Origin of the sequence: Xanthomonas hawaiiensis, from assembly GCF_031834635.1 — a bacterium.
Taxonomy (GTDB): Bacteria; Pseudomonadota; Gammaproteobacteria; order Xanthomonadales; family Xanthomonadaceae; genus Xanthomonas_A; species Xanthomonas_A sacchari.
Window position 1 is genome coordinate 3810510 of the sequence record NZ_CP115873.1, and the last position, 922746, is coordinate 4733255.

798 protein-coding genes, 3 tRNA genes, 1 other RNA gene, 3 pseudogenes and 5 riboswitches (2 of these 810 running past the window's edge) are annotated in these 922746 nt (G+C 70.0%); of the genes and pseudogenes, 337 read left to right on the forward strand and 468 right to left on the reverse strand.

The features are described from left to right. Positions 1-559: the 3' portion of a methyltransferase domain-containing protein gene (locus PG878_RS16215; RefSeq protein WP_209030804.1), read on the forward strand. The gene continues 113 nt to the left of window position 1, outside the view; only the last 559 of its 672 coding nucleotides appear in the window; its start codon lies off the left edge, out of view; the stop codon is at positions 557-559. 70 nt (positions 560-629) lie between these two features. After that, complete coding sequence (locus tag PG878_RS16220) at positions 630-968, forward strand: hypothetical protein (RefSeq protein WP_209030801.1); 339 nt, start codon at positions 630-632, stop codon at positions 966-968. A 74-nt stretch (positions 969-1042) separates the two neighbouring features. Here PG878_RS16220 and PG878_RS16225 read toward each other — a convergent pair whose 3' ends face one another. Continuing rightward, positions 1043-1834, reverse strand: coding sequence for a polysaccharide deacetylase family protein (locus tag PG878_RS16225; RefSeq protein WP_209030800.1), 792 nt, complete (start codon positions 1832-1834; stop codon positions 1043-1045). A gap of 43 nt (positions 1835-1877) precedes the next feature. Here PG878_RS16225 and grxD point away from each other — a divergent pair, with 43 nt between their 5' ends. After that, a complete protein-coding gene (gene grxD / locus PG878_RS16230; RefSeq protein ID WP_209030799.1) occupies positions 1878-2804 on the forward strand; it encodes a Grx4 family monothiol glutaredoxin in 927 nt (308 codons plus the stop codon). 338 nt (positions 2805-3142) lie between these two features. On the opposite strand, the gene PG878_RS16235 is transcribed toward grxD, so the two are convergent. After that, complete coding sequence (locus tag PG878_RS16235) at positions 3143-3688, reverse strand: DUF924 family protein (RefSeq protein ID WP_209030798.1); 546 nt, start codon at positions 3686-3688, stop codon at positions 3143-3145. 163 nt (positions 3689-3851) lie between these two features. Between PG878_RS16235 and PG878_RS16240 the strand changes: the two genes are divergently transcribed. The 3 genes from PG878_RS16240 to PG878_RS16250 all read left to right on the forward strand — a co-directional run bounded on the left by PG878_RS16240 (position 3852) and on the right by PG878_RS16250 (position 7464). After that, positions 3852-5252 (forward strand): amidohydrolase, encoded by a 1401-nt coding sequence (locus PG878_RS16240; protein WP_209030797.1) that lies wholly within the window; start codon positions 3852-3854, stop codon positions 5250-5252. Then, a complete protein-coding gene (locus PG878_RS16245; RefSeq protein WP_209030796.1) occupies positions 5249-6538 on the forward strand; it encodes an amidohydrolase family protein in 1290 nt (429 codons plus the stop codon). The genes PG878_RS16240 and PG878_RS16245 overlap by 4 nt, the downstream gene beginning before the upstream one ends. Before the next feature lie 197 nt (positions 6539-6735). After that, a complete protein-coding gene (locus PG878_RS16250; protein ID WP_209030795.1) occupies positions 6736-7464 on the forward strand; it encodes a hypothetical protein in 729 nt (242 codons plus the stop codon). A 34-nt stretch (positions 7465-7498) separates the two neighbouring features. On the opposite strand, the gene PG878_RS16255 is transcribed toward PG878_RS16250, so the two are convergent. Next, positions 7499-8329, reverse strand: a complete 831-nt coding sequence (locus PG878_RS16255) for a GH12 family glycosyl hydrolase domain-containing protein (protein ID WP_209030793.1) — start codon at positions 8327-8329, stop codon at positions 7499-7501. A gap of 314 nt (positions 8330-8643) precedes the next feature. On the opposite strand from PG878_RS16255, the gene PG878_RS16260 reads away from it, so the two are divergent. The 3 genes from PG878_RS16260 to PG878_RS16270 all read left to right on the forward strand — a co-directional run bounded on the left by PG878_RS16260 (position 8644) and on the right by PG878_RS16270 (position 10683). Beyond that, on the forward strand, positions 8644-9273 hold the full coding sequence (locus PG878_RS16260) for a 2-hydroxychromene-2-carboxylate isomerase (protein ID WP_209030791.1): 630 nt from the start codon (positions 8644-8646) through the stop codon (positions 9271-9273). A 47-nt stretch (positions 9274-9320) separates the two neighbouring features. Next, positions 9321-10262 carry a DegV family protein gene (locus PG878_RS16265; RefSeq protein ID WP_209030790.1) on the forward strand — a complete coding sequence of 314 codons (942 nt, stop codon included), beginning with the start codon at positions 9321-9323 and terminating at the stop codon, positions 10260-10262. An 82-nt stretch (positions 10263-10344) separates the two neighbouring features. Further along, complete coding sequence (locus PG878_RS16270) at positions 10345-10683, forward strand: hypothetical protein (protein ID WP_193314198.1); 339 nt, start codon at positions 10345-10347, stop codon at positions 10681-10683. A gap of 60 nt (positions 10684-10743) precedes the next feature. On the opposite strand, the gene PG878_RS16275 is transcribed toward PG878_RS16270, so the two are convergent. Together PG878_RS16275 and PG878_RS16280 are read right to left on the reverse strand one after the other, a co-directional pair. Beyond that, the gene (locus PG878_RS16275) at positions 10744-11655 is read right to left on the reverse strand and encodes a DMT family transporter (RefSeq protein ID WP_209030788.1); all 912 of its coding nucleotides are present in this window, start codon (positions 11653-11655) and stop codon (positions 10744-10746) included. Next, a complete protein-coding gene (locus tag PG878_RS16280) occupies positions 11652-12443 on the reverse strand; it encodes a PhzF family phenazine biosynthesis protein (RefSeq protein ID WP_209030787.1) in 792 nt (263 codons plus the stop codon). The genes PG878_RS16275 and PG878_RS16280 overlap by 4 nt, the downstream gene beginning before the upstream one ends. A 106-nt stretch (positions 12444-12549) precedes the next feature. On the opposite strand from PG878_RS16280, the gene PG878_RS16285 reads away from it, so the two are divergent. Next, positions 12550-13959: an aminotransferase-like domain-containing protein gene (locus PG878_RS16285; RefSeq protein WP_209030786.1), complete on the forward strand. Its 1410-nt coding sequence runs from the start codon at positions 12550-12552 to the stop codon at positions 13957-13959. Between the two features lie 230 nt (positions 13960-14189). On the opposite strand, the gene PG878_RS16290 is transcribed toward PG878_RS16285, so the two are convergent. The 5 genes from PG878_RS16290 to PG878_RS16310 form a co-directional block, all read right to left on the reverse strand. Then, a complete protein-coding gene (locus tag PG878_RS16290) occupies positions 14190-14318 on the reverse strand; it encodes a hypothetical protein (RefSeq protein ID WP_017916620.1) in 129 nt (42 codons plus the stop codon). A gap of 277 nt (positions 14319-14595) precedes the next feature. After that, entirely contained in the window at positions 14596-15426 is an 831-nt protein-coding gene (fghA, locus tag PG878_RS16295; protein WP_209030785.1) for an S-formylglutathione hydrolase, read from the reverse strand. Positions 15427-15517: 91 nt separating this feature from the next. Next, positions 15518-16090, reverse strand: coding sequence for an S-(hydroxymethyl)glutathione synthase (gene gfa / locus PG878_RS16300; RefSeq protein WP_209030784.1), 573 nt, complete (start codon positions 16088-16090; stop codon positions 15518-15520). 70 nt (positions 16091-16160) lie between these two features. Then, positions 16161-17270: an S-(hydroxymethyl)glutathione dehydrogenase/class III alcohol dehydrogenase gene (locus PG878_RS16305; protein WP_209030783.1), complete on the reverse strand. Its 1110-nt coding sequence runs from the start codon at positions 17268-17270 to the stop codon at positions 16161-16163. 40 nt (positions 17271-17310) lie between these two features. After that, entirely contained in the window at positions 17311-17586 is a 276-nt protein-coding gene (locus PG878_RS16310; protein ID WP_209031071.1) for a metal/formaldehyde-sensitive transcriptional repressor, read from the reverse strand. A gap of 314 nt (positions 17587-17900) precedes the next feature. Here PG878_RS16310 and PG878_RS16315 point away from each other — a divergent pair, with 314 nt between their 5' ends. Then, positions 17901-18611 carry a response regulator gene (locus PG878_RS16315; RefSeq protein WP_209030781.1) on the forward strand — a complete coding sequence of 237 codons (711 nt, stop codon included), beginning with the start codon at positions 17901-17903 and terminating at the stop codon, positions 18609-18611. After that, positions 18608-20116: an ATP-binding protein gene (locus tag PG878_RS16320; RefSeq protein WP_209030779.1), complete on the forward strand. Its 1509-nt coding sequence runs from the start codon at positions 18608-18610 to the stop codon at positions 20114-20116. The genes PG878_RS16315 and PG878_RS16320 overlap by 4 nt, the downstream gene beginning before the upstream one ends. A gap of 36 nt (positions 20117-20152) precedes the next feature. Here the strand turns inward: PG878_RS16320 and PG878_RS16325 are convergent, their stop codons facing one another. The 4 genes from PG878_RS16325 to PG878_RS16340 form a co-directional block, all read right to left on the reverse strand. After that, on the reverse strand, positions 20153-20539 hold the full coding sequence (locus PG878_RS16325; protein ID WP_209030778.1) for a YbjQ family protein: 387 nt from the start codon (positions 20537-20539) through the stop codon (positions 20153-20155). A 580-nt stretch (positions 20540-21119) separates the two neighbouring features. Next, positions 21120-21371 (reverse strand): hypothetical protein, encoded by a 252-nt coding sequence (locus PG878_RS16330; protein WP_209030777.1) that lies wholly within the window; start codon positions 21369-21371, stop codon positions 21120-21122. Positions 21372-21427: 56 nt separating this feature from the next. Beyond that, entirely contained in the window at positions 21428-21817 is a 390-nt protein-coding gene (locus PG878_RS16335; RefSeq protein ID WP_209030776.1) for a hypothetical protein, read from the reverse strand. 34 nt (positions 21818-21851) lie between these two features. Further along, entirely contained in the window at positions 21852-23216 is a 1365-nt protein-coding gene (locus PG878_RS16340; protein WP_209030775.1) for a glutamate--cysteine ligase, read from the reverse strand. Positions 23217-23436: 220 nt separating this feature from the next. Between PG878_RS16340 and PG878_RS16345 the strand changes: the two genes are divergently transcribed. The 4 genes from PG878_RS16345 to PG878_RS16360 all read left to right on the forward strand — a co-directional run bounded on the left by PG878_RS16345 (position 23437) and on the right by PG878_RS16360 (position 27068). Then, positions 23437-24132: a VIT1/CCC1 transporter family protein gene (locus PG878_RS16345; RefSeq protein ID WP_209030774.1), complete on the forward strand. Its 696-nt coding sequence runs from the start codon at positions 23437-23439 to the stop codon at positions 24130-24132. Between the two features lie 251 nt (positions 24133-24383). Then, positions 24384-24842: a VOC family protein gene (locus tag PG878_RS16350; protein ID WP_209030773.1), complete on the forward strand. Its 459-nt coding sequence runs from the start codon at positions 24384-24386 to the stop codon at positions 24840-24842. Positions 24843-25138: 296 nt separating this feature from the next. Further along, entirely contained in the window at positions 25139-25969 is an 831-nt protein-coding gene (locus PG878_RS16355; RefSeq protein WP_209030772.1) for a helix-turn-helix domain-containing protein, read from the forward strand. Positions 25970-26075: 106 nt separating this feature from the next. Next, positions 26076-27068 carry an MBL fold metallo-hydrolase gene (locus PG878_RS16360; protein ID WP_209030771.1) on the forward strand — a complete coding sequence of 331 codons (993 nt, stop codon included), beginning with the start codon at positions 26076-26078 and terminating at the stop codon, positions 27066-27068. A gap of 838 nt (positions 27069-27906) precedes the next feature. Here PG878_RS16360 and yihA read toward each other — a convergent pair. After that, positions 27907-28530, reverse strand: a complete 624-nt coding sequence (gene yihA / locus PG878_RS16365; RefSeq protein WP_209030770.1) for a ribosome biogenesis GTP-binding protein YihA/YsxC — start codon at positions 28528-28530, stop codon at positions 27907-27909. 129 nt (positions 28531-28659) lie between these two features. Here yihA and PG878_RS16370 point away from each other — a divergent pair, with 129 nt between their 5' ends. From PG878_RS16370 to PG878_RS16385, 4 genes are all read left to right on the forward strand, one after another. Continuing rightward, positions 28660-29481 carry a c-type cytochrome gene (locus PG878_RS16370; protein WP_209030769.1) on the forward strand — a complete coding sequence of 274 codons (822 nt, stop codon included), beginning with the start codon at positions 28660-28662 and terminating at the stop codon, positions 29479-29481. An 86-nt stretch (positions 29482-29567) separates the two neighbouring features. After that, positions 29568-30209, forward strand: coding sequence for a thiol:disulfide interchange protein DsbA/DsbL (locus PG878_RS16375; RefSeq protein WP_209030768.1), 642 nt, complete (start codon positions 29568-29570; stop codon positions 30207-30209). Between the two features lie 105 nt (positions 30210-30314). Then, the gene (locus PG878_RS16380; RefSeq protein ID WP_209030767.1) at positions 30315-31166 is read left to right on the forward strand and encodes a thiol:disulfide interchange protein DsbA/DsbL; all 852 of its coding nucleotides are present in this window, start codon (positions 30315-30317) and stop codon (positions 31164-31166) included. Between the two features lie 26 nt (positions 31167-31192). Continuing rightward, positions 31193-31960 carry an endonuclease/exonuclease/phosphatase family protein gene (locus PG878_RS16385; protein ID WP_209230491.1) on the forward strand — a complete coding sequence of 256 codons (768 nt, stop codon included), beginning with the start codon at positions 31193-31195 and terminating at the stop codon, positions 31958-31960. Positions 31961-32246: 286 nt separating this feature from the next. Here PG878_RS16385 and PG878_RS16390 read toward each other — a convergent pair whose 3' ends face one another. Continuing rightward, the gene (locus PG878_RS16390) at positions 32247-35135 is read right to left on the reverse strand and encodes a TonB-dependent receptor (protein ID WP_209030766.1); all 2889 of its coding nucleotides are present in this window, start codon (positions 35133-35135) and stop codon (positions 32247-32249) included. Positions 35136-35961: 826 nt separating this feature from the next. Between PG878_RS16390 and PG878_RS16395 the strand changes: the two genes are divergently transcribed. Next, positions 35962-37929: a transglycosylase SLT domain-containing protein gene (locus tag PG878_RS16395; RefSeq protein WP_209030764.1), complete on the forward strand. Its 1968-nt coding sequence runs from the start codon at positions 35962-35964 to the stop codon at positions 37927-37929. Between the two features lie 131 nt (positions 37930-38060). Then, positions 38061-39305 carry a multifunctional CCA addition/repair protein gene (locus PG878_RS16400; RefSeq protein ID WP_209030762.1) on the forward strand — a complete coding sequence of 415 codons (1245 nt, stop codon included), beginning with the start codon at positions 38061-38063 and terminating at the stop codon, positions 39303-39305. Positions 39306-39437: 132 nt separating this feature from the next. Here PG878_RS16400 and PG878_RS16405 read toward each other — a convergent pair whose 3' ends face one another. From PG878_RS16405 to PG878_RS16455, 11 genes are all read right to left on the reverse strand, one after another. After that, on the reverse strand, positions 39438-41372 hold the full coding sequence (locus tag PG878_RS16405) for a hypothetical protein (protein WP_209030760.1): 1935 nt from the start codon (positions 41370-41372) through the stop codon (positions 39438-39440). A 375-nt stretch (positions 41373-41747) separates the two neighbouring features. Next, complete coding sequence (locus PG878_RS16410) at positions 41748-42170, reverse strand: hypothetical protein (protein ID WP_209030758.1); 423 nt, start codon at positions 42168-42170, stop codon at positions 41748-41750. 153 nt (positions 42171-42323) lie between these two features. After that, the gene (nagA, locus tag PG878_RS16415; RefSeq protein ID WP_209030756.1) at positions 42324-43469 is read right to left on the reverse strand and encodes an N-acetylglucosamine-6-phosphate deacetylase; all 1146 of its coding nucleotides are present in this window, start codon (positions 43467-43469) and stop codon (positions 42324-42326) included. Then, complete coding sequence (locus PG878_RS16420; protein ID WP_209030754.1) at positions 43469-44497, reverse strand: SIS domain-containing protein; 1029 nt, start codon at positions 44495-44497, stop codon at positions 43469-43471. The genes nagA and PG878_RS16420 overlap by 1 nt, the downstream gene beginning before the upstream one ends. A gap of 8 nt (positions 44498-44505) precedes the next feature. After that, positions 44506-45573: a LacI family DNA-binding transcriptional regulator gene (locus tag PG878_RS16425; RefSeq protein WP_010343153.1), complete on the reverse strand. Its 1068-nt coding sequence runs from the start codon at positions 45571-45573 to the stop codon at positions 44506-44508. Between the two features lie 38 nt (positions 45574-45611). After that, complete coding sequence (locus PG878_RS16430; RefSeq protein WP_209030753.1) at positions 45612-46877, reverse strand: sugar MFS transporter; 1266 nt, start codon at positions 46875-46877, stop codon at positions 45612-45614. A gap of 37 nt (positions 46878-46914) precedes the next feature. Continuing rightward, positions 46915-47670, reverse strand: coding sequence for a GntR family transcriptional regulator (locus tag PG878_RS16435; RefSeq protein ID WP_010343151.1), 756 nt, complete (start codon positions 47668-47670; stop codon positions 46915-46917). Between the two features lie 71 nt (positions 47671-47741). Next, a complete protein-coding gene (locus tag PG878_RS16440) occupies positions 47742-48893 on the reverse strand; it encodes an acyltransferase family protein (protein WP_209030750.1) in 1152 nt (383 codons plus the stop codon). Further along, positions 48890-51184: an alpha-N-acetylglucosaminidase gene (locus PG878_RS16445; RefSeq protein WP_425611783.1), complete on the reverse strand. Its 2295-nt coding sequence runs from the start codon at positions 51182-51184 to the stop codon at positions 48890-48892. Before PG878_RS16445 ends, PG878_RS16440 begins: the two co-directional genes overlap by 4 nt. A gap of 67 nt (positions 51185-51251) precedes the next feature. Further along, the gene (gene galA / locus PG878_RS16450) at positions 51252-54134 is read right to left on the reverse strand and encodes a beta-galactosidase GalA (protein WP_209030748.1); all 2883 of its coding nucleotides are present in this window, start codon (positions 54132-54134) and stop codon (positions 51252-51254) included. A gap of 86 nt (positions 54135-54220) precedes the next feature. Next, entirely contained in the window at positions 54221-56920 is a 2700-nt protein-coding gene (locus PG878_RS16455; RefSeq protein ID WP_209030747.1) for a TonB-dependent receptor, read from the reverse strand. Between the two features lie 1139 nt (positions 56921-58059). Between PG878_RS16455 and PG878_RS16460 the strand changes: the two genes are divergently transcribed. Continuing rightward, positions 58060-60693, forward strand: coding sequence for a TonB-dependent receptor (locus tag PG878_RS16460; RefSeq protein ID WP_209030746.1), 2634 nt, complete (start codon positions 58060-58062; stop codon positions 60691-60693). Positions 60694-60799: 106 nt separating this feature from the next. Here PG878_RS16460 and PG878_RS16465 read toward each other — a convergent pair whose 3' ends face one another. The 3 genes from PG878_RS16465 to PG878_RS16475 form a co-directional block, all read right to left on the reverse strand. Next, positions 60800-61516 (reverse strand): expansin EXLX1 family cellulose-binding protein, encoded by a 717-nt coding sequence (locus PG878_RS16465; RefSeq protein WP_209030745.1) that lies wholly within the window; start codon positions 61514-61516, stop codon positions 60800-60802. A gap of 154 nt (positions 61517-61670) precedes the next feature. Beyond that, a complete protein-coding gene (locus PG878_RS16470) occupies positions 61671-62072 on the reverse strand; it encodes a VanZ family protein (RefSeq protein ID WP_244672569.1) in 402 nt (133 codons plus the stop codon). Next, positions 62072-63256: a class I SAM-dependent methyltransferase gene (locus PG878_RS16475; RefSeq protein WP_244672568.1), complete on the reverse strand. Its 1185-nt coding sequence runs from the start codon at positions 63254-63256 to the stop codon at positions 62072-62074. The genes PG878_RS16470 and PG878_RS16475 overlap by 1 nt, the downstream gene beginning before the upstream one ends. 54 nt (positions 63257-63310) lie before the next feature. Here PG878_RS16475 and PG878_RS16480 point away from each other — a divergent pair, with 54 nt between their 5' ends. Next, a complete protein-coding gene (locus PG878_RS16480) occupies positions 63311-64045 on the forward strand; it encodes a pteridine reductase (RefSeq protein WP_209030742.1) in 735 nt (244 codons plus the stop codon). A gap of 118 nt (positions 64046-64163) precedes the next feature. Here the strand turns inward: PG878_RS16480 and folK are convergent, their stop codons facing one another. Further along, positions 64164-64688 (reverse strand): 2-amino-4-hydroxy-6-hydroxymethyldihydropteridine diphosphokinase, encoded by a 525-nt coding sequence (folK, locus tag PG878_RS16485; RefSeq protein WP_209030740.1) that lies wholly within the window; start codon positions 64686-64688, stop codon positions 64164-64166. Positions 64689-64783: 95 nt separating this feature from the next. On the opposite strand from folK, the gene PG878_RS16490 reads away from it, so the two are divergent. Further along, positions 64784-65623, forward strand: coding sequence for a proteasome-type protease (locus PG878_RS16490; RefSeq protein ID WP_209030738.1), 840 nt, complete (start codon positions 64784-64786; stop codon positions 65621-65623). A gap of 178 nt (positions 65624-65801) precedes the next feature. Here the strand turns inward: PG878_RS16490 and PG878_RS16495 are convergent, their stop codons facing one another. From PG878_RS16495 to PG878_RS16515, 5 genes are all read right to left on the reverse strand, one after another. Continuing rightward, a complete protein-coding gene (locus tag PG878_RS16495) occupies positions 65802-67316 on the reverse strand; it encodes an ATP-binding response regulator (protein WP_209030736.1) in 1515 nt (504 codons plus the stop codon). A 6-nt stretch (positions 67317-67322) separates the two neighbouring features. After that, positions 67323-67763 carry a response regulator gene (locus PG878_RS16500; protein ID WP_010343137.1) on the reverse strand — a complete coding sequence of 147 codons (441 nt, stop codon included), beginning with the start codon at positions 67761-67763 and terminating at the stop codon, positions 67323-67325. After that, positions 67760-69571 carry a sensor histidine kinase gene (locus tag PG878_RS16505; protein ID WP_209030734.1) on the reverse strand — a complete coding sequence of 604 codons (1812 nt, stop codon included), beginning with the start codon at positions 69569-69571 and terminating at the stop codon, positions 67760-67762. Before PG878_RS16505 ends, PG878_RS16500 begins: the two co-directional genes overlap by 4 nt. 198 nt (positions 69572-69769) lie before the next feature. Further along, positions 69770-70138, reverse strand: a complete 369-nt coding sequence (locus PG878_RS16510) for a hypothetical protein (protein ID WP_209030733.1) — start codon at positions 70136-70138, stop codon at positions 69770-69772. 164 nt (positions 70139-70302) lie between these two features. Beyond that, complete coding sequence (locus PG878_RS16515) at positions 70303-70719, reverse strand: BON domain-containing protein (RefSeq protein ID WP_209030732.1); 417 nt, start codon at positions 70717-70719, stop codon at positions 70303-70305. A gap of 145 nt (positions 70720-70864) precedes the next feature. Between PG878_RS16515 and PG878_RS16520 the strand changes: the two genes are divergently transcribed. Further along, a complete protein-coding gene (locus PG878_RS16520) occupies positions 70865-71905 on the forward strand; it encodes an oxidoreductase (protein ID WP_209030731.1) in 1041 nt (346 codons plus the stop codon). 10 nt (positions 71906-71915) lie between these two features. Here the strand turns inward: PG878_RS16520 and gnd are convergent, their stop codons facing one another. Continuing rightward, positions 71916-72860, reverse strand: coding sequence for a phosphogluconate dehydrogenase (NAD(+)-dependent, decarboxylating) (gnd, locus tag PG878_RS16525; RefSeq protein WP_209030730.1), 945 nt, complete (start codon positions 72858-72860; stop codon positions 71916-71918). Between the two features lie 69 nt (positions 72861-72929). Continuing rightward, positions 72930-74240, reverse strand: coding sequence for a hypothetical protein (locus tag PG878_RS16530; protein WP_209030729.1), 1311 nt, complete (start codon positions 74238-74240; stop codon positions 72930-72932). Positions 74241-74422: 182 nt separating this feature from the next. Between PG878_RS16530 and PG878_RS16535 the strand changes: the two genes are divergently transcribed. Then, positions 74423-75313 (forward strand): TIGR01777 family oxidoreductase, encoded by an 891-nt coding sequence (locus tag PG878_RS16535; protein ID WP_209030728.1) that lies wholly within the window; start codon positions 74423-74425, stop codon positions 75311-75313. Positions 75314-75459: 146 nt separating this feature from the next. On the opposite strand, the gene PG878_RS16540 is transcribed toward PG878_RS16535, so the two are convergent. The 6 genes from PG878_RS16540 to PG878_RS16565 all read right to left on the reverse strand — a co-directional run bounded on the left by PG878_RS16540 (position 75460) and on the right by PG878_RS16565 (position 81505). Next, a complete protein-coding gene (locus PG878_RS16540) occupies positions 75460-75828 on the reverse strand; it encodes a glycine zipper 2TM domain-containing protein (protein ID WP_209030726.1) in 369 nt (122 codons plus the stop codon). Positions 75829-75959: 131 nt separating this feature from the next. Further along, entirely contained in the window at positions 75960-76682 is a 723-nt protein-coding gene (locus tag PG878_RS16545; protein WP_209030724.1) for a DUF2242 domain-containing protein, read from the reverse strand. Positions 76683-76806: 124 nt separating this feature from the next. Next, a complete protein-coding gene (locus PG878_RS16550; protein ID WP_209030722.1) occupies positions 76807-77856 on the reverse strand; it encodes a DNA methyltransferase in 1050 nt (349 codons plus the stop codon). Then, positions 77849-78955, reverse strand: a complete 1107-nt coding sequence (locus PG878_RS16555) for a hypothetical protein (protein WP_209030720.1) — start codon at positions 78953-78955, stop codon at positions 77849-77851. The genes PG878_RS16550 and PG878_RS16555 overlap by 8 nt, the downstream gene beginning before the upstream one ends. A gap of 9 nt (positions 78956-78964) precedes the next feature. Next, complete coding sequence (locus PG878_RS16560) at positions 78965-80389, reverse strand: nicotinate phosphoribosyltransferase (protein ID WP_209030719.1); 1425 nt, start codon at positions 80387-80389, stop codon at positions 78965-78967. 60 nt (positions 80390-80449) lie between these two features. After that, positions 80450-81505 carry a bifunctional nicotinamide-nucleotide adenylyltransferase/Nudix hydroxylase gene (locus PG878_RS16565; RefSeq protein ID WP_010343124.1) on the reverse strand — a complete coding sequence of 352 codons (1056 nt, stop codon included), beginning with the start codon at positions 81503-81505 and terminating at the stop codon, positions 80450-80452. Positions 81506-81790: 285 nt separating this feature from the next. Between PG878_RS16565 and PG878_RS16570 the strand changes: the two genes are divergently transcribed. Beyond that, positions 81791-82789, forward strand: coding sequence for an arabinogalactan endo-1,4-beta-galactosidase (locus tag PG878_RS16570; protein ID WP_209030718.1), 999 nt, complete (start codon positions 81791-81793; stop codon positions 82787-82789). Positions 82790-82836: 47 nt separating this feature from the next. After that, positions 82837-83757 carry an endonuclease/exonuclease/phosphatase family protein gene (locus PG878_RS16575; RefSeq protein ID WP_425611784.1) on the forward strand — a complete coding sequence of 307 codons (921 nt, stop codon included), beginning with the start codon at positions 82837-82839 and terminating at the stop codon, positions 83755-83757. Between the two features lie 424 nt (positions 83758-84181). Here the strand turns inward: PG878_RS16575 and PG878_RS16580 are convergent, their stop codons facing one another. Next, on the reverse strand, positions 84182-85081 hold the full coding sequence (locus tag PG878_RS16580; protein ID WP_209031067.1) for a LysR substrate-binding domain-containing protein: 900 nt from the start codon (positions 85079-85081) through the stop codon (positions 84182-84184). An 85-nt stretch (positions 85082-85166) separates the two neighbouring features. Between PG878_RS16580 and PG878_RS16585 the strand changes: the two genes are divergently transcribed. After that, on the forward strand, positions 85167-85910 hold the full coding sequence (locus tag PG878_RS16585) for a sulfite exporter TauE/SafE family protein (RefSeq protein WP_209031068.1): 744 nt from the start codon (positions 85167-85169) through the stop codon (positions 85908-85910). Positions 85911-86402: 492 nt separating this feature from the next. Here the strand turns inward: PG878_RS16585 and PG878_RS16590 are convergent, their stop codons facing one another. The 4 genes from PG878_RS16590 to PG878_RS16605 all read right to left on the reverse strand — a co-directional run bounded on the left by PG878_RS16590 (position 86403) and on the right by PG878_RS16605 (position 90819). Then, positions 86403-88580 (reverse strand): carboxy terminal-processing peptidase, encoded by a 2178-nt coding sequence (locus PG878_RS16590; protein WP_209030716.1) that lies wholly within the window; start codon positions 88578-88580, stop codon positions 86403-86405. Positions 88581-88812: 232 nt separating this feature from the next. Beyond that, positions 88813-89823 (reverse strand): lipoyl synthase, encoded by a 1011-nt coding sequence (lipA, locus tag PG878_RS16595; RefSeq protein WP_209030715.1) that lies wholly within the window; start codon positions 89821-89823, stop codon positions 88813-88815. 22 nt (positions 89824-89845) lie between these two features. After that, the gene (lipB, locus tag PG878_RS16600) at positions 89846-90553 is read right to left on the reverse strand and encodes a lipoyl(octanoyl) transferase LipB (RefSeq protein WP_209030714.1); all 708 of its coding nucleotides are present in this window, start codon (positions 90551-90553) and stop codon (positions 89846-89848) included. Beyond that, positions 90541-90819 carry a YbeD family protein gene (locus PG878_RS16605; RefSeq protein WP_209030712.1) on the reverse strand — a complete coding sequence of 93 codons (279 nt, stop codon included), beginning with the start codon at positions 90817-90819 and terminating at the stop codon, positions 90541-90543. The genes lipB and PG878_RS16605 overlap by 13 nt, the downstream gene beginning before the upstream one ends. A gap of 365 nt (positions 90820-91184) precedes the next feature. On the opposite strand from PG878_RS16605, the gene PG878_RS16610 reads away from it, so the two are divergent. Continuing rightward, positions 91185-92240, forward strand: coding sequence for a lipid A deacylase LpxR family protein (locus tag PG878_RS16610; protein ID WP_209030710.1), 1056 nt, complete (start codon positions 91185-91187; stop codon positions 92238-92240). 149 nt (positions 92241-92389) lie between these two features. Here the strand turns inward: PG878_RS16610 and PG878_RS16615 are convergent, their stop codons facing one another. The 14 genes from PG878_RS16615 to PG878_RS16680 all read right to left on the reverse strand — a co-directional run bounded on the left by PG878_RS16615 (position 92390) and on the right by PG878_RS16680 (position 110215). Continuing rightward, positions 92390-93601, reverse strand: a complete 1212-nt coding sequence (locus PG878_RS16615; RefSeq protein ID WP_010343114.1) for a D-alanyl-D-alanine carboxypeptidase family protein — start codon at positions 93599-93601, stop codon at positions 92390-92392. 149 nt (positions 93602-93750) lie between these two features. Further along, positions 93751-95238, reverse strand: a complete 1488-nt coding sequence (locus PG878_RS16620; RefSeq protein ID WP_209030709.1) for a septal ring lytic transglycosylase RlpA family protein — start codon at positions 95236-95238, stop codon at positions 93751-93753. Continuing rightward, a complete protein-coding gene (gene mltB / locus PG878_RS16625; RefSeq protein ID WP_209030708.1) occupies positions 95235-96371 on the reverse strand; it encodes a lytic murein transglycosylase B in 1137 nt (378 codons plus the stop codon). The genes PG878_RS16620 and mltB overlap by 4 nt, the downstream gene beginning before the upstream one ends. A 197-nt stretch (positions 96372-96568) precedes the next feature. Continuing rightward, positions 96569-97960 carry an NAD-dependent succinate-semialdehyde dehydrogenase gene (locus PG878_RS16630; protein ID WP_209030707.1) on the reverse strand — a complete coding sequence of 464 codons (1392 nt, stop codon included), beginning with the start codon at positions 97958-97960 and terminating at the stop codon, positions 96569-96571. A 65-nt stretch (positions 97961-98025) separates the two neighbouring features. Then, the gene (locus PG878_RS16635; protein WP_209030706.1) at positions 98026-99432 is read right to left on the reverse strand and encodes an NAD(P)(+) transhydrogenase (Re/Si-specific) subunit beta; all 1407 of its coding nucleotides are present in this window, start codon (positions 99430-99432) and stop codon (positions 98026-98028) included. Between the two features lie 4 nt (positions 99433-99436). Continuing rightward, positions 99437-99751, reverse strand: a complete 315-nt coding sequence (locus PG878_RS16640) for an NAD(P) transhydrogenase subunit alpha part 2 (RefSeq protein ID WP_017909700.1) — start codon at positions 99749-99751, stop codon at positions 99437-99439. A 3-nt stretch (positions 99752-99754) separates the two neighbouring features. Further along, the gene (locus PG878_RS16645) at positions 99755-100894 is read right to left on the reverse strand and encodes an NAD(P) transhydrogenase subunit alpha (RefSeq protein WP_209030705.1); all 1140 of its coding nucleotides are present in this window, start codon (positions 100892-100894) and stop codon (positions 99755-99757) included. A 256-nt stretch (positions 100895-101150) separates the two neighbouring features. After that, positions 101151-102575 (reverse strand): glycoside hydrolase family 28 protein, encoded by a 1425-nt coding sequence (locus PG878_RS16650; protein WP_425611785.1) that lies wholly within the window; start codon positions 102573-102575, stop codon positions 101151-101153. A gap of 2 nt (positions 102576-102577) precedes the next feature. Continuing rightward, positions 102578-103918, reverse strand: coding sequence for a virulence factor family protein (locus tag PG878_RS16655; RefSeq protein ID WP_209030703.1), 1341 nt, complete (start codon positions 103916-103918; stop codon positions 102578-102580). Positions 103919-104241: 323 nt separating this feature from the next. Next, a complete protein-coding gene (gene rodA / locus PG878_RS16660; RefSeq protein ID WP_209030701.1) occupies positions 104242-105348 on the reverse strand; it encodes a rod shape-determining protein RodA in 1107 nt (368 codons plus the stop codon). Continuing rightward, positions 105345-107405, reverse strand: coding sequence for a penicillin-binding protein 2 (mrdA, locus tag PG878_RS16665; protein ID WP_209030700.1), 2061 nt, complete (start codon positions 107403-107405; stop codon positions 105345-105347). Before mrdA ends, rodA begins: the two co-directional genes overlap by 4 nt. Position 107406: 1 nt before the next feature. Continuing rightward, entirely contained in the window at positions 107407-107892 is a 486-nt protein-coding gene (gene mreD / locus PG878_RS16670; RefSeq protein WP_010343694.1) for a rod shape-determining protein MreD, read from the reverse strand. Then, complete coding sequence (gene mreC, locus PG878_RS16675) at positions 107889-108995, reverse strand: rod shape-determining protein MreC (RefSeq protein WP_209030699.1); 1107 nt, start codon at positions 108993-108995, stop codon at positions 107889-107891. Before mreC ends, mreD begins: the two co-directional genes overlap by 4 nt. 173 nt (positions 108996-109168) lie before the next feature. Beyond that, positions 109169-110215, reverse strand: coding sequence for a rod shape-determining protein (locus PG878_RS16680; protein ID WP_010343692.1), 1047 nt, complete (start codon positions 110213-110215; stop codon positions 109169-109171). Positions 110216-110475: 260 nt separating this feature from the next. On the opposite strand from PG878_RS16680, the gene PG878_RS16685 reads away from it, so the two are divergent. Both PG878_RS16685 and PG878_RS16690 read left to right on the forward strand, forming a co-directional pair. Further along, positions 110476-111408: a carbohydrate kinase family protein gene (locus PG878_RS16685; protein WP_010343691.1), complete on the forward strand. Its 933-nt coding sequence runs from the start codon at positions 110476-110478 to the stop codon at positions 111406-111408. A gap of 252 nt (positions 111409-111660) precedes the next feature. Beyond that, complete coding sequence (locus PG878_RS16690) at positions 111661-113643, forward strand: sigma-54-dependent Fis family transcriptional regulator (RefSeq protein WP_209030698.1); 1983 nt, start codon at positions 111661-111663, stop codon at positions 113641-113643. 311 nt (positions 113644-113954) lie between these two features. Here PG878_RS16690 and PG878_RS16695 read toward each other — a convergent pair whose 3' ends face one another. From PG878_RS16695 to ubiE, 12 genes are all read right to left on the reverse strand, one after another. Continuing rightward, positions 113955-116351: a TonB-dependent receptor gene (locus PG878_RS16695; protein ID WP_209030697.1), complete on the reverse strand. Its 2397-nt coding sequence runs from the start codon at positions 116349-116351 to the stop codon at positions 113955-113957. A 16-nt stretch (positions 116352-116367) separates the two neighbouring features. Further along, positions 116368-117477, reverse strand: a complete 1110-nt coding sequence (locus tag PG878_RS16700; protein ID WP_019801042.1) for an S-(hydroxymethyl)glutathione dehydrogenase/class III alcohol dehydrogenase — start codon at positions 117475-117477, stop codon at positions 116368-116370. 53 nt (positions 117478-117530) lie between these two features. Then, positions 117531-118550: a beta-propeller fold lactonase family protein gene (locus tag PG878_RS16705; protein WP_209030696.1), complete on the reverse strand. Its 1020-nt coding sequence runs from the start codon at positions 118548-118550 to the stop codon at positions 117531-117533. Then, complete coding sequence (locus PG878_RS16710) at positions 118547-119122, reverse strand: c-type cytochrome (protein ID WP_209030695.1); 576 nt, start codon at positions 119120-119122, stop codon at positions 118547-118549. The genes PG878_RS16705 and PG878_RS16710 overlap by 4 nt, the downstream gene beginning before the upstream one ends. 77 nt (positions 119123-119199) lie before the next feature. Further along, positions 119200-120906 carry a quinoprotein dehydrogenase-associated putative ABC transporter substrate-binding protein gene (locus PG878_RS16715; protein WP_244672565.1) on the reverse strand — a complete coding sequence of 569 codons (1707 nt, stop codon included), beginning with the start codon at positions 120904-120906 and terminating at the stop codon, positions 119200-119202. Between the two features lie 38 nt (positions 120907-120944). Then, the gene (locus PG878_RS16720) at positions 120945-122957 is read right to left on the reverse strand and encodes a methanol/ethanol family PQQ-dependent dehydrogenase (protein ID WP_209030694.1); all 2013 of its coding nucleotides are present in this window, start codon (positions 122955-122957) and stop codon (positions 120945-120947) included. Positions 122958-123301: 344 nt separating this feature from the next. Continuing rightward, complete coding sequence (locus PG878_RS16725; protein ID WP_209030693.1) at positions 123302-123940, reverse strand: HAD family hydrolase; 639 nt, start codon at positions 123938-123940, stop codon at positions 123302-123304. A 5-nt stretch (positions 123941-123945) separates the two neighbouring features. After that, complete coding sequence (locus PG878_RS16730; RefSeq protein ID WP_017910020.1) at positions 123946-124665, reverse strand: hypothetical protein; 720 nt, start codon at positions 124663-124665, stop codon at positions 123946-123948. Beyond that, entirely contained in the window at positions 124662-125645 is a 984-nt protein-coding gene (locus tag PG878_RS16735; protein WP_209030692.1) for an alpha/beta fold hydrolase, read from the reverse strand. The genes PG878_RS16730 and PG878_RS16735 overlap by 4 nt, the downstream gene beginning before the upstream one ends. 33 nt (positions 125646-125678) lie before the next feature. Beyond that, positions 125679-126029, reverse strand: coding sequence for a cupin domain-containing protein (locus PG878_RS16740; protein WP_209030691.1), 351 nt, complete (start codon positions 126027-126029; stop codon positions 125679-125681). Positions 126030-126442: 413 nt separating this feature from the next. Then, the gene (locus tag PG878_RS16745) at positions 126443-128383 is read right to left on the reverse strand and encodes a M1 family metallopeptidase (RefSeq protein ID WP_209030690.1); all 1941 of its coding nucleotides are present in this window, start codon (positions 128381-128383) and stop codon (positions 126443-126445) included. Between the two features lie 282 nt (positions 128384-128665). Further along, positions 128666-129427 carry a bifunctional demethylmenaquinone methyltransferase/2-methoxy-6-polyprenyl-1,4-benzoquinol methylase UbiE gene (gene ubiE / locus PG878_RS16750; RefSeq protein ID WP_209030689.1) on the reverse strand — a complete coding sequence of 254 codons (762 nt, stop codon included), beginning with the start codon at positions 129425-129427 and terminating at the stop codon, positions 128666-128668. 111 nt (positions 129428-129538) lie between these two features. Here ubiE and PG878_RS16755 point away from each other — a divergent pair, with 111 nt between their 5' ends. From PG878_RS16755 to PG878_RS16765, 3 genes are all read left to right on the forward strand, one after another. Beyond that, the gene (locus PG878_RS16755; RefSeq protein WP_010341927.1) at positions 129539-129994 is read left to right on the forward strand and encodes a nucleoside deaminase; all 456 of its coding nucleotides are present in this window, start codon (positions 129539-129541) and stop codon (positions 129992-129994) included. 183 nt (positions 129995-130177) lie between these two features. Continuing rightward, positions 130178-131377 (forward strand): acetyltransferase domain-containing protein, encoded by a 1200-nt coding sequence (locus PG878_RS16760; RefSeq protein ID WP_209030688.1) that lies wholly within the window; start codon positions 130178-130180, stop codon positions 131375-131377. Between the two features lie 75 nt (positions 131378-131452). After that, positions 131453-132817, forward strand: coding sequence for a DUF2252 domain-containing protein (locus tag PG878_RS16765; protein WP_209030687.1), 1365 nt, complete (start codon positions 131453-131455; stop codon positions 132815-132817). A 182-nt stretch (positions 132818-132999) separates the two neighbouring features. Here PG878_RS16765 and PG878_RS16770 read toward each other — a convergent pair whose 3' ends face one another. Continuing rightward, positions 133000-135318 carry a DUF1631 domain-containing protein gene (locus tag PG878_RS16770; protein WP_209030686.1) on the reverse strand — a complete coding sequence of 773 codons (2319 nt, stop codon included), beginning with the start codon at positions 135316-135318 and terminating at the stop codon, positions 133000-133002. Between the two features lie 214 nt (positions 135319-135532). Further along, positions 135533-137764, reverse strand: coding sequence for a DUF1631 family protein (locus PG878_RS16775; RefSeq protein ID WP_209030685.1), 2232 nt, complete (start codon positions 137762-137764; stop codon positions 135533-135535). Between the two features lie 155 nt (positions 137765-137919). Here PG878_RS16775 and PG878_RS16780 point away from each other — a divergent pair, with 155 nt between their 5' ends. The 5 genes from PG878_RS16780 to PG878_RS16800 all read left to right on the forward strand — a co-directional run bounded on the left by PG878_RS16780 (position 137920) and on the right by PG878_RS16800 (position 142104). Continuing rightward, positions 137920-138495, forward strand: a complete 576-nt coding sequence (locus PG878_RS16780) for a nitroreductase family protein (RefSeq protein WP_209030684.1) — start codon at positions 137920-137922, stop codon at positions 138493-138495. After that, positions 138492-139415: a 5'-3' exonuclease gene (locus tag PG878_RS16785; RefSeq protein WP_209030683.1), complete on the forward strand. Its 924-nt coding sequence runs from the start codon at positions 138492-138494 to the stop codon at positions 139413-139415. The genes PG878_RS16780 and PG878_RS16785 overlap by 4 nt, the downstream gene beginning before the upstream one ends. 144 nt (positions 139416-139559) lie before the next feature. Further along, entirely contained in the window at positions 139560-140111 is a 552-nt protein-coding gene (locus PG878_RS16790) for an NUDIX hydrolase (protein WP_209030682.1), read from the forward strand. Continuing rightward, entirely contained in the window at positions 140104-140901 is a 798-nt protein-coding gene (locus PG878_RS16795) for an N-formylglutamate amidohydrolase (RefSeq protein WP_209030681.1), read from the forward strand. The genes PG878_RS16790 and PG878_RS16795 overlap by 8 nt, the downstream gene beginning before the upstream one ends. Positions 140902-141216: 315 nt before the next feature. Then, positions 141217-142104: a transglutaminase-like domain-containing protein gene (locus tag PG878_RS16800; protein ID WP_209030680.1), complete on the forward strand. Its 888-nt coding sequence runs from the start codon at positions 141217-141219 to the stop codon at positions 142102-142104. Between the two features lie 36 nt (positions 142105-142140). On the opposite strand, the gene pip is transcribed toward PG878_RS16800, so the two are convergent. Beyond that, positions 142141-143082, reverse strand: a complete 942-nt coding sequence (gene pip / locus PG878_RS16805; RefSeq protein ID WP_209030679.1) for a prolyl aminopeptidase — start codon at positions 143080-143082, stop codon at positions 142141-142143. A 191-nt stretch (positions 143083-143273) separates the two neighbouring features. Then, on the reverse strand, positions 143274-144107 hold the full coding sequence (gene prmC, locus PG878_RS16810) for a peptide chain release factor N(5)-glutamine methyltransferase (RefSeq protein WP_209030678.1): 834 nt from the start codon (positions 144105-144107) through the stop codon (positions 143274-143276). A 237-nt stretch (positions 144108-144344) separates the two neighbouring features. Between prmC and ahpC the strand changes: the two genes are divergently transcribed. The 8 genes from ahpC to PG878_RS16850 all read left to right on the forward strand — a co-directional run bounded on the left by ahpC (position 144345) and on the right by PG878_RS16850 (position 152454). Next, positions 144345-144911 (forward strand): alkyl hydroperoxide reductase subunit C, encoded by a 567-nt coding sequence (ahpC, locus tag PG878_RS16815; RefSeq protein WP_010341941.1) that lies wholly within the window; start codon positions 144345-144347, stop codon positions 144909-144911. A 162-nt stretch (positions 144912-145073) separates the two neighbouring features. After that, positions 145074-146666 (forward strand): alkyl hydroperoxide reductase subunit F, encoded by a 1593-nt coding sequence (gene ahpF / locus PG878_RS16820; RefSeq protein WP_209030677.1) that lies wholly within the window; start codon positions 145074-145076, stop codon positions 146664-146666. Between the two features lie 151 nt (positions 146667-146817). Then, on the forward strand, positions 146818-147771 hold the full coding sequence (locus PG878_RS16825) for a LysR substrate-binding domain-containing protein (RefSeq protein WP_209030676.1): 954 nt from the start codon (positions 146818-146820) through the stop codon (positions 147769-147771). A 113-nt stretch (positions 147772-147884) separates the two neighbouring features. Further along, a complete protein-coding gene (rnk, locus tag PG878_RS16830; RefSeq protein WP_209030675.1) occupies positions 147885-148316 on the forward strand; it encodes a nucleoside diphosphate kinase regulator in 432 nt (143 codons plus the stop codon). A 46-nt stretch (positions 148317-148362) separates the two neighbouring features. Further along, entirely contained in the window at positions 148363-149331 is a 969-nt protein-coding gene (gene tal / locus PG878_RS16835; protein ID WP_209030674.1) for a transaldolase, read from the forward strand. Between the two features lie 284 nt (positions 149332-149615). Then, a complete protein-coding gene (locus PG878_RS16840; protein ID WP_209030673.1) occupies positions 149616-150185 on the forward strand; it encodes a type 1 glutamine amidotransferase family protein in 570 nt (189 codons plus the stop codon). A gap of 202 nt (positions 150186-150387) precedes the next feature. Further along, on the forward strand, positions 150388-151602 hold the full coding sequence (locus tag PG878_RS16845) for a hypothetical protein (RefSeq protein ID WP_244672564.1): 1215 nt from the start codon (positions 150388-150390) through the stop codon (positions 151600-151602). A gap of 111 nt (positions 151603-151713) precedes the next feature. After that, positions 151714-152454 carry a hypothetical protein gene (locus PG878_RS16850; protein WP_209030671.1) on the forward strand — a complete coding sequence of 247 codons (741 nt, stop codon included), beginning with the start codon at positions 151714-151716 and terminating at the stop codon, positions 152452-152454. Here PG878_RS16850 and msrA read toward each other — a convergent pair. Then, positions 152400-153050 carry a peptide-methionine (S)-S-oxide reductase MsrA gene (msrA, locus tag PG878_RS16855; RefSeq protein WP_209030670.1) on the reverse strand — a complete coding sequence of 217 codons (651 nt, stop codon included), beginning with the start codon at positions 153048-153050 and terminating at the stop codon, positions 152400-152402. The genes PG878_RS16850 and msrA overlap by 55 nt on opposite strands. Before the next feature lie 151 nt (positions 153051-153201). After that, the gene (locus PG878_RS16860; protein WP_017912582.1) at positions 153202-153429 is read right to left on the reverse strand and encodes a putative signal transducing protein; all 228 of its coding nucleotides are present in this window, start codon (positions 153427-153429) and stop codon (positions 153202-153204) included. 209 nt (positions 153430-153638) lie between these two features. On the opposite strand from PG878_RS16860, the gene PG878_RS16865 reads away from it, so the two are divergent. The 7 genes from PG878_RS16865 to rlmM all read left to right on the forward strand — a co-directional run bounded on the left by PG878_RS16865 (position 153639) and on the right by rlmM (position 160224). Then, entirely contained in the window at positions 153639-155393 is a 1755-nt protein-coding gene (locus PG878_RS16865; protein ID WP_209030669.1) for a glutamine--tRNA ligase/YqeY domain fusion protein, read from the forward strand. Between the two features lie 510 nt (positions 155394-155903). Further along, positions 155904-156680 carry a helix-turn-helix domain-containing protein gene (locus PG878_RS16870; RefSeq protein WP_209030668.1) on the forward strand — a complete coding sequence of 259 codons (777 nt, stop codon included), beginning with the start codon at positions 155904-155906 and terminating at the stop codon, positions 156678-156680. A gap of 39 nt (positions 156681-156719) precedes the next feature. Then, complete coding sequence (locus PG878_RS16875; RefSeq protein ID WP_209030667.1) at positions 156720-157679, forward strand: DMT family transporter; 960 nt, start codon at positions 156720-156722, stop codon at positions 157677-157679. 47 nt (positions 157680-157726) lie between these two features. Then, entirely contained in the window at positions 157727-158110 is a 384-nt protein-coding gene (locus PG878_RS16880; protein ID WP_209030666.1) for an STN domain-containing protein, read from the forward strand. A 59-nt stretch (positions 158111-158169) separates the two neighbouring features. Beyond that, positions 158170-158577: a hypothetical protein gene (locus PG878_RS16885; RefSeq protein ID WP_209030665.1), complete on the forward strand. Its 408-nt coding sequence runs from the start codon at positions 158170-158172 to the stop codon at positions 158575-158577. Next, a complete protein-coding gene (locus PG878_RS16890) occupies positions 158577-159137 on the forward strand; it encodes a nucleoside deaminase (protein ID WP_209030664.1) in 561 nt (186 codons plus the stop codon). Before PG878_RS16885 ends, PG878_RS16890 begins: the two co-directional genes overlap by 1 nt. A gap of 22 nt (positions 159138-159159) precedes the next feature. Beyond that, positions 159160-160224, forward strand: a complete 1065-nt coding sequence (rlmM, locus tag PG878_RS16895; RefSeq protein WP_209030663.1) for a 23S rRNA (cytidine(2498)-2'-O)-methyltransferase RlmM — start codon at positions 159160-159162, stop codon at positions 160222-160224. Between the two features lie 119 nt (positions 160225-160343). On the opposite strand, the gene PG878_RS16900 is transcribed toward rlmM, so the two are convergent. Next, a complete protein-coding gene (locus PG878_RS16900) occupies positions 160344-161459 on the reverse strand; it encodes a Gfo/Idh/MocA family protein (RefSeq protein WP_209030662.1) in 1116 nt (371 codons plus the stop codon). Between the two features lie 125 nt (positions 161460-161584). Between PG878_RS16900 and PG878_RS16905 the strand changes: the two genes are divergently transcribed. The 4 genes from PG878_RS16905 to PG878_RS16920 all read left to right on the forward strand — a co-directional run bounded on the left by PG878_RS16905 (position 161585) and on the right by PG878_RS16920 (position 164238). Further along, complete coding sequence (locus PG878_RS16905) at positions 161585-162484, forward strand: SMP-30/gluconolactonase/LRE family protein (RefSeq protein WP_209030661.1); 900 nt, start codon at positions 161585-161587, stop codon at positions 162482-162484. 90 nt (positions 162485-162574) lie between these two features. Then, positions 162575-163297 carry a hypothetical protein gene (locus tag PG878_RS16910; protein WP_010340013.1) on the forward strand — a complete coding sequence of 241 codons (723 nt, stop codon included), beginning with the start codon at positions 162575-162577 and terminating at the stop codon, positions 163295-163297. A gap of 43 nt (positions 163298-163340) precedes the next feature. Then, entirely contained in the window at positions 163341-163733 is a 393-nt protein-coding gene (locus PG878_RS16915; RefSeq protein ID WP_209030660.1) for an EF-hand domain-containing protein, read from the forward strand. 184 nt (positions 163734-163917) lie between these two features. Continuing rightward, entirely contained in the window at positions 163918-164238 is a 321-nt protein-coding gene (locus PG878_RS16920; RefSeq protein ID WP_010340011.1) for an EF-hand domain-containing protein, read from the forward strand. Positions 164239-164463: 225 nt separating this feature from the next. On the opposite strand, the gene comJ is transcribed toward PG878_RS16920, so the two are convergent. The 3 genes from comJ to ubiH form a co-directional block, all read right to left on the reverse strand. Then, positions 164464-164946, reverse strand: a complete 483-nt coding sequence (comJ, locus tag PG878_RS16925; RefSeq protein ID WP_209030659.1) for a competence protein ComJ — start codon at positions 164944-164946, stop codon at positions 164464-164466. A 220-nt stretch (positions 164947-165166) separates the two neighbouring features. Next, positions 165167-166345, reverse strand: a complete 1179-nt coding sequence (locus PG878_RS16930) for a UbiH/UbiF family hydroxylase (protein WP_209030658.1) — start codon at positions 166343-166345, stop codon at positions 165167-165169. Further along, positions 166342-167556, reverse strand: coding sequence for a 2-octaprenyl-6-methoxyphenyl hydroxylase (gene ubiH / locus PG878_RS16935; protein ID WP_209030657.1), 1215 nt, complete (start codon positions 167554-167556; stop codon positions 166342-166344). Before ubiH ends, PG878_RS16930 begins: the two co-directional genes overlap by 4 nt. Positions 167557-167699: 143 nt before the next feature. On the opposite strand from ubiH, the gene PG878_RS16940 reads away from it, so the two are divergent. The 9 genes from PG878_RS16940 to PG878_RS16980 all read left to right on the forward strand — a co-directional run bounded on the left by PG878_RS16940 (position 167700) and on the right by PG878_RS16980 (position 177123). Next, the gene (locus tag PG878_RS16940; protein WP_209030656.1) at positions 167700-168284 is read left to right on the forward strand and encodes a hypothetical protein; all 585 of its coding nucleotides are present in this window, start codon (positions 167700-167702) and stop codon (positions 168282-168284) included. A gap of 5 nt (positions 168285-168289) precedes the next feature. Then, entirely contained in the window at positions 168290-168844 is a 555-nt protein-coding gene (locus PG878_RS16945) for a cob(I)yrinic acid a,c-diamide adenosyltransferase (RefSeq protein WP_010340006.1), read from the forward strand. 24 nt (positions 168845-168868) lie between these two features. Continuing rightward, on the forward strand, positions 168869-169774 hold the full coding sequence (locus tag PG878_RS16950) for a histone deacetylase family protein (RefSeq protein ID WP_209030655.1): 906 nt from the start codon (positions 168869-168871) through the stop codon (positions 169772-169774). Between the two features lie 110 nt (positions 169775-169884). After that, positions 169885-172236 (forward strand): LPS-assembly protein LptD, encoded by a 2352-nt coding sequence (lptD, locus tag PG878_RS16955; RefSeq protein WP_209030654.1) that lies wholly within the window; start codon positions 169885-169887, stop codon positions 172234-172236. Further along, positions 172233-173594 (forward strand): peptidylprolyl isomerase, encoded by a 1362-nt coding sequence (locus tag PG878_RS16960; protein WP_209030653.1) that lies wholly within the window; start codon positions 172233-172235, stop codon positions 173592-173594. Before lptD ends, PG878_RS16960 begins: the two co-directional genes overlap by 4 nt. A 3-nt stretch (positions 173595-173597) precedes the next feature. After that, the gene (gene pdxA / locus PG878_RS16965; protein WP_209030652.1) at positions 173598-174575 is read left to right on the forward strand and encodes a 4-hydroxythreonine-4-phosphate dehydrogenase PdxA; all 978 of its coding nucleotides are present in this window, start codon (positions 173598-173600) and stop codon (positions 174573-174575) included. Between the two features lie 126 nt (positions 174576-174701). Beyond that, positions 174702-175496, forward strand: a complete 795-nt coding sequence (rsmA, locus tag PG878_RS16970; protein WP_209030651.1) for a 16S rRNA (adenine(1518)-N(6)/adenine(1519)-N(6))-dimethyltransferase RsmA — start codon at positions 174702-174704, stop codon at positions 175494-175496. Positions 175497-175822: 326 nt separating this feature from the next. Continuing rightward, complete coding sequence (apaG, locus tag PG878_RS16975) at positions 175823-176206, forward strand: Co2+/Mg2+ efflux protein ApaG (RefSeq protein WP_043093104.1); 384 nt, start codon at positions 175823-175825, stop codon at positions 176204-176206. Next, positions 176206-177123 (forward strand): symmetrical bis(5'-nucleosyl)-tetraphosphatase, encoded by a 918-nt coding sequence (locus PG878_RS16980; protein WP_209030650.1) that lies wholly within the window; start codon positions 176206-176208, stop codon positions 177121-177123. Before apaG ends, PG878_RS16980 begins: the two co-directional genes overlap by 1 nt. 129 nt (positions 177124-177252) lie before the next feature. Here the strand turns inward: PG878_RS16980 and PG878_RS16985 are convergent, their stop codons facing one another. The 8 genes from PG878_RS16985 to PG878_RS17020 all read right to left on the reverse strand — a co-directional run bounded on the left by PG878_RS16985 (position 177253) and on the right by PG878_RS17020 (position 183360). Further along, entirely contained in the window at positions 177253-177759 is a 507-nt protein-coding gene (locus PG878_RS16985; RefSeq protein WP_209031064.1) for a dihydrofolate reductase, read from the reverse strand. A 92-nt stretch (positions 177760-177851) separates the two neighbouring features. Continuing rightward, a complete protein-coding gene (locus PG878_RS16990; protein WP_209030649.1) occupies positions 177852-178646 on the reverse strand; it encodes a thymidylate synthase in 795 nt (264 codons plus the stop codon). Further along, a complete protein-coding gene (gene lgt / locus PG878_RS16995) occupies positions 178643-179551 on the reverse strand; it encodes a prolipoprotein diacylglyceryl transferase (RefSeq protein WP_209030648.1) in 909 nt (302 codons plus the stop codon). Before lgt ends, PG878_RS16990 begins: the two co-directional genes overlap by 4 nt. A gap of 433 nt (positions 179552-179984) precedes the next feature. After that, complete coding sequence (locus PG878_RS17000) at positions 179985-180476, reverse strand: TPM domain-containing protein (protein ID WP_209030647.1); 492 nt, start codon at positions 180474-180476, stop codon at positions 179985-179987. Beyond that, positions 180476-181363 carry a TPM domain-containing protein gene (locus PG878_RS17005; RefSeq protein ID WP_209031063.1) on the reverse strand — a complete coding sequence of 296 codons (888 nt, stop codon included), beginning with the start codon at positions 181361-181363 and terminating at the stop codon, positions 180476-180478. Before PG878_RS17005 ends, PG878_RS17000 begins: the two co-directional genes overlap by 1 nt. Positions 181364-181483: 120 nt before the next feature. After that, a complete protein-coding gene (locus PG878_RS17010; RefSeq protein WP_019799748.1) occupies positions 181484-182116 on the reverse strand; it encodes a LemA family protein in 633 nt (210 codons plus the stop codon). Between the two features lie 74 nt (positions 182117-182190). Continuing rightward, positions 182191-182940: a TerC family protein gene (locus PG878_RS17015; protein ID WP_010342213.1), complete on the reverse strand. Its 750-nt coding sequence runs from the start codon at positions 182938-182940 to the stop codon at positions 182191-182193. A 39-nt stretch (positions 182941-182979) separates the two neighbouring features. Further along, positions 182980-183360 carry a diacylglycerol kinase gene (locus tag PG878_RS17020; protein WP_209030646.1) on the reverse strand — a complete coding sequence of 127 codons (381 nt, stop codon included), beginning with the start codon at positions 183358-183360 and terminating at the stop codon, positions 182980-182982. Between the two features lie 189 nt (positions 183361-183549). On the opposite strand from PG878_RS17020, the gene PG878_RS17025 reads away from it, so the two are divergent. The 5 genes from PG878_RS17025 (at position 183550) to PG878_RS17045 (ending at position 191056) form a co-directional block, all read left to right on the forward strand. Further along, positions 183550-184266: an SGNH/GDSL hydrolase family protein gene (locus PG878_RS17025; protein WP_209030645.1), complete on the forward strand. Its 717-nt coding sequence runs from the start codon at positions 183550-183552 to the stop codon at positions 184264-184266. A gap of 109 nt (positions 184267-184375) precedes the next feature. Continuing rightward, positions 184376-185059 (forward strand): response regulator transcription factor, encoded by a 684-nt coding sequence (locus PG878_RS17030; RefSeq protein ID WP_010342210.1) that lies wholly within the window; start codon positions 184376-184378, stop codon positions 185057-185059. Beyond that, the gene (locus PG878_RS17035) at positions 185037-186446 is read left to right on the forward strand and encodes a HAMP domain-containing sensor histidine kinase (protein ID WP_209030644.1); all 1410 of its coding nucleotides are present in this window, start codon (positions 185037-185039) and stop codon (positions 186444-186446) included. The genes PG878_RS17030 and PG878_RS17035 overlap by 23 nt, the downstream gene beginning before the upstream one ends. A gap of 235 nt (positions 186447-186681) precedes the next feature. Then, positions 186682-189894 carry an efflux RND transporter permease subunit gene (locus PG878_RS17040; RefSeq protein ID WP_209030643.1) on the forward strand — a complete coding sequence of 1071 codons (3213 nt, stop codon included), beginning with the start codon at positions 186682-186684 and terminating at the stop codon, positions 189892-189894. Then, on the forward strand, positions 189884-191056 hold the full coding sequence (locus PG878_RS17045) for an efflux RND transporter periplasmic adaptor subunit (RefSeq protein ID WP_209030642.1): 1173 nt from the start codon (positions 189884-189886) through the stop codon (positions 191054-191056). The genes PG878_RS17040 and PG878_RS17045 overlap by 11 nt, the downstream gene beginning before the upstream one ends. Before the next feature lie 108 nt (positions 191057-191164). Here PG878_RS17045 and PG878_RS17050 read toward each other — a convergent pair whose 3' ends face one another. The 3 genes from PG878_RS17050 to PG878_RS17060 form a co-directional block, all read right to left on the reverse strand. Further along, positions 191165-192445 (reverse strand): sensor histidine kinase, encoded by a 1281-nt coding sequence (locus PG878_RS17050; RefSeq protein WP_209030641.1) that lies wholly within the window; start codon positions 192443-192445, stop codon positions 191165-191167. A 108-nt stretch (positions 192446-192553) separates the two neighbouring features. After that, complete coding sequence (locus tag PG878_RS17055; RefSeq protein ID WP_003481607.1) at positions 192554-193267, reverse strand: response regulator transcription factor; 714 nt, start codon at positions 193265-193267, stop codon at positions 192554-192556. Between the two features lie 92 nt (positions 193268-193359). Next, on the reverse strand, positions 193360-194034 hold the full coding sequence (locus PG878_RS17060) for an arylesterase (protein WP_425510458.1): 675 nt from the start codon (positions 194032-194034) through the stop codon (positions 193360-193362). 109 nt (positions 194035-194143) lie between these two features. Between PG878_RS17060 and PG878_RS17065 the strand changes: the two genes are divergently transcribed. The 3 genes from PG878_RS17065 (at position 194144) to PG878_RS17075 (ending at position 198303) form a co-directional block, all read left to right on the forward strand. Continuing rightward, positions 194144-194746, forward strand: a complete 603-nt coding sequence (locus PG878_RS17065; protein WP_209030639.1) for an ABC transporter ATP-binding protein — start codon at positions 194144-194146, stop codon at positions 194744-194746. Further along, on the forward strand, positions 194743-197226 hold the full coding sequence (locus tag PG878_RS17070) for an ABC transporter permease (protein WP_209030638.1): 2484 nt from the start codon (positions 194743-194745) through the stop codon (positions 197224-197226). The genes PG878_RS17065 and PG878_RS17070 overlap by 4 nt, the downstream gene beginning before the upstream one ends. Before the next feature lie 177 nt (positions 197227-197403). Continuing rightward, positions 197404-198303, forward strand: coding sequence for a S1 family peptidase (locus tag PG878_RS17075; RefSeq protein ID WP_209030637.1), 900 nt, complete (start codon positions 197404-197406; stop codon positions 198301-198303). Between the two features lie 203 nt (positions 198304-198506). On the opposite strand, the gene PG878_RS17080 is transcribed toward PG878_RS17075, so the two are convergent. The 5 genes from PG878_RS17080 to PG878_RS17100 all read right to left on the reverse strand — a co-directional run bounded on the left by PG878_RS17080 (position 198507) and on the right by PG878_RS17100 (position 203847). Continuing rightward, entirely contained in the window at positions 198507-199445 is a 939-nt protein-coding gene (locus PG878_RS17080; RefSeq protein WP_209030636.1) for a DUF6607 family protein, read from the reverse strand. Between the two features lie 49 nt (positions 199446-199494). Continuing rightward, positions 199495-200049: a Hemin transport protein gene (locus tag PG878_RS17085; protein WP_209030635.1), complete on the reverse strand. Its 555-nt coding sequence runs from the start codon at positions 200047-200049 to the stop codon at positions 199495-199497. A gap of 45 nt (positions 200050-200094) precedes the next feature. Then, positions 200095-202317, reverse strand: coding sequence for a TonB-dependent hemoglobin/transferrin/lactoferrin family receptor (locus tag PG878_RS17090; protein ID WP_209030634.1), 2223 nt, complete (start codon positions 202315-202317; stop codon positions 200095-200097). Positions 202318-202491: 174 nt separating this feature from the next. Then, a complete protein-coding gene (hemP, locus tag PG878_RS17095; RefSeq protein WP_209030633.1) occupies positions 202492-202692 on the reverse strand; it encodes a hemin uptake protein HemP in 201 nt (66 codons plus the stop codon). A gap of 183 nt (positions 202693-202875) precedes the next feature. Further along, positions 202876-203847 (reverse strand): aldo/keto reductase, encoded by a 972-nt coding sequence (locus PG878_RS17100; protein ID WP_209030632.1) that lies wholly within the window; start codon positions 203845-203847, stop codon positions 202876-202878. A gap of 215 nt (positions 203848-204062) precedes the next feature. On the opposite strand from PG878_RS17100, the gene PG878_RS17105 reads away from it, so the two are divergent. The 5 genes from PG878_RS17105 (at position 204063) to PG878_RS17125 (ending at position 208997) form a co-directional block, all read left to right on the forward strand. Beyond that, on the forward strand, positions 204063-205361 hold the full coding sequence (locus tag PG878_RS17105; RefSeq protein WP_209030631.1) for a NupC/NupG family nucleoside CNT transporter: 1299 nt from the start codon (positions 204063-204065) through the stop codon (positions 205359-205361). A gap of 66 nt (positions 205362-205427) precedes the next feature. Then, positions 205428-206381, forward strand: a complete 954-nt coding sequence (locus tag PG878_RS17110) for a ribokinase (RefSeq protein ID WP_209030630.1) — start codon at positions 205428-205430, stop codon at positions 206379-206381. A 95-nt stretch (positions 206382-206476) separates the two neighbouring features. Further along, positions 206477-207082 (forward strand): DUF4893 domain-containing protein, encoded by a 606-nt coding sequence (locus PG878_RS17115; RefSeq protein ID WP_209030629.1) that lies wholly within the window; start codon positions 206477-206479, stop codon positions 207080-207082. Positions 207083-207147: 65 nt separating this feature from the next. Continuing rightward, positions 207148-208146: a tRNA dihydrouridine synthase DusB gene (gene dusB, locus PG878_RS17120; RefSeq protein ID WP_209030628.1), complete on the forward strand. Its 999-nt coding sequence runs from the start codon at positions 207148-207150 to the stop codon at positions 208144-208146. A 23-nt stretch (positions 208147-208169) separates the two neighbouring features. Further along, positions 208170-208997 (forward strand): class I SAM-dependent methyltransferase, encoded by an 828-nt coding sequence (locus PG878_RS17125; protein WP_209030627.1) that lies wholly within the window; start codon positions 208170-208172, stop codon positions 208995-208997. A gap of 7 nt (positions 208998-209004) precedes the next feature. Here the strand turns inward: PG878_RS17125 and PG878_RS17130 are convergent, their stop codons facing one another. From PG878_RS17130 to PG878_RS17140, 3 genes are all read right to left on the reverse strand, one after another. Next, positions 209005-210078 (reverse strand): metal-dependent hydrolase, encoded by a 1074-nt coding sequence (locus PG878_RS17130; RefSeq protein WP_209030626.1) that lies wholly within the window; start codon positions 210076-210078, stop codon positions 209005-209007. 132 nt (positions 210079-210210) lie between these two features. Continuing rightward, positions 210211-210903: a hypothetical protein gene (locus PG878_RS17135; protein ID WP_244672563.1), complete on the reverse strand. Its 693-nt coding sequence runs from the start codon at positions 210901-210903 to the stop codon at positions 210211-210213. A gap of 194 nt (positions 210904-211097) precedes the next feature. Continuing rightward, positions 211098-211772 (reverse strand): hypothetical protein, encoded by a 675-nt coding sequence (locus PG878_RS17140; protein WP_209030625.1) that lies wholly within the window; start codon positions 211770-211772, stop codon positions 211098-211100. A gap of 362 nt (positions 211773-212134) precedes the next feature. On the opposite strand from PG878_RS17140, the gene PG878_RS17145 reads away from it, so the two are divergent. Beyond that, on the forward strand, positions 212135-212521 hold the full coding sequence (locus PG878_RS17145) for a hypothetical protein (RefSeq protein WP_209030624.1): 387 nt from the start codon (positions 212135-212137) through the stop codon (positions 212519-212521). Positions 212522-212587: 66 nt separating this feature from the next. Here the strand turns inward: PG878_RS17145 and PG878_RS17150 are convergent, their stop codons facing one another. The 3 genes from PG878_RS17150 to olsF all read right to left on the reverse strand — a co-directional run bounded on the left by PG878_RS17150 (position 212588) and on the right by olsF (position 217726). Then, complete coding sequence (locus PG878_RS17150) at positions 212588-214558, reverse strand: tetratricopeptide repeat protein (protein ID WP_209030623.1); 1971 nt, start codon at positions 214556-214558, stop codon at positions 212588-212590. Positions 214559-215195: 637 nt separating this feature from the next. Continuing rightward, complete coding sequence (locus tag PG878_RS17155; protein ID WP_209030622.1) at positions 215196-216014, reverse strand: UDP-2,3-diacylglucosamine diphosphatase; 819 nt, start codon at positions 216012-216014, stop codon at positions 215196-215198. Next, positions 216011-217726 carry a bifunctional ornithine lipid synthase OlsF gene (gene olsF / locus PG878_RS17160; RefSeq protein WP_209030621.1) on the reverse strand — a complete coding sequence of 572 codons (1716 nt, stop codon included), beginning with the start codon at positions 217724-217726 and terminating at the stop codon, positions 216011-216013. Before olsF ends, PG878_RS17155 begins: the two co-directional genes overlap by 4 nt. Positions 217727-217933: 207 nt before the next feature. Here olsF and metK point away from each other — a divergent pair, with 207 nt between their 5' ends. After that, positions 217934-219145, forward strand: a complete 1212-nt coding sequence (gene metK / locus PG878_RS17165) for a methionine adenosyltransferase (protein ID WP_010342184.1) — start codon at positions 217934-217936, stop codon at positions 219143-219145. A 289-nt stretch (positions 219146-219434) separates the two neighbouring features. On the opposite strand, the gene PG878_RS17170 is transcribed toward metK, so the two are convergent. The 9 genes from PG878_RS17170 to PG878_RS17210 all read right to left on the reverse strand — a co-directional run bounded on the left by PG878_RS17170 (position 219435) and on the right by PG878_RS17210 (position 235459). Further along, positions 219435-220358: an IS110 family transposase gene (locus PG878_RS17170; RefSeq protein WP_311163327.1), complete on the reverse strand. Its 924-nt coding sequence runs from the start codon at positions 220356-220358 to the stop codon at positions 219435-219437. A 472-nt stretch (positions 220359-220830) separates the two neighbouring features. Beyond that, positions 220831-222048 carry a histidine-type phosphatase gene (locus PG878_RS17175; RefSeq protein ID WP_209032480.1) on the reverse strand — a complete coding sequence of 406 codons (1218 nt, stop codon included), beginning with the start codon at positions 222046-222048 and terminating at the stop codon, positions 220831-220833. A 44-nt stretch (positions 222049-222092) separates the two neighbouring features. Beyond that, a complete protein-coding gene (locus PG878_RS17180) occupies positions 222093-223208 on the reverse strand; it encodes a Ca2+-dependent phosphoinositide-specific phospholipase C (protein WP_209032346.1) in 1116 nt (371 codons plus the stop codon). 47 nt (positions 223209-223255) lie between these two features. Continuing rightward, positions 223256-225970, reverse strand: a complete 2715-nt coding sequence (locus tag PG878_RS17185) for a TonB-dependent receptor (protein ID WP_209032481.1) — start codon at positions 225968-225970, stop codon at positions 223256-223258. A gap of 443 nt (positions 225971-226413) precedes the next feature. Then, positions 226414-228357, reverse strand: a complete 1944-nt coding sequence (locus PG878_RS17190; RefSeq protein ID WP_209032347.1) for a lipase family alpha/beta hydrolase — start codon at positions 228355-228357, stop codon at positions 226414-226416. Then, positions 228354-229334, reverse strand: coding sequence for an Lnb N-terminal periplasmic domain-containing protein (locus PG878_RS17195; RefSeq protein WP_209032482.1), 981 nt, complete (start codon positions 229332-229334; stop codon positions 228354-228356). Before PG878_RS17195 ends, PG878_RS17190 begins: the two co-directional genes overlap by 4 nt. Positions 229335-229393: 59 nt before the next feature. Then, a complete protein-coding gene (locus PG878_RS17200) occupies positions 229394-229969 on the reverse strand; it encodes a TetR/AcrR family transcriptional regulator (protein ID WP_209032348.1) in 576 nt (191 codons plus the stop codon). Between the two features lie 82 nt (positions 229970-230051). Beyond that, complete coding sequence (ppc, locus tag PG878_RS17205) at positions 230052-232766, reverse strand: phosphoenolpyruvate carboxylase (RefSeq protein WP_209032349.1); 2715 nt, start codon at positions 232764-232766, stop codon at positions 230052-230054. Positions 232767-232927: 161 nt separating this feature from the next. Beyond that, complete coding sequence (locus PG878_RS17210; protein ID WP_244672728.1) at positions 232928-235459, reverse strand: S9 family peptidase; 2532 nt, start codon at positions 235457-235459, stop codon at positions 232928-232930. Positions 235460-235592: 133 nt separating this feature from the next. Next, a riboswitch (S-adenosyl-L-homocysteine riboswitch) is annotated at positions 235593-235692 on the forward strand. Positions 235693-235725: 33 nt separating this feature from the next. On the opposite strand from PG878_RS17210, the gene ahcY reads away from it, so the two are divergent. From ahcY to PG878_RS17225, 3 genes are all read left to right on the forward strand, one after another. After that, positions 235726-237171: an adenosylhomocysteinase gene (gene ahcY / locus PG878_RS17215; protein ID WP_209032350.1), complete on the forward strand. Its 1446-nt coding sequence runs from the start codon at positions 235726-235728 to the stop codon at positions 237169-237171. Positions 237172-237427: 256 nt separating this feature from the next. Next, complete coding sequence (locus PG878_RS17220; protein WP_209032351.1) at positions 237428-237661, forward strand: ribbon-helix-helix protein, CopG family; 234 nt, start codon at positions 237428-237430, stop codon at positions 237659-237661. A 1-nt stretch (position 237662) separates the two neighbouring features. Next, positions 237663-237962, forward strand: coding sequence for a type II toxin-antitoxin system RelE/ParE family toxin (locus tag PG878_RS17225; RefSeq protein ID WP_209032352.1), 300 nt, complete (start codon positions 237663-237665; stop codon positions 237960-237962). Positions 237963-237999: 37 nt separating this feature from the next. On the opposite strand, the gene PG878_RS17230 is transcribed toward PG878_RS17225, so the two are convergent. Continuing rightward, complete coding sequence (locus tag PG878_RS17230) at positions 238000-238761, reverse strand: class I SAM-dependent DNA methyltransferase (protein ID WP_209032353.1); 762 nt, start codon at positions 238759-238761, stop codon at positions 238000-238002. A gap of 529 nt (positions 238762-239290) precedes the next feature. Here PG878_RS17230 and PG878_RS17235 point away from each other — a divergent pair. From PG878_RS17235 to PG878_RS17245, 3 genes are read left to right on the forward strand one after another with little or no spacing between them, the layout of a single operon-like run. Further along, complete coding sequence (locus PG878_RS17235) at positions 239291-240685, forward strand: cytochrome P450 (RefSeq protein ID WP_209032354.1); 1395 nt, start codon at positions 239291-239293, stop codon at positions 240683-240685. Continuing rightward, positions 240678-241592, forward strand: coding sequence for a sulfotransferase domain-containing protein (locus PG878_RS17240; protein WP_209032355.1), 915 nt, complete (start codon positions 240678-240680; stop codon positions 241590-241592). Before PG878_RS17235 ends, PG878_RS17240 begins: the two co-directional genes overlap by 8 nt. Further along, positions 241589-242293, forward strand: coding sequence for a sulfotransferase family protein (locus PG878_RS17245; protein WP_209032356.1), 705 nt, complete (start codon positions 241589-241591; stop codon positions 242291-242293). The genes PG878_RS17240 and PG878_RS17245 overlap by 4 nt, the downstream gene beginning before the upstream one ends. A gap of 11 nt (positions 242294-242304) precedes the next feature. On the opposite strand, the gene PG878_RS17250 is transcribed toward PG878_RS17245, so the two are convergent. The 4 genes from PG878_RS17250 to PG878_RS17265 all read right to left on the reverse strand — a co-directional run bounded on the left by PG878_RS17250 (position 242305) and on the right by PG878_RS17265 (position 247766). After that, entirely contained in the window at positions 242305-243078 is a 774-nt protein-coding gene (locus tag PG878_RS17250; protein WP_244663385.1) for a TorF family putative porin, read from the reverse strand. 5 nt (positions 243079-243083) lie between these two features. After that, entirely contained in the window at positions 243084-245624 is a 2541-nt protein-coding gene (locus tag PG878_RS17255) for a methyl-accepting chemotaxis protein (RefSeq protein ID WP_209032358.1), read from the reverse strand. A gap of 504 nt (positions 245625-246128) precedes the next feature. Further along, positions 246129-246686: a DUF3228 family protein gene (locus PG878_RS17260; protein ID WP_209032359.1), complete on the reverse strand. Its 558-nt coding sequence runs from the start codon at positions 246684-246686 to the stop codon at positions 246129-246131. Positions 246687-246845: 159 nt separating this feature from the next. After that, positions 246846-247766, reverse strand: coding sequence for a M14 family metallopeptidase (locus PG878_RS17265; RefSeq protein ID WP_209032360.1), 921 nt, complete (start codon positions 247764-247766; stop codon positions 246846-246848). Between the two features lie 333 nt (positions 247767-248099). Between PG878_RS17265 and PG878_RS17270 the strand changes: the two genes are divergently transcribed. The 3 genes from PG878_RS17270 (at position 248100) to PG878_RS17280 (ending at position 251259) form a co-directional block, all read left to right on the forward strand. Beyond that, a complete protein-coding gene (locus PG878_RS17270; RefSeq protein WP_209032484.1) occupies positions 248100-249470 on the forward strand; it encodes an alpha-amylase family protein in 1371 nt (456 codons plus the stop codon). Between the two features lie 177 nt (positions 249471-249647). Next, a complete protein-coding gene (gene metF, locus PG878_RS17275) occupies positions 249648-250484 on the forward strand; it encodes a methylenetetrahydrofolate reductase [NAD(P)H] (RefSeq protein WP_209032361.1) in 837 nt (278 codons plus the stop codon). Between the two features lie 163 nt (positions 250485-250647). Next, a complete protein-coding gene (locus PG878_RS17280; protein WP_209032362.1) occupies positions 250648-251259 on the forward strand; it encodes a DUF4124 domain-containing protein in 612 nt (203 codons plus the stop codon). 163 nt (positions 251260-251422) lie between these two features. Here PG878_RS17280 and PG878_RS17285 read toward each other — a convergent pair whose 3' ends face one another. The 3 genes from PG878_RS17285 to PG878_RS17295 all read right to left on the reverse strand — a co-directional run bounded on the left by PG878_RS17285 (position 251423) and on the right by PG878_RS17295 (position 253888). Further along, positions 251423-252385 (reverse strand): Nudix family hydrolase, encoded by a 963-nt coding sequence (locus PG878_RS17285; protein ID WP_209032363.1) that lies wholly within the window; start codon positions 252383-252385, stop codon positions 251423-251425. Between the two features lie 289 nt (positions 252386-252674). Further along, positions 252675-253049 carry a VOC family protein gene (locus tag PG878_RS17290; RefSeq protein WP_209032364.1) on the reverse strand — a complete coding sequence of 125 codons (375 nt, stop codon included), beginning with the start codon at positions 253047-253049 and terminating at the stop codon, positions 252675-252677. A gap of 284 nt (positions 253050-253333) precedes the next feature. Next, complete coding sequence (locus PG878_RS17295; protein WP_209032365.1) at positions 253334-253888, reverse strand: TetR/AcrR family transcriptional regulator; 555 nt, start codon at positions 253886-253888, stop codon at positions 253334-253336. On the opposite strand from PG878_RS17295, the gene PG878_RS17300 reads away from it, so the two are divergent. Next, complete coding sequence (locus tag PG878_RS17300) at positions 253857-255179, forward strand: FAD-dependent monooxygenase (protein ID WP_311185982.1); 1323 nt, start codon at positions 253857-253859, stop codon at positions 255177-255179. The two genes, PG878_RS17295 and PG878_RS17300, sit on opposite strands and share 32 nt — an antisense overlap. 124 nt (positions 255180-255303) lie before the next feature. Here PG878_RS17300 and secA read toward each other — a convergent pair whose 3' ends face one another. Next, positions 255304-258045 carry a preprotein translocase subunit SecA gene (gene secA / locus PG878_RS17305; RefSeq protein WP_209032367.1) on the reverse strand — a complete coding sequence of 914 codons (2742 nt, stop codon included), beginning with the start codon at positions 258043-258045 and terminating at the stop codon, positions 255304-255306. A gap of 163 nt (positions 258046-258208) precedes the next feature. Further along, a complete protein-coding gene (locus PG878_RS17310) occupies positions 258209-259156 on the reverse strand; it encodes a M23 family metallopeptidase (protein WP_209032368.1) in 948 nt (315 codons plus the stop codon). Between the two features lie 10 nt (positions 259157-259166). Between PG878_RS17310 and PG878_RS17315 the strand changes: the two genes are divergently transcribed. After that, positions 259167-259643: a DciA family protein gene (locus PG878_RS17315; RefSeq protein WP_010340118.1), complete on the forward strand. Its 477-nt coding sequence runs from the start codon at positions 259167-259169 to the stop codon at positions 259641-259643. Between the two features lie 145 nt (positions 259644-259788). Here PG878_RS17315 and lpxC read toward each other — a convergent pair whose 3' ends face one another. From lpxC to PG878_RS17390, 15 genes are all read right to left on the reverse strand, one after another. After that, entirely contained in the window at positions 259789-260703 is a 915-nt protein-coding gene (gene lpxC / locus PG878_RS17320) for a UDP-3-O-acyl-N-acetylglucosamine deacetylase (protein ID WP_209032369.1), read from the reverse strand. A 252-nt stretch (positions 260704-260955) separates the two neighbouring features. After that, positions 260956-262182, reverse strand: a complete 1227-nt coding sequence (gene ftsZ / locus PG878_RS17325; protein WP_017909650.1) for a cell division protein FtsZ — start codon at positions 262180-262182, stop codon at positions 260956-260958. A gap of 285 nt (positions 262183-262467) precedes the next feature. After that, positions 262468-263703 carry a cell division protein FtsA gene (gene ftsA, locus PG878_RS17330; protein WP_010340121.1) on the reverse strand — a complete coding sequence of 412 codons (1236 nt, stop codon included), beginning with the start codon at positions 263701-263703 and terminating at the stop codon, positions 262468-262470. Further along, on the reverse strand, positions 263700-264554 hold the full coding sequence (locus tag PG878_RS17335) for a cell division protein FtsQ/DivIB (RefSeq protein WP_209032370.1): 855 nt from the start codon (positions 264552-264554) through the stop codon (positions 263700-263702). Before PG878_RS17335 ends, ftsA begins: the two co-directional genes overlap by 4 nt. A gap of 127 nt (positions 264555-264681) precedes the next feature. Continuing rightward, a complete protein-coding gene (locus PG878_RS17340) occupies positions 264682-265623 on the reverse strand; it encodes a D-alanine--D-alanine ligase (RefSeq protein WP_209032371.1) in 942 nt (313 codons plus the stop codon). Then, a complete protein-coding gene (gene murC / locus PG878_RS17345) occupies positions 265620-267056 on the reverse strand; it encodes a UDP-N-acetylmuramate--L-alanine ligase (RefSeq protein WP_010340124.1) in 1437 nt (478 codons plus the stop codon). Before murC ends, PG878_RS17340 begins: the two co-directional genes overlap by 4 nt. After that, positions 267053-268291 (reverse strand): undecaprenyldiphospho-muramoylpentapeptide beta-N-acetylglucosaminyltransferase, encoded by a 1239-nt coding sequence (murG, locus tag PG878_RS17350; RefSeq protein WP_209032372.1) that lies wholly within the window; start codon positions 268289-268291, stop codon positions 267053-267055. The genes murC and murG overlap by 4 nt, the downstream gene beginning before the upstream one ends. Beyond that, entirely contained in the window at positions 268288-269607 is a 1320-nt protein-coding gene (gene ftsW, locus PG878_RS17355) for a putative lipid II flippase FtsW (RefSeq protein ID WP_209032373.1), read from the reverse strand. The genes murG and ftsW overlap by 4 nt, the downstream gene beginning before the upstream one ends. Next, positions 269607-270692, reverse strand: a complete 1086-nt coding sequence (gene mraY, locus PG878_RS17360; RefSeq protein ID WP_010344435.1) for a phospho-N-acetylmuramoyl-pentapeptide-transferase — start codon at positions 270690-270692, stop codon at positions 269607-269609. Before mraY ends, ftsW begins: the two co-directional genes overlap by 1 nt. Then, complete coding sequence (locus PG878_RS17365; protein ID WP_209032374.1) at positions 270682-272175, reverse strand: UDP-N-acetylmuramoyl-tripeptide--D-alanyl-D-alanine ligase; 1494 nt, start codon at positions 272173-272175, stop codon at positions 270682-270684. Before PG878_RS17365 ends, mraY begins: the two co-directional genes overlap by 11 nt. After that, positions 272172-273644, reverse strand: a complete 1473-nt coding sequence (locus PG878_RS17370) for a UDP-N-acetylmuramoyl-L-alanyl-D-glutamate--2,6-diaminopimelate ligase (protein ID WP_244672736.1) — start codon at positions 273642-273644, stop codon at positions 272172-272174. The genes PG878_RS17365 and PG878_RS17370 overlap by 4 nt, the downstream gene beginning before the upstream one ends. Positions 273645-273652: 8 nt before the next feature. Continuing rightward, on the reverse strand, positions 273653-275518 hold the full coding sequence (locus PG878_RS17375) for a peptidoglycan D,D-transpeptidase FtsI family protein (protein WP_209032376.1): 1866 nt from the start codon (positions 275516-275518) through the stop codon (positions 273653-273655). Beyond that, entirely contained in the window at positions 275515-275778 is a 264-nt protein-coding gene (gene ftsL, locus PG878_RS17380) for a cell division protein FtsL (protein ID WP_009576670.1), read from the reverse strand. The genes PG878_RS17375 and ftsL overlap by 4 nt, the downstream gene beginning before the upstream one ends. Further along, positions 275775-276824 (reverse strand): 16S rRNA (cytosine(1402)-N(4))-methyltransferase RsmH, encoded by a 1050-nt coding sequence (gene rsmH / locus PG878_RS17385; RefSeq protein ID WP_209032485.1) that lies wholly within the window; start codon positions 276822-276824, stop codon positions 275775-275777. The genes ftsL and rsmH overlap by 4 nt, the downstream gene beginning before the upstream one ends. A 14-nt stretch (positions 276825-276838) precedes the next feature. Further along, on the reverse strand, positions 276839-277240 hold the full coding sequence (locus PG878_RS17390) for a division/cell wall cluster transcriptional repressor MraZ (protein WP_010344444.1): 402 nt from the start codon (positions 277238-277240) through the stop codon (positions 276839-276841). Positions 277241-277611: 371 nt separating this feature from the next. On the opposite strand from PG878_RS17390, the gene PG878_RS17395 reads away from it, so the two are divergent. Then, on the forward strand, positions 277612-278394 hold the full coding sequence (locus PG878_RS17395; protein WP_209032377.1) for an NRDE family protein: 783 nt from the start codon (positions 277612-277614) through the stop codon (positions 278392-278394). 232 nt (positions 278395-278626) lie between these two features. On the opposite strand, the gene rnpB is transcribed toward PG878_RS17395, so the two are convergent. Then, positions 278627-278992, reverse strand: an RNA gene (rnpB, locus tag PG878_RS17400) — RNase P RNA component class A. Positions 278993-279077: 85 nt separating this feature from the next. Further along, a complete protein-coding gene (gene rsmI / locus PG878_RS17405; RefSeq protein ID WP_209032378.1) occupies positions 279078-279902 on the reverse strand; it encodes a 16S rRNA (cytidine(1402)-2'-O)-methyltransferase in 825 nt (274 codons plus the stop codon). Positions 279903-279982: 80 nt separating this feature from the next. Here rsmI and PG878_RS17410 point away from each other — a divergent pair, with 80 nt between their 5' ends. From PG878_RS17410 to PG878_RS17425, 4 genes are read left to right on the forward strand one after another with little or no spacing between them, the layout of a single operon-like run. Beyond that, positions 279983-281707, forward strand: coding sequence for a penicillin-binding protein activator (locus PG878_RS17410; protein ID WP_209032379.1), 1725 nt, complete (start codon positions 279983-279985; stop codon positions 281705-281707). After that, positions 281697-282065, forward strand: coding sequence for a YraN family protein (locus PG878_RS17415; RefSeq protein WP_209032380.1), 369 nt, complete (start codon positions 281697-281699; stop codon positions 282063-282065). The genes PG878_RS17410 and PG878_RS17415 overlap by 11 nt, the downstream gene beginning before the upstream one ends. Before the next feature lies 1 nt (position 282066). Next, the gene (locus PG878_RS17420; protein ID WP_209032381.1) at positions 282067-282621 is read left to right on the forward strand and encodes a metal-dependent hydrolase; all 555 of its coding nucleotides are present in this window, start codon (positions 282067-282069) and stop codon (positions 282619-282621) included. Then, a complete protein-coding gene (locus tag PG878_RS17425) occupies positions 282618-284003 on the forward strand; it encodes an FAD-binding oxidoreductase (protein ID WP_209032382.1) in 1386 nt (461 codons plus the stop codon). The genes PG878_RS17420 and PG878_RS17425 overlap by 4 nt, the downstream gene beginning before the upstream one ends. 292 nt (positions 284004-284295) lie before the next feature. Here the strand turns inward: PG878_RS17425 and PG878_RS17430 are convergent, their stop codons facing one another. The 14 genes from PG878_RS17430 to PG878_RS17495 form a co-directional block, all read right to left on the reverse strand. Then, positions 284296-284796, reverse strand: a complete 501-nt coding sequence (locus tag PG878_RS17430; protein WP_209032383.1) for an AAA family ATPase — start codon at positions 284794-284796, stop codon at positions 284296-284298. A 150-nt stretch (positions 284797-284946) separates the two neighbouring features. Continuing rightward, entirely contained in the window at positions 284947-285675 is a 729-nt protein-coding gene (locus tag PG878_RS17435; protein WP_160966597.1) for a response regulator, read from the reverse strand. Further along, positions 285665-288343 (reverse strand): sensor histidine kinase, encoded by a 2679-nt coding sequence (locus PG878_RS17440; RefSeq protein ID WP_209032384.1) that lies wholly within the window; start codon positions 288341-288343, stop codon positions 285665-285667. Before PG878_RS17440 ends, PG878_RS17435 begins: the two co-directional genes overlap by 11 nt. Positions 288344-288409: 66 nt before the next feature. Next, positions 288410-289045 (reverse strand): potassium-transporting ATPase subunit KdpC, encoded by a 636-nt coding sequence (kdpC, locus tag PG878_RS17445; RefSeq protein WP_209032385.1) that lies wholly within the window; start codon positions 289043-289045, stop codon positions 288410-288412. A 40-nt stretch (positions 289046-289085) separates the two neighbouring features. Continuing rightward, entirely contained in the window at positions 289086-291155 is a 2070-nt protein-coding gene (gene kdpB, locus PG878_RS17450) for a potassium-transporting ATPase subunit KdpB (protein WP_209032386.1), read from the reverse strand. Positions 291156-291165: 10 nt separating this feature from the next. Beyond that, entirely contained in the window at positions 291166-292890 is a 1725-nt protein-coding gene (gene kdpA, locus PG878_RS17455; protein ID WP_209032387.1) for a potassium-transporting ATPase subunit KdpA, read from the reverse strand. A gap of 16 nt (positions 292891-292906) precedes the next feature. Beyond that, positions 292907-292999, reverse strand: coding sequence for a potassium-transporting ATPase subunit F (locus PG878_RS17460; RefSeq protein ID WP_010341961.1), 93 nt, complete (start codon positions 292997-292999; stop codon positions 292907-292909). 298 nt (positions 293000-293297) lie between these two features. After that, positions 293298-294812, reverse strand: coding sequence for an outer membrane beta-barrel protein (locus tag PG878_RS17465; protein ID WP_209032388.1), 1515 nt, complete (start codon positions 294810-294812; stop codon positions 293298-293300). A gap of 996 nt (positions 294813-295808) precedes the next feature. After that, the gene (locus PG878_RS17470; RefSeq protein WP_244672730.1) at positions 295809-297392 is read right to left on the reverse strand and encodes a CocE/NonD family hydrolase; all 1584 of its coding nucleotides are present in this window, start codon (positions 297390-297392) and stop codon (positions 295809-295811) included. A gap of 221 nt (positions 297393-297613) precedes the next feature. Beyond that, the gene (gene thiL, locus PG878_RS17475) at positions 297614-298588 is read right to left on the reverse strand and encodes a thiamine-phosphate kinase (RefSeq protein ID WP_209032389.1); all 975 of its coding nucleotides are present in this window, start codon (positions 298586-298588) and stop codon (positions 297614-297616) included. A 140-nt stretch (positions 298589-298728) separates the two neighbouring features. Further along, positions 298729-299199 (reverse strand): transcription antitermination factor NusB, encoded by a 471-nt coding sequence (gene nusB / locus PG878_RS17480; protein WP_209032390.1) that lies wholly within the window; start codon positions 299197-299199, stop codon positions 298729-298731. Beyond that, entirely contained in the window at positions 299196-299663 is a 468-nt protein-coding gene (gene ribH / locus PG878_RS17485; protein ID WP_010340901.1) for a 6,7-dimethyl-8-ribityllumazine synthase, read from the reverse strand. Before ribH ends, nusB begins: the two co-directional genes overlap by 4 nt. A gap of 102 nt (positions 299664-299765) precedes the next feature. Then, positions 299766-300899, reverse strand: a complete 1134-nt coding sequence (gene ribB / locus PG878_RS17490; protein WP_209032487.1) for a 3,4-dihydroxy-2-butanone-4-phosphate synthase — start codon at positions 300897-300899, stop codon at positions 299766-299768. Between the two features lie 115 nt (positions 300900-301014). After that, complete coding sequence (locus PG878_RS17495) at positions 301015-301614, reverse strand: riboflavin synthase (RefSeq protein WP_209032391.1); 600 nt, start codon at positions 301612-301614, stop codon at positions 301015-301017. 79 nt (positions 301615-301693) lie between these two features. Next, positions 301694-301857, reverse strand: a riboswitch (FMN riboswitch). A 218-nt stretch (positions 301858-302075) separates the two neighbouring features. On the opposite strand from PG878_RS17495, the gene PG878_RS17500 reads away from it, so the two are divergent. Further along, entirely contained in the window at positions 302076-302702 is a 627-nt protein-coding gene (locus PG878_RS17500; protein ID WP_209032392.1) for a hypothetical protein, read from the forward strand. Positions 302703-302825: 123 nt separating this feature from the next. Here the strand turns inward: PG878_RS17500 and ribD are convergent, their stop codons facing one another. The 6 genes from ribD to PG878_RS17530 all read right to left on the reverse strand — a co-directional run bounded on the left by ribD (position 302826) and on the right by PG878_RS17530 (position 307977). Next, positions 302826-303941, reverse strand: coding sequence for a bifunctional diaminohydroxyphosphoribosylaminopyrimidine deaminase/5-amino-6-(5-phosphoribosylamino)uracil reductase RibD (ribD, locus tag PG878_RS17505; protein ID WP_209032393.1), 1116 nt, complete (start codon positions 303939-303941; stop codon positions 302826-302828). Then, positions 303938-304414, reverse strand: a complete 477-nt coding sequence (locus PG878_RS17510) for a GNAT family N-acetyltransferase (RefSeq protein WP_209032394.1) — start codon at positions 304412-304414, stop codon at positions 303938-303940. Before PG878_RS17510 ends, ribD begins: the two co-directional genes overlap by 4 nt. Positions 304415-304418: 4 nt before the next feature. Beyond that, positions 304419-304949, reverse strand: coding sequence for a transcriptional regulator NrdR (gene nrdR / locus PG878_RS17515; protein ID WP_010340907.1), 531 nt, complete (start codon positions 304947-304949; stop codon positions 304419-304421). A 103-nt stretch (positions 304950-305052) separates the two neighbouring features. Then, the gene (gene glyA, locus PG878_RS17520) at positions 305053-306321 is read right to left on the reverse strand and encodes a serine hydroxymethyltransferase (protein WP_209032395.1); all 1269 of its coding nucleotides are present in this window, start codon (positions 306319-306321) and stop codon (positions 305053-305055) included. A 121-nt stretch (positions 306322-306442) separates the two neighbouring features. Continuing rightward, positions 306443-306943 carry an RcnB family protein gene (locus PG878_RS17525; RefSeq protein ID WP_209032396.1) on the reverse strand — a complete coding sequence of 167 codons (501 nt, stop codon included), beginning with the start codon at positions 306941-306943 and terminating at the stop codon, positions 306443-306445. A 110-nt stretch (positions 306944-307053) separates the two neighbouring features. Further along, the gene (locus PG878_RS17530) at positions 307054-307977 is read right to left on the reverse strand and encodes a helix-turn-helix transcriptional regulator (RefSeq protein ID WP_209032397.1); all 924 of its coding nucleotides are present in this window, start codon (positions 307975-307977) and stop codon (positions 307054-307056) included. 191 nt (positions 307978-308168) lie between these two features. Here PG878_RS17530 and PG878_RS17535 point away from each other — a divergent pair, with 191 nt between their 5' ends. Continuing rightward, positions 308169-309614 (forward strand): MFS transporter, encoded by a 1446-nt coding sequence (locus PG878_RS17535; RefSeq protein WP_209032398.1) that lies wholly within the window; start codon positions 308169-308171, stop codon positions 309612-309614. Between the two features lie 136 nt (positions 309615-309750). Next, the gene (gene ettA / locus PG878_RS17540) at positions 309751-311412 is read left to right on the forward strand and encodes an energy-dependent translational throttle protein EttA (protein WP_209032399.1); all 1662 of its coding nucleotides are present in this window, start codon (positions 309751-309753) and stop codon (positions 311410-311412) included. A gap of 174 nt (positions 311413-311586) precedes the next feature. Here the strand turns inward: ettA and PG878_RS17545 are convergent, their stop codons facing one another. The 13 genes from PG878_RS17545 to PG878_RS17605 all read right to left on the reverse strand — a co-directional run bounded on the left by PG878_RS17545 (position 311587) and on the right by PG878_RS17605 (position 331929). Further along, positions 311587-312102 carry a peptide deformylase gene (locus PG878_RS17545; protein WP_209032400.1) on the reverse strand — a complete coding sequence of 172 codons (516 nt, stop codon included), beginning with the start codon at positions 312100-312102 and terminating at the stop codon, positions 311587-311589. Between the two features lie 231 nt (positions 312103-312333). Further along, entirely contained in the window at positions 312334-316821 is a 4488-nt protein-coding gene (locus PG878_RS17550; protein ID WP_209032401.1) for a cellulose synthase subunit BcsC-related outer membrane protein, read from the reverse strand. Further along, on the reverse strand, positions 316809-317975 hold the full coding sequence (bcsZ, locus tag PG878_RS17555; RefSeq protein WP_209032402.1) for a cellulose synthase complex periplasmic endoglucanase BcsZ: 1167 nt from the start codon (positions 317973-317975) through the stop codon (positions 316809-316811). Before bcsZ ends, PG878_RS17550 begins: the two co-directional genes overlap by 13 nt. Further along, positions 317972-320263 carry a cellulose biosynthesis cyclic di-GMP-binding regulatory protein BcsB gene (bcsB, locus tag PG878_RS17560; protein ID WP_209032403.1) on the reverse strand — a complete coding sequence of 764 codons (2292 nt, stop codon included), beginning with the start codon at positions 320261-320263 and terminating at the stop codon, positions 317972-317974. The genes bcsZ and bcsB overlap by 4 nt, the downstream gene beginning before the upstream one ends. 59 nt (positions 320264-320322) lie before the next feature. Then, positions 320323-322473 carry a UDP-forming cellulose synthase catalytic subunit gene (gene bcsA / locus PG878_RS17565; protein WP_209032404.1) on the reverse strand — a complete coding sequence of 717 codons (2151 nt, stop codon included), beginning with the start codon at positions 322471-322473 and terminating at the stop codon, positions 320323-320325. Between the two features lie 95 nt (positions 322474-322568). Then, entirely contained in the window at positions 322569-322979 is a 411-nt protein-coding gene (locus tag PG878_RS17570) for a hypothetical protein (RefSeq protein ID WP_209032405.1), read from the reverse strand. A 47-nt stretch (positions 322980-323026) separates the two neighbouring features. Continuing rightward, positions 323027-323485: a cellulose biosynthesis protein BcsD gene (bcsD, locus tag PG878_RS17575; RefSeq protein WP_209032406.1), complete on the reverse strand. Its 459-nt coding sequence runs from the start codon at positions 323483-323485 to the stop codon at positions 323027-323029. Between the two features lie 220 nt (positions 323486-323705). Continuing rightward, positions 323706-324890 carry a nicotinate phosphoribosyltransferase gene (pncB, locus tag PG878_RS17580; protein ID WP_209032407.1) on the reverse strand — a complete coding sequence of 395 codons (1185 nt, stop codon included), beginning with the start codon at positions 324888-324890 and terminating at the stop codon, positions 323706-323708. Between the two features lie 737 nt (positions 324891-325627). Further along, positions 325628-326602, reverse strand: coding sequence for a glycoside hydrolase family 113 (locus PG878_RS17585; protein WP_244672731.1), 975 nt, complete (start codon positions 326600-326602; stop codon positions 325628-325630). Next, on the reverse strand, positions 326584-328098 hold the full coding sequence (locus PG878_RS17590; RefSeq protein ID WP_209032408.1) for a hypothetical protein: 1515 nt from the start codon (positions 328096-328098) through the stop codon (positions 326584-326586). The genes PG878_RS17585 and PG878_RS17590 overlap by 19 nt, the downstream gene beginning before the upstream one ends. Beyond that, on the reverse strand, positions 328046-329977 hold the full coding sequence (locus PG878_RS17595) for a glycosyltransferase family 2 protein (protein ID WP_209032409.1): 1932 nt from the start codon (positions 329975-329977) through the stop codon (positions 328046-328048). The genes PG878_RS17590 and PG878_RS17595 overlap by 53 nt, the downstream gene beginning before the upstream one ends. A gap of 2 nt (positions 329978-329979) precedes the next feature. Further along, a complete protein-coding gene (locus tag PG878_RS17600) occupies positions 329980-330930 on the reverse strand; it encodes a hypothetical protein (RefSeq protein WP_209032410.1) in 951 nt (316 codons plus the stop codon). A gap of 153 nt (positions 330931-331083) precedes the next feature. Next, entirely contained in the window at positions 331084-331929 is an 846-nt protein-coding gene (locus PG878_RS17605) for a glycosyltransferase family 2 protein (protein WP_209032411.1), read from the reverse strand. Between the two features lie 433 nt (positions 331930-332362). On the opposite strand from PG878_RS17605, the gene PG878_RS17610 reads away from it, so the two are divergent. From PG878_RS17610 to PG878_RS17625, 4 genes are all read left to right on the forward strand, one after another. Then, a complete protein-coding gene (locus PG878_RS17610) occupies positions 332363-333511 on the forward strand; it encodes a phosphotransferase enzyme family protein (protein ID WP_209032412.1) in 1149 nt (382 codons plus the stop codon). 107 nt (positions 333512-333618) lie between these two features. Further along, on the forward strand, positions 333619-335799 hold the full coding sequence (locus tag PG878_RS17615) for a TonB-dependent siderophore receptor (RefSeq protein ID WP_209032413.1): 2181 nt from the start codon (positions 333619-333621) through the stop codon (positions 335797-335799). 549 nt (positions 335800-336348) lie between these two features. Then, on the forward strand, positions 336349-336921 hold the full coding sequence (pnuC, locus tag PG878_RS17620) for a nicotinamide riboside transporter PnuC (RefSeq protein ID WP_209032414.1): 573 nt from the start codon (positions 336349-336351) through the stop codon (positions 336919-336921). Positions 336922-337073: 152 nt separating this feature from the next. Beyond that, entirely contained in the window at positions 337074-337811 is a 738-nt protein-coding gene (locus PG878_RS17625) for a UTRA domain-containing protein (protein WP_209032415.1), read from the forward strand. Between the two features lie 191 nt (positions 337812-338002). Here PG878_RS17625 and PG878_RS17630 read toward each other — a convergent pair whose 3' ends face one another. From PG878_RS17630 to xerD, 19 genes and pseudogenes are all read right to left on the reverse strand, one after another. Next, positions 338003-338473 (reverse strand): hypothetical protein, encoded by a 471-nt coding sequence (locus PG878_RS17630; protein ID WP_311185983.1) that lies wholly within the window; start codon positions 338471-338473, stop codon positions 338003-338005. Beyond that, positions 338454-339287: a glycosyltransferase gene (locus tag PG878_RS17635; protein ID WP_209032417.1), complete on the reverse strand. Its 834-nt coding sequence runs from the start codon at positions 339285-339287 to the stop codon at positions 338454-338456. The genes PG878_RS17630 and PG878_RS17635 overlap by 20 nt, the downstream gene beginning before the upstream one ends. 4 nt (positions 339288-339291) lie before the next feature. Further along, the gene (gspD, locus tag PG878_RS17640; RefSeq protein ID WP_209032418.1) at positions 339292-341586 is read right to left on the reverse strand and encodes a type II secretion system secretin GspD; all 2295 of its coding nucleotides are present in this window, start codon (positions 341584-341586) and stop codon (positions 339292-339294) included. A gap of 11 nt (positions 341587-341597) precedes the next feature. Beyond that, the gene (xpsN, locus tag PG878_RS17645) at positions 341598-342374 is read right to left on the reverse strand and encodes a type II secretion system protein XpsN (RefSeq protein WP_209032419.1); all 777 of its coding nucleotides are present in this window, start codon (positions 342372-342374) and stop codon (positions 341598-341600) included. 181 nt (positions 342375-342555) lie between these two features. Further along, positions 342556-343194, reverse strand: a pseudogene (gspM, locus tag PG878_RS17650) (type II secretion system protein GspM); the annotation flags it as partial. Further along, positions 343175-344299, reverse strand: coding sequence for a PilN domain-containing protein (locus PG878_RS17655; protein WP_104609552.1), 1125 nt, complete (start codon positions 344297-344299; stop codon positions 343175-343177). The pseudogene gspM and the gene PG878_RS17655, both read right to left, overlap by 20 nt. Then, the gene (locus PG878_RS17660) at positions 344296-345153 is read right to left on the reverse strand and encodes a type II secretion system minor pseudopilin (RefSeq protein WP_209032421.1); all 858 of its coding nucleotides are present in this window, start codon (positions 345151-345153) and stop codon (positions 344296-344298) included. Before PG878_RS17660 ends, PG878_RS17655 begins: the two co-directional genes overlap by 4 nt. Further along, positions 345150-345803, reverse strand: coding sequence for a type II secretion system protein J (locus PG878_RS17665; protein WP_209032422.1), 654 nt, complete (start codon positions 345801-345803; stop codon positions 345150-345152). Before PG878_RS17665 ends, PG878_RS17660 begins: the two co-directional genes overlap by 4 nt. After that, positions 345800-346216, reverse strand: a complete 417-nt coding sequence (xpsI, locus tag PG878_RS17670; protein WP_017913116.1) for a type II secretion system protein XpsI — start codon at positions 346214-346216, stop codon at positions 345800-345802. The genes PG878_RS17665 and xpsI overlap by 4 nt, the downstream gene beginning before the upstream one ends. Then, the gene (gene xpsH, locus PG878_RS17675; RefSeq protein ID WP_244672741.1) at positions 346213-346662 is read right to left on the reverse strand and encodes a type II secretion system protein XpsH; all 450 of its coding nucleotides are present in this window, start codon (positions 346660-346662) and stop codon (positions 346213-346215) included. The genes xpsI and xpsH overlap by 4 nt, the downstream gene beginning before the upstream one ends. Before the next feature lie 78 nt (positions 346663-346740). Next, a complete protein-coding gene (gspG, locus tag PG878_RS17680) occupies positions 346741-347178 on the reverse strand; it encodes a type II secretion system major pseudopilin GspG (RefSeq protein WP_209032424.1) in 438 nt (145 codons plus the stop codon). A 552-nt stretch (positions 347179-347730) separates the two neighbouring features. Beyond that, a complete protein-coding gene (xpsF, locus tag PG878_RS17685; protein WP_209032425.1) occupies positions 347731-348945 on the reverse strand; it encodes a type II secretion system protein XpsF in 1215 nt (404 codons plus the stop codon). Between the two features lie 133 nt (positions 348946-349078). Then, complete coding sequence (gene gspE / locus PG878_RS17690) at positions 349079-350809, reverse strand: type II secretion system ATPase GspE (RefSeq protein ID WP_209032426.1); 1731 nt, start codon at positions 350807-350809, stop codon at positions 349079-349081. 281 nt (positions 350810-351090) lie between these two features. Next, positions 351091-352986: a S8 family peptidase gene (locus PG878_RS17695; protein WP_209032427.1), complete on the reverse strand. Its 1896-nt coding sequence runs from the start codon at positions 352984-352986 to the stop codon at positions 351091-351093. Between the two features lie 157 nt (positions 352987-353143). Continuing rightward, positions 353144-359119 carry an ESPR-type extended signal peptide-containing protein gene (locus PG878_RS17700; RefSeq protein ID WP_425611786.1) on the reverse strand — a complete coding sequence of 1992 codons (5976 nt, stop codon included), beginning with the start codon at positions 359117-359119 and terminating at the stop codon, positions 353144-353146. 150 nt (positions 359120-359269) lie between these two features. Beyond that, positions 359270-361363: pseudogene (locus tag PG878_RS20860) on the reverse strand (ESPR-type extended signal peptide-containing protein); the annotation flags it as partial. A 912-nt stretch (positions 361364-362275) separates the two neighbouring features. After that, positions 362276-366328, reverse strand: a complete 4053-nt coding sequence (gene purL, locus PG878_RS17705) for a phosphoribosylformylglycinamidine synthase (RefSeq protein ID WP_209032429.1) — start codon at positions 366326-366328, stop codon at positions 362276-362278. 307 nt (positions 366329-366635) lie between these two features. After that, the gene (locus PG878_RS17710) at positions 366636-367439 is read right to left on the reverse strand and encodes a DsbC family protein (RefSeq protein ID WP_209032430.1); all 804 of its coding nucleotides are present in this window, start codon (positions 367437-367439) and stop codon (positions 366636-366638) included. A 101-nt stretch (positions 367440-367540) separates the two neighbouring features. Beyond that, positions 367541-368515, reverse strand: coding sequence for a site-specific tyrosine recombinase XerD (xerD, locus tag PG878_RS17715; RefSeq protein ID WP_209032431.1), 975 nt, complete (start codon positions 368513-368515; stop codon positions 367541-367543). Positions 368516-368690: 175 nt separating this feature from the next. On the opposite strand from xerD, the gene PG878_RS17720 reads away from it, so the two are divergent. Further along, positions 368691-369167 carry an RDD family protein gene (locus tag PG878_RS17720; RefSeq protein ID WP_209032432.1) on the forward strand — a complete coding sequence of 159 codons (477 nt, stop codon included), beginning with the start codon at positions 368691-368693 and terminating at the stop codon, positions 369165-369167. 200 nt (positions 369168-369367) lie between these two features. Here the strand turns inward: PG878_RS17720 and PG878_RS17725 are convergent, their stop codons facing one another. The 3 genes from PG878_RS17725 to lptF all read right to left on the reverse strand — a co-directional run bounded on the left by PG878_RS17725 (position 369368) and on the right by lptF (position 372492). Then, entirely contained in the window at positions 369368-370057 is a 690-nt protein-coding gene (locus PG878_RS17725) for a methyltransferase domain-containing protein (RefSeq protein ID WP_209032433.1), read from the reverse strand. A 246-nt stretch (positions 370058-370303) separates the two neighbouring features. Further along, positions 370304-371461, reverse strand: a complete 1158-nt coding sequence (lptG, locus tag PG878_RS17730; RefSeq protein ID WP_209032434.1) for an LPS export ABC transporter permease LptG — start codon at positions 371459-371461, stop codon at positions 370304-370306. Beyond that, positions 371407-372492 (reverse strand): LPS export ABC transporter permease LptF, encoded by a 1086-nt coding sequence (gene lptF / locus PG878_RS17735; RefSeq protein ID WP_209032435.1) that lies wholly within the window; start codon positions 372490-372492, stop codon positions 371407-371409. Before lptF ends, lptG begins: the two co-directional genes overlap by 55 nt. A 107-nt stretch (positions 372493-372599) precedes the next feature. Here lptF and PG878_RS17740 point away from each other — a divergent pair, with 107 nt between their 5' ends. The 3 genes from PG878_RS17740 to PG878_RS17750 all read left to right on the forward strand — a co-directional run bounded on the left by PG878_RS17740 (position 372600) and on the right by PG878_RS17750 (position 377646). Then, entirely contained in the window at positions 372600-374081 is a 1482-nt protein-coding gene (locus PG878_RS17740) for a leucyl aminopeptidase (RefSeq protein ID WP_209032436.1), read from the forward strand. A gap of 111 nt (positions 374082-374192) precedes the next feature. Continuing rightward, positions 374193-374618 carry a DNA polymerase III subunit chi gene (locus PG878_RS17745; RefSeq protein ID WP_026144777.1) on the forward strand — a complete coding sequence of 142 codons (426 nt, stop codon included), beginning with the start codon at positions 374193-374195 and terminating at the stop codon, positions 374616-374618. A 115-nt stretch (positions 374619-374733) separates the two neighbouring features. Continuing rightward, a complete protein-coding gene (locus PG878_RS17750) occupies positions 374734-377646 on the forward strand; it encodes a valine--tRNA ligase (protein WP_209032437.1) in 2913 nt (970 codons plus the stop codon). Positions 377647-377884: 238 nt separating this feature from the next. Here the strand turns inward: PG878_RS17750 and PG878_RS17755 are convergent, their stop codons facing one another. The 4 genes from PG878_RS17755 to pssA all read right to left on the reverse strand — a co-directional run bounded on the left by PG878_RS17755 (position 377885) and on the right by pssA (position 381291). Further along, the gene (locus PG878_RS17755; protein ID WP_209032438.1) at positions 377885-379039 is read right to left on the reverse strand and encodes a pectate lyase family protein; all 1155 of its coding nucleotides are present in this window, start codon (positions 379037-379039) and stop codon (positions 377885-377887) included. 499 nt (positions 379040-379538) lie between these two features. Next, complete coding sequence (rimI, locus tag PG878_RS17760) at positions 379539-380027, reverse strand: ribosomal protein S18-alanine N-acetyltransferase (protein ID WP_209032439.1); 489 nt, start codon at positions 380025-380027, stop codon at positions 379539-379541. Continuing rightward, the gene (locus tag PG878_RS17765; RefSeq protein WP_209032489.1) at positions 380024-380500 is read right to left on the reverse strand and encodes an alanine acetyltransferase; all 477 of its coding nucleotides are present in this window, start codon (positions 380498-380500) and stop codon (positions 380024-380026) included. The genes rimI and PG878_RS17765 overlap by 4 nt, the downstream gene beginning before the upstream one ends. 14 nt (positions 380501-380514) lie before the next feature. Further along, a complete protein-coding gene (gene pssA / locus PG878_RS17770) occupies positions 380515-381291 on the reverse strand; it encodes a CDP-diacylglycerol--serine O-phosphatidyltransferase (RefSeq protein ID WP_017913906.1) in 777 nt (258 codons plus the stop codon). A 77-nt stretch (positions 381292-381368) separates the two neighbouring features. On the opposite strand from pssA, the gene PG878_RS17775 reads away from it, so the two are divergent. The 3 genes from PG878_RS17775 to PG878_RS17785 all read left to right on the forward strand — a co-directional run bounded on the left by PG878_RS17775 (position 381369) and on the right by PG878_RS17785 (position 384269). After that, positions 381369-381761, forward strand: a complete 393-nt coding sequence (locus PG878_RS17775; RefSeq protein WP_209032440.1) for a DUF4124 domain-containing protein — start codon at positions 381369-381371, stop codon at positions 381759-381761. A gap of 99 nt (positions 381762-381860) precedes the next feature. Further along, positions 381861-383555, forward strand: coding sequence for a proline--tRNA ligase (locus PG878_RS17780; RefSeq protein WP_209032441.1), 1695 nt, complete (start codon positions 381861-381863; stop codon positions 383553-383555). Positions 383556-383804: 249 nt separating this feature from the next. Continuing rightward, entirely contained in the window at positions 383805-384269 is a 465-nt protein-coding gene (locus PG878_RS17785) for an H-NS histone family protein (RefSeq protein WP_209032442.1), read from the forward strand. Positions 384270-384329: 60 nt separating this feature from the next. Here PG878_RS17785 and PG878_RS17790 read toward each other — a convergent pair whose 3' ends face one another. Then, the gene (locus PG878_RS17790; protein WP_010340193.1) at positions 384330-385589 is read right to left on the reverse strand and encodes a threonine/serine exporter family protein; all 1260 of its coding nucleotides are present in this window, start codon (positions 385587-385589) and stop codon (positions 384330-384332) included. 100 nt (positions 385590-385689) lie between these two features. On the opposite strand from PG878_RS17790, the gene PG878_RS17795 reads away from it, so the two are divergent. From PG878_RS17795 to PG878_RS17810, 4 genes are all read left to right on the forward strand, one after another. After that, positions 385690-386802, forward strand: coding sequence for an ABC transporter permease (locus PG878_RS17795; RefSeq protein WP_010340194.1), 1113 nt, complete (start codon positions 385690-385692; stop codon positions 386800-386802). An 81-nt stretch (positions 386803-386883) separates the two neighbouring features. Then, positions 386884-387705, forward strand: coding sequence for an ABC transporter ATP-binding protein (locus PG878_RS17800; RefSeq protein ID WP_209032443.1), 822 nt, complete (start codon positions 386884-386886; stop codon positions 387703-387705). 4 nt (positions 387706-387709) lie between these two features. Continuing rightward, complete coding sequence (locus PG878_RS17805; protein WP_209032444.1) at positions 387710-388636, forward strand: MlaD family protein; 927 nt, start codon at positions 387710-387712, stop codon at positions 388634-388636. Continuing rightward, entirely contained in the window at positions 388633-389307 is a 675-nt protein-coding gene (locus tag PG878_RS17810) for an ABC-type transport auxiliary lipoprotein family protein (protein ID WP_209032445.1), read from the forward strand. Before PG878_RS17805 ends, PG878_RS17810 begins: the two co-directional genes overlap by 4 nt. A 238-nt stretch (positions 389308-389545) precedes the next feature. On the opposite strand, the gene PG878_RS17815 is transcribed toward PG878_RS17810, so the two are convergent. Beyond that, entirely contained in the window at positions 389546-390163 is a 618-nt protein-coding gene (locus PG878_RS17815) for an alpha-ketoglutarate-dependent dioxygenase AlkB family protein (protein ID WP_209032446.1), read from the reverse strand. 113 nt (positions 390164-390276) lie between these two features. Between PG878_RS17815 and PG878_RS17820 the strand changes: the two genes are divergently transcribed. Both PG878_RS17820 and PG878_RS17825 read left to right on the forward strand, forming a co-directional pair. Beyond that, on the forward strand, positions 390277-391920 hold the full coding sequence (locus PG878_RS17820; RefSeq protein WP_209032447.1) for an electron transfer flavoprotein-ubiquinone oxidoreductase: 1644 nt from the start codon (positions 390277-390279) through the stop codon (positions 391918-391920). Continuing rightward, entirely contained in the window at positions 391917-393983 is a 2067-nt protein-coding gene (locus PG878_RS17825; protein WP_209032448.1) for a glycoside hydrolase family 99-like domain-containing protein, read from the forward strand. Before PG878_RS17820 ends, PG878_RS17825 begins: the two co-directional genes overlap by 4 nt. An 18-nt stretch (positions 393984-394001) precedes the next feature. Here PG878_RS17825 and PG878_RS17830 read toward each other — a convergent pair whose 3' ends face one another. Continuing rightward, the gene (locus PG878_RS17830; protein ID WP_209032449.1) at positions 394002-394634 is read right to left on the reverse strand and encodes a CoA transferase subunit B; all 633 of its coding nucleotides are present in this window, start codon (positions 394632-394634) and stop codon (positions 394002-394004) included. Between the two features lies 1 nt (position 394635). Next, the gene (locus PG878_RS17835) at positions 394636-395373 is read right to left on the reverse strand and encodes a CoA transferase subunit A (RefSeq protein ID WP_209032450.1); all 738 of its coding nucleotides are present in this window, start codon (positions 395371-395373) and stop codon (positions 394636-394638) included. Between the two features lie 133 nt (positions 395374-395506). Between PG878_RS17835 and PG878_RS17840 the strand changes: the two genes are divergently transcribed. Next, positions 395507-396853, forward strand: a complete 1347-nt coding sequence (locus PG878_RS17840) for a phosphohexomutase domain-containing protein (protein ID WP_209032451.1) — start codon at positions 395507-395509, stop codon at positions 396851-396853. A 43-nt stretch (positions 396854-396896) separates the two neighbouring features. After that, positions 396897-398300: a mannose-1-phosphate guanylyltransferase/mannose-6-phosphate isomerase gene (locus PG878_RS17845; RefSeq protein ID WP_209032452.1), complete on the forward strand. Its 1404-nt coding sequence runs from the start codon at positions 396897-396899 to the stop codon at positions 398298-398300. A gap of 82 nt (positions 398301-398382) precedes the next feature. Here PG878_RS17845 and rfbD read toward each other — a convergent pair whose 3' ends face one another. Genes rfbD through rfbB form a run of 4 tightly spaced genes read right to left on the reverse strand, consistent with a single transcriptional unit; the run spans position 398383 to position 401849 of the window. Then, on the reverse strand, positions 398383-399297 hold the full coding sequence (gene rfbD / locus PG878_RS17850) for a dTDP-4-dehydrorhamnose reductase (protein ID WP_209032453.1): 915 nt from the start codon (positions 399295-399297) through the stop codon (positions 398383-398385). Next, complete coding sequence (rfbC, locus tag PG878_RS17855) at positions 399294-399851, reverse strand: dTDP-4-dehydrorhamnose 3,5-epimerase (protein ID WP_019797144.1); 558 nt, start codon at positions 399849-399851, stop codon at positions 399294-399296. Before rfbC ends, rfbD begins: the two co-directional genes overlap by 4 nt. Then, entirely contained in the window at positions 399848-400735 is an 888-nt protein-coding gene (gene rfbA, locus PG878_RS17860; RefSeq protein ID WP_209032454.1) for a glucose-1-phosphate thymidylyltransferase RfbA, read from the reverse strand. The genes rfbC and rfbA overlap by 4 nt, the downstream gene beginning before the upstream one ends. A 58-nt stretch (positions 400736-400793) precedes the next feature. Then, positions 400794-401849 (reverse strand): dTDP-glucose 4,6-dehydratase, encoded by a 1056-nt coding sequence (gene rfbB, locus PG878_RS17865; RefSeq protein WP_209032455.1) that lies wholly within the window; start codon positions 401847-401849, stop codon positions 400794-400796. Positions 401850-402075: 226 nt separating this feature from the next. On the opposite strand from rfbB, the gene PG878_RS17870 reads away from it, so the two are divergent. From PG878_RS17870 to PG878_RS17915, 10 genes are all read left to right on the forward strand, one after another. Then, complete coding sequence (locus tag PG878_RS17870) at positions 402076-402822, forward strand: electron transfer flavoprotein subunit beta/FixA family protein (protein WP_010340209.1); 747 nt, start codon at positions 402076-402078, stop codon at positions 402820-402822. Then, on the forward strand, positions 402822-403763 hold the full coding sequence (locus tag PG878_RS17875) for an electron transfer flavoprotein subunit alpha/FixB family protein (protein ID WP_209032456.1): 942 nt from the start codon (positions 402822-402824) through the stop codon (positions 403761-403763). The genes PG878_RS17870 and PG878_RS17875 overlap by 1 nt, the downstream gene beginning before the upstream one ends. 20 nt (positions 403764-403783) lie before the next feature. Further along, positions 403784-404761 (forward strand): lysylphosphatidylglycerol synthase transmembrane domain-containing protein, encoded by a 978-nt coding sequence (locus PG878_RS17880; protein ID WP_209032457.1) that lies wholly within the window; start codon positions 403784-403786, stop codon positions 404759-404761. Between the two features lie 106 nt (positions 404762-404867). Then, positions 404868-406256, forward strand: coding sequence for a UbiA family prenyltransferase (locus PG878_RS17885; protein ID WP_209032490.1), 1389 nt, complete (start codon positions 404868-404870; stop codon positions 406254-406256). Then, positions 406256-407563: an FAD-binding oxidoreductase gene (locus PG878_RS17890; RefSeq protein ID WP_209032458.1), complete on the forward strand. Its 1308-nt coding sequence runs from the start codon at positions 406256-406258 to the stop codon at positions 407561-407563. The genes PG878_RS17885 and PG878_RS17890 overlap by 1 nt, the downstream gene beginning before the upstream one ends. A gap of 2 nt (positions 407564-407565) precedes the next feature. Continuing rightward, the gene (locus tag PG878_RS17895) at positions 407566-408294 is read left to right on the forward strand and encodes an SDR family oxidoreductase (RefSeq protein ID WP_209032459.1); all 729 of its coding nucleotides are present in this window, start codon (positions 407566-407568) and stop codon (positions 408292-408294) included. Position 408295: 1 nt separating this feature from the next. Then, positions 408296-409240: an NAD-dependent epimerase/dehydratase family protein gene (locus tag PG878_RS17900; protein WP_209032460.1), complete on the forward strand. Its 945-nt coding sequence runs from the start codon at positions 408296-408298 to the stop codon at positions 409238-409240. 22 nt (positions 409241-409262) lie between these two features. Next, on the forward strand, positions 409263-410558 hold the full coding sequence (locus PG878_RS17905) for an NAD(P)/FAD-dependent oxidoreductase (RefSeq protein WP_209032461.1): 1296 nt from the start codon (positions 409263-409265) through the stop codon (positions 410556-410558). Beyond that, the gene (locus tag PG878_RS17910; RefSeq protein WP_209032462.1) at positions 410555-410947 is read left to right on the forward strand and encodes a GtrA family protein; all 393 of its coding nucleotides are present in this window, start codon (positions 410555-410557) and stop codon (positions 410945-410947) included. The genes PG878_RS17905 and PG878_RS17910 overlap by 4 nt, the downstream gene beginning before the upstream one ends. A 78-nt stretch (positions 410948-411025) precedes the next feature. Further along, positions 411026-412501 (forward strand): hypothetical protein, encoded by a 1476-nt coding sequence (locus tag PG878_RS17915; RefSeq protein ID WP_209032463.1) that lies wholly within the window; start codon positions 411026-411028, stop codon positions 412499-412501. Positions 412502-412769: 268 nt separating this feature from the next. Here PG878_RS17915 and PG878_RS17920 read toward each other — a convergent pair whose 3' ends face one another. The 13 genes from PG878_RS17920 to PG878_RS17980 form a co-directional block, all read right to left on the reverse strand. After that, positions 412770-413297, reverse strand: a complete 528-nt coding sequence (locus PG878_RS17920) for a hypothetical protein (RefSeq protein ID WP_209032464.1) — start codon at positions 413295-413297, stop codon at positions 412770-412772. A gap of 23 nt (positions 413298-413320) precedes the next feature. Then, complete coding sequence (locus tag PG878_RS17925) at positions 413321-414922, reverse strand: hypothetical protein (RefSeq protein ID WP_209032465.1); 1602 nt, start codon at positions 414920-414922, stop codon at positions 413321-413323. Positions 414923-414999: 77 nt separating this feature from the next. Then, positions 415000-415974, reverse strand: a complete 975-nt coding sequence (locus PG878_RS17930; RefSeq protein WP_209032466.1) for a CgeB family protein — start codon at positions 415972-415974, stop codon at positions 415000-415002. Next, complete coding sequence (locus tag PG878_RS17935; RefSeq protein ID WP_209032467.1) at positions 415971-418481, reverse strand: glycosyltransferase family protein; 2511 nt, start codon at positions 418479-418481, stop codon at positions 415971-415973. The genes PG878_RS17930 and PG878_RS17935 overlap by 4 nt, the downstream gene beginning before the upstream one ends. A 56-nt stretch (positions 418482-418537) precedes the next feature. Then, a complete protein-coding gene (locus PG878_RS17940) occupies positions 418538-419638 on the reverse strand; it encodes a class I SAM-dependent methyltransferase (RefSeq protein ID WP_311163325.1) in 1101 nt (366 codons plus the stop codon). 61 nt (positions 419639-419699) lie between these two features. After that, the gene (locus PG878_RS17945) at positions 419700-420260 is read right to left on the reverse strand and encodes a CatB-related O-acetyltransferase (protein WP_209032468.1); all 561 of its coding nucleotides are present in this window, start codon (positions 420258-420260) and stop codon (positions 419700-419702) included. After that, the gene (locus PG878_RS17950) at positions 420257-421594 is read right to left on the reverse strand and encodes an ABC transporter ATP-binding protein (protein ID WP_209032469.1); all 1338 of its coding nucleotides are present in this window, start codon (positions 421592-421594) and stop codon (positions 420257-420259) included. The genes PG878_RS17945 and PG878_RS17950 overlap by 4 nt, the downstream gene beginning before the upstream one ends. A 39-nt stretch (positions 421595-421633) precedes the next feature. After that, entirely contained in the window at positions 421634-422452 is an 819-nt protein-coding gene (locus PG878_RS17955) for an ABC transporter permease (RefSeq protein WP_209032470.1), read from the reverse strand. A 24-nt stretch (positions 422453-422476) separates the two neighbouring features. Beyond that, the gene (locus tag PG878_RS17960) at positions 422477-423676 is read right to left on the reverse strand and encodes a cystathionine gamma-synthase (RefSeq protein WP_209032471.1); all 1200 of its coding nucleotides are present in this window, start codon (positions 423674-423676) and stop codon (positions 422477-422479) included. An 82-nt stretch (positions 423677-423758) separates the two neighbouring features. Further along, a complete protein-coding gene (locus tag PG878_RS17965) occupies positions 423759-425129 on the reverse strand; it encodes a pyridoxal-phosphate dependent enzyme (protein ID WP_209032472.1) in 1371 nt (456 codons plus the stop codon). Between the two features lie 192 nt (positions 425130-425321). Continuing rightward, the gene (locus tag PG878_RS17970; RefSeq protein ID WP_010340228.1) at positions 425322-425540 is read right to left on the reverse strand and encodes an HP1242/YdcH family protein; all 219 of its coding nucleotides are present in this window, start codon (positions 425538-425540) and stop codon (positions 425322-425324) included. A 342-nt stretch (positions 425541-425882) separates the two neighbouring features. Next, a complete protein-coding gene (locus PG878_RS17975; RefSeq protein ID WP_209032492.1) occupies positions 425883-426755 on the reverse strand; it encodes an OmpA family protein in 873 nt (290 codons plus the stop codon). 17 nt (positions 426756-426772) lie between these two features. Further along, positions 426773-427165 (reverse strand): DUF4398 domain-containing protein, encoded by a 393-nt coding sequence (locus PG878_RS17980; protein ID WP_010340230.1) that lies wholly within the window; start codon positions 427163-427165, stop codon positions 426773-426775. A 99-nt stretch (positions 427166-427264) separates the two neighbouring features. On the opposite strand from PG878_RS17980, the gene PG878_RS17985 reads away from it, so the two are divergent. After that, positions 427265-428404, forward strand: coding sequence for a PilT/PilU family type 4a pilus ATPase (locus PG878_RS17985; RefSeq protein ID WP_209032473.1), 1140 nt, complete (start codon positions 427265-427267; stop codon positions 428402-428404). A gap of 623 nt (positions 428405-429027) precedes the next feature. Here the strand turns inward: PG878_RS17985 and maiA are convergent. Next, positions 429028-429684, reverse strand: a complete 657-nt coding sequence (gene maiA, locus PG878_RS17990; protein WP_209032474.1) for a maleylacetoacetate isomerase — start codon at positions 429682-429684, stop codon at positions 429028-429030. A gap of 89 nt (positions 429685-429773) precedes the next feature. Continuing rightward, entirely contained in the window at positions 429774-430763 is a 990-nt protein-coding gene (locus PG878_RS17995) for a fumarylacetoacetate hydrolase family protein (protein ID WP_209032475.1), read from the reverse strand. A 345-nt stretch (positions 430764-431108) separates the two neighbouring features. On the opposite strand from PG878_RS17995, the gene PG878_RS18000 reads away from it, so the two are divergent. The 3 genes from PG878_RS18000 (at position 431109) to PG878_RS18010 (ending at position 433670) form a co-directional block, all read left to right on the forward strand. After that, positions 431109-432479, forward strand: a complete 1371-nt coding sequence (locus PG878_RS18000; RefSeq protein WP_209032476.1) for a DEAD/DEAH box helicase — start codon at positions 431109-431111, stop codon at positions 432477-432479. Positions 432480-432657: 178 nt separating this feature from the next. Next, positions 432658-433017, forward strand: coding sequence for a 6-carboxytetrahydropterin synthase QueD (gene queD / locus PG878_RS18005; protein WP_017916250.1), 360 nt, complete (start codon positions 432658-432660; stop codon positions 433015-433017). 275 nt (positions 433018-433292) lie between these two features. After that, positions 433293-433670 carry a phasin family protein gene (locus PG878_RS18010; protein ID WP_010343827.1) on the forward strand — a complete coding sequence of 126 codons (378 nt, stop codon included), beginning with the start codon at positions 433293-433295 and terminating at the stop codon, positions 433668-433670. A gap of 268 nt (positions 433671-433938) precedes the next feature. Here the strand turns inward: PG878_RS18010 and bioD are convergent, their stop codons facing one another. Further along, complete coding sequence (gene bioD, locus PG878_RS18015) at positions 433939-434628, reverse strand: dethiobiotin synthase (protein ID WP_209032477.1); 690 nt, start codon at positions 434626-434628, stop codon at positions 433939-433941. 116 nt (positions 434629-434744) lie between these two features. Between bioD and PG878_RS18020 the strand changes: the two genes are divergently transcribed. The 4 genes from PG878_RS18020 (at position 434745) to PG878_RS18035 (ending at position 439361) form a co-directional block, all read left to right on the forward strand. Next, positions 434745-435227 (forward strand): GAF domain-containing protein, encoded by a 483-nt coding sequence (locus PG878_RS18020; RefSeq protein WP_184448454.1) that lies wholly within the window; start codon positions 434745-434747, stop codon positions 435225-435227. Beyond that, the gene (locus PG878_RS18025) at positions 435224-435652 is read left to right on the forward strand and encodes a TfoX/Sxy family protein (protein ID WP_209032478.1); all 429 of its coding nucleotides are present in this window, start codon (positions 435224-435226) and stop codon (positions 435650-435652) included. Before PG878_RS18020 ends, PG878_RS18025 begins: the two co-directional genes overlap by 4 nt. 227 nt (positions 435653-435879) lie before the next feature. Further along, positions 435880-436096, forward strand: a riboswitch (cobalamin riboswitch). A 114-nt stretch (positions 436097-436210) separates the two neighbouring features. Further along, the gene (gene btuB / locus PG878_RS18030) at positions 436211-438091 is read left to right on the forward strand and encodes a TonB-dependent vitamin B12 receptor (RefSeq protein ID WP_209032479.1); all 1881 of its coding nucleotides are present in this window, start codon (positions 436211-436213) and stop codon (positions 438089-438091) included. A 346-nt stretch (positions 438092-438437) separates the two neighbouring features. Then, positions 438438-439361, forward strand: coding sequence for an IS110 family transposase (locus PG878_RS18035; RefSeq protein WP_311185984.1), 924 nt, complete (start codon positions 438438-438440; stop codon positions 439359-439361). Positions 439362-439727: 366 nt separating this feature from the next. Here PG878_RS18035 and gph read toward each other — a convergent pair whose 3' ends face one another. Both gph and dinB read right to left on the reverse strand, forming a co-directional pair. Continuing rightward, entirely contained in the window at positions 439728-440381 is a 654-nt protein-coding gene (gph, locus tag PG878_RS18040; RefSeq protein WP_209032521.1) for a phosphoglycolate phosphatase, read from the reverse strand. 436 nt (positions 440382-440817) lie between these two features. Next, entirely contained in the window at positions 440818-441879 is a 1062-nt protein-coding gene (gene dinB, locus PG878_RS18045; RefSeq protein ID WP_209032520.1) for a DNA polymerase IV, read from the reverse strand. A gap of 209 nt (positions 441880-442088) precedes the next feature. On the opposite strand from dinB, the gene fabA reads away from it, so the two are divergent. Together fabA and fabB are read left to right on the forward strand one after the other, a co-directional pair. Further along, positions 442089-442604: a 3-hydroxyacyl-[acyl-carrier-protein] dehydratase FabA gene (fabA, locus tag PG878_RS18050; RefSeq protein WP_209032519.1), complete on the forward strand. Its 516-nt coding sequence runs from the start codon at positions 442089-442091 to the stop codon at positions 442602-442604. Beyond that, positions 442604-443812: a beta-ketoacyl-ACP synthase I gene (fabB, locus tag PG878_RS18055; protein ID WP_209032518.1), complete on the forward strand. Its 1209-nt coding sequence runs from the start codon at positions 442604-442606 to the stop codon at positions 443810-443812. The genes fabA and fabB overlap by 1 nt, the downstream gene beginning before the upstream one ends. A gap of 46 nt (positions 443813-443858) precedes the next feature. Here fabB and PG878_RS18060 read toward each other — a convergent pair whose 3' ends face one another. The 6 genes from PG878_RS18060 to PG878_RS18085 form a co-directional block, all read right to left on the reverse strand. Then, positions 443859-444689 (reverse strand): hypothetical protein, encoded by an 831-nt coding sequence (locus PG878_RS18060; protein ID WP_244672744.1) that lies wholly within the window; start codon positions 444687-444689, stop codon positions 443859-443861. A 326-nt stretch (positions 444690-445015) separates the two neighbouring features. Beyond that, positions 445016-447040, reverse strand: a complete 2025-nt coding sequence (locus PG878_RS18065) for a M3 family metallopeptidase (protein WP_209032517.1) — start codon at positions 447038-447040, stop codon at positions 445016-445018. A gap of 61 nt (positions 447041-447101) precedes the next feature. Next, positions 447102-448205, reverse strand: a complete 1104-nt coding sequence (locus PG878_RS18070) for a PLP-dependent cysteine synthase family protein (protein ID WP_010343816.1) — start codon at positions 448203-448205, stop codon at positions 447102-447104. Positions 448206-448325: 120 nt separating this feature from the next. Next, the gene (locus PG878_RS18075) at positions 448326-448538 is read right to left on the reverse strand and encodes a heavy-metal-associated domain-containing protein (protein WP_209032516.1); all 213 of its coding nucleotides are present in this window, start codon (positions 448536-448538) and stop codon (positions 448326-448328) included. 34 nt (positions 448539-448572) lie between these two features. Continuing rightward, a complete protein-coding gene (locus PG878_RS18080) occupies positions 448573-451011 on the reverse strand; it encodes a heavy metal translocating P-type ATPase (RefSeq protein WP_209032515.1) in 2439 nt (812 codons plus the stop codon). Then, positions 451008-451448 carry a heavy metal-responsive transcriptional regulator gene (locus PG878_RS18085; protein ID WP_209032514.1) on the reverse strand — a complete coding sequence of 147 codons (441 nt, stop codon included), beginning with the start codon at positions 451446-451448 and terminating at the stop codon, positions 451008-451010. The genes PG878_RS18080 and PG878_RS18085 overlap by 4 nt, the downstream gene beginning before the upstream one ends. Before the next feature lie 120 nt (positions 451449-451568). Between PG878_RS18085 and PG878_RS18090 the strand changes: the two genes are divergently transcribed. From PG878_RS18090 to PG878_RS18100, 3 genes are all read left to right on the forward strand, one after another. Continuing rightward, positions 451569-451976 carry a CopL family metal-binding regulatory protein gene (locus PG878_RS18090; protein WP_209032513.1) on the forward strand — a complete coding sequence of 136 codons (408 nt, stop codon included), beginning with the start codon at positions 451569-451571 and terminating at the stop codon, positions 451974-451976. A gap of 119 nt (positions 451977-452095) precedes the next feature. Then, a complete protein-coding gene (locus tag PG878_RS18095; RefSeq protein ID WP_209032512.1) occupies positions 452096-453904 on the forward strand; it encodes a copper resistance system multicopper oxidase in 1809 nt (602 codons plus the stop codon). Beyond that, a complete protein-coding gene (locus tag PG878_RS18100) occupies positions 453901-455091 on the forward strand; it encodes a copper resistance protein B (protein WP_209032511.1) in 1191 nt (396 codons plus the stop codon). Before PG878_RS18095 ends, PG878_RS18100 begins: the two co-directional genes overlap by 4 nt. Positions 455092-455358: 267 nt before the next feature. Here PG878_RS18100 and PG878_RS18105 read toward each other — a convergent pair whose 3' ends face one another. Together PG878_RS18105 and PG878_RS18110 are read right to left on the reverse strand one after the other, a co-directional pair. Continuing rightward, the gene (locus PG878_RS18105; protein WP_209032510.1) at positions 455359-455832 is read right to left on the reverse strand and encodes a hypothetical protein; all 474 of its coding nucleotides are present in this window, start codon (positions 455830-455832) and stop codon (positions 455359-455361) included. A 172-nt stretch (positions 455833-456004) separates the two neighbouring features. After that, entirely contained in the window at positions 456005-456721 is a 717-nt protein-coding gene (locus PG878_RS18110; RefSeq protein WP_209032509.1) for a TetR/AcrR family transcriptional regulator, read from the reverse strand. Here PG878_RS18110 and PG878_RS18115 point away from each other — a divergent pair. Next, entirely contained in the window at positions 456720-457958 is a 1239-nt protein-coding gene (locus PG878_RS18115; protein WP_311185985.1) for an FAD-dependent oxidoreductase, read from the forward strand. The two genes, PG878_RS18110 and PG878_RS18115, sit on opposite strands and share 2 nt — an antisense overlap. 109 nt (positions 457959-458067) lie before the next feature. On the opposite strand, the gene glmS is transcribed toward PG878_RS18115, so the two are convergent. After that, positions 458068-459900: a glutamine--fructose-6-phosphate transaminase (isomerizing) gene (gene glmS, locus PG878_RS18120; RefSeq protein ID WP_209032524.1), complete on the reverse strand. Its 1833-nt coding sequence runs from the start codon at positions 459898-459900 to the stop codon at positions 458068-458070. Between the two features lie 273 nt (positions 459901-460173). Here glmS and PG878_RS18125 point away from each other — a divergent pair, with 273 nt between their 5' ends. The 14 genes from PG878_RS18125 (at position 460174) to PG878_RS18190 (ending at position 478008) form a co-directional block, all read left to right on the forward strand. Next, complete coding sequence (locus tag PG878_RS18125) at positions 460174-461442, forward strand: efflux RND transporter periplasmic adaptor subunit (protein ID WP_209032507.1); 1269 nt, start codon at positions 460174-460176, stop codon at positions 461440-461442. Between the two features lie 127 nt (positions 461443-461569). Continuing rightward, entirely contained in the window at positions 461570-462283 is a 714-nt protein-coding gene (locus tag PG878_RS18130; protein ID WP_209032506.1) for an ABC transporter ATP-binding protein, read from the forward strand. Positions 462284-462311: 28 nt separating this feature from the next. Next, entirely contained in the window at positions 462312-463634 is a 1323-nt protein-coding gene (locus PG878_RS18135) for an ABC transporter permease (protein ID WP_209032505.1), read from the forward strand. Positions 463635-463649: 15 nt separating this feature from the next. Next, positions 463650-464864: an ABC transporter permease gene (locus PG878_RS18140; protein WP_209032504.1), complete on the forward strand. Its 1215-nt coding sequence runs from the start codon at positions 463650-463652 to the stop codon at positions 464862-464864. 12 nt (positions 464865-464876) lie between these two features. Further along, on the forward strand, positions 464877-466187 hold the full coding sequence (locus tag PG878_RS18145; RefSeq protein WP_209032503.1) for an ABC transporter permease: 1311 nt from the start codon (positions 464877-464879) through the stop codon (positions 466185-466187). Beyond that, on the forward strand, positions 466184-467425 hold the full coding sequence (locus tag PG878_RS18150) for an ABC transporter permease (protein ID WP_209032502.1): 1242 nt from the start codon (positions 466184-466186) through the stop codon (positions 467423-467425). The genes PG878_RS18145 and PG878_RS18150 overlap by 4 nt, the downstream gene beginning before the upstream one ends. A 13-nt stretch (positions 467426-467438) precedes the next feature. Then, positions 467439-468734, forward strand: coding sequence for an ABC transporter permease (locus tag PG878_RS18155; RefSeq protein WP_209032501.1), 1296 nt, complete (start codon positions 467439-467441; stop codon positions 468732-468734). Between the two features lie 46 nt (positions 468735-468780). Then, entirely contained in the window at positions 468781-470007 is a 1227-nt protein-coding gene (locus PG878_RS18160; RefSeq protein ID WP_209032500.1) for an ABC transporter permease, read from the forward strand. A gap of 49 nt (positions 470008-470056) precedes the next feature. Beyond that, positions 470057-471358 carry an ABC transporter permease gene (locus tag PG878_RS18165; RefSeq protein ID WP_209032499.1) on the forward strand — a complete coding sequence of 434 codons (1302 nt, stop codon included), beginning with the start codon at positions 470057-470059 and terminating at the stop codon, positions 471356-471358. A 37-nt stretch (positions 471359-471395) separates the two neighbouring features. Beyond that, entirely contained in the window at positions 471396-472616 is a 1221-nt protein-coding gene (locus tag PG878_RS18170) for an ABC transporter permease (RefSeq protein WP_209032498.1), read from the forward strand. A 36-nt stretch (positions 472617-472652) separates the two neighbouring features. Then, positions 472653-473984, forward strand: coding sequence for an ABC transporter permease (locus PG878_RS18175; RefSeq protein WP_209032497.1), 1332 nt, complete (start codon positions 472653-472655; stop codon positions 473982-473984). Beyond that, positions 473981-475216 carry an FtsX-like permease family protein gene (locus PG878_RS18180; protein ID WP_209032496.1) on the forward strand — a complete coding sequence of 412 codons (1236 nt, stop codon included), beginning with the start codon at positions 473981-473983 and terminating at the stop codon, positions 475214-475216. Before PG878_RS18175 ends, PG878_RS18180 begins: the two co-directional genes overlap by 4 nt. A 102-nt stretch (positions 475217-475318) precedes the next feature. Next, positions 475319-476656, forward strand: coding sequence for a sigma-54-dependent transcriptional regulator (locus PG878_RS18185; protein ID WP_209032495.1), 1338 nt, complete (start codon positions 475319-475321; stop codon positions 476654-476656). Next, positions 476653-478008 carry a sensor histidine kinase gene (locus PG878_RS18190; RefSeq protein WP_010343792.1) on the forward strand — a complete coding sequence of 452 codons (1356 nt, stop codon included), beginning with the start codon at positions 476653-476655 and terminating at the stop codon, positions 478006-478008. Before PG878_RS18185 ends, PG878_RS18190 begins: the two co-directional genes overlap by 4 nt. Positions 478009-478099: 91 nt before the next feature. On the opposite strand, the gene PG878_RS18195 is transcribed toward PG878_RS18190, so the two are convergent. Next, positions 478100-478618, reverse strand: coding sequence for a GNAT family N-acetyltransferase (locus PG878_RS18195; protein WP_209032494.1), 519 nt, complete (start codon positions 478616-478618; stop codon positions 478100-478102). 3 nt (positions 478619-478621) lie between these two features. Continuing rightward, on the reverse strand, positions 478622-479989 hold the full coding sequence (glmU, locus tag PG878_RS18200) for a bifunctional UDP-N-acetylglucosamine diphosphorylase/glucosamine-1-phosphate N-acetyltransferase GlmU (protein WP_209032493.1): 1368 nt from the start codon (positions 479987-479989) through the stop codon (positions 478622-478624). 140 nt (positions 479990-480129) lie between these two features. On the opposite strand from glmU, the gene PG878_RS18205 reads away from it, so the two are divergent. After that, positions 480130-480513: a GtrA family protein gene (locus tag PG878_RS18205; protein WP_209032523.1), complete on the forward strand. Its 384-nt coding sequence runs from the start codon at positions 480130-480132 to the stop codon at positions 480511-480513. A gap of 154 nt (positions 480514-480667) precedes the next feature. Here PG878_RS18205 and PG878_RS18210 read toward each other — a convergent pair whose 3' ends face one another. The 11 genes from PG878_RS18210 to PG878_RS18260 form a co-directional block, all read right to left on the reverse strand. Further along, entirely contained in the window at positions 480668-481591 is a 924-nt protein-coding gene (locus PG878_RS18210; RefSeq protein ID WP_311185976.1) for a transposase, read from the reverse strand. Positions 481592-482036: 445 nt separating this feature from the next. Beyond that, complete coding sequence (locus tag PG878_RS18215; RefSeq protein ID WP_209031604.1) at positions 482037-482615, reverse strand: chorismate mutase; 579 nt, start codon at positions 482613-482615, stop codon at positions 482037-482039. A gap of 380 nt (positions 482616-482995) precedes the next feature. Then, a complete protein-coding gene (locus PG878_RS18220) occupies positions 482996-483418 on the reverse strand; it encodes a F0F1 ATP synthase subunit epsilon (protein WP_017910296.1) in 423 nt (140 codons plus the stop codon). A gap of 174 nt (positions 483419-483592) precedes the next feature. Beyond that, a complete protein-coding gene (gene atpD / locus PG878_RS18225; RefSeq protein WP_209031603.1) occupies positions 483593-485020 on the reverse strand; it encodes a F0F1 ATP synthase subunit beta in 1428 nt (475 codons plus the stop codon). A 122-nt stretch (positions 485021-485142) separates the two neighbouring features. Then, a complete protein-coding gene (gene atpG, locus PG878_RS18230; RefSeq protein WP_209031602.1) occupies positions 485143-486006 on the reverse strand; it encodes a F0F1 ATP synthase subunit gamma in 864 nt (287 codons plus the stop codon). A gap of 116 nt (positions 486007-486122) precedes the next feature. After that, complete coding sequence (gene atpA / locus PG878_RS18235) at positions 486123-487670, reverse strand: F0F1 ATP synthase subunit alpha (RefSeq protein ID WP_209031601.1); 1548 nt, start codon at positions 487668-487670, stop codon at positions 486123-486125. A gap of 147 nt (positions 487671-487817) precedes the next feature. Further along, entirely contained in the window at positions 487818-488345 is a 528-nt protein-coding gene (locus PG878_RS18240) for a F0F1 ATP synthase subunit delta (RefSeq protein WP_010340679.1), read from the reverse strand. Between the two features lies 1 nt (position 488346). Further along, complete coding sequence (locus tag PG878_RS18245) at positions 488347-488817, reverse strand: F0F1 ATP synthase subunit B (RefSeq protein WP_209031600.1); 471 nt, start codon at positions 488815-488817, stop codon at positions 488347-488349. 114 nt (positions 488818-488931) lie between these two features. Continuing rightward, positions 488932-489231 carry a F0F1 ATP synthase subunit C gene (gene atpE / locus PG878_RS18250; RefSeq protein WP_010340497.1) on the reverse strand — a complete coding sequence of 100 codons (300 nt, stop codon included), beginning with the start codon at positions 489229-489231 and terminating at the stop codon, positions 488932-488934. A gap of 77 nt (positions 489232-489308) precedes the next feature. Further along, entirely contained in the window at positions 489309-490103 is a 795-nt protein-coding gene (atpB, locus tag PG878_RS18255) for a F0F1 ATP synthase subunit A (protein WP_209031599.1), read from the reverse strand. A gap of 26 nt (positions 490104-490129) precedes the next feature. Next, positions 490130-490495, reverse strand: a complete 366-nt coding sequence (locus tag PG878_RS18260) for an ATP synthase subunit I (protein ID WP_029561756.1) — start codon at positions 490493-490495, stop codon at positions 490130-490132. 447 nt (positions 490496-490942) lie between these two features. Between PG878_RS18260 and PG878_RS18265 the strand changes: the two genes are divergently transcribed. Continuing rightward, complete coding sequence (locus tag PG878_RS18265) at positions 490943-491755, forward strand: porin family protein (protein WP_209031598.1); 813 nt, start codon at positions 490943-490945, stop codon at positions 491753-491755. Positions 491756-491859: 104 nt separating this feature from the next. Here PG878_RS18265 and PG878_RS18270 read toward each other — a convergent pair whose 3' ends face one another. The 3 genes from PG878_RS18270 to aceF all read right to left on the reverse strand — a co-directional run bounded on the left by PG878_RS18270 (position 491860) and on the right by aceF (position 495897). Further along, positions 491860-492147, reverse strand: a complete 288-nt coding sequence (locus PG878_RS18270) for a hypothetical protein (protein WP_209031597.1) — start codon at positions 492145-492147, stop codon at positions 491860-491862. A gap of 63 nt (positions 492148-492210) precedes the next feature. Next, positions 492211-494010 (reverse strand): dihydrolipoyl dehydrogenase, encoded by a 1800-nt coding sequence (gene lpdA / locus PG878_RS18275; RefSeq protein WP_209031596.1) that lies wholly within the window; start codon positions 494008-494010, stop codon positions 492211-492213. A 132-nt stretch (positions 494011-494142) separates the two neighbouring features. Then, the gene (aceF, locus tag PG878_RS18280) at positions 494143-495897 is read right to left on the reverse strand and encodes a dihydrolipoyllysine-residue acetyltransferase (RefSeq protein ID WP_209031595.1); all 1755 of its coding nucleotides are present in this window, start codon (positions 495895-495897) and stop codon (positions 494143-494145) included. A gap of 220 nt (positions 495898-496117) precedes the next feature. Between aceF and PG878_RS18285 the strand changes: the two genes are divergently transcribed. Next, a complete protein-coding gene (locus PG878_RS18285) occupies positions 496118-496861 on the forward strand; it encodes a hypothetical protein (protein WP_209031594.1) in 744 nt (247 codons plus the stop codon). A gap of 163 nt (positions 496862-497024) precedes the next feature. Here the strand turns inward: PG878_RS18285 and PG878_RS18290 are convergent, their stop codons facing one another. Then, positions 497025-497561: a DNA-deoxyinosine glycosylase gene (locus PG878_RS18290; protein WP_209031593.1), complete on the reverse strand. Its 537-nt coding sequence runs from the start codon at positions 497559-497561 to the stop codon at positions 497025-497027. A 182-nt stretch (positions 497562-497743) separates the two neighbouring features. On the opposite strand from PG878_RS18290, the gene PG878_RS18295 reads away from it, so the two are divergent. Beyond that, positions 497744-498373, forward strand: a complete 630-nt coding sequence (locus tag PG878_RS18295; protein ID WP_010343282.1) for an OmpW/AlkL family protein — start codon at positions 497744-497746, stop codon at positions 498371-498373. A 122-nt stretch (positions 498374-498495) separates the two neighbouring features. Here PG878_RS18295 and PG878_RS18300 read toward each other — a convergent pair whose 3' ends face one another. The 5 genes from PG878_RS18300 to PG878_RS18320 form a co-directional block, all read right to left on the reverse strand. Further along, complete coding sequence (locus PG878_RS18300) at positions 498496-499059, reverse strand: DUF1453 domain-containing protein (protein WP_209031592.1); 564 nt, start codon at positions 499057-499059, stop codon at positions 498496-498498. 13 nt (positions 499060-499072) lie between these two features. Then, positions 499073-499876, reverse strand: a complete 804-nt coding sequence (locus PG878_RS18305) for a MetQ/NlpA family ABC transporter substrate-binding protein (protein WP_209031591.1) — start codon at positions 499874-499876, stop codon at positions 499073-499075. A gap of 177 nt (positions 499877-500053) precedes the next feature. Beyond that, positions 500054-500749, reverse strand: coding sequence for a methionine ABC transporter permease (locus tag PG878_RS18310; protein ID WP_010343279.1), 696 nt, complete (start codon positions 500747-500749; stop codon positions 500054-500056). Beyond that, the gene (locus PG878_RS18315) at positions 500746-501753 is read right to left on the reverse strand and encodes a methionine ABC transporter ATP-binding protein (protein WP_209031590.1); all 1008 of its coding nucleotides are present in this window, start codon (positions 501751-501753) and stop codon (positions 500746-500748) included. Before PG878_RS18315 ends, PG878_RS18310 begins: the two co-directional genes overlap by 4 nt. A 97-nt stretch (positions 501754-501850) precedes the next feature. Beyond that, positions 501851-502747 carry a DMT family transporter gene (locus PG878_RS18320; protein ID WP_209031589.1) on the reverse strand — a complete coding sequence of 299 codons (897 nt, stop codon included), beginning with the start codon at positions 502745-502747 and terminating at the stop codon, positions 501851-501853. Positions 502748-503120: 373 nt separating this feature from the next. Between PG878_RS18320 and PG878_RS18325 the strand changes: the two genes are divergently transcribed. After that, positions 503121-503603, forward strand: a complete 483-nt coding sequence (locus PG878_RS18325) for a YajQ family cyclic di-GMP-binding protein (protein WP_010343276.1) — start codon at positions 503121-503123, stop codon at positions 503601-503603. A gap of 372 nt (positions 503604-503975) precedes the next feature. Here the strand turns inward: PG878_RS18325 and salA are convergent, their stop codons facing one another. From salA to PG878_RS18355, 6 genes are all read right to left on the reverse strand, one after another. Beyond that, positions 503976-505262, reverse strand: a complete 1287-nt coding sequence (gene salA / locus PG878_RS18330; RefSeq protein WP_209031588.1) for a salicylate 1-monooxygenase — start codon at positions 505260-505262, stop codon at positions 503976-503978. Positions 505263-505284: 22 nt separating this feature from the next. Further along, positions 505285-506004: an alpha/beta fold hydrolase gene (locus tag PG878_RS18335; RefSeq protein ID WP_209031587.1), complete on the reverse strand. Its 720-nt coding sequence runs from the start codon at positions 506002-506004 to the stop codon at positions 505285-505287. A 19-nt stretch (positions 506005-506023) separates the two neighbouring features. Next, on the reverse strand, positions 506024-507217 hold the full coding sequence (locus tag PG878_RS18340; protein WP_209031586.1) for an OmpP1/FadL family transporter: 1194 nt from the start codon (positions 507215-507217) through the stop codon (positions 506024-506026). A 161-nt stretch (positions 507218-507378) separates the two neighbouring features. Beyond that, positions 507379-508317 (reverse strand): catechol 1,2-dioxygenase, encoded by a 939-nt coding sequence (gene catA, locus PG878_RS18345; RefSeq protein ID WP_209031585.1) that lies wholly within the window; start codon positions 508315-508317, stop codon positions 507379-507381. A 75-nt stretch (positions 508318-508392) separates the two neighbouring features. Next, positions 508393-508683, reverse strand: coding sequence for a muconolactone Delta-isomerase (gene catC / locus PG878_RS18350; RefSeq protein WP_209031584.1), 291 nt, complete (start codon positions 508681-508683; stop codon positions 508393-508395). 2 nt (positions 508684-508685) lie between these two features. Continuing rightward, entirely contained in the window at positions 508686-509870 is a 1185-nt protein-coding gene (locus PG878_RS18355) for a muconate/chloromuconate family cycloisomerase (RefSeq protein ID WP_209031583.1), read from the reverse strand. A gap of 144 nt (positions 509871-510014) precedes the next feature. Between PG878_RS18355 and PG878_RS18360 the strand changes: the two genes are divergently transcribed. Beyond that, positions 510015-510944, forward strand: coding sequence for a LysR family transcriptional regulator (locus tag PG878_RS18360; protein ID WP_209031582.1), 930 nt, complete (start codon positions 510015-510017; stop codon positions 510942-510944). Positions 510945-510960: 16 nt separating this feature from the next. Continuing rightward, a complete protein-coding gene (locus PG878_RS18365) occupies positions 510961-511524 on the forward strand; it encodes a DUF1415 domain-containing protein (RefSeq protein ID WP_209031581.1) in 564 nt (187 codons plus the stop codon). An 85-nt stretch (positions 511525-511609) separates the two neighbouring features. Here PG878_RS18365 and PG878_RS18370 read toward each other — a convergent pair whose 3' ends face one another. Both PG878_RS18370 and PG878_RS18375 read right to left on the reverse strand, forming a co-directional pair. Next, on the reverse strand, positions 511610-512317 hold the full coding sequence (locus PG878_RS18370; protein ID WP_209031580.1) for a pseudouridine synthase: 708 nt from the start codon (positions 512315-512317) through the stop codon (positions 511610-511612). Beyond that, a complete protein-coding gene (locus tag PG878_RS18375) occupies positions 512314-513384 on the reverse strand; it encodes a class I SAM-dependent methyltransferase (RefSeq protein ID WP_209031579.1) in 1071 nt (356 codons plus the stop codon). Before PG878_RS18375 ends, PG878_RS18370 begins: the two co-directional genes overlap by 4 nt. A gap of 143 nt (positions 513385-513527) precedes the next feature. On the opposite strand from PG878_RS18375, the gene PG878_RS18380 reads away from it, so the two are divergent. Beyond that, positions 513528-513791, forward strand: a complete 264-nt coding sequence (locus PG878_RS18380) for a hypothetical protein (protein WP_209031578.1) — start codon at positions 513528-513530, stop codon at positions 513789-513791. Between the two features lie 316 nt (positions 513792-514107). Here PG878_RS18380 and PG878_RS18385 read toward each other — a convergent pair whose 3' ends face one another. The 5 genes from PG878_RS18385 to PG878_RS18405 form a co-directional block, all read right to left on the reverse strand. Beyond that, the gene (locus tag PG878_RS18385; protein ID WP_209031577.1) at positions 514108-515442 is read right to left on the reverse strand and encodes a PQQ-dependent sugar dehydrogenase; all 1335 of its coding nucleotides are present in this window, start codon (positions 515440-515442) and stop codon (positions 514108-514110) included. A gap of 74 nt (positions 515443-515516) precedes the next feature. Continuing rightward, positions 515517-515837 (reverse strand): DUF3247 family protein, encoded by a 321-nt coding sequence (locus PG878_RS18390; protein ID WP_209031576.1) that lies wholly within the window; start codon positions 515835-515837, stop codon positions 515517-515519. Positions 515838-515978: 141 nt separating this feature from the next. Beyond that, positions 515979-517979, reverse strand: coding sequence for a PAS domain-containing hybrid sensor histidine kinase/response regulator (locus tag PG878_RS18395; protein ID WP_209031575.1), 2001 nt, complete (start codon positions 517977-517979; stop codon positions 515979-515981). 163 nt (positions 517980-518142) lie between these two features. Then, on the reverse strand, positions 518143-518388 hold the full coding sequence (locus PG878_RS18400; RefSeq protein WP_209031617.1) for a hypothetical protein: 246 nt from the start codon (positions 518386-518388) through the stop codon (positions 518143-518145). A gap of 19 nt (positions 518389-518407) precedes the next feature. Next, positions 518408-518878, reverse strand: coding sequence for a hypothetical protein (locus PG878_RS18405; protein WP_209031574.1), 471 nt, complete (start codon positions 518876-518878; stop codon positions 518408-518410). A 192-nt stretch (positions 518879-519070) separates the two neighbouring features. Between PG878_RS18405 and PG878_RS18410 the strand changes: the two genes are divergently transcribed. Next, entirely contained in the window at positions 519071-519640 is a 570-nt protein-coding gene (locus PG878_RS18410) for a DUF3016 domain-containing protein (protein WP_209031573.1), read from the forward strand. Between the two features lie 47 nt (positions 519641-519687). Here the strand turns inward: PG878_RS18410 and alr are convergent, their stop codons facing one another. Beyond that, a complete protein-coding gene (gene alr, locus PG878_RS18415; RefSeq protein WP_209031572.1) occupies positions 519688-520761 on the reverse strand; it encodes an alanine racemase in 1074 nt (357 codons plus the stop codon). Further along, a complete protein-coding gene (locus PG878_RS18420) occupies positions 520740-522047 on the reverse strand; it encodes a D-amino acid dehydrogenase (protein WP_209031571.1) in 1308 nt (435 codons plus the stop codon). The genes alr and PG878_RS18420 overlap by 22 nt, the downstream gene beginning before the upstream one ends. A 136-nt stretch (positions 522048-522183) precedes the next feature. Here PG878_RS18420 and PG878_RS18425 point away from each other — a divergent pair, with 136 nt between their 5' ends. After that, the gene (locus tag PG878_RS18425) at positions 522184-522663 is read left to right on the forward strand and encodes an Lrp/AsnC ligand binding domain-containing protein (RefSeq protein ID WP_209031570.1); all 480 of its coding nucleotides are present in this window, start codon (positions 522184-522186) and stop codon (positions 522661-522663) included. 24 nt (positions 522664-522687) lie between these two features. Here the strand turns inward: PG878_RS18425 and PG878_RS18430 are convergent, their stop codons facing one another. Together PG878_RS18430 and PG878_RS18435 are read right to left on the reverse strand one after the other, a co-directional pair. Further along, a complete protein-coding gene (locus PG878_RS18430; protein WP_209031569.1) occupies positions 522688-523068 on the reverse strand; it encodes a baeRF12 domain-containing protein in 381 nt (126 codons plus the stop codon). 123 nt (positions 523069-523191) lie between these two features. Then, a complete protein-coding gene (locus tag PG878_RS18435; RefSeq protein ID WP_209031568.1) occupies positions 523192-523632 on the reverse strand; it encodes a hypothetical protein in 441 nt (146 codons plus the stop codon). 138 nt (positions 523633-523770) lie between these two features. On the opposite strand from PG878_RS18435, the gene msrB reads away from it, so the two are divergent. The 6 genes from msrB (at position 523771) to PG878_RS18465 (ending at position 527775) form a co-directional block, all read left to right on the forward strand. Beyond that, positions 523771-524235: a peptide-methionine (R)-S-oxide reductase MsrB gene (gene msrB / locus PG878_RS18440; RefSeq protein WP_209031567.1), complete on the forward strand. Its 465-nt coding sequence runs from the start codon at positions 523771-523773 to the stop codon at positions 524233-524235. A 51-nt stretch (positions 524236-524286) separates the two neighbouring features. Beyond that, positions 524287-524679: a hypothetical protein gene (locus PG878_RS18445; protein ID WP_209031566.1), complete on the forward strand. Its 393-nt coding sequence runs from the start codon at positions 524287-524289 to the stop codon at positions 524677-524679. 113 nt (positions 524680-524792) lie between these two features. After that, the gene (gene motA, locus PG878_RS18450; RefSeq protein ID WP_209031565.1) at positions 524793-525647 is read left to right on the forward strand and encodes a flagellar motor stator protein MotA; all 855 of its coding nucleotides are present in this window, start codon (positions 524793-524795) and stop codon (positions 525645-525647) included. Positions 525648-525654: 7 nt separating this feature from the next. Beyond that, positions 525655-526848 (forward strand): flagellar motor protein MotB, encoded by a 1194-nt coding sequence (gene motB / locus PG878_RS18455; protein WP_209031564.1) that lies wholly within the window; start codon positions 525655-525657, stop codon positions 526846-526848. A gap of 109 nt (positions 526849-526957) precedes the next feature. Next, positions 526958-527482 carry a hypothetical protein gene (locus tag PG878_RS18460; protein WP_209031563.1) on the forward strand — a complete coding sequence of 175 codons (525 nt, stop codon included), beginning with the start codon at positions 526958-526960 and terminating at the stop codon, positions 527480-527482. A gap of 8 nt (positions 527483-527490) precedes the next feature. Beyond that, positions 527491-527775 carry a DUF4031 domain-containing protein gene (locus PG878_RS18465; protein WP_010340278.1) on the forward strand — a complete coding sequence of 95 codons (285 nt, stop codon included), beginning with the start codon at positions 527491-527493 and terminating at the stop codon, positions 527773-527775. Between the two features lie 117 nt (positions 527776-527892). Here the strand turns inward: PG878_RS18465 and PG878_RS18470 are convergent, their stop codons facing one another. After that, positions 527893-528432: a DUF6630 family protein gene (locus tag PG878_RS18470; RefSeq protein WP_209031562.1), complete on the reverse strand. Its 540-nt coding sequence runs from the start codon at positions 528430-528432 to the stop codon at positions 527893-527895. 146 nt (positions 528433-528578) lie between these two features. On the opposite strand from PG878_RS18470, the gene PG878_RS18475 reads away from it, so the two are divergent. Then, the gene (locus tag PG878_RS18475; RefSeq protein ID WP_010343635.1) at positions 528579-528821 is read left to right on the forward strand and encodes a DUF3297 family protein; all 243 of its coding nucleotides are present in this window, start codon (positions 528579-528581) and stop codon (positions 528819-528821) included. A 78-nt stretch (positions 528822-528899) separates the two neighbouring features. On the opposite strand, the gene PG878_RS18480 is transcribed toward PG878_RS18475, so the two are convergent. From PG878_RS18480 to PG878_RS18490, 3 genes are all read right to left on the reverse strand, one after another. Next, complete coding sequence (locus tag PG878_RS18480) at positions 528900-529661, reverse strand: ABC transporter permease (protein WP_209031561.1); 762 nt, start codon at positions 529659-529661, stop codon at positions 528900-528902. Next, positions 529658-530605, reverse strand: coding sequence for an ABC transporter ATP-binding protein (locus tag PG878_RS18485; protein WP_209031560.1), 948 nt, complete (start codon positions 530603-530605; stop codon positions 529658-529660). The genes PG878_RS18480 and PG878_RS18485 overlap by 4 nt, the downstream gene beginning before the upstream one ends. A gap of 161 nt (positions 530606-530766) precedes the next feature. Next, positions 530767-531753 carry a DMT family transporter gene (locus tag PG878_RS18490; protein WP_311185986.1) on the reverse strand — a complete coding sequence of 329 codons (987 nt, stop codon included), beginning with the start codon at positions 531751-531753 and terminating at the stop codon, positions 530767-530769. A gap of 54 nt (positions 531754-531807) precedes the next feature. Between PG878_RS18490 and PG878_RS18495 the strand changes: the two genes are divergently transcribed. Further along, on the forward strand, positions 531808-532287 hold the full coding sequence (locus tag PG878_RS18495) for an Lrp/AsnC family transcriptional regulator (protein WP_209031558.1): 480 nt from the start codon (positions 531808-531810) through the stop codon (positions 532285-532287). A gap of 188 nt (positions 532288-532475) precedes the next feature. Here PG878_RS18495 and PG878_RS18500 read toward each other — a convergent pair whose 3' ends face one another. Together PG878_RS18500 and PG878_RS18505 are read right to left on the reverse strand one after the other, a co-directional pair. Continuing rightward, positions 532476-534113 carry a Na+/H+ antiporter gene (locus tag PG878_RS18500; protein ID WP_209031557.1) on the reverse strand — a complete coding sequence of 546 codons (1638 nt, stop codon included), beginning with the start codon at positions 534111-534113 and terminating at the stop codon, positions 532476-532478. A 291-nt stretch (positions 534114-534404) separates the two neighbouring features. Continuing rightward, on the reverse strand, positions 534405-534872 hold the full coding sequence (locus PG878_RS18505; protein ID WP_209031556.1) for a hypothetical protein: 468 nt from the start codon (positions 534870-534872) through the stop codon (positions 534405-534407). A 261-nt stretch (positions 534873-535133) separates the two neighbouring features. Here PG878_RS18505 and PG878_RS18510 point away from each other — a divergent pair, with 261 nt between their 5' ends. Then, on the forward strand, positions 535134-535802 hold the full coding sequence (locus PG878_RS18510) for a class I SAM-dependent methyltransferase (RefSeq protein ID WP_209031555.1): 669 nt from the start codon (positions 535134-535136) through the stop codon (positions 535800-535802). 300 nt (positions 535803-536102) lie between these two features. Further along, complete coding sequence (locus tag PG878_RS18515; RefSeq protein WP_209031554.1) at positions 536103-536693, forward strand: fasciclin domain-containing protein; 591 nt, start codon at positions 536103-536105, stop codon at positions 536691-536693. Positions 536694-536813: 120 nt separating this feature from the next. Here the strand turns inward: PG878_RS18515 and PG878_RS18520 are convergent, their stop codons facing one another. The 4 genes from PG878_RS18520 to PG878_RS18535 all read right to left on the reverse strand — a co-directional run bounded on the left by PG878_RS18520 (position 536814) and on the right by PG878_RS18535 (position 540872). Beyond that, the gene (locus tag PG878_RS18520) at positions 536814-538256 is read right to left on the reverse strand and encodes a UdgX family uracil-DNA binding protein (protein WP_209031553.1); all 1443 of its coding nucleotides are present in this window, start codon (positions 538254-538256) and stop codon (positions 536814-536816) included. 56 nt (positions 538257-538312) lie between these two features. Further along, positions 538313-539557 (reverse strand): putative DNA modification/repair radical SAM protein, encoded by a 1245-nt coding sequence (locus PG878_RS18525; RefSeq protein WP_209031552.1) that lies wholly within the window; start codon positions 539555-539557, stop codon positions 538313-538315. A 74-nt stretch (positions 539558-539631) separates the two neighbouring features. After that, on the reverse strand, positions 539632-540438 hold the full coding sequence (locus PG878_RS18530; protein WP_209031551.1) for a DODA-type extradiol aromatic ring-opening family dioxygenase: 807 nt from the start codon (positions 540436-540438) through the stop codon (positions 539632-539634). Between the two features lie 32 nt (positions 540439-540470). Then, positions 540471-540872 carry a DoxX family protein gene (locus PG878_RS18535; RefSeq protein ID WP_209031550.1) on the reverse strand — a complete coding sequence of 134 codons (402 nt, stop codon included), beginning with the start codon at positions 540870-540872 and terminating at the stop codon, positions 540471-540473. Between the two features lie 98 nt (positions 540873-540970). On the opposite strand from PG878_RS18535, the gene PG878_RS18540 reads away from it, so the two are divergent. Continuing rightward, positions 540971-541876: a LysR family transcriptional regulator gene (locus tag PG878_RS18540; RefSeq protein WP_209031549.1), complete on the forward strand. Its 906-nt coding sequence runs from the start codon at positions 540971-540973 to the stop codon at positions 541874-541876. A 107-nt stretch (positions 541877-541983) separates the two neighbouring features. Continuing rightward, positions 541984-542553, forward strand: a complete 570-nt coding sequence (locus tag PG878_RS18545; protein WP_209031548.1) for a flavodoxin family protein — start codon at positions 541984-541986, stop codon at positions 542551-542553. A 197-nt stretch (positions 542554-542750) separates the two neighbouring features. Here PG878_RS18545 and PG878_RS18550 read toward each other — a convergent pair whose 3' ends face one another. After that, entirely contained in the window at positions 542751-543662 is a 912-nt protein-coding gene (locus tag PG878_RS18550; protein ID WP_209031547.1) for a LysR family transcriptional regulator, read from the reverse strand. 147 nt (positions 543663-543809) lie between these two features. Between PG878_RS18550 and PG878_RS18555 the strand changes: the two genes are divergently transcribed. From PG878_RS18555 to PG878_RS18605, 11 genes are all read left to right on the forward strand, one after another. Next, on the forward strand, positions 543810-544664 hold the full coding sequence (locus tag PG878_RS18555) for an aldo/keto reductase (protein ID WP_209031546.1): 855 nt from the start codon (positions 543810-543812) through the stop codon (positions 544662-544664). A gap of 134 nt (positions 544665-544798) precedes the next feature. Beyond that, a complete protein-coding gene (locus PG878_RS18560) occupies positions 544799-545794 on the forward strand; it encodes an aldo/keto reductase (RefSeq protein WP_209031545.1) in 996 nt (331 codons plus the stop codon). 64 nt (positions 545795-545858) lie between these two features. Next, positions 545859-546560, forward strand: a complete 702-nt coding sequence (locus tag PG878_RS18565) for a glycosyltransferase (protein ID WP_209031544.1) — start codon at positions 545859-545861, stop codon at positions 546558-546560. Between the two features lie 59 nt (positions 546561-546619). Beyond that, positions 546620-547066: a GNAT family N-acetyltransferase gene (locus PG878_RS18570; protein ID WP_209031543.1), complete on the forward strand. Its 447-nt coding sequence runs from the start codon at positions 546620-546622 to the stop codon at positions 547064-547066. A gap of 109 nt (positions 547067-547175) precedes the next feature. After that, positions 547176-548192, forward strand: coding sequence for a 3-oxoacyl-[acyl-carrier-protein] synthase III C-terminal domain-containing protein (locus PG878_RS18575; RefSeq protein WP_209031542.1), 1017 nt, complete (start codon positions 547176-547178; stop codon positions 548190-548192). 1 nt (position 548193) lies between these two features. After that, entirely contained in the window at positions 548194-549171 is a 978-nt protein-coding gene (locus tag PG878_RS18580) for an NAD-dependent epimerase/dehydratase family protein (RefSeq protein WP_209031541.1), read from the forward strand. Beyond that, positions 549168-550016, forward strand: coding sequence for an MBL fold metallo-hydrolase (locus PG878_RS18585; protein ID WP_209031540.1), 849 nt, complete (start codon positions 549168-549170; stop codon positions 550014-550016). The genes PG878_RS18580 and PG878_RS18585 overlap by 4 nt, the downstream gene beginning before the upstream one ends. After that, a complete protein-coding gene (locus PG878_RS18590) occupies positions 550009-551190 on the forward strand; it encodes an ATP-grasp domain-containing protein (protein ID WP_209031539.1) in 1182 nt (393 codons plus the stop codon). Before PG878_RS18585 ends, PG878_RS18590 begins: the two co-directional genes overlap by 8 nt. Then, complete coding sequence (locus PG878_RS18595; RefSeq protein WP_209031538.1) at positions 551187-552302, forward strand: hypothetical protein; 1116 nt, start codon at positions 551187-551189, stop codon at positions 552300-552302. Before PG878_RS18590 ends, PG878_RS18595 begins: the two co-directional genes overlap by 4 nt. Positions 552303-552443: 141 nt before the next feature. Beyond that, entirely contained in the window at positions 552444-553631 is a 1188-nt protein-coding gene (locus PG878_RS18600; protein WP_209031537.1) for a GGDEF domain-containing protein, read from the forward strand. Between the two features lie 43 nt (positions 553632-553674). Then, entirely contained in the window at positions 553675-554688 is a 1014-nt protein-coding gene (locus PG878_RS18605) for a Rieske 2Fe-2S domain-containing protein (protein WP_209031536.1), read from the forward strand. On the opposite strand, the gene PG878_RS18610 is transcribed toward PG878_RS18605, so the two are convergent. Further along, entirely contained in the window at positions 554678-557575 is a 2898-nt protein-coding gene (locus tag PG878_RS18610) for a bifunctional diguanylate cyclase/phosphodiesterase (protein ID WP_209031535.1), read from the reverse strand. The two genes, PG878_RS18605 and PG878_RS18610, sit on opposite strands and share 11 nt — an antisense overlap. A 176-nt stretch (positions 557576-557751) precedes the next feature. Next, on the reverse strand, positions 557752-558681 hold the full coding sequence (locus PG878_RS18615; protein ID WP_209031534.1) for an oxygenase MpaB family protein: 930 nt from the start codon (positions 558679-558681) through the stop codon (positions 557752-557754). A 174-nt stretch (positions 558682-558855) separates the two neighbouring features. On the opposite strand from PG878_RS18615, the gene PG878_RS18620 reads away from it, so the two are divergent. Both PG878_RS18620 and PG878_RS18625 read left to right on the forward strand, forming a co-directional pair. Continuing rightward, positions 558856-559473 carry a hypothetical protein gene (locus PG878_RS18620; protein WP_010343666.1) on the forward strand — a complete coding sequence of 206 codons (618 nt, stop codon included), beginning with the start codon at positions 558856-558858 and terminating at the stop codon, positions 559471-559473. Between the two features lie 263 nt (positions 559474-559736). Continuing rightward, positions 559737-561854 (forward strand): TonB-dependent siderophore receptor, encoded by a 2118-nt coding sequence (locus PG878_RS18625; RefSeq protein ID WP_209031533.1) that lies wholly within the window; start codon positions 559737-559739, stop codon positions 561852-561854. A 539-nt stretch (positions 561855-562393) separates the two neighbouring features. On the opposite strand, the gene PG878_RS18630 is transcribed toward PG878_RS18625, so the two are convergent. From PG878_RS18630 to PG878_RS18655, 6 genes are all read right to left on the reverse strand, one after another. After that, positions 562394-562789, reverse strand: coding sequence for a hypothetical protein (locus tag PG878_RS18630; RefSeq protein WP_209031532.1), 396 nt, complete (start codon positions 562787-562789; stop codon positions 562394-562396). A gap of 42 nt (positions 562790-562831) precedes the next feature. Continuing rightward, complete coding sequence (locus PG878_RS18635; RefSeq protein ID WP_209031531.1) at positions 562832-563599, reverse strand: LytR/AlgR family response regulator transcription factor; 768 nt, start codon at positions 563597-563599, stop codon at positions 562832-562834. After that, a complete protein-coding gene (locus PG878_RS18640) occupies positions 563592-564896 on the reverse strand; it encodes a sensor histidine kinase (protein ID WP_209031530.1) in 1305 nt (434 codons plus the stop codon). Before PG878_RS18640 ends, PG878_RS18635 begins: the two co-directional genes overlap by 8 nt. A gap of 169 nt (positions 564897-565065) precedes the next feature. Next, on the reverse strand, positions 565066-565284 hold the full coding sequence (locus PG878_RS18645; RefSeq protein WP_019802179.1) for a hypothetical protein: 219 nt from the start codon (positions 565282-565284) through the stop codon (positions 565066-565068). After that, entirely contained in the window at positions 565265-565714 is a 450-nt protein-coding gene (locus PG878_RS18650; RefSeq protein WP_160959607.1) for a type II 3-dehydroquinate dehydratase, read from the reverse strand. The genes PG878_RS18645 and PG878_RS18650 overlap by 20 nt, the downstream gene beginning before the upstream one ends. Positions 565715-565724: 10 nt before the next feature. Next, the gene (locus tag PG878_RS18655; protein WP_209031529.1) at positions 565725-566147 is read right to left on the reverse strand and encodes a hypothetical protein; all 423 of its coding nucleotides are present in this window, start codon (positions 566145-566147) and stop codon (positions 565725-565727) included. 273 nt (positions 566148-566420) lie between these two features. On the opposite strand from PG878_RS18655, the gene PG878_RS18660 reads away from it, so the two are divergent. Continuing rightward, complete coding sequence (locus tag PG878_RS18660) at positions 566421-568013, forward strand: APC family permease (protein ID WP_209031528.1); 1593 nt, start codon at positions 566421-566423, stop codon at positions 568011-568013. Between the two features lie 13 nt (positions 568014-568026). On the opposite strand, the gene PG878_RS18665 is transcribed toward PG878_RS18660, so the two are convergent. Both PG878_RS18665 and PG878_RS18670 read right to left on the reverse strand, forming a co-directional pair. Continuing rightward, positions 568027-568554: a hypothetical protein gene (locus tag PG878_RS18665; RefSeq protein WP_311185987.1), complete on the reverse strand. Its 528-nt coding sequence runs from the start codon at positions 568552-568554 to the stop codon at positions 568027-568029. Next, positions 568551-570227 (reverse strand): M28 family metallopeptidase, encoded by a 1677-nt coding sequence (locus PG878_RS18670; protein WP_209031526.1) that lies wholly within the window; start codon positions 570225-570227, stop codon positions 568551-568553. The genes PG878_RS18665 and PG878_RS18670 overlap by 4 nt, the downstream gene beginning before the upstream one ends. Before the next feature lie 310 nt (positions 570228-570537). On the opposite strand from PG878_RS18670, the gene PG878_RS18675 reads away from it, so the two are divergent. The 7 genes from PG878_RS18675 to PG878_RS18705 all read left to right on the forward strand — a co-directional run bounded on the left by PG878_RS18675 (position 570538) and on the right by PG878_RS18705 (position 582522). Further along, positions 570538-571989, forward strand: a complete 1452-nt coding sequence (locus tag PG878_RS18675) for a cellulase family glycosylhydrolase (protein ID WP_209031525.1) — start codon at positions 570538-570540, stop codon at positions 571987-571989. Positions 571990-572257: 268 nt separating this feature from the next. Next, positions 572258-573718 carry a glycoside hydrolase family 5 protein gene (locus PG878_RS18680; protein ID WP_209031524.1) on the forward strand — a complete coding sequence of 487 codons (1461 nt, stop codon included), beginning with the start codon at positions 572258-572260 and terminating at the stop codon, positions 573716-573718. Between the two features lie 164 nt (positions 573719-573882). Beyond that, on the forward strand, positions 573883-576774 hold the full coding sequence (locus tag PG878_RS18685; RefSeq protein WP_209031523.1) for a M16 family metallopeptidase: 2892 nt from the start codon (positions 573883-573885) through the stop codon (positions 576772-576774). 276 nt (positions 576775-577050) lie between these two features. Then, entirely contained in the window at positions 577051-577830 is a 780-nt protein-coding gene (locus PG878_RS18690; RefSeq protein ID WP_209031522.1) for a DUF72 domain-containing protein, read from the forward strand. 129 nt (positions 577831-577959) lie between these two features. Continuing rightward, entirely contained in the window at positions 577960-578877 is a 918-nt protein-coding gene (locus PG878_RS18695) for a GAF domain-containing protein (RefSeq protein WP_209031521.1), read from the forward strand. Positions 578878-579218: 341 nt separating this feature from the next. Then, complete coding sequence (gene treA, locus PG878_RS18700) at positions 579219-580910, forward strand: alpha,alpha-trehalase TreA (protein ID WP_209031520.1); 1692 nt, start codon at positions 579219-579221, stop codon at positions 580908-580910. Positions 580911-581010: 100 nt separating this feature from the next. After that, the gene (locus tag PG878_RS18705) at positions 581011-582522 is read left to right on the forward strand and encodes a hypothetical protein (protein ID WP_209031519.1); all 1512 of its coding nucleotides are present in this window, start codon (positions 581011-581013) and stop codon (positions 582520-582522) included. Positions 582523-582529: 7 nt separating this feature from the next. Here the strand turns inward: PG878_RS18705 and PG878_RS18710 are convergent, their stop codons facing one another. Beyond that, positions 582530-583303 (reverse strand): lytic transglycosylase domain-containing protein, encoded by a 774-nt coding sequence (locus tag PG878_RS18710; RefSeq protein ID WP_209031518.1) that lies wholly within the window; start codon positions 583301-583303, stop codon positions 582530-582532. Positions 583304-583741: 438 nt separating this feature from the next. Continuing rightward, positions 583742-584668, reverse strand: coding sequence for a hypothetical protein (locus PG878_RS18715; RefSeq protein WP_244672654.1), 927 nt, complete (start codon positions 584666-584668; stop codon positions 583742-583744). Positions 584669-584997: 329 nt separating this feature from the next. Between PG878_RS18715 and PG878_RS18720 the strand changes: the two genes are divergently transcribed. After that, a complete protein-coding gene (locus tag PG878_RS18720) occupies positions 584998-585789 on the forward strand; it encodes a transporter substrate-binding domain-containing protein (RefSeq protein WP_209031517.1) in 792 nt (263 codons plus the stop codon). Between the two features lie 83 nt (positions 585790-585872). Beyond that, a complete protein-coding gene (locus PG878_RS18725) occupies positions 585873-586346 on the forward strand; it encodes a DUF4410 domain-containing protein (protein WP_209031516.1) in 474 nt (157 codons plus the stop codon). A 283-nt stretch (positions 586347-586629) separates the two neighbouring features. Here PG878_RS18725 and PG878_RS18730 read toward each other — a convergent pair whose 3' ends face one another. Then, the gene (locus PG878_RS18730; protein ID WP_209031515.1) at positions 586630-587529 is read right to left on the reverse strand and encodes an AraC family transcriptional regulator; all 900 of its coding nucleotides are present in this window, start codon (positions 587527-587529) and stop codon (positions 586630-586632) included. A 302-nt stretch (positions 587530-587831) separates the two neighbouring features. On the opposite strand from PG878_RS18730, the gene PG878_RS18735 reads away from it, so the two are divergent. Beyond that, the gene (locus tag PG878_RS18735; protein ID WP_209031514.1) at positions 587832-588191 is read left to right on the forward strand and encodes a hypothetical protein; all 360 of its coding nucleotides are present in this window, start codon (positions 587832-587834) and stop codon (positions 588189-588191) included. A gap of 30 nt (positions 588192-588221) precedes the next feature. On the opposite strand, the gene PG878_RS18740 is transcribed toward PG878_RS18735, so the two are convergent. The 4 genes from PG878_RS18740 to PG878_RS18755 all read right to left on the reverse strand — a co-directional run bounded on the left by PG878_RS18740 (position 588222) and on the right by PG878_RS18755 (position 592147). Beyond that, a complete protein-coding gene (locus PG878_RS18740) occupies positions 588222-589142 on the reverse strand; it encodes a CorA family divalent cation transporter (protein ID WP_209031513.1) in 921 nt (306 codons plus the stop codon). 89 nt (positions 589143-589231) lie between these two features. After that, positions 589232-590602, reverse strand: coding sequence for a D-serine/D-alanine/glycine transporter (gene cycA / locus PG878_RS18745; RefSeq protein ID WP_010340292.1), 1371 nt, complete (start codon positions 590600-590602; stop codon positions 589232-589234). Between the two features lie 138 nt (positions 590603-590740). Continuing rightward, complete coding sequence (locus PG878_RS18750; RefSeq protein ID WP_209031512.1) at positions 590741-591088, reverse strand: hypothetical protein; 348 nt, start codon at positions 591086-591088, stop codon at positions 590741-590743. A gap of 183 nt (positions 591089-591271) precedes the next feature. Further along, entirely contained in the window at positions 591272-592147 is an 876-nt protein-coding gene (locus PG878_RS18755; RefSeq protein WP_010340290.1) for a DMT family transporter, read from the reverse strand. Between the two features lie 291 nt (positions 592148-592438). Between PG878_RS18755 and PG878_RS18760 the strand changes: the two genes are divergently transcribed. The 3 genes from PG878_RS18760 to PG878_RS18770 all read left to right on the forward strand — a co-directional run bounded on the left by PG878_RS18760 (position 592439) and on the right by PG878_RS18770 (position 595431). Further along, positions 592439-593137 carry a hypothetical protein gene (locus PG878_RS18760; protein WP_244663878.1) on the forward strand — a complete coding sequence of 233 codons (699 nt, stop codon included), beginning with the start codon at positions 592439-592441 and terminating at the stop codon, positions 593135-593137. Positions 593138-593158: 21 nt separating this feature from the next. Then, positions 593159-594355, forward strand: a complete 1197-nt coding sequence (locus PG878_RS18765) for a peptidoglycan-binding protein (protein WP_209031511.1) — start codon at positions 593159-593161, stop codon at positions 594353-594355. A gap of 239 nt (positions 594356-594594) precedes the next feature. Continuing rightward, positions 594595-595431 carry a class I SAM-dependent methyltransferase gene (locus PG878_RS18770; protein ID WP_209031510.1) on the forward strand — a complete coding sequence of 279 codons (837 nt, stop codon included), beginning with the start codon at positions 594595-594597 and terminating at the stop codon, positions 595429-595431. 21 nt (positions 595432-595452) lie between these two features. Here PG878_RS18770 and PG878_RS18775 read toward each other — a convergent pair whose 3' ends face one another. Beyond that, positions 595453-596346 (reverse strand): LysR family transcriptional regulator, encoded by an 894-nt coding sequence (locus tag PG878_RS18775; protein WP_209031509.1) that lies wholly within the window; start codon positions 596344-596346, stop codon positions 595453-595455. A gap of 84 nt (positions 596347-596430) precedes the next feature. On the opposite strand from PG878_RS18775, the gene PG878_RS18780 reads away from it, so the two are divergent. Both PG878_RS18780 and PG878_RS18785 read left to right on the forward strand, forming a co-directional pair. Further along, positions 596431-597264: an NAD(P)H-dependent oxidoreductase gene (locus PG878_RS18780; protein WP_209031508.1), complete on the forward strand. Its 834-nt coding sequence runs from the start codon at positions 596431-596433 to the stop codon at positions 597262-597264. A gap of 65 nt (positions 597265-597329) precedes the next feature. Continuing rightward, entirely contained in the window at positions 597330-598421 is a 1092-nt protein-coding gene (locus PG878_RS18785) for a DUF1615 domain-containing protein (RefSeq protein WP_209031507.1), read from the forward strand. Positions 598422-598447: 26 nt separating this feature from the next. Here PG878_RS18785 and PG878_RS18790 read toward each other — a convergent pair whose 3' ends face one another. The 3 genes from PG878_RS18790 to PG878_RS18800 form a co-directional block, all read right to left on the reverse strand. Then, complete coding sequence (locus PG878_RS18790) at positions 598448-598747, reverse strand: hypothetical protein (protein ID WP_209031506.1); 300 nt, start codon at positions 598745-598747, stop codon at positions 598448-598450. A 144-nt stretch (positions 598748-598891) separates the two neighbouring features. Further along, positions 598892-599212, reverse strand: a complete 321-nt coding sequence (locus tag PG878_RS18795; RefSeq protein ID WP_209031614.1) for a DUF3817 domain-containing protein — start codon at positions 599210-599212, stop codon at positions 598892-598894. Positions 599213-599427: 215 nt separating this feature from the next. Next, complete coding sequence (locus PG878_RS18800) at positions 599428-601515, reverse strand: beta-galactosidase (RefSeq protein WP_209031505.1); 2088 nt, start codon at positions 601513-601515, stop codon at positions 599428-599430. Between the two features lie 330 nt (positions 601516-601845). On the opposite strand from PG878_RS18800, the gene PG878_RS18805 reads away from it, so the two are divergent. Then, positions 601846-603066, forward strand: coding sequence for a glycoside hydrolase family 30 beta sandwich domain-containing protein (locus tag PG878_RS18805; protein ID WP_425611787.1), 1221 nt, complete (start codon positions 601846-601848; stop codon positions 603064-603066). Positions 603067-603200: 134 nt separating this feature from the next. Here PG878_RS18805 and PG878_RS18810 read toward each other — a convergent pair whose 3' ends face one another. Together PG878_RS18810 and PG878_RS18815 are read right to left on the reverse strand one after the other, a co-directional pair. Continuing rightward, positions 603201-604025, reverse strand: a complete 825-nt coding sequence (locus PG878_RS18810; RefSeq protein ID WP_209031503.1) for an alpha/beta fold hydrolase — start codon at positions 604023-604025, stop codon at positions 603201-603203. A 644-nt stretch (positions 604026-604669) separates the two neighbouring features. After that, a complete protein-coding gene (locus PG878_RS18815) occupies positions 604670-605302 on the reverse strand; it encodes a DUF2076 family protein (protein WP_209031502.1) in 633 nt (210 codons plus the stop codon). Between the two features lie 208 nt (positions 605303-605510). On the opposite strand from PG878_RS18815, the gene PG878_RS18820 reads away from it, so the two are divergent. Beyond that, entirely contained in the window at positions 605511-606857 is a 1347-nt protein-coding gene (locus tag PG878_RS18820) for an acetamidase/formamidase family protein (RefSeq protein WP_209031501.1), read from the forward strand. Positions 606858-606882: 25 nt separating this feature from the next. Here the strand turns inward: PG878_RS18820 and PG878_RS18825 are convergent, their stop codons facing one another. From PG878_RS18825 to PG878_RS18835, 3 genes are all read right to left on the reverse strand, one after another. Next, positions 606883-607083, reverse strand: a complete 201-nt coding sequence (locus tag PG878_RS18825; RefSeq protein WP_209031500.1) for a hypothetical protein — start codon at positions 607081-607083, stop codon at positions 606883-606885. Between the two features lie 76 nt (positions 607084-607159). Further along, a complete protein-coding gene (locus PG878_RS18830) occupies positions 607160-608128 on the reverse strand; it encodes a polysaccharide deacetylase family protein (protein ID WP_209031499.1) in 969 nt (322 codons plus the stop codon). A gap of 124 nt (positions 608129-608252) precedes the next feature. Continuing rightward, positions 608253-609050 (reverse strand): hypothetical protein, encoded by a 798-nt coding sequence (locus PG878_RS18835; protein ID WP_209031498.1) that lies wholly within the window; start codon positions 609048-609050, stop codon positions 608253-608255. 561 nt (positions 609051-609611) lie between these two features. Here PG878_RS18835 and PG878_RS18840 point away from each other — a divergent pair. After that, a complete protein-coding gene (locus PG878_RS18840) occupies positions 609612-611384 on the forward strand; it encodes a chloride channel protein (RefSeq protein ID WP_209031613.1) in 1773 nt (590 codons plus the stop codon). Positions 611385-611816: 432 nt separating this feature from the next. Here PG878_RS18840 and PG878_RS18845 read toward each other — a convergent pair whose 3' ends face one another. The 4 genes from PG878_RS18845 to PG878_RS18860 all read right to left on the reverse strand — a co-directional run bounded on the left by PG878_RS18845 (position 611817) and on the right by PG878_RS18860 (position 614871). Beyond that, a complete protein-coding gene (locus tag PG878_RS18845; RefSeq protein ID WP_209031497.1) occupies positions 611817-612737 on the reverse strand; it encodes a hypothetical protein in 921 nt (306 codons plus the stop codon). A 149-nt stretch (positions 612738-612886) separates the two neighbouring features. Beyond that, positions 612887-613666 carry an SPFH domain-containing protein gene (locus PG878_RS18850; RefSeq protein WP_048490628.1) on the reverse strand — a complete coding sequence of 260 codons (780 nt, stop codon included), beginning with the start codon at positions 613664-613666 and terminating at the stop codon, positions 612887-612889. A gap of 122 nt (positions 613667-613788) precedes the next feature. Next, positions 613789-614259, reverse strand: coding sequence for a hypothetical protein (locus PG878_RS18855; RefSeq protein WP_311185989.1), 471 nt, complete (start codon positions 614257-614259; stop codon positions 613789-613791). A gap of 114 nt (positions 614260-614373) precedes the next feature. Next, positions 614374-614871, reverse strand: a complete 498-nt coding sequence (locus PG878_RS18860; protein WP_209031496.1) for a hypothetical protein — start codon at positions 614869-614871, stop codon at positions 614374-614376. A 131-nt stretch (positions 614872-615002) separates the two neighbouring features. Between PG878_RS18860 and PG878_RS18865 the strand changes: the two genes are divergently transcribed. Beyond that, positions 615003-615872, forward strand: coding sequence for a hypothetical protein (locus tag PG878_RS18865; RefSeq protein WP_244672646.1), 870 nt, complete (start codon positions 615003-615005; stop codon positions 615870-615872). A 63-nt stretch (positions 615873-615935) separates the two neighbouring features. On the opposite strand, the gene PG878_RS18870 is transcribed toward PG878_RS18865, so the two are convergent. From PG878_RS18870 to PG878_RS18885, 4 genes are all read right to left on the reverse strand, one after another. After that, positions 615936-616931: an XVIPCD domain-containing protein gene (locus PG878_RS18870; RefSeq protein ID WP_244672645.1), complete on the reverse strand. Its 996-nt coding sequence runs from the start codon at positions 616929-616931 to the stop codon at positions 615936-615938. Between the two features lie 12 nt (positions 616932-616943). Next, positions 616944-617585 carry a hypothetical protein gene (locus PG878_RS18875; protein ID WP_311185990.1) on the reverse strand — a complete coding sequence of 214 codons (642 nt, stop codon included), beginning with the start codon at positions 617583-617585 and terminating at the stop codon, positions 616944-616946. Positions 617586-617734: 149 nt separating this feature from the next. Beyond that, on the reverse strand, positions 617735-618388 hold the full coding sequence (locus PG878_RS18880) for a hypothetical protein (protein WP_244672644.1): 654 nt from the start codon (positions 618386-618388) through the stop codon (positions 617735-617737). Between the two features lie 164 nt (positions 618389-618552). Continuing rightward, positions 618553-619152, reverse strand: coding sequence for an XAC0095 family protein (locus PG878_RS18885; RefSeq protein ID WP_209031495.1), 600 nt, complete (start codon positions 619150-619152; stop codon positions 618553-618555). A gap of 384 nt (positions 619153-619536) precedes the next feature. On the opposite strand from PG878_RS18885, the gene PG878_RS18890 reads away from it, so the two are divergent. After that, a complete protein-coding gene (locus PG878_RS18890) occupies positions 619537-620253 on the forward strand; it encodes a hypothetical protein (protein ID WP_244672643.1) in 717 nt (238 codons plus the stop codon). Between the two features lie 7 nt (positions 620254-620260). On the opposite strand, the gene PG878_RS18895 is transcribed toward PG878_RS18890, so the two are convergent. The 8 genes from PG878_RS18895 to aceE all read right to left on the reverse strand — a co-directional run bounded on the left by PG878_RS18895 (position 620261) and on the right by aceE (position 628415). Continuing rightward, on the reverse strand, positions 620261-620770 hold the full coding sequence (locus PG878_RS18895) for a hypothetical protein (protein WP_209031494.1): 510 nt from the start codon (positions 620768-620770) through the stop codon (positions 620261-620263). A 119-nt stretch (positions 620771-620889) separates the two neighbouring features. Continuing rightward, positions 620890-621399, reverse strand: a complete 510-nt coding sequence (locus tag PG878_RS18900) for a hypothetical protein (protein WP_209031493.1) — start codon at positions 621397-621399, stop codon at positions 620890-620892. 471 nt (positions 621400-621870) lie between these two features. Beyond that, complete coding sequence (locus PG878_RS18905) at positions 621871-622365, reverse strand: uracil-DNA glycosylase (protein ID WP_209031492.1); 495 nt, start codon at positions 622363-622365, stop codon at positions 621871-621873. An 82-nt stretch (positions 622366-622447) separates the two neighbouring features. After that, complete coding sequence (locus PG878_RS18910; protein ID WP_209031491.1) at positions 622448-623662, reverse strand: MazG nucleotide pyrophosphohydrolase domain-containing protein; 1215 nt, start codon at positions 623660-623662, stop codon at positions 622448-622450. 53 nt (positions 623663-623715) lie between these two features. Further along, positions 623716-624333 (reverse strand): Nmad2 family putative nucleotide modification protein, encoded by a 618-nt coding sequence (locus PG878_RS18915; protein ID WP_311185991.1) that lies wholly within the window; start codon positions 624331-624333, stop codon positions 623716-623718. Continuing rightward, the gene (locus PG878_RS18920; protein WP_209031490.1) at positions 624324-624791 is read right to left on the reverse strand and encodes a TIR domain-containing protein; all 468 of its coding nucleotides are present in this window, start codon (positions 624789-624791) and stop codon (positions 624324-624326) included. Before PG878_RS18920 ends, PG878_RS18915 begins: the two co-directional genes overlap by 10 nt. Positions 624792-624807: 16 nt before the next feature. Beyond that, positions 624808-625671: a DUF4231 domain-containing protein gene (locus PG878_RS18925; protein ID WP_209031489.1), complete on the reverse strand. Its 864-nt coding sequence runs from the start codon at positions 625669-625671 to the stop codon at positions 624808-624810. A gap of 53 nt (positions 625672-625724) precedes the next feature. After that, complete coding sequence (gene aceE, locus PG878_RS18930; protein ID WP_209031488.1) at positions 625725-628415, reverse strand: pyruvate dehydrogenase (acetyl-transferring), homodimeric type; 2691 nt, start codon at positions 628413-628415, stop codon at positions 625725-625727. Positions 628416-628631: 216 nt separating this feature from the next. On the opposite strand from aceE, the gene PG878_RS18935 reads away from it, so the two are divergent. From PG878_RS18935 to PG878_RS18955, 5 genes are all read left to right on the forward strand, one after another. Continuing rightward, on the forward strand, positions 628632-630608 hold the full coding sequence (locus tag PG878_RS18935) for a SpoIIE family protein phosphatase (RefSeq protein WP_311186053.1): 1977 nt from the start codon (positions 628632-628634) through the stop codon (positions 630606-630608). Beyond that, a complete protein-coding gene (locus PG878_RS18940) occupies positions 630605-631045 on the forward strand; it encodes an ATP-binding protein (protein ID WP_209031486.1) in 441 nt (146 codons plus the stop codon). The genes PG878_RS18935 and PG878_RS18940 overlap by 4 nt, the downstream gene beginning before the upstream one ends. Further along, a complete protein-coding gene (locus tag PG878_RS18945) occupies positions 631042-631428 on the forward strand; it encodes an STAS domain-containing protein (RefSeq protein WP_153752359.1) in 387 nt (128 codons plus the stop codon). The genes PG878_RS18940 and PG878_RS18945 overlap by 4 nt, the downstream gene beginning before the upstream one ends. A gap of 414 nt (positions 631429-631842) precedes the next feature. Continuing rightward, complete coding sequence (locus tag PG878_RS18950; protein WP_244672642.1) at positions 631843-632388, forward strand: PadR family transcriptional regulator; 546 nt, start codon at positions 631843-631845, stop codon at positions 632386-632388. Positions 632389-632475: 87 nt separating this feature from the next. Beyond that, positions 632476-633270, forward strand: coding sequence for a siderophore-interacting protein (locus PG878_RS18955; RefSeq protein ID WP_209031485.1), 795 nt, complete (start codon positions 632476-632478; stop codon positions 633268-633270). Between the two features lie 551 nt (positions 633271-633821). On the opposite strand, the gene PG878_RS18960 is transcribed toward PG878_RS18955, so the two are convergent. Together PG878_RS18960 and PG878_RS18965 are read right to left on the reverse strand one after the other, a co-directional pair. Then, positions 633822-634460 carry a YceI family protein gene (locus tag PG878_RS18960; protein ID WP_209031484.1) on the reverse strand — a complete coding sequence of 213 codons (639 nt, stop codon included), beginning with the start codon at positions 634458-634460 and terminating at the stop codon, positions 633822-633824. Positions 634461-634543: 83 nt separating this feature from the next. Beyond that, entirely contained in the window at positions 634544-635134 is a 591-nt protein-coding gene (locus tag PG878_RS18965) for a malonic semialdehyde reductase (protein ID WP_010343089.1), read from the reverse strand. Between the two features lie 126 nt (positions 635135-635260). Here PG878_RS18965 and PG878_RS18970 point away from each other — a divergent pair, with 126 nt between their 5' ends. After that, positions 635261-636232: a mitochondrial fission ELM1 family protein gene (locus PG878_RS18970; RefSeq protein WP_209031483.1), complete on the forward strand. Its 972-nt coding sequence runs from the start codon at positions 635261-635263 to the stop codon at positions 636230-636232. Positions 636233-636292: 60 nt separating this feature from the next. On the opposite strand, the gene PG878_RS18975 is transcribed toward PG878_RS18970, so the two are convergent. Further along, entirely contained in the window at positions 636293-638167 is a 1875-nt protein-coding gene (locus PG878_RS18975) for a S53 family peptidase (protein ID WP_209031482.1), read from the reverse strand. 924 nt (positions 638168-639091) lie between these two features. Here PG878_RS18975 and PG878_RS18980 point away from each other — a divergent pair. From PG878_RS18980 to PG878_RS18995, 4 genes are all read left to right on the forward strand, one after another. Further along, complete coding sequence (locus PG878_RS18980; protein WP_209031481.1) at positions 639092-641389, forward strand: TonB-dependent receptor; 2298 nt, start codon at positions 639092-639094, stop codon at positions 641387-641389. Between the two features lie 80 nt (positions 641390-641469). Continuing rightward, positions 641470-642543 carry a glycerophosphodiester phosphodiesterase gene (locus PG878_RS18985; protein WP_209031605.1) on the forward strand — a complete coding sequence of 358 codons (1074 nt, stop codon included), beginning with the start codon at positions 641470-641472 and terminating at the stop codon, positions 642541-642543. 403 nt (positions 642544-642946) lie between these two features. After that, entirely contained in the window at positions 642947-643504 is a 558-nt protein-coding gene (locus tag PG878_RS18990) for a queuosine precursor transporter (RefSeq protein WP_010343084.1), read from the forward strand. A 105-nt stretch (positions 643505-643609) separates the two neighbouring features. Further along, complete coding sequence (locus tag PG878_RS18995) at positions 643610-644137, forward strand: hypothetical protein (RefSeq protein WP_244672641.1); 528 nt, start codon at positions 643610-643612, stop codon at positions 644135-644137. A 166-nt stretch (positions 644138-644303) separates the two neighbouring features. Here the strand turns inward: PG878_RS18995 and glnE are convergent, their stop codons facing one another. Further along, positions 644304-647144 (reverse strand): bifunctional [glutamate--ammonia ligase]-adenylyl-L-tyrosine phosphorylase/[glutamate--ammonia-ligase] adenylyltransferase, encoded by a 2841-nt coding sequence (gene glnE, locus PG878_RS19000; RefSeq protein ID WP_209031479.1) that lies wholly within the window; start codon positions 647142-647144, stop codon positions 644304-644306. Positions 647145-647699: 555 nt separating this feature from the next. Here glnE and proP point away from each other — a divergent pair. Further along, positions 647700-649181 (forward strand): glycine betaine/L-proline transporter ProP, encoded by a 1482-nt coding sequence (gene proP / locus PG878_RS19005; protein ID WP_209031478.1) that lies wholly within the window; start codon positions 647700-647702, stop codon positions 649179-649181. Positions 649182-649596: 415 nt separating this feature from the next. On the opposite strand, the gene PG878_RS19010 is transcribed toward proP, so the two are convergent. Continuing rightward, on the reverse strand, positions 649597-651789 hold the full coding sequence (locus PG878_RS19010) for a hypothetical protein (protein WP_425611788.1): 2193 nt from the start codon (positions 651787-651789) through the stop codon (positions 649597-649599). A 371-nt stretch (positions 651790-652160) separates the two neighbouring features. On the opposite strand from PG878_RS19010, the gene scpC reads away from it, so the two are divergent. Both scpC and PG878_RS19020 read left to right on the forward strand, forming a co-directional pair. Continuing rightward, positions 652161-653681: a succinyl-CoA:acetate CoA-transferase ScpC gene (gene scpC / locus PG878_RS19015; RefSeq protein ID WP_209031476.1), complete on the forward strand. Its 1521-nt coding sequence runs from the start codon at positions 652161-652163 to the stop codon at positions 653679-653681. Positions 653682-653710: 29 nt separating this feature from the next. Further along, positions 653711-654874: an AAA family ATPase gene (locus PG878_RS19020; protein ID WP_209031475.1), complete on the forward strand. Its 1164-nt coding sequence runs from the start codon at positions 653711-653713 to the stop codon at positions 654872-654874. Between the two features lie 1016 nt (positions 654875-655890). Here PG878_RS19020 and PG878_RS19025 read toward each other — a convergent pair. The 10 genes and pseudogenes from PG878_RS19025 to PG878_RS19070 all read right to left on the reverse strand — a co-directional run bounded on the left by PG878_RS19025 (position 655891) and on the right by PG878_RS19070 (position 669699). After that, positions 655891-656205 (reverse strand): GIY-YIG nuclease family protein, encoded by a 315-nt coding sequence (locus tag PG878_RS19025; protein ID WP_209030268.1) that lies wholly within the window; start codon positions 656203-656205, stop codon positions 655891-655893. Positions 656206-656298: 93 nt separating this feature from the next. Further along, positions 656299-656409, reverse strand: a pseudogene (locus PG878_RS19030) (LysR substrate-binding domain-containing protein); the annotation flags it as partial. 325 nt (positions 656410-656734) lie between these two features. Further along, a complete protein-coding gene (locus tag PG878_RS19035; RefSeq protein ID WP_010343076.1) occupies positions 656735-657808 on the reverse strand; it encodes a 3-deoxy-7-phosphoheptulonate synthase in 1074 nt (357 codons plus the stop codon). A gap of 335 nt (positions 657809-658143) precedes the next feature. Further along, positions 658144-661053 carry a TonB-dependent receptor plug domain-containing protein gene (locus PG878_RS19040; protein WP_425611789.1) on the reverse strand — a complete coding sequence of 970 codons (2910 nt, stop codon included), beginning with the start codon at positions 661051-661053 and terminating at the stop codon, positions 658144-658146. 293 nt (positions 661054-661346) lie between these two features. Beyond that, the gene (locus PG878_RS19045) at positions 661347-662654 is read right to left on the reverse strand and encodes a ComEC/Rec2 family competence protein (protein ID WP_209030267.1); all 1308 of its coding nucleotides are present in this window, start codon (positions 662652-662654) and stop codon (positions 661347-661349) included. 84 nt (positions 662655-662738) lie between these two features. Beyond that, positions 662739-665555 carry a TonB-dependent receptor gene (locus PG878_RS19050; RefSeq protein ID WP_209030266.1) on the reverse strand — a complete coding sequence of 939 codons (2817 nt, stop codon included), beginning with the start codon at positions 665553-665555 and terminating at the stop codon, positions 662739-662741. 293 nt (positions 665556-665848) lie between these two features. Continuing rightward, positions 665849-666895 (reverse strand): FecR family protein, encoded by a 1047-nt coding sequence (locus PG878_RS19055; protein ID WP_209030265.1) that lies wholly within the window; start codon positions 666893-666895, stop codon positions 665849-665851. Then, positions 666892-667440: an RNA polymerase sigma factor gene (locus PG878_RS19060; RefSeq protein WP_209030264.1), complete on the reverse strand. Its 549-nt coding sequence runs from the start codon at positions 667438-667440 to the stop codon at positions 666892-666894. The genes PG878_RS19055 and PG878_RS19060 overlap by 4 nt, the downstream gene beginning before the upstream one ends. Before the next feature lie 177 nt (positions 667441-667617). Next, the gene (gene groL / locus PG878_RS19065; RefSeq protein ID WP_010340980.1) at positions 667618-669264 is read right to left on the reverse strand and encodes a chaperonin GroEL; all 1647 of its coding nucleotides are present in this window, start codon (positions 669262-669264) and stop codon (positions 667618-667620) included. 147 nt (positions 669265-669411) lie between these two features. After that, positions 669412-669699, reverse strand: a complete 288-nt coding sequence (locus tag PG878_RS19070; protein ID WP_010340979.1) for a co-chaperone GroES — start codon at positions 669697-669699, stop codon at positions 669412-669414. 278 nt (positions 669700-669977) lie between these two features. On the opposite strand from PG878_RS19070, the gene PG878_RS19075 reads away from it, so the two are divergent. The 4 genes from PG878_RS19075 to PG878_RS19090 all read left to right on the forward strand — a co-directional run bounded on the left by PG878_RS19075 (position 669978) and on the right by PG878_RS19090 (position 675110). Next, positions 669978-671756: an endonuclease gene (locus PG878_RS19075; protein WP_209030263.1), complete on the forward strand. Its 1779-nt coding sequence runs from the start codon at positions 669978-669980 to the stop codon at positions 671754-671756. Between the two features lie 117 nt (positions 671757-671873). Then, a complete protein-coding gene (gene cutA / locus PG878_RS19080; RefSeq protein WP_209030262.1) occupies positions 671874-672206 on the forward strand; it encodes a divalent-cation tolerance protein CutA in 333 nt (110 codons plus the stop codon). 4 nt (positions 672207-672210) lie between these two features. Next, positions 672211-674520 carry a protein-disulfide reductase DsbD family protein gene (locus PG878_RS19085; RefSeq protein ID WP_209030261.1) on the forward strand — a complete coding sequence of 770 codons (2310 nt, stop codon included), beginning with the start codon at positions 672211-672213 and terminating at the stop codon, positions 674518-674520. Next, the gene (locus PG878_RS19090; RefSeq protein ID WP_209030260.1) at positions 674517-675110 is read left to right on the forward strand and encodes a TlpA family protein disulfide reductase; all 594 of its coding nucleotides are present in this window, start codon (positions 674517-674519) and stop codon (positions 675108-675110) included. Before PG878_RS19085 ends, PG878_RS19090 begins: the two co-directional genes overlap by 4 nt. 131 nt (positions 675111-675241) lie before the next feature. Here PG878_RS19090 and PG878_RS19095 read toward each other — a convergent pair whose 3' ends face one another. After that, positions 675242-676642, reverse strand: a complete 1401-nt coding sequence (locus tag PG878_RS19095; RefSeq protein WP_209030259.1) for an FAD/NAD(P)-binding protein — start codon at positions 676640-676642, stop codon at positions 675242-675244. A 185-nt stretch (positions 676643-676827) separates the two neighbouring features. Continuing rightward, positions 676828-678786: a glycoside hydrolase family 84 protein gene (locus PG878_RS19100; protein WP_209030258.1), complete on the reverse strand. Its 1959-nt coding sequence runs from the start codon at positions 678784-678786 to the stop codon at positions 676828-676830. A gap of 315 nt (positions 678787-679101) precedes the next feature. On the opposite strand from PG878_RS19100, the gene aroQ reads away from it, so the two are divergent. The 4 genes from aroQ (at position 679102) to accC (ending at position 681938) form a co-directional block, all read left to right on the forward strand. Further along, a complete protein-coding gene (gene aroQ / locus PG878_RS19105) occupies positions 679102-679548 on the forward strand; it encodes a type II 3-dehydroquinate dehydratase (RefSeq protein ID WP_209030257.1) in 447 nt (148 codons plus the stop codon). 93 nt (positions 679549-679641) lie between these two features. Then, entirely contained in the window at positions 679642-680124 is a 483-nt protein-coding gene (gene accB, locus PG878_RS19110) for an acetyl-CoA carboxylase biotin carboxyl carrier protein (protein ID WP_209030256.1), read from the forward strand. Positions 680125-680141: 17 nt separating this feature from the next. Then, positions 680142-680519 (forward strand): four helix bundle protein, encoded by a 378-nt coding sequence (locus PG878_RS19115; RefSeq protein WP_209030255.1) that lies wholly within the window; start codon positions 680142-680144, stop codon positions 680517-680519. Positions 680520-680573: 54 nt separating this feature from the next. Next, positions 680574-681938: an acetyl-CoA carboxylase biotin carboxylase subunit gene (gene accC, locus PG878_RS19120; protein ID WP_010343850.1), complete on the forward strand. Its 1365-nt coding sequence runs from the start codon at positions 680574-680576 to the stop codon at positions 681936-681938. Positions 681939-682145: 207 nt separating this feature from the next. Here accC and PG878_RS19125 read toward each other — a convergent pair whose 3' ends face one another. After that, positions 682146-682991 carry an AraC family transcriptional regulator gene (locus tag PG878_RS19125; RefSeq protein ID WP_311185992.1) on the reverse strand — a complete coding sequence of 282 codons (846 nt, stop codon included), beginning with the start codon at positions 682989-682991 and terminating at the stop codon, positions 682146-682148. Positions 682992-683138: 147 nt separating this feature from the next. Between PG878_RS19125 and PG878_RS19130 the strand changes: the two genes are divergently transcribed. After that, entirely contained in the window at positions 683139-683912 is a 774-nt protein-coding gene (locus tag PG878_RS19130) for an SDR family oxidoreductase (protein ID WP_209030253.1), read from the forward strand. A 76-nt stretch (positions 683913-683988) separates the two neighbouring features. On the opposite strand, the gene PG878_RS19135 is transcribed toward PG878_RS19130, so the two are convergent. After that, entirely contained in the window at positions 683989-684345 is a 357-nt protein-coding gene (locus tag PG878_RS19135; protein ID WP_209030252.1) for a hypothetical protein, read from the reverse strand. After that, entirely contained in the window at positions 684342-685271 is a 930-nt protein-coding gene (locus tag PG878_RS19140; protein ID WP_209030251.1) for a hypothetical protein, read from the reverse strand. Before PG878_RS19140 ends, PG878_RS19135 begins: the two co-directional genes overlap by 4 nt. A 425-nt stretch (positions 685272-685696) precedes the next feature. Here PG878_RS19140 and prmA point away from each other — a divergent pair, with 425 nt between their 5' ends. The 4 genes from prmA to fis all read left to right on the forward strand — a co-directional run bounded on the left by prmA (position 685697) and on the right by fis (position 688660). Beyond that, a complete protein-coding gene (gene prmA / locus PG878_RS19145; RefSeq protein ID WP_209030250.1) occupies positions 685697-686617 on the forward strand; it encodes a 50S ribosomal protein L11 methyltransferase in 921 nt (306 codons plus the stop codon). Positions 686618-686811: 194 nt separating this feature from the next. Beyond that, positions 686812-687189, forward strand: coding sequence for a helix-turn-helix transcriptional regulator (locus tag PG878_RS19150; protein WP_209030249.1), 378 nt, complete (start codon positions 686812-686814; stop codon positions 687187-687189). 608 nt (positions 687190-687797) lie between these two features. Beyond that, positions 687798-688271, forward strand: coding sequence for a DUF3426 domain-containing protein (locus PG878_RS19155; RefSeq protein ID WP_209030248.1), 474 nt, complete (start codon positions 687798-687800; stop codon positions 688269-688271). Between the two features lie 116 nt (positions 688272-688387). Further along, on the forward strand, positions 688388-688660 hold the full coding sequence (fis, locus tag PG878_RS19160; protein ID WP_010343856.1) for a DNA-binding transcriptional regulator Fis: 273 nt from the start codon (positions 688388-688390) through the stop codon (positions 688658-688660). Between the two features lie 462 nt (positions 688661-689122). On the opposite strand, the gene PG878_RS19165 is transcribed toward fis, so the two are convergent. The 8 genes from PG878_RS19165 to PG878_RS19200 all read right to left on the reverse strand — a co-directional run bounded on the left by PG878_RS19165 (position 689123) and on the right by PG878_RS19200 (position 697055). Further along, positions 689123-690097 carry a phosphatidate cytidylyltransferase gene (locus PG878_RS19165; RefSeq protein ID WP_209030247.1) on the reverse strand — a complete coding sequence of 325 codons (975 nt, stop codon included), beginning with the start codon at positions 690095-690097 and terminating at the stop codon, positions 689123-689125. Beyond that, positions 690094-690726 (reverse strand): lysophospholipid acyltransferase family protein, encoded by a 633-nt coding sequence (locus PG878_RS19170; RefSeq protein WP_209030246.1) that lies wholly within the window; start codon positions 690724-690726, stop codon positions 690094-690096. The genes PG878_RS19165 and PG878_RS19170 overlap by 4 nt, the downstream gene beginning before the upstream one ends. Further along, complete coding sequence (locus PG878_RS19175; RefSeq protein WP_209030245.1) at positions 690723-691376, reverse strand: CDP-alcohol phosphatidyltransferase family protein; 654 nt, start codon at positions 691374-691376, stop codon at positions 690723-690725. The genes PG878_RS19170 and PG878_RS19175 overlap by 4 nt, the downstream gene beginning before the upstream one ends. Further along, positions 691376-692845 carry a TIGR04222 domain-containing membrane protein gene (locus PG878_RS19180; protein WP_209030244.1) on the reverse strand — a complete coding sequence of 490 codons (1470 nt, stop codon included), beginning with the start codon at positions 692843-692845 and terminating at the stop codon, positions 691376-691378. The genes PG878_RS19175 and PG878_RS19180 overlap by 1 nt, the downstream gene beginning before the upstream one ends. Continuing rightward, the gene (locus PG878_RS19185) at positions 692842-693291 is read right to left on the reverse strand and encodes a hypothetical protein (RefSeq protein ID WP_209030243.1); all 450 of its coding nucleotides are present in this window, start codon (positions 693289-693291) and stop codon (positions 692842-692844) included. Before PG878_RS19185 ends, PG878_RS19180 begins: the two co-directional genes overlap by 4 nt. After that, on the reverse strand, positions 693288-694625 hold the full coding sequence (locus tag PG878_RS19190) for a phosphatase PAP2/dual specificity phosphatase family protein (RefSeq protein WP_209030242.1): 1338 nt from the start codon (positions 694623-694625) through the stop codon (positions 693288-693290). Before PG878_RS19190 ends, PG878_RS19185 begins: the two co-directional genes overlap by 4 nt. Then, on the reverse strand, positions 694622-696376 hold the full coding sequence (locus tag PG878_RS19195; protein ID WP_209030241.1) for a bifunctional alpha/beta hydrolase/class I SAM-dependent methyltransferase: 1755 nt from the start codon (positions 696374-696376) through the stop codon (positions 694622-694624). Before PG878_RS19195 ends, PG878_RS19190 begins: the two co-directional genes overlap by 4 nt. A gap of 64 nt (positions 696377-696440) precedes the next feature. Beyond that, positions 696441-697055 carry a CDP-alcohol phosphatidyltransferase family protein gene (locus tag PG878_RS19200; RefSeq protein WP_184449601.1) on the reverse strand — a complete coding sequence of 205 codons (615 nt, stop codon included), beginning with the start codon at positions 697053-697055 and terminating at the stop codon, positions 696441-696443. A gap of 328 nt (positions 697056-697383) precedes the next feature. Between PG878_RS19200 and purH the strand changes: the two genes are divergently transcribed. From purH to yccS, 4 genes are all read left to right on the forward strand, one after another. Next, positions 697384-698967 (forward strand): bifunctional phosphoribosylaminoimidazolecarboxamide formyltransferase/IMP cyclohydrolase, encoded by a 1584-nt coding sequence (gene purH / locus PG878_RS19205; RefSeq protein WP_209030240.1) that lies wholly within the window; start codon positions 697384-697386, stop codon positions 698965-698967. Between the two features lie 151 nt (positions 698968-699118). Further along, positions 699119-700408: a phosphoribosylamine--glycine ligase gene (purD, locus tag PG878_RS19210; protein WP_209030239.1), complete on the forward strand. Its 1290-nt coding sequence runs from the start codon at positions 699119-699121 to the stop codon at positions 700406-700408. A 338-nt stretch (positions 700409-700746) separates the two neighbouring features. Further along, positions 700747-701424 (forward strand): uracil-DNA glycosylase family protein, encoded by a 678-nt coding sequence (locus PG878_RS19215; protein WP_209030238.1) that lies wholly within the window; start codon positions 700747-700749, stop codon positions 701422-701424. A gap of 65 nt (positions 701425-701489) precedes the next feature. Further along, on the forward strand, positions 701490-703712 hold the full coding sequence (yccS, locus tag PG878_RS19220) for a YccS family putative transporter (RefSeq protein ID WP_209030237.1): 2223 nt from the start codon (positions 701490-701492) through the stop codon (positions 703710-703712). On the opposite strand, the gene PG878_RS19225 is transcribed toward yccS, so the two are convergent. Beyond that, positions 703657-704868 carry an MFS transporter gene (locus PG878_RS19225; RefSeq protein ID WP_209030236.1) on the reverse strand — a complete coding sequence of 404 codons (1212 nt, stop codon included), beginning with the start codon at positions 704866-704868 and terminating at the stop codon, positions 703657-703659. The two genes, yccS and PG878_RS19225, sit on opposite strands and share 56 nt — an antisense overlap. A 203-nt stretch (positions 704869-705071) precedes the next feature. Here PG878_RS19225 and PG878_RS19230 point away from each other — a divergent pair, with 203 nt between their 5' ends. The 8 genes from PG878_RS19230 to PG878_RS19265 all read left to right on the forward strand — a co-directional run bounded on the left by PG878_RS19230 (position 705072) and on the right by PG878_RS19265 (position 711011). Continuing rightward, complete coding sequence (locus tag PG878_RS19230; RefSeq protein WP_209030235.1) at positions 705072-705998, forward strand: hypothetical protein; 927 nt, start codon at positions 705072-705074, stop codon at positions 705996-705998. A gap of 88 nt (positions 705999-706086) precedes the next feature. Beyond that, a complete protein-coding gene (locus tag PG878_RS19235; protein WP_209030304.1) occupies positions 706087-707031 on the forward strand; it encodes a LysR family transcriptional regulator in 945 nt (314 codons plus the stop codon). A gap of 27 nt (positions 707032-707058) precedes the next feature. Then, on the forward strand, positions 707059-708981 hold the full coding sequence (locus tag PG878_RS19240) for an MFS transporter (protein WP_209030234.1): 1923 nt from the start codon (positions 707059-707061) through the stop codon (positions 708979-708981). Between the two features lie 96 nt (positions 708982-709077). After that, positions 709078-709377, forward strand: coding sequence for a CD225/dispanin family protein (locus tag PG878_RS19245; RefSeq protein WP_040901150.1), 300 nt, complete (start codon positions 709078-709080; stop codon positions 709375-709377). 46 nt (positions 709378-709423) lie between these two features. After that, positions 709424-709705: a CD225/dispanin family protein gene (locus PG878_RS19250; RefSeq protein WP_209030233.1), complete on the forward strand. Its 282-nt coding sequence runs from the start codon at positions 709424-709426 to the stop codon at positions 709703-709705. A gap of 56 nt (positions 709706-709761) precedes the next feature. Then, positions 709762-710184 (forward strand): DUF2752 domain-containing protein, encoded by a 423-nt coding sequence (locus PG878_RS19255; protein ID WP_209030232.1) that lies wholly within the window; start codon positions 709762-709764, stop codon positions 710182-710184. 72 nt (positions 710185-710256) lie between these two features. Further along, entirely contained in the window at positions 710257-710598 is a 342-nt protein-coding gene (locus PG878_RS19260) for a CD225/dispanin family protein (protein ID WP_209030231.1), read from the forward strand. 5 nt (positions 710599-710603) lie between these two features. Next, complete coding sequence (locus tag PG878_RS19265; RefSeq protein ID WP_209030230.1) at positions 710604-711011, forward strand: DUF2752 domain-containing protein; 408 nt, start codon at positions 710604-710606, stop codon at positions 711009-711011. Positions 711012-711173: 162 nt separating this feature from the next. Here PG878_RS19265 and PG878_RS19270 read toward each other — a convergent pair whose 3' ends face one another. Genes PG878_RS19270 through PG878_RS19290 form a run of 5 tightly spaced genes read right to left on the reverse strand, consistent with a single transcriptional unit; the run spans position 711174 to position 714710 of the window. Next, a complete protein-coding gene (locus PG878_RS19270; RefSeq protein WP_209030229.1) occupies positions 711174-712070 on the reverse strand; it encodes a hypothetical protein in 897 nt (298 codons plus the stop codon). A gap of 52 nt (positions 712071-712122) precedes the next feature. Beyond that, positions 712123-713052 carry an NAD(+) diphosphatase gene (nudC, locus tag PG878_RS19275; RefSeq protein WP_209030228.1) on the reverse strand — a complete coding sequence of 310 codons (930 nt, stop codon included), beginning with the start codon at positions 713050-713052 and terminating at the stop codon, positions 712123-712125. Positions 713053-713100: 48 nt separating this feature from the next. After that, complete coding sequence (gene erpA / locus PG878_RS19280; protein ID WP_017908990.1) at positions 713101-713487, reverse strand: iron-sulfur cluster insertion protein ErpA; 387 nt, start codon at positions 713485-713487, stop codon at positions 713101-713103. Positions 713488-713518: 31 nt separating this feature from the next. Further along, on the reverse strand, positions 713519-713968 hold the full coding sequence (locus PG878_RS19285) for a bactofilin family protein (RefSeq protein ID WP_010341431.1): 450 nt from the start codon (positions 713966-713968) through the stop codon (positions 713519-713521). 7 nt (positions 713969-713975) lie between these two features. Next, positions 713976-714710: a DUF6776 family protein gene (locus PG878_RS19290; protein ID WP_209030227.1), complete on the reverse strand. Its 735-nt coding sequence runs from the start codon at positions 714708-714710 to the stop codon at positions 713976-713978. A gap of 191 nt (positions 714711-714901) precedes the next feature. Here PG878_RS19290 and PG878_RS19295 point away from each other — a divergent pair, with 191 nt between their 5' ends. From PG878_RS19295 to PG878_RS19305, 3 genes are read left to right on the forward strand one after another with little or no spacing between them, the layout of a single operon-like run. Further along, positions 714902-715531: a DUF4126 domain-containing protein gene (locus PG878_RS19295; protein ID WP_209030226.1), complete on the forward strand. Its 630-nt coding sequence runs from the start codon at positions 714902-714904 to the stop codon at positions 715529-715531. 41 nt (positions 715532-715572) lie between these two features. Next, the gene (locus PG878_RS19300; protein WP_209030225.1) at positions 715573-717510 is read left to right on the forward strand and encodes an EAL domain-containing protein; all 1938 of its coding nucleotides are present in this window, start codon (positions 715573-715575) and stop codon (positions 717508-717510) included. 2 nt (positions 717511-717512) lie between these two features. Then, positions 717513-720212, forward strand: coding sequence for a hybrid sensor histidine kinase/response regulator (locus PG878_RS19305; RefSeq protein WP_244672503.1), 2700 nt, complete (start codon positions 717513-717515; stop codon positions 720210-720212). A gap of 398 nt (positions 720213-720610) precedes the next feature. Here PG878_RS19305 and bfr read toward each other — a convergent pair whose 3' ends face one another. The 3 genes from bfr to PG878_RS19320 all read right to left on the reverse strand — a co-directional run bounded on the left by bfr (position 720611) and on the right by PG878_RS19320 (position 722086). Continuing rightward, positions 720611-721081 (reverse strand): bacterioferritin, encoded by a 471-nt coding sequence (gene bfr / locus PG878_RS19310; protein ID WP_017910327.1) that lies wholly within the window; start codon positions 721079-721081, stop codon positions 720611-720613. Between the two features lie 103 nt (positions 721082-721184). Further along, positions 721185-721394: a (2Fe-2S)-binding protein gene (locus PG878_RS19315; protein ID WP_209030224.1), complete on the reverse strand. Its 210-nt coding sequence runs from the start codon at positions 721392-721394 to the stop codon at positions 721185-721187. An 80-nt stretch (positions 721395-721474) separates the two neighbouring features. After that, positions 721475-722086, reverse strand: a complete 612-nt coding sequence (locus PG878_RS19320; RefSeq protein ID WP_010341422.1) for an RNA pyrophosphohydrolase — start codon at positions 722084-722086, stop codon at positions 721475-721477. 120 nt (positions 722087-722206) lie between these two features. Between PG878_RS19320 and PG878_RS19325 the strand changes: the two genes are divergently transcribed. Continuing rightward, a tRNA-Met gene (locus PG878_RS19325) sits at positions 722207-722283 on the forward strand. A 41-nt stretch (positions 722284-722324) separates the two neighbouring features. Continuing rightward, positions 722325-722399, forward strand: a tRNA-Gln gene (locus tag PG878_RS19330). A gap of 498 nt (positions 722400-722897) precedes the next feature. Here the strand turns inward: PG878_RS19330 and rpsI are convergent. Then, positions 722898-723290: a 30S ribosomal protein S9 gene (rpsI, locus tag PG878_RS19335; protein ID WP_010341421.1), complete on the reverse strand. Its 393-nt coding sequence runs from the start codon at positions 723288-723290 to the stop codon at positions 722898-722900. Positions 723291-723292: 2 nt separating this feature from the next. Beyond that, positions 723293-723721 (reverse strand): 50S ribosomal protein L13, encoded by a 429-nt coding sequence (gene rplM, locus PG878_RS19340; protein WP_010341420.1) that lies wholly within the window; start codon positions 723719-723721, stop codon positions 723293-723295. A gap of 216 nt (positions 723722-723937) precedes the next feature. Between rplM and coq7 the strand changes: the two genes are divergently transcribed. Beyond that, positions 723938-724582, forward strand: coding sequence for a 2-polyprenyl-3-methyl-6-methoxy-1,4-benzoquinone monooxygenase (coq7, locus tag PG878_RS19345; protein ID WP_148829503.1), 645 nt, complete (start codon positions 723938-723940; stop codon positions 724580-724582). 195 nt (positions 724583-724777) lie between these two features. Further along, positions 724778-725275 carry a hypothetical protein gene (locus tag PG878_RS19350; RefSeq protein WP_244672501.1) on the forward strand — a complete coding sequence of 166 codons (498 nt, stop codon included), beginning with the start codon at positions 724778-724780 and terminating at the stop codon, positions 725273-725275. A 17-nt stretch (positions 725276-725292) separates the two neighbouring features. Here PG878_RS19350 and sugE read toward each other — a convergent pair whose 3' ends face one another. Together sugE and speD are read right to left on the reverse strand one after the other, a co-directional pair. Continuing rightward, positions 725293-725610, reverse strand: coding sequence for a quaternary ammonium compound efflux SMR transporter SugE (gene sugE, locus PG878_RS19355; protein WP_209030223.1), 318 nt, complete (start codon positions 725608-725610; stop codon positions 725293-725295). A gap of 118 nt (positions 725611-725728) precedes the next feature. After that, positions 725729-726523: an adenosylmethionine decarboxylase gene (speD, locus tag PG878_RS19360; protein ID WP_017910332.1), complete on the reverse strand. Its 795-nt coding sequence runs from the start codon at positions 726521-726523 to the stop codon at positions 725729-725731. Positions 726524-726667: 144 nt separating this feature from the next. Here speD and crp point away from each other — a divergent pair, with 144 nt between their 5' ends. The 3 genes from crp to PG878_RS19375 all read left to right on the forward strand — a co-directional run bounded on the left by crp (position 726668) and on the right by PG878_RS19375 (position 729343). Further along, on the forward strand, positions 726668-727357 hold the full coding sequence (gene crp, locus PG878_RS19365) for a cAMP-activated global transcriptional regulator CRP (RefSeq protein WP_010341415.1): 690 nt from the start codon (positions 726668-726670) through the stop codon (positions 727355-727357). A 27-nt stretch (positions 727358-727384) separates the two neighbouring features. Beyond that, the gene (locus PG878_RS19370) at positions 727385-728143 is read left to right on the forward strand and encodes a sulfite exporter TauE/SafE family protein (RefSeq protein ID WP_209030222.1); all 759 of its coding nucleotides are present in this window, start codon (positions 727385-727387) and stop codon (positions 728141-728143) included. 183 nt (positions 728144-728326) lie between these two features. Further along, positions 728327-729343 carry a glycoside hydrolase family 5 protein gene (locus PG878_RS19375; protein WP_244672500.1) on the forward strand — a complete coding sequence of 339 codons (1017 nt, stop codon included), beginning with the start codon at positions 728327-728329 and terminating at the stop codon, positions 729341-729343. A 40-nt stretch (positions 729344-729383) separates the two neighbouring features. On the opposite strand, the gene PG878_RS19380 is transcribed toward PG878_RS19375, so the two are convergent. From PG878_RS19380 to PG878_RS19435, 12 genes are all read right to left on the reverse strand, one after another. Then, positions 729384-730121, reverse strand: coding sequence for a haloacid dehalogenase-like hydrolase (locus PG878_RS19380; RefSeq protein WP_209030221.1), 738 nt, complete (start codon positions 730119-730121; stop codon positions 729384-729386). Continuing rightward, complete coding sequence (gene trpC / locus PG878_RS19385) at positions 730118-730915, reverse strand: indole-3-glycerol phosphate synthase TrpC (protein ID WP_010341411.1); 798 nt, start codon at positions 730913-730915, stop codon at positions 730118-730120. Before trpC ends, PG878_RS19380 begins: the two co-directional genes overlap by 4 nt. A gap of 87 nt (positions 730916-731002) precedes the next feature. After that, positions 731003-732040 (reverse strand): anthranilate phosphoribosyltransferase, encoded by a 1038-nt coding sequence (trpD, locus tag PG878_RS19390; RefSeq protein WP_209030220.1) that lies wholly within the window; start codon positions 732038-732040, stop codon positions 731003-731005. 38 nt (positions 732041-732078) lie between these two features. After that, positions 732079-732717: a flavin reductase family protein gene (locus PG878_RS19395; protein WP_209030219.1), complete on the reverse strand. Its 639-nt coding sequence runs from the start codon at positions 732715-732717 to the stop codon at positions 732079-732081. 50 nt (positions 732718-732767) lie between these two features. Beyond that, complete coding sequence (locus PG878_RS19400) at positions 732768-733346, reverse strand: anthranilate synthase component II (RefSeq protein WP_017910185.1); 579 nt, start codon at positions 733344-733346, stop codon at positions 732768-732770. Positions 733347-733356: 10 nt separating this feature from the next. Continuing rightward, on the reverse strand, positions 733357-734130 hold the full coding sequence (locus PG878_RS19405; protein ID WP_425611790.1) for an SIMPL domain-containing protein: 774 nt from the start codon (positions 734128-734130) through the stop codon (positions 733357-733359). Between the two features lie 27 nt (positions 734131-734157). Continuing rightward, positions 734158-735228 carry a threonine aldolase family protein gene (locus PG878_RS19410; RefSeq protein WP_209030217.1) on the reverse strand — a complete coding sequence of 357 codons (1071 nt, stop codon included), beginning with the start codon at positions 735226-735228 and terminating at the stop codon, positions 734158-734160. Continuing rightward, positions 735225-736700 carry an anthranilate synthase component I gene (gene trpE, locus PG878_RS19415; protein WP_026144605.1) on the reverse strand — a complete coding sequence of 492 codons (1476 nt, stop codon included), beginning with the start codon at positions 736698-736700 and terminating at the stop codon, positions 735225-735227. Before trpE ends, PG878_RS19410 begins: the two co-directional genes overlap by 4 nt. Before the next feature lie 363 nt (positions 736701-737063). Continuing rightward, on the reverse strand, positions 737064-738002 hold the full coding sequence (gene yegS, locus PG878_RS19420; RefSeq protein WP_209030216.1) for a lipid kinase YegS: 939 nt from the start codon (positions 738000-738002) through the stop codon (positions 737064-737066). A gap of 217 nt (positions 738003-738219) precedes the next feature. Then, positions 738220-738702, reverse strand: coding sequence for a GNAT family N-acetyltransferase (locus PG878_RS19425; RefSeq protein WP_209030215.1), 483 nt, complete (start codon positions 738700-738702; stop codon positions 738220-738222). A 1-nt stretch (position 738703) separates the two neighbouring features. After that, complete coding sequence (gene rpe / locus PG878_RS19430; protein WP_209030214.1) at positions 738704-739372, reverse strand: ribulose-phosphate 3-epimerase; 669 nt, start codon at positions 739370-739372, stop codon at positions 738704-738706. A 9-nt stretch (positions 739373-739381) separates the two neighbouring features. Then, positions 739382-739714, reverse strand: a complete 333-nt coding sequence (locus PG878_RS19435) for a J domain-containing protein (RefSeq protein ID WP_010341396.1) — start codon at positions 739712-739714, stop codon at positions 739382-739384. A 142-nt stretch (positions 739715-739856) separates the two neighbouring features. Between PG878_RS19435 and PG878_RS19440 the strand changes: the two genes are divergently transcribed. The 5 genes from PG878_RS19440 (at position 739857) to PG878_RS19460 (ending at position 745071) form a co-directional block, all read left to right on the forward strand. After that, positions 739857-740783, forward strand: a complete 927-nt coding sequence (locus tag PG878_RS19440) for a phosphoribosylaminoimidazolesuccinocarboxamide synthase (protein ID WP_209030213.1) — start codon at positions 739857-739859, stop codon at positions 740781-740783. 307 nt (positions 740784-741090) lie between these two features. Further along, positions 741091-741573, forward strand: a complete 483-nt coding sequence (locus tag PG878_RS19445) for a hypothetical protein (protein WP_209030212.1) — start codon at positions 741091-741093, stop codon at positions 741571-741573. 214 nt (positions 741574-741787) lie between these two features. Beyond that, on the forward strand, positions 741788-742351 hold the full coding sequence (locus tag PG878_RS19450; RefSeq protein WP_244672499.1) for a hypothetical protein: 564 nt from the start codon (positions 741788-741790) through the stop codon (positions 742349-742351). A 107-nt stretch (positions 742352-742458) separates the two neighbouring features. Then, positions 742459-744246: a peptidoglycan-binding protein gene (locus tag PG878_RS19455; RefSeq protein ID WP_209030211.1), complete on the forward strand. Its 1788-nt coding sequence runs from the start codon at positions 742459-742461 to the stop codon at positions 744244-744246. 342 nt (positions 744247-744588) lie between these two features. Then, positions 744589-745071, forward strand: a complete 483-nt coding sequence (locus tag PG878_RS19460; RefSeq protein WP_209030210.1) for an Mpo1 family 2-hydroxy fatty acid dioxygenase — start codon at positions 744589-744591, stop codon at positions 745069-745071. A gap of 94 nt (positions 745072-745165) precedes the next feature. Here the strand turns inward: PG878_RS19460 and PG878_RS19465 are convergent, their stop codons facing one another. Beyond that, positions 745166-746101: an NAD-dependent epimerase/dehydratase family protein gene (locus tag PG878_RS19465; RefSeq protein ID WP_209030209.1), complete on the reverse strand. Its 936-nt coding sequence runs from the start codon at positions 746099-746101 to the stop codon at positions 745166-745168. Positions 746102-746526: 425 nt separating this feature from the next. Here PG878_RS19465 and PG878_RS19470 point away from each other — a divergent pair, with 425 nt between their 5' ends. Genes PG878_RS19470 through PG878_RS19495 form a run of 6 tightly spaced genes read left to right on the forward strand, consistent with a single transcriptional unit; the run spans position 746527 to position 752436 of the window. Beyond that, entirely contained in the window at positions 746527-749358 is a 2832-nt protein-coding gene (locus PG878_RS19470; RefSeq protein ID WP_209030208.1) for a monovalent cation/H+ antiporter subunit A, read from the forward strand. Further along, positions 749358-749723 (forward strand): Na+/H+ antiporter subunit C, encoded by a 366-nt coding sequence (locus tag PG878_RS19475; RefSeq protein ID WP_148829977.1) that lies wholly within the window; start codon positions 749358-749360, stop codon positions 749721-749723. Before PG878_RS19470 ends, PG878_RS19475 begins: the two co-directional genes overlap by 1 nt. Then, positions 749720-751282 (forward strand): monovalent cation/H+ antiporter subunit D, encoded by a 1563-nt coding sequence (locus tag PG878_RS19480; RefSeq protein ID WP_209030207.1) that lies wholly within the window; start codon positions 749720-749722, stop codon positions 751280-751282. Before PG878_RS19475 ends, PG878_RS19480 begins: the two co-directional genes overlap by 4 nt. Position 751283: 1 nt before the next feature. After that, the gene (locus PG878_RS19485) at positions 751284-751787 is read left to right on the forward strand and encodes a Na+/H+ antiporter subunit E (RefSeq protein WP_209030206.1); all 504 of its coding nucleotides are present in this window, start codon (positions 751284-751286) and stop codon (positions 751785-751787) included. Further along, positions 751784-752068: a K+/H+ antiporter subunit F gene (locus tag PG878_RS19490; protein ID WP_010341381.1), complete on the forward strand. Its 285-nt coding sequence runs from the start codon at positions 751784-751786 to the stop codon at positions 752066-752068. Before PG878_RS19485 ends, PG878_RS19490 begins: the two co-directional genes overlap by 4 nt. After that, positions 752065-752436, forward strand: coding sequence for a Na+/H+ antiporter subunit G (locus tag PG878_RS19495; RefSeq protein ID WP_209030205.1), 372 nt, complete (start codon positions 752065-752067; stop codon positions 752434-752436). Before PG878_RS19490 ends, PG878_RS19495 begins: the two co-directional genes overlap by 4 nt. Before the next feature lie 124 nt (positions 752437-752560). Here PG878_RS19495 and PG878_RS19500 read toward each other — a convergent pair whose 3' ends face one another. Then, positions 752561-753511, reverse strand: coding sequence for a sodium:calcium antiporter (locus tag PG878_RS19500; RefSeq protein ID WP_209030204.1), 951 nt, complete (start codon positions 753509-753511; stop codon positions 752561-752563). 202 nt (positions 753512-753713) lie between these two features. Here PG878_RS19500 and PG878_RS19505 point away from each other — a divergent pair, with 202 nt between their 5' ends. The 3 genes from PG878_RS19505 to fhuE all read left to right on the forward strand — a co-directional run bounded on the left by PG878_RS19505 (position 753714) and on the right by fhuE (position 757905). Further along, positions 753714-754811, forward strand: a complete 1098-nt coding sequence (locus PG878_RS19505; protein ID WP_209030203.1) for a catalase family peroxidase — start codon at positions 753714-753716, stop codon at positions 754809-754811. Then, positions 754808-755377, forward strand: a complete 570-nt coding sequence (locus PG878_RS19510; RefSeq protein WP_209030202.1) for a cytochrome b — start codon at positions 754808-754810, stop codon at positions 755375-755377. The genes PG878_RS19505 and PG878_RS19510 overlap by 4 nt, the downstream gene beginning before the upstream one ends. A gap of 362 nt (positions 755378-755739) precedes the next feature. Next, complete coding sequence (fhuE, locus tag PG878_RS19515; protein WP_209030201.1) at positions 755740-757905, forward strand: ferric-rhodotorulic acid/ferric-coprogen receptor FhuE; 2166 nt, start codon at positions 755740-755742, stop codon at positions 757903-757905. Positions 757906-757966: 61 nt separating this feature from the next. Here the strand turns inward: fhuE and PG878_RS19520 are convergent, their stop codons facing one another. The 5 genes from PG878_RS19520 to PG878_RS19540 all read right to left on the reverse strand — a co-directional run bounded on the left by PG878_RS19520 (position 757967) and on the right by PG878_RS19540 (position 763404). Then, a complete protein-coding gene (locus tag PG878_RS19520; RefSeq protein ID WP_209030200.1) occupies positions 757967-759661 on the reverse strand; it encodes a diguanylate cyclase in 1695 nt (564 codons plus the stop codon). A 103-nt stretch (positions 759662-759764) separates the two neighbouring features. Beyond that, entirely contained in the window at positions 759765-760367 is a 603-nt protein-coding gene (locus PG878_RS19525; protein ID WP_209030199.1) for a response regulator transcription factor, read from the reverse strand. Positions 760368-760419: 52 nt separating this feature from the next. Further along, positions 760420-761619: a sensor histidine kinase gene (locus PG878_RS19530; RefSeq protein ID WP_209030198.1), complete on the reverse strand. Its 1200-nt coding sequence runs from the start codon at positions 761617-761619 to the stop codon at positions 760420-760422. 100 nt (positions 761620-761719) lie between these two features. Further along, positions 761720-762505: an ABC transporter permease gene (locus PG878_RS19535; RefSeq protein WP_209030197.1), complete on the reverse strand. Its 786-nt coding sequence runs from the start codon at positions 762503-762505 to the stop codon at positions 761720-761722. Next, complete coding sequence (locus PG878_RS19540; protein WP_209030196.1) at positions 762502-763404, reverse strand: ABC transporter ATP-binding protein; 903 nt, start codon at positions 763402-763404, stop codon at positions 762502-762504. Before PG878_RS19540 ends, PG878_RS19535 begins: the two co-directional genes overlap by 4 nt. Positions 763405-763656: 252 nt before the next feature. Between PG878_RS19540 and PG878_RS19545 the strand changes: the two genes are divergently transcribed. Beyond that, entirely contained in the window at positions 763657-764904 is a 1248-nt protein-coding gene (locus PG878_RS19545; protein WP_209030195.1) for an efflux RND transporter periplasmic adaptor subunit, read from the forward strand. 26 nt (positions 764905-764930) lie between these two features. Here PG878_RS19545 and PG878_RS19550 read toward each other — a convergent pair whose 3' ends face one another. Further along, positions 764931-765095: a hypothetical protein gene (locus tag PG878_RS19550; RefSeq protein WP_209030194.1), complete on the reverse strand. Its 165-nt coding sequence runs from the start codon at positions 765093-765095 to the stop codon at positions 764931-764933. An 891-nt stretch (positions 765096-765986) separates the two neighbouring features. On the opposite strand from PG878_RS19550, the gene PG878_RS19555 reads away from it, so the two are divergent. The 4 genes from PG878_RS19555 (at position 765987) to PG878_RS19570 (ending at position 770515) form a co-directional block, all read left to right on the forward strand. Then, on the forward strand, positions 765987-766676 hold the full coding sequence (locus PG878_RS19555; protein ID WP_017908954.1) for an ABC transporter ATP-binding protein: 690 nt from the start codon (positions 765987-765989) through the stop codon (positions 766674-766676). 13 nt (positions 766677-766689) lie between these two features. After that, positions 766690-767847, forward strand: a complete 1158-nt coding sequence (locus PG878_RS19560) for an ABC transporter permease (protein WP_209030193.1) — start codon at positions 766690-766692, stop codon at positions 767845-767847. Between the two features lie 64 nt (positions 767848-767911). After that, the gene (locus PG878_RS19565) at positions 767912-769222 is read left to right on the forward strand and encodes an ABC transporter permease (RefSeq protein WP_209030192.1); all 1311 of its coding nucleotides are present in this window, start codon (positions 767912-767914) and stop codon (positions 769220-769222) included. 150 nt (positions 769223-769372) lie between these two features. Continuing rightward, positions 769373-770515: an alpha/beta fold hydrolase gene (locus PG878_RS19570; protein WP_209030191.1), complete on the forward strand. Its 1143-nt coding sequence runs from the start codon at positions 769373-769375 to the stop codon at positions 770513-770515. Positions 770516-770587: 72 nt separating this feature from the next. Here PG878_RS19570 and rarD read toward each other — a convergent pair whose 3' ends face one another. Further along, positions 770588-771505 carry an EamA family transporter RarD gene (gene rarD / locus PG878_RS19575; protein ID WP_209030190.1) on the reverse strand — a complete coding sequence of 306 codons (918 nt, stop codon included), beginning with the start codon at positions 771503-771505 and terminating at the stop codon, positions 770588-770590. Next, complete coding sequence (gene yedA, locus PG878_RS19580) at positions 771502-772398, reverse strand: drug/metabolite exporter YedA (protein ID WP_209030189.1); 897 nt, start codon at positions 772396-772398, stop codon at positions 771502-771504. The genes rarD and yedA overlap by 4 nt, the downstream gene beginning before the upstream one ends. 122 nt (positions 772399-772520) lie before the next feature. On the opposite strand from yedA, the gene PG878_RS19585 reads away from it, so the two are divergent. Both PG878_RS19585 and PG878_RS19590 read left to right on the forward strand, forming a co-directional pair. Further along, on the forward strand, positions 772521-772934 hold the full coding sequence (locus tag PG878_RS19585; RefSeq protein WP_209030188.1) for a Rap1a/Tai family immunity protein: 414 nt from the start codon (positions 772521-772523) through the stop codon (positions 772932-772934). 473 nt (positions 772935-773407) lie between these two features. Further along, positions 773408-773995 carry a hypothetical protein gene (locus tag PG878_RS19590; protein ID WP_209030187.1) on the forward strand — a complete coding sequence of 196 codons (588 nt, stop codon included), beginning with the start codon at positions 773408-773410 and terminating at the stop codon, positions 773993-773995. Positions 773996-774315: 320 nt separating this feature from the next. On the opposite strand, the gene PG878_RS20865 is transcribed toward PG878_RS19590, so the two are convergent. The 3 genes from PG878_RS20865 to PG878_RS19605 form a co-directional block, all read right to left on the reverse strand. Then, the gene (locus PG878_RS20865; RefSeq protein ID WP_209030186.1) at positions 774316-774483 is read right to left on the reverse strand and encodes a peptidase; all 168 of its coding nucleotides are present in this window, start codon (positions 774481-774483) and stop codon (positions 774316-774318) included. 108 nt (positions 774484-774591) lie between these two features. Further along, entirely contained in the window at positions 774592-775524 is a 933-nt protein-coding gene (locus PG878_RS19600) for an MBL fold metallo-hydrolase (RefSeq protein WP_209030185.1), read from the reverse strand. Positions 775525-775871: 347 nt separating this feature from the next. Beyond that, a complete protein-coding gene (locus PG878_RS19605; RefSeq protein WP_209030184.1) occupies positions 775872-777164 on the reverse strand; it encodes a tryptophan--tRNA ligase in 1293 nt (430 codons plus the stop codon). Positions 777165-777273: 109 nt separating this feature from the next. Here PG878_RS19605 and PG878_RS19610 point away from each other — a divergent pair, with 109 nt between their 5' ends. Continuing rightward, positions 777274-778194 carry a hypothetical protein gene (locus PG878_RS19610; RefSeq protein ID WP_209030183.1) on the forward strand — a complete coding sequence of 307 codons (921 nt, stop codon included), beginning with the start codon at positions 777274-777276 and terminating at the stop codon, positions 778192-778194. Between the two features lie 71 nt (positions 778195-778265). Here PG878_RS19610 and PG878_RS19615 read toward each other — a convergent pair whose 3' ends face one another. The 4 genes from PG878_RS19615 to rocF form a co-directional block, all read right to left on the reverse strand. After that, positions 778266-778481 (reverse strand): CsbD family protein, encoded by a 216-nt coding sequence (locus PG878_RS19615; RefSeq protein WP_010341025.1) that lies wholly within the window; start codon positions 778479-778481, stop codon positions 778266-778268. 185 nt (positions 778482-778666) lie between these two features. Next, a complete protein-coding gene (locus PG878_RS19620) occupies positions 778667-778801 on the reverse strand; it encodes an entericidin A/B family lipoprotein (RefSeq protein ID WP_010341024.1) in 135 nt (44 codons plus the stop codon). Between the two features lie 53 nt (positions 778802-778854). Next, positions 778855-779007, reverse strand: a complete 153-nt coding sequence (locus tag PG878_RS19625; RefSeq protein WP_010341023.1) for an entericidin A/B family lipoprotein — start codon at positions 779005-779007, stop codon at positions 778855-778857. Between the two features lie 141 nt (positions 779008-779148). After that, positions 779149-780072: an arginase gene (gene rocF, locus PG878_RS19630; RefSeq protein ID WP_209030182.1), complete on the reverse strand. Its 924-nt coding sequence runs from the start codon at positions 780070-780072 to the stop codon at positions 779149-779151. Positions 780073-780253: 181 nt separating this feature from the next. Here rocF and PG878_RS19635 point away from each other — a divergent pair, with 181 nt between their 5' ends. Then, the gene (locus tag PG878_RS19635) at positions 780254-780589 is read left to right on the forward strand and encodes a hypothetical protein (RefSeq protein ID WP_311186054.1); all 336 of its coding nucleotides are present in this window, start codon (positions 780254-780256) and stop codon (positions 780587-780589) included. A 236-nt stretch (positions 780590-780825) separates the two neighbouring features. Here PG878_RS19635 and PG878_RS19640 read toward each other — a convergent pair. From PG878_RS19640 to birA, 4 genes are all read right to left on the reverse strand, one after another. Beyond that, positions 780826-780901, reverse strand: a tRNA-Thr gene (locus tag PG878_RS19640). Positions 780902-781003: 102 nt separating this feature from the next. After that, positions 781004-781852: an SPOR domain-containing protein gene (locus PG878_RS19645; RefSeq protein WP_209030180.1), complete on the reverse strand. Its 849-nt coding sequence runs from the start codon at positions 781850-781852 to the stop codon at positions 781004-781006. 127 nt (positions 781853-781979) lie between these two features. Further along, positions 781980-782717, reverse strand: coding sequence for a type III pantothenate kinase (locus PG878_RS19650; RefSeq protein ID WP_209030179.1), 738 nt, complete (start codon positions 782715-782717; stop codon positions 781980-781982). Next, positions 782714-783691, reverse strand: a complete 978-nt coding sequence (gene birA / locus PG878_RS19655) for a bifunctional biotin--[acetyl-CoA-carboxylase] ligase/biotin operon repressor BirA (RefSeq protein WP_209030178.1) — start codon at positions 783689-783691, stop codon at positions 782714-782716. Before birA ends, PG878_RS19650 begins: the two co-directional genes overlap by 4 nt. 143 nt (positions 783692-783834) lie before the next feature. Here birA and PG878_RS19660 point away from each other — a divergent pair, with 143 nt between their 5' ends. The 3 genes from PG878_RS19660 (at position 783835) to PG878_RS19670 (ending at position 785708) form a co-directional block, all read left to right on the forward strand. After that, a complete protein-coding gene (locus PG878_RS19660; RefSeq protein WP_160958149.1) occupies positions 783835-784113 on the forward strand; it encodes a hypothetical protein in 279 nt (92 codons plus the stop codon). After that, positions 784080-784868 (forward strand): M90 family metallopeptidase, encoded by a 789-nt coding sequence (locus PG878_RS19665; protein WP_209030177.1) that lies wholly within the window; start codon positions 784080-784082, stop codon positions 784866-784868. Before PG878_RS19660 ends, PG878_RS19665 begins: the two co-directional genes overlap by 34 nt. A gap of 138 nt (positions 784869-785006) precedes the next feature. Beyond that, on the forward strand, positions 785007-785708 hold the full coding sequence (locus tag PG878_RS19670; protein ID WP_209030176.1) for a hypothetical protein: 702 nt from the start codon (positions 785007-785009) through the stop codon (positions 785706-785708). A 42-nt stretch (positions 785709-785750) separates the two neighbouring features. Here PG878_RS19670 and PG878_RS19675 read toward each other — a convergent pair whose 3' ends face one another. The 8 genes from PG878_RS19675 to PG878_RS19710 all read right to left on the reverse strand — a co-directional run bounded on the left by PG878_RS19675 (position 785751) and on the right by PG878_RS19710 (position 793717). Then, positions 785751-786941: a DUF1501 domain-containing protein gene (locus PG878_RS19675; protein WP_209030175.1), complete on the reverse strand. Its 1191-nt coding sequence runs from the start codon at positions 786939-786941 to the stop codon at positions 785751-785753. Between the two features lie 29 nt (positions 786942-786970). Beyond that, complete coding sequence (locus tag PG878_RS19680; protein ID WP_244672497.1) at positions 786971-788554, reverse strand: DUF1800 domain-containing protein; 1584 nt, start codon at positions 788552-788554, stop codon at positions 786971-786973. A 212-nt stretch (positions 788555-788766) separates the two neighbouring features. Continuing rightward, the gene (locus tag PG878_RS19685; RefSeq protein ID WP_029561833.1) at positions 788767-790137 is read right to left on the reverse strand and encodes an ATP-binding protein; all 1371 of its coding nucleotides are present in this window, start codon (positions 790135-790137) and stop codon (positions 788767-788769) included. 82 nt (positions 790138-790219) lie between these two features. Further along, complete coding sequence (locus PG878_RS19690; RefSeq protein WP_003469280.1) at positions 790220-790903, reverse strand: response regulator transcription factor; 684 nt, start codon at positions 790901-790903, stop codon at positions 790220-790222. Between the two features lie 72 nt (positions 790904-790975). Continuing rightward, complete coding sequence (locus tag PG878_RS19695; protein ID WP_039726258.1) at positions 790976-791359, reverse strand: hypothetical protein; 384 nt, start codon at positions 791357-791359, stop codon at positions 790976-790978. 411 nt (positions 791360-791770) lie between these two features. After that, positions 791771-792763 (reverse strand): tRNA dihydrouridine(20/20a) synthase DusA, encoded by a 993-nt coding sequence (gene dusA / locus PG878_RS19700; RefSeq protein ID WP_209030174.1) that lies wholly within the window; start codon positions 792761-792763, stop codon positions 791771-791773. Positions 792764-792842: 79 nt separating this feature from the next. After that, positions 792843-793151 carry a hypothetical protein gene (locus tag PG878_RS19705; RefSeq protein WP_209030173.1) on the reverse strand — a complete coding sequence of 103 codons (309 nt, stop codon included), beginning with the start codon at positions 793149-793151 and terminating at the stop codon, positions 792843-792845. A 71-nt stretch (positions 793152-793222) separates the two neighbouring features. Then, positions 793223-793717, reverse strand: a complete 495-nt coding sequence (locus PG878_RS19710) for a hypothetical protein (RefSeq protein WP_209030172.1) — start codon at positions 793715-793717, stop codon at positions 793223-793225. Positions 793718-793901: 184 nt separating this feature from the next. Continuing rightward, positions 793902-794155, forward strand: a riboswitch (cobalamin riboswitch). A 211-nt stretch (positions 794156-794366) separates the two neighbouring features. Between PG878_RS19710 and metE the strand changes: the two genes are divergently transcribed. Both metE and PG878_RS19720 read left to right on the forward strand, forming a co-directional pair. Continuing rightward, on the forward strand, positions 794367-796658 hold the full coding sequence (metE, locus tag PG878_RS19715; RefSeq protein WP_209030171.1) for a 5-methyltetrahydropteroyltriglutamate--homocysteine S-methyltransferase: 2292 nt from the start codon (positions 794367-794369) through the stop codon (positions 796656-796658). Positions 796659-796897: 239 nt separating this feature from the next. After that, entirely contained in the window at positions 796898-798895 is a 1998-nt protein-coding gene (locus tag PG878_RS19720; protein ID WP_209030170.1) for a choice-of-anchor X domain-containing protein, read from the forward strand. 260 nt (positions 798896-799155) lie between these two features. Here PG878_RS19720 and purU read toward each other — a convergent pair whose 3' ends face one another. From purU to PG878_RS19745, 5 genes are all read right to left on the reverse strand, one after another. After that, the gene (gene purU / locus PG878_RS19725; RefSeq protein ID WP_209030169.1) at positions 799156-800007 is read right to left on the reverse strand and encodes a formyltetrahydrofolate deformylase; all 852 of its coding nucleotides are present in this window, start codon (positions 800005-800007) and stop codon (positions 799156-799158) included. Between the two features lie 610 nt (positions 800008-800617). Next, positions 800618-801058 (reverse strand): XVIPCD domain-containing protein, encoded by a 441-nt coding sequence (locus PG878_RS19730; protein WP_010340996.1) that lies wholly within the window; start codon positions 801056-801058, stop codon positions 800618-800620. Positions 801059-801181: 123 nt separating this feature from the next. Beyond that, complete coding sequence (locus PG878_RS19735; protein ID WP_209030168.1) at positions 801182-802060, reverse strand: NAD(P)-dependent oxidoreductase; 879 nt, start codon at positions 802058-802060, stop codon at positions 801182-801184. Between the two features lie 58 nt (positions 802061-802118). Then, positions 802119-803216: an NADH:flavin oxidoreductase/NADH oxidase gene (locus tag PG878_RS19740; RefSeq protein ID WP_209030167.1), complete on the reverse strand. Its 1098-nt coding sequence runs from the start codon at positions 803214-803216 to the stop codon at positions 802119-802121. 87 nt (positions 803217-803303) lie between these two features. Beyond that, positions 803304-804185, reverse strand: coding sequence for an NAD-dependent protein deacetylase (locus tag PG878_RS19745; RefSeq protein ID WP_209030166.1), 882 nt, complete (start codon positions 804183-804185; stop codon positions 803304-803306). A gap of 243 nt (positions 804186-804428) precedes the next feature. On the opposite strand from PG878_RS19745, the gene PG878_RS19750 reads away from it, so the two are divergent. Continuing rightward, complete coding sequence (locus PG878_RS19750) at positions 804429-805169, forward strand: response regulator transcription factor (RefSeq protein WP_209030165.1); 741 nt, start codon at positions 804429-804431, stop codon at positions 805167-805169. Here PG878_RS19750 and PG878_RS19755 read toward each other — a convergent pair. After that, positions 805150-806472: a sensor histidine kinase gene (locus PG878_RS19755; RefSeq protein WP_311185993.1), complete on the reverse strand. Its 1323-nt coding sequence runs from the start codon at positions 806470-806472 to the stop codon at positions 805150-805152. The genes PG878_RS19750 and PG878_RS19755 overlap by 20 nt on opposite strands. A 214-nt stretch (positions 806473-806686) precedes the next feature. Between PG878_RS19755 and PG878_RS19760 the strand changes: the two genes are divergently transcribed. Together PG878_RS19760 and PG878_RS19765 are read left to right on the forward strand one after the other, a co-directional pair. Then, positions 806687-809047, forward strand: coding sequence for a YadA family autotransporter adhesin (locus tag PG878_RS19760; protein ID WP_209030164.1), 2361 nt, complete (start codon positions 806687-806689; stop codon positions 809045-809047). Between the two features lie 65 nt (positions 809048-809112). Continuing rightward, a complete protein-coding gene (locus PG878_RS19765; RefSeq protein WP_209030163.1) occupies positions 809113-811062 on the forward strand; it encodes a S8 family serine peptidase in 1950 nt (649 codons plus the stop codon). A gap of 34 nt (positions 811063-811096) precedes the next feature. Here PG878_RS19765 and PG878_RS19770 read toward each other — a convergent pair whose 3' ends face one another. Further along, positions 811097-811477, reverse strand: a complete 381-nt coding sequence (locus PG878_RS19770) for a VOC family protein (protein ID WP_209030162.1) — start codon at positions 811475-811477, stop codon at positions 811097-811099. 31 nt (positions 811478-811508) lie between these two features. Then, the gene (locus PG878_RS19775; RefSeq protein ID WP_209030161.1) at positions 811509-812762 is read right to left on the reverse strand and encodes an MFS transporter; all 1254 of its coding nucleotides are present in this window, start codon (positions 812760-812762) and stop codon (positions 811509-811511) included. A gap of 100 nt (positions 812763-812862) precedes the next feature. Here PG878_RS19775 and PG878_RS19780 point away from each other — a divergent pair, with 100 nt between their 5' ends. Next, positions 812863-813768 (forward strand): LysR family transcriptional regulator, encoded by a 906-nt coding sequence (locus tag PG878_RS19780; RefSeq protein WP_152236671.1) that lies wholly within the window; start codon positions 812863-812865, stop codon positions 813766-813768. A gap of 766 nt (positions 813769-814534) precedes the next feature. Here PG878_RS19780 and PG878_RS19785 read toward each other — a convergent pair. From PG878_RS19785 to PG878_RS19805, 5 genes are all read right to left on the reverse strand, one after another. Further along, positions 814535-814867: a thioredoxin family protein gene (locus PG878_RS19785; RefSeq protein WP_209030160.1), complete on the reverse strand. Its 333-nt coding sequence runs from the start codon at positions 814865-814867 to the stop codon at positions 814535-814537. 73 nt (positions 814868-814940) lie between these two features. Continuing rightward, entirely contained in the window at positions 814941-815510 is a 570-nt protein-coding gene (locus PG878_RS19790; protein WP_209030159.1) for a flavodoxin, read from the reverse strand. A gap of 93 nt (positions 815511-815603) precedes the next feature. Further along, on the reverse strand, positions 815604-816644 hold the full coding sequence (locus tag PG878_RS19795; RefSeq protein WP_010340146.1) for a ribonucleotide-diphosphate reductase subunit beta: 1041 nt from the start codon (positions 816642-816644) through the stop codon (positions 815604-815606). Between the two features lie 107 nt (positions 816645-816751). Beyond that, a complete protein-coding gene (locus PG878_RS19800) occupies positions 816752-819166 on the reverse strand; it encodes a ribonucleoside-diphosphate reductase subunit alpha (RefSeq protein ID WP_017908331.1) in 2415 nt (804 codons plus the stop codon). 181 nt (positions 819167-819347) lie between these two features. Then, a riboswitch (cobalamin riboswitch) is annotated at positions 819348-819566 on the reverse strand. A 188-nt stretch (positions 819567-819754) separates the two neighbouring features. Beyond that, positions 819755-820282 carry a hypothetical protein gene (locus PG878_RS19805; protein WP_244672495.1) on the reverse strand — a complete coding sequence of 176 codons (528 nt, stop codon included), beginning with the start codon at positions 820280-820282 and terminating at the stop codon, positions 819755-819757. Between the two features lie 173 nt (positions 820283-820455). On the opposite strand from PG878_RS19805, the gene ompR reads away from it, so the two are divergent. The 3 genes from ompR (at position 820456) to PG878_RS19820 (ending at position 823456) form a co-directional block, all read left to right on the forward strand. Then, entirely contained in the window at positions 820456-821190 is a 735-nt protein-coding gene (ompR, locus tag PG878_RS19810) for an osmolarity response regulator transcription factor OmpR (RefSeq protein ID WP_280515115.1), read from the forward strand. Then, entirely contained in the window at positions 821187-822455 is a 1269-nt protein-coding gene (locus PG878_RS19815) for an ATP-binding protein (protein WP_209030158.1), read from the forward strand. Before ompR ends, PG878_RS19815 begins: the two co-directional genes overlap by 4 nt. A gap of 77 nt (positions 822456-822532) precedes the next feature. Further along, complete coding sequence (locus tag PG878_RS19820) at positions 822533-823456, forward strand: alpha/beta hydrolase (protein ID WP_209030157.1); 924 nt, start codon at positions 822533-822535, stop codon at positions 823454-823456. A 34-nt stretch (positions 823457-823490) separates the two neighbouring features. On the opposite strand, the gene PG878_RS19825 is transcribed toward PG878_RS19820, so the two are convergent. From PG878_RS19825 to PG878_RS19835, 3 genes are all read right to left on the reverse strand, one after another. Next, complete coding sequence (locus PG878_RS19825; RefSeq protein WP_209030156.1) at positions 823491-824261, reverse strand: SIR2 family NAD-dependent protein deacylase; 771 nt, start codon at positions 824259-824261, stop codon at positions 823491-823493. Between the two features lie 164 nt (positions 824262-824425). After that, positions 824426-824857 carry an organic hydroperoxide resistance protein gene (locus PG878_RS19830; protein WP_019800967.1) on the reverse strand — a complete coding sequence of 144 codons (432 nt, stop codon included), beginning with the start codon at positions 824855-824857 and terminating at the stop codon, positions 824426-824428. Between the two features lie 73 nt (positions 824858-824930). Further along, positions 824931-825389 carry a MarR family winged helix-turn-helix transcriptional regulator gene (locus PG878_RS19835; RefSeq protein WP_209030155.1) on the reverse strand — a complete coding sequence of 153 codons (459 nt, stop codon included), beginning with the start codon at positions 825387-825389 and terminating at the stop codon, positions 824931-824933. A 136-nt stretch (positions 825390-825525) separates the two neighbouring features. Between PG878_RS19835 and PG878_RS19840 the strand changes: the two genes are divergently transcribed. After that, positions 825526-825924, forward strand: coding sequence for a hypothetical protein (locus PG878_RS19840; RefSeq protein WP_209030154.1), 399 nt, complete (start codon positions 825526-825528; stop codon positions 825922-825924). Between the two features lie 28 nt (positions 825925-825952). Here the strand turns inward: PG878_RS19840 and zapE are convergent, their stop codons facing one another. After that, complete coding sequence (gene zapE, locus PG878_RS19845) at positions 825953-827050, reverse strand: cell division protein ZapE (RefSeq protein ID WP_209030153.1); 1098 nt, start codon at positions 827048-827050, stop codon at positions 825953-825955. After that, a complete protein-coding gene (locus tag PG878_RS19850; RefSeq protein WP_209030152.1) occupies positions 827047-827712 on the reverse strand; it encodes an alpha/beta hydrolase in 666 nt (221 codons plus the stop codon). The genes zapE and PG878_RS19850 overlap by 4 nt, the downstream gene beginning before the upstream one ends. Before the next feature lie 86 nt (positions 827713-827798). Between PG878_RS19850 and PG878_RS19855 the strand changes: the two genes are divergently transcribed. Continuing rightward, complete coding sequence (locus PG878_RS19855; protein ID WP_209030151.1) at positions 827799-828662, forward strand: EamA family transporter; 864 nt, start codon at positions 827799-827801, stop codon at positions 828660-828662. 194 nt (positions 828663-828856) lie between these two features. Here the strand turns inward: PG878_RS19855 and PG878_RS19860 are convergent, their stop codons facing one another. Continuing rightward, positions 828857-830182 carry a GTP-binding protein gene (locus PG878_RS19860; protein ID WP_209030150.1) on the reverse strand — a complete coding sequence of 442 codons (1326 nt, stop codon included), beginning with the start codon at positions 830180-830182 and terminating at the stop codon, positions 828857-828859. A gap of 75 nt (positions 830183-830257) precedes the next feature. Here PG878_RS19860 and PG878_RS19865 point away from each other — a divergent pair, with 75 nt between their 5' ends. Further along, positions 830258-830641, forward strand: coding sequence for a MerC domain-containing protein (locus PG878_RS19865; RefSeq protein WP_209030149.1), 384 nt, complete (start codon positions 830258-830260; stop codon positions 830639-830641). Between the two features lie 1206 nt (positions 830642-831847). Here the strand turns inward: PG878_RS19865 and PG878_RS19870 are convergent. The 3 genes from PG878_RS19870 to PG878_RS19880 form a co-directional block, all read right to left on the reverse strand. Next, positions 831848-833575: an ExeM/NucH family extracellular endonuclease gene (locus PG878_RS19870; protein ID WP_209030148.1), complete on the reverse strand. Its 1728-nt coding sequence runs from the start codon at positions 833573-833575 to the stop codon at positions 831848-831850. 93 nt (positions 833576-833668) lie between these two features. Further along, positions 833669-834187, reverse strand: a complete 519-nt coding sequence (locus PG878_RS19875) for a c-type cytochrome (RefSeq protein WP_209030147.1) — start codon at positions 834185-834187, stop codon at positions 833669-833671. A gap of 153 nt (positions 834188-834340) precedes the next feature. Then, the gene (locus tag PG878_RS19880; RefSeq protein WP_209030146.1) at positions 834341-834949 is read right to left on the reverse strand and encodes a TetR/AcrR family transcriptional regulator; all 609 of its coding nucleotides are present in this window, start codon (positions 834947-834949) and stop codon (positions 834341-834343) included. A gap of 132 nt (positions 834950-835081) precedes the next feature. Between PG878_RS19880 and PG878_RS19885 the strand changes: the two genes are divergently transcribed. The 5 genes from PG878_RS19885 (at position 835082) to PG878_RS19905 (ending at position 841755) form a co-directional block, all read left to right on the forward strand. Further along, a complete protein-coding gene (locus PG878_RS19885; RefSeq protein ID WP_010341368.1) occupies positions 835082-836245 on the forward strand; it encodes an isovaleryl-CoA dehydrogenase in 1164 nt (387 codons plus the stop codon). A gap of 112 nt (positions 836246-836357) precedes the next feature. Continuing rightward, entirely contained in the window at positions 836358-837968 is a 1611-nt protein-coding gene (locus tag PG878_RS19890; RefSeq protein WP_209030145.1) for a carboxyl transferase domain-containing protein, read from the forward strand. 761 nt (positions 837969-838729) lie between these two features. Further along, positions 838730-838906: a hypothetical protein gene (locus tag PG878_RS19895; protein WP_209030144.1), complete on the forward strand. Its 177-nt coding sequence runs from the start codon at positions 838730-838732 to the stop codon at positions 838904-838906. A gap of 22 nt (positions 838907-838928) precedes the next feature. After that, the gene (locus PG878_RS19900) at positions 838929-840938 is read left to right on the forward strand and encodes an acetyl-CoA carboxylase biotin carboxylase subunit (protein WP_209030143.1); all 2010 of its coding nucleotides are present in this window, start codon (positions 838929-838931) and stop codon (positions 840936-840938) included. Positions 840939-841014: 76 nt separating this feature from the next. After that, positions 841015-841755: a DUF6065 family protein gene (locus tag PG878_RS19905; protein WP_209030142.1), complete on the forward strand. Its 741-nt coding sequence runs from the start codon at positions 841015-841017 to the stop codon at positions 841753-841755. A 7-nt stretch (positions 841756-841762) separates the two neighbouring features. Here the strand turns inward: PG878_RS19905 and PG878_RS19910 are convergent, their stop codons facing one another. Continuing rightward, positions 841763-841897, reverse strand: coding sequence for a hypothetical protein (locus tag PG878_RS19910; protein WP_280515114.1), 135 nt, complete (start codon positions 841895-841897; stop codon positions 841763-841765). After that, a complete protein-coding gene (locus PG878_RS19915; protein WP_209030141.1) occupies positions 841864-842421 on the reverse strand; it encodes an excalibur calcium-binding domain-containing protein in 558 nt (185 codons plus the stop codon). The genes PG878_RS19910 and PG878_RS19915 overlap by 34 nt, the downstream gene beginning before the upstream one ends. Positions 842422-843169: 748 nt before the next feature. Between PG878_RS19915 and PG878_RS19920 the strand changes: the two genes are divergently transcribed. Further along, positions 843170-844513 carry a hypothetical protein gene (locus tag PG878_RS19920; RefSeq protein WP_209030140.1) on the forward strand — a complete coding sequence of 448 codons (1344 nt, stop codon included), beginning with the start codon at positions 843170-843172 and terminating at the stop codon, positions 844511-844513. 118 nt (positions 844514-844631) lie between these two features. Here the strand turns inward: PG878_RS19920 and PG878_RS19925 are convergent, their stop codons facing one another. From PG878_RS19925 to PG878_RS19940, 4 genes are all read right to left on the reverse strand, one after another. Continuing rightward, positions 844632-845012, reverse strand: a complete 381-nt coding sequence (locus PG878_RS19925) for a VOC family protein (RefSeq protein ID WP_209030139.1) — start codon at positions 845010-845012, stop codon at positions 844632-844634. 203 nt (positions 845013-845215) lie between these two features. Continuing rightward, positions 845216-845566 carry a hypothetical protein gene (locus tag PG878_RS19930; protein WP_209030138.1) on the reverse strand — a complete coding sequence of 117 codons (351 nt, stop codon included), beginning with the start codon at positions 845564-845566 and terminating at the stop codon, positions 845216-845218. 116 nt (positions 845567-845682) lie between these two features. Further along, positions 845683-846093, reverse strand: a complete 411-nt coding sequence (locus PG878_RS19935; RefSeq protein WP_209030137.1) for a hypothetical protein — start codon at positions 846091-846093, stop codon at positions 845683-845685. Positions 846094-846107: 14 nt separating this feature from the next. Continuing rightward, complete coding sequence (locus tag PG878_RS19940) at positions 846108-848804, reverse strand: bifunctional acetate--CoA ligase family protein/GNAT family N-acetyltransferase (protein ID WP_209030136.1); 2697 nt, start codon at positions 848802-848804, stop codon at positions 846108-846110. A gap of 603 nt (positions 848805-849407) precedes the next feature. Between PG878_RS19940 and PG878_RS19945 the strand changes: the two genes are divergently transcribed. Further along, entirely contained in the window at positions 849408-851237 is a 1830-nt protein-coding gene (locus tag PG878_RS19945) for a monovalent cation:proton antiporter-2 (CPA2) family protein (RefSeq protein ID WP_209030135.1), read from the forward strand. Positions 851238-851701: 464 nt separating this feature from the next. Here PG878_RS19945 and zwf read toward each other — a convergent pair whose 3' ends face one another. Next, positions 851702-853483: a glucose-6-phosphate dehydrogenase gene (zwf, locus tag PG878_RS19950; RefSeq protein ID WP_209030134.1), complete on the reverse strand. Its 1782-nt coding sequence runs from the start codon at positions 853481-853483 to the stop codon at positions 851702-851704. Then, the gene (locus tag PG878_RS19955) at positions 853480-855270 is read right to left on the reverse strand and encodes a glycoside hydrolase family 15 protein (RefSeq protein ID WP_209030133.1); all 1791 of its coding nucleotides are present in this window, start codon (positions 855268-855270) and stop codon (positions 853480-853482) included. The genes zwf and PG878_RS19955 overlap by 4 nt, the downstream gene beginning before the upstream one ends. A 121-nt stretch (positions 855271-855391) precedes the next feature. Between PG878_RS19955 and PG878_RS19960 the strand changes: the two genes are divergently transcribed. After that, entirely contained in the window at positions 855392-856102 is a 711-nt protein-coding gene (locus PG878_RS19960) for a response regulator transcription factor (RefSeq protein WP_010341557.1), read from the forward strand. 54 nt (positions 856103-856156) lie between these two features. Here the strand turns inward: PG878_RS19960 and PG878_RS19965 are convergent, their stop codons facing one another. Further along, the gene (locus tag PG878_RS19965; protein ID WP_209030132.1) at positions 856157-857527 is read right to left on the reverse strand and encodes a sensor histidine kinase; all 1371 of its coding nucleotides are present in this window, start codon (positions 857525-857527) and stop codon (positions 856157-856159) included. A gap of 212 nt (positions 857528-857739) precedes the next feature. Between PG878_RS19965 and PG878_RS19970 the strand changes: the two genes are divergently transcribed. Together PG878_RS19970 and PG878_RS19975 are read left to right on the forward strand one after the other, a co-directional pair. Beyond that, on the forward strand, positions 857740-860088 hold the full coding sequence (locus PG878_RS19970; protein ID WP_209030131.1) for a YadA-like family protein: 2349 nt from the start codon (positions 857740-857742) through the stop codon (positions 860086-860088). Between the two features lie 64 nt (positions 860089-860152). Further along, positions 860153-862042, forward strand: a complete 1890-nt coding sequence (locus tag PG878_RS19975; RefSeq protein ID WP_209030130.1) for a S8 family peptidase — start codon at positions 860153-860155, stop codon at positions 862040-862042. Between the two features lie 296 nt (positions 862043-862338). Here the strand turns inward: PG878_RS19975 and PG878_RS19980 are convergent, their stop codons facing one another. Next, a complete protein-coding gene (locus tag PG878_RS19980; RefSeq protein WP_209030129.1) occupies positions 862339-865656 on the reverse strand; it encodes an ankyrin repeat domain-containing protein in 3318 nt (1105 codons plus the stop codon). Beyond that, a complete protein-coding gene (locus tag PG878_RS19985) occupies positions 865649-865909 on the reverse strand; it encodes a YcgL domain-containing protein (RefSeq protein WP_209030295.1) in 261 nt (86 codons plus the stop codon). Before PG878_RS19985 ends, PG878_RS19980 begins: the two co-directional genes overlap by 8 nt. A gap of 218 nt (positions 865910-866127) precedes the next feature. On the opposite strand from PG878_RS19985, the gene PG878_RS19990 reads away from it, so the two are divergent. The 5 genes from PG878_RS19990 (at position 866128) to PG878_RS20010 (ending at position 872430) form a co-directional block, all read left to right on the forward strand. Beyond that, on the forward strand, positions 866128-867327 hold the full coding sequence (locus PG878_RS19990; protein WP_209030294.1) for a beta-ketoacyl-[acyl-carrier-protein] synthase family protein: 1200 nt from the start codon (positions 866128-866130) through the stop codon (positions 867325-867327). Positions 867328-867335: 8 nt separating this feature from the next. After that, on the forward strand, positions 867336-868112 hold the full coding sequence (locus PG878_RS19995) for a beta-ketoacyl synthase chain length factor (protein ID WP_209030293.1): 777 nt from the start codon (positions 867336-867338) through the stop codon (positions 868110-868112). Beyond that, a complete protein-coding gene (locus PG878_RS20000; protein WP_209030128.1) occupies positions 868109-868930 on the forward strand; it encodes a glycosyltransferase family 2 protein in 822 nt (273 codons plus the stop codon). The genes PG878_RS19995 and PG878_RS20000 overlap by 4 nt, the downstream gene beginning before the upstream one ends. Next, positions 868927-870552, forward strand: coding sequence for an NAD(P)/FAD-dependent oxidoreductase (locus PG878_RS20005; RefSeq protein ID WP_209030127.1), 1626 nt, complete (start codon positions 868927-868929; stop codon positions 870550-870552). The genes PG878_RS20000 and PG878_RS20005 overlap by 4 nt, the downstream gene beginning before the upstream one ends. Before the next feature lie 201 nt (positions 870553-870753). Further along, positions 870754-872430, forward strand: a complete 1677-nt coding sequence (locus PG878_RS20010; RefSeq protein ID WP_209030126.1) for a tannase/feruloyl esterase family alpha/beta hydrolase — start codon at positions 870754-870756, stop codon at positions 872428-872430. A gap of 61 nt (positions 872431-872491) precedes the next feature. On the opposite strand, the gene fabG is transcribed toward PG878_RS20010, so the two are convergent. From fabG to xanC, 9 genes are all read right to left on the reverse strand, one after another. After that, a complete protein-coding gene (fabG, locus tag PG878_RS20015) occupies positions 872492-873229 on the reverse strand; it encodes a 3-oxoacyl-ACP reductase FabG (RefSeq protein ID WP_209030125.1) in 738 nt (245 codons plus the stop codon). Between the two features lie 153 nt (positions 873230-873382). Beyond that, positions 873383-873814, reverse strand: a complete 432-nt coding sequence (locus PG878_RS20020) for a hotdog family protein (RefSeq protein WP_209030292.1) — start codon at positions 873812-873814, stop codon at positions 873383-873385. 4 nt (positions 873815-873818) lie between these two features. Further along, positions 873819-876176 carry an MMPL family transporter gene (locus PG878_RS20025; protein WP_209030124.1) on the reverse strand — a complete coding sequence of 786 codons (2358 nt, stop codon included), beginning with the start codon at positions 876174-876176 and terminating at the stop codon, positions 873819-873821. 94 nt (positions 876177-876270) lie between these two features. After that, positions 876271-876918: a LolA-related protein gene (locus tag PG878_RS20030; RefSeq protein WP_304944645.1), complete on the reverse strand. Its 648-nt coding sequence runs from the start codon at positions 876916-876918 to the stop codon at positions 876271-876273. Next, positions 876842-877816: a lysophospholipid acyltransferase family protein gene (locus PG878_RS20035; protein ID WP_209030123.1), complete on the reverse strand. Its 975-nt coding sequence runs from the start codon at positions 877814-877816 to the stop codon at positions 876842-876844. The genes PG878_RS20030 and PG878_RS20035 overlap by 77 nt, the downstream gene beginning before the upstream one ends. Continuing rightward, positions 877813-878100, reverse strand: coding sequence for an ApeI family dehydratase (locus PG878_RS20040; protein ID WP_017914445.1), 288 nt, complete (start codon positions 878098-878100; stop codon positions 877813-877815). Before PG878_RS20040 ends, PG878_RS20035 begins: the two co-directional genes overlap by 4 nt. A 9-nt stretch (positions 878101-878109) precedes the next feature. Beyond that, positions 878110-878859, reverse strand: a complete 750-nt coding sequence (locus PG878_RS20045; protein WP_209030290.1) for a lysophospholipid acyltransferase family protein — start codon at positions 878857-878859, stop codon at positions 878110-878112. Between the two features lie 56 nt (positions 878860-878915). Continuing rightward, the gene (locus PG878_RS20050) at positions 878916-879647 is read right to left on the reverse strand and encodes a COG4648 family protein (protein WP_209030122.1); all 732 of its coding nucleotides are present in this window, start codon (positions 879645-879647) and stop codon (positions 878916-878918) included. Continuing rightward, positions 879622-879891, reverse strand: coding sequence for a xanthomonadin biosynthesis acyl carrier protein XanC (xanC, locus tag PG878_RS20055; protein ID WP_003470209.1), 270 nt, complete (start codon positions 879889-879891; stop codon positions 879622-879624). Before xanC ends, PG878_RS20050 begins: the two co-directional genes overlap by 26 nt. Positions 879892-880022: 131 nt before the next feature. Between xanC and PG878_RS20060 the strand changes: the two genes are divergently transcribed. From PG878_RS20060 to PG878_RS20070, 3 genes are all read left to right on the forward strand, one after another. Next, complete coding sequence (locus PG878_RS20060) at positions 880023-881381, forward strand: NAD(P)/FAD-dependent oxidoreductase (protein ID WP_209030121.1); 1359 nt, start codon at positions 880023-880025, stop codon at positions 881379-881381. Further along, positions 881378-882394: a chorismate transformation FkbO/Hyg5 family protein gene (locus PG878_RS20065; protein WP_209030120.1), complete on the forward strand. Its 1017-nt coding sequence runs from the start codon at positions 881378-881380 to the stop codon at positions 882392-882394. The genes PG878_RS20060 and PG878_RS20065 overlap by 4 nt, the downstream gene beginning before the upstream one ends. Positions 882395-882592: 198 nt before the next feature. Beyond that, positions 882593-883129 carry a P-loop nucleotide/nucleoside kinase family protein gene (locus PG878_RS20070; protein WP_209030119.1) on the forward strand — a complete coding sequence of 179 codons (537 nt, stop codon included), beginning with the start codon at positions 882593-882595 and terminating at the stop codon, positions 883127-883129. A 120-nt stretch (positions 883130-883249) separates the two neighbouring features. Here the strand turns inward: PG878_RS20070 and PG878_RS20075 are convergent, their stop codons facing one another. The 4 genes from PG878_RS20075 to PG878_RS20090 all read right to left on the reverse strand — a co-directional run bounded on the left by PG878_RS20075 (position 883250) and on the right by PG878_RS20090 (position 887678). After that, positions 883250-884614 carry an AMP-binding protein gene (locus PG878_RS20075; protein WP_209030118.1) on the reverse strand — a complete coding sequence of 455 codons (1365 nt, stop codon included), beginning with the start codon at positions 884612-884614 and terminating at the stop codon, positions 883250-883252. 106 nt (positions 884615-884720) lie between these two features. Beyond that, positions 884721-885737 (reverse strand): cytochrome d ubiquinol oxidase subunit II, encoded by a 1017-nt coding sequence (gene cydB, locus PG878_RS20080; RefSeq protein ID WP_209030117.1) that lies wholly within the window; start codon positions 885735-885737, stop codon positions 884721-884723. Beyond that, the gene (locus tag PG878_RS20085; RefSeq protein WP_209030116.1) at positions 885737-887140 is read right to left on the reverse strand and encodes a cytochrome ubiquinol oxidase subunit I; all 1404 of its coding nucleotides are present in this window, start codon (positions 887138-887140) and stop codon (positions 885737-885739) included. Before PG878_RS20085 ends, cydB begins: the two co-directional genes overlap by 1 nt. Before the next feature lie 178 nt (positions 887141-887318). Continuing rightward, a complete protein-coding gene (locus PG878_RS20090; RefSeq protein WP_209030115.1) occupies positions 887319-887678 on the reverse strand; it encodes a hypothetical protein in 360 nt (119 codons plus the stop codon). Positions 887679-887947: 269 nt separating this feature from the next. Between PG878_RS20090 and PG878_RS20095 the strand changes: the two genes are divergently transcribed. The 4 genes from PG878_RS20095 (at position 887948) to PG878_RS20110 (ending at position 892528) form a co-directional block, all read left to right on the forward strand. After that, positions 887948-890332, forward strand: coding sequence for a S9 family peptidase (locus tag PG878_RS20095; protein ID WP_209030114.1), 2385 nt, complete (start codon positions 887948-887950; stop codon positions 890330-890332). A 403-nt stretch (positions 890333-890735) separates the two neighbouring features. After that, complete coding sequence (locus tag PG878_RS20100; protein ID WP_209030113.1) at positions 890736-891290, forward strand: hypothetical protein; 555 nt, start codon at positions 890736-890738, stop codon at positions 891288-891290. Between the two features lie 75 nt (positions 891291-891365). Continuing rightward, positions 891366-892265 carry an oxygen-dependent coproporphyrinogen oxidase gene (gene hemF / locus PG878_RS20105; protein ID WP_209030112.1) on the forward strand — a complete coding sequence of 300 codons (900 nt, stop codon included), beginning with the start codon at positions 891366-891368 and terminating at the stop codon, positions 892263-892265. Then, entirely contained in the window at positions 892262-892528 is a 267-nt protein-coding gene (locus tag PG878_RS20110; RefSeq protein WP_209030111.1) for a DUF2164 domain-containing protein, read from the forward strand. Before hemF ends, PG878_RS20110 begins: the two co-directional genes overlap by 4 nt. A gap of 519 nt (positions 892529-893047) precedes the next feature. Here the strand turns inward: PG878_RS20110 and polA are convergent. After that, positions 893048-895819, reverse strand: coding sequence for a DNA polymerase I (polA, locus tag PG878_RS20115; protein ID WP_209030110.1), 2772 nt, complete (start codon positions 895817-895819; stop codon positions 893048-893050). Between the two features lie 697 nt (positions 895820-896516). Here polA and PG878_RS20120 point away from each other — a divergent pair. Then, positions 896517-896810, forward strand: a complete 294-nt coding sequence (locus PG878_RS20120) for a DUF2782 domain-containing protein (RefSeq protein ID WP_017910345.1) — start codon at positions 896517-896519, stop codon at positions 896808-896810. 238 nt (positions 896811-897048) lie between these two features. Here the strand turns inward: PG878_RS20120 and PG878_RS20125 are convergent, their stop codons facing one another. Together PG878_RS20125 and PG878_RS20130 are read right to left on the reverse strand one after the other, a co-directional pair. Then, positions 897049-897495: a universal stress protein gene (locus PG878_RS20125; protein ID WP_209030109.1), complete on the reverse strand. Its 447-nt coding sequence runs from the start codon at positions 897493-897495 to the stop codon at positions 897049-897051. Between the two features lie 85 nt (positions 897496-897580). Beyond that, positions 897581-898141 (reverse strand): sugar O-acetyltransferase, encoded by a 561-nt coding sequence (locus PG878_RS20130; protein ID WP_209030108.1) that lies wholly within the window; start codon positions 898139-898141, stop codon positions 897581-897583. A gap of 239 nt (positions 898142-898380) precedes the next feature. On the opposite strand from PG878_RS20130, the gene PG878_RS20135 reads away from it, so the two are divergent. From PG878_RS20135 to PG878_RS20165, 7 genes are all read left to right on the forward strand, one after another. Next, positions 898381-898677: a hypothetical protein gene (locus PG878_RS20135; protein WP_209030107.1), complete on the forward strand. Its 297-nt coding sequence runs from the start codon at positions 898381-898383 to the stop codon at positions 898675-898677. A 480-nt stretch (positions 898678-899157) separates the two neighbouring features. Continuing rightward, entirely contained in the window at positions 899158-901095 is a 1938-nt protein-coding gene (locus tag PG878_RS20140) for a M61 family metallopeptidase (protein WP_209030106.1), read from the forward strand. A 120-nt stretch (positions 901096-901215) separates the two neighbouring features. Further along, the gene (locus tag PG878_RS20145) at positions 901216-901956 is read left to right on the forward strand and encodes an endonuclease/exonuclease/phosphatase family protein (protein WP_209030105.1); all 741 of its coding nucleotides are present in this window, start codon (positions 901216-901218) and stop codon (positions 901954-901956) included. After that, positions 901953-903158 carry a cardiolipin synthase ClsB gene (clsB, locus tag PG878_RS20150; RefSeq protein WP_209030104.1) on the forward strand — a complete coding sequence of 402 codons (1206 nt, stop codon included), beginning with the start codon at positions 901953-901955 and terminating at the stop codon, positions 903156-903158. The genes PG878_RS20145 and clsB overlap by 4 nt, the downstream gene beginning before the upstream one ends. After that, positions 903155-904084: a lysylphosphatidylglycerol synthase domain-containing protein gene (locus PG878_RS20155; RefSeq protein WP_244672493.1), complete on the forward strand. Its 930-nt coding sequence runs from the start codon at positions 903155-903157 to the stop codon at positions 904082-904084. Before clsB ends, PG878_RS20155 begins: the two co-directional genes overlap by 4 nt. A gap of 216 nt (positions 904085-904300) precedes the next feature. Continuing rightward, entirely contained in the window at positions 904301-904795 is a 495-nt protein-coding gene (locus tag PG878_RS20160) for a hypothetical protein (RefSeq protein WP_209030102.1), read from the forward strand. A gap of 3 nt (positions 904796-904798) precedes the next feature. Beyond that, positions 904799-905395, forward strand: coding sequence for a hypothetical protein (locus PG878_RS20165; protein ID WP_209030101.1), 597 nt, complete (start codon positions 904799-904801; stop codon positions 905393-905395). Between the two features lie 36 nt (positions 905396-905431). Here PG878_RS20165 and uvrD read toward each other — a convergent pair whose 3' ends face one another. Together uvrD and PG878_RS20175 are read right to left on the reverse strand one after the other, a co-directional pair. Further along, on the reverse strand, positions 905432-907633 hold the full coding sequence (gene uvrD, locus PG878_RS20170; RefSeq protein WP_209030100.1) for a DNA helicase II: 2202 nt from the start codon (positions 907631-907633) through the stop codon (positions 905432-905434). 70 nt (positions 907634-907703) lie between these two features. Then, positions 907704-908585: a LysR family transcriptional regulator gene (locus PG878_RS20175; RefSeq protein ID WP_209030099.1), complete on the reverse strand. Its 882-nt coding sequence runs from the start codon at positions 908583-908585 to the stop codon at positions 907704-907706. Between the two features lie 115 nt (positions 908586-908700). Between PG878_RS20175 and PG878_RS20180 the strand changes: the two genes are divergently transcribed. Next, positions 908701-910218: an MFS transporter gene (locus tag PG878_RS20180; RefSeq protein WP_209030098.1), complete on the forward strand. Its 1518-nt coding sequence runs from the start codon at positions 908701-908703 to the stop codon at positions 910216-910218. Between the two features lie 309 nt (positions 910219-910527). On the opposite strand, the gene PG878_RS20185 is transcribed toward PG878_RS20180, so the two are convergent. The 4 genes from PG878_RS20185 to rpmB form a co-directional block, all read right to left on the reverse strand. Beyond that, on the reverse strand, positions 910528-911955 hold the full coding sequence (locus tag PG878_RS20185) for an FAD/NAD(P)-binding protein (RefSeq protein WP_209030097.1): 1428 nt from the start codon (positions 911953-911955) through the stop codon (positions 910528-910530). 111 nt (positions 911956-912066) lie between these two features. Next, positions 912067-913485, reverse strand: coding sequence for a cardiolipin synthase (gene cls, locus PG878_RS20190; protein ID WP_209030096.1), 1419 nt, complete (start codon positions 913483-913485; stop codon positions 912067-912069). Positions 913486-913644: 159 nt separating this feature from the next. Further along, positions 913645-913812: a 50S ribosomal protein L33 gene (gene rpmG, locus PG878_RS20195; RefSeq protein ID WP_169411268.1), complete on the reverse strand. Its 168-nt coding sequence runs from the start codon at positions 913810-913812 to the stop codon at positions 913645-913647. A gap of 10 nt (positions 913813-913822) precedes the next feature. Next, positions 913823-914059, reverse strand: a complete 237-nt coding sequence (gene rpmB, locus PG878_RS20200) for a 50S ribosomal protein L28 (RefSeq protein ID WP_010342733.1) — start codon at positions 914057-914059, stop codon at positions 913823-913825. 298 nt (positions 914060-914357) lie between these two features. Between rpmB and PG878_RS20205 the strand changes: the two genes are divergently transcribed. Genes PG878_RS20205 through PG878_RS20220 form a run of 4 tightly spaced genes read left to right on the forward strand, consistent with a single transcriptional unit; the run spans position 914358 to position 920407 of the window. Then, positions 914358-914696: a hypothetical protein gene (locus PG878_RS20205; RefSeq protein ID WP_017908581.1), complete on the forward strand. Its 339-nt coding sequence runs from the start codon at positions 914358-914360 to the stop codon at positions 914694-914696. A 56-nt stretch (positions 914697-914752) separates the two neighbouring features. Beyond that, on the forward strand, positions 914753-916006 hold the full coding sequence (locus PG878_RS20210; protein ID WP_209030095.1) for a TolC family protein: 1254 nt from the start codon (positions 914753-914755) through the stop codon (positions 916004-916006). Further along, positions 916003-917187: an efflux RND transporter periplasmic adaptor subunit gene (locus tag PG878_RS20215; RefSeq protein ID WP_209030094.1), complete on the forward strand. Its 1185-nt coding sequence runs from the start codon at positions 916003-916005 to the stop codon at positions 917185-917187. Before PG878_RS20210 ends, PG878_RS20215 begins: the two co-directional genes overlap by 4 nt. A 10-nt stretch (positions 917188-917197) precedes the next feature. After that, a complete protein-coding gene (locus PG878_RS20220) occupies positions 917198-920407 on the forward strand; it encodes an efflux RND transporter permease subunit (protein ID WP_209030093.1) in 3210 nt (1069 codons plus the stop codon). A gap of 57 nt (positions 920408-920464) precedes the next feature. Here the strand turns inward: PG878_RS20220 and PG878_RS20225 are convergent, their stop codons facing one another. Continuing rightward, the gene (locus tag PG878_RS20225; protein ID WP_425611791.1) at positions 920465-922267 is read right to left on the reverse strand and encodes a DUF885 domain-containing protein; all 1803 of its coding nucleotides are present in this window, start codon (positions 922265-922267) and stop codon (positions 920465-920467) included. Between the two features lie 265 nt (positions 922268-922532). Further along, a protein-coding gene (locus tag PG878_RS20230; protein WP_244672491.1) for an REP-associated tyrosine transposase crosses the window boundary here: on the reverse strand, positions 922533-922746 show its 3' portion. 113 nt of this gene lie beyond the right edge of the window; only the last 214 of its 327 coding nucleotides appear in the window; the start codon falls outside the window, past its right edge — the gene reads right to left on this strand; its stop codon occupies positions 922533-922535.

Consider the following 922746-nt stretch of genomic DNA (forward strand, 5'->3'; position numbering starts at 1 on the left):
TCCCGGCGTGCTCGCCGCCCTGCGCGGCACCGACGCGCCGGTGCTGGACCTGGGCTGCGGGCTGGGCCTGCTCGCGCACGCGCTGCGCGCCGACGGCCAGCGCCAGCGCTACCACGGCGTGGACATCGACGCGGCCAAGATCCGCCGCGCCAGCGCCATCGCCGCGCGCAACGGGCTGCAGGACACGCATTTCGCGGTGGTCGACCTGGGCCAGTCCTGGCCCGAGCACCACGGCAGCGTCGCGATCCTGGACGTGCTGCAGTACCTGGACCGCGACATGCAGTCCAACCTGATCCGCAGCGTGGCGCGCATGCTCACCCCGGGCGCCAAGCTGGTGATCCGCAGCGGCCTGGGCGATGCCAGCGGCCGCGGCCGCACCAGCCGCATCACCGACGTGCTCGCGCACCTGGCCGGCTGGATGCAGGAGTTGCCCAAGGCCTACCCCACCCGCGACAGCCTGCAGGCCCAGCTCGACGCCGCCGGCCTGCGCGCCAGCTTCGCGCCGTTGTACGGCAACACGCCGTTCAACAACTGGCTGATCGTGGCGGAGCCGCGTTGAGGCGGGTGCAAGACAGGCGCTTACGCAGCGGCCGAGTCGGCTGCGCCGACCCGCACCCGGATGGCCGCGCATGACCACACCCGCGCCACGGCCACGCTCCGGCCTGGGCATCGCGTCCCTGGCGACCAGCCTGCTCAGCGCGTTCTTGCTGCTCGCGGCGCTGTTGCTCAACACCTTCTTCGTGATCCCGACATTCGCCGCTGGCCCGCACGCGCCGATGTCGCTGCTGCTCGGCCTGCTGGCCCTGTTCACCGCCATCGCGCAGGTCTGCGCCATCGCGCTGGGCATCGGCAACTGCCTGCAGCCTGGCCGCAGCAAGCAGTACGGCATCCTCGGCCTGTTGTGCGCCCTGCTCACCCTCGGTGCGATGGCGGCGCTGATGGCCTACGGCATGACGCGGCCGGGCTGATTCAGGCGCCGAGCGAACCGATCGGCGCGTGCCGTGCATGACGCCATACCCCGGCCCCACGACGCACATCCGTTTCAGTCCGGCAGCACCGCCTGCAGCCCGCGCGCCTGCAACGCCTGCAACACGCCCTCCACGATCGCCGGGTTGTGCCCATGCGCCGCGCCCTCGTGCAGCAGCACGATGGCGCCGGGGCGCAGGTCGCGGGCGATGCGCGCGACGGTGATCGCGGGATCGCAACGCACGCCATCGAAGCCGCGCGCACTCCAGGCCACCCGGGTGAGGCCATGCCGGCGCAACGGTGCGGCGACGAAGGGATTGGTCATGCCCACCACCGAGCGGTACCAGCGCGGTGCGGTGCCGGCGATCGCGGCCAGGGTCTGCTGCGCCTGGCCGATTTCCCGGGCCATGCGCCGCGGCCCCAGCGCCCAGAACCACGCCTGCGGATGGTGCTGGCTGTGGTTGCCGATGCCGTGGCCGCGGCGCAGGATCTCGCGCACCAGCTGCGGGCGCGCGGCGGCGCGGGCGCCGACCAGGAAGAAGGTGGCCTTGGCCTGGTGGCGGTCGAGCAGGTCCAGGATTGCCGCGGTGTCGTCGGAGGGGCCGTCGTCGATGGTCAGCCACACCCGCGGCGCGTTGCCGGGCAGGCGGTCCAGCACCGGCGCATACAGCCGCGCCCGCGGCAGGAACACCGGCAGCACCAGCGCCGCGTGCGACAGCAGCAGCGCCGGCAGGCCGACCTGCCAGCCATACGCCCACCACAGCGCCGCCACCAGCGCCTGCGAGGCCAGCGCCCAGGGCAGCCAGCGGTACGGGTGGCGCGGGATGCGATGCAGCGTTTCCGGAACTGTCATGCCCCATGATGCCATGCGGCGTAGAATGACCGGTCCGACTCTGCGACGACTGCCTGCCATGTCCCTCGACCCCGCCCTGCGCTCCCGTATCGAAACGCTGCTCAGCTCCAACCGCGTCGTGCTGTTCATGAAAGGCCAGCCGGGCATGCCGCAGTGCGGGTTCTCCGCCAAGGCGGTGGGCGCGCTGAACGAACTCGGCGTCGACTTCGCCCACGTCAACGTGCTGGCCGACCAGGACATCCGCGAGGGCATCAAGGTCTACGGCGACTGGCCGACCATCCCGCAGCTGTACGTGGACGGCGAGCTGATCGGCGGCAGCGACATCATCCTGCAGATGGCCGGCAGCGGCGAACTGAGCGAACTGCTCGGCGTGGCCGCGCCGGACCGCACCCCGCCGTCGATCACCATCACCGATGCCGCCGCCGAGATGCTGCGCGGCGCGCTGGCCGACGCCCCGGGCGCGAGCCTGGCGCTGGCGATCGACGCGCAGTTCCAGCCGAACTTCCAGCTGGCGCCGACCGATCCCAACGCCATCGCCGCCGAATCCAACGGCCTGCGCGTGCAGTTCGACCTGGGCAGCGCGCGCCGCGCCGACGGCATCACCATCGACTGGGTGGACGACATCCGCGGCCGCGGCCTGGCGATCGACAATCCCAATGCGCCCAAGCCGGTGCAGGACCTCAGCCCGCGCGACGCCGACGACCAGGTGCGCGCCGGCAGCCTGCTGCTGGTGGACGTGCGCCCGCCGGAAGAGCGCGCGGTGGCGGCGGTCAACGTGCCGTTCCGCACCCTCGACGGCGAGCAGCGCGCGCAACTGGAAGCGCTGCCGAAGGACACCGCCCTGGCCTTCCTGTGCCACCGCGGCGGCCGCAGCGCGCAGGCGGCCGAGCACTTCCGTTCGCTGGGCTTCACCAACGTGCACAACGTGGTCGGCGGCATCGACGCCTGGACCGACCAGGTCGACGGCAGCGTGCCGAAGTACTGAGTCACGCACCGCGTTGTTTGCGTCCCCTGCGGACGCGCCGAAAGGGCGATCGAACGATCGCCCTTTTTTGTGCCCGCGCGCCGCGATCGCCATAGCGCGCAACCGCGCAACCGCGTAGGAGCGGCTTCAGCCGCGACCGGGCGTTCCCGGCAAGGCCCGGTCGCGGCTGAAGCCGCTCCTACCCTGGGCACAACCGCTTGGCGTCCTGCGCACCTGCCGGCGGCAGCATGAAGTCCCGCAATCTCCTGTGGGAGGGACTTCAGTCCCGACTGCAACGACATCCGATGCGCCAGTGGCGTCGCTGCCATGCAGCAGCGAACGCGCAGGTACCGCCTCCCTCAACCAGCGAACCCACCCGCCTCCAGGAACGCCTGCTCCTCCGCCGTGGTCGTGCGCCCCAGCGCCGCATTGCGGTGCGGGAAGCGGCCGAAGCGCTGGATCACGTCTTCGTGCACCACCGCCCACTGCAGCGACTCGGCATCGCCGAGCGCGCTGAACAGCTCCACCGCCTGGCGCTGCCGCGCCGCGTCCTCGGCATGCGTGTAGGGCAGATAGAAGAACATCCGCAGCTCCGCGTCGGTCTGCTGGTCGAAGCCGGCCGCCAGCGCCTGGTCGGCGTAGCGGCAGGCCAGGCCGTCGGTGGCGAAGGCGTGCGCGCTGCCGCGGAACACGTTGCGCGGCACCTGGTCGAGCAACAGCAGCAGCGCCAGCGCGCCCTCGGCGTCGGCCAGCCAGTCGCCGCGTTCGCCGCGCGCGGCGGCGTGGTGCGCTTCCAGCAGGTGCTGGCGCACATTGGCGTCGAAGGAGTCGTTGGCGGCGAACCAGCGTTCGCGGCCGGCGCTGCGCCAGAAGTCCACGACGGTGCGCGCGGGGGTGTCGGTCATCGCAGTTTCCATGGGCGGCAATCGGCCTGGATAGCAGGTTCCGCGTCGCGATCCGGTGCAGCCCGCCGCGCCGATGCCGCACCCGCACTTGGCAAGCGCGCCGGCTCGGGCTAGCGTGCGGGCACGGCCGCAAGGGCCGCGTCCATCTTCCGGGGAAAATTCGATGCGTCATCTGTTGCTCGCCTGCCTGGGCGTGGCGTTGTGCGGCCCTGCCGCTGCCGCCTCGCGTTTCGTCGACGATCCCTATCCCAGCACCTACCGCGCGCTGCCGTCGGTGCCGGTGCTGATCGAACACGCCACCGTGCTCACCGGCACCGGCGAGCGCCTGGACGATGCCGACGTGCTGCTGCAGGACGGCCGCGTGCAGGCAGTCGGCCGCGCGCTGGCCGCGCCGGCCAACGCCACCCGCATCGACGGCCACGGCAAGTGGGTCACGCCCGGCATCATCGACGTGCACTCGCACCTGGGCGTCTACCCCAGCCCGGGCGTCAGCGCGCACAGCGACGGCAACGAGGCGACCGCGCCGGTGACCCCGAACGTGTGGGCCGAGCATTCGATCTGGCCGCAGGATCCCGGCTTCGGCACCGCGCTGGCCGGCGGCGTCACCGCGCTGCAGGTGCTGCCCGGCTCGGCCAACCTGGTCGGCGGCCGCGGCGTCACCCTCAAGAACGTGCCGGCCACCACCTACCAGGCGATGAAGTTCCCCGGCGCGCCGTGGGGCCTGAAGATGGCCTGCGGCGAGAACCCCAAGCGCGTGTACGGCGAGAAGGGCGGCCCGTCCACGCGCATGGGCAACGTCGCCGGCTACCGCGCCGCCTTCATCGACGCCAGCGAATACCTGCGCAAGAACGCGCCGAAGCAGAAGAGCCCGCCCAAGCGCCACTGGTGGAGCCGCGGCAACGGCGACAACGACAGCAGCGGCGACAGCGGCGGCAAGCGCGACCTGAAGCTGGACACCCTGGCCGGCGCCATCAACGGCGACATCCGCGTGCACATCCACTGCTACCGCGCCGACGAAATGACCACCATGCTCGACCTGGCCAAGGAGTTCGGCTTCAAGATCGCCGCCTTCCACCATGGCGTGGAGGCCTACAAGATCGCCGACCGCCTGGCCCAGGAGAACGTCTGCGGCGCGCTGTGGGCCGACTGGTGGGGCTTCAAGATGGAGGCCTTCGACGGCATCCAGGAGAACATCGCCCTGGTCGATCGTCCCGCCAACGGCTGCGCCATCGTGCACTCGGATTCGGAGGAAGGCATCCAGCGGCTCAACCAGGAAGCGGCCAAGGCGATGGCCGCCGGCCGCCGCGCCGGCATGGACATCCCGCCCGAGCGCGCGATCCGCTGGCTGACCAGCAATCCGGCCAAGGCGCTGGGCATCGACAAGCAGACCGGCTCGCTGGAGCCGGGCAAGATGGCCGACGTGGTGCTGTGGAACGGCAATCCCTTCAGCTCCTACGCCCTGGCCGACAAGGTCTACATCGACGGCGCGCAGGTCTACGACCGTGCCGACCGCCGTCTGCAACCGACGTCCGATTTCATGCTCGGCCAGGAGGCTGCCCGATGAGCCGCGCCCTACCCTCGCCCCACCGCCTGGCGCAGCGCCTGGCCCTGGCCGCCTGCCTGCTGCTGGGGAGCGCGCCCGGGTTCGCCCAGGACGTGCTGATCCGCGGCGCCACCGTGCACACCGCCAGCGCCCGCGGCACCCTCGCCAATGCCGACGTACTGGTCCAGGGCGGGGTGATCCGCGCGGTCGGTCCCGGCCTGAGCGCGCCGGCCGGCGTCGCCGTGGTCGAGGCCAAGGGCCGGCCGCTGACCCCGGCGCTGTTCGGCGGCATCACCGAGATCGGCATCGAGGAGGTCTCCGGCGAGGCCTCCACCGTGGACAGCACCCTCACCCTGCCGCACGACCAGCCGATGCGTCCGGAGTTCGACGTGACCCTGGCCTACAACCCCGCATCGGTGCTGATCCCGGTCGCACGGGTGGAAGGCATCGGCTTCACCGCGCTCGGCGCCAACACCGGCGGCGCCTTCGTCGCCGGCCAGGGCGCGGTGATGCGCCTGGACGGCGGCGCCGATCCGATCGGCCCGCGCGCGCTGTACCTGCACCTGGGCAGCGATGCGCTGGAACTGAGCGGCAAGTCGCGTGCGGCGCAGTGGATGCTGCTCGACCAACTGGTGGCCGAAGCGCGCGGGCGCATGCCCGCCGACTCGCCGCACGCGCTGCTCACGCCGGCCGGACGCGCGGTGCTGGCGCGCTACCTCGCCGGCCAGGGCCGCATCGTGGTCACGGTGAACCGCGCGGCCGACATCCGCCAGTTGCTGCGCTGGGCACAGCGCGAGAAGGTGCGCATCGCCATCGCCGGCGGCGACGAGGCCTGGAAGCTGGCGCCGGAACTGGCGAAGGCGCAGGTACCGGTGTTCGTCAATGCGCTGGACGACCTGCCGGCCAGCTTCGACCAGATCGGCGCCACCCTGGAGAACGCCGCGCGCCTCAACGCGGCCGGCGTGGCGGTGAGCTTCACCCAGGGCGGCGACGGCGCGCACAACGCGCGCAAGCAGCGGCAACTGGCCGGCAACGCGGTCGCGCACGGGCTGCCGTGGGACGCCGCCCTGGCCGGCCTGACCCGGGTCCCGGCCGAGGCCTTCGGTGTGGGCGACCGCCTGGGCAGCATCGCCCCGGGCAAGCTCGCCGACCTGGTGCTGTGGGAAGGCGATCCGCTGGACGTGGCGCACTACGCCGAGCAGGTCTGGCTGGGCGGCCGCGCCATTCCGATGCGCTCGCGGCAGACCGAACTGCGCGACCGCTACATGCAGCAGAACGGCGCGCTGCCGAAGGCGTACACGCACTAGCCTCGCCGAGACGCGAAGACGGCAGCGTGCAGACGCTGCCGTCCCGCCGAGGTGCCGATCTGCGGTTCGGCGTGGACGCGCACGGGCAGCGTGCAATTGCGCGCGCCGTGAGGCGCTGCGGGCAGACACGCCACACGCTCCGGCGAGGACGTCGCGACGCTGCTACGCTGCGCCCCTGGCCCGACGGAGACGCCCCGATGCGCGGTTCGCTGTCCCTCCTGCGCCTGCTGCCGCTGGCGCTGCTGATGGTCGCCAACGGCGCCGGCGCCGCGCCGCCCACGCCCGGCGTCTATCTCGCCGATGGCGGCGACCGCCTCGACGTGGCGCGCGACGCCGACGGCCTGGGCTTCTCGCTCGACGTCACCGGCGCCAACGGCCATACCTGTGCGCTGGACGGCACGCTGCAGGGCGAACTCGGCTTCACCCGCGCGCACGACGACGATCCCGCGTCCCTGTGCCGCACCCGCTTGCACGCCGAGGGCGACGCCATCCGGGTCGAGGCGCTCACCCCCGACACCTGCCACGACTACTGCGGCGCACGCGCCTGGTTCGAAGGCGACTACCGACGCGCCGCCCCGGCCTGCGTGCCCGAGGCGGCGGAGGCCACGCGCGCGCGCTTCCTGCGCCAGTACCAGGCCAAGGACTACGCCAACGCCGACCGCACCCTGGCGGCGCTGCTGGACGGCTGCGGCAAGACCCTGTTCTGGCTGGACGCCGCGCAGGTCCGCACCGATCTGGCGCTGACCCAGTACCACCTGGGCGACCGCGCCGCTTGCCTGCACACGCTGGCACCGGTGCTGGAACGCGCCGGCAGCGATGCCGAGGACGTGCGCAACCGCCTGCCGCCCAGCGATGCCGACGGGTTCCTGCCGATCGCCCGCGCCGCCTGGCACAACGCGGCACTGTGCAAGGCGCCGCCGCGCTGAGCCAGGCGGGCACGACGGCGCCCGTGCGGCGCCGTCAGTTGGCGCCGATGTTGGCCTGGATCCAGGCCCAGCCGTTGCCGCGCACCACCTCGAAGCCGGCCTCGACCACGTGCAGGTACATCGCGTTGCTGAAGCGTCCGTCCTGCGCGCGGTGCGTGTGCAGCCAGCTCAGGAACGGCTTGATGTCGATGTTGAGATTGCCGTTGCTCGGCAGGGTCGGCTGGCCGGCGGTGTTGTGCGGAATGAAGGTGTAGACGTAGTAGCCGGCGGCGCTGTTCATGCCTTCCCACAGATCGAAGGTATAGCCGCCGGCGCTGATGACGTTGCTGGCGGTGAGCCTGCCGATCGGATAGGAGTTGTGGCCGCCCCAGATCATCACTTCGGCCTGCGGAATCGCGCTGGAGGACACCGTGCTGTCCCAGCGGAAGAACAGGTCGTAGGCGAAATCGCCGGCCAGGTTGCTGCCGCCGGACGAGTACGCGAAGGTGGCCGGCAAGGACCGCAGCGCCGAGACCTGCCGCGGGAAGGTGCGGTCGGCGGTGGGATTGAAGCCGTAGTGCGAGCCGCGCAGGATCGCCGGATAGCCGTACAGGCTGGCGTTGGGGAAATTGAAGGTCACGGTCATGCTCGGCGTGCTGCCGCTGTGGAACGTGCCCTGGATGACGTTGTTGGGATCGTTGAAGTTGTTCACCCAGGCGTACTGGTTGCCGTACACCTGGTAGGGACCGGCCAGCGCCAGCGGCGTAACGGCGAACAGGGCGGCGGCGAACAGCGCGCGCAGAGCGCGGGTCCGGCCGCGCGGCGACCCGACGGCGGTGGCGGGAAGCCGCGGCGAAGCGGCGGAAACGGGAGCGGAAGCGTGCATGGCGGTCTCTCCTGAGCGTGCAGGGGCAGCGAAGCTGCTGCCGCGGCGGACGCTAGCAAGGCGCGCGCGCCGCGAGCTATGACAAGACCCGCGCGCGCCATGCGCCAGCGCAATAGCGCTACCGCGATCCAGGCCGCGGCCGCGCGGTGCTTCACAGATATCGCGAGCCGGCGAGATTTTCGCCAAGGCATCGTCTACGCAGCGCGGTCGACGCCACACCCAAGCCGCCCCCACATCCCGCACTGCACCATGCGCAGCGAGTCGCAGTGGGCACGACGCCGCGATAAGCTGATGGGTCATTGCGGAGAAGCACGATGACATTGCGCTGGTACTTCGATTTCATCTCGCCGTTTTCCTATCTGCACTGGCAGCAGGTGAAAACGCTTCCGGAGTTCGACCGGATCCAGCCGGTGCCGATCGTGTTCGGCGCGGTGCTGGCGCACCTGCAGGCGCGCGGGCCGGCCGAGGTGCCGCACAAGCGCGAGTTCACCTACCGCTTCGTGCAATGGCAGGCGCAGCAGCAGGGCGTGCCGCTGCGTTTCCCGCCGGCGCATCCGTTCAACCCGCTGACCGCGCTGCGCCTGTGCGTCGCCGCCGGCACCACGGCGCAGGCCATCGATGCGCTCTTCGACTGGCTGTGGCGCGATGGTCACGCCGGCGACGACGCCGCGGCGCTGGCGCCGGTCGGCCAGGCGCTGGGCATCGCCGACGTGGCCGCGGCCACCGCCGATGCGCAGGTCAAGGCGCAGCTGCGCGCCAACACCGAGCAGGCGCTGGCGGCCGGCGTGTTCGGCGTGCCGACCCTGCAGATCGACGACACCCTGCTGTGGGGCAACGACGCGCACGCGCTGATGCGGGCGGTGCTGGCCGATCCGCAGCTGCTGCAACGCGGCGAGATGGCACGCCTGGCGACGCTGCCGGCCGCCGTGCAGCGGGGCGCCTGAGTGGCCGCCATGTTCATCGACATTTCCCCGTACTGGAGCTTCAGCGGATGCGTATCGGCATCGTCGTAGATTCCGCCTGCGATCTGCCGCAGGACTACATCGCGCAACACGACCTGGTGGTCCTGCCGATCAGCGTGCGCCTCGGCGGCACCGTGCTGGCCGATCGCCGCGACGAAGCGGCGACGCTGGAATTCCTGCACGCGCAGGTCAGCGCGCACGGCGCCGAGGCCGAGACCGTGCCGTACAGCGTGGCGCAGATCCGCGAGCTGTTCCTGGGCCGGCTGGTCATCGACTACGACCACGTGTTCTGCCTGACCATCGCCAAGACCCGCAGCCCGATCCACGACCACGCGCAGCAGGCCGGTTTCGCCATCCTCAACGACTACAAGCCGATCCGCCAGGCCGCCGGTCACGCCTCGCCGTTCGCGCTGCGGGTGATCGACACCCAGAACCTGTTCGCCGCGCAGGCGGTGATCGCCGTCGAGGCGGTGCGCTTGCGCGCCGACGGCGCCGGCGTGCAGGCCATCCGCGAGCGGCTGGAGACGCTGGCCGAGCACACCCAGGGCTACATGATCGCGCGCGACCTGTACTACCTGCGCAGCCGCGCGCGCAGCAAGGGCGACCGCAGCGTCGGCCTGCTCAGCGCCGCGCTCGGCTCGGCCCTGGACATCAAGCCGGTGCTGCACTGCCACCGCGGCGAGACCGCGCCGGTGGCCAAGCTCAAGGGCTTCGACCACGCCGTGCAGACCCTGTTCGGCCTGGCCGCCAAGCGCGTGGCCGCCGGCCTGATGACGCCCACGCTGTGCCTGAGCTATGGCGGCGAACTGGCGGAACTGCGCGCCCTGCCCGGCTACGCGGCGCTGCGCCAGGCCTGCGACGGCCACGGCGTGGCGCTGCAGGAAAGCGTGATGAGCCTGACCGGCATGGTCAACGTCGGCAAGGGTGCGCTGGTGCTGGGCTTCGCCGGCGACGCGCTGCGCTTTGGCTGATCCGTCCGCGGGCCGCGTCGACGGCGGCGCGGCGCCGGCTCTGCTAGGCTCCGCCGCTTCGTACCGCCCACAAGAGATGCCCATGGCCGTGACCTACTCGATCAGCCTGCCCGATCCCGCCCGTGCCCGCGGCAGCCAGCCGTCGCTGAGCTTCACCGCGCACGGCGCCGACGCCTTCGCCGAACAACTGCAGGCCGCGCTGAGCGACCCGGCCTGGTTCGAGCGCTGGCGCGCGCTGCAGCCGGAGCCGGACGAGGTCGATCCGGCCCTGGGCGTGACCGATCCGGCGGCACGGGTGACCGGCCGCCAGGACGATCTGCGCATCGACCTGTCCGCCACCACCAGCATCCCCGGCGACATCCTCAAGCAGCGCCTGCGCCTGCTCGCCGGCAGCGGCTGGGAACTGCGCGACGTGCGCTGAACCGCGCGCCCAGGCCACCGCACTGCGGTGGCCGACGCGCCCAAGCGGAGCCGTGCCACGCTACGACACGGCCACCGCGCGGCGCGGCCAGGACCAGCGCAGATTGACCGCCAGCGTGCCCAGCACGATCAGCGCCAGGCCCAGCCACTGCACCGGCACCAGCCGGTGGCCGTACAGCAGGTAGTCCAGCAGCAGCGTCACCAGCGGGTAGACGAAGGCGACCACCGCGATCGCCGCCACGTGCAGGTGCCGGTAGGCGCTGTAGAACAGCACGTACACCACGCCGCTGTGGATCACGCCCAGGCCGACCAGCCACAACCAGTGCCGCCCGGGATGCAGCGCGGCGCTGCTGGAGAAGCCGGCCAGCATCGCCGCACCGACCCAGCACTGCACCGTCACCACCGCCAGCGGCCGCTCGCGGCTGATCCGCCGCGACATCAGCAACGAGGCGCCGCACAGCAACGCACCCAGCAGCGTCAACGCGATCCCGCCCAGGTAGCCGCGGTCGGCGCTGGACCACAGCCGCAGCGGATCGGCCGAACAGGCCACGCCGACGAAGGCCAGCAGCGTCCAGCCCAGGTCGGCACGGCGGCTGCGCTCGCCCTGCAGCAACGCCGCCAGGATCAGCATGACGAACGGGAACACGTGGTAGACCATGGTCGCCACGCCGATCGACGAGCGCGCCATGCCGGCGAACAGCGCCACCCAGTTGAGCACCAGCAGCACGCCGCTGAGCGCGGCATCGCGCAGCAGCGCGCGCTCGCGCCACAGACCGCGCAACTGCCCGCCGAGCAGGCCGCACACGGTCAGGAACAGCGCGCCGAACAGGCAGCGGTAGAACACCGCGGTCACCGGATCCTGGCCGCTCTCGTGCACGAACACGCCGACCGAGCCGATCAGCACCTCGGCCAGCAGCAGTTGCCACAGCGCGCGTCGTGACGCGCCCGCGGGCGCCGCGTGCACCGCGCTCACAGCGCGATCGTCCCGTGCAGGTACTGCACCGCTGCGCCGCGCACCTGCACGTGGTCCGGCAACACCCGGCACTCCAGTTCGCCGCCGCGCGCCGAGGCCTGCCACGCGCGCAACGCCTGCTTGCCCAGGCGCTGCGCCCACAGCGGCGCCAGCGCGGCATGGATCGAGCCGGTCACCGGATCCTCGGCACCGCCGTTGGCCGGCCAGAAGTAGCGCGAGACGAAATCGTGCTCTCGCCCGGGCGCGGTGACCGCGACATCGCGCGGCGCCAGCGCCAGCATCCGCGCCAGGTCCGGCACCACCGCCCGCACCTGGGCTTCGTCCGCGTACACGGCGATGTAGGCCTGGTCGTTGCGGTATGCCGCCTGCGGCGCGATCGACAGCGTCTGCGCGAGTTCCTGCGGCACCGTCGCCAACGCCGTCGGCGCCTGGTTCGGGAAACGCAGGACGAAGCGCCCATCGGCCTCGCGGTCCACCCCCAGTTCGCCGACCGCCGCGGCGCGGAACCGCAACGGCAGCGGCGCCAGGCCCTGGGTGGCGACGACGAAGGCGCTGGCCAGGGTGGCATGGCCGCAGAACCCCACTTCGCGCAGCGGCGAGAACCAGCGGATCGCGAACGCGCCATCGGCCTCGGGCACGAAGAACGCGGTCTCCGACAGATTGTTCTCGCTGGCGATGGCCTGCATCAGCGCGTCCGGCAACCACGCCTGCAGCGGCACCACCGCGGCCGGGTTGCCGCGGAACCGCACGGTGGTGAACGCATCGACGATGAACAGCGGCAGCTGCAAGCGCGGCCTCGGGAGTGGGGAAGGACGCGGCCAGTGTGCGCCGGGGTGGGCGACCAGCACAGAGTCAGATACGCTGCAAATCGACCGATACAGATGAGGCCGCCGCATGCGCCTGTACGAAGCCCTCGCCAGCCAGCTGCGCGACCAGATCGCGCAGGGCACGCTGCGTGCCGGCGAGCGCCTGCCGTCGATCCGGCAACTGGCCGCCGGCCACGGCATCAGCGCCGCCACCGCGGTACAGGCCTGCCTGCAACTGGAACGCGAAGGCCGGGTGCAGGCACGGCCGCGCTCGGGCTACTTCGTCCGAGCCGCAGCGACGCCGCTGCCGGCCGCTGCCGGCCCATCGCGGCGGCGCGCGCCGGGCGCGGTGGCCAATCCGGCGCTGCAAGGCGTGCTGGACATGCTCGCGCGCTCGGACCTGGTGCCGCTGCACACCGCCACGCCGGCGGCGGCGCTGCTGCCCGGCGCGCAGCTGGCCAGCGCGCTGGCGCGGCAGTTGCGCCGCCAGCGCAGCGCCGCGCTCGACTACGCCCCGCCGCAGGGCCATGCCGCGCTGCGCCGGCAGATCGCGCAGCGCTACGCGCACTGCGCCACCGCCGTGGCCGCCGACGAGGTGGTGGTGACCGCCGGCGCGATGGAGGCGATCAGCCTGGCGCTGCGCACCCTCACCGCGCCGGGCGACGTGGTGCTGGTCGAGACCCCGACCTACCACGGCATCCTGCAGGCGGTGGCGGCGCTGCGGTTGAAGGTGCTGGAAGTGCCGAACCGGCCCGGCCAGGGCATCGACGCCGCGCGCCTGGACGCGCTGCTGCAGCGCACGCCGGCGCGCGCCGCGGTACTGGTGCCGAACTTCAACAATCCGCTGGGCAGCCTCACCCCCGACGCGGCCAAGCGCGCCCTGCTGGACAGCTGCGCGCGCCACGGCACGGTGGTGATCGAGGACGACATCTACGGCGAACTCGACTGGTCGGGGCAGCGCCCACGGCCGCTGCGCCGTTTCGACACGCACGGCAACGTGATCACCTGCGGCGCCTTCTCCAAGGTGCTGGCGCCCGGCCTGCGCGTGGGCTGGCTGCTCGGCGGCGCCTGGACCGACGCGCTGGTCCGCGCCAAGTATTTCTCCACCATCGGCGGCGCCAGCCTGCCGCAACTGGCCCTGGCCGATTACCTGCAGCGGCACGACCTGGAGCGCCACCTGCGCAGGCTACGCCGCACCCTGGCCGACAACGGTCAGCGCCTGCGCGAGGCGGTGCTGCGGCACTGGCCAGCCGGCACCCGCATCGGCGACCCGGCCGGCGGCCTGTCGCTGTGGCTGCAACTGGCCGACGCCGGCAGCGGCCAGGCCCTGTTCGAGGCCGCCCTCGCCGCCGGCATCGGCACCTCGCCCGGCCACCTGTTCTCCAGTCGCGGCGACTACGCCGACCACCTGCGGCTGAGCTGCGGCCAGCCGTGGAGCGAGACGCTGGAACACGCCATGCGGCGGCTGGGCAGGCTGGCGGCGCGGCTGCCGCGCTGAACGCGACGCCCGGCGCCACGGCGCCGTCCCGATGCGAAACGCGCGCTGCCAGCGTTTGCCTGACAGTCCACCGCACCATGTGCTGTCCCACCTGCGCCGCGGGGCGATGCAGTGGGCTCGACGTGAGCGCTTGCCGATCCAGGCGATCGCCGCCGCGCTACGGCACGCCTGCGTCGGCGCGTCCCGCGCAAGGGCGTCGATGCGATCGCCGGCAGCCGGACGCAGCTGCGCTATCGCGTTGCCGCGCCGATCGCCAACGCCACGCAGGCACCGAACACGGTGCAGGCCAGCATCGCCACCGCGCTGAGCGGGCTGCGCCAGCGCTGCCAGGGGAGCAGCAAGGTGCGACGGCAGGACATAGCGCGGCTCCGATCCAGGGACGTGGGGATGGCGAACATTGCGGAATCTAGCCAGCGCCCGTCTCAGCAGGCGCGAACGCGATCGCACAACCGCACGCTGGGTGCCGCCGCCCCCACGTTTGTTTACGAGACCGGCCACACCGCCGCCCTGATGGTCACGGCGCTGTCATGTGCACGACCGGTGCGGCAGCATGCGCAGGAAACGCAGCGCCCCGGCCACGCTGTGCGGCGCCCTGCCCGGCGGTCCGCGTCGCACGCGGCCGCCGGCGGAGCGCGCTCAGCCCTGCAGGGCGCGCGCGTGGAAGGCGATGTGCTCGCCGATGAAGCTGCCGATGAAGTAGTAGCTATGGTCGTAGCCGGGCTGCACGCGCAGGGTCAGCGGGTAGCCGGCGGCGTCGGCGGCGGCCTGCAACAGCTGCGGGCGCAACTGCTTGTCCAGGAACTCGTCGCCGCCGCCCTGGTCGACCAGCAGCGGCAGGCGCTCGCTGGCGCTGCCGATCAGCACGCTGGCGTCGTACGCCTGCCATTGCGCGCGGTCCTCGCCCAGGTAGGCGGTGAAGGCCTTCTCGCCCCACGGCACCTGCGTGGGCGCCACGATCGGCGAGAACGCCGACACGCTGCGGTAGCGGCCGGGATTCTTCAGCGCGATCACCAGGGCGCCGTGGCCGCCCATGGAATGCCCGCTGATCGCGCGCCGGCCGTTGTGCGGGAACTGCGCCTCGATCAGCGCCGGCAGTTCCTGCACCACGTAGTCGTACATGCGGTAGTGCGCGGCCCAAGGCGCCTGGGTGGCGTTGACGTAGAAGCCGGCGCCCTTGCCCAGGTCGTAGCCCTCGGCATCGGCGACGTTCTCGCCGCGCGGGCTGGTGTCGGGCGCGACCAGGATCACGCCATGCTCGGCCGCATAGCGCTGCGCGCCGGCCTTGGTGATGAAGTTCTGCTCGGTGCAGGTGAGGCCGCTGAGCCAGTACAGCACCGGCAGCGTGGCGTGCTCGGCCTGCGGCGGCAGGTACACGGCGACCTGCATGCTGCAGCCGAGCACGGCCGAATCGTGGCGATAGACGTCCTGCCAGCCGCCGCAGCAGGCGTGGTGTTCGATGCGTTCCATGGGCAGTTCCGGGAAGAGGGCCTGCGACCGCGAGCGGCCGCAGGCGGAGATGCCGCGACGCGTCGACCGGCGACGCGCGCGGCAGCGGACTTCAGTGCAGCACGCCGTTCTTGCGCGCGACGTGGGTGGAGATCGCGTCCATCAGCGGCGGCGACAGGCAGTCGTACGGTTCCAGCTTCAGTTCGCGCAGGCGGTTGCGCACCCCGTCCATCGCCTCCGGACGCGTGCCGCTCTCGATGATCGAGGACACGAACGCGGCGAAGCCCGGCGCCGACCAGCCCTGCTGCGGCGACAGTTCCGTGTGCACGAAATCCAGGCCGTAGAACGGATGCTCGGTGTTCTCGATGCGGCCGTACATGTGCACGCCGCAACCGGTGCAGGCGTGACGACGTATGGTCGCGCTCTCGTCCACCACCTTGAGCTTCTCCTCGTGCGCGACGACCTTGACCTTGTCGCGCGCCACCACCGCCACCACCGAGAAGGTCGCGCCCTTCGGCTTCCAGCACTTGGTACAGCCGCACGCATGGTTGTGCGCCGTCTGCGCCCCCACTTCCACCACCACCTTGTCGCTGGCGCAGTGGCATTCCAGGGTGCCGCCCTGGAAATGCTCCGCGCCGGCACGCACGCCGGCGTCCACCGACGGATGAATCGTCACAGTACTCATCTTGCCCCCTCCCGGGTTCGTTGCGTCGCTGCAATGCGCGGAAACGGCCGCGCGCCGGACTGACCTGCGGTCAGAAGTGGATGACGGTGCGGATCGACTTGCCTTCGTGCATCAGGTGGAAGGCCTCGTTGATCTCGTCCAGCGGCAGGGTGTGGGTGATGAACGGATCGAGGTCGATCTCGCCATGCATCGCCTGCTCCACCATGCCTGGCAACTGGGTGCGGCCCTTGACCCCGCCGAACGCGCTGCCGCGCCAGACCCGGCCGGTGACCAGCTGGAACGGGCGCGTGCTGATTTCCTGGCCGGCGCCGGCCACACCGATGATGACGCTCTCGCCCCAGCCCTTGTGGCAGCACTCCAGCGCCGAACGCATCACGTGCACGTTGCCGATGCATTCGAAACTGAAGTCCACGCCGCCGTCGGTCAGCTCGACGATGACCTCCTGGATCGGCTTGCTGTAATCCTTAGGGTTGATGCAGTCGGTGGCGCCCATGCTGCGCGCCAGCTCGAACTTGCCCGGATTGGTGTCGATGGCCAGGATGCGCCCGGCCTTGGCCTGCACCGCGCCCTGGATCACCGCCAGGCCGATGCCGCCCAGGCCGAACACCGCCACGGTGTCGCCTTCCTTCACCTTGGCCGTGTTGTGCACCGCACCGATGCCGGTGGTGACGCCGCAGCCGAGCAGGCACACCTTCTCCAGCGGCGCCTCGGGATTGACCACCGCCAGCGAGATCTCCGGCACCACCGTGTACTCGCTGAAGGTGCTGCAGCCCATGTAGTGGTAGATCGGCTGGCCGTTGTAGGAGAAACGAGTGGTGCCGTCGGGCATCAGGCCCTTGCCCTGGGTGGCGCGCACCGCCTGGCACAGGTTGGTCTTGCCGGACAGGCAGAACTTGCACTTGCGGCACTCGGCCGTGTACAGCGGGATCACGTGGTCGCCGACCTTGACGCTGGTCACACCCTCGCCCACCGCTTCGACGATGCCGCCGCCCTCGTGGCCGAGCACCGCCGGGAAGATGCCTTCCGGGTCGTCGCCGGACAGCGTGAACGCGTCGGTATGGCAGACGCCGGTGTGGGTAATGCGCACCAGCACCTCGCCCTGGCGCGGCGGTTCGACATCGATCTCCACGATCTGCAGCGGCTGGCCGGCTTCGAAGGCAACGGCGGCTCGGGATTTCATGCGCTTTCTCCTGGCTGAGGAAATGGGTGTGGGGTGCGGATCACTTGAGATAGGAGCGGACCAGCATGCCCATCTCGCGCACGCGCGCGGCGCGCTGCGCGTCGGAGCTGGCGGGCTGGCCGAATTCTTCGCGGACGTGGGCTTCCATCACTTCCGACATCAGGCCGTTGACCGCACCGCGGATGGCGGCGATCTGCTGCAGCACGGCAGCACAGTCCGCCCCCTCCTCCAGCGCGCGTTCCAGCGCCTCGGTCTGGCCGCGCAGGCGGCGGATGCGGGCGAGGACGCGCTTCTTCTCGTGCGGGGTGTGCGGCATGCGGTAGAGCCCAAGAACTATACTGGGGGATAGTATTCCGGCGGCCGGCAAAAGAAAACGGCCGCGTACGCCGCAGCCCCGGCCTGACCTGTGACGGACACCCCGCCGGCGCAGGTGCCGGCGCATGGCAATGCATGTCGGCACAGGACACGCGGCGGCCATGATCCCGCTGCCGGCGCTGCCTATGATGGCCATGCGTTCACGCGCGGGCCCCGGGTGCGGTGGCCTCGTCCCTGAGCGCCCCCAGTTCCAGGCAGCCGCGGCCACGTCTAGACTGGGCGACTCCCGTGTGGCGGCCCTTCAAGATCGTGGACATGAAATCCTTCATTCTGGTCGTCGACGACGATCCGGATCTGCGCCGACTCATCAGCGAGTTCCTGAGCGACCACGGCTACCAGGTGGACACCGCCGAGACCGTGGCGGACATGCGCCTGCGGATGGCCGAGCGCCAGCCGGACCTGGTGATCCTGGACGTGATGATGCCCGGCGAGGACGGCCTCAGCGCCGCCCGCCAGCTCGCCAGCGAGCGCGGCGCGCCGGCGGTGATCATGCTCAGCGCGCTGGGCAGCGACACCGACCGCATCATCGGCCTGGAGGTCGGCGCCGACGACTACCTGGCCAAGCCGTGCAATCCGCGCGAGCTGCTGGCGCGGGTGCGCGCCCTGCTGCGGCGCAGCCAGGCCACGACGCTGCCGCCGGAAGCGCGCGGCAACGTCTACGAGTTCGCCGGCTGGCGGCTGGACGTGATCCGCCGCGACCTGCGCGACCCCACCGGTATCTTCATCAACCTCTCCGACGGCGAGTTCGCGCTGCTGCGCACCTTTGTCGAGCATCCGCAGCGCGTGCTCAGCCGCGACCAGTTGCTCGACTACGCGCGCGGCCGCGACACCGAGGTCTACGACCGCGCCATCGACAGCCAGATCAGCCGCCTGCGCCGCAAGATCAACGAACGCGTGCAGACCGAACTGATCCGCACCGTGCGCAACGAAGGCTACATGCTGTTGCCGAGCGTCGCCCGCCTGTGAGTGCGTCCACGCGCGCCCGCCGCGGCGTGCCGATCTTCGCCCGTGCCTTCCTGCTGCTGGTGGTGGCGCTGCTCACCGCGCAGCTGATCGGCATCGCCCTGGTGCTGCGCACGCCGGTCTACGAGATGCCGGTGCATCCGCCGGAGGTGATCGCCCTGCTCAGCACGCGCATGCCGGCCGGCACCCAGACCCTGAAGGTGCAGGACACAGCGCATGCGCCGCTGCCGGCGCGCGACCAGGTGCGCGACCGCAATGCCGAACGGGTGATGGCGCACTGGCTGGACGTGGCGCCGGACCAGGTGCGTTTCTACCGCAACAGCGACGGCCGCCTGGAGCGCCTGCGCCTGCGCCTGGGCGAACACCCGCCGCCGCCGCCGCATGCCGTCGCCGCCGACGACGATGCGTCCTCGCATGGGGCGATGCCGCCGCCGCACGGGCAAGAACCGCCGCCGATGGAGCCACCGCCCGGCGCGGGCGAGCCACCGCGCGATGGCGCCTTCGGCGGCACCATGCACGCATCGGGCTGGCGCGAGCGCGGCTTCGCCCCGGCGGTGCCCCTGCTGGATGGGTTCACTGCCGCACTGCGCCAGCCCGACGGGCGCTGGCGCAGCGTGATGTCGCCGCCGCGGCGGTTCTCCAACGAATTCAAGACCCAGGTGGTCATGCTGTTCCTGGCCGGCATGCTGGCGATGCTGCCGCTGGCCTGGTGGTTCTCGCGGGCGCTGTCGGCGCCGATTCGGCGCTTCGCCGAGGCGGCCGACCAGCTCGGCCGCAATCCCGACGCGCAACCGCTGCGGCGCAGCGGCCCCAGCGAGATCGTGCAGGCGGCCGATTCGTTCAACGCCATGCAGGCGCGCCTGAACCGGCTGATCAACGAGCGCACGCACATGGTCGCGGCGATCGCCCACGACCTGCGCACGCCGCTGGCGCGGCTGGCGTTCCGCCTGGAGACCCTGCAGCCGCCGCTGCGCGAGAAGACCATGGCCGACATCGACGAGATGAAGGCGATGATCTCCGCGGCGCTGGACTTCATCCACAACGACAGCCGCCGCGGCAAGCGCTCGCCGCTGGATTTCCGCCTGCTGGTGGAAAGCGTGGTCGACGACGCCAGCGACACCGGCGCCGACGTGGTCCTGCTGCTCGGCGACGCCATCACCCTCGACGGCGATCCGCTGTCGCTGCGGCGCATGGTGATGAACCTGGTGGAGAACGCGCTGAAGTACGGCAAGCGCGCACGCCTGCAACTGCGCCACGAGGCCGGCGAATGCGTGCTGTGGATCGACGACGACGGCCCCGGCATCGATCCGGCGCAGCGCGAAAAGCTGTTCCTGCCGTTCTTCCGCGGCGAGAACTCGCGCAACCGCGATACCGGCGGCATCGGCCTGGGCCTGTCGGTGGCGCACAGCATCGTGCTGGCGCACGGCGGCCAGATCGCCCTGGACAATCGCGACGAGGGCGGCCTGCGGGTCAGCGTGCGCCTGCCCTGCCACGCGGTCGGCGGCTGAGCCGACCCCGCGGCCGACCGCCGCACGCCGACCGGCTCAGTGCGGGTTCGGCTCGACGATCACGGCCGTGCCGTAGCACAGCACCTCGGTCAGGCCGGCCATCAGCTCGGTGGCGTCGTAGCGCACCGCGACGATGGCATTGCCGCCCATCTGCCGCGCGTGCTGCAGCATGTCCCGGTAGGTCTCCAGGCGCGCCTGCTCGCACAGCTGGGTGTAGATGGTGATATTGCCGCCGAAGATGGTCTGCAGCCCGCCCAGGAAATTGCCGACGATGGAGCGCGAGCGCACGGTGATGCCGCGCACGATGCCCAGATTGCGCACGATGCGGTAGCCGGGAAGCTCCAGCGCGGTGGTCACCATCGCATCGTTCAGCGGCGAGGCCGCCGTCGCACGCGGCGGCGAGGAATTGTACGGATCGGTCATCGATGTCCCCTGGGTGGCGCTGGTCCGTGGCACCGCGGACCGCGGCCCCGGCGCGCATGCGCCGAGGCCGGCAGTGTTAGCACCGCAGGAAGAACCACGCAATCGCCAGGGCCAGGCCGCCGATCCAAAGCACCACCTACCGAATTTGCGCCCTGCGTATGCGCCAGAGCAATAGGAGCCGTTTGCCCGAACGAACTGATAGCACGAAGGTGGCAAACATCCCGCATGCGATAAACATCGTCGCTCCCGACGCCGTGCCGCGCGCGAGCAAGATGCCGCAATAGACGAACAGAGAAACAAAGCCAAAGAAGCCGGCAGCATTCTTGTAGAAGTGCCAGACAGTGATCGTGACTGCTTCCTGGGGACGATGCACTCGCTCTGCATTTTCCCCGGTTGTTCTGGCAGAGTCATGCTCCATCGTGCCCCCTGGGACATTAGCCTCATCGCGATACCCAGTATCCGCGATGGAAGAGCACATTGGAACGGATCCACAGTCCAGCTACGCTGACGACGGCGCGCTGAGCCCTTGAGCATGATCAGAGACGTAAAGCGCCGAACTACGGGTCGCTTGGCGGCGCCGCTATGGTGGCAGCAAGCACCCGGCCGCGATCCAGTCCAGCGCCGACGCCGCAAGCGGCACGCATTCTTCCTCGGCCAGCGCACCCAGATCGCACAGGAACACCGGATACGCCGGCGCTACCAGCGCGACCAGCACGCCTTGGCCGCCGCTGTCGTCGCCGATCAGCACATGGCCCGGCAAGTAGCGCGCGATCTCGAAGGTGGCATTGCGTTCGGCCAGGTCGGCGGCGGCGTACAGCAGCAATCCATCCATTCGCGGCTGCCCCGCCTGAGACGCAACTAGCGCGCCGATGGGCTGCGGCAAGACATCTAGCGCGAGCGGAACAGCCGTCGCCACCACGACGCCGTCTGCACCGTTTCGGCGCCCGCGTGGCGCTGCGCCAGGGTCTCGGCATGACGCGCCAGCAACAGCGGCCGTGCGGTCGCCCGCCAGAACACCAGGCTGACGTACCCCGAGGACATGCCGCCATGGCTGAGGCGCGGCACGAACACCGACTCGACAGAGGCGTCGTCCAGCGCCGTGCCGACCAGGCGCGCGAAGCTCTCCGCGAGCAGCGCCTCGCACTGCGCCGCCGTCGCCGGCAGCGGCACGCCGACCAGGGCTGACGCCATCTCTTCCCACAGATACGGATCGCCACGGCCGCCCCATCTGCTCGGCTCGACCTGGAACAGGCGCGCCATGTCGGCGATCGCGGTCATCGTGCTGCCGGCCTGCGCGCGTGCGGCGCGGCGCTCAGTACGCGAACTCGCGGAACACGTGGTCGATGTCGCCCTGCCAGGCGCCGTGGTACAGCGCCAGCTTGCGCTCGGCCGCGGTCTCGCCGGCGTGCAGGATTTCCACCAGCGGTTCGAGGAAGCGCGATTCGTCCTGGCCGTCGCGGTTCAGGCGCGCGCGCCGACGCAGGCCGGACAGCGCGATCTTCACCGCCTCGGCGGCCAGGTCCTGCACGGTGCCGTTGCGGAACGGCAGCTTCAGCGCCTGCCGCGGCACGCCGTCGCGCAAGGCATGGCGTTCGGCCAGGGTGAAGTCCTTGACCAGGTCCCAGGCGGCATCCAGTGCGGCATCGTCATACAGCAGGCCGACCCAGAACGCCGACAGCGCGCACAGCCGGCCCCACGGGCCGGCGTCGGCGCCGCGCATTTCCAGGTACTTCTTCAGGCGCACTTCCGGGAACGCGGTGGTCATGTGGTCGGACCAGTCACGCAAGGTCGGCAACGCGCCCGGCAAGGCCGGCAGCTTGCCCTGCAGGAAATCGCGGAAGCTCTGTCCGCTGGCGTCCACGTAGGTGCCGTCGCGGTAGGAGAAATACATCGGCACGTCGAGCAGGTAGTCGACGTAGCGCTCGTAGCCGAAGCCATCCTCGAACACGAAGTCGAGCATGCCGGTGCGGTCGACGTCGGTATCGGTCCAGATGTGCGAGCGATAGCTGAGGTAGCCGTTGGGCTTGCCTTCGGCGAACGGCGAGTCGGCGAACAGCGCGGTAGCGATCGGCTGCAGCGCCAGCGACACGCGGAACTTGCGCACCATGTCCGCTTCGCTGGCGTAGTCCAGATTGACCTGCACCGTGCAGGTGCGGGTCATCATGTCCAGGCCGAGCGCACCGACCTTGGGCATGTAGCGTTTCATGATCTGGTAGCGGCCCTTGGGCATCCACGGCATCTCGTCGCGGCGCCACTTCGGCTGGAAGCCCATGCCGAGAAAACCCAGGCCCAGTTCGTCGGCGACCTGCTTGACCTCGTTGAGGTGGCTGCCCACTTCCACGCAGGTGTCGTGGATGGTCGGCAGCGGCGCACCGGACAGTTCCAGCTGGCCGGCCGGCTCCAGCGTCACCGAGGCGCCGTCGCGCAGCAGGGCGATGGTGTGCCCGGCTTCGCGCACCGGCTCCCAGCCGAAGCGGGTCAGGCCCAGCAGCAGCGCCTCGATGCCGCGCTCGCCGTCGAAGGTCGGCGGCCGCAGGTCGTCCAGGCGGAAGCCGAACTTCTCGTGCTCGGTGCCGATGCGCCACTGCGCTTCGGGCTTCTCTCCGGAGGCGAGCACCTGCACCAGTTCGGCGCGGTCGGTGATCGGCGTCTCGGCAACGTGGCTGGGGCTCGACAAGGGCAGGACTCGCACGGCGGGTGAGGCGATGTGGGGACCGGGCCCGGCCATCGCAAGGCCCGCACTATAGCCTGCCGGGGGTGAGGCCCATATCGCTACCGGCGGCACTGCAGCATTCCATAGCCGCGCCGCCGCGGCGTCGAGAGTGAGACGCAGCAAGCGCCCGCGGCGCCGGCTTCGGTAGGCTGCGGACTCTCTCACCGCCCTCGGCAGGCAACGCATGCGCCCGACCCACTCCGAACGCCACCGCACCGATCGCGCCGGCTGGCTGCGCGCGGCCGTGCTCGGCGCCAACGACGGCATCCTCTCCGTGGCCGGCCTGGTGGTCGGCGTCGCCAGCAGCGGCGCGTCGGCGGCCACGGTGCTGACCACCGGCATCGCCGGCCTGGTCGCCGGCGCGATGTCGATGGCCGCCGGCGAATACGTGTCGGTGCAATCGCAGGCCGACACCGAGCGCGCCGACCTGGCGCTGGAGCGCCGCGAGCTGCACGAGGATCCGCAGAGCGAACTGGAGGAACTGACCGCGATCTACCGCCAGCGCGGACTCGACCCCGCCCTCGCCCGCCAGGTCGCCGAGCAGTTGACCGCGCACGACGCGCTGGGCGCGCACGCGCGCGACGAACTCGGCATCACCGACAGCCTGCGCGCGCGCCCGCTGCAGGCGGCCGCCGCATCGGCCGCGGCGTTCTGCACAGGCGCGGCGCTGCCGATCGTGGCCGCCTGGCTGGCGCCGGACGGCCGGCAACTGTGGGTGACCGGCGCGGCCACCCTGGTCGGCCTGTCGCTGACCGGCGCGCTGGCCGCGCGCGCCGGCGGCGCCTCGGGCCTGCGCGGCGCGGTGCGCGTGGTGTTCTGGGGTGCGGCGGCGATGCTCGCCAGCGGCGCGATCGGCCATGTGTTCGGCGTGCATGTCTGAGCCGGCGCGGCGCACGCCACGGCCGCATCACCGGCATGGCCGACACCCGTTCTCCAGGAGGCTCGCGATCGGCAGGCTGGCCGCCTGACTGACGGCGCCAGGAATAGCGCCGTGCCACCCCGACATTGCCGGTGCCTGCGCCTCGAAACCCCGAGGTGGTAGCGACAGGAGCGTTCTGTCCAGCGAGACGCCACACGTGGAACACAAGGCCACAGCGCGTCTATCCTTCGAACAAAACGGGAAGCAGAGGGATGAATATCAAGACGGATACCGTCATCGTCGACCACGCCGGATTCTCCGTTTCCTCATTGGAGGAGGCGATCAGGTTCTGGACCGAGGCGATGGGATTCGAACTCGTTCGCACGGGCGAAATGGGCGGCGATTTCCTGCAGCAGGTAACGGGTGTCGAAGATCCGCGTTGCCGCATGGCACTGGTGGTCTCGCCCACAGGGTTTCCCATCGAACTTCTCGAATACTCGACAGCCAGCACGTTGGGCAAGGCACCCGAGAGCGCCGGCGCGATCGGCGCGACCCATCTGGCCGTCACCGTGGCGGATATCGACCTGGTTGTCGCCAGGGTCCAGGCGCAGGGATGGAACCTGAAAGGATCTCCCCGGCCTATCGAGGCCGGGCCACGCGCGGGAACCGTCGTTGCCTACGTCAGCGGGCCCGATAGGATCACCATCGAGGTCATGCAACCTCCCGCGTAAGTCTCATCCGGCGTGGTGCAAGCCGCTGCGGCTCTTTCGATCGCCGATGGCGAGCGCGTGTCGTGGGCGGTGAGGCGAGATGCGTTGGCGGTCCGCAGCGCGTCACCGCGTTACGCACGTTGCCCGTGCAGCGGGCCTGGGGCCACGGCGCACGCCTTGTTTCCTGGAGCCTCCGGCCTGCGCTGCGGGCGGCGGTCCACGGCGCGGCGGCACCGCTGGCCAACGGTGCGGTCGGCCGGATCTTGGGTGTGCAGGTCCGAGTCCGCGCGCAACGCGCTGCGGTAGCATCGGCAGCCATGGCCGACACCTCCTCCCCCGACGCCCTGTTGCTGGCGCGCCTTTCCAGTCTGGCCGACTGCACCCAGGCCGAGGGCTACGCCTGCATCAGCGCGCGCCGCGAACACGGCGCGCGCTCGGTGGAGATCCCACGGCCGCAGCTGGCGATCCTGCTGCAGGGTCGCAAGCAGGTGCGCACCGCCACGCAGACGCTGGACTTCGTGCCGGGCGATCTGTTCCTGGTGACCCGGCGCTGCCGCATCGATGTGGTCAACATCCCGGATCCGCACAGCGGCCTGTACCTGAGCGTGCTGGTGCCGCTGTGCGAGGAAGCGCTGAGCGCGGCGCGTGTGCTGTGGAACGAACCGCTGCCCGCCGCCGGCGCGGAACTGGCGCGCCTGCGCGCCGAGGCGTTCGGCAGCACCCTGCTGCAATGGCGGCAGGGGCTGCAGGACGGCCGCTACACCGAGGCGCGGCTGGCGCTGGCGGCGCTGGTGGTCGCCCTGTGCCGGCACGGCCACGGCGGCCTGCTGCTGCCGCCGGCGCCGAGCGTGGCGGCGCAGGTGCGTGAGTTGATCGCGGCACAGCCGCAACGCGCCTGGCGTTCGCGCGACATCGAGGACAGCCTGGGCCTCAGCGGCGCGACCCTGCGCCGGCATCTGGCCGGCGAAGGCACCTCCCTGCGCGACCTGCTCGCCGATGCGCGCCTGGCGCACGCGATGCAGCTGCTGTACACCACGCGCTGGCCGTTGAAGACGGTCGCCGCGCACGCCGGTTACCGTTCGGTACGCAGTTTCAGCCAGCGCTTCCGGCAACGCTACGGCCTGGATCCGGCCAGCATCGGCAATTGACTCGCGGCGGCGTGAGCGCCGCGCGCGGCGGAATGAGCGAATCGCGCAGCGGCGCCGGCGCAGCATGCCCGTACCGCGGCGCCTGCCGCATTGCCAGGAAATCCCCATGTCCGTGTTCCCGTTGCGCGCGCTGTGCGCGCTGGCCCTGACCGCCAGCACGGCGCTGACGCTGCCGTCCTCCGCCCACGCCGCCGCGCCGGCCAGCGCCCAGACGCAGGTGCCCGGCGTCTATCGCCAGGCGATCGGCCGGTTGCGCGTCACCGCCCTGTTCGATGGCACGGTGGCGCTGCCGCGCGCGCAACTTGCGAACATTCCGCCGGAGGCGATCGCGCGGCTGCTCGACCACCGCTACGTCCCGGAGAACGACAAGGGCCTGCAGACCGCGGTCAACGCCTATCTGATTCAGGACGGGACGCACCTGACCCTGGTCGATACCGGCACCGCCACGTGCTTTGGCCCCGGGCTCGGCCAGGTGCTGGCCAACCTGCGCGCGGCCAGCTATGCGCCCGAGCAGGTCGACGACGTGCTGCTCACCCACGCCCATCCCGATCACCTGTGCGGACTGCTCGATGCGCAGGGCCAGCCCGCCTATCCCAAGGCGACGGTGTGGCTGAGCGCCGCCGATGCCGCGTACTGGCTGGACCCGGCCAGCGAGCCCGGTGCACCGCAGATGCTGCGCTTCGCCTTCCCGCTGGCACGTGCGGCGGTGGCGCCGTACCAGGCCGCGCAGCGGCTGCGCCGTTTCCGCCCAGGCGATGCGCTGCCGGGTGGCGCGGTGGCGCTGGATACCCACGGGCACACGCCCGGGCACGTGTCGTACCGGTTCGACGGCGGCGCGGGGCAACAGTTGTTGGTGTGGGGCGACCTGGTGCACTACCACGCGGTGCAGTTCGCGCAACCGCAGGCCTCGTACGAGGCCGACAGCGACCGCGATGCGGCGATCGCCGCGCGCAAGCGCATGCTGGCGCAGGCCGCGGACCACGGCTGGTGGGTGGCCGGCGCGCACCTGCCGTTCCCGGGGCTGGGCCATGTGCGCCGCGCGGGCGAGGCGTTCGCCTGGGTGCCGGCGGAGTTCTCGCCGTTGCCGGCGGCGCCTTGAGACCGGTCTTCTCCCGTTGGGAGAAGGAACGGCCGCTAGCCCCTCTCCTCTCGGGAGAGGGGTTGGGGTGAGGGTACGGCGCCACGCGTCTCGCGGAGTTCGGCCGCACGAGGCTTCGCCCTTACCCTCATCCGCCCCTTCGGGGCACCTTCTCCCGAGGGGAGAAGGAACGGCGCTAGCCCCTCTCCCACCGGGAGAGGGGTTGGGGTGAGGGTCCGGCGCGACGCGTCTCGCGGAGTTCGGGCGCACGAGGCTGCGCCCGTACCCTCATCCGCCCCTGCGGGGCACCTTCTCCCGAGGGGAGAAGGAACAGCGGCTAGCCCCTCTCCCCCCGGGAGAGGGGTTGGGGTGAGGGTCCGGCGCGAAGCGTCTCGCGGAGTCCGGGCGCACGAGGCTTCGCCCGTATCCTCATCCGCCCCTGCGGGGCACCTTCTCCCGATGGGAGAAGGAACGGCGGCTAGCCCCTCTCCCATCGGGAGAGGGGTTCGGGTGAGGGTCCGGCGCGACGCGTCTTGCGGAGTTCGGGCGCACGAGGCTGCACCCGTACCCTCATCCGCCCCTTGGGGGCACCTTCTCCCGAGGGGAGAAGGAACAGCGGCTAGCCCCTCTCCCCCCGGGAGAGGGGTTGGGGTGAGGGTCCGGCGCGAAGCGTCTCTTGGAGTTTGAGCGCAAGAGGGTGCGCCCGTACCCTCATCCGCCCCTGCGGGGCACCTTCTCCCGATGGGAGAAGGAAAAGCGGCTAGCCCCTCTCCCATCGGGAGAGGGGTTGGGGTGAGGGTCCGGCGCGAAGCGTCTCGCGGAGTTCGGGCGCACGAGGCTGCGCCCAGCACCACCCCGCTCACTCCGCGGCAGTCGGCTCCGTCTCCAACCCCAGCCAGCCACCGACGATGGCACGCGCCTCGTCCACGCCCTGGCGGCTCTCGCCGGAGAAGGTCTGCACGCTGACGGTATCGCCGAATGCGCTGGCCAGTTCCTTGCGCACCTGCTGCAGCACCTGCGCCTGCTGGCCGCGGCCGAGCTTGTCGGCCTTGGTCAGCAGCGCATGCGCCGGCAGGCCGCGCTGCACCGCGTAACCGAGCATCTGCCGGTCGTAGTCCTTGAGCGGATGGCGGATGTCCATCACCACCACCAGCCCGCGCAGGGCCTCGCGCGTGCGGAAATAGGTGTCGATGAACTTCTGCCAGTGCGCCTGCAGTTCCTGCGGCACCTTGGCGTAACCGTAGCCGGGCAGGTCCACCAGGTAGCGCTCGGGCTGGACCTGGAAGAACACCAGTTGCTGCGTACGGCCAGGCGTCTTGGACACGCGGGCCAGGGCGTTCTGCCGGGTCAGCGCGTTCAGCGCGCTGGACTTGCCGGCGTTGGAGCGGCCGGCGAACGCCACCTCCCAGCCGCCGTCGTCCGGCAACTGGCGGGCATTGTGGGCGGACAACAGATAGTGGGCACGTTCGAGGATCAGCGACATCCGCCTAGGATCGCACGTCCGCGGCCCCGGGCGGGCTTCGTTGACCGCCGGGCCGCGGCATGCCGATAATCGCGCGAGTGCGGTCGCCGGCCCGGCAGCCGCGGGGTCGGGTCATACGGAGCTTCAGCAATGCGCCACGCTCGCGTTCTTGCCTTTGCCGGTCTAGCGGTTTCCGTCGCCGCCGCGGTCGCGTTCGCGCAGACCGCGGTGGTTCCCATTCCAGACCACGCCCCGGTGCGCACCACGCCGCTGGAGAGCGACGTCGGCAAGGCCGCCTGGGGCGACCCCAAGGCCGGCCAGGCCAAGGCCGCGGCCTGCGCCGCCTGCCACGGCGCGGACGGCAATCCCGCCATCGCCATGTATCCGCGCATCGCCGGCCAGATGGAGCGCTACAGCGCGCGGCAGATGGCGCTGATCGCCCACGGCGAGCGCACCAGCGGCGCGGTCGCGGCGATGGTGCCGTTCGTGCAGCCGTTGAGCACGCAGGACATGCGCGACATCGGCGCCTACTTCGCCACACAGAAGGCCGGCGCCGGCATCGCCGACGACACGGTGATCGCCGACGGCCCCTACGCCGGCATGAAGTTCTACGAAGTCGGCCAGCAGCTGTATCGCGGCGGCGATGCGACCCGCGGCATTCCCGCATGCATGGCCTGCCACGGCCCGGCCGGCGCCGGCAACCCGGGCCCGGCCTACCCGCACCTGGGCGGCCAGCACGCCGACTACGTGGCGCGGCGCCTGCAGGAGTACCAGGCCGGCACCACCCAGGAGCGCGATCCGACGATGTTCAAGATCATGGCGCAGGTGGCCAAGCCGCTGACCGACCAGGAGATCAAGGCGCTGGGCAGCTACCTGCAGGGCCTGCACGACCGCGCCGACGACGCGGCCGCTGCGCAGGCCGCACCGGCCGCGGCAACGCCACAGCAGCCGGCGCCCGCGCAACAATCCTGACCGTGCGCCGCTGCGGCGGCGCCGGCCCGTTTCCCCTTCGCGCCGGTCCCGACGACCGGCGTTCGTTTTTTGCCATTGGAGATCGCATGAATCGTCTGCCCCGCCTGCTGTTGTGCCTGCTCGCCCTGCTGCCGTTGAGCGCCTGCGCGCAACCCAAGTCCGCCACCGCGGTGGAAGGCGAGGACTACACCCTGATCGCCGACCCCAAGCCGTTCGCGCCGCTGGCCGGCAAGATCGAGGTGGTGGAAGTGTTCGGCTACACCTGCCCGCATTGCGCGCATTTCGAGCCGCTGCTGGAGGAATGGGCCGGCAAGCAGGCCAAGGACGTGCGCCTGACCCTGGTGCCGGCGGCGTTCGGCGGCTACTGGGACAGCTTCGCCAGCGCCTTCTATGCCGCGCAGCAACTGGGCGTGCAGAGCCGCAGCCACCGTGCCATGTTCGAGGCCATCCACGACAAGCGCAGCGTGCCGGTGCAGAACGTGGCGCCGGAGGAACTGGCCACGTTCTACGCCGGCTTCGGGGTCAAGCCGCAGGCCTTCATCGCCGCCTACCAGAGCCCGCAGGTGGCCGCGCAGGTGAAGACCGCGCGCGATTTCGCCGTGCGCGCCGACATCGCCGGCACGCCGGCGCTGATCGTCAACGGCAAGTACCTGGTCAAGGGCAAGAACTTCGAGGACATGCTGCGCATCGCCGACGCGCTGATCGCCCGCGAGCGCGCCGGCAAGTAATCGGCGCACGGCGCTTCATCCGCGCCATGGCATCATGACGGGGTGGCCGGACCGCGCTTGCGGCGCGTCCGGCGTTTTTCCCCCATCCTGCTGGAGATGTCGCCGATGAAGACCCGCTTCGCCCTGACCCTGATGGCCCTGCTGCCGATCCTGGTGGCATGCAAGGCCCAGGACGGCACTGCCGACACCGTCGCCCCTGCGTCCGGCACCGCCGCGGCCCCGGCTGCCGCGCCTGCCGCCGGCGACAATGCCGCCGCGCCCGCCGAGACCCCCGCCGCGCCTACAGCCACCACGGCCGATGCCGCCGCGCAGCCCGCCGCCACCGACGGCGACACCGCCGCCGCGGCCAAGCCGGTCGCCGCCAAGACCCCGAACGGTCCGGAGCCGGTCGCCGGCACCGACTATGTCGACATCGCGGGCGGTCAGCCGTTCCAGCCGACCAACGGCAAGATCGAGGTGGCCGAGATCTTCGGCTACGTCTGCCCGGCCTGCGCGCGCTTCCAGCCGCTGATCGGCCCGTGGAAGGCCGGCCTGCCGTCGGACGTGCGCTTCGTCTATGTGCCGGCGATGTTCGGCGGCACCTGGGACGACTACGCCCGCGCGTTCTACGCCGCCGAGGCGCTGGGCGTGCAGGAGAAGACCCACGAGGCGCTGTACAAGGCGATCCACGTCGACGAGACCCTGAAGGGCGAGCGCGGCCGCGACTCGGTGCAGGACATCGCCAACTTCTACGCCAAGTACGGCGTGGACCCGAAGCAGTTCGCCGACACCATGGGCAGCTTCGCGGTCGCCACCAAGACCAACCGCGCCAAGCAGTTCGCCACCCGCAGCGGCATCACCGGCACGCCGTCGCTGATCATCAACGGCAAGTACCTGGTCAAGGGCAAGAGCTACGACGACATGCTGCGCGTGGCCGATCACCTGATCGCGCGCGAGCGTGCGGCGATGGCCAAGTAAGCCGTCCGCCCCCGGGCCGCACCGCCGTGACCGCTCCCGCCACCCGCACCCTGCGCGTGCTGACCGCCAACATCCAGGCCGGTTCCAGCACGCGCCGCTACAGCGACTACGTGACCCGCAGCTGGTCGCATGCGCTGCCGGCCGGGCGCAAGCGCAGCAGCCTGGACGCGATCGCGCAGTTGGCCAGCGACCACGACATCGTCGGCCTGCAGGAGGCCGACCCCGGCAGCCTGCGCTCGGGCTTCACCAACCAGACCCACTACCTGGCCGAGCGCGCCGGCTTCAACTACTGGAGCCACCAGCCGAACCGTCGCGTGGGCGGCGTGGCCTCCAGCGCCAACGGCCTGCTCAGCCGGCTGGAGCCGGTGGAAGTGCAGGACCACGCCCTGCCCGGCCGGCTCGGCGGGCGCGGCGTGTTGCTGGCCAAGTTCGGCAACGGCGCCGAAGGCCTGGCGGTGGCGGTGGCGCATTTGTCGCTGGGCGCCAACTCGCGCGCGGCGCAGTTGGCCTTCATCGCCGAACTGTTGTCCGATCATCCCAACGCGGTGCTGATGGGCGACTTCAACTGCGTCGCCGACCGCCCGGAAATGCAGTTGCTCTACAAACGCACCCGACTGCAACCGCCGGGCTGCGTGGTACCGACCTTCCCGAGCTGGCGCCCGCAGCGCGCCATCGACCACATCCTGGTCAGCGACGGCCTGCGCTGCAACGAACAGCGTGCGGTGCCCGCCGCCTTCTCCGACCACCTCGCCGTGGCCACCGAGATCGAAGTGCCGCAGCACTTGTTGCGCTGAGGCGTAGCGTCACACCGGTATTTCATGTGGGAGGGGCTTCGACCCCGACGCGACGCGCCCGACGTACGCGGCAGACCCTGCGCTCAGCGGCTTCGTGAGCGCCTTCAGAAAATCGCGAACGCTTCAGCAGCGACGCAGTTGCCGGAAAGCGCGTCGCGATTGAAAAGCATCTCAGCCTGTTGCGCGACCATCGAGCCGCATCAAGGTACGTTCTCCGCCCCACTGCATCGGGCAGCGCCCTGCGAGAGCGCACGCGCGCTCCCGCAGGTGCACCTGCGCGCAGCGACTAGAACTTCAGATCCGCCCGCACGTACAGGTAACGTCCGCCGGGAATGCCATAGGTGGAAGCGTCGTAGCCGTTGAGCGAGCACGACAGGCAGATCGGCGGGTCCTTGTCGAAGACGTTGTTGACGCCGCCGCTGAGGGTCAGGCCCTTGAGCCAGTCGAAGCGGTAGCCCACCTGCAGATCGTGGTAGGTGATCGCGTCCAGCGTATTGGTGCCGGCGACCGGGTTGCTGCACACCGAGAACGCGACCGCATCGCCGCACTGCTCGGTCAACTCGGAGATGTGCCGCAGCGTCCACGACGCGTTCCAGCGGCCGCGCGACCAGTCCAGGCTCAGGTTGCTGGTCCACTCCGGAATGGAGCTGTCCACCACTTCCACGCCCGGTCGCTGCGGCTGCACCTGGCCGGCCGCGCCGGTGGCGACGTAGCGGGTGACGAAGGTGTTCTGCCAGCCGATCTTGAAGCGACCGGCGGCGGTCTCCGGCGAATTCCAGAACAGGTCCACGTCCCAGCCGTCGGTCTTGATCGAGCCGAGGTTGGTCAGCCGGTTGTTGAAGCCGTTGATGCCGCCGGTGGAGGCGCGGGTGATGCCGTCGCAGTAGGTGGGCGACAGCGTGTCCACGCACAGGTCGAGCTGGGTCTGCGCGTTGATCGCCTGGATCGCGCCATCGATGTCGTGGCGGTAGAACGTCACCTCCACGTCGAAGCGGTCCGACCACGGCACGTTGCTGGCGAACCATGGGCTCCACACGAAGCCGGCGCTGAAGCTGCGCGCCTTCTCCGGCTCCAGCGCACGGTTGCCGCCGGTGGTCACCGAGATCTGCGAATTGGCCTGCTGGTAGCCGGTCGGCACGCCGAGCGCGGCGCAGTTGCTGGCGCTGCCGCGCGGCGCGGTGCCGCCCAGGCCGATCGAGCACGGGTCGGACAGGGTCAGGTCGGCGCGTGCGGCCGAACCGTACAGTTCGCCGATGCTGGGCGCGCGGAAGCCTTCGGCATAGCTGGCGCGCAGCACGAAGTCCGGCGCCACCTGCCAGCGCAGGCCGTACTTCGGGGTGAACTTGCCGCCGAAGGTGGAGTAGTCGGAGTAGCGCCCGGCCAGGCTCAGGTCGAGTTTGTCGCCCAGCGGCGAGTCGGCGAAGATCGGCACGCTAAGTTCGAGGTAGGCTTCCTTGACGTCGTAGCTGCCCTGCGTCGGCAGCGACGGCACGCCGTTGTAGTGGCCGATCACGGTCAGCGGATCGGGGCGGTAGAAGCCCTCGTACTTGCGGTACTCCACGCCGGTGGCGAAGGACACTGCGCCGGCCGGCAGCCGGAACAGGTCGCTGCTGAGGTTGGCGGTGAACTGGGTCAGCTCGTTCTGGCTGCGGTCGTGCACCACCGGCTGGATCCAGCGCAGCATGTCCGGGGTGATGCTGCCGGCGCCGCCGAAGATGTTCAGCGGCACGCAGCCGGCCACTGCCGCGCACGCCGCCGGATCGCCCAGCGCCAGGTTGATGTTGTAGATGTTGTAGCTGCCGTAGTTGGTCTGCTCGGCCTTGTTCTTGCTGTAGGCGCCGTTGACGTCCCAGAACCAGGTGCGGTCGGCGCCCTCGAAGCTGCCGATGAAGCCGGTGCCGACGTATTGGGTGTCCACGCGCTGCTCGAACACACGCGCGCCGCCTTCCACCGGGCGGCGCCCGATCATGATCAGGTTGCTGGACGAATCCAGCGCGAAGCCGAACGGGTTGTACGGGTTGGCGGCGGAGATGACGATGTTGTCGGCCAGCGGATTGCCGGTGCCGGCGTCGGGGCCGAGGAAGATCGGTTCCGGCGCGGCCTGGTTGGTCGATTCGCGGCGGTTGCCGAGCAGCTTCAGGTACCACTGCACGTCGTCGTTGAAGAAGAAGCGGAACTGGCCGAACACGCCCTTGCGCTCGGACGGGGTCAGCAGCAGGTTGGACGCGGCGAAGTTGTAGCGGTCGGCTGTGGTGAAGCAGTGGTAGTCGTCGCTGCGCGTACAGCCGCCGGTGCCGTCGTAGCGCGGCGTGCCCACGCCGCTGTTGGGCGTCAGGTTCTGCTCGGCGCCGGTGTTGGGATCGACGAAGATGAAGCGCCCGTCCGGCGTGGCCGAGCTGCCGAACGTCAGGCCGGTACCGGGAATCGGATACAGCGACTGCGCGCGGTCGCGCGCGTAGATCGGATCCTGCTTGGTGTAGCTGGCGCCGAGGAACAGGCTGGTGCGCTCGGTGCTGTGGCCCCAGGCCAGGTCCACGCCCTTGCTGGCGCCATCGCCCTTGTCGTATTCGCCGTAGTTCAGCGTGACCTGGGCACCCTCGAAATTGCGCCGGGTGATGATGTTGACCACGCCGGCGATGGCATCGGAACCGTACAGCGAGGAGGCGCCGTCCTCCAGCACCTCGACGCGTTCGACGATGGCCAGCGGAATGGTGTTGAGGTCGGTGGCCGCGCCCACGCCCGAGGCCGAGGACTCGTTGACCCAGCGCATGCCATCGACCAGCACCAGCACCCGCTTGGCGCCCAGATGGCGCAGATCCACCTGCGCCGAGCCGGCGCCGACGCCGCTGCCGTCGGGCGGGAAGCCGAAATTGCCGGAGGAATTGAACTTGGCGTTCAAGGCCGAGCCGGAGGCGGTGAGTTCCTGCAGCACATCGCCGATGGAGGTCAGGCCGGTGCGTTCGATGTCGGCACGGCTCAGGGTCTGCACCGGCACCTGGCCCTCGACTTCGGCGCGGCGGATGCGGGTGCCGGTGACCTGGACGCTGTCCAGGGTGGTGGCCGTGCCGGGCGCGGCCGGGGGCGTCTGTTGCTGGGCGCCGGCGATGGCGGGGACGCCGCCGAGCAGGGCCAGGGATACCGCGAAGACCAAAGGATGGCGGTGCAGGAAATTCATCCGTCTCTCTCTCCAGAAAGGATGTGGGTCGGCCGCTGCGACCCCCTGCACCGCGACGGCGTGGAATTCTTTGTAAACAAATCGTAAACGGCCTGCAAGCGTCCGGCGGGCAAAGCGCGGGCCATCGCGACGACTGGTCGATCTGGTAGACACAGGGGCCGCGAGACGCCGTCAAACGGCGAGGTGCCGAAGCCCCTCTCCCACTGGGAGAGGGGTTGGGGTGAGGGTCCGGCGCGAAGCGTCTCGCAATACCTGGCTGCACTGGCTGTCGTTGTCCACAGCGGCCCGCACCCTCATCCGCCCCTGCGGGGCACCTTCTCCCAATGGGAGAAGGAAAGGCTGCAAGCCCCTCTCCCACCGGGAGAGGGGTTGGGGTGAGGGTACGGCGCGAAGCGTCTCGCAGTACCTGGCTGCACTGGCTGTCGTTTCCCACAGCGGCACCCGCACCCCCATCCGCCCCTGCGGGGCACCTTCTCCCGATGGGAGAAGGGAAAAGCCGAGCCCCTCTCCCCTCGGGAGAGGGGTTGGGGGTGAGGGTACGGCGCGAAGCGCCTCGCAGCGTTCAAGCGCGAAAGGCTACACCTACATCCTCATCCGTCCATGTGGGGTGCACCGGATGTCGGCCCGGCGCGCGGCATCAAGCTTCAACTGCTGCTGGGGTATTTCACCAACACGAGGGCCGCGCGGCCGCTGCGTCCAGCGCACTCGCCGGCCCCACCCGGACGACGCGCCCGCCCATCTTCCCGACCACACCGGCGGAAGCGACGACAGCGCCGCCATCGCCAGTTGAAACGGCGATTCATCGACGTTCGGTATAGTCCCGCGCATGATCCTGCGCACGTCCCTCCTGCTGTTCGCCGCCGCGTTGTGCGGCCCCGTTTCCGCCCTCGCCCAGTCCCTGGATGCGCAACGCCCGGCGATCCGCTCGGCGATCGACGATGCCGAACAGGGCCGGTTCGATCCGGTCCGCGCGGCCGCCTTCAAGCAGCATCCGCTGTACGGGTGGCTGGAGTACGCCAACCTGCGCCGCAACATCGACAAGGTGTCCGATGCGCAGGCGCAGGACTTCCTCAAGCGCTACGCCGGGCAGCCGGTGGCCGAAAGCTTCCGCGCACTGTGGCTGCCGGCGCTGGCGCGGCGCGAGGACTGGCCGGCGCTGCTGGCGAACTGGAAACCCACCGAGAACCTCGGCCTGCGCTGCGCCCAGCTCAACGCGCGCCAGGCCACCGGCCGCGCCGACGCACAGTGGGTGGACGAAGCGCAGGCGCTGTGGCGCAACGCCGGCAAGTCGCTGCCCGACGCCTGCGATCCGGTGTTCGCGGTGCTGCAGGCACGTGGCGGCATGACCGATGCGCTGCGCTGGGCGCGCGTGGAAGCGGCGGCGGACGCACAGCAGCCGGCGGTGATGCGCGCCGCCGCGCGTGGCCTGCCCGCGGCCGACCTGGCGCTGGCCAACGACTACGCGGCGTTCCTGGACGCGGTGCACACGCGTGCGCTGAGCTGGCCCAAGACCGAGCGCAGCCGCAAGGTCGCGGTGGACGGGCTGCAGAAGCTGGCCAAGACCGACCCGGACGCCGCCGAGCGGCAACTGCCGCAATTCGACCAGGCGCTGCAGTTCAGCGAGGCGCAGCGCGGCGCGGTGCTGTACCAGATCGCGCTGTGGACGGTGGCCTCGTACGGGCCGGATTCGGCCCGCCGGCTCAACGCCGTGCCCGAGTCCGCCTACGACGAACGCCTGCACGAGTGGCGCGCGCGCGAGGCGATGGCGCGCGGCGACTGGCCGGCGGCATTGGCCGCGATCCGCAAGATGCCGCCGGCGCAGCGCAACGATTCGCGCTGGCAGTACTTCGAGGCGCGGCTGGCGGAGAAGACCGGCAACGCCAGCGAGGCGCAGCGGCTGTATCGCGCGGCGGCCAGCTCTGCGACCTTCCACGGCTTCCTGGCCGCCGACCGGCTCAAGCAGCCGTATGCGCTGTGCCCGTGGGAACCGAACGACAGCGCACAGGCGCAGGCGGCGGTGGCGCGCGATCCGGCGCTCATCCGCGCACTGGAACTGTTCAAGATCGACCGCGCCGGCTGGGCGGCGGCCGAGTGGAACGATGCGTTGAGCCGCTTCGACGACACCCAGCGGCGCCTGGCGGTGGAAGTGGCCAGCGCCAACGGCTGGTTCGACCGCGCGGTGTTCGGGCTCGGCAAGCGCCCGGAGGAACAGCGCCTGTACACGCTGCGCTTCCCGCTGCACCACGCCGACACCATCCGCCGCGAAGCCGGCAAGAACGCGATCGACCCGGCCTGGGTCGCCGCCGAGATCCGTGCCGAGAGCGTGTTCAATCCGAACGCACGCTCGCCGGCCAATGCGATGGGCCTGATGCAGGTGGTGCCGGCCACCGGCGCCAGCGTCGCCCGCAATCTCGGCCTGGCCGGCTACGGCGGCGCCGCCAGCCTGTACGACCCGGACACCAACATCGCCATCGGCACCGCCTACCTGCGCCAGTTGCTCAACACCTACGGCCTGCCCTACCTGACCATCGCCGCCTACAACGCCGGCCCCGGCCCGGCCGCACGCTGGCAGAGCCAGCGCCCGGGCCACGATGCCGACTTCTGGATCGAAACCGTCAGCTACAAGGAAACCCGCGAGTACGTGGCGCGCATCCTGGCCTTCAGCGTGATCTACGACTGGCGCCTCAACGGCGACGCCCTGCCGGTCACCGAGCGCATGCTTGGCAAGCTGGATGCGCCGCGGAAGAAGTTCGTGTGCGCGGCCGCTGCTGCGGCCGCCGGGAATGGGGAATAGGGAATGGGGAATCGCAACGGCGCACCGCGCTTGACCACGCTGCATGCGGTGTCCGCAGGTCAGGACGACATCGGCACTGGCAGGCCCGCTCTTACCATTCCCGATTCCCGACTCCCCATTCCCAGCCCCCAATGAACATCTACCTCGTCGGCGGCGCCGTCCGCGACGCCTTGCTCGGTCAACCGCCCGGCGACCGCGACTGGGTGGTGGTCGGCGCCACCCCGCAGCAGATGCTGGAGTCGGGCTACAAGCAGGTGGGCCGCGATTTTCCGGTGTTCCTGCATCCGCGCAGCGGCGAGGAATACGCGCTGGCGCGCACCGAGCGCAAGGCCGGACGCGGCTACCACGGTTTCGTGGTGCAGGCCGATCCGTCGGTGACGCTGGAAGAGGATCTGCAGCGGCGCGACTTCACCATCAACGCGATCGCCCGCGACGAGGCCGATGGACGCCTGGTCGATCCCTATGGCGGCGCGCGCGATCTCGAGCAGCGCGTGCTGCGCCATGTCGGCCCGGCCTTCGCCGAGGATCCGCTGCGGGTGCTGCGCGCGGCGCGGTTCATGGCGCGGCTGGCGCCCTTGGGCTTCGTGGTCGCGCCCGAGACCATGGACCTGATGCGCGCGATGGCCGCCGGTGGCGAACTGGAAACGCTGGTGCCCGAACGCGTCTGGCAGGAACTGCGGCGCAGCCTGGCCTCGGCGCAGCCCTCGGCGTTCCTGCGCACGCTGCGCGAGGCCGAGGCGCTGCGCTGGGTGCTGCCGGAGCTGGACGCGCTGTACGGGGTGCCGCAGCGCGCCGAGTACCACCCAGAGATCGACACCGGCCGCCACCAGGAACTGGTCAGCGACATGGCCGCGCAATTGGTGCCGGGCGACGCGCTGATCGGCTTCGCCGCGCTGACCCACGACCTGGGCAAGGCGCTGACGCCGCCGGAGGAATGGCCGCGCCACCTGATGCACGAACAACGCGGCCTGGCGCCGCTGCGCACGCTGTGCGAACGCCTGAAGCTGCCGCAGGAGCACCGGCAACTGGCCGAGATCGCCTGCCGCGAGCATCTGAACGTGCATCGCCTGGCCGAGTTGCGCGACCGCACCGTGCACGAACTGCTGCAGCGCTGCGACGGCTTCCGCAAGCCCGAGCGCATCGCGCAGTTGGCCACGGTGTGCGAGGCCGACAAGCGCGGCCGCCTCGGCAGCGAGGACGCCGATTACCCGCAGGGCCGCGTCCTGCAGCGCCTGCATGCGGCGGCGCTGGCGGTGAACGCCCGCGACCTGGCCGCGCAGGGCCTGAGCGGCCCGCAGATCGGCGAGGCACTGGCCAAGGCGCGGATCGCGGCGATCGCCAAGGCGCGGCGGGAGCTGCAGGCCGACGCGCCCTGATCGCTACCAGGCGACGCTTGCACCGACCCGCGCTCGGAGCGGCGTCCCCTCCCATACGACCGACGCATCGCCGGAACTGCGCGTGGCGATCGCAACGCCGACCTCGATCAACCGCTGCGCGTCAGGCGAGCGCTACGGCACCTGGATCGCCTCTCCGCTGGCCACGACCACCGTGGCGATCTGCGACGCGGCATCGCGGCTGTAAACATCGGCCAGCGTCCCCAACAGCGTGCTGTTTTCCCGCACCTCCAGGGCGTCCCGGTAGCGCGCGTTGGCCACATCGACCAGTTGCAGGCCGAGCTCACTCGTACGCAGCGCTGCTGCGTCCAGCACACCGTCCAGCAACTGCGCGCCCTGCAGGGCGATGCGCGCGGCGCGCGCGTTGGCGGTATCGCCCAGGTCGACGACGCCGGTGAATCCGTCCAGCGTGCCCGCCGCGTCGATCACCTCATCCATCAACTCACCATACACGAGCGACACGCGCTGGGCCGACGCCGACAGCGCGCCTCCGGCGTTCGCGCTGCGCCGCACGTGCAGTTCGGCGCTGGCATCGCGCGCGTCAATCAGGTCCAGCAGTTCGTCGACCAGTTCGCCCTCGACGATGTCCAGCGCCTGGACCCGGGCGTTGCCGGCATCGGCGATGTCCAGGCGCAGGTGCGCACGCGCGAGCGAGCCCTGCAGGTCGACCGCTTCGTCGATCAATTCGCCGCGGGCGATGGTCAGGGCATCGCCGGTGACGTTGCCGCTATCGGCGAACGCGACATCGAGCGTGCCGCCGTCGAAGGACGCGGCATCGATCGCCTCGTCGATCAGCTCCCCCTCCTCGATCCGCGCCGCCACCGCATGCAGATTGCCGGCATCCTCGAAGCGTACGGCCAAGGTTGCGTCCTGCACCGCACCGACGTCGATCGCTTCGTCGATCAATTCTCCGTCCACGATCCGCGCATCGGCGGCGACGGCGTTGCCGCTGCGCAGCAATGTCACCACGACATCGGAGGCGAGCAGATCGGCGGCGTCCAGCGGCTCGTCGACCAGCCCGCCATCGCGAATACGCAGTGCGCCCTCGACGCTGGCGTTACCGGTATCGGCCAGGCGCAGGTCGATCGCCGCGTTCTGCACGTGCCCGGTGTCGACCAGTTCGTCGACCAGCACCGCGTCCTGGATGTCCAGCGCGCGCGCGTCGACGTTGGCGGTATTGGCGAGCGCGATCACGATCTGGCCGCCCAGCCAAGGCCCGGCTTGTAGTACCTCGTCCAGCAACTGGCCGGCGAACAGGCGGACCTCGTCCGCCGCCACGTTGGCCACGTCGTCGGCCTGCACGGCGACACGGCTGCCACGCAGCGGATGCGCGATCAGCGCGCCCTGCAGGCGGCCGCCGCCGATCGTCAGTGTGCCGCGGCCACCGCGGACCCGATCGCTGCCCTCCACGGCGACCTCGAGACAGGCGCCGTCGGCGGTCGCGACCGCTGCATCGCGGGGCGCGATCAGCCGTTCGCTCAGGCTGCCACCGCCCAGGTGCAGATGGCTCTGCGCTGTCTGCAGACTGACGTTGGCCGAATCGCGCAGGCGCAGGTCGATGCGCGCGCCGGCCGCGATGGGACCGTCGACCAGCGTGCCGATCAGCGCGGCCTGTACAGGCCCGGCCGGTGCATGCAGCGTGCCGTCGGCGGCCAGCGTGTCTTCGCCCAGGGTGAGCCGCCCGCCCAGCGCCACGTTGGCGCTGTCCTGCACCAGGATCGCCAGCGTGGCGTCCGCGCCGACGCTGTGGACCAGCATCGGCAACAGCGATGGCTGTGCCAGCCAATGCGCATCCTGCACGGTCTGGTTGGCCTGTCCGCAGATCGCGATGGCCAGGGTCTGCCCTGCCGGCACGTCAAGTGGCTCGGCGAACGCGTAGGGCTGCCAAGGGCCGGCATTGCGGGCGATGAAGCGCCCAACCGCGGTCGGGCCCGTGCAGGCCACCGGCAACGCCGGCCGCCGGCACGCGGCCGGCGCCGCCACCGCCGTCCAGGCCGGCCAAACCGTGGCCCACAGCAGCAGGGCCGCCCCGGCATGGGTGCGGAGCAACTTCGGCCTGTGCAACTGCCACCGTTCGTTCCCCCCGCGCGGTGCAGCGGCGCCACCGCTGCACCGCATGCGGCGGGCCTTGGCGACGCGCGACATGCCCGCAAACCACCCTTCACCGCTGCCGCAGAAACGCGGCACCGTCCACACGATGCGCATGACGATCTCCCCCTGTGGCGATCGCCCGCGATCCTAATGCATGCGGGTGACAACATCGCGTGCGGGGAGACAGAAGACTTTTAATCTTTTGCTCAACGGGCGTGCCCAGCGCGATGGCGCAGCGGTTCGCCACGGCGCTGCCGACGTTTCCGCCCAGGCCAGCTGCGCGTACAAATGCATGCGCCCCGCGCAAGAGGCATACGTCGCGCGAGCGCGCCCTCAACCCTCGGCGACGAAAAACTCAAAGAAGTCGCGCTTGTCCTCGGCGAAGGCACTGACCAGCCTGCCCTCGGGAATGCGCTTGGCGCCGAGGCCACCGACGCAAATGCCGAGGCGGCGAAACAGCGCATAGCGCGGTCCGATCGCATGATCCGGATCGGACGCCATCAGCCGCGCCAGGGCATCCGCAGCGTAGATCTCGATTCCCTCGACCACCGGAGTGACGTGCCGGTTGAGGGTCACGTAGCGCAGCGCCTTGCGTTCGTAGACCAGTTCGCAACCTTCGCGTGTCTCGGTCACGATCTTCTGGATGTTGTCGATCACCGTGGTGAACGGCGCGCCGTGCGCCTTGGCGATCTGGGCCTGGCTGCGACCGAAATGGAATCCGCTCACCGCGGCATAGGGTTGAATCTCGTAGATCACCGAACGTTCCTTGTGAGAAGCGGGGCGGATCCGGGCGCCTACGCACTGCAGGTCGCCGCATCGCCCATGCGCGCGCCAAGCCACAGCAGAACAGACCATGGCCGGCCACACAACGCCCCGTGCAGGGCACCGCCAAGCGGTGCCCGCGGCCGCCTACTCCATCGCACCGGCGATCCAGGTATGCCGGACCTGCAACGCGTCGTCCAGCAGCACCAGGTCGGCCTGGTAGCCGGGCGCGATGTGGCCGTAGCGGTGGTCCAGGCCCACGCACTGCGCCGGGTACAGCGAGGCCATGCGCGCGGCTTCTTCCAGCGGCACGTCCAGCCACTGCACGCTGTTGCGCACCGCGCTGGCCATGTCCAGCGCCGAGCCGGCCAGGGCGCCGGCGGCATTGCGCACCACACCGTCGATGGCGGTGATGGTTTCGCCGTACAGGTCGAACGCGGGGCTGTCGGCGCCGACCATCGGCATCGCATCGGTGACCAGGAACACGGTGCCGCGCGGCTTGGCCGCCAGCGCCACGCGCAGGCTGGCCGGATGCACGTGCACGCCGTCGACGATCACGCCGCACCAGGCGTTGCGATCTTCCAGCGCCGCGCCGACCACGCCGGGATCGCGCCCCTGCAGCGGGGTCATGGCGTTGTACAGATGGGTGAAGCCGCAGATGCCGGCGTCCAGCCCGGCACGGGTCTCCTCGTAGCTGGCGGCGGTGTGACCGGCGAACACGCGTGCGCCGGCCGCGGCCAGGGTGCGGATGCTGGCCGCCGTCACGCGTTCCGGCGCCAGGGTGATCAGGGTGACGCCGTTGTCCAGCGAGGTGGCCAGGGCCAGTTCGTCGGCGTCCGGCACGCGGAACTTGTCGGCGTTGTGGGTGCCCTTGCGCGCCGGCGCCAGGTACGGGCCTTCCAGATGGATGCCGAGCACGCCCGGCACGCCCTCGGCGATCGCCTGGCGCGTGGCGGCGATCGCCGCGCGCATCACCTCCACGTCGTCGCTGATCAGCGTCGGCAGATAGCCGGTGGTGCCGTAGCGGCGATGGCCCTGGCCGATGCGGCGCAGCGCCTCGACGTCGGTGCGGTTGTTGAACAGCACGCCGCCGCCGCCGTTGACCTGCAGGTCGATGAAGCCCGGCAGCAGGCTGCCGCCGCCCAGGTCGTGCTGCACCGGCGCTGCCGCCACGCGCGGGTCGGCGTCGTCGAGCAGGGCGAGGATGCGCCCGCCCTCCAGCAGCACGCTGACGCCGTCGAGGAACCCGTCCTCGCCGAGCACGCGCGCGTTGCGCAGCGCCACCGTGGTCATCAGACGGTCTCCGTCACTTTGTTCAGATGCGGCGGCAGGTCCGGGTTGTAGCCGCGGCGCAGCGCCAGGGCGTTGATCGCGCGGTAGAAGCTCTGGATCGCCAGCAGCGGCGCGCACGCCGGGTGCGGCGCGGCGACCAGCGGCAGGTCGCCGCCGGCGCTGGCCAGCCACACCTGCGCGCCGCGGCCGCGGAACTCCTCGGCCAGGCGCCGGGTGCCCTCGCCGGCTTCGTCCGGCTGGTCGAACGCCAGCACCGGGAAGCCGGGGCCGACCAGGGCCATCGGCCCGTGCTTCACTTCCGCCGAGCTGTAGGCCTCGGCATGCAGGCCGCAGGTCTCCTTGAACTTCAGCGCGGCTTCCTGCGCCGCCGCCAGGCCCAGGCCGCGGTCGAGCACGAACAGGTTGTGCGCCTCGACCAGGCCATCGGTCAGCGAGCGCCAGTCGGCCTGCCAGGCTGCACGCAGCGCCTGCGGCAGTTCCTGCAGTGCGCCCAGCAGCACCGGGTCGTTCTTCCAGTGCGCGCCGAGCTGCAGGATCGCCGCCAGCGAGGCCAGGTAGCTCTTGGTCGCGGCCACGCTCTTCTCCGGGCCGGCGCCGAGCGGGATCACCGTGTCGGCCAGCTGCGCCAGCGGCGAATCCTCGACGTTGACCAGGGCCACCACGCGCGCGCCGGCGTCCTTGGCCGCCTGCGCGTTGCGCAGCAGGTCCGGGCTCTTGCCCGACTGCGAGATCACCAGGTACAGCGCCCCGCGCAACTGCAGCGGCGCTTCGTAGACCGAGCCCACCGACGGCGAGGCCGAGGCGGTGACCACGCCGAGCTGGGTCTCGAACAGGTACTTGGCGTAGGTGGCGGCGTGGTCGGAACTGCCGCGCGCGCAGGTCACCACGAACGGCGGCGGCGCGGCGCGCAACGACGCGGCGAGCGCGCTGACGGTGGCGTGGTTGCGTTCGAACTGCGCGGCGATGACCGCGGCGGCTTCCGCGGCTTCGCGGAACATCAGGGTGTCGGTTTCGGAGGGCAGCGCCATGGGCAGGGTCATGTGGGGTCTGGGGAGGAGGAACGGCGGGAATGCGGCTGCATGGGCGCGGTGGAGCCACGCACCACCAGTTGCGGCACGAAGCCCTGGTTGTGCACCGGCGCCGGATGGTCTTCGTAGGCATCGCTGCGCAGCTGGCTGATCAGCAACCGCGCGGCGTGGCGGGCGATGTCCTCGGTGGCCTGCTTGGCGGTGGTCAGCGGCGGCCACGACTGGCGCGAGAACGGGCTGTCCTCGAAGCCGGCGATGGACAGGTCGTAGGGCACGTTCATGCCCGCCGACTTGGCCGCGGCCAGCACGCCGGCGGCGATCTCGTCGTTGGAGCCGAAGATCGCGGTCGGCGGCTCGCGCAGCGCCAGCAGGCGCCGCGCGCCGCGGAAGCCGTCGTCGAAGGTGTAGTCGCCGGGGATCACCAGGTGCTTGTCCAGGGTGATGCCGTAGTCCTTCAGCGCCGCCTCGTAGCCGGCATAGCGCTCGCCGCTGGAGCGATGCGAGGTGCCGCCCCACAGGAAGCCGATGCGCTGGTGGCCCAGCTGGATCAGGTGTTCGGTGATCTCGTAGGCGGCATCGCGGTCGTCGACGTAGACGCAGGGGCCGTCCTGCGGATCCTCGGTGGCGGCGATGATGCGCACGGTCTTGATCCCGCGCGCGGCCAGCGCCGCGACCAGGTCGGCGCGCTCGGACATCGGCGCGGTCAGCACCAGCCCGGCCAGGCGCGAACGCTGGGTCCACTCGGCCAGTTCCTCGGCGAGCATCGGCGCGGTGGAATCGCAGGGATGGATCTGCAGGCCGAAGCCGGTCTCGCGGCAGGCGGCGAGCACGCCGTTCTGCACGCCGATGATGTGGTACGGGTTGGGGTTGTCGTACACCAGCCCGATCACGAACGGGGTGCCGCTGCGCAGGTTGCGCGCCGACGGATCCGGCTCGTAGTCCAGCTCGGCGATGGCATGCAGCACGCGCGAGCGCGTGGCCTGCATCACCGACGGTTCGTTGTTGATGACCCGCGAGACGGTCTTCAGCGACACCCGCGCCCGTTCGGCGACGTCTTTGATGGTGGGTCTGCGCATTGGAATGAGTTTGCCGGGTTGGAGAAAAGCGCGTCAGCTCACCGCGCGCCCTGGCCGACGCGGTGACCGCGCAGCGCGAAGAACAAGATGTACAGGTAGCAGGCGATCATCAAGCCGGCGAAGACCAGCTGGAAATCGAAGAACTCCTTCAGATGGGCGAACAGCTGCGGCACCGCGGCGCCGCCCACGATGCCCATGATCAACAGCGCCGCGCCCTTCTCGGTGAACTTGCCCAGCCCCTTGATGGCCAGCGGGAAGATGGCCGGCCACATGATGGCGTTGGCGAATCCGAGCGCCGCCACGAACGCCACCGAGACATAGCCGCCGGTCAACATCGCGCACAGCGAAAAGACGATGCCGAGGCACGCCGAAATGGACAGGTACTTCTCCTGGGAGATGTACTTCGGAATCAGCACCAGGCCGACCAGGTAGCCCGCCAGCATGCAGGCCAGGGTGCCGATGGTGAAATACTTCGCGTAGTCCAGCGAGAGGCCGAGGCTGTTGCCGTAGATGCCGATCGCATCGCCCGCCATCACCTCGGCGCCGACGTACACGAAGATGCACAACGCGCCCAGCCACACGTGCGGGAACGCGAAGATGCTGTCGCGGCTGCGCTCGTCGGAGGCCGACGCGTTGGCCTTCTCGGCGCTGATCTCGGGCAGGGGCGAAAACAGGATGGCCACGGACAGCACGGCAAGCACGCCGGCGATCGCCATGTAGGGGCCGTGGATGCGGCCGGCGAATTCCTGCAGCAGCAGTTCCTTCTGCGCCGGCAGCACCTGTTCGATCCGGGTCGAAAAATCCTCCATGCCGTGCAGGACCACCTTCGCCAGTCCATACGTGGCCAGCGCGCCCGCCACCTTGTTGCAGATGCCCATGAGCGCGATGCGGCGCGCGGCGCCGTCGATCGGCCCGAGGATGCTGATGTACGGATTGACCGCGGTCTGCAGCAGGGCCAGGCCGCCGCCGATGATGAAGATGCCGCTCACCGCGCCCACGTAGGAACGGGCGTTGGTGAACTGGCCGAAGATGGCGGCGCCGATCGCCAGGATCAGCAGGCTCAGGGCCAGGCCCTTCTTCATCCCGGTCAGTTTCAGGATGAACGAGGAAGGCAATGCCAGGCAGAAGTAGGAAATGTAGAACGCGCTCGGGATGAGGAACGCGAACGTGTCGCTGACATTGAAGGCGACCTTGGCGAACAGGATCAACGGCCCGTTGATCCAGGTAAAGAAGCCCATGATGAAGAACAACAGGCCGACGATGGCGATGGAGGCGTAGGGACTGGCGGGCCGTGCGGTGGTCATGGGCGGGCGTGCTCCGGGAGGGCGCGGGGATCGGCGATCAGCGTCGCAGTTCGGCGACGAAGTCGTAGTAGTCGTTGTGGCAGTAGGTGTCGGTCAGTTCGATCGCGCTGCCATCGCGGGTGTAGCCGACCCGCACCACGTGCAGGATCGCCTCGCCTTCCTTCATGCCGAGATGGCCGGCCAGCCGCGCCGGCAGGTTGATGGCGCGGAAGTACTGCAGCGCCCGCACCACCGGGGTGCCGCGCTCGTCCAGGTAGCTGTAGAGCGAATCGGCGATGGCGTGCGGATCGGGGACGACGTGTTGCGGCAGCACCGCCTTCTCGTAGGCCATCACCCGGCCGTCGGCGCTGCGCAGGCGGGTCAGCGCCGCGACTACGGTGTCCGGCGACAGGCCCAGGCGCAGGATCTCCTCGCCGTGCGCCGGTCGCGTGCGCCGCTCCAGCCAGCGCGTGCCCGGCTCCAGCCCCTTCATGCGCAGGGTTTCGCTGAAGCTGGCCAGGCCGCTGAGCTGGTGCTGGATGTGCGAGGTGACGAACGTACCGGCGCCCTGCCGGCGCGACACCAGGCCCTGCTCGACCAGCGCGTCCACGGCCTGGCGCAGGGTCACCCGCGACACCTGCAGGTATTCGCACAGCTGCCGTTCGGCCGGCAGCGCCTCGCCCGGCTTCCACTGCCCGCCCTTGATCGCCTCCACCAGCTTGCTGGCCAATTGCAGGTACAGCGGCGTCGGCGCGTCCGGATCCACGGCCAGCGCATGCAGGCGTGGATCGGCCTGCGGCTTGGGCTTGGTCATGGCGCGCTCTCCAGTCCGCATGAATTCGTTATGTCCAATATAGTACCAATTCGCGGTCCGTGCACGCCGGGTCACAGCCGCAGGTACAGCCTCCGCCGATCCATCCACCAGCCCACCAGCCAGCACAGCAACGTATAGGCCAGCGCGCAGGCCAGGCTGCCCCAGGGGCCGGGCAGCAGTCGCTGGAATACCGCCACGCCCAGCCACTGGTACAGATCCATGCCGCTGGCGCCGGCCGGGACCAGCCGCAGGCAGACCACGAACAGCTCGGAGAACAGGTAGATCGCCAGTGGATTGCGCCCGAGCACGGTGAAGAAACCGCTGCCGGCCCGCCAGCCGCGCACTTCGATCGCCCACAGCAGCGCGCCCAGCAGCCACAGGTCCAGGCCCACCGTCAGCAGCACGAACGAGCCGGTCCACAGTTTCTTGGCCAACGGGAACCACGGCTGCCAGGCCAGCGCCAGCAGGACCAGCGCGCCGCCGGCCAGCCATAACCAGCGCACCGTGCGCGCCTGCTTGCCGGCCCGGCGCACGTACAACCCGGTCACGTAGCCGGCAATGACGTTGACCGTGGCCGGCAAGGTGCCGAGCAGGCCCTCCGGATCGAACCCGCCGTCCTTGCGATACAGCTGCGCCGGATCGAGCAGCCACAGGTCCAGGCGCGTGCCGGCATTGCCGAGCTTGCTCAACTCCGCGCCCGGCTGGCCCCACAGGAACAGCGCGCCCCAGTAGCCCAGCAGTAGCGCGACGCACATGCCCAGCAGGCCGCGCGGCGAAAGCCAGCGGCACAGCAGCGCGGCCAGCGCGTAGCACAGCGCGATGCGCTGCAGCACGCCCGGCACCCGGGTCTGATCGATCGCAGTAAAGCTCCAGTGGCCGTCGGCGCCCTGGTGCACGAACGGAAACCAGTACATCAAAAAGCCGAGCAGGAAGATCAGCGCGCTGCGCTTGCCGACCCGGCGCAGGAACGCGCCGAGCGGCTGGCCGCGGTCCAGCGCGAAGCTCATCGCGTTGCCGACCGCGAACAGGAACGACGGGAACACCAGGTCGGCGGCGGTGAAGCCGAACCACGGCGTATGCCGCAACTGCACGAACGCATCGGCGCCGGCACCTGGCGTGTTGACCAGGATCATCAGGAAGATGGTCAGGCCGCGGAACACATCCAGCGACAGGAAACGTTCGCGCGACGGCGCGGCGGGAAGGCGGACGGACGCGGCGCTCATGGCGCATCCACCTGTTGCAGCAGCGTGCGCACCGCCGCGACCGGATCGGCCGGCGCCTGCCGCACGTAGGCGGTGTCGCGCGCCACCCAGTCCCGTTCCCAGGCACGCAGCCGCTGCTGCAGTTGCGCCTCGTCCACGCTGCCGCCGGCGACCGCCGCCTCGCGCAGCATCTGCAGCGCCAGCGTCCAGCGCGGCAGGTAATAGTCCGCGTACATGCCCTGCCAGGCCTTGGACGCATAGTCGCCGAGGTTGCCCTCGCCGCCCCAGACGCTGACCTGCGCCTTGGCGTCGCGCCGGTAGTAGGCCGCGTCCTGCGGGGTCTTCGCATAGCCGGCGGCGGCGTCGAGCCAGCTCGACAAGGTGTCCTGCTGGCCGCCGACCAGGCGGTCGAGTTGCGTCACCGCCTCGCGCACGCGCGCGGTCGCCGCATCGCCGGCTGCGACATCGCCGCGCCGGTAGGCGGCCACCGCCTGCTGCAACTGCACGTCCACGCGGCCGGTGGCGTAGTGGCGGGCGAAATCGACCAGGTCGTAGCGGTACAACGGCGCATCGGCGTACTCCGGCGCCAGCGCCAGCAGTTGTTGCAGCGCGCGGCGCAACCGCGGCGGATCGCCAGGCGCGCCCTCGAACTCGCCGACGTCCAGCGTCGGCCGCTTGAACAGCAGGTAGGCACCGGCGCGGCTGCGCCACCAGCGCGGCGTCCAGTAGCGAGTCGACAGCACCGACGCCTGCAGGTCGTCCCAGGCCGCGCGCAAGGCCGGCGACGTGTGGCCGTAGCGGGCGCGGGTGTAGTCGTCGAGCCAGTCCTGCAACGGCCGCTGCTGCGCGCCCCAGGCCAGCGCATACATGTATTCGTAGACCACCGAGGTGGTGTGCAGCCCTTCCGGGAAGGCGCCGAAGCCGACCAATTGCTGCTTGTCCTTGTCGGCGAGCAGCGTGCGCAGGTCCTCGCGGTAGAACGCCAGGTCGCCGTACACCGGATTGCTGCCGCCGTAGTTGTGCACGTAGCCGTAGATCCACTGCTTGCCGTCGAACGCGTCGGACAGCTTCCAGGTGCCGGGGTAGCGGTCGTTGCCGATATCCAGCACCAGCAACTTGTCGTTGGGCACCTCGCGCAGGAACGCGGCGATCGCCTGCGGCGTCCAGAAGTGGCGGTCGGCGCCGAACAGCCAGCCCTGCATCACCCACACCGCATCCGGGTTGGCCCGATGGATCGAGGCGTACAGCGCACGGCCGTACGCGGCCAGGCGCTTGTCGCGCTGCGCCGGCGGCACCTCGGGCGGCTTGCTCTTGGCGGCGTTGGCGGTGCTGTCGCCGTAGCTGGCCAGGCGCGCGTCGCTGCCGTCGGCGGCGATCGGCGGCAGCATCTCGTTGAACGCATCGGCCAGGTAGTAGGTGCCCTTGCCGTAGGTGCGGTCGTAGAGCTGGATGAAGCGTTGCGCGATCCGCGCGAACAGCGGATCGGCCGGATCCAGCCAATAGGTCTCGTGGAAGCCCTCCCAGGCGCGCATGCGGTAGATGCGCGCCCGCGGGTGCGCCTGCGCGAAGGCCTTCGGCACGTAGCCGGCGAACGCCGGCAGCACCGGCTTCATGCCCAGCGCGCGCATACGCTGCAGGATGCGCAGCTGCAGCGCGTGCTTGTCCTCGATCCACTGCTGCGGCAGCGGCGCGTCGTAGCCTTCGATGTTACCCATGCGTTGCCATGGCGCGAACGCCGGGCCGGAGAAGTACTGCGCCAGGTCCGCATCGGCGACGCCGAACTCGCGCCACAGCGCCTGCCACACGTACTCCTGGCCTTCCATCGCCAGCGGCATGTCGATGCCGTGCAGGGCCATCCAGTCGATCTCGCGCTCCCAGCGCGCCCAGTCCCACCACGGCGTGGTGTAGCCGTAGGTGCAGACGTTGAGATAGGCGCGGTGCGCGAACGGGGTGGCCACACGCGGGCCGTGGGCGTCGGCATAGGACGCAGGCAACGCCACCCGGCTGCCTTCCCAGCTCACCGACGCCGCACCGATCGACTGCAGGTAGCTGTAGGCGCCATGCGCCAGCGCCACGTCGGAGGACCCGGACACACGCAGCGTGCCGGCCTCGGCGGCGATCTGGTACCAATCGTTGCCGCGGCCGCGCGGCTGCCGCTGCAGGCGCAGCTCGGCCGCGCGCGGGCCGAGCGTGCGCAGCAGCACCTCGCGTGCGGTGCCGCCCTGCGTGTCCTGCGCGGGCGACGCGAACGCGCCCGGCGCCAGCAGCGCACAGGCCAACAGCACCAGCACGGCTTGCGCGCGCAGCGACATCGCCCGAACACGGCGCAGTCCGGCATGGCCAAGCGGGAGGATCTGGCGGAAAACATGGTTCATTGGCTCAATACTCCACTGTCGCGACATCGTCGAAGCCGAATGGCACTCCGGCCTTCACCTGCATCACCACCGCCAGCACCCGTTCGCCGGACGCCGGCGACAGCCGCAAGGACACCGGCTTCCCCGCCGCCACACTGGCGACCCGCTGCCGGTCCAGGTACACCTGCACCGCGCCGGTCGCGCGGCCGAGCCGCAAGCGGCCGCCGCGCTGCTGGATCCCGGCCCAGGGCGTGAATGCGGTCCGGTACAGCACGTAGCCGTCGCGCTCGGCGCGCGTCTCCAGGTTGCCCGGCTGGCAGAAACTCCAACTGTTGTTGTCGTTGGCCGCACGCGGCAGCGCCGGATCCGGCGGCGTGGCGAACGGCAGGGTACGCCGCCAGCCGCTCACCACCATCGCCGTGGCGGCCGGCGGCAACGACAACGGCGGCTGCGCCGGCTCCAGTGCGATGCTTGCCTGCGCCGTACGCAGGCCGGGCGCACGCGCCTCGATGCGCAGACTGCGGCGGCCGCTGCCGGCCTCGACGACGGCCTGCGCCAGGCCGTTGAATAACTGCACCTGCGGCACGTTGTCGGGCGCATGCCGGTTCGGGTCGCCGTTGCCGACGCCAAGCAGGCGTCCGCCTTCGACCTGCAGCGCGATCTGCGCATCGGCGAACGGCACATGGCGGCCCTGCGCATCCACCGCCTCCAGGGTGATCGGTTGCGCGTCGCGGCCGTCGCCGCGCATGCGCGCGCGGTCCGGGGTCAGCCGCAGCGCGACCGGCGCGCCGACCGTCTGCACCCGCTGCCGCGCGACCTCACGCCCGTCGCGGTAGGCCACCGCTTCCAGCACGCCGGGCGCATACACGACCTGCCAGGTGTTCATCGCGATCCGGTCCACCGCCTGCCGCCCCTGCGAGCGGCCGTTGAGCCACAGCTCCACCTGCTGCGCGTTGCAGAACGCCATCACCTTGATCGCGGCGCCCTCGCGGCCCGGCCAGTTCCAGTGCGGCAGCAGCTGCAGCACCGGCGCGTCGTCGATCCACTGGGCCTGGCGCAGCCAATAGGCGCCCTTGGGGAAGCCGCACAGGTCCATGATGCCGAAGAACGAGGACACCGACGGCCATTCGAACGGCGTCGGCTCGCCGCGATAGTCGAAGCCGGTCCAGACGAAGCCGCCGGCCAGGTAGGGCCGCTCGTCGATCAGCTTCCAGGACGCGCGATGGGTGTTGCCCCAGGGCGCGGCCACCGAGTCGTCCTCGGCGATGACGTGCGCGTCCATGTCGGTGAACCAGGCGCCGCGGGTCTGGAAGGCGCTGGTGTCCTCGCTGGACAGCAGCGGCGTGTGCGGCATCGCCGCATGCACCCGATCGTAGTTGAACTGGCGGTAGTTGAAGCCGACCACGTCCACCGCATGGGACGCGTTGCGTTCGGTCAGCATGCCGTCGTTCATCGCCGCGGTCACCGGACGGCTGTCGTCGAGTGCGCGCACCAGCGCCACCGCGCGGCGCACCATTTCGTAGCCGGCGACGGTGCCCTGCATCGGCTCCTCGTTGAACACCGACCACAGGAACACGCAGGCGCGGTTGCGGTCGCGGCGCACCAGCCAGCGCAGTTGCGCGGCGTAGTCGGGCGCCGGATTGAACACGCGGTTCTCGGCCATCACCAGCATGCCCAGGCGATCGCACACGTCGAGCAGTTCGCTCGCCACCGCGTGGTGCAGGCGAATCGCGTTGCAGCCCAGCGCCTTGAGCCGGCGGATGCGGAAGTCCAGCAGACTGTCCGGCACCGCCACGCCGACCCCGGCATGGTCCTGGTGCAGGCAGGCGCCCTTGATCTTGAGCGGCCGCTCGTTGAGGAAGAAGCCCTGTTGCGCATCGAAGCGCAGCGTGCGGAAGCCGATCGCGCACTCGCGACGGTCGCGCTCGCGGCCCGCGCTGCGCAGCACCGTCGCGAGCCGGTACAGGTGCGGCGCGGCCACGTCCCAGCGCTGCGGCTGGCGCACCTGCAACACCACCTGTGCCTGCACCTGCGCCAGCGCGCCGGCCTGCAGCGCGGCACTGCCCTGCGCCACCACCGTGCCCTGCGCGTCGTACAGCGTCGCCTCCAGCAGCGCCGCATCCGCTTGCTCGCCGACATTGGCGACGGTGACCGTCACCGGCAGCGTCCAGCGATCGTCGGCCTCCATCCGCGGCACCGCATGCACGCCGTCGCCGACGATATGCAGCGCATCGCGCACCGCCAGCCAGGTGTGCCGGTAGAGTCCGGCGCCTTCGTACCACCACCCGTCCATCGCCTCGGCGTCCACCCGCACCGCAATGGTGTTCAGATCCTGGCCATAGCGGGCGATCGCGGTCATGTCGATGGCGATACCGTCGTAGCCGCTCCAACTGCGCGCCATCAGCAGGCCGTTGACCCACACCGTGGCGCGGCTGGCGATGCCGTCCAGGCGCAGTTCCAGCGCCTTGCCGCGCTGCGCCTCGTCCAGCCGCAGGCTGCGCCGGTACCAGGCGATGCCGCGGCGGCGATAGCCCTGCGCCACGTTTGCGCTTTCCTCGATCGGCTGCTCGATGGCGAAATCGTGCGGCAGCCGCAGTTGCCGCCACTGGCTGTCGTCGAAATCGCCGGCCGCCGCGCCCCAGGCCTTGCCGGCCTTGGCGTTGTCGTAGCTGGCGTCCTGCCCGGTGATCGGCGGAACCGGGATGTCGCCTTCGTGGAACCGCCAGCCCTCGTCCAGGCAGAACAGGCCGGGATCGGGCGCCAGGGTCAGCCCCGGCACGGCCGCCACCGCGGCAGGGCCCGCGCTGGCGAGGCCGGCGGAGGCCGCCGTGCCGGCCCGGCTCCCGCGCGGCAGCGCCAGCAGCAGGCCGGCGCCGGCGCTGCCGGCCAGGAAGGTTCTTCGTTGCATGCGCTTGTCCTCATCGGATCGACCGCCCGGCGCCACCGCGGCGCCGGGCCAGGGGGCGCGCTAGCCCGCAGGCGCCTGCGCCGCCCTCACAGGATGTCCCACTGCATCGACACGTAGAAGCTGCGGCCGGTGACCCCGGTCATCTGCCAGCGGCTGCTGATGTCCTTGTACGCCTCTTCCTTCTTGTTGGTCAGGTTGAGCGCGCCGAGCTGGAAGCTGAGCTTGTCGGTGGCCTGGTAGCCGAGCACCGCATCGACCTGGGTGCGCGCCTTCATGGTGTGGCCTTCGCGGGCGAAGAAGCTGTCGCTGCTGTCCTGCTCGTACTCGCTGCGATGGTTCAGCGACAGGCGCGCGGAGAACATCGCGTTCTCCCAGTAGCCGGTGGCGTTCCAGGTCTTCTCCGACAGGTTGCGGATCTTGAAGTCGGTGTCGCGCTGCGGGATCACCCGGGTGAAGTTGGCGGTCAGGCCGAAGCCGGGGATCGGCAGCCAGGCATCGAACGACTGCGTCCAGCCCAGTTCGTAGCCCTTGATCTTGACCTTGCTCGGATCGTTGCGGGTGGCGGTGATCTCGTAGATGTTGCCGCCGCCGTCCACGCAGTCGCCGGCGCCATTGGTGGACAGCGCCGTGCCGTTGAACGTGGCCGGGCAGACGATGCTGTTGAAGGTGCCGTTCTTGACGTTCTTCCAGAAGCCGGCCAGGGTCAGCCCGCCGCCCTGGCCGTAGTACCACTCCAGGCTGAGGTCGGCCTGGTCGGCGGTCAGCGCCTTCAGGTCGGTCTGGCCCAGCGCCACGTCGTAGGTGGTGGTGCCGCCGGTGTTGCTGCCGGAGGAGATGGTGGTGGCGATGGCGGTGTTGCTGTCCAGGATCGGCCGCACCAGCACCTTGCCGGCGGCCAAGCGCAGCAGCAGGTCCTCGCGCATGTCCAGCACCAGGTTCAGGCTGGGCAGCCAGTTGTGGTAGTCGTACGGGGCGCGCTCGGTACCCACCACCTCGTTGGCGTCCTCGCTGTACTGCGAGGCGGTGGTCAGGTAGGTGTCGGTGGTGCGCTTGGTGCTCTCGTAGCGCACGCCGACGTTGCCGCGCAGGCGCATGCTGCCCACATCGGTGTCGATCTTGGCCAGCGCGTAGGCGGAGAAGATGTCGTTGCGGATGTGGTAGCTGGCCTGCGGTGCGAACAGCACCGGCACGGTGATGCCGGAGGCGGCCAAGGCCCTGGCGTAGGCGTACACGTCCGGCGCCACCCAGTCGCTCTGCGAGGCCAGGTCGCCATCGAGGAAGTTGCTGACGTTGGAACTGGCCGCCGACAGTTCCGGGAACATGCCGTAACCGGAGACCGCACCGGAGTTGATCAGGTACAGGAAGTCGCGGCGCCAGACGTTGCGATCGAAGGTCTCGCGGCGGAACTTGGTGCCGACCTTGACCGCGTCCAGGAAGCCGTTGCCGACGTAGCGCTCGGCATCGAACTGCAGCGACCATTCCTTGTTGCGCAGCGCGTTGATCGCACCGTTGGGGTATTCGTCGCGGACCAGGTTGGCCTTGTTCCAGGCGCTGGCGTCGGTGGCGTCGGCATCGGTGGTCAGCGAGATCGCGCCGGGATTGGACATGTCGAACAGCGTCGCGCTCGGCTTGCGGCCGAGGATCACTGCGCGCTCGTCCTCGTCGGTCTTGCCTTCGGTGTAGTTGGCCACGCCGCTGAAGGTCCACGCGTCGCCCTTCCAGCGCGCGTCCCAGGTCAGCAGTTGCGAGCTCAGGTCGTGGCGCTCGAGCTGGCGGTTGTTCTCCAGCCAGTAGTTGGACGCCGACACCTTGGTCGCGGTCAGGCCTTCGGTCTGCAGCACGGTCAGGTAGTTGCGGTCGAAGGAGTAGACCAACTGGTTCATGTCGTTGTCGGTCTTGTCCTGCGAATACAGCGCGGTCAGGTTCATCTCCAGGCGGTCGTTGGGTTTCCACTGCAGCCCGGCGGTGAACATCTTGCGGTCGGTCTCGCGCTCGATCGAGCGGTAGCGCGGACGGCGCGGGATGTACAGGGTGCCGTCGCCGGTGTCCTGGGTGTACCAGCGGTCGATCCACAGGTAGTCGGCACGGTCGCGGAGCTTCTGGTAGCCGGCGTTGACGAACACGCCCAGTTCGCCGCCGTCGGCCAGATGGAACTGGTCGATGTAGGTCAGCACGCCCTTGGGCGTCGGCGCGCCGCCGGCGAATTCGGAATACTGCTCCTTCGCCGAGAAGATCAGCTTGCGCTCCTTGTAGTCCAGCGGCTTGGTGGTCTCGATGTTGACCGTGCCGGACAGGCCGCCGGCATCCATGTCCGCCGACGGCGACTTGATCACCTCGATCGCCGCGGCCACCTCCGGCTGGATGATGTCGTAGCGGAAGCCGTCTGTGAAATCGGCGCTCTTGATGGTCTGGCCGTTGATCGTGGTGGCCGAGTATTGCGGGCCCAGGCCGCGGATGCTGATGGTCGAACCGCGCCCGTTGATGGTGGAGATCTGCACGCCGGGAATGCGCTGGATCGCCTCGGCGATGTTTTCGGCCGGGAACTTGCCGATGTCCTCCGACGAGATGCCGTCGGTCATGCGCGCATCCTCGCGCTTGTTGTCCAGCGCGGTGATCAGGCTCTTCTGGTAGGAACTGGTGACGGTCACCGTGTCGAGCTGGGAAATCGAATCGGACGCGGGCGCTTCCTGCGCCTGCGCAGCGGCGCTGAACAGGCCGAGCGCGATGGCGCTGGCGAGGACGGACAGGGGACAACAATGCGAACGGGAGCGGGCGACATGTGGCATTGGGCTATCCTGGTTGATGGCGATCGGCACGACGACGTCTGACATCCAGGGCGGCGATCGGCAGGCAGCACGCTCCATCGCGCCCGACGCGACGCGCAGGGCGATGCCGTCCGTGCGGACGGAGTCGATGGAACGTTCTGGCTGTTTCCTGCGCCCTGTGTTGCGGGAGGCGCGTCCCCGTTCCTTCCCCGGAACGGGCGACTGCATGGTGCGGCTTGACGGATCTGGCCCGAATTGGCAAGGACCAATTCCAGGCGCTTCGATTCTTATGGTCTTAGAAAGATTGTGTCAACGTCGCGCCGCACGAAATCGAAGAATGACCCCTGGACTCGCGCGCAGAAACGATTAAATCGCTTATGAATCAATCACCTTTGCAGGAAAAATATTTCTTGCGAAGCATTGTTCACGCATCGTTGTCACGATACCTATGCCGCACCAATTGTGACAACGAGACCAATCTTGTGCATCGCCGCATAAGCGCATTGCATTCTCATTTGCGCAAGCTGGCACGCTGCGCAGGGCGCTCGCACAGGCTATTGATAAATAATGATTTTTATTTCATAAGCGCACCCTTTCCGGGATCCACTGCCGATATCGAGCGGCAAAACCAGAACCAGACAAATTTTCGTGGCGAGACTTGACATCGTTGTCATAGGCTCGTAAGAATCGGCGCACACGGGGGTGTAGCCGCGCATCGCGGCGCGAAAGCGGGGCCAAGGGAGGCATGTGATCGCAATGATCCGTTCGCACGCGTCGCGTGTCGCACGCGGCACTTCGTGGCATGACCGAGGACAGCAGCTGCCGAGCGCGCATGCCGCGCCCAGTCCACTGCGGCTGTCGCTGCGCCGCGCCGCTCTCGCAGCACGGTCCGATGGACCGCAATGGGCGGCCTCGCGGATCGCCGTCTCCGGTGACCGCCTTACCGCCCTGCACGCGCCAAGGCCGGCCACGCAGGCGCGCGCGCACCACACCGGCAGCACCCGCCGTCCCGCGCAACGCGCGACGGCCTCCACGTTCCGCAGCACCCGGCACTCCAGCCCGTTTTCGCAGCACAGGCAGTAAGGCAACAGGCCACTCCGGCGCGCGGCGCACCGTCCGCGCAATCGCGTTGATCCATTGAATGATGAGGGAGAGACATCATGCAATATCGCCGTTCCGTCTTGTCCGCGGCCATCGCCGCCAGCGTCCTCGCCTTCGCCGCGCAGGCGCAGCAGGCCGATTCCGCCGCCACCGACCTGGACGCGGTCCAGGTGGTCGGTATCCGCGCCAGCCTGGAGAAGTCGCTGGACACCAAGCGCAACAACGTCACCGTGTCCGAGGCGATCACCGCCGAGGACATCGGCAAGTTCCCCAGCACCAACGTCGCCGAGGCGTTCGCGCAGATTCCCGGCGTCACCATCGACCGCCGCTTCGGCCAGGGCGAGCGGGTCAGCATCGACGGCACCGATCCCAGCCTCAACCTGTCGTTCCTGGACGGCCACCCGGTGGCGCAGGCGATCTGGCTGTACGGCGAGCAGCCCAATCGCGGCTTCGACTACACCCTGCTGTCGCCGCAGATCCTGGGCCGCGCGGAGATCGTCAAGTCCACCGAGGCACGCCTGACCGAAGGCAGCCTCGGCGGCACCGTGCTGATGCACAGCCGCCAGCCGCTGGACCTGAAGGCCAACGAGATCGCCGGCTCGGTGGGCTACAGCTACAGCCAGCAAGCCAGCGAGGGCAAGCCCAACGCGTCGCTGCTGTACAGCTGGAAGAATCCACAGGAGACCTTCGGCGTCGCCGTATCCGCACAGCACTACGAGGAACGCGTGGACCGCCAGGGGCTGGAGGTGTTCGGCTACGCCAAGGCCAGCACCTTCGCCAACGCCGGCGGCGTGCCCGCCGCTGCCGACGTGCCCAACTCGATCAACGCCGCCTGGTTCCAGCAGGACCGCAAGCGCGACAGCGCCGTGGTGAACCTGCAGCTCAAGCCCAGCGACGCGCTGGAGTTCAACCTCAGCGGCCTGTACATCAAGGAAGACTTCGACAACTACAACCAGTCGATGTACAGCTTCCTGACCTGGAACCCGGGCACCGTCGCCGCAGTCGACGCGCTGGGCGACGTGCGCAACGGCGTGGTCAACAGCGGCCATTCCAGCGCCAACGCCAATGCGGGCGGCGGCACGGTGATCTACGACAACAACGTGCGCCAGTCGCAGGTAACCACCAAGGGCCTGGATCTGCGCGGCGCCTATCGCGGCGAACGCTGGACCCTGCGCGGCCAGCTCGGCCAGAGCAAGTCCGACAACGACGACCTGGCGCAGTACTTCATCGAACCGTTCTACAACGGCGGCTTCCGCTGGGACCTGGACCGCGGCATCCGCTTCGACGATCCCACCGCCGCGCGCAATCCGGCCAACTGGGGTTCGGCCGGCGGCTGGATCGGCAACAACGGCGTGTTCTCCACCCAGAGCAAGGACCGCTACGGCCAGCTCGACCTGGACCTGCAGTTCGACGGCGTGTTCAACCAGTTGCTGGTCGGCGTGCGCCAGGGCAAGCACGACGAGGACTTCGCGCTGAACGTCTACGGCGGCGTCACCCCCGGCACGCTGGCCGACATCGGCACCATCGGCCTGACCGACATCCGCGGGTTCTACCCCGACCACGGCCAGCACGTGCAGGCCGGACGCGGCAACGTGATCGACTGGATCCGCAACAGCCCGGTCGACTACGCCAACCCGGATCCGTCCAGCTACCTCAACAACACCTGGGCGCTGCAGCAGACCAACAACGCCGCCTACGTGCAGCTGAACTTCTCCAACGCCGGCCTGCGCGGCAACCTCGGCCTGCGCTACGTGGATTCCAAGACCGAAGGCAGCGGCTTCGTCTACAGCGGCACGCCGACCCTGCAGGACCTGGACAGCAAGTGGCAGACCCGCACGAAGACCGAACACTTCCTGCTGCCGTCGCTGAACCTGGCCTACGACACCGAGAACGACTGGGTGTTCCGCTTCGGCGCCGGCAAGGTGATCGCCTGGGCGCCGTACAACCAGATGGTCAACAACACCTTCCTCAACGACACCACGCTCACCGGCAGCGGCGGCAATGCCGCGCTGTCGCCGTACGAATCGTGGAACTTCAACCTCTCGGCCGAGTACTACTTCGCACCGCAGGCGGTGGTGGCGTGGTCGGTCTTCTACAAGAAGATCGACAACTACATCGACACCTCGGCCACCATCGAGCGCCAGTACAACGCGATCCGCGACACCTCGCCGCAGACCTGGGCGCAGATGCTCGGCAGCAACGGCTGCACCGCCGACGGCTACTGCGACTACAGCATCCAGCGCCCGCGCAACGCCGGCACCGGCAAGGTCAAGGGCTTCACCCTGGCCTACCAGCAGCCGTTCGGCGACAGCGGCTTCGGCCTGTCGGCCAACTACACCTATGCCAGCGGCGAGAACAACAGCGGCAATCCGCTGCCCTACCAGTCGCGCAACAGCGTCGCCTTCAGCCCGTACTACGAGAAAGGGCCGTGGAACGCGCGGATCAGCCTGAACTGGCGCGACAGCTACCTGGCCGGCGGCTACGTCGCCGGCGCCGCGCCGGCCAGCGTCGACGCCTACACCGACCTGGGCGCGAGCGTGGGCTACGCGATCAATGCGCAGTGGTCGCTGCAGCTGGACGCGCAGAACCTGCTGGACGAGGAATACCTGCAGTACCTGGGCGACAAGGACCACCCGGTCGGGCGCTACCACAACGGCCGCCGCTACATGGCGACGGTGCACTTCAAGTTCTGAGCGCGCCACCGCGCCTGCGCTGCGGCGTCATCTCCGCAACGCAGGCACGCGTGTACCGATCGCACATGCACCGGCGCGCAACCGCCGGCGCATGCGCGAATGCGCCTCAGCGCGGGAACTGCACGTGCCCGTCGGCGAAGTACACGCCCTTGTCGCCCTGGCTGGGCAGTGCGGCGAGGGTGTCGGTGACCACCTGGCCACGGATATCGGTCAGGCGGATCTCCAGCAGTTGCGCGCCCATCTGTTCGCCGACGAAATGGTTGTACGCGGTCTTGGGCAGGCTGACCCAGTCACCGTTCTTCTTGTACTCGAACTTCACCACCGGATAGCGGTGGTTGCGCACCTGGATCGCCGCCCAGTATTGCGAACTGCCTTCCTTGATCCGGTACACGACGTTACCGGCGACCGGCGCGGCCACCACCTGCCAGCGGATCGGGATGCGCCCGGCGCTGGTGTCGCCGATCGCGGCGAAGGCATTGGGCGACAGGTCCAGCCCGCAGTCGGCGCCGTCCGGATACAGGTCGGTGACGTACACGGTGACCGTGCCGCGCGGCCCCTGCACCTGCAGATAGGCGCCGGCCAGCGCCGCCTGGATTCCGCCGAAGTTGAGCTGATTGGGGTTCAGCGCGGTGATCGTCGCAGTGGGGTCGATGGGATCCAGCAGCAGGGCGCCGCCGGAGTAGCCGGAGCTGGTGTAGGTGGCGGTGCCGCTGCAGACATCGTTCCAGGCAGCGTTGGCGGGTGCGGCGGCACTGACGGCCAGGCACAGCGCGGCGAACAGGCCGGCGCCGCGCGCGGCACGGGGGAAGTGACGTGCTTGCATGCATGTTCTCCTGCACAGGCGCGCGGAGTCGCCGCGCGGCGACCGGGCACCTGCCCGGCGCCGGCACTCTAGGACGCGGCGCGCCTGCCGTGCCTTGCGCGCGGCCGGGAAATCCAGCGTTTGGCCGACGGCGTAGACCGCGCCGCCGCCGCGCTCAACGACGGCGCAGGCTGCCGCGCTCCAGCCGCCACAGCAGATCGCGCCACGGCGTGGCCGCGGTGGCCATGCCGGCGGCCACGCCCAAGGCGTCGGCCAGGGCATCCAGCGGATCGGCCGAGCGCGTGGTGGTCCAGGCGCCCTGCGCGAACTCGATGCCCACGCCCAGCGCCAGCAGGCCCAGCGCGGCCCAGGTCCAGGCGCGCGGCCCGGCATACACCTGCACCGCCGCGGCGGCCAGCAGCAGGTAGGCGATGAAGTGCTCGGCCTTGTCGCTGTCGGGCAGGTCCGACAACTGCGGCGGGTGCGGCATCATGCACACGTAGATCAGCACCAGGATGCCCAGCCACCACAGCCCCAGCCACAGCCAGGGCCAACGGAAGTCGCGCACTGCCGCCATCACAGCCGCCAGGCCAGGTCGCCGGACAGGAACGCCGGCGCCAGCGACACGTCGCGCTCGAAGCCCATCACCTGGAAACGCTCGCCCATCTCGCTGGGCAGCGTGAGCTGCTTCACCTGCTGGCGCAGGCGCAGCCGCGCGGCCTCGTCGCTGCGCGCCTCCGCCTCGGCCAGCAGCGCGTCCAGGCCGTTGCCGAGCAGGAAGCTGGCCTGGTTGCAGTAGCCGGCCAGGTCGAAGCCCGCCCCGGTGCCGGCCTCGGCCAGCGCGGTGAAGTCCACCGACGCGGTCAGGTCCTGCAGGCCCGGCCAGCGGTACGGATCGGCATGCGTGCGATGCCGGTAGAACGCGCGCAAGGTGCCGTCGTCGCGCTCGGGCAGATAGAACTCGCGGCGCGGATAGCCGTAGTCCACGAACAGCATCGCGCCGCTGCGCAGGCCGCCGGCCACCGCCTGGATCCAGTACGGCAATTGCGGCAGCAGTTCGGAACGGTAGCCGTCGGCGAACGGCGTCTGCAGATAGCGCTCGAGGTGCCGCACCGCCGCCGCCAGCAGCGGATCGGCCGGCTGTTCGCCGCGGCGAAAGCGTCCCTCACCGTCCAGCATCACGGTCTCCTCGAACACCTCGCCGTCGCGCAGCGCGAAGCGCGGCGTCGGCAAGGCGTCGATCACCTCGTTGGCGAACAGCACGCCATTCCAGTCGTCGTCGAACGGCCGGTCCAGCCATTCCACCAGGTCGAACACCGGCGGGATCAACGTGCGCGCCAGGCGCTCGCGCTGGCGTTCGCGCAGGTCGGCGCTGGGTTCCAGGATCGCATAGCGCTCGGGCAGCGCATCCAGCGCCAGCAGGCGCTTGAGCATGACCTCGGCGAACGCGCCGCTGCCGCCGCCCACTTCCAGCATGCGCGCCTGCGGCCCGAGCTGCTGCAGCACCGGCGCCAGCGCATTGGACACGGTGGCGGCGAACAGCGGCCCCAGCTCCGGCGCAGTGACGAAATCGCCCTCTTCGCCGAACTTGCTGCTGCCGGCGCTGTAGTAGCCCAGGCCGGGCGCGTACAGCGCCAGCTCCATGAAGCGCGAGAAGGGAATGGCCCCGCCGGCGGCGGCGATCTCGGCGCGCACATGCGCGGCCAGGCGCTCGCTGTGGGCCAGTGCGGTGGCATCGGGCGAAGGAAGGTCGGTAGGCATGCGGTGCGCGATTGCGTGGACAATGCACAGCATAGCCGAGCATGGAACCCGCACATGACCCAGACCAAAGTCGCCCTGATCACCGGCAGCGCGCGGCGCATCGGCGCCGGCATCGCCCGGCGCCTGCACGCGGCCGGCTACGCCGTCGCCCTGCATGCGCACACCTCGCAGGCCGAACTGCAGGCGCTGGCGCAGGAACTGGAAACCATGCGTGCCGGCAGCACATTGACCCTGCAGGCCGACCTGCGCGACACCGCGCAGCTACCCGACCTGGTGGCGCAGTGCGTGGCCCGCTTCGGCCGGCTCGATGCGCTGGTCAACAACGCCTCCAACTTCTATCCCACACCGTTGCACGAGGCCACGCCGGCGCAATGGGACGACCTGTTCGCAGTCAACGCACGCGCGCCGCTGTTCCTGGCGCAGGCCGCGGCCGCGCAGCTGCGCCAGCATGGCGGCGCGATCGTCAACATGACCGACGTACACGCGGAAACGCCGCTGCGCGCGCATCCGCTGTACAGCGCGGCCAAGGCCGCCCTGGCGATGCTGACCCGCTCGCTGGCGCTGGAACTGGCGCCGCAGGTGCGCGTCAACGCCATCGCCCCCGGCGCGATCCTGTGGCCCGACGCCGGCAAGGACGCGGCCGCTCAGCAGGCCCTGCTGGCACGCACCCCACTGGCGCGCACCGGCCAGGTCGAGGAAATCGCCGACACCGTGCGCTGGCTGCTCGACGACGCCAGCTTCGTCACCGGGCAGACCGTGCGGGTGGATGGCGGCCGCGGGCTGACTTGAAGGCTGGGAATCGGGAATCGGGAATGGGGAATCGGCAAGCGCGACCTCATTCCAGTCATTGCTGAGAGCCACACCAGACCGCGCCATGACAGCACGACGATCGGCCCGGCACCCTGCTCTACCGATTCCCCACTCCCGCTTCCCCATTCCCGGCTTCATCATCCAACTCGACCACCTCGAACGCCCTGCCATGCTCCGCATGCGCCTGCCATAGCGCGCCCAGGGATTGGCCGCTGACCGGATCGACGAAATCGGCAGCGATGTCGGCCAGCGGCTTGAGCACGAAGGCGTGGCGCAGTTCGGGACGCGGGATGCGCAGGTGGCCGGGGCCTTCGACGATGCGGTCGCCGTAGAACACCACGTCGATGTCCAGGGTGCGGTCGCTGAAACGCGGACCGCTGCGATCGCGGCCATGCGCGTCCTCCAGCGCATGCAGCCAGTCGTCCAGCGGCGCCAGCTCCCAATCGGTCTGCAGCGCCACCGCGTTGTTCAGGAACGCCGGCCCGTCGAAGCCGACCGCCGCGGTGCGATAGGTCGGCGACACCGCGATCGCGCCGAACTGCCGGCGCAGCGCCGCGATCGCCGCGGCCAGGTGGTGATGCGGGCGCAGATTGCTGCCCAGGCTCAGAAGCACGGTGGTCATGCACTATTCGCGCATGCCGCGGCCGCGAGCGTCAACGGCTAGCCAGCCCGCGCCAGCCCGCATAGAATCCAGCTGCACCCGGTTTCGGCATCGCCATGACATATTGCGTCGGCATCGAAGTGGACGAAGGCCTGGTCTTCGCCGCTGACACCCGCACCAACGCCTCGCTGGACGACGTCCGCGTGCACCGCAAGCTGCACGTGTTCGAGTATCCGGGCCAGGCGGTGTTCGCACTGATGTCGGCCGGCAATCTGGCGACCACCCAGCTGACCATGTCGCGCCTGCAGCGCGATGCCGACGATCCCGAGGCGCCGCGCAGCCTGCGCACGTTCCGGCACCTGTTCGAGGTGGCCGAGTACGTCGGCGACGTGCTGGCCTCCAGCCAGATCAAGCTCTCCGAGCAATCCCAGCACAGCGGGGTCAACGTGCAGTCGACGCTGATCCTGGGCGGGCAGATCGCCGGCGAACGGCCCGGGCTGTACATGATCTATCCGCTCGGCAACGCCATCGCCACCTCGCCGGAGACGCCGTATCTGCAGATCGGCGAATCCAAGTACGGCAAGCCGATCCTGGACCGCATCATCCGGTCGGAGATGCAACTGGAAGACGCCGCGCGTACCGCATTGGTGTCGCTGGACTCGACCATCCGTTCCAACCTGTCGGTGGGCATGCCGATCGACCTGGCGCTGATCCGCCGCAACGACCTACGCGTGACCGAGCGCATGCGCCTGGAAGCCGACACCCCGCTGTACGCCGAGATCCACGACACCTGGTCGCGCAAGCTGGAGAACGCCGTGCGCACCCTGCCGCGCTTCCCCTGGGAACCGGCCCTGGCCGCCGACCACGACACCGAAGCCCGCGACGCCCTGCCGCCCCTGCCTCCCCGCCGCTCCCCCGCCCGCCGCGACCCGGAAGACCAGTCGGCGCAGCAGTGAGAGGCCGGGAGTGGGGAATCGGGATTCGGGATTCGCAAAAGCGGGTTTCTGGGTAGCTGACACAACGCGCTTAGAGCGACGCCGCGCTTCGCGCGAGAAGGGGCCACGGCTGTTGCTGTTGCCCTAAGCGAATCCCGAATCCCCAATCCCCAATCCCGACTTCCCGAATCCCAGCGCTTCAGCCGCTTTCAAGCGCATGCGCCACCGCCCGGAACACGCGCTGCATTTCCAGCGGCTTGCGCAGGACGTGCACGGCGATGTCGGCGGGGAAGTGGTCGCGCTCCAGGTTGGTGCCGGTGTCCTCGAGCACGATCGCCGGGCCCTGGTAGCCCAGGTCCTGCAGCGCCAGCAGCAGGTGCACCGCCGAGAGCAGGATGATGTCGCTGTCGACGATCACCAGCTCCGGCAGGCCGTGCTCCTCGACGTCGCGCAGCGCCGCGGCGCCGTCGGAGGCCAGTTGCGGGCGATAGCCCTGGCTGGACAGCGCATTGCCGAGCAGCGACAGGCGCGTGGCCTCGCCGTCGACCAGCAGCACGCGCTGGCCCTTGCCCATCGGCAACGACAGCTCAGGCTCGGTCGATGGCGCCGGCGCGCGCAGCGGGATCAGCATTTCGAAACAGGTGCCCTGGCCCGGCGTGCTGTCCACGCCGATCCGGCCGCCGTAGCTTTCGACGATGCGCTTGCACGAGATCAGGCCCAGGCCGGTGCCGTCCGGCTTGGTGGTGAAGAACGGGCTGAACAGCCGCGCCTGGGTCTCCGCGTCCATGCCGATGCCGCTGTCGCGGACCAGGATGCGCACCTGCTCGCTGCCGTCGGCACCGATCGCCGGGCTGGCCGAGAAACTCAGCTGGCCGCCGTCGGGCATCGCCTGGATCGCGTTGAGGCCGAGGTTGAGCAGGCACTGCTGCAGTTCGGTGTAATTGGCCTCGATCGACAGCGCCGAATCGGCCACCTCCACGTTCAGCGTCACCCGCTCCGGCAGGCTGCTCTTGAGCAGCATCTGCACCGCCTGGAACAGTTCGGCGATGCGCACCCGCTCGCTCGGCGTGCGCGAGCCGCGCACGAACGAGAGCATCGATTCGGCCATTTCGTGACCGCGCCGGCCGCACTCGGCGATGACGTCGGCCAGGTGCCGCAGTTGCGGGTCGTCGCTGCGACCGACGATCAGTTCCGGCACGATCAGCAGCGGCTGCAGGATGTTGCGCAGGTCGTGGCTGAGGCCGGCGGCGAGCAGGGCCAGGCTCTCCAGCCGCTGCGCGCGCATCAGTTCGCGCTCTACCCGCTGCCGCTCGCGTTCGGTGCGGGCCTCGCGGATCGCCCGCGCCACCGCCGACGGCAGGCGGGTCGGGTTGTGCTTGATGATGTAGTCGTTGGCGCCGTCGCGCAGGGCCTCCACCGCGGTCTCCTCGCCGATGGTGCCGGAGACGAAGATGAAGGGCACCGCGTTGCCGTCCTCGCGCACCACCCGCAGCGCCTCGTGCCCGGAGAAACCGGGCATGCTCAGGTCCGACAGCACGATGTCCGGGGCGAACTCGCCCAGCGCCTCGCGCAGGGTCGGCTCGCTTTCCACGCGGCGGAAGGTCGCCTCCAGGCCGGCGTCCAGCAACTGGTCGGACAGCAGCTCGGCATCCTCCGGCGAATCCTCGACCATGAGGATCCGGATCGGGCCAAGCCTGGGGCCGGTGGTGGGCATGCGCGCTTACTCTTTGTCCGGCGCCTGGTTGATCAGCGCCCAGAAGGTGCCCAGGGTCTTCACCGCGGTGAAGAACTGGTCCACGTCCACCGGCTTGACCACATACGCGTTCACGCCCAGGTCCCAGCTGCGGGCCAGGTCGCTTTCCTCGCGCGAGGACGACAGGATCACCACCGGCAAGCGCTTGAGCGATTCCTCGCTGCGCACCAGCTTGAGCACTTCCAGGCCGTCCATGCGCGGCATCTTGATGTCCAGCAGCAGCACCGCCGGCAGGCCTTCCTCGCGGTCGGCATAGGCGCCGCGGCGCAGCAGGTAGTCCATCGCCTCCACGCCGTCCTCGACGTGCACGATGGGATTGGCCAGACGCGCGTCGCGCAATGCATCCACCGCCATTTCGGCGTCGGCGGGGCTGTCTTCGGCAAGCAGGATGGTGCGGATGGCGGTCATGCAATGAACTCGGTAGAGGACGCTTCGGGCGCCGGGGGCAAGACGAAATGGAAGGTGGCGCCCTGGTCGGGGGCGGACTCGGCCCAGATGTGGCCGCCATGGCGGGCCAGCACGCGGCGCACGCTGGCCAGGCCGATGCCGGTGCCGGAATACTCGCTGGCCTTGTGCAGGCGCTGGAACACGCCGAACAGCTTGGCCGCGTAGGTCATGTCGAAGCCTGCGCCATTGTCGCGCACGCTGAAGTGATGGCTGCCGTCCGGCTGCACCTGGTAGCCGACCTCGATCTGCGCGACCTCGCGCTTGGCGCTGTACTTGACCGCATTGCCGAGCAGGTTCAGCCACAGCTGGCGCATCATGTTCTCGTCGGCGACCAGGATCGGCAACGGCGCGATGGTCCATTCGATGCGATGCCCGCTGTCGCCATGGTCGGACTGGTAGTTGGCGTCGAGCACCGAACGCGTCTCCGCCACCAGCGACTGCATGTCCACCGCCTGCAGGCGCAGCGCACTGCGGCCCAGCCGCGAGTACACCAGCAGATCGTCGATCAGCGAGGCCATGCGCCGCGCCGAGGTGCCGATCACCTCCAGGTAGTGCCGGCTCTTCTCGTCGGCGCCATCGCCCAGATGCCGCGCCAGCTTGTCGGCGAAGCCGGCCACGTGGCGCAGCGGCGCGCGCAGATCGTGCGAGACCGAGTAGCTGAACGCCTCCAGTTCGCGGTTGACCTCCGACACCTGCTCGACCTTGCCCTCCAGTTGCCGGTTCAGCTCCTGGATGCGCTGCTGGGCGCTCTTTTGCAGGGTGATGTCGCTGACCGTCATCAAGACCACTTCATCCTCGCTGTCCGGCAGCGGCATGCGCCGCGCATTCAGCAGCATGGTCCTTGGTACGCCGTCCGCGCCGAGTTGTTCGTGCTCGAAATCCCATAATTCGCGTCCGCGCAGCAGCACGTCGGCCAGGCGCTGGGCGATAATCGGATCCTGCCAGACGCCGTCACCGACATCGGTCAGCATCCTCGGCGGATCGGCCAGGTCCATGCCGTACAGTTCGGCAAAGGCGGTGTTGTGCATCAGCATCCGCTGCGCGTTGTCGAGCAGCACGATCGGCTCGCGCACGGTCTGCAACACCGCCGCGGCGCGACCGTTGGCGCGCAACATGTCGCGCTCGGCGTCCAGGCGCCGGCCGATCTGCCGTTGCAGCAGCCAGATCACCAGGCCCAGCAGCAGCAACTGCACGATCAGTGAGGTCCAACTGACCGCGGAGGCCAGCATGCGTCGCTGATCGGCGTCGGCGGTGCGCTCGACCAGCAGGTCGTCCTCGCGCCGCTGCAGTTCGTTGATCAGGCCGCGCACCGGGTTGTCGGCGGTCATGTCCTGGATCAGGGCGCGGATCCGCTCCGGATCGCGGGTCTGCGCGATCCGCTCGGCGATCAGGCCGCGTCGCTCCAGCGTGCTCTGCAGGCGACCGACGCGGATCTGCTGGTCCGGATTGTCGCGGGTCAGCTCGGCCAGGTGCGCAAGGGTCGGCTGCAGCGACTTGCGCGACTGCTCCAGGCGCGCGGTCAGGATCGGCGATTGCACGCCATGCGACATCGCCATCGCCGCCGATTCCATGTCGCGCAGATCCGCCTCCATCCCGTTCAGGGTGGCGGTCACTTCCTGGCTGTGCGCCACCCAGTCGGCCGCGCGCAGGGTGCTGGCATTCATCTGCCGCAGCAGCAGCGAGGGCAGGATGACGATCAGGACGACGGCCAAGGCCAGCAGCGGCAGGCGCCAGCGGTCCCAAGCATCGTGTTTGGCGATGGTCTGCATAGCGGATGCGTAAAAAGAAGGAACGGCTGCGGCCATCGCGGGCGCGCATTGTCGCCCATCTTCCCCGGCAGCAGATGAATTATTCAGCGGAAGCGCGACACCCCGAGCGCGGCATCGGCCATGACTCTATCCCAGCGCGTGCGCACGACGAAACGGCGGCATGTGGCCGCCCGCAGGAGGACTCCGCACCCACCGCGCTCAGGGCCGGCGCGCCGGGGGCGGGACCGAAGCGGCATTGGCGCCGACCAGGGTCCAGGCCGGCATGCCGGCGCGCACCAGCAGGAAATCGGCGTGGCTGTGCAGGCGCCGGCGCTCGGACTGGCTCAGGCCCTGATCCAGTTCCTGCATCAGCACGGAGAACGCCGGCCAGAAGCCGGCGTCGTCATGGAAAGTGGTCAGCAGCATGCTCAACTGCGCCTCGAGCCTGCGCACGGCCGGCAGCAACAGCGACGGCTGGGCGCCACGGCTCGACAGCGCGGCGCCGAGCGCTTCGGCCGCCGCGGCCGCGGGGCTCGCGGCCGGGTGGGCTTGGGTCTCCAACATCGCGCGTGATCCGTTGACGAACATGAAGGAATGATGTCTGAGCCGGTGTCAAAACGACGCGAAATGCGATGTCCGTCTCCTATTTCGAGCTTCCCAAAAAAAACGCACCCCGCGGGGTGCGTCTCAGGCCGGCTGTCGCGGGTGGGGCGCCTCGTCGCATCCCCACCCGCGGCCGCGGATCGCAATGCTTACTTCTTGGCGGCGGCACTGACCTTCAGGTCGGTCGCATCCACCTTCTTGACCCCGTCGATCTTCTTGGCGACCGCCACGGCCTTGTCCTTCTCCGCCTTGGTCGCGACCGCGCCGGAGAGCTTGACCGTGCCATTGACGGTATCGACCTTGATCTCGGTGCCCGACACGTTCTTGGTGGCCAGCAGATCGGCCTTCACCTTGGTGGTGATCCAGGTGTCGGTGACCGGCTCCTTGGAATCGTGGCGAGTGGCGTCATGGGCCGTGGTGTCGTGCTGCATGGTGTCCTGCTGACCCATGGTGCCGTGGTCCTTGGCGCTGGTGGTCTGACCCGCCGCGAACGCCTGGCCGGCGCCGAACGCGAAACCGGCCATCAGGGTGGCGCCGAGCAGGGTGCGTGCATTGATCGTCTTCATCGTGTCTTCCTCCGCTGAATGTGCGCGCAGTCTCCACCACGCCGTCGTACAGGCAGTGTGACCACGGAATCGCCGCAGCGTGAATGCGCACTGCGCGCCAGGGGCCGGGCGATACTGGCTGCCCGTCGCTTCCACCCGCGCCCCCATGTCCGACTTCAATCTCGCCCTGCTCGGCTTCGGCTACGTCGGCCGCACCTTCCACGCGCCGCTGATCGCACACACGCCCGGCCTGCACCTGCACACCGTGGTCTCGCGCCAGGCCGAGGCGGTGAATGCGGCCTGGCCACAAGCGCACGTGGTCGCCGATGCGGCGCAGGCCTTCGCCGATCCGCGGATCGATGCGGTGGTGATCGCCACGCCCAACCAGACCCACGCGCCGTTGGCGCTGGCCGCCCTGGCCCAGGGCAAGCACGTGCTGGTGGACAAGCCGTTCACCCTGGACCTGGCCGAGGCGCAGCAGGTGCTCGAACAGGCGCAGCGCGTCGGCCGCATCGTCAGCGTGTTCCAGAACCGGCGCTGGGACGGCGACTTCCTCGGCGTGCGCGCCTTGCTGGAGGCCGGCACGCTCGGCGAGATCGCCGAGTTCCATTCGCACTTCGACCGCCATCGTCCGCAGGTGGTCGACCGCTGGCGCGAACACGCACTGCCCGGCTCGGGGCTGTGGTTCGACCTGGGGCCGCACCTGCTCGACCAGGCGCTGCAGTTGTTCGGTCCACCGCAGGCGTTGCAGGCCGACCTGGCGCTGCAGCGCCCCGGCGCGCAGACGGTCGATTACGTGCACGCGGTGCTGCGCTATCCGCGGCTGCGGGTGGTGCTGCATGCCGGTTCGCTGGTCGCCGCCAACGGCCTGCGTTTTGCGATCCACGGCACCGGCGGCAGCTACGTCAAACACGGCCTGGATACGCAGGAAGCGCAGTTGCGCGCCGGCATGGTGCCGGGCGCGGCGGACTGGGGCGCCGATCCCCTGCCCGGCCAGTTGCGCCTGGTCGGCGCCGACGGCACGCATGCCGTGCAGACGCTGCCCGCGCATCGCGGCGATTACCGCGAATGCTACGCGGCGTTTCGCGAGGCGCTGGCCGGGCGCGGGCCTGCGCCGGTGGATGCGGCGCAGGCGCTGGCGGTGATGCGTCTGCTGGAGGCGGGCGTGCACAGCGCCGCCTCCGGTTGCAGCGTGACGCTGGCCTGAGCGCCGCGGCTCAGGCCGGACGCGTGCCGCCCGGCGCGGGCGCGGCGCCGCCCTCGTGCTTGATCGCATGGCCGCCGAACTGGTTGCGCATCGCCGCCAGCAGCTTGTCGGCGAACGAATCGTCGTCGCGCGAGCGCAGCCGCTCCAGCAGCGAGAGGGTGATCACCGGCGCCGGCACGTCCAGGTCGATGGCCTCGGCCACGGTCCAGCGGCCTTCGCCGGAATCCTCGACGAACGGCGCGATGCCGGCCAGGGTCGGATTGTCGCCCAGCGCATCGGCGCACAGGTCCAGCAGCCACGAACGCACCACGCTGCCCTGCCGCCAGACCTCGGCCACCTGGTGCAGGTCCAGCGCGAACTCCTGCTTGCGCCCCATCAGCGCAAAGCCTTCGGCGTAGGCCTGCATCATCCCGTACTCGATGCCGTTGTGGACCATCTTGGTGAAGTGGCCGGCGCCGCTGGGGCCGACGTGTCCCCAACCGGCATCGGCCGCCGGCGCCAGGGTCGCGAACACATCGTGCAGGCGCTGCACCGCGGCGGTGTCGCCGCCGATCATCAGGCTGTAGCCCTCGCGCAGTCCCCACACGCCGCCGCTGGTGCCGCAATCGACGTAGGCGATGCCGTGCGCGGCGAGTTCGCCGGCGCGGCGCATCGAATCCTTGTAGTAGGAATTGCCGCCGTCGATCACCACGTCGCCCTCGCCCAGCAGCGGCAGCAGCGCCGCCAGGGTGTCGTCGACGACCTTGCCGGCGGGCACCATCAGCCACACCGCGCGCGGCGCCGGCAGCGCCGCGATCAGCGCGGCCATGCTGTCGACCGCTTCCACCCCGCGCTGCTGCGCCGAACTGCGCGCGGCCTCGCCCAGGTCGAAACCGACCACGCGATGCCCGCCGCGCACCAGCCGCTCGGCCATGTTGGCGCCCATCCGGCCCAAGCCTACAAGTCCCAGTTCCATGCGTCGTTCCCGGTTCGAAAAAAGGAGGATTAGGGTCTCACGAAGCGGCGGCGCCGACGTGACGCGCAGCTAAGGCGGCGGTCCACCGGCGCGCGCCGAGCGCGACGCCTGGGCGCAGTCGCGCAACTGCAGGTCGCGCCAGCGCTGGTACAGCGTGGTGTGCAGGTTGTGCAGGGTCAGCTCGATCGCGAACGGCGTGCGCGGATTGCGGTCCAGCAGCCGCACCACGTGATAACCGATCGGCTTGACGCCCTTGGGATGCACGTAGACCTCAAAGCCCCGATAGAACGGATCGTCGAGCAGGGCGTCGAGTTGCGCGAGCACCGCCTGCTGCGCCGGATCCAGGCGTGCGCGCAGCGCCGGGTCGCGCGCGTACAGCAAGCGCTCGAAGCGCTCTCGCCCCGGACCGCGCAGCGCCTGCGCCAGTTCCCAGATGCGCCGGTTCTGGCCGTCGTAGTAGGCGAAGCCACCATGCGCGCGCAGCGACGCCGCGGCCTCGGCACTGACCGCGGCGACCACGAAGTTCTCCGCCTGGTTGTTGATGTCGTCCAGGTAGCGGCGCTCGAACACGTGCACGATGTAGCCGGGCGCACCGAGGAAGGCCGCACGGCCGCGTTGGGCGGTCCTGGCCGCCTTGCCGTCGGCGAAGAAGTCGCCGGCGTGCGCGCCGAGCAGGATGCTGTCGGTGTCGTGCAGGGTCAGGAAGGTGCCGATCGACAGCTCGTCGGCGCTGAACGCACGATCGAACGCGGCATCGCCATACAGTTCGCGCTGCGTCGCGAGTTGCGCGATCTGCCGGCCGACGCCGCATTCCGAGCGCACGTGGCCGCTGTAGAACGCCTCGATCGCCTGCGTATTGCCGCCGGCCGGACGGTAGCCGCGGCCAAAGCTGCGGAAGCGCTCCCAGCCTTGCGCGTGCGCGCCGCGCAGGCCGAAGCCGATCCAGCCCAGTTGCAGCGCCGAGAAGCGATAACCGGGATTGGCCTGCAGCCGCGCGACCGCGCGCGTGGTGGCCTCGCCCAGTTGCAGGAAGTACCCGCACTGCGTCGCCGGCGTGTCCAGCAAGGCGCGCAGCGCCTGCTGCCGTTGCGCGTCGCTCCAGGCCGCGGGCAAGGCCGCCTGCAGATCGCCGTGCGCCTGCGCCTCGGCCAGCGAACCGCGTTCGCAGGGGGCGCCGGCGGCAATCTGCGGCTGCGCCGCGGTGGTCGTGCCGATGCGCCAGCCGAGCCGCTCCACCAGGGCGGTCAGGCAGGCCGCGCTGGGCTGGTCGGCCGGCGCTGGCGCGGCCGTCGCCGCGGCACTGGTGAGCAGCGCGGCCAGCAGCAGGCCGACCCCGCGGCGCAGACGCGGCGGACACGCGAACCTCGGTGGTCGGATCATGGAGCGGACATCGCGAACAGAGCTTCCGTTGGCCACGTGGCGGCGGCGCCCGCGCAGCGTGCCGCCTCGCCCGTGCAGGCGTCGCGAAACCCATCACCGCCGCATCGGCGGCCCGGCATTCACTCTTCCGCCATGCCCGGCGCACCTACACTGCGGCTCCCTTGGCGCAAGCGATCCCCTGCATGCACGTGCTCGTTACCGGAGGCACCGGATTCATCGGCCGCGCACTGTGCGCTGCCCTGCTCGACGCCGGGCACAAGGTCAGCGTGCTCACCCGCGACCCGGCGCGCGCGGCGCGCCTGTTGCCGGCGGTGCAGGCGCTGGACGACGTGCGGCGCGCCACACCGGCCGACGCGGTGATCAACCTCGCCGGCGAACCGCTGACCGAGGGCCGCTGGAGCGCCACCCGCAAGCGCCGCTTCCGTACCTCGCGCATCGGCACCACCCGCATCCTGATCGACTGGATGAGCGGACTGGACGCCGCGCGGCGTCCGGGTTGCCTGATCTCCGGCTCGGCGATCGGCTACTACGGCGATCGCGGCGACGAGGTCCTGGACGAAACCAGCACGCCCGGCGACGACTTTTCCGCCGAGCTGTGCCGCGACTGGGAAGCGGAGGCGTTGCGCGCGCAGGAGTTGGGCGTGCGCACCAGCCTGGTCCGCACCGGCGTGGTACTGGGCCGCGACGGCGGCGCGCTGGCGCGGATGCTGCTGCCGTTCCGCTTCGGCATGGGCGGACGCATGGGCGATGGCCGCCAGTGGATGAGCTGGATCCACCGCGACGATCAGGTCGGGCTGCTGCTGTGGCTGCTGCAGCACGGCGGCGAAGGCGCCTACGACGCCACCGCGCCGGCGCCGGTGACCAATGCCGCGTTCGCGCAGCAACTCGCCGCCACCCTGCATCGTCCGGCGCTGCTGCCGATGCCGGCGGCGGCGCTGCGCCTGGGCTTCGGCGAGATGGCCGACCTGTTGCTGGGCAGCCAGCGCGTGCTGCCCGCACGCGCTCAGCGTGAGGGCTATGTGTTCCGCTATCCGCAACTGGAGACGGCGCTGCGCGACCTGCTCGCCGATTGAGCTGAGGCGCCGCCGCATCGCGCAACATCGCAGCTAGCACCCAGCACCCAAAAGAAAACGCCCCGGCGGAGGCCTCCGCCGGGGCGTGCTGCATCAGGTCGCCCAGTCGACGTCAGGCGCCGACCGACGGGATGCGATGGCAAAGCTCAGTAGCGCTTGCAGACGGTCTCGACCACGCGATTGCCGTTGGCCTGCTGACGCTGGCCCTGGATGTAGCGGCCGGTCGCGCCGCCGGCGACCGCGCCGCCGACCGTGGCCAGCTTGCGGCCATCGCCCTTGCCGACCTGGTTGCCCAGCAGGCCACCGATCGCCGCGCCCGCCAGAGTGCCGCCGATGCGGTCCGGGTCGGTGCTGTTCTTGCGCACCGCGACCTTCTTGCAGTGCACGCGGGTGCCGTCGCTGAAGCGGCGGCCATTGTCCTCGGGACCGTAATGGCGCTGCGCCTCGGCGAGCGGCGCGGCGGCCGTGGCGATGGCGAGCACGGAGAGACACAAGGCGGATTTGAGAGTGTTCATGCTGATTGCTCCTGGGTGGCGGAGCCGATGCACTAGCACCGCGCTCTCGACGGGCGCCACCTTCTCACCGGATTCGCGAATGGTTCGTGAAGCGAAATCGGCCGCATTCAGCTTGCGTAGCAGCGCCTGAATCAGTCGGCGGCGCCGGGTTCGTTGCTTGCCGGCGCCGCCGTGGCCGGCGCAGGTGCCGGCGGCGTGGGTACCGCGGCGGGCGTCGGTGACGGCTCGGTCGACGCGGCCGCTGCGGGCGCTGCCGGTGTCGGTGTCGGCGCCGGCGCAGCCATCGCCGCAGGCGCCGGCGGATGCGCAGGCGGCTCCGGTGCCGGCTTGCTCTTGGGCAGGTACTCGCTCATCAACTGGAAGAAGCGCTTGTAGAAGTCGCCGTCCTGCACGGTGCTGCTGGCGACCCGCACCATCGAGTCGTCGCTGCTGCCGATCGGCAGCGATACCGAGCCGAGTACGCCGACACCGACGCTGGCCGAGGTCGGGCTCTTCTTCAGCGCATAGCGGTCCTGCAGCGCGCTGACGAACACCCACGACTCGTCCTGTCCATGCGCCACGCACGACACGCGCAGTTCCAGTTGCTCATGCAACTCGTCGCTGGGCTGGAAGTTCTTGGTGCCTTCCACCGCATCGGCGGTGGCCTTGGAGACCACGTAGCCCTGGCTCAGCAGCGCGCGGCGCGCCGATTCGCAGGCCTGCGCCGGCTGCACCGGATAGTTGCGCGAATAGGTGTTGTCGGAGTTGAAGGTCTCTTTCACCAGGCCGTCCTGCTTGCGGGCGAAGCAGCCGCTCAGGCCGATCGCGATCAGCGCGAGCGCGGGAATGGCGAGAACCTTGGGGGTAGCGGACATAGGCCGTTGACCGGAGAGGGGGAACCGCGGCAAAGGATAGCCGCAAGCGCGTCGGCGCGGCCTTGACGCCGCCGCGGCCGCTCATCCCGCGGTTAGCGAGAGGCGCGGCCCCGCCGCCGTCGGCTCAGGCGGCGGCGGGTTCCAGCGCCAGGTCCACGCGCAGCAGGCCGCCGTCGCCGGCGCGGCGTTCGGCGCGCAGGTAATGATGGGCGTCGAGCAGTTGCAGGGTCGGCGGCGCCGCCAGCGGCTCGCCCCACAGGCTCAGCAGGAAGCCACGCGTGCGCAGCCAGTCGAGCAGCCGCAGCAGGCCGTCCAGATCCCGCGGCAGCAGCAGGTCGACGTCGCCGGGCAGGCGCGGTGCCGCCGCCGGATCGGCCAGCCAGCGCGGATAGCTGCCATACAACGCAAAGGCGAAACCGTCGGCGCGCAGTGCCTCCAGCAACTGCGCCGTGCCTGCCAGGTCGATGCGCTGGCGCCGGTGCTGGAAGATCAGGGCGTACTCGTGGCTGCGATCGTTGCGGGTGTCGCCGGGCGCCAGCGGCTGCGCGGTCTCGCGCGGGTAGCACAACACGCGCTCGGGACAGGGCACGAACAGACTGCCCAGGATCCGCGCCAGATCCCAGGCCTGCGGCACCGTGGTCTCGCCGAGTTGGACGTTCTCCACCATCGCGATGCAGAAGCCGTCCTCGCGCAGGACGCGGCGCACGCCATGGAATACCGCGCGCAGGCCATGCAGGTAGCTTGCATAGTCGGCGCTGGCGTAGAGCTGACCAGTCCCTGCCTCAGCCGGCCAGGCGCAGCCGAAGTACGGGACGTTGGTCAGACACAGGTCCACCGGCACGCTCGGCGCGCATTCCGGCAGGCCGCCGTCCAGCACCTCGGCGTGCAGGCCGAGCCGCTGCAGCCGTTCGCGCGCCAGCCGCGCGCGTGCCGCGTCGATCTCCAGGCCGACGCCGTGGCGGCCTTCCAGTTCGGCCGCGAGCAGCGTGCTGCCGAAGCCGCAGAACGGATCCAGCACCCGCGCGCCCGGCGCGCTGAAGTGGCGCACGAACGGCCGCATCTGCCCGACCCAGCCGCAGTCGCGCGCGCCCAGCGGATCGCGCTGGCGCAGGTCCTCCGGCAGCCGATGTTCCGGCGGATCCGGCAACGGCGTCCACCAGCTGCGGCTATCCATGCGGCGCCCGCCACAGCAGATCGCGGTCCGGCTGCCAGCCGGCGCACAGCCGGCCGTCGGCGAAGAACACCAGCTTGTAGATGTCGCCGCTGTCGTGCCGCGTCTGCATCGCGCCATAGTCGGAGGTCTCGAACACCACCTCCATGCCGTCGGCGGTGGCCAGGCGCAGGTTCCAGAAGTAGTAGCCCTCGGTGATCTGCAGCGGCTGCAGCGCGCGCCACCACGGCGCGGCCATGCAGGCGCCGAGCACCTGCTCCACCGCGACCCGCGCCTGCGTCAGGTAGCGCGCGGTGCCGCCGTCGCGGTAGCCGTCGCCGAGCCGCGAGAACTCGCGGAAGATCACAGTGCGCGCCCCGCAGGCGCGCGCCCAGTCCAGGTAGGCGGCGACGCCGTCGGCATCGGCGATGCCGCCGTGCTGCAGGATGCACACCATGCGCACTGGCAGCGCTTCGGCGATGCGCTGCGCGGTGGCGACGAAGACGCCCGCGTCGGCAATCGCTTCGCCGTCGCGGAAACGCATGATCGCGTCGTTGTGTGCCTGCTGCGGGTGGTGCCGCGACAGTTCGATCCACGACAGGCCGAAGCGCTGCAACGCCTGCAGCAACACCTCGCCCTGGCCGCGGGCGAAACCGGCGCCGTTGCTGTACAGCACCCGCTGCTCGACCAGCAGGTCCTCGCGCTCGGCCGCGCCCAGGGTCTGCAGCAGTTCCACGAACCAGTCTTCGTCGTCGGTCATCTCCAGCCCCGACAACGAATGCGACAGCGGCAGCCCGCGCAGTTGCGCCAGCGCCTGGCGCAGTTGCACGAAGTAGTCCGGCGGCGGCCGCAGGCTGGCTGCGGCGGTGCCGCCGGCCTGCGGCCGCAGGGTTTCCGAGCAGAAGCGGCAGCGCGCCGAACACGGCCGCACCGACGCGTAGGGGGTGAAGGTCACCGGCTGCGCGACGCGGTAGTCGCGCGCGCCGATGCGCTGCTGGCGCCAGCGCGAGGCATCCGCGGCGGCCGGCACCCGCCATTCCAGGTGCGGGGTGCTGGCGCGCAGGGCGGCGAACAGCGGCGAGCCGCCACTCAACGGCGGCGGACTCGGCAGGGACGCGTGCATGGCCGCCTCCTAGAGGCGCGCGGCGTTCGCGCGCTCGCGCACCTCGGCGAAGGTCCAGTCGTGCAGCAAGCGACCGTTCTCCCACACGGTGACCATCGCATCGTCGTAACCGGCCGGGCCGGCGACGGTTTCGGCCGAGACCGCGTCAGCCGCCACCGGCTCGGTGCGATAGCTGCCGTACTCGCGGTGCCGCAGCAGACGCATGCGCCCGCGCTTGCTGAGCTTGCCCTTGTCGGTGACCGGGTCCTTGTACACGTCGATCCAGCGGCCGTCGACACGGGCGGCCGAGCACTTCAGCGCGAACTTCTGGGTGTCGCGGTCGAGCCGCTGCAGCAGCGCGCCGCCCATGCCGAAGGCCAGGTTGTCGGTGGCGTAGCCGGCGCTGGTGATGCGCTCCAGGATCGCGCGGATGCTGGTCGGGTTGACCCCGTCGCCCTGGATCACCCGCACGTGGTTGAGCACCTTGTAGCCCTTGCCGTTGACGCTGTGGCCGAAGGCCTCGTCGAGCAGTTCCAGGCACTGGTGCACCACCGCCACCGGATCGCCCGAGTCCGGGCGGATCACCACGGTGGCGCCGGAGGCGATCACCTCCTCGCGCAGCGTGGTGCCCCAGTGCTCGCGGATCGCGTGGAAGATGTCGTAGCTGTCCGACACCACCGCGACCACGCCGCCGGGCTTGCCGAACTGCTTGAGCATGTTGCGGTACGCATCGACCTCGCGCTCGCGGCCCCAACTGGTGATGGTGCTGTGCTCGGCGGCGGGGATCGAATAGCCGGCCATCGGCTCGTGGTAGTGCGCGCGCGCCAGCAACAGCCCGGACACGGTGTCGGTGCCGAGGAAATTGACCAGGTGCGCCGCGCCGCCGATCGCCGCCGATTCCAGGCTGGACACGCCGCGCGCGCCGAAGTCGTGCAGCTTGAACGGCAACTGCCCGTCCGGATCGTCGCTGGTACGCTCCAGGAACTGACGCAGGGTCTGCTTGGCATGCCAGCTCACCGTGACCACGGTCACCGGGTACCAGATGCGCAGCAGCAACGTCTCCAGGTACGACGGCACCCAGTAGGCCTGCGCGTCGGTGGACTCGATGGTCATCAGCGCGTTGTGGGTCGGCACCACGCTGCCCTCGGGCACGGCGCGGATGCGGATCGGCAACTGGCCGCCGAGACGGTCGACGATGTCGCGCCAGCCGGCCTCGTTGAACGGCTCGCCGTGCGCGGCGAACAGGTCGCGCGCCTCGTCGATGTCGGCATGGGTGACCGGGCGGCCCAGCGCCTCCTTCAGGATCGACTGCAGTCCGAAGAACACGGTGCGGTCGTAGACGCCGCCGCGCGATTCCACATAGAAGAATGTGGCATCGGTGCCGGGCGGGTACTGCAGCCAGTGGCTGGCCTTGTAGCTATCGGTGTTGAGCAGCAGGTTGTTCAGGCATTGCATGACGGAAGCTCCTTCGCGTCGGGGAAAGCCGGCGGTCTGTCCGCCGGCCGGGAGGCCGCGTCAGCCGCGGCCCAGGAAGAATTCGAGCAGGTGCAGATGGTCCTCGAACAGTTTCGGGCCCATGCCCAGCACTTCGCTGACCGGCACCCAGCGCGCCTTGTCGGCGTCGTCGCCGCCGCGCACCTCGGGCAGTTCGCCGAACACGAACTCGAAGTGGAAGGCGTGGGTGATGGTGCGCCCGCGCAGGCTGCGCTCGGGATGGTCGAACACGTGGCGGTTCTTCAGCGAGCCCTTGAGCACCGGCACCGGGATCTTCAGCCGGGTCTCCTCGCGCAGCTCGCGCAGGCAGGCGTCGAGGATGCTCTCGTGCTGGCCGACGAAGCCGCCCGGCAGCGCCCACAGGCCCTTGCCCGGCGCCGCGCGGCGGCGCACCAGCAGCACGTGCCCGGAGTGCACCACCACCGCATCGGCGGTGACGAAGGTCGGCGGATACGGCGCCTCCTTCCAGGCGGCGCGGTACTGCTCGATGAACTGGTACTCGGCGAGCAGTTCGGCATACGACGGCGAGTTCTTGCGGAATGCCTCGAGCATGTCGAACACCGGCGCCGGCACGTTGCCGCGCAGCATCAGCAGCGCGCCGTGGAAATCGATGCTGCCGGCCTCGAACAGGTAGCGGCGCAGCTCGGTCGCCGACAGCGTCTCGGTGTGCTGCACGTCGACCAGCGGCCACTGCGGAAACTCGCGCAGGTAATAGCTGCTGGCGTCCTTGTCCATGCCGATCAGGCCGATCCGCGCCTCGGCGCTGCCGCCGTCGCTGCGCACCGCCTCGGCCACCGTGGACTGCACCGCGGCGATCCACTGGCTTTCGTTGTACAGGTGATCGCGCAGCGGACGCAGGATCAACCGCTCGCCGGCGCCTTCCAGCGCGGCCTGGATCATCACGCTGCGCTCGGCAACGGTCCAGGGATTGCGGATGGTGCGGGGGGTCTCGGCCGACCCGATCAGGAAGATGAGTTTCTGTCCACGCGCCAGGGCGTGGCGGGCAACGGCGGCGTGGCCGTTGTGGAAGGGCTCGAAGCGCCCGATGAACACGAGATAGTCGAACTCCATGAGCATCCCTCACGGTTGGGTGGATCGCCGCGGGTCTGTCCCTTGGCGTGGGCGAAATGCTACGCCGATGCCGCATCGCGTCAAGTGACGCACCGCGCAGATTCATCGGCCATCCAGGCAGCGCGCCCGGGGCATTGCGCCAGCGACGCTGCAGTGCAGCGCGCGTCGCCACAGCGATCGCGCTAGCCTCGTGCGCGCCGCGGCCATGGGGACCGCCCGGCACGTCCGCCCACCGCCGTTCGCGGCCGCACGACACCCCTTCTCCCCTCCTCCCATCACCGCGAGAATCGCATGAACCGATCGAGCAAGCGCGTGTCCGCCTGGCTACTGGTGTTGTTGCTCGCCTGCCTGTGTGCGCCGGCCATGGCGCAGACCTTCGCCAAGGGCGCCGATGTCAGTTGGATCGACCAGCAGGAAAGCAGCGGGCGCGTGTTCCGCAACGCCTCCGGCGCCACCACCGATTTCTTCTCGCTGCTCAAGGGCACCGGCGTCAACGCGATCCGGCTGCGCGTGTGGGTCAATCCCCAGGGCGGCTGGAACGACGGCGCCGACACGCTGAACATGGCCAAGCGGGCCAAGGCGCAGGGCATGCGCATCATGATCGACTTCCACTACAGCGACAGCTGGGCCGATCCCGGCAAGCAGACCAAGCCGGCGGCCTGGAGCAACCACGACTTCGCCACCCTGGTGAAGGACGTGTACTCGCACACCAGCGGCATCCTGTCCTATCTCAAGTCCAACGGCATCGACGTGAGCTGGGTACAGGTGGGCAACGAGATCAACAGCGGCATGCTGTGGCCGGACGGCAAGACGCCCAACTTCGGCAACCTCGCGCAACTGATCAACAGCGGCTACAACGCCAGCAAGTCGGTCTATCCCAACGCCAAGGTGATCGTGCACCTGGCCAATGGCTACGACAACGCGACCTTCCGCTGGTTCTTCGACAGTCTCAAGTCGGCCGGCGGCAAGTGGGACGTGGTCGGCATGTCGCACTACCCGTCCCCCAATGCCTGGCAGAGCGCCAACACCCAGATCGCCAGCAACATGCAGGACATGGTGGCGCGCTACGGTTCGGACGTGATCGTCAGCGAGGTCGGCATGGACTGGCAGCAGGCCGCGACCACCCGCGCGATGCTGGCCGATCTGCTCAGCAAGACCCGCGCGCTCGGCAGCCGCGGACTGGGCGTGTTCTATTGGGAACCCGACGCGTATCCGGGCTGGCAGGGCTACACGATGGGCGCGGTCGACAACAACGGCAAACTCACCCAGGCGCTGTCGGCGTTCAACTGATCGCCGCTCGGCAGGCGCGCCACGCGGTGGTCACCGACACCGCCGCCGTGCCACCATCGCGTGCTCCGCTCCTGTCGAGATCCGCCATGTCGCTGTCGCTGTCGTCCGCGCGCAAGCTCGCGCTTCCCTTGCTGCTGGTGCTGGGCGCGTGCATCGCGCAGGCGCAGGCGCGCACGCCCGCACCCCCCGCCGCGCCGGCTCCGCTCAAGGTGATGAGCTTCAATGTGCGCGTGCCGGTCGACACCGACGGCGACAAGCGCTGGGACGTGCGCCGCAGCGCGATGGCCGCGCTGATCCGCGCGCAGCACCCGGACGTGTTCGGCACCCAGGAACTGGTCGAGCGCCAGGCCGACTACCTGGCCGCGCAATTGCCGGAGTACCGCTGGTTCGGCCCGAGTCGCGACGGCAAGGACGACGGCGAACGCATGGGCGTGTTCTACGACAGCCGCAGGCTGAAGCTGGTGGACTCGGGCCACTTCTGGCTGTCGGACACGCCGGAGGTGATGGGCAGCATCAGTTGGGGCCATCCGCTGCCGCGCATGGTCAACTGGGGTCTGTTCGAGCGCATCGGCGATGGCCGCCGCTTCTACCTGTTCGACACCCATCTCCCCTATCGCGACGAGGACGAAGCGGCCCGCGCCAAGGGCGCGGCGCTGATCGTGTCGCGGCTGAAGGCGCTGCCGGCGGACGTGCCGGTGGTGCTGACCGGCGACTTCAACACCGTGCCGGACTCGCCGACCTACCGCACCCTCTCCGCCAGCCTGGCCGATGCGCGCACGCAGGTGGCGCAGCCGCGGGGTCCGGAAGCGACGTTCCACGATTTCACCGGCCACCCGGACCGGCGCATCGACTGGATCCTCTCGCGCGGGCTGAAGGCCACCGACTACGCCACGCTCGATGCGCGGCCGCAGGGCCACTGGCCTTCGGACCACTTCCCGGTGATCGCCACCTTCGCCTGGCCGGAGTGACGCGCGTGGGCCTGCGGCATGGACCGCAGGTCCGCGAACGGGAACGCCCCTCCGTTGTTCGGGTTCAGTCGCGACGAGGCGCCAGCGCAACCCCTGTCGCGGCTGAAGCCGCTCCTACGAGGCAACGACGCAACCGGCCGAGCCACCGCCGCAGCGCGTGATGGGGGCCGGATCTGTCCGCCGGAAAGCTTCCGGCTCCGGCAGCAGTCGGGACTCAAGTCCCTCCCACAGGAAGCAGGTGCGCTGTCAGAGAGCTGCATGTCGTAGGAGCGGCTTCAGCCGCGACATGCATGATCAGGGAACAGCCGCCGCAACTGGCCGCGAACCCGCAATAAGAGCCGCGCCTGCACGTTAACGACGTCCCCGCTGCACCGCTGCGCAAGCACATCGTCAGAAGCGTTCGTCCCGCGCCGGCCTGTGCCGCTCACCCCGCCGGCGTCGCATGCGCACACAGCCAATCCAGGACCTGCTGCACCGGCGGTGACGGCGCCGGTGTCGGTCGCCACACGATCGACAACTGGCGCAGCGCCCACGGCTCCTGCAGCGGCACCGCGACCAGTTGCGCGCGCACGCTGACCCGCTCCAGTGCCGCCTGTGGCAGGATCGCCACGCCGGCGCCGCGCGCCAGCATCCGGCACAGCGGTTCGATGCCGTGCACCTGCGCGCGGAGACGCAATTGGCCACCGGCACGCGCGGCCTGGGTCCGCAGATGCCGCTGCAACGCGCTGTCCTCGGCCAGGCCGAGCAATTGCGCCTGCCACACCTGCGCGAACCGCAGCTGCGACGCCTGCGCCAGCGGGTGCGTGGCCGCGGCCACCAGCACCAGCCGGTCCTGCCGGAACGGGCGGGCCTGCAGGCCGTGCAGATCGGCGTGATCGGCAATCACCGCCAGGTCGGCGCGTTGCTCGCGCAGCGCATCGGCCGCAGCCACGCTGCCCTGCTCGCGAAGCGCCAGATCGATGCGCGGATGCGCCACCAGGAACTCGGCCAGCACCTCCGGCAACCATTCCGACAGCGCCGCGGTATTGGCCAGCAGACGCACGCTCGCCTGGTGGCCGCCGGCGTACTCGCCCAGTTCGCTGCGCATCGCCTCGGCCTGGCGCAGCAACTGCCGCGCGTGGCGCAGCAACGCGGTGCCGGCCGCGGTGAGGCCGACGCCGCGCGGACCGCGCTCGAACAAGGCGACGCCGAGCTGCGTCTCCAGCGCACGGATGCGTGCACTGGCGGCGGCCAGCGACAGCGCCGCGCGATCGGCGCCGGCGGTGATACTGCCGGCTTCGGCCACCGCCAGGAACAGGCGCAGATCGGTGAAATCCAGGTGCATCGGCGCTCCGCCTTCGTCGTTGCCGAAGTCTGCCTGAAGCATTCGCGCATTGTCCGGCCGCCGCGGCACCCCGATGCTCGACGCCATGGACACGCTCGCCCCGCACCTGTTGCCGATCGCCCTGGTCTTCCTGCTGGCAGGCGGCGTCAAGGGCGTGGCCGGCATGGGCCTGCCGACGGTGGCGATGGGCCTGCTCGGGCTGTGGCTGACGCCGACAGAGGCCGCCGCGCTGCTGGCACTGCCGTCGCTGCTGACCAACCTGCAACAGGCCTGGGGCGCGGGCACGGGCGCGCTGTTGCGGCGGCTGTGGCCGTTGCTGGCGTGCATCGCCGCCGGCACCTGGTTCAGCGCCGGCATCCTCGCCGGCACCGACCCGCGGCTGGCGCGCGCCGGCCTGGGCGCGTTGCTGGCGCTGTACGCCGTGCTTGGCCTGAGCCAGTGGCAACTGCGCCTGTCGCCATCTCAGGCGCACTGGGCGGGGCCGCCCGTGGGCCTGGCGACCGGATTGCTGACCGGCGCCACCGGCGTGTTCGTGTTGCCGGTGCTGCCCTACCTGGTGGCGCTGGACCTGCCGCGGGACACGCTGCTGCGCGCGCTCGGCAGCTGCTTCGCCGCGGCGACCCTTGCGCTGGCCGCGGCACTGGTCGCGCACGGCGCCTTCCCCACGCAGGCACTGGGCCCATCGCTGCTGGCGCTGCTGCCCACCGCCATCGGCATGTGGCTGGGCGCACGGCTGCGCCAGCGCATTTCCGCCAGCGCGTTCCGCCGCGTGTTCTTCCTGACCCTGCTGGGACTGGGCCTGCACCAACTGTGGCAGGCGTTGGGCTAAAGATGTGATCCCACCACAACCGCTCAGCCGTAGGAGCGGCTTCAGCCGCGACCGGGCGTCCCCGAGAAGGTCCGGTCGCGGCTGAAGGGCATTTCCAACAACGAAGAAGGCATTTGTGGGAGCGACTTCAGCCGCGACGGGCGTTACCGGGAATGCCCGTCGCGGCTGAAGCCGCTCCTACAATCGCGATGACACACCGTGCCGAGCTGCGGCAACGAGGCATTACGAGAGTGTCCTGAAGCCGCTCCTGGTACGACGACACGCATTAAACGCGCGGCAGACCAAACGCCATGCCCGAGGTTCTCACCAATCACCAAAACTGCAGGCCTGCCCCTCAGTCCGCCCAACCCTCCGCACGCATCGATGCAGCAGGCGATCGACGGGCGCACGGCGATGGCGCACGCCTGCCCTGCAAAGCCCGAACCTGCAATGAAAAACGCGCCATCGCGGGGCGATGGCGCGTTCGTGTTCGCGCGACGGTGGAGCGCAGGCTCAGTCGGCCCAGCGTCCCGGGCCGGTGGACTGCGGCAGCACCTGCACCGACAGCGGACGGTCCTTCTCCAGCAGGTTGACCGCATCGCTCAGGATCGAGGCCGATTCGCGCAGCAGCGGATCCGGGCGCTTGTCGACCAGCTTCTCGCGCGCGGCATCCTTGATGATGTCGCGCTCGTTGCCGGTCAGGCCGTCGTCGCTGCTGTCGTCGGCCAGCGGATCCAGCGGCAGGCCGAGCTGCTTGCGGATCTCCTGGCGCTGCTTGCGCTGCGCATCCTGCTTCTCACGCTCGGCGCGGCGTTCGGCCTCGTTGAGCACCACGTACTTCTTCGCCGCCTCGTCGCGGAACTGGCGCACGTCCTCTTCCCACCACTGGAATTCCTTGTCGTTGGCGATGCGCGTGGTGTGCAGCGCCTCCAGCTTGGGCAGCAGCGGCGCGAAATTGCCGTACTGGGTGTGCGGCACTGCGGCGATGCGGCTCCACGGCAGTGCGTTGTCGTAGGTGCTCTCGCCGAACTCGGTGGCATCGACGCTGGCCGGGAAGGCGATGTCCGGCACCACACCCTTGTGCTGGGTGCTGCTGCCGCTGACGCGGAAGAACTGGGCGATGGTCAGCTTGACCTGGCCGAAGCGGTCGGTCTCGTTGGCCGGCCAGCGATCCAGGTCGACGATGTTCTGCACCGTGCCCTTGCCGAAGCTGGTCTCGCCGATGATCAGGCCGCGACCGTAATCCTGGATGGCGCCGGCAAAGATCTCCGATGCCGAAGCCGAGCCGCGGTTGATCAGCACCGCCAGCGGGCCGTCCCAGGCCACGGCCGGGTTCTGATCGCTGTTGACGGTGACGCGGCCGCCGGATTCGCGCACCTGCACCACCGGGCCCTGCTCGATGAACAGGCCGGTCAGCTCGATCGCTTCGTCCAGCGAACCGCCGCCGTTGTTGCGCAGGTCCAGCACCACGCCGTCGACCTTGTCGGTCTTGAACCCGGCCAGCAGCTTGGCCACGTCGCGGGTCGCCGAGGCATAGTCCTTGGCGTTGCGGCGGCGGCCTTCGAAGTCCTGGTAGAACGCCGGCAGCTTGATCACGCCGATGCGCCGCGCCGGCTCGCCGTCCTTCGCAGGCAGTTCGATGGTCTCGCCCTTGGCGGCCTGCTCGGCCAGGCGCACCTTCTGCCGGGTCAGCAGCACCTGGCGATGCTTGCCGTCCACGCCGGCTTCGGCGGGGATGTACTCCAGGCGCACCTGGGTATCCTTGTCGCCGCGGATCTTGGCGACCACGTCGTCGATGCGCCAGCCGATCACGTCCTCGACCGGACCGCTCTTGCCCTGGCCGACGCCGACGATGCGGTCGCCCGGCTTGAGCGTGCCGTCCAGCGCGGCGGGACCGCCCGGGATCACCTCGCGGATCACCACCAGGTCGTCCTGCTTCTGCAACTGCGCGCCGATGCCTTCCAGCGACAGCGACATCTGCTGGTTGAAGTTCTCGGCGGTGCGCGGGGTGAAGTAGTCGGTGTGCGGATCGACCGTATTCGTGTAGGCGTTCATGAAGAACTGGAACACGTCCTCGCTCTTCAGTTCCTTCACCGAGTCGTCGAGGTTGGCGTAGCGCTTGTCGAGCGTCTTGCGGATGTCCTCCGGCTTCTTGCCGGCGAGTTTGAGCCGCAGCCAGTCGTTCATCACCGACTTGCGCCACAGCGCATCCAGCTCCTGGTCGTCCTTGGCCCACGGCGCGTTCTTGCGGTCGTACTCGAACTTCTCGTCGCCGTCGAAGTTGAAGTCCTGCTTGAGCAGCTTGCGCGCGTAGGCGATGCGCTCGTCCACCCGCTGCCGGTACACGGCGAAGATCTGGAACGCCGGTTCCAGCTGGCCGGAGGAAATGTTGGCGCCGAGGTTGTTCTGGAAGCCGGCGAACTTGTCGATGTCGGCCTGGGTGAAGAACTGCTTGCTGCCGTCCAGGGTCTCCAGATACTTCTTGAAGACCTCCTTGGAGGTCGCCTCGTCGAGGGCGCGCGGCCGGTAGGCGTAGCGGCTGTCGGAGAGCAGGCCGTACACCAGCTTGGCGGTGGTGGCCTGGTCGGCGGTGGCAGCGGCCGGCAGGGCGGGCGCATCGGTACGGGCGAACAGCGCCAGCGGTGCGGTCAGCGCAAACGCCAGCAGGAAGGCGGAAGCTTTGAATTTCATCTGGGGACTCTCGGCACCAGGCCGTCAGGGGGGCAGCACATCGCGTGAGACAACACGACAGTGACGCAAGTTGCAGGCCGTGTCACCTGTTCATGAAGCAGACTAGCGGCGCGCCTGCGCAGAAGTGTGAACGCTGCCGGTGCGAGCCGCGCGGACGGTCGTCCTGCGGCGACGAACGCGCGTCGCCGCCGCGCCAAGGCGCGATCGACGACGCGGTTGAAGAGGACGCGATTCAGGCGGCGACGCCGGCGCCGGCCGCCTGGCGATCGGCGTGGTAGGAGGAACGCACCATCGGGCCGGAGGCGACGTGGCTGAAGCCCAGCGCGTTGCCGTACTCCTCCAGCGCCTTGTATTCGTCCGGCGTCCAGTAGCGCATCACCGGGTGGTGATGCGCGGTCGGCTGCAGGTACTGGCCGATGGTGACCATGTCCACGTCGTGCGCGCGCAGGTCGCGCAGGGTCGCCTGCACCTGCTCCAGGGTCTCGCCCAGGCCGAGCATGATGCCGGACTTGGTGGCGATCGCCGGGTGCTGCGCCTTGAACTTCTTGAGCAGGGTCAGCGACCACTGGTAGTCGGCGCCGGGCCGCACGTTCGGGTACAGGTCCGGCACGGTCTCGATGTTGTGGTTGAACACGTCCGGCGGATTGGTCGCCAGGATCTCCAGCGCGCGGTCCATGCGGCCCTTGCCGCGGAAGTCCGGGGTCAGGATCTCGATGCGGGTGGTCGGCGCGGCGACGCGGATGGCGCCGATGCAGTCGGCGAAATGCTGGGCGCCGCCGTCGCGCAGGTCGTCGCGGTCGACGCTGGTCACCACCACGTACTTCAGGCCCATGTCGGCCACGGTCTGCGCCAGGCTCGCCGGCTCGCCGGCATCCGGCGGCTTGGGCCGGCCGTGCGCGACATCGCAGAACGAGCAGCGCCGGGTGCAGACCTCGCCGAGGATCATGAAGGTGGCGGTGCCGTGGCCGAAGCACTCGTGGATGTTCGGGCAGCTGGCCTCTTCGCAGACGGTGAACAGGCGGTTCTCGCGCAGCTTGGCCTTGAGGTTCTGCACCGCATTGCCGGAGGGAATGCGCACGCGGATCCACGAGGGTTTGCGCAGCACCGGCGCGTCGGCGAACTGCACCGGCGAGCGCGCGATCTTGTCGCCGCCCAACTGCTTGACGCCGGTCTGCAGCGGCGCGGGCGCGCTGTCGCCGGAAAGGACCTGCAAGGGGATGGAGCGTGCGCTGGGCTGGGTCATGGCGTGGTCGGCGGGCAGGCGGTCAGGCCGCGTGCGTGAGCGAGAGGTCGGGCAAGGCGCCGAGCGGCTGCAGGGTCAGCCCGAACTGGCGCGCCAGTTGGGCCAGCAGGACCGGGGTGACCGCCTGCATGCCGGAGGGACCGCCCAAGTCTAGCACCGCGGTCACCTGCAGGCCCTGGTAGCCGCAGGGATTGATCCGGTGGAACGGCTCCAGGTCCATCGCCACGTTGAACGACAGGCCGTGGAAGGTGCAGCCGCGGCGCACGCGGATGCCGAGCGCGGCGACCTTGGCGCCGCCGACGTAGACGCCCGGCGCGCCCTCGCGGCGCTCGCCGAGGATGTTCCATTCGTCGAGGGTGTCGATGATCGCCTGCTCGATCCGGCACACGTAGTCGCGCACGCCAAGGTGCAGCCGACGCAGGTCCAGCAGCGGGTACACCACCAACTGGCCGGGGCCGTGGTAGGTGACCTGGCCGCCGCGATCGACCTGCAGCACCGGGATGTCGCCCGGCGCCAGCACGTGTTCCGGCTTGCCGGCCTGGCCGAGGGTGAATACCGGTTCGTGTTCGACCACCCACAACTCGTCGGGCGTCGCCTCGTCGCGCGCATCGGTGAAGCGCTGCATCGCCCGCCACACCGGCTCGTAGGGCTGGCGGCCGAGCTGGCGGACGCGGCACGGCGGCGGCGTGAGGGCCGACGCCAGTGGCGCGTCCCCGGCTACAGCGTCCACTTCACTTCCGGGTGCTCGCGCAGCGCCTGGTGCGCGGCGTCGTACTGGGCGCGGTCCAGCGCACGGAAGGCGATGCGCACCGACACGTACTTGCCGTTGGACGAATGTTTCCAGCTGATGCGCTCGTCCATCACCTCCACGCCGGCGGCGGCGAGCAGGCGCGGCAGTTCGGACTCCAGGCCGGTGTTGGCCGTGCCCATGGCACTGAGCTCGAACACGCCGGGGAACTGGAAACCGTGATCGGGGTTGTCGGAGGTGATGTCCATGCCCCGCATTATCGGGCCGGCGCCGGGCAAACCCAAGGCCGGGCCGGAGTTGGACGGCCACGGCCCGGGCCTGCCAGCCGCATGGAGCGCAGGTCCGGGCGCGTGCCAGGCAGCGGCGCGGCGCGGCCGCGCAGTCTTGGCATTGCTGCCTGTGGCCTCCCCCGCGCGGGTCATTGCGCATGATCGCCTTCACGCGGCAAGCGGGCGAATGGGACAGACAAACCCAAACGGACGAATTTGTCCGCTACGGCGCTTTTGCCTATCCTTCACCGCACGGGCTGCGTTCATGGTCCGGGATGTCGCCGGCGTCGACTGCTGCAGGCGGACATCGCCGCTCACGCCTTTTCCGACCAGAGACGCCGCCCATGCCGTCGCCCCGCCCGCTCGTTCCGCTGGCCATCGCCCTCGCCTTCGCCTCGGCCCCGGTCGCCGCCACCACGCAATGCCCGCGCGACACCCTGGAAGCGACCGCGCCCACGGTCAACGTCCGCGTCGACAACGACCTGTTCGGTGGCGCCGGCCAGGACCAGGGCTATACTAATGGGTTCGGCCTGATCATCGTCTCGCCGAACCTGCGCGACTACACCGACGACCCCTGCCTGCCGCGGCTGGCGCGGGCGGCGAACCGCGCCCTGACTTGGCTGCAGCCGAACAGCGACTTCACCCAGCGCAACATGACCTTCGCGATCGGCCAGGCGTTGTTCACCCCCACCGACAAGACCCGACGCGACCTGATCGAGGACGACCGTCCCTACGCCGGCCTGTTGCTGATGAACATCGGCTACAACGCGCGCAACGACGAGCGCCTGCGCACCACGCAACTCACCCTGGGCCTGGTCGGCCCCTCGGCGCAGGGCAAGCAGGTGCAGGATGCGGTGCACGACCTGCTGGGCGACGCCAAGTTCCAGGGCTGGGACAACCAGTTGCACGACGAGCCGGTGTTTCGCGTGCTGCACGAACGCCTGCGCCGCTGGTCCAGCGACGGCAGCCGCGACGGCTGGGGCTGGGACGCGATCAGCCACTGGGGCGGCGCGCTCGGCACGCTGGACACCCACGCCAATGCCGGCATGGAACTGCGCCTGGGCTGGAAGCTGCCCGACGATTTCGGCAGTTCGCCGCTGCGCCCCGCCGGCGAGAACGTCGCCCCGCCGGCCGACAGCGTCGGCAGCGGCTGGTCGGCGCACCTGTTCGTGACCACCGATGGACGCTGGGTATTGCGCGACATCACCCTGGACGGCAACACCTTCCGCGACAGCCACAGCGTGAAGAAGCGCCCCTTCGTCGGCGACGCCGGCATCGGCCTGGCGGTGATGCGCGGCAAATGGAAGTTCGCCCTCGCCCGCTACTGGCGCACCCGCGAATTCGACCTGCAGCGGCAGACGCCGGTGTTCGGGAGTTTTACGGTGAGTCGGAAGCTTTGAGGCTGGGAATGGGGAATGGGGAATGGGGAATGGCAAAAGCGGGCCTCGCGCCCATCCGTCAGGTCGCGAGACACCGCTTTACCAATTCCCGATTCCCCATTCTCCATTCCCAAGAAAAAAGCCGGCGTCAGCCGGCTTTTTTCAAACACTCACTCCGATTCCCACCACATCCAGAAGCTGTCCCACAGACGCTTGAAGAAGCCGGCCTCGTCGACCGCCTTGAGCGCCACCAGCGGGGCCTGCGCCACCACCTTGCCGTCCAGGCTCACCTTGACCGTGCCGATCTGCTGGCCCTGCTTGATCGGCGCCTCCAGGGTCTTGGGCACTTCGATCGCCGGCTTCAGTTCGTTGTAGCGGCCACGCGGCACGCTGACCAGCAGCGGCTGCGCCACGCCCAGCAGCACCTGCTTCTCGGTGCCCTTCCACACGCGCTGCTGCGCGACCTGCTTGCCCGGCTCGTACAGGCTGTGGGTCTCGAAGAAGCGGAAGCCCCAGTTCAGCAGCGCCAGGCTGTCCTCGGCGCGTTGCTTCTCGGAGCTGTCGCCCATCACCACCGCGATCAGGCGCTGGTCGCCGCGCTTGGCCGAGCTGAGCAGGCAGTAGCCGGCCTCGGAGGTGTGGCCGGTCTTGATGCCGTCCACGCTGGGGTCGCGCCACAGCAGCAGGTTGCGGTTGGGCTGGGTGATGTCGCCGACGCGGAATTCCTTGATCTTGTTGTAGGCGTAGGTTTCCGGGTAGTCGCGCACCATCGCCCGGCCCAGCAGCGCCAGATCGTAGGCGGTGGTGTAGTGGCCGTCGGCCGACAGGCCGTGGGCGTTGACGAAGTGCGAGCCGGTCATGCCGATCTTCTTCGCGTACTCGTTCATCAGCGACGCGAAGGCTTCCTCGCTGCCGGCGGTGTGTTCGGCCAGCGCGATCGCCGCGTCGTTGCCGGACTGGATCGCCATACCCTTTTCCATGTCTTCCAGGCGCGCGGTCTTGTTGACCGGGAAGCCGCTGTAGCTGCCGTCGGTGCCGGCACCGCCCTCGCGCCAGGCGCGCTCGCTGAGCATGACCTGGTCGTCGCGGGTGATCTTGCCCAGCTTCAGTTCGGCCGCGATCACGTACGAGGTCATCACCTTGGTGATGCTGGCCGGGGCCACGCGTTCGTGTTCGTTCTCACCAGCCAGCACCTGGCCGGTGGCGTAGTCCATCAGCACCCAGGACTTGGACACGGCCGGCTTGGGCGCGGGCGGGATCGCCACGGTGGCCGGAGCGGCGGCAGCGGCGGCCGGCGGCGCGGGAACCGGGCCGGGCGTCTGCGCGGAAACCAGGCCGACGGCGAACGTGGCCACGGCAGCGACGGCGAAGCGGAATTTCATCTAAAACGACTCCTGGCGGGCCCGAAGGCCGATGGAAAACGCGACATTGTAGGCCGAGCCGGCACCATGACAGGCGCGGCACGGACACGCGCGCGAACCGGCGTTAAGCCATCGGCGCGGCGCAGGCCCGCCGTGGCGGGCGTGCGGCCTCAATCCTTGACGATCTGCGGCCGGCCGAAGCCGAGGCCGGCGATGCGCGTGGCCAGTTCCGCGGCGCGGCCATGGTCTTCGGCGGCCACCCGCAACCGCCACAGGGTGCGGCCGCCGGAGACGATGTCGCTGATGCTGGCGCCGACGATGCCGGCCGAGGCCAACTGCGACAGCGCGCGGTTGGCGTTCTCGCGGCTGGCGAAGCTGGCCACCTGCAGCAGGATGCCGAGCGGCCCGCGCGCGCTGTCGGCGTCGGCCCGCGGCTCGGCGGTGGCGACCGCTCTGGCGGGAGCCGCCGGCGTCGGCGTGGTCACCGCGACGCTCTGCGCGGCCGTGACAGGGGCGGCCGTGGAAGTGGCGGCTGCGGTGCCGCGGGATCCGCGCACCGGGCTGTTCGCCGCGGCCACGCTGGGCGCCGGCGTGGTCGGCTTGCCGGTGGCCACGCGCACGCCACGCGACTTCATCCACGCGTCGAACCGGTCCGCATCGCCGACCCGGCCCGGCGCGTCCTGCACGCGATACCGCCAACGCTCGCCTTCCGGCAGCGCCGCGGCGGTGGCGGTCGCCGCGGCGGCGGTAGGCGCGGCCACGGCAGCCACCGGCACGGCACGCGCCGGCACGGTCGTGGCAGCGGCCACGCTGCCGCCGGCCGTTCCGGCCGACGTCGCCGGCAGGGTCTTGACCAGATTGTCCATGTCCGCCGCGCGCCGCACCGCCGCGGGATCGCGCGTGGCGGTCGCGGTGGACGCGCTGGCCAGCAGCGTCGCCGGACGCCGGCCAGGAGTGCGCCGCGCCAGCAGGTCGCCGTTGTCGGCCGGGGTCAGGCCACGCACTTCCACGCGGCCGGTGCCCTTGCCGGTGATGCCGAGCTTGACCGCCGCCGCGTAGCTGAGGTCGATCAGGCGGTCGTCGTGGAACGGGCCGCGGTCGTTGATCCGCACCACCACCGATTCGCCGTTGTCCAGGTTGGTGACCAGGGCGAAGCTGGGCAGCGGCAGGGTCTTGTGCGCGGCGGTGAACGCGTACATGTCGTAGACCTCGCGGTTGGAGGTCAGGCGGCCATGGAACTTGCTGCCGTAGTACGAGGCGGTGCCGCGTTCGACGTAGCTGTGCGGATCGTCGATGACCACGTACTCGCGGCCCAGCACCATGTACGGGGAACGGTTGCCGATCGCCGAGCGCGGCTCGTCGGTGACCAGCGGCTCGGGAATGCAGGCGACGTTGGGCACGTAGTCCGGGGTGGTGTCGCGCACGCCGGGCGCGTACAGGCCGCCGGCGGTGTAGTTGCCGCGCTTGGACGGGTCTTCCTTGGCCGGCGCGTAGGGCGAGGTCGAGGGGCAGCCGGTGGCGACGTGCGCCGGGCCCTTGCCCTCGACCCGGATGCCGGGTCCGGCGCCGCCGGCGGTCTTCTTCGGGGCGCTGCTGCAGGCGGCCAGCGCCAGCACAGCGACGACGGGAGCGATCCGGAGCAGCGCGTTCGGGTTCATGCCGGTGGTAACTCCTTGCCGGCGATGGCCTGGGACAGTTGGTAGACGGCCATCGCGTACATCTTGGAATTGTTGTAGCGGGTGATCGCGTAGTAGTTCTGGAAGCCCAGCCAGTACTGCTTGCCGGCGCTGCCGTCGAGGGTGATCGGGGTGGCGGTGCCGGCTGTCGCCGGCATCGGCGCGGTCGGCGTGTAGCCGCGCGCGGCCAGGTCGGCCAGGGTATAGGTCGGCGTCCAGTCGGTCGGATTGAATTCCTCCGCACCCGGACGCAGCGTCGCCGGCACCGCGACCAGCCCGTCGCGCACCCAGCCGCCCTTCTTGACGAAATAGTTGGCGATCGACGAGAACGCGTCGTCGTAGTCGGTGAAGAGGTTGCGCTTGCCGTCGCCATCGCCGTCGACGGCGAACTGGCGGTAGCTGGACGGCATGAACTGGCCCAGGCCCATCGCGCCGGCGTAGCTGCCGATCAGGGTGGTGATGTCCAGGTTCTCCTCGCGGGCCAGCGCGAACAACTGGCCGAGCTCATCGCGGAAGAACAGCTCGCGGCGCACCTCGCGCTCAAGCTTGGCCGGATCGCCGCTGCGCGGGTAGCGGAACGCCAGCGTGTACAGCGCATCCAGCACGCGGTAGGAGCCGGCGTTCTTGCCGTAGCTGGTTTCCACGCCGATGATCGCCACGATGGTCTCGGCCGGCACGCCGGTGCGCGCCTGCACCCGCTGCAGTTCGTCGCGGTGCGTGGCCAGGAACGCGCGGCCACCGTCGATGCGCGCCTGGCTGATGAACATCGGCCGGTACTCGCTCCACGGCTTGACCCGCTCGGCCGGGCGCGACATCGCCGCGACGATCGCATCCTTGAACTGGGCCTGCGCCAGGGTCGCCTCGATCTGCGCCGGATCCATGCCGTACTTGGCCGCGGTGTCGCGCACGAAGTTGGCGCGGGCGATCTCGAACGGCACCGGGGTCAGGTCCACCGGCGGCGCCTGCACCACTTCCGGCGCGGCCTCGGCCGGCGGTGCCGGGCGTGGCGCCGGCGGCGGCGCGCTGGCCTGCGGCGGCGACGGCGGCGCCTTGGGCTGGGTCGCGCATGCGACCAGGCCAAGCGTGAGCAGGCAAATCAGCGAGCGTCGGATCATGCCGGCAGACTAACAGATTCAAGATGAATTTCTACCAATAACGCCATGAAACAAAAGAACTTTGCCTCAGGTCAAGTGCGCCCGCAGCATGACCTGCCGGCATGCACCGGGTGCGCGCCCTGGTCCCCGACGTGGCCACGGCACAAAAAAGCCGCCGGGGTTGCCCCCGACGGCCTGGCGTACGCATGGCGCCTCACTCAGAACGGCGCGTCGATGTCGATCACGTCGATCAGCTTGTGATTGACGAATTCCTTGATGCCCAACCCGATCAGTTCGCGCCCGTAGCCGGAACGGCGCACGCCGCCGAACGGCAGGTCGGCCTTGACCATGGTCGGGTGGTTGACGAACACCATGCCGGTGGAGATGCGCCTGGCCACCGCGACCCCGCGCGCGTCGTCGCCGGTGAACACCGAGCCGCCCAGGCCGAACGGCGAATCGTTGGCGATGCGTACCGCGTCGTCCTCGTCCCGGGCGCGGAACAGCATCGACACCGGGCCGAAGAATTCCTGGTGGTAGGCCGGGTTGTCCGGGGCGACGTCGGTGAGCAGGGTCGGCTGCACGAACGCGCCATGCACCGGCACCGGCGGCCCGACCTCGGTCGCGGTGGCGCCATGCCTGACCGCCTCGGCGATCTGCCGCTTCAGATCGTCGGCGGCGCCTTGCGACGACAGCGGCGCCAGGGTGGTCGCCGGATCCATCGGATCGCCGGCACGCAGCGCCGCCACGCCGGCGCGGTAACGCTGCAGGAATTCTTCGTACACCTCCTGCATCACGATCATGCGCTTGGACGACACGCAGACCTGGCCGCCGTTCCAGTGGCGGCCGAACACCGCCCACTTCACCGTCTTCTCCAGCGGCGCATCGTCCAGCACCACAAAGGCGTCGGCACCGCCCAGTTCCATGGTCGACTTCTTCAGCGCCTTGGCCGCCTGGGCCGCGACGATGGCACCGGCACCTTCCGACCCGGTGAGCGCCACGCCGTGCACGCGCGGATCGTTGAGGATGGTCTCCACCTGGCCGCGGGTGGCGTAGAGATTGGCGAAGGCCCCGGCCGGTAGCCCGGCTTCGGCCATCAGCGCCTCGAACTTGGCCGCGCACTGCGGCACGTTGGAGGCGTGCTTGAGCAGTACGGTGTTGCCGGCCGACAGTTGCGGGGCGATGATCCGCGCGATCTGGTAGTACGGGAAATTCCACGGCTCGATCGCCAGCAGCACGCCCAGCGGCTCGTGTACCACCATCGCCCTGCCCTCTGCCGGATTGGCCACCGGCAGGTGCTCCGGCGCCAGCAAGCGCTCGGCGTTGACCGCGTAGTACTCGAAGATGTCCGCCGACAGCCGCACCTCGGCGTCGGCCTCGCCGATCAGCTTGCCCATCTCCAGGGTCAGCAGGCAGGCGTACTCGCGGGTGTTGGCGCGCAGCAGCCGCGCCGCGGCATGCATCACCCTGGCGCGCTCGGCGAAGGAGGTCTGCTTCCAGTGCTGGAACGCAGCGTCGGCGGCATCGATCGCGGCCAGCACCTGCGCATCGGTGGCCTCCGGGAAGGTGGCGAGCAGTTCGCCGGTGTAGGGATTGCGGGTCGCATAGGTCATGGTGGTGTCCTCGTGGAAGGTCGGAAAGCGCCGGACGCCTCGCGCCGGCGCGGGAGTCGGTTGGGTCAGGCGGCCAGTTCCTTCACCGCCTGCACCATGCGGTTGAGCACCGCGGCAGCGTCGCCGTAGACCATGTCGCAGTTGTCGCCGTAGAACAGCAGGTTCTCCACGCCGGCGTAGCCCTTGCCCTGGCCGCGCTTGATCACGTAGACCTGATGCGCCTGGTCGGCGTTAAGGATCGGCATGCCGTAGATCGGCGAGGCCTTGTCGGTGCGCGCCGCCGGGTTGACCACGTCGTTGGCGCCGATCACCAGCGCCACGTCGGTGCTGGCGAAACTGTCGTTGATGTCCTCCATGTCGTAGATCAGGTCGTAGGGCACGCCGGCTTCGGCCAGCAGCACGTTCATGTGCCCGGGCATGCGCCCGGCGACCGGATGGATGGCGAACTTCACGTCGACGCCGGCGGCCTGCAGCAGCTTCACCAGTTCGTACAGCCGGCCCTGCGCCTGCGCCACGGCCAGGCCGTAACCCGGCACGATGATCACGCTGGAGGCGTAGCGCATCGACGTCGCCGCATCGCCCGGCTCGACCGCGGTCATGCGGCCCTGCACGTCGCCCTGCGCGACCACCGCGCCGTCGCCGAAATTGCTGAACAGCACGTTGCCCAGCGAGCGGTTCATCGCCTTGGCCATCAGCACGGTCAGCAGGGTGCCGGCGGAGCCGACCACCATGCCGGCGATCATCAGCGCCGGGTTCTGCAGGGCGAAGCCTTCCAGGCCCACCGCCAGGCCGGTGAAGGCGTTGTACAGCGAGATCACCACCGGCATGTCGGCGCCGCCGATCGGCAGCGTCATCAGCACGCCGAAGCCCAGCGCGGCAACGAAGAACGCGGGCGCCGCCCAGGCGCCGCCCGAGCCGGTGACCACCAGCGTGCCTAGCACCAGCGCGGCCAGGAACACCGCCGCATTGAAAGCGCTCTGCCCCTTGAACCGCCACGCGGTGTTGATGCGGCCATCGAGCTTGGCCCAGGCGATCACCGAGCCGGACAGCGAGATCGCGCCGATCAGCGCACCGAGCACGGTCACCGCCAGATGCAGGCCACCCTGCTGCGGCTGCCGCGCGGTCAGCGCGACTCCGGCCACCGCCGCGGCTGCGCCGCCGCCCATGCCGTTGTACAGGGCCACCATCTGCGGCATCGCGGTCACCGCGACACGGCGACCGCTGCGCCAGGCCCAGGCACCGCCCAGCAGCAACGCCAGCAACGCCAGGGCCAGGTTGGTCAGCGCGTGCGGACGCGCCGCGGGCTGCAGGTCGGCGAGATAGCCGAAGGCGGCGGCCACCGCCACCAGCATGCCGATCCCGGCCAGGACGATGCCGCGCAGCGCGGTCACCGGCGAGGACATGCGCTTCAGGCCGAGGATGAACAGCAACGCGGCGGCGAATCCGCTCAGTTCCACCAGGAGCGAGAGCATGGCGCTACTCCTTCGCGGCCGGCGCGGCGCTGGGCTTGAACATCGCCAGCATGCGGTCGGTGACCACGTAGCCGCCGGCGGCATTGCCGGCGCCCAGCAACACGCCGACGAAACCGATCGCCTGGCCGGCGACGGTGTCGGCATTGAACAGCGCGTGCATCGCACCGACCACGACGATGCCGTGGACGAAGTTGGAACCGGACATCAGCGGCGTGTGCAGGATCGACGGCACCTTGCCGATCACTTCGTAGCCGGTGAACGCGGCCAGCATGAACACGTACAACGCGATCAGCCAGCTCATCGACAGATCGAGGGACATGACTCAGGACTCCTTGGTGGGAACGGGCGCGGCGGCCGGCGCCGGTGGGTGGCAGAGGCGGCCGTCATGGGTGAGCGCGGTGCCGGCGACCACCGCATCGTCGAAGTCCGGCACCAGTGCGCCGTCGCGCACCAGCAGATCGAGCAGGCCCAGCAGGTTCTTGGCGTACAGCTCGCTGGCGTGCTGGGCCAGCGCAGAAGGCACGTTGCGCGGAGCGACGAGGGTGACCGGTCCGACGTCCACGGTCTGCCCCGGCACGCTGCCTTCGCAGTTGCCGCCGCTGTCGGCGGCGAGATCCACGATCACCGCGCCGGGCTTCATGCCGGCGATCTGCTCGCGGCCGATCAGGATCGGCGCGGTGCGCCCGGGCACGTTGGCGGTGGTGATGATCAGGTCGGCCTGCTGGATGTGCTGGGTCAGCACCGCCGCGGCCTTGGCCCGCTCCTCGGCGCTGAGTTCGCGCGCATAGCCGCCCTCGCCGCGCGCGTCGATGCCGGTGTCGACGAAGCGCGCGCCGACCGACTGCGCCTGCTCGCGTGTTTCCGGACGCACGTCGTAGCCTTCGGTGATCGCGCCAAGCCGGTGCGCGGTGGCCAGCGCCTGCAGGCCGGCCACGCCCAGGCCCATCACCAGCACGCGCGCGGCACGCAGCGAACCGACCGCGGTGGTCATCATCGGCAGGATGCGCGGCAGATGCACGGCGCCGAGCAGCGGCGCGTAATAGCCGGCCAACGCGGCCTGGCTGGACAGCACGTCCAGCGCTTGCGCACGGCTGATGCGCGGCACGGTCTCCATCGCGAAGGCGGTGATGCGACGTTCGCACAGCAGCTCCAGCAGGCCAGGCACCTTGGCCGGGTACAGCATCGCGATCAGCGTGCTGCCCGGGCGCAGCGCCGCCACCGTGCGCAGCGATGGCGCCTGCACCGCCAGCAGCAGGTCCGCACCGGCCACCACCTCTTCTGCATCCTCGAGCACGGTGGCGCCGGCATAGGCCGCATCCGGCAGCCGCGAACCGCTGCCGGCCCCGGCCTGCAGGCGCAGTTGCGCGCCCAGCTTGGCCAGCTTCGGCAGCACCGCGGGCACCATCGCCACGCGGCGCTCCTCGGCCTGTTCTTCCTTCAACACTGCAACAGTGAACGCCATGATCGCGGCTCGCTTGGAGGACGCGTGCACTGTGCGCGCGGGCCGACGCGTGGGCATTGATCCGGATCAAGCGCGCCGCACCATCACGGGCACGAGAACGCGCACGATGACCACAGCAAGGGGGCGGAACGCTGCGATGTGACAGGACGATTGCAGCGCGTGGCGGCGCACGCCGTCGCCTCCGCAAGACGCAGGCACCGACTGCTTCGCGCCGCACGGGCGCGCGCCGAGTGGCCGTCGGCGTTGCGCGCGCGGGCTACAGCGCCGGAAACACCGGCGCGTTGGTGCAGGCCGGGACCGACCCGGCCAGCGTGGTCGCGTAGGTGGAAGCCGCGCTGCTGTCCTGGCTCAACTGCAGGTTGGAGTGGTCCACGCCGATGCGCGCATTGCTGGCATGCAGCGTGGCGACGTCGGCGGCCACGTGCGCCAGCACCAGGTCCAGCGGGGTCGCGACGCTGTCGCCCTGCACCGTGCTGCCCTTGCCGGCAGGCGTGTCTTGCGCGCGCAGTCCGTCGACCACGATCCCGACGAAGGTCGGCACGCTGCCGCTGCGGCTGCCGCCGTGGTCGTGGCCGTAGCGCGGCGTGATCACCAGCGGCCTGGCCACGCCGAACAGGCAGGTATTGCGGTAGAGCACGTCGCGCACCGGGCCGCCCTTGGCCGGGCCGGTCTTGATGCGCAGGCCGTTGTTGTCGGTGGCGACGATGCCGTCGGCGTCGTGGCCGACCAGGCGGTTGCCGTCCACCAGCACGTTGTCGACGCCGTACATCACCTCGCTGCCGATGGAGATGCCGTGGGTGCCGTAGAAGCGCGAATCGCGCACGGTGATGGCGGCCGAGCGCGCGGCGCTGGTCTTGATCGCGATGCCGTCGTCGCCGGCCATCACGTCGTTGTCGGCCAGGGTCGCGTTGCGCACGCTGTCCAGATCCAGGCCGTCGGTGTTGGGACTGTTGGCCGGCGCCATGACCCGCACACCCCACACGGTGACGCCGTCGCCGCCGTGCACGAACAGGTGGAAGTACGGCGCGTCGACCAGGTTGACGTGGTAGAGCTGCAGATCGGCGACGTCCTGCGCGCGGATCAGGTCGGGGGCGTTCTGGGTCTGGCCGGCGGCCTTGGCGCTGCGCGCGAACTGCCACCAGTTGTCGCTGCCGCCGAGCATCGGCAGGTCGCCGCGGCCGTCGATGCTGCCCTGATGGCCGGCGGCGTCGCGCACGCCCATCACCCCCAGGTTGCGCCCGTGCAGAGTGATCAGCGCGCGGCAGCTGCCACTGCGGTCCGCGGCCTGGCCGCAGGCGCTGCGGCCAGGGACCTGGTAGTCGGCCGGCTGGCGCGAGGCGAACAGGGTCACGCCGCTGTCGATGACCAGCGTGGTGTTGCTGCGGATCGTCAACGGCCCGCTGAGGAAGGCGCTGCCGCTGCCGGCGCGCAGCAGCACCGCGCCGTGCGCGCCGTCGGCGCAGCGGTCGAGCGCGGCCTGGAGGCGTGCGGTGTCCGGCGGGCGGCGCTCCTGCGCGTCGGCGAAGCGGCGTTGCCGCGCCTGCAGGGTCGCATCCAGGGTCATGCACACCGGCGGCAGGCGCGGTTCGACGACACGGCGCGCATCGCCGGTCGCGGCGGCGCTGGCGAACGCCGCGGCGGCGAGCGCGCCGCCGCATACCCGCGCAACGCGCATGCGCAGGCTCATTGCCGGAGCGCGGCGTGCGACGGCGGCAGCGCGGCGGCAGGCGATGCCGCGGCCGCCGCAGGACGCGGCGCACGCAGTTCGGCCACGGGCAGGCGCGCGTCGGCGGACAGGTGCTGCCAGCGGTCGTCGACGATCGTCGCCAGGCCCGCCGGGTGTTGGTCGAAATGATGACCGCCGTGCAACACCACCACCTCCGCACCGCGCGCGCGCAATTGCGGGCAGAGCGTATCGGTTTCCTTGTCGCCGTACACGCACAGCAACTGCGCCGGGGCGATGCGTGCCACTTCCGGCTCTACCGGCAAGGCGTCGTCGGCGTCGCCGAGATTGAACCAGCCGCGCACGCGGATCTGGAAATCGGCCTTGTGCTCCAGGCCCAGCAAGGCCACCAGGCCGACCTGCTCGCGCTGCGCCGGCGGCAGCCGGTTGACCATGAACGGCAGGGTGGTGGCGCCGAAGGAATAGCCGACCAGCAGGATCTTCTGCGGACGCCAGCGCTGCTGGTAGTAGGCGATGACCCGGCTCAGGTCGGCGCTGGCCCGCGCCGGCGGCTTGGCCCGCCAGAAGTAGCGCAGGCTGTCCCAGCCGACCACGGCGATGCCACGGCGCTGCAGGGCCTCGGCCATGCCCTTGTCGATGTCGCGCCAGCCGCCGTCGCCGGACAGCACGATGGCCAGCGGCGCGCCCGGGATGTTCGACGGCAGTTCGGTCAGCGGCAGGTCGTCCAGCGCACCGCCGCGGCTGCGCGCATGCAGGTGCGCGGCGACGCGCGCCGCCAGCGCGGCCTCCACGCCGCCATCGGCCGGCGCCGCCACGGTGTCGACGAAGCCCTGCGCCGCGGTGGCGGCGGCGGTGCCGGCGCAGACCTCGGTGGGTGCCGGCGCCACGCCGATGGCGCCGCCCAGGGTCGCGGTCGGCGCGGCCCCGACGATGCGCTCGGCGAGGGTCGCCGCGGTACCGCTGCCGGCCAGCACCGGCAGGTAGTAGCTGTCGCCATGCAACTGCCGCTGCAGCCGCCGGCTCAACTGCTCGGCGTCGTGCCAGGCCTTGTCGCAGCCGTGGCCACCACGCCGCAGATGCTTGAGATAGCGCTGGCCGTCGACCACCGCGACCAGCGCGCCGCTGGCGGCGATGCGCTGCGCGGCGGCATGCCGCTGCGCCGGGCTGCCGCTGGCGAGCAGGATCACCAGGCCCTGCGGCGTGCCCTGCGGATGCACCAGGGTCGCGCGACCATAGCCGCGCGCATGTAGCGCCCCCGGCGGAAAGTAATAGCGCAGCAGTGCGTAGCCGCTCAGGCCCAGCACCACGCTCGTCAACAGCAACACACGCAGGAATTTCATCGACACGCATCCATCTCGGCCAGCGCCGAGCCTCGGGAACCACAGAGAACGACGAGGAAGCGGCGGACGACGCGGACGGACGGGCGAGGGCCCGGATCGGCGAATGCGCTGCGTGGGGTGCCTCGGCGATGTGGGCGGGGGATGGAGCGCGGGGTCGCACCTGCCTGCCCGGAAGTTCCTGCACACGTATGGGCCGGGGGGAGCGGCGCGCGTCACGTGGCATCGACGCGAATTGTGGCACGCGCGACACGCGCTGCCATCCCACGGCCATCTGCGTGCAAGGGCGCGGTTAAGCCAGCGCGCGGCGCCGCCGTGCGGCTCGCTCAGTAACCGTGTACCGGACGGTGCGCCTTCACCGCCATCACCAGGCCCAGCCCGGCCAGCAGCGACACCGCCGAGGTGCCGCCGTAGCTCATCAGCGGCATCGGCACGCCGACCACCGGCAGCAGCCCGGAGATCATGCCGCCGTTGACCAGCACGTAGACGAAGAACGCCAGGCCGGTGGCGCCGGCCAGCAGCCGCGAGAAGGTGTCGCGCGCCTGCGAGGCGATCCACAGGCAACGCCCGATCACGATCAGGTACAGGGTCATCACCGTGGCCACGCCGATCCAGCCGAACTCCTCGCTGAGCACGGAGAACGCGAAGTCGGTGGTCTGCTCGGGAATGAAGTTCAGGTGCGACTGCGAGCCCATGCCCCAGCCCTTGCCGTGCAGGCCGCCGGAACCGATCGCGATCTTGGACTGGATGATGTTCCAGCCGGCGCCGAGCGCGTCGTTCTCCGGGTTGAGGAACATCATGATGCGGTCCTTCTGGTAGGGCCGCAGCAGCCACAGCCAGGCCACCGGCGCGGCCGCGGCGACGCCGCCGACGGCGATGCCCACCCACCACCACGGCAGGCCGGCCAGCAGCAGCACGAAGCCACCGCTGGCGGCGATCAGCACGCCGGTGCCGAAGTCCGGCTGCAGCATGATCAAGGCGGTGGGAATGCCGATGATCACCGCGCTGACCAGCACCGTGGGGATGCGCGGCGGCAGCGGCATGCGGTGCAGGTACCAGGCCACCATCATCGGCATGCTGATCTTCAGCAGTTCGGCCGGCTGCAGGTAGAACACCTTCAGGTCCAGCCACTGCCGCCCGTACTTGCCGGTGCCCAGCACGAACACCGCCAGCAGCGGCAGCATCGACAGCGCGTAGATCAGCGGGGTCCAGGCGCGCAGGCGCAGCGCCGACACCCGCGACAGGCTCCACATCGCCGCCGCGCCGATGGCGAAGCGCGCGCCCTGCGCCATGACGAGGTGCATGCCGCCGGCGCTCTTGAGCACCGCCAGCCCCATCGCCATCAGCGCGCCCAGCGCCAGGCACATCGGCCAGTCCAGGGTGCGGGTGAAGCGGCCGCCGATGTCGACCAGCCAGCGCAGGAAATCCTTCATCGCTCGTCCGGAATCTCGTCGGGGATCGCCGGCGCTGCGGACGGCAACGGCACCACCGCCGCATCCACCTCGGCCTGGCCGATCAGCACCGGGCGTTCGCCGGCGGCCAGGGCGACCGCATCGGCGGCGGCGCGCGAGCCCGGATCCTCGGCGTAGTACAGGTGGCTGCCGAAGGCGGTGGCGCCGCGCAGGCTGTCCAGCGGCTCGACGCCGGGCGGCAGCCGGCCGAGCAGCCAGGCATCGAAGATCTTGCGGGCGATCGGCGCGGCGGTACTGGCGCCGTAGCCGCCGCCCTCCACCGCGATCGCCAGGGCGATGGTCGGCCGCTCGGCGGGCGCGAAGCCCTCGAACAGCGAGCGGTGACGCAGGTGCATCGGCAGGCTGCGCGGATCGACCGCGGCCAGCCCCTTGCGGCTGACCACCTGCGCGGTGCCGGTCTTGCCGGCCATCTGGTACGGCGCACCGACGGTGATGGCATAGCCGCTGCCGCCCGGACGCATGGTGTCCATCATGCCTTCGCGCACCGCCTGCAGGTTGCTGGGGTTGTCGCTGATCGGCTTGCTCGGCTCCGGCTGCACCGGCGCCCACGGCTGGTCGAAGGCCTGGCGCGTGGCCATCACCAGATGCGGCGTGCGCAGCTGCCCGTCGGCGATGCCGGCGACGCCGCGCACCAGTTGCAGCGGCGTCACCTTCCAGTCGCCCTGGCCGATGGCGATGTTGACCGTGTCGCCCGGGTACCAGGCTTCCTTGCGGCTCTTGGCCTTGTAGGCCGGTGACGGCACGATGCCGCCGGTCTCGCCGACCAGGTCGATGCCGGTGGGCACGCCGAAGCCGTAGCGGGTCATGTACTGGTCGACCTTGGTGATGCCCATGTCGATGGCCAGCTTGTAGTAGTAGGTGTTCACCGACTGCGCGATCGACTTGCGCAGGTCGGTCCAGCCATGGCCGCCGCGGTGCGAGTCGCCCCAGCCGCGGCTGACCCCGGGCAGGTAGAACATGCCGGTGGAGAGGATCTTGTCCTCCGGGCGGCGGGTGCCGCTGTCCAGGCCGGCCAGGCCCATGAACGGCTTGATGGTGGAGCCGGGCGCCACGCCACCCAGCACCAGACGGTTGAACTGCGGCCGCGACGGATCGCTGTTGAGCGCCTGGAAATCGGCGTGGGAGATGCCGTTGACGAACAGGTTGGGGTCGTAGGACGGCAGGCTGACCATGGCCAGGATCTCGCCGGTGCGCGGATCGATGGCGATGGCCGAGCCCTGGTAGTCGCCGAACGCTGCGACCATGGCGCGCTGCAGGTCGGCGTCGATGGACAGGCGCAGGTCGGCGCCGGACTGCGCCGGCACCCGGCCGACGGTGCGGATCGCGCGGCCCTGCACGTTGGTCTCGACCTGCTCGTAGCCGACCTTGCCGCGCAGTTCCTCCTCGTAATAGCGCTCCAGCCCGGACTTGCCGATGTGGGTCAGCGCGGCGTTGCCCTCGCCCAGCGTCTCCAGGTCCTTCTCGTCGATGCGGCCGACGTAGCCGATGATGTGCGCGAACAGATCGCCGTAGGGGTAGTGGCGGGTCAGGTAGGGTTCCAGCTCCACGCCCGGGAAGCGCCAGCGGTCCACCGCGAAGCGCGCCCGCTCCTCCTCGCTGACGCGCAGCTTCAGGGTGATCGGGCGGAAGCTGCGGCTGGCCTTGCGCGCGGCCTGGAAACGCTCGATGTCTTCCGGCGACAGCGCGATGACCTTGCCCAGCTCGGCCAGCAGCGCGTCCATGTCGGCGACCTTGTCCGGGGTCACGTCGAGCCGGAACGCGGGCACGTTCTCGGCCAGCAGGCGGCCGTTGCGGTCGTAGATCATGCCGCGCCCGGGCACCACCGGCCGCGGCTTGATGCGGTTGGCGTCCGAACGCGTGGTGTAGATGTCGTGGTCCAGCACCTGCAGCTTGAAGTACCAGCCGCCCAGGCCCAGCAACGCCACCAGCACGCCAAGGAAGCCCAGCGCCGCGCGTCGCCGGAACTGCTCGGCCTCGGCGTGCGGGTTCTTCTGCGCGCGGCGCGGGTGCAGGGCCATGCTACTTGCTCCGCCGGCCCAGCCGCAGCGCGTCCAGCAGCACGAACAGCGGCGGCCACAGCGCCATGCCCAGCAGCGGCGCCCACCAGTAGTTCCACGGCAGCGTCGGCTCGCCGACGGCCAGGTGCACCGCCGCGGCGACGATGCGGTCGTTGACCAGCAGGCCGCCGATCGCCAGCGCCTGCTGCGACATCGGGAAGAAACGGATGCGCGCGCGGAAGCGCTGCAGGATGAAGCTCAGGATCACCAGGCGCAGCGCCTGCTCGCCCAGCACCCCGCCGTACAGCAGATCGGCCAGCACCCCGACCGCGAAAGCGAAGCCCAGCCCGACCTTGTCCGGGGTCTCGATTACCCAGTACGCCACCACCAGCGCCAGCCAGTACGGCCGCAACGGCTGCACCACCAGCGGCAACGGCATCAACCCCAGCAACAGCGCCACGATCACGCTGACCGGGAGCACCCAGCCTTTGCTGCGCAGGCGGCTCATTGGCCCGTCTCCTTTGGAGCCGGGCGGGAATCGGGAATGGGGAGTCGGGAATCGGTGGTCGCGCGTGCCGGCTTGGTCGGCTGCGGGGTGGCCGCGGTACCGGACGGATGCGCGCTCGGCGACGCCGGGACGGCTGCTCCGGTTGCGGGGGCTGGGTCCGCACCCTGCGCAGGCTTCACTTCACCGCCTTGCGCTGCGCCAACCACGGGCGAGGCGCCTTCCGCAGCCGCAGACGCCGGCTTCGCCAATTCCCGATTCCCGATTCCCCATTCCCTGCTCTTCAGCAACAGCACATCCCTGCCCCGGTCCAGCTTCGCCGCCGGCTTCAGTTCGCCGACCAGGAAGGCGTGGGTGTCGTCCGGGCGCAGGGCGGAGATGGTGCCGACCGGGAAGCCGGCCGGGAAGCGGCCGCCCAGGCCCGAGGTGACGATCTCGTCGCCCACTTCGACGCCGGCGCTGAGCGGGATGTCGCGCAGTTCCAGGCTGCCGCCGCGGCCGTAGACGATCAGGCGCACGCCGTTGCGCGCCACCGTCACCGGCACCGCGTGGTCGGGGTCGGTCAGCAGCAGCACGGTGGAGTGCAGCGGGGTCACCGCTATCACCTGGCCCATCAGGCCGCCGGCGTCGATCACCGCCTGGCCGACGTGCACGCCGTCGCGGCTGCCGGCATCGAGCACCAGCCGCTGCCGGGTCGGGTCCAGGTCGATGTCCAGGATCGGCGCCAGTTGCACGTCCAGGCCGCGGCGCTCGGCCACGCCCAGCAGTTCGCGCAATTGCGCGTTGTCCAGTGCCGCGGTCTGCAGCCGGGTCAGGCGCGCCTTGGCGATCAGCAGTTCGTTGCGCAGCGCGCGGTTTTCCTTGACCAGTTGCGCGTGGCTGGCCGCGTTCTCCTGCACCTGGGTGCCCAGCCGCCCGGGCAGGCCGGCCAGCGCCCAGATCGGCTGCACCAGCACCGTGGCCTGGCTGCGCAGGCGGGCCAGCCAGTCGGCCTGCGCGTCGAGCACGATCAGCACCAGCGCCAGCGCCAGGTAGGCCAGCAGGCGCGGCGTGCTGGCGGATTCGCCGGGGCGGGCGGTGACGGGAGGACCGGCGTAAGGAGGCACGGGCTAAAGCCGGGAATGGGGAATCGGGAGTGGGAAATCGGAAAGCAATGGCGCGCTCCCGGCGCGATCGGGCCGGGGCGCAGGCAGGCGACGGGTGGAGACGGCGCCGGCAGGGCAGAGGCGGAGGGGCCATTCTATTCCCCATTCCCGACTGCCCATTCCCGGCCTCACGCTCACTCCGGCGCGAAGAACTCGTTGCCGTGCATGTCCACCAGCTCCAGCGCACGGCCGCCGCCGCGGGCCACGCAGGTCAGCGGATCGTCGGCGACCTGCACGTGCAGGCCGGTTTCCTCGGAGATCAGCCGGTCCAGGTCGCGCAGCAGCGCGCCGCCGCCGGTCAGCACGATGCCGCGCTCGGCGACGTCGGCGCACAGTTCCGGTGGGGTCTGCTCCAGCGCCAGCTTGACCGCCGAGACGATGCCCGACAGCGGCTCGTGCAGCGCTTCCAGCACTTCGTTGGAGTTGATCTTGATCATCTTCGGCACGCCCTCGGCGAGGTTGCGGCCGGAGATCTCCATCTCCTGCACCACCGCCTGTGGGTAGGCGCAGCCGATCTCCAGCTTGATCCGCTCGGCCGTGGCCTCGCCGATCAGCATGCCGTGGTTGCGGCGCACGTAGTTGGTGATCGACTCGTCGAAGCGGTCGCCGCCGATGCGCACCGACTGCGAATAGACGATGCCGTTCAGCGAAATGACCGCGACCTCGGTGGTGCCGCCGCCGATGTCGATGACCATCGAGCCGCGCGCCTCGGTGACCGGCATGCCGGCGCCGATCGCCGCGGCCATCGGCTCCTCGATCAGGTACACGTCGCGGGCGCCGGCCTCCTCGGCCGACTCCTTGATCGCGCGGCGCTCGACCTGGGTGGAGCCGGCCGGCACGCACACCAGCACGCGGGGGCTAGGGCGCAGGAAGCGCGACTTGTGCACCTTCTTGATGAAGTGCTTCAGCATCGCCTCGGTGTAGGTGAAGTCGGCGATGACGCCGTCCTTCATCGGGCGGATGGTGGTGATATGGCCGGGGGTACGGCCGAGCATCTGCTTGGCCTCGGCGCCGACCGCGGCCACCGAGCGGGTGCCGCCGATCGCGCGGTCCTGGCGCACCGCCACCACCGACGGTTCGTTCAGCACGATGCCCTGGCCACGCACGTAGATGAGGGTGTTGGCCGTGCCCAGATCGATGGACAGGTCGTTGGAGAACATGCCGCGGAGTTTCTTGAACATCGGGGGATTGGGTCCTGGGGCGCGCGCCGTCGCCAGAATGGCGAAAAAATGGGCAGAAAACGAAGTCCGCTAGCCTAGCAATCCGCCTGGGTGCGGGCAAGGAAAATTCTCGCTAAAACCACGCGTTGCGTGGTATCGGCGAGACTGCGATGGATCGTGGTTCTGGCCCTGCCGGGCCGCAGCCGTTACCCTTTGCGCCGCGGCGACCCCGCCCCTCGCCCGCCTGAATGCGGGCTCATTCCTCCGCCAAGGCCTGCCCGATGTCTGCACTGATCTGTGGTTCCCTCGCTTACGACACCATCATGGTGTTCCCGGACCAGTTCAAGAACCACATCCTGCCGGACAAGGTGCACATCCTGAACGTGTCGTTCCTGGTACCGCGGATGCGCCGCGAGTTCGGCGGCTGCGCCGGCAACATCGCCTACAACCTGCACCTGCTGGGCGGCCACCCGATCCCCATGGGCACCGTGGGCCAGGACTTCGGCCCGTACCGCGAGCATTTCCAGGCGCTGGGCATCGACCTGTCGCGGGTCAAGGTGATCGAGGAGCTGTTCACCCCGCAGGCGTTCATCACCACCGACCACGACAACAACCAGATCACCGCCTTCCATCCCGGGGCGATGATGCGCAGCTACGAGAACCACGTGAAGGACGTGCCGGGCGTGACCCTGGGCCTGGTCGGCCCGGACGGGCGCGAGGGCATGATCCAGAACGCCGAGGAGTTCAGCGCCGGCGGCGTGCCGTTCATCTTCGACCCGGGCCAGGCGATGCCGCTGTTCAACGGCCCGGAGCTGCGCCAGTTCATCGAGCAGGCCGACTACGTGGTGGTCAACGACTACGAGTCCAACCTGCTGCAGGAGCGCACCGGCTGGGACGAGAAGGACATCGTCTCGCGCGTGCAGGCCTACATCACCACCCAGGGCCCGAAGGGCGCGCTGGTGCACACCCCCGAGAAGACCTACGACATCCCGCCGGCGCACGAGCGCCGCGTGGTCGACCCCACCGGCTGCGGCGACGCCTTCCGCGCCGGCCTGATCTTCGGCATCCAGCGCGGCTGCGACTGGCTGACCATCGGCCGCATGGGCAACCTGATGGGCGCCCTGAAGGTCGAGCACCCGGGCACCCAGAACCAGCGCTTCGACTTCGACGAATTCAACGACCAGTTCAAGCAGCAGTTCGGTTACGCGCTGTAAAGCCGGAAATGGGGAATCGGGATTGGGGAATCGTAAAAGCGGGAACCTGGCGTCCTGAGACCACGAAGAACCGCGCTTTTGCGCGGTTTTTTTTCGCTGCAAGGGGGGAACAGGATCCGCCCAGCCAAGCCGCTCTTGCCATTCCCCATTCCCGATTCCCCACTCCCGCCTTTGCTGCACTGCGGGTTGAGCACGGCCCCCATTTGTGCGTCACTTGCGCCAGGGGCCCCCTGGGGGGACGAGAGCGCGTCCATGTCCGAGTCGACTGTCGCCAGCCTCGCGCAAGCCAAGGTCGTCGCACCATCCGCCGCCGATGCCGACTGCGCGCCGCTGGCGCGCATGCGCCATTTCCGCCAGATCGAGTCGTTGCCGCCGGTCCTGGCGCGCTCGTGGCGGCGCTGCCTCGACGAGTACGGCCTGGACCCGGACACCCATCCCTCGCCGATGGTCCACGACGACGGCGAACTGCGCGAGCGCCAGCAGCGGCTGGAGGCGCTGCTGCGCATCGCCAAGGTGGAGATGGAAAATCTCTACGAACAGATCGCCGGCGGCAGCTACGCGGTGGTGTTCGCCGACACCGAGGCCACGGTGTTGCACAGCGTGCAGGATCCGGCGCTGCTGCGCGCGTTCCGCGAGACCGGGCTGTTCTGCGGCGCCAGCTGGGCCGAGCGCTATCAGGGCACCAACGGCATCGGCACCTGCGCGATGGAGGGCAGCGCGCTGAGCGTGCACCGCGGCGAGCACTACCTGGAGCGGCACCTGCCGTTGTCGTGCAGCGGCGCGCCGATCCTGGATCCGCAAGGCCGCCTGCTGGCGGTGCTGGATGCTTCCACGCCCGACGCGCGCGATACCAAGCTGGTGCAATGCCATACCGGCGCGCTGGTGCGTATGTCGGCGGCGCAGATCGCCCGCGCGTACTTCCTGGAACAGTACCGGCATGCCTGGATCCTGCGCTTCCACAGCCGTCCGGAGTTCGCCGGGCTGCTGCACGAGGCGTTGATCGCGGTGGGCGGCGACGGCCGCGTACTGGCGGTCAACGAGGCGACGCTGGAACAGCTCGGCAAGCCCGACCGTTCCCCGCTGGTCGGGCGCGATATCGCCCAGGTGATGCAACTGGATTTCGACACGCTGGAGCAGCGCGCGCGCAACGACGCCAGCACGCTGTGGTCGATCCGCTGCGCCTGCCACGGGCGCCGCTTCTTCGCCCTGGCGCAGCCGCCGCGCGCGCGCCCGCCCGCCAGCCGTGCCCGCGCCGGCGGCGCGGATGCCCAGGCCGCGCGCGCCAACGACCATGTCGGCTCCGATCCGCGCATGCTGCACAATCTCGACAATGCGCTGAAGCTGGCCAAGCACCGTGTGTCGATCCTGCTGTGCGGCGCCACCGGCACCGGCAAGGAAGAGTTCGCCAAGGCGGTGCACCGCAGCTCGCCCTGGGCCGACCGGCCGTTCGTGGCGGTGAACTGCGCGGCGATCCCGGAGGCGCTGATCGAGAGCGAACTGTTCGGCTATGCGCGCGGCGCCTTCACCGATGCCGCGCGCGAGGGACGCCACGGCAAGCTGCTGCAGGCCAGCGGCGGCACCCTGTTTCTGGACGAGATCGGCGACATGCCGCTGCCGCTGCAGACGCGCCTGCTGCGCGTGCTGGAGGAACAGAGCGTGACTCCGCTGGGCAGCGACCGCGCGGTGCCGCTGGAACTGCACGTGATCAGCGCCAGCCACCGCGACCTGGCGCAGATGGTCGGCAACGGCGGCTTCCGCGAGGACCTGTACTACCGCCTCAACGGCGTGGTGCTGCACCTGCCGCCGCTGCGCGAGCGCAGCGACAAGGCCGAACTGATCCGCACCCTGCTGCGCGAGGAGAGCGGCGAGCAGCCGGTGCGCATCAGCGAGGACGCCCTGCACAAGCTGCTCAGCTATGCCTGGCCCGGCAACCTGCGGCAGTTGCGCAACGTGCTGCGCACCGCGGCGGTGCTGTGCGCCGACGGCGTCATCCGCATCCCCAACCTGCCGCAGGAAATCGTCGACGCCGACAGCGGCCCGTGCCTGCTCGGCGACGATGCGCACGCCGGCGACGGCGTGCCCGGCCGCGTCGCCCTGGACAGCGCCGAGCGCAGCGTGCTGCAGCAGCAGCTCGAGCGCCACCGCTGGAACGTCAGCCGCACCGCCGATGCGCTGGGCATCAGTCGCAATACCTTGTATCGCAAGCTGCGCAAGCATGGGTTGGCGACGGTTTGAGTTGAGTCGCATCTCGATTTGCGAATGTCGCTGCGCGTCGCCGGTGAAGCCTCGCCTGGCGCGTTGCCAGGCACTGCTGGCGCGAGTGCTTGGGGAGTTTGAGTCGCAACCGCTGCTGCGGCTGGAGGAAGCCCGGCTTCGACGTCGCGGCTGAAGCCGCTCCTACAGGACTCGCAGCGCCGGTGGCGACGCGCGCTTCCGTAGGAGCGGCTTCAGCCGCGACACTCGCCGGAGCCGGCCGGCGTCCGGCCGCATGGACCAGACGCATCATGCGAAGCGCATCAGCGCCACGCAACAGCGCACGACGCCCGCTAGAACCGCCAGCGCAGGCCGATCTGGTACTGCCGCGGGGCGCCGGGGGCGACGAAGCGCGACGGGCCGTCCTCGACCGCGGCGTCCTGCGGCCGCGCCAGGGCACCGCCCGGAAACAGATCCTCGGCGATGGCCGCATACGTCTCGTAGCGGCGGTCGAACACGTTGTTGACCCGCAGGTACAACGACAGGCCCTCGGCGAGTTCCCAGGTGCCGTGCAGGTCGAGCAAGGCGTAGCCGCCGGTGGACAGATCATGGCGGGCCGGTGCCTCGCCTTCTTCGGGATCCTCGACCAGGCCATCCTCGTTGCCGCTGGCCACGCGCCGCGACACCGCGCGCAGGTCCGCGCCGAGCGCCAGTTGCGCCAGCGCCTGCCACTCCACACCCAGCTTCAGCGTGTTGCGCGGCAGGCCGGCGATGCGGGTGCCCGGGCGCAAGGTCACGGTGCGCTCGCCCGAGAGCAGTTCGCCGGTGCTGCGGTAGGTGGCGTCCAGGTAGCTGTAGCCGGCGAACCAGCGCAGCGCGCCGCGGCTGCCGCGGTAGCTGAGATCGGCACCCTGGTAGCGGGTGCGATCGACATTGTCGAAGTAGCCCTGCTGGGAATTGGGTGCGCGCAGGAACAAGATGTCGTCGCGGTTGTCGGCGCGATACAGCGAAGCGTTCAGTGTCTGCGCCGGCGATGGGTTCCAGCGCAGGCCGAGTTCGTAGGTGCGCGAGACGATCTGCTCCAGGCGCGGATCGGCCTGCAGCCCGGTCGGCAACCGGCACGGCTGCTCCGGGTCGGCGCAGCCGAGTTCGATCGCGGTCGGCGCGCGGCTGTTCTGCGAGGCCGAGGCGAACGCGGTGAAGCCGCCGCCCAGGCGCTGGGTGATGCCCAGCGACGGATTGGCCTTGGCGAACACGAAGCGCTCGCGCGGCAGCACGCCGTCGTCGGCGGTGGACAGGGTGTTGGCGACGGCGACGCGGTTCCAGCGCAGCGCACCGCTGACATGCGTGCCCTCGCTCACTTCCCAGGTATCGGCGGCGAACAGGCCCAGGGTGTTGCTGCGGCCGTCGACGCCGGAGAAGAACTCCCGGTCCTCTTCCGGATCGGCGACCACCGAGCGATCGTCCTGCACGAAAGCTTCCTGTTCGTACTGCCGGTAGCGCACCCGACTGCGGTCGTAGGTGGCGCCGATGCTCAACGCGTGCGCGCCGGCCTGGCGGCTGAGGTTCAGCGCCACGCCCTCGGCATGCTGGCGCATCTGCGTGGTGTTGAGCACGCCGCTGTGCAGGGCGTCGGCATCGGCGCGCGAGACCGTGCAGCCGGCATCCAGCGGCGTGCCGTCGGCGGCGTAGCCGTCGGCGCAGTCGTCGACGAATTCCTCGTAGTCGTCGTTGATGTCGCCGTTGACGGTGTCGCGGCGCCCCTGCCGGTAGTAGGCCAGCAGATGCAGCGCGGTGCGCTCGTCGAAGCGGTGATCGAACTGCCCGGTAAGCAGCGTGTTGCGATTGCGGGTCAGGTCCGGCGAGGTGTAGACCGCGGCGCGGTCGGCTTCGTACAGTCCCGGCTCGGTGCCCTCGTCGGTATAGCGGTAGCTCGGCAGCAGGCCGTTGCCGACCAGGCGGCTGCGCCCGTGCAGCAGCGACACGTCCCAGTCGGTGCTGTCGCCCTGCCGGCCGAGCTTGCCGAACACGGTGCCCAGGCGGCCGGCGGAGGCGTCGCGCCAGCCGTTCTCGTCGAAGCCGGTGACCGCGACGAAGGCATGCAGGCCGTCGCGGCCGGCGTAGCCGTAGGACGCATCCAGGCGCTTGCGCGCGCCGCTGCCCACCGACAGGTCGGCGCGCAGGCCCGGCGCGGTCAGCCCGGACTGAGTGGTGAAGGCCAGCGCGCCACCCAGCGTGTTGGGGCCGAACAGCGGGTTGGAGCCAGGCATCAGCGCCACGCTGCGGATCGCCGCCTCCGGCATCATGTCCCAGCTGACGATGTCGGCGAACGGCTCGTTCATGCGCACGCCGTCCAGGTACACCGACACGCCCTGCGAAGCGCCGGGCAGCGCCGAGGCGCGGAAGCCGCGGAAGGTCAGATCGGTCTGGAACGGACTGCCCTGCACCTCGTTGGTGTCCACGCCGTTCATCTCGCGCAGCAGGAAGTCGGTGAGGTTGCCGGCCTGGCTGCGCGCGATGTCGTCGGCATTGGCGGTCTGCACCGTGTACGGCAGCAGGTCGGCATCGATCAGCGTGCCGGGAATCGGCGTGGCGGTGACCTCGACCCGGTCCAGCGCGGTGATCTGCGCATCGTCGGCGTTGACCGTGGTCTGCGCGCGCGCCGGTGCGGCGAGCAGGCCGATGGCGGTGGCGACGGCCAGGGCGAGCGAACTCGCCGACGGGGTGCTGGGTCCTGGGGTATAGGGCATGCCGGTTCCTTGAGGCTCAGTAGAGAACGATCGATTTGATGCCGCGGCCGGCGCGCATCGCCTCGAAACCGCGGTTGATGTGGTCCAGCGGCAGGGTTTCGCTGATCAGTTCGTCGATGCGGATCTCCCCGGCCAGGTAGCGCTCGGCATAGGCCGGCAGTTCGCTGCGGCCCTTGACCCCGCCGAACGCGCTGCCGCGCCAGGCGCGGCCGGTGACCAGTTGCAGCGGCCGCGTGCTGATCTCCTGCGCGCTCGGCGCCACGCCGAGGATGATGCTTTCGCCCCAGCCCTTGTGGCAGCACTCCAGCGCCGCGCGCATCGCGCGCACGTCGCCGACGCAGGCGAAGCTGTGGTCGGCGCCGCCGTCGGTGAGATCGACGATGACCTGCTGCACCGGCGCGCCGAAATCCTTCGGGTCCAGGCAATCGGTGGCGCCCAGCGCGCGCGCCAGCGGGAACTTGTCGCGGTTGATGTCGACCACGATGATGCGTTCGGCGCGCGCCATCACCGCGCCCTGCACCACCGACAGGCCGATGCCGCCCAGCCCGAATACGGCCACGCTTTCGCCCGGACGCACCCGCGCGGTATTGAGTACCGCGCCGATGCCGGTAGTGACCGTGCAGCCGAGCAGGCAGGCCTTGTCCAGCGGCGCGGCCGGATGGATCCGGGCCACCGCGATCTCCGGCAGCACCGTGTACTCGGCGAAGGTGCTGGTGCCCATGTAGTGCAGCAGCGGGCGCCCGTGCAGCGAGAAGCGGCTGCTGCCGTCGGGCATCAGCCCGCGGTCCTGGCTGCTGCGGATCGCCTGGCACAGGTTGGTGCGGTTGGAACGGCAGTACTTGCACACGCCGCATTCGGGCATGTACAGCGGGATCACGTGATCGCCCGGGCGCACGCTGGTGACGCCGACACCGACGTCCTCGACCACGCCGGCGCCTTCCTGGCCCAGGATCACCGGAAACGCCGCCTCGGCATCGATGCCGGACAAGGCGATGTCGTCGCCATGGCAGATGCCGCTGGCGACCATGCGCACCAGCACCTCGCCGGCCTTGGGTGGCTGCAGATCCACTTCCTCGATGGCCAGCGGCTGGTTCGCCGCCCAGGCGACCGCGGCTCGCGTCTTCATTCCGGCTCTCCCCGCCTCCCGTCGCGGCGCCCGAGAGCGCCGCTCGCCTCACCTCACTGCGCCACGACCACACCCCATGGCATCTCGCCCACCGCGATCTGCTTGATCTCCTTCATCGCCGCCGTGTCGATGACGCTGACACTGTTGGAACGGCCATTGGCCACGTACAGCTTCTTGCCGTCCGCACTCAGCGCCGGGTTCCACGGCCGCTGCCCGACCGGGATTTCCGCCAGCACACGGCGCGCGGCCGGATCGATCACGCTGACCGTGCCGGCGCCGTTGGAGGCATACACGCGGCTGCCGTCGCGGGCGATGGCGATGCCGGCGGTGCGCTGCCCGGCCGGGATGCTGGCCACGCGCTTGCGCGCCGCCAGATCGATCACGTCGACCACGTTGGCCGCTTCCTGCGCCACGTACGCCGTCTTGCCGTCCGGCGCGAACGCCATGCCGCGCGGATGGCCGCTGGTGGCGATCACGCCGGTGGACGTACCGGCCTTCAGGTCGATCACGTCCAGGTCGTTGGAGCCTTCGTTGCTGGTCAGCAGCAGCGCGCCGTCCGGGGTGTAGACGCAGTGTTCCGGCGCCTGCCCGCGGGTGGCGATATGCGCGCCGATGGTGAAGCCGGCCGGGTCGATCAGCATCACCTGGTTCTGCCCCTCCACGCACACCGCCAACTGGCGGCCATCCGGCGATGCGGCGACGCCTTCGGCGTTCTCGCCGATGTCCACGCTGCGCAGCACGCGGTCCTGCACGGTATCCAGGTCCAGCAGGCGATGGCCCTGCGCGTCGATGACGTACAGATGCCCGGGCGGACCCGGCACCACCTGTTGCAGGCGCTTGCCGAGCTGGCCCTGCGCCGACAGCGTCCGCACCACCCGGTCGCTGCCGGTGTCGATCACCGAGATGGTGCCGCTGCGCTGGTTCGGGACGTAGGCCAGCGCCGCGGCAGCGGTCGTCGGTGCCGGCGCAGCCTTCGCGGCATCGGCCCCTGCGGCGGGCGCAGGGGCACGCTGGCAGGCCGCGGCGCACAGCGACAGCGCGACGACCGCGGCCAGTCGCAACGCGTTCCTCATTGCGTGGCGCCCGCGGTCTTGTTGATGGAGTGAATGAAGGCCAGCAGCTTCTCGGTGTCGCCCGGCTTGAGCACCGGCCCGAACGGCGGCATCTGCCCGACCACCTTCTCGTGGCCGATGCGGGTCTTGCCGTGCGCGGCCATGCCGGCGGTGCCTTCGGTGATCAGCGCGCGCAAGGTGTCGTCGTCGCTGCCGTAGACCCAGATGTCGTTGGTCAGCGGCGGACACATGCCGCCGCCGCCGGTGCCGCCGTGGCAGGCGGTGCAGCCGGCGGAATTGAAGATCGCCTTGCCTTCGGCGACCAGCTCCGGGGTGACCTTGACCGGCGGCCCCTTCGGAATCGGCGTTACCGCCGCAGCGGGTGCGGGTGCAGGCGCCGCGGCAGCGGGCGCGGCAGGCGCGGCCGGTGCAGGCGCAGGCGCTGCGGCAGGCGCGGGCGCGGCCGCGGGCGCGGCCGCGGGCGCAGGCGGCGTCTCCTGCTTGCCGCAGGCGGCCAGCAACAGAAACGCGGCGAACAGGGACATGGGCAACAGCACGGAGACGGCGCGACGACGGACGGAAGCAGGACGCATGGGAACAGAACCTTTGCGGAGTGCACGATGGGAAGAGCAGGCCGCGCGAGCGGCATGTGCGGGACGGCAGGAAGCGGTCATTGCGTGCGTCGGTGCTGGGCCTCCGTCAACAGGTGGGCGAGTTCGGCATTGCCGCGTTGCTGGGCCAGCGCCGCGGGCGTCTTGCCGTCGCCGTCGCGCGCATCGGCGCTGGCGCCGGCGGCGAGCAGGCGCCGGGCGCTGTCCTCGCGCCCGGCGGCGGCCGCGAGCATCAAGGGAGTGACGCCGGCGCGGTTCGCGCGGTCGGGCTCGGCGCCGCGCTTGAGCAGCAGGTCGAGGATCTTCGGCTCGTTGCGCGCCACCGCGAACATCACCGGGGTGAAGCCGGCCGGATTGGCGTGGCGCACGCTGGCGCCGGCGTCGAGCAGCGCCTGCACCACGTCGGCATCGGCGTAGGAGATGGCCAGGTCCAGCGGCGTCCAGCCGTCGGTGGACACCGCCTCGACCTTGGCACGATGCGCCAACAGTTGCGCGACGCTCTTGCCATCGTTGGACCAGGCCGCCTTCATCAATGGCGTCCAGCCATTGCTGTCGCGGCTTTCGACCTTGGCGCCGGCGGCCAGCAGTTCGCCGACCAACAACGGCGCCTGGTTGCGGATCGCCTGCTGCAGCGGCGGCTCGCCGAGCAGATTGGGTTTGTCGGCGCTGGCGCCATGGCGCAGCAGCCAGGCCACGCGCACGCCGTCGCCGGCATCCAGCGCATGCGCCAGTTCCTCGTTGGGATCGGCACCGCCGGCGATGCGCAGCTGCAATTGCGCCAGCATGTCCGACGAGGCCTGCGCGCTCGGCGTGTCGTCCTGGTCGTCGGGCACCGCATAGGGACCGTGCGAGCGCAGGTCGCCGGCAACGATGCAATCGGCGCAGGCCACCAGCGGCACGTGGTAGTCGCGCAGGATCGCGCCGATCTTGCCGGCGCTGCGCTGCATCGCCGCGTTCAGCGCATCGCGCAGGTCCGCGTTCTTGCGCGACACCGCCCACGCCATCGAATACTCCAGCACTTCGTTGTCGATGACGTTCAGCGGCACCACGCCGAGGCCGCCGCGCGCGGCGTAGTAGCCGGCCACCGGACCCCAGGATTCGGCGGCATCGAGCTTGCCGGCGGCGACCTGCTCGGCGAGCTTGCCAGGGTGTTCCTGCGGCGCGCTGGCCGAGTCGTAGAACAGGTATTGCACCTCGCCCTGCACGCCATGGTCGAACAGCGCCTGCCGCGCCGGCGAACTCTGGAACACGCCGACCTTGAGTCGTTTCAGCGCCGGATCGTCCAGCGATGCCGGACGCAGGTCCAGGCCCTTGCGGGTGACCAGCACATAGGTGGAGCGATACAACGGGCGCGTGGGCAGGCCCATTTCGAAATCGCTGTTCATGTCCATCAGCACGTCGCAACGCCCGGCGTTGATCGTGCTGCGCGCCAGGCCGCGCTGGTAGTAGCTGCGCCACTCGTACTCCAGGCGCCGGCCCATCTCCGCGGCCACCACCTGGGCGATCTTGTTCTGGAAACCCTCGCCTGCGCGATCGGACAACGGCATGTTGCCGGGATCGGCGCAGACCCGCAGCACCGGCGCATCGGCCGGCAGCGTCGTGGCGGGCGCGGCGGAGGCCGGCGCCGCAGCGGCGGGCGGGGCAGCAGAAGCGCGAGCCGTCGCGGACGACGGCTCGCGCGTGCAGCCTGCGGCGACGAGTCCGAGGCTGCACAACAGCAACACGGCGCGCGCGCCCGCAGGCAGGCGCCACGAGACGGGCGCCATGCGGCCCCCGCTCGCACCCTGGACGCGGCGCCGCCGGCTCATCGCACCGTCTTGGCGGCGACTGCCGCGCTGCCGCCGCCCGCAGCCGCGGTGGCGGTCGCGGTGGGGGTGACGGTCTTGCCGGCGCCGTCGATGCGGAAGGTGTGCACCATGCCGCCCAACGGGATCTTGTCGAAGCCGTTGCTGAAGGCCAGGCCCGCGGCACCCAATGCGCCGTACGGATCGCCCGGATCCAGACCGGCGGCGACCGGCAGGCCGATCCAGCCGCCGATGCCCGAGAACACCGCCACGTACTGGTGGCCGTTTGCCTTGTAGGCGATCGGGTTGCCGATGATGCCGGAGGGCAGCTTGGTCTCCCACAGCTTCTTGCCGGTGTCCTTGTCCACGGCGCGGAACCAGCCATCGAGCGTGCCGTAGAACACCAGCCCGCCGTCGGTGACCAGGGTGCCGCTCCACACCGGGAACTTCTCCTTGATCTCCCACTTGGACTTGCCTTCGACCACGTCGAACGCCTTGACGATGCCCAGCGCGCCCGGCTCGTTCGGCTTCATCATCACGTTGGCGAACACGTACGGCAGGCCCATCATGGTGTTGCCGCGCTCCTGCGGGTCCAGCTCCATGTGCCAGTTGTTGGTGCCGCAGAAGAACACCGCCGAGTTGGCCGGATCCACCGAGCACGGCTGCTGGTCCTTGCCGCCCATCGCCGACGGGAACGCCTCGACCTTGCGGCCGCGCTCCAGCGGCGAATGCGCCGCGACCTTGACCGGGCGGCCGGTCTTCATGTCGATGCGCTCGGCCCAGTTGGCCGGCACGAACTTGTTGGCGCGCAGCAGGGTGCCGTCGCGGCGGTCGAGCACGTAGGCGAAGCCGTTGCGGTCGAACTGCACCACCGAAGGCACCTGCTTGCCATCGATGGTCAGGTCCACCAGGATCGGCTCGTTGATGCCGTCGTAGTCCCACTGGTCGAACGGGGTCTTCTGGTAGCCCCACACCGCTTCGCCGGTGTCGATCTTGCGCGCGAACAGGGTCATCGACCACTTGTTGTCGTACTCGCCGCTATCGCATTCCTTCTGCGTGGTCTTGCCGCAGCGGTACGACGGGCTCCACAGGCCGGGATTGCCGGTGCCGTAGTAGACCAGCTTGAGTTTCGGGTCGTAGCTGTACCAGCCCCAGGCCGCGCCACCGCCGCGCTTCCAGCCTTCGTCGGGATAGGTCTTCTGGCCGAGGTCGCCGAGCTGGCCGTGCTGCGGATTGGCCTTGTTGAAGTCCGGGCCGAGGCAGATGTCCTTGTCGGTGCCGGTGGCCTCGCAGGACCAGGCCTGCTTGCCGTCGGCCAGCGCGTACGCGGCGACGCGGCCGCGCACGCCGAACTCGTTGCCGCTGATGCCGGCCACCACCTTGCCGTCGGCGATGATCGGGGCCATGGTGATGGTCTCGCCCTTCTCGGGATAGGCGAGCTTCTGCTTCCACACTTCCTTGCCGGTCTTGGCATCGAGTGCGATCACATCGCCGCTGAGGCTGCCGAACACCAGCTTGCCGTCGGCATAGGACGCGCCGCGGTTGACCGTGTCGCAGCAGGCCACCGCCACCGCGCGCTCGTCCTGCTGCGGGGTGTACTTCCACAGCACCTTGCCGTTGTCTTCCTGCGACAGGTCGATCGCGAACACGTTGTTCGGATAGGCGCTGACCATGTACATGGTGCTGCCGATCACCAGCGGCTGGCCCTCGTGGCCGCGGGTGGCGTCGGTCTTCATCTCCCACGACATCTTCAGGTTCTTGACGTTGTCGCGGTTGATCTCGGACAGCGGGCTGTGCCGGTTCAGGCCGAAGTCGCGACCGATGCCGCCCCAGTTGTCCGGGTTGGCGGCATTGCTGGCGAACTCGCTGTCGGTATCGGCGACCGCGGCCGGCGCGGCGGCCGGCGGCTGCTGCGCGGCGGCCGGTGCGGCCGGCGCCGGTGCCTCTTCCTGCTTCTTGCAACCCGCCAGCGCCAACGCAGTGGCCAGCGCGAGCAACGTACAAGCCTGGGTACGACGTGAATGACTGTGCATCGTTCTACTCCCCTCGTTGAAGAGCCGCGCCACGTCACCTATGTCGGCGGGTGCCACGGAACCTGAAGCGTGGGTGTATGCGAGCAACGTCCATGCCATCGCAGCGCTGCGATGCAACATCCCTTGACGTGCGGATCACGACGCCATGCGCCGCCCTGAAGGCGTTCGCCCAGGTGGCCGAATGTGTCTCGGTAACGTGACACTTTGTGCCACGCGGTTGCATCGCCTGTGGCGCAATGTGAGCACGCGCCTCGGTGGCACACCCTGCGCCATCCAGGCCCGTGCGTCGGTGCGCTGCAAGGTGAAGTGAGGCCGCGGCGGCCATTCGCCGCCGCGACGCGCGGTCAGTGCGGCTGCGGGCCGACGCCGTCCTGCCACCACGCCAGCAGCGCGGCGCAATCGGCGAAATGCAGGTCGGCCAGCCCCGGCCAGGGATTGTCCGGATGCAACAGCACGGTGGTGGCCCCGGCGTGGCGCCCGCACTGCAGGTCGTAGGCGTGATCGCCGACCATCGCCAGCGCCTGCGGCGCCACGCCCCAGTGCTCGGCCAATTGCAGCAGGCCGCCGGGATGCGGCTTGGGCGGGGCCTCGTCGCGACCGAGGATGGCCACCTCCTCGAACAGGTCGTCGACCTCGATCTCCTCCAGGGTCAGCTGCGCCAGCTCGCGCGCGTTGCGGGTCAGCACCGCCAGCCGGCAATCGGCCGCACGCAGGGTGCGCAGCAGGGCAGGCGCGCCGTTGGCCGCGGTGGCCTCCTGGGCGAGCACGCGCTCGTGCTCCAGCAGCCAGGCGTGCTTGCTGGCGCGCTGCGCGTCCGGCAACGCCGCCAGGTGCTGCAGGATGTCGGCCTGCGGCGGGATCTGCAGTTCGCGGCGGATCAGCGCGAAATCGTGCACGGCGCGGGTCAGCGTGCCGTCCATGTCGAACACCCAGTGGCGGACCTGGCGCAGCGCTTCGGCTGGCGGCGGCGTGGCGGCATGCATCGCGCTCAATCCCAGCCCGGCATCTGCGCGCCGTCCAGGCCGCCGGTCTCGAACACCGCGGTGCGGGTGCCGCCGGCCTTCACCGGGAAGGTGATCTGCAGCACCGTGGTCTTGCGCGCCAGTTTCCACAGCGCCTTGTCGTCGCTGATGAACATGGCGATGGCCTCGTCGGTCTTGGGCCGCCAGGCCGCGGCCGCGTGCGGCGGCGCGTCGTCGGCCTTCAGTTCCACCTTGCAGCCGCCGGCGCAGCGGAAATCGCCGGACTGCAGCACCAGGTAGGCGCTGCGCTTCCATTCCGGATGGTCGCGGAACACCAGTTGCACCGGCTTGGGTCCGCTGCCGTCCACATCGACCTTGTCGCGGCTGTACAGCATCGCCGAGCGCTGGACGCCCTTGCCGGCCGGCACCTGCGAGTATTGCCAGGCCGCCTGCATGCGCCGCAGTTCGCGTGCCGCCTCGCCCTTGGCCTTGACCTCGGCATAGCCCGGCTGGATGCGCTCGGCCGCATCCGACCCGGGATACTGCTGCAGCAGCGCCGCGCCATGGATCCGCGCCAGGTCCCAGTTGCCGGACTTCACCGCGGCGTCGTACTGCTTGGCCAGGTCGTCGGCCGCCTGCGCCTTGGCCTGCGCTTCGGCCGCGGCCTGCGCCTTGCGCTCGGCCTCGTGATCGCCGCAAGCGGCCAGGGCGACGGCGCACAGCGCGCCGAGCAGGATGCGTTTCATCGTGGGGTTCCTCGTTGGATCAGGGCGTCGATGGCCTGCGCGACCTCGGCGGGCTTCTCGACGATGGACATGTGGCCGCTGCCGTCCAGCAGCACCTGGATCGCCTGCGGCAGGCGTTGCGCGTACAGCGCCAGCGCACTGGCGTCGATCACCGCGTCCTGCACGCAATTGAGCAGCAGCGCCGGCTGGCGGATGCGCGCGGCCTCCTCGAACGGCAGGAACGCCTCCTCGCCGCGGCCGATGCGCGCCAGCACCTGCTGCTCGAACGCGGCCTCGCGGCGGCGCCAGGCCACCACCGCCGGCACCGCCCAGCGCGGGATGCGCGGCTTGGCGCGCTCGAGCAGGAACACTGTGTCGATGTAGCGCTGCAGCGATGCGGCATCGTGCACCGCGAACGGATTGTGCCCGTCCAGTACCGCCTGGCCGAAGGCGTTGTCGGAAAAACGCACGCCGGCGGCGTTAAAGAGGCCGACCCGGTCGAACACGGCGGGGTGGCGCGCCGCGGCCAGCGCGGCGATGCCGCCGCCCATCGAGTGCCCGAGCAGCACGCATTCGCTGCCCGCACGGCGTGCGCACTGCACCGCGAACGCGGCCACGCGCTCGGCCTGCGCGACGAAACCGTAGTCCTGCCCGGCGATACGCTGGCTCTCGGCCCAGCCGGGCAGATCCGGGATCACCAGGTGATAGCGGGTGCCCAGCGCGCGCGCCAGCGGCAGCCAGTTCTCCTTGCTGCCGGTGAAGCCGTGCACCAGCAGCAGGGTCGGCGCGGCGGGATCGACCGCGGCGCGCACCAGGTAGGTCCAGGCGTGTCCGGCGACCTGCGCCTGGCGCCGCTGCAGCCCGCTGCCGCGGCGCTGGCGCAGGCTCTCCAGGCGGACCAGCAGGAACGGATCGCGCAGCACCAGCACCACGCCGACCAGTGCCGCAACCAGCAGCAGCACGCCGGCCAGCAACAGCCAGGCCATCGTCAGCACCAGCATGGCGGCAGCGGAAGATGGAAACGGATCATGCGCTCACACCACCACGTCGGCTTCGCCGAGATGGATGGCCAGCCACACGGTCGGCTGCTCGGGATCGGTGAAGGTCACCCAATGCGGCGTATCGGCCGGGATGAACAGATGATCGCCCGGTGCCAACGCGACCTCGCGCTCGCCCAGCGCCACCCGCGCGCTGCCGCGCAGCAGCAGCACCCATTCGTCGTGCGCCTGCAGATAGGGCGTGTCCTGCGGCGTGGTCTGCCCATGCGAGACGATGCGCTCGACACGGCAACCGGAGCGCCGCAGCAGTTCGGTAAAGATTTCGCCACCGCGCGCATCGGGCAGCGCGGCCAGCAGGGAACCGGCCATTGGATGTGCGTCGGTCATCTCAGCAGCGCCTCGACGCGCGCAGGTGATTCCGCTCGCATCGGCATCGGCAATGTCCTGCCATGGCGATGGCGCTTGCAGCAGAGACCAGGGAGGCGGTGGCGAACGAGGTCATGCGCGCATGGACCGGGGACCATCGGGACTGCCGAGGATATCGCGAATGCGTGGCAACGGGTCGCCGCTCGCGCGCTGCGGCATGTATGGAATTCGTTAACGCCGCACTGGACAGGCGCGCATCGTGCAGGACGCGCAGGCAACGCCGCGCATGCGCATCTGGCGCAACGTGCGCGCACCGAACTGCTAGCGATCTCCTTCCGCATGGCGCACTCGCCGCACCATGCAGGCCTTGCAAACGCACACGGCGCCGGGATCGCTCCCGGCGCCGTGTGCGCGGTCTTCAGTGCAGGCGCGCGTCAGTGCGCGGCGCTGCCGGCCTTGGCCTTGTCCAGCATCTCCTGCACCGACACCGTGGTGATCGGGTGGTAGCCGGGCTTGGCCTTGGCGAACACCTCTTCGGCGAAGGCCAGCCCGTCCGGGGTCTTCACCAGCTCGGCGTAGATCGGCAGGATCAGCTTGCGGCGGCCGACGCGGGCGATGAACTCGCCGGCGGCCGGGCGCGCGTCCACGTAGCCGCTGCGGATCGCCAGCGGATACCAGCGCATGGCGATCTCGCCGTTGGCGGTGCCGGTGAAGTGGTAGGCGTCGTCGAGCTGCTTGAGCTGCGCCGGGGTCAGCTTCTCGCCCAGGCCGCTGAGGAAGCGCGTCCACTCTTGCGTGCTCCACGCATCGGTCACCTGCTTGCCCGGCAGCGTGCCGCTGCCGCTCCAGGCGATGCGCGCGGTATCGACCATGGCGAAGTTGCGCGAACGCGCCTTCTGCGCGAACGCCGGAATGCCCGGCTCGTCCAGCCACGCATGCAGCTCCTGCGCGGTCACCGCATTGGGCTTCTTCGGCAGCAGGTGGGTCTTCAGGTACTCCACGAACTGGTCGGTGTTGGCGCTCTGGAACGCGTGGTCGTCGAACCAGCCGCGCAGGAACGGATCGAAGGTATCGCGGCCGAAGCGCTGCTCCAGGAACTGCAGGAACCATGCGCCCTTGACGTAGGCGACCTGGCTCAACGCCTCGTCCGGATCGCGCTCGGTCAGCGCCGGCAGCGCCAGCGCCTGGTCGGCCGGGCTCATGCCCTTCAGTTCGGCCAGCAGGTCGGTCTGGTCGATCTCGCGCTCCATCTCCGCCGCTTCGGGGCCGTACAGCGCCTCGGTGATGCGCGCCTGCACGTAGGTGGTGAAGCCTTCGTTGAGCCAGATGTCCTTCCAGCTGGCATTGGTCACCAGGTTGCCGGACCAGCTGTGCGCCAGCTCGTGCGCGATCAGCGACACCAGCGACTTGTCGCCGACGATCACCGTCGGCGTGGCGAAGGTCAGGCGCGGATTCTCCATGCCGCCGAACGGGAACGACGGCGGCAGCACCAGCATGTCGTAGCGGCCCCAGCGGTACGGACCGTACAGCGTCTCGGCGGCCACGATCATCTTCTCGGTGTCCTCGAACTCCTTGGCCGCCTTGTCGACCATCGCCGGCTCGGCCCACACGCCCGAGCGCGCCGAGATCGGCTTGAACACCAGGTCGCCGGCGGCGATCGCCAGCAGGTAGGACGGGATCGGCTGCGGCATCTTGAAGCGGTAATCGCCGTTGCGCACCGCCTTGGGATCGTTGTCGGCGCTCATCAGCACCATCACGTCCGGACGCGAGACCACGTGCGCGCTGTAGGTGAAGCGCACGCTCGGCGTATCCTGCAGCGGCACCCACGACCGCGCGTGGATGGCCTGCGACTGGCTGAACATGAAGGGCAGCTTCTTGCCCTCCGTCATCGACGGCTCCAGCCACTGCAGGCCCGAGGCGGTCGGCGCGGTGTGGTAGGTGATGCTGATGGTCTGCGGCTGCGTCGGCGCCTCGATGGTCAGCTTGCTGCCGTAGATCTTGTCGGCCGGCGCCAGCGCGTACTGCAGCGGCGCCTGCTGGCCCTTGCCGTCGTCGGCCTGCACCTTCTCGATGGTCAGGTCGCGGGTATCCAGCACCAGTTGCTTGGCGCTCTTGTCCTTCCAGTCCAGCGTGTAGGTGGCGGTGCCGCCGATCTGCTTGCTGTCGAAATCCAGCTTCAGATCCAGCGCCAGGTCCTTGATCACGACCTTGGACGGCTCGGCGTAGGAGGTCTCGTCGTGGCTGCGGTCGGCCGGCTTGGCCGCGGCGGGCGCCGGCTTGGCGGCAGGTGCGGCCGCATCGGGCGCAGGCGCTTCACGGGAACACCCGGACGCGACCATCGCGGCCAGGGACAACAACAGGAACGGGGAACGCATGGCAGACAGCACCGGTTCGGGGAAACCCGAAGTTTACCGGAAGGCCGGGATTGGGGATTCGGGAGTGGGGATTGGCACGGCGGTGCGGCGCGCGCTGACGAACCCCGTATCCCGTATCCCGATTCCCGGCTTTCTGTGGCGGATGCGTGCACTGGCACCGCCGGACCCCGCGTCGGGACTGAAGTCCCTCCCACAAGGACAGCCAGCGCCGCGATCGGTCAGCACCCGATCGCCCGCTCTTACGAATCCCGAATCCCGAATCCCGATTCCCGAATCCCGGCTCTAAATCTTATAGCCCGAATGGATCGCCACGATCCCGCCGGTGAGGTTCTTGTAGTGGCTGCGGGCGAAGCCGGCCTCTTCCATCATCCCCTTCAGCGCGTCCTGCGGCGGATGCTTGCGGATGCTCTCGGCCAGGTACTGGTAACTGTCGGCGTCCCTGGCGAACAGCTTGCCCAGGCGCGGCAGCACCTTGAACGAATGGAAGTCGTACAGCGGCTTGAACCAGTCGGCGGTGACTTCGGAGAACTCCAGCACCCGCGCCTGGCCGCCGACCTTGAGCACGCGGTACATCTCGCGCAGCGCCGCGTCCTTGTCGGTGACGTTGCGCAGGCCGAAGGCGATGGTCACCAGGTCGAAGCTCTGGTCCGGGAACGGCAGCGCCTCGGCGTTGCACTGCACGTAGTCCAGGCCCGCGACCAGGCCGCGGTTGGTGAGGCGGTCGCGGCCCACCGAGAGCATGCCGGCGTTGATGTCGCCCAGCACGATCTCGCCGTCGGCGCCGACCCGGTCCTTCAGCAGCGCGGCGATGTCGCCGGTGCCGCCGGCCAGGTCGAGCACGCGGTCGCCCGGCTTGACCTGCGCGGTGGCGACGAAATAGCGCTTCCAGACCCGATGGATGCCCATGCTCATCAGGTCGTTCATCAGGTCGTAGTTGCCGGCGACCGAGGTGAAGACCTCGCCGACCAGCTTCTGCTTGTCCTTGGTGGCGACGTCGCGGAAGCCGAAATGGGTGGTACCGGTCTTGTAGGGGGATTCGCTCATGCCGGGATTATCGCACTGCCGGCCGCCGCGTGCCGGTGAAGCGCCGCCCGGGATGACAGCCGCCGGCCGCCTGCGCCAGACTGCCGGCCACTCCCTTCCCCCGGCCCCGCCATGCTGACCACGCCCGACTACCGCGCCCTGCTCGACACCGCCATCGCCGAAGCCCGCCAGGGCCTGGCCGAGGGCGGCATCCCGATCGGCGCCGCCCTGTACCACCGCGACGGGCGCCTGCTCGGCTGCGGCCACAACCGCCGCGTGCAGGAGGGCGACCCGTCCGTGCACGGCGAGACCGACGCCTTCCGCAAGGCCGGGCGCCAGCGCCGCTACAAGGACACCATCATGGTCACCACCCTGGCGCCGTGCTGGTACTGCAGCGGCCTGGTGCGGCAGTTCAACATCGGCACCGTGGTGGTCGGCGAATCGGTGACCTTCCAGGGCGGGATCGACTGGCTGCGCGAGAGCGGCGTGGAGGTCATCGACCTGCACAGCCAGGAGTGCATCGACCTGCTCGGCGGCTTCATCGCCGCGCATCCGGACGTGTGGAACGAGGACATCGGCGAGGACTGAGCGGCGCGCCGCCGCGCAGGCCCAGGCGCGGCGGCCTGACGACGCGCCCCGGGGACAGGTGCCCGCGTCGGCCAAGGGTTGTGCCATCGCCCCGCGTGACCACCAGGATCGCGACGGCGCACGCGGCCGGCGCCCGATGCACAAGTGTTATATTGTTTCAATATTCGACACCCGCCGTCACGCATGCCGCCCGCCGCTTCCGTTTCCGCTGCGCCCGCATCCTTCGCCCTGCCCGCCGCTGCCACGGCCAACGCACGCCTGGCCTCGATCGATGTGCTGCGCGGCACGGTGATGCTGCTGATGCTGCTCGACCACGTGCGCGAGACCTTCTACCTGCACCACCCGGTGGGCGACCCGATGGCGGTGGAGGACACCGCGCCGGCACTGTTCGTGACGCGCGCCCTGGCCCACCTGTGCGCGCCGGTGTTCGTGTTCCTGACCGGCCTGTCGGCCTGGCTGTCTGCGTCCCGGCAGGCCGACGGGCGCGCGGCGGCCGCCGGTTTCCTGCTCAAGCGCGGCCTGTTCCTGATCGTGCTGGAACTGACCCTGGTCAACCTGGCCTGGAGCGGCGCCTTCCCGCCGCAGGCGCTGTACCTGCAGGTGATCTGGGCGATCGGCCTGAGCATGCTCGCGCTGGCCGCGCTGCTGTGGCTGCCGCGGCCGGCGCTGGCCGTGCTGGGCGCGGCGCTGGTCGCCGGCCATCACCTGCTGGACGCCGTGCAGGTGCAGGGCGACGGCCCGCTCGCGGCGATCTGGGCGGTGCTGCACGACCGGCGCTGGCTGGAGCTGGGCGACCTGCGCCTGCGCACCTCCTATCCGGTGCTGCCGTGGATCGGGGTGATCGCGCTCGGTTACGCCGCCGGCCCCTGGTACGGCGCCGCCACCGACCCGGCGCAACGCCAGCAACGCCTGCTGGCCTGCGGGCTGGGCGCGCTGGCCGGGTTCCACCTGCTGCGCTGGCACAACGGCTACGGCGATGCGCCCTGGCAGGTACAGGACGACCTCGCGCGCACCGCGATGAGCTTCTTCAACGTGACCAAGTACCCGCCATCGCTGCAGTTCCTGCTGCTGACCCTGGGCGTGGGCCTGTTGTTGCTGCGCCTGTACGAACACCCCGCCGTGGCGCGCAGGCTGGCGCCCCTGGCGGCGATCGGTGCGGCGCCGATGTTCTTCTACCTGCTGCACCTGTACGTGCTGAAGCTCGCCTACCTGGCCGCGCTGGCGCTGTGGGGCGCCAACCAGGGCGACCTGTTCGGCGTGGACAGCGTGGCCGCGCTGTGGGCGATCGCCGCGGCGCTGGGGCTGGTCCTGTACTGGCCCACTGCCGCGTTCGCGCGGCTGAAGGCGCGGCGCCGCGACCAGGCCTGGCTGCGCTACCTCTAGGACGCCACGGTTCATCTGCGTGCAATGCCGGCGTGGTCGACTGCCGGCTCCCTCGTCCGCGCCTGGAGACCTGCGATGTCCACCCGCCTGCCGCAGTTGCTGCTGATCGGCCTGACCCTTGCCGCATGCGCCGGTGGCGCGACGGCGGCGAGCAAGCGCGACGCCTGGGTGGTGCAGCAGATCCACGACTACAACCATCCCTACGCCGCACAGCGTGCCGAGCTGGATACCAAGATGGCGACCATGGCCACCAGCGCCTACGCTTTCTACCGCGGCACCGACCACCTCTTCTACCAGGACATGACGACCCTGCCGGGTTCGCTGTGGACCTCGCCGCAGACCGGCTACACCTGGCTCGGCGGCGACACCCACCTCGGCAACTTCGATGCGGCGCGCGACAGCAGCGGCAAGGCGGTGTTCAAGGTCGCCGACTTCGACGAAGGCCACCTCGGCCAGTACGTGTGGGACCTGCGCCGGCTGGCCGCGAGCATGGTCCTGGCCGGCCGCGACAACGGCCTGTCCGACAGCGACATCGGCGACGCCATCGACACCATGGTCGGCGCCTACCTGGACAAGATCGCCGATTTCCGCGGCAGCGACGCCGAGGAGAGCTTCCAGCTGAGCAAGCGCAACACCAGCGGCGCGGTGGCCAAGATCATCGACAGCGCCGACGGCAAGAGCCGCAGCAGCCTGCTGTCCAAGTACACCGTGGTCAACGGCGGCAAGCGCCAGTTCCAGGACCTGGACAACCTGGTCGCGGTGGACGCCGGCACCGCCTCGGCGGTGGCCGCGGCGATGAACGGCTACATCGGCTCGATCGCCGCCTCCAAACGCTATGCCGCCAGCTACTACACCATCAAGGACGTGCGCCAGAAGCTGGGTTCGGGCACCGGCAGCCTCGGCCGCCTGCGCCTGTATGTGCTGATCGAAGGCCCGAGCGCGTCGACCAGCGACGACGTGATCCTGGAATGGAAGCAGGAAGCGGCCAGCGTGGTGGCGGTGGCGGCGCCGTCGCAGATGCCGGCCTCCACCTACGACAACGACGAGGGCGCGCGGGTCGCGCGCACCGCCAAGGCGCAGACCATCGACGCCGACGTGCTGGTCGGCTACGCCAGCGTCAACGGCACCCCGTTCTACGTGCACGAGAAGTCGCCGTTCCAGCAGGACCTGGACCCGACCGCGCTGGACAGCGCCGGCAAGCTCGCCACCGCCGCCACCTACCTGGGCCAGGCCCTGGCCTCGGCGCACGCGCTGGCCGACCAGGACTACGACCCGAACGTGGTGCCCTACAGCATCGACAAGCAGATCGACCAGGCGGTCACCAGCAAGAGCGGCCTGAAATCGGAACTGCGCCAGTTCGCGTTCGACTACGCCGCGCAGGTGCAACTGGATTGGCAGTCGTTCGTGGCCGCGTACAAGGCGGGTACGCCGCTGTATTGAGTGCGCCGAGTGCGTGCAGTCGACCCAGTGTGGCGCGTTGGCGGTCGCATGCGGCTTCCGGTGCGCGTCAGCGACCGCCACTGGCCGCCGCTGACGCGTTGACGCCGCCAACGCCGCGCCGGAGCTGAGAGGAACGCAGGCGTCGCGCCGTCACCGCACAGGCGAAGCGGCGGCAGCGCGCCTCAGTGCAAGGTCGGGCTGTGCGGATCCAGCCGGTCGATGACACCCTGCATGGCGCTGTCGAAGGCGCCGTCGTCCACATGCGCGCGCAGCCGGCCCAACCGCACCATCACCGCCAGTTCTTCCGGCGAGGCCACGCAGAAGCGCACGCCGCGGCGGTTGACGAACAGCAGGCGCGACGAGATCGGGCTCACCCACGACAGCTTGCCGGCCTGCATCTTGCCATCGCGGTCGACGAAATCCAGCCAGGTGCCGATCGGCATCGTGCGGAAGCGGTCGGCGTCGGCGTTGTCGAAATCGTCCATGGTCTGCGGCGGCGCCACCTCCACCGGTTGCGCCTCCTGCACCGGCGGTTGCGGCAGCGCCACCTGCGGCAGTTCCGGCAGCGGCCGCTCCAGTTCCGGACGCAGTTCGGCCACCGCCTGCAGCGTGTCGTGCAGCGCATCGATCGCCGCAGTCGCGGCTTCGGCATGCAGGCCGACGCTGGCGAAGACCCGCTGCAGCGCACCCTGCCAGGCCTGGAGCCAGGGCTTGCCGACGATGTGCCGCTGCGCCTCGGCGGCTTCCTCGAGCAGGCCGTCGGCCAGCGCCAGCGCATCGCGCACGCCGGGGCCACCCTCGCCTTCGCGCAGCATCGCCATGGTCAGGTGGTGCTGCCACGGCTGGCGCAGGAAATCCTGCAGCGCCTGCGGCAACTGCCGGCCCTGCAGGCGCACCTGCAGTTCGGCCTCGGCGCGCTGCCGCGCCAGTTCCAGCTTCTCCTGGCCGCGCTGGGTCTCGGCGGCACGGCGCTCGGCGATCTCGATGCGGCGGCGGTGCTGCACCAGGAAATCGCGGAATTCCTCTTCCAGGGTCAGGAAGATCGCCAGGTTCTCGTTGAACTCGGCCACCAGCCGATCGATGATCTCCTCGACCTTGCCCATCAGCACACGCTCGGCCTGGCTTTCGCCGGTGTTGCCCTCGCAGGCCTCGGCCAGCGAGTTGAGCAGGCGCCGCGCCGGATGGGTCTTCTGCACGAACATGCGCCGGTCCAGCAGCGCGACCTTGACGAACGGCACCACCAGCCGGCCGATCAGTTCGCGCGAGCGGCCTTCCAGGTCGCGCTCGTCGAGCATCACGTCGAACAGCATGCCGACCAGGTCGATCGCATCCTCGTCGACCGGATCCAGCCGCGCATGCGCCGGGTCCACGCCGAACTGGGTGGCATTGGACAGCACCTCGCTCTTGAGCCGCTGCGCCAGCGATTCGCTGTCGTCGCCGATCGCCGCGCGCAGCGTCGCGCTGGGCGTGGCCTGCAGCAGCGACAGCACCGACATCATCTCGCGCTGGCTCAGCGGGCGTTGCTGGCCGACCGCCGCGGTCGCCGCGGAGGTGGCGCTCTCGCGCGCGTTGCGGGTCTGCTGCAGCAGTTCGTGCAGCGCCTCCAGCAACACGCCCTGGCTGCCGCCGGGCAGGCGCGCCTCGGGGTCCTCGTAGCGCTCGCCGGCCTGCTGCAGGCTGCCGCGGCGCTCGGCCCAGCGGTTGACGAAGCGGTTGGCCCAGGCCGGCGCGTAGTGTTCCTCGTCCTCGCCCAGCTCGGCACCGCTGCCGGCATCGGCCGCAGCGCCGGTGTCGCGCGGCGGGCGCGACTCCGGCGGCGGTGGGCGGCGCGGCGGCGGCGTGCGTGGCCGCGAGATCTCCGGCATCACCCCGGCCTGGGCGAGGCTGTCGTCCAGGTCCTGGTAGAGCTTGCCGACCCCGGCGGTGAAGTCGCGCTCGCACAGCTTGATCAGCACCAGCCGCACTTCCGGGGCCAGGTCGCTGGTGGAGAAGGCGGCATGCACGGCCACGCCGATGTGTTCGGGGCCGATCGGGTTGGTGTCCGCATCCAGCTCCAGGCCGCCGGCGATCCAGCCCAGGCGCCGGTCGATGCGGGTCAGCACCGGCTTCCATTCGCGCAGCATCACGCTGGCCAGGTTGCGCACCGCCAGCCGCGATTCCAGTTCGTGTTCGGAGATCAGGCTCAGGCCCTGCCCATAGCCGGCCAGGGCGACTTCGGCCGACAACGGCGCGCCGGCCTCCAGCGCCTCCCAGGCGGTGTGCAGTTGCGCGCGGAAGCGCGCGGCGATCTCGTCGCGGCGACGCCGCAACTCGCGCATCCCGTCCAGGAACAGCAGCTGCGACGCGCCAGCGCTCTCGGCACGGTCGAACAGCACGTCGTCGAAGTGCGCCAGCGCCTCGGCGAAGGCCTGGCCCAGCACCGGCAGCATGCCCTCGCGCGCCTGCGTCAACAGGCGCGGGTCACGCGCCGGGTGTGCGTGCGGGCTGGGGCTGAAACTCATGCGCGACGGCTCCGCGCCATGCACGGCGCCAGATAAAGGAATGGTGGAGGACAAACAGACGCGGCCCCTGTTTCCGCTCCTGCATGGTAGGCAAGGTAGCTGAATATCGACCGTGACGGGCTACGCATTTCTCGCTCCAGAACGTGACCCCGAGCAGAATCGTAGCGGTCGGCAGCGTAACCGCGCGTGCAGCGCGGCCTGAATGCGCAACCGCTCAGGCCGCGACCGCCACCCGTTCCAGGCGGTCGACCACGCCCTGCATGGCGCTGTAGAAGGCATCGTCGTCGCGATGCAGGCGCAGCCGGTCCAGCCGCGCCATCACCGCCAGCGCCTCGGCCGAGGCGACGCACAGCCGCCCGCCGCGGCGGTTGACGAACAGCAGGCGCGCCGAGATCGGGCTCACCCAGGTCAGCTTGCCGGGTTGCACGCGGCCCTCGCGGTCGACGAAGTCCAGCCACGTCCCCAACGGCAGGGTGCGGAAGTAATCGGCGGTGATGTGGTCGAAATCGGTGGCCTGGGCCGGCTCCGGCAGCGCCGGCACAGTCTCGGCGGCGGGCGGCTCGGGCACGTCCACGCCCATCGCGGGCAGCGCGGCCTGCAGCGGCCGCGCGTGCGCCAGGTCGTCCAGCGCCGTGTGCAGGGCCTGCCAGGCGGCTTCGGCCGCCGCGGCGTCCAGGCCGACGCTGGTCCACAGCCGGGTCAGCTCGGCATGCTGCGGCTGCAGCCAGCCCTCCGCCGGTGTCGCGCCGGACTGGGCCTGGCGGCACTGCGCCAGCACCGCATCGCCCAGCGCCAGCGCCGCGGCGAGCGCGTTGCCCTGGCCGTCGTCGCGCAAGGCCGACTGCTGCACGTACTGGCACCAGGACTGGCGCAGGAAGGCCTCGATGGGCAGCGGCAGGGTCAGGTCGTCCCCGGCCTGTTGCAGCAAATCGTGCAGCGCCTGCGCGGCGCGCTGGCGGGCGACCTCGCGGCGCTCCTCCGCCCGCTGCAGTTCGGCCGCGCGGCGCTCGGCGATCTCCACCCGGCGCCGGTACTGCTCGTAGGCGCTGCCGAACTCGGCCTCCAGCGCCAGGAACACCGCCAGGTGCTCGTCGAAATCGCGCACCACCCGCTCCACCGCCGCCTGCGCCTGCGCCAGCAGCGCCTGCTCCGGGCCGGTGCTGCCGGCATTGCCGTCGCAGGCGTCGGCCAGCAGGTTGAGCAGGCGCCGCGCCGGATGCCCGTCGCGCACGAACAGGCGGCCGTCGATCAGCGCCACCTTGGCCATCGGCACCAGCATCTGCCCCAGCAGTTCGCGCTGCGCCGGCTGCAGCACGCATTCCTCGAGCATCACGTCGAACAGCAGGCCAACCAGATCCAGGGTGTCGGCATCGGCCGGGTCCAGGCAGGTGCTGGCCGGGTCCAGGCCGAGTGAGGCGCCGATGCCGGCGATCTGCCGGCGCAGGCCCTGCGCCAACGGGCCGCCGTGTTCGCAGACCGCAGCGAAGCCGGCCAACGGCATGGTCTGCAGCAGCGACAGCACCGACAGCAGCTCGCGCGGCGACAGGCAGCGCCGGCCGTCGCCCGGGCCCGCCTCCGGCTGCGCCTCGTGCAGCAGCGCGCGCAGCGCCGGCGGCAGCACCTCCTGCTCGTTGCGCGCATGCGCGTCCAGCGCGCGCGCGGCACGGCGCTGCGCCGCCGACAGCGGCGCGGCGGTGTCCCAGTTCTCGAAGAAGCGGCTGATCCAGTCCGGCGCCGCCTCGTCCTCGCTCGCGCCCAGCCGCGGGATGGCACGCCGGCGCGGGCGCCCGCTGGGCAGCGCGCGGGCGCGCGCGACCTCGTTCAGGCGCTGCTCCAGTTGCGCATACAGTTCGCCGACGCGCTCCTGCAGCTCCTGCTCGCAGATCTTGACGATCGCCAGTTGCACCTGCGGCGCCAGCACCAGCCCGTGCAGCGCCGCGTACACCGCCGCGCCCACGTGCTCGGGGCCGAACGGGTTGTTGTCGGCATCGATGCGCTGGCCGCCGGCGATGAAGCCGAGGAACCGGTTCAGCCGCATCAGCTCGGGCCGCCAGCGGTGCTGGATCGCGCCGGCCAGGTTGCGCACCGCCAGGCGCACGTCCAGTTCCTGTTCCGAGACCAGGCTGAGGTCGCCGCGCTCGCGCGCCAGGCTGCGCTCCACCGACAGCGGGCGCCCGGCCTCCACTGCCTGCCAGGCCTGGGCCAGGTGCGCGCGGAAACGCGCGGCGATCGGCTCGCGCTGCTGGCGCAACAGCTGGATCGCCTCGAAATAGTCGTTCTGCGCCGGCCCGGCGCGCTCGGCCATGCGGAACAGGGCCTCGGCGAGCACGTCCAGCACCTCGCCGAACGCACCGGCGAGCGGAACCGACACCACATCCCGGACCTGCTCGAGCAGATCCGCGTTGCGGCTGGGCGACAACTCTTCAGCGTATTCAGCAAGGGTCATGGCAGTGTGATACGCAGGCAGCAGTGAGACCGACGTCAATTCGGAAGCTAGCGGCAGATCAGCAACGCAACGTGATTGTCCGTGTAACCGCGGCATCCGCTGCCGCCCGCGAGCGCCCGACTATAATTCCGCGCCCGCCCCACGGAATCGAGACTATGCGCACAATTCATTCGCTGCAAGCGCTGGATGCGCGCCGTTCAGTGCCATCCAGGCAGCTGGGCGAGCCGGGCCCGGACGCGGAGACGCTGCTGGCCATGCTGCAGTCGGCAGTGCGTGTCCCCGATCACGGAAAGCTGGTGCCGTTCCGCTTCCTGCGCATCGCCGGCCCGGCGCGCCAGGCGCTGGGCGACATCCTTGCCGCGCGCACCCTGCAGCGCGATCCCGGTGCGGCGCCGGCGGCGGTGGAAAAGGATCGCGAACGCTTCGCCCATGCCCCGCTGGTGATCGCGGTCATCGCGCGCCTGCAGCGCGGGCACAAGGTGCCGGAGATCGAACAGTGGATGACCGCCGGATCGGTGTGCTTCGCGCTGCTGCAGGCGGCGCAGGCCTACGGCTTCGGCGCGCAGTGGCTGACCGGCTGGATGGCGTATGACGAAACGGTGACCGCGCGACTGGGCCTGGCCGAGCACGAGCATGTCGCCGGCTTCATCCACATCGGCACCGCCCGCCTCGACGTCCCGGAGCGCGAGCGGCCGGATCCGCGCGCGCTGCTCAGCGACTGGACGCCGTGAACGCAGGGCTGCCCGTGTCGCGGCCGCTGTACCTGGTCGACGCCAGCCTGTACGTGTTCCGCGCCTGGCATTCGATTCCCGACGAATTCCAGGACGCGCAGGGCTGGCCGACCAATGCGGTACACGGCTTCGCCCGCTTCCTGCTCGACCTGCTTGAGCGCGAGCGACCGCAGCACATCGTGATCGCCTTCGACGAAGCGCTGGACAGCTGCTTCCGGCATCGTCTGTACACCGCCTACAAGGCCAATCGCGCGCCGGCACCGGACGCGCTGCGCCGCCAGTTCGCGCACTGCAAGGCGCTATGCGCGGCCCTGGGCCTGGGCGTGCTGGCGCATCACGACTACGAGGCCGACGACCTGATCGGCAGCGCCCTGCACAGCGCCCGCGGCAACGGCTTCCACGGCGTGATCGTCTCCGCCGACAAGGACCTGTCGCAGTTGCTGCTGGAGTTCGACGAACAGTGGGACTACGGCCGCGGCCAGCGCTGGGGCGCGGCAGGGGTCAAGGCGCGCCACGGCGTGCATGCGCACCAGATCGCCGACTACCTGGCGCTGACCGGCGATGCGATCGACAACATCCCCGGCGTCACCGGCATCGGCGCCAAGTCGGCGGCGATCCTGCTGGCGCATTTCGGCGACCTGGACACGCTGCTGGCACGCGTCGACGAAGTCGCGTTCCTGCGCCTGCGCGGCGCCGCGCAGATGGCCGTGCGCCTGCGCGAGCAGCGCGAACACGCGCTGCTGTGGCGGCAACTGACCACCATCGCTCTCGACGCGCCGCTGCACACCGCCACCGCGGATTTCACCCGCGGCGCGGCCGATGCCGACATGCTGCACGGCCTGTGCGAGGCGCTGCGCTTCGGGCCGCTGACCCGACGCCGACTGCTGCAGGCAGCCGGCCTGGAGGTTGTGGCCGGCTGAGCGCCGGCCTCGCGTCGCCGCCCGCCCAACGCTGGTCGCAGGCGCGCATCAAAAAAACACAGCGCACGCTCTACACTGCACCGCATCGCCGGACCGCGCCGCGCGCGACCGCGCCTTCTTCCTCCGCCCTCTTGCGAGCTGCCCATGCCCCGCCACGATTCCCCGCCCCGCGTCGTCTACGAAGGCAAGTACCAGCGCATGGTCGTGCGCGGCACCTGGGAGTATTCCGAACGCGTGCACGCCGGCGGCCTGGCCGCGATCATCGTCGCGGTCACGCCGGACGACGAGGTGCTGTTCGTCGAACAGTTCCGCGTGCCGCTGCAGGCGCGCACCATCGAGATGCCGGCCGGGCTGGTCGGCGACATCGATGCCGGCGAATCGATCGAGGTGTCGGCAGTGCGCGAACTGGAGGAGGAGACCGGCTGGACCGCCGACCACGCCGAGGTGCTGCTGATCGGCCCGACCTCCGCTGGCGCCAGCAACGAGAAGATCGCCTTCGTTCGTGCCACGGGCCTGCGCAAGGTCGGCAACGGCGGCGGCGACGCCAGCGAGGACATCACCGTGCATTCGGTGCCGCGCACGCGCGCCGCCGCGTGGCTGGTGCAGAAGATGGGCGAAGGCTACGCACTGGACGCGAAGCTGTGGGCGGGGCTGTGGATGATCGAACACGAGCTCGACGGCACGCCGCGTGGCTGAGGGTCTCAGCCACGCATTGCCGCCGCTGCTGGGCGCGGATGACCCGGCGGTGTTCAGCGTCCATCGCCCACACGGCACCTCGCCGTTCGTACTGCTGGCGGACCACGCCGGCCAGGCGGTGCCGCGCGCGTTGCACGGCCTCGGCCTGGCGCAGGCGGAGCTGGACCGGCACATCGGCTGGGACATCGGCATCGCCGGCACCACCCGCGCGCTGTCGGCGCTGCTCGACGCCTGGGCGATCGAACAGACCTATTCGCGGCTGCTGATCGACTGCAATCGCCCGCTGGCCTCGCCGACGCTGATCCCACCGGTCAGCGACCGCACCGTGGTGCCAGGCAACGCCGCATTGACGGCGGCGCAGCGGCAGCAGCGCATCGACGCCGTGCATGCGCCCTACCACGCGCGTATCGCTGCCGAACTGGACGCACGCCGCGCCGCCGCCCGGCCCACCTTGCTGGTGATGATGCACAGCTTCACCCCGGTGATGGACGGCGTGCCGCGGCCCTGGCATGCCGGCGTGCTCTACCACCGCGACACCCGCTTCGCCCACGCGCTGCTGCAGGCGCTGCGCGCGGAAGACGACCTGCTGGTCGGCGACAACGCGCCGTATGCGGTCAGCGACAGCAGCGACTACGCTGTCCCCGTGCACGGCGAAGGCCGCGGCCTGCCGCATGTGGAGCTGGAGATCCGCCAGGACCTGATCGCCGACGCCGCCGGCCAGCAGGCCTGGGCGCAGCGGCTGGCGCGGATCTTCAGCGCGCTGCAGCCGCAGTTGCTGGCGTTGGGCTGAGTACAAGTCGGCAAGGGGCGCGTGAGCGCTGTGGCTTCTGCCGCGTCCCTCCGTCGAAGACGAGCGACCACCGCACCCACGCAGTCCGCTATCGGCAGCGCCGCCGCAAGGCGCTCCCGGTGCGGCGGTCCTTGGCGTCGCGCCCCGGTCCGCCCCCCACCCGTCGCCAACGCGTCGGTTCGACATGCACTGCCCCCTCCGCCGCTCAGCATGCTGAAGCAGCGACCGCCGGCCTTCACACCAAGCTGAGCGCGGCCTGCGCACGCTGGGGTTGGACCGGTCCGCGCCGGCAGCCCGCCCCGCACCGGACACCCCATGCTCATCCGCCTCGGTTACGAGATCCGCTACAGTTTCGCGCAGGCGACGCCGATGCTGGCGATGCTGGACATCCACGACAGCCGCCGCGACGACATCGTCGCCGCCACCGCCTTGCACAGCGTGCCGGCGGTACCGCTGCACACCTATCGCGACGGCTTCGGCAACCGCTGCACGCGCCTGCAGGCGCCCGCCGGCGCGCTGACCCTGCGTGCCGACGCGGTGGTGCGCGACAGCGGGCTGCCGGACCAATACCGCTACGACGCGGCACAGACCCCGGTGGAGGCGCTGCCCGACGACACCCTGGTGTATCTGCTCGGCAGCCGCTACTGCGAGACCGACCTACTCAGCGGCATGGCCTGGGAGCTGTTCGGCGGCACGCCGCCCGGCTGGGCGCGGGTGCAGGCGATCTGCGATTACGTGCATGCGCGCATCGCCTTCGGCTACGTCCACGCCTGCGCCACCAAGAGCGCGGCGCAGGCGCTGCAGGAAGGGCGCGGGGTGTGCCGCGATTTCGCGCATGCGGCCATCGCCCTGTGCCGCTGCATGAACATTCCGGCCCGCTACTGCACCGGCTATCTCGGCGACATCGGCGTGCCCGCCTCGGACGCGCCGATGGATTTTTCCGGCTGGTTCGAGGCCTTCCTCGACGGGCGCTGGTACACCTTCGATGCACGCCACAACCTGCCGCGCATCGGCCGCGTGCTGATCGCGCGCGGCCGCGACGCCGCCGACTTGGCGATCAGCACCACCTTCGGCGACAACGTGCTGGAATCGTTCGTGGTGTGGACCGAGGAGACCACGCAGGCGCAACTCGACCCACGGCCTGCACCGCCAGGTGCGGCCGCGGCGGCCGACTACGCGCCCGGCAACGTGCTGGCCTGCTGAGCCGCAGACCGGCGCGCCGCGCAGGCGCCCGCGAACTCAGGCGAAGCCGTCGGTGGCACGCACCAGCGCGTCGACGTTCTCGGCCTCGAACGCCGAATGGCCGGACGCCGGCGTGATCTGCAACGTCGCCTTCGGCCAGGCCTTGGCCAGGTCCCAGGCATTGGCCAGCGGGCAGACCACGTCGTAGCGGCCATGCACGATCACCCCGGGGATGTCGGCGATGCGGTGCGCGTCGCGCAGCAACTGGTCCTCGACCTCGAAGAAGCCGCCGTTGACGAAGTAGTGGTTCTCGATGCGCGCGAACGCCAGCGCGAAGTGCGGGTCTTCGTGGCTGTCGACGAAATCGGCATCCACGTGCAGGAAGCTGGTCGCGCCTTCCCACACGCTCCAGGCCTTGGCCGCGGCCAGGCGGGTGGCCTCGTCGTCGCTGGTCAGGCGCCGGTGGAAGGCGGAGATCAGGTCGGCGCGCTCCACCGGCGGGATCGCGGCGATGTAGTGTTCCCACGCATCCGGGAACAGGCGGCTGGCGCCTTCCTGGTAGAACCACTCCAGTTCCCAGCGGCGCAGCATGAAGATGCCGCGCAGCACCAGCTCGGTGACGCGCTGCGGATGCGTCTGCGCGTAGGCCAGCGCCAGGGTCGAACCCCAGCTGCCGCCGAACACCTGCCAGCGATCGATGCCAAGGTGCGTGCGCAACCGCTCGATGTCGGCGACCAGGTCCCAGGTGGTGTTGTCGACCAGGTCGGCGTGCGGCGTGGAACGGCCGGAACCGCGCTGGTCGAACAGTACGATGCGGTACTTGGCCGGGTCGTGGAAGCGGCGCATCTTGGCGTTGCAGCCGCCGCCCGGACCGCCATGCAGCAGCACCACCGGCTTGCCGTGCGGATTGCCGCACTGTTCGTAGGACAGGGTATGCCGTGCGTCCACCGGCAACATGCCGCTGTCGAACGGCTCGATCTCGGGATACAGCGTGCGCATGGCGCCTCCTGCAGGGAAACCCCGATTCTACCCAGCGCGCGGCCTGGACTCGCAGACGAATGCGCCGCGATCCCTTGGCCTCGGGGCAAGTGAACAAGGCCGCCCGGCGCAGCGCGGGAGCGCTTCCCTGCACGGCTCGCATCGCGTGCCCGCCATCGGCAACGGTCGCGCGCGCCCCCAGACCGGATCGCTCAGCTGGTCGGCCACTGCCCCAGCGTGACCCGGTCGCGCGCTTCCAGGTCCTGCTGGGTCGCCACCTCCGCGAAGCCGGCCGCGTCCAGCAGCGCGCGCACCGCCGCGCCCTGGTCCCAGCCGTGTTCCAGCAGCAACCAGCCGCCGGGCAGCAGGTGCGCCGGCGCAGCGGCGACGATCCGGCGCAGATCGTCCAGGCCGTCCGGGCCGGACGCCAGCGCGCTGGCCGGTTCGTAGCGCAGGTCGCCCTGCTGCAGGTGCGGATCGCCATCGGCGATGTACGGCGGGTTGCTGGCGATCAGGTCGAAGCGCTGGCCGGCCAGCGGCGCCAGCCAGGCACCGTGGACGAAGACGACGTTGCCCAGGCCGTGCGCGTGCGCGTTGGCCTGCGCAACCGCCAGTGCTTCTGCACTGAGGTCGGTGGCCGTCACCTGCGCCTGCGGGCGCTCGCTGGCCAGGGCCAGGGCGATGGCGCCGCTGCCGGTGCCGAGGTCGGCGACGCGCCGGCCCGGCGCCGTGTCCAGCCGCTCCAGCGCCAGTTCCACCAACCGCTCGGTGTCCGCGCGCGGGATCAGCGTGGCCGGCCCGACCGCCAGGTCCAGGGTCCAGAAGCCGCGCCGGCCGGTCAGGTAGGCCACCGGCTCGCCCTGCGCACGCCGCGCCAGCAACGCCTGGAACCCGGTGATCACGTCGTCGGGCAACGGCTCGCGGGCGTGCGCGAACAGCCACGCGCGGTCTCGTTGCAGGGCGTGCAGCAGCAGGGCTTCGGCATCGCCGCGCTCGACCTCGGTGCAGGCCGCGCGCAGCAGGGACTCGGGGGTAGGCGCATTCATCGCTGTCACGATGCCGCAGCGAGTCTGGAAAAGCCAACGTGGTAGAACGGATCAACGCCTATGCGCCATGGGCGGCTGGCGCCATCGTGCGGCAGCGCAGCAAAGAGCCAGGCTTGGAAATCGATAGAGGAAACCTATCTATTCAATTCCATCAATCGATTTGAGGGATCTATCGGCGCCCCCTATCATGAGCCTCGTTCCATCCCCCGACCCCTATTGCAACCACGAGGAAACTCCATGTCGTCTTTGATCAACACCCAGGTCCAGCCGTTCAAGGCCAACGCCTACCGCAACGGCGAATTCATCGAAGTCACCGACGCGGACCTGAAGGGCAAGTGGTCGGTGCTGATCTTCATGCCGGCCGCCTTCACCTTCAACTGCCCGACCGAAGTGGAAGACGCCGCCGAGCATTACGCCGAGTTCCAGAAGATCGGCGCCGAGGTCTACATCGTCACCACCGACACCCATTTCTCGCACAAGGTGTGGCACGAGACCTCCCCGGCGGTGGGCAAGGCCCAGTTCCCGCTGGTCGGCGACCCGACCCACCAGCTGACCCGCGCCTTCGGCGTGCACATCGAGGAAGAAGGCCTGGCCCTGCGCGGCACCTTCGTGATCAACCCGGAAGGCGTGATCAAGACCCTCGAAATCCACGACAACGCCATCGCCCGCGACGTCACCGAGACCCTGCGCAAGCTCAAGGCCGCGCAGTTCGTCGCCTCGCATCCGGGCGAGGTGTGCCCGGCCAAGTGGAAGGAAGGCGAGAAGACCCTGAAGCCGTCGCTGGACCTGGTCGGCAAGATCTAAGCCGCCCGCGCTCCCATCTCCGCCTCGCGGCGGGGGTGGGGGTGAACCGCAGCCGGCATCGTCCGCCGGCGCCGGCTGCGGTTCATCCCTCCTCCCCTCTTCGCAGCGCGCTGTCCCGGCAGCGCGCTTCCCCCTCGCTTTGCCCAACGTCAGGAGTCCGCCATGTTGGATGCCGATCTGAAAACCCAGTTGAATGCCTACCTGGAGCGGGTCGTCCGGCCCATCCACATCACCGCATCGGTGGACGATGGCGCCAAGTCGCGCGAGATGCTCGACCTGCTCGAGGATCTGGTGCTGCTGTCGGACAAGATCACCCTGGACGTGCACCGCGACAGCGGCGAGCGCGCGCCCTCGTTCGCGCTGAACAGCCCGGGCCACGACATCCACCTGCGCTTCGCCGGCCTGCCGATGGGCCACGAGTTCACCTCGCTGGTGCTGGCCCTGCTGCAGGTCGGCGGCCACCCGTCCAAGGCCACCGCCGAGCTGATCGAGCAGGTGCGCAACCTGCCCGGCGAGTACCGCTTCGAAACCTATTTCTCGCTGTCGTGCCAGAACTGCCCGGACGTGGTGCAGGCGTTGAACCTGGCCGCGGTGCTGAACCCGAACATCCAGCACGTGGCGATCGACGGCGCGCTGTTCCAGGACGAGGTGGAGGCGCGGCAGATCATGTCGGTGCCCACCGTCTACCTCAACGGCGAAGTCTTCGACCAGGGCCGCATGACCCTGGAGCAGATCGTCGCCAGGCTCGACACCGGCGCGGCCAAGCGCGATGCGGCGGCGATCGCGGCCAAGGCGCCGTTCGACGTGCTGGTGGTCGGCGGCGGCCCCGCCGGCGCGGCGGCGGCGATCTATGCCGCGCGCAAGGGCATCCGCACCGGCGTGGCGGCCGAGCGCTTCGGCGGCCAGGTGCTGGACACCATGGCGATCGAGAACTTCATCTCCGTGCAGGAGACCGAAGGCCCGAAGATGGCCGCGGCGCTGGAGCAGCACGTGCGCCAGTACGACGTGGACATCATGAACCTGCAGCGCGCCGAACAGCTGGTGCCGGCCGGCGCCGACGGCCTGGTCGAGGTCAAGCTGGCCAATGGCGCGTCGCTGAAGAGCCGCACGGTGATCCTGTCCACCGGCGCGCGCTGGCGGCAGATGAACGTGCCCGGCGAAGACCAGTACCGCAACAAGGGCGTGGCCTACTGTCCGCACTGCGACGGCCCGCTGTTCAAGGGCAAGCGCGTGGCGGTGATCGGCGGCGGCAACTCCGGCGTGGAAGCGGCGATCGACCTGGCCGGCATCGTCAGCCACGTCACCCTGGTCGAGTTCGACAGCAAGTTGCGCGCCGACGAAGTGCTGCAGCGCAAGCTGCGCAGCCTGGGCAACGTCGACATCCTGGTCAACGCGCAGAGCACCGAGGTGCTGGGCGACGGCCAGAAGGTCACCGGCCTGGTCTACAAGGACCGCGTCGGCGGCGATGTGCACCGCCTGAGCCTGGAAGGCATCTTCGTGCAGATCGGGCTGCTGCCGAACACCGAGTGGCTGCAGGGCACGGTGGCGCTGTCGCCGCGCGGCGAGATCGTGGTCGACGACCGCGGCCAGACCTCGCTGCCCGGCGTGTTCGCCGCCGGCGATGCGACCACGGTGCCGTACAAGCAGATCATCATCGCCATGGGCGAAGGCTCCAAGGCGGCGCTGAGCGCGTTCGACCACCTGATCCGCCACAGCGCACCGGTCGCCAGCGGCAGCGTCGCCGAAGCCGCCTGATCGGCCATGGTCCCGCGCCGCACTGCCGGCGCGGGACCATGGCGCGCGGCCTGCGTCGCGCACGCCCATCTGTCTCGCCGCCGTCTGCGCCAGACGCTCTATGCTGTGACCCTGCGACACCTCCCGCCGCAGCGTCCCGAGGACCCCGTCGATGAACCTGCGTGATCTGAAATACCTGGTGGCGCTGGCCGATCACAAGCATTTCGGGCGTGCCGCCGCGGCCTGCTTCGTCAGCCAGCCGACGCTGTCCACGCAGATCAAGAAGCTCGAGGACGAACTGGGCGTGCCGCTGGTCGAACGCGCGCCGCGCAAGGTCATGCTGACCCCGGCCGGACGCGAAGCCGCCAGCCGCGCGCGCGGCATCGTCGCCGAGATCGAGCAGATGAAGGAGGCCGCGCGGCGCAGCCAGGATCCGGAAGCCGGCACCGTGCGCCTGGGCATCTTCCCCACGCTGGGCCCGTACCTGCTGCCGCACGTGATCCCGCGCATCCGCGAGCGCTTCCCGCAGCTGGAACTGCTGCTGATCGAAGAGAAGAGCGACGTGCTGCTGACCCGCCTGCGCGAAGGCCGGCTGGACGCGGCGCTGCTGGCGCTGCCGCTGCACGACGAGCAGTTGCACGCCGAATTCCTGTTCGAGGAACCGTTCGTGCTGGCGGTGCCCGAGCAGCATCCGCTGGCGCGGCGTCCGACCCCGCTGACCCTGGAGGAACTGCACGCGCAACGCCTGCTGCTGCTCGAGGACGGGCACTGCCTGCGCGACCAGGCGCTGGACGTGTGCCATCTGTCCGGCGCGCTGGAAAAGGCCGAGTTCCAGGCCACCAGTCTGGAGACGCTGCGGCAGATGGTCGCCGCCAACGTCGGCGTGACCCTGTTGCCGCTGCTAGCGGTGCAGCCGCCGGTGGCCAATCCGCCGAACCTGCGGCTGCTGTCGTTCGCGCCCGACGCCGGGCCGAGCCGGCGCATCGCCATGCTGTGGCGGCGCAGTTCGGCGATGGGCGCGTTCCTGCAGCAACTGGCGCACCTGTTCGGCGCGTTGCCCGAAGACCTGTTCACGCTGCCGGCGCAGGCGCCACTGCCGAGCCAGGCGCCGCGCCAGGTGGCCTGAGCGGGGGCCGACCCGGCCACGGCGTCGCATCGGCGCCGGCTTGCTTGCACAATGGGAACGGGGGCGGCGCGGTGCCGCCCCCGTTCGTTGTGCCATCCAACCGGAGCCTGTCCATGACCTCGCAACACCACAGCGGCCTGCCGCCCTCGTTGATCCTCTCCAGCCGCGATTTCGCGCGCCTGGAAGCCCTGCTCGATTCCCCTGCCTTGCAGCAGCACCCGGCCGCGCTCGCGCTGGGCGCAGAACTCGACCGCGCCACCGTCGTGGCGCCGGACCAACTTCCTCCCGGCATTGTCGCCATGCATTCGCGCGTGGAATGCGAAGACGAACTGCACGGCGAACGCCACCAGCTGACCCTGGTCTATCCGCACGAAGCCGATGCCGCGCATGCGCGCATCTCGGTGCTGGCCCCGGTCGGCAGCGCCCTGCTCGGCCTGGCCGTGGGCCAGTCCATCGACTGGCAGGCGCCCGGCGGACGCCCGCTGCGCCTGCGCGTGACCGCGGTGCAGCGCGCCGACGACGACAACGCGCGCGCAGCGCGTTAACGTGCGCGGCCCTATCCTTGTTCCCACTCGTTTCCGAGAGATACCGATGACCTCTTCCGCCCCCTCCAAGCTCGCCCAATTGCGCGAGTTGTCCGTGGTCGTGGCCGATACCGGCGACTACGACGCGATCAAGCGGCTCAAGCCGGTGGACTGCACCACCAACCCGACCCTGGTGAAGAAGGCGCTGGACCTGCCGGTCTACGCCGACCTGATCGACGAGGCGCTGGCCTGGGCGCGCGGCCAGGATGGCGACCACGCCGCCCTGGTCGACGAGATCGCCGACCGCCTGACCATCGGCGTCGGCGCCAAGCTCAGCGCGCTGGTGCCCGGCCGCGTGTCCACCGAAGTGGACGCCGACCTGGCCCACGACACCGCCGCCACCATCGCCAAGGCGCACAAGTTCATCGCCATGTACGCCGAGCGCGGCATCCCCAAGGACCGCATCCTGATCAAGGTCGCCGCGACCTGGGAAGGCATCGAGGCGGCGCGGCAGCTGCAGAAGGACGGCATCGACTGCAACCTGACCCTGATCTTCAACCGCACCCAGGCACTGGCCTGCGCCGAGGCCGGGGTGTTCCTGATCTCGCCGTTCGTCGGCCGCATCCTCGACTGGTACGTGGCCAAGGGCCAGACCCCGGCGACGATCGACGAGGATCCGGGCGTGCAGTTCGTGCGCGGGGTCTACGACGCGTTCAAGCGCCGCGGCTCGCAGACCGTGGTGATGGGCGCCTCGTTCCGTTCCACCGCGCAGATCGAGGCGCTGGCCGGCTGCGACCGCCTGACCATCTCGCCGGACCTGCTGGAGAAGCTCGACGCCGACCACGGCCCGCTGCCGCGCAAGCTCTCGCCCGGCCAGGCCGATGGCGCCAAGGTGGAGCCGATCGACGCCAAGCGCTTCGCCGCCGACCTGGCCGCCGACCCGATGGCCACCGAGAAGCTGGCCGGCGGCATCGATACCTTCGCCAAGGATTTGCAGACCCTGCGCGACACGATCCGGCACAAGCTGGTCGGCTGAGTGTTGTGCCTGCCCCGCAAGCGCGGTGATGCTGCGCTTGCGGTGCCGGGAATAGGGAAACGGGAATGGGGAATCGGGAAAAGCGAGTCCCCTTTCTCTGCCGTCTCCCGATCGATTTGATGACGCCTGCACGCGGCTGCACCGCGCGCGAAGGCACACACGCCACGAACGCCGAAAACAGGTGCAGTTGCCGCGCACATCACCTGCGTCACTTTCGACACCGCGTTGGCACGGCCGCAACTTTTCCCGGGCTATGCTGCGCGCCCGAGTGCAGAGGCAAGGCAATGGCAACGATCGCAGTGGTGATGGTGGACGGCGTGGCGGATTGGGAGATCGGCACCATCCTGCCGGCGGCACGGGCCTGGTTCGGCGACACGCTGCAGATCGCCAGCATCGACGGCAAGCCCATCACCTCGATCGGCGGACTCGACCTGCACCCCACCCATGCGCTGTCGGATCTGGCGCCCCTGGACGCCGACCTGTGGCTGCTGCCCGGCAGCGACCGCTGGCAGGCCGGCGAGATCCCGGGCCTGAGCGGGTTGTTGCAGCAGCGCCTGGAGGCTGGCCGCGGCGTCGCGGCGATCTGCGGCGCGACCCTGGCGCTGGCCTACGCCGGCCTGCTCGACGCCCGCCCGCACACCAGCAATTCCGAAGCCTTCCTGCGCGAGCACGCCGGCGTCTATGCCGGCAGCGCGCACTATCAGGAACGCCGCGTGGTCAGCGCTGGCGGCCTGATCACCGCGCCCGGCACCAGCCCGGTCAGCTTCGCCGAGGAATGTCTGCGCCTGCTGCATCCCGAACGCGAGGAACAGATCGCGCAGATGCGGCAGATGTTCGCGGCCGAGTTCGTCTAGCGCGACCAGTACCACCTGTCATGCAGACGGCGGCATCGCAGCATGACTACACTTGTCGCCACATCCTGCAGCACGCCATCGGCGGCTGAGCGCGGCGTCGCGGTCGAGCCGTGGCGGGCATGACGTAACGGCGGTTACGCACACCCGCGCGCCGGCAGGGTGCTTCCATGGCTTCGACAGGAGAGAGTGCATGCGCGGATGGATGACGCGTTGTTTGTTCTTGCTGGCGCTTGCCGCCGCCAGCGCCTCCGGCATGGCCGCCACGCCGGCACCGACCCGGGTCGCGATCCTGGGCGTGGAGCACGCCGCACAACTGGTCTCCGAACGCGACCAGCCGGGTGTGCTCGCCGCGTTCCTCGAGCAACTCGCGCCGGACGCGCTGTGTATCGAACGCCTGCCGGAGCAGGCGGCACGCGGCGACTACTACGAATACACCTACGAGGTGCAGGGCGTGATCCTGCCGTACGCCGCGGCGCATCCCGTCGCGCTCTGTCCGATCGACTGGATGCCGCCGGTGGAGGACGCCAGACTCGGCTTTGGCGTGGACCTGGACACGCCGCTGGAACTGCGCCGCGCGCAGGGGTTCCAGGGCTTCCTGGCGTTCCCCGACAAGGCCGCATTGCAGCGCGATTTCTTCGCGGCGGATGTGCCCGAGAACGTGGCCGCGGTGCGGAAGTGGGCGCAAACCCCGGCGCCGCGCGCCGACCAGGACCTGCCACGGCGCCTGTATCTGTACCGCACCTTCCTGCAGGCCCAGCGCATCCGCGCCGCGGCGCTGGCGCACCCGGGCAAGACCGTGCTGGTGGTGGTCGGCTATTTCCACAAACCGGACCTGGAGGCGATCCTCGCGCACGATCCGGCGATCGCGCTGATGCAGCCGTCGACGCTGGGGCGCCCAACCGCGGATGCGGTCGCGCGCGCCACCACCGCGTCGCAGCGTGCGGCGATCCTCGCCTTCAACCTGCTCGGCACCCAGGCCGACACCGGCAACGTCGACTGGGCATGGATGACGCGCGTCCTCGACACGTACGCGACCGAGGCGCCGGCCGCCGAAACGGCGCTGTTGCGGACCCGGCTGGCGCTGCTGAGCGGCCAGCTCGCACCGGCCGAAGCGCGGCGCCGCTACGCACGGCTCGCCGAGGACACCCAAGCCGAGCTGGAATTCGGATGGACCGGCGTGCAGGACCGCACACGTGTGGATTCCTTCTTCGATCCCTTCGGCAACCTGACGGTGCGCCAGCGCGCGACGCTGGAACTGGCGCGGACCGACTACGCGCTCGGCCGCAGCCGCGAGGGCGACGCGGCGATCGAGCGGCTCAGGGCCGAACTGTCGCCGCGCAAGGCCTTGCAACTGTGCGGCTATGCGGCGCGGCTGCGGCCGGCCGCCGGCAAGGGCACCGCGGGAATCACCCAGTAAGCAGATGATGGCGGCCTGACGCACGCCGACGCCGCGCCCATCGAGGATCGGTCTCGCTCTTTGAGAGGGGCCCATGGCTTGATGCAGCCGAGTTCAGTTCGGAGACGCAGCATGTCACTCGCCGAGTTCGCAGGTCGCTACAGCAACATCGCCGGCGTCATCGCCGCCGCCGGCGCGCTTCCCATGTTCTTCCTCAAATGGAGGACCGGCTTTCTCGGTCTCTCCGTCAAACGCACGCAACGCCTTTATGCGCTGTCGCTGGGCGGTGCCTGGCGGCATGCGGATGCGGCCGCCTTGCAGATCGCTGTCGGCAATGCCATTGGCGGCAATCTCGACGGCGACGAAATCAGAATCGCGCTGGAGCGCAGCAATGCAGTCCGGGTACTGACTTACTGCAAGATGGCCAAGGGCATGATTGGGGTGTCGAACGACAAGTCGCGCTTCGTGCCCAAAGGACATTGGACGTCAGCCGGAAGCTATCGAAAAGCCGCCATCGCGCTGTACGTGGCCGCATTCGTCCCCTGGTTGCTTGCACCTGCCGCCTTCAATCTCTTTGAGCCATCCAAACAAATTGCCGGTGGGATTTCGCTGGCGATGTTGCTATTGAGCCCCGTTCTGGCATGGCTCTCCGCGTGTGCGGAAGCTGCTTACCGGCTTACAAGCGACTTCGATCAGAAGTACCCCAGGCTTCAGCAGCTCCCGGCCAGCAAAGGACGGACACGGGCAGCCCGCACGAAGCGTGCAGGCGCGCCGCAGCCGAGCGCCGGTCGGCCGCGGCGCCGCCTCCGCGTCGAGGCTCAGGCCTCCAGCCCGATCGGGCAACTCACCCCGGTCCCGCCCAGCCCGCAGTAGCCACCCGGGTTCTTGGCCAGATATTGCTGGTGCTCGTCCTCGGCGTAGTAGAACGGCGGCGCCGGGAAGCGGATCTCGGTGGTGATGGGGCCGTAGCCGGCGGCGTCCAGGCGCTGCTGGTAGGCATCGCGGCTGGCCAGCGCGGCGTCGTACTGGGCCTGGGTGGTGCAGTAGATCGCCGAACGGTACTGGGTGCCGCTGTCGTTGCCCTGGCGCATGCCCTGGGTCGGGTCGTGGCTTTCCCAGAAGGTCTGCAGCAACTGCTCGAAGCGCACGGCCTGCGGGTCGAACGCCACCAGCACCGCCTCGGTGTGGCCGGTCTGGCCGGAGCACACCTCGCGATAGGTGGCATTGGGCGTCTCGCCGCCGGCGTAGCCGACCGCGGTGCTGAACACGCCCGGCAGCGACCAGAACTTGCGTTCGGCGCCCCAGAAGCAGCCCAGGCCGAACTGCACCTGCTCCAGGCCGGCGAAGGCGTCGCGCAACGGATGGCCGTTGACGAAGTGACGGTTGTGCAGCGGCAGCGGCTGCGCGCGTCCCGGCAGGCTCTCGCCCGGACGCGGCAGGCGCTGCTTGAAGGCACCGATTCCCAACATGGCATGGACTCCTGGCAGCGACGGCGATGTCTTGTGGATGGCGCTGCCTGATAGCCGTTTCAAGGCTGGGATTGGGAATTGGGGATTCGCAACGGCAGCCCCCCCGCTTTTGCCAATCCCCAATCCCGACGCCCCAATCCCAGCCCCCAAACTACATCGCCCGCGTCACCTGCCCGCCCAGGCCCAGCGTCATCAGCACTTCCTGGGCCTTTTCCAGCAGTTCGTCGGCCACGCAGACCTGGACTACGCCGAAGGGCAGTTCGCCGGCGCCGCCGAGCAGGGCCTCGCCGAACACGAAGGCGGTGATGCCGGCGTCCTCCAGCGCATGCTTGGCCAGGTGCGCATCGATCAGGTGCTGCGCGCGGTAGGCGATCTGCATGGTCGGCCGCTCAGTCGCATGCGCCGACGTCGACGGCGTGGGCGCTGCGGGCGCGCTGCGGCCACGTGGGCTGGTGTCGATCGCCGACGACGAGGCAGGACAAGCACATGGCGGGATCTCGCAGCTGGGCCAAGCCGCAGCCTACGCGGCGGGGCGGCCGCCGGCCAGCTCGGCTAAACTGGCTGTCTATTACTTTTGTTGACGCGCGCATGTCCGACACCCCCGCCACCGACGCCTCCACCCCGGCCGAGAAGAAAGACTTCATCCGCCAGATCGTCCGCGAGGACCTGGCCAGCGGCAAGCACACGGCCATCCGCACCCGCTTCCCGCCCGAGCCCAACGGCTACCTGCACATCGGCCACGCCAAGGCGATCTGCCTGGACTTCGGCATCGCCGCCGAGTTCGCCGGGCGCTGCAACCTGCGCTTCGACGACACCAACCCGGCCAAGGAAGACCCCGAATTCGTCGCCGCGATCCAGGACGACGTGCGCTGGCTGGGCTTCGACTGGGCAGAACTGCGCCACGCCTCGGACTATTTCGAGGTGTACTACCTGGCCGCCGAGAAGCTGATCCGCGACGGCCACGCCTTCGTCTGCGACCTCTCCGCCGAGCAGGTGCGCGAGTACCGCGGCACCCTCACCGAGCCGGGTCGCGACTCGCCGTACCGCACCCGCAGCGTCGAGGAGAACCTGGACCTGTTCCGGCGCATGCGCGCCGGCGAGTTCCCGGACGGTGCGCGCACCCTGCGCGCCAAGATCGATATGAGCAGCGGCAACATCAACCTGCGCGACCCGGCGCTGTACCGCATCAAGCATGTCGAGCACCAGAACACCGGCAACGCCTGGCCGATCTACCCGATGTACGACTTCGCGCATTCGCTGGGCGATGCGGTGGAAGGCATCACCCACTCGCTGTGCACGCTGGAGTTCGAGGACCACCGCCCGCTGTACGACTGGTGCGTGGACAAGGTCGACCTGGCCGGCCACCCGGAACTGCTGCAGCCGCTGCTGGACAAGGGCCTGCCGCGCGAGGCGGCCAAGCCGCGGCAGATCGAGTTCTCGCGGCTCAACATCAACTACACGGTGATGAGCAAGCGCAAGCTGACCCAGCTCGTCGCCGAGGGCCTGGTCGACGGCTGGGACGACCCGCGCATGTACACCCTGCAGGGCCTGCGCCGCCGCGGCTACACGCCGGCCGCGCTACGCCTGCTGGTGGACCGCGTCGGCATCAGCAAGCAGAACTCGGTGATCGATTTCTCGGTGCTGGAAGGCTGCCTGCGCGAAGACCTGGACGCGCACGCCGCGCGGCGCATGGCGGTGATCGAACCGCTGAAGCTGGTGCTGAGCAACCTGCCGGACGGCCACAGCGAGACGCTGACCTTCTCCAACCATCCCAAGGACGAGGGCTTCGGCACGCGCGAAGTGCCGTTCTCGCGTGAGCTGTGGATCGAGCGCGAGGACTTCGCCGAAGTCCCGCCCAAGGGCTGGAAGCGGCTGGTGCCGGGCGGCGAAGTGCGCCTGCGCGGGGCCGGCATCGCTCGCGTCGACGAGGTGATCAAGAACGACGCCGGGCAGATCGTGGAACTGCGCGGCTGGCTCGACCCGGAATCGCGTCCGGGCATGGAAGGCGCCAACCGCAAGGTCAAGGGCACCATCCACTGGGTCAGCGCCGCGCACGCGGTGGAGGCGGAGATCCGCCTGTACGACCGTCTGTTCTCGGTGGAGAAGCCCGACGACGAATCCGACGGCAAGACCTACCGCGACCACCTCAATCCCGACTCCAAGCGCAGCGTGCGCGGCTACGTCGAACCCGCCGCCGCCCAGGCCGCGCCGGAGCAGGCGTTCCAGTTCGAGCGCACCGGTTACTTCGTCGCCGACCGCTACGACCACCGCGCCGACGCGCCGGTGTTCAACCGCAGCGTGACCCTGCGCGACACGTGGAGCGGCGGCCAGGGCGGCGCCTGACCCAGGGCGTGCGCCATGCCTCCGGCGGCGACAACGTCCTGGAGGAAGGCGGCGCGCCGGTCGCGGACGGGCGGACGGATGCTCAGACATCTGCCGCGTCGTTGGGCGCGATCGCGTCGGGACTGAAGTCCCTCCCACAGGATGGCTGCCTGCGCGGCCGCTTTTTGCAGGGGTCTGCTTTAGCCCCGCCGTTTTATCGGTAAGGCGCCGCTGCTGAAGCAACGGATACAAAAAGCCTGGATTCGGGATTCGGGATTCGGGATTTTTCCGGGTACTGGGCAGTTGCGATTTGCATTGTGGGAGGGGCTTCAGCCCCGACGGGCTTTACCGGTAAAGCCCGTCGGGGCTGAAGCCCCTCCCACAGTGCAATCGCAGAATCTCCCCAGTCCCGGCTTTTGTAGCCAGAAGCACCACAAATGCCGCGCACTCGCGGAAAATCCCGAATCCCGAATCCCGAATCCCGAATCCCAGCCCTTCCACCGCCACCACCGGCGCGCTAGCGTAACGGGCATGTCCCCCGCCCCGTCCCTGAGCCTGCGCAGCTACGGCCGCGATGGCGCCGCCCATCAGCATGACCACGTGCAGTTGGTGCTGCCGTTGCACGGCTCGATGGAACTGGAGGTGGACGGCCGCGGCGGCTATCTGGACCGCTTCCGCGCCGCGGTGGTCGCGCCGCAGACCCGGCATGCACAGTGCGCGCTGGACGCCAACCGCTTCCTGGTCGTCGATTGCGCCGCCGGTGCCTTCGGCGACGCTGCGCTGGAGCGCCTGCGGCGACAGCCGTTCCTCGACCTGCCACCGCCACTGCAGGATCTGCTCGCCGCCCAGGCGCCGCATCCGCACCTCGCGGTCGCTCATGCCGACGCCGGCGCCGCGGTGCTCGCCTGGCTGCAGGCGGGCACCGCGCCGCGCGGCTGGCAGCGGCTGCAGGCGCTGTGCCGACGCATCGAGGCCGCGCCCGGCCAGGACTGGCCGGTGCGGCGCATGGCGCAGGTGGCGCACCTGAGTCCGAGTCGCCTGCACGCGCTGTTTCGCACTGCGTTCGGACGCACGCCGCAGGACTGGGTGGCGGCACGGCGGCTGGACTGGGTGCGCCGACAGCTGGCGCATGGCACCCGGTCGATCGCCGACCTGGCCCAGGACAGCGGCTATGCCGACCAGAGCGCGCTGACCCGCGCGCTCAAGCGCAGCACCGGGCAGACCCCGGCCGCCTACCGCCGCCGCCATCGTCCGGCGCCAGGACAGGAGTCTGGGACAAGCCGGCCGCCGCCGGCGCCGGCATGCTGAGCCGTCACGGCTGACACGGTCGATACGGAAACGAACCGCATGCGCGAACGTCTATGGGCCGGGGTCGGCAGCGGCATGGTCGCGGGCGCGCTGTGGGGCCTGGTGTTCCTGGCGCCGCAATTGCTCAGCGCCTTTTCGCCGCTGCAGTTGGCCATCTCGCGCTACCTGGCCTATGGCGCCATCGCCGCCGTGGTGCTGCTGCCGCGCTGGCGCGCCGTGACCGCGCCGCTGGGCGCGCCCGAATGGTGGGCGCTGCTGCGCCTGAGCCTGCTCGGCAACATCGTCTACTACGTGCTGCTGGGCAGCGCGGTGCAGTGGGCCGGCGGCGCCGCCACCGCGCTGATCATCGGCCTGCTGCCGGCGGCGGTCACCGTGATCGGTTCGCGCGCGGCCGGCGCGGTGCGCCTGCGCCGGCTCGCCGCGCCCTGCGCGCTGTGCGTGCTCGGCGTGGCGCTGGTCGCGGTGCAGACCCTGACCGTCGCGCGCCCGCACATTCCCGCCAGCCTCGGCCTGCGCGCAGCGGGGCTGGCCTGTGCGGTCGGTGCGCTGGCGTGCTGGACCGCCTACTCGATCAAGAACGCGCGCTGGCTGCGGCGGCGCCCGGACCTGTCCGGCCGCGACTGGTCGCTGCTGACCGGCGTGGTCACCGGCGCACTGGCCCTCGCCCTGGCGCTGCCGGCGTTCGCGCTGGCCGGCACGCCACACGCCGGGCCCGAGTGGATGCGCTTCTGGGGCATGGCGCTGGTGCTGGCGCTGTTCGCCTCGGTGATCGGCAACGCCTGCTGGAACCACGCCAGCCGGCTGCTGCCGCTGACCCTGGTCGGGCAGATGATCGTGTTCGAGACCGTGTTCGCGCTGCTGTACGGCTTCCTGTGGGAACAGCGCTGGCCGACCGCGCTGGAACTGCTGGCGATCGCCTGCCTGCTCGGCGGCGTGCTGTGGTGCACCCTGGTGCACGCGCGGCCGCAGCCCGCTGCGCACGAAGCCAAGCCCGGTTAAGCCGCGCTGCCTAGACTGGCGCAGGTCCTCCCCACGGGAATCGCGCCATGCACACCGTCCTGCGCCGTCGCTGCCCCATCCTCGCCCTGGCCATCGCACTCGCCGGCTGCAGCGGTGCCTCCACTGCACCTTCCGGCGCTGCGCCGGATTCGACCGTCACCGCCAGCACACCGGCGAAGACCGGCAAGTGCGACGCCGTCCCCGACCATGCCTACGACCTGCCAGCCGGGCGGTTCGATGAGATATCGCAGCAACTGGCCCATGCCACCGGCTGCATGGTCGTGTACCGCGATCCCAGCCTCGCGGCGCTGCCGGTCAACGCGGTGAAGGGACAGGTCAGCATCCGCCAGGCACTGCACCAGGCGCTCGACGGCACGGCACTTCGAATCGCACAGGACAGTGCCGACGCGATGACGGTCGTGCGCCGCTGACCCGGCGGCGGTGTGGAGGGTTGCTACCATGGCCGCACTCCACCGCACGGAAGGTCGCCATGTCCCGCCATTTCGCGTCGATGCTGTGTTCCCTGTGCCTGCTCGCCGGCATGCTGCTGTCCAGCGCCTGCGCGCGCAGCGAAACCGCCAAGCCGGCGGTGCCGACACCCGCTCCGGCGGCGTCCGCGCCGGGGCTGCCGATCAAGGTCGACAGCAGTTGCCGCACCGATGCCGACTGCACGGTCAAGAACGTCGGCAACTGCTGCGGCGCGATGCCGGCCTGCGTCAACCGCGACAGCCCCACCGATCCGCAGGGCGTGATGGCGCAGTGCCAGGCCAGCGGGCGCATGAGCGTGTGCGGCTCGCGCGCGATCGCCGGCTGCTCCTGCGTGTCCGGGCAATGCAGCGCGCGCCCCGCGCAAGCCGATACACTGCGCGCCCCCCAGCCTGCCGAACCCGTCCGCTGATGCTCTACGCGCAAGTCCACCTCACCCTGCCCGCCTGGATCCACGACGCGGTCGATCCGCAGGCCGTCTACGCCAGCGATGCCGACAAGGTCGCGCTGGCGGTGGAACTGTCGCGGCTGAACGTGGACGCCGGCAGCGGCGGCCCGTTCGGCGCGGCGGTGTTCGGCCCGGACCACCGCATCATCGCCGTCGGCGTGAACCGCGTGGTGCCGCAGACCACCTCGCTGGCGCATGCCGAGAACATGGCCTACATGCTGGCCCAGCAGCGCCTGCAGACCCCGCGGCTGAACGCGGTGCTGTCGCCGGTGACCCTGGCCACCTCCTCGCAGCCGTGCTGCCAGTGCTATGGCGCGACCATCTGGGCCGGGATCGACCGCCTGCTGATCGGCGCCAGCGCCGAGGACGTGATGGCGCTGACCCCGTTCGACGAAGGCCCGCTGCCGGCGGACTGGATCGGCGAGCTGCAGCGCCGCGGTATCGAGGTGGTGCGCGGCCTGCACCGCGACGCCGCCTGCGCGGTGCTCCGCCGCTATGGCGAACTCGACAGCCCCCGCTACTGACGCCGCCGGCGAAGGCTTGCCCATGTCCTCCGAGAACGGCCCGCTGGTCCATGGCCTGCTGTGCTACTGCCGGCCCGGTTTCGAACCCGAACTGGCGGCCGAGCTCAACGCCCGCGCCGGCGAGGCCGGGCTGGCCGCCTACGCCCGCACCGAGCGCAACAGCGGCTATGCGCTGCTGCTCAGCGACACCGCGGTGCCGGCGCAGGCACTGCCCTGGCGCGGGCTGATCTTCGCCCGGCAGAAGCTGCACCTGCTGGCCGAGCTGCGCGAGCTGCCGGCCAGCGACCGCATCGCCCCGATCCTGCAGGCGCTGGCCGGGCAGCCGCGCTTCCGCGACCTGTGGGTCGAACATCCGGATTCGGACGCCGGCAAGCCGCTGTCGGGCCTGGCGCGCAGTTTCGGCAACGCGCTGCGCCCGGCGCTGCGCAAGGCCGGCCTGCTCAGCGACAAGCCGCAGCCGCGGCTGCCGCGCCTGCACGTGTGCTTCGTGACCGGCACCCACGCCCTGCTCGCGGCGGCCGACAGCGAGGACAGCGCGCCGTGGCCGCTGGGCATCCCGCGCCTGAAGCTACTGCCGGAGGCGCCCTCGCGTTCGGCCCTGAAACTGGAGGAAGCGCTGCTGGCGCTGCTGACCCCGCACGAGCGCGAGACGCTGCTGCGTCCGGGCATGCGCGCGGCCGACCTCGGCGCCGCCCCCGGCGGCTGGACCTGGGTACTGACCCGCCAGCACCTGCACGTGACCAGCGTGGACAACGGCCCGCTGCGCCAGCACGTGCTCGACAGCGGCCTGGTCGACCACCTGCGCGCCGACGGCTTCCACTGGAAACCGCCGCAGCCGCTGGACTGGATGGTCTGCGACATGGTCGAGCAACCGCGCCGCGTCGCCGAGCGCATGGCCACCTGGTTCCGCGAAGGCTGGTGCCGGCACGCGATCTTCAACCTGAAGCTGCCGATGAAGAAGCGCTGGGACGAGACCCGGCTGTGCCTGGACCTGTTCGCCGAACGCGCCGAGCGCCCGCTGCAGCTGCGCGCCAAGCAGCTCTACCACGATCGCGAAGAGATCACGGTGCTGGCGATCCCGGGCTGAGCGGTCGCGCGTCCGCATCCGGCGTTTCGTAGGAGCGGCTTCAGCCGCGACAGGCGTCATCGGGAAAGCCCATCGCGGCTGAAGCCGCTCCTACGAAGAGCGCATCGGCTCCGCCACCGCTACAGCACGATCCGCGCCCCCTCCTCCCGCGCCGAACGCTGGATCGCATCGACGATGCGCATGTCGCGCAAGCCTTCCTCGCCGGGCACGCGCAGCGGCGTGCCCTGCAGGATCGCCAGTGCGTCCTCGTCCATCTGCAGCGCCTGCTGGTGGTGCACCCGCGCGTCGAACAGGCGGCCATCGCTGGCCCGGCCGCGCACGCCGTCGTAGGCCTGGAACGGCGCCAGTTCGTACCAGCCGTTCGCGCACTCGGCGCGCAGCAGGTTCATGGTGCGGCCGAAGCTGGCCGCGCAGCTGGCGGTCACCTCGTGCGGGAACTCCAGGGTGAAGTGCATGTGCTCGTCGACCTCGTCGAACAGCGCCGGCCGATCGGTGGAACGCCGCGCGCTGACCGCCACCGGCTCGGCGCCGGTCGTGTAGCGCGCCGCGTTGAGCGGGTACACGCCCATGTCGTACATCGCGCCGCCGCCGTACTCCGAGCGCAACCGCCATGGCCGCTGCGCCGGGTCGGTGTCGCCATAGCCGGCATAGCCCGCTTCCGCGCGCACGCTGCGCATCGCCCCGAACGGACGTTCGCCGGCCAGGGCGATGAGGCGCCGGGTGTTGGGCTCGTGCTGCATGCGGTAGCCGATGCTCAGCCGCACCTTGTTGCGCGCGCAGGCCGCGATCATCGCCTGCGCCTGCTCGGCGTGCAGCGCCATCGGCTTCTCGCACCACACGTGCTTGCCGGCGGCCGCGGCGCGGATGCTCAGCGGCGCATGCAGATGGGTGGGCGTGACCACGTAGACCACGTCGATGTCCGGGTTGTCGGCGATGCGTTCCAGCTCGTCGTAGCCGTAGACGTTGCGATCCGGGATGCGGTAGCGCGCCTGCCACTGCGGGATCTTCTGCGGCGAGCCGGTGACGATGCCGGCCAGGCGGCAGTGCCTGGTCAGGGCCAGGCCCGGCGCCAGACGGGTGCTGGCGTACTCGCCCAGCCCGACCAGGGCCACGCCCAGCGGCTTGCGGCGCCGTGCCGGCATGGCCGCCCAGGCCGACGCTCCGAGCACGCCGGCGGCAGTGACGGAGAGACCGGCCAGCAACAGGCGGCGGCGATTCGGCGAGGACGGCTCCATGCGCAACTCCGACCGGAAGGATTCTCCACCCTAACCGCTCGTGCGGCATCGGCACTGTGAGCGCCATCGCGCGATGCGCCGGGGCCTCTGGCACACTGCCACCTCCCCCGCCGTCCGGACACCCGATGCGCTGCCGCCCACTGCTTGCCGCCCTCGCCCTGCTGCTGGCTGCCCCGGCCGGGGCACAGGAGACCCTGTTCCACGCCCGCGACCTGGTCGGCGACGGCGTGTTCACCGACAAGATCGAAGGGCCTGCGACCGGCCCCGATGGTGCGCTGTACGTGGTCAACTTCGCCCACGACGGCAGCATCGGCCGGGTCCAGCGCGATGCGAACGGCCACGCGCAGGCCAGCCTGTTCGTGGATCTGCCTGACGGCAGCATCGGCAACGGCATCCGCTTCGATCGCCGCGGGCGCATGCTCGTGGCCGACTACGGCCAGCACCGCATCCTGCGCATCGCCCTGCCGAGCAAGCGCATCGAGGTCTACGCCACGCTGCCGGGCGCGTTCCAGCCCAACGACATCGCGATGGCGCCGGACGGCACCGTGTACGCCAGCGACCCGGACTGGAAGCACAATGGCGGCCAGCTGTGGCGCATCGATCGCGACCGCAGCGCGCACCTGATCGAGACCGGCATGGGCACCACCAACGGCATCGAGGTCAGCCCCGACGGCAAGCGCCTGTACGTCAACGAGAGCGTGCAGCGGCGGATCTGGGTCTACGACCGTGCGGCCGACGGCACCGTCTCGAACAAGCGGCTGTTCGCCAGCTTCGCCGACGCCGGCCTGGACGGCATGCGCTGCGACGTCGACGGCAACCTGTACGTGGCCCGCTACGACGCCGGCAAGGTGATCGTGCTGGCGCCCGACGGCACGCTGCTGCACGAGGTCGCGACCAAGGGCCGCAAGCCCACCAACCTGGCCTTCGGCGGCGCCGACGGGCGCGATGTCGACGTGACCCTGCAGGACCGCGGCGCGATCGAAACCTTCCGCAGCGACCGCCCCGGCCGCGAGCACGGACGCTGAGGGGACGGGTGGGATGCGTATCGCAGCGGCGTCTCAGTCCGCGCAATGGTGGCCTGGCATCCTGGCTGCACTGACTGGAGGGCCGCGCACATGCAGCCGATCGAACTGAACAACCCGGCCGGCTTCGCCGACGAATTCCTGCGCCTGACCCTGTTGCAGGGCTTCCAGTCGCTGACCAAGCGCGACCTGGAACTGCTGATCTTCGTGTTGCTGGAACGCGACGGCGCGATCTCGCGCAGCGATTCCAACAACGCGGTGGCGATGCGCCTGCGGGTGACCCCGGCCAAGGTCAAGGGCCTGCGCCGCGACGGCTATGCGCGCTGGCGTGCGCTGGTGCCCGAGGACAACGAGGCGGCGCTGCAGCGCATCGTCGCCACGGTGCTCACCGAGGACAACCTGCGCGCCGGCGCCAAGCACGTCAGCGAGCGCAGCAAGAAGGACGGCTTCCTGGCGATCCGTATCGAACACCCCGACGACCAGCAGCGCTTCGAACAGGCCATCGTCGACGTCGGCGCCATGCCCGTGTACGAGCGCAACCGCGACGTGATGGCGGTGCGTTTCGACACGCTGCTGAAGATCGCCGAGCGCTGGGGCTATCTGCAGCCGGAGCCGGAGAAGGTGACGCAGGAACTGCAGAAGCTGGCGCCCACCGCCGAAGAGGTCGCCGACCTGTTGAAGAAGGACGTGAGCAAGCTACGCTGGGAGGACGTGCGTCGCGCCCTCAACAGCCTCGGCGCCAAGGCCGTCGCCAGCACCGCCGAGGGCGGGCTGAAGGGCCTGTTGAAGCTCGCGTTTCCGTTCATCCCCGGCTGAGCCGGGACCGCCATCCATCGCCATACCGGAGTCCGTTGTGTCCATGTCCTGCCGTTCCCTCGTCCTGCTTTGCCTGTGCGCCTGCGCCGCGCCGGCCGCGGCGCAGAATCTCAACAGCACCTCCAGCGCCACCACCGAACCGCTGCGCGATGCGCCGGTCAACGTGCGCGCGCAGCCGCTCAGCAACGGCGTGGTCACCCACCAGGTGCAGTTGCCGGCCACGCCGGGCGAAGCGCAGGTGACCGTGCGCAGCATCCAGCCGGATCGCGTCGCCGGCAGCTACCGCATCGACTTCGAGGCGCTGGACACCGACCACGATGGCTACATCAGCCGCAGCGAGGCGCAGGCCAACCCGTCGCTGGCCGACGAGTTCGACGCGCTCGACACCACCCACAGCGGCCGCCTCAGCCGCGCGCAATTGGCTGGCTGGCTGTAGCCGCACCACATGCGTCCGGCGCCGCCGTGGCGGGCGCCGGCGCACCCTCGATCGTGTTGCTGGCGCATTGGAAACGCTTGCTAAACAGCGCCGGCACGCAGATGCGAACGCCCGATTTTTTTAGCGTCGATTAATTCGGCCAGGCATATGTTCTTGACTCCTTCCCAGCAACAGGAGTCGTGCCATGAACCGCATCGTTCCTCGTCTCGTCCCGTTCGCGTTCGCGCTGCTTGCCGCGCCGGCGCTGGCCATGGCGCAGTCGGCGCCGGACGAAGTGACCCTGCACCAGAACGGTCAGATCATCAACGTCACCTCGGTCGAACCGAACTCGATCGTCGGCGACTACCACATCGATTTCGCCAAGCTCGACCGCAACCATGACGGCTACATCAGCCGCGCCGAAGCCAAGGCCGACCCGACGCTGTACGCCGAGTTCGATGCCGTCGACGTGCATCACCACGGCCGCCTGAGCAAGGCCGACCTGGAAGGCTGGATGTCGACGTGACGCGACTTACGCGTCGACCGATCCGCATCCTTCCCACCATACGCGCCGCCTGCGGCTTCCCCGTCGCATGCGGCGCGATTGTTTTCTGACGCGGCAACACCGCAGACACCAAAGACGCCCAGCGCGTCGCGCCATCGCTTCAGCGCAGTGCCGCCGCCGCATCGATCGCCGCGCGCGTCATCCAACACACCGTCCATCTCGCCTCGCCCGCCGCGCCGACGAGCGCTACAGCGTTCCTTCCTGCAGCGGCGCATCCTGCGTTCCGCCCCAGGGATCGTCCAGCAGATAACGCGCCGCCAGCGGTTGCGCTGCCGGCACCAGGGTGAGCCGGTAATACACCTCGTCGTCGCCTTCGCAGACTTCGTAGTACAGCGCGTAGTCGCCAGGCTGCAGCGCAAGTGTCACATCGAAGGCCTCGGCGGCAGACGCCACCTGCACCCGCGCGTCCGGATTCACCCGGAACGGCACCTGCATGCGCCGCTGCGCGCGCGGATCGGGTGCGAACGCCGCGGCCAGCGCCAGGTGCACCTGCGCGCCGAACGCGTCCTCGGGCAACGGGTCGAACACCACATAGTCGCGGTGCAGGATCGCTCCCTGCTCCAGGTTGCGCGGTCCCCAGCGGCAGGCGGCTTCGTCGAACGCGCGGGCGCGCAGTTGCAGCTGGCTGTGGGAAATCAACAGATCCACGGTCTGTGTCGCGTCTTGCATCGTCATCCTCCATGGCAGGGACGCGGCCTGCGTGCTGCGCTTCGCGCCCTACCCTCACCCCAACCCCTCTCCCGAGGGGAGAGGGGTTCAAGCAACCAGCCGAAGCTGGCTCTTCCTTCTCCCTCCGGGAGAAGGTGCCCCGAAGGGGCGGATGAGGGTACGGGCGCCGCTCGGCGCGTGATCGAATCCTGCGGCCGCCGCGTCCGGCCGGGGCGTGCACTCACACGCCGGAAGCGCGCTTCCAGAAACCGTGCATCAACAACGGCAGCTTGCCGGCCAGGCCCAGCAGCGGGCCGCGCAACAGGGTGAGGTGCAGCTCGTCGTTGGAGAACAGCCGGTTGATCGCATCGAAGCCGTAGGCGGCCACGGTGTTGTCGCTGCGGCGACCGCGCGCCCAACGCGCCAACCGCTGCGGCGCCGCCCAATCGACCCGCTGCGCCTGCGCCTGCCGCACCAGCGCCGCCAGCGCGGCGACGTCGCGCAGGCCGAGGTTGACGCCTTGCCCGGCCAGCGGATGCACCACGTGCGCGGCATCGCCCAGCACCAGCAGGCGGCCGCGCTGGTAGGCCTCCACCAGTTGCCGGCGCAGCGGGAAGCCCAGCCGCGGCGACAGCGCGCGCACCGCGCCCAGGCGGGCGCCGAAGGCCTGGGTCAGTTCGGCGCCGAACGCCGCATCGTCCAGCGCCAGCACCCGCGCCGCCTCGGCGTCGGGCAAGGTCCACACGATCGAACTGCGGCCGTCGGCGAACGGCAGGAACGCCAGCGGCCCGCCCGGCAGGAAGCGCTGCCAGGCGGTGTCCTGATGCGGTTGTTCGGTCTGCACGAAGGCGACCACGCCGCGCTGGCCGTAGTCGTGCGCCGGCGCGTCCAGCCCGGCCAGGCCGCGCAGGGTGGAATCGGCGCCGTCGGCGGCGATCGCCAGGCGCGCGTCCAGCCGGCTGCCATCGTCCAGGCGCAGGCGCGCACGCTCGGCCGACGGCTCCAGCGCCTCCACCCGCGCCGGGCAATGCACCTGCACACCGGCCGCCGGCAGCGCCGCCCACAGCTGTTCGACCAGCAGATTGTGTTCGACGATCCAGCCGAGCTGGTCGCGGCCCAGGGTGTCGGCGTCGAAGGCCAGCTCGCCACCGCCGCCGGCATCCCACACGCGCATGCGCCGGTACGCGCTGGCGCGCTGCGCCAGCACCTGCGGCCACACGCCCAGGCCCTGCAGCAGGGCTGCGTTGTCCGGGGCGAAGGCGTACACGCGCAGATCCGGCGTGTCCGCCGACCAGCGCGGCGGTTCGCGACCCTCGACCAGCGCCACCGCCAGGCCTTCGCCGGCCAGGGCCAGCGCACAGGCCGCGCCGACCACGCCGCCGCCCACCACCACCACATCCAGCACGCCACGCCGGCTCATGCGCGCGTCTCCCGGCACAGCTGCGGCACATCGCCGCGGAAGCCCATCGCGCCACCGACCAGGAACGACTGCAACGGCGCGGCCTGCGCCGCCGCCAGCAGGCCCAGGCTGCGCAGCGGGCGCAGCAGCGTGGCCGGATTGGCGGTCAGCCGCGCCAGCCCGCCGGAGAACGCCACCGTACGCTGGCGATCCTGTTCGCGGCGCTGCGCGTACTGCTGCAGCAGCGCCGGCGCGCCGGGGTCGGTGCCGTCGCGCTCGATCAGCTCGGCCAGGGTCAGCGCATCGCGCAAGCCCAGGTTGAAGCCCTGCGCGCCCAGCGGGTGCAGGGTCTGCGCGGCATTGCCCAGCAGCACCGCGCGCGCGTCGGTCAGCCGCTCGGCCAGCACCTGCACGATCGGGTAGGCGCTGCGCTCGCCGCTGCCGAGCAGGCGGCCGACGCGCCAGCCCAGCGCATCCTGCAGGCGCTGCAACCAGGCGCCCTCGTCCAGCGCGGCCACCGCATCGGCGTCCTCGGCGGCGACCGCGTGGATCGCGCCGTAATGGCGATCGCCGCGCGGCAACAAGGCGGTCGGGCCGTCGTCGCGGAAGCGCTCGTAGGCGGTGCCGTCGGGCTGGCGGCTGCCGCGCACCCGCGCCACGAACAAGGTCTGACGGAAATCGTGGCGCGCCGCGGCGATGCCCAGCGCTTCGCGCACCGCGCTGGCGCTGCCGTCAGCACCGACCAGCAGGCGCGCGTGCAGGACCTGCTCGCTGCCGTCACTGGCGATGCGCAGGCGTCGCTCACCTTCCTCGGTGTCGGCCTCCAGCGCCACGAACTGCGCCGGGCGATAGCGGGTCAGCCGCGTGGTCGCCGCCAGGCTGGCCTCCAGCGCCTCGCCGAAGTCGCGCGCCACCACTACCTGGCCGAAGGCCTCGCGCGCGTAGTCGGCGGCTTCCAGCCGCACCCGGCCGAAATCGCCGGCGCGGCTGACGTGGATGCGGCGGATCGGGCCGGTCGGCGCGCGCAGCCGCTGCATCACCCCGAGCGCGCTCAGCGCGTTGACCGTGGCGGCGGCGAAGCTGAGATTGCGCTGGTCGAACACCGGCGGCAACGCGCCCGGCGGCGCGGCCTCGACCAGGCCCACGTCGATCCCCAGCCGGTCCAGGGCGATGGCCAGGCTGGCGCCGACCAGGCCGCCGCCGACGATCACTACGTCATGTCGTTTGCTCATCCGGCCATGATACGACCGGCACCCGTCTGGCCGGTGAGCGCCACCGCCCAGCTTGCGCACCGTGGCGGCAGCGGCGCACGGCGCTCGCGCGCGCCGCGCTTCCAGTAGAATCCGGGGTCTTACGTGCCCCGGTGCCCGCCGCCATGACGCCTTCCGCCCACCGCCTCCCCGCCCTGCTGCTGCTGACCGCGCTGCTGGCCGCGACCCGCATCAACCACTTCGGAGCGATCCCGGACGCGTCGTGGGCGGTGTTCTTCGTCGGCGGCTTCTACCTGCGCAACTGGACCCGCTGGGCGTTCCCGCTGCTGATGGCGCTGGCGGTGCTGGTCGACTACCTGGTCATCCGCAGCCAGGGCCTGGATTTCTGGCAGCACTACTGCGTGTCGCCGGCCTACTGGTGCCTGATCCCGGCCTACTTCGTGCTGTGGGCCGGCGGCGCCTGGCTGGCGCAGCGCTACCGCGGCGCCGACTGGCGCGCCCTGGGCCTGGCCGCTGGCAGCCTGCTGGTGGCGGTGGCGTTGTGCCACCTGCTGGCGCAGGGCAGCTTCTACTGGGTCAGCCGCAGCGTGCCGCACCCGACCCTGGCCGGCTGGTGGCAGAACTACAGCGACTGGCTGCTGCCCTACCTGGGCAGCGCCAGCCTGTACGTGGCGCTGGCCGCGGCGATCCAGGTCGGCGTCGAGCAGCTGGCGCGGCTGGGCCAGCGCGGCCAGCCGGTCGGTCACTGACCGGGATGGGCAACCGCCTCTCCAAGATCTACACCCGCACCGGCGACGACGGCAGCACCGGCCTGGGCGACGGCAACCGGGTCGGCAAGGACTCGGCACGGGTCGCCGCCTACGGCACCGTGGACGAGGCCAACTCGGCGATCGGCGTGGTCCTGGCCTGCCCGCTGGCCGAGGACGTGCGGCAATTGCTGACCGCGATCCAGCACCAGTTGTTCGACCTCGGCGGGGAGCTGTGCATCCCCGGCCACGCCGCGATCCATGCCGCCGACATCGATGCGCTGGAACGGCACCTGGACCGCTACAACGACACCCTGCCGCCGCTGCAGGACTTCATCCTGCCCGCCGGCGGCGAGGCCGCGGCGCGCTGCCACCTGGCCCGCACCATCGTGCGCCGCGCCGAGCGCGAGACGGTGGCGCTGTCGCGGCAGGACGCGGTGCGCCCGGAAGCGGTGCGCTACCTGAACCGCCTGTCCGACCTGCTGTTCGTGCTGGCACGGGTGCTGGCGCGGGCCGACGGCCACGGCGAAGTGCTGTGGCGCCACGACCGGCGCCAGGCCTGAGCGACGCCCGGGCCGCGGCCGCGCATGCTGATCTACACCCATCCTGCCTGCCTGGGCCACGCGCCCGGGCCGGAACACCCGGAACGGCCGCAGCGCCTGGAGGCGGTAACCACCGCGCTGCGCGAGGCCTTTCCTGCGCTGGAATGGCGCGAGGCGCCGCTGGCCAAGCTCGGCGACCTGGCCCGGGTCCATGAGCGCGACCTGATCGATCGCGTCCTGGCCGACCTCGACGGCCCGCAGATGCTCGACGTGGACACGGTACTCGCGCCCGGCTCGCGCGCCGCCGCGCTGCGGGCCGCCGGCGCCGGCGTGGCCGCGGTGGACGCGGTCATGCACGGCGTCAGCGATACCGCGTTCTGCGCAGTCCGCCCGCCCGGCCACCACGCCACCGCCGACACCGCGATGGGTTTCTGTCTGTTCAACAACGTCGCCGTGGCCGCCGCCCACGCCCGCGATGCGCATGGCCTGGAGCGGATCGCCATCGTCGATTTCGACGTGCATCACGGCAACGGCACCCAGGCGATCTTCGAGCGCGAGCCCCGCGTGCAGTACCTCAGCACCCACCAGTCCGGGCTGTTCCCGCACACCGGCGGGGTCCACGACCGCGGCGTCGGCAACCTGCACAACGCGCTGCTGCCGCCGGGCAGCGGCGGCTTCCGCTTCCGCAACACCTGGGTCGACCAGTTGCTGCCGCTGCTGGACGCCTTCAAGCCGCAGCTGCTGCTGATCTCGGCCGGCTTCGACGCGCACATGCGCGATCCGCTGGCCGACCTGATGCTGGACACCGAGGACTTCGCCTGGATCACTGCCGAGCTGCGCGCGGTGGCACAGCGGCATGCGCGCGGCCGGGTGGTGTCCCTGCTGGAAGGCGGCTACGACCTGCAGGCCCTGCGCGAAGGCAGCGTCGCCCACGTCGACGCGCTGCGCTGAGCGTCCCGCCGGCCCGATGAACCCCGTCCCCCGCGCCGGGGACGCCTTCATTGCCCCTATGCACAGGATGGGGCAAGCTAGCGACCGTTTTCGCCCGATACCTGACGCGCGTGCGCCGAACCCTTCGCCTGCTCCCTCTTCCGTTCAGTATCGCCCTGTGCCTGCCGGCAGTGGCGGCTGAAAAGCCGCCGAACTGGGGCCTGTGCCCGACCCCGGACGTGCTGCCCAAGTTCGACGACGCGCAGCAGCCGGATCCCAAGCTCGCGCAGAACCGCGACCAGCAGCCGACCAATATCGAAGGCGACCAGCTGTCGGGCACCACCACCATCCCCAACTACACCGGCAACGTCGCGCTCAAGCGCGGCGACCAGTTCATGGGCACGGACAGCCTGCGGGTGGACACCGAGACCGGCAACTACATCGCCGAGGGCCACGTGCGCTACCAGGATTCGTCGATCCGCATGATCGCCGACCGCGCCGAGGGCAATCAGGACACCGATACCCACAAGATCACCAACATCCGCTACCAGCTGCTGGCCCGCCGCGGCAACGGCAAGGCCGACTCGGTCGACCTGCAGGGCGCGCTGGGGCAGATGCACCGCTCCACCTACACCACCTGCGACCCCTCGCAGCGGGTGTGGGAACTGCATGCGCCGGAAATCGACGTCGACAACGACGAGGGCTTCGGCACCGCACGCAACGCGATCCTGAAGGTCTACAACGTCCCGATCCTGTACGCGCCCTGGTTCAAGTTCCCGATCGACGATCGCCGCAGCAGCGGCTTCCTGTTCCCGGCGATCGGCATGTCCAGCCGCAACGGCTTCGACTACACCCAGCCGTACTACCTGAATCTGGCGCCGAACTACGACGCCACCTTGTATCCGCGTTTCATGGCCCGCCGCGGCCTGATGCTGGGCAGCGAATTCCGCTATCTCTACGATGGCGGCAAGGGCGAACTGCAGGCCGCCTACCTGCCAGACGACAAGCTGCGCGACAAGGATCGCGGCCGCTTCGGTTACCAGGGCTACCACAACATCAATTCGCAGTGGCAGGCGCGCGCCTCGCTGGCCTGGGTCAGCGACGAGCGCTACACGGAGGATTTCTCCAACCGTCTGCTCGGCAATGCGGTGTCCAACATCCAGAGCCAGATCGGCGTCTACGGCACCGGCGACACCTGGACCGCGGGCGTGATGGCCGACCGCTGGCAGCTGACCGACTACACCCTGACCGAGGACGCGCTGCCGTACAACCGTCAGCCGCGCGCCTTCTTCAACTGGGACCAGTCGTTCGGCAACTATTTCGAAGCCGGCCTGTACAGCGAAGCCGTACGTTTTGTGCACGACGACATTCATGAGAAGACCACGGACGGCACTTATGAGCGTACCGGCAATGTCACCGAAAAGCCCGGCGGCAGCCGCCTCGACCTCAAACCCTACATCTCGATGCCACTGGCTGGCGCCGCCTGGTTCCTCAAGCCCACCCTGGCCTGGCGCTATACCGCCTATCAACTCGACAAGGACCTGGCGGCCACGCTCGGCGGCGACACCACGCCCTCGCGCAGCCTGCCGATCGCCACCGTCGATGCCGGCGTGTACTTCGACCGCGACACCAAGATCGGCAACACCAACTATCTGCAGACCCTGGAACCGCGGCTGTTCTACCTGTACACCCCATACCGCGACCAGAACGACCTGCCGATCTTCGATACCCGCGAGTTCACCTTCAGCTGGGGCCAGTTGTTCCGCGATTCGCGCTACACCGGCGCCGACCGCCAGAACGACGCCAACCAGCTGACCATGGCGTTGAGCTCGCGCCTGCTGCGCCAGGACGACGGCAAGGAAAAGCTGTCGGTCAGCCTGGGCCAGATCCTGTATTTCAGCGATTCGCGGGTCAGCCTGCCCAACAGCGACACCACGATCGAGCAGGGCAAGTCGGCCTGGGTGGCCGATGCCAACTACATGATCAACGACCGCTGGAACCTGGGCGCCACCTACCAGTGGGATCCCAAGTACCGGCGCAAGGACCTGGCCAGTTTCCGCGCGCGCTATCTGATGCCGGGCGACGGCATCGTCAACATCGCCTACCGCTATCGCCGCGACCTGCTGGAGCAGGCCGATGTGTCGTTCCTGTACCCAATCAACCCGACCTGGAGCGTGGTGGGCCGGCATTACTACTCGCTGATGGACAAGAAGCCGTTGGAAAGCATCCTCGGCGTGCAGTGGGACAGCTGCTGCCTGGCGGTGCGGGCGCTGGCGCGGCGTTACGTGCGAAACCGCACCGGCGCGCTGGATACCGCGTTCCAGGTCGAGTTCGTGCTCAAGGGCCTGTCGTCCCTGGGCCAGGACACGGACCGCGTTCTGCGCCGTGCTATTCTCGGCTACAACCGCGACGACCTGTACTTGGTCCCGCCCAGCAACACCACGACCGATCCGGACGCTTACGATCCGAACCAGATTCCATGACCAAGACCCTTTCTGTAGTTCTCGCCGCCCTGATGGCGGTCGCCGGCGTGTCCGCTCCGGCCGCCGCGCAACAAACCCAACCGCTGGACCGCATCGCCGCGGTGGTCGACGAGGATGTCGTGCTGCAAAGCGAACTGGATCGTGCCGTGCGCAACGTGAAGGCGCAGTATGCCGGTCGCGAGGCGCAGCTGCCGCCGGATAACGTGCTGCAGCGGCAGGTGCTGGAACGCCTGGTCCTGGTCAAGCTGCAGGTCGCGCGTGCCAACAGCACCGGCATCCGCGTCGGCGACGACGAACTGAACCGCGCCATCGCCAGCATCGCCCAGCAGAACGGCACCGACGTGGACGGCCTGCGCAAGAAGCTGGCCGCCGACGGCATGTCCTACACCGACTTCCGCAACTCGGTGCGCGACGAGATCACCGTGCAGCGCCTGCGCCAGAGCTTCGCGCAGAGCCGCATCAACGTCAGCGAGGCCGAAGTCGACGCAGCGCTGGCGCAGCAGGCCACCACTGGTGCGCAGTACCACCTGGCGCACATCCTGGTCGGCCTGCCGGAAGGCGCCACCGCCGAGCAGATCAAGACCGCCCAGGGCAAGATCGACGGGGTCAAGACCCTGATCGACAAGGGCGAGATCGACTTCAACGCCGCGGCGGTGCGCTACTCCGACAGCCCCAATGCGCTGGAAGGCGGCGACCTGGGCTGGCGCAGCCTGGACGAAATCCCCAATGCGTTCGCGCAGCTGATCCGCGACATGAAGCCGGGCCAGGTGGTCGGCCCGCTGCGCGGCCCCAGCGGCTTCCAGTTGCTGAAGCTGGTCGAGGTGCGCGACGCCTCGGCCAATCCGGAAAAGAAGACCGTCACCGAGTACCACGCCCGCCACATCCTGATCCGGGTCAACGACGCGCAGCCCGATGCGGCCGCCAAGGCCAAGATCGAGACCCTGCGTGCGCGCATCGCCGGCGGCGCCGACTTCCAGGCCGTGGCCAAGGAAGCGTCGGAAGACACCAACAGCCGCAGCCAGGGCGGCGATCTGGGCTGGTTCCCGGCCGACGCGTTCGGCCCGGACTTCGGCCGCCAGGTCGCGAGCCTGCAGGATGGCCAGGTGTCGCAGCCGTTCCGCACCGAGGCCGGCTGGCACATCGTGCAGCGCGTCGCCGAGCGCCAGACCGACGTGACCAGCGACACCCAGCGCGCCCAGGTCCGCGAGACCATCGGCCGCCGCAAGCTGGAAGAGGAATACAACCGCTTCCTGCAGGAAATGCGCGGCGAAGCCTACGTCGACCTGCGTGTGGGCAACACCGACGCCGCCACCGCGCCGGCGGCCACGCCCGCGCCGGCGCCCGCCGCCAAGCCCTGACCCATGCGCCCCTCGCTCGCGCTGGTGCCGGGCGAGCCGGGCGGGATCGGCCCGGAGCTGTGCGTGCGGCTGGCGCAACAGCCGCGCCACGACTACCAGCTCCTGGCCTTCGCCGATCCCGACACCTTGCGCGCCGCCGCGGCGGCGCTGTCGCTGCCGCTGCAGCTGCTCCCCGAATCCAGCCCCGCCCTCGCCCCTGGCGACCTGCGCCTGCGCACGGTCGCCAATGCCGCGCCCAGCCGCTTCGGTGCGACCGAGCCGGCCAATGCCGCGGCGGTCATCGCCGCGCTGACCCAGGCCGCCGACGCCTGCCTGACGGGCGAACTGGCCGGCATGGTCACCGGCCCGGTGCACAAGGCCGCGATCAACGCCGGCGGCATCGCCTACACCGGCACCACCGAACTGCTGGCCCAACACGCCGGCCGCGAGGTGGTGATGATGCTGGCCAACGCCATCGTGCGCGTGGCCCTGGTCACCACCCACCTGCCGCTGCGTGCGGTCGCCGATGCGCTCACCCCGACCCTGCTGGAGCGCAGCCTGCGCATCACCGAGGCCGCCTTGCGCGGCGAGTTCGGCATCGCCGCGCCGACCATCGCCGTGCTGGGGCTGAACCCGCATGCCGGCGAGGACGGCCATCTGGGCCTGGAGGAGATCCAGGTGATGCAGCCGGTGCTGGACGCCTTGCGCGCGCAAGGCATGCGCCTGCTCGGCCCGCTGCCGGCCGATACCGCGTTCCTGCCGCAGAAGCTGGCGAGCGTGGACGCGGTGCTGGCGATGTACCACGACCAGGGCCTGCCGGTGCTCAAGTACAGCGGCTTCGAGCAGGCGGTGAACCTGACCCTGGGCCTGCCCTACCCGCGCGTGGCGGTCGACCACGGCACCGCGCTGGAGTTGGCCGGCCGCGGTGTCGCGGACCCGTCCAGCCTGTTCGCCGCCACCGCGCTGTGCGCGCAACTGGCTGCGCGCCGCGCGCAGTCCTAGCTGCCGGGCCGAGCGCGTTCGGCGCGCTGTCGCGACCAGGTTCCCGGTCATGCCGGTCGCGGCTGAAGCCACGCCTACGTCGCCGCAGGCGCGCGCCACCCCGTGCATGCCGATAAAATGCCTGGCATGACCTCCTCCTCCGGCTTCGGCGCCCCGGCCAAGAAATCCCTCGGCCAGCACTTCCTCAGCGATCGCCACTACATCGACAGCATCGTCCGCGCGGTCGATCCCAAGCCGGGCGATCGCCTGGTGGAGATCGGTCCCGGCCAGGGCGCGATCACCTTCCCGCTGCTGCGCCGGCATGGCCAGCTGACCGTGATCGAATTCGACCGCGACCTGATCGCACCACTGACCGCGGCGGCGGCCGACGTCGGCACCCTGACCATCCTCAACCGCGACGTGCTGTCGGTGGATTTCGCCGCCCTGGCCGAGGGCGCACGCATCCGCCTGGTCGGCAACCTGCCGTACAACATTTCCTCGCCGATCCTGTTCCATGCGCTGGACCACGCCGCGGCGATCGCCGACATGCATTTCATGCTGCAGAAAGAAGTGGTCGACCGCATGGCTGCCGACCCCGGCAGCAAGGTCTATGGCCGGCTCAGCGTGATGCTGCAGGCGTACTGCGAGGTGACCTCGCTGTTCGTGGTGCCGCCGGGCGCGTTCCGGCCGCCACCGAAGGTGGACTCGGCGGTGGTGCGGCTGGTGCCGCGGCCGCCGCAGACGGTGGGCATCGCCGATCCGAAGCGCTTCGCCGATGTGGTCCGCGCCGCGTTCGGGCAGCGTCGCAAGACCTTGCGCAACGCCTTGAACGGCGTCTGCGATGCCGCCCAGTTCGAGGCCGCGGGCGTGCGCCCGGACGCGCGCGCCGAGCAGCTCGAGGTCGCCGACTTCGTGCGCCTGGCCAACGTCGCGCACGCCTGAGCGAATTCCGCATCGCGCGGCATGCGTGATGCGAACGCCCCGCGAGCGTCGCTTTGCACCGTGCACACCGGCGCAGGCAGCGCAGGCCGGCCTGCGCCGCGGCATGGCGACGACGGCGCCGCCGCGACGCCACAGCGCGGCCAGCCACACCACCCGGGCCACCTCTCCAACGGCGGTCCTGCTGACCACTGCCCGCGCAACAGGAAGCCCATCCAGGCGGCGCACCCGCGCCGCAGCCAGGGCCACTGTCACGCGCCAGCGACGTGGCGATGGCAACCGCTGACGCATCTCGCCTCAAACGGCAAAACACGCTCTAAACTGTGGGGATGAACGATGACGCCCCCTATCGGATCGAGGTCGAAGTGTCGCCCCGATTCCTCGACGACCAATCGGCGCCGGAGGACGGACGCTACACGTTCGCCTACACGATCCGCATCCACAACCGCGGCCGCGTCGCCGCGCGCCTGATCGCCCGGCACTGGGAGATCACCGACGGCAACGGCCGCATCGAACGCGTGGACGGCGACGGCGTGGTCGGCGAACAGCCGCGGCTGCGTCCGGGCGAGGATTTCCGCTACACCTCCGGGCTGGTGCTGGAGACCGAGCACGGCACGATGCGCGGCCACTACGACATGGAGGCCGACGACGGCACCCAGTTCATCGCCGCGATCGCCCCGTTCGTGCTGTCCGTGCCACGGACCCTGCACTGATGGCGGTCTGGGCGATCGGCGACCTGCAGGGTTGCTACGACATCACCCAGCAGTTGCTGGAGAAGATCCGCTTCGATCCGGCGGTGGACCGGCTGTGGTTCTGCGGCGACCTGGTCAACCGCGGCGGGCAGTCGCTGGAGACCCTGCGTCTGGTGCACTCGCTGCGCGAGCACAGCGTGGTCGTGCTGGGCAACCACGACCTGTCGCTGCTGGCGATCGGCGAGCGCAGCCCGGACGAGCAGCGCAAGGTCAACCCGGACCTGCAGCGCATCGTGCTGGCCGAGGACCGCGACGAACTGCTGACCTGGCTGCGCATGCAGAAGCTGCTGCACGCCGACCGCCAGCTCGGCTGGATGATGATCCACGCAGGCCTGGCGCCGAAATGGACCACGGCGCTGGCCGAGAAGCACGCACGCGAGGTCGAGCAGCAACTGCACGGCAACGGCTATCGCAAGCTGTTCCGCAACATGTACGGCGACCGCCCCGCCTGGTCGCCGGGCCTGACCGGTTACGACCGTTCGCGCGCGATCATCAACCTGTTCACCCGCGCCCGTTACTGCACCCCGCGCGGACGCATCGCGATCGAGGAAAAGGGCACGCCCGGCACCCAGGCGCAGGGCCTGTACCCATGGTTCGAAGTGCCGGGACGGGTCGAGCGCGACCTGAAGATCGTCTGCGGGCACTGGTCGACGCTGGGCCTGACCATCACCCAGGGCGTGCACGCGATCGACACCGGCGCGGTCTGGGGCGGCAAGCTCACCGCCCTGCGCCTGGACAGCGAGGACCTGCAGGTCGTGCAGGTCCCCGGCCGGCCAGTGCAGGGACCGCCGCCGGCGGCGCGCAGCGGCACCCCACGGCGGCGCAGCGCGCCGAACCGTGGACAGGCGCCGGCTGCCTCTGCGCCCGAGCAGGAGTGAGGTCTCGCGAGACGGTGCATGTCGTAGGAGCGGCTTCAGCCGCGACAGGCGTTCCCGGGAATGCGCGTCGCGGCTGAAGCCGCTCCTACGACAATCCCGGCATGTGCGCCGGCATCCGCCAGCCGCTACTTACACCGCGCCAGATCGGCGCCGGTAGTCCACGAACTCGAAGGCCAACGCGTGCCGCGCATCGACCGGATGCGCCTGCCGCGCCACCACTTCCCACTGCGCCGGATCGAACGCGGGGAAATGCGCATCGGCACCGTCGACCACGGTGTCGACATGGGTCAGGTACAGCGCCTCGGCCAACGGCAGAGCCAGGGCGAAGATGTCGCCGCCGCCGATCACCGCCAGCTCCGTCGCGCCGGACGCACGCGCCGCGTCGATCGCCGCCTGCAGCGACGCCACCGCCTGCATGTCCGCGAACGGCACCTGCCCGGAACGGGTCATCACCAGGTTCAAGCGCCCGGGCAGTGCGCGCCCGAGCGACTGCGCGGTCTTGCGCCCCATCAGCACCGGCTTGCCGAGGGTCAGCGCCTTGAACCGCTTGAGATCGTCCGGCAGGCGCCACGGCAAGTCGTTGTCGCGACCGATCGCATTGGCCCGATCCAGCGCCGCGATGAGGCTCAACTGCAGAGGGTGGCGCGTAAGCGGCGCCGCATCCGTCCCCGTCGCGACGGCGGCGCTCGCCGATTCCCGATTCCACATTCCCGATTCCCAGCTGCTGCTCACACCGCCACCGGCGCCTTGATCGCCGGATGCGGGTCATACCCCTCGATGGCGATGTCGTCGTAGCTGAAGGCGAACAGATCGGTCACCGCCGGATTCAGTCGCAGCCGCGGCAACGGCCGCGGCGTGCGCGCCAGTTGCTCACGCGCCTGCGCGAAGTGATTGGAATACAGATGCGCATCGCCCAGCGTGTGCACGAAATCGCCCACACCCAGCCCGGTGGCCTGCGCCACCATGTGGGTCAGCAGCGCATAGCTGGCGATGTTGAACGGCACGCCGAGGAAGATGTCGCCGCTGCGCTGGTACAGCTGGCAACTGAGCCTGCCGTCGACCACGTAGAACTGGAACAGGCTGTGGCAGGGCATCAGCGCCATCTGCGGCAGTTCGGCCACGTTCCAGGCGCTGATCACCAGCCGCCGCGAATCCGGATTGCGCTTGATCTCGTCCACCAGCCACTGCATCTGGTCGATCTCGCGGCCGTCGGCGCCGGTCCAGCGTCGCCACTGCTTGCCGTACACCGGGCCGAGTTCGCCCTGCGCGTCGGCCCACTCGTCCCAGATGCTGACCTTGTTGTCCTTGAGATAGGCGATGTTGGTCTCGCCCTTCAGGAACCACAGCAGCTCGTGCACGATCGAGCGAAGGTGCAGCTTCTTGGTGGTGACCAGGGGGAAGCCGTCGTTGAGGTCGAAACGCATCTGCCAGCCGAACACGCTGCGCGTGCCGGTGCCGGTGCGGTCGGCTTTCTCCGCGCCGTGCTCCAGCACGTGCTGCAGCAGGTCCAGGTACTGCTTCACTTGGTCACCTCCGGCGGCGGCACCGGCTGCAGCACCGGCGCACTGCGCGAGCGCCACAGCAGGAACACGCCCAGCAGGATCAGCGGAATGCTCAGCTGCTGGCCGCGGGTCAGCCAATGGAACGCCAGGTAGCCGAGCTGCGCATCCGGCACCCGCACGAACTCCACGGCGAAGCGGAACACGCCGTACAGCAGCGCGAACAGGCCGGACACCGCATAGCGCGCGCGCGGTTTCATCGAGAACGTCCACAGCACCACGAACATCACCAGCCCTTCCAGCGCCGCTTCGTAGAGCTGCGAGGGATGGCGGGCATAGCGATCGAGCATGCCGGCAGCGTATTGCTGCTGCAGTTGCGCGGTGCTCATCAGGCTTTCCAGTGCGGGGGCGTTGGCCACCCCGTCCTGCACCGGCGCGTGCGGGAAGATCACGCCCCAGCCGGCGTGGGTCAACTTGCCCCACAACTCGCCGCCGACGAAATTGCCGACGCGACCGAAGCCCAGGCCCAGCGGCACCAGCGGCGCGATGAAGTCGACGGTGTCGAAGAAGTGCAGGCGCGCCTTGCGCGTCCACCACAGACAGGCCGCCAGCACGCCCAGCAGGCCGCCGTGGAAGCTCATGCCGCCGTCCCACACCTTGAAGATCAGCAGCGGATCGGCCAGGAAATCGGACAGCGCGTAGAACAGCATGTAGCCGATGCGCCCGCCCAGCACCACGCCGAGCATCGCGTAGAACAGCAGGTCGGAGAAGCCGTCCTCGTTCACCCCGGGCAGGCGCCCGGCGCGGATGCGGCGGCGGCCCAGCCACCAGGCCGAGATGAAGCCGGCCAAGTACATCAGCCCGTACCAATGCACCTTCACCGGCCCGAGCGAGAAGGCGATGGGGTCGATCTGGTGGAGATAGGTCATGCGCAAGCGTCGGCCGGGGGCAAAGAGTGCCTATTCTGCCACCGACTCCGCTGGTTGCCGCGCCTACGGACGGCGCGGCGGGGTGGCGCTTCATCTGCTGGCAGGCGCACGCGTCTGCCACTGACTCGACCGCCGACGCTGCGCGTGACCGATGTACAGTCGGACGCTATGCGCATTCCCGTAGGAGCGGCTTCAGCCGCGACGGGCTTTACCGGGAACGTCGCGGCTGAAGCCGCTCCTACGGGAGGATGCGTCGACGGCAAGGTCGGTGCACAAATCCCAGCCAAAGCAAATGGCTCGGATCGGCAGCATATGGGCAGCGCATTCTGCGGCTGCCTGCATGCTTACCGACGCTGGGCCTGCTGAAATCCACCACATCGCGCCAACGCCGCGTGTCATCTACCGACAGCACACACCCGAACGACAGGCACGCTCAGTCCAGCACCCGCGGCAGATTCGGCAATTCGTTCTCGCCCTGCTGGCCCGGCTGTGCCGGGAAGTGCGCAGCCAGCAATGCGGACACTGCGCCGACGCCGGCGATCACCGCCTGTTCGGGCTGGCCCGCGCGCATGTCGCGCTCGATCAGCGCGCACACCTGCCGCCACTGCGCCGCGTCCACCCGTCCGCGCAGGCCGCGGTCGGCGACGATTTCGATGTGGTGATCGGCCAGCAGCAGGTAGATCAGCACGCCGTTGTTGGCCTCGGTATCCCAGGTACGCAACTGCGCGAACGCGTGCTCGGCGCGCAGCCGCGGCGCCATGCCGCGCAGCACCTGCGCCGGCGTCAGCCCCGATTCCACCGCGAACATCACCTGCCCGCTGTGCAGCCGCTCGCCCTCGGCGATCGCCGCGCCGATGCGCTCCAGGCTGGCCGCCGGGAACAGCCGCTGTGCCGAGGGCGCGAACAGGTGCCGGAGCAGGCGCATCACCAGCTCCCCGAGGCGCCGCCGCCTCCGGAACTGCCGCCGCCACCGCCCCAGCCGCCGCCACCGAAGCCGCCTCCGCCGCCACCCCAACCACCTCCACCGCCGCCCCAGCCACCGCCGAAGCCGCCGCCCCCCCAGCCACCCCAACCGCCACCCCCAGCCGAGCGGCCAGGCGCGATGCCGACGAACAGGCCCAGCAGCAGGCCGATCGCGCCGGTCAGCGCACCGACGAACAGCGACAGGCTCAGCAGCAGGCCGACGCCGCCGCCGACCACGCCGCTCAGCACACCGCGCACCGGGCGCGACAGCCGCGCGAACAGCACCTGCGCGACCAGCGCCGCGAACAGGCCGGCAAAGAATCCGAATCCCAGGCCGCCGCCGCGCGAGGTGGAAGCGTGCGCACTCACCGGCGCCGGCAACGCCTCGCCGTCGATCAGCTTGACCAGCATCGCGGTCGCTTCGGCAATGCCGCCGCTGTAGTCGCCGGCGCGAAAACGCGGCACCAGGTACTCCTGGATGATGCGGTTGGCCGTGGCGTCGGGAATCGCGCCCTCCAGGCCGTAGCCGGGCTGGATGCGCACGCGCCGGTCGTTCTTGGCCACCACCAGCAGCACGCCGTCGTCCACGCCCTTGCGGCCGAGCTTCCACTGGTCGAATACGCGCTGGGTGTACTGCTCGATGCTCTCCGGGGCGGTGCTGGGCACCACCAGCACCTGCAGCTGGCTGCCCTTGCGTTGCTGCAACTGCACCGCCTGCCGGTCCAGTTCCAGGCGCTGGTTCGGCGTCAGGGTGCCGGTGGTGTCGACGACCGGCGCATCCAGCGGCGGGATCGGCGCCTCGGCCTGCGCCCAGGCCAGCCACGGCAACAGCGCCAGCAGCAGCAACAGCCAGACGCAGACGTGCCGATGGCCGGCCGCAGGGCGGGCGCCGCCGCGCGACGCGGTCGGTGCGGCGGCGCGCTCAGCCGCGGAGGTGAAATGCACGGTCGGGCCGGCCTGCCGCGACGCTTACTGCGCCGGTGCCGGCTGCTGCGGCTGCTGCGGCGCGGACGCCGGCTGGCCGCCGAAGTTCACCGCCGGCGCCTCGGAGATCTGCGCCTCGTTCTCCACCGAGAAGTTGGGCTTCTCCTTGTAGCCGAACATCTTGGCGGTGAGCACCTGCGGGAAGGACAGGATGTAGGTGTTGTAGTCCTGCACCGCCTGGATGTAGCGGCCGCGCGCCACGGTGATGCGGTTTTCGGTGCCTTCCAGTTGCGCCTGCAGGTCGCGGAAGGCCTGGTCGGATTTCAGGTTCGGGTAGTTCTCGCTGACCACCAGCAGCCGCGACAACGCGCTGGACAGCTGGCCCTGCGCCTGCTGGAACTGCTGCAGCGAGGCGGCGTCGTCGGCGTTGACCTGCACCTGGCCGACGCGGGCGCGGGCGTTGGTCACGTCGGTGAGCACCTGCCGCTCCTGGTCGGCATAGCCCTTGACCGTGTTGACCAGGTTCGGCACCAGGTCGGCACGGCGCTTGTACTGGTTCAGCACTTCCGACCAGCCGGCCTTGACCGCCTGATCCTTCTGCTGGATCGCGTTGTAGCCGCAGCCGGACAGCAACACCGCCAGCGCGGCCAGGAACAGGGAGCGGGACAACAGGCGCATGCGAGGACTCCGGCAGATGACTGCGCGCAGCTTGCCACGCCGCCGGTGAAAACGCAGCCGACCTCAGCGGTGGTTCACCACTTCCCCGCGCCGGGCACCTGGTGCGCGGCGGCACGCCGGCGCATCAGCAGGTTCAGCCACTCCACCAGCACCGAGAAGCCCATCGCCGCGTAGATGTAGGGCTTGGGCACGTGCACGTCCAGGCCGTCCAGGATCAGCACCACGCCGATCATCAGGATGAAGGCCAGCGCCAGCATCTTCACCGTCGGGTTGGCGTCGATGAAACGACCCAGCGGGTTGGCCGCCAGCAGCATCACCGCCACCGCCAGCAGCACCGCGGCGATCATCACTGGGATGTGCTGGGCCATGCCGACCGCGGTGATCACCGAGTCCAGCGAGAACACGATGTCGATCACCGCGATCTGCGCGATCACCATCCAGAACACGCCCGAGGCCTTGCTGGTGGTGGGGTCTTCATCCTCGCCGCCGGTGATCAGCTCGCGGATCTCCATGGTGCCCTTCACCAGCAGGAACAGGCCGCCGACGATCAGCACCAGATCGCGGATCGAGATGCCCATGCCGGCGACGCTGAACAACTCGCCCTGCATCCGCGCCAGGAACGCCAGCGACACCAGCAGCGCGATGCGGGTCAGGCACGCCACGGCGATGCCGAACTTGCGCGCGGCCGGGCGCTGCGCTTCCGGCAGCTTGCCCACGGCGATGGAGATGAACACCAGGTTGTCGATGCCCAGCACGATCTCCAACGCACTCAGCGTCAACAGCGTCAGCCAGGTGTTGGGGTCGGCGAGAAACTCGAGGGCCATGGTGTCGGGTCCTTTAACGGAAGAAGAAACGGGCGGCGATCACAGCAGGCGCGGCAGCAGGATCAGGCCCCAGCACAGCACCACGTTGGCCAGCATCACGAACACCGCAGCCGAGCCCATGTCCTTGGCGCGGCCGGCCAGCTCGTGATGCTCGGGACCATAGCGCTCGATCACTGCCTCGATCGCCGAATTCAGCAGTTCCACCGCCAGCACCAGCAGCAGCGAGCCGATCATCAGCACCCGCTGCACCGGCCCCTGCCCCAGCCACAGCGCCAGCGGCGCCAGGATCAGGAACAGGCACACCTCCAGGCGGAACGAGGATTCGTGCAGCCAGGCCGCGCGCAGCCCCTGCCAGGACCAACGCGCCGCCATCAGCATGCGGCGCGGCCCGCGCGGCAGATGCCCGAACTGGTCGGCCACGGCTCAGTCCCGCCCCGGGCAACGGGGACGCGACGACGGCGGCCGGAAGGAATCGGTCATGGGCAAGGGCGCAGCGGGATAGGCCGCAATTTTGCCACAAGCCCCGCGGCGGCGCCGGCATCGCCGCGGATTTGCCTGCATGTCGCGCCTGCGGCACCATCGCCGATCCCCTTGCTTCGAGGAGGCGTCATGCCCCGTTCGCCGCTGCGCGCACCGCTGCTCGCCCTGAGTCTGTTCAGCCTGTCCCTGCTGGGCCTGTCGCCGGCACGGGCGCTCACCCCACCCGCGGCGCCCAGCGTGCCGGACCAGGTCTCCAATGCCGCCTGGGAAGAGGACATGGCGCGCTTCGCCAAGGACGACGCCGCGCATCCGGTGCAACCCGGCGGCGTGCTGTTCGTCGGCAGCTCCTCGATCCGCTTCTGGACCTCGCTGGCCACCGACTTTCCTGGCGTGCCGACGCTCAATCGCGGCTTCGGCGGCTCGGAGATCCGCGACAGCACCTGGTACGCCGACCGCATCGTGGTGCCGTACAAGCCGCGCCTGATCGTGTTCTACGCCGGCGACAACGACCTCAACAGCGGCCGCAGCCCGCAGCAGGTGCGCGACGACTTCGTGGCCTTCGTGACCCGCGTGCGCCGCGACCTGCCCAAGACCCGCATCGTCTACCTGTCGATCAAGCCCAGTCCCTCGCGTGCAGCGCTGATGCCGAAGATGGCCGAGGCCAACGCGCTGATCCGCAAGGCCGCCGCCGGCCTCAAGCAGGTCCAGTTCGTCGACGTGTACACGCCGATGCTGGGCGCCGACGGGCAGCCGCGCGCCGAGCTGTTCGGCCCGGACAAGCTGCACATGAACGCGGCCGGCTACGCGCTGTGGCGTGACACCCTGCGGCCCTACCTGAGCCCCTGACACGACGATGAGCGGCCTTGCGCGCCAGCATGTAGGCCGGGGGCGTGCCGGCGCGGCCCGGACGCGCCGGCAGTCGGGCTTCGCCGTCTCCGGCCTGGAGTAAGCCAGGATGCCCAGGGCCCTGGTCATCGAAGACGACGAAGTAACCGCCCGCGACATCGTCGCGGAACTCGGCGCGCACGGCTTCAGTGCCGACTGGATCGCCGACGGACGCGACGGCCTGCAGCGCGCGCTGGCCGATGGCTACGACATCATCACCCTCGACCGCATGCTGCCGGGCATGGACGGCATCGACGTGGTGTCCGAACTGCGCAAGCACGCGGTGCAGACGCCGGTGCTGATGATCAGCGCACTCTCCGAGGTGGACGAGCGCGTGCGCGGCCTGCGCGCAGGCGGCGACGACTACCTGACCAAGCCGTTCTCGCCCGACGAACTGGTCGCGCGTGCCGAAGTGCTGGTGCGCCGCCACCGCAGCGCGACCGCACCGGAAACCCGCCTGCGCGTGGCGGACCTGGAGCTCGACCTGGTCCGCCACAACGCCTTGCGCAACGGCCAGCCGCTGACCCTGCTGCCGACCGAGTTCCGCCTGCTCGAATTCCTGATGCGCAACGCCGGCCAGGTGGTGACGCGACAGATGATCTTCGAGCATGTCTGGGGCTTCCATTTCGATCCGGGCACCAACGTGATCGACGTCCACATCGGCCGCCTTCGCCGCAAGATCGACGGCAACGGCCAGCCGCCGCTCATCCGCACGATGCGCGGCTCGGGGTATGTCCTTGGTCCCGCTGAGTGACGCCTGGCGGTCGGCCACCTCGCGACTGATCCTGATCTACGGGTCGCTGTTCGCGATCTGGTGCATCGTGCTGCTGGGCATCGTGCAGTGGGAGTCCACCCGCTATCTCTCGCACGTGATCGACCAGATGCTGGTCGCGCGCATCCATTACCTGGAACACACCGACCCCAGGCGCCTGGCCGACACGGTGGGCCAGGCCAACGCCATCGACATCCAGGGCTTCATGTGGGTCGGCCTGTTCGACCCGCAGGGACGCCGCATCGCCGGCAACATCGCCGAGGTGCCCAGGGACCTGGCGGCCGATGGCAGCGTCGGCGTGGTCAGCGCCAGGTTGATCGGCAGCGGGCGCAGCGGCCAGATCCGGGCGCACGGCATCGCCCGGCAACTCCCGGACGGCCGTCGCCTGGTCGTGGCGAAGGCCAGTACCGTCATCGACGGACTGACCGCGATCATCTACCGCGGACTGCTGTGGGGCCTGTCGTTGACCCTGCTGCCCGGCGTGCTCGGCGGCCTGCTCATCGCGCGCGGCCCGGCCCGACGGATCCGCGCCATCCAGCAGGCCATGCAACCCATCCACCGTGGCGATCTCAGCGTGCGCCTGCCGGTGTCCCGGCGCGGCGACGAGGTGGATCTGCTGGCAGCCACGGTGAACAGGACGCTGGGCGAGGTCGAGCGCCTGCTCGGCGAGGTGAAGGGCGTCACCGACAACATCGCCCACGACTTGCGCACCCCGCTGACGCGCATGCGAACGCGCCTGCACCGGCTGCAGCAGCAGTTCGCCAGCCGCCCGGAAGGCGCGCAGCTGGACGAATGCGTGGGCGAGATCGACACCGTGCTGACCCGTTTCCGCGCGCTGCTGCGCGTGTCGGAACTGGAAGACCGCCAGCGCAGCGCCTGCTTCTCGACGATCGACCTCGCCCCGCTGCTGCACGAGGTCCACGCGTTCTACGCACCCTTGGCCGAGGACCGCGGCCAGACCTTCGACCTCGCCATGGCGCCGCTGCCGGCCGTGCACGGCGATCGGCACCTGCTGTTCGAGGCGCTGGCCAACCTGGTCAGCAATGCCATCAAGTTCACGCCCGACGGCGGGACGATCCGCCTGCGCGCAGCCACCGACCAGGACGGCAACGCGCGTCTCGAGATCGCCGACAGCGGGCCCGGCATCGCCCCCGACGAGCGCCAGACGATCTTCCGCCGGTTCTACCGCGTCGACCAGACGCGCGCCAAGCCCGGCTGCGGGCTGGGCTTGGCGATCGTCAGCGCCATCGTGCGCCTGCACGGCTATACGTTGCAGGTGGGCGGCGACGCGCGCGGTGCCGTGTTCTCCCTGCTCTGCCCGCCCGCCGCGGCCGCGCCGTCCGCGGGCTGCACGCCCCGCCCTGCCTGAAACGGGGCACACCCGGTCCGCGGTCGTACGCCTCTCTCCACGTGCCGCCGCGCGCGGCTTGGCAGCGCCGGCCACGCGGCTTGCGGCACACGCCCCGACCTGCGCACAAGTCGTTGAACCATCGAGCGTTTGTGACCCCGGAATGGATGTCTAAATAAATCTTAATGCGGCCAGCAAGCGCCCCGCAGGCAAAATTCGCCGCGACGCAACATTCGCGCACGGAACCACTCCTCCAATGATTGGCCTTGTCCGGATCGCACTGACGCGACCGTATACCTTCGTCGTCCTGGCCCTGCTGATCCTGATCGTGGGTCCGCTCGCCGCATTGCGCACGCCTACCGACATCTTCCCGGATATCAAGATCCCGGTGATCGCCGTGGTCTGGCAGTACAACGGCCTGCCGCCCGACCAGATGGCCGGCCGCGTCAGCTCGCCGTTCGAACGCGTGCTCACCACCACCGTGAACGATGTCGAGCACACCGAGGCCACGTCGATCCAGGGCTTCGGCATCATCAAGATCTTCTTCCAGCCCAACGTCGACATCCGCACCGCCAACGCACAGGTCACCGCCGTCGCACAGACCATACTGCGGCAGTTGCCGCAAGGCACCACGCCGCCGCTGATCCTCAACTACAACGCCTCCACGGTGCCGATCATCCAGTTGGCGCTGTCCGGCAAGGGGCTCACCGAGCAGAACCTGGCCGACCTCGGCCTCAACATCATCCGTCCGCAGCTCACGTCGGTGGCCGGCGCGGCGATCCCGTATCCGTTCGGCGGCAAGACCCGCCAGGTGCAGATCGACATCGATCCGCCGGCGCTGCAGGCGCGCGGCCTCTCGGCGCAGGACCTGGCCAACGCGCTGGCGGCGCAGAACCTCATCACCCCGGTGGGCACGCAGAAGATCGGCAAGTACGAATACACGCTGCAGCTCAACAACGCGCCGCCGGACATCGAGGAACTGGGCAACCTGCCGGTGAAGACGATCGACGGCGCCACGGTGTTCATCCGCGACGTGGCGCATGTCCGCGACGGCGCGCCGCCGCAGACCAACATCGTGCACGTCAACGGCGACCGTTCGGTGCTGATGACGGTGATGAAGAACGGCTCGGCCTCGACGCTGGCGATCATCGCCGGCATCAAGGACCGGGTCGCGGCGATGAAGGATGCGCTGCCGCCGGACCTGCGGATCGTTCCCATCGGCGACCAGTCGCTGTTCGTGAGCGGCGCGATCGAGGGCGTGGCACGCGAAGGCGTGATCGCCGCGGCGCTGACCAGCCTGATGATCCTGCTGTTCCTCGGCAGCTGGCGTTCGACGCTGATCATCGCCATCTCGATCCCGCTGGCGATCCTCGGCTCGATCGCCGCGCTGTCGGCGATCGGCGAGACGCTGAACATCATGACCCTGGGCGGCCTGGCGCTCGCCGTGGGCATCCTGGTGGACGACGCCACGGTGACCATCGAGAACATCAACTGGCACCTGGAGCAGGGCAAGTCGGTGGAGACGGCGATCCTGGACGGTGCCTCGCAGATCGTGACGCCCGCCTTCGTCTCGCTGCTGTGCATCTGCATCGTGTTCGTGCCGATGTTCTTCCTGGAAGGCGTGGCGCGCTTCCTGTTCGTGCCGATGGCCGAAGCGGTGATGTTCGCGATGATCGCGTCCTTCCTCCTGTCGCGCACGCTGGTGCCGACCATGGCCAAGTACCTGTTGCGTCCGCATGCGCCGCATACCGACATGCACGGCGACGGCCATGGCCAGCCGCCGTCGCGCAATCCGCTGGTGCGCTTCCAGCGCGGCTTCGAAAAGCGCTTCGAGCGGCTGCGCGCCGGCTACTACGCGCTGCTCGAGACCGCGCTGCTGCGCCGCAGGATGTTCGTGCCCGGCTTCATGCTGTGCGTGGCGCTGTCGTTCCTGCTGCTGCCGATGCTCGGCCGCAACTTCTTCCCGTCGGTGGACTCGGGCCAGATCCTGATGCACGTGCGCGCGCCGGTCGGCACCCGCGTCGAGGAGACCGCACACCTGTTCGCCGACGTGACCGGCGCCGTGCGCAAGCTCATTCCGCCGCACGATCTGGCCGGCGTCGTCGACAACATCGGCCTGTCGTCCTCGGGCATCAACAACGCCGACAACAACACCGGCACCATCGGCTCGCAGGACGGCGACATCCAGATCGCGCTGAGCGAAGGCCACGCGCCCACCGCCGACTACGTGCGCACGCTGCGCCAGACCTTGCCGCGGCAGTTCCCGTCGGTGGTGTTCTCGTTTCCGCCGGCCGACATCATCAGCCAGATCCTGAACTTCGGCGCGCCGGCGCCGGTGGACCTGCAGATCCGCGGCCCGAACCTCGCCGCCAACTTCGCCTATGCCAACCGCCTGCTGCGCGAGATCCGCCGCGTCCCGGGCGTGGCGGACGCGCGCATCCAGCAGTCGCAGTCCAGCCCCGGCTTCGCGGTGAACGTGGATCGCAGCCTCGCGCAACAGGTGGGCATCACCGAGCGCGACGTCACCAGCAGCCTGGGCGTGAACCTCGCCGGCTCCAGCCAGATCGCGCCGACGTTCTGGCTGAACCCGCAGAACGGCGTGTCGTATCCGATCGTGATGCAGACGCCGCAGTACAGCCTGGACAGCCTGCCCGACCTGCAGAACGTGCCGATCAGCCCCAGCGCGGGCCAGGGCGGCGCGCAGAGCCTGGGCGGACTGGCGACGCTGTCGCGCACCGCGACCAATGCGGTGGTCAGCCAGTACAACATCAATGCGACCGTGGACATCTTCGCCTCCCCGCAGGACCGCGACCTGGGCGCGGTCGCGGCCGACATCCAGAAGATCCTCGATGCCGACCAGAAGTTCCTGCCCAAGGGGTCCAGCACGGTGCTGCTCGGCCAGGTGCAGACGATGAACAAGGCGTTCGCGGGCCTGATCTTCGGCCTGCTCGGCGCGATCGTGCTGATCTACCTGTTGATCGTGGTCAACTTCCAGTCGTGGAGCGATCCGTTCGTGATCGTGACCGCGTTGCCCGCGGCGATCGCCGGCATCGTCTGGATGCTGTTCGCCACGCACACCACCCTGTCGGTCCCCGCGCTCACCGGCGCCATCATGTGCATGGGCGTGGCCACGGCCAACTCGATCCTGGTGGTCAGCTTCTGCCGCGAGCGCCTCGCCGAGCACGGCGACGCGGCGAAGGCGGCGCTGGAAGGCGGCTTCGTGCGCTTCCGCCCGGTGCTGATGACCGCACTGGCAATGATCATCGGCATGGCGCCGATGGCACTGGGCCTGGGCGAAGGCGGCGAGCAGAACGCGCCGCTGGGCCGGGCCGTCATCGGCGGCCTGATCTTCGCCACCGTCAGTACGCTGTTCTTCGTGCCGATCGTCTTCAGCCTCATCCACCGCCGTGGTTCCCAGCCGTCCTCGCCGACGGCGCACGCCTCCGGAGCGTCCCCGCATGTCGCCTGATCTGTCGCCCCCCGTTTCGCCGCGCCGTCTCCGCCTAGCCGGCGTCATCGCCTCGATCGTGGTCCTGGCCATCGTCGTCGCCGGCATCGCCACGCGCGCCGGCGACGCGCACCGGCTGCGCGCATGGACCGACGACCAGGCGGTGCCGACGGTCAACGTCGTGGCTCCGGACACCGAGCAGGGCGCCGGCGTGCTCAACCTCCCCGGCCGCCTGGAAGCGTATGCCCGCGCGCCGATCTTCGCCCGGACCAGCGGCTACCTGAAATGGTGGAAAGCCGACATCGGCACCAAGGTGAAGGCCGGCGACGTGCTCGCCGAGATCGAAACGCCCGACCTGGACCAGCAGTTGCTTCAGGCCAAGGCCGACCTGGCCAACGCCCGGGTCAACGCCACCCTGGCCCAGACCACCGCCAAGCGCTGGCAGACCATGGGCCAGACCGAGGTGGTGTCGAAGCAGGCCGTGGACGAGAAGAACGGCGACTACGACGCCAAGCGTGCCCTTGCCCAGTCCGCACAGGCCAACCTCGAACGCCTCGAAGCGTTGAAGGGCTTCGCCAGACTGGTGGCGCCGTTCGACGGCACCGTCACCGCGCGCGAGACCGATGTCGGCGCGCTGATCAACGCCGGCGGCGGCGGCCAGGAACTGTTCGTCGTCTCGGACACGCACAAGCTGCGCATGTACGTGAACGTGCCGCAGAGCGATGCGCCGTCGGTGCGCGCCGGCAGCAAGGTGACGCTGACGGTGCCGGAATACCCGGGGCAGACCTTCAGCGGCGTCGTCGACAGCGCGTCGGGAGCGGTCAACGCCGCCTCGGGCACCACCCTGGTCCAGGTCGCCGTGGACAATCAGGACGGCCGGCTGATGCCGGGCGGCTACGCCAGCGTGCGTTTCGATCTGCCGGCCGACGCCGCGCTGGTGCGGGTCCCGGCCAGCGCGCTGGTGTTCGACGACAAGGGCCTGCGCGTGGCGGTGGTCGACGCGCACGACACGGTCGCCTTCAAGCCGGTGACCATCGCCCGCGACTTCGGCAAGACCGTGCAGCTCGGCTCGGGCATCGCCGCCGGCGACCGCCTGATCGAAAGCCCGCCGGACGGCCTGACCGACGGCGACAAGGTGCGCATCAGCGCGCCGAAGGCGGACGGCGGGCACACCAAGGCGTGAACACCACCGGCCGGTGTTCTCCTAAAAGAACACCGGCCATTGCGGTGCATTGAGCCGGCACAGGCCAGCGCCAGGGTGCCGGCCTGCGCCGACACGAACCTGCCGGGGTCAAGTCGCCGGGGAGAACCGCACCGTCGCGAGAATGCCGCCGCCCTCGGCGTTTTCCAGGGCCACCTGCCAGCCGAAGCGGTCGCATAGCCGGCGCACGATCGACAGGCCCAGCCCGGTGCCCTGCGGACGCTCCGGTTCGGCGCGGAAGAACGGCTCGAAGGCGTGTCGCAGCGCCTCCTCGGACATGCCGATGCCGGTGTCGCGGATACGGATGCGGTCGGCCTCGACCTCGACCTCCACGCGTCCGGCATCGGTATAGCTGCAGGCGTTGCGCAGCAGGTTGCTGACCACCACGTGCAGCACCCGCGGCGGCGCGTGCAGCGTCGCCGCGGCCAGCACGCGCACGCTCAGCGCGACCGGCTTGGCCGCCAGCAGTTCGCGCGCGTTTTCGGCCTCGTATTCCACCAACTCGGCAACGTCGATGGTCTCGCTCTGCGGCACCACGTCCGCTTCCCGCGCCAGGATCAGGAACGCGTCGATCACCGCTTCCATGTCGCGGCCGGCACGCTGGATCCGCTGCAGGCTGCGATTCAGGCGCGGCGGCAGTTCCTGCTCGGTCATCGCGATGTCGGTGGCGACGCGGATCACCGTCAGCGGGGTGCGCAGTTCATGGCTGGCATCGCGGGTGAAATTGCGTTCGCGGGCGACGTGGTCGGTAACGCGCTGGGCCAGGGCATGCAGCGCGGCGGCCAGCTGCCGTGCCTCGCCCTGCACGTCGGCCGGCAGGTTTTCCGGTGCCAGATCGGCGGCGGCCGGGTGCCGCGGATCCCAGCGCGAGACTCGCCGCGCCAGCCAGTTCATCGGCGACAGCAAGCGTCGCGACACCCGCCAGGTCAGCCAGGCCACCACGATCACCGCGATCAGGGTCAGCAGGGTCGGCACCACGCCGAACCAGAACGCCAGCCGCTGCGCCGGCGCGCGCAGGAACACCAGGTACAGGCGACCGGCCGGGTTCTGGTCGACCAGCACGATCTCGCCGCCGGGGCGGTCCTCGTGCAGGCCGGGCGCCAGCCCCCGCAGGTCGACGGGCACGGCGGCATCGGATTGGCCGGGCGCCACCAGATAGCCGCGCAGGCTATGGGTGTTGGGCGGAAGCTGCTGCGGCTGCTGCGCATGCACGCGCCAGTAATAGCGCGCTTCCTGCTGCAGGATCGAGCCGACCAGCGAGTGCTGCACGATTGCCACCACCAGATAACTGGCAAGCGTGACCACACAGCCCGCAAACACGATGCGGGCGATCAGGGCGAGGCGAAGTTTGCGCGGCAACCCGTGCGGCATACGGCATCCGTGATCGTTGCCGCGATTATAGGAAGGCCGATCGTGATCCTTTCGTGCAAACGGCCCCGTTCACCGGAGCCGCTGCGGATGTCACGGTCGGGCGCAGCCTCAGCTCATCGGCTGGGCGATGTCGGCGATGCGGTAACCGGCGCTCTGCACGGTGTGCAGCAGCGGGCGGTCGAACGGCTTGTCGATGATCTTGCGCAGGTTGTACAGATGGCTGCGCAGGGTGTCCGAATCCGGCAGGCCGTTGCCCCAGATCTCGCGCTCGATTTCCTGGCGGGTGACCACGCGCGGCGATTCGCGCATCAGGATGGTCAGCAGGCGCAGGCCGATCGGCGAGAGCTGCAGCTCGGTGCCGGCGCGGGTGGCACGCATGCTCACCGGGTCCAGCACCAGATCGGCCACCTTCAGCACTTCCGAGCCGACCTGGCGGCGCTCGCGGCGGATCAGCGCGCGCAGGCGCGCTTCCAGTTCCTGGATCGCGAACGGCTTGGTCAGGTAGTCGTCGGCACCGAAGCCCAGGCCGGTGAGCTTGTCGTCGAGCGTGTCGCGCGCGGTCAGCATCAGCACCGGGGTCGACTTGCGCGCGTCGTTGCGCAGGCGGCGGCACACTTCGATGCCGTCCAGACGCGGCAGCATCAGATCCAGCACCACCACGTCGTAGCTGTTCTCCGCCGCCAGGCGGTAGCCGTCCAGGCCATCGCAGGCGTAATCCACTTCGAATCCGCGGCCTTCCAGGTATTCGCCGATCATCTCGGAAATATTGCGGTTGTCTTCCACGACCAGCACGAGCCCGGATGTTTCCTTGGTCTGACGCATAACGCTTCCTCAGTCTTCAGCTTTGTGAAACATGCCGGATGTGCGGTGGTGGCGGCGTGAAGGCCGCTTCATCTGCATGAGCCGGAAAAAAACTACTGCGCGATCAATGGCTTGAGCTGCGGCCACACATTGTCGAGCACCTTCGGCTGGGCCGCGGCGGTGGGGTGCAGACCGTCGCCCTGCATCAGCGCCGGGTTCAGCGCCACGCCGTCCAGCAGGAACGGCAACAGGCCGGTCTGGTACTGCTTCGCCAGGTCCACGTAGACCGCGCGCAGGCGCTGGCGGTAGCCCGGGCCGTAGTTCGGCGGCACGTCGATGCCCAGCAGCAGCACCTTCGCACCCGCGTCACGGCTGAGCACGATCATCTTCTCCAGGTTGCCGCGCAGTTCGGCCGGGCTCAGCCCGCGCAACGCGTCGTTGCCGCCCAGTTCGATCACCACCACCGACGGCCGGTGCTTCTGCAGCAGCGCCGGCAGGCGGGTCAGCGCGCCGGAGGAGGTCTCGCCGCTGATGCTGGCATTGACCACGGCCGGCGGCGTCCGCATCTGTTGCTGCAGGCGCTTGTCCAGCAGGGCCACCCAGCCGGACTGCACCGGGATGTTGTGCGCGGCGCTGAGGCTGTCGCCGAGCACCAGCACCGGACCCGTCGCACCTTTGGCACAGGCGATGACGGGCAGCAGCACCCACCATGCCAGCAGCAGCCAGGCGCGGCGCGTCCAGGCCCGCTTGCTTCTCGTCTCGTCACCACGCATCGGAGATTCCCTCATCGACAGTCAGGCCCCCACGCTTCGCGCCGGCATCGCCATCGACGTGCGCGATGTCGGCAAATCCGTCAGCGGACCGGAGGGTACGGTCCACATTCTCGACAAGGTCGGATTGACCATCGGTGAAGGCGACAGCGTCGCCATCGTCGGTGCCTCCGGCTCCGGCAAGACCACCCTGCTCGGCTTGCTGGCCGGCCTCGACCTGCCCACGCGCGGCGAGATCGTGCTGGCCGGGCAGTCGCTCAATGCGCTGGACGAGGAAGCGCGCGCTGCGCTGCGCGCACGCGAGGTCGGCTTCGTGTTTCAGAGTTTCCACCTGCTGCCGTCGCTGACCGCGGCCGAGAACATCGCGCTGCCGCTGGAACTGGCCGGCCGCGAGGATCCGGCGCGGGTGCGCGAGGTGCTGGAGGCGGTCGGACTGAGCGCACGGGCGCGACACTATCCGCGGCAACTGTCCGGCGGCGAGCAACAGCGCGTGGCCCTGGCGCGCGCGTTCGTGGCGCGGCCGCGCATCCTGTTCGCCGACGAGCCCACCGGCAGCCTCGACCAGGCCACCGGGCAGCAGATCAGCGACCTGCTGTTCGCGCTCAACGCCGGCAGCGACACCACCCTGGTGCTGGTCACCCACGACATGCGCCTGGCGCAGCGCTGCGAGCACCGCTACCGCCTCGACGGCGGCCGCCTGCGCGCCGCCGACACGGCGGATGCCGCATGAACGTGCTGCGCCACGCCGCGCGCGCGCTGCGCCGCGAACTGTTCGCCGGCGACCTGCTGACCGTGTTCGCCGCGCTGGTGCTGGGCGTGGCGGTGATGACCGCGGTCGGCACCCTGGTCGACCGGGTGACCCTGGCGCTGACCGGCAGCGCCGCCGAGGTGATCGGCGGCGATCTCGGCGTCAGCGGGCGTCAGGACATCCCCGCCGCGTTCGCCGAGGAAGCGCAGCGGCGCGGGCTGCGCAGCACGCGCATGGTCAGTTTCCCGAGCGTGCTGTTCCATGGCGACGCCAGCCAGATGGCCAACATCAAGGCGGTGGGCGCCGGTTATCCGCTGCGCGGCGAACTACTGGTGGCGCGCGACACCGTCGGCGCCGGCAGCGAACGCGCCGGGCCGCCGCCACGCGGCGAGGCCTATGCCGATCCGCGCCTGCTTGAGGCGCTGGGCCTGAAGCTCGGCGATGCGCTGGAGTTCAGCGCAGGCACGCTGCGCGTGACCCGGGTGCTGCGCGCCGAGCCGGATGCCTCCGGGGAACTGATGCAGTTGTCGCCGCCGCTGCTGGTCAACCGCGCCGACGTCGATGCCGCCGGCCTGCTCGGCCCCGGCAGCCGCGCCTCCTATCGGCTGATGTTCGCCGGAGCGCCCGGCGAGATCGCCGCCCTGCGCGCATGGCTGGCACCGCGCGCCAAGGCGTTCCGCCTGGTCGGCATCGAGGACACCCAGCGCGGCGTACGCGGCGCCTTCGACCGCGCCGGGCGTTTCCTGGCGCTGGCCGCGTTGCTGGCGGTGCTGCTGGCCGGCGTCGCCACGGCGCTGGCCGCCAATCGCTTCGCGTTGCGCCGCATCGACAATGTGGCCGTGCTGCGCTGCCTCGGCGCGCGCCAGCGCGACATCCTCGGCGCGCTGGCGCTGCAGTTGCTGTTGCTGGCGATCCCCGCCTGCGCGCTCGGCGTGGGCCTGGGCATGCTGGCCCAGGTCGGCCTGGTCGAAGCGCTGGGCAGCCTGATTCCCAACCGCCTGCCGCTGCCGCAGGCCACGCCGGCGCTGGCCGGCGCCGGCATCGGCTTGTTGCTGTTGCTCGGCTTCGGCCTGCCGCCGCTGCTGCGCCTGCGCGACGTGCCGCCGATGCGGGTGCTCAACCGCAGCTTCGCCGCGCTGCCGCCGACCTCGCTGCTGGTCTATGCCGCGGCCCTGGTCGCCACCGTGGTGCTGGCGGTGTACGCCACCGGCGACGGCGTGCTGGCGGCCTGGGTGCTGGGCGGCCTGACCTTGCTGGCGGCGCTGGCCGCGGCGGTCGGCGGCCTGCTGCTGGCGGTATTGCGGCGGCTGCAGGGACGCCTGCGCGGGCCTTGGAAGCTGGGCCTGGCAGCACTGACCCGGCGCCGCGCGCTGAGCGTGGTGCAACTGGTGGGATTGTCGCTGTCGCTGTGCGCCCTGCTGTTGCTCGCGGTGATCGGCCCCGGCCTGCTCGGGCAATGGCGCGACCGGCTGCCGGCGGACACGCCGAACTACTTCCTGATGAACATCCAGCCCGACCAGGCCGAGCAGGTGCTGGGCACCCTGCGCACGCTCGGCGTGGCCGATGCGGCGGTGGAACCGTTCAGCACCGGCAAGCTGGTGGCGATCAACGGCAAGCCGCCACAGCGCCGCGAGCAGGGTCCGGAGGACGATGGCGACGGCAGCGATCGGCCGATCAACTTCTCTTGGCGGCATGAATTCCCTGCCGCCAACCGGCTGCTGTCCGGACGCTTCTGGGCCGCCGACAGCACCGCCGCCGAAGCCTCGGTAGAGGAAGGCTGGGCGCAGCGCTACGGGCTCAAGCTCGGCGACCGCATCACCCTGCTGCTCGGCGACCAGCAGCGCAGCTTCACCGTGACCAGCCTGCGCAAGGCCGACTGGGATTCGTTCCGGGTCAACTTCTTCCTGCTGCTCAACGCCGGCGCGGTGCAGGATGCGCCGTACAACCTGATCTCCGCCTTCCATCTTCCGCACGCCTCGGCGGCGCAACTGAGCGGACTCAGCCGCGCCTATCCGAACGTGTCGCTGCTGGACATCGACGCGATCCTGCAGCGCGTGCGCGAGGTCATCGACCGCGTCGCCCAGGCGGTACAACTGGTGATGGGCTTCAGCCTGCTGGCCGGCGCACTGGTGCTGCTGGCCGCCCTGCAGGCCACTGCCGGCGAGCGTCGTTACGACAGCGCGGTGCTGCGCACGCTGGGCGCGCGGCGCGGGCAACTGCGCGGCGCGGTGCTGGTGGAGTTCGGCGCCCTCGGCCTGCTCGCCGCGATCCTCGCGGTCGGGGCGGCGGCGATCATTGGCGTGGTGGTGGCCAAGCAAGCGTTCGACCTCGCACTGTCGCCGCCGTGGCCGGCGCTACTGCTCGGCGGCCTCGGCGGCGTGGCGCTGAGCCTGCTCGCCGGCTGGTCGGGGACGCGCCGCATCCTGCGCACGCCGCCGGCGCTGGCCTTGCGCGAGCCTTGAGTGGAGCAGTGAGTGGAGCCGGGATGACCAGCCATTCGGCTATGGAAAAACGGAGATTCGGGATTGGGGATTCGGAAGAGCGCCGCAGGCTGCGCGGGCGTGATGCGCGGTGGCCGACGACGAAGCGATGCGTACCGCGCCACGGGTAGAATCGCCATGCATCGAAAGGAGAAACGCATGAAATGGATTGTCGCCTGTTGCCTGCTGGCCGTCTCCACTGCGGCTGGCGCCGTTGTGGTCAGGGCGGACGTGGAGGAAACGCGCTACCGGATGCCGGCGGCGGCGTTCCCGGCGCTGGTCGACCTGCCCAGCGAAGGACACGGCGTGCTGATCGCGCCGCAGTGGGTGGTCACCGCCGCGCACGCGGCACCGATGCAGATGTCGGGCATGGACCAGGATGTGTCAATTGGCGGCGTGGCGTACAGGATCAAGCGGGTCGTTCTCCATCCCGGCTACCGCAAGCCGGCCGATGCGCTGGTGCAGGAGGCATTGACGACGCACGACTTCTCCAGGCTCTATGCGGCGCTCGGCGCCGCCGACGATATCGCGCTGATCGAGCTGGCTGCGCCGGTGCCGGGAGTGGCCCCGGTCGCGCTGTACCGCGGCGACGGAGAAGTCGGGATGACTGCCGAATTGATCGGCAAGGGCACCACCGGCGACGGCAAGACCGGCCAGGATCCCCACGGCGCCCACCGCGGCGTGCTGCGCCACGCCTTCAACACGATCGTCGGCGCCGATCCGCGCTATCTCTCGTATCGCTTCGATGCGCCTCCCTCCGCCCTGCCGCTGGAAGGCATCACCGGCAGCGGCGACAGTGGCGGTCCCTTGCTGATTGGCGAGGGCGACGCGCGGCAACTGATCGGACTGGCGTCGTGGGGCAACTATCCGCCGGACCATCCGTTCTGGGCGACCTGGAGCGCGGATCGTCCATTCGTACAGGGTCTTTACGGCCAGATCGTGCACGCCGTGCGCGTGTCGCGCTATCTGCCGTGGATGACGCAGGTGATGGCCACATCCCTGGATGACACGTCGTCGCCATCGACGACGCCCGCACACGCGCACGACGCGGCACGCTGATACGCCAGTGCGGCGCCGCGCTGGCGTCTGCCTTGCGTCGCTTTCCTCCCGTTAGCGCACACATGCTGCGCCCAAAGCGTGAGCCGCGATCTGCGCACCTGCCCGCGCCGAACACCATCTTCGGCAGCGCGACACACGCAAGAAAAAGGGGAAGGCGCCATCCCGGCCGCCTTCCCCACCCTGGCTGTGTCGCGGCGCCGTCCTCAGCGCGCGGCCGGCACCGGCTCTACCCACTGCGCGAACACCGCATCGAGTTGCGCATCGCTGACCGGCTTGCCCTGTTGCACCGCCTCGGCCTGGCCGAACAGCGGCACGATGATCGCCATGCCGTCGACCTTGGTCTTCAGGTGCACGCCCGGCGGCTTGCCGAGCAGGCCGTCCCAGCGCGCACGCACCCTGGCCCAGTAGCCCTGGGTCGCCTTCCAGTAGGCGTAGGCCGGGGCGAAATCCACGGTCGTCGTCTTGACGTAGTCGTTGAACCCGAACTCGCGGGCGATGGCCTGCTGGCTGCCGTCGGGCTTGCGCAGCACCTTGGTGTTGAACTGCTCGTGGGTCCAGCCGGCCGGGGTCAGCGTGTGCCGGTTGATCACCGCCAGCGCGTTGTAGTCGCTGCGCTTGGTGTACTCGCGGCGCGGCAACGGGCGCCAGCTCAAATCGCTGGTCCAGGTCGGATGGCCATCGGCGTAGTCCCAGCGCCCGGTGCCGCAGTAGCGCGGCGCGTCGCTGACCTCGTACACGCACTGGGTCCAGGCGCCGCGGGTGGCCGCCGCATCGAGCGGGCGCACCTGCCAGGTCTGGTCGGCGCTGAATTCGAAGCGCTGCGGCGCCTCGTAGATCCAGTCCTGGCGCCAGTGCTTGGTCACGTGGCCGCTTTTGGGTTCCACCAGCAGATGCTGCAGCACCACCTTGCGCGGACTGTTCTCGACCACGATCACCACCTCGTCGCCACCGCTGCGCATTGGCGCGGCGCGCGTGTAGCCGGGTTGCAACAGCACGGTCTCGTCGAAGGCGAACGCCACCGTGTACTCGCCCTGCATCGCCAGGATGCTGGCGCGGTCGCGCGCCGGATCGGCGTCCGCGGCGTGGACGGGAAGACTGCCGGCAAGCAGCAGGGCGCAGAACAGGGGCGGGGCTTTCATCATCGAGAGGTGTGTTGTTGTGGATGGGAAACGGGAAAGCGCGACCGGCCACTCACAACCGCAGCAACGGCCACGGCCGCTCGGGATCGGGGCGCGGCGCAGGGCGGCCGGCACGGGCGCAACAGCAGTCGTCGACCAGCACATCGCCCTCGGCCGCCTCCAGGCGCGCGATGCGCCGGGCGATGCTGGCGCCGAGCGGCGACACGCCGGCGACGCTGGCCGCCAGCACGCCATCGGCCGCGTGCAGGCGCAGCGCCCGCGCGTGCCAGCCATCGCCGCGCAGGCGGCCGGCAACGCGCCGCCACAGCCGCTCGGCGACGCCGCCGTCGGCGGCATCCTGCGCCGCGGGCAACGCCGACAGCAGCGTGTCCCAGGCGACGAAATCGCTGTCCGGCAGCAGGTACAGGCGCCAGCAGCACTGTTGCTGGCGGTCGTAGAAGCGCAGGCTCTCCAGCACGCCATCGCTGTCCACGTCCAGGTGCGCGGCCACACTGCAGGCGTGGCGCCAGCCGATCAGTTCGGCGCCGGTGCGGGCGCGGTACAGACACAACACGGTGCCCAGCGCGGCCAGTTGCGCCGGGCGCGGCAGCGGCGCAAACGCGGCCATCCGCTCCTGCTCCGTCCGCGCTGGCGACACCGTGCGCACGCGCCGCTACCAATCCAGCGCCAGGCTGACCGAGACGTTGCGCCCGGCGCCGGTGTAGCGGTCGAGCACCGCGCTGCTGGCCAGGGTCGCGCCCGGCAGCATGTTCCAGTCGATGTAGCGGCGGTCGGCCAGGTTGAACACGCCCACGTCGAGCCGCGCACCTTCGGTGAAGCGCCAGTGCGCGAGCAGGTCCAGCGTCGCGTAGCCGGCCGGCGTGTAGTAGGTCGGCAGTTCCGGCCGGCGCTTCTTCGCCACCGCGGTGGCGACCAGTTGCGTGCCCCAGCTGCTGCGGTCGTAGCCCAGGCCGAGCACACCGCGCAGCGGATCCACCGAATTGAGTGGCGTGCCGTCGGTGCGGTTGTCGCCGCGCGCATAGGCGGCGCTGGCCTGCAGCGACCAGCCGCTCCAGCGCGTATCGAGTGCGCCGAAGTCGATCCCCGCCTTGGCTTCGACGCCGCGGATGGTCACCCGGTCGACGTTGCGCGATTGATACAGCATCAGGCCGTCGGCGTTGAAGCCGACGAAGCGGTAGGACTCGATGAAATCGCGGTAGGCGTTGCGGTAGGCGCTCATGCCGGCGTAGACGGCCGGACCTGCATAGCGCACGCCCAGCTCGGCGCCGCGACTGGTCTCCGGCTTCAGGTCGGGATTGGCGATCGCGGTGTAGCCGATCAGCAGATTGGTGAAGCCGATATTGACGTCGTTGTACGGCGGCGCGCGGAAGCCGTGCGCATAGTTGGCGTACAGCGACCAGGCATCGTCCAGGCGCCAGATCGCGCCGAGCTTGGGCGAGACGTTGCGGTCGCTGATCTTCTTCGCCGCCACGCCGGGATTGTCGGTGGCGAAGATCGCATCGACCTGCGGCGACAGCCGGTAGTAGTCGGCCCGCAACGCCGGAATCAGGCTGAAGCGGCCGTCGGCCAGCGCGATCTCGTCCTGCAGGTAGGCGCCGGCCTTGATCGTCTCGGTGATCGGGAAGTCGCGGACCGGGAAGGTCTCCATGCCCACGGTCTTGCTGATCGCGCCGGTGCGCAGCGTCAGCGTGTGGCCGTCGCGCTTTTCGTGGGTATCGGTGTGCGACAGATCGATGCCGTAGCTGATGTCGTGCACGGCGCTGCCCTGCTCCACCCGCTTGTGCAGATTCGCCTTCAGCCCGTACAGGCGCTGGTCGAAGTCGTGCTCCATGTGCCGCAGCGTGCCGTTGCTGCGGCGTTCGTCGGTGCGCTGCAGGCTCTGGCTGTCCTGGCGGTACAGTTGCCACTGCAGGTCGTCGGCGAGCAGCGTGTCGAGCTGGTCCGCCTCGTGCCCCAGCGAGACGCGGGCGCGGGTCTGATGGTCGCGGCCGCGCTGCGAGAGGATGCTGGCGGTGACGTTGCTCAGCGCGTCGATGCGCGAGTAGTCCTCGTTGCCTTCCACGGTCAGCTTCCAGCGCTGGTTGGCGCTGGGCGCGTAGACCAGCTTGCTGAGCAGGCTGCGGCCGTCGCTGTTGAGCGGATTGGGCGCGGTGCGGGCGGCGCCGATGCTGCGGTTGTCGCCCTGGGTCTCGCTTTCCTGGCCCTGGCGATGGCTGACCGCGGCCATGCCGCTCCAGCGGTCGCCGCCGAACGCGACCAGCGCGCCGGCGAACAACCCCTTCCACTCGCTCTCGTAGCCGAACTTCAGGCCGACGTAGCTGTCCTTGCCCGGCGCCAGGTAGTCGGCCGGATCCTTGGTGACATAGGCGACCACGCCGCCAAGCGCATCCGAGCCGTACAGCGCGCTGGCCGGGCCGCGCACGATCTCCACGCGCTTGAGCGTATCCATGTCGACGAAGTTGCGGTTGGCGTTGAGGTAGCTGCCGAAGCTGAAGCCGTCCGAGACCGGGATGCCGTCGGTCTGGATCAGCACGCGGTTGCCGTCCAGGCCGCGGATGCGGATGCCGCCGATGCCGCTGAAGCGGCCGCTGTTGCCGGTGGCGGACACGCCAGGCGTATAGCGCAGCAGATCCTTCAGGTCGTGGACCAACGTGCGGTCCATCTGTTCGCGATCGATCACGTCGACGCTGCCGGGCACATCGACGATGGCGCGTTGGGTACGGGTGGCGGTGACCTGCAGGCGATCGAAATCGCGGATGGTGGCCGCCGCACTGGCGTCGTCGTCTGCGGCGGAAGCGGGAGCGGCATGCGCGCAGGCGGCCAGGGCCAGCCACAGCGCGCCGGTGAGCGGAGCAGTCGGAGCGGTACGGAACATGGAAAGCATCGGTGGTCGCGCAAGACCCTCGACCGGCACGGCGCGGGGTCCGCGCCTGGCCGAGGGGGAGAGAAGGATCGCGACTGCGAGGCGGCCGCGGCCGGCGCGCAAGGGCGTCGGCCAGGTGGCGGCAGATCGAGCGGGGAGCCGGCCGCGCGCGGCGGCCGGAGGGCATTACTTGGTCAGGATCAGCTTGTCATTGCTGGTATGGCGCAGGCGATAGACGCGGTCGCCGTGCTGGATCAGCACTTCGCGCCGGCCCTTGAGCAGCGCCTGGCTACTGATGGTTTCTTCGGCCGGCACAGCGCGCGGCACGCTACGCTCGCGCAGGCTCAGGGTGTCGGGGTGACGCAACAGCACGGGTTGAGCGGTCATGGTCGAACTCCATCCACGGGGTGCATCGAGATGATAATGATTCTCAATACTTAATCAAGACCCATTCTCGCCCGATTCGATTCGCAGTCCAGATCGAAATGCCGACATCGAAAGATTCCAAAGATCGCGAGGCGCCGCAGCGCTCGCTGCCGCTGCACCGAGGCGGCACGACGCCCGCCGTGCTCAGCGCACCGCGGCGTCGACCCGCTCCCACCACGCCGCGTCGTCGCGCTGGGCCAGCTCCAGCGCAGCCAGGTTTTCCAGCAACTGCGCGACCCGGCTGGCGCCGAGGATCACCGTGGACACGTGCGGGTTGCGCAGGCACCAGGCGATCGCCAGCGCCGCCGGCGCCACGCCTTCGGCCGCGGCCAGCACGGTGAACGCGCGTGCGCGCTCGATGCGGCGCTGCGCCGGCGCCCCGATCACCTCCTGCTGCAGCCAGGCATTGCGCTCCTGGCCCAGCCGCGAGGCCGGATCGATACCGTCGTTGTACTTGCCGGTGAGCAGGCCCGAGGCCAACGGCGACCAGATGGTGGTGCCCAGGCCGAGTTCGGCGTACAGCGGCGCGTACTCCTGCTCGACGCGCTCGCGATGCAGCAGGTTGTATTGCGGCTGCTCCATCGATGGCCCGTGCAGGCCCAGCGCGCGCGCCACCTGCGCCGCCTCGCGGATGCGCTCGGCCGGCCACTCGGAGGTGCCCCAGTACAGCACCTTGCCCTGGCGGATCAGCGCATCCATCGCACGCACGGTTTCTTCCACCGGCGTGTCGGGATCGGGGCGATGGCAGTAGTACAGATCCAGATAGTCCACCCGCAGCCGCTTGAGCGCGGCATGGCAGGCGTCGGTGACGTGCTTGCGCGAGAGCCCGCGCTGGGTGGGGCGCGGCGACTCGACGGCGCCGAAGTAGACCTTGCTGGACACGCAGAAGCCGTCGCGCGGCAGCCGCAGGTCGGCGATCACGTCGCCCATCACCTGCTCGGCGCGGCCGTGCGCATAGACCTCGGCGTTGTCGAAGAAATTGATGCCGTGGTCCCAGGCGGCGGCGATCAGGTTGCGCGCTTCGTCGCGGCCGGTCTGCCCGCCGAAGTTGATCCAGGCGCCGAACGACAGCGCCGACAGTTGCAGCCCGGTGGCACCGAGGCGACGGTATTGCATGGCAACTCCTCCTGCTGAACAAACCCGCGGCACGGCCGGGGCGGCCGCACAGTGTAGCGGCCCTGCCCGACATCGCCCTGCCATAGCAGGGTGCCCCCCGCTCTTGCGAATCCCCAATCCCAAATCCCCAATCCCCCATCTGAACACCGCTCGCCTTGCCGGCCGTCACCCCCTGCACTAGGCTTCCCGTCTTTGGTCGGGGACCGGGGACGCAGATGGTCGAGGGATTGGGAAGGATCGGCTTCGGCCTGTTCGGGTTGGCGGTGTTGATCGGGATCACCTGGCTGTTCTCCAACAACCGCCGCGCGGTGGACTGGAAGCTGGTCGCGACCGGCCTGGTCCTGCAGATCGGCTTCGCCTCGCTGGTGCTGCTGGTCCCGGGCGGGCGCGAAGTGTTCGACTGGCTCGGCCAGGTGTTCGTCAAGGTGCTGAGCTTCGTCAACGAAGGCTCCAGCTTCATCTTCGGCAGCCTGCTCGACACCAAGACCTACGGCTTCATCTTCGCCTTCCAGGTGCTGCCGACCATCATCTTCTTCTCCGCGCTGATGGGCGTGCTGTACCACCTGGGGGTGATGCAGGCGGTGGTGCGGGTGATGGCCTGGGCCATCACCAAGGTGATGCGCGTGTCCGGCGCCGAGACCACCAGCGTCTGCGCGAGCGTGTTCATCGGCCAGACCGAAGCGCCGCTGACGGTGCGCCCGTACATCCCGCGCATGACCGAGTCCGAACTGCTGACGATGATGATCGGCGGCATGGCGCACATCGCCGGCGGCGTGCTGGCCGCCTACGTCGGCATGCTCGGCGGCGGCGACCCGGCGCAGCAGGCGTTCTACGCCAAGCATCTGCTGGCGGCCAGCATCATGGCCGCGCCGGCGACGCTGGTGGTGGCCAAGCTGCTGATCCCGGAAACCGGCACGCCGCTGACCCGCGGCACGGTCAAGATGGAAGTGGAGAAGACCACCAGCAACGTGATCGACGCCGCTGCCGCCGGCGCCGGCGACGGCCTGCGCCTGGCGCTGAACATCGGCGCGATGCTGCTGGCGTTCATCGCGCTGATCGCGCTGGTCAATGCGCCACTGACCTGGCTCGGCGACGTCACCGGCCTGGCCGGCGCCATCGGCCGTCCGACCAACCTGTCCACCATCTTCGGCTACGTGCTGGCGCCGGTGGCCTGGGTGATCGGCACGCCGTGGCCGGATGCGACCACGGTCGGTTCGCTGATCGGCCAGAAGGTGGTCATCAACGAGTTCGTCGCGTATACCGAGCTGTCGCGTATCGTCCAGGGCCAGGTGCCGGGCGTGAGCCTGAGCGCGGAAGGCCGGCTGGTCGCCACCTATGCGCTGTGCGGCTTCGCCAACTTCAGCTCGATCGCGATCCAGATCGGCGGCATCGGCGGCCTGGCCCCGGAGCGCCGCCACGACCTGGCCCGCTTCGGCCTGCGTGCGGTGCTGGGCGGCTCGATCGCCACCTTCATGACCGCGACCATCGCCGGGGTGCTGTCGCACTTCGCCTGATCCGGCCGCAACATCCGCTCCACCGTTTTTCCTTTTTCAGTTCCAGTCGAGAAGCAGTACATGCCTATGAGTTCGGTCATCGTCGTCGGTTCGTTCAATGTCGACCATGTGTGGCGGTGCGAGAATCTGCCCGCACCGGGGGCGACCATCGCCGGCCGCTACAGCACCGGCCCCGGCGGCAAGGGCTTCAACCAGGCGGTGGCGGCGGCGCGTGCCGGCGCGCGCACCAGCTTCGTCTGCGCGCTCGGCGACGATGCCGGCGGCGCGATGGCGCGCGGCCTGGCCGCGCAGGACGGCATCACCCTGGTCGCCGAGGCCAGCAGCGAGCCGACCGGCACCGGCGGCATCTATGTCGACGGCCATGGCCGCAACACCATCGTCATCGGCGCCGGCGCCAACGCGGCGCTGAGCCTGGACTTCGTGCAGGCGCAGCGCCCGCTGCTGGGCTCGGCGCGGGTGCTGCTGGCGCAGCTGGAATCGCCGATCGAGACCATCGAGGGCACCCTGGCGCTGGCCCGCGAGGCCGGCCTGACCACGGTGCTCAACGCCGCCCCGGCCAATGCGCAGACCAGCATCGGCCTGCTCAAGCTGGCCGACGTGCTGACCCCCAACGAGACCGAGTTCGCCGCCCTGCTCGCGCGCCATGTCGGCGTGCGCGTGGACGCCGACGACGTCGCCGCCACCGATGGCGGCAGCCTGCACGCGCTGTGCCGCAAGCTGCTGCCGGGCGGCACCGTGGTGGTGACCCTGGGCGCGGTCGGCGCGTTCATCTCGCACCCCGAGGAACGCCTGCTCGGCGACACCCAGCCCTACTACCGGATCGGCGCCGAGACCGCGCACACGGTGGACACCACCGGTGCCGGCGACGCCTTCAACGGCGCCCTGGTGGCGTCGCTGGCGCAGTCGCCGAACGCCGCGTTCGCCAGCCACGTGCGCTTCGCCAACCACTATGCGGCGCGCTCCACCGAGGCCGAAGGCGCGGCGGCATCGATGCCGCGGCTGACCCCCGAGGCCGGCTGAGCGATCGGCGCGACGGTCCCGGCCGTCGCCGCTGCCTGCCGTCACCCCACCAGCGCCGGCGCTGCGCCGGCCACGCCTCCGACACGGAGTTGCCGATGCCCCGCCGTTCCGTCATCCCGTTCGCCGTGCTGTGTGCGCTGCTGCTCCCGCTGTCGGCCGCCGCGGCACCGCGCTGCGACTGGAACAGCCTGGCCGCCGATGCCGACCGCGCCGCGGTGACCGTCTCCGCCGACCGCCTGCAACAGGTGATCGCGGCGCAGTACGACGATGCCGAGCAGGAAAAGGGCGCGGCGCTGGCGCGGACCCTGCTGCAGCGCGCGCAGACGCCGCAGCAGCCCGGCACGCTGGAAGGCCGCTGGAAGGTGCGCTCGATCCAGGTCGACCCGCACTTCGCCTACGCCTACCCCTACTTCAAGGCCGAGATCCGCCGCGATCCCTGCGGCTACCACCTGAGCAAGACCAGCGGCTCGCAGCGGCGCAGCGGTACGCTGTACCCGTTGTCCGCCGGCAGCCGCGAACTGGCCTTCCTCGGCGCCAGCACGGTCAACGACGAGCCGGAAGCGGTCTATGCGCCCGGTCATGTCTCCGACGGCACGCATGGCAACAGCGTCGGCCGCCTGGTCGCGCTGGGCCCGAACGAACTGCTGCTGATCCTGGACGGCAAGGACAACGGCTTCGAGCTGTACCAACTGACGCGCTGACGGCTGCGCGGGACCGTGCGGCGCCGCCCGGTCCGCCAGCGCATGCGCCCCGCTACACTACGAGCATGCGCATCGGCCCCTACACGATCGAACCGAAGGTGATCCTGGCACCGATGGCCGGGGTCACCGACAAACCGTTCCGGCTGCTGTGCAAGCGGCTGGGCGCCGGCCTGGCGGTGTCGGAGATGACCATTTCCGATCCGCGCTTCTGGCAGACCCGCAAGTCGCTGCAACGCATGGACCATGCCGGCGAGCCGGACCCGGTCAGCGTGCAGATCGCCGGCACCGAACCGCAGCAACTGGCCGAGGCCGCGCGCTACAACGCCGACCACGGCGCGCAACTGATCGACATCAACATGGGCTGCCCGGCGAAGAAAGTGTGCAACGCCTGGGCCGGTTCGGCGTTGATGCGCGACGAGGCGCTGGTGGCGCGCATCCTCAGCGCGGTGGTGAAGGCCTCGCCGGTGCCGGTGACGCTGAAGATCCGCACCGGCTGGGACTGCGACCACCGCAACGGCCCCACCATCGCACGCATCGCCGAGGACTGCGGCATCGCCGCGCTGGCGGTGCACGGGCGTACCCGCGACCAGCACTACAGCGGCCAGGCCGAGTACGCGACCATCGCCCAGATCAAGGCGATGCTGCGCATCCCGGTGATCGCCAACGGCGACATCGATTCGCCGCAGAAAGCGGCGCAGGTGCTGGCTGCGACCGGCGCCGATGCGGTGATGGTGGGGCGCGCGGCGCAGGGCCGGCCGTGGATCTTCGGCGAGATCGCGCACTACCTGGCCAGCGGCGAACTCCTGCCGACGCCGTCGCTGGCGTTCGTGCGCGACACCCTGCTCGGCCACCTGCAGGCCCTGCACGCCTTCTACGGCGAGGCGCAGGGCGTGCGCATCGCCCGCAAGCACCTGGGCTGGTACGCCAAGGACCGGCCCGAGAACGCCGCGTTCCGCGCCGTGGTCAATCGCGCAGAGAGCGCGCAGGCGCAACTCGCACTCACCGCCGAGTACTTCGACGCGCTGATCGCCGGCGTGCCGCCGGCCTTGTTCGCCGCCGCCTGACGTTTTCTCCCTGGAGCACCGCCATGCGCTCGTCTCCCGATACTCCGACCTATCTGCACGGCTATTCCGACACCGAACAGGCGCGCCTGCTGAAACAGGCGCGCTTGCTGGAAGCCACCCTGTTCAACCAGATCGACTACACCGGCGCGCGGCGCCTGCTCGAAGTGGGCAGCGGCGTCGGCGCGCAGACCGAGGTGCTGCTGCGGCGCTTCCCGGAGCTGCACGTCACCGGCATCGACCTGAGCGAGACGCAACTGCAGGCCGCACGCGACAACCTGCAGCGCATGCCCTGGTGCCAGGATCGCTACACCTTGCAGCAGGCCGACGCCGGCGACCTGCCGTTCCAGCCGCGCAGCTTCGATGCGGCGTTCCTGTGCTGGGTGCTGGAACACGTGCCGTCGCCGGCGCGGGTACTCAGCGAAGTGCGGCGGGTGCTGGCGCCGGGGGCGCCGGTGTACGTGACCGAGGTGATGAACGCCTCGTTCCTGCTGCATCCGTACTCGCCGAACGTGTGGCGCTACTGGATGGCGTTCAACGACTTCCAGTACGACCACGGCGGCGACCCGTTCGTCGGCGCCAAGCTCGGCAACCTGCTGCTGGCCGGCGGCTATCGCGACGTCAGCACGCAGATCAAGACCCTGCACCTGGACAACCGCGAACCGGCGCGGCGCAAGACCATGATCGGGTTCTGGGAAGAGTTGCTGCTGTCGGCGGCCGAACGCCTGCTGCAGGCCGGTGCGGTGGACGCGGACACCGTGGCCGGCATGCGCCGGGAAATGGCGCAGGTGCAGAGCGACCCGGACGCGGTGTTCTTCTATTCGTTCGTGCAGGCGCACGCCACGGTGTATTGAGCGGCGCTTACGGCGCCGCGGGCGACGCCTGCGTGCCGACCGGCTCAGGCGAAGCCGGTTCGACCCAGATCCGTTGCCACATCCGCACCAACGCAGCACGAATTTGCCCACGCGCCACCGGCGCCCGGTAGGCGGCCTGCAACTGCCGCGGCGGAATCGCCTCCCAGCCGTCGCCGCGCTGCCGCGCCACCGCGAAATTGAAGTTGTAATCCGGCTCCAGGCCCATGCGCAGGTCGCTGAGCACCAGTTCGCCGCCCTTGACCTGCGCGCGCATGAAGCCACGGTTGAACCAGCTCAGCCGCTGGACCGCCGGCAGCGCGCGCACCTGCGCCAGCGCCTGGGTGTTGGAGGGATACCCCTGGAAGCGCATCGGCCCGCGGTCGGCGACCAGCGAGCGCTCGCCGATCACGTAGCCACTCGGCGTCATCGCCACCACTCGCCACAACAGCGTGTTGAACGGCATCGGTACCGAGAAGCGCGGCGCCTGCGCCAGGCCCATCGCCGCCAGCGCGCGGTCGGCCTCGCGGTCGACCAGGTGCTTGGCCAGCAGCGACCAGCCCAGGTAGGCGCTGCTCAGCAGCAGGCCTGCCAGCAATGCCTGCTGCGCCACCCGCCGCGCACGCGCGAACCAGGCGATGGCGCAGGCCAGCAGCAGCCACAGCGTGTAGGCGGGATCGATGATGAACACGCTCGACCACATCGTCGGCGATGACGGGAGCGGCCACCACAACTGCGTGCCGTAGACGGTGAACGCATCCAGCAGCGGATGGGTGATCAGCGCCAACTGGATCGCCCAGAACCAGCGCCGTGGCGCTTCGGCCACGCGCCCGTGGCCGAAGCGCCGGAACAGCCACCAGATCAGCCAGCCGAGCAGCGGCAGCACGAACAGCGAATGGCTGACACTGCGATGCACCGTCATCAGCGTGACCGGGTCGCGGGTCAGCGGCAGCAGGATCAGCGCATCGAGGTCGGGCACAGTGCCGAGTACGGCACCGGCGAGCAGTGCCGCACGCCGATGTGCGGCCGGCGCGATGGCGGCGGCGATGGCGCCGCCAAGCACGATCTGGGTGAGGGAATCCATCGGCCGATGCTAGCAGCGATGCGGTGCCCAATGCGCAGCGGTGATATGGCCGCATTCTCGGTGTGCCCGGCAAAGAAAGGCGCCCCGTCGGGGACGCCCTTCCTTATTTCATCTGCATTGCCTGAAGCAAGATCAGGGGGAAGAGTCTACGGATGCGTAGAGTGGGAAATATCCTTGTGAAAGGAGGATGCCAAAGGCCAAATACGAGGTGCCGGATGCCATTTCGCTGTCACCAAAGAGAAAGTAGCCCACCGCATCGCTCGCTGCGACGATCGCCCAGCCCGTGTCTGGAGGCGCAGCCTGTCTCGATGTGGTGTCGGCCGCAAATTTGGACCAGTAGCGCGTGGAGTGTCTGACCACGCTCAGCCCACCCAGGACCAGCGCGCCGTTCTTCGACCTGGGATCGAGCCGATCGATCGCCTCCCGCTCCAATTCCTCGAACTGCATCGCTACCGCGCCCATGTCCTTGGCGTTCTGCACGATCTGGTCCATGCGCACGATGAACGAGAATTCGTAGGCGCTCAGTTGCTGGCGCAGTCCAGCCAGGTTCTCGGTCATCGGTCGGGTCGGGTCGATCGCATCCACCATGGGCTTGCGCGTGGCGATGAAGCGCTCCAATGGCATGCCGGGGTTGTAGCCGCACTTCTCGACCAGCGCGGCCAGGGCCTCGCCGGGTGAGGCGTTGGTGTCCATCAGGCAGCCCAGGTACATGTTGTGCTGGATGCCCGCCTGGTCCATCGGGTTCTCGGCCGCCAGCGCAGGGGCGGCGCCGAAGGCACTGCCGACCAGGAGGATGGCGGTCGCGAAAAGGAGCTTTTTGTTCATGAACATTCTCGTGCAATGGATAGAGGGGTGACCAGGTCTTCCGACGTTCCTGCATAGGCCCCGTGCAAGGCGAACGCCGGCGCACCGACACATGGCGCGATGCGACATACGGGAAGGCGCCCATCGAGCGCCCTCCCGTTCGACGTGCCAGCAGGATGGGGTGTCCCCGAAGGCTGGCAGGTAGATGGATCGACTCAGGGCTGCGGATTGGGAGTCGGGGTCGTCGTGCCGAAGATCACGTCGTGGGCCTGGCTGGAGACGGTGGCCGCCGTTCCGACATCGTGATTGGAGAGAAAATAGCCACCCACGTCGCTCACGACGACGGCCAGCCACTTCCAGAACCGACCCTTCGAAGTGACACCGCTCCCCGCCGCCTGCTTGGACCAGTAGCTATTGGAGTGCCTGGCCACACTCAGCCCGCCCAGGATCAGCGCGCCGTTCTCGGACTTGGGATCGAGCCGCGCGATGGCCTCGCGCTCCAGCGCCTCGAACTGGGCCGCCGCGGCATCCATGTCCGCAGCGTTCTCGACGATCTGGTCCATGCGAACGAGGAACGAGTACTCGTAGGCGTTGAACTGCTGGCGCAGTGCGGGCAGGTTTTCCGTCAGGGACCGCGTCGGATCGATCGCATCGACGATCGGCTGCTGCGTGGCGATGTACCGCTCCAGCGGCACGCCGGGGGCATAGCCGCACTTCTTGACCAGCAGGGTCAGCGCGTCCTCGGCCGTGGCGTTCAGGTCCATCAGGCAGCCCAGGTACATGTTGTGCTGGATGCCGGCCTGGTCGATCGGGTTTTCGGCCGCCAGCGCAGGGGCGCCGACGACACTGCCCGCCAGCAGGGCGGTTGCGACAAGGAACTTCTTCTTCATGAGTGTTCTCTCGCTATATGGAAGGATTGGAGATGGCTGGGATGCGTGGATCGCCCCCGGGGGATGGCCACCGCCGCATCGGCAGGCGCTGCGATCCGGCGATTCCAGGCTAGGCAGCACGTCGGCGCGGCACGAGGGCGAAGCCGGGCCGCCCACGGAACGAACCGGGTCGGATTGGCGACGCAGTGCCAGGCGTAGCGACTGCACAGTGGCGCGCCCCGCACCTGGGGCACGGAGGCCATGGCTGAAAAATCAAGGCTTTAGGCGGATTTGTTCCCGATCTATACCCGCGGATGCGCTGGAATCCGCACCACCGCCCTTCGTAGGCTGCTGGTCTCTTCTCTGCGCGTTGCGAGGTTCCGATGCCCACCCACCGTTCCCTCTTCCATGCCGCCCTCGTCGCGGTGCTGCTGACCCTACCCCTGGCCGCCCACGGCCACGACACCCTGCCGCCGGACTGGTGCCTGGAGCAGGAACAGGAACCGGAGGTCGTGGTGAAATTCGATTTCGACGGCGAGCAGTTGCGGCAGACGATGGACAAGTGCGGCGTGGTCGATAGCCACGAGCCGTACACCAATACGCTCAACACCATCGCCGCCTATTGCGAGGTGGTGGCGCCGTCGCGATCGGCCAAGCCCATCGTGCTTGGTCCGACAACCTTCCTGGCACGGGATCACCACAGCGCCTACCGCATGGAGCAAGGATTGAAGGGCGCCTGCGTGGTCTGCCCGGCCAAGCGCGGGCGCTGACGCACCGTGCAGGCGCGGCTGCGTCTCAGGCCGGCCAACAATCGTCGGCACGGGTGCCAGGCACGCTCAGCCGAGCGCGTCCCGGCGGGTGTAGGCCAGCACAGTATCGATCCTGGACTGCAAGGCGGCGCGCGCGTCCGCCGACAGCCCCTCGCAGTGCGCGAGCACGAAATAGGCCGAGCGCAGCACATCCCGCCAGCGCGGATTGCTGGGCAATTTGGAGACCGCCAGGTAGCGCTCCATCGCCCGCGCGCGCAGGCGGCCGTCGTCGATGTTCACGCGCCAGATCCGGCTACGCTCGGCCAACTCCAGCCGGCCGGTCGCCGTGGCGCGCTCCCAGGTGTCGATGACCGCCAGCATCAGGTCGACCAGCGCGCGCCGGAAGGCATCGCGCAACGCAGGCGCGGCGGCCTTCGCTGGCGTGTGCTCGGCCGGCGCGGCGTCCGCCACCGCGCCACTGTCGCGTTCCTGCAGGGCGAGCACGATCAGGCCATCGCCGCCGCGCCAGGGCGCGAAGGTCACGGCGAGCGGCGTGCCATGCCGTGCAACGATCTCCAGGCGCTGCGCGGCGCTGTCCTCCATCCGCTCCAGCGCCGCCTGCAACGCCGGGCGGTCGCCCTCGGCAACGCAGGCGAACACCGGCTGCCCGACCGGTTCGGCGTCGTCCGCACCGCCGAGCAGCAGGCGGCCGGCACGATTGGTGGCCAGCACCTGGCCCTCGGCATCGAGCAGGCACAGTGCGTCCTTACGGCTGTCGAGCAGGGTCTGCAGCAGGCTGCGATCCTCGGCCAGCGCATCGGCCTCGCGCCGATAGCGCGCGAGTTGCTCCTCGTGGCGGACCTGCCGTGCGGCTTGCAGCACACGTTCGCGCTGCCGGCGACGCTGCAGCCACAGCCAGAGACCGAGCGCGGCGGCGACGCCGGACACCAGCGCCAGCCACAGCAGCAACGTGCGTTGGCGCAGTTGGACCTGGCGCAGACGGTTCTCGCTTTGCAAGGCGTCGATGGTGCGCTGCTTTTCGGCGGTGTCGAAACGGATCCGCAGCCAGTCCAACTGGCGATCGTGCTGCGCGCGTACCAGCGCCGCGGCCTCCGCGTTCGCGCGCCGCAGCGTGGCGATGGCCGCCGCCGTATCGCCACTGCTTTCCTGCAGCCGCGCCAATTCCTCCAGCAACGGCACCCGCACCGGATCGCCGCCGGCGGCCGCCGCCAGCGCCGAACGCAAGCGGGCCGCGGCGGCGGCGGCGTTGCCTTCGAGGCGGGCCGTCCGCGCCAGTTGCAACTGCAGCGCGGACGGCAGCGGCAGCGCCCATGCCTCGGCGAGCGCCAACGCACTGGAACTCCAGCGCTGCGCCTGCGCGACGTCGCCGAGCGCCAATGCCGCGCGGATCAGGCCATCGTGCACACGCAGTTCGTACACCCGGCGGCCCTGCGCGCGGTACACGGCAAGCGCCTCCTGCAACCAGGCCAGCGCCTGCGGCGTGTCGCCGCTGTCGAGCGCCAGCTCGGCCATGGTTTCCTGCACGTGCGCGGCCTCGATGGCGTCGCCCTGCGCGCGGTTGGTAGCCAACGCATCGCGGTAGTAGCGCATCGCGGTATCGGACTCGCGCAGTTCGCGATACACGTCGGCGATATTGGTGAGCACGGACGCAGAGACCGCACCACGCGCGCGCTGGATGTCCAGGCTAAGCGTCAGGTTGCGCAGGGCGCCGCGGAAATCGCCGAGCCGGCGCAGCGCCGCACCGACATTGTTCAGATCGCGCGCTTCTCCCATCCGGTCGTGCAGCGACCGGGACAGCGTGGCCGCGCACTCGAAGCGCGCCAGCGCCTGCGGCAGGCGTTCGCGGCGAAAGTCGAGAATGCCGCGGCGGCGGGTGAGTTCGTAGCGCAAGCGGGTATCGCCGGCATCGCCGATGTTGGACGCGGCGCAGTCCAGCGCCTGTTCGGCAGCGTCGAGGCGGCCGCCGTCGAGCTGTTCCTTGGCACGTGCGAACAATGCCTCGACCCGCGCATCGCCCGCCGTGTGCAGAGTCGACACGCCCGCCTGCTGCACGCACAGCAGCGGATCGGGAAGTTGGCGCGGCGCCGCGGGCTCCGCGCAGCCATAGACCGTGTTCTGCGCGATCGAGGCCGCGCTCGTCGCGAGCAGGACGCCAAGGCACGCCAAACGCAGGCATGTCCACGGCCGCGCGCCAGGCGCGGTGACATGCGCCTGGACGCGATCGCCGGAAACGGCGCACCAGGCCCAGCCGCCCCACGTCCCCATGGATCGACGCGACGGGCCGCACAACGCCTTCCCTGGTTTCACGGTCTCCACAACTCCAGAACTGATCGGAATGCGGCGCACGCGCGCCGCCGCGCCATGGATCAGCGCGACGCCAGGGCGCGAACGTGAGTTCCTGCCCGTGCATGCCGCGCCGACGCATCGCAGTAGACCCGATGCCACGGAAGCCGGGCAAGCGCGCGCGGTGGTGATGCGCACCACACACGAGTCATCGTGGAATAGCGGTCACACCGGGTTCTACGCTTCCGTCCAATGCAGGGACGGCGGCGCCAGGCCCGGGGCGATCGCGACCAGGGCAGCGGTACGGCGCGCAGGCGCGGCACCAGTCGAGCGCACCGACCTGCCAGTCACGCGCCAGGCTGTGCAGCGCCGCCTGGCACGATCTCCTGATTCAGGCGGCACGCGGCCAGGCATTCTCCTTCACCAGCCGCAGGCGCGGCGACAGTTCGCGCAGCACCTCGCCGCGGTGCGAGAGTAGGCGCAGCGTGCCGTCGGCCTCCTCGGCGAGTGCGGTGAGGTTTTCCACCCAATCGCCATCGTTGGCGTAGACCAGGCCGTCGCGTTCGAACAGCCCGGCGCGGTGCACGTGGCCGCAAATCACCCCGTCCAGGCCGCGGCGGCGCGCGTCGTCCAGGCCGGCAGTGACGAAGCGCTCGATGTAGCGTTCGGCGGCGCTGCTCTGCCGCTTCAGGTAGTCGGCCAGCGACCAATAGCGCATGCCCAGGCGGCGGCGCACGCGGTTGGTCACCTGGTTGCCGGTGAGGATGCGGTAGTACAGCCAGTCGCCGAACTTTTCCTGCAGGCCACCGAACTGGGTCACGCTGTCGTAGTCGTCGCCGTGCACCACCAGCAGGCGGCGTCCGTCGGCGGTGGCGTGCACCGCGCGGCGGCGCACCTGCATGGCCGGCAGCGCCAGCCCGCAGAAGCGGCGGATCGGCCGGTCGTGGTTGCCCGGCACGTAGATCAGCTCGGTACCGCCACGCGCCAGCGCGTGCAGCGCATCGACCACGCGCTGGTGCGCAGCGCCCCACACCGCGCGGCGCTGGGCCATCCACCAGAAGTCGACGATGTCGCCGACCAGGTACAGCTGGTCGCAGCGCAGGCCGCCGAGGAAATCGGCCATCTCGCGCGCATGGCAATGCGGCGCACCCAGGTGCACATCGGAGACGAACACCGCGCGACGCGGCGCCAGGCTGTTGAGCGGACTCATGCCACCACCTCTGCTTCGTTGCGGGGACGTTCGAGGTAGCGCGCGCGCTTCTTGCCGCGGATGCGCTGCAGATCCAGCTCGATCAGGCCGTCGACGGCGTCGTTGAACGCGGGGTCCACGCCGAAGGCGAGGAAGCGCGCGCCGCCGGGCTCGCACAGATCGGTGTACTGCTTGTAGAGCATCGGCACCGCCGCGCCCAGCGCGTCGAGGTTGCCCTTGAGCACCTTGAAGGCGGTGTCGGCGTCCAGTTCGTCGAACGCCGGCGGCGCTTCCGGATACGGAAACGGCCGCGCCGAGGCGGCTTCGCCGCTGGCGTCGCCGTAGTAGCGCGCGTAGTAGGCCACGATCTGCTCGCGCGCTTCGTACGGCAGCGCGGCGCTGATCGATACCGCACCGAACAGGTAGCGCACCTGCGGATGGTCTTGCAGGTAGGCGCCGATGCCCTGCCACAGGTAATCGATGCTGCGGCTGCCCCAGTAGTCGGGCACCACGAAGCTGCGGCCCAGTTCCATGCCTGCGGCGATGCGCGGCAGCATGGCCTCGCCGTAGCGGAACAGTTCGGCGGTGTAGAAACCGGCCAGGCCGCGTTCGGCCAGCACCGGTGCGCCGCGGGCGACGCGGTAGGCGCCGACCACGCGGGTGGCGGCACCGTCCCACAGCACGATGTGCTCGTACCAGGTGTCGTAGTCGTCCAGGTCCAGGCGCCGGCCGGTGCCCTCGCCCACCGCACGGAAGGTCAGTTCGCGCAGACGGCCGATCTCGCGCAGCAGCGCCGAGCCGGCGCGCAGCCGGCCGACGCGGATCTGCTTGCCGTCCAGGGTATGGCCGAGGCTGCGCAGCCCCGCCACTTCCGTGGCCAGTTGCGCCGGATCCTCGGCGGCGACCAGCGCCTCCTCGCTCGGCGCGGCCTGTCCGCCGCTGCGGCCGAGCGCATACAACTCGCTGCGCAGGCGCCGCATCAGTTCGGCTTCGGGCAGGTCCTGCGGCAGCGCGCGGGCGCGGCCCAGGCTGAGCGCGATGCGGCGCTCGCGGCGGGCGAACATCTCCCGCGCCAGCAGCGCGGTACCGGCCGGCTTGAACAGCGCCGATGCACCGTAGAACAACGCCGAGTTGCGCGCATGGATGCGCACCGGCAATACCGGCGCGGTGGTGCGCAGGGCGAAGCGCAGGAAGCCGCGGCGCCAGCGCCCATCGGCCACGCCGCCCCACCCCAGCCGCGAGACCTCGCCGGCCGGAAACACGATCACACATTGCTCCTGGGCCAGCGCCTGCTCGATCGCCCGCACGCTGGCCGGCGACGGCGCGCCGCCGAGGATGCGCACCGGCAGCAGCAGTTCGCGCAGCCCTTCCAGCGCCCACAGGAAATCGTTGGCGACGATCTTCACGTCGCGTCGCACCTGGCCCACGCAGTCCAGCAGGGCCAGCGCATCCAGCGCACCGGAGGGATGGTTGGCGACGATCAGCAGGCGCCCGCGCGCCGGGATGCATTCGGCGGCGGTCGGTGCGACCACGTAGCGGGCCTGCAGGAAATCCAGTCCGGCCTGGACCAGGGCGAACCCACGCAGGTCGCGGTTGGCCTCCAGGAACGCGTCCAGCGCGTCCAGTCCCGACCATTTCTGCAGACCACGCAGCAATGGCCGGACCAGCCGCGAGCGGCGTCCGGCAAACCAGTGTGGGTAGCGGTCCTGAAGACGGCGTTCGAGTGCGAGCACGGCAAGCCCCCTTGCTGACTGCGCACAGCTTCGGCCGCGGCGGCGACACCGATCTTGCAATCTGGCTACGGCAAGGTGACGGACGCACCGCGGACGCGGCAACCGGTTAACCTTGGGCAACGTCCGCCCGGGTCATCATGCACGCCGCCCGGCGCCCGTGTATCATTCGCCTCCATCTTTTCATCCGAATACAAGGATATAGCCGCGATGTCCAGCTATCTCTTCACCTCCGAGTCGGTCTCCGAAGGCCACCCGGACAAGATCGCCGATCAGATCTCCGATGCGGTGCTCGACGCGATCCTGACCCAGGACAAGCGCGCGCGCGTGGCCTGCGAAACGCTGGTCAAGACCGGCGTGGCGATCGTCGCCGGCGAGATCACCACCAGCGCCTGGATCGATCTGGAAGCGCTGACCCGCAAGGTGATCCTGGACATCGGCTACAACAGCTCCGACGTCGGCTTCGACGGCGAGACCTGCGGCGTGCTCAACCTGATCGGCAAGCAGTCGCCGGACATCAATCAGGGCGTGGACCGCAAGAAGCCGGAAGAACAGGGCGCCGGCGATCAGGGCCTGATGTTCGGCTACGCCACCCGCGAGACCGACAGCTTCATGCCGGCCGCCATCCACCTGTCGCACCGCCTGGTCGAACAGCAGGCCAAGGTGCGCAAGAAGAAGAACTCGCCGCTGGCGTGGCTGCGCCCGGACGCCAAGAGCCAGGTCACCCTGCGCTACGAAGACGGCGTGGCGACCGCGATCGACGCGGTGGTGCTGTCCACCCAGCACGATCCGGACATCAAGCAGAAGCACCTGGTCGAAGCCGTGCGCGAGGAGATCCTCAAGCCGGTGCTGCCGGCCAAGTGGCTGCACAAGGGCACCAAGTTCCACATCAACCCGACCGGCAAGTTCGTGATCGGCGGGCCGGTGGGCGACTGCGGCCTGACCGGGCGCAAGATCATCGTCGACACCTACGGCGGCTGGGCGCGCCACGGCGGCGGCGCGTTCTCCGGCAAGGACCCGTCCAAGGTCGACCGTTCGGCCGCCTACGCTGCGCGCTACGTCGCCAAGAACGTGGTCGCCGCCGGCCTGGCCGACCGCTGCGAAGTGCAGGTCTCCTACGCCATCGGCGTGGCCGAGCCGACCTCGATCTCGGTCACCACCTTCGGCACCGGCAAGATCGCCGACGACAAGATCGAGAAGCTGATCCGCAAGCACTTCGACCTGCGTCCGTTCGGCATCATCCAGATGCTCGACCTGATCCACCCGATGTACCAGCAGACCGCTTCGTACGGCCATTTCGGCCGCACCCCGAAGGCCTTCACCTACACCGACGGCACCGGCGCCCAGCACCAGGCCACCGCGTTCTCGTGGGAGAAGACCGACCGCGCCGAGGCGCTGCGCGCGGACGCCAAGCTGAAGTAAGCCGGCCGGCCCGCGCTTGCGACACAGAACGGGCCGCCTTGCGGCCCGTTCTGCGTTTGGGGGATGGGTGGCGCTGGACCGTCGACGCAGACGCGGTCGCGGATGTGCCGTCGCAGGTGCCACTGCCGCCGCGACTCGGTGTTGCGACGAACGCCTGTCGCGGCTGAAGCCGCTCCTACAGGATCAGCGGCGCATCGCTGTCGCCGCGAGCAAAGGACACGGCATCGCAATGCCGGGCACACGTCATCCGTCCATGCGTCAACACGCTGTCCGTCGTAGGAGTCAACTGTCATGCACCTGCGATGGCAGGAGGAGCGTACTGGGCCTGATCGCGCGCGATGGCGTTGAGCCAGCGCAGGAACTTGTGCATGCAGGCGACGATGGCGACCTTGGCCGGTTTGCCGCCTGCGCGCAGGCGCGCGTAAGTGTTGGCCAAGGGGGATTTGGCGCGGATGCTGGCCCAGGTGGCCATGTACAGCACGCGCCGCACGTCGGCACGTCCGCCTTTGATGCGGCGTTGGCCTTTCCAGCAGCCGCTGTCGTGATTGAACGGGGCCAGCCCGACCAGGGCAGCGAGCTTGCGTGGCGGCAGCGTGCCCAGCTCTGGCAACCGCGCGGCCAGAACCGCGCGCAGGATCGTGCCGAGCCCAGGCACCTTAGGGAGGCTCGAGCAGGTCTTGCCCTGCTGCCCGATCTCCTGCGTCAACGTCTGGATCTGCTGGTTCAGCAGGGCGATCACCTCTCGGCAGTGGCGTTGCACCTCAGGGCGGGTGATGTGCTCCAGGCGCCGCCGATGGGCATCGCGCTGGCCCACCAGGGTGGCACGCAGGTCCAGCAGTTCGCGAAGAGACTGCTGGTGCCCGGGCACCACGGGCGTGGGGGTGGTCGGGATGTGCTGGGCGGCGATGGCCAGCAGGCGCGCGTCCAGGACATCGGTTTTGGCATGCAGGCCCAAGGCCTGGGCTAGCTTGCGCGGACGATCAGCGGCCATCCGCACTGCCGGCAGGTCCGCCTCTCGGAGCACCTGCAGCACGGCATGTTCGTAGCCGCCACTGGCTTCCAGCACGATCCGCTCGCAGCCCAGCTCGGCCAGGCGTTGGGCCAGCGCACGCTGCCCCTGTGGCGTATTGGCTTGGGTCCAGGTCTGCTCGTCCGGCAGGACATGAATGACCAGTTCGGCCTTGGATACATCGATCCCGACATAGCGCCGCATAGACGTTCTCCACAGTAGACTCAGGCACGAGAGCACTCCTGCCGACGCCCATGCTTGTGGAGTTCGAGCTCGCGACTCGGGCAACTGTTCGGGCTGATGAGGCAGGAGATACGGGGTGCGGCGGCGCTGACTCCTACTCGTGCTTGCTGGCACTACGGCTAAACGGCCTGCCGCACTCCGCTCTCACCCACAACGATAGACCCTCATTTGACACAAGCGGCTTCAGCCGCGACGGGCATTGTCGGTAACGCCCGTCGCGGCTGAAGCCGCTCCTACAGGATCAGCGGCGCATCGCTGTCGCCGCGAGCAAAGGACACGGCATCGCAACGCCGGGCACACCTCATCCGTCCATGCGCCAGCACGCTGTCCGCCGTAGAAGCGGCTTCAGCCGCGACGGGCATTCCTGGGATGGCCTGTCGCGGCTGAAGCCGCTCCTACGACGAGCAGACGAGCAGAAGAACTTCGTGCCGGCTCAGCCGCGCCGCTGCAACGCGGCCTGCAGCAGCGACTCGAACTTCTGCAGCGGACACAGCCCGGTCGCGGGGTCGCTGCAATCCGGAATCTGCAGCGTCTGCAACAACGGCGGGTGACGCAGGCTCAGCGGAGCCAGCGTGCGCAACTGGTCCAGCGACTGCGCCTGGTAGCGCACACGCACGTAGCGCTGGCCGTTGCGTGCATCGCGCACCTGCTCCACCACCAGCGCGCCGCCCGGGGGCGCGTCGTCGCGGCCGAAACCGGGCAGATGGAAGTGCAGGTCGAGCAGCCCGCTGAGCGCAGCGATATGGGTGTCGCTGGCGACCAGCACGCTCAGCCGCGGCGCGTCGGTCGCGCCCAGCGTGTCCAGCAGGCGGTGCGCCAGCGGCGCGCCTGCGCGTGCGGCCATGTACTGCGGCCGTGCGTAGATCTCGAACAGCAAGGCATGCAGCCGCGATACCGCGGCGATGCGCGCCGGCGTCGCACGGCCCCAGCCGACCTGGTCCAGCGGCATGCCTTCGGCGTACTGCAGGATGAAGACTTCGGCCGTGCCCGAGGTCAGGTCCAACGGCCCATGCAAGGCCAGGCTGCGCCCGTTCTCGCCTGCGGTCAGCGACGAGGGCATGTGCGCGAAGTCGCAGCGCTCAGCGCAGCCGAGGATCTCCTGCATAGTGCGCAGTTCGTGCGCATACGGCGCCAGCACCGCGCCCGGGCCGCCGGTCTGGCGTTGGATCGACGCCACCGCGGCGGCGGCATCGAACTCCACCGCGCCGGCTTCCACCGGACGGAACAGCGGGTCGTCGCTGCCCTCGGCCTGGTGGCCGGCCCGCAGATGGCAACCGGGCGCCAGCGTGTCGGCGAGCAACTGCGCACTGACGATGGTGCGCTGGTCGGTGTTGGCGTAGAGGCTGACCGTGCCCTCGGCGGGGCAGCCCTGCGCCGGCAGCACGCCATCGCGCAGCAGCCATTGCCGGGTGTAGTCGCCGCTGCGTTCCACCGCGGTGCGGCCGTGCGCGGTGAGCAGGCTCGGCGGCGTGTCCCACACCGGCCAGGGCTGCGGCGCCAACGCGGCGGCCGCCGCTTCGCCCGGCAGCGGTGCACGCACGCCGTGGCGGAACAGCATCCACACCTTTTCCACCTGCAGCGCGGGCGCCGCCTTGGGCGCCGGCCGCGCCTGCGCGCCCAAGGCCGCCACCAGCAGCACGACCCACAGCATCCAACGCATACCTGTTTTCATCATCGTCCCCAACATGGAAAGTCTCACGGTGCGCTCGTGCCGCACGTGGCCGTGACCCGGTCGCAGCGCAGGCCCGTGGCGATACCGAGCCAGTAGCCCAGCCGCTGCGGATCCGGCGCGCCGGCGTAGTAATCGGTGCTGATCCATTGCGCACCGGCCTGCAGCGCCGCCTGTGCGCGGCGGCGGTCATGCGCGCGCGCCTCGAGGCCGTCGACATCGGCGCGGGTGCGCACCACGAAGCCCTGCGTCACCAGCGCGCGAATCCGCGGCGCCTCGGCCAGCGGATCCTCGATCGACAGCACCGCCGCCTCCGGCTGGTCCGGCGCATACCAGCCGAACATCATGCGGCCGCGCAGCGATGGATGATCCTGTCGATACAGCGCCTCGTGCCGCGAATTGCCGTCGAGCACGAACAGCAAGCGGCCGCGCGCCTGTGCCACGCGCGGCCAGGCATGCGCCAGCACCGCATCGCGCAGGCTCGGCGCGTCGCCGCGCACGTCGTCGGGCACGATCAGGCGCGCGCGCCCGACCACCTCGACGATGTCGCGGTCCAGCGCGTCCAGATCGCGAGCGTCGAACGCGGAACGGTGCGGCCACACGCCCGGCACCGGATCGAAATCCACCGCATTGACCAGCACCACCAGCGGCGCATGCCGCGGATGCGCGCGCGACCAGGCGGCGAGGATCGCCAGGCAATCGCGGAAGCGCAGGCAATGGCTGGCGTAGTCCAGGCCAGGCTGGTGCAGGACCTTGGCGCCCGGCGCGCGCATCCTGGCGCGGGTCGCCGCATCGGCACGCGCATATGGCGCGGCGTACAGGCCGCCGTGCGGATCGGCGGCCACGTCGAGTTCGAGTTGCCGCAGCCCCAGCGCGAGCTGGGCCTGCAGCGAAGGATGGCCATAGGCCAGTGCCGGCCATTCGGCGGCGTCGTGCGCCTGCAGGCGCCGCCGCACCTGCGCGATCGGCACCGGCCGATAGCTGTTGTGCGAGCCGAGCAGTTGCACCTGGTCCAGGCGCAGGCCGTCGATCGGCACCGTCGCCGGCGCCTCCGTCGCCCACGCCGTTCCCGGCAGGATCGTCAGCGCCAGCCAGACGAGCGTCGCGGCGATGCCGACAACGCGCCACCCGCCGCGCGGCACAGGGCCGTGCGACGGGTGGCGACGTCCCGCGTGCGCAAGCGCCCGCTTCAGAACGTGTACTTCACGTTCAGCAGCGCGGTGCGGCCGGCATCGACGATGTCGGAGATCGCGGTGCTGTTGTGGCCCACGTGCGCCCAGTAGCTCAGGCGGTTGGTGAGGTTGGCCACCGACAGGTCGGCGCGCAGGTGCTCGTTGAAGGTGTAGCCCACGTGCAGGTCCACGCGCGTGATCGGCTTGACCCACAGGTCGTCCCAGGTCGCGCCGCGGTTGTAGTAGTCGTACACCGAGACGTATTCGCCGGAGTAGTGGTAGGCCAGGTTCACCGACAGCGGGCCCTTCTCGTAGAACAGCTCGGCGTTGGCCATCATGTCCGGCGCGTTCTGGATGCGCTCGTCGTGGAACCCGTCCATGCCCAGGTCGACGCGGGTGGTCTGGCGGGTGACGTTGGCGCCGATGCCGAAGCCGTCCAACGGCGCCGGCATGCCCTGCAGGGTCTGCCGCACCGCGGCTTCGAAGCCCAGCACCTTGCCGTCGCCGCCGTTCTGCGGACGTACGTAGCGCACGTTGCCGGCGCCGGTGCTGCTGCCGGCGTTGGCCGGATCCGAGCCGCTCTCGTAGATGTAGTCGGTCAGGCGCTTGTAGTAGCCGGCCAGCATCGCGTGGCCGCCGTGGCCGTTGTCCCACTCGCCGGACAGGTCGACGTTGAGCGACTTGATCGGCTTCAGGTCCGGATTGCCCTCGGTGATGACCGTGGTGCCGTCGCTGGAGACGTCGTAGTTGGCGCCGCCGCCGAGCTGCACCAGCGCCGGCCGGGTATAGCTGGTCCACACCGAAGCGCGGTACACCGCGCTGCCGTCGCCCGGGCGGTAGTTCAGGAACACGCTCGGCAGCGGCACGTCGTAGCTGGTGTGGTTGCTGCTGAAGAAACCGGGCAGTTCGTTGCCCTTGGCGTCTTCGGGCATGGTCCAGAAGGTGTTGCGGATGCTGGTGTGCTCGAAGCGCACGCCCGGGATCACCTCCAGGTCGCCGCTGCGGAACGTGGCCATCGCATACGCCGAGGTCACCGCTTCGTCGCCCCGCATGGTCGCGCAGTTCTGGTTGTTGATCGCCAGGCTGCCGCAGGTGTCGAAGCTGGCCGCGGTCAGGTGCTGGGCGATCATCGCCTTCAGCCCGCTGTTGCTGAGCTTGACCGTCGGCCACGCGTACTTGCCCGGGTACACCGAGTCGTACTGGCCGACCACCAGGCCGGTGTCGCGCAACAGGGTGCCGTCGGTGAACTTGCTGTTGGTCCAATCGCGCGAGGTGAAGTCGCGCGAGCTGTCGACATACTTCACGCCGAACTGGATGTTGCTCAGCGCGCCCTGGTCGAAGTCGTAGCGCGCATCGAACTTGGCGCCGCCCTTGGTCTGGCCGCTGTAGGACTTGGTCAACTGGCCGTAGCGGCGCGCATACAGGCTGCCGATGTCGCTGGCCTGGGCCTGGATGGCCGGGGTCAGCAACGGCTTGGGAAAGCCCTCGCTGTCGTAGCCGGAGAAGGTGCTGGCGCCGCCGTACGGGAACTGGGTGGAGGCATACTGGTCCACGCGCGCGGAGATTTCCACGTGGTCCGGGCGATCGTTGTCGCCGTAGCTGTAGAACAGGTTCGGCGACAGCGTCCAGTTGCCCAGTTGCTTGTCGGCGCCGAACTGGAAGGTGGCCAGGTCCGCCACTTCCGGGTTGGTCTCGTACCAGTAGCGCACCGCCACGCGGTTGATCTGCGGCTGGTACACGCCGGTGGTACCGATCTGCGCCAGGCTCACGTTGGCCGGCACCAGCTGGGTGTAGCCGGTGTTCTGCTCGGTCTTGGCGTAGGCATAGGTGGCGCGCGCGTACAGCTGCAGGCTCGGATCGACGTGCCAGTCGAAGGACACGTTGCCGCCGTAGCGCGTGGTATCGCCGGCGGAATAGCCGATGTTGGCGCCGGTGGCCATCAGCAGGTCCTGCGGATCGTAGCCGGGCACCGGCTGGCCGCTGGCGGTGGTACGCGAGAAGTACTTGCCCGACCAGTCGCCACGCGAGGCGGCGGCGTTGGCCACTTCGCTGTTCACGTAGTGGCGCTCGTCGTAGTACGCGCTGGTGTAGATGCCGAACTGGTTGTCGGTGCCGAACTTGGCGTGGAATTCGCCGGCCGCGCCCTTGCCCAGGCCGTTGTCGCCGTAGTCGCGCGCACGGCTTTCCATGCGCCCGCTGGCGATGACGCTGCCGCCCATCGCCTCGCTGTAGTCGAAGCCGCTGGGGGTGCGGTAGTCGATGGTGCCGCCGATCGCATCGCCGTCCATCGCCGCGGTGGAGGTCTTGTTCAACACGATGGTCTGCAGGCCCGACGGCGGCAGCAGGCTCAGTTGCACGCTGCGGCTGTAGGGCAGGCCCTGGGCGACGTTGACGCCGTTGATCAGGTTGACGTTGTACTCGGCGTTGAGGCCGCGCACCGAGGCGAACATGCCCTCGCCGCGCGCGGCGCCGTCGACGCCGCCGAAGTACGACTGCCCGGTGTTGACCACGTTGACGCCCGGCAGCAGGCCCAGCGCCTCGGCGATGTTGTGCACGGCGGTGTACTTCAGGTCCTCGGCCGACAGGACGTTGGCGGTGTTGGTCGCGGCCATCTGCATGTCCGCGGCGTTGTAGCGGGTGACGGCGACGGTGATCTTGTCCAGGGTCTTGGCGCTGGCGTCGGACGCGGCGGTCTGCGTCTCCTGCGCATCCTGCGCCTGGGCCAAGGCCATCGGCGCGACACCGAGCAACGCTGCGGCGATCGCCAGTGACAGGCGTTTTTGAAGATGGATCGAGTGCGACATGAAAAATCCGAACGTAGGCGCGGCCAACGGAACGCGCCGCAGGCCGGGCATGGAGGGGAGAGAGGCCGTGATCGTGTTCACGGCGGCGCGCATTGTTCGGGTTGGCGGCTGCAATTTCGTGACAACGATGTCATCGGCGACCATTTACAGACGATTCGACGCAAGTCCTGCGCAATTCGGCACAACCGCAGCGGTGCGTCCACGCTGCGCTGCGGGTGGCACTGCGGAAAAGGCGCCGGGTTAGATGCTTCCGCCCGATGCGCCGGGAGGGGATCGTCGGCGATGCATCGCGCCTCTCCGGGCGTGCGCGGCAACGCGATGCCCCCGGCGCGTTCCACGACGGCGCGTACAACCGCCCATCGCGCGTATCGTCACCGCGTCGCGGTGGCGTCGACCTGCAACTGCGCGTGCAGGATGCGGCGGATCTCCAGGATCGCCTGCGGCGTCTCCTGCACGCTGTGGCCGGAGGTGATCACCAGTTCGGACACCGCATCCGGCAGATGCGCACTGCGGTACGGCACCAGCCCGTCGTCGGAATCGGCCAGCGGCACCGCCGGATCGCGGCGAGCGATAATGGTGTGGTAGCGCACTGTCGGCGCGATCGGCAACTCCGCCGCCGCGCGCACGAACGGGTCGGTGTCGCGCAGGTTGTCGATGCTGTTGGGCACGCGCACCGGGGCGCCATCGGGGCCGTCGATCCCCTGCAGCAGGGTGTTCAGGCGATCGAGCAGGGTCACCGGCAGGCGCACCAGGCGCCCGGCCAGGCGCCCGAGCCGCCCTTCGGCGAAGGCGGTGCCGCGTTGCGGCGCGGCGATGAAGATGGCGCGGTCCACCTCGGGCAACGGTGCGAAACGCAGCAGCGGCTGCAACTGCGCCAGCGCCTGCGGGTCCAGCGGGCGCCGGCCGGCGCGCGCGCCGATCAGGTCGTTCCACAGCGTGTCGCCGGCATCGCTGACCAGCAGGCGCCCGATCACCCCACCCATGCTGTGGCCGATCAGCACCATGTGCTGCGACGCCGGCGCCTGCCCCTGCGGATCGAAATGGCGCAGGGTCTGCTGCAGCAGCGTGGCGATCTGCGCGCGGTTCCAGGCGATCGGCATGTTGGTCGGGTAGTAGACCTGCCAGATCTGGTAGTGGCGGCGCAGTTGCTCGTCGCCCATCAGTTCGTTGGCGACGTTGACCCACGCCTCCGGACTGCTGGCCAGGCCATGCAGCATCAGGATGATGCGCCGGTCCGGATCGTACGGCTGCATCAGGTACAGATGCGGCTGGTCGATGCCATCCTCGCGACCGAGCATCGAGCGCAGCGACTGCCGCGCGAAACCGGCACGGGCCAGCCACAGGCCGTAGGCGGCGGTGAAGTTGGCCGCCAGCGGCAGGCGCTGGCCGTGCACCTCGACCTCGCCGTCGCGGTACGGATCGTAGGGCGCGACCACCACGCTGCGGGTGTCGAGTACCTGCGCCAGGCTGTCGCAGTCGAAGCGCAGCAGCACCGTGGTCGGCGCATACGGCATTTCGCTGAACGCCGGCGCATGCGGGTCCGGCGCGGTCCTGGCGGCGGCGGTGGGGTCGCCGACCTTGGACGGCGCGATCTCCGCGACCAGTTCGGCGCCGAAACCGTCGCGCCGGTAGGTGCTGCGCAGGCCATCGAAGCGCAGCGTCGACGCCGGCAGCATCGCGTCCGGCCGCGCCACCCCGCCGGGCAGGCGGAAGCTGCCCATGTCCGCCCGCACCTGCCAGCCGGCCGTGCGCAGCGCGTCGTCGTCGTGCAGTTCGCCGCTGGCGCTGCCGGCGCGCCAGCGCAGGAACAGTTCGCCCACCGCTTGCTGCACGGCGTAGTTGTAGTAGTCGCGCACCTGGGTCTGCCGATCCTCGAAGGCGCGCGCGCTGGCCGGGCGCTGGGTGTAGAACAGGTAGGCGTAGGCGTAGCGCGCGGCCTCCAGCCAGGCCTGCAGCGTCGCATCGTCCAGCGCCCTCGCCTGCCGCGGCGTGCGCGCATTGGCCGCATGCACCCACAGCTCCGACAGGGTCGCCAGCCGCCGCTCCTGGTCCAGCCCCTGCAGCGCGCGCAGCTGCGTGGCGCAGGCCGGAACGTCCGCCTCGCAGGTCTTGGGATCGAGCGCGAGCACGCGCAAGGTCTCCAGACTGGCATCGCTGAGCGTGCCGGTGCTGAGCACGTCGCCGCGCTGGGTGGCGATGTAGTCGGCGGCGCTGCGCGACTGCACGCTGACCATCGCGCAGCCGCTGCCGAGCAGCGACGCGGCAGCCAGCAGCGCGGCGCCCGTGCACCGCGCAAGACGTGCGCGCAGGGTCATGGCGTGGCCGCGGGATCGTCGCCGGGAATGCCGGCGCGGATGCGCGTGGAGAAGTCGGCGCCGGCGCCGGCCGCGCGGGCGCGTTCGCCGATGCGGCCGCGCGCGCGCAGCGTGGCCAGGCTGTAGCCGGGCACGAAGCCGTGCTGGGCGTAGACGTAGGACGGCAGGTAGCCGGACAGCAGCAGCCGCACGTCGAGCGGCAGCGCCGGATCCAGCTTGCGCGCCAGTTCGAACACGATGGTGGTGCAGTTGCTGGTGGCGGTGTTGTAGAACCGCGGCGTGCGCTGCAGTTGCTGCGCCCGCGCCACATAGCCCAGGAACAGCTGGCGCAGTTGTGCGCGCGAGAGATTGAGCCGGTACAGGTACACGTCCTCGCCGCGCACGTTGCTACGCACCGCCAGGATGTCGCGCTCGTCGGCGGCCACCATCACCTGCTCGAAATTGCGGAAGAAGCCGGCCAGCGCCGAGAACGCCTCGTCGCGTTCCTTGCGGATCTCCAGCGAGAAGACCACGCGGCGGCCGTCGTCGAAACCGAACGAGACCAGGGTGTGGGCGATCGCCGGCCCCATCCAGTACGACAGCGCCAGGTCCGCCGAGGCCAGCCGCTCCAGGTCGTAGTGGCGCGTCTCCCAGCGCGGGGTGTAGTCGTGGTCGCTGCGCCAGGCGAAGTTGCGCACGTTGTGCAGGGTCACCACGTGCCCATCCACCTGCGGCTCCAACAGCTGCGCGACATCGTCGGCCCAGTCGCGGTTCTGCTGCGGCTGCAGCGCCGACCAGCCCACCGCCATGCCCGCACAGCCCAGCGCGAACAGCAGCGGCAGCACGCGGTACTCGCGCGGATGCCGCAGCCCCCATAGGGCAGCGACGCCCAGCGCAGCCCACAGCAGCGCCGAGCCGTAGCGCACCACGGCGCCGGTATGCGGCAGATAGGCCAGGAACAGCGCGCCCCACAGGCTGGCGGCCAGCACCGCCAGCATCGCCACGGCGCGCGCCAGCCGCCACGGCCAGGCACGTCGGCGTGCGGCGCTGGCGGCGCTCACAACGCCGCCGCCGCCGCGGGCGTGGCCAGGGCGTGGCACAGCAGCCGGCAACCGCGCTGCGCCAGCGCCTTGCGTTCGGCCTCGTCGCTGCCGCGCTGGCAGGCGCCGAGCATGTCCATCGCCAGGGCCAGGTCCTCCTCGCCCAGGTCCGCACGGCACAGGCCGGCGGCGATCGCACGCTGCAGGAACGGCAGCAGGATCGCCATCGCCCGCGTATGCGCTGCGTCCATCATCGGATGCTCGCGCGGCATCGACCGCCAATAGTCGGCCAGCGGCGCGGACATCGCGATGTGTTCGGCGACGTCGTACATCAGCACGAACAGCCCGTCCGGCCGCGTGCCGATCTCGCGCGCGCAGCCCTCCAGGCCGTCCAGGCCGCGTTCCAGCAGCGCCGCCATCAGCTCGGTCCGGTCGGCGAAATGACGGTACAGGGTGGCGCGGCCGAGGCCGGCGCGCTCCACCACCAGTTCCAGCGGCGCCAGCACGCCGTGCGCGCAGAACACCTCGTCGGCGGCGTCCAGCAACAGGCGGCGGCGGTGGGCGGTATCGGCTCGCATCTCCATGCGCGGCATTATCGGACAATTTTGTCCGCCTGCAAGCGGGTGGCGACGGGCGGCCGCCGGCAGCGGCCGGCGGCGCCTTGCAGCACCGGCCTCAGCCGGTGTTCTGCACGCCCTGGGCGACGCCGTTGACGCAGGCCACCAGCGCCCGCAGCAGGTCCTCGTCCTCGCCCTCGGTGGCGCGCCAGCGCTGCAGCAGGTCCACCTGCAGCACGCTGATCGGGTCGATGTAGGGATTGCGCAGGCGGATCGACAGCGCCAGGCGCGGGTCGTGCTGCAGCAGCGAGGCCTGCCCGGTCAGCGCCTTCACCCAGCCCTTGGTCAGCGCCAGTTCGTCGCGGATGCGCGGGAAGAAGCGCTCGTGCAGCGGCCCGGACAGGCGCGAGAACATCTCGGCGATGTTGAGGTCGCCCTTGGACAGGACCATGGCGATGTCGTCGAGGAAGGTGCGGAAGAACGGCCAGTCGGCCGCCATCACGCGCAGCGCGTCCTCGTGGCCGGCATCCACCGCTGCCTGCAGGCCGCTGCCCACGCCGTACCAGCCCGGGATCACCGCGCGCGCCTGACTCCAGGCGAACACCCAGGGGATCGCACGCAGGTTGGACAGCGCCGCATCCTGGCCGAGCCGGCGCGACGGCCGCGAGCCCAGGGTCATGCGCTCGATCACGTCGATCGGCGTGGCCAGGCGGAAATAGCGCATGAACTCGGCATCGCCGACGAAGCCGCGGTACGCCTGGCTGCTGTGTTCGGCGACCAGGTCCATTACCGGCCGCCAGCCGTCCTCGCGCGCGTCGGCCGCACGCGGGCGCAGGCTCGACAGCAGCACCGCGCCGGTCATCTGCTCCAGCGAGCGCAGCGCCAGCGCACGGATGCCGTACTTGCGGTGGATCACCTCGCCCTGCTCGGTCACCCGCAGGCGCCCGTCGACGCTGCCGCGCGGCGCCGCCTCCAGCGCGCGCGTGGTCTTGCCGCCGCCACGCACGATCGAGCCGCCGCGGCCGTGGAAGAAGGTCAGGCGGATGCCGAGTTCGGCGGCCGCCTCCAGCAGTTCCACCTGCGCGCGCTGCAGGCCCCAGCGCGAGGCGGCGATGCCGCCGTCCTTGCCGCTGTCGGAATAGCCGAGCATCACCATCTGCACGTCGGCGCGCGCGGCCAGGTGGCGGCGGTAGACCGGATCGGCCAGCAGGTCGCGCAGGGTCGCGGTGCCGCCGCGCAGATCGTCCACGGTCTCGAACAGCGGCACGATGTCCAGCGGCACCGCGCCGTCGGCATCGACCAGGCCGCCGCGGCGCGCCAGCGCCAGCACGGTCAGCACGTCGGCGCGGTCGTGCGCCATCGAGATGATGTAGCTGCCCAGCGCGTCGGCGCCGTGCCGCGCGCGCGCATCGGCGAGCGCGGCGAACACCGCGTCCAGCCGCGCATTGCCGTCGTCGTCGGCCGCCGGCAGCGCCTGTTCGCCGCTGGCGTAGGGACCGAGCAGGCCTGCGCGCTGCTCCACCGACCGTGCATCCCAGTCCTGCGTGTCCAGCGCGGCGGCGACCGCGCGTGCGTGCACGCTGGACTCCTGGCGCACGTCCAGCCGCGCCAGATGGAACCCGAAGCTGCGCACCCGCCACAGCAGGCGCCGCACCGCGAACCAGCCGGCGTGCAGGCCCTTGTTGGCCTGCAGGCTGTCCAGGATCAACTGCAGGTCGCTTTCCAGTTCGGCCGGGGCGGCATAGGCGCCCGGCGCATCGTCCAGGGTCGCCTGCAGGCGCGCGCGCATCAGATCGTTGAGCAGGCGGTAGGGCATGTCGCCGTGGCGCGGCCGCGAGCGCGCGGCGGCCTCCGGCAGCAGCTGCCGGTAGCGCTCCAGTTGCTCCAGCAGCGGCGCGCTGACCGCGACCAGGGTGGTCGACTGGCTGAGCAGGCTGGCCAGCTGCCACAGCTCCTTCAGATAACGCTCCAGCACCGCGCGCCGCTGCGCGTCCAGGGTGGCGGTGATGGTGGCGGCATCGACGTTGGGGTTGCCGTCCATGTCGCCGCCGACCCAGGTGCCGAAGCGCAGCAGCCGCGGCAGGGGCAGCGCCTGCCCGTAGGTCTGCTCGATGGCGTGCTCCAGGGTCTCGTACATCACCGGGATCACCCGGTACAGCACCTGGGTCAGGTAGAAGCCGACGTGTTCGCGCTCGTCCTCCACGGTGGGACGCACCGGCGAGGAATCGGCGGTCTGCCACGAGGCGGTCAGCGCCATACGGAAGCGCGCCGCGTCGGTGGCGCGCTCGCCCGGGGTGCGCAGGCCGTCGAGATTGTCGACCAGGCTGGCCACCATCAACTGTTCCTTCTCCAGCAGCGCGCGCCGCACCGCCTCGGTCGGGTGCGCGGTGAACACCGGTTCGACGTCGATGCGCGGCAGCCAGTCGCGCAGTTCGTCGATGCCGACACCCTGCGCCTTGAGCCGGCGCAGGGCGTCGAGCAGTCCGTCCGGCTGCGGCGTGTCGGCGCTGCTGCGCTGGTAGTCGCGGCGGCGGCGGATGCGGTGCACGCGCTCGGCGATGTTGACCACCTGGAAATAGGTGCTGAAGGCGCGCACCAGCGCTTCGGCATCGCGCGGCGCGCGGCCGGCGAGTTGCTCGCTCAGCGAGGACAGCGGCGCGGCGCGCTCGCGGCGTGCGATCGCGGTGGTGCGGATGCGTTCGATCTCGTCGAGGAACTGCGCCGAGACCTGTTCGGCGAGCAGGTCGCCCACCAGGGCGCCGAGCCGGCGCACATCGTCGCGTAAGGGAAGGTCGGGCGTGGCGAAGGCGATGCTGCTGCGGGACTCGTTCATCGGGAAACGCATGGCTCGGCAGTGGGGGCGCCGCAAGCCTAACCGAAAAGGGCGCGCGCTCCCGTCGGCCGCGGCGACGGTTTCAAAGCGAACCATTTGCGCGGTCTCGCCGTGTGCCGTGCCACGGCCGCTCGCGCGTGCGGCCGTGGCACAGGCGCGGCTCAGTGCGGCGCGGCGCCGGCCTCGGCAGGCGTCGGCGCCGGTCCCAGATAGATGCGCAGCCAGCGCTCGCTCTCGGCCAGCATCTGCAGCACCGATTCGCGCGCACGATAGGCATGCGCCTCGTTGGGCAGCATCACCAGCCGTGCGGTGCCGCCGTTGCCCTTGATCGCCGCGTACATGCGCTCGCTCTGGATCGGGAAGGTACCGGAGTTGTTGTCCTCGGCGCCGTGGATCAGCAGCAGCGGATCCTTGATCCGGTCGGCGTAGTTGAACGGCGACATCGCCTGGTACACCGGCTGCGCCTGCCAGTAGGTGCGTTCCTCGGACTGGAAGCCGAACGGCGTCAGCGAGCGGTTGTAGGCGCCGCTGCGGGCGATGCCGGCCTTGAACAGGCGGGTGTGCGCGAGCAGGTTGGCGGTCATGAAGGCGCCGTAGGAATGTCCGCCGATGGCGATGCGATCGCGATCGGCGACGCCGCGCCGCACCACCTCGTCCACCGCCGCCTGCGCGTCGGCGACCAGTTGCTCGACGTAGGTGTCGTTGGGTTCGCGCGCGCCCTCGCCGACGATCGGCATCGACGGGTCGTTGAGCACCGCATAGCCCAGCGCCAGGAACGCCTGCGGCCCCCAGTAGCCGATCGCGTTGAAGCGGTACGGCGAGTCGGTGACCTGGCTGGCGGCATCGGCGGATTTGAACTCGCCCGGGTAGGCCCACATCAGCATCGGCAGCGGGCCGTCGCGCTTGGCGTCGTAGCCTGGCGGCAGCAGCAGGGTCGCGGTCAGTTCCACGCCATCCTTGCGCCGGTAGCGGATCTGCTCCTTGTGCACGTCGCGCAACTGCGGCGTGGGATGCGGGAAGCGGGTCAGCGCCACCGGCTCCGCGTTCGCACTGTCGAGCCGATAGAAGTTGCGCGGCTCCTGCGGCGTCTCGCGGGTGATCAGCAGGCGCTGGCCGCTGTCGTCGAGCAGGGCCTGCGGCACTGCGTAGTACGGCGCCTGCGACTGGAACAGGCGGGTGCTGTGCCGCGTGTCCAGATCGTAGCGGTCCAGGAATGGCCGATCACCCTGCGGCGAGGCGCCCTCGCCGCGCAGGAACAGGCTGTGGCCGTCGGCGGCGATCAACAGGCGCGGGTTGCCGGCCGCATCGCGCTCCGTCACCGGCGTGCCCGGATCGGCATAGCGGTCTTCCTGCGACCGCTGCACCAGCAACTGCGGCGCCTGCGCGGGATGGTCCGGTGCCACGCGCCATTGTTTGGTCTGCCGCGTCTTCCACCAGAACTCGTCGATCAGCGCCAGGTCGCCCCGACCCCAGAAAATGCCGGCGAAGCGCGACTGCAGGCGCGCCAGCGTCACCGGCGGCGCGGTGAACGGCGCCGCCTGCATCCGCACCGCGTCGCGCACCGCCGCCTCGCGCGCCGGATCGCCGCCGTCCTGCGCCTCGGCCCAGACCAGCGTCGCCGGCGCGTCGCTGCGCCAGTCGATATCGCGCACGCCGGTGCGCACCGCATCGTTGCCGGTCGGCAGACCCTCCACCAGCGGCAGCTGCGCCACCGTGTGCACCGGCTTGCCGGCGCGGTCGAGCACCTCGATGGTGCGCGGGAAGCCGCTGGCCGGCACCAGGTAGGAGAACGGCCGCTGCAGGCGCTGCGCCAGCAGATAGCGGCCGTCCGGCGACGGCGCCAGCGACAGGTACAGGTCCGGGGAGGCGATGCGCTGCTGGCGCCCGTCCACATCGACCAGCGCCGGCTGCGCGCGCAGTTGATCATCGAACTGGCGCGCGTCGGCCTCGTTCTTCAGCAGGTCCTGGTAGGTGCGCAGGGCGGTGGCGCCGCCACCGGCGGTCTGCTGCACCGCCGGCCCGGTCGGCACCGCGTCGGCGAGCGGCGCGGCGCCCTGCTCCGGCGGCTGCAGCAACACCAGCAACTGGCGGCTGTCGGGCATCCACGCATAGCCCTCGCCGGACACCGTGTTGAGCCGCTCGGCGACCCGCCGCGCGCGCAGCGCGGCGATGTCCACCACCCACAGTTCGTTAGCGCCGCTGCGCGCATCGACCCGGTTGAAGGCCAGATGCCGCTGGTCCGGCGCCCAGGCCATGCCGGCGATCGACAGCGGCGACGGCAGGCCCTCGATGCGCAGTTCGCTGCCGTCGGCGATGCGCAGCAGCCACAGCTTGTCGCCGAAGGCGAAGCGGCTCTGCGAGCGGGTGCGCGGATGGATGCGCAACCCGGCCAGCTTGAGTTCCGGCTGCGCGACCTGGGCGATGCCGGGCAGCGCGGGCAACTGCAGCATCGCCGCCAGATCGCGCCGCGGGCTCAGCGACAGCTGCGGCGGCCGCGGCGCATCGACGATGGCCTGCAGCGGCGCCGACGGCAGTTGATAGCCGCTGTCGGCGGCATCGGCGGATGCGGAGGCCGCCGCAGAGGCCTGTGCGGCATCCGCCGCGGCGCTGCCGGCCGCGACCAGGGCCGCGCACAGCAGGCCGCAGACCGGCCTGGCGACACGGCGGCGCCCGCGCACTGTGATCTGGTTCATCTCTCCCCTCTCCTTTCTCTCGATCGAACCGTCGACGGTAGCAGGGCGGGCGCCGCCCGCCCCCCTGTCGATGGTTGGGCGCGGGCGCGTGTTCAAGCGCCGCACGTGGCAGCCGCTATAATCGGTTACCCCTTGCGCCGAGGGGCGCTGCGACCGGATCGAGACCGCATTCCCCGTCTCCAGACCCGGCCAGGCTCGGCGCGAGGCTTGAGCGACAACGGCGCCCGGACTTCGCGAGTTTCTCGCCATTGACCGGAGCTTTATCGATGAACGCTGCACTCAAGAGCTTTTCCACCGAGGGCGACTACAAGGTCGCCGACATCAGCCTGGCCGACTGGGGCCGCAAGGAACTGGATATCGCCGAGCACGAGATGCCGGGCCTGATGTCGATCCGTCGCCAGTACGCCACCGCCAAGCCGCTGGCCGGCGTGCGCGTCACCGGCTCGCTGCACATGACCATCCAGACCGCAGTGCTGATCGAGACGCTGAAGGACATCGGCGCCGACGTGCGCTGGGCCTCGTGCAATATCTTCTCCACCCAGGATCACGCCGCCGCGGCGATCGCCGCCACCGGCACCCCGGTGTTCGCGTGGAAGGGCGAGACCCTGGAGGAATACTGGGACTGCACGCTCGACGCGCTGACCTTCACCCTGCCCGACGGCACCCAGACCGGCCCGGAGCTGGTGGTGGACGACGGCGGCGACGTGACCCTGCTGATCCACAAGGGCTATGAACTGGAGAACGGTTCCAAGTGGGTCGACGAACCGGCCTCCTCGCACGAGGAGCAGGTCATCAAGAACCTGCTCAAGCGCGTGGCGGTGGAGCGCCCGGGCTACTGGACCCGCGTGGTCAAGGACTGGAAGGGCGTCTCCGAAGAGACCACCACCGGCGTGCACCGCCTGTACCAGCTGGCCGAAGCCGGCACCCTGCTGATCCCGGCGATCAACGTCAACGACTCGGTGACCAAGAGCAAGTTCGACAACCTGTACGGCTGCCGCGAGTCGCTGGCCGACGGCCTCAAGCGCGCGATGGACGTGATGCTGGCCGGCAAGGTCGCGGTGGTGTGCGGCTACGGCGACGTCGGCAAGGGCTCGGCGCACAGCCTGCGCGCCTACGGCGCCCGCGTCATCGTCACCGAGATCGACCCGATCTGCGCGCTGCAGGCGGCGATGGAAGGCTTCGAGGTCAACACCGTCGAGGACACCCTCGGCCAGGCCGACATCTACGTCACCACCACCGGCAACAAGGACATCATCCGCATCGAGCACCTGACGCAGATGAAGGACCAGGCCATCGTCTGCAACATCGGCCACTTCGACAACGAGATCCAGGTCGAGGCGCTGTACAAGCTGCCGGGCGTGCAGAAGATCAACATCAAGCCGCAGGTGGACAAGTTCGTGCTGCCCAACGGCAACGCGATCTTCCTGCTGGCTGAAGGCCGCCTGGTCAACCTGGGCTGCGCCACCGGCCACCCCAGCTTCGTGATGTCCAACAGCTTCGCCAACCAGACCCTGGCGCAGATCGACCTGTGGCAGAACAAGGACAGCTACGAGAAGCAGGTGTACCGCCTGCCGAAGAAGCTGGACGAGGAAGTGGCGCGCCTGCACCTGGAGAAGATCGGCGTGAAGCTGACCAAGCTCACCGACGCGCAGGCCGCCTACCTGGGCGTGCCGGTCGACGGCCCGTTCAAGCCGGAGCACTACCGCTACTGAGCCGTTGGCAAGACATCGCCAGGCAGACAGGAACGGGCGCCGCGAGGCGCCCGTTTTTTGTGCGATCGGCACTGCGCGCGTGTGGAGACGGGGGCTGGAAATTCGTACGGAGCGAAACCGCAGGTATCGCCACCTTGCGCAGTCCCTGCTCCAAGCGGCCTTTTCCGGCCAGTTGGCCGACGCGCCTGTCCAGCCAGGCCATCCGTATCACACACCTGCGCTGCATTGATTCCACACCAATCGCCTGGCGCTCCCGATGAGCACCACCACCATCCGCCTGCCGGACGCGCTCAAGGCCCGCGTCGCCAAGGCTGCGGAAGCCGCCGGCACCACGTCGCACAACTTCATCCTGGAAGCCATTGCCGAGAAGGCCGAACTGGCCGAGCGGCGCGTCGACAGCATTCCCTGGGACGAGATGCGTCGCTATCTGATGGAACGCAGTGAGGGCAAGGACACCCCCCCCCCCGCCCCCCGCAGGTTCGCGAAATAGCATGGCGCACGTCGAGTTCCTGCCCTCTGTCAACGAGGACCTACGGCGCATCATCGGCCATCTGGAACAACACGAAGCCGAGCATATCCAAGAGCGTCTGAGCGAGATCGTCAGCGCATCGAACGTGCTGACGGACAATCCGCTGATCGGCCGGCTGACGCGCCATGATGTGCGTGAACTGGTCATTGGCCAAGGCGCTCACGGATATATTGCCCTCTACCGATACGTGGTGGCGCTGGATACCGTCTTTGTCCTGGCGATCCGCGCGCAACGCAAGGCAGGCCATGCACGCGATGCATGACATCATCGCCATCTAGTGCCCAAGACGGCGCTGGTCTTCAGATCCTGCACTCGCCAGCCGGCGCGTATACCGAGATCTGGATGCGGCTGCGCGCGTGGTACGGCGTGCGTGTCCAATCGCTCCAGCGCGCCTCCAGGCGCAGGCCGGCGATCTGCGCCATTAGGTCCAGTTCCGATGGCCACACGTAGCGGCGGCGCTCGCTGAAGATACGCGTGCCGGATTCGCCCAGCACCACCACGCGCTGATCGATGCGCTGCTGCAGCGGATCGGGCTGCGAGCACACCAGCATCACCGCCGCGCCGTCGCCGTCGGTATCCGGCACGTCCAGCACCTGGCTGACCTTGCCGCCACCGTCGAACACCTCTGCGCCCGGCACGGCAGTTTGAATCAACAGGCGTCCGTCGGGCGCCAGGCAGCGCGCCGCATTGACCACGCAGCGCAGTTGCTCGGCCTGGGTCAGCAGGTAACCGAATGCCGCCACCGCGTAGATCAGGCCGAACGGCCCGGACACCGGCATGTCGGCGAAGTCGGCGCAGACCAGATGCAGGCGTTCGCTGCCGGGTTTGGCGCGCAAGGCCTCGAGCATCGCCGGCGCGTTGTCGATGCCGGTGACCGGCACATCGCAGTGCGCGAGCGGCAAGCCGATGCGGCCGGTTCCGATGCCCAACTCCAGCGCCGCGCGGCCCGCGGCCAGTTCGGCCAGCACGCCGACGCACTGCTGCGTAGCAGCGGCAGGCCAGCGATCGTAGACGCGATCGTAGATCGCGGCCAGGCGATCGTACTCGTGGGTCACGGGCATCCGCAGCCACTCGTTGCCGAAGTGGCGCGACGATAGCACGCAGCGATCGCGATGCAATGGCGCACGCACGGCAGCGGCACCGATGACGAACGCGGCAACGCGATCGGGCGTGAGCGAGGCAAGCTGCTTGAGGAAAGATGACAGGGATGTTGCAGTTGGCCGCGCTTCAGTCTTTCCCTTGCGTCGCCATAGTCGAGCGAGGAAGCTTGCTCCGCGCCTGCCACAGGCGGCAGGCGCGACGATCGCAACAGAGTCCCCCGTTCAATCAGGAGTATCGCCATGAAGCGCCTTTTTGATTCGCTGTCGCGTTGGGTCCAGAGCCTCGGTGGCAACAGGCTCGGCTACATCTACACCTACTGACCTTCCCGCCACCGTCGCGTGGCATTCGCGTGCGAGAGGGGGCGATCCGCCCCCCTCTCTTCGGCACTCGGCGCATTGCACGGCCACGCATGGCGTTCGCCATCGGTCCCATGTCCCCTTCCGTATCGCGATGCGCCGCGACGTCATGCTGTTTCCTGCAGGTCCGCGCATGACACAGACGCAACGATGCCCGCCCGGTCCGCGTGGGCATTGGGCGTTCGGCAACCGGCAGGCCTTCGCGCACGATCCCCTCGACTTCCTGCAGCGCTGCGCACGCGAACATGGCGACGTGGTGCGGATCGCCGAGCGCACCTACCTGCTGGCATCGCCGGCAAGCATCGCGACGGTGCTGGGCGACGATGGCAGCCTCTACGCCAAATCCGATCCGGACCCGCGCACGCGGCGTGCCGCATTCCCGGCCTCGGTGATGAACAGCGAAGGCGAGGCCTGGCGACACAAGCGCCAGGCATTGCAGCCCGCATTCCGCGCCGGGCTGGTGCGCGACTACGCCAGGCAGGCGCTCGCCGCCACGCAGGCGTTGCTGCGATCGGGCAGCGACACCGCGCATGCGCAGGATCTGCGCCTGACGATGACCGCGCTCTGTGCGGAACTGGGCGCCGGCTTCCTGCTCGGCGATGCGACGCACGCGCCGTCCCTGCTGCGGATGCTGCCGATGGTCGATGCGATCCTGCAGCAGACACGCACGCCGTCCGCAGCCCCGGCCTGGTGGCCGAGTGCCGGCAGGCGCCGCCTGCGTGCCGCACGCGGCACACTGGATACCGCGCTGACGCAGATCCTGGCAGCGCCGAGTCCGCCAGGCGCGGGCGCCTCGGTGCTGGAGCTGTTGCGGCGCGACGATCCACAGAGCCAGGGCGATTGGTGTCGCGACGAAGCGGCGGCGATGCTGATGTCGGCGCTGGAGCCGATGGCGGCGGGCCTGACCTGGACGCTGTTGCTGCTGGCGCAGCATCCGTCGATCGCACAAGCGGTGGCGGCGGAAGCCGAGGCGTTGCCCGACATCGGCAACGCGTCCGCCACGGCAGGCGACGACACGCTTGTCGAACGCCTGCCGCTGACCCGCGCCTGTGTGAAGGAAGCCATGCGCCTGTATCCGCCGGCATGGATGACCGCGCGCATCGCGCAACGCGACACCACGCTGGACGGCTTCGCGGTGCCGCGCGGCACGCAGTTGATCGTCAGCCAGTGGGTGGTGCAGCGCGATCCACGCCATTTCGCCGTGCCGGACAGCTTCATGCCGACGCGCTGGCTTGACCCGACGCACGCCCCGGCGCGCTACACCTATTTCCCGTTCGGCGGCGGCCCGCGCAGTTGCATCGGCAGCCAACTGGCGCTGGTGCAGATGACATTGGTCGTGGCCGGCCTGTTGCGCGAGCGCACGTTGCACCTGGCGGCGGACGCGCAGCCGCGGCCGTTCCCGGCGCTGGTGCTGCGCCCGCTCGATGTCCGCATCGCGCTGCGGCCACGCACCGCAACCCCTGTCCGTCGGTCGCATGACACGACGCCGCCGCCCCACCCTCCTGCCCCGGACGCCCCGCATGGCTGACCCCACCGCCTTCGCCAAGACCCGGGAATATCCCAACCGCTTCTTCGATTCGGCTGCCTGGAACGAGCTTTCCTTCCGCGACGGCGACATCGTCATCGCCAGCTATGCCAAGGCCGGCACGACGTGGCTGCAGCAGATCGTCGCGCAACTGCTGTTCGAAGGTGCGGCCGACGTCGACGTATCGGCGATCTCGCCGTGGCTGGACGGCGTGTATCCGGACCGCGCGAGCAAGCTCGCGCTGCTGCAGGCGCAGCCCCACCGGCGCTTCATCAAGACCCACCTGCCGGCCGACGCGCTGGTGATCAGCGATCGCGCCAAGTACCTGTACATCGGCCGCGACGGCCGCGACATCGCGCTGAGCCTGTACGACCATCAGTGTGCGGTCAGCCAGGATGCGCAGGCGCGGCTGGATGCCGGCGCGGCCGAACCGGGCAAGCTGCGCGTGGTGCCGCCGCCGAGCCTGCCGGTGGACGCCTACGTGGCGCAGTGGCTGGCCCACGACGGCGCGCCGTTCTGGCCGTTCTGGGAAGGCGTGCGCAGTTGGTGGCAGCAGCGCGCGCAGCCGAACGTGCTGCTGGTGCACTACGCCGATCTGCTGGTGGATCTGCCCGCGCAGGTACGACGCATCGCCGCGTTTCTCGAGATCCCGATACGCGACGCCACCTGGGACACGATCCTGGCGCACTGCCAGTTCGACTACATGCGCCAGCACGCCGCGCGCTACGTGCCGCAAGGCGCCGGGCTGTGGCGCGAAGGCGGCAAGGCCTTCTTCAACCAGGGTCGCAGCGGCCGCTGGCGCACGCTGTTGCCGGCGGCCGTCGCCGCCGACTACGACGCGCGTGCGCAGACGGAGTTGGGCCGCGAAGCCGCACAGTGGCTGGCGCAGGGCGCCGGGGCGACGCCATGAGCCTGCGCGTCATCGGCGCCGGCCTCGGCCGCACCGGCACCCTGTCGCTGAAGCTGGCGCTGGAGCATCTGGGCCTGGGCCGCTGCTATCACGCCATGGAATTGGCCGCGCACCTGCGCCAGGCCTTGCCGCTGTGGGACGCGGCGATCGACGGGCAGGCGGATTGGGACACGCTGTTCGCCGGCTATACCGCCACCGTCGATTATCCGGGCTGCTGCTTCTGGCGCGAACTGGTCGCGTGCTATCCGCAGGCCAAGGTGATCCTGACCGTGCGCGATGCCGATGCCTGGTTCGCGTCGGTGCGCAGCACCATCTTCGCCAATGACGGCAGTGTGCCGGCGTTGTTCGGCCCCGACGGCCAGCGCCTGAGCCAGTTCCTGCGCCGCGGGTTCGCGGCACGCATCGACGATCGCGCCTTCATGACCGACTATTTCCGCCGCTGGAACCAGGAGGTCATCGCCGGGGTGCCGCCGGACCGCCTGCTGGTGCTCGACACTGACACGCAGACGGACTGGGAACCGCTGTGCGCCTTCCTCGGCGTGCCGCTGCCGGCGCAGCCGTATCCGCGCGTGCATGCGCGCGGCGGCAGCGGCACGCAAGCGCGCCCGCTGCCGAGCGACCCGGCGCAACGCGAACAACGCCTGCGTGCCTACCTGGACCGGCTCGCCGTGGAGGCGTTCGCGCCGTCCGCCGACGGCTGATCGCCGTCCACCTACAGCGAAAAATTGTGCTTGATGGTGAACGACCAGGCGCCGTCGATCGGATTGGTGACATGCACCCGGCCATCGCCGTCCGGCACGCCCGTGGTGTAGCGGCGATACACCCCGGCGCTGTTCCAGGCGCGCGAATAGGTCAGCCCGAACTCGGTGCCGCGCCAGGTGCGGCTCACACCGAGACGCGCGTCGGTCCAGCCGTAGTCGGCGAAGTTGCGCACGTGCTGGTGGCCGGCATGCACGCTCGCCTGCCAGTCCGACGCCAGCGGCAGCGTGGCGTCCAGCGCCAGATAGCCGGAGCCGCGCGAGTGCTGGCCCTGGCCGACGCCCAGCGTGGCGCTGTTGTAGCCGAAGTAGTCGCGCGTCCAGGTGCTGGCGTAGGACAGCTCCAGCGTGCGCCAGTGCCCGGCGACGATGGCCTCGCCGTAGTCGTAGCGGGTGCCGCTGGCGCTCATGCGCGCGCCGGGATAGGCGTAGTAGTAGGCGCCGGCGCGCCAGCCCCAGTCGCCGTGGCTGGCCGCGTAGCCGGCGTACAGGTCCCACTCCACGTGCCCGCCTTCGATGAAGTACGGGCTCACCCCGGACGCCCAGGTGCCGGCATACCAGCCGCTGTCCGCGGCCACGTCCAGCCCGCCCTGCAGCACCGGCCGGCCCCAGCTCTGCTCGAAGCCGCGCGAGACGTAGTTGGAGGTCGCGGCCAGGTTGGCGCTGGCGGTGCCGGCCCAGGCCGGTGCGGCGGCGCCCAGCGCCAGCAGCAGCGCGGCGCCGCGCATGCCCCTCACGACACCACCTCCAGCCGCGTCCGGCCCGGTGCGGCCAGGCGACCCGATGCAGGCGCCGCGAGCTTGAACAGCGCCACCGCGCGCTGCAGTTCCCCGGCCTGATCCTCCATCGCCCGCGCCGCCGCCGTGGCCTCCTCGACCAGCGCGGCGTTCTGCTGGGTCACCTCGTCCATCTGTACGATGGTCTTGCCGACCTGTTCGATGCCGGCGCTCTGTTCCTGCGAGGCGGCGGCGATCTCGCTCATGATGTCGGTGACCCGGCGGACGCTGGCCACCACCTCGCGCATGGTGTCGCCGGCGCCGTTGACCAGCGCGGTGCCTTCGTCGATCTTGCCGACCGAGGCGTCGATCAGGCCCTTGATCTCGTGCGCCGCGGTCGCCGAACGCTGCGCCAGCGCGCGCACCTCGCTCGCCACGACCGCGAAGCCACGGCCCTGCTCGCCGGCACGGGCGGCTTCGACCGCGGCATTGAGCGCCAGGATATTGGTCTGGAAGGCGATGCCGTCGATCACGCCGATGATCTCGGCCATCTTCTTCGACGCGCCGGCGATACCGGACATGGTCTCCACCACCTGCTCGACCACCGCGCCGCCGCGCGAGGCCACGTCGGCGGTGTCCTGCGCCAGGCGATTGGCCTGATGCGCATGCGCGGCGTTCTGCTTCACCGTGGAGGTCAACTCCTCCATCGAGGCCGCGGTCTCTTCCAGGTTGGCCGCCTGCTGCTCGGTACGCCGCGACAGGTCGTCGTTGCCGGCGGCGATCTCGCTGGCGGCGGTGTTGATCGCGGTGGTGGCGTGCTGGATGCGGCCGACGATGCCGGTCAACTGCTCCACGGTGGCATTGGCGTCGTCGCGCATCTGCGCGAACACGCCATGGAACTCGCCGTGCATCCGCGCGGTGAGGTCGCCCTGGGCCACCGCGCGCAACAGCGCCGACAACGCCGAGAGGTTGCCTTCGGTCAGCTCCATCAGCCGGTTCAGCCCGACCACCATGCCGCGGAAGTCGTACTGGAAGCGCTCGGCATCGCCGCGCCGGGAGAAATCGCCGGAGGCCGCGGCTTGCGCCAGCTCGGTGATGGCCTGGTTGATCGCCTGCAGGCTGCGCTTGGTGGTGCGCATCGCCTCGGTGATCGCCGCCTTCTCGCCCGGCAGCGCTTCCATGTCCACCTGCATGTTGCCGATCGCGTACTGCGACATCACCTCGACCAGGCGCCGCTGCACGTCCACGTGCGCGGCGACCAGCGCATTGGTGCCGTGGACCATGCGCCCGTACTCGCCGGGGAAGCGCGCGGCGTCCATGCGGTAGCTCATCTCGCCGGCGTCGTGGCGCTGCGCCATCTCCGCCTGCGCCTGCATCACCGCCTGCAACTGCGTCTGCATGCTGCCCATCGCGTCCAGCAACTGGCCCAATTCGTCGTCGCGACGATGCCGGACCTGGCTGTCTAGGCGCCCGGCGGCGACCGCCGAGGACACCCGCACGGCCTCGGCCAGCGGATCCAGCACCTGCCGGCGCAGCAGCAGATACAGCGCGCCGCTCAGCAGCAGCGCCGAGAGCAGGCCGACCGCGGCGATCGTCCACAGCAGCGCGCGCGCCTTGGCCATCACCAGCGCGTAAGGTACCGAGATGCCCAGCGCGAACGCCTGCGGCGCATCGCCGATCTTCAGCGGCACGAACACGTTCAACGCATCCTCGCCGTCGGCGCGGCGATGGTCGAACACCACCTGGCCCTTGGCCACGCGCGCCAGCATGTCTTTGGACCAGGCATCGCTGCGGGTCTTGCCGACCTGCTGCGGATCGCGGCTGGCCATGACCATGCCCAACGGCGACAACAGGCTGGCATGGCCTTCGCCCATCGGCCGCAGCGCGGCGATGCGCTGCTGCAGGGTATCGAGCGTGAAGTCGACGGTGACCACGCCCAGGAAGCGGCCGTTCTCCAGGATCGGCGTGGCCAGCGTGGTCATCAGCGTGTCCTTGCCGGCCACCGGGTAGTAGTACGGCTCGATCACCACCGGCTTGTGCGTGTTGCGCGCCAGCAGGTACCAGTCGCCATCGCCCGGCTTCTCGTAGTCGCGCAGCGCCTCGCGCACCAACTGGCCGTTCTGCCGCGACCACCAGGTCATGTAGCGGCCGGTCGCGTCATGGCCCTCGGCGCCGACGAAGGCCTTGTCGTTGCCGTCGAAGGCATCCGGCTCCCACATGGTGCTGATGCCCAGCCACTGCGGATGCGCGTCGAGCTGGCTGCGCAACACTGCGGTGGCGGTAGCGCGCGACAGACCGGCGGCGTGCTGCACGCGGAAGCTGTTGGCCAATGCCTCGCTGGCGTCGAAGGCCACGCCGATCTCGCGCGACACGCGCTGCGCTTCCAGTTGCGCCAGGTTCTCGATGCTGGTGCGCGAGGTCGACAGCAGCGCATCGCTGCTGCGCCAGTAGATGATCATCGCGGTCAGGCCGAAGCAGGCCAGTGCGAGCAGGCCGGTGCCCAGCATCAGGCGTTTGGCGATGCTGCCGCGACGGCGATGCGGCGACGGAGTGGACATGACGACTTCCTTGGTAGGGGGAGGGAATACGGTCGCGGAGGAATGCGTCGCGCCGCGGCCCGCTGCGGCGCGGCGCGAGCGCGCCGTGTCCGTTGCCGATGCCCTGCTCAAGACGCACTCCCCATCGGGCCGCGACGCGCCGCCGGACCTTGCGTCCTGGCGCTGCTGCATGGCGACCCACCCCTGGCTATCGTCCCGCCATCGGCAAACTTGATGGGCATCCCGCGAGATGCCGATGAACGGACATGGGTTGGCGGTGAAAGCGCGCGGCAGCGCGCAGTTTCCTACCGCATTTGTGCATCAGTGAACAACCGCGTGCACGGATGCAGCAACGCGTGCCGGCGGCGACGGCACGCAGAATGCGGGAAAGACCATGCGCGGATGCGCGACCGGCTCTGGGGCGATCACGCCTCTGCACGGTGACCTGGGACGCATGCATCGCCCAGCGAACAACGCGATGCGTGCCCGGCCAGGCACTGCACGCGGACCGCGTTCGGGCTGCGCTTACGGCCGCCAGTTGGCGTTGTGTTCCCAGAACGCCACGCTGCGCCGGTAGGCGTCGCGATCCAACGGCACGCCGGAGCCGCCCTCCTCCACGCCGAGCGCATTGCGCAGCATGGTGATCGGCGCCATCGGTATCTCCTTTGGCTCGGCGGTATACAGGCAACCGACCACGCCCCAATCCGCCTCGATCGGCGCACCCTCGTGCGCGAGCTGGTCGCGGCTGTAGAGGATCGGCAGCAGGTAGGCGGCCACCGGCGGCTCGACGCCTTCGAACCAGCGCACCAGCACCGGGAGTTCCTCGCGGCTGCGCGCCTCGTAGCCGGAACGCAGCAGGCGCCGGTTGGCGTCGGTGATCGGCACGGTCAGGCAGCGCGTCGAGGTCCAGTTGCGGTGCACGTGCAACTTGCAGAACGGCGCATAGCCGTCGAGCACCTGCAGCGGCGCGTTGGCGTTGAGATGCTGCTCGAACTGCTCCGGCGTGCAGTCCTGGATCGCATTGCGACGTCCGTCGCGCGGGAACAGGCGGGTGCGGGCGAACGGCGTGAGGACGATGGACATGGCATGCATGGCGGACAAGGGCGGACTAGCGTAGCGCGCGGCACCGCCAGTGCCCACCGCGGCCAGCGTGTCCTGGCGTTCGGAAGCCCGACGCAGGAGCGGCTTCAGCCGCGATGTGCGTTACCGGTAAGGCATCGCGGCTGAAGCCGCTCCTACAGACTACGGATGCGCCAACGCGTAGTCGATCGCCGCGCGCACTGCCGCGACCTGCGCGGCATTGCACTGCTCCGGCGTGGCGCTGGCGCTGTCCGGATATACCTCGGTGGTGGTGGTGTAGCGCGCGTCGGTGATGCCCGCGCACAGGCCCAGCCGCTTCACCGGATAGTTGATGACCCCCGGCGCCGCCAGCGGCGTGCCGATCAGTTCGCCGGCGGCGTCGGCCGGCGCGATATGGGTGACCTGTGCCACCGCGGCCAGGACTGCCTGCTGGAAGGCCGGCTGCGGATTCTCGCTGTCGCCGACCAGGTAGAAGCCATCGGGGATGACGCCCGGCGCGTAGTCGACGCCATCGCGCGCGGCCAGCGCCGGACGGAATTCGGATTCGTCGCTGTCGGTGGTCTCGTGCAGATCGATATGCATGCGAATGTGCTCGCGCAACGGCGCGACCAGACGCAGCAGCGCCGCCGACTCCTGCGCCGGACTGTCGGTGCGGAACGAACGGTTGGGATCCAGCGCATCGGCGTTCCAGCGGTGGATGCGTTCGTACGCCCATGGACTCACGCACGGCACCAGCAGCACATTGGCGCGGCCGACGTAGTCCCCGGCATGCTGCTGCGCGAACTGCAGCGCACCGTGCACGCCGCTGGTCTCGTAGCCGTGCACGCCGCCGGTGACCAGCATGCACGGCAGCGCCTCGTTCCAATCGCGGCTGCGCAGCGCCAGCAGCGGATAGCGCTCCTGCGCGTACGCCAGTTCGCCGTACTCGACCAGATCCCACGGCCCGCGCAGGCGCTCGATGGCCGCCACCACCTCGTCCTGATAGCTGCGCCGGCGCGGCTGCCCGGCCAGCCACGCCGCCTTCTCGGCGGCGCCCCAGGGCACGCCGGGGGTTCCGATCGGATAGAAGGCTGCGCTGGTCATGATGCGGCTCCGCGTCGACAGGTGAGGGCGGCGACTGTAGCAAAGCGCAGCGGCCGCGATGCGGCATGCGCCACGAACACCGCGCTCGCGGCGCCTCGTCGCGGAAGCGGATGCCGATCCCGCTTTCGTACGCTGTCGCCATGAATACGTATGTAGCGCGTGCATGTTGCGCCGCGATGCGCGCTTAGCATCCTCCCGCCGCGCGCCAGCCCCGCGGCGAGCTCATGCCCCTGTCCTGCAGGCGCCCCGCCTGCGCCCACGCAACGAGGAGATCGAACGATGCGCGTTCCATCCGCTGCAAATCGACTGCTGCGCCTGCACCGCTGGCGCAGCCTGCTGGTCGGCCTGCTGCTGCTCCTGGCCACCGCCAGCGCCCAGGCCGACGTCATCCTGCATGCGTTCAACTGGCCCTACGCCACCGTCGAAGCGCGTGCCGCGCAGATCGCCGCCGCCGGCTACCGCAAGGTGCTGGTGGCGCCGGCCTACCGCTCGCAGGGCGACGCCTGGTGGGCGCGCTACCAGCCGCAGGACATGCGCCTGATCGACAACCCGCTCGGCGACACCGACGCCTTCGCGAGCATGGTGCAGGCGCTGAAGGCGGTGGGCGTGGAGACCTATGCCGACGTGGTGCTCAACCACATGGCCAACGAAGCGGCCACGCGCTCGGACCTGAACTACCCGGGCAGTGCGGTGCTAAGCCAGTACGCCGCCAATCCGCAGCGCTATGCCTCGCTGCGACTGTTCGGCGACCTCTCGCAGAACTTCCTCAGCGCCAGCGATTTCGGCCCGGCACAGTGCATCACCAACTACAACGACCCCTACCAGGTGCGCACCTACCGCATCTGCGGCGGCGGCAACGATCCCGGCCTGCCGGATCTGGTCGGCAACGACTGGGTGGTGCAGCAGCAGCGCAACTACCTGCTGGCGCTGAAGGCGCTGGGCGTGACCGGCTTCCGCATCGATGCGGCCAAGCACATGACCTTCGACCATCTGAACAAGGTGCTCGATGCGCAGGTGCGCTCCGGGGTGATGGTGTTCGGCGAGGTGATCACCGGCGGCGGCAGCGGCAATTCCGACTACGACCAGTTTCTGGCGCCGTACCTGCAGGCCACCCCGCACGCGGCCTACGACTTCCCGCTGTTCAACTCGGTGCGCAACGCCTTTGCCTACGGCGGCAGCATGGATCTTCTGGTCGATCCGGGCGCCTACGGCCAGGCGCTGCCGGGCGCGCGCGCGGTGACCTTCGCCATCACCCACGACATCCCCAACAACGCCGGCTTCCGCTACGCGATCATGGACCCGGTCGACGAAACCCTGGCCTACGCCTACCTGCTCGGCCGCGACGGCGGCGTGCCGATGGTGTACTCGGACAACAACGAGAGCGGCGACAACCGCTGGGTCAACGCCTACCAGCGCGACGACCTCAAGCGCATGGTCGGCTTCCACAACGCCGCGCAGGGCCGCGACATGCAGGTGCTGGCGCACGGCGACTGCTACCTGCTGTTCCGCCGCGGCGACCTGGGCATCGTCGGCATCAACAAGTGCGGCACCACCGTCACCGCCGCGGTGCCGATGAACGGCAGCGTGCTGCGCTGGAACGTCGACTACACCGATGCGCTGGGCTCGGGCAGCGTGGTGCGCATTTCCAGCGGAAGCTACACCTTCAGCCTGCCGCCGCGGCAGGCGCGGATGTGGAAGCGTTGAGCGTCCGCATCCAGCCGGCGCGCCCAGGCGGGCGCGTCGGCGTCGTACTGACCGGGCCCGCGTGGTCTCACGGCTCCAGCGCGGCGCCGGCCGCCCCATTTCGGCGGCCCGACCTTTTCTTGCACATCCATCCGGATGAAGAGATATACTGACCGCACCGCCCGCTGCGTTGCGCCCATGACCGCCATCAGCTTCGAGTTCTATCCGCCCAAGACCGACGAGCAGCGCGCCCAGCTCGACCGCACCGCCGCGCGGCTGAAGGCCTACGCGCCGGAGTACGTATCCTGTACCTTCGGCGCTGGCGGCTCGACCCTCAGCTACACCTCCGAGACCGTGCGCCACCTCAAGCAGCATCACCGCTTCGAGGCCGCGCCGCACCTGTCCTGCGTGGGCGGCAGCCGCGAGGAGATCCGCGAACTGCTCAAGCTGTACCGTGCCATCGGCTGCCGGCGCCTGGTCGCGCTGCGCGGCGACCTGCCCTCCGGCATGGGCCACCCCGGCGACCTGCGCTACGCCGCCGACCTGATCGCCTTCATCCGCGCCGAGCACGGCGACGCCTTCCACCTGGAAGTGGGCGCCTATCCGGAGACGCACCCGCAGGCCCAGGACGCGCTCAGCGACCTGCGCCACTTCAAGGCCAAGGTCGATGCCGGCGCCGATGCCGCCATCACCCAGTACTTCTATAACGCAGACGCCTATTTCCACTTCGTCGACGCGGTGCGCAAGCTCGGCGTGCAGATCCCGATCGTGCCGGGCATCATGCCGATCTCCAACTTCAGCCAGTTGCGGCGCTTTTCCGAGCAGTGCGGCGCGGAAATCCCGCGCTGGATCGGCAAGCGCATGCAGGCCTACGGCGACGATGCCGAGGCCATCCGCGAGTTCGGCGCCGACGTGGTCGCCGCGCTGTGCCAGCGCCTGATCGACGGCGGCGCGCCGGCGCTGCATTTCTATACGCTCAACCTGGCCAAGCCGACCACCAGCGTGCTGGCACGTCTGCCCTCAGCCGTCGGCTGAGGGTCGCGGCTGCTGTGCAGCCGCTCGGGATTGGGGATTGGGGATTAGGGATTCGCCAAAGCGGGCCGCGCGCCGCTGTTGCCAATCCCCAATCCCGAATCCCCAATCCCTGCTCGTAGGGCATTCGCTCCGCGGTCACGCCGGCTGCGGCTACCCTGCGCCGATGCGTGCCCTTCCGCCGATCCTGCTGCTGGTGTGCCTGTGCGTCTTCGCCACGCCCACGATGGCGCAGCGGGTGAACCGTTGCACCGGCCCCGACGGCACCACCGTGTTCAGCGATCGGCGCTGCGAGGACATCGGCGCGACCGACCGGCTGCCGCCTCCGGCGGCGCCCGGCAATGTCGGCAGCAACGCTCGCGGTCTGGCGCCGCCGCAATGCGTGCGCCGGCTCAGCGTGCTGGTCCAGCAGATCCGCAGCGCCGTGGACGCCCGCGACGTCAATCGGCTATCGGCGCTGTACTGGTGGAACGGCGTTTCCGACGACGGCGCGCAACGCATCTTCGACCGGCTGGAGGCGATCGTGCGCCGCCCCCTGGTCGCGATCGTGCCGGTGTTGCCGGACACCAGCGGGACCACCGATCCCGCAGCCGGCACGTCGTCGACAGCCGCAACCACGACCACGTCGGCAGCGGCGGATGCCGATGGTGCCGAGGCGCCATCGCGCCCGCATCCGACCGGCCTGCGCCTGCAGCAGACCCTCGCCGGCAGCATCACCCCCGCCTCCACCGTGCTGGACCTGCGCCGACAGTACGACTGCTTCTGGATCAGCTTTTGAGGGGCCGGGATTCGGGATTCGGGATTGGGGAATCGCAACAGCGGCGCCCTGCGCGCGCACCGCATCATCTGTAGGAGCGGCTTCAGCCGCGATCAGGCCATCTCGGGGATGCCGGGTCGCGGCTGAAGCCGCTCCTACGATCGGGCATGCGCCCTGGCCCCGCTCACGCCACATCGACCGCCAGCGGCCATAGCCCGCGGATCGCGGCGATGCCCTGGCCGCCGTGGCGGCGCGCTTCGGCCACCTGGCTCGGCAGCAGGCCGCCGATCGGGTAGATCGGCAAGGCGACCTGTTCGCGCAGGCGTTCGAACGCCTCCCAGCCCAGCGGTGCGGCGCCAGGATGACTGGCGGTGGCCGCCAGCGGCCCGACCACCGCGAAATCGCAGCCGATGCGCTGCGCCATCTGCAACTCTTCGAGCGTGTGGCAGGACGCCGCCACGGGCTGCCCGGCCGGCAAGGGACGCGCCTGCCACTGCGGCAACTGCTCCGCACCCAGATGCACGCCCACGCCCAGTTCCTGCGCCAACGCCACGTCGCGGTTCAGCAGCGCGTGTGCGCCATGCGTCGCGCACAGCACCGCCGCAGCCCGCGCCAGCGGCGCCCACTGCTCGGCCGGCAGGCCACGCGCGCGCAACTGCACGCGACGCACGCCGCCATCCAGCGCGCGCTCCAGCGCGGCCAACCACGGGCCGGACTCGGCCGGCTCCGGCGTCACCAGGTAGCAGGCGGGCTGGCGCAGCATCGCCACCACCGGCTGGTCGGCCGGCGGCATCGCGTAGCGGCCCAGCTTGTCGGCGCTCACCCAGGTCAGCGCCTGGCCCTCGCGGCCGCGCGGCGTGCCCTTCCACGCCGACACCTGGCGCACTTCCAGGCGCAGGCGCTTGTCCGGGTAGCGCTGCGGCACTTCCATCAGCCACTCGCCGACGACCGCGTCGATGCCCAGTTCCTCCTGCAGTTCGCGCACCAGCGCCTGCTCCGAGGTCTCGCCGGGCTCGCGCTTGCCGCCAGGGAATTCCCACAGGCCGGCAAGATCGCGGCCCTCGGTGCGGCGGGTCAGCAGGATACGGCCGCGCGCATCGGTGATGACGCCGGCGACGACATGGATGGATCTGAGCGGTTCGGACATGGCGCAAGCTTGCCGTTTCCGGCAGCGCCAGCGCAATCAACCAGGGTCACATTGGCGCCGATCGGCCGTGGAGCGTGGCGACGCCCCTGCAGCCGGGCAGTCCCAGGCGATGGCGTCTTTGGCTGCGCGCCCCTGAAGGCAGATGCCTACCTCACCAACGCCAGAGCGTCATCGCAAGTGACCATGCGCGGGCGCTGCTGCGTCTGCAACGCGGCCCGGCGCGCGCCGCTCAGCGCGCTGCGGCGACGCGCATCGCGGTGATTGCCACACTTCCATCACCGCCACCCGCTCAGGCTCCCAGGCCGTGGCCGATCCGCCACAGCACGCCACCGGGGTCGTGCAGCGTGAAGTCGCGCATGCCCCAGGGACGGTCCTCGGGCTCGCCCAGACGCGCGCCGTAACGGCCGGCCAGATCGGCTGCATGCAGCCGCCGCCACCAGGCATCGGCGTCCTCCACCCACAGATGCAGCACCAGGTTGTGCGCCAGGCCCGCGTGGTAGAAATCCTGCAGCAGGAACGCGCAGCGGTCGCCATGGCGGAAGCAGGTCAGCCCGTCGCCGAGCGGCTCGGGGGCGAATTCCAGGGCCGCATAGAACTGCGACGATTGCGCGAAGTCGCGCGCCGGCACGAAGACCTTCAGTTCCAGGCTGTGCAAGGGATCCATGGCGATTCCTCCGACGCGTTCGAGCGGCCCATGCGCGAGCATGCCACGCCCGGACTACGCACGTGTCGGCACGCACGAACGCAGGCGAAGATCTCGCCCGCGACACGGCGCCTGGCGCGCAACCGATGGGGGATCAGGGGAGGCGCCTCGCGCTGGGCGCTGTGGCGGGATTGGGGATTGGGGATTGGCGACAGGGGCAGTCGGGGACTTTCCGGTTCACTGCCCAGTCCAGGTGCAATGCGTGTTCCCGCAGCGGGCCAGGCTTGGCAAACGCACTCCCGCGCTTACAGCGGCTGGGTCAGATAACGCTGCAGCGTCTCTCCCAACACCCGCACCGCCATTGCCCGGTTCAGGCCTTTGGCCGGAAACGCCAGCACGTAGCGCACCAGGGCGAAGCCCAGCATCTGCGAGGCGATCAAGGTGGCGCGCGTGTCCGCCGCCGCGCCCGGCCCCAGGTAACGCCGCACCGCCGTGCGCAGCTGCTTCTCGAAGATCTCGGCGATGCGCGCCTTCGCATCGGCATGGCTTACCGCCGCGCGCAGCAAGGCCACCAGTTGATGACCCGAGGGCGCGTCTTCCCAGACCGCGAAGAAATGCGCCGCCAGGCGCTCGCCCAGTTCCTCGGCCGCTACGTCGCGCAGGTCGGGCAGGTGCAGGTCGAACTCCACCGCCGCCAGGAACAATTGCTCCTTGCTGCCGTAGTAGCGGATCACCAGCGCGACGTTGGCCTGCGCCTGCGCCGCGATCTGGCGCACCGTGGTGCCGTCGTAGCCATGCAACGCGAACAGCGCGCGTGCCGATTCGAGAATGCGGTCCTTGGTTGCCTGCGAACGGGTCACCGGTGCGTCTCTGCAGGGCACAGGCGCGGCCCTTGTAAACGGGAGTTTACTCCACCCCGGAAACGGCGCAGGATGTAAACACACGCTTACCCAGGAAGATGCGATGAACGCGAACTGCGACACGCGATCGACGGAGGTGCTGATCGTGGGTGCCGGACCCAGCGGACTGGCGCTACGCCTGGCGCTGGACCGGCTCGGGATCGCCTCGCTGCTGGTCGACCGGCATCAGGCTGGACTGAACACCTCGCGCGCGGCGGTGATCCATGCGCGCACCCTGGAGGTGCTGGAACCGCTGGGCGTGGTGCCGCGCCTGCTCGCGGCGGGCGTGCGGACCACCATCTTCCGCGTGCGCGACGGCGACCGGGCGCTGCTGCAGATCGGCTTCGACGACCTGCCCTCGGCGTATCGCTACGCGCTGATGTGCCCGCAGAACGCGACCGAGGCGATCCTCGCCGAGGCGCTGCAGCCGAACGCCGCCACGGTGTGGCGTCCGGCACGCCTGCTGTCGTTTGCGCAGACAGCCGACGGCATCAGCGCCGACCTGGAACTGCCGCAGCAGCGCCGGCGGCAGGTGCGTGCGCACTGGATCGTCGGCTGCGATGGGGCGCACAGCGCGGTGCGGCAGGGCGCCGGGATCGCGTTCGAGGGCGGGGACTACGCCGAAACGTTCTTGCTCGCCGATGTGCGCATGGCCTGGCCGCTGCCGCGCGACGAAGTCAGCCTGTTCTTCTCGCCGCAAGGCCTGATGGTGGTGGCGCCGCTGCCGGAGCACGACGGTGCCGCGGGGGACCGTCACCGGATCGTGGCGACGGTGACGGACGCAATCGGGCCGCCGACGCTGGCGCAGATGCAGGCCTTGCTCGAGGCGCGTGGACCGCGCAGTGGGCGCGCTCGCATCGACATGCTGCTGTGGAGTTCGGACTTCCATCTGCAGCACCGGGTGGCCGCGCAGATGCGCCGGGGGCGGATCCTGCTGTGCGGCGACGCGACGCACGTGCACAGCCCCGCCGGTGGCCAGGGCATGAATACCGGCATCCAGGACGCGGTTTCCCTGGCGACGGCGCTGCAGCAGGCGCTACGCCAGCACGACGCCCAGGCCCTGGACGCCTGGGCGACCCGCCGCCACCGCATCGCCCGCGGCGTGGTGCGCATGACCGACGCGATGACGCGCGCGGCCACCGCCACCGGGCCGGTGGCGCGCAGCGTCCGCAACGGCCTGCTCGGCCTGATCGACCATGCACCCCCGCTCCAGCGCAGGCTCGCCACGCGATTGGCCGAGCTGGGCAACTGAACGTCGAACGGCCGCTGCTCCGCAAGCGTGCGGGAGCAGCGGAACCGGCGTGCCGGGGCCTACCAGGAAAGGACCGGCGCCCGCAGCAGCTGCGCGCGTGCGCAGCGCTGCGGCGGGGCCAGGATCAGCTCAGCTGGCCGTGGCAGTGCTTGTACTTCTTGCCGCTGCCGCAGGGGCACGGATCGTTGCGGCCGACCTTCGGCGCCTCGCGGGTCACCTGCGCCACGGTCGGCGCTCCCGCTTCGCCACGCTGCACCTGCTCGGCTTCCTCGTCGGCGCCGTAGCCGCCGGCATCCTGGTGCTGGAACTGCGCCTGGCGCAGTTGCGCCTCCATCTGCTGGCGCTCCTGCGCCTCCAGCGCCGCCACCTCCTCCTCGCTGCGGATGCGCACCCGCGCCAGCAGGGTCACCACTTCCCGCTTGGCGTGCTCCAGCATCTCCGAGAACAGCTCGAAGGCTTCCTTCTTGTATTCCTGCTTGGGCTGCTTCTGCGCGTAGCCGCGCAGGTGGATGCCCTGGCGCAGGTAGTCCATGCGCGCCAGGTGCTCCTTCCAGCTCTGGTCGAGCACGGTCAGCATCACGTGCTTCTCCAGCGCGCGCATGGTCTCGCTGCCGATCGCCGATTCCTTCTCGCGGAAATGGCGGTCCACTTCCGCGCGCACCTTCTCGACGATGCCGTCCGCGTCCAGTTCCTCCTGCTGCTTGACCAGGTCGCCGATCGACAACGACAGGCCCAGCTCGCTGGCCAGCGTGGCTTCCAGGCCCGGCAGGTCCCACTGGTCGTCCACCGAGTTCGGCGGCACGAAGCGGGAGACGATGTCGTAGATCACGTCGTCGCGGATGCCGTCGACGTTCTCCTTCACCGACTCGGCGTCCAGCAGTTCGTCGCGCTGGGCGTAGATCACCTTGCGCTGGTCGTTGTTGACGTCGTCGAAGTCGAGCAGGTTCTTGCGGATGTCGAAGTTGTGCGCCTCGACCTTGCGCTGCGCCTTCTCGATCTGCCGGCTGACCAGCTTGTCCTCGATGACGTCGTCTTCCTTCATGCCCATCATGCGCATCGCCTTCTGCACCCAGTCCGAGGCGAAGATGCGCATCAGGTTGTCTTCCAGCGACAGGTAGAACCGCGAGGAACCCGGGTCGCCCTGGCGGCCGGAGCGGCCGCGCAGCTGGTTGTCGATACGCCGCGATTCGTGGCGCTCGGTGCCGATGATGTGCAGGCCGCCGGCGGCCTTGACCGCATCGTGGCGCTCCTGCCAGGCCGCCTTCAGGCGCGCGCGCGTGGCCTCGTCCGGCTCCTCGCCCAGCGCATGCAATTCGGCTTCCAGCGAGCCGCCCAGCACGATGTCGGTACCGCGGCCGGCCATGTTGGTGGCGATGGTCACCGCGCCCGGCTGGCCGGCGTTGGCGACGATCTGCGCTTCGCGCTCGTGCTGCTTGGCGTTGAGCACCTCGTGCTTCACGCCGGCCTTGCGCAGGTGCTCGGACAGCATCTCCGAGGTTTCGATCGAGGTCGTGCCGACCAGCACCGGCTGGCCGCGCTTGGCGCAGTCCTCGATGTCGGCCAGCACCGCGTTGAACTTGCCCTGGCGGTTGAGGAACACCTGGTCCGGCCAGTCCTTGCGGATGGTCGGGCGGTTGGTCGGGATCACCACCACTTCCAGGCCGTAGATGCTCTGGAATTCGTAGGCTTCGGTATCGGCCGTACCGGTCATGCCGGACAGCTTCTTGTACATGCGGAACAGGTTCTGGAAGGTGATGCTGGCCAGCGTCTGGTTCTCGCGCTGCACCGGCACGCCTTCCTTCGCTTCCACCGCCTGGTGCAGGCCGTCGGACCAGCGGCGGCCCGGCAGGGTGCGGCCGGTGAATTCGTCGACGATCACCACCTCGCCGTCGCGCACGATGTAGTCCACGTCGCGCTGGTAGATCGCGTGCGCACGCAGCGCCGCGTTGAGGTGGTGGACCACGCTCAGGTTCTGCGCGCCGTACAGGCGGTCTTCCTCGTCGGTGAGGATGCCGGCGGCGCGCAGCAGTTCTTCGGCATGCTCCATGCCCGCCTCGGACAGGTGCACCTGCTTGCCCTTCTCGTCGACCCAGAAGTCGCCCTCGCCCTCTTCCGACTCCTGCTTGATCAGCTGCGGCACGATGCGGTTGACGCGGATGTACAGCTCCGGCGACTCGTCGGCCGGGCCGGAAATGATCAGCGGGGTGCGCGCTTCGTCGATCAGGATCGAGTCGACCTCGTCGACGATGGCGTAGTTGAGCCCGCGCTGGAAACGGTCGGCCTTGGACAGCGCCATGTTGTCGCGCAGGTAGTCGAAGCCGAATTCGTTGTTGGTGCCATAGGTGATGTCGGCGGCGTAGGCGGCGTGCTTGTCGCTGTGCGGCATGCCCGGGTACACCACGCCCACGTTCAGGCCCAGCCAGTTGTACAGCTTGCCCATCTGCGCGGCGTCGCGGCGCGCCAGGTAGTCGTTGACGGTGACCACGTGCACGCCCTTGTCTTCCAGCGCGTTGAGGTACACCGGCAGCGTCGCGACCAAGGTCTTGCCCTCGCCGGTGCGCATTTCCGCGATCTTGCCCAGGTGCAGCACCATGCCGCCGATCAACTGCACGTCGTAGTGGCGCATGCCCAGCACGCGACGGCTGGCCTCGCGGCACACCGCGAACGCTTCCGGCAGCACCTTGTCCAGGGTCTCGCCGCCGGCGATGCGCCCGCGCAGTTCCGGGGTCTTGGCCTGCAGCTGCTCGTCGGAGAGCTGCTCCATCTCCGGCTCCAGCGCATTGATCTTGGCGACGATACGGTGGAGCTGGCGCAGTTGGCGCTCGTTGCGGCTACCGAAAACGCGAGTAAGCAGACTGTTGATCATTGAAGGAACCGGTTGGAAAGGAACGCCCGCGCGGCCCGATCCCCAGGGAATCGACGGGCCGCAAACGAAACAGGGCGCGAGGCGCCCTGTCGATGGCAAAGCACATTGTAGCTTGGGGCGGCGCCCGGCGATTCAAGCGCCGGCACGCCAGCCCCCGCGCCGCTCAGCCGCGGCCGCGGCGGCCCACCGGAATGGCGCCATCGCCGAGGAACTTGGCCGGGTTCACCACCACCCCGTCCTTCCACACCTCGAAGTGCACGTGCGCGCCGGTGGAACGGCCGGTGGAGCCGGCCTTGGCCACTTCCTGGCCGACCCGCACCAGGTCGCCGACCTTCACCGACAGCCGCGAATTGTGCGCATAGCGGGTGACATAGCCATTGCCGTGGTCGACCTCGACCACGTTGCCGTAGCCGCCACGCACGCCGGAGTAGCTGACCACGCCGTCGGCCACCGCCAGCACCGGATCGCCGACATTGGCGTGGAAGTCGATGCCCTTGTGGTTGCCGGTGCCGCGGCCGAACGGATCGGCGCGGCCGCCGAAGGCCGAGGTGATGTAGCTGTTGCGGATCGGCATCCGCGAGGGCACCGCGTTCTGGTCCAGCTGGTGATCGAACAGCAGCGATTCGAGCACCGACAGCTGCTGGCCGGAGGTGGCGAACTGCTGCTGCAGCCCGTCCAGTTCCTTGCCGAGCTGCTGCGCGGGCATGTCGTGGCTGGGTTCGTCGTCGCCGCCACCGACGCCGACCGGCTGGTCGAAGTCGAACTCGCCGTCCTGCAGCTTGCCCATGCGGGTCAGGCGATCGCCGAGCGCGTTGAGCCGGGTCGCCTGCGCCTGCAGCTCGCCCAGCCGCGCCGCCAGGGCGTTGACCTGGGTCTGCGCGTCGCGGCGCACCTGCGCCAGTTCCTGGTCCTGCCGCTCGAGCTTGGCGCGCAGTTGCGCCGAACCACCCCATCCGGCTGCAGCGCTGACGCCGATGCCGAGTACCATGCCGAGGCCGAGCACGGAACCGAGCGCGGCGAGGGGGCGGCGATCGGCGAAATCGCGCAATCGCCACGGCAACGTCTTGACCCCCTTTTCACTGGAACGGATTACGATCTTCTTGAACGTCATATGAGTTTTCATGTCTAAGCGAAAGTCCGGCGAAGGCCATACCGCCACGCCGCAGCCGGCACTGGACGCCGCACTGGCGGACAAGGCGGGCGACCCGTTGCGCCGCGCCCTGTGGCTCGACGCGCTGGACCGGCAGTTACGCCCCCATCTGCCGCCGAACCTGGCCTCCCGCTGCCGGTTGGCCAATGTGAACGGCGAACAGCTCGTTTTTCTCGTTGAGTCTCCGGTCTGGCACGCCCGGGTCAGGCTGGCCGAGGCCGACATCCTTGCTGCGGCCCGATCCCTCGGGCTGAAAGCCACCAAAGTGACCGTCAAGACTGCGACTGCACCCGCGCATTCCCCAATGCAGCAGGCAAGAAGCACGCCAGCTCCGGTTTCTGCGGCCACGCACAAGGGGTTGCGCGAGGCCCTGGCTTCCCTGCAGGACGTCGTCTCCGCGACGCCTGATGCGACCACGGGCTCCGACCGTGGCCGTCGACGTACGTAGACACGCACGCCGCGACCGACGCATCCTAGCGGGCGTCGGGCGTCAGGTCGTTACCGATTCGTTAAATCGGCGTTAAGGGGAGAAGAAGGCACGGCCGATTGCCGATTCCGTGATCTCCACCCGGCCGTCACCGGGTTGAACAGGTTCAGGCGTAAGCCGCCGCCCCGTAGGCCACCGGCGCCTGCTGCGCGGCGGATTCGAAGCTGACCCATTCCCACGCCGCCTGCTCGGCGAGCAGGGCGCGGACCAGCTTGTTGTTCAGCGCGTGACCGGACTTGTAGCCCTCGTAGGCGCCGAGGATGGCACCGCCGGCCAGGTACAGGTCGCCGATCGCATCGAGGATCTTGTGGCGCACGAACTCGTCGGCGTAGCGCAGGCCGTCGTCGTTGAGCACGCGGAACTCGTCGAGCACGATGGCGTTGTCCATCGAACCGCCCAGGCCGAGATTGCGCTCGCGCATGTACTCCAGGTCGCGCATGAAGCCGAAGGTGCGCGCGCGGGAGATTTCCTTGATGTAGGCCATCGTCGAGAACTCGATCTCCTGGCGCGACTGCTTGGCCGGGATCATCGGGTGGTCGAACTCGATGGTGAAACCGAGCTTGTAGCCGCCGTCGTAGGGCACGAAACGGGCGATCTTGTCGCCGTCGCGCACTTCGACCTCGCGCTTGATGCGGATGAAGCGCTTGGCCTTGTTCTGCTCGACGATGCCCGCCGACTGCAGCAGGAACACGAACGGACCGGCCGAGCCGTCCATGATCGGCAGTTCGGCCGAGGACAGTTCGACGATGGCGTTGTCCACGCCGAGGCCGGCCATCGCCGACATCAGGTGCTCCACCGTCTGGATCTTGGCCTGGCCGCGGCTCAGGCCGGTGCACAGCGTGGTCTCGGTGACCAGCTCGGCATCGGCAGGCACGTCCACCGCCGGGTCCAGGTCCACGCGTCGGAACACGATGCCGTGGTCGGCCGGTGCGGGGCGCAGGGTCATGTAGACCTTGTCGCCGCTGTGCAGGCCCACGCCGGTGGCGCGGATCGTGTTCTTGAGGGTGCGTTGCTGGGTCATGGCAGACAGTCTGGGAACGTCTGTTCGCACGGGAACTGAACAGACAACGAGAATATCACGCGTTTAGCTAAATTTTAACAAAGCGGTCACAGCATCCCATGCCTGCAACACTGGCCCGTGCCGGCGTCGCGGTCGCAAAAACCTGCCGGGTCACAGGGACCCGGCAGCAAGGGACACGGCGCGCCGGCCAGGGAGGCGCTCCTGGACGGCGGTGTTGCGGGCCGGCGCGTACGCCGGCCGATGACGCAGACCTCAGTCGGCCTGGCGGCGCAGGAACGCCGGGATGTCCAGGTAGTCGCTCGGCAGGTCGGCCGCGGCCGGCGCCGGTGCGGACGGCGCCGCGCCCATGCCGTCGCCGCTGGGACGGCGCAGGCCCAGGCCCATCGCACCGCCGACTGCCTTGGACACGGCATCGCCGCCGTGCTCGAAGTCGCCGAACTCCGGCTGGCCGGTGGTGGCGTTGCGCACCAGCTTGATCGGCGCACGCTGCTCCGGACGCTGCGACTGGCGCGACACCGCACGGTTCAGGCCGGTGGCGACCACGGTCACGCGCACTTCGTCCTGCATGTCCGGATCCAGCACGGTGCCGACCACCACGGTGGCGTCCTCGGAGGAGAAGCCCTCGATGGTGCGGCCGATCTCGTCGAACTCGGCCATGGTGAAATCCGGGCCGGCGGTGATGTTGACCAGGATGCCGTTGGCGCCGGCGAGGTTGACGTCGTCCAGCAGCGGGTTCTGGATCGCCGCTTCGGCGGCGGCCTGCGCACGGTCATCGCCGCGGGCCGAGCCGGTGCCCATCATCGCCAGGCCCATTTCCGACATCACGGTGCGCACGTCGGCGAAGTCGACGTTGATCAGGCCCGGACGCACGATCAGGTCGGCGATGCCCTGCACCGCGCCCTGCAGCACGTCGTTGGCGGCGCGGAACGCCTGGATCATGGTGGCGTTGCGGCCGAGCACGGTGATCAGCTTTTCATTCGGAATGGTGATCAGCGAGTCGCAGTGCTGGCTCAGTTCCTCGATGCCCTTCAGCGCCACCTGCATGCGGCGGCGGCCTTCGAACGGGAACGGCTTGGTGACCACGGCCACGGTCAGGATGCCCATTTCCTTGGCCAGTTGCGCCACCACCGGCGCGGCGCCGGTGCCGGTGCCGCCGCCCATGCCGGCGGTGATGAACACCATGTCCGCGCCCTGCAGCGCGTCCATGATGCGCTCGCGGTCTTCCAGCGCGGCCTGGCGGCCGACTTCCGGATTCGCGCCCGCGCCCAGGCCCTTGGTGACGTTGGTGCCGAGCTGCAGCTGCAGCTTGGCACCGCAGTTCTTGATCGCCTGCGAGTCGGTGTTGGCGGTGATGAACTCCACGCCGTCCACGCTGCTGCTGACCATGTGCGCGACCGCGTTGCCGCCGCCGCCGCCCACGCCAACGACCTTGATCACTGCATTGGGTGCCATCTTTTCAATCAGTTCGAAATGCGCCATGTCCGTTTCCTCTTTGAGCCGGGATTCGGGATTGGGGATTGGGGATTCGGAATGTTCCGATCCTTGTTCCTGCCTCTCCGTCCGGCGAGTGTTGTTGTTTGGGTGCCGAGATTGGGGATTGGGGATTGGGGATTCGCAAAAGCGACTCTCTAGTCCCGTGCCCTGCTCCGCGGCGGAATCACTGCAAAAAAACCTATCGCCTGCCTACCTACCGCTCTCCACTCTCTCTACCTACCGCTGTTGCTCCCACCAATCCCGAATTTCGAATCCCGAATCCCGGCTCCATCAAAACTCGCCGCGATACCAGTTCTTCAATTTCTTGAACAAGCTGCCGGCGCGGCCGGTCGGCAGCGACGGGCGGCGCGGGTGTTCGATCTGGCTGCCCATCAGCAGCAGGCCCACGCCGGTGGCGTGCACCGGGTTGCCGACGACTTCGCCCAGGCCGGTGACGTGCTGGGGAATGCCCACGCGCACCGGCATCTGCACCATTTCCTCGGCCAGTTCGACCACGCCTTCCATCTTCGAGGCGCCACCGGTCAGCACCATGCCGGCGCGCACCAGTTCCTCGAAGCCGGAGCGGCGCAGTTCCGCCTGCACCATCTCGAAGATCTCCTCGTAGCGGCCCTGCACCGCCTGCGCCAGCGAATGGCGCGGCATGCGCCGCGGCGGACGGTCGCCGACGCTGGGCACCTGGATGCTTTCCTCGGCGGTGGCTAGCTGCGCCAGGGCGCAGGCGTAGCGCACCTTGATCTGCTCGGCTTCCGGGGTCGGCGTGCGCAGCATGTGCGCGATGTCGTTGGTGACGTGGTCGCCGGCGATCGGCAGCGAGGCGGTGTGGCAGATCGCGCCCTGCACGAACACCGCCAGGTCGGTGGTGCCGGCGCCCATGTCCACCAGCACCACGCCCAACTCGCGCTCGTCGGCGGTCAGCACCGCCACCGAGGACGCCAGCGAGGACAGGATCAGGTCGTCCACCTGCAGGCCGCAGCGCTGCACGCACTTGCTGATGTTGGCCGCGGCCGACTGCGCGCACACCACCAGGTGCGCGTGCACCTCCAGGCGCACGCCGGTCATGCCGACCGGGTTGCGGATGCCTTCCTGCGAATCGTCCAGCACGTACTCGCGCGGGATCGCGTGGAGGATGCGCTGGTCGGCCGGGATCGCCACCGCCTTGGCCGCTTCCAGCACGCGGTCCAGGTCGTTCCAGGTCACCTCGCCGTCGCGGATCGGCACGATGCCCGGCGAGTTCTTGCACTGCACGTGGTTGCCAGAGATCGACGCGTACACCGAGCGGATCTCGCATCCGGCCATCAGCTCGGCTTCCTCGATCGCGCGCTGGATCGACTGCACAGTGGATTCGATGTCCACCACCACACCGCGCTTGAGGCCGCGCGATTCGTGCGAACCGATGCCGATCACCTCGATCGGATTGCCGGGCGAGTATTCGCCGACCAGCGCGACGACCTTGGAGGTGCCGATGTCCAGTCCAACGATGAGGGATTTGTCGCCTTTGCGGTTCATGTCTTGGAGCCGGGAATAGAGAATCGGGAATGGGGAATGGAGAAGAGCGGGCTCTCGCGATGCGATGGAGGGTCGGCCAGTGCCGCGTGCCGCACGGGCTGGGCCGGCGCCGCAGGCTTCTTCTCCTTGCCCGGCTCCTTACTCGGCTCTTTGCTCTCGGGTACCCATGCCACGGTGAATCCGTTGGTGTAGCGAAGATCGGCGCGGGCCAGCGGCGGCTGGCCCGGCTGCAGCAGTTGCGGCAGCACCCGGGCGAAACGCTCCAGGCGGGCGCGCGCGTCGTCGCGGCCGACCACCACCTGCACGCCGTTGCCCAGCGCCAGCGACCAGCTGCCGCGCGCGTCCAGGGCCACGCCCTGCACCGGCAGGCCGACCGGCGCGAACAGCGCGCGCGAGGCGTTGTACAGCGCGACCACATCGGCGGCCTTGGCGTCCGGGCCGGCCAGATGCGGCAGCGCCACGTCGCGCAGTTCGTTGGGCAGGGCGAAGATGCGGCCCTGCTCGGACAGCATGCGGTCTTCGCCCCAGCGCGCGAACGGGCGGTGCTCGACGACGCGCACTTCCAGCACGTCCGGCCAACGCTTGCGCACGCGCGCGCTCTCGACCCACGGCAGGCGCTCGATGGCGTCCTGCGCATCCTGCAGGCGCACCGCGAAGAAGCCACGCCGCGCGTACGGCAGCACCACCTGGCGCAACTGCTCGGCGGACACCCGCTTGAAATCGCCGCTCACCTGCAGCCGGCTCAGCGGCCAGCGCTCGGCCCCGACCCAGCCGTTGAGCACGGCCACGATCGGCAGCGCGACCAGGGCCAGCGCCAGCAGCCAGGCGAGGATGCGCAGGGAGGCGTTCATGGGCGCGCTCCGCGCGCGGGATTGGGGATTGGGCATTCGGGATTGGCGCAATGCGCGCAGCAGACCGCGCCAGCAGCGCGCAGCGCCGCTCCTGCGAATCCCCAATCCCGAATCCCCAATCCCCGCTTCACAGCGTCTGCTCCAGGATGCGCCAGCACAGGCCGGCGAAGTCCACGCCCAGTTGCGCGGCGGCCTTGGGCACCAGCGAGTGGCTGGTCATGCCCGGGGCGGTGTTGACCTCGATCAGTTGCAGGCCGCGCACGCGGTCGCGCATCACGTCCACGCGGCCCCAGCCGCTGCAGCCGGCCGCGGCGAAGGCCTGCAGCGCGAGCTGGCGGATCTCGGTCTCGTCCTCGCCGTCCATGCCCGGGCACAGGTACTGGGTGTCCTCGGCGATGTACTTAGCGTGGTAGTCGTACCAGTCGCCGGCGGGGACGATGCGGATCGACGGCAGGGCGACGTCGCCGAGGATGCCGACCGTGTATTCCTCGCCCTGCACCATCTGCTCCATCAGCAGTTCGCCGCGGTAGTCGGCGGCGAAGGCGCGCACCGGCGCCAGGTCGGCCTCGGCCAGCACGCGGAACACGCCGACGCTGGAGCCTTCGCAGGCCGGCTTGACGAACAGCGGGTAGCCCAGCGCGGCGGCGGCCGCCGCCAGGTCGGCCTGAGCGTCGATGCGGGCGAAGCCGGGCGTCGGCAAGCCCGCGGCGATCCACACCTGCTTGGTGCGGATCTTGTCCAGGGTCAGCGCGCTGCCGAGCACGTCGGGGCCGGTGAACGGCACCTGCAGCGCGCGCAGCAGGCCCTGCAGCACGCCGTTCTCGCCGTCGCCGCCGTGCAGGATGTTGAACACGCGATCGACCGCGCCGGCGCGGATGCGCTCGAGCAAAGCAGGAATGCCGTCCACCGGCTGCGCGTCGACGCCGCGGCTGCGCAGCGCCTCCAGCACGTTGGCGCCGGAGTTCAGCGACACCTCGCGTTCGCTGGACGTGCCGCCGAGCAGCACGGCGACGCGGCCGAACGCGGCCGGGTCGGTGACGCGCGGCGGCGGCAGGGTCTGCGCGCTCATGCGTCCGCTCCGCCGGCGAAGCCGTGCTGGGCGATGTGCTGGGCGACGTAGCCGATGTCGCCCGCACCCATCATCAGCAACAGGTCGCCGTCCTGCAGCACGTCGGGCAGCACGCTGTCGAGTTCGCCGACCTGGCCGACCACCACCGGCTCGCTGCGGCCGCGCGCGCGGATCGCGCGCGCCAGCGAGCGCGCGTCTGCGCCCGGGATCGGCGCCTCGCCGGCCGGGTAGACCTCGCTGAGCACCAGCGCGTCCACTTCCGACAGCACCGCGGCGAAGGCGTCGAACTGGTCGCGGGTGCGGCTGTAGCGATGCGGCTGGAACGCGACCACCAGGCGCTTGTCCGGCCAGCCGCCGCGGGCGGCGGCGAACACCGCGGCCAGCTCGCGCGGATGGTGGCCGTAGTCGTCGACCACGCGCACGCGCGCGCCGCCGGCGGTGGTCACTTCGCCCAGGTCGTTGAAGCGGCGGCCGATGCCGGCGAAGCTCTGCAGCGCGCTGGCGATCGCTTCCGGGGCCACGCCGAGCTGCCAGCCGATGGCGGCGGCGGCGAGCGCGTTGAGCACGTTGTGCCGGCCCGGCAGCGCCAGGGTCACCGGGATGCTGCTGCCTTCCGGCAGACGCAGGGTGAAGCGCATGCGCGGACCGTCCTGGACCACGTCCTCGGCGCGCACGTCGGCGTTCTCGCTGAGGCCGTAGCTCATCACATGGCGCGGGGTCTTCGCCGCCAGCGCGGCCACTTCCGGATCGTCGATGCACAGCACCGCCAGGCCGTAAAACGGCAGGCGCTGCAGGAACTCGGCGAACGCGGCCTGGACGCGGGCGAAGTCGTTGCCGTAGTTCTCCAGGTGATCGGCGTCGATGTTGGTGATGACCGAGATCAGCGGGTTCAGGCGCAGGAAGCTGCCGTCGCTCTCGTCGGCCTCGGCCACCAGCCACTGGCCGCCGCCGAGCTTGGCGTTGGCGCCGGCGGCGAGCAGCTGGCCGCCGATCACGAAGGTCGGGTCCAGCCCGCCTTCGCTGAGCACCGCCGCGGCCAGGCTGGTGGTGGTGGTCTTGCCGTGGGTGCCGGCCACCGCGATGCCGCGGCGGAAGCGCATCAGTTCGGCCAGCATCGCCGCGCGCGGCATGATCGGAATGCGCTGGCTGCGCGCCTCCATCAGCTCCGGGTTGTCCTCGCGGATCGCGCTGGACACCACCACGCAGTCGGTGCCGAGCACGTTGGCCGCCGAGTGCCCGCGCATCACCCGCGCACCGAGCTTGACCAGGCGCCGGGTGGCCGCGTTGTCGGCGTTGTCCGAGCCGGACACCTCATAGCCCAGGGTCAACATGACCTCGGCGATACCGCTCATGCCGGTACCGCCGATGCCGACGAAGTGCACGCGCGGGAACGCGCGGACCAGATCGCCGGTGTCGTGGAGGCGGCGGATCACAGGGCACCTCCGGTGGAGGTGCCGGGATTGGGGATTCGGGATTGGGGATTCGTGTCGCTGGCGGCCGGTTGCCGCAGCGCTGCACGTTGTACGGGTGTCTGCATGGTGTCCTGCTTGTGCTCCTGCTTCTTGCCAATCCCCAATCCCGAATCCCGACTCCCGGCTTCTTCGAGCACGATGTCCGCAATCCGCTCGGCCGCATCCGGCTTGGCCAGCTGGCGCGCGGCCTCGGCCATGGTCAGGCGCTGTGCGGGCTGTGCCAGCAGGTCGCGCAGCACACGCTGCAGGTGGCCTGCCAGGGCGTCGTCCTGCTTGAGCAGCACGGCGGCGCCGCGTTCGACCAGGTATTCGGCGTTGCGGGTCTGGTGGTCGTCGACGGCGGCGGCGAACGGCACCAGCACGCTGCCGATGCCGACCGCGCACAGTTCGGCCAGGGTCGAGGCGCCGGCGCGGCACACCACCAGGTCGGCCCAGGCGTAGGCAGCGGCCATGTCGCCGATGAAGGCTTCGACGCTGGCGGCGACGCCGGCATCGGCATAGGCACGCTGGGCTTCCTCGCGCAGCGCTTCGCCGCACTGGTGGCGCACCTCGACGGCCATGCCGAGCGCGGCCAGCGCCTGCGGCAGCGCCTGGTTGAGCACGCGCGCGCCCTGGCTGCCGCCCAGCACCAGCAGCCGCGGCGCGCCGTGGCGCGCGGCCAGGCGTTGCGCCGGCGGCGCCAGCGCGGCGATCTCGGCGCGCACCGGGTTGCCCACCGCTTCCTCGCGCGTGGCGAAGCTGCCGGGGAAGCCGGTCAGCACGCGCCGCGCGACCCGCGCCAGCACCTTGTTGGTCAGGCCCGGCGCGCGGTTCTGTTCGTGCACCAGCAGCGGCAGCTTGAGCAGGCGCGCGGCCAGACCGCCTGGGCCGGCCGCGAAGCCGCCGAAGCTGATCACCGCACGCGGCGCCCGCCGGCGCAGCACGAAGCCGGCGGCGCGCACGGCGCGCATCACCCGCACCGGTGCACCGAACAGGGCCAGCGCGCCCTTGCCGCGCAGCCCGCCGATCTCGATCGTGTCCAGCTCGATGCCGTGCTCGGGCACCAGCCGGGTTTCCATGCGCCCGGCCGCGCCCAGCCAGACCACCGGCACGCCGCGCGCGCGCAGCACCTTGGCCACGGCCAGCGCGGGGAAGATGTGTCCGCCGGTGCCGCCGGCGAGGATCATCACCGGACGCGTGCCCTGCACCGTGCTCATCCCAGCCTCCCGAAGGTGGGTTCGACCCGCGGCTGCATGCGGCTGGTGCCGCGCCCCGGGGCGCCCTGGATCGCCGCGGCGACCGCGCTGGCGCTGGCCTCGCGCGCGGCGTGCAGGTCCTCGGCGTTGTCCACGGTCTGCTTGACCGGCATCGCCGCGTCGCTGCGCACCAGCGCCACCTGGCGCTCGGCGCGGTTGAGTTCGTAGGACACGCGCAGCAGCAGGCCCATCGCCACGCAAGTCATCAGCACACTGGAACCGCCGGCGGAGATCAGCGGCAGGGTCAGGCCCTTGGTCGGCAGGATGCCCAGGTTCACGCCGACCGAGACGAAGCTTTGCAGACTGATCCACAGGCCGATGCCGAAGGCGATGTAGCCGGAGAAGTGGCGCTTCATCTCCACGCAGCGCATGCCCAGCCAGAACGCGCGGCCGACCAGCAGCGCGTACAGCGAGATGATCAGACACACGCCGACGAAGCCCAGCTCCTCGGCGATGACCGAGAAGATGAAGTCGGTATGCGCTTCCGGCAGGTAATTGAGCTTCTGCACCGAGCCGCCCAGGCCGACCCCGAACAGTTCGCCGCGGCCCACCGCCATCAGCGCGTTGGACAGCTGGTAACCGGAGCCGAGCTGATCGGCCCACGGATCCAGGAACGAGGTGATGCGGCGCAGGCGGTACGGCTCGAGGATCGCGATGAAGGCGAACACCGGCAGGCCGATCACGATCGGCATCGACATGCGCGGCAGGTTCACCCCGCCCAGCACCAGCATGCCGGCGGTGATCGCCAGCAGCAGCGTGGAGGAACCGAAGTCCGGCTGCAGCAGCAGCAGGCCGACCAGCGCCACCGCCACGCCCAGCGGCTTGAGCATCGCCGGCCAGGTCGCGTTGACCTCGTCGCGGAAGCGCACCAGGTAGCTGGACAGCCACACGATGTACAGCACCTTCACCGCTTCCACGGTCTGGAAGCGCGAGATGCCCAGGTTGATCCAGCGCCGCGCGCCGTTGACCGTGCTGCCCAGGCCGGGCACGAACACCACCAGCAGCAGGCCGAAGCAGGCCAGCAGCAGCAACTGGTTGTACTGCTCGATGTTCTTCAGCTCGGTGCGCATCGCCCAGAACGCCAGGCCGATGCCGCCGGCCAGGAACAGCAGGTGGCGGCTCAGGTAGTAGAACGGGCTGGTGGTCAGCTCGATCGAGCTGGAGCCGACCATCACCACGCCCAGCGACGCCAGCGCCACCGCGGCGCCGAGCAGCCACGGGTCGTAGCGGCCACCGATGGCCTCCAGGCGGGTCGCTTGGCGGGCAGCGTCGTTCATCAGCGCACCTTCAACGTGGCCAGGCCGACCAGCACCAGCACCACCGAAATGATCCAGAAGCGCACGATCACCCGCGGCTCCGGCCAACCCTTCAGCTCGAAGTGGTGGTGGATCGGCGCCATGCGGAACACGCGCTTGCCGGTGAGCTTGAACGAGGCGACCTGGATCATCACCGACAGGGTCTCGATGACGAACACGCCGCCCATGATCACCAGCACCAGTTCCTGGCGCACGATCACCGCGATGGTGCCCAGCACCGCGCCCAGCGCCAGCGCGCCGATGTCGCCCATGAACACCATCGCCGGGTAGGTGTTGAACCACAGAAAGCCCAGGCCCGCGCCGGCGATCGCGGCGCAGATGATGATCAGCTCGCCGGCGCCGGGAATCGTGGGGATCTTCAGGTAGGCGGAGAACACCGCGTTGCCCGAGGCATAGGCGAACACGCCCAGCGCGCAGGCCACCAGCACGGTCGGCATGATCGCCAGGCCGTCCAGGCCGTCGGTCAGGTTGACCGCGTTGGAGAAGCCGACGATCCAGAAGTAGGCGATGGCCACGAAGCTGATCCCGGCCAGCGGCAGCGCGATCGACTTGAACATCGGGATGTAGAAGGTGATCGCCGCCGGCACGTCGGCGGTGTAGTACAGGAACAGGCCCGCGGCCAGGCCGAAGATCGACTGCAGCAGGTACTTCCAGCGCGACTTCAGCCCGTTCGGGTCGCGGCGCACGATCTTGATCCAGTCGTCGTACCAGCCGATCACGCCGAACGCCAGCATCACCGCCAGCACCAGCCACACGTAGCGGTTGCGCAGATCGCCCCACAACAGCACCGACAGCAGCACGGTGAGCAGGATCAGCGAGCCGCCCATGGTCGGGGTGCCGGCCTTGGAGAAGTGGGTCTGCGGGCCGTCCTGGCGGATCGGCTGGCCGCCCTTGAACTGCGCCAGCTTGCGGATCACCGCCGGGCCCAGCCACAGCGACAGGAACAGCGAGGTCAGCGCCGCGAGGATGCCGCGGAAGGTCAGATAGCCGAACAGCCCGAACATGCTTTCGAGCTGCTGCAGCCAGCGGGCGAGTTCAAGCAGCATGCGGCGCCTCCTGTGCCTGGTGCAGCAGCGCGCGCACCACGGCGTCCATGGCGCTGCCGCGCGAGCCCTTGACAAGGAGCGTGGCCGGGGCCGGCTGGAGCGCGCCAACGGACGGCGCGCCGGTGTTCTCATGCATCTGCTTCGATTCCTGCTCTTGATTCTGCGTGTTCCGCGTCGCGGCCACGGCCGCCAGATCGCGCTGCAGCGCCTCGATCAGCGCCGCATGGCTGTCGAACACCCGGCCGTTCTCGCCGAAGGCCTGCGCGGCGTGGGCGCTGAGCGGGCCGAGCGCGTACAGCCGGGTCAGCCCGGCGTCGCGCGCGCGGCGCCCGCCGCTGGCGTGCAGGGCTGCGGCGTCGGCGCCGAGTTCGCGCATGTCGCCGAGCACCAGCCAGCGCTCGCCGCCGGCCGCGGCCAGCGCATCGATCGCCGCGGCCAGCGAGCCGGGGTTGGCGTTGTAGCTGTCGTCGATCAGCACCGCGCCGTCGGGCAGCGTGTGGGTGATCTGCCGTCCGGGGACCGGCTGCACCTGCGCCAGACCGGCGGCGATGCGCGCCGGCGCCACGCCCAGCCCCAGCGCCAGCGCGGCGGCGGCAAGGGCGTTGAGCAGGTTGTGCCGGCCCGGCAGCGGCAGCGTCGCCTCGACGTCGCCGCGCGGGGTGGTCAGCACGAACTGGGTGCGGTCGGCGGCCATGCGCACCTGCGCGGCACCGACCTCGGCGCCCGGCTGCAGGCCGAAGCGCAATACCTGCGGCCGCGCCTCGCCGGTCGCCAGGCGCTGCTCGAACCAAAGGCCGAAGGCGTCGTCGGCATTGATCACCGCGGTGCCGTCGGCCGGAAGCGCGGTGTAGATCGCGCCCTTGGTCTGCGCCACGCCGAGCAGGCTGCCCAGGCGTTCCAGGTGCGCGGCGGCGATGTTGTTGACCAGCGACACCTGCGGCGGCGCGATGTCGGTGAGATAGGCGATGTCGCCCGGCTTGCCGGCGCCCATCTCGTAGATTGCGTAGTCGGCGTCGTCGGGCGCCTCGATCACCGCCAGCGGGAGGCCGATCTCGTTGTTGCGGTTGCCGGGATTGGCATAGACGCTGCCGCCGTCGATGCGGCAGGCATGCTGCAGGATCGCCAGCAGCAGCGCCTTGACGCTGGTCTTGCCGTTGCTGCCGGTGATCGCGGCCACGCGGGTGGCGCGGCCGCGCTGCATGCCGGCGGCGATGCGCGCCAGCGCCAGTTGGGTGTCGGCGACGACGACCTGCGGCAGTTCGATCTGCGGCTGCACGCGCTCCACCAGCAAGGCGCTGGCGCCGCGCGCAGCGGCGTCGGCGACGAAGGCGTGGCCGTCGAAGCGCTCGCCGCGCAGCGCCACGTACAGGCTGCCGGCGGCCAGGCTGCGGGTGTCGTGGCTGATCGCGTCGATCGCCACGTCGTCGCCGTGCAGCTCGGCGCCGGCCCAGTGCGCGATCATCGACAACGGCAGGCGCTTCATCGGGCCGCCTCCGCCGCATGCGCACGCAGGGCCTGCGCGGCGACCTCGGTGTCGTCGAACGGGTGACGCACGCCGGCGATCTCCTGATAGGGCTCGTGGCCCTTGCCGGCAATCAGCACAATGTCCTCGGCGCCGGCGTCGGCGACCGCCATGGCGATGGCCTGGGCGCGGTCGCGCTGCACCTGCACCGCCTGCATGCCGTCGAAGCCGGCCAGGATGTCGGCGACGATGCGGTCGCCGTCCTCGCCACGCGGGTTGTCGTCGGTGACCACCACGCGCTCGGCCAGGCGCTGCGCGATCGCTGCCATCTGCGGGCGCTTGCCGGTGTCGCGCTCGCCGCCGCAGCCGAACACGCAGGTGATGCGGCCTTGCGCGTGCGCGCGCAGGCTCTGCAGCGCCTGCTCCAGCGCGTCGGGGGTGTGTGCGTAGTCGACCACCACCAGCGGCTGCGCGCCATCGCCGCCAAGCCGGTTCATGCGCCCGCGGATCGGCTGCAGCTGCGCCAGGGTGGCGGCGATGCGCACCGGCGCCATGTCCAGCGCGTGCAGCGCACCAGCCACGGCCAGCAGGTTGTCGACGTTGAAACGGCCCAGCAACGGCGACTGCAGCGGATGCCGCTCCTCGCCGATCGCCAGGGTGAAGCCGATACCGCGCGCGTCCAGGCGCAGCGCCTCGGCGCGCACCTCGGCGCCGTCCTGGCCGCGCGAGCTGACCGCGATGCGGCGCAGCGCCGGATCCAGCGTGCCCAGCAGCTCGCGGCCGAACGCATCGTCCAGGTTGACCACCGCCGACTTCAAGCCCGGTGTGGCGAACAGGCGCGCCTTGGCCGCGCCGTAACTGGCCATGTCGCCGTGGTAGTCGAGATGGTCGCGGGTGAGATTGGTGAACACCGCCACGTCGAAATGCACCGCATCCACGCGGCCCTGGTCGAGCGCGTGCGAACTGACTTCCATCGCCACCGCCTGCGCGCCGGCGTCGCGCAGCTGCGCCAGCAGCGCGTGCAGCGGCAGCACCAGCGGCGTGGTGAAGCCGGTCGGCTGCACCTGCCCGTACAGGCCGGCGCCGAGCGTGCCAACGCTGCCGCTGCGCGTGCCCAGCAGGTGCCAGGCCTGTGCCAGCAGTTGCACGGTGGAGGTCTTGCCGTTGGTACCGGTGACCCCGACCATGGTCATGGTCTGCGAGGGATGGCCATGGAACTGGTCGGCCATCGCGCCCATGCGCGCGCGCAGGCCCGGCACCGCGATCGCGTCGGCCGGCGCCGGCAGCTCGGCCGGGGCCGGCGGTTCGTACAGCACCGCGACGGCGCCGTTGGCGCGCGCCTGCTCGACGAAGCCCAGGCCGTGCGCGCCGAACCCGGCGATCGCCACGAAGGCATCGCCCGGGCGCACCGCACGGCTGTCCATGACCAGCCCGGACACCTGCACGTCGTGCGCCAGCGCCACACCCGGCAGCAGTTGCGACAGCGACATCGCGCGGGTCACTGGCGGGTCTCCTGCAGCGGCGCCGGCAATGCGGCCGGCGGCGGCGCCACGGCGCGCGCGCTGGGCAGCGCGGCATCGACCTCGGCGGCGGCGTCGGGCACGGTGGCCGGATCCGGCTCCACCGGCGCCGGCGGCGGCGCGTGGCCGCTCTTGCCGGCGGCCTGCGCGGCCAGCCACGACTGGATGTCGTCCGGCGGCACGTCCATCAAGCGCAGCGCGCCTTCCATCACGTTGTGGAACACCGGCGCCGAGACCAGGCCGCCGTAGTACTTGGCGCCTTGCGGGTCGTTGATGACGATGACCGTGGCGAAGCGCGGGTTGCTCGCCGGCACCAGGCCCGCGAACAGCGCGTTGTAGTGGCCGCGCTCGTAGCCGCCGGGGCCGGCCTTGCGCGCGGTGCCGGTCTTGCCGGCGACGTGGTAGCCCAGGATCGCCGCGCCCTTGGCGCCGCCCTGGGTGACCACGGTCTCCATCATCGCCACCACTTCCTTGGCGATCGCCGGGTCCAGCACCTGCTTGCTGTCCTCGTGCTGGCCCTTGACGAAGGTCGGGGTGACCAGGCGCCCACCGTTGCCCAGCGCGCAGTAGGCGCGGGCGATCTGCAGCGGCGTCACCGACAGGCCGTAGCCGTAGGACATGGTGGTCTTGGACGAACCGCTCCAGCGCGCCGGCGACGGGAACACACCGGCGGATTCGCCGGGGAAGCCGCTGTGCGGGGAGCTGCCGTAGCCGTAGCTGTGGACCTGATCGTAGAAGGTCTGGTCCGGCAGCTTGGCCGCGATCTTGGCCGCGCCGATGTTGGAGCTGCGGGTGATCACCCCGGTCACGGTCAGCACGCCGTTGTTGCGCGGCACGTCCTTGATGGTGAAGCGGCCCACGGACATGTAGCCGGGGTTGGTGTCGATCAGCGTGTCCTTGGTCACCACCCCGGCCTTGAGCGCGGTGGAGATGGTCAGCGGCTTCATCGTCGAGCCCGGCTCGACCAGGTCGGTGACCGCGCGGTTGCGGCGCACGTCCGGATTGACCCCGTTGACCGCATTGGGGTTGTAGGTCGGCAGGTTGACCATGGCCAGGATCTCGCCGGTGGCCACGTCCATGATCACGATCGAGCCGCCGGCGGCCTTGTTCTCCACCAGCGCGTTGCGCAGTTCCTTGTAGGCCAGGAACTGGATGCGGCGGTCGATGCTCAGGGTCAGGTCCTTGCCCGGCTGCGCCGGCTTGACCAGGTCGATGCTCTCGACGATCGCGCCCTTGCGGTCGCGGATCACCCGCTTGGCGCCCGGCTTGCCGCGCAACCATGCATCGAACGCCAGCTCCAGCCCTTCCTGGCCGCGGTCGTCGATGTTGGTGAAGCCCAGCACGTGCGCCATCGCTTCGCCCTGCGGGTAGAAGCGACGGAATTCGCGCTGCGAGAACACGCCGGGGATGCCCAGCGCGACCACCGCATGCGCCTTGTCCGGATTGATCCGGCGCTTGAGGTACATGAACTCCTTGTCCGCCTTCTGCGACAGCTTGGCGGTGAGTTCGTCGACCGGCAGCTCCAGCGCCTGCGCCAGCTGCGGGATGCGGTCCGGGTTGCGCAGCAGTTCCTGCGGGTTGACCCAGATCGACTCCACCGGCGTGGACACCGCCAGCGGCTCGCCGTTGCGGTCGGTGATCATGCCGCGCGAGGTAGCGATCGGCAGTTCGCGCAGATAGCGCGCCTCGCCCTGGCGCTGGTAGAAATCGCTGTTGATCAGCTGCACGTAGGCCGCGCGGCCGATCAGGGTCACCGAGCACAGGCCCAGCGCCGCGCCGACCAGCACCAGGCGGCCGCGCAGGTTGAAGTTGCTGCGGGTGCGGTTGCGGCCGCTCTTGCTCACGGGCGCACCACCACGATGTCACCGGTCTCGGGGAACTTCATCCCCAGCCGCTCGCGCGCGACCTGGTCGACGCGATTGCTCTCGGCCCAGGTCGCCTGCTCCAGCTGCAGCCGGCCGAACTCGATGTTCAGCTCGTCGCGGTTGTGCTCCAGCCGCGACAGCTCCACGAACAACTGGCGATGGCGATGGCGCATGTACACCACCCCGATCGCCGAGGCGATGGTGCAGGCGAGCAGGACGATCAGCAGCAGCCGGCTCATTGGGCATCTCCGTGCGGAGACGCCGGGATTGGGGATTCGGGATTGGGGATGCGGCGGGCGCTCTTCTCGAATCCCGAATCCCCAATCCCCACTCCCAGCTTCTCCGCCACCCGCAGCACCGCGCTGCGCGCGCGCGGGTTCACCGCCAGTTCGTCGGCGTCGGCCTTGATCGCGCCGCCGTGCAGGCGCAGGGTCGGGACGAAGGTGGTGGCCTCCGGCAGGCGGCGATTGCTCGGCGGGGCCTTGGCATGGCGCTGCATGAACTGCTTGACGATGCGGTCTTCCAGCGAGTGGAAGCTGATCACCGCCAGGCGGCCGCCGGGCTTGAGCCGGGCCAGCGCCGCGTCCAGGCCGGTCTCCAGATCGGCCAGTTCGCGATTGATGTGGATGCGGATCGCCTGGAAGCTGCGGGTGGCCGGGTGGGTCTTGCTGTCGCCGCGCGGCATCACGCTAGCGATCAGTTCGGCCAGCTCGGCGGTGCGGGTCAGCGGCTGCTTCTCGCGGCGGGCGACGATGGCGCGGGCGATGCGCCGGCTCTGCCGCTCTTCGCCGTAGGTCCACAGCACGTCGGCGATCTCGCGCTCGTCGGCGCGCGCCAGCCACTGCGCCGCGCTCTCGCCGGCCTCCGGATCCATGCGCATGTCCAGCGGACCGTCCTTGCCGAAGGAGAAGCCGCGTTCGGCCACGTCCAGCTGCGGCGAGGACACGCCCAGGTCGAACAGCACCCCGTCCAGGGCGACGGCGGCGTCCCACTGGCCCAGCTCGGCGAAGCTGCCGCGATAGATGGACACGCGCGCGTCGGCGCCGAACGCATGTTCGGCTTCGGCGATCGCCTCGGGGTCCTTGTCCATCACCAGCAGCCGGCCTCCCGGGCCGAGTTTGTGCAGCACCCCGCGCGCGTGTCCGCCACGCCCGAACGTGCCATCCAGATAGATTCCGTTTTCGATCACCTGCAGCCCGTCCAGGACCTGCGCGAACAACACCGGCACATGCGCCGCCGATGGTTGCGACACCGGGAGGTGACCGGCCTGCGCCTGTCCGCGCATCCGGACACCCCGACTCACAACTTCAGATCGAGCAATCCATCGCCCAGATCCTCGTCAGACAACGTCTGCTGGATCAGTGCGCGATGAGCCTGCTCGCTCCACAGTTCGAACTTGTCGCCCATGCCCAACAGCACGGCGCGCTTTTCAATGCCCACCGCAGCGCGATGGCTCGGCGGAATGGTGATGCGGGCGTTGGCGTCCAGCTCCAGCGCAGCCGACGAACCCACCAGCTTCTGCTGCAGGACCCGCACCACGCGCTGGGTGTTGGGCTTGGCCATGACGTCGTCACGGACCCGCTCCCACTCCTTCTCCGCATACAGCCACAGGCAGCCGGCCTCGAACGGGTTGTAGGTCAGCACCAGCCGATTGCCGCTCACGCGCGCGACGAGGTCGCGGTACGCGGTGGGAACCGCCATACGCCCCTTGTCGTCCACAGTGATTGCGGTCTCGCCCTGAAACACGACGCCTGCACCTTTCCGAATCCGCCTGGGCGGTCATTGAACCACGAAAAACCACAAAAAACCCGGTTTCCCCTCAAGTGCCCACCTTAGCAGCGCGCAACGGGTTGTCAACAACTTTGCGAGCGGTAAATCGCTAGCGGGATCAATGGTTTGCAACGATCTTTAGAGACTTGTTCAAGGCTTATCCACAAGTTACTGTTTCGTCTCAAATTTTGAGATTGAACGGAAATTCAGGCCTGTGTAGAGGGCGTTAAGGCGATCGTCACCGACCATCGACATGGCGCCTGGGCTCGCCTCGCGTTGCGCAAGCGCGCACACTGCCGGGCATGTGTCTGGTCGTTCTCGCGCACGCTGCGCACCCGCGATGGCGCTTGCTGCTGGTCGGCAACCGCGACGAGTTCCACGCCCGCCCGACCGCGCCGCTGCAGCGCTGGCCGGCCCCGGCGCAGCGCCTGCTGGCCGGGCGCGACCTGCGCTCCGGCGGCACCTGGGTGGGGCTGGACGACGCCGGCCGCTGCGCCGTGGTCACCAACGTGCGCGACCCGCTGGCGTCGATGTCCGGCGCCTCGCGCGGGGCCCTGATCGCCGACTACCTGACTGGCGCACAGCCGGCCGCCGCGTTCGCCGACGCGCTGGCGGCGCGCGCCGACGCCTACCCGCCGTTCAACCTGCTGCTGGCCGATGCGGCCGGCGCCGCCTACGTGGGCAACCACCCGCCCGGCCGCAGCGCCCTGGAACCGGGCGTGCACGGCATGTCCAACGGCGCGCTGGACGCGCCCTGGCCCAAGACCCTGCGCCTGCGCACGGCCGTGACCGCCTGGATCGCGGCCGGCGACGACGACCTGGCGCCGCTGTGGCGGGCACTGGCCGACGAAACCCTGGCCGACCCGGCCGACCTGCCCGACACCGGGGTCGGCCCGGACCTGGAACGGCGGCTGTCGCCAGCCTTCATCCGCGGCCGCGAGTACGGCACCCGCGCCAGCACCCTCGTCGCGGTGGACGCCGCCGGCCACGGCTGGATCCACGAGCGCCGGTTCGGCCCGGACGGGGTGTTTCTGGGGGAGACGCGGCTGGAGAACCGGGATCTAGCGGATACCGGGAGGCAGTGACGCCTGTGCTCAGCCATCGCCCGCCAGCGACGACGGCGTGGCGAACGTGTGCTGGCACGTCGGGTGCGTGCAGTCGGGACTGAAGTCCCTCCCACAATGGGGCAGCAACGGCGGCGAAGGGAACAGAATCGGCATCGGCGATAAGCCAGGCTCCATCGCGCCGCCGTGGTCAGCGCCTGCCATGCGCTCGAGGCAAGCCAGCACGCGCCGAGCGTGCGCAGCAAGACGAAAGTGGCGGAGCCGGCCGATAAGCCGGGTTCTGTCGTGGACAGTCATTCTTCTAGGCGCACCGTCACCGGTACGCTCGAGCAACCTACCCGGACCCGACGCGGGCCGCGCCATGAGGTCCCTATTTGGTCTTGCTCCAGGTGGGGTTTGCCGTGCCGGTCCGTTACCGGACTCGCGGTGCGCTCTTACCGCACCATTTCACCCTTACCGGCCTGCTTGCGCAGACGTAGGCGGTATCTTTCTGTTGCACTAGTCCGTCGGCTCGCGCCGCCCAGGCGTTACCTGGCACCTTGCCCTATGGAGCCCGGACTTTCCTCGGCATCCCGCCGCACCGAAATGCGAGGGATGACGCGACTGTCTGGCCGACTCCGCCGTGCGCATTGTCGCATGCCTGTAGGAATAAATTCCCAGTTGCGCGCAAACGCCCGGTGAAGCCGGAAAACAAACGCACTGCATCAACCGCCGTACAACGCCTTGCGCGACGCACCGGTCAGTTCGGCGGCCAGCTTGGCGGCGGTGGACGGCGGCAGGTGTTCGCTGAGCTTGGCATAGACGCGGCGGCCTTCGGCCAGCTGCGCGTCGGCGTCGTCGCCGGCGCCCTGCACCATCAGCACGAACTCGCCCTTGCGCTGGTTGTCGTCGGCCTCGACCCGGGCGTGCAGGTCGGCCAGGGTGCCGTCGAGCACGGTCTCGAACAGCTTGGTCAGCTCGCGCGCCATCACTGCCGGGCGGGCGTCGCCGAAGGCGGCGCGGCAGTCGGCCAGGGACTCGGCGATGCGGTGCGAGGCTTCGTAGAACACCAGGGTGCGCGGCTCGCCGGCCAGCCGCACCAGGCGCTCGCGGCGCGCCGAGGCCTTGGCCGGCAGGAAGCCCTCGAAGGCGAAGCGGTCGCTGGGCAGGCCGGCCACGCTGAGCGCGGCGATCGCCGCGCAGGCGCCGGGCACCGGGCTGACCCGCACCCCGGCCGCGCGCGCCGCGCGCACCAGGCGGTAGCCGGGGTCGCTGACCAGCGGGGTGCCGGCGTCGCTGACCAGGGCCAGCGACTGGCCCTCCAGCAGGCGCGCGACGATGCGCTGCGACAGTGCCTCCTCGTTGTGTTCGTGCAGCGCCAGCAGCGGCCGCTCGATGCCGAAGTGGGCCAGCAGCTGGCCGCTGCGGCGAGTGTCCTCGGCGCAGATCGCCGCCACCGAGCGCAGCGTCTCCTGGGCGCGCGGCGTCAGGTCGGCGAGGTTGCCGATCGGCGTGGCGACGACATGCAGGGTTCCGGGCTGGGCGCTCATCTACGGCTTTCCATGGTCAAGGGTAGAATCGTAGCGGTTTTCCCCGGCGCGCCCGGCGTGCCCAGCCGAATGGACCAGAAATGAACAAGCGATTCGCAAGGATTTCCGCCCTGTCGCTGCTGGCGCTGCTCGTCGCCGGCTGCGCCACCACCAGCGTGACGCCGAGCGCCTCGCCGGCCCAGTCGGCGGCGCTGGCGCTGCTGGACCAGGGCAAGCCGCGGGACGCGGCGCAGCAGCTCGAGGCGCAGGCCGCCGGCGCCACCGGCAGCGCCCGCAACCAGTTGCTCGGCGACGCCGCCTTCGCCTGGTACGAAGCCGGCGACGCCGCGCGTGCGCGCAGCCTGCTGGCGCAGGTGCAGCCGCGGCAGTTGCCGGGGCTGAGCAAGGTGCGGGTGGCGCTGGTCGAGGCCGAGCTGGCCCTGGCCGACCGTCAGCCGGCCAAGGCGCTGCAGGCGCTGGGCAGCGATCCGCGGGACGTGCCGCAGAACCTGCGTGCGCGCTGGCACCTGGCCCGCGCACAGGCCCTGGAAGGCACCGGCGACGCCACCGCGGCGCTGGACGAGCGCGCCCGCGCCGACAACGGCCTCAGCGGCCAGGCGCGCAGCGACAACCAGCGCGCCATCGTGCGCCAGCTGGCCGCGCTCAACGACGCCACCCTGCAGGCGCGCGCCGCCGCGCTGCCGGCCGGCGACCCGCTGTACAACTTCGTCGGCCGCGCCCTGCTGAGCCGCGGCCTGGCGCTGCCGCGTCCGTTCGACCGCGGCGAGCAGTGGGGCTTCGACACCAGCAAGCGGCCGCCGGCCGAACGCGACGGCTACCGCCCGCCGGCCAAGCTGGCGGTGCTGCTGCCGCTGAGCGGCAGCCTGGCCACCGCGGCCGCACCGGTGCGCGACGGCCTGCTCGCCGGCTACTACGGCGAGACCCGGCGGCGTCCTGCGATCGACTTCATCGACACCACCGGCACCCCGGCCGGGGCGCTGGCCGCCTACCAGAAGGCGGTCGACGGCGGCGCCGATTTCGTGGTCGGCCCGCTCGGCCGCGACGAGGTCACCGCGCTGTTCGGGCGCGACGCGCTGCCGGTGCCGGTGCTGGCGCTGAACCGCGGCACCCACGCCCCGCCGGGCGGCAGCGCCGGCTTCTCGCTGGCGCCGGAAGACGACGGCATCGCCGCCGCCGAATACCTGCTGGCGCACGAGCGCGGCAACACCCTGGTGATCGGCAGCAACGACGACACCGGCCGCCGTGCGGTGGCCGCGTTCCGCGACCGCTTCAGCGAGCGCGGCGGCAAGGTCGCCGGCAGCATCAGCGTGGCCGAGACGCCCGGCGATATCGGCGCGCAACTGCGCAACGCCGGCGCCGCCGACTCGGTGCTGCTGGCGGTCAAGGGCAACACCGCCCGCGCGCTGGCGCCACAACTGGCGCTGGCCGGCTTCGCCGGCAAGACCCGGGTGGCGACCTCGCAACTGGTGCTGGGCACCGGCAAGCCCGAGGACGACCTGGTGCTGGACGGCATCGTCTACCCGAGCGAGCTGTGGAACGTGCGCGGCGTCGGCGGCCTGCCGGCGGCGACCAGCGTGGCCGACATGCTGCCGACCGCACGCGGCCCGGCTGGGCGCCTGTTCGCGTTCGGCTACGACGCCTGGCAGATCACCGCGTACCTGGAAAAGCTGGCGACCGCCAAGGACAGCGGCCTGCGCGGCGCCACCGGCGTGCTGCACCTGGACGGCTTCGGCAACATCGTGCGCACCCCGGCCTGGTCCACCTTCAGCGGCGGGCGTCCGACCCCGCTGCCCGATGGAAACTGAGCGGCGCCGACGCGGCAACGCGGTGGAAGCGGCGGCGCGCGCCGAACTGGAGCGCGCCGGCCTGCGCCTGATCGCCGCCAACGTCGCCTTCCGCGGCGGCGAGCTGGACCTGGTGATGCAGCAGGCGCAGAGCCTGGTGTTCGTCGAAGTGCGCTACCGGCGCCGCACCGCGTTCGGTGGCGGCGCGGCCTCGGTCGATCTGCGCAAGCGCCGCCGCCTGCTGCTGGCGGCGCAATTGTTCCTGGCCGCGCATCCGCAGTACGCCAACTGGCCGTGCCGCTTCGACGTGGTCGAGGCCGACGGCGATCCGCCGCGGCTGACCTGGCTGCGCGATGCGTTCCGCGCCGAGGATTGCTGAGGTGCCCAGCGTCTTCACCCACGCGGCGGTGCCGCTGGCACTGTGGGCCGCCGCCGATCGCGGGCGCATCTCCACCCGCCTGCTCGGCGCCGGCATCGTCGCATCGATGTTGCCCGACGCCGACGTGCTCGGCTTCGCCCTGCACATCCCCTACGCCGACGCCTTCGGCCATCGTGGCGCCAGCCACTCGCTGTTGTTCGCCGCAGTACTGGGCGTGCTCGGTGCGCTGCTACACCGGCCCCTGCGCGCCGGTGCGCTGCAGGCGGCCACGTGGCTGCTCGTCTGTACCGCCTCGCATCCGTTGCTCGATGCGATGACCTCCGGCGGCCTCGGCGTGGCACTGGGGTGGCCGTGGAGCGAACAGCGCTGGTTCGCGCCGTGGCGGCCGATCCGGGTCTCGCCGTTCGCCAACGGCTTCTTCAGCGCCCGCGGCATGGCCACGCTGTGGTCCGAACTACGCTGGGTGTGGCTGCCGCTGGCACTGGCGGTGCTCACCTGGAAACTGCTGCAGCCGCCCTCGCCCTCCGCGTCTTCCTCTTCGCCGCCTTCGCCATGACCACCGCCCTGCCCACCGCGCTCACCGACACCCTGTCCGCCCTGCTCGGCGCCGAAGGCTGGCGCACCGACCCCGACAGCCGCCGCAGCTACGGCGAAGACGATTCGCGGCGCTGGGCGCTGGCCGACGCGGTGGCGCTGCCGCAGACCCGCGAACAGGTGCAGGCGATCGTGCGCGCCTGCCGCGCGCACCGCGTGCCGCTGGTGGCGCGCGGCGCCGGCACCGGCACCGCCGGCGCCGCGGTGCCATTCGGCGGCGGCGTGGTGCTGTCGTTCGCGCGCATGAACCGCATCGTGCAGCTGCGCCCGGCCGACCGCTGTGCGGTGGTGGAACCGGGCGTGCTCAACGGCGATTTGCAGCAGGCCTTGGCGCCGCACGGGCTGTTCTGGCCGCCGGACCCGTCCAGCGCGGAGATCTGCAGCGTCGGCGGCAACCTTTCCACCAATGCCGGCGGGCCGCGCGCGGTGAAGTACGGCGCCACCCGCGACAACGTGCTCGGCCTGGTCGCGGTGACCGGCGCGGGCGAGCTGATCCGCTGCGGCGGCGCCTACACCAAGGATGCCACCGGCTACGACCTGACCCACCTGCTGGTCGGCAGCGAAGGCACCCTGGCGCTGATCGTGGAAGCGACGCTGAAGCTGTCGCCGCGGCCGCTGGCGCAGGCCGGTTTGCGCGCGCTGTACCGCGACGCCGCCGCCGCTGCTGCCGCGGTGTCGCGGCTGATGGCGCAGCCGAGCACGCCGACCATGCTCGAGTTCATGGACCGCAGCGCGATCGCGCTGCTGCGCCGCAACGGCAGCGACGTGCCCGAGGCCGGCGCGATGCTGCTGATCGAGGCCGACGGCGACCACGACACCCTGCCCTACACGCTGCAGGCGTTGGGTGCGGCGGCCGAGGGCGACGGCCTGCTGACGCTGGACGTGGCCGCCGACGGCAGCGCGCGCGACCGCCTGTGGGCCGCGCGCCGCGCGCTGTCGCCGGCGCTGCGCACGATCCGCCCGGGCAAGATCAACGAAGACGTGGTGGTGCCGGTGTCGCGCATCCCCGAGCTGGTGGCCGGCGTGGAAGCGCTGGCCGCCGAGTTCGACCTGCCGATCGTCGCCTTCGGCCATGCCGGCAACGGCAACCTGCACGTCAACATCATGTACGCGCCCGACGACGCCGCCGAAACCGCGCGCGCGCAGGCCGCGCTGCCGCGGCTGTTCGCGCTGGTGCTGGCGCTGGAAGGCACGCTCTCGGGCGAACACGGCATCGGCGTGGCCAAGCGCGATTACATGGACCAGGCCTTCGACGCGGCCACGCTGGACGCGATGCGCGCGATCAAGCGCGCGCTGGATCCGGATGGGATCCTCAATCCGGGGAAGGTGTTGCCGGAGCCTTGATTCGGGAATCGGGAATCGGGAATCGGGAATCGCAACAGCATCTTTCGCGTGCGGATCCATTGCAACGTCGCCATGCTGCCATGCTGCCATGCCGTTGTAGGAGCGGCTTCAGCCGCGACTGTGCGCTACCGGTCAGTCCACGGTCGCGGCTGAAGCCGCTCCTACGACGAACAAGGCGATCGCGGCACACGCGATGGCATTGCGCACAAGATGCGCTATCGCGACCGACGACCAATGCGGTGCGTGGCGGCGATGGGCACCTTGCCGGACGCCGCTCCCCCACATACGGCCTTCATGACACGCATTCGGCAGGCGTGACCACGCGGACGTGATCGGCGCCTTCGGCGAGCGTCGGCGCTTCGAACAGGTTGTGCACCGAGCGGATCGCCTCCTCCGGAACCTGTTCGTCCGCGGCACGCTGCAGGTTCCGCGCGAGCGCGACGGGTAGCGCGACCTTGATCCACGCGATCTCGATCCAGGCGCCAGCCGCTTGCGCGATGGCGACGATCGGCGCCCGGTGCCGGGCACCGGGCAGCGCCGCGTCGAAGTAGACGGTGCATGGCCGCACCGGTTGCTGCGCAATCCACGTGGTCTTGCCCGCGCCCTGCAGGCCGCACACGATGACGACCGTCCAGGGTCCGGCGGGTGCGCACGACGCGGCGAGGATCGCCTTCAGGGCATCGTGGCTTTGCCGCCACGCGGTTCGGTTGCGTTCCGGTGTCCAGACGCGACCATGTTCCGTTTGCAGGAAGCGGTCCGGGTTGACCACGATGGGATGGGAGCACAAGGTCATCTGTTCTTTCGTTGATCGCGTCCCACCGGCTGCCAGGACACGCATTGCCGCCGTAGGAGCGGCTTCAGCCGCGACCGAGCGTCACAGGCAATGCCAAGGTCGCGGCTGAAGCCGCTCCTACGGAAACCAAGGCAAGGCCGCCATGGCCCATCACGCCGACGGGCACTGCACGCCGATGAAGCGCAGCCCCACGCCCGGTTCGGTGGCGATGTAGCGCGGCGCCACGGCGCTGTCGCCGAGTTTCTGCCGCAGCTTGCCGACCAGGATGCGCAGGTAGTGGGTGTCGTCCTGGTGGGTGGGGCCCCACAGTTCGCGCAGCAGTTGCGGCTGCGTCACCACGCGGCCGCTGTGCCGCAGCAGCAGCGCGAGCAGCGCGTATTCCTTGCGGCTGAGCGGCAACGCCTCGCCGTCCAGGCGCACTTCGCGCAGGCCCAGGTGGATGTGCAGGTGGCCGTCGTCGAACACCGGCTCGGCTTCGCCGGCCACCGGCTGCATGCGCAGCAGCACGCGGATGCGCGCCATCAGTTCCTGCACGCCGAACGGCTTGGTCACGTAGTCGTTGGCGCCGGCGTCCAGCGCCTGCACCTTCTCGTCCTCGCCGGCACGCACGGTCAGCATGATCACCGGCACCGACGACCATTGCCGCAGTTCGCGCAGCACGCTGTGCCCGTCCTGGTCGGGCAGGCCGATGTCCAGCACCACCAGTTCGGCGCCGTGCGCGGCCAGTTGCGCCAGGCCCGCCGCGCCGGTGTCGGCCTGCAGCACGCGATAACCCTGCGCGCGCAGGCTGATGTCGAGGAAACGACGGATCTGCGGCTCGTCGTCGATGACCAGCACGCGTGGCGGCGGAATCGGATCGGCGTGGGACTCAGTCGGCATCGGGGCGGGACGGCGGCGCGGCGGGTTCGATGAGCGGCAGGGTAATGCGGATCGTGGTGCCGCGGCCATCGGGACCGGGCAGCGCCTCGACGCTGCCGCCGTGCGCGCCGATCATGCCCTGGCAGATGGTCAGGCCCAGGCCGGTGCCGTGGCGGCCGCGGTCGCCGCGCTCGACGCTGTAGAACATGTCGAAGATGCGCGCGCGCTCGTCCTCGGGAATGCCCGGGCCGCGGTCGCTGATGTCGATGCGCAGGCGGCCCTCGACCATGCCGGCGGCGACGCGGATCGCCGCGTCCGCCGGCGAGAACTTGGCCGCGTTCTCCAGCACGTTGAAGATCGCCTGCTCGACCAGCGCCGGGTGCACCCACAGCGTCGGCAGTTCCGCGGCCAGGGCGATGTCCAGGTGCACCTGCGGCTGGTAACGCTGCAGGCGCCGCGCGGCCGAGCCGATCAGTTCGTCCACGCCGATCCAGTCGCGGTTCAAGGTCAGCCCGGTGTGGCCGAGCCGGGTCATGTCCAGCAGGTTCTGGATGTAGCGGTCCAGGCGCTCGCCTTCCATCTGGATGGTGTCGAGCAGGCTGCGGCGATCGTCCGCGTCCATCGCCTGGCCGTAGCTGGACAGGCTGCTGGCCGCGCCGATCATCGCCGCCAGCGGCGAGCGCAGGTCGTGCGAGACCGAAGACAGCAGGGCCGAGCGCAGCCGCTCGGTCTCGCCGCTGACCCGCGCGCTCTCCAGGTCGGCGACCAGGCGCGTGCGCAGCGCGGCCTGGCCGATGTCCTCGACCATCGCCTCGGCCAGGCGCTGCTGCTCCAGGCCCGGGCGCTGCACGCCGGCGCCGAAGCGCAGGCCGACCACACCGATGGTGCCGCGCTCGTGGCGCACCGGCAGGAACCACCAGCTCGCCCCGGCCAACGTATCGGTGAAGCGGCCGGTGGCCTGGCCGTGGCGCTGCGCCCAGTCGGCGGCGCTGCGGTCCACCGCGGCCATCGACGGCGCGTAGTCGTCGGCCTCGGCGTGCGCGCGCTCCAGCGGCTGCAGGCGCAGCCAGGCCTCGGCGTCGAGGGTGCCGGCAAGCGCGCGCCGCCCGGCCTCCAGCACCTGCCCCAGGTCGGCGGCACTGGTGAGTTCGCGGCCCAGCCGCTGCAGCGCCGTGGTCTGTGCGTTGACCGCGCGCAGCGCCAGCACCTGCATGCGCAGGCGCGAGGCCAGGCGCCCGGCGACCAGGGCCGCGACCAGGAACAGCAGCACCGTGACCACGCCCTGGCGCGCGCCGATCTGGAAGGTGAAGCGCGGTTCGATGAAGAAGAAGTTGTAGCTGAAGAAACTCAGCAGTGCCGCCAGCACCGCCGCGGTCATCCTCGTCTTCGACGCGACCATCACCACCGCGACGATGAACACCATCGACAGGTCGTCGATGCCGACCCAACTTTCGGCGATCCAGGCGACCACCACCGCCAGCGCCGACGCCACCGTGGCGAACACCAGGTCGTCGCGCGACAGCCAATGCCCCGGGCTGCGCCAGCGTCGCCGCGCGCGGGCGCGCGCCTCCGGCGAACTGATGATCACCAGTTCGTAGTGCGCACCGCGTTGCAGCAGTTGCTGGGTCAGGGTGCGGTTGATCATGCGCGCCAGCGGGCGCTCGCGGGTGCGGCCCAGCACCAGGGTGGACACGCCGCTGCGCGCAGCGTGGTCGAGCAAGGTGTCGGCGACGTTGGCGCCGTGCAGCAGCGCGGCCTCGCCGCCGAGCCGGCGCGCCAGCGCGAACGCGCGGTCGATCTCCAGTTGCCAGTCGGCATCCGGCTGCGCCTGGGTCTGCACGGTGACCACGGTCCATGGTGCGCCACGGCGCTCGGCCAGGCGCCGCGCCACCCGCACCAGATAGTCGGACTGGCCACGGCCATCGATCGCCACCATCACCGTGCGCCGCAGGGCGACGCTGGTGCGGCCCTGCGCGGCCTGCACGTCGCGCAGATCGTTGTCGACACGGTCGGCCGCGGTCTGCATCGCCAGTTCGCGCAGCGCGGCCAGGTTCGACGGCGAGAAGAACGCCTGCAGCGCCTGCCCGGCCTGCTCGGGCAGGTAGACCTTGCCCTGCTGCAGGCGCTCGATCAGCTCGCGCGGCGGCAGGTCGACCAGCACGATGTCGCGCAGGCGGTCGAAGATCGCATCGGGCACGGTCTCGCTGACGCGCACGCCGGTGATGCGGTGGACCACGTCGTTGAGGCTTTCCAGGTGCTGGATGTTGACCGTGCTGTAGACGTCGATGCCGGCGTCGAGCAGCTCCTGCACGTCCTGCCAGCGCCGTTCGTGGCGGCTGCCGGGCGCGTTGCGATGGGCCAGTTCGTCCACCAGCACCAGCGGCGGGCGCAGCGCCAGCAACGCATCCAGGTCCATCTCGTCCAGGGTGCGGCCGCGGTACTCCAGCCGCCGCCGCGGCTGCACGGTGAGGCCTTCCAGCAACGCCGCGGTCTCGGCGCGGCCGTGGGTCTCGACCACGCCGACCACCAGCTTGCTGCCCTGCTGCTGCAACTGCCGCGCGCGCGACAGCATCGCGTAGGTCTTGCCCACCCCCGGCGCCGCGCCGAGGAACACGGTCAGGCGCCCGCCGCGCTCGCGCTGCAGTTCGCCGATCAGGGCGTCGGCCTGTTGGGTGCGGGGGTCGGGCATTTGGAGCCGGGAATGGGGAATTGGGAATGGGGAATTGCAGAGCGCAAGCCTACATGGCTGCGCGATTTACCGCTTTTGCTCCTGCTTTTGCCCATTCCCGATTCCCGTTTCCCCATTCCCGGCCGCGTCCAAGGCAAGATTCAGCGCCAGCACATTCACGCGCGGCGCGCCAAGCACGCCGAACTGGCGCGGCTGGGTCTGCGCGGCGACCAGGGCGGCGACGGTCTGCGGCGGCAGGCCGCGCGCGGCGGCGACGCGCGCCACTTGAATGTGCGCCGCGTCCACGCTGATGTCCGGGTCCATGCCGCTGCCGGACTGGGTGACCAGATCGTCCGGCACCTGCGCCGGGTCGATGCCCTCGCGTGCGGCCACCGCCTGGCGGGTCTCGTCCAGGCGCTTGCGCAGGTCGGGGTTGCTGCGCGCCTGGTTGCTGCCGGCGGCCGACATCGGGTCGTACTTGGCGCCGGACGGACGCGGCTGGAAGTAGCCGGTGGCGGCGAACGGCTGCGCCACCAGCACCGAGCCGACCACGCGGCCATCGTGGCTGCGCAGGCTGCCGTTGGCCTGCTCGGGGAACAGCGCGCCGGCCACCACGGTGGCCAGCAACGAGTACAGCGCCGCGGACGCGAGCACCAGCAGCGGCAACACCAGCACCGCGCGCCAGCGCATCGGTTCGCGGGGGGAAACGGAGGACACAGTCATGGAGGCAATTCCGAAAGAGCGTAAAGATCGGCGCTGGGGGTCAGCCCAGCGCCACCAGCAGCAGGTCGATGGCCTTGATCCCGACGAACGGCAGCAGCACGCCGCCCACGCCGTAGATCAGCATGTTCCGGCGCAGCAGCGAGGTCGCCGAGGACGGGGTGAAGCGCACGCCGCGCAGCGCCAGCGGGATCAGCGCCGGGATCACCAGCGCGTTGAAGATCAGCGCCGCCAGCACCGCGTTGGTCGGGCTGGACAGGCGCATCACGTTCAGTGCGGCCATCTGCGGGATCGAGGCGGCGAACAGCGCCGGCAGGATCGCAAAGTACTTGGACACGTCGTTGGCCAGCGAGAAGGTGGTCAGCGCACCGCGGGTGATCAGCTGCTGCTTGCCCACTTCCACCACCGCCAGCAGCTTGGCCGGATCCGAATCCAGGTCGACCATGTTGCCGGCCTCCTTGGCCGCCTGGGTGCCGGAGTTCATCGCCAGGCCGACGTCGGCCTGGGCCAGCGCCGGGGCGTCGTTGGTGCCGTCGCCGACCATCGCCACCAGGCGCCCGCCGGCCTGCTCCTGGCGGATGCGCGCCAACTTGTCCTCGGGCGTGGCCTCGGCGATGTAGTCGTCGACGCCGGCCTCGGCGGCGATGGCCGCGGCGGTCAGCGGGTTGTCGCCGGTGATCATCACCGTCTTGACGCCCATCGCGCGCAGCCGCGCGAACTTCTCGCGCACACCATGCTTGACCACGTCCGACAGCTCGACCACGCCCAGCACGTGCCGGCCCTCGGCCACCACCAGCGGCGTGGCGCCGCTGCGCGCGACCTGCTCGACCCGGCTCTTCAGCTCCGCCGGCACCTGCCCGCCCAGCGCGGTGACGTGGCGGATCAACGCATCGGCGGCGCCCTTGCGGATCGAGCGCGGCGGCTGCATGCCATTGGCCGGCAGATCGACGCCGGACATGCGCGTCTGCGCGGTGAAGGCGACGAACTCGGCGCCTGCCGGATCGGCCGGCGGCAGGCCCTGCTCGCGCGCCAGGCGCACGATCGACTTGCCTTCCGGGGTCGGGTCGGCCAGCGACGACAACATGGCCGCCTCGCGCAGCTGCGCCAGGTCCACGCCGCTGACCGCATGGAACGCGGTGGCCTGGCGATCGCCGTGGGTGATGGTGCCGGTCTTGTCCAGCAGCAGCACGTCGACGTCGCCGGCCACTTCCACCGCCTTGCCGGACTTGGCCAGCACGTTGGCCGACAGCGCGCGGTTCATGCCGGCGATACCGATCGCCGGCAGCAGCCCGCCGATGGTGGTCGGGATCAGGCACACCAGCAGCGCGATCAGCAGCAGCGGGTCCACCTTGACGCCGACGAAGGCGGCGATCGCCGGCAGCGAGGCGACCACGATCAGGAAGGTCAGGGTCATCGCCGCCAGCAGCATGGTCAGCGCGATCTCGTTCGGCGTCTTCTGACGGTTGGCGCCTTCCACCAGCGCGATCATCCGGTCCAGGAAGCTGTGGCCCGGCTCGGCGGTGACCTTCACCAGGATCTCGTCGGACAGCACCTTGGTGCCGCCGATGACGCCGGAGCGGTCGGTGCCGGCCTCGCGCAGCACGGGTGCCGATTCGCCGGTGACCGCGGCCTCGTTGATGGTGGCCAGGCCGTGCACGATCTCGCCGTCGGCCGGGATCAGTTCGCCGGCCGAGACCACCACCAGGTCGCCCGGGCGCAGTTCGGCGGCGGGCACGCTGGTCTCGCCGTCCAGGCGCACGCTGGCGACCCGGCGCGCCACCAGGTCCTTGCGTGCGCGTCGCAGCGAGGCGGCCTGTCCGCGGCCACGCGCCTCGGCCACCGCCTCGGCGAAATTGCCGAACAGCACGGTGACCAGCAGGATCGCGGTCACCGCCCAGCCGAAGCCGGCCGGCCCCTGGCCGGCCACGGTGATCAGGGCCGACAGCAGTGTGCCGGCGAAGACCACGGCCATCACCGGGCTGCCCAGCAGGTGCCTTGGCGACAGCTTCAACACGCTGTCGCGCAGCGCCGCACGCAGCGCGGCGGCGTCGAACAGCCCGGGCCGGCGCGCCGGTGCGGGGACCACGGAAGAAGATTGGTGCGGGGTGCTCATCGTCGTCGTCTCAGTGCGCGGCCAGGGTCAGGTGATCGGCGATCGGTCCCAACACCAGGGCCGGCGTGAATTGCAGAACGGTCAGGATCACGATGACTGCGATCAGGGTCAGCGCGAAGGTCGGGGTTTCCACCTGCAGGCTGCCGCCGGTTTCCGGCGCCACCCGCTTGCGCGCCAGTTGCGCGGCCACGATCAGCGGCACGATCAGCGCCGGATAACGGCCCAGCAGCAGCACGGCCGCACAGCTCAGGTTCCACCACGGAATGCCGTCGCCCAGCCCCTCGAAGCCGGAGCCGTTGTTGGCGAACGCCGAGGTGTACTCGTAGAACACCTGGCTGATGCCGTGGAAACCGGGATTGGAGGTCGCCGACATCGAGGCCGGCAGCGCCAGGGTGACCGCGGTGAAGCCGAGCAGCACCAGCGGCTGCAACAGGATCAGCAGCGCCAGCAGACGCACTTCCGGCGCCTCGATCTTGCGTCCGAACAACTCCGGGGTGCGCCCGGTCATCAAGCCGGCCAGGAACACGCTCAGCAGCAGATACACCAGGAACTGCTGCAGGCCGCAGCCGATGCCGCCCCAGATCGCGTTGATCAGCATGTTGACCATGGCCACGCCGCCGGTCAGCGGCGCCAGCGAATCGTGCATGGCGTTGACCGAGCCGTTGGAGGTCTGCGTGGTCAGCGACGACCAGGCCGCCGAACTGTCCACGCCCAGGCGCACTTCCTTGCCTTCCATCAGTGCGGCGCTGGCGGTGCTGGCCGAATTGCCTTCGGCCCACATCGACAGCGCGGTGGACGCCAGCGACATCACCAGCATGCTGCCGAACACCAGCGCGGTGAACTTGCGGCGCCCGGTGAACGGGCCGACCATGAACGCCACCGCCACCGGGATCAGCACGATGCCCAGCATCTCCAGCAGGTTGGAGAACGGCGTGGGATTCTCCAGCGCCATCGCGCTGTTGGGGCCATACCAGCCGCCGCCGTTGGTGCCGAGCTGCTTGATCGCCACCATCGCCGCGACCGGGCCGAGCGGGATCTTCTGCGTCTGCTGCCCGGCACTGGCGTCCAGCGGCGTGGCGACCGGGCCGGCGGCCAGCGTCGAGGGCACGCCCTGCTGGGTCAGCAGCAGCGTCCACAGCAGGCACAGCGGCAGCAGGAAGCGCAGCGTCGGACGGATCACGTCGGCCCAGTAGTTGCCGAGATCGACGTCCTGCGCCACCTCGCCACCGCTGGCGGCCGCCGTGCGCGCCGCGTCGTGGCCGCGCCCGCCGAACAGACCGCGCAACGTTGCCGCGACCAGCGCCAGGCCCATCATCGGGGTGATGAACTGCAGGCCGACCACGCCCACCGCCTGCGACAGGTACGACAGCTGCGCCTGGCCGGAGTAGTGCTGCTGATCGGTGTTGGTCAGGAACGAGATCATGGTGTGCAAGGCCACGTCCCAGCGCATGTTCGGCACCGCATCGGGATTGAACGGCAGCCAGGCCTGGGTCACGAACAACGCAAACACCAGCACGCCCAGCACCAGGTTGCTGGCCAGGAACGCGCCGGCATAGGCGCGCCAGTGCATGCCGCGCGCCGGGTCGGTGCCGAGCAGGCGGTACAGTGGGCGTTCGATCCAGCCGAACAGCGCGTCGCCGCGCATCGGCGCCCCGCGCATCACCTTGGCCAGGTACAGGCCCAGCGGCCATCCCAGCAACAGCGCGAGCGCATAGACAAGCAATGTATCGATCATGGAAGTGGCACTCGGCTCAGAAATCTTCGGGGCGCAGGATCACGTACAGCAGGTAACCGGCCGCGACGATCACCGCCACGCCGCAAACGAACGAAAGCCAACCGCTCATGGTCTCAACTCCGAAACAAAGGGACGGCCCGCCGTATGGCAGGCCGCAATCGCATGGGAAGGCCGCCGCACGCGACGCACGCGCACGGCGGCAGAAGGGAAGCGCAACACCGCGACGGACACCGGGTCGGACAGGCCTTCTGGCCCAGGCCGGCATTATCGAAGCCGGCGCCATAAACTCTCCGTGGCGAAGCCGCGCGGCGCGCATAAATTCTGCGTAAAACCGTGCGGCGCCGGCGATCGCGCCGCACGTTGCAGGTGCCTCGCCGCTGCCGGCGCCGACAGCGCGCGTGCAGACCTCAGTAATGCAGGATCGCGTCGATCAGCGCCGTCGCCTGGTGATTGCGATGCCCGCCGTCGTAGGCGGGGAAGTCGTAGGCGTGCTCGTAGCGCAGCTCGGGGCGGATCTCCAGATCCTGCGACACCCAGTGGGTCAGGCCGATGGTGTGGCTGGAATAGCGCGTGGCGAAACCGGTGCGCTGGCCGTCGTGGTCGTTCACGAACTCGTTGCGGATCGCCAGCATGTCCGAGGCGCCGAGCTGGATGTTGACGTAGTTGACGATGGCGTCGGCCGTGCTGCGTCCCAGCGGGAAGTCCGGAGCCTCGCCCAGCGCATAACCGGGGCGACCGGTCGGCGCATGCGACTGCGACGGATCGGTGGCCAGCGCCTGGTCGCGCACGTAGAGGTGGTAGGCCTCGGTGAGCATGTGCACCTTCGGCGAGAAGCGGTGGCCCCAGGTCAGCACGAACTCCTGCAGGTTGTTGTAGGTCTGCGCGGCGTTGTTGTACGACTCCACGCACGGATACAGCATGTCGTCGTTGCTCCTGGAGACCCAGCGCAGGCAGGCCTGCGCGCTCAGGCGGCTGGTGGCGTCCCAGATCGCCGAATCGTCGCCGCCGTGCACGCCGAGCTGCAGCGTCCACTGGTCGTTGAGCTTGGTGGTGGTGAGGATGCCCATGTTGGTATAGGCATCGACCGTGTACAGGATCGAATGGGTCAGCAGGTAGTTGTTCGGCGAGAACTGCGCCTCGATGTCCGGCAGCGACAGGTAGCGGCCGACCGTGACCAACATGCCCTGCGCCACCGACGGCAGGTACAGGTCCACGTGCGCGATCATCGGATCGTTGCCGTAGATCTTGCCGTTGAGCGCGCTGTTGGGCTGCGGGTGGTGCAGCAACTGGTCGCTGGTGACGCCCTTCATCGTGGTGTAGTGGTAGTCGTAGCCGTACAGGTCGTCGACGTGGAAGCCCCAGTCGACATGATCGGTCTGCACCGTGTCCGGCACGCGCTGCAGGCGGATCAGCGCCTGGTTGAATTCGCCGCGATTGGGCCGCGTGGAATAGGACAGCGGATAGTTGCTGCGCGAGGACGTGCTGGCATTGAGCGAGGGATTGATCCAGCCGTACAGCTCGATGCGGTTGCGCTGCATCCACTGCCCCACGCGCGTGCAGGCCAGCGCCTTCTCGACCGGGTACTGCGCATTCTCGTTGGGCACGCCGACCGGATAGTCGACCGCGCCGAGTTGCCATTCGGCCGACGGGAACGGCGGCGAGGAGAACGGCGCCGGCAGAGCGCGGCGCGCCGGCGTCGGCGCATCGGGGTCGGCCGGCTGCGCATCTTCGCGATAGGCCGAGGCCAGGCGCGAGAAGAAACCGTTGGAGCAATCGGCGCTGCGCGCCAGCGGCGGCGCAGCGACGTCCTGCGCCGCTGCCGGCATCGCCTCGGAAACCGGCGCCGCCAGGCCAGCGGCAACGGCGGGGCCAGCACACAGCGCGGCCAGGGACAGGAACAGGGGATGGAGCTTCATGGACATCGGGTTCTCGGCTCGCAAGGAGCCGTCCTTCTTTGGGTGATGGGAGGCAACGACGGCGCGACGCATCACGCGCACGCGCTATCGCAGGCGATGCGCTCAATGGCGCATCGCGGCAAGGGCATTGGAATGCGGCGCCGCGGCGGCGGCAGCGGGTCAATCCGCGTGCAGCGAACGCGCGCGGCTGTGTGGGGGCGGATGCTGCAACGCGCGGCGGCAACCATGATCGCGTCGCGACACGCGCGGCGTGCGGCATCGCCTGGCGCGGAAGCCAGATTGCTGCGCCGTCGCCGGATGCGATACGCCGCACCCGGACACGACCGTTGCGGGCAGCGACACGCTCAAGATTGCAGCCATCGATTCCACGCACATGTCCCCGTCGTCAGCGCGGAAAGTATAGGAATCGCCGGATATCTTCGTTGCAAAGCGCGCGCCGGTTCGAATAAAGCCTTCGTAAATTCGTGCGCGTGATGAACCTAGCGTGCGCGATGCTGTGGCTATGCGTGTGTGCCGTACCCTCATCCGCCCCTGCGGGGCACCTTCTCCCGATGGGAGAAGGGAAAGCCAAAGCCCCTCTCCCAGCGGGAGAGGGGTTGGGGTGAGGGTCCGGCGCGCGAAGCGCTGCGCTGATCTAACTGCACGAGGCTTCGCCCGTACCCTCATCCGCCCCTGCGGGGCACCTTCTCCCGAGGGGAGAGGGAAAAGCCGAAGCCCCTCTCCCAGCGGGAGAGGGGTTGGGGTGAGGGTCCGGCGCGCGAAGCGCCACGTCGATCTGGCTATGCGAGGCTCCGCCCGTACCCTCATCCGCCCCTGCGGGGCACCTTCTCCCGCGGGGAGAAGGAAAAGGCCAAAGCCCCTCTCCCACCGGGAGAGGGGTTGGGGTGAGGGTCCGGCGCGCGGAGCGCTGCGCTGATCCAACTGCACGAGGCTTCGCCCGTACCCTCATCCGCCCCTGCGGGGCACCTTCTCCCAGTGGGAGAAGGGAAACGCCGCGTTGCCTCAGTGCAACGGCACACTCAAAAACGACGGCGTCGCCGCCGGCGAGCTGAAGCTCACGGTGCCGCCGAAGCGGCTGGCCGAGGTGTAACGCGGATCGGTGGTGTCCACCACCAGCACCAGGCGACGACCGGCCGGGATCTCGACTGCAGTCGCCTGCAGCGCCAGGTCGAGGGTCACCGGCGTGCCCGGCGTCGCGTTGCGCAGCGTGTACGGCACATGGCTCAGCAATTGCGCCGACCCCGCGCTGTCCATGCTGTAGAGATAGGCGAACAGCGACACGTTGGACTGGCTCGGGGTCACCGTCAGCCGCAACGACGGCGCGCCGGCCAGGCGCTTGTCGCTGGACAGCACCGGCCCGCTCCACACCGCGGCGCCCACCCGGCTGACCAGCGGAATCGAGGTGGTCACCGGCTGGCCGAGACCCTGCAGCAAGCCACTGACCATCACCACGCCGGAATCGGCCAGCGTCGGCACGTCGGTGGCGATGCGGTAGTTCCAGCCGCTGCTGTTGCCGCTGGTCAGCGACCCGGTTGGCAGCAACAGGCCGCTGGGGCCGGTCAGGCCGTAGCGGGTGGCGCCGGCCTGCACGCTGTTCCAGTCGGCATAGCTGAGCCAGGTGCCGGCCAGGGTCGAAAGTTGCACCGGCGCTTCGCGGTCCACGCCGTTGTCGCGGCCCTTCAGATAGCGGTCGAACCAGCGCGTGGCCTCGGTATACACCTGGTTCGGCAGGCCCAGCGCGCCCGGCAGTTCGGCGGTGGCGTGGTCGCCCTGGCTGAACATCAGGTGCTTGGGCACGCTCAACCGGTTGTACAGGTCGATGTACTGGTTCGGCGGGAACAGGCCGTCGTTGAATGCGTTGGCCATCAGCACCGCCGGGCCGTTGCGGTTGAGCGCCTGTACCTCGTTGATCACCCCGCGTTCGGCCGCCTTGGGCAGGAAGCCCTGCACCGCGCCGTCGTAGTCGCCCACCGCCACGTGCGCGGTGATCTGCGCCAGGTCCGGACCGGGCCGGCCGGTGGCGACCCCGGCGGCGACCAGCAGGCCCACGCCCTGCTGGCTGACCGTGCTGTTGGCGTACAGCGAGGCCTGCAGATCGGCCCAGCCGCTGAGCGCGGCCACCGCCTTGATCCGCGGGTCGCGGGCGGCGGCGAGCAGGCTGGTGCCGGCGCCGTAGGAGATGCCCGACACGCCGATCGCCTTGGCGTCGGCCGGGGTGTTGGCCAACGCCCAGTCGATCACCGAACTGACGTCCTCCACCGTCGGTGCCCCGGCGATGTCGATCAGCCCCTGCGAATCCCAGAACCCACGCGAGGTATAGCTCACCACCACGTAGCCGTCGTTGGCCAGTTCACTGGCGCGGCCCACGTATTCGAGGTTCGGCAGCGACCAACTGGCCGGCATCACCACCAGCGGGAACGGCCCCGGCCCCTGCCCCTGCGGCACCAGGACGAGCGCGCCGAGCTTGGTGCCGTCGAAACTGGGAATGCTCTGGTACTGCTTGGTGAAGCCGGCCGCAGCCGCGGCGGCGGAGAACACCAGCAACATCGCGCCAAGGGCGATGCGACGTGACACGGACATGCGCATGGACTGCCTCCCAAGCGGCGCCGGACCGGGATGGCCGGCTGCCGGAACGGTAATGCCAGAACGGTGACAAGCGCTCGACGTGGGGCCGGGCAGGCAGACCGTACCACTGGGTACGGGCGATATTCACGCCGCAGTGCGGCACGGTATGGAAGGACCTTGGCGGGCAGCCCATCCCTGCTGGCGCCGCGGCCCGTGGCCGGCGCGCGCCCAGGCCACGCGGCTCAGCTCAGAAAGTGCTGGTAGCCGCTGCGCGGCGGCTGCCACCGCTGGCCGTCGGCAGCGCGCACCACGATGCCGCGGCCGGCGACGATGCGCCCGATCGGTGTCGCCGCGACCCCCACCGCCTGCAGCGCCTGCACGATCGCCGCGTGCTGCGCCGGCTCGGCAGTGAAGCACAGCTCGTAGTCGTCGCCGCCGCCCAGTTGCCAGGCATGCACCTGCGCAGGGGCCGCGTCGGCCGGGGCCGCGGCCGCCGGCAGCGCGGCCAAGTCCAGCTCGGCACCGACGCCGCTGCGCGCACAGATGTGCTCCAGATCGGCCAGCAGGCCGTCGGACACGTCCACGCAGGCCCGCGCCAGGCCGCGCAGGCGCAAGCCGACCTGCACCCGCGGCGTCGGCCGCAGCAGGCGCTGGCGCAGGCGTTCGTGCAGCGGATCGGCGGCCGGCACGGTCACGTCCAGCCGGCCGGCCTGCCACAGCGCCAGCGCCGCGGCGGCCTCGCCCGGCTGGCCGGTCACCCAGACCTCGTCGCCCACCTGCGCGGCATCGCGACGCAGCGCGGCCGTCGCCGGCACACTGCCGATCGCGGTGACCGACAAGGCCAGCGGCCCGCGCGTGGTATCGCCGCCGGCCAGGCCGATGCCGTGCGCGTCTGCCAGGGCGAAGAAACCCTCGGCGAACGCATCGACCCAGGCCATGTCGACCTGCGGCAGCGACAGCGACAGCGTGCACCAGCGCGGCTGCGCGCCCATCGCCGCCAGGTCGGACAGATTCACCGCCAGGGTCTTCCAGCCGATGTCGGCGGCCGCGGTCTCGGCCGGGAAATGCACCCCGGCATTGAGCGTATCGGTGGTGATCGCCAGCAACTCCCCCGCCGGCGGCAGCAGCAAGGCCGCATCGTCGCCGATGCCCAGCGGCAGGTCGTCACGCGCCCGGCTGCGCGCACGCAGGCGCTCGATCAGATCGAATTCAGCCATTGGAGCCGGGAATGGGGAAACGGGAATGGGGAATGGGGAGAAGCAGGAGCAACAGCCGCACTACCGGTGGCCTTGGAGAGAATGGCTTTTGCTTTTTTGCATTTGCCATTCCCCATTCCCGTTTCCCCATTCCCGGCCCCTCAGCCCCCCGACTCCACCGCGCGCCACTGCAGCGCGGCGCGGTCGAGGACGCCGTTGACGTAGGTGTGGCCGTGTTCGGAGCCGAAGCGCTTGGCGGTCTCGATCGCTTCGTTGATCACCACCCGGTACGGCACGTCCATGCGGTGCAGCAGTTCGTAGGCGGCCAGGCGCAGCACCGCACGCTCGATCGCGTCCACTTCCTCGACCGTGCGGTCCAGGTAGCCGACCAGCGCTTCGTCCAGTTCCGCACGGTGCTTGAGCACGCCTTCGACCAGGTTCTCGAAGTACACCAGGTCGGCGATCTCGTGGGCCTGCTCGTGCGCGAACTGGGCGATCACATGCTGGGCGTTGCCGCCGGAGATCTGCCAGGCGTAGATTGCCTGCAGCGCGCGCCGGCGCGCGCGCGAACGCAGGACCGGATCGACGCCGTCGCGGCGTGGGTGGTGCTTGTGGCCAGCGGGTTTGTTCACGGCAGCAGCTCCAGCAGGTTGACCATCTCCAGCGCGCCCAGCGCCGCTTCCTCGCCCTTGTTGCCGTGGCTGCCGCCGGCCCGCGCCTCGGCGTCCTCGACCTGCTCCACCGCGAGCACGCCGTTGAGCACCGGGATGCGGAAGTCCAGCGAGACGCGCAGCAGGCCCTCGGCGCAGCCGTCGGCGACGTGTTCGTAGTGGCGGGTATCGCCACGGATCACGCAGCCCAGCGCGATGATCGCGGCATGCTTGCCGGCCGCGGCCAGGCGCGCGGCGACCAGCGGCAACTCCCACGCGCCCGGGACGCGGATCACGTCCACCGCGTCCTCGGCGATGCCGTTGCCGGCCAGGCTCTGCCGCGCACCGGCGACCAGCACGTCGGTGATGCGGGCGTTCCAGCGGCTGGCGATGATCGCGAAACGCGCCGACTCGGGGGTGCGGAGGTCGCCTTCGTAATGGGACATGGCGGTGGCAGTTTGAGGGGGTGGGAGAGTTTAGCAGGCAGGGAGGCCGGGACCCGGGCGGGCAAGAACAGTCGCTCGCCCAGCGCCGATCCAGCTCCAGGATCAGGCTTTGCCCAATCCCGAATCCCGAATCCCGAATCCCTGCCCCACCTCCACATGCTCCACCACCTCCAACCCGAACCCCGCCAACCCGATCTGCCGACGCGGCGTGCCGAGCACGCGCAGCTTGCCCAGGCCCAGGTCGGCGAGGATCTGGCTGCCGGCGCCGTTGCGCCGCCACTGGCCCACGTCCTTGCCGTGCGCCGCCTCCGGCTGCGCGCGCAGCCGCGCCAGCAGCGCCTCGCTGTCGCGCGGCGCCGACAGCACCACCATCACCCCGCGCTCGGCGGCGGCGATCGCGCGCAGGGCGTCGCTGGCGGCCACGCCGAAGTCTTCGCGGCGCCAGTGAAGCAGGTCGGCCAGCGGGTTCTCCACCTGCACCCGCACCAGGGTCGGGGTGTCGGCGTCCGGGGTGCCGCGGACCAGGGCGAAGTGCAGGTCGTGGGCGATGCGGTCGCGGTAGGTGACCAGGGTGAAACCGCCGAACTCGGTGTCGATCGGCCGCTCGTCGATGCGCTCGACGGTGTGTTCGGTGGCCAGGCGGTAGGCGATCAGGTCGGCGATCGAGCCCATCTTCAGGCCATGGGTGCGCGCGAACTCTTCCAGTTGCGGACGCCGCGCCATGCTGCCGTCGGGGTTGAGCACCTCCACCAGCACGCCGGCTGGCTCCAGCCCCGCCAGCATCGGCAGGTCGCTGGCGGCCTCGGTGTGGCCGGCGCGGGTCAGCACGCCGCCGGGCTGGGCGATCAACGGGAAGATGTGGCCGGGCTGGCTGAGGTCGTGCGGCTTGGCGTCCGGCTTGACCGCGGTGCGCACGGTGTGGGCGCGGTCGTAGGCGGAGATGCCGGTGGTCACGCCTTCGGCGGCCTCGATGCTGACGGTGAAGTTGGTATGGAACTGCGCGGTGTTGCGCTGGACCATCGGCGCCAGGCCCAGCTGCGCGCAGCGCTCGCGGGTCAGCGACAGGCACACCAGGCCGCGCGCGTGGGTGACCATGAAATTGATATCGGAGGGCTTGACCAGCTCGGCGGCCATGATCAGGTCGCCCTCGTTCTCGCGGTCCTCGTCGTCGACGATGACCACCATGCGGCCGGCGCGGAGTTCTTCCAGCAGCTCGGGGACGGAGGCGAAATTCAGGCTCGGGGTAACGGAAGGCGACATGCGGGAACTCGAGGAAAGACGGAGGATGCCGCGCGCGCCGCAGACAGCGGCGCAGCGTGGCGGATAGGGGGAAGGCCGGACGCGGCCAGGATCAGTCCTGGCGGCCCTGCAACAGGCGTTCGACGTAGCGCGCGACCAGGTCGATCTCCAGGTTCACCGCCGCGCCGATGGCGGTCTGCGCGAACGCGGTGTGCGCCACGGTGTGCGGGATCAGCGCGACCTCGAAACCTTCCGCATCGACCTCGTTGACGGTGAGGCTGACCCCGTCCACGCAGATCGAGCCCTTCTTGGCGATGTAGCGCAGCAGCGTCGCCGGTGCGGCGAAGCGCCAGCGCTGCGCGCGCGCGTCGTCGTGGATCGACAGCACCTGCCCAAGGCCGTCGACATGGCCGCTGACCAGGTGCCCGCCGAGCCGGTCGCTGGGGCGCATCGCCCGCTCCAGGTTCAGGATCGCGCCCTCGGCCAGACTGCCGAGCGTGGTCAGCGCCAGGGTTTCGGTGGAGGCGTCGGCCTGGAACGCCGCCGCGTCGAAGGCGACCACGGTCAGGCACACGCCGTTGACCGCGATGCTCTCGCCCAGGCGCACGTCGGCGAACGGCAGGCTGCCGGTGGCGAAGGTGAAGCGGAGATCGCCGCCCTGCGGCTGGCGTGCGGCGAGGTGGCCGACGCCTTCGATGATTCCGGTGAACATAGCTACGTTTCTCGCAATGGGGTGAGCGAAAAACGCCACAAGGCAAACAGGCACGCGCACAGCCGCAAGGCTGCGCGAAGGCCGTCTTCTTTCATCCGGACTATACCGTCGGCCCCGGCATCGCACCGGATCTGCTGACCTTCCCGATCCGGCGCGGCGCGCCTGCGCCGGGAAGCGCTCGCGGGCTCGTGCGCGAACGCACCTACCGCCGGTGGGGAATCGCACCCCGCCCTGAAGACGTTTGTGGTCGCCGGCGAACCGGCCCGGGCATTCTAGCAGGCGCGGTCAGGCGGACCCGACCCGCACTGTCGACCAGGACAGGACACTGCATCGCGCGGCCTGCCCGCGCCCAAGACAGCAATGTGAAATATTTGTTAAGATGCGCAAGGCGACAGCGACGTCGCCCGTGTCCGCCCCGCAACGGGGCACTGACACTGCCATTCATTCGGAGAGCACCACCCATGCGCAACACCCTGATCCTGGCTGCCCTGTTGGCGGCCGCACCCTTTGCTGCGTCGGCCGAGGGCCTGAGCTACACCTATGTCGAAACCGGCTACTCGCGCCTTGACCCGAAATCGGACGCTCTGGATGGCGCCTATGTGCGCGGCTCCGTCGCCATTGCGCCCCAGGTTTTCGTGTTCGGCGGCTACACCCGCGTTACCGACACCCGGTACTACTCGATCTTTGACGACGGCAGCCACGACCTCACTGAAAAGTACATCGCGAGCGATTCGGAGATCGGCATCGGCTACCACATGGAATTCACCGAAAAGCTGGACTTCGTCGCCGATGCGGCGTTCCAGCGCAGCCAGCTCGAACTCAAGTCGAATTTCCTCGGCGACCGCTCTACGACCAAGGACCATGCCAATATCGGTCAGGTCACTGCAGGCGTTCGCGGCAAGCCCTCGGCACGCACCGAAGCCTGGATCAAGGGCGGCTACTTCGACGGCAACGCGATGAAAGAGGGCAAATTCGTCGGTGTGCTTGGCGGCCAGGTCAACGTCACCCGGACTTGGGGTCTGGTGACCGAGTTCCGGTTCGTCGAGCAGAGCAACCAGGGCTGGCTGGGCGTTCGCGCAAGCTTCTGATCGCAAAACAGCTCCATCAAGAAAGGTCCCGAGCGGGACCTTTCTTTTTTGCGTTCGACTACCGGCAATGCATCGCCGTCGATCGTATGGAACGGTAGGCCGCCGTGGCCGACACCGTCCTTGTCAGGCATCCACGGCCGCCGGCCGCAGCAGCAGGCGCAGGTCCACGCCGAGCTGGCGCACGTCCTGCAGTTGCAGCGGTACGCGCTGCGCCATGGCCTCGATGCCCAGCCCGGCCAGCAGCGGGCGGGCGGTATCGCCCAGCAGCAGCGGCGCCATGTACACCAGCACCTCGTCGACCAGGCCGGCACGCAGCAACGCGCCGCTCAGCGTTGCGCCGGCTTCGACCTGCACCTCGTTGATGCCGCGCTCTGCGAGCAGGCGCAGCGCCGCCTGCAGGTCGCAGCGCCCTTCGTGCAGCGGCACAGTGGCGAACGTGGCGTGATCCAACGTCGGCGGCACGCGGTCCGGCGCATGCAGGTAGAGGGTCGGCGCGCTGCCGTCGCGGACCTTGGCTTGCGCCAGGCTGCGCAGTTGCGCGTCCAGCACCACGCGCAGCGGCGGCATCGCCTCGGTCGCCGCTTCCAGGCGCACGGTCAGCGCCGGATCGTCGGCCAGCACGGTGCCGGCGCCGGTGAGGATGGCGCCGGCGCGGGCGCGCCAATGCTGCACGTCCTGGCGCGCGGCAGGACCGGTGATCCATTTCGATTCGCCGCTGGCCAGGGCGGTGCGTCCGTCCAGGCTGGCACCGAGCTTGATCCGCAGCCACGGCCGGCCGCGCTCGACCCGCGACAGGAAGCCACGGTTGAGCGCGCGCGCCTGCGCTTCCATCAACCCGGATTGCACCGCGATGCCGGCGTCGCGCAGCAGCGCGAAACCGCCGCCGTTGACCTGCGGGAACGGGTCGGCCATCGCCGCCACCACCCGCGCCACCCTGGCCTCGATCAACGCCAGCGCACACGGCGGGGTGCGGCCGTAGTGCGCGCACGGCTCCAGGGTCACGTAGGCGGTGGCGCCGCGGGCGCGTTCGCCAGCGGCGCGCAGCGCGAACACCTCCGCGTGCGGCCCGCCGGCGCGCTGGTGGAAGCCCTCGCCCACCGCCGCGCCGTCGCGCACGATCACGCAGCCGACCATCGGATTGGGCCGCGTGGTGTAGGCGCCGCGCTCGGCCAGGCGCAGGGCCTGCGCCATCCAGCGATGGTCGTCGGCGGAGAAGCCGGGCGACTGCAACTCGCTCATGCGGCAGCGCCGCCGGCGTCGATACGCATCACCACCACGTGCAGCGGCCCCAGCGGCAGGTCGGCGTGGCGCTGCCAGCCCAGGCGCTCGTAGAACGGCACCAGCACCGGCTCGCAGTACAGGTACAGCCACTGCACGCCGAAGCCCGCCGCAGCCTGCACGCAGTGCGCGACCAGGGCGGCGCCGACGCCGGCGCCGCGCGCCTGCGGCCGCACGTACAGCGTGGCCAGCCATGGCGAGAACTGGCGGATGCGCGCATCGTCGTTCTGCAGCAGGCTCACCGAGCCCAGCCAGTCCTCGCCGTCCAGGGCAATCCAACTGGTGGGAATGCGCTTGTCGTCGCGATGGCTGCGCAGGTCGGCCTCGGCCTCCACCACGTTCCATTCCGGCAGCAGCGGACCGAAGGCCTGCAGATGCTCCTGCGCCAACGCCGGGATGTGCTGCGCGGCCTCAGCCAGACAGACGATGCGCATGCGCTCAGCGCTTGCCGGTCTTGTCGCCCGGCTTGGCCGCGCGCACCAGGTCCAGCAGCGGCAACTGCTCGCTGCCCACCGGCAATTCGCGCTCGAGCTTCTCGATCTCCTCGCGGAAATCGGCCACGTCCTGGAAGCTGCGGTACACCGAGGCGAAGCGCACGTAGCCGACGTGGTCGAGCTTGCGCAGCTCGGCCATGACGTACTCGCCGACCCGGATCGAGGGCAGTTCGCGCTCGCCGGACATGCGCAACTGGTGCACCACCGCACGCACCGCCGCCTCGATCTGCTCCTCGGCCACCGGCCGCTTCTGCAGCGCGCGGTCGAAGCTGGTGCGCAGCTTGCGCGCATCGAACGCCTCGCGGCCGCCGTCGCTCTTGATCACCGTCGGCAGCTTGAGTTCGATCGTCTCCAGCGTACTGAAACGCTCACCACAGGCCTCGCACTCGCGACGCCGGCGGATCGTCGCGCCGTCCTCGGACACGCGCGAATCGATCACCCGGGTATCGGTGTGCTGGCAGAAAGGGCAGTGCATTCAGAGCGCCGGGAATGGGGAAACGGGAATGGGGAATGGGAACGTCAACAGCGCAAGCGTAGCGCTTCTGACCATTCCCGATTCTCCATTCTCCATTCCCGCCTCAGCCATACACCGGATACTTGCGGCACTGTGCGGTCACCGCGTCGCGCACGCGGGCCAGCACGGTGTCGTCGGTCGGGGCGTCGAGCACGTCGGCGATCCAGTTGGCCAGGTCGACGCAGTCCTGTTCCTGGTAGCCGCGGGTGGTGATCGCCGGAGTGCCCAGGCGCAGGCCCGAGGTCACGAACGGCGAGCGCGGGTCGTTGGGCACCGAGTTCTTGTTGACGGTGATGTGGGCCTTGCCCAGCGCGGCCTCGGCGTCCTTGCCGGACACGTCGCGGCCGATCATGTCCACCAGCATCAGGTGGTTCTCGGTGCCGCCGGAAACGATCTTGTAGCCGCGCGCGATCAGGGTCTTGGCCATGGCCTGCGCGTTCTTCACCACCTGTTGCTGGTAGCTGGTGAACTCCGGCTCCAGCGCTTCCTTGAACGCCACCGCCTTGGCCGCGATCACGTGCATCAGCGGGCCGCCCTGGATGCCGGGGAAGACGATCGACTGCAGCTTCTTGGACAGGTCCTCGAGCTTGTCGCCGGCGCCTGCGGCACTGGCGAGGATGATGCCGCCACGCGGGCCGCGCAGGGTCTTGTGGGTGGTGGAGGTGACCACGTGCGCGTGCGGCAGCGGGGTCGGATAGACGCCGGCGGCGACCAGGCCGGCCACGTGCGCCATGTCCACGAAGAAGTAGGCACCGACCTTGTCGGCGATGGCGCGGAAGCGCGCCCAGTCGATCACCTGCGAGTACGCGGAGAAGCCCGCCACCACCATCTTCGGCTTGTGCTCTACGGCCAGGCGCTCGACCTCGTCGTAGTCGATCAGGCCCTGGTCGTCGACGCCGTACTGCACGGCATTGAACAGCTTGCCGGAGGCGTTGACCTTGGCGCCGTGGGTCAGGTGGCCACCGTGCGCCAGCGACATGCCGAGGATGGTGTCGCCCGGCTGCAGCAGCGCGAAGTACACCGCCTGGTTGGCCTGCGAGCCGCTGTGCGGCTGCACGTTGGCGTAATCGGCGCCGAACAGTTGCTTGACCCGGTCGATGGCCAGTTGCTCGGCGACGTCGACGAATTCGCAGCCGCCGTAGTAGCGCTTGCCCGGATAGCCTTCGGCGTACTTGTTGGTCAGCTGGCTGCCCTGCGCTTCCATGACCAGCGGGCTGCAGTAGTTCTCGCTGGCGATCAGCTCGACGTGGTCTTCCTGGCGGCCGGCTTCGGCGGCGATGGCGCGGGCCAGGTCGGGATCGTAGGTTTCGATGCGGGCGTCGCGCGGGAACATCGGGTCTCCGGGGGCATGGACAGAAGGCAGACGACTAGTTTAAGCCCCGCGCGCGCCCGAGGGCGAACCAAAACGCGAACGGCCTCCCGAAGGAGGCCGTTCTGCAGTGCTGCGGCGGGGATCAGCGGCCGGTGAGCACCAGGTCGGCGATGATGCCGGTGGCGATGGCCACCAGCAGCAGATTGCCGGTGTCGTCGCGCACCCAGCGGTAGCCGTACGGCGGGCGCCGGACCTGGTAGCGGTCGTAGTCGTAGACCACGTAGTTCGGGCCGTAGTAGCGCTGGCCGCGCGCCCAGCGCGGCGGGCCCGGGCGGTAGTAGACGACGTCCGGCCCGGTGCGATAGCCGTCGCGATAGCCGCGATCGTAGGCGCGACGGGCGTCGCGGCGGTCGCGCTCGCGGTCGCGCCAGTCGCGGTCGCGATCGGCGTCGCGGTAGCCGCGGTCGTACCAGCCATGGTCGCGCGGACCCGGTCCCGGCGGCGGGGGCGGCGGCCCCGGAGGACCCGGCGGGCCCCACCCCGGACCGGGGCCGCCCGGCCCCCAGGCGAAGGCGGGTGGCGCCATGAAACCCAGCGCCAGCGCGGACGAGAGGGCAATTGTGGCAAGGCGTTTCATGTTCATGGCAGCTCCGTCACGTGGTGTGGCGATTGCATTTAGAGCCTTGCCGTCTGAACCGCCTCCTGCTGGAATCGATTACGTATTCAGCTTTGCCGATCGGGCTAAGAAAGCGTTCATCCACCGGTACTTGCGGCCTGCGCGTGCAGGCGCAACAGCGCCGCCTGCGCTGTGTCATCGGCTGGCAAATAGACCACCAGGCGGTTGCCGTTGCGCGGCGCCGACCACCAGTTGACCTGCTGCAGGCGCAGCTCGCCTTCCTGCGGATGGCGGAAGCGCTTGAGCTGGTTCTCCACCCCGCGCACCTCGCGCCGCTGCCGCCACAGCGCATCGAACTCCGCCGAGGCGGCACGGTAGCGCGCCAGCAAGGCCTCCCATTCCGGCTCGCCCAGGTGCTCGGCCATCGCCGCGCGCAACATCGCCACCATGTGCTGCAGCACGTCCTGGCGATCGAGCAGCGCGTCGCGCCAGCGCGGATTGGTGAAGGCCTGATAGACGCAGTTGCGATCGGCATCCGCCAGGTCGGCCAGGGTCACGCCCATCAGCCGCTCGAAGGCCGGGTTGGCGCCGAGGATGTCGAAGCGCGGCGTCTGCAGCATCGCCGGCCACGGGCCGAGCTGATCGAGCAGCATGCGCGCGGTGCCGGTCAAACGTTCGCACGGCGGCGGCGCCAGGGCGGTCGTGCCGCCCACGCCGGCCAGCGCCAGCACGTGCGCGGTCTCCACCTCCGAGCACTGCAGGGCGCGGGCGATGGCGGTCAGCACGCGCGCCGAGGCGCGGACCGGACGCCCCTGCTCCAGCCAGGTGTACCAGGTCACGCCGACATCGGCGAGCAAGGCCACCTCCTCGCGGCGCAGGCCGGGGGTGCGGCGCCTGCCGCCGCGCGGCAGCGCCAGGCGTGCCGGATCCAGACTCTCGCGGCGGGCGCGCAGGAAGGCGCCCAACGCGCGGGCGCGCTCGCTGGCCAGGGCCGGACCCGACGCGGCGGGCGCAGCCACGCGCTCCGGCTTGGAGGTGGAAGGGGCGAGGTCCAGTTGCATCGTTTTCTCCGCATCGTTGGCTGCCGGCACCGGACGCGGCGCACGCCGCGCCGCCGTGTCCGCCCCTGCCTGAGATGGCGCTCGGGACCACCAGGAGGCACCGTCAGTACCAGGATAAATGAATCCTTGTACCAGTTTATCGGCTCCCCATACTGCGCGCCATGACCACGCCCACCTCCCCCGCTTCCGCCATGTCTTCCAGAGTCCCCACCCTGAGCCGCCGCGGCCTCGGCATCCTGCTGATCGGGCAGATGCTGCCGCTGATCGATTTTTCCATCCTCAACGTCGCGCTCGGCTCGATCGCGCACACCCTGCACGCGTCGGCGACCCAGTTGGAGCTGATCGTGGCCGTCTACGGCGTCGCCTTCGCGGTGGGTCTGGCGGCGGGCGGCCGGCTCGGCGACAACCTCGGCCGACGCCGCGTGTTCGGTGCCGGCGTGCTGCTGTTCGGCGTGGCCTCGTTGCTGTGCGGCGTGGCCGGCTCGGTGGGAGCGTTGCTGGCCGGTCGCATGCTGCAGGGACTGGGGGCGGCGCTGGCGGTGCCGCAGATCCTGGCCACCATCCACGTCAGCCTGCACGGCAAGGCGCACGCGCGGGCACTGGCGCTGTACGGCTCGCTGGGCGGCATCGCCTTCGTCATCGGCCAGGTGCTGGGCGGATCGCTGGTCAGCGCCAATATCGCCGGCTCCGGCTGGCGCAGCGTGTTCCTGATCAACCTGCCGTTCTGCCTGCTGGCGCTGGCCTGCCTGCGCGCCGTGCCGGAGACCCGCGCGGCGCGGCGGATGCCGCCCGACCTGGCCGGCGCCGGACTGCTGGGGCTGTTCCTGGCCTGCCTGCTGCTGCCGTTGGCGCTGGGTCCGTCCCTGCACTGGCCGCCGGCGTGCCTGGCGGTGCTGGCCGCGTGCCTGCCGCTGCTGGCGGCGCTGGCCCGGGTCGAACTGTGGCAGGAACGCCGCGGGCGCACGCCGCTGCTGCCGCCGGCCCTGCTGCGGCTGCCCAGCGTGCGCTTCGCGCTGCTGGTGGGCGGGGTGTTCTTCACCTGCTGGAGCGGCTTCATGTTCGTGCTGGCGCTGACGCTGCAGACCGGCGCCGGACTCTCGCCGCTGCAGTCGGGCAATGCCTTCATCGTGCTGGGCGCGGCCTACTTCGCCTCTGCGCTGGTCAGCGCCCGCGTGGCGACGCGCTGCGGCCCGGTGCCGACGCTGCTGCTGGGCTGCCTGGTGCAGATGCTGGGCCTGCTGGCGCTGGGCTGGACGCTGCACGCGGTGTGGCCGCATCCGGGCGCAGGCAACCTGGCGCCGGCGACGGCGTTGATCGGCGCCGGCCAGGCCTGGATCGTGGCCAGCTTCTACCGCATCGGCCTGTCGCAGGTGCCTACCGACCATGCCGGCGCCGGCAGCGCCATGCTCTCCACCATCCTGCAGGCGGCCATGGGCCTGGGACCGGCGGCGCTGGGCGCGATCTACGCCCACGCCCGCGGCGGCGGCAGCCTGGCCGCGATGCAGGCGGCGCTGCACAGCGAGTGGCTGGCGATGCTGCTGCTGGTGATCTGCGCGCTGGTCTACCTGCGCCGGCAGCGCCGTGCCGGCGCATCGTCGACGGCGCCGACCGCGGCGCTGCCGCCGCTCGCCGAGTAGCCCGCGCAGCACCGCCAGCGCGTCTGCTGGCGCAACCGCGGCAACGATTGCCGGCGGCCGTCCGGCTATAATCCGCCATCCCTTTCGACGCCCTCCGGCCGCCGGCCGGCGGGCGCCCTGCGCCTTTGGAGCTGCCATGTCGCAATACATCTACACCATGAACCGGGTCAGTAAGACCGTGCCGCCCAAGCGCCAGATCATCAAGGACATCTCGCTGTCCTTCTTCCCCGGCGCCAAGATCGGCCTGCTCGGCCTCAACGGTGCCGGCAAGTCCACCGTGCTGAAGATCATGGCCGGCGTGGACACCGATTTCGAAGGCGAGGCGCGTCCGCAGCCCGGCACCAAGGTCGGCTACCTGGCGCAGGAGCCGGAACTGGATCCGAACAAGACCGTGCGCGAGTCGGTCGAGGAAGGCGTGGGCGAAGTGCTGCAGGCGCAGGCCGCGCTGGAAGCGGTGTACGCCGCCTATGCCGAGGAAGGCGCCGACTTCGACGCGCTGGCCAAGGAACAGGAGCGCCTGGAGGCGATCCTCGCCGCCGGCGACGCGCACACCCTGGAGAACCAGCTCGACGTGGCCGCCGACGCGCTGCGGCTGCCGCCGTGGGACGCCAAGATCGCCAACCTGTCCGGCGGCGAGAAGCGCCGCGTGGCGCTGTGCCGGCTGCTGCTGCAGAAGCCGGACATGCTGCTGCTCGACGAACCGACCAACCACCTCGACGCCGAGTCGGTGGAGTGGCTGGAGCAGTTCCTGGCGCGCTACACCGGCACCGTGGTGGCGGTCACCCACGATCGCTACTTCCTCGACAACGCCGCCGAGTGGATCCTGGAACTGGACCGCGGCCGCGGCATTCCGTGGAAGGGCAACTACACCGAGTGGCTGATGCAGAAGGACGAGCGCCTGAAGCAGGAAGAGAACCAGGAGAAGGCGCGGCAGAAGGCGATCCAGAAGGAACTGGAGTGGGCCCGGCAGAACGCCAAGGGCGGCCGCTCCAAGGGCAAGGCACGTCTGGCGCGCCTGGACGAACTGCAGTCGGTGGACTACCAGAAGCGCAACGAGACCAACGAAATCTTCATCCCGCCGGGCGAGCGCCTGGGCAACTCGGTAATGGAGTTCAAGAACGTCTCGAAGAAGTTCGGCGACCGCCTGCTGATCGACAACCTGTCGATGATCATCCCGCCGGGCGCCATCGTCGGCATCATCGGCCCCAACGGCGCAGGCAAGTCGACCCTGTTCAAGATGATCACCGGGCAGGAGAAGCCGGATTCGGGCGAGATCGTGGTCGGCCCGACCGTGCAGCTGTCGTACGTGGACCAGAGCCGCGACAAGCTGGAAGGCAACCACAACGTGTTCCAGGAGATTTCCGGCGGCCTGGACATCCTCAACATCAACGGCGTGGAGATCCAGTCGCGCGCCTACATCGGCCGCTTCAACTTCAAGGGCCAGGACCAACAGAAGATGGTCGGTTCGCTGTCTGGCGGCGAGCGCGGCCGCCTGCACATGGCCAAGACCCTGCTGCAGGGCGGCAACGTGCTGCTGCTCGACGAACCGTCCAACGACCTGGACATCGAAACCCTGCGCGCGCTGGAAGACGCGTTGCTGGAGTTCCCCGGCAACACCTTCGTGATCTCGCACGATCGCTGGTTCCTGGACCGCATCGCCACTCACATCATCGCCTTCGAGGGCGACTCGCACGTGGAGTTCTTCCAGGGCAACTACCGCGAGTACGAGGAAGACAAGAAGCGCCGCATGGGCGACGACGCCGGCCCCAAGCGCCTGCGTTTCAAGGCGCTGAAGTAAGCCGCAGCGCGTTTGTGCGACACCCGCCACGGCCCGCCTCGCGCGGGCCGTGCGCGTTTTGCCGCTGTATCCACAGAGGCTCTCGTAGGAGCGGCTTCAGCCGCGACCGGGCGTTCCCGGTGACGCCCGGTCGCGGCTGAAGCCGCTCCTACGAAACGCACGCCGGTGTCGGCGCTACAGTTCGTACGACAGCACGTCCTCGAAACCGAACCTGTCGAAGTCGCGGATGCGCGAGGGATACAGCCGGCCGATCAGGTGGTCGTGCTCGTGCTGCACCACGCGGGCATGGAAGCCCTCGGCCTCGCGCTGCAGCGGGGTGCCGTCCGGCAGCACGCCGCGGTAGCGGATGTGCCGGTAGCGCGGGATCACCGCGCGCAGCCCGGGAATGGACAGGCAGCCTTCCCAGCCGTCCTCCAGTTCGTCGGACAGCGGCTCGATCTCGACGTTGGCCAGGGCGGTGCGCGGCACCGGCGGTGCGTCCGGATAGCGGGCGCTGCGCTCGAAGCCGAACACCATCAACTGCAGGTCCACCGCGATCTGCGGCGCGGCCAGGCCGACGCCGCGCGCGGCATCCATGGTCTCGAACATGTCGGCCACCAGCGCGTGCAGTTGCGCGCTGTCGAAGTCGGTGACCGGCGGCGCCTGGCGCAGCAGACGCGGGTCGCCCATGCGGATGATGTCGCGGATCATGTACGGGCTCCTGTATGGGGATGGCCGCGATTATCCGCCGTGGCGACGGCGCGTGCAGCGATGGCTACGATGTACCGTGCCCCAGCGGCGGTCTGCCACGGTGCGATATCTGCATTCCAGCAAAGCGCCGACGCAACGTCGTAGGAGCGGCTTCAGCCGCGACAGGCGCTCCCATGAAACCTGTCGCGGCTGAAGCCGCTCCTACGACTGAAGCGGCGCGCCTGTCGCGCCCTACTCCGGCACGTACGGCGAGGCCAGCACCTGCGGGCGGCGGCCGAGGCCGGCGCCGAGCCGGTCGAGCACGAAGCGCACGTAGAGGTTGGTGCTGAACTGGGTGTAGTCGCGGGCGTTGTTGAGCAGCAGGCGGCCGCCCAGGAACAGTTGCGGGGCGATCTGCCATTCGGCCGCGCCGGCGATGTTGTAGGACATGCCGGTCTTGCTCTGCCCGGCGTAGACCGGCGCGACGTAGCGGTCGGTCAGCCCCAGCAGCGCGGCCAGCGAGGCGGCGTCGTAGGCGGCCTGCTGCATCTGCGCGCTGGTCGGGAAGTACGGGCTGTCGTCGCTGCGGAAATGCTGCACGCCGACGCTGGCATCCACGCTCCAGTTGACCGTGCGCCCGGCGGTGCGTCCGCTCCAGTGCACCGGGAAGCCCAGGTCCACGTAGTCCTGCGGGCTGAAGTAGCCGCCCTGGCCGTAGGTGTAGCCGCCCAGGTTCTTGTCGTACTGCATCGCGGTCAGGTTGAGGCCGGCGGTCAGCGACTGGTTCTCGGTGTCCAGTGCGTGCACGTACACGCCCAGGTCGACCTGGCGGTGGTCGTTGCTGGCGACGTTGCGGCCGACCAGGCGATCGGCGCTGGCGCTGGCGTAGCCGCCGAGCAGGCCGTTGTCGAGGGTGGCCGACAGGCGCAGGCCGTTGCTGGTCACGCCGCCCCAGCCGAGCCCGGCGCGGCCGTCGTCGACGCCGCCGAAGGACAGCAGGCTGTCGCTGACCGCGCGGCGGAACACCTCGCCCGAATAGGTGAGAGTGTCGCCGGCCTGGCCTCGGTAGCCGACGCCGCCGACGATGCGGCGCTCGGGGAAGCCGACCGGGGTGCTGCCCAGGTCGGCGCTGAAGCCGCCGTTCCTGTAGGTCACCGCCATGCCGACGCCGCGCGCGTCCTGGTCCATGCGGCGCGCGCCGTTGCCGTTGGCGGCCATGGTGTACAGCGCCTGGCTGAAGCCGGCCGGGGTCAGCGCCGCGGCGGTGGGGTTGGCGGCGAGGTTGCGGAAGCGGGCGATGTCGGCGGCGCTGAGGTCGGCGCTGCGCGAGGCATCGCCGAGGATGGCGCTGGCCAGCGTGCCGATCGCGGTGTCGGCGGCGGTGTTGCCAAGCAGGAACGCCGACAGCGGCTCGGCATATAGCGCCTGCAGCGCCGCCGCCTCGCGCTGCGCGTTGGTCAGCGCCGGATCGGTGTCGTTGAACAACTTGTTGTACAGCCCGCTGTCGACCGCGTAGGTGCGCAGCGCGTTGCGGGTGGCGTTGCTGTTGCCCTCGGTGAGCAGCAGTTGGTACAGGTCGCTGCCGACCAGGCTGTCGATCGGTGTGCGGTCGGCGGCCAGGGCATCGTCCATCGCCGCGGCGGGACCGGCACCGAAACGGCTGGCGGTGGCGTAGTCGGTGCCGAGCGTGCCGGCGTCGAGCAGTGTCGGGGTGACGTCGACCTGCAGCTTGCCCTCGCCCACTGCGAACTCGCCATGCAACGGCACTTCCAGGTCGCGCAGCCGGCCCAGGCCGGCCTCGCCGTCGCGGGCGCGGTAGCTGGCGCCGGTGGCGAGGCTGTCGCTGTTCTCGGCCTGCACCTCGCGCAGTTCGTCGAGCACGCTGGAACCGCCGGCGGCAGTGGCAGGCGCGGCCGGCTGGCGCAGGGACGCGCGCGGCGCCGCGGTCAGCACCCCATCATCGGACAGGTCGCGCGGCGCGCTGCGGGCGATTGCGGTGGTGCGCTGGCCCGGCACCGGCAACGCGGCCAATGCCACGCCCACGGCGCTGGCGCTGGCCGGCGGCGGCAGGTCGTCGCCGGCAGCCACGGCCGGCACGGACGCCGGCAGCGCGGACGCCGCGTAGGCCGGTGCCGGCATGCCGCCGCCGAGGCTGTCGGACACCACGGCGGCGCTGCGCGGCATGCGCCCGTTCATGCCGGCGAACGGATTGAGCGGGCGCCCGGCGGCGGCGTAGGACGCCGGGCCGTTGGCGGCCGGCAGGCCGTTGTCGTACTGGCCCGATTCGCGCGCCTGCGCCGCCAGCGCGGCACGGAAGTAGCTCTCGGCCTTGCGGTTCTTGCCGGCGCTGCGGTACACGCGGCCGGCGGCGCCGAGCACCTGCGGCGAATCCGGCGCCTGCGCCAGCGCGCGCTGCAGGTAGTCCTCGGCACTGTGCAGGTCGCGCAGCGCGGCGGCGGTGTTGGCCGCGGCGATCAGCGTGTCCAGGTCGTTGGGCGACTGCTGCAGTTGCTGCTGGTACAGCACCAGCGCCTGGCGCTGGTCGCCGGCGGCGGCGTACAGCCGTGCCAGCGCGGCCACCGCCTGCGGATCCTGGTTCTGCTGCGCGAGCAGCGGCGCCAGCGCGTCGTAGGCGGCTTCGAGGTTGCCGAGTTCGCGCAGGGCATCGACTTGGCGCAGCACGTAGCCGCTGCGCAGCGCCTGGTAGCGGCGTTGCTGCTCGGCGCTCATCTCGCTGTCGCGCAGCTGGCGCAGGGTCGCCGCCAGTTCCGCGTCCTGGTGCGCGCGCAGCAGCACGCCGGCGTACTGCAGGCGCGCCTCGGTGGAGGGGTTCTGCGCGACCAGGCGTTGCGCCAGGGTCAGCGCGCGCTGGTTGCTGCCGATGTCGGCGTAGGCGCCGGCCATCGCCGCCAGCAGCGCCGGCTGTTCCAGCGCGTCGCCCAGTGCGGCCTCGGTGCGGCCGAGCAGCAACTGCGCTTCGCCGCCACGGCCCTGCTGTTGCAGCAGGCGCGCCTGGGCCGCCTGCTGTTCGACCCAGGCGGTGTTGCGCAGCGCGCTCATCTCGGCGGTGCGCGCAGTGGCCGGGATACGCTCCAGGCTGGCGTAGGCGCCGGCCCAGTCGCCGCGCTCCTGCGCCAGCAGCGCGTTGGCGTACAGCGCCTCGGGCATGTCGCCGTGCACCGCGAGCAGGCCGTCCATGACGCTGCGCGCCTGGTCCGGACGCCCGGCCTGCTGGTACAGGCGCGCCAGGTCCAGCCGCACCCAGGGGTCGCCCGGGTTGTCGACCATCGCCTTCTCCAGCTCGCTCTGCGCGGTGACGGTGTCGCCGGCCTCCAGCGCCTGCTGCGCGCGGGCGCGCTGCAGGTTGGCTTTCAGTGCGGACTCGCCGCCGGCCTGCTGGCGCTGCGCCGGGCTGAGCCTGGCGAACAGCGCACTGGCCTCGTTGGCGCGGCCCTGGCGGCTGTACAGGGCGATCAGGCCCTGCAGCGCGCCGGCATCGTCGGCGTGCAGGCGCAGCGCCTCGCGGTAGCTCTTTTCCGCGGCGGCGGCGTCGCTGGCCGACTGCAGGTCGCCCAGCAGCGCGTAGCCGGCGGCTTCCTCGGGCTTGAGCTTGACCGCCTGCTGGGCAAGGCGCAGCGCGGCGTCGGTATCGCCGCGCGCGCGTTCGGCCTGCGCCTGTTGCAGTTGCAGCCAGTAGCGCGCGCTGTCCAGCGCGCTGCGCCACTTGCCGTTGGCGGCCGCGGCCGGACGCAGCAGTTCCTGCGCTTCGCCGAAGCGCTGCTGGCGCAGCCGCACCGAGCCCAGTCCGCCGAGCGCCTCGGCATCACGCGGACGCGCGCGCAGCACCTGCGCGAAGCGCTGCTCGGCCAGCGCCAGGTTGCCGGCGTTGAGCGCCTTGAAGCCTTCGCCCAACTGTTCGCCGGCCGGGTCGCCGCCGCCTTGCGCGCGCCGCTCATGCAGTTGCGCGGCCTTCTTGGCGACCTCGGCATCGTTGGGATTGGCGGCCAGGAACGCCTGGTACAGCGGCGCATCGGCAAGGCCGGCGTTGAGCCACAGCAGGGCCTGGCGCCAGGCGGCGCGGGCCGGGCCGGCGACATCGGTGCGCTTGCTCAGCGCGGCGAGCTGGGCGATGCCCTCGCGCCGCGACGGTTCGCGGTAGGTCTGCACCTGCGCCAGCGCCAGCGCCGCGGCGGTGTTGTCCGGCTGCGCGGCGGCCAGGCGGCGCAGGCCGTCGCGCGCGCCCTCCCAGCCCTGCGGCGTGCCGGCCAGCGCCTGGTAGTACTCCAGCGCCAGCGAGTCCGGCGGGCCCTTGCCGTCGAACAGTGCCTGGTAGGCGCGCACCGCGTCCACGTAGCGGCCGGCGGCGGCGGCGCGGCGCGCGTTGCGCAGGTCGGCGTTGTCGCCGGTGCCGCCGATCGACATGGCCAGGCGCTGGGTCTGCGGCGCCTGTGGGTGCGCCTTCTGCAGTTGCGCCAGGCGCTTGCGCGCGTCTGTCTGGCGACCCTGCGCCAGATCGATCTGGGCCAGGCCGAGCAAGGCGTCGGGCTGGTTCGGATCGACCTGCAGCAACTTGCGCCAGGCATCGGCGGCGAGGTCGTCGCGGCCCTGGTCGTGCCAGTAGTTGCCCTGGCTGACCAGTTGCTGGGTGGCGCCGGCGTTCTGCGCGTGCGCGCTGCCGGCGAGCAGGCACAGGTCGATCATGCCGGCCAGGTACAGGGGTTTGAGGTTCATGCGGAGCATTGGGTTCTCCAGGCGGGCTGCAGCGCGCCGTCTGCGGAAAAGCGGTAGCGGTTGTCGAGCCAGGCGCGTCCGAACAGGATCAGCACGCGGTCGTAGTAGGGAAGCCGGGCCGCGGCGGCGTCGCCGGGCGCGGGAATGCGTTGCGCCTGCGCCTTGAGCAGCGCCGGTTCGCGCAATGCGCTCAGATAAGGCAGCAGGGCCGCGGAAAAGCCGGGCGGCGCCTGGCCGCTGCCGACGCCCTGGCGGGTGTCGATCTTCTCGTCGAGGCGGCCCTGCGCGCGCAGTTGCTGCAGCGGGCCGGACAGATCGTCGAGCAGCGCCTTGCGCAGCGGATCGGCCGCATCGAGCATGCCGGCCCACAGGTACACGCGGATCGCGTCGTAGCTGCCGACCGCGCCCTTGTCCGGATCGACGCCGAACGCGCGGCCGTCCCAGGCGATCCAGTCCGGCGCGAAGCCCACCGGTGCGCTGTCGCGCAGCAGGCGCGCGCTGCGCGTGGCCAGGCCCGCCCACGGCCCTTTCGGATCGACCGCGGCGAAACGCCGCAGCACCTGCAGCGGCAGGTAGCTGGGGTTGAGCGTCCAGCGCTGCGGCTGGACGAAGCCCTTGGCCGCCGGCAACAGCATGCTGCCGAAGCCGGGCAGCTCGGCCAGTTCGGTGCGCCGCACCAGCGCCAGCATCTGCAGGCCGGCCTGGGTGTAGCCGGGCCGCTGCCACAGGCGCCCGGCCTCGAGCAGCACGTAGGCGATCCACAGGTCGGCGTCGCTGGCGCTGTTGCCATCGAGCACGCGCCAGCTGCCGTCGCTGGCGCGGCCCCACAGCCAGGCCGGCAGCTGCTGCTGCGGGCGGCCGCCGCACAGGTTGTGCCGGGTCCAGCCGAGCACGCGCTCGAACAGCACCTGGTCGTTGGCCACCAGCGCGAAGAACAGCGCGTAGGACTGGCCTTCGGAGGTGCTGCGCTGGTCGGCGTGCTGGAAATCGATCACCCGCCCGCTGGCATCGAGGTGCTTGCCGACGAACGCGGTCCACTCGCGCCACGGCGCGCAGGCCGGCGCCGCCGCCAGCGCAGCGCGCGCCGGCGGCAACAGCGTCGCCGCGCCGGCGGCGAACAGGCCGCCGAGCAGGCGCCGGCGTTGGCCACTGTGTGCGCTCACTGCCCTTCCTGCAGCCGCGCCGCCGAATGCCGGCGCAGCACCACGCGCGCGGCCAGCGCCAGCAGCACGCTCAGCACCACCACCGCCAGGCCGAGCAGCAGCGGGTGCTGGGAGAAGTACCAGCGCGCCCAGGTCGGCAGCGGCAGGTGGCCGACGTAGTAGGTCTGGTTGCCGGCGAGGCTGCGTACCTTGCCCTTCTGCAGCAGCACCACGCTGCCCTGGAAGTCCTTCAGCGTGGCCGGCTCCAGCCAGGCGTCGAAGAAGTCCTCGACGCTGGCCGGGTCCTCGGCCAGCAGCGCGACCACGCTGCGCCCGGCCTTCAGCGGCGACTGGAAGCCCATCAGCACCACGTCGCCGGGCGCCGGCTTCACCGCGACCTCGGCGGTGGTCGGCAGATCGGTGCGGCGCGCGTCGAACGAGAGGAACCCCGGCAGCTTGTCCAGCACCCAGTCGCTCATCGAAAAGCGCCGGCCGCTGGCGCCGTCGCCGATCGGCAAGGCCGCGCTCCAGCGCTGGAACAGCGGCTGCGAGCGCAGGCTGCCGAACACCAGCAGGTCGCTGTCGGCGTGCTGGTCGACCTCGGCGGCGTGGATCAGGGTCACCCGCAGCGCCGGGTAGCCGGTGGACGCGCCGAGCCGGCCGAGCAGGGTCAGCAGGTTGGCCATGTCCTGGTCGCCGATCTCGTCCGGCACCACCACGGTGGACTCGGACAGATCGGCCAGGCGCGTGAACGGGAAGCCGGCATTGCCGAACGCGGCCAGGTTCGGCATCGCCATGTAGTGATGGAACGAACGCAGGTCCACGCTGGAGTCGGCATCGATCGCGCCGGACACGTCGGGGAAGGTGTTCTTGCACGCCTGCGCCTGCGGGCGGTCGAAGAAGAAATGGAAGCGCAGCTGGCTGTTGGCCGAGAACGGGCCGGTCGGCAGCAGCAGTTTCTGCTCCACCGGCATCGCGCCCTTGGGCGAGAGTTCGTGCCACCAGCGCAGCGGCAGCGACTCGGCGTAGGCGTGGCCGGTCAGCGGCAGCGTGGTGACGAAGGCATCGTTGATGCTGACGTTGAGCGCGGACTTGTTCTGCGTCTCCGGCACCGTGTAGCGGTAGCGCAGGTTGACCGGGATGCCGTCGCGCTGCCACACGAACAGATCCGGCGGCAGTTGCAGGCCGACCCGGATCAGGTCGGGGTGGTAGCCGCTGACGTTCAGTTGCGAGGTCTGCGCCACCAGGTCGCCGAAGCGCACCGGCTGATCGCTGGAGATCCAGTTCGGCGCGTCGTAGGGCTTGCGCGGCTGCGCCTGCTTGAGTTCGCCGATGCGCGCCACCGGGCCGTTGAACGGCGTGCCCAGGCTCAGCGCGGTGGCGGCCTGCTGCAGGTCGTTGTCGTCGCGGCCCAGCACCAGCAGCAGCTTGCCGGTGGCATCGCGCGGGTTGGCGATCATCGCCAGGGTCGGGCCGGCGATCTCGCTCAGGCCGGCCTGGGTCGCGGCCAGTTCCGCCGGCAGGGTCGCGGCGGTGGCGAACAGCACCGCGTTGCCGGTGGCCGGCACGTCGCCGATGGTCACGCCGAACGCGGCGCCACGGTAGCCGGCCTGCGCGCCGAACCAGGAGGCGACGATGCCGGCGCTGCGCAGCGTGGCCAGGTCCGGGCGCTGCGGGAACACGAACGGCAGTTCCAGCCGGCGCGTGTCGCGCTTGTCGTAGAACGGCACCGGCAGCAGCGCCAGGTCGTTGCGCAGCACCAGCGGGGTGGCGGTCAGCGACAGCCGCGTGGCCGGATCGATGTTGGCCCACAGGCTGGTGTGGTCCGGATCCTCGCAATCGCGGGTGTAGTGGCCGATCAGCTGCAGGTTGAGCCGGTTGTAGTCGCTGATCAGGCGTGGATCGATCGGCACGTCGCTCTGCTGCAGCCTGCCGGCGTTCTCGCGGCTGACCGGCAGGGTCGCCACGGTGACGCCGTTGACGCTGACCTTCAGGTGCGACAGGTCCGGCAGCAGCGCCGGCGAGTAGCTGTAGACCAGGTGCAGGTTCGCCGCCTGCACCACTTCGTCGGTGCGGGTGCTGAAGGCGATGCCGGCGCTGCCCTGGATGCCGCGCAGGGTCATCTCGTAGTCCACGCCGAGCTGCTTGAGCGTGGCCGAGCGCTCGCGCTCGGCCGGCGCCGGCTGCGGCGTGGCGGTCGCAGCAGCGGCGGCGGGCGCCGGCGCGGTGGCGGGAAGGGTCGGCTCCTGGGCCAGGGCGAGGCCGGACAGGACCGTGAGACAGCACGCAGCCAGGGCGGGTAGACGCATCGACGGCAACCGGAAAGAAGGGGAAGAGAGGAAGGAACGCGACAGGACGGAACGGCGACTCACGGCGCAGCCTCCTCGCCGGCGGTGCGGCCGCGCCAGCCGCTGCGCGCGCTGCTGGCGACGTGCTGGCCGAGGCGCTTGAAGCCGCGCATGCTGGCCGCGAACACGCGCCCCAGCGACACCCAGAAGCGGTCACGGTCGTGGCGGCCCCACTGCGACACCCAGATGTCGGCGCGGGCGAAGGTACAGGCCACCAGCCAGCGTTCCTGCTCGATCGACATCGGACGGAACTGGATGCTGATTTCGCCGTCGCGGTCGTGGCGCACCATCGCCGGCAGGCGCTTGGAACTGCCGCGTTGCGGCAGCGCGATCTCCACCGGCATATCCGGCTCCACCGGCACCGGCGCGAGCAGGCGCAACGCCATGCCGCCGGTGGAGAAGTTGACCGTGCGGCAGGCCAGTTCGCGGCCGTCGGCCAGGTGCAGGGTGGCCGGGATGTCCAGCGGCACGCGGTGCGAGCGGCGCACCTGGCGCATCTCGCTGGCGGTGGCGATGGTGGCGCCGAGCAACAGCACGTTGTAGGCGGTCCAGGCCAGGTTGAACCAGATCGTCTGCGCCTCGCCGCCGGCCTGCACGCTGAGCAGGCGCATCACCCCGGCGGCCAGGCCGGCCAGGTTGAGCACCAGCAGGAACAGATACGGTTTGGCGATCTGCCCGTCGAAATAGCTGCGCGGCACCAGGCCGCCCTTGGGGGTGACGTTGAACTTGCCGAGCTTGGGATTGAACAGCGCCACCAGCGTCGGGCGCAGGATGTACCAGGCCAGGGTGGTCTCGTAGACCTCGTTCCACAGCAGGTGGCGGAACTTGCCCTGGGTGCGCAGGTTGGTCAGGTTGGCCTGCAGGATGTGCGGCAGCGCGTAGGCCAGGATCATCAGCGCCGAGGCGTGGATCACGTGCGCGCCGAAGAACAGGAAGGCCAGCGGCGCGGTGAGGTAGACGATGCGCGGCAGCCCGTAGAAGAAGTGCAGCATCGCGTTGGCGTAGCACAGCCGCTGCGACAGGCGCAGGCCCTTGCCCAGCAGCGGGTTGTCCAGCCGCGCGATCTGCGCCATGCCGCGTGCCCAGCGGATGCGCTGGGCGACGTGGCCGGACAGGCTCTCGGTGGCCAGGCCGGCGGCCTGCGGCACCGCGATGTAGGCGCTGCGGTAGCCGCGGCGATGCAGCTTCAGCGCGGTGTGCGCGTCCTCGGTGACGGTCTCCACCGCCACCCCGCCCACTTCCTCCAGCGGCTTGCGCTTGATCACCGTGCACGAGCCGCAGAAGAAGGTGGCGTCCCACTGGTCGTTGCCGTCCTGCAGCAGGCCGTAGAACAGCTCGCCTTCGTTGGGCACCTTGCCGTGGTTGCCGAGGTTGCGCTCGAACGGATCGGCCGAGAAGAAGTAGTGCGGCATCTGCACCACCGCCAGCTTGGCGTCGCGCAGGAACCAGCCCATCGCCACCTGCAGGAACGAGCGCGTGGGGATGTGGTCGCAGTCGAAGATCGCCACGTACTCGCCGCTGGACTTCTTCAGCGCGGCGTTGATGTTGCCGGCCTTGGCGTGGAAGTTGTTGGTGCGGGTGACGTAGTGGATGCCGACCTGCGCGCAGAACGCGCGGAACTCCTCGCGGCGGCCGTCGTCGAGCAGGTAGATGTTGAGCTTGTCGGCCGGCCAGTCCATCACGCTGGCGGCGAGGATGGTCGAGCGCACCACCGACAGCGGTTCGTTGTAGGTGGGAATGAACAGATCGACGCTGGGCCATTGCCGCTGGTCGGCCGGCAGCGGCAGCGGCCGCCGGTTGAGCGGCCACAGCACCTGGAAGTAGCCCAGCGCCAGGATCACGAACGCGTACAGTTCGGCCAGCAGCAGGCCCAGGCCCAGGCTGAGGTCGACCGGGCTGCTCATGCCCACGGTCTGGGTCAGGCGCCACCAGATGTAGCGCGAGGACACCGCCAGCGACAGCGCCATCATCACCAGGATCGCCAGGCGGCTGCCGCTGCGCCGCAGCAGCATGGCCGCGGCGAACACCACCAGCGAGAACAGCAGTTGCTGCGGCACATCCATCGGGATGGCGACGACGAAGACCAGCAACACGGCGCCCAGCAGCCACAGCGACCAGTTGGCCAGGACATGCAGCGGGCGCGCGGCATGCGACGCGGAGGCAGCGCTCATCGGCGATTCCTAACAAGGGGAGGGGGTCGGCGCGCGGTCTTCCCCACCGCGCGGCAACGGCAAACAGGTGCGGCGCCCGCAGGCGCCGCGTGACATCAACGATTCAAGAAACGCTTGAGCGGCCCGCCCGGCGCCGGCACGGTGGCCTCGCGGCCGACCTCGAGCAGGCGCTGGAACAACTGCTGCAACGGCGTGCCGGTCGCGGCGGCCGTGACCTCAGCCGGCGCCGCCGCCGCTGCGGCAGGCGCCATCGGCAACGGCGCGGCAGCTACCGGTGCGGCCGGCCTGGATTCGATCGCGGCGCGTACCACCGACAACACCGGTGCCGGCGCGGCAGGCACCGATGCGGCAGGCGCTGCAGGCGCCGCGGCAGCCGGTTCCGCGGCGCTGAGCCGGTCGGCGGAGAAATCCTGGTAGGCGGTGGCACCGCTGCTGCCGAGCTTGGCGAACAGGCTGGAGACGTCGTCGCCGGTTTCGGCACCCGTCTGCTTGGACTTCTTGGACATGACGCCCCTCATGACGATCTGAAAATAATCGGTCGCTACCGCCGCGCTCAGCCGGCCCTGGCCAGCACGAAGCGGCGCAGGTCTTCGTTCCCTGACGACAACGCACGCACGCCCAGGCCGGACGACATCCCCACCTGCACGCACCATGCCTGATACACCCCTTCCAGGAAGCCGTCGGCGCCGCTCGCCTGCCCGGCCAGGCCGATGTGCAGCGGCGAGCCGGCGTGCAGCAACTCGACGCGGTCGGCGTGCTCCTCGAAGCGCGCATAGCCCCATTCCAGCCGGTCCCAGACGCGATTGGCCGCGTCCTCAAGCTCTTGCAGGGTGCTGCAGGCACCGACCGGGTGCTCGACCGCGAAGCGGCGGCCGATGCGCGCCATCAGCAGGGCCAAGTCCTCGGCGCCCAGTTCCGCAGCGAATTCCTCGGCCAGCGCGCGCAGAAAACCGCGCCACTGCCGCGAACAGGCGTGGGTGCGGTAATGGGTCTGCAACGCGTGAACGCTCATCGAAGAAGTCTCTGGCCAGGGACGGAACGACAACGGCGCAGTGGCTGTAGCGCCTCGGGCCGGCCGTCGGCGGCCGTCACTATTGCGACACAGTTCTCACTTTGCAATGCAGTGTATCTCACTCTTTCTTCACAGCAAAGCCCTCGCAGACGGAAATGCGACCGCTGCCCGCCCGCCGGCGATCGGCGCCCCCCGTGGCACCGCCACGGCCATTCCCGGCTCAGGGCTGCTCCTCGGCCGGCACCTGGAACACCTGCCGCAGGTAGGCCAGATAGGCCGGGTCGTCGCACAGGGTCTTGCCGGGCGAGTCGCTGAGCTTGGCCACCGGCTGGCCGTTGCAGCGGACCATCTTGATCACGATCTGCAACGGCACCAGGCCCAGATCGTTGGTCAGATGCGTGCCGACGCCGAACGCCAGCATGCAGCGGTCGCGGAAATGCGCGTACAGCCGCATCACCTTGTCGATGTCCAGGCCGTCGCTGAACACCAGGATCTTGCTGCGCGGATCCACCCGGTGCCGCTGCAGGTGCGCCAGCACCCGCTCGCCCCACTCGAACGGATCGCCGGAATCGTGGCGCATGCCGTCGAACAACTTGCAGAAGTACAGATCGAAATCGCGCAGGAACGCCTCCAGGCCCACCACGTCCGACAGCGCGATGCCGAGATCGCCGCGGTACTCGCGCGCCCACGACTCCAGCGCCGCCGCCTGCGAATCGCGCAGCCGCGGCCCCAGCGCCTGGAACGCCTGCAGGTACTCGTGCGCCATCGTGCCCAGCGGGGTCAGGCCGTAGCGGCGGGCGAAGTACACGTTGCTGGTGCCGACGAACTGCCTGCCCAGGGTCTGCTGCAGCACCGGCAGCAGCTCGCCGTGCCAGGCGCGCGAATAGCGGCGGCGGGTGCCGTAGTCGGCGATGGCGCAGTTGTCGTAGCCGGGGGTGTCGCGCAGCAGCGCGATCTTGGCCTGCAGGCGGCGCAGGCCTTCGGCATGGTCGGCGCCGCCGGCATTGCGGAACCACACCTCGTTGACGATCGCCAGCAGCGGCACCTCGAACAGGATGTTGTGCAGCCACGGCCCGCGAATGCGCAGCTCGATCTCGCCGGGCACGCTGGTCGAGGCCTGCAACTGCAGATACTTGCGGTCCAGGTGGAACAGCGCCAGGAAATCGACGAAATCCGGCTTGATGAAGCGCATCGCGCGCAGGTAGTCCAGCTCGTCGGCACGGAAGCGCAGCGCACACAGCGCGTCGATCTCCGCCGAGATCTGCGGCAGGTATTGCGCCAGGTCGATGCCGGGGGTGCGGCACTTGAAGCGGTATTCCACCTGCGCGCCGGGATGCTGATGCAGCACCGCCTGCATCATGGTGAACTTGTAGAGGTCGGTGTCCAGCAGCGAGTCGATGATCATCGGCCGATTATGCGCTCAGTGCGTTGCAGGCTCCGTCTTCGTGCTTTTCTGTGGGAGCGTCAGCCGCGACCGGGTGTTTCCGATAAGGTGCTGCCGCGGCTGAAGCCGCACAATTCAGCCATGGTGACAACGAGTGCAAGAGCAAAGCTTTCGCCTTGCGGCGAGTCACTTGATCAGCCTTCGGCTGCTGAGGAGCGCTTCTTTGCTTGTGCAAAGAAAAGTAACCAAAAGAAGCGCTTTACCACAGCCGAAGGCTGGTCAAGCACACCCTGCCTCGCGCCCTCCGCGCTAACGCGCTCCGGGTCCGCGTCCATCCCGGGGATCCGCGGAAGGGGCTTGTCTGCTTCGCAGCCAAGTCCGGGGCAGTCGCCTCACGGCGCCAGCCCGCCCGCCGGGGCGAAGCAGTGCTTCGCCTTTTTCCGGCGAGCCCTGCCCCTGTCGCGGACGGCGCACATCCCTGTGCGCCGCCCTTCGGGTGTTTCCCCGCGATGGCCGCCGCTTCGGAAGGGAACCCGGCAAGTCAAAAGCAAGGGCAACAGCCAAAGCCAAGCGACTGCGACTCCCAAAAGGACTCGCGGTGACCGGTGTCCGGGCGCGATGTGGGAGGGACTCTCGTCCTCTTTTGTGGGATCAGTCACGACGGCTTCCGAGGTCAGATCGTCCGCCTACTCCGTTCGTCGTGGTTGCATGACAGTTGACTCCTGCCAAGGGCGAAGCGCGCCCCTGATCCCTGACTCTCACCGCTTCAGCACCGCCTGCGCCGGCTTGTGCTGCACGGTGAAATCGCTGTCGCGCGCGCCGCCGGCGTCCGGATCGGTGTACCAGCACCACAGCGCGATGCCGGCGATGCGCGGCTGCGCGTCGAGCACGTCGCGCCACTCGCGCAGCACCTGCGCCTGCAACGCAGTGTCGACCTCGGCCGTGCGCTGCTCCGGACTTTCCCAGGGCGCCGCCAGGCTGCCGTGCGCCGAACGCAGGCCCAGCTCGGCCACCCACACCGGGCGGTCGCTGCGCTCGCCCAATGCCTGCACCCGCGCCGCCGCCGCGCGCATCTGCGCGCGCCGTTGCGCCGGCGCGGCGGCCAGCGCCGGATACAGGCTGGTGCCGACGAAATCGAAGCGCTCCCAGTAGCCGAAGCGCTCGGCCTGCTCCAGGCCGTCGGCGACGTAGCCGATCGGTCCGCGATAGACCCGGCGCACCGCCGCCAGCAGCGCTGGCCACTGCGGCGCATCCTGCAACTGACGCAGTTCGGTGCCGACGATCAGCGCGCTGGCGCGTTCCTCGGCGGCGACCTGGGCCAGTTGCAGCAGCGCGCGCCGATAGGCCGCGAACCAGGCATCGCGATCGGCCGGCGCGGCCTCGCCGGCCCAGTGTCCGGGAATCCACAGATGCACCTTCAGTACCGGCTGCAGGCCGGCCGCGCGCATCTGCCGCAATCCGGCGCGGACCAGCGCCGGACTGCTGTCGCTGCCCAGTACCGGCGCCGAGGACTGCGGCGACGCCTGCCAGACGAAGGCGACCAGCAGCGCACGCGAGGCGCCGGCCTCGGCCAGTTGCCGCAGCGACTGCTGCGCCGCCGCGCTGCCCCAGGGCGCCTTCGGCGACACCTTGACGTTGGCGCCCATCCACGGCGGCGCCGGCGCCGCACTGCAGCCGCCGGCGCTCAGCGCCAACAGCAGTGCGGCCAGCAATCTCACGGCGATCGGCGCCATACCCGGTAGATGCCCTGGTGGTAGACCAGACTGTAGCCCGGCAGGCCCTGCTGCCATAGCTGCGGGAAACGCCGGTTGAGGCTGTCCAGCGATCCGGCCTGGCTGGCCGGATCGCTCACCACCACCTGCGCCGGCATCCGCCGCGGATCGACCAGCGCCTGCTTGAAGCGCGGATCGAACGGCAGGATCAGTTGTTTGGCGTCGCCACGGGCGACGATCACCGGATAGCTGGCGCGGTCGTCGAGCAGGGTCGGCAGCCGCGCCTCCGCCAGCCACGTCCCCAGTTGCGCAGCGTCGGCATGGCGCGGCGGTGCCGGCGCCTGCAGCGCGGCGATCCAGTCGCGGGTGGTGGAGGTGGCGGTGCGGGCGATCACCCAGCCGCTGGACACCGCGCCGGCCAGCAACAGCGCCAGGCCGAGCCAGCGCATGTTGCGGCGCAGGTCGCCCAGCACCAGCGCCACCGGCACCAGCAGCAGGGCCAGGAAGTCCAGCGGCTGCGCACTGAAATGCGCCCAGGTGGCCAGCGTGCCGGCACCGAGCACGGTGGCGGTGGCGGCGAGCACGCTGCGCCAGGTGTCGCCGTCGCGGGTGTGGCGCAGCAGCAGCAACAGCGGTGCGCTGACGATGCCTGCCAGCAACAGCCACAGCGGCGGCCACCACGGCCGCGCCGCGGCCTGCTGCAGCCATGGCTGCAGCGCCGCCTGCGCCGAGATGCCGCGGAACGCCGACGTGGCATCGCGCACGAACAGCAGCGGATCGCCGAAGAACATGTAGTTGAGGTACATCCACGCCCCAACCGCGAACAGGAACGGCAGGTAGCACACCAGATAGAAGGCCAGCGGCGCCTGCCGCATCAGCCGCGGCGGCGCGATCAGGAACAGCCATGGCGCCAGCGCCAGCGCCAGGAAGCAGGCGCGTTCGTCGACGAAGAACAGCAGGCACAGGCTCGCCGCCAGGCGCAGGTAGGCGAAGGCTTCCGGGTCGTCGCGGAAATGGCGCAGCGCGCGCGCGGCGACGTAGAACACCAGCAGGCCCAGGCCCTGGTTGTTGCCGGACAGGGTCGGCCACAGGAAGAACGGCTGGATCACCACGCCCGCACTCAGCGCCCAGGCCCAACCGCGGCCCAACCCGGCGGCAATGTCGCGCCACAGCAGGGTCACCAGCGCCGCCCCGGCCAGTACGTCGACCAGGTACGGCAGCAACGGCGTGGACAGGCCCGGCAGGCCGCCGATCAGCACGCCCAGGTACAGCGAGGCCTGCGCGTACAGGAAGCCCAGGTACTCGATGCGGAAGCCGGCCGCGTCGCGCAACAGCAGCAGCTTGGCGTATTGCGCCATCGCGTCGTCGCTCATGTAGCCGTGCGCGAGCAGCCGGTGGCACAGCAGCGCCAGCAGCGCCGCGGTGAACACGAACACCGCGGTGCCGCGCGCGCGCGGCGGCGCGTCAGTCGTCGAGCGCGGCGCGGCGCTCTTCGGCCATGTGCTTGCTGATGCCATGGGTGGTCTTTTCCCAGTAGAACGGGTTGCGGATGAGCTGCCACAGGCCCTTGTAGGCGGCGATGGACTGCAGCAGCCAGTACAGCGGCACGGTCAGCGCGTAGGGCGCCAGGCGGAAGTAGTCGCGCTTGAACGCCGCCACCAGGGTCATGTAGATCAGGAAGCCGTTGCCGAGCAGCAGGTTGAGCAGACTCAGGTACAGCAGCGCCGGCGGGAAGAACGGATCGAAGAACTTCGAGCCCACCGCCAGCCACAGCCCGTAGCTCAGCCACATCAGCGGCGCGGCCAGCGCGGTGAAGAAGGTGCCGCCGACGAACAGCTGGAAGCCCCAGAACCCGCGCACGCCGGTGGAGCGGTACAGCTGCACCGGGTCGCGCATGTGCACCAGCCAGGTCTGCATGTAGCCCTTGAGCCAGCGCGAGCGCTGCCGGATCCAGTTGGGAATGCTGACGTTGGCTTCCTCGAACGTGGTCGAGTTGACCACGCTGACCCGGTAGCCCTGCTGGGTCAGGCGCACGCCCAGGTCGGCGTCCTCGGTGACGTTGTACGGATCCCAGGCGTGGACCTTGCGCAGGATGTCCAGGCGGAAGTGGTTGGAGGTGCCGCCGAGCGGAATCGGGATGCGCAGGGTCTCCAGCGCCGGCAGGTAGAAGTCGAACCACAACGTGTATTCCAGCGTGAACATGCGCGTGAGCCAGTTCTCGTCGGCGTTGTAGTAGTTCAGCCGCGCCTGGATGCAGGCCACGTCGGCCGGCGACTTGCGGAACGCGGCGACCACGCGCTTGAGCTGGTCCGGCTCCGGCTTGTCCTCGGCGTCGTAGATGGTGAGCATCTGCCCGCGGGCGAAGCGCAGCGCGTAGTTGCAGGCCTTGGGCTTGGTCTTGGGCTGCGACGGCGGCACCCGGATGATCTCGAAGAACGCCTCCAGGCCCAGCGCCTTGGCCGCCTCGATGGTCTCGGTGTCGTCGGCCTCCAGCACCAGCTTCACGTCCAGCTTGGAGGTCGGGTAGTCGAGCCGGCGCAGCGCGTTGGCCAGGATCGGCAGCACGTCCGGTTCCTTGTACATCGGCACCAGCACCGTGTAGACCGGCAGGTCTTCGTCGCCGAGCGCGGCCACTTCCTCGTCGCTGACCTTGATGTCGATGCGGCGCCGCGCGCCGCGCCAGGCCAGCACCAGTTTCAGCCCGAAGGTGGCCAGGAACGCCACCGCGATCAGCGTGTTGAGCGCGATCAGGGTGACCAGCGGCCACAGCGCCAGGGCCGCGGCCAGCACCACCGTGAGCGCCACCAGGAACACCGACTGCGCGCGGGTGATCACCTGCCGCGCCGAGTGCTCCGGCGCATGTTCGGCCAGCAGGTTCAGCGCGTCGTGGGTGAGCTGCGCGTCGGCGTGCTGCTGCAGGCTCCAGACGATGTCGAACTTGGAGGTACCGACGAAGCGCACCTGCTCGCCGTAGGTGGCGCGCGCCCAGGCGAAGGTCTCCGGGCCGGGATCAGCCACCGCCAGTACCAGCTGGCCGTCCTCCTCGCGCCACGGCAGCACCAGGCGCTGCGCGTAGTCGGCCAGCCGCTCCGGCTGGAACAGCGCCGGGTCGATCGGCTGCTTGAGCAGATTGACGAAGTGCAGCCCGAAATGCTCCGCCAGCACCGTGTAGAAGCGCAGCGGCGCAACCCCGCGCTGGGCCAGCACCACGTCGCCCAGCCGCGAGCGCCAGCGCGCCTGCAGGGCCAGCGCGTTCTGCAGCTGCGGCGGGTCGATCACCCCCGCGGCGACCAGCGCCTCGCCGATCGGCGCCTGCAGGCCGCCCTCGGTCGGCAGCCGCCCGAGCCGGCCGGGGACGTTCGCCTCGGCGGCGACGCTCTCGTGTTCGCCGGACACGGCTAGAACCGCCACCAGGCGGCGACGAACGGACCGCCCGCGCCGCCGGTGTTGCGCCCGGCCACCGGCTGTTGGTAGCCGAGCTGCAACTGCGTGCCGCCGGGCAGCGTGTAGAGCACCGAGGCCTGCAGCTTGCTGAAATCGAAGTTGTTGCCGCGGATCGGCGTGTTGTCGCCGGGCGCGTAGATGCGGTTCGGCCCCTTGCCGTTGCCCAGGCTCTGGATCACGTTGAACTCGCCGATCAGCATCCAGCGCGGCGCCAGGGCCACGCCGCTGGACACGTCCAGCCGCGCCTCGTCGGAGGCGTCGCCGCCGCGCAGCCGCACCGCCGTACCCAGGTCCACATAGCCGTCGTGCTCGCCCAGGCGGTAGCCGCGGCCGACGCTGTAGCGCAGCTCGGCGCCGTAGTCGCCCTGGCCCAGCGCCGGCCGCTCCCCATCGCGCTGGCGCGCGTAGGCGGGCACCAGCGCCAGCACCTGCAGCGCGCCCTGCCAGGGGCCGTCGCGGCCATCGGGGTCGAGCCGGTAGCGCAGGCCGATTTCCTGGTCCGACCAGCCGCTGCTGTGGCGGTCGCCGTAGCCGCTGTCGTTGCGATAGCCGACCTTGCTGAAATAGAAGTTGCCGACCAGGGTCAGGTCCGAGGTCAGCGCGTATTCGCCGTAGAGGTTGAGCTGGTCCTGGCGGCTGCGCCCGGCATCGGGGAAGTTGCCGGACTGGCCGTGGCTGTTGAACACCGCGCCGCCATCGGTGTGGCTGGCCTTGAGGATCACCAGCCCGTGGCCGGCCTCGTCGACCCAGGCGCTGGCCCAGCAGGGGCCGGCCGCCAGGGCGAGCAGCGCCAGCATCAACCGCGCGCGGCGCGCAGGCGTGGCGCGGCCGGCAGCCGGCATGGACGCAGCGGAGGCGCAAACGCCCACGTGGGCGCGCGGACGCACGCCGTCGAAATCATGCATGGTTGAGTTCCTGGTGGGGGTCCCCCGAACCGGAAAGCAGGCGCGGTCCAGGAGGAAATCGGCGGAACACGTCATTTGTTAAGTGACGCACTTCCCAATATAGCGAATTTATGCTGCCATGCCGCACGCGCGCGCGGCACGCGCCGATTTCGTTCAGCCTGGACGGCGCCAGCACAGACGGGCGAAGGTGACCCAGGCGTGCAGCCAGATCACCATCCACACCGCCGCCCGCACCGGCCAGGCCCGGGTCGGCGCCTCGAACTTGCGGAAGTAGCGCCACAGCCCGCGGTGCTTGTGCCACTCGACGAACCAAGGCCGCTTGCGGCTGGACACGCCGCGCACGTGCAGCACGCGCAGGCGGTTCAGCACCGCCACCGTGGCCCCGGCCTGGCGTACCCGGCGGCACAGGTCCAGGTCCTCGGCATGCAGCCGGTAGCCGGCATCCCAGCCGCCGATGCGCACGAACAGCGCGCGCGGCAGCAGCATCAGCGCGCCGGACAGCGCCGGCACCGGCTGCAGCGGCTGCGCCGGGTCGGCCGCCAGCGCCAGCCGCGAGCCGGCCAGCGGATGCCGCAGCATCGCCGCGAAGTCCGGATCGCGGCGCCGCACTGCGGCGTCGGCGCGACCGTGTTCGTCGACCTGCTCCACGCCCAGCAACGCCTCGCCGAGCGCAGCGGCCTGCGCGCGCAATTGCGCCAGGGTGTCGGGCTCGACCATCAGGTCGGGATTGACGAAGGCCAGCCACGGCGCATCGCTGGCCACCGCGCCCTGGTTGCAGGCGGTGGCGAAGCCGGGGTTGTCGGGGTTGGCGATGAAGCGCACCCGCGCATCGTCCAGCGCATGCCGCTGCACCAGTGCCAGGGTGTCGTCGCGCGAGGCGTTGTCGACCACCCGGATCTGCGCCACTCCGGCCGCCGCGCGCAACCGCTGCAGACAGGCGTCGATGGTGCTGCCGCTCTCGTAGGTCACCACCACCACGGCTATCTGCTGTTCGCTCATCGGCCGATTATCCCGTATGTCTCCCCGCATGCGCCGCCCGCTGCGCGCGCGGCAGGCATAGCGGCGGCGGCGATTGCCGCGCATACTCTGCGCCCCGTGCGCTGCGCGGCCGCCTGCGGCCCTGCGCGCATGGGAGACGGAGCGATCCGTGTCCTCCCTTTCGTCCAGTGCAGATGCCGGCCAGCGTTGTTTCCTGTCCCAGGCTGCCGCCCCACCCCGCACACCGCGCGCGCCGCCCGAGCCCGCGCGCATGCCGAGATGCCGGCGGCGCCCGCTTCTCCGCTCCCGATCGCGCGACCGGGCCCTGCCCCAGGCCTCCCCGCTTCTGGTCTAGACCAACCACTCGCAATGGCAGTGCCGCCGCGCATGCCGCGCCTGCCATGCGGCGGCTGGTCTGGCGCACTGGGTCGCGCCTGCCCAGCGAGGTGCGCGCATGAGCGCCCGCCACCAGATGCACGGCATGGGCACGCAGACCGTCGCCGCCGACTGGCCGCCACTGTCAGACGGCGAGGTGGAAGCGCTGCTGCAGCAGTACGCCTTGCCCGGTCACCTGCACGGACTGCGCTGGCATAGTCCGCGCCCGTTCTCGGCGGCGGCGGAGGTCGAGACCGGCGTCGGCACCCTGTTCGTCAAGCGCCACCACCGCCGCGTGCGCGACCTGCATGCCTTGGGCGAGGAGCACGCCTTCATCGCCCATCTGCGCGCGCAGGGCATGCCGGTGCCGGAGGTGCTGCGCGACCGCGACGGCGCCAGCGCGGTGCGGCGCGGCCATTGGACCTACGAGGTGATGCGCGCCGGCGCGGGCGAAGACCGCTATCGCGAGGCGATGTCGTGGACGCCGTTCGCCGACACCGCCCATGCCGCCGCCGCCGGCCGCGCGCTGGCGGCGCTGCACCGCGGCGCCGCCGGCTACGCCGCGCCACCGCGCAGCACCACCTTGCTGGTCGCCAACCTGCGCCTGTTCGCCCAGCCGCAGCCGCTGCAGGCGTTGCAACAGGACCTGGCGCGGCGCCCGGCGCTGGCCGAGTGGCTGCAACAACGCGACTGGCAGGGCGACCTGCGCGCGCACCTGCTGCCCTGGCACGCGCAGGCCTGGCCGCTGCTGCAGGCGCAGCCGCCGCTGTGGACGCATGGCGACTGGCACGCGTCCAACCTGCTGTGGCACGGCCAAGGCGCCGCCAGCACGGTCAGCGCGGTATTCGATTTCGGTCTTGCCGACCGCACCTTCGCCCTGTTCGACCTGGCGACGGCGATCGAGCGCAACCTGATTCCGTGGCTGCACCTGGACGACGGCGGCAACGCTGTCGCCGACCTCGACCAGCTCGATGCGCTGCTGCACGGCTATGCCACGCTGCTGCCGTTGGACGCGGCGCAACTGCGCCTGCTGGCCGCGCTGCTGCCGCTGGTGCATGCCGATTTCGCGCTCAGCGAGATCGAGTATTTCGCCGGCATCACCGGCTCGGACGCGCACGCCGAGATCGCCTACCGCCGCTACCTGCTCGGCCACGCGGCCTGGTTCGGCGAGGGCGAAGGCCAGCGCCTGCTGCGGCACCTGCAGCGGCGCGCCGCGGTCGCGCCATGAACCGTCGCATCCGCACCGACACGTCCGCCGTCACGCCTGCCGTGCGCACAGCGCGCGGCGCTGCCGCTTCTCTCCTCTTTCGTTTCGCTTGCCCGAGGTCGTTCCGCATGCTTCCCACCCGCCGTTTCCCCGCTCCGCACGCCCTCGCGCTGGCGCTGGCCACCGCCCTGCCGCTGCCGGCCCTGGCCGCCGACGATGCGGCACCGTCCGCCAACACGCAGACCCCGGTCGAACTGGACGCGGTCAACGTGCAGGGCCGGCAATCGCAGCACCGCAGCAGCCTGAGCGGCTATGGCGATGCGCCGCTGCTGGACACGCCGATGGCGATCGACACCATCGACCGCAGCCAGTTGGCCGACCGCCAGGTGCGCGTGCTCAGCGAGGTGCTGCGCGCCGACGCCGCGGTCGGCGACAGCTACGCGCCGATCGGCTACTACGAGAACTTCCTGGTGCGCGGCTATTCGCTGGATGCGGCCAACAGCTACCGCATCAACGGCCTGACCATCGCCGGCGAACAGAACGTGGCGCTGGAGAACAAGGAGCAGGTGCAGGTGCTCAAGGGCCTGTCCGGAGTGCTGTCCGGCATCGCCACCCCGGCCGGCGTGATCGACTACCAGACCAAGCGCCCGCAGCACGTGCGCAGCCTGGTGCTGAGCGGCGACGACGACGGCAGCCGAGGCGCGGCGGTGGACCTGGGCGACTGGTTCGGCAGCGAGCGCCAGTTCGGCCTGCGCGTCAACGCCGCGCACGAGACCTTGCGTAGCTATGTCGATCACGCCGACGGCCACCGCAACTTCCTGTCGCTGGCCGCGGACTGGAACATCGACCCGCAATCGACTCTGCAACTGGACGTGGAGTACCAGGACCGCCAGCAGCGCTCGGTGCCGGGCTATCAACTGCTCGGCGGCACGCAGCTGCCGAGCGGGGTGTCCGTGCATCGCCTGCTCGCCTACCAACCCTGGTCCAGGCCGGTCGGCATCGAGGCGCTGAATGCGCAGGCGCGCTACGAATACCGCTTCAGCGACGCCTGGAACCTGCGCGTGGCCGCATCGCACAGCCGCGCGCTGATCGACGATTACTCCAGCTTCGCCTGGGGCTGCTACGGTGCGGCCAGCTGTGCCGACGACGCGGTACCCAACCACTTCAGCCGCGAAGGCGACTACGACATCTACGACTACCGCAGCCCCGCCGACAGCCGTCGCAACGACGAACTGCAGGCGATCGCCAGCGGCAGCGCCAGCACGGGCGTGCTGCAGCACCAGGTCCAGGTCGGGGTCGATTACCTGCATCGCACCATCGACCGCCACGGTTCGATCAATGAAATGATCGGCAGCGGCAACATCGACGCCGACCCGCCGCTGCTGGCGCCGGCCGACGCCGTGCTCGGCCCCAAGCGCCGGCGCCTGGACAGCGAACAGACCGCGCTGCTGGCCAGCGACCGCATCGGCATCGGCGATGCCTGGCAACTGCTGCTGGGCGCACGCCAGGTGCGCTACGACGAACGCGCCTGGGACCGCGATGGCATGCTGACCCGACGCACGCGCCGCTCGGTGCTGCTGCCGCAGGCGGCACTGCTGTTCAAGCTGCAGCCGTCGCTGTCGCTGTATGCCAGCTTCGCCAAGGGCCTGGCCCCGGGCGGCACCGCGCCGTGGTTCGCCAGCAACGCCGACAGCATCCTCGCGCCGACCAGCGCCTACCAGCGCGAGGCCGGCATGAAGTACGAGCGCGACGGCGTGACCCTGGGCGCGGCACTGTTCGACATGCGCCAGGCGGACCAGTACGCGCAGCCGCAGGCCGACGGCAGTTTCCTGTTCGTGCAGCAGGGCCGCCTGCACAACCGCGGCATCGAACTGTCCGCCGCCGGCACGCTGGGCGCCGGGCTGCACCTGCAGGCCAGCGTCGCCGGCATTCGCGCGCGCGCCGAGGACACCGGCACGCCGGGCGACGAAGGCCATCAGGCACTGAACGTGCCGCGCTTGCGCGCCAGCGCCCAGGCCACCTGGGACGTGCCTGGCGTCAGCGGCCTGGCGCTGCTGGGCGGCGCGCAGTACAGCGGCGCCAAGTACGCCGACCGCAGCGGCCAGGTCGCCGTCGGCGGCTACAGCGTCTACACCCTCGGCGCCCGCTACGCCACGCGCCTGGGCGCGGTACCGACCACGCTGCGGCTGAGCGTGGACAACCTCACCGACAAGCGCTACTGGCGCGATGTCGGCGCCTACGAAGGCGACGATTATCTGTTCCTCGGCGCGCCGCGGACCGCGCGGCTGGCGCTGCAGTTCGATTTTTGAGGAGCTGGGAATGGGGAATCGGGATTGGTTGAGGAGCCGGGAATGGGGAATCGGGATTCGGGAGTGGTAAAAGCCAAAAGCGGAACATGGCGCGCCACCGTGTAGGAGCGGCTTCAGCCGCGACGCGCTATTGCTGACCGGTTGCGGCTGATTCCCACAGTGAGACAAGCGCTGTTCCTTCAACGAACACTGTCTTCTTCGCTCGCAAAGACGCCTGAACCTGTTCTCCGGATCCACCATGACTTCATCCACTCGTGCTCCCTTTCGAACACCAGCCGCGCCGATGACCACTGTGGCAATCAACTGTCATGCAGCCGAAACGCGCGAAGTGGCGTGCGTTCCGATGCCGCAATGCGTCGGGACTGAAGTCCCTCCCACAGTGCACCCGGCAGGCTCGCCGCAAGCCACTGTGGGAGCCGCTTCAGCCGCGACGGGTTTTCCCGGTAACGCCTGTCGCGGCTGAAGCCGCTCCTACGACACGCGCGCAATGCACCGCGCTCGCGCCTCCCCCAATCCCGAATCCCCACTCCCCAATCCCGGCCTCTCCCCATGTCGCCTCTCGAACTGCTCGCCGTGCTGGTCAACGTGTTGGGGGTGTGGCTGACCGCGCGGCGGGTGCGCTGGTGCTGGCCGGTCAACGTGGTGGCGGTGCTGCTGTACGCGTGGCTGTTCTATCAGTGGAAGCTGTATTCGGACATGCTGCTGCAGGGCCTGTACGTGGTGCTGCAGGGCTACGGCTGGTGGCGTTGGAGCAACGGCCTGGGCGACGACGGCAAGGTCCAGGTCGGGCCGCTGCCGTGGGCCGAAGGCGTGCGTTCGCTATTGGCCGGCGCCGCCGGCGCGGCGCTGCTGGGCTGGTGGATGCACCGGCACACCGATGCCGCGCTGCCGTGGCTGGATGCGGCGCTGTCGGCGTTCAGCGTGGTCGCCAGCGTGTGGGCCGCGCGCAAGCGCATCGCCAACTGGGGCCTGTGGATCGTGCTGGACTGCGTCTACGTCGGCGTGTTCGTGTACAAGGGGCTGTACCCCACTGCCGCGCTGTACGCCGGGTTCGTGGTGCTGGCCGTGTACGGCCTGCGCCTGTGGCAGGCGGATCTGCGTCGCGTGCGTGCCATCGCCTGAGTGGCTCACTCCTCCGGTGACGCGAACGCGCAGTGCGAGCGTGTGTACGGTCGGCACGGGAAAGCGGCGTGCACATCGCACGCCCCCATCGTCCGCGTACCTGCCGGCAGCGTAGTCTTGTCAGCCACGCTTCGCCACGCCCAGAACATCGCATGAGCTTCCCCACCGCCACCGCCGCCGGCTTCGCCCAGCGCATCGCCGATGCGCTGCTGGCGCGTATCGCCGCCGGCGAATGGCGCGCCGACCAGCGCCTGCCGGTGGAGCGCGAACTGGCCGCGTTGTTCGGCTGCACCCGCATCACCTTGCGTGAAGCCCTGCAGCAACTCGAATCGGACGGGCACATCTATCGCGAGAACCGCCGCGGCTGGTTCGTCAGCGCGCCGCGGGTGCGTCACGATCCCAACAGCATCGCCGGCTTCATGCAGTACGTGGCCGCACAAGGCGGCGTCCCGCGTACCGAACTGCTCGCCGCGCAGCGCCAGCCGGCTGGCCCGTCCCTCGCCCGGCACCTGCACCTGGACGATCCCGCGACCGAGGTGTTCGTGCTGCGGCGCCGGCGCTGGATCGGGCGCCGCGCGGTGCTGCTGGAGACCAACGCGATCCTGGCCGCGTGGGCGCCGCGCCTGCTCGACCACGACCTGGCCGGCTCGCTGAGCGCGGTGCTGACCCAACGCCTGGGCTTGCGACAGGCGCGCAGCCGGCTGTCGATGTATCCGGCCACGCTCGATGCCGAGCAGGCCGCACTGCTGCAATCCACCGCCGGCACGCCCTGCTTCCGCCTGCAGCGCGTCAGCTATGCCGCCGACGGCCGCGCGGTGGAGTTCGACATCGAATCCTGGCGCCACGACGTGCTGGAAGTGTCGGTGGAGGTCTACGCGCCGCCGGAGTGAGTCCGGCCTTGTTCGCTATTGCGACGTGAGGCGGAGACGCAGCGGACCACACGCGCTCCCACCCAAGCCACCGCGGCGACGCCGGTGGACCTGGTCGCAATGTCGGCCATGACGGCCTGCCGCGCCAGCCGACGGGTCGGCAAGCAACGCTTCGACAACCTTGGAACAGGCGCACCTCGGCAATTCCCGCCTCACCACCAGAACCATAGACGATGGCCTCCCTTGCCGATGGCGTAGTCGCCCTGCCCCTGCGCAATGCCGGCGACGCCTTGCCGCAACGCCGCAAGCCACGCCGAGCCGATCTCAAGTGCAGCCGTCTCTGCGTCTAAGGGGAAAGACCAGTGATCGTCGGTCGTGGACAGCGTGAGGCGCAGCTTCTCCGGCGCCACCCAAGCGGCGAGACCGCGCCGGTTGTTCGGCACGCCAAGTTCGGTCTTGCCCGGTGCAGTGATGAGAATCGCGCGGGAACCGACACCGTCGGCGACCAAGGCGTCAAGCAACGCCAGCAGCGACTGGCATCCAGCCGGATCTGCGTTGAGATGCCAGCCGGGATAGTTGCGCTCGTTCTCGAGATAGCGCCACAGCGAGATGCGGCCGGATTGTGTCCAGCGCTGAGCACGCGGCAGATCGGGCGGCGACAGGCTACGCATCGAACAACGCACGCTGCGGATCCGGTGGCGGCAACGTGTCGTACAGGCGCTGCAACTCCTCGCGGCAGGCGCGCAGCGGATCGTGCATCAGGAAGCCGGCCAGGCGCGCGTGCCAGGCCGGCCAGCGCGTGGCCAGCGCGTCCATGTCGCCATCGGCGGCGCGGCCTTCGCCGCTGCACGCGACATGGGCGGTCTCGCACAGCACGTTGCGCCAGCCGAGTCCGGCCATGCGCAGCGACAGGTCGGTCAGCGCCGCATACCAGGAGCCGTAGCTGCTGGCGTCCAGCCCGCCGGCGCGCTGCCGCGCCACCCCGCGCAGGACCACCGCATGACACACCGCCGACGGCAGTTCCGGATGCAGCGGCGGCAGGGCCGCGCACGCCCGCGCCAGGCGCTCGGGATCCTCGGGTAGCGGATTGATCTCGCCCAGCCGCGGCCACGCACAGGCTTCGCCGGCATTGCTCCACGGCGTGGCGCTGGCGATGGCCGCATCGCGCGCCAGGCAGGCGCTCAACTGCAGCAACCAGCCCGGCCCCGGCTGCGCGTCGGCGGCCAGCACCGCCACATCGGCATCGCCGCAGGCGCGCAGCATCTCGTCCACATGCGCGACCTCGCCGAGCATGCGCGGCCGCCGCGTGTAGTCGGCCTGCAGGCGCGTGCGCGCCAGCCAGGCCTCGATCACCCGGATGCCGCGCGGCCCGGCCTGCGCATCGTCGGCCAGCCACACGCGGGTGCCGGCCGGGGTGTTCGCTTCCAACGCGCCCAGGCAGGCGTCCAGCGCGACGTCGTCGACGCCGACCGCCAGCAGCACGATGGGCAGGCTCACCCGCTTACTTCTTGCCGCGTGCCGGCAGCGGCTCCATGGCCTTGAACTTCGCTCCGTACTCATCGGTGAGATTGCGCGCTTCCTGCGGGTTGCGCACGATCGACGGCGTGATCAGCACGATCACTTCCTGGCGGGTCTTGTCCTGGGTCTTCTGCCCGAACAGCGCGCCGACCACCGGCAGCTTGCTCAGGTACGGCACGCCGTTGCTGCCGTCGGTGGTGCTGTCGCTGATCAGACCGGCCAGCATGATGGTGTCGCCGCTTTGCACCGCCGCCTCGGTCTTGACCCGTCGCGTATTGATCGGCACGTTGCAGGCGGTGCTGGTCCCGGCGTTGGTGCTGCAATTGGTCGGCGCCGCGCCGGGCGAACTGACTTCCTGCACGATGTCCAGGAACACCATGCCGTCCTTGGTCACGCGCGGCCGCACCTTCAGGATCACGCCGGTATCGATGTAGTTCACCGACGAGTAGGTGGTGCCGGTGCCCAGGCCGGTGTCGACGCTGACCGAATTGATCGGGATGCGCGTACCCACATTGAGCGTGGCCTCGGCGTTGTTGCGCACGAACACCGACGGCGTCTGCAGCAGCTTGACGTCGGTGACCTTATCCAGCGCAGTGATCACCGCCGCGGCGTTCTTGCCGAGGAAGGTCCAGCCCAACCCGCTGCTGCCGGTGATGGCACCGGCAATATCGCCCCAGATCTTGCGGCCAGCCGCGCTGGGCAGGTTGGCACCACCGCCGCTGAAGCCGATGTTGTTGGCAGTGGATGACGCATTCACCGCCTGCTCGAAGTACCAGTTGACGCCGTACTGCAAGTCGCCGCTCAGATTGACCTCCGCCACCTGCGCCTCGATATGCACCTGCATCGGCATCACGTCGAGCTTCTCGACCACGTCGCGGATCGAGCGCCAGGCCTGCGGAGTCGAGCGCACCAGCAAGGTGTTGGTTTCTTCCACCGCCGACACGCCGACCTTGTCGCCCTGCACTTCCAGGGTCACGCTGCCGTTGCCGGACGTGCGAGGCGACAGCTGCAGGCTGCCGCTACCGAGGCCGCCGCTGCTGCTGCCGGAAGAGCTGCTGCTGCCGCCCAGGCTGTCGCTACTGCCGCCCAGGCTCCCGCCCAAACTGCTACCACCCAGGCTGCTGCTGTCGCTGCCGTTGAAGCCACCCAGGCCGCCGCCGTTCAACTGGCTCATCTGCGAGCCCGGCATCAGCGAGGCGTTGGAGTCGCCGCGGTTGCCGCCGCCGGCGCCGAATACTTCGGCCAGGCGGTCGGCCAGGTCCTTGGCCTTGATGTACTTGAGTTCGTAGGAGAACAGCCGCGCGCCGCCGCCGGCGCTGTCGATGCGGTCCAGCCACTCCTGGATCTGGTCCAGGTAGCGCGCCTGCGGGGTGATCACCAGCACCGCGTTGGCGTTCTCCAGCGGCATGAAGCGGAACATGCCGGCGCTGGGGGTCTTGCTGTTCTCGCCGAACACCTTCTCCAGGTCGGCCGCGACCTGTTCGGCCTTGCCCGACTGGATCGGGAACACGCCCACCGACATGCCCGACAGCCAGTCGACGTCGAAGATCTGCACGGTGCGCAGGTAGTTCTCCAGTTCGGCGCGGGTGCCGCCCAGGGTGATGACGTTGCGCGAGCCGTCGATGCCGACGATGGCGTTCGGCCGCGCGTATGGCTCCAGCACCTTCTTCATCTCGCTGGCGGAGATGTATTTCAGCGGCACCACCCGTACCTCGAAACCGCGCGCGTTGGCCGGCGAGGCGGTGCTCGGCGCCACCGTGCCGGCCAGGGCCTGGTCGGCGGGGACGATGTTGTAGCGGCCGCCGCTATAGACCATGCGCGCGTTGTTCCAGCCCAGCACCATCTCCAGCAGGTTCAGCGCCTGCGCCGGCGACACCGGCTTGGGCGTGGCCAGGGTCACCGTGCCCTGCACGCCCGGCGCGATCACGTAGTTCTGCCCGAGCATGTCGCCGAGGATGGCCTTGACCACCGCCTGCAGCGATTCGCCCTCGAAGTTGAAGGTGGCGCTGCCGCTGCTGGCGTTGCCCAGCGACGGCGCCGGCGCCGCGGCGGCCGCGGAATTGATCATGGTGCCGCTGCCGCGGCGGATCACCGGGGTGGCGCGCTCGGGCAAGGCATTGGGATCGGCCGGGCCGCCCTCGCCGTCGGTCTGGGTGCTGCCGGCCGCGCCGACCTGGGGGTTGATCGCGGCGCCGCGGCGGACATCCGGCGAAGGCGTGGTGGCACAGCCGGCCACCAGGCCGATGGCGAGGAACAGGGAAAACAGACGCGGCGTCATGCGATCACTCTTCAAGGGTTCTGACCTGAGGGGTTGTTCTGGCGCTGTTGCTGCAATTGCCGGCGCCGCGCTTCGATCCGCTCGCGGATCGCCTGCAACTGCTCCGACGAGGGGGCCGGCGAGGACGGCGGCGGCGCGCTCGGGGTCGGCGCCTGGTTCGGCACCGGGTTGGACGCGGAGGGCGTCTGCGGTCGCGGCGCGTTGGCGTTGGACTGACCATTGGGCGCGGACGCCGGCGGCGGCATCTGCCCCTGCGCAGCGGCGCGCCCGGCCTGGCCGAGCACGGTCGGCGGTTGCCCGCCCTTGCCGTCGAACACCTTCAATTCCAGGGTCTGGGTGCCGCCGGAACCGCTGACCGTGGCCTGCCGCGGCGACAGCGACAGCAGCCGCCAGCCCTGCACGGCGTCGCCGCCTTCCTTGAGGCGCAGCGATTCGCCCTGCTCGGTGGTCAGCGTCGCCATCTTGAAGCGGTCGGTGAGCAGCACGCCGGTCAGGCGCACATTGGGCGCGGCGGCCTGGCCGTTGTCGGCGCTGAGGAAGAACGGATGCGGGCGCCGATCCTCGGCGAACACCGGGCGCGCGGCGATCTCGCCGTACTGCGAGAAATCGCCCAGGCGCTGCGTGGTAGCCGCGGGCAGGCCCGGCAGCCGCTGCAGCATCGACGGGTCGTCGGGCAGCGGCGCCACGCGTTCGCCCAGCCCGCCCAGGCCCAGCGCCCAGACCAGCAGCCCCCACAGCGCCAGCGTGCCCAGCCACACGGTGCGCAGGCCCATCGCTTCAATTCGCATGGCGGCCCTCCACCTGTTGCGGCAGATCTGCCGGTGCGGCATTCGCGGCACCGGGCGCACCCGGCGGATTGGTCGCGCCGGGCGTGCCCGGCGGCGGCGGTGGCGGCATGGACGCCGGCTCGCTCGGCCCGGCACCGGCGGAACCGCCGGCGTTCATCACCGGCGTCGCCGCGGCGGGGGCCGCCGCGGCAGACGGATCGGGACCGGCGGACGCCGCCGGCGGCGCCGGCATCGCGTTCGGGCGCAGGTAGCCGGCCAGTTCGAAGGCCACGTCCAGGCCGTTGCCGCTCTCGCCCGGCGAGAGCTGGTAGCGCTGCGCCATCACGTTGAGGTTGTCGATGAACAATGCCGGGGTGCCGCTCTCCAGCGCATGCAGCACCGCCGCCAGTTCGGGCGTGCCGCAGCGCAGGCGCACCTGCACCGCGACGCGGGTGAAGCGGTCGCTGCGGTTGTCGGCGGCCAGCGGCGAGCGGTTGCTGATGGCGCAACTGCGGTTGCCGGGACTGGCCGTGGCCACCGCGCTTTCCAGGCGCTGCACCAGGCCGGCCGAGGCCAGCTCGGCCGAAGTCTCGCGCAGGAAACCAGGGCGCGTCGCGAGTTCGCGCTGCGCCTGCTGCAGCCGTTGCGCCACCTGCGGCGCCTGCTGCAACTGCATGCGCACGCGCAGTTCGCGCTGCTGCAGTTCCTGGATCTGCGCATCGACCTCGCGCATCGGCACGGTCCACCACGGATGCACCAGCACCAGGTAGCCCAGCGCCAGCGCCGCCAGCAGCAGGCCCAGCGCCAGCCAGCGGTCGCGCTTATCGACCTGCACCGGCATCGGCGGCCTCCTTGCGCTTGGTGCCGGCCAGCTCGGCGGTGAGGGTGAAGCGGTCGCGGTGGCTGCCCGGATCAGCCTGCAGCACGCCGGTCAGCGAGGGCGTGCGCCACAGCGGCGAGCCTTCCAGGCGCCCGACCAGCGACGAGGCTTCGCTGCTGAGGCCGATCAACTGCAACTGGTTGCCCTCGATCGAGAACTTCTCCAGGTAGGTGCCCTCCGGCAGGCGCTTGCTCAGTTCGTTCCAGACCTCGACCGAAGCCGGGCGCTCGGCGCGCAACTGGTCGAAGAACGCGGCGCCTTCGACCAGATCGAGCAGTTGCTGGCGCTGCGCGGCCACGGCGCGTGCGCGCTGCGCGCCGCTGTCCACCTGCGTGCGCAGGTGCTCCAACGCATCGCGGCGGTTGTCCAGCAACTGCCAGCCGGCCGCACACAGCGCCAGCAGCGCGGTGGCGGCGAGGATCGCGTTCCAGCGCCGCATCGGGTCGGCGCGGCGGTGGCGCTGTTCCTGCGGCAGCAGGTTCACTCCCAGCGGCGCGCCATCGCTGCCGGCGACGTCGATGCCGGCCAGGGTCGGGCGCAGCGCACCGGCGCTGGCCTGCAGGTCGTCCAGCACGCGGCGCGGCGCCACCACCAGTTCGGCGTCGAGCTGGGCATCGTCGCGGCGGCCGTCGGCGCGCACGTCGTAGATCACCTGGTCGGCCTGAAACGGGGTCTGCCGGTCGATCTCGAACTTCACCACCTCGCGTAGGTGCTCGGCGGCCGCCGCCGGCAGGCGCAGCCGGCGTTGCAGCGCCGCCTCGGCCGGCAGCAGCCAGACCCGCGGCAACGCCGCCAGGCGCGGCCCCAGCAGCGCCTCCAGTTCGGCGGGCAGCAGCGGCCACGGCAGCGCCAGCGGCGCGCCCAGTTCGGACTCGACCTGCCGCGCCAGCATCAGCTGCTCGCCCTCGCGCCACAGCAGCAGCCGCGCCTGCGACCAGCCCAGCTGCAGTTGCCAGCGCGGCGGCAGCCACGCCATCAGCGAGCGCTGCCACCAGGCCAGCAGCCCGCCCGCACCGGGGGCGATGCGTACGCCAAGTTTGTCCATCGTGTCGCGCCACGCCGTCATCGCACCGTCGTTCCTTCTTCCCAACGCAACACAGTGTAGGCGGAGCCCGGCAGCGCCGACGAGCCTGGTCGTACCACCGCGCGCAACACGCCCTCGCGGCCGTTGCCCAGCCGCGCCCGGCTTTCGATGCTGTAGGTGCCGCCACCGCCCATGCCGACCATGCCGAGCTGGGTCTGGTCGGTGCGTTCGCGCTGCGCCAGCACCTGCTGCGCGTCCAGGCCCAGCGCGGTCAGCACCGGTCCCGGCGCGAAATCCGGCGTCGGCCGCGACACCCCGCCGTACAGGGTCAGGTTGGGCAGCAGCTTGGCGTACAGCTCCGGATCCATCCCCAGCACCAGTTGCAGCTCGGCCAGGCTTTCGAACGGCGCATCCTTGGCGCCGTAGGGCAGACCGGCGGCGGCATAGTCCGGATCCTCGGCGCCGTTGGGCTGGGTCAGGTTGTCCGGATCGCGCCAGTCCACGATCGCCGCGGCGATGCGTTCGGCGCGCTGCGGATCCTCGCCGACCGCGCGCACCAGCGCCGCCAGTAACTGCGCATCGGCCATGTTCAGATCGACCTTGCCGCTCTCGTCGGTGACCCGCAGGTCGACCGTGGCGCCCTCGTATTGCCAGCGGTAGCGCCGCCCGTCGGCGCGCCAGCCCGGCTGGGTGGGGGTGCCGGCGAGCCGGGTCAGCGCGTATTCCAGGCCGGCGCGGGCGCGCTCCTGCGCCTCGGCGCCGTCGCCCAGCACCTTGCCCTGCAGGTTCTCGGTGCGCGCGGTCAGCGCGAAGGCGCCGATCAACGCGGTCAGCAGCGCGATCAGCCACAGCACCAGCACCAGCGCGGCGCCGCGGTGGCGACGTGCCGCGCTCATTGCCGCATCTCCGCGCCACCGGCCTGGCGCAGCGCCACCACCAGCGGCGGCCATGCCACGCCGTCGCCGCTGCGCAGTTCGATCGAGACCAGCAGCGGCAGCGTATCGGTGCGCTCCCAGCGCTCCTGCCAGGGGCCGATGGTGCCGCGCTCCGGATCCAGGCCGCGGTAGCGGAAACGCACCTCGCGCAGGTCGCGCGCCAGCGGCTCGGGCGGACGCGGCGGGGTCTCGACCAGTTGCTTGCCGGCCTGCACCTGCACCAGCGCGATCGCCAGTTGCCGATGGTCGCCCTCGCCGCTGACCCGCAGGTCGTGCAGGTAGGGACCGCCGCGGCCGAGGTACTCGGGCAGATCGGCCACGAACTGCATGCGCTGCGGTTCGCCGACGAAGCGCACCGGCTGCAGGGTGTGCGTGTCGATGTCCAGCGGCAGCGATTGCGCGCCGCTCAGGCGCCGGCGCAGGAAACCCTCGACCGCGCGCATGCGTTCGCTGCGCCCGGCGATCGCCTCACCGCGGCCGCTGATCGCCATCGCCGAACGCAGCGTGGCGAAGGCCAGGGTCAGGCCGCCGACCAGCAGCACCGTGGCCAGCAGCACTTCGATCAGGGTGAAGCCGCGCGCGGTGGCGCGCTGCGGCGCGCGCATGGTCATTGCGGCACCCCGTTGCCTTGCGGAGCGACCAGGCGCAGGGTCTTCCACTGCAGCGCCTGCGCCGGCGTATCGCCCCAACGCACCTGCAGGGTCAGTTGCAGCAAGGTCGGTGCGCCGGGCGTCACCGCGGCGTCGGGCGGCCGCCGCGGGTCGGCGTAGGGCGCCACGTCCAGGGTCCAGCGGTAGCGGCCCTGGTCCAGGGTGCCCTGGCTGCGTCCCGGTTGCAGCGGCTGCTCCACGCCCTGCGCCGCCAGCAGCGACTGTGCGTACAGGGTGGCGCGGCTGAGTTGATCGGCGCGCTGCACCTGGCGCGCAGCGCCGGACAGCGAGCCGAGCAGCAGGGTCAGCGCCAGCGCCAGCAGCGCGAACGCCACGATCACCTCGATCAGCGTGTAGCCGCGCTGGCGGTTCATGAACCCGCCTGCTCCGGCGCACGCCCCACCGTGACTTCGCCGGTCAGCCAGGTCACGTCGATGCGCCAGCGCGCCTGGCGCGCCTGCAGCTCGATGCGCCCACCGCTGGAGGCGCCGTCCTCGAAGAACTGGATCGCGCCCTCGCCGTCGCGGCGCTGCGCCTGGCGCGCGCCGGTGAAGCGGATCGTCAGCGACGGCGGGATCTCGCCGTGGCGGCCATTGGGCGCCTGCCAGCGGTGCGCCTGCGGATCGATCAGGAACCGCTGCGGCTGGCCGCTGGCGATCGCCTGGGTGCGGGTGTAGCGCAGTTGCGAGGCGATCTCCTTGGCCGCTGAGCGCAGGCGCATGCCGTCGATGCCGCCGGTCAGCACCGAGGCCGCCAGCAGCGCGGCGATCGCGATCAGGCCCACCACCAGCAGCATCTCCAGCAGCGACACGCCGCGCATGCGCGCACGCGCGGCCGGCGCGCACGCCGGCGCGCCGAAGCGCAGCGCGCCGGCAGGGGCCCGGATCACGGCGCCGGATCACTCGTACTTGATGTCGGCGTCGTAACTGCTGCCGCCGGGCTGGCCGTCCTTGCCGAGGCTGATCAGGTCGAACGGGCGGCCGTCGCCGGGCACCTTGTACTCGATCGGGTGGCCCCAGGGGTCGTTCAGTTCCGCGGGCTTGGCGTACGGGCCGAGCCAGCCGCTGACGCCGCCCGGCGCGGTGACCAGGTCGTCGAGCTTGGACGGCAGCTTGCCGGTGTCGAGCTGGTAGTTGTCGACCTTGCCGGCCAGGGTCTGGATCTGCGACTTGGCCAGGTTGGCCTTGCCGCGGTCGGCGCCGCCGAGCACGCGGCTGCCGACCAGGGTCAGCACCGCGCCGATCAGCACGATGACGATGATGATTTCCAGCAGGCTCATGCCCGCCTGGCGTGCGGCGGACGGGGAACGGGTCAGGGAGCGGCTTAGAGTGCGCATTGCATCGGATCCTTGCGGTGGAAGACCTATGTAGCCGAACACGGTGACGATGGCAGCCGGGGCCGGCCGGCGGTACAGCGGCGCGTCACGCACGCCGTCACACCTGGCGGCGGAGGATCCGTGCCGCGCGCACGCACGGCCGGCGCGCGCGGCGCCGCTGGCAATGGGACAGGGGCGGCGGCGGAAGGTTCCCGGACGGACACGCGCGGCGTCACAGTCCGCGACGACCGCCTGAGGCTCGGCCGAGGCCGGGCGCGCGGCGCCACATGCGCCATGGCGCAGCGCGCGGACGTACCAGGCAAGGCGGCTGCCGTCCATGGCGTCGCATTGCCGGCGCCGGACAGACCGGCCCGGCCATCCATGGCCGGGCGTTCGGCCATGCGCGAACCGTTGGTTCGCACGCGCATGGCCTCTTTCGATTCGTTCGTCCGCTGCGCGACGCGCCTGCGCGGCCATCCATGGCGCAGCATCACGAGCGCCGGAACCACCGGCCCGGCCATCCCTGGCCGGGCGTTCGGCGCCACATGCGCCATGGCGCATAAGCGTGGCGCCTCACCCAATCGCATTGGTGAGGTCGTAGAGCGGGACGAGGACGGAGATGATCACCAGGCCGACCACCGAGGCCAGGACCAGGGTGATCGCCGGCACCATCGCGGCCAGCAGGCGGTCGATGGCCTGGGCGGTTTCCTGTTCGAAGGTGTCGGCGGTCTTCAGCAGCATGATGTCGAGCGCGCCGGATTCCTCGCCGACCTGGATCATCTGCAACGCCAGGCGCGGGAAGCGCTTGCCCTTGGACAGCGACGCCGACAGCCCGTGGCCGTTCTTGACGTCGTCGGCGGCGGCGCCGACGTCGGCGGTCAGCGCCAGGTTCGACAGCACGTTGCGGGAAATGCCCAGCGCCGCCAGCAGCGGCACGCCGTTGCGCAGCAGGGTGCCCAGCGTGCGCGTCAGGCGCGCGGTCTCCAGCCGCGAAATCAGTACGCCGACGAAGCGCTGGCGCAGCAGCCAGGCATCGAAGCTGGCGCGGAACGCTGGGTCGCGGCGCTTGCGGTCCACCGCCAGGACGGTCACGCCGGGCACCACCAGCAGCACGATCCACCAGTCGCGCACGAACAGGCCCACGCTCAGCACCGCCTGGGTGAACCACGGCAGGGCCACGTCCAGGCTCTCGTACATCTGCGCGAACTGCGGCACCACGTAGCCGAGCAGGAACAGCAGCGCGCAGCCGACCACGCTGACCAGGATCGCCGGATAGATCAGCGCGTTGATCACGCGCCCGCGCAGTTCGCGGCTGCGCTCCAGATACTCGGCCAGGCGCTGCAGGGTGTCGTGCAGGCTGCCGCCGGCCTCGCCGGCGCGCACCATGTTGATGTACAGGCGCGAGAACAACCCATGCTGGCGCTCCAGCGCGGTGGACAGCGGCGCACCGCCGCGCACCGCGTCGCGGATGTCGCCGACGGTGCGCTTGGAGCGCTCGTCCTCGGGCAGTTCGAGCAGGATCGACAGCGCGCGGTCCAGCGGCTGGCCGGCGCCGAGCAGGGTCGCCAGTTGCTGGGTGAACTGCACCAGCGCCGCGCCGTCGAACGGCTTGGGCCGGAACAGCCCGCGCAGCGAGGTGCCGCCGCCCTCGGCCGCCAGCTTGGCCTGCATCGGCATGTGCCCCTGCTCCTGCAGGCGCAGCGCGACGTCCGCCTCGCTGGCGGCTTCCATCTGCCCTTCCAGGACCTCGCCATGCGAGTCCAGGGCCTTGTAGCGGTACAGGGGCATTAGGGCTGGGAGTGGGGAATGGGGAATCGGGAATGGGAACGCGCGTCATGCGCGGTCCATGCGTTCCCGAGCGCGGACCGCCGGCGCAGGGCGCAGCGACAGGCTGCCATCGCCGGAGCGCACGCCGAGCGCATCAGGTTTCCTCCGTCACGCGCAGCACTTCCTCGATCGTGGTCTGGCCGCTGAGCGCCTTGGCCAGGCCGTCCTCGTACATGGTGCGCATGCCGGCCTCGCGCGCCAGTTGCTCGATCTCGCCCATGCCGGCATGGCGCATCACCGCACGCCGCAGCACGTCGTTCATCACCAGGAATTCCATGATGGTGGTGCGGCCGACGTAGCCGGTCGGCGCGATCGCCGAGGGCCGCGGGCGGTACAGGAAGATCTCGCCTTCCGGCTGCAGCCGGCGCAGTTCGAACTTCTCGATCTCCTCCGGCGAGGCCGCATAGCGCTCGGCATGGGTCGGCTCCAGCCGCCGCACCAGGCGCTGGGCGAGGATGCCGTTGATGGTGGAGGTCAGCAGGTAGTCCTCCACGCCCATGTCGAGCAGGCGGGTGATGCCGCCGGCGGCGTTGTTGGTGTGCAGGGTGGACAGCACCAGGTGGCCGGTCAGCGCGGACTGGATGGCGATGCGCGCCGTCTCCAGGTCGCGCATTTCGCCGATCATGATGATGTCCGGGTCCTGGCGCACGATGCTGCGCAGCGCATGCGAGAAATCCAGGCCGATCTGCGGCTTGGCCTGGATCTGGTTGATGCCCTCGATCTGGTATTCGACCGGGTCCTCGACGGTGATGATCTTGACGTCGGCGGTGTTGAGCTGGCTCAGCGCGGTGTACAGCGTGGTGGTCTTGCCCGAGCCGGTGGGGCCGGTGACCAGCAGGATGCCGTGCGGCTGCTCCAGCACCTTGCGGAACTGCGGCAGGAACGCGTCGGTGAAGCCGAGCCGGTGGAAGTCGAACACCACGGTCTCGCGGTCGAGCAGGCGCATCACCACGCTCTCGCCGTGCGCGGTGGGCACGGTGCTCACGCGCAGGTCCAGCTCCTTGCCCTGCACGCGCAGCATGATGCGGCCGTCCTGCGGCAGGCGGCGCTCGGCGATGTTGAGCTTGGCCATGATCTTGACGCGGCTGATCACCGCCGCGGTCAGGTTGGCCGGCGGACTCTCGCCGTCGATCAGCACGCCGTCGACGCGGTAGCGCACCTTCAGCCGGCTCTCGAAGGGTTCGATGTGGATGTCCGAGGCGCGCAGTTCCACCGCGCGCTGGATCACCAGGTTGACCAGGCGGATCACCGGTGCCTCGGAGGCCAGGTCGCGCAGGTGCTCGATGTCGTCGGCGGCCACGCTGTCGCCGTCGGCGGTTTCCACGATCGCGCCCATCGCGCTGCGGCCCTGGCCGAACCAGCGCTCGATCAGGTCGTCGATCTCCGAGCGCAGGCCGACCCGCGGCAGCACCTGCAGGCCGGTGGCCAGGCGCACCGCGTCGGCGGCATAGGCGTCGTGCGGATCGGCCATCCACAGTTCCAGCACGCCGTCGCGTTCGCCCAGTGGACAGACATGGAATTGCTTGAGGAAACGCAGCGACAGCGGTTGCGCCTCGGGCAGGCTCTCCGGCGCGGTGGCCGGCAACTGCTTGGCGTCGAGCAGGGGCAGACCCAGCACTTCGGCGCTGACCTCGGCATGGTCGCGCTCGGAGACCAGGCCCAGGCGTGCCAGCAGCGCCAACAGGCTGCCGCCGGACTCGCGCTGCAGTTGCCGCGCGCGCGCCAGGTCGCCGTCCTTGAGCCGGCCCTTGGCCAGCAACGCCGCGATGATGCGGGTTTCGGGCGTCTCCACGGCGACGGCAGTGTCCTTCACGAGCGCATTCACGCGATCCCTCCCAGATGACCGTGCGACTTTAGCAGTTCGGCATGACCCGACGCCGAATCCGGCGCACTCCCCCGCCGCTGTCTACCGGGCGGCCAGCGGACCGGCACCGGCGGGCCCGACCCGGTCATCGACCTGACATCCTGACAGGACATAGTGGGCAGTTGCGTTGCGCGCTGCAGCGGTCGCGGCACAGGCCGATACGGCGCTGCCCCCAGACGCAGGAAACCCGGCCGCAGCCGGGTTTCCTGGGACACCATGGCGCCTCCCTGCGCCGCGTGCGCTTACTGGCGCGCGACCAGGCTGACGCCGCTGTAGGTGCTCTCGCCGACCAGCTTGATGTAGTAGGTGCCGGCCTGCGGCGCGGTGAAGCGCACCGTCTCGTTGTTGCCCGGACGGGTGGACTTGGCGTCGGCGTTGCCGGTGCCCGGCTCCTTGCCGAAGCTCACGTACATCGACACGTTGCCGCTGCCGCCGTAGGTGAGGAAGCTCAGCACCGCGCCGGCCTTGGCCTCGAAGCTGTACAGCGCCTCGTTGCCGGCGGCGCCGGCCAGGCCCGCCACCGCCACCTTGTTGGTCAGGGCGGTCGCCGTCGGCGCGCACTGCTCGGTGGCCGGATCGCACGGCTCTTCCAGCGCCTTGTCCAGCGCGGCCTTGGCATCGACGATGCCGGTGCCGATCGGGGTGCTGGACGGGATCGACACCGGGAACGGACGCGCGGTCTGCTTGAGCAGGGTCTCCAGCGCGGCCGGGGTCAGCGGCGCCTTGCCCGCGGCGATCAGCGCGCTCTGCACCAGCGCCGCCACCGCGGCCACGTGCGGCGAGGCCATCGAGGTGCCGCCCATGCCCATGTAGGTGTAGTTGCCGGAGGTCGGCGTGGTCGCGCCGGTGTAGCCGTTCTGCCAGACATAGCCGCCCGGGTTGCCGTCGACGCTGCCGCCGCCGCCCGGACCGGACAGGTCCACCTTGGCGCCGTAGTTGGAGTAGTAGGTGATGCCGCCGGTGATGCGGGTGGCACCGACCGCGATCACGTTGTCGCAGCTGGCCGGGCTGAAGTTGGCGGCATTGGCGGTGTTGTTGCCGGCGGCCACCACCACCGTGGTGCCGCGCGAGACCGCGCCGTTGATCGCGTCCTGGGTGACGCTGTCGCAGGCGCCGCCGCCGCCCAGGCTCATGTTGATGACCTCGGCCGGGTTCTGGTTGGCCGGCACGCCGGACACGGTGCCGCCCGAGGCCCAGATGATGGCGTCGGCGATGTCGGAGGTGTAGCCGCCGCACTTGCCGAGCACGCGCACCGGCAACACCGTGGCGTTGGGCGCCACGCCGGCCATGCCGACGCCGTTGTTGGTCGCCTCGGCGACGGTGCCGGCGACGTGGCTGCCGTGCCAGGAACTGTCGTCGGCGACGGAGCCGGCGTAGCACTCGTTGTCGTTCTCGACCCAGTCGCCGTAGTCCAGCGCACCCGGCACGCGGTCGTCGGTCGCACGCCGCGAAACCTCCTTGTCGGAGATGAAGTCATAGCCCTGCAGCAGGTTCACCGCCACGTCCGGGTGGTTCGGCAGGATGCCGGTGTCGAGCACCGCCACCACCACGCCGTCGCCCTTGGACACGTCCCACGCGGCCGGCGCGTTGATGCCGCCGTTGGCGTTGCTGTAGTGCCACTGGTACTGCGCGTACAGCGGATCGTTGGGCACGAACTGCGGCTGCACCTGCGCCTTGGCCCGCAGCACCTCGACCGGGCGCAGCTTGGCGTCGACCTGCGCGTACTTCACCGCCGGGTCGGCGGCGATCTCCGCCACCACCTTGTCCAGGTCGGCCTTGCTCAGCTTGCCGGTCAGGCGGATCAGGTCCGCACCGATGCCCAGGGTGCGCACGTACTCGGCGCGCACGCTGGCCGCGGCCGCGCGCGAGATGCCGTTGCCGCCGCCGAGGCTGGCGCGGCCCACCGCCGACTGCACTGCCGACAGCTTGGCGCTGCGGTCGCTGGCCGCGGCGCTGCCGGCGTTGTAGCGCACCAGGATGCGGTTGGAGGTCACCGCATCGGCCGGCGCGGAGGTGCCAGGTTCCTTGACCGGCAGCGGTGCCGAAGCGCCCGCCGCGATCGCGCTCGAGGCTCCCAGCGACATCGCCAGCATGGCGGCGGCGATGGCATTGATACGAAGGTTTTGCTTGTCGATCACGTTGACGTCCTCTTCAAAGTTTCGTGGATCAGGCGACAGTTGCGGCCGTAAAACTCCCTTTTTCCGAATCCGTTGGCCGGCCCAGCCAAGGTCCTGTGGTCTGCCCCCTCAGGCCATTGCGTGGCGGACGGCGGCAGTTGCCGCCGTCCGCGATGGATCACCAGCCGAAACCGGCACCGATGCCGATCGAGCTGTCGTCGCTGCTGAAGGCACCGCCGATGGTCACCGTGGCGCGGTCGCTGAAGGCGCGCTGGTAGCCCACCGATAGTGCCGACTCGCCGTTCTGGAAGCCGATGCCGGCGCCGACCCGGTTCTGGGTGCGGATGCCGGCGGCGCTGGTGGCCATGTTGAGCATGGCCGCGCTCATCGCGCCCTGGCGGTCGATGCGGCGGTCCTGGTCGCGCAACCGCGCATCGACGTCGCCGCGCAGCACCTCGAAGCTGTCGGCCATGGTGCCGAAGCGTGCATCGGTGTACGACTTGGCGCTGGCCACACCGTTGTCGAGCTGGCTCTTGTTGACCGCATCGGTGGCCTGGGTGCCGGCGGCGACGTTGGCGAGCTGGCGCTCGTTGCCGGCACTGCCGATCGAGACCGTCTGCGCGCGATCGGCCACCGAACCCTGCCCCAGGGCGACCGCGCCCTGCGCCGTGGCGCTGGCGCCCTGGCCGAGGGCGGTGCCCGAGGCCGCGCTGACGCTGGCGCCCTCGCCCATCGCCACCGCGTTGGTCGCCACCGCCGCGATGTGGCTGTTGGCGCCCACCGCGGTGCTGCCGTCGGCATTGACCTTGGCATTGCTGCCGATCGCGGTGTCGTTGGCACCATGCGCGTAGGCGCTGCCGCCGATCGCGGTGCCGGTGACGTCGTTGGCACGCGCGGCGGTCCCCACCGCCGTGGCGCTGGAGGCCACCGCCGCGCTTTCGCCGACCTGGGCGGTGCCGATGCTGCCGGACACCTGCGCGGTCGTGGCCGTCGCCGCGGCCTCCGCCGCGGTCGCCGGTGCGGCCTCGGTGGCCTGTGCGGCCACCGCACTGGCACCGACCATGCGCGCGCTGCGTGCCGCGGTGGCGCTGCCACCGGTGCGCGCATCCAGTTCGCTCACCTTGCCGTCCAGCGCCGCCAGCGCCGCGCCGACGTTGTTGTAGCTGGCGCCCTGGATCACGTAGGTCGGCGCCACGAACAGGCCTTGTGCGCCCAGCCCGGCACCGCCGCCCAGGAACGTGGCCATGTTGCTCAGCGACTGGTACAGCTGGCTGCCGTTGATCGCCTCGGTGCTGCCGGCGGCGACGCTGCCGGCGGTCAGGTTGACGATGCGCCGGGTGGCCGGGCCGCCACGGCCGTTGCCGCTGCCCAGCGACACGGTGTCGGCTTCGTACACCCGCGAGCCGGCACCGAGCGCCACCGCGTTGTCCGCCGAGACGCCGGCATTGGCGCCGAGTGCGACGCCGTTGCTGCCGCTGTTGCGGACGAAGCTGTTGTAGCCCATCGCCACGCCGTTCTCGCCGATCGCATTGGTCTGCAGACCGATCGCGGTGCTGCGCGCACCGGTCGCCGAGCTGCCGGCACCGGTGGCGGTGGCACCGGCACCGGCGGCGACGCTGCCCACGCCCAGCGCGGAACTGCGCAGGCCGCTGGCGGTGGCGCCGGCACCGGCCGCAGTGCTGTCCACGCCGCTGGCGCTGGCCACCGCGGTGCCGGAACTCTGGAAGCGCGCACTGGTATCGCCGGCCGCGGTGGCCACCGCGTCCAGCTGCGCCTTGTTCACCGCGTCGGTGGCGTTGACCGCCGCGCCGACGTTGGTGATGCGACGCGTGGCCGGCGCGGTGACGCCGTTGCCGCCGCCCACCGACACCACGTTGGCTTCGCTGGTGCGCGCGCCCGAACCCAGGGCGACGCTGCCGGCGCCGCTGGCCGAGGCGTTGATGCCCAGCGCGGTGGCGTTGGTGCCGCCGTAGGCGAAGGCGTTCTGGCCGATCGCGGTGCCGCCCTGCGCCGTGGCCCAGGCGAACTGGCCGACCGAGGTGGTCTGCGCCGCGGTGGCCCAGGCCGAGGCGCCGAGCGCGGTCGCATCCTCGCCGGTGGCGCGGGCGCTGTAGCCGAGCGCCGCGGCATAGGCGCCGGAGGCGGTGCTGCCCCAGCCCAGCGCCGAGGCGTAGTTGCCCGCCGCCGCCGCGCCGTAACCGAACGCGCTGGTGCGCGTGCCGCTGGCGGCGCTGAAGGCACCGACCGCGGTGCTGTAGTCGCTGCCGGCCGTGGCCTTGTAGCCGTCGGCAGTGGCCTGCAGGCCGCTGGCGATGGCGCCGGCGCCGCTGGCGCTGCTGAACGTGCCGCTGGCCTGCGCACCCGCGCCCAGCGCGGTGGCGCCGGCGGCGCTGGCGGTGGTGGTGCCGTCGAGCAGCACGTTGCCGGACGCGTCGGTGTAGTACAGCGAGCCGCCGATCGCGGTGCTGGATTCGCCGGTGGCGGTGGCGTTGTAGCCGGACGCGGTGGCGTAGCGGGCGCCGGCCAGCGCGCCGCTGCCGAACGCCGAGGCACCGGTGCCGTAGGCGTTGCTGGCCTCGCCGGCGGCGGTGGCGTAGGTGCCTTCCACGTAGCTGCCGACATCGTCGGCCGGGTCGCTGCCGCCGCTGGCCTTGAACTGCTTGCCGGTGGCATCGGCCGACTGCTTCACCTCGTTCAATTGCGCGACGTTGACCGCGTCGGTGGCCTCGGTACCGGCGGCGACGCTGGTGATCTGCCGCTCCTTGCCGGCACTGCCCACCGAGACGGTGTTGTCGCGCGCCGCCTCGGAGTTCGCACCCAGGGCCACGCTGTTGACGCCGGACGCATAGGCGCCGTAGCCGAACGCACTGGCGCTGTCGGCGCTGGCGTAGCTGAGGCTGCCGAGCGCGCTGCTGAAGTCGGCGGTGGCGCCGGCGCCGGCACCGAACGCCGCGCTGTTGGCGCCCGAGGCCTCGGCCGGGATCAGGCCGAAGAACGAGGTGCCGCCGACCGCCACGCTCTCCTCGCCGGAGGCCACGCTGTATTCGCCCACGGCCACGCTGCCGCTGCCGGAAGCGGTGGAGGACACACCGACCGCGGTGCCGTAGCTGCCCGAGGCGAGCGCGCCGTAGCCCAGCGCCGAGGACAGATAGCCGCTGGCCTCGCTGTAGCCGCCCAGGGCGGTGGCGCCGATGCCCGAGGCAGCGCTGCGGAAGCCGGTGGCCGTGGCCTGGTTGTCCGAGGCCACCGCTTCGTTGCCGGTGGCGGTGGCATAGGTGCCGCTGGCCTGCGCGCCGGCACCACTGGCGGTGGCGCCGATCTCGCTGGCCTGGGCGTTGCTGCCGATGGCGATGCTGTTCTCGCCCGACGCCTGGCTGGCGTTGCCCAGCGCAACCGCGTCGACCCCGCTGGAGACGGCATTGAAGCCGATCGCGGTCGCCCCGGCGGCCACGGCATTGGCGCCGCCGCCGAGTGCCGTGGCGCCGTCGGCGGTGGCGTTGGCCGCCTCGCCGGCGGCCAATGCGTTGTCGCCGTCGACCAATGCGCCGGCATCGCTGTCGGCGCTGCCGCTGGCCTGGAAGTACGTGCTGGTCGCTGCCGCCGCCTGTTTCACCGCATCCAGCTGGGCGACGTTGACCGCGTCGGTGGCCTCGGTGCCTGCAGCGACGTTGGTGATCTGCCGCTCCTGGCCGGCACTGCCCACCGACACGCTGTAGGCGCGGTCGGCCACCGCCCCGGCGCCCAGCGCCACCGCATTGGACGCGGTGGCCTCGCTGCCGGCACCGATGCTGATCGCGCTTTCCGCGTCGGCCACGGTGTTGGTGCCGATGGCGATGGTGTTGACCTGGTTGCCCAGCGCCTGGAAGCCCAGCGCCACGCTGTAGTTGCCGTAGCCGAACGCGCCGCGGCCGACCGCGGTGGCGCTCAGGCCCGGCGCCCAGCTGTTGAAGCCGATCGAGGTGGCGCCGCTGCCGCTGGCCCACGCGCCGGTGCCGAACGCCGAGGCGTTGGCGCCGGTGGCCCAGGCCGAGGTCCCGAACGCCGACGCGCCATCGGCCGTGGCCCAGGCGTAGGCGCCGACCGCACTGGCGTCCTCGCCGCTGGCCCAGGCGTTGTCGCCCTGCGCCAGGCTGTAGTTGCCGGTCGCGCGCGCCTTGTAGCCGCCGGCGGTGCTGTGGTCGCCGGTGGCTTGCGCACCGTAGCCGGTGGCGGTGGCGACGCTGCCGGTGGCCTGCGCGCCCGCGCCCAGCGCGGTGGCGTTCTCGCCGGCATTGGCGCCGACCAGCACCGGCTTGCCGTCGGCATCGACGATCGGCTGGTTGTACTGGTCGTAGGCCTGGCCGCGGCCGCCGATGGCGGTGCCGCCGGTACCGCTGGCGCTGCTGCCGTTGCCCAGCGCCACCGCGTCATCGCCCATCGCCGCCGCGCCGCTGCCGAACGCCGCCGCGCCGCTGCCGTAGGCATTGGCCGCATCGCCGGCGGCCAGTGCGCCGTCGCCGTCGGCATAGGCGCCGACCGTGCCGTCGCCGCCATGCGCGAAGAACTTGGAGGTGCCTTCAGCGGTGGCGCGCACCGCATCGAGCTGCGCAAGATTCACTGCATCGGTGGACTGCGTGCCCGCGGCGACATTGACGATCTGCCGCTCGCTGCCGGCATCGCCGACCGAGACCGTGTTGGCCCGGCGCGCCACCGCGTTGGCGCCCAGCGCCACGCTGTCGGCGGCCAGCGCGGTGCTGTAGAAGCCCACCGCAGTGCTGTTGGCGCCGCTGGCCCAGGACTGCGCGCCCAGCGCGCTGGCGTAGTCGCCCGGCGCGTAGGCGAAGTAGCCCAGCGCGGTGCTCTGCAGGCCCGAGGCCTCGGTCATGCTGCCGTTGGCGGTGGAGTCGTCGCCCGAGGCGATCGCGCCGGCGCCGAACGCGGCTGCGTTGGCGCCGCTGGCCTGGGTCTGTACGAACAGGCCCAGGCCCGGGATCAGGTCGGCCGGACCGCCGACCGCCACGCTGCTGGTGCCGGTGGCCGCACTCTGCGTGCCGACCGCGGTGGCGTAGTCGCCGGTGGCGTTGGCCACCGCGCCGAAGGCCGACGCCTGCGCGCCGCCGGCGTAGGCGCCCACGCCCACCGCCGAGGCGGCGAAACCGCTGGCATCGGCGCTGGCGCCCAGCGCGGTACCGCCGCCCCCGGCGCTGGTGGCGCCGGTGTCCACCGCCACCCCGCTCTTGGTGATCAGCGGATCGCCGTTGGCGTCCACCGCCACCCCGCCGACCGCCACTGCCGCCGGCCCGGTGGCCTGTGCGTTGGTGCCGAAGGCGGCGCTGTTCTGCCCGGCCGCGACCGCGCCGCTGCCCACCGCGGTCGCCCCGCTGTTGAGCGCATCGGCGCCGGCGCCGAGCGCGGTGCTGCCGTTGCCGATGGCATTGGCGGCCTCGCCGGCGGCGAGCGCGTCGTCGCCTTCGACGTAGGCGCCGGCATCGCTGTTGCCGGCGCTGGCCTGCAGGTACTTGCCGGCTTCCTGCAGCTGCGCCACGTTGACCGCGTCGGTGGCTTCGGTGCCCGCGGCGACGCTGGTGATCTGCCGGGTCAGGCCGTTGGCCACGTCGCCGACCGAGACGCTGTTGTCGCGCGCGGCGTAGGAATGCGCGCCGAGCGCGACCGCATTGGTCGGCGCCTGGTCGCGCGCATCGTCCAGCCAGGTGCTGACGCGCGCACCGTAGCCGATCGCGGTGGCGTCGCTGCCGTTGGCCTGGCTGTCGGTGCCGAGCGCGGTGCCGTTGGTATTGAAGGTCGAGGTCACCGCGCGCGCGCCCAGCGCCACGCTGTCGGCGTTCCAGGCGGTGGCCTTGTAACCCAGCGCGATGCCGCTGTCGCCGGACGCCAGCGCATAGCTGCCCAGCGACACGGTGTACGGCGCGAACGAGCCGGCACTGTGGCCGATCGCCACCGAGTCCACGTTGCCCGGCAGGTTCGGGAACACGTTGGCGTTGTAGCCCAGCGCGATCGCGTAATCGCCCTGGCTCTCCGCGCCGGCACCGAGCGCCACGCTGCCGACGCCGGTGGCCGCGGTGATGCCGACGCTGTTGCCGGCACTCGCCGCGGCGGTGCTGACCCCGCCGATCGCCACGCTGTCGGTCCCGCTGGCCAGCGAGTTCATGCCCATCGCCACGGTGCTGGTCGCGGTCGCGCGCGCGCCGATGCCGGTCGCGGTGGCGTAATCGCCCGCCGCACGCGAGCCGTAGCCCACCGCCGTGCCCAGGTCGCCGGCCACCTCGGACAGGCCGCCGACCGCGGTGGCGCCGTCCTTGAAGGTCTGCGCGTGGTAGCCCAGCGCGGTGCTCTGCACGCCGCTGGCCGAGGTCCCGGTGCCGACCGCGGTGCTCAGCGGATCCAGCGCCTGCGCGCCGCCGCCGACTGCGGTGGCGGCCACGCCCAGGGCCTGGGTGGTCTGTTCGCGGCTGCCGACGATGAAGCCGTTCTCGTCGTACTCGTACACCGTCGCGGTGCTGCCGATCGCCGTGGCCGAGGTGCCGACCGCCGTGGCATCGGTGCCGACCGCGCTGGCGTGGTCGCCGCTGGCGACCGCGCCGCTGCCCAGTGCCGCGGCGCCGAGGCCGGCGGCGGTGCTGGTGGAACCGACGGCGGTGGTGTAGTCGCCATCGGCCAGCGCGTCCGCGCCGGCGGCGGTGGCCTGTTGCCCCTGCGCCAGCGCAGTGCCGTCGCCGCTGCCGGCGAACAGCCGCGCGGTGCCGTCGGCCACCTGCTTGACCGCATCGAGCTGGTCCAGGTTCACCGCATCGGTGCCCTCGGTACCGGCGGCGACGTTGGCGATCTGCCGCTCCTTGCCGGCGCTGCCGACCGAGACGGTGTCGGCGCGATCGGCGACCGAGCCCTGGCCGAGCGCGACGCTGCCGCTGGCGCCCGCCTTGGCGCCGTAGCCCAGCGCGGTGGAGTCGTCGGCCTGCGCCCAGGACGCCGCGCCGAACGCGGCGCTGGAGGCGCCGTCGGCCGAACTCAGCCAGCCGACCGAGGTGGAGAAGTCCCCATTGGCCCAGGCGCCGGCACCGAACGCGCTGCCGCCTTCGCCCTGCGCCTCGGTGGTGAACAGGCCGAGCACGCTGCCGCCGACGGCGGTGCTGGACACGCCGCTGGCGAGGCTGGAAAAGCCCACCGCCACGGCGTCGCCGCCGCTGGCGTTGGCGCCGTAGCCGAACGCGGAGGCGAAGTCGCCGCCCGCCTGGCTGAAGCCGCCGGTCGCGGTCGCCGCCAGCCCGGTCGCGGCGGCGGAGAAGCCGGTGGCGGTGCTCTGCGTGCCGTCGGCGCGCGCGGCGGTGCCCAGCGCGGTGGAGAACGCGCCATTGGCCTGCGCGCCGGCGCCGAACGCGCTGGCGCCCTGCGCGGCTGCGCTGGTGGTGCCTTCCAGCAGCACCTCGCCGTTGTCGTCGACGATCGACAGCGCGCCGCCGACCGCGGTCGCCGAGGCGCCGACGGCGGTGGCATTGCTGCCGACCGCAGTGGCGTTGCCACCCAGCGTGGTGGCGCCGCTGCCGAGCGCGCTGGCGCCGTTGCCGATGGCGTTGGCGCCTTCGCCGGCGGCCACCGCATTGGCGCCCTCGACGTAGGCGCCGGCATCGCTGGCGTCGCTGCCGCTGGACTGGAAGTACTTGGCGGTGGTGTCGGCGGTCTGCTTCACCGCGTCCAGCTGCGCCACGTTGACCGCATCGGTGGCCTCGGTGCCGGCGGCCACATTGGTGATCTGGCGTTCGCCGCCGGCCTTGCCGACCGACACGCTGTCGTCGCGATCGGCCACCGCGTCGGCGCCCAGCGCCACGCTGTTGCGGCCCTGCGCGACCGCGCTGTTGCCCAGCGCGGTGCTGTTGAAGCCGCTGGCGCTGGAGAAACCGCCGACCGCGGTGGCGTATTCACCCGTCGCATCCGCGGCCACGCCGACCGCGGCGCTGGCCGCGCCGGAAGCGATGCTCTCGGCGCCGAGCGCGGTCGCGCCATCGCCGCTGGCGGTGCTGTAGTAGCCGAGCGCGCTGGCTTCCACGCCGCTGGCCTCGCTGAGGGTGCCGCTGGCCACGCTGCCGTCGCCGCTGGCGTTGCTGGCCGCGCCGGTCGCGGTGCTCTGCGCGCCGCTGGCGTTGCTCTCGGCACCGACCGCGGTGGCGTAGTCGCCGCTGGCGCTGGCGTTGTCGCCGATCTGCACGGCCTGCGCCTGGGCGCTGCTGGGAAGGGCGCCGGCGCCCAGCGCCAGGGCGATCGCGCCGGCCAGGGCCAGGCCGTGTGCGCGTGCGGCACGGCGATCGCGGACGACAGCGCCGCGCGCATCGCCGCTGGCCAGTTCCGATGCCACCACCCACATCCCCAACGCGTTGTTCCAGACCTTGCGATAAATCCGATTCATCGACGACTGCTCCTCAATTCGGCTGGTTTTTGGTCAAAAAGCCACCCTCGCCCGGCGTTCCGGCCGGCCGACCCCCTGTCGGTTTTTTAGGTGCCGCACGTCCCAACCGGGACGCGAGAGGCTCACGCCTGTCGCTGCTCGGAGCTGTAGATGAACCGAGGTGGAATGCGGAACTGACTGGAGTGTTAACCCGGCCTTTCGAGTACGTCAAGTTTTTGACTGACTACGACACACGTCGTGACACAGACCGCGAATTCAGGCTTATTTCGTTAATTTTTCGATAAATATCAATGAAAACAACCCACTCGCGCCAACTTTTCGGCACGAACCTTGCCAGTCTTGACACACGGCGGTTGGAGCGATTTCGTTTCTCGTCAAGGACTTGACGCAAACGTGTGGTAGGCGCGCCAGGAACTGCACCGTCGAGTAGGCGATCGCGCCGGACGGACGCGAATGACGCCGATTGCGCGAAACAGACGCCAGTGGTCACGCGGCGGCGCGATCCGGCGCGGCGGACGACGCACCCGGATGCGGCCGCGACGGAGCGTCAGATGCAGGCGCACACCACCCGCGTGTTCACCGCGACGGTGGCGCAGGCACACCAGCGCGACCGCCAGGACGGCAGCGGCCCGTGGGACGAAACCCCGCGGCTTTTCGTAGGAGCGGCTTCAGCCGCGACCGCGCACGGTCAGATCGTCCGAAGACGGGATTCGCCCAGGACACCCATCTCGACGCACGGCGAACCGCCGGTCTGGCGGGCCCGGACACGGTCCTGCGTGGGGACTGAAGTCCCTCCCACCTGGGACACGGCGACGCGCGATCCAGCGCGTCAGCACTCGATGGGGCTGGGCAATAGGACGGACGCCGTCGCGCAGGCGCGTCGCCATCGCGGCGAGCGCGCCAGGGGCGGGCTCAGCCCACCCACACCCGCGCGTTGCGGAACATGCGCAGCCACGGCGATTCATCCGGCCACTCGGCCGGATGCCAGCTGAGGTTGAGCGAGCGCAGGGTGCGTTCCGGATGCGGCATCAGGATCGTCACCCGGCCGTCGTCGCTGGTCAGGCCGGTGATGCCGTCGGGCGAGCCGTTCGGGTTCAGCGGGTACTGCGTGGCGACGGTGCCATGGCCGTCGACGAAGCGCAGCGCCACGCGCGCGGCAGCCTGATCGACGGCGCTGTCGAATTCGGCACGGCCTTCGCCGTGCGCCACCGCCACCGGGATCCGCGAGCCGGCCATGCCACGCAGGAAGATCGACGGCGATTCCACCACTTCCAGCAGGCTGGTGCGCGCCTCGAACTGCTCGCTGCGGTTGCGCAGGAAGCGCGGCCAGTGCTCGGCACCGGGAATGATGTCCTTGAGCTGGCTGAGCATCTGGCAGCCGTTGCACACGCCCAGGGCGAAGGTATCCGGGCGTGCGAAGAACGCGGCGAAGGCATCGCGCAGCGCCGCCCGCTCCAGGATCGAGGTGGCCCAGCCGCGGCCGGCACCGAGCACGTCGCCGTAGCTGAAGCCGCCGCAGGCGGCCAGGCCGACGAAGTCGGCCAGGTCCACGCGGCCGGCGATCAGGTCGCTCATGTGCACGTCGAAGGCGCGGAACCCGGCGCGCTCGAATGCATTGGCCATCTCGATCTGGCCGTTGACGCCCTGCTCGCGCAGGATCGCCACCTTCGGCCGCTGGCCGCTGGCGACGAACGGCGCGGCGATGTCCTCGGCCGGGTCGAAGGCCAGTTTCGGCTTCAAGCCGGGCGCGGCGAAATCGCGCGCCAGCGCGTGCTCCTCGGCGGCGCTGTCGGGGTTGTCGCGCAGCGTCTGCATGGCGTGGGTCACCGACCACCAGGCATCGAACAGCTCGTCCCAACGCCATTCGGCCAGGGTCTTGCCGCCCAGCGCCACGCGCACCGCCGCGGCGGTGCTGGGGCGGGCGATGCGCTGCGCGCACTCGGTCAGCGCGTGACGCTCGACCAGGTCGGCGAACGCGGCGCGGTCTTCCCTGGCGACCTGCACCACCGCGCCCAGTTCCTCGTTGAACAGGCTGCGGAACGGATCGTCGCCCCAGGCATCGAGGGTGATGTCCAGGCCCTGCCGCGAGGCAAACGCCATCTCGCACAGCGCGGCGAACGCGCCGCCGTCGCTGCGGTCGTGATAGGCCAGCAGCATGCCGGCCTCGCGCGCATCGCGGATCAGTTCGAAGAAGGCGCGCAGCCGCTGCGGATCGTCCAGGTCCGGCACCGCGCCACCGAACGCCGGCAGCGCGCCGTCGCCATGCACCTGCGCCAGCACCGAACCGCCCAGGCGCTGCTTGCCGCCGCCCAGCCCGATCAGCCACAGCTCACTCTCGGCCTCGCGCGCCAGCAACGGCGTCAACTGCGCCCGCGCATCGGCGACGGGCGCGAAGGCGGAGACGATGAGCGAGACGGGCGAGACGCTTTTGTGCGTTTCGCTGACGCCGGGAGTGGGGAGTGGGGATTCGGGATTCGCAACAGCACCGTCCGTGCCCGTCGACCCGCTTCCACCAATCCCCAATCCCGAATCCCGAATCCCGGCCACACCCCACTGCGCCTGCATCGACAGCGAGTCCTTGCCCACCGGGATGCTCAGGTCCAGCTGCGGGCACAATTCCATGCCCACCGCCTTGACCGCGGCGTACAGGCGCGCGTCCTCGCCGTCGTGGTTGGCCGCGGCCATCCAGTTCGCCGACAGCTTGACCTGGTCCAGCGCCTGCACCGGCGCCGCACACAGGTTGGTGATCGCTTCGCCCACCGCCATCCGCGCCGCCGCGGCAGCATCGAGCACGGCCAGCGGGGTACGCTCGCCGATCGCCATCGCTTCGCCGGCGTGGGTGTCGAAGCCGGCCAGGGTGATCGCGCAATCGGCCAGCGGCAGTTGCCAGGGGCCGATCATCTGCTCGCGCGCGGTCAGGCCGCCGACGCTGCGGTCGCCGATGGTGACCAGGAAGCTCTTCGCCGCCACGGTCGGATGGCCCAGCACGCGCAGCCCGGCCTCGCGCAGGTCCAGCGCCTCGGTGTCCAGTTCCGGCCAGCGCGGCGCCGGCGGCTGCCGGGTATCGCGGTGCATCTTCGGCGGCTTGCCGAAGAGCACGTCCATGGGCAGGTCGATCGGATGCTGGGAATGGGGAGTGGGGAATGGGGAATGGGCAACAGCGGGGTCTGCCTGCTTTTCACCATTCCCGATTCCCGATTCTCCATTCCCACCGCCGAGGACACCGTAACCCACGACGAGCCGTTCCTCGGCGGTCGCCACGCCCACGGCGGCGAACGGACAGCGCTCGCGTTCGCAGATCGCGGCGAATTCGGCCAGGCGCGTCTGCGGCACGCCGAGCACGTAGCGCTCCTGCGATTCGTTGCACCACAGTTGCATCGGCGACAGCGAGGGGTCGTCGCTGGGCACGCGGTCCAGGTCGATGATCCCGCCCACGCTGGAGTCGTGCAGCAGTTCGGGGATGGCGTTGGACAGGCCGCCGGCGCCGACGTCGTGGAACCAGCGGATCGGATTGTCCGCGCCCAGCGCCACGCAACGGTCGATGACCTCCTGCACGCGCCGCTCCATCTCCGGGTTGTCGCGCTGCACGCTGGCGAAATCCAGGTCCTCGGCACTGTCGCCGGAGGCCACCGAGCTGGCCGCGCCGCCACCCAGGCCGATCAGCATCGCCGGGCCGCCGAGCACGATCACCGCATCGCCGGGCTGCAGCGGGATCTTCTCCACCTGCACGCGGTCGATCGCGCCCAGGCCGCCGGCCAGCATGATCGGCTTGTCGTAGGCGCGGGTCAGGTCCTGCGTCTCCGGCAGCTCGAAGCTGCGGAAGTAGCCGAGCAGATTGGGCCGGCCGAATTCGTTGTTGAAGGCGGCGCCGCCGAGCGGGCCGTCCAGCATGATTTCCAGCGCCGGGGCCATGCGCGGGTTGAGCGGACGCGCGCCCTCCCACGGCTGCGGCAGGCCGGGAATGCGCAGGTGCGAGACGCTGAAACCGGTCAGGCCGGCCTTGGGCTTGCCGCCGCGGCCGGTGGCGCCCTCGTCGCGGATCTCGCCGCCGGCGCCGGTGGAGGCGCCCGGGAACGGCGCGATCGCGGTCGGGTGGTTGTGGGTCTCGACCTTGATGCAGAACGCCGACGGCGTCACCGCCTCGCTGCGGTATTCGCCGCTGGCCGGATCCGGGCGATAGCGCGCGGCCGGATGGCCTTCCACCACCGCCGCGTTGTCGCTGTACGCGCTGAGCGTGTGCTGCGGGGTCTGCTGGTGGGTGTGCTTGATCATCCGGAACAGCGAGCGGTCCTGCTCCTTGCCGTCGATGGTCCAGCTGGCGTTGAAGATCTTGTGCCGGCAGTGCTCGGAATTGGCCTGCGCGAACATCATCAGTTCCACGTCGGCCGGATCGCGGCCGAGCTCGCCGAAGCGCTGGCGCAGGTAGTCGATCTCGTCCTGGGCCAGGGCCAGGCCCAGGCGCGCGTTGGCCGCTTCCAGCTGGTCCAGTGGGATGCGCTCGACCTCGCCACGCGCCGGCGCCTGGAACAGCGCCTGCGCCTGCGCGGCGTCGTCCAGCAGCGACTGCGTCATCGGATCGTGCAGCAGCTTGGCCAGCGCGGCCTGGTCGGCCGGCGCCTGCGGCCAGCCGGCCAGGTCCAGGCGCGTGCCGCGCTCGACCCGGCGGATCGCCAGCCCGGCGCCGCGGACCAGTTCGGTGGCCTTGCTCGACCATGGCGAGCGCGTGCCCAGCCGCGGCACCACGTAGCGCGAGCAGGTGCCGGCTTCGGCCGGCGCCGGCGCGTCCTGCGCCTGCAGGATGCGCCGCGCTGCGACCAGGTCGAGCGACGCGGCGTTCTCGCCGTCGATGAAATAGACGTGCCAGGCACCGGCGATGCGCACGCCGGGAACGAGGGACTGCAGGCGGGTTTCGAGCCGAGCGCGACGGAACGGCGAAAGGGCGGAAGCGCCCTCGAGGACGATCATGTCCGGGGAACCGTGTGAGGAAACGGGCTGGCTATTGTAGCGGAGAGCTGGGAATGGGGATTCGGGAATGGGGAATCGGCACAGCCGGCCGCCGAGCGGGGTCGGCGCCAGCGGACGTGCTACCGGTGGTTGGACGCCCGTTGCAACGGCGCTCTGGAGACGAAATGCGGTGCCACACCCGCGATAACGCCGCAACAAAGACCGCGCCGATGCTCCAAGGGGGAGACACCGGCGTTAAACGCCGTGCCGGGGGGGAACGAGCGCAGTCGCGCCCATTCCCGATTCCCGTTTCCCCATTCCCGGCCGCTCAGCGGCTGCCGCCCGCCTTCGTCGCTTCCGCCGCGCGCTTGTCCAGCGCTTCGCGCATCTTGGCCGGGGGCAGGTAGCCGCCGATCTGGGTGCCGTCCGGGGCGAAGATCGCCGGGGTGCCGTTGACGCCCAGGCGCTGGCCCAGGTTGTACTGCATGGTCACCGGATTCTTGCAGTTGGCCGCGCTCGGCACCTTGCCGTTGGCCTTGGCGTCGGTCAGCGCCTTCTTCTTGTCGGCCGCGCACCACACCGCGACCATGTCCTTGTAGTCCTGGCTGCCCAGGCCCATGCGCGGGTACGCCAGGTACTCCACGGCGATGCCCTGCTTGTTGAGCTCGCCGATCTCGCTGTGCAGCTTGCGGCAGTAGCCGCATTCGATGTCGGTGAACACGCTGATGGTGTACTTGGGATTGGCCGGGGCGAACACGATGCGGTCGGCACGCGGCGCCGATTCCAGCAGCTTGCGGCGGTAGTTCAGCAGGCCCTCGCTGGAGGCGAACTGCTTTTCCTGGATGTCGAACGGCTGCGCCTGGAACAGGTAGCGGCCGTCGTCGGAGACGTACAGCACCTGCCCGCCGACCACCACTTCGCGGAAACCGGGGAACGGCGCGGCGCCGATGTAGTCGGGCTTGAAGTTGGGATCGAGCTGCAGCAGCGCCGAGCGCACGCGCTGCTCGCCCGGTGCGCCGCTGACGGCGGGTGCGGCCTTGGACGCCGCGGCGGCGCCGGCCGGCGGCGTGGACTGTGCGCAGGCGGAGAGCGAAACCGCGCCGAGCAGCGCGCAAAGAGCAAAACGGAGCATTGGCGATCCATGAAGGCTACGGATTGGCCCGATTGTCGCACACCCCCCTGCGCGGTCCATGTAGACAGGCTGAGCGGCCGGCACGCCTGCCGCGGCGGCGTTCAGCCGCGCGGATGATGCTTGCGGTGCAGGCTTTGCAGATGTTCGCGCGCGACCAAGGTGTAGATCTGGGTGGTGGACAGCGAACTGTGGCCGAGCAGCATCTGCAGCGCGCGCAGGTCGGCGCCGCGGTTGAGCAGATGCGTGGCGAAACTGTGGCGCAGGCCGTGCGGGCTGATCCGCGCCGGGTCGATTCCGGCCAGCGCCGCGTAGCGCTTCACCAGCACCCAGAACTGCTGGCGGGTCAGCGCACGCCGGGCCGCATCGATGAACAGCGGCACCACGCCATCGCTGGCCGGCACCGCCTGCCCGGCCGCCAGCGCCGGACGGGCGCTGTCCAGGTAGCGCTGCAGCCAGTGCTGCGATTCCTCGCCCAGCGGCACCAGCCTTTCCTTGCTGCCCTTGCCGGTGACCCGCAGCACGCCCTGGCGCAGGTTCACCGCATTGGCCGGCAGGTTCACCAGCTCGCTGACGCGCAGCCCGGCGGCGTACATCAGTTCGAGCATGGCGCGATCGCGCAGCCCGGCCGGCGCCGTCGCGTCCGGCGCTGCCAGCAGCGCGTCGATCTGGCTCTCGGCCAGCGCCTTGGGCAGCGAACGCGGCAGCCGCGGCGGCTCCAGCAGCGCGGTCGGATCGTCGCTGCGCTCGCCGCGGCGCACACGCAGCGCGAAGAACGCGCGCAACGACGACAGCCAGCGCGCATTGCTGCGCGGCGAATAGCCCAGTCCGGTACGCCAGGCCAGGTAGTCGAACAGCGCCTGCCGATCGGCCCCGGCCAGGCCGCCGCCCGCACCGTCGCGCCAGCGCGCGAACCCCTCCAGGTCGCGGCGGTAGCTGTCCAGGCTCTGCCGCGCCAATCCCTGCTCGGCCCAGGCCGCATCCAGGAACTGCTGGATCGCCAGCGCATCGGCCTCGCGCAGCGGCGCGAGCCGTTGCGTCTGCTGGCGGCGTTCGGCGGGGGAATGCAGGGAGGGCATTTTGGGGATTCGGGATTCGGGATTCGGGATTGAATTCGGGAAAGCCTAGCCGCTTTGCCTGGGGGTGCAAGGTCGGCGTGGCCGGGCGATGCGCATCGGGATGACCTGCGCGAGCAGTGCGGCTGCGACGCATCCCGTCCACCGCAAAGCGCGCGACTGGCTCTAAGCTGTGCCGATGAGCGCCTCGCCTCCCGATCCCGCCTCCCGCCCGCGCGCGCTGCTGCTGTGGCGGCTGCTGGCGCTGTTCTACGATGCCTGGCCGGTGCTGGCGCTGTGGTTCGTGGTCTCGGCGCTGTTCACCCTCGGCTACACGCTGGAAGGCCATGCGCCGCGCGAGAACATCGCCCCGTTCAGCGCCCTGCAGTGGCTGCTGTGGCTGTGTTGCTGGGTGGTCGCCGGCCTGTACGCGACGCTGAGCTGGCGCCGCGGCGGCCAGACCCTGGGCATGCGTCCGTGGCGCCTGCGCCTGCACGGTGTCGAGGGCACCACGCCGAGCTGGGGCGCACTGTGGCGTCGCTATCTGGTCGGCAGCGTGTCGTTGCTGCTGGGTGGGCTGGGGTTCTGGTGGGCGCTGGTCGATCGGCAGCGATTGACGTGGCACGACCGCGCCAGCGGTACCCGTCTGAGCCGCCAGCCCAAAGCCAAGCCCTGACCGCAACACATGGGCGCGCGGCGGCGCGCTAACCACTCCTGCCACATCGGGACCACTGCGGCGCGGCATGACCGGGCCAGCGGCACCCGTCTGACCCGTCGACCTAAAGCAACACCCTGACCGCAGCACGTGGGCGCGCGCCATCGCGCGCAAGGTGAGAACACGGCACGTCGCACGCCGCCAACGCGCCGACGCAGCGCCTAGACCTTGGTTTGTCCCGTCACGACGCGCTCGATCACCGCCAGCCTGACCCTGTCCTCGGGCGAGTCGCTGAGGTTCAGGAACCCGTCGACGCCATGCTTGGTGCCATTGCGGAAATCCTGGAAGGTGTCCAGGATCCGAGTCGGGTAGCGCTCGAGGTGCTGCGCATCCTTCAGGAACACGGTCACGCAGTCGTTCCATTGATCCAGGTGCTGGTTGCTGACATAGGACTCGAGCAGCACCGCATCGATCTTGTTCCACTTCGCCCAGGTGACCAGCGCCTGGCCGGCGTCCGGATAGAAACGCCAGCAATCGACCGGATAGCGATGGAAGTCGCCATTGGAGGGCGTATTCAAGTAACACAGCCCGCCCGGCTTCAGCACCCGCAGGATCTCCAGGAACACCACCCAGAACATTTCCGAATGCTCCAGGCAGCTGCTCGACACCACCATGTCGATGGACGCATCGTCGAACGGGAGCGCATACGGCGAATCCAGCACGACATCGACGCCGTCGCCGCTCGCAAAATCCACACCGATGTACTCGAACTGCTCCGGGGTGACCTGGCGCAGGGTGCCGTTGAAATTCCTGGAGCCGATCTCGACGACCTTGACGCTCGATTGGCTTTTGAATGGCTCGGAGTACGCGTCAAAAAAACGCTGGCCATTACGCATTGCAGTGGGATGCATCGAAAACCCTTCCAGTTGGCAAATACAACGATTCCAGCCTCGATCGAGGCGACGGCAGCGCCGCTCGAAAGGCCGCCAATGATGGGGCACAAAGGCAATGCCACCCCTGCAGAACGCGCACGATATTGCCGGATCGGGCAGGCGGGGTAAAGCGCGGCCGATGCGACCACCGAGCGCCGCTGCGCGCCCCGAACGACCGCCGAACCCCGTGCCCGACAGCGCCCGGCGCCGCTCCTACGACATGCGCTAACTGCTGCGTTTGCGGAACAGCAACCAAGACACGGTCAGCATCACCAGCGGCGGCAAGGCGTAGGCGATGCGGTAGTCGAACTTCAGGGCGCCGGCCATGCGTCCGAAGAACAGTTGCAGCAGCCAGAACACCAGGGCGAACAGGATGCCCAGAAACAGGCGCTTGCCCATGCCGCCGCTGCGCAATGCGCCGAACGCGAACGGGATCGCGGCGAAGCACAGCGCCAGCACGTTCAGCGGATAGAACCAGCGGCTCCAGTACTGGTCCTCGTAGTCGCGCGCGTCCAGGCCGTTGCGGCGGCGGTACTCGATGCTGGTGTGCAGGTCGCGCGCCGACAGGTTGCGCGGCTTGGCCAGGCCCGAGGCCAGCGCCTTCGCATCCAGTTGCGATTGCCATGGCAGGCTGTCGAACGTCTCGCGCTGCACCGAGCGTTCGGCGAAGGTGTCGCGATAGGCCTGCTTGAGGGTCCAGCTGCTGTGACGGTGCTCGGCGATGGCGGCGTGGGTCAGCGACGCCAGCCGGCCGCTGTCGTCCAGCGTGTACAGGCGCACGTCGCGCAGTTCCAACCAGGTGCCGCCGTCGTCCTCCAGGTGCTCTTCGCCGGCCTGGGCATTGAGGAAGGTGTTGCCCTCGCGCGCCCACAATCCGGAATAGCGGGCCATGCTCATGTCGCCGTTGTACTTGGCGTTGGCCTTGATCGCGTCGGCCTGGTTCTGCGCCCACGGCGCCAGGGTCTCGCCGTTGATCACCATGACCACGGTCAGCACCGCCATGGTCGAGGCCGCCGCCAGGCTGAGCCGGCGCCGCGACAGGCCCAGCGCGCGCAGCGCGGTCAGCTCGGAGGTGGCGGCGAGCTGGCCCAGGCCCATCAGCACGCCGATCACCGCGCCGGTCGGGAACAGGGTGTAGGCGCGGCGCGGCACTGTATACGCAACGAAGGCGGCGGCATGGCCCAGGCTGTAGCTGCCGGTGCCGATGACCTTGAACTCGTTGGACAGGGCCATGATCACGTCCAGGCCCAGCAGCACCGCCCAGGTCAGCAGCACCGTGCCGAGCACGGCGCGGCCCACGTACACATCGTGCAGGTTCGGACGCAGCCTCATGCCGGCTGCCTCCGCGGCCGCGACAGCCGGCCATCGCGCAGGTACATCCATACCGACAGCGCCAGCAACGGCAGGGTCAACCACCACAGGCCGAGCGCGCGCGGCAGCTTCTCGGTGCTCAGCCACTGGGTGCCGAGGAACATCAGGTTGGTGCCGACCAGGTAGGCCAGGAACGCCAGCATGATCCGGCCATAGCGCTGCTGCCGCGGCGAACTGCGCGACAACGGCAGGGTCAGCAGCGCGAAGGCCAGCGCCAGCAGCGGCGGCGCCAGGCGCGCATGCAACTGCGCATTGGCCTGCGGGCGCGGATCGCCGATCAGTTTGTCGGTGGGCAGCAGTTCCGGATCGTCGTCCTTGCGCGCGGCGTTACGGTCGGGCAGCGCCACGTCGTTGCTGACGAAACGCATCATCCGGTAGTCCAGCCCGTCGCCGGCCAGCGGGCCCTCGACCCGGTAGCCGTCCTCCAGGCGCAGGTAGCGGTCGGCCTTGCCCTCGAAGAACATGGCGCCGCGCTGCGCGGTGACCACGTCGAGGCGGCCGTCCTTCTGGCGCTGCATGAACACCTTGCTGAGCTTGGTGCCGTCCCCGGACAGGGTGCTGATGTAGACGATGCCGCCATCGGACAACGGGGTGAAGCGGCCCGCCTCCAGTCCGGCCATCAGCAGGCTGTGGTTGGCCTCGTCGATCAGCCGGTCGGAGGTGCGGTCGGCCCAGGGGCCCAGCCACAGCGAGCACATGCCGACCAGGGTCACCACCGGGATCACCAACATCAGGATCGGCCGCAGCAGGCGCCGCGGGCCCACGCCGATGGCGGTGATCACCGCCATTTCCGAGTCGCGGTACAGCCGCGCCAGCGCCAGCAGCAGGCCCAGCATCAGCGCCAGCGGCAGGATCAGCGGCAGGTACACCACGAACTGCAGGCCCAGCTGGGAAAACAACAACTTGGCCGGGATGCGGCCATCGGCGATGTTGCCCAGGATGTCCACCAGCACACCACCGACGCTGACCACCAGCAGCACGATCAGGGTGGCCGAGAAGCTCTGGACGAAATCGCGCAGCAGGTATCGATCGAGCTTCGGCATGGGGGTGGGTTGATTTAAACTCTCGGATTCGTTCGCGGCTGCCCCAGCCTATCCGACTGGGGGTAAAGAGTCCGCGATTGTACGGATTTGCCAACGGAATCTGATCAATGGCCCTGGAATTCACCCTGAACCACGACGCCCCGGCCACCGCGGCGTTCGATTGCATCGTCGTCGGCGTGTTCGCCGACAAGCGCCTGTCCCCGGCCGCCCAGGCCCTGGACGCGGCCAGCGGCGGACGCCTGACCGCCCTGGCCGAGCGCGGCGACGTCAGCGGCAAGACCGGCGCCACCGCCCTGCTCCACGACCTGCCGGGCGTGAGCGCGCCGCGGGTGCTGGCCGTGGGCCTGGGCGACGCCGCCAAGTTCGGCGTGCCGCAATACCTGAAGGCGGTCGGCGACGCCGCGCGTGCGCTCAAGAGCGGGCCGGTGGCCAGCGCCCTGCTGACCCTGAGCGAACTGGAGGTCAAGGGCCGCGACCGCGCCTGGGCGATCCGCCAGGCAGTGATCGCCAGCGACCACGCCTGCTACCGCTACACCGCCACCCTCGGCAAGAAGAAGCCCGACGACAGCGGCCTGGCCCGCCTGGCCGTGCACGGCGACGATGCCACCGCGCTGGCCCAGGGCGAGGCGATCGCCGCCGGCGTGAAGTTCGCCCGCGAACTGGGCAACCTGCCGCCGAACCTGTGCACCCCGGCCTACCTGGCCGAGACCGCCGCCGCCTTCGCCCAGGGCGTGGACGGGGCCGAGGCCGAGATCCTCGACGAGACGCAGATGCAGGAACTGGGCATGGGCTCGCTGCTGGCGGTGGCGCGCGGCTCGGCCAACCGCCCGCGGCTGCTGGTGCTGAAGTGGCATGGCGGCGGCGACGCCCAGCCCTACGTGCTGGTCGGCAAGGGCATCACCTTCGATACCGGCGGCGTCAACCTGAAGACCCAGGGCGGCATCGAGGAGATGAAGTACGACATGTGCGGTGGCGCCAACGTCATCGGCACCTTCGTCGCCGCCGCGACCGCGCGCCTGCCGCTGAACCTGGTGGTGGTGGTGCCGGCGGTGGAGAACGCGATCGACGGCAATGCCTACCGCCCGTCGGACGTGATCACCAGCATGTCCGGCAAGACCATCGAGGTCGGCAACACCGACGCCGAGGGCCGCCTGATCCTGTGCGACGCGCTGACCTATGCCGAGCGCTTCAAGCCGGCGGCGCTGATCGACGTGGCCACCCTCACCGGCGCCTGCATGGTCGCCCTCGGCCACCAGACCGCCGGCCTGATGAGCAAGCACGACGACCTGGCCGCCGAACTGCTGGCCGCCGGCGAGCACGTGTTCGACCGCGCCTGGCGCCTGCCGCTGTGGGACGAGTACCAGGGCCTGCTGGATTCCAGCTTCGCCGACGTCTACAACATCGGCGGCCGCTGGGCCGGCGCGATCACCGCCGGCTGCTTCCTGTCGCGCTTCACCGAAGGCCAGCGCTGGGCGCACCTGGACATCGCCGGCGTCGCCAGCGACGAAGGCAAGCGCGGCATGGCCACCGGCCGCCCGGTGGGCCTGCTGTCGCAGTGGTTGCTCGACCGCGTTGCGGCCGGGAATTGAGAAACGGGAATCGGGAATCGTGAAAAGCGCCTTGTCTCACCCAACCTGGGGCGGCGCACGCGCCGCCACCCGCTGTTCCCATTCCCTATTCCCCATTCCCCACTCCCAGCCCTGATGCGCGCCGACTTCTATCTGATCGCCAAGCCGCGGTTCCTCAACGAACCGCTGCGGTTGGTGTGCGAGCTGGCGCGCAAGGCCAACGACGCCAACCTGTGGACGCTGGTGCTGGCGCGCGACATGGCCCAGGCCGAGGAACTGGACGAGCTGCTGTGGGCGTTCGATGCCGACGCCTACATCCCGCACCAGATCGCCGACGCCGATGCCGACGAGGAAGAGGCGCAGGTATTGATCGTCCCGCCCGGCGTCGACGCGCCGCAGCGGCCGCTGGTGATCAACCTGCGCGATGCGCCCTACCTGGGCGCCTGCGACCGCGTGCTGGAAGTGGTGCCGGCCGACCCGTCCGCGCGCGACCCGCTGCGCGAGCGCTGGAAGCAGTACAAGGCCCAGGGCTACGCGGTCAGCAAGCACGATATGTGATGGAGCGGAGAATCGGGAAAGGAGAATCGGGAATCGTTTCTCCAAGCGCCGCATCGAGGCGGCCCCGGCTCTGCGCTCCATCGATTCCCCATTCCCGATTCCCGATTCCCAGCCCATGACCACCCTCGCCTCCAGCTACGATCCCACCTCCTTCGAATCGCGCCTGTACGCGCAATGGGAAGCGTCCGGTTACTTCGTGCCGTCCGGGAAAGGCACGCCGTACACGGTGCTGCTGCCGCCGCCGAACGTGACCGGCACGCTGCACATGGGCCACGCCTTCCAGCAGACGCTGATGGATGCGCTGGTGCGCTACCACCGCATGCGCGGCTTCGACACGCTGTGGCAGGTCGGCAGCGACCACGCGGGCATCGCCACCGAGATGGTGGTGTCGCGCAACCTGACACTCGAAGGCAAGGGCGAGACCCGCGATTCGCTGGGCCGCGACGGCTTCATCGCCAAGGTCTGGGAGTGGAAGCAGCACTCCGGCGACACCATCGAGCGGCAGATGCGCCGGCTCGGCACCTCGGCCGACTGGTCGCGCAGCACCTTCACCATGGACCCGCAGCCGTCGGCGGCGGTGATCGAGGCCTTCGTGCGCTGGCACGAACAGGGGCTGATCTACCGCGGCCAGCGCCTGGTCAACTGGGATCCGGTGCTGAAGACCGCGATCTCCGACCTGGAAGTGGAGAACGTCGAGGAAGACGGCTTCCTGTGGTCGATCGCCTACAAACTGGAAGATGGCGCCAGCTACGAGCACGTCGAGCACGACGCCGACGGCAACGCCACCCTGCGCGAGACCCGCGACTACCTGGTGGTCGCCACCACCCGCCCGGAAACCCTGCTCGGCGATACCGCGGTGATGGTGCATCCGGAGGATGCGCGCTACGCGCACCTGATCGGCAAGACGGTGACCCTGCCGCTGACCGGCCGCCGCGTGCCGGTGATCGGCGACGATTACGTGGACCGCGCGTTCGGCACCGGCGTGGTCAAGGTGACGCCGGCACACGATTTCAACGACTACCAGGTCGGTGTGCGGCATGGGTTGCCGATGATCAACCTGTTCACCCCGACCGCTGCGCTCAACGATAGCGTCCCAGCCAAGTACCGCGGCCTGGACCGTTTCGACGCGCGCAAGGCGGTGCTGGCCGATCTCGAGGAGCAGGGCATCCTGGTCGAGACCAAGCCGCACAAGCTGCAGGTGCCGCGTGGCGACCGCACCGGCCAGGTGATCGAGCCGTACCTCACCGACCAGTGGTTCGTGAAGATGGACGCGCTGGCCAAGCGCGGGCTGGAACTGGTCGAGTCCGGGCAGATCCAGTTCGTGCCGCCGAACTGGATCAACACCTACCGTCACTGGATGGAGAACATCCAGGACTGGTGCATCAGCCGCCAGCTGTGGTGGGGCCATCGCATTCCGGCCTGGTTCGACGACACGGGCAAGTACTACGTCGGCCGCGACGAGGCCGACGCGCGCGCCAGGGCCGGCCTCGGCGCCGACGTCGCCCTGCACCAGGACAGCGACGTGCTGGAAACCTGGTTCTCCTCGCAGCTGTGGCCGTTCGCGACCATGGGCTGGCCGGATCCGCAGGCGATGGCCGAGCGCGGCTTCGACCGCTACCTGCCGTCGAGCGTGCTGGTCACCGGCTTCGACATCATCTTCTTCTGGGTGGCGCGCATGATCATGGCCACCGACAGCTTCACCGGGAAGGTGCCGTTCCGCGACGTCTACATCACTGGCCTGATCCGCGACGCGCAAGGCCAGAAGATGTCCAAGTCCAAGGGCAACGTGCTCGATCCGCTGGACATCATCGATGGCATCGACATCGAGGCCCTGGTCGCCAAGCGCACCACCGGGCTGATGAAGCCGCAGGATGCCCCCAAGATCGAGAAGGCCACGCGCAAGGAATTCCCGAACGGCATCGCCGCCCACGGCGCCGACGCACTGCGCTTCACCATCGCCGCGCTGGCCGGCCACGGCCGCGACATCAAGTTCGACCTGGGCCGCGCCGAGGGCTACAAGAACTTCTGCAACAAGCTGTGGAATGCCAGTCGCTTTGTGCTCATGAACACGCCGGGTGGGGATTCGGGAGTCGGGATTCGGGAGTCGCAACAGCTTGCACCGGTCACCGATGCCGAGAAGTGGATCCTGCTGCGGCTGCAGGCGGTGACCGCCGAGGCGCAGGCGCAGTTCGCCGCATATCGCTTCGACCTGCTCGCGCAGTGCCTATACGAATTCGCCTGGAACGAGTTCTGCGACTGGTTCCTGGAACTGGCCAAGCCGGCGCTGAGCGGCGACGACGCGGCCGCCGCCGACAGCACCCGCCACACCCTGCTGCACGTGCTGGAAACCCTGCTGCGCCTGCTGCATCCGCTGACCCCGTTCCTCACCGAGGAACTGTGGCAGCAGGTGGCGCCGCGCCTGGGCATCGCCGCGCCGACCATCTCGCTGCAGCCGTACCCGGAGGCGGCGGCGATGGACGTGTCCGCCTACGCCGGCGCTGCGGCCGACGTCGAATGGCTGAAGGCGATGGTGTCGGCGCTGCGCCGCGTGCGCAGCGAACTGCAGGTGGCGCCGTCGCGGCAGGTGCCGCTGCTGCTGCAGGGTGGCCAGGCGCAGGACCGTGCGCAGATCGATAACCCCACGGTGGTTTCCGAAAGGTCCGCTCCCTCTTACTGGACGCAAGACCGCGCCCGCGTAGAACGGTTCACGCCGCAGCTGCGCTTCCTGCTCAAGCTCGACGATATCGAGTGGCTGCAGGATGGTGCCACGGCGCCGGCCGCGGCTACCGCGATCGTCGGCGACCTGAAGCTGCTGGTGCCGCTGGAAGGCCTGGTCGACCTGGACGCCGAACGCCTGCGCCTGGACAAGGAGATCGCCCGCGTCGCCGCGGAGAAGGACAAGAGCGAGGCCAAGCTGGGCAAGTTCACCGACAAGGTGCCGCCGGCGGTGATCGAGCAGGAACGCCAGCGCCTGGCCGACTGGAGCGCGCAGCTCGACGGCCTGCGCGCGCAGCGCGCCAAGCTGTAGCGCGACACTGGTTGTAGGAGCGGCTTCAGCCGCGACCTCCGCCCATGACGGGTCGCGGCTGAAGCCGCTCCTACAACACAAGCATCGGCGGCGCGGCGCAGTGCCGCGTCACGGGCATCGGCGGCGATGCGGACGGCCTCGGACCATTCCAACGTCATGTCGGCCTGGTACCGCGGCTGACACCCCATCGCCGCACCACCACGCCGCCTGGCCTTCCAGGCAGCGGCGCAGCGATCCCTCAGAGCTTGCCGGCGCCGGCCTTGGCCTTGACGTCGGCCGCCACCTTGTTCGCCGGCAGCAGCGAATAGGTGTACGGCGGGGTCCAGCCGATGCTGTTGTTCCACGAGCAGGTCAGCGCCTGGCCGTTGAGCAGCGAGCCGAAATCGCGGTAGACGCTGCCGCCGTAGTCGGCCGCGATCTTGTCGCAGCTGCTCACGCCGCTGATGTCGAAGACGTTGTTCTCGGAGAAGATCTTCGATTCCTTGCCGACGCCGTGCGCGTAGGAGAACGGATACACCGCGTTGCTGGTGCTGCCGACGTGGTAGTTGTTGTACAGATGCACCTGGCCGAAGCGCACCCGCGGCGCGCGCGCGGAGATGTTCTCGAACAGGGTGTTGTGGATGGTCACCTTGAGCTTGCCGCTGTCGGTGCTGGAGGCGCTGTCGCTGGACCCGATCAGGTTGTTCTTCTCGTGCGACTTGAACGCCGAGTAGGACACGGTGACGTAGTTGGCGCCCTTCTTGATGTCCAGCGCGCCGTCGTGGTGCTGCTTGGGCCGGCCGTTGGCGGTGCCGTTCTGGTCGTCGGTGCGGCGGCCGTCGGTGAAGGTGACGTGGTCCACCCACACGTTGCTGGCGCCCTCGATGGTCATGCCGTCGTATTCGGAGTTCCAGTTGCCGGCGCTGCCGTCGTCCGGATCCCACACCGGCTGCGGATCCCACGGATTTTCGATGGTGATGTTGCGCACGATCACGTCGTTGGCCTTGACGTAGAAATAGCCCTCGCGGATCTCGGCGTTGCTGCCGACGCCGATGAGGGTGGTCTTGGTCGGGACGTCCAGGCGCGCGCGGCTCTTCATGTCGGCGGTGGTGCTGTAGGGCGTGCCCTCGCTGATGTCGATGATGCCGTTGACCTTGATGATGCGGCCGTTGCTGCCGGCGCTGGCCTTCAGCGCGGCCTTCAGCTGCGCCGCAGTGCTGACGCTGTAGATGTCGGCCGCGGCGGCCTTGGAACCGCCCTTGGTGCCGCCGTTCTGCGTGGCCCAGCCGGTGGTGGCGACCTCCAGGCTGGCGTCGGCATGGGCGGCGCCGGCGAGGCCGGCCAGGCACAGGGCCAGGCCGAACGTGCGCAGCGGCGAGCGCGGCGATGGAGCGATGCGGGACTGCGTGGTCATCCTGGAAACCTCGTGAGCATGCGTGGTTTGGACGCAGGCGCGCGCGCTCCGTCACGGCGGAATGCACGGCGACGCCTGCGCGGTCGCTGTCCCCTCGGACAACTGCGGGTCATGCCTTCGTGGGAGGCAGGCGCCGAAGAGGCGCGCACTGTAGGCAGCGCGCGGCGGCTGTAAAGCGCCGCGGTAGACACCCACGATCCAGCGGCAGGATGTGTGAGATGCGTCGCACAAATCGGCCGCGCGCGACAACGTGCCGCGGCGCCCACGCTGCGGGACAACAACGCTGTCCCACCGACAGGAGGGCGACATTGCAAAGCAGCCTGCAACCGCGCCAGCACCGCGCAAAAGCGCGCATGGCGGACGCGGGACAGACGCGCAGTTCGGCAGCCCGACAGCGGCAGCGACAAGGCAAACGCGGGACGCACGCAGGCGGCGGCGTGCGACAGTCGCGGAATCCGCCACCCAGGTGAAGCGGCGGCGCGCGGCGCGCGAACACGCCTCAGGACATGCCGTCGAAAAACAGCTCGATCGCCATCACCAGTGCGTCCTCGCGGCCGTTCGCGGCCGGGTAGTAGCGCGGGCGCCGGCCGATCTCGTTGAAGCCTTCGCTGTGGTACAGCGCGATCGCATTGGGATTGGACGGGCGCACTTCCAGGAACACCCGGCGCGCGCCGAGATCGACGCCGTACTTGATCAGCGCGCGCAGCAGCAGCCGGCCGTAGCCGCGCGATTGCCGCTCCGGCGCGACGCAGACGTTGAGGATATGCGCCTCGTCGGCGGCGACGCTGATCACCCCGTAGCCGACGATCGCGCCCTCCTCGACCAGCACCCAGCCCGGGTAGCCGGCCTGCAGGCAGTCGCGGAAGATGCCGCGGGTCCAGGGGAACGGATAGGCGCGGCGCTCGATCTCCATCACCGCGTCCAGGTCGGCCTCGCGCAGGGCGCGCAGCGTGGCCGGCGGCGCCGACGCCGAACCGAGCGCGCTCATCGTGGCGCCCGCTTGCGCAGCGCGCGCAGCTGCGGCCACAGCGCGCGCTTGGCCGCGGCATTGCCGCGCAGTTCGTCCAGCGGCCAGGTCGCCATCAGCGCCTGCGTGGCCGGATCGTTGGGATTGAGGCCGGAGGCGCGCAGCAGGGCGATCTGCAGGCGGTCGGGCAGGCGCAGGCCGACCCGGCGCGCCGCTGTCGCAGGCGCCGCACGCGCCGCGTCCGGCTGCACCGCCGGTGCCGGCGGTGCGGGCGCCCGCCGCCGCTCCGGTGCGCCGCCGGCCGGCATGTCGGCGGCATGGCCGCCACGCGGGGGCGCCGATGCCGATGGCGCACGCTGCACCGGCGCCGCCGGCTCGGGCGCCGGCGACGGGACGGGCTCAGGCTCGATCACGGCCGCGGCATCCACGTACACCGTGTGGCCGAGCGCCTGCAGCCAGCCGAGCTGCTCGGCCGACCACAACGGCGCATGCATGGACGCGTGCTCGCTCATGCCGCGTCCGGCACCTTGCGCCAGCGCCGCCACAGCCACAGGCACGGCCCGGACAGCGCGTACAGCACGCCGATCGCCAGTAGCGCCCGCGCCAGATCGATGACCAGCACCGCCAGCACGATCGGCGCCAGCACCAGCATCAGGAACGGCACCCGGTCGGTGCGCGGGCCCTTCTCGCCGCTGCCCTTGAAGCTCCAGAAGCGGATGCGGCTGACCATCAGCAGCGCCGCGGTCACGGTCAGGCCCAACGCCACGTAGCGCAGTTGTTCGCCGTCCCAGCCCAGCGAGCCGTCGGCGAAGGACCACACGAAGGCCATCATCAGCCCGGCGGCGGCCGGGCTGGCCAGGCCCACGAACCAGCGCTTGTCGACCGTGCCGACCTGGGTGTTGAAGCGGGCCAGGCGCAGCGCGGCGCAGGCCGCGTAGAGGAACGCCGCCGACCAGCCGACCCGGCCGAGCATGCTGCCGTCGAACTTCAGCGCCGACAGCGACCAGTGGTACATCACCAGCGCCGGCGCCATGCCGAAGCTGACCAGGTCGGCCAGCGAGTCGTACTGCACGCCGAATTCGCTGCTGGTGCCGGTCAGCCGCGCCACGCGCCCGTCCAGCCCGTCCATCACCGCGGCCACGAACACCGCCACGCTGGCGTGCACGAACTGGCCGTTGGCGGCGGCGATGATGGCGTAGAAACCGGAGAACAGGCCGGCGGTGGTGAACAGGTTCGGCAGCAGGTAGATGGTGCGCGAACGGGGGGGCGGTCGGGATGGGTCCATCCCGCCAGTCTAATCGACTTGCCAGGCCCGTCGGCGGGTGCTGCAATCGGCGCTCCCGCCGCGCCCTGGAGACCGAGATGCGCGCCCTGCCCCGGTTTTGCTGCCTGTCCCTGCTCGCCGTCAGCGGCATGCTCGGCGCCACCACCCTGTACCAATGGAAGGACGCCCAGGGCGTCACCCACTATGCCGAGACCCCGCCGACCGGCGGCAAGTACCAGGTGCGCAAGGTCGACACCCGCGGCGACGCCCCGGCCGAGACGCCCGCGGCGGCCCCGGCCGAGAACGGCCAGTGCCTGACCGCGCGCAAGAACCTGGACATCCTCAACAAGCCCGGCAAGATCACCACCGACAGCGATGGCGACGGCAAGCCGGACGGGGAACTGGACGAATCCCAGCGCGCCGCGCAGAAGGCCCTGGCCGAGGCCGCGATCAAGGCCTACTGCAGCCCGGCGGCCGCACCCGCCAAGTAAGCCGAACCCGCCCCGACACGCGGGGCCGGCCGCGGGCGATGCCCGCAGCGCCGGTAATGACTGGCAAAATGGGCGACCCGCCGTCTGCGAAGCCCCTCGATGCGCCTTTCCCAGTTCCACCTGCACACCACCAAGGAAACCCCGGCCGACGCCGAACTGGTCAGCCACCAGCTGATGCTGCGCGCGGGCATGATCCGCAAGCTCGCCTCCGGCCTGTACACCTGGTCGCCGCTGGGCCTGCGCGTGCTGCGCAAGGTGGAAGCGGTGGTGCGCGAGGAAATGAACCGCGCCGGCGCGGTGGAAGTGCTGTTCCCGACCATCCAGCCGCGCGAACTGTGGGACGCCACCGGGCGCTGGAGCAAGTTCGGCGGGCTGATGCTGCGCATGCAGGACCGCAAGGAACAGGACTACTGCTACAGCCCGACCGCCGAAGAGGCCGCCGCCGATTTCGCGCGGCAGGAGCTGAGCAGCTACAAGCAGCTGCCGGTCAACTTCTACCAGATCCAGACCAAGTTCCGCGACGAGATCCGCCCGCGCTTCGGGGTGATGCGCGCGCGCGAGTTCCTGATGAAGGACGCCTACTCGTTCCACATCAGCGACGAGGATCTGGCGCGCGAATACGAGAACATGAAGGCGGCCTACACCCGCATCTTCACCCGCCTGGGACTGCAGTTCCGCGCGGTGCAGGCCGATTCGGGCGACATCGGCGGCGACGCCTCGCAGGAATTCCACGTGCTGGCCGCCTCCGGCGAGGATTCGCTGGCGTTCTCCACCGGCTCGGACTACGCGGCCAACGTCGAGGCCGCAATCGCCGCGGCCCCGGCCCCGCGCGCGGCAGCGGGCGAGGAACTGCGCAAGGTCGCCACGCCCACCCAGAAGACCTGCGAGGCGGTGGCCGAACTGCTCGGCCTCCCGCTGCAGCGCACGGTCAAGTCGGTGGCGGTGATGGCCGGCGAGACCTTCGTGCTGGCGCTGGTGCGCGGCGACCACACGGTCAACGAGATCAAGCTGGGCAAGGTCGCCGGCCTGGCCGGCTACCGCATGGCCAACGAGGCCGAGATCCTTGCGCATCTGGGCAGCGAGCCGGGCTTCCTCGGCCCGCTGGGTCCGCGCCAGCCGATCCGCGTGGTCGCCGACCGCGACGTGGCGGCGCTGGCCGACTTCGTGGTCGGTGCCAACGAACGCGGCTTCCACCTGGCCGGGGTCAACTGGGGCCGCGACCTGCCGGAACCGGACGCCGTCGCCGACCTGCGCAACGTGGTCGAGGGCGAGCGCGCCCACGACGGCGGCGAGATCCGCCTGGCCCGCGGCATCGAGGTCGGCCATGTGTTCCAGCTCGGCCGCCAGTATGCGCAGGCGCTGGACGCCACCGTGGTGGACGAGAACGGCAAGACGGTGACGCTGGCGATGGGCTGCTACGGCATCGGCATTTCCCGCATCGTCGCCGCGGCGATCGAGCAGAACCACGACGATGCCGGCATCCGCTGGCCGCAGCCGATGGCGCCGTGGACGGTGGCGGTGTGCGTGATCAATCCCAAGCGCGATCCGGCGGTGGACGCCGCCGGCGAGGCGCTGCTGGCCGAGCTGCAGCAGGCCGGGCTGGACGCGGTGCTCGACGACCGCGGCCTGCGCCCCGGCGCGATGTTCGCCGATATCGAACTGATCGGCGTTCCGCACCGGGTGGTGGTCTCGGAGCGGGGATTGGCCGCCGGCACCTTCGAATATCGCGCGCGCAGCGGCGGCGATGCCGAGCACCTGGATCGAAGCGCCTTGCTCGCACGCCTGCAGGCGTGACGAAAGGGCCGGGAGGATATCCCGGCCCTTTTTCTTTACGCCGCCGTCACGCGATATGGGGGAAACCGGAGCGGCATGTTCGCAATTGAATACGCCTGGCATGGATCCATAAGGACATATTCCCACGGCATTGCGACTGGAAATACTCGCAGCGAATAAGCCGGATATTTGTCAATCCGATAAAGCATCATTATGATCCTGCGCTGGCCAGGGAATGGCGGAAGCCACCACCCATTTTCCGGAGTAAAGATGACCATCGATCTCAGTGGCCTGTCGGCCAAGCAGTTGGGCGCCCTCATCAAGACCGCCAAGAAGCAGCAGTCCATCGTCGCCAAGCGCACCCCCATCGCCAAGGTCCGCACCCAGCTGGCGCGCCTGGCCAAGAGCCACGGCTACAGCATCGAGGAAGTCTTCGGCGGCGCTCCCGCCGCGCGCGGCCGCAAGGCCGGCAAGCCGGGTCCGAAGCCGGGCCGCAAACTGGGCAAGGTTCCGCCGAAATACCGCAATCCCGCCAATGCCGCCGACACCTGGACCGGCCGCGGCAAGCAGCCGCGCTGGCTGGCCGACCTGGTCGCCAAGGGCAAGAAGGTCGAGGATTTCCTGATCGCCGGCGGCGCTGCCAAATCCGCTGCTGCCCCGGCCAAGAAAACCGCCAAGAAGGCCACCAAGCGCGTCGCCAAGAAGGCCAGCAAGAGCGCCGCGCCGAAGGCCTGATTCGCCGCGACGACCGTAACGGAAAACGCCGGCGCATGCCGGCGTTTTTCTTTTCAGCATTCAAAGATTCTTGCGCGCCGGGACCAACAGATTGCCGAACAACAGGCCGGCGACCAGCGCCATCACGATATTGGTCACCGTCAATAGCGCCGATTGCCCGCCGATCACGTCCTGCTGCTGGACCATCGTCAACAGCCCGCGCAGGCTGGCGCTGCCGGGCACCAGCATGATGATGCCCGGCAACCGGACCAGCGCGCCCGGCCGCTGCACGATGCGCCCGAACAGATTGCCGGCCGCGGTCAGCACCATCGCCGAGAGGAAGATGCCGACCGGGCTGCCCCAGGCGTCGCCGGCGAAGCGCGCGATCGCGTAGCCGGCCACCGAGGCGGCCATCACGAACGGATAATCGCGGCCGCTGGCCTTGAACAGCAGCGCGAACGCGTAGGCGGCCACCAGCAGCGACGCCCACTCCACCCAACCGTGCTGCGGACGCGACGCCTGCACCATCGGCTCCAGCCCGAGCAGCTGCGCCAGCGTCACTGCGATCACCGCGCCGACGGTCAGCTTGAGGATGGTGGTGACCGCGCCGGCGAAGCGCGCCGTGCCCGAGACCCAGTGCTGGCTGGTCAGTTCGTTGACCGCATTGGTCAGCGCCATCCCCGGCAGCAGCACCACCAGCGAAGCGATGATCACCGTATTGAGATTCAGCGGCGCCACGAAACTGGCCACCAGGGTCGCGACGAAACCGGCCAGCAGCGCGGCCAGCGCATCGTTGGCCTCCTTGGTCGCCGGGCGCTTGTCGGTGAGCTGGGTGAGCACGCCGATCAGCAGGCCAATGGCGCTGGCGGTGGCGATATCCAGCCACGGCAGGCGCCACAGCCCGGCCACGCCGGCCGCGGCCAGGCCGAAGCCGAGCACCTGCATCGCCATCCAGCGCCGTCCCGGCGGCTGGTCCAGCTGGCGCAGCGCGGTGTGGCCCTGGGCCACGCTCATGCGTCCGCTGGCCACGTCGTCGGCGATGCGGTCGGCGACGCTGAGCTTGTGCAGGTCGTTGTCGCCGGGCGCCAGCCGCACCACGCGGGTGATGTCGCTGGACCCGATCGCCTTGGTCGGGTCGCTGAAGCTGAGGATCAGTCCGGTCGGGTTGGACCAGGGCTCGCAGTCCAGGTCCAGTTGCTGCGACAGCGCCACCACCGCCGCCTCGAGACGCTGCGCGGTGGTGCCGTAGGTGTGCAGTCGCCCGGCGATGTCGGAGACGAAGGCGATGCGCTGCGCGTAGGTCGCGTTGGCGGAGGGGCTGACGGTGGGAGCGGCGGGCATGTCGGCTAGTATGGCGCGAACGCCGCGCCCGGCCACCCCGCCGCGGTCACCACATCTGCAACACGGGCGAAACAGGTATGCTCGCGCACCGGACGCCCCCATGATCGAACCGCAACCGCCCAAACTCAGCCAGGACGACCGAGACCCCTCGCGGGTGCGGCTGACCGGCAGTTGGACCCTGGCCACCGCCCTGGCGTCCTCGGAAGTGCTGCGCGGGATGCCGGCCGGCACCACCGGCATCGACGCCAGCGGCATCGGCCAGCTGGATTCGGCCGGCGTGCTGCAGCTGATGCGCTACGCCACCCGCAACGGCATCGCCCACGAGGCGCTGGATTTCCGCCAGGACCACCGCGCCCTGGTCTCGACCATCGAGGACGTGGCCGACGACCGCCCCAAGCGCAAGCGCGACTACGGCTTCGCCGCGGCGCTGGAACGCCTGGGCTACGCGGTGCACCGCAACGGCAAGGAAATCGTCGCCCTGGTCGGCTTCCTCGGCGAAACCCTGGTCAAGCTGCTGCGGCTGCTGCACGCGCCGCGCCGGTTCCGCCTGACCGCCACCGTGCACCACATGGAGCAGGTCGGCCTGGACGCGGTGCCGCTGGTGGCGCTGCTGTCGTATCTGGTCGGCGCGGTGATCGCCTTCCTCGGCTCCACGATCCTGCGCGACTTCGGCGCCGAGATCTACGTGGTGGAACTGGTGAGCATCGCCTTCCTGCGCGAGTTCGCGGTGCTGCTGACCGCGATCGTGCTGGCCGGGCGCACCGCCAGCGCCTTCACCGCGCAGATCGGCGCGATGAAGGCGCGCGAGGAGGTCGACGCGATCCAGACCCTGGGCCTGGACCCGATGGACCTGCTGGTGATCCCGCGGCTGGTGGCGCTGCTGCTGATGCTGCCGCTGCTGACCTTCGTGGCGATGATCGCCGGCCTGGCCGGCGGCGTCACCGTCGGCGCCTTCGACCTGGGCATCCCGCCGCAGATGTATCTGGCGCGCATGCACGACACCATCCAGATCCGGCACATGCTGGTGGGCCTGTCCAAGGCCCCGATCTTCGCCATCGTGATCGGCCTGATCGGCTGCCTGGAGGGACTGCGCGTGGAAGGCACCGCGCAGTCCGTCGGCGAGCGCACCACCTCCAGCGTGGTGCAGACGATCTCGCTGGTGATCATCATCGACGCGATCGCCGCGCTGTGGTTCATGAACATGGGGTGGTGAGTTGAAGCCGGGAATCGGGAATAGAGAATCGGGAATGGGGAACGCCGGCCGCGTCAGCGACGTCGGCCGGGAGCGCATGCCTTGACGATTCCCGATTCCCCACTCCCCATTCCCGACCAGGAACTGGCCATCTCCGTTCGCGGTCTGGTCAACCGCTTCGGCAGCCAGACCGTGCACGAGGATCTGGACCTGGACGTGCGCCGTGGCGAGATTCTCGGCGTGGTCGGCGGCTCGGGCACCGGCAAGTCGGTGCTGATGCGCACCATCCTCGGCCTGCGCGAGCCCGATGCCGGCAAGATCCAGGTGCTCGGCGTGGATACCGATTCCGGACGCCGCGCCGATCGCCTGCACGTGGAGCGCAATACCGGCGTGCTGTTCCAGGACGGCGCACTGTTCTCCTCGCTCACCGTCGGCGAGAACGTGCAGGTGCCGCTGAAGGAGCATTTCGGCGAACTGCCGGACAGTTGGCACTACGAGCTGGCGCTGCTGAAGGTGAAGCTGGCCGGCCTGCCCGCCGACGCGTTGAACAAGCTGCCTTCGCAGTTGTCCGGCGGCATGCGCAAGCGCGCCGGGCTGGCGCGCGCGCTGGCGCTGGATCCACCCCTGTTGTTTCTGGACGAACCCACCGCCGGTCTGGACCCGATCGGCGCGGCCGCCTTCGACCGGCTGATCCGCACCCTGCAGGAAGCGCTGGGGTTGACCGTGTTCCTCATCACCCACGATCTGGACACCTTGTACGCTATCTGCGACCGCGTGGCGGTGCTGGCCGACCGCAAGGTCATCGCCAACGCGCCGCTGGCCGAGATCGAGCACGTGGACCATCCGTGGATCCAAGAGTATTTCCACGGCCCGCGCGCCCGCGCCGCACGCGATGCCAAGACCGCCTGGACCGAGACCCCCTGAGCCCATGGAAACCAAAGCCAATTACGTGCTGATCGGCGCCTTCACCATCGTGGTGGGGATCGCGCTGCTGCTGTTCGGACTCTGGGCCGCCAAGTACTCCTCCGACCGTACCTGGCAGGAATACCGCGTGGTGTTCCGCGAGGCGGTGACCGGCCTGTCGGTCGGCAGCCCGGTGCAGTACAACGGCATCGCGGTGGGCTCGATCACCGAGCTGACCCTGGCGCCGAACGACCCGCGCCAGGTGGTGGCGCGGATCCGGGTCAACTCGACCACGCCGATCAAGAGCGACACCCGCGCCAAGCTGGGCATCACCAGCCTGACCGGCCCGTCGATCATCCAGCTCTCCGGCGGCACCCCGGAAGCGCCATCGCTGACCTCGATCGACAACAGCGATGCGCCGATCATCCAGACCACGCCCTCGGCGCTGCAGAACATCACCGACACCGCCAACCGCATCGTCGAGCGCCTGGACGAGGTGCTCAGCGACCGCAACGTCGCCAGCATCACCGCCACCCTGCACAACTTGGAGACCATCAGCGGCGGCCTGGCCGACCGCGACCAGGGCATGCAGTCGCTGATCGTCAGCGCGCGCGACGCCGCGCGCAACCTGGACACCACGCTCAAGACCACCAACGGCACCATCCAGCGCCTGGACCAGAATCTGGTGCAGCAGTTGCCGCCGATCCTGGACAAGCTGGAGGACACGCTGAGCAAGCTCGACTCGGCCGCCGGCAATGCCGACCAGATTCTTGGCGAGAACCGCTCGGCGATCAACAGCTTCGCCAACGACGGCCTCGGCCAGCTCGGCCCGACGCTGACCGAACTGCGCGGCCTGATCCGCGACCTGCGCCGGGTCAGCGACCGCCTGGACAACAACCCCGCGCGCTACCTGCTCGGCCGCGACGCCCCGAAGGAGTTCAAACCCAAATGAAGCCGATGCGCGCCTTCCTCCTGCTCGCCATGCCGGCCCTGCTGCTGGCCGGCTGTTCGCTGCCCGGCGGCAGCAAGGAGCCGGTGACGATCTACGCGCCGGACGTGCGCGTCGCCGCCGACCCGGCCTGGCCGCAGGTGCGCTGGCAACTGGCGTTGACCAAGCCCAGCGCCGCGCGCGTGGTCGACAGTTCGCGCATCGCGGTGCGGCCGACGCCGGACGAACTGCAGGTGTATGGCGGCGTCAGTTGGGCGCAACCGTCCACCGACATGCTCGAGGACATGCTGCTGCGCGCGTTCGAGGATTCCGGGCGCATTCCGGGCGTGGCCCGGCTCGGCACCGGCATCCGCGCCGACTACAAACTGCTGCTGGACCTGCGCCGCTTCGAATCGGACTACGCCGGGCGCGCGGTGCCGTCAGCCACCATCGAACTCAATGCCAAGCTGCTGTACAGCGCCGACCAGCGCGTGGTCGCCTCGCGCACCTTCCTGGTGACCCAGCCCGCCGCCGGCACCGCCGAATCGCAGGTGGTCGATGCCTTCAGCCAGGCCCTGTCGCAACTCGGCCACGACGTGGTCGGCTGGACCCTGCAGCAGGGCCAGGCCGACGCCGCCACCGCGCTGGCGCCCAGCGTGCCGCCGCCGGCCAGCCCGAAGCCGCCGCGACGCTGATTGACTCCCCTCTCCCACCGGGAGAGGGGTCGGGGGTGAGGGTGCGGCGGCCAGGGAGCCATCTCTCCAGACGCCTCCCTAGCAACCCCTACCCTCATCCGCCCCTTCGGGACACCTTCTCCCAAAGGGAGAAGGGATCACAGCTTCGCTCCCCTCTCCCACCGGGAGAGGGGTCGGGGGTGAGGGTACGGCGGCCGCGGAGCCGTCTTCCCCAGACACGTCACTAGCCATCCGACCCTCATCCGCCCCTTCGGGGCACCTTCTCCCGGGGGGAGAAGGAAGGCGCAATGCGGCGGAACGTCAGGTTGATCCGCTCCCCCACCGGCTTGGCAGTGCGCGGCAGGGCGTGCCGGTACAGGCGCTGGGTGTCGCCCGCCATCAGCAGCAATCCGCCGGAAGTCAGCTCCAGCGCCTGCCGCAGCGCCGGCTGCTGGCGATGGCGCAGCACGAAGCGACGCGTGGCGCCCAGGCTCAGCGAGGCGATCACCGGCGCCGGGCCGAGTTCGCGCTCGTCGTCGCTGTGCCAGCCCATAGCGTCGCGGCCGTCGCGGTAGCGGTTGGCGAGCACGCTGTTGAACGCCACCCCGGTCTCGGCCGCCAGCCGCGCACGCAGCGGCAGCAGCGCCGCCGGCCACGGATGCGGTGCGAAGCGGGTGCCGGAATAGCGGTAGCTGGCGTCGGCGTCGCCGATCCAGCAGCTCAGCCGCGGCGAATCCACCAGCTTGCCGAACAGGCGGATGCGGTGCACTTCCCACGGCACCTCGCGCAGCAACTGCGCGCACAGCGCCGCGGCCGCGGCCGGGTCCAGCCACTCGCGATACCAGCGCAGATCGGCGCCGGGCAGGTCCAGTTCCATCGCGCCACGCTAGCATGCCGGCCGCCACCATACGCCGGCGTGCGGAATTTGCCCCTTCACGCGCAAACCCTGAAAATGCAGGCAGCCAGAACGAGCCAACGGGAGCGGAGCAGATGACGGGAACCGAGGGCGGCGCCAATGCGCCGGAGCCAGTGGAGCGCGACGTCATGGAATACGACGTCGTCACCGTCGGCGCGGGCCCGGCCGGGTTGGCGTTCGCGATCCGGCTCAAGCAGCTCAACCCCGACATCTCGGTCTGCGTGATCGAGAAGGCCAGCACCATCGGCGCGCACATCCTGTCCGGTGCGGTCATCGAACCGGCGCCGCTGGACGCGCTGCTGCCGGGCTGGCGCGACAACCCGCCGCCGATCTGCGTGCCGGCGGCCGAGGACGAGTTCTGGTACCTGAGCAAGGACGGCGGGTACAAGTTCCCGATGGTGCCGCCGGGCATGCGCAACCACGGCAACTTCATCGTCAGCCTCGGCGCGATGTGCGCCTGGCTGGCGCCGCAGGCCGAGGCGCTGGGCGTGGAGATCTACCCCGGCTTCGCCGCCGCCGAGACCCTGCACGCCGAGGACGGCACGGTGCTGGGCGTGCGCATCGGCGACATGGGCGTGGCCAAGGACGGATCGCACAAGCCCGGCTACACCGCCGGCATCGACATCCGCGCCAAGGTCACGGTGCTGGCCGAAGGCGCGCGCGGGCACCTGACCAAGCGCCTGATCGCGCGCTTCGCGCTCGACGCCGGCCACGATCCGCAGGCGTTCTCGATCGGCATCAAGGAGCTGTGGCAATTGCCCGAGGGCCGGGTCAGCCCCGGCAAGATCGTGCACACCCTAGGCTGGCCGGCCGACAGCAAGACCTATGGCGGCAGCTTCCTGTATCACCTGGAGAACAACCAGGTGGCGCTGGGCTACGTCAGCGGCCTGGACTACCACGATCCCGAATACCGCCCGTGGGAGGCCTTCCAGCAGTGGAAGAACCACCCGATGATGAAGGCGCTGCTGGACGGCGGCACCATCCTCTCTGCCGGCGCGCGCGCCATCGCCAGCGGCGGCTGGCAGTCGCTGCCGAAGGTGGAGATGCCCGGCGCGCTGCTGATCGGCGACACCGCCGGCCTGCTCAACGTGCCCAAGATCAAGGGCACCCACCAGGCGATCCGCAGCGGCATGCTGGCCGCCGAACACCTCGCCGCCGGCGCCGCGCTCGACCCGACCGGCTTCGACGCGCGCCTGCGCGGCTCGGAGGTGATGGCCGAGCTGCGCCAGGTGCGCAATATCAAGCCCGGTTTCAAGAAGGGCCTGTGGTTCGGCCTGCTCAACGGCGCCTGGGAGACCCTGGTCAAGGGCGCCTCGCCGTGGACGCTGAAGGTGGGCGCCGACTGGAAGAGCCTGGACCGGCTGGGCGAGCACGAGCAGCCCAAGCGCGACTACGTGCAGCGCGAGCTGGCCCCGCGCGACCGCCTGCAGGGCGTGTACTTCGCCGCCACCGAGCACGACGAGGATCAGCCGGTGCATTTGCACGTGCGCGATCCGCAGATCTGCGTGACCCGCTGCACCGAGGAGTACGGCAACCCCTGCACGCGCTTCTGCCCGGCGGCGGTGTACGAGATCGTCGACGACGCGGCCGGCAAGCGCCTGCAGATCAACGCCGCCAACTGCGTGCACTGCAAGACCTGCGACATCAAGGATCCTTACGCGATCATCGACTGGGTGACGCCGGAAGGCGGCTCCGGGCCGAACTACCAGAACCTGTGAGCGCAGGCCTGCCCGCGCGCCTGAAGACCGCGCTGTTCCTGACCCTGCGTGCCGGCTTTCGCGCCCTGCCGTTATCGCCGGCGCAGCGTGATCGCCTGCGCGCGCGCTTCCTGGAGCGCCATGCGAACTTGGTGCCGCCATCGCCGCGCGGGCGTGTCGGCAGCGGCCTCGGCGAACGCCGACCGCGCGCGCGCACCGACGAGCGCGCGATCGGCCATGTGTCCTCGCAGCAAGCGCCGTTGCCCACGCCGCTGCCGGCCACCGTGGTGGCGTTCTACCTGCCGCAGTTCCATCCGATCCCGGAGAACGATGCCTGGTGGGGCACCGGCTTCACCGAATGGCGCAACGTCACCCGCGCGCTGCCGCAATTCGAAGGGCACGTGCAACCGCGGCTGCCGGCGGACCTGGGCTTCTACGACCTGCGAAACCCGGACAGCATGCGCCAGCAGGTGGCGCTGGCGAAGCAGTACGGCGTCGGCGCGTTCTGCTTCTACTTCTACTGGTTCGGCGGCAAGACCCTGCTGGAGACGCCGCTGCGGCAGTGGCTGGACGATCCCACGCTGGAACTGCCGTTCTGCCTGTGCTGGGCCAACGAGCAATGGTCGCGGCGCTGGGACGGCCGCGGCGACGACGTGCTGATGGCGCAGGCGCACAGCGCGCAGGACGACCTGGACTTCATCGCGCACGTCGCCGACTACCTGCGCGATGCGCGCTGCCTGCGCGTGGACGGCCGGCCGATGCTGCTGGTGTACCGCCCGCACCTGCTGCCGGATCCGCAGGCCACCGCGACGCGTTGGCGCGACTGGTGCCGCGCGCACGGCATCGGCGAACTGCACCTGGCCTACGTGCAGGGCTTCGAGCGGCCGGACCCGCGCGACATCGGTTTCGACGCGGCGGTCGAGTTCCCGCCGAACATGAGCACTCCGCGCTCGCTGGCGGCCGACCAGCACCTGCTCAATCCCGACTACAGCGGCGCCGTGCTGGATTGGCGCGCCCTGGCCGCAGAAATCGCCGCGCGCCCGCTGCCCGACTATCTGCTGTATCCAGGCGTCAACCCGGGCTGGGACAACGAAGCGCGCCGCCCCGGTGCCGGCCGCGTCTATCTGCATGCCTCGCCGCGCGGCTACGAGGACTGGCTGCGCACCACGATCCACACGCGGCTGCAGGGCCGCCGCGCCGAGCAACGCCTGGTCTTCGTCAACGCCTGGAACGAGTGGGCCGAAGGCGCCGTGCTGGAGCCGGATGCGCGGCTGGGTCATGCCTATCTCGACGCCACCCGCCGCGCGCTGGCGCCTCTGCCGGCGCGCGACACGACACCGCACGCGATCATCCACGCGTGGTATCCGGACGTGCTGCCCGAACTGCTGGCGCAACTGGCGGCGAGCAACCTGCCATGGCGCCTGCTGGTCACCACCTCGCCCGACCAGGCCGATGCGGTGCGCGCGCACCTGCGCGCGTGCGCGTTCCCGTTCGAGGTGATGGTGCTGGAAAACCGCGGCCGCGACATCCTGGCATTCCTGCACGCGGCCGAGCGGCTGCTGCGCGAGGGCGTGGACGTGGTGCTGAAACTGCACACCAAGCGCAGCACCCATCTGTCCAACGGCGATGCCTGGCGCAGCGAACTGCTGCAGCGCCTGGCCGGCGCCGACCGCGCCGCGCGCGTGCTGCAGGCCTTCGCCCAGGAGCCTGCGCTCGGCCTGGTCGCACCCGAAGGCCATCTGCTGCCGTTGACCGAGTTCTGGGGCGGCAACCGCGCGGGCGCCGACTATCTGCTGCGCCGCACCGGCCACAGCGACGCGCGTCTGGCGCAGGCGCAGTTCATCTCCGGCAGCATGTTCTGGGCGCGCCTGCAGGCGCTGCGGCCGCTATTGGACAGCGGCCTGTACCCCTCGGAATTCGAGGCCGAGCAAGGGCAGCTCGACGCCACCCTGGCGCATGCGGTGGAACGGCTGGCGGCGCCGCTGGCCGAGCGCGTCGGCTATCGCGTCACCACCGTGGCCGACCTGCTCGGCCAGCCGCCACCGCGATCCGCCGACTACGCCTACGCGCAGCGCAGCGCCTGAGCGGCGCTGTTCCGGCGCTTATCCGCGCCGGAACGGCACGCCGGTCTTGGCCACCAGTTCGGCCTCGTCCACGCCCTCGGCGGTCTCGACCAACACCAGGCCGCTGTCGGTGACGTCGAACACCGCCAGGTCGGTGATGATGCGGTCGACCACGCCGACGCCGGTCAGCGGCAGGTCGCAGGCCGGCAGGATCTTGTGGCTGCCGTCCTTGGCCACGTGTTCCATCAGCACGACCACGCGCTTGACCCCGGCCACCAGGTCCATGGCGCCGCCCATGCCCTTGACCATCTTGCCGGGCACCATCCAGTTGGCCAGGTCGCCCTTCTCGCTGACCTGCATCGCGCCGAGGATGGCCAGATCGATATGACCACCGCGGATCATCGCGAAGGAATCGTGACTGCCGAAGTAGCTGGCGCCGGCGCGGGCGGTGACGGTCTGCTTGCCGGCGTTGATCAGGTCGGCGTCGACCTCGTCCTCCGTCGGGAACGGGCCGATGCCGAGCAGGCCGTTCTCCGACTGCAGCCACACGTCCACGCCCGCGGGGATGTGGTTGGCGACCAGGGTCGGCAGGCCGATGCCCAGGTTCACGTAGGCGCCGTCGGTGAGTTCGCGGGCGGCGCGCTGCGCCATGTCGTCGCGGGTCCAGGCCATGTCAGGCGTCCTTCTGGCGCAGGGTGCGCTGTTCGATGCGTTTTTCGGGATGCGGGTTGTGCACGATGCGGTCGACGTAGATCCCGGGCAGGTGCACCTGGTCCGGATCCAGGCTGCCGGTCTCCACGACCTCCTCGACCTCGGCGATGCAGAGCTTGCCGGCCATCGCGCAGGCCGGGTTGAAGTTGCGCGCGGTCTTGCGGAACACCAGGTTGCCGGCGGCATCGGCCTTCCACGCCTTGACCAGGGCCACGTCGGCGCGCAGCGCGGTCTCCAGCACGTAGTGCTTGCCGTCGAACTCGCGGGTCTCCTTGCCCTCGGCCACCACCGTGCCGTAGCCGGTGGCGGTGAAGAACGCGGGGATGCCCGCGCCGCCGGCGCGCAGGCGTTCGGCCAGGGTGCCCTGCGGGTTGAATTCCAGCTCCAGTTCGCCGGCCAGGTACTGGCGTTCGAACTCCTTGTTCTCGCCGACGTAGGACGAAATCATCTTGCGGATCTGCCGCGTCGCCAGCAGCTGGCCCAGGCCGAAGCCATCGACGCCGGCGTTGTTGGAAATCACCGTGAGGCCGCTGACCCCGCTGTCGCGCAGGGCGGCTATCAAGGCCTCGGGGATGCCGCACAGGCCGAAGCCGCCGACCGCCAGGGTCTGGCCGTCCGCCACCACGTCGGCCAGCGCCGTGGCCGCATCGGGGAAAAGCTTGCCGCGCCGCCCGCCCGCAGGGGTAGAGGTGTCGCCCATTCGCCAGCTCCGCATTGGAATGTAGACAGCTAGTTTAGCCGCTCGGGGACTGCGACCCCCGCCGCACCGCCGCAACGACCGATTAAGCGCCGTAACGTTACACTCCGGTTTCCCCCAACTAGGACCCTCTTCCATGTCGCTTCCCGCATTCAAGGCCTACGACATCCGCGGCCGCGTTCCCGACGAACTGAACGAGGACTTGGCCCGCAGGATCGGCGTGGCGCTGGCGGGGCAATTGGGCAGCGGGCCGGTCGTCGTGGGCCACGACGTCCGCCTGGCCAGCCAGGGGCTGCAGGACGCGCTGTCGGCCGGCCTGCGCGCCAGCGGCCGCGAGGTGATCGACATCGGCCTGTGCGGCACCGAGGAAGTGTATTTCCAGACCGACCACCTGCAGGCCGCCGGCGGCGTGATGGTCACCGCCAGCCACAACCCGATGGACTACAACGGCATGAAGCTGGTGCGCGAGAACGCGCGCCCGATCAGCTCCGACACCGGCCTGTTCGCGATCCGCGACACCGTCGCCGCCGATACCGCGCCAGCCGTCGAGCCGACCGCTGCCGAGCATCACCGCCCGGACAAGAGCGCCTACATCGAACACCTGCTGAGCTATGTCGACCGCGCAACGCTCAAGCCGCTGAAGCTGGTGGTCAACGCCGGCAACGGTGGCGCCGGCGCCATCGTCGACCTGCTCGCGCCGCACCTGCCGTTCGAGTTCGTGCGCGTCTTCCACGAGCCGGACGGGCACTTCCCCAACGGCATTCCCAACCCGCTGCTGCCGGAGAACCGCGCCGCCACCGCCAACGCGGTCAAGCAGCACGGCGCCGACTTCGGCATCGCCTGGGACGGCGACTTCGACCGCTGCTTCTTCTTCGACGCCGACGGCCGCTTCATCGAGGGCTACTACCTGGTGGGCCTGCTGGCGCAGGCGATCCTGGCCAAGCAGCCGGGCGGCAAGGTCGTGCACGACCCGCGCCTGACCTGGAACACGATCGAGCAGGTCGAAGAGGCCGGCGGCATTCCAGTGCTGTGCAAGAGCGGCCACGCCTTCATCAAGGAGAAGATGCGCAGCGAGAACGCCGTGTACGGCGGCGAGATGAGCGCGCACCACTATTTCCGCGAGTTCGCCTACGCCGACTCCGGCATGATCCCGTGGCTGCTGATCGCCGAGCTGGTGTCGCAGTCCGGCCGCTCGCTGGCCGACCTGGTCGAGGCGCGCATGCGCAAGTTCCCGTGCAGCGGCGAGATCAACTTCAAGGTCGCCGACGCCAAGGCGGCGGTGGCACGGGTGATGGAGCATTTCGCCTCGCACTCGCCGACGCTGGACTACACCGACGGCGTCAGCGCCGAATTCGCCGACTGGCGTTTCAACCTGCGCAGCTCCAACACCGAACCGCTGCTGCGCCTGAACGTGGAAACCCGCGGCGATGCGGCGCTGCTGGAGCAGCGCACCCAGGAGATCTCCGAGCTGCTGCGCGGCTGATCCCACCACCCTCCCCTAGACGCACTATGGAGTTCCCCCGCCCATGAGCGACGTCCTTCCCATCATCCTGTCCGGCGGTTCCGGCACGCGGCTGTGGCCGCTGTCGCGCGAGTCGTATCCGAAACAGTTCCTGCCGCTGGTCGGCGAGCAGAGCATGCTGCAGGCCACCTGGCAGCGCGCGGCACCGGTGGCCGCGCACGCGCCGATCGTGGTCGCCAACGAGGAGCACCGCTTCGTGGCGGCCGAGCAGTTGCAGCAGATCGGCGTGAAGCCGCATGCGATCCTGCTCGAACCCAAGGGCCGCAACACCGCGCCGGCGATCGCCGTGGCGGCGCTGGAGGCCTTGCGCGATGGCGCCGATCCGCTGTTGCTGGTCCTGCCCTCCGACCATGTGATCGGCGACGAGGCCGCCTTCCAGGCCGCGGTGCGCGTGGCCGCCGTTGCGGCCGAGCAAGGCAAGCTGGTGACGTTCGGGATCAAGCCGACCGCACCGGAAACCGGCTACGGCTACATCAAGGCCGCCGCCGGCGACGGCGCACACGCGGTCGAGCGCTTCGTCGAAAAGCCCGACCTGGCCACCGCGAAAAGCTACCTGGCCTCCGGCGAGTACTACTGGAACAGCGGCATGTTCCTGTTCCGCGCCTCGCGCTATCTGGAAGAACTGCGCACGTTCCAGCCCGCCATCGCCGACGCCTGCACCACGGCGTGGCAGGCCGCCAAGCGCGATGCCGACTTCACCCGCCTGGACAAGGAGGCCTTCGCCACCAGTCCCTCCGACTCCATCGACTACGCGGTGATGGAGAAGACCGCCGACGCGGTGGTGGTGCCGCTGGACGCGAAGTGGAGCGACGTCGGTTCGTGGTCGGCGCTGCTGGACGTGTCGCCGCAGGACGCCAACGGCAACGCCCACCACGGCGACGTGATCGAGATCGATTGCCGCAACACCTACGCCTACGGCTCGCGCCTGATCGCGATGGTGGGCCTGCAGGACGTGGTGGTGGTGGAAACCGACGACGCGGTACTGGTCGGGCACCGCCAGCGCATCCAGGAAGTGAAGGACATCGTCGCCAGGATCAAGGCCAACGGCCGTTCCGAGGCCACCTGGCACCGCAAGGTGTACCGCCCGTGGGGCGCCTACGATTCGATCGACAACGGCCAGCGGTTCCAGGTCAAGCGCATCACGGTCAAGCCCGGCGCCACGCTGAGCCTGCAGATGCATCACCACCGCGCCGAGCACTGGATCGTGGTCAGCGGCACCGCCGAGGTCACCCGTGGCGACGAGGTGCTGCTGCTCACCGAGAACCAGAGTACCTACATCCCGCTCGGCGTGACCCATCGCCTGAAGAACCCGGGCAAATTGCCGCTGGAGCTGATCGAAGTGCAGTCGGGCAGCTATCTGGGCGAGGACGACATCGTGCGCTTCGAGGACACCTACGGTCGCACCTGAGTTCGGCGCACGCCGCAAACGCAAAGAGCCGGGCATTGCCCGGCTCTTTGTTTTTGACGGCGTGGTCTACCGGGTGCGACGGTCAGGTGGCCGGCGCTGCCGCGGCGAGTTCGCCGATGACCTGACGCAGACCATCGCGCCACTGCGGCAGTTCCAGCGCGAAATCGCGCTGCAGGCGCGACACGTCCAGGCGCGAGTACGCCGGACGCTTGGCCGGGGTCGGATAGTCCGCCGTGGTGATCGGCAGCACCCGTGGCGCGCGCGGCAACAGGCCCGCCGCCACCGCCTCGGCGAAGATCGCCTCGGCGAAGCCGTGCCAGGTGGCCTCGCCGGCCGCGGTCAGATGCCAGGTGCCGGACGGCAACGTCGCGCGCTGCGCCAGCACCCGCGCGGTGACATCGGCGATCAGCGCCGCCGGCGTCGGCGTGCCGACCTGGTCGGCGACCACCTTGAGTTCGTCGCGGTCGGCGCCGACCCGCAACATGGTGCGCAGGAAATTGTGCCCGTGCGCCGCATAGACCCAGGCGGTGCGGAAGATCAGGTGCTGCGCACCCGAGGCGCGGATCGCCTCCTCGCCAGCGAGCTTGGTGGCGCCGTACACGCCCAGCGGCGCGGTCGGCGCGTCCTCCGGGTAGGGCTGGGTGCCCTGGCCATCGAACACATAGTCGGTGGAGTAATGCACCAGCGGCACACCGTGCGCCGCGCACCAGGCGGCGATCGCCGCCGGCGCTTCGGCATTGGCGCGGTGCGCCGCCGCGGCGTCCTGCTCGGCGCGATCGACCGCGGTGTAGGCCGCGGCGTTGACCACCGCCGTCGGCCGCAGCCGGTCCAGCAATTCGACCAACGTCTGCGGCTGGTCGAAATCGGCGCGCTCGCAGGCGCTGCCGTCGGGCAACTGGCCGCTGCGCGTGGTCGCAACCACCGGCCCCTGCCCGGCCAGCGAGCGCAGCAGTTCCTGCCCGACCTGACCGTTGCCGCCGAAGACCAGCACGCTCATGGCTGGTAGACCGGCAGGCGCTCGACCGGGATATCGGCCAGGAACGGCGCAACCGCGTCCTTGCCCGACAGCACCGGCTCGGAGATCGGCCAGTCCACGCCGATCGCGGCATCGTCCCAGCGCACGCCGGCGTCGGCTTCCTTGACGTACACGTCGGTGCACAGATAGCTGAACACCGCACGCTCCGACAGCACGGCAAACCCGTGCGCGAAACCTTCCGGAATCCAGAACTGCTTCTTGTTCTCCGCGCTCAGCACCACCGCGGCCCAGCGGCCGAAGTGCGGCGAGCCGTGGCGGATGTCGACGGCGACGTCGTACACCTCGCCTTCCAGCACGCTGACCAGCTTGCCCTGCGGCCGCGGCCACTGATAGTGCAGGCCGCGCAGCACGCCCTTGGCCGAGGTGGAGACGTTGCTCTGCACGAACTTGGTCGGCAAGCCATGCTCGCCGAAGCGCTCGGCGTTCCAGGTCTCGAAGAAATAGCCACGCGCGTCGCCGAACACCGCCGGCTCGATCACCACGCAGCCAGGCAGATTGGTTTCAATCACTTTCACGGAACGGATCCTCGTACAGCCAGTTCATGCAGGTAGGTGCCATAAGCGTTCTTGCGCAGCGGAGCGGCGAGTTTCTCCAGCTGCGCGGCGTCGATCCATCCCTGCCCGAAGGCGATCTCTTCCGGGCAGCACACCTGCAGGCCCTGGCGCGACTGGATGGTCTCGATGAAATTGGAGGCCTCGTGCAGCGACTGGTGGGTGCCGGTGTCCAGCCACGCGTAGCCGCGGCCCAGCGCCTCCAGGTGCAATTGGCCCGCTTCCAGGTAACGGCGGTTGAGATCGGTGATCTCCAGTTCGCCGCGCGGCGACGGCTTCAGTTCCGCGGCATGGTCGCTGGCCTGACCATCGTAGAAATACAGGCCGGTGACCGCGTAGTTGGAGCGCGGCTTGGCCGGCTTCTCCTCGATGTCGATGACCTTGCCGGAGGCGTCGAACTCGGCCACGCCGTAGCGCTCGGGATCGTTGACCCAATACCCGAACACGGTCGCGCCATGCTGGCGCGCATCGGCGCGGCGCAGGGTCTCGGTCAGACCATGGCCGTGGAAGATGTTGTCGCCCAGCACCAGGCAGCTCGGCTTGCCGGCGACGAAGTCGCGGCCGATCAGGTAGGCCTGGGCCAGCCCGTCCGGGCTCGGCTGCACCGCGTACCGGATGTCCATGCCCCACTGCGCGCCATCGCCCAGCAGCGCCTGGAACAGCGCCTGCTCGTGCGGGGTGTTGATGATCAGCACCTCGCGGATGCCGGCCAGCATCAGCACGCTGAGCGGGTAGTAGATCATCGGCTTGTCGTACACCGGCAGCAGCTGTTTGCTGACGCCCTTGGTGATCGGGTACAGCCGCGTGCCGGAGCCGCCAGCGAGGATGATGCCCTTGCGTTGTGTCATGAGGTCTTTCCTGTGGACGTGCGCACGTGGATGTGCGGACGCATGCGAGGGACGCGGGTTACGCCGCAGTGCCGATCCGTTCCAGCCGATAGCTGCCGTCGAGCACGCCCTGCACCCAGTCCTGGTGGCTCAGGTACCAGTCCACGGTGAGCGCGATGCCCTGTTCGAAGGTGTAGTGCGGTTCCCAGCCCAGCTCGTTCTTCAGCTTGGACGCATCGATGGCGTAGCGGCGGTCGTGGCCGGGCCGGTCGGCGACGTAGGTGATCTGGCTGGCGCGCGGCTTGCCGTCCTCGCGCGGACGCCGCGCGTCCAGCAGCGCGCAGATCGCCTGCACCACCTCGATGTTCTGCTTCTCCGAGTTGCCGCCGACGTTGTAGGTCTCGCCCACCTTGCCCTTGGCCAGCACGGTGCGGATCGCCTCGCAGTGGTCGCCGACGAACAGCCAGTCGCGCACCTGCTTGCCGTCGCCGTACACCGGCAGCGGCTCGCCGGCCAGCGCCTTGGCGATCACCAGCGGAATGAGCTTCTCGGGGAAGTGGTACGGGCCGTAGTTGTTGGAGCAGTTGGTGGTCAGCACCGGCAGGCCGTAGGTGTGGTGGAACGCGCGCACCAGGTGGTCGGAGGCGGCCTTGGACGCCGAGTACGGCGAGTTCGGCGCATACGGGGTGGTCTCGCTGAACTTGCCGGTCTCGCCGAGCGTGCCGTAGACCTCGTCGGTGGACACGTGCAGGAAGCGGAACGCGTCGCGGCGGCCGTCCGGCAGCGCCTTCCAGTGATCGCGCACCGACTCCAGCAGACCGAGCGTGCCGACCACATTGGTCTGGATGAAGGCGCCCGGGCCGTCGATCGAGCGGTCCACATGGCTTTCGGCGGCGAAATTGACCACCGCGTCGGGCTGGTGCTCGGCGAGCAGGCGGCCGACCAGGTCGCGGTCGCCGATGTCCCCGTGCACGAACACGTGATCGGGGTTGCCCTCCAGCGACGCCAGCGTGTTCAGGTTCCCGGCATAGGTGAGTGCGTCCAGGTTGATCACGCGTACGCCGCGCGCCACTGCCTCGAGCACGAAATTGCCGCCGATGAAACCGGCACCGCCGGTCACGAGCCAAGTCGCCACTGTGTATCTCTCCTGATTGGGCGCCGTCGGCGCCTAATGTCCAAACCACACAGGATATACGCTTTATATGAACCGGTCGTGGTCGCTGCGGGCGGCGATCGCGTCCGCCGAACGGGCCCACCATACGCCCTCGCATGGTCCCTCGCGCCCGGTTAGAATCCTCCGCCTGCCCCGTGCCAGCCGCCGCGGCCGGGCCTTCCCGCACTGCTGAAGGATCTCGTACACGATGAAAATCCTCGTCGCCTACAAGCGCGTGGTGGACTACAACGTCCGCATCCAGGTCAAGCCGGACGGCTCCGGCGTGGTCACCGAGGGCGTCAAGCTCTCCGCCAACCCGTTCGACGAAATCGCCCTGGAAGAGGCGCTGCGCCTGCGCGATGCCGGCATCGCCAGCGAGGTGGTGGTCGCCACCATCGCCCCGGCCGACGCCGCCGCGCACCTGCGCAATGGCCTGGCGATGGGCGCCAACCGCGCCATCCACGTGGTCGCCGACGCGGCGATCCAGCCGCTGACCGCCGCGCGCACCCTGCTCAAGCTGGTCGAGCAGGAGCAGCCGGACCTGGTGATCCTCGGCAAGCAGGCGATCGACGACGACGCCAACCAGACCGGGCAGATGCTGGCCACGCTGTGGGGCCGTCCGCAGGCGACCTTCGCCGGCAAGCTGGTGGTGGCCGACGGCAAGGCGACGGTGACCCGCGAGGTCGACGCCGGCCTGGAGACCCTGGAAGTGGACCTGCCGGCGGTGGTCACCACCGACCTGCGTCTGAACGAGCCGCGCTTCATCAAGCTGCCGGACATCATGAAGGCCAAGAGCAAGCCGCTGCAGACGCTGGCCTTCGCCGACCTGGGCGTGGAGGCCAACGACAGCCTCACCACCACCCACTACGCCCCGCCGGCCAAGCGCAGCCGCGGCGTGATGGTCAAGGATGCCGCCGAACTGGTGGCCGCACTCAAGCAGAAGGGGTTGCTGTAATGGCCAAGATCCTTATCGTCGCCGAACATCTCAACGGGCAGCTCAACGCCGCCACCGCCAAGTGCGTCAGCGCCGCGCAGGCGCTGTCGGCCGAGGCCATCGACATCGTGGTGCTGGCGTCCGATCCGGCCGCGGTGGCCGCCCAGGCCGCGCAGATCGCCGGCGTCGCCCGCGTCCTCACCGTCGCCAACCCCGCCAACGCACACGCCATCGCGCAGGTGCTGGGCCCGCAGATCGCTGCCCTGGCGGCGGGCTACACCCACGTGTTCGGCCCCTCCACCACGTTCGGCAAGGACCTGATGCCGGTGGTGGCCGCCCTGCTCGGCGTCAACCAGATCTCCGACCTGATGGCCGTGGACGGCGAGTACGCGTTCAAGCGCCCGATCTACGCCGGCAACGCCATCATCAGCGTGCAGGCGCCGGCCGACCAGATCGTGGTCGCCACCGTGCGCAGCGCCTCCTGGCCGGAAGCGGCACAGGGCGGCAGCGCGGCGGTCGAAGCGGCCAGCGTGGACGCGACGCTGCCGAGCCACACCCGCTTCGTCGGCCTCGCCGCCGGCAAGTCCGACCGCCCCGACCTGCAGAGCGCCAAGCGCGTGGTTTCCGGCGGCCGCGGTGTCGGCTCGGCGGAGAACTTCCAGATCGTCTACCAGCTCGCCGACAAGCTCGGCGCGGCGGTCGGCGCCTCGCGCGCAGCGGTCGATGCCGGCTACGTGCCCAACGAACTGCAGGTGGGCCAGACCGGCAAGATCATCGCGCCGGAGCTGTACGTGGCGGTCGGCATTTCCGGCGCCATCCAGCACCTGACCGGCATCAAGGACGCCGGCACCATCGTCGCGATCAACAAGGACGCGGAATCGCCGATCTTCGAGATCGCCGACATCGGCCTGGTCGGCGACCTGTTCACGGTGCTGCCGGAGCTGGAAAAGGCGCTGGGCTGAGCCGTCAAGGGGACCCGGGGATGATGCCGCACGGCGCCGACGGCGTGCCCGCGCCACGCCACCGTGCGGATCATCTGGCGCTGTTCGTCGTGCTGCTGTGCGGCGGCTACCTGGCCGCCCTGTGGTGGATCGACCGCGGCAACGGCACGTTCGCCCGGCTCGGCGCGATCTGGCCGTTGCTGGCAGTGGCGGTGCTGCCGGTCTCGGCCAGCTACCTGTTCCGCTTCTGGCGCTGGCGCTGGCTGCTGCAACGGCAAGGCCACGCAGTGCCGTTCTGGCTGGGCTGGGCCGCCTACCTGGCCGGTTTCGCCTTGACCGCCACGCCCGGCAAGGCCGGGGAATTGCTGCGCATCCGCTATTTCGCCCGCATGGGCGTGCCGGCGGGGCGGACGCTGGCGGTGTTCGTGTTCGAGCGCGCCTCCGACCTGCTGGTGATCCTGGCGCTGTCGCTGCTGGCCGCACCGGTCTTCCCCACCCTGGGCACGCTCGCCGCGGTAGTGCTGGGCTTCGTCGCCCTGCTGTTCGGCGCCGCCGCCTGGCCGGCGCTGCTGGCCTGGCTGGACGGCCTGGGCCGGCGCCTGCCCGGGCGCTGGCTGCGCAGGACGGCGCAGTTCGCCATCTTCGCCGCCACCGAGCTGCGCGCCTGCCTTGGAACGGCACAGCTGCTGCGCAGCCTGATCGCCGGCGTGGGCGCCTGGGGCCTGACCTCGGCGGTCTTCGTCGGGCTGTGCAGCGGTCTGGGCCTGGACCTGGACCCGCTGGTCGCGTTCGGCATCTACCCGCTGGCGATGCTGATCGGCGCGCTGTCCTTCGTCCCAGGCGGGGTCGGCACCACAGAACTGGCGATCGTGCTGATGCTGGACCGGCTCGGCGTCGCCACCGCCGATGCGATCGCGGTCGCGGTGGCCGCGCGGCTGGTGACGCTCTGGTACGCGGTCGCCGTGGGCGCCCTGGCGATGGGGGCCACCGAATTCCTGCAACGACGCCAGGTCGCCTGAACCGCTGGTTATAATGCGGCCCCGCTATGCATCACCAGGCCGCAGCATGTCTTCCCCCCCCAGCTCCCCCGCCGACCGCCCGGCTGTCTCAGGGCGCGCGCTTTGCGTGGATCTGGACGGCACGCTGCTGAATTCGGACATCCTCTACGAGTCCCTGCTGGCCCTGCTGGCGCGCAATCCGCTGTACGTGTTCCTGCTGCCGCTGTGGCTGCTGCGCGGCAAGGCCGCGCTGAAGCGCGAACTGGCCGCCCGAGTCACGCTCCCGGCCGAGACCCTGCCCTACAACGAGCACGTGCTGGAGCTGCTGCGCACCACGCCGCAGCGCCCGCGCGTGCTGTGCACCGCCTCCGACCAGTTGCTGGTCGCGCCGATCGCCGCGCACCTGGGCCTGTTCGAAGAGGTCATTGCCAGCGATGGCCAGCGCAACCTGTCCGGCCGCAACAAGGCCGACGTCCTGGTGCAGCGGTTCGGCGAAGGCAATTTCGACTATGCCGGCAACGGCCGCGTGGACCTGCACGTGTGGGACAAGGCCGGCGGCGCCTGGGTGGTCAACAACGGCAACGGCTTGCGCGCGGCCGCCGCGCAGCGCACCACCGTGCACGGGCACTGGCCGGCGCCGCCGCGCGCCCGCGCCTGGCTCAAGGCGCTGCGCCTGCACCAGTGGCTGAAGAACCTGCTGGTGTTCGTGCCGCTGCTCACCGCACACCGGTTCCTGGAAGGCGAATCGGTGCTGCAGTCGGTGATCGCCCTGGTGGCGTTCGGACTGTGCGCCTCCGGCGTGTACGTGCTCAACGACCTGCTCGACCTCACGCCCGACCGCCAGCATCCGCGCAAGCGCAAGCGGCCGTTCGCCGCCGGCCGGCTGCCGCTGCTGCAGGGCCTGTTCGCCGCACCCGCGCTGACCGTGGCCGGACTGGCGCTGTCGCTGGCCTGCAACCTGCAGTTCACCCTGGTGTTGCTGACCTACTACGTGATGACGCTGGCGTACTCGCTGCGGCTCAAGCGCATCGTGATGATCGACGTGGTGCTGCTGGCGGCGCTGTACACCGTACGCATCATCGGCGGCGCGGTGGCCATCGAACTGGAACTGTCGTTCTGGCTGCTGGCGTTCTCGATGTTCATCTTCCTCTCGCTGGCACTGCTCAAGCGCTACACCGAACTGCACGCGATGCTCGGCAGCGGCAAGACCAAGGCCAGCGGGCGCGCCTATTCGGTGGAAGACCTGGTGCTGCTGCAGTCGATGGGTGCGGCGGCCGGCTACATCGCGGTCATGGTGATGGCGCTGTACATCAACAGCCCGGCAAGCGTGCAGTTGTATCGACATCCGCAATTGCTGTGGCTGATCTGCCCGGTGCTGCTGTACTGGGTCAGCCGGGTCTGGATCGTGGCGCACCGCGGCGAGATGCACGACGACCCCATCGTGTTCGCCGCCACCGACCGGGTCAGCCAGGTGGTCGTGGTGCTGTGCGGGCTGTTCGCGCTGAGCGCCATCTGATGGCCGATGCCGGGCAGTCCTGGGGACGCTACCCGCACGCGACGCAGAGGCTGCTGCCGATCGCCGACCGGGCCGCCGCCCTGCCGGCCTTCGCCGGCAACGCGCTGCCGCGCGGAAACGGCCGCAGCTACGGCGACAGCTGCCTCAATCCCGACGGCACGTTGCTGTGCGCGCGCGGCCTGGACCGCTTCATCGGCTTCGACCCGGCGTCCGGCCTGCTGCGCTGCGAGGCTGGGGTCACCCTCGCCGAGATCATCGATCTGGTCCTGCCGCAGGGCTGGTTCCTGCCGGTGACCCCAGGCACTCGCTACGTCACCGTCGCCGGCGCCATCGCCAACGACGTGCATGGCAAGAACCATCACCGCACCGGCAATTTCGGCCACCATGTGCGCGCGTTCGAGCTGCTGCGCAGCGACGGCAGCCGCCGCCTGTGCACGCCCGACGCCGATGCCGACGGCTGGTTCGCGGCCACGGTCGGCGGACTGGGCCTGACCGGGTTGATCACCTGGGCGGAGATCCAGTTGCGCCGCGTGCCGGGCCCGGCGCTGGAAACGGAGAACATCCGCTTCGGCTCGCTCGACGAGTTCTTCGCGTTGTCCGCGGCCTCGGCCGACAGCCACGAGTACAGCGTCGCCTGGATCGACTGCCTGGCCAGCGGCCGCGCCCGCGGCCGCGGCCACTTCACCCGCGCCGATCACTGCGCTGGCCTGCCCGAGGAACGCCCGGCCTCGCCCGGCAAGGGCCTGGCGATGCCGTTGACCCCGCCGGTCTCGCTGGTCAACAAGCTGTCGCTGCGGCCGTTCAACGCGCTCTACTACTGGCGCCAGCCCGCGCGCAGCAAGCGCCGCTTGAGTCACCTGCTGCCGTTCTTCTATCCGCTGGACGGCATCCGCCACTGGAACCGCATGTACGGCCCGCGCGGTTTCCTGCAATACCAGTGCGTGCTGCCGCCGGCCACCGCGCGCGACGGCGTGGATGCGCTGCTGGCGGAAATCGCCCGCAGCGGCAGCGGCTCCTTCCTGGCCGTGCTGAAGGAATTCGGCGACCTCCCCGCACGCGGCATGCTGTCCTTCCCACGCCCGGGCACCACGCTGGCGCTGGACTTCCCCAACGACGGCGCCGACGTGCTGCGCCTGCTGGAGCGGCTGGACCGGATTGTCGACGCCGCCGACGGCGCTCTGTACCCTGCCAAGGACGCGCGCATGTCAGCCGCCTCGTTCCAGCGCGCCTATGCCCGCTGGCAGGACTTCAGCCGCTATCTCGATCCCCGCTTTTCTTCCGGCTTCTGGCGCCGGGTCACGGAGTGAACATGCAACGCGTCCTCATCATCGGCGCCACCTCGGCGATCGCCGAGGCCACTGCCCGGCACTACGCCGCGCGTGGCGCGGCCCTCCATCTGCTCGGCCGCCAGGCCGCACGCCTGGACGCGATCGCGTCGGACCTGTCGGCGCGCGGCGGCAAGGCCAGCGTCGGCGTGCTCGACGTCAACGACGGCGCCAGTCATGCCGCGGCCTTCGATACCGCCTGGGCGGCGCTGGGCGGCGTGGACGTGGTGCTGATCGCCCACGGCACCCTGCCCGACCAGGCCGCGTGCGACGCCTCGGTCGAACTGTCGATGCGCGAGTTCGCCACCAACGGCACCTCGACGATCGCGCTGTGCGCCGCACTGGTGCCGCGCCTGCGCGCGGGCGCGACGCTGGCGGTGATCTCGTCGGTGGCCGGCGACCGCGGCCGCGCCAGCAACTACCTGTACGGCAGCGCCAAGGCCGCGGTCAGCGCCTACCTGAGCGGCCTCGGCCAGCGCCTGCGCCCGGAGGGCATCAACGTGCTCACGATCAAGCCGGGCTTCGTCGATACGCCGATGACCGCCGCCTTCAAGAAGGGCGCGCTGTGGGCCAAGCCGGACCAGATCGCCAAGGGCATCCTGCGCGCGGTCGCCGGCCGCCGCGCGGTCACCTACCTGCCTGGGTTCTGGTGGGCGATCATGTTCGTCATCAAGTCCATCCCCGAATTCGTCTTCCGCAGGATCAAGCTCTGACATGACCGACAAACACGCCAAGATCGTCATCACCGGCGCCGCAGGCCTGGTCGGCCAGAACCTGATCGTCGAACTGGAACAGCAGGGCTACACCCAGTTGGTGGCGATCGACAAGCATGCGCACAACCTGCAGATCCTGCGCGAGCTGCATCCGGCGGTGCGCGTGGTGGAGGCGGACCTGGCCGAGCCTGGCGACTGGGCGCGCGAATTCGAGGGCGCGGCGTGCGTGGCCCAGTTGCACGCGCAGATCACCGGCAAGACCACGGACCTGTTCACCCGCAACAACCTGACCGCCACGGCGCACGTGCTCGACGCCTGTCGCGCGGCCAATGTGCCGTACCTGGTGCACATCAGCTCCTCGGTGGTGAACTCGGTGGCCAAGGACGACTACACCAACACCAAGCGTGCGCAGGAAGAGATGGTGGTCGCCAGCGGCCTGCGCCACTGCGTGCTGCGCCCGACCCTGATGTTCGGCTGGTTCGACCCCAAGCACCTGGGCTGGCTGTCGCGCTTCATGGCCAGGACGCCGGTGTTCCCGATCCCGGGCGATGGCCGCTTCATGCGTCAGCCGCTGTACGAGCGCGACTTCTGCCGTTGCATCGCCAAGTGCATCGAGCGCGAACCCGACGGCGATGTCTACGACATCGTCGGCGACACCCGCGTGGACTACGTCGACATCATCAAGACGATCAAGCGGGTCAAGAAGCTGCACACCCTGATCGTGCATATCCCGATCGGCTTCTTCGCCTTCCTGCTGCGCGTGTATTCGCTCTTCAGTTCCAAGCCGCCGTTCACCGCCGACCAGTTGAAGGCGCTGAGCGCCGGCGACGACTTCAAGGGCGTCGATACCGACGCGGTGTTCGGCGTGCGCCAGACCCCGTTCGAAGACGCGATCCGCGAAAGCTATACCGACCCGCGCTACAGCCACATCGTGCTCAAGCGCTGACCCGTCATACGAGACCAGAACCATGAGTACATTCGCGATCGTCGGCAGCGGCCCCATGGGCCTGATGGCTGCCATGGAACTGCTGAAGAAGGGCCACCAGGTCGACGTCTACGAACGCGACGACCGCATCGGCGGCATGTCCGCGGATTTCGACTTCGACGGCCTGCGCATCGAGCGCTACTACCACTTCATCTGCAAGACCGATTTCCCGCTGTTCAAGCTGCTCGAGGACCTGAAGCTGTCCGACCGCCTGCACTGGACCGACACCAAGATGGGGTATTACTACCAGGGCAAGCTGCACAAGTGGGGCACGCCGTTCGCGCTGCTCGGCTTCCCGCACCTGGGGCTGGTCGACAAGATCCGTTACGCCCTGCACGTCATGCACACCAAGGGCATCAGCGACTGGACCGCGCTGGACAAGGAGAACGCGCGCGACTGGATCACCCGCTGGATCGGCCCCAAGGCCTACAAGGTGATGTGGGAGAAGGCGTTCGCGCTGAAGTTCTTCGAATACCAGAACGACCTGTCCGCCTCGTGGATCGGCACCCGCATCAAGCGCGTGGCGCTGTCGCGACGCAATCTGTTCAACGAAAGCATGGGGTATCTGGAAGGCGGCTCGGCCGTGCTGCTGGAACGCATGGCCGCGGAAGTGACGCGCCTGGGCGGACGTATCCTGCTGTCGCAACCGATCGAAGAAGTCGCCTCGGTCGATGGCAAGGTCACCGGCATCCGCACCCACGACGGCCATCATGCCTACGACGGCGTGGTGTCGACAGCCCCGATCCAGTACGTGCCTGGCATGGTGCCCGGCTTGCCCAAGACCTTCGCCGACCAGGTCGCCGCGATCGAGAACATTCCGGTCGCCTGCGTGATCCTGAAGCTGTCCAAGCCGGTCAGCGAGAACTTCTGGATGAACATCAGCGACGAGCGGATCGCCATCCCCGGGCTGATCGAGTACAGCAATCTCAACCCTGGCAAGGGTCCGGGCGAACACATCGTGTATGCGCCCTACTACATGCCCAAGACCCACCCGAAGTGGCAGTGGAGCAACCAGCAGCTGATCGACGAAGTCATCAGCTACTTGCCGATGATCAATCCGGACTTCAAGCCGGAGTGGATCCGCGCGACGCATTGCCATCGCTACGAGTATGCGCAGACCATCTGCCCGCCGGGGTTCCAGGACATGCTGCCGCCGATGAAGACGCCGCTGCAAGGCTTCTACATGGCGGATACGGCGTACTACTACCCGGAAGATCGCTCGATCAACGAAAGCATCGACGTGGGCAGGCGCCTGGCCGAGGTCGCGACGATCGCATGATCAGCAAGCGCTTCTTCTTCTTCCTGTTGTCCGGCGGCATCGCCGCCGCCGCCAACTTCGGCTCGCGCATCCTCTTCAGCCTCTGGTTTCCGTACGCGGCGGCGATCGTCCTGGCCTATCTGGTCGGCATGACCACGGCCTTCATCCTGATGCGCAAGCTGGCGTTCAAGGAAACCTCCAACACCCAGCGTACGCAGATCGCCTGGTTCGTCGTGGTCAACGCCGTCGCGCTGCTGCAGACCCTGGCGATCAGCCTGTTGCTGGCGAAATGGGTGTTCCCCTGGCTCGGCATCCGCTATCTGGACGAAACGGTCGCCCATGCGATCGGCGTCGCCGTGCCCGTGGTCACCAGCTACATCGGCCACAAGTACCTGTCGTTCAAGAACTGATCCGCTTCCCGCCTCGCCGTCCCTGCACGGGGCGAAAGGCATTCGACCACCATGCCCCACCACGCGAGCAATGGCGCCATGCCCCACGCTTCCCAACCGCCCTCATCCGGCCCCATGCAACTCGCCCGAAGACTCCTTCTTCCGTGGTTGGCACTGACGCTCGTTGTAGGGGCGTTCTACCACTGGTCCGGGCTGAACATCCAAACATTCAGGGCAGAATCCGGCCTGTTCATCGCGTGGGCATACAGTGGCGATCTGGCCCACTTTGTCGACGCACACATCTATTCGTCCTACAGCGGGCATTACACGCCGCTGTATTTCGCCGCTGAACTGCTGCAAGCGCGGCTGTTTAGCACCAACGAGCATCTATGGTTCTGGCGGCAGATGCTGCTGCTCGGCCTGCTGGGTACCGCGCTGGCATCGCTCACGCGCACGACGCTGGCGGCATTGGGCAATCGCCGCGGCGTTGCGCAGGTCGCCGGCTATCTGCTTGCCGTGGTGTTCCTGCTGCAGCCGGCGGTCGCGGAAATGGTGACCTGGCCGTTCATGGCCGCGCAGTTCCTCTGCATGACGTGTGCGGCGATAGGGCTGCGCTATCTGATCCGCGCCAGCGCCTTCCAGGACGAGCGCGCCTTGTTCTGGGCGATGGCCTGGAGCTATGCCTCGATGCATTTTCTCGGTGTCGGCTTCGTCGTCAGCATCACCACCCTGATCAACTGCTGCGTGTTGATGTGGAGCCAACGGCTCGCGCCCCGGCACTGGCGCACCATCTGCATCTTCGCCGTGCTGACGGCGCTGCATGGCGTCATGATGACCCGCGGCGTGCCGACGCAGGAACTGGCCATACCACCGTCGACGCTGGTGAAGCGGTTCGGTGCGCTGTACATGGGACTCGTGCATGGTGGACTGCAGTCGCTGTGGGCCAGCGGGCGCTTCCGCTGGCCGGACGTGGACGCGTTTCCGGTCGATGCCGTCTATGGTCTCGCCCTGCTGGCAGCACTGCTCGCCGCCGCGATCGCCATGGCCCAGCGTAGCCGCACGCAATCGCGGCCGTCCCTGATGCTGGCCAGCATCGTGGTCGGCTTCCCCACCCTCGCGCTGGCACTGTTCAGCGCGCTCCCCGTGCTACGGACCAAGGGCAGCCTGGATCCGCACAGCCTGGATGGCTATCTGTTCGGCACGCGCTATCTGATCTTCGCCACGTTCTTCGCCTACCTGCCGATCAGCGCGCTTGTTGGCGCGGTCGCGCGCAAGCTGGGGAAACCGATGCTGGTGCCGCTGCTGATCCTGTCGCTTGGATCGGCGGCCGGCACGGCTGCCTTCATCCGCATTACCATTCCGCAGATCTGGCCTTACTTGCTTACGCCCTCCGATGTGCTGTGGGCCAACGTGGTCAAGGAAGCCGCGACGCAGCAAAAGGCGCAGGGCTATGTGAAGGACCGCCCACTGAGCGAACTCGACCACGAGTTCAATCCGCCGATGCACATGTTCACGCCGTTGATCGAGCGCGACCTCGGCTGCAGCAAGTGCGTCAATATCGAGAGCAAACCCTGACCGGTTGCCGGGCGTGGCTGCCTCGCCCGGCGCACGCGCATCGCAGATGCCGGCACGTGCGACCCACGTGTCGGTGGCGCTGCTCAACACCCATGCGGCACGCGCAGCTTGCAGCGGAAGATAGAGAAAGCAGCGCGCCGCGCCTACCTACGACGGCGATCAAACGGGAATATCGGGCGAGGCGGTCCCTGCGCCTGTCACGTGGTCGCAACGAACCCTGCCACAACCATGCGCACCGCGCGCAGGCGGACGCGCGTTGCGCAGCAAATCAATGCTGATACAGCATCAGATTGAGCACCTTGCTTTCAGGGGCGCCGTTGATCGTCAACGACTCCTTGCCCTGGGCGGGGTACACCCAGACGACCAGCTTGTCGTCGCCGGTCTCGCGCGCCAGTTCGTAGCGCACCACGCCACCGCTTTGCTGCAGCGCGAACTCGGATTCCAACGTGACCGGCAGGTAGTCGTTGTCCTTGGAACCGGCAAGCTCCGCTCTTCCGATCGTGCAGCGCTCGTCCTGACAGAGCTTCAAGGCAATCTTGCCCTGGGCGGCACCACCGCTGTTGCCGATCTGCACCGCCGCCCGCTTGATGTGCAGGGTGGCCGGAGGTGCGAAGGTGCCTGCGAGCACCTGCCGATCGTTCAACGGGATCGCCGTATTGGAGGAGTCGTCCATCGGCACGCGAACGGAAACATCGCCTGCCGCCAGGTACTTTTCGCACTCGCTGGCGGGATACTGACGGCACCCGGCCAGTACCCACAGGACGGAGGCCATGGCCAGCAGGGGACGCATACGCATTTCGCTTCTCCTCGATTTCCGCTTCAGGCCGATGGCAGCAACGCATCGGCCCTGGCCCACAGCAGGCCAAGATTGATCAACAGCTGAAGGACGACGCATGCCAACGCGATCCGCTTGCCCATCCGGTCCTGCATGAACTTCATCGCGAACACGCACAGCACGATGCCGATGGCCTGCAGGCCATGCACCGCAGGAATCGCCGGCGCGCTGAATACGCCCACCAGCAGCGCACTGGGCAACACCACGAAGGCGAACAGTTCCTTGGGCCGGCGACTACCGTACGTCCACGCGCCTGCATACGCCTGGGCGCTGAGCAGCACGCCCATGGCGCCGGTGATCGAGATCAGCATCTCCTGGAAGAGCTGATTGGGCACCAGTGGATAGGTGCCCAGATACAGCGGCAGGAACGTCCGCGCTGCATTGGCGACGCGCACCCAGAGCAAATCGCCCAGGCTCGCCGAGCTCAACAGGTTCTGCGCCACCAGGTCCGACGGAATCTGCAGGTACCACCGCGTCCACAACCACCAGGGCAGCACGCACGCGACCAGGGCCAGCCCATAGGCGATCACGTTGCGCACGCATTGCGGCTTGAATCCATCGCGCAGCAGGATGTACAGCCCGAAGCATCCGGCAAAGACGATCGCGTAGGGGTGGGACCAGTACGCCATGCCTGCCAGCACACCGGCGACGAAGGCGGAGCGTCGCGACAGCAGCGTGTAGGCACCGAGGATGAGGAAGAAGCCGCCCAGGGATTTCGGCCAGGTGAACAGGGTCTGGGCGATGAAGTATGGGCTGCTGACGACCAGCAGCAATCCGGCCAGCACATATGCGCCGCGCAATCCTGCACGCATGAGCAGCAGTGCGGCGCCGAGCAACAGCGTGCTGTTCAACACGATGCCGACCGCCAGGAACTGCCGAAAGGCATCGTCGTCGCCCAGGCTTCCGACGTCGGGCCAATCCTGGCCGACGTACTTGAACCTCGGCAGCGCACGGACCTGCTTGGCCGGTGGATCCAGGACCGCGCGGAACGGCACGTTCACCAGCGACATCAGAATGGGGCGGTTGGACAATTCCTGCCCGGGCATCAATGGCCGCTCGAACGCGAACTGGATGTCCCGCAGCAGGAACTCGCTGGACAGGAACGGCAGGTAGTTGTCCGCCGGGAACGCCCCCATCATCACCTGCACCTTGACGTGCAGATGATGGTTCTTGATCACGTACGGCCCGTCCGGCAACTCGCCGGGAAAGCGGACCGGCATCGACACGATCGCCATGCACGACAACGCCATGCCGATCCATGCGGCGAAACCGAGAACGGTCAGCCGCCAACGCCCGGCGAGCAACTTGCCGAGCACGCCGTGGCGATACCACTGCCAGCAGGAGAGCGCGTACAGCAGCCCGAACCCGATGCAGGCATTGAGCCGGTTGTCGCTGGGAAGCGAGACGACGAAGACGCCGAGCGCACCATGTCCGACCACGCCGACAGCGACCGAGTACGCCAGCAGTTCCAGGCCTTGCAGCCGCCGGCCGGCCTCGGTGAGCGACAGCAATCCCGCCCCCACGCCGAGCAACGACAACGCCACCGCGACGCAAAGCGCCAGGCTTCCCCACAACTCCACTGCCACGTTACCGACTCCTCACGTCAGCGAACCACGTTTCCCGTTGCCGAGGCTCGGCCATCGACCAAGCCTCGGTTTCCCCGTCAACGGCCGGCCTGCCACTCCTGCACATGCTGCAGCATGGTCTGCGCGCGGTGCAGATAGGTATGTTCGCGCAGCGTGCGCTGCTGCGCGGCCGCAGCGATCGCCAGGCAGCGGGTACGATCGCCCACCATGGCCTCTATGCACTCGCGGAACTCGCGCACGGAGTTGTAGAGCAGCACCTCGGTGCCGGGCGCGTAGTAATCGACGATCTCCAGGCTCTCGACGAAGAACAACTGGGTCGTGCCTGCCATCGCCGCCTCGAAGGTGCGCGGACCCGGTGTGGAGGGATCCAGTTTGAAGCGGTCGTTGGCGTAATGGTAGTCGCGCCCCATGTTGAGCGTGATCCATGCGCGCGCGTACCGATCCGAGAGTTCGTTGTTGGGCAGGCGCTGGTTGCGGCAGAACGGCAACTCCGACTCCGGCCAGCCGTCGCCCAGTACCACGGCGGCGTGCTCCTGCAACGGCTTTGCCAGATCGCGCAGCAACTTGATCCGGTTGCCGAAGGCCACACCGCAGAAAAAGATGTTGACGTCCTTCGTCGCCGAGATCGGACGCCAATGCGCCCGTTCGCTCGCTGCCAGCGGCAGGTGGAACGCGCGCGGATGGTCGTAATGCTCGGCGCACCACTTGTCGTTGCTGAAGACAAGATCGGCGACGTCCTTGATCTTGTAGCTGAAATCGAATTCGTAAGGATCGTCGTGCAACCAGAACACCAGCGTCGCGCCGGTCTGCGCGCAGTAGCGCTTGATGCCGCTGTAATCGGCATCGTCGGGCATGCACGAACCGAAGCACACCACCAACTCCGGCTTGGCCGACCATGCCTTGGCCGCGGCGTGCTCGAGCGGCACGTTCACCACCTGCTCGATCCCACGCAACTGCCAGAAGCCTTCGGCCACGTAACTGCGCAACACCACGTTGCGATTCTGATTGTCCGGCGACGCGCCGCAGACCAGGACGCGGGAGGGCGTGTTCATTTCGCGGCTCCAGAGAGGCGGCGCACCACTTCGGAGGCGACCCTGCGCGCGGTGTTCATCGCGCCGTTCTTCCTGAAATACCGATACAGCCGGCGTAGCCGTCCCGGCTCCGGCGTCGGCACCAACTGGGCGACCTCGTTCACCACGACGGTCGCACCGCGCGGCTGGATGGTCCACTCCCGATCCATCAACAACACGCCGATCTCCTTGAGCGTTTGCCCACGCGGTGGCGCCCCGGCGTCACGCGCGCGCCATGGCGGCAACTGTGCCAACAGGCCGCGATAGAGTCCGCTGAGCCACTGCATATGTTCCTGGTGACCGACACCGAGGCCGGCATGCACGTTCGCACGCACGCGCTCGACCTCCGCGCGGTCGGCAATCAGCCTGCGTACCAGCGAGACGATCGCGCCCGATTCTCCCATCGGCAGCTTGAATCCGTTGATGCCATCGACCACGCGCTCGCCCAGAGCGCCCGTGTCCGAGACGATCGGCACCAACCCCGCACTCCACGCCTCGGACAGGCTGATGCAGTAGGTCTCGGGCCAGATGGAGAAATGCATCGACATCGAGAAGCCGGCCAGTATCTGCGGCAGGCTGCCTGGGCGGTAGGCGCCATGCACCCGCAGATTCGGGATCTTCAGTATGTTGAAGATGTCGCTGTACGGCTCGGAAAGTCGACCGATCACCGTGAATTCGACATTGTCCGTCCGCAACTGGTTGAAGGCATGGACCAACTGGTCGCCGCCCTTGTTCTTGGTGAAGTTGCCGACGATGGCGATCCGCAGCGGCGCATCCGGCATTTCCGGCGGGTGTTGCGGCACCTTCGCACGCTCGTCGCCAAGCGGCATGGGCACGCCCATGACCCGCAGCTTCTCGCTTCCCTCCAGCAACGGATACATCGTCCTGAACAGCGCTGCCACACCCTCGGTATTGGCATGGAGCGCGTCCATCGCCAACAACATGCGACCGAAAAAGGCCCTGCGCTTGGCCTGGCTGCCCGCTCCAAGGCCCTGCGCCGCGTTCAAGCACACATCGCAGGTCTCCGCCGGCAGCGCCGGGATGTTGCAGTACACCCCGCGGTAGTCCAGCAGGTTGAAGCGCGAGCAGACGACGTAGTAGTCATGCAGGCTCAACACCGCGGGAATTCCGAGCGCCGACGGAATGAAGCCGAGCGATGGCACATGGCCGATCAGATGCTGGAAATGCACCAGATCGATCCGGAACTTCTCCAGCAACCTGGAGAACACCTGCTCGCGTTCCGGGCAGGACAGCAGCGAGTCGTCGAGCGTCGAAGCGCAATCGAAGCTCTGGACCACCTGCATCGCTTCGTTGTACACCACGTAGCGCATGCCGACCGGCGTCACCGTCCGATCGGGAACGTAGAAGAACAGTTCGAACTCGTCCTTGATCGCCTGGCGCACGGAGTCCTGGTAGACCTCCACGCCGCCGTAGGGCTCCACGCCGAGAATGTTGTGCGACACCATCATGATGCGCCGGCGCGCCTTGGGCGCAGGCTGCAGCGAGGGCGCCGGCGCCACCGTCAACGCCTCCAGTTCCGCGAACAGGGTCTGCACCCGATTGGCGTACAGGTGTTCGGTGCGGGCGCGCTGTTGCGCCGCGCGGGCGATCGCCAGGCGCTCCTGCGGATAGGCAAGATAGTGCTCCAGCTTCTGGATGCACTCCTGCACGCTCGAAAACCCGACGTATTCCTTTCCTTCGGTGAAGAAGTCGTCCACCCGGATGTCGGGGATGGAGGTATCCACCAACTGGAAGCCGCCCGCCAACGCCACTTCGAAGAAGCGCGGCCCCGGCGTCTGCGCAACCGGATCGTTGCCCGAAGAAGAGAACGCACGATGCAGGGTCAACACCGAACGGCTGCGGTTGGAAAACTTGGCGAACTCGGTGTTCGGCGTGCGCCAGTCGTACTCGCTGAGTTCCATGCCCAGCTTGGGCGCGGGGATGTACGGATTGGCGGGCAACGCCAACTTCAGGCGAATGTCGGGAATGGCGGCCTGCAGCTTGGCGAGAAACTCCGAGCGGTTCGGCCAGGCCGTGCCCGCGAAGAACAGGTCGTAGAAATAGTGCCCGTCGTCCGACTCGGGCACCGCGTGGAAATGGAAGCGCTCAGCCGCGGCGAACGGCAGATGCCGCCCCTTGGCACCGTAGCCAGCGACGCTGCCGGCATCGTTCGTGAACACCAGATCGAACAGATCTGAATTCTTCACATTGATGCTGCGCTCGTAAGGATCCTCCGTGACCCAGAGGACGGCGCGGCCGCAGACATCCACCAGGCGCTCGACCACCGAGCGATCCAGCTCCTCGCCATCGAACGCGAGCAGCAGGTTGCACCCATGCCGCTGCGCCTGCGCGATGGCCGAACCGTAGTCGGCCTTGATCAAGCACTCGACACCGCCATGTTGTTCGAGCGCCCTGGCGATGGCCAAGCAGATGTAATGGTTGGGATTACTCCGCTTGGTGTCGAGGAGCAGGACGCGCCATGGCTTCATCAAAAATTCCGGGTAACAGGGTCCGTGCGCGCGGACCGATTACCACAATATTAACATCATCGGGCACCAGTGAACATTCGCTTCATCGCCCGCAACGGCGCCATCAGGCGCCAGCTGAACGAGGCGCGCATCCGCTCCAGCGCCACCTCGTGCTGCTGCTTCTCGGCTTGAATGCGATGTATGTCCGCCTCCTTGGCCGCAAGCATTTCGGTGAGCTGCACCAGCTCTTCCTGCAGGCGCCCCATCAGCACCGGAACTTCCGCCACCTTCGCCGACAGCTCGGCTCCGTGCGCCACTTCGCTGCGATACGCGGCAGCCTGTTCGTCCAGCTTTGACTGCAAGGCGGCGTGCGTTTCGCGCAAGCCTGCGAGCTCGGCGGACAGTTCGCCCTTCGCCACTTCGCTCTCGTTCAACAACCCCACCAGCCTGCCCTGCTCCCGCGCCAGGGTGCCGATATCCAGCTTGGTCGAGATCAGCTGCCCGACATGCTCGAACATGCGATTCACCAGCACCGGCGCCCCGTCCACTTCGGTGAACGCGCATAGCTGGCGCAACGCGTCGGGCTGGTCCTCGCCCACCAGCAGCACGCCCAGGCCATGGGTGTGGGTGAATTCGAACGACGGATAGCGCTGGCGGATCTCCGCCCAGTAGCGCCACACGCCGAAATCGCGTTCCCTGACGTTGATGTCGTGGAACAGCACCACCGCGCGCTTGGACAGCTTGCTCGCCCAGGTCTCGAAATCGTTGCGGACCGCGTCGTAGGTATGCAGCCCGTCGATATGCAGAAGGTCCACGCTGCCGTCTTCGAAATACTCGACGGCCTCCTCGAAGCGCATGCGCATCAAGCGCGAAAAATCGGCGTAGTTGCGTTGGTGGTAGTCCAGCAACGTAAAGAACACTTCGTCGCCGTAGACACCCGCGTGCTCGTCGCCTTCCCACGTGTCGACGGCGTAGCACTTGGCCTGGACCGCGCAGCCCTGAATCGCCTGACAGAACGCCAGGTAGGACGCACCGCGATGCGTTCCCAGCTCAACCAGGATTCCCGGGCGCATTTCCTCGACCAACCATCCTGCGAACGGAATATGCCCCAGCCAGGCACTCTCCGGAGTGCATTGCGGGTGCAGGAACATCGTATTGTTAATTGGAAAATTGATCACGATTGTGCTCCGTACACGACATTCCCGAAGGGAGATGCACACTGCGCGTCATGCGGACGCGCTACTGGAACTGCGCGATGAAGGCACCGACATCGTCCTTGCACAGCAAATGTTGGCAAGCGTGGATCTTTTCGATCGGCCAATCCCACCAGCGGATGGCAAGAAGCGCTTCGATCTGCTCCTCGGAAAAGCGCTTCCTGACGACCTTGGCGGGATTGCCGGCGACGATCGCGTAAGGCGGAACGTCCTTGGCGACCACCGCACCGGCGCCAACGATGGCACCATCGCCGATGCTGACGCCGGACATCACCATCGCACCGTGTCCCAGCCAGACGTCGTTGCCGATGCGGGTCGGCCCCTTGCTGGCCGGAAGACCGTCGCGCTTGGCGAGCGGATCGCCAAAGGCGATCCGCAAGGGGAATGTCGTCACCCAGTCGCTGCGGTGCTCGCCGCCGCCGAAGATGACCACCTCGTCGGCGATCGAGCAGAACGCGCCGATGGCGATGGATTCGTCCTCGGCCCAGACCTTCAGCGCAGGGTTGCCGTAGGTGAAGCGTCCCACGCTGATGCGCGGATCTTCGCTACTGAGCAGCGCGATCCTGCTTTGGAAGGTATCGTTCATTGGGATTCCGCAATCTTCATCTGCACCCGCTCGAACGGAATGCCGACCAATCCGTAGCGCAGCGTGGGGGAAGACACCTTGAGGATCACCGCATCGTGCAGCCAGTGATGCTGCGTGTTGGTCAGGGGGTCGCCCTCGGCGACCGAGACGGTCATGGAGTAGTCCCCGTTCGGCAGCAGTGGCAGGTGGAAGACAAACTCGGCTTCCAGCTGATTGCCCGCGGCGACGTCCAGCGGCGGCTGCACATGGGTGAAGGTATGCTCGCCGAACAAGGATTGCCCCAGGCTGTCCTTGACGAAAAAGCCCAGAATGGGACTCTTCATGTCGCGATGCACCTGGGCGACGATGCGCAGCGCGACATGCTCGCCGCCGAAGAAATAGGGCCGGCCGGGATCGTCGAGGTTGGTGAGCGCCACCGAGGCGATGCTGGCGGCACCCGACTGCCAACCGTCGGAGTGGGCGATGTTGTCGAACAGCTCGAGCTTGATCTCCTCCACCGGCTTGGCCACCGGACGCGGCCCGATGGCCTTGCCCTCGCGCTGATCGAGCGCCTGCAGCTTCACCTCGTCGCCGTAGCTTTCCTGCGCGCAATATTCGATGTAGGCCTGGGTGGTTTCCTGGGCAGAGGCATGCATCCGCATGACACCCTTGTCCAGCCACACCGCCGACTGGCAGAAGCTCAGGACCGAGCCGGTATCGTGACTAACGAACAGCAGCGTGCCGCGTTCGCGGAAGGCACGCAGGAAGCGCATGCACTTCTGCACGAACACCGCGTCGCCGACCGCCAACGCCTCGTCGACCACCATGATGTCGGCGTCCACGTGCGCGATCACCGCGAACGCCAGGCGCACATACATGCCGCTGGAATAGACCTTGACCGGCTGATCGACGAAATCGCCGATGTCGGCAAATGCCAGGATGCGGTCCAGGCGCGCCTCGATTTCCGCATGGGTCAAGCCCAGGATGGACGCGCTCATGAACACGTTCTCGCGCCCGGTGAACTCGGGATTGAAGCCCGCACCCAGTTCCAGCAGCGCGGCCACGCGCCCGTTCACCTGGATCGAGCCCGAGGTCGGCGCCAGCGTGCCGCAGATCATCTGCAACAGGGTCGACTTGCCCGAACCGTTGCGGCCGATGATGCCCACGGTATCGCCGCGACGCACCTCGAAGGACACGTCCTGCAACGCCCAGAACTCCTTGAAGTACTTGCGCGAAGCTAGACCCAGCGAACGCCCGACCCGCGGGAACAGCGCCTGCTTGATGCGATCGTGCGGCTTGTCGTAGACCTGATAGCACTTGGAGGCGCCAGAGACGCGAATCGCCAATTCCGACATGATGGACCTTTGAATCGAAGCGGATGCTTCAGCGAGCGATTAGACGACGTCCGCGAAACCGCGGCGTACCAGTTGGAACCAGTAGTAGCCCACGTACGCGACGACGAGGCTGCCGATGGAGTACTTGAGCAAACCCATCCAGTCCGGCGGCAGCCCCCACATCAGCACGTTCCGGGACTGCTCGATGATGAAGGTCAGCGGATTGAGATAGATCCACTTGCGCATGCCTTCCGGCAGCGAGGTGATCGGATACAGCGCCGGACTCATGAACAGCAGCACCGTCGCCAGCAGGCCGGTGATCTGGCCGATGTCGCGGTAGTACACGCCCAGCGCGGCGAAGAACCAGGTCACCCCCGAGGCGACCATCACCAACGGTGCGATCACCAGCGGGAAGTAGAGCACCGTCAGCGGCAACCGGTGCAGCAGCAGGAACTGCGCGATGAGCAACACCGTCAGGGTGATGACCATATGGAACAGCGACGACGCGACCGCCGACCAGGTCAGGATCTCCAGCGGAAAGACCACCTTCTTGACGTAGCTGGCATTGGCCAGCACCAGCATCGGCGCACGGCTGATGCACTCGGAGAGGAAGCCGTGAACCATGATGCCGGCGAACAGGATGATCGCGAACTCGGCGCGGTTCGTTTCGACAGAACCGCCCCAGCGTGCATTGAACACGTAGGAAAAGACGAAGGTGTAGACGGCCAGCATCAACAGCGGATTGAAGAACGACCAGGCCAGGCCGGCGATGGAACCGCGGTAGCGGCCCAGCACCTCGCGCTTGGCGAGCTGGTAGATCAGCTTGCGGTGCTGCGCGAAGCTGCGCAGCGCCGATGCCGGCGAAAGAGAATTGCTCATCAGGAAGTTGCCTCGTGGAACAGGTCAGGTGTGACGCACGGGCGCAAGCGCCTGCTCGAGGTCATGGCGCAAATCCCCCACATCCTCCACCCCCACGCTCAGCCGCACCAGCGCATCGCTGATGCCGAGCTGCTCGCGGCGCTGCACCGGCACCGAGGCATGGGTCATCACCGCAGGGTGGTTGGCCAGGCTCTCGACGCCGCCGAGGGATTCGGCCAGGGTGAACAGGCGGGTGCGCTCGCAGAAGCGCTTGGCCGCGTCGAAGCCGCCCTTGAGCACGATCGAGACGATGCCGCCGTAGCCGCTCATCTGCCGGCCGGCCAGGGCGTGCTGCGGGTGCGAGGGCAGGCCCGGGTAGATCACCTTCTCCACCGCCGGGTGCGTCTCCAGCCACTGCGCCAGCGCCAGGGCGTTGTCGCAGTGCGCGCGCATGCGCAGCGGCAGGGTCTTCAGGCCGCGCAGGGCCAGGAAGCTGTCGAACGGGCCCTGCACGCCGCCCACCGAGTTCTGCAGGAAGGCCAGTTGCTCGGCCAGCTCGGCGTTGTCGCCAACCACGGCCATGCCGCCGACCATGTCCGAATGGCCGTTGAGGTACTTGGTCGCCGAATGCACCACGATGTCCGCGCCCAGCGCCAGCGGCCGCTGCAGCAGCGGCGAGGCGAAGGTGTTGTCGACCACCACCAGCAGGCCGTGCCTGCGCGCGATCGCGGCGATCGCCGCGATATCGACGATCTTCAGCATCGGATTGGTCGGGGTCTCGATCCAGACCATCTTGGTGGTCGGGCGGATCGCCGCCTCGAACGCGGCCGGGTCGGTCAGGTCGACGAAGCCGAAGTCCAGTGCGGCGGTGCGCTTGCGCACGCGCTCGAACAGGCGGTAGCTGCCGCCGTACAGGTCGTCCATCGCGATCACGTGGCTGCCGCTGTCCAGCAGTTCGATCACCGTGGCAGTGGCCGCCATGCCGGAGGCGAAGGCGAAGCCGCGGCTGCCGCCTTCCAGGGCCGCCACGCAGCGCTCGTAGGCGAAGCGGGTCGGGTTGTGGGTGCGCGAGTACTCGAAGCCCTGGTGCTCGCCCGGGCTGGACTGGGCGTAGGTGGAGGTCGCGTAGATCGGCGGCATCACCGCGCCGGTGGTCGGGTCCGGGTGCTGTCCGCCATGGATGGCCAGGGTCGCCAGCGCCAGCGCGGGGCCGTCGCCATGGGGGTTCGACGTGTTGTCCGTCATGAAGGGTTACCGGAAAAGGGGCGTGATTCTAGCAGCGCGGTCTGAACGGCCCCATGCAGCGGGGCCGTGCCCACCGCAGGGATTACTGCACCCGGCGGCGCAGGTAGTTGAGCAGGTCGATCCGGGTGATCAGGCCGAGGAAGGCGCCCTCGTTCATCACGATGGCGACCTGGCCGCGATCGAACACCGGCAGCAGCGCCTCGATCGGCGATTTGACGTCGAGCCGGTCGAGCTTGCTGACCATGGCCGTGGCCACGGGGTCGCGGAACCGCGCCTCGTCGCCATATACATGCAACAAGACATCGCTTTCGTCGACGATACCGACCAGTTGGTCGCCCTCCATCACCGGCAGCTGCGACACGTCGTACAGCTTCATGCGCTGGTAGGCGGTGGTCAGCAGGTCCTTGGGGCCGACCACCACGGTGTCGCGCTGGCTGTACGGGCGCAGGATCAGGTCGCGCAGGTCGCCGTGCTGCGGGCGCTCCAGGAAACCGTTGTCCAGCATCCAGTAGTCGTTGTACATCTTCGACAGGTACTTGTTGCCGGTGTCGCAGACGAACACCAGCACCCGCTTGGGCTCGGTCTGCGCGCGGCAGTACTTCAGCGCCGCGGCCAGCAGGGTGCCGGTGGAGGAGCCGCCGAGGATGCCCTCCTTGGCCAGCAGCTCGCGCGCGGTGTGGAAGCTCTCGGCATCGCTGATCGAATAGGCCTTCTTGACCCGGGTGAAGTCGGAGATCGCCGGCAGGAAATCCTCGCCGATGCCTTCCACCAACCAGCTGCCGGACTTCTCGCTGACCGTGCCCTGCTCGATGTACTCGGTCAGGATCGACCCGACCGGGTCGGCCAGCACCAGCTCGGTGTGCGGCGAGGCCGCAGCGAAGGCGCGCGACAGGCCGGTCATGGTGCCGGAGCTGCCGCAGCCGAACACGATCGCGTCCAGCCGGCCGTCCATCTGCCGCAGGATCTCCGGGCCGGTGCCGAACTCGTGCGCGGCCGGGTTGTCGGGGTTGCCGAACTGGTTGATGAAGTAGGCCCCCGGGGTCTCGGCGGCGATGCGCGCGGCCAGGTCCTGGTAGTACTCGGGATGGCCCTTGGCCACGTCGGAGCGGGTCAGCACCACCTCGGCGCCCATCGCCTTGAGGTTGAAGATCTTCTCCCGGCTCATCTTGTCCGGGACCACCAGGATCAGCTTGTAGCCCTTCTGCTGGGCGACCAGGGCCAGGCCGATGCCGGTGTTGCCGGCGGTGCCCTCGACCAGCACCGCGCCGGGCGTGAGGTCGCCGCGGCGCTCGGCCGCCTCGATCATCGACAGGCCGATGCGATCCTTGATCGAGCCGCCGGGATTGGCACTCTCCAGCTTCAGGTACAGCTCGCACACCCCGGTGTCGAGCTTGCTGGCCTTGACGATGGGGGTGTCGCCGATCAGATCGAGTACGGAGGAGTGAATGGCCATCGGGTCCGAATGCGTCGCGCCGCGGCAGCGGCTGGACCGGGCATTATCCGCGCTCGGGGAGGGAAAGTCAGAGAATGCGCCCGGCAGGGACGAAAAAAGCCGCGATCGCGGCTTTTGGAGGGTAGATGACGCGGACGGTGGCAAGCCGACGAGGAGGCCAGCCACCGCCCGCGACAAGGGGAAATGATACGGTCAGTGCGGCTTCTGCTCGTAAAGGCGCAGCAGCTTTTCCTTGGCGGCGAGCTTTTCGCGCTTCATCTGCGCCAGGGTGACATCGTCGATCGGCAGCACGCCGAGCTCGGCGTCCATGCACTTCTTGTCCAAGGTCTTGTGGCGCTGGTAGAGCTGCTTGAACTCCGGATCGGACTTGATCAACGCGTCGATTTCGGTCTGCGGTTGCCCTTCGAACATAGGAATAGCCTCCTTCAGCTAGAAACAAGAACGCCCCGGCCGCTGCGGCACGGGGCGTTGCCTGGGAGCGGAAGCGCGCGAGCCGCCGGCTGCACCGCCACAACGCCTGGAACAGCTGGAACCGCGGTTCCTGCGACGTCGGATTGCGGTGCGCGCCACTGCGTCATCGGCTCGGACTCCTCCGTTGGCACCAGGCGGCGGGACTGCCGCCTGGACTACCGACCCTACGCTTCCCTCCCGTCGCGGACAAGAGAAGCAGGCCCGCTTTGCCGCATTCAGTTGCTCGGCGCTCAGGCCCAGGGAAAAACCCCGTTAAACGCCTGGGCGCAGGGCACGACGCACTTAGGGCGCGATCACAACTTCGGCCGACCGGGCCTTGGTCGACGCCCCCTTCTTGCCGACCGCCTGCATCCGGTTGGCGGGCACGCCGCCGCTGACCAGCGCCGCGCGCAAGGCGTCGGCGCGCTTCTGGGCCACGCCGGCGTCGGTGTCGTAGGCCTCGATCCGCACCTTGCCCTTGCTGATCTGCAGGTACTGCGACAGGGCCTTGGCCTGGTTCGTGGCATCGCCCGAGAGCGCCGCCTTGCCGGCGCCGAAGGCCGCGCCGGAGAAGGTGAAGACCTCCCCGCGGGTCTCGAAGCGCGAGGCCGGCAGCTTGGTGCCGGCAACCAGTTCGGCCTCCTCGCGCGCCAGCTTGGCCGCCTTCTGCTGCGCGGCGCTGAGCTTGGCGGTCTGCTGCCCGGCCACGCTGGCCAGGGCCGCATCGGCATCCGCGCGCGCCGCCTGCTCGGCCTCGGCGGCCTGGCGCAGGTTCTCGGCCTCCTCGGCCTGGATCTGCGCCTGCACGCGCAGGCGCTCGGCTTCCTGGCGGGCCCGCGCGGCCTCGCGGCGACTGGCCTCGATCAGCAGGTCGCTGCGGGTCTTCTCCAGTTGGTCGACCTGGCGTCGGGCGATTTCGGCACGGGCCATGGTTTCGGCGATCTCGACCCGGCGCTCGGCCAGGTAACGCGCCTCGTCGCGTTCCTTGCGCTTGGCGTTGGCGAAGTTAGCCACCGCCTGCTGCGCCTGCAGGCGCTCGTAGGCGGCGACATCGGCGTTGAGCGGATCGGCCTGCAGCGCCACCAGGCGCTGGTTGAGCACCGCCAGTTCCGGGTCGTCGGCCGCCATCGCGCCCAGAGGCGCCAGCAGCACCGCCAGCAGGGCCAGGCGGCGCATTCCGTGCAGGGCGCGGCTCATGGACGGCCCTCCCCGGTGCCCAGGGTCTGTTGCAGCTGGGCCACCTCGGCCTGGCGCTGCTTCAGTTGCGCATTGGCCACCGCCTCCTCGCTGCGCGCCCGCGCCAGGTCGGCATCGGCGGCCACGCGCAGCGCCAGCTGCGGCGCGGTCTTGCGCTGGCGGCGGTCGAGTTCGGCCTGCTGCGCCTGCTCCAGGCCCTGGCGGGCGCTGGCCAGCAGGTCCGGCGCGTACTGGTCGGCATCGGCCTGGATCGCCCGCTGCACCGCCTGCTGGGCGGCCAGCAACTCCGGCGAGGCCACCTGGGCGAACGCGGCCGGCGCGGCGAACAACGCCAATGCGCAGGCCATCACATACTGCTGACAACGGAAGTGTGCGAAGCTAGTTTTCATCTAGGGGGGCCGTGGACGGAGACGTCGATCACGGCCATTGTCGGAAGCCTGTGGCGCGCTTGCAACGGGCGATTGCGGATTGTTGGGGAACCATTGCGCATGGATATCGGCTATTTCCTGAAGCTGATGACCGAAAAGAACGCCTCGGACATGTTCCTGACCACAGGCGCACCGGTCTATATCAAGATCGAAGGCAAGCTGTACCCGCTCGGCGCCACCGGCCTGCCGCCGGGCATGGTCAAGAAGATCGCCTATTCGCTGATGGACGAGGGCCAGGTGCCGCAGTTCGAGCGGGAGCTGGAATTGAACATGGCCATCGCCCTGCAGGACGCCGGGCGCTTCCGCGTCAACGTGTTCAAGCAGCGCGGCGAGGTCGGCATGGTGATCCGCGCGATCCGCAGCAAGATCCCCAGCATCGAGGAGCTGCACCTGCCGCAGGTGCTCAAGGACGTGATCATGACCCCGCGCGGGCTGGTCCTGGTGGTCGGCTCGACCGGCTCGGGCAAGTCCACCTCGCTGGCGTCGATGATCGACTACCGCAACAGCACCACCACCGGGCACATCCTCACCATCGAGGATCCGATCGAATACCTGCACAAGCACAAGCTGTCCATCGTCAACCAGCGCGAGGTCGGCCTGGACACCCACGCCTTCCACAACGCGCTGAAGAACGCCATGCGCGAGGCACCGGACGTGATCCTGATCGGCGAGATCCTGGACGCGGAGACCATGGAGGCGGCCATCGCCTTCGCCGAGACAGGACACCTGTGCCTGGCCACCCTGCACTCCAACAACGCCGACCAGACCATCGAGCGCATCCTCAACTTCTTCCCCGAGAGCGCGCACAAGAACGTGCTGATGAACCTGTCGCTGAACCTGCGCGCGGTGATCTCGCAGCGCCTGGTCAAGGACAACAGCGGCCGCCGCCGGCCGGCCTCGGAGGTGCTGCTTAACACGCCGATGATCCGCGACCTGCTGCGTCGCGGCCAGGTCCACGAGATCAAGCAGGCGATGGAGGAGTCGCTGGAGGAAGGCATGGAGACCTTCGACCAGTGCCTGTTCCGCATGGTCAAGCAGGGCCAGATCGAGCAGGAGGAAGCGCTGCGCGCGGCCGATTCGCGCGACGGCCTGGCGCTGAAATTCCGCCTGTCCGAAGGCGGCAGCGGCGAGCACGACCCCTACGCCGACTACGACAGCGGCCCCAGCGCCGCGCCGCGCATCACCCACGGCTTCGTCTGAGGCGCATCGCCGCACGTGATGCGGCGCCTATGTAGGGACACCTGCGTAGAGCGGCTTCAGTCGCGACCGGGCGTTCGCAGACGCCTGGTCGCGCTGGCCCTGCAGCGGCGGCGGCAACAGCGGACCGAGGGTCCAGCGGCGGTCGCCGCGGGGCCGCCCTTGCCAGCGTAAACGCCACTTCCACGCGACTGCGCGTCGGGACCGAAGTCCCTCCCACAGTGCACCCAGCGAGTTCGTTGCAAGCGCTTGTGGGAGCGACTTCGCAGGAGCGGCTTGAGCCGCGACCGGGCGTTCGTAGACGCCTGGTCGCACTGGCCCCGCAGCGGCGGCGGCAACGGCGGACCGGGCCCATCGGCGGTCGCCACGGGGCCGCCCTTGCCAGCGCAAACGCTACTTCCACGCAACTGCGCGTCGGGACTGAAGTCGCTCCCACAGTGCACCCAGCGGGTTCGTTGCAAGCGCTTGTGGGAGCGACTTCAGTCGCGACGCATGAAGGCCGAAACGTCCGGCACTGCAGCCCTTCCCACATCCTCATGCTCACCGATGCGGCGGGGATGGCGGCAGCTTCGCCAATCTGGCACACCGGTCGCGGCTGAAGCCGCTCCTACGACGATATTCCCAGCTTATTGCGCGTCCGGCTGGTGTTCCGGACGCGCCGCGTCGAACGCCGGCAGCGCCAGGCAGGCGCGTTCGATCCGCTCCAGGGTCGGATAGGCCTGCAGGTCCACGCCGAAACGGCGCGCGTTGTACAGCTGCGGGACCAGGCAGCAATCGGCCAGGCCAGGCTGCTCGCCATGGCAGAAACTGCCGGTATCCGGCGACTCGGCCAGCAGTTGCTCCAGCGCATCGAAGCCGACCTGCATCCAGTGCCGCATCCACTCCTCGCGCTCGGGCTGCGGCACGTTCCAGGCGCTCTCGAAGAACTGCGCCACGCGCAGGTTGTTGAGCGGATGGATGTCGCAGGCGATCAGTTGCGCCAGACCGCGCACGCGGGCGCGGTCGATCGGCGCGTCCGGCAGCAGCGGCGGCTCCGGCCAGCGCTCGTCCAGGTACTCCAGGATCGCCAGCGACTGGCGGATCGGCTGGCCATCGTGGCACAGGGTCGGCACCAGTTCCTGCGGGTTGACGCGGGCGTACTCCGGCGAGTGCTGCTGGCCGCCGTCGCGCACCAGGTGCACCGGCAGCGCCTGGTAGGCCAGCCCCTTCAGCTCCAGCCCGATGCGCACGCGGTACGCGGCGCTGGAGCGCCAGTAGGTGTAGAGCTGCAGTGCCTCGTCCATGCCCGCCTCCGTCTGCGCAGTCGACAACGATACCGGTGGACACCTGGGCTGCGGCGCCGCCGGTCGCCCCGGCACCGCCGCCGGCCGGGTCAGGGCAGCGGCGCCTGCTCGATGCGCTGCTCGATCGCGCCGAAGATGCTCACTCCGTCACGGTCCAGCATCTCGATCCGCACCACGTCGCCGAAGGACATGTACGGCGTGCTCGGCTTGCCGTCGCGCAGGGTTTCCACGGTGCGCTGCTCGGCGAAGCAGGAGGCGCCGCGCGTGGTGTCCTGATTGGCGATGGTGCCCGAGCCGATCACCGCGCCCGCCGCCAACGGCCGGGTCTTGGCCGCATGCGCGACCAGCTGCGCGAAATCGAACTGCATGTCCTCGCCGGCTTCTGGCGCGCCGAACCAGGCGCCGTTGATGTGGGTCAGCAGCGGCAGGTGCACCTTGTTGTCCTGCCAGGCCTCGCCCAGTTCGTCGGGGGTGACGAACACCGGCGACAGCGCCGAGCGCGGCTTGGACTGCACGAAGCCGAAGCCCTTGGCCAGCTCCGGCGGAATCAGGTTGCGCAGCGACACGTCGTTGACCAGACCGATCAACTGGATGTGCGCGGCGGCCTGCGCCGGCGTCACCGCCATCGGCACGTCGTCGGTGACCACCACGATCTCGGCCTCCAGGTCGATGCCGTAGTCCTCGCTGACCACCTTGACCGCATCGCGCGGGCCGTAGAAGCCGGCGCTGACCGCCTGGTACATCAGCGGGTCGGTGTAGAAGCTCTCCGGCACCTCGGCGCCGCGCGCGCGGCGCACGCGCTCCACATGCGGCAGGTAGGCGCTGCCGTCGAGGAATTCGTAGGCGCGCGGCAGCGGCGCGGCCAGCGCCGCCATGTCCAGGTCGAACTGGCCGTCGGCGCTGCCGTCGTTGAGCGACTCGGACAGGGCGTTCAGGCGCGGGGCGAGGTTGCTCCAGTCCTCCAGCGCGCGCTGCAGGGTCGGCGCGATGCCGGTGGCGCGCACGGCGCGGGTCAGATCGCGGGACACGACGATCAGGGTGCCGTCGCGACCGCCTTCCTTCAGGGAACCTAGCTTCATGTCCGTCCAGTGCTGGGGGCTGAGCCGGCGATTGTACGGCCAGACGGCGGCTTGGTTTCAACTGAAACGGACCCGCATTTTGTGCAGCGCGCCAATTCAGGTACACTACGCCGGTCTGCATGCGGCCGTCCGTTTCCCTCAGGGACCGCCGGCGAGGCCAGGATCGCAACGATCCGACTCGCCCGCCCCGCCCGACGCCTTTCGTGATGCCGACGAACCCCAGCCTCGCGCTGCGGGTTGATCCACCCTCTCGCAGCGCGGTTCACGGGAACGCTCCGAGCCTCACCTACTTGCGCCTGCGCGCCGGGTCCGTCCCGGCGTCGGCGCGTTATCCGGAGCATTCTCATGTCGTTCGAATCCCTGGGCCTTGCGCCCTTCCTGCTGCGCGCGCTGGCCGAGCAGGGCTACGAAACCCCCACCCCGATCCAGGCGCAGGCCATTCCCGTCGCCCTGGAAGGCCATGACCTGATGGCAGGCGCGCAGACCGGCACCGGCAAGACCGCCGCGTTCGGGCTGCCGCTGCTGCAGCACCTGGGCACCTCGCCGCAGCCGGTGGGCCCCGGCCCGCGCAAGCCGCGCGCGCTGATCCTGACCCCGACCCGCGAACTGGCCACCCAGGTCCACGACAGCCTGCGCGGCTACAGCAAGTACCTGCGCATCCCCAGCACCACCATCTACGGCGGCGTGGGCATGGGCAACCAGCTCGACGCGCTGCGCCGCGGCGTGGACCTGCTGATCGCCTGCCCGGGCCGCCTGCTCGACCACCTCGAGCGCCGCAGCGTGGACCTGTCGGGCATCGAGATCCTGGTGCTGGACGAGGCCGACCGCATGCTCGACATGGGCTTCCTGCCGTCGATCAAGCGCATCCTCGCCAAGCTGCCCAAGCAGAACCGGCAGACCCTGCTGTTCTCGGCCACCTTCGAGGAAGGCATCAAGCAGTTGGCCCGCGAGTTCATGCACGACCCGCAGGAAATCCAGGCCACCCCCAGCAACACCGTGGCCGACACCATCACCCACCGCGTGCACCCGGTGGACGGTGGGCGCAAGCGCGAACTGCTGCTGCACCTGCTGGCCGCCGACTCGCGCAAGCAGACCCTGGTGTTCGCCCGCACCAAGCACGGCGCCGACAAGCTGACCATGTTCCTGGACAAGTCCGGGCTGAAGACCGCGGCGATCCACGGCAACAAAAGCCAGGGCCAGCGCCTGCGCGCGTTGAGCGACTTCAAGGCCGGTCGCATCACCGTGCTGGTGGCCACCGACATCGCCGCGCGCGGCATCGACATCGACCAGTTGCCCAAGGTCATCAACTACGACCTGCCGATGGTCGCCGAGGACTACGTGCACCGCATCGGCCGCACCGGCCGCAACGGTTCGACCGGCGAAGCGATCTCGCTGGTGGCGCAGGACGAGGCCAAGCTGCTGCGCGCGATCGCGCGCATGCTCAAGCGCGAGATGGACATCCGCGACGTGCCCGGTTTCGAGCCGGTCACGCCGATTCGCTGGGGCAACAACAATCCGCCGGACGAGCGTCCGGGCGGCCAGCGTCCGCCGCGCCGCGGCAACCATGCCCGCCGCGGCCACGGCGATGCGCCGGCGCACGCGCATGCGCACGCCGGCAGCAAGAAGCCCGGCGGCAACCATGCCGACGGCGCCCGCCGCCAGGGCCAGGGGCGCCGCCAGGGCAACGGCGGCAATCGCCCGGCCTCGCCGCGCTGAGCCAGCCGCGGCAGCGCGCTCCGCACGCACCCAGGCCGCCCTTCGGGGCGGCCTTTTTTGTCCGCACCCCCCGGACATCGCGCGCCTGTCGCCGGCCCTGCAGCACGCCACTGTCGTTCGTTTCGCGCGCCCCGCATCGCGCCCTGCCGCTCCACCCCCTGACCGTACAATGCCGCCCATGGATATCTTCAAAGTCTTCACCCTCGAAGCCGCGCACCGCCTGCCCAACGTGCCGCCTGGCCACAAGTGCGCGCGCCTGCACGGGCACTCGTTCCGCATCGAGCTGCACGTCAGCGGCGAACCCGGCGCCGAGAGCGGCTGGGTGATGGATTTCGGCGACATCAAGGCGGCGTTCCGCCCGCTCTACGACCAGCTCGACCACCACTACCTCAACGACATCGAGGGCCTGGACAACCCCACCAGCGAACGCCTGGCGGTGTGGATCTGGGACCGGCTCAAGCCGGCGCTGCCGCTGCTGAGCGAAGTGGTGGTGCACGAGACCTGCACCTCTGGCTGCCGGTATCGCGGGCCGGGTTGAAGAAGGCCGGGAATGGGGAATGGGGAGTCGGGAATCGCAAGGGCGGCTCCGCGGCGGCTGAGGGTCTTACGAGGCCGGCCCAGCTGTGGCGCGCGCATTGGCGCTGCCAGAGACGCAGAAACGCCCAGCGAGCGCGAGGGGAATTTACGCCAAGCCATTGATCCAAAAGGCGACTTGAACGAATCCTGAGCGGCTTCAAAGAATTTTGTTGCATCGCAGCAGAATGGGCGTATGTTGCACTGCAACAGCAGTCGGCATTCCAACGGAGTTGCATGATGTCCGCTCAATTCAACGATCAGTTCAGCAGCTACACCCAGCAGTTCGCCGCCGCTGCAGCGCGTGCCAACCGCCTGGCGCTGGAGAGCGCCGAGAGCGTGTTCGGCGTGCAGCTGAAGACCTTCGAGAAGAACGTGTCGGCCACCACCGGCTTCCTCGGCGAACTGACCGAGGCGCGCGATCTGGGCACCGTGCAGGCGCTGTGGCCGAAGGGCCTGCAGATCGCCCGCGACAACTTCGAGCGGCTGGCCACGGCCAACCAGGAAGTGTTCGGCCTGGGCCTGAAGACCTCCGAGGCGATCGGCCAGCTTGCCAAGCATCAGTTCGAGGCGGCGACCGAACAGGCTGCGCCCAAGGCCAAGCCCGCCGCCAAGTAACACCGTATTCGACGTCGCTGCGGTTCGCCGCCCGACGCACCCTCGGTCTGCATGGGTCCCTCCCCCCGTGCAACCCCAGGCCCGGTAGATCCCTCCCTCTACCGGGCCTTTTTTATGGGCGGGATTCGGGATTCGGGAGTGGGGATTTGCCGATTGCGCGCGTTCCGGCGCTCCTGGCTTTCTTCGAAGGAAAAGCTGCCGCACCGATGCTTCATCGGTGAGGCGTCGGGACTGAAGTCCCTCCCACAAAACCCGCCACGGCAGTTGATCAGCCGGGCGGCATCCCAGCCCACGGCTGCAGTTCCGCGGCCAACTGCGCGGCCTGCGGTTGCGGCCGGTACGGCAGCCGTCCCCAGCACGGCATCGGCAGGCGCGCGCGCAGCATCGCCATGTTGTCGTCGATGCGCTCCATCGCCGGGTCGATCTCGTTGCCGATCCAGCCGATGCACTGCAGGCCGTCGGCGGCGATCGCCGCGGCGCTCAGCCGCGCATGGTTGAGGCAGCCCAGGCGCAGGCCGACCACCAGCACCACCGGCAGTCCCAGCGTCCGCGCCAGATCGGCCTGATCCAGCGTCGCCGACAGCGGCGCCGCCCAGCCGCCCACGCCTTCCACCACCACCACGTCGGCCTGTGCGCGCAGGCGCGCGAACGCGGCGGCGATCGGCGCCAGTTCCAGTTCCACGCCGGCATCGGCGGCGGCCAGTTCCGGCGCCAGCGGCAGCGGCAGCGCGTAGGGATTGAGATCGGCGTAGGCCGGACGCGGCGCGCTGGCGTCCTGCAGGGCCAGCGCGTCCTCGTTGCGCCAGCCGTCGGCGTCGCGGCTGCACCCGCTGGCGACCGGCTTCATGCCCACCGCGCGTTGGCCGCGCGCGCGCAAGGCATGCAGCAGCGCGGTGCTGGCGATGGTCTTGCCGATGCCGGTGTCGGTGCCGGTGACGTAGAAGGCGGGAACAGCCATGCGAAACCCTGTCGGTTGGCCGGCGGGACGCGCGGCGGCGCGCAGGATAGCCGGGCGCGCCGCGCGCGTCAGCCGCCGCGGTGCCGACGGACGCAACGCGCTGCTAGACTCGCGCGATGTTCGCCTCGTCCTCGCTCACCGGCAGCAAGCCGGAACAGTACGCCCAGTTGCTCGACCAGGCCCGTGCCCTGGTCGCCGGGGAGCCCGACCGCATCGCCAACGCCGCCAACCTGGCCGCGCTGGTGTATCACGCGCTGCCGCGGCTGAACTGGGTCGGTTTCTACCTCTACGACGGCAAGGAACTGGTGGTCGGCCCGTTCCAGGGCCTGCCCGCCTGCGTGCGCATTCCGCTGCACAAGGGCGTGTGCGGCGCGGCCGCCAGCAGCGGCCAGACCCAGCGCATCGACGACGTGGAGGCGTTCCCCGGGCACATCGCCTGCGATTCCGCCTCGCGCTCGGAACTGGTGGTGCCGCTGCTGCGCGACAGCGCGCTGGTCGGCGTGTTCGACCTGGACAGCCCCGACCTGGCCCGCTTCGACGCCGACGACCAGCGCGGCCTGGAAGCGATCGCCCAGGTCTTCGTCGACAGCCTGCGATGAGCACCGCCAAGCTGCGCAACATCGGCCCCAAGAGCGCGGCCTGGCTGCGCCAGGTCGGCGTGCGCACGCAGCAGGACCTGGAGGCGGCCGGCGCGGTCGGCGCCTTCGTCAAGGTCAAGCGCGCCGGCTTCAAGCCCAGCCTCAACCTGCTGTATTCGCTGGAAGGCGCGCTCAGCGGCTGCCACTGGCAGGAACTGTCCGAGGCGCGGCGCGCGCAGTTGCTGGGCGAGCTGGAGACCGCGACGGCGGCGCTGCCGGCGCAGCGCGGCCTGCCGGTCGCCGGGCCGGTGGCGACCACCCATTTCGACCGCGACGACACGCGCGGCGACGATGACGCCGACGGCGCCTACGCGCCCGACACGCACGACACGCCGATGGGCGACCATCACGGCGGCGACGACGGCCACGGTACCCACGCCGACTAGGGCGTGTCCTCCATCCCTGAGCGTGCCGCGCCGTGATGGCGCGTACCTGGGACAAGGGGAAAACGTCAGTTCACGCCCGAGCGATCACGCGGCCACGGGCGCACTCGATCGCGCCCTTCGGGCTGGCTCTGGCAGGCGCGGCTCTGGCGGCATGCCTGCCAGAGCCAACGCGGCGTACTCGGGAGTCGATGAAACGCCCCAAGCCGCGTAGCCAGCGGCGATCGCGTACAATCGCGCCGCTTCAAGGTGACCCGCCGGCTCCGGCCAGCGGGTTGAAACGGGAAGCCGGTGCGTCTTGCGACAAGGCCGGCGCTGCCCCCGCAACGGTAAGCGATCCGCGCTGACGACCTGCGCCACTGTGCCTCGGCATGGGAAGGCGTCGCAGCCGGGAGGTCCGCCTCCCCGATCGCCAGCCCGGAGACCGGCCTTGCAGTTCACTGGTTGCGATGCGGAGGGCGTCGCGGCGTGCCGCGCCGCGTCCGGCGCCGTCCGCTTGCACCTTCCGTTCGTGACTCCCTCGCCGTCACAGCGCGCAGCCGCGCGCCGGAGTTGCCACCCATGTCGTCCCGCCTGCTTTCGGTCGCGATCGCGTCCGTCCTGTCCCTGCCCGCGCTGGCCCACGCCGCCGACGCCGCCGACGCCGCCACCGACCTCGACCAGGTCCTGGTCACCGCCACCCGCACCCAGATCTCGGTGGAGGACAGCGTGGTCCCGGCGCAGGTCATCGACCGCGCGGAGATCGAGCGCAGCCAGGCCACGTCGCTGGCGCAGCTGCTGCAGGGCCGCGCCGGCATCGGCATCTCCAACCAGGGCGGCCTGGGCAAGCTGACCACGCTGAGCCTGCGCGGCAGCGAATCGGACCACGTGCTGGTGCTGGTGGACGGCGTGCGCATCGGCTCGGCCAGCGCCGGCCTGGCCGCGTTCCAGGACCTGCCGCTGAGCCAGATCGAGCGCATCGAGATCGTGCGCGGCCCGCGTTCGAGCCTGTACGGCTCCGACGCGATCGGCGGCGTCATCCAGATCTTCACCCGCCGCGGCGGCCAGGGCTTCCAGCAGAACCTGAGCCTGGGCGGCGGCAGCCACGGCCTACGCGAGGCCGGCGCCGGCTTCAGCAACCGCGGCGAACGTGGCTGGCTGGCCGTGCAGGGCGGCTACCAGAAGACCGACGGCATCAATGCCTGCAACGGCTCGGCCACGCTGTTCGCCGGCTGCTTCGTCGACCAGCCCGACCGCGACGGCTACCGCAACGTCTCGCTGAGCGCGCGCGGCGGCTACGCGCTGACCGACACGCTGCGCATCGAAGGCCAGGCGCTGAACATCGACAGCCGCAACGAATACGACGGCGATCCGCTGTTCGCCGGCAACGAGGCCGACAACACCCAGCAGGTGTTCGGCGGCAAGCTCGACTGGACCCCGTCCGATCGCCTGCACCTGGCCGCGCAGCTCGGCCGCAACGTCGACGACGCCGACAGCTACTACCGTGCCCCCGGCGCGCGCACCCGCAACTTCGTCAGCACCTTCGACAGCCGCCGCGACACCGCCGCGCTGCAGGGCGACATCACCCTGGCCGAAGGCCACCTGCTCAGCGTCGGCAGCGACTGGCAACGCGAGCACGTCGCCAGCACCACCGCTTTCGACGTCGACAGCCGCGACAACACCGGCGCGTTCGCCGAGTACCAGGGCCGCTTCGGCGCGCAGCAGGTGCAGGCCAGCGTGCGCAGCGACGACAACGAGCAGTTCGGCGAGCACACCACCGGCAGCCTCGGCTGGGGCCTGGCGCTGGCGCATGGCCTCAAGCTCACCGCCAGCGTCGGCACCGGCTTCAAGGCGCCGACCTTCAACGACCTGTACTACCCGTTCGCCGGCAATCCGGAGTTGAAGCCGGAGCGTTCCAAGAGCGGCAACCTGGGCGTGGCGCAGTACGCCGACAGCTGGAACTGGACCTTCAACGCCTACGAGACCCGGGTCAAGGACCTGATCTCCTACGACGCGGTCAGCTTCCTGCCGGTCAACGTGGACGAAGCGCGCATCCGCGGCGCCGAACTGACCGGCTATGCGCTGCTGGCCGGCTGGGAACTGTCGGCACAGTTGAGCCACACCGACCCGCGCAACCGCAGCGACGGCGACAACCGCGACAACTGGCTGGCGCGCCGCGCGCAGAACACCGCGCGCCTGGACGTGGACCGCGGCATCGGCCCGGTCAAGCTCGGCGTCACCGTCTTCGGCAGCGGCCACCGCTTCGACGACGCGGCCAACCGCGTGCGCCTGGCCGGCTACGGCACCGTCGACCTGCGCGCGGAATACGCGTTCACCCCGGACTGGACGCTGCAGGCCAAGGCCAGCAACGTGTTCGATCGCGACTACCAGACGGTGAACTGGTACAACCAGCCGGGCCGCGAATACGCGCTGACCCTGCGCTACGCGCCGGCGGCGCGCTGAGCCGGCGCCCCGCGCTGCGCCGGCGGGCGTGGCGCGGGGCAACAGCGCGGCCACAACACGCGTCTTTTTCGTAGGAGCGGCTTCAGCCGCGACGGGCTTTATCGGTAACGCCCATCGCGGCTGAAGCCGCTTGTGTCAAATGAGGGTCTATCGTTGCAGGTGAGAGCGGAGTGCGGCAGGCCGTTTAGCCGCAGTGCCAGCAAGCACGAGTAGGAGTCAGCGCCGCCGCACCCCGTATCTCCTGCCTCATCAGCCCGAACAGTTGCCCGAGTCGCGAGCTCGAACTCCACAAGCATGGGCGTCGGCAGGAGTGCTCTCGTGCCTGAGTCTACTGCGGAGAACGTCTATGCGACGCTATGTCGGGATCGATGTATCCAAGGCCGAACTGGTCATTCATGTCCTGCCGGACGAGCAGACCTGGACCCAAGCCAATACGCCACAGGGGCAGCGTGCGCTGGCCCAACGCCTGGCCGAGCTGGGCTGCGAGCGGATCGTGCTGGAAGCCAGTGGCGGCTACGAACATGCCGTGCTGCAGGTGCTCCGAGAGGCGGACCTGCCGGCAGTGCGGATGGCCGCTGATCGTCCGCGCAAGCTAGCCCAGGCCTTGGGCCTGCATGCCAAAACCGATGTCCTGGACGCGCGCCTGCTGGCCATCGCCGCCCAGCACATCCCGACCACCCCCACGCCCGTGGTGCCCGGGCACCAGCAGTCTCTTCGCGAACTGCTGGACCTGCGTGCCACCCTGGTGGGCCAGCGCGATGCCCATCGGCGGCGCCTGGAGCACATCACCCGCCCTGAGGTGCAACGCCACTGCCGAGAGGTGATCGCCCTGCTGAACCAGCAGATCCAGACGTTGACGCAGGAGATCGGGCAGCAGGGCAAGACCTGCTCGAGCCTCCCTAAGGTGCCTGGGCTCGGCACGATCCTGCGCGCGGTTCTGGCCGCGCGGTTGCCAGAGCTGGGCACGCTGCCGCCACGCAAGCTCGCTGCCCTGGTCGGGCTGGCCCCGTTCAATCACGACAGCGGCTGCTGGAAAGGCCAACGCCGCATCAAAGGCGGACGTGCCGACGTGCGGCGCGTGCTGTACATGGCCACCTGGGCCAGCATCCGCGCCGAATCCCCCTTGGCCAACACTTACGCGCGCATGCGCGCAGGCGGCAAACCGGCCAAGGTCGCCATCGTCGCCTGCATGCACAAGTTCCTGCGCTGGCTCAACGCCATCGCGCGCGATCAGGCCCCGTACGCTCCTCCTGCCATCGCAGGTGCATGACAGTTGACTCCTACGAAAGGCGGCATGTGCGACCGCGTCGGATGTAGATGCGCGCATTCTCAACGCAGGCGTGCGCGACGCATCGCGCAATTGGTCGCTCGCGATCAGGGCCGCTGGCAGCCGAACGCAAACAGCCGTCCTCGTACTCATGCATGGCGGCACGAACCTGACAGTTCGGCGCCCGCTACGCTCCCGGACCCTCACCCCAACCCCTCTCCCGAGGGGAGAGGGGCTTGCTGCGTCATGGGCTGTAGGAGCGGCTTCAGCCGCGACGGGCGTTCGCGGGAAAGCCTGTCGCGGCTGAAGCGGCGCCTACACCATATCTCCAGATCTTCGCGCTGCACCGAGGCGCTACGCGGCATCGCGTCAACGCAGCTGCAGCAACTCGCGCAGGTCGTCCATCAGCAGCACCACGTCGGCCGTGGCCAGATCCAGGTCGCGCGGATAGCCGTAGCGCACCAGCGCCACCGGCATGCCGGCGGCGTGGCCGGCCTGCAGATCGGTCCCCGAATCGCCGACCATCAGGCAGCGCACCGGCGGCTGCGCGAACTGCTGCGCCAGGTGCAGCAACGGCGCCGGGCTGGGCTTGCGCTCGGGCAGGCTGTCGCCACCCAGCACCGCAGAGAACAGATTGGCCACGCCCAAATGGCGCAGCAGCGGCGGCACCATCGCCGACGGCTTGTTGGTGCACAGCGCCAGGGTCACGCCCTTGGCATGCAATTGCGCCAAGGCCTCGGCTGCGCCGGGATACAAGCGCGGACTGCGCAGCAGGCATTCGGCGTAGTGGCGCATGAAGGTGGGCATCACCGTCTCGAGCGGTGTGGTATCGCCGGCATCCCGCCAGGCGCTCTCGACGAGTTTACGCACGCCTTCGCCGATCCAGCCGAGCACGGTCGCCTCCGGCACGCGCGGCAGGCCGAAGTCGACCAGCGTGCGGTTCAGCGCCTCGGCAATGTCGGCGCCGCTGTCGACCAGGGTGCCGTCCAGGTCGAACACCACCAATGCATACGGGAACGTCATGTCGTGCCAATGCGGGAGAAGAAGTGCGCATTGTAGGTGGCGCAGCGCCGGTATGCGGTCGCGACAAGCACCCACGGTGACGCGCGTGTCCGTCCGGCCCTGGCTTAGCACGCGCGCGAGCGCGTGACGCCACGCGAACATCACCAGTGACGATCCCCCACCCATGTTGCAATTCGAGCGTCCGTAAGAGCGCGACAAGGTCGATCAGCATGACCAGAGGATCGAGCAACTGCGCCAATCCGCGCCGCATGCCCATGTGGGAGGGACTTTAGTCCCGACGCGGTAGGGGATGAGGGCCGCGTTCTCGGTTTGCACGCGTCGCCTTGACTGCTTCAACCGATGCGCCCGTGATGGTGCCGCCTGACCAACGGACGAACACGTCGTTTCAAATCCACACATCAGGCAACACACGGCACGGGTTCCGCGCGCGACCACCTCAACCGAACAAGCGCCCCTGCGCCTGTCCCGGCTCGCGTTCGTGGAAGCCGGACAGGCCCACACCGACCAGGCGATAACGCGTGGACGTCGGCAGGTCCACGCGCTCGCGCAGCGCAAGAGCGATGTCGATCAAGGCCTGCAGCGAATCCGGCGGCTGCTCCGGAGTGAAGCTGCGGGTGAGGATGCGGAACTGCGCGGTCTTCAGCTTCAGCACCACGGTGCGCGCGATGCGCTCGGTGCGGCGGGTTGCGTTCCAGGTCTTCTCGGCCAGCTGCCGGATCGCCGGCTCCAGTGCGTCCAGCGCCAGGTCTTCGGCGAAGGTGTCCTCGGAGGAGATCGACTGCACCGGCTGGTCCGACTCCACCGGGCGTTCGTCGATGCCGCGCGCGCGCTGGTACAGGCGCAGGCCGAAGCTGCCGAAGCGCGCTTCCAGTTCCGCCTCGCTGCGCGCGCGCAGGTCGCCGACGGTGGCGATCCCCAGTTCCGCCAGCTTGGCCTCCATCACCTTGCCCACGCCGGGCACCTTGTTCACCGGCAACGGCGTCAGGAACGCGTCCACGCGATGCGGACGGATCACGAACTGGCCGTCGGGCTTGCGCCAGTCCGAGGCGATCTTGGCCAGGAACTTGTTCGGTGCGATGCCGGCCGAGGCGGTCAGTTCGGTTTCGGCGCGGATCTGCGTGCGGATGGTCTGGGCGATCTCGGTGGCGGTGCGCAGTTCCCCCTTGGGCACGGTGACGTCCAGGTAGGCTTCGTCCAGCGACAGCGGCTCGATCAGGTCGGTGTGGCGTTGGAAAATTTCGCGCACCTGCCGCGACACCGCCTTGTAGCGGGCGAAATCCGGCGGCACGAAGATCGCGTCCGGGCACAGCCGCTCGGCGCGCAGCGCCGGCATCGCCGAGCGCACGCCGAACACGCGTGCCTCGTAGGACGCCGCGCACACCACCGAGCGCATGCCGCGCCAGGCCACCACCACCGGCTTGCCGCGCAGCGCCGGATCGTCACGCTGCTCCACGGACGCGTAGAACGCATCCATGTCGACGTGAATGATCTTGCGCATCGACCCCATACCCTACGCCTGCGAACGGTGTGCGCATGATAAGCCCAGCACTGCGCACGGACTGAGAATGCGCGCCTTGATCCGGCGCAGTGCGCGCGCCACCGCCGCTGCCGACACTACGCGTGCGTACGGATAAAACGTTTGATTGAACGCGCAAGGCTCATGCACTCTTGCGCGCCTCGACTGTCTCGCCTGGGAATCTTCCGCTCATGAGTCGTCTGTCTTCCTATTCGCGCGAGCAATTGCTCGCCAGCGCACGCGGCGAGTTGTTCGGCGCCGACGCCGGGCGCCTGCCCAACGACCCGATGCTGATGTTCGACCGCATCGTCGCCATCGACGAGACCGGCGGCGCGCACGGCAAGGGCGTGATCCGCGCCGAGCTGGATATCCGCCCGGACCTGTGGTTCTTCGGCTGCCATTTCATCGGCGACCCGGTGATGCCCGGCTGCCTGGGCCTGGATGCGATGTGGCAGCTGACCGGCTTCTTCCTGACCTGGCTGGGTGCGCCCGGCCGCGGCCGCGCGCTGGGCGTGGGCGAAGTGAAGTTCACCGGGCAGGTGCTGCCCAGCGCCAGGCAGGTGGTCTACGAGATCGACATCAGCCGGGTGATCAACCGCAAGCTGGTGATGGCGGTGGCCGACGGCCGCATGTCGGTGGACGGGCGCGAGATCTATACCGCCAAGGACATGCGCGTGGGCCTGTTCACGTCGACGGAGGCGTTCTGATGCGGCGCGTCGTCATTACCGGAATGGGCATCACGTCGTGCCTGGGCAACGATCTGGACAGCGTGGCGCGCGCCTTGCGCGAAGGTCAGTCCGGCATCCGCCACAACCCGCAGGCGGTCGACGCTGGCCTGCGCAGCCAGGTCGGCGGCGATGTGCAGCTGGACCTGGACGCGGCGATCGACCGCAAGCTCAAGCGCTTCATGGGCGATGCCTCGGCCTACGCCTACCTGGCGCTGCGCGATGCGCTGGCCGATGCCGGCCTGGACGAGGCGGCGATCAGCGATCCGCGGATCGGCCTGATCGCCGGCTCCGGCGGCGGCTCCAGCCACTGGCAGGTGGAAGCGGCGGACCTGCTGCGCAACCGCGGCGTGCGCAAGGTCGGCCCGTACATGGTGCCGCGCACGATGTGCTCGGCGGTGTCGGCCAGCCTGGCTACCGCGTTCAAGATCAAGGGCGTGAGCTACTCGCTGTCGGCCGCGTGCGCGACCTCGGCGCACTGCATCGGCGCGGCGGCGGACCTGATCCGCCACGGCCAGCAGGACGTGATGTTCGCCGGCGGCGGCGAAGAACTGGACTGGACCATGAGCCTGATGTTCGACGCGATGGGCGCGCTGTCCACCGGCTTCAACGACACGCCGGCAGTGGCGTCGCGGCCCTACGACGCCGCGCGCGACGGCTTCGTCATCGCCGGCGGCGGCGGCATGCTGGTGCTGGAGGACTACGACCACGCGGTGGCGCGCGGTGCGCGCATCCATGCCGAACTGGTCGGCTACGGCGTGACCTCCGACGGCGCCGACATGGTGGCCCCGTCCGGCGAAGGCGCGGTGCGCTGCATGCGCATGGCGCTGCAGGGCGTGGACGCGCCGATCGACTATCTCAACACCCACGGCACCTCGACGCCGCTGGGCGATGTCACCGAGCTGGATGCGGTGCGCGCGGTGTTCGGCGATGCGGTGCCGCCGCTGTCCTCGACCAAGGCGCTGTCCGGGCATTCGCTGGGCGCGGCCAGCGTACACGAGGCGATCTACTGCTTGCTGATGCTGCGCGACGGCTTCATCGCCGGCTCGGCCAACATCGACACGCTGGATCCGCGTGCCGAGGGCTTCCCGATCGTGCGCGAAAGCCGCGACGCGGACTTGCGCACGGTGATGTCCAACAGCTTCGGCTTCGGCGGCACCAACGCCGCGCTGGTGTTTGCCAAGGCCTGAGCCCGGCCAAACGCGCACGCTGCCAGCAGCGGCAGCGTGCCGCGCGTCAACGCTCCAGTTGCCTGACGTCGCGACGCCCGGCGTCGTGGTCCTTGTGCGCTTCAGGCTTGGCCGGTGGCGGTGGCGGCGGTGGCGGTGGAGGCGGTAGAGGAGGCGGTGGCGAAGTCGGCTTCGGCGAATGCCGCTCGACCCATTGGATCGTCGCCGGCGACGGCGGCCAGGACGGCGATGCCGACGGCGCGGACGCAGGCGGCGGCACGGGCATCAGTCCCATCGATTCGCGCTGGCGGCGGTCGTCGTCCTGGCGTTGCAACTCCTTCGCCAGTTCCTTGTTGTAGCGGGGATTGAGCGCGTCCGGCGGCGGGATCTGGTACATCCGCTCGCCGGGCGGCGTCCATTGCGGCGTGGCGCTCACCGCCTCGGACGCGGACGCAGGCGACGGCGGCGTCCGCCATTGCGGCGCCAACTGACGCTGCAACGGGGCCGGAATCTGCGCTGGGCCGGCCGCGGTCGCGGTGCTTTCCAGCGATCGATAGCGCGCGCGTTCGCGCGCCCACGGCTGACCGCGATAGTGCGTGTCCCAGTAACGATCCAGCGCAAAGCCGACCGTGGGCACGCCCAGCGACGCGCCAGGCGCGACGCCCTGCCCCTGCTCATGAAAGTCGATTGCACCCGCCGCAGCCAGCCGCGTTTCTCGCGCCAGCTGACATCGCACCAGGCCCAGTCGCGGGTGCAGCCATGCACCTGCAACGCGTCGTCGGTGGCCGGCGTGGCCACGCGCGGATATTCCGGTGCCGGGCTGGCGCCGATGCGCACCGTGCCGCTGCCGTCCTGCGCCAATGCCGGCGCGGCCATGCTCAACAACAACGGCGTCCACCACCCTGCTCGCTTCATGCGGTCCTCCTTGTGCAGTGCGGCAGTGTCCTGCGCCGCGATTGCGGCGGCGAAGATCGCCGTACCGCTGTGCTTTGTTCTAGCACAGGGGATTGGGGATTGGGGATTGGGGATTGGGGGCGGCAGCGTGCTGTGCGGAGCCGAATCATTGGCAAGCGATTTTCTGTAGGAGCGGCTTCAGCCGCGAGGGGGGGGGGGCCCCCCCCCCCCCCCCGCCCCCCCCCCCGCCCCGCTCCTACAACAAAGCCAGAAACACTGGAAATGTCATGCACTCGCGAAAATCACAAATCCCCTATCCCGAATCCCCGCTTACCCCGCCATGCCGCTGTGCCGCAGCAGCGCCTCCAGCTCCGGCGCACGGCCGCGGAAGGCGGTGAAGTTCTCCAGCGCCGGGCGGCTGCCGCCGCGCGAGAGGATCTCGCGCAGGAAGCGCGCGCCGGTGTTCGCCAACTGGTCCGGCGCTTCCTCGAAGGCGGCATAGGCGTCGGCGCTGAGCACCTCGGCCCACTTGTAGCTGTAGTAGCCGGCCGCATAGCCGCCGGCGAAGATGTGGTTGAACTGGTGCGGGAAGCGATTCCAGGCCGGCGGGCGGTTCACCGCCACGGCGTCGCGCACGCGCTCGAGCAGTTGCAGCACGCTGTCGGACTGCGCATCGAAGCTGTGGTGCAATTGCATGTCGAACAGCGCGAATTCGAGCTGGCGCACGGTGAACATGCCGCTCTGGTAGTTCTTCGCCGCCAGCATCTTGTCGAACAGCGCGCGCGGCAGCGGCTGTCCGCTGTCCACGTGCGCGGTCATCGCCTGCAGGCGCGGCCATTCCCAGCAGAAGTTCTCCATGAACTGGCTGGGCAGTTCCACCGCGTCCCATTCCACGCCGTTGATGCCGGCCACGCCCAGTTCGCCGACCTGGGTCAGCAACTGGTGCAGGCCGTGGCCCATCTCGTGGAACAGGGTGGTGACCTCGTTGTGGGTGAAGGTGGCCGGCTTGCCGTCGCTGCCGCGGCCGAAGTTGCACACCAGGTACACCAGCGGGGTCTGCACGCCGTCGGCGCGTTCGCGACGGTTGCGGCAATCGTCCATCCAGGCGCCGCCGCGCTTGCCTTCGCGTGCGTACAGATCCAGGTAGAACTGACCGACCAGGCGCCCCTGCGCGTCGCTGAGGCGGAAGAAGCGCACGTCCGGATGCCACACCGGCGCGCTGTCGGCCTCCACGCGCAGGCCGTACAGGTCGTGGATCAGGCCGAACAGGCCGTCCAGCACCTTGGGCTCGGTGAAGTAGCGCTTCACCTCCTGCTCGGAGAAGCTGTAGCGCGCCTGCTTCAGCTTTTCGCTGACGTAGGACAGGTCCCAGGCTTCCAGCGTGTCCAGGCCCAGGTGCTCGCGCGCGAACGCCTCCAGTTCGGCGCGGTCGCGCTGCGCGTAGGGCTTGGCGCGTGCGGCCAGGTCGTGCAGGAACTCCAGCACCTGCGTCGGATCCTGCGCCATCTTCGTCGCCAGCGAATACTCGGCGTAGCTGGCGAAACCGAGCAGGGCCGCCAGTTCGCCACGCAGGGCGAGGATGCGGCCGATCGCGGCGCTGTTGTCCAGCGCCGCATCGCCGAACTCCGAGGCGCGGATCGCGTTTGCGCGGTACAGCGTCTCGCGCAGCGCGCGGTCCTCGGCGTACATCTGCACCGGCAGGTAGCACGGCATCTGCAGGGTCAGCTTCCAGCCCGCCTGGCCGTCGCGTTCGGCCGCCGCACGCGCGGCGGCGACGCTGTCCTCGGGCAGGCCGGCCAGGCGCGCCGGGTCGTCGATCAGCAGCGACCACGCGTCGGTGGCGTCGAGCACGTTCTGCGAGAACTTGGCCGACAGCGCCGACAGTTCTTCCTGGATCGCGGCGAAGCGCTGCTTGTCGGCCTCGCCCAGCTCGGCGCCGCCCAGGCGGAAATCGCGCAGCGCGTTGTCCAGCACCTTGCGCTGCGCCGGCGTCAGCGTGGCCGCCTCCGGCGAGTGCGCCAGCGTGCGGTACTGCACGAACAGCGCCAGGTTCTGCCCCAGCGCGCTGGAGAAGCGCGTCACCTTGGGCAGGTTGGCGTTGTAGGCCTCGCGCAGCGCCGGCGTGTTGACCACCGCCTGCAGGTGGCCCACCTGGCCCCAGGCGCGCCACAGGCGCTCGGTGGCATCGTCCAGCGGCGCCACGAAGCTGTCCCAACGCACCGGCGCCACCGTCTCGGCGGCGGCCACGGCGGCTTCGGCCTGCGCCAGCAGCGTGTCGATCGCCGGGCCGATGTGCTCGGGCTGGATCGCATCGAAGCGCGGCAGGCCGGAAAAATCGAGCAGGGGATTGGTCATCGCGGAAGTCTCGGTCACGGAAGGAAGGCCGGCGGCGCCGGTCATGGCAGTGAGATGGCGGTCAGTCCAGCGCGGCACAAGGCAGCGGCGGCAAGCCGGCGCCGGCCACCGCCGCGGCCAGCTGCGCATCGGCCTGCTCCACGTCGATGCCCTGCTCGGCGTACCACTGCGGCCGGTAGTAGCTGTGCACGTAGCGCTCGCCGCTGTCGCACAGGATGGTGACGATGGCGCCGCTGCGGCCCTGCTCGCGCATGCGCGTGGCCGCCTGCAGCACGCCGACGAAGTTGGTGCCGGTGGAACCGCCCACGCGCCGGCCCAGGCGCGCGCTGACGTAGCGCATCGCCGCCAGGCTCAGCGCGTCGGGCACCTTGACCATCGCATCGACGCAGCTGGGGATGAAGCTCGGCTCCACCCGCGGCCGGCCGATGCCTTCGATGCGCGAGCCGCCGGTGCTTTCCAGGCCGGCGTAGTCGCGCCCGGCCAGCGCCTCGCGGTAGCCGTCGAAGAACAGCGACACCTCAGGATCCGCGCACAGGATGCGGGTGGGATGGCGCCGGTAGCGCACGTAGCGGCCGAGCGTGGCCGCGGTGCCGCCGGTGCCGGGGCTGCACACGATCCAGGCCGGGATCGGATGCGGCTCCTCCTGCATCTGCCGGAAGATCGACTCGGCGATGTTGTTGTTGGCGCGCCAGTCGGTGGCGCGTTCGGCGTACAGGAACTGGTCCATGAAGTGACCACCGGTCTCGCGCGCCAGTTGCACCGAATCGGCGTGCAGGTCGCAGGCGCGCCCGACCAGGTGGCAGCGTCCGCCCTGGAACTCGATCGCGGCGATCTTCTCCGGCGAGGTGGTGGCCGGGATCACCGCGATGAACGGCAGCCCCAGCAGGCGTGCGAAGTACGCTTCGGAGACCGCGGTGGAGCCGCTGGAGGCCTCGATCACCGGGCGCCCCTCGCGCAGCCAGCCGTTGGCCAGCGCGTACAGGAACAGCGAGCGTGCCAGGCGGTGCTTGAGGCTGCCGGTGGGATGGCTGGACTCGTCCTTGAAGTACAGGTCGATGCCGGGGAAACCGGGCAGGTCCAGCGGGATCAGGTGGGTATCGGCCGAGCGGTTGAAGTCGGCTTCGATCTTCTGGATGGCGGCGGCCACCCAAGCGCGATGGGTCATGGCGATGCGGGAGCGGAGAAACTGCGCCCACGATACACGCCCGGCCGCGCGCCCGGGCCATGCGCGGCAGCGGCCGCCACGCCGGCATTCACCCGGGGTGGCGCGGCGCCGGGGCGGCGCTCAGCCGGCGACCACGCTGAAGCCGGCGTCGGCGATCGCCTGCTCCAGCGCGGCCACGTCGATGCGCGCGGGGTCGTAGTCGATGCCGACGCGCCCGCCTTCCAGCACCACCGTGCTGGCGGTCACGCCCGGGCAGGCGTCCAGCACCCGCTGCAGCCGCGCGCTGCAGCCGCCGCAGGTCATGCCGTGGACCAGAAGATCGAGATGGTGCATGTCAGGCTCCAGGGTCAAGAAGTCGAATCCGCACTCATTGCGGGCGCCAGCGGTTCAGCAGCAAGGCATTGCCCAGCACCGAGACCGAACTCAGCGCCATCGCCGCGCCGGCGATCACCGGGTTGAGCAAGCCGAACGCGGCCAGCGGGATGCCCAGGCCGTTGAAGACGAAGGCGAAGAACAGGTTCTGGCGGATCTTGCGCACCGTCGCCGCGGACAGGTCGATGGCGGCGGCGACGCCGGCCAGGTCGCCGTGCATCAGCACCACGTCGGCCGCCTCGATGGCGATGTCCGAGCCGCTGCCGATGGCGAAACTGACGTCGGCCGCGGCCAGCGCCGGGGCATCGTTGATGCCGTCGCCGACCATGCCCACGTGCGCGCCCGGCACGGCCTGCAACTGGCGTACATGCGCGGCCTTGTCCTGCGGCAGCACCTCGGCCTGCACCTGCGCGATGCCGAGCCGCGCGGCCACCGCCTGGGCCGCGTGGCGGTTGTCGCCGCTGAGCATGGTCACCGCGATGCCGCGCGCCTGCAGCAACGCCACCGCCTCGGCGGCATCCTCGCGCAGCGGGTCGGCGATGGCGATGTAGCCGGTCACCGCGCCATCCATCGCCACCCCGACCACGCTGTGGCCCTGCGCCTGTGCCGCCTCAGCCTGGCGGCGCAGCGCCGGGTCGGCCGGCGCGGCGACCAGGCCATCGAGCCACGCCAGCGCGCCCAGCGCGACCTCGCGCCCGTCCACGCGGCCGCGCACGCCCTGCCCCGGCAGCGTCTGCACCGCCTCGGCCGACGGCGCCGGCGCGGCCGCGCGCACGCCCAGGTCGGCCGCGCGCTGCACGATGGCGCGCGCCAGCGGATGCGCCGACCCGGTCTCCAGCGCCGCGGCCAGGCGCAACAGCGGCGCGGCCTCGGCCTCGTCGGCGACCAGCACCGCGGTCACCTGCGGCTGGCCCAGGGTCAGCGTGCCGGTCTTGTCGACCACCAGCGCGGTCAGCGCGCGGGCGCGTTCCAGCACCTCGGCGTCGCGGATCAGGATGCCGGCGCGCGCGCCGACGCCGGTGCCGACCATGATCGCGGTCGGCGTGGCCAGGCCCAGCGCGCACGGGCAGGCGATCACCAGCACCGCCACCGCGTGCACCAGGGCGTCGGCGAAGCTGCCGCCCAGCGCCCAGGTCGCGCCCAGGGTGAGCGCGGCGATGGCCAGCACCGCCGGCACGAACACCGCAGCGATGCGATCGACCAGGCGCTGGATCGGCGCGCGCGAGCCTTGCGCGGCATCGACCATGCGCACGATCTGCGCCAGCAGGGTGTCCGCGCCGACGCCGGTGGCGCGCGCGCGCAGCAGGCCGAGCTGGTTGACCGTCGCGGCGTGCAGGCGGCTGCCCGGCGCCTTGGCCACCGGCATGGCCTCGCCGGAGAGCATGGCCTCGTCCACGCTGGAGTGGCCCTCGAGCACCTCGCCGTCCACCGGCACGCGCTCGCCGGCGGCCACCACGAACACGTCGCCGACCGCCAGTTCCGCTGCGTCCACCTCCACGATGGCGCCGTCGCGCTCGACCCGTGCGGTGGTCGGCGCCAGGTCGAGCAGCGCGCGCACCGCCGCCGTGGTGCGGCGCTTGGCGCGGGCTTCGAGCAGGCGCCCGAGCAGCACCAGGGTGATGACGCTGGTGCTGGCCTCGAAGTACACGTGCTGGCCGTGCAGTCCGGCCACGGTGACCACGGCGCTGTACAGATAGGCCATACCGGTGCCCAGCGCGACCAGTACATCCATGTTGGCGCTGCCGTTGCGCAGTGCGCGGTAGCCGGCGCGGTAGAAGCGCGCGCCGATCCAGCACTGCACCGGCGTCGCCAGCAGCAGCTGCAGCCAGCGCGGCAGCGGCTCGGCGTGCGCGCCGCGCAGGGCGTCGCCATCCAGCATGCCGAGCATCTGACCCCAAAACGGCAGGGTCAGCAGCACCGCCGCCGCGAACAGGCCCAGCTCGCGCCGCCAGGCGCGCCGCTCGCTGCGCTCGCGCTCGGCCAGCTGCGCCGGATCCATGGTCTCGACGACGCGTGCGCCGAACCCGGCGCGCGCGATCCGCGCGATCAGGTCCGCGGGCGCGACCGCACCGGGCACGATCTCCACCCGCGCCTTGGCCGAAGCCAGGTTGGCGTGGCCGGCGAGCACACCCGGGGTCTTCGCCAGCACGGCGTCGATCGCCGCCACGCAGGAGGCGCAGTGCAGGCCGCTGAGCTCCAGCGTCACGGTCTGGGTGGGCACGCGGTAGCCGGCCTGCTGGATGCGCTGCAGCAGCGTCGGCAGATCCACCTGCTGCGGGTCGTAGTCGACCTGCACGCGCGCGCCGGCGTAGCTGGCCTGCGCCGCCACGCCGGGCAGGCGCGCGAGCGCCTTCTCCACGCCGGCCGCGCAGGCAGCGCAGGTCATGCCCTGCACCGGCAAGGTCAGCGAGGCGGTGGTCCGGTCCGTGCTCATCGCGGCGGGTCGCCGGCGGCATCGCCGCGGATGTCGCCCAGGATCGGGCAGGCGTCCGGCGCACCGCGGCCGGGGCACTCCTCGACCAGCGTCGCCAGGGTGTCGCGCATCTCGGTCAATTCGGCAATGCGCCGGTCCAGCGCCTGCAGGCGCGCGCTGGCGCGCTGCTTGATGCCCTCCACGCCATGCACGCGGTCGTCCTGCAGCGCCAGCAACTCGCCGATCTCCTCCAGCGAGAAGCCCAACTCCTTGGCGCGGCGGATGAAGCGCACCCGCTGCACCGCCGCGGCGTCGTACTCGCGGTAGCCGGAGGCGCGGCGCGGCGCAGGCGGCAGCAGCCCCTGGCGCTCGTAGTAGCGCACGGTATCGATGGCGACATCGGCCTGGCGGGCGAGCGCGCCGATGGTGAAGCGGGCGGTGGCGGGGTCGGATCGCATGCGCACACCCTACTCCCTGGAGTCGGGTCCAGAGTCAAGCCTTGCCGCATGGCGGTCGCTTGCCGCGCACGCCGGCTTCGGTATCCTCTTGTTCCTTCTGCCGCCACGTCCTGCCTGTCCGTGCCGACCTTCGCTGTCCTGCTGCGCCTGCTGCTGTGCCTGAGCCTGCTGCTCAACGGCACTGCGGCCGCCATGGCGATGCCGGGCATGGCAGCGCACGGCACCGCGACGCACGAAGCGGCTGCCACGGTCGCCAGCGCCGCGCCGGCGCATGCGGCGATGCCCTGCCACGACGCACCGCCACCGCCGCCGGCGGATCGCGGCGAGCACTGTCACGACCATGCCGGCAAGCACGGCGGCTGCGGCGGCATGGCCGGCTGCCAATGCCCGCACGCGCAGCCGCTGCCGGCCCTGCTGGCGATGCCGCTGGCGCTGCCGCGCTTGCCCCGCACCCTGATTGCCGCCGCTCCCCAGGCCGCGCACGGCGCGCCCGGCCTGCCGCGGCTGGAACGCCCTCCCAGCGCCTGAGCGCGCGCGGCCGCCTGTTGGGCGGTCTTCCGGCGGCAGCGCACAGGCGCTGCCGCGTCCGTGCCTACAGCGCCCATCGGCGCTGCGTGGCGCATCGCATCCGCTTACGGACATCGCACATGAACCCATCTTCTTCCGGCCTGCCGGCGCTGCCGTCGCGGCGCCGCTTCGTCACCGGGCTGGCGCTGGGCGCCGCCGCTGGCCTCACCGGGCTGCCGCTGCGCAGCGCCCACGCCAGCGCGCTCGCCCGCAACGGCGCCGCGCCCTACGTGCTGCACGGCACCGACCTGGACCTGAGCATCGGCAGTACGCGGGTCAACTTCACCGGGCGCGAGCGCCCCGCCATCGCCGTCAACGGCAGCGTGCCGGCACCGCTCCTGCGCTGGCGCGAAGGCGACACCGTGACCATCCGCGTGGCCAACCGCCTGCCCGGCCACACCCAGACCTCGGTGCACTGGCACGGCCTGCTGCTGCCGGCCAACATGGATGGCGTGCCGGGCATGAGCTTCGATGGCATCTATCCAGGCGAGACCTACCAGTACCGCTTCGCCCTGCGCCAGTCCGGCACCTACTGGTACCACAGCCATTCGCTGCACCAGGAGCAGGCCGGGCTGTACGGCGCCATCGTGATCGACCCGCGCGAGCCGCCGCCGTACCGCTACGACCGCGAGCACGTGCTGTTGCTGTCGGACTGGACCGATCTGGATCCGGCGGCGCTGTTCCGGCGGCTGAAGCAGATGCCGTCCTACGACAACCTGTACCAACGTACCGTCGGCGATTTCCTGCGCGACGCGCGCGAAGACGGGCTGCGCGCCACCCTCGCCGACCGTGGCATGTGGGGGCGCATGCGCATGACCCCGAGCGACCTGTCCGACGTCAACGGCAACACCTACACCTACCTGCTCAACGGCATGACCCCGGCCGGCAACTGGACCGGACTGTTCCGCCCTGGCGAGAAGGTGCTGCTGCGCTTCATCAACGCCTCCAGCATGAGCTACTTCGACGTGCGCATCCCCGGGCTGAAGATGACCGTGGTCGCCGCCGACGGCCAGTACGTGCATCCGGTGAGCGTGGACGAGTTCCGCATCGCCGCGGCCGAGACCTTTGATGTGCTGGTCGAACCCAGCGGCCAGGACGCCTACACGGTGTTCGCCCAGGACATGGGCCGCACCGGCCACGCGCGCGGCACCCTGGCCGTGCGCGATGGGCTGCAGGCGCCGGTGCCGGCGAACGACCCGCGCCCGCTGCTGCGCATGCAGGACATGGGCCATGCGATGGCCGGGCACGCCGGCATGGAGCACGGCGCCGGCAAGGCCATGCATGGCATGGAGGGCGGCTGCGGGGCGAACATGCACATGGCCGGCATGTCGGCCATGGACCACGCCGCGCACGCGGCTGCACCAGCCCCTGCGCATCCGCGCAGCGAACGCGGCAATCCCCTGGTGGACATGCAGTCCTCCGCTACTGCGCCGCGGCTGGACGACCCTGGCATCGGCCTGCGCGACAATGGCCGCCGCGTGCTGACCTATGCCGACCTGCACAGCCTGTTCGAGGACCCGGACGGACGCGAGCCGGGGCGCGAGATCCAGCTGCACCTGACCGGCAACATGGAGAAGTTCGCCTGGTCGTTCGACGGCATTCCCTTCGCCGGCGCCGAACCGCTGCGGCTCAACTACGGCGAGCGCCTGCGCATCGTGCTGGTCAACGACACGATGATGCAGCACCCGATCCACCTGCACGGCATGTGGAGCGACGTGGAGGATGCCGCCGGCCGCTTCCAGGTGCGCAAGCACACCGTGGACATGCCACCGGGCACGCGCCGCAGCTACCGCGTGCGCGCCGACGCGCTGGGCCGCTGGGCCTACCATTGCCACCTGCTCTACCACATGGACGGCGGCATGATGCGCGAAGTGCGGGTGGACGCATGAGCCGCTTCCGTCTCGCTCCGCTCGCCCAGGCGACAGGCCTGGCGTTGCTGTTGGCGCATGCCGTCGCGCAGGCACAGCATGTCCATGCTGCCGACGCAGCTGCCGCGCGCTGCGCCTGCCCTGCGTCCGCTGCCGCCGTGCCCATGGCCGACGCGGCGGCAGCGCAGCCCGACACGGCAATGCAGGGCGCCATGGACCATGCAGCCATGGGCCATGCCGCGCACGCGCCAATCATGCACGGCGCGTCTGCCACGCAGACCACGGCAGAACACGCCGACGCCATGTCGCACGCGCACATGGATCACGCCACGATCGACCACACGGCCGCGCCGGCATCGCAGGTCGATCACAGCCAGCGCGCGCATCACGCGCACGACGGCACGGATCACGATGGCATGGACCATACGACGCCCATCGCGCCTGCCGCGACCGCGAGCGCGTGTCAGTGTCCAGCGAGTGCCGACACGCCGCTGCCGCGCGAGCCGATCCCGCCGATCACCGCCGCCGACCGTGCGGCGGCGTTCCCGGTGCTGCGCGACCACGGCATGGCGCACGGCGCGGCGCGCACCGGCTACCTGCTGGTCGATCGCCTGGAAGGCTGGGACAACGCACACGGCAGCGGCCAGGCCTGGGAGGCGCGCGGCTGGTACGGCGGCGACATCGACCGGCTGTGGCTGCGCAGCGACGGCGAACGCGAGGGCGGCCGCACCACGGCATCCTCGCTGGAACTGGCCTATGGCCGCGCGATCTCGCCGTGGTGGGACGTGCTGATCGGCGGCAGACAGGCGTTCGCGCCCGGCAGCGCGCGGACCTCGGCCGCATTCGGCGTGCAGGGCATGGCGCCGTACAAGTTCGAAGTCTCGGCGATGCTGTACGTCGGCGCAGGTGGCCATGCCAGCCTGCACCTGGAAGGCGAATACGACGTGCTGCTGACCAATCGCCTGATCCTGCAGCCACGGCTGGAGGCCGAACTGGCCGCGCACGACGATCCGGCGCATCGCACCGGCAGCGGCCTGACCACCGTGGAAGGCGGGTTGCGCCTGCGCTACGAGGTCACGCGCCGGTTCGCGCCGTACGTCGGCGTGGAGCACGTGCGCAGCTTCGGCGACACCGCCGACCTGCGCCGTGGCGACGGCGAAGCGGCACGCGAGACGCGCTGGGTCGCGGGCCTGCGGTTCTGGTTCTGACGGTTCTGGTGTCGAGCTGCGGGCACGCGGCGAACAGCGGCGCAAGGAGGCGCCGCCGTAGCGAAACGCGGCATCGCCGCTAGAGCGGCGCTCGCGATGCGGCGGTTGCATATGCACCCATCTCCACCACCCAGGCACAGCGAGCGACGACGTGCCGTTGTAGGAGCGGCTTCAGCCGCGACCGGCGTTACCGGGAATGCCCGTCGCGGCTGAAGCCGCTCCTACGAGATGCGGCGCTGGGCTATGGCGAAGCGCATCCGCCGCCGCTCACGCGTGCAGCGCCGCCTGCAATGCCTCCACTTCGTGCCGTGGCGGGCGCAGCGCGCCCAGCGTGCGGACCAGTTCCCGGTAGCTGCGCGCGAGTTGCCCGAACAGGCTGGCGTCGCTGTCGCGGGTCTCGGCGACTTCGGCGTAGGCGCCGCGGCCCAGGTCGATGAAGTAGTCCACGCTGACCCGGCGCCGTGCCGCCACGCCGGGGAACAGCCCGGCGATCAACAGGCAGCCGTCGCCGACCTCGCGCAACGCGTCGGCGCGCGCACGCCCGACCTGCTCCTGCGCATGCAGCCAGGCCAGCGCCTGGATGCGCGCCAGCAACTGCGCGTCGCGCTGGTAGCGCAGCAGCACGAACACCAGGTAGTGCTCGCGCGATTCGTCCAGCGGCCGGCCCAGGCGCTGCCCGGCCTCGTGCACCAGCGCCTGCCACAGCTCGGCCGGCGCCCCCTGTCTGAAAGACTCGTACATGCGTCCTCCTGCGTGGTGGGAACCCTCGCAGGAAGCTTATGCATAACCCGGGCCACACTGCTGGCAATGTCCACGCACAAGTGCCAGCGTTCGCGGCGTGGTCGACGCCGCCATGCCGCGCTCGCGCATGTGCGCTGTGTGCCACCACGCGCAGCGCTCGGTGCCGGATCGCTCAGGACCTGCGGCGCTTGCCGACGTCGCCGGCCGAGGGCGCAGCGCCCTGCGCCAGGATGCCGGCGAGGATCAGGTCGATCCCGGCGACGAAATCCAGACGGTCGTCGTGCGTACGCAGCGCGGCGGCCATGCTGCGCACGAACGGATACGCGGCCGGATCGAGCCGTGCCCACATGCCCGCCATCGCGTCCAGTGCCTCGCTGCGGACAAGCCCCTGGGTCAGCGCCAACTGCGTGTTGGCCGCGTTCTGTCCGCTCACGCCGAGCATGTAGTTGAGCAGCGCGGACACCGCCGCCCATTGCGCGGTGTCGGCCACACCGAGCGCGCGCAACGGCTGGCCCAGGCCTTCGATGATGCGCACGATCGGCAACTGTCCCGGCGCCTGCCACAGCGCCGACCCGATCCAGGGATGCGCATCGATCGTGTCGAACATGGCCAGGGCCAGCGCGCGGATGGCGGCCTGCGGCGTGGCGCCGGCCGGTGGCGCCGGCAGGCTGCGCGCGATGACGGCGTCGCAGGCGGCGGTCAGCAGATCGCGCTTGTCGGCGATATGCCCGTAAAGGGCGCCCGGTCCGGTGGCGAGCCGCTCGGACAGCGCGCGGAAGGTCAGGCCGGCTTCGCCGTCGCGATCGAGCAGGGCGATCGCTGCGTCGACGATCTGCTCGCGCGACAAGGCGGCGTCACGGCGTGACGGGCTGGGGCGTGGCTTGGTCATGACCGATCTTGACACGGATGGAACGTCATTCCAAGATGATGGAACGACGTTCCATCATCGCGCGCCGCGTGCTTCGCTGCGCACGCCACTCCCCTCGAGGTCCCGGATGCACACTCCCATCGCGATCATCGGCGCCGGACTGGGCGGTCTCGCGCTCGCCCGCGTGCTGCACCTCCATGGCATCGCCGCAACGCTCTACGAAGCCGAGGCATCGGCCGAGGCGCGCCCGCAGGGTGGCCTGCTCGACATCCACACGTACAACGGGCAACTGGCGCTCAAGGACGCCGGGCTGTACGCGCAGTTCCGCGCGCTGGTGTTGCCCGGCGCGGATGCGAAACGTGTCGTCGACGCGCACGGCACGCTGCTGGTCGAGCGGCCGGATATCGCCGCCGGCAGTCGGCCGGAGGTGGATCGCGGGCAGCTGCGCCGCCTGCTGCTGGACGCGCTTCCCGCTGGCGCGGTGCGCTGGGGCCACAAGCTCGCCGGCGTGTCGCCGCTCGGCGAGGGGCGGCATCGGCTGCGCTTCGGCAATGGCACCACGGTGACCACCGATCTGCTGGTGGGTGCGGACGGCGCCTGGTCGAAGGTACGGCCCTTGCTGTCCGCTGCGGTGCCCGCCTACAGCGGCATCACCTTCGTCGAGACCTGCCTGTTGGACGCCGACACCCGGCATCCGGCCAGCGCGCACCTGGTCGGCGGCGGCACGCTGATGGCGGTCGCACCGGGCAAGGGCGTGCTCGTGCACCGCCATGCCGACGGCATGTTGCAGGCCTATGTGGCGCTGGTCAGGCCGGAGGCATGGTTCGACGGCGTCGACGTCGCCGTGCCGGCGCGCGCGATGGCGCGCATCGCCGCGGAGTTCGCCGGCTGGGCGCCGGCGCTGACCGCGTTGATCACCGCCAGCGACACGGCGCCGGTGCTGCGTCCGATGCACGCCTTGCCGGTCGAGCATCGCTGGGAACGCGTCCCCGGCGTGACCCTGCTCGGCGACGCGGCGCACCTGATGTCGCCGTTCGCCGGCGAAGGCGCCAATCTCGCGCTCTACGATGGCGCCGAGCTGGGCAAGGCCATCGCCGCGCATCCCGGCGCGATCAACGCCGCGCTGGCCATGTACGAAGCCGAGCTGTTCGCGCGCAGCGCGCCGTTCGCCCGCGAATCGCAACGCAACCTCGCCCTGTTCTTCGACGACACCGCGCCGCAGAGCCTGGTCGATTTCTTCAACGGCATCGCCACCTAGCCCGCCGCGACAGCCCGGACGGCGCCACGCCGCTAGGCGTGCGCATCGCACCGCCGTCGCGATGCGCGCACGCCCACCATCGCTGGCGGCCGGACGTAACTCGCCGCGCTTATTCCACCGTCACCGACTTGGCCAGATTGCGCGGCTTGTCCACGTCGGTGCCGCGCGCCAGCGCGGTGTGGTAGGCCAGCAACTGCACCGGCACGGTGTGCAGCACCGGGCTGAGCACGCCGGCGTGGCGCGGCGTGCGGATCACGTGCACGCCCTCGGATGCGTTGAAGTTGCTGTCCTGGTCGGCGAACACGAACAGCTCGCCGCCGCGCGCGCGCACTTCCTGCATGTTGGATTTCACCTTCTCCAGCAGGGTGTCGTTGGGCGCGATCACCACCACCGGCATGTTGGCGTCGACCAGCGCCAGCGGGCCGTGCTTGAGCTCGCCGGCCGGGTAGCCCTCGGCGTGGATGTAGGTGATTTCCTTGAGCTTGAGCGCGCCCTCCAGGGCGATCGGATAGTGCAGGCCGCGGCCCAGGAACAGCGCATTGTGCTTGTCGGCGAAGCGCTCGGCCCACACCGCGATCTGCGGCTCCAGGTTGAGCACGTGCTGCACGCTGCCGGGCAGGTAGCGCAGTTGTTCCAGGTACTCGGCCTCCTGCTCGGCGCTCAGCCGCCCGCGGCGCTTGGCCAGCACGCAGGTGAGCTGGAACAGCGCCGCCAGTTGGGTGGTGAAGGCCTTGGTCGAGGCCACGCCGACCTCGGCGCCGGCGCGGGTGTACAGCACCATCGCGCTGGCGCGCGGGATCGCGCTCTCGGGCACGTTGCAGATCGACAGGGTCTTGGCATGGCCCAGCGCCTTGGCGTACTTGAGCGCCTCCATCGTGTCCAGGGTTTCGCCGGACTGGGAGATGGTGACGATCAACTGCCGCGGGTTGGCACAGGCATCGCGATAGCGGTACTCGCTGGCGATCTCCACGCTGCACGGCAGCCCGGCGATGCCCTCGATCCAGTAGCGCGCGGTCAGGCCGGCGTAGTAGCTGGTGCCGCAGGCCAGGATCTGCACGCCGTCCACGTCGGCCAGCAACGCCTCGGCCTTGCTGCCGAACAGCGCGGTGTCGAAGCCGCCGGCGTCGAACAGCGCCTCCAGCGTGTCGGCCAGCGCACGCGGCTGCTCGTGGATCTCCTTCTGCATGAAGTGGCGATACGGCCCCAGTTCCAGCGAGGCCAGCGACACGTCGGAGACGTGCGGCTCGCGCTGCACCGGCTGGTCCTGCGCGTCGTACACCTGCACGCCGTCGCGGCGCAGTTCAGCGGTATCGCCTTCTTCCAGGAAGATCACCCGGCGCGTGGCCTGGATCACCGCCGAGACGTCGGAAGCGATGAAGTTCTCGCCCTCGCCCAGGCCGATCAGCAGCGGGCAGCCCATGCGCGCGCACACCAGCAGGTCCGGGCGCGACTTGCTGACCGCGGCCACGGCATAGGCGCCGGTCAGTTCCTTCACGGCGGCCTGCAGCGCGCCGAGCAGGTCGCGGCCCTGGTCGATGTAGTGGTGGATCAGGTGGGCGATGACCTCGGTATCGGTCTGCGATTCGAACACGTAGCCGAGTGCGGTCAGGCGCTCGCGCTGCTGCTCGTGGTTCTCGATGATGCCGTTGTGGACCAGGGCCAGGTCGCCGTGGCTGACGTGCGGGTGCGCATTGGCCTCGGTGACGCCGCCGTGGGTGGCCCAGCGGGTGTGGCCGATACCCAGCGGCGCGTGCAGGCCCTCGGCCTGCGCCGCGCTTTCGGTCTCGGCCACGCGGCCGGTACGGCGCACGCGGCGCACCTGGCCGTCGGCGATGGCGGCGATGCCGGCCGAGTCGTAGCCCCGGTATTCCAGGCGTTTCAGGCCTTCGATCAGGACCGGAACCACATCGCGATCCGCGATCGCACCGACGATACCGCACATAGCCACGCCCTTCCCGAAAAGTCCGCCATTCTAGCCAAGTCCGCTGAATGTCTCGCCGCTGTCCGCTGCCGGACACAGGGCGAGTCACCCATTCCCGAGTATGCCGCGTTGGGTCTGGCAGGCTCGGGGGTTGGTGACACGCCCTAGTGTCCGCGAACGTGTCCGCGGACACCCGGACACCTGTCCGTGTCGCGCACACCCATGCAATTCAATGACTTGCAGTTGGCACGCATCGTGCGATGGAGTTCCCATCCTCACCGCTGCGACCGTCCGATGATCCGTGACACCTCCGCCCAGGACCAGGTTCTCGCCCGCCCCCGCTCCGCCGCCTGGCGCCGCTGGCTGTGGCCCGGGGCGATCGCCGCGCTGGTGCTGCTGGGCATCGCCTTCGCCGCGCGCGGCTGGATCGCCGGCAGCCGCTCGTTCGACGCGCAGCGCGTGCGCATCGCCACGGTGACCCGCGGCGACCTGGTCCGCGACATCTCCGCCGACGGCCGCCTGATCGCCGCCAACAGCCCCACCCTGTACGCCATCTCCGGCGGCACGGTGACCCTGAAGGTGGTCGCCGGCGACGTGGTCAAGCAGGGCCAGGAACTGGCCGAGATCGACAGCCCCGAGCTGCGCAGCAAGCTGGCCCAGGAAGAGGCCACCCTGGCCGGCCTGGAGGCGGAGGCCGGCCGCGCCGACCTGGACGCCGGCCTGGCCCGCGCCACCGCCAGCAAGCTGATCGACCAGGCGCAGATCGAGCGGCAGGCCGCCAGCCGCGACCTGGAGCGCTACCAGCGCGGCTACGAAGGCGGCGCGGTGCCGGCGGTGGAGCTGGCAAAGGCCCAGGACACGCTGAAGAAGGCCGACATCGCGATGAACCATGCGCAGAAGGATTCCGGCCTGCAGGCGCAGGGCGCAGCGCTGGACGCGCGCAACAAGCGCCTGCTCGCCGAGCGCCAGCGCGCGGTGGTGGCCGAGGTGCAGCGCCAGGTCGACCTGCTGACCCTGCGCTCGCCGTTCGACGGCCAGGTCGGCCAGGTGCAGGTGTCGCAGCACACCAACGTCGCCGCCAACGCGCCGGTGCTGAGCGTGGTGGACCTGTCCAAGTTCGAACTGGAGATCAAGGTGCCGGAGAGCTTCGCCCGCGACCTGGCGATCGGCATGCCGGCGCAGTTGACCAGCGGTGCCGGCGAACCGTTCGCCGGTGCGATCTCGGCGGTGTCGCCGGAAGTGGTCAACGGCGAGGTCAACGCGCGCATCCGCTTCACCGACAAGCAACCGCCGGGCCTGCGCCAGAGCCAGCGCATGAGCGCGCGGGTGCTGCTGGATACCCGCAAGAACGTGCTCAAGCTCGAGCGCGGTCCGTTCGTCGAACAGTCCGGCGGCCGCTACGCCTACGTCATGGACGGCGACTCGGCGGTGCGTCGCCCGGTCGAACTCGGCGTCACCAGCCTGGGCGAGGTCGAAGTGCGCTCGGGCCTGCAGCCGGGCGACCGGGTGGTCGTCTCCGGCAGCGATCTGTTCGGCGACGCACCGCAGGTCACGGTGCATTGAAGGCCGGGATTGGGGAGTCGGGATTGGGGATTCGCAAGCCCTCCCGTTCTCCTTTCCCGACTGCTGTTGACGAATCCCGACATCCCCAATCCCCAATCCCCGCTCCACCACCACAGGAACTCACGCCATGCTCGAAATGCGCTCCGTCTCCAAGGTCTTCCGCACCGAACAGGTCGAGACGCATGCGTTGCGCTCGCTGGACCTGCATGTCCGCGAGGGCGAGTTCGTCGCCGTCACCGGGCCGTCGGGTTCGGGCAAGACCACCTTCCTCAACATCGCCGGCTTGCTGGAGACCTTCACCAGCGGCCAGTACCTGCTCGACGGCCAGGACGTCAGCAACCTCAACGACGATGCGCGCTCGCGCATGCGCAACCAGAAGATCGGCTTCATCTTCCAGGGCTTCAACCTGATTCCCGACCTCAACCTGTTCGACAACGTCGACGTGCCGCTGCGCTACCGCGGCATGGGCGCGGCCGAGCGCAAGCAGCGCATCGAGGAGGCGCTGAGCCGGGTCGGGCTGGGCTCGCGCATGAAGCACTATCCGTCCGAACTGTCCGGCGGCCAGCAGCAGCGCGCGGCGATCGCACGCGCCCTGGCCGGCAGCCCGCGCCTGCTGCTGGCCGACGAACCGACCGGCAACCTCGACTCGCAGATGGCGCGCGGGGTGATGGAACTGCTGGAGGAGATCAACGCGCAGGGCTCGACCATCGTCATGGTCACCCACGACCCGGAACTGGCCGCACGCGCCCAGCGCAACGTGCACATCGTCGACGGCCAGGCCACCGACCTGCAGCGCGACCCGGTGCTGGTGCACGGCACCGACGCCGCGGCCACGCGCTGACCGGCACGGCGACGGCGCGGAGACCGGCATGCTCGGCTACTACTTCCAGCAAGCGTGGCGCAGCCTGCGCCGCAGCCCGGTGCTCACCGCGCTGATGGTGCTGTCCATCGCCGTGGGCATCGGCGCGGCGATGACCACGCTGACGGTGATGCGGCTGCTGTCCGGCGATCCGTTGCCGGGACGCAGCCAGCAGATCTTCTTCGCGCAACTGGATCCGCGCCCCAGCAACGGCGCCAACCAGAAGCCGTACGACAAGCTCGACTACCCCTCGGCCATGGACCTGTGGAAGCGCGGGCGCGCCGATCGCCAGGCCATGGTCGCCGAGAGCCAGATCAAGGTGCACGCGGCGGACAGCGCCGCCCCGCCCTTCATGACCCAGTTGCTGATGACCCAGGCCGACTTCTTCCCGATGTTCCAGGTGCCGTTCGCCTACGGCAGCGGCTGGCGCGCGCGCGAGGACGAGGACCGGGCGCGGGTGGCGGTGATCTCGGCCGACCTCAACGCCAAGCTGTTCGGCGGACGCAACAGCGTCGGCCGCACGCTGCTGGTGCGCGGCACTGCGGTACGCATCGTCGGCGTGCTGGCGCCGTGGCGGCCGTCGCCGCTGTTCTACACCCTGGCCGGCGGCAGCTTCGCCCATGGCGATACCGCCAGCTTCTATGGGCGGACACAGGACGTGTTCATGCCGCTGTCCAGCAGCCTGGAGGTCAACGACGGCCACATCCAGCCGTGGACCTGCTTCGGCAAGCCCGACACGAACATGGACCTGCGCAGCGCCCCATGCGTGTGGCTGCAATTGTGGGTGCAGCTGGACACGCCGGCGAAGGTCGCCGACTACCGCCGCCTCCTGGCCGACTACGCCGCGCAACAGCACGCCGCCGGGCGCATCGGCCGCGCCGACACTGCGCGCCTGCTGTCCCTGCCGCAATGGCTGGACCACAACCGCGTGGTGCCGGGCGACGTGCGCCTGCAGAGCTGGCTGGCGCTGGCGTTCCTCGGCCTGTGCCTGTTCAACAGCGTCGGCCTGCTGCTGGCCAAGTTCCTGCGCCGCGGCGGCGAGATCGGCGTGCGCCGCGCGCTGGGAGCGTCGCGCCGCGCGATCTTCGCGCAGTGCCTGACCGAGGCCAGCGTGATCGGCCTGGTCGGCGGCGCCGGTGGCTGGCTGCTGACCCTGCTGGGCCTGTGGAGCGTGCGCCAGCAGCCCACCGCCTACGCCGACCTGGCCCACCTGGACCTGACCACGTTCGCCGGCACCTTCGCCCTGGCGATCGCCTGCAGCCTGGCAGCCGGCCTGTTCCCCGCCCTGCGCGCCAGCCGTATCGCGCCAGCCATGCAACTCAAGAGTCTGTAATCGGGGCCCGCGACCATGCAGATCACGCCCATCCTCAGCGCGCTGTCGCGCCATCGCATTGCGGCCACGCTGATCGCGCTGGAAGTGGCGCTGGCCTGTGCGGTGCTGTGCAACGCCTTCTTCCTGATCGGCAACCGCCTGGACCTGGTGCACCTGCGCAGCGGCATCGACGAATCCGCGCTGGGCCTGGTGACGCTGTCCGGCTGCGACGGCTGCAACGATGCCGATGTCAGCGCCCGCGCGCTGGATGCGGTGCGGCGCACGCCCGGCGTGCGCGCGGCCGGCGCCATCAACACCGTTCCGTTCGCGCCGCCGGTGTTCAACAACGGGCTGTGCCTGGACCAGGACTGCACCCAGGTCGGCGGCGTGCCGCACTTCTACATGCTCAGCCCGGGCGCTGTCGCCGCGCTAGACCTGAAACCGGACAGCGGCCGCGCGTTCGCCGACGCGGACTACCAGCCGCTCGTCAACGGCGTCCCGCCCGCGGCCGGCGTGTGGATCACGCGGGCGCTGGCGACGCATCTGTGGCCGGGCCAGGACCCGCTGGGCAAGGAAGTCTGGGCCGGCGGCCATTTCCGCGTGATCGGCACGCTGGAGCACCTGGCGCGCCCCGACCCCGGCCGCAGCGAGGACGGTGTGATCGGCAGCGACTGGTCGGTGGTGATCCCGGTGCGCGAAGCCGCGCAGTCCGGCACCTACGTGCTGCGCGCCGATCCGCACGACCTGCCACGGGTGCTGGCACAGGCGCGCGCGGCAGTGGCGCGGGCGGTGCCCGAGGCGGTGCTGGACAACGACTACAGCCAACCGCTGGACGCGCTGCGCCAGACCTATTTCCAGAGCGACCGCGCGATGACCGGGCTGCTGGTCGCGATCATTGTCGCGATGCTGCTGGTGACCGCGCTGGGCATCGTCGGTCTGGCCAGCTTCTGGGTGCAGCAGCGCACCAAGCAGATCGGCATCCGCCGCGCGCTCGGCGCCACCCGCCGCGACATCCTGCGCTACTTCCAGACCGAGAACCTGCTGCTGGTCGGCGCCGGCGTGGCGCTGGGCATGCTGCTGGCCTATGGCGGCAACGTATTGCTGATGCACGTCTTCGAACTGGAGCGGCTGCCGGCCAGCTACCTGCCGGTCGGCGCGCTGCTGCTGTGCGCGCTGGGCCAATTCGCCGTGCTCGGCCCGGCCCTGCGCGCCGCCGCCGTCCCGCCCGCCACCGCCACCCGCAGCGCCTGACCGGAAGCCCGCATGTTCGCTTACTACCTCCGCCTGGCGCTGCGCAGCTTCGGCCGCAACCGCATCCTCACCGCGCTGATGGTGCTGGCCGTGGCGCTAGGCATCGGCGCGTCGATGACCATGCTGACGGTGCTGCATACGCTCTCCGGCGACCCGCTGCCCGGGCGCAGCGCCACGCTGTTCCATCCGCAACTGGATCCGCGTCCGCGCAACCTGCCCAGCGCCGACCCCGAGCCGCCGGACGAACTGACCTGGCAGGACGCGACCGCGCTGTATCGGGCGCAGGCGGCGCCGGCGCAGACCATGACCAGCGCGAACTGGCTGCCGGTGCGCCAGACCGTGCCCAACAGCCCGCTGCGCATGCTCACCACCCGCGCCGCCACGGCCGACCTGTTCGGCATGTTCGGCATGCGCTTCCTGTACGGCAGCGGCTGGAGCCGGCGCGACGACAGCCAGCGCGCGCCGGTGGTGGTGCTGAGCCGCAAGCTCAACGATGCGCTGTTCGGTGGCGCGGACAGCGTCGGCAAGACCCTGACCATCGCCACCCGCCCGTTCCGGGTGATCGGGGTGATCGACGCCTGGAATGCGCAGCCGCGCTTCTACGATCTCAACTCCGGCGCGTACACGCCGCCGGAGGAGCTGTACATGCCGTTCGAGACCTGGCTGGACCTGCCGCAGGACTACGGCTACGGGCCGATGCAGTGCTGGGGCAAGGACGGCGAGGCCGGCCTGCACGACCCCAAGGCCGCGCAATGCACCTGGGTGCAGTACTGGGTGCGGCTGGACACGCCGGAACAGGTGCAGCGCTACCGCGCGGCGCTGGAGGCCTACAGCGCGCAGCAGCGCCAGCTCGGCCGCTTCGAACGCGAACCCAACACCCGCCTGCGCAGCCTGGTCGACTGGCTGGACTACAAACGGGTGGTGCCGGCCACGGTGCGCATGCAGACCTGGATCGCCTTCGGCGTGCTGCTGGTGTGCCTGCTCAATGCGGTGGGCCTGCTGGTCGCCAAGTTCATGCGCAAGGCCGGCGAGATCGGTGTGCGCCGCGCACTCGGTGCCAGCCGCCGTGCGGTGTTCGCGCAATGCCTGGCCGAATCGGCGCTGATCGGCTGCCTGGGCGGCCTGCTCGGCATCCCGCTGACCTGGATCGGCCTGTGGCTGGTGCGCCAGCAACCGGTGGCATACGCGCAGCAAGCGCATGCCGATCCGACGATCCTGGGCATCGCCCTGGCCGTGGCCACGCTCTCGGCGCTGGCCGCCGGCCTGTGGCCGGCCTGGCGCGCCTCGCGCATCGCCCCCGCCCTGCAGGTGAAATCGCTATGACCGCGCTGCCTCCGCTACGCCCCATCCTGTCCGCACTGGGCAGCCATCGCGCCGCGGTGGTGCTGATGGCGCTGCAGATCGCGCTGACCCTGGCGGTGCTGTGCAACCTGGTGTTCATCATCGCCCGCACCTACCAGCGCGTGCAGACCCCGACCGGGGTGATGGAACAGGACATCGGCCTGATCCAGAGCATCAGCGTGGTCGGCGAGCCGGGCAGCGTCAGCAGCGTCGGCCGCAGCCTGGACCTGCTGCAGTCGGTGCCGGGCGTGGAAGCGGCGGCGTTCGGCACGCCGCCGCTGTGGGGCCCGACGCAGGCGCAGCTGTTCCTGCAGCCGCAGGCCACGCAACCGGTCGCCCGCGCCCGCCTGTTCCTCGGCAGCCAGGGCCTGAACCGCACCCTGGGCATCCGCATCGTCGCCGGCCGCGACCTGCGCGATGCGGAACTGACCGGCGCCTCGGACCTGTTCGGCGCGCCGCCGGAGATCGAGCGGCGCCTGCCGGCGCTGATCACGCCCTCGCTGGCCGCCAAACTGTTCCCCGGCGCGTCGCCGCTGGGGCGCACGCTCTACACCAGCACCTTCAACCAGCCGGTGCGCCTGGACATCGTCGGGGTGATGGCGCCGGTGCGCGGCGAGATCACCGGCCACGACGACGATGCCGATGCGCTGCTGGCCGAGATCCGCATCGGCAGCGAAGGCTGGGGCGGCGGTTACCTGATCCGCAGCAAGCCGGGGCAACTGGCGCAGGCGCTGCCGCGCGCGGCCGCGGCGATGCAGCGCGCCAACCCGACCTACGTGCAGCAGCGCGTGAGCACCATGCAGGAGTTGCGGACCGAGTACTTCAAGAGCGACAGCGCGGTGGCGCGGATGCTGCTGGCGATCATCCTGATCCTGCTCACCGTCACCGCGCTGGGCATCGGCGGGCTGGCCAGCTTCTGGGTGCAGCAGCGCACCCGGCAGATCGGCATCCGCCGTGCGCTCGGCGCCACCCGCGGCGACATCCTGCGCTACTTCCAGGCCGAGAACCTGCTCATCGTCGGCGCCGGCGCGCTGCTCGGTGCGGTGCTCGCCTACGTCATGAACCAATGGCTGATGCAGCGCTTCGAACTGGAGCGGCTGTCTTCGCCGACCGTGCTCACCGGCATCGTCGCGGTGTGGCTGCTCGGCCAGCTCGCCGTCCTCGGCCCGGCCCTGCGCGCCGCCGCCGTCCCGCCCGCCACCGCCACCCGCAGCGCCTGACCCCGGAGCTCCCATGTTCGGCTACTACGTCCGCCTCGCCTTGCGCAGCTTCCGCCGCAACACCGTCCTCACCGCGCTGATGGTGCTGGCCATCGCCCTGGGCATCGGTGCCAGCATGACCACGCTGACCGTGTTCCACGTGCTCTCCGGCGACCCGATTCCGCAGAAGAGCGACCGCCTGTTCTACGTGCAGGTGGATGCGCAGCCCAAGGCCGGTTACCAGCCGGGCGAGGAACCGGATTCGCAGAACACGCGCTTCGATGCCGAGGCGCTGCTGCGCGAGAAGCGCGCCAAGCGCCAGGCGCTGATGACCGGCGGCAGCGTCGCGATCGAACCGACCAAGAGCGGCCTGAAGCCGTTCAAGTCGGAGGTGCGCTTCACGTCGGCGGACTTCTTCCCGATGTTCGACACGCCGTTCCAGTACGGCCACGGCTGGACCGGCACCGAGGACGAGCGCCACGACCGCGTGGTCGTCATCAGCCGGAAGCTCAACGAGAAGCTGTTCGACGGCGCCGACAGCGTCGGCCGGGAACTGCGCGTGGACCAGAACACCTTCCGCATCGTCGGGGTGCTCGACACCTGGGAGCCCAAGCCGCGCTTCTACGACGTCACCAACACCTACGGGTCGGACGAACAGGCCTATCTGCCGTTCTCGGTGGCGATGGACCTGAAGATGGACCGCAACGGCAGCATGAACTGCTTCGGCGACAGCAACGGCGACCAGACCGCGCTCAATGCGCCCTGCACCTGGGTGCAGTACTGGGTGGAACTGGAGAACCCGGCGCAGGCCGCCGACTACACCGCCTACCTGGAGAACTATTCGGCCCAGCAACGCGCCGCTGGCCGCTTCCAGCGCCCCAACAACGTGCGCCTGCGCGACGTCATGCAGTGGCTGGACCACAACGAAGTGGTGCCCGGCGACGTGCGCCTGCAGCTGTGGCTGGCGATGGGCTTCCTGCTGGTGTGCCTGCTCAACACCGTCGGCCTGCTGCTGGCCAAGTTCCTGCGCCGCAGCGGCGAGATCGGCGTGCGCCGCGCGCTCGGCGCCTCGCGCGGGGCGATCTTCGCGCAGTGCCTGGTGGAAGCCGGCGCCATCGGCCTGGCCGGCGGCGTGGCCGGTCTCGGCCTGGCCACGCTCGGCCTGTGGGCCGTGCGCCAGCAGCCGGCCAGCTACGCCAAGCTGGCGCATCTGGATCCCAGCATGCTGGCGCTGACCTTCGCGATGGCGGTGGGCGCCAGCCTGCTCGCCGGCCTGTTGCCGTCGTGGCGCGCGATCCAGGTCGCGCCCGCCCTGCAGCTCAAGTCCTGATCCTGCGCGCACTGCGCCTTCCACGCCCTCTCACAAGGTCATCGCCATGGATATCCGCCCCATCCTGTCCACCCTGCGCCGGCACAAGACCGCCGCCGCGCTGATCGTGCTGGAGATCGCCCTGGCCTGCGCGATCGTGTGCAACGCGCTGTTCCTGATCGGCAACCGCATCGAGACCCTGCACCGGCCCAGCGGCATCGCCGAGTCGGAACTGGTGACGATCTCGCTGGGCGGCATCGGCCAGCAGGTCAACGCCGCCGCACGCACCCGCGAGGACCTGGCCGCGCTGCGCGCGGTGCCCGGCGTGCGCAGCGCCACGGTGCTCAACCAGGTGCCGTTCGTGCACTACTCCTGGAACACCAGCCTGTCGCTGAGCGCGGACCAGGAGCGGCCCACCCTCAATGCCGCGCAGTACATGGCCGAGGAAGGCACCCTGAAGACCCTGGGCCTGAAGCTGGTGGCCGGACGCGATTTCGCCCCCGACGAGTACATGGATCTGGAAGCCGCGCAGACCGACAAGCGGATCCAGGAGAAGGGCACCGCCATCATCCTCAACCGCGCCACCGCGGAGAAGATGTTCCCGGGCCAGAACGCGCTGGGCAAGACCGTGTACACCGGGCCGGTGGGCGCTCGCGTGGTCGGCATCGTCGAGACCCTGGCGCGCCCCACCGCGGCCAGCGGCCTGGCCGAGATCGACTACGCCATGCTGCTGCCGTTTCGCCTGAACTACACCGACGGGCTGTACGTGCTGCGGGTCACCGACCCGGCGCGGCGCCAGGAAGTGCTGAACGCGGCCACCGCGGCGCTGATGAAGGTCGACAGCAGCCGGCTGGTGCTCAAGCAGCAGACCTATAGTGAGATCCGCGACGCCTACTTCCAGGGCGACCGCGCGATGGTCTGGCTGCTCGGCGCGGTCTGCGTCGCGTTGCTGATCGTCACCGCGCTGGGCATCGTCGGCCTGGCCAGCTTCTGGGTGCAGCAGCGCACCAAGCAGATCGGCATCCGCCGTGCGCTCGGCGCCACCCGCGGGCAGATCCTGCGCTACTTCCAGACCGAGAACTTCCTGCTGGCCAGCACCGGCATCGTGCTCGGCATGTTGCTGGCCTACGCCATCAACCAATGGCTGATGGGCAAGTACGAACTGCCGCGGCTGCCGCTGGCCTACCTGCCGATCGGCGCGGTGGCGCTGTGGCTGCTCGGCCAGCTGGCGGTGTTCGCGCCGGCCCGCCGCGCCGCCGACGTGCCGCCGGCCGTGGCCACCCGCAGCACCTGATCCATCCCCTTGGCCGGCTACGGCCGGCCTTTTTTCTTCAGGACGCCCGATGTTCGGCTACTACTGCAAACTGGCGCTGCACAGCTTCGGCCGCAACCGCCTGCTCACCGCGCTGATGGTGCTGGCGATCGCGGTGGGCATCGGTGCGTCGATGACCACGCTGACCGTGTTCCATGTGCTGGCGGCCGATCCCATTCCCGGCAAGAGCGCGCAGCTGTTCAACGTCGAACTCAACGTCGAACCGGACGACCGTTACGATCCGAACGATACCGACCCGGAACAACTGACCCGCCGCGATGCCGAGGCGCTGCTGCGCGACAGGCGCGGCGACCGCCAGGCGATGATGTCCGCCGGCGGCGTGACGGTGGTGCCGGCGCAGCCGCAGCTGACCCCGTTCGGCACCGAGGCGCGCTACACCAGCGCCGACTTCTTTCCGATGTTCGCGGTGCCGATGCGCTACGGCCACGCCTGGAGCGCGGACGACGATGCCCGGCGTGCGCGCGTCGCGGTGATTTCGCGGCGGCTCAATACCCAACTGTTCGGCGACGCCAACAGCGTCGGCCGCCAGCTCCAGCTCGGCGATGCCGTGCTGCGCGTGGTCGGGGTGATCGACACCTGGGACATGAACCCGCGTTTCTACGACCTGACCAACACCGAGTATGGCGACAGCGAAGACGTGTTCGTGCCGTTCTCCACCGCGCGCGACCTGGACCTGGACGTCAGCGGTTCGATGTCCTGCTGGGGCGACCATGCCGGCAACAGGACCAGCGCGAACGCCCCCTGCGCCTGGATCCAGTACTGGGTGGAACTGGACAGCCCCGGCAAGCGCGCCGCCTACCTGGACGCGCTGCTGGCCTATGCGCAGCAGCAGCGCGACGCCGGCCGCTTCCGCCATCCGCCGGACATCCGCCTCAGCGACGTGATGACCTGGCTGGACCGCAACCACGCCGTGCCCTCCGACGTGCGCCTGCAGATGGGGCTGGCGCTGGCGTTCCTGGGCATCTGCCTGCTCAACACCGCCGGGCTGATGCTGGCCAAGTTCCTGCGCCACAGCGGCGAGATCGGCGTGCGCCGCGCGCTCGGCGCCTCGCGGCGGACGATCTTCGCCCAGCACCTGATCGAAGCGGCGGCGATCGGCCTGGCCGGCGGTGCCGGCGGCCTGCTGCTGGCCTGGATCGGCACCTGGCTGGTGCGGCAGCAGCCGGCCGACTACGCCGCGCTGGCGCACCTGGACGGCCGCATGCTGCTGCTCGCCCTGGCGATGAGCCTGGGCAGCGCGCTGCTCGCCGGCCTGCTGCCGGCCTGGCAGGCGATGCGCGTGTCCACCGCCCTGCAGCTCAAGTCGCAATGACGCGCCGCGCGCGCCCTCTCCGCCAGGAACTCCCACCGTGTCCCTCCATCCCATCCTCTCCAGTCTGCGCAAGCACCGCGTCGCCGCCAGCCTGATCGTGCTGGAGATCGCCTTCAGTTGCGCGGTCGTCTGCAACGCGCTGTTCCTGATCGATCAGCGGCTCGAGCGTATGCAGCGGCCCAGCGGCGTCGCCGAGCAGGAACTGGTGCAACTGCGCAGCCGCAGCGTGGTCAGCGACGGCAACAGCGCCGCGCAGACCCGCGCGGACCTGGACGCGCTGCGACGCATTCCGGGTGTGCGCGAGGCCAGCATCATCAACCAGGCGCTGTTCGGCGAGTCGCTCGGCTACAGCGGCGTGTCGCTGCGCCCGGATCAGGAACGCAGCACCCTGCATGCGGTGCAATACTTTGGCGACGCACGGCTGCTCGATACCCTGGGGCTGCATCTGGTCGCAGGGCGCCGCTTCGCGGACGACGAGTTCATCGACGACGCGCAACTGCGCGATCCGGTGGCCAAGCGCATCCCGCCCTCGGTCATCCTCAGCCAGTCGCTGGCGCAACGCCTGTTCCCCGGGCAGAACGCCGTGGGCCGCACCATCTACGTCTACGGCGAACACCGTGTCGTCGGCGTGGTGCAACGCCTGGTGCAACCCCGCGAAGGAGGGAACATCGGCCACTACGAGGACACGATGCTGTTCCCGGTGAACGTTCCCTACGATCGCGGCACCTACCTGCTGCGCGTGCGCGACCCGGCGCAGCGCGAGGCGGTGTTGCGGCAAGCCAAGGCGACGCTGTCGCACCACGGTCCACGGCGGATGGTGAACGGCGGCAAGACCCTGCAGCGCGCCCGCGCGGACTACTACCGCAACGATCTGGCGATGGCCTGGCTGCTGGTCGGCGTCTGCGTCCTGCTGCTGTTGGTCACCGCGCTGGGCATCGTCGGCCTGACCAGTTTCTGGGTGCAGCAGCGCACCAAGCAGATCGGCATCCGCCGTGCGCTCGGCGCCACCTGCACGCAGATCCTGCGGCATTTCCAGCTGGAGAACTTCCTGCTCGCCAGCGCCGGCATCGTCCTCGGCATGCTGCTGGCCTATGCCGCCAACCTGTATCTGATGAGCGCCTACGAGCTGCCGCGGCTGCCGCTGTGGTACCTGCCGGTCGGTGCGCTGGTGCTGTGGCTGCTCGGCCAGCTCGCGGTGCTGCCGCCCGCACGCCGCGCCGCCGCGGTGCCGCCGGCGGTGGCCACGCGCAGTGTCTGAGCGAACGCCGCCACCGTCCAAACGAGGAGAGGCAGGATGCTGAACCATTATCTGCGGCTGTCCTGGCGCAGCCTGCGGCGCACGCCGATCGCCACCGCGCTGATGGTGCTGGCGATCGGCCTGGGCATCGGCGCGAGCATGACCATGCTGACGGTGCTGCACGTGATGTCGCGCGACCCGCTGCCGGACAGGAGCGGTGCGCTCTACACCCCGCATCTGGATCCGTTGCCGCGCAGCTACCCGGACAACCAGGAGTGGGGCGATCCGGCCGACAACCTCACCTGGCCCGACGCCATGGCGCTGCTGCGCGCCGCACCCGCCACGCCGCAGGCGGCGATGGCTGGCGGGCAGGTCTTGCTGTGGCCGCCGCGTGCGGCGCAAGCGCCGCTCGACCTGAGCGGCCGCTACACCAGCGCCGGGTTCTTCGCCCTGTTCGGCATCCCCTTGCAACGCGGCCACGGCTGGAGCGCGGCGGACGACCAGAGCCACGCCCGCGTCATCGTGCTGAGCCGCACCCTGGCCGACACCCTGTTCGGCACGCGCGATCCGATCGGCCAGCGGGTGGCGCTCGGGGAAAAGCGCATCGGCTTCGAGGTGATCGGCGTGACCGGCGATTGGGATCCGCAACCGCTGTTCTACGCCGACCCCGGCAGCAAGGGCGGCTTCGGCCAGCGCGACGACTTCTTCCTGCCGCTGTCGACCGCGATGGAACTGGCACTGGACGTCAACAGCAACATCAGCAGCTGGAACAGCTTCGACGGCGACGACGCGGCGCGACGCAAGGATCCGTCGACCAGCTGGCTGCAGTTCTGGGTGCGCCTGGACACGCCGCAGCAGGTCGCCGCCTACCAGCGCCTGCTCTACGACTATGCCGCGACACAGCACGCCAGCGGCCGCTTCCAGCGGCCGCCGGAGCGCGCGCGGCTGTATGCGTTGATGGACTGGCTGCGCCACCTGCGGATGGTGCCCGACGATGTGCGCCTGCAGACGCTGCTGGCGCTGGGCTTCCTGTGGATCTGCCTGGTCAACGTGATCGCCTTGCTGCTGGCGAAATTCCTGCGCCGCGGCGGCGAGATCGGCGTGCGGCGCGCGCTCGGTGCCCGTCGCGGCCACGTGTTCCTGCAGTTCGGCAGCGAAGCCGCGCTGATCGGGTTGCTCGGTGGCGCAGTGGGCATCGCGATCGCCGAGTTGGGCCTGTGGAGCGTGCGTCAGCGCCCGGACGACTACGCCAGGCTGGCGCGGATGGACCTGCAGATGCTGCTCGCCACCGTGGCGCTCGCGGTGATCGCCGCGCTGCTGGCCGGCCTGCTGCCCGCCTGGCGGGCCAGCCGGATCGACCCGGCCCTGCAGATCAAGGACCTGACATGAATCTGCCGATCCGCCCCATCCTCTCCAGCCTGCAGCATCACCGCCTCACCGCCGCGCTGCTGGCCCTGCAGGTCGCACTGACCTGCGCCTTCGTCGCCAACGCCGTGTTCCTGATCGGTGGGCGCATCGAACGTCTGCGGGTCTCCAGCGGCTTGCCCGAGGAGGAACTGGCGCTGATCTCGGTTCGCGGCGTCCAGAGCGATGGCAATGCGCTGGCCCAGCAACACTCCGACCTGCAGGCGTTGCGCAGCATTCCCGGTGTCACCGCGGCCGCCGCGATCGGCTTCAGCCTGCCGCTGTCCGGCGGCGCCAACGACTATGGCGGTTGCCCCGACCGGCAGACGCTGGACCGCGCGATGGCGCAGCAGTCGATGGACAATACAGGGTGCATCCAGGCCACGTATTACTCCGGCTCGCAAGGTTTCGTGCAGGCCATGGGCACGCACCTGATCGCTGGCCGCGACTTCCGTGCCGACGAGTATTCCACCGCCACGCCAAGCGCCGTGATCGTCACCCGCGCGCTGGCGCGGCAACTGTGGCCAGGACAACCTGCGGTCGGCAAAACGCTGTATGGCGGCGTCCACGGCGCCATCGTCGTCGGCGTCGTCGACGACCTGCTGCGCACGACGCTGCGCGGCGCAGCGGTCGACCATCTGGCCGCGCTGTCGCCGCAGCTGCCCGCGGGCAACCAGGTGCAATACCTGTTGCGCAGCGCGCCGCAGGACCGCGAACGGGTCCTGGCCGCAGCGGCGAGCGCGCTGGCACAGGCAGGGCCGGTGCGGCTGATTCCGCGCGAAGGCCGCCGCAGCTACTCCCAGCTGCGGCAGCGCTATTTCCAGCGCGATGCCACCATGATCGGCTTGCTGCTCGCGGCGACCACGGGCCTGTTGTTCGTGACCGCCCTGGGCATCGGCGGGCTGGCCAGCTTCTGGGTGCAGCAACGCACGCGCCAGATCGGCATCCGCCGCGCCATCGGCGCGACCCGTCGCGACATCCTGCGCCATTTCCAGACCGAAAACCTGCTGATCGTGAGCGTCGGCAGCGCCGTGGGCATGGTGCTGGCATTGCTGCTCAATCAAGCGCTGTTGCAGCGCTACGATCTGCCACGCCTGCCGCTGGGCTACCTGCCGACCGTCGCTGCGGCACTCTTGCTGCTCGGCCAACTCGCGATCCTGGCGCCCGCGCGCCGCGCCGCCGCGGTGCCGCCGGCGGTGGCCACGCGCAGTGTCTGAGCCAGCGATGCGCGGACACACGACAAGCCGGACGCAGGCTGCGATGATGCGGCCTGATCCGTTTTCCTCCACCGGCGCGCCGATCCGCGCCCAAGGTGCACGATGCCCTGCCTGCTGATCATCGACGACAACCCCGCGGTCGCCACCGCGCTGGAAGTGCTGTTCTCCCTGCACGACATCGACACCGTCTACGCCGACAGCCCGCAGGCGGGCCTGCAGCGTCTGGGCGAAGGCGACATCGACCTGGTCCTGCAGGACATGAACTTCACCGCCGACACCACCTCCGGCGAGGAAGGCGTGGCCCTGTTCGAGGCGATCCGCACGCGCCATCCGGACCTGCCGGTGATCCTGCTGACCGCCTGGACCCAGCTCAGCAGCGCGGTGGAACTGGTCAAGGCCGGCGCCGCCGACTACCTGGCCAAGCCCTGGGACGACCGCAAGCTGCTGACCACGGTCAACAACCTGCTGGAACTGTCCGAGACCCGCCGCGAACTGGAACGCCGCCGCGACGGCGAGCGCCGCCATCGCCAGCAGTTGGCGCAGCGCTACGACCTGTGCGGCGCGGTGTTCGCCGATCCCGCCAGCGAGCGCGCCATCGCCCTGGCCTGCCAGGTCGCGCGCTCGGAACTGCCGGTGCTGATCACTGGCCCCAACGGCAGCGGCAAGGAGAAGATCGCGCAGATCATCCAGGCCAACTCCTCGGTGCGGCGCGGCCCGTTCGTGGCGCTGAACTGCGGCGCGATCCCGGCCGAACTGATCGAAGCCGAACTGTTCGGCGCCGAGGCTGGCGCCTACACCGGCGCCAACAAGGTGCGCGAAGGCAAGTTCGAAGCCGCCGACGGCGGCACCCTGTTCCTGGACGAGATCGGCAACCTGTCGCTGGCCGGGCAGATGAAGCTGCTGCGCGTACTGGAGACCGGCCGGTTCGAGCGGCTGGGCTCCAACCGCGAGCGCCAGGTCAAGGTGCGGGTGATCAGCGCCACCAACGCCGACCTCATCGGCATGATCCGCGACGGCAGTTTCCGCGAGGACCTGTACTACCGGCTCAACGCGGTGGAACTGTCGCTGCCGGCGCTGGCCGAGCGCCCCGGCGACATCGTGCCGCTGGCCGAGCACTTCCTGTCCGGCGACAAGCCGCTGTCGGCCGGCGCCTGCCAGGCGCTGCAGCGCCACGCCTGGCCCGGCAACGTGCGCGAACTGCGCAACGTGGTGCAGCGCGCCGAACTGCTGGCCGGCGGCGCGCAGATCGAGGCCGCCGACCTCAACCTGCCCAGGCCCGCCGCGCCGCGCACGGCCACCGCCGCCGAACCCGACCGCGAGCGCATCGTGGCCGAGCTGAGCCGAGCGCACGGCGTCATCGCCCAGGCCGCCGCCGAACTGGGCATGAGCCGACAGGCGCTGTACCGGCGCATGGACCGCTACGGCATCCCCCGCGAATGAAACTGCGCCGCTCCTTCACCGTCATGCTGTTCCTGCGCCTGCTGCCGGTGCTGGCGCTGGCCGCCGCCCTGCCGTGGCTGCTGGCCTACTGGATGGACCGCGGCTGGGAAGTGGTGACGGCCTCGGCGCTGGCCCTGCTGCTGCTGATGTGGTGGACCCTGCGCCGCGCCACCGCGCCGATGCGCTCGCTGTTCCGCGCCCTGGCCGGCACCGTCAGCAGCTACCGCGACGGCGAATACAACTTCGGCGTGCACTGGCGCGGCGACGACGAACTCGGCGAGATGGTCGCCGCGCACGCGCAACTGGGCGAGATCCTGCGCGAGCAACGCCAGGGCCTGGCGCAGCGCGAACTGATGCTCGACACCATGGTGCAGAACACCCCGGTGGCGATGCTGCTCATCGCCAAGGGCGGCGACGGCCTGCGCCGCGTGGTGTTCTCCAACCTGGCCGCGCGCAAGCTGCTGCACAGCGGCTGGAAGCTGGAAGGCCAGCGCCTGGACGACCTGCTGCTGGGCGTGCCGGGGCCGTTGCGCGAGGCGATCTCGCGCGGCGGCGACAGCCTGTTCGCCATCGAGGGCGGCGACGAGGATCCGGACGAGGAGCAGATCTACCATCTGTCGCAGCGCCGCTTCCATCTCAACGGCCGTCCGCACGAACTGCTGCTGATCCGTCTGCTCACCGCCGAACTGCGCCGCCAGGAAGTGCACACCTGGAAGAAGGTGATCCGGGTCATCAGCCACGAACTCAACAACTCGCTGGCGCCGATCGCCTCGTTGGCGCACTCCGGGGCCGAGCTGGTGCGGCGGCAGAAGGTGGAGCGGCTGGAGGAGGTGTTCGGCACCATCGAGGAGCGCGCGCGGCACCTGGAAGGCTTCATCCGCGGCTATGCGCGCTTCGCCAAGCTGCCGCAACCGCAACTGCAGACGGTGCACTGGGCGCAGTTCCTGGCCGGGCTGCAGCAGCACATCCCGTTCGCGCTGGAACTGGAGTCGCCGGACCTACACAGCCGGGTCGATCCGGCGCAACTGCAGCAGGCCCTGCTCAACCTGGTCAAGAACGCCCACGAATCCCTGCCGGAAGGGCAGACGCCGGTCGACGGCGTGCGCGTGCGCGTGTCCACCCGCCCGGACTGGCTGCGCCTGGAAGTGCTGGACCGCGGCAGCGGCATGAACGAGGCGGTGCTGCACAACGCGCTGATGCCGTTCTATTCGACCAAGCGCAACGGCACCGGCCTGGGCCTGGCCCTGACCCGCGAGATCGTCGAGGCCCACGGCGGCCGCCTGTCGCTGCACAACCGCGACGAAGGCGGATTGTGCGTGACGGTGCAGTTGCCGCAGGGGGAGCGCGGCTGATTTTTCTGGAGCCGGGATTGGGGGATTCGGGATTCGATTCCTGACGAAGGCAGCCGCTGCAGTCTGAGAAGCGGGACCAGCCGCGACGCGCTCAGCACATCGGCAACAGACAACGCATCGCCACCCGCAGGTGCATCGGAAAACCGAGCGCGGCCTCCTGTTGCCAGGTCGCGCGCAGTTGCGGCCCCCACTGCGCAGGCGGCAACTCGACGAAGCCTTCGCTGGCGTAGAACGGCGCATTCCACGGCACGTCGCGCAGGGTGGTCAGCAGCATGCACGGGAAGCCGGCAGCCATTGCGGCCGCGCGCGCGTGCCGCAGCAGCGCACGGCCATGGCCTCGGCGCCCGAAACGCGGATCGACATCCATCTGTTGCACGTGGAAGCCCGCGTCCAGGCACCCACCCAGCAGATACCCGGCGCAACGGTCGTCGTCCAGCACGACCCACAGCTGCTCGCGCGCCAGTCCAGCACGCAACGCTTCCGGGTCCAGCGCGTGCGCTGCGAACACGGCCTGCGCCGCATGGCCCTGCAGCAGGGCGCCGGCACGCCGCTCGATCTGCTGCAGCCGCGCCAGCTCCTGCGCGCGCGCCAGACGCATGCGCCGGACCATGCCTCAGTCGCGCTTGTCCGGGCGCTTCCAGCCTTCGATGGTTTCCTGGCGCACCCGCGCCACGCTCAGCTTGCCGGCGGGCGCGCTGCGGGTGATCACCGAGCCGGCGCCGATGGTGGCGCCGTCGCCGATCTCCAGCGGCGCCACCAGCGCGCTGTTGGAACCGACGAACACGCCATCGCCGATCGACGTCTGCGACTTGTTGACCCCGTCGTAGTTGCAGGTGATGACGCCGGCGCCGATGTTGACGCCGCTGCCGATCGTGGCATCGCCCAGGTAGGTCAGATGATTGGCCTTGCTGCCGACGCCGAGCACCGCCTTCTTGGTCTCGACGAAGTTGCCGATGTGCACGCCGTCGGCCAGCACCGTGCCCGGGCGCAGCCGCGCGAACGGGCCGATCTGCACCGCGCCCTCGGTCACGACGCCCTCCAGGTCGCAGTGCGCACGCACCTCGGTACCCGGCCCCAGCACCACGTCCTTCAGCCGCACGAACGGGCCGATGCTGACGCCGTCGCCCAGTTCCACCTCGCCTTCCAGGATCACGTTGGCGTCGATGCACACGTCGTGGCCGGCGCGCACGCGGCCGCGCTGGTCCAGGCGGTTCGGGTCGATCAGTTGCACGCCCTGTTCGCACAGCGCACGCGCCGCGCGCAACTGCCAGGCGCGTTCCAGTTGCGCCAGTTGCCACGGATCGTTGGCGCCCTCGGCCTCGATCGGATCGGCCACCAGCACCATTTCCGCCGGAGTGAACTCGGCGGCGGCGGCGGCGAACACGTCGGTCAGGTAGTACTCGCCCTGCGCATTGTCGTTGCGCAGCTGCGCCAGCCACCGCTTCAGCGCGGTGGACTCGGCGGTGACGATGCCGGTGTTGATGGTGCGGATGCGCCGCTGCTCGTCGTCGGCGTCCTTCTGCTCGACGATCGCCGCGACCTTGCCGGCGGCATCGCGCACGATGCGGCCGTAGCCGGTGGGATCGTCCGGTTCGGCGACCAGCACCGCCACGCGCCCTGGCGCATGCAGCAGGCGGGTCAGGGTGTCGGCACGGATCAGCGGCACGTCCCCGTACAGCACCAGCACCGTGGCCGCGTCGGGCACGGCCGCCATCGCCTGCTGCACCGCATGGCCGGTGCCGAGCTGCTGCGCCTGCTCGGCCCACAGCAGGTCGGGCTGGTCGGCGAAGGCCGCCAGCACCGCCTCGCCGCCGTGGCCATGGACGACGTGGATCGCATCCGGCTGCAGCCGGCGCGCGGTCTCGATCACATGCGCCAGCATCGGCCGGCCGGCGATCGGTTGCAGCACCTTGGGCTTGACCGACTTCATCCGCTTGCCCGCACCGGCGGCGAGGATCACGACGTGCAGGGGCAGGCTCATGGGACGGTTCCGGTGCGGGTGGACGACGAATTCTAGAGGGTGCCGGCCGCGCCTGCCGTCACGGGCGCCGCACGCGCGGCGGGCTGTACATCGGCGCGGCAGGCGCTAGCATGCGCGATCGTCTTCTCCTGCGGATGTTCATGGGTCTCCTGCGCCAGGGCAGCCAGTTCCTGCTGATCGGCCTGCTGCAATTGCTGATCGACTGGAGCGTGTTCGTCGCCGCCACCGCGGCCGGCATGCCCACCGTGCCGGGCAACGTGCTGGGCCGCGTCTGCGGCGCCCTGCTCGGGTTCTGGCTCAACGGCCGCATCACCTTCGCCAATGGCGACGCCGCACGCCTAGGCTGGCGGCGCTTCGGCCGCTTCATGGCCATGTGGCTGGTGCTCACCGCACTCAGCACCTGGCTGGTGGCGCTGTGCGCGCACGGGTTGGGCCTGCGCCTGGCTTGGCTGGCCAAGCCGCTGGTCGAAGGCATGCTGGCGGTGGTGTCGTTCTTCCTGGGCCGGCAGTTGGTGTATCGCTAGCGCTGGAATGCACAGCGGGCATGCGGACGGCATCGCTGCGCGCTGTCGGGGCTGAAGCCCCTCCCACAACAGCCAGCGAATGCCGGGAGCATCCCCGTGGGAGCGACTTCAGGGACCTCGAATAACCACGGAGTCCCATTGTAGGAGTCAACTGTCATGCACCTGCGATGGCAGGAGGAGCGTACGGGGCCTGATCGCGCGCGATGGCGTTGAGCCAGCGCAGGAACTTGTGCATGCAGGCGACGATGGCGACCTTGGCCGGTTTGCCGCCTGCGCGCAGGCGCGCGTAAGTGTTGGCCAAGGGGGATTTGGCGCGGATGCTGGCCCAGGTGGCCATGTACAGCACGCGCCGCACGTCGGCACGTCCGCCTTTGATGCGGCGTTGGCCTTTCCAGCAGCCGCTGTCGTGATTGAACGGGGCCAGCCCGACCAGGGCAGCGAGCTTGCGTGGCGGCAGCGTGCCCAGCTCTGGCAACCGCGCGGCCAGAACCGCGCGCAGGATCGTGCCGAGCCCAGGCACCTTAGGGAGGCTCGAGCAGGTCTTGCCCTGCTGCCCGATCTCCTGCGTCAACGTCTGGATCTGCTGGTTCAGCAGGGCGATCACCTCTCGGCAGTGGCGTTGCACCTCAGGGCGGGTGATGTGCTCCAGGCGCCGCCGATGGGCATCGCGCTGGCCCACCAGGGTGGCACGCAGGTCCAGCAGTTCGCGAAGAGACTGCTGGTGCCCGGGCACCACGGGCGTGGGGGTGGTCGGGATGTGCTGGGCGGCGATGGCCAGCAGGCGCGCGTCCAGGACATCGGTTTTGGCATGCAGGCCCAAGGCCTGGGCTAGCTTGCGCGGACGATCAGCGGCCATCCGCACTGCCGGCAGGTCCGCCTCTCGGAGCACCTGCAGCACGGCATGTTCGTAGCCGCCACTGGCTTCCAGCACGATCCGCTCGCAGCCCAGCTCGGCCAGGCGTTGGGCCAGCGCACGCTGCCCTTGTGGCGTATTGGCTTGGGTCCAGGTCTGCTCGTCCGGCAGGACATGAATGACCAGTTCGGCCTTGGATACATCGATCCCGACATAGCGTCGCATAGACGTTCTCCGCAGTAGACTCAGTCACGAGAGCACTCCTGCCGACGCCCATGCTTGTGGAGTTCGAGCTCGCGACTCGGGCAACTGTTCGGGCTGATAAGGCAGGAGATACGGGGTGCGGCGGCGCTGACTCCTACTCGTGCTTGCTGGCACTACGGCTAAACGGCCTGCCGCACTCCGCTCTCACCTGCAACGATAGACCCTCATTTGACACAAGCGGCTTCAGCCGCGACACGCTATTCCGGGAACGCCCGTCACGGCTGAAGCCGCTCCTACGAGGATAACGACGTGCCCGGCTGCGCCGCGGCAACGCGCGTTACTAGAGAAACCCTTCAGTCGCGACGATCGAAGGCCGAACGACGGGCCCGCATCAGGGGCGCTGATCGCCAGAGCAACTTCGCCTCCCTCCGACACAGGCCATCCGTCGCCGACCCGCTACCAAAACTCAGTGGCAGAAATCGCCCAGGCTGCGCACCAATGCCGTGCGATGCAGTTGGTCCAGCTGCCAGCGCAGCGCATAGGCCTCGGCCGCGCGCGCGGTCGTGGCCGGGCAATCCGGGGCCTGGCGCACCGTGGCGCTGGCCTGCAACGCATCCAGCATCTCGCCCTGCAGCTGGTCCAGGCGCGCACGCAGCGCGGTCAGATCCGGGCGCGGGCTGTCGGGCGCGCGGCCGCGCAGGTGCCAGCGCGACAGCAGTTCGTACTGCACCAGCTTGTTGGATTCGATCTGCATGCCGAAGAAGCGCGCGGCGTCGTCGGCATCCACGCCGTGCGCCGGCGCCTGCTCGCGCACGCTGGCCAGCACCGCGGCCTCGCGCGTGGCGTCCAGCACCGGCTTGCCGCTGTCCCACTTGCTCAGCGCGACCTGGTCGCCGATCGCATTGCGCTCGACGATGCGATCCAGCAGCGGTTCCAGCGGGGTGGCGCTGCGCGCGGGCAAGGCGCAGCCCATCAACATGGCGCCAGCCAGCACGGCGGTCAGGGCGTGCACACAGGGACGAGGAACGGAAGCGGACAGGGGCATCTCGATTCTCCGGTAACCGTCTGCGGGTGGGGGATGGTCCGCAGATCGGGCCGCCATCTTGCCGCAGTCCACCGACCGGACGATGACCGCACGCGCGTCTTGTCGCATGGAGACACCACCGAGTCAGCGACCAGCAAGCCAGCGCCGTGCGCCGTGTCGCATTCGGCGTCGATCGCGGGCTGCGCCGCGGGAATGCGATCTTCGCGGCGATCCAATGCGCTGCGCGTCAGCAGAGTGCGGCAAGCCGGGTCGCAAGGTGATTTCCTACATGCACGCAGAGGCAGCGTATGAAGGAGACCCACCCCTCCCCCAGAAACGACAACGCCGGCAAACGCCGGCGTTGTCGTCGCATGCGGCTGTGAGGCCGCGTGGCGGTGAACTCAGTGCTTGAGGTTCTTGCGCAGGCGCTCCAGCGCCTGCAACTGCGCGGTGACCTCGGCCAGCTTGGCCTGGGCCTCGGCCACGTCCATGCCTTCGCCGCGGTTGGCGAGCAGGCGCTCGGCTTCTTCCTTGGCCTTGCGCACCGATGCCTCGTCGATGTCCTGCGCACGGATCGCGGTGTCGGCCAGGATCGTCACCACCTGCGGCTGCACCTCGAGGATGCCGCCGGAAATGGCGAAATCCAGCTGCTCGCCGCTCGCGGTGGTCACCACCACCTTGCCGGGCTTGAGCCGGGTGATCAACGGCGCGTGCTTGGGCGCGATGCCCAGCTCGCCCAGTTCGCCGGTCGCGACCACCAGGGTGGCGTCGCCGTGGTAGATCTCATGCTCGGCGCTGACGATGTCGCAACGGATGGTGCTCATGGTGCCTCACTGGGTGAGGCGGGAATCGGGAATCGGGAATCGGGAATGGGGAGAAGCAGATTGCCTTCTCTCAACCAGTACGCGATGCATCAGATTCCAGTTGTCCCGCCTTGACGATTCTCGATTTCCGATTCCCCATTCCCGGATGCCGGCCGCCTGCGGCCGGCGTCCAGATCAGGCCTTCTCGGCCATCTTCTTGGCCTTCTCGACCGCTTCCTCGATGCCGCCGACCATGTAGAAGGCCTGCTCGGGCAGGTGGTCGTACTCGCCGTCGACGATGGCCTTGAAGCCGCGGATGGTGTCCTTCAGCGACACGTACTTGCCCGGCGAGCCGGTGAACACTTCGGCCACGTGGAACGGCTGGCTGAAGAAGCGCTCGATCTTGCGCGCGCGCGACACGGCCTGCTTGTCCTCTTCGGACAGTTCGTCCATGCCCAAGATCGCGATGATGTCCTTCAGTTCCTTGTACTTCTGCAAGGTGGACTGCACGCGGCGGGCGGTGTCGTAGTGCTCGTGGCCGATCACGTTCGGGTCCAGCTGGCGGCTGGTCGAGTCGAGCGGATCCACCGCCGGGTAGATACCCAGCGAAGCGATGTTACGCGACAGCACCACGGTGGCGTCGAGGTGGGCGAAGGTGGTCGCCGGCGACGGGTCGGTCAGGTCGTCCGCGGGCACGTACACGGCCTGGATCGAGGTGATCGAGCCGGTCTTGGTCGAGGTGATGCGTTCCTGCAGCACGCCCATTTCCTCGGCCAGGGTCGGCTGGTAGCCCACCGCCGACGGCATGCGGCCCAGCAGCGCCGACACTTCGGTACCGGCCAGGGTGTAGCGGTAGATGTTGTCGACGAAGAACAGCACGTCGCGGCCCTTGCCGTTGGCGTCCTTCTCGTCGCGGAAGTACTCGGCCATGGTCAGGCCGGTCAGCGCCACGCGCAGACGGTTGCCCGGCGGCTCGTTCATCTGGCCGTACACCATCGCCACCTTGGACTTGCTCAGGTCGTCCTGGACGATGACGTTGGCGTCGCTCATCTCGTGATAGAAGTCGTTGCCCTCGCGGGTCCGCTCGCCCACGCCGGCGAACACCGACAGGCCCGAATGCTCGGTCGCGATGTTGTTGATCAGTTCCAGCATGTTGACGGTCTTGCCGACGCCGGCGCCGCCGAACAGGCCGACCTTGCCGCCCTTGGCGAACGGGCACATCAGGTCGATCACCTTGATGCCCGTTTCCAGCAGTTCGGTGCTGGAGGACTGGTCGGCGTAGTCGGGCGCCTCGCGGTGGATTTCCCACTGCACGTCGGACTGGACCGGGCCGCGCTCGTCGATCGGCTCGCCCAGCACGTTCATGATGCGGCCCAGGGTGCCGGTGCCGACCGGCACGGCGATCGCCTTGCCGGTGTTGGTCGCGATCAGGTTGCGCTTGAGGCCGTCGGTGGAGCCGAGCGCGATCGTGCGCACGACGCCGTCGCCCAACTGCTGCTGCACTTCCAGTGTGATGGCGGTACCTTCGACCTTCAGTGCGTCGTAAATCTTCGGCACATCGGCACGCGCGAATTCGACGTCGACGACCGCGCCGATGATCTGAACGATCTTGCCCTGACTCATTTGGATAACTCCACTAATGTCTATGCGAATCTGGTGTCGGGAATGGGGAACGGGGAATCGGGAATGGGAAGATCGAGCGCTGCTGCTTCGACCATTCCCGTTTCTCCATTCCCCATTCCCGGCTACACAGCGGCTGCGCCGCCGACGATTTCGGAAATTTCCTGGGTGATCGCGGCCTGACGCGCCTTGTTGTAGACCAACTGCAAGGTGCTGATCAGCTTGCTGGCGTTGTCGCTGGCCGCCTTCATCGCGACCATGCGCGCCGCATGCTCGGACGCCACGTTCTCCAGCACCGCCTGGTACACCAGCGACTCGATGTAGCGCGTCATCACGTGCTCGAGCACGCTCGCGGCATCGGGTTCGTACAGGTAGTCCCAGTCGTGGTGCGCCACCTGGCTCTCGGCCGCCGGCAGCGGCAGCAACTGGTCGAAGCTGGCCTTCTGCGTCATCGTGTTGACGAAGCGGTTGTAGACCAGATACACGCGGTCCAGCTTGCCTTCGGTGAACGCGTCCAGCATCACCTTGATCACGCCGATCAACTGCTCCAGCTGCGGAAGGTCGCCGAGGTGGCTGACGCTGCCGACCATGTCCACCTTGATCCGGCGGAAGAACACCGAGGCCTTCTGGCCGATAGTGACCACGTCCACGCCGGCGCCCTGGTCCTGCCACTGGCGCACTTCGCCCAGCATCTTGCGGAACAGGTTGTTATTCAGGCCGCCGGCCAGGCCGCGATCGGAGGAGATCACGATGTAGCCGACGCGCTTGACCGCCTCGCGCTGCACCAGGAACGGATGCGTGTAGTCGGTGCTGGCCTGCGCCAGATGCCCGATCACCTGCTTCATCGCCTGCGCGTACGGACGCGAGGTCTTCATCCGATCCTGCGCCTTGCGGATCTTGGAAGCCGAGACCATCTCGAGCGCGCGCGTCACCTTGCGGGTGTTCTGCACGCTCTTGATCTTGGATTTGATTTCGCGTCCGCCTGCCATGCTCTCGCTCGCTTTGCTCGCTTCGTGGGAATGGGGAATGGAGAATCGGGAATGGGCAAGCCCGGATCCCGCTCCTACGATTCCCTATTCTCTATTCCCGATTCCCTGCAACTGATTTACCAGCTACCCGTGGTCTTGAACTCGCCGATGCCCTTCTTGAACGCGGCTTCGATGTCGCCGTTCCAGTCGCCGGTGTCGTTGACCTTGGCCACCAGGTCGCCCTGGGTGTTGGCGAAGTGGGCGTGCAGGCCCTCTTCGAACGCCAGCAGCTTGTTGACCGGCACGTCGTCGAGGTAGCCCTCGTTGACCGCGTAGATCGACAGCGCCTGGTTGGCGATGGACATCGGCAGGTACTGCTTCTGCTTCATCAGCTCGGTGACGCGCTGGCCGCGCTCGAGCTGCTTGCGGGTGGATTCGTCCAGGTCCGAGGCGAACTGCGCGAACGCCGCCAGCTCACGGTACTGCGCCAGCGAGATGCGGATGCCGCCGGAGAGCTTCTTGATGATCTTGGTCTGCGCAGCGCCACCGACGCGCGAGACCGAGATGCCGGCGTTCACCGCCGGGCGGATGCCGGCGTTGAACAGGTCGGTTTCCAGGAAGATCTGGCCGTCGGTGATCGAGATCACGTTGGTCGGCACGAACGCGGACACGTCGCCGGCCTGGGTCTCGATGATCGGCAGCGCGGTCAGCGAACCGGTCTTGCCCTTGACCTCGCCCTTGGTGAACTGCTCCACGTACTCCTCGGACACGCGCGCGGCGCGCTCCAGCAGGCGGCTGTGCAGGTAGAACACGTCGCCCGGGTAGGCTTCGCGGCCCGGCGGGCGCTTCAGCAGCAGCGAGATCTGGCGGTAGGCCACGGCCTGCTTGGACAGATCGTCGTACACGATCAGCGCGTCTTCGCCGCGGTCCATGAAGTACTCGCCCATGGTGCAGCCGGCGTAGGCGCTGATGTACTGCATCGCCGCCGATTCGGAGGCGGTCGCGGCGACCACGATGGTGTGCGCCAGCGCGCCGTTCTCTTCCAGCTTGCGCACGATGTTGGCGACGGTCGAGGCCTTCTGCCCGATCGCCACGTACACGCACTTGATGCCGGTGCTCTTCTGGTTGATCACCGCGTCGATGGCCATCGCGGTCTTGCCGGTCTGGCGGTCGCCGATGATCAGTTCGCGCTGGCCGCGGCCGATCGGGATCATCGCGTCGACCGACTTGTAGCCGGTCTGCACCGGCTGGTCGACCGACTTGCGCCACAGCACGCCCGGCGCCACGCGCTCCACCGGCGCGGTCAGGCTGGCGCCCAGCGGGCCCTTGCCGTCGATCGGCTCGCCCAGCGCGTTGACCACGCGGCCCAGCAGCTCCTTGCCGACCGGCACTTCCAGGATGCGGCCGGTGGTCTTGGCCACGTCGCCTTCGCGCAGGTTCTCGTAGTCGCCGAGCACCACGGCGCCGACCGAGTCGCGCTCCAGGTTCAGCGCCAGGGCGTAGGTGTCGTTCGGCAGTTCGATCATTTCGCCCTGCATCACGTCGGCCAGGCCGAAGATGCGCACGATGCCGTCGGACACGCTGGTGACCGTGCCTTCGTTGCGCGACTCCGCGGCCAGCTTGACCTGCTCGATGCGGTTCTTGATCAGTTCGCTGATTTCGGAGGGGTTGAGCGTGGTTGCCATCTTGGTTTCCTTCGGATCGTCCATCGCGCAGCGGCGGATGGCGACGTGTGGTTAGCTTCTTTGAGAATCGGGAATGGGGAATCGGGAATCGCGGGTGGCGTCGCCGCCGGGCCGGGTTCTCTCCTCTCTATTCGCCATTCCCGTTTCTTAGTGGGCCAGTGCGGATTGCAGACGCGACAGCTTGCCTTTCAACGAACCGTCGATGACCACGTCGCCGGCGTCGATCACCGCGCCGCCGATCAGCGAAGCGTCCACCGCCGTGGTGATCTCGACCTCGCGGCCGAAGCGCTGCTTCAGCGCCACCTTCAGCGAGGCCACCTCGGCATCGCTCAGCGCCGTCGCGGAGGTCACGTTGGCCTGCACCACGCGCTCGGCCTCGGCCCGCAGCTGGTCGTACAGCCCGGCGATCTCCGGCAGCAGCGGCAGCCGCTGGCCTTCGGCCAACAGGCTCAGGAAGCGCTGGTACTGCTCGTCGGCCGCGTCCGGTGCCAGCAGCGACACCGCCTGCTCCCGCTGCAGCAGCGGGTTGTGCAGCAGCGCGGCCACGCGCGGGTCGGCCGCGACCTGGGCGGAGAAAGCCAGCGCCTGCGACCAGGGCGCGAGCTTGCCGGCGTCGCTGGCCGCGGCGAACGCGGCGCGAGCGTAGGGACGCGCCAGTGTGAGGGCCTGGCTCATCTCAGATCTCCGCCGCCAGCGCGTCGAGCAGCGCCTTGTGGGCGTTGGCGTCGATTTCGCGCTTGAGCAGCTTCTCGGCGCCGCTCACCGCCAGCAGCGACACCTGGCGACGCAGGTCTTCGCGCGCGCGGTTGGCCGCGGCGTCGATCTCGGCTTGGGCCAGTTCCTTCTGCCGGTTGGCTTCGACGATCGCCTCGTGCTTGGCCGCCTCGACGATCTGGTTGGCGCGCGCATGCGCCTGATCGATGATCTCGTTGGCCTTGATGCGGGCGTCCTTCAACGCTTCGTTGACCTTTTCCTGCGCCTGCGCCAGATCCTTCTGGCTGCGATCGGCGGCGGCCAGGCCTTCGGCGATCTTCTGTTGGCGCTCTTCGATGGCCTGCATCAGCGGCGGCCAGATCTTGGTCGCGACGATCCAGATCAGACCGGCGAACGCCAGCGCCTGGGCAAAGAGGGTGAGACCGATATTCATGGGGTACGCTCAGCCAATGGTGACGGGGTGGACGCGCCGCCAGCACGGCGACGCGTCCGAACCTTCATCCGTAGCGGCGGCCGCCGGTGGCGACCGCACGCCGGTACGACGGGATCAACCGCCCTGCGGCAGACGCGCGACGAACTCGCCGATCATCGGGTTGGCGAACGCGAACAGCAGGCCGACCGCGACGCTGATGATGAACGCGGCGTCGATCAGGCCGGCGGTGATGAACATGCGGACCTGCAGCACCGGGATCAGTTCCGGCTGGCGCGCGGCCGATTCCAGGAACTTGCCGGCCATGATGGCCAGACCGAGGCCGGCGCCCAGCGCGGCCAGGCCGATCATGATGCCGACGGCGAGGACGGTGGAGCTCTGGACTTGGGCGAGGTTGGTCAGGACGGCGAAGTACATGGTTTTCTCCAGGAACAAAGTTGCTTGAGGATGGTGAATCGAACGAAGGGTTGCTTAGAACGCGTGAAACAGAAACGTCAGTGGCTGTCTTCCGCCAGGCTCAGGTACACGATCGACAGCATCATGAAAATGAACGCCTGCAGCGGAATCACCAGCAGGTGGAACAGCATCCAGCCGAAGCCGAACGCGCCGCCGGCCAGCGCACCGAAGATGCCGGCACCGCCCAGCACCCAGATCAGCAGGAACACGATCTCGCCGCCGAACATGTTGCCGAACAGTCGCATCGCCAGCGACACCGGCTTGCTCAGCCATTCGACGATATTGAGGATCAGGTTGAACGGCAGCATCCACTTGCCGAACGGCGCGGTGAGGAATTCCTTGGTCATCCCGCCCACGCCCTTGGAGCGCAGCGAGAAGAAGATCATCAGGAAGAACACGCTGATCGACATGCCCAGGGTGGCATTGACGTCGGCGGTCGGCACCGGCTTCCACGCGTGCACGCCAAACAGTTCAAGCGGCTTGGCGATGAAATCCGCCGGGATCATCTTGATGAGGTTCATCAACAGGATCCAGAAGAACAGGGTGATCGCGATCGGGGTCACCAGCTTGCTGGTGCCGTGGTAGGTGTCCTTGGCCTGGCGGTCGACGAACTCCAGCAGGATCTCCACGAACGCCTGCCACTTGCCCGGCACGCCGGCGGTGGCCTTGCGCGTGGCCAGCCAGAAGCCGAACACCATCAGCAGGCCCATCAGCAGCGACATCACCAGGGTGTCGACGTGCAATTGCCAGAACCCGCCTTCCTGCACCTGGAAAGTGAGGTTCTTGAGGTGGTGCTGGATGTAGGAGGTAGGGGTTAGTGCCTCGCCCGCCATGAGTCCTGAGCCTTTTCTTGATTCGATCAACGCCTGGCCAGAGCCAGAACCTGGAACATCAGCCCGACGGCGATACCCGCCAACAGGGCCAGAGGAGGCAACCGCCACCAGGCAAAGCCCAGCGCCAGCACCGCGAACACCAACACCCACTTCAGCACCATGGCCACGATCAACCGCGCCAGCGCCGAACCTGCCGCCTGCACGCCGCCATTGAGCGCGGTGCGTGCGGCCAGCCATCCCCCTGCCACGGTCGCCAGCCCGGTTGCGGCGGCGCCCATCGCGTATTTCGGTCCCAGCAGCAGGAACAGCAGGGACAAAACGGCCACCGCCACCAGCGGGTAAATCGCTGCGCGCAGCATCAGCCGCCGACCCGCATCAACGGAGTTCAGCACAGAAAATCCTGCAATTGGTGGTGGATTGAGGACGTCTTCGCGTCCGTCGAGCCGCGAAATTATAGCAATGGGACAATTTCCGAGACAACCGCCAGTGGTCCTGACCGCGTCCGGATGCCCATCCGCCCGTAGACGATAGCACGGCCGCCATCCGCCACCGGCGCCGAATGCGGCGTTGCAGCACGTCTTTGCGGGGGAACTTTCTGTCCGCCGCGCTGTCCGATCGGACAGGGACTGCGCCCATCCTCGTCGGCCCACAGCGCAGCCCCACCGAGCCCCGGTCCTTCCGGGGCTTTTTTCGTGGCGCGTTCTGGGACAGCCGTGGCGGCTCGGGCGACCATACTTTCACGAATGGTGGACGCAAATTTAAGGATAGTGACGGCACGCGCTGGCCCTGCCATCGACGCCTCATCCAAAAAAATCCCAAGACGACGGAGCTTGTCCCCCATGAAACACCTGCTTGCCCTGGCGCTGCCCTGCGCGCTCGCCGCCGCTTACGCCCTGCCCGCCCACGCCGAAGACGGCGACGACCGCTTCACCCTGCGCGTCGGCGCGATGAACGTGGACAACGACAACACCCTGCGCGGCAACGCCGTGATCAACGGCAACGCCATTTCCGGCTCGCAGGACTTCAACTTCGGCGGCAAGGAATGGGAGCCGCGCGTGGACGGCGTGTTCCGCCTCAGCACCCGCCAGCGCCTGATCTTCGACTACTTCAAGTTCGACAAGGATCGCCGCGAGGAACTGGGCGAAGACGTCAGCCTGGGCGGCGTGACCGTGCCGTCGGGCAGCTTCGTCAAGGGCGAACTGAAGTACCAGGTCGCCAGCCTGGTGTACGACTACTCGGTGATCGACAACCCGCAGTTCAGCATGGGCCTGCAGATCGGTGCCGAGTGGGCCAAGGTGCAGTCCAATGCCTACGCCGACCTGGGCCCGGTCTACACCGGCACCTTCCTGGACGAGAGCGAGGACGGCGCCGCGCCGGTGGTCGGCCTGCGCTTCACCGCGCACCCGAGCGAGCACTGGCTGTTCAACATCCAGGGCCAGTACCTCAACACCAAGTGGGGCGACTTCGGCGATTACGACGGCGACCTGAGCCGCGCCAACGCCATCGTCGAGTACCGCTTCACCCGCAACTTCGGCATCTTCGCCGGCTACGACTGGTTCAAGCTGGACGTGGACCGCAAGCGCGACAACGCCAGCGTCGGCCTGAAGCAGGAGTTCAAGGGCCCGGTCGCGGGCGTGACCTTCGCGTTCTGATCGACGTCCAACGCGCGTTGCAAGCGCGCATTACAAGCGAAAGGCCCGCCGTGTGCGGGCCTTTCGTGTTCTTGCAGGCATGAAACACCGTCGACGCGACCGACTCAGGGCGGCTTGGTCGCCCCGGCCACCAGCAGATGCTGGTGCGTCGTGCAGTAGCACTCGTCGTGCCAGCCGTAGTGCGGATCGGTGCAGATCGCATGCTGCACCGCTGCCGGCAGCGACGCCACGTCGCTGCGCAAGTCGCGCTTCAGCGACACGAACACCGAGCCCGGATGCGGCCAGTCGGTCCGATGCGGCGGCTCGGCAATGCGGTTGCCGCTGGCCAGTTCGCGCTGCAGCAGCGCCTGCAGTTCGGGACATAGGGTGCCCTGCCCCACAGCGACCTCCATGCATGGATTCTCACCACGGCCACGACCGCACCGCACGCAGCGGCACGGTCGCGCCGGGTGGCGTCACTTCTTCTTCGGGATGTACAGGTCGGTGATGGTGCCGTCGTAGACCTCGGCGCTCATGCCGACCGACTCGCTCAGGGTCGGATGCGCGTGGATCGTGTGGCCGATGTCCTCCGCCTCCGCGCCCATCTCGATCGCCAGACCGATCTCGGCCAGCAGGTCGCCGGCATGCACGCCGACGATCGCGCCGCCGATGATGCGGTGCGTCTCCTCGTCGAAGATCAGCTTGGTGAAGCCCTCGGTGCGACCGATGCCGATGGCGCGGCCGCTGGCCGCCCACGGGAACTTGGCCACGCCGACCTTCAATCCCTTGGCCTTGGCCTCGGTCTCGGTGACGCCCACCCAGGCGATTTCCGGGTTGGTGTAGGCCACCGACGGGATCACCCGCGCCACCCACTCCTTCTTCTCGCCGGCGGCCACTTCCGCGGCCAGCTTGCCCTCGTGGGTCGCCTTGTGCGCCAGCATCGGGTTACCGACGATGTCGCCGATGGCGAAGATGTGCGGCACGTTGGTGCGCATCTGCCGGTCGACCGGAATGAAGCCGCGCTCGGTGACGTTGATGCCGGCCTTGTCGGCGCCGATCTTCTTGCCGTTGGGCGCGCGGCCCACCGCGACCAGCACGCGGTCGTAGGTGGTGGCGGCCAGCGCCGGGGTCTCGCCCGCGGTGGCGGCCTCGAAGGACACGGTGATGCCCTTCTTGTCGGCCTTGACCTCGGCCGCCTTGGTCTTGAGATGGACCTCCACGCCCTGCTTCTTCAAGCGGTCGGCCAGCGGCTTGACCAGATCCTTGTCGGCGCCCGGCATCAGCTGATCCATGAACTCGACCACGGTGACCTTGCTGCCCAGCGCGCTGTACACGGTGGCCATTTCCAGGCCGATGATGCCGCCACCGACCACCAGCAGGGTCTTGGGAATCTCCTGCAGTTCCAGCGCGTCGGTGGAGTCCATCACCCGCTTGTCGTCCCACGGGAAGTTCGGCAGCTTCACCGCCTGCGAGCCGGCGGCGACGATGCAGTGCTCGAAGCGCAGTAACTGGGTCTTGCCATCGGCGCCGACGATCTCCAGCTCATTCGGCGACACGAACGAGGCCACGCCGGTGACGGTGCGCACCTTGCGCTGCTTGGCCATGCTGGCCAGGCCACCGGTGAGCTTGCCGACTACCTTTTCCTTGTACTCGCGCAGCTTGTCCAGGGTGATCTTGGGCTTGCCGAAGTCCACGCCGAAGTCGCCGGCATGGGCGACCTCGTCGATCACCGCGGCCGCGTGCAGCAGCGCCTTGGAGGGGATGCAGCCGACGTTGAGGCAGACGCCGCCGAGACTGGCGTAGCGCTCGATCAGCACCGTGTCCAGGCCCAGGTCGGCGGCGCGGAACGCGGCGGTGTAGCCGCCGGGGCCGGCGCCGAGCACCACCATCTTGCATTCGATGTCGGCGGGCTTGCCGCTGGACAGCGCCGGCTTCGGCGCCGGCGGCTCGACCGGCGCGCGGTGCGACGGCGCCACCGGCGGCTTGCTGGCCGGCACCTCGACCGCAGCCGTGGCAGGCGCGCCGGCGGCTGCGCCATCGGCGGTCTCCAGCAGCGCGATCACGGCGCCTTCGGACAGGGTGTCGCCGAGCTTGACCTTCAGCTCCTTGATCACGCCGGCGGCCGCGGACGGCACTTCCAGCGTGGCCTTGTCCGACTCCAGCGTCACCAGGCCCTGGTCCTTCTTCACCGTATCGCCGACGGCGACCAGCACCTCGATGACCGGAACGTCGCTGTAGTCGCCGATATCCGGGACCTTGACCTCAATGACCGCCATGCAGCTTCTCCTGTGGCCCATCGCCGCGGCGTTGGGCGTTTGCAGTTCGTCGGCGCGACCGCGCAAACAGGCGGCGCGCGCAGGTGGGGGAAAACCGGCACCGCGACGGACGCGGCGCCGTGACGACAGGGCTTACAGCAGCACGCGGCGCATGTCCGCCAGCACCTGGCTCAGGTAGGTGGTGAAGCGCGCGGCGGCGGCACCGTCGATGACGCGGTGGTCGTAGCTCAGCGACAGCGGCAGCAGCAGCTTCGGCGCGAACTCCTTGCCGTTCCAGACCGGCTGGATCGAGGACTTGGACACGCCCAGGATCGCCACTTCCGGCGCATTGACGATCGGGGTGAAGGCGGTGCCGCCGATGCCGCCGAGCGAGCTGATCGAGAAGCAGCCGCCGCTCATGTCGGCCGGGCCCAGCTTGCCGTCGCGCGCCTTCTTGGCCAGCTCGCCGCTTTCGCGCGCCAGCTCGACCACGCCCTTCTTGTCCACGTCGCGGATCACCGGCACCACCAGCCCGTTCGGGGTGTCGGCGGCGAAGCCGATGTGGAAGTACTTCTTCAGGGTCAGGTTCTCGCCGCTGGCGTCGAGCGAGGCGTTGAACTCGGGGAACTGCTTCAGCGCCGCGGCGCTGGCCTTGAGCAGGAAGGCGAGCATGGTCAGCTTGATGCCGGCCTTCTCGTTCTCCTTGTTCAACGCCACGCGCAGGGCTTCCAGATCGGTGATGTCGGCCTGCTCGAACTGGGTGACGTGCGGGATCATCGCCCAGTTGCGCGCCAGGTTGGCGCCGGAGATCTTCTTGATCCGCGACAGCGGCTTGACCTCGACCTCGCCGAACTTGGCGAAGTCCACCTTCGGCCACGGCAGCAGGTTCAGGCCGTTGCCGCCCGCGGCGGGCGCGGCACCGGCGGCCGCCGGCGCGGCGCCGGACAGCGCCGCCTTGACGTAGCGCTGCACGTCGTCCTTGGTAATGCGGCCGCCCTGTTCCGAGCCGCTGACCTGGAACAGGTCCACGCCCAGCTCGCGGGCGAACACGCGCACCGCCGGGCTGGCGTAGGGCACCTTCTGCGGCAGCACACTGTCGGCGTCGAACGCCACCGGCGGGCTGCTCTGGGTGGCGGACGGCGCGGCGGCCTTGGCCGGCGCCGTCGCCTGGACCTGGGCGATCTCGCGCTGGGCCAGCTTGTCCGGCGCGGACGAGGTCGGCACCGGCTCCACGCCGCCGCCGGTCTCGGCGCTGGGCTGGACCGCGGCTGCGGCCGGCGCGTCGGCATCGCTGCCGGCCACCTCGATCAGCGCCACCACCTTGCCCTCGGACAGGCTGTCGCCGACCTTGACCTTGAGTTCCTTGACCACGCCGGCCACCGACGAGGGCACTTCCATCGTCGCCTTGTCCGACTCCAGGGTGACCAGGCCCTGGTCCTTCTTGACCGTGTCGCCGACCGCGACAAGCACCTCGATCACCGGCACGTCGCTGTAGTCGCCGATATCCGGCACCCGCGCCTCGACCACGCCGGCAGGCGCGGCCGCGGCCGGGGCCGGCTTGACCGCGTTCTGCGCAGGCGCGGCGGCCGGGGCGGCGGCCTGCTGGGCCGGCGCGGGCGTGGCCTTGGCGGCCGCAGGCGCGGCGGGTGCGGCACTGGCGCCGCCCTCGGCCACTTCGATCAGCGCCACCACCTTGCCCTCGGACAGGCTGTCGCCGACCTTGACCTTGATCTCCTTGACCACGCCGGCGAACGGCGACGGCACTTCCATCGTCGCCTTGTCCGATTCCAGGGTGACCAGGCTCTGGTCCTTCTTCACCGTGTCGCCGACGGCCACCAGCACTTCGATTACCGGGACGTCGCTGTAGTCACCGATATCGGGGACAAGTGCTTCCTTGATTTCGGCCATGCGGGGAACTCCGGCAACTGATGAGGGGGAAACCCCTATTGTGGCGGCCCGCAGCCGCAGCGCCAACCTTTGCCGGGCAAAAAAGCCCGATCGCCTGCGCGCGCAGGCGCTGCCGGCCGACAGTACGCCGGCGCATGTTGCGTGCCCGCCTCGCCCGCTGCCGGTGCGCCGCCTTCACGGCGCCGCGGCTAGGCTCGCCGCAGATTTCCGGAGGGCGAGCATGCGGATCCTGGTGCTGTTGATGGCGTTGGCGATGCCGCTGGTCGCCTGGTTCGGGCAACGCGGCGCATTCGGCCCGACCAACGGCGCCATTTCCGACCGCTACCCCACCCTGATCGTCGCCGCCGGCTACGCCTTCGCGATCTGGGGCGTGATCTTCCTGCTCGACCTGGCCTTCGGCCTGTGGCAATTCAGCGGGCGGCGTCGCCGCGGCAGCGCGCTGGCGCAGGTGCGGGGGCCGGCGGCGCTGGGTTTTGCGCTGACCGCGGCATGGATGCCGGTGTTCTCCCAGCAGCACTTCCTGCTGGCGCTGGCGGTGATCTGGACCGCGCTGGGCGCGATGCTGCTGGCCGCGCTGCGGCTGTCGCGCGATCCGTCGGCCGAGTCCGGCCAGACGCTGTGGGCATGGCTGCCGCTGTCGCTGCATGCCGGCTGGCTGTCGCTGGCGGCGTTCCTGAACACCGCGCAGGTGATCGTCGCCTACCGCTGGCTCTCCACCGAGCGGATGCTGCCGTGGAGCATGGTGCTGTTCGCGCTGGCGGCGGCGCTGCTGCTGGGCATGAACCGGGCGATGCGCGGCAACTTCGCCTATGCGGCGGCGGCGCTGTGGGCGCTGGCGGCGGTCTACGTCAAACAGGCCGAGAGCACGCTCGCCGGTGCGCAGACTGCGGCCTGGGTGGCGCTGTTGCTGGCCATCGTGCTGGCGCTGCAGACCCTGTGGCTGCGCCTGCGCGCGCGGCGCTGATCGATCGGGCGCAACGTCGACCTGTTGTCGCCTTATCGCCACGCAGCGCGCTAGCTCCCGCAGGGGCGGCTTCAGCCGCGACAGCGTTCTCGGGACAGCCTCGTCGCGGCTGAAGCCGCTCCTACGCGCAAGTATCGTCCATGGGATTAGAGGCGCCCTTCAATCACCGGGCCGCTGGCGCACGCAGCCACTGCTGCAGCGGCGACCACGCCTGCAGCAGGCGTGGCCAGGCGAAGGCCGCATTGGCCGGACTGCTGGACGGCAGCGACAACAGCACCAGCGGCGGATCGCGCGGCGGCAACCGCGGCTGCACGAAGCGCGCGAACGCCTGCGCCGCTGCCGCGCCGTTGCAGGCGATGACGCGCAGTTGCGGCAACTGCGCGACGCGCTCGGGCAAGGCATTGGGCACCTCGCTGCCGCGCACGATCGCCGCATCCAGGCTGCCGCGGCGCCGGCACTGGCCGATGACATCCCATAGGCCGACGCCGGCTTCGTGCAACGCCTGCACACGCGCTTCGGTGCCGAGTGCCGGATCGAAGCCGCACAGCGTCGCCATCAGCGGCCAGAACCGGTTGCGCGGATGCGCGTAGTAGCGCGCCTGTTGCAACGATGCCGCACCGGGCATGGAGCCGAGCAGCAGCACCCGGCAATCGTCGCGTATCTGCGCGGGCAGGCCGTGCAGCAGCGGCTGCGTCGTCACGTCGCACGCATCTGGATGAACAGCCAAAAGTCTTAAAACCTCGTTATTTCAAGCGCCGAGCGCATGTGGCTGAACGTCGTCTGCATTGGTCCGGCGAGGGTCGGCAACGATTCATCTTCTCATCGATACGGTGTGCGCGCCCACTCCCGTGGCCCCACAAGAAAAAGATGAGGAGATATCCCATGCGGTCCATTCAGATCCTGAGCCTGGCTGTCGTGTCCGCCCTTGCGTTTGCGCCCGCCGCATTCGCACAGGATGCCGATACCGCGTCCGGCAAGCACTTCTCCGTCGTCGGCAGCGCGACCCTGCTCGACCCGCACTCCAAGCCGGCGGCCGGCCTCGACGTCGATGGCGGCCCGGCGCCGACCATCAGCGCCAGCTGGCTGATCGACGACAACTGGGCGGTCGAACTGTGGGGCGCTGCCGACAAGTTCAACCACCGCGTCAAGGCCGACGGCATCGGCAAGGTCGGCACCGTCGAGCAGCAGCCGATCGCGCTGAGCGGCCAGTACCACTTCGGCCAGGCGGACAACGTGTTCCGTCCGTTCGTCGGCGTCGGTTACTACGAGTCCAACTTCAGCAACGAGAAGCTCGCCGGCCTCAACGCCGACCAGCACGTCAGCCTGGACACCGCCAAGGGCGCCATCGGCACCGTCGGCGTGGACATGAACATCAACTCCACCTGGTTCGCCCGTGCCGACGCGCGCTACATGCGCTCGCGTCCGGAGCTGAAGGTGGCCGGCGAAGGCACCGGCGAAGACCTGAAGCTGGATCCGTGGCTGTTCAGCTTCGGCGTCGGCGCGCGCTTCTAAGCGTTCCGTCTCCAGTGCTTGCGCAAACGGGCCCGAAAGGGCCCGTTTGTTTTTGTGCGTGCGCTGGATTGCAGCGCGACCAGCGAAAACAGCATCGCGCGAGTCCCCAAGCGTGCTCGCCTTCAGCGCGGCGAGCGATCGAAACCGCGGTAGCGGTCGAAACGGCGCAGGCGCCGCCGCAGCAACCATGCATAGGCGCAGGCATAACCGAGCAGCAACGCAGCGGCGGCCAGCAGGCTGGCGTGGCTCATCCAGCCCTGGGTCGGCCAGGCTGCGCCATCGACCAGGCTGCGCCAGCCCTGCCACAGCCCGGCGCCGATGCGTACCGCCACCAGCGCGGTCAGGCCAAGCACCAACCACAGGTTCGGCGTGTAGTGCAGGCCGTGCGGCAGCGGTTCGAAGCGGGTGATGCCGATGCCGAGCGCACCCAGCAGCATGCCGCAGCACCAGCCCGCCAGTGCGTACATGGCGGCGTCCGGCCACCAGTGCCCGGCGATCACGGCAAAGACCAGCAGCATCGCGCTGGACAGCAGCGCCGACCACAGCTGCAACGCGACCAGCCAACCGCGCGCCTGACGCCGCGCGGTACCGACGCGAAAGCGCTGCAGCAGCGACAGCGGCAACAGCACCGCGGTCACCGCCAGCGCGATCACGATCGCCAGCGGAATGGCCAGCAACAGCGGCATGCGCGCAGGCCGATCAGAACGCCGGCAGCACCGCGCCCTGGTACTTGCGCTGGATGAAGGCCTTCACTTCTGGGCTGGTCAGCGCCTTGGCCAGCTTCTGCACGCGCGGATCGTTCTTGTTGTCGGAACGCGCGACCAGGAAGTTCACGTACGGCGAGTCCTTGCTCTCGATCGCCAGCGCGTCGCGGGTCGGGTTGAGGCCGGCATCGAGCGCGTAGTTGGTGTTGATCAGCGCCAGGTCGACCTGGTCCAGCACCCTCGGCAGCATCGCCGAATCCAGCTCGCGGAACTTCAGCTGCTTGGGATTGGCGACGATGTCGCGCTGGGTGGACAGCGCGTTGCTCGGATCCTTGAGCTTGATGACCCCGGCCTTGTCCAGCAGGATCAGCGCGCGGCTGTTGTTGCTGGGGTCGTTGGGAATCACCACGTCGGCGCCCTGCGGCAGCGCGTCCAGCGACTTGTAGCGGCGCGAATAGGCGCCGAATGGCTCGATGTGCACGCCGACCACGGTGACCAGGTCGCTCTTGCGGTCGCGGTTGTAGGCCTGCAGATAGGGCTCGGTCTGGAAGTAGTTCACGTCGATCTGCTTCTGCACCACCTGGTCGTTGGGCTGCACGTAGTCGTTGAACACGCGCACGTCCAGGGTCAGCCCCTGTTGCTCCAGCATCGGCTTGACCACCTCCAGGATCTCGGCGTGCGGCACCGCGGTGGCGGCGACGCTGAGGTGGTCGCCGGCGGCGCCCGAATCGGACTTGCCGCAGCCGCCGAGGGCGAGCACGGCGCTGGCGAGCAGGAGGCGGAACGGGAATCGGGTCATGGCAGGTATCCGGGGAAACGGGGGGAGTGGAGGAGCGCGACCCGCGGCCGCGATGCGTGCACGCTAGCAGACGGCCGTGCAGGCGGGGCGATCCATGCGCGTGGGAGCGGCTTCAGCCGCGACCGCTCGCCGGCAGGGGTCGCGGCTGAAGCCGCTCCTGCCGCGGCAGGCAGGACCTCAGCGCCGGCTGTAATGCGCGACCAGACGATCGCCGAGCATCTGCAGCGCCTGCACCAGCAGCAACAGGATCACCACCGTGACCAGGGCGACGTCGGCGTGCGAGCGCTGGTAGCCGTCGCGGTAGGCCAGGTCGCCGAGGCCACCGGAGCCGATCGCGCCGCCCATCGCGGTGAAGCCGATCAGGGCGATGGTGGTCACCGTGGCGCCGGCGATCAGGCCCGGCCGCGCTTCCGGCAGCAGCACCCGCGTCACCAGTTGCCAGGTGGTCGCGCCCATCGCCAGGCTGGCCTCGACCACGCCGCGGTCCACTTCGCGCAGGGCCGTTTCCACCAGCCGCGCGTAGAACGGCGCCGCGCCCACCACCAGCGGCAGGATCGCGCCGCGCACGCCCAGCGAGGTGCCCATCGCCCATAGCGTCAGCGGGATCATCGCGATCATCAGGATGATGAAGGGCACCGAGCGCAGCACGTTGATCACCAGCGCCAGGCCGCCGTACAGCAGCGGCTTCTGGTGGGTCTGGCGCGGGCCGGTGAGGAACAGCAACACGCCCAGCGGCAGGCCGATCAGCAGGGTCAGCGGCAACGAGCCGCCGAGCATCAGCAGCGTGTCGACGGTGGCGCGGCCGATCTCGCTCCACTTGCCGGCATCGAGATTGCGGAAGAAGCCGGTGGCGGCGGTGGCGAACGGACTCATCGGCGCAGTTCCTGCACATGCACGCCGGCCGCGACGAATTCGGCCTGCGCCGCATCCATGTCGCCGCCGACCAGGGCCACGGTCAGTTGGCCGTAGGGGGTGTCCTTGATCCGGTCGATGCGCCCGGACAGGATGTTGTAGTCCACCGCAGTGGCGCGGGCGATGCGCCCGAGCAGCGGCGCGTAGGTGTCGGCGCCGAGGAAGGTTAGCCGCAGGATGCGGCCGTCCACCGCGGCGAGATCGCGGTACAGCTCGCCCTCGTCGACGTGCTCGGCTTCGGAGACGAAGCGCTTGGTGGTCGGATGCTGCGGATGCAGGAACACCTCGGTGACCGGCCCGCTCTCGACCAGGTGCCCGGCATCGAGCACCGCCACGCGATCGCAGACGCGGCGGATCACTTCCATCTCGTGGGTGATCAGCACGATGGTCAGGCCCAGCTCGCGGTTGATCTGCGCCAGCAGCGCCAGCACCGAGGCGGTGGTCTGCGGATCCAGCGCGCTGGTGGCCTCGTCGCACAGCAGGATCCGCGGCCGCGTGGTAAGGGCGCGGGCGATGCCGACGCGCTGCTTCTGCCCGCCCGACAGCTGCGCCGGATACTTGTCGGCGTGCGCGGCCAGCCCGACCCGCTCCAGCAGCTCGGCCACCCGCGCGTCGATCTCCGCGCGCGGCGTGCCGGCCAGCTCCAGCGGGAAGGCGACGTTGCCGGCGACCGTGCGTGAGGACAGCAGGTTGAAGTGCTGGAAGATCATGCCCACGCGCTGGCGCAACGTGCGCAACCCGGCGCGGTCCAGCGCGGTGACGTCTTCGCCGTCGATGGTCAGGCGGCCGCCGCTCGGCTCCTCGAGCCGGTTGATCAGCCGGATCAGGGTCGACTTGCCGGCGCCGGAATGGCCGATGATGCCGAACACCTCGCCGGCCTCGATGCGCAGGTCGAGCGGATGCAGCGCCACGACCGGCTGGCCGGCGACGGAATAGGACTTGTGCAGGCGCTCGAACTGGATCAACGCGCAGGACCGGCAGCGACGGGGGGCGCAAAGCCTAGCAGGCCAGGATGGCGTGCGTTATTCCATTCGATTCTAACGTACGCGCGCATCGCGGGGCTTAAGGGCGTGCCTGCGGCGGCGGATGCGCCACCGCGCGGACCCGCTCGCGATGCAGCAGGTACAGGCCGCTGGCGACGATGATCGCCCCGCCCACCCAGGTCCAGGCATCGGGCAGCTTGCGCCACAGCAGCCAGTCCCACGGAATCACCCACAGCAGGCCGCTGTACTCCAGCGGCGCGACCAGCGAGGCGTCGCCGCGGCGGAACGCCTGGGTCAGCGCCACCTGCCCCAGCGCCCCGGCCAGGCCCATGCCGGCGATCCAGCCGGCGTCGGCGGGGCGCAGCGGGGTCCACTCCGGCAACGCCAGCGCGCCGGCGCCCAGCGCCATGATCAGCAGGAACCACACCACCAGCGACTGCGAGGTGTCGGTGCGCGCCAGCAGGCTGACCAGCACCGAGGCCACCGCATAGGCGATGGCCGCCAGCAGCACCATCAGCCCCGGCAGCGAGACGAACCCGTCCATGCCGGGGCGCAGTACCACCAGCACGCCGACCAGGCCGACGCCGATCGCCGCCCAGCGGCGCGGGCCGACGTATTCGCCGAGCAGCGGCACCGACAGGGCGGCCACCAGCAGCGGTGCGACGAAGTAGATGGTGTAGGCGGTGGACAGCGGCAGGCTGCGCAAGGCCCAGGCGAAGCAGCCGATCATGGCGATGCCGAGCACGCCGCGCAGCAGGTGCAGGCCCCAGCGCACCGGCCAGATCGCGCGCGGCCCGGCGCTGGCCAGCACCCACACCAGCACGAACGGCAGCGAGGCGCCGCCGCGCAGCGCCGCGACCTGCAGCGCCGGATAGTGCGTGCTGAGCTGCTTCATCGACGCATCCATCAGCGAAAAGAACGCGACCGCGGCGATCATCCACGCAGCGGCGGCGGCATTGGAACGGGAGTTGGGCATCGGCGCATTATCGCCGCGATCGGCGATGCGCGTGGTGCCGGGGACATCGCGTCGGGACTGAAGGTCCTCCCACATGGCGCCAGCCCCGGCGGCATCGGCTGACACAGCCTTCTGCGCGAGTGACAAGACACCTCTCATCACCTGTTTTCTCCGCGCATCGCGCTGTCTCGCAGGAGCGGCTTCAGCCGCGACTGGTCTGCCAGGAAAGCCCCGTCGCGGCTGAAGCCGCTCCTACGACGGCGCGCGAGGGCGGCCCGTCTGTCGCATCGGCACAGGACGCCTCTGCGAATCCCCAATCCCCACCCCAACCACACGCGTGCCCCATGCACGACCCGCACGTCTTACGATAGGCATCTTTGCCGAGGACTTGCCCATGCCTTCCTTCGATATCGTGTCCGAAGTCGACAAGCACGAACTGACCAATGCCGTCGACCAGGCCAACCGCGAGCTGTCGACGCGCTTCGACTTCAAGGGCGTGGACGCCAAGTTCGCGCTCGACGACCAGGTCATCACGCAATCGGCGCCGAGCGACTTCCAGGTCAAGCAGATGACCGACATCCTGCGCGCACGCCTGCTGGCGCGGGGCATCGACGTGCGCTGCCTGGAATTCGGCGACCTGGAGACCAACCTGGGCGGCGCGCGGCAGAAGATCACCGTCAAGCAGGGCATCGAACAGAAGCTGGGCAAGAAGATCGTCGCCACGCTCAAGGAGGCCAAGCTGAAGGTGGAAGCGCAGATCAACGGCGACAAGCTGCGGGTCAGCGGCAAGAAGCGCGACGACCTGCAGGACGCGATCGCGCTGCTGAAGAAGAGCGATTTCGAGCTGCCGCTGCAGTTCGACAACTTCCGCGACTGAGGCCGCGGCGCAAACGCTTTGCGCGTCACCGCCATGCCGATGCCAGGGTGCAAGACGACCACCGCTTGACGACGGGTCGTCTTGCACTGGACCACACACTGTTTCCGCCGATGATGTGCGAGTGCAGGCGATTGCGCATTGCATCGCCTTCGACGGCTGCGCGCCACAACCACGTACACGCCATGTCGCGACCTGCGCACGCCACCCGGCCTGTGCAGGCGCGGGCGTCCCGGTCATGGCGACCGCAACGCCTCTTGCCCATTGCAACGCATGCGCAAGCGACGTGCCGCGCATCGCAACCAGACGGCACAACCCCGCCGCGCCACCGTCTCCGCGCCGCGTGCGCCCAACGCCGCCCGCCGCAATCCCGGTCTAGCCACCCGCGATGACGCCCGTGGCCAGCATGCGCCGCGCCTGCGCCACTTCCGCGTCGAGATCGTGCTGCCAGATCCAGTCGAAGCGCTGCGCCAGCGTCTGCGCCAGCCGCGTATCGTCGGCGCCGGCCTGCGGATCGCGCAGCTCGTACAGCTCGCCAGCCTCGCGCGAGGTGCGCTGCACGCGGCAGGCGCGCGGCAGGCGCAGGCGCTCGTAGACCTGCAGCAGGGCCGGCAGATCGCCGCGGGTCAGGCCGGGCGTGGCCAGCAGCTGCGCCAGCAGATAGGCGTCCTCCAGGCCCTGCCCGGCGCCGGCGCCCTGGTGCGGCAGCATCGCGTGCGCGGCATCGCCGATCAGCGCCAGCCGCCCGTGCACGTAACCGGGCAACTCGGTCAGATCGTGCAGCGCCCAATGGGTGGGCGTGTCGATGCACTCCAGCAGCGTGCGTGCCGCCTCGCCCCAGTGCGCGAACGCCTCCAGCATCTCGCGGCGACTGGCCTCGCGTACCCAGGCCTGGCCGGTGCGCCACTGCGGCGCCGGATCGCTGCGGTCGGAGACGAAGGCGACCACGTTGATCAACCGGCCCTGCTTCACCGGGAAGGTGAGGATGTGCGCGTCCAGGCCCAGCAACATCTGCGGCACGTCGACCAGGTGCGCGTCCACACCGCGGGCGGCAAAAGCGGCACGTAGCCGCGCCGCGTCGATCAGGGCGCGGTAGGCGCAGGTGCCGGTGAAGCGCGGCGCCGCCGGTGCGTGGCCCAGCGCGTGCAGCACCTCGCCGCGCAAGGCGGACTTGATGCCGTCGGCGGCGATCAGCACGTCGCCCTCGTACTGGCTGCCGTCGGCGAAACGCACGCGCACCGCGTCAGCGTCCTGCTCCACGGCGACCGCGCGCTTGCCGAACCTGGCCAGCCCGAACGGCAGGCGCGTGGCCAACGCATCGAGGAAGTCGGCCCGATGCACCGACGACTGGCCGACGCCCGGCGCCAGGGTCTGCCCCAGCAGCCGTGCGTCCTCGCCGCGGCGCCATTCGAACCACACGTCCTGCCACGGTGCCGGCGTGCGGTCGGCGAGTTCGGCATAGGGCTCGCCCATGCCCAGGCCGGCCAGCGCGCGCACCGCGTTGGGGCCGAACGAGACGCCGGCGCCGATCTCGCCGAAGGCCGGCGCCGATTCGAACAGTTGCACGTCGAGATGGCGATGGCGGCACAGGCCCAGGGCCAGGCCGACGCCGGCGATGCCGCCACCGACGATGCCGATGCGCAAGGGGGATACGGGATTCATCTGGAGTCTCCGGTAGGGAACGTCAGTCGCGGCCGGCCAGCAGGATCTTCTCGGCCAGCCGCGCGGGCGCGCTGAAACACACTTCGTGGCTGCCCGGCAGGCTGACCAGGCGGTAGCCGCCCAGGCGCGCGCTCAGCCGCGGATGCCAGCCGTATTCGCCCGGCGGCAGGGCCACGTCGTCGGTGGCGTAGAGCCAGCTGCGCGGGATCTGCAGCTCGTGGAAGCGCTTGAGCGGCACCGCATCGAAATGGCTGCGCGCCGGGGTCGGGCTCAACTGCGCGTAGGCCTGTTGCGCCTGCGCCAGATCGACGTCGCCGATGAAGCCATCGCGCCAGATCGGGAACGGCAACATGATGCCGCCGTTGGCATCGACCGCGTTCTTCCACAATCCCTGGTAGTGCGGCGGCAACAGGTCGAACAACGCCTCGCCGTCGCGCAGCACGAAGGCGTTGTGGAACACCAGGCGCTTGCAGCGCTCGGGTTCTTCCTCGGCCAGGCGCTGCACGATGCTGCCGCCCCAGCTGTGGCCGAGCACCACCAGGTCGCGCAGGTCGTGGCGGCGCACGTAGTCCACCACCGAGGCCACGCAGTCGGCGTGCGAGACGCGCTTGTCGGCGCCGGCGCCATGCCCGGCGATGGTCGGCGCATGCACCTGCACCCCGTGCGCGCGCAGATGGGCGGCGACGCCGTCCCAGGCGTGGCCGTCGTGCCAGGAACCGTGCAGCAACAGATAGGTTTGCATGGGATCGTCTCCGTGTGGCTCAGCGGAAGGTCCAGCCGAGGCCGAAATCGAGATACGTCAGGTCGCGGGTGCCGGCCTGCACCCCGCCACTGGCGACCGCGCCGCCCGGCGCGTGGGTGACGCTGCCGGTCAGCGACAGCTGCGGCGACAGCCGCCAGGTCGCGCCCAGCGCGTAGTGCCGGTACTGCGCCAGCGGCGCCAGCACCGCGAGCTGCGCCTGGCTGTCGGGAATGAGCTGGCTGGCGCGCGAGTAGCCAAGCCGCAGCGACCAGGCGTCGTTGAGGCGATAGTCGGCGCCGAGGCGGACGATGCGCTGGCTGCGCCAGCCGAAGCCGGAGCCGTCCGCATCGCCGAGCGGCCCGCCCTGGTCGATGCGATTGCCATAGGCGCGCTCGCCGGACCAGTCGATCCACAGCCAGTCGGCGGCCAGGGTCAGTGCCGCGGTGGGCTGCCAGGCCAGGCCGGCACCGGCCTGCTGCGGCAGATCCAGGCGGCCATCCGGCAGCAGTCCGCGGTAGCGCTGCAGGCGGCCGAAGCGGATGCGACTGGACCAGGTGATGCCGGCGTTCAACCCCGGCGCCAACTGGCCGTACCAGCCCAGCGCCACGCCATAGCCGTACGCAGAGTCGGCACCGGCGGACTGGAAGCCGATCCCCTCCAGGCCGGCGATGTGCAGGCGCTGGTAGGCCAACCGCGGCGAGAGACCCAGGTACTGGTGTTCGCCCACGCGCCAGGCCAGGGTCGGCGCCAGCACTACCTGCTGCAGCTTGGACAGCGTGTCGTGGCTGCCGTAGACCGGGGCGCCATAGTCGAGCGCCACGCCATGGCCGAACACCGACACGCCCAGGCTCAGGTCGTCGTCGAGCTGGCGGTTGTAGCCGGCGGTCGGCACCGGGATCAGCGCATCGTCCTTGTAGCGCGTCGTGCCGACCTGGCTGCGCACCGGGGCCGAGATCAGGGTGAGGTCGGCATCGACGCGGTCGCCGACCGCGCCCATGCCGGCCGGGTTGTTGGCCGACGCCGCCGCATCCAGCGGCAAGGCGATCGAGGTGCCGGCCAGGCCCTGGGTCTGCGCGCCGTAGCCGGGCAAGGCGACGCCGTTGTTGGCGGCGGCAGTGCCGGACAGCGCTGCCATGGCCCACATCACCGTGCTCAACCGTCGCGGGCGCGGCCACTGCGCCGTGTGGCGCGGATACTGCTTGGACTGCTGCATGATCGGGCCCTCCCTCCGAGCCGATGCGTGGATGCGGCCGCCGGCGGCGGCGCGCAGGGGTCCGTACCGCCACCGGAAACAGCGGCGGCAGCGGGTGCCAGGAACGGAAGACGGCGTTGGATGCGCGACGCGGCCGCAACCTGGCCGCGCTGCGCGATTGACTAGGCGGCCACGCGACGGCGCGCCGGATTGGCCTGGTTATCGACGCCGTCGACCAGCGGGGTCAGGTGGAAATCGAAGGCGATTTCGGCGAACGGACCGTCCACGCCGTTGGCGGCGATGCTGGCCGGGTCGCTGTGCTCCACGATCGCCGGCACCAGCCCGTCGCGGGTGGCGTAGGCGAAGTCGTCGTCGACCAGTGGGTCGCCGGCGATGTTGATCTGCGTGGTCAGCTTGCGGTGGCCGTCGGCGCCGATGAAGAAGTGGATGTGCGCCGGCCGCTGGCCATGCCGGCCGAGCGCGAACAGCAGGCGTTCGGTCGGGCTGCCCGGCGGCACGCCGTAGCCCTTGGGCACGATGCTGCGGAAGCGGTACTGGCCGTTGCCGTCGGCGAGGATGGTGCGGCGCATGTTGAACGGCGCCTGCTTGCCGGTGGGATCGAAGTGCGAATAGAAGCCGCGCGTGTCGCAGTGCCAGACCTCGACGCTGGCGCCGGGCAGCGGGCGGCCGTCGGCACCGTAGACGGTGCCGTGCATGACCAGGGTGTGGCCATCTTCGTCGCTGCCGTCGTCGAGCCGGGCGAAGCCGTGCGCCACCGGCGCGCCGGCCACGTACAGCGGTCCTTCGATGGTGCGTGGGGTGGGATTGTCGATGCCCAGTGCCGCGTCGATGGCGTCCAGGCGCAGGTCCAGGAAGTGGTCCAGGCCCAGCCCGGGCGAGATCAGGCCGGCCTGCCCGGCCGCGCCGAGGTCGTTGAGCCACGCGATCGCCGCCCAGTATTCGTCGGGGGTGATCTCCAACTCGTCGATGCTGCGGAACAGATCCGAGAGCACGCGGTGCACGATCTGCTTCACCCGCGGCGCACCGCCCGGCATGTCCAGCCCGCTGACCTGGCGCAGGAACGCCTGCACATCGGGGGTGGCGAAGATCTTGACGCTCATGGTGATGCCCTTCCTTTCTCGTGGTGGCGATGGCGGCCGAGACACGTCCCCTCCCGAGGGGCGTGCGCAGCGGAACTAGCGATCGTCCTCGTACAGCGACGAGGGATGCCGGCACAGCGGGGTGACCGCGATGCGCATGTAGGGGAACAGCGGCAGCGACAGCAGCAGCGCGTGCAGTTCGGCGTTGTCGGCCACGTCGAAGATGCTGACGTTGGCGTACTGCCCGACCACCCGCCAGATGTGCCGCCAACGCCCGTCGTGCTGCAATTCCTGGAAGCGCGCCTTCTCCTCGCGCTTGAGCTGCTCGGCGCGCTCCGGCGGCATGTCGGCGGGAAGATTTACGTCCATGGTCACGTGGAACAGCATGGTCAGTCCTCCGCGGCGGCGCTGATCGCCACCACGCTGCGGCCGCGATCGCGGCGGAAGGCCTGCACCTGCGCCTCGTCCAGCGCGATGCCCAGGCCGGGGCCGGTGGGCAGGTGCAGATGGAAATCGGCGTAGCGCAGCGGCTCGGTCAGCAGGTGCTCGGTGAGCAGCAGCGGCCCGAACAGTTCGGTGCCCCACTGCAGTTGCGGGAAGGTGGCGAACACCTGCGCCGAGGCGATGGTGCCGATCGGCCCTTCCAGCATGGTGCCGCCGTACAGGCCGATGCCGGCCGCCTCGGCGATGGCGGCGACCTTCTGCGCGGCGATCGGCCCGCCGGACGGCTCGATCTTCACCGCGAACACGTCGGCCGCCGGCGCCCGCGCGGCCAGGAACGCGCTCTCCGGCCCGGCCAGGATCTCGTCGGCCATCAACGCCAGCGGGAAGCGCTGCATCAGCCGCTGCATCGCCTCGCGCGAGGCCACCGGCTGCTCGACCAGCTCGCAGCCGGCATCGGCCAGCGCCGGCAGCGCGCGTACCGCCTCGGCCTCGCTCCAGGCCATGTTGACGTCGACCCGTACCGCGCCGCGCGCGCCCAGCGCACGCTTGATCGCGGCCACGTGGGCGATGTCCTCGGCCGGCGACCGCGCGCCGATCTTCAGCTTGAATACCTGGTGGCGGCGCAGGTCCAGCAGTTGCTCGGCCTCGGCGATGTCGCGCGCGGTATCGCCGGAGGCCAGGGTCCAGGCCACCGGCAGGCGCTCGCGCAGGCGCCCGCCCAGCAACTCGCTCAGCGGCAGCCCGACGCGCTTGCCCTGCGCGTCCAGCAGCGCGGTTTCCACCGCACACTTGGCGAAATGATTGCCCTTGACCTGCTTGCCGATGCGCTGCATCAGCGCCTGCACGGCGGTAGCGTCGGCGCCGACCAGCAGCGGCGCCAGGTAGCGGTCGATCGCCAGCTTCATGCCTTCCGGGCTTTCCGCGCCATAGGCCAGGCCGCCGATGGTGGTGCCTTCGCCCACGCCGACCACGCCATCGGAGCAGTGCAGGCGCACCAGCATCAGGGTCTGCCCCTGCATCGTCGCCACCGACAGGCGGTGCGGGCGGATGGTCGGCAGGTCGAGCAGCAAGGTCTCGACGCGCTCGACGGCGGCGGCGGTGCGGCGGGCGGGGGTGGGCAACGGGTCCATGTGGGCCACACTGCGCCGGCGGCGCGGCCACGTCCAAGACTCTGTCGGTCTCGCCCCATACCTTTTTGGTATTTTATCTGCGCGAACCGCTTCATTCCTGCTTTTATTGCGGCGCAACATACTCCGAACGAGCACGAACTCCCGATGGACCTGCGCCAACTCCGCTACTTCGTCGCCGTCGCCCGCGAACGCAACTTCACCCGCGCCGCCGAGCTGCTGCACATCGCGCAGCCGCCGCTGAGCCGGCAGATCCAGCAGTTGGAGGAACAACTGGGCACGCGGCTGATCGTGCGCAGCAGCCGCCCGCTGCGACTGACCGACGCCGGCAAGCTGTTCTACGAGGAAGCGCTGCAGGTGCTGGGCCGGGTCGAGCAGATGCAGGACGCCGCGCGCCGGCTCGGCCGCAGCGAGCAGCGGGTGTTCGCGATCGGCTTCGTCGCCTCCGCGCTCTACGGCGGCCTGCCGACGCTGGTGCGGCGGCTGCGCCAGCAGCGCCCGGATCTGGACATCCGCCTGCTGGAGTTGATGTCGGGCGAGCAGATCGAGGCGCTGAAGACCGGCCGCATCGATCTTGGCGTGGGCCGCATCCGCCACGACGACGATGCGGTCGAGCGCCTGGTGCTGCGCGAGGAACGCCTGGTGGTCGCGCTGCCGATGGACCACCCGCTGGCCGCCTCCGACGCGCCGCTGGCGCCGGACGCGCTGACCGCGCAGCGCCTGATCGTCTACCCCAGCCAGCCGCGGCCGAGCTTCGCCGACCAGGTGCTGTCGCTGCTGCGCGACCGCGGCATCCGTCCGCTGGCGGTGCAGGAAGTACGTGAGCTGCAGACCGCGCTCGGCCTGGTCGCCGCCGAGATGGGCCTGTGCGTCATCCCCGCCTCGGTGCGGGTGCTGCGCCGCGACCTGCACTACCGCCTGCTCGACGACGAACGCGCGACCTCGCCGATCATCCTCAGCCATCGCCGCAACGACAGCTCCGACCTGCTGCCGCTGATCCAGCGGCTGATCCGCGAGATGTACACCGAAACGCCGGCGTGGCTGGACACCGCCTACAATCGCCTCCATCTTCCTTAAGCCACTGCTGCGACCGATGCTCGACGAGACCCCTGGCGACGCGCCCGATTACCTGGGCGAGACCCGCCGCTGGCTGGAACGCGCGGTGATCGGCCTGAACCTGTGCCCGTTCGCCAAGGCCGTGCACGTCAAGCAGCAGATCCGCTACGTGCTCAGCGATGCGAGCACGCCCGAGGCGCTGCTAGAACAATTGGCCGAGGAACTGGTGCTGCTGCGCGACACCCCGGCCGCGCAGATCGACACCACGCTGATCGTGCATCCGGACGTACTGCAGGATTTCCTGGACTACAACGACTTCCTCGACAACGCCGACGCCGCGGTCGAGGCGTTGGACCTGCAGGGCATCCTGCAGGTGGCCAGTTTCCATCCGCAGTACCAGTTCGCCGGCACCGCGCCGGACGACATCGGCAACTACACCAACCGCGCGCCCTACCCCACCCTGCACCTGCTGCGCGAGGACAGCGTGGAACGCGCGGTGGCCGCCTTCCCCGACGCGGACGTGATCGTCGAGCGCAATCTCCAGACCTTGGAGAAACTGGGGCCGGAGGGCTGGAAGCGGGCGGTTGAGGGGCGGGATTAGGCATTCGGGATTGGGGATTGGTAAAAGCGGGATTTGCGGCGGTGCGTGGCGCATCGCGCCTTTGCCAATCCCGAATCCCCAATCCCTACTCCCCGCCCTCGAACAGCCCCGCCACGTCCGCCGTCTCCAGCACCCGCCACTGCCCCGATGGCAGATCGCCCAGGGCGAAGCCGCCGATGCGGCTGCGGTGCAGCGCCGCCACGTGGTTGCCGACGGCGGCGAACATGCGCCGCACCTGGTGGTAGCGGCCTTCGTGCAGGGCCACGCGCACCTGCCGCGGCCCCAGCGTCTCCAGTTCCACGGGCAGCAGCGGCGTGGTCTCGCCATCGAGCAGCAGCGTGCCGCTGGCGAACTGCGCTGCTTCGTCGCCGCGCAGGTCCTCGGCCAGGGTGGCCTCGTAGACCTTGGCCAGGCGCGCCTTCGGCGAGACGATGCGATGCAGCAGCGCGCCGTCGTCGGTCATCAGCAGCAGACCGCTGGTGTCGCGGTCCAGCCGCCCGACCGTGGATAGCAATGGCGAGCGCAGGCGGAAGCGCGGCGGCAGCAGGTCGTAGACGATGCGTCCCGGGTCCTTGGTCGAGCAGGTGTAGCCGACCGGCTTGTGCAGCGCCAGGATCAGCCCGGGCGGCGGATCCAGCGCTTCGCCGTCGACCCGGATCGCCGCGTGCGGCACCTGGTCGTCGGCATACAACACCTCGCCGTCGGCATCGGTGATGCGGCCTTCGCGGAACATCAGCGCCACCTGCTTGCGGCTGCCGTAGCCGAGGTTGGCCAGGTGCTTGACCAGTTTCATCGGCGCGCTCCGGCGCGGCTGCGCACCGCGTGGATCAGCTTGAAGCCGTCGCGGGTGGCGAGCACCTCGGTTTCGCCGAAACTGGCGTCGAGCACCGCCTCGTAGGGCAGATGGCGATTGGCGACCAGGAACAACCGCCCGCCGGGCGCCAGCGCCTGCGCCGCCACGGCGATGAAGCGCCGGCCGATGTCCGGCCGCTCCATCCGTCCCGGCGCATGGAACGGCGGATTGCTGACGATGACGTCGTAGTGTCCGGGCAATCCGGTGGTCACGTCGTGCCAATGGAAGCCCAGCGTGACCGCAGCCGGCGCCTGCGCCAGGTTGGCGCGCGCCAACGCCAGCGCGCGCGCATCGGCCTCGAACAGGTCCAGCGCGGTCAGCTGCGGGCAGCGCGCCAGCAGTTCGGCCGACAGGTAGCCGTAGCCGGCGCCGAGATCGGCGGCACGGCCGCGCAGGTCGGCGGGCAGGTGCTCGGCCAGCAGCGCCGAGGCCGGGTCGATGCGGTCCCAGGCGAACACGCCCGGACGGCTGCGGAAGCGCCCGTCCAGAATCGGCCGCACCGCATCCAGCTTGGCCCAGCGCTGCTGCAGCGCGGCGTCGTGGCCGCCCTGCAGGGGCGCGGTCCAGTACACCCGGCAGTGGTGCTTGGTCAGCTTGCCGCCGAGACCGGCCAGTTGCTGCAGATCGTCCTCGCCGGAGCGCGCGCCCTCGTTGTTGGCCTGGCAGGCCACCACGATGCCGCCCGGTGCGGCCAGCGCCACCGCGCGCGCCAGCAGCGCCCGCGCCTCCTCGCGCTGGCGTGGCGGCAGCACCAGCACCAGCGCGTAGCCGCCGGCATCGGCGTCGCCGTCCTGCTCGGCACGCACGGTCCAGCCGCCCTGCTGCAGCGCGCTGGCGAACGGACGGTAGTCCTGCTCGCAGACCAGTTGCGCCGGTTGCGCGTGCTGGCGCAGCGCCCAGCCGTCGCGGGCGCGCAGGAACAGCACCTTGCCGGCAGGCCAGCGCAGCAGGCCTTGGGCGAAGGGCAGGAACAGGGTCTCGAGGGGAGCGTCTTGCGCGGCCGGCATCGGGCGTGGTCGTCGGAACAGGGACGCGCATTCTACCGGCAGCGCGCGGCGAGCCCGGTTTTGCGCGAATCCAACACATCATTGATGTTTCGGCAACATCGCCGCGCCTAGGCTGCAAGGCACCCAACGACCGGAGAGGCAGCATGCGCGCAGTGTTCATCGGCGGCGTCGTCGACAACAGCGAAGTGGATCTGGATGGCAGCCAGCCGCCGTTGCACTACCCGGAGAACACCGGCACCGGGCGCCCGCGCTACCGCCTGCACCAGCGTGGCGCACGCGACGACGGCAGCGTGGTCTATGCGGTCTATGCCGCGCCGGAACTGGGCGACACCGAAGTGCAGCGCGTGTTCGACGAACGCGGCTACGCCCGCCGTTTTGGCGTGGAGCCGGCGCCGGTGGAGCACTGACGCCGGGCGATTGGCGTAGTCCATTCGAACGTGATGCGTATGAGCTGATGCGTATGAGCGGCTTCAGCCGCGATGGGCGTTCCCGATGATGCCTGTCGCGGCTGAAGCCGCTCCTACGGGTGCACCTCGCCTCATCGTCTCACCGTGCAACGTACGCCACGCGATTCGCGATCACCCGCGCCATGCGCCGCATCGCGTCTGCCATGGCATGCAGGGCTGGCTGCACCGCGACCGGGCCTCATCATGAGGTCTTCCGCGTCGCGGCTGAAACCGCTCCTACGCGCGTGGGGCGGCAGACGCGCCCGCCGTTCGCCGCTTACTTGCCCGGCTTCGGGGTCACCCGCCAGACGATGTTGCCGACGTCGTCGGCGACCAGCAGCGCACCGGGCTTGTCCACCGCCACGCCGACCGGGCGGCCCTGGGCGCGGCCTTCGGCGTCGAGGAAGCTGGTCAGCACGTCCAGCGGCTTGCCGCTGGGCTTGCCGTTGACGAAGGGCACGTAGATCACCTTGTAGCCGGACGGCGGATTGCGGTTCCAGGAACCGTGCTGGCCGATGAAGGCGCCGCCGCGGTAGGTCGGCGGCAGCAGCGCGCCCTCGTAGAAGGCCAGGCCGAGCGAGGCGGTGTGCGGGCCCAGCGCATAGTCGGGCTTGATCGCGCTGGCCACCATCTCCGCGTTCTGCGGCTGCACCCGCTCGTCCACATGCTGCCCGTAGTAGCTGTAGGGCCAGCCGTAGAAGCCGCCCTCGCGTACCGAGGTCAGGTAGTCGGGCACCAGGTCGCTGCCGATCTCGTCGCGTTCGTTGACCACGGTCCACAGCGTGTCGGTGCCGGGCTGCCAGGCCAGGCCCACCGGATTGCGCAGGCCGCTGGCGAACACGCGGGTGGCGCCGCTGGCCGCATCCACTTCCAGGATCGCGGCGCGGTTGAGCTCCTGGTCCATGCCGTTCTCGGCGACGTTGCTGTTGGAGCCGACGCCCACATACAGCTTCTTGCCGTCGCGACTGGCCAGCAGGCTCTTGGTCCAGTGGTGATTGATGCCGCCAGGCAGGTTGGCGACGAAGCTGGGCGCGGCGGTGATCTGGGTGTCGCCGTCCTTGTACGGGAAGCTGACCAGGGCATCGGCATTGGCCACATACAGGCGGTCGCCGACCAGGGCCATGCCGAACGGCGAATACAGGCCCTTGAGGAACTGCGTGCGTACCTCGGCGACGCCATCGCCGTCGGCATCGCGCAGCAGGGTGATGCGGTTGGCGCTGGGCACGGAGGCGCCGGCCTTGGACATCATCGCGCCCTGGATCTTGTCGCGCAGGCCGCTGCTCTCCTTTTCCGGGGCGGGCGGCTCGGCGGTCTCGGCGACCAGCACGTCGCCATTGGGCAGCACATACAGCCAGCGCGGATGGTCCAGATCACGGGCGAACGCCTGCACCGCCAGGTCCGCGGCCGGCATCGGCGCGGCGCCATCGGCCCAGCGTTTGACCTCGGCGACCTTGACCGTGGGGATCATGCGCTTGACCGGATCGGGCAACACCGGATCCGGTCCCATGCCCTCTTCGATGGCGTGCCTGGCGGTGTCGCCGCACGCGGCGAGCAGGGCGGCACTGAGCGCACACAACACCCAACGGGCACGAATCGGCGAAGACATGGCCATGCGTCTTGGATATCCGGGAACACGGGGGAACGCCGATGATGCACAGCCCCGCCGCGCGAAAAGTGAAAGATGCGTCAAGAGGCGGCGTCGCGCGGATCGACATCCCAGGGCCGTGCCGGAAGCTGGCGCACGCTGCGGATCTGGTCCAGCCACAGATAGCGGTGTCGGGCCGGGTCGTCGAGATCGTCGATGCGCACCAGTGCATTGCTGCCTTCGTTGCCCTCGGCGTCGCGGAACTGCTGGATGCTGGGGCGCACCGACACGGTGCCGAAGCACACGCTGCCATCGTGCAATTCGATGCGCACATGCGCCTGGCCCGGCAGCTGCAGGATCAACGCTTCCAGCGCCTGGATCTGCGCCTGGTCGGTATGGATACGCTCGGCAAACTGGGTCATCGGCGGACTCCGTGTGGGGACCGCTGCAGCCTAGCGCCGCCTGCGTGAGCCGGTGGGCAAGAGCGCCGCGACACCCTCGGTTACCGAACATGCCGCGTCGGATCGTGCGGGCGCGGCATGCCCGTCGAGCGACGACGCTCCCTAGCGCTGCCGCGCGAAGCGCACCGCGGACACCAGCTGCGCCACGCTGTACGGCTTGGCCAGGTGTTCCTGGAAGCCGGCCTGCAACGCGCGCTGGCGATCGTCGGCGCGCGCCAGCGCGGTCACCGCCACCGCCGGCAGGTCGTCCGCGCCCAGGCCCATGTTCTCGCGCACGGTGCGGATCAGGCCGTAGCCGTCCATGCCCGGCATGCCGATGTCGGTGACCATCACGTCGATCGCCGCATGGCCGCCGCCGTCGAGCACCTCCAGCGCCTCGCTGGCCGAGCCCACCGCGACCACCTCGGCACCCTGCTCCTCGAGCAGGCGCCGCAGGTAGTCGAGCATGTCCGGCTGGTCCTCCACCGCCAGCAGGCGCATGCCCTTGAGCGAATACGCCTCGACCACCTGCTCGGCCATCGCGAAGGCGCGCACCTCGCGCAGCGGGCGCGAACCCGGCGCGTCGCGGTGCAGCGGCAGGCGCACGGTGAACACCGAGCCGCAGCCGCGGCCCTCGCTGGCCGCGCTGATCTGGCCGCCGTGCATCTCCACCAACTGCTGCACGATCGCCAGGCCCAGGCCAAGGCCGCCGTGCAGGCGCGTGGTGGTGCTGTCGGCCTGGCGGAAGCGGCCGAACAGATGCGGCAGGAATTCCGGCGGGATGCCGTCGCCGGAATCGCGCACCGCCACGCTGACATGCTCGCCATCGTCCTCGAGCGCGATCGCCAGGGCGATGCGCCCGTGCGCGGGGGTGAACTTGACCGCATTGGAGAGCAGGTTCCAGAACACCTGCTGCAGGCGCGTGGCGTCGCCCAGCACCATGCACGGCTGCGACGGCGCCTGCAGGGTCAGCGTCTGGTCCTTGCCTTCGGCCACCGGCTCCTGCGCGCGCATCGCCTCGCGCACCTGCTCGGCCAGGTCCAGCGCCTCCACTTCCAGCTGCACCTTGCCCAGCAGCATGCTGCTGAGATCGAGCATGTCGGAAATCAGCCGCTGCTGCGCGCGCGCGCTGCTGGCGATCACCGACAGGCCCTTGCTGCTCGGATCGCCCGGCGGCAGCCGCTGCAGCAGCAGGTCGCTCCAGCCGAGGATGGTGGTCAGCGGCGTGCGCAGTTCGTGCGACAGCGTCGCCAGGAACTCGTCCTTCAGCCGCGCCATGCTCTCGGCGGCGTTGCGCGCGCTGCGCTCGGATTCCAGCAACTGCTCGCGCGCCAGTTCGATGTCGCGGCGTTCGGTAACGTCCGGGCTGCTGCCGGCCAGGCCGATGAACTGGCCCTCGGCGGCATACCGCGGCACTGCGGTCATTTCCAGCCAGCGCCACTCGCCGTCGTGGCGGCGCGCACGCACCAGCGCGCGCAGGTTGCGCTGGTCGTGCAGCGCGTTGCGCAGTTCGTAGGCGAACACGCCCACGTCCTCCGGATGCAGCACATCGCCCCAGCCTGGTCGTGCATCGTCGCTCTGCGGGTCGATCCCGAAGAATTCGGCGTAGGCGGTGTTGGTGAAGCGCAGTTCGCCTTGGGCGTCCAGTACCCACACCGGCATCGGCAGGCCCTCGGCCAGCGCACTGAAGCGCGCCTCGCTCTCGGCCAGATCGCGCTCCACCCGCTTGCGTTCGGTGATGTCGAGGAAATGGATGGCGACCTGGCGCAGCTCCGGCGCACCGACGCGGAACGCATCCACGGTCCACCAACGCCCAAGTGCCGCGGCAAAATTCTCGAACTTGACCGAGCGGCCGCTCAGCGCCACTTCGGCGTAACGCTGGAACCAGTGCTCCTCCAGCGTCGGCAACACGTCGCGGACGCGTCGCCCGACCACGTCGCGCAAGCCGGTCTCGCGTTCGAAGGCCGGGTTGACCTGCAGGAACACATAGTCGATTGCACGCTCCCCCTCGAACAACACCTGGATCACGCAGAAGCCGGAATCGCTCTTGTCGAAGATCTCGCGGTACTGCAGGTCCGTCGCCTGCGCGAGCGAAGATGACGTGGAGTCTGGACTGGCATGCATGACGGAGTAGCTCTGGAAGCGGCCTACGGCAACGGATGAAGACGGTGCCCGGCATCCGCGGCGCAGCAACGACGCGCTAGGAACGGCGAGGCGAAAGGCCCATCTTGTTAAGCCGCTCCGCCGCCGTCAAGCCGCGGCATCGACGGCGGTTGCCCGGACAGGGTCACCAGAAGAACGCGATCACCAGCACGATGCCCAGCAACGACAGGCCGATGCCCGCCAGCACCATCCACTGGGTCAGGCGCGCATTGCGCAATGCCTGCTCTTCCAGCCAGCGCTCGGCCTCTTCGCGCCACGGCGGCGGCGACGCCTCCAGCAATTGCTGCACGCGTGCCGGCCCCAGCTGCCGGCATTGTCGGCGGAAGTCTTCTGGGACGACGGATCGCTCGGGGGCGCTGACGACGGACATGCCAAGGTTCCTGAATTGCTCAGCCGAGCGTGAAGCGCGGTGCGTCGCTGGCCAATTCGTGCTCCACCGCCATCCGCGACAGGCGCGTGTAGTTGGCGCGCGGGCCGGCGCCGCGGCCGACGATCAGGCCCAGGTATTCCAGGCCGGTCCACACCCGCGCCTTCCACTCCACCCCGTCCTCGGCCAGCACCAGGGTCAGCGTGTAACGGAAGCTCTGCCCCTGCGGGCTGCGGTAGTGGTAGCTGGGCGGGAACTGCACGGCCACGTCCTGCGCCTCGCCGAGCGAAACCAGGTAGCGCCGCAGCAGATGCCGGACGTCGTCGCCCGGATTCAGCCGCAACTGCCGCGCCGCCTCGTCCAGGTTGGCCTGGTGCTCGACGAACGCGGCCGCACCGCTGGCCGGGCTGTGCCCATGCCGCTTGGCCCAGTCGATGAACTGCAGGCGCACATCGCTGCCGGTGTGGGCCTGGTGGAACAGCGGCGTCTTCATGCGATCCCCGTCGTGCTCGAGTGGCTGCCATGCTCCCGGGCGCGCCGTGAAGCAGGCGGCGAGGCGATGTGAGCCGTCCGTCATGTCCGGGCGGATGAATCCGCGGTCAACGGTCGCCGCCGCGCGGCTCGCCGCGATTGCGGGCGCGCCGGCGCAGGCACACACTGCGCGTACGCCTCCTGGAGATCCGCCATGAAGATCCGCCATGCCTGGACGGCGCTGGCTGTTGCCTGCCTGTGGGCGGGCGGCGCCTCCGCCGAGATCCGCAACGTCACCGACCCGCAGGCCCCGCGCAGCCTGGCCAGCGATGGCCCGGTGCAGGTGAGCTGGGCCGACCCGGCCACCTTCAGCGAACTGCGGCAGAGCCGCAACCGCTGGGAAGCCGAACGCGGCGACTGGGTGCAGGACCTGGCCACCTACCTGCAGAAGCAGGCCGCCAAGCAACTGCAGCCCGGGCAGCGCCTGGACATCAAGCTGACCGACATCAAGCGCGCCGGCGACTTCGAGCCGTGGCACGGCCCCAACTGGAACGACGTACGGGTGATGCGCGACCTGTACCCGCCGCGGATCAGCCTCGACTTCACCCTGTACGGCGCCGACGGCCAGGTGCTGGCGCAGGGCCAGCCGAAGCTGATGGACCCGAGCTACCTGTACAACAGCTCGGTCGGCCTGAGTACCGACCCGCTGCGCTACGAAAAGCGCATGCTCGACGACTGGCTGCGCCGGCAGTTGCGCAAGGACAGCACGGTCGCCGAGCGCTGAGGCACCGCGCGCGGCGCCGGCATCGCGCCGGCGCCGTCAGCCATGGCTCATGCGTCGAGATAGACGCGTGGTGCGCGCTTGAGGCCGCACAGCAGCCGGTAGGCGCTGGAGCTGCAGCGCCCGGCCAGCGCATCGATGCGCGGCCGCTCGCCCCACAACCGCACCTCGCTGCCGAGGCCGGCCTGCGGGTGGTCGGTCAGGTCCACGGTCAGCATGTCCATCGACACGCGCCCGATCAGTGCGCCGGGCGCGCCGTCGATCAGCACCGGCGTGCCGTTGGGCGCGAACTGCGGATAACCGTCGGCATAGCCGATCGCCACCACCCCGACCCGGGTCGGGCGCGCCGCGACGAAGCGCGCGCCGTAGCCGACCGGCTCGCCCGGCGCGATATCGCGCACCGAGATGATCCTGGACTGCAGGGTCATCACCGGGCGCAGTTCGCCGGGGAGCGTGGCCGCCGCGGCGAACGGGTCGGCGCCGTACAGCATCAGTCCCGGCCGTCCCCAGTCGTTGCGCAACTCCGGCCAGCCGAGCAGCGCCGGCGAGTTGCACAGGCTGGTCTCGCCGGCCAGGCCCGCGGTGGCCTGGCGGAACACTTCCACCTGCTCGCGGGTGCGCGCGCTGTCCAGCTCGTCGGCACGGGCGAAGTGGCTCATCAGCACCAGCCGCTCGACCTGCGGCAGCGCGCTCAGCCGCGCGTGCGCGGCGCGGAACTCGTCCGGCGCCAGGCCAAGCCGGTGCATGCCGCTGTCCAGCTTCAGCCACAGGCACAGCGGCTGCGGCGCGGCGAAGGCGGCGATCGCCTCCACCTGCCAGGGCGAGGCCACCGCGCACCACAGCCGGTGTTCGGCGACCAGCGGCAGTTCGTCGGCGTCGAAGATGCCCTCCAGCAACAGGATCGGCGCGGCGATGCCGGCCTGGCGCAGTTCCAGCGCCTCCTCGATGCAGGCCACCGCGAAGCCGTCGGCCTCGCCGTCCAGCGCGCGCGCGCAGGCCACCGCGCCGTGCCCGTAGGCATCGGCCTTGACCACCGCCAGCGCCTTGCCGCCGCTCAGTTGCCGGGCCAGGCGGTAGTTGTGGCGCAGCGCGCCGAGATCGATCACTGCACGGGCTGGGCGCACGCGACGGCCTCGGTAACGGACGCGGCGGAACCGCGGGAATAACGGAAGATGTCCAGGCCCTCGCCGCTGATCTGCGGCTGCCGCGAGACCATCAGGTCGGCCAGGTAGCGACCGGAGCCACAGGCCATGGTCCAGCCCAGCGTGCCGTGGCCGGTGTTGAGGAAGAGGTTGCGGTAGCCGGTGGCGCCGACCACCGGCGTGCCGTCCGGGGTGGCCGGGCGCAGCCCGGTCCAGAACTCGGCCGCGGCCAGGTCGCCGCCGCGCGGGTACAGATCGTTGACCACCTTTTCCAGGGTGGCACGGCGCCGTGCCGGCCGCGACAGGTCGAAGCCGGCCAGTTCGGCCATGCCGCCGACGCGGATACGTTCGTCGAAGCGGGTGATCGCCACCTTGTAGCTCTCGTCGAGGATGGTGGAGGTGGGCGCCAGCGCCGCGTCGCGGATCGGCAGGGTCAGCGAGTAACCCTTCAGCGGGTACACCGGCAAGCGGATGCCCAGCGGCGCCAGCAGGCCGGGCGAGTAGCTGCCCAGCGCGACCACGTAGCGGTCGGCGCGCTCCACCCGGCCGCCGATGCGCACGCCGTCGATGCGCTCGCCATCGGCCTGCAGCGCCTCGATGGTCTCGCCCTGGCGGAACTGCACGCCGGCCGCGGCGGCCATCGCCGCCAGGCGCTGGGTGAACAGGCGGCAGTCGCCGGTCTGGTCGTTGGGCAGGCGCAGCGCGCCCACCAGGCTGGCCGGCGCGCTGGCCAGGGCCGGCTCGACCCGGGCGATGCCGGCGCGGTCCAGCAGTTCGTAGGGCACGCCGTACTCACGCAGCACCTCGATGTCCTTGGCCGCGCCGTCCAGTTGCTGCTGGGTCCGGAACAACTGGGTGGTGCCGAGCTGGCGGCCTTCGTAGGCGATGCCGGTTTCCGCGCGCAGCTGATCCAGGCAGTCGCGGCTGTACTCGGACAGGCGCACCATGCGCGCCTTGTTGATCGCATAGCGCTCGGCAGTGCAGTTGCGCAGCATCTGCGCCAACCACAGGTACTGCTGCAGATCGGCGGTGGGGGTGATCGCCAGCGGCGCATGGCGCTGGAACAGCCACTTCAGCGCCTTCAGCGGCACCCCCGGCGCGGCCCATGGCGATGCGTAGCCGGGCGAGACCTGCCCGGCATTGGCGTAGCTGGTCTCCAGCCCGGCCGCCGGCTGGCGGTCGACCACCGTCACCTCGCAGCCGCTGCGGGCCAGATACCACGCCGTGGTGGTGCCGATCACACCGCTGCCGAGAACCAGAACCCGCATGCGTCTACTCCGCTTGGATCAATTCCCTGGCTGGATGGCACCAGGGCAGAAGTTCGGTGCAGTATAGGCAGCCCAACCCAGGATTTTCCCCTGACTTCTGCCATCCCGGCAGGCCAAACCCCTGAGACCCGCCCGCATGGCCGCACGCCCCCGCGAACTGGACAAGATCGACCGCAGGATCCTGCGCATCCTGCAGCAGGAAGGGCGCATTTCCTTCACCGAACTGGGCGAGCGGGTCGGCCTGTCGACCACGCCTTGCACCGAGCGGGTGCGCCGGCTGGAACGCGACGGCGCCATCACCGGCTACTACGCGCGGCTGGACCCGCACTACCTCAAGGCCAGCCTGCTGGTGTTCGTGGAGATCAGCCTGGCCTACAAGTCCGGCGACATCTTCGAGGAGTTCCGCCGGGCGGCGCTGAAGCTGCCCAATGTGCTCGAGTGCCACCTGGTTTCGGGCGACTTCGATTATCTGCTCAAGGCCCGCATCAGCGAGATGGCGTCCTACCGCAAGCTGCTGGGCAGCACGCTGCTGACCCTGCCGCACGTGCGCGAATCCAAGAGCTACATCGTGATGGAAGAAGTGAAGGAAACGCTCAGCCTGCCGATCGCCGACTGAGCGTTCCGCGCGGATGCGTGCCGGTCAGGAGACCAGCAGCTTCTCCAGGTCGTCGCGCGAGGAATTGGCGTGGTTCTTGGCCAGTTCGGCCACCACCCGCTTCTGGACCTCCTTGTGCAGCAGCGGCCGCAACTGCCCCAGCGTGTGCGGATCGGCGACCAGCATCAGGTGCTCGACCTGCCCGCGCAGCGCGTCCTGGTACAGCCGCTCGGCGATCTGACGCACGAACCCGGCCTCATCCATGGTCATCGGCCGGTCGCCGTCCTCCACGCCCTCGATGGGCGTCGGGTTCAGCACTTCGGTCTGCTCCAGCAGCGCGGTCTCGCCGGCCAGGTTGACCCGGAACAGGCGCGCAGTGGTGCGGTCGGCGACGACGATCACGGTGTTGTCGGGAAGCTTGCTCATCGGTTCTCCTGCGAAAACATGGCGCCGCGGCAGTCGCGGCCGGTCCGTCAGTCTAGGAACCGATTTGTGAGGATGGCGGCCACGCGGCGTTCGCCGCGCGTTGGTCGCGAGCGCGCAGGCCCCTCAGTCCTGGATGCGCACCCCGTCGCCGCTGGGCACGGTGGTGTAGTAACGGCCGGTGCGGGTATCCAGCGCACGATTCGGGCCGACCTGCATTGCGCCGGGGATCAGTTGGCCGCGGCGGTCGTAGAGGCGCACCGGGCGGCGCGCGGACGGGTCGGCCGCTGCCGCCGGTGCGGCTGGCGTGGCCGGGCGCTCGCGCGTGGCCTGTCCCGGCCGATCGTCCAGGTGCGCGGGAACCGGCGTCGCCTTGGGAGCGGAGGCCGATGCCGGCGGACGCTCGTCGAGGCGGCTGGCCACCGAGGGCGCCGGCGGCGGTGCGGACCGCAGGGTGTTGGCGTCGCGATCGCTGGCCGGTGTCCCGGGGACTGGCTGAAGATGCTGCGCGGCGGCAAGCGCCGGCACGAACAGGGCGATGGCAACGCAGGGCAGCAAGCGGTTCACGGTGGCTCCATCGATGGGCCGGGACGAGGATTCCACGCTAGCGCATCGATCCGGCCGCGTCGACGCCATCCGCCGCGCTTGATCCGCCCCGTATAGCCCTCATGTTGTTTCCCCCCCTCTTCCGCCACGGGCCACGCCATGAGCCGATTCGACCTCACGCCTCCCACCGCTGCCGAGCGCGAGCGCCTGATCGGCGGACTGAACGTGGAGGAACGCCGGGTGCTGCTGCAGCACGGCACCGAGGCGCCGTTCTGCGGCGTGTTCCTGGACAACAAGCTGGAGGGCGTCTACACCTGCCGGCTGTGCGGGCTGCCGCTGTTCCGCTCCAGCGCCAAGTTCGATTCCGGCACCGGCTGGCCGAGCTTCTTCGCGCCCTACCACCCGGACCACGTGCGCGAGATACGCGACACCAGCCACGGCATGATCCGCACCGAGATCGTCTGCGCCCGCTGCGACAGCCATCTCGGCCATGTGTTCCCGGACGGCCCGCCGCCGAGCGGCGAGCGCCACTGCCTGAATTCGGTCTCGCTGCAGTTCACCGAACAGGGCCAGGCGCTGCCCAACCCGCTGCACCGCGGCGGCGGCGAGACCGAACCGGCCTGATTCCCGGCGCAGCCGCGCCGCCACAGGGAGACCACCGGTATGCGTCGCTCGTTGCTTCCCCTCTTGCTGCTGCCGCTCGCGCTGGGCGCCTGCCAGCGCAGCCCCACCCCGCCGCCGGCGCAGGCCGCGCCGGTCGCCACCGCGTCGTCGTCGCCTGCCAGCGCACCCGGCCTGCAGGCCGATGCCCTGCCCATGCAGTGGCGCTGCGGCGAGGAACTGGTGCAGGCGGCCGCCGATCCGGCGCGCGAGCGCCTGGCGCTGCAGGTGCGCGGTACCCGCCTGGACATGCAGCGTACCGATGCCGGCGCCGCCACCGGCGCGCGCTACACCGATGCGCTGGGCAATGTCTTTCTGCAGGCGCAGCCGGACCAGGCCACGCTGACCCTGGCGGGCCTGGGCGAGACGCTCAAATGCGTCCGGCATGACAGCGGCATGACCGGCTGAGCAGGCCGGCCGCCGCGGGGCCGCCAAAAACCCGGCACGGTTCACACCTTCAGAACGGCGGCGCCGGGCCGACATCTAGAGCGTCCCCGTTCCGGCCCGCAGGCTGCTCCGCCATGCTCATCATCGTTGGCTTCGTCGTCGTCCTCCTCAGCGTGGTCGGCGGCTATCTGCTCTCTAACGGAAAACTCGGTGCGCTGTGGCAGCCGTACGAGCTGATGATCATCGGCGGCGCGGCGCTGGGCGCGTTCCTGGTCAGCACCCCGGGCAAGATCGTCAAGGCCACCATCGCCGGCGTGCTGGGCGTGTTCAAGGGTCCGCAGTACAAGGCCGACGACTACCGCAGCACCCTGACCCTGATCTACGAACTGCTGAACAAGGCGCGCCGCGACGGCTTCATGGCCCTGGAAGACCACGTCGAGCGCCCGGCCGACAGCGCCATCTTCGGCAATTACCCGAAGGTGCTGGCCGACCACCACCTGCTCGACTTCATCACCGACTGCCTGCGCCTGATGATCGGCAGCAACATCGAGCCGCACGAACTGGAACCGCTGCTGGAGCTGGAGCTGGAGAAGCACCACCACGAGGCGATGGCGCCGGCGCATGCGCTGAGCAAGGTGTCCGACGGCCTGCCCGGTTTCGGCATCGTCGCCGCGGTGCTGGGCATCGTCATCACCATGGGCGCGATCGGCGGCCCGATCGAGGAGATCGGCCACCACGTCGGCGCGGCGCTGGTCGGCACCTTCCTCGGCATCCTGCTGGCCTACGGTTTCGTCGCGCCGCTGTCGGCGGCGATGGAAGCGCGCGCCGAGCAGGACAGCCGCATCTTCGAATCGGTGAAGACCGCGCTGCTGGCCTGCCTGCGCGGCTACAACCCGAAGATCGCCCTCGAATTCGCGCGCAAGACCCTGCCGACCGACGTGCGGCCGAGCTTCGCCGACTTCGAAACCCACCTGAAGACGATCAAGTAACGCGGTCATGGCCGAGACCAAGCCCACCGTCGTCATCCGCCGGGTCAAGAAGGTCCAGGGCGGCGGCCACCACGGCGGCGCGTGGAAGGTGGCCTATGCCGACTTCGTGACCGCGATGATGGCGTTCTTTCTGGTGCTGTGGCTGGTCGCGGCCACCACCAAGGAACAGCGCGCGGCGATCGCCGAATACTTCCGCAATCCCAGCCCGCTGGCCGGCAAGAGTCCGGCGCCCAGCCCCGGCATGGCCGGCCCCGGCGGCGCCAGCACCTCGATGATCAAGCTCGGCGGCGCCGGCGAGATGCAGCGCGGCAACAACAAGGATCCGTTCGGCAGCAAGAGCCTGAAGGGCGACGACAGCAAGACCACCCAGCGCGAGAAGGAAAAGGAGCGCCTGGAAACCCTGATGCAGGAACTGAAGGAAGCCATCGACAAGAGCCAGGCGCTGGAACCGTTCAAGGACCAGTTGCTGCTGGACCTGACCCCGGACGGTCTGCGCATCCAGATCGTGGACAAGGAGAACCGGCCGATGTTCGACCTCGGCAGCGCGGTGCTCAAGCCCTATACCCGCGGCATCCTCCACGAGCTGTCCGGCTTCATCAATCAGGTCCCCAACCACATCAGTATCACCGGCCACACCGACGTCACCCAGTACAGCGGCAAGAACGGCTACAGCAACTGGGAACTGAGCGCGGACCGCGCCAACGCCGCGCGCCGCGAACTGGTCGCCGGCGGCATGGGCGAGGACAAGGTCTCGCGCGTGGTCGGGCTGTCCTCCTCGGTGCTGTTCGACAAGCAGGTGCCGAACAATCCGATCAACCGCCGCATCAGCATCGTGGTGATGACCAAGGATGCCGAGGACGCCGCCACCGCCGATGGCGACCACAGCGTCGCCCTGGGCACGGTGCAGCCCGATGCCGACACCAAGGTGCCGGACCTGAGCGCTGCGGCGACGGAGGCAGCCGCGGCACCGGCCGGCGCCAAGGGCGCGCCCGCGACGGCGCCTGCCGCCACGACGGGCGCCGCCCCGGCGGCACCGACCGCGACGCCGACCAATGCCTCGGTGCAGATCGCCGAGCCGCGCACCACCTCGCCGGAGGCGGCGGCCGCCGCCGCGCGCGATGCCTTGCGCAGCATCAACGGCGGGGCACCGGTGACGGCCGCCGCCGGCAGCGGCGGGACCGAGGCGGCCAGCGCACGCTGAGCGTGGCGGCGGCGGACGCGGCCGCCCCGGCGGTCGCGCCGTGCTGGCGCGGCGGGACCGCACACGGCGCGGCGCTTACAATGGCCGCCACTTCGCCAACGAGACCGCCGTGTCCAAGCAATCCAAAGCCAAGCGCGACAAGCGCAAGAAGCAGCAGTCGCCGCGTCCCTTCGCCCGTCTGGGTCGCGAGCAGCCCATCGCCAACCACGCCGTGCTGCAGAACGAGAGCGGCCGCGTGCTGGCCGCGATCGGCCTGCAGGGTCGCCAGTGGTTGCTGTCGGTCGGTGGCCAGACCATGGGCAATGCCGACAATCCGGTGCCGATGCTGGCGATGCTCAAACACCTGGCCAACCTGCAGGAGCAGGAAGGCAACACCATCACCCTCGACTACTCCGCGCAGCTGCAGCAGATGATCGACGCGCTGGCGGCCGAGGCCGGCCAGACCCCGACCGAGTACCTGGACGCGCTGGTCGCCGAGTTCGCCGCGGGCGATGGTGCGGGGGAGGATGCAGCGGACGGCGAAACCGAAGCGGACGACGCGCCGGAGACGCGCGACGCCGCTGCGGCCGAGGCCGACGGCAGCGCCACCGCGGAACCCGCGGCCGATGCCGACGGCACGCACAAGCCGGCCTGACCTGGCGCGTGGCGGTCTACATCGACGATGCGGTGCATCCCTGGCGCGGCCAGCGCTGGGGCCACCTGCTCGCCGACACGCTGGACGAACTGCACGCCATGGCGGCGCGGCTGGGCATCCCCCGCCGCGCCTTCCAGAACAAGCTCAGCGGCGCGCACTACGACGTGCCCGCCGCGCTGCGCGATGAGGCGATCCGCCTGGGCGCGGTACCGGTCTCGCGGCACAGCGATCGCGAACTGCTGAAAGCGCTGATCCGCAATGCACGTGCGCAGGCGCGGGGCGAGGCGCAGTGAGCGATGCCACCGCGCCTTTCGTAGGAGCGGCGTCAGCCGCGACGGGCTTTCCCGGGGATGCCTGTCGCGGCTGAAGCCGCTCCTACAGCATGCTTGGGGGCGCGGACTGACGTCTGCCTAGAACGGATCGCTGCCCGGGCGCAGGTCGATGCCCAGGATCGCGGCCAGGCGCTGCATGTCCTGGTCGTCGCGGCTGAGCGCCATCCAGCCGGCGCGGATCTCGCTGCCGGCGTCCCAGCACCAGATGCTGTAGCCGTGCTCGCGCAGGCGGTCGTAGGCCACCGCCAGCAGCGAGGCGCTGTCGTGATCGTCGAGGAAATCGGCATCGTCGATATCGCCGCCCCAGTCGATGCGCAGGTTCCAGCGCGCAGCCAGTTCGTCGATCGCACCGATCAGCGCCTCGCGGTCGTGGCCGTCGACGTAGAAGCCCGCGCGCCAGTCGATCGCGTCCTTCAGCGTCCACAGCCAGTCCGCGTCCTCGCGCTCGGCCTCGCCGGCGGCCTCGCGGTAGGCGTCGAACTGGCGCAGCGCGCTTTCCTCGTCGCCGGGATTGATCAGCAGCAGCAGGTTCCAGATCAGGCCCTGCTGGGTGTCCGGATCGTCGTCGTCGTCGAACAGGTCGTCGGGATCGTCGTAGTCGGCGCTGTTGTCGGGCATGGCGGCGCATCGGGCATCTCGGGGGAGCGCCAGTGTGCCGCGCCCGGCGCGGCGACGGAAGCGCGGAACTCGGCAACGGCGCCGCGGACGTTTATCCTTCGCAGCCCGGAAGACGGCGCTGTCCGCCGTCACGCGAAGCCATCACGATGTCCGACACGCCCCCCGACCGCCTGGCGGTCAGCCCGCAGAGCCCGTTCCACGATGCCGAGACGCTGTCGCGCGGCGTCGGCATCCGCTTCAACGGCGTGGAGCGCGACAACGTCGAGGAGTACTCGATCAGCGAAGGCTGGATCCGCGTGCAGGTCGGCAAGGCGCGCGACCGCCGCGGCAACCCGATGACCATGAAGGTCAAGGGCACCGTCGAAGCGTTCTGGCTCGACGCCAAATAAACGCGAGCGCCGGCAGGCACAGCGCCCGCCGGCGCGTTGCGACGCGCGACCGCACGCCGCGCGACCCTCGGGCATCGCTCAGGGCTTGAGCCGGTAGCCGCTGCGGAAGATCGCCCAGACCACGCCCAGGCACAGCGCCAGGAACGCCAGGGTCATGCCCAGGCTGACCGCGATGTGCACGTCGGCCTTGCCGTAGAACGCCCAGCGGAAGCCGCTGATCAGATACACCACCGGGTTGAACAGGCTGATCTTCTGCCACAGCGGCGGCAGCATGTTGATCGAGTAGAAACTGCCGCCGAGGAAGGTCAGCGGCGTGATCACCATCAGCGGGATCACCTGCAGCTTCTCGAAGCCGTCGGCCCACACGCCGATGATGAAGCCGAACAGGCTGAAGGTCAGCGCGGTCAGCACCAGGAAGCCGAACATCCACAGCGGATGCGCGATCTCGTACGGCACGAAGCTGCGCGCGGTGAGCAGGATCAGCAGGCCCAGCAGCACCGACTTGCTCGCCGCTGCGCCGACATAGCCGATCACCACCTCCCACCACGCCACCGGCGCCGACAGCACCTCGTAGATGGTGCCGGCCCAGCGCGGCATGTAGATGCCGAAGGAGGCGTTGGAGATGCTCTCGCTGAGCAGCGACAGCATCACCAGCCCGGGGATGATGTAGGCGCCGTAGCGGATGCCGTCGATGTCGCCCATGCGCGAGCCGATCGCCGCGCCGAACACCACGAAGTACAGCGAGGTCGACAGCACCGGCGAGGCGATGGATTGGGTCAGCGTGCGGAAGGTGCGCGCCATCTCGAAGCGGTAGATCGCGGCGATCGCGTGCAGGTTCATGCGCGCACCTCCGCCGCGGCGGGCGTCGGCCGCACCAGGTTGACGAAGATCTCCTCCAGCGAACTCTCGCTGGACTGCAGGTCCTTGATCTCCACGCCTTGCGCCTCCAGTTGCCGCAGCAGCGCGCCGATGCCGGTCTGCTCGGCCTGCGCGTCGTAGGTGTAGGTCAGCGTCGCGCCGTCGGCGGACAGCTCCAGCGGCTGCGTCGACAGCGCCGCCGGCACCACCGTCAACGGCACCTGCAGGGTCAGCGCCAGCTGCTTCTTGCCGAGCTTGCGCATCAGCGTGCGCTTGTCCTCCACCAGCAGCAATTCGCCGCGGGCGACCACGCCGACGCGGTCGGCCATGTCCTCGGCCTCCTCGATGTAGTGCGTGGTCAGGATGATGGTGGTGCCCTGCTCGCGCAGGCGCCGCACCATCTGCCACATGTCGTGGCGCAACTCCACGTCCACGCCGGCGGTGGGTTCGTCCAGGAACAGGATGGACGGCTCGTGCGCCAGCGCCTTGGCGATCAGCACGCGCCGCTTCATGCCGCCGGACAGGGTGGAGATGCGGCTGTCGCGCTTGTCCCACAGCGACAGGTCGCGCAGCACCCGCTCCAGGTGCGCATCGTCGCGCGGCTTGCCGAACAGGCCGCGGCTGAAGCGCACCGTCGCCCACACCGTCTCGAACGCGTCGGTGGCCAGTTCCTGCGGCACCAGGCCGATCCTGCTGCGTGCGGCGCGGTAGTCGCGCACGATGTCGTGGCCATCGGCCAGCACCCGGCCGCTGCTAGGGGTGACCAGGCCACAAATGATGCTGATCAGCGTGGTCTTGCCGGCGCCGTTGGGGCCGAGCAGGGCGAAGATCTCGCCGCGGCGGATCTCCAGGTCGATGCCCTTGAGCGCCTGGAAGCCCCCGGCGTAGGTCTTGGTGAGTTGTTGCACGGAAATGATCGGCGACACGGGAACTCCCTGGGCGCGCGGCGGCGGCGGAAACGGCTCCCAGGGTAGAAGCCCGATCGTGATGGATAAATCCCGATCCGGCGGAAGCACTCTCCCGGATGCGGGACAGTGCGCCAACGAGGGGTCCGCACCCGCCGGGCGACGCCGTCGTGGCGCCGTGGCTAGCGCTCGCCGGTCTTGAGCCGGCTGGCAGGCGCCCGCGCCGCGCGCGGCCACGGCAGCACGCGCCAGCCGAAATTGACCCCGGCCGCCGCCAGCAGGATCAGCATCGCCCCGAGCACCTGCGTCCACGCCAGCGATTGCCCGAAGGCGATGCGATCGACCGCGATCGCCACCACCGGGTAGATGAACGACAGCGCGCCGATCATCGCCGTGGGCAGTTTCTGGATGGCGCCGTACAGCAGCACGTACATCACCCCGGTGTTGACCACGCCGAGCACGACCAGATCCAGCCACTGGCCGGGGCGGGCAGGCAAGGCATCGAAATGCACGAACGGCGCCAGCAACACGATGCCGATACCCAGCTGCAGCAGCGCCAGCAGGTGCGGCGGCGTGCCTTTCAGGTGCTTGGTGACGAGCGACGACACCGCGTACAGAAACGCCGCGCCGAGCGCCAGGGCGACGCCCTGCAGGTACGCCCCCGGCACTGCGAGCACCGCAGGGGCGATGCGCACCACACCGACCAGGCCGACGAAGGCCACCGCCAGCCACGCCACGGTCGAGGCGCTGATGCGCTCGCGGAACACGAGCGCGCCAAGCCCGACCAGCATGAACGGCTGCGTGTTGTAGACGGCGGTGGCCATCGAGATCGACGCGCGCCCGTAGGCGGCGAACAGCAGCAGCCAGTTGCCCACGATCGCGACCCCGCCAAGCAACACCAGCGCCAGCATCCGCGGCGAAAACGCCTTGCGCCGCAACAGGCCCAGTGCCGCGCAGAAGAGCAGCAACGTGGCCGCGCCGAACAGGCAGCGGAAGAACACCACGTTGAACGGCGACTGCCCCGAGGACACCACCAGCCAACCGATCGTGCCGGACATGAGCATGGCCACGACCATCTCGGCCGCACCACGGCGAATCTCGTTGGAGGCCATCCCGGCTCCCTTCAATGCTGCGAATGGCAGCCATTGTAGAAACCGCAATCGCTTCAAAACATGCCTATACTTAGGCTCTATAGAGATCTTTCCTTCGAAATTAAGGCCATCATGCAAAACCGCCTTTCCACCCCGGTTGCCACCACGCTCGACGCGATCGACCGCGCCATCCTGGCCGCCCTGGCGCAGGACGCGCGCATGGCGACCAGCGAACTGGCCCGGCAGGTCGGCCTGTCGGCGCCCGCCACCGCCGACCGCGTGCGCCGGCTGCAGCACCAGGGCGTGATCGCCGGGTTCACGATCGAACTCGACCCACGCGCGCTCGGCTATACCTTGCAGGCGATCGTGCGGGTGAAACCGCTGCCGGGGCAGTTGCACCTGGTGGAGGAACTGCTGCAGCGCATCCCGGAATTCGTCGAATGCGACAAGGTGACCGGCGAAGACTGCTTCATCTGCCGGCTGTACCTGCGCAGCATCGCGCACCTGGACAGCATCCTGGCGAAAGTCACCGATCGCGCCGAAACCAATACCGCGATCGTGAAATCGACCCCGGTGCCGCGACGGCTGCCGCCGCTGGCCGAGGATGCCTAGCGCAATGCGCTAACCGCGGGGCTTGCGACAGACCACGCAGCGACAAGCGCAGGCCCTCTGCCCCATGGCGGGCAGAGGGCGAAGAACAGTGACCGGCGCGCGCCGGCAACGCCGCTGCGACGAGCCGGGACGGAACCAGGAACCCGCTTTCACGAATCCCGAATCCCGACTCCCCAATCCCGGCCTCATCAGCTCTTCCGCCGCGCCTCCAGCAGATCCAGGTTACGGATCAGCCGGCGCGCGATCTCGTCGGAGATCTTGCGCTGGCGGGTCAGCTTGAACAGCTCCTGGCGCTCGGCCTGCAGGCCGGCATGGCGCAACTGGCGCAGCACCGCGTCCAGGCGCCGCGCCTCCTCCGGATCGCTCTCCATCGCCTCGCCGTGGTCGAGATGGCGCTGGTACAGCGCGCTGACCCGGTTGGCGGCCTCGTTGTACAGGTCGGCGTGCTCGCTGTCCTGCACCAGACGCTGGCGCAGCTTCTCCACCGCCGCCAGCGCCGCACGCGAGGACTCGCGCCGGGCCAGGTCTTCTTCCAGGCGGTCGGTCGGTTCCTCCGGCAGCTCCAGCCCGCGCAGCAGCCGCGGCAGGCCGATGCTGGCGACCAGCAGCGAGGTGACGATCACCGCGCTGGCCAGGAAGATCGCCAGGTCGCGCGCCGGGAACGCGGCGCCGCTGGGCAGGACCAGCGGCAGGGTCAGCACGCCGGCCAGGGTGATCGCACCGCGCACGCCGGCCAGCGAGGTCGCCACCACGATCCGCCATGGCGGGCTCTGCCGGTCCTCGCCACGGCGGCGCGCCTTGAGCAGGGTCCAGCGCAGCGACAGCCACACCCACAGGAAGCGCAGCAGCAGCAGGCCGATGTAGATCGCCAGCGCGTAGGCGGGCAGCCACCACGGGTCCAGGTGTCCGGCCTCGTCCATGTTGTGCATGGCGCCCTGCACGATGCCCGGCAACTGCTCGCCGAGCAGCACGAACATGATGCCGTTGAGGGTGAACTGCACCATGTCCCATACCGCCGAGCGCTGCACGCGCATGCTGCCCGGCGCGCGGCCGCTCAGCTCCACGTAGCTCATGGCGATGCCGGCGGCGACCGCGGCGAGGATGCCCGAGGCTTTGATCGCCTCGGCCAGCAGGTAGGCGGCGAACGGCAGCAACAGGTTGACCAGGATCGCCGCGCCCGGCTCCTCGCCGACCTGACGCCACACCCAGCGCTGCGCCAGGCTGGTGCCGACCACCACCGCGATGCCGGCGGCCACGCCGACCAGCGCCACCCACAGGAAGGTCAGCGAGGCGTCGGCCAGCGAGAACGTACCGGTGATCGCCGCGGCCACCGCGAACTGGAAGCAGACCAGGCCGGAGGCGTCGTTGAGCAGCGACTCGCCTTCCAGGATGTGCATCAGCCGCTTGGGGATCGGCGCGCGCGCGGCGATCGAGGACACCGCGATCGGATCGGTCGGCGACACCACCGCGGCCAGCGCGAACGCCACCGCCAGCGGCATGGTCGGGATCATCCAGTGGATCAGGAAGCCGGCGCCGATCACGGTGAACACCACCAGGCCCAGCGCCAGTTCCAGGATCACGCCCTTGTCGCGGAACAGGCCCTGCTTGGGGATGCGCCAGCCGTCCAGGAACAGCAGCGGCGGCAGGAACAGCAGGAAGAACAGTTCCGGCTCCAGCGCATAGCCCTTCTTGAACACGCCGGCGATGATCGCGCCCAGGCCGATCTGCACCAGCGGCAACGGCAGCGAGAACGGCAGGACACGCACGAGGTAGCCACTGGCCACCACCGCCAGCAACATCGCCAAGACCACTTCGATCGAATGCATGCTCGTCCGGACGGCGGCGCCACGCCGGCGGCGCCGCCCATGAATGGGGGAGCCTGCAAGCAAAGCGCACCGCGGCGGCGATGTCCAGTGGGGCGGCGCAGCGCGGCGTCTGGCCGTGCTGCGGGATCGGCAGGCGACGCCGCCTACGCCATCGCACCGACGCGGGGCATCACACGGATCGAGCCACTGCCGCCCGTCTCAAGATGCCGGTCCGGCCGGGCTCCGACGGCGGCCATGCCGGTGCGGTCGCGCCGTTCCCGGCATGCGTGCCGCCGTCCCACCACGCCGCCCTCAGCGCGAGGCGGACACGTACTCCACGAAGATATGTCCGTTCACCCGCGCCACCGGGTCGTAGCCGGTGCACCAATAGGAATAGCCCACGTGCGGCCGGTCCGGGCCATTGCCCTGCGCACCTGCGGGCACGTCGTCCATGCCCTGCGCACCTGCGGGCACGTCGTCCATGTCGACCATCAGCGTCCAGTGCCGCGCCCGCGCGCCCTGCCCCGTGGTGACCTCGTAGCGCCACTCCACCGGTGTGGAGGGACCGGTGTCGCCGACGGCGGTCCTGGTCACCGAAAACTGGCTGAGCGACAACGTCAGGCCGGTCGCCGCCGACAAGCGTGCGATGGCGCGCGCCTTCGCCGTACCCTCCTTGTTGCGCATCCGTGCCGCACTCTGGGTCAGCGGCGGGGCGTCCTGCAGATCTTCATCGTGGGCCGATAGCTGATAATTGTTGCGACTGCCGCGCAGTGCGACCATCGTCCTTTCTCCTGGTTGGGTTGCACCGCGCCCATCGCGGTACAACCGCAGCATCGGCGGGCGCGCACGCCACGGCCATCGGACCAGGACTGATTCCACGGGCGATGCATACTGCTGCGTCGCCATGCTCGGACGAGCGGGCGCCGCGGGATGCGTCGTGACCCGACCCGCCCCTCGCGGGCGTCCAGGCGTGTCCCGAGGAGGCTACTATCCGGCAGCAGAGCCGGTGGCCGACACCGGCGCCTTTCCGCCGGAGACCGCATGCTCACCATCCAGGAACTCAATCGCTTCATCGACGAGCACGCGGCGGAAGGCAGCATTCCGCGGATCTGGGAGCTGATCGGCGACCACTTCGTGCAGGCCCAGGCCGGCCTGCCGGCCGAACACGCGATGGAGCGGCGCGAGCTGTCCTTCCACGATCACGTCCGGCTGCTGGGCTACCTGTGCCTGCTGCTGGAGGGCGTGCCGGGCGACCTGGTGGAGATCGGGGTGTGGAAGGGCAAGTCGCTGGTGCTGATGAACGAGGTGTCCGGCCGCCAGCGCCGGGTGATCGGCATGGATCCGTTCGCGTTGCCGAACCAGTTCGAGGAGTTCAACCACTACCGGCAGCAGTTGCTGCCCAATGCGCGGTTCATCCGCGGCTATTCCGAATTCTGCGCCGAGCATTTCTACGGCATGGAGCCGAAGGTGGCGCTGCTGCACATCGACGGCGGGCACACCGGGCGCAACGTGTTGCTGGATTTCCTGCTGTACGGGCCGAGCGTGGTGTCCGGCGGATTCGTGGTGTTCGACGACTACGGCGACTGGGAGTACTCGCCGGAGGTCGGTCCCGCGGTGGACCTGCTGCGCGCCGCCGGCTACTTCGGCGACTTCCATGTGCTCGGCTGCGCCCACGGCTTCGAGAACAGCTACGTGCTGCAGCGCCGCTGAGCCGATACGCCGCCTTGCGCCGACCGGCGCTGCCAGGCGGCGACGTCGACGGACGCGTCGATGACCCACCACGGCGTTGGGCACATCGTGCGCACGCGCCGCTGCATCGCACGGCCTGTCGCAGCGCGCGCGTCGGCACACAGGGAGGCCCGCTGGCTGCGCACGACACGAGCGACGATTCGGCCGGCACAGCGCATTCATCATTATCTGGACGGTGTGATGCAACCGCGCCGGCGTGGCGCGCGTAAAGGCAGGTGCACGGTCGACTGGCCGCGCATCCCTTTCCAAGGAACCCTGCCCATGAAACTCCACTTGCTGTCCCTGACCCTCGCCGGCCTCGTCTCCCTGCCTGCCATGGCCGCCCCCAGCCAAACCGCGATGCACGACCACGCGGCAATGAGCGAGGCCAAGCCGAATCCGATGGTCGGCGGCGCGCCGATGTACGCCACCAAGGACATCATCGACAACGCGGTCAACTCCAAGGATCACACCACCCTGGTCGCCGCGGTCAAGGCCGCCGGCCTGGTGGACACGCTGAAGGGCGCAGGCCCGTTCACCGTGTTCGCGCCGACCAATGCCGCCTTCGCCGCCTTGCCGGCAGGTACCGTGGACACGCTGCTCAAGCCGGAAAACAAGGACAAGCTGACCCAGGTGCTGACCTACCACGTGGTCCCGGGCAAGCTCGATGCGGCCGCACTGCTGGCGCAGATCAAGGCCGGCGGCGGCAGCGCCAAGCTCACCACCGTGCAGGGCGAAACGCTGATCGCCAAGGCCCGCGGCGGCAAGGTCACCCTCACCGACAGCAAGGGCAATACCGCGCACGTCACCACCGCCGACGTGATGCAGAGCAATGGCGTGATCCACGTGGTGGACAAGGTTTTGATGCCGTAAGCACATCGGGGGTGCATTGGCATCGCGGGGACGGCTGCGGCCGTCCCCGTTTTGCACGTCCATGCATGCCAGCGCGCGGTCCCGCCCCGATGGCGACAACCGCAGCACGCGTGCGCATGGTCAGTGGCCGGAATTTCCCGTGTGCAGCATCGGCACCTGCGCCGCCACCACGCGCAGGTCGCGCACGAAGCCTTGATAGGCTTCATCGCCCGCTTCGCCGCCGCGCTGGCGCAGCACCCACGACGGATGCACGGTGGCCAGGGCGCGTGTGCCGTCGTCCAGCGCCTGCCACTGCCCGCGCTGGGCCATCAGCGCAAACCCATTCCCCAACACCGCACGCGCCGCGGTCGCGCCCAGGCACAGCACGATGCGCGGGCGCACCCGCGCCAGTTCCCCGGCCAGCCACATCCGGCACGCCTCGACATGGGCCCGCTCGGGATTGCGGTGCAGCCGCGCCTTGCCGCGCTGCTCGAAGCGGAAATGCTTGACCGCGTTGGTCACGTACATGCCTGCACGTTCGACCCCCAGTTCCTGCAGCGCACGGTCGAACAGGCGCCCGGCCGGACCGACGAAGGGGCGCCCGCTCAGGTCCTCCTCGTCGCCAGGTTGCTCGCCCACCACCATCACCGCGGCGTCCTGCGGCCCCTCGCCGAACACGGTCTGGGTCGCCGGCTGCCACAGCGGACAACGGCGGCAGTCGCGCGCCGCCGCGCGCAGCGCATCGAGGCTGTCGTCGTCGGCCACCGCCGGCGCCGGTGCGGGCGCAGGAATGCGCCGACGCACCGGCTCCGGCGCGCGCTCGGCCATCTCGCGCACGCGCTGCCCGGCATCGCGGATCAGCGTGGGCAGCAGCTGCGCCTCCGGCAGATGCTTCCAGTATTTCTGCGGCATCTCCTGGCGCATCATCGTCGGATTGAGCCGCGCCGGATTGAAGATGTTGGCGTAGTAGGTGCGCCACATCGTGTCCTGCGCATCGTCGGCCGGCGCATCGGCACGCTGCGCGCCGGCGCCGAACTGCAGCGTCTCGCCATCCCAGCGCACGCTGCGGTACGGGGTGAGGATCGCCCAGCGCATGCCGGCGAAGCGCCGCGCGAAAAATGGCGCCACGCGATCGACGATGTGGTGCTCCGGCTCGAACCAGGCGATGTAGGCCTCCTGCTCGCCCGGCACCTCGCGGAAGCGCACGAACGCCTTCATCTTGTGGCTGTCGCGGCGCACCGCCTGCGCCCATTGCTGCGCACGGTGCACATCGGCATCGGTGACCCGCTGCAGCAGCGCGCGCTCGCCGCCGGCGATGCGCCACAGCAGGCGGTACAGCAGCGCGTGCCGCTGCGGATCGCGATGGCACAGCACCGCGCCGGCCAGCGCCAGAAACCCGGCCGCCACCCGCGGCGGCGGCACCTGCGCCGGCTGCGTCGCGACGTCGGTCCCGACGAGCAGCCCGCCCTGCGCGTCGCCTTCCCACGCCAGCGTCTCCGGCGCCACCTGCGCGCACCACGCCGCCCGCGCCACCGCCCGCCACGCCTCCAGGCTCCACGGCGGCACCACCTCAGCCTGGAACACTGCCCGCTCCCTGCATCGCTCCGGCGCCTCGAACGCAACAGAAAACGTCCACCGCGTCAATCAAACAAGCCACCCTGTCGCGGTGCCGGCGCCAGTTGCGCGCGCAGCCGCTGCGGATCGTCCAGCCGCTGCCGCGGATGGTGGTCGAGCACGCTGACGAACGGCAGCAGTTTCTTCAGCGGCACCCGCAGCCGCGCCAGGTCCTCGACCCGCAGCCGCGCATGCCGCCGCGCCAGCAGCACGCGCTCGACGTTGCGCGTGCCCAGCCCCGGCACGCGCAACAACAGTTCGCGCGCGGCCGTGTTGAGATCCACCGGGAACCGTTCGGGGTTGCGCAGTGCCCAGGCCAGTTTGGGGTCCACGTCCAGATCGAGCATGCCGCTGGTGGTGGGTGGGGCGATCTCCTCCACCGAGAAATCGTAGAACCGCAACAGCCAGTCGGCTTGGTACAGGCGGTGCTCGCGCTGCAGCGGCGGCGCCAGCAGCGGCAGCTTGGCGGAGGCATCGGGAATCGGGCTGAACGCGGAGTAGTAGACACGGCGCAGGCGGTAGTTGCCGTAGAGATTGTGGCTGGTGCGCAGAATCGCGCGGTCGTCGGCGCCATCGGCGCCGACGATCATCTGCGTGCTCTGCCCGGCCGGGGCGAAGCGCGGCGGCTTGGCGCGCACGCGGGCTTCCGCCTTGCGCGCCTCCTTGCTCTCCTCGATGCGCCAGCGCAACTCGCCCATCGCCGCACGGATGCCGCCGACGTTCTTCTCCGGCGCCAACTGGGCCAGGCCGCGCTCGGTCGGCAATTCCACGTTGATGCTGAGCCGGTCGGCGTAGCGGCCGGCGGCGGCGAGCAGCTCCGGCGCCGCGTCGGGGATGGTCTTGAGATGGATGTAGCCGGCGAAGCGGTGCTCCTCGCGCAACTGCCGCGCCACTTCCACCAGTTGCTCCATGGTGTAGTCGCTGTTGCGGATGATGCCGCTGGAGAGGAACAGGCCTTCGATGTAGTTGCGCTTGTAGAAATCCAGGGTCAGCTTGACCACTTCGGCCGGGGTGAAGCGCGCGCGACGCACGTTGCTGGAGACGCGGTTGACGCAGTACGCGCAGTCGAACACGCAGAAGTTGGTCAGCAGGATCTTCAGCAGCGACACGCAACGCCCGTCGGGCGTGTACGAGTGGCAGATGCCCATGCCCTCGGTGCTGCCGATGCCGCCGCTACGCAGCGAATGGCGCTTGTCGGCGCCGCTGGAGGCGCAGGACGCGTCGTACTTGGCCGCGTCGGCGAGCACGGCGAGTTTCTCGAGGGTATTCACCGACCGACGATGCCGGGTCCGCGTCTCAAACGGTGAGACGCGGATGCGCTGCGGCCTTCACCGCGATGAATCGCTCAGGCCGCCGCGCGCGCCGCGGCGCCGTCGAAGCGGTAGATGTCCATCGCCAGCAGGCCGGCATCGATGCCGGCGTCGATGCGCTGCGCGCCCAGCCCGTCCGCCCCGGCCGCGCCCATCGCCACGTAGATCGGCAGCCAGTGCTCGTCGGTGGGATGCGCGCGCGCGGCGAACGGCGCCTGCCGTCGGTAGTCGAGCATCGCCGGCACGTCGTCGCGGCGCAACGCCTGCTCGGTCCACTCGATGAACGGACGCACGTAGGGCACTTCCTTGCCCTCGGCGTAGCGGCCGAAGTCGTGCAGGTTGTGGGTGATGCTGCCGGAGCCGATCACCAGCACACCGTCCTCGCGCAGCGGCGCCAGCGCGCGGCCCAGCGCCAGGTGATGCTCCGGCCCCAGTTCCGGCTGGATCGACAGCGGCACCACCGGGATGTCGGCCTGCGGGTACAGCAGCGACAGCGGCACCCACACGCCGTGATCCAGGCCGCGGCGCTCGTCCAGCACCGGCGCCAGCCCGGCCTGTTCCAGCAACTCGGCGACCTGCTCGGCCAGGGCCGGCGCGCCCGGCGCCGGATACTGCATCGCATACAGCGCCTGCGGGAAGCCGCCGAAGTCGTGGATGGTCTGCGGCTGCGCCGCGGCGCCGACCAGCGGCCGCCGGCCCAGCCAGTGCGCCGACGCCAGCACGATGGCGCGCGGCCGCGGCAGCGTGGCCGCCAGCTGTGCCAGGCGGGTGCCGACCAGGCCGGGCTGCAGCGCGGTCATCGGCGAACCGTGCGAGATGTACAGGGAAGGCAGACGGGACATGGCAAGTCTCCGGAAAAAAGGGAATGCCGCGCTCAGCGCGAGCGCAATGCGAAGCGGCCGTCGCCGATCAGGAACAGCACCGCCAGCGCCAGCGCCCAGAACGCCGGGTACTCCCAGCCGCCGCCGGGATTGGCGAAGCCGAAGCCGTTGGCGCCATGCACGCTGACGATGGTGCCGAGCAGCAGCGGGATGCCGAGCAGTCCGACCCAGCGCGCGTACACGCCGAGCAGCAAGGCCGCCGCGAGGGTGAATTCCAGCGCCATGGCCACATAGCCCAGCGCGCCGGGCAGGCCGAGCGATACGAAGTAGGCCGCCGTGCCGGCCGGGGTGAACACCAGCAGCTTGGTCAGCGCATGCACCAGGAACAGCGCGCCCAGGGTCAGGCGCAACAAGGTGGCGCCATAGGGCGCCAGGCGGGAGACGGGAGCGGACATGAGATATCTCCGATGGGAAAGGACCCGCACAGGCTATTCCCAACGCCATCACGAATAAATTATCGTTATTTCGAGAATTAATTTCAGGATGCGCAACAATGGATACGCTCGACGCGATGCGTGTGTTCGTCGCCGTGGTCGACCGCAACGGCTTCAACGCCGCGGCCGAGGCACTCGGCATGTCCACCGCCAGCGTCACCCGCCAGGTGGCGTGGCTGGAACAGCGCCTGGGCTCGCGCCTGCTCAACCGCACCACCCGCCGGGTCAGCCCGAGCAGCGTCGGCGCGGCCTATTACCAGCGCTGCCAGTTGCTGCTGGCCGAGTTCGACGACATGGAGGCGGCCGTCGGCGAACAGGCGCTGACGCCGTCCGGCACGCTGCGGATCAACGCACCGTTCAGTTTCAGCGTCGCCCGGCTGGGCCCGCGCCTGGCCGGCTACAGCGCCCGCTATCCGCAGGTCGCCCTCGACCTGTCCCTGTCGGACCGCCTGGTGGACATCGTCGAGGAAGGCTACGACCTGGCGATCCGCATCACCCGCCAGGTGGCGCCGACCTTGATCGCCCGCAAGCTCGGCGAAGTGCAGGCGTTCCTGTGCGCATCGCCGGACTACCTGGCGCGTGCCGGCGCCCCGCAGCTGGCCGCCGACCTCGCTGGCCACGCCTTCCTCAGTTACAGCTACGTGCAGGACGACCTGACCCTGCACGGCCCCGACGGCGCGACCCAGGTGCGGGTGGCCGGCACCCTGCGCGCCAACTGCGGCGACGTGCTGCGCGAGGCGGCCATCGCCGGCATGGGCATCACCGTGCAGCCGGACTTCATGGCCGAGGCGGCGCTGGAGGACGGGCGCCTGGTGCGGGTGCTGCCCGACCACGAGATCGGGCCGATCGGCGTGTACGCGGTCTATGCCAGCCGCAGCCACCTGGCGCCGAAGGTGCGCAGCTTCATCGACTACCTGGTCGAAGTGGGCATCGACCGCACGATGCGCTCCCCGGCCGAGAGCTGAACCGCGGCGCGCGGACCGGACACAACATCCCGCCGATGACGCTGATCGCGGCGGCCGCCCGTGCGCACAATGCCCGCGCTTTCCCCCTCACCCTCAGGAGTCCGCTTATGAGCAAGATCGCGATCGTCTACTTCAGCGGCTACGGCCACACCGTCAAGCAGGCCGAGGCCGTGCACGCCGGCGCCGCCAGCGTCGGCGAAGCCACGCTGTACCGCATCGACCAGGACGGCAACCTGCCCGACGGCGCCTGGGAGGCCATCGGCCAGGCCGACGCCATCGTCTACGGCAGCCCGACCTACATGGGCGGCCCCGCCTGGCAGTTCAAGAAGTTCGCCGACGCCAGCTCCAAGCCGTGGTTCTCGCAGGCCTGGAAGGACAAGATCGCCGCCGGCTTCACCAACTCGGCCTCGGTCAACGGCGACAAGTTCGCCACCATCGAATACTTCTGGACCCTGGCCCAGCAGCACGGCCAGATCTGGGTCGGCACCGGCCTGCTGCCGTCCAACACCAAGGCGCACGGCCCGAACGACGTCAACTGGACCGCCGGCTCCGGCGGCGCGCTGGCGATCTCGCCGTCCGACGCCTCGCCGGACGAGGCGCCGCGCAGCGGCGACCTGGAGACCGCGCGCCTGCTCGGCAAGCGCGTGGCCGAGTTCGCGGCCAAGCTCAAGGGCTGAGTCCGGCGGTGCCGCCCGCGCAGGGCGGCACCCTGCACCGCGACGCAGCGGTGCCTGGGCAACGTACTGCCCCTCGGCGCCCGGCCTTGCCGGTCGGGCGCTGCTCGACGCCGCGATCGCGGCCGCGGCTCCAGCACGGCCGCCTGTTCCCGCGGTTCCCACTTCGCCACCTGCCGGCCCTCGACCGACCCATCGCGCTACGCCGTGCCAGCGACCGCATGCGCCGCACGCAGGTGATCGATGAACACGCGCAGCTTCGGCGGCAGGTGCTCGCGCGCCGGGTAGTAGATGTGCCAGCCGGCGAACGGCGCGTGCCAGTCGTCCAGCACCTGCTGCAGGCGGCCGGCGGCGACGTCGGCGGCGACCTGCCACTCGAACGCCTGGCCCAGGCCCAGCCCACGGCGGGCGGCGTCCAGGCCGACCGCGGTGTCGTTGACCACCAGCCGCCCGCTGACTTCGACCAGGAAATCGTGGCCGTCGCGGGTGAATTCCCAGGCCTGCAGGCGGCCGTCGGTGCGCCGCCAGCGGATGCAGTCGTGCGCGGCCAGTTCGGCCGGCGTACGCGGCGCCCCATGCGCGGCGAAATACGCCGGCGCGGCCACCACCGTCTGCCGCTGCGGCGGACCCACCGGCACCGCGATCATGTCGCGCGCCAGGCTCTCGCCCAGGCGGATGCCGGCATCGAACCCGCCGGCGACGATGTCGGCCAGGGTCCGGTCCGAGTACAGCTCCACGCTGACCTCCGGATAGCGCGCCAGGAATGCCGGCAGCTGCGGGCACACCAGTTGCTCGGCGGCCACCAGCGGCAGGTTGATGCGCAGCGTGCCGGCCGGGCGGTCGCGCAGGAAATCCAGGTCGGCGAAGGCCGCATCGATCTGCGCCAGGCCCGGCGCCACGCGCTGCAGGAAGCGCTCGCCGTGTTCGCTCAGGCCGACCCGGCGGGTGGTGCGGTTGAGCAGGCGTGCGCCCAGTTGCGCCTCCAGCGCGCGCAACGTCTGCGACAGCGCCGAGGGCGAGACGCCCAGTTCGGCGGCGGCGCGGGTGAAGCTGCCATGGTGGGCGACGCGGACGAAGGCGACGACGGCGGACAGCGGCGGTGGACGGTGCATGGCGAGTGGGCGGCAGTGGAAGGACGAACGTGGCAGGCGCGCCCGTCATTGTGTAGCACAGCTTCAAAGCCCATGCGGATTACCCGGATTTATCCGTGGCGACGCGGCGCCTACAGTGCCCCGCACCCTCACCTGGAGACCGCCACGATGGCCCTCGACCACTACCGCCTGCTCGGCCGTTCCGGCCTGCGCGTCAGCCCGCTGTGCCTGGGCACCATGACCTTCGGCGCCGACTGGGGCTGGGGCGCGGACGAAGCCGAGGCGCGCCGCCTGTTCGACCTGTACGTCGATGCCGGCGGCAATCTGTACCTGCACGCCTGGGACGGCACCACCGGCATCGACGAGGTCATGCGCGGTTTCGACGACCTGGTGCGTGCCGGCAAGATCCTCTACGCCGGCATCTCCGACACCCCTGCCTGGCAGGTGGCGCGCATGCAGACACTGGCCGACCTGCGCGGCTGGACGCCGTTCGTCGCCCTGCAGATCGAATACTCGCTGGCGCAGCGCACGGTCGAGCGCGAACTGGTGCCGATGGCCGGGGCGCTGGGCATGTCGGTGCTGGCCTGGTCGCCGCTGGCGATGGGCGTACTGACCGGCAAGTACGGCGCCGCCGATCTGGCGCGGGTGCGCGCGGCCGCCTCGGGCGGCGCGCAGGTCGATGGCGTGGGCCGCGCCGAGGTCGCGCATTCGCAACGCACCTTCAACGAACACGCGCTGGCGGTGGCCGAGGCGGTGGTGACGCTGGCCGCCGAGCTGCAGCGCTCGCCGGCGCAGGTGGCGCTGGGCTGGCTGCTGGCGCGCGGCGCGATGCCGATCGTCGGCGCGCGCAGCGTGGCGCAACTGCAGGACAACCTGGGCGCACTCACCCTGCACCTGGATGCCGAGGCCCTGCAGCGGCTGGACGTCGCCAGCGCGATCGAACTGGGCTTCCCGCACGACTTCCTGGCCTCGCCGAATCCGCAGGCCTTGCTGAGCGGCGGCACCCGCATCCAGCCGCGCTGAGCGCGGCCATCGTGTCCTTCGCGCACCGGGAACCGCCCATGCCCTCCACACCGAACGCGCCAGGCATGTCCTCACCCTGAGCGAACCGCCCTGCGGCCACGCTTTCCCTCCCCTCCCCCCTCAGGAGCATCTCCATGCAAACCCGTACCCTCGGCCGCAACGGCCCCCGCGTCTCCGCCCTCGGCCTCGGCTGCATGGGCATGAGCGCGTTCTACGGCGGCCGCAGCGACGACGCGGCCGCGATCGCGGTCATCCATGCGGCGATCGAGCACGGCGTCAGCCTCATCGACACCGCCGACATGTATGGCCCGCACACCAACGAGGTGCTGGTCGGCAAGGCGCTGGCCGGGCGCCGCGACCAGGTCGTGCTGGCGACCAAGTTCGGCATCAAGCTCGACCCCAACGACCCGGCCGCGCGCGGCATCGACGGCCGCCCCGAATACGTGCAGTCGGCCTGCGAGGCCAGCCTGCGCCGGCTCGGCGTGGACCACATCGACCTGTACTACCAGCACCGGGTGGACCCGAACGTGCCGATCGAGGACACGGTCGGGGCGATGGCACGGCTGGTGGAACAGGGCAAGGTGCGCTTCCTCGGCCTGTCCGAAGCGGCCGCCGCCACCATCCGCCGCGCGCACGCGGTGCACCCGATCACCGCGCTGCAGAGCGAGTACTCGCTGTGGTCGCGCGACCCGGAACACGATGGCGTGCTGGAGACGGTACGCGAGCTGGGCATCGGCTTCGTGCCGTACTCGCCGCTGGGCCGCGGCTTCCTGACCGGGGCGATCCGTTCGCCGGAGGATTTCGAGGCCGACGACTACCGGCGCCATTCGCCGCGCTTCCAGGGCGAGAACTTCGCCCGCAACCTGCAACTGGTGGAGCGCGTGCGCGAACTGGCGCAGGCCAAGGGCGTGACCCCCGGCCAGCTGGCGCTGGCCTGGGTGCTGGCGCAGGGCGAGGACCTGGTGCCGATCCCGGGCACCAAGCGCCTGGCCTACCTGGAAGAGAACCTGGGTGCGCTGCAGGTGAAGCTGAGCGCCGAGGAGCTGGCGCAGATCGAGGCGATCTTCCCCGCCGATGCCGCCGCCGGCCATCGCTACCCCGCCGCCTCGCGCGGCGCGCTGCAGGGCTGAACCGCGCCCCCGGCCGCGGCGCGGGTCGATTGCCCGCGCCGCGCCGGCCCCGCATGATGCGGGGGTGATCTCCTTCATCGTCCCCGCGCACGACGAAGCCGCCCTGATCGGCGACACGCTGGCGTCGCTGCATGTCGCCGCGCAGGCGCTGCGGCTGGACTGCGAGACCCTGGTGGTGGCCGATGCCTGCAGCGACGCCACCGCCGAGATCGCGCGTCGGCACGGCGCGCAGGTGCTGGAAGTGGAGCTGCGGCACATCGCCGCGGTGCGCAATGCCGGCGCCGCCGCCAGCCGCGGCCGCCACCTGCTGTTCGTCGATGCCGACACCCGGGTCAACACGCCGCTGCTGGCCGCCGCGCTGCGCGCATTGGGCACCGGCGCGGTCGGCGGCGGCGCGCAGGTGCGCCTGCTCGGCGACATCGCCTGGCACGAGCGCCTGGCGCAGACGCTGTTCGGCTGGCTGTTCCGCTGCACCGGCATCGCGCCCGGCTGCTTCCTGTTCTGCACGCGCAGCGCCTTCGTCGCTGCCGGCGGCTTCGACGAGCGCTACTACGCCGGCGAGGACGTGGCGCTGAGCCGCGCGCTGGCGCGACAGGGACGCTTCGTGATCCTGCGCGAGCCGGTGCACACCTCCGACCGCAAGCTGCGCAGCTTCAGCAAGCGCGAGCACCTGGGGCTGCTGCTGCAGTTGCTGCGCCGCGGCCGCGCCATGCTGCGCTCGCGCGACGCGCTCGGCTTCTGGTACGGGCAGCGCCGCGGGCGCTAGGTTGCGTCGGGTCGGCAAAGCGGTTGCGCCCAACGCGGGCGAGTTCCTACGCTCTGCACATGAGCGAGAACGGCAACCTGGACATCAGGAACGCGGCGATGGCGGACCGGCAGGCGATCGTGGCGCTGATGGCGGCGCTGGACTATGCCGGAACCGAGGACTTCATCGAGGCCCGCCTGGCGCAGCTCCTGGCGCATCCGGACGCCGCCTTGCTGGTGGCCGCCGCGGGAGACGATGTCGTGGGTGTGCTGTCGCTGCACTTTCTGCCGCAGTTGGCATTGGCCGGCGACATCTGCCGCATCAGCTATTTCTGCGTCGACGATCGCGCGCGCGGCGCCGGGGTGGGACAGCGTTTGCTGGCAGAGGGCGAGGCGCTGGCGCGGCAGCGCGGCTGCGACCGCCTGGAGGTGCACTGCCATCGCCGGCGGGAGCGCGCGCACGCCTTCTATCGGCGCGAAGGCTTTGTCGAAGCGCCCAAGTATTTCGCCAAGTCGCTGCGCGATTGAGGACTGTCTGAGGTCGCCGGCCGCCCACAGCGGCGCGATCTCCACGAGGGCGGTTGCCGGCGCCGAGGCGCTGGCAGTACGCTGCGCGCCCCTTGTGCGAGCTTTACGGATGAGCGTCCACATCAGCAGGCCCATCGCGCTGCGCATCCTCGGCACGGGCGAGTATCTGCCCACGCAGCAGGTGTCGGCGGAGGCCTTCGACCGGCGCTGGGGCAAGCCCGCCGGCTGGACCCTGCGGCATACCGGGGTCGCCACGCGCCACTATGCGGGCGCCGACGAGCCGGCCACCTTCATGGGCGAACGCGCCGCGCGCGCGGCGCTGGAGGCGGCGCAGCTGCAGGCGCATGAGATGGACTGCGTGATCAGCGCCTGCAGCCTGATGGAGCAGGCGATCCCGTGCAGCGCCGCGCTGCTGCACGCGCGGCTGGGCCTGCAGGGCAGCGGCATCCCGGCCTTCGACATCAACGCCACCTGCCTGAGCTTCATCGCCGCGCTCGACCTGGCCGCCTGCGCGATCGCTGCCGGCCGCTACCGCCGCGTACTGATCGTCGCCAGCGAGATCGCCAGTGTCGGCCTCAACCCGGACGATGCGGACACCGCGCCGCTGTTCGGCGACGGTGCCGCCGCGGTGGTGCTCGGCGCCGACGACGGCGCCAACGGTTCGCAGTTGCTGACCGCGCGCCTTGAAACCTATTCCGAAGGCATCGACCACTGCCGCGTGCGCGCCGGCGGCACCCGGCTGCGCCTGGATCACGGCGTCGACGCGCTGCGCGCCGGCTCGCAGTTCGAAATGAACGGGCGCGCCACCTATCGGCTGGCCGCGGCGAAGCTGCCCGGTTTCCTGCAGCGGCTGCTGGCGCAGGCCGGGGTCGAGCTGGCGCAGCTGCGGCGGATCGTGCCGCACCAGGCCAGCGCCAAGGCGCTGCGCCACCTGCGCGTGGCGCTGGGGCTGGCACCGGACGCGCTGATCGAGGTGATCGGCCACCGCGGCAACCAGATGGCCGCGTCGATTCCCGGTGCGCTGCACCAGGCGATCGCCAGCGGCCGCATCGTGCGCGGCGACCTGATCGGCCTGGTCGGCTCCGGCGCCGGGTTGGCGTTCGGCGGCGCGGTGTTGCGCTACTGACATGGCACGCGTCCTGGTCACCGGCGCGTCCGGCTTCATCGGCGCCTACATCGTGCGCGCGCTGGCCGATACCGGCGTACCGGTGCGCGCCAGCGGCCGCGACGTGGCCAAGCTGGCGGCCTTCGCCGGCGATCCGCGGATCGAGGTCTTGCCCGCCGACCTGTGCCGCGACGACCTGGCGCCGTTGCTGCGCGGCTGCGATGCGGTGATCCACTGCGCGGCGCTGTCGGCGCCGTGGGCCAGCGCCGAGACCTTCCGCCTGGCCAACGTGGTCGCCACCGAACGCCTGCTCGCCGCCGCGCTGGCCGCGCGCGTGCGCCGCTTCGTGCACTTCAGTTCGCCCAGCATCTATTTCCGCTTCGCCGACCAGTATCAGGTGCGCGAGGCGTTCACCCCGCCGGCGCGCTGGATCGGCGGCTACCCGCAGACCAAGTGGGAAGCGGAGGAGAAGGTGCGCGCCGCCGCGGCGGCCGGACTGCCGGCGGTGGTGCTGCGCCCGCGCGCGGTATTCGGCCAGGGCGACAACGCGATCGTGCCGCGCTTGCTGGCGGTGGCGCAGCGCGGCTGGTTCCCGCTGGTCCACGGCGGCCGCGCGATGATCGACGTGTGCTGTGTGGAGAACGCGGTGGCCGCGGCGCTGGCCGCGCTGCGCGCCGAGCACATCGGCGACGGCCGCGCCTACAACATCAGCAACGGCGTGCCGATCGCGGTGCGCGACCTGCTGACCGAACTGTTCGCGGTGCTGCGCCTGCGCGTGCGGCTGCTGCCGGTGCCGCGCGGGCCGGCGCTGGCGCTGGCCACGCTCGGCGAACAGATCGCGCTGCGCCGGCGCGGGCAGCCGGAGCCGCGGCTCAGCCGCTACGGCATCGGCGTACTCGGCTATTCGCAGACGCTGGACATCGGCCGCGCGCGTCGCGAACTCGGCTATGCGCCGGTGCGGTCGACCGAGGCCGGGCTGGCCGCGCTGGGGCGGCCATGAGCACGCCCAGGCTGCAGTGGCGGCTGTACGAGGCCGGCCACTGCACGCATCCGGAGCGCGCCACGCGCCGCGGCGCGCCGCTGGCGCCGTGTCCGTTTCCGGCGCTGGCGGCATTGCTGCAGCATCCGCAGCACGGCGACCTGCTGTTCGATACCGGCTATTCGCCCCACTTCTTCGACGCCACCGCGCGCTTCCCCGAGCGCCTGTACCGCTGGCTGACCCCGGTGCACCTCGCGCCCGGACAATCGCTGCGCGAACAACTGGTCCGCGACGGCGTGGATGCGGACCGCATCGGCTGGATCGTGCTGTCGCACTTCCATGGCGACCACGTCGGCGGCGTCGCCGATTTCCCGCACGCGCGCCTGGCATGCGCACAGCAGGCCTGGGACGACCTGCAGCGCCGCGGCCGGCTGGCCGCGCTGCGCGAAGGCTTCCTGCCGGCGCTGCTGCGCGGCGCGCGTCCGCGCATGCACTGGATCGAGGCCTTGCCCGCGGCCACGACACCCGCCGCGCTGCGCGACTTCGGCACGCCGCGCGATCTGTTCGGCGACGCCAGCGTGCTGCTGGTGCCGCTGCCCGGGCACGCGCCCGGTCATTACGGTCTGTGGTTCGAGGACGCGCAAGGCCCGGTGTTCCTGATCGCCGATGCGGCCTGGTCCAGCGCCGCGCTCGCCGACGGCACGCCGCCGCCAGCGCTGGTCACCCACCTGCTCGGCGAGCATCGCGTGTACCGCGACACGCTGGCGCGGCTGCATGCGCTGCGCCAGGCCGCGCCGCAGGTGCGCCTGGTGCCCTCGCACTGCCGGCACTGGCGGCCGACACCGGCGGAACGCCCGCATGAATGACGCACCCGGCGTGCTGATCACCGGTGCGCGTGCGCCGGTCGCCCTGGATCTGGCGCGCCGTTTCGCCGCGCAGGGCTGGCGGGTGCACCTGGCCGACAGCGTCGCCAGCCGCATCTCCGGCTGGTCGCGCACGGTCGCCGGGCATCACCGCATCGCACCGGCGCGCGATGCGCCGCGCGCCTGGCTGGCCGATCTCAACACCGTGCTCGCGCGCCAGCGCATCGACGTGCTGGTACCGACCTGCGAGGAGGTGTTCTACCTGGCCCGCTACCGCAGTGCGCTGCCGGCGCAGTTGCACCTGCCCTTGCACGACTTCGAGACGTTGCGCGCGCTGCACAGCAAGTACCACTTCATGGAACTGGCGCGCGGACTCGGCAGCGACGTGGAGGTACCGGCCAGCGTGCGCGTGCGCAACCTGGCGCAGGCGCGCGAATGGGCCGGCACCGCCCCGCTGGTGCTCAAACCGGAGTTCTCGCGCTTCGGCGTGCATGTGCGGCTGTACCCGCAAGGCGTGCCCGCCGATGCCGCGCCGTTGCCTGCGCAGGGCGACTGGGTCGCACAGCGCTACTGCGCCGGCGAGGAACGCTGCTCGTATGCGCTGGCGCGCGACGGCGTGTTGCTGGCGCATGCGGTGTACCGCCCGCGCTATCGGCTGCGGCGCAGTTCCAGCTATTACTTCGACGCGGCGCCGGATCCGCAGATCGAGCGTTTCACCGCGCAGTTGGTGCAGGCGCTGCGCTTCACCGGGCAGATCTCCTTCGACTGGATGGTGTCTTCGGAAGGGCGCCGCAGCGTGATCGAATGCAATCCACGCGCGACCAGCGGCCTGCATCTGTTCGCCGCGACCGATCCGCTGGTGGGATTGCTGTGCGGCGACGCGGGCGCGGCGCTGGCGCCGTTGCGCCCGACCGACGATCGCGCAGCGATGCTGGGCATGCTGATGCTCGGCGCGGCCTTGCCGGCGGCACTGGCCAATGGCCGCCTGAGGCAGTGGCGCCACGACTACGCACGCGCCGAGGATGTGCTGGCACCGCGCGGCGACCGCTGGCCGCTGGTCGGCACCCTGTGCGACCTGGGCAGCCACGCGCGCCTGGCGCTGGCACAGCGCTGCAGCGTGCGCGAAGCCGCCACCCGCGATACCGAGTGGGACGGCGAGGCATTGCCACCGCCATGAACCATGGCGACGACGCCGCCGCAGCCGCCGACTACGCCGCGCAGCTGCAACGCTTCGCCGCACTGCATGCCGGCGGCGACGCGCAGCAGTTGGCCAATAACGCACATGCGCGCATTGAGATATTGCAGGCGGGCGCGCTGGCGCTGCCGGTGACGGTCGGCGAACGCCACCCCGGCAACGCCTGGGTCTGCTCGCCGCGCACCACCTACGCCGACTACGCCGCCGAGGAAGCCGCACGGCTGCTGCCGGGCGCGCTGGCCGCGCCGGTGCGCGGGCTGTGCGGCGGGATCGGCGCCTGGCTGGACTGGGCACGGATCGACCGCGCGGTCACCCTCAACAACTGGCTGCTGTCCACCAACCTGTATCCGCCACTGCCGCCGACCGGCCTGCGCACGTTGCTGGACGCCGCACGCACGCGCTGGCCCGACCACGCCCTGTGGTTCCGCTCGCTCAACGCGGTGGACACACCGCAGTGGCTGCACGCGCTGCAGGCCGAAGGCTTCACCCTCATCGCCAGCCGCCAGGTCTACCTGTACGAGGACTGGCCGCAACTGCTGCGCCATCGCGACCTGGCCCGCGATCTCAAGCTGGTCGATCGTCGCGATCTGCAGCGCTGCGGCAACGACGCCATCGGCGAGGCCGACTACCCGCGCATCGCCGCACTATATGCGCAGTTGTACCTGCAAAAATATTCGCGCTGCAATCCGGCCTACCACGCCGGCTTCCTGCGCGCCTGGCACCGCGCCGGGTTGCTGCGCTTCGACGGCTTCCGCGATGGCGGCGGGGAGCTGGTGTGCATCACCGGGCTGTTCGGCATCGGCGGCACCGTCACCGCGCCGATCGTCGGCTACGACCTGCAGCTGCCGCAGCGGCTGGCGCTGTACCGCACCCTCACCGCCTGCGGCATCGACCATGCGCGACGGTACGGCCAGCGCCTCAACCAGAGCGCCGGCGCGGCCAGCTTCAAGCGCCAGCGCGGCGGCGTACCGGTCATCGAGTACAGCGCGGTCGATGCGCGGCACCTGCCGTTGCGGCGACGCCAGCCGATCGCCGCGCTCGGCGCGCTGACCCGGCGCATCGGCGTGCCGCTGATGCGCCGGTATCGGCTGTGACTGGGGTCCGCACCCCGCGTTTGCATTCCGTAACCGTTTTCAGCGCAAACCCGGCGTGTCTTGCCGAATTCCAGGCATGGACGCTGCCTTATACTTTGCTGCATCTGCAACACCTCATCGCCGCTGCGGCCCGGAACATCTGTGGAATGGATTGCGCATCTGGCCCATGCCGGCACCCTGCTGATCGTCAACGCATTGCTCGCGGCGGTGTCCTCGGCGATGTTCCTGGCGCTGTACGTCACCGGCCGCAAGGAACGGCACGCGCGCAGCCTGTTGCTGCTGGCGCTGAGCTACGGCGTGTTCGCCCTGGGCTTCGGCATCCTGCTGGCGCCGGCCTGGAACGTCACCAACTACTGGGTCAACCACACCGGCAACGTCACCCTGGACGTGGCCACCATGCTGACGCTGGTGGCGGTGAACGCCTATCTGCGGCGTCCGCTGCTGCAATGGACGCTGCTGGTGCCGGTCGCGCTGCTCTGCGCGCTGGAGCTCTACAGCCTGTACTACGCCAACCACGATCACCGGATCATGGTGATCTTCGGCGGCATGGTGCGCGGCCTGCTGACCGCCGCCACCGCAGTCGCGCTGTGGCGCTATGCCGACAGCGTGGTGCGCTCGGCGGCGCGCTTCACCTCGGTCTGCCATTTCCTGTGGGCTGGCATGGTGGGACTGCGGATCGCCTGGTGGGCGCTGCATCCCGGTGCCGATACCAGCTACGACCCGACCACCACCTTCGGCCTGCTCTCGCGCATCGTGCTGACCGCCAGCATCACTCCCGGCTTCCTGTGGATGCTGACCCGCGAAATGAACGCGGAACTGCGGCGGCATGCCTCGCAGGATCCGCTGACCGGGGTGACCAACCGCCGGGTGATGTGGGAGCGTGGCGAGGCGGCGAGCCACGATGCCGCGCGCAGGCAGGCGTCGATCGCGGTGCTGATGATCGATGTGGACCATTTCAAGGCGATCAACGACCGCTTCGGCCATGCGATCGGCGACCGGGTGCTGGTCGCCATCGCGCAGACGCTGGCGCAGCACATCCACACCCCCAACCTGCTCGCGCGCATCGGCGGCGAGGAGTTCATGGTGCTGATGCCGCATGGCGACGAGGCGGCGGTGCGCGACCTCGCCGAGCGCCTGCGGCGGCGCATCGAACAGCAGCAGATCGACGCCGCAGCCGAGGCGTCGCCGGTGTGCACGGTGAGCATCGGCTATTGCCTGTCGCCGCGCGCGCAGGCGCCGTGGCAGACCCTGGTGCTGGCGGCCGACCAGGCGCTGTACGCGGCCAAGCGCGCCGGCCGCAACCGCATCGCCGGCACCACGGTCGCGTGAGCGCCCCGGGCGAGCGGCACGCCATGCGCACCACGCCGACGGCATGAGCGCCTGGCATCCGTCGCTGTACCGACACTGGTTCGCCGTCGCGCCCGCCGCGGCGTTGCGGCGGCAGCCGCTGGCGGTGACGGTGATGGACCGGCATGCGGCGATCGCGCGGTGCGCCGACGGCCGCCTGCTGGCGCTGGAAGACCGCTGCCCGCACCGGCACGCGCCGTTGTCGGCCGGCTGCGCCACCGGCGACGGCCTGTCCTGTCCTTATCACGGCTGGCGCTTCGACCGCAGCGGCGCGCTGCGCGAGATTCCCGGCCTGCCGCCCGGGCAGACGCCGCCGGCGGTGCGGGTGCGCGCCTTCGCCGCGCGCGAGCACGACGGCCTGATCTGGCTGCGTCCCGATCCCGAAGGCGCTGACGCGCCATCGCACCTGGTGCAGGCGCTGCAGCCGTCGGCGCGGCGTTTCCTGTGGCGCACCCGCTGGGACGCACACGTGGTCGATGCGCTGGAGAACTTCCTCGACCCGCTGCACACCCATCTGCTGCATCCGGGGCTGGTGCGGCGCGGCGGCGCGCGCACCGCGATGCGCGCCGAACTGCGCCACACCGAGGAAGGCTTCCACGTGGACTACCGCGGCGCGGCGGCGCAGAGCGGCTGGCTGTACCGGCTGTTCGAATCGCCGCGCACGCTGGAACGCGCGCATTTCGCCGCCCCCGGCAGCGCGCAGATCGAGTACCGCTATGCGCGCGGCGGCCGCGTGCGGATCAGCCTGCACTTCACCCCGCTCGGCGTGCGCAGCACCGAGGTCTTCGCCAGCCTGCACGTGGAGGGGCGCTGGGCGCCCGCTTGGGCGGTGCGCCTGCTGGTGTGGCCGCTGCTGCGCCGGGTCGGCGAGCAGGACCGGCGCATGCTCGCGCTGCAGTCGCGCAACCTGCAGCGCTATCCCGGCGCACGCGGCGCCTCGACCGCGCTGGACCTGGTGCGTGAACCGCTGCGCCGCTACTGGGACGGCGAGCCGCTGCCGGCCCCGGACAGCGGCCACGACGTGGAGATCATGCTGTGACTGCGCCGAGCCGCTGCAGCACCGTCGCCAATGGGGCCGGACGCCCCAGCAGATAGCCCTGCACGCCGCCGCAGCCGTGCGCGCGCAGCCAGCGCAGCTGCGCCTCGGTTTCCACGCCTTCGGCGACCACGTCCAGGCCCAGGCAATGGCCCAGGGTCAGCAGCGCCTGGCAGATCGAGGCATTGCGCGGATCGCGGTCGACCTCGGCGACGAAGCTGCGGTCGATCTTCAGCGTGTCCAGCGGCAGGTCGCGCAGATACGCCATGCTGGAGAAGCCGGTGCCGACATCGTCCAGGGCCACGCGCACGCCCAGCGCGCGCAGTTGCCGCAGCACGTCGCCGGCCTGCTGCGGCTGCCGCATCAGGCTGCTTTCGGTCAGTTCCAACTGCAGGCCGTCTGCGGCCAGCCCGGCCTCGGCACACGCCTGCACCAGATCGGCGACCAGGTCGCCATCGAAGAACTGCAACGCCGACACGTTCACCGCCACCGGCAGGTTCGGCCAACCGTGGTCGGCCAGCTCGCGGCGCGCACGCGCCGCCGCGTGCATCACCCAGCGCCCCAGCGGCAGGATCAGCCCGGTGTCCTCGCACAGCTGGATGAAGGTATCCGGCGCGATGAAGCCGCCATCGGCCTGCGGCCAGCGGATCAGCGCTTCCAGCTCGCGCGGCGCGCCGCTGACCGCGTCCATGATCGGCTGGAAGTGCAGCGCGAACTCCTGCCGCTCGATCGCCTGCTGCAGGCGTCCGGCCAGGCGCAGACGTTCGCCGGTGCGCGCGGCCATGGCGCGGTCGAAGCGCACCAGGCTGCGGCCCTCGGCCTGCGCCGCATGCGCGGCTTGCGCGGCGCTGCCGATGGCCTCGTCGGCATCGGCGGCATCGTCCGGACACAACGCCACGCCGATGTGCGCCTGCAGTTGCTGGGCGAACTCGCCGCCCTGCACCGGCGTATGCAGCGCCTCCTGCAGCGCCTGCAAGGCCTGCGGCAGGAGCTGCGGATCCAGGATCGCCAGCACGAAATCCTGCGCCGGCTGGTGCGCGCTCAGGCCGAAGCGCTCGCCGAGCGCGCGGATGCGCTCGGCCACTGCGCTACGCACCGCATCGCCGGTCGCGCGGCCCAGGGTGTCGCCGATCAGGGCCAGACCGCGCACCTGCACGTAGGCGATGGCATAGCCGCCGCGCTGCGCGCGCAGCGCCTCGGCCAGCGCATGCGGCTTGAGCAGACCGGTATTGAACTCGTGGCGCGCCAGGTAGGCCAGTTCGCGTTCGTGGGCCAGGCGTTCGGTCACGTCCTCGGCCAGGATCAGCCGCGCCGGCACGCCGCCGAATTCCAGGTCGACGCTGTGGATGCACACCGACAGCAGGCTGCCGTCCTTGCGCCGATGGGTCCACACGCTCGGCGCGTCGAAGCCCTCGCGCGGCTTGCGCACGTCCTGCAGCAAGCGCTCGACATCCTCCGACGGGCGCAGGTCGCGCAGGTCCATCGCCAGGAATTCCTCGCGGCTGTAGCCGTACTGGCGCACTGCGGCCTGGTTCACTTCCAGGAAGCGCAGGCTGTCGACGGCGAACACCCAGTACGGCAGCGGATTGCGGTCGAACACCAGGCGGAACTGCCGCTCGGCATCGAGCAGGCGTGCCTGCGCCGCCACCCGATCGCTGACGTCCTGCACCGCGCCGGTCATGCACATGCCCGTGCGCGTGCGCACCAGCGCGCCGCGCGCGGCCAGCCAGCGCAGGCGCCCATCGGGCAGGTGCATGCGGTAGACGGTGTTGTACTCCGCACGCCCCTGCGCGGCGTCCTCGTACAACTGCTCCACCCGCGCGCGATCCTCGACGTGGAGCCGCTCCAGGAACGCCTCGAGGGGCATCTGCATGCGTTGCAGTCCGAACATCGCCCCGGTCGGCTCGGACAGGCGCAGCACGCGCTGCGCGATGTCGATGCGCCAGGTGCCGATGCCGCCCATGCCGTGGGCCAGGCGCAGATCCTCGTCGCCGCGGCGCAGCCGCTGCAGCAGGTGACGCTGACGCCGCTCGGCACGGCGCAGGCTGCCGAGCAGGTAGGCCAGGCCGAGCAGGTACAGCGCATACACCAGCGCCGCCGCCGCGACGAACCACCACCAGCCTGCCAGCGTCTCGCGCAGCCCCACGCCGGCCACCGCCAGCAACGGATACGCACCGCCACCGCTCAGCGCCAGGATCCGCGGTGTCCCGTCGAAGACATCGCGGCGTACCCCCAAGGCGCCGCCGTGCGGCATCGGCTGCGCCAGCGCGATCGGCAGGCGTGGCTGTCCGTCCGCGAGCGGGCGGCTGGCGGCCAGCAGCACGCCCTGCGCGTCGGTCAGGGCGACGATGCCGTCGCGCCCGCTGTCTGTCCCCTGCACGATGCGTTGCAACGCGGCCACCCGCCATTGCGCCTCGACCCAGCCATCGGTCCCCCACGGGACCGCCACGCGGACCACCGCCTCGCCATCGGCCAGGCGCACTGGCGGACTCACGCAGACCCGGTCGCCGCAGCGCGCGCGCGGCATCCATGCGCGCAGTTGCGGATCGCTCGTGCCGCCGAAGCGGCGTTGGCCCTGCACATCCAGCAGGGCCACGTCGCGCAGTTCCGGGTGCCGCGCCTGCAGGCCGTGCAGCGAGGCGGCGATCAGTTCGGGCGCCCGCGCTGGCGTCTCCGCCAGCAGCGCCTGCGCGCTCAGCCCCTCGCCGTGCAGGGCCTGACCGAGATTGTCCAGTTGCAACTGCAGCAGGCGGTCGCTGCCGGTGGCCAAGGCCAGGCTCTGCCGCTGCGCCGCGGCCAGACGGTTGTGGCGGTCCTGCGCCAGCACCAGCACCAGGCCGGCGGCCAGCAGCACCGCCAGCGCCAGGCCCCAGGTCGCGATCGCCTGCAACGGCGCGCGCGTGACGCGCCGCAGGCTGTGCCGAAAGCGACGGTCACGCTTCCTGTCGGCGAGCGGGTTCGGCGGCATCGAGAATGGACGTGCGGCGTAGGTGCTGGATACAGCGGCCTGGGACCGGCGATCTTGACCATGCGTGACGCGATACTGCGTTCAGCGATGCAGATAAATCATTCAGTCCGCTGCGGCCAATGCGCCAGTGCCTGCGTCGTCAGCCCCACCCGCCGGCACGCGCGCGCGGCGATGCCGTCGTGCAGTGCGACCCGGAACAGCGGCGCCACCTGCTGCAGCAGCCAGGCCGGCACCGCCGGGCCGGTGCGCTGCAGCCGCGCCTGCCGCAGCATCGTGCTTGCCCACGGCGGCAGCAATGCCGCGCCGGCCCCCAGGAACAGTTCCCGCGAAAGCCCCGGCGCCGGCACCGGCAGGCGCAGGCCGGACAGCACCGCCAGTACCTCGCGCGAGCGCGCATCCACCCGCAGCAGCGGCCGCTGCCGCTCGAAATAGGCCAGCACCGCCGCCTCGCTGGCCGGAACCTCGCGCGCGCCCAGCGCCTCGGCCACGCGCCGGCCTTCGTCGTAGTAGCGGTCGGCGATCTCGGTCGGCACCGCGCGGCAATAGCGGCGGTAACCCTGCAGGAAGCCGTAGGCCTCGGTCACGTGCACCCAGGTCAGCAGCGCCGGATCGTCGGCCGCGTAGGCGCGCCCGTCGGGCGCGTGGCCGCGCACCCGCGCATGGATCGCGCGCACGCGGGCGATCTGGCGCTGCGCCGCGTCGGTCGGCGCGTAGCTGGTGGCGGCGACGAACTGGGTGGTGCGGCGCAGGCGCCCGACCAGGTCCTCGCGGAAGTTTGAGTGGTCGTAGACGCCGGCCAGCGCCAGCGGATGCAGGGTCTGCAGCAGCAGCGCACACAGCCCGCCGGCCAGCATCCCGGGAAACTCGGCATGGATGCGCCAGGTGACGCTGTCCGGGCCGAACAGGCCCACATCGCCGAGCGGCTGGTCGTAGTCGATGGCATCGCGTTCGCGCGGGAACGCGCCCAGCACCCAGCGGCGGATCTGGGTGGTGGCCGGAGCGGAAAGGGTGCGCAGCAGCGAGGACATGCGCCGATGGTAGCGGAGGCGGCGCCAGCGCCGTGCGATGGCGTATGGCGCGCGTGGGCCGCGCCGCATGTGCGACCGCAGCATGCACTTTGCGGCCGCTGTGCTAGAAAGAAGCTGCCTCAAGATCGCCCGCCGACGTTCCGCGTCCGTCACCGCATCTGCAAGGAGCCCGTCATGATCGCTTTGTTCAAAGGCTTGGGATTGCTGCTCGAGGACAACGCGCTGCACCAGCGCTCGTTTCCCGAACAGGTCGCGCACTGGCAGCACAAGAGCGAGGCGCAGATCCGCGAAGAGGTGGCCCTGCTGGCCAAGGCCAAGCAGCAATGGCTGGTGGCCTCGATCATCGGCTGGCAGGCGATCTCGCTGATCCTGCTCGGCGTGATCACCGCGCAGTTGTGGCAGCACGACTACCACCTGACGTTCTCGCGCATCGTCATCGTGGTCACCTCGTGGGTGGCGATCCTGTTCGTGATCTGGTTCATCGCCAACATGTTCGACCGCACCGCCGGTTTCGAGCGCTGGCTCACCGCGTTCAACAGCCGCGAACCGCTGTCGGCCGATGCCGACACCGTGGAGTGCGTGGCCGATGCGCTGAACATGGCGCGCAAGTACCCGGAGATCCTCGCCTACAAGCGCGAGGTGGTGGCCAATCGCGAACTGCGCCATGAGGACATCCGGATCATGCGCGAGATGGGCCGCATCCGCCTGCATGCCGAACTGGTCGCCTCGCTGATCCAGTTCGAAGGCACACCGCCCGGCGGCCAGCCCGGCGTGTTCCGCGTCGCCGGCTGAGCCCGCCGCGCGCCCGCGCGACGCGCACCACCTCAACGCCCCACCGCAAAGCGACCGCACCGGCGGTCGTTTTGCGTTTGTGGAGACCGCGCGGCGATACGCTGCGCCGGCGCAGCGGTGCCGACACAGCGCAGGCAAGGCACGCCCGATACGCAGGCCTGCCGCGCCGCGGGCGCTCCGCCGTGCCGCGGCCGCGGGCATTCCCAAGATCGCTCTCGCGAAATATAATCATTCTCGATTAGAACTTTCGCCCCCCGGTCTCGATGACACTGCATCCCCTTTCGTGCGCCTGCCTGCTGGGCATGGCGCTGTCCCTGCCTGCGCACGCCGCCGGTGCCGACCCCGCGATGGACGCCGACGGCGGCGCCGATGCCGCACAGGCGACCGCCCTGCCCACGGTGCAGGTGCGCGCCGACGCGCAGAGCGGCTTCCATGCAACCGGACCGGTGCAGGCCGACAAGTCGGATGCGCCGCTGGCACAGACGCCGTTATCGATCACCGTGGTACCGCGCGCGCTGCTGGACAGCCAACAGGCGCTGAGCCTGTCCGATGCGCTGCACAACGTCTCCGGGGTGGTCGCCAATACCTACGGCCGGCGCGGCTGGGACGATCTGATCATCCGCGGGCAGACCGCCTCCGACGCGTTGTTCGTCGACGGCCTGCGCACCGCCGCCAACAACCGCGTGGCCGAGCAACTGTTCGGCATGCAGCAGGTGGAGGTGCTGAAGGGACCGGCCTCGCTGCTGTACGGGCAGGTGCTGCCGGGCGGCCTGGTCAACCTGATCAGCAAGCGCCCGGGCGCCGAACCGATGCGACGGGTCGACCTGGGCGTGGGCAGCGACGGCCTGCGCCAGGGCAGCGTGGATCTCAACCAGCCGCTGTCGGCCGACGGCAAGGTGGCGCTGCGTCTCAACGGGCTGGCGATGAACAGCGACGATCCCACCGACCACGTGTATTTCCGCAGCCGCTGGATCGCCCCGTCGCTGTCGCTGGACCTGGGTCCGCGCACCGACTTCGTGCTGCTGACCAGCTACCAGGAGCGCGACTACATCCGCCAGCAGGGCCTGCCGTGGGAAGGCAGCGCCGAACCCAACCGCAACGGCAGGATCGACCGCGCGCTGTTCACCGGCGAACCCGGACAGCAGCCGTACCACAGCCATCAGAGCCGGATCGGCTACGTGCTCGATCACCGCTTCGACAACGGCTGGACCCTGCACCACGCCGCACGCTGGCAGAGCTTCGGCCTGGATGGCTTCCTGATCGCCAACAACGGCCTGGCCGCCAACCTGCGCACCCTGCGCCGTACCGCCACCCAGCAACAGTTCGACGGACGCACCTGGGTGCAGGACACCTACCTGCAGGGCGGCTTCACCACCGGCACCTGGCAGCACACCGTCACCGCCGGCCTGGACGCGTTCAAGACCTGGGAATGGAACGTGCAGTCGACCTGCCGCGTCGGCAATCTCGACGTGTACGCGCCGGTCTACGGCAGCGCCGTGGTCTGCCCGGCCCGCCCCAGCCGCGACAACCTCAGCGTGGTGACCTCGGGCGGCCTGTACCTGCGCGACCGCATCCAGTTCGCGCCCGACTGGCAACTGCTGCTGGGCCTGCGCCACGATCGCAGCCGCAACCGCAGCGAGGACCGGCTGGCCGGCAACGACACGCGCAACGACAACAGTGCCACGACGGGTTCGGCAGCGCTGATGTTCGATGCCGGCGGCGGGCTGCGCCCGTACGTCAGCGTCGCCACCTCGTTCTATCCCAACGTCGGCGTCGATGCGCAGGGCGCGCAGTTCGATCCCGAACGCGGGCGCCAGGTGGAACTGGGCGTCAAGATGGAAGTGAGCAGCGGCACCAGCGTGAGCATGGCGCTGTACGACCTGCGCCGGCGCAACGTGCTGCAGAGCGATCCGTTCAACGACGGCTACAGCATCGCCGTGGGCGAACAGCGCAGCCGCGGCCTGGAGCTCAACGCCGCCGCGGACCTGGGCAACGGGTTGAGCCTGTTCGGCGGCTACGCCTACACCGATGCGGTGGTCACCGACGACGGCGGGCAACGCGTCAGCACGATCGGCAGCCGCCTGTACAACGTACCGCGGCACAGCGGCTCGCTGTGGCTGCAGTACACCGCCCACGGCGCGGCCGACGGCTGGAGCGTCAGCGGCGGCGCCCGCGCCGAAGGCGAGAAGACCGCCTACGGCCACCGGATTCCCGGCTACCTGGTGTTCGATGCCGGCCTGGGCTACCGCCAAGGCCATTGGCGCTATGCGCTGAACCTGAAGAACGCGTTCGACCGCGACTACTTCACCGGCGGCCTGCAGCGCGCGGTGGCCCTGGGCGACCCGCGCACCCTGCTGTTCTCGGTGGGCGTGGATTACTGAGTGGGCGGCGTCGCCGCCACGATGCGACGCCGTCGCTGAAGGCGAGGATGCCGGATCGTGCCCCCCCCCTGTGGGAGCGGGTTCAATCGCGACGCGAGACGTCATCCGGCAGTTCCATTGCCGATGCGTCTGGACTGAAGTCCCTCCCACAACAGCAACGCGTTGATTGCGCCATTCGGTGCAAGGGCGGATGCGGAGATGCGATGCATCGGTCGACCTCGCATCCGGGTCGCGGCTGAAGCCGCTCCTGCACGGTCCGAACATCGGCGCCGTAGGAGCGGCTTCCGCCGCGACGCATGACGTCATCCGACAACTCCGCGGTAATGCCTCTGGGCGGCTTCCGCCGCACCGCACGACGTCCGACAGTTCCGCGGTAATGCTGCCTGTGGGAGCGACTTCGGTCGCGACACGGGACGTCGTCCGGCCGCTCCGTTGCACGTGCTGTCGGGACTGAAGCCCCTCCCACAACAGCCGTGGCCATCGTGACATCGCTGGACGTGTCGGAAGATCGCATCGGCCAGCCGCTCGCGAGCGCCCCCTCACTCGCGCCCGCAGGCGGCCGCCGAAGCATCCGACACCACGCACTGGCGGAAATCGCGCGGCAGCCCGGCGATCTGGCGGCGCTGGCCGACCGCCAGATCGAAGGCCTGCAGCACGCGCGGACTGCAGGCAGCGCCGTCGCGGCCGCGCGCCGCCTGCGGTGCCGTGCAGGCGGCATAGACCTGGTAGTGACAGCGCCCGCTGCGGCTGTCGAGGCAACGGAACGTGGCCAGGCCATCGCGGTAGGTGGTCCGGCTGAAGATCAGTGGCACGCCGCGGTCGCTGGCCTGCACCACCGTCTCGCGGCGGGCGCCCGTGGACAGGTCCAGATCGGCATGTCCCTGGCAGCCGAACAGGCCGAGCAGGCACGACCACAGCAAGGAGAGCAGGCGCATGACCGAGATTCCTTTTCAGTGCGGAGCGAAGGGGACGCGCGGCTACATGCCGCGGAACAGGCTCATGTACGGCTGGCTGACGGTCAGGACCTCGTCGCGGTGGCGCAGCTTCAGCCGGCCCTTGCCGGCGTCCTCGCGCACCACCGAGGCCACCGCCTTGAGGTTGACGATGGTGGACCGGTGGATCTGCCGGAACGCGGTCGGATCGAGCACGTCCAGCAACTCGCGCAGGGAGGTGCGCAGCACCGCCTCGCCGTCGCGGGTGAGCACCGTGGTGTACTTGCTGTCGGCCTGGAAATACAGCACGTCGTCGAGCAGGATCAGCCGCGTCTCGCGGCCGCTGCTGGCGGTGACCCAGGCCAGCGGCGGTGGTGCCGACGGCGCGGCCGGGCGCTGCTGCAGGCGCTGCAGCAAGGCATCGAGCACCGCCGGATCCGGCCCCTGCGCCGCCCGCGCCTGCAGCCGCTGCACCGTGGCCTGCAGGCGCTCGCGCACGATCGGCTTGAGCAGGTAGTCCACCGCGCCGTGTTCGAACGCATCGATGGCGTACTGATCGTAGGCGGTGACGAACACCACCTGCGTATGCGGGCTCAGTTCGCCCAGCGCGCGCGCCACCTCGATGCCGCTCAGCCCGGGCATGCGGATGTCCAGGAACGCCACCTGCGGGCGCAGTTCGGCCAGGCGTTCCAGCGCGCTGGCGCCGTCTTCGCACTCGGCGACGATGCGCAGCTGCGGCCACACCTCGCCCAGCAGCGCGACCAACGCATCGCGCAACAGGGTCTCGTCCTCGGCGACGATCGCGTCAGTCATGGTGCGCTCCGGTGTGCATCGCGACCGGCGCCGGCAGTGGCGGCGGTGGCGGCGTCGCGCCCGCCGGCCATGGCAGGGTGATGGTGGCGGCCACGCCGCTGGGGAAGTTGGAGACGATGGCGAAGCTCGCCGCGCCGGCGTAGGTCAGGCGCAACCGTTCGCGCAGGTTCTTCAGGCCGATGCCGGTGCCGCTGGACTGGGTATTGAAGCCCAGGCCGTCGTCGGCCACGGTCAGGGTGACGTGGTCGTCGACCGCACGCGCCAGGATCCAGATGGTGCCGCCGCCGGGCTTGGGTTCCAGGCCGTGCTTGATCGCATTCTCCACCAGCGTCTGCAGCATCATCGACGGCAGCGGCAGCGTCTTCATCGTCTCCGGCACCTGCACCTGCAGTTGCAGGCGCGCGCCCATGCGGATGCGCAGGATCTCCAGGTAGGCCTGGGTCCGTTCCAGTTCGTCGCCGAGCGAACTCATCGCGTCCTCGGTGCTGGGCAGCGAGCGCCGCAGGTACTGGATCAGGTAGCCCAGCATCAGGTCGGCGCGCGGCGGGTCGGTGCGCGCCAGCACCTGCGCGCTGGCCAGGGTGTTGTAGAGGAAATGCGGCTCGACCTGTGCATGCAGCAGGTTCAGCCGCGCCACGGTCAACTCCTGCTCGGTGGCGGCCTGCGCGGCGGCGGCCTGCTCGTCGCGGCGCAGTTCGGCCACGCGCCGCGCCAGCGCGCGGCCCAAGGCTTCGGCGTTCTCGTAGTTGCTGCCTTCGTCGACCGCGAACAGATCGATCCACGCGCTGGCGTCCGGTTCCAGCAGCAGGGTCAGACTGCTGGTGCCGGTACCCGGGGTCACCGTCGCCAGTACCTGGTTGCGCTTGACCGCGAAGCGCGCGGCCAGGTTCCAGCGCGACGGCGGGCGACCGTTGTACGGATCGATGCGGCGCACCTTGGCGCGCACCTGCAGGCTGTCCAGCGTGCTTTCGACGTCCTCCACCCGCGGCAGCTCGCGCACGGCCGCATCCAGCAGCGCGAACGCCTCGTGGGTGTCCAGCGGGATCTCGATCTGGCGCCGCTGGCGGCTGGCCAGGGTGGCCCAATCCAGGCGCCCGGCGATCAGCCAGACCTTGCGCAGGTGGGTGATGCCGGCGATCAGCGCCGACAGCATCAACAGCATCGCCAACAGGCCGAACAGCCAGCCCGGCCCGGAATTCATGCCGTAGAACAACCCGGCCCAGACGAAGGCGGCCACGATCACCGCCCCGGCCCAGGCGCACAACAGGCGAACGAGGAAGAACAGGCTGGCGAGCATGGCGGCCGGGGACGGTGGAGTTCCGGCGAGGATAGCCGCGGCGTCGCACGGCGCCAGCGGCGTGCGACGAAACCGTCGCTGGCAAGGATGGGACCGGGCCTTGGCAGGACGAAACCGCAGCCTCACGGGTGCAGGCAGGCGTGCCTGCGCCAGCCGGACGCTGCGCGCCCTACAGCCGGCTCACGCTGCGGATGCGGATCTCGCTGCTGTCCACGCCGTGGCGTTGCGCCGCCTGCGCGCGCAGGCGGCCCAGCAGCCGCTCCGGGTCCAGCGGCGCCGGCTCGGCCCAGGTGTGCGCCAGCGTGCCCCAGGCCACACGCTGGCCGAAGCTGTAGGCCTCGTAGTCGGCCAGGTAGTGGCGCGCGCGCTCAGGTGCCGACGTGGACATCGCCTTCGTAGCCGTTGCAGCCCAGGTGTTCGAGCGCGATCGACAGCGCCAGCGCGTAGCCCTGCGCGCAGTAGCCGCCGACCTGGCCCAGCCGCTGCCCCGAGGCCGCGCACAGGCAGGCTTCGCGGCGATCGCTGGCGTCGTCGTGCACTTCCACGTAGGGCCGGCGCAGGTGCGCCACTGCGTCGGCGGTGACCGCGCTGTCCGAGCACGCGCCCGGATCCAGCAGCAACATCTCCACCCCGGCCTGGTCGGCCTGGGCCAGCGCCTGCAGCAGTTCGCGCTCGCTGGCGCAGCCGCGCACGGCCAGGGTCTTGCCGGCGCGGCCGGCATTTGCGAGCAATTGCCGCATCACCGGCGGGGCGATGCGCGCCGGGCGGCCGCGATGGCCGGCCACGCAGTCCGGGCCACGGAGCAACAGGATCGACATGGCGGCGCCCTCAGTTGGCCAGCGCCGCGCGCGCGCCGAGCCGGCGCTGCGCCACGCCCAGGGCGATGGCATAGCTGTCGGCGAGCGCGCCGTTGGCGATCACCGTCAGCAACGGCGCGTGCCGCGGATGCAGCAGCGGTTCCAGCGCCTGCGCGCTGGCGTCGTGCACTTCGATGTACGGATGCCCCAGCGCCTCCAGCGCCGCGCACAGCTGCGCGCCGTGGTCGGCCAGCTCCGACGCCGGCAACTCGCCGGAATCCAGCAGCACCAGTTCGGTGTCGTCGCACGCGCCCTGCCGCAGCCGCGCCACGATCTGCGCGGCATCGGCGCAGGCCACCGGCACCACCTGCGCAACATGGGACGCGGCCAGACACTGCGCCGCGGCAATGGCCGACGCATCGCGATGCGGGCCCTGGATCAGCAGAATCGACATGGAGCACACCCATTCGGGGAAGACGGGGCGCAGTCTGTGCCTGAGCGGCGTAAGCGTTCCATGCCGATGAAGGGCGTGGGGCGTAAAGCTTGCGTAAGGGCGGGGATTAGAGATTCGGGATTGGGGATTCGCTGAAAAGCCGGGATTCGGGATTCGGGATTCGCAAAGCGGAAGGCGGCGCTGCGCTTCCACCAATCCCGAATCCCCAATCCCGAATCCCGGCTTTATGCGATCATCCCCGGCTTCCCGCAGCCACCGCCGCCCGGACCCGCCATGACCCAAACCGCCCTGCGCCGCGATGTCGGCCCGTTCGCCCTGATGCTGACCGGCCTCGGCTCGATCATCGGTTCCGGTTGGCTGTTCGGCGCCTGGCGCGCCGCCGGGCTGGCCGGTCCCGGTGCGATCTGGGCCTGGGTGCTGGGCGCGGCGATCGTCACCACCATCGCCCTGGCCTATGCCGAGCTGGGCGCGATGTTCCCCGAGTCCGGCGGCATGGTCCGCTACAGCCACTATTCGCACGGCTCGCTGGTCGGCTTCATCGCCGGCTGGGCCAACTGGATCGCGATCGTGTCGGTGATCCCGGTGGAGGCCGAGGCCTCGGTGCAGTACATGGCCTCCTGGCCGTGGCAGTGGGCGCAGGACCTGTACGTGCAGCAGCCCGGCGGCGCCGGCGAACTGTCGGTGCCCGGCCTGTGCATCGCCGCGGTGCTGGTGCTGGTGTATTTCCTGCTGAACTTCTGGAGCGTCAAGCTGTTCGCGCGCTCCAACAGCCTGATCACCGTGTTCAAGCTGGTGGTGCCGGCGCTGACCGGCGTGGCGTTGATCGCCAGCGGCTTCCACAGCGAGAACTTCAGCGTCGGCCTGCACGGCGGCAGCCACACCATCGACTTCGCCGCGGTGCTCACCGCGGTGGCCACCGCCGGCATCGTGTTCAGCTTCAACGGCTTCCAGAGCCCGGTGAACCTGGCCGGCGAGGCGCGCAATCCCGGGCGCAGCATCCCGTTCGCGGTGCTCGGCTCGATCGCGCTGGCCACGGTGGTCTACGTGCTGCTGCAGGTCGCCTACCTGGGCGCGGTGCCGCCGGATCTGCTGGCCAAGGCCGGCTGGCACGGCATCGACTTCCGCTCGCCGTTCGCGCAGCTGGCGATCATCGTCAACCTGCACTGGCTGGCGATGCTGCTGTACGTGGACGCCTTCGTCAGCCCCAGCGGCACCGGCATCACCTACACCGCCACCACCGCGCGGATGATCTACGGCATGGAGCGCAACGGCACCATGCCCAAGGCGCTGGGCCGGGTGCATCCGACCTGGGGCGTGCCGCGCCCGGCGATGTTCTTCAACCTGCTGGTGTCCTACCTGTTCCTGTTCTTCTTCCGCGGCTGGGGCACGCTGGCGGCGGTGATCTCGGTGGCCACCATCATTTCCTACCTGACCGGCCCGATCAGCGCCATGGCGCTGCGCAAGCACGCGCCGGAGATGCACCGCCCGCTGCGCATCGCCGGCCTGCCGGTGCTGGCCGCGGCGGCCTTCGTGCTGGCCACCGAACTGCTGTACTGGGCACGCTGGCCGCTGACCGGCGAGATCATCCTGCTGATGCTGGTGGCCCTGCCGGTGTACGCCTACTACCAGCAGCGCGACGGCTGGAAGGATTTCCGCCGGCACCTGCGCGGCGCCAGCTGGCTGATCGCCTACCTGCCGACCATCGCCCTGCTGTCGTGGGCCGGCAGCACCACCTTCGGCGGCCACGGCTACCTGTCCTACGGGCCGGACCTGGTAGTGGTCGGCGTGGTCGCGCTGGGCTTCTACTTCTGGGGCGTGCGCGCCGGCTGGCGCACCCCGTCGCTGCAGCAGGCCAGCGGCGGCTGAGCCGAGGCGGCGCTCAGCCGCCGCGCAGGAACTGCAGCGCGCGCGACAGCAGCGCGGCGCCGACGAAGCCGGCCAGGGCGCACAGGCCCACCGCGATGACGCCCTGGTGGGACGGGTCGTCGCGTCGGTCGAACAGGGCCAGCGCCGCAGCGACGCACACCGCCGAAGTGCCGGCCCCGACCAGGCCGATGCGCAGATGCGCGGCCCAGCCGCGCAGGCGCGGCCAGGCGCGTGCGGCGAACAGACCGGTCAGCAGCGCCGGCAAGGCGCCGAAGACATAGGAAAACATCGCCATCAGCAGGAGCAGCAGCAGCGGAGCGCTGACGCTGCCCTCTCCCCAGGTCATCGCGACCGCCACCGGCAGCCCGACCACCACGGTCCCGAGCGGCGGGCCGACGAACAGGAAGGTCATGACCACGCCAACGCCGACCAGCCAGCGCGGCAGCGGGTCGTTGCCCGCTTCCGCGTCGAGCGGGTCGACGTCGTCCGCGCGTGCGTCCGGGGCCGCCTGCGCGGCAGGCGGCATCGGGTCGTGGCTCACTGCTTGGCGGGCGCGGCTTGGCGCTGCGCGGCGCTGGCGTCGCGGGCGGCGCGGAACTCGGAGTCGCGGCTCCAGTTCGGCCACTGCGGCGAATTGGCCAGTTCCTCGCCCAGGGTGTACAGCACCTGCATGTCGCGCGCGGCGCCGGCGAAGGTCCAGTTCGGCTGCCATTCGTCGCCGGGCTGGTGATAGCGCTTGGCGGTGTAGTCGTCCGAGGCGGCCTTGCCGGCGGCGACGCCACCGTCCACCCAGTCCTGGCCGGCCGCGAACGACAGCGCCGGCACGCCGCGCTTGGCGAAGGAGAAGTGGTCGGAGCGGAAGAAATAACCGGCTTCCGGCTTCGGATCGGGCGTGTAGCGCAGGTCCCAGCCCTTGGCCACGCGCTTGAGGTCGTCGAGCAGTTCCAGCTTGGCGGTGCCGTAGATGCCGAAATCGCGCGACGGACCGAACGGGCTCATGCCGTCCATGTTGATCACCGCCACCGTGCGCGCCAGCGGGTACAGCGGCTTGGAGGCGTAGTACTCCGAGCCGAGCAGGCCCTTCTCCTCGGCGGTGACCGACATGAACACCACCGAGCGCTGCGGCGCCGGGCCCTTGGCGAAGGCGCGGGCCAGCTCCAGCAGCGCGGCCACGCCGCTGGCGTTGTCCAGTGCGCCGTTGAAGATGCGGTCGCCCTTGGCGTCGGGCGCGCCCACACCCAGGTGATCCCAGTGCGCGGTGTAGATGAGGGTCTCGTCCGGCCGGGTCTTGCCGGGCAGGCGCGCGACCACGTTGTGCGAGGTGATTACCTCCGACTTCACCGCATAGTCGGCGTACAGGCGCTCGCCCTTCAGCTCCACCGGCTTGAAGTCGCGCGACTGCGCCTGCTTCTTCAGTGCATCGAAATCCAGCCCGGCGCGCTTGAACAGGTCCACCGCCAGATCGCGCTGGATCCAGCCCTCCAGTTCCGGGTGCACCGACTTGGGATCGTCGCGGACCACGTCGAACATGCTGTTGGTGTTGGAGTTGGCGACGGTGGCCCAACCGTAGGAAGCCGGTGCGGTCTCGTGCACGATCAGCACGCCGGCCGCGCCCTGCCGCGCGCCTTCCTCGAACTTGTAGGTCCAGCGGCCGTAGTAGGTCATGCCCTTGCCGTCGAACGCGCCCTTGCCGGTCTCGAAATCGGGGTCGTTGATCAGCACCACCGCGATCTTGCCCTTCAGGTCCACGCCCTTGAAGTCGTCCCAGCCGCGCTCGGGCGCCTTGACGCCATAGCCGACGAACACCAGCGGCGCCCCGTCCAGGCTGACCTGGCTGCTGCCGTCGAGCGCGGCGCGCACGGCGATCTGCTGGCCCTGGGTCAGGGCCTGGCGCTGGTCGCCGCTGGCGATCGCCAGGCGCGGGGTGCCGACGATGTCGGCGCGGCGCAGCGGCACCGCCTGCGTCCACAGGCGCTTGCCGTCGCGCAGGTCGCCGCCGGGCTGCAGGCCGGCCGCCTGGAACTGCGCGCTCAGGTAGGCCACGGTCTTCTCCTCGCCCGCCGAACCCGGGGCACGGCCCTCGTAGGCATCGGAGGCCAGCGTCTTGACGTCGTTGGACAGGCGCTGGGTATCGAAGGTCGGTGCGGACGGCGGCGCCGCCAGGCAGGCGCCGGACAGCGCCAGGGCCAGCAGGCTCACGATCGGTTGTTTCACGGGGTTCCCCTCGGCAGACACAAAGAGCATCGAGTGTAGCGGCGCCCGTACCGGGCCGGGGTGTGTCGGATGATCGCCGTACGTGCGCTGTCGCAAAAATTTATTGTGATAAAGCGCTCAAATACGAACCTGAACATGCTCTAATGCCGCGCTCGCGCATCCCGGGGCCTGCCGGTCCGGTGGCCCAGGCCGATCCGCGTGCCCGTGGCGGCTTCCACCCGAGCCGCCTGGCGTCCGTTGCCCCCCACCCTCACCCTGGGCCGCTCCGACTGCGGGGCCGGCCCGCTTCCGGAGACCTGCAGAGATGGCGATGTCCCCCTTCACCCGCATCACCCGTTGCGCGCTGGCCGCCGCGTTGCTGGCCGCCAGCGGTTCGGCCTGGAGTTACGCGGTCAGCAAAGGCACGGTGGTGGACGACCGCGGCAACGCGGTGCAGCTGCGCGGCGTCAACTGGTTCGGCTTCGAAGGCAGCGCGCACACCGTGCACGGCCTGTGGGCGCGCAACTGGAAGGACATGATCACGCAGATGCAGGGCCTGGGCTTCAACGCCGTGCGCCTGCCGTTCTGCCCGCAGACCCTGCGCGGCGTCGCCCCGACCAGCATCGACTACGGCCGCAACCCGGACCTGCAGGGCCTGACCTCGCTGCAGGTGCTGGACAAGGTGGTCAACGAGTTCAGCAGCCGCGGCATGTACGTGCTGCTGGACCACCACTCGCCCGATTGCCAGGGCATCTCCGAGCTCTGGTACACCGACGCCTACAGCGAGCAGCAGTGGATCAGCGACCTGAGCTTCGTGGCCAAGCGCTACGCGTCGGTGCCGGGCGTGATCGGCATCGACCTGAAGAACGAGCCGAACGGCCGCAACACCTGGGGCACCGGCAACCTCAAGACCGACTGGAACAAGGCGGTCGAGCGCGCCTCGGCGGCGGTGCTGAAGGTGGCGCCGAAGTGGCTGATCGTGGTCGAGGGCATCACCGACAACCCCACCTGCTCCAGCAGCTACGGCTACTGGTGGGGCGGCAACCTGGAACCGCTGACCTGCACCAAGCTCAACGTGCCGGCCAACCGCCTGCTGCTGTCGCCGCACGTGTACGGCCCGGACGTGAACTGGCAGCCCTACTTCGGCGACAGCAGCTTCCCGGCCAACATGCCGGCGATCTGGGAGCGCCAGTTCGGCCAGCTGACCCAGCTCGGCTACACCATGATGATCGGCGAGTTCGGCGGCAACGAGGGCCGCAACCAGGCGCAGGATCCGATCCTGCAGAAGGCGCTGATCGACTACCTGATCAAGAAGAACCTCCGCAGCGGTTTCTACTGGGCCTGGAACCCGAACAGCCGCGACACCGGCGGCGTGCTCGACGACGACTGGACCACCGTGCGCACCGAGAAGATGACCGGGCTCAAGCGGCTGTGGGGCGACACCGGCGGCACCACGCCGACCCCGACCCCGACCCCGACGCCCACCCCGGAGCCGACGCCGACCCCCACGCCGACCCCGGCCCCGGGCAGCGCCAGCTTCAGCACCAAGATCATCGTCGACAGCGACTGGAACGCCGGCTACTGCGAACGCGTGCAGGTGACCAACAGCGGCAGCGCCACCGGCAACTGGGCGGTCACCCTGTCCATCAGCGGCACCGTCAACAACCTGTGGAACGCCACCTGGACGCAGTCGGGCACCACGCTCAGCGCCAGCGGCGTGGACTGGAACAAGACCCTGGCCCCCGGCGCCACCGCCGAGTTCGGGTTCTGCGCGGCCCGCTGAAGACGGCGCCATCGCCCCGCGCACCACGCGGGGCAACACCCCGACGGCAGCGTCCCACGACGCTGCCGTCGGCGTTTCTGCGTTCCCCATCAGCGCCCGGCCGCGGCCACGCGCCTGCGCATCGGCCGGCCATGCGCAATCGGTGGACAAGCGCCTCTTCTGCAACGGCAGTCACGACCGCCGCGGCGGACACTGCCGATCATCGCCGCCAAGCATCCGCCCCCCTTTGGCCGGCGCGCTCCGCACCGGCCGCCATCGGAGCATCGCGATGAACCGGTCCCTGCATTCCCGCATTACCCGCTGCCTGCTGGCCGCGGCGCTCGTGGCCGCCAGCAGCCCGGCCTGGAGCTACGCCATCAACCAGGGCAAGGTGGTGGACGACGCCGGCAACGCCGTGCAGCTGCGCGGCGTCAACTGGTTCGGTTTCGAGACCTCGCAGCACACCGTGCACGGCCTGTGGGCGCGCAACTGGAAGGACATGATCACGCAGATGCAGGGCCTGGGCTTCAACGCCGTGCGCCTGCCGTTCTGCCCGCAGACGCTGCAGGCGGTGTCGCCCGGCAGCATCGACTACAGCCGCAACCCCGACCTGCAGGGCCTGAACTCGCTGCAGATCCTGGACAAGGTGGTCAACGAACTCAGCAGCCGCGGCATGTACGTGCTGCTCGACCACCACACCCCGGACTGCAACGCTATCTCCGAGCTCTGGTACACCGGCAGCTACAGCGAGCAGCAATGGCTGAATGATCTGAGCTTCGTCGCCAAGCGCTACGCGTCGGTGCCGGGGGTGATCGGCCTGGACCTGAAGAACGAGCCGCACGGCGCCGCCACCTGGGGCAGCGGCAATGCCGCCACCGACTGGAACAAGGCCGCCGAGCGCGCGGCGGCGGTGGTGCTCAAGGCGGCGCCGAACTGGCTGATCGTGGTCGAAGGCATTTCCAACACGTCGACCTGTTCCAGCGACAGCGCGCACTTCTGGGGCGAGAACCTGGAACCGCTGGCCTGCACCGCGCTGGCCATTCCGGCCAACCGCCTGCTGCTCGCCCCGCACGTGTACGGGCCGGACGTCTACATGCAGCCGTACTTCAGCGCCTCCAACTTCCCGGCCAACATGCCGGCGATCTGGGAGCAGCACTTCGGCCAGTTCGCCCAGGCCGGCCACGCGCTGCTGCTGGGCGAGTTCGGCGGCAAGTACGGCCAGGGCAACCCGCTGGACGTGCAGTGGCAGAACGCGCTGGTCGACTACCTGATCGGCAAGGGCATCCACAGCGGCTTCTACTGGTCGTGGAACCCGAACAGCGGCGACACCGGCGGCATCCTCAACGACGACTGGAGCACGGTGCGCACCGACAAGGTGACCCTGCTGAAGAAGCTGTGGGACGGCGACGGCAGCAGCACGGGCGGTGGCGGTGGCGGTGGCAACGGTGGGGGCGGCGGCAACGGTGGCGGCGGAACGCCCACGCCGCCGCCGTCCGGCAGCAGCTTCAGCACCAAGGTGCTGGTCGACAGCGACTGGAACGCCGGCTACTGCAACCGCGTGCAGGTGACCAACACCGGCGGCAGCAGCGGCGACTGGAGCGTCAGCCTGTCGATCAGCGGCACGGTCAACAACCTGTGGAACGCCACCTGGACCCAGTCGGGCACCACGCTCAGCGCCAGTGGCGTGGACTGGAACAAGACCCTGGCCCCCGGCGCCACCGCCGAATTCGGCTTCTGCGCCGCACGCTGAGTGCTCCGCGGCATCCCTGACGCGCGCACCCGGCCACTCCCTCGGGGACGGCCGGGCGCGCTGCCGGCCGCCGGCCCGGCGCGCCGTGGTGTGCCATCAGTCACGTTCCCGCCGCCGCCGCCGGCCCTCTATGCTGGCGCACTGTCCACACTCAGGCCCGGCCCATGCTCCGACCCTTGTCGCTGTTGATCTCCAGCATCCTCACCCTCGGCACCGGCGCCGCCCTGGTGGCCGCGCCGTCGGCCCTGGCCGCCGCCACGCCGGGCCAGGCGACCGCGCCGGAGATCGCCTACACCCGCTTCACCCTGCCCAACGGCCTGACCGTGGTGGTGCACGAGGACCACAAGGCGCCGGTGGTGGCGGTGAGCATCTGGTACCACATCGGCTCGGGCGACGAGCCGGCCGGCAAGACCGGCTTCGCGCACCTGTTCGAACACCTGATGTTCTCCGGCTCGGAGAACCACAAGGGCACCTACTTCCAGCCGTTCGAGAAGGTCGGCGCCACCGACATGAACGGCACCACCTGGTTCGACCGCACCAACTACTTCGAGACCGTGCCGACCACCGCGCTGGACACCGCGCTGTGGATGGAATCGGACCGCATGGGCCACCTGCTCGGCGCGATCGGCCAGAAGGAACTGGACACCCAGCGCGGCGTGGTCCAGAACGAGAAGCGCCAGGGCCAGAACCGCCCCTACGGCCGCGTCGACGAGAACATCCTGGCCAACATCTTCCCGGCCAACCATCCGTACCAGCACGACACCATCGGCTCGATGGCCGACCTCGACGCGGCCTCGCTGGACGACGTCAAGCAGTGGTTCCACGACAACTACGGCGCCGCCAACACCACCCTGGTGCTGGCCGGCGACATCACCGTGGCGCAGGCCAAGGCCAAGGCCGAGCAGTACTTCGGCGACATCCCCGCCGGCCGCCCGGTGCCGCGCCAGCAGCCCTGGATCACCCCGCTGGCCAAGCAGACCCGCGGCGTGCAGCACGACCACGTCGCGCAGCCGCGCATCTACCGCACCTGGGTGGCGCCGCAGCTGGGCACCGACGACGCGGTGCTGCTGGACCTGGCCACCACCGTGCTCGGCGGCGGCAAGACCAGCCGCCTGTACCAGCGCCTGGTCTACCGCGACAAGCTGGCCGACGACGTCTCCGCCGGCCTGCAGTCGTTCGCGCTGGCCAGCCAGTTGCAGATCACCGCCGACGTGAAGGAAGGCGTGGACCCGGCCAAGGTCGAGGCCGCCATCGCCGACGAACTGCAGAAGTTCCTGGCCGAAGGCCCCACCGCCGACGAACTGCAGCGTGCGCAGGTCGGCTACCGCGCCGGCTTCGTGCGCGGCCTGGAGAAGGTCGGCGGCTTCGGCGGCAAGGCCACGGTGCTGGCCGAGGGCCAGGTCTACCGCAACGATCCGGGCGCCTACAAGAAGGACCTGCAGCGCGCGCAGGACGCCACCGTCGCCAGCGTGCGCAAGGCCGCCGACACCTGGTTCGGCAAGGGCGACTACCTGCTGACTGTGCTGCCGGCGCCGGAGGGCTTCGATCCGGCCGCCGAGGACAAGGCGGTCAAGCCGCTGCCGGCCGCGCCGGGCAAGCCCGCGCCGAAGGTGCCGGCGAAGGGCAGCTACAGCGTCGGCAAGACTCAGGTCGACCGCGCCGCCGGCGTGCCGGAGACCAGCCAGTTCCCGAGCCTGAGCTTCCCGCAGCTGCAGCGCGGCAAGCTCAAGAACGGCATCGAGGTGGTACTGGCCGAGCGCCACACCATCCCGGTCACGCAGATCCAGCTGCTGTTCGATGCCGGCTACGCGACCGACCGCGGCAGCAAGCTCGGCACCGCCAACTTCACCGCGGCGCTGATGAACGAGAGCACCCGCAGCCTGGATTCGGTGGACGTGGCGCAGCGCCGCCAGCGCCTGGGCGCGATGACCAGCGTGTCCTGCGAACTGGACAGCTGCGACGCCTCGCTCAACGCGCTCAACGACCAGTTGGCGCCGTCGCTGGCGCTGTTCGCCGACATCGTGCGCAACCCCGCGTTCAAGGCCGACGACATCGAGCGCATCCGCGGCCAGTGGCTGGCCTCGATCGCGCAGGAGAAGACCCAGCCGCAGGGCCTGGCGCTGCGCACCCTGCCGCCGCTGCTGTACGGCCCCACCCATCCGTATGGCGTGCCGCTCACCGGCACGGGTACCGAGGCGGCGATCAAGAGCCTGACCGCGGGCGATCTGAGCGCGTTCCAGAACAACTGGCTGCGTCCGGACAACGTGCGCATCCTGGTCGCCGGCGACACCACCCTGGACAAGATCATCCCGCAGTTGGATGCCGCGTTCGGCGACTGGCAGGCCCCGTCCGGCAAGCGCCCGACCAAGAGCCTGCCGCAGGTGGCCGCGCAGCCCAAGCCGCGCGTGTTCCTGATCAACCGCGACGACGCCCCGCAGTCGCTGATCCTGGCCGGCCTGCTGGCGCCCTCGACCAAGGCGCCGAACAACCTCGCCATCGGCGTGGCCAACGGCGCCTTCGGCGGCACCTTCACCTCGCGCCTGAACATGAACCTGCGCGAGGACAAGCGCTGGGCCTACGGCGCCAACAGCTTCATGATCGACGCGATCGGCCAGCGCCCGTTCCTGTTCTTCGCCCCCGTGCAGACCGACAAGACCGCCGAATCGGCCGCCGAGATCCTCAAGGAAGCCAAGGCCGTGGTCGGCGACAAGCCGCTGACCGCCGACGAGATCGCCAAGATCAAGGAACAGCGCGTGCGCGCCCTGCCGGGCAGCTTCGAGACCACCGGTGCGGTGCTCAGCGCGATGGAAGGCATCGTCCAGTACGGCCGCCCGGACGACTACGTGCAGACGCTGAAGACGCGCCTGGAAGCGGTCGACCAGCCGGCGGCGGAAGCGGCGATCAAGGAGATCGTGGCGCCGCAGGCGATGACCTGGGTCATCGTCGGCGACCTCAAGCAGATCGAAGCGCCGGTGCGCGCGCTGAAGCTGGGCGAGGTGCAGGTGCTGGACAGCGACGGCCAGCCGGTCAAGGCGAAGGCCGCGGCCAAGCAGTAACGCCGCACACGCATGGCGGGGCTGCCCCGCCCTGCGCCACGCGCCGACGCCAGCATGGGCGTCGGCGTCATCGCGACGCATCGCCATCGCGCAATGCGACATGCGACATGCGACGACAGTGAACGTGCAGGCTGCGCTCCGGCGCAGCCTGCACGCATCGGCCACCCCTGGCATGCGCGGGTCGCGCATGGGTCGCCAAGGCGCCGCGCCTGTCCTTCACGGCGCCTGGCCGCAACGCTTGGTATCCGCAAGGCCTGCCCTCGCCTGCCACCGCCGATGCCGACCGCTTCTTCCCGCCGCGTCGCCGCTCCCCGCATCCGCGTCGGCTGCGCCGGCTGGTCGATCGCCAGCACGCAACGTGCCCTGGTCGGCGACGGCGCCAGCCAGTTGGCGCGCTATGCCACCCGCTTCGATGCGGTCGAGATCAATTCCACGTTCTACCGCGCCCACCGCGCCAGCACCTACCAGCGCTGGGCCGACAGCGTGCCGACGCATTTCCGCTTCTCGGCCAAACTGCCACGCACCATCACCCACGACGCGCGCCTGTCCCGCGTCGCGCCGCTGCTGCAGACCTTCCTCGACGAGGTCTACCATCTCGGCGACAGGCTCGGCTGCCTGCTGGTGCAACTGCCGCCGAGCCTGGCCTTCGATGCGCGCACCGCCAACACCTTCTTCGCGATGCTGCGGCGCCGCTGGCATGGCGGGATCGCCTGCGAACCGCGCCACGCCAGTTGGTTCAGCGTGCGCGCCGAGGCGCTGTGGCAGCGCCACCGCATCGCCCGCGTGGCCGCCGATCCGGCCCTGGATGCCACCGCCGCGCAGCCGGCAGGCGCGGCGGCGCCGGCCTACTGGCGCTGGCACGGCGCGCCGCGCGTCTACTACAGCGACTACGCCGACGACACGCTGCGCAACCTGGCCGAACGCGTCGTCGCGGCCACGCCAACCACCGGCGAAACCTGGGTGATCTTCGACAACACCGCGCTCGGCCACGCCCTCGACAACGCCGCGACGCTGCAGACGCAACTGCGCGCGCTCGGCGCCGGCGCCGCCGGCTGATCGCCAGCGCGTGGCCGTCGGACGCCTGGCGTGCACCACGTCACGCTTGCGTGCTTGTCCACGCGACCTCGCCGCGGCCTGCGGTATGGTGCTGCGCCTCGCGATCCGCGCCAGACCCGACGCCGCCCCATGACCGATGAAGCCCAGCGCCAGCGTGTCCTCGACCGCTACCGCATCGTCGACAGCCTGCCCGAGGCCGCCTACCAGGACATCGTGCAGATCGCCGCCGCACTGTGCGACACGCCGATCGCGCTGCTGTCGCTGCTGGACCGCGACCGCCAATGGTTCAAGGCCCGGATCGGCCTGGAGCTGCCGCAGACCGAGCGCAGCCAGGCGGTGTGCGACCACGCGATCCGCGAGCCCAAGCAGCTGCTGGAAGTGCCCGACCTCGCCGACGACCCGCGTTTCGCCAATATCTCGGTGGTCCGCGGCGACACCGGCGCGCGTTTCTATGCCGGCATGCCGCTGGTGACCGACGAAGGCGTCGCACTGGGCACGGTCTGCGTGCTGGACACCGCACCGCGCCAACTCAGCGATGCGCAGCGCGACGGCCTGCGCGCCCTCGCGCGCACCACCATGCGCCTGCTCGACGAACGCCGCAACGCCCTGCAGCGCGAACGCGAGGCGATCCTGCAGGCGCATCCGGCGGCCAGCGTGGACGCCGCCGCCGATGGCCGCTACCGGGTGGTGATCCTGGAAGTGCAGGAACTGGCCGCGCTGGCCGAGCGGCAGAGCGAGCGCCTGCTGGGCAGCAGCCTGCAGCAGCTCGACCGCACCCTGGCCAGCTACGTGCACGACGGTGGCGCCGACACGGTGGACCGCGCCACCGAGCACGCCGAGTTCATCGTCATGCTGCATGGCGCCGATGCCGAGCAGAAGCTGCGCGGCCTGCGCGAGATCGCCGCGCGGCAGCAGGCGCTCGGGCTCACCGTGCTGGTCGGCGACGCCCAGGCCACACGCGCGGACGAGCCGATCGGGCAGGTGTTCCTGCGCGCCGAGGCCGCGCTCAGCGCCGAAAAGGATCGCCAGCGGCTGCAGACGCCCTGACCGGCGGGCGGCGGACGCCAACCCGCCTGATCTCTCAGCGGGCGGGCACTTACGTGCACCTGCCCCTGGCAACGCGCTGAACGACCTGCCGTCCCGATCTGGCAGGGGCGCCACCATCCGGCAAAAGAGACGCCCCGGCCGATCCGGCGGCGGGCGGCCATGCCGCGCCTCAGCGGCCCCGTTCTTGCATCACCCCAGGCGTTGCGGTCCCTCACCGGTGCGAGCCGGGCGGCGCGCGGCCGCCAGGGCAGGATCGGCAGCCGCGCCTTCGGATACCGCCGCGCGCCCCGTCTCCGCTTCGGTCGTTTACCATGCCGCACGCATCCTGCTCTGGACCCGACATGAGCCATGCCGCTCCTCCCTGCTGCACCCCGCTGCTGAGCCTGTCGCTCGGCCTGTTGCTCGGTACCGCCGATACCGCCATGGCGGAGGCCGCGCCGGCGACCACGCTGACCGCCCCGGCACCGCCGCCGCAGACGCCCGACCTGGCCTATCCGGAACTGTTCCAGGCGGTGCAGCAACAGGAACTGTTCGACGACCAGAAGCACTTCGTCGACGCGCTGCCGCTGCGTGACCCGGCGCTGATCAACGCCGACTATCTGGCGCAGCGCCAGCAGCCCGGTTTCGACCTGCGCCGTTTCGTCGCCGCCAACTTCGAGGAATCCGGCCCGGTGCAGACCGAGGCGATCCGCCAGGACACCGGCCTGCGCGAGCACATCGACGCGCTGTGGCCGCTGCTGGTGCGCCGCCAGGTCGACGTGCCGCCCTACAGCAGCCTGCTGTCGCTGCCGCACCCGTACGTGGTGCCGGGCGGGCGCTTCCGCGAGGTCTACTACTGGGATTCCTACTTCACCATGCTCGGCCTGGTGGAGAGCGGCGAACACGAACGCAGCCGGCAGATGCTGGACAACTTCGCCTACCTGATCGACACCTACGGGCACATCCCCAACGGCAACCGCACCTACTACCTGAGCCGCTCGCAGCCGCCGTTCTTCTCGCACATGGTGCAGTTGCAGGCCAGGGTGGAAGGCGATGCCGCCTACGCGCGCTACCTGCCGCAGTTGCAGAAGGAGTACGCGTACTGGATGGAGGGCGCGCAGACCCTGGCCCCGGGCAGCGCGCATGCGCACGTGGTGCGCCTGGCCGACGGCAGCCTGCTCAACCGCTACTGGGACGCCCGCGACACGCCGCGCCCGGAAGCCTGGCTGCACGACGTGCGCACCGCCGCCGAGGCCAAGGACCGCCCCGCCGCCGAGGTCTACCGCGACCTGCGCGCCGGTGCCGAGAGCGGCTGGGACTATTCCAGCCGCTGGCTCGGCGACCGCAAGACCCTGGCCAGCATCCGCACCACCGCCATCGTCCCGGTCGACCTGAACAGCCTGCTCTATCACCTGGAGACCACCCTGGCCGTGGCCTGCGCCAAGAACCCCGGCGCGCCCGGCTGCGACACCGACTACGCCGCCCTGGCCAGCGCGCGCAAGGCCGCGATCGACAAGCACCTGTGGAGCGACGCCGGCTACTACGCCGACTACGACTGGCAGCAGCGCCGGCTGCGCGAGCAGGTCACCGCCGCGGCGCTGTACCCGCTGTTCGTCGGGGTCGCCTCGCCGGCACGGGCCAAACGCAGCGCCGACACCGTGCAGGCGCAGTTGCTGCGCCCCGGCGGCGTGGCGACCACGCGCCTGCACACCGGCCAGCAGTGGGACGAGCCCAATGGCTGGGCGCCGCTGCAATGGATCGCCGTGGACGGCCTGCGCCGCTACGGCCAGGACACGCTGGCGCAGCGCATCGGCAGCCGTTTCCTGGCGCGCGTGCAGGCGCTGTTCGCGCAGCAGCACAAGCTGGTGGAGAAGTACGGCGTGGACGCGCAGGCCAAGGGCGGCGGCGGCGGCGAGTACGCGTTGCAGGACGGCTTCGGCTGGACCAATGGCGTCACCCTGCTGCTGCTGGATCTGTACAGCGCCCCGGCTGCGGCGGCGCCCACCGCGCCGCAGCCGCGCGCGCAGCCGGAGCCGGAGCCGGCGTTGCCCTGAATCGCCCGCCGTGCACACGTCGCCCGGCCGGGGCACGCGCCTGGCGTCGAACGCGCCGTCGGGGGTGTCGGCCTGCGCAGGGCCGGCATGAGCGTGGGCGATGACCGCGACCGGCGCCCACGCGGTCGGCGACGTGGCCGACCGAGACGCGGCCGCACAGGCCGCCGTGCTGCGCGGCCTGCCGTCGCAGGCGCAGCTGTGGCACTGGATCGAACGCCTGAACGGGTTCGGCCCGCGCCTGACCGGCAGCCCGGCGCACGCTGCGGCGATCGACTTCCTGGCCGCCGAACTGCAGGCGCTGGGCCTGCAGGTACAGCGCGACCACCTGCCGCTGCGCCGCTGGACGGCGCATGCCACGCACCTGGCCCTGGACGACGGCAGCGCGATCGCGGTCGCCGCGCCCCTGCCCTATTCCGGCACCACCGCGCCCGACGGTCTCACCGGCGAGCTGGTCTGGTTCGACGGCCGCCCGCGCTCGTTCCGCAAGGCGCGCGGCAAGATCGCAGTGGTGGCCCTGCGCCGCCGCGACCTCGACCGGACCTTGCTGACGCTGGCGTTCAAGCGCAAGGCGCGGCTGCCTGACGGCGACGCCGACTTCGCATCGCCCACCACCACCCCGCTGCTGACCGGCCTGCAGGCGGTGGCGCTGGACAAGGCGCGTCGGCACGGCGTGCGCGCCGTGATCTGCGTGTTCGAGGGCGTTTCCGAGGCGCAACTGCACGGCCAGGTGCTGCCGTTCACCACGCCGTACCGCGACCTTCCCGCGGTGTGGGTGAGTGCACGCCACGCCGAGGCGCTGCGTGCCGCCGCCGCGCAGCGCAGGCAGGCGCGGCTGACCCTGCACGCCACGCTGCAGGACACCACCACCGACACGCTGTATGCGGTGCTGCCCGGCCGCGCGCAGGACGAGACGCTCATCGTCAACACGCATACCGACGGGCCGAACGCCTGCGAGGAGAACGGCGCGGCCGGCGTGCTGGCACTGGCCCACGCCTTCGCCGCGCTGCCGCGCGCGGCGCGCCGCCGCACCCTGGTGTTCGTGCTGGTCACCGGCCATTTCCAGTTGCCGCAGATCGGCGTGCGCGGGCGCCAGGCGACCTCGGCCTGGCTGCAACGGCATCCGCAGCTGTGGGACGGCCGCGGCCACCACGCGCGCGCGGTGGCCGGCATCACCATCGAACACCTCGGCTGCACCGAATGGCGCGACGACCTGGCGGCCGGCGCGCCGGCACCGACCGGCAAGCTGGAACGGGACCTGGTGTACACCGCCACGCCGGCACTGGATGCGCTGTACCGGCAGGCGTGCAGCGGGCGCAGCAAGCTGCGCGCGCTGACCCTGTCGCCGCGCCTGGAGGTGGCGATGCTCGGCGAGGGCCAGCCGCTGTACCAGGCCGGCATCCCGGTCGTGGCCACCTGTCCGATTCCCGACTATCTGTGCCAGGTCCTGCCGGAGGGCGGCATCACGCGCCTGGATCCGGCGTATGCGCAGCAACAGGTGGAGACCTTCGCGCGGCTGCTGGCGCGGCTCGACCAGTGCGACGCCACGCAGATCGGACGCATTCCCTTCTCGCTGGGCAGGCTGCTGTCCCGCCTGATCGAACGCCTGCGCTGACGCCGCGCTACTGCGCCGGCGTTTCCACGGCGATCCCCATCGCGGTGCGATAGCGCTGGTACAGCGCCATCACCTTGTCGATGTACTCGCGGGTCTCCGCGTACGGCGGTACGCCGCCGTAACGCGTCACCGTGCCGATGCCGGCGTTGTAGGCAGCCGCGGCCAGCACCCGATCGCCGGCATAGCGACGCAGCAGCGCGCGCATGTAGCGTGCGCCGCCGTCGATCGACTGGTCGGCCGCGAACGGATCGCGCACGCCGTATTCCTTGGCCACCTCCGGCAACAGCTGCATCACCCCCTGCGCCCCCTTGGGCGACACCGCGGCGGCGTCGAAGCCGCTCTCGGCATGCGCGATCGCGCGCAACCACGGCTCGTCCACCCCGGTGGCGCGCGCCGCGGCGCGGAACTGCCTGGCATGCGCCTGCAGTTGCGGCGCGCCGAGCTTGCCCAGGCCAGGATGCGCGCTCTCGCCGGGTGGGGTCACCGCGGTGAAGCGCAGGTAGGGCCGCGAACCCGGCAGGTTGCGCGTGGAGTAGACCAACCGCCCATCCTGCTCGCGCTCGTACAGGGTGCCGCTGAACACGCCCAGGTTGCCCCACAGGTTGGGCGTGGCGATCGCCGCATCGTCCAGTTCCTTCGGCGTGCAGCGCGAGCCCGGTTCCGGCGCGGTGGCCAGGCTGACCGTGCCCTCGCGCACGCAGCGATACACGGTGCGCGCGGACGCGCCGGCGACGACACCGCAGCACAGCAGCAGGCACAGCACGGCACGGGCAAGCGGCATCGGCGACACGCTCGGACGGGGCGGGCGCGCATCATCGCGCAGCGCGCGTCGAGGCGGGTGATGGCCTGTCGCTCGGCGCTGTTTCCGACACGGGTCTGGGTAGGAGCGGCTTCAGCCGCGACGAGGCTTCTGCACACCGCGATGGCACCAGACTCCACGCGTCGGGACTGAAGTCCCTCCCACAGGGGCATGCGGCACGCTGGCTGGAACAGCGTGGGCATGCCTTTAGTCCCGATTGCTTCAGAGGCCGGATAGCGCACCGCCTTCGCTCGTCGCGGCTGCAGCCGCTCCTACAAGAACGTGCAGCACACGGCCTGGGGGCACTGTGGGAGGGACTTCAGTCCCGACTGCTGCCAAGGTCGAATCGCTCGCGGCCTCCGCTCTTCGCGATTCAGGCGGCGAAGACCATTGCATGCATCCTCCGGCCTGCACGCCCGCCTACGGTGCGCACGCCGCCAGCTTCTGGTCGGCGTACCACAGCGCGCGCCGCGCCAGGTCGTAGGCGCTGTCGGCCTCGCGCGGCAGCAGTTGCTGCGCGCGGATCGGGTCGGCGCCCTTGGCCATCGCGGTTTCCACGTGCAGCAACGCGTCCAGGTGCTCACGCACCGGCGTCAGCAGGCGCTCGCGCTGCGCCGCCGGGCAGGCACCGCGCCGTTGCTGCAGATCGGCCAGGGCCTGGCGAATCCGCCGGCTGGCTTCGCCGTCCAGTCCAGGGGCCTTCTCGAACGCGATCGGGGCGGCCTTGTAGGCATCGCCGGTGGCCTCGCTGCCGAGGTCGCTGGGGCGTTCGTGCAGCGCCGGGTTGAATCGCACGTCCGGCGGCGGCCGCGCCACCGCCGACTGGTGCGTGTTCTTTGGCAACAGTTGCTTGATCGCGCGGTCGATGCCCTGCACGGCGACGTCGCCGAGGGTGCCGTCGCTGGCCCAGTCCTTGTCGAAGCGGGTGGACCGGTAGTCGATCGGATTGGGCCGTTCGAACAGGCGCTTGGACTTGGCGACATCGCGCGGATTGAGCGTCCCCGGCGGCGTGCCCTGCGCCTGCGCGAACGGGTCCACCGCCACCCCATCGGGCAGGCGCGGATGGCCATCGCCGGTGTAGAGCGTCGCCGCCATGCCCGTGGCGGCCGCAGCGGGCGCGGTCGGCGTCGACGAAGACGGCGGCGCGGCGGCGGCGCGCGGTTGCCGCGCCGGGACCGGCATGCGCGCGGCCGTCGAGGGCGCACGCGTGGACGCCTGCGGCGGGACCGGCGCGCGACGCGCCGGTTGCCGCGGCAGGAACACCAGGCGCAGCGCATCCTCGGCCGGCGCACGCGGCGGCGCCGACGGCGCGCCCCACAGCAGGCGCCCCAGCAAGGCCAGGATCATCGCGGTCGCCAGTGCCGCCCACAGCTGCAGCCAACGGTCTTGCGCAGGGAGGGCGGTCACGACGTTCGAGGATCCATGGGCAGCGGCTGGGGCGAATGTGGGGGACGGACCGGTACAGCGTGCCGGGAGTTCCGTTGCCGGCGCGTGCCGCCCCGCGCGGCGGGTCGCGACACGCCGCCACCTGCGGCCGCTGCGGACACGCAAGGCCTTGTCGCGCCAGGGATTGCGTCGGCGCATGAGGAAACCGGCTAAGGTGACGCGCCCTGCCGGCGCGACAGCCGGCGTACAGCCAGCGGGCACCGACGCCCGCCCTGGCGCAGGAGAACCGCATGACCCGACGCCTGGCCACCGCCCTGCTCGGCGCCGCACTGGCGCTGGCGCTGCCCGCGCACGCCGCTCCCTCGCACCTGGACAGCGTCCTGCAGCGCGGCGTGCTGCGCGTGTGCACCACCGGCGACTACGCGCCCTATAGCCGCCTGCGTGCCGACGGCGGCTACGACGGCATCGACATCGCCCTGGCGCAATCGCTGGCCGACAGCCTGGAGGTCAAGCTGCAATGGGTGCCGACGCGTTGGCCGACGCTGCTGCCGGACCTACGCGCCGACCGCTGCGACATCGCCGTCGGCGGCATCTCGGTGTCGCTGCCGCGGCAGCGCCAGGCCTGGTTCAGCGCGGTGCTGGAGGTCGACGGCAAGATCCCGCTGGTGCGCTGCGCCGACCAGGCGCGCTACCGCGACCTCGCCCAGATCGATCGCCCCGAGGTGCGGGTGATCGAACCGCGCGGCGGCACCAACGAGGCGTTCGCCCGCCGCGAACTGCCGCATGCGCAACTACTCCTGTCCGACGACAATCCGGCCATCTTCCGCGACCTGCGCGAGGGCCGCGCCGACGTCATGATCACCGACGCCTCCGAGGCGCGCTTCCAGCAGCGGCAGGTACCCGGCCTGTGCGCGGTGGCGCCGCAGCGCCCGCTGCAGTACAGCGAGAAGGCGTTCCTGCTGCCGCGCGACGACATGGCCTGGAAGGCCTACGTCGACCAGTGGCTGCACCTGAGCAAGGCCAGCGGCGCCTATGCGCGGATCGTGGCCGCGTGGCTGGGCGATCCGGAGACGGCGCCCTAGCCTCCCGCCTGCCCGTGCGCAGCCGCTATGCTGCCGCGGCCGGCGGCGTTCGCCCCGGCATGGGGACTCAACAAGGAGAGAGCATGAAACTGCAATGGATGACGCTCGCGCTGGTGAGCGTGATGTTGCTGGCAACCGGCTGCGCGACCAACAGCGTGGTGCACCAGAGCTACAAGGCGACCACCGCCGAGACCTACTGGTACCAGCTCACCGGCAACGACGACACCGACGCCGAGAGCCTGGCCATGTTCCGCCGCCAGCTCGACGCGCAACTGGACGCAGCGCACCTGCACGGCACGCAGGGCCAGGCCGATGCGCGCAAGATCACCATCGTCATCGACCACTACTACATGCGCAGCAACGGCGCGCGCTTCTGGGCCGGCATCATGGCCGGGCGCGACAAGATCAAGAGCCGCGTCACCGTCGCCGACGCCAACGGCAAGACCGCCGCGCAGTTCGACGTGGAATCGACCAACAGCACCGCCTGGGGCACCTCCGAAGGCCTGATCGAGCGCCACGCCCAAGAGATCGTCGCGCGGCTCAAGCAACTGCAGTAAGCCATGGCGCCCGTGCAGGACCGCAGCGGTCCTGCACGGGCGCCGCTGCAAGAGGCCGCGCTGTCTGCAGCGCCCCTCGCATCATCTGCTCCCAGGAAACGCACGCCGGGTGCAGTTTGCCCCGTAGGAGCGGCTTCAGCCGCGGCGGGCTTTACCGGGAACGCTCCGTCGCGGCTGAAGCCGCGCCTACCGGACGCGCCGCAACGTGATGCGAGATGCCCTGTCGTCGATCACGCAGCGGCACGTCGGATGCGCAAGGCGGCCCACGCACTGCCAGGACCGCTCAGCCGGCCAGGCCCAGTTGTTCGGCCAGATCGCTGCGCGGCGAACGCCCGTACAGCCGGCTGTACTCGCGACTGAACTGCGATGGACTCTGGTAGCCGACGCGGTAGCCGGCCGCGCCCACGTCCATGCGTTCGACCACCATCAGCCGCCGCGCCTCGCGCAGGCGCAACTGCTTCTGGTACTGCAGCGGCGTCATCGCCGCGACCGCGCTGAAATGGTGGTGCAGCGAGGACACGCTCATGTTGACCTGGCGCGCCAGGTCCTCGATCCGCAGCGGTTCGGCGTAGTGCTGGCGCAACCAGGCGATGGCCTTGGCGATGCGGTTGCTGGGGCTGTCCTCCTGGGCGATGCGCAGCAGGTTCGGCCCGCATGGCCCGACCAGCAGGCGGTACAGGATCTCCTGTTCGATCAGCGGCGCCATTGCGGCGATGTCCGCCGGACGTTCCAGCAGCCGCAGCATGCGCAGCGTAGCGTCCAGCAGGTCCGGGCAGGCGGTGTTGACCGACACCCCGCGCGGGCGCTCGGCCCCGACCTGCGGCGGCAACGGAATGCGCTCGAGCAGTTCGCGCAGCCGGTCCGGCCGGATCGACATGCCCACGCCCAGCAGCGGCTGTTCCGGGCTGGCCTGGGTGATGCGCGAGACCACCGGCAGATCCAGCGTCACCAGCAGATAGGTGCCCACGCCGTAGCGGTATTCCTCGCTGCCCAGGGTCAGGCATTTCTCGCCCTGCAGCACCAGCGCGAAGATCGGCCACTGCGCGGTGTGCGTCTTCGGCGACGGCGCGGAGCGGTAGGAACAGAAGAAGCCCTCGATGGCGGTGTCGTGGTCGCCATCGGGCGTGGCCAATCGGGCAACCAGGGCGGCCATTTCCTGGTAGCGGTGGGCAAGCGCGGTCATCGGCAAGGGCGCCGTAGCGTGCGGAGAAGGAAGGCAAGCTTGCACGATGCTGCGCCGGCGCGGACCACGGCGCGACGCGGCTTGCAGGATCGTACAAGAATTCCGTTGGATCGCGCTAACGCGCCCGCGGCGCGAGCCAGCATCCTGTCTCAGCCGGTTCCCCTACCGGCGCCGTGCCGGAACGCCCGCCCCCCGCCCGCCTGTTCCGGCCGTACGGCCCTGTCCCTTCCCCCATGCCCCCGTCGCGCTGCCGCGTCGCCGCCAGCGTGCCATGCGGGCGATGCAGACCGCAGGAGAGACCGATGCATCCCCATACCGAAGCCCTGGAAATCGCCACCTTCCGCCTGCTGGACTGCACCTGGCGCACCTTCCTGCGCGCCAACGCCGAGGTCGATGCCTGGTTGCAGCGCCAGCCCGGCTTCCGCTCGCGGCGCATCGCCCGCCGCCGCGACGGCAGCGTGGTCGACATGGTGCTGTGGGACAGCGTGGCGCACGGCACCGCGTCGGCGCGGCGGCTGATGCGCGAACTGCAGGGCGCAGCGATCCACGCCCTGATCGACCCGGACACGGTGTCGTGGGACATCGCCGCGGTCCAGCACGTCAGCGGCGAGGAAGGCGACACCGTGGAGGACACCGCCGAGGCCGACAGCCTGGCGGCGTGACCTGCGCGGCCGGCGCCGTGCGCGGCGGGCTCAGACCCAGCCGCGGCGGCGGAACCACGCCAGCGGCAACAGCATGCTCAGCGCGATCACGCCCAGCGCCCAGTAGTAGGCGTCGTGCCATTTCAGCTCGGGCATGTGCGCGAAGTTCATGCCCCAGATGCCGACCAGCACCGTCGGCGGAATGCCCACCACCGAGGCCACCGCCATCACCTTCATCACGTTGTTCTGGTCGACGTTGATCATGCCCAGCACGCTGTCGAGCAGGAACTCGATGCGGTCGTCCAGGTGCTGTTCGAACTCGATCAGGGTGGCCAGATCCTTGTGCAACAGGCCGATGCGCTTGGCCGCGTCCTCGCCGAACCAGTCCGGCGCCGCATCGTCCAGGTAGGTGGCCACGCGCAGCAGGCCGTGGCCGGCGTTGTGCATGCCGCCCAGGCGCCGGCCCATGTCGCCCACGTCGTGCAGCATCCGCTCCAGGTGCCGCGACTTGTGCCGCGCATGCGGCTTGGCGAACGCCGCACGCGTGGTCTCGGTGATCTGCGCCTCCAGCGCTTCCAGGCGATCGGCCAGGCGCCCGACCAGTTCGTCGAGCAGCCGCAGCAGCAGATCGTCGCTGCTGCGGCAGGGGCTGTGCTGCAACTGCGCGGCCACCGCATCCAGCGAGGCCATCGGCTGCTCGCGCTGGGTCACCAGCACCCGCGGCGACACCGCGAAACCGAGCGGCGCGGTCGGCCCGTCCTCGTCCTGGAAACGCGGCACGTTGAGGAACAGCACATCGCCCTCCAGCCGCACCCGGCTGCTGAACTCGATCTCGCCGATGGCCGCGCGCGTCGGCACCGCGAAACCGACCTTCTCGTCGACCTCGGCCAGCTCCGCCTCGCTCGGCCGGCATAGGTCCACCCAGCACACCGGCGTATCGGAGGTGCCGCCGAGGCGATGGATGGTGATCATCGGGACTGGCTCGCGCAGGAAAGGCCGCGAGCATCCGCCAGCCCGCGCGGAGCGTCAACGCCCGCGCGCACGCCGGTTCAGGCTAAGGCTCAGGCGCTGCGGCGCTTCAACGCATAACCCACGCCCAGCAGCAGGAACCACACCGGGCTGGCGAACAACGCCTGGCGGGTGTCGGCCTGCAGGGTCAGCAGCGCCAGTACGAAGGCGAAGAACGCCAGGCACACGTAGCACATGACCACGCCGCCGGGCATCTTGAACGCCGAGGCCGCGTGCAACTGCGGGCGCTTGCGCCGGTAGGCGATGTAGGCGCACAGGATCAGCGACCAGACGAACATGAACAGCACCGCGGCCAACGTGGTGACCAGGGTGAAGGCGGTGACCAGGTTCGGAATCAGGTACATCAGCACGGTGCCGCCGAGCAGGCAGGCGCAGGAGAACAGCAGGCCGCGCGCCGGCACCGCCGCGCGCGAGAGCCGGGCGAAGCCACGCGGCGCGTGGCGCTCCTCGGCCAGGCCGTAGAGCATGCGGCTGGTGGAGAAGATGCCGCTGTTGGCCGAGGACGTGGCCGAGGTCAGCACCACGAAGTTGATCAGGCTGGCCGCAGCCGGCACGCCGGCCAGCACGAACAGCTCCACGAACGGGCTCTTGCCCGGCACCACCTCGCGCCACGGCGTCACCGCCATGATCGCGACCAGCGCCAGCACGTAGAACACCAGGATGCGCACCGGGATCGAGTTGATCGCCTTGGGCAGGTTGCGGCGCGGGTCGGCGGTCTCGGCGGCGGTGGTGCCGACCAGCTCGATGCCGACGAAGGCGAACACCGCGATCTGGAAGCCGGCGAAGAACCCGCCCAGCCCCATCGGGAACATGCCGCCGTCGTTCCACAGGTTGGCCAGCGAGGCCACGTGCCCGGACGGCGACTGGAAGCCCCAGGCGACCAGGCCGGCGCCGGTGAGGATCAGCGCGCAGATGGCGACGATCTTGATCAGCGCGAACCAGAATTCCATCTCGCCGAACAGCTTCACCGTCACCAGGTTCAGCCCCAGCAGCAACAGCACGCACAGCATCGCCGGGATCCACGGCGCCAGCGTCGGGAACCAGAACTGCGCGTAGGCGGCGATCGCGATCACGTCGGCGATGGCGGTGATGATCCAGCAGAACCAGTAGGTCCAGCCGCAGAAGAACCCGGCCCATGGCCCCAGCAGGTCGGTGGAGAAGTCGATGAAGGACTTGTACTCCAGGTTCGACAGCAGCAGTTCGCCCATCGCGCGCATCACGAAGAACAGCATCACGCCGATGATCAGGTACACGAACAGGATCGACGGCCCGGCCAGGCTGATGGTCTTGCCCGAGCCCATGAACAGGCCGGTGCCGATCGCCCCGCCGATCGCGATCAGCTGCAGGTGGCGGTTGGAGAGGCTGCGCTGCAGGTGGTCGGGCTGGGCGGACGGATCGGTCATGGGCGCAGGCCATCGCGAGGGATTAGCCTGCAAACATAGAAGATGGCGGCAGCGCGCGCCAGCCGCGCGTGCGCGGGGTGGCGCCCGCGGCGGCGCGGACCGCGCCGCATGCCGCCGGGACGCCGAACGCTGCCGGACTCAGGCCAGCGCGCCGCCCTGCCCGATCGCAACGAAGCTGAAATCGCGGTCGGACTGGTTGCCGCCGCCGTCGCCGGTCTTCAGCAGCACCTGGCCCGCGTCCAGGCGGATGATCACCGCGTTGTCGCAGGTGTTGCCGTCGCCCGAGTAGATCTGGGTCACCGACACCCCGTCCAGCGCCTGGAACGGCGGCTGGAAGCTCACCAGGTAATGCCCGGTGCTGACGTGCGCCACCGTGTACCCCGCGCCGTTGCGGACCCCGCCGTCCGCGCCGACCACGCCCGCCACCACCCGCACGCCCGCATGGGTGGCGGCGTCGCGCAATTGTTCCATCGCATTGTTGATCATGCCGTTCTCCGATTTCGAAAGGAAAGTCCGATGGCGCGGTGACCGCTGCGCTCCGTCGCGGCCACCCGCCGCTGCCTGCCTCGTCCGTGAGCCGGCAGCATCGCCGCGCTGCGCGCGCGGCCGTATCGGCGATTTCCTGATCGGTGCCGGTGCGGCGACCGAGATCGGCTCAGGCGGGTGCGCTCACACCAGCTTGGTGCGCCGCCACCACCGCGTGACCTTCTCCTCGCGCACCAGAGTGAACAGCCCTGCGCCCAGGATCAGCGCGATGCCCACCGCCATCGGCCAGTCCAGGTGATCGTGGAACAGCCAGTAGCCGAAGCCGATCGCCCACAGCATCTGGCTGTACTGGGTCGGCGCCACCGCGCTGATCGGCGCCGACCGCGAGGCGTACATCATGAAGATCGCGGCCAGGCCGGCGAGCAGGCCGTAGCCGGCCAGCAGGATCCACTGCTGCCAGGTCGGCCAGACGAAGGTCGGCAGCATCAGCAGGCCGCCCATCAGCAGTGGGCCGAGCACGCCGGCGCCGTACAGGGTCAGGCGCTTCTCGCCGGGCCCGGCCATGCGCAGGCTGATCACCGACACCGCCCCGACCAGGCCGCAGACGATCGCCGCGACATGACCCTGGCCCAGGTGCCGGAACCCCGGCCGCAGCACCACCAGCACGCCGATGAAGCCGACGATCACCGCCAGCCAGCGCCGCCAGCGCACCTCCTCCTTGAGCAGCAGCACCGACAGCACGGTGACGAAGATCGGCATCAGGAAGATCAGCGCGAACGCCTCGGCCATTGGCAGCAGGGTGAACGCGGTGACCGCGGACAGATTGCCGGCCGCACCGGTGAACGCGCGCAGCAGCCAGATGCTGGGCCGCTGCGCCACCACCACCTCGCGCCAGCGATCGCCCGGCTTCTTCAGGAACGGCAGCGCGGACAGCATCAACAGCGCCCCGAAGAACACCACCTCGTAGGCCGGCAGCGATCCCTCCAGCCCCTTCACGAAGGCATCGCTGATCGAATAGGCGGCGTAACAGGCGAAACCGAGCAGCACACCCTTGAGCATCATGAGCCTCTTGCGATCGAACAGCGGCCCATACCGGGAGCACGGGAACCGGCGCCCATTATGCGGGGGAACGGAAGCAGCGACCGCACAAACCGTCCAAGACACGACAAATTCTTAAGCAATGCGTTGCTATAAGCCTCAGCGCAACCAAGGGTGCGCCCGCGGTTGCATCCAGGGAGCGGGAATTGCCTCCGTGTCAGGACGACGCAAACCCAAGACCGCCTCGTCGGCCTCCCTGCTGCCTTGAACCCAATCGCAACGCGTCCGTTGCGTGCAGCCAGAGACCGCCCGATGCCACCACTGCCACGTTGTCTGCCTTTCCTCCTTGCGGCAAGCCTGATCGGCTGCCAGCCGTCCGCGCAAACCACAGCGGCCAATCACGCCGCCAACGGCGGCGCGGACTCGCCGCCGCCTGCTGCAGCGACCGCCAAGACGCCCGCTTCGCCGGCGGCGTCCCTTTCCGGGGAGGCGTCCCTGCAACCCTTGCTCAAGCCGGGAGACCAGATCCTCGCCTTCAAACAGCACGACCTGACCGGCACCGGCGGGACCGATGCCGTCGCCATCGTCCGCCACGCCAATGCCGATGCATCAGGCAATACCTGCGAGCTGCTGGTCCTGCAACAGGCGAATGCGACATGGAGCGTGGCCGACCGTAGCCCGCAAGCGGTCGACTGCCTCTACAACGATGTGGCGCGCAACGCGAAGCGCCTGGACGACAACCTGAGTCTGAAGACGCAGGAAATCGTCTACGTCAACCAGCAGGCGCGCAGCAATGTCACCTACACGCTGAAGTACGACTCGGCCAAGAAAGCCTGGTATCTGGCGGAAGCGAGCAGCACGGCACCTGCAGAGAATCCGCAGAGCGGCGCGATGGAGGTCTTCCGCGGAACCGCAAGTTATCCGGCGGACTTCGCATGGACCCCGATCTCGCAGATCGACCCGGAAAAACTGCAGGACGCCATGGACAAGCACCGCGCCGTCGTCCAGTGATCCGATTCTAAGGAGAGAACCATGCCCCGTTTCAACGAAAGCTCGGCGCTGCTGCTCAAGACTGCGGTTGATTCCGGCATCACCTCGCCGACGGAACTGGCCAACCTGATGGGAAACGCCGCTGTCGAGACCGGCCACTTTCGCCGGATGCACGAGAACCTGGGCTATACCTCGGCCGACAGCGTGATCGCCGCGGTCTCCTCGGCCGATGACCGCTTCACCCGCAAGCAGGTGGAGGACGCCGTCGCCAGCCGCGACCCGCAGCGCATTGCCACCGTGATGTACGAAAACCGCGCCGATCTCGGCAATACCGAACCCGGCGACGGCTGGCGGTTTCATGGCCGCGGCTATCTGCAGTACACCGGCCGCGACAACTACGAGCGCTACGGCCAGCGCTTCAATGTCGATCTGGCCAACAACCCGGACCTGGCGGCCGAGCCGCAGACGGCGGCCAATCTCGCGGTGGCCTATTGGCGGGATCGCGTGCCGGAGAACCTGCGCGACAACGCCCGTGCAGCGGGCCGCATCATCAATGGTGGCGACAACGGTGCCAACGAACGCGTGCAGGCCGCGAACCAGTGGGCCCAGACCATCACACCCGAGCTGGTCGCCGACATCCAGAGCGGCAAGGTCTCGCTGCAGCAGTTGGCCAGCATGGGGGGAGATGAGCGCAACCAGCAGACCCGGGCACTGCAGGAACAGTTGGCTGAACTGGGCTACCGGGGCGCCGACGGCAAGCCGTTGAAGCCGGATGGCGATTTCGGACGCAATACGCGCCATGCCCTGAAAGAATTCCAGCGCGCGCATGGCCTGGATGACGATGCCGTTGTCGGACGCGACACACGGGCAGCTTTGGCCGAGGCCAAGCGCTCGCCCCTGCTCTCCGAAGCCACGCACGCCGACCATCCGTTCTTCAACGCACTGCGCGAACGCATGCCCGGCGCCACCGACGCGCAGGTCGCGCACACCCTGCAAGCGGCCAAGGCCGAGGGCATCCAGGGTCCCCAGCAACTGCAGACGGTCACGGTGCAGGACAAGGTTGCGTTCGTCGCCGGCACTACGCCGGGGTTTCGTGCGCGTGTCGATCTGGACCAGGTGCCGACGCTGCAGGAAAGCACCCGCCAGGTGGATGCGCAGAATCAGCAGCGCGATCAAGTATTGCAGCAGCCGGCCCCGCAACAGGAACCTGCGCAGGCACGCGGCGGCATGGCGCAGTGAACGAAGCTGCCGCGCAGCGCGCGGCGCCTGGGTCCCGGTGAGATATGCAGCGGAGAGCAAAGCGCTTCTGCCGAAGAAGCGCTTTGGTCCAGTGCCGCGATCCGCCCGGCGCGCCGCGCACGCATGGGCGGCAGATGCGGCCTCCGCCGCTCACAGCCATCCCCTGACGGGGCCACGTCGGTTACGATGCGCTCCCGCATCCGAGCCCCGTGCCGCGCCGTGGCGCCGGCAGATCCCACGTGACCCGCTATTCCGGCCCCCTGCTCACCCGTCCGCTCGCCGCCGCACTGCTCGCCGCGCGCGATGCCGGCGCCGCCACCTGGTCCGGTTCGCTGGACCTGGAGCGCAGTCAGGGTCAAGCATTGCTTGGCACTGAAAGTTGGCAGTGGCAGGGACGCGACTATCCGTATCCGGGCAAGCTCAAGGACCGCACGCTCTACTACTGGGACGGCGAGGAATTCGCCGCGGTGTCGCGCTTCGGTGGCGCGCTGATCAAGCTGGTGCCGACCGAGTGGGGCGCGCCGACCTTCGAGATCGACGGCATCAAGATGTTGCCCAGCGCGCAGCTGTCGCCGTTCGAGGACGCACGGCGCAAGGTGGCGCTGGTGGAACCGCGCGGCAAGCAGGTGCTGGATACCTGCGGCGGCCTCGGCTATTTCGCCGCCTGCGCACTGGAGGCCGGCGTGGCGCGGCTGCACTCGTTCGAGAAGAACGCCGACGTGCTGTGGCTGCGCACGCTCAATCCGTGGTCGCCGGATCCGGCCGCCAGCGACGGTCGCCTGCAGCTCACCCATGGCGATGTCGGCGCCGCCATCGGCGGCATCGCCGACGCATCGATGGACGCGATCCTGCACGACCCGCCACGCTTCGGCATCGCCGGCGAACTCTACGCACAGACCTTCTACGACCAGCTCGCGCGGGTCCTGCGCCGCGGCGGCCGGCTGTTCCACTACACCGGCACGCCGAACAAGCTCACCAGCGGCCGCGACGTGCCACGCGAGGTGGCCAGGCGCCTGGAGAAGGCCGGCTTCGCCGCGCAACTGGCGCTGGACGGGGTGCTGGCCACGCGCCGCTGAGGCGGCGTCGCGACCGACGCGTCAGATCGAGGCGAGCAGGTGCTCGCGCAACCAGCGGTGCGCCGGATCGCGGTGCACGCGCTCGTGCCAGAGCATGGCCATTTCGTAGCCGGGCAGTTCCAGCGGTGGCGCGCACACCCGCAGGCCGGGCTGGTCGCGCACCAGGCGCTCGGGCAGCATCGCCACCAGGTCGCTGCGCTGGAGTGCGGCGACCACGAACTGGAAGTGCGGCACCGATAGCACCACCCGCCGCTGCAGGCCGTGCGCGCGCAAGGCCGCATCGGTGACGCCGCTGAAACCGCCGCCATCGGGCGAGACGATGACGTGTTCGAGCGTGCAGAACTGCGCCAGGCTCGGCCGCCGGCGCAACCGCGGATGACCGGCACGGCCGACCAGCACGTAGCGCTCGGCGAACAGCGTGCGCCGGCGCAGGCCGGGTGGCGCGTCGGCGACGGTGTGCAGGGCCAGGTCGATCTGGCCCTGTTCGGCCTGCTGCGCGATCGTCGGCGGCGCCAGCTGCAGCACCGCCAGTTGGGTGCCCGGCGCCACCCGCCGCAAGGCGGCGATCGCCGGCAGCAGCACGGTGGAGGCGCCGTAGTCGCTGGCCGCCACCCGCCACAGCGTCTGTGCGCGCGCCGGATCGAACGGCGCGTCCGGTGCCACCGCCTGTTGCAGCGCCTGCAAGGCCTCGCGCAACGGGGCGCGCAGCGCTTCGGCGCGGGCGGTGGGGCGCATGCCGCGCGGCCCCGGCAGCAGCAACGGATCGCCCAGCGCCTCGCGCAACTTGGCCAGGTGCACGCTGACCGAGGGCTGCGACAGATGCAGGCGCGCCGCGGCGCGGGTCACGTTGTGGGTGTCGAGCAACGTGTCCAGGGTCAGCAGCAGATTGAGGTCCAGGCGCCGCAGATCAACCATGGCAATAGCGACTATCAAGGCAATTCATTTCCACTATAGCGGAGCGCGGCCTAGCGTGGAGACCTTCCCTCACCGAGAACCCGCATGAACGTCCTGCTGGTCTATGCCCACCCCGAACCCGCCTCGCTCAATGGCGCCCTCAAGCAGGTGGCGGTGCACCGCCTGCAGGCCGCCGGCCATCGCGTGCAGGTGTCGGACCTGTATGCAATGAACTGGAAAACCACCGTCGACGCGCAGGACAGCCTGGATGGCGCCGCGGAGGCCCGCTTCGATCCCTCGCGCGACTCGCGGCGCGCCTTCGCCAGCGGCCGCCAGCGCGCAGACATCGCCGCCGAGCAGGACAAGCTGCGCTGGGCCGATGCGGTGCTGCTGCAGTTCCCGCTGTGGTGGTTCTCGATGCCGGCCATCCTCAAGGGCTGGGTGGATCGGGTGTACGCCTGCGGCTTCGCCTACGGCGTCGGCGAACATTCCGACACGCACTGGGGCGACCGCTACGGCGAAGGCATGTTGGCCGGCAAGCGCGCGATGCTGATCGTCACCGCTGGCGGCTGGGAATCGCACTACGCGCCACGCGGCATCAACGGCCCCATCGACGACCTGCTGTTCCCGATCCAGCACGGCATCCTGCATTACCCGGGCTTCGACGTATTGGCGCCGTTCGTGGTCTACCGCAGCGGCCGCATGGATGCGCCGCGTTTCGCGCAGACCAGCGCGGCGCTGGGCGAACGGCTGGACACGCTGTTCAGTACCGCGCCGATCGCGTTCCGCAAGCAGAATGCAGGCGATTACGCGATCCCGGCACTGACGCTGCGGGAGGGTCTCGCGCCCGGCCGCAGCGGCTTCGGCATCCATGTGGACGACATGGACGCGCAAGTGGCAACAACCTCCGACCGCACAGCGTCGACGCCGGCGACGTAGGCGCGGTGCCGGCAGCGCACCTGTAGGATGCAGGCGACCGCCACTCCGTTGGAACCGCCGCGCCGATGTCCACCGCCGTCTTCGTCCGCCTGCTGACCGTGTGCGCAGCCGCCTTGCTCGGCGCCTGCGCCACGCAGGCGCCGCGCATGCCCGAGCGCACGCCCAGCGAGGTCAAGGCCGACATCGCCCGGCGTATCCCGGCCACGGTGCCCGATCGCCGCGGCTGGGCCGACGACGTCTACGTGGCCCTGGCCTCGCAGAACCTGCCCACCAGCGCCGACAGCATCTGTGCGGTCCTTGCGGTCATCGAACAGGAATCGACCTACCAGACCAACCCACCGGTACCGGGCCTGGGCAAGATCGCACGAGCGGAACTGCAACGGCGCGCGGCGGCGGTGCATTTGCCGGCGTTCGCGCTGGATGCGGCGCTGCAATTGCGCGGGCCGGATGGGCGCAGCTATGCCGAGCGTCTGGCCGCCGCGCGCACAGAGCAGGATCTCAGCACCATTTTCGAGGACATCGCCGGCAGCGTGCCGCTGGGCCAGCGCCTGTTCGGCGACCTCAACCCGGTGCACACCGCCGGGCCGATGCAGGTGAGCATCGCCTTCGCGCAGACGCATACCGACGGCTATCCGTATCCGCTGAGCGACGGCGTACGCCACGCGGTGTTCAGCCGCCGCGGCGGCATCTGGTTCGGTACCCGCCACCTGCTCGGCTACCCCAACGAAGCGACGATGCTGTATCGCTTCGCCGACTTCAATGCTGGCTGGTACGCCAGCCGCAATGCCGCGTTCCAGGCCGCGCTGGCGCGCGCCAGCGGCATCTCGCTCGCCCTCGATGGCGATCTGCTGACGCCCGGCGCCGACCTCGACGCCCCCGGCGCCACCGAACGCGCTGCACGCAGCCTGGGCACGCAACTGGGCATGGACGCGCGCACGATTCGCGGCGCGTTGCAGCGCGGCAGCGAGGCGGATTTCGCCGACAGTGCGCTGTATCGCCAGGTGTTCGCACTGGCCGACCGCGATGCCGGCAAGCCGCTGCCGCGCGCGGTGCTGCCGGGCATCGCCCTGGAAAGCCCGAAGATCACCCGCACGCTCACCACCGCCTGGTTCGCGCAGCGCGTGGCCGAGCGCTGGCAGCGTTGTCTGGCCAAGTGACGCCGCGACGCACCGATGGCAGCGCATTACTTCGGCTTGCGCAACGCCATCAGCGCCCAGCCCGTGGCGATGGCCAGTGCCAGCAACACGAGGCAGACCACGCTGTCCCACGCGATCGAGAACCAGTAGTGGCCGGGATCGGTCGCCAGCAGATAGATCCGTTTCGGTCCGGCTCTCGGTACGCTGATGTACACGCCGCTCTGCAGTGCTTTCGCCAGCAGGTACAGCTTCATCGCGGCGCTCGCCACCATGACCGCCGCCATCAACACCAACACCGGCCGTTCCAGACGCGCGACCAGCCGTTGCAGGCGCGTGGGTGTCGGCATGGGCGGGGGCGGTCGTCGTTGGCGTTTGCCCATGGCTTCTTCGCCTGCGCTAGGCACTGCAGTCTAGAGCGATGCCGGAGAACGCCGGCACAACGCGCCGCAGCGCACACCGCGACGCGCCTCGCCTGCGCCGACGCGCCAGCACTAGCCCACCGCGCGCTGCCCTGGCGCGCCGAGCAGGCCGATCCGGCGGAACCACAGTTCCAGCGGCACCGTAACCAGCGGCGGCAGTGCCGCCAGCAAACTCAGTGCCCACGCCCACCAGGGCCAACGCAGCCGCAGCGCGGCGAGCAGGCTGGCGGCCACGTACAGCAGGAACGCCACGCCATGCAGGCGACCGAACAGCCACACGCCCAGTTCGGTGGTCTGGGTGCCGTACTTGAGCAACATGCCGAGCAGCAGGCCGGCCCAGGTCAGGCCTTCGAACACGGCGGCAGCGGCGAACAGCCGGCCCACCGGCGACAACGGAGAAGAAGACAGGGACACGCGCGACTCCAGTGAGGGAACAAGGCCGCGACGCGATGGCGGCGGCGACGCCCGCTGGCAGTGGCATTGTAGAGCGTGTGTTCACGCCTGGCGCACAAGCGTGTCGCGCCACGGTAGGCATGCGCCAGGCACGCCAATCAGATCGATCCGTCACCCGCTGGCCGGCAGTGCGACGCAGCGCACCGTCGCAGCGCTCAGCGGCGCTGTTCCAGCACCGCCACGTCGTCGGGCGCCAGCCGCACCATGTCGCTGCTCGGCGCCGGACCCAGCAGCGAACGCATCGCTACCGGCAACCGCACGGCGTGCGCGACGGTGCCGTGGTTGATCAGCACCAGGATGCGACGCGCGCCATCGCTGCGCACGCCCACTTCCACGTCGTCCGGCACGTCGGCCAGCGGCGCGTGCACATCGGCATCGCGCAGCCAATCGCCGGTGAGGCGGTCGAGAGTGGCATCGTCGAACCAGCCACCGACGTAGCTGATGCGGCCCTTGCCGACACACCGGGTCAGCAGCGCCGGCGCGCCGTCCAGCCAGCCATTGGCGGTGCCGTACTGCAGCGGTGCGGTGGTGTCGGCAGCGGTGGCCTGCAACTGTTCGGCCCAGATCCTGGCGCTGCCGTCGGCGCCCGCGCCGACCAGCGGGATCGGCTTGTCCAGCGCGTAGAACTGCTCCACGCGTCCGCCGAGCAACGCCGCCAGCGGGCCGGGCTGGCGCTGCGGATGCAGGCCGTTGTCGATGTTCTTCATGCCGCTGCGCGGCCCCAGCACCAGGTGCCCACCGTGTTCGACATAGGCCTTCAGCCGCTGCGCCTGCGCCTCGGTCAGCACGTTCAGCGCCGGCGCCACCACCAGCTTGTAGCGCTCCAGCGGCGCCATCGCCGAGACCACGTCGACCACCTGCGCCTGCTGCCGCAGCGGACGGTAGAAGCTCTTCATCTGCACGACCGGATCGAAGTCGGCCGCGTGCTTCTGGAAGCCGATCGCCCAGCGGCTGTCGAAGTCGTTGATCAGCGCCACCTGCGCCTGCGGCGTGGTGCCGGCCAGCGCCGGACCGGCCTTGGCGAACTCGGCGCCGACCTGCTGGATCTCCGCATACACCGGCACCGGTGCGCCATCGGCGCCGACCAGGGTGCCGTGGTATTCCTCCTGGCCGTTGGGTGCGGCGCGCCACTGCCAGTACGAGACCGCATCGGCACCATGCGCCACCGCCTGCCACGCCATCGCCCGCACCTGGCCCTTGCGCAGGGCGACGTTGGTCGCGCGCCAGTTGACGAAGCCCGGCTGGGTTTCCATCACCCAGTAGTTGCGCTGCTTGTAGCCGCGGGTCAGATCGTGGCGGGCGGCGTTGTCGACCCAGTCGTAGCGCTCGCCGGCCACGTAATCGTCCCAGGCGGCGATGTCGAGCACGCCGTGCACGGTGTAGGCATCGAAGCCGGCGAACCAGCCCATGGTGTTGGTGGTGATGAACTGGCGCGGATCGGCGTGCGGGCGGATCGCGTCGATCTGATTGCGCGAGTAGTCGGTCCAGGTGTCGCTGACGAAGCGCTTCCACTCCAGCAACAGCGCCGGATTTTCCTCGTCCTCGCGCACCGGGATCTGCGCGAAATCGTTGTAGGTCTGGCTCCAGTACGCCGTGGCCCAGCGCTGGTTGAGCGCCTCGATGCTGCCGTACTTGCGCTGCAGCCAGGCGCGGAACTGCGCCTTGGCCTCGGGGTCGAACGAGGACTGGGCGTACTCGTTGTCCAGTTGCCAGCCGACCACATGCGGGTTGTGCCCGTAGCGCTGCGCCATCTGTTCGGCGATGGCATGCGCAAAGCGCCGGTAGCGGGTGCTGGCGAAGGAGAACTGCTGGCGGTTGCCGTGCTCGTCGCGCACGCCGTCCTGGCTAACCCGCAAGGTGTCCGGATAGGCCTGGGTCAACCACGCCGGCGGCGCCGCGGTCGGCGTGCCCAGCACCACCACCATGCCATGCCGCGCAGCCGCGGCGATGGCGCGGTCCATCCAGTCGAAATCGTACTGCCCCTCGCGCGGCTCCATCCGGCTCCAGGCGAACTCGCCGATCCGCACCACGCGCACGTGCGCCGCCTGCATCAGCGCCAGATCGTGCTCCCACTGCGCCTCCGGCCACTGCTCCGGATACCAGGCCACGCCCAGCAACAGCGGCGCGACGTCGCGATAGCGGGTGGCCTGCGCCTGTGCCAACAGCGGCAGGCAGAGCAGGATCGACAGCATCGCAGCGAACAGGGCAACGCCGCAGCGTTGCGGAATACGGAACAGTGGCATGCGCAACACCTTCGCAAGAGGAAACGCCGGCACGCCCTCTGCGCTCTGCCAGCGCCTGCATTGTGCGCAGTTTTGGCGTGCGCGCACTTGTGCATCTTGCGGCGTTTGCACGCGCAACTGCGCACAATCCGCAGGCGTCTCCCTCGCTACGCAGCGGCGCAAGCACCCACGCTGCATCGCGTCATCCGGCGTGGCATGCGCGCCGTACGGACTGAGGACACGGTTGCGCTCGCCTTGCGCCACCGGTCTCACTTGCCGGGTTTGGACGATGGCGACATTGAAATGGTCATCTGCGCTGGCTAGCGTCACGCCTCCCCCACCGTTGGACACATCATGAAGACCCCCCACTTGCTCGGCACCTTGCTCGCCGCGGCCGCCACGCTGTTCTCGGCCGGCGCCGCCCTGGCACAGACCGTCACCGTCACCCCGAGCGAGGTCCACCAGACCATCCAGGGCTTCGGCGGCATGAACGGCGCCGGCTGGATCGCCGATCTCACCCCGGCCCAGGTCGACCTGGCGTTCGGCAGCGACACCGGACAGATCGGCCTGTCGATCATGCGCATGCGCATCGATCCGTCCAGCTCCGGCTGGAGCCAGCAGGTGCCCTCGGCGGTGCGGGCCCGCGCGCACGGCGCGGTGCTGCTGGCCACGCCGTGGTCGGCACCGGCCTACATGAAGTCCAACAACACCCTCAACAATGGCGGCAAGCTGCTGTCGCAGTACTACGATGCCTACGCCAAGCACCTGCTGGACTTCACCGCCTACATGGACAGCAAGGGCGCGCCGATCTACGCCCTGTCGCTGCAGAACGAGCCGGACTGGCATCCGGACTACGAGTCGGGCGACTGGAACGGCACCGACTTCCTCAACTTCATCAGCGCGCAGGGTGCGAAGTTCGGCAAGTTCAAGCTGCTCGCCGCCGAGTCGCTGGGCTTCAACACCGCGCTGACCGACCCGGTGCTCAACAGCAGCGCCGCTCAGTACCTGTCCATCGTCGGCGGGCACCTTTATGGCGTACAGCCCAAGGACTACCCGCTGGCGCGCAGCAAGGGCAAGCAACTGTGGATGACCGAGCACTACACCGACAACACCGACGGCAACGCCTGGCCGTCGGCGCTGGGTGTGGCCAGCGAACTGCACAACAGCATGCTGGCGAACTACAGCGGCTATATCTGGTGGTACATCCGCCGCAGCTACGGGCTGATCGCCGAGAACGGCACGGTGAGCAAGCGCGGCTACGTGATGTCGCAATACGCGCGCTTCGTGCGCCCGGGCTCGGTGCGCATCGGCGCCACCGCCGCGCCGTACAACGACGTCGCCGTCAGCGCCTACAAGACCCCGAGCGGCAAGCTGGTCCTGGTGGCGGTCAATACCGGCACCCAGCATCGGCAGATCACCGTGCGCGTGCCCGCCGGCAGCGCTACCGCGTTCACCAAGTACAGCACCTCGTCCACTCTCAACGTCGGCTACGGCGGCAAATACAGCGTTGCGTCGGGCCAGACCGTCGTCTACGTCGACCCGCAGAGCGTGGCGACGCTGGTGGGCGAGTGATCGGCACGATGGTTTGAATTTGTTGGATCGACCCGCGGCAGCCGAGCACTGCCGCGGGTTGGTTTCTCCTACTGCCTAGCTGCGTCATCGCGGTGCCACGCCTTGCGCGTCGGTACCGCGATACGCGCCAGCGATCAGCCCAGCTTGGCCAGGAAACCCAGCAGCGCCTGATTGAACTCCTCGGCATGGCTGGTATTGCAGCCGTGCGGCGCATCCTTCAGCAGCACCACGTCGCTGCCGGCGATGGCGCGATGGGTGCGCTGGCCGGAGCCTTCGTACGGCACGGTGGCATCGGAATCGCCGTGCAGCACCAGGGTCGGCACGTCGACCTTCTTGAGATCCTCGCGGAAATCGGTGGTGCCGAACGCCTGCATGCAGCCCAGCGCCGCGGTCTGGTCGCTTTGCAGGCACAGCGCGATCGCTTCCTGGCGCTGCGCCTCGCTGACCTTCAGCGTGCCGTGGGCGCTGAAGAAGCCGCGGGTGAAGTCGTCGAAGAAGGTTTCGCGCGAGGCCTTCAGCCCCTGCTCCATCTCCTGCGCCTGCTCCTTGCTGAGCGGCCCTTCCGGGTTGTCGTCGGTCTTGAGCATGTAGGGCGGCACCGCGGAGGCGAACACCACCCCGGCCAGCTTCCCGGTGCCATGCTTCGCCACGTAGCGCGCCACCTCGCCGCCGCCCATCGAGAACCCGACCAGCACCGCATCGCGCAGTTGCTTGTCCTCAAGGATGCCGGCCAGATCATCGGCCAGGGTGTCGTACTCGTAACCGTCGGCCGGCTTCTCCGAACGGCCGAAGCCGCGGCGATCGTAGGCGATGACCCGGTAGCCGGCCTGCTGCAGCGGACCGACCTGGTCCTTCCACGCCTCGGCCGACAGCGGCCAGCCATGGATCAGGATCACCGGACGACCGGCACCGCCGGTATCTTCGACATGCAGACGGACGCGTGCGCTGGTGGCAGCCATTGGCAAGACCTCGTGGTGGGGAGTCGCGGCAGCTTCCGCTGTCGTATGTCCGGCCCGCGTGAGCGCCGTGTGTCGGGGCGTTTAACGCGGCGCGCGGCGCTCAACCGATCCGCGGCAGGGCGCGGGTCAGCTGTGCCAGCGCATCCCGCGCGATGTTGTGGAATGCCGCGGACATGTGCGCGTCGGCGATGACGCGCTCCCAGGACGTCACCGCCATGCCGGCCGCTGCGCGCCAGTCGTCGCGCTGGTCCGGCTACGGCAGCGCCCAGGCGCTCCGCACCCACCAGGCTCCGCCAGCCATTGCGCGGCACCTGCGGCGCGAACAGCCATCAGTCAACGCGCCAGGCCACATCCACGCCGGAAGACGACACGGAGCCCGCGCGAACGCACAACGTCGGGCCTCGCGCACGCCTGCGATCGAATAGATACATGAATAGATAATCGACTGACGCAGGGCACGGTCTTGCCTGCTTCTCTTGGTTTTTTGCATCCATGCGTCAATCCAGAACGCCAGCCGTGAATAGACTGATGAATAGATACTTGCACCGATCGGTCGCTTCGATGTCTCGAAACGACCGATCGCGAGCGCCTGCTGGCGCTCGCCCGATCAAACGATCAACACGGTCACGCAAGCGCGCCTGTCATCACGTCCAGTTGTCGTTGCCGAAGTCGCCATCGTCCTGGAAGTCCTGGCCCATGTCCTGCTGCGGCGTGTCGTCGTAGTAGTTGTTGGTGATGTTCTCGACCACCGTCTCCTGCGGCGCGCCGCCGCCGAACAGGCCGCCGCCGTGGTGGCCGCCCAGCAGGCTTTCCACGCCCTCGAACAGGAACATGCCGCCGGCCACGCCAGCCGCGGTGGTGGCCGCGCTGCTGAGGAAGCTGGGGCCACGCGCGGGGGCCGGAGCCGGCGCCGGCTCCGCGGCCGCAGCGCCACCACCGAACCAGCGCTCGCGCCAGCCGGGCGCGCCGGCGCCCGCGGCGCCTGCGGCAGGCGCCGGCGGCAACGGCGGCGGCGCCGCGTTGAAGCCCTGGCCCAGGAAGCTGGCCGGCGGCGGCGGGGGCGTGGCCGCCTGCTGCAGCTGCGCGATCTGCGCCTTGGCGGCCTCCAGCGCGTGCTCCAGCAGCAGGGTGCGCTGCACCAGCAGATACGCGGCATCGGGTTGATCGGCCAGGCGCGCGTGGATCAACGCGTCGGCCTGTGGATCTTTGGCCACCCCGCCGGCGCTGCGCAGGCGCGCCAGGAAGTCTTCGAGAAGCTGCTGTTCTTGCGGAGTCATACCCGTACCTGGATGCGATGACCGGCCCAGTGCCGGCACGGCACGGTATGGGCATCGCCCGGGCGGCGCCAAGGGCATGGTCTCCGCGCCAGTGCGCCGGCATTCATGCAGGCGCCGTCGCTGCGGAGCCTGCTGCGCATGACTTTCGACAGATCCGGACACTACGCGACTTGACTACATTTGTAGTTAAGCGGGACGGAGAGCACCGATGGACGGACGCAACACGCGATGGGCAACCGCATTGGGCTTGGCCCTGCTGGCAGCGGCCCCGGCCTGGGCCAGCGAACAGTGGATCGTGGCGACGGATCTGTGGGGCAACCGGCTGTACCAGACACTGGAGCTGGATGCGCACGGCGACCGGCTGCAGGGACGGCTGGACGCCGACCCCGTCCAGGGCACCCGCACCGGCAATGCGATCGCGTTCACCGCCACCGGCGCCGACGGGCGCCTGTCCCGCTTCGACGGACGCGTGGATGGCGCGCGCATGCAAGGCCACAGCACGCGCCCCGATCCCAATGCTGACGACGTTCGCGCCGCCCACACCTTCGACGCCTGGCGCGTCCCGGCACGCACGAGCGCGGTGGCGCAGATGCACGTGTTCGTGCCCCGCGACTACGCCAACACCTTCAGCGCCGACCGTGCGCCGGCGCTGCTGCTGTGGCCGGGCGACAGCGTGCGCACCCAGACCCTGGACTCCGGCGGCGTGGATGCCGATGGCAAAACCCGCGCCCTGTTCGGCAACCCGCAGGTCGGCCCGTTCTTCGTCGTCGGCGCCGAGCCCGGGGACATGCTCGCCGTGCACCTGGTGGCACTGCGGCTCAATCGCGACACCGCCGACAGCCTCGACGGCCTGGTCGGCCGCCTGCAGACGCCGTACATGGCCACGCAGGCGGCCGGGCTCGGCAAACATGTGCGCTGGCGCCTGGACCGCGATGCCGGGACAGCCCGGCCGCTCGATGCCGAAGGCGCGATGCGCACGTTCGCCGTGCCGGTGCAGCCGATGCTCGGCGGGCTGGCGGCGGCACCCGGATTCGGCAGCGCCGCGCTGTCCACCGGCGATACCGGCGTCGGCGGCGGCAACATGGATTTCAACGCGGTGGTGGCGGGCAGCACGGTGTACCTGCCCGTGCAGCAGCCCGGCGCGCTGCTGTATCTGGGCGATGGCCATGCCGTACAGGGCGACGGCGAAACCACGCAGTGGGCACTGGAAACCTCGCTGGACGTCGAGTTCCGCGTGGAGCTGGTGAAACATCATCCGATCGCGATGCCACGCGTGGAATCCCCCGAGCAGATCGCGGTGCTGGGCCAGGCCGGTTCCAGCGACGACGCACTGCGCCTGGCCACCTCCGGCCTGTTGCGCTGGCTGCAGCAGGACTACGGCCTGTCGCTGGCGCAGGCCACACAAGTGCTGGGCGTCGCCGCCCGCTATCGCGTGGCCAACCTGGCCGGACGCAGCGTCGGCGTGGCCGCCAGCATCGACAAGGCGGTGCTGCGCACCTTGCAGCCGCTCGCATCTCCAACATCGGACCAGACCGAACAGTCGTCGGCGAGATAGCGCTGCACGCGCACGCCGATCCGCACTATTTCGACTTCGCCGCGTCGGCTCCCGACGCATCGCGCGGCAAACGCGCGGCCCACATGTTGTCGACCAGGTTCGGATACGGGCGACCGTTCTCCTCGGCGCGCTGTTTCGCTGCTTCCTTTTGCGACGCTGACAACGGCTGGCTGCGCTGGCCGCGCGGATTCGGCTTCTTCCACGGAGGCGTCTTGGACGAGGGCATGGGCGTCATGGTGAGTCGAAAGATGCCATCGTGATCCCGTTATGCGTGGGTGGGTGGTGAAGGACCGTGCCCTACGCTATTCGGAATCCACCCCGGCCAGCGCAAACACCCACCGCGGCACCACAGGCTCGCCCGCATAGAAGTTCTTGGGCTTGTCCTCGGCCATCGCCCAGCGGTGCAGCCAGCTGATGCCGCCGGCGCCGGTGTAGCCCTCGGCGTGGGTGTAGGCGGGATCGCGCAGCGCCTCATCCAGCCCGATGAAGGTATAGCCGCGGCGGCGCGTGGCCGCGACCAGATCCGGGAAGGCGGCAGCGTTGAGCGCGTTGGCGTGCATCAGCCACACCTGCGGGATGCGGCGGCCGAACAGGGCCTGCGATTCGCGCTCGAAGAAATCCAGCTTGTTGAGCATGTACGGCACGTAGCCCTTGCGCAGCCGCAGCAGCATGGCGTCGCGTGCCGGGCCAGGCGGCTCGTCCAGCACATGCGCGTAGGCGAACGCCCAGACCCATTCGCCACTGTCCACGGTGACCGGCGCAATGCGGTAGCCGTGCGCGGCCAAGAACGCGTTGACGGCCTCGCGATCGGCGACGCTGCGGCCGGTCGCCAGGTACGGATGACGGAACCACTGCAGCGACTGGCCACGTTCGGCGAGCAACGGCCGCAAGGTGCGCTCGCCACGTACGACCGCGTCCTCGTACGTCGGCACGCCGACCTTGTGCAGGTTCAAGTGACCATAGGTGTGGTTGCCCAGCGCATAGCCCGCGTCCAGCCAGTCGCGCAGCATCGCCACGCGTTGCGGCTGCACCTGGCCGCCCTGCTCGAGCTTGTCCTCGTTGACGAAGCCGACGATGGGCACCTGCGCCTGCCGCAGCGCCGCCATCAACTGCGCATGCAGCACCGGCAACTGCGCTGGCGGCGTCTGCTCGATGCGCTGCCACGGCAGGTCGTCGATGGTCACCGCGATGCGGCGCGTGTCGTCCTGGGCCTGGGCAAGCACGGCGACGCACAGCAGGGCCGGCAGCAACAGGCAGCGAAGTACTCTCATCGGACGCCCCCAGTATGGACTTGCCAGTCTATACGCACACAGGCGGAGGACACCAAGGAGCACCTATCAGCTGATTGCGCGCCCTGCCTGGCCGATTCACCTGCAAGAGCCAGGCACCGAAGATTCAATGCCCTGCGTGTGCGTTGCCACGATCCTGCGAGCAGGATAAAGGAGAGCGGCGTTCCATGTTCCGAGCCAGCACCCCGACCAGTTGCTCGCGCGCCAAGCGCTTTCGTGCAGGCGACAGGGCCGGCAGGATCTCCACAAGCGCATCGCTGAGCGGCAGCGACCAGGTCGCCTTTGGGCCATCCATCTCTTCATTTCTTCGGCCACCTGGCATGCCGTGGATCCACGCCAGCATGAACGGCTTCTGCGACTGCGAATGGAACACCAGCGGCGCCCCATGTTCGGGCACGATGCGGACCGTCATGGACGGGCTATCGTCGGTCCATGGGATAGTTTCGCGATAGAGTCGTTCGAGCGCTGTCCTCACGCTGCCCGCAGTCGCTATTGCGGCGCGCCACTGACGTTGCTGCAGAGGTGAGCAATCCCCAGCAGCGAACAGCGTATTGCGAATTCTGGCGATCGTCTCCGGTGCCATCACCCGCTGCTGCACTACGCCCAGCCCGGTCGCGCGATCGATGCGGGGAGCGCGCGCCGCCGCGAACAACGCCATCACCTTGTCCGTGGCGACCCGCTGTTCGGCGTGCTTCGCACCCTCCTTGTCCGTCCACCGCATGACGAACCCCATGCCATTGCGCGCCGGAACCAAGTGGAAACGTTCATCGACGTATCCCCACCCCATGTACGTGTACTGGATCGAGACCGAGGCGACCCTGATCGGCTCTTGCCGCCTGACCGGCGCTTGAGCACGGCCGGCGGCGAACAAGCAGAGTGAAGCCAAGGCGATGACGACGAACAATGCGCGACGCATACGATTCCCCCTAGGGCAGGCAAGGTAGTTCACCTCTTATGAGGAGGGAAGAGGGGCGGTTAGATCGACGGCCAAGACCGAGTGCCGGCAACACCCCTACGGCGAGAACCACGACATGGTGAGCGACACGTAGCAGATGGAGCGGACCCGGCGTGGAGGCACCATCCAGCGCTGCGCCTGCAACTGGACCTGCGCTCCGACGAGATCATCTGGGTCGCGTCACGTTGTCTCGCTCACCCGGCTCGAAGTCCCTGCCGGGCGTTCCAGCGTAGTGAGGCTCCACGTCGGCGCTTGCCCGACGTCCGCGTATCGGGCGTCCGCACAGCGGACGAAACGCATCGGCATCTCGATCGCAGAGCGCCGTGACGCCCAGACGACGACACCGAATTGCTGTTCATTTTCGAGCCAGCCACTGCGCCGGCATCCGCGTAACCTTGCCCGCCTCCCACGTTCGTTTCGTGCCAGGCGCCTTCGATGTCTCCTGCTTCGTCTTCGCATACGCCGCTGTCGCCGGCGCCCTCGCTCGCGCCTGCGTTGGCCGCCGCGCACATGCCGCGCCGGTTCGCGCCACTGGACCGGCGCGTGTTGCGTCTCTGCGCCTTGGCGCTGCTGGTCGGCGCACTGGTGGCACTGGCCGCGCACGTGCTGATCGCATTGATCGCGCTCGCCACCAACCTCGCCTACTACGGCCGCTGGAGCATCGAAGCGGCCAGCCCCGCCGGGCACCACCTCGGCGCGTGGGCGATCGGGCTGCCGGTAGTCGGCGGCCTGATCGTCGGCGCGATGGCGCGCTGGGGATCGCGTGCAATCCGTGGCCACGGCATTCCGGAAGCGATGGAACAGATACTGCGCAACGAAAGCCGCATCCCGCCACGGATGATCTGGCTCAAGCCGCTGTCTTCCGCGGTGGCCATCGGCACCGGCGGGCCGTTTGGCGCGGAAGGGCCGATCATCGCCACCGGCGGCGCGCTAGGCTCGCTGTTCGGGCAATGGCTGCGTGTCACCGCCGACGAACGCAAGGTCCTGCTCGCCGCGGGCGCGGCTGCCGGCACCGCGGCGGTGTTCGCCGCGCCGATCTCCGCGGTGCTGCTGGCGATCGAACTGCTGCTGTTCGAATGGCGCGCGCGATCGCTGACCCCGGTGGCGCTGGCCGCGGCGGTCGGCGCCGGCGCGCATCTGGCGCTGGAAGGCAGCGCACCGATGTTCGCGGTGCCGGCGCTGGCCGCACCAGATGCGCTGGCAGTGATGGCCTACGTGGCGCTCGGCCTGCTCTGCGGTCTCGCCGGTGTCGGCATCACCAAGCTCACCTATGCCATCGAGGATGGTTTCGAGCGCCTGCCCATCCACTGGATGTGGTGGCCGGCGCTCGGTGGCATTGCCGTCGGGCTGATCGGCTGGTGGATGCCGCTCACCCTCGGTGTCGGTTACGACAACATCGCCGGTGCCATCACTGGCCACCTGGCGGTCTCGACCCTGCTGGCGCTGTGCGCAGCCAAGTTGTTGTCGTGGTCGATCGCGCTGGGCAGCGGCACCTCCGGCGGCACCCTGGCGCCGCTGTTCACCATCGGCAGTGCGCTGGGCGGCGTGCTCGGCGCGGTGCTGGCGGCGCAGGCTCCTTGGTTGCACGTGGACCCGCACATGGCCGCACTGGTATGCATGGCCGCGGTGTTCGCCGGCGCCTCGCGCGCCTTCCTGACCTCGGTGCTGTTCGCCTTCGAGACCACCCAGCAGCCGCATGCGCTGCTGCCGCTGCTCGGCGCCTGCGCCGCGGCCTACCTGGTGTCGGGCCTGAGCATGCGCCACACCATCATGACCGAGAAGATCGCACGCCGCGGCGTACGCGTGCCCAGCGACTACGCCGCCGATTTCCTCGACCAGATCGCCGCCGGCGACGCCTGCAGCCGTGAGGTGGTGACGCTGCGCAGTGACGAATCCCTGCGTGCCGTGCGTGCACGTATCGCCTCGGGCGATGCAGCCTTCAAGCATCAGGGCTTCCCGGTGCTGGATGCTGTCGGGCACCCGATCGGCATGCTCACCCGCCGCGACCTGCTCGACCCGCAGCACCACGACGACCTGCGCCTGGCCGCCTTGCTCAGCCGTCCACTTCTGGCCGTGCGCGAGGATCACTCGCTGCGCGAGGCCGCCGACCATATGGTGGAAGCCGAGGTCGGCCGCCTGGTGGTGCTCGGCCGCAACGCACCACATGGCATGGTCGGCATCCTCACCCGTGGCGATCTGCTGGCTGCGCATGCACAGCGGCTGCGCCAGGCGCGGGATGCGCAACACCGAAGGCGCGGAGTGTCGGCGGACACGGCTCGCTGAACGACACCTCGCCTTGCCCTCGTTTTTTGCGGGGCGCGGCCCGACACTACCTCAGCGCCTTCCGGTATCGCTGTAAGTATCGACCGCGATCGCCATTCTCCACGCGTCACACATCCCATGGGTCGTAGGAGCGGCTTCGGCCGCGACTGCCTCACGGGAAAGCCCGTCGCGGCTGAAGCCGCTCCTACACGCGCGCTTCCGGTGGCCTTGGGCTGCCTGAAGAGCCTCTCAAATAGCGTGGTCTCTGCACCCCACAGAGACACCTCGCTCTCTTGTAGGAGCGGCTTCAGCCGCGACAGGAGTTCCGGTTACACGCGTCGCGGCTGAAGCCGCTCCTACGAGTGGCCTTCCGTCTTTCCTGGAAGATCCCTGAAGTCACGGCCCGGCACGTCGTTCGCAGTGGCTTGGTGAGCGCGGCACGCACAGATCGCCTCAATACTTCAGCGCATCCGCGGTCGGCGCCAATGGCGCGAAACGCGCGCCACTGAAATCGTGCAACAACTGGAAGGCCTGCTCACCCCGCTGCGCCACCTCGCGGAAGTCACTCTTCCGCAGGCGATAGAGACCACCCTCGCGCGCGAACACCAAGTCGCCGCCATCCCAATCGGCCCAGTCGCTGCCCGGCAGGTCGACCAGCACGTTGCCGTCGCGGTCCAGCACCCGATGATCCAGGCCGTACCACGCATGATTGTCCTGGCCGACCGCATGCAGCAGCGACTGCAGGCGGCGGCCATTGGCGCCGGGCTTCTCGCGCACGCGCGGGCGGCTGAAGCGGAACAAAGCATCGCCGCGAAGCCCGCCACGTTCGCCCTCGCCGTCATCGCACAGGCGCCAGCCATCGCGCTCGCGCAACACGCCGTCGATCGGCTCGTCCTCGCCGCCACCCGCGTACTTGCCGAACGGACGCACCTGCAGATGGTGCGGCAACTGGAAGCCGGTCGGCATCGGGAAGGGATCGCGTCCCTCGCGTGGCCGGTGGTTCAACAACAAGGTCTGCTCGTCCTCGAACATCCCGCCGCCGCCCCAACAGTCGCCCTTGGGCCACAGCGCCAGTGCGGTGAAGAACGGTGGCCGCGACAGCGCGGTCCAGGTGCCGAAGTCGCCATACTGCTTGGAGGCGAAGTACACCAGCAGCCGCCCCGACGGCGACAGGTCGCAGCGCCGCTCGTAGATGCGACCCTTGAACCACTGCCCGTGCACGAAGCTGTCGTCGCGCAGATCCCAGTGGATCAACTGCACCTGCTTGCTCGGCCCGCGGCGGAAGATCACGCCAGTACGGGCCTCGCGCGCCAGCAGGGCGAACAGGCGGGTCGCCGGCGGGCGCTGGGATACTGTGAACGGCGCGGATTCCATCTGCGGATCTCCTCGCAGGACAGGGCCTTCACAGTGGCAGACCAGCGGCATCGCGACAACCGCTGCCGGCGTGCCGCTTCGACAACGCCCGCGGCGCGGCCGAATTCCGCATGCGGCGAGCCACGCAGGGCCCGCCTTACCGCGCCGCGCTACTTGGCGATCACCGACGTCCCCGATGGCACCATGTAGCAGGCCTGCGCCTTGGCACAGGCCTCGGCGTTGATCTCGGCGATCTGGCTGGCCAGATACTGCTCCGGGGTCAGGCCCATGCGGTTGCGGTAGGCGTTGTCCGCATCGGCCTTGGCCACCTGCTCCTGCTCGCGCTGGCGTTCGGCGGTGGTGGCTTCCACCAGGGTCTTGACCCGCTGCTGCTGCGCCGCGGTCAGGTTCATCTGCTGCAGTACGTCGGGATTGGGGCGGGCGCGGCCAAGCGTGATGTTCTGGATCTGGATCGGCAGGCCCTGCTCCTTGACCAGCGCGCGCACGTTCTCGGTCACCGCCTCGTCGATCTTCCGCGCACTGTCCGGGTCGCTCATCATCTTGGTCATGTCGTAGCGCTTGACCTGGTCGCGCACGATCGCCGCGTACTGGCTGGCGACGTTGTTCTTGAACCAGTCCTGGCCGAAGCCGGACAGCAGCCGCGCCGGCGCGGTGATCCGGTATTGGATCTGCGTGGAGAAGTCCAACAGGATGTTGTCGCTGGACGAGAAGTCGTCGAAGGCCACCTGCACCGTCTGCGGCGTGGTGTCCACGTACACCGCCGACGTCGTCATCCACGTGTAGGTGCGGCCGGGATCGCGCACGTCGTCCAGGCGGATGCCGCCCTTGCCGAACAGCAGCGGCTTGTCCACCAGCACCGCCTGCTGCCCCGGATCGGGCGAAACCACGGTACAGCCGCACAGCAAGGCCGCCACAGCCGCGGCCAGGATGGAATGTTTCATCGATGTCCCCCTGAAGGACGGCGCCGCGCGCCGTCGTGTGCGGGGGATGCTAGCGCATCGTGGGGTGCAAGGCATCTACGTGGGCATGGGCAGATAGACCGCCCATGGACCTACATGAGATCCGAATAGTCGCCGATCTGGTTGCATACCTCTTCAGGTGGATCAGCCAACTTCACTATGCGGCGCTTGGGGGCATCCGCCTCTCCCTTGGGAGACACGATGCGGTACAGCAGGTAAAGACCATCCGTGGTTCTCCATAGGCCGAAGCTCGAGAGGTCCGAGAACTGGTAAGTCCCGCCGTTCGACCGGCGAGCAGTGAAGAAGCACTCTGCGTAGCTTCCCAACCCGCAGCTAGCGTCCAGCGTTTGAAGTCCGGCGCCTCCGTCCAGAGCAAAGTGATAGGCACGGCCCGCATCACTTTCTACGACCATCGGGGTGATCTGTTTTACACCCACCGACGCTCCATCAGTCCAATCGCTGGCTTGGCTGCAAAGTAGATCGCCCCGATCTACTTCGACGGCGCGGGCAGCAGAAACATTCATGCCCCCACCGAGGAAGACCGCGATCAGCCACCATCGCACTTCCGTCATTCCTCCCGCCTTAGTCGATCTGTCATCTGTGAAATTGCCCTCCCAACTAGCCAAAACCTGACCCGCTGTGGCCCATCGCAGGGCGCGCTTCGGCCCAAGGAATTGTCAGGGCTGGTCGGGCCAATCTTCTTGATCCATGCATTCTTGATCGAAAGGCACATCCTTCCCTGCGACACTAGGATGAAGCGCAACGTCGCGCCGATAACCGGAACCATACTTCCGATAGCGAACAAGCAGTCCATTTTGTAGCCGGAACCGATCTTCTGGCCCTGAGAACGCGGGGCATGCGGCGTAGCTTTTTCCTCCATCTTCGCTGCAGTAGCGGATATACAACGTGCCCCCGCGTACTTCCCCCTGCAATTGCCCATCATTGCCGTGCGCGTTGGTTCCCTCGCTCCAATCTCCGGTGACGCGATCGCCATGCTGCCGCAGATGCAGGCCCAGATAATGGCCCAAGTCGCATCTCTTGGCATAGCCCCACTCGCCTGAGAATGTAGTGGACTTCCTTGCGTAAGCCGAGCCGGCACTTGAGGTCATCAATCCCATCGCCACTAACAAGGCGACCAGGCACAAGCGCGGCATGCGTCGATATTGCTTAACCATCGATCACTCCTTGAACATGGTCTGCGGCTCGTAGGCAGCGAAGATAGCAACGGGGGTCACGGCGTTCCACAGACCTCCCGCCAGATATCCAACCGCAGGACAGCCCACGCAGCGGCACACCGACTTGACGCATGGTCGCATCGCGCGTTAAAGAGCAGCACGGAAGACAGAATCGGCGAACGGATATGGCGAAAACGCGTCCTCTGAAGATGACCTGGCTGGCTTGCGCCGTGATCGCCACGCTGTCCACGGCGGCCTGTTCGGCACAGCCACCGGCCGATGCGCCCAAACCGGCTGCGCGCAATGAGCGCCCTGCCGCAGCAGCGCCGCAAGTCGCGCCCGACAATCCACTGCAGCCGGGCGAATACATCACCGACAAGGGATGGGGCCGCCTGCTGATCAAGCAGCAGAACGGGACGTTGGCGTTCTCCCTGGAAAGCACCACCGGAGAAGACATTTGCGAGCTGAATGGTGCGATAGAGGGACACACCGGCGTCGCCAAAGGCAACAAGGGACAACCCACCTGCCAGGTGAAGTTCGCCGGTACGCCGCAGGGCATTGACGTGGCTGCCGCCACACCCGTCGAGTGCAAGACGTTCTGCGGCTACAACGGGGATTTCGAGGCCCCCTACCTGCGGGTCAAGGATGGCTGCGGCCGGGATGAGCTGGACCGCACACGGACAACCTTCAAGCGTCTCTATGACGCGAAAAACTACAAGGCGGCGCTCGCCACCTTGTCGCCGGTCGTGCCGAATTGCCTGCCGACGCTGGAATGGGAAGACGAAGGCGCCATTCGCAACGATCTGGCCATCACCCAATACAAAAATGGCCTGTATGCACAGTGCCTGACCACACTCGACAAGTATGCCGAGGACGCCGCCAAGGACGACGACGCGGCCGTGGAAGGATGGACGCCCATGCTGGCGGACCGCTACCTAGCGATCGTGCGCGCAGCGAGAACCAACATCGGCTTGTGCCGCAAAGGCGCTATGCAGTATTAAGTGCGACTCGCAGCCACCTTTACAGAACCGCGGCACTAATAGGGTGCTGATAGCCCAGGCAGGCTATCCCATCTGATGTGGTCGGCCCTGTATCTGGTCCCGCTGCTCCACACCTTGTGCCTGATTCTGGCGTTGCACCTCGTTCAAAGCCTGCAGCTGTGCCAGCGTCTCTTCCACCGGCTTGCGCAACGCGTCCTCCGTCCGCATGTGCGCACGCAGGTGTGCAGGGTCGTTCAGCGCGCCCTGGACAACGAACAGGTTCTCGCCTGCGCGCACGTTGCGCGAGTCCTGACTGAGCACCACGTGGTCGATGCGGGAGAGGCCGCTTTGCTTTGCAAGGTATGCGGCACTTGCCGCCAACTTGGCGCTGTTGCCGTCGTAATCCCGCCCCAAGCCTTGCTCCAACTTCACCACCGCGGACTCCGCCTGCTGCAGCAACGGATCGCGTGGTATCTCGGGCCTTGCACCGGCGAGCACTTCGGATGCTCCTCGGGCGCCTGGCGCCTCATTCTCGCTGATGGCTTTTTGCCAAAATTTCTGCTCCGGCATTGGGTTGTGATGCTCCTTGTTCAACTCACTTCCGGGCTTCGGCGCCGGAATGCTGCGGATGTCGTCCTCGTTGTTCAAGGGCTTGAGATCGCCTTCGAATTTCTCGTCGATGACACCATGCCGATCCCGACGATGTAGTCCCGCGTGGTTGAGAGCACCCCACGTGAAATCGATGCAGCTATTCGTCGCACCGTTGTACTCCATATCGAAGCCGTACTTCTTTGGATCCGCGCCAAAGTCCTTCAGCTTGTCGTACTGCGCTTTATCGATCTCCATCGTGCGCGAGTAGTAAGGATCCTTGTAGTCCTTTACGTCGTTTTTGACGACTTTGCCTGGCCCGCTGTAGTCCCCATGGTGCTTGGGAGCGAAGCCATAGCTATTCTTCGTCGTGCCATCGTCGATCGCGTAGTAGACATGCCCCGCAGCCGACGTACCACCAGACAAAAGCGTTGGCGTTCCAGGCGCCGCCACATACACCGTCACGGTATAACGCTTATCCGGATTATCCATGTCCGCCACCTCTTACTTTGCCTTTGCTGTGTACGCGATCAAGAGCTGCGCATGCGCCTCGACAAGCGCCTCGCGATGCCGATCCACACGTAGCCTCAACCGATAGTGTCCCGTCTGTAGCGACGGGCTGAAGGCAAATGCAAGCTCTCTTTCTGGCTTGCTCGGCGAAAGCAGACCGGCCTCCTGCATCATGGTCACGTCGGCATCGAAATCGAACAGGCCGGCCGCCGTGCCATCGGGAGGGAGCGGCACAAGCGCCTCTCGCTCCCGGTCGATGCGCTGACTCCGCTGGAGTTGCACAGTCGCCGCACCAGAAGGGTCGATCCGCTCAAGCTGGAGAACCGCCACGATGTCGGCACGCACCAGTCGGTCGGCAAGATCGGCAAGGGCAGTCGCATCCTCACCTGTGATCCTGACGCCGATGAAGACGGGCGGCGTCTCGTCATCGCCCTGTTTCGGCACGTCAAACTCCACCTGGACCTCCGCTGGACCAGTTGGATCCAGGTTGCGTACCAAGGGCACTTCAGTTCGCATATCGCTTCGCTCCTTGACCACATTCCGTTCCGCAAATTGCGGGGCTCCACCACATCCCGCCAGCAGCCCCACCACCAGCGCCAGCGCAGGAATGCGCGCTTGGCTTAGTACACTTTTCACGCGGGCCTCCTCGTAGGGATTCGATGCTGGACGCAATGCACAGGCATGCTCGCACAATCACCTTCAACCGACGATAGACGAGGGAAATACTCCCTTCATCCGCAGATTGGCAAGCACATCCGCGTGGCGCACTTACCGACCGTGCGTTCCTACTTCGCCTTGGCCGTGAACGCGACCAACAGTTCCGGGTTCGCCTGCTCCAAGGAACGGACATTACCCTCGAAGCGGACGGTTACCCGGTATTGGCCGGGCTGCGTATCCCGAACAAAGGCCAGATCCATTTCACGGTAAGCGGCACCTGGCGCGATCAATCCAGCGACGCGCATCGTGGGCTCATCTGCGTTCGCCTTGAGGAGGCCTGGCACATGTCCGTCGCGGTCCAATGCCACGCTCTGGTACTCGGTGCGCCCAACCAGTTCGCTCCGCTGCAATACCACGGGCTCCTCACCTGCCGCCGTGAGCCGATAGAGGTGGACCTGCGCGGTGACGCCGGCGTCGCGTAGACGTTCGACCTGGGAAAGCGCAGCCTCGGCATCTCGGGCAGTCACCCTCATTCCAATGAAGATAGGTGGTTCCGGATCATCTGCCTGGGCGGAAACAGCGAAGTCCAACGTGATGACATCAGACAACACCTGCGGGCTCAGCGGCCTGACCAGCGGCACAGTCGTTCGCATTACGGATCCCTCCTTGGCATGCGGCACCCGGTCCGGCGAAGGGCGCTGAGCCGAGTCAGCCTGGCATCCCGTCAATTGCAGCGTCGCGGCAATGAAGAGGATGCTGATCAGGTGCTTCGCTGTCACCATGACACGCTCGCTTCGATTCTCTTGCACTAGAGAGTAGTCCGGCCGGCCAGTCGGCGCGAGTATGCCGTAGCCCACACGGACGCTCGCTGCCGCCCTGTTCGGCCCAACAGCGTCGGGCGGGCCTTGTCTTACACAGCGCCCGCGCCGCGCCAATGTAGCCAGGATCAATGCAGCCGCCCGCCTCCCGCAGGCGGCGCTTCAGATTCCAGCGCATAGACCGCCCGCTCTTCGCGGACGCGGTTCGACGGTGGCTCGCGCAGCGGCTGGCGTGCGATCTGCAGCAGCAGTTCACGCACCTCGTTCGCTACGGCGCAGAGGGTATTGCCCACTTCCGGCAATGGCTCGCCGGCACGCCCGGACGCATCGCCGGCCACCACCGTCCGGGCATTGGCCGAAACGGTCTCGGCCAGCTGCGTGAGCCTGTCGATCTGCTGCTGCGTCACCCGGAACTGGCCGCTGCCGGCGTCCGTCGCTGCTTGGACAATGGCGTCGGACCAGGCGCCGCGCGTCGTGTCGGTCCGCTGGGCGGGATAGGACAGCGCGTCCAGCACCAGATCCACCTGCTCTGCCACCAGCTCCAGACAGAGCGCCAGTTCGCCCATGCGCACCTTGGGCTCGGCGGCGCGCTCCTCGGCCTGCGTCCGCGGCTGCGCCAGCCGGACCAGGAAGCGCACGTGGTCGCGCAGCTTCGCCAGGCGGAACTGGCTGTCCTCCGGCAGGAAATAGCCGGGCATGTCGTCGTCGTCCAAACGGTCGTGTGCCATCGTTGCCTCCTCGTTCCATGAAGGGGTCCGTCCGCCACGCATGGCGGACGGGAAGTCGGGAGGTTCGAAACCGCAGAGAGCCGGCGGGCGTATTTCCCCGAAGGGTGTTGTATTAGCCGCCCTCCCGACGCAGGCATCGCGTCGGCTTGCGCCCGAGCTTCGGGCACAAAAAACCCACCGGTTTGTCGGAGGTGGGTACCGCTCTCTGAGGAGTTTCGACGCTCCTTGAAGTAGAGATTGCTACTGCACTCCATGCGTGTCAATAGCGATTTGTAGACCTTGCACTGGGAAATCGGATTGCTCTAGCGCGATGTCAGTGGCTACGGAATACTTGCTGCGGACAACCTCAGCTGGACGCTCGAAGGTAGAGATATGGCGAACACAATGGAAGAAATGCCCGCAGCGCCTGCTAAGCATTCCGAAGGTGGTGCGGCGGCAGCCAGCGAGCTCAGCTTTCCTTGGCTCGCCGCGGTGATGAGCCACTACTCGCAAGTGACCGAGCAGAACCGCGCTGGTCCAGTGGAGCGATGGAGTTTCATCATTGGCTTTGTAGGCGCAGGTTTTGGCATGTTGTTCGGCACTGTACTGGATGGCAAGGCATCGCTCGTCTGTGCGGCAGCGGGACTCACCATCGAGCTCATTGGCTTTGCAGTCGCCGCCATTTTGCAGATCAAACGTGAGCTACCGGGTGTTAGACATCCGCATGCCAAGCATGCAGAGCAGATGGAGCAGGAGTTTTCTCAGTACCAAGACATCGTCACGGCACTACGCGCGTTTCCGCTGGAACAGCGCCGTCAACGCGAGACCTTCATGCGTGACCGCCGGACGAACATGCATGAGCGCCTGGGCTTGTTCACCGGCGGAATGGAGAAGCTCGGGATCATGCCGGTGCTGCTCGCACTCTATCTGCAGTTCAAGGACTGGCACTGGGGTGACTGGAGCGTCCTGAGCAAGATCACGATCATGCAGAGCGTTCTCGCGTTCCTGCTGCTGTTCGCTTACGCGCTTTCCTGGCATCTGATCCGATTGCGTGTTCGCGTGCAGACATACGAGCAACTGCTTGGCGAAGCGAACCGGCAAGACAATGCCGTAAGTGGTTGAGCACGCGTCACCGCGTAAAGAACCACTCCATGAACTCCCCGGCGACGTCAGGCGTGAGCTCGAGGACGGCCTCCGCGACTGCGGGCTGTCCCTTCGCCACGGCGACGGCGGCTAGAGCGCAGGCAAGAAACTCAGGATCCCAGGCGCGAGAGGACGCAGCCGCGACTAAGGAGGGAAGCTGAGCGAGGGAATGGACGTAGGCGTCCCGAAGATCCTCGGGAATCTCGGTCTGGCTTTTCGCGCGGCAGATCTCGATCCAGGCGGGAAACTGGAAGTAGCCGTGATCTGCCTTGTCAGGTGCCTGGGCCAGCGCACGGACGACATGCGGCACGGCCGCGAAGGAAGCCGAATAGACGTCGCCCTGATGCGCAAGCGCGCTCCACAGGGTGAACCACGGCTCTGTTCCATCCATGGATGTGGGCACTGTCTGTAGCTGCCCCAACAGCGCGGGGATGTCGCTGGCTGAGCCATATGCGTGCTGCAGCTCGGACCAGCGCGGGCTTTCAAGACTGAGCACGGTGCTTACTCAGGAAACTGATTGAGCTTTGAAGGTCAGATAACAGTAGAGGAAAGTGCACACGGATGCCTGTTCCTCGAGGAAAGTGCACTCTGACCTCTGTTCCTGCTTTCACAACGTCAACCGATGTCTATAAGCGAGCCAGATTCTGACTTGGTTGGCTCGTTAACCTTTTGCTCCAGAAGCCTAGCACGTCGCTTCTTCCCAAAACGATCAGCTATGCCCGCCATTAGCAGACCGATGACTCCACATAGGGCAAATACGGGCACACTCCAAAGATATCTATGCAGATCTTTTCCAGCAAGGAGCAAACAAAAAAGATGAACAAAGATAGAAAATACGCTACCAGCAACAAGAGCGCCCGGTACAGATTTTTTGAGGTCCAACTTCTTAAATGGCTCTCCAATCACATCTGATGCGAGAAAAGACGCCGTTAGCACCAATAGAACTGGCGCTCCCAGAGCACCAACGATAAAAATTATTTTCGTCAACGCCAAGCTGACGAACAGCTCTGGACGAATAATGACAAGAGCTGCCGCGGGCCCAGAAAAAATGCCGCAGGCTACCGCCAGATAGGCAATCCCCCTTAGCCCCTCGAATCTTCTCAAAAGAGCAATATTGATTTCCAACTGCGTTCCCCTCAGATACGTTTGGCACTCAAGCTCACAGCCGACTATGAAAAGCTTCTTTATTCAGGGGATCATAAATCATCAAAGTGCGCTCTGACCCCTATTTCACTCTAATCTAGTTACTCATCCAATCTAGGTCAGCGGAGACACTCGGCACTGACGCCTCATCCTTATTGGCTCGCTCTGGGTAATGACTCAGCGGAGCGGTCCAGCGCTTGTCGCGCCTTGTTTGATGAAGTCCTGGCGACGAACTACTCGCCTTCATCCGCGTTCACCCCAGCACCAGCGGGTTCCAAGGCCGCGATGCGTTTCGCGGTGTGGCCGAGGGCCAAGACCCGCCCTTTCGCTGGTGTGAGGCAAGCCCATCGGCTATGCAAACACAGCACGGCCCGCCGTTAGATGTTGCAGGGCGCCCAGGGTATCCTCCGGCTATAGAAAGCTAACCCCGACCATGCTTTTCCAGCTTCTGAATTAGAAGAGAAGCGCTCCCTGCCTATCCAGACTAGTCAGTCCGTGGATCCTAGACATGCCCTCACGGAACTCGGAAACTCCCCCATAACTTGGATGTCGCACTTGGTCAACATCAACACCCAACTTGGAGGCGTAGATTGCCGCGTCCTGCCCGATGGCAACAATTCGCTCAATTCTTAGAAGCCTAATCAACTGAAGATTTATCTCGCTCGCAACCGAAAACTCATGCGCAGTGAATTTTCTATTTGAAAGTTCATCCCCATCCAAATACGGATGAAATGGAAACACATTCCAAAGCATCGGCGGCGCGCTTATCTGACGCAAAACCGACCATATCTCTGTAGCAGTACGCTCAACCACCACTGGTCCCACCGTTGATCGCTGCGGCTGCTCAAATCCATACAACATGCCCAGTTCTGACAAGTGTGCTTCATCAGTCAGCGCGACGCCTGTCCGTCGCCCTCCACGGTAGCCGAGATCCCGGCCCATCCACATGACCCGGGAATCAATTCCCCTGACCGCATTTAGATAGCTGAGAAGGAGCGCTCTTCGAATAAGGGGACTCTCAACAGACTTATCATGCCTTGCGCACACGTCTTTGTAGGGATTGAACACTCTTGGCAGGCTTACGCCCGCGAGTCGTTCTACGAACTTCTTTGTGCTCGGTAAGCTCATCTACTTCTTGAAGCCCTTTGTACGTGATGTTCCGCGCGTTGAGATCGGCAACTACATAACCGCCTCGCTCTCGCTTCAGAATTCTAAAGATCTCGAACCCCTTAAGGATAGCATTTGCCCACTCCCAGGGCTGGCACGCCGCGACCTCATACCCCTTAACAAGCGACTGGACCTGCTTCAGAACAGAGTAAGGGAATTTCTCCAAGCGCACTCCTTCGAATAGATGCTCGCGGCCGATGTTGAACATCCAGGTCGAAATTGCCTCCTCGATTATTATCGCGCGCGCGCCGTCCTCATTTTCATCAAGAGCTGGGGATGACTTTCTCTTCCGCTTAAGAAGGGCGCGGAGCACTGGCGACCAACCCAGGCAAGCAGCGTAAGCCAAGTGAAACACGTCATGAAACCGGTAATCGTCCGCTTCGTGGCTGTTGTCGGTCAAGCGATCTCCGACATTAACGCCATTTACCGAAATGAACGCGTACGGGACTGAGCCGACCTTTCGCTCTTCAAACCGCACCCAAAGTGTGCGTGGGAGCTGTTCGGTCTCATCTGATTTTGAGTCGAAGAGCTGCGATGGCAAGGGACATGCGCCCGGCCACCGTCCACGAACCTTATCGACATTCTCTATCGCGATTTGCTCTAAGTCTAGGCTCAAGGAGTGCGTCAAGAGCGCAAGGTCCGCTAGCAATCCTGCCAACGCGGGGAGTGCTGCACCGGGCAATGAGACCAACGCACCAGCGCGCCCGGCAACACGCTGAAGAGCTTCGTTCTCTCCCATTTGAACCGAGCTCTTGCTAGCATTAACAAAGCCCGTCAGGCGACGGAAGCTTACATCGACATTCCTCCCCCCCAGCGGCCTCACATGTAGCACGACCGCAACTTCATTGATCGCTGCGTTTAGCAAAGCCGACATCTTAATTTGCTGATGCCTAGCTATTGCAAACAGATACCAGAGGCAATCACCGATCTCCTCAGACGCGACACTTGCCTCTGCATCCGTCAGCGCATCTCTTTTTACCTTTTTGATCCCCGAGCACAGCTCGCCAACCTCACCTATTAGGCCGAGCTTATGCTTGAAGAGCTCATCTGGTGTCCCTTGGAACTGATTTGAACTCATGGCAGAGCTCAGATATTGGTCAAACCCGAAGGCGCTCTTAAGCCGAGTCATGTTCAGAAGGCTCCCTTCCATTGGGCTGGCTGACCGTGGACACCGATCGCATGACTAGACATGAGCCAGGCAAGGAATGAATCCCTGAGTGATTCCGGGATATTAACGATGTGCCCCCGTCCTGGGCGACACAAGTCATGCCTTCCCTGCCGCCTCACCGATATTGGGACAGCCACTTTGCGATCGCCGAAATAATAGAACTCATGCGCAATCAAAACCCTATCTGCGCTTACGTCACGCCTCAGGTTCTCGAAATTAGTTTTACCACTGGGAAAGCTATGATGAGAGTCAGCCTGAATCCACGCACCCGCGTCCTTATGGTAAATATTATCGCCATAAGCACGCTTTAGACTTCCATTAAGCACCGGCCGCTTCACTTCAAAACGCGGATCATTCCAGTACTCATCGAAACTCAGAGCTTCAGCGACCTTCATTGCGTAGATCAGGTCACCTTGCCTGCCAGTTGAGACGGCGCCAACCCCAATTACCCAGTCCCCTATTGACGCTTTTCCACGAATCTTCGGCTTACAGGTAGCCAGAGTACATAATCCAGAGAATGGATTTGGCGCGAAGCCGAAGTCCCGAACTACCACATAGCTATATAAGCGACTCATTGGCATTTAATCCTTTTGATATCCCTATCCTCCATCTCAGATCCATCTGGGCACTCCCAACTATCTTTCCCCTCGATGGCTGAAATGATCCTCTCCGAATTCCACCCCACAACTGAATCGGCATACTTCACGAGGGATTCTGGAAGATCGCAACCGCCCTCCCCATGCACCCATATTCCTACAATCCGCTTCCCCAGCGCGTTTGCGCGATCCACCTCCCAGTTCACCCAATCGCTGGACCGGGTACCAGGCGTAATTAGCACAACAACTACCCCAGCCCACTCGATTTGAGGCGATATCACCTGGTACTTTATGTAGTCTTCACTTTGGGCGTTGTTTGGAGTCTGCGAGGTTATTGACGAATCCTTGCACTGAAACCCCGACCGACCAAGCAGGTCATAGAGCTTCTGGATATGCGCCTCATCCTCTTGTATATGGCTAACGAAAACATTCCTTGATTTCATACACCCCCCTCTTTGGTTAGATGTCCTTTCTTGCCTCCCACTGAGTGTGCTCCCTAGAGAAAGCATTCTCAGCATCTCCGACAAACAGGGAGAACTCCCGCTCGCCCTTTACTTGCGCCAGCTGCTCCTCTACGACTCCAATCTCATGCGCGGTCAGCGCGTACGAAGCAGCCAGTTCAGAGTATCTCTTTGATTGCAAGTAGGCCAGCGCGCCGGACGCGATTGCGACCAATACATCTGTTGGCCAGTACTTAAAATCTGGAAATTTAATTTTCAAGAGCGCTGATGCAACAGCGAAAGTATTCGCCACCACAACTATGGTGAAACAGGCCCTACTTCGAGAGGAGTTCTCCTTCGCCTTCGAAGCGTACCACGTCCTTTGATTAGAGATCCTGTGCAGCCGATAAGTCGCGATGCGTTTTTCCAAGTCATCGCTCCTGAGAGAGCGCATGCACTCAGTAATCTGGCGCGCCTCCAAGTCACTCTGGAAGCGACCTGCAAGCTCTCGATTCTGACGAAGAGTAGCCGCTAGGCGAGATTGAAGCGAACGCTCCGAGTCTTCTTCCGCGTCGTCAAATGGCTCCGCGCGCGATATGAATCTCCAGGTAAGGGTTTTAGTTGACTCTGCCAAAGCACGGGCGGCGTACCAAATGCGCTCAGCCCTAATGGTATATAGCGCCACTGAGAACGCCAGGGCGGCAAGAAGCGTCAATGCCTGCAGAAGCGCGATGAGCCAATGATCGACCGAACCGAATGAGAGCGCGGCTCCGAGAACCAAGAAGACAAGGTTGCATCGAAGCAAAAGAAAGAACAGACGCTGCTGACGCGCTGCGAGATCGTCTGCAGATCGGTACAAAGCCGGGAAGTCTTCAGTACGCATCCATGCTCCCTCACCAATGTAAAAGGGACGGCGATTGCCGTCCCTTTGTTCAGTCAAACCCCAACCGGATTAGCCTTCTCCGGATCAATCTTGTACTGCTTGATCGCCCGAGCCACATCCTTGCCCGTCATCTTCCCATCCTTCGCCAGCGCCGCAATGGCGGCATGCGCGATGTAGTAGCGATCCACTTCGAAGAACCGGCGCAGGTTGGCACGCGTATCCGAGCGGCCGAAGCCGTCGGTACCCAGCACGGTGTAATGCATCGGCACGAACGCGCGGATCTGGTCGGCGAAGGCGCGCACGTAGTCGGTGGCGGCGATGGCCGGGCCCTGGCGGCCTTCCAGCAGTTGGGTGACGAACGGCTTGCGCTGTTCGCCTTCCGGGTGCAGGCGGTTCCAGCGCTCGGCGTCGAAGCCGTCGCGGCGCAGTTCGTTGAAGCTGGGGCAGGACCAGATGTCGGCGGTGACGCCGAAATCCTTGTCCAGCAGCTCGGCGGCGGCGATGGCTTCGCGCAGGATGGTGCCCGAGCCCAGCAGCTGCACGCGCAGTTCGCCCTTCTTGGGCTTGCCGGCGTCCTTGAGCAGGTACATGCCCTTGATGATGCCGTCTTCTGCGCCCGCCGGCATTTCCGGGTGGGCGTAGTTCTCGTTCATCAGGGTGATGTAGTAGTACTCGTCCACCTGCTCCTGCATCATCCGCTGGATGCCGTACTGCATGACCACGGTGACTTCGTAGCCGAAGGTGGGGTCGTAGCTGCGCACGTTGGGGATGGAGCCGGCGATGACCTGGCTGAAGCCGTCTTCGTGCTGCAGGCCTTCACCGTTGAGCGTGGTGCGGCCGGCGGTGCCGCCGAGCAGGAAGCCGCGGGTGCGCATGTCCGCCGCCTGCCAGGCGATGTCGCCCACGCGCTGGAAGCCGAACATGGAGTAGTAGATGTAGAACGGCAGCATCGGCACGTTGCTGACCGAGTAGCTGGTGCCGGCGGCCATCCACGAGGAGATCGCGCCCGGCTCGCTGATGCCCTGCTGCAGCACCTGGCCGGACTGGTCTTCGCGGTAGAACATCAACTGGTCGGCGTCCACCGGCTTGTACTTCTGGCCGAACGGGGCGTAGATGCCGATCTGCCGGAACATGCCTTCCATGCCGAAGGTGCGCGCTTCGTCGGCCACGATCGGCACGATGCGCGGGCCCAGTTCCTTGTCGCGCAGGGCGATGTTGAGGCTCTGCACGAAGGCCATGGTGGTGGAGTAGGTGCGCTCGCCGCTGTCCTTGAGCAGGCGCTCGAACTTGTCCAGGCCCGGGGCCGGGATGGACAGGTCGGCCTTGCGGCGGCGCTGCGGCAGGTAGCCGCCCAGCGCGGCACGGCGCTCCTGCAGGTACTGCACTTCCGGCGAGTCCGGGCCGGGGTGGTAGAACGGCACCTGCTCGGCATCGGCCAGCTGCTTGTCGCTGAGCGGGATGTTGAAGCGGTCGCGGAACGCGCGCACGGCGTCGTCGTCCAGCTTCTTGGTCTGGTGGGTGGGGTTCAGCGCCTCGCCGGCCGAGCCCATGCCGTAGCCCTTGACGGTCTTGGCCAGGATCACGGTGGGCATGCCCTTGGTGTTCACCGCCTGGTGGTAGGCGGCGTAGACCTTGTGCGGATCGTGGCCGCCGCGGTTCAGGCGCCAGATGTCGTCGTCGGACAGGCCGGCCACCATGGCCGCGGTCTCCGGGTACTTGCCGAAGAAGTTGGCGCGGGTATAGGCGCCGCCGAAGGCCTTGCAGTTCTGGTACTCGCCGTCGACGGTTTCCATCATCAGCTTCTTGAGGACGCCGTTGGTGTCCTTGGCCAGCAGGGCGTCCCAGTAACCGCCCCACAGCAACTTGATGACGTTCCAGCCGCCGCCGCGGAACACGCCTTCCAGCTCCTGGATGATCTTGCCGTTGCCGCGCACCGGGCCGTCCAGGCGCTGCAGGTTGCAGTTGACCACGAAGATCAGGTTGTCCAGGCCTTCGCGGCCGGCCAGGGCGATGGCGCCCAGGGTCTCGGGCTCGTCGCTCTCGCCGTCGCCGATGAAGCACCACACCTTGCGGTCGGACTTCTCGATCAGGCCGCGGTGCTCCAGGTACTTCATGAACTGCGCCTGGTAGATGGCGCTGAGCGGGCCCAGGCCCATCGACACGGTGGGGGTCTGCCAGAAGTCCGGCATCAGCCACGGGTGCGGATAGGAGGAGATGCCCTGCCCGTCCACTTCCATGCGGAAGTTGTTGAGCTGGTCTTCGCTGATGCGGCCTTCCAGGAAGGCGCGGGCGTAGATGCCGGGGGAGCTGTGGCCCTGGATGTACAGCAGGTCGCCGGGGTGCTTGTCCGAGGGCGCGCGCCAGAAGTGGTTGAAGCCCACGTCGTACAGGGTGGCGCTGGAGGCGAAGGAGGCGATGTGGCCGCCCAGGTCGCCCGGCTTGCGGTTGGCGCGGACCACGGTGGCCATCGCGTTCCAGCGGATGATCGAGCGGATCTTCCACTCGATGGCCGCATCGCCCGGGCTCTTGGCCTCGTTGGCGGGGGAGATGGTGTTGACGTACTCGGTGGTCGGCGAGAACGGCAGGTAGGCGCCGGAACGACGGGTCAGTTCGACCATGTCCTCCAGCAGCTGATGCGCGCGCTCGGGGCCTGCGACATCGATGACGGCCTTGAGCGATTCGATCCACTCCTGGGTTTCAGTGGGGTTCGGATCGTTCTGCAGCACCTCGTTCAACCAGTTCATAACGCTCCCGTAGGTCGCACGCACGCGCGCGATGGCATGTGTTTTCTCGAAGCCTGCAAGTGTAGCGCAACCGCCTCTCAGGACCTCGTACGCCAGCGTATGGAACGGGCTGTCACATTGGCCCGGGACACGCCGCGGGACAGCCGCCGCGGCCGCTGCGCCGGGCGGCCGCGGCTGCGCTTATGATCGGGCTCCAGGCCCCCGAGGAGCGCCGCCATCGCCCTTGCCCCGTCAGCGCAGGACGCCTCCGCGGTCGCCTGGCGGCACAGCCTGCGCACGCGGCTGCTGCTGTGGGGCAGCCTGCTGCAGGTGGCGCTGCTGCTGGGCCTGGCCGTGCTGTTCTACGTGGGCGCGCGCGAGGTGATGGTGCGCAACGCGCGCGAGGAGGTGGCCGGGCTGACCCAGCAGACCGCGCGCAGCCTGGACGCGACGCTGGGCTCGGTGCAGGTGAGCGGGCGCACCCTGGCCGCCACCGCGGCGGGCTTGGGCCGGCAGCCGTTCAACCTGCGCACCTTGCTGCAGGCCACGCTGCAGGGCGACCCGGACATCGCCGGGGCCTTGCTGGTGATCGAGCCGGGCGCCCTGAAGGACGACGGTCGCGGCTTCGCCTGGCACCTGCGCCGCACCGCCGGCGGCGTGCAGGAGCAGTCGGCGGAGACGCTGGGCTTCGACCTGCACAGCATGCCCTGGTACCGGCGCACGCTGACCGCGCCGGGGCCGTGGTGGTCCGAGCCGTACAGCGACGCCAGCGCCGGCGGCGCCTACCTGACCACCTACAACCTGCCGCTGCGCCTGCCCGGCGACGGCCCGCAGGCACCGGCGATCGGCATGGTCAGCGTGGACGTGCCGCTGCAACGCCTGCAGGCCATCGTCGCCGAGCTACCGGCCAACAGCGGGCTGCAGCCGATGCTGCTGTCGCCGGACGGGCTGTTCGTGCTGCATCCGGACCCGGCGCTGCGCTTCCGCCGCACCCTGGAGGCGCACGTGGCGCGGGCGCGGCCGGATCTGTCGCCGCTGGCGCAGGCGGCCGACACGCGCACGCCGGTGCGCTTCGAGCACACCGCGCCGGACGGCACCCGCTACCTCACCCAGAGCGCGGCGGTGGGCGACACCGGCTGGACCTTCGCGCTGAGCGTGTCCGAGGACTACATCCTGGCCGGGCTGGACCGCATCGTGCTGTGGGGCGCGCTGGCCGGCGCCGCCGCGCTGGCGCTGTGGCTGTGGCTGCTGCACCGCTACACGGTACGGCTGGTGCGGCCGATCGAGGACCTGACCGACTCGGCGCTGCACTTCAGCCAGGGTGCGTTCGACTACCCGCTGCGCCACGTCGAGCGTGCGGACGAAGTGGGGGTGATGGCGCGCGCCTTCGACAGCGCGCGCGGTTCGATCAAGCGGCAACTGGAGGAGATCGCCACGCTGGCGCAGGCGCGGCAGCGCATGCAGAGCGAACTGTCGATCGCGCGCGACATCCAGCAATCGATGCTGCCGGTCGGGCGCACCTTCGACAGCGCCCACAAGCACCTGGAGACTTACGCGCTGCTGGAACCGGCGGAGATGGTGGGCGGCGATTTCTACCAGTTCTTCGAGACCGAGCCGGGGCTGCTGTGGTTCGTGGTGGGTGACGTGTCCGACAAGGGCGTGCCGGCGGCGCTGTTCATGGCGCGGGCGATGACCGTGCTGGAGATCGCCGCGCGCCGGCACACGCGCCCGGACGCGATCCTGATCGCGGCCTCGCAGCGGCTGGTGGAAGGCAACGAGCCGTGCATGTTCGCCACCGTGCTGTGCGGGCTGATCGACGTGCACAGCGGCGACTACTGGCTGTCCAGCGCCGGCCACGAGCCGCCGCTGCTGCTCGGCGCCGATGGCCGCGCGCAGCTGCTGCCGCTGGAATCGGGCCCGCCGCTGGGGCTGGAGCCGCAATCGCGCTACCCGGTGGTGCATGGGCGCCTGGCCGCCGGCGCCACCCTGCTCAGCTACACCGACGGCATCACCGAGGCGATGGATGCGCAGGACCAGCCGTACGGCGAGGCCAGGCTGCTGGCCGCGCTGCAGCCTGGCGCCGACGCCAAGGCGCAATGCGCGGCGGTGCTGGCCGACGTGCAGGCGTTCACTGCACCGGCACCGCAGTCCGACGACATTACGCTCCTGGCGATCCGGCTGCGCCAGGATCCGGCACGGGAGGCGACGCGATGATGCTGCGATGGCAGATGGAACCGGCAATCGACGCACTGGCGCAGTTGAGCGACAGCGTGGAGGCGGCGCTGCGGCGCCACGGCGTGAGCGGCGAACAGGTCAGCCGCACCCGGCTGATCGTCGAGGAGCTGGCCTGCAATACCCTGGAACACGGCCACCTGCGTCGCGCCCCGCTGCCGGTGGACGTGATCGTGCACCTGCAGCCCGACGCGCTGGTGCTGGAGTTCCACGACAGCGGCCCGGCGTTCGACCCGCGCGACGCGCCGGTGCCGGACCTGGACGCGGACATCGCCGAGCGCCCGATCGGCGGCCTCGGCCTGCATCTGGTGCAGCAACTGGCCGATCGCCTGGACTACCGCCACGACGCCGGCCGTAATGTGGTGCGCATCGTGTTGCTGCAACCTGCCGATCCCCCTCTTGAGGAGTCGCCCGCATGACTACGTTGAGCCTGCAGATCGACCCGGCGCAGGACAAGCGCCAACGCCTGACCCTGAGCGGGCGCCTGGACACGCACACCTACCAGGCCCTGGACGAGGCACTGGCACCGCTGCTGGCCACGCCGATCACCACCCTGGTGCTGGACCTGTCGCACCTGGACTACATCAGCAGCGCCGGCATCCGCTCGATCTTCAAGGCACGCAAGGTGCTGGCCGCGCGCGACGGACGGGTGCTGGTGGTGAACCCGCAACCGCAGATCCGCAAGGTGTTCGACGTGGTCAAGGCGGTGCCGTTGAATGAGATCTTTACCTCGGTGCAGGAACTGGACGAGTACCTGGACGAGATGCAGCGGCGGGTGCTGGAGCAGGAACAGGGCGGATAAGCATGCGTCGCCGTGCGCCCAACCCGCCGCGCCGTTCGTGTTCCCGTAGGAGCGGCTTTAGCCGCGACAGGCCTCACCGGTAACGCCCGTCGCGGCTGAAGCCGCTCCTACAGGGAGGGCTGGCATCCTTGTGGGAGGGACTTCAGTCCCGACGACGGAACGTGTCAGTCGGCTTTTGATTTCGCTTGCCACGGCTGCATGACAGCCGATTCCCACAAGCCCCCCCTGGCCGAGGCAACCTGGGCAGCTCACGCCCGCAGAGACCACCGCGCACCGAGTGCACGCGCACGACGCAAACGCGCGCTGCCGTCTTGACTGAACCAATCCCACAGCGCTCCAACACGCGCCCTGCCAGGCGCTTGCCGGCCGCCCAACTTCGATATATCGTTTCTCCACTCGATTCGACATATCGAAATGCCACGACCCCACGCCCCCGGCACGCACCCTGCGCACCGCCTGTTCGAAGACGACCGGGCCGGGCGCGGCCGTGGCGCACGCGGCCCCCGCCCGCTGGGCCATGGCGATCTGCGGTTGCTGCTGCTGGCGATGATCGAGACCCAGCCGCGCCACGGCTACGAGTTGATCCGCGCGGTCGCCGAGCTGTTCCATGGCCTGTACACGCCCAGCGCCGGCACGGTCTACCCGACCCTGGCGCAACTGGAAGCGCAGGGCCTGGTGCAGGCCGATGCCGACGCCACCCGCAAGCGCTATGCGATCACCGCGGCCGGCCAGGCCTTCGTGCGGGCCGAGCGCGCGCAGGTGGAGGCGGCGCTGCAGCGCACCCACCACAGTGCGCGGGCGCTGGTCCGCGCCAACGTGCCGGCGCCGGTGCGCGAGGCGATGCATCGCATCAAGCACGGCCTGCTGGCGCGGCACGGGCGCTGGGACGCGGACGAGATCGAACGCGTCGCCGCGCTGTTGCATGCCGCCGCCGACGGCATGGACGGCGGCACGCCCTGACTCCCCCTTCCAGCCAGCGCGCGGGTGCTTGTGAGGTTTCGCCCCGCGTCGCGCGCCACTCCCCTCCCCCACTTTTCGAGGATTCCCATGGCGACCCACGAACACCGCCTGCTGCGCCACCCGCTGCGCCTGCGTCATCTGCAGGTGCTGCGCACGCAACCGTTGACCCCGCACATGCGCCGCGTCGTCGTCGGCGGCCCCGAACTGGACGGCTTCGTCAGCGCCGGGCCGGACGATCACGTCAAGCTGTTCTTCCCCAACCCCGAGGGCGCGTTCGTGCTGCCGACGATGACCGAGCACGGCCCGGTGTATCCGGCCGACGCGCTGCCCTCGCCCGCCCGCGACTACACCCCGCGCCACTACGATGCCGACGCGCAGGAACTGACCCTGGACTTCGTGCTGCACGGCGACGGCCCGGCCTGCCGCTGGGCGGCGCAGGCCGACCCCGGCGATGCGCTGGTGGTCGGCGGGCCGCGCGGCTCGTTCGTGGCCGCCGACGATTTCGACGCGTATGTGCTGATCGGCGACGAGACCGCGCTGCCGGCGATCGGCCGCTGGCTGGAAACCCTGCCGGCCGATGCGGAAGTCGACGCGCTGATCGAGATCCCCGGCTACGCCGACCGGCAAGCGCTGGACTGCGACGCCGAGCTGCGCGTGACCTGGCTGGAGCGCAACGGTGTGGACGCACGCAGCAGCCAATTGCTGGAAGGCGCGCTGCGCGACTTCGACCCGCCGGATGGCGACGCCTTCTACTGGATCGCCTGCGAATCGGCCCGCGCGCGGATGATGCGCAAGTTCGTCGAAGGCCACCTGGGCGTGCCCAAGGAGTGGATCCGCGCGACGGGGTATTGGAAGGCGGGCGGCGACGTGGCCGAAGACTGAAGGGTGTCTCTCATAGCGGCAAGAAGCACACGCGTAGAAACACTCGCGTAGGAGCGGCTTCAGCCGCGATGAGGCGCTCCCGCCAAAGCGGTCGCGGCTGAAGCCGCTCCTACGCAGGATCGTCGGCGCCAGAATCACGGCAACCCGGCGCAACAGTCCCTCTCCCACCGGGAGAGGGGTTGGGGTGAGGGTAAGGGCATGCGCTCGGCGCGTCAGGCGCATGCGGCTTCGCCCAGGGACCGTCACGGTGAGGCGATCGCGGCTGAACCCGCTCCCACAGGTGCGGCCCTCGCCTTGTCGGAGGACTGCACTGTGGGAGGGACTTCAGTCCCGACGACGGAGCGTGTCAGTCGGCGTTCGGCTTCGCTCGGCGCGGCTGCATGACAGTCGACTCCTAAAGCGGGCCCTTTGTGGCGGTGAGGGGTTGCCATACGCGATTGAGTTCGCGACACAAACAGACCCCGGAAACGCAAACGCCCGCCGAATGGCGGGCGTTTGCATTGCGGCGGACGGCAGCGCGCGAAGCGCCACCGCCGCACGCGCAGGCCGACTTACTTGGCCGCGTTCAAGGTCGCTTCGGTGGTGATGCGGATCTTCACCTCGTCGCTGACGTTCGGCACGTAGGCGCCCAGGCCGAAGTCGCTGCGCTTGACCGTGGTGGTGGCGTCGAAGCCCAGCGCCGGCACCTTCTTCATCGGGTGCGGACCGGCACCGTTGAGGGTCACCGCCAGCACCACCGGCTTGGTGACGCCCTTGATGGTCAGGTCGCCGGCGACGGTCAGCTTGTTGGCGCCGGCCGAGGTCACCTTGGTGCTCTTGAAGGTGGCGGTCGGGAACTTGGCGGCGTCGAAGAAATCGGCGCTCTTCAGGTGCTCGTCGAACTTGGCGGTGAAGCTGTTGAGGCCGGACAGCGGCAGGGTCACGTTGACGCTGGACTTGCTCACGTCCTGGGCGTTGTAGACCAGGGTGCCGTCGACGTCGCCGAAGTGCGCGGACGGGTTGGAAAAGCCGAAGTGGCTCCACTGCACCAGCACGTCGGTGTGGGCCGGGTCGAGGGTGTAGGTCCCGGAGACGCCCTTGGCGGCGGCAGCGGCGGCGGCCGGCGCGGCGAAGGCGCTGGTGGCCGGCTGGGCGACGACGACGGCCAGGGCCATGGCGAGCGGGAGCAGCAGTTTGCGGGTCTTGGTCATGGTGGAACTCCTTGGAGGGGTGATGGGACGAAACTGCGGCAGGCGCGGGCCTGCGGTGGGACAGGGAAGCGGGACGCGCGCGCTCACTCGATGCGCGCGGCCTCGTCGAAACTCAGCCGCGGCAGGCGCGGGAACAGACCGCTGGGATCGCCGTAGCCGAGGTTGACCAGGAAGTTGGATTTGATCGCAGTGCCTGCGAAGAACGCGGCATCGACCTTGGCGTTGTCGAAGCCGGACATGGGACCGGCATCCAGGCCCAGCGCGCGCGCGGCCAGGATCAGGTAGGCGCCCTGCAGCGAGCCGTTGCGGAACGCGCCTTCGCTGCGGCCTTCGCGCGGGCCATCGAACCAGCTCTTGGCGTCGGTGTGCGGGAACAGGTACGGCAGCTTCTCGTGGAAGTCCTCGTCGTGGGCGACGATCACCGTGACCGGCGCGGCCAGGGTCTTGGCCAGGTTGCCCTCGGACAGCGCCGGCTTGAGCTTTTCCTTGGCCTGCGGCGAGGTGACGAAGACGAAGCGCGCCGGGCTGCCGTTGGCCGCGGTCGGCCCCCACTTCACCAGGTCGTACAGGGCGCGCAGGGTGGCTTCGTCGACCGGCTTGTCCAGGAACGCGTTCTGGGTGCGCGCGGTGCGGAACAACTGGTCGAGGGCGGCGTCGTGCAGGGCGTCGGACATGGAGGAAATTCCTTGATCGAGGGAAGCGCCAGGATGCCGGTGGGGCCGTCCCGATGCGAGGCGGCCAGTGTAGAGTGACGCGATTGTCGCAACACCCGGCCGCGATGCAACGGATTACTACCAAACGTGAAACGATCGGACGCGACCTGGGCGATTAGCGATGGCCGCGCCGGCAACGCCCGCCAGGCCGAGGCGCTGGCCGCCGCGTTGGCGCTTCCGGCCGCGACACCGATCCAGGCGCAGGTGCTGCAGCCGCACATGCCGTGGCGCTGGTTGGCGCCACGCTGGCTGCCCGGCGCACGGCATGCGTACGGGACGACGTTCGCCGCCGCACTGCGGCAGCCGCCGCCGCTCGCCGTGGGCTGCGGCCGCCAGGCGGCGCTGGCGACGCGGCTGCTGCGCGCGCGCGGCAGCCGGGTAGTACAGATCCTGGATCCACGGCTGGACCCGCGACACTGGGACGTGGTGGTGGTGCCGGCGCACGATCGCCTGCGCGGCCCCAACGTGCTGACCCTGCTCGGCAGCCTGCATCCGATCGACGATGCCTGGCTGGCGGCCGGGCGTGCGGCGTTTCCTGCGTTGGGCGCCTTGCCCTCGCCGCGCATCGGGCTGTTGGTGGGTGGCCCGTCCGGGCTGGCGCCATGGAGCGAGGCGCAGGCACACGCCGCCTTCGCCGACATCGCCGCGCAACTGCGCACGTACGGTGGCAGCGTCCTCGCCAGCGCCTCGCGGCGCACGCCGCCGGCGGTGGCCGCGGCCTTGCGGCGCACGTTCGCCGATGTGCCCGGGGTTGTGTGGTGCGGCGCAGACGATGGCGCCAATCCCTATGCCGGCCTGCTCGGCTGGGCCGAGCGCCTCATCTGTACGCCCGACTCGGTGAACCTGCTATCCGAAGCCTGCGCCACGCGCGTGCCGGTGCAGGTGCTGATGCCGGAGACGGCGCGTGGCCGCGCCCTGGATTTCCATCGCGCCTTGCAGGCACGTGGACGACTGCTGCCCGTAGACAATGCCGGCGACGCGCACGCCACCGGCATCGAACCGCTGCGCGAAACTGCGCGGGTGGCCGCGCTGATCCGCGAGCACTTGGCGCTGGCCTGATCGGCCGCCGCGCCGACGTCGCTGCCACGACGCCGACGCGGCCACCGGGCCCAACGCGTTTTACGGATTGCTCGGCGAGCGCGGCACGCCGGCCGGCGCCGCATCCAGCGCGCCGATCAGCAACCGCACCACCGGCGTGCCCACGCCGACCGTGTAGTTGTACTTGCCCTTGAGCGGCTGGTTGTTGTCGACCACGCCGTTGTAGCCGGGGATGCCGCGATGCAGCGCCTCCGGGCCATTGGCGGCCAGGCGGTACAGGTAGTCGTTGAGATTGCCCTGGCGGCCCTGCTTCTCCACCAGCAGCGCGACCGCGCTGGCGAACTCCGGCGCGGCGACGCTGGTACCGATCACCGCCCCGATGCTGCCCTTGAAGTAGGTGGCCACCGAGCTGTCGCCCTCCCGGCAGGGCTGGGTCGCCGTCGTCGGGCAGCCACCGACCAGCATGCCGATGTCCGGCAGCGTGCGCATGGACGTGCGCGTGCCGCCCAGCGCACGCAACTGGTAGGCCGGACGCTGGAACAGCGTGCTGACGCCGCCGCCGGCACCCCAGTAGCCGCCGGCCAGGTTGGCGCCGACGCCAAAGTAGTCGGCGGTCTGCAGCGGATCGCCGTAGGCGCTTTCGCTCTTGTAGCCCGACTCCAGGCTGCCCTTCTTGTACGCGGTGAGCAGGTTGCCGCCGCCGACTGCGGTCACGTTCGGGCTGGCGGCCGGGTGTTCGACACCTGGGATGAAGTGGCCGTCCTTGCCGTCGACCAGGTACTGCGTGTCGGCGCAGCCCAGGCCCGCGTTGTCGCCGCTGGAGGCGACGAAGGTGATGCCCTGCGCATTGCCCTGCTTGAACACCGCTTCGTAGGGACGCAGCAGCGGGGTGAAATCCTTGCCGCCGTTGTAGGCCGCGGTGTAGTACAGCTCGCAGACACCGAACGAGGAGCTGACCACGTCGGCCTGGTTGTCCTGCACGATCTGCCGGTAGCCGGCCAGCACGGATGCGTCGCTCAGGTCCGGGATCACGTACAGCAGCACGTGCGCACCGGGTGCGCCGCCGAGCGCCATCTGCACGTCGAGCGCGGCCTCGCCCGCCGCGGCGTCGTTGCCGTCCTGCAGTCCCGGCTTGGCGCCGGCCACGTAGTGGCGCGCGTACAGGGTCGGGTCGGCGTGATTGGCGGCGTAGCGACTGAAGTTTTCGTGGTCGAACATCGCCTTGATGTCCGAATCCAGCACGTCGCTGCTGATCAGGATGGCGATGGTGCTGCCGGTGCCGTCGAGCCGGCGCTGCTGCCCGGCCGCGCCGGTGGTGGCCTGGTAGGACGGATAGCCGTAGGCCTGCTTGAGGTCGTTGTACCAGTAGGTGGTGCCGCCGGCGCCGTAACGGTTGGATGGATTCTTGACGGCCGACCGCTGCCAGTTGACGTGCATCGCCGGCGCGCCGCGGGTCAGGCCGGTCACCGTCGCACCGGTGTCGCGCAACGCGGCAGGCAATTGCAACGGCGCGGCCGCCGCAAGGCGGGCCTGGGTACCCTGCTGCACCTCGGCGGTCAACGGCACCGCGAACAACCGCTCGACGTTGTCCGCGCTCGCGCTGACATGCAGCGTGGCGCCCTGCTCGACGACGTTCATGTGCGCGGCCTGCAACGCGGCGCGCACCTGCGCGATCTGCGTCGGCGCCGGCGCGAAGCGGCGCTGGAACTCGGCCGGCGTCAGCCAGTGGTGGTACTGCGGCGAGACCGGATCCTGAATGTCGGCCAGCAGGGCGTCCAACCCGGCCTGGTCGCGCAACGGCAGGTGCACGTCGAAGGTGACCGGCGCACTGCGCAGAGTGGCGGTCATCGCCGCGATGGAGGCGTCGGGCGCGGCATTGGCGGTGCCGAGCGCGCACAGCAGGGAAGCGGACAACACGGCAGCCAGCAAGGGCCGACGGCGGATGCGATCAAGCATGGGCGTCTCTCCGGGGGTAGAGCGAGTGGACGAGGCCGTGGTGGCCTCGCGGCGGGAAATCGATTGCCCCTCTCTGCACGGGAGAAGAGTTGGGGCGAGGGTGCGGCGCGCGTAGCGCACGCGTGGTTCGTTGCTGCGAGGCTGCGTCCGTACCCTCATCCGCCCCTGCGGGGCACCTTCTCCCGAGGGGAGAAGGGAAAAGCCTGAGACCCTCTCCCACCGGGAGAGGGGTTGGGGTGAGGGTGCGGCGCGCGAAGCGCACGCGTGATGCGTTGCTGCGAGGCTGCGCCCGTACCCTCATCCGCCCCTGCGGGGCACCTTCTCCCGAGGGGAGAAGGGAGACGTCTGCGCCCCTCTCCCGCCGGGAGAGGGGTTGGGGTGAGGGTACGGCGCCCGCAGCGCCCGCGCAGACCTGCCGCCGCATGGACCCAGCGACGCGCGCAGAGGGCAATGCAATCGGCGTGTGTGCGCTGCGCTTCCTGCTCATGTCTGCACGCATCGGCATGCCACCGGGCCTGGACGAGGCGTGATGATTGAGGAGGAATGCACCACAAAACCTTGACCGCGCGCTCCGTTATTTACTTTGTAAACAGGCCATTTCAGCGCGTTGCCGACACATGCGCGTACATGTGTTGACCACCCGCGATGCATGGCAATTCGTGCCATCGTGTAACGCTTTGATGTCGATGCGCTCGCACACCGCCCGCAACGACGGCGCCCACCGCGCAGCCGCCGCCGCAACCACCGCGCTCGCCCGATCACGGTGGCGCTCGCCCATGCCGCGCCGGCGACTGCCACACCTCTGCAACCGCGACACGCCGCACGTCACCGTGGCACTGCATGACAAACGAAACGCCGCTGACGCCAACCTGCAACGTCGCTGTCGCATCGTCTGCGCACTTCCTTTACGAATCCTCCCCGCGCATGCCTCTCCATTCCCTGCTGAGCACGGCGATCCTCGCCGCCCTGTTGTCGCCCTTCGCCGCTACCGCCGCAGAACCCGCCGCCGATGGCGCCGCGGCCGACGTGCAGCAACTCGACGCGGTGTCGGTGATCGGCCAGGGCGAGACCCGCCAGGTGCAGCGCATCACCACCCAGGACGTGGCGGTGCTGCCGCCGGGCACCAGCATCCAGAAGCTGCTCAACCGCATTCCCGGCGTCAACGTGCAGTCCAACGACGCCTTCGGCGCCAACGAGGAATCGCAGACGATCAGCCTGCGCGGCTTCAACGGCGTGCGCCTGGGCTACACCCTCGACGGCCTGCCGCTGGGCGACAACGCCTACGGCAACTACAACGGCCTGAACATCAGCCGCGCGCTGATCGCCGAGAACTTCGGCGGCGTGGAGCTGGCCTCGGGCATCGGCAGCCTGGGTACCGCCTCCACCAGCAACCTCGGCGGCACGGTGCAGTACTACTCCGACGATCCGTCCACCGAGGTCGGCGTGCGCCTGTCGCAGACCGTGGGCTCGGACAGCAACCGCCGCACCTATCTGCGCCTGGATACCGGCGAGCACAACGGCTTCTCCGCCTACCTGTCCGGCATCTACGCCGACGCCGACATGTGGGCCCCGCCGGGCTCGCCGACCCACACCGCGCAGTTCAACGGCAAGGGCGTGTACCAGTTCGAGGGCGGCAAGATCACCGCCTTCGTCAACACCTCGCGCACCTCGCAGGCCGACTACGCCTACCTGTCCAAGAGCGGCCTGCACCGCGGCCTGGGCTGGGACTGGAACCTGTACGCGCCAGACTGGCAGCGCGCGCTGGCCGCCGCCTACTGCGCGCCGGCCACGCGCAACCCCAGCCGCTGTGCCTACAGCGGCGGCGTGGACAACATCGACGACGCCTACTACCAGAGCCGCGCGCTGCGCAACGACGACCTGTACTACCTGGCCGGCGACTTCCAGCCGTCCGATGCGGTGAGCGTGCACACCCAGGTCTACCACCACGAGAACGAAGGCCAGGGCCACTGGTGGTCGCCGGGCCAGCCGTCCTACCCGGGCACGCCGCAGGCGCTGCCGATCTCGATCCGCAGCACCAACTACACCATCAACCGCACCGGCGGCATCGCCTCGCTGGGCTGGGACATCGGCCCGCACCACCTGGAAGCGGGCGTGTGGTACGAGCGCAACAAGCACCACGTGGAGCGCAACTTCTACTGGATCGACGGCCCGATCGACGACGACATCTTCCTGAGCAACCCGAACCGCCGGCTGTTCTCGCAGGACTACGTCATCACCACCAAGCAGGCCTACGTGCAGGGCACCTTCAAGCTGCTCGACGAGCGCCTGACCCTGGACATCGGCGCCAAGAGCCCGCACACCACGATGACCGCGCGCGAGACGCCGGGAATCGCGGTGGAAGCGCCGGTGGCCAACGGCGAGCTGAAGGCCAGTAAGGCGCTGCTGCCGCAGGCCGGCCTGAGCTACCGCCTGGCCGAGGGCCAGGAAGTGTTCGCCTCCTACGCCGAGAACATCGCCGCCTTCCAGGGCGGCGGCGCCGGCGGTCCGCTGCTGGTGACGCAGGCTTCGTTCGACGCCAGCGTCGGCGCGCTGCAGCCGGAGAAGTCCAAGACCTTCGAAGCCGGTTACCGCCTGGTGCGCGACCAGTTCGAGGCTTCGCTGGTCGGCTACGACGTGACCTTCGACAACCGCCTGCTCTCGCTCAACCCCTGCCCGAGCATCCAGCAGGGCACCAGCCCGGCGTGCACCACGCGTTTCTTCAACGTCGGCTCGGTGAGCAGCCGCGGCGGCGAGCTGACCTTCATCTGGAAGCCGAACGCGCACCTGCAGTGGTACAACTCGGCCTCGATCAACCGCTCCACCTACGACGACAACTACGTGCAGAACGGCGTGGTCATCCCCACCGCCGGCAAGTACACCGTGGACACGCCCAAGCGCATGTTCGCCAGCGAACTCAGCTGGAACTGGAACGGCTGGAACGCCAACCTGCGCGGCAAGTACACCGGCCAGCGCTACTACACCTACACCAACGACCAGGGCTTCGGCGGCTACACGTCCTTCGATGCGGGCGCCGGCTACGATTTCGGGGCGGTGTCGTTCCTGCGGGACCTGAAGCTGTCGTTGAACGTCACCAACCTCACCGACAAGCGCTACGCCTCCAACCTCACCGCCTTCAGCAACAGCGACCCCAACGGCCGCTCGCTGGCCTTCCACGCCAGCGCGCCGCGGCAGGCGTTCCTGACCCTGGACGCGCGCTTCTGAGCGCGTCCATCCTGTCCGTCCGCCCCCGAACCGGAACGCATGCGATGATCCGATCCACCTCCTGGTTGTTGGGATGCGCGATGGCCGTGTTGGCGACCACCGCGGCGGCCGCACCGGCCGCCGCACCGGGCGAGAGCAAGCCGCTGGTGATCGGCCACCGCGGCGCCAGCGCGCTGCGCCCCGAACACACCCTGGCGTCCTACGCCAAGGCCATCGCCGACGGCGCCGATTTCATTGAGCCGGACCTGGTCTCGACCAAGGACGGCGTGCTGGTGGCGCGCCACGAGAACGAGATCGGCGGCACCACCGACGTGGCCGCGCATCCGGAGTTCGCCGCGCGCAAGACCGTCAAGCAGATCGACGGGCAGCGCGTGGAAGGCTGGTTCACCGAAGACTTCACCCTGGCCGAGCTGAAGACCCTGCGCGCGCGCGAGCGCCTGCCGCAACTGCGCGGCACCGCCTTCGACGGGCAGTTCCAGGTGCCGACCATGGACGAGATCATCGACTTCACCGCGGCCGAGTCGGCCACGCGCGGGCGGCTGATCGGGCTGATCCCGGAGATCAAGCACGGCACCTACTTCCGCGGACTGGGCCTGGCGATGGAAGACAAGCTGGTCGCCACGCTCGATGCGCATGCCTACACGCGCAAGGCGCCGGTGGTGATCCAGTCGTTCGAGATCGGCAATCTGGAATACCTGCACCGCACGCTCGGCAGCAGCCATCCGAACGTGCGCCTGGTGCAATTGCTGGGCGATCCCAAGGAGCGCCCGGGCGATCAGTTGCGCGATGGCCCGACCTACGCGCAGATGGGCAGTGCGCAGGGCCTGCGCGCGATCGCCAAGTACGCGCAACTGGTCAGCCCGAACCTGCGCGCGATCGTGCCGGTGAGCGCCGACGGCGCCCTGGCCGCGCCCACGCCCTTCGTCGCCGATGCGCATGCGGCCGGCCTGCAGGTGATTCCGTACACCTTCCGGCCCGAGAACTATTTCCTGCCCAAGCAGTTGCAGGACGCACGCGGCCCGGCCGCGGTGAATGCCGCCGGCAGCATCACCGAAATGCGCGCGCTGATCGACGCCGGCATCGATGGCTTCTTCACCGACGACCCGGCCGTGGGCCGCGCCGCGGTGGATGGGACGCCGCCGCTGGCGCGGTGAAGCCGGGAGTGGGGAATAGGGAATGGGGAATCGCAAATGCGGTCCCCAGCGCGGAGTTCCATTTGTAGGAGCGGCTTTCGCCGCGACGCGTGGAAGTAGTGAAAGCACAGTGCGAGGCGGGCGGGTAATCGGGTCGGGACTGAAGTCCCTCCCACAGTGCAGCCTCCGGCAGTGCCGGTGCGGTGAAGCCGGGAGTGGGGAATCGCAACAGCGGTTCCCCTCGTGGGGTTTCCCACGCCAGGCGCGGCCTCAGCCGCGACCACGCGAGATCGGGAAACGCCCTGTCGCGGCTGAAGCCGCTCCTACGGCGCACGGGTGCGTTGCGATCGTCCACACGCCCGGCATTGGTCATCGCGCGTCCGGGCCGCGATAATGCGCGCCCGCCGTCCCTGCCCCGATCGCCGTGCCGTCCGTCGCCGCTCCCTCGCCCACCTTCGCCGCGCTGACTCCGCGCGCGCTGCTGCTGTCCGTGCTGGCGATGGGTGCGGTGGTATTGCTGTCGAACGTGCTGGTGCAGTTCCCGATCAACGACTGGCTGACCTGGGGCGCCTTCAGCTATCCGCTCGCGTTCCTGGTCAGCAACCTGATCAACCGCCGCTTCGGCCCGCGCGCAGCGCGGCGGGTGGCCTGGTGCGGCTTCGCGCTGGCGGTGCTGCTGTCGATCTGGATCGCCACCCCGCGCATCGCCGCGGCCTCGTGCCTGGCCTTCATCGCCGCGCAACTGCTGGACATCACCGTGTTCGACCGGCTGCGCCGCGGGCGCTGGTGGCGCGCGCCGATCGTCGCCACCACCTGCAGCGCGACGCTGGACACCACGATCTTCTGGTCGATCGCCTTCGCCGGCTCGACGCTGCCCTGGCTGAGCTGGGCCGCCGGCGACCTGGCGGTGAAGCTGGGCATCGGCGTGTGCCTGCTGGCGCCGTTCCGCGCGCTGCTGTGGCGGATGGCACCGACGCGCTAGCGGCGGAGCTGGGCGACCACCACTTCACAAACGGCCGCGGCATACGTTGAACAGGTGATTGGCGGCGCACGTTCCGTGCGCCGCACTCGCGACGAGACCATGCCCATGCCGCACGACGTCCGCCCCTCCCTCGCACTCAGCGCGCTCAACGCCACCCTGGCGCAGATGTCGCCGCCCGGTGTGGCGCTGGCCACGCTGACCACACCCGCCGTCTCCGACCCGGCATGGTCCTGCAACACCTTCGCCCCACTGATGCTGGAAATGGTGCTGCTGCGCCGCGACCGCCCCATGCGCACCAAGGCGTACCTGGCGGACGCGGCGTTGCCGAGCTTCGCCGACGGCGACTTCGTCAACATCGTGCTGCTGGGCGATCCATCGCAATTGATCCACAACTTCGACATCCTGGTGGACGGCGAGCGGGTCTACCTGTTCCAGGCCTACCTCGAGCAGGTCGTGGACCTGGTGCGGGTGTTCGACTGCGTGACCTTCCATGCGCTGTGGCACGACCTGTGCGCCGGTCGCGCCGGCCTGTGGAAGCACGCTTACCAGGCATTGTTCGGGGTGGGTCCGGATCAGGTGGTGGACACCGATCCCGACACGGTCTGGTTCCAGTCGCAGTACGTCAGCGTGTAGCCGGGGCGCCTCAGATCGCAGCCTGGACAGCATGCACAGGCAGTCCAGCCGACGAGCTTCAGGGTCATCGCCTCGTAGGAGCGGCTTCAGCCGCGAGGGGCTTTCCTGGTAAAGCCCCTCGCGGCTGAAGCCGCTCCTACACGCTCCGCCAGTGCTACGCGCGGCGCTACGGCGCCACGTCCCCCCCGGCGCGGCCTTCGACGAACACCAAGTCCAACGCGGCGGCAGCCTCGCGAATCGCCGCACGCGCCGCGGCGATCTCGGCGGTGGGCGCGGTCAGGCGCGGACGTCGGTCCAGCGTGCAGGCCAGGCCCGCCTCCACCAGGGTGGCGTGGGCGGCATGCAGGCGCTCGGCGATGGAGGGCGACAACCAGCCACTGTGCGTCAGCGCATCCAGCAACGCTGGCGTGTTGCGCGGCGCCAGCAGCGCCGGCTGCTGCGCGGCACCGAGCAGTACGCCGGCCTGCACCAGGAATTCCAGATCGACCAGGCCGCCTGCGCCCTGCTTGAGGTCGAAGCGCGCCGCATCGCTGCGGTCCAGTTCGGCACGCATGCGCGCGCGCATCCTGCGCACTTCCTCGCGCAGCACTGCGGGCTCGCGCGGGCGCGCCAGGGTCTGCGCGCGCACCTGCTCGAACTGCTGCAGCAGCGGCGCATCGCCGGCCACGCCGCGGGCGCGCACCAACGCCTGGTGCTCCCAGGTCCAGGCGCGCTCGCGCTGGTACTCGCGGTAGCTGGCCAGCGACGACACCAGCGCGCCCTTGCCGCCATCGGGACGCAGGCGCACGTCGATGTCGTACAGGCGGCCGCCGCCGGTGACCGCGCCGAGCAGGGCGATCACCTTCTGCGCCAGCCGCGCGAACCAGCGCCCGCTCTCCAGCGGCCGCGGTCCGGCCGAGGCCTCCACGCCCGGCGGGTGGTCGTACAGGAACACCAGGTCCAGGTCCGAGCCGATGCCCAGTTCCACGCCGCCCAGGCTGCCGTAGCCGACGATGGCGAAACTGCCGCCAGGCACCTCGCCGTGCGCAGCGACCAGATCGGCACGTGCCAGGCGCAGCACGGTCACGACCACCGCCTCGGCCAATTGCGCCAGCTGGCGGGCGCTGTCGAGCGCGGGCTGGCGCCGGTCCAGCGTCGCCAGGGCGATGCGGAAACTCAGCGCCTGGCGCGCTTCGTTGAGGCCGCGCAGGGCCGCTTCCGGATCGTCCCCGGCGGTGGCGACCGCGGCATCGCACAGCCGCTGCATCGCCGCCTGGTCCGGCATCGGGCCGTCGACGCGGCTGTCGAGCAGTTCGTCCAGCAGCAGCGGATGCGCGGCCAGCCGTTCGGACAGGAAGGCGCTGCGTGCCAGCACGTCGACCAGCCGCGCCAACGCGCTGGGCTGCTCGTCGAGCAGGGCCAGGTAGCTGGCCCGGCGCAGGATCGCCTGCAACAGGCCAAGCACGCGGTGCAGGGCGGCATCGGCCTGCGCCGAGCGCGCGGCCGCATGCAGCAGCGCCGGCAGCACCCGGTCCAGGCGCGCGCGTGCCGCATCGGACAGCGTGCGCACGCCCAGCGACTGCACGAAGCCGCGCAAGGCCTGGTCGGCGCCATCGGCATCGGCGAAGCCGGCGGCGCGCAGGACCTGCGCCTGGCCGGCGTCGGGCAGGCCGCGCCAGTAGTCGGCCAGCGCATCGGGCGCCAGCGCGCGCTCACGCGGCGCCAGCAGTTCGGCGAACTCGGCGGCGACGCGGTCGCGCTGCACCTGCAGCGCGGCGTGCAACGCGGTCCAGTCGGCATAGCCGAGGCCGAAGGCGATGCGCGCGCGGTCCAGCGGATCCTCCGGCAGCGCGTGGGTCTGCGCATCGCGCAGCATCTGCAGGCGGTTCTCCACCTGGCGCAGGAAGCGATACGCCTGCGCCAGCGCCGCGCCATCCTCGGCGGCGACCTGGCCGGCGGCGACCAGCGCGTGCAGCGCCGGCAACAGGCGGCGCTCGCGCAGCGCCGGTTCGCGGCCGCCGCGGATCAACTGCAGCGACTGCACCAGGAACTCGATCTCGCGGATACCGCCGGCGCCGCGCTTGATGTCGTCCAGGCGATCGTGGCGCGCGACCTCGGCGGTGATCGCCGCCTTCATCTCGCGCAGGCCGTCCAGTGCGGTGTAGTCGAGATAGCGCCGGTACACGAACGGGCGCAGCGCCTGCAGCCATTCCTCGCCGGCAGCGATGTCGCCGGCCACCGCGCGCGCCTTGAGCCAGGCGTAGCGTTCCCAGTCGCGGCCTTCGCGCTGGAAGTACTGGTCCATGCCGGCGAACGACAGCGCCACCCGGCCGGCCGTGCCGAACGGACGCAGGCGCAGGTCCACGCGATGCGCGAAGCCGTCGGCGGTGGTCTCGTCGAGCAGCCGCGCCAGGCGCTGGCCGAGCCGCGCGAAGTATTCCTCGGCGGCCAGCGCGCGCGCGCCGTCGGACTCACCGCCCTGCGGGTAGGCGTAGACCAGGTCCACGTCGGAGGAGAAATTCAGTTCGCCGCCGCCGAGCTTGCCCAGGCCGAACACCACCAGCCGCTGCACGCTGCCGTCGGTGGCACGCACCACGCCGTGGCGCGCGGCGAACTCGCCTTCCAGCGCCTGCAGCGCCAGTGCCAGGCAGTCCTCGGCCAGCTGCGTGCTGCCGGCCAGGGTCGCATCGACCTCGTCCAGGCCCAGCACGTCGCGCCACACCAGCCGCGCCGAGGCGGCCGCGCGGTAGCGGCGCAACTGCGCCGGCCACGCCGCCGGCTGCGCCGGATCCAGTTGCGGCAGCGGCAAGGGCGGCGGGTCCGGCTGCGCCAGGTGCGCGAGCAGGGCCGGCTGCCGGCACAGCGTGTCGAGCAGGAAATCGCTGGCCAGCAGCGCGCGCGCCAGCGCGTCCTCGAAACCGGGGTGAGACGGCCACGGCTGCGCGGCCACGGCCTGGCGCAGGCGCGCCAGACTGCGTTCGAGCGTGGGCTGCAGGGCGGCGGGAACGGCGGCGGAAGCGTTGGACATCGGGCGATTCTGGCATCCCGGGCGTTCAGGCACATCCAACACAGCAAGAATCGCCATTGCGTTGCAGGAGCGGCTTCAGCTGCGACCGGGCGTTACCGGTAATGCCCGTCGCGGCTGAAGCCGCTCCTACAGGTGCCTCTCTGCCATTGCCGTGCAAACGCTCGGCATCGCGCGCCCATTGCCGCTGCGATCCGCTCGACGCGACACGTCGCCATCGGCCTGCACGCCGTCGCAAAGGCGACGCCGCACGCGCCACGCGATGCCGAACATCGCCGCAATACACAGCGTTTCACGCCACGTTCGCCGCGTTTCGAGGACCATGCCGTCCGGGCGAATCGGGCGATGGTGTATCATGTGCCGCTTCGACGGAGCCTCGCGTGATCACGCGCCGCCTGCTCCGTCTGTTCGATCCCGCAGCGCCGTGGTGTTGACGCGGCCATCCGGGATCGTGCCCCCGCAGACCAGTGCGGCGCCTCTTGCGCCCTTCCGTCTTGCTTTGCCCTGCCATGTGCGGGCCGGGGGTCATGACCTCACCGTTCCAGGACAGGAGAAGACATGTCGGAGTTCCACGCCCATTTCGGATGGTTCAAGCGCCGCCGCCAACTGCAGGTGGAAGAAGTCACCGTCGTCGACAGACCCATGCTCAAACGGGCGGTCGGTGCGGCGGCGCTGGGCAACGCGATGGAATGGTTCGACTTCGGCGTGTATGGCTACCTGGCCGTGACCCTGGGCCACGTGTTCTTTCCCAGCACCAACCCCACCGCGCAGTTGATCGCCACGTTCGCGACCTTCACCGTCGCGTTCCTGGTGCGCCCGCTGGGCGGGCTGGTGTTCGGCCCGCTGGGCGACCGCTACGGCCGGCAGAAAGTGCTGGCCGCGACGATGATCCTGATGGCGCTGGGCACGTTCTCGATCGGCCTGATCCCCTCCTACGAGCGCATCGGCATCTGGGCGCCGATCCTGTTGCTGGTGGCGCGGCTGGTGCAGGGCTTTTCCACCGGCGGCGAATACGGCGGCGCGGCGACCTTCATCGCCGAATATTCCACCGACCGCAACCGCGGCTTCATGAGCAGCTGGCTGGAGTTCGGCACGTTGGGCGGCTATATCGCCGGCGCCGCCACGGTGACCGCGCTGCACTTCACGCTGAGCGATGCGCAGATGCACGACTGGGGCTGGCGCGTGCCGTTCCTGATCGCCGGCCCGCTGGGCCTGCTCGGCCTGTACATGCGCATGAAGCTGGAGGAAACCCCGGCGTTCCAGGCCTATGCCGAAGAAGCGGAAAAACGCGAGCACGACGCGCCGGGCCTGGGCGCGCTGTTCCGCGTCCACTGGCCGCAGTTGCTCAAGTGCGTGGGCCTGGTGCTGGTGTTCAACGTCACCGACTACATGCTGCTGACCTACATGCCGAGCTATCTCAGCGTCACCATGGGCTATGCCGAGAGCAAGGGCCTGCTGCTGATCATCATCGTCATGCTGGTGATGATGCCGCTCAACGTGCTCGGCGGGTTGTTCAGCGATCGCCTGGGCCGCAAGCCGATGGTGATCGGCGCGTGCATCGCGCTGCTGGTGCTGGCGGTGCCGTGCCTGCGGCTGATCGGCACCGGCAACGACTGGCTGATCTTCCTCGGCCTGATGCTGCTGGGCGTGGCCCTGGTGTGCTTCACCAGCTCGATGCCGTCGACCTTGCCGGCCCTGTTCTATACCCCGGTGCGCTACAGCGCGCTGTCGATCGCCTTCAACGTGTCGGTGTCGCTGTTCGGCGGCACCACCCCGCTGGTCACCGCGTGGCTGGTCGAGCGCACCGGCGATCCGCTGGTGCCGGCGTACTACCTGATGGGTGCAGCGGTGGTCGGCATCGCGACCATGGCCTTCGTGCGCGAAACCGCGGGCCTGCCGCTGCGCGGCTCGCCGCCGGCGGTGGCCAGCGAAGCCGAGGCGCATGCGCTGCTGCGCAGCGACGAGCCGCTGACCGTGGATCCGACCCGGCCGGAGCTGCCTGCGTCGCCGGAACCGCCGTCGCAGGCGATGCCGACCTGACCCGAGCGCTGGCTGCGCGCGCTGCGGCGCAGACGTTCATGGAACGCGACCCGGCAACGTCGCTGTCACGGACACGTGGTATCGATACCCAACGTCAGGCCATCGCATCGCCTGCAGCGGCCAGGCCTGCAAAAGAGCAATAAAAAAGCCCGCTGGCAGCGAACTGCTAGCGGGCCTTGCTCCCTCCCCCACGTCGGGATGCAGGGCGATCTTGGGCGCTTTTTTGAGACATTGCACGCTGCAGTGCAAAACGATACCGGGCGGTACATTCTGCTGGTTGCCGGGAATGGGGAAACGGGAATAGGGAATGGGAAAAGCGGGCGGACGTGCACCCTGCGCGTGCCTGCACATTTCCAGCGCCGCGATGCATTGCCTAGCCTTGCCTACGCAAGAGCACGACGCGTTCGTCGTCGCGTCAGGGCGATGCCGCCGGTGCCGGGGCCTCCGGCAGCCATGCCGGTTGCTTGTCGTACCACTCGCGTGCGCCGAGCAGATGCCATTGCCGTTGTTCGCCGCGCAGGGCCACGCCCACGCCGAGCACGCCCCAGCGCGCATACAGATCGCCCTGCGTGCCGGCATCGCCCACGCGCAGGCGCGCGCGCAAGGCCACGCGTTCGTTCTCCGCCGCGACCCGATCCAGCCACAGCGCGTCCTTGCGCCAGCGCAACTGCCCGCTGGCCTGCAGTTGTCCGGCGTCGGCCAGCTTCAGCAACCACGCCGGCGCATCGCTGTGCTGCGCGAACACCGCCAGCACCGGGCCGGCGTCGCGCATCTGCATCTGCACCTGCGCATCGGCCTGCACCGGCGCCGCCGCGGCGATGTGCCCCTGCGGAATCCGCAGCGTCGCCCACCAGTCGCCCTGCTTGGGCTGGGTGCCGTAGCGCACGCCCTGCAGGCGCAGCGTGCTGCCGCTCAGGTCGAACCGCTTGTCCTGCAGTTCGGCGCGCCGCAGCCGCGCGTCCAGGTCGAGATCGCCGGCCAGTTCCAGGCCCGCGGTCTGCAGCCGCGCCTGGCGGCCGAGGACGCGTACGGTGCCCTGCCCGACCTGGCCGGACGCATCCAGCTGCAGGTCGCCGCTGAGCCGGCCATCGCCGCCGAGCACGCGCACCTGCGCCGCCGGCAGGTAGCGGTTGTAGGCGCGCAGGTCCGGCACGCGCGCGTCGGCGAAGCGCAGCCGCGCCTGCAACGAATCGCGCAGCGTGGCCAGCGCGCCGTCGCCCTGCAGGTCCAGTTGCAGGTTCTCGCCTTCGACAAAGCTGGCCTTGGGCTCGGCCAGCGGCGCCAGCGCGAAGCGGCGCATGCGCACGTCCAGTTGCGTGCGCGGCTGGTCGGCAGTGCCGACGATGCGGCCGGCCGCCTGCGCCTTGCCGCTCAGGCGCACGCGCATGATCTCCGCCACCGCCTGCACGTCGGGCACGTCGAGGCGGCTGCCGGGCTGTAGCGCGCCTTGCCGCAGTTGCAGATCGGCGGCGACGTCGCCGCCGCCGTCGAGCTGGAACCACGGCTTGCGCACCAGCAGGTCGCTGATCCAGTTCAACGATTCGAAATGCCAACGTCCCTGCACGCGGCCGGAAGTGCGCGGCAGCAGCGCCGCCGGGTCGGCGAACGGCACCTGGCGTCCGGCGATGCGCAGATCGGCATCGAGCATGCTGCGCGGATCGACCTTGCCGGGCAGGCGCGCACGCGCGTGGATGTCCTCGCCCTCCACGTCCAGCAGCAGCGTCAGCACGCCGCGATCGGTGGCGCCGACGCCTGCATGCAGCGGCACCCGCCAGTTGAGCGTGCTGCCGGGCTGCAGTGCGCCGCGCAGCAGGTGCAGATCGGCCTGTATGTGACCCAGTCCTGGCTCGGTGCTCAGCCTGGTGGTGTCGCCGGCGGTGTCGATGCGCAGGGCCACGCTGCGCCCGTGCACGCGCAGCGCCAGGTCGGTGATGCCCAGCTTGCGCAGCCCCGGCGCCTGCGCGCGGTAATGGCGCGGGAACGCGAAGCGCGCATCCAGCGTCGCCTGGTCGGCGATCTGGCGCTTGCCGTAGCGCACGCTGGCGTCCTCGAACACGATCTGCGAGCGGAACAGTTCCGAGGGGCCGCCACGCAACTGCTTGAGGAAGCCGACAGTGCCGTGACCCTTGCCCTCGATCGCAAAATCGCCGAAGCGAGCACGGCGCAACGTGCCGCTGTGGATCGCGTCGAAGCGCAGGGTCCAGCCGCGGTCGCTGGGCGGCGGTGGCGGGATCATCTCGTCGACGCGGTCCATCTCGCCGATCACGTTCACCGCTTCCATCCACGGCAGGCGCACTTCGCGGTGCAGCAGTGGCAGCAGCGCGATGCGCGCGCTGGCGCGGTCGGCACGTACCTGCCAGACATTGCGCTGCACATGGCCGCGCATGCGCACGTTCCAGGCGGTGATGAAGCCGGGCAGCACGGTGACGGCCGGCCCGGTGTGCATGCGGAACTTCTCCGGCTTGCGGTTGGTGGCCAGGTCGAACAGCGGCGTGTTGAGGAACACGTTGCCGGCCAGCAGATACAGCATATAGGCGATCAGCAGGCCGCGCAGGAGCAGGCGCCAGCCGCGCGGCAGACGCCGGTAGCGAGCGTGGACGGCGGTCAGCGGGCGGGCGGAGAGCGGCACCGCCGCACTATCGCCGCGGCGCGGCGTGGAGCGCGTGAAAGCGACGGTGGCGCACACCCGGCACTGCGCCGGCTGCATGCGCGTTGCGTCCTGCCATCGCAAAGCCAGGTCCCAGCAGGGGAAGTGAGCCGCCAAAGCCCCTCTCCCACCGGGAGAGGGGTTGGGGTGAGGGTCCGGCACGCGAAGCGCCGCACACATCGCACACACCGTGGCGTGCATCCGCATTTCTGCGTTGCGTTATGCCCACATGCGCCGCCACGCGGCAGGCGCAGAAAGTGGGGATGCGCCCCAGCGCGAGCCTCGGCCCGATCCGCGATAATTGCTCCCCCTTCCCACGCCATGGTCGCCGCATGTCCGCCGAACGCATTCTCCATTCCCGCCTGCGCGAACGCATCGTCAGCGCCGAGGCCGCGGCGGCGTTGATCCAGCCCGGCGAGACGGTGGCGATGAGCGGCTTCACCGGCTCCGGCTATCCCAAGGCGGTGCCGATGGCGCTGGCGCAGCGCATCGAGGCGGCGCACCTGCAGGGCCAGTCGTTCAAGATCCAGTTGCTGACCGGCGCCTCCACTGCGCCGGAGCTGGACGGCGCACTGGCCAAGGCCGACGGCATCGCCCTGCGCATGCCGTTCCAGTCCGACCCGGACGCGCGCCAGCGCATCAACGCCGGCACGCTGGACTACATCGACATCCACCTCAGCCACGTCGCCCAGCACGTGTGGTTCGGTTTCTATGGGCAGATCGACACCGCGGTGGTGGAAGTGGCCGGCATCCGCGAGGACGGCAGCCTGATCCCGTCGACCTCGGTCGGCAACAACAAGACCTGGCTGGACCTGGCCAAGAAGGTGATCGTCGAGGTCAACGACTGGCAGCCGGCCGGCATCGACGGCATGCACGACGTGTACTACGGCACGGCGTTGCCACCACACCGTAAGCCGATCCCGCTGCTGCACGCCGACGACCGCATCGGCGAGCCGTCGCTGCGCTGCGACCCGGACAAGATCGTGGCGGTGGTGCGCACCCACGGCCCCGACCGCAACAGCCCGTTCACCCCGGCCGACGCCACCAGCCAGCGCATCGCCGAACACCTGATCGCGTTCTTCCAGCACGAGGTCGGCAAGGGCCGGCTGCCGCCGAACCTGCTGCCGTTGCAGTCCGGCGTGGGCAACATTCCCAACGCGGTGCTGGCCGGCCTGGCCAGCAGCGGCTTCCGCGACCTCAGCGCGTTCACCGAGGTGATCCAGGACGGCATGCTCGACCTGTTGCGCAGCGGCGTGCTCAAGGTCGCCTCGTGCACCGGCTTCGCGCTGAGCCCGGAGGCCAACGAGGAGTTCAAGCGCAACATCGATTTCTATCGCGAGCGCATCATCCTGCGCACGCAGGAGATCTCCAACCATCCGGAACTGGTGCGGCGGCTGGGCTGCATCGGCATGAACGGCATGATCGAGGCCGACCTGTACGGCAACGTCAATTCCACCCATGTCATGGGCAGCCGCATCATGAACGGCATCGGCGGCTCCGGCGACTTCGCCCGCAACGGCTTCCTGTCGATCTTCCTCAGCCCGAGCACCGCGAAGAACGGCAGCATCTCCTCGATCGTGCCGATGGTCAGCCACGTCGACCACACCGAGCACGACGTCTCCATCATCGTCACCGAGCACGGCCTGGCCGACCTGCGCGGCCTGCCGCCGCGGCAGCGCGCGCAACAGTTGCTCGCGCATTGCGTGGACCCGCGCTACCGCGCGCAGCTGCAGGACTACTTTGACCGCGCCCTGCACGCCAGCTACGGCAAGCACACCCCGCACCTGTTGCCCGAGGCGCTGTCCTGGCACCAGCGCTGGCTGGACACCGGGACGATGCACGCCGGCGGCTGAGCGGCGCCGGCAGCGGGTATGCTGCGCCGATGCTGACCACCCTGGCGGTTTCCTCCTATCGTTCCCTGCGCGAGCTGGTGCTGCCGCTGGCGGGGCTGACCCTGATCACCGGCGCCAACGGCAGTGGCAAGTCCAACGTCTACCGCGCGCTGCGCCTGCTCGCCGACACCGCCCAGGGCGGGGTGATCGCCGCGCTGGCCCGCGAAGGCGGTTTGCCGTCGGCGCTGTGGGCCGGCCCGGAGACGCTGAGCCGCGCGGTCCGGCGCGGCGAGCATCCGGTCGAAGGCACGGTGCGGCAGCAGGCCGTCGGGCTGAAGCTGGGCTACGCCAGCGACGCGTTCGGCTATGCCATCGACCTGGGCCTGCCGACGCCGTCGGCGTCGGCCTTCGGGCTGGATCCGCAGATCAAGCGCGAATGCATCTGGGCCGGCCCCTGGCTGCGCCAGTCCAACCTGCTGGTGGACCGCAACGGGCCGGCGGTGCGCCTGCGCACCCAGGACGACGGCTGGACCGACGCCGGCGCCGGCATCGCCAGTTTCGACAGCGTGCTGGCGCAGTTCTCCGATCCGCGCGCGGCACCGGAGATGCATGCGGTGCGCGAGAACATTCGCCGTTGGCGCTTCTACGACCACTTCCGCACCGACGCCGCGGCACCGGCACGCATGGCGCAGATCGGCACGCACACGCCGGTGCTGAGCAACGACGGCGCCGACCTCGCCGCGGCCCTGCAGACCATCCTGGAGATCGGCGACGCCGACGGCCTGCATGCCGCGGTGGACGATGCCTTCCCCGGCGCGAGGCTGACGATCGAGGTGCATGCCGGGCGCTTCGACCTGGCGATGCACCAGCACGGCCTGCTGCGGCCGCTGTCGGCGGCCGAACTGTCCGACGGTACTTTGCGCTACCTGCTGTGGATCGCCGCCCTGCTGAGCCCGCGCCCGCCGGAACTGCTGGTGCTCAACGAACCGGAAGCGAGCCTGCATCCCGACCTGCTGCCGGCGCTGGCGCGGCTGATCGGCAGCGCCGCGCGGGAGGCGCAGATCATCGTGGTCTCGCATGCCAGCCGGCTGATCGCGGCACTGGAGCAGCAGTCCGATTGCCTGCACCACCTGCTGATCAAGGAACACGGCCAGACCGACGTCGCCGGCCTGCGCGCACTTGATCGGCCGGCGTGGCATTGGCCCAGCCGCTGAGGCGGGGCATCCAAAACCCGCGCAAATGTGCGGCAACGTCGTAGGAGCGGCTTCAGCCGCGGCGACGCTTGCCCGAGGTCGCGCTTGAAAGCGCTCCTACAACCGCTGGCAGTGGTCCTGTTGGAGGGCTCACTGAGCAATTGCGGGACAGCGCGTCGGGACTGAAGTCCCTCCCACAGTGCAGCCCTCTTGCATCCAAAATCCGCGCAAATGTGCGGCAACGTCGTAGGAGCGGCTTCAGCCGCGACGGGCTTGACCGAGGTCGCGCTTGAAAGCGCTCCTACAACCGCTGGCAGTGGTCCTGTTGGGGGCTCACCGAGCAGTTGCGGGACAGCGTGTCGGGGCTGAAGTCCCTCCCACAGTGCGGCCCTATTGCATCCAAAATCCTCGCGAATGTGCGGCACCGTCGTAGGAGCGGCTTCAGCCGCGACGGGCTGGACCGAGGTCGCGCTTGAAAGCGCTCCTACAACTGCTGGCAGTGGTCCTGTTGGGTTCACCGAACAGTTGCGGGACAGCGCGTCGGGACTGAAGTCCCTCCCACAGTGCAGCCCTCTTGCATCCGAAATCCGCGCGAATGTGCGGCACCGTCGTAGGAGCGGCTTCAGCCGCGACGGGCTGGACCGAGGTCGCGCTTGAAAGCGCTCCTACAACTGCTGGCAGTGGTCCTGTTGGGGGCTCACCAAGCAGTTTCGGGACAGCGCGTCGGGGCTGAAGTCCCTCCCACAGTGCGGCCCTATTGCATCCAAAATCCTCGCGAATGTGCGGCACCGTCGTAGGAGCGGCTTCAGCCGCGACGGGCTGGACCGAGGTCGCGCTTGAAAGCGCTCCTACAACCGCTGGCAGTGGTCCTGTTGGGGGCTCACCGAGCAGTTGCGGGACAGCGCGTCGGGACTGAAGTCCCTTCCACGGTGCGGCCCTCTTGCATCCAAAATCCGCGCGAATGTGCGGCACCGTCGTAGGCGCGGCTTCAGCCGCGACGGGCGTTACCGGTCACGCCTCCGCGGCTGAAGCCGCTCCTACAACACCGCTGCAGATTCGGCGGTCGCTTGCAGGTCGTCGGCGCCAGGTGCGGGCTCGGGCGCGGCCAGGAAAGCCAGCTTGCGGTCGCGCGGCAAGCGCTTGAGTGCGTATTCGGCGCGCGAGGCGGCGGCGCGGTCGGGGTAGGCGCGGCTGGCCAGCAGCCGTACCGGCGGGTTGGCGCGGGTGTACTTGGCGCCGGCGCCGCGCAGGTGCGCCTGGAAGCGAGCCTGCAGGTCCGGGGTGATGCCGGCGTAGTAGCTGCCGTTGCGGCATTCGAGCAGGTACAGGAACCAGGGCGAGTCGGCAGGCATGCAGGCATTATCGACACGGTGGCCGGTTTCGCCAGCAGCGGCGTCCGCACATGCGCGCATGCGATCTCGGGCATCACCTATTGGTCAGACCCCGATGTCGGCCAACGCTGCGCTGGCGGCATCGGCCAGTTGCCGGCCTTCGGCGGTCAGCTTGAGCCCACACGCATGACGCTGGAACAGCGTGGCGCCCGGCAGGGCCTGGTGCGTCCGGCACCGGCAGGCGATCGCAGATATGCCGCCCCAGCCCATCAACTCGCAGCTGGTACATCCCATCGCGCCACTGCCACGCCGTCGCGCTGAACCGGCGACAACAGGTCTTAACGCCCGGCCAACACCTTGCCAGCCGCTGCCACACACCGGCATACCGTGGTCATCGAATAGGCGGATAACGTCATCACCGGCACGCAGCCGTCGATACCGAAGCTCTCTCCCTTCGCATTCGGCGGCGCGTCCGGCCCCTCTTCCGGGCCTCCCCCGCCCCCCACGCACGCAGCCGGTCAGGCTGCGTGCGTCTTTCCCACCACCAAGCTCAGGCCGCCTGCGCCACGCGCGCCTGGCGCCGCGCACGCACCGCCTGCGCCAGCCGCTCGAGCACCTGCACCGAGGTGTCCCAGTCGATGCAGCCGTCGGTGATGCTCTGGCCGTAGACCAGCGGCTGGCCCGCGACCAGTTCCTGGCGGCCACCACGCAGGTGGCTCTCCACCATCGCGCCGACGATGCGGGACTGCCCGGCTTCGAGCTGGCGCGCGATATCCTCGATCACCTTGGGCTGGTTGTCCGGGTTCTTGCCGCTGTTGGCATGGCTGGCGTCCACCATCAGCCGCGCCGGCAGGCCGGCCTTCTCCAGCACCTGCGCCGCCGCGGCCACGCTGTCGGCGTCGTAGTTGGGCTGGGTGCCGCCGCGCAGGATCACGTGGCAATCGGGATTGCCGGCGGTGGCCGCCACCGCGGTCTGTCCGTCCTTGGTGACCGCCAGGAAATGGTGCGGATGCGAGGCCGCGCCGACCGCATCGACCGCGATCTTGACGTCGCCGCTGGTGCCGTTCTTGAAGCCCACCGGGCACGACAGGCCGGACGCCATCTCGCGGTGCACCTGACTCTCGGTGGTGCGCGCGCCGATCGCGCCCCAGGCCACCAAATCGGCGATGTACTGCGGCGAGATGATGTCGAGGAACTCCACGCCGGCCGGCAGGCCCAGGCGGTTGATGTCGCGCAGCAGGCCGCGCGCCAGGCGCAGGCCCTTGTTGATGTCGAAGCTGCCGTCGAGGTTGGGATCGTTGATCAGGCCCTTCCAGCCGACCGTGGTGCGCGGCTTTTCGAAGTACACCCGCATCACGATCTCCAGCGCATCGCCGTAGGTCTCGCGCAGCGGGCGCAGACGCTGCGCGTACTCCATCGCCGCGACCGGGTCGTGGATCGAGCAGGGGCCGATCACCACTGCCAGGCGGTCGTCGCGGCCGTGCAGGATCTCGTGCAGCGCCGCGCGCGCGGCAGTGACGGTCTGCGAGGCTTCTTCGTCGCAGGGCAGCAGCGCCTGCAGTTGGGAGGGCGGAGTCAGCGGTTCGATCTTGCGAATGCGCAGATCGTCGGTGTGCGGGGCCATGTGCGTGTCTCGTCGGGGGGCTGGGTGGGGGCCAGATCCGGCGGCATGAAAAAAGCCGCCAGGTTCGCTGGCGGCTTTCGGGATTGCGGCTGAAGTGTCCTTCAGGGTGAACGCGATCCTTCCTCCGCCAGCGGCATCGGAAAACCGTAATACCAAAAGTAAAAGCTGCGGCAGGACGCGTTCATGGGACGTAGTGATAGCACAGGGTTTGCGCGAGTGCCACAGTTGCATCAGCAACTTGTGGAGCCGGGAAAGGGGAACCGGGAATGGGGGATCGGAAAAGCAGCATCGCCCCGCTTTCGATTCCCCATTCCCGACTCCCCATTCCCGGCCCCTCAGAAATCCAGCACATATTCCGCCGCCACCTCGCGCCCGATCGCGTCGTACAGGGTGGTGTTGTAGAACTGGTAGCCGTAGTAGCGCTCCTTGTTGTCGTAGCCGACGGTGTTGAGCACGTTGTTGATGTACAGGTTGACCTTCATCTTCGGGGCGATGCGGTAGCCGGCCGTGAGGTTCCAGTACAGCGCCGGGCCGACCCGGCCGAAGTAGCGCGTGGTGCTCTCGCCGAAGTGGCGGTTGCCGCTGTCGGTGACGCGGCAGGCGTCGGAGGGGCTGGGCTGGTAGCCATCGTCGAAGCGGGTGCAGGTGCCCCAGTTCACCGCCTGGGTGGAGCCGAAGCGCTTGGCGTACACGGTCAGGTCCAGCGGGCCGCCGTTCTCCCAGTGCACGCTGCCGCGCAATTTGCTGCGGATCTTCTGGTCGCGCAGGTTCTTGTCGTCGTCGGTGCGGTAGGTCTGCTCGTGGTAGCCGATCAGGTTGTTGTAATCCAGGGCGAAACTGAAGTTGCCCCAGCGCGCGGTGTTGAGCCGGTACTTCAGCGAGGCATCGACGCCGGACACGTGCATCTGCGCGATGTTGATCGGCCCCTGCTCGATGCCGGTGACGCGGCCGGCGGCATCGCGCGCCACGCGCGAGAGGATGCGTGCGCAGTATTCGGCGCCGCCGGGATTGACCCACACGCCGCCGGCGGTGGTCAGGCCGGTGCGGCAGCCGGCTTCGGCGCTGAGCACCTCGTCGCGGTTGAGGTCCTTGATCATGTCCTGCAGCCGGATCTTGTAGTAGTCCGCGGTCAGCGACAGGCCCTCGGCGATGTCCCAGACGAAACCGGCGGTGACCGAGCGGCCATGTTCCGATTCCAGGTCGGGCGTGCCGCGGCGGTTGACCTGCATCAGGTAGAACACGTCGCTGTTCTCGGCACTGCAGCCGCCGGTGAGGTAATAGCCCTTCTGGATGCAGCGGTACTGGTCGATCACGGTCTGCTGGGTGGAACTGGGCTCGCCGAGCACGTAGTGCATGTCCGGGGCGCGGAAGCTGGTGGCGACGCTGCCGCGCAGCAGCAGCGTGCTCAGCGGACGCCATTCCAGGCCAGCGCTCCAGGTGGTGTCGCGCTGCATGCCGATCGCCGCGCCGAGGTCGCTGCCGTAGGCGCGGTAGTCGCCGTAGCGGTCGTGCCGCGCGGCCAGGCTGGCGTTGAGCTTGGACAGCAGCGGCACGTCGAACTCGATGCCGCCGGAGTAGCGCAGGCGCTCGCCGCCGCCGTAGTCGACCACGTCCAGCGGATAGCAGGTGTTGGCGCACGGATCCGGCGACAGCCGGTAGCCCTGCTTGGCCACTTCGCCGACCGCGGCGAACTTGATCGGCCCGGCCCAGCCCTGCAGCAGCTCGCCGGTGATGTTGGCGCTGGCCTGGTTGACCCAGGAATCGGCGCGGTTGTGCGCCTTCACCGCCAGGTCGTTGTATTGCGCGCCGGTCAGCGGCTGGTACCAGCGTTCCTCGTTAAGATCGTAGATCGGCGTGCCGTCGGCAGTGCTGCCCAGCTGCGGGCCGAGGAAATAGGCGGTGGCCTTCTGCGTGTCCACGGTGCGCACGTATTCGTCGACGGTGTAACGCGCGCGGCCCACCGCCACTTCCCAGTCGAAGCGATCGGCGAGGCGGCCCTTGAGGCCGGCGCTGAGGTCCCAGGACAGTTCCTTGGTGGTGTTGGCCAGGTTCTTCCAGCCGCCGGATTCGAAGCGGGTCAGTTGGCGGATCGCGTACAGGTCGCGGTCGCTGCCGGTGTCGTGGAACGGGCCGAGGTAGACGTAGGGCGGGTCGTAGGTCCAGTAGCCCAGGCTCCTGGTCGTGGACAGCGTGCTCCAGGCCTGCACGCCGTTGTCGAAGTCGAAGGTGCCGTACAGATACGCCGAGCCGCTGTCGCCGCCGCTGGCGGCCAGCCAGTCGGCGTAGTCGTGGGCCATGCCGCAGTAACCGCCGAGGTTGCGCACGGTGTCGCTGTTGTAGTCGTAGCTCAGCCGCTGCGCGTCGACGAACTGGCCGCCGAAGCGTGCGCAGGTGCCGCTGGGCGGCGCCAGGCGCGTGTTGTTGCCGGCGTCGACCAGGCTCAGGCCGGTGAACGGATTGAAGCCGTACTTGCGCGCCTGCGCGGTCCAGTTGCTGTAGGACTCGTCGTCCTGGTCGTCCATCTTCGGCCGCTCGCCGACCGAGAGCGGATCGCGCCGGGTCCACTGCAGTGCGTAGGTCAGGTTCCACTTGTCGCCGCTGCGGCCGCCGACCCAGGACAGGTCGACCACGTCGCGCCCGCCGGCGGTGGCGGTACCGCCGCGCAGGCGCACCTGGTTGCCTTCGTAACCCTGCTTGAGGATCACGTTGATGACGCCGGCGACTGCGTCCGAGCCGTAGATGGCCGAGGCGCCGCCGGTGAGGATCTCGATGCGTTCCACCGCCGCGGAGGGGATGTTGGCGTAGTTGGCGAAGTTGCTTTCGCCGGCGTAGGGCTGCGGATAGTCGGCGACGCGGTGGCCGTTGACCAGCAGCAGCGTGCGCCCGGGACCGAGGTCGCGCAGGCTCACCGGCGAGGCGTTGGGCGTGTGCGAGCCGTATTTGGTGTCGGCCTCGACGCTGCCCTGCTGGTTGAGCGTACTCAGCACGTCGTAGACGGTGAGGAAGCCTTCCTGCTGGATCTGCTGCGCACTGATCGTCAACACCGGTTCGGCGCCCTCCACTTCCGAGCGCTTGATCCGCGAGCCGGTGACCACGACCTGGCCCAGGTCGGTCGCGGCGGCCTTGGGCGCGGCGGTGTCGGCATCCTGCGCGCGCGCCTCGGCAGCGCCGTACAGCGCCAGCACGATGCCGAACGCAAGGGTGGTGAGTGGGCGACGTGGCATGCGGTGTCCTCTGCAGCGGATGGCGACGCCGCGCACGCACGACGTCCGGCGTCCCCTTCGCTGCGCCGCGCCCACGACCGTGCGCGCATGCCGCAGGCACGCGCCACCTGCGCCGGTCGCGACGCACAGAAGAAGACGAACATGCGGACGTGCAGATCCCCCTGGACGCCCGTACGTTCTAACCTGCATGGCGCCGGCACCCGCTGTCAACACGCTGCCACGCATCGCGCGTAGACGGCTGTCGGTTATGCGCGATTCGCCGCATCGCGCGCGGAATCGTGCCGCATCGCCGCGGCGGGACACGGCGGCGTCGCTCAGGCGGACGACGGCCCCTGCGTGGCGTGGCGCCCGCTGGCATACGGGCCATGCACGGCCAGCACCGTGTCCGACTCGTCGCTGTTGTCGGTGACCACGATGCGGTACTGCGCGCCGCCCGGCGCGACCCGTACCACCACATGGCCATTGCTGCTGGTCATCTCGCGGATGCGCTTGTTGGCGACGACGTTCTCCGGCTTCATCGCGGTGGCGTAGATGTCGCGCGGCCCCGGGTACAGGCGTTCGCTGAGCATGTTCTCCAGCGGCGATACCGATGGGTGCGCCGAGTCGTTGGTGAGGATCACGAACGCCCGCGGGCGCAATGCGCGCACGCAGGCCGGGCCCATCGCATCGGCATAGGCGTGATGGTTGGCCACCGCCACGTCGACCGCACCGGTCACCCGCGCCACCGGCGTTTCCACATCGCGCCAGGGGTCCTCGTCGTAGTAGTTGATGCTGTTGGAGAGATCGCCGCCGCTGTAGTAGGTGAACGCGCCGTACTGCAGGCGCAGCGCCGCCGAGCACTGGTTCTCCGTCGGCACGGCGCCGGGCGGGAACAGTGCGCGCGTGCGCTCGCCATCGCCGGTCCACACCTCGCCGTTGACCACCAGGTTGCGGATGGCGAAGCCGGGATAGGCCGCGGCGTCGCGCCGCAGCCGCAACTGGTCGGCGGCACCGGCACGAAAGCGCTCGACCTGCGCGCCGCGGGCGCGCTCCTGCTGGATGAAGGCGCGGTAGTTGCGCTGGTTGGGATCGTCCGGCGCTTGCGGATACGCATAGTCCGGGTAGCCGCGATCCAGGTAGCGACGGATCGGCAGCAGTTGCGCCACGTCGGTCACGCCGGTCAGGGCGTAATGCCCACCCGGCGCCAGCGGCGTGTCCGGCAGGCATTCGCCCATGTGATCGCGGTGGAAGTGGGTGAGGATGAAATCGTCGAGTTCATGCCGCCCGGCCTGCGCCAGATGGCGGTGCGCATAGCGGCCGACCCACTCGCCCGGGCGGCGGCTGGCATTGGGCAACTCGTCGATCAGGTACTTGTCCAGGCCGTCGATGGCGCCGGCGTCGATCATCATCGCGGTGCCGTCGGGGCAGACGATCAGGGTGGCGTTGCCGCGGCCGGTGCCGATGTGATGGATGTCGAGCATGCCCGGACTCCAGCCGTTGAGCGGTTCGCGGATGCGGTCGACCGAGGCGGAAGCGGCGGCCGCGGCGCGCTGCGCCCAGCCGGGCCGCGGCAGCATGCCGGCGGCGAGCGCCGCGCCGAGGCCGCCGAGGAAGCGGCGGCGGGTGAAATGCGGAAGCGTCATCGAAGGGTCCTGGCGATCAACGAAACATGCGCACGTGGCATCGCCGCGCGCTGGCGGCGACCCACGTGCGACTCAGGGCGCGTGTCACCACGCCCATTGCAGCGAGGCGACGTAGCTGCGGCCGAAGATCGGCCGGCCCACGGTCGCGTCCGCCTGCACCAGGTCGCCGGACACGCCGGGCGCGCGCGCATTGCCTTCGGTGAGACCGTGCGAATCGGTGACGTTGGTGCACAGCAGTTGCGCACTGAGGTTGGCGTCGAGCTGCAGATGCAGGCCCAGGTCCAGGGTGCGATAGGCCGGCAGCACACTGGCGTTGGTGAAGTCCTGGAAGCGCCTGCCGATGCCGAACCACGTGGCGTAGGCACGCGCATCCACCCCGCCGACCTGGAAGCGGTAGCTCGGTTGCAGCGACCAGCTGTACTTGGGCACGCGCGGAATCTCGTTGTCGATCAGGGCCGCGCCGGACAGGCCGCTGAAGGTGTCGGCGCCGCTGATGCGCGGATCCTGCAGGGTCACCGAGCCGGTCAGCTCGAACCCGCCCAGCGGCCGCCACGTGCCTTCGAACTCCACGCCCTTGGTGCGCGTGTCGATCAGCAGCGGCACGTTGACCAGCAGGCCGTTGGCGTTGGCGACATAGGTGCTCGAATTGAGTTTCCTGAAATCGCTGTAGAAGCCGATCAGCACCAGCTCCATCGGCCGCGTGGCGTACTTCACGCCGAGTTCGGCCTGGCGGATCGGGGTCACCGGCGTGGCGCTGCCGTCGGGCATGCGCCCGCCGACGCCGTTGACCACGTTGCCCCATTGCTCGCTCAGCCGCGGAAAGCTGAAACTCTCGGTATAGCGCGCGAAGACATTGACCGGTTCGGCGAGCTTGTACGAGGCGCCCAGCGTCCACGAAGTGCCGGCCATGTCCTTGCTGTAGGGCACGCTGCCGACCAGGCCAGTGACGGTGCGCGCGGCCAGCGGACCGGTCGTGGCGATGGTCTGGGTGCCGATCACGCCACGGTTGCCTGCTTCGCGGCGCCAAACCCGGCGCACGCCGGCATCCACTTCCCACGCCTCGTTGAACTTCCAGGTGTCGGCCGCGTACAACGCCGTCGCGGTCCCGTGGCTGTCGCCGATCAGGTCGCCGCTGCCGTAGGCGGTGAAGCCGTTCTCGGTGAGCGTGCCCAGCACCTGCCCGGCCGCATTCAGCGCCTGGATGTCCAATGCGTCGGGATTGCTTTTCACGTCGGTCAGCAACGCGTTGCCGATCTGCGCCTGGCGCAGCGAGAAACGGCTGACGCTCACGCCCATCGAGACGTCATGGCTGCCGCCACCGGCCAGCTCGAACAGCCGGCCCAGGCGCAGGTCGTTGACGAAGTCGCTGTAGTGGGTCTGCGTGCTGGACCAGGTGTTGATCATCGCCAGGCCGGCGGTGGAAGCCGGATCGAACGGCGTGTTGCTGCCGGCCAGCGCATAGCGCAGCGCACTGGTGCCCGGGAAGGCCGCGCGCGCGGCGGCCAGCCGCAAGGCGAGCAACGCGGCCGCGTCGGTCGGCGCGCCGTTGAACAGCGCATTGAAACCGACGTCGCCGTTGACGTAGCGGGCCTTGTCGCTGAGCCGCCAGCCGTTGGCGAACTCGGTGTCGCCGCCGACCGTGAAGGTGCGGGTGACCGGATGGACACCATCGGCCAGATCGCGTGTCTCCACCCGGCTGCCGCCCTGCCCATCGAGGGTCCGGATGCTGACGTTGCGGAAGCTGGCGCTGTTGAGGGTGCCGGTCCCCGGATCGATCAGGTCGGCGAGCGAGTCGCCATTGCGCGGGTCCGCCAGCGGGATGGCGCTGTAGAACACGCCGCGGTCGTTGAGGTACTTGAAGTCGGCGAAGATCTTGCCGAAATCGAACTTGTAGGTGCCGCCGAGCTTGAGTTGGCCGCCCTGGTTACCGTTGCCGAAGCCCGGATCACGCAGGCCATCGCTCTGCCGATAGAAGCCGCTGATGGCATAGAGCAGATTGTCGTTGCCCTGCACCGGGCCCGACGCGGTGGCATCCAGGCGCGCCAGCGCGTTCGCCCCGCCGGTCAGCTTGACCGCGCCCTTGGCGGTGTCGGTGCCGTGGTTGGTGATGAAGTTGAGCACGCCGCCGGAGGCGTTGTTGCTGTAGATCGGCGCGGTGCCGCCGCGCACGATCTCCGCATCCTGGGTGCCCAGGTCCAGCCGGTACACCTCGTCGATCTGCAACTGGCGCTCGTAGTTGGATTCGAACAGCGGCAGGCCGTCCTCGAGCACGTCGAGCAGACGGAAGCCGGACCACGGCAGGCCGCGGATCACCACGTTCTCGCCGCCGGCTTCGCCACCGGAATTCTCCACGGTGACACCGGGCACCGAGCGCAGCATGTCGACCATGCTGCGCGGGGCCTGCCCGGCGATCGTCTCTGCGCTGACCGTGGAAATGGCGTACGGGGCGAGGAATTTCGGTCCCTGGGTGGCGGTGCCGGTCACCACGATCCGATCCAGGTCGATGGCACCGGCGGCATCGGCGGCCGTCGGGGCGGACGCGTTCGCCGCGGTGGCGCCGCTGGCCTGCACGATCACCGTATCGCCGTCCACGCGGAATGCCAGGTCGGTGCCTTGCAACAGGTGGGTGAGGGCCTGCCGCGGGTCACCGGCGACGCTGCCGCCGGGGCTGCGCTTGTCGCGCAGCAACGCCGGATCGGCGATCACCTGCAGGCCGGTGGCGCGCGAGAACGCGGCCAGGGTGGCGCCGAGGTCGCCGGGCGGCAGGGTCGCGGCGGCCGGCGTCGCGGCGGCGGCCGGCGGCGCGATGGCGGGCAGTCCCACCAGCGCCGCCAGGGCAGCGGCCAGCGCGGTGGCGCGCGGAGAAAAAAAGGCACAACGGAAGGAGCGGCGGGGCGGCATGAGCAGGTCGTCGTCGGGTCGCCAACGTGGCGTGGCAAAGGACAAAGACGCCGTACAGCGCCGATCCCGACAGGGGATTGCATGAATTTTTTGTGACGCGCCGCAGCGTGGCCGGCGAACCGGACGCGTGGACAGGCGCCATGCGCCGTCGCGCAGGCGCGAACGGCGCCCGCCGGCTGCTTCGCCGTCACGCGCACTACCGCGTTGTCCCGACGATGCCGGCGACGGCAACCAGACCCGGCACGTCGCATCTGCCCGCGCACGCAACGCCGAGGCAGCGACGGCGCCTCCGACTACTGCGGCGCGGCGGCACGTTCCACACGGATGCCGTCGGCGCGCCGCTGCAGTTGCAGCGGATACAGCTGCGCCAGATGCATGAGGGTCTGCTCCGGCCGATCCAGGCGGAAGCGCCCGGACACCTGCAGCGCACCCAGCGCCGGATCGGCGAGCACGATCGGCTGCGGCGAGCGCCGGTTGAGCCGCTCGATCAGCCGCGCCAGCGGAATGCCGGCGGTCTGCAGCCAGCCCTCGCGCCAGTCGCCGGCCTGCGGATCGAAGCGCGTCAGCGCGCCCAGACCAGCGCTGGCGGTGTCGATCCGCATGCCCGCCGCCAGCACCTGGTGCGCGGCGCCGTTGTCGATCTCCACCCGCCCCGAGTACACCGACAGTTCGCTGGTGGCGCCATCGCGCGCCAGGTTGAACACGGTGCCCAGCACCTGCACCCGCGCCGGGCCCAGATTCACCTGGAACGGGCGCTGCGGATCGTGGGCGACGTCGAAGAACACTTCGCCGCGCTCCAGCGCCACCTCGCGCCGCTGCGCACGCAATTGCACACGGACCCGGCTGGCACCGTTGAGGGTGAGCACGCTGCCATCGTCCAGGCGCAGCACCCGGGTCTGTCCGGGCGCGGTCGCGGCCACGATCGGTGCCGGATCCGGGCGCAGTCGCGGCCACAACAGCACCGCCAGCAGCGCTAGGCCGGCCGCCAATGCGGCCAGCGGCCGCCAGCCACGACGGCGCGGACGCTGTGCCGCGGGCACGGGCGCCGCGCCGGCGGACGCTGCCACCGCGCGTGGCGCGGGCACGCGGGCGGCGGCCGGCGCAACCATGGCCACGGCCGGCGCGTCTGCCGGCGCGGCGTAGGCGGCCAGCGCCTCCAGCAGCGCCGCATCGTGAGCCAGCGCCCCCAGCGCATCGAAGGCGGCACGGTGCGCCGGATCGGCCGCCAGCCACTCGGCCAGGCCCGGTGGATCGCCGCCCGCCGTGGCCAGGGCGCGCGCGACCCAGTCGGCCGCGGCGTCCTGCACCGCGTCATCGGCGGCGGCATTGCCCTGCCTCATGCCGCGTCCTCCGGGCCGCGCCGATCCGCCGCGGGCGGCGGCACCGCGTCGCCACGCGCCACCGTCTCCTGCAGCCAACGCAGGCCGCGGCTGACGTGCTTCTCCACCGCCGCCTCGCTCAGGCCCAGCGCCTCGCCGATCTCGCGGTAGCTCTGCCCGCGCAGGCGGCTGCGCACGAACACCTCGCGGCGCAGCGGCGGCATGCCCTGCAGCGCGCGGGCGAAGGTCTCCACGCGTTGCCGCTGCATCGCCGCCTCCTCCACGCCCGGCGCCGGGCTGGGCACTTCGTCGTCGATGGGCTCGGTGCGCTGGCGCTGGCGCCGGCGCAGATGGTCGTGCAGCAAGTTCAGGGCGATCGCCCTGGCCAGCGCGGCCAAGTCGGTGACCGCGTGGTCGCGTGCGTACACGACAACGCGCAGGAAGGTCTCCTGCACCAGGTCCTCGGCCAGCGACCAGTCGCCGGTGCGGCGGAACAGGAAGCGCTGCAACGCCGGCCGGTGCTGGTCCAGCCGATGCGGATCAAGTTGGCAGACCGGGGCGACCATGACCGCTCGCAGACGCTGGGCGAGCGCAGCTTATAGCGCATCGGCATGCCACCGCGATGACCGGTGCGCGGTGCGGCCGCCGCCAGCGCGCGCACAAAACGCGCACAAAAAAAGAGCCCCGCATCGCTGCGGGGCTCCTTTCGACTGCGTGGAACGGGTCGGCCGAGGCCGGCTGGATCAGAAATCCATGCCGCCCATGCCGCCCATGCCGCCGCCCATGCCGCCCGGGGCGGCCGGCTCTTCCTTCTTCGGGGCCTCGGCCACCATCGCTTCGGTGGTGATCATCAGGCCGGCGATCGAGGCGGCGTTCTGCAGCGCCGAACGGGTCACCTTGGTCGGATCCAGGATGCCGAACTCGACCATGTCGCCGAACTCGCCGTTGGCGGCGTTGTAGCCGAAGTTGCCGCTGCCTTCCTTGACCTTGTTGAGGATCACGGACGGCTCTTCGCCGGCGTTGGTGACGATCTCGCGCAGCGGCGCTTCCATCGCGCGCAGCGCGATCTGGATGCCGTGGGTCTGATCTTCATTGGCGCCCTTCAGCTCGCCGATCGCGCTCAGCGCGCGCACCAGCGCCACGCCGCCGCCCGGGACCACGCCTTCTTCCACCGCCGCACGGGTCGCGTGCAGGGCGTCTTCGACGCGCGCCTTCTTTTCCTTCATCTCGATCTCGGTCGAAGCGCCGACCTTGATCACCGCCACGCCGCCGGCCAGCTTGGCCACGCGCTCCTGCAGCTTCTCGCGGTCGTAGTCCGAAGAGGTCTCCTCGATCTGCGCCTTGATCTGCTTGATGCGCGACTCGATCGCCGAGGTGTCGCCGGCGCCGTCGATGATGGTGGTGTTCTCCTTGGAGACCTGCACCTTCTTGGCGCGGCCCAGGTCCTTGATGGTCGCCTTTTCCAGCGCCAGGCCCACTTCCTCGGAGATCACGGTGCCGCCGGTCAGCACGGCCATGTCTTCCAGCATCGCCTTGCGACGGTCGCCGAAGCCCGGGGCCTTGACCGCCACGACCTTGACGATGCCGCGGATGGTGTTGACCACCAGGGTCGCCAGCGCCTCGCCTTCCACTTCCTCGGCGACGATCAGCAGCGGCTTGCCGGCCTTGGCCACGCCTTCCAGCACCGGCAGCAGGTCACGCACGTTGGAGATCTTCTTGTCGTGCAGCAGCACGAACGGGTCGTCCAGGTCGGCCTGCTGGCTCTGCTGGTTGTTGATGAAGTACGGCGACAGGTAGCCGCGGTCGAACTGCATGCCCTCGACCACGTCCAGCTCGTTCTCCAGGCCCGAGCCTTCCTCGACCGTGATCACGCCTTCCTTGCCGACCTTCTTCATCGCGTCGGCGATGATGTTGCCGATCGACTCGTCGGAGTTGGCGGAGATGGTGCCGACCTGGGCGATGGCCTTGTCGTCGGCGGTGGGCTTGCTGATCTTCTTCAGCTCGGCCACGGCGGCCACGACGGCCTTGTCGATGCCGCGCTTGAGGTCCATCGGGTTCATGCCGGCGGCGACCGCCTTGGAGCCTTCGCGGATCAGCGCCTGCGCCAGTACGGTGGCGGTGGTGGTGCCGTCGCCGGCGTTGTCGGAGGTCTTGGAGGCGACTTCCTTCACCATCTGCGCGCCCATGTTCTCGAACTTGTCAGCCAGTTCGATTTCCTTGGCGACGGAGACGCCGTCCTTGGTGATGGTCGGGGCGCCGAAGCTCTTCTCGAGCACGACGTTGCGGCCCTTCGGGCCCAGGGTGGCCTTGACGGCATTGGCGAGGATGTTGACGCCGCGCACCATGCGCGAACGGGCGTCTTCACCGAAACGGATATCTTTGGCAGCCATGTTGAGTTACCTCGGGAATAGGGAATGGAGAACAGGGAATAGGCAGATCAAGAGCGGGCGGTCGGGACGTGACGGAAATCGCGGGCGACGAAGGCGCCTGACCGATTCCCGATTCACCATTCCCGATTCCCGCGATCGGCGGCGCTGTTAGCCGACGATCGCCAGAACGTCGTCTTCGCGCAGCACCTTGTACTCGACGCCTTCGGCCTTGTAGCTGGAACCGGCGTACTGGCCGTAGATGACCTTGTCGCCGACCTTCAGCGCCGGGGCGCGCACGCTGCCGTTGTCCAGCGGCTTGCCGGCGCCGACGGCCACGACTTCACCCTTGGTGGACTTTTCCTTGGCCGAATCCGGGATCACGATGCCGCCGGCGGAGATTTCGTCGGCTTCGATCGGCTTGACTACGACGCGGTCGTGAAGCGGCTTGATGCTCATTGAGTGAGACCTCTTAAGTGATTGATTGGTCTAGGAAAGGCCGGCGATGTTAGCACTCGCACATGACGACTGCCAGCAACGCTCGCGAAAAAACCCGGTAGCGCCGGGATGCGCCTGATGTAGTGCCGCAGCGGGGGCTTTCAAGGGCCAGAGGCAAAAAATTTTTGCCGAAGACGTGCGTTGCATGCCAAGCAGTGACCGAATCCCGTCACAGTGTCACAGAGTCGGGCTAGGCTGGGCGGACCCAGGGGGGGATCCATCACCAAAAGGAGTTGTCGATGAAGCCATCCGCCGTTGCGCTGCCGCTGGCCTGCCTGCTCGCCCTTGCCGGGCCGGCCCAGGCCGCCGTATTCATCAATGAATTGCATTACGACGATGCCACTGCCGCCGGCGACACCGGCGAAGGCGTGGAGATCGTCGCCACCGCCGGCGAGAGCCTGAGCGGCTATCGCGTCTACCTGTACAACGGCAGCAACCCCGGCGCGGCCACCGTCTACGCCAACAGCGCGGTGCCGGCCGGTAACCTGGTCAGCTGCGGCGGGCAGGTGCGCATCGCCACCGTCAGCTATGCCAGCAACGGCATCCAGAACGGACCCAACGACGGCCTGGCGCTGGTCGACGGCAACGGCCAGGTGGTGCAGTTCCTCAGCTACGAAGGCGCCATCACCGGCGGCGGCGGCCCCGCCGCGGGCATGACCAGCCAGAACCTGCCGGTCAGCGAGAGCAACAGCACCCCGGCCGGCACCTCGCTGCAGCTGCGCGGCAACGGCAGCGCCGCGGCCGATTTCAGCTGGAGCGACAGCGCGACCAGCACCTTCGGCGCCTGCAACAACGGCCAGACCTTCGCCGGTGGCGGCGGCAGCAACGCCGCGCCCACGGTGACCGCCACCACCCCGACCCAGGGCGCCACCGACTTCCCCGCCGCCGGCGACCTGGCGGTGACCTTCAGCGAGGCGGTGAGCCTGGCCAGCGGCGCGTTCGGCCTGAGCTGCCAGCAATCCGGCAACGTGGCGCTGACCTATCCCAGCAGCGGCACCCAGTTCTCCCTGTCCACCAACACCGCGCTGAAGGCCGGCGAGAGCTGCACCCTGAGCATCGTCGCCGCGCGCGTGAGCGATGCCGACGGCGCGCATCCGGCGCAGGACCGCAGCGTGGCCTTCAACGTCGCCAACGGCTCGGGCGGCGGCGGCAGCGGTGCCGGCACCTACTATTCACACGTAAACACCTCCAGCCCCAGCCAGCTGCGCTGCTCGCTGCACGAGACGATCAAGGGCCACACCGTCTATCCGTACAGCAGCAGTTCCGGCACCGACACCTGGGCCATCCTGGAGATCGCCGACGAGGATCCCAACAACAGCCAGCGCGTGCTCGACGCCTACCGCAACCGCAGCTACGCCAAGGGCACCGACCGCGCCGGCAGCGGCAGCGGCCTGAAGTACAACCGCGAGCACAGCTGGCCGAACTCGCTGGGCTTCGGTACCGCCACCGGCAACAAGGGCCTGCCCTACGCGCCGTACACCGACACCCACATGCTGTACCTGACCGACGCCACCTGGAACGCCGACCGCGGCAACAAGCCCTACGCCAAGTGCGACAGCAACTGCGGCGAGCGCGCCACCGAGGCCAACGCCGGCTTCGGCGGCGGCAGCGGCCGCTACCCGGGCAATTCCAACTGGGTGCGTACCCCGGACGGCAACAGCGGCACCTTCGAGGTGTGGGACCACCGCAAGGGCGACATGGCGCGCGCGGTGATGTACATGGCGATCCGCTATGAAGGTGGGACCGATGCCAAGACCGGGCAGTCCGAGCCGGACCTGGAGCTGACCGACGACCGCAGCAAGATCGTCAAGACCTCGTCCTCGCCGGCCTACATGGGCCTGCTGTCGACCCTGATCGCGTGGAGCCAGCAGGATCCGCCGGACGACGCCGAGCGCGCCCGCAACGAGGTGATCTACAGCTTCCAGGGCAATCGCAACCCGTTCATCGACCACCCGGAGTGGGCGACCTCGTCGCTGTTCACCTCGGCCAAGCCGGCCAGTTGCCAGCTGGTCAACTGAGCCGTGTGGCCTCGCCCGCTGCGGCTGCAGCGGGCGGGGATTGGGGAATGGGGATTGGGGATTCGTCCTGAGCCGGCGCCGCCAAAGCGCGGCCGGCATCCCTATACTGTCGGCCGCATGTCCGCGCCCGCCCTCCGCTTGCTGCTCAGCACCTGCCCCGACCCGGCCAGCGCCGCGCGGATCGCCCAGGCGCTGGTCGACGAGCGCCTGGCCGCCTGCGTCAGCCGCCTGCCCGGCGTGCAGTCCACCTACCGCTGGCAAGGCGAGGTGGAACACGGCGAGGAAGTGCTGCTGCTGATCAAGACCGCCGCCGACCGCCTGCCTGCTCTGCAGGAGCGGCTGTGCGCGTTGCACCCCTACGAGGTCCCCGAACTGGTCGAACTCGAGGTCGCCGGCGGCCTGCCGGCCTACCTGCAATGGGTGCATGCCGAAACCCGTGAGGAACCGTAAGCCGATGACCCTGCTGCACCGCCTCGCCGCCCTGTGCCTGCTGGCCGCGGCCGCCTTCCCCGCCCTGGCGATCAGCGAAAAGGACTTGCTGCCGGTTGACCAGGCCTTCGCGCTCAGCGCGCAGGCGCCCGAACGCGACCGCATCGCGCTGCACTGGGACATCGCCAAGGGCTACTACCTGTACCGGCACCGCATCGCGGTGAAGGTGATCGGCGGCTTCAAGCCCAACCCGACCCTGCAGTTGCCGGCCGGCCACAAGAAGACCGACCCGTACTTCGGCGAGGTGGAGACCTATCGCGACACCTTGAACGCGGTGCAGAGCGGCCTCGCCGACCCCGGCACCGCGCGCGTGCAGGTCGAGGTGCGCTACCAGGGCTGCGCCGATGCCGGCGTGTGCTATCCGCCGCAGAAGCGCCTGCTCGAGGTGACCCTGCCGGCCGCCACGGCCTCCGCCGGTTCCGCGCCGACGTCGACGCTGCCGCCACCTGCCGCGACGGGCGGGCTTCCGGGCAGCGGCCCGGGCGCGGGCAACGGTGCCAAGCCGCTGTTCGGCCCCGGCCCCGGCCCCGGCGCCGCCGCGGTGCAGGGCCTGCCGCTGCCGTCGGACCAGGCATTCCATTTCGAAGCCATCGCCAACGACGGCAACACCCTGTTGCTGCGCTTCACCCCGGCACCCGGCTACTACCTCTACCGCGACCGCACCGCGCTGGCGCTGGAAGGCGCGCCCGGCATCCGCACCGGCATGCCGCGCTGGCCGCAGGGCAGCTCGCACCAGGACGAACACTTCGGCAAGGTGGTGGTGTACTTCGACCAGACCGAGGTCACCGTGCCGCTGCAGCGCCAGCGCGCCGATGCCGCCGCCGCGACCCTGGTGGCGACCTTCCAGGGCTGCCAGACCGACGGCATCTGCTACCCGCCCATGACCCGGCGGGTGAAGCTGGCGCTGCCCAAGGGCACCGTCACCCCGGCCGACCAGGCTGAGGTCAGCCCGCTGCTGGTGACGCCGCTGGACAGTCGCCAGGCCGACGCCAACGACGCGGCCGCGGCCACGGCCGCCGATGCCCTGCCGGCGACGCCGGACGCCTCCGCGCACAACGCCGCGCGCAGCGCCGCACCGCCGCCGGCCACGCAGAACCTGCTGTGGGTCCTGCTGCTGGCGCTCGGCGGCGGCCTGCTGCTGAACCTGCTGCCGTGCGTGCTGCCGATTCTGTCGCTGAAGGTGCTGGGCCTGGCGCAGAGCGGCGAGAGCCGCGGCCGCGCCCGCAGCCATGCGCTGTGGTACACGCTGGGCGTGCTCGCCTCCTTCGCCGTGATCGGCGGCATCGCCGTGGCCGCGCGGCTGCTGTGGGGCTTCCAGTTGCAGCGCCCGGGCTTCGTCGCGGTGCTGGTGTACCTGATGTTCGTGGTCGGGCTGAGCCTGTCGGGCGTGTTCACCCTCAGCGCCAACCTCGGTGGCGTCGGCCAGTCGCTGTCCACGCGCAGCGGCCCGGTCGGCGACTTCTTCACCGGCGTGCTGGCCTGCGTGGTGTCCAGCGCCTGCATCGGCCCGTTCATGGGCCCGGCGCTGGGCTATGCGCTGACCGCGCCCGCGGCGGCGGCGATGCTGGTGTTCCTGACCCTGGGCCTGGGCTTGGCGCTGCCGTTCCTGCTGATCGGCTTCGTGCCGTCGCTGGCCAGGCGCCTGCCCAAGCCGGGCGCGTGGATGGAGACGCTCAAGCAGGTGCTGGCGTTCCCGATGTACCTGAGCGCGATCTGGCTGCTGTGGGTGCTGGGCAAGCAACGCGGCGTGGACGCGGTGGCGTTGCTGCTGATCGGCGCCACCCTGCTGGCGCTGGGACTGTGGTGGTTCGAGCGCGCGCGCTGGCGCGACCACAAGACCGGCATGCGCCTGGCCGCCGTGCTGCTGCTGGCCGCCCTGGTGCCGGCCTGGGGCGTGACCCGGCTGCCGCCGCCCAGCGCCAGCGTCGAGCGCAACACCGTGGCGTATTCGCCGCAGATGCTCGACCGCCTGCGCACCGACAACCGCGTGGTGTTCGTCAACATGACCGCCGACTGGTGCGTCACCTGCAAGGCCAACGAGCGCAACGTGTTCGACAGCGACGCCTTCCGCGACACCATCAAGCGGGTGGACGCGGTGTACATGAAGGGCGACTGGACCAACGAGGATCCGCGCATCAGCGCCTTCCTCGCCGAGCACAAGGCAGTGGGCGTGCCGTTGTACGTGGTCTACGGCCCCGGCGCGCCGCCGACGGTGCTGCCGCCGGTGCTGAGCCAGGCGGTGGTCGAGGACGCCCTGCTGCGCGCGGCGCGATGACCCCCGCCAGCACGCGCCTGCTGGCGGTCGCCGCGGTGGCGGCGGTGCTCGGCGTGGCGGCGGCGCACTGGTGGGAACGGCGGACGCCGACGATGCCCCCGGCAGCGTCCGCCACGGCAAGCGGCCATGCGGCAGCGCCGCCGGTCGCCGCGGCGCGCCCGGGCGATCCCGCCCCGGCGCTACGCCTGCCCACGCTCGACGGCGGCCAGCTGACCCTGGCGCAGTTCCACGGCCGCCCGCTGCTGGTCAACGTGTGGGCCAGTTGGTGCGAACCCTGCGTGCGCGAGATGCCGGAACTGGACCGGCTGGCGCGCGCGCAGCCGGCCAACGGCCTGCAGGTGCTCGGCATCGCCCTGGACCGCGCCGAGGACGTGCACGACTTCCTGCAGCGGGTGCCGATCGGCTACCCGATCGCCCTGGAGACCCCGGGCCCGGCCGACGCCAGCGTGCGCCTGGGCGACACCCAGGGTCTGCTGCCGTACAGCGTGCTGATCGACGCCGACGGCCGCATCGTCAAGCAGAAGCTGGGGCCGTTCGCGCCGGGCGAAGTGGAGGGCTGGGTGGGCGGCAGCGCGCAGCCGACGCATTAGCCGGCAGAGCGCTGGACGCGCTCTCGTAGGAGCGGCTTCAGCCGCGACCAGGCGTCACCGGTAACGCCCGGTCGCGGCTGAAGCCGCTCCTACGTGGGCAGCGCGGGCAGCGCACGCATACGGATGCGGCACTAGAACGCCAGCCGCTGCGGCGCATCGCCACTGGCGCCGCCATCGGCAGTCCGCACCTGCGCCAGCGTCGCCAGCTCCTCGGCCAGGCGCTGCGCGGCGGTGCGCAGCTCCGGCACCGCGGTGATCTCCCACAGGCCGCCGCGCAGCAGCGGTCCCAGGCAATACAGGCCGGCGACCCGCTGGCCACCGGCGTCGCGCACCCGCAGCCGCGGATCGACCACCACCCCCAGGCCCAGCGGATCGGCCTGCAGCAGACCGGCCTCGCGCAGCGCCGCGACCAGCGGATGGCTGGTGCGGGCGACGTCGGTATCCAGCCCGGTGGCGCGGATCAGCACGTCGAACTGCTCGGTACGCGCGCCGCGGTCGGCGCGGTCGCGGATCACCGCCTCCACCGCGTCCTCGCCCAGGCGTGCGCGCAGCAGGCGGCCGGCGCGGATCCGCAACTGCCCCTGCTGCTGCATCTGCGCCAGCGCAGTGGCCGCGGCCGGCGCCAGGCGGTGCCGCGCCACCTCCCAGTACGGCCGCAGGTGGCGCAGGAAGCGCGCGCGCGCCGCCGGCGCCAGGCCGCTCCAGAACGGCTGCAGGTGCGGACGCAACGCATCCACCACGCAGCGCCAGTCCTCCACCACCGTGGTCAATTGCCGCAGGCTGCGCACCAGGCCGCGCAGGTCGTGGCCGCGCAGCGCCTGCACCACGCTGGGCGGCAGGCTCACCGGCGCGCCCGGCTGCGGCAGATGCGCCTGCGGCGCCAGGCCGCGCCGCGACAGGGCGGTGATCGCGCCGCGGTGGCCGCGCCGACGCAGGGTCAGGGCCACGTCGGCCATGGTCAGGCCGGTACCGACCAGCAGCAGCCGCGCCTGCGGCGGCACCGTATCGAGCACGCCGTCCTGCCACGGCCAGCCGATGTAGCGCCGGTGCACCGCCAGGCGCGGGCCGACGCCCGGCAGCGCCGCCGGCGGCAGCGCGCCGATCGCCAGCACCACCACGTCGCTGACGAAGTCCTCGCCATTGGCCAGGAACACGCGGAAGCCCTGCGGATCGCGCTCCAGCGCCACCGCCTCCTGCGCCACCGGCACCACCTCGGTCGCCGATGCCGCCAGGGCGGCCGCCAGGTGCTGCTCCAGGTACCGGCCGTACTGCAGCCGCGGCAGGAACGCCATGCCCTGCGCCGCATCCAGCTGCAGCGCCGCGGCGAAGCCGCCCGGATCCTGCGGATCCACGCCCAGGTCCTTGGCGCGCACGTTCAACAGGTGTTCCGGCCGCGCCGCGCCATAGGCGACGCCGCGGCCGAAGGTGTCGGCCATGCCGACCAGGGTGATGCGGCTGGCGGTGCCCTGCCGGGCCAGCGCCGCGGCCAGCACGTTGCCGCAGAATCCTGCGCCGATGATCGCGATTCGCATGGCACGCACCTTGGCCGCTCGGGGCGTCCTTTGTGCCCCGGATGCGCCGCGCGGGTGTAAATCGCCGGTTAATGCGAGCGCTGTGCGGCATGGCGATCGGGCATCAGCACATGGGCGATGCCCATGAGCGGGACCGAGCCCCCCGGCGCGCGGACCGCGCCGATCCGCCGCGGCCCGCCGTCTCGCTAGCGTGCCGGCGGGCGTTCCACCAGGCCGGGCGCATCGGCGATGAAGATATCCAGCACGCCGTCGGCGACCTTGACCGGGCCGCCGAAGCGGGTCGCGCCGGGGATGGAGGGAATCGCCTCGGCCTGCGCGGCGAGCTGCCTGGCCGCGGCGAAGGCCTGCCCGGCCGCCGGATCGCCGGCAAGTGCCTGGCTCAGCCCGTCCACGCTCAGGCGCAGCGCGCGGCCCCACAGCGCGCTCGCGTCCAGCCACGGCGCCGCCTCGGCCACGAACGCGCCGGTGGTGGTGCCGGCACGGATGCGTTGCGGTGCCGCCGCCAAATCATCGGCCGCCCGGCCCAGCGCGGCCAGCGCTGCGGTACGGGCGGCCGGATCGCCGTCGGCCAGCGCATCGCGGGTGGCGTCGATCAGCGCCTTGAGCCGCGGCGCCTGCGGCTGCCAGGGCAGATGGCCGAAGGTCGGCGCCAGGTGCTGGGTGTCGAAGAAGGTCAGCAACGCGTCGGCGACCTGCGCATCGCCGCCGGCCAGGTCGCGCGCGGCCGCGCGCCAGGTGCGCGGCGCGTCGTAGCCGCGGTCGTTCCAGGCGAAGGCCAGCACCCCGGCCACCGCCGGCCGGCTGGCCACCTCCTGGTTCATCGGGTTGGCGACGATGCCGCTCAGTTCCGCCGACAGCCCGGCCTGGCGGCGGTCGTACGGCGCCAGCAGCAGGCGCCCGGCGGTCTCGGCGAAGTCGTTGACCGGATAGTTGTCCCACAGCAGCGTCTTGCGCCCGAACGCCTTGGTCGCGTTCTTCGCATCGCTCACGGAGATCGACGCCGGGACCACGTCGGTGCCGGTCCACTGCACCACCACGCGCGGATCCAGCGCCTTGCGCAGCGTCGCCTTGTACGGCGATTCGGTGACGTTGAAGTACTCGGTCGGCACCATGATCAGCGCGCCGTGGCCGGCCGCGGCGATGTCCGCCTGCACCGCATTGAGCAGCTGCGCCTGCGCAGTGGCCGCGGCCTGCTCGCCGGCCGGGCCGAACGCGGTGGCGTCGCCGGGACAGTTCCACTTGGTGTATTCGATGTCGTCGAAGGCGATGTAGAAGCTGCGCACGCCGCGTGCGCGCAACGCGGCGAACTTGCGCCGGATCGCCTGCAGGTCGGCCGCATCGCTGTAGCAGATCGACGGCCCCGGCGAGAGCGCGTAGACGAAGTTGATGTGCTCGCGGTTGGCGACCGCGGCCAGCTTGCCCAGCGCCGCCAGCGTGGCCGCCGGGTACGGCGCGCGCCAGCGATCGCGCGCGAACACGTCGTCCTTGGGACTGTAGATGTAGGTGTTGGCCTTGAAGCGCGCCAGGAACGCCAGGTGCGCGGCGCGCTCGGCCATGCTCCAGGGCTTGCCGTAGAAGCCCTCGATCGTGCCGCGCACCGGCATCGCCGGCGCGTCGGTCACCGCCACCGCGGCGATGCGCCCGTGCGCGACCAGTTCCCGGAAGGTCTGCGCCGCGTGGTACAGGCCGGCGCCGTCGCGGCCGGCCAGCACGATCAGCGTGCCACGGCCGCTGGCCATGCTACCCAGCGCATAGCCTTCCGCACGCTCCGGCACGTCCAGGTCGATGGCGGCCAGCGCGTCGCGCACCGGTGCCGCGTCGACGGTGCCGAGCACCACCGACACCGCCTGCGGGTCGCGCGGCAGCGCGCTGGCGCGGCGGATGCGCGAGACCCCGGCCTCGCGCAGCACCGTACGCACCAGCGCGTCGGTGGCCGGATCGGGCGTGCCGGCCTGCACCAGCACCACCGACGGCCCCAGCGGCAATTCCGGCCCGAGCAGGCGCAGCGCGGTCGGCGCCGGATACACCGCCGGCAGCGTCGCCGGTGCCGCCGCCAAGGCGGGCGCGGCGACCGACCCGGCCAGCAGCGCCAGCGCCAGGATGGAGCGGCCAAGGCCGCAACGGCCAGCACGGTCGGTTCGCATACGCCCACTCCCTGATTGGTATTTCAGTGATTTTCAAATGGTATATACCACCTCCCGCCATGCCGCTGCGCAGCGGCGCTGCCATACGGCCGTCCCATGCTGCAGCGACACTTGCATGGGCGGCACCAGGTGGGACATAACCGCAGCCGGAGGCGCGTGCGTGGTCCGCGCCATCGCGGCCCGCCATCCCCGCACAGATCGCCCGCATCCCAGCGGCAAAATCAAACATTTGTTTAAAACACCCGCAACTTCGCCGAACTGGACAGCAATGCCGGCTTCGCGCAGACTGCCGCCCTTTCCGCTGCTTTGCTCCCGATGGCGCGACTGCTGCTGCTGCATGGCCCCAACCTCAACCTGCTCGGCACCCGCGAGCCGGGCGTGTACGGCCATGCCACCCTGGCGCAGATCGATGCCGCGCTGCTGGCCCAGGCCAGCGCCGCCGGCCACCAGCTGGAGAGCCTGCAGTCCAACGCCGAGCACGTGCTGGTGGACCGGGTGCAGGCCGCGCGCGGCGACGGCACCGCCTTCATCCTGATCAACCCGGCGGCCTTCACCCATACCTCGGTGGCGCTGCGCGACGCGCTGGCGGCGGTGGCGATCCCGTTCATCGAGATCCACCTGTCCAACCCGCACAGCCGCGAGCCGTTCCGCCACCACAGCTATTTCAGCGACCACGCGGTCGGCGTGGTCTGCGGCTTCGGCGCCGACAGCTACCGCTATGCGATGGACGCGGCGCTGACCCGGCTGGGAGCGGCCGCATGAGCCGCGCCCAGGCCCGACCGGCACCGCACACCCCCGTCTGAGTCCCCGGGCCGCGCGCCCGGTCTTTTTCAAAAGTCACCTCACGAGGCCGTTATGGATCTCCGCAAAATCAAGAAACTGATCGACCTGCTGGAAGAATCGAATCTCGCCGAGATCGAGATCAAGGAAGGCGAGGAAAGCGTGCGCCTGGCGCGCACCCCCAAGGGCATGACCGCCAGCGCGCCGCAGTACGTGGCCGCCGCCCCCGTGGCCGCACCGGCCGCCGCCGCGCCGATGCCGATGAGCTCGCCCACCGAGGCCTCCACCGGCGGCAGCGCCAAGCCCGGCAACGCCCTGCCCGAGGGCCACGTGCTGCGCGCCCCGATGGTCGGCACCTTCTACACCTCGCCGGCCCCGGACAAGCCGGCCTTCGTCAGTGTCGGCCAGGCGGTCAAGGCCGGCGAGACCCTGGCGATCATCGAAGCGATGAAGATGTTCAACCCGATCGAAGCCGACGTCTCCGGCACCATCGTCGCGATCCTGGGCGAAAGCGGCCAGCCGGTGGAGTTCGACCAGCCGTTGTTTGTGATTGGCTGAGACGCCGGGAATCGGGAGTGGAGAATGGGGAATCGTCAAAGCGGCCGCACGAGCGGCTCGACGTCTGGCGCGACTCCATGGATCTGGTGGAAATGATCTATCGCCTCTCCGAGACGTTTCCGGCGACGGAACGTTTTGGACTGACGGCGCAACTGCGCCGTGCAGCGGTCAGCGTCCCCGCCAACATCGCCGAAGGCGCGGCACGCCGCTCCACTCCCGAATACCTGCGTTTTCTGTCGATCGCACGTGGCTCGCTGTCCGAGGCCAGCACGCACCTGCAGATCGCGCGCCGGCTCGACTACACCTCCGACATCGCGGCACTCGACGGATTGATCGATACGATCTTCGCCAAACTGACCGCATTGATGAATGTTCTGAGCAAGCGCGGAGATTGACGATGCACGCCGTCCTCCATTCCCGATTCTCCATTCCCAATTCCCGGCCTTCCCATGCTCGATAAAGTCGTCATCGCCAATCGCGGCGAAATCGCGCTGCGCATCCTGCGCGCGTGCCATACGCTCGGCATCCGCACGGTCGCGGTGCATTCCACCGTGGACCGCAACCTCAAGCACGTGGCCATGGCCGACGAGTCGGTGTGCATCGGCCCGGCGCCCTCCTCGGAGAGCTACCTCAACATCCCGGCGCTGATCGCCGCGGCCGAGGTCACCGACGCCCAGGCCATCCACCCCGGCTACGGCTTCCTGTCGGAGAACGCCGACTTCGCCGAGCGCGTGGAGCAGTCCGGCTTCATCTTCATCGGGCCCAAGGCCGACACCATCCGCCTGATGGGCGACAAGGTCGAGGCGATCCGCGCGATGAAGGCCGCCGGCGTGCCGTGCGTGCCCGGCTCCGGCGGGCCGCTGGGCGAGGACATCGTCGCCAACACCAAGATCGCCCGCGAGATCGGCTACCCGGTGATCATCAAGGCCGCCGGCGGCGGCGGCGGCCGCGGCATGCGCGTGGTGCATTCGGAGGCCGCGCTGAAGGCCGCCATCGAGACCACCAAGTCCGAGGCCAAGGCCGCCTTCAGCAACGACCAGGTGTACATGGAGAAGTTCCTGGAGAACCCGCGCCACGTGGAGATCCAGGTGCTGGCCGACGGCCAGGGCGGCGCCATCCACCTGGGCGAGCGCGACTGCTCGATGCAGCGCCGCCATCAGAAGGTGGTGGAGGAAGCGCCGGCGCCGGGCATCACCGAGGAACTGCGCAACGAGATCGGCAAGGTCTGCGTGGACGCCTGCATCCGCATCGGCTACCGCGGCGCCGGCACCTTCGAGTTCCTGTTCGAGAACGGGCGCTTCTACTTCATCGAAATGAACACGCGCATCCAGGTGGAGCACCCGGTCACCGAGCGCATCACCGGCATCGACCTGGTCTGCGAGCAGCTGCGCATCGCCGCCGGGCACAAGCTCAGCATCAAGCAGAAGGACATCGTCCTGCGCGGCCATGCGATCGAGTGCCGCATCAACGCCGAGGATCCGGAAACCTTCATGCCCAACCCGGGCCTGATCACCGGCTTCCACCCGCCCGGCGGCCCCGGCGTGCGCGTGGACACGCACATCTACAGCGGCTACAAGGTGCCGCCGAACTACGACTCGATGATCGGCAAGCTGATCGTGCACGGCCCCGACCGCGAGACCGCGATCGCGCGCATGCGCGTGGCGCTGAGCGAGATGGTGGTGGACGGCATCAAGACCAACATCCCGCTGCAGCAGCGGATCATGCGCGACAAGGGCTTCCAGGCCGGCGGCCAGAACATCCACTACCTGGAAAAGCGCCTGGCCGAACGCAAGAACAAGTCGATCGCGTTGTAGGAGAGGCCGGGATTCGGGATTAGGGATGACCTGCCTGCGGCTGTTGAACGCCGGGATTCGCAAGGCGGAGTCCGAGTCCTGATCCGTTCCTGGTGATGGCGGCAGGGTCGTGAGCCGCCATCGGCTGTCGCCGAAGCGTTTGCGGGGTGCCGGGACGCACCCCGGTTACTCGCTTGTCCCGCGGCGGCATCGCCAGCGCGTTTTGCATCAGCGCCTGGCGTAGCGGCTGGGCGGTTCGCCTGTGTGGCGGCTGAAGGCGACGCTGAAGCTGCTGGTGGAGCCGTAACCGACGCGCTGCGCCACGTCGGCCACACTCGACCCATCGCGCCGCAGCAAATCCTTCGCCACCTGCATGCGCCAGGCCAGCACGTACGCCATCGGCGCCACGCCGACGGTGCGGGCGAAGCGCTCGAAGAACGTCGAGCGCGACAGCGCCGCCATCCGGGCCAGTTCGCCGACGGTCCAGGCGTGGTCGATGCGGGCGTGGATCTGCGTGAGCGCCGGCGCCAGCCGTGCGTCGCCCAGGCCGCGCAGCAGGCCCGGCGGCGCATTGCCCGCGCTGGTCCAGCGCATGGCCTCGACCAGCAGCATCTGTACCAACCGCGACAACATGTAGTCGTTGCCCGGTTTCCTGTCCTGGTACTCCTCGCCCACCATCCGCACCAGGTGCATCAGGCGGCCTGCGCCCTGCACATGCACCACCGCCGGCAATAGTGAGACCAGCAACCCGGCATTGGCGCTGTCGAACAGGAAGGCGCCGCCCAAGGCCAGCATGTCCGGCGCACCGCCCTGCTCGCCGTGGCGCAACTCGCCTTGCCCGCCCGGAACGACCTGCGGATCGATGAACACCGGCGGCGCCGGCAAGACGCCGGACAGGGTGAACGCCGGCGTGGTCGGCAACAGCACGAAATCCCCTGCCCCGATCGCGATCGGCGGGTGTCCGTCCACTGCCAGCACCGCACCGCCCTCCAGGACGATGCAGAACCCCGGTTGCCCGTACGCGGCATAGCGCACCGCCCAGCGCCCCTTGCCGCTGATCAGGTTGGCGAACACTGCTCTGGGGTGGAGCAGGCGCACAACATCGGAGAGCGGATCGTGCATTTCGGACGGTGACTAAAGGGAATAGGATTCTGGATTATCGATCATCCGAGATCCCGCGCCTATCGTGTCCTCCCGAATCACTCACTCTTGGAGAACGCAATGAAGACCGTCCTGATCACCGGCTGTTCCTCCGGCTACGGCCTGGAAACCGCGCGCCATTTCCTGTCGCAAGGCTGGAACGTCGTCGCCAGCATGCGCCAGCCGCAGCAGGGGCTGCTGCCGGCGTCGCCGCAACTGCGCCTGCTGGCGCTGGACGTGACCGATGCCGACAGCATCGCGCGCGCGTTGGCGGCCATCGGCCCGATCGACGTACTGGTCAACAACGCCGGCATCGGCCTGTTCGGCGCGTTCGAGGCCACGCCGATGGCGACCGTGCGCGCGGTGTTCGAGACCAATACCTTCGGCACGATGGCGTTGTGCCAGGCGGTGATTCCGCAGTTCCGCCGGCAACGCGCCGGCGTCATCGTCAATGTGACCTCCAGCGCCACGCTGGCGCCGTTCCCGCTGGTCGCCGCATACACGGCCAGCAAGACCGCGATCCAGGGCTTCACCGCGTCGCTGGCGCACGAACTCGCGGCGTTCGACGTGCGGGTCAAGTTGGTGGAACCCGGCTACGGGCCGTCCACCCGCTTCACCGCCAATGGGCAGCAGCGCATGCAGGGGCTGATCCCGGACGCCTATGCGCCCTTCGCCGGCGAGATGTTTGCGCGCCTGGGCCAACCGGCAGCGGTGACCACGCCCGGCGATGTGGCCCAGGCCATCTGGGACGCCGCCAACGACGCCAGCAACCGGTTGCATTACCCCGCCGGCGCCGACGCCCTGGCACTGTCCGCGCAACCCCAGCCGCACCGGGCGCCCGCCACACAGCGCTGATCTCCCAATCGCGACGACCTCACACGACCCGGGAACCCGCTCTTGCGATTCCCCATTCCCGGTTCCCCATTCCCAGCTATTTCCCCTGCTGCGTCCCCGCCACCGGCTCCGCGCCCAGGCTCGAGGTCGGGCTGACGATCATCACCGTCTCGGTGGAGCCGTCCGGCCAGACGATCTGGAAGGTGCTGCCCGGGGCCAGGGTGGAGAACGGCATGCCGCTGTTGGCGCGGTAGATCGCCGCCACCTGCGCGGCGCCGGCACGGCGCACGTCCGGCGCGGAATGCGCGGTGGTGAGTTCGACCTTGGACAGGCCGCGGTAGCGCTGTTCGGCGGTGTCGATCAGCAGCAGGCCCGCCGCCGCCGCCGAATAGGCGACGAAGGCCAGGACCCAGAACCAGAACTTGGCGCCGTGCAGCCATCGCCGGTAATTCATGAGCCTGCTCCCGTGCTGTCCACCAGTCGATTGACCATGTCGTTCATCGTGTCCGTGCCTTGCCGCGGCACCGCGGCGTCGTAAACAAAACTGCTGAAGTCCTGCGTGGGGTCGCGCGAGCAGATCCCGCCATTGGCGCAATAGCGGGTCATCAGCTCGCTGTCCGGGCCGCAATCCAATCCCAGCCTGCAGGCGGCCAACTGCCAGGCCAATTCGGAAAACTGGGTGCCGGCCACGCTGCCGCCCAGGCTGTCGTCGCCGCTGGCGGCCAGGCCCATCGCCGGCGCCAGCGCCACGTAGGCATCGGGATCGCCGGAGGCGCGCACCCGTGCGACCAGGTCGCGCTTGTACTCGGCACCGGCATGCAGCGGCTGGCCCAGCGCCAGCAACGCCGCTTCGGCGGCCAGGTTGCCGCCATGCGCGGCCTGCACGCGCTGGGCGACGATGGCCTGGCGGGTCAGGCCGTCGCCGGGCGCGAAGCCGGCGCAGCGGCGGCCGACGCGGGCGCGCGCCTGCACCATCTGCGCCGAGGTCGGCAGCCGCGCATCGGCGATCGCGCGGGTGTCGGCCCCGTAGCCGACCGGGTCCATCGCATAGCCGGCGCAATAGTCGTAGATGCGGCTGAGCCGCCAGGAGGCCTCGGGATCGCCATGCGCGGCGGCGATCGACAGTTGCTGCGCGGCGCGATAGAGGTCGGCACTGTGGTCGCCCTGCTTCTCCTCACGCAGGCGCGCAGGCGTCGACGCCTGGCGCGACGCCGTGGCCGGCGCGGCGGACGCAGGGTGGGCGTCGGCCGCCACCGCACTCGCCGGCACGGGCGCCGCCGCGGGTGCACCCGGCAGCGACAGCGCGCGATAGGCGACCACGCCCAGCAACAACGCGGCGGGCGCCAGCAACAGCCAGGTTGGACGGGACACGACGGGCATGCGCGAAAGAGCCGGACAACGGGCAGAAACGCAGCCGGACCCCCTGTCGCCCTGCCACTGCGAGCCGGCAGTCTACCCCAGGCCACGGCCGCGGCATGCGCCAAATGCGGGCCGCGGCCGTGGCGCACGGACGCGCGGCAGGGCGGCACGGACGAACGGCACGGCATCACGGGCGGCGCGGTGCAGATCGCAGGCCGTTGATGGCCCCGCAGCGTCCAGATGCATTGCTTCGCCCTTTCCAGCCGGACGCGGCCAGCGCGACGCCGCGTCCCGCCGTCGCGCGTCGCATTCCGAACGGCGCCGGCTGGACGTAGTTCGCAACCGGCCGAAATGCGTGCCGTACCCCGCTCCGCCGCAGGACAGCCGCCAGCGCAACGCGCGCCGCCCGTCTAAGATGCGCGCTTCCCCTGATCGCCCACCGACCGATGCCGTTCCTCGAACTGACCCTGCGCTGCACCGACGCCACCCAGCCCCGCTACGAGACCGCGCTGGAGGATGTCGGCGCGCTGGCGGTGACCCTGCTCGATGCCGACGCCGACACCAGCAACGAACGCGCGATCCTGGAACCGGGCGTGGGCGAGACCCCGCTGTGGGGCACGCTGGTGCTGAGCGCGCTGTTCCCCGAGGAACAGGACGCGCTGGTGCTGCTGGCTGCCCTGGAGGCGTTCGACCCTGGGCTGGACTGGGCCCAGGTCACCTTCCGCAAGGTCGACGACCAGGACTGGGAACGGGCCTGGCTTGACCAGTTCCAGCCGATGCGCTTCGGCGCGCGCACCTTCATCGTGCCGTGGAACCACGACCTGCCGGAGGAGGCCCGCGGCGCCGATGCCGCGGTGGTGCGCCTGGACCCGGGCCTGGCGTTCGGCTCCGGCACCCACCCGACCACCGCGCTGTGCCTGCGCTGGCTGGACGCGCTGGCCGCCGACGGCGTGCTGGCGCAGGCGCGCGTGCTCGATTTCGGCTGCGGCTCGGGGATCCTGGCACTGGCCGCGCTGAAGCTGGGCGCCGCCGCCGCGGTGGGCGTGGACAACGACCCACAGGCATTGCTGGCCAGCCACGACAACGCCGAACGCAACGCAGTGGGCGAGCGCCTGGCGGTGTACCTGCCGGCCGACGAACCGGCCGCCACTTATCCGGTGGTGGTGGCCAACATTCTCGCCTCGGCGCTGGACGCGCTGGCACCGACCCTGGCCGCACGCGTGGCCCCGGGCGGGCGCATCGCCCTGTCCGGCATCCTGCACGGCCAGGAACAGGAACTGCTGCAGCGGTATGCGCCGTGGTTCGCGCAGCTGCGTACCGAGCAGGACGGCGACTGGATGCGCATCGACGGCGTGCGCCGCGACTGAATCGGGGCGCGAACGCGCCCGGCGACGCCGAAGCGCGGCATTCGCCACGCCAGGCATGGCCCGCGCCCGGGCCGGCCGGCCGGCCAGCACAGTGAAGCTAAGACAGTATCGCTAACATTCGGTCGCCGGACAGCGCCACGAACCAACCGCAGCGGCCGGCGCGGCTATATCTCGCCTCCCCTGCGGAGGTGCGTGTGAACAGCAAGCTGTACGAACGGGTGCGCGAAGCGCGCAAGCTCACCGGCCTCACCCAGGAGGCCCTGGCGCTGGACCTGGGCGTGACCCGCAGCGCCGTGGCGCAGTGGGAAATGGCCGAAGGCACGGCGCCGGCGCTGGAGCACCTGATCGCCCTGGCCCGCCGCAGCGGGCTGCACTTCGAATACCTGGCCACCGGCCGCGGCGAGCGCGTGTTCGGCGAACCGATGACGGCCGATGCCGCCACCATCGGCGAGCTGCCCAGCCAGTACCAGTTCACCGACCAGCAACTGCGCCTGCTGGAGCGCTTCGAAGGCCTGAGCCCGCGCCAGCGCGCCGGTCTGCTCGACCTGCTCGACACCCGCAGGTCGCGCTGAGTCCGCCGCGGCGGGTCGCTTGCGCTGGGAATCGGGAATCGGAATCGAATTGAGGATCTCTGCCAGGTGCGGGGCCGCGCCCTGCTCCCGCGGTGGCCGCTGCGGCGCGCCTGTCCGACGCCTGCAAGTCCCCAGCCCAGCCGCCAGCGCGCTGCAGATCCCGCCGGCGCGTGCTTGAACATGCTTGAATAAGGGCCTCGCCGTCGTCGTCCGCGCGCATGCCCGATCGCACTCCGCCCCGCCCCAGCCTCGCGACCTTGCTCCGCCAGCCCGATCCGTCCGCCACGCCGGACGAGACCCCGGTCGCACCAGCGGCGGACCAGGCGGCGTCTGCGGGTGCGGTGCCGCCGACCGACACCACAGCGCACCCCACGGCGCCGAGCGTCTCGCCAACGTTTGCGAACGCAACGTCGGTCGAGGCCGAGGGCGAAGCCGAGACATCCCGCGCACGCAGCCAGACGCATGACCTGGACGCGCCACTGGCGGCATCAGCGCCGGACCCGACACCGGGACTGGCGCCCGCCACACCCACAGCGCTCGCGACCGCCGCCACCGCGCCGGCATCCGCCGCCCCGAGCTTCCTGCACGGCCCACGCGCGCGAGGCCCGGTGCTGCGCGCCGCGCCGTGGCAGTGGATCGCGCTGGCCGGGCTGGGCCTGCTGCTGGCGCTGCAGATCCTCATCGCCGATCGCCAGCGCCTGGGCGCCGACCCGCGCTGGCGGCCGTGGGTGGCCGGGGTCTGTCAGGTCCTGCGCTGCAGCGTGCCGGCCTGGCGCGAGCCGACCGCCTTCACCATGCTCAGCCGCGAGGTGCGGCCGCTGCCCGGCCATGCCGGCACCCTGCAGGTACAGGCGACCTTCCGCAACGACGCGCGCTGGGCGCAGGCCTGGCCGCTGCTGCAACTGTCGCTGGCCGACGCCGACGGCCGCACCATCGGCAGCCGCGTGCTGCGCCCGCAGGACTACCTGGGCCGCGCGCGTCCGGACAGCGCCACACTTGCGCCGGGACAGAGCGCACAGATCGCCTTCCAGGTGCGCGAACCGGCCGCCGAGACGGCGGCATTCAGTTTCGACTTCCACTGAGAACGCAGCGTTCGGGCACTGCGCCATGGCAGCGGCGCAGGCCACGCGCTAGACTCGTCCCCCCGCGCCGGCGCTCCTGCCGCCCGGCGCCGCTGTCATCCGGGGATCCGTCGAACTTGAACGCCGCCACCACTCGTCCTGACTCCAGTCGCGGCGCGCCGAAGCCGCCGCTGCGCGAACACGTGGCGCAATCGGTCCGCCGCTACCTGCGCGACCTCGACGGCTGCGATGCCGACGACGTGTACGAGATCGTGCTGCGCGAGATGGAGATCCCGTTGTTCGTGGAAGTGCTCAACCATTGCGAAGGCAACCAGAGCCGCGCCGCGGCGCTGCTGGGCATCCACCGCGCCACCTTGCGCAAGAAGCTCAAGGAATATGGGCTGGCCTGAGTGCCGGGAATCGGGAATCGGGAATCGGGAATCGGGAATCGAGCGTGCGGTCCGGCATGACGTGACTGTCAAGCAATCCGAACACACCGCAACACAGCTTCTAGCGCCTGCGCATCGCCCTCGTAGGAGCGGCTTCAGCCGCGACGCGTGAAGCCCACCAGGCGATAGCGAACGCCGAACCGCGCGCCTCGCCATTGTGGGAGGGGCTTCAGCCCCGACGCGACACTGTCTGCAACATCGGAGCTGCCACACCATCGCGGCAAGCGCGCGAGCGCAGCACCAGCCAGACGAACGGCGATGCGGGGTGCAGAAGCGATGCTGCCCTTTTGCTGCGCCATCAGCCGCGATGCACTCTCGGTAAAGCATCGCGGCTGAAGCCGCTCCTACGTCCGCACACGCGCACACTCGCAGCGCGCGCCACTCCAGCGAATCCCCGATCCCGACACCCCCACTCCCCGCCCCTCACACCCATCCATAACGGATCAGGTGGAAGAACACCGGCGCGGCGAAACACACCGAATCCAATCGATCGAGCACGCCGCCGTGGCCTTCGATCATGTGGCCCCAGTCCTTGATGCCGCGGTCGCGCTTGATCGCCGACATCACCAGGCCGCCGAAGAAGCCCATCAGGTTGGCGACCAGCGCCAGCGCAAACGCCTGCAGCGGCGAGAACGGGGTGATCCACCACAGCGCCGCGCCGAGCAGGCTGGCCGAGAAGATGCCGCCGACGAAGCCTTCCACGGTCTTGGACGGCGACAGCCTGGGCGCGATCAGGTGCCGGCCCAGCAGCTTGCCCCACACGTACTGCAGCACGTCCGAGGACTGCACCACGATCACCAGGAACGCGAACAGCAGCAGGTTGCGGTCCTCGTAGCCGGGAATGCGCAGATTCAGCAGCGCCGGCACGTGCGAGATGCAGAACACGCAGATCATCAACCCCCACTGCACCTTGGCGGTCCGTTCCAGGTAACGCGTGGTGTCGCCGCCGATGGTCGCCAGGATCGGCAGCACCAGGAACGCGTAGACCGGGATCAGCAGCGTGTACAGGCCGTACCAGTCGCTCCACACCAGCCAGTACTGCCACGGCAGCACCACGTAGAACGCGGCGAGCAGCGCGTAGTAGTCGCCGCGCCGGGTCGGGGTGAGGGTGATGAACTCGCGCAGCGCGAACAGCGACACCAGCGCGAACAGCACGATCACGCCGAGCCGGCCGAAGGCGAACGCCAGCGCCACCACGCCGGCCATCACCCACCACGCGCGAATCCGCGCCACCAGGTTGTCCAGCACCGCGCTGGGCCGTCCGCGTGCGCGCCAGCGCAGGGTCTCGGCGATCAGCGTGGCCACCACCAGCACGGTGGCGATGCCCAGGAACAACCACACCGTCTGTTGCCGCAGCGAGGACTGCTGCAGCTGTTCGCTCAGCGCGATCGGATTCATCGGGCCGCCTCCGCCTGCTCCGGCGCCAAGGCCAGCAGGGCCGCACGCGCGCGATCGAGGAAGGCCTGCTTGTCCTCGCCGGCGCCCAGCCGCAGCGGTTCGCCGAAGGTGGTAGTGCACAGCAACGGCAGCGGCAGCCACATGCCCTTGGGCATCACCCGCTTGAGGTTGTCGATCCACACCGGCACGAACTCCAGTTCCGGACGCTGCCGCGCCAGGTGATAGAGCCCGCTCTTGAACGGCAGCAGGCCGTCCTCGGTGTTGCGCGTGCCTTCCGGAAACAGGATCAGCGAGCCGCCGGCGTCGACCGCCTCGCACAGGCAGGCGATCGGATCGCGCTGGCGCTGCCGCGGGTCGCGCTCGATCAGCACGCCGTTGAACACCGCGTGGATCAGGTAGCGGCGCAGCGCATCGCGCTGCCAGTAGTCGGCAGCCGCCACCGGCCGCACCTCGCGCCGCAGCGGCGCCGGCAGCGACGACCAGATCAGCACGAAATCGCCGTGGCTGGCGTGGTTGCCGTAGTACACGCGACGTTCGCTGGACGGCATACAGCCGCGCCACAGCGCACGCGCGCCGGTGAGCAGGCGGATCGCGGCACTGCAGCCGCGGGCGATCAGGCGGGCGATCATTTCCACTCCAGTTCGCGCACGATGGCGCGCACGCGGATCACGATGGTCAGGGCGGCGGCGGCGATCAGCAGCGCCAGCGCCACGGCGAGCATCATGCGGGCCAGGACGATGTGCTGCAGCAGCAGCGCGGCCGCGGCCAGCAACGCGGCCAGCGACAACCAATGCATGCGCTGCACGCGCGCCATCGGCCCCTGCAGCGGTTCGCGCACCGCGCAGGCCAGGCCGAGCATGCGCACATAGGCGGTGCCCACGCACAGCAGGGCGGCGGCCCAGCCCAGTTCCGCGCCGATGCCCAGCACCGGCTGCAGGCCGTAGCCCACGCCCAGGCACACCGCCACGTCCGACAGTCGGTCCGGCGCCTCGTTGTACACCGCGCCGGCGCGGCCGATCATCTGCGCCTGCTGCGCCATCAAGCCGTCCAGGCGGTTGCACAGCAGCCGCGCCTGCAGCGCCAGCGCCGCCAGCACCAGCAGCGCGGCGGCATGGGTCGGCGGCTCGCGCCAGGCCAGGGCGAACATCAGCGCCGCCAGCACCGCGCACGCCAGTCCGCTCCAGGACACGCCGTTGGGCGTGGCCCCGCGCGCGCGCAACGCCAGCGCCAAGCGTGCACGCCATTGCGCCCGCCGCGCCTGCCAGGTCGAACCGGCCATCAGTCGCCGCCTCCACACCCGCCGCAGCCACCGCCGCCGCAACTGCTGCCACCGTCGCTGCTGCCACCGCCGCCACCGCAGTTGCTGGTCGAACAGCTGCCGCCGCGGCCGTTGGGTGCGGGCGCACGCAAGGCGTGATAGTCGGCCCAGGGCGTGGTCATCAGCACGCTGGTCCCGGCCAGGGCCAGCGGCAGCGCCAGGTGCGAACCGGGCGCCAGCGAGGGCGCGGCGACGCCATCGCGCCACGCCGCCTCGCGGTCGGCAAGCAAGGCGTCGCCGGCGACGCTGCGCCGCGGCGGCGTGAGCAGGAAGCCGAGCGCAACGACGCTGACCACCACCATCGCCGCCACCAGGAAGCCGATCGGACGCTGCAACTGCAGGCCGATACGCATCTTCATCAAGCCCAGGGTCCACAGCGCCAGCAACGGCGCGGCGCCGAACAGGCGGGCGCACAACGCCTGCCCGTGGCCCAGCCACAGCCCCTTGGCGACCAGCGCCTGGCGCAGCGGCGCGGCATCGCGCTGCAACGCGGCCAGCGCCTGCTGCAGTTGCGGGTGCGCGCGCACGATCGCCAGCGCGCGCTGCAGCGCCGGCGGTACCGCCACCGTGGTGTGCTGCAGCCGCGCCTGGCGGCGCACGTGCGGCTCCGCCTGCAGGCGCACCGCGCCGGCCGCCAGCAGCAGGGCCAGTTGCTGGTCGGCGACGCGTTCGCCGCCGCCGGCCAGATACGCCAGTTCGGTGGCGTCGAGCGGCGTGTCGAGCGCGGCGCGGCGCAGTCCGCGCACGGCCAGGCGCAGGCGCGCGCCCAGGCTCCAGGCCAGGCCGATACCGGCCAGGAACAGCAGCAGGAACGGCAGCCCGGGCCAGTGCAGCGGCGACAGCGGACCGTGGCGCTGCCAGAGCACCGCGAACAGCACGGCAACGCCCAGCATCCAGCCCCACAGGGCGATGCCGCTGCGCGCCGGCGCGGTGCGCCGCGCGCTTGCCTGGCGTGGCGCCGGCGTGGGCGGCCGCGTGGCGGCCGGCGCCGGCCAGCATGCCGCCGGCGGCTCGCCGAAGTAGTGCCGGTACTGCGCCAGGGTGGCGCGGTACTGCGCCTGGAAGCGCGCGGCGTCGGCCGGGTCGCCGCGTCCGGGATGGTGGTGCAGGGTGCGGCGCAGGACCTGCGGACAGAACCGCTGCCAATACTCGCGGGTGTCGGTGAGGTGCGCATGCCAGGCCTGGTCGACCAGCGGACTCGGCGTGATCTCCTCGCCGGCGACGCAGGCCAGGAAGCAGAAGCGCCGGTATTCCTCGACCAGCTGCGCGGCCAGCGCCGGCGACACGCCGGCCTCCTCGGCGACGCGACGCTCGAACGCCGGCAACGCCGTCTCGCCCTCGCCGAAGCCGTCGGCCTGCAGACGCTGCCACAGCGCTGCGTGATCGGGATCGACCGCAGTCGGTCGCAGTGGCGTGGGCGTTGGCGTCATCGCAGCGCCTCCCAGCCGGCCGGTGCCGTGCACAGCGCCAGCACCAGGGCCAGCACCTGCAGGGCGAAGTACAGCAACTGCCGCCGCAGCAGGCGGCGCATGCCCTGCCAGCGTGCCAGCCAGTCGCGCGGCGGCGGCAGCGTGCGCAGCAGACCCAGCCGCTGCAGGGCCGCGTCCAGGTCGGCGCCGGCGCGTTGCGGGTCCGGTTCGGCCAGCACCGCGTCGAGCAGCGCCACGTCCAGGCCGACCCGCGCCGCCCAATACCGCTGCAGCAGGCCGGCCAAGGCGGCGACGCCGCAGCAGGACACGGCGAGGACGGCACCGGTGCCGGCATACCACGCCGCCAGCAGCGCGGTGACCGCGAGCAGCAGCAGCGACAGCCGATCCAGCGGCGCCGCCTGGCGCAACACCGCCGCCATCGTGCGCAATTCCAGCGGCGTGCTCATGCCGGCAGCTCCTGCGCCTGCAGCGGCGCCGGCGGCGCGGTGCAGGCGGCGGCGATGGCGGCACACTGCGCCGGTCCCAGCACGATCCGCGGCGCGTGCGCTCGCACCAGCGCCAGCGCCTCGTCCACGCTGGTGGCGCGGCCGCTGCGCAGCAGCCAGGTGGCCACCGCCGCCGCACTGCGCGAATAGCCCAGCGCGCAGCAGGCCAGCACCGCGCCGTGCGTGCGCGCCGCTTCGATCGCGTCGGCGGCCGTGCGCAAGGCCGCGGCCGGCGGCGCCACCAGGTCCAGCATCGGCACCACGCGGTCGTGCGCCTGCGCCTCGCGCAACGACAGCTCCGCGCTGACATCGACCACCGCCGCGAAGCGCGTGCGCTCGCCGCGGCCGGGCAGGCGCCCGAGCCAGACGCCGTCGACGATCGCGCGCGGCGCCGGATCGCGCCAGGTCCAGGCGCGCGAGTTGAGCCACGCGGCGACCAGGTACGGCGCGTACAGCCAGCGCGCGGCCAGGCTCAGGCGCCCGTCGGCGCGCTTCTGCAGGCCGAGCGGGCCGAGCAGCGCGTAGCTGAGCGCGACCAGCAGCAGCGACAGCGCCGGCCACAGCAGCCACCAGCCGGCGCCGCCGAGTGCGCGTGCGGCAGCCACGCACGCCGCGCTGCCGAGCAGGTACAGCGCGGCCAGGCGCCAGCGCCGCGGATCGCGTGCCGGCGCCGCGGCCCGCCACGGCGCGGCGATGCGCTCCGGCCACAGCCACACGCACAGCCAGCCGGCGGCCAGGCCGGTGGGAACATCCAGGAAGTGATGCTGGTAGGTGGTCAGCACCGACAGCCCGATCAGCGCGAACCAGCCGTGCAGAACCCACCGCGCCGGCCCGTGCAGGTGCTGCGCGTAGCGTACCCACAGCACCACCAGCAGCACGATGTGCAGCGACGGCGCCTGGTTGAACGGCTTGTCGAAGCCGAGCAGCACCGCGAACAGCCAGCCGAACACGCCCTCGGTCGGCGGCCGCTCGAAACCGAAGCGCAGCGGCCACAGCAGGAAGCATGCCACCGCCAGCAACTGCGCGGTGAGCAGGCGCCGCGCATGCGTGTCCAGTTCGGCGCGCGTGCGGCAGACGAAGAACGAGATCACGTAGAACAGGTCGATCGACCAGTACGGCACGATGGTCCACGGCCAGAACGGGATCTGGCTTTCCCAGGCGAACGGCAGCGACGGCACCTCGGCGCGGCGCGCGGCCAGGGTGTTGGCCAGGCCGTAGCTGAGGAAGAAGAACGGCCCCAGCAGCGCCAGCCAGGCCAGCGCCCGCCGCCACGGCCGCGCGGCCGCGGCGCTCATGGCGCGATCCGCTGCGCCAGCGACACGGTGAAGATGCCCCATTCGTCGATGCGCTGCTCCAGCTTGCGGAAGCCGGCCGCGCGCACCAGTTCGTCCATCTCCTGCTGGGTCCGCCGGCGCATCACCCAGGCCGCACCACCGCGGTGGCTGGTCAGCGCGCGGGCGATGAACTCCAGCTGCGGATGCCAGGGCTGGCCGGTGTAGGCCAGGTAGCCGCCCGGCTCCACCGCCGCGGCCACGCCCTGCAGCGAGCGCAGCACCTGGTCGTTGTCCGGGAACAGTTCGTACAGGCCCGACACCACCGCCAGCGTCGGCCGTGGCTGCAGCGCGGCCAGCGCGTCGCGGTCGAAGGCGTCGCCCTGCTCGAAGCGGGTGATGTCGGTGGCGCCGAGCGCGGCGATCAGCGCGCGGCCCTGCTCAACGTTCAACGGACTGAAATCGCGCAGCAGGATCGCGTCGGCACGCTGGCTGCCGCCGGCCAACGCTTCGAGCACGTAGCGGCCGTGGCCGGCGGCGATGTCCAGCGCGCGCACCGGCAGGCCGGCGGCGCGCAGCCGCTGCATCGCCAGACCCAGCAGTTCGTGCAGATGCTGGCGGCGCACGCGGATGCCGCGCCAGCCGATCGCATCCAGATAGTTGCGGTCGATCATCCGCCCGAGCGGGCCGCGCCCGGCGGCCTGGTCGCGGTAGATGTAGTCCAGCGTGCTGCCGGAATCGAAGCCGGTCTGCAGGCCCAGGGCGATGCCTTCGGACAGGCGCCCGCCCAGGCGCAGGCCGGCGCGCACGCCGCGCCAGCGCAGGTCCTGCAGGCTGTAGCGCTGCGGCGGCCAGGCCAGCCGCTCGGCTTCCTCGAAGGTCGGCCCGCGGCGGTGCGCCTGGCGCAGGCTGGGCAGTGCCGGTTCCTCGGCGAAGCGCTCGCGCACGAAGCGACGGATCTGCGCCAGCGCCGGCGCGCGATCGCGCTCGCCCAGGGTGTCGTGGAAGAAGCCGGGCAGCAGGTGGCGCTCCTTCACCGGCGAGGACAGGCGCTCGTAGAAGCGGTCCTGCGGGCCGCGGTGCACCACGAAATCGCTGCCGGACACCAGCAACTGCACCGGCACGGTAATCGCCTGCGCATCGCCGACCACGCGATCCGCCGCCGCGTACAGCCCCAGCAGCACGCGCACCGAGATCGGCCGGGTGATCAGCGGATCGGTGCGGTAGCTCTCGACCCGCGCCGGATCGTGGGTCAGCCACTGCGGCTTGACGTAGCTGTTGACGAAGAAGTTGCCGCGCAGCTTCTGCATCAGGGCCAGCCCGGGCCGCGCGAACGGCACGTACAGCTTGACCTTGAACGCCGGCGAGGCTAGCACCAGCGCGCGCAGCGGCGGCGCGTAGTCGTGCACCCAGGTGCTGGCGACCACCGCGCCCACGCTCTGCGCGACCACCACGATGTCCTGCACGGCGATGCCGTGGACCTGCCCGATGTGCGCGACGAAGCGGTCCAGGTCGCGCACCAGCGCCGGGAAGCCGGGCGCGTCGCCGCGCGTGCCGGGCGAGCGGCCGTTGCCGCGCGCATCCCAGGCGAACACCGCGCAGTCGTCCAGGCCCAGTTCCTCGGCCAGGTGCGCGACCCGTCCGGAATGCTCGTGGCCGCGGTGCAGCAGCACGATCGCCCTGGGCGGTGCCGCTGGCGTCGTGGCCGGCCAATGCCGGTAGAACAACCGTGTGCCGTCGAAACTGGCGAATTCGCTTTCGTTGACCTGCCGCATCCGTTGCCGATGTCCTGTCTGTGGTGAATCCATGTATCCCGCGGCCCGCAATGGCCGCACCCGCTCAGTCGCGCGCGTCCGCCTCGCGCAATCCGGCCGCGACGCGGCGCACCGTCGTCGACACGCACAGGAACGCCACCACCCCAGCGAAGCCATTGACGGCTGGCGCACCGGGCAACCCGCACGCCAGCAACACCCCCAGCACGCCGACGCAGAAGGCGCGATCGCTCTTGCCCATCGGCCCATCGTAACGGCGGCTGGCGCCGACCATCAGCCCCAGCACCCCGGCATACTCGGTCAGCGCCGCGGTCAGCACCATCAACCACACCCAGCCGCCCATCACGCCCGGCACGCTCAGCAGGCTCAGGTACAGCGCCGCATCGGCCACCACGTCGCACAGTTCGTTGAGGTAGGCGCCCAGCCGCGACTGCTGGCCGAACTCGCGCGCCAGCATGCCGTCCACCGCGTTCAAGGCCATCCGCAGCAGCATCCACACCGGCAGCAGCGCGTACCACAGCGGCTGCGCCGCGCCTTGCGCGTAGACCACCGCGGCGACCAGCAGCGACAGCAGCGCCGCGGCCACCGTCACTTGGTTGGCGGTGACACCGAGTCGGTCCAGCACGCGCACGCCCGGCCGCAGCAGGTCCTGGAAACGTCCTTTGAGGGCATAGATCGACACGCGCGTGGTCCTGACGGCGAGAGCGGGGCGGCGACAGCCTAATGCATCGCAGCGGCGGCGCGCGCGATGGCGCGCAACCCACCATGCCCCAGGCAGGCAGCGCGCGACGCGGCACAGGCAACCGTGCATGTCGTCGACGCGCGGCGGGTTGCCGCGCAGCGTCTGCGGCGCCGGAGCGCCGTTGTGCATGGGCGCAGCGCCCTCGGCGCGATCGCCCGGACCGGGGGCGCATCGGCACGATCCGCGCGCCCGGCACGCGCGCCGGCCGGGCGTCGCCGGGCCTCAGCGCCTACAATGGCGGCCCGTTCCGCTGCCCCCGCCCTGCCCCATGCCCTCCGATTTCCTGCCCGTGCGCCGGGCGCTGCTGTCCGTTTCCGACAAGACCGGCCTGATCGACCTGGCCCGCGCGCTGGCCGCGCGCAACGTCGAACTGCTGTCCACCGGCGGCACCGCCAAGGCGCTGCGCGAGGCCGGGCTGGCGGTGAAGGACGTGTCCGAGCTGACCGGCTTCCCGGAAATGATGGACGGCCGGGTCAAGACCCTGCACCCGCTGGTGCACGGCGGCCTGCTCGGCCGCGCCGGCACCGACGATGCGGTGATGGCCGAACACGGTATCGCCGCGATCGACCTGCTGGTGCTGAATCTGTATCCGTTCGAGGCGGTCACGGCGAAGGCCGACTGCACGCTTGCCGACGCGGTGGAGAACATCGACATCGGCGGCCCGGCGATGCTGCGCTCGGCCGCCAAGAACTTCGCCCGCGTGGCCGTGGCCACCGACCCGGCGCAGTACCCCGAACTGCTGGCCGAGCTGGAGGCCAACGATGGCCGGCTGTCGGCGGCCAAGCGCTTCGCCCTGGCGGTGGCCGCGTTCAACCGCGTCGCCCAGTACGACGCGGCGATCAGCAACTACCTGTCGGCGGTCACCGCCAGCGACGCCGCGGTGCCGACGCGCAGCCCGTTCCCGGCGCAGATGAACTCCAGCTTCGTCAAGGTGATGGAACTGCGCTACGGCGAGAACCCGCACCAGCAGGCCGCGTTCTACCGCGACCTCTTCCCCACGCCAGGCACGCTGGCCACCTTCACCCAGCTGCAGGGCAAGGAGTTGTCCTACAACAACATCGCCGACAGCGATGCGGCCTGGGAATGCGTGCGCCAGTTCGACGCGCCGGCCTGCGTCATCGTCAAGCACGCCAACCCGTGCGGCGTGGCGGTCGGCGCCGGCTGCGGCGATGCCTACGAACTGGCCTACGCCACCGACCCGACCAGCGCCTTCGGCGGCATCATCGCCTTCAACCGGCGCCTGGATGCGGCCACCGCGCAGGCGATCCTGGACCGCCAGTTCGTCGAGGTGCTGATCGCCCCCGACTACGACGACGCCGCACTGGAATACGCCAAGAAGAAGGCCAACGTGCGCGTGCTGCGCATCCCCGCCGGCGACGGCGCCTACGGCATCGACAGCAAGCGGGTCGGCTCCGGCCTCCTGCTGCAGACCAGCGACGCGCACGTGGTGCCGCGCGATGCGCTGAAGGTGGTGACCCGGCTTGCGCCGACCGAGGCGCAGTTCGACGACCTGCTGTTCGCGTGGAAGGTCGCCAAGTACGTCAAGTCCAACGCCATCGTCTACGCCAAGGATCACCGCACCATCGGCGTCGGCGCCGGGCAGATGAGCCGGGTGTACTCGGCGCGCATCGCCGGGATCAAGGCCACCGACGCTGGCCTGGCCGTGGAAGGCTCGGTGATGGCTTCCGACGCGTTCTTCCCGTTCCGCGACGGCATCGACGCCGCCGCCGCGGCCGGCATCAAGGCGGTGATCCAGCCCGGCGGTTCGATGCGCGACGCCGAGGTCATCGCCGCGGCCGACGAGCATGGCATCGCCATGGTGTTCACCGGCGTGCGGCATTTCCGCCACTGAGTGAACGGCCGGCATTGGGGAGTGGGGAGTGGGGATTCGCAAGAGCGGGTTTCCAATCTCTCCCCGCCCCCTGCCCCTGCCCCTGCGCCGCGATGCTTTTGCTGTTGCTTTCACCAATCCCCAATCCCGACTCCCCATTTCCGGCATTCACATGAAAATCCTCGTCATCGGCTCCGGCGGCCGCGAACACGCCCTGGCCTGGAAGCTGGCCCAGTCCCCCCGTGTCGACGAAGTGCTGGTGGCGCCCGGCAATGCCGGCACCGCCGGCGAGGCCAAGTGCCGCAACGTGGCGGTCAAGGTCAACGACCTCGACGGCCTGCTCGCGCTGGCCCAGGACGAAGGCGTGGCGCTGACCGTGGTCGGGCCGGAAGTGCCGCTGGTGCTGGGCGTGGTCGACCGCTTCCGCGCCGCCGGGTTGCGCATCTTCGGCCCCAGCGCCGCCGCCGCGCAGTTGGAAGGCAGCAAGGCTTACGCCAAGGATTTCCTGCAGCGCCACGGCATCCCCACTGCGTTCTACGCCGTGCACACCGAGGTCGAGGCCGCGCTGGCCTATGTCCGCGACAAGGGCGCGCCGATCGTGATCAAGGCCGACGGCCTGGCCGCCGGCAAGGGCGTGATCGTGGCGATGTCGCTGGAGGAGGCCGAGGCCGCGGTGCGCGACATGCTCTCCGGCAACGCCTTCGGCGACGCCGGCGCGCGCGTGGTGATCGAGGAATTCCTCGACGGCGAGGAAGCCAGCTTCATCTCCATGGTCGACGGCCACACCGCGCTGCCGATGGCGACCAGCCAGGACCACAAGCGCGTCGGCGACGGCGACACCGGCCCCAACACCGGCGGCATGGGCGCGTACTCGCCGGCGCCGGTGGTGACGCCCGAGGTGCATGCGCGGGTGATGCGCGAAGTGGTCGAACCGACCGTGCGCGGCATGCGCGCCGACGGCGTGCCGTTCACCGGCTTCCTGTATGCCGGGCTGATGATCGATGCCAGCGGCGCGCCCAAGGTGATCGAGTTCAACGTGCGTTTCGGCGACCCGGAAACGCAGCCGGTGATGCTGCGCCTGCAGTCGGACCTGCTCGACCTGCTCGACGCCGCACTCGACGAGCGCCTGCACGCGACGCAGGCGCAGTGGGATCCGCGCCCGTCGCTGGGCGTGGTGCTGGCGGCGGCGCCGTATCCGGAGACCCCGGTGACCGGTGAGCCGATCACGGGATTGGACGCGGTGCCGGCCAACGCCAAGGTGTTCCATGCCGGCACCACGCTGGACGCGCAGGGCCGCGTGCTCAGCGCCGGCGGCCGCGTGCTGTGCGTGGCCGCGCTGGGTGACAGCGTGGCCGAGGCGCAGCGGCATGCTTACGCGGGCGTGGAGCAGATCCATTGGGCCAGCGAGTTCCACCGCCGCGACATCGGCTGGCGCGCGATCGCGCGCGAGCAGGGGGCTTAGCGGCCCGGAATCGGGAATCGGGAATCGGGAATCGAGAGTGAAGCGTCGGCCCCACGAAGCCGGCAGGGTTGACCACCCACAATGCAGCACAGGGCGAACTGTGGCGCGGCTTCAGCCGCGACGAGCGAAACCGAAAGCCGGCCCTGACACCCTCCCTCGTCGGGACTGAAGTCCCTCCCACAGCGCACCCGGACATCGCACCCGTAGGAGCGGCTTCAGCCGCGACAGGGGCATGGCCGGGAACGCCGGTCGCGGCCGAAGCCGCGCCTACCAATGCGCCCACGCACGCTCCATCGGCCCTGCGCTAGCCTGGATCCTCTACCGCTTCGCGCACGCCCATGGCCCTCTCGCCCGCTCTCCGCACCCGCTTCCGCGCGCTCGCCGCGCAGACCGACGGCATCGACAGCGCGGCCTACGCCGCCTGCGGCAAGGATCCGCTCGATCCCATCATCGGCCTTGGCCGCCGCGATGCGAAGGTGTGCATCCTCGGTCGCGACCCGGGCCGCAGCGAGGTGGAGCACGGCGAACCCTTCGTCGGCAGCGGCGGCCAGTTGGTGCGCAAGGCACTGTACCGGCACCTGCACGATGGGGCCGAGATGCCCGATTTCGCCGCAGGACTAAAGGCCGGCCGCGTCGCCTTCTGGCTCAACACCGTGCCGTACAAGCCGGTGGGCAACAAGGCTTGGTCGATGCCGGTGAAGCGGCGCTTCCATCCGCTGATGCGACGCCTGCTGCTCGAACAGTGGCGCGGCCACGCCGTCCTCACCCTAGGCCGCGAGGCCTTCCTGTGGTTCGGCATCGACCAGCCGCGCGAGGTGCGCGCGGCGCTGGACGCGTTCTGGGCGCGCGAGGATCGCTTCCAGGCGCAGACCGAGGTGGCGCTGCGGAGCGAGGACGGCCGCCGCACCCGCCGCGTGACGCTGTACCCGCTGCCGCATCCCTCGCCGCTCAACCAGACCTGGTACAAGCGCTTCCCGGCGCTGCTGGACGCCCGCCTGCGGCAAATTGGCGTCTGAGCGCCCGCGTGCAGCGCCCCTCTCGAGAAGCATCGCATACAGCGACGGTGCGCTATCGTGTCGCCGTGCCGACCCCCTCGATCGAAACCCGCCTCAGCCGCCTGTGGGCCCACGAAAAGGCCAGCTACGGGCTGCGCGTGTTCATCGCGCTGGCGGTGGCGATGGGCGTGTGCTGGCACCTGCAGCAACTGGAGGCGGTGCCGGCGATCTTCCTGGGCACCATCGCCAGCGCCATCGCCGAGACCGACGACAACTGGCTGGGCCGGATCAAGTCGGTGCTGCTGTCGCTGCTGTGCTTCGCCGCCGCCGCGGCCGCGGTGGTGCTGCTGTTCCCGTATCCGTGGCCGTTCGCCGCCGGGCTGGCGCTGTCCACCTTCGCCCTGACCCTGCTCGGCGCGCTCGGCGAACGCTACGCCTCGATCGCCCAGGCCACGGTGGCGCTGGCCATCTACGCGATGATCGGCCTGGACCACGGCAACCAGAACGGCCACGTCGGCGGCAATGCCTGGCACGGCGTGGCGCTGCTGTTGCTCGGCGCCAGTTGGTACGGCGTGCTGTCGGTGCTGTGGACGGTGCTGTTCGCCAACCGGCCGGTGCGCGAGCGGCTGTCGCGGCTGTACCTGGAACTGGGCCGCTACCTGCGGTGCAAGGCGGCCCTGTTCGAGCCGGTGCGGCAGAGCGACCTGCACGCGCGGCGGCTGGCGCTGGCCGAGCAGAACGCACAGGTGGTGGCCGCGCTGAACGCGGCCAAGACCGCGATCATCAGCCGCTTCGGCCGCTCCGGCCGGCCCGGCGTGCAGTCGGGCCTGTACTTCCGCCTGTACTACATGGCGCAGGACTTCCACGAGCGCGCCAGTTCCTCGCACTACCCGTACGAGGCGCTGACCGACGCGTTCTTCCACAGCGACGTGCTGTATCGCTGCCAGCGCCTGCTGGCCCTGCAGGGCAAGGCCTGCGCGGCGCTGGGCGAGGCGATCCGGCTGCGGCAGCCGTTCGACTACGGCGAGCAGACCCAGCAGGCCACCACCGACCTGCGCGAGTCGCTGGATTTCCTGCACGCCCGCGCCGATCCACGGCAGGCACGGCTGCTCGGTTCGCTGGAACTGCTGGTGACCAACCTGCACAGCATCGAGCGGCGCCTGGCCGAGGCCGCGCAATCGGACACCACCAGCGACACCCTCGATACCCGCCTGCGCGACTCCTCGCCGCACACCCTGCGGGAGATGCTGCGGCGGCTCGGCCAGCAGCTCACGCCCGGCTCGGTGCTGTTCCGGCACGGCCTGCGCATGGCCATCGCGCTGGTGGTGGGCTACGTCGTCATGCAGTCGATCCATGCCAGCAACGGCTACTGGATCCTGCTGACCACCGCCTTCGTGTGCCGCCCCAACTACGGCGCCACCCGTCTGCGCCTGGTCCAGCGCATGGCCGGCACCCTGATCGGCCTGGGCGCGGCCTGGGCGCTGATGCAGTTGTTCCCCGGCACCGAACTGCAACTGCTGTTCGCCCTGCTCGGCACCCTGGTGTTCTTCGTCACCCGCACCGACCGCTACATGCTGGCCACCGCGGCGATCACGGTGATGGCGCTGTTCTGCTTCAACCTGATCGGCGACGGCTTCATGCTGATCTGGCCGCGCCTGCTCGACACCCTGATCGGCTGCGCGATCGCCGCCGCCGCCTCGTTCCTGATCCTGCCGGACTGGCAGGGCCGGCGCCTGCACCAGGTGCTGGCGACGGTGCTGTCCAGCAGCGCGCGCTACCTGGCGCAGGTGCTGGAGCAGTACCGCAGCGGCATGCGCGACGACCTGCCCTACCGCATCGCCCGCCGCGACATGCACAACGCCGACGCCGCGTTGTCGGTGGCGCTGTCGAACATGCTGCGCGAACCCGGCCGCTACCGCCGCAACCTGGATGCCGGCTTCCGCTTCCTGGCCCTGTCCAACACCCTGCTCGGCTACCTGTCGGCGCTGGGCGCGCACCGCGCCGCGCTGGCCGGCGAGACCGATCCGGACATCGCCCGCGCCGGCGACTATCTGGCGCAGGCGCTGGGCGCACTGGCCGACGCGCTGGCCGAGCGTCGCGCGCTACCGGCTGCCGACGAACCCGCCGAGATCGCCCTGGCCGAGGCGCTGGAACGCGAGGACGGCATCGACGAGCCCAAGCGCCGGCTGGTGCGCAACCAGCTCGCGCTGACCCTGCGCCTGCTGCCCAAGCTGCGCGCCGCCGCGCAGGCGGTCAGCGCCGCACTGGTGCCGCCGGCGCCGGCGCTTGCCGCCCCGGCCGCACGCTGAGGCCCATCCACAGCAGCGCCGCCACCGCCAGCGCCGCACCGCCGATCGCCACACCCCGCCAGCCGGCGTAGGCATAGGCCGCGGTGCCGAGACTGGACCCGATCGCACCGCCGATGAAGTAGCAGGTGACGTAGGCCGAGGTGATGCGGTTGCGCGCGGCCGGATCCAGCTGGTAGATCACGCTCTGGTTGCCGATGTGCACGCCCTGCACCGCCACGTCCAGCAACACCACCCCGGCGATCAGCAGCCACAGCGAGTGCGGCGCGCCGAGCAGCAGCAGCCACGACAGCAGCAGCATGACCAGGCCGCCCCAACCGACCAGATGGCCGGCGCCGCGGTCGGACAGCTTGCCGGACAGGTTGGCGGCGAACGCGCCGGCCGCACCGATCAGCCCGAACAGGCCGATGGTCGCGGTGCCGTAGCGGTAGTCCGGGCCGGACAGCAGGAACGCCAGCGTGGTCCAGAACATACTGAAACCGGCGAACAGCAACCCGCCCAGCACCGAGCGCGCGCGCAGCACCGGCTCGTCGCGCAACAGCGCCAGCACCGAGCCGATCAGGTGCGGATAGGACAGGTGCGGGTTGCCCGGGTGCCGTGGCAGGCCGCGCCACAGCAGGGCCGAGGCCACCAGGATCAGCGCCGCCGCCACCCAGTACACGGTATGCCAACCGCCGATCCCGGCCAGCAGGCCGGACACCGTGCGCGCCAGCAGGATGCCCAGCAGCAGCCCGCTCATCACCGTACCGATCACCCGGCCGCGCTCGTGCGGCGCGGCCAGGGTCGCGGCGAACGGCACCAGGATCTGCGCCGCCACCGAACTCAGGCCGGTGATCAGGGTGCCGAGCAGCAACAGCGCGAAGCTGTGCGCCATCGCGCTGACCAGCAGGCCGACCGCGCTGAGCGCGTACAGGCCCACGATCAGGCTGCGGCGCTCGAAGCGGTCGCCCAGCGGCACCAGGAACAGCAGGCCCGCCGCATAGGCCAGCTGCGCGGTGGTGACCACCGCGCCGGCGCGGCGCACGTCGATGGCGAAGGTCTGCGCCAGCACTTCCAGCAGCGGCTGCGCATAGTAGTTGCTGGCCACCGCCAGGCCGGTAGCGGTGGCCATCAGCAGCACCAGGCCGCGGCGCATCGGCGGATGCGAGGTCGTTTCCATGGAGGGAACCGGATCGTGGGGAGGGGCGCAGTCTGTGGCGACGGCAGCGATCGTTCAAACGCATTTTTTTCACCACTGCCATCTGCTTTTGAGATAGTGCGGGTGCGCTCCCGCAGATCGCACCGCGATCGCCGCGCAAGATGGCGCAGCGGCAGGAGCGGAAAGCGGCCACCGACCGCCATCGCGCCGAAGGAACATGCCCCATGCCGAGTACCGACATCGCCGAGGCGCTGCACCAGCACGGCTACGCCGTGGTCCGCGGCTTCCTGGGCGACGGCGACATTCCCGACGGCCTGCTGCGCTTCCTGGAAGGCGCCGAGAAGTTCCACGATGGCGTGATCGGCGACCTGCCCGCGGCGGACATGCAGCGGATCCAGGCGCGCATCGCCGCCACCGTGCCGGCGGTGGCCACGGCGATGGGTCTGGCGATCGCCGCCGACCGCTTCGGCTACTGCGCCATCCGCATCCGCGAAAGCCACGCCGCGCCGAGCCTGCGCCTGCCGTTCGACCCGCACCGCGACCCGAAGACCGCGCCGGGCGGCGCGCTCAACTGGCACCTGGACCACTTCAGCTATTTCCTGCATGGCGACCACCGCAACTACCTGATCTGCTACATGCCGGTGCGCAAGCCCGATGCCGCCCTGGCCAACGTGGCCATCGTCGCCGACGACGTGGTCGCGCGCCTGGATCCGCACCTGCACCAGCGCATCCAGGGCCGCGGCGCACTGCGCTTCCGCTGCGTGGAGGCCGACACGCTCGACTGGTTCCGGCTGCGCTTTCCCGGCGAGACCATCGCCATCGGCGACTGGTATGCGATCGAGGACCTGCACGACGCCAGCCCCGGCTGGAAGATCGGCGTCGACCTGGAAGCGCACAAGGTGGTGCCGCAGCTCGCCGTCGGCGACCTGCTGATCATGCGCGCCGACGTCATCCACCGCACCCACGACGCCGGCTGCGACCGCATCTCGGTGCGCTGCGACGCCCTGCCCGCGCATGCGCCGCGGCTGGACACCCTGCGCGGCCTGGTCGGCATGACCCTGCGCTACCCGTTCATGAGCCGCAAGCGCCGCTACAACATCCGTCTGTGGCTGCGCGCGCAATGGCGCAAGCGACTGGGGCGCCCGGCATGAGGCGCGCGCTGCGACCATGGGCGACGCACGCCTGCGGCAGCAGTGCCGGTCGACCGCCACAGCGGCGCGACGCACGCCGGGCACCATCGTGCTGACCCTGCGCCAGCTCGAATTCGCCGTCGCCGTCGCCGAGGAAGGCAGCTTCACCGCCGCCGCGCGCCGCTGCCACACCGTGCAGTCGGCGCTGAGCCACCAGATCGCCAAGATCGAGCAGGCGCTGGGCGCGCGACTGTTCGAGCGCGGTGCGCGCCACGTGCGCGCCACCGCCGCCGGCGAGGTGTTCCTGCACAACGCCCGCGCCACCCTGCGCGCGGCCGAGCGCCTGCACGAGGAGATGGCACAGACCCTGGGCACGGTGCGCGGCCGCCTGCAGATCGGCCAGATCTCCTCGTTGAACGCGGTGCAGGTGCCGGCCGTGCTGCGCCAGTTCCGCGAGGCGCACAGCGCGGTGGACGTGCACCTGCGTACCGGCATGAGCGATGCGCTGCTGCTGGAACTGAGCGAAGGCCGGCTCGACGTGGCCCTGGTCGGGGTCGGCCCGCACGTGGCGCTGCCGCCGCAGCACCTGTTGCTGTACGAGGAAGGGCTGGCGCTGATCGCCGCGCCGGGCCACCGCTTCGCCGCACGCCGCGAGGTGGCCCTGCGCGAACTGGAGGACGCGCCGATGGCCGGGCTGATCCCCGGCGCCGGCGTGCGCGGCATCATCGACCGCGCCTTCGCCGCTGCCGGCCTGCGCCAGCGCCTGCAGTACGAGGTCACCCATGCCGACCTGCAGCGACAACTGGTGGCCGAGGACCTGGGCCTGGCGGTGGTGCCGCAGACCATGGCCACCGGCATGCACGGGGTGGTGACGGTGGCGCTGCGCGAGCGCTTCCGCTTCCTCACCTACGCCGTGTGGCGGCCCGACCCCACCCCGGCCGCACGCGCCTTCATCGCCCTGCTGCAGGCGCAGCGCGACGCCATCCAGGCGGCGGCCGGCAGCGCCGGGGCGGGCCGCCGCGCACCGCGCCTGCGCGCGCGGCGAACCTGCTAGGCTGCGCGCGTTCGCAAAGGAGCCTGCATGTCCGCCCACAGCCAGTTCGCCCTGCTGCGGCAACGCCGCTTTCTGCCGTTCTTCGTGGTCCAGGCGCTGGGCGCGTTCAACGACAACGTGTACCGGCAGGCGATCATCGGCCTGCTGTTCTATCTGGGCGTCACACCCGAACAGCGCACGCTGTACACCAACCTGGCGCCGGCACTGTTCATCCTGCCGTACTTCCTGTTCTCCTCGCTGGCCGGGCAGATCGCCGAGAAACTGGAGAAATCGCGGCTGGTGGTCATCACCACCACGATGGAGATCGGCATCATGTCGCTGGCCGCGGTCGGCTTCCTGACCGAGAACATGGCGGTGCTGCTGGTGGCGCTGTTCTGCACCGGCCTGCAGTCCACCCTGTTCGGGCCGGTGAAGTATTCCATCCTGCCGTCGGTGCTCAAGCCGGAGGAACTGACCGGCGGCAACGGCCTGGTCGAGATGGGCACCTCGATCTCGATCCTGTGCGGCATGATCCTGGGCGGGCTGATCTTCCAGATCGCCGGCAACCACGGGCCGGTGGCCGCGGCCACCGCGGTGGTGGCGCTGGCGGTCACCGGCAACCTGATGGCGCGCTGCATCCCCAAGGTCGACGCCGGCGCGCCCGATCTCAAGATCAACTGGAACCCGCTGCCGGAATCGCTGGCCATCATGCGCCTGACCCGGCGCCAGCTGGCGGTGCGCAACGCCGTGCTCGGCGTGTCCTGGTTCTGGTTCGTCGGCACCGTGCTCACCGCACAGTTGCCGACCTACGCCGAACTCAACCTGGGCGGCGCGCAGGACCTGTACATCTTCGCCCTGGCGCTGTTTTCGATCGGCACCGGCACCGGCTCGCTGCTGTGCGAGAAGCTGTCCGGGCGCACCGTGGAAATCGGCCTGGTGCCGCTGGGCGCGTTCGGCATCAGCGCCTTCATGCTCGACCTGTACTTCGCCCGGCCCGGCGCCGCGCTGCAGACCGGCCTGGGCATCGGCCAGTTCGTGCACCAGGCCGGCAGCTGGCGGATCATGCTCGACCTGGTCGGCATCGGCCTGTGCACCGGCCTATTCGTGGTGCCGCTGTTCGCGCTGATCCAGAGCCGCACGCCGAAGGCGGAGCTGTCGCGCGTCATCGCCGGGCTCAACATCCAGAATTCGCTGTTCATCGTGCTGGCGGCGATGATCGGCATCGCCCTGCAGATGCAGGAGCTGCACCTGTTCGGCATGCGCATCGCGATGCCCGGGCTGAGCATCCCGCAGGTGTTCCTGGCGCTGGCCATCGCCAACGCGGTGGTGGCGATCTGGATCTTCAGCATCGTCCCCGAATTCCTGATGCGCTTCCTCAGCTGGGTGATGGTGCGCACTCTGTACCGACTGCGCCTGCACGGCATCGAGCGGCATGTGCCCGAGGAGGGCGCGGCGCTGATCGTGTGCAACCACGTCAGCTACATGGACGCGCTGGTGCTGGCCGCGGCGATTCCGCGGCCGGTGCGCTTCGTCATGTACTACCGCATCTTCAACATTCCGGTGATGCGCTGGATCTTCCGCACCGCCAAGGCGATCCCGATCGCCGGCGCGCGCGAGGATCCCGAGCTGATGCAGCGCGCGTTCGACGCCATCGACGCCGCGCTGGCCGAGGGCGAACTGGTGTGCATCTTCCCCGAGGGTGCGCTGACCAAGGACGGCGAGATCGCCGCGTTCAAGTCCGGCGTGGAGAAGATCCTGGCGCGGCGCGCGGTGCCGGTGGTGCCGATGGCCCTGCGCAACATGTGGACCAGCATGTGGAGCAAGCGCGACTCGCGATTGCGGCGCATGCGCGTGCCGCGACGCTTCCGCGCGCATGTCGAGGTGATCGCCGACGCGCCGGTGGACGGCGCGCAGGCCAGCGCCGAGAGCCTGGAAGCGCAGGTGCGGCGACTGCGCGGCGATGCCGCCTGAGTGCGCGACAGGTGCCGCGGGCACGCGCTTCGGGTAAATTAGCCGCAGGGGAGACGCCACAAGCGGTGGCGTCCATCACGAAGGACCGCGCGGAAAGTGAACCACGTCGCACCACCACCAGCGCCCAACGCGACGGGCGTGTATGTGCCCAACAATCTCGTCTGGGCGATCCTGTCCACGCTGTTCTGCTGCCTGCCGCTGGGCATCGTCTCCATCGTCTACGCCTCGCAGGTGGATGGCCGCCGCGCCGCCGGCGACATCGCCGGCGCCCGCGAGGCCTCGCGCAAGGCCGGCCTGTGGGCGCTGTGGTCCGCGTTCGCGCTGCCGATCCTGATGGCGCTATGGTTCCTGCTGTTCGGCGGCCTGGCCTTCCTCGGCAGCCTGACCAACCACTAGCGCCAAGCGTTTCCCGTTTCACCACCCAACCATCGGAGCAACACGGATGAATACCACCGCACCGCAAGTGTCCAACAACCTCGTCTGGGCGATCCTGACCACGCTGTTCTGCTGCCTGCCGCTGGGCATCGTGTCCATCGTCTACGCCGCACAGGTCAACACCAAGCTCGCCGCGGGCGACGTGACCGGCGCGCGCGAGTCGGCGGACAAGGCCAAGAAGTGGGCGATCTACTCGGCGATCACGGCGGTGGTGCTGATGGTGCTGTACGTGATCTTCCTCTTCGCCCTGGGCGGCCTGGGCATGATGCAGCAGTCGTCCATGTCCTGAGGACTGCGGCCGCCGTCGCCTGCGACGGCGGCCGACCACGCGATCGTCCGCCTGCCATGTCCCTTCAGCGTCTGCAGTCCCTTCCGCGCTGGCTGCCGCTGGCCGCACTGAGCGGCGCCGCAGCGATCGCCACCGTGGTGCTGCGCCGGGTCGATCCCAACGTCCCCGGCAATCCGCTGCCGGGTTGCCCGTTCCGCGCCCTCACCGGCCTGTACTGCCCGGGCTGCGGCAGCACGCGTTGCCTGCATGCGCTGGTGCATTTCGATCTGAGCCACGCCTGGGCCAGCAATCCGTTGCTGGTGGTGGCGCTGCCGCTGCTGGCGATCATGGCGCTCAATGCCGCCGGCCTGCGCCTGCGTCCGCTGGCGCCGCTGCTGAAGATCCTCGCCGACCCCCGCCTGTGGCTGTGGGTGCTGCTCGGCTATGCCCTGCTGCGCAATCTGCCCTGGTATCCCTTCACCCTGCTCGCGCCGCACTGACGGCCGGCTCCCTGCCGCAGCGACTCGTCTAGACTCAGCGGCTGCCGTGCACCACCCATCGAGGAGATCCACATGAGCACCGTCAGCCCCGTCACGCCTCCGCCTCCGCCTGCGCCCGCCCCGGTCCCCAACCATCTGGCCTGGGCGATCGTCTCGACGGTGCTTGGCTTCTGCTTTTGCTGCCCGTCGCTGATCACCGGCATCGTCGCCATCGTGTTCTCCAGCAAGGTCAATGGCCTGCTCAACCAGGGCGACCTGGAGGGTGCGCGTCGCGCATCCAACACCGCCAAGATCTGGTGCTGGGTGACCACCGCGCTGGCCATCATCGGCATCCTCTTCACCACCTACAAACTCTCTACCGGCGGCATGCAGGGCTACATGGAGTTCATGCAGCAGATGCAGCACGCGAGCTGATCGGCATGCGCGCCTGGCAACAACGGGCGTGCCTGGGCGCCGCCGCCGTGTTCGCGGCCGGCGGCGCCACGCTGCTGTACCGCTTCGATCCCAATGCCGCGAACAATCCGTTCGCGCCGTGCATGTTCCATGCGCTCACCGGCTATTACTGCCCGGGCTGCGGCATGACCCGTGCCCTGCATGCGCTGGTGCACCTGGACCCGGCCGGGGCGTTCGCGATGAATCCCGGCGCGATGCTGGGCCTGGCCCTGCTGCCGGGCCTGATCGCCTGGAAGGCCGGCTGGCGCGCGGCCTGGTTCGCGCCGGTGGTCGGCGTGGTCTCGCGGCCGAACTTCTGGCTGATCGCGCTGCCGGGCTACTGGATCGCACGCAACCTGCCGTGGTTCCCCTTCACCCTCCTCGCGCCGCACTAGCGGACTGCCGCATCCAGCTCATCGCTTCGGGACGCGTCCTGTAGGAGCGGCTTCAGCCGCGACAGCGTTCCCGATACGCCGTCGCGGCTGAAGCCGCTGCTACGCGACGACGTCATGCTTGGCAGAGGCAGGTTATTCGGGATCCTGATATCGAGAGCGGCCTCAGCTGACCCAGCCGGCGATCACCAGCAGCGCCAGCAGCACCAGCCACAGCAGCAGCACCCGCCAGACCTGGCTCATCGCATCGCGCAGTTCGGGCAGGCGCCGCAGCGCCGGCACCACCATGCCCGCATCGCTGTAGTCGTGCGCCTCGGCATCGAGTTCGCCGCGCACGCTGGCGCAGGCCACCGGCCCGAGGAAGCCGGTGTCCAGCTGCCAACGCTTGCCGCCGGCGGCGCGCCAGGCACCGAACACCGCCTCGAAATTGCCGACCAGGGCCAGCGAGAAGGTCATCAGATGCGCCACTGGCCATTCCAGCGCCGCCAGCAGCAGGCGCGCGCCGGCGGCGGTGGACGGCGGCAGCCGCGACGCGTACGGACCGACCGCGGCCAGCGCCAGCAAGCGGTAGCCCAGCGCGCCGAACGGCCCCAGCAGCAGGAACCAGAACAGCACCGCGAACCAGCGCCGCAGCGCGCTGACCGCCACCGCCTCGACCAACCCGGCCGGATCGGCGCGCAGCGGTCCGCCATCGTCCTGCAACCGCGCCACCGCCAGTTGCCGCGCTGCGGCGTCGTCGGCGTCGATGATCGCCTCCACGTCGGTGTCCAGGTCGCGCGGTCCCCAACTGAAGGCCAGCACCGCGATCCCGAACAGCAGGGTCAGCAGGCCCAGGTGCGGCGCGGCGAGCAACCACTGCAGCAGGCCGACCAGCAGCAGCGGCGGCAGCAGCGCCAACGCGATGCCGTAGCGGCCGCGCCAGGCGCTGCCCTCGCCGGCATGCGTGTCCAGCCAGCTCAGCCAGTCGCCGAAGGCGTCGAAGCGGCGCAACGAGGCCACCATGCCGGGCGCGACATGGCCCAGCACCAGGGCGACGATCACAGCGACGAGGGTCGTGAACATGCAGGTCCTCCGGGACCATTCTGAAACGGATGCGCGCAGCGCGCCGGCGCGGTCAGGCCGGCGCGCCGTGCCGGTACCAGTCCTCGATCAGCGCGCGGGCGATGGAGATGCGCGGCGGCAGGCGCAGGCCGTGGCCGTCGTCGGCGCTGTCGCCGTGCGCGGCCAGGCGCGCCAGCGCGGCGCCGACGTCCTCGCGCTCGAACCAGCGCGCATCTTCCAGCTCGCCATCCACCTGCGGCGTGTCTGCCTCCGCCTGCGCGGTGAAGCCGAGCATCAGCGCGCCGGGAAACGGCCACGGCTGCGCGCCGAAGTAGCGGCAACTGCCCGGCCGCACCCGTACCTGGGTCTCTTCGGCCACCTCGCGCGCCACCGTCTGCTCCAGCGACTCGCCCGGCTCGACGAAGCCGGCGATCACCGAGTAGCGCCGCGCCGGCCAGCTCGCCTGGCGTCCCAGCAGCAGGCGCCGGCCGTCGCTGACCGCGACGATCACCGCCGGATCCACCCGCGGGTAGTGCTCGCTGGCGCACTGCGTACACACGCCGAGAAAGCCGCCGCGCTGCAGCGCAATGGTGCCGCCGCAGACGCCGCAGAAGCGGGTGCGCGATTGCCAGTGCAGCATCGCGCGGGCGTAGGCGAACAGCCCGGCCTCCCGCGCCGGCCACTCGGCGGCAGCACGGCGCAGGTCGATGCGCTGCGGCGGGGCCGCCAACTGCGGCACCGCGTCGGCGGCCAGCGCGAACCAGGCCTGGCCGTGGTCCAGGCCGAGGAACAGCGCCTGCTCCGCCAATGCGTCCAGCGCGGCGCCGCTGGCGATCAGCGGGCGTCCGTCGGCATCGGCATGGGCATGGCCATCGGCCTCCAGCACCAGCACCCGCGCCTGGTCCCAGGCCTGGCGCAGCGCGGCCGCATCGTTGCGCACGGCATCGGCACGGTCGATCGCGGGACCGGCGAAGGCGAAGGAGTCAGGCGTCGGATCGGACATGCGCCGCAGGGTGCAGGCAAACCGGGCGTCCCGCAAGCCGCAGCGTGTCTACACGCTGAAGCTGCTGCCGCACCCGCAGGTGGTCTTGGCGTTGGGATTGCGGATCACGAACTGCGCGCCGTGCAGGCCCTCGCTGTAATCCACTTCCGCGCCCATCAGGTACTGCAGGCTGAGCGGGTCGACCAGCAGGGTGACCTGGTCGGTCTGCACCGCCAGGTCGTCCTCGGCGCGGTTCTCGTCGAACTCGAACCCGTACTGGAAGCCGGAGCAGCCGCCGCCCTGGATGTACACGCGCAGCGCCAGCGCATCGTTGCCTTCCTCGCGGATCAGCTCGCGCACCTTGGCCGCGGCGGCCGCGGTGAAGTTCAACGGCCGATCCAGCGACTGGTAGTCGGGCGTGGGCGCGGCGCCCGGCAGGGAAACGAGAGTGCTCATGGCGGCAGGATGGGGACGGCCGGCGGCCGAATCAAGCCTCGGCGGTGAGCGCGCGCGGCGGCTCGGCGTCGCCGGCGGCCTCGCGGTGCGCTTCCGGCGGCGCCAGCGCGGCCAGGCTGCCGGCGTGGATCAGGCGCCCGGTCAGCTGCGCGCCGGCGTTCATCTCCACCACCTGGTAGTGCACGTTGCCCTGCACCCGCGCCTTGGACGCCAGTTCCACGCGCTCGGCGGCATGCACGTCGCCGATCAGCTGGCCGTTGATGATCACCACCGGCGCGCGCACCTCGCCCTCGATGCTGCCGTGCTCGGACAGGGTCAGCGTGGCCGGCGCGCCGTCTTCGGCGATGACCTTGCCGAGGATACGCCCTTCCACGTAGAGCCCGCCGCTGAACACCAGGTCGCCGCGGATCACCACCTGCGCGCCGATCAGCGTGTCGACCACGGTCTGGCCGCTGCTGCGGCTGTTCTTGTTCCCAAACATAGGCTGATTATTCCCCTTTGCCGTTACCGGCCAATGTCCAATCGAAGGTCTGGCTGACCGGCGCCCCCCCGCCGCTCAATACCACCCGCACCCGTTGCGGAGTGAAGCCCTTGGGCAGGATCACGCTGCCATCCAGTTGCTGGAAGTAGCGGAACGAGTAGTCCTGCCCGGGCACACCGGTCTTCTGGTGCAATTCGTCCCAGCCCACGCTGGCCAGCTTGCCGCCGCGCACGCCTTCCACGGTCAGGCGCAGTTGGCCCTGGCTGATCGCGCCGCGGTTGAGGTTCTGGGTCAGCACCACGTTGTAGCGCCAGGTGCCGCCGGCCTCGGCGGAGAACTCCACCGAATGCACGCTCAGGCCCTTGCGCTGGCTGGTCGCGCCGACCAGGCGCTCGTAGAACGCCACGTCCGCGCGCAGCCCGGCGATCTCCTCGTCGCGCTCGGCCAGCGAACTCTGCACCTCGTTGTTGGCGGCGCGGCTGATCTGGTCGGAGCGGGCCAACGTGGCCTGGCGCTGGTTGAGCGTCTCGATCTGCCGCTGCTGCGCCTGCAGGTTGCGTTCGGCCTCGCGCAACTGCGCGCTGACCGCACTCAGCCGCGGCGCGGCCTGGCGGCTGGCCAGCCACCAGGTCAGCGCCAGCGACAGCAGCCACAGCCCGGCCAGCAGCAGCCACAGCCCGCGGCCGCGTCGTGGCGCGGCGCCATTGGGCACGATCTGGAAACGGGGAACGGGTCGGTTCATGCGCACTGCCACGCCACCGAGGCGGCGCCGGCATCGATCCTCGCGGGTCGGCCTGCTGGGCCACCTAGTGTAAGCCACCCTCCTGAGCGGCGCCGGACTGCACCGCATCCCACGCCCCGGCCCGCGGGCTGGCCTTCGCGGCAGGCATGGCCGATAGTGGCCGACACCCGTGCTTTGCAGGAGCGCCTGCCATGACCGACGCCCATCTCTTCGTAATCGGCATCCTGCTGGCCTGGCTGGCCGGCATCCGGGTGTACCTGACCGTGTTCGGCATCGGCCTGGCCGGCCTGCTCGGCTGGCTGGAGCTGCCGCCGGCGCTGCAGGCGACGCAGTCGTGGTGGGTACTGGGCACTTCCGGCGCGCTGGCGCTGGCGGAATTCTTCGCCGACAAGATCCCCGGCGTGGACTCGGTCTGGGACCTGCTGCAGACCCTGACCCGGATCCCGGCCGGCGCCTTCCTGGCGGCGGCCACGCTCTCGCCCGACGGCCAACTGAGCGCCGGCGCGCTGGCCACCGGCGCGGGCGTGGCGCTGACCAGCCATGCGCTCAAGGCCGGCACCCGCGCCCTGCTCAACACCTCCCCGGAACCGGCCAGCAACTGGATCGCCTCGCTGGCCGAGGATTCGGTGGTGATCGCCGCGCTCGCCCTGGCCCTGGCGCACCCGTGGCTGGCGCTGGCGGTGGTGCTGGCGGCGAGCGCGCTCGGCGCGCTGCTGGTGTGGTGGATCTGGCGCCTGCTGTGGCGGGGCATGCGCCGCCTGCTGGCCTCGCCCGCCCCCGCAACCGGCAACGCCACGCACACGGGCGCCCTGCCATCGTGAACTTCATCGCATAATTGGACGCGCCCCAGGAACCAGACGCGATGCCCGCCAACGACACCGCTCCGCTTTCCCCTCGCGAGGACATCCGCGCGCGTCACATCCGCGCCGAGACGCCGCCGCCGCACTACTGGCGCCGCTGGGTCGGCGATGCGGCGCGCGCCACGCCCACCGATGTCGCCACCGCTGCCGGCAGCGCCGATCCTGCGCCCACCGACGCGACGGGCGACGCCGCGCTGCCGGCCGGCAGCGAGCACGACGACGGCGCGACCGACGCCAACGCGGCCGCCTTCGTGGTCGCCGACGCCACCGCCGATTCCACCGCACAGGCTGCAGCCGCCGCGCCGTACCGCGTGTTGATCGTCGAGGACGACCGCGCGCAGGCGCTGTTCGCGCAGAGCGTGCTGCACGGGGCCGGCATGCACGCGCAGGTGCAGATGCAGGCCGAAGGCGTGCAGCAGGCCATCGCCGACTATCGGCCGGACCTGATCCTGATGGACCTGCACATGCCGGGCCTGGACGGCATGCGCCTGACCGCCCTGATCCGCCAGCAGCCGCAGCACCAGTTGCTGCCGATCGTGTTCCTGTCCGGCGACGCGGATCCGGAACTGGAATACGAAGTGCTCGACAGCGGCGCCGACGATTTCCTGACCAAGCCGATCCGGCCGCGGCACCTGATCGCCGCGGTCTCCAACCGCATCCGCCGCGCCCGCCAGCAGGCCCAGCAAGGCCACGCCGAGGCGGTGCCGCTGAACAACCCCGAGACCGGCCTGCCGACCCGTGCGCATGTGCTGCAGTTGCTGGACACGACGCTGCGCGCCCACCGCCCCGGCAGCCTGTACTTCATCGAGATCGCCAGCGCGCTCGGCCTGCGCGAACGCTACGGCTATGCCGCGTTCGAGCGGCTGATGGTGCAGGCCGGGCGCCGCCTGGCCGGCGTCACCGCCCCACAGCCGCTGGCGCGGCTCAACGACAACAGTTTCCTGCTGCTGGCCGACGACGCCGATGCGGACGCGCAGCGGCAGTGCGCGCAGCGCCTGCGCGACGCGCTGTCCGGCCACGCCTTCCCGTTGCGCGAGGACGAGGCGCTGCACCTGCGCTGTGCGATCGGCTACGCCGACTTCGGCCATGGCTTCGAGGACGCCGGCAGCGCGCTGGAAGCGGTCGAGCGCACCGCGCTGCAGGCGCGGCTGCAGCCGCAGGGCATCGCCGCGTACGTGCCGCCGCGCGCGGACGAGGATCTGCAGCGCATCGCCATGCTGGAGGGACAACTGGAACCGGCCTACCAGCCGATCGTCGCCGTCGCCGGCGGCGACATCGCCCAGTACCAGGTGCTGCTGCGCCTGCGCCAGCGCGACGGCAGCCTGCTCTCGGCCGGCCAGGTGCTGCCGGCCGCCGAGGCCGGCGGACGCATCGCCGACCTCGACCAGCAGGTGCTGGATCACGCGCTGGGCCTGCTGCACCTGTACCAGCACGCCACGCCGCCGCTGCGCCTGTTCGTCTCGCAGTCCTCGCGCACGCTGGCGCGTACCGCCTTCGCCGAATGGCTGATCGACACCATCGGCCGCCGCGGCGTCACCGGCACCTCGCTGGTGATCGACCTGCGCCTGGACGACGCCCTGGTCCACACCGCCACGCTGCAGCAGTTCTGCGCGCGGCTGATGCCGCTGGGCGTGCAGTTCTGCGTCAGCCAGTTCGAACCGGGCGCGGAGGCCGAGGCGCTGCTCGCGCACCTGCCGCTGGGCTATCTGCGCCTGTCGGCGCGCTTCGCCGGCGCGCATGCCGATCCCGACCTGCGCGACCAGTTGCGCGCCACCATCGATCTGGCGCACCGCGCCGGCCTGCTGATCATCGGCCAGCAGATCGAGCAGGCGCAGGCCGCGGCGGCGATGTGGATGGGCGGGGTCGACTTCATCCAGGGCAACCTGGTGCAGTCGGTCGGCGACCAGTTGAACTTCGACTTCCAGAACGCGGTGCTCTAGCCATGTCCGTCCGTCGACGTCGGCCCGTCCCACGGCCGGCGGCCTTCGCCGCGGTGCTCGCCGTCGCCGGCACCCTGCTGGCGCTGCCGCCGCTGGCGCTGCCCTTGCCGGCGCCGTGGCACTGGCTGGCGCCGGTCTGCATGGCCGCGGCCGCGGCCCTGGCCACCCTCGCCGGCTGCCGCGCGCGCCAGCAGATCGAACGCCTGGATGCGGCGCTGGCGCGCGCCGCGCTGGCCGAGTCCGAACGCAATGCCCTGCAGCACGACGTGCATGCGCGCGAGCGGCTGGAACAGGAACTGCTGCAGGCCAAGCAGGCCGCCGAGGCCGCGGTGCTGGCCAAGGGCGAGTTCCTGGCGACGATGAGCCACGAGATCCGCACCCCGCTCAACGGCATCATCCCGATGCTGGAGCTGATCGGGCGCGGCCCGCTCGGCCTGGACCAGCGCGAGATGCTGCGCGCGGCCAGCACCTCCTCGCTGCAGTTGCTGCGCATCGTCGACGACATCCTGGATTACTCCAAGCTGGAAGCGAACCGGCTGGAGCTGGAGATCACCACCTTCAACCTGCGCGAGCTGCTCGACGGCGTGCTGGAGCTGATGCAGCGCGCGGCCGAAGCCAAGGGCCTGCGCATGGCGCTGCAGCTGGACCCGGCGGTGCGCCTGCCGGTGCGCGGCGATCCGGTGCGCCTGCGCCAGGTGCTGAGCAACCTGCTCGGCAACGCGGTCAAGTTCACCGCGCGCGGCGGCATCGACCTGGGCGTGCGCCGGCTCGGCGAGACCCCGGCGCAGCACCTGCTGCGCTTCGAGGTGCGCGACACCGGCATCGGCATCAGCGCAGAACGCCAGGAGCACCTGTTCCAGGCCTTCACCCAGGCCGACGCCTCCACCACCCGCCTGTACGGCGGCACTGGCCTGGGCCTGACCATCTGCAAGCGCATCGTCGAACTGATGGGCGGGCGCATCGGCGTGACGTCGCGGCAGGGCCAGGGCGCCACGTTCTGGTTCGAGATCCCGTTGTTGAAGGTGATCGGCGATCTGGCGCAGCACCCGGGCGGCCTGCCGCGGCTGCATGCGTTGCTGGTCGGCGCCGATCAGCGCCTGCAGCAGCGCCTGAGCGTGCTGCTGCCGAACTGGGGCGTGCAGGTCAGCAAGGTCGATTCGACCCAGGAGGCGCTGGAACGGCTGCGCGGCAACGGCAACGGCAACGTCGCGCGCCCGGCCTACGACCTGGTGATCGGCGACCTGGATGGCCTGCGGCAGAGCGCACGCGCCCTGCAGCGCGCGGTGGCACGGCTGCCGGCGCCGCAGACCACGCGGCTGATCTGGCTGTACGGCGAGGCCGACATTCCCGAGGAGATCCGCGCACACGGCGCACTGCTGTCGCGGCAGGCCGCCGACATCGATCTGCGCAGCATGCTGGCGCTGGCACCGGCGACGCCGCACCTGGCCAGCGAGACGCTTGGCGCCAGCGACGACGACGCGGATACGTTCTACCACGACGCCTTCGCGCAAGACGCTGCAGACAGCGCAACGTCTCCGCCCGCCGCGGACGCGGCGAGCGCGATCGCCGACGCCCTGCCGCCGCGCAGCGGCTACCGGCTGCTGCTGGTCGAGGACAATCCGGTCAACCTGATGGTGGCGCGGCGACTGCTGGAATCGCTGGGCCACCACGCCGACAGCGTCGAGGACGGCGCCGCCGCACTGGCGCAGTTGGCGCGGCAGCCGTACGACCTGGTGCTGATGGACTGCCAGATGCCGGTGCTGGACGGCTACGCCGCCACCCGCCAATGGCGCCAGCGCGAGGCCGAAGCGGCGCGCCCGCGCCTGCCGATCGTGGCGATGACCGCCAACGCGATGGCCGGCGACAGACAGCGCTGCCTCGATGCCGGCATGGACGACTACCTGTCCAAACCGATCGACCGCGCCCGGCTGGAGACCTGCCTGCAGCGCTGGCTGCCGCCGCAGCCGGCGGCCTTGCCGGCCAGCGCGGCGATCGCGCCGGAGCCGGATGCAGGCCGGGCAACAGCCGCAGCCATCGCGCGCACGCCGACGGCGGCAGCGCTCGCCAACGCGGTGCACGTCGAACCGCAGCAGGCCCGCCACGCCGACATGCCCACGGCGGACGCCGCGCCAACCGCACCTGCGACGGCATCCAGCCCCACCACCGCCTCTACCGCCCCGATGCCATCGCTCGATCACGACATGCGCGAAGCTCCCCGGGCCGCGCCTGTGCTGGAACAGGACATGGCCTCGCGCGGCACCGGCGCGGCGTCGACACCGTCGCTCGTTTCGTCCGAGGCCGCCGAGCTGGAACCACCATCGGCGGTGCCGGCGCCGGTGCTGGACATCGCAGTGCTGGACGAACTGCGCGAGGTCATCGGCGGCGCCAGCGTCGCGCAGATCGTCGAACTGTTCCTGGCCGATGCGCCGCTGCTGATCCAGCGCCTGGAGCAGGCCGCGGCGACGGCGCAGAGCGACGCGATGCGCGAAGCCGCACACACGCTGAAATCCTCGGCCGCCAACCTCGGTGCGCTGGCGCTGTCGGCGGCGGCGCTGCGCATCGAGTCGGGCGTGCGCACCGGCACGCTGGATCGCCCGGTGGTCGCGGTCGCCCTGGTGATCGCGGAATTCGCACGCGCGCGCCTGGCGCTGAGCGGCTACCGCGCCAGCGTCCGCGATGCTGCCGAACCCGCCGCGCCCTAGCGCGGCGTCGTGCTGTCACGCCCCTGCGGGCGAAGCGATCGCGCGCGGCGTCTCGGCCAAGCGCATCGCCCAACGGGCAGACGCTAGCACGCTGCTTTTCTGGTAGGAGCGGCTTCAGCCGCGACAGGCGTGACCTGTAAAGCCCGTCGCGGCTGAAGCCGCTCCTACAGGAGAGCGACGTCGTGCGATGCCAATGCAATGCCGTCCGCATGGACTGGTGCAGGAGCGGCAGGTGCCACTTTTCAGGATCGACGGCGACCTTCCGCCAGCACCGCGTCGCGGCTGAAGCCGCTCCCTTGCGCGCACGGCAGCGCCGACGCCTCTCCCGGAGTACAGAGCGTAAAGCGTGCAGCGCGGCGCGGACCCAGGTCAGCGCCGCGGCGTCATGCACCGACGATTCAATCGTCGAGCTTGGTCAGCAGGTAGTTCGGCTCGCCGATCCGATCGATCAGATCGAGCTGGGTTTCCAGCCAGTCGATGTGCTCTTCTTCCGACTCCAGAATGTCGGCCAGCAGCTGGCGGCTGACGTAGTCCTGGATCGATTCGGCGTAGGCGATGCCCTCGCGCAGGGTGACCGTGCCGTCCTGCTCCAGCGCCAGGTCGCACTCGAGAATTTCCTTGGGGTTCTCGCCGATGCGCAGCTTGCCCAGCGCCTGGAAGTTGGGGAGCCCCTCGAGGAACAGGATGCGGTCCGCCAGCTTGTCGGCGTGCTTCATCTCGTCGATGGATTCCTTGTACTCGTGCTCGGCCAGTTCCTTCAGGCCCCAGTTCTTCAGCATCTTGGCGTGCAGGAAGTACTGGTTGATCGCGGTCAGCTCGTTGTAGAGGACCTTGTTGAGGAACTCGATGACTTTGCTGTCGCCCTTCATTGCATCGCTCGCGTAAGCCGGAAAGCGCAGACTCTAGCGAATCGCGCCGCGACGTGAAGGAACGCGAATCGTGATCATCCCGCGCCGCAGCGCGGCGATGGACTCAGGCGGCGCGGGCCAGGCCGCCCAGCACCGGCAACGGCAGTTCGCGGCTCAGCGCGCGCTCGAGCACTTCGCCGGCCATGTCCAGGCAGGAGCCGCAGGTGGCGCCGCAGCCGGTGCGCATGGTCAGTTCGGACACGGTGCGGCAGCCGGCTTCGGCGGCTTCGCGGATCTGGCGATCGGTGACCCCATTGCAGATGCAGACGTACACGGCGGGCTTGGCGGCGGACGGCGCGGACTGCGCCTGGCGCCCATTCAAACCAAAGTGAGAATGGTTGTCAATTCCGCCCGTTAATCGTTATTAATCCGCGCCGCCCAAGGCCCGCCGCGCTTGCGCGGACGCTTGCGCGGCCGCTCGTGGCCGGCGGTATTGCCCGGCAACCAAGCCTCCTGGGCCAGGGTCGGCATGGCGCGGATGCCGGCGCCGGCGATGGTCTGCGCCAGCGGCGCCAGATGGCGCAGCGCCCGGGCGTAGACGCCGCGCTTGAACAGCACGACGTGCTCCACCGGGTACCAGAAATCGACCCAGCGCCAGTGATCGAACTCCGGCGTCTCGGTCAGTTCCAGATTCAGCTGGCTCTCGTCGCACTGCATCCGCAGCAGGAACCAGACCTGCTTCTGGCCGATGCAGACCTGGCGTTCGTTGCGGCGGATGGCCCGGCTGGGCAGGCGATAGCGCAGCCACCCGGGGGTGGCGCCGAGCACTTCCACATGCTCGGGCAACAGCCCGGTTTCTTCGCGCAACTCGCGGTACATGGCCTCCACCGGGGTCTCGTCGGTGTTCATGCCGCCTTGCGGGAACTGCCAGCCGTCCCGGCGCACACGGCGTGCCCAGAACACCTGACCATCCGGCCGCATCAGCACGATGCCTACGTTCGGTCGATAGCCGTCCGGATCGATCACGATGCGGACTCCTGAAAAATCTACTGGCTCCGACTCTGCCATGGCTGCGGCCGGGCCACAAGCAGCGCAGAAACCCGTTGACAGGCGCCCGCTTCTCCATAAGAATTGGCGGTTCACCAGGGCTATGTAGCTCAGCCGGTTAGAGCACAGCACTCATAATGCTGGGGTCGGTGGTTCGAGTCCACCCATAGCCACCATGGTGTGTACGCCCAAGGCGTGCGATACTTGCAGTCCACATTGCCCCGTCGCCAAGCGGTAAGGCACCTGACTCTGACTCAGGCATTCGGTGGTTCGAATCCATCCGGGGCAGCCAAACACACAAAAAAGGCCGATCGAAAGATCGGCCTTTTTTGTGTGTTTGGCTGCGGGTTCGCGCAGGCGCTACGCGCCTGCGCCCCACACCTTGCTGCGCAAGGTGTGGGCCCCGGCCTTCCGCCTCCACATCCCCGCGCCTGTCGGCGCGCCCCCTTGGACTCCAAGGGGGCTTTTCACCAGATGGAATCCGATCAGCCGAAGCAGGCGCCAGCACTCGCGATCCACCGACATCGGCGCCGTCCTAGCAAGGTCGCGCGCACCCCGCCTCCCTATAGATATAGACACCGAACCCTTGCGGGCGACCTCGGACCTTCATCAGCCCCAGGCCGGCCGGCAATTCCCGGGGCGGCGCGAGGAGATCCATGGCTTCGGGCCGCCCCGATCACACATTCCTGCCGGCATACCCGCGACTCCAGAACGACAAAAGCCCGGCCGAAGCCGGGCTTTTGCTTGGTCCCAGCAGGCTCCCGAAGGAGCCCACGCCAGGCGCGATGGATCAGCGCTTGGAGAACTGGGTGGCGCGACGGGCCTTGTGCAGGCCGACCTTCTTACGCTCGACTTCGCGGGCGTCGCGGGTCATGAAGCCGGCCTTGCGCAGCTCGGTCTTCAGGGTTTCGTCGTACTCGACCAGCGCGCGGGCGATGCCCAGGCGGATCGCACCGGCCTGGCCGGTGGTGCCGCCGCCGGTGGCGGTGACCAGGATGTCGAAGCTCTCGGTGTTCTTGGTCAGCTCCAGCGGCTGGCGCACGATCATGCGCGCGGTCTCGCGGCCGAAGAACTCGTCCAGCGGACGGCCGTTGACGGAGATGTTGCCGGTGCCCTTGCGCAGGAACACGCGGGCGGTGGAGGACTTGCGGCGGCCAGTGCCGTAGTTTTGCGAAATCGCCATGATTAGATATCCAGAACCTGCGGCTGCTGAGCGGCGTGCGGATGCTCCGCACCGGAATAGACCTTGAGCTTGCGGTACATCGCGCGGCCCAGCGGGCCCTTGGGCAGCATGCCCTTGACCGCGATTTCGATCACGCGCTCCGGGTGGCGCTCCAGCGCCTGCTCCAGGCTCTCGGTCTTGAGGTTGCCGATGTAGCCGGTGAAGCGGTGATACTTCTTGTCCTTGAGCTTGTTGCCGGTGACGACGATCTTCTCGGCGTTGATCACCACCAGGTAATCGCCGGTATCGACGTGCGGGGTGTAGACCGGCTTGTGCTTGCCGCGCAGGCGGCGGGCCAGTTCGGTGGAAAGCCGGCCCAGCGTTTTGCCGGCGGCGTCAACGAGATACCAGTCGCGCTGGACGGTCTCGGACTTAGCAGTGAAGGTGCTCATGATCAGACTCGGTTGGTCGGGCGGATTCCTGCAGCGAACGGCCGGAACTTTGCCACGCGTTGTGAATTGCAAAAACGCAAGAGGCGAAATTCTACGTGGCCTGGCCGCCACGCGCAAGTCCACCCATGGCAGGCAGAGATCGGGCCGGCGGCGCGCTTGGCAGTGCGCCGGGCGGCGGCGAAAATCGGGATCCCCACCGCTTCCGGGCTTCCCCACATGACGACCAGCCGCCAGCATTCCCCGCTCGATCGCGCCCTGGTCGAGGCCCAGCGCGCGCTGGAGACCGTGTTCGGCGACCCGCCGGCGCAGCGCCCCTACCCGGCCGCGGCCACCGCCGACGTGGTGCTGGCGCCGGACGAGCGCCGCCATGCCGCCGGCCTGATGCGCATCAACCACGTCGGCGAGGTCTGCGCCCAGGGCCTGTATTTCGGCCAGGCCGCGGTCGCGCGCGACCCGGCCACCCGTGCGCACCTGCTGGAGGCGGCGCAGGAAGAGACCGACCACCTGGCCTGGTGCGCGGCGCGGTTGCGCGAGCTGGACAGCCGCCCCAGCCTGTTCAATCCGCTGTGGTACGCCGGCAGCTACGCGATCGGCACCCTGGCCGGGCTGCGCGGCGACGGCTGGAACCTGGGCTTCGTGGTCGAGACCGAACGCCAGGTCGAGGCGCACCTGGACGAACACCTGCAGACCCTGCCGCCGGCCGACCTGCGCAGCCGCGACGTGCTCACGGTGATGAAGGCCGACGAGGCCCGCCACGCCGAGCATGCCGAACAGGCCGGCGCGCGGCGCCTGCCGCCGCCGATCCCCACGGTGATGGCCGCCGCCTCGCGGCTGATGAAGGCCGTCGCCTATCGGCTGTAGCCGCCCGCCGGTCGGGCCGGCGATGCGGCGGCTGGCAATGCCGGCCTGATGGGAGTAAAGTGAACGAACGCTGACTGATTCCACGTCGGCGCACGCCGTTCCGGCCGCAGCACCGCCATGTGCCGCAGCCACCGATGTACCCGTGCCGAGCCGCGCCCGCGTGCGCTCCGCCTGCCGACTGCCATGCCCGCACCCATGCTCCACCCGCCATCGCCCCGCACCCGCTGGTTGTCGCGCCTGCTGTTCGCGACCCTGTTCGCGATCGGCGGCGGCACCCTGTTGCACCACCTGCTCGGCGATTACCGCCAGGCCAGCGCGATCCTGCGCGACCATTCGGTGGCGACCGTGCCGGTGATCGCCGATGGCGCCTTCGGCGTGCAGACCGAGCCGCTGGTGCGCTACCGCTTCCACTACGTGTTCGAGAGCAAGGGCCGGCTGCACAGCGGCGCCTTCGAGGCCAGCGGCGCCGAGGCCGCGCCGCTGCTGCTGGACGGCGCCACCGTCGAGATCGCCTACGCCAACGCCGACCCCGCACGCTTCGGGCGCCTGGACCAGTTGCAGCATGCCGGCAACCTCGGCAGCGTGTTCACCCGCGCGATGATCGCGCTGTCGATCGCCGCCCTGCTGGCGGTGGTGGCGCACCGGCTGCTGATCGGCCGGGTGCTGACCCGACGCCGCATCGCCGCCGCCTGAGTTCCTGCGCGCGCCGCTCAGTGCGCGACCAGTTTCAGGCCGATCACCCCGACCACGATCAGGCCGATGCAGGCCAGCCGCGCCGGCGAGGCGCTGTCGCCGAACAGGACCACGCCGAGCACGGCCGTGCCCAGCGCCCCGATGCCGGTCCAGATCGCGTAGGCGGTGCCCAGCGGGATGTGCTTGAGCGCCTGGGTCAGCAACCACAGGCTGAGGCCCGCCCCGGCCATGGTCCCCAGGGACGGCCACAGCCGGGTGAAGCCTTCGCTGTACTTGAGGCCGAGGGCGAAGCCGATCTCGAACAGGCCGGCCAGCAACAGGTAGATCCAGGGCATTGTCTTTCTCCGTAGACAAATGAAAACGAAAACGGCCCGATGTCTGCACATCGGGCCGCCGTCGGCAGGGGTCGCAGCGCAGGCTGCGGGCGGGTCGTCCCGCCGGTGTGGAGGCTGCTTACTCGGACAGGTTGCGCCCGTGGAACAGTTCCTCGATCTCGCGCTTGAGCAGCGCCTCGATGCGCATGCGCTCCTTGAACGAGAGGTTCTTGGCCTTCTCCTCGAACAGGTACTGGTCCAGGTCGAAGTCCTTCAGGTGCATCTTGGTGTGGAAGATGTTCTCCTGATAGACGTTGACGTCGAACATCTCGTAGCGCGACTTGACGTTCTTGGCCAGGAAGTTCTGGATCGAGTTGATCTTGTGGTCGATGTAGTGCTTCTTGCCCTTCACGTCGCGGGTGAAGCCGCGCACGCGGTAATCCATGATCACGATGTCCGATTCCAGGCTCTCGATCAGGTAATTGAGGGCCTTCAGCGGCGAAATGACGCCACAGGTGGCGACGTCGATGTCGGCGCGGAACGTGGCGATACCGTGCTGCGGATGGGTTTCCGGGTAGGTATGGACGGTGATGTGGCTCTTGTCCATGTGCGCGACCACGGCGTCGGAAATGATCTCCTTGCCGGCGGCCTTCTTGTCGATGACCGGCTCCTCGGAGATCAGGATCGTCACCGAGGCGCCCTGCGGATCGTAGTCCTGGCGCGCGATGTTGAGGATGTTGGCGCCGATGATCTCGGCCACATCGGTGAGGATCTGGGTCAGGCGATCGGCGTCGTACTGCTCGTCGATGTACTCGATGTAGCGCTGGCGCTCCTCTTCGGAGATCGCGTAGCAGACGTCGTAGATGTTGAAGCTCAACGCCTTGGTGAGGTTGTTGAAACCTTGCAGCCTCAGGCGAGGCAACGGCTTGACCACGGCGTGGATCCTCTGGAAGTGGGTGGGGAAAGACACTCAATTATGAGCCAAATGGCTCCGCTGCGAAACGTGGCGCCCGTCTCTTGTTTGCCGCCGCGAACGCGTCCCGTTAAGCTTCGGGAATTACGCCGTAGCGAAGCCGCCATGAGCCCCGGAAACACATCCACTGCAGCACCTGTGCGCATCGCTCCAAGTCCTCTGACGTTGGACACCGCCACCATCGACCGCTTCCTGGCCCACAGCCACCGTCGCCGCTATCCGGCGCGGACGGATGTGTTCAGGCCTGGCGACCCGGCCGGCACCCTGTACTACGTCGTCAGCGGCTCGGTCAGCATCATCGCCGAGGAAGATGACGACCGCGAGTTGGTGCTGGGCTATTTCGGCAGCGGCGAGTTCGTCGGCGAAATGGGGCTGTTCATCGAGTCCGACCAGCGCGAGGTGATCCTGCGCACCCGTACGCCCTGCGAACTGGCCGAGATCAGCTACGAGCGCCTGCACCAGCTGTTCCTGGGCTCGCTGTCGTCCGATGCGCCGCGGGTGCTGTACGCGATCGGCGTGCAGCTGTCCAAGCGCCTGCTGGACACCTCGCGCAAGGCCAGCCGCCTGGCGTTCCTGGACGTCACCGACCGCATCGTGCGCACTTTGCACGACCTGGCCCAGGAGCCGGAGGCGATGAGCCATCCGCAGGGCATGCAGTTGCGCGTGTCGCGGCAGGAACTGGCGCGGTTGGTCGGCTGCTCGCGCGAGATGGCCGGCCGGGTGCTGAAGAAGCTGCAGGTCGACGGCATCCTGCATGCCCGCGGCAAGACCGTGGTGCTGTACGGCGCACGCTGACCGCCATGGGGCGCTAGGCCCGGCGCGATGGTGCTGAGCGAGACCTTCTACTGGTTCGTGCTGGTCGGCCTGGCCGCGCAACTGGTGGACGGCGCGCTGGGCATGGCCTTCGGTCTGGTCTCCTCGTCGGTCCTGCTGAGCCTGGGCCTGCCGCCGGCGGTGGTCAGCGCCAGCGTGCACAGCGCGGAAGTCTTCACTACCGGCGCCTCGGGGCTGTCGCACCTGGCCCTGGGCAATGTCGACAAGCGGCTGTTCCTGCGCCTGGCGCTGCCGGGTATGGTCGGCGGCGTCGCCGGCGCCTACGTGCTGACGCAACTGCCGGGCGAGCTGATCCGCCCCTTCGTCTACCTGTACCTGCTCGCCCTGGCGGTGCTGATCCTGCTGCGCGCGGCCGGCCGCGCGCTGCCGCGCCGCGAGGTGCGGCGGGTGCCGCTGCTGGGCTTCGTCGCCGGCCTGCTGGACGCCAGCGGCGGTGGCGGCTGGGGACCGGTGGCGACCTCGACCCTGCTCGCCCATGGCGGCCAGGCGCGCACCACCATCGGCACGGTCAACGCCGCCGAGTTCCTCGTGACACTGTCGATCTCGCTGACCTTCCTGCTGACCATGGGCGTGCAGCACCTGGACATCGTGCTCGGCCTGCTGGTCGGCGGCATGCTCGCCGCGCCGCTGGCGGCGTTGCTGGTCAAGCGGGTGCGCGAGCGCTGGGTACTGGTGGCGGTGGGCCTGCTGGTGCTGGGCATCAGCCTGTATCAGGTGGGTGGGGCGCTGTCTCGGTGGGTGGGCTGACGCCCGGAAGTCGGGATTGGGGATTCGCAGGAGCGGCGTCGATGGCACCTGACGCGGCGCTGGACGCGCATCCGGCGGTCAGGCCGCGTTCGCTTTTGCCGGGGCGGGCCGCGCGATGATCGCGGCCGGGATGCCGCCGCCGGTGGCCGCGCGTCTCGCCCCGCCCTCCCCGCGAGATCCGCCATGCACCGTGCCATTCCGCTCTTCCTGGCCTTGCTGTGTCTGGTGCTGCCTGCGCCACACGCACAGGCCGACGACGCCTTCGCCCGGCTCGGGCGCGGGGTCAACATCCTCGGCTACGACCCGCTGTGGAACGACCCGGCGAAGGCGCGTTTCCGCCCGCCGCTGTACCGCACGATCCGCGACGGCGGCTTCCGCACGGTGCGGGTCAACCTGCAGGCGTTCGCGCACATGGACGCGGACAACCAGCTCGACCCGACCTGGCTGAAGACGCTGGACACGGTGGTCGACCAGGCCACCGCCGCGGGCCTGAACGTGATCCTGGACGAACACGACTTCCACCCCTGCGCCGCCGATGCGGCGGTGTGCCGGACCAAGCTGCTGGCGTTCTGGAGCCAGATCGCCCCGCGCTACCGCCATGCGCCGCCGTCGGTGCTGTTCGAGATCCTCAACGAGCCCAACGGCCAGATGACCAGCGCGGTGTGGAACGATCTGCTGCGCGATGCGCTGCAGATCATCCGCCGCGACAACCCGACCCGCACGGTGGTGGTGGGCCCGGCCAGCAGCAATTCCTTCACCGCGCTCGACAGCCTGCGCCTGCCCGACGACGATGCGCACCTGCTGGTCACCGTGCACTACTACAACCCGTTCCGCTTCACCCACCAGGGCGCACCGTGGGCGCCTGCGGACATCCGCGACCACACCGGCGTGAGCTGGGGCAGTGCGGCCGACCGGACCAAGCTGTACGGCGAGTTCGACCGCATCGCGGCCTGGGCCAAGGCGCACCATCGGCAGGTGCTGCTGGGCGAGTTCGGCGCCTACGAGCAGGCACCGCCGGCCGATCGCCTGGCCTGGACGGTGGCCGTGGTCAATGCCGCGGAGAAGCGCCACTTCGCCTGGGCGTATTGGGAATTCGAGGGCAGCTTCGGCGCCTACGACATCGACCGCGGGCAGTGGGTCGCGTCGCTGCAGCATGCGCTGGTGGGCAGCGACAGCGCTTACCGCGGGGCCGGCGGCTGATCGCCGGCCTCCCCCGCCGGGTGACCCGTCGCGGCCTGCCCTAGCGGGAACCGACGGCGTCGCCGGCGCGGTCGCGACAGCCCCAGTTGAGGATCGGCGTGCCGGACGGCAGCAGCCGGCGGAACACCGCCACCGCGCTGTGCTTGGGATTGACCACCACCGGCGCGGCCGCGGCCTGCAGCAGCGGCAGATCGGCAGTGCTGTCGGAATAGGCCATGGCGATCTCGCCGTAGCCCAGTTCGCGCAGCATGCGCATCTTTTCCTCGTTGTGGCAGTGGCGCGTGGCGGTGACCGCACCCAGGCGCGGGCCGATCAGGCTGCCGACCACCGGCACGTCCTGGTGCGCGACGAAGCCGAGGATGGCGCGCGCCAGTTCCGGCGGCGCGCCGGTGGCGACCACCACGCGATCGCCGGCGGCGCGGTGCCGGGCGAACACCTCCAGCGCCTGCGGCAGCAACCGCTGACGGATCTGCGCCTGATGCTGCAGCACGTACTGGTCGATGATGCGGTTGAACTCGCGCGCGCGGCGCAGGCCGAAGCTGGCGATCCAGACGTAGCCGGAGATGCCGGTGCGCCGGGTCGGCAGCATCGCCACCAGCGGCCCCAGCAACGGCGTGGCCAGCACCGCGGCGGCCAGGCGCAGCGGATTGCGCTTGATCAGCCAGGCGAACAGATGGCTGCCGGAGTCGCCGTCGTACAGGGTGTGGTCGAAATCGAACACCACCAGCGGCGCATCGGCGCGCGGCAGCGGATACGGATTGGCGTCCTGCCCGCTCATGCCGCGAAGAACAGTTGGCGCAGCGCCTCGCCCGGTTCCTCGGCGCGCATGAACGCCTCGCCGACCAGGAACGCGTGCACGCCGGCGCCGCGCATCAGCGCCACGTCGTCCGGGCCGAGGATGCCGCTTTCGGTGACCAGCAGGCGGTCGCGCGGCACCGCGTTCTGCATCGACAAGGTGGTCTGCAGCGACACCTCGAAGGTGCGCAGGTTGCGGTTGTTGATGCCGATCAGCGGCGCCGGCACCTGCAGCGCGCGCTCCAGTTCGTCGATGTCGTGCACTTCCACCAGCACGTCCATGCCCAGTTGCAGGGCCAGCGACGACAGCTCGGCCAGTTGCAGGTCGTCCAGCGCGGCCACGATCAGCAGGATGCAGTCGGCGCCGAGCGTGCGTGCCTCGTACACCTGGTACGGATCGATGGTGAAATCCTTGCGCAGCACCGGCAGCGTGCAGGCATCGCGCGCCTGCTGCAGATAGCGGTCGTGGCCCTGGAAGAAGTCCTCGTCGGTCAGCACCGACAGGCAGGCCGCGCCGCCGAATTCGTAGCTGACCGCGATGTCGGCCGGGTGGAAGTCCGGGCGGATCACGCCCTTGGACGGGCTGGCCTTCTTGACCTCGGCGATCACCGCCGGGTCGCCGTTGGCGATGGCCGCCTGCAGCGCGCGGGCGAAGCCGCGGGTGGGCGGCATGGCCTCGGCACGGGCGACCAGCTCGGCCAGCGGCACGCGCGCGCTACGCTCGGCGATCTCGTCGGCCTTGCGCGCGAGGATGGTGCGGAGAATGTCGCTGCTCATGCGGTGGGAATCCTGGGGGATGGCCGGATTATCGGCGATGCAGGGTGTCGGGGGTGAGAACCGGGATCGGGCGCTGGCGAAGGCGGTTCAGTCCAGCCCGGCCAGGCCGCGGGTGCAGGCCACGTATGCCTCCAGCTTGGCCCGCGCGCGGCCGTCGGCGATGGCCGCGCGCGCCAGGACGATGCCGGCGCCGATGTCAGCGGCCAGGCCGGCCACGTACAGCGCCGCGCCGGCGTTGAAGGCGACGATGTCCAGCGCCGGACCGGGCACGTTGTCGAGCACGGCGCGCAGCATCGCCATCGATTCGGCCGCGTCGGCGACCTTGAGATTGCGGCTGGCCGACATGGCGATGCCGAAGTCCTCCGGGTGCACCTCGTACTCGCGGACCTGGCCGTCGCGCAGCTCGCCGACCAGGGTGCCGGCGCCGAGCGAGAGCTCGTCCATGTCGTCGCGGCCCCACACCACCAGCGCGCGCTCGGCGCCCAGTTCCTGCAGCACGCGTGCCTGGATGCCGACCAGGTCGGGGTGGAACACGCCCATCAGGATGTTCGGCGCACCGGCCGGGTTGGTCAGCGGACCGAGGATGTTGAAGATGGTGCGCACGCCCATTTCGCGCCGCACCGGCGCCACCACCTTCATCGCCGGGTGGTGCACCGGCGCGAACATGAAGCCGATGCCGGTGGCCGCCAGCGCTTGCGCCACCTGCTCGGGCTGCAGCTCGATCGCTGCGCCCAGCGCCTCCAGCGCGTCGGCGCTGCCGGACTTGGAGGAGACGCTGCGGTTGCCGTGCTTGGCGACCTTGGCGCCGGCCGCCGCGGCCACGAACATCGCGCAGGTGGAGATGTTGAAGGTGTGCGAGCCGTCGCCGCCGGTGCCGACGATGTCGACCATGTGGGTGCGGTCGGCGACCGGCACGGTGCGCGAGAACTCGCGCATCACCACTGCCGCACCGGCGATCTCACCCACCGTTTCTTTCTTGACCCGCAAGCCGGTGAGGATGGCCGCGGTCATCATCGGCGACACCTCGCCGCGCATGATCTGCCGCATCAGCCCGACCATCTCGTCGTGGAAGATCTCGCGGTGCTCGATGGTGCGTTGCAGGGCTTGCTGGGGGGTGATGGTCATGGAGACGATCTGCTCGTAAACGGAAGAAAGGGCGGCGCTCAGCGCGCCTGGGTCGGCCGCGGCATGCGCAGGCGTCCTTGCGCCAGCACCTCGAAGTAGTCGGCCGGTCCGCCGGCGCGCAGCAGGGTGGCGACCGCGGCCGGGTCGTAGATGCCGTCCTGCAGGGCGTGCTCGGCGATGTGCACGCCGACCACCTCGCCCAGCACCAGCCAGGTCTGGATCGGCTCGCCGCGCGCGCTCTGCAGCGGCAGCAGCTGGCTGAGCCGGCATTCGAAGCTGACCGGGCTGGCGGCCACCCGCGGCGCGCCGATCAGGCGCGAGGGCGCGGCAACGAGGCCGGCCAGCGCGAACTCATCCACCTCCGGCGCCACCGCCGCGGAACTGGCGTTCATCGCCTCGGCCAGCGGACGCGTCGCCAGGTTCCAGGTGAACTCGCCCGTGGCCTCGATGTTGCGCACGCTGTCCTTCCAGCCGATGCTGGCGAAGCCGACGATCGGCGGGACGTAGTTGAAGGCGTTGAAGAAGCTGTAGGGCGCCAGGTTGGCGACGCCGTCGGCGCCGCGCGAGCCGATCCAGCCGATCGGCCGCGGCCCGACGATGGCGTTGAACGGATCGTGCGGCAACCCGTGGCCGTTGGCCGGTTCGTAGAAATGGAAGGCGTCGGTGCGCTCGTGCATCGGCAGGGGTCCGGCAGTGACGGAAGGCGGGCAGCGCCGGCGCGGCGCGCTCAGCGCTCCAGGAAGTTCTTCAGCAAGGCGTGGCCATGCTCGGTGAGGATGGACTCGGGGTGGAACTGCACGCCCTCGACCGGGAACTGGCGATGGCGCAGGCCCATGATCTCCTCCACCGTGCCGTCGTCGTGTTCGGTCCAGGCCGTCACTTCCAGGCAGTCGGGCAGCGTGGTCTTCTCCACCACCAGCGAGTGGTAGCGGGTAGCCTCGTAGCGATCCGGCAGGCCGGCGAACACGCCGCGGCCTTCGTGGCGGATGCGCGAGGTCTTGCCGTGCATGATGGTGCCGGCACGCACCACCTGCCCGCCGTAGACCTGGCCGATGCTCTGGTGGCCCAGGCACACGCCCAGGATCGGGATGCGCTGACCCAGCCGCTCGATCAGTTGCAGCGACACGCCCGCCTCGTTCGGCGTGCACGGTCCCGGCGAGATGACGATGCGCTCGGGCGCCAGGCGCTCGATCTCGTCCACGCTGAGCGCGTCGTTGCGCACCACCTTGACCTCGGCGCCGAGCGCCTGCAGGTACTGCACGAGGTTGTAGGTAAAGCTGTCGTAGTTATCCAGCATCAGCAGCATGGCGAAGGACTCATTGCGCGATCAGGAAGACCGCATAGACGTTTTCGGAAAGGGTGAGGCTGCCGGCTTCGAGGGATTCGGCCAACGGCGCCGCGGCCGCGCGGTTGCCCGTCACCTGGATGGCGTCCAGGCTGTATCCGTAGCCGTCGCCAACCTGGCTTCGCCCTCCTTGCCAGGTGCCTGCCTGAATTCCGTAGGCGAAGTTGGGGGCGACCGTGGAAATCGTGTACAGCCCGCCCAGCGACACCCCATAGGCGCGTGCCAGTTCTTGCGCCGAGACGCGCGTCTGTTCGACCGCCTGGCGCTTGAGTTCGGCGCGCACCTCGGCTTCCTTGCTGTAGGCGGGAACGATATTGGAAACCTGAAGAGACTGACTGGTCTTCAGCCCGGCCAGGAACTGGCGGACATCGTCCAGCGTAGAAAACTCGGCGGACAGGGTGCGTGTCACCTTCGTTCCCTTGAACACCTGACGTTCGTTCTCGTAGCGCCGCTCCGGCTCGATCGACAAGGTGGACGCCTGCACGCTGTTGCTCAGCGCATGATGCTGCTTGAATCCAGCCAGGATGCTCGTCGCGTCCTCCTGCACCCGGGCGCGCGCCACCGCCGGCGCGAAATCGACGGCTTCCAACGTCAATTTGATGTTGAACCGATCAGGAATCACCTCGCGCTCGGCCTCCCCCTTCACCAACAGGTGCGGCTGCGACGGCAGGCTGTTGACCTGTGCGCTGGCGACGGCCGGCAAGGCCAGCACTGCGGCAACGGCCCAGGCAACGAGCGTACGGATTTTCATTTTCCTCTCCCTGGCGGAATGTCAGCCGGCCGCACGCTGCGTGCCGGATTGGGGTAGCGCAGCGAAATCCGCGATCAACGTATCGACCGCCGCGTCCTGCGTCGCCCAGGAGGTGACGAAGCGGATCACCCAGCGGCCATCGTCCAGCACCTGCCAGCGCTCGAAGTCGTAGCGCTGCGCCAGCGTCTCGACGTCCGCGGCGGGCAGGATCACGAACAGCTGGTTGGTCGGCGAGTCCGAGGCGAACTGCGCACCGGCGGCGGCCAATCCGTCGCGCAGCCGCGTGGCCATGCGGTTGGCGTGCGCAGCCAGTTCGTAGAACAGGCCATCCTCGAACAGCACGGCGAACTGCGTGCCCAGCACCATGCCCTTGGCCAGCAGCGCGCCACGCTGCTTGAGCAGGTAGCGGAAATCCGCCTTCAACACCGGGTTGAGGAGCACCAGCGCCTCGCCGAGCAGCGCGCCGTTCTTGGTGCCGCCGATGTAGAACGCATCGGTGAGCGCAGCGACGTCGGCCATGCGCAGGTCGTTGCCCTCGGCGGTGAGCGCGCTGCCGATGCGCGCGCCGTCCAGGAACAGCAGCAGGCCGTGCGCGTCGCAGAACGCGCGCAGCGCCTGCAGCTCACGCTTGCGGTACAGCGTGCCGACCTCGGTGGTGTTGGACACGTAGACCAGCCGCGGCTGCACCATGTGCTCGTTGCCGTGCTCGGCCAGCAACGGCGCAATCCGCTCCGGCGTGAGCCGGCCGTCGGCCGCCTCAACAGTGAGCACCTTGTGCCCGGTGGCCTCGATCGCGCCGGTCTCGTGGGTGGCGATGTGACCGCAGGCCGCGGCGATCACTGCCTGGTGCGGGCGCAGGAACGCGGCGATGGCGGTGAGGTTGGTCTGGGTGCCGCCGACCAGCAGGTGCACGTCGGCATCGGCGCAGCCGATCTCGGTGCGGATCAACTGCGCGGCGCGCGCACTGTGCCGGTCCAGCCCGTAGCCGGCGTTCTGCTCGGCGCTGGCGGCGGCCAGGGCGGCGAGCAGGCGCGGATGCGCGCCTTCGCTGTAGTCGTTGCGGAAGCCGATCCGCGGCGCGGCGGCGTTCACAGCCCCTTCGCCGCTTCGGCGACCGCGCGGAACAGCGCGCGGCCCTTGTTCATCGTCTCGTCCCATTCGGTCTGCGGATCGGAGTCGTAGACGATGCCGGCGCCGGCCTGCACGTGCAGGCGGCCGTGCTTGATCACCGCGGTGCGGATGGCGATGGCGGTGTCGGCATCGCCGTGCCAGCCGAGGTAGCCGATGCTGCCGGCGTAGACGTTGCGCTTGATCGGCTCCAGCTCGCGGATGACTTCCAGCGCGCGGATCTTCGGCGCGCCGCTGACGGTGCCGGCGGGGAAGGTGGCGCGCAGCACGTCGGCGTAGCTGAGGCCGGGCAGCAGGGTACCGGTGACTTCGCTGACGATGTGCATGACGTGGCTGTAGCGTTCGATCACGAAGCGCTCGCCGACCGCGACGCTGCCGGCCTGCGAGACCCGGCCGGCATCGTTGCGGCCGAGGTCGATCAGCATCAGGTGTTCGGCGCGTTCTTTCGGATCGGCGAGCAGTTCCGCCTCGAGTGCCTGGTCCTCTTCCGGGGTCTTGCCGCGCGGGCGGGTGCCGGCGATCGGGCGCACGGTGACCTGGCCATTCTCCAGCCGCACCAGGATCTCGGGCGAGGAGCCGACCACCTGGGTGTCGCCGACGTCGAGGAAATACATGTACGGCGACGGGTTCAGCGCGCGCAGCGCGCGGTACACGTCCACCGGGCGTGCGGTGAACGGCACGCTCAGGCGCTGGCTCAGCACCACCTGGAAGATGTCGCCGGCACGGATGTAGTCCTTGGATTTCTCCACCGCGGCGATGAAGCCCTCGCGGGTGAAGCCGGAGACGAAATCGCTCTCGTCCAGCACGTCGCGCGCCAGCGGCGCGGGGTAGCCGGCGCCGGGCTGGCGCAGCGTGGTGGTGAGCGCATCCAGACGCGCCTGCGCGCGCTCCCAGGCGTCGGCCTCGGCCGGGTCGGCATGCACGATCAGGTACAGGCGGCCCTTGAGGTTGTCGAAGACCGCCACTTCCTCGGACAGCATCAGCAGGATGTCCGGCGTGTCCAGCTCGTCGCGGGCGACGGCGCCGGCCAGGCGCGGCTCGATGTAGCCGATGCATTCGAAACCGAACCAGCCGACCAGGCCGCCGGTGAAGCCGGGCACGCCCGCCAGCTTGGGCACCACATGCTGGGCGCGCAGCGCCTCGACCTCGGCGAAGGGATCGGCGACCTCGCGGCGCTCGATCAGCTCGCCATGGTCGCGCACCTCCAGGGTGTGCCCGCGGAAGGTGTACACACGGCGCACCGGCAGGCCGATGATCGAATAGCGCCCGAAGCGTTCGCCGCCTTCGACCGATTCGAACAGATAGGTGTGCGGGGCGTCGGCGAGCTTGAGATAGACCGACAGCGGCGTGTCCAGGTCGGACAGCACTTCGCGGACGACGGGGATGCGGGTGTGACCTTCAGCGGCGTAGCGCTGGAACTGCTCGCGGGTAATCAAGACGGCTTTCCTTCCGGGACTCGGTGACAGGGCGGACGACGGCTGCAGGCCACCATCGCCACGCACGGCGAGCGGAAGTGAAGGAACGCGGGGTCGTCAGGCTGGACACGGCGGCTACTTTACCGCAACTGCGGCGACTGGCAACGGTTGCAGACGCGACCGATCGAGTGCGGTGCGGAGGTGGTCGGCAAGGGCGTCGCGTCGGGACTGAAGTCCCTCCCACAGGGGGTTAATTGCCTGGGGTACATCTCCGCAGGAGCGGCTTCAGCCGCGACGGGCGTTACCGGGGATGCTTGTCGCGGCTGAAGCCGCTCCTACGAGAGCAATACGCTGGCAGCACGCGAGCAGACGAATGCGGGGCGGCTAACGCCCGCGCGGCTGCAGCAGCGGCGACTCCGGCGGCAGGTGCATACGCAGGCGCCCGGGCACGCAATCGATGCGGAAGTGGCGCGAGGTTTCCGGCTCGCCGTCCAGGTTCAGGGTCAGCGGCTGCGCCGCCTCGATCCGCAGCCACGGCAGACGTGCGCGCACCGCCACCCGCTCCAGCGCGGCCTGCTTGCCGGAAGTGACCAGCGTACCCAGGGTCGCGGCGACCTCGCCGGTCAGCTCCGGCACCAGGGTCAGGTCGAGCAGGCCGTCGTCGAGCAGCGCGTCCGGGCACAGCACCTGGCCACCGCCGGCCTGGCGGCCATTGCCCAGGCCGAGCGCGATGAAATCGCCTTCCCAGGAAAACTCCGGTCCCTCGAAGCGGGCCCGGATCGGATCGATCCGGCCCAGCCGGCTCATGCCGGTGACCAGGTAGGCCAGCCCGCCCAGCATCTTCTTCAGGCCTTCGTCGGTCTCCACCGTGACCTGGGTGCCGAAGCCGCCGCTGGCGACGTTGGCGCACCAGTGCGGGCCGTGCTCGGCCTCGATGCGCAGCAGGTCGATCGGCAGCGCCGGCGTGTGCGCGATCAGTTCCAGCGCCTCCAGCGGCGGCAGCGGGATGCCGGCGGCGGTGGCGAAGTCGTTGGCCGTGCCCAGCGCCACCAGACCCAGGGCCGGCAGCTCGTCACCCGTTTCCTGGCGATGCGCCAGCGCCGTGGCGACCTCGCTGAGGGTGCCGTCGCCGCCGGCGGCGACGATGCAGGCGGCGCCATCGGCCACCGCTTCGGCCACGTAGCGCTCGGCATCGCCCTGCTCCCAGGTGACACGCACCTGCAGCGCCACGCCGCGCGTACGCATGGCCATGACCGCCTCGCGCAATGCCTCGTCGCCGGCCGACTTGCCGTTGAGGATCAGACGCCAATGCGCTGCAGCCATGCGAACCATCCCGGGGTGAGGCGCCCAGGCTAGTGGGCGCTGCATGCGCGATGCGTGAATCCGGGCGCGGTGATTGTCATACGCACGTCACCGAGCGTCCGGAACATGGGAGGCCATAGCAAGGAAGACGGATGGAGGCAGGATCAGCCTCCGATTTATCTCCCAGGGGCCGCACCGGCGACGGTGCGGTTCTTTTCTTTTGGCCGCCCGGCGCCGCTCAGCCGGCGGCGAACCGGGCCAGCGCCTCGCCCTGCAGCCGGTACACGGTCCACTCGTCCTGCGCGCGGGCGCCGACCGCTTCGTAGAAGTCGATCGCCGGCTGGTTCCAGTCCAGCACCGACCATTCGAAGCGGCCACAGCCCTCGGCCATCGCCTGCCGTGCCAGGTGCTGCAGCAACGCCTTGCCGGCGCCGACGCCGCGGTGCGCCGGGTCCACGTACAGGTCTTCCAGGTACAGGCCGTTGCGGCCGAGCCAGGTGGAGTAATTGTAGAAGTACACCGCGTAGCCGATCGGCTGGCCGTCGGCCTCGCAGATCAGCGCCTTGGCGCGGGCGTCGGCGCCGAACAGGGTCGCGCGCAGGCCGGCCTCGTCGGTCTGCACCGCGTCCTCGGCGCGCTCGTAGCGGGCCAGGTCGCGGATCAGGCGCAGGATCAGCGCCGCGTCGTCGGCCACTGCCGGGCGGATCTGCAGCGCCGCCATCTCAGCGCCCCGCCACCGCGGCGCGCATCTGCTTGATCACCTCGGCGTAGTCCGGCGCATTGAAGATGGCCGAGCCGGCGACGAAGGTGTCGGCGCCGGCGGCGGCGATCGCGGCGATGTTGTCCGGCTTGACCCCGCCGTCGATCTCCAGCCGGATCGGCTTGCCGCTGGCGTCGATGCGGGTGCGGATCGCGCGCAGCTTGTCCAGCGCCGAGGGAATGAAGGCCTGGCCGCCGAAGCCCGGGTTGACCGACATCACCAGCACCAGGTCCAGGTCGTCCAGTACCCAGTCGAGGATGTCCACCGGCGTGGCCGGGTTGAGCACCAGGCCGGCCTTGCAGCCGTGCGACTTGATCAGCTGGATGCTGCGGTGCACGTGGCGGCTGGCCTCGGGGTGGAAGCTGATGAGGCTGGCGCCGGCCTCGGCGAAATCCGGGATCAGCCGATCCACCGGCTCGACCATCAGGTGCACGTCGATCGGCGCGGTGACGCCGTGCTTGCGCAGCGCCTGGCAGACCATCGGGCCGATGGTCAGGTTCGGCACGTAATGGTTGTCCATCACGTCGAAGTGGATCCAGTCGGCGCCGGCGCGCAGCACGGCATCCACTTCCTCGCCGAGGCGGGCGAAATCGGCGGACAGGATGGACGGGGAGATGATGCAGTCGGACATGGCGGGATCTCAGCGCTTGCGCAGGGTGCGGATACGGTCGTAGGCGGTGTTGAGCTGGCTGGCCTTCTTCTCGGCGCGGGCGCGCAACTCGGGGCTGGCGCTGGCGACCTTGTCGGGGTGGTACTGGGACATCAGCCGGCGATAGGCCAGTTCGATCTCGGCGTCGGTGGCGTCGCGGGTCAGGCCCAGCTCGCGGTAGGGATCCTCGCGCTGGGACAGCTTGAACCAGTCGGCGTCGAAGGCATGCCCGATCAGCAGCCCGATCAACGCGCCCAGCACCGGCGTGGGCCGCAGCAACAGGGCCCCGGCGATGGCGCCGAGCAGTTTTCCGTACCAGGGCATGGGGCAAGGGCGGGCGCGGCGTCAGGGCCGGCCATTTTACGGCACAGCGGGGCATTCCGGCCGTACACTACGCGGCCCGCCGTCCGCCGCGGGCCCGCCGGGTCCCGGGACGGTCGCCATTGCGAAGTCCGTAGGAGTGCCTGTGTCCACCACGCTGTTGCAATCCGATCTGCCCGGCCTGCCCTTGCGCCACCGCGGCAAAGTCCGCGACGTGTTCGATATTCCCCGCGAGCGCCTGCCGGCCGACGCGCCGCCCGGCGACTACCTGCTGATGGTCGCCACCGACCGCCTCTCCGCCTTCGACGTGGTGCTGCCGGACCCGATTCCCGGCAAGGGCGAGATGCTGTGCCAGGTCTCCAACTTCTGGTTCAAGAAGACCGAGCACCTGATGCCCAACCACCTCACCGGCATCGACGTGGCCGCGGTGCTGCCCGAGGGCGTGGACACCGCGCTGTACGCCAAGCGCGCGGTGGTGACCCGCAAGCTCAAGCCGGTGCCGGTGGAAGCCATCGCCCGCGGCTACCTGATCGGCAGCGGCTGGAAGGACTACCAGCGCACCGGCAAGGTCAGCGGCATCGAACTTCCCGACGGCCTGCGCCAAGCCGAGAAGCTGGCCGAGCCGATCTTCACCCCCTCGACCAAGGCCGCCGTCGGCGACCACGACGAGAACATCGACTTCGACGCGATGGTCAAGACCGTGGGCGCGGAACTGGCCGAGCGCGTGCGCGACGCCACCTTGCGCATCTACCGCTTCGCCGCCGACTTCGCCGCCGAGCGCGGCATCCTGCTGGCCGACACCAAGTTCGAGTTCGGCACCGACGCGGACGGCCGCCTGTACATCATGGACGAGATGCTGACCCCGGACTCCTCGCGCTACTGGCCGGCCGATCAGTACGAAGTGGGGACCAGCCCGCCGAGCTACGACAAGCAGTTCGTGCGCGACTACCTGGAGACGCTGGACTGGGGCAAGACCGCGCCCGGGCCGCGCCTGCCGCAGGACGTGATCGACCGCACCCGCGCCAAGTACGCCGAGGCGCTGCAGCGGCTGGCGGGGATTTCGGTCGACTGAGTGCGGCCGTACGCCGGGATGCGCCGGCGCGTGAGGGTGGTCGCGGAAAGCGGCCGCCTTGCGGCCCTTGAGGTAATTGCTGCCGATTCACGATCGGATGCGCATGGATGTTCTTCGCGAACCGGCTGTGATTCCTCGCGGCGCGCAGGTGTTCGACAGCGGGTTGCTAGGGCTACTTTCCGCCCTGGCAGTGTGGGCCGTAGAGATGGCGACAACCCCGCCTCGGCTTCACGACATGCTGATCCTGGTGAATTAAACTCGTCCGCCCGAAGGGCGATTGCCCGCCCGACCCGATCAGGAGGATCCGTTGGCTATCGCACGCCCCATTCTGACGTCCCTGGCATTGGCCGCGGCCCTGGTCGCGTGCAAGGCACAACCGGCTGGCTCCACGGTCGCCGCGGCGACAGCCGCGCCCGCCCAGGCCGCGCCCGCCGCAGCCGCCCCGCGCTGCCAGGATGCCGATTTCGATACCTTCCTCAAGCGCTTCAGCGCCGACATCGCGGTCCAGGAAAAGGCCACCGCCGACCCGTTGACGATGATCCACATCGACCCGGACGCGCAGCCGGAACCGGCGCCTGTGACCCGCAACGTGCCCCTGGCCGAGGTCGAATGGCCGGTGATCCCTAATCTGGAGGCGGCTCGCAAGGGCGGGCGCGAGATCGTGGTAACGCAGACCGCCGAGGGCCGGCAGGTCCTGGTGCGCACCCCGGATACCAGCGACCAACAGGTCTACCAGTTCGCGCAGAAGCCGTGCTGGACGCTGGTGAAGGTCGACGATCAGGGGTTGTAGACATGACTGGACTGGTCATGGACGTGCTGCCGACATTCCTCCCGAGCTGCGTCTTAAGGTTGGTGGCCGCCGACTCGCGGCGCGCCGGATGGGCGCTTTCCGCGGCAGTGACCCACAAGACCGACCTTGCAGTGCACGGCAGCGCGCTTCGTCACTGGTTGTAATCCCGAACAGCAGATTTCAGGCTGCGTAACCACCCGCCAAGGAGGCGCCGATGCCACATCCGATCACCCTGTCTTCCGCTTTCGGCCTGACCTTGTTGCTCGCCGCCTGCGGCGGCCAACCCCACCCTGCGAGCGACGCGGCACCGAAGGCCGCGGCCACTGAGGCCGCTCCTGCGCCTGCGACACCCGATTCGGCCAGAAAAGGAAAAGACGGCATGATCAAGGAATGCCCTGGAGCGCGTCTGCATTTGACCCCGCTGCCTGCCGCGGACGCGTCCGCTCCCGCCAAGACCCAGGTTGCCCTGGAGCGCAACGGACAGCAGCAGCCGCTCGCGCCCCCGCCGGAGATGGCCGACTACACGGCCGTGGGACTGGGCTGCAGCGAGAACGCCAAGGGCGACGCGTACTTCGTCGTGCAATACGGCGAACTGCCGTACGGCTGCGAGTTCTGCGAGTGGTTCTTCCTCTACGACGGCAAGGGCCAACTGCTCAATCATGCCAATCCGCCGCTGCGCGAAGAACAGGGGCAGCAAAGCCCGAACAACGACGAATACGAACACCAGCTCGAGGCACTGGGCCTGAAGCATCCGGACATGGAGCCGTTCCTGCCTTGAGCCAAGCATGACCATGCGCCGAGGAACGGCGCATGGCACACGCAGTACGCAGTACATGGAGCAACACCCCTCCCAAGGAAGAATCCGTCTCACAGAAAGGAACGCACATGAGTGACAACAACACGATCTACAACGACATGGTGCAGCCGCGAGGGCCCGCCTACCGCAGCGAAAACGTCAAGCCCTGGAGCCACTACCGCGAACCCATCGACACCAACGATGGCCGTCTGCATGGCGAGTCGCGGCGCTGGGGCGATGCCACACCAGAAACGCAGTCCAGGGTGATCGACAGCCTGATGGACGCCTCGCGCAAGGCCGGCCTGTCGCCGCGGGAAACCGCCTATGTCCTGGCCATCGCGCGGGTCGAATCCGGCTTCAATCCGGATGCGGCTGCCGGCACCACCTCCGCGTCCGGCCTCGGCCAGTTCGTCGACCGCACCGGTGCGCATTACGGCGTCAACAATGCCAACCGGTTCGACGTGGACACCCAGTCGCGCGCACTGGTGCAGCACTACATCGACAACCGCGACCTGGCCCAGCGCCGCGGCCAGGGCGAAGACCACATCTACAAGTACCACCACGATGGCCCGAGCAAGGACTACGGTGGCCTGGCCATTTCGCGGCGCGACGTGACGCCGTATCTCGACCGTTATCAGCAGTTCGTCGAGCAGCACCAGTCGCGCACCCAGGGGCAGGGACAGACACAAGGGCACGGGCAGGCACAGGAGCAGGCACGCAGCCAGCCGCACACGCAGCCGCACACGGCTGCGCCTGCGCAGCAACCGCAAGCCGCCAGTCACAGCAACTTCCAGCAGACGATGGAACGCATGCTGCCGAGCCAGGGCAAGGTCGATCCGCACATCACCGGGCACTACGGCGAACAGCGCGCCCGCGGCCCGCATGGCGGCACCGACTTCAACTACGAAGGCGGCCAGACCGGCATCAACCGGCAGCACCCGACGGTGCACGCGCCGATCTCCGGCACGGTGACCTTCTCCGGCGGCCAGTACGGCACGGTGAAGATCCGTGACGCGCAGGGCAACTCGCACGAAATCCTGCACCTGGATTCGCGCTCGGTGAAAGAAGGCGATACCGTGCGCGCCGGCGATGCGATCGGCACCATGGGCGGACGCGGCCCGAACGGGGCGAGCCAGTACGCGCAGCACGTGCATTACCAGATGCACGATGCGAACGGGAAAGCCGTCAGCCCGGAGACGTGGTGGAACCGCGGCCAGCAGGTCGACGCGCATGCACGCGATCAGGCGCAGCATGGCAATGGCACGCTGCGCCAGGGCGACCACGGCCCGGAAGTGCGCGAGTTGCAGCAGCACCTCAACCGTCTGGGCATCCGCGACGCGCAGGGCCGGCCGCTGGCCGAGGACGGCCGCTTCGGCGACAACACCCATGAGGCGGTCACCTCCCTGCAGAAACAGCGCGGCCTCACCCAGGACGGCATCGTCGGCCGCGACACCCGGGCCGGGCTGGCGGCTGTCGAGCAGGCGCAGGCCAAGCCGGCGAAAGGTCCGCAGCTCGGCGAGCCGGGGCATCCGGATACGCCGCTGTACGACAAGATGCGCACGGAGGCCGATCGCGGTGCCGAGAAGGCCAACCCGCCGCACGCGAAGCTGTCGAACGAAGCGGTGGCCAACCTGACCCTGCAGGCAAAGCAGGCCGGGATCGACAGTCCCGACAAGCTGAAGGAGGTCAATGTGGCCAACGACAAGGCCTTCGTCGCCGGGACCACGCCGGGCTTCCGTGCGGTGGTGGACCTGCAGCAGCCGGCACCGCCGCTGGAGCAGACCAGCGCGCAGTTGGCCAGTCAGTCCGCGCAGCAGCAGGAATCGGTGCAGCGCGAGCAGCAGCAGGAGACGAGCAGGAGCATGGCGCGCGCCTGAGCCGCCACGCCGTGACGGGGCGGTCGTGCCGACAGCGCGATCGCCCCTGATCGGCGACGCCGCCGCTTGCCTGGGGTGATCGGTCACGTGGTGTCCGACGCATTCCAGGCGCGGTCGTCGAAACTGAAAAAGCCCCCCTCATCCCCTGCCTCCGGCTGGATCGAGCCGGCTGCAAGTTGCAGATGTAGGAGCGGCTTCAGCCGCGACGGACCGTCCCCGGTGAGGCCCGTCGCGGCTGAAGCCGCTCCTACCTGACGCTTCCGGAAGTTTTAGACGCGCCAAGTGGTGTCTCCGCATCGCCGCCGCGATGGCGCTATGCTGAGCCGGTTCCTGGGAGGGAAGATGGATACCACCGCCTACGCGCGCCCGATCGACCGCTATTTCGCCAGCTATTCCGACGACCACCGCAATGCCGCCAACCAGCGCATCCACGTGGTCGCGGTGCCGGCGATCCTGTGGTCGGTGGTGGCCCTGCTGTGGTGCATCCCGGTCGGCGGCACCCTGTTCCAGAGCGGGTTGTGGGCGGCGCTGGGCATGTTCGCGGCGTGGATGTACTACAACCGCCTGTCGCGCACGTTGGGTTACGGCATGCTGGCGGCGTTCTTCTTCTGCGGCTGCCTGTGCCGGCTGGCGGAGGCGCACCTGGGCCTGCAGGGGCTGCTCTGGCTGGCGATCGGCGTGTTCGTGGTGGCCTGGATCGCGCAGTTCGTCGGCCACGCGCTGGAAGGGCACCGGCCGAGTTTCCTCACCGATCTGACCTATCTGCTGATCGGCCCGGCCTGGGTGCTGGCCAAGCTGTACCGGCGCATGCACTGGCGCTACTGAGCGCGGCTGAGAACCCTACCGCGTCTTCTTTCCGCGCGCATTGCGGTCGCTGCGTGCCGTCCGCAGCAGGCTTGGCCGTGCGCGCAACACGGCATCAGCCCCGCTTCACCGTCTCCGCGGTGTCCAGGCCCAACATCGCCGCATCCGGGGCGAAGGCGCGCGGCGCGTAGCCGAAATCCTGCCGCGCCGGGTGCAGGTCGAACGCCAGGTCCTCGCGCATGCGCTGCAGTGCGGCGCGGTTCATGCCCTGCAGGCGACCGCAGGCATGGGCCAGCGCCAGCGCCGACGCGAACAGTGCGTGCGGCAGGGTCAACAGCCGCGCCGGCGGCCGCAGGGCGGCCAGCACCCGCCGCACCATCTCGCGGTAGCTGAGCGTCTCGCCGCCACCCAGGGCGTAGCTGCGCCCGTGCGTGGCCGGATGCGCCAGCACCGCCAGCGCCGCGTCGGCCAGGTCCTGCACGTGCACCGGCTGGCGCAGGCCGCTGGCGCTGCGCGGCAGCACGAACCAACCGGTGCGTCGCGCCAGCGCCGCGATCGCGCTGAGGGTGCGGTCGCGGCCGGCGCCGTAGACCAGGGTCGGCCGCAACACCGTCGCCGCCGCGCCGCGTTCGGCGGCGACCGCGAACACGATCGCTTCGGCCTCGCGCAGGCGCCGGGCGACGTCGCGTTCGGCGGCATCCAGCGAGTCGCGCTTGACCTCCAGGCTGGTGGAGCCGAAGGCGACCACGCGTGCGGCGGCGACCGGCGCGCGCCGATACCAGTCGGCGAAGGCGTCCAACGGCCCGCAACTGAACACCACTTCCGCCGCCACCGGCGGTGCCTGCAGCGCACTGAGTTCGCCGGCATGCCAGTGCAGGCCGGGCTGCGGCGCACGCGCCAGGCGCGAGTAGGCATGCACCTGCCATCCGTCGGCCAGCAGGCGCTGCAGCAGGCGCTCGCCGATCTGGCCGCTGCCGCCGAACACCAGCGCGATGCGCGGCGACGCGACGGACGGAGGGGACGCGGATGCAGCGGCAAGCGAATCGGTCATCGGCACAGGATAGTGCGTGCGCCGACGTTTGCGGCCGGAGCCGCGCGGGATCGTTGGACTGCACGGCATGCCGACAGCTGGTGGCGCCTGGCAGGCGATGGGCGGCACAGGCCTGCACTGTGCCGGCGATCGCTACGCGCACCGGCGAACTTGCCCGCGCCTCACGCACCCTCGTCCGCATCAAGGTCACACGCGCCTCTGCTGCCGAACGTGCCCACACGAGGCGCCGCCCGCAGCGCACGCCAGGCCGATACCGCGCCGCGCCGATGCTCGGCATCGTCCAGTCCACCCATGCTCGCAAGCGCCTCACCCGCCCGCGGCTACGCTGTCGGCATGACCGTGCACGCCTTCCGTTCCCGCGCCGGCCACCGCCGTGACGCGCCTGTTACACTCGGGCTCCTGCTCGCGAATCTCGTATTCCCTGCATGATCCCCGCCCTCGACATCCTGCTGGCCCTGCCGTTTCTGATGGCGGCGGCCGTGGTGGCCCTGCGCCACCGCTCGCGCGCGGCCCTGGCCTGGGCCGCGGCGCTGGCGCCGTTGGTGGGCCTGGCGATCCTGGGCGCGCTGACACCCACGGTGCTGGAGGGCGGCATCGTCCGCGCCGACCACGCCTGGCTACCGCAGATCGGCCTGCAGTTCTCGCTGCGCCTGGACGGGCTGGCCTGGATGTTCGCTGGCCTGGTGCTGGCGATCGGTGCGCTGGTGGTGATGTACGCGCACTACTACCTCAGCGCGCGCGAGAACGCCGCGCGCTTCTACGCCTGCCTGCTGCTGTTCATGGGCGCGATGCTGGGCATGGTGATCGCCGGCAACCTGTTGCTGCTGATGGTGTTCTGGGAACTGACCAGCATCAGTTCGTTCCTGCTGATCGGCTTCTGGTCGCACCGCCAGGACGCGCGCGACGGCGCGCGCATGGCGCTGGTGATCACCGGCGGCGGTGGCCTGGCATTGCTCGGCGGGGTACTGCTGCTGGGGCGCATCGTCGGCAGCTATCAGCTCGACGCGGTGCTCGCCGCCGGCGACGTGATCCGCGCCAGCCCACTGTATCCGTGGGCGCTGGGGCTGATCCTGCTCGGCATCTTCACCAAGAGCGCGCAGTTCCCGTTCCATTTCTGGCTGCCGCACGCGATGGCCGCGCCCACCCCGGTGTCGGCGTACCTGCACTCGGCGACGATGGTGAAGGCCGGCGTGTTCCTGCTGGCGCGGCTGCATCCGGCACTGGCCGGCAGCGACCTGTTCTTCTACACGGTCAGCGGCATCGGCGCGATCACCCTGCTCACCGGCGCCTGGTTCGCGATCTTCCAGCACGACCTCAAGGGCCTGCTGGCGTATTCGACGATCTCGCACCTGGGCCTGATCACCATGCTGTTCGGGCTGTCCACGCCGATGGCGGTGGTGGCCGGCGTGTTCCACATCCTCAACCATGCGGTGTTCAAGGCCTCGCTGTTCATGGCCGCCGGCATCATCGACCACGAGACCCACACCCGCGACATGCGCCGGCTCGGCAACCTGCGCCGCTGGATGCCGATCACCAGCGCGCTGGCGATCACCGCCTCGCTGTCGATGGCCGGCATCCCCCTGCTCAACGGCTTCCTGTCCAAGGAGATGTTCTTCGCCGAGGCGCTGGGCGCCGACGGCCCGGCGGCGATGCGCATCTTCACCGCGACGTCGGCGCTGCTGGCCGGCGTGTTCGGCGTGGCCTACAGCCTGCGCTTCGTCTACGAGACGTTCTTCGGCAAGGGCCCGCGCGACCTGAAGACGATGCCGCACGAGCCGCCGCGCTGGATGAAGATTCCGGTGGAGATCCTGGTGCTGGTGTGCGTGGCGGTCGGCATCGTGCCGGCGCTGACCGTGGCGCCGGTGCTGCGCAGCGCCGCCGGCGCGATCCTCGGCGACGCCCTGCCCGACTACAGCCTGGCCGTCTGGCACGGCTGGAACGCGCCGCTGGCGATGAGCATCGCCGGCGTGGTCGGCGGCGTGGCGCTGTATTTCGGCCTGCGCCGGCTGACCGCGCTGTACACCGAAGTGCGCCGCTCGCTGGGCAAGCGCGTGTTCCACTGGCACGTGCAGACCCTGTTCGGCCTGGCCGCGCGCTTCACCCGCGTGCTCGCCAACGGCCACCTGCAACGCAGCCTGCGCTGGCTGGTGCTGGCCGCGGTGGTGGTGGTGGCCGCACCGCTGCTGCAGGCCCCGCCGCTGTGGCAGCAGTGGCCGGCGCCGCAAGGGATGCCGCTGCTGGGCTGGGGGCTGTGGCTGCTGATCCTAAGTTGCGCGCTGTCCACGCTGTTCCTGTACCGGCAACGGCTGCTGGCGGTGCTGGTGCTGGGCGGCAGCGGCCTGGGCGTGAGCCTGGTGTTCGTGTTCCTGTCGGCGCCGGACCTGGCGCTGACCCAGTTGCTGGTGGAGATGGTGACCCTGGTGCTGATGCTGCTGGGCATGAACTACCTGCCCAAGGCCTCGCCCCCGGAGCCGCGGCGTTGGCGGCGCTGGCGCGATGCGGCCCTGGCGATCGTCGCCGGTGGCGGCATGGCATTGCTGGCGTATTCGGTGATGACCCGGCCGGCGACGACCATGGCCGGCGAGCTGCTGCAGCGCGCGCTGCCGGAAGCCTACGGCCGCAACGTGGTCAACGTGATCCTGGTGGACTTCCGCGGCTTCGATACCTTCGGCGAGATCACCGTGTTCGGCATCGCCGCGCTGGTGGTGCACGCGCTGCTGCGGCGCGCACGGATGGCACCGGAGAAGGTGATGCCGGGGCCGCCGATCAAGCTGCCGGTGCCGGCCGACCTGGCGCAGCTGATGTTCCCGCTGACCCTGACCGTGTCGATCTTCCTGTTCCTGCGCGGCCACAACGCGCCCGGCGGCGGCTTCATCGCCGGGCTGGTGCTGGCGGTGCCGCTGCTGATGCAGTACGTGATCCAGGGTGCGGCCTCGGTGGAGTCGCGTTTCGGCTTCGACTACATCCGCTGCATCGGCCTGGGCCTGTTGCTGGCCACGTTCGGCGGCATGGCCTCGATGCTGTTCGGCGTGCCGTTCCTGACCAGCGGCCATCTGGATCTGCAGTTGCCGCTGATCGGCACGGTCCCGCTGGCCAGTGCGCTGGTCTTCGATACCGGCGTGTACCTGGTGGTGTTCGGCGGCACCATGCTGACGCTGTCGATGATGGGCACGATCAAGCCTTCGCGCACCCGCGATTCGCAGCGCGGGCAGATCGACCCGGCGCGGCGTTCGGCCATCACCGGGGAGATGCACTGATGGAACTGGCACTGGCGAGCGCGATCGGGGTGCTGACCGCGGTGGGCGTGTACCTGCTGCTGCGCGCGCGCAGCTTCGACGTGATCCTGGGCATGACCGTGCTGTCCTACGCCACCAACCTGCTGATCTTCGCTGGCGGCCGGCTGGTGCAGGGCAAGGCGCCGGTGCTGCGCGACGGCATCGCCCCGACCCTGGCCGAGCACGCCGATCCGCTGCCGCAGGCGCTGGTGCTGACCGCGATCGTGATCGCCTTCGCGATGACCGCGGTGAGCATCGTGCTGGCGATGCGCAGCCGCGGCGACAACCACAGCGACCACGTCGATGCGCGCCCGGACCGCGACCCCGCCGATGGGGAGGCGCCATGACCCATCTGTTGATCATGCCGATCCTGATCCCGTTGCTCGGCGCGGCGCTGTCGCTGTTCGCCGAGCACCGCCGCTACGGTCGCAAGGTGCGCCGCGCGGTGGCCTGGACCGCGATGACGGCGCTGGCCGCGGCGGTACTGGCGTTGTGCGTGCAGGCGAGCGATGGCCAGGTCCACGCCTACCTGCTCGGCGACTGGCCCTCGCGGCTGGGCATCGTGCTGATGGCCGACCGCCTGTCGGCGTGGATGCTGGCCACCACCACCCTGCTCGCCGGCGCCTGCCTGCTGCACGCCTGCGCCGGCTGGGACCGGCGCGCACCGCATTTCCATGCGCTGTTCCAGTTCCAGCTGGTCGGCCTCAACGGCGCGTTCCTGACCGGCGACGTGTTCAACCTGTTCGTGTTCTTCGAGGTGATGCTGATCGCCTCCTACGGTCTGCTGCTCAGCGGCGGGCGCGGTCTGCGCCTGCGCGTGGGCTTCCACTACGTGGTGTTCAACGTCACCTCCTCCACCGTGTTCCTGATCGCGCTGGGCCTGCTGTACGCACTGCTCGGCTCGCTGAACATGGCCGAGCTGTCGCAGCGCGTGGCGCAGGCGCCGCCGCAGAACGTGGCGCTGATCAAGGCCGCGTTCGGCCTGTTGCTGCTGGTGTTCTGCGCCAAGGCCGCGCTGCTGCCGCTGTACCTGTGGCTGCCGGACACCTATGCGCGCGCGCCGGCGGCGGTGGCGGCGCTGTTCGTGATCATGACCAAGGTCGGCCTGTACGCGGTGCTGCGGGTGAGCACGCTGATCCTCGGCAGCCAGGCGCAGGCGCTGGACGGCTATGGCCGCGACTGGCTGCTGTGGCTGGGCCTGGCGACGCTGCTGCTGGCCGCGCTGGGGGTGCTGGCGGCGGTGCGCCTACGGGTGCTGATCGGCTACCTGGTGATCGTGTCGGCGGCGACGCTGTTCGTGGCCTTCGCGCTGGACGCACCAGGCACGCTCGGCGCCGGGCTGTACTACCTGGCGCACAGCAGCTTCGTCGCCGCGGCGCTGTTCATGATCGCCGACCTGATCCGGCGCCGCCGCGGCGGCGCCAGCGACCGCAAGGAGATCATCGCGCCGCTGCCGGGCAAGACCGTGCCCGGCGTGCTGTTCCTGATCGCGGCGATCTCGGTGGCCGGGCTGCCGCCGCTGTCCGGCTTCCTGGCCAAGGTGGCGATCCTCAGCGCGACGCCGGCCGGGCTGACCGCACCGGTGTGGGCCGCGGTGCTGCTCAGCAGCCTGATGGTGATCATGGGCCTGACCCGTGGCGGCGTGCGCCTGTTCTGGCGCGTGCCTGGCGACCAGGACACGGCCGAGCACGGCACCGTGGAGCTGCCGCGCCCGGCGCCGCGCAAGGCGCCGGCACGGCCGCTGGAAACCGCCGCCACCGTGCTGCTGCTCGGCTACGGCGTGGCGATGACCGTGGCCGCCGGGCCGCTGCTGCGCTACAGCGAGGCCGCCGCCGCGCAACTGCTGCGCCCGGCCGACTACACCACCCAGTTGCGCGCCACCGCGCCGATCCTGCGGGAGCCCTGACATGTCCGCCCGTCCCTGGTCGCGCCGCCTGTTCCCGTCCTGGCCGCTGAGCGTGACCGTCACCGCGTTCTGGCTGCTGATGAGCGACAGCTTCAGTCTCGGCCAGGTGCTGCTGGGTGCGGTGCTGGGCGTGGCGGTGCCGCTGTTCGCCGCGCGCCTGGACCGCGAGTTCGCGCGCATCGGCTCGCTGCGCCCGGTGCCGAAGATGCTGTGCGTGGCGGCGTGGGACATCGTGCGCTCCAACGTGGTGGTGGCGCTGCAGGTGCTGGGCCCGGAGACACGGATCCACCCCGGCTTCATCTGGGTGCCGCTGGACATCGCCAACATCCACGGCATCGCCGCGCTGACCAGCATGATCACCCTGACCCCGGGCACGGTGTCGGCGGCGCTGTCGGACGACCGCAAGTACCTGCTGGTGCACGTGCTGCACCTGGACGATGCCGAGACCGTGATCCGGCAGATCAAGACGCGCTACGAGGCGCCGTTGATGGAGATCTTCCCATGACCAGCCACATGTTCATCGAGACCACGATCGTCGTGTGCATGCACGTGGTGGCGCTGGCGATGCTGCTGGCGCTGTGGCGGCTGCTGCGCGGGCCGACCGTGCCCGACCGCATCCTGGCGCTGGACACGCTGTCGGTGACCGCGATCGCCGAACTGATGCTGTTCGGCATGTACCTGGATTCGCCGGTGTACTTCGAGGCGGCGCTGATCATCGCCATGCTCGGCTTCGGCAGCACCGTGGTGCTGAGCAAGTACGTGCTGCGCCGGGACATCGTCGAATGATCGGCGTGCTGCAGGTGGGGCTGTCGCTGCTGCTGATCGTCGGCTGCTTCTTCATCCTGGTCGGCGCGCTGGGGCTGGTGAAGCTGTCGGACTTCTTCAAGCGCCTGCACGCGCCGACCAAGGCCAGCACCCTGGGCGTGGGCTGCGTGCTGCTGGCCTCGGTCGGCTATCACCTGTTCCTGGGCCAGGACCCGCAGCCGCGCGAGCTGCTGATCACCGCATTCCTGTTCATCACCGCGCCGATCAGCGCACACATGATGGCCAAGGCGGCGCTGTCGCTGATGCTGGAACAACGCCCGCAGGTGCCGGGCAGCGACCACGCCGACCAGGAAGGGCTGCCGCCGCCGGAGCAGCCGGAGGAGCCGTAGCACACGGCCTGCCTCGTAGGAGCGGCTTCAGCCGCGACCGGGCGTTCCCGCTAAAGCCCCGTCGCGGCTGAAGCCGCTCCTACGACTGAAGCCAGCCGCTTTTTCCAATCCCCACTCCCGGCACTCACGCCACCAACGCCACCTCCAGCCCCACCCACGCCAGGAACGCCACCAGCAGCACCGCACCTTCGCCGCGGCTCAGGCGCATGTCGCCGCGCAGCATCGGGTACAGCACCACCGCCAGCGCGATCGCCGCCGGCAGTTCCAGGCGCACGAACGAGGCCGGCAACGGCAGCGGCCGCAGCGCCGCCATGCCGCCGATCACCACCAGCAGATTGAACAGGCTCGCGCCCAGCACGTGGCCGACGACCATGTCGCCCTGGCCACGGCGCGCGGCGGCCACCGCGGCGGCCGCTTCCGGCAACGCGGTGCCGATCGCCACCGGCAGCAGGCCGACCAGCAGCGGCGACAGGCCCCAGGCCGCGCCCAGCCGCGGCGCGTGCTCCACCACCAGGTTGGCGCCGGCGTTCAACAGCACGAGGGCGATCAGCAGGCGCAGCAGGTTCAGCACCAGCCCGGTACGGGTCACCGCGTAGCCGGACACGCCGAGTTGGCGTGCGGCCGGCTCATGCCGCGCGCGCAGCAGCAGGAACGCGACCACGCCGACGAAGGCCAGCAGCAGCGCCACGCCTTCGCCGCGGGAGATCGCGCCATCCAGCCCGAAACCGATCAGCGCCAGCGTCGCCAGGGTCAGCAGGATCAACAACGGCGGCAGCAGGCGCGTGCGCAGCAGCAACGGCGCCGCCAGCGCGGCCAGGCCCAGGGTCAGGCCGAGATTGGCCAGGTTGCTGCCGACCGCGTTGCCCAGCGCCAGGTCCTGCGCACCGTCGGCGTAGGCGCGCACGTTGACCGCCAGTTCCGGCAGCGAGGTGCCGAAGGCCACCAACAGCAAGCCGGCCACGAACGGCGAGGCGCCGCAGCGCTGGGCCAGGCCCGAGGCCGCCTTCACGATCGAGTCCCCGCCCAGCGCCAGGAACGCCAGCCCCAACACGACCCAGCCGATCGTACCCGCCATCGCCGACTCCCAGCCCTCAAGAAGCGGCGATTCTATGCGCAGCGCCGATGACGCCGCCGTGGTCGTGCCGCCGCGACGGCACGCGGCGGCGTTGCGCCTCGCGCGCCGCCACGACCGCGCGTTCATGCCCGAAGGTGTCTGCTAGCGCCTGCATCGCGCCCGACCGCGTTCCTCCCCTCGCCGCCGCCACAGGAGCCGCCCCATGTCCCGTCCCGATCCCACGCCGCCGCCGCGGCGGCCCTGGCTGGCGCTGGCCGGCATCGCCGCGATCGCCGCGATGCTCGCCGCCGCCTTCGCCTGGAGCGCCGGCTGGCTGGGCGGCCCGCAGCAGCTGACCGCGCAGCGCATGACCGACGCCATCGAAGCCGGCGGCCCGCCGCATCCGGGGTTCCGTCGCGCGCACAGCAAGGGCGTGTGCGTCAGCGGGCATTTCGAAGGCAATGGCCAGGGCAGCGCGCTGTCCTCGGCGCGGGTGTTCGCGCAATCCTCGGTGCCGGTGCTGGGCCGGTTGTCGATCGGCGGCGGCGACCCGCACGGTGCCGACGGCGCCGCCCGCGTGCGCAGCATGGCCCTGCAGTTGCGCAGCGACGACGGCCAGGAATGGCGCACCGCGATGAACAGCTTCCCGTTCTTCGTGGTCGCCAGCCCCGAGGGCTTCATGGCGCAGACCCTGGCCGCGCGGCCGGACCCGGCCACCGGCAAGCCGGACCCGGCGAAGATGGCGGCGTTCCTGCAGCGCTACCCGGAGGCGAAGAAGTTCCAGGAGTGGGCCAAGACCGCGCCGTGGTCGGACAGCTGGGCCAACACCCAGTACAACGGCGTCAACGCGTTCCGCTTCATCGCCGCCGACGGCAGCACACATGCGGTGCGCTGGTCGATGCGCCCGCAGACCCCGTTCGCGCCGCTGTCGGCCGAGCAACGCGCCAAGGCCGACGCCGACTTCCTCAGCGAGGATCTGCAGGCGCGGCTGGCACGCGGCCCGCTGCGCTGGGACCTGGTGCTGACCGTGGCCGCGCCCGGCGACCCGGTCGACGACCCGTCGCAGCCGTGGCCGCAGGACCGCCAGCAGGTGGTCGCCGGCACCCTGGTGCTGGACCATGCCGAACCGCAGGCCACCGGGCCGTGTCGCGACCTCAACTACGATCCGCTGATCCTGCCGCACGGCATCGCCGGCTCCGACGATCCGATCCTGGCCGCGCGCTCGGCGGTGTACTCGCAGTCCTTCAACCGCCGCGAGCGCGAGATCGCCCGCGGCCAGGCGCCCGACGCCACCGGCACGCCGCACGGAGGTGCGCAATGAACCGCGACGACCGCTCCGTGCACTTCAACCTGCTCGCGCGCGTGCTGCACTGGCTGATGGCGGCGATGATCCTGACCATGCTGTTCGTCGGCGTGGGCATGGTCGCCTCGGTGTCGCAGCGGCCCTGGCTGCTGAACCTGCACCGCCCGCTGGGCATCGCCATCCTGTTGCTGGTGCTGGTACGCCTGGGCAACCGCCTGCGGCACCGGCCGCCGCCGCTGCCGGCCGACCTGCCGCGCTGGCAGCAGGCCGCCGCGCACGCTTCGCACTGGCTGCTGTATGCGCTGATGCTGGCGATGCCGCTGCTCGGCTGGTCGATGCTCTCGGCCGGCGGCTACCCGATCGTGCTGTGGCCGGGCGTGCAGTTGCCGCCGATCGCCCCGCACAGCCCGGCGCTGTACGCCTGGCTGCGCAGCGCGCACGGCTGGCTGGCCTACCTGCTGTTCGCCACGGTGCTGGCGCACCTGTGCGCGGCGCTGTTCCATGCCTGGGTGCGCCGCGACGGCGTGTTCCCGAGCATGGCGCGTGGCCCGGCGACGCCTGCAGCGCCGCGCGACCAGGCGTAGTCCACCCGACGACGCGCACGCGCGGTGCAGCGTTGGCACGCACCGCGCTGCTCGCGCACCTCGATCGGCGCGGTGACGTCCTGCAGCGGAGGCGCGCCAAGGATTTGTGGCGCCGCCGACATGGTCCCAGCTCCGGGCCGCCGTTACACTTGTCGACGGACGGCACGCTCGTCCGCCCCGTTCTTCCCGCGCACCGGTCGTTCCCTGGAAATCCGGTGCCGCGGTCGCGCCAGCCAGTGCCGTTGTTCCGCAGCCCGCCACACCGGCCTGCGAGTCCGCGCGCCAAGCCAGCTCACTCTCGATCGTCGTCCGGCGCCGCATCCGCGCCGGCGATGGCCCTGCCTGCTGCCTTGGAGTCCGCGATGTCCCGTGTTGCCCCCACCCGCCGTTTTCCGCGCCGTTCTGCCCTGGCCGCGGCCTGCCTGCTGGCCGCCGCGCCGGCGTTCGCCGCGACACCAGCCGCGTCCGCCGCCGACGGCGCGGACGATGCCGAACGCGACGTCACCACCCTCGACAAGATCAGCGTCAAGGGCGAGCGCGCCGAGGGCTACAGTGTGCGCAAAACCAGCGCCGGCACCCGCTTCGAACTGGCGCCACGGGAGATCCCGCAGTCGGTGAGCATCATCAGCCACCAGCGCATCGAGGATCAGGGCCTGGACGACATCATCGATGTGCTGGAGAACACCACCGGTGTGTCCAGCACGCGCTCGGACAGCGAGCGCTTCGAGTTCTACGCGCGCGGCTTCTACATCGACAACTACCAGTTCGACGGCATCCCGACCACGATGGTGCAGAACTGGAGCTACGGCGATTCGGCGCTGGACCTGGCCCTGTACGACCGCGTCGAGGTGGTGCGCGGCGCCACCGGCCTGCTCACCGGCGCCGGCAATCCTTCGGCCTCGGTCAACCTGATCCGCAAGCACGCCGACAGCGCCGAACTGACCGGCAGCGTCACCGTCAGCGCCGGCAGTTGGGGCCGCACGCGCTCCACGGTCGACGTCACCACCCCGCTCAACGCCAGCGGCACGGTGCGCGCCCGGGTGATCGGCAGCTACCTGGACACCGACTCGTACGTGCAGCGCTACAGCCAGCGCAAGGCGCTGGGCTATGCGGTGATCGATGCGGACCTGACCCCGGACACGCAGTTGAGCGTGGGCTACGACTACCAGAACAAGCAGTCCGACGGCGTCACCTGGGGCGGCTTCCCGCTGTGGTACGCCGACGGCAGCCGCACCGACTATCCGCGCTGGTTCAACCCGGCCGCGGACTGGACGTTCTGGGACACCACCAGCAAGCGCGCCTTCGCCACGCTGCAGCACGCCTTCGGCAACGGCTGGCAACTCAAGCTCAACGCCACCCACGACCAGACCGACGTCACCGACAAGCTGTTCTACCCGTACTACACCATCTATGGCTTCGACCGGCAGACCGGCGCCGGCGTGGTGCCGTATTCGGGCTACTACATCACCGGGCGCAAGGTCGACGGCCTGGATGCCTACGCCGAAGGCCCGTTCCAGTTGGGCGGGCGCGAACACGAACTGATGGCCGGGCTCAGCTACAACCGCCGCCGCTACGTGAACACCGGCGCGTTCGACTTCCCCGGGCCGCTGCCCAGCTATCTGGGCTGGACCGGTGCCTATCCGGAACCGGCCTGGTCGCCGCTCAGCGAGTTCAGCCGCGGCACCGTCACCCAGAAGGCCGGCTATGCGGCGGCACGGCTGTCGCTGGCCGATCCGCTGAAGCTGATCCTGGGCGCGCGCTACACCGACTGGAAGGTGGATGGCAGCGAGAGCGGGGTGGGCTACGTGCTGCACCAGGAGAAGACCACGCCCTATGCCGGCCTGGTGTATACGCTCGACGACGTCTGGTCGGTCTACGCCAGCTACACCGACATCTTCCAGCCGCAGACCGCGCGCACCGCCAACGGCGCCTACCTGGATCCGGTGATCGGCAAGAGCTACGAGGTTGGGGTCAAGGGCGCCTGGTTCGACGACCGCCTCAACGCCGCGCTGTCGGTGTTCCGCATCGACCAGGACAACGTCGCCCAGGCCACCAGCGGATTCGTGCAGGGCACCACCGAAACCGCCTACGTCGCCGCGCAGGGCACGGTCAGCCGTGGCGTGGAGGTCGAATTGAACGGCGAGCTGGCGCCGGGTTGGAACGCCACGTTCGGCGCCTCCCGCTACGTCGCCAAGGACGCGGCCGGTGCGGACATCAACAGCCAGCTGCCGCAGACCACGCTCAAGCTCTACAGCAGCTACACGCCACGCCGCCTGAGCGAACTGACCTTCGGCGGCGGCGTCAACTGGCAGAACCGCATCTATTACGTCGATGCCACCTATGGCCGTTTCGCGCAGAGCGGCTACGCGCTGGTCAGCGCCTTCGCGCGCTATCGCCTGTCGCCGGCGTTCTCGGTGCAGCTCAACCTCAACAACCTGCTCGACAAGCGCTACTACGCGCAGATCTACGGCTACGGCGCCTGGGGCGAACCGCGCAACGGGACGCTGAGCTTCAGTTGGTCGTTCTGAACCGGCAGTCCACGCCTCACGCATGCCGCGATGCGGCATGCGTGGGATGGAGCCAGGCGCCCTAGGCCTCGGCGACGCGCAGCGGCACGTCGTCAGCGGCGGCGACGCGGTTACGGCCGCCGCGCTTGCCGCGGTACAGCGCCGCATCGGCGCAGCGCAGCAGTTCCTCGGTGCTGCGGCCATGGTCCGGATAGGCGGCCACGCCGATCGACACGGTCACCGGCGGCAGCGTCTGGCCCTGGTGCTGCACCTGCAATGCCGCCACCGCGGCGCGGATCTGCTCGGCGCGGCGTTGCGCCACGTCGGCAGCGGCGCCGGGCAGGATCACCGTGAACTCCTCGCCGCCGTAGCGGCAGGCGATGTCCTCCGGCCGCACCAGCCCGGCCAGCAACTGGCCGAACGCCGCCAGCAAGGCATCGCCGCCGGCGTGGCCGAGGCGGTCGTTGAGCGCCTTGAAGTGGTCCAGGTCCAGCATCATCAGCGCCAGCGGCTGCTCGCGCCGCTCGCAGCGCGCCAGTTCGCGCACCAGCGATTCTTCCAGGTAGCGGCGGTTGTACAGCCCGGTCAACGGATCGCGGATCGACTGCGTGCGCAGGCGCTGGCGCAACTGCAGGTTGTGCAGCGCCATCGCCAGCTGTTCGGCCACCACCTCGACCAGCGGCAGGCGCTCGAGCAGGGCCGGATCGCGGCTGGACAGATGGATCAGCCCCAGCGGCTCGCCCTGCACCACCATCGGCACGCAGGTGCCATGCCGCGCCGCACCGGCAGCGTGGGCGCAGGCCGGCGCCGCGCCGGGCCGCTGGATCTGGGTGGCGCGGCTGCGCAGGCCTTCGCAGCCGCTCAGCGATAGCGCCGGCGCACACACCGCCTCGTCGCCCCAGTGCGCCACGCAGACCGCCTGCTCGCCCGCCGCGTCGGTGCAGTACACGCTGCAGCCGGCGTCACCGAGCAGGCGTTCCAGCGCCTGCCGCGCGACCTCCACCGCCTCATCCTGCTGCACGCAACTCTGCAGGCCGCGGCTGCAGCGATTGAGCGTGCGCAGATCCTGTTCGGTGCGCTGCATCTGCTGCACGGTGCCCACCAGCAAGGCATTGGCATGGTGTCCACGCAGCTCGGCCTGACTGCGTCGGCCGATCTCGCGGCGCAGCAGCAGGTACAGGCACAGCGTCATCGCACAGACGGCGGGAATGCCGACCACCGCCAGCCGGCGCAGCAGGTCGGCATTGGCGGCGGTGGAGCGGGCGCTGCTCGCCAGCGCCGCGCGCTCGCTGCGCACCATGCTGTCGGTGTTGCGCCGGATCGCCTGCGACAGCACGCGACCCTGGCGCGCGCGCTCCGGGTCCGGCCTGAGCATGCCCGGGCCGCCGCCGCGCTCGAAACGGGCCACGGCCCGCGCGCTGTCGCGCATGCGCGTCTGCACCTGCGCCTGCACCAGGCGCAGGCGCTGCTGCTGGGCGGGGTCGTGCCGTACCAGCGCGGCCAGTTGCTCCAACCGCGCCGGCAGCGTCTGCTGGCAGCCGCGGAAGTCGGCCAGATGCTCGCGGCTGCCCAGCAGCAGGAAACCGCGCAGGGAGGCATCGCAGTCGGCGAGGTTGAGCTGCAGGCCGTTGATGCCGGCAATCACCTGGTGGCTGCGTTGCACCTCGGCGGCATCGTCGAGGAAGCGCTCGCTGCCCACCAGCACGCCGCCGCTGATGCCCAACAGCAGCAGCAGGGCCAGCGGCACGCCATAGCGGTTGATCGTGGTGGAGGGCATGGCGTCGACGAGTGGAAGGGAGGGATGCCGCGCGCGCCACCCACTGCGCTGCGCAGTCAAGCGCAGGGAGCCATGCAAATTCCAGGCCACACGGCGCGTCGCGTCACAGCCAGCCCTTCTGCCGCGCCAGCCGCGCCGCCTCGATGCGGTTGCCGACCCCGAGCTTGCCGATCGCCTCGGACAGGTAGTTGCGCACCGTGCCCGACGACAGCCCCAACTGCGTGGCGATATCGCCGGCCGAGGCGCCCTCGCCGGCCAGGCGCAGCACCTGGCGCTCGCGGTCGTTGAGCGGGTCGGCTTCGGACCACGCTTCCAGCGCCAGTTCCGGATCGATCGCGCGGCCGCCGCGGTGCACCTGGCGGATCGCCTCGATCAGCCGCTGCGGCGGCGCGTCCTTGAGCAGGTAGCCGCCCACCCCGGCGTCCAGCGCACGCCGCAGGAAACCGGGGCGGGCGAAGGTGGTGACGATGATGACGCGCACCGGCAGTTGCTGGCGCTGGATGCGCTGGGCCAGCTCCAGGCCGCTGAGGCCGGGCATCTCGATGTCGGTGACCAGCAGATCCGGCGAATGCGCCTGCAGCGCGCGCCACGCGGCCTCGCCGTCGGCCGCGCTGGCGACCACGTCCAGGTCCGCTTCCAGGCCCAGCAGTGCGCCCAGCGCACCGCGCACCATCGCCTGGTCCTCCGCCAGCACTAAACGAATCACGGCACCCCCCGGTCCTTGTCGGCCCATTGTAGTGCCCGGGCCGGGCCGGCGCTCAGCCGAGCGCGGCGTCCTGATCCGCCGGGGCCTGCGTCCGCGCCGCCAGCGTGGCCTCCGGCACGGCCACCTCGACCCGCGGCAACGGCGCAGCGGCGACCAGACAGGTGCCCAGGCCGCGCTCGGAGGCGATGCGCAGGCTGCCGCCCACCGCCTCCAGCCGCTCGCGCATGCTGCTCAGCCCGGTGCCCGGCTGCAGCGCGCCGCCGCGGCCGTCGTCGCGCAGTTCCAGCAAGGCCTGGCCACGCTCGCACCACAGCCGCAGCTGCGCGTTGCGGGCAGAGGCATGGCGCTGGATATTGGTGGCGGCCTCGCGCAACACCAGCGCGAACACCGTCTCCAGCTGCGGGCACGGCGGCAAGGCCTCGACCTGGTAACGGAAGGTCACCCCCGACGATTCCAGCAGCAGCTTGGCCGAGGCGATCTCCGCCGCCAGCTGCGCCGCGCGGATGCCGCTGACCGCGCGTCGCACCTGGCCCAGCGCCTCGCGTGCGACCTGGCCCACCTCCTCCATCTCGCGCTGCGCCGCGGCGGCGTCGTGGGCGAGCAGGCGCGTGGCCAGGTCCGATTTCAGCGCCACCAGCGACAGGGTGTGGCCGAGCAGGTCGTGCAGGTCGCGACCGATGCGCTCGCGCTCGGCCACCGCCGCCAGGCGCCGCACTTCCTCGTGGCTCAGGCGCAGTTGCGCCTCGCCGCGCGCACGGCGCTCGAAGCTGATGTTCATCAGCCCCACCGACAGACCGACCACCACCGCGCTGACCATGTACAGCGGCGACCAGCCGCGCAGCGTCCAGGCCAGCGCGAACAAGGCCAGCAACGTCAGCATCGCCGCCACCGCCCGCACCGGCGGCAGGCAGAACGCCAGGAAGGCGCAGGCATAGATGATGTAGCACTGTGCGCCCGGGTTGTACGGCAACAGCACGAACGCCAGCGCGGCCATGCCTGCCACGCACCACGGCAGGTAGCGCCGGTGGAGGTAATAGGCCACGTAGTACAGGGCCAGAAACACCAGGTAGCTGGCCAGCGTCGGCGGGAACCAGTTGCGGAAGTAGTACGGCTCGTACAACGGGGTGACGAACAGCCAGATCGACCACACCAGCGACAGCCACACGAACCAGTGGGTGCTGGACTTGGCCGAGCTCCAGCCGATGCGGCGGGCGATCAGCGAGTCGGGCGAGGCGTGCAGCAAGGCGATCACGTCGGGCTCCCAGGGCGGCACGGCCGCCGCGGTGCATAGCTTAGCGAAGGCGCCGGCACGCGGAACCGCGCGACGGCGCCGGGATCGGGATGGCGCGCCATCAGCCGCGACGCAGGCGCCGCTGCGCCAGTGCGTAGAACACCGCCGTCACCGCCAGCAGCGCGGCGGCATGGCCGACACTGCTGCGGCCATCGGCCTGGCCGACCACGCGCAGCGCCAACTGGCCCAGGTGATAGGACGGCCACAGCGGCGCCAGCGTGGTCAGCCACGCCGGCAGCAGTTGCAGCGGAATCCACAGCCCGGACAGGAACGCCATCGGCAGGTAGATCAGGTTGACCAGCGCTGGCGCGCCGCTGCCGCCGGCGTAGGCGCCCAGCGCCAGCCCGATCGCGCAGAACGGCAGCGTCCCGAGCACGTCCACCAGCAGCAACCCGATCCGCTGCGTCGGCGTCAGCATCACCCCGCCCAGCAACGCGGCCAGCGCCTGCAGCAGCACCCCGATCGCCAGCGCGAACGCCATCGCCAGCACGGTGCGCGCCAGCAGCAGCGCCATGGGCGGCACCGGCATCGCCCGCTTCAGCGCCAACAGGCCGCGCTCGCGGTCCAGGGCCAGGCCGACGCCGAACCCGAACAGTGCTGGCGCCATCACTCCGAACACGCTGTAGCTGGCCATCAGGTACACCGCCGCGTCGTGGCGCCCATGATTGAGCAGCACCCCGAACAGCAGGTAGAACAGCGGCGGGAACAGCAGCGTCGGCAGGGCGAACGACGGCGTGCGCAGCCAGCGCAGCACCTCGTAGCGGATCTCGCGCAGCAGCAGCGCGCCCTGGTCGCGCAACGACCAGGCGGCCGCCGGCGGGACAACGGAAAGATCGATCGGGTTCATGCGGCCTCCGCACGGGTGATGGCGAGAAAGGCGTCGGCCAGGCCGGCGCGGCGGACTTCCAGCGCGGCCAGCGCCGGATCGCTGGCCAGCAGCCGCGCCACCACCGGCTCGACCGGCTCGGCGACCACCTCCAGCACGCCGTCGCGGCTCTCGGCGTGGCGCACCTGCGGCCACTGCGCGACTTGCGCCGCCGGCAGCGCGCTGCGGCAGCGGATGGTGCATTGCTCGAAGCGCGCACGCAGTTCGGCGACGCTGCCCTCGGCGATCAGCGTGCCGCGCTGCAGCACCGCCACCCGGTCGGCCAGCGCCTCGGCCTCTTCCAGATAGTGCGTGGTCAACAGCACCGCGCAACCGTCGGCGACCAGTTCGCGGATCGCCCGCCACAGGCCCTGCCGCGCCTCGATGTCCAGGCCGGTGCTGGGCTCGTCCAGGAACAGCACCTGCGGCCGCCCGCAGATCGCCATCGCGAACTGCACGCGCCGCTGCTGGCCGCCGGACAACTGGCCGTAGCGGCGCGCCATCAACCCGTCCAACCCGGCCAGCGCCACGCAGTCGGCGACGCTGCGCGGCTGCGGGTAGTAGCCGCGCGCCTGCAACAGCAGCTCGCCCACACGCAGCGTCTCCGGCAGCCCGGCGGTCTGCAGCATCGCCCCGGCCTGGCGGCGTGCGGCCAGCGCCCGCGGATCCTGCCCACACAGGCGCACGCTGCCGGCGTCGGGCGTCTGCAGCCCGAGCAGCAGGCTCACCGCGGTGCTCTTGCCGGCACCGTTGGCGCCCAGCAGCGCCAGCAACTGGCCACGGTGCAACTGCAGGTCGACGCCGTCGAGCGCGACCAGCGCCCCGTAGCGTTTGTGGACACCGCTGAGCTGCGCCAGCGGCAACGCATCATGGTCAGGCATGGACAACTCCAGTGGTGGCAGGGAGTGTCTAGGCTGCGCCGCGGCCGGTCGCCCGCCCAGTGCAGCGCGTCAACTGCAGTGGATGACATCTGTCACTGGCAGCCCTCGCCCGATTGCCGCATGCTGCGATCCACGCCGAGGGGCGGCGTTTCTTCCCGTTGCAGCGCACCGCAGAAAGTGACTTCCGGCCATGCCCACGGCGGCCGGCGGCTCGCACACTGCAGCGCGCCGACCGTTTCGTTCAAGGACACGATGAGTACTTCCTCCGACCTGCTCAAGGAACTCCGTATCGACCGCAAGGCGCCGCCGAGCGAGCCGCCGTCGCGGCGCGGGCTGTGGATCGCGTTGGTGCTGCTGGTGGTGCTGCTCGCCCTGGGTGCCGGCGGCTGGTGGCTGTTCGGCCGCAGCAAGCCGCTGGAAGTGCGCACCGCCGCGGTGGTGGCGATCGCGCCCGGCAGCAGCAGCGCCTCGGTGCTGGACGCCAGCGGCTACGTGGTGGCGCGGCGCATGGCCACGGTCTCGGCCAAGATCACCGGCAAGGTCCGCGAGGTGCGCATCGAGGAAGGCATGCGCGTGGAGCAAGGCCAGGTGATGGCGACGCTGGACCCGATCGACGCCAACGCGCAGCGCGTGCTGTCGGCCTCGCAACTGGACGCGGCGCGCAGCCTGGTCGCCAACATGCAGGCGCAGGTGCGCCAGGCCGATGCCGATGCGCAGCGGCTGCAGACCCTGGCCGGCCAGCAACTGGTCTCCCGTTCGCAGTACGAGCAGGCGGTGGCGCAGCGCGACGCCCTGCGCGCGCAGTTGCAGAACGCGCAGCGCAACGTGGCGGTGGCCGGCAACCAGCTGTCGATCTCCGATCTCAACGTCGACAACACCATCGTGCGCGCACCGTTCTCCGGCGTGGTCACCGCCAAGGCGGCGCAGCCGGGCGAAATCGTCTCGCCGCTGTCGGCCGGCGGCGGCTTCACCCGCACCGGTATCGGCACCATCGTCGACATGGATTCGCTGGAAATCGAGGTCGAGGTGGGCGAGTCCTACATCGGCCGGGTCAAGCCGGGCATGCCGGTGGAGGCCGTGCTCAACGCCTATCCGGACTGGAAGATCCCGGCCGAGGTGATCGCGATCATCCCCTCCGCCGATCGCGGCAAGGCGACGGTGAAGGTCCGCGTGGCGCTGAAGCAGAAGGACGCGCGGATCGTGCCGGAGATGGGCGTGCGGGTCAGCTTCCTGGAAGCGCCGCAGCCGCAGGCCCAGAACACGCCGCAAGGCGTGCGGGTGCCGGGCGCGGCGATCGTCAAGCGCGCCGGGCAGGATGTGGCGTTCGCGGTGAAGGACGACAACACGGTCGAGCAGCGCGCGCTGAAGACCGGCATCGCCCTGGGCGACGACCGCCAGGTGCTGTCCGGCCTGGCCGCGGGCGACACGGTGGTGCTGGATCCGCCGGAGGCTTTGCATGCGGGCATGCAGGTAAAGATGGCGGAGACTGGTGCGCAGTAGTGCGCGATGGTGTGCTGCGCACTTCGTCAGTACCCAATGTCGCACTTGAAGTGGTCGCTTTCCAGCGGCGCTCCACCACAGCCATACCGCTCCAGCTTTTTATGCTGTTGTTGTTGCAGTCCTTGCATTTTTGCTTTGACGATCTTTTCGGTGCAGTCGCCACGGTAAAGCGACCACACGAGTGACGTCACTGCTACTGCTGTTGCTATTGCTGTTGCTATTGCTGCTGCTCCTACTACCGCTTCTGCTGTTGCTGTTGCTTTGTAGCTGTTGCTGTTGCCTTTGCTCTACCGGGTTCCCTTCCGCAGCGGCGGATGGACCGGGGAAACACCCGAAGGGCGGCGCACATGGATGTGCGCCGTTCGCGGCAGGGGCAGGATGCCCCTTCCGCGAATCCCCGGTGCATCCGCGGACCCGGAGCGCGCAGCGCGGAGGGCGCGAGGCAGGGCGCGCTTTCTTTTGGTTACCTTTTCTTTGCGCGAGCAAAGAAAAGTAACTCGCCCGCAAGGGCGAAAGCCTTTGCTGTTGCTCGAAGTTTGTGTGTCAGGTGAGAAGGTCTGTAGGAGCGGCTTTAGTCGCGACAAACGTAATTGGTCATGCCTGTCGCGGCTGAAGCCGCTCCTACGATCCAGCGGTTGCCACCGTAGCAGCAAATGCAAAAGCAAAGCTTTCGCCTTGCGGCGAGTTACTTTGATCAGCCTTCGGCTGCTGAGAAGCGCTTCTTTGCTTGTGCAAAGAAAAGTAACCAAAAGAAAGCACACCCTGCCTACGCGCCCTCCGCGCTAACGCGCTCCGGGTCCGCGTCCAGCCCGGGGATCCGCGGAAGGGGCATCCTGCCCCTGCCGCGGACGGCGTACATCCATGTACGCCGCCCCTTCGGGGTTTTTCCCCGCGCTGGCCGCCGCTTCGGAAGGGAACCCGGCAAGTCAAAAACAAGAACAACCGCAACAGCAACAGCAACAGCAACAGCAACAGCAACAACTGCACCTGCATCGCAACAGCAACAGCAACAGCACCCGTAATCCCTCGCCACCACCGGCGACCGCATCGCCTCCACCTCGTCCACCGCCAGGAACACCACCATGTCCACCCTCGTCACCCTGCGCAACGTCACCAAGACCTACCAGCGCGGCCCCGAGAAAGTCCAGGTCCTGCACGGCATCGACCTGGATATCGCCCGCGGCGACTTCGTCGCCCTGATGGGTCCGTCCGGCTCCGGCAAGACCACCCTGCTCAACCTGATCGGCGGGCTGGACTCGCCCAGCGGCGGCGAGATTGAGATCGAAGGCCAACGCATCGACCGCATGAGCGGCGGACAGCTCGCCACCTGGCGCAGCCACCACGTCGGCTTCGTGTTCCAGTTCTACAACCTGATGCCGATGCTGACCGCGCAGAAGAACGTCGAACTGCCGCTGCTGCTGACCTCGCTCAGCGCCGCCCAGCGCAAGCGCAATGCCGAGATCGCGCTGACCCTGGTCGGCCTGGCCGAGCGCCGCAACCACAAGCCCAGCGAACTGTCCGGCGGCCAGCAGCAGCGCGTGGCCATCGCCCGCGCCATCGTCTCCGACCCCACCTTCCTGATCTGCGACGAACCCACCGGCGACCTCGACCGGCGTTCGGCCGAGGACGTGCTGGGCCTGCTGCAGGAACTCAACCGCAGCCACGGCAAGACCATCGTCATGGTCACCCACGACCCCAAGGCCGCCGAGTACGCCACCCATACCGTGCACCTGGACAAGGGCGAGCTGGCCGACGCGCCGGCCGCGCACTGAGCGAGGCGATGCCATGAAGTATTTCTCGTTGATCTGGGCGCAACTGTTCCGCAGCAAGACGCGGACATTGCTGACCCTGTTCTCGGTGATCGTCGCCTTCCTGCTGTTCGGCCTGCTCGACTCGGTGCGCGTGGCGTTCACCGCCGGCGGCTCGGTGGAAGGGGTCAACCGCCTGGTGGTGGCCTCGCGGCTGTCGATCACCCAGTCGCTGCCGGTGCGCCTGGAGTCGCAGATCCGCAGCGTGCCGGGCGTGCGCGACGTGACCTATGCGATGTGGTTCGGCGGCATCTACAAGGACCCCAAGGACTTCTTCCCCAACTTCTCGGTCGCGCCGAACTTCTTCGACGTGTACAGCGAATACGTGGTGCCGCCGGAGCAGCTCAAGGCCTTCCGCGAGACCCGCACCGGTGCCGCAGTGGGCGAAGCGCTGGCGAAGAAGCACGGCTGGAAGGTCGGCGACGTGATTCCGCTGCAGGCCACCATCTTCCCGCGCGGCGGCAGCAACGACTGGCCGCTGGAACTGAAGGCGATCTTCAAGGCCAAGGACCGCGCCAACGTGCAGGCGGAGAACCAGTTGATGATGAACTGGAAATACTTCGACGAGAGCAACGACTACATCAAGGGCAAGGTCAGTTGGTACACGGTGCGGCTGGACAACCCTGAGCACGCCTCGCGCGTGGCGCAGGCGATCGATGCGCTGTCGGCCAACTCCGACCACGAGACCAAGTCGCAGACCGAGTCGGCGTTCCAGCAGGCCTTCGTCAAGCAGTTCGCCGACATCGGCCTGATCGTCACCTCGATCATGGGCGCGGTGTTCTTCACCCTGGTGCTGCTGACCGGCAACACCATGGCGCAGGCGGTGCGCGAGCGCATCCCGGAACTGGCCACGCTCAAGACTCTGGGCTTCCAGGACCGCACGGTGCTGACCCTGGTGATCGTGGAATCGGTGCTGCTGATCGTGCTCGGCGGCCTGCTCGGCATGGCCCTGGCGGCGGCGGCGATCCCGGTGCTGGCCAGCGCCAGCCGTGGCGCGCTGCCGGTGCACGCGGTGCCGGCGCAGACCTGGCTGATCGGCGCGGCGCTGATGCTGGTCATCGGCGTGGTGGTCGGCCTGCTGCCGGCGCTGCGTGCGCAGCGGCTGAAGATCGTCGACGCCCTGGCCGGGCGCTGAGCCCGCGCCTTCTCTCCAGCACATCGATGCCACGGACGGCAAAGCAGACCCGAGGAACAACGCAATGAAGATGCAATGGTTATGGAATGTCCTGGCGATCGCGGCGCTGGCGCTCGGCCTGGGACTCTGGATCGCCCTGCCCTGGTTCCTGGTGCTGGCGCTGGTGGCGGTGCTCGCCGTGCTGCTGCTGGTCACGCGCAGCGGCCGGCTGTCGCTGGCCGCCGCGCGCATCGGCATCGCCAGCCTGCCGCAGCGCTGGGGCGCCAGTTCGGTGATCGTGGTCGGCATCGCCGGCGTGGTCGGCGTGCTGGTGGCGATGCTGGCGATGGGCCAGGGCTTCCAGGCCACCCTGGACAGCACCGGCGACGACACCACCGCCATCGTCCTGCGCGGCGGCTCGCAGGCCGAGACCAACTCGGTCATCCTCCGCGACCAGGTGCCGCTGATCGCCGGCCTGGCCGGCGTGGCGCGCGGCGCCGACAACCGCCCGCTGGTCTCGCCGGAACTGTCGCAGGTGGTGAACCTGCAGTCCAAGTCCGACGGCAGCGACGTCAACGCGCAGTTCCGCGGCGTCGGCGAGCAGGGCTGGGCGGTGCACGACAAGGTCAAGCTCCTGCAGGGCCGTCGCTTCACCCCGGGTCTGCGCGAGATCGTGGTCGGCAAGGGCGCGCAGTCGCAGTTCCGCGGCCTGCAGCTTGGCCAGACCCTGACCCTGGGCAACCAGGCCTGGACCGTGGTCGGCGTGTTCGCCAGCGGCGACGCGCACGACTCGGAGCTGTGGACCGACACCCAGACCCTGGCCACCACCTACAACCGCAGCGCCTACCAGTCGATCAGCGTGCGCACCCAGGGCCAGGACGGCTTCCGCCAGTTCAAGGCGGCGATGGACGCCGACCCGCGGCTGAAGCTGGACGTGTTCACCACCCGCGAGTACTACCGCAAGCAGGGCGGCAACCTCAGCAAGGTGCTGGAGGTGCTGGGCACCTTCATCGGCACCATCATGGCGATCGGCGCGGTGTTCGGCGCGCTCAACACCATGTACGCGGCGGTCGCCACCCGTGCCCGCGAGATCGCCACCATGCGCGCGCTCGGCTTCCGCGGGCTGCCGGTGGTGGTGGCGGTGATGCTGGAGACCATGCTGCTGGCGCTGCTCGGCGGCGTGCTGGGCGGGCTGATCGCCTGGGCGATCTTCAACGGCTATAGCGTGTCCACCCTGGGCAGCAATTTCAGCCAGGTGGTGTTCCAGTTCAAGGTCTCGCCGCCGCTGCTGTGGACCGGGCTGAAGTGGGCGCTGGGCATCGGCCTGGTCGGCGGCCTGTTCCCGGCGCTGCGCGCGGCGCGGCTGCCGATCACTACCGCCCTGCGCGCGCTGTAGCGCCAGGGCTGGACGCGCCGGGCCGGGACCCCTGTCCCGGCCCGGCCCAATGGCGGCTGACGCGTCATCGTTCCGTCATCGAAACGCGGTAGAACGGCCGCCGCCGAGGCGCTAGCCTGCGCGGCCATTTGGTTCCACGCCGCCACGCCCATGTCCTCGCGCCTGCGCCTGCTGCTCGTCCTCTGCGCCAGCCTGTGGTTGAGCGCCTGCTCCTCCACCTCGCTCAGCGACCGCCTGGTCGCGCCAGGCGGCGTGTCGCCGTTGATGGACGAGGAGCGCATCCAGAGCCTGCTGGCGACCCTGCCCAACCGCAGCGGCCACGTGGTGGTGCCGGGCGGCATCCCGATCTTCTGGCGCGCCATCGACCCGGGCGACTACCACATGCGCTACCGCTACGAGCACGCCGGCCGCGACGCCAGCGGCCACGAGCATGCCGACTTCGCCATGGACGTGGGCACCCCGGCGCCGGCCACGCACGTCGCCCCACGCGGCACCGTGGTGCTGCTGCACGGCTGGATGATGGACGGCGACTCGCTGCTGCCGTGGTCGCTGGACCTGGCCCAGGCCGGCTACCGCAGCATCAGCATCGACCTGCGCAACCACGGCCGCTCCGGCGGCGGCCCGGCCGGCTACGGCACCCGCGAGTCCGACGACGTGGTCGCGGTAATCCGCGCCCTGCGCGCCAGCGGCGAGGTGCAGGGCCCGGTGTACCTGTTCGGCGTGTCCTATGGCGCGGCCACCGCGCTGTTCGCCGCGCAGAAGCTCGGCGACCAGGTCGACGGCGTGGTCGCGATGGAGTCCTTCGCCAACGCCGGCCGCGGCATCCGCGACATGATCCCGCACATGCTCGCCAGCCGCCCGCGCGGCTGGATGGCCAGCGCGGCGATGGACCTGGCGCGCTGGCGCTACGGCGGGCAGAACCTGGATGCGGTGATCGCCAACGCCAACCAGCGCCTGGCGCTGAACCTGGACCAGGTCGACGTCACCGCCGCCGCGCGCGCCGCCCCGGCCTGCGTGCTGCTGCTGCACGGCAGCGCCGACCAGCACATCCCGGTGGCGCACGGCCGCCTGCTGGCGCTGGACGCACCGCGCGCGCACTACCTGGAGATGCCCGGAGAGAACCACCTGAGCCTGCCGATGCGGCTGGACCTGCTGGCGCCGACCGTGGAGGACTGGTTCGCCGACCTGCAGTCGCCGAACCACGGCGGCCGCTGCCCGCAGCCGCTGCCGCCGCGCGCGGATCCCGAGCTGCAGCTGACCGGTGGGCCGGCCGCGAGCGCTAGCCGGGGATGAAACGGGATTTGGGAGTCGGGATTGGGGATTCGTAACAGCGGCTGTGCTGCTGCTTTTGCCAATCCCCACTCCCTAATCCCGACTCCCCGCTCGCCGCCACACGCCCGAGCGCCACAAACTCTCGCCGGCGAACAGCAGCAATCCGATCCAGATGGCGGCGAAGCCGATGGCCTCGCCTGCGTCGAACGGCTCGTGGAAGAACCACACGCCCAACAACAGCTGCAGGCTCGGCGCGATGTATTGCAGCAGGCCGACCAGCGACAGCGGGATGCGCCGCACGCCGTAGGCGAAGCCGATCAGGGGCACCGCGGTCACCACGCCGCCGAACGCCAGCAGCAGGTCGTTGCGCCAGCCCCAACCGCCGAGAAAGCCACCGCCATGGCCGGCCTCGCCCCACAGCACGAAGCCCAGCGCCGGCAGGAACAGGTACAGGCTTTCCACGCCCAGCCCGGCCACCGCATCCACCTGCACCAGCTTGCGCAGCAGGCCGTACAGCCCGAACGAACCCGCCAGGCCCAGCGCGATCCACGGCAGCGTGCCGGCGTCGACGGTCAGCCAAGCCACCCCGAGCGCGGCGCAGGCCACCGCCAGCCATTGCAGCGGGCGCAGCCGCTCGCGCAGCAGCAGCACGCCCAGCAGCACGTTGACCAGCGGATTGATGAAATAGCCGAGGCTGGTCTCGATCACGTGGCCGGCATTGACCGCCCAGATGTACAGGCCCCAGTTGAAGGCGATCGCCACGCTGCTCAGCGCCAGCGTGGCCAGCGCGCGCGGTTGCGCGGCGATGCGCCGCCACCACTGCAGGCGTGCGCTGTACACCAGCCAGGCCACCACCAGCAGCGTGCTCCAGACGATGCGGTGGGCGATGATGTGCGGCGACGGCACCGCCTGCAGCAGGTGCCAGTACACCGGCACCACGCCCCACAGCGCGAAGGTCGCCGCGGTGATCCACAGGCCGCGCCGCGCGTCCTGCCCGGCGGCAGCGGTCATCGCCGGGTCCTCGCCACGGTGATCACCACCACGCCGGCCAGGATCACCGCCATCGCGCCGAAGTCGCTGGCACTGAAGCGCTCCTGCCCCAGCCAGCTGCCCAGCGCCACCGCGATCACCGGATTGACGTAGGCATAGCTGCCGGCCAGCGCCGGGCGCACGTTCTGCAGCAGCCACACGTAGGCGGTGAAGGCGACGATCGAGCCGAACACGCACAGGTAGGCCACCGCCAGCATGCCCTGCGCGCTCGGCAGGGTGTGCAGGCGTTCGCCGCTGAGCAGGCCGATCGCCACCAGCATCACCCCGCCGCACAGCATCTGCCCGGCGGCGGCCATGAACGGCATCGGCAGGTCGCGCCCGCGCGACCACACCGAACCGAACGCCCAGCCGACCGGCGCGATCAACAGCAGCACCAGACCCATCGGGCTGGCATTGAGACTGCTGCCGGCGTTGAGCCACACCACCCCGGCGAAGCCGACCACGATGCCCAGCCATTCGCCGCGGCTGGCGTGGTGGCCGCGCAGCGTGCCGAACAGCGCCATCCACAGCGGCACCGAGGCCACCGCCACCGCCGCCAGCCCCGAGGACACCTGGCGCTCGGCCAGCACCACCAGGCCATTGCCGCAGACCAGCATCAGCGCGCCGAGCATGGCCAGCGGCCGCCACTGCGCGCGCGTGGGCGCAGCCACCCCGCGCCAGCGCAGCACCGCATACAGCACGCTGCCGGCGATCACGAAGCGCGTGCCGGAGACCACGCTCAACGGCGGCGCGCCGCCTTCCAGGGCGAAGCGGATCGCCAGATAGGTCGAGCCCCAGACGACGTAGACCAGGAACAGGGCGAGAACGACGAAGCCACCGCGCGCAGGCGCGGCGGCGACAGGAGCGGACGGCATCGGACGGCGCCAGAGACAGCGGGGGCGCTATTCTAGAGCACCTGGTCTGCGCAAAAGCCGCTTCACCCGCGCGTGTCGCACCGCCGCGGCGTGCAGACCACTCGTCGAGAAAGGAGTCGTGGATGACATCACACCGCACCTGGCTCGCGCTGCCCCTGCTGGCGGCGCTCGGCAGCAACAGCGCGGCACGCCCGCCTGCCGGACCCTGGGACTTGAACGGACATCAGTTGCTGGAAGCCCCGCTGGACGGCTCGCTGGCAGACGACCTGGGTCCACAGCAACCGCAGGAACTGCGGGTCATGGTGTCCTCGCGCACGGCGGCCGCCTACATGCTCGGCATCGCGGCCGGCAGCGAGGGCGCGCGATGGTGCCGGCCCGCCGGCCAGTCCGGCCCACCGGATATCCAGGCCCTGGTCGCCGATCTCGGCGCGCTGCCCGACGCGCGCCTGGACGAGCGCGCCAGCGACCTGGTCGTGCAGGCCCTGGCCAAACGGTATCCCTGCAAACCTGCCAAGCCGCGCCGCCCATCGCGCTGAGGGCGCCGGCTGCCTCAAGGTCGCGTCGGCGCGACGAGGCAGTGATGAGCCGCTGGCGCGACGACGCGTCGGGCGCCGCACGGGCATTCACACTGGCACCGTAGCCACCGCCAGCCAGGCCCGGCGCTCCACCGTCATCACCAGGCGGCGGTGCTGCAGGTCCGCATGGGCGCGTCAACCGCCAGACCGGCAGCGCGCAGGAGATGAAGGATCTCAACCAAGTCGCGCCAGCTGCCGCCACTGTGCATGGCCGACCCGCGCCGCGCTCTGGCCGAAGAAACGAGATCGGCCTCGCGCAAGGAGTGCGCTGCTCCGTGCAGTTCTGACCCGAGAAGTTTCCACCGATCAGCCGACGTCCATGACAGCGCAACTGCAACCCGCTCCTGCGCTCCGCAGCCCCCGAAAAACCTAAGAGACGGTTCAGCCGCACAGGCGTATCTGTACGCACACACACCTGCTCGCTGCGCATCGCCATGGCCATCGATACCACACTGTCGCCCATCGGCACCGTCACTCCTTACGGCGCATCGCCCTATGGCTTTTCCGCAGCGAGTGCATCCAGCGGTTCGGCGCAAGCCGGCAATCCGATCGTGGCCAGCACCGATCAGGCCGCGGTGCAGCAGGCGGTGGAATTGTCCGGCGACGCCTCGGTGATCTTCAGCCTCGGCGGCCTCGCGGGAACCACGCCGGCCGATACGGGCCTGACCTACAACGCGGCCGGACTGTTCAACAGCATCGTCAGCGCCGGCCCGACCGGTGCGGCCTCGGCCTCGTCTGCCGGCGGCTCCACCTCGACCGCCGGCACGTCGACCTCGACCGGCACCGCGCCCTACCCCACCCTCGACCAGGCCACCCAGACGTACGACCAGGGCCTGCTCGGCACCATCACCGCGCCGCCGTCGCTCCCTGGCCTGTACAACGCCTCCGGCGTCTTCAGCAGCCAGGGCCTGACCCCGCAGCTGTCGTCGCTGCTGCAGTCCAATCCCAGCCTCAGCGGCACGGTCACCGGCGACTTGCTCAATCAGGGCATCGTCGGCGGGTTGATCGACACCACTGCCTGAGCAGTGCGGCATGGTCGCCTGCGGCACCCGCACGCACCTGGCCCGTTAGAAACGGCTTCAGGCCACTTCTGGCATGTGCTTTTCGCGGCCTTGCCGAACACCGCGTTGTTCTCTCGTAGGAGCGGCTTCAGCCGCGACAGGCCTTCCCGGTAACGCCCCGTCGCGGCTGAAGCCGCTCCTACGCGTGGCCTTGCGCCACCCGCAAAGATCGCCTTCTCCCGCGACACCAGCGCAACCCTGCGTGTCGCCGGCCAACGGCCCTGGCACTGCGCAGCCAACGTGCTGTGACGGCACTCGTATGTCGCTCGACTCGGCGTCGCTCAGCCCGGCAGCGCCGGACCGCAGCCCTCCGAGGAATCGCAGGCCGCCGGCAGCGCGCGCCGCTCCAGCGCATCGGCATCGCTTCCCGCATCGCCGGCCAGCGCATCGTTGGCCGCCTGTGCCGCACCTCCCATGAACAGGGAAGCGGACAGCAGCAACATGCGCATCGGGTTCACGGTCACGACCTGGCAACAAGCGGGCCGCACAGTGTAGAGAATGGCGTCGTGCCGAGACAGCACGGCGACGCATTCGCGTGCGCGCGACCGAAGCGCCGTTCAGCGCGCAGGACGATCCAGCCAGCAGGCCAGGCCCTGCGCATTGAGTTCGATGTCCATGTGCAGCACGCGCTCCACGCCGGCATCGTCCAGCGGACAGCCATGCAGCCGCGCCCGCTCCAGATACAGTGCGGTCAGTGCAGCGACCAGGCAACGATGCCGATCGGAGCGGCCGTCGCAGCCACGCGCGATCGCCACCATCGCCTCCAACTGTTCCAGCAATTCCGCCGCCAGCGCCTCGGCCCCCTCCAGCGCACCGTAATGAGTCAGATACAGCGTCCGCGGCGCGTAACCGAGCATGCGCTGGATCGAGGCCTGCATGGCCTCCGGCTCGAACTGCACCGGCGACGAGGTCGGGATCGCGAACGCGCCGCGCGCGCTGTCCAGTTCGCGATAGGACAGGCCGAAGGTGTCGCCACTGAACCAGCTGCGGCTGCGCGCGTCCCACACGCACAGGTGATGGCGCGCGTGCCCGGGGGTGTCGATGCACAGCAGTTCGCGCCCGGCCAGCGACAGGCGATGGCCGTCCTCGGCCACGACCACGCGCTCTGCCGGCACCGGCACAATGGTGCCGTAGCTGCGCGCCATCTCCGCCTCGCCATACACCGCGGTCGCGCCGGCGATCAGCCGCGCCGGATCGATCATGTGCGGCGCGCCGCGCGGATGCACCAGCAGGCGCGCGTTCGGCAACCGCTGCAACAGCGCACCGGCGCCGCCGGCATGGTCCAGATGCACGTGGGTGAGGATCAGCCAGTCCACGTCGCCCGGCGCCAGGCCCGCGTGCGCCAGCGCCTCCAGCAGCACCGGCACCGCATGGCTGGTGCCGCAGTCGACGAAGGCGCCGCGACCGTTCTCCACGATCAGGTAGGCGGCATCGAACTGCGCGCGCTGGAAGCCGGTATCGACGAGATGGATGCTGGGATCGCGTGGCATGGCGCAGAGCGTGGCTGGGCGAGCCACCATTCTAGGCGGTATGGAGAGCGCTGCCAGTGCTGTGCGGCAGCGGCCTGATGAGGACCAATGACGGAACCGACCCAACGGCCGCGAGAGCCCAACGTGGGAGGGACTTCAGTCCCGACTGCATGCGACCGGCAAACACAGGCGCGTCGGGTGTCGCACCAGGACGCGTCGTATGCCTTGCAGGATCGTGTAGGAGCGTTCAGCCGCGACGCTTTGGGGGGGGGGGGGGGGGGGGGGGGGGGGGGGGCCCCCCCCCCCCGGTGGGGGGGGGGGGGGGCGGCGCCCCCCCCCGCTCCTACGACGGCCCCCCGTGCGAGCGCTCAGCCCGCCTCGCGCAACCGCGCCAGCGCCGCCAGCACCGTCTCGGCCGGCGCCTTCAGTATCACCGGCACGGCCTGCAGCGCGTCCGCCTGCGCGGCCTGCTTGAGCGCAGCGATGGTCTGCCCGGCATCGCGCGGCGAGGCGAAGCCGCCGCTCTGCAACAGCAACACGCCCTCGCCATCGAGCAGCTTGAAGTAGAACTGCCCATCGGCCTCGCGGTACTGCTTGAAGCTCGGCAGCGCCTGCTTGGCCGTCGCCGCTTCCGCAGCGCCGCCGGCCTGCGCCGACAGATCGCGCAGGCCCACCGCGTGCCGCAGCTCGGCCAGGAACGGGATCGCATAGCGTTCGCGCAGACGCTGCGCGTTGTCGCGCAGGATCGCCTCGATGTCCTGCGGACGCGCCATCAGCGCTTCATAGCGCACCCGCATCGGTGCGATTTCGGCATCGATACGCTCGAACAGCTGCTGCTTGGCCTCGCCCCAGCCGATGCCGGCGGCGAACGCCTGCGCGAACGCGGCCGTCTCCTCGGCGCTGGCGAAGGCCTGGTACAGCTGGAACAGCGCCGAGCCTTCGGTGTCCTTCGGCTCGCCCGGCGCGCGCGAATCGGTGACGATGGCGAACACCCGCTTCTTCAGCTCCTCGCGCGGGGCGAACAGCGGAATGGTGTTGTCGTAGCTCTTGCTCATCTTGCGCCCGTCCAGCCCGGGCAGCGTCGCCACCTGCTCGTCGATCAGCGCGTCGGGCAGCACGAAGTGCTCGCGGCCGTAGACGTGGTTGAAGCGCTGCGCGAAATCGCGCGCCATCTCGATGTGCTGGATCTGGTCGCGGCCCACCGGCACCTGCTGCGCCTTGAACAGCAGGATGTCGGCGGCCATCAGCACCGGATACATGAACAACCCGGCGGTGACCCCGGCATCGTCGTCCTCGCCGTCGGCGCGGTTCTTGTCCACCGCCGCCTTGTAGGCGTGCGCGCGGTTGAGGATGCCCTTGCCGGCGACGCACGTCAGGAACCAGGTCAGCTCGTTGGTCTCCGGCACGTCCGACTGGCGGTAGAACCACACCTGCTTCGGATCCAGCCCCGCCGCCAGCCAGGTCGCCGCGATCTCCAGGGTCGAGCGCTGGGTCCTCGCCGGATCCTGCGCCTTGATCAGGCTGTGCAGGTCGGCCAGGAAGAAGAAACTCTCGATGCCGGGACGCCGGCTGGCCTGCAGCGCGGGGCGGATGGCGCCGACGTAGTTGCCCAGGTGCGGCGTGCCGGAGGTGGTGATGCCGGTGAGAACGCGGGTGGTCATGCGAAATGGACGGTCCGGGAGAAAACCCGGCGAGTTTACCCGCTGCGCGCCAACCCCGTTCCGGCGCGTGGGGCGTTCAATCCCGCGTCCCCGTCCTGGAGTCGCCGCGATGCATGCTCTTGCTCCGTCCCTGCCCCGTCGTTCCCTCGCCGTGCTCGCCTTCGCCGTGCTGTGCATCGGCGGGCTGTGCGGCTTCCGTCCCTGGCCCGCGCCACCGGCTTCCGCGTCGGCGGTGCAGTTGCAGGTGATCGATCGTGATGCCGGCGACGCTCTGCTGCCCGCGCATGCCTGGCGCGGCGAGCGCTGGATCGCCGCCACGCCCGGCCACCGCTACGCGCTGCGCCTGACCAACCTGACCGGCGCGCGAGTGCTGGTGGTGCTGTCGGTGGACGGGGTCAACGCGGTCAGTGGCCAGACCGCGGCCAGCGACCAGCGCGGCTATGTGCTGGCGCCATGGCAACAAACCGAGATCACCGGTTGGCGCAAATCGTCCGAGGACGTGGCGCAGTTCGTGTTCACCGACCTGGAGGACAGCTATGCGGCACGTACCGGACGCCCGCGCAACGTCGGCGTGATCGGCATGGCGGTGTTCGACGAAGCGCGCGCATGGCCCGATGATGCCGTGCGCGACGCGGACATCGACACAAAGCGGGCAGCCGGGACGCCGGCGCGTGCAAGCGCAACGCCTGCGCCGTCAGCGGCTGCGGACATCCCGCAACCCAGTGCCGCCGCACCGCTCGCGGCGGCGCCGTCGGCCGACGCACGGGCGTATGCACGCGAGGGCAACGCCGCCGAACGCGTGCAGCAACGCCTGGGCACCGGCCACGGCGCGCGCGAATGGTCGCCCTCGCGCGTCACCGAGTTCGAGCGCGCCAGCGACGTGCCGATGCAGCGGACCGCGCTGCGCTACGACAGCCGCGCACGGCTGATCGCACGCGGCGTGCTGCCGCGCACCCTGCCGCCGCCGCGCGTGGCGATCGCGCCGGATGCGTTTCCCGGCGAATACGTGCCGGATCCGCCGACGCGCTGACCGGCAGGGACCAAAAAAGACACGGGCCGCGATGCGGCCCTTGTCGACGACACGCTGGGGCGGCGCACGCCTCAGTCGTGGTATTCCTTGCCCAGGCTGTCGCGGAACGCATGCACTTCCTTTTCGGCGCGATCGCGCGCCCAGCCATAGCGCTCCTGCAGCTTGCCGGCCAGGTATTGGGTATTGCCTTCGGCGACGTCGAAATCGTCGTCGGTCAAGTCGCCCCATTGCGCCTTGATCTTGCCCTTGAGCTGGGTCCACTTGCCGGCAATGATGTCTTTGTTCATGGCGTCTCTCGTGATGTGTAGGCGGCACTGCATGCCGCCCACCCAGCATCGCGCCGCCCGCGTCGCGGGCCGATCAATGCAGCGTCAGCGATACATGAGCATCGTGAATCGTTATGTGCGGCCGGCAGCCGCGCAAAAAAAAACGGGCCGGCAAGCCGACCCGTTTTTCGCAGCTGAGACGAGGCTCAGTTCTTGGCGGCGTCTTCGACCTTCTCGCCCGCCTTCTGCACGTCCTTGCCGGCACCGGCAACGGTGTTGCAGCCGGACAGCAGGCCCACCGAGAACATCGCCAGCAGCATCCACGCAAACGTACGCTTCATAGGTTTCACTCCTTTACTTGGTCATGGGACGCGGCACGCAGGCCGCGCGAAACTCAGCACTTGCCAGCGCTGCAATCCTGCGCCTTGTCTTCCACCTTCTCGCCCGCCTTCTGCATGTCCTTGCCGGCGCCGGCGACGGTGTTGCAGCCGGTCAGCACGCCAGCGCAGAACAGGGTCAGCATCAACAGGGTGGTCAGTCGCTTCATCGTGTCGTCCTCGGCAATCGCAGGTGGTCGGGGTGGGCGGCGATAGGCGTCGCCGCACTACCGTCTGGCGGTGAATCTGCCGTCACGACTGTGGATTTCACGTGAATGAACCGGCGACCCATTCAGGCTGGGCCACCCCGATCAGTCCCGCATCAGCGTCGATTTGCCGAACAGGCTCTCCACCAGGTCCACCGCCAGTTCCGCGGTCAGGTTGCGGTGGTCCAGCACCGGATTCAGCTCCACGATGTCCAGCGAGGCCATGCGCCCGCTGTCGGCGATCATCTCCATCACCAGCTGCGCCTCGCGATAGTTGGGGCCGCCCGGCACGGTGGTGCCCACGCCGGGGGCAATGCTGGGGTCGAGGAAATCCACGTCGAAACTGACGTGCAGGTGGGTGTCGGCATCGAGTCCCTCCAGTGCCGCCTCCATGGTCCGTTTCATGCCCATCTCGTCGATGTAGCGCATGTCGTACACGTCGACGCGGTGCTGCTTGATCAGCCGCTTCTCCTCGGGATCGACCGAACGGATGCCGATCTGCCGCACCTGCTCCGGTCGCAGCGCCGGCGCGCTGCCGCCGAGTTCGGTCAGCGCCTGCGGGCCAAGCCCGCACAGGCAGGCCACCGGCATGCCGTGCACATTGCCCGATGGCGTGACCTCGCTGGTGTTGAAGTCCGAGTGCGCGTCCAGCCACAGCACGCGCAGCTTGCGGCCCTGCTCGCGGCAATGCCGCGCCACCGCGGTGATCGAGCCGATGCCCAGGCAATGGTCGCCGCCAAGCATGATCGGCATGCGGCCATCGCGCAGTTCCGCGTAGCTGGCCTCCATCAGCGCGCGGTTCCAGGCCACCACCTCGTCCAGATGGCGGTAACCGTCGACCGGCGCCTGCCAGGGATTGCGCGGGCCGTCGATGTTGCCGACGTCGCGCACTTCCACGCCGCGATTGGCCAGCGCCTCGTGCAGGCCGGCGATGCGCAGCGCCTCCGGCCCCATCCGCGCACCGCGATGGCCGGCACCGATGTCGGTGGGAACGCCGATCAGGGACACCGGCAGAAAGGACGACTTCATGCGCATACGCTCCAGCCAAAAAAGTGGCCCAGTCTAGCGGGACCGGCTTGTCACGACTCGCCGCGTCGCAGCAGGCGGCATGCACATTGCGCCGGCAAAGGCGTGCGGTTGGACGCCTACGGCGCTGGCTGGCTAAGCTGCTCCACCGTTTCTGGAGGCCGCCTTGGAAGAGCCCTTGATCGTGACCCTGGAGGCCGCGTTCGCCGGGTTCACGTTCCTTCCCTGGTTCGCGTGGGCCCACAACAGCCTCAACCCCACGCTGATCCTGCGCGCGGACCACGTGGAGTATCGCGTCCTGCGCACGCGCACACGTCCATACCGTGAGATCGCCAGGGTGGATTATCGGAAGGCGTGGGGAACCGAGAACGTCGTGCTGGAGTTCCAGGGAGCGAAGACGACCTTCATCGCGAACACCGGGTTGCTGCGGCGCGCCAGAGAGACCATCGCTTTGTTGCAGCAACAGGGTTGCCCGCTTTCCGCGCGCGCGCAGTCCTTGCTCACGCCGCGAAGCCCGTAGCGCAGCTCGCGACAGCACGCGGCGATCCAACTGCGCTTCGGTTGAGCGGCTGTTGCCTCGCGTGTGTGCTGCTGCGTGCTTGCCATCCGCCACGCAACCCAACCTGCTCGCGTAACGCGCAGTTGTTCCCTGCTCGAATGAAGGCTCGTAGAAACTCGCGACAGACAGCAAAAACCCGCTTTTTCAGCGGGTTGATGTCACACCGAGGGCATCTGCGGATGCCGGCGGATCGAAGATGGTGCCGCTTATCCGAATCGAACGGATGACCTACTGTTTACAAGACAGTTGCTCTACCGACTGAGCTAAAGCGGCAAGGTGCATGACGCCCGCGGGCGGACCCGGGGCAGTCTACCTGCTGGCGCGAGCATCGACACGTCTTGCGGCGAAGCGCTGAACACCGGCAGGCGCGGCATTCTAGCGCAGCGTCGCGCAGTCCACGTTGCGCTGGCGCGCAGCGCCGAGTTGGCGGCGCAGGGTCGCGGCCTGCGCCGCGGAGTCGGCGCGCAGGTCCAGCCACCAGCGCGACTGGCCGCTGCCGCCGCTGGGGATCAGGTCGGCGTTGAAGCCGGCACGGGCCAGTTCCGCGCGGCGGCGCTCGGCCCCTTCGCGGCTGCGGTACTGGCCCAGGGCGATGGCATTGCCGGCCTCGCCCTGGCGCAACGGGTAATAGTCGCGGATACCGGCGGCGACGATGCGCTCGGTGGCCTGCCTGAGGCCGTCCTCGCCGCCGATGGTCGGCAGGATCACGCGGAAGCTGGTGGCATCGCTGTCTGCCGCCTCGCGCAGGCGCGGGCGCGGCGCTCCCGCGGCCAGCGCGGCGACGGCCACCTGGGCGGCATCGCGATCCGGGTACGGCCCCACGCTCAGGCACACCGCCGCGTCGGCGGCGGGCTTCGCTGCAGGCTCGACCTGGGCCTGGGTTGGAGCGGGCGCAGGCGCGGCAGCGGGTGGCGTAGACACGGCGGCCTGTGCGGCGGTCGTGGGAGCCGCCGGTGCGTCAGCCTGCGCCGGAACCGATCCGGCCGCATCGGCGGCGACGGCGGTGTCGGCCTGCGCAGCGGCTGGCGCGGCGACAGGCGCGGCCGCCGGCGGAGGGGGGGCAGCGGCCGGTGCCGGCGCCTCGTTGACCAGTTGCAGCGTCGCCACCCCGGCCGGCACGGCCGGCATCGGCACCGGGGGCGGCATCGGCGGCTGCATCGCCCACCACACCGCGACGCCGAGGTTGAGGATGGTCAGGACGACGAGCAGGGCGCGAACGAGCATGGCCGGATTCTAGAGCGTGCGATGCAGCTTGGGAGAGACAGTGGGGTCTGCGTGGGAGATGGCGGCCTCTTCGCAACCTCCTCCTGCGCCACGCCGCACCGCATCGCGGCCGCCGGCGCCGGCCCGCTCAGGCGGCACCGGCCGCTGCATGCGCCTGCGCCCACAGCGCCAGCCCGTCCAGCACCAACGCAGGGCGCTGCTCGGCTGGCGGCAGTGCGTGCAACAGCGGTGGCACGCCGCCGCCATGCAGCAGCAGCCGTGGCCGTCGTCCCAGCACGGCCTCGCCCTGCTGCAGGCTGCGTTCGATCAGCGCCACCGCGGCACCGTCGCAGCCGGAGGCCAGCGCGTCGGCCGTGTCGGCGGCGAACTCGTGGTAATCGCCGCCCTCGGCCGGCAGCTGCGCCGCCTTCTGCTGCAGGGCCTGGCGCATCACCGTGGGCGATGGCGCGATGCGGCCGCCGTGGTGCAGACCGTCGCGATCGAGCAGGTCCACGGTCAGCGCCGTTCCCACTCCCACCACCAGCACGTCGCCGCCGCCATGCGCGGCGAGCAGGGCCAGGAACCGGTCCACGCCGAACGCCTGCGGCCGCGCGTAGGCGATGCGGACCCCGGCGCAGACGGCCTCGGTCCGCGCCACCTGCACCTGCGCGAAGCGACTGCGCAACGTCTCCAGCACGGTCGCGGTCAGGGCTGGCGCGGCGACGCTGGCGACATAGGCGATGTCGCCCTGCGGCAGGGCCGCCACCGCCGCCGCGTCCATGGCTTCGGCCCCATGCGGCCAGGCCTGCACCGTGCCCGCCTGGCCGTTCTGCAGCGCGGCGAACTTGAAGCGCGAGTTGCCCAGGTCGAACAGCCAGTCGCTCATGCCGCCCTCACGCTGACATCGCCCGCATGCACCGGCTGCTCGCCGTCGGCGAAGGCCACGCGCAGCGCGCCGTCCTCGGCCAATCCGAGGGCCTTACCTTCGCGCAGCTGGCCGCCCTCGTCGATGCGCACGGCGCGTCCGGCCAGCAGATCCAGCGCGGCGTAGCGCGGCAGGAACGGCGCCAGCCCTTCCACGTCGAACAACGCCAGCGCCGGCAGCAGGTGCGACAGCACCGCCGCGGCGATCGCGTTGCGCGACACCGGGCCATCGGCGAGCCGGGTCAGGTCGATCCACGGCTGGTCGATGTCCGCGGCCGTGGCCGCCGGCATCGCCACGTTCAAGCCCAGGCCGATCACCGCCCGCGCCGGCCCGGCGAACTCGCCGCCGCCTTCCACCAGCAGGCCGCCCAGCTTGCGCCCGTCGGCCAGCAGGTCGTTCGGCCACTTCAGCCCGACCGTGGCGAATCCGGCCGAACGCAGGGCTTCGGCCACCGCCACGCCGGCCGCCAGGCTCAGGCCGCCCAGCCGGCCCAGCCCGCCCTGGAAGCTGCGCGCCACCGACAGGTACAGGTGCGCGGCCAGCGGCGAGGCCCAGACCCGGCCACGGCGGCCGCGACCGCCGGTCTGGCGCTCGGCCAGCAGCACCTCGCTGCCCTGCGCCGGCGCCGGCCGCTGCAGCAGCGTGGTGTTGCTGGAGACCAGGCTCCAGGCGACCTCCAGGCCGGCCAGTTCGGTACGCGCCGGCGCAGTCAGCCCGGCCCGGATCGCCGCGGCGTCGAGCAGTTCCAGCGGCCGCGCCAGACCATAGCCCTCGCCGGCCCGGCCTTCGATCTCCACCCCGGCCGCGCGCAGCGCCTGAATGCGCTTCCACACCGCGGCCCGGGTCAGCCCGCAGGCACGCGCCAGGGCATCGCCGGACAGGGGGCCCTTGCTGAGCCTGGCCAACAGTTCGCGCTCGTCCAACGCCGGTTCCATCGCCTCGTTTCGCCCCCGGGGGCGCCGCGGCGCACCCTCGTAAACCGAAAAGTATGCGGCAATGCCCCCCGAGCGCCCAGGGCCGGTGCCCTGCAGCGGGTGAAAACCGCGTTAGAATCCGGGTTCACCGCCGCTCGCCCTGGATGCCGACGATGCGCCGTTCCCTGCCCTGCCTGCTCCTGTTGCTGCTGCCCCTCGCTGCCGCCCACGCGTCGAATGTGCTGGCGGAGAAGCCGCACACCGACTGCACCTACGGCGACGCGGCCGATGCCGACAGCACGCCGACGCGTGCGCCGGCGACACATGCGCCATCCTCCACCAAGCCGGCCTCGACCACCACCGGCGGCGGTAGCGACAGCGACCTGGTGCCGCGCATGCGCATGCCGAAGTGGCACAGCTTCCTGCCGGGGATGTTCCGCTGATCCCACGCTGGCTGCGCGGGCTGTGGTCCAAGCCTGCTGCCATCGATGACGCCACCTGGCAGGCCGTGCGCCGCGACTGCGCCTGGGTTGCCGCCCTGGATGCGCCGCGCGAACAGCGCCTGCGGGCGCTGGCCAGCGAGTTCCTGCACCGCAAGACCATCTCGCCACTGGGCGGCCTGCAGTTGGACGCCCGCCAGTGCGGCCTGCTTGCCGCGCTGTGCTGCCTGCCGCTGCTGGAGTACGGCGTCGGCGGCATGCGTGGCTGGTCGCAGTTGCTGGTGTACCCGGACGCGTTCCGCGTGCAGCGCAGCCATGTCGACGCGGCAGGCGTCCTGCACGAGTGGGAGGACGAACTGACCGGCGAGTCCTGGGACAGCGGCCCGTTGATCCTGTCGTGGGCCGACGTGCAGGCCGACCTGGACGATCCGCGTGCCGGCTACTGCGTGGCGGTGCACGAGATGGCGCACAAGCTCGACGTGCTCGACGGCGCCCTGGACGGTACGCCGCTGCTGCCGCGCGCCTGGCAACGGCAATGGGCCGACGATTTCCAGCGCAGCTACGACGCCTTCTGCACGCGCGTGGACCGCGGCCGCGCCAGCGAGATCGACGCCTACGCCGCCGAAGCGCCGGAAGAGTTCTTCGCCGTGGTCAGCGAATATCACTTCTCCGCGCCCCAGCGGCTGCAACGCGCGATGCCGGAGGTGGCGGCGCATCTGGCGCGGTTCTATGGGCCGTCGCCGTTCGCTGCCGGGTGAGGTCGGCACAAAGGCCCAGAGCGCTGTTTCTTCGCTGTCCAATCTTGCCAGGGTGGAGTCGGTCGCCATCGACGAGCACACCTTGTCGCTCTCCCCATCGCTCGCCCAAGGCGCTCGCCCCACACCCCAACCCTGAGCATGAAGACATCCGGCATCGACACCAAACGCATCCTGCTGATGACCGCACTGGGCGCCTGCCTGCTCGGCGCCGTGGTCGTCGCGCCGTCCCTGCGTCACGCCGTGGAGGAGCGACGTGCGCGTCTGGACGAGGCGCAGTCACAACGCGTCACCCACTACAGGCAACGCCTGACACCCTGCACGGACGAGTTGGCCCAGCGCAACACGGCGACGCTTGCCTTGACCGCGGATGACGTGCTCATCGAGATCAGCCCGACCTTTTCACCGACACAGGGCGTGATCGTCTCTGCGGACTCGGTCCGCGGCTATCAGGGCGTCTCCGCGTTCAACCTGCCGGCACCGCCGCCCGGGATACCCTATTCGACCAACCCCGATCCCTCGGAGATCGCGCTCACGCCACCGACGCCTCTCGGCCCCGCACTTGGGCGACGCGTGCTGCAGACGCTGAAGACGGAAATCGACCACGCCGACACACCACCGACCTTTGGATTCGACGGCGTGACCTATCTGCTGATCCACGGCGACCAGTGTGCGCGCGCATGGACACCGCAACCAGGCGCCCGTGCCTACACACTCGCGCTGCTCGCCGATGGACTCGGCGAACTGAGCCACCAGACCGGGGAAGAGGCCCGCGTCACCAAGACCAATATACGCAACCTGCTGATCGAACTCGACGCGGACCGCCTGCAACTCGAACGCTGACCACGCATCGCGCGCCGTCCCTGGGTAAGGCTGGACCGTGCATCACACCAACTTCAAATCCCGCGCATGCGCCTGCGGGAACACCTTCTGCAGTTGCGTCGGCGACAGGCCCCACATGCGGCCGAGCAGGCCGGCGAACATGTCGCGGTAGTTGGTCAGCACCGGGTAGTCGCGGTCCTGGAACAGCTTGTCCTTGCTCACCGCCACCTGCTCGCCGGCGATGCGGCCGCCGTTGACTCCGCCGCCCAGCACCCAGTACGTGGTGCCATGGCCGTGGTCGGTGCCCTTGTCGCCGTTCTCGCGGAAGGTGCGGCCGAACTCGGACAGCACCACCACCACCGTATTGCGCCACTCCGGTCCCAGCGCCTCGGCATAGGCCGACAGGCCCTCGGACAGGTTGGCCAGGTTGTTGGCCAGCGCGCCGTCGGTGCTGCCCTGGTTGACGTGCGTGTCCCAACCGCCGACGTCGACGAAACCGAGCCGGTAGCGCTCGCGCATCAGCGTGGCGATGCGGCGGGTTTCGTCGGCGAAGGTGCGCGCGCTGGCGGCACCGCGGTTGGCCTGCTGCATCTCGTCGCGCAAGGCCTGCGAGACCTGCTGGCGCAGCGCCAGGCCGTCGTGCGCGGCGCTGGCCAGCTGCGTGCCGTGGTACATGCCGGCGAGGATGTCGGCCTGGCGCTGGTCGAAGGCCGGGGTCGGATTGCGCTTGAGCGAGAGATTGGGAATGTCGCCGCCGCCCTGGAAGCTCAGCGGCAGCGAATCGGTGAAGGCGATCGACGGCGTGCCGGTGGCCACCTGCGACAGCCGCGCCAGGAAGCCGGTGCGGTAGTCGCTGCGCTGCCCGGCCGGCTGCCCGGCCTCGATGCTGTCCTGGGTCTCGAAGTGGCTGCGCGACAGGTCGTCGGTGCCGGCGAAGGGCACGAACGCCAGTTGCTTGTCGTTCCACAACGGCATCAGGGTGTCGCGCAGCCGTGGGTTCAGGCCCCACTGCGTGTCCAGCGCGATGGCGCTGTTGGGATTGGCCGGATCCGGCTTGGCGATCGCCAGACTCGGCCGCGAGGCGTAGTAGAAATCGCTCGCGTACGGCACCAGCAGGTTGTTGCAGTCGTAGCCGCCGCGCAGGAACACCACCAACAGGCGCGGCGACGGCGCCGGTGCGGCGAACAGACGCCCGGCGAACGGCAGGCTGGCCGCGGCGGCGGCGGATGCGAGCAGGAAGCGGCGACGGTGCATGACGGAACTCCGGGCGGCCAAAGCCGCAGTCAGCGGTAATTGAAGTCAGGGGACGCCAGCAGGTAGCCGTTCCACTCCTGCTGCGAGCGTGCCTGCGCCAGCGCCTGGCGTGTGGCGTCGCTCAGTTGCGGCTCGATCGCGTGGTAGTACAGCGGCGTGCTCAGTTGCGGGAAGCCGCCGCGCTGCTGCCCGTCGACGGTGAACAGCTGGGTGTTGCCGTTGCCGATCGCGCGCGCGATCTCGAAGCGCTGCGCCATCTGCCCGGAGCTGTTCCAGGCGCTGGACTGCAGCGACCAGCCATCGGGCGTGATCCGTCCGAAGCTCGGCTCGCCCATCTGGTTCAACCAGCCCAGCAGCGGCTGCGGATTGACGATGGTCTGGCCGTCGTAGGCCAGGCGCAGCGCCGAGACCAGGAAGCGGTACGGATCCTTGAACTTGTGCGGCGCGCCGGCGGCCATCTCCGGCGCGGTGAACATCACCTGCAGCACCGCCGCGATGTCACCATCGCTGCGCTGGAAGGTGCGCGCCATCTTCTCCATCAGCGCCGGCGGCGGATCGTCGGCGACGAAGTACTCGGCCAACTGCCGCGAGATGAAGTGCGCGCATGCCGGCTGGCGCACGATCAGTTGCACCGCGCGCTCGACCTCGTCGAAGCCGCCGCCGGCGATGCGCTGACCGAGCAAGGTCTTGTCGCCGGGTTCGTGCCGCGCCGGATTGAACTCGAACGCGCCGCGGCGCACATACTGCGCCTGCAGCGCCGGCGGCAGCTTCGGCGGCCCGTCGCGGTCGACCGGCGCGATGCCGACACCGGTCAGGATCAGTGCCAGTTGCTGCACGTCCTTCTGCGTATAACCGGCATCGACGCCGAGGGTATGCAGTTCCATCAACTCGCGCGCGTAGTTCTCGTTGACCTTGCCCTTGGCGTTCTGCGCGTTGTCCAGGTACTCCAGCATCGCCGGACTCTCCAGCGTCGCCATCACCAGGTCGGAGAACTTGCCCAGGGCATGCGGGCGGATCGCGTTGTCGGCGTAGTCGGCCACGGTCCAGTGCAGGCGGCCCTTGTCGGCGAACACGCTGAAATGGTTGAGCCAGAACCACACCATCTGCTCGCGCAACTGGTCGGGCGCATAGATCGCGCGCAGCAGCTGCGCCTGCCGCGCCTGGTTCAACAGCAGATCGCCGCGCTGCTGCGCGGCCTTCTTCGCCGCGACCTTGGCATCGCCGTCGGGCATCGCCTTGATCGCCTGCTGCGCGGCGGCCTGCTGCTTGAGCAGTTCCTGCACCGGCGTGTGCAGCGCCGCGTAGCCGTCCAGTTGCGCGCGCACCGGCGCCGGCAGGGCGGCATCGCCGGCGTCGGCCTGCAGCTGCTCGCGCAGGAAGCGCTTGCGGCCATCGCGCTCGAACTGCGCCACGCTGGCGCTGTCCAGGCCGATGGTCATCGACTGCAACCAGCGCGCGTCGTCGCGCTTGATCACCTTGTCGGTGGCGGCGATGGCGCCGACAGTGAACAGCACCAGCAGCGCCGACAGCAGCAGCCGCTGGGTGTTGCGCAACACACGCCGGCCGCGCACGCGCAGACGCGTTGCTGCAGGACGATGCCGGGGTTCGGACATGCGGGGCTCCTGGACGAAAAGCGGCGTGAAGACCGGCGCAGTATCGCCAGCTGGGCGCCGGTCGCGTTAAGCCACTGTCGGAAACCTCCCGGTCATTTGCACGGGATTCACCTGCTGCTGCGGTGCAGCGCTGCCGCTTGCGGGTGAGCCAGTGTGTCAGCCCTGCCGCAGCGTGGGATATGGGTCTCAACCGGCCGGAACTGTTCCTGCGCCTACAGCCCCGGCGGCAGGGTGACCAGGAAACGCGCCCCGCCCAGTTCCTCGGAGCGGCTCACCTGTAGTTCGCCGCGGTAGCCCTTGACCAAGTCCTGCACGATCGCCAGGCCGATGCCGTGGCCGTGCACGCGCTCGTCGCCACGCACGCCGCGCTGCAGGATGTGGGCGACCTCTTCCGGCGCGATGCCGGGACCGTCGTCCTCCACCGCGATGATCAGGCCGGCGCGGCGGCTGCCGGCGGCCGGCTCCGGCCGCACGCTCAACAGCACCCGCCGGCGCGCCCACTTGAACGCGTTCTCCAGCAGGTTGCCGAGCAGTTCCTGCAGGTCGCCAGGCTCGCCATGGAAGCGCGCGCTCGGCTCGATGTCGAACTCGCACAGCACGCCCTTGGCGGCATAGACCTTCTCCAGGCCACGCACGATCTCTTCGGCATTGGGCTCGATCGGCAACGGCGCGGCGAACAGCTTGTGGCCGCTGGAGGCGGCGCGTGCGAGTTGGTAGGACACCAGGTTGTTCATGCGCCGCAGCTGCACATCCAACTCTTCGCGCAGCTCCGGTCCCTGCGCGCCGCTGTCGAGCTGGGTGCGCAATACCGCCAGCGGGGTCTTCAGGCTGTGCGCCAGGTCGGCCAGGGTGTTGCGCTGGCGGTCCAGGTTCTCGCGCTCGCTCTCGATGAAGGCATTGATGCTGTCGGTCAGCGGCTCCAGTTCGCGCGGGTGGCGATCGCCCATGCGCATCGCTTCGCCGCGCTGCACCTTGGTCAGTTCGTTGATCACCCGGCGCAGCGGGCGCAGGCTCCATTGCAGGATGAAGGCCTGCAACACCAGCAGGATCAGGCCGGCGCCGCCGAGGTTGAACCACACCCGGCCGCGGAACACGCGCAATTGCGCGCCCAGCGCACGGGTGTCTTCCATGATGTAGATGGTGACCGGGGTTTCCTTGTCGCGACGCACGTAGGCCAGGCCGATGCCGTAGCGGTAGACCTCGCCCTGGCTACCGTCGATCTGGGTGATCGGCCAGGGACCGTCGAAGGTTTCCTGGCGCGGTTCGAGCATGCCACCCGTGGGCGGCAGCGGCCCCTCGCTGGACATCGAGACCCAACGTTCGTTGGGCAGCACGATCTGCGCGTACAGGCCGCTGCCCGGCCGGTCGAAGTGCGGGTCCGGCGGCGGCTTGTCATAGTTGATGTACAGCGAGCCGTCGCGCGCCACGTCGACGTTGTTGGCGTAGGCGGTGGCGTAGCTCTTCAGGCGCTCGCGCAGGTTGCTCAGCGCGGTGTCGGCGAAGGCTTGGTCCAGCGCATAACCGGCCGCAGCCAGGAACGCCACCAGGCTCAGGCTGGCGGCCAGCAGTTGCCTCGCCTGCAGGGAGCGGGGGCGCCAGCGCTTGTACCACCTGGGTCGTGCCGCCACGCGGTCGCTTCCTCGGTGTGCTCGCCGGCGCCTGCGATCAGCCTTCGGTGCGCGGAATCGCGAACCGGTAGCCGCGGCCGCGCACGGTCTCGATCGGCTTCAACTCGCCGTCCGGGTCCAGCTTCTTGCGCAGGCGGCCGATGAAGACTTCGAGCACGTTGGAGTCGCGGTCGAAATCCTGCTGGTAGATGTGCTCGGTCAGGTCGGCCTTGGAGACCAGTTCGCCGGCATGCATCATCAGGTACTCGAGCACCTTGTACTCGTAGCTGGTCAGGTCGACGTTGCTGCCGCTGACGCTGACGGTCTGCGCCGCCAGGTCCAGCGCGACCGGACCGCATTCCAGGGTCGGCTTGCTCCAGCCGGCGGCGCGGCGCAGCAGTGCATTGACGCGCGCCAGCAGCTCTTCGACGTGGAACGGCTTGACCAGGTAGTCGTCGGCGCCCTGCTTGAGGCCTTCGACCTTGTCCTGCCAGCTGGAACGCGCGGTGAGGATCAGCACCGGGAACTTCTTGCCTTCGTCGCGCAGCGCCTTGATCAGCTCCATGCCCGACATCTTCGGCAGGCCGAGATCGATGATGCCCACGTCGAAGGGCACTTCGCGGCCCATGTACAGGCCTTCCTCGCCGTCCTGCGCCGCATCCACCGCAAAACCTTCGCGCTTCAGGCGAGCGGCCAGGGTCTCTCGCAGCGGAGCTTCGTCTTCGACCAGAAGGATACGCATAACTCTCCCTAGTAACTTACAGGTGGCCGGTGGCCGGGGCGGTGTGTGGAACCTGAACCGAACTATCCGGACTCACGGGTGATCGTCGCGTGGTGGCTCGGGAGGCTCGCCCGACCGCGGCGCCCGCGGCGGTGCCGCACGGCCAGGTTGCGGATCGTCCATGTAGCGTACCCGCCCACGGCCATCCATGTACTTGACGCGGTTGATGTCGCGGCCATCGAACGGCACGCGCTCGGCGCCGAGGATCTGCCCGCCGGTGGAACGCTGCACCCGGCGCACCGCGTCGGACAGCGAACTGCCGCCATAGTCGCGGTTGCGCCCCGCATCGCGCTCCGGCGGCGCCATCACGCCCGGCATGGGCGGCTGCTGCGCACGGCCGTGGCCAGCCGCGACCGACGCCAGCGCGAGCGCGAACACAGCGGCAAAGCGGTAGTGGCGGGAAGCGGAAGAAGTCACGACGGGCATCCTAACGGACTGATCGGAAACGTTCAAAACTTGTGAAGCGCGACACCTCTCGGGAAGGAAGACGACCTCGAGAAATCGAGGCAAATTCTTGATTTTTCGGGGTGAATCCGGTCTGAACTTTTCCGGGCGCCATGGGCGACATTCAGTCAAATGAACCTGTCGAGGACCGATGCAAGGGTCGCGCCAGCGGTCTGGAGACGCCCTCGGCAGGTGTTTCACAGCGTCTCCCGGCAGGCAGAGACTAGTCGCCAGACCCTGAACAGACTCCCTGAACAAGCGACGGAAAAGTGGGATACGGGTCGGTCGCCGGTCAGGGCGCCATGCCGTCGGAGGCGGCGCGCGGAGGCGATGCCGGCCCGCCGCCACGCAACAGGGGCGGTCCGAATACGCCCCCAGGATCGGTCAGGCCGCCGCGCGCGCCGCCCCGTCGGTGACCGCCAGCGCCCTCTCCAGCAGCGCCCAGTCGGCCCCGGGGCGGTGCGCCCCTTCGCTGAGCACCTGGCGGAAGGCGCGGCCGCCGGGCTGGCCATGGAACAGGCCGAGCAGGTGGCGGGTGATGTGCTTGAGCGCCAGGCCCTCGGCCAGGCGCGCCTCGACGTAGGGACGCAGCGCGCGCAGCAACTCGGCGCGCGGGCGCAGCGCGGCGCCGGTCAGGGCCGCGTCCAGCCGGTGCAGGACATACGGGTCGTGGTAGGCGGCGCGACCCAGCATGACCCCGTCCACCGCCTGCAACTGCGCCTGCGCCGCCTCCACCGCGGCCAGGCCGCCGTTGAGCACCACCTGCAACTGCGGCCGCTCGCGCTTGAGCCGATGCGCCCAGTCGTAGCGCAGCGGCGGCACCTCGCGGTTCTCCTTCGGCGACAGGCCCTGCAGCCAGGCATTGCGCGCGTGCACCACGAACAGCCCGCAGCCGGCGGCGGCGACCTGGTCGACGAAGGCCAGGAACACCGCGTAGTCGTCGTCCTGGTCCACGCCCAGCCGGCACTTCACCGTCACCGGGATGTCGACAGCCTCGACCATCGCCGCCACGCACTCGGCGACCAGTGCCGGCTCGCGCATCAGGCAGGCACCGAAGCGCCCGGCCTGCACCCGGTCGGACGGACAACCGCAATTGAGGTTGATCTCGTCGTAGCCCCAGTCCTGGCCGATCCGCGCCGCCTGCGCCAGCAGCGCCGGCTCGCTGCCGCCGAGCTGCAGCGCCACGGGGTGCTCGGACGCATCGAAATCCAGCAATCGCGCGCGATCGCCCAGCACCACCGCATTGGCATGCACCATCTCGGTGTACAGCCGCGCCGACGGCGCCAGCAGCCGGTGGAACACCCGGCAATGCCGGTCGGTCCAGTCCATCATGGGGGCGACGGACAGGCGAATTTCGTGAATGTTCGGCGTAAGCATGCGAAGTAGGCTAGCGGCGTGTTCACGGCCGGCGCATCGGTGACAGGGGCCATTATCCCGCAACGCGGCGGCGGTGGCGTCAGATCGGGCGAACGGTCGCTCGCAGCCAGCCCGCGACATCCTGAAGCCGGGCACCGATCTTGTGGTTGAAGGTCCGCTCGACCTCCCATGAGACGCCCTTGCCCTGGGCGAACGCTGCGCGATACTTCTTGATCATGTTCGCAGGATCCTGCGCCAACTCCTGCATCAACTGTGGGACGCTCCAGACCGACAGGTCGACATGTAGCCCGAGCGCGCGCTCCAGAATGCCCGGCAGTTCGCCGTAACGAGTCGTGTCGCCGCTGGTGTGGACACTTTCACACTCGTGCTTGGCGCATTGGCGGCGCATGCCATGGCAGCAGCCGCGGAGCGCGCCACCGCCGACAGGGACCCGCGCCCGCCGGCGCGGGTCGGAGTGCCTCAGCCGATCTGACCCAGGTTGTTGATGCCGAACTGCGGCACGATCAGGTTGGGGATTTCGACGATGTTGTTGGCGGGAATGCCCGACGCGCCGATGGTGCCGATCGAGGCCAGATATCCGGGATCGGACGCCCCCGGATGGGCGAAGATCACCAGCACGCTGGCCGGCGGCGGCCCACCAAGGCTGGCCAGCGCGGCGGCCACATCGGCTGCGGAAACGTGGCCTGCATTGGAATGGTTGACCCAGGCCGCAGGCGCGGCATTCGGGTCGGTGGAGACGTAGATGACCGCGGCGCATGTGATCAGGCCGAAGGCGCGGGTGATGCCGGGCACCGGGCCGATGGCCTGGGCCGCCGATGCGTTGACGCCCAGGTCGTTGCCGGCCCCGGCCAGATAGGGCAAGGGACCGGCCACGACGCCGTTCTGCACGTCAGTGACGAAGCGGCTGATGTTCACTGGATGACCGAAGGTGCCGTTGTGGTTGTAGATGGGCATGACGATGTCCTTGGCTGGATGGGAGTGGAATCGGCGCTGACGCACTACGCCGCCACGCCACGCCGCGGCGCAATCAGGCGTATCCGTATTTGCCGATGCCGGTGATCAGGAACGCCGGCGCACCCGTGATGTGAAACGCACCGCGGCACATCGCACGGGCGCTTGACCCGTCGCCGCATCCGGCCTATCGTGCGCTCGCCGAAGGTATCCATCGCTTCATTCGGATGAAGGGATGGATTTAAACGGGAATCCGGTGACGGCCGGCGCCGCAAGCGCCTGCCCATTCCGGAGCTGCCCCGCAGCGGTGAATGGAAACGACCTCCGTCAATGGCACTGGGCCGGCGCATGCCGGCCTGGGAAGCGACGGACAGTAGGTGCGCAGCCGGCACGGTGCGCGTGTCCATCAGCCCGAATACCGGCCCCGGCCGGAGGACCGTACGTCCTCCGATTCGACCTGGCGCCTCCGCGGGGAGGCGGCCGGACCGCGACCCGGCCTTGCGCCGCGCCGCGTCGTCCGCCTGCCCGCGCGGTACCGGTTCGCCCGCGGGGGCGAAGGTCGCTGGCGTGGCGGGCGGTCCGTGCGAACGGGACGCGCGGCGCGCGGTTCCTTCGTTCCTCAATGCCCTTGAACGCAATGAGGAAACGCAACATGACGATCGTGACCAACCTGGGCTTCCCGCGCATCGGTGCGCGGCGCGAGCTCAAGCAGGCGCTGGAACGCTACTGGCGCCGCGACATCGACGGCGCGCAACTGCAGGACACCGCACGCGACCTGCGCCTGCGCCACTGGCAGCTGCAACGCGAGGCCGGGGTGGACGTGCCGCCCAGCAACGACTTCAGCCTGTACGACGCGATGCTCGACACCGCGTTCCTGTTCGATGCGATCCCGCAACGCTACCGCGCGCTGGCCGATGCCGATCCGCTGGCCGGCTACTTCGCGATGGCGCGCGGCACGCAGGAGCACGGCCTGGACCTGCATGCGCTGGAAATGACCAAGTGGTTCGACACCAACTACCACTACCTGGTGCCGGAGCTGGCGCGGCGCCAGCACTTCCGCCTGCGCGGCGACAAGCCGGTGGTGGAGTTCCTGGAAGCCAAGGCGCAGGGCATCCAGACCCGGCCGGTGCTGATCGGGCCGGTGACCTTCCTGGCGCTGTCCAAGACCGTGGATGGCAGCGACCGCTGGGCGCTGCTGGACAGCCTGCTGCCGGTGTACGCCGAACTGCTGCAGCGCCTGCATGCGGCCGGCGCCGGCTGGGTGCAGCTCGACGAGCCGGCACTGGTGCTGGACCTGGACGACGCCGCACGCGCCGCTTATCGACGTGCCTATGATTTCCTTTCGCAGGCGACGCGGCCGAAACTGCTGCTGACCAGCTATTTCGGCGAGTTGGGCGACAACCTCGACCTGGCGATGGCGCTGCCGGTGGACGGCATCCACGTGGACCTGGTGCGCGGCGTGGCGCAACTGGACGCGGTGCTGCAGGCCTTGCCGGCCGGACGCGTACTCTCCGCCGGCCTGGTCAACGGCCGCAACGTGTGGCGCACGCCGCTGGACAACGCGCTGACCCTGGCCCGCTACGCCGCCGGCCATGTCGGCCGCGAGCGGCTGTGGCTGGCGCCCTCGTGCTCGCTGCTGCACGTGCCGGTGGATCTGCAGCAGGAAACCAGGCTGGACCGCGAACTGGTCGGCTGGCTGGCCTTCGCCAGGCAGAAGCTGCAGGAGCTGCGCACCCTGGCCGATGCGCTGGACGACCAGCCGCAGGCGCAGGCCGCGCTGGACGCGGCGCGCGATGCGCTGGCCAGCCGTCGCGCCTCCGCGCGCGTGCATCGCGCCGAAGTGGCGCGGCGGGTGGACGCGCTGACCGACGACGCCGGCCGCCGGCAGTCGCCGTATGCGAAGCGCCGCCAGGCACAGCAGGCGGCGTTGCGGCTGCCGCTGTATCCGACCACCACCATCGGCTCGTTCCCGCAGACCGAGCAGGTGCGGCAAGCACGTGCGCAGCACAAGGCCGGCAAGCTCGACGATGCCGCGTACGACGCGTTCCTGGCCGCGGAGACCGAACGCTGCGTGCGTGCGCAGGAGCAACTGGGTCTGGACGTGCTGGTGCACGGCGAGTTCGAACGCAACGACATGGTCGAATACTTCGGCGAGCAGCTCGATGGCTTCGCCTTCACCCGGCACGGCTGGGTGCAGAGCTACGGCTCGCGTTGCGTCAAGCCGCCGATCATCTACGGCGACGTGCAGCGCCCGGCACCAATGACGCTGCGCTGGACCACCTACGCGCAGTCGCTGACCGAGCGGCCGATGAAGGGCATGCTGACCGGGCCGGTGACGGTGCTGCAGTGGTCGTTCGTGCGCGACGACCAGGAGCGCGCGCAGACCTGCCGGCAGATCGCGCTGGCGCTGCGCGACGAGGTACGCGACCTGGAGACGGCCGGCATCGGCGTGATCCAGATCGACGAGCCGGCGATCCGCGAAGGCCTGCCGCTGCGCCGCGCCGACTGGCAGGCGTACCTGGACTGGGCGGTGCAATGCTTCCGCATCGCTGCGGCCGGGGTGCGCGATGCCACGCAGATCCACACCCACATGTGCTACTCGGAGTTCAACGACATCATCGAGGCGGTGGCGGCGATGGACGCGGACGTGATCTCGATCGAGACCTCGCGCTCGCGCATGGAACTGCTCGATGCGTTCGTTCGCTTCCGTTACCCGAACGCGATCGGGCCGGGCGTGTACGACATCCACTCGCCGCGCGTGCCGAGCACGCAGGAGATGGTGGAGTTGCTGGAGAAGGCGCGTGATGTGCTGGATCCGCAGCAACTGTGGGTCAATCCGGATTGCGGGCTGAAGACCCGCGGCTGGGCGGAAACCCGCAACGCGCTGCAGGCGATGGTGGCGGCGGCGCAGCAGTTGCGCAGTCGGCACGCGCAGGCGGCCTGACCTGGCGATGCCCGGCGCCAGGTGCGCCGGGCATCGCGATGGTTGCAGCATGTCCGGCATCCCAGTTCGGCGTGCATTGCTGCATTGCGTCTTTGTCCGGCAATGTGCGCTGGCTATAACCACAGGCGAACGCGTGGCGAGGGGGCGCTGCGTCCTCGCCGACGCGCTGCCGGCGGCGCAGTGCGCCGCGAGATCCGGTAGATGCGTCTGCTTCTCAGCACCGCCAGGGAGAGCGCGTCATGCCGAAGCTGTCGAACCTGTCCGCCGTCTGCGTCCTGTGTCTCGTCGTCCCCGCCGCCGCACTGCACGCGGCCGAACTGATTCCTAAACAATTGGCCGGACCGCCCGAGGAGTTCGCGCAGATGCGCGCACCCGCCCCGGCGGAAGCGGCGATCCTGTCCAAGAGCGCGTTGCTGCCGGTGGAATTCTCCGCCGCGCGCAGCGGCGGCCCCGCGCAATGGCAGACCACCCTGCCGGTGGAGAACGGCAAGCTGCGTTTCGTGGTGCTGTCCGGCGACCACGATTGGCAGCCGCGCCTGAGCGCACCGGCCACGGCCAGCGCGCGCATGGGCACCGCTGCCGCCACGCCGATGCTCGCCCCCAGCGCCAAGGCCACCCAACTGGGCGCCGGCGGCGCCGCGCTGCCGGCCCGCGAGTACCACGTGGACAGCGCCGCCAATGGCGACTGGACCCTGACCCTGCAGGCCGATGGCAGCAATACGGCGCAGCGCGGCTATGTGCTGATGGAAGGCGATCCGCGCACGCAACTGGCGTCCTACCCCAGCGACCGCGCGCAACTGCAGCGCGGCCAGCGCATCGGCCTGACCGCCCTGCTCGGCGGCATCGATGCGCAGGGCGGCGTGTCGCTGGCGCGCAGCGCCGGCAGCGGCCGCATCGACACCGCGCAGCTGCGGGTGATCGCACCGGACGGCTCCGTCAGCCAGTGGCCGATGGCCGACGACGGCCGCCACGGCGACGGCGCCGCGGGCGACGGCGTGTATGCCGGCGACTTCCCGGCGACCGCCACCGGTACCTACATCGCGCAGGTGGTGGTCCATGGCCACGACGCCGGCGGCCAGGCCTTCGTGCGCACCAGCGAGCACGTGCTGCCGGTGTTGGACACCACCTTGCGCATCACCGCCGATGCCGTCGCCGCCAGCGCCCAGCCCGGCACCCGGCTGACCCTGCCTATCCCGGTGCGCATCGGTGGCGGCCAGGCGCCGGCGCACTATCGCGTGCTCGGCGAACTGTGGGGCACCGGCCGCGACGGCAGTGCGGTGCCGGTGGCCTGGCTCGGCGGCATGCTCGCGCCGCAGGACGAACGCCTGCCGCTGAGCGTGGACGAGCGCTGGATCGCCCGCGCCGGCGCGCGTGCGCCGTTCACCCTGCGCAACCTGCGCGTGGAGGACCCGGACAACTTCGTGCCGCTGGCCACGCGCGCGACACTGCCGCTGACCCTGCCGGCGTTGCGCCGCAGCAGCGTGGCGCGCAGCACCGGCGCGATCGACGAGAGCATGCGCATGGGCGAGCGCCCGGCGCAGTTGAGCGCCGCCACCACCGACATGCAGGCGCAGGCCACCGGCAAGCGCCTGGTACTGGTGCACGGCTACTGCTCGGGCGGGGTGTGGCCGGTGGCGCAGTTCACCAACGCCTCCGCGTTCCTGGACGTCAACCAGAACCGCAGCAACGACCAGTTCGCGCAGCGCCTGGCGCAGTTCGGCAGCCAGTGGAACTCGTTCGGCACGGTGGCGCACAGCCAGGGCGGCATGGCCGCGCTGCATCTGTACGTGTACTACTGGAGCGGGCTGGACAACGCCAGCGGCGGGCGGGTGATGCAGTCGGTGGGAACCCCGTACCAGGGCACCAACCTGGCCGGCATCCTGGCCACGGTGGGCTCGTGGTTCGGCGTGGGCTGCGGCACCAACAACGACCTGACCTATGACGGCGCCAAGGCCTGGCTGGCCGGCATCCCCAACTCGGCGCGGGCGCTGGTGAACTACTACACCACCTCCTTCGCCAAGACCAACTGGTACACCAACGACTACTGCAATGCGGCCTCGGACCTGGTGCTGAGCGACCCGGAAGACGGCACGGTGGAGCAGGTCAACGGCCAGCTGCCCGGCGGCGTCAATCGCGGGCATACCACCGGCGAGTGCCACACCACCGGCATGCGCGATCCGGCGCAGTACCTGGACGCCAGCCGCAACGCGACGATGAACGCCAACGCGGCGCGTTGAGGGCTGGGAATGGGGAATCGGGAATGGGGAATCGGCAGAGCAAACGCCGTACTGCGGCTGCTGATGGTCCCCTTCCCTATTCCCGGCCCCATTCCCTGCTTCATCGGAAATGCCACCGTGCAGTGACTGGAGAGCGGGGATGATCGTCGATGCAGACGGTCGGCGCCGCGACCATGGATTAGGGCAAGCGGGTGCTTAGCCGCTGTTGCTGTTGCTGTTGCTGCTCCCCATTCCCGATTCCCGAATCCCCACTCCCCGCCTCACCGAAACACGACCGTACGATGCCCGTTGAGCAGGATGCGATGTTCGACGTGGCGGCGCACGGCGCGGGCGAGCACTTGCGATTCGGTGTCGCTGCCCAGGCGCACCAGCTCGCGCGGGGTCATGGCGTGGTCCACGCGGGCCACGTCCTGTTCGATGATCGGGCCTTCGTCCAGGTCGCCGGTGACGTAGTGCGCTGTGGCGCCGATGATCTTGACCCCGCGCGCGTGCGCCTGGTGGTAGGGCTGCGCGCCCTTGAAGCTCGGCAGGAAGCTGTGGTGGATGTTGATCGCGCGCCCGGCCAGGGCCGCGCACAGCGTCGGCGACAGGATCTGCATGTAGCGGGCCAGCACCACGAGGTCGATGCGTTCGCGTTCGACCAGCGCCAGCAACTGCGCTTCCTGTGCGTCGCGATTGGCGGCGCTCACCGGCAGGTGATGGAAGGGCACGCCGTAGGAGCCGGCCAGCGCGGCGAAATCGGGGTGGTTGGAGGCCACCGCGGCGATATCCACCCGCAACTGGCGGCTGTGTGCGCGGAACAGCAGGTCGTTGAGGCAATGGCCCTGCTTGCTGACCAGGACCAGCAGACGCGCACGGCGGCGCGCGTCGTGCAGTTGCCAGTCCATCGCGTAGTCGGCGGCCAGCGGCTCCAATTGCAGCTTCACCGCGGCGACGACGCCGTCGGCCGGCACGTCGAAATGCACGCGCAGGAAGAAGCGGCCGCTTTCCTCGTCGCCGAACTGCTGCGCATCGAGGATGTTGCAGCCATGCTCGAACAGCAGGCCGCTGACGCGGAAGACGATGCCGGTACGGTCCGGGCAGGACAGGGTCAGGATGTAGTCGTGGCGCATTTGCCGATGATAGGGGACCCGTACCCTCACCCCAACCCCTCTCCCGGTGGGAGAGGGGCTAAGAGCGATCCAGCCGAAGCCGGCTTTTCCTTCTCCCTCCGGGAGAAGGTCCCCGAAGGAGCGGATGAGGGTTCGGGCGAAGCCTCGTGCAATCGAAACACACCGCATGTGCTGCGCGCTCGTACCCTCACCCCAACCCCTCTCCCGAGGGGAGAGGGGCTAAAAGCGATCCAGCCGAAGCCGACTTTTCCTTCTCCCTCCGGGAAAAGGTGCCCCGAAGGGGCGGATGAGGGTGCGGGCGAAGCCTCGCGTAATCGAAACATCGCGTGCGCTGCGCGCTCGTACCCTCACCCCCAACCCCTCTCCCGAAGGGAGAGGGGCTAAGAGCAATCCAGCCGAAGCCGGCTTTTCCTTCTCCCCTCGGGAGAAGGTGCCCCGAAGGGGCGGATGAGGGTCCGGGCGAAGCCTCGTGCAATCGAAACATCGCGTGCGCTGCGCGCTCGTACCCTCACCCCAACCCCTCTCCCGGAGGGAGAGGGGCTTGGCCATGCTTGCACTGAAATCAGGTCGCGGCTGACGTCGCGCCCGCGACGTTGCTCACTCGCAGGCCTCACTCCGGACGCAGGCGCAGCGCCAAACGGCGGTTGACCTTCTCCAGGCGCGCCAGCGAATCCTCCACCGACATGCCGACCGCTTCGTGGGTGGTGATGTGCGCGCGCAGGTGCGCCGGATCGTCCAGGTCGCCGCGCACCAGGAACACGTTCTCGCCATCCTCCACCTCGCCGATCTCGCGGCTGAGCACCACGTGGTCGACCTGGTCGAAGCCGTATTCCTTGGCCAGCGGCAGCAGCCGCGCCACCATGCGCTCGCTGATCGCATCCGGCGCGCGGCCGCAGGCGGCGTCCAGCGCATGCACGCCCTCGCGGATCTGCGCGTACAGCAGGTGGTCCGGATGGTCCGGATGATCGGGTCCGGGTACGGCCTCGCGTACGACCGCGCGCGGCGGCTGGATCGGCGCTCTGTCGCCGGGGTCGGACGAATTCGGACTCATGGCATCCTCCTGTGATGCGCCAGCAAAGCGCCGCACCTTAGCGGCAAGCGCGCGCCAGGCTCAAGCGGGCACGCAGTGTGCCGCATGCGCCGCCAAGGTCCGCTGAAGATCCGCCAGCGTCGCTCAGGCCTGGCCGGCGCGGCGCGCGGCGACCTTGGCCAGCGCCGCCCAGTCCAGCTCGCCGTCGCCGTGCGCGATCGCGTCGATGAAGGCATCGCGCAGCACCCCCGCCAGCGGCATCGGCACATGCCGGGTCTCGCCGGCGTTCAACGCCAGGCGCACGTCCTTCAGGCCCAGCGTGGCCTTGAAGCCGGCCGGACTGTAGCGCTGTTCGGCGATCATGCCGCCATAGGTCTGGTAGGCCGGTGCGGCGAACACGGTGCTGGTGAGCATATCGAGGAAATCGGCCGCCTCCACGCCATGCCCGCGCACCAGCGCCGACGCCTCGGCCATGGTGCCGATGGCGCTGGCCAGGCACAGGTTGGCGGCGAGCTTGACCGCGTTTGCCTGTTCCGGCGCGGTGCCGAAATACCAGGTCTTGCGGCCGATGACATCGAGCAAGGGCTGTACCCGCGCCAGCGCCGCGGCATCGCCGGCAGCCAGCAGGTTGAGCTGGCCGGCCGCGGCCACCTCGACCCGACCCAGCACCGGCATCGCCAGATAGGCGACGCCGCGTTCGGCATGCAGCGCGTGCAGTTCGCGCGCCAGCGCCACCGAGATGGTGGCCATGTTGACGTGCACGCTGCCGGCAGTGAGCGCGTCCAGCGCGCCGCGATCGAGCAGGGTCTCGCGCACCGCGGTGTCGTCGGCCAGCATCGAGAACAGCACCGGCCCGCGCACCGCATCGGCCGGTTGCGCGGCCAGTTGCGCACCGGCCTCGAGCAGGGGCTGCGCCGCCGCGGCGCTGCGGTTCCACACCGTCAACGCATGGCCGGCACGCAGCAGGTTGAGCGCGATCGGCTGGCCCATCGTGCCCAGGCCGAGAAATCCAATCGTCGTCATTGCAGGCTCCCTGAAGAAATCGAAATGAAGGCGGCCAACCGCGCGCGCGGCGCGTCGGTCAGGCGTCGAACACGCCGCGCGCCGCATGCGGCTCGCAACGCAGGTACTGCGGCGACGGCCGCAGCCGCGCGCCCAGCGCGGCGGCCGCATGCCATGGCCAGCGCGGATCGTAGAGGATGCCGCGGGCCAGCGCGATGGCGTCGGCGCGGTCCTCGGCGAGGATGGCTTCGGCCTGCTGCGGCTCTGTGATCAGGCCCACCGCGATCACCGGCATGCGCAGCGCGCGGTGCAGCGCCTCGGCCAGCGGCACCTGGTAGCCGGGCGCCACCGGAATGCGCTGGCGCCGGTCCAACCCGCCGCTGGACACGTGCAGATAATCGCAGCCCTGCGCCTGCAATGCCTGCGCCAGCACCTCGCTCTGCGCCAGGTCCCAACCGCCGTCGACCCAGTCGGTCGCGGAGATACGCACGCCCACCGCGATGTCGGGCGCCACGGCGGCGCGCACCGCCGCATGCACGCGCAGCAGCAGGCGCATGCGGTTCTCCAGGCTGCCGCCATAGGCATCGGCGCGCTGATTGCTCAGCGGCGACAGGAACTGGTGCAGCAGGTAGCCGTGTGCGGCGTGCAGTTCGATCAACTCGACGCCGAGGCGCTCGGCGCGTCGCGCCGACGCCACGAACGCCTCGACGATGGCGTCGATGCCGGCCAAGTCCAGCGCCTGCGGCGGCGAACCATCCTGGTCGAACGCCTGCGCCGACGGCGCCACGGTCTGCCAGCCGTTCGGTTGGTCGGGCGCGATCGCGCCGCCGCCGTCCCAGGGCTTGCGCGTGGACGCCTTGCGCCCGGCATGCGCGAGCTGGATGCCCAGCGGCATCGGCGACCAACGCCGCACCGCGCGCAACACCGTATCCAGCGCCGCCTCGGTGGCATCGTCCCACAGGCCCAGGTCGGCGTAGCTGATGCGTCCACGCGGCTCCACCGCGGTCGCCTCGAGGATCAGCAAGCCGGCGCCGGACTGCGCCAGTTGGCCCAGGTGCTGCACATGCCAGTCGCTGGCACGGCCGTCCTCGGCCGAGTACTGGCACATCGGCGCGATCACGATGCGGTTGGACAACGACAGCGGCCCCAGGGCGAGGGGCGAGAACAACTGGCTCACGATGCGGATCCGTGGAAACGCCGCGCGCGGCGTGGGAGGCGGCCATTGCACTCCTGCCGTACAGCGCGATCAACCACTGCCGGTGGATCAGTTCGTGCCGGGATTCGGAACGCGCGCCGCGGCCGGCAGCAGGAACGCCAGCGCCTGCGCGCACGATTGCTCCACTTTCAGGCTCAGCAACTCGTCGCCGCGGGTGCGACCCAGGTTGACCGCGGCGATCGGCAGGCCGGCCTTGGCCGCGGCCTGCACGAAGCGGAAGCCGGAATAGACCATCAGCGACGAGCCCACCACCAGCACCGCGTCGGCGCGCTGCAGATGCGCGAAGGCGCTGGCCACGCGCTCGCGCGGCACGTTCTCGCCGAAGAACACCACGTCCGGCTTCAGCACGCCGCCGCAGTGCGTGCAGGCCGGCACCACGAAGCTGGCGAAATCCTCGCCCTCCAGGTCGGCATCGCCGTCGGGCGCCGGCGCGGCCTGCAGCGTCGCCCACTGCGGGTTGTGCTGGAGCAGGTGCTGCTGGAACGCCTCGCGCGGCATGCGCCGCTCGCAGCCCATGCAGCGCACCACGTCCAGGCGCCCATGCAGATCGATGGTGGCGCGGCTGCCGGCGGCCTGGTGCAGGCCGTCCACGTTCTGGGTCAGCAGCAGTTCGACCTGGTCGCGCGCTTCCAGCTGCGCCAGCGCGGCGTGGGTGGCATTGGGCCGCGCATGACCGAAGCGCGGCCAGCCGAGCAGGCTGCGCGCCCAGTAGCGCTGCCGCGTCGCCAGCTCGCCCATGAAGGCCTGGTAGGTCACCGGTTGCGCGCGCTTCCAGTCGCCGGCCGCGTCGCGATAGTCGGGAATGCCCGAGTCGGTGCTGCAACCGGCGCCGGTCAGCACGAACAAGCGCCGGTGGCGGTCGACGAACGCTTCCAGCGCGGACGCCGCTGGCTGTGCGGACGCGGGGTGATCCTGCAGCAACTGCGACATCGTGAAGGTCCCGGACGTGGTGAAGGCGCACGCGACGGCCGCGTGTCGGCTCCCTATCTAGGGGGTGGGCGGCGGCAACGCAAGCCCCGGCCGGCGCGGCCGCTGAAGCGTTGCCGCGCACATTGAAAGCCCGCGGGAAACTGGCTACTGTCCAGGACGCGGCAGGATGCTCAGCGTTCACGGCATGCGTCACGCCACACGCTGCCTCCGTGAGGAATGCCGTCCCTTCGCCGATTCCGCCTCGTGAGCCGCGTTTCCGATCCCACCCCGCCCCCGTTCGCCGCTGCCGCCAACGCCCCGCTGCGGGTGGCGTTGCTGGAGGACGACGATGTGCTGCGCGACCGCGTGCTGCTGCCGGGCTTGCTGCGGCATGGGTTCGAAGCGACGCCGCTGCGTACCGCGCAGGCGCTGTGGGCAGCGCTGGAGGCGCAGCGTTTCGACCTGATCGTGCTCGACATCGGCCTGCCCGACAGCGACGGGTTCACCCTGACCCAGCAACTGCAGGAACGCCGCCCCGGCATGGGCATCGTCATCCTCAGCGGCCGCGGCGAACAGCCGGACCTGGTGCGCGGGCTGGTGCAGGGCGCCGATGCATACCTGATCAAGCCGGTGCAGATCGAGATCCTCGCCGCCACCCTGTTCAGCGTGGCCCGGCGCATGCTGCGGCCGAGCGCGCCGGCCAGCGAGGAATGGCAACTGCAGGACGACGGCTGGTGCCTGTTCGCACCGGATGGGCAGGCGGTGCCGTTGACCGCCTCCGAACGCAAGGTGCTGCAGAGCCTGTGGCAGGCACGCGGACGACTGGTCAGCCGCGATGCGCTGATCGGCATGCTCGGCGGCAACGCCGGGCTGGAGATCGATCCGCATCGGCTGGATGCGTTGCTGCATCGGCTGCGGCAGAAGGTGCACGAGCGCACCGGCAGCGCGCTGCCATTGCGCGCGGTGCGCGGCGAAGGCTATCTGCTCATGCCGCAGGAGCGCTGAGCCCGGCCAGCGGCAGGCGCAGCACGAAACAGGTGCCGGCGCCGGGTGCGCTGCGCACCTGCAGGCTGCCGTGCGCCTCTTGGGCCATTTCGAACGCCACCGCCAGGCCCAGCCCGGTGCCCTGCCCGGCCGGCTTGGTGGTGAAGAACGGCTCGAAGATCCGCCGTTGCACGGCCTCGCTCATGCCCACGCCGGTATCGGCGATGGCGATGGCGATGGCCTCGCCGTCGTGGCGCAGTTGCAGCGAAAAGCAGCCGCCGCCGGGCATCGCGTCGCGTGCGTTGGCGGCGAAATTGAGCAGCGCCAGGTCGAAGCGGCTGCGGTCCAGGAATACCGGTGCCGGTTCGGCGGCCACGTCCAGCCGGACCTGCACCGCAGCACCGAACAATTGCCGCAGCATCGGCTGCAGGCTGCGCAGCGCGTCGCCGGCATCGAAACGCTCGGGCACGCTCGCCTCGCGGCGACTGAAGCTGAGCAGCTTGCGGCTGACCGCCACGCCGCGCTGCGCGGCCAGCGCCACGCCCTCCAGCGCATCGGCCAGCACCAGCGCATCGCGTGGCGGGTGATAGTCCAGTTCGTGCACGCAATGGCGTTGCTCGGTGTAGCCGAGGATCGCGCTGAGGATGTTGTTGAAGTCGTGCGATACGCCGCTGGCCAACTGTTCCACCAGCTCGATCTTCTGCAGGTGCAGCAGGCGTTGCTGGGCCAGGGTGCGTTCGCGCATCTCCACGCGCAGGCGCGCGGCGCTGCGCCGCGCACGCCACAGGCTCTCGCGCAGCGCGGCGACGGTGCGGTCCAGCACCAGGGTGATCATCAGGTAGCTCAGCGCCAGCGACGGCAGGTTCTGGAACGGGCTGCGGTTGCCGTGCGGATCCTGGCCCCACGGGCTTTCCATGCCCAGCCAGAAGATCAGCGGGATGCACAGGTACACCAGCCACAGCGCGCGACGCCCGATCACCAGCGCGGCCAGGGTCAGCATCATCATCGGGTACGGATCGAAGGCCTGCAGCTGGTAGCCGAACGCCAGGTTGGCGGCCACCGCCGAGCACAGCACCACGGCGATGAACGCAGCCGCGGCCTGTTTCAGCAAACCACGGCGGATCATCCAGACCCCGGCCCAGGCCGCCGCGGTCATCGCCGCATCGGTGCCCACGTCCACCGCCAACTGCATCGCGCTCATCTCGATGCGCGGTGCGGTCAGCAGGTGATAGAGCTTGTTGAGCGGGATCTCGCTGCCCAGGAACACGAACAGCACCTGCAGCGCCGGCGCGTTGCGTCGGTCCAGCGGGTCGACGATGGGCACCCGGCGCAGCCACAGCGAGAGGCGCCGCCACAACCGCGCAGCAAACGCGACCGGCGCAGAGTGCGCACCCCATCTCAGCGAGACTCCCATGGCGGTGAGTCTACCGTGAGGAAGCCGTGAATCTGCGTGCATTGAAGGGGTGCGGCGCTTGCGGCCTTAATCGGGCCTGACTCGCCGCCGGGACGACGTTCCCGGCCCCAGCCCGGAACCGACCATGCCTCTTCTGCCTACGTCCCAGCGCGCCGCTGTGCGCCCGCTTTCGTCCTCGTCCATCCTGCCGCAGGCGTCTGACGGTCTGTTGACCGCCGCGTTGCTGCTGGCGCTGAGCCTGCCCGCGAGCGCCTTCGCCGCCACGCCACCGGCCGCAACAACGCAGCCGCGGCCACACGCACAGGCGACGACCAGCGACCCCACGGCCGACAGCGCCGCGACCGACAGCACCGACGCCGCCGAGGCCACGCCCCAGGACGCCACCACCCAGGACGTGCAGCCCGGCACCCAGAACACCACCCGCTACTTCCTGGCCGAAGGCTTGAACGACGGCAGCGATTACGCCAGCGCGGCCGGCCTGCGCGCGGTGGCGATGGGCGCGCGCGCCGATGCCTCCGGCGCCTTCGCCATCGCCATCGGCCACCACACGGTGGCCTCCGACAGCGCCGCCATCGCCATGGGCGACGGCGCCGTCGCCAGCGGCACCTCGGCGATCGCGATCGGCGGCAGCTTCTTCGGCAGCACCTACGGCGATTCGGCCGGCGCGCAGAGCACCGGCTTCGGCTCGCTGGCCCTGGGCACCGCCGCCACCGCGACCGCCGACTCGGCCAGCGCGCTGGGCTGGAACGCCAGCGCCACCAGCGGCGGCGCCACGGCGGTGGGCTCGACCTCGGCGGCCACCGGCGAGTACGCCACCGCCAGCGGTTCCGCCACCACCGCCAGCGGCGTGCAGTCCAGCGCCTTCGGCTATGCGGCCAATGCCGGCGGTACCGGCGCCATCGCCACCGGCGGCTACAGCGTCGCGTCCGGCTTCTTCGGCGTGGCGATGGGGTATTCCGCCACTGCCAGCGGCGACGGCGGCATCGCGATCGGCGACAACGCCGCAGCGGCCGGCCAGCAGAGCGTGGCGATCGGCGCCAGCAATGCCGGCGTGCCGACCCAATCCAGCGGACTGGGTGCGGTCACTGTCGGCGCCGGCGCCTGGGCGCTGTCGGACTACGGCACCGCGCTCGGCTTCGACAGCCATGCCGATGCCGACTACAGCATGGCGCTGGGTGCCTCGGCGGTGGCCACCAGCAGCCATGCGCTGGCGGTGGGCGCGACCTCCTTCGCCGACGGGCAGGACGCCAGCGCCTTCGGCTCCGTCGCCAGCGCCAACGCCGCCGGTGCCACCGCGCTCGGCAGCGGCGCCACCGCGCTCAGCGCGGGCAGCGTCGCGCTGGGCTACAACAGCGCCGCCACCGGCATCAACAGCGTGGCCATCGGCGCCGGTTCGATGGCCGACCGCGACAACGTGGTGGCGTTCGGCAACGACGGCGCGCTGCGCCAGCTCACCTACGTCGCCGCCGGCACCGCCGACACCGATGCGGTCAACGTGCTGCAGTTGCGCAGCATCGCCAGCGCGCTCGGCGCCGGCAGCGCGGTCGGCGGCGACGGTAGCTTCACCGGCGGCAGCTACCTGATCCAGGGCCGCAGCTACGGCAGCGTTGGTTCGGCGCTGTCGGCGCTGGACGGTGCGCTGTCGTCGCTGGACACCCGCGTCGGCAGCGGTGCCGGCGGCGTGGCGGTGGGCGGCGGTGCCGAGGGCGGCCCCAGCGTCGGCGCCGGCACCAACGCGGTGGCAGTCGGCGCGCAGGCCACCGCCAACGGCCAGAACGGCACCGCGATGGGGTCCAATGCGCTGGCCTACGGTCCCAACGACACGGCGCTGGGCGGCAACGCGCGGGTCAATGCCGACGGCAGCACCGCGGTCGGCGCCAACGCCAGCATCAGCGCCACCGCCACCAATGCGGTGGCGGTCGGCGAAAGCGCCACGGTCACCGCCGCCTCCGGCACCGCTGTCGGCCAGGGCGCCTCGGTCTCGGCGAACAACGCCGTGGCCATCGGCCGCGGTTCGTCCGCCACCCGCGCCAACACCGTCTCGGTGGGCAGCGCCGGCAACGAACGCCAGATCAGCAACGTCGCCGCCGGCAGCGCGGCCACCGACGCGGTCAACGTCGCGCAGATGCAGGCCGGCGACAGCGCCACGCTGCGCAGCGCCAACGCCTACACCGACAGCCGCATGGCCGGCTGGGACGACAACCTGACCAAGCTGCGCACCGACACCGACCAGCGCTTCCAGCACCTGGACCGGCGCATCGACCGGATGGGCGCGGTCAGCGCCGCCTATGCCGGCATGGCGGTCAACACCTCCGGCCTGGCCGGGGCCAATCGCGTCGGCGTCGGCGTCGGCTCGCAGGGCGGCGAAAGCGCGCTGGCGGTCGGCTACCAGCGCGCGATCGGCAACCGCGCCAGCGTCTCGCTCGGCGGCGCCTTCTCCGGCAGCGAGAAGAGCGTCTCCGCCGGCGCCGGCTTCAGTTGGTGACGTCCGCGCCGCACCCGTTTCCTCCCATCCGCCCCGCCTCCTCGCGCTTTCGCAGAGACACCGCCATGACCTCCACCGCATCGTTCTCCCGCAACCTGCTCGCCCTGTCGCTGGGCCTGGCGCTCGCCGGCGCCGCGCAGGCGCAGTCCGCTCCGCGCTTCTCGACGCTGGTCCAGGCCACGCCCGGGCAATCCACGGTCTACGACGGCCTGATCGTGACCTACCGCGACGGCAGCAGCGCGCGCCGCGATGCCAACGCGGCAGCCAGCACGCTCAACCAGGCCGCGCGCAGCAGCGCCGGCACCTGGGCCAGCACCTACCGGCAGAGCGCGCCGGCGCTGAGCCGGGTACGCCGGCTGGCCACCGGCGCCGACCTGGTGCGGCCCAACCGCGCGCTGAGCCCATCGCAGTTGGAGACGCTCATGGCCAGCCTGCGCGCCGACCCGGCGGTGGCGCACGTCGAACCCAACCTGATCCTCAAGCCGGTGCGCAGCACCGCGCAGGCCACGGCCAGTGCCGTCGCCGCGCCCAACGATCCGGGCTATGAAGTGCAATGGCACCTGCGCACGCCCGACGGCCACCTGGAAACGCTGGCGCCGGAAACCACCGGCTATGCCAACCGCGGCGGCATCGACCTGCTGCCGGCCTGGCAGTACGGCACCGGCCAGGGCGTGGTGGTGGCGGTGATCGATACCGGCATCACCGCGCACCCGGACCTGGATACCTCGCTGGCCGGCGCCGGCTACGACTTCATCAGCGATGCGCTGATGTCCGGCCGCGCCAGCAACGGCCGCGTGGCCGGCGGCTGGGACACCGGCGACTGGACCACCGACGACAAGTATCTGGTCGCCAACGGCGGCTGCGCGCAGCCGGGCCAACAGAGCGACAGTTCCTGGCACGGTACCCACGTCGCCGGCACCATCGCCATGCGCACCAACAACGGCATCGGCATGGCCGGCATCGCGCCGGACGCGAAGATCCTGCCGATCCGCGCGCTCGGCCACTGCGGCGGCACCACCGCCGATATCGCCGACGCCATCGTGTGGGCGTCCGGCGGCCACGTCGACGGCGTGCCCGACAACGCCAATCCGGCGGAAGTGATCAACATGAGCCTGGGCGGCGGCGGCGTCTGCGCGGAGGATTCGGTGACCTCCAACGCCATCGCCAGCGCCATCGCGCGCGGCAGCGTGGTGGTGGTGGCCGCGGGCAACGACAACGCCGACGCCGCGGCCTATTCGCCGGCCAGCTGCCCGGGCGTCATCAACGTCGCCGCCACCGGCATCACCGGCGGCCGCGCGTACTACTCCAACTACGGCAACACCATCACCCTGTCCGCGCCCGGCGGCGGCGTGTACGCCAACGATGCGTCCAGCGGCGCGGGATCGGTGCGCACCGGCCTGGTCTGGTCCACCCTCAACAATGGCACCCATGGCCCGGACCAGCCGGTCTACGCCGGCTACGCCGGCACCTCGATGGCCTCACCGCACGTGGCCGGCGTCGTCGCGCTGGCGATCAGCGCCGCGATCAACGCCGGCCGGCCGGTACCGACGACGGCGCAGATGCGCGACATCCTGACCCAGACCTCCAACGTGTTCCCGGTCAAGCCGACGCTGCGCATCGGTGCCGGCATCCTCAATGCCGGCAAGGCGGTGGCGCGCGCGGCCGGCGCCAGCGGCGGCGGCGAGGAAGCCACCGCCACGCCGATCGCGCGCGGCACGCAGAGCAAGCTGTCCGCCGCGGCCGGCCAGGGCACGCTGTACCGCCTGGACGTGCCGACCAACGCACGCAACCTGCAGATTCGCACCCTGGGCGGCAGCGGCCAGTTGCGGCTGTACGTGCGCGCGGTGCGTGCGCCCAGCGCCGACGGCAGCGACGCCGACTACAGCTCGGTGCGCAACGGCACCACCCAGAACGTGCAGATGGCGGTGCCGGCCACCGGCAGCTACTTCTTCCGCCTGGTCGGCGGCAGCGGCGGCTACGCCAACGTGACCTTGTCGGTGAGCTACTCGGAGTGAGCGCATGCGGTGGGCGCTGCCGTAGCGCCCACCGTCACAACGGGTTGGCGACCTCGATGAGGTTGCCGTCCGGGTCGCGGAAATACAGCGACAGGATCGGCCCGCGGGCACCGGTGCGTCGGACCGGCCCATCCTCGATCGGCACGGCGGCGGCCCGCAGCTCCTCGGCCACCTGCGCCAGCGGCGTAGTGGTCAGAAAGCAAAGATCGGCCGAGCCCGGCGTGGGCGCGCATGCCTTGGGCTCGAACTCATGGCCGTGCCGATGCAGGTTGATCTTCTGCTGACCGAACGCCAGCGCCTTGCGGCCTTCGCCGAAGGTCACCACGCGCATGCCCAGCAGCTGCGCGTAGAACGCGCAGCTGGCCTCGATGTCGGCGACGGTGAGGACCAGATGGTCGAGGTGGTCGATCCGCATTGCAATCCTCGTTGGCGGATGGCGTCGCAGCTCACTCGCCGCGCGGCGGATGCGGCCCGAAGCGGCCATAGGGGCGGCTGTCGTCGGCACCGCGGCGCAGCACCTGCGCGGCGACCAGGCCGATACCCAGCAACACCAGGCAACACGCGACCAGCGCGTTCCAGCCGCCGTGCTGCCAGGCCGCACCGCTGAGCGAGCCGATCACGCTGGCACCGGCGTAATAGGCCAGCAGGTACAGCGAGGCCGCATGGCCCTTGAACTCCCCGCCCAGGCGCCCGACCCAGGCGCTGGCCGCCGAATGGGCGACGAAGAAGCCGATGGTCAGCAGCACGATGCCGGCGATGACCGGCACCAGCGCATGCGCCAGGGTCAGCGCCACGCCCAGCGCCGCGGTGGCCAGACCGGCCAGCACCACCGGGCCGCGGCCGAAACGATCCGAGGCGGCGCCGGCCACCGAGGAGGACACGATGCCGAACACGTAGGCGCTGAAGATCAGGCCGAGCTGGCTCTGGCTCAGCCCGAACTCCGGACCGCCCAGGCGGAAGCCGGCGTAGTTGTAGACGCTGACGAACACGCCCATCGCCAGGAACGGGATCGCGAACAACCACGGCAGATGACGATCGCGCAGATGCCCGCCCCAGGCGCGCAGGTGGAAGCGCAGGTTCACGCCCTGGCGGCGCACGAAGTGCCGCGACGGCGGCAGCAGCCAGACGAAGCCGACCGCGGCCAGCAAATCGACCGTGCTCAGCGTGGCCAGCGCGGTGCGCCAGTCGAAGTGGTCGGTGAGCATGCTCATGCCGATGCGGCCGACCATGCCGCCGAAGGCATTGCCGGCCACGTACAGCCCGGTGGCCGCGCCAAGCCGGCTTGCCGGCAATTCCTCGGCCAGGTACACCATCGCCACCGCCGGGACGCCGCCCAGGGCGATGCCGGACAGCGCGCGCACCACCACCAGCGCGCCCCAGTGCGGCAGGTAGGACGCGAGCAGGTTGAGCAGCGCCGCCAATGCGATCGACACGAACATCAGCCCGCGCCGGCCCAGCGTCTCCGACACCGCGCCGGCGCAGAAGATCGCGATCGCCAGGCCGCCGGTGGCCAGCGACAGCGGCAGCGAGCTGGCCGCCGCGCTGAGCCCGAACTCGTGGGCGAACTCGGGCAGCAGCGGCTGCACGCTGTACAGCAGCGAGAAGGTGGCGAAGCCGGCCAGGAACAGCGCCAGGCGGATGCGCAGCAGCGGCGCATCGTCCACGGCGTGCGCCGGCGGGCATTGGCTGGAGGCGTTCACGGGATGGGTCGCGGCGGGAAAACGGAGGGCCAGTATTCGCCTGCCAGGCACCGGCGTCCAATATATGATCGGCCGGTTCTCCATATGTTCTGGATATGACATGGAACTGCGCCACCTGCGCTACTTCCTGGCCGTGGCCGAGGCCGGGCACTTCACCCGCGCCGCCGCGCAACTGGGCATCCAGCAACCGCCGCTGAGCCAGCAGATCCGCGCGCTGGAGGAGGAACTGGGCACGCCGCTGTTCGTGCGCACCCCCCGCGGCGCCGAGCTCACCGATGCCGGCCGCGCCTTCCGCACCGAGGCCCGGCGCGTCCTCGCCGACCTGGAGCGCGCCGGCGATGCCGCGCGCCGCGCCGCACGCGGCGAGAGCGGCGTGCTGCGGCTCGGCTTCACCGCCTCGGCCGCGTTCAACCCGATCGTGCCGACATTGGTGCGCGGCTTCCGCCGCGGCTGGCCGGCGGTGACGCTGGCGCTGGAAGAGACCAACACCGCCGGCCTGCTCGCCGCGCTGCTGCAGGGGCGGCTGGATGCGGCCTTCATTCGCTACAGCGTGGCCACGCCCTCGGAACTGCAGTTGCTCAAGCTGCCCGACGAGCCGATGAAGATCGCCGTGCCGGCCGCCCACCGCCTGGCCAAGCGCCGCCGCGCGCCGCTGTCGGCGCTGGCCGGCGAACCCTTCATCCTGTTCCCGCGCAGCTTCGGCACCAGCCTGTACGACGAGATCCTCGATGCCTGCCGCCAGGCCGGCTTCGAACTGAAGATCGAACAGGAAGCGCCGCAGATGTCCTCCATCGTCAACCTGGTGGCCGCCGAACTGGGCGTGTCGGTGGTCCCCGCCTCCACCGCACAGGTGCAGTTGCCCGGCGTGCGCTACCTGGACATCGACGGCCGCGTGCCGATGGCGCGGCTGGCGCTGGCCGCACTGCCGGCCACCGCACAGGCGATGCCGATCGTGCGGCATCTGTGGCAGTTGGCGCAGGGGCATGCGGCGGGCAGGCGTGGGTAGGGGCGGAGCAAGGCATCGATGCGAGCTTCTAGCGCGCATGTAGGACTCAACTGTCATGCAGCCGCGACGAACGGCGCATGCGGGTACCCAACCGTGTAAGGCGTCGGGACTGAAGTCCCTCCCACAGTGCACCCAGCCGACGTATCGCAAGACTCGGTAAGAGTCGTTCCGCCACGCGCGAACCCCGCCTGCCGCTGCTGCGGAAAAGCGCATCGTTGCGCGTCCACCATGATCGACAAGCACCGTGCGCCACCACACGCAACGCATTCACTGGCGGACGCTGCAATGACGCGGGCGTGCTCTGCAGCGGCAGTCGCTTCGGCCGTTGCTGTTGCTGTTGCTGTTGCTGTTGCTGTTGCTGTCGCTTTTGTTGTTGCTGTGCTCCGGCTTTTGACTTACCGGGTTCCCTTCCGAAGCGGCGGCCATCGCGGGGAAACACCCGAAGGGCGGCGTACATGGATGTACGCCGTCCGCGGCAGGGGCAGGATGCCCCTTCCGCGGATCCCCGCGATGGACGCGGACCCGGAGCGCGCAGCGCGGAGGGCGCGAAGGCAGGGCGCGCTTTCTTTTGGTTACCTTTTCTTTGCGCGAGCAAAGAAAAGTAACTCGCCCGCAAGGGCGAAAGCTTTGCTGTTGCTGTTGCTGTTGCTGTTTGAGATTTATTCGCCAGAAGAGCACAACAGCGAGAGTCGGCTTTAGCAGCGATAGGCTCTATCGGTGAAGCCCGTCGCGGCTGAAGCCGCTCCTACGAGAACAGCGAGTGCACTCAGCCCAGGTGCGTGCGCACCGCTTCATCGATCTTGGCCGGCGGCACGAAACCCGGCACCCGCGCCACTTCCTCGCCCTGGCGGAACAGCATCAGCGTCGGCGTCTGCCGCAGGCCCTGCGCGCGGAAGAACTCCTCGCCCACGTCTTCCATCTTCACCTTGAGCAGGGTCACGCCCTGCGCGCTTTCGCTCTCGGCGAAACGCTCCAGCGACTTGTCGAGCATGCGGCAGCCGGGACAGTTGTCCTTGTTGAAATCGGCCAGCACGCGCGGGTGCGCGGCAAGGGCATCGGCGAACTGTTCGACACTGGAAACGGTGATGGTGGTGAGCATGGAACGGACCTCGTCTGGAACGTGACGCCCGGCGCGGCGATGGTCGGCGCCCGGGGCGGAAAAGGAAAAAGGATCAGCCGCTGCTGGCAGGCAACGGCGCCGCGGCCTGGACGCCATCGGTTGCGGCCGTGCCGACCACGTCCTGCGACACCGGCAGCACATGCGCTGCACCCGGCTGCCGGGCCCGCGTCGCACGCAACGCGAACACCTGCGCGCACCACGCGTCGATGGCCGCATTGTCGCGGTCGCCATGCGGCATCTGCTCGATCTCCAGCAACGGATAGGCGCTGTCGAAGAACCGCGCGATGCGCTTGACCGCACCGCAGTAGTACTCCAGCCCCCACTGCGTCTCGCCGGTGCCGAACGCCGCCACCTCGATCGCCTTGCCGGCGGCCTCGACCAACTCGGCGATGTAGCGCTTCATCTCCGCCGGCGTGCGCCCGGCGTTGTCGCTCCAGCTACCGAGCAGATGCAGATCGAAGTCCGCCGCGCGCCCTGCATCGCCGAGCGCGCCCTGCAGCGTCTGCAGATCGGTGTGGATCCAGGTCACCGCGTGCCCGGCCGCCTCGCATTGCGCATGCACGCGGCGGGCGACGTCGCGGGTATTGCCGCTGAGCGAAGCGTAGGCGAGCAGGATACGCATGGGCGGGGATTCGGGAGTGGGGATTAGGGATTCGTCAGAGCGGGGTTCGCGCTTTTGCCAATCCCCAATCCCAAATCCCCAATCCCGCCCCCCTCACAGATCGTCGAAGCCGTTGTCCGAGTTGGTCTTCTTGTAGCTGGCGTTGCGCATTTCGAAGAAGTCGGTCTTGGTCTCGGTGAAGTTATCGGCGTAGGCCTTGATCCACGGCATCACGTTGTCGCTGGCGCCGCTGTACAGCTTCTCGATGCCGAGCATGCCGGACATCTTGTTGGCGCGGTACTTCACGTACTGGATCATCTCGTCCACGTCGATGCCCTCGATACCGTCGAGCACTTCCGAGGACCACTCGGTCTCCAGGCGGATCGCGTGCTCGAAGGCCTGATGCACGTAGTCGGTCAGCTCGTTGGTCTGCAGCTCGGCGTTCTCGCCGATGATGGCGCGGATCAGCTCGCTGATGAACTTGGTGTGGGCCAACTCGTCGCGATTGATGAAGCTGATGATCTTGCCGGTGCCGGTCATGCGGTTCTGCCGCACCAGGTTGTAGAAATACGCGAAGCCGGAATAGAAGTTGATGCCTTCCAGGATCGAGGACTGGATCAGCGAGCGCAGCAGGGTCTCGGCGGTCTTCTCGCGCATGAAGTCGTCGTAGGCCTGCATGATCGGCTGGTTGCGCGCGATGATGGTCGGGTGCGTGCGCGCGATCTCGAACACGCGGTTCTGGTCGGCCAAACCGGCGATCGAGGCCAGCACGTACGAGTAGCTCTCGTTGTGGATCACTTCCTGCTGGCCGATGATCGCGGCGTTGGCGTGCGCGGCCGGGTCGGTGATGTATTCGGCGACGTTGTAGATGAAGCGCGTCTGCGGCGAATCCAGCGTGGCCAGCAGGCCGATGATCGAGTCGTAGGCGTTCTTCTCGCGCGCCGACAGCTCCCCGTACTGCTTGGCATCGCCCTTCATGTCCACTTCGTCGGGGATCCAGAAGTTGGTCGACAGCTCCTTGTACGCCCGGTAGAAGGACGGGTACGGGATGTCGTTCCAGTTGAGGATGCCGCTGGTGGTGCCGTTGATGATGCCGGTGGAGCGGTTGGGGTGCAGCGGTTCGAGGATCTTGATGCGGTCGAGCGCGATGGCCATGGATGTGCTTCGGTAGTCGGTGAACGGCGCCGACGATCGGCGCGGGAATACGGAACGCGCGCGGCAGGACACGCCTGCCGCGCGGTGCGGGCGTCAGACGCCGACGATCAGCTCGAGCACCACTCGCACTCGCTGATGTCGATGTCGTTGGAACGCACGTAGTAGGTGGTCTTCAGGCCTTCCTTCCACGCGGTCATGTGCAGGTCCAGCAGGGTGCTGGCGCGGATGCCGCTGGGCACGTAGAAGTTGAAGCTGATCGACTGGTCGACGTGGCGCTGGCGGCGCGCGTTCTGGCGCACGCTGGCGAACTGGTCGACCTTGTAGGCGCCCTTCTCGTAATACGGATAGGTGTCCACGGTCAGCCCCGGTGCCACCACCGGACGGCGGAAGTCCTTCTTCTCTTCGTAGTAGAACGCGCTGTAGATCGGGTCGATCGAGGCGGTGGAGCCGGCGATCTGCGCGGTGCTCATGTTCGGCGCCACCGCCACCATCCAGGCGTTGCGTACGCCGTGCACGCTCACCTGCGCGGCCAGTTCCTGCCACTCGGCGCTGTCGTAGCCGCGCTTGGTGAAGTATTCGCCGTTCTGCCAGTCGCTGCCCTTGAACACCTTGTACGCGCCCTTCTCCTTGGCCAGCGCCAGGCTCGCCTGGATGGTCAGGTAGTTGATGCGCTCGTACAGCGAGTCGCTGTACGCCTCGGCATCCGGCGAATTCCAGTCGATGCCCTTCTGCGCCAGCAGGTGGTGCCAGCCGAAGGTGCCCAGGCCGATCGCGCGGTACTTCTGGTTGGTGATGGTGGCCTGCGGCACCGGCAGCTCGTTGAGGTCGATGACGTTGTCGAGCATGCGCACCTGCACGCGGATCAGCCGCTCCAGGATGTCCGGCGACAGCAGGTCCGGCTGCGCGGTGACCGCGCGGCCCAGGTTCACCGAGGACAGGTTGCACACGACGAAGTCGCCGGCCTGCTTGGTGGTGACGATCTGGTCGCCGCTGATCATCTCCTGGATGACCCGCGTCGGGCTCATGTTCTGCAGGATCTCGGTGCACAGGTTGCTGGAATAGACCATGCCCTGGTGCTTGTTCGGGTTCATGCGATTGACTTCGTCGCGATAGAACATGAACGGGTTGCCGGTCTCCAGCTGGCTGACCATGATCCGCTTGAACATGTCGATGGCCTTGACCACCTTGCGGCCGATGCGCTCGTCGGCCACCACTTCCTCGTAACGCGCGCGGAAGCTGCCTTCGCCGCGCTTCTCGTCGAAGAAGTCCTGCAGGTACCAGCCCTTGACCTCCTTCACCTCGTGCGGGTCGAACAGGTACCACTCGCCGCGGCGCTCCACCGCTTCCATGAAGATGTCCGGCACGCACACCGCGGTGAACACGTCGTGCGCGCGCAGGCGCTGGTCGCCGTTGTTCAGGCGCAGATCCAGGAACGCCTCGATGTCGCGGTGCCAGATGTCCAGGTACACGGCGATGGCGCCCTTGCGCTGGCCGAGCTGGTCCACCGACACGGCGGTGTTGTTGAGCTGCTTGATCCACGGCACCACGCCGCCGCTGGAGTTCTTGACCCCGCGGATCGCCGAGCCGGACGAACGCACGTAGCCCAGGTAGGCGCCGACGCCGCCGCCGTGCTTGGACACGCGCGCCACGTCGGTGTTGGAGTCGTAGATGCCCTGCAGGCTGTCGTCGACGGTGTCGATGAAACAGCTCGACAGCTGCCCGCCGATCTTGCCGGCGTTGGCCAGGGTCGGCGTGGCCACGGTCATGTACAGGTTGGACAGCGCCCAGTAGGCCTCGCCGACCAGCTGCATGCGGCGCTCGCGCGGCTTCTCGTCCTGCATCAGGTACAGGGCGATGGTCAGCCAGCGCTCCTGCGGCAGTTCGTAGACCTTGCGCGAGTTGTCGGTGGCCAGGTAGCGCGTGGCCAGCAGGTAGAGGCCGTTGTAGGCGAACAGCTTGTCGCGCTCCGGATCGATCATGCGGCCGGCTTCGGCCAGTTCGTCCTTGGAATAGTTCTTGAGGATGTCGATCGAGTACACGCCGCGGTCGGCCAGGCTTTCCTGCAGGCCGACGTAGGAGCCGTACTTCTCGCCGGCATCGTAGAAACGGTTCTTGCTGGCGCGCTTGTACAGGCGGTCCAGGTACAGGCGCGCGGCGAAGTACTCCCACTCCGGCGTGGCGATGTCCACGCGCGACTCGGCCTCGCGGATCAGGTAGTCGACCATGTCGTCGGCCGACAGGCTTTCCTTCTTCTCGATGAAGGCGAAGGCCTTGCGCTCGTAGTCGCTCACGTCCAGTTGCGGGAACTCGGCGTGGATCCGGTCCAGGGTGCGCTGCAGGCGCGAGCGGTCGAAGGCCATGCGGCGGTTGCCGCCGTCCTTGACGATCCAGGTCACGGCGCGCTGGTCGTTGCTCGGCTCGCTGCTGGCCGTCGGCTCCGGCTGGGCAGTGGCGGCAGCGGTCGTGGGGTCGACGGCGGCGTCGACGGACGCGGTGGCCGGCAGGCTGTGGGTCTGGCTCATGAAGGTCTCCAAGCGTGGTGCACGCGGCCGCCCGACCCTCGCAGGCAGCGGTCCGACCGGGTTCGCAGGTGGGCAGGCGGTGTCGCGAAGACTGCAAACGGCGCAGGCACCGGGCCTGCGGGCGGTCAACGCTGCACCGACCCTCTCCCCCCGGAGAGCGCGCGGTCGGCGCCGCGCGGTGTGCTTCGCGCGGCTGTCGGCAGGTCTTCGGGCTGATGGGCAACGGCCGTGGCCGGTTCCTAGCCCGTCGCTTCCCAAGGCGGGCGCCTCAGTGCGGATGACGGGTTCGTTCCCAATTACCGCTGCGGGGCAGCGCCGGAATTGGCGTTGGCACGCCGCACCGGCTTCCCTTTTGATCCCGCGGCTTGGGGCCGCCGGAACCGACCACCCCAAGATAGTGTGGTCGGTCGACGACGTCAACGCTAAATATGGGTGGAATGACGAAAACCTAAGCCTGGCAATGGTTTGCCGACGACGGCCGATTCCGGTCCCGCCGCGGCGACCGTTCGCGGCCGTGACGGGGCCGTGAAGCCGGCCGCGGACAGGGGCGTTGGAGTCCCCAGACGGCCCCCGACACGGCTGCCTCGCCTATGGCCGGCATGGCACCACCGCGCCGCTGGCGTCGGTGCAGGTGCCGGTGTGGACGACACCGCCGTCCTGCACGCTGGTGCTGCCCTGGTAACTGCCCTGTGCGCCGTCGACGCTGCTCTGGCGGCTGCCGCTGAGCGTGCCGTCGGCGGCGCGGGCCAGGCTGCCGCTGCTGCTGGCACTGGCGCCGTCGGCGCGCCGCACACTGGCACTGCCCTGGCGGCTGGCGCTGCCGTCGGCGTTGCGCTCGCTGCTGCCCTGGCGCGTGGCGCTGCCGCCGGCGGCCGTCGTGCGGGTGGCCGCGCTGCTCGCGCTGGCATTGCCCTGGCCGTCGGCCTGCCATTGGCGGGCGCGCTGCACGCTGCCGTGGGCGCCGCTGGCGCTGGCCTGCACGGCGGCGTGGCGGGTGCCCTCGGTGCCGCCGGCGGTGCGCGTGCGGGTGTGCTCGCGTGCCTGGGCGACGGGCGCGGCGAGGACGCTGGCGGCCAGCGCCAGCAGCAAGGAGGTGGTGCGAGGGGACAGCGACATGGCGTTCTCCGGTGACGGCAGCGGGCGTGCTGCCAGGCACCACCGTAGTCGTGGCGCCGGCGCGCGGGGCGCCGCATCGGCCAGCAAATGTTGCCGCAAGCCGCGGCGGAAACATCCGCTTACAGATGCGCCGCCATCGCCGTTGCCGCCAGGCCGCGGCGCAGCCGATAGTGATGTCCATGCACGATGCCGCGCCCACTCCCCGCCTGCTGCTGGTCGACGACGACGACCGCCTGCGCGCCCTGCTGTGCCGCTACCTGGAGAGCCAGGGCTTCGCGGTCAAGGCGGTGGCCGACGGCGTGCACCTGCAGCAGGCGCTGGCGCGCGGCCATTACGATCTGGTGGTGCTGGACCTGATGCTGCCCGGCGAGAACGGCCTGGAGATCTGCCGTCGCCTGCGCGGCCAGGGCGACGCCACCCCGATCGTGATGCTGACCGCCAAGGGCGATGAGATCGACCGCATCGTCGGCCTGGAGATCGGCGCCGACGACTACCTGCCCAAGCCGGTCAACCCGCGCGAGCTGCTGGCGCGGATCCGCGCGGTGCTGCGCCGTACCCGCCCGGGCGGTGCCGGCGCGCCGCAGCCGGACGGCGGCGAGATCGGCTTCGGCCGTTTCCGCCTGCACCTGGGACGGCGCGAACTGCGTCGCGACGGCGAACCGCTGAAGCTGACCACCGCCGAGTTCGCGGTGCTGTCGGTGCTGCTGCGGCACCCGCAGCAGCCGCTGAGCCGCGACCGCCTGTCCAGCCTGGCGCACGGCCGCGAACACGAGCCGCTGGGCCGCAGCATCGACGTGATCGTCGCGCGGCTGCGCAAGCTGCTGGAAGACGACGTGCGCACGCCGCGGCTGATCCAGACGGTGTGGGGCGTGGGCTATGTGTACGTGCCGCCGGAGCCGCAAGCGTGAGCGCACCTGCCTCTCGCGCCAGCGGCTGGCCGCGCAGCCTGTTCGGGCAACTGGCGCTGGTGATCGCCCTGGTGCTGGCCGGCGCCGGCCTGCTGGCACTGCTGCTCGGCCGCGAACTGGCACTGCGGCCGGCAGCGCAGCAGCAACTGCGCGTGCTGCACGGCTTCGCCAATGTCGCCGAGGCGCTGCAGCGCTCGCCGGCCGCCGCAGCGCTGGCGCCGGCGTTGCGCGAGGCCGGGCTGCAACTGCGCAGCGCGCCGCCCACCGCCAATGCCGCCGGCCCGCTGGTCGACGCCGTGCAGCGCCGCGCAGCCGACCAGCTCGGCCCCGGGCGCGCGTTGCGGCGCGACGCCGACGGCACCCTGTGGCTGCAGTTGGCCACGCCCACGCCGCTGTGGATCGCGTTCTCCAGCCAGCCGCGCGGGCACGGCCTGCGGCGATTCTCGGTGGCGATGCTGGCCGGCTGCACGCTGCTGGTCTGGCTCGCCGCTGCGCTGGTCGCGCGGCGCCTGGTGCGGCCGCTGCGGCAACTGGCGCAGGCCGCGCCGCACCTGGTGCGCGGCGAACAGGCCGCACCGATCGCCAGCGGCGGCCCGCGCGAAGTCGCCGCGCTGGCGCAGGCGCTCACCGAGGCCAGCGCCGACGTGCGCCACGCCGCGGCCGAGCGTGCGCTGCTGCTGGCCGGCATCTCCCACGACCTGCGCACCCCGCTGACCCGGCTGCAGTACGCGCTGGCGCTGCTGCCGCAGGTGGAGCCGGAACTGCGCGAGGGCATGGAGCGGGACATCGGCGAGATCGACGCGATCCTGGCGCAGTTCATCGCCTACGCCCGCGACGGCCGCGACGAACCCGCCGTGGCCCTGGACCTGGCCGACCTCTGCCGGCAGGCGCTGGGCGCGGCGCAGCCCGGCTGGGAGGCCGTCCTGCCCGCGCAGGCGCCGCTGCACGGGCGGCCATTGGCGCTGCAGCGTGCGCTCGGCAACCTCATCGGCAACGCCGAACGGCACGGCGCCGCGCCGTTCCAGCTGCGCCTGCACGGCGACGGCGGCGATGGCTGGCGCATCGAGGTGCGCGACCACGGCCCCGGCCTGGACCCGGCGCTGGCGGCGCGCGCACTGCAGCCGTTCGTGCACGGCGGCCATGGCGGCAGCGGACTGGGCCTGGCGATCGTCGAGCGGGTCGCACGCCAGCATCGCGGCGCGTTGCTGCTGCAGCCGATCGCCCCACACGGCCTGTGCGCCATCCTGCATCTGCGCCCGGCATGAACCCGGCGCGCGCCGGCGCCTGCAGCGGCCGATCGCGCCACGACGCCCCTCGCCGTCCTTCAAGGAGTGATCCGCCCATGCGCCCGACTCGCCCCTCGCCCGCCCATTGCCTGCTCGCCCTGGCGCTGCTGCTGCCAGGACTGGCCGCCACGCCGGTCCATGCCCAGGACGGACGCCTGCGCGCACGCCTGCTGCAGCGTCTGCAGGGCGATCGCGCCGACGCCGCGCGTGCGCCACTGCCCGCCGGCGCGCAGGTGCTGCGCGACGTCGCCTACGGCCCGGACCCGGCGCAGCGCATGGACGTGTACCTGCCGGCCGGCACGCGCCAGGCCCCGCTGATCGTGATGGTGCACGGCGGCGGCTGGGCCGACGGCGACAAGGACAACCCCGGCGTGGCCGCCAACAAGGTCGCGCACTGGCTGCCGCAGGGCCATGCGCTGGTGTCGGTGAACTACCGCCTGCTGCCGCAAGCCACGCCGCTGCAGCAGGCGCAGGACGTGGCGCGCGCGGTCGCGCGGATCCAGCAACTGGCGCCGCAGTGGGGCGCCGATCCGACACGGCTGGTGTTGATGGGCCACTCGGCCGGCGCGCACCTGGTGAGCCTGCTGGACCTGTCGCCGGACCTGCTGGCGCAGGCCGGGGCGCGCCGACCGCTGGGCACGGTGGCGCTGGACAGTGCGGCGATGGAGGTGGAGCAGGTGATGCAGCAACGGCATCTGCCGCTGTACGACCGCGCGTTCGGCAGCGACCATGGCGACTGGATCGCCGCCTCGCCGTACCACGTCATGGGCGCGAGCGCGCCGCCGCTGCTGGCAGTGTGCTCCAGCCGCCGCGCCGATGCCTGCGCGCAGGCGCGCCACCTGGCCGCCAAGGCCAACGGCCGCGGCATCCGCGTCGAGGTGCTGCCGCAGGATGCCAGCCACGCCGAGATCAACCGCGACCTGGGCCTGCCCTCGGCCTACACCGCGGCGGTGGACGCGTTCCTGCACACGTTGCGCTGAGCGCCGCGCGTGGTTCCTGCCGCCGGCAACGCGCTCAGGCCACCAGGCAGTGCTGCAGCAGCAACGGCAGCGCCACTGCGGCGCTGTCGCGCCAGTGCAGGTCGGCGCGCGCCGACAGCGCGCTGGGTTCGGGATTGATCTCGACCACGCAGGCGCCGCGCTCCTTGGCCTGCAGCGGCAGGCTGGCCGCCGGATAGACCAGGCCGGAACTGCCGATCACCAGCACCAGGTCGGCGTTGTCGGCCGCGGTCTGCGCGCGTGACCACTCCGCCGCCGGCAACGCCTCGCCGAACCACACCACGCCCGGGCGCACCGTGCCGCCGCAGGCCGCGCAGGCCGGCGGCGCCAGGCGCTGGCTGGGCGTGTGCACGTCGATCGGCGGCAGCAGGCCGCGCCAGGGCTGGCCGCAGTCGGCGCAGCGCAGCGCCGACAGGCGGCCATGCACATGTGCGGCGACCTCGCTGCCGGCGCGCTGGTGCAGGTCGTCCACGTTCTGGGTCACCAGGGTGGTGTGGCGGACCTCGGCCAGACGCGCCAGCGCCAGATGCCCGGCGTGCGGCTGGGCCTGCGCCACGATCGCCATGCGCCAGCGGTACCAGCCCCAGACCAGGGCGGGGTCGGCACGCCAGGCGTCCTCGGTGGCCAGTTGCTCCGGATCGAAGCGCGACCACAGGCTGTCGTCCTGGCCTCGGAAGGTCGGCACCCCGCTCTCGGCGGACATGCCGGCACCGGTCAGCACCAGCAGACGGCGCGCGCCCTGCAGAAAGGCGGCGACGGTCTCGGCGTTGTAGGCGGAACTGAGCATGGCGCGCCCGATTTGACGAAGCGCACACTATTGCATCGCCGCAGGGCGGCCTCAATGTGCACGGCAGCACGCGCAGCCGCCCGCAACGCGAACGGGCGGCCACTGGCCGCCCGTTCGCGTGTCGTCATGGGCCGGCGCAGGCGCCGGCCCGGACATCCCACTGCTCAGTCGAGCACGACCAGCTTGACGTCGATGTTGCCGCGGGTGGCGTTGGAGTACGGGCACACCTGGTGCGCCTTCTCCACCAGCGATTCCAGCGTCGCACGCTCCAGGCCCGGCACCGCGATGCGCAGTTCCACGGCGATGCCGAAGCCGCCCGGGATCTGGCCGATGCCGACGTGGCCTTCGATGCTCGGCTCGGCCGGCAGCTTCACCTTCTCCTGCCCGGCGACGAACTTCAGCGCGCCGATGAAGCAGGCCGAGTAGCCGGCCGCGAACAGCTGCTCCGGGTTGGTGCCGTCGCCGCCGGCGCCGCCCAGCTCGCGCGGGGTCGACAGCTTGACGTCCAGCGCCTTGTCCGGGGTGGCGGCACGGCCATCGCGGCCCCCGGTGGCGGTGGCAGTGGCGGTGTAGACGATGGTGGTCGGTGAAGCCATGGTGGTTCTCCTTGGAAGGCGGCGCCGCGGCGCCATGGGGTAGAGGGAAATACGCGATCGGGACGGAAATCGGTCAGGCTGCGGCCTGCAGCTTGCCGCGGACCTCTTCCAGGTCGTGCTTGAGCCGGGTCAGTTGCTGCAGGTCGCAGGCGACCGCGCACAGCACCCCTTCCGGCACCGCCAGCGCGCGTGCGCGCAGCGCCTGGCCGTCGGCGGTCAGCGCGATCAGCACGCGGCGCTCGTCGTCGGCGGCGCGGCTGCGGGTCAGCAGGCCGACCGCCTCCAGGCGCTTGAGCAGCGGGGTCAGCGTGGCCGAATCCAGGAACAGCTTCTCGCCGATGTCCGAGACGCTGCGCTGGTCCTGCTCCCACAGCACCAGCATCACCAGGTACTGCGGATAGGTCAGGCCGAGGTCGCGCAGCAGCCCGCGGTAGAGCTTGTGCATGGCCAGGTTGGCCGAGTACAGCGCGAAGCACAGCTGGGTATCCAGCTTCAGCAGGGCGGTGGCGTCGGGGGCAGAGGTGCGGTCCATGGGCACTACATTACATAGCTCGCGATTTAATCGCAAGCGATATTTTCGGACGACCCCTCGCTGAAGCGGGCGCCGCCTTCCCCTCGTGCTGCCAGCGGCGCAGGACTATGCTGCGCGCACCTCGAGGAGCTTCCGCATGCGCGCATCGTTCCTGCTGCTGGCCGCGCTCGGCGCTGCCCCTGTGGTGCCCAAGACCGTGCCCAACACCCTGCCCGATGGCCCGGTGCTGGTTGGTGTTGGTGCCGACGCGCTGGCCCGCGAAACCCGTCGCCAGTGCCCCGGCGTGGCGACCGACCGGCTCACCCCGGCCGATCTGCTCGATGCCGAGGAGACCTTTCGCGATGGATTGTCGGCGGCGCAGCGCCAGGCCATGGATCGGCAGTTGCCGCAGGACGGCGCGTCCGCGCCGGCCCGCTGCGCGCACAGCGAAGGCGGCGCCAGTTGCCCGGCAGCCGCCTATCTGGAAGAGATCGCCGGTGCGGGCCTGATGCCGCGCTTCGTCGCCGGGCTGTGTGCGCCCGGGGCGGTGCGCTGAGCCCGCGCCGCGGACGTCGCGACCGCGCTCAGACCCGGTGCGCCGCCGCCAGGTACTCGGCGCTCTGCATCTCGATCAGCCGCGAGGCGGTGCGCTCGAACGCACCGGCCAGGCGCTCGCCGGTGTACAGCAATGGCGGCGGATCCTGCGCGGTGCAGACCAGGTTGACGTGGCGGTCGTACAGCTCGTCGATCAGGTTGACGAAGCGCCGCGCCGCATCCTCGTTCATGCGGTCGAAGTGCGGGATGCCGCCGAGCAACACGGTGGTGAACTCGTGCGCGATCTCGATGTAGTCGCTGGGACCGCGCGGACCTTCGCACAAGGCGACGAAATCGAACCAGACGATGCTCTTGCCGCGCGCGCGCACCGGGATCTTGCGCCCTTCCAGTTCGATGTTGCCGCGGCGCGCCTCGGCATTGCCGGTCAGCGCGCTCCAGCGCTCGCCCAGCCAGGCGTCGCTGTCCTCGGCCAGCGGCGCGCGGTACACCGGCGAGCGGGTCAGCGCGCGCATGCGGTAGTCCTCGGTGCCCTCGGCGTACAGCTCCACGCAATAGGTCTGCAGCAAGCCGATCGCCGGCAGGAAGCTCTCGCGCTGCAGGCCGTTGAGATACAGGTTCTGCGGCGCGGTGTTGGAGGTGGTGACCAGGGTCACGCCCTCGGCGAACAGGCGCTCGAGCAGGCGCGACAGCAGCATCGCATCGCCGATGTCGGTGACGAAGAACTCGTCCAGCACCAGCACGCGCAACCGGCTGCGCCACTCCTGCGCGATCTTCGCCAGCGGATCGCTCTGCCCGGCGTGTTCGCGCAGGCGCTCGTGCACGCCGCGCATGAAGCGATGGAAATGCGTGCGGTACTTCCGCGCGATCGGCAGGCCGTCGTAGAACAGATCGACCAGGAAGGTCTTGCCGCGGCCGACCCCACCCCAGAAATACAGCCCGCGCACCGGCTCGGGCTTCTTCCAAAACGCCGACAGGCGGTCCAGCCAGCCCTCCTGGTCGCCATCGACGATCGCGACGTGGATGCGGTCCAGTTCGGCCAGCGCCGCATGCTGGGCCGGATCGTCGCGCCAGTCGCCGCGCGCCACGCCCTCGGCGTAGCGCTGCGACGGCAATGCCGCCGCGCTCACGCCTGCGCCGCCGGCAGCCAGGCCTTGACCGCGTGCTGCAGGGCGCCGCGCAGGTCGATCAGCTTGCGATGGAAGAAGTGGCTGGTGTCGGGCATGCGTACCAGTTGCGGTTGCGCCTCCAGCGTGTCCAGCCAGTCGTACACGGCCTGCGGATCGACGATCTCGTCGGCCTCGCCCTGGATCACCAGCCACTGCGGCGGCGGCGCCATGCCGGAAAAATCCCAGCGCCCGGCCGGCGGCGCGATCGAGATCAGCACCTGCGGCTGCAGCGCGGCGCTGGCGCGCAGCGAGACGTAGGCGCCGAAGCTGAAACCGGCCAGCCACAGCGCGTCGTGCGGACGCTGATCGCGCACCCAGGCGGCCACCGCGGCCAAGTCCTGCTGCTCGCCCTCGCCGTGGTCGAAGCTACCGGCGGACGCGCCCACGCTGCGGAAGTTGAAGCGCACCACGTGCACGCCCAACTCGCGCAGCGCGCGCGCGACCATGGTCACCACCTTGTTGTGCATGCTGCCGCCCTCGGTGGACAGCGGATGGCAGACGATGGCGGTGACCGGCAGCACGGCGACGTCGGCCTCGGGCAGATCGACCGCGGCCTCGATCGGGCCGGCGGGGCCTTGCAGGGTCAGTGCGCCGGAAGCGGTGGGGAAAGCGGGAGAGGTCATGCGGTCATAATACCGGGGCTGGGTCGCGGCCACATGCCGATGCGGTGCACGCAGCGTTCTTTTTCCTCCCGATCCGGATCCTGTGCGTGGCGTTCGTCCTGCTGAGTGTGGTGTGCAGCGTGCTGGTCTCGGCGCTGCTGAAGCTGGCGCCGCAACGGCGCATCGACCTGGCCCAGGCGGTGACCTGGAACTACCTGGCGGCGCTGCTGCTGTGTGCCGCCCTGCTGCATCCGCCGCTGGCCGCGCTGGACGATGCGCGCACGCCGTGGGCGTCACTGCTGGCCCTGGGCGTGCTGCTGCCGAGCCTGTTCCTGGTGCTGGGGCGCGCGGTGGCCAGCGCCGGCATCGTGCGTACCGACGCGGCACAGCGGCTGTCGCTGCTGCTGTCGCTGGCGGCGGCCTTCCTGTGGTTCGGCGAACGCACCAACGGCGCCAAGCTGGCCGGCCTGGCGCTGGGCCTGCTGGCGATCGCCGGCATCGTGCAGCGGGCGGACCCGACGTCGCGCCGCGCCGCAGGCACCGCGCCGTGGCTGCTGCTGGTGTGGGTCGGCTTCGCCGCGATCGACGTGCTGCTCAAGCGCATCGCCCAGGCCGGCACCCCGTTCGCCGCCTCGCTGCTGGTCGCCTTCGCGCTGGCCTTCGTGCTGCTGCTGGGCGTGCAGCTGTGGCGCCACCTGCGCGGCACCGCCGCGCTGGCCTGGCGCAACCTCGGCGCCGGCCTGCTGCTGGGCGTGCTCAACTTCGGCAACATCCTGTTCTACGTGCGCGCGCACCAGGCCCTGCCCGACAGCCCCGCCAGCGTGTTCGCGGCGATGAACCTGGGCGTGATCGGCCTGGGCACCCTGCTCGGCATCGCCGTGTTCGGCGAACGCACCACCCGCTGGAACCGCCTGGGCCTGCTGCTGGCGGTGCCGGCGATCATCCTGATCGCGATTGGCACGCGCGGCTAGCCCACCGCGCACCCGCGCATCGACGCGCGACGTCCGCATCCCACCCGCGTCAGCGCATCCAGGCTGGAGACGGACAGCCACAAATCGGGCAACGGCACCGGGATCACGGTGGTCGCCCTGGCGCAGGCAACGAACCCTCAGCGCCCGCACCCCGCTCTTACGATTCCCCACTCCCGATTCCCCATTCCCGCCCTTCAGCGCCTCCACACCGGAAACGGATCCTCCAAGCCCTGCCACGCCACCGGCCCCTGCCGCAGCTCGGCGTCGTCGAGCAGGCAGGCATCGAGTTCGGCACGCACCCGCGCTTCGTCCAGGCCGACGCCGATCACCGCCAGTTCCTGGCGGCGGTCGCCCCACAGCGGATGCCACATCGCCCGCAGCGCCGCGTACTCGCGCGCATCGCCGACCTCCTCGGCCTGCGGCGGCGGCGCGTTCCAGCACGCGGTCTGCTGGCGCTGCCAGCCGAGCTCGGTGTACGGCAGCGGCGATGGCGGCAGCGCCAGCGGCGTGTCCAGCAGGCCGCGGTCCACGCGCTCGCGCGCCGCGTACCAGAAGCCGGCGGCCTGGGTCTGGGTGGCCGCGCCGACGATGGACAGTTCGCCGACCCAGTCCATGCGGCTGGCCAGCCAGAAAAAACCCTTGCTGCGGATCACGTCGCGCAGGCCGCGCTGCGCCAGTCGCGCGAAGCGCAGCGGATGGAACGGCCGGCGCGCGCGATAGACGAAGCTTTCGATGCCGAACTGCTCGGTCTCCGGCGCGTGCTCGCCGCGCAGCGCCTGCATCCAGCCCGGCGCCAGCTGCGCGCGCACGAAGTCGAAGCGGCCGGTGTCCAGTACCAGCTCCAGCGGCACGTCGCCACGGCTGGCCTCGACGATGCGCGCATCGCGGTTGAGCGCGCGCAACACGGCGCGGGTGCGGTCGAGGGTGGCCGCATCGGCCAGGTCGGCCTTGCTGATGACGATCACGTCGGCGAACTCGATCTGTTCCACCAGCAGGTTGACCAGCCCGCGCTCGTCGTCGTCCCCGGCCTGCAGGCCGCGGTCGGCCAGGCGCTCGGCCGAGCCGAAGTCGCGCAGGAAACTCACGCCGTCGACCACGGTGAGCATGGTGTCCAGGCGCGCGACGTCGGCCAGGCCGCGACCGTCGGCATCGCGCACGGCGAAGGTCGCGGCCACCGGCATCGGTTCGGAGATGCCGGTGGATTCGATCAACAGGTAGTCGTAGCGTCCGCTCTCGGCCAGGCGCTGCACTTCCTGACGCAGGTCGTCGCGCAGGGTGCAGCAGATGCAGCCGTTGCTGAATTCGACCAGGGTCTCTTCGGTGCGGCTGAGCGCGGCGCCGCCGTCGCGGATCAGCGCCGCGTCGATGTTGACCTCGCTCATGTCGTTGACGATCACCGCCACCCGGCGGCCGTCGCGGTTGTGCAGCACGCGATTGAGCAGGGTGGTCTTGCCTGCGCCGAGGAAGCCGGACAGGACGGTGACGGGAAGGCGGGAATCGGAAACGGCGGACGTGGACATGGCGGGCATCGGCGCGGAGTCGTGGCGGGCGAGAAATGTTACTATATAACACTTAAAGTGCTGGAGCGACCGTCCATGAAGTCCCTGCCTCCCTCCTTCTTCGATGCCTCGGCGATGCTGTTGTCCGGGCTGTGCCTGCTGCACTGCCTGGCGTTGCCGTTGCTGGCCGCGGCGCTGCCGCTGTTCGGCGTCTGGGCCGAGGCCGAGTGGGTGCACGTGGTGTTCGTGGCGATCGCCGCGCCGCTGGCGGGACTGGCGCTGTGGCGCGGGCACCGGCGCGACGCGCTGCCCTGGCCGCTGTGGGCGCTGGCAGCGCTGGGGCTGCTCGGTCTGTTGGCTGGCGCCTTCGGCATTCCCGACGAGGCCAGCGAGACCGCGATGACGGTGAGCGGTAGCGTGGCCCTGGCCACTGCGCATCTGTGGAACTGGCGCAGGCACCGGCTGCGTTGCCGGCATTGAACGTGGGACGTGCCATATAGCGTGCTTTCGCTCGAAGCGATCAGGGATGCGAGGCAGCGTGGCTGTGGCTGTTGCTGTGGCTGTTGCTGTTGCTTTTGCTGTTGCTTTTGCCGTTGCTCTGGCTTTTGACTTGCCGGGTTCCCTTCCGAAGCGGCGGCCATCGCGGGGAAAAACCCCGAAGGGGCGGCGCACATGGATGTGCGCCGTCCGCGGCAGGGGCAGGATGCCCCTTCCGCGGATCCACGCGCTGGACGCGGACCCGGAGCGCGCTAGCGCGGAGGGCGCGAGGCAGGGTGTGCTTTCTTTTGGTTACTTTTCTTTGCACAAGCAAAGAAAAGTAACTCGCCGTCAGGCGAAAGCTTTGCTCTTGCTTCAGATTTTTCTCGCCGCGACGGCGGAACCGGACGCGGAGGACGCCTATGCCGACCGCGGCCTGTGGCCCTGGGTGGCCAGCGTCTCCCGCAGCTTCTGAGGCGAGCGCAACCGGTAGGAGCGGCTTCAGCCGCGACAGGCATTGCCGATTGCATCGGTCGCGGCTAAAGTCGCTCCTACAGATTTTCTCGTCCGACAGAAAACTTCAATCAACAGCAGTAGCGACAGCAAAAGCTTTAAAGGCTTTCGCCCTTGCGGGCGAGTTACTTTTCTTTGCTCGCGCAAAGAAAAGGTAACCAAAAGAAAGCGCGCCCTGCCTTGCGCCCTCCGCGCTGCGCGCTCCGGGTCCGCGGATGCACCGGGGATTCGCGGAAGGGGCATCCTGCCCCTGCCGCGAACGGCGCACATCCCTGTGCGCCGCCCTTCGGGTTTTTCCCCGGTCCATCCGCCGCTGCGGAAGGGAACCCGATAAGTCAAAAGCCAGAGCAACGGCAACGGCAAAAGCAACAGCAAAAGCAACAGCGAAAGCTATTGCTGCGGTCGCTGCTACTTGTCCTATCGGGCGAAACCACCACGCCCTACACCTTCGGTCCGCGCCAGGGAAAACCGCGTGGACAGCACACATAGGCAGGAGCAACTTTCACGGGATGACGGCAAAGCGTGAGGCCGCATGCGCAGCGCGACCGGCCTTGAACGCAGCACACCTGCTCACGAGCGACCCTTGCACTTCACACATGACATGAGCCACGCAGGTACGTCCCGTACATCAGGCTAGAGAATCAGGGCCGACAATCGGCTTTTCCGATTCCCCATTCCCATTTCCCCATTCCCAGCCTACAGATCAAACCCCAACAGCAGCGGATCGTGGTCCGAACTGCGCCACGGGCCAGGCAGATCGCGCTCGCGATAACCGTCGCTGTCGGGCAGATCGGCGTTGACGTGCCATTCGGCGGCACCGCGCAACCGCGCCGCCAGCGCCGGACTCAGCAACGCGTGGTCGAGGCGGCCGCTGAGCCCGCGGTAGACGAAGCTGTAGGGCTGCGCGACATGCGCCTCCTGCAACGCATCGCGCCAACCGGCGTCGTGCAGCAGGCGCAGCGGATCTTCCATCGCATAGGCGTTGAAATCGCCCAGCAGCACGCTGGCCGTGCTGCCGGTGCCGGTGGGATCGCGGCGCAACCACGCATCGACGCGGCGCGCCGACTCGGTACGGGTCGCGTTCCAGCAGCCCTGCCCATCGCCGCGGTCGGCGTCGGCGCCGGTGGCCTCGCTGCAGCCGCCCTTGGACTTGAAGTGGTTGGCCACCACCACGAACGGCGCACCGCTGCCGCGACGGAAGGCCTGCGCCAGCGGCACGCGGCTGTGCTCGACGAAGGGACCGCCTTCCAGCATCGCCGGCTTGCCGACCGGACTCACCCGCGAGGCGCGGTAGATCAGCCCGACCCGGATCGGGTTGTCGCCGGGGCCGCGCCCGGCGTCGACGAAGCGCCAGTCGCCGCCGCCGGCATTGAGCGCGTCGACCAGGCTGGCGATCGCCGAGGTCGGGCCGTAACCGTCGTTCTCCAGTTCCATCAACGCGGCGACGTCGGCCTGCAGCGGGCGGATCGTCGCCACCAGCTTGCGCAGCTGCGCCTGGAATTCGGCCGGCGTGCGCGCACCGCGCTGGGTCGGGAACCCGCCGCCGCGGCCGTCGCCATTGAAGAAGTTCTCCAGGTTGAACGCCGCGATGCGCAGGCTACCGTCGACCTGCGGCGGCGCCGGTTCCGGCGGCGGCGTCAACTGCAGCGTGGCGGTCGGGTACAGCCGTGCCACGCCATCGATCACCCCGCCGACGATGCCTTCCACGTCCTGGAGCGTGCTGCCCGCGCGCGGCGGTGCAACGGCGCTGCCCAGATAGTCCGGCAGTTGCGTCGGTGCCGCTGTCGGCGCACCGAGCGTGCCCAGGCGCAGCCCGCGCCGCGCGTTGTCGGCCACCACCGCCGCCAGTTCGGCGCTGCCGGGTGCCGCTACTTCGCTGGGCTGCCACAGGCGCCCACCGAAGGCCACGCCCAGCTCGCCGGTCTTGCCCAGCGCGTCGTTGTCGACCACGGTCAGCGGCGCGGCGATGCGCACGCGCATGCCGGCCAGCGCCGACCAGTCGGCCGGCGCCGCATCCAGCACCTGCAGTGGCAGGGGCTGCGCGCGCGCCAGCACGGTGTGCCCCTGCTCCAGCACGCTGCGCCCGACGAAGGCCGTGCCGGCCTTGGCCGACGCCGCGGCCTGCGGGGCCAGTTCGCCCCACACCCGCACACGGTCGCCCGGGGCCAGGCTGCGCTCGGTATCGCCACGCACCAGCAAGGCGTCGGCGGTCAGCGGATCGTCGTCGCCGGCGTCCTGCACCAGGTAACCGCTGCCGCCGGCCTCCACCCGCGCGGTGACCACGCCCTCGAACACCACGCCCTGCGCCTGCGGGCCCGGGCGCAACTGCCCGATCGGCAGCAGCGTCGGCGGCGTCAGCGCCTGGGCGGCGGGGGCTGCGACCAGCAGCAGCAACGACAACAACGATGACGGCGGCATGCGCATGTGATCACTCTCCTTGTTTGCGCCGGCACGCGACGGGCGCGGAAACGACTGCGCCGCCCGAAGGCGGCGCAAGGGCGTGCGGGAGGCGCAAGGTTACTTCAGGTTGGCCAGCATCCAGTCCACGGTGGCGTGGATCTGCTCCTCGGTCAGCCCGGGATTGCCGCCCTTGGGCGGCATGATGCCGCCGTCGGGGCCGGTATAGCCCTCGATGGCGTGCTTGTAGAGCGTCTCCTTGCCCTGCGCGATGCGCTTGTCCCAGTGCGCGTGGTCCAGCGTCGGCGCCTTGCCCACGCCGGTGGTATGGCAGGCGGTGCACAGGTTGTTGAAGATGGTCTTGCCGTCGGTGGTGCCGCCGTAGGCCGCCTGCGCCGAAGCCTTGGCCAGCGCCGCCGCCTGCGCGGCGGCCTGCGCCGCGGCGCCGGTGCTGCCGGCGTAGACCGCGCCGACCGGGGCGAGGCGTTCCTCGGTGCGCTTTTGCGCCACCGGCGACACCTCCGGCGGGATGGCCCGCTGCAGGTAATGCGCGAACACGATCAGGCCGAGGGTGATCAGCACCAGCAGGCCGATCACCATCGAGAAGCGCTTGAGAAATTCGAGGTCGTAATTCCGCACATCACACCCCTTTGGCACGTGGTAATCCGGACCACCGCTACGCGACCGAGTATAGCCAGCGTTTGCGCTGCGCGGCACGCCAGGATGGCCCGGAATCGCAGGCGATGCGTGCTGCATCGCAGCAGTTCGGCGCGGGCGGCGCGGCAGTTGCGCTCAGGTGCTGCCCACCGCGCGCAGGCAGAACCCGCACACCGCCTCGACCAGGCGCTCGCTGTCGCGCGGGCCATCGCGGCTGGGCGCGGTGGGGCCGACCAGCGCCTCGGTGTAGGCGCCGACCAGGCACGCGGCCGCCGCCTCCAGGTCCTGCGCGGGGAACTCGCCCGCGGCCACGCCCTCGGCCAGGATGCCCTTGAACACGTCGCCGAGCAGGCGCCGGCAGCGGATGCGCTCGGCGTCCACCTCCGGCTCCACCGGTTCGGCGATGAAGGCGTAGGCCAGACCGGGGCCGGCCAGGGCGCGGCGCACGAACGAGGCGATGGCGTCGCGCAGGCGCTGCGCCGCCGGCGCCGGTGCGGCGGCAATGGCGCGCAGGATGGTCAGTTCGTGCTCCACGGCGGCGGTCAGCACCTCCACGAACAGTTCGGCCTTGGACGGGAAATGCCGGTAGATCAGCCCGGTGGAGACCCCGGCCTCGGCCGCCACCGCGGTCACCGGGGCGCCACGGAAGCCGTCGGCGGCGATCAGCCGGCGCGCCGCCAGCAGGATCCGCTGGCGGTTGCCGGCGAGGCGTTCTTCCATCAGGGCGGAGCGTTTGTAGGCCATGGCGTGATTCTAAGTTCAATTAATGAATTTCTGTTCACTTCTTTGCCGTTCCCGGCTACGCTGGGCGCTCTTGCCCGGCGCGGGTCCGATTCTAGGCGCCGCCGGCCACCCGTCATTCCCGGAGTTGCCGCCATGCTGATGCCGTCGTTGAATTTCGAGTTGGGCGAGGAGGTCGACCTGCTGCGCGACAGCGTCGCCGCCTTCGCCGCGCGCGAGATCGCGCCGCTGGCCGAGCAGGCCGACCGCGACAACGCCTTCCCCGCGCCGCTGTGGCGCAAGCTCGGCGAACAGGGCCTGCTCGGCCTCACCGTCGAGGAGGAATACGGCGGCAGTGCGATGGGCTATCTGGCGCACGTGGTGGCGATGGAGGAGATCTCGCGCGCCTGCGGCGCGATCGGCCTGTCCTACGGCGCGCATTCGAACCTGTGCGTGAACCAGTTGCGCAAGAACGCCAGCCCGGCGCAGAAGGCGCGCTACCTGCCGAAGCTGTGCAGCGGCGAGCACGTCGGCGCGCTGGCGATGAGCGAGCCGGGCGCCGGCTCGGATGTGGTGTCGATGAAGCTGCGCGCCGAGGCGCGTGGCGACCGCTACGTGCTCAACGGCAACAAGATGTGGATCACCAACGGCCCCGACGCCGACGTGCTGGTGGTCTACGCCAAGACCGACCCGAGCGGCGGCGCGCGCGGCATCACCGCGTTCGTGGTTGAGAAGGGCATGCCCGGCTTCAGCACCGCGCAGAAGCTGGACAAGCTCGGCATGCGCGGCTCCAACACCTGCGAACTGGTGTTCCAGGACTGCGAGGTACCGGCGGAGAACGTGCTGGGCGAGGTCGGTGGCGGCGTGCGCGTGCTGATGTCCGGCCTGGACTACGAGCGCGTGGTGCTGTCCGGCGGGCCGCTGGGGCTGATGGCCGCGGCGCTGGACGTGGTGCTGCCCTACGTGCACGAGCGCCGCCAGTTCGGCGAACCGATCGGCAGCTTCCAGCTGATGCAGGGCAAGCTGGCCGACATGTACGTGGGCCTCAACGCCTGCCGCGCCTACGTGTACGCGGTGGCGCGCGCCTGCGACGCCGGCCGCACCACCCGCCAGGACGCCGCCGGCGCGATCCTCTACGCCGCGGAAAAGGCGACCTGGCTGACCGGCCAGGCGATCCAGGTGCTGGGCGGCAACGGCTACATCAACGACTATCCGACCGGGCGCCTGTGGCGCGACGCCAAGCTCTACGAGATCGGCGCCGGCACCTCGGAGATCCGCCGCATGCTGATCGGCCGCGAGTTGTTCGAGCGGACCAAGTGATGCGCTGCGAAAGAGGTATCGGCCGAAAGACAGTTCAGACGTCACCGCGTCGGGGCTGAAGCCCCTCCCACATTCGCCGCCCAACCTTCCCTCCTCCCTCCACGGCCCAGCCATGAGCGCGATCCAGACCCAGTTGCAATCCGGCAGCGACGCCTTCGCCGCCAATGCCGCCGCGCTGCGCGCGGTGGTCGACGACCTGCATGCCACCCAGGCGCGCATCGCCCTGGGCGGCAGCGAGGCGGCCCGCGCCAAGCACCAGGCGCGCGGCAAGCTGCTGGTGCGCGAGCGCATCGACGCCCTGCTCGACCCGGGCAGCGCGTTCCTGGAGATCGCGCCGCTGGCGGCGCTGGGCCTGTACGACGACGAGGTGCCGTGCGCCGGCGTGGTCGCCGGCATCGGCCGCGTCTCCGGCGTGGAATGCGTAATCGTCGCCAACGACGCCACGGTCAAGGGCGGCACCTATTACCCGATGACGGTGAAGAAGCACCTGCGCGCGCAGGAGATCGCCCAGCAGAACCGCCTGCCGTGCATCTACCTGGTCGATTCCGGCGGCGCGTTCCTGCCGCTGCAGGACGAGGTGTTCCCCGACCGCGACCACTTCGGCCGGATCTTCTACAACCAGGCCAACCTGTCGGCGCAGGGCATCGCCCAGATCGCCTGCGTGATGGGCTCGTGTACCGCCGGCGGCGCCTACGTGCCGGCGATGAGCGACGAGACGGTGATCGTGCGCGAGCAGGGCACCATCTTCCTCGGCGGCCCGCCGCTGGTGAAGGCCGCCACCGGCGAGGACGTCAGCGCCGAGGACCTGGGCGGCGCCGACGTGCACACGCGCATCTCCGGCGTCGCCGACCACTTCGCCGACAACGACCTGCAGGCGCTGGCGCGGGTCCGCGCGATCGTCGCCCAACTCAACTGGCGCAAGCCGGCCCCCGCCCTGGCGCTGCGCACGCCGGAGCCGCCGCTGTATCCGGCCGAGGAGCTGTACGGGGTGATCCCGGCCGACCCGCGCAAGCCGTTCGACGTGCGCGAGGTGATCGCGCGGGTGGTGGACGGCTCGCGCTTCGACGAGTTCAAGGCGCGCTACGGCACCACCTTGGCCACCGGCTTCGCGCATGTGCACGGCTACCCGGTCGGCATCGTCGCCAACAACGGCATCCTGTTCTCCGAGTCGGCGCTGAAGGGCGCGCACTTCATCGAGCTGTGCGCACAGCGCGGCATCCCGCTGGTGTTCCTGCAGAACATCACCGGCTTCATGGTCGGCCGCAAGTACGAGCATGGCGGCATCGCCAAGGACGGCGCCAAGCTGGTGATGGCGGTGGCCTGCGCGAAGGTACCCAAGTTCACGGTGGTGATCGGCGGCTCGTTCGGCGCCGGCAACTACGGCATGTGCGGGCGCGCGTATTCGCCGAACTTCCTGTGGATGTGGCCCAACGCGCGCATCGGGGTGATGGGCGGCGAGCAGGCGGCAAGCGTGCTGGCGACGGTGCGCCGCGACGGCATCGCGGCCAAGGGCGGGCAGTGGTCGGACGCGGAGGAAGCGGCGTTCAAGGCGCCGATCCGCGAGCAGTTCGAGCGCCAGGGCCATCCGTACTACGCCAGTGCGCGGCTGTGGGACGACGGGGTGATCGATCCGGCGCAGACGCGGCGGGTGTTGGGGCTGGGGTTGTCGGCGGCGCTGAACGCGCCGGCGGAGCCGAGCCGGTTCGGGGTGTTCCGGATGTGAGTGGGCGCATGCGCTCTGGGTGGAAGGCGCGTTCGCGCGGGGATCGGCGGTGGTCACGCAAGTGGTCGCTGATGATGCCGGCGGCAGTGTGCCCGGCCGTGGGCTCCACGATCGGCTGTGCGGCCGCGGTCGCGGCGACGGCCTTCGCTCTTGCTCCGGCTTTTGCTCTTGCTCTGCCTTTGACTTACCGGGTCCCCTCGGCGCGGCAGCCGCGGCGGGGAAAAACCCGAAGGGCGGCGCACATGGATGTGCGCCGTTCGCGGCAGGGGCAGGATGCCCCTTCCGCGAATCCCCGACGTGGCTGCGAACCCGGAGCGCGTAGCGCGGAGGGCGCGCTGCGGGGTGTGCTTTCTTTTGGTTACTTTTCTTTGCACAAGCAAAGAAAAGTGACTCGCCGCCAGGCGAAAGCTTTGCTCTTGCATTTGCTGCTACGGCGGTGGCTGCTGAATCGTAGGAGCGGCTTCAGCCGCGACAGGCACAACCGTTCAGGTGGGTCGCGGCTAAAGCCGCTCCTACGGTTCTTCGTTTCGTCCGACAAACAAATCTCAAGCGAAGGCAAAGGCTTTCGCCCTTGCGGGCGAGTTACTTTTCTTTGCTCGCGCAAAGAAAAGGTAACCAAAAGAAAGCGCGCCCTGCCTTCGCGCCCTCCGCGCTGCGCGCTCCGGGTCCGCGTCCATCACGGGGATCCGCGGAAGGGGCATCCTGCCCCTGCCGCGGACGGCGTACATCCATGTACGCCGCCCTTCGGGTTTTTCCCCGCGATGGCCGCCGCTTCGGAAGGGAACCCGGTAAGTCAAAAGCCGGAGCAAAAGCCGGAGCACAGCAACAGCAACAACAAAAGCAACGGCAACGGCAACGGCAACGGCAACGGCCGAAGCCTCGCACATTGCAGCCTGCGGCGCGCCCACCTCTTCGCTCAGCAAACGCAACAGCCCTGACCTCATTTCCAGGCACCCGACCATGGCCACCCCCGACCTGCCGACCTTCGACAAGATCCTCATCGCCAATCGCGGCGAGATCGCCTGCCGGGTGATCGCTACCTGCCGCAAGCTCGGCATCGCCACCGTGGCCGTGTACTCCGATGCCGACCGCGATGCCCGCCACGTGCGCCTGGCCGACGAGGCCGTGCACATCGGTGCCGCGCCGGCGCGCGAGAGCTACCTGCGCGGCGAGCGCATCCTCGAGGCCGCGCAACGCAGCGGCGCGCAGGCCATCCATCCCGGGTACGGCTTCCTGTCCGAGAACGCGGAGTTCGCCGAGGCCTGCGCCGCACGCGGGCTGGTTTTCATCGGGCCGCCGCCGGCGGCGATCCGCGCCATGGGCGACAAGAGCGCGGCCAAGGCGCTGATGCAGGCGGCCGGGGTGCCGCTGACGCCCGGTTACCACGGCGAGCGCCAGGATCCCGAGTTCCTGCGCGAACAGGCCGCGGCCATCGGCTACCCGGTGCTGATCAAGGCCAGCGCCGGCGGTGGCGGCAAGGGCATGCGCCGGGTCGATCGCGACGAAGACTTCGCCGCCGCGCTCGCCGCCTGCCAGCGCGAGGCGCAGGCCGCCTTCGGCAATGCGCACGTGCTGGTGGAGAAGTACGTGCTGCGGCCGCGGCACATCGAGATCCAGGTGTTCGGCGACAGCCACGGCGAGCTGGTCTATCTGTTCGAACGCGACTGCTCGGTGCAGCGCCGCCACCAGAAGGTGCTGGAAGAAGCCCCCGCACCGGGCATGGACGCGGAAAGGCGTGCGGCGATGGGCCAGGCCGCGGTGGAGGCCGCGCGCGCGGTCGGTTACGTCGGCGCCGGCACCGTGGAATTCATCGTCGCGCCCGATGGCGCGTTCTACTTCATGGAAATGAATACCCGCCTGCAGGTGGAACACCCGGTCACCGAGTGCATCACCGGTACCGATCTGGTCGAGTGGCAGTTGCGCGTGGCCGCCGGCCAGCCGCTGCCGCAGCGCCAGCACGAACTGGCGATCCACGGCCATGCGCTGGAAGCGCGGCTGTACGCCGAAGACCCGGCGCGCGGCTTCCTGCCCTCGATCGGCACGCTGCAGCACCTGCGCCTGCCCGCCGCCGATGCGCATACCCGCGTCGATGCCGGCGTCGAGCAGGGCGATGTGATCGGCCCGCACTACGATCCGATGATCGCCAAGCTGATCGTGTGGGATGCGACCCGCGAGCGCGCGCTGCGGCGCATGCAGGCAGCACTGGCCGCGTGCCAGGTGGTCGGCGTGTCGACCAATGCCGCATTCCTGCAGCGCCTGGTCGGCACCACCGCATTCGCGCAGGCGGACCTGGACACCGCGCTGATCGAGCGCGAGCACGCGGCGCTGTTCGACACCCCTGCACCGACCAGCGGCGCACTGTGGAGTCTGGCGGCGCTGGCCTGGCAACTGCACGCGTCGGCGCCCACCGCGCACGCGGCCGATCCGTACTCGCCGTGGGACCTGCACGACGGCTGGCGGCTGGGCGCGCCCGCGCCGCATGCGCTGACGCTGCAGCATGGCGACACGCAACGCACGTTGCACCTGATCGCACATGCCGGCGGCTGGCGGATCCACGCCGCACAGGCGCAGGACGTGCTGGAGGCGAGCGGCCAGTTGCGCGATGGCCGCCTGTCCGCGTTCCTCGGCGCGCAGCGGATGCAGGCCGATGCGGTGTTCGCCGGCACGCAACTGCACCTGTTTGTCGACGGCCACGGCTATCTGTTCGAGCGCCACGACCCGGTTGCCGAGGCCGACCAGCCGGCGGTGGAAAGCGGTGGGCTGACCGCGCCGATGCCGGGGCGCATCGTCGCCCTGCTGGTCACGCCCGGCACCCAGGTGACCCGCGGCACGCCGCTGCTGGTGCTGGAGGCGATGAAGATGGAGCACACCCTGCAGGCGCCGGCCGACGGCACCGTGCACGGCTTCCGCGTGCGCGAGGGCGAGCTGGTCGGCGACGGCGTGGCGCTGCTGGATTTCGAAGCGGCCTGAGCGCTGCGGCTCGCGCGGTCGCCAAGACCGCAGCGAGGCGTCACACTCGGCGCTGGTCCATCCTCCTGCCCGCGCCATGAAACTCACCGCCCACGTTCTCGACGGCCACACCCTCGACGTGCGCCCGGCGCCGCGCGAGCGTCCGTGGATGGACCGCACCGCCGAGCGCTACGCCTACCGCTGCCTGCCGCTGGACATCGCCAACGCGCACGGCTGGGAGCTGCTGTGCCAGACCGCGTTCGAGGCCGAGTGGAACGGCGGCAACGCGCTCGACGACCTGCGCGTGCAGCCGGCGCCGGGCACGCACGCGCCGGCGGTCAGCCACTTCGGCTACGGCGTGCTGACCTTCCACGTGCCGTGCCTGTTCCGCACCGACGCCGGCGTGGACCTGTACGTCACCGCGCCGGTGAACCGGCCCAAGGACGGCATCGCCGGGCTCACCGGGCTGATCGAGACCGACTGGAGCCCCTACACCTTCACCATGAACTGGCAGTTCACCCGGCCCGGTCGCGTGCGCTTCGAGGCGGGCGAGCCGTTCTGCCACTTCTTCCCGGTGCAGCGGCGGGTGCTGGCCGAGACCGAGCCGCGCTGGCAGCCGCTGTCGCAGACGCCGGAGCTGGAGCGCGAACACCAGGCATGGATGCGCAGCCGCGGCCAGTTCCTGCACGATCTGGAACAGCCCGGTTCCGACGCCAGCCGCGAAGGCTGGCAGCGCAGCTACTTCCGCGGGCCGGCACCGGGGCAGTGTCCGGCCGGCGTGGAGCACCGGGTCAAACTGCGGCTGGCGCCGTTCACCCGCAGCGACGACGCGGAATGACGCCGGCTCAGCGCGCGTGGCGCTGGCGCACGCGCGTGGACAGGCGAAACACGCCGTAGGCCAGCGGCATGCCGAGCATCCCGGCCGCGCGCACGCGGCAGCCGCTGCTCAGCGCGCGCGCCGGCACCACTGCCGTTCGCACGGCACGCCGTCGTGGTTGCCGTCCATCTCCACGCCCGGGCAGTGCTGCAGGAAGTACACCGCTTCGGCGCACGAGGTCATCTGCGCGCAATGCGTGCGGCAGTCGCACTGGAAGGCCGGCGCGGGCGATGCGGGCGCCGTGGCCACCGACGCGATCGGCGCCGCTGGCGCTGCAGGATCTACCGGCGGCGCCGCCACGAAGCGCAGCACGGCATAGCCGGCGACCGCGAGCACCACCAGCAGCGCCAGCACGCCGAGCCAGCGGTCGCGACGCCTGCGCGGTGCGGTCGCCGCCTGCGCGGCCGATACCGGTGCACGCCCCGGCCGCATCACCCGCATCGCGCGCGGCCGTCCCTGCGCGTCGTGCTCCAGGTCGAAGGAGATCAGTTCGCCCACCCGGGGCGGCACCCCGTCGGCAGGAAACGCCGCGCGTCGCACCTCGGCTTCGGTCTCGCGATGCGCCAGGCGCACCAGGCCGCAACCGCGCTCCTCGTTCCACTGAATCAAGGTCCCGTGCGTGCGCATGGCGTCACCGCAAGAAAGTGCATCGCCGCAGTGGACGCCGCCGTGCCCGGTGCGTCCACCGTCCCCACCGCACCTGCCCGTTTCCGCCAGGCGCGACCCCGCACGCAGCATGCCACGGCGGCGGCCGGCGTGCCGGCAGGCCACTCGCTGCAGGCGCGGTCGGCCATCGTGATGACCCGCCGGCGTCCACCATCGCGACGCCGGCGCGCACAACTGTCTACCACCGGCTGCGCGGCGCTCGCTAGAGTCCGAAACGTCGAGCAACGCCGAGGGCCGCGACCACGCGGGACCGGCGATCGACGCGCAACCCGGCATCGCGGCCGCCGCCTGGCGCCGCCCCCGCAGCATTCGTCCCCCGATGCTGCCCTGCCGGGGTCGCGCGTTTCCCCCACGCTCGATGCAACAGGATCCTTCAGCGCAGTTGCCTTCCACACGGGGTCAGGAGAGCGACATGGACAGGTCTTCGGTCCGCTAGGCCGTTTCAACAGGATTGCCGCTTCCGCAGCAGTGTCGCCGCACCCGCGCGGCGGCGATCGGCGGTGCATTTCCAAAAGCGTCTCTCGCTTCGTCTGCGCGCGCAGGCGAATGCGCCCGCGCGTGCCTGCGACGTGGCGCCGGCATGGCGGGCGTTCTTTCATCGCGGTCGCGCCAATAGCGCGGGCGCGCGGCCGGTCCGGGGCCAGGGGATGTCCGGACGCAGGACGCGGCATCGCCCGCGCGCACCGACGCACTCGACCGGAGGTCCACCATGCAACCGTCCCACCCGCGCACTCTCGCCATCGCCGTCGCGCTGACCCTCGCCAGCGGCGCCGCTTCCGCCGGCCGCTTTCCGGATTTCGGCTACGCGCCGCCGGCCAGCTACAAAGGGCCGCTGTTCCAGCTCAGCCAGGACTATCCGCAGCAGCCGCCGAGCGGCCCGTTGCCGGCGTTCTTCCAGAAACTGCCCAAGCCGCTGAGCAACGACTTCGAAGCCTGGCGCGGCTACGCCGATGCGGTGAAGACCTACTGCCTGGAGGGCAACGTCGAAAGCGACTGGTACGTGCAGAACAACAAGGTGCGGCGCTGGTACCACGCGCCCTGGCAGCACTACGGCCCGCTCGGACGCGAAGGCGTGCATGGGCTGACCAAGGAAGCGCAGATCCAGGCCAAGCAACTGGCGCCGACCCAGCTCACCACCGGGCAGACGTTCGCGGTGGGCATCTACAACGACGTCGGCGCCTATACCTTCGGCCAGGTGTGGAAGGATCCGCAGAACCCGGACCCGAGCTTCACCACCAAGCCCAACACCTTCCGCGACGGCACCGTGGTGTGCAAGGCGCTGTTCGCCGACGTGGACCTGAGCCAGGTGCCGTTCCTGCAGAACCCGGTGCTGTGGAACGCCTGGGTCACCAACAGCTTCAAGTCCGCCGACCGTTCGCTCAAGAAAGTGGCCCTGATCCAGATGGATTTCGCCGTGCGCGACAGCCGCGTGCCCGGCACTGGCTGGATCTTCGGCACCTTCCAGTACAACGGCGCGGTCAGCGGCAAGCCCGGCTGGCAGAACCTGGTGCCGGTGGGCGTGATGTTCGGCAACGATCCGCAGAACACCGGCGACGACTACACCAACAAGCAGCCGACCCAGACCCGGATCAATCCGCGCATCCTGCAGTCGGCGATCAACGCCAAGCCGGAACTGCCGCCGACCCACCTGGGCTGGAACGGCCGCCTCAACGGCCCGGTAGACAATCCGATCAGCTCCTGCATGAGCTGCCACATGACCGCCGAGTCGCCGCAACTCTCGCCGATGAACCCGACGTTCCAGGCGCCGGACAAGGTGCCGCCGGTCGGCTCCAAGGAATGGATGCGCTGGTTCCAGAACATTCCCGCCGGGCAACCGTTCGACGCGGCGGCCAAGAGCACCGACTACAGCCTGCAGCTGGCCGGCGGCATCGCCAACTTCTACGACTGGAAGTGCACCCAGGACGGCGTGTTCGTCAGCGGCGGCAACCTGTGCGAGCAGAGCAAGACCTCGCTGAAGCTGATGAGGTCCACCACGCCGCCGCCGACCGTGTACCCGGTCGAGCGTGGGGTGAGCAACCAGGAGCTGGAGTAATCGCGACAACGTCGTGCCTGCCGCGCGCCGCTCGTCGGCGCCGGCGGGCACGGCCTGGGCATGGCACGACGACGACGCAGCGATGCGTGGCGTCAGGCGTGCTGGTGCCTGCGCCCGCTCAACCGACCTGCTGCCCGACCCACCAGGTCGTGCCGCCGGGATCGCGGAAGCCGCCACGCCGGTCCGGATCGTCCTTCTGCATCGGCGCCTGCACCGCCGTGGCGCCGGCGGCCAGCGCACGCTGGTAAGTCGCATCGACGTCATGCACATAGACGTGCACATGCGCCGGCAGCGCCGGCCAGCCCTCGACCGCATCGCAGAACATCACCACGGTATCGTCGATGCGTACCTCGCCATGGGCGAGCAGGCCGCCCTCGCCGGGAATCTGCCGCAAGGGCTCGGCATCGAACACCGCGACCAGGAAATCGATGGTGCGCTGCGCGCCGTCGACGATGAGATAGGGCGACACCGCGTTGTAGCCGTCCGGCTTGAAGAGCATGTGGCCTCCTGGGGAGCATTGGATATGGATGAAACAAGCCTGGCCATAGCGGCTCAACTCGCCGCGCACATGCCACCGCAGGCCCGGGCGCGGATGCCCCTGTCGCCGGCATCCGTCACCGCGGCGTCCATCGCCGTCGCCGCTGCACGACACGCCACGCCACAACGCCGCGCGGCGCGGACATGCGCCAGGCAACGATCGGCTCAGGTGGTGCGGCGCGCGCGCCATCCATGGATGATCTCGGCGACCGCATAGGCCGCGAACGCCAGCGCCAACACCCCCATGTTCCAAAATGGCAGCAGGCGAATGCGGTCGTAAAAGCTGTTTTGGACCTCGATCTGCACGACCTGCCCCGTCGGTACGCCACCAGGATCCCGCACGGGTACCGCATCCTCAGTAGAGGGCGAATCCACCAGCCGCACCTCGACCGCTTTCGCCGGAAGGCTATGCCACATGCCCTTGTACATAAACGCCGTTAACGAGAAGGTGTAAAAGTTGAGCATCAGCATCAGCAGGAAGGTGAGAAACACGATCACGCGTTGCGGGTAATTCATGTCCGGCTCCTTGTGCGCCTTGCGTGTCACATGCCGTCGAGGCGCTAGCGAGCATGCAACGCCGGCCTGGCGACATCAACCGCCACGGCGCTCGCCTGCATGCGACCCGCGGCCGCTCACAACGCGCAGGAACTCACCTGCGCGGCCAAGGTGAAAGGCACCTTGCCCAGGTCATCGAGGCCCTCGACATCGAACGCGTACACGCCCTTGGCCACGAGCGTCAGTTGCCCGTCGCGGGAGCGGTTGAAGGCCAGCGTGTCGACGTCGACCGGGTGGTGCGCGCCGGCCAGGTAGAGCGAGCCATCGATATAACCGTCCTGCGGGTTGCGCGGAAAATCGAAGCGCTTGCCGGCCAGCTCGCCGAGTCTGAGCGACGGCAGTGCGATGCCGTCCAGGCGGATCGACGTGTCCACGATCTCGCCGGCATGCAGGAACGGGCGCAGCAGGATCTCCAGCGCGGCGTCCCCCGGCAGACCGGACAGGATCGCGTGACGCGGTTGCAACAGGCTCGGCGAGAACGTCGACATCGCGGCGGCATCCTTCAGTGCTGCGCCACCGGCAACACCACGTCCATCAGCGTGGCGTCGTCCGGATCCGGCGTGGCCTTGAAGCCGAGTTGCTGGCACATCGCCAGCATGGTGCGGTTCTCGCGCAGCACCTGGCCTTCGACCACCTTCAGGCCGAGCCAGCCGGCGTACTCGATCATGATCCGCATCAGTTGCCAGCCGATGCCGTGGCCCTTGAGGTCGGAGCGGATCAGGATGCCGTATTCGCCGCGGTCGTAGTCGGCGTCGGCGTGCAGGCGCACCGCGCCGAGCATGTCGCCGCTGCGCGGTTCGATCGCCACCAGCGCGATCGAGCGCGCGTAGTCGAGCTGGGTCAGGCGTGCGATGAACTCGTGGCTGAAATGCTTGACCGCCTGGAAGAAGCGCAGGCGCAGGTCCTCGTCGGTGACGCGGGCGAAGAAGCTGCGGAACAGCGCGTCGTCCTCCGGCCGCACCGGGCGCACCAGCGCGGCGCTGCCGTCGTTGAGCGCGATGCGCCGTTCCCACTCCTTGGGATACGGGAAGATCGCGAAGCGCGGATGGCCACGGCCCTTGTGCAGGCGGCGCGACGGCGCCACCGCCACCCGCGCGTCGACCGCGATCACCCCGTCGCGATCGGCCAGCAGCGGGTTGATGTCCAGCTCGCGGATCTCCGGCAGGTCGGCGGCCAGTTGCGCCAGCTTGACCAGCACCATCGCCACCGCGCGCTCGTCGGCGGCCGGCACGTCGCGGTAGGCCTTGAGGATGCGGCTGACGCGGGTGCGGCCGATCAGTTCGTGGGCCAGGCGCAGGTCCAGCGGCGGCAGCGCCAGCGCCTTGTCGTCGATCACCTCGACCGCGGTGCCGCCGCGGCCGAACACGATCACCGGGCCGAAGGTCGGATCGTCGGCGATGCCGGCGATCAGCTCGCGCGCCTTCGGCCGCAGCAACGAGGGCTGCACCAGCACGCCGTCGATGCGCGCGTCCGGGCGCGCGGCGCGCGCGCGGGCGAGGATGCCTTCGGCCGCATCGCGCACCGCCTCCACGCTGACCAGGTTGAGGCGCACGCCGTCCACGTCGGACTTGTGCGGGATGTCGGCCGAATGGATCTTCACCGCCACCGCCGAGCCCTGCGCCAGCATCGGCGCGGCCACCTGTGCCGCGGCCTCGGCATCGGCGGCGTGCGCCACCGGCGCGGTGGGGATGCCGTAGGCGGCCAGCAGCCGCGTGGTCGCCAGCGGATCCAGCCAGGTCTGTCCGGCGGCCAGCGCGGCGTCGACGATGCCACGCGCGGCGGCGGCATCGAAGGCGAAATCGTCGGGCAGGCTGGGGGGCGTTTCCATCAGCGCCGCCTGCGCCTCGCGGTAGCGCACCAGATGCATGAAGCCGCGCACCGCGTCTGCCTCGGTGGCGTAGGTGGGGATGCGCGCGGCGTTGAGCGTGGCGGTGGCGCTCTCGTCGTTGCCCAGCCACACCGCGAACACCGGCTTGTCGCGGTGGTGGCGCGGGCGCTGGCCGAGGATGCGGGTCAGCGCCTGCGCCGCCTCGGCGGAGGAGGTGAACGCAGTCGGCACGTTGACCACCAGCACCGCATCGTTCTCCGGATCCTCCAGCAGCGCGCCGGCGGCGGCGGCATAGCGCTCGCCGTCGGCGTCCACCACGATGTCCACCGGATTGCGGTGCGACCACTCCTGCGGCAACGCCTGTTCCAACCGCTGCTGCGTGGGCGCCGACAGGGCGGCGAGGGTGCCGCCGAGATCGGCCAGCGTGTCCACCGCCAGGCGGCCGACGCCGCCGCCGTTGCTGAGGATGGCCAGACGCCGGCCGGGGAAGGTGCTGAGCCGGCCCAGGGTCTCCGCCGCGGCGAACAGTTCGTCCAGCGCGCGCACCCGCAGCAGGCCGGCGCGGGCGAACGCGGCGCCGTACACCGCATCGGAACTGGCCAGCGCCTGCACGTGGGTGTCGGCGTTGGGGTCGATGCGCAGTTGCCGGCCCGACTTCACCACCACCACCGGTTTGGCGCGCGCGGCGGCGCGGGCGGCGGACATGAACTTGCGCGCGTCGCGGATGTGCTCGACGTAGAGCAGGATCGCGCGGGTGCGGTAGTCGGTGGCGAAGTAGTCGAGCAGGTCGGCGAAGTCCACGTCCAGCGCGTCGCCCAGCGAGACCACCGCCGAGAAGCCGACCGCGCGCGCCACGCCCCACTCCACCAGCGCTGCGGCGATGGCGCTGGATTCGGAGATCAGCGCCAGGTCGCCCGGCTGCGGGCAGTGCGCGGCGATGCTGGCGTTGAGCCGCGCATGCGGCGCGATCACGCCCAGGCAGTGCGGGCCGAGGATGCGCAGGCCCTTGGCGCGCGCGGCGCTCTCCACCCGCGCCGCGGCCGAGCCCGGCCCGCTGCCGAGCCCGGCGGTGAGGATGATCGCCGCGGCGACGCCGCGCCGCGCGGCGATCGACACGATGCGCGGCACCATCCGCGCCGGCGCGGTGATGACCACCAGATCCGGCACCCACGGCAGGTCGGTGAGGCGGCGCACCGTGGGCACGCCGTCGATCTCGCGGTAGCGCGGGCTGACCCAGCCGATCTGCCCGGGAAACCCGGCCGCGCGCAGGCTGCGCACCACCGCCCGCCCGGCCGACCGCTCGCGCGGGCTGCCGCCGACGATGGCGACCGAGGCGGGGCGGAACACGGACTGCAGGTGGTAGGTGCTCATGGCGGCGGCAGAGGCGAGCGAATGCGCTAACGGTACACGGCTGGCCGCGGCGCGGGGATGATCCGGGTCTTGCGGCCGACCGTACCGCGGGTTCGGCGACAGGGCGCATTGCCGCGGTTCCGGCCTCCGCGCGTCGGGGCTGAAGCCCCTCCCACAGGGGCTTCGGTCGGTTGCTCGATGCTCACGGTTTGCGGGTGTTGCTGGATTCAACATGAACCCGACGGCGGCGCGCGCTCTTTGTGGGAGCGGGCTCAGGACACCTCGAATCACCCGTTTCTGCCGCGCATCCCACCGTCCCGTAAGAGCGGCTTCAGCCGCGACGCGGCGTGACCGGCAAGGCACGGTCGCGGCTGAAGCCGCGCCTACGCGTGTGCGCTTGTGCTTGCTCGAGACTCCCTTCAGGCGCGACGCGACCGAGCCACAGGCCCACAGGCACAGCACCCTGATCGGGCTGCCGTCCCCTCCCCGACAGCAAGGCCGGCAGCACCGCCCATCCGCCCCCGACCTCCCGGATTCGCACAGCCCAACGGACACCCGCCCACACGGCCCGGGTCAGCAGACGGTCGCATTGACGGCCGCATAATGCGGCGATGGAGACGACTCGTGCATAGCGGCGGCTTGGAACTGGCGCTGGTGCTGCTGCTGGCCGCGGTGATCGCGGTGCCGGTGTTCAAGCGGCTGGGCCTGGGTGCGGTGCTGGCCTACCTGGCCGCCGGCGTGGTGCTGGGGCCGGACGGGCTGGGCTTCGTGCAGGACACCGAGCGCATCCTCAACGCCGCCGAGATCGGCGTGGTGATGCTGCTGTTCCTGATCGGCCTGGAACTGTCGCCGGCGCGATTGAAGGTGATGCGGCATGCGGTGTTCGGCGCCGGGTCGGCCCAGGTCGCGCTGACCGCGCTGCCGCTGGGTGCGCTGGCGCTGTGCATGGGCCTGAACTGGAAGAGCGCGCTGGTGATCGGCCTGGCGCTGGCGCTGTCCTCCACCGCGGTGGGCCTGCAGCTGCTGGCCGAGCGCAAGGCGCTCAACAGCGACTATGGCCGGCTCGGCTTCGCCATCCTGCTGTTCCAGGACCTGATCGCGATCCCGCTGCTGGCCGCGGTGCCGCTGCTCGGCGGCGCCAAGAACGACACCCTGACCTGGTCGGAAGTGGGCCAGGCGCTGGGCGCGCTGGCCCTGGTGGTGCTGTGCGGGCGCTTCGTGCTGCGCCACCTGTTCCGCACGGTGGCGCGCACGCGCATGCCCGAAGTGTTCACCGCCAGCGCGCTACTGGTGGTGCTGGGCACTGCCTGGTTCCTGCAGAAGGCGGGGCTGAGTCCCAGCCTGGGTGCGTTCCTGGCCGGCGTGCTGCTGGCCGACTCGGAGTTCCGCCACGAACTCGAAGCGCAGATCGAGCCGTTCCAGGGCCTGCTGCTGGGCGTGTTCTTCATCGCCGTGGGCATGGGCATCGACCTGGACCGCATCGTCGCCGAGCCGTGGCTGATCGCCGGCGCCGTGGCCACGCTGCTGCTGGTCAAGTTCGCGCTGCTGGCCGGCATCGGCCGCGTGCTGCGCCTGCCCTGGCGCAGCGCGCTGCTGCTGGGCAGCCTGCTGTGGCTGGGCGGCGAGTTCGCCTTCGTGGTGTTCACCGAGGCGCAGCGCGTGCGCCTGCTCGACGACGCCACCCACGACCGCCTGGTCGCAGTGGTCGGCGTATCGATGGCGCTGACGCCGCTGCTGCTGATCGGCATGCAGCGCCTGCTCGGCGGCGGCGAGGCCGGCAAGGGCAAGCAGCCACCACCGCCGGCCGCGCAGTACGACACCGTGGATGCGCAGCGTGCGCAGGTGCTGATCGCCGGCATGGGCCGCTTCGGCCAGATCGTGGCGCGCCTGCTGACCGCGCAGCGCATCCCGTTCGTGGCGCTGGAACACAATCCGGACACGGTGGAGGACCTGCGCCGTTTCGGCAACCAGCTCTACTACGGCGACCCCAGCCGCCCGGACCTGCTGCGCGCGGCCGGCAGCGACGGCATCCGCCTCTTCGTGGTGGCGATGGACGACCCGGAGACCAACATCAAGACCACGCGGCTGATCCGCCGGCTCTACCCCACCGCCAAGGTGCTGGCGCGTGCGCGCAACCGCCAGCACGCCTGGCGGCTGATGGACCTGGGCGCCGAGCCGTTCCGCGAGGTGTTCGCCTCCAGCCTGGAGCTGAGCGAACAGGTGCTGCTTGGCCTGGGCCTGGACGCGGCCACCGCGCGCGACCGCATCGCCCGTTTCCGCGAGCACGACACGCAACTGCTGCGCGCCCAGCACCTGGTCTACGACGACGAGGCCGCGGTGGTGCAGACCGCGCGCGCGGCGCGCGCCGACCTGACCAAGCTGTTCGAGGCCGACGTCAACGATCCGACGGCCGGACCGGCGGATGGGACCGGCGTGGGGCGGCCTCGCGGTTGATACGGGCGGCGTGGGTGTGGCCGGGGCCGCATGGTGTGCTGCTGGCGTGCGATGCGATGTGCGGTCGCGTCGCTGCCGCTCACCGCGGCCACTCCACCGCCGTGCGCGACCGGTCGCGGGATGCTGAGCAACCGCCAAGCTGCAGCCAGATTGCGCCATGCTGCGGCTGCCATCCGACATGGTCGCGTCGGGGCTGAAGCCCCTCCCACAATGACGGTCGACAGCGTCCGCGGAGGGTGGCGCCTTTGCTGGCTGCGACAACAGGGCGGTGGACTCCCACGGCATGCCGGCTCGCCAAGGCCTATGTTCGGCAATCGCGCTGCGTCCGCACGCCGCCAATCCTTCCATGTGGGAGGGGCTTCAGCCCCGACTGCAGAATCTCGCCGCCGTCGCTGCGCCGCTCCTGCTGACATGGAGGCCTCTCCCCGAGCACTGGCGCTCACGCCAGCGCCCGGGGCACCGCTTCAGCGCTTGCGCGCAGGACGCTTCGCGGCGCTGCTGGCCGTGCGCTTGACGGCGTTCTTCGCGGTGCTCTTGGCGACCCTCTTCGCCGTCGGCGTCTTTGCCGGCGCCGCGGCGGGCTTGGCCCTGGTCGACTTGCGTGCCTTGGGCGAAGCGGAGGCATCGGCCGCCTTGCCCCCGCCACGCTTCGGCGCCGGCGTCACCGGCCGGGTCTCGGTCGTGGCGGTGGCTTCGGGCGGGCGCCGCGGCGGTGGGCGGCGCCCGGCGGTCAGGGTGCGCCAGGTATGGCCGCCGTTGAGCGCCAGCAGCGCGTCGGCCGCGGCCGGGCCGGCGCTGCCGGCCGGGTACTGCGGGGTTTCGTCGGCCGAGGTCTGCCAGGCGTCGAGGATGGGCTGCACGATGGTCCAGGCCGCCTCGACCATGGTCGCGTCCTGGAACAGCCCGGCCTCGCCGTGCATGCAGTCCTGCAGCAGGCGCTCGTAGCCCACCGTGTATTCCTTGGGGAACCAGTCGCGGTAGCGGAAGTCCATGCGCACCGGCGCCAGGCTGACCCGTGCGCCTGGGCGCTTGACGTCGAACTGCAGCGAGATGCCCTCGTCCGGCTGGATGTGCAGCACCAGCCAGTCGGGGCCGTAGCCGCCGATCTCGGCGCTGCGCAGCGGCGCCAGCGGCGCCGGCTTGAAGCGGATCGCGATCTCGGTGGTGCGCTCGCGCAGGCGCTTGCCGGTGCGCAGGTAGAACGGCACGCCGGCCCAGCGCCAGGTGTCGACCTGCAGCTTCATCGCCACATAGGTTTCGGTATTGGAATCCGGCGGCACCGTGTCTTCCTCGCGGTAACCGGGCACCGCATTGCGGCCGATCGCGCCGGCCGCGTACTGGCCGCGCACCACGTCGGCGGGGCTCAGCGGCCGCACCGCCTCGATCACCTCGGCGCGCCGGCGCAGCATCGCTGCCGGGGTGAACGCCGCCGGCGGTTCCATCGCGATCATCGCCAGCAACTGGAACAGGTGATTGGGCACCATGTCGCGCAGGCAGCCGGTGGGGTCGTAGAAGCCGCCGCGGCCTTCCACGCCGATGGTCTCGGCCGCGGTGATCTGCACGTGGTCGATGCGGTCGCGGTTCCACACCGGCTCGAACAGGCCGTTGGCGAAGCGGAACGCGAGGATGTTCTGCACCGTTTCCTTGCCCAGGAAATGGTCGATGCGGAACACCTGGTCCTCGTCGAGCACGCGCCCGACGATGGCGTTGAGCTCGCGCGCGCTCTGCAGATCGTGGCCGAACGGCTTCTCCACGATCACCCGGCGCCAACCGCCGCTGGCGCTCTGCTTGACCAGCCCGGCCGCGCCCAACTGCTCGATCACCGGCGCGAAGAAACGCGCCGCGGTGGCCAGGTAGAACAGCACGTTGCCGCCGGTGCGGTACTGCGCACCGATCTTCTCCAGCAGCGCGCCCAGGCTGCGGTAGGTACCGGCATCGTTGAAGTCGCCGCGCAGGTAGTGCAGGCGCGAACGCAGCCAGCCCCACACCTCTTCGTCCAGACCATCGGCCTTGAACTCGGCGTCGCGGTCGGCCATCAGCCCGCGCATCGCATCGCCGAGCATGCGCCGCCACGCCACCTCGCTGACCGCACCGTGGTCCACGCCGATCACCGCGAATTCCTCGGGCAGCGCGCCGCTGTGGCGCAGGTTGTACAGCGCCGGCAGCACCAGGCGCCGGGTCAGGTCGCCGCGGGCGCCGAACACCACGATCAGGCAGGGAGGGGTGGTCTGGGAGGCATCGCTCATGGAGGGGTGTCCTGTTCGCCGATCAAGCCATGCAGGCGCAGCGCCGCGTGGACCAGCGCCACGTGCGAATAGCCCTGCGGGAAATTGCCGAGCATGCGGCCGCTGCGCGGGTCGTACTCCTCGGCCAGCAGGCCGACGTCGTTGCACAGCCCGAGCAGGCGCTCGAACAGCCCGCGCGCCTGCTCGCGGCGGCCGAGCAGCGCGTAGTTCTCCACCAGCCAGAAGCTGCAGGCGATGAAGGTGCCCTCGCCGGCCGGCAGGCCGTCGCCGCTGGCGTCGTCGGCGCGGTAGCGCTCGACCAGGCCGTCGATGCTCAGGCGTGCGGCGATGGCGTCGGCGGTGGCGGCCACGCGCGGATCGTCCGGCGGCAGGAAGCCGACCAGCGGAATCAGCAGCGTCGCCGCGTCCAGCCGCTCGCTGCCGTAGCTCTGCACGAAGTAGCCGTCGCGGTGCACGCCCTGCGCCAGCACCTGCGCGTGGATCTCGTCGGCCAGCGCGCGCCAGTGCGCGCGTTGCGCGGCATCGGCATCGGTGACGCCATCGCGCGCGCCGCAGTCGAACGCCAGCCACGCCATCACCTTGGAATGCACGAAGTGCTGGCGCTTGTCGCGGATCTCCCAGATGCCCTCGTCCGGATCACGCCAGCGCTGCTCCAGCACCTCCAGCAACTGCCGCGCCAGCGAGCGGCCATGCACGGCCGTGGCCATGCCCTCGTGGTGGCCGCGGTGGAACGCGGCGATCACCTCGCCATAGACGTCGAGCTGGAACTGGCCGACCGCGGCATTGCCCACGCGCACCGGCGAGGCGCCTTCGTAGCCGGGCAGCCAGTCCACCTGCCATTCGGCCATGCGCCGCTCGCCACCGATGCCGTACAGCGCCTGCAACTGGTCCGGCGAGCCGGCCACGGTGCGCTGCAGCCAGCCGTGGAACGCGGCGGCCTCGTCGAAATAGCCGGCCGCGCGCAACGCGGTGAGAGTGAACACCGCATCGCGCAGCCAGCAGAAGCGATAGTCCCAATTGCGCTCGCCACCCAGGCGCTCGGGCAGCGAGGTGGTCGGCGCGGCGACGATGGCGCCGGTGGGCAGGTAGCTCAGGCCCTTCAACACCACCAGCGAACGCCGCACCGCCTCGGTCCACGGGCCGGCATGCAGGCAGCGGTGCGACCAGCCGTGCCAGAACGCCTCGGTCTGGGCCAGCGCCTGCTCCGGCTCCAGCAGCGGCGGCAGCTCCAGGTGCGAGGCACCGTGGCTGAGCACGAACCAGGTGCTCTCGCCGGCCTCCAGCACGAACTCGGCCTCGGTGGCGAAGCCATGGCCGTGCATGGGCTGCGGGCTGCGCACGGCGATCTGGTCCGGCCCGGCCACCGCCTGCAGGCCGCCGTCGATCTGCGAGACCCAGGGAATGGTGCGGCCGTAGTTGAAGCGCAACTGCAGCTGCATGCGCAGCGGCACCTTGCCGTGCAGGCCGCGCACGATCCGCACCACGTGGTTGTGCAGTACCTCGTCGTGGCTGGCGACCATGAAGTCGAGCAGCGCCACCGCGCCGGTATCGGTCTCGAACCGCGTCTCCAGCACCAGGCTGCCGTCGCGGTAGGCGCGGGCGCTGGTGAAGGCGCCCTGCGGCGCGATCGCCCAGCGGCCGTGGTCGGGTTCGCCGAGCAGGGCGGCGAACAGGGCATCGGAATCGAAGCGCGGCAGACATAGCCAGTCGATCGAGCCGCGACGGTCCACCAGGGCCGCGCTGCGGCAGTTGCCGAGCATGGCGTAGTCTTCGATTCGCGAGGCCATCGTCGGCGCCGGCACGGAGGAGCGGCGAGTCTGCCAGCGCCGGTGTTTGCATCGCGTAATCGCCGCAGCGCGCCGTTCAGGCGCGCGCAAGCGCTCGGCTGCGGCTACACTGCGGCTGCGCATGACTTCCGATCCCGCTGCCGCCGCCCTGCGCACTCTGGTCCTGGAGGACGATCCGATACTGCGCGATCGCATCCTGGTACCGGGCCTGCGCCGCTTCGGCTTCGCCGCCGACGGCTGCGGCACCGGCGCCGAACTGCAGCAGCGGGTGCAGCGCGAGGGTGCCGAGATCGTGGTGCTGGATGTCGGCCTGCCCGATACCGATGGCTTCACCCTGGCCGGCGCGCTGCGGCAGCAGTACCCGGACCTCGGCATCGTCATGCTGACCAGTCTGGGCCAGACGGAGGACCGCATCCGCGGCCTGACCGGCGGCGCCGATGCCTACCTGTCCAAACCGGTGGAAATCGACCTGCTGGCCGCGACCCTGCACAGCCTGGCGCGGCGCGTGAGCGGACGCCCGCCGGCAGCGCCGGCGCGCGGGCGCTGGCAGATGAGCGAAGACGGCTGGTGCCTGCTGTCGCCGTCCGGCGCCGCCGCCGCATTGACCGGCAGCGAGCGCCGCCTGTGCCTGCGCCTGCTCGAGCAACCGGGCCTGCTGGTGGCGCGCGAGGCGCTGATCGCCGCCCTCACCGACCGCGTCTACGACTTCGACGCGCACCGCCTGGATTCGATGGTGCACCGCCTGCGCAGCAAGGTGCAGCGCCGCTGCGGCGAACCGCTGCCGCTGGCCGCGGTGCACGGCAAGGGCTACATCCTCGATCCCGCCGGCTGACCCGCCACTCGCCATCGCACGCCGCGCAGCGCGGGCAGTCGCGGCAGGCCAGGCCTACGCCGGCCCGGAGGCCGGCACCGCATCGGCATGCGGCAGCACGATACGGAAGCGCGTGCCCACGCCCACCGTGCTGTGCACCTGGATCCGGCCGCCGGCGCGCACCACCAGATCGCGCACCACCGCCAGGCCCAGGCCGGTGCCGCTGTCGGCGGGCTTGGTGCTGTAGAACGGCTCGAACACCTGCGCGGCCACCTCCGCCGGCATGCCGTGGCCGTCGTCGGCGACCTCGATGACGGTGCCGTCGTCCTCGCTGGAGACGGCGATATCGAAATGGCCGCGGTCGGCGATCGCGTCGCGGCTGTTGGAGGCCAGGTTCAGCAGCATCAGGTCGAACTGGCTGCGCTCGAAGCGGATCGGTGCCGGCGCCGCCGGCAGCGAACAGCGCAGCACGATCCGCGCTTCCAGCAACTGCCGCAGCATCGGCTGCAAGGCCTCCACCGCGGCCGCGGCGTCGAAGCGTTCGACATGCTCGGCATCGCGGCGGCTGAAGCGCAGCAGCCGGCGCACGATGGTCATGCCGCGCTCGGCCGATGCCTCCACCGCGGCCAGGCTGTCCTCCAGGTGCGCGATGCGTTGCGCGTCGCCGTCCAGATCGTCGTCGTGGCGTGCGGCGGCGAAGCCGGACATCACCGCCAGGATGTTGTTGAAATCGTGGGCCAGGCCGCTGGCCATGCGCTCGGTGATCTCGCGCTTCTGCGCGTGGATCAATTGGGTCTGCGCGCGCTCCCGCTCCTGCATTTCCTGCTGCAGGCGCTGGCCGCGCGCGTTGGACTCGCGCAGGCTTTCGCGCAGCGCCTCGGTGGTGCGGTCCAGCAGCAGTGCCACCAGCAGGTAACTGAACAGCACCGGCGGCACGTTGTAGAACGCGCGCGCCGGCTCGGCGGCGAATTCCACCAGGACATCGTGCCAGACGCCGACGCCGAGCATCAGCAGCAAGGCCACGAACGTCACCCACAGCGCGCGGCGCCCGAGCACCAGACCGGCCAGGATCAACACCAGCATCTGCGCCAACTGGTCCGGCAACTGGTTCTGGAAACCGTGGATCGCGGCGTTGACCAGCAGCGAGCCGAGCATGGCCCCGAGCGCCAGCCGCACCCCGCCACGCAAGGCGCCGTGGCGCACGCGCACGAAGCCGATCGCCGCGCACACGCCGATCAACAGACTCATGCCCAGCGACACCACCATGCCCGCCGGCACCGCCTGCCCACGCAGCTGCGGCCAGGCCAGGACCAGCGCCACCGCGATCGTGGCGGGAATGGTCACCGCCAGGAACAACAGCAGCAGCTGGATCACCCGCGCATTGCGCCGATCCACCTCGTCCAGCAGCGGCGCGCGGCCCAGCCAGTTCCAGAACGCCTTCGCCATGCCGCCGTACTCCATTCTCGTTCAGTGAGAATTTGATGATGATCATGCGAGAACTTGCAGGTGACAAGCCGGTGACGGCGGGCCTAAGTTCGCATGACGGAACGCGCCCGGGGACGACGGCGCGACATCCAGACCACTCCTGACCGATACGGAGGCGCACACGCGCCGCCGACGTCGCCTTCTGCCCTGCCGTTTCCCAGCCCGAGATCGCCATGAACGATTGCACTTCCCCCCTTGGCACCGCCACCCGTCATCCGATTCCCCGCGCCTACAGCACCCTGGCCCTGGCCTGCGCGCTGTGCCTGACCTCGACGGCGATGGCGCAGACGCCCGCCGCCGCGGCGACCGTGACGGCTGCCACCACCCAGCCCGCCGCCGCCACCACCGGCACCGACGCCACAGCCACCGACGCCAACGCGACCCCGGCCGCGACCACCTACGACCCCAGCGTCTACTTCAAGGCCACCGGCAGCGCCGACAGCAATGCCGGCGCCGACGCCGAAGGCGATGAAGCGCTGGCCGCCGGCGAGGCCGCCTCGGCGGTCGGCACCGGCGCCATGGCGCTGGGCGGCGGTGCGGTCGGCTATGCAGACCACGCGCTGGCGGTGGGCCACAACAGCCTGGCCACCGAGATCTCCACCACCGCCGTCGGCGGCATGCTCGACGTGGACTACTCGTACCTGTCCGGCGGCGTGAAGATCCTGCAGCAGACCTCCGCCACCGGCATGGCCGCCACCGCGCTGGGCGCCGGCGCCCAGGCCAGCGGCAAGTTCAACGTGGCCGCCGGTGCCGGCGCGATCGCCAGCGACCGTTCCAGCGTCGCCGTCGGCGGCATCGTCGACATAGGCGAAGACAGCTTGAGCAGTGAAGGCATGCAGTTGCAGGCCACCCAGGCCACCGGTCCGCTGTCGACCGCGCTGGGCGGCGGCGCGATGGCCACCGCCTACAACGCGACCGCGGTCGGCGCACTGGCCGAAGCCAGCGCGAACCGCACCCTCGCCGTGGGCTCCACCGCGCTGGCCAACCAGTACGCCGCCGTGGCGGTGGGCGCGCAGAGCCAGGCCACCGCCGAGTGGGCGACCGCCTTCGGCAACGCCGCCCGCGCCTGGGGCACCAACAGCGTGGCCCTCGGCCCCAGCGCGTTCGCGCAGAGCGACTACGGCACCGCGGTCGGCCCGGGGGCGTTCGCCGGCGGCGTCGGCGCCACCGCGCTCGGCAACGGTTCCTGGGCCGGTGGCACCCGCAGCCTGGCCCTCGGCGCGGCGACGGTGTGGAACGGCAACTTCTTCCTCGATACGCCAGTGATGTTCTACGACAGCATCGCCATGGGCACCAAGGCCGACGTATTCGGCGACCGCTCGATCGCGATCGGTCCGGACGCGCGGGTCGGCAACTCGCAGTTCGTCGACGGCAAGCTGACCATCACCAACAACAGCGTGGCGCTGGGTGCCGGGTCGATCACCGAACGCGACAACACCGTGTCCATCGGCACGGCGGGCGCCGAGCGCCAGCTCACCAACCTGGCTGCCGGCACCATGGACACCGATGCGGTCAACCTGGCGCAGCTGCGCAACGTCGCCGCCGCGTTCGGCGCCGGCAGCGTGGTCGACGCCAACGGCAACCTGATCGGCGGCAACTACCTGGTGCAGGGCAATCACTACACCGACCTGGGTTCGGCGATGGGCGCGCTCGACACCGCCCTGACCGGCTTCGGCAACCGCCTCAACACCATCGGCGGGTCCGGCGGCATCAGCATCGGCGACGGCGGCGGGGCGGCCAGCGCCCCCAGCACCGGTGCCGGCACCAACGCCGTGGCCGTGGGCTCCGGGGCCACCGCCAACGGCAACAACGGCCTGGCGATGGGCGCGCAGGCCCTGGCCTACGGCCCCAACGACACCGCCATCGGCGGCAATGCCCAGGTCAATGCCGACGGCAGCACCGCGGTCGGCGCCAACGCCCGCGTCGCCGCGGTGGCGACCAATGCGGTGGCGGTCGGCGAGAGCGCAAGTGCCTCGGCCGCCTCGGCCACCGCGCTCGGCCAGGGCGCCTCGGCCAGTGCCGCCAACTCCGTGGCACTGGGCCAGGGCTCGGTCGCCGATCGCGCCAACACGGTGTCGGTGGGCAGCGCCGGCAACGAGCGCCAGGTCGCCAACGTCGCCGCCGGCAGCGCCGACACCGACGCGGTCAACGTGGCGCAGATGCGCGCCGGCAACAACGCCACCCTGAGCAGCGCCAACGCCTACACCAACACCCGCATCACCGCGCTGGACGACAGCTTCAACCAGTTGCGCACCGACACCGAGCACCGCCTGGACGGCATGGACCGGCGCATGGACAAGCTCGGCGCGATGAGCGCGGCGATGCTCAACATGGCGGTCAACGCCGCCGGCACGCAGAGCCCGCGCGGGCGCGTGTCGGTCGGCGCCGGCTTCCAGGGCGGGCAGCAGGCGCTGTCGGTCGGCTACGCCCGCAAGATCGGCGAGCGCGCCTCGTTCAGCCTGGGCGGCGCCTTCAGCAGCGGCGAGTCCTCGGCCGGCATCGGCGTGGGTATCGATCTGTGACGTACCGCGGCGCCGCGTGCGCCGCGGTTTTCTCCTTCTCTCCTCTCTCTTCCAGGATCCGCAGATGATGTCTTCCAACACCCTCGCCGCTGCCCTCGCCGCCGTCCTGTTCGCCGGTGGCGCGCAGGCGGCCACTCCCACCATCCCCCTGGGCGGCGTTCAGGGCCCGGTGCCGCAATCGGCCAGCGCCAACGACCTGGGCCAGCGCTTCATCGTCAAGACCCGCGATGGCGGCACCCAGGCGCGCAGCATGCTCGCCACCACCCTGAGCAGCGCGGTGGCGCGCAGCGGCATGCAGCGCGCCCAGATCAGCAGCAATGGCCTGACCCTGCGCAGCGCGGTCAGCGCCAAGGTGCTGCGCGACATGGCGGTACCGGGCTGGCACGTGGTGCAGACCTCGCGCCACCTCAGCGACAGCGAGCGCGCCGCCTTCATCGCCGAACTCAAGGCCGACCCGTCGGTGGAATCGGTGCAGGTCGACCGCCTGTACCAGCGCCTGGACGAGGCCAGCGTGCGCGGGCCGGCCGTCGCCGCGGCCGCCGCCTCCACCACGCCCAACGATCCGGCCTACGCCAAGCTGCAGTGGAACTTCAACAACGCGGTCGGCGGGGTCAACGCCGAGCAGGGCTGGACCCGCTCCACCGGCAAGGGCGTGGTGGTGGCGGTGGTCGACACCGGCGTGGTCAAGAATAACCCCGACCTGGCCGCCAACGTGCTGCCGGGCTACGACATGATCACCGACCACCGCGTCTCGCGCCGCGCCACCGATGGCCGCGCGCCCGGCGGCGACGACCTGGGCGACTGGGTGGAGGCCGACTACTGCGTCCCGCTGGGCGCCAGCGGCAATGCGCCGGAAAACAGCTCCTGGCACGGCAGCCACGTCTCCGGCACCATCGCCCAGGTCACCAACAACAACCTGGCCACCGCCGGCCTGGCCTACGACGCCAAGATCCTGCCGGTGCGCGTGCTCGGCTCCTGCGGCGGCTTCGGCAGCGACATCGCCGACGGCATGCTGTGGGCCGCCGGCCTGCCGGTGGACGGCCTGCCGACCAACCCGAACCCGGCCGAGGTGATCAACATGAGCCTGGGCAGCAGCGGCCCGGACAGCTGCCCGCAGCTCTACCAGGACGCGATCGACAAGATCAACGCCAAGGGCACCATCATCGTGGTCGCCGCCGGCAACTCCAACGCCGATGCCGGCACCTACACCATGTCCTCGTGCAAGGGCGTCATCAGCGTCGGCGCCTCGCGCATCAACGGCGGCCGCGCCAGCTACTCCAACTACGGCACCCGCGTGGACCTCGCCGCGCCGGGCGGCGGCGGCGACGTCGACGGCAACCCCGGCGGCTACATCTTCCAGGTGATCAACGGCGGCACGCAGAGCCCGACCAGCGACTGGCAGATCGGCGGCATGGCCGGCACCTCGATGGCCTCCCCGCACGTGGCCGCGGCGGTGGCGCTGGTGCAGAGCATCGCCAAGACCCCGTTCACCTGGACCGGCATGCGCGAGCTGCTGCGCGCCAGTGCGCGGCCGTTCCCGGTGGCGATCGCCAGCAACACGCCGATCGGCGCCGGCATCCTGGACGTGGACATGCTGCTGCAGATGGTCACCAACCCGCCGTGCGATCCGTCGGACAGCAGCTGCGTGCCGCCGACCAAGACGATGACCAACAAGGTCGAGATGCGCGGCCTCAGCAGCCAGGGCGGCGACGCGCTGTACAGCTTCCAGGCCGCGGCCGGGAGCACGGTCAGCTTCATGACCTTCGGCGGCACCGGCAACGTGGCGATGTACGTGTCAGCCGGCAAGGTGCCGACCAGCAGCAGCGCCGACGCCCGCTCCACCCGCCCCGGTACCACCACCCAGACGGTCCGCGTCACCCCGTCCAGCGCCACGACCTACTACGTGCGCCTGAGCGGCAGCTACAGCGGCCTGACCGTGGTCGGCCGGCAGTAAGGCCCGATCGCGCGGCGGCGCCGTTCGCCGCCGCGCGGCGTGCGCGGGAGGACACCCTCCCGCCGCGCATCCGAAAGCAGCGACGTGCCCGCCATGACGCAATTGGCCCGCCTTCCGGCGGGCTTTTTTTATGGTGGCGCACCGCGATGCCGCGCGATGCAGCAAGCCCCTCTCCCACCGGGAGCGGGATTGGGGTGAGGGTGCGGCACGAGGCGCGTGCAATGGGCGACGCGAGGCTGCGCCTACCCTCATCCGGCCCTCCGGGCCACCTTCTCCCGGTGGGAGAAGGAAGCGCGTTAACGGCTTTCGCGCAGGAACCGGGCCATCGAGGACACGCCCGGCAGCGCCGGCTGGAACTGCCCGGCGACATCGACGAAACCGCGCATCACCGCGATCTCGCGCGGCGTACGGTTCAAGGTATCGCGCAGTTCCGGATCGGCGCCGGCGCGCAGCAGGCGCTGCACCAGCAGCGGCAGGCCGTGCAGTGCGGCCAGATGCAGCGGGCCGAAGCCGCGCGGATCCTGCACCTCCAGGCTGACGTCCTCGTCGAGCAGGCGCTCGACACCGGCCAGCACCACCGGTTCCTCGCAGGCCGTGCCCGGTTCGGCGCGCGCGCCCAGCAGCAGCAACAGCGGCGTGACGCCACCGGCGGAGCCGCGGTCGGCCTCGGCGCCGGCCAGCAGCAAGGTGTCCAGCAGCGCCAGCAGGCGCGTCTTGTCGCGCGCGGTGAAGCCGTACAGCGCGGCGCAGTGCAGCGGCGCCAGTTGCTGGGCGTCGCCGGCATGCACGTCGGCACCGGCGGCCAGCAGCCGCGCGGCGATGTCCGGCAGGCCCAGCGCGCAGGCCAGCATCAGCACGGTGACCCCGCCCGGCAGGCGGTGCTCGATCTGCGCGCCGGCCTGCAGCAACGCCGCGACGATCTCGGTCTGGCGCATGCTCACCGCCGCCGACAGCGGCGTGGCGCCGCTGGCCGCGGCGTGCTGCAGATCGGCGCCGCGCGACAGCAACAGTTTCACCGCCTCGGCATGACCGCCGCCGGCGGCGCGCAGCAACGCGGTGCAGCCCTGCGCGTCCACCGCATCCACCGGCAGGCCCAGGTCGATCAGGCGGCGGATCGCCTCGGCATCGCCGACCATCGCCGCGGCCGGTACGTCGGCCTCGCGCAGCGGGCGCCGCGGCAGCGGCCAGGTGCGCCAGTCCAGCCAGTCGGCCAGGTCGCGGCGGCCGCTGGCCAGGGCCACGCCGAGCGGGGTCTGGCCGTCGGCGGCGCGCGCGTCCGGCGAGGCGCCCTGCAGGATCAGCAGTTTCAGCGAGGCCTCGCGGCCCAGCGCGGCGGCCAGGTGCAGCGCGGTCATGCCGTGGCTGTCGCGCGCCTCGCGGTCGGCGCCGCGCTCGAGCAACTGCAGTTGCAGGCGCAGCCAGCCCAGCCGCACCGCCAGCGACAGCGGCGGATCGCCGGCCGGCGAGGGCGCGAACGGATCGGCGCCGCGTTCGAGCAGTTCCAGGGCGAACTGTTCCAGCGCGCGCGAGGCATGATCGTGCTGGGCACAGGCGGCAAGCAGCCGGGTCAGGCCGCCGCGGCCGGCCGGCGACACGCCGTGGCGCAGCATCGCCTGCAGGCTGGGCACCGCCTCCACGCCGCGCGAGAGCAGCGCGAACATCGGCGTGTCGCCGCAGGCATCCAGTACCTCCGGCGCGGCGCCGTGCGCCAGCAGCCAGTCCACCGCCTGCGCGTTCAGCGCCAGCGGCGCATCGTGCAGCAGCGCGCCCAGTTCCTCGGGCGCACACAGCCGCGCCAGCGCGGCCAGGCCCTCGCGCGGCTGGCCCAGTTGCAGGCCCTCGCGCAGCAGTTCCAGCGGCGGCCGGTCGGGCAGGCCGGCCGGGCCGCTCTCGCCCTGGCCGTCGCTGACCGCGGCCGGCAGCGGGTAGTCCGGGTCCAGCGCGGACACGATCGCCCAGCGCCCGGCTTCGGCGGCCAGGTCGACGGCGCGGCGGCCGCTCTGGTCCGGCTGCGCCGGTGCCACGCCCAGCTCCAGCAGGCGCCGGATCAGGCCGGGGGCGACGTGGTCGGCGGTGCAGGCCAGCAGGATCGCGTTGCGGCCGTCGCCGTCGACCGCGGCCAGGTCCGGCTTGTGCGGCAGCAGCCGTTCCAGCACCGCCACGCGGCCGTGGCGGGCGGCTTCCAGCCACGGCGTGCGGCCCAGCGCGTCGCGCGCTTCCAGGTTGGCGCCGGCGCCGAGCAGGGCCTGCACGATCTCCACGTGACCGGCCTGCGCCGCCTCGTGCAGCGCGCTGCGGCGCTGGCGATCGCGCGCGTCGACCCGCGCCTTGTGCTTGAGCAGCAACTGCACGCCGGCCGGATCGTCTTCCTCGGTGCCGGCCGCGGCCAGCAGCACCGGGCTGGCCTCGGCCGGCTCCGGCTTGGCGCCGCGCTCGAGCAGGAACTTGGCCATGCGCCAGTTGCCGACCTGGCAGGCCACCGCCAGCGGGGTCAGGCCGTCGCGGTTGGCTGCGTCCAGTTCGGCGGCGGCGTCGCGCAGCAGCGCGGCCACGCCCGGATCGGAGCTGCGCGCGGCGTGATGCAGCGGGGTGTTGCCGTCGCCGTCGCTGGCGCGCGGGTCGGCGCCGTTGGCGAGCAGGGTCATCACTGCCTCCGGGCGGCCATGCCAGCTGTCGCGGGTGGCGGCCAGCAGCGGGGTCATGCCCAGGTGCGGGCGATTGACGTCGACCCCTCGCACGATCAGTTCGCGCAGCAGGCGCAGGTCCGGCAATACCGCGGCCAGCACCGGCAGGCTGCGCTGGTCGCGCCACTCGGCGGCGGGCAGCGCGTGCGGATCGGCGCCGGCCTGCAGCAACTGCAGCGCGCGATCGACACGGCCGCCGCGGGCGGCGTCGTACAGCGCCGCATGCAGTTCGTCCTGCGCCGGCGGCGGCTCGTCCGCGCGCGGCGCGGCATTGGCGCTGAGTTCGGCGAACAGGTCGGCCGAGGACACCGGCGGGGTCAGCGTCTGCGGCGGGGCCACCCGTTGCAGGCCGGCGTGCAGCAACGGCGACAGCAACGCGTAGGCCAGCGCCAGCGGCCAGCGCGCGGCGTCGGCAAGCAGGCCCGGCCAGGCCAGCACCACGCCGAGCCCGGCCAGCACCAGCACCAGCGCAGCCACCGCCAGCCCCCGCCAGGCCTGCACGTCCTGCTGCGCCAGCGCGTGCCAGCGCGCGCCCAGCGCGCCGCCCTCGGCATCGCTGCCGTGCCACAGTGGCCAGGTCCGCCACAGCCCGAGCAGCGCCGCGCTGGCGGCCACGCTCAGCGCCAGCGCCGCGGCCAGGCTGCCGCTGTCGTGCAGCGCCGCCAGCGGCCAGGCCACCAGCACCGCGACCAGCGCCATGCCGCCGGCCCACAGCACCAGCAGCGGCGCGACGGCACCGACCAGCTCGCGCGCGGCGTGCGGGCGCGGCCGGCTGCCGCGCTGCCAGGACAGCGCCAGGGCGAACGCCGGCTGCGCCAGCCAGGCGCCCAGCGCGGCGGCCAGCGGGCCGAATCCGGCGGCCAGCGCCAGCACCGCGCCGAGCGCGGCGGCGAGCATCGGCGCACGCGCGCGGAGAAAGGAGTCAGTCATCGTGTCGATCGGTGGTGCCGGGCAGGGACGGCGGCAATTGCAGATGGAAGCCGCAGCCGGCGAGGTTGGCGCGCACCGCGGCCGGATCGGCGCGGGCCAGCCTGCGTTCAGCGGTCAGTGCCACTTCGAGCACGAACGCCAGCGGCTGCAGCGACGCCAGCAGCGCCGGCGGCAGACGGCCGAAGTCGTCGCGGGCGGCGAGATACAGATAGGTGTCCGGCTTGCGTTGGCTTTTGTAGACGTAGGCTTGCATGCCCGTGGCGTGCGCCTGGCGTGGAAAGGCAAGCGATTGTGGAGGAAATGCGCCAGCGGCGAAAGCGCACGCCGGCCCTGCGCTGAACGGATCCAGGGCAGGCACACCATTCACGTTCGCCTCGTTGGCGGTTCACGGCATCACCGAATGCGTCGATATACTGCGGTGATTGTCCTTGTATGGAAGACCGCGTGACCGAAGCGTCCTCGTCGCCCCGGATGGCCCCGGTGGCCATCCGCGCCTACACCGCGACCAACGCGCTCGGCAGCGGGCTGCAGGCCCAGGCCGCAGCGCTGCGCGAGGGCCGCAGCGGCCTGCGCCGCAACGATTTCGGCCCGCAACCGCTGGAATGCTGGATCGGCCGGGTGGACGCGCTGGAAACCGCGGCGCTGCCGGACGCCCTGGCCGCCTGGGAATGCCGCAACAACCGTCTGGCCTGGCTGGCGCTGCAGCAGGACGGCATGGCCGCCGCCGTGGCCGCCGCGGCGCAGCGGCATGGCCCCGAACGGGTGGCGGTGGTGATGGGCACCTCCACCTCCAGCATCGGCGCCAGCGAGGAGGCCTACACCCGGCTCGAACACGACGCGGACGGCCCGCGCATTCCCGCCGACCTGGATCGGCCGATCGTGCACACCCCGCATTCGCTCGGCGATTTCGTGCGCGCCGCCACCGGCCTGCGCGGCCCGTGCATCACCGTCGCCACCGCGTGCTCGTCCAGCGCCAAGGTGTTCGCCCAGGCGGCGCGGCTGATCGCCGCAGGCGTGGTCGACGCGGCGCTGGTCGGCGGCGTGGACACGCTGTGCGGCAGCGTGCTGTTCGGCTTCAACTCGCTGCAGGTGGTGTCGCCGGAACCGTGCCGGCCGTTCGACGTGCGCCGGGTCGGGCTGTCGCTGGGCGAGGCCGGCGGCTACGCGCTGCTGGAACGCGCCGATGCCGTCGACGCGCCGCCGGCGCAGGCGCTGCTGTGCGGCTACGGCGAATCCAGCGACGCCCACCACATGTCCGCGCCGCATCCGCAGGGCCTGGGCGCCGGCCTGGCGATGCGCGGTGCGCTGCAGCGCGCCGGCGTGGACGCGGCCGAGGTCGGGTATCTCAACCTGCACGGCACCGCGACCCCGGCCAACGACAGCGTCGAGGCCGCCGCGGTGGCGGCGCTGTTCCCGCCCACCCTGCACGCCAGTTCGACCAAGGCCTGGACCGGGCATACGCTCGGCGCCGCCGGCATCGTCGAGTCGGTGTTCGCCCTGCTGGCGCTGCGCGACGGCCTGTTGCCCGGCACCCTCAACAGCGAACTGCCCGATCCCGCCTGCGGCCCGCAGATCCGCTTCGCCACCGCCCATGCACAGGTCCGCTACGCGATGAACAACTCCTTCGGCTTCGGCGGCAACAACTGCTCGCTGCTGTTCGGCCGCGCATGAGCACGCCGATGCTGCACGCGACGATCGAAGGCATCGGGTTCTGGGCGCCGGGGCTGCCGTCGTGGACGCTGGCGCAGGCGTTCGCGCGCGGCGAAGGCGCGCCGCTGGAGACGCCTGGACGGCCGTCGCCGCAGCTGCTGGCGCCCAACGAGCGCCGGCGCGCGCCGGACACGGTGGCGGTGTCGCTGGATGCGGCGCTGGCCGCCTGCCAGGACGCAGGCCGCGATCCGGCCACGCTGCCGTCGGTGTTCACCTCCACCCACGGCGACCTGGCGATCACCGACTACATGTGCACCACCCTGGCCAGCGACCCGCTGTCGGTGTCGCCGACCAAGTTCCACAATTCGGTGCACAACGCCGCCGCCGGCTACTGGACCATCGGCGCCGGCGCCACCGCCGCGGCGACCGCGATCAGCGCGCACTTTGGCAGCTTCGCACAGGGCCTGCTGGAAGCGCTGTCGCAACTGGCCGCGGGCGAAGACGCGGTGCTGCTGGTCGGCTACGACAGCCGCTCGGTGGGCGCGCTAGGCCGCATCGCGCGCAGCGAAGGCCTGCTCGGCGGTGCGCTGGTGCTGAGCGCCGGCGCACGCGACGGCAAGCCGCAGTTGCAGGTGCAGTTGCGCGACGGCACCGCCGCGGCCGGCGACGGCCCGCTGGCGCGCCACGCCGCAGGCAACGCGATGGCGCCGATGCTGCCGCTGTTCGACGCGCTGGCGCTGGGCGGCAGCGGCTGCGTGCTCGATGCAGGCGGCGGCCGTTGCCTGCAGCTAGGCCTGCACGCATGAGCCGCACGCCGCTGACCGCCGCCGACGCCGCGATCCTGATCCCGGCCCTCAACGAACGGCTGCGCATCCGCGAGGTGGTCGGCGACGCGCTGGCGCACTGCCCGCGGGTGATCGTGGTCGACGACGGCTCCGACGACGGCACCAGCGACTGCATCGCCGACCTGCCGGTGACCCTGCTGCGCCACCCGCAGCGCCGCGGCAAGGGCGCGGCGCTGCGCAGCGGCTTCGCCGAGGCGCAGCGCCAGGGCGCGCGCGCGGTGATGACCATGGACGGCGACGGCCAGCACAGTGCCGCCGATTTCCCGCGGCTGCTGGCCGCGGCCAACCGCCATCCCGGCTGCGTGATCGTCGGCGCGCGCCTGCGCAAGCGCGCCAGCCAGCCGCCGATCCGCCGCATCGGCAACGATTTCGGCGACTGGGGCATCGCCTGGGGCTGCGGCTTTCGCCTGGTCGACAGCCAGAGCGGCCAGCGCCTGTACCCGCAGTCGGTCTACACCCTGCCCGACGTGCCCGGCGAAGGTTTCGTGTTCGAGGCGCAACTGCTGATCTCGGCGGCGCGCCAGGCCGGCGCGCGGGTGGTGGCGGTGCCGATCGAGACCCGCTACGCCAGCCAGACCCCCGGCACCTTCCGCAAGAGCCACTTCCGGCTGGTGCGCGATCTGTGGAAGATCACCTCGCACGTCATCGTGCAGGTGTGGACCTACGGGCACGTGGTGCGCGAGTACCGGCGCACCCGCGCCAACCCGGTGCTGATCGACGACGCCGACGGCACCCTCGACACGGCACCTATCGCCGTCGCCAAGGAAAAGACGACATGAAGGCAGCGCAGGCGGATGTGGCGATTCTGGGCGGCGGACTGGCCGGACTGACCCTGGCGCTGCAGTTGCGCCAGCGCGACCCGCAACTGCGCATCCGCGTGCTGGAGCGGCGCGCGCACCCGGTGCGCGAGGCCGCGTTCAAGGTCGGCGAGTCCTCGGTGGAGATCGGCGCGCACTACTTCGCCGAGGTGCTGGGCCTGCGCGAGCACCTGGATGCCGAACAGATCCGCAAGTTCGGCTTCCGCTTCTTCTTCTCCGACCGGCGCGCCGACATCGACCAGTGCACCGAGCTGGGCGTGAGCCAGTTACTGCCGACCCCGTCGTGGCAGATCGACCGCGGCCGCTTCGAGAACTTTCTCGGGCAGCGCGCGCGCGAGATGGGCGTGGAATTCCTCGACGGCAGCACGGTGCGCGGCGTCGACCTGGCCGAGGACGACGGCGACCATTGCGTGCGCTATACCCGCGACGGCGCCGACGCCCACCTGCAGGCACGCTGGGTGATCGATGCCAGCGGCCGCGCCGGCCTGCTCAAGCGCAAGCTCGGGCTGGCCCAGGACAACGCGCACCAGGCCAACGCGGTGTGGTGGCGGGTGGACGGACTGGTCGATCCCAACGGCTGGTCGCAGGACAGCGCCTGGCTGCAGCGTTGCACGCCGCCGGACCGCTGGCGCTCGACCAACCACATGTGCGGCCCCGGCTACTGGTTCTGGCTGATCCCGCTGTCCTCCGGCGCGCATTCGCTGGGCATCGTCTGCGATGCCGCCCTGCATCCGCTGGAGACCATGAACACCCACGCCAAGGCGATGGACTGGCTGCGCACGCACCAGCCGCAGGTGGCCAGCACGCTGGAGCGCAGCGAGCACACGGTGCAGGACTTCCTGTTCCTGCGCGACTTCTCCTATGGCTGCAAGCAGGTGTTCTCGGCGCAGCGCTGGGCGCTGACCGGCGAGGCCGGCGTGTTCCTGGACCCGTTCTATTCGCCGGGCAGCGACTTCATCGCCATCAGCAACACCTACATCTGCGAACTGATCGGGCGCGAGCGCGCCGGGCGCGACATCGCACCGTATGCCGAGCTGTACCAGCAGCTGTACTTCTCGTTCTACGAGAACACCCTGACCCTGTACCAGGACCAGTACCCGCTGTTCGGCGACGCCCAGGTGATGCCGGTCAAGGTGATCTGGGACTACACCTACTACTGGTCGCTGCTGGCGCCGCTGTACTGCACCGACCGCATCGCCGACCTGGCGGTGCTGGGTCGGCTGCGCCCGGCACTGCAGCAGGCCAGCGCGCTCAACCTGGGCATGCAGGCGCTGCTGCGCGACTGGGGCGCGGCCAACCGCGCGCAGGCCGCGGCGGTGGCCGACGGGCGGCTGCTGGACCAGTACCTGATCGGGTGGTTCCACGAACTCAACCGCGCGCTGAGCGACCGCCTGGACGATGCCGCGTTCGTCGCCCGCCTGCACGGCAACGTCGCGCGCATGGCGGAACTGGCCGGGGAGATCCTGGCGCGCGCCCGCCAGCAGCATCCGATGCTGGCCGACCACGGCCTGCTGGACGCCTGCCGCGACGCGCAAACGCCGCTGCCGGTGCTGTCGCCGGCCTGGTACGCGGACGCCGCCTGATTCGCGCGCAGGGCCGTGCCGCCCTGCAACAACGCGCGCTTCAACCGCCGCCGCGGCACGCCAGCGGGCGCCCCCATTGCGCGGCACGCGTCACACCGGGCGAATATCGCCCACGCATTCGCGTTTTCGCACGCACGGCGGTTGACGCCCCCGCGCCACCGGCGCGACACAGGCCCCCCGCGCCCTTCAGGAGAGAACCGCATGCGCTCCACGCTGCTCGCCCTGGCCCTGCCCCTGGCCGCTCTTGCTGCCTCCTCCACCGCACATGCGCAGACGACCGCGCGCGCACCGGCCACCCCGGCACCGCTGCAACAATCGTGCGACGCGCTGGCGAACCGGCTCGCCTATCCCGGCACCCGCTTCACCGCGGTGCGCAGCGTGGCCGCCGGCGCCCTGCAGGTGGCCGGCCAGCCGATCGGTGCGCACTGCCAGATCACCGGCCTGATGCACGAACGCGTCGGCAGCGACGGCCAGTCCTATGCGATCGGCTTCGAGATGCGCCTGCCGGCAGCGTGGAACGGGCGCTTCTTCTACCAGGCCAACGGCGGCCTGGACGGCAACGTGGTGCCCGCGCTCGGCGACATCGGCGGCGGCGGCCAGCGCGACAACCCGCTGCGCATGGGCTTTGCGGTCATCAGTTCCGATGCCGGGCACAGCAACGCGCAGAACCCGCTGTTCGGCCGCGACCCGCAGGCGCGGCTGGACTACGGCTACCAGGCGGTGCAGGCACTGACCCCGATGGCCAAGCGCGTGGTGCAGATCGCCTACGGCAAGGCGCCGGACTACAGCTACTTCGGCGGCTGCTCCAACGGCGGCCGCCACGGCATGGTCGCCGCCGCGCGCGACGCGCAGGACTACGATGGCATCCTGGTCGGCGACCCCGGGTTCCATTTGCCCAAGGCGGCGATCGCCGACCTGGCAGCGGCCCAGCAGCTGGCGGCGCTGGCCGGCGGCAGCGACACGCGCAGCGGCCTAAGCGCCGCCGAACGCAGCCTGGTGGCCGAGCGCATCGTCGCCACCTGCGATGCGCTGGACGGGGTGCGCGACGGCATGGTGCAGGACGTGGTCGCCTGCCAGCGCCGCTTCGACCTGAACCGCGACGTCGCCACCTGCGGCAGCGCCGGGCGCACCGGCCAATGCCTGACCCCAGCGCAGAAGCGCGCGCTCGGCGCCATCCACGCCGGCGTGCGCAACAGCGCCGGCACGCCGCTGTACGCGCCCTTCCCCTACGACCCGGGCATCGCCAGCGGCGACTGGGCCGGCTGGCGGCAGGACGCCTCGCTGACCCTGGTGCCCGGATCGGTGGCCTTCGGCTTCGTCACCCCGCCGGAGGAGCCTGCGGTGCTGCAGGACCTGAAGCGGTACGCGCTGCAGTTCGACATGGACCGCGACGCGCCGAAGATCTTCGCCACGGGCGGCGCCTTTCGCGAATCCGCATGGTCGTACATGACCCCGCCGAACGAGACCCAGCTGACCACGCTGAAGGCGCGCGGCGGCAAGCTGCTGATCTACCACGGCACCGGCGACGGCATCTTCTCCTTCGCCGACACCGCGGCCTGGTACGACCGCCTGCGCGCGGCCGACGCCGAGGCCGCCAGCTACGCGCGCCTGTTCGCGGTGCCGGCCATGGCCCATTGCGCCGGCGGACCGGCCACCGACCAGTTCGATGCGCTGACCCCGCTGGTGGCCTGGGTCGAGCAGGGCCAGGCGCCGGACGCCATCGTCGCCAACGCGCGCGGCAGCGGCAGCGCTGCGCCCAATACCGAGGTACCGGCAAGCTGGAGCAGCCAGCGCAGCCGCCCGCTGTGCCCGTATCCGCAGGTGGCGCGCTACGTCGGCGGCGACGTGGAGTCAGCGTCCAGTTTCGTCTGCCGCTGAGCGCGGATCGCCGTTGCGCCGCCGGCGTGGCGGCGCGACGACCGCATCGTCTTTGGCGCGGTCAGCCCATGCCGCCGTTGATGCCGATGACCTGGCCGTTGATGTAGGCGGCCGCGTCCGAGCACAGGAAGGCGACCAGCGCGGCCACTTCCTCCGGCTTGCCGGTGCGCCCGGCGGGGACCATCTGCTTGATCGTCTCCGGCGGGAACGCGCTCTCGGCCATCGCGCTCTGGATCACGCCCGGTGCGACCACGTTGACGCTGATCCCGCGGCTGGCCATTTCCCGCGCCAGCGACATGCTGGCGCCGTGCAGCGCGGCCTTGGCCGCGGCGTAGTTGGTCTGCCCGCGGTTGCCCAGCACCGCCGCCACCGAGGACACGCTGACGATGCGGCCCCAGCGCGTGCGCGCCATCGGCAGCAGCAGCGGCTGGGTGACGTGGAAGAAGCCGTGCAGCGACACGTCGATGACGGTGCGCCACTGCGCCGCGCTCATGCCCGCCATCGGCGCGTCGTCGTGGATGCCGGCGTTGTTGACCAGCACCTGGATCGGGCCGGCCTCCAGCAACGCCGCCAGCGCCTGCGCGCTGGCCTCGGCATCGGCCACATCGAACGCGACCGCCTCGGCGCTGCCGCCGGCAGCGACGATCGCCTCCACCACCGCCGCGGCACGCGCGACATTGGCATTGGCGTGCACGATCACGTGCAGGCCCTGCGCGGCCAGGGCGTGGCAGATCGCGCCACCGAGATCGCCACTGCCGCCGGTGACCAGGGCGCGGCGCGGGGAAGCAGGCTGGGACATCGTCGTTCCTTGAGCGGATGGGGGCGGGGCCGCCATCCTAGCGATTCACGGGCACGACGCCAGCCTGCTCACTCCTGCAGGGGCGGCGTCAGCCGCGACAGCACCATCGGTCAAGCGTCGCGGCTGAAGCCGCTCCTACGAAGGCGCCGGGCGCTACGCCGCGCCCAACATCACCGTCGCGCGGCCCTCGGCCAGCAACTGCCCGGCATGACGGATGCGGAAGGCGTACTGCTGGCTGTCCTCGGCCTGCAGCAGCACCTCGGCCTCGCCTTCGAGCGGACCGGGCAGGTCCTGCAGTTCGCCGACGTGCAACTGCACCCCGCGCAGCGCCACCAGCATGCCCGGCCGCACCGGCGTGCCGGCGGCACGGCCGAGCAGGCCGCCGTGCACCGCCATCGCCTGCGCGCCGTATTCGCACAGGTGCAGCGCGCGCAGCCGGCCGCCGCTGCGCAGCGGATGCGCGGCCTGGCGATGCGCGACGCTGCGCAGCATCACGCGTTGCGCGTCCCAGGCCACCACCTCTTCCCACAGGCACATCAGGCCCTGGTGCGGGACCAGCGCGGCGATGGCGTCGCGTCCGTGCAATGGCTCAGTGTGCATGGCTCTCCTCCTGGGCGTCGCTGGCGGTCTCGCGCGAAATCAGCAGCGCCAGCACGAAATTGAACAACACGCCCAGCGCCACCGTGCTGCCGATCGCGCGCAGCACCGGGATGCTGGAGGCGGCCAGCAGCGCGAACACCAGCAGGGTCATCAGGCTGCACACGATCAGCGCATGCAGGGTGCGCAACTGGTCGGCGCGGTCGTCGCCGGCGTGGTCGAAGAACAGCGCGTAGTCCAGGCCCAGGCCGGCGGCCAGGATCAGCGCGATCAGGTGGAACAGGTTCAGCTCGACCCCGCAGCCGCGCAGGATCGCCAGGATCAGCAGCGTGGTCAGCGCCATCGGCAGCAGCACGCGCACGATGCGTCGCGGCGTGCGCAGCGCGATCGCCACGGTCAGCGCCAGCAGCACCGCGGCCACGCCCAGCGCGGCGAGCACGCGGCCGCGATAGGCCGCGACCAGCGATTCGGAGGCGTCCTTGAGGTCCAGCAATTGCGCGCCGCTGCCCTGCACCGCGCGCGCCAGTTGCGCCGGATCGCGCAGGCCGGTCAGCGACACCAGTGCGGTGGTGCGATCCGGGCGCTCCAGCAGCAGGCCGCCGACGGGTGTCGCCAGCGGCGTGCCGTGCAGGTCGCGCGCGGTCAGCAGCGGCGCCGTGCGCGCGGCCTGCAGGTCGGCCAGGAACGGCGCGAAGGCGTCGGCGCGGAATGGCGTGGCGGCGACCGCCGCGGCGGTGATCGCCTGCGCCTGCGCCGGAGCGGGCAAGGCGGCCTGGCGCCGGCGCTGGGTGGCGGCGCTGGGCAGGTAGCGCGCGGCCATGTCGTAGCCGGCCAGTTCGCCCTGCGCCACCAGCGCATCCAGGCGCGGGCGCAGGCGTTCGGACGCGGCCAGCGCGGCCTCGGCCGAGGCCGCCGGCAGCGCCAGCACGTAGCGCACGTCGGGCGCACCCAGTTCCTGGCGCAGGTGCGCGTCGCGGGCCAGGCCGTCGGCCGGCACCGGGGTCAGCTTGGACAGGTCGTTCTGCCAGAACGGCCCCGGCGCGAACACGATCACCGCGGCTGCCAGCAGGACCAGCGGCAGCAGCGACCAGCGCGGCCGCGGCAGCCGCGCGATGCCGCGCCACAACCGCTCCAGCATCGGCGAATCGGCATGATCGCGCGGCGAGGGGTCGATCAGCGCCGGCAGCAGCAGGCGCGTGGTCAGCGCCGCCACCAGCAGGCCGGCGATGGTGAACACCGCCAGCTGGCGCAGGCCGTCCACGCCGGAGAACAGGAAGGTGACGTAGGCAATGCAGGTGGAGACCACGCCGGTGGCCAGGGTCGGCCACAGGTGACGGGCGTTCTCGCGCGGATCCAGGCCCGGGCGCTGGTGGCTGAACAGGTGGATCGGGTAGTCCTGCACCACGCCGATCAGGGTGAAGCCGAACGCCACGGTGATGCCGTGCACGCCGTCGAACAGCAGCGCCACCGCGCCCAGGCCGGCCAGGCCGGCGCTGGCCAGCGGCAGCACGCCCAGCACCGGGATCTTCCAGCTGCGGTAGGCCACCAGCAGCAGCACGATCAGCCCCACCGTATCCAGGGTGCCGATCCACTGCGCCTCGTTCTGGGTGCGCCCGCCGATCTCCACCGAGAACGCGCCGGGGCCGGTCAGGGTCAGCTTGCTGCTGGTGCCGGCGCTGACCTTGGCGAAGGCGGCGTGGATCGCGTCCACCGCGCGCTGCTGGCCGGTGGGGTCGAAGCCGGCCGCGCGGGTCTGCGCCACCAGCAGCGCATCCTTGCCGGCGCGGTCGAACCACACCCCGTCGCGCTGCTGCGGGCCGCCGGCTGGCTGCAGGCTCTCGGCCAGGTGCAGCACCTCCAGGGTCGGATCGCGCGGCAGCAGCGGCTCCACCATCGCCGCCGCCGGCGAGCCCAGGTCCTGCAGACGCGCCTGCAGCGCATCGCGCAGGGTCGGCGCATCCAGCGGCCTGGCGTCGAAGCTGTCGCTGAGCAGATAGCGGTACGGCAACAGGCGCGGCGGGATCGCGTCCAGGCCGGCGTCGGCGCCGTTGGCGACCAGTTCGAACACGTCGTGCTGCGCCGCCAGTTCGGCATGCAGCGCCTGCGACTGCCGCGCCAGCGTGGCCGGGTCGGCCCCGGACAGCGACATCAGCAGCAGCCGCGAGCCTGGACCTTCGCCGAGTTCGTCGAGCAGGAGCTTCTGCGCAGGAGTGCGGGCTTCCGGCATGAATTTACGAAGATCACCCGACACCTGCAGCGCATTGCCCAACCAGATGCCGGCCACGGTGAGTAGCGCCAGCCACAGCAGCGCCAGCGAGATGCGCATCTTCGAACTCAGGGCCCGCGTCATCGCCGCGCCCCCACGCCAGCCTGCGCCGTGCAATCAGCCGCACGCGCAGCCGTCGGACCGGCAGCACGCTGCCGGCGGGCGGCTCGTGCGGGGATCACGCCGCGTCGCCGTGGCACAGCGCGGTCAGCGCGGCGCCGTCGGCGATGGCGCCGGCGGCCTGCGCGGCGCCGGCCAGCAGGGTGCGCTGGACGTCGCCCTTGGCCGGGGTGGTCTCGATGCAGCGCAGTTCGGCGCCGCGGCCGTACAGCCGCAGGCTGCGCACGTGCGCGGCCATGGCCGCATCCTTGGGCTGCAATTGCAGCTGCCAGCGCTCGCGGGTGCCGCTGCTGCTGATGTCGAACTGCTGCTGCAGCAGCGCGCGGTCACCGGACAGCAACGCGCCGAAGCCGCTCTGCAGGCCGGCCAGTTCCGGCACCCGCGCCAGCGAGAAGCGCCGCGGCGGCTTGCCGTCGCGCTCCAGCGTGGCGTCGCCGCCACGCAGGGTGGTGGTCTCGTGGTACGGCGCGGTGACCTCGCGCACCAGGGTCTGCGCGTCCGGGCGGCGGTACTCGCCCTGCACCCGCAGCGGCGCCTTCAGCAGTGCCGAGCCGCGCAGTTCGACGAAAGCGGTGCTGACCGGCGCCGGCCGCGCCAGCTTCTGCAGGATCCAGTCGGCGTCCGGCGCCTCAGGCGATGCGGCGCTCAGCGGTGCGGCGCTGCACAGCAGTATCAGCATCCACGGCAAGGTGCGGCGCATCGGCATGGCGGTTGTTCCAGAAGTCGTAGAAGTTGAACCAGTTGTAGGGTGCGGAGCGGGTGTAATGCTCCAGCCTGGCGGCGTAATCGCGGATGAGCGCGGCCAGCACCGGCGCACGCTGCCGGCGCGGCAGGTCCAGGCCTTCGCTGAAGGTCTCGAACACCAGTTCGTAGCGGTTGCCGCCGCGGTACAGCCCGAACGCCAGCACCACCGGCACCTTGAGCGCGGCGGCGATCAGCCACGGGGAGGTCGGGAACAGCGCGCCCTGGCCGATGAAGGCGGCCGGCAGCGCCGGGTCCTCCGGGCGTGGCCGGTCCACCAGCAGCGCGACCAGCGCGCCCTCGTCGGTGGCCTGCTTGATCGCCATGACGATCGAGGTGCTGTCCATGCCGGCGTCGATGATGTTGGCGGCCAGCTGCGGGTTCAGCGCGCCGAGCAGGTCGGTCATCGCCGGGTTGTGGGCCTTGTCCAGCACCACCTTGACCTGCACGTCCGGGCGCTCGGTGGCCAGCACCCGCAGCGCGTCGAAGCTGCCCAGGTGCGAGCCGAAGATCAGCACGCCGCGGCCGCGGTCCATCTGCGCGTGCAACTGGTCCAGGCCGCGGATCTGCACCCGGAAGCGGTGCATCTGCCCGCACAGCATGAACACCCGGTCGAGGATGGTCGAGGCGAAGGTGTGGATGTGCCGGGCCACCTCCAGCAGGGTGGCCGGGCGGTCGAACACGCGGCTCAGGTAGTGCCGCGAGTCGCGCCGCTCCGGGCCGCGCACCAGCAGGAAGTACAGGGTGATCGGATACAGCAGCAGGCGGCCGACGGCACGGCCGCCGTAGCGGGCGATGCTGCGGATCAGCCACAGGGCGAAACGGCCGCCGCCTTCCGGACGGTGCTTCCAGCCGGCGCTCACGGCGCGGCCTCGGCGTTGAGTTCGCCGCTGACCAGCAGGTCCTCGCCGCGCAGCACGCGGAAGCGCCAGCGCGGTGCGGCGCCGTCCAGTTCCACCCGCGCCGGCTGGCCGGGGAACAGCGGCTGCACGAACTTCACCTGCGGCAGGCGCAGCGGCGCGCGCGCGCCGTGCGCCGCCTCCACGGCCTGCAGCACGTGGTCCAGCACCACGACGCCGGGCACCACCGGGCGGCCCGGGAAGTGGCCGGGCAGGCTGGGATGATCATGCGGTACGACGAATTGCATACGGGCGACTCATATCCTGGGTTCGAGCATCGCACGGACGGCCTGGTGCGCGCGCTGGGTCAATTCCTGGCGAGTCAGCGGGCCGTCCTCGCCGTTCACCGGGATCGGCGTGCCGATCCGCACCCGGATGACGCCGGGCCGGACCCGGAACAGGCTGGTCGGCGGCAGCACCTTGCCCGCCCCGTCCAGCGCCACCGGCACCACGTCCACCCCGGCATCGATCGCGGCCTGCAGCAGCCCGGCCTTGAACTCGGCCAGCGCGCCGCTGCGGCTGCGGGTGCCTTCCGGAAACAGGCACAGGTCCTGGCCACGGCGCAGCAGCGCCGCCGCCTCGCGCCGCATCATCGCCCCGGCGCGGCGGCTGTCGCGGTCCAGGAACAGCATGCCGGTGTCGCGCGCATACCAGTTCACGAACGGCACCTTCAGCATCTCGTCCTTGAGCAGGAAGCGCAGCGGCACCGGCAGCGCCATGAACAGCGCGCAGATGTCGATGATCGACTGGTGGTTGCTGACGAACAGGTGGTTGCGCGACCAGTCCACCCGCTCGCGGCCCTCCACCTGCAGTCGCGCCCCGGCGCCGAACAGCAGCACCGGCGCCCAGAAGCGCGCAGCCATGCGCAGCGGCAGGCGCGGTCCGCTCAGCCGCAGCAACACCAGCGCAACGACGATGCCCAGCGCGGTGTGCGCCAGGGTGAACACCAACTGCAGGGCGTTCCACACCGCCCAGGCCATGCGCGAGGGCATCCCTGCCTGCGGCAACTTGCTGTTTTCCTTGATGATCTGCACGACTCTTGCGTCCCCTGCACTCCCGCACGTCAGCGCAACAGATCGCGCCAAAAAACCGGCCCCAGCCGCGCCAACCGGTGCAGGAAATCGGGCAGATTACGGTAGGGACGCTGCGGAAACCAGCGCCCGCGCAGCAGATACTCGCCGACGAAGAAGCCGCCGATGACCCCGTAGCCCAGCAGATTGGCGAACAGCGAGGCGCGCGCGTCGCTGATCGGCAGCGGCGCGGCCAGGCCCAGTTGCGCCAGCACCCCGCTGGGCTGGGCGCACAGCGCCAGCACCAGGTTGAGCAGGGTCAGCCCCACCAGCAGCAGGGTCCAGGCCAGGGTCAGGCGGCGGGTGTAGCGCAGTTGCTCCGCGGTGATCGGCATGCCGGCCTGCCGGTACAGGGCCTCGACGATGCGGGTAATCAACGGTGTGCGCCCGCGCTGCAGGCTGCGCCCGAAGAACCAGGCCACCCAGGCGGTGAACAGGACCGGCGGCGCGGCCAGCAGCAGCAGGGCGTGCGGCGAGCGCCACAGCGGCACCAGCGCCGCCGTCGCGGCGATGGCCAGCGCCCAGGCCCAGGGCCGCCAGCGCGCCATCGGCTCCACCAGCACCATCAGCACCAGCGCCGCCCCGGCCAGCACCGCCAGGTCCGGGCGGTGCGCGGCGTTGGCCCAGTGCGCCAGCGGCGAGTAGGCCAGCGCCAGCAGCACGCCCAGGGCCAGCGCCCAGGGCGCGGCGTCGGCCGGCTCAGCTGGTCTTGTTGGCTTCGACATGCGCCGACAGCGCGCGTAGCGAGGCGAAGATGCGGCGGTTCTCGTCGTTGTCCGAACGCAGCTGGAAGCCGTAGCGCTTGCTGATCGCCAGCGCCAGTTCCAGGGCGTCGATCGAGTCCAGCCCCAGGCCGGTATTGAACAGCGGCGCCTCCGGATCGATGTCGCCGGGCTGGACGTCTTCCAGGTTCAGGCTCTCGACCAGCAGCTCGGCCAGTTCACGTTCGGCGGCGGTTTGCGAAGACATCCAGGGGCTTCCAGGCGTAAGGACGGGTGCGACAAGATGGTGCATCGGGCGCTGCGGCGCAACCATCGGCCCGCGAACAGCACGCTATCATGCCGTTTCGCCCCGCCGTTGCGCCCGCAGGTTCCCTCAGGATGACGTCCTCCGCTGTTGCTTCCCCTCCCCCCACCGCAAGCGCCATCGAGGCGGAAACGCCCGACGTGCTGGTGATCGGCGGGGGGCCGGCCGGCTGCGCGGCGGCGATCGCCCTGGCGCAACGCGGCTGGCGGGTGACGGTGCTGGAAAAGGACCACCACCCACGCTTCCACATCGGCGAATCGCTGCTGCCGATGAACATGCCGATCCTGCGGCGGCTGGGCGTGCTGGACCAGGTGCGGGCGATCGGCGTGCTCAAGCTCGGCGCCGACTTCCCCAACGACGCCGGCGGCTACAACACTTTTCGTTTCGCGCATGCGCTGGGCGCGCAGTCCGACTTCGCGCTGCAGGTGCCGCGCGCCGACTTCGACCGGGTGCTGTTCGCCCACGCGCGTGCGGTCGGCGCCGACGTGCATGAGGGCGTGCGGGTCGAGGCGGTGCAACTGGACGGCGAGACGCCGACGGTGCAGGCGCGCAGCGCCGACGGCGTGCGCCACTACCGGCCGCGCTACCTGATCGACGCCAGCGGCCGCGACACCTTCCTCGGCAACAAGCTCAAGCTCAAGCGCGCCAACCCGCGGCACCAGTCGGCGGCGCTGTTCAGCCATTTCCGCGGCGTGGCGCGGCGCCCGGGCGAGGACGCCGGCAACATCAGCATCTACCGCCACGCGCACGGCTGGATGTGGCTGATCCCGCTGCCCGACGACGTGATGAGCGTCGGCGCGGTGTGCGACCCGGAGTACATGAAGACCCGTCAGGGCTGCGACAGCGAGACGTTCCTGCTGCGCACCCTGGCGCTGAATCCGGACGTGGTGGCGCGCATGGCCGGCGCGCAGCGCGTGGCGCCGGTGCATGCCACCGGCAACTACGCCTACGAATGCACGCGCATGAGCGGCCCACGCTGGCTGATGCTCGGCGACGCCTACGCCTTCGTCGACCCGATGTTCTCCTCGGGCGTGTACCTGGCCATGCACAGCGCCGAGCGCGGCGCGGCCATGGTCGACGCGGCGCTGCGCGACCCGGCCCGCGAAGCGCGACTGCAACGGCGCCTGGAACGGCACCTGCGCGGCGGCCTGGACGAGTTCAAGTGGTTCATCTACCGCTTCACCTCGCCGACCATGCGCGAGCTGTTCGCGCAGCCGCGCAACGTGCTGCAGGTGGAACAGGCGGTGGTGGCGATGCTCGCCGGCGACGTGTTCGACAACCGCGCGGTGCTGCGCCGCCTGCGCGTGTTCCGCGCCATCTATGCGCTGTCCGCGGTGGCGATGCTGCCGCGGGCGTGGCGCGCCTGGCGCCACCGCCGCCGCCAGGCCCGCGAACAGTTCCACGGCGACACCTTGCACGGAGACACCCCATGAGCCGCCCGCACCTGCAGTTCCCGCACCACACGCAGGGCCATCCGCAGTTGCAGGTGGACTACGTCGCCGAGACCGATCCCAGCCAGTTGCTGGCCGAGGACCGCGTGCTGGCGGTGTTCGGCTTCGGCGAGACCGCGCCCTACCACGACGACCCGCGCTACCTGCGCGTGCCGCTGCAGCCGCACGGCCCGCGCATGCTCGAGGTGTGGCGCACCGACGCGCCGGTGCACAGCGGCCGCGACGGCGCCATCGCCTGGGCCAGCGACGGCCGCCTGCAGTTCGGCGTGATCGAGATCGACGAGCGCCAGGTCGACCTGGACATCGAGGAAGCCGCCGCGCTCGCCTACGCGCAGCTCAGCGGCTTCGTCGCCGGCAGCGCCACCCCGCGCCTGCTGCGGATCTGGAACTACCTGGATGCGATCACCCTGGGCAGCGGCGACCGCGAGCGCTACCGGCGCTTCTGCGTCGGCCGCGCGCGCGGGCTGGGCGATTTCGACGCCACCCAGTTGCCGGCGGCGACCGCGGTCGGCCGCTGCGACGACGCGCGGGTGATGCAGATCTACTGGCTGGCCGCCGCGCAGGCCGGCACCCCGCTGGAGAACCCGCGCCAGGTCAGCGCCTACCGCTACCCGCGCCAGTACGGCCCGCAGCCGCCCAGCTTCGCCCGCGCCATGCTGCCGCCGGCCGGCAGCGACATGCCGCTGCTGCTGTCGGGCACCGCCAGCGTGGTCGGCCACGCCTCCATGCACCAGGGCCAGTTGCTGGCGCAGCTGGAGGAAACCTTCGCCAACTTCGATGCCCTGCTGGCGGCCGCGCGCGAACACGCCCCGGACCTGCCGCCGCAGTTCGGCGACGGCACCCGCCTGAAGGTCTACGTGCGCGAGCCCGGCGACCTGCCGCTGGTCGCCGACGCACTGGATGCGCGCTTCGGCGAGCGCGTGCCGCGCCTGCTGCTGCACGCGGTGATCTGCCGCGACGAATTGGCGGTGGAGATCGACGGCGTGCATGGTTGAGCACCCGCGTCGCTGAGTGCGCGAGCTCGCCATCGCCGCGCCGGCGCTGCGGTTGGCTCGATCAGGCGTCGAACGCTGCGAGGTGTTAGGCCATCACTGCTGCCGCGGTTCGCCGCTTGCAAAGACGCGCACCGATTTCCAAGTCACGTCGCCGGATGATCGGTGGCGCCCGTTCCAGACCTTTTGCACCGGCATGCCATGTCCGACAGTCGCCGCAAGATCGTGATCGTGTCCGGCGCGCCTGGCGCAGGGAAAACCACCTTGGCGGTCCCGCTCGCCGAACGGCTCGGATTTCCGCTGTTCTGCAAGGATGTCATCAAGGAAACCCTGACCGACGCCCTCGGCGACAGCGGCGGCGATCTCGCCGCATCGCGCCGGATCGGCGGCGCGGCGATGGAACTGCTCTGGTCGCTGGCGCGCCATGCGCCGCAGGCGGTGCTGGAAGCCAACTTCCGGCCGCGCAGCGCGTACGAACGCGACAAACTGGTCAGCCTGGACGCCGTCATCGTCGAAGTGCACTGCGACTGCGGCCCCGACGAAACCGCCCGACGTTTTCGGGAGCGCGCCGCGGCCAGCACGCATCACGCAGCGCATCCGTTGAAAGCACTGTCGCCGGACATGCTCGCCGAGTACGCCGGACCGGTCGGACTAGGAGCCGTGGTCGCGGTGGATACGCGCATGCCGGTGGACATGGAGCGCCTCGTCGCCGAGGTGTCGAAACGCTTGTCCGAGTGAAGCGAGCCGTCGCTTCGAACGCGAGCGACGCTGGGCACACACAGGCTCCATCATGCGCAGCCCGTCCTAACGCGTCGACAATCCGATCGGCCTGGTGGACCGGTGCAATCTTCCTGCGCCTCAGGCGTCGCGCTCTCCAGCCAACAACGCCAGCATGCGATCGCGCGGCAGCTTGCCGGTCTCGTTGCGCGGCAGGGCGTCGAGCAGGCGCAAGCGGCGCGGCAGGAACACCGGGTCCAGTTCGCGGCGCAGCGCGGTCAGGATCGCGGCTTCGTCCAGGGTTGGCGCCACCACCACCGCGGCGATGCGGCCTACCGCCTGGCCCGGTTCCGGGTCCAGTTGCAGCATCGCGCCGTCGACCACGCCCGGCAGGGCCAGCAGGCGCCGGGTGAGGTCGGCCAGCGAGGCGCGCTTGCCGGCGATCTCCAGCAGGTCGGCCTGGCGGCCGCGCACCTGGAAGCGGCCGTCGGCGTCCACTTCCATCAGGTCGGCCAGCAGCACCGGCTGCGGCAGGTGCGGCGCATGCACCAGGGTGCCGTCCGGCTGCGGCGCCACGCGCACGCCGGGCAACGGCGTCCACGGCACCTCGCAGGCGGTGCGGCGGCTGGCGAACACGCAGGTCTCGGTGGAGCCGAACATCTCGCGCACCTGCCCGCCGAAGCGCGCCTCGGCGGCGGCGGCCAGGTCCTGCGCCAGCGGCGCGGTGGCCGAGACGATGCCGGCCAGCGGCGGCAGGGCGACGCCGGATTCGACCAGCGCGCGCAGATGCACGGGCGTGGTCACCAACAGACGGGGCGCCGGCAACTGCGCCAGTGCGCGGGCCACGTCCTCGGGAAAGAACGGGCGCCCGGCGTGCACCGCCAGCGGCGTCACCAGCGGCAGCAGGATCGACAACTCCATGCCGTACATGTGCTGCGGCGGCACCGTCGCCACCACCTGCGGCACCGCCGTGTCCGGCCACAGCCCGACCAGCGCCAGCAGGTCCTGGCGGGTGCTGGTGAGAAAGCTGCCCCAGGTCTTGGGATTGGGCTTGGGCGCGCCGGTGCTGCCGGAGGTGAAGCCGATCGCGACCAACGCGTCGTCGGCCAGCTGCGGCATCGGCCCGTCCAGCGACGGCAGCGCGTCCGGCAACTGCCAGTAGCGCGGCGGCGGCTCGGCCAGCGCCAGGTCGCCCAGGCAGTAGCAGTCGGCATGGGTGCGCTGCACCTCGGCCACCACCGCCGGCGCACGCGAGGACGGCAGCAACGAAGTCTGCCCGCGCAGCGCCACCGCGCAGAACGCGACCATGAAGCGATAGCGGTCCTCGCACAGGTTCAGCGCGTGCCTGCCGGCCGGCAGCACCGCGGCCAGGCCGCGCACGTGGCCGAGGAAGGTTGCCAGGTCGATGTGCTCGCCGTTGGCGAAGGCCAGCGGCCGCCGCGCGTCGCCGACGGCCAGCGGGTGCAACAGGGGCGAAGCGGGAATCTCGGAGGAAACGGCGGACATGCGGGGCGGCGGCTCGGGCGGGCAATGACCCGCACGGCGCGGGAGTCGGTAGCTTGGCCGCCACCGCCGCCGCTGGCAAGCCGGCCGGCCGCCGCGGCGGCCGCCGTCAGTGGTGGTAGCCGGTGTCGGCGGTGATCTTGCCGCGGAACACCCGGTACGACCACGCGGTGTAGCCCAGGATCACCGGCAGCAGCACCGCCAGCCCGACCAGCACGAAGCCCTGCGAGGACGGCGGCGAGGCCGCTTCCCAGATGGTCAGCCCGGGCGGCACGATGTTCGGCCAGATGCCCAGCACCAGGCCGAAGAAGCCGAGCACGAAGAAGCACAGGGTCAGCACGAACGGGCGCGCATCGCGGCCCTGCGCCATCGCCGCGCGCCACAGCGCCAGCGCGTTGACCAGCACCAGCAGCGGCACCGGCGACAGCCACCAGAAGTTCCCGTCGTGGAACCAGCGCGCCATGATCCGCGAGTCCAGGAACGGCAGCCAGGCGCTGACCAGGCCCATGAACACCACCACCACCAGCACCAGTGGCCGGGTCAGGGTGCGGGCGATGCGCTGCATCGCGCCCTCGGTCTTGAGGATCAGCCAGCTGCCGCCGAGCAACGCGTAGCCGAACACCACCGCCGCGCCGGTGAGCATCGAGAACGGGCTGAACCAGCCCAGCACCCCGCCCAAATACTTGCCGTCCTGCAGCGGCATGCCTTCCACCAGCGCGCCGAGGATCACCCCCTGCCAGAACGCCGCGCACAACGAGCCCAGCGCGAACGCCCAGCCCCACAGGTATTTGGAGCTGCGCGCCTTGAAGCGGAACTCGAAGGCCACGCCGCGGAACACCAGTGCGATCAACATCAGCAGCACCGGCAGGTACAGCGCCGACAGTACGATCGCGTAGGCCTTGGGGAAGGCCGCCAGCAGGCCGGCACCGCCGAGCACCAGCCAGGTCTCGTTGCCGTCCCAGATCGGCGCGGCGGTGTTCATCATCAGGTCGAGCTGGTCTTCGTCCTCGGCGAACGGCGCCAGGATGCCCAGGCCGAGCACGAAGCCGTCCAGCAGCACGTACATCAGCACGCCGAAGCCGATCACGCCGAACCAGATCACCGGCAATACGGTCGCCATGTCCATCAGCGGGTCTCCTCGATGTCGTCGTCGGCCGCCGACAGCGGCCGCGCCGGGGTCTTGTCGCCCTCCTGCATGCGCGGCGCCGGCTCGTGCGGCAGCGGCCCGTGGCGCAGCATACGCAGGATGTACCAACTGCCGAAGCCGAACACCAGCGCGTAGGCGAGCACGTACACGCTCAGCGAAATCCACACCATCGCCGGGCTGAGCGTCGGGCTGACCGCATCGCGGGTATGCAGCAGGCCGTAGATCACGTAGGGCTGGCGCCCGATCTCGGTGACGAACCAGCCGGCGACCAGCGCCACGAACCCGGCCGGCAGCATCGCGTTCCACGCCAGGTGCAGCGCGCGCCGGCGCAGCAGCGTGCCGCGCCACCAAAAGAACAGCGACACCAGCGCCAGCAGCAGCATCGCCATGCCCAGCCCGACCATCACCCGGAACGCATAGAACACCGGCTTCACCGGCGGCCGCTCGTCGCGCGGCACCGCGGTCAGCGGGGTGATCTCGCCATCCAGCGTATGCGTCAGGATCACGCTGCCCAGGCGCGGGATGGTCACCTCGTAGTCGTTGCGCTCGGCGGCCTCGTTGGGCACCGCGAACACCACCAGCGGCACGCCCTGTCCCGGCGCCTCGCCATGCCAGTGGCCTTCCATCGCCGCCACCTTGATCGGCTGGTGCTCGAGCGTGTTCAGGCCGTGCGCATCGCCGGCGGCGATCTGCAGCGGCAGCGCGATCGCGGCGAACGCCACCGCCAGCTTGAGCATGCGCCCGGCCGCGTCCAGGTGCTCGCCGCGACGCAGGTACCAGCCGCTGACCCCGCCGATCACGAAGCACGTCGTGATGAACGCGGCCAGCACCATGTGCGTGAGCCGGTACGGGAACGAGGGATTGAAGATCACCTCGCGCCAGTTGGCCGGATGGAACACGCCCTCGACCACCGCGTAGCCGGCCGGGGTCTGCAGCCAGCTGTTGGCCGAGAGGATCCAGAAGGTGGAGATCAGCGTGCCGATCGCGACCAGGCAGGTGGCCAGGAAGTGCAGCTTCTCCGGCACCTTGTGCCAACCGAACAGCATCACGCCGAGGAACGAGGCTTCCAGGAAGAACGCGGTCAGCACCTCGTAGCTGAGCAGCGGGCCGAGGATGTTGCCGGCCCGTTCGCTGAGCACCGCCCAGTTGGTGCCGAACTGGAAACTCATCACGATGCCGCTGACCACACCCATGCCGAAGGACACGGCGAAGATCTTCAGCCAGAAGAAGTACAGATCGCGCCACACCGTGTCGCGGGTGCGCAGCCAGCGCCACTCCAGGAACGCCAGCCAGCTCGACAGGCCGATGGTGAAGGCCGGGAACAGCACGTGGAAACTGATGACGAATCCGAACTGGATGCGCGACAGCAGCAGGGCGTCCATGGGTAGCGCCTGAGGCAGCGGAAACGATGCCTATTGTTGGTGCGGCGCGGCGAAATGGGATGTGACGGTTTGTCGCAGCGCCTCCATCGCCGCGGGGTTGGCGCGATCGCGACCAGGGGGAAGCGTGTTCTGTTCGATCCTCGGTTCATCGGGCCACGTCTCAAGCCAGGCGCCTCCATCAACGAGACAAAGCCAGCTTCACCTCGACTTCCTTTTTGCATCGCATGCTCACCTCGGGAAACGTCCACTTCCCGACAGCGTCAATCACCGCTTCGGCGTATCCGGAATCGGAGAATTCCCTTCTGTCCACCTGTTTGACATCAACCCTCGATATGTCGGCAAACGAGACGCCGCCATTCCTTTCAATCACGATCACGACGTAGATCGAGCCGGCGAACTGGCTCTCCGTACGCCCCGGCAGCGCTGGCCGAATGGTGTCAAGCGGACGCAAGCGGGACGCACAGTCGTTCTTTGGCAGGTCGTGCGTTTGCTGTCCGCCACCTGTTGCAAGCGCCACCCACACAAGCACACTCGTCATGGAACACCCGTTTGCGATGCTTGCCTCAGTCAGTGGCGTGCCGGCCTTGGCCTGCGTTGTTCCAGGCCATCTTCAGCTGAAGCCAGGCGCGGTGTGACAGGCGATCATGACGCCGCCACCGCGTGGGCCGATCTACCCGGCGCTTATCCGCCAGCACCGTCGCCAAGACGACAAGTCCGCCGCTGCCGGTGGCGCCCATGACCAACGGCGCAATCGCGCCGCCCCGGCGGCTGCTACGCTTGCGGTTTGCCGTTCGCCCGGAATTCCAGATGCGTCGTTTCGCCCTGAGCGCTGTCGTGTTGCTGTCCCTGTCCTGCCTGGCGCCGCTGGCCGCGGCCCAGGAGGCCGCCGCCCCGCTGACCATCGAGCAGGCCATGGCCGATCCGGACTGGATCGGGCCGCCGGTCGAGGACGCCTGGTGGGCCTGGGACGGACGCCAGGTGCAGTACCAGCTCAAGCGCACCGGCAGCCCGGTGCGCGACACCTACCGCCAGGGCGTCGACGGCGGCGCCGCGCAACGGGTCGAGGACGCCCAGCGCAGCACGCTGGACGCGGCCAATCCGGTCTACGACGCGCGCCGCCAGCGCATGCTGTTCGTGCGCAACGGCGACGTGTTCCTGCGCGACCTGCGCAGCGGCGCGCTGACCCAGCTGACCCGCAGCAACCAGGCCGCCGCACGGCCGCAGTTCGCCACCGATGGCGGCGCGCTGTGGCGGGTCGGCAACGACTGGTACCGCTGGAGCCCAGGCGGCGGCGTGCAGCAGGCCGCGGTGCTCAAGGCCGAGCGCGACCCCGATGCCGCGCCCAAGCCCGACGTGTTGCGCGACCAGCAACTGCGCACCCTGGAAACCCTGGCCCGCGACCGCGCGCAGCGCGAGCTGCTGCGCCAGCAGGAGCAGGCCTGGCGCCGCGCCGACAGCAGTCGCGCGCCGGCGCCGGTGTACCTGGGCGACGACGTGGTGGTCGACGACAGCGCGCTGTCGCCGGACGGTCGCCACCTGCTGGTGGTGACCCACGCCAAGGGCGCAGAAGAAGGCCGCGACAGCAAGATGCCGCGCTACGTGACCGAATCCGGCTACGCCGAGTTCCAGGAAGCGCGCACCCTGGTCGGGCGCAATTCGCCGGTGGCGCAGACCCTGTGGCTGGTCGATGCGGTGGCCGGCAGCGCGCGCAAGCTCGATCTGTCGGTGCTGCCCGGCATCGGCACCGATCCGTTGGCCGCGCTGCGCAAGGCGGCCAAGCAGGAGCCGCTGCAGGGCCCGCGTGCGGTGCGCGTGGAAACCGACGGCGACGGCAGCGGCGCCTCGATGCACTGGAGCGAGGACGGCCGCAACGTCGCCGTGCTGCTGCGCGCGGTGGACAACAAGGACCGCTGGATCGCCAGCGTCGACCTGGACAAGGCGGTGCTGCAGCCGCGCCACCGCCTGACCGATCCGGCCTGGATCAACTGGAGCTTCAACGACTTCGGCTGGATGCCGGACAACCAGACGCTGTGGCTGCTGTCCGAGCAGTCCGGCTATTCGCACCTGTACACCCAGCGCGGCAACGAGAAGCCGCGCCAGCGCACCTCCGGCAAATGGGAAGTGTCCGCGCCGGTGGTCAGCGCCGACGGCCAGGGCTTCCTGTTCCTGTGCAACCGCAAGTGGCCGGGCGACTACGAGGTGTGCAAGCTCGACCTGCGCAACGACAGCGTCACCGAGCTGACCTCGCTGGACGGCGTCGAAGACTTCGCACTGTCGCCGGACGGCCAGCAACTGCTGGTGCACTACTCCGGCCCCTATCTGCCGCCGCAACTGGCGGTGCTTCCGGCCGCCGGCGGCAACGCGCGCGTGCTCACCGACACCCGCAGCGCCGCGTTCAAGGCGCGTCCGTGGGTGCAGCCGCAGTTCGTGCAGGTGCCGTCCAAGCACGGCGCCGGCACCGTCTGGGGCAAGTACTACGGTCCGGCGCAGCCGGAGCCGGGCAAGCGCTATCCGGTAGTGATGTTCGTGCACGGCGCCGGCTACCTGCAGAACGTGTCGGCGCGCTACACCCCGTACTTCCGCGAGCAGATGTTCCACAACCTGCTGGTGCAGAAGGGCTACATCGTGCTGGACCTGGACTACCGCGCCAGCGCCGGCTACGGCCGCGACTGGCGCACCGCGATCTACCGCGACATGGGCCATCCCGAGCTGGAGGACTACCTGGACGGCCTGGACTGGCTGGTCGACAGCAAGCAGGGCGACCGCGGCCGCGCCGGCATCTACGGCGGCTCCTACGGCGGCTTCATGACCTACATGGCGCTGTTCCGCAGCCCCGGCACATTCAAGGCCGGCGCCGCGCTGCGCCCGGTGGCCGACTGGAGCCAGTACAACCACGAGTACACCTCCAACATCCTCAACACCCCGGACCTGGACCCGGAGGCCTATCGCACCTCCTCGCCGATCGAGTACGCCAGCGGGCTGCGCGACCACCTGCTGATCGCCCACGGCATGGTCGACGACAACGTGTTCTTCAAGGACTCGGTGGACATGACCCAGAAGCTGATCGAACTGCACAAGGACAACTGGGAGATCGCGCCGTACCCGATGGAGAAGCACGGCTTCACCCGCGCCGACTCCTGGCTGGACGAGTACAAGCGCATCCTCAAGCTGTTCGAGCGCGAGCTGCGCTGAGCCGGCCGCATACCGAGGCACCTGCCGTCCACGTGCGGCAGGTGCCGGGGGAACACCGCGCGGCGCCCGCAGGACACCGTCACCTCCTGCGTCCGCCACGCATCGCGCCGTTCCGTAGGAGCGGCTTCAGCCGCGACGCGTGACCGGTGAGGCCCGTCGCGGCTGAAGCCGCTCCTACGCGAGCACACACAGCCAACGGACTCGGCAATACCTTCCCTGGCGGTTTTGGCAGCCCCCGGCCCGGACCGCAACGGTACGACCTTGCCGTCGGCCACGCGCCCGGCACATGCGCAGGGCACCATCCCGCGCCCCACCCGGCTTGCGCCTGGGTCCGCCATCCCTATCCTTGCCGGACCGCCGCCGGTGCGCGCCGCCAGCGCCGCCCCGCCCCGAAGGACCGCCGATGTCGCCCCCGCCCCTGCCAGCCGCCCGCAACCAGACCATCGACGCGATGGCCAAGCTCACGCTGCTGCTGGGGGTGCTGTCGCTGCTGTATGGGATTGGCCAGGCGCTGCTGCTGCTGGCATTGCCGGACGGGGCGATCGAGGGCGCGCTGCGCGAGGCCGGCCTGCCATTGCCGCCGCTGCTGCAGTGGTGCGTGACCCATGCGCTGGCCCTGTCCTGGCTGACCGCGCTGCTGTCCGCGGCGCTGTGCGCGGCGGCGTGGGCGCTGCTGCAACGGCGCGACTGGGCGCGGCGGGCGTTCATCGTGTTCCTGGTGGTCACCGCCGCGGCCAACTTCGCGGCGCTGCCGCTGCTGTGGCAACTGTTCGACCTGCTGCATGCGTGGACGCTGCAGCAGGGCGTCGACCCGCAACAGCTCCAGCACGACCTGGCCCTGGGCCGGATCACGCTCATGGTCAGCGGCGCGCTGACCGCCCTGGTCTTCGCCGGCCTGCACGGCTGGTTGGTCTACCAGTTGTGCCGCCCTGCCATCCGCGCCGAGTTCCGCCGCTGATGCACCCCGACCGATCTGCAGCGTCCGTGCAGCCGGCCGCAGACGACTGACACAGCCAGCTTCTAGAATGGCGGCATGCATACTTTCGACCGTGTCCGCGACTATCTCACCGGCCTGCAGGACCGCATCTGCGCGGCGATCGAGGCCACCGACGGCCAGGCCCGTTTCGCCGAAGACCTGTGGCAGCGCGCGGAGGGCGGCGGCGGCCGCACCCGCATCCTGCGCGACGGCGCGGTGTTCGAGCAGGCCGGCATCGGCTTTTCCGACGTCGCCGGCACCCGCCTGCCGCCCTCGGCCAGCGCCAATCGCCCGGAACTGGCCGGCGCCTCCTGGCGCGCGGTCGGGGTGTCGCTGGTGTTCCACCCGCTCAGTCCGTACATCCCCACCACCCACGCCAACGTGCGCTACTTCGAAGCGCAGCGCGATGGCGCCACCGTGGCCTGGTGGTTCGGCGGCGGCTTCGACCTGACCCCGTACTACCCGTTCGACGAGGACGCCCGCCACTGGCACCAGACCGCGCACGACCTGTGCGCGCCGTTCGGCGAAGATCGCTATCCGGCGCACAAGCGCTGGTGCGACGAGTACTTCTTCCTCAAGCACCGCAACGAGACCCGCGGCGTCGGCGGCCTGTTCTTCGACGACCTGCATGCCGATTTCGAGCGCGACTTCGCCTACCAGCGCGCGGTCGGCGACGGCTTCCTCGACGCCTACCTGCCGATCGTGGAACGCCGCCGCGGCCAGCCCTGGGGCGAGCGCGAGCGCGAGTTCCAGCTGTACCGGCGCGGCCGCTACGTCGAATTCAACCTGGTCTACGACCGCGGCACCCTGTTCGGCCTGCAGAGCGGCGGCCGCAGCGAGAGCATCCTGATGAGCCTGCCGCCGCGGGTGCGCTGGGAATACGGCTTCCAGCCGGAACCGGGCAGCGCCGAGGCACGCCTGGCCGAGTACCTGGTGCCGCGCGAATGGCTGGCATGAGCGCGCCGGCGCGCACCGCGGTGCTGGGCCGCGAGGACAAGCGCGCCATCGCCGAACAGCTGCAGGCCTACCTGCGCACCGAGCTGCAGCAGCAGGTCGGCGCGTTCGAGGCCGAATTCCTGCTCGACTTCGTCGCCGAGCGCATCGGCCCGCACTATTACAACCGCGGCCTGGACGACGCCCGCGCCACGCTGGCCGCGCAGATGGACACGCTGGACGACGCGCTCTATCAACTGCAGCAGCCCACCGACGCGCGCCGCTGAACGCGGCAGAAGACGCCAGGAAGGCGGCGCCGAAAAACCTGCGGGCATAAAAAAGCCCCGCGGACCAGGGGGAGGTCGGCGGGGCCAGGGAACGGAGACTTGGGGAGGAGTCGCCGTTCCTGGATCTGCTCCAGGGGATGGGAGGAGATCCGCGACAGGTATTGCGCCTGTCGAGGGATATAAGAACATTTCCCACCTTGCTCGTTCGTGAAGATTTAAGTTAAAAATTTGTCAGATTAAGGACGGATTCATTCCCAAAACTCGTCCGAAATAAACCACGTCAAAATTCCGTTCAATCGCTGCAGCGCCCGTGCCGCAGGGTGTGACGCCAGTTGGAATTCAAGGGGCTTCCGCGCGCCACAGGGTCAAAAAAGCGGCACAAATGGGAAGCGAAAATCACTGGCGGGATAATCCGTCCGAAAACCCGATTCAATTCTCCACGGGCACGCACGCACGCTGTCTACGCAAGGCACCGCAACGTCATGCCGGGTCCTGGATCCATCTCCAGGACCCGGGCGCTCAATGCGCCTCGTCCCAGTTGTCGCCCACGCCGCTGTCCACCACCAGCGGGACCTTCAGCTCCGCCGCAGCGGACATCCGCCCGGTCACTTCCGGCAGCAAGGTGTCGACGAAGTCGGCATCGGCCTCGAACACCAGTTCGTCGTGCACCTGCAGGATCATCAGCGCGCGGTCGCGGTGGTCCTGCAGCCAGGCGTCCACGCCGACCATGGCGCGCTTGATGATGTCGGCGGCGGTGCCCTGCATCGGCGCGTTGATCGCCGCGCGCTCGGCGCCGGCACGCAGGCCCTGCTGGCGGGCGTTGATGTCGTTCAGGTACAGGCGGCGGCCGAACAGGGTCTCCACGTAGCCCTGGGTGCGCGCCTGCTCGCGCATGCGTTCCATGAAGTCGCGCACGCCCGGGTAGCGGCTGAAGTACAGGGCCACGTAGTCCTGGGCCTCGCCGCGGCCGATGCCCAGGTTGCGGGCCAGGCCGAACGCGCTCATGCCGTACATCAGGCCGAAGTTGATCGCCTTGGCGGCGCGCCGTTCGTTGCCGGTGACGTCCTCCAGCTTGCGCCCGAACACCTCGGCGGCGGTGGCGCGGTGCACGTCCACGCCGCTGCCGAAGGCGCGCAGCAGGCCCGGGTCCTCGGACAGGTGGGCCATGATCCGCAGCTCGATCTGCGAATAGTCGCAGGCGATCAGCTTGCGCCCGGGCGGGGCGACGAAGGCGCGGCGGATGCGGCGGCCGTCGTCGGTGCGGATCGGAATGTTCTGCAGGTTGGGATCGGAGGAGGACAACCGCCCGGTGGCGGCGCCGGCCTGGTGGTAGCTGGTGTGCACGCGGCCGGTGGCGGGGTTGACCATTTCCGGCAGCTTGTCGGTGTAGGTGCTGCGCAGCTTGGCCAGGCCGCGGTACTCCAGGATCACCCGCGGCAGCTCGTGCTGGTCGGCGATCGCCTCCAGTGCTTCTTCGTTGGTGCTGGGCTGGCCCTTGGGCGTCTTCAGCACCGCCGGCAGCTTGAGTTCGTCGAACAGCACCGCCTGCAGTTGCTTCGGCGAATCCATGTTGAAGCTGCGCCCGGCCAGTTCGGTGGCCTTCTGCTGCGCGGCCAGCATGCGCTGGCTCAGCTCCTGGCTCTGCTTGCGCAGCTCGGCGATGTCCACGCAGACGCCGTTGGCCTCGACCCGCGCCAGCACCGGCACCAGCGGCATCTCGATCTCGCGGTAGACCCGCGCCAGCGCCGGTTCGGCCTCCAACTGCGTCGACAGCGTGCGGTGCAGGCGCAGGGTGATGTCGGCGTCCTCGGCGGCATAGCGGGTGGCGTCGTCGATGGCCACCTGCGAGAAGGCGATCTGCTTGGCGCCCTTGCCGGCCACGTCCTCGTACTTGACCGTGTCGTAGCCCAGGTAGCGCCTGGCCAGCGAGTCCATGTCGTGGCGGCTGGCGGTGGAATTGAGCACGAAGCTCTCCAGCATGGTGTCGTCGGCGTAGCCCTGCACGTCCACGCCGTGGCGGCGCAGCACGTGCAGGTCGTACTTGCCGTGCTGGCCGACCTTGGCCTTGGCCGGGTCCTCCAGCAGTGGCTTGAGCATCTCCAGCGCCAGCGCGCGATCCAGTTGCACCGGTGCACCGGGATAGTCGTGGCCCAGCGGCAGGTAGTCGGCGCGGCCCGGCTCGGTGGCGAAGCTGAGTCCGACCAGGTTGGCGCGCATGGCGTCCAGCGCGTCGGTCTCGGTGTCGAAGGCGAAACCGTCGGCGGCGCGCAGGCGCCCCAGGAGTTCCTCGAACTGCGCGGGCGTGCTTACCGCGGTGTAGTCGCCCTTGGCGGCCAGTGCCGGATCCAGCGCCGTATCGGCAACCGGCGCCGCGGCCCGGGCATACCCGGCGGCGGTGCCGCGCAGGCTGGGCGTCGCCTCGCTGGCGGTCTCCGGCGCGGCCACGCCGCCGTCCAGGTCGCGCAGCGCCTGGGTGAAGCCGTAGCGCTGGTACAGGCCGCGCAACTGCTCCGGCTCCTGTTCGCGCAGGCCCAGGGTACGCGGCCCGCCGGCCAGCGCCACGTCGGTCTTGATGGTGACCAGTTCGCGGTTCAGCGGCAGCCGCTGCAGCGCCGCGCGCAGGTTGTCGCCGATCTTGCCCTTGATCGCATCGGCATGCGCGATCACCCCGTCCAGCGAGCCGTACTCGGCCAGCCACTTGGCCGCGGTCTTGGGCCCGCACTTCTCCACCCCGGGCACGTTGTCGATGGCATCGCCCATCAGTGCCAGCAGGTCGACGATCTGGTGTGGCCAGACCCCGAACTTCTCCATCACCGCCGCATCCGAATCCATGCGGCTGCCGCTCATGGTGTTGACCAGATGCACGCCGGGGCGCACCAGCTGGGCGAAATCCTTGTCGCCGGTGGAGATGGTGACGTCCAGGCCGTCGCCGGCACCCTGCAGGGCCAGCGTGCCGATCACGTCGTCGGCCTCGACCCCGTCCTCGCGCAGGATGGTGATGCCCAGCGCATGCACGATCTGGCACATCGGCTCGACCTGCGCGCGCAGCTCGTCGGGCATCGGCGGGCGGTTGGCCTTGTACTGCGGGTACAGATCGTCGCGGAAGGTCTTGCCCGGCGCGTCGACCACGAAGGCGACGTACTCGGGGCGCTCCTTCAGGGTGGCGCGCAGCATGTTGACCACGCCGAACAGCGCGCCGGTGGGCTCGCCGGCGGCATTGGTCAGCGGCGGAAGCGCGTGAAACGCGCGATACAGGTAACTGGACCCGTCGATCAGGACTAATCGGCTCATCTGCCAATTCTACGCTGCCGCGTGTAGCCCCTCTCCCACTGGGAGAGGGATTGGGGGGAGGGTCCGGCGCGAAGCGACTCGCTGACTTGATCCACGAGGCTGCGCCCGCACCCTCATCCGCCCCTGCGGGGCACCTTCTCCCGGTGGGAGAAGGGAACAGCCAGGAGCCCCTCTCCCCCCGGGAGAGGGGTTGGGGTGAGGGTACGGCGCGCAGCGACGCGCTGACGTGATCCACGCGGCTGCGCCCGTACCCTCATCCGCCCCTGCGGGGCACCTTCTCCCGACGGGAGAAGGGGGCAGCCAAAGCCCCTCTCCCGCCGGGAGAGGGGTTGGGGTGAGGGTCCGGCGCGAAGCGACTCGCTGACTTGATCCACGAGGCTGCGCCCGCACCCTCATCCGCCCCTGCGGGGCACCTTCTCCCGGTGGGAGAAGGGAACAGCCAGGAGCCCCTCTCCCACCGGGAGAGGGGTTGGGGTGAGGGTACGGCGCGCAGCGACCCGCTGACCTGGATCCACGAGCTTCGCCCGTACCCTCATCCGCCCCTGCGGGGCACCTTCTCCCGATGGGAGAAGGGAACAGCCAAAGCCCCTCTCCCACCGGGAGAGGGGTTGGGATGAGGGTGCGGCCACCATTCGCACACCGCATGCGGACACTCGGCGCATACTCTGCGCCTGTCCTGCCCGTGGAGTACACCGCAATGAAAGCCCTGATCCTCGTTCCGCTGTTGCTGCTGGCGGGCTGCGCCTCGACCGGCCTGGGCCCGGACGGTGCACCGATGGATGTGCGCGGCGCGGAAACGACCCAGCGCAAGATGGACAACGGCGATACCGTCGACGAATACCGCGTGGGTGGCCAGTTGCGCATGGTCAAGGTGACCCCGGCGCGCGGCCCGGCCTACTACCTGTACGACCGCAACGGCGACGGCCATATGGAAGTGGACGGCAGCAAGGACAATGTCTCGCCGGTGTACTGGAAGTTGTACAGCTGGTGACACACACCTGGTGCGCTGCCGACCGTCAGCGCACCAGGAAATGTTTCCCCATCAGCCGGAGCGGCGTGCTGCGCGCAGCGCCGGATGGCGGGTCGACCCGCCTGTCGCAGCATTGCCTCCGTGTCTGGTTGCGCGAAAGGCACGGCGCGCTGCGGCGCCCGCGATCGGCCGTTCCCGCCGAACGCAGGCCGCCGACGTTCCACCACCTGGACCGCGCTGGCCTGCGCCGGGCAGGGCCTCAGCGGATCACCAGCACCGGGATCTGGCTGTTGGCGAGCACTTCCGCCGTCTGGCTGCCGAGCAGGACCCGGCTCATGCCGCGGCGGCCGTGCGAGGTCATCACGATCAGCTCGCTGTTGCAGGCCACGGCCATGTCGATGATGCCCTCGGCGGCGTAGCGGTCGAGCACGTGACGGCCGTGCGCGGTCACCCCGGTCGCCTCGGCGGCGGCCAGTGCCGGCGCCAGGATCTTCTGCGCGCCGGCTTCGCGGTCCTGGCGGTATTCGGGGCTGGCCTCGTAGCCCACGCTCCAGCCCATCGCGTCGTACATGCCCATCGCCCACGGCTCGGACACGGTGACGATATCCACCTCCGCGCCGAGCGCGGCGGCCAGCGCCAGGCCCTGCTGCAGGCCCTTGGCGGACAACTCGGAACCATCGATGGCGATCAGGATGCGCTGGTACATGGCGGTGCTCCGGTAACGCCGCGCGTGGCGGCCAGGAAAGCATTGCACACCCGCTGCGCAGCGCTCGCCTTGACCCGGATCAAATTCAGTCGCTGTGCGGCTTCAGCGGCCGCGCCGGATTGCCGGCCACGCGCGCGCCGGCCGGCACGTCGCGGGTGACCACGCTGCCGGCACCGATCACCGCGTCGTCGCCGATGGTCACGCCCGGCAGCACGATCGCGCCGCCGCCGATCCAGACGTTGCGCCCGATCGTCACCGGCCGCCCCAGTTCCAGCCCCTCGGCGCGCTGCGCGGCCTCGCGTGGATGATCGGCGGCGTACAGCTGCACCGCCGGCCCGATCTGGGTGCCGGCGCCGATGTGCACCGGCGCCACGTCCAGGATCACGCAGTTGAAGTTGAGGAACACGTCCTCGCCGAGGTGGATGTTGTAGCCGTAGTCGCAATGGAACGGCGGCCGTACCACCGCGCCGCGTCCGACCGAACCCAGTCCTTCGACCAGCAACGCGTGTCGCCGCGCCGGCGGTTCGGCCAGCGCCGCGTTGTAGCGCCGCATCCAGGCGCTGGCCGCGTCCTGCTCGGCCTGCAGTTGCGCATCGTTGGGGCGATACGCCTCGCCGGCCAGCATCTTCTCTTTTTCGCTTCGCATCCTTGCCCTCCCAGGCGGTGGTGAACCGGCATGATCGCATCGCGCTGCGTGACGGCGCACGCCCGCCGCGGGTCATGCCACATGCTTAGCCGTTGCGGCGATGTCATGACCTGCGCGCCACGCCGCATTCACCGTCCGGCAACGCACGCGCATCCGATCATCGAACGACCGTGCCGGCGATGCGGGGCCGCGCGGACGTTTTCCCCAGACAAGAGTTTCCCCAGACAAGGTGGTGCACGATGTCCCAGCGTGTGGAAGCAGGTCAGATGGTGTTCGTCGCCGACGGCGAGGTCGGTGTGGGTGCGGTGCGCGAGGTGCGCGACGGCGGCGCCACGTTCGTCGTCAATATCGAGAACGGCGGCGATTTCGTGGTGCCGGCGAGCGCGGTGCGCGACGTGCATTTCGGCAAGGTGATCCTGGCGGTCGAGCACCTGCCGGCGCCGCTGCGCGAGGCGTTGCGGCATCCACACGCTGCGGAGTTGCCGACCTCGACCTATGCCGCCAGCGATCCGAACGATGGGGCGTTGAAGGACTAGTCGCGCGCCGACACGTACGCGGTGGCGTAAAGGCTGCCGACTGCGCCGCGCTGGCATCGTCGGCCAACGGTTGGCAGCGGTGAGCGCGTGCCCTTGCCTGGGTGCCTGCGTCCTCGATCAAGACACCGTTCATTGAGGACGTCATCGCGAGTTCAATCACCGCGCGTCGCGGCTGAAGCCGCTCCCACAAGGCCACGGTCGGCATGGCGGATGCACTCTCCGTCTGCGCGATCCGGGCGATCCGATCGCCCACAGGCACCGCGATGGCAACCGCGGACTGAGAACACCCCAGTCGCTGGCGATGAAACAGGTCGCCGAGGTCATCGTCGTGCCCTGCACCCCGACCGCCACAGGCCACACGGCTTCCGCATGCACCGCATCGCCTGGCTTTCCTAGGCCAGACAGACACAGCACGCCAGCGATGGCAGCAAGTGCTAACGTTCCGCGTTTCCGCACCCATCCCGCCTTCCGGAGCCGCGCATGTCCGCCACCGCTTTCCCCGTTTTCCGTCGCGCCCGCCGGGCGCTGGTCCTCGGCATCGGCCTGGCGCTCGCAGGCGCCGCGCAGGCGCAGGTGGTGCGCACGCCCGACGTGCCGGCGCCGCAGGACACGCCCTATCCCGGCACACTGACCCTGCAGGTGGACGCCGGCGACGTGCGCCAGGGCATCTACCGGGTACGCGAGACCATCCCGGTCAGCGCCGGGCGGCTGACCCTGCAGTACCCGCAGTGGATCCCCGGCGACCATTCGCCGAGCGGGCCGGTGGCGATGCTGGCCGGCCTCACCCTCACCGCCAACGGCACGCCGCTGCCGTGGCGCCGCGACACCTTCGACGTGTACAGCTTCCACGTCGACGTGCCGCAGGGCGTGAGCGCGATCGAGGCCAGCTTCCAGTACCTGTCGCCGCGCGACGACGGCTTCGAGATGACCGACAAGATGCTGCAACTGGAGTGGAACAAGGTGGCGCTGTATCCGGCCGGCCACGACACCCGCGGCATCACCGTGACGCCCAGCGTGACCCTGCCGGCCGGCTGGGAGTTCGGCACCGCGCTGGAGACCGCCAGCCGCGACGGCGCCACCACCACCTTCAAGCCGGTGGACTTCACCACCCTGGTCGACTCGCCGATCTATGCCGGGCGCTACTTCAAGCGCGTGGACCTGACCCCGGCCGGCGGCGCGCCGGTGCACCTGGACGTGGTCGCCGATGCGCCGCGCTTCCTGGACATCAGCGCCGAGCAGCTGCAGGCGCACCGCAACCTGCCGGTGCAGGCGATCAAGCTGTTCGGCTCGCACCACTACGCGCACTACGACTTCCTGTTCTCGTTGTCGGACGTGCTCGGCGGCAACGGCCTGGAGCACCACCAGTCCAGCGAGAACGGACTGGCCGCCGACTACTTCAGCGCCTGGGACGAGAACGCGCCCGACCGCGACCTGCTCGCACACGAGTACACGCACTCGTGGAACGGCAAGTTCCGGCGCCCGGCCGACCTGTGGACGCCCACCTTCAACGTGCCGATGGGCGACTCGCTGCTGTGGGTCTATGAGGGCCAGACCCAATACTGGGGCTATGTGCTGACCGCGCGCGCCGGGATGTGGACGCCGCAGCAGTTCCGCGACGCGCTGGCGATGACCGCCGCCAACTATGACCGTAACCGCGCCGGCTTCCGCTGGCGCTCGCTGGAGGACACCACCAACGATCCCACCGCCGCGCACCGTGCGCCGCTGCCCTACCGCAGCTGGCAGATGAGCGAGGACTACTACAGCGGCGGGCAGATGGTGTGGCTGGCGGTGGACGCCAAGCTGCGCGCGATGAGCGGCGGGCGCAAGTCGCTGGACGACGTGGCCAAGGCCTTCTTCGGCGTCGACGACGGCAGCTTCGCGGTCAAGACCTATACCTTCGACGACGTCGTTGCCGCGCTCGACGGCGTGGTCCACTACGACTGGGCCGACTACATCAACCGGCGCGTGTACCAGGTGGATCCGCCACTGCTGGAAGGCCTGCAGGCCAGCGGCTGGAAGCTGGTGTACACCGACCAGCCCAGCGCGTTCGAAAAGCAGTACGACGGCCGCCACCAGTCGGCGCGGCACCGCTACAACTTCGCCTGGTCGATCGGCCTGGTGATGAACGACGACGCCAGCATCAACGATGTGCTGTGGGACGGGCCGGCGTTCAAGGCCGGGGTCAGCAGCGGCGCCACGGTGCTGGCGGTGAACGGCCAGGATTACTCGCGCGACACGCTCAAGCAGGCCATCGCCGACGCCAAGGGCGGCAGTGCGCCGATCGTGCTGACGCTCAAGTACCAGGGCGGCGTGCGCGACGTGCCGGTGAACTACCACGACGGCCTGCAGTATCCGCACCTGGTGCGGGTCGAGGGCACGCCGGACTACCTGAGCAAGATCATCGCCGCACGGCGCTGAGTCCACGCCTGCCGCCGCTGCCGGAAACGCAGCGGCGGCACGTGCGCGACGCGACGCCGTCACGCGCCGCACGCGCACGCCGGCGACAATGGCGGACGTCGTTTTTCGTCCCGCTCCGGCATGCCTGCGATCGAGTTGCTGACCATCAATGCGCACATGGGCTTCAGCCTGCTGAAGCGGCGCTTCATGCTGCCGGAGTTGCGCGCGGCGCTCCGCGCCCTGCCCGCGGACCTGGTGTTCCTGCAGGAAGTGCTGGGCGAACACCAGCTGCATGCCGGCCGCCACGCCGACTGGCCGGCGAAGAGCCAGTACGAATTCCTCGCCGACACGCTGTGGCCGCAGTTCGCCTACGGCCGCAATGCGGTGTATCCGCATGGACACCACGGCAACGCGTTGCTGTCGCGCTTCCCGATCGCCTCCTTCGTCAACCGTGACGTCTCCATCGCCGGCCACGAGCACCGCGGGCTGCTGCATGCGGTGCTGGAAATTCCAGGACATGATGTGGCGGTGCACGCGATCTGCGTGCACCTCGGTCTGCGCGAGACGCACCGGCGCCGGCAGATCGGCCTGCTCGGCGCACTGATCGCCGAACTGCCGGCACAGGCGCCGCTGATCGTCGCCGGCGACTTCAACGACTGGCGCCAGCGCGGGCATCCGCTGCTGCAGCGGCATGGCCTGACCGAGGCCTTCGCGCACCTGTACGGACGCGTGGCGCGCAGCTTCCCCGCGCGCTGGCCGCTGTTGCCGCTGGACCGCATCTATGTGCGCAACGTGCGCATCGAGACCGCGCGGGTGCTGACCGGCCGACCGTGGTCGCACCTGTCCGACCACGCCCCGCTGCACGCCAGGATCGTGCTGTGAAGCGGGCCGTGGACCGCGACACGCGCTGGCGCCAGGGCCATCGCCTGCAGTTGCTGGAGAACGGCGATGCGTACTTCCCGCGCGCCTTCGCCGCGATCGACGCGGCCCGGCACGAGGTGTTGCTGGAGACCTTCATCTGGTTCGAGGACAAGGTCGGCCTGGCGCTGAAGGACCACCTGGTCGCCGCCGCGCGCCGCGGCGTGCGTGTGCACCTGCTGGTAGATGCGTTCGGCTCGCCGGATCTCTCGCCCGGCTTCGTGCGCGAACTGACCGAGGCCGGGGCCGAACTGCGTCTGTTCGACCATCAGCCGACCCTGCTCGGCATGCGCTTGAACGTGTTCCGGCGCATGCACCGCAAGCTGCTGGTGGTGGACGGGCGGATCGGCATGATCGGCGGCATCAACTGGTCGGCCGATCACCTGGCCGATTTCGGTGCGGAGGCCAAACAGGACTACGCGGTGGAGGTGCACGGCCCGGTGGTGGCGGACATGGTCGCGTTCGTACGCCGGACCCTGGCTACCCACGGCACCGGCGCCGGCTGGGTGCCGCAGGAGAAGGTCGATATGCCGCCCGCCGGCGAGGCCGAGGTGTGCTTCCTGCCGCGCGACAATGCCGGTCGCTCGCGCAGCATCGAACGCGCCTATCGGCAGGCGTTCCGCAGCGCGCGGCACGAGATCGTGCTCGCCAATGCGTATTTCTTCCCCGGCTATGGCTTCCTGCGCGATCTGTGCGCCGCCGCGCGCCGCGGGGTGGCGGTGAAGCTGATCTTCCAGGGGCAACCGGACACGCCGCTGGCGCTGTTCGCCGCACGTGCGTTGTACCGGCATCTGGTCGACGCCGGCGTGCACATCTTCGAGTACTGCGAGCGCCCGTTCCACGGCAAGGTCGCGGTGATCGATGGGCACTGGAGTACCGTGGGATCGAGCAACCTGGATCCGCTGAGCCTGGCGCTGAACCTGGAAGCCAACCTGGTGATCCGCGATGCCGCCTTCGCCCGCGACCTGCACGGGCGCCTGCAGCGGCTGATGCAGCGGCATTGCCGCGAGGTCGTGCCCACGCAGGTGCCACGCGGGCGCTTCTGGCAACCGCTGCTGCGGCCGCTGCTGTTCCACCTGCTGCGCAACGTGCCGCAGTGGGCCAGCCGCCTGCCCAAGCGCACGCCGCGCACCGCGGTGTTGCGGCGCAGCCGGCACACGCCATGAACCGCACGCACTGGCGCCTGCTGCGTCGCATCGCCTACCTGGCCTTCCTGGCGCTGGTGGCGGTCCTGCTGGTACGTGCGGCGCGCACCGTGGACTGGGCGCAGGTCGGCACCACCCTCGCCGGCTACGATGCCCGCACCCTGGCCGCCGCGGCCGGAGTGAGCCTGGCCAGCTACCTGCTGTATGCCGGTTACGACCTGGCCGCGCGGCGCTACGCCGCGCATGCCGTGCCGACACCGCGGGTCATGGCGATCGCGGATATCGCCTACGCGTTCAGCCTGAATGTCGGCGCGCTGATCGGCGGCACTGCCCTGCGCTACCGTCTGTACGGACGCGCCGGGTTGGGCCTGGCGACCATCAGCCGCGTGGTCGGCTTCGCCATCGCCACCAACTGGGTGGGCTATCTGCTGCTGACCGGCGTGCTGCTGGTCAGCGGGCGCCTGCGCATGCCGGCGCAGTGGCCGCTCAGCGGCGCGGCGCTGCCCTGGATCGGCGCCACGATGCTGACCACGGTGCTGGCGTATCTGATCGCCTGCAAGCGCGCGCATGGCCGCACACTGCAGGTGCGCGGCCACGTCCTGCATCTGCCGCCGTTGCCGCTGGCGCTGCTGCAACTCGGCCTGGGCACCGGCAACTGGGCGCTGATGGGTGCCTTGCTGTACGTGCTGATGCCGGCCGGCGTGGCGTACCTCTCGGTGCTCGGCGCACTGCTGGCCGCGGCCGTGGCCACCGCCATCGCGCACGTGCCGGCCGGCATCGGCGTGCTGGAAGCGGTGGTGCTGCCGCTGCTCGGGACGCAGGCGCCGCAAGCGGAACTGCTGGCGGCAGTGCTGGCGTATCGCGCCTTCTACTACCTCGGCCCGCTGCTGCTGGCCTGTGCGGGCTACGCGCTGCTGGAGGCGCGGCGGCGGCGCGGCGCAGGCTGAGCGCGGCCATGCACGCGGCCGGCCCAGCCCCCTGACCACCGCACTTGTTGCGGTACGCCTCCGGTGCTAGCGTCGCAGCGCACGCGTCCTGGAGCAGGACGGTCATGCCGCCGCACGGATGCGCTCTTCGGCGCCCCGGTACGGTCGACCGCGTCAACGCGCGCAGCGCACACCATTGGCTGTCCTCATCGCCGCACACCATTTCCGGGAGGTCGCATGAAACCGCTGTTCGCCGTCGCGCTCGCGACGCTGCTGTCGCCGTGTCTGTCCGTCTCCGCCGCACCCGTTGCGCCCTCGCCCCTGCTCGGCAACTGGGCCGTGGACGTGGCGCGCCTGGATCGCCCCCCCCAGGATCGGCCCAAGGCCGTCACCCTGCGCTTCAGTGAAGCGGGCAAGGGCAAGTGGGCGGTCAAGGTCGACATCGCCGAACAGGGCGGCGGCACCATGCATGCCGAAGGCGTCGCCGCGCTCGATGGCCGCGCCACGCCGGTGAAGAACAGCTTCGAGGCCGATGTCTTTGCCCTGCAGATGCCCGCGCCCAACGTTCTGGTGATGATGCTGTCCAAGGACAGGAGCGTGGCCTCGACCCGCATCTACACCGTCGCCGCGGACGGACGCTCGATGACCGAGACGGTCTCCGCATTCGCACCGGACGGCACGCCGACGATGCGCACCAATTACTTCACCCGCGTCGCGGCGTCGCAGCGCTGACGCATGCGCAAGGTGATGCGTTGCCTGCGCACATCAAGACGCGGGCTGCCAAGGATGGCCGCCGCGGCCATCTGGACGAGCCTGCTCGGCGGCTGCGGTGCGGCGGGATCGCCATCGCATACGTCGCGCAGCGAACCGCCGCCGGTCTGGATCGGCATGCCGTGTTCGGCAACGACACGGGGTCAGGATCGGCAACTGGTCGCATCGCCTGCCGACACTGCGAGGATCTGCGTGGATCGCGGTGCGGCGCGCCTGGACTACCGCCCGGATGCGCTACGCATCATCGTTTACCGCAATGAGGTCGCGGCATTGCTGATGCAGTGCGCCGCGCCGCAGCAGGCAGCGGCGTTCTTTCGCGAGAACCAGGGGAAGCGCGCAATTCTGGTCGTGGGTGACACTGCGATCAGCGAACCTCACGTTTCATTGCCCATGATGGGGTGCGGGTGGCAATCCGCCAGCGACCTGCAGGACGCCATCACCCAATGCGAGCGCATCGCCACCGCCTGGTCACGGCCGACGCAACGTTGCTGGACCCTGTGCGATCAGGCCGAGAACGCGGGCAATGACGGCATCTGCATCGCGCACAAGCGCACGCCATGATCGCGAGACGGCACGAGGTCCGCCCGCTGCCGTCATTCACAACACCGTCAGATTGGCGTACGCCATCACCAGCCACTTGGCGCCGGCCTCGTCGAACTGCACCTGCACGCGGGCGTGCGCACCGCTGCCTTCGTAGTCGATGACCACGCCGCCGCCGAACTTGGGATGCTGCACGTTGGCACCGAGCTTGATCGCCGGGGCCTCGATCACGCTGTGCCCCAGGCTTCGCGGCGCGCCCAGCGAGGCGCTGCGCGACACCTGCACCTTCGGCCGCACTTCGTGCAGCAGCTCGCGCGGGATCTCGCGCAGGAAGCGCGAGGGCACGTTGTAGTTGTCCTGGCCGTGGATGCGCCGCGATTCGGCATAGCTCAGCACCAGCTTGTGGCGGGCGCGGGTGATGCCGACGTAGGCCAGGCGCCGCTCTTCCTCCAGGCGCCCGCTCTCCTCCAGCGAACGCGCGCTGGGGAACAGGCCGTCTTCCATGCCGGCCAGGAACACGATCGGGAATTCCAGACCCTTGGCCGAGTGCAGGGTCATCAGTTGCACGCCCTCCTCGCCGGCCTGGGCCTGGCCTTCGCCGGCCTCCAGCGAGGCATAGGCCAGGAACGCGACCAGTTCGGTCATCGCCTGGCGGCCTTCGTCCGCGTCCTCGTCGCCGTCGGCGCGGACGAAGCGCGAGGCCACCGACACCAGTTCGTCGAGGTTGTCGGTACGCGACTCCGAATCCAGCCCGCCGCGGCTCTCCTTGCTCCAGTGCTCGCGCAGGGTGGAGCGCGCCAGTACCTGGTCGATCTGTTCGGGCAGCGGCAGCCCGGCCACGTCCAAGGCCAGTTGCTCGATCAGGCCGAGGAACTGGCCCAGCGCATTGCGCGCGCGTGCGGCCAGGTCGCCGCCCTGCTGCGCGGCCTGTTGTGCCGCCGCCCACAGCGACAGCGACTGCGCGCGCGCCAGGCGCCGCACCTCGTCGAGGGTGCGGTCGCCGATGCCGCGCGCCGGCGTGTTCACCGCACGCTCGAACGCCGCATCGTCGGCGCGGTTGGCGACCAGGCGCAGGTAGGCCAGGGTGTCCTTGATTTCGGCGCGCTCGAAGAAGCGCATGCCGCCATAGACCCGGTACGGCACCTGTTCGGCGATCAGCGCCTCTTCGAACGCGCGCGACTGCGCATTACTGCGGTAGAGCACCGCCGCCTCGCTGTAGCTGCCGCCGTCGCGTACCCATTGGCGCACGCGCTCGACCACGTAGCGCGCCTCGTCCACCTCGTTGTAGGCCGCGTACAGGTCGATCGGCTCGCCGTCGCCCGAGTCGGTCCACAGCTGCTTGCCGATGCGGTCGGGGTTGTGCGCGATCACCGCGTTGGCGGCGTTGAGGATGTTGGCACTGGAGCGGTAGTTCTGCTCCAGGCGGATGGTCTGCGCGCTGGGGAAATCGGTGAGGAAGCGCTGCACGTTCTCGACCTTGGCGCCGCGCCAGCCGTAGATCGCCTGGTCGTCGTCGCCGACCACGAACACGTGGCCGCTGTCGCCGGCGAGCACGCGCACGAATGCGTACTGGATGGCGTTGGTGTCCTGGAACTCGTCGACCAGGATCTCGCCGAAGCGGGCGCGGTAGTGCGCCAGCAACGCCGGGGTGTCGCGCAGCAATTCGTGCGCGCGCAGCAGCAGTTCGGCGAAGTCGACCAGGCCGGCGCGGTCGCAGCGTTCCTGGTACAGCGCGTAGGCGTTGCGCAGGGTGGTCACCCACTCGTCGCGCGGCTCCGGCTGGATGTGCTGCGCGCGGCGGCCCTCGTCCTTCTGCTGGTTGATCCACCACACGATCTGCTTGGGCGGGAACTTGCCCTCGTCCAGCTCCAGTTGCTGCACCACGCGCTTGACCAGCCGCAGCTGATCGTCCGAATCGAGCACCTGGAAGCTTTCCGGCAGCTTGGCGTCCTGCCAGTGCAGGCGCAGCAGGCGGTGCGCCAGGCCGTGGAAGGTGCCGATCCACATGCCGCGGCTGCCGTTGCGCAACTGCAGGTCGGCGCGGTGGCGCATCTCGCCCGCGGCCTTGTTGGTGAAGGTGACCGCCAGAATGCCGTGCACCGGAACGCCATGCACCTGGTGCAACCAGGCGATGCGATGGGTGAGCACGCGCGTCTTGCCGGAGCCGGCGCCGGCCAGGACCAGGTAGTGGCCGGGCGCAGCGGAAACGGCCTCGCGCTGGGCGGGGTTCAGATCGTCGAGCAAATGGGAGACATCCACCGCCGCATTTTACCCGCTGCGGCGGCGCAGCGGCTGCGACAGCGCGTGCCGCCCAGCAGGCGACGTGGCGTCACTCGGTGCGGAACAGCCGTTCGGCGAGGAAATCCACGAACACGCGCAGCTTCGGCGACAGTTGCCGGCGCGACGGCCACACCACGAAGAACGCGCCACCGTCGGCCATGTGCGCGTCCAGCAGCGACTGTAGGCGGCCGTCGGCCAGCGCGTCCTGCGCCAGGAACGCCGGCATGCAGGCGAGGCCCATGCCGGCGATCGCCGCGGCGCGCACCGCTTCCATGTTGTTGCAGGTGAGCACCGCCGGCGGCAGCGGCGCCGGTTCGGCCAGCGGCCAATCCTGCGCCTTGCCGGTGTCGGGCACGCGGAACAGCAGGCCGTCGTGCGCGGCCAGATCCGCCGGGGTCTGCGGCACGCCGCGGCGGCGCAGGTAATCCGGCGCGGCGCACAGGCAGAAACGGAACGGCCCCAGGCGTCGCGCCAGCAGCCGCGAGTCGGCCTGCACGCCGCTGCGGATCACCGCATCCAGGCCGTGTTCGAGCAGGTCGACCACGCGGTCGTCGAACGCCAGGTCCAGCTCCACGTCCGGATAGCGCTGGCGGAACTCGGGCAGCAGCGGCACCAGGAAACGGTAGCCGATGGTCGGCAGGCCGACCCGCAGCCGCCCGCGCGGCGCCTGGCGGGTCTGCGCCAGCGCCTCCTCGGCCTCGCGCAGGTCGGCCAGCACGCGCTGGCAATGCTCCAGGAACAGCGCGCCCTCGGCGGTCAGCGCGATGCGCCGGGTGGTTCGCTGCAGCAGGCGCACGCCGAGCTCGCGCTCCAGCGCGGCCACGCTCTTGCCCACAGCCGAGGCCGAGAGGCCGAGCACGCGGCCGGCACCGACGAAACTGCGCTGCTCGGCGGCACTGACGAAGGCGACGATGCCGGTGAGGCGGTCCATGCCGGGATATTAGAGCGTTTTATTCCGCAAAGCGCGGAGGATTGCGGTCTTTTTCGCGGATTGCCGCCTCGGTATCTCTAGTGGCGTCCCGATCTCCGCCGCAAGAGTCGCTCCGATGACCTCCGCTTCGACCTCCCGCTCCACTCCCATGCCGCGCCGCGGCGCCGCCCTGGCCGCAGTGTGCCTGGCCGCCCTGGCGCTGCCGCTGAACTTCTCCGGCGGCGCCGTCGCCACCCCGGCGATCGGCGCGGCCCTGGGCGGCAGCGCGCTGGCCCTGGCCTGGATCACCAACGCCTTCATGCTCAGCTTCGGCAGCCTGCTGCTGGCCGCCGGCGCGCTCGCCGATCGGCATGGACGGCGCCGGGTGTTTCTTGGCGGCCTGGCGCTGTTCGCCCTGGCGACCCTGGGCGTGGCCGTGGCCGGTTCGGTCGCGGCGATCGATCTGTGGCGGGCGCTGCAGGGTGTCGGCGCCGCCGCCGCGCTCGCCGCCGGCACCGCGGCGCTGGCGCAGCTGTACACCGGCGCGGCGCGCACGCGCGCGTTCAGCCTGCTCGGCACCACCTTCGGCACCGGCCTGGCGTTCGGCCCGCTGGCCGCCGGCGCCCTGAGCGAACGGCTCGGCTGGCGCGCGATCTTCTTCGGCGTGGCCGCGGTCGCGGCGCTGGCGTGGGCACTGGCTGCGCGCTGGCTGCCGGCCTCGCGCAACCCGGCCGCCGGACCGCCGGACCGCGCCGGCGCGCTGTGTTTCAGCGCGGCGCTGGCGCTGTTCACCGCCGGCCTGATCCAAGGCCCCCACAGCGGCTGGGGCAACGCCGTGACGCTGACCCTGCTCGGTGCCGCCGCGCTGCTGCTGGTTGCCTTCGTGCGGATCGAACGGCGCCGCCACCATCCGCTGCTGGACCTGAGCCTGTTCCGCTACCGGCGCTTCGTCGGCGTGCAGTTGCTGCCGGTCGCCACCTGCTACAGCTACGTGGTGCTGCTGGTGCTGCTGCCGTTGCGCATGATCGGCGTGGATGGCGCGCCGGCCGCCAGCGCCGGCCTGACGCTGCTGGCGCTGTCGGCGCCGATGCTGCTGGTGCCGAGCCTGGCCGCCGCATTGGCGCAGCGCATCGCCCCGGCTTGGCTGTCCGCGGCCGGATTGGCGGTGGCCGCGGCCGGCCTGTGCTGGCTGGGTGCACGGCCGCCGGCGCAGGCGTTGCCGGCGCTGCTGCTGATCGGCGCCGGCACCGCCCTGCCCTGGGGCCTGATGGATGCGCTGTCGGTCAGCGTGGTGCCGACCGAACGCGCCGGCATGGCTGCCGGCATGTTCGGCACCCTGCGCGTGGCCGGCGAAGGCATCGCCTTGGCCAGCGTGGCGGCCCTGCTCGCTGCCTTGGTGCAGATGCGGCTGGCCGCGGTCGCGCCGCTGCTGCCGCACGCCATCCTGGCGGATACCGCGCAACGGCTGGTCGCCGGCGATCTACCGGCATCCTTACAGGAAGGCGCGTTGTCCGCAGCGCAACTGCGCTTGGCCTATGCCGCAGCCTTCGGCACGCTCACCCGGGTGCTGGCGGCGATCACCGCGCTGGCGGCGATCGCGATCTGCGTGCTGCTCGGGCGCACGCCACAGGACGCGGTCGAGGCAAGGCGCTGATCGCGATGGGACACGCATGTGCGGGAGTCACCTGTCATGCAGCGCGACAAACGAAGCCGAAAGCCGACTGACACCCTCCGTCGTCGGGACTGAAGTCCCTCCCACAGTGCAGTCCTCCGACAAGGTGAGTGCCGCACCTGAAGGAGCGGCTTCAATTGCGACCGGCACGGCCAGTACTGTGCGTCGCGGCTGAAGCGCTCCTACGCGGTCGCACGTCGGTCCGCCGTGGTAAACGCAAGCGATGCGAGGCGTATGCCCATACCTCGGCCGCGCCGCATCGGATCGCCGCAAACGCGCGGCCCGCGGCGCTCAGTGCGCCGCGGCAGGCATCGGCAACTCCAGCGCCAGCAGTGCCTGCGCGGTCTGCTGCGCCTGCACCCGCAGTTCGGGGATCGCCAGGCTTTCCCACAGGCTGCCGATGCGCAGGCTGCCGAGAACGCGGATGCGCGGCGTCGCCTTGCCATCGGCGTCGAGCAGCGCGCCGTCCGCGGCGCTGCCCACGCCGATGCCATGCGGTCCCGGCTGCGCATGGCCGCAGCCGAGCAATTGGTGCAGCAGCGGATTGCGCATGGTCTGCGCGCGCAGTTCGACGCCAGTGGCGTTGATCACGCAGTGCGCGTCGAGCTGCAGCGGCACGCCGTCGGCGCCCATGCCGTTGACCTGCACGCAGGCGCCGACCGGGAACACCGTGTCCAGCCGCGCGCGATGCAGGCGCAACTGGCCGACCCGGCGCATCGCCTGCAGTTGTGCGAACACCGGCGCAGCGATGCGATGCCGGTGCACGTCCCAGTAGCGCACCACGTGGCGCAGGAAGCGGCGCTGCTCGGTCACCGACAGCGATTGCCACAGCGCCTGGCTCAGCGGCCGCACCCGGTCCATCACGCTCTGCCAGGGCCGGCCCTGCGCCTGCGCCGCGGCCGCGTGGCGGCGCAGCGCGCGCATCCGCTGACGCAGCGGCATCGCCAGCAGCGCCTGCGCATCGAACTCGGCCGGGGCGCCATGTGCGGCATGCGGCAACGGCAGCAAGGCATGCCGCGAGACCACGTGCACCGGGCCGCGGTGCGCGTTGGCCAGCAAGGTCAGCACGCTGTCGGCCATGCTCAGCCCGGAGCCGACGATGCACACAGTGGCCTCGCGCGGAATCGCCTGCAACTGCGCGTAGTCCCAGGCCTCGACCCGCGTCGGCGCATCCAGACTGGGCGCGCCGCGCGCCGGCAACGGGCGCAGGCTGTTGCCCAGCGCCAGCACGGTGGCGCCGGCATGCAGCTGACCGCCATCGTGCAACTGCAGGCGTTGTCCACCCGCCGGCTGCGGATGCAACGCCACTACCCGCGCCTGGCGCCATTGCAGACGCGCCGGCCCGGCGGCCTGCGCCTGCAGCAGGCGCGTGCGCAGATAGGCGGCGTAATGGCGACGCTGCACGTAGGCCTCGGCCAGCGCCGCGCGCGACAGCTGCGGATACAGCGCCTGCTGCTGCAGCCAGTCGAGGAAGTCGTCGGGCGCCTCGGCGAAGGCGCTCATGCGCCCGGCCGTCACGTTCAACAGGTGTTCGGCGCAGGGCGTCGCATAGGCCACGCCCTGCGCCAGCGCCGGCTGGGATTCGATCAGTTGCACGCGCAGCGCGGTGCCGGCCTGGTGCAGCAACTGCAGCGCGACCAGCACGCCGGCCGCGCCGCCGCCGACGATGGCGATGTCGCAGTCGTCGTCGGCCGGTTCGCTGGGCACAAGCTCATTCATGCCGCGATTGTAAGGGAAGCCCCCACCGGCCCGGCCCACGACTGAGAACCGTGGTGCATGTGCCGGCACCGATCGCGCATGAGCGCGTCATGCGCCTGTCATCGGCGTGCGTCACATCAGTGCATCGGCCAGGCGCGCGATGCCTTCGCGGCTGCGCCGCCAGGCCGGTCGCTTGCGCCAGTCCTGCAACGTCAGCACCCGCGCGTCGGCCAGGTAGTCGGCCTCCACCGCGCGCAGCCGCTGCACCACCGCGGCGCTGTAGCACAGCATGCCGACCTCGGCGTTCAACGCGAACGAGCGGATGTCCAGGTTGATCGAGCCGACCAGGGCGATGCCTTCGTCCACGCTCAGGTGCTTGGCGTGCAGGAAGCACGGCCGGTACAGCGCGATCTTGACCCCGCTGCGCAGCAGCTCGTCGTAATACGCCTCCTGCGCCCAGGCGGTGAGCCGCTGGTTGTTGCTCTCGGACAGGATCAATTGCACGTCCACCCCGGACAGTGCGGCGATGCGCAGCGCGCTGAGCGTGGCTTCGTCCGGCACGAAGTACGGCGTGACCATGACGATGCGCCGCCGTGCCAGATGGATCAGCGCGTTGACCGTGTCGCGCGCGTTCTCGAACGGGTACGCCGGCCCGCTGGGCAGCAGCTGCGCGGCCACGCCGCCACCGTGGATGGAGGCCGGCGCGACCACGCTCAGGCGCTGCCCGGTCTCGATGAACCAGTCGCTGGCGAAGACCGCTTCCAGGTGCGCCACCACCGGCCCCTGCACCCGCGCCACCAGCTCGCGGTTGGGATGGCCGGGCACGAACTGCGGTTCGGCCAGGTTCTGCGAACCGATGTAGCCGACGCGGTTGTCGATCACCGCGATCTTGCGGTGGTTGCGCAGGTCCATGCGACCGCTGCGGCGCCAGCGCAGCCCGCCCGGCAGCAGCGCCTGCACCTCGACCCCGGCCGCATGCAGGCGCCTGCGGTAGCGGCGCAGGCCGCGGCGGCCGCCGCGCGCATCCAGCAACAGCCGGCACTGCACGCCGCGCGCGGCGGCGCGCAGCAGCGCCGCGCTCACCGCATCGCCGACCGCGTCGTCGAACATCAGGTAATACAGCAGGTGCACGCGCTCGACCGCCGCGTCGATGTCGTCGATCAGCGCCTGCAGCGAGGCCGCATAGCGGTCGAGCAGCTCGACGCTGTTGCCGTGGGTCGGCATGAAGTCGCCCTGGCGCTCGACCAGCGGCACCACCTCGGCGACCACGGTGTCGGCCGGCGGCGCCCAGCGCAGCGCGGTCAGCGGCACCTGCTGCTCGCGGATCACCTGCGAGGCCAGCGCCTGGCGGCGGATGCGCTCGCGCGACAGCCAAGGATGGCCGAGCAACAGGTACAGCGGCAGCCCCAGCAACGGCACGAAGCCCACCAGCAGCAGCCAACTGCGCGCCGCGCCGGGCGTGGTGCGGGTGGGGATCCACAACAGCGCCACCAGCCGGATCAACCAGTCCAGCGCCAGCAGCCACGTGCCTTCCAACCAGACCGGCAGCATCGCGATCCTCGCAACCCAGGTCGCCCGATTCTGCGGACTGCGCCGGCAAACGCAACCATGGCCGTAGCGGCGGCAGGGTTTTCCATCCCCAAGACGCACGAAACCCGCCTCGCGGCGGGTTCCGTGTGCAACGTGAGCAGCGATCCGAGGATCAGCCGATCACTTGATCTTGCCTTCCTTGTACAGGACGTGCTTGCGCACGACCGGATCGTACTTGAGGAATTCCATCTTCCCCGGGGTGTTCTTCTTGTTCTTGTCCGTGGTGTAGAAGTGGCCGGTACCGGCCGAGGAAATCATACGGACCTTATCGCGCTTGCCTGCCATGATGCTCTACTCCTCAGACCTTTTCGCCGCGCGCACGCAGCTCAGCCAGAACGGTGTCGATGCCGTTCTTGTCGATGGTGCGCAGCGCGTGCGCGGAAACCTTCAGCTTGACCCAGCGGTTCTCGCTGGCGACCCAGAAACGGCGCTCGTGCAGGTTGGGCAGGAAACGACGACGGGTCTTGTTGTTGGCGTGGGAGACGTTGTTACCCGTCTGCACACGCTTGCCGGACACTTGGCATACGCGGGACATTGCGCACCTCGATAGTAGTTGGGTCGCCCATAGCCTGGGAGACGGCGGCCCCGGCAGCCTGCGGCCACCACGCGACGTGGGAAATCAAACGGTTACGCTGGGAAAGGCCGGCCGGAGATCGCGCATCCGGCCGCCGGCCCCGACCTCGTCGGGCACAGCGAGCCGCGCATTATGCAGGCGATCAAGGGCTTGTGCAAGTTGTCCACAGGAGCAGGCGACGCGCGCGGGTCCGGGCCGAGGGACCCGGCGGGCGTTGCTATTGTATCCGGCGCAAGCCGCTTGCTAGCCTCCCCAGACCATGCGCCGCCTGTTCCGTCCACTGCGTACCTCCCTGCTGATGCTGCTGCTGGCGGCGTTCGTGGTCGTGCCGGTGGCCGATGCGCTGGCCTGCGCGCTGGAGCCGGAATCGGCCGACGCGGTGCACGCGCCCGCCGCGGCGCATGCCGATGGCGAGGACAGCGACGGCAAGCATGCCGGCGCCTGCAGCCACAACCATTGCCACCACTCGAATCTGAGCCTGCCGGCGAGCGCCCTCGCCGTGTTCGGCGCGCCGCGACCGGCGCGCTGGATGCAGGCCGTCGACGCGTCCCCTGCGGGCGTCGTCCAGGACGGATTGAAGCGCCCGCCCAGAGCGTGAGTTGAGCGTGTCCCGCGATCGCGGGGTTCCGTTTCCCTCACCTCTGGAATTTGCTCATGTCGACTCCGACACGTCGGCCGCCGCGCGCGGCCGGGCGGGTCGTCGCCGTGCTGCTGGGCCTGGCACCGGCCGCGCTGGCGATGGCGCAGACCGCCCCTTCGTACGACAGCTTGCTGCAACGCCTCGACCAACTGCCCGGCAGCCGCGTCGGCGCGGCGCTGACCGAGGCCGCCGATGCGCGCGCCGAACAGGCCCGGGCGCTGCCTAACCCGTCGCTGTCCTGGTCCACCGAAAACGCCTGGGGCAGCGGCACCTATGCGGGCACCGGCCGGGCCGAAACCTCGCTGACCCTGTCGCAACCGCTGGAACTGTGGGGCCAACGCGGCGCACGCATCCGCGCAGCCCGCGCCGAGGCCGACGCGGCCGCCATGCGCGGCACGCAGCACCGCAGCGAGGCCGCCAGCGAGATGGCCTCGGCCTACGCGCTGGCCGAAAGCGCCCTGCGCCGCTATGCGCTGGCCGAGGAAGCGCTGGGCCTGATCGGCGACGATGCGGCCGCCGTCGAGACGATGGTCGCGCAGGGCCGTGAGCCGCAGCTGCGCGCAGTACAGGCGCGCAGCGAAGTGGCCGAGGCCACCGCGGCGCTGGACGAGGCGCAGGCGTTCCGCGACGCGGCGCTGGCGCGCCTGGCGGCGATCGCCCTGCTGGAAACGCCGGTGCAGTCCCTCGAGGGCAGCCTGCTCGACCGCACGCCGCCGTCGCCGCGCGCGACCGAGGCGACAGCGCTGCCGGTGCGCATCGCCGCCGCAGAGGCCGAAGCTGCCGACCGCCAAGTCGAGGTGGAGCGCAAGCGTGCCCTGCCCGAGCTGAGCCTGACCGCCGCGCAGACGCGTTTGCGCGAGGACCGCGCCCATGCCTACACGCTCGGCGTCAGCCTCAGCGTGCCGCTGCTCGACCGCAACCGCGGCGGCATCCGTGCCGCCAGCGCCGAACGGCGCGCGGCCGAGGCGCGGCTGGAGCAGCAACGCCGCGCCAGCGCCGCCGACCGCCTGTCCGCGCTCGCCACGCTGAAGGCCGCCGACAGCCGCACGCGCGCCGCCGACGCAAGCGTGGCCGCCGCGCAGGAGGCTTACCGCCTGGCCCGCATCGGCGTCGACGCCGGACGCATCGCACAACTGGAGCTGCGCAGCGCCCGCGCGGCGCTCATCGCCGCGCGCGGCACCGCGGTGGACGCGCGCCTGGCGCGCGTCGCGGCGGAAATCGCATTAGCCCGCCTGGAAGGGCGCGCGCCGTTCATGGAGGCACAATGAACCTGTCCCGTTCGATTTCCCTTGCCGGCAGCGTGCTGCTGGCACTCCTGCTGGCCGCCTGCGCCGACGACAAGCGGGCCACCCCGGCGGCCGATGACGCGCACGGCCATGGCGCCGAGCACGCGGACGCAGCGCGCACGCCAGCGGCCAAGACCGCGTCCAACGCCGAAACCGACGATGTGGTGCGGCTGACGCCGCAACAGATCGCCGCCTCCGGCCTGGACGTGGTCGCGGTCGGCCGCGGTGGCGGCGCCTCGGTGCGCCTGGCCGGCCGGGTCGAACCGGTAGTGGGCGCGCGCGCCTCGGTCGCCTCCACGGTGACCGGGCGGGTCGAGCGTGTGCTGGTCGCGCCGGGTGCCGCGGTGCAGGCGCAGCAGCCGCTGGCCATCGTGGTCAGCGGCGAGGCCGCGGTGTTCCGCGCCAATGCGCTGGCGGCCGCGGCCGAGGCCAAGGCGGCCGGCCTGGCGCATGACCGCGACCGCGCCCTGGTTGCGCAGGGCGTGGTCGCCCGCCAGGAACTGGAAACCTCGCATGCGCGGGCACTGGCGGCGCAGGCCCAGGCCGCCGCCGCGCAGGCGCAGGCCGCGGCCAGCGGCGCCCCCGATGCCAGCGGCCGCGTGCGCATCGTCAGCCCGGTGGCCGGCATCGTCGGCAACGTGCAGGTCACGCCCGGCAGCGTGGTCGCGGCCGGCAGCGTGGTGGCCGAGGTCGCCGATCCGGCGCTGAACGAGCTGGTGTTCAGCGCGCCGCCGGCGCTGGCGGCGCAGGTCTCGCCCGGCATGGCGCTGGAGGTGAGCGGAACGGGTGGCAGCTTCGCCGCCAGGGTCACGGCGGCGGCGGCCGACCTGCGCCAGCAGGGCGGCGCCGCGGTGATCCGCGCGATGCCGATCGATGCGCCCTTGCCGCCGGCCGGCTCACCGCTCTCGGCGGTGCTGGTCACCGACGGCCAGGACGGCGCGCTCAGCGTCCCCACCGATGCGGTGCAGACCGTCGAGGGCCGCAACGCGGTGTTCGTGGCGGTCGCGGGCGGCTTCAAGGCGCAGCCGGTGCTGGTCGGGCGGCGCGCCGGCGACCGCATCGAGATCCTCGGCGGACTGCGCGGCGACGAACGCATCGTCGGTGCCAACGCGTTCCTGCTCAAGGCCGAACTGGCCAAGGGCGACGCCGAACACGGCCACTGAGGAGGCGACCATGTTCAACCTCATGATCGACACCGCCGTGCGCTACCGCTGGCTGGTGGTGGCTCTGGCCGCGCTGCTCGCCGCCGTGGGCCTGTTCCAGTTGGGCAGGCTGCCGATCGACGCGGTGCCGGACATCACCAACCGCCAGGTGCAGCTCAACACGGTGGCGCCGGCCCTGACCCCGGAGCAGATCGAGCGGCAGGTGACCTACCCGCTGGAAACCGCGCTGGCCGGCATCCCCGGCCTGACCGCCACCCGCTCGCTGTCGCGCAACGGCTTTTCGCAGGTCACCGCGATCTTCACCGATGCGACCGACCTCTACTTCGCCCGCCAGCAGGTGGCCGAACGCATGCGCGAGGCAGCCGAGGATCTGCCCGATGGTGTGACGCCGCGGCTGTCGCCGGTCACCACCGGCCTGGGCGAGGTGCTGATGTGGACGGTGGACTTCACCGCGTTCGACCCGGCCAGGCTGGCCCGGCCGGGCGCGGCGGGCTGGCAGGCCGGGGAGGTCTACCGCACGCCGGACGGCGAGCTGCTGCGCACGCCGCAGGAGCGCGCCACCTATCTGCGGACCGTGCAGGACTGGATCATCGCGCCGCAGATGCGCTCCAGCCCGGGCCTGGCCGGCGTCGATACGATCGGCGGCTACGTCAAGGAATACGGCGTGCATCCGGACGGCGCGCGGCTGGCTGCGCACGGCCTGGGCCTGGCCGACCTGGTCACCGCCCTGCAGCGCGCCAACGTGCAGGCCGGCGCCGGGTTCGTGCAGCGTGCCGGCGAAGGCCTGGTGGTGCGTGCCGATGGCCTGGCACTGAGCGCCGACGATCTCGCGCAGGCGCCGGTGGCCATCCGCAACGGCATCGTGGTGCGCGTGGCCGACGTGGCCGCGGTGGCGCCGAGCCGGGCGCCACGCCTGGGCGCGGCCAGCCGCAACGGCCACGAGGCGGTGCTGGGGACCGCGCTGATGATCGCCGGCGGCAACAGCCGCACCGTGGCGCAGGCCGCGGCCGCGCGGCTTGAGCAGGTGAACGCGTCGCTGCCGCCGGACATCGTGGCGGCGCCGGTGCTGGACCGCAGCGTGCTGGTCAACGCGACCATCAAGACCGTGGCCAGGAACCTCACCGAGGGTGCGCTGCTGGTGGTGGCGATCCTGTTCCTGCTGCTGGGCAACCTGCGCGCGGCCGCGATCACCGCGCTGGTGATTCCCCTGTCGTTCCTGTTCGCGGTGATCGGCATGCACCGCTTCGGCATCAGCGGCAACCTGATGAGCCTGGGTGCGCTGGATTTCGGCATCCTGGTGGACGGCGCGGTGATCGTGGTCGAATCGACCCTGCTCATGCTCGGCCAGCGCCGCGCCGCACTGGGCCGCGGGTTGACCGCCGCCGAGCGCCTGGGCGTGGCCGCCGAGGCCGCGCGCAGGATGGCGCGGCCGGCCGCCTTCGGCCAGTTGATCATCCTGCTGGTGTTCGCGCCGATCCTCACCCTGGAGGGCGTGGAGGGCAAGACGTTCCAGCCGATGGCGGCTACCTTCATGCTGGCCCTGGTCGGCGCGTTCCTGTTTTCCTTCACCTTCGTGCCGGCGATGGCGGCGCTGCTGGTGCGCGAGCCGACGCTGCCGGACGACGCGGCGCATGCGGCCGAGGGCGCGCACGAGACGTGGCTGCTCCGCGCGCTGCGCACGCGCATCGCACCGGTGATCCGCACCGCCGTCGCGCATCCGCGCACGGTCGCCGGCGGTGCGGTGGCGATGCTGTTGGCAGGCGTCGGCGCGTTCGCGCTGCTGGGCCGCGAGTTCATGCCGACGCTGGACGAAGGCAATGTGGCGATGCAGGCCCTGCGCGTGCCGTCCACCTCGCTGGAACAGTCGCTGACGATGCAACTGGCGCTGGAAAAGGCCATCGCCACGCAGCCGGAAGTGGCGACCGTGTTCTCGCGGACCGGCACCGCCGAGGCGGCGATCGACCCCATGCCGACCAACATCTCCGACAGCGTCATCGTGCTCAAGCCGCGCAAGGACTGGCCCGATCCGGCGCTGGACAAGGAGCGACTGGTGGCCCGCCTGGAGGCGCTGGCGGGGCAGCAGCTCGGCAACAGTTTCGAGTTCAGCCAACCGATCGAGTTGCGCTTCAACGAACTGATCTCCGGCGTGCGCACCGACCTGGCGGTGATGATCTTCGGCGACGACTTCGGCCAGTTGCAGAAGGTGGCCGAGCAGATCGCGTCGACGCTGCGCGCGGTGGAGGGCGCGGCCGACGTGCGGGTGGAACAGATCTCCGGGCTGCCCACGCTGGATGTGACCATCGACCACACGGCGGCGGCGCAGGTCGGGCTGAGCGCGGCCGACGTGAGCGACGCGCTGGCCACCGGCATCGGCGGCCGCGCCGCCGGCAAGATCTTCGAGGGCGACCGCCGCTTCGACGTGGTGGTGCGGATGGACGATGCCGCGCGCAACGATCCGGACCAGTTGGCCGCGCTGCCGATCGCCACGCCGACCGGACAGGTGATTCCGCTGTCGTCGGTGGCGCGCATCGCCGTCAGCGAAGGGCCGAACCAGATCAGCCGCGACAACGGCAGCCGCCGCGTGGTGGTGCAGGCCAACGTGCGCGGCCGCGACCTGGGCGGTTTCGTCGGCGCGGCGCAGGCCGCGGTGGCCGACGTGCCGTTGCCGCCGGGCGCCTATCTGAGCTGGGGCGGCCAGTTCGAGAACCTGCAACGCGCCGAGCGGCGGCTGGCGACGGTGGTGCCGGTGGTGTTCCTGCTGATCGGCGGCCTGCTGTTCATGGCCCTGCGCAGCGTCAAGGAAGCAGTGCTGGTGTTCAGTTGCGTGCCGCTGGCGCTGGTCGGCGGCCTGCTCGCCCTGCTGCTGCGCGGCATGCCGTTCTCGGTGTCGGCCGCGGTGGGCTTCATCGCCGTCTCCGGCGTGGCCACCTTGAACGGCCTGGTGCTGATGCAGGCGATCCGCGAGCGCCTGGAGGCCGGCGACCTGCCGCTGCAGGCGGCGATCGACGGCGCGGGCAGCCGCCTGCGCGCGGTGCTGACCACCGCGCTGGTGGCGATCGTCGGCTTCATTCCGATGGCGATCGCCAGCGGCTCCGGCGCGGAGGTGCAGAAACCGCTGGCAACGGTGGTGATCGGCGGGCTGATCACCGCCACCGCGCTGACCTTGCTGGTGTTGCCGACGTTTGCCGCGCGCGTGGCCGGGCCACGCCACGCCGGCTGATCCGCCGCAGGCCGGCGCCCTTCCCCCAGGAAGTGGCGCCGGCCCGCGCGGTGGCGGTCAGGCCTTCTTCTTGCGCGCAGCGATGTAGGCGCGGATCTGCTGCTGCAGCACCGGCAGCGGCACCGAGCCCTGCTGCAGCACCGCGTCGTGGAAGGACTTGATGTCGAAATCCGCGCCGAGTTCGCGCTCGGCCTCGGCGCGCAGATCGAGGATGGTCAGCTCGCCGAGCTTGTAGCTCAGCGCCTGGCCCGGCCAGGAGATGTAGCGGTCGACCTCGGTGGTGACCTCGTGCTCGCTGAGTGCGGTGCGATCGCGCAGGTAGGCCTGCGCCTGCGCGCGGGTCCAGCCCTTGTGGTGCACGCCGGTGTCGATCACCAGGCGGCAGGCGCGCCACATCTCGTAGCTGAGCCGGCCGAAGTCCTCGTAGGGCGTGGCGTAGATGCCCATCTCCTTGCCCAGCTTCTCGGTGTACAGCGCCCAGCCCTCGCCGTAGGCGGAAATGTAGTTCTCGCGGCGGAACGCCGGCTGCGCGCCCTGCTCCTCGGCCAGCGCGCCCTGCAGCGAGTGGCCCGGCGAGGATTCGTGCAGGGTCAGCGCCGGCAGGTTGTACAGCGGCCGCGACGGCAGGTCGTAGGTGTTGAGCCAGTAGGTGCCGACGCCGCCGCGCCCGGCGGTCCAGAACGGGGCGATGTCCGCCGGCACCGGCACGATGGTGAAGCGCCCGCGCGGCAGCGTGCCGATGAACTTGCCGACCTCGCCGTCCACGCGCTTGGCGATCCACGCGGCGCGATCGAGCAGTTCCTGCGGGGTCTTCACGTAGAACTGCGGATCGGTGCGCAGGAACTGCAGGAATGCCGGGAAGGTCTTCTGACCGGCCGGAGCGTGGAAGCCGACCTGCTGGATGATCGCGTCCATCTCCTTCTGGATCCGCGCCACTTCGCGCAGGCCGAGCTGGTGGATCTGCTCGGGATCCATGTCCAGCGTGGTGTACTCGCGGATCTGCTGCCGGTAGAAGGCCTTGCCGTCGGGCAGGGCTTCGGCGGCCAGCGTGGTGCGCGCCTGCGGCATGTACTCCTGGCGATAGAAGGTCAGCAGCTGCGCGTAGGCCGGGATCACCTTGTCGCGCAGCGCCGCCTGCGCCTGTGCGCGCAGCTGCGCCTGCTCGGCGGCGGGAATCTGCGCCGGCATCTGCTTGAACGGCGTGTACAGCACCGCGGCGGTCGGATCCTTCAGTTCGGCCACGTTGGCGATGGCGCCATCGCGACCGTCGAGCACCGCGCGCGGCACGCTGAAGCCGCGCTTGAGCCCGGCGCGCATGTTGTCGGTCTGCTGCGCGAAGTAGCGCGGCACGTCCTCCAGCCGCGCGATGTAGGCGCGGTACTCGTCGGGCGTGCGCAGCGTGCGCCGGGCCATGAACGCCAGGTCCGACCAGAACGCGCTGTCGGAGTTGAACGGCATCTCGTAGGCGCGCAGGCGCACCGCCGCGGCCAGGTTCTCCACCTGCGGCCGGTAGATCGCCAGGTTGACCTGGTTCTCCGGCGAGAGCTGGGTGGCATCGAGCGTGTCCAGCTGCCGCAGCACGTCGTCCCACACCTTCAGGCGCGCGGCCTGCGCGGCCGCGCCGACGTCGGGCAGATGGCGGTTGTCGCCGCTGCTGTCGCTGTCCTCGTCGGCCTGCCCGAGCTGCGCCTGACGCCAGGCCCACTCCTTCTCGTAGATGGCCTGGAAGCGCGCATCGGCGGCGCTGGCGGTGGCCGGTGTTGCACTGGACGCTGCGGACGCCGGCGGTGCGGCCAGTGCAGGCGTGGCCACGGCGAACGCGATCAGCAGGGAAATGACCAGCGGGGTCTTGGCGAGCATCGGCATGGGCGGCACACGGCGGGAACGGATCGTCGATGATCGCATCCCGGCCCGGCTTGGCGGGTGGGCCGGAAGTCCTGTGTGGGCAAGGCAGCGCGACGAAAACGCACCTTGCGGTGGTGGACAGCGCATGTGGGAGGGACTTCAGTCCCGACGCGCGGTCGCTCCGGCCGCGACCACATCCAGCAGCACCTGCTGCAATTGCACGCCCGCTGCGCGGACATCGACCATGCGACCGCAATCCTCAACACCTGTCTGCACGGCATCACACCGTCGCACTGGCACCCGAGCATGATGCCGCGCAAGGCGCGGTAGCGGTCGAACACAGCCAAACCGCATCCCAATACGGGTAGTCCCCGACCCGGCGCACCAGCCCGGCACGCAACGGGTTGGCGACGATGTAACGCGCCGCCGGCAACAACTGCCGCGCGTCGCGCAGTGCGCGATCGTGGAACCCCTCCATCCACACCGCGCCGCCA

Coding starts and splice junctions, on each gene's coding strand:
- PG878_RS19255 (WP_209030232.1), top strand. CDS start 709,762: ATGTCCCTTCAGCGTCTGCAGTCCCTTCCGCGCTGGCTGCCGCTGGCC.
- PG878_RS16680 (WP_010343692.1), bottom strand. CDS start 110,215: ATGTTCAAGAAACTCCGCGGCATGTTCTCCAACGACCTGTCCATCGAT.
- kdpC (WP_209032385.1), bottom strand. CDS start 289,045: ATGACTGTGTCCTCCGTTTCCCCCCGCGAACCGATGCGCTGGCGCGCG.
- PG878_RS19975 (WP_209030130.1), top strand. CDS start 860,153: ATGATGTCTTCCAACACCCTCGCCGCTGCCCTCGCCGCCGTCCTGTTC.
- bcsD (WP_209032406.1), bottom strand. CDS start 323,485: ATGAGCGTTCACGCGTTGCAGACCCATTACCGCACCCACGCCTGTTCG.
- PG878_RS20075 (WP_209030118.1), bottom strand. CDS start 884,614: ATGTCCGCCGTTTCCTCCGAGATTCCCGCTTCGCCCCTGTTGCACCCG.
- PG878_RS18400 (WP_209031617.1), bottom strand. CDS start 518,388: ATGTCCGTCGTCAGCGCCCCCGAGCGATCCGTCGTCCCAGAAGACTTC.
- PG878_RS19225 (WP_209030236.1), bottom strand. CDS start 704,868: ATGGAAACGACCTCGCATCCGCCGATGCGCCGCGGCCTGGTGCTGCTG.
- PG878_RS18110 (WP_209032509.1), bottom strand. CDS start 456,721: ATGACCAAGCCACGCCCCAGCCCGTCACGCCGTGACGCCGCCTTGTCG.
- PG878_RS20060 (WP_209030121.1), top strand. CDS start 880,023: ATGACGTCCTCCGCTGTTGCTTCCCCTCCCCCCACCGCAAGCGCCATC.
- PG878_RS19545 (WP_209030195.1), top strand. CDS start 763,657: ATGAGTACTTCCTCCGACCTGCTCAAGGAACTCCGTATCGACCGCAAG.
- rsmH (WP_209032485.1), bottom strand. CDS start 276,824: ATGCGCGGACAGGCGCAGGCCGGTCACCTCCCGGTGTCGCAACCATCG.
- dusA (WP_209030174.1), bottom strand. CDS start 792,763: ATGCTTACGCCGAACATTCACGAAATTCGCCTGTCCGTCGCCCCCATG.
- PG878_RS17365 (WP_209032374.1), bottom strand. CDS start 272,175: ATGAAGCGCCTGCCGTTGTCGATGATCGCGCACTGGGCCGGCGCCGAG.
- nagA (WP_209030756.1), bottom strand. CDS start 43,469: ATGACCACGGTGGCGCTGCGCAACGCGCGCGTGCTCGGCGAGGACGGG.
- lptG (WP_209032434.1), bottom strand. CDS start 371,461: ATGGATGTACCTGCGCGATGGCCGGCTGTCGCGGCCGCGGAGGCAGCC.
- PG878_RS19565 (WP_209030192.1), top strand. CDS start 767,912: ATGAAGATGCAATGGTTATGGAATGTCCTGGCGATCGCGGCGCTGGCG.
- PG878_RS16260 (WP_209030791.1), top strand. CDS start 8,644: ATGACATTGCGCTGGTACTTCGATTTCATCTCGCCGTTTTCCTATCTG.
- PG878_RS18245 (WP_209031600.1), bottom strand. CDS start 488,817: ATGAATATCGGTCTCACCCTCTTTGCCCAGGCGCTGGCGTTCGCCGGT.
- PG878_RS16775 (WP_209030685.1), bottom strand. CDS start 137,764: ATGACCCTTGCTGAATACGCTGAAGAGTTGTCGCCCAGCCGCAACGCG.
- kdpB (WP_209032386.1), bottom strand. CDS start 291,155: ATGAGCACCCCGCACCAATCTTCTTCCGTGGTCCCCGCACCGGCGCGC.
- PG878_RS18650 (WP_160959607.1), bottom strand. CDS start 565,714: ATGTCGATCCTGTTGCTCCGTGGCCCGGACTGCGTGGCCGGCCATCGC.
- PG878_RS18065 (WP_209032517.1), bottom strand. CDS start 447,040: ATGACCAATCCCCTGCTCGATTTTTCCGGCCTGCCGCGCTTCGATGCG.
- PG878_RS16455 (WP_209030747.1), bottom strand. CDS start 56,920: ATGCCACATGTCGCCCGCTCCCGTTCGCATTGTTGTCCCCTGTCCGTC.
- PG878_RS16545 (WP_209030724.1), bottom strand. CDS start 76,682: ATGTCCGCTACCCCCAAGGTTCTCGCCATTCCCGCGCTCGCGCTGATC.
- PG878_RS19300 (WP_209030225.1), top strand. CDS start 715,573: ATGCCCGCCAACGACACCGCTCCGCTTTCCCCTCGCGAGGACATCCGC.
- PG878_RS19090 (WP_209030260.1), top strand. CDS start 674,517: ATGACCCCCGCCAGCACGCGCCTGCTGGCGGTCGCCGCGGTGGCGGCG.
- PG878_RS18890 (WP_244672643.1), top strand. CDS start 619,537: ATGGAAGAAATGCCCGCAGCGCCTGCTAAGCATTCCGAAGGTGGTGCG.
- treA (WP_209031520.1), top strand. CDS start 579,219: ATGAGCCATGCCGCTCCTCCCTGCTGCACCCCGCTGCTGAGCCTGTCG.
- PG878_RS16560 (WP_209030719.1), bottom strand. CDS start 80,389: ATGCAATGCCTGAACAACCTGCTGCTCAACACCGATAGCTACAAGGCC.
- trpD (WP_209030220.1), bottom strand. CDS start 732,040: ATGACCATCACCCCCCAGCAAGCCCTGCAACGCACCATCGAGCACCGC.
- PG878_RS16800 (WP_209030680.1), top strand. CDS start 141,217: ATGCTCATCCGCCTCGGTTACGAGATCCGCTACAGTTTCGCGCAGGCG.
- PG878_RS18830 (WP_209031499.1), bottom strand. CDS start 608,128: ATGAGAGTACTTCGCTGCCTGTTGCTGCCGGCCCTGCTGTGCGTCGCC.
- PG878_RS18950 (WP_244672642.1), top strand. CDS start 631,843: ATGCCACGACCCCACGCCCCCGGCACGCACCCTGCGCACCGCCTGTTC.
- msrA (WP_209030670.1), bottom strand. CDS start 153,050: ATGTTGGGAATCGGTGCCTTCAAGCAGCGCCTGCCGCGTCCGGGCGAG.
- groL (WP_010340980.1), bottom strand. CDS start 669,264: ATGGCTGCCAAAGATATCCGTTTCGGTGAAGACGCCCGTTCGCGCATG.
- xerD (WP_209032431.1), bottom strand. CDS start 368,515: ATGCCCTCCCTGCATTCCCCCGCCGAACGCCGCCAGCAGACGCAACGG.
- PG878_RS19920 (WP_209030140.1), top strand. CDS start 843,170: ATGCAACCGTCCCACCCGCGCACTCTCGCCATCGCCGTCGCGCTGACC.
- PG878_RS19035 (WP_010343076.1), bottom strand. CDS start 657,808: ATGGCCCCGCACACCGACGATCTGCGCATTCGCAAGATCGAACCGCTG.
- PG878_RS20160 (WP_209030102.1), top strand. CDS start 904,301: ATGAAACCGCTGTTCGCCGTCGCGCTCGCGACGCTGCTGTCGCCGTGT.
- PG878_RS20000 (WP_209030128.1), top strand. CDS start 868,109: ATGAGCCGCACGCCGCTGACCGCCGCCGACGCCGCGATCCTGATCCCG.
- PG878_RS17050 (WP_209030641.1), bottom strand. CDS start 192,445: ATGCCGCACGGGTTGCCGCGCAAACTTCGCCTCGCCCTGATCGCCCGC.
- PG878_RS16915 (WP_209030660.1), top strand. CDS start 163,341: ATGTCCTGCCGTTCCCTCGTCCTGCTTTGCCTGTGCGCCTGCGCCGCG.
- PG878_RS17785 (WP_209032442.1), top strand. CDS start 383,805: ATGACCATCGATCTCAGTGGCCTGTCGGCCAAGCAGTTGGGCGCCCTC.
- PG878_RS19890 (WP_209030145.1), top strand. CDS start 836,358: ATGAGCGCGATCCAGACCCAGTTGCAATCCGGCAGCGACGCCTTCGCC.
- PG878_RS17080 (WP_209030636.1), bottom strand. CDS start 199,445: ATGATGAAAGCCCCGCCCCTGTTCTGCGCCCTGCTGCTTGCCGGCAGT.
- PG878_RS20185 (WP_209030097.1), bottom strand. CDS start 911,955: ATGAATGAGCTTGTGCCCAGCGAACCGGCCGACGACGACTGCGACATC.
- PG878_RS17190 (WP_209032347.1), bottom strand. CDS start 228,357: ATGACCCTGCGCGCACGTCTTGCGCGGTGCACGGGCGCCGCGCTGCTG.
- PG878_RS18915 (WP_311185991.1), bottom strand. CDS start 624,333: ATGCCAATGAGTCGCTTATATAGCTATGTGGTAGTTCGGGACTTCGGC.
- PG878_RS16445 (WP_425611783.1), bottom strand. CDS start 51,184: ATGTCGCTGCGCGCGCAAGCCGTGCTGGTGCTGTTGGCCTGTGCGCTG.
- PG878_RS18135 (WP_209032505.1), top strand. CDS start 462,312: ATGCTCGGCTACTACTTCCAGCAAGCGTGGCGCAGCCTGCGCCGCAGC.
- PG878_RS19765 (WP_209030163.1), top strand. CDS start 809,113: ATGACCTCCACCGCATCGTTCTCCCGCAACCTGCTCGCCCTGTCGCTG.
- PG878_RS20140 (WP_209030106.1), top strand. CDS start 899,158: ATGTCCGCCACCGCTTTCCCCGTTTTCCGTCGCGCCCGCCGGGCGCTG.
- catC (WP_209031584.1), bottom strand. CDS start 508,683: ATGCTGTTCCACGTGACCATGGACGTAAATCTTCCCGCCGACATGCCG.
- PG878_RS16375 (WP_209030768.1), top strand. CDS start 29,568: ATGAATCGTCTGCCCCGCCTGCTGTTGTGCCTGCTCGCCCTGCTGCCG.
- PG878_RS18505 (WP_209031556.1), bottom strand. CDS start 534,872: ATGGTCGCACTGCGCGGCAGTCGCAACAATTATCAGCTATCGGCCCAC.
- PG878_RS19465 (WP_209030209.1), bottom strand. CDS start 746,101: ATGACCGATTCGCTTGCCGCTGCATCCGCGTCCCCTCCGTCCGTCGCG.
- PG878_RS20225 (WP_425611791.1), bottom strand. CDS start 922,267: ATGCTCGCCAAGACCCCGCTGGTCATTTCCCTGCTGATCGCGTTCGCC.
- PG878_RS16840 (WP_209030673.1), top strand. CDS start 149,616: ATGGCAACGATCGCAGTGGTGATGGTGGACGGCGTGGCGGATTGGGAG.
- murG (WP_209032372.1), bottom strand. CDS start 268,291: ATGAGCACGGTGCAGGGCACGCGTCCGGTGATGATCCTCGCCGGCGGC.
- PG878_RS19175 (WP_209030245.1), bottom strand. CDS start 691,376: ATGGCCGGTTCGACCTGGCAGGCGCGGCGGGCGCAATGGCGTGCACGC.
- PG878_RS18735 (WP_209031514.1), top strand. CDS start 587,832: ATGCATCCCCATACCGAAGCCCTGGAAATCGCCACCTTCCGCCTGCTG.
- PG878_RS16590 (WP_209030716.1), bottom strand. CDS start 88,580: ATGAAATTCAAAGCTTCCGCCTTCCTGCTGGCGTTTGCGCTGACCGCA.
- PG878_RS18085 (WP_209032514.1), bottom strand. CDS start 451,448: ATGCGATCCGACCCCGCCACCGCCCGCTTCACCATCGGCGCGCTCGCC.
- PG878_RS17140 (WP_209030625.1), bottom strand. CDS start 211,772: ATGAAGAAGAAGTTCCTTGTCGCAACCGCCCTGCTGGCGGGCAGTGTC.
- PG878_RS17780 (WP_209032441.1), top strand. CDS start 381,861: ATGCGCCTTTCCCAGTTCCACCTGCACACCACCAAGGAAACCCCGGCC.
- PG878_RS16370 (WP_209030769.1), top strand. CDS start 28,660: ATGCGCCACGCTCGCGTTCTTGCCTTTGCCGGTCTAGCGGTTTCCGTC.
- PG878_RS16605 (WP_209030712.1), bottom strand. CDS start 90,819: ATGGACATCACCTCCGACAACCCCGATCACGGTTTCCAGTTCCCCGGC.
- PG878_RS19135 (WP_209030252.1), bottom strand. CDS start 684,345: ATGAATTACCGGCGATGGCTGCACGGCGCCAAGTTCTGGTTCTGGGTC.
- PG878_RS19955 (WP_209030133.1), bottom strand. CDS start 855,270: ATGGCCTCGCGAATCGAAGACTACGCCATGCTCGGCAACTGCCGCAGC.
- birA (WP_209030178.1), bottom strand. CDS start 783,691: ATGGAACCGGCGTTGGACGAGCGCGAACTGTTGGCCAGGCTCAGCAAG.
- ubiH (WP_209030657.1), bottom strand. CDS start 167,556: ATGAGCAAACGACATGACGTAGTGATCGTCGGCGGCGGCCTGGTCGGC.
- PG878_RS18645 (WP_019802179.1), bottom strand. CDS start 565,284: ATGTCCACGTCGGCACCTGAGCGCGCGCGCCACTACCTGGCCGACTAC.
- PG878_RS18775 (WP_209031509.1), bottom strand. CDS start 596,346: ATGGTTGATCTGCGGCGCCTGGACCTCAATCTGCTGCTGACCCTGGAC.
- PG878_RS18750 (WP_209031512.1), bottom strand. CDS start 591,088: ATGATCAACAATGCGATGGAACAATTGCGCGACGCCGCCACCCATGCG.
- dinB (WP_209032520.1), bottom strand. CDS start 441,879: ATGCGCAAGATCATTCACGTCGACATGGATGCGTTCTACGCGTCCGTG.
- PG878_RS19270 (WP_209030229.1), bottom strand. CDS start 712,070: ATGTTCACGACCCTCGTCGCTGTGATCGTCGCCCTGGTGCTGGGCCAT.
- PG878_RS16390 (WP_209030766.1), bottom strand. CDS start 35,135: ATGAATTTCCTGCACCGCCATCCTTTGGTCTTCGCGGTATCCCTGGCC.
- PG878_RS17225 (WP_209032352.1), top strand. CDS start 237,663: ATGGCGCACGTCGAGTTCCTGCCCTCTGTCAACGAGGACCTACGGCGC.
- PG878_RS16465 (WP_209030745.1), bottom strand. CDS start 61,516: ATGCAAGCACGTCACTTCCCCCGTGCCGCGCGCGGCGCCGGCCTGTTC.
- PG878_RS18540 (WP_209031549.1), top strand. CDS start 540,971: ATGGATACGCTCGACGCGATGCGTGTGTTCGTCGCCGTGGTCGACCGC.
- PG878_RS18880 (WP_244672644.1), bottom strand. CDS start 618,388: ATGGTGACAGCGAAGCACCTGATCAGCATCCTCTTCATTGCCGCGACG.
- PG878_RS16615 (WP_010343114.1), bottom strand. CDS start 93,601: ATGAAATTCCGCTTCGCCGTCGCTGCCGTGGCCACGTTCGCCGTCGGC.
- PG878_RS19925 (WP_209030139.1), bottom strand. CDS start 845,012: ATGCTCTTCAAGCCGGACGGCTACAACGCGGTGTCGCCCTATCTCATC.
- glnE (WP_209031479.1), bottom strand. CDS start 647,144: ATGTCCAACGCTTCCGCCGCCGTTCCCGCCGCCCTGCAGCCCACGCTC.
- PG878_RS17590 (WP_209032408.1), bottom strand. CDS start 328,098: ATGGCATCAGCAAGCACATGGCCGAAGAGCGCCGCGCCGCGCTCGACG.
- PG878_RS18425 (WP_209031570.1), top strand. CDS start 522,184: ATGGCCGCACGCCCCCGCGAACTGGACAAGATCGACCGCAGGATCCTG.
- PG878_RS18160 (WP_209032500.1), top strand. CDS start 468,781: ATGGATATCCGCCCCATCCTGTCCACCCTGCGCCGGCACAAGACCGCC.
- PG878_RS16250 (WP_209030795.1), top strand. CDS start 6,736: ATGCGCGGTTCGCTGTCCCTCCTGCGCCTGCTGCCGCTGGCGCTGCTG.
- PG878_RS17075 (WP_209030637.1), top strand. CDS start 197,404: ATGAAATGGATTGTCGCCTGTTGCCTGCTGGCCGTCTCCACTGCGGCT.
- purD (WP_209030239.1), top strand. CDS start 699,119: ATGAAAATCCTCGTCATCGGCTCCGGCGGCCGCGAACACGCCCTGGCC.
- PG878_RS17170 (WP_311163327.1), bottom strand. CDS start 220,358: ATGCGGCGCTATGTCGGGATCGATGTATCCAAGGCCGAACTGGTCATT.
- PG878_RS18100 (WP_209032511.1), top strand. CDS start 453,901: ATGAGCCGCTTCCGTCTCGCTCCGCTCGCCCAGGCGACAGGCCTGGCG.
- PG878_RS16330 (WP_209030777.1), bottom strand. CDS start 21,371: ATGGATGGATTGCTGCTGTACGCCGCCGCCGACCTGGCCGAACGCAAT.
- ftsA (WP_010340121.1), bottom strand. CDS start 263,703: ATGAACCGCAAAGGCGACAAATCCCTCATCGTTGGACTGGACATCGGC.
- PG878_RS17315 (WP_010340118.1), top strand. CDS start 259,167: ATGTCTAAGCGAAAGTCCGGCGAAGGCCATACCGCCACGCCGCAGCCG.
- PG878_RS17970 (WP_010340228.1), bottom strand. CDS start 425,540: ATGTTCGAAGGGCAACCGCAGACCGAAATCGACGCGTTGATCAAGTCC.
- cydB (WP_209030117.1), bottom strand. CDS start 885,737: ATGGACATGGCGACCGTATTGCCGGTGATCTGGTTCGGCGTGATCGGC.
- PG878_RS18680 (WP_209031524.1), top strand. CDS start 572,258: ATGAACCGGTCCCTGCATTCCCGCATTACCCGCTGCCTGCTGGCCGCG.
- PG878_RS17135 (WP_244672563.1), bottom strand. CDS start 210,903: ATGAACAAAAAGCTCCTTTTCGCGACCGCCATCCTCCTGGTCGGCAGT.
- PG878_RS19535 (WP_209030197.1), bottom strand. CDS start 762,505: ATGAACCCGATCGATCTTTCCGTTGTCCCGCCGGCGGCCGCCTGGTCG.
- lgt (WP_209030648.1), bottom strand. CDS start 179,551: ATGACCTATCTCCACCAGATCGACCCCATCGCCTTCTCGCTCGGGCCG.
- PG878_RS16905 (WP_209030661.1), top strand. CDS start 161,585: ATGCGCTGCCGCCCACTGCTTGCCGCCCTCGCCCTGCTGCTGGCTGCC.
- trpC (WP_010341411.1), bottom strand. CDS start 730,915: ATGAGCAGCGACATTCTCCGCACCATCCTCGCGCGCAAGGCCGACGAG.
- PG878_RS19450 (WP_244672499.1), top strand. CDS start 741,788: ATGCCACATCCGATCACCCTGTCTTCCGCTTTCGGCCTGACCTTGTTG.
- PG878_RS18150 (WP_209032502.1), top strand. CDS start 466,184: ATGACCGCGCTGCCTCCGCTACGCCCCATCCTGTCCGCACTGGGCAGC.
- PG878_RS19585 (WP_209030188.1), top strand. CDS start 772,521: ATGACATCACACCGCACCTGGCTCGCGCTGCCCCTGCTGGCGGCGCTC.
- PG878_RS18010 (WP_010343827.1), top strand. CDS start 433,293: ATGTCCGCTCAATTCAACGATCAGTTCAGCAGCTACACCCAGCAGTTC.
- PG878_RS18145 (WP_209032503.1), top strand. CDS start 464,877: ATGTTCGCTTACTACCTCCGCCTGGCGCTGCGCAGCTTCGGCCGCAAC.
- PG878_RS16865 (WP_209030669.1), top strand. CDS start 153,639: ATGTCCGACACCCCCGCCACCGACGCCTCCACCCCGGCCGAGAAGAAA.
- PG878_RS19970 (WP_209030131.1), top strand. CDS start 857,740: ATGAACGATTGCACTTCCCCCCTTGGCACCGCCACCCGTCATCCGATT.
- gph (WP_209032521.1), bottom strand. CDS start 440,381: ATGACGTTCCCGTATGCATTGGTGGTGTTCGACCTGGACGGCACCCTG.
- PG878_RS16885 (WP_209030665.1), top strand. CDS start 158,170: ATGTCCCGCCATTTCGCGTCGATGCTGTGTTCCCTGTGCCTGCTCGCC.
- PG878_RS17265 (WP_209032360.1), bottom strand. CDS start 247,766: ATGACCAGCGCAGCCTTCTATCCGATCGGAACCCCCGGCGTGCCCTGG.
- PG878_RS18340 (WP_209031586.1), bottom strand. CDS start 507,217: ATGCAGCAGTCCAAGCAGTATCCGCGCCACACGGCGCAGTGGCCGCGC.
- PG878_RS18000 (WP_209032476.1), top strand. CDS start 431,109: ATGTCGTTCGAATCCCTGGGCCTTGCGCCCTTCCTGCTGCGCGCGCTG.
- PG878_RS18515 (WP_209031554.1), top strand. CDS start 536,103: ATGAAACTCCACTTGCTGTCCCTGACCCTCGCCGGCCTCGTCTCCCTG.
- PG878_RS19730 (WP_010340996.1), bottom strand. CDS start 801,058: ATGAGTCCGAATTCGTCCGACCCCGGCGACAGAGCGCCGATCCAGCCG.
- PG878_RS16360 (WP_209030771.1), top strand. CDS start 26,076: ATGTCCGTGTTCCCGTTGCGCGCGCTGTGCGCGCTGGCCCTGACCGCC.
- PG878_RS17525 (WP_209032396.1), bottom strand. CDS start 306,943: ATGAACATGAAACGCCTTGCCACAATTGCCCTCTCGTCCGCGCTGGCG.
- PG878_RS18975 (WP_209031482.1), bottom strand. CDS start 638,167: ATGCTTGATCGCATCCGCCGTCGGCCCTTGCTGGCTGCCGTGTTGTCC.
- PG878_RS19795 (WP_010340146.1), bottom strand. CDS start 816,644: ATGGCCATCGCGCTCGACCGCATCAAGATCCTCGAACCGCTGCACCCC.
- PG878_RS16310 (WP_209031071.1), bottom strand. CDS start 17,586: ATGCCGCACACCCCGCACGAGAAGAAGCGCGTCCTCGCCCGCATCCGC.
- PG878_RS18580 (WP_209031541.1), top strand. CDS start 548,194: ATGGCACGCGTCCTGGTCACCGGCGCGTCCGGCTTCATCGGCGCCTAC.
- rpsI (WP_010341421.1), bottom strand. CDS start 723,290: ATGGCGATTTCGCAAAACTACGGCACTGGCCGCCGCAAGTCCTCCACC.
- PG878_RS18605 (WP_209031536.1), top strand. CDS start 553,675: ATGAGCGCCTGGCATCCGTCGCTGTACCGACACTGGTTCGCCGTCGCG.
- PG878_RS17105 (WP_209030631.1), top strand. CDS start 204,063: ATGGTCGAGGGATTGGGAAGGATCGGCTTCGGCCTGTTCGGGTTGGCG.
- PG878_RS18495 (WP_209031558.1), top strand. CDS start 531,808: ATGCAAAACCGCCTTTCCACCCCGGTTGCCACCACGCTCGACGCGATC.
- PG878_RS18755 (WP_010340290.1), bottom strand. CDS start 592,147: ATGCTCAAGGGTGTGCTGCTCGGTTTCGCCTGTTACGCCGCCTATTCG.
- purH (WP_209030240.1), top strand. CDS start 697,384: ATGCCCTCCGATTTCCTGCCCGTGCGCCGGGCGCTGCTGTCCGTTTCC.
- PG878_RS17395 (WP_209032377.1), top strand. CDS start 277,612: ATGTGTCTGGTCGTTCTCGCGCACGCTGCGCACCCGCGATGGCGCTTG.
- kdpA (WP_209032387.1), bottom strand. CDS start 292,890: ATGATCGATACATTGCTTGTCTATGCGCTCGCGCTGTTGCTGGGATGG.
- PG878_RS19625 (WP_010341023.1), bottom strand. CDS start 779,007: ATGAAGCGACTGACCACCCTGTTGATGCTGACCCTGTTCTGCGCTGGC.
- PG878_RS19620 (WP_010341024.1), bottom strand. CDS start 778,801: ATGAAGCGTACGTTTGCGTGGATGCTGCTGGCGATGTTCTCGGTGGGC.
- PG878_RS18920 (WP_209031490.1), bottom strand. CDS start 624,791: ATGAAATCAAGGAATGTTTTCGTTAGCCATATACAAGAGGATGAGGCG.
- PG878_RS19055 (WP_209030265.1), bottom strand. CDS start 666,895: ATGAGGCAGGGCAATGCCGCCGCCGATGACGCGGTGCAGGACGCCGCG.
- PG878_RS17500 (WP_209032392.1), top strand. CDS start 302,076: ATGCGCAACACCCTGATCCTGGCTGCCCTGTTGGCGGCCGCACCCTTT.
- PG878_RS19820 (WP_209030157.1), top strand. CDS start 822,533: ATGCGCCCGACTCGCCCCTCGCCCGCCCATTGCCTGCTCGCCCTGGCG.
- PG878_RS18640 (WP_209031530.1), bottom strand. CDS start 564,896: ATGCTCGCCAGCCTGTTCTTCCTCGTTCGCCTGTTGTGCGCCTGGGCC.
- PG878_RS19260 (WP_209030231.1), top strand. CDS start 710,257: ATGAGCACCGTCAGCCCCGTCACGCCTCCGCCTCCGCCTGCGCCCGCC.
- PG878_RS18470 (WP_209031562.1), bottom strand. CDS start 528,432: ATGCCCGACAACAGCGCCGACTACGACGATCCCGACGACCTGTTCGAC.
- PG878_RS18810 (WP_209031503.1), bottom strand. CDS start 604,025: ATGGCTGCCACCAGCGCACGCGTCCGTCTGCATGTCGAAGATACCGGC.
- PG878_RS16770 (WP_209030686.1), bottom strand. CDS start 135,318: ATGAGTTTCAGCCCCAGCCCGCACGCACACCCGGCGCGTGACCCGCGC.
- PG878_RS16430 (WP_209030753.1), bottom strand. CDS start 46,877: ATGACCACCGCACGGCCCGCCAGTCCCTACGCCTCCATCGCCATCGTC.
- PG878_RS19455 (WP_209030211.1), top strand. CDS start 742,459: ATGAGTGACAACAACACGATCTACAACGACATGGTGCAGCCGCGAGGG.
- PG878_RS18765 (WP_209031511.1), top strand. CDS start 593,159: ATGCCCCGTTTCAACGAAAGCTCGGCGCTGCTGCTCAAGACTGCGGTT.
- PG878_RS16470 (WP_244672569.1), bottom strand. CDS start 62,072: ATGGCGGCAGTGCGCGACTTCCGTTGGCCCTGGCTGTGGCTGGGGCTG.
- yedA (WP_209030189.1), bottom strand. CDS start 772,398: ATGCCGTCCGCTCCTGTCGCCGCCGCGCCTGCGCGCGGTGGCTTCGTC.
- rplM (WP_010341420.1), bottom strand. CDS start 723,721: ATGAGCACCTTCACTGCTAAGTCCGAGACCGTCCAGCGCGACTGGTAT.
- PG878_RS18595 (WP_209031538.1), top strand. CDS start 551,187: ATGAACCATGGCGACGACGCCGCCGCAGCCGCCGACTACGCCGCGCAG.
- PG878_RS17210 (WP_244672728.1), bottom strand. CDS start 235,459: ATGAACCAGATCACAGTGCGCGGGCGCCGCCGTGTCGCCAGGCCGGTC.
- PG878_RS17830 (WP_209032449.1), bottom strand. CDS start 394,634: ATGGCCTGGACCCGCGACGACATGGCGCAGCGCGCCGCCCGCGAACTC.
- PG878_RS20110 (WP_209030111.1), top strand. CDS start 892,262: ATGAGCGCGCCGGCGCGCACCGCGGTGCTGGGCCGCGAGGACAAGCGC.
- PG878_RS16555 (WP_209030720.1), bottom strand. CDS start 78,955: ATGCACGCGTCCCTGCCGAGTCCGCCGCCGTTGAGTGGCGGCTCGCCG.
- PG878_RS17765 (WP_209032489.1), bottom strand. CDS start 380,500: ATGCATGCGCCGTTGTGGTCGGCCGAGCAGCTCGGCTGGCTGCAGGCG.
- rarD (WP_209030190.1), bottom strand. CDS start 771,505: ATGACCGCTGCCGCCGGGCAGGACGCGCGGCGCGGCCTGTGGATCACC.
- PG878_RS17030 (WP_010342210.1), top strand. CDS start 184,376: ATGCCCAGGGCCCTGGTCATCGAAGACGACGAAGTAACCGCCCGCGAC.
- PG878_RS16570 (WP_209030718.1), top strand. CDS start 81,791: ATGAACCGATCGAGCAAGCGCGTGTCCGCCTGGCTACTGGTGTTGTTG.
- PG878_RS18130 (WP_209032506.1), top strand. CDS start 461,570: ATGCTCGAAATGCGCTCCGTCTCCAAGGTCTTCCGCACCGAACAGGTC.
- prmC (WP_209030678.1), bottom strand. CDS start 144,107: ATGAATGCGCCTACCCCCGAGTCCCTGCTGCGCGCGGCCTGCACCGAG.
- PG878_RS19745 (WP_209030166.1), bottom strand. CDS start 804,185: ATGTCGCAGTTGCTGCAGGATCACCCCGCGTCCGCACAGCCAGCGGCG.
- PG878_RS18285 (WP_209031594.1), top strand. CDS start 496,118: ATGCGGATCCTGGTGCTGTTGATGGCGTTGGCGATGCCGCTGGTCGCC.
- coq7 (WP_148829503.1), top strand. CDS start 723,938: ATGACGACCAGCCGCCAGCATTCCCCGCTCGATCGCGCCCTGGTCGAG.
- ettA (WP_209032399.1), top strand. CDS start 309,751: ATGTCGCAATACATCTACACCATGAACCGGGTCAGTAAGACCGTGCCG.
- PG878_RS19180 (WP_209030244.1), bottom strand. CDS start 692,845: ATGACGCCAACGCCCACGCCACTGCGACCGACTGCGGTCGATCCCGAT.
- PG878_RS17930 (WP_209032466.1), bottom strand. CDS start 415,974: ATGAACACGCCCTCCCGCGTCCTGGTCTGCGGCGCGTCGCCGGACAAT.
- gfa (WP_209030784.1), bottom strand. CDS start 16,090: ATGAGTACTGTGACGATTCATCCGTCGGTGGACGCCGGCGTGCGTGCC.
- queD (WP_017916250.1), top strand. CDS start 432,658: ATGGATATCTTCAAAGTCTTCACCCTCGAAGCCGCGCACCGCCTGCCC.
- PG878_RS17805 (WP_209032444.1), top strand. CDS start 387,710: ATGGAAACCAAAGCCAATTACGTGCTGATCGGCGCCTTCACCATCGTG.
- atpA (WP_209031601.1), bottom strand. CDS start 487,670: ATGGCAACCACGCTCAACCCCTCCGAAATCAGCGAACTGATCAAGAAC.
- zwf (WP_209030134.1), bottom strand. CDS start 853,483: ATGAGCGATGCCTCCCAGACCACCCCTCCCTGCCTGATCGTGGTGTTC.
- PG878_RS16825 (WP_209030676.1), top strand. CDS start 146,818: ATGAACCTGCGTGATCTGAAATACCTGGTGGCGCTGGCCGATCACAAG.
- PG878_RS19460 (WP_209030210.1), top strand. CDS start 744,589: ATGGATACCACCGCCTACGCGCGCCCGATCGACCGCTATTTCGCCAGC.
- gnd (WP_209030730.1), bottom strand. CDS start 72,860: ATGGAACTGGGACTTGTAGGCTTGGGCCGGATGGGCGCCAACATGGCC.
- PG878_RS17660 (WP_209032421.1), bottom strand. CDS start 345,153: ATGAGCGCGGCACGTCGCCACCGCGGCGCCGCGCTGGTGCTGGTGCTG.
- PG878_RS16685 (WP_010343691.1), top strand. CDS start 110,476: ATGTCTGCACTGATCTGTGGTTCCCTCGCTTACGACACCATCATGGTG.
- PG878_RS18705 (WP_209031519.1), top strand. CDS start 581,011: ATGACCGCGACCGGCGCCCACGCGGTCGGCGACGTGGCCGACCGAGAC.
- ribD (WP_209032393.1), bottom strand. CDS start 303,941: ATGAGCGAGTTGCAGTCGCCCGGCTTCTCCGCCGACGACCATCGCTGG.
- salA (WP_209031588.1), bottom strand. CDS start 505,262: ATGAATCCCGTATCCCCCTTGCGCATCGGCATCGTCGGTGGCGGCATC.
- PG878_RS16580 (WP_209031067.1), bottom strand. CDS start 85,081: ATGCACCTGGATTTCACCGATCTGCGCCTGTTCCTGGCGGTGGCCGAA.
- PG878_RS19170 (WP_209030246.1), bottom strand. CDS start 690,726: ATGATCGCCCGCCTGATCGCCCGCGGCTGCAGTGCCGCGATCCGCCTG.
- PG878_RS18320 (WP_209031589.1), bottom strand. CDS start 502,747: ATGCCCAACTCCCGTTCCAATGCCGCCGCCGCTGCGTGGATGATCGCC.
- PG878_RS17240 (WP_209032355.1), top strand. CDS start 240,678: ATGGCTGACCCCACCGCCTTCGCCAAGACCCGGGAATATCCCAACCGC.
- PG878_RS18730 (WP_209031515.1), bottom strand. CDS start 587,529: ATGACCGCGCTTGCCCACCGCTACCAGGAAATGGCCGCCCTGGTTGCC.
- PG878_RS20095 (WP_209030114.1), top strand. CDS start 887,948: ATGCGTCGTTTCGCCCTGAGCGCTGTCGTGTTGCTGTCCCTGTCCTGC.
- pip (WP_209030679.1), bottom strand. CDS start 143,082: ATGCGCACGCTGTATCCCGAGATCGAGCCGTTCGACAGCGGCATGTTG.
- xpsF (WP_209032425.1), bottom strand. CDS start 348,945: ATGCCCCTGTACCGCTACAAGGCCCTGGACTCGCATGGCGAGGTCCTG.
- PG878_RS19130 (WP_209030253.1), top strand. CDS start 683,139: ATGAAGACCGTCCTGATCACCGGCTGTTCCTCCGGCTACGGCCTGGAA.
- PG878_RS20005 (WP_209030127.1), top strand. CDS start 868,927: ATGAAGGCAGCGCAGGCGGATGTGGCGATTCTGGGCGGCGGACTGGCC.
- PG878_RS18095 (WP_209032512.1), top strand. CDS start 452,096: ATGAACCCATCTTCTTCCGGCCTGCCGGCGCTGCCGTCGCGGCGCCGC.
- yihA (WP_209030770.1), bottom strand. CDS start 28,530: ATGTCGCTGATCCTCGAACGTGCCCACTATCTGTTGTCCGCCCACAAT.
- PG878_RS17585 (WP_244672731.1), bottom strand. CDS start 326,602: ATGGCGCCGATCGCCGTGAGATTGCTGGCCGCACTGCTGTTGGCGCTG.
- PG878_RS19025 (WP_209030268.1), bottom strand. CDS start 656,205: ATGCCTGCCGACTCGCCCTGGTTCCTGTACCTGCTCGAATGCCGCAAC.
- PG878_RS17935 (WP_209032467.1), bottom strand. CDS start 418,481: ATGAAGCCATGGCGCGTCCTGCTCCTCGACACCAAGCGGAGTAATCCC.
- tal (WP_209030674.1), top strand. CDS start 148,363: ATGACCTCTTCCGCCCCCTCCAAGCTCGCCCAATTGCGCGAGTTGTCC.
- PG878_RS17470 (WP_244672730.1), bottom strand. CDS start 297,392: ATGCGCATGTCCGTGTCACGTCGCATCGCCCTTGGCGCGATGTTGCTG.
- PG878_RS17625 (WP_209032415.1), top strand. CDS start 337,074: ATGAGCTTCCCCACCGCCACCGCCGCCGGCTTCGCCCAGCGCATCGCC.
- PG878_RS19375 (WP_244672500.1), top strand. CDS start 728,327: ATGCACCGTGCCATTCCGCTCTTCCTGGCCTTGCTGTGTCTGGTGCTG.
- PG878_RS18955 (WP_209031485.1), top strand. CDS start 632,476: ATGGCGACCCACGAACACCGCCTGCTGCGCCACCCGCTGCGCCTGCGT.
- PG878_RS17155 (WP_209030622.1), bottom strand. CDS start 216,014: ATGAGTCCGCTCAACAGCCTGGCGCCGCGTCGCGCGGTGTTCGTCTCC.
- PG878_RS16520 (WP_209030731.1), top strand. CDS start 70,865: ATGTCCGACTTCAATCTCGCCCTGCTCGGCTTCGGCTACGTCGGCCGC.
- PG878_RS16480 (WP_209030742.1), top strand. CDS start 63,311: ATGACCCAGACCAAAGTCGCCCTGATCACCGGCAGCGCGCGGCGCATC.
- PG878_RS17435 (WP_160966597.1), bottom strand. CDS start 285,675: ATGCCGACTGAGTCCCACGCCGATCCGATTCCGCCGCCACGCGTGCTG.
- PG878_RS17955 (WP_209032470.1), bottom strand. CDS start 422,452: ATGAGCAATTCTCTTTCGCCGGCATCGGCGCTGCGCAGCTTCGCGCAG.
- PG878_RS17840 (WP_209032451.1), top strand. CDS start 395,507: ATGTCGCTTCCCGCATTCAAGGCCTACGACATCCGCGGCCGCGTTCCC.
- PG878_RS17980 (WP_010340230.1), bottom strand. CDS start 427,165: ATGAAAACTAGCTTCGCACACTTCCGTTGTCAGCAGTATGTGATGGCC.
- fabG (WP_209030125.1), bottom strand. CDS start 873,229: ATGTCCCAGCCTGCTTCCCCGCGCCGCGCCCTGGTCACCGGCGGCAGT.
- PG878_RS18690 (WP_209031522.1), top strand. CDS start 577,051: ATGCCGACCGCTTCTTCCCGCCGCGTCGCCGCTCCCCGCATCCGCGTC.
- PG878_RS19140 (WP_209030251.1), bottom strand. CDS start 685,271: ATGCCCGTCGTGTCCCGTCCAACCTGGCTGTTGCTGGCGCCCGCCGCG.
- accC (WP_010343850.1), top strand. CDS start 680,574: ATGCTCGATAAAGTCGTCATCGCCAATCGCGGCGAAATCGCGCTGCGC.
- cutA (WP_209030262.1), top strand. CDS start 671,874: ATGTCCGCGCCCGCCCTCCGCTTGCTGCTCAGCACCTGCCCCGACCCG.
- PG878_RS17810 (WP_209032445.1), top strand. CDS start 388,633: ATGAAGCCGATGCGCGCCTTCCTCCTGCTCGCCATGCCGGCCCTGCTG.
- PG878_RS18615 (WP_209031534.1), bottom strand. CDS start 558,681: ATGTCCTCGCTGCTGCGCACCCTTTCCGCTCCGGCCACCACCCAGATC.
- PG878_RS19490 (WP_010341381.1), top strand. CDS start 751,784: ATGACCAGCCACATGTTCATCGAGACCACGATCGTCGTGTGCATGCAC.
- aceF (WP_209031595.1), bottom strand. CDS start 495,897: ATGGCCGAAATCAAGGAAGCACTTGTCCCCGATATCGGTGACTACAGC.
- PG878_RS18630 (WP_209031532.1), bottom strand. CDS start 562,789: ATGCGCCTGCTCTCCTTGCTGTGGTCGTGCCTGCTCGGCCTGTTCGGC.
- PG878_RS18820 (WP_209031501.1), top strand. CDS start 605,511: ATGGACGGACGCAACACGCGATGGGCAACCGCATTGGGCTTGGCCCTG.
- PG878_RS17045 (WP_209030642.1), top strand. CDS start 189,884: ATGTCGCCTGATCTGTCGCCCCCCGTTTCGCCGCGCCGTCTCCGCCTA.
- PG878_RS17250 (WP_244663385.1), bottom strand. CDS start 243,078: ATGCGCGGCGCCGCGCTGCTGCTGGCGCTGGGCGCCGCCGCACCGGCC.
- PG878_RS19480 (WP_209030207.1), top strand. CDS start 749,720: ATGACCCATCTGTTGATCATGCCGATCCTGATCCCGTTGCTCGGCGCG.
- PG878_RS18945 (WP_153752359.1), top strand. CDS start 631,042: ATGACTACGTTGAGCCTGCAGATCGACCCGGCGCAGGACAAGCGCCAA.
- PG878_RS18995 (WP_244672641.1), top strand. CDS start 643,610: ATGCCGCACGACGTCCGCCCCTCCCTCGCACTCAGCGCGCTCAACGCC.
- PG878_RS16460 (WP_209030746.1), top strand. CDS start 58,060: ATGCAATATCGCCGTTCCGTCTTGTCCGCGGCCATCGCCGCCAGCGTC.
- PG878_RS16755 (WP_010341927.1), top strand. CDS start 129,539: ATGCTGACCACGCCCGACTACCGCGCCCTGCTCGACACCGCCATCGCC.
- PG878_RS20030 (WP_304944645.1), bottom strand. CDS start 876,918: ATGCCGATGCGCCGCACCTTGCCGTGGATGCTGATACTGCTGTGCAGC.
- thiL (WP_209032389.1), bottom strand. CDS start 298,588: ATGGCTGAATTCGATCTGATCGAGCGCCTGCGTGCGCGCAGCCGGGCG.
- PG878_RS18375 (WP_209031579.1), bottom strand. CDS start 513,384: ATGCCGGCCGCGCAAGACGCTCCCCTCGAGACCCTGTTCCTGCCCTTC.
- PG878_RS16305 (WP_209030783.1), bottom strand. CDS start 17,270: ATGAAATCCCGAGCCGCCGTTGCCTTCGAAGCCGGCCAGCCGCTGCAG.
- PG878_RS19780 (WP_152236671.1), top strand. CDS start 812,863: ATGGAACTGCGCCACCTGCGCTACTTCCTGGCCGTGGCCGAGGCCGGG.
- xpsH (WP_244672741.1), bottom strand. CDS start 346,662: ATGCGCGGCGTGTCGCTGCTGGAGATGCTGCTGGTGGTGGGCCTGATC.
- crp (WP_010341415.1), top strand. CDS start 726,668: ATGAGCCCCGGAAACACATCCACTGCAGCACCTGTGCGCATCGCTCCA.
- PG878_RS19185 (WP_209030243.1), bottom strand. CDS start 693,291: ATGAGCACGCCGCTGGAATTGCGCACGATGGCGGCGGTGTTGCGCCAG.
- PG878_RS18265 (WP_209031598.1), top strand. CDS start 490,943: ATGAAACACCTGCTTGCCCTGGCGCTGCCCTGCGCGCTCGCCGCCGCT.
- PG878_RS17260 (WP_209032359.1), bottom strand. CDS start 246,686: ATGTCCATCGTCCTCACGCCGTTCGCCCGCACCCGCCTGTTCCCGCGC.
- PG878_RS19295 (WP_209030226.1), top strand. CDS start 714,902: ATGACCGACGCCCATCTCTTCGTAATCGGCATCCTGCTGGCCTGGCTG.
- PG878_RS19570 (WP_209030191.1), top strand. CDS start 769,373: ATGTCCTCGCGCCTGCGCCTGCTGCTCGTCCTCTGCGCCAGCCTGTGG.
- PG878_RS18870 (WP_244672645.1), bottom strand. CDS start 616,931: ATGGATAATCCGGATAAGCGTTATACCGTGACGGTGTATGTGGCGGCG.
- PG878_RS17195 (WP_209032482.1), bottom strand. CDS start 229,334: ATGCTGGCGGTGCTGGCCGCCAGCCTGTGGGGCGCGCTGTTCCTGGCC.
- PG878_RS16540 (WP_209030726.1), bottom strand. CDS start 75,828: ATGAACACTCTCAAATCCGCCTTGTGTCTCTCCGTGCTCGCCATCGCC.
- PG878_RS17460 (WP_010341961.1), bottom strand. CDS start 292,999: ATGAGCGGTTGGCTTTCGTTCGTTTGCGGCGTGGCGGTGATCGTCGCG.
- PG878_RS20050 (WP_209030122.1), bottom strand. CDS start 879,647: ATGTCGAAGCCAACAAGACCAGCTGAGCCGGCCGACGCCGCGCCCTGG.
- PG878_RS16705 (WP_209030696.1), bottom strand. CDS start 118,550: ATGAGGAACGCGTTGCGACTGGCCGCGGTCGTCGCGCTGTCGCTGTGC.
- PG878_RS16695 (WP_209030697.1), bottom strand. CDS start 116,351: ATGCCCTATACCCCAGGACCCAGCACCCCGTCGGCGAGTTCGCTCGCC.
- pnuC (WP_209032414.1), top strand. CDS start 336,349: ATGTCGCCTCTCGAACTGCTCGCCGTGCTGGTCAACGTGTTGGGGGTG.
- ftsZ (WP_017909650.1), bottom strand. CDS start 262,182: ATGGCGCATTTCGAACTGATTGAAAAGATGGCACCCAATGCAGTGATC.
- PG878_RS18210 (WP_311185976.1), bottom strand. CDS start 481,591: ATGCGACGCTATGTCGGGATCGATGTATCCAAGGCCGAACTGGTCATT.
- PG878_RS17235 (WP_209032354.1), top strand. CDS start 239,291: ATGACACAGACGCAACGATGCCCGCCCGGTCCGCGTGGGCATTGGGCG.
- PG878_RS18335 (WP_209031587.1), bottom strand. CDS start 506,004: ATGCAAACCTATCTGTTGCTGCACGGTTCCTGGCACGACGGCCACGCC.
- PG878_RS18205 (WP_209032523.1), top strand. CDS start 480,130: ATGGGTCTCCTGCGCCAGGGCAGCCAGTTCCTGCTGATCGGCCTGCTG.
- PG878_RS17200 (WP_209032348.1), bottom strand. CDS start 229,969: ATGCCGCGCATGGAGATGCGAGCCGATACCGCCCACCGCCGCCGCCTG.
- PG878_RS19675 (WP_209030175.1), bottom strand. CDS start 786,941: ATGCACCGTCGCCGCTTCCTGCTCGCATCCGCCGCCGCCGCGGCCAGC.
- PG878_RS17290 (WP_209032364.1), bottom strand. CDS start 253,049: ATGGATCCCTTGCACAGCCTGGAACTGAAGGTCTTCGTGCCGGCGCGC.
- PG878_RS18685 (WP_209031523.1), top strand. CDS start 573,883: ATGCTCCGACCCTTGTCGCTGTTGATCTCCAGCATCCTCACCCTCGGC.
- PG878_RS17535 (WP_209032398.1), top strand. CDS start 308,169: ATGTCTTCCAGAGTCCCCACCCTGAGCCGCCGCGGCCTCGGCATCCTG.
- PG878_RS18530 (WP_209031551.1), bottom strand. CDS start 540,438: ATGTCCCGTCTGCCTTCCCTGTACATCTCGCACGGTTCGCCGATGACC.
- fabA (WP_209032519.1), top strand. CDS start 442,089: ATGAGTCGTCTGTCTTCCTATTCGCGCGAGCAATTGCTCGCCAGCGCA.
- PG878_RS18185 (WP_209032495.1), top strand. CDS start 475,319: ATGCCCTGCCTGCTGATCATCGACGACAACCCCGCGGTCGCCACCGCG.
- PG878_RS19850 (WP_209030152.1), bottom strand. CDS start 827,712: ATGACCTCTCCCGCTTTCCCCACCGCTTCCGGCGCACTGACCCTGCAA.
- PG878_RS18480 (WP_209031561.1), bottom strand. CDS start 529,661: ATGAACCTGCACGCGATCGCCGCGATCTACCGCTTCGAGATGGCGCGC.
- ahpC (WP_010341941.1), top strand. CDS start 144,345: ATGTCGTCTTTGATCAACACCCAGGTCCAGCCGTTCAAGGCCAACGCC.
- mltB (WP_209030708.1), bottom strand. CDS start 96,371: ATGATCCGACGCTCGCTGATTTGCCTGCTCACGCTTGGCCTGGTCGCA.
- PG878_RS18115 (WP_311185985.1), top strand. CDS start 456,720: ATGACCGATCTTGACACGGATGGAACGTCATTCCAAGATGATGGAACG.
- PG878_RS19830 (WP_019800967.1), bottom strand. CDS start 824,857: ATGGCTTCACCGACCACCATCGTCTACACCGCCACTGCCACCGCCACC.
- PG878_RS17530 (WP_209032397.1), bottom strand. CDS start 307,977: ATGCAACTGGACCTCGCCCCTTCCACCTCCAAGCCGGAGCGCGTGGCT.
- PG878_RS19265 (WP_209030230.1), top strand. CDS start 710,604: ATGCGCGCCTGGCAACAACGGGCGTGCCTGGGCGCCGCCGCCGTGTTC.
- motB (WP_209031564.1), top strand. CDS start 525,655: ATGGCCGAGACCAAGCCCACCGTCGTCATCCGCCGGGTCAAGAAGGTC.
- PG878_RS17245 (WP_209032356.1), top strand. CDS start 241,589: ATGAGCCTGCGCGTCATCGGCGCCGGCCTCGGCCGCACCGGCACCCTG.
- rpmB (WP_010342733.1), bottom strand. CDS start 914,059: ATGTCCCGCGTATGCCAAGTGTCCGGCAAGCGTGTGCAGACGGGTAAC.
- PG878_RS17130 (WP_209030626.1), bottom strand. CDS start 210,078: ATGGATTCCCTCACCCAGATCGTGCTTGGCGGCGCCATCGCCGCCGCC.
- PG878_RS18925 (WP_209031489.1), bottom strand. CDS start 625,671: ATGCGTACTGAAGACTTCCCGGCTTTGTACCGATCTGCAGACGATCTC.
- PG878_RS16715 (WP_244672565.1), bottom strand. CDS start 120,906: ATGGCGCCCGTCTCGTGGCGCCTGCCTGCGGGCGCGCGCGCCGTGTTG.
- PG878_RS16645 (WP_209030705.1), bottom strand. CDS start 100,894: ATGGCGTTCACTGTTGCAGTGTTGAAGGAAGAACAGGCCGAGGAGCGC.
- aroQ (WP_209030257.1), top strand. CDS start 679,102: ATGGCGCGACTGCTGCTGCTGCATGGCCCCAACCTCAACCTGCTCGGC.
- rocF (WP_209030182.1), bottom strand. CDS start 780,072: ATGAAGTCGTCCTTTCTGCCGGTGTCCCTGATCGGCGTTCCCACCGAC.
- proP (WP_209031478.1), top strand. CDS start 647,700: ATGTCGGAGTTCCACGCCCATTTCGGATGGTTCAAGCGCCGCCGCCAA.
- PG878_RS17185 (WP_209032481.1), bottom strand. CDS start 225,970: ATGGCCTTGGCCCAGGCGCAGGATGCGCAGGAGACGCAGACCGCCGCG.
- PG878_RS16530 (WP_209030729.1), bottom strand. CDS start 74,240: ATGATCCGACCACCGAGGTTCGCGTGTCCGCCGCGTCTGCGCCGCGGG.
- PG878_RS18800 (WP_209031505.1), bottom strand. CDS start 601,515: ATGCCACTGTTCCGTATTCCGCAACGCTGCGGCGTTGCCCTGTTCGCT.
- PG878_RS16510 (WP_209030733.1), bottom strand. CDS start 70,138: ATGTTCGTCAACGGATCACGCGCGATGTTGGAGACCCAAGCCCACCCG.
- accB (WP_209030256.1), top strand. CDS start 679,642: ATGGATCTCCGCAAAATCAAGAAACTGATCGACCTGCTGGAAGAATCG.
- PG878_RS20865 (WP_209030186.1), bottom strand. CDS start 774,483: ATGCGCATGTTGCTGCTGTCCGCTTCCCTGTTCATGGGAGGTGCGGCA.
- PG878_RS18325 (WP_010343276.1), top strand. CDS start 503,121: ATGCCTTCCTTCGATATCGTGTCCGAAGTCGACAAGCACGAACTGACC.
- PG878_RS19985 (WP_209030295.1), bottom strand. CDS start 865,909: ATGCAAGCCTACGTCTACAAAAGCCAACGCAAGCCGGACACCTATCTG.
- cycA (WP_010340292.1), bottom strand. CDS start 590,602: ATGACCGATCCGTCCGCCCAGCCCGACCACCTGCAGCGCAGCCTCTCC.
- PG878_RS19590 (WP_209030187.1), top strand. CDS start 773,408: ATGGCCATCGATACCACACTGTCGCCCATCGGCACCGTCACTCCTTAC.
- PG878_RS18720 (WP_209031517.1), top strand. CDS start 584,998: ATGACCCGACGCCTGGCCACCGCCCTGCTCGGCGCCGCACTGGCGCTG.
- PG878_RS17550 (WP_209032401.1), bottom strand. CDS start 316,821: ATGCTCCGCATGAACCTCAAACCCCTGTACCTGGCCGGCATGATCGAC.
- PG878_RS18190 (WP_010343792.1), top strand. CDS start 476,653: ATGAAACTGCGCCGCTCCTTCACCGTCATGCTGTTCCTGCGCCTGCTG.
- PG878_RS16620 (WP_209030709.1), bottom strand. CDS start 95,238: ATGAACCCGAACGCGCTGCTCCGGATCGCTCCCGTCGTCGCTGTGCTG.
- PG878_RS19840 (WP_209030154.1), top strand. CDS start 825,526: ATGCGCGCATCGTTCCTGCTGCTGGCCGCGCTCGGCGCTGCCCCTGTG.
- PG878_RS18840 (WP_209031613.1), top strand. CDS start 609,612: ATGCCGCGCCGGTTCGCGCCACTGGACCGGCGCGTGTTGCGTCTCTGC.
- PG878_RS17740 (WP_209032436.1), top strand. CDS start 372,600: ATGGCCCTGGAATTCACCCTGAACCACGACGCCCCGGCCACCGCGGCG.
- PG878_RS16850 (WP_209030671.1), top strand. CDS start 151,714: ATGTCACTCGCCGAGTTCGCAGGTCGCTACAGCAACATCGCCGGCGTC.
- PG878_RS18080 (WP_209032515.1), bottom strand. CDS start 451,011: ATGAGCACGGACCGGACCACCGCCTCGCTGACCTTGCCGGTGCAGGGC.
- PG878_RS19240 (WP_209030234.1), top strand. CDS start 707,059: ATGTCCGCCCACAGCCAGTTCGCCCTGCTGCGGCAACGCCGCTTTCTG.
- atpG (WP_209031602.1), bottom strand. CDS start 486,006: ATGGCAGGCGGACGCGAAATCAAATCCAAGATCAAGAGCGTGCAGAAC.
- PG878_RS17425 (WP_209032382.1), top strand. CDS start 282,618: ATGACCACCGCCCTGCCCACCGCGCTCACCGACACCCTGTCCGCCCTG.
- PG878_RS17110 (WP_209030630.1), top strand. CDS start 205,428: ATGAGTTCGGTCATCGTCGTCGGTTCGTTCAATGTCGACCATGTGTGG.
- mrdA (WP_209030700.1), bottom strand. CDS start 107,405: ATGGCCCTGCACCCGCGCCGCGCGCAGAAGAACCCGCACGCCGAGGCC.
- PG878_RS17115 (WP_209030629.1), top strand. CDS start 206,477: ATGCCCCGCCGTTCCGTCATCCCGTTCGCCGTGCTGTGTGCGCTGCTG.
- PG878_RS18430 (WP_209031569.1), bottom strand. CDS start 523,068: ATGAGCAAGCTTCCCGACAACACCGTGATCGTCGTCGCCGACCGCACC.
- PG878_RS20175 (WP_209030099.1), bottom strand. CDS start 908,585: ATGGACCGCCTCACCGGCATCGTCGCCTTCGTCAGTGCCGCCGAGCAG.
- gspG (WP_209032424.1), bottom strand. CDS start 347,178: ATGCGCACTCTAAGCCGCTCCCTGACCCGTTCCCCGTCCGCCGCACGC.
- PG878_RS18655 (WP_209031529.1), bottom strand. CDS start 566,147: ATGTCGATTCTGCTGATCCAGGGCCCGCATCGCGATGCGTCGGCCATT.
- PG878_RS19690 (WP_003469280.1), bottom strand. CDS start 790,903: ATGCGTATCCTTCTGGTCGAAGACGAAGCTCCGCTGCGAGAGACCCTG.
- PG878_RS19435 (WP_010341396.1), bottom strand. CDS start 739,714: ATGCCCTGGTACGGAAAACTGCTCGGCGCCATCGCCGGGGCCCTGTTG.
- atpE (WP_010340497.1), bottom strand. CDS start 489,231: ATGTACTTCGCCGTCCTGACCAACCTCGCCCAAGTCCAGAGCTCCACC.
- PG878_RS18910 (WP_209031491.1), bottom strand. CDS start 623,662: ATGAGTTCAAATCAGTTCCAAGGGACACCAGATGAGCTCTTCAAGCAT.
- PG878_RS16740 (WP_209030691.1), bottom strand. CDS start 126,029: ATGACCGACGCACATCCAATGGCCGGTTCCCTGCTGGCCGCGCTGCCC.
- ribH (WP_010340901.1), bottom strand. CDS start 299,663: ATGTCCCATTACGAAGGCGACCTCCGCACCCCCGAGTCGGCGCGTTTC.
- PG878_RS16225 (WP_209030800.1), bottom strand. CDS start 1,834: ATGGCATCATGGGGCATGACAGTTCCGGAAACGCTGCATCGCATCCCG.
- PG878_RS19505 (WP_209030203.1), top strand. CDS start 753,714: ATGTCCCGTCCCGATCCCACGCCGCCGCCGCGGCGGCCCTGGCTGGCG.
- PG878_RS20100 (WP_209030113.1), top strand. CDS start 890,736: ATGTCGCCCCCGCCCCTGCCAGCCGCCCGCAACCAGACCATCGACGCG.
- PG878_RS17125 (WP_209030627.1), top strand. CDS start 208,170: ATGCGCTCGTCTCCCGATACTCCGACCTATCTGCACGGCTATTCCGAC.
- PG878_RS18965 (WP_010343089.1), bottom strand. CDS start 635,134: ATGTCCGACGCCCTGCACGACGCCGCCCTCGACCAGTTGTTCCGCACC.
- glyA (WP_209032395.1), bottom strand. CDS start 306,321: ATGTTCCCGCGCGACGCCCGCATCGAAACCTACGATCCCGACCTGGCC.
- PG878_RS17725 (WP_209032433.1), bottom strand. CDS start 370,057: ATGCATCCCACTGCAATGCGTAATGGCCAGCGTTTTTTTGACGCGTAC.
- PG878_RS19050 (WP_209030266.1), bottom strand. CDS start 665,555: ATGCCGCCCCGCCGCTCCTTCCGTTGTGCCTTTTTTTCTCCGCGCGCC.
- nudC (WP_209030228.1), bottom strand. CDS start 713,052: ATGTCCGATCCGACGCCTGACTCCTTCGCCTTCGCCGGTCCCGCGATC.
- PG878_RS19500 (WP_209030204.1), bottom strand. CDS start 753,511: ATGGCGGGTACGATCGGCTGGGTCGTGTTGGGGCTGGCGTTCCTGGCG.
- PG878_RS16920 (WP_010340011.1), top strand. CDS start 163,918: ATGAACCGCATCGTTCCTCGTCTCGTCCCGTTCGCGTTCGCGCTGCTT.
- PG878_RS17100 (WP_209030632.1), bottom strand. CDS start 203,847: ATGCAATACCGTCGCCTCGGTGCCACCGGGCTGCAACTGTCGGCGCTG.
- PG878_RS18885 (WP_209031495.1), bottom strand. CDS start 619,152: ATGGCACACGACCGTTTGGACGACGACGACATGCCCGGCTATTTCCTG.
- PG878_RS18385 (WP_209031577.1), bottom strand. CDS start 515,442: ATGGCCATGTCTTCGCCGATTCGTGCCCGTTGGGTGTTGTGTGCGCTC.
- PG878_RS19540 (WP_209030196.1), bottom strand. CDS start 763,404: ATGCCTGACCATGATGCGTTGCCGCTGGCGCAGCTCAGCGGTGTCCAC.
- PG878_RS16845 (WP_244672564.1), top strand. CDS start 150,388: ATGACGCGTTGTTTGTTCTTGCTGGCGCTTGCCGCCGCCAGCGCCTCC.
- PG878_RS17430 (WP_209032383.1), bottom strand. CDS start 284,796: ATGACCTTGTGCTCCCATCCCATCGTGGTCAACCCGGACCGCTTCCTG.
- PG878_RS16720 (WP_209030694.1), bottom strand. CDS start 122,957: ATGCACAGTCATTCACGTCGTACCCAGGCTTGTACGTTGCTCGCGCTG.
- PG878_RS18940 (WP_209031486.1), top strand. CDS start 630,605: ATGATGCTGCGATGGCAGATGGAACCGGCAATCGACGCACTGGCGCAG.
- PG878_RS16235 (WP_209030798.1), bottom strand. CDS start 3,688: ATGACCGACACCCCCGCGCGCACCGTCGTGGACTTCTGGCGCAGCGCC.
- pncB (WP_209032407.1), bottom strand. CDS start 324,890: ATGATCATCGACTCGCTGCTGGACACCGACCTCTACAAGTTCACCATG.
- PG878_RS17370 (WP_244672736.1), bottom strand. CDS start 273,644: ATGTCGCTGTCGCAACTGCTGCCGGGTGTGGCGCTGGCGCACGACGTG.
- PG878_RS19020 (WP_209031475.1), top strand. CDS start 653,711: ATGCTGACCACCCTGGCGGTTTCCTCCTATCGTTCCCTGCGCGAGCTG.
- PG878_RS16265 (WP_209030790.1), top strand. CDS start 9,321: ATGCGTATCGGCATCGTCGTAGATTCCGCCTGCGATCTGCCGCAGGAC.
- PG878_RS16900 (WP_209030662.1), bottom strand. CDS start 161,459: ATGGAGCCGTCCTCGCCGAATCGCCGCCGCCTGTTGCTGGCCGGTCTC.
- PG878_RS18390 (WP_209031576.1), bottom strand. CDS start 515,837: ATGACCCAGTTTGCCGAGCGTATCCATACCGACCAGGCGCAGATCCAG.
- PG878_RS17815 (WP_209032446.1), bottom strand. CDS start 390,163: ATGGAACTGGACCTGCCCGGCGCCGATCTGCGCTGGTATCGCGAGTGG.
- rpe (WP_209030214.1), bottom strand. CDS start 739,372: ATGTCCGACTGCATCATCTCCCCGTCCATCCTGTCCGCCGATTTCGCC.
- mreD (WP_010343694.1), bottom strand. CDS start 107,892: ATGAGCCGCCTGCGCAGCAAAGGCTGGGTGCTCCCGGTCAGCGTGATC.
- PG878_RS19350 (WP_244672501.1), top strand. CDS start 724,778: ATGCTCCACCCGCCATCGCCCCGCACCCGCTGGTTGTCGCGCCTGCTG.
- sugE (WP_209030223.1), bottom strand. CDS start 725,610: ATGCCCTGGATCTACCTGTTGCTGGCCGGCCTGTTCGAGATCGGCTTC.
- PG878_RS16315 (WP_209030781.1), top strand. CDS start 17,901: ATGAAATCCTTCATTCTGGTCGTCGACGACGATCCGGATCTGCGCCGA.
- PG878_RS18575 (WP_209031542.1), top strand. CDS start 547,176: ATGAGCGTCCACATCAGCAGGCCCATCGCGCTGCGCATCCTCGGCACG.
- PG878_RS18310 (WP_010343279.1), bottom strand. CDS start 500,749: ATGAGTCCGTTCGCCACCGCCGCCACCGGCTTCTTCCGCAATCTCGAT.
- PG878_RS18370 (WP_209031580.1), bottom strand. CDS start 512,317: ATGAAACTGGTCAAGCACCTGGCCAACCTCGGCTACGGCAGCCGCAAG.
- purL (WP_209032429.1), bottom strand. CDS start 366,328: ATGATCGTCCTCGAGGGCGCTTCCGCCCTTTCGCCGTTCCGTCGCGCT.
- PG878_RS18960 (WP_209031484.1), bottom strand. CDS start 634,460: ATGACCAAGACCCGCAAACTGCTGCTCCCGCTCGCCATGGCCCTGGCC.
- PG878_RS16425 (WP_010343153.1), bottom strand. CDS start 45,573: ATGCGCAGACCCACCATCAAAGACGTCGCCGAACGGGCGCGGGTGTCG.
- PG878_RS16610 (WP_209030710.1), top strand. CDS start 91,185: ATGCCGTCGCCCCGCCCGCTCGTTCCGCTGGCCATCGCCCTCGCCTTC.
- PG878_RS18825 (WP_209031500.1), bottom strand. CDS start 607,083: ATGCCCTCGTCCAAGACGCCTCCGTGGAAGAAGCCGAATCCGCGCGGC.
- PG878_RS19650 (WP_209030179.1), bottom strand. CDS start 782,717: ATGAGCGACTGGCTGTTCGACCTGGGCAACTCGCGCTTCAAGTTCGCC.
- PG878_RS17010 (WP_019799748.1), bottom strand. CDS start 182,116: ATGCGCCTGTTGTCCCGCTCCCTGTTCCTGGCCGCGCTGGCGGTGTTG.
- bcsA (WP_209032404.1), bottom strand. CDS start 322,473: ATGAGCGCTGCCTCCGCGTCGCATGCCGCGCGCCCGCTGCATGTCCTG.
- glmU (WP_209032493.1), bottom strand. CDS start 479,989: ATGAGCCTGCCCCTGCACGTCGTGATCCTCGCCGCCGGTGCGGGCAAG.
- PG878_RS16400 (WP_209030762.1), top strand. CDS start 38,061: ATGAACATCTACCTCGTCGGCGGCGCCGTCCGCGACGCCTTGCTCGGT.
- PG878_RS20010 (WP_209030126.1), top strand. CDS start 870,754: ATGCGCTCCACGCTGCTCGCCCTGGCCCTGCCCCTGGCCGCTCTTGCT.
- xpsI (WP_017913116.1), bottom strand. CDS start 346,216: ATGAACCGCCAGCGCGGCTACACGCTGATCGAGGTGATCGTGGCGTTC.
- PG878_RS19100 (WP_209030258.1), bottom strand. CDS start 678,786: ATGCGAACCGACCGTGCTGGCCGTTGCGGCCTTGGCCGCTCCATCCTG.
- PG878_RS18815 (WP_209031502.1), bottom strand. CDS start 605,302: ATGACTCCGCAAGAACAGCAGCTTCTCGAAGACTTCCTGGCGCGCCTG.
- PG878_RS18300 (WP_209031592.1), bottom strand. CDS start 499,059: ATGCCGCTGTTGCTGGCCATTCCGCTGGCGATCGTGATCGCGCTGGCG.
- PG878_RS18675 (WP_209031525.1), top strand. CDS start 570,538: ATGTCCCCCTTCACCCGCATCACCCGTTGCGCGCTGGCCGCCGCGTTG.
- rsmI (WP_209032378.1), bottom strand. CDS start 279,902: ATGAGCGCCCAGCCCGGAACCCTGCATGTCGTCGCCACGCCGATCGGC.
- PG878_RS18985 (WP_209031605.1), top strand. CDS start 641,470: ATGGCCGTGTTGGCGACCACCGCGGCGGCCGCACCGGCCGCCGCACCG.
- gspD (WP_209032418.1), bottom strand. CDS start 341,586: ATGACGCCGCGTCTGTTTTCCCTGTTCCTCGCCATCGGCCTGGTGGCC.
- PG878_RS17610 (WP_209032412.1), top strand. CDS start 332,363: ATGAGCGCCCGCCACCAGATGCACGGCATGGGCACGCAGACCGTCGCC.
- PG878_RS19070 (WP_010340979.1), bottom strand. CDS start 669,699: ATGAGCATCAAGCCGCTTCACGACCGCGTCGTAGTCAAGCCGATCGAA.
- PG878_RS18295 (WP_010343282.1), top strand. CDS start 497,744: ATGCGGTCCATTCAGATCCTGAGCCTGGCTGTCGTGTCCGCCCTTGCG.
- PG878_RS19560 (WP_209030193.1), top strand. CDS start 766,690: ATGAAGTATTTCTCGTTGATCTGGGCGCAACTGTTCCGCAGCAAGACG.
- PG878_RS18380 (WP_209031578.1), top strand. CDS start 513,528: ATGCGCGCAGTGTTCATCGGCGGCGTCGTCGACAACAGCGAAGTGGAT.
- PG878_RS16945 (WP_010340006.1), top strand. CDS start 168,290: ATGGGCAACCGCCTCTCCAAGATCTACACCCGCACCGGCGACGACGGC.
- PG878_RS17220 (WP_209032351.1), top strand. CDS start 237,428: ATGAGCACCACCACCATCCGCCTGCCGGACGCGCTCAAGGCCCGCGTC.
- PG878_RS16285 (WP_209030786.1), top strand. CDS start 12,550: ATGCGCCTGTACGAAGCCCTCGCCAGCCAGCTGCGCGACCAGATCGCG.
- PG878_RS18025 (WP_209032478.1), top strand. CDS start 435,224: ATGAGCACCGCCAAGCTGCGCAACATCGGCCCCAAGAGCGCGGCCTGG.
- PG878_RS17060 (WP_425510458.1), bottom strand. CDS start 194,034: ATGAGGGAATCTCCGATGCGTGGTGACGAGACGAGAAGCAAGCGGGCC.
- folK (WP_209030740.1), bottom strand. CDS start 64,688: ATGACCACCGTGCTTCTGAGCCTGGGCAGCAATCTGCGCCCGCATCAC.
- PG878_RS16890 (WP_209030664.1), top strand. CDS start 158,577: ATGCTCTACGCGCAAGTCCACCTCACCCTGCCCGCCTGGATCCACGAC.
- PG878_RS20145 (WP_209030105.1), top strand. CDS start 901,216: ATGCCTGCGATCGAGTTGCTGACCATCAATGCGCACATGGGCTTCAGC.
- PG878_RS17615 (WP_209032413.1), top strand. CDS start 333,619: ATGCTTCCCACCCGCCGTTTCCCCGCTCCGCACGCCCTCGCGCTGGCG.
- PG878_RS17700 (WP_425611786.1), bottom strand. CDS start 359,119: ATGGGCATGAACTCGCTGGCCAGCGGGACCGACAGCGTGGCGATCGGC.
- PG878_RS19520 (WP_209030200.1), bottom strand. CDS start 759,661: ATGCCCTCCACCACGATCAACCGCTATGGCGTGCCGCTGGCCCTGCTG.
- PG878_RS18780 (WP_209031508.1), top strand. CDS start 596,431: ATGAACGTCCTGCTGGTCTATGCCCACCCCGAACCCGCCTCGCTCAAT.
- PG878_RS19290 (WP_209030227.1), bottom strand. CDS start 714,710: ATGAACCGACCCGTTCCCCGTTTCCAGATCGTGCCCAATGGCGCCGCG.
- cls (WP_209030096.1), bottom strand. CDS start 913,485: ATGCTGCCGGTCTGGTTGGAAGGCACGTGGCTGCTGGCGCTGGACTGG.
- PG878_RS19940 (WP_209030136.1), bottom strand. CDS start 848,804: ATGAGCACCTACCACCTGCAGTCCGTGTTCCGCCCCGCCTCGGTCGCC.
- PG878_RS16780 (WP_209030684.1), top strand. CDS start 137,920: ATGCGCACAATTCATTCGCTGCAAGCGCTGGATGCGCGCCGTTCAGTG.
- PG878_RS19785 (WP_209030160.1), bottom strand. CDS start 814,867: ATGCTCACCACCATCACCGTTTCCAGTGTCGAACAGTTCGCCGATGCC.
- PG878_RS17775 (WP_209032440.1), top strand. CDS start 381,369: ATGCGCGCCCTGCCCCGGTTTTGCTGCCTGTCCCTGCTCGCCGTCAGC.
- PG878_RS18725 (WP_209031516.1), top strand. CDS start 585,873: ATGAAACTGCAATGGATGACGCTCGCGCTGGTGAGCGTGATGTTGCTG.
- PG878_RS18510 (WP_209031555.1), top strand. CDS start 535,134: ATGCTCACCATCCAGGAACTCAATCGCTTCATCGACGAGCACGCGGCG.
- PG878_RS18550 (WP_209031547.1), bottom strand. CDS start 543,662: ATGCACCGTCCACCGCCGCTGTCCGCCGTCGTCGCCTTCGTCCGCGTC.
- PG878_RS20205 (WP_017908581.1), top strand. CDS start 914,358: ATGCGCCGCCTGTTCCGTCCACTGCGTACCTCCCTGCTGATGCTGCTG.
- PG878_RS16220 (WP_209030801.1), top strand. CDS start 630: ATGACCACACCCGCGCCACGGCCACGCTCCGGCCTGGGCATCGCGTCC.
- PG878_RS20040 (WP_017914445.1), bottom strand. CDS start 878,100: ATGCAATTCGTCGTACCGCATGATCATCCCAGCCTGCCCGGCCACTTC.
- PG878_RS17605 (WP_209032411.1), bottom strand. CDS start 331,929: ATGAGCGAACAGCAGATAGCCGTGGTGGTGGTGACCTACGAGAGCGGC.
- metF (WP_209032361.1), top strand. CDS start 249,648: ATGACCGCCATCAGCTTCGAGTTCTATCCGCCCAAGACCGACGAGCAG.
- PG878_RS16290 (WP_017916620.1), bottom strand. CDS start 14,318: ATGTCCTGCCGTCGCACCTTGCTGCTCCCCTGGCAGCGCTGGCGCAGC.
- rnk (WP_209030675.1), top strand. CDS start 147,885: ATGACCTCGCAACACCACAGCGGCCTGCCGCCCTCGTTGATCCTCTCC.
- PG878_RS19965 (WP_209030132.1), bottom strand. CDS start 857,527: ATGGCGAAGGCGTTCTGGAACTGGCTGGGCCGCGCGCCGCTGCTGGAC.
- PG878_RS18570 (WP_209031543.1), top strand. CDS start 546,620: ATGAGCGAGAACGGCAACCTGGACATCAGGAACGCGGCGATGGCGGAC.
- PG878_RS18635 (WP_209031531.1), bottom strand. CDS start 563,599: ATGACTGACGCGATCGTCGCCGAGGACGAGACCCTGTTGCGCGATGCG.
- PG878_RS18395 (WP_209031575.1), bottom strand. CDS start 517,979: ATGCATGCCAGTCCAGACTCCACGTCATCTTCGCTCGCGCAGGCGACG.
- prmA (WP_209030250.1), top strand. CDS start 685,697: ATGCCGTTCCTCGAACTGACCCTGCGCTGCACCGACGCCACCCAGCCC.
- PG878_RS17890 (WP_209032458.1), top strand. CDS start 406,256: ATGGCCGATGCCGGGCAGTCCTGGGGACGCTACCCGCACGCGACGCAG.
- PG878_RS20085 (WP_209030116.1), bottom strand. CDS start 887,140: ATGGACGCCCTGCTGCTGTCGCGCATCCAGTTCGGATTCGTCATCAGT.
- bfr (WP_017910327.1), bottom strand. CDS start 721,081: ATGAAGGGCGACAGCAAAGTCATCGAGTTCCTCAACAAGGTCCTCTAC.
- atpD (WP_209031603.1), bottom strand. CDS start 485,020: ATGAGTCAGGGCAAGATCGTTCAGATCATCGGCGCGGTCGTCGACGTC.
- PG878_RS17310 (WP_209032368.1), bottom strand. CDS start 259,156: ATGACGTTCAAGAAGATCGTAATCCGTTCCAGTGAAAAGGGGGTCAAG.
- PG878_RS19190 (WP_209030242.1), bottom strand. CDS start 694,625: ATGAGCGCCGCGGCCGCGCGGCCGTGGCGGCGGGCGCTGGCCTGGCTG.
- PG878_RS19915 (WP_209030141.1), bottom strand. CDS start 842,421: ATGCGCACGCACGGGACCTTGATTCAGTGGAACGAGGAGCGCGGTTGC.
- PG878_RS18020 (WP_184448454.1), top strand. CDS start 434,745: ATGTTCGCCTCGTCCTCGCTCACCGGCAGCAAGCCGGAACAGTACGCC.
- PG878_RS18420 (WP_209031571.1), bottom strand. CDS start 522,047: ATGCGGGTTCTGGTTCTCGGCAGCGGTGTGATCGGCACCACCACGGCG.
- lpxC (WP_209032369.1), bottom strand. CDS start 260,703: ATGACCCAGCAACGCACCCTCAAGAACACGATCCGCGCCACCGGCGTG.
- PG878_RS18175 (WP_209032497.1), top strand. CDS start 472,653: ATGCTGAACCATTATCTGCGGCTGTCCTGGCGCAGCCTGCGGCGCACG.
- PG878_RS16355 (WP_209030772.1), top strand. CDS start 25,139: ATGGCCGACACCTCCTCCCCCGACGCCCTGTTGCTGGCGCGCCTTTCC.
- PG878_RS16940 (WP_209030656.1), top strand. CDS start 167,700: ATGACGCCTTCCGCCCACCGCCTCCCCGCCCTGCTGCTGCTGACCGCG.
- PG878_RS17000 (WP_209030647.1), bottom strand. CDS start 180,476: ATGCGCCTGCTCCGGCACCTGTTCGCGCCCTCGGCACAGCGGCTGTTC.
- PG878_RS19045 (WP_209030267.1), bottom strand. CDS start 662,654: ATGACGCTTCCGCATTTCACCCGCCGCCGCTTCCTCGGCGGCCTCGGC.
- PG878_RS18585 (WP_209031540.1), top strand. CDS start 549,168: ATGAGCACGCCCAGGCTGCAGTGGCGGCTGTACGAGGCCGGCCACTGC.
- PG878_RS18270 (WP_209031597.1), bottom strand. CDS start 492,147: ATGGAGGTCGCTGTGGGGCAGGGCACCCTATGTCCCGAACTGCAGGCG.
- PG878_RS16335 (WP_209030776.1), bottom strand. CDS start 21,817: ATGACCGCGATCGCCGACATGGCGCGCCTGTTCCAGGTCGAGCCGAGC.
- PG878_RS19905 (WP_209030142.1), top strand. CDS start 841,015: ATGAAACTCACCGCCCACGTTCTCGACGGCCACACCCTCGACGTGCGC.
- PG878_RS17600 (WP_209032410.1), bottom strand. CDS start 330,930: ATGCATGATTTCGACGGCGTGCGTCCGCGCGCCCACGTGGGCGTTTGC.
- PG878_RS19790 (WP_209030159.1), bottom strand. CDS start 815,510: ATGCGTATCCTGCTCGCCTACGCTTCGCTCAGCGGCAATACCCGCGAC.
- PG878_RS18760 (WP_244663878.1), top strand. CDS start 592,439: ATGCCACCACTGCCACGTTGTCTGCCTTTCCTCCTTGCGGCAAGCCTG.
- PG878_RS18845 (WP_209031497.1), bottom strand. CDS start 612,737: ATGGAATCCGCGCCGTTCACAGTATCCCAGCGCCCGCCGGCGACCCGC.
- PG878_RS19935 (WP_209030137.1), bottom strand. CDS start 846,093: ATGTCGACGTTCTCGCCGAGCCTGTTGCAACCGCGTCACGCGATCCTG.
- PG878_RS19285 (WP_010341431.1), bottom strand. CDS start 713,968: ATGTTTGGGAACAAGAACAGCCGCAGCAGCGGCCAGACCGTGGTCGAC.
- catA (WP_209031585.1), bottom strand. CDS start 508,317: ATGAGCGTCAAGATCTTCGCCACCCCCGATGTGCAGGCGTTCCTGCGC.
- PG878_RS18555 (WP_209031546.1), top strand. CDS start 543,810: ATGGCCCTCGACCACTACCGCCTGCTCGGCCGTTCCGGCCTGCGCGTC.
- PG878_RS17905 (WP_209032461.1), top strand. CDS start 409,263: ATGAGTACATTCGCGATCGTCGGCAGCGGCCCCATGGGCCTGATGGCT.
- scpC (WP_209031476.1), top strand. CDS start 652,161: ATGTCCGCCGAACGCATTCTCCATTCCCGCCTGCGCGAACGCATCGTC.
- PG878_RS18220 (WP_017910296.1), bottom strand. CDS start 483,418: ATGAGCACCATCCGTTGCGACATCGTCAGCGCCGAGCATGAGATCTAC.
- lipA (WP_209030715.1), bottom strand. CDS start 89,823: ATGACCCAGCCCAGCGCACGCTCCATCCCCTTGCAGGTCCTTTCCGGC.
- PG878_RS19825 (WP_209030156.1), bottom strand. CDS start 824,261: ATGCTCAGTTCCGCCTACAACGCCGAGACCGTCGCCGCCTTTCTGCAG.
- PG878_RS20070 (WP_209030119.1), top strand. CDS start 882,593: ATGTCCGACAGTCGCCGCAAGATCGTGATCGTGTCCGGCGCGCCTGGC.
- PG878_RS16730 (WP_017910020.1), bottom strand. CDS start 124,665: ATGAAACGCATCCTGCTCGGCGCGCTGTGCGCCGTCGCCCTGGCCGCT.
- PG878_RS18035 (WP_311185984.1), top strand. CDS start 438,438: ATGCGACGCTATGTCGGGATCGATGTATCCAAGGCCGAACTGGTCATT.
- PG878_RS18215 (WP_209031604.1), bottom strand. CDS start 482,615: ATGCCCCTGTCCGCTTCCGTTCCTCGTCCCTGTGTGCACGCCCTGACC.
- PG878_RS17820 (WP_209032447.1), top strand. CDS start 390,277: ATGACGGGAACCGAGGGCGGCGCCAATGCGCCGGAGCCAGTGGAGCGC.
- PG878_RS17900 (WP_209032460.1), top strand. CDS start 408,296: ATGACCGACAAACACGCCAAGATCGTCATCACCGGCGCCGCAGGCCTG.
- PG878_RS16735 (WP_209030692.1), bottom strand. CDS start 125,645: ATGCTGGTGCTGACGATGGCCTGGCTGTTGCTGGCCGGCGTGCTGCTG.
- PG878_RS19885 (WP_010341368.1), top strand. CDS start 835,082: ATGCTGATGCCGTCGTTGAATTTCGAGTTGGGCGAGGAGGTCGACCTG.
- PG878_RS18980 (WP_209031481.1), top strand. CDS start 639,092: ATGCCTCTCCATTCCCTGCTGAGCACGGCGATCCTCGCCGCCCTGTTG.
- PG878_RS19770 (WP_209030162.1), bottom strand. CDS start 811,477: ATGCGGATCGACCACCTCGACCATCTGGTCCTCACCGTCGCCGACATC.
- rfbA (WP_209032454.1), bottom strand. CDS start 400,735: ATGACACAACGCAAGGGCATCATCCTCGCTGGCGGCTCCGGCACGCGG.
- PG878_RS18535 (WP_209031550.1), bottom strand. CDS start 540,872: ATGTCCGCTCCCGTCTCCCGCCTGGCGCCCTATGGCGCCACCTTGTTG.
- dusB (WP_209030628.1), top strand. CDS start 207,148: ATGCGCATCGGCCCCTACACGATCGAACCGAAGGTGATCCTGGCACCG.
- purU (WP_209030169.1), bottom strand. CDS start 800,007: ATGCGCCACGACTACATCCTGACCCTGTCCTGCCCGGACCGTACCGGC.
- PG878_RS16745 (WP_209030690.1), bottom strand. CDS start 128,383: ATGCGTTCCCCGTTCCTGTTGTTGTCCCTGGCCGCGATGGTCGCGTCC.
- PG878_RS20220 (WP_209030093.1), top strand. CDS start 917,198: ATGTTCAACCTCATGATCGACACCGCCGTGCGCTACCGCTGGCTGGTG.
- metK (WP_010342184.1), top strand. CDS start 217,934: ATGTCCAGCTATCTCTTCACCTCCGAGTCGGTCTCCGAAGGCCACCCG.
- PG878_RS16880 (WP_209030666.1), top strand. CDS start 157,727: ATGCACACCGTCCTGCGCCGTCGCTGCCCCATCCTCGCCCTGGCCATC.
- PG878_RS18545 (WP_209031548.1), top strand. CDS start 541,984: ATGAGCAAGATCGCGATCGTCTACTTCAGCGGCTACGGCCACACCGTC.
- PG878_RS18695 (WP_209031521.1), top strand. CDS start 577,960: ATGACCGATGAAGCCCAGCGCCAGCGTGTCCTCGACCGCTACCGCATC.
- PG878_RS17410 (WP_209032379.1), top strand. CDS start 279,983: ATGAACAAGCGATTCGCAAGGATTTCCGCCCTGTCGCTGCTGGCGCTG.
- bcsB (WP_209032403.1), bottom strand. CDS start 320,263: ATGCGTCTACCCGCCCTGGCTGCGTGCTGTCTCACGGTCCTGTCCGGC.
- PG878_RS19880 (WP_209030146.1), bottom strand. CDS start 834,949: ATGGCCTACAAACGCTCCGCCCTGATGGAAGAACGCCTCGCCGGCAAC.
- hemF (WP_209030112.1), top strand. CDS start 891,366: ATGCATACTTTCGACCGTGTCCGCGACTATCTCACCGGCCTGCAGGAC.
- PG878_RS16910 (WP_010340013.1), top strand. CDS start 162,575: ATGCAGCCGATCGAACTGAACAACCCGGCCGGCTTCGCCGACGAATTC.
- PG878_RS16635 (WP_209030706.1), bottom strand. CDS start 99,432: ATGCTCTCGCTCCTGGTGGAACTGAGCGGATTCGCCGCCGCGTTGCTG.
- PG878_RS17510 (WP_209032394.1), bottom strand. CDS start 304,414: ATGCGCATCGTCTGTCTGGCTGAGGCCGCGCAGCACATCCCGGCGTTG.
- PG878_RS17055 (WP_003481607.1), bottom strand. CDS start 193,267: ATGCGTCAGACCAAGGAAACATCCGGGCTCGTGCTGGTCGTGGAAGAC.
- erpA (WP_017908990.1), bottom strand. CDS start 713,487: ATGAGCACTCTCGTTTCCCTGCCGGGCGCCGCGCCCACGCCCGACTAC.
- PG878_RS16420 (WP_209030754.1), bottom strand. CDS start 44,497: ATGGCGCTGCCCTCCGAAACCGACACCCTGATGTTCCGCGAAGCCGCG.
- PG878_RS19060 (WP_209030264.1), bottom strand. CDS start 667,440: ATGGTCGCCCCGGTCTGCCAACTTGATCCGCATCGGCTGGACCAGCAC.
- PG878_RS20215 (WP_209030094.1), top strand. CDS start 916,003: ATGAACCTGTCCCGTTCGATTTCCCTTGCCGGCAGCGTGCTGCTGGCA.
- comJ (WP_209030659.1), bottom strand. CDS start 164,946: ATGCAAGACGCGACACAGACCGTGGATCTGTTGATTTCCCACAGCCAG.
- PG878_RS18305 (WP_209031591.1), bottom strand. CDS start 499,876: ATGACCCGATTCCCGTTCCGCCTCCTGCTCGCCAGCGCCGTGCTCGCC.
- PG878_RS16495 (WP_209030736.1), bottom strand. CDS start 67,316: ATGCCCACCACCGGCCCCAGGCTTGGCCCGATCCGGATCCTCATGGTC.
- PG878_RS19475 (WP_148829977.1), top strand. CDS start 749,358: ATGGAACTGGCACTGGCGAGCGCGATCGGGGTGCTGACCGCGGTGGGC.
- PG878_RS16565 (WP_010343124.1), bottom strand. CDS start 81,505: ATGCTCATGGAGTTCGACTATCTCGTGTTCATCGGGCGCTTCGAGCCC.
- PG878_RS16535 (WP_209030728.1), top strand. CDS start 74,423: ATGCACGTGCTCGTTACCGGAGGCACCGGATTCATCGGCCGCGCACTG.
- PG878_RS19995 (WP_209030293.1), top strand. CDS start 867,336: ATGCTGCACGCGACGATCGAAGGCATCGGGTTCTGGGCGCCGGGGCTG.
- galA (WP_209030748.1), bottom strand. CDS start 54,134: ATGCAACGAAGAACCTTCCTGGCCGGCAGCGCCGGCGCCGGCCTGCTG.
- PG878_RS17255 (WP_209032358.1), bottom strand. CDS start 245,624: ATGTCCACTCCGTCGCCGCATCGCCGTCGCGGCAGCATCGCCAAACGC.
- PG878_RS19215 (WP_209030238.1), top strand. CDS start 700,747: ATGGCCCTCTCGCCCGCTCTCCGCACCCGCTTCCGCGCGCTCGCCGCG.
- PG878_RS19645 (WP_209030180.1), bottom strand. CDS start 781,852: ATGCTCGTTCGCGCCCTGCTCGTCGTCCTGACCATCCTCAACCTCGGC.
- PG878_RS18165 (WP_209032499.1), top strand. CDS start 470,057: ATGTTCGGCTACTACTGCAAACTGGCGCTGCACAGCTTCGGCCGCAAC.
- PG878_RS17870 (WP_010340209.1), top strand. CDS start 402,076: ATGAAAATCCTCGTCGCCTACAAGCGCGTGGTGGACTACAACGTCCGC.
- PG878_RS20090 (WP_209030115.1), bottom strand. CDS start 887,678: ATGACGAGTGTGCTTGTGTGGGTGGCGCTTGCAACAGGTGGCGGACAG.
- fghA (WP_209030785.1), bottom strand. CDS start 15,426: ATGGAACGCATCGAACACCACGCCTGCTGCGGCGGCTGGCAGGACGTC.
- PG878_RS19720 (WP_209030170.1), top strand. CDS start 796,898: ATGCCGAAGCTGTCGAACCTGTCCGCCGTCTGCGTCCTGTGTCTCGTC.
- glmS (WP_209032524.1), bottom strand. CDS start 459,900: ATGTGCGGTATCGTCGGTGCGATCGCGGATCGCGATGTGGTTCCGGTC.
- PG878_RS19670 (WP_209030176.1), top strand. CDS start 785,007: ATGAAGACATCCGGCATCGACACCAAACGCATCCTGCTGATGACCGCA.
- PG878_RS16245 (WP_209030796.1), top strand. CDS start 5,249: ATGAGCCGCGCCCTACCCTCGCCCCACCGCCTGGCGCAGCGCCTGGCC.
- PG878_RS16875 (WP_209030667.1), top strand. CDS start 156,720: ATGCGCGAACGTCTATGGGCCGGGGTCGGCAGCGGCATGGTCGCGGGC.
- PG878_RS19895 (WP_209030144.1), top strand. CDS start 838,730: ATGGCCGCCGCTTCGGAAGGGAACCCGGTAAGTCAAAAGCCGGAGCAA.
- PG878_RS17755 (WP_209032438.1), bottom strand. CDS start 379,039: ATGACCACGCAGTCCCGCATCGCTCCATCGCCGCGCTCGCCGCTGCGC.
- PG878_RS19095 (WP_209030259.1), bottom strand. CDS start 676,642: ATGCGAATCGCGATCATCGGCGCAGGATTCTGCGGCAACGTGCTGGCC.
- PG878_RS20210 (WP_209030095.1), top strand. CDS start 914,753: ATGTCGACTCCGACACGTCGGCCGCCGCGCGCGGCCGGGCGGGTCGTC.
- PG878_RS16655 (WP_209030703.1), bottom strand. CDS start 103,918: ATGAAATTCCTGCGTGTGTTGCTGTTGACGAGCGTGGTGCTGGGCCTG.
- PG878_RS17175 (WP_209032480.1), bottom strand. CDS start 222,048: ATGCTGTGGGTCGTGCTGCTGGTGGCGGCCTTGGGCGCGCAGGCGCGG.
- PG878_RS18740 (WP_209031513.1), bottom strand. CDS start 589,142: ATGATCACCATCCATCGCCTCGGCGGCACCTCCGATACGCCGGTGTGC.
- PG878_RS19075 (WP_209030263.1), top strand. CDS start 669,978: ATGAAGCCATCCGCCGTTGCGCTGCCGCTGGCCTGCCTGCTCGCCCTT.
- xpsN (WP_209032419.1), bottom strand. CDS start 342,374: ATGCGAATTGAAGCGATGGGCCTGCGCACCGTGTGGCTGGGCACGCTG.
- PG878_RS19835 (WP_209030155.1), bottom strand. CDS start 825,389: ATGGACCGCACCTCTGCCCCCGACGCCACCGCCCTGCTGAAGCTGGAT.
- PG878_RS17710 (WP_209032430.1), bottom strand. CDS start 367,439: ATGCTCCGTTTTGCTCTTTGCGCGCTGCTCGGCGCGGTTTCGCTCTCC.
- PG878_RS16325 (WP_209030778.1), bottom strand. CDS start 20,539: ATGACCGATCCGTACAATTCCTCGCCGCCGCGTGCGACGGCGGCCTCG.
- ahpF (WP_209030677.1), top strand. CDS start 145,074: ATGTTGGATGCCGATCTGAAAACCCAGTTGAATGCCTACCTGGAGCGG.
- ftsW (WP_209032373.1), bottom strand. CDS start 269,607: ATGAACGACGCTGCCCGCCAAGCGACCCGCCTGGAGGCCATCGGTGGC.
- apaG (WP_043093104.1), top strand. CDS start 175,823: ATGAACGATGACGCCCCCTATCGGATCGAGGTCGAAGTGTCGCCCCGA.
- PG878_RS17995 (WP_209032475.1), bottom strand. CDS start 430,763: ATGAAGCTAGGTTCCCTGAAGGAAGGCGGTCGCGACGGCACCCTGATC.
- ppc (WP_209032349.1), bottom strand. CDS start 232,766: ATGAACGAGTCCCGCAGCAGCATCGCCTTCGCCACGCCCGACCTTCCC.
- PG878_RS19305 (WP_244672503.1), top strand. CDS start 717,513: ATGTCCGTCCGTCGACGTCGGCCCGTCCCACGGCCGGCGGCCTTCGCC.
- PG878_RS19495 (WP_209030205.1), top strand. CDS start 752,065: ATGATCGGCGTGCTGCAGGTGGGGCTGTCGCTGCTGCTGATCGTCGGC.
- PG878_RS17440 (WP_209032384.1), bottom strand. CDS start 288,343: ATGCCCGACCCCCGCACCCAACAGGCCGACGCCCTGATCGGCGAACTG.
- fhuE (WP_209030201.1), top strand. CDS start 755,740: ATGTCCCGTGTTGCCCCCACCCGCCGTTTTCCGCGCCGTTCTGCCCTG.
- secA (WP_209032367.1), bottom strand. CDS start 258,045: ATGATCAACAGTCTGCTTACTCGCGTTTTCGGTAGCCGCAACGAGCGC.
- PG878_RS16350 (WP_209030773.1), top strand. CDS start 24,384: ATGAATATCAAGACGGATACCGTCATCGTCGACCACGCCGGATTCTCC.
- PG878_RS20125 (WP_209030109.1), bottom strand. CDS start 897,495: ATGTACCAGCGCATCCTGATCGCCATCGATGGTTCCGAGTTGTCCGCC.
- PG878_RS18180 (WP_209032496.1), top strand. CDS start 473,981: ATGAATCTGCCGATCCGCCCCATCCTCTCCAGCCTGCAGCATCACCGC.
- PG878_RS17950 (WP_209032469.1), bottom strand. CDS start 421,594: ATGTCGGAATTGGCGATTCGCGTCTCTGGCGCCTCCAAGTGCTATCAG.
- PG878_RS20025 (WP_209030124.1), bottom strand. CDS start 876,176: ATGACGCGGGCCCTGAGTTCGAAGATGCGCATCTCGCTGGCGCTGCTG.
- PG878_RS19195 (WP_209030241.1), bottom strand. CDS start 696,376: ATGCGGCAGGTCAACGAAAGCGAATTCGCCAGTTTCGACGGCACACGG.
- PG878_RS18365 (WP_209031581.1), top strand. CDS start 510,961: ATGCTCGACGAGACCCCTGGCGACGCGCCCGATTACCTGGGCGAGACC.
- PG878_RS17145 (WP_209030624.1), top strand. CDS start 212,135: ATGCCCACCCACCGTTCCCTCTTCCATGCCGCCCTCGTCGCGGTGCTG.
- PG878_RS16765 (WP_209030687.1), top strand. CDS start 131,453: ATGTCCACCCGCCTGCCGCAGTTGCTGCTGATCGGCCTGACCCTTGCC.
- PG878_RS18405 (WP_209031574.1), bottom strand. CDS start 518,878: ATGAAGACGCCGCTGTTCCACCAGGCCCACACCGGCAGCGATGTGCGC.
- PG878_RS17945 (WP_209032468.1), bottom strand. CDS start 420,260: ATGAACGATACCTTCCAAAGCAGGATCGCGCTGCTCAGTAGCGAAGAT.
- PG878_RS19380 (WP_209030221.1), bottom strand. CDS start 730,121: ATGAGCGGGCAGGACGCCAATCCGTATCCGCTGCCGCGCGCCGATGCG.
- PG878_RS19165 (WP_209030247.1), bottom strand. CDS start 690,097: ATGAATCCGATCGCGCTGAGCGAACAGCTGCAGCAGTCCTCGCTGCGG.
- rsmA (WP_209030651.1), top strand. CDS start 174,702: ATGACCTCCTCCTCCGGCTTCGGCGCCCCGGCCAAGAAATCCCTCGGC.
- PG878_RS17655 (WP_104609552.1), bottom strand. CDS start 344,299: ATGACGGCGTGGCGCGACACGATGGACAAACTTGGCGTACGCATCGCC.
- PG878_RS19930 (WP_209030138.1), bottom strand. CDS start 845,566: ATGAATTACCCGCAACGCGTGATCGTGTTTCTCACCTTCCTGCTGATG.
- PG878_RS19470 (WP_209030208.1), top strand. CDS start 746,527: ATGATCCCCGCCCTCGACATCCTGCTGGCCCTGCCGTTTCTGATGGCG.
- PG878_RS18240 (WP_010340679.1), bottom strand. CDS start 488,345: ATGAGCCAGGCCCTCACACTGGCGCGTCCCTACGCTCGCGCCGCGTTC.
- rimI (WP_209032439.1), bottom strand. CDS start 380,027: ATGAGCGCGCTCGGTTCGGCGTCGGCGCCGCCGGCCACGCTGCGCGCC.
- PG878_RS16760 (WP_209030688.1), top strand. CDS start 130,178: ATGCCGCCCGCCGCTTCCGTTTCCGCTGCGCCCGCATCCTTCGCCCTG.
- PG878_RS16790 (WP_209030682.1), top strand. CDS start 139,560: ATGCCCCGCCACGATTCCCCGCCCCGCGTCGTCTACGAAGGCAAGTAC.
- PG878_RS18500 (WP_209031557.1), bottom strand. CDS start 534,113: ATGCATTCGATCGAAGTGGTCTTGGCGATGTTGCTGGCGGTGGTGGCC.
- bioD (WP_209032477.1), bottom strand. CDS start 434,628: ATGGCTGTTCCCGCCTTCTACGTCACCGGCACCGACACCGGCATCGGC.
- lptF (WP_209032435.1), bottom strand. CDS start 372,492: ATGCCGAAGCTCGATCGATACCTGCTGCGCGATTTCGTCCAGAGCTTC.
- lpdA (WP_209031596.1), bottom strand. CDS start 494,010: ATGGCGGTCATTGAGGTCAAGGTCCCGGATATCGGCGACTACAGCGAC.
- PG878_RS16980 (WP_209030650.1), top strand. CDS start 176,206: ATGGCGGTCTGGGCGATCGGCGACCTGCAGGGTTGCTACGACATCACC.
- PG878_RS16515 (WP_209030732.1), bottom strand. CDS start 70,719: ATGAAGACGATCAATGCACGCACCCTGCTCGGCGCCACCCTGATGGCC.
- PG878_RS18410 (WP_209031573.1), top strand. CDS start 519,071: ATGAAGATCCGCCATGCCTGGACGGCGCTGGCTGTTGCCTGCCTGTGG.
- PG878_RS16640 (WP_017909700.1), bottom strand. CDS start 99,751: ATGTCCCTCGATCTGTCGATGAGCTGGCTGATCGCGTTGTACGTGTTC.
- PG878_RS18785 (WP_209031507.1), top strand. CDS start 597,330: ATGTCCACCGCCGTCTTCGTCCGCCTGCTGACCGTGTGCGCAGCCGCC.
- PG878_RS17335 (WP_209032370.1), bottom strand. CDS start 264,554: ATGAACGCCTCCCTGCGCATCCTCGCCTGGCTGCTGGCGCTGGCCCTG.
- PG878_RS18475 (WP_010343635.1), top strand. CDS start 528,579: ATGTCCGACACGCCCCCCGACCGCCTGGCGGTCAGCCCGCAGAGCCCG.
- rfbD (WP_209032453.1), bottom strand. CDS start 399,297: ATGAGCGTGCTGGTCTTCGGCGGCAACGGTCAGGTCGGGCAGGAACTG.
- atpB (WP_209031599.1), bottom strand. CDS start 490,103: ATGGCGGGCGAGGCACTAACCCCTACCTCCTACATCCAGCACCACCTC.
- PG878_RS17960 (WP_209032471.1), bottom strand. CDS start 423,676: ATGACGGACAACACGTCGAACCCCCATGGCGACGGCCCCGCGCTGGCG.
- PG878_RS19800 (WP_017908331.1), bottom strand. CDS start 819,166: ATGAGCCAGACCCACAGCCTGCCGGCCACCGCGTCCGTCGACGCCGCC.
- PG878_RS17975 (WP_209032492.1), bottom strand. CDS start 426,755: ATGCGCCGCCTGGCCCTGCTGGCGGTGCTGCTGGCGCCTCTGGGCGCG.
- PG878_RS17070 (WP_209030638.1), top strand. CDS start 194,743: ATGAACGTGCTGCGCCACGCCGCGCGCGCGCTGCGCCGCGAACTGTTC.
- PG878_RS17920 (WP_209032464.1), bottom strand. CDS start 413,297: ATGCGTATGCGTCCCCTGCTGGCCATGGCCTCCGTCCTGTGGGTACTG.
- PG878_RS20130 (WP_209030108.1), bottom strand. CDS start 898,141: ATGCGAAGCGAAAAAGAGAAGATGCTGGCCGGCGAGGCGTATCGCCCC.
- PG878_RS18715 (WP_244672654.1), bottom strand. CDS start 584,668: ATGATCCTGGCCTTGCTGGGGCGCCTGCTGTGGGGCGCGCCGTCGGCG.
- PG878_RS19085 (WP_209030261.1), top strand. CDS start 672,211: ATGACCCTGCTGCACCGCCTCGCCGCCCTGTGCCTGCTGGCCGCGGCC.
- PG878_RS17915 (WP_209032463.1), top strand. CDS start 411,026: ATGCCCCACGCTTCCCAACCGCCCTCATCCGGCCCCATGCAACTCGCC.
- PG878_RS16710 (WP_209030695.1), bottom strand. CDS start 119,122: ATGCGTCCTGCTTCCGTCCGTCGTCGCGCCGTCTCCGTGCTGTTGCCC.
- PG878_RS19555 (WP_017908954.1), top strand. CDS start 765,987: ATGTCCACCCTCGTCACCCTGCGCAACGTCACCAAGACCTACCAGCGC.
- PG878_RS19900 (WP_209030143.1), top strand. CDS start 838,929: ATGGCCACCCCCGACCTGCCGACCTTCGACAAGATCCTCATCGCCAAT.
- PG878_RS19990 (WP_209030294.1), top strand. CDS start 866,128: ATGGCCCCGGTGGCCATCCGCGCCTACACCGCGACCAACGCGCTCGGC.
- grxD (WP_209030799.1), top strand. CDS start 1,878: ATGTCCCTCGACCCCGCCCTGCGCTCCCGTATCGAAACGCTGCTCAGC.
- PG878_RS19860 (WP_209030150.1), bottom strand. CDS start 830,182: ATGTCCACGTCCGCCGTTTCCGATTCCCGCCTTCCCGTCACCGTCCTG.
- PG878_RS19870 (WP_209030148.1), bottom strand. CDS start 833,575: ATGCGCATGCCGCCGTCATCGTTGTTGTCGTTGCTGCTGCTGGTCGCA.
- PG878_RS18195 (WP_209032494.1), bottom strand. CDS start 478,618: ATGGTCCGGCGCATGCGTCTGGCGCGCGCGCAGGAGCTGGCGCGGCTG.
- ftsL (WP_009576670.1), bottom strand. CDS start 275,778: ATGAGCCGGCTGCTGCTGATCGTCCTGCTCGCCTGCACCATCGCCTCG.
- PG878_RS17415 (WP_209032380.1), top strand. CDS start 281,697: ATGGAAACTGAGCGGCGCCGACGCGGCAACGCGGTGGAAGCGGCGGCG.
- nrdR (WP_010340907.1), bottom strand. CDS start 304,949: ATGCACTGCCCTTTCTGCCAGCACACCGATACCCGGGTGATCGATTCG.
- PG878_RS17085 (WP_209030635.1), bottom strand. CDS start 200,049: ATGGCCGCGTTTGCGCCGCTGCCGCGCCCGGCGCAACTGGCCGCGCTG.
- PG878_RS17665 (WP_209032422.1), bottom strand. CDS start 345,803: ATGACCATGCGCGCGCCGCAGCGCGCCACCGCGCGCGGCTTCACCCTG.
- PG878_RS19510 (WP_209030202.1), top strand. CDS start 754,808: ATGAACCGCGACGACCGCTCCGTGCACTTCAACCTGCTCGCGCGCGTG.
- PG878_RS20165 (WP_209030101.1), top strand. CDS start 904,799: ATGCGCAAGGTGATGCGTTGCCTGCGCACATCAAGACGCGGGCTGCCA.
- PG878_RS19680 (WP_244672497.1), bottom strand. CDS start 788,554: ATGTCCGAACCCCGGCATCGTCCTGCAGCAACGCGTCTGCGCGTGCGC.
- PG878_RS18710 (WP_209031518.1), bottom strand. CDS start 583,303: ATGCCGCTTGCCCGTGCCGTGCTGTGCCTGCTGCTGTGCTGCGGTGTC.
- PG878_RS17035 (WP_209030644.1), top strand. CDS start 185,037: ATGTCCTTGGTCCCGCTGAGTGACGCCTGGCGGTCGGCCACCTCGCGA.
- PG878_RS18125 (WP_209032507.1), top strand. CDS start 460,174: ATGATCCGTGACACCTCCGCCCAGGACCAGGTTCTCGCCCGCCCCCGC.
- PG878_RS17300 (WP_311185982.1), top strand. CDS start 253,857: ATGCGGTCCTTGGTTGCCTGCGAACGGGTCACCGGTGCGTCTCTGCAG.
- PG878_RS20065 (WP_209030120.1), top strand. CDS start 881,378: ATGAGCCGCCCGCACCTGCAGTTCCCGCACCACACGCAGGGCCATCCG.
- PG878_RS18155 (WP_209032501.1), top strand. CDS start 467,439: ATGTTCGGCTACTACGTCCGCCTCGCCTTGCGCAGCTTCCGCCGCAAC.
- PG878_RS17465 (WP_209032388.1), bottom strand. CDS start 294,812: ATGTCCATGAAGCTCCATCCCCTGTTCCTGTCCCTGGCCGCGCTGTGT.
- PG878_RS19485 (WP_209030206.1), top strand. CDS start 751,284: ATGTCCGCCCGTCCCTGGTCGCGCCGCCTGTTCCCGTCCTGGCCGCTG.
- PG878_RS18560 (WP_209031545.1), top strand. CDS start 544,799: ATGCAAACCCGTACCCTCGGCCGCAACGGCCCCCGCGTCTCCGCCCTC.
- PG878_RS16960 (WP_209030653.1), top strand. CDS start 172,233: ATGACCAAGACCCTTTCTGTAGTTCTCGCCGCCCTGATGGCGGTCGCC.
- PG878_RS20155 (WP_244672493.1), top strand. CDS start 903,155: ATGAACCGCACGCACTGGCGCCTGCTGCGTCGCATCGCCTACCTGGCC.
- PG878_RS19705 (WP_209030173.1), bottom strand. CDS start 793,151: ATGCGCCGCCAATGCGCCAAGCACGAGTGTGAAAGTGTCCACACCAGC.
- PG878_RS17835 (WP_209032450.1), bottom strand. CDS start 395,373: ATGGGCGACACCTCTACCCCTGCGGGCGGGCGGCGCGGCAAGCTTTTC.
- hemP (WP_209030633.1), bottom strand. CDS start 202,692: ATGACCGCTCAACCCGTGCTGTTGCGTCACCCCGACACCCTGAGCCTG.
- PG878_RS16870 (WP_209030668.1), top strand. CDS start 155,904: ATGTCCCCCGCCCCGTCCCTGAGCCTGCGCAGCTACGGCCGCGATGGC.
- PG878_RS19400 (WP_017910185.1), bottom strand. CDS start 733,346: ATGCTGCTGATGCTGGATAACTACGACAGCTTTACCTACAACCTCGTG.
- PG878_RS18790 (WP_209031506.1), bottom strand. CDS start 598,747: ATGCCGACACCCACGCGCCTGCAACGGCTGGTCGCGCGTCTGGAACGG.
- PG878_RS18590 (WP_209031539.1), top strand. CDS start 550,009: ATGAATGACGCACCCGGCGTGCTGATCACCGGTGCGCGTGCGCCGGTC.
- PG878_RS16475 (WP_244672568.1), bottom strand. CDS start 63,256: ATGCCTACCGACCTTCCTTCGCCCGATGCCACCGCACTGGCCCACAGC.
- PG878_RS17025 (WP_209030645.1), top strand. CDS start 183,550: ATGCCCCGTTCGCCGCTGCGCGCACCGCTGCTCGCCCTGAGTCTGTTC.
- PG878_RS17570 (WP_209032405.1), bottom strand. CDS start 322,979: ATGTCCAAGAAGTCCAAGCAGACGGGTGCCGAAACCGGCGACGACGTC.
- PG878_RS18360 (WP_209031582.1), top strand. CDS start 510,015: ATGGACCTGCGCCAACTCCGCTACTTCGTCGCCGTCGCCCGCGAACGC.
- fabB (WP_209032518.1), top strand. CDS start 442,604: ATGCGGCGCGTCGTCATTACCGGAATGGGCATCACGTCGTGCCTGGGC.
- PG878_RS18625 (WP_209031533.1), top strand. CDS start 559,737: ATGACACTGCATCCCCTTTCGTGCGCCTGCCTGCTGGGCATGGCGCTG.
- PG878_RS20135 (WP_209030107.1), top strand. CDS start 898,381: ATGTCCCAGCGTGTGGAAGCAGGTCAGATGGTGTTCGTCGCCGACGGC.
- motA (WP_209031565.1), top strand. CDS start 524,793: ATGCTCATCATCGTTGGCTTCGTCGTCGTCCTCCTCAGCGTGGTCGGC.
- PG878_RS19600 (WP_209030185.1), bottom strand. CDS start 775,524: ATGCCACGCGATCCCAGCATCCATCTCGTCGATACCGGCTTCCAGCGC.
- PG878_RS18105 (WP_209032510.1), bottom strand. CDS start 455,832: ATGTACGAGTCTTTCAGACAGGGGGCGCCGGCCGAGCTGTGGCAGGCG.
- pdxA (WP_209030652.1), top strand. CDS start 173,598: ATGCGCCCCTCGCTCGCGCTGGTGCCGGGCGAGCCGGGCGGGATCGGC.
- PG878_RS16700 (WP_019801042.1), bottom strand. CDS start 117,477: ATGAAGACGCGAGCCGCGGTCGCCTGGGCGGCGAACCAGCCGCTGGCC.
- rodA (WP_209030701.1), bottom strand. CDS start 105,348: ATGAAGGATTTCCTGCGCTGGCTGGTCGACATCGGCGGCCGCTTCACC.
- rlmM (WP_209030663.1), top strand. CDS start 159,160: ATGTCCTCCGAGAACGGCCCGCTGGTCCATGGCCTGCTGTGCTACTGC.
- msrB (WP_209031567.1), top strand. CDS start 523,771: ATGAGCCGATTCGACCTCACGCCTCCCACCGCTGCCGAGCGCGAGCGC.
- PG878_RS17495 (WP_209032391.1), bottom strand. CDS start 301,614: ATGTTCACCGGAATCATCGAAGGCGTCGGCCACCTCGCCGCACGCCAG.
- PG878_RS19395 (WP_209030219.1), bottom strand. CDS start 732,717: ATGCACGAGCGCACCGACGCCTTCCATTTCTACGAACCGGCCAACGGC.
- PG878_RS17090 (WP_209030634.1), bottom strand. CDS start 202,317: ATGTTCCGTACCGCTCCGACTGCTCCGCTCACCGGCGCGCTGTGGCTG.
- PG878_RS19370 (WP_209030222.1), top strand. CDS start 727,385: ATGGTGCTGAGCGAGACCTTCTACTGGTTCGTGCTGGTCGGCCTGGCC.
- PG878_RS19710 (WP_209030172.1), bottom strand. CDS start 793,717: ATGCCCATCTACAACCACAACGGCACCTTCGGTCATCCAGTGAACATC.
- PG878_RS17340 (WP_209032371.1), bottom strand. CDS start 265,623: ATGAGCGCGCAGACCCTGCCGCCGCCGCGCGTCACCGACCCGGCCGCG.
- ompR (WP_280515115.1), top strand. CDS start 820,456: ATGTCCATGCACGATGCCGCGCCCACTCCCCGCCTGCTGCTGGTCGAC.
- PG878_RS16585 (WP_209031068.1), top strand. CDS start 85,167: ATGGACACGCTCGCCCCGCACCTGTTGCCGATCGCCCTGGTCTTCCTG.
- PG878_RS17040 (WP_209030643.1), top strand. CDS start 186,682: ATGATTGGCCTTGTCCGGATCGCACTGACGCGACCGTATACCTTCGTC.
- PG878_RS18355 (WP_209031583.1), bottom strand. CDS start 509,870: ATGGACCCGTTGCCCACCCCCGCCCGCCGCACCGCCGCCGCCGTCGAG.
- ubiE (WP_209030689.1), bottom strand. CDS start 129,427: ATGAGCGAATCCCCCTACAAGACCGGTACCACCCATTTCGGCTTCCGC.
- PG878_RS17545 (WP_209032400.1), bottom strand. CDS start 312,102: ATGATCCGCGACATCATCCGCATGGGCGACCCGCGTCTGCTGCGCCAG.
- metE (WP_209030171.1), top strand. CDS start 794,367: ATGACGATCGTGACCAACCTGGGCTTCCCGCGCATCGGTGCGCGGCGC.
- PG878_RS19760 (WP_209030164.1), top strand. CDS start 806,687: ATGCCTCTTCTGCCTACGTCCCAGCGCGCCGCTGTGCGCCCGCTTTCG.
- maiA (WP_209032474.1), bottom strand. CDS start 429,684: ATGGACGAGGCACTGCAGCTCTACACCTACTGGCGCTCCAGCGCCGCG.
- PG878_RS17720 (WP_209032432.1), top strand. CDS start 368,691: ATGAGCGCCTCGCCTCCCGATCCCGCCTCCCGCCCGCGCGCGCTGCTG.
- PG878_RS16505 (WP_209030734.1), bottom strand. CDS start 69,571: ATGCAGACCATCGCCAAACACGATGCTTGGGACCGCTGGCGCCTGCCG.
- pssA (WP_017913906.1), bottom strand. CDS start 381,291: ATGGACCCATCCCGACCGCCCCCCCGTTCGCGCACCATCTACCTGCTG.
- PG878_RS19610 (WP_209030183.1), top strand. CDS start 777,274: ATGCATGCTCTTGCTCCGTCCCTGCCCCGTCGTTCCCTCGCCGTGCTC.
- PG878_RS19615 (WP_010341025.1), bottom strand. CDS start 778,481: ATGAACAAAGACATCATTGCCGGCAAGTGGACCCAGCTCAAGGGCAAG.
- PG878_RS17845 (WP_209032452.1), top strand. CDS start 396,897: ATGAGCGACGTCCTTCCCATCATCCTGTCCGGCGGTTCCGGCACGCGG.
- PG878_RS18865 (WP_244672646.1), top strand. CDS start 615,003: ATGGTCGCATCGCGCGTTAAAGAGCAGCACGGAAGACAGAATCGGCGA.
- PG878_RS17015 (WP_010342213.1), bottom strand. CDS start 182,940: ATGGCCCTCGAGTTTCTCGCCGACCCCAACACCTGGCTGACGCTGTTG.
- PG878_RS17985 (WP_209032473.1), top strand. CDS start 427,265: ATGGATATCGGCTATTTCCTGAAGCTGATGACCGAAAAGAACGCCTCG.
- aceE (WP_209031488.1), bottom strand. CDS start 628,415: ATGAACTGGTTGAACGAGGTGCTGCAGAACGATCCGAACCCCACTGAA.
- PG878_RS17795 (WP_010340194.1), top strand. CDS start 385,690: ATGATCGAACCGCAACCGCCCAAACTCAGCCAGGACGACCGAGACCCC.
- PG878_RS16490 (WP_209030738.1), top strand. CDS start 64,784: ATGACATATTGCGTCGGCATCGAAGTGGACGAAGGCCTGGTCTTCGCC.
- PG878_RS16630 (WP_209030707.1), bottom strand. CDS start 97,960: ATGACCTATGCGACCCGCAATCCCTACACCGGCGAACTGCTCGCCACC.
- PG878_RS17750 (WP_209032437.1), top strand. CDS start 374,734: ATGACCACCCTCGCCTCCAGCTACGATCCCACCTCCTTCGAATCGCGC.
- mraY (WP_010344435.1), bottom strand. CDS start 270,692: ATGCTGCTTGAACTCGCCCGCTGGCTGCAGCAGCTCGAAAGCATGTTC.
- PG878_RS16270 (WP_193314198.1), top strand. CDS start 10,345: ATGGCCGTGACCTACTCGATCAGCCTGCCCGATCCCGCCCGTGCCCGC.
- PG878_RS18075 (WP_209032516.1), bottom strand. CDS start 448,538: ATGCACCATCTCGATCTTCTGGTCCACGGCATGACCTGCGGCGGCTGC.
- PG878_RS17280 (WP_209032362.1), top strand. CDS start 250,648: ATGCGTGCCCTTCCGCCGATCCTGCTGCTGGTGTGCCTGTGCGTCTTC.
- PG878_RS16435 (WP_010343151.1), bottom strand. CDS start 47,670: ATGACCAAGCCCAAGCCGCAGGCCGATCCACGCCTGCATGCGCTGGCC.
- PG878_RS16345 (WP_209030774.1), top strand. CDS start 23,437: ATGCGCCCGACCCACTCCGAACGCCACCGCACCGATCGCGCCGGCTGG.
- PG878_RS16380 (WP_209030767.1), top strand. CDS start 30,315: ATGAAGACCCGCTTCGCCCTGACCCTGATGGCCCTGCTGCCGATCCTG.
- PG878_RS18140 (WP_209032504.1), top strand. CDS start 463,650: ATGCAGATCACGCCCATCCTCAGCGCGCTGTCGCGCCATCGCATTGCG.
- PG878_RS17880 (WP_209032457.1), top strand. CDS start 403,784: ATGATGCCGCACGGCGCCGACGGCGTGCCCGCGCCACGCCACCGTGCG.
- PG878_RS17790 (WP_010340193.1), bottom strand. CDS start 385,589: ATGCCCGCCGCTCCCACCGTCAGCCCCTCCGCCAACGCGACCTACGCG.
- PG878_RS16950 (WP_209030655.1), top strand. CDS start 168,869: ATGCTGATCTACACCCATCCTGCCTGCCTGGGCCACGCGCCCGGGCCG.
- PG878_RS20180 (WP_209030098.1), top strand. CDS start 908,701: ATGACCTCCGCTTCGACCTCCCGCTCCACTCCCATGCCGCGCCGCGGC.
- PG878_RS20120 (WP_017910345.1), top strand. CDS start 896,517: ATGAAAGCCCTGATCCTCGTTCCGCTGTTGCTGCTGGCGGGCTGCGCC.
- yegS (WP_209030216.1), bottom strand. CDS start 738,002: ATGGCTGCAGCGCATTGGCGTCTGATCCTCAACGGCAAGTCGGCCGGC.
- PG878_RS17875 (WP_209032456.1), top strand. CDS start 402,822: ATGGCCAAGATCCTTATCGTCGCCGAACATCTCAACGGGCAGCTCAAC.
- PG878_RS16255 (WP_209030793.1), bottom strand. CDS start 8,329: ATGCACGCTTCCGCTCCCGTTTCCGCCGCTTCGCCGCGGCTTCCCGCC.
- ahcY (WP_209032350.1), top strand. CDS start 235,726: ATGAACGCTGCACTCAAGAGCTTTTCCACCGAGGGCGACTACAAGGTC.
- PG878_RS18070 (WP_010343816.1), bottom strand. CDS start 448,205: ATGACCCATCGCGCTTGGGTGGCCGCCGCCATCCAGAAGATCGAAGCC.
- PG878_RS19250 (WP_209030233.1), top strand. CDS start 709,424: ATGAATACCACCGCACCGCAAGTGTCCAACAACCTCGTCTGGGCGATC.
- PG878_RS18660 (WP_209031528.1), top strand. CDS start 566,421: ATGACCCAAACCGCCCTGCGCCGCGATGTCGGCCCGTTCGCCCTGATG.
- PG878_RS16930 (WP_209030658.1), bottom strand. CDS start 166,345: ATGAGCCGGCGTGGCGTGCTGGATGTGGTGGTGGTGGGCGGCGGCGTG.
- PG878_RS19980 (WP_209030129.1), bottom strand. CDS start 865,656: ATGACTGACTCCTTTCTCCGCGCGCGTGCGCCGATGCTCGCCGCCGCG.
- PG878_RS16240 (WP_209030797.1), top strand. CDS start 3,852: ATGCGTCATCTGTTGCTCGCCTGCCTGGGCGTGGCGTTGTGCGGCCCT.
- btuB (WP_209032479.1), top strand. CDS start 436,211: ATGTCGTCCCGCCTGCTTTCGGTCGCGATCGCGTCCGTCCTGTCCCTG.
- PG878_RS16550 (WP_209030722.1), bottom strand. CDS start 77,856: ATGGATAGCCGCAGCTGGTGGACGCCGTTGCCGGATCCGCCGGAACAT.
- PG878_RS16860 (WP_017912582.1), bottom strand. CDS start 153,429: ATGCAGATCGCCTACCGCGCGCAGCACCTGATCGATGCGCACCTGGCC.
- PG878_RS19960 (WP_010341557.1), top strand. CDS start 855,392: ATGACTTCCGATCCCGCTGCCGCCGCCCTGCGCACTCTGGTCCTGGAG.
- PG878_RS18905 (WP_209031492.1), bottom strand. CDS start 622,365: ATGTGGATGGGCCGGGATCTCGGCTACCGTGGAGGGCGACGGACAGGC.
- PG878_RS17390 (WP_010344444.1), bottom strand. CDS start 277,240: ATGGCGGTTCCCACCGCGTACCGCGACCTCGTCGCGCGCGTGAGCGGC.
- PG878_RS17910 (WP_209032462.1), top strand. CDS start 410,555: ATGATCAGCAAGCGCTTCTTCTTCTTCCTGTTGTCCGGCGGCATCGCC.
- PG878_RS19605 (WP_209030184.1), bottom strand. CDS start 777,164: ATGACCACCCGCGTTCTCACCGGCATCACCACCTCCGGCACGCCGCAC.
- xanC (WP_003470209.1), bottom strand. CDS start 879,891: ATGTCTTCGCAAACCGCCGCCGAACGTGAACTGGCCGAGCTGCTGGTC.
- PG878_RS17230 (WP_209032353.1), bottom strand. CDS start 238,761: ATGCCCGTGACCCACGAGTACGATCGCCTGGCCGCGATCTACGATCGC.
- PG878_RS16690 (WP_209030698.1), top strand. CDS start 111,661: ATGTCCGAGTCGACTGTCGCCAGCCTCGCGCAAGCCAAGGTCGTCGCA.
- PG878_RS16725 (WP_209030693.1), bottom strand. CDS start 123,940: ATGCATGCCGCCACGCCGCCGCCAGCCGAAGCGCTGCGCCAGGTCCGC.
- PG878_RS18860 (WP_209031496.1), bottom strand. CDS start 614,871: ATGGTTAAGCAATATCGACGCATGCCGCGCTTGTGCCTGGTCGCCTTG.
- PG878_RS17965 (WP_209032472.1), bottom strand. CDS start 425,129: ATGGCCATTCACTCCTCCGTACTCGATCTGATCGGCGACACCCCCATC.
- PG878_RS17285 (WP_209032363.1), bottom strand. CDS start 252,385: ATGTCCGAACCGCTCAGATCCATCCATGTCGTCGCCGGCGTCATCACC.
- PG878_RS17895 (WP_209032459.1), top strand. CDS start 407,566: ATGCAACGCGTCCTCATCATCGGCGCCACCTCGGCGATCGCCGAGGCC.
- PG878_RS16440 (WP_209030750.1), bottom strand. CDS start 48,893: ATGAGCGCCGCGTCCGTCCGCCTTCCCGCCGCGCCGTCGCGCGAACGT.
- polA (WP_209030110.1), bottom strand. CDS start 895,819: ATGAGCCGATTAGTCCTGATCGACGGGTCCAGTTACCTGTATCGCGCG.
- PG878_RS19735 (WP_209030168.1), bottom strand. CDS start 802,060: ATGACGACGATTGGATTTCTCGGCCTGGGCACGATGGGCCAGCCGATC.
- PG878_RS19865 (WP_209030149.1), top strand. CDS start 830,258: ATGAAGTCCCTGCCTCCCTCCTTCTTCGATGCCTCGGCGATGCTGTTG.
- PG878_RS19230 (WP_209030235.1), top strand. CDS start 705,072: ATGCCGAGTACCGACATCGCCGAGGCGCTGCACCAGCACGGCTACGCC.
- PG878_RS19805 (WP_244672495.1), bottom strand. CDS start 820,282: ATGTCGCTGTCCCCTCGCACCACCTCCTTGCTGCTGGCGCTGGCCGCC.
- PG878_RS19425 (WP_209030215.1), bottom strand. CDS start 738,702: ATGGCGGCGCTGCAGATCCGCCCGGCAGTGGCCGACGACGCGGCGCTG.
- PG878_RS16395 (WP_209030764.1), top strand. CDS start 35,962: ATGATCCTGCGCACGTCCCTCCTGCTGTTCGCCGCCGCGTTGTGCGGC.
- PG878_RS16500 (WP_010343137.1), bottom strand. CDS start 67,763: ATGACCGCCATCCGCACCATCCTGCTTGCCGAAGACAGCCCCGCCGAC.
- PG878_RS18620 (WP_010343666.1), top strand. CDS start 558,856: ATGATCGCTTTGTTCAAAGGCTTGGGATTGCTGCTCGAGGACAACGCG.
- PG878_RS19660 (WP_160958149.1), top strand. CDS start 783,835: ATGCCGACGATGCGCCGTTCCCTGCCCTGCCTGCTCCTGTTGCTGCTG.